Below are 687,041 nucleotides of genomic sequence, written 5' to 3'. Positions count from 1 at the left end.
GGCTGATGGCGAGCTCGGTGTCGAGCTGGCTCGCCGAGCGGAAATCCTCCGGATGGGCCGGCGCCAGCTCGAACTCGACGATGATCCGGTCGCCGTTGCGGTGGGCCGCGAGCTCGACCGGCAGTCCGTCGACGCCGGGCAGCACGACGCGCTGGCGCACGAGGCGGCCGGGATCGACGCCGTCGCCCTGAAGGCTCTCGCGGATCCGGTTGGCGAGCCCGGCGCCGAGCAGGGCCGGGAGGTCGAGGCCGAGGGGATCCCGGTCCAGCACGTCGCAAACGTTGCCGCTGCAGGCGACCACGGTCAGGGTATCGGAATCCGCCGCGATCAGGACGGCGTGGGGCTGGATCGCCCCGGGAACGTGGATCGGCTCCTGCTCGCACAGGCGCGGATCGACCGGCTCGGCCCGCACCCGCTGGTTGACCGCCGCCAGAACCGCTTCCCGGCTGTGCCCGTGCTCCAGCGGCTCCACCGGCTCGGTGATGATCCAGTAGCGATCGGGCGCCGCGGCCTGGCGCAGGGTGATCCGGACCTGCATCGGCCGCGGGTCGAAACCGTAGACGAACGAGAAGGTGTGATCGAGCCGGCCCCGGCGCACCCCCTCGCGGAAGCGGCCGTAGAAATGCGGCAGGTGGGTGCAGGGGGCGACGTCGGTGAAGAAGTTGCGACCGATCATCCGCTCGGGCACGCGGCCGGAGAACTCGCTCTCGGACCGGTTGTAGAGATGGATGACGCCGCGTCCGTCGATCTGGATCACGCCCTGACGCAGGCGGTCGAGGTCGGCCGCCGCGAAGGCGTCGAGGTCGATCGTCGGGGCCGTCGTCAGGTCGGGCAAGGTCACGGCATATCCAGCGAATCGATGGTCCGGGAGGGCGGCGCCTCCGGCGACAGGTCCCGCACCTTAACGACTACCAACCCTGAACGGAACCGCAACGGGTGATTGCCTCGAGGACTCGTTGACGTTTCGTCACCGTGTGCCGCCGGTCCGTTCGGCGACCGCCTTCACGGCGCTCTGCAACCCCTCTTCCAGGGTCGGATGGTAGAACGGCCGGTCGAGGAAGGTCGCGGCGGTCCAGCCGTCCTGGACGGCGATCACCATCAGGTGAGCGAGGTGCTCGATTCCGGGGCCGACCATCGCGGCACCGGTGAGCCGGCCGTCGGGCTCGGCATAGACCCGGATCAGGCCGGCGGCCCGGTCCATCGCTCGGGCGCGGCCCTGGTCGGCGAAGGAGGTCTCGCCGATGATCCAGTCGCGCGCCGCCTCCGCGTCGAAGGCCCGGCCGACCGTTGCGATCTGCGGGTCGGTGAAGACCAGCGCGAAGGCCGGCCACGGCGGCGGCGCCTCGACCTGGGGAAAGCGCGCGGCGTTGCCGCCGGCGATCCAGCCCTGGCGCTGGGCCTCGTGAAGCACCGGATGCTCCTGGTTGGCGTCGCCGGCGATGAAGATCGGGGCGGTACCGCACTGGAGGGTGCGCGGGTTGAAATCCGGCAGGCCGTCTTCGTCGAGGACGATCCCGGCGGCGCCGAGGTCGAGGGCGTCGAGGTTGGGCGGGCGCCCGGCGGCGGCGAGCACGCGCGCGAAGGTCCCGCTCTCCTGCTCTCCCGATTCCCGGCGCCAGATCAGCCGCACCCCGTCCCCGGCGGCTTCCGCATTCTCGACCGTAGCCCCGAGACGGAGATCGAATTCGGCGCCGATCGATTCGGCGGCGCAGGCCGCGATCTTCGGGTCGCGGGCGCCGCCGACCGCGCCGGCGGGATCGAGCAGGGTCACCCGCACGCCGAGGCGGGCCATGGCTTGCGCCAGTTCGAGCCCGACCGGCCCGGCGCCGAGGATCGCGAGGGTCTCCGGCAGTGTCTCGATCTCGAACAGGGTGTCGGTGGTGAGGACGCGGTCGGCGACCGGTCGCAGGGGCGGCGGCAGGCTCGGGGTCGAGCCGGTGGCGATCACCACCGCGCCGGCGGTAATGCGGGTGTGGTCGTCGACGAGGAGGGTGGTCGGGTCGCGGAAACGTGCCGTGCCGGCGACGCGCAGGTCCTGCGGGATGCGGTCGAGCCCCGCGAAGACGGAGGCGACGAAGTCGTCGCGCAAGGCGCGCATCCGCCGCATCACCGCCGCGCCGTCGACCCGGACCTCGCCGGTCGTGACACCGAACGACGAGGCACCGCGCGCGTCGTGCGCGGCGCGGCCGGCCTCGATCAGGAGCTTCGAGGGCATGCAGCCGACCCTGGCACAGGTGGTGCCGCCGGGCCCGCGCTCGATCAGCACCGCACGGGCGCCCGCCTTGGCGGCCGCGGCCTGCGCCGCGATTCCCGCCGTGCCGGCCCCGATGACCGCCACGTCGCAGGCCAGCTCACGCATCGCTCACTTCCTCGGGCTGCCCGGCGCGGCACGAGCGCGACGTCGCGGGTGGGACCACCCGGCAACTTCGATCGCGAGCGATTCGTTCCCGCGCGTCAGGCTTTCGGCCCTTCCCCCTCGGCCAGCAGGCCGGCGACGAAGCCGGCGAGACCGACCTGGCGCTCGCGGCGCAGGTGCTCGGCGGCGAGGATGGCCTCCAGGGTCTTGAACGAGCGGTCGAGGTCGTCGTTGACCAGCACGTAGTCGTATTCGGACCAGCGCTCGATCTCGGTGCGGGCGTTGAGCAGGCGGCGCTCGATCGTCTCGGCGGAATCCTCGGCGCGGCGCTCCAGGCGGCGGCGCAGCTCGGCGAGGCTGGGCGGCAGGATGAAGATGGTGACGACATCGTCGCGCAGTTTGCCGCGCACCTGCCGGGTGCCCTGGTAGTCGATGTCGAAGATCATGTCGCGGCCCGCCGCGAGCGCCTTCTCCACCGGGCCCCGGGGGGTGCCGTAGTAGTTGCCGTGCACCTCGGCCCATTCGAGCAGGTCGTCGCGCTCGCGCAACCGCTCGAAGGCGTCGCGGTCGATGAAACGGTAGTGCTGGCCGTCGATCTCTGACGGCCGGCGCGCCCGGGTGGTGACCGAGACGGAGAGCTCGAGGCCCCATTCGGGCCTCTGGGCCAGCGCCCGGGTGAGCGTGGTCTTGCCCGCTCCCGAGGGCGAGGAGAGGATCAGCACCAGGCCCCGGCGCGCCACCGGTGTGGTCAGGAGTTCGGAGCCCATGGTCGACACCATCGCGTTGCTTCATCCTTTCGCCGGGGCGGAACCGGCTCTGTCGGTCCCGAGATCCCCGCTCGAGGCCCTTGCCCGAGTTCTCCTCCAATGCCGCCCGTCCGGCGGGGGCGCAACCGGGAAGCGGCGACGGGACGGGGACAAATCTCCGCTACTCGACGTTCTGGACCTGCTCGCGGAACTGCTCCACCACCGCCTTGAGGTCGAGGCCGATGCGCGAGAGCGACACGTCGTTGGCCTTGGCGCAGAGCGTGTTGGCCTCCCGGCCGAGCTCCTGGGCCAGGAAGTCGAGCCGGCGCCCGACGGCGCCGCCGGCGGCGAGAAGCTCGCGGGCCGCGGCGAGATGGGCGCGCAGGCGGTCGATCTCCTCGCGCACGTCGGCCCGCGCGGCGAGTAGCACCGCCTCCTGGTGCAGGCGCGCCGGATCGAAGCTGCCGGCCTCCATCAGGATCGCGACCTGCGCCGCGAGGCGCGCCTTGACGGCTTCCGGCCGGCGGGCCGGGCAGGCTTCCGCGGCCTCGACGAGATCGGCCATGGCGGCGAGCTGGCCGCCGATGATGTCGGCGAGCGCCCGCCCCTCCGCGCGGCGGCCCTCCGCCAGGGCCTCGACCAGCCGGAGGGCGGCGGCCGCGAGGTCGCGCCGCAACGCCTCGTCGTCGGCCGCCTCCTCCTCGACCTCGACCACGCCGCGCACCCCCATGAGCCCGTCGACGGAGGGGAGCGTGATGCCGAGCGGCATCGGCACCCGGGTCACGGCTTCGGCGAGCGAGGCGAGCAGCGCCTCGTTGATGCGCACCCGCGGCGCGGCCTCCGCGCGCGACAGGGTGAGGGTGAGGTGGCAGGTGCCGCGGCCGAGGCGCTTCTGCACCAGGGCCCGGGCCTCCTCGCCGATCGCGTCGAAGCCGGCCGGAACCCGCACCCGGATTTCCAGCCCGCGGCCGTTGACGCTCTTGAGCTCCCAGGCCCAGTGCGCGGGTCCGGTGGTTCCCGCTTCGCGGGCGAAGCCGGTCATGCTGGCGATGGGCATCGGGGCGCTCTGGACAAAATTGACGGGAGGGGCCGCTGGGTCAGCGAAGACCCGCGGCGGAACAGGGGTTGGGGCGGGCTTGCGGGTTACCGCGCCCCTGGCCCGGTCCTGGGCTGGGACAGGACCGGAACGGTCTTCGGCGAGTTCAGGTCGTAGGTCCGGTTGCGCAGGGGATCGCGGGCAGTCCCCTCCGAGGCGTCGAAGGCCCGCGAGCGGGAGCCCGGGGTCGCCTCACCGCCGTCATAGGCCATCGGCGCGCCGGGCAGCGCGGTGCGCGGGGGCAACGCGGAGGGATCGGCCTGCGGCGGCGGCTCGACCTTGTCGACGCCGACCTGCGAGGCCGGATCGGCCGCGGCCTTCGCCTTCTCGACCTGACGCCAGCGGGCGACGTTGCGGTTATGGGCGTCCAGGGTCTCGGCGAAGACGTGGCCGCCGGTGCCGTCGGCGACGAAGAACAGGTCCTTCGTCCGCGAGGGGTTCGCCACCGCCTCGAGCGCCGCGCGGCCCGGATTGGCGATCGGCCCCGGCGGCAGGCCCTCGATCGCGTAGGTGTTGTAGGGCGTCACCCGGTCGATCTCGGAGCGCAGGATGCCGCGCCCGAGGGTGCCGCGCCCGCCGACGAGGCCGTACACGATGGTCGGATCGGATTGCAGCCGCATCCGCTTCTGCAGCCGGTTGACGAACACGCCGGCGACCCGCGGGCGCTCGTCGGCCCGGCCGGTCTCCTTCTCGACGATCGAGGCGAGCGTGACCATCTCCTGGGGCGTGCGCACCGGCACGTCGGGCGAGCGGCGGGCCCAGATCTGGTTCAGCACCTCGCGCTGCTTGGTGCGCATCAGGTTGAGGATCTTCTGGCGGGAATCGCCGCGCTCGAACTTGTAGGTCTCGGGGAGGAGCGAGCCCTCCGGCGGAGTCTCGTTGATGTCGCCGGTCAGGATGTCGTTGTCGTTGAGGCGGGCGACGATCTGCTCGCTCGTCAGGCCCTCGGGGATGGTGATGGCGTGCTGCACCGGGCGGCCCTGGACCAGCACGTCGAGGACGTCGTCGACGCTGGCATGGGCCTTGAAGTTGTACTCGCCGGCCTTGAGCGCCGCCTTTCGGCCGAAGCGGGCGGTGAGCTCGAACAGCATCGGATGGGCGATCACGCCCTCGCGCTGGAGCAGGTCGGCCATCTCGCCGACGCTGGAGCGGGGCACCACCACGACCTTGTCGGCCTGGAGCGGCCCGGCCTCGTTGGTCTGGCGCTCCAGCACCACGAGGCCCAGGATGGCACCGAGGCCGAGGATGACGAACAGGGTCAGGAAGCCGCTCACCGCCGAGAGCAGGCCGCCGCGCTCGCGCACGGGCTTCTCGGGCGGCGGCGGGGCCGCGGTGGGCTTGATGGCCTCGCTCGGGCTGCGCGGGGCGAGCCGGTTCGGCTGGCTGACCGGCTCCGGCGCGCTCGGCGCCGGGTCCTGCGTCTTCGATCTGCGAAACATGGCGGTCCTGTCGTGGCGCGTCCGCGGAGCCGGCCGGTGGACGCGCGTGCCGGCCCGATGGGCGGAAGAGCGACCGAGACCCTAGCAAGTTTTATGGCGAAATGGAGCCGGTGCGCGCCGTGAGGCCACATACGAGAAAGCCCCTCCGCGCGGGCAGGAGGGGCTTTCTCGATCGATCGGCTTATCCGGCGAGGGGGCCGGTCAGGCGCCCCGGGCCGTTCACACCCGCCGCAGGATCAGCGACGCGTTGGTGCCGCCGAAGCCGAAGGAGTTCGACAGGGCGACGTCGACGTTCCGCTTCTGCGCCTTGTGCGGCACGAGGTCGATCGCGGTCTCGACCGACGGGTTGTCGAGGTTGAGGGTCGGCGGCACGACGCCGTCGCGGATGGCGAGGACGGAGAAGATCGCCTCGATCGCGCCGGCGGCGCCGAGCAGGTGCCCGGTGGCGGACTTGGTCGAGGACATCGCCACGTCGGTGGCGTTGCCGAGCAGGCGCTCGACCGCCTTCAGCTCCAGCTCGTCGCCGAGGGGCGTCGAGGTGCCGTGCGCGTTGATGTAGTCGATCTCGGACGGGGCGATGCCGGCGCGCTTCACCGCCGCGCTCATGCAGCGATAGGCGCCGTCGCCGTCCGGCGAGGGGGAGGTGATGTGGTAGGCGTCGCCCGAGAGGCCGTAGCCGATCACCTCGGCGTAGATCTTGGCACCGCGGGCCTTGGCGTGCTCGTACTCCTCGAGCACCACCACGCCGGCGCCCTCGCCCATCACGAACCCGTCGCGGTCGCGGTCGTAGGGGCGGGAGGCGCGCTGCGGCTCGTCGTTGAAGCCGGTGGAGAGCGCCCGGCAGGCGGCGAAGCCCGCGAGCGAGAGCCGGTTGATCGGCGATTCGGCGCCGCCGGCCAGCATCACGTCGGCGTCGCCGAGCGCGACGAGGCGCGCCGCGTCGCCGATCGCGTGGGCGCCGGTGGAGCAGGCCGTCACCACGGCGTGGTTCGGACCCTTGAGACCGTGAGCGATCGAGACCTGGCCGGAGGCCAGGTTGATGATCCGGCCCGGGATGAAGAACGGCGAGATCCGCCGGGGCCCCTTCTCGAACAGCGTCACCGAGGCATCGTAGATGCCGCCGATGCCGCCGATGCCGGAGCCGATGAGGACGCCGGTGGCGCACTGATCCTCGTGCGAGGTCGGGTGCCAGTCGGCGTCGTCGAGCGCCTGGCCGGCCGCCGCCATCGCGTAGACGATGAAGGGGTCGACCTTGCGCTGCTCCTTGGCTTCCATCCACGTGTCGGGATTGAAGGTGCCGTCGCTGCCGTCGCCGAGGGAGATCGAGCAGGCGATCTTGCACGCCAGATCCGACACGTCGAAGGCCTCGACGCGGGCGGCACCGCTTTGCCCCTCGATGAGGCGGCTCCACGTGACGTCGACGCTGCTGCCCAGCGGCGACACCATTCCGAGGCCCGTGACGACGACTCGACGCATCGCGTTATCCCGACCCGATCCCATGACGGAAGCGTTTATCCTGTTAGCAGAGGACGGCGGCGATCAGCCGGCGTTCTTCTCGAGGAACTTGATCGCGTCGCCGACCGTCTGGATCGTCTCGGCGGCGTCGTCCGGGATCTCGACGTTGAACTCCTCCTCGAACGCCATCACCAGCTCGACGGTGTCGAGGCTGTCGGCGCCCAGATCGTCGATGAAGTTCGCGTTCGGGGTCACCTTCTCGGGCTCGACGCCCAGGTGATCGACGACGATCTTCTTCACCCGGTCCGCGATATCGCTCATCGTGTAGGTCCTTAAGTTACTGCTCGTGGAACTGTTCGGAGCCGCCGCGTGCGGGCGGAGCCCCGGGGAGAGTTCGTGATGCGGCCGGGCGTGCCGGTCGCGCATGTCGTGGAAAAGCCGCGGACGGCCGGTCCGTCAATCCCCTTGCACGGCCGGCGGGTGCTTAACACAGGGATTTAGCCCTGGCGAGGGCCGCTTCACCTCCGGTTAAGAAACCGTGCCCCCCGCCTGGGGAATGCGGCGCGCCGCCCTAGAACATCGCCATGCCGCCGTTGACGTGCAAGGTATGCCCCGTCACGTAGGCCGCCTCGTCGGAGGCGAGGTACACGGCCGCCGCGGCGATCTCGGCGCCCTCGCCGAGGCGGCCCATCGGCACCGTGGCGAGGATGCCCTCGCGCTGCTTGTCGTTCAGCACGTCGGTCATCGGCGAGGTGATGAAGCCGGGCGCGATGCAGTTCACGGTGATCTTGCGGCTCGCCACCTCGGCGGCGAGCGCCTTGGTGAGGCCGACGAGACCGGCCTTGGCCGCCGCGTAGTTGCCCTGGCCGGCATTGCCGGTCGCGCCGACCACCGAGCCGACATTGACGATGCGGCCGTAGCGGCGCTTCATCATGCCCTTCACCGCCGCCCGCGACAGCCGGAAGGCCGCGGTCAGGTTCACGGCGATCACGCTGTCCCACTCCTCGTCCTTCATGCGCAGGAAGAGGTTGTCGCGGGTGATCCCGGCATTGTTGACGAGCACGTCGAGCCCGCCGAGCGCGGCTTCCGCCGCCGGCACCAGCGCCTCGACGGCGGCCGTGTCGGAGAGGTTGGCCTCCAGGACGTGGACGCGCTCGCCGAGCTCGGCCGCGAGCGCCTCCAGGGCCTCGCGCCGCGTGCCGGAGACCGCCACGTGGGCGCCCTGGGCGTGCAGGGCCCGGGCGATGGCGCCACCGAGGCCGCCGGTGGCGCCGGTGACGAGGGCCTTGCGGCCGCTGAGGTCGAACATGCTGGTCACTTTCTCAGAGCGTGAAGGCCGCGACCTCGGCCGGGGTGCCGACCGGCGTGGCGGAGGTCCCCGCCGCGATGCGCTTGACGAGGCCCGACAGCACCTTGCCGGTGCCGATCTCGTAGAACGCGTCGACGCCGGACGCCGCCATCGCGGCGACGCATTCGCGCCAGCGCACGGTGCCGGTGACCTGCGCGACCAGCGCGTCGCGGATCGCCGCCGGCTCGCTCATGGGGGCGGCGAGCACGTTCGCCATCACCGGGACCTTGGCGGGGCGAAGGTCGACGCGGGACAGGGCCTCGCGCATCGCCTCGGCGGCCGGCGCCATCAGGCTGCAATGGAACGGCGCGGAAACGTTCAACATCACCGCGCGCTTGGCGCCGCGCCCTTGCGCCAGGGCGACGGCCCGCTCGACCGCGGCGCGGGTCCCCGAGACCACCACCTGGCCGGCGCCGTTGTCGTTGGCGACGTCGCACACCTCGCCCTGGCGCGCCTCCGCGGCGACCTCGGAGGCCGCCTCGACGTCGAGGCCGAGCAAAGCCGCCATGGCGCCCGAGCCCACCGGTACCGCCTTCTGCATCGCCTCGCCGCGCAGGCGCAGCAGGCGCGCGGCGTCGGAGAGCGACAGGGAGCCGGCGGCGGCGAGCGCGCTGTACTCGCCGAGCGAGTGGCCGGCGACGAAGGCGACGTCGCGGGAGAGATCGAGGCCGTTTTCGGCCTCCAGCACCCGCAGCACCGCGATGCTGGACGCCATCAGGGCCGGCTGGGCGTTCGCCGTGAGGGTCAGCTCCTCGGCCGGGCCCTCGAACATCAGGCGCGAGAGGGCCTGCCCCAAGGCCTCGTCGACCTCGGCGAAGACCGCGCGGGCGGCGGCGTGATCCTGGGCCAGGGCGGAGCCCATGCCGACGGCCTGGCTGCCCTGGCCCGGAAAGATGAAGGCGCGCGACACGTGCGGGGTGCTTCCTGCCCTTGAGAGCTGCGACTGGCGGCTCGCGAACCGCGGCATGCGGCTGCGGGACGCAGCGATTGGGCGGCGCCAGTCGCAGAGGCGCCGGCCATAGTCAAGCGTGGCCGGTGCGCAAAATTCGCGAGATCTCGCCCGGCCTGCGCCGCCGGGTCAGGCCGGGTCGATGTCAGGCCTCGTCGAAGAAATCGACCTCGCCGGTATCGAGGCTGTAGGCGGCCCCGACGATCCGGAGCTTCTTCTCGGCGAGCGGCGTCAGCAGTTCCGGCTCGGAGGCGGTGCGCAGGCGCCGCACCACCCGGCTGACATTCGCCCGCACGGCGTTCTCGACGAGGTCGCCGGGCTTGCTCCGCACGCCCAGCACCGCCGGGACGATCGGCTCGATCATCTGGCCGATGGCACCGGGATAGACCGTGTTGTTCGTCACCACGTCCACCGCCGCCTCGACGGCGCCGCAGCGGCTGTGGCCCATCACCAGGACCAGCGGCACGCCGAGCTTGGCCACCGCGTACTCGATCGAGCCGAGCGCCGTCGTGTCGACGGTGTTGCCGGCGTTGCGCACGATGAACAACTCGCCGAGGCCGCGGCCGAACAGGATCTCGGGCGAGACGCGGGAATCCGAGCAGCTGACGAGGACGCAGAACGGCGTCTGGCCCAGCGCGATCTCGATGCGCCGCTCGCGGCCCTGCACCGAACGCACCGGGCTGTCGGTCTTGAACAGCCGGTTGCCCTCCTTCATCGCCTCGAGGGCCTGGTCGGGACTCATGGTGGTGCGCTTCGTCGACGGCGCCGCGGCGCGGGCGAGGCCCGGCGGGAGCGCCGCAGTGGCGGCGATGGCGCCGCCGAGCGTGCAGCCGCAGCCGAGCAGGTGGCGCCGGCTCAGACGGTTCGTCATCGGGTCGTCTCCTTCATCCGCGGCTCCGCGCGACCTGCCGGCCCGGGGCACCGGGCCGCCCTGCGGGACATGAGGGCCCGCCCGCCGCCGCGCAATCAACCAGAAACATCAAGCCTCGCCGACGCGGGGCACGCGTGCCACCACCGCGTGCTTGTTGCAAAACGGCATCTCGTGTAGGGAGGCGGCTACTCCGAGATTTTCGTTTGACCAAGGAAGGGGTCGCGCATGGCTCGCGTCACCGTTGAGGACTGCATCGACAAGGTCGAGAACCGCTTCGAGCTGGTGCTGCTGGCCGGCCATCGCGCCCGCCTGCTCTCCTCCGGCGCCCCGCTCACCATCGACCGCGACCGCGACAAGAACCCGGTCGTGGCCCTGCGCGAGATCGCCGACGAGACCATCACGCCGGACGACCTCAAGGAGCAGCTGATCCACTCGCTGCAAAAGTACGTCGAGGTCGACGAGCCGGAGGCCGAGACGGTGCCGCTGCTCTCCAGCTCGCCCGCCGCCGCCGCGGTGGCGCCGCAAGGCTCGGGCGACGGCGACGACATCACGTTCGACCGGATGAGCGAGGAGGACCTGCTGCGCGGCCTCGAGAACCTCGCGCCTCCGACCGAGACCGAAGAGGAAGGCGACTGAGCCGTCCCGGGAGGGCGGCCGCGCCCTCCCCCAGGATCCAATCTCAGGATCCAATCCGATCCGAATCCGGTCGCGAGACCGGCGAGACCCGGCCGCGAGGCCGGGTTTTTTCGTCGCCTTTTTCGCGATGCGGCATGGAAGCGGCGCTGCCGCGGCGTTTAGGGGCTGGCGCGGCCGCCCGTTCGGCTCGATATTGGCGATCGGACCTCCACAAGCGTCGTCGGCGTTCAGCGCAACCGGATCCTTTCGGCACGCCGCGACGCCCCCGCGCCGGCCGCGAGCCGGCAATTTCGTGCGCAAGGAGACCAACGGCGGATGATGCGCCAGTACGAGCTCGTCGAGCGGGTCAAGGCCTACAATCCCGGCGCCGACGAGGGGCTGCTGAACCGGGCCTACGTCTACGCGATGCGGGCGCACGGCACGCAGAAGCGCGCCTCGGGGGATCCCTTCTTCGCCCATCCGCTCGAGGTGGCAGCCATCCTCACGGATCTTCGGCTCGACGACGCCACCATCGTGGCGGCGGTGCTGCACGACACCGTCGAGGACACCGCCGCGACGCTCGACGAGATCAACCGGGTCTTCACCCCCGAGATCGGCAAGCTCGTCGACGGGCTGACCAAGATCAAGCGCCTGGACCTCGTCTCGAAGCGCGCGGCGCAGGGCGAGAATTTCCGCAAGCTCCTGCTCGCGATCGCCGCCGACGTGCGGGTGCTGCTCGTCAAGCTCGCCGACCGGCTGCACAACATGCGCACCCTGCAGCACATGCCGGCGGAGAAGCGCGCCCGCATCGCCCAGGAGACCCTCGACATCTACGCGCCGCTCGCGAGCCGCATGGGCATGCAGGAGCTGCGCGAGGAGCTGGAGGACCTCTCCTTCGTCAACCTCAAGCCCGACGTCTACGCCACGATCGCCAAGCGCCTCTCCGACCTCTCGGCCAAGTCCGAGCGGCTGGTCGAGAGCATCGAGCGCGACCTCGTCGCCAAGCTGGCGCATGCCGGCATCGCCGCCACCGTCAAGGGGCGGCAGAAGCGGCCCTACTCGATCTGGAGCAAGATGGAGCGCAAGTCGGTCGCGTTCGAGCAGCTCTCCGACATCTTCGGCTTCCGGGTGATCGTCGACGAGGTCGACACCTGCTACCGCGCCCTCGGCGTCGTCCACACCACCTGGCCGATGGTGCCGGGGCGCTACAAGGACTACATCTCGACCCCGAAGCAGAACGATTACCGGTCGATCCACACCACCGTGATCGGGCCGAAGAGCCAGCGCGTCGAGCTCCAGATCCGCACCACCGAGATGGACGAGATCGGCGAGTACGGCATCGCCGCCCACGCGCTCTACAAGGACGGCGCGCCGCACCTCGCCACCGAGAGCGGCGCCTACCAGTGGCTGCGCCGGACCATCGAGCTCCTGGCCGAGGGCGACAGCCCGGAGGAATTCCTGGAGCACACCAAGCTCGAGCTGTTCCAGGACCAGGTCTTCTGCTTCACCCCGAAGGGCCGGCTGATCGCCCTGCCCCGCGGCGCGACGCCGATCGACTTCGCCTACGCGGTCCATACCGACGTCGGCAACACCGCGGTCGGGGCCAAGATCAACGGCCGCATCGCCCCGCTGCTGACCGAGCTGCAGAACGGCGACGAGGTCGAGATCGCCCGGGCCGACGGCCAGATCCCGCCGGCGGCCTGGGAATCCCTCGTCGTTACCGGCAAGGCCCGCGCCGCGATCCGGCGGGCCACCCGCTCGGCGGTGCGCCGGCAATATGCGGGACTCGGCCGCCAGATCCTCGACCGCGCCTTCGAACGCGCCGGCAAGAACTTCTCCGACGAGAAGCTGCGCGGCGCCCTCCCGCGGCTGGCTCGACAATCCACCGAGGACGTGTTCGCGGCGGTGGGACGGGGCGAGATGTTCTCCGGCGACGTCGTGAAGGCGGTCTATCCCGACTACAAGGACGAGCGCCGGGGTGCCGCCGCGAGCCAGGCCGGCCCGGGCCAGCCCCGGCCGCACGTCAACGGCGCCGGGCGCCTGTCCCTCGACAAGGACCAGACGGTGCGCCTGACCTGGCCGGGCAAGGCTCCCGCCAAGGAGGGCGCCGCCAACGGGGCGGAGGAGGGCGCGATCCCGATCCGCGGCCTCGACCGCGACCTCCTGGTGCGCTTCGCGCCCGACGGCGGCGCGGTGCCGGGCGACCGGATCGTCGGCATCCTGACGCCGGGCGAGGGCGTGACCATCTACCCGATCCAGTCGCCGGCGCTCGCCGCCTTCGACAACGAGCCCGACCGCTGGCTCGACGTGCGCTGGGACGTGGACGGCGCCTCGAACCAGCGCTTCCCCGCGCGGCTGGCCCTGCAATCGATCAACGAGCCCGGCAGCTTCGCCCAGATCGCCCAGGTGATCGCCGATCACGACGGCAACATCGACAACATCTCGATGAAGCGCCGGACACAGGACTTCACCGACGTCACCATCGACCTGGCGGTCTGGGACCTGAAGCACCTCAACGCCATCGTGTCGGAGCTGCGGGCCAAGCGCGTGGTGAGCCGGGTCGACCGGGTGAACGGATAGCCGGGTGACCGGACAGGATTGCACCGGGGCAGGCAGGCTGCCACAAGCCCCGGCTCAGTGACGCTCTAGAGCACCTCCCAACCGCGTTGCGATCGGGAAGTGCTCTAGGTCTTTGATTGTGCCGCATTTTCCGCGACGAACCGGTATCCACTTCGTCGGAAAATGCTCCAGACGACCACCGAAGGGTGCCATGACCTCCGACGACGTCCTCGCCGAATTCCGCTCCGCCGGCGCCCTGCTGGAGGGCCATTTCGTGCTCTCCTCCGGGCTGCACAGCGCGGTGTTCCTGCAGAAGATGGCGATCTTCACCGATCCGGTGCGCACCGCGCGGGTCTGCGCCGCTCTGGCCGAGCGGATTACCGACCGCTACGGCCGGGTCGACTACGTCGTCTCGCCGGCGGTCGGCGGCATCGTGCCGGGCTACGAGACCGCCCGGGCGCTGGGCGCCAAGGCGATCTTCGTCGAGCGCGACCCCGGCAAGCCCTTCACCCTGCGCCGCGGCTTCCAGATCCCGAAGGGCGCCCGCGCGGTGATGGTCGAGGACATCGTCACCACCGGCCTGTCCTCGCGCGAGTGCCTGGCGGCCCTGACGGAGGAGCCCGGCGAGGTGGTGGGCGCGGCTTGCCTGATCGACCGCTCCGGCGGCAAGGCCGATCTCGGTCTGCCGCTCGTCGCCCTCGTCACCCTCGACATTCCGAACTACCCGGCCGACCAGCTGCCGCCGGAACTCGCCGCGATCCCCGCGGTGAAGCCCGGCAGCCGTGCCCTGCCGGGCGCCTGACGCCCCCGATCCATCCCCATCGCGCTGCCGCGCCGCCGCTTGACAGGCGTGGCGGCGCATACTTAGCTGCGACCATTGCGTTCGCCATGCGGTGTGCGGCACCCGCGCTGATTGCCCCCACCTGGATACTCTGGGGGCAGTTGCTTTGCTCATGGCGACTTTTTTCGCAAGTGATTCTTCCCGTGCGGCCGTACTGCACGTCCAAGGATAAATGATGCCCAATCCTTCCCGCAGCGCCCTGTTCATCGACGGCGCCAACATCTACGCCACCACCAAGGCCCTCGGCTTCGACATAGATTATCGCAAGCTTCTCGCCGATTTCCGTGCCCGCGAGAACCTCGTCCGCGCCTTCTATTACACGGCCCTTGTCGAGGATCAGGAATATTCCTCGATCCGTCCGCTGATCGACTGGCTCGATTACAACGGCTACCGCGTCGTGACCAAGCCGGTGAAGGAATTCACCGACTCGACCGGCCGCCGCAAGATCAAGGGCAACATGGACATCGAGCTGACGATCGATGCCATGGAGCTCAGCCCCTATATCGACCACATGGTGCTGTTCTCCGGCGACGGCGATTTCCGGCCGCTGGTGGCGGCGATGCAGCGCCGCGGCGTGCGGGTGACCGTGGTCTCGACGGTGCAGACCCAGCCGCCGATGGTCGCCGACGAGCTGCGGCGCCAAGCCGACGACTTCGTCGACATCGTGCAGCTGATCCCGCGCATCGGCCGCGACCAGGGCGACCGCCCCGCCCGCCCGCCCCGCTCCTTCGGGCCGGAAGGGTCGCGCGACGCGGCGCCGCGCGATCCGGCGCCGCGCGCCACCGTCAACCTCGAGAATCGCTACGGCATCCGCCAGCCCGACGAGGACGACGCCGAGGATTGATCCCGCCGCGGGCGATCGATCCTCTCTCACGGCGGCCGATCGGCCGCCGTGATCCGGTCGCGGCATGGGTCCTGATCGGAGGGGCGAGCCGTGGCGGATGAGCGGGCGACCGAGGACCGGCACGAGAACGACCCGGTGGACAAGGACCGGTTTCCCTGGTGGGACCTGCCGGACCTCGTCGAGATGATCGCGGGGGTCGCGCGCGGGATCTGGAGTCTCGGCGCGCTGATCGTCGGCCTGTTCCGAAATTAGATCATTTTCTAGCGAAGGGGATACTGCGCCCCTCCCCCTTTCCCGGACGACTGGAGCGTCAGCGGAAGGAGATCCGGGATCCAGCATGAGAAGTGCCGCGAAGCGGCACCGAATGCTGCAACGTTGTAGATACAAATACGCTTCGCGACTTTCTGCGCTGGATCCCGGATCTCCTTCCACTTCGTTTCAGTCGTCCGGGAATGGGGAGGAAGCGCAGAATCCATTTCGCTCGGAAATGCTCGAGATCATCAGCCGCCGGCCCGGGCCAGGGCCTCGAGGCCGCTGCGGGTCTCGACCGGCGCGGTCCATCCCAGCGCCTCCAGCCCCGCCGCACGGGCGACGAGTGACCCGCTCAGGCGCTCGCGCAACTCGCCCCGCCCGGTCAGCGCCAGGACCGCAGCGAGGAGGCCCTGCGGCACCGGCACCAGGCCCGACCGGCGGCCGAGACCGGCGCGTAGGGCCGCGATCATCTCCGGCACCCGCAGGGGCTCGGCCTCGGCCACGATCAGCGGCCGGCGCAAGGGGCCGGGCGCCCGCAGGACCGCGTCGACCGCATCGCTCAGGGATTCGACCGAGACCAGGGAGCGCCGTCCGGCGAGACTCCCGAGCGGGAGCGGGTACGGAGCGGCGGCGAGCCGCATCAGCGCCGCCATGTTGCCCTTCTGGCCCGGCCCGTAGACCAGCACCGGCCGCAGCGAGACGTGATCGATGTCGATCTCCGCCAGCGCCTCCTCGGCGGCGAGCTTCGAGCGGCCGTAGGCGTCGGTCGGGGCCGGGGCGTCGGCCTCGGTGAGGGTGCCGGCGGCGGAGGGGCCGGATTGGGCCCGGATCGAGGACAGGAACACGAAGCGGCGTACCCGGGCCCTCGCTGCCGCCTGGGCGAGGCCGCGCGTCGCCTCGGTGTTGAAGGTCCGGTAATCGTCCTCCGGCGCGCCCGACATCGCGTGGGCGAGGCCGGCCGAGTGCACCACGGCGTCGGCGCCCGCGAGGGCCGCCGCCATGTTCTGCGGCCGGGCGATGTCGCCCACCACCGCGCCGCTGATGCCCGGCGGCAAGTCCACCGGCCGGCGCAGCAGCACCCGCACCCGATAGCCCCGGGCGGCCAGGGCCGCCAGGAGGTGGCGGCCGATGAAGCCGGTCGAGCCGGTGAGGGCGACGAGGGGAGCGGTCATGCGGCGGCGTTCCGGATGGCGGGCAGGGCGAAGAGCCGGAGCAGGCCGGCGACGAGCCCAGCGCCCAGCGCCAGGGCGAGGAGGGCCATCGTCCAGCCCGGCAGCATCAGGGTCACGGCGGCGAGGAGCGCCAGGGCGAGGTTGAGGACGAGGACCGCCCCGACCACGAAGGGCACGGAGCGGCCGTTGGTCGTGGCGCGCTGGTAGAAATGGCTGCGATGCGCCTGCCAGACCGGCTCGCCGGCGAGCGCCCGGCGGCCGAGGGTCAGGGTCGCGTCGGCGAGGTAGTAGAGCGGCAGCAGGATCGCGGCGGCGAGCCCGCCCTCGCCGGCGAGCCGGTAGAGCAGCCAGGCGACGACCAGCCCGACCGGCAGCGAGCCGACATCGCCGAGGAAGAGCTTCGCCACCGGCCGGTTGAATGGGGCGAAGCCGAGAAGTCCGCCGAGGAGCGCCGCTGCCACAAGGGTCGCGTCCTCGGCCAAGCGGCCGGCGAGGCCGAAGGCCAGGAGCGCGCCGAGCACCGGCACCATCTCGGCCACCGTCATCCAGTCGAGCCCATCCATGAAATTCGTGAGGTTGACGAACCACAGCCCGGCCAGGACCGCGAGACCGCGCTCGAGCCAGAGCGGGAGGCCGGGCACCAACTGCCCGCCCGCGGCGGTGAGAACCAGCACCACGCAGGCCGCCTGGAGGGGCAGACGCACTCTCACGGACAAGGGCCGGAGGTCGTCGACGGCGCCGACAACGCCCAGGACGACCGTCCCCCCCGCGAGCGCCGCGACCTCGGCTCCGGGCACGCCTCCCAGCAGAACCATCACGGCCAGCGCCGCCGCCACCACCGCGATGCCGCCGCCCTGCGGGGTCGGAATCCGGTGGCTGGAGCGGGCATTCGGCCGCGCAAGGGCGTAGCGCTGGAGCAGCGGCCGCAACGCCAGGATCAGTCCGGACGACAGGAGAGCGGCGAGGGGAACGGCGACGAGAGGGCTGAGCGGCATGCGGTGATGGGGATGGGAGTGGCGCCCACCCCTACCCTACCGGCTCCGATGCGGCCAGACGGCGCGATGGTGCGCGGCGCTGAACTCGAGCGGCCTCCGGTGGAGCCGCGCAAACAAGGGTTGAGCGCTACTTCCCTCTCCCGTGTGAGGGGGGATCCCGCGCTTGATCGAGATCAGGAAGATCGACCACTATGTTATAACCGCTTCTCAAAGAAAAAGTCCGGGTACGGATCGTCGTTGAAGCGGTCGATCTCGACCCAGCCGGTGCGGCGGTAGAGCTGGAGCGCCTCGGTCAGCGCGCTGTTCGAATCGAGGCGCAGGGTCGTGATGCCGAGCTCCCGCGCCGCCGCCTCGGCGGCCTCCATCAGGCGGCGGGCGAGGCCGAGGCCGCGGGCGGAGGGGCAGACCCAGAGGCGCTTGATCTCGGCGGTCTCCCCGCCCTTGCCCTTCAGGCCGACGCAACCGATCGGCAGTCCGTCCGACAGGGCGACCAGGAAGACGCCGCGCGGGCGCATCATGTCGCCCGCCTCCGGGTCGCGGGAGAGGGAGACGTCGAAGCCGGTGGCGAGCCGGCGCCCCAGCTCGGCGTAATATTCGGTCAGGCAATGGAGAGCCGCCTCGGAGCGCGGGTCGGTCTCCTCGACCGCGATCCGCTCGCGACCGAGCGCCGTGGCGACGAGGTCCATGGCGCGCAACAGCTCGTCGCCCTTCGGGAAGCGGGCGAGCAGCGCCTCCGCCCGGTCGTTCGACAGAGCCTCGTAGGCCGCGAATTCCCGCCGACCGGCCTCGGTCAGAGCGGCGACCCGGCGGCGGGCATCGTCCGGATGCGGCAGCGTGACGACCAGCCCCTCCTCCTCCAGGCCGCGCAGGAGCCGGCTCATCAGGCCGGAATCGAGACCGAGATAGTCGCGGATGGCGCCCACCTCGCCGCGTCCATGGCCGATGGCGTTGAGCACCCGGGCGGTGCCGAGCGGCCGCCCGCGGCCGAGGAACGAGGTGTCGAGGGCGCCGACCTCGGCGGTCACGGCCCGGTTGAAGCGGCGGATGCGGCTGATGGCGTCGGTCGGCATCTCTCTGACTTAAGTCAGAGAGATCGCATCGTCAACGGGAGCGTTCAACGCAAGAAGCCCCGGCCGCAGGGCCGGGGCTTCCCGATCGTCGGTCCGGGGCGGCGGTACGCCGACCCGAAGGTCTTAGTTGTTCCGGTTGCCCATCAGCGAGAGCAGGAACTGGAACATGTTGATGAAGTCGAGGTAGAGCGTCAGGGCGCCGACCACCGACACCTTGGCGGCGGTCTCGCCGTCGAAGTTGCCGTAGAGGTACATCTCCTTGAGCTTCTGCGTGTCGTACGCGGTCAGGCCGGCGAAGATCAGCACGCCGATGACCGAGATCGCGAATTGCAGGGCGCTCGAGGCCAGGAAGATGTTCACCAGGCTGGCGATGACGAGGCCGATCAGGCCCATCACCAGGAACGAGCCGATGCCCGACAGGCTCCGGGTCGTGGTGTAGCCGTAGAGGCTGAGGCCGCCGAAGGCCGCCGCCGTGATGAAGAACACCTGGACCACGCTCGCGCCGGTGTAGCGGAGCAGCAGCGTCGAGAGCGACGCACCCATCACCGCCGCGAAGGCGAAGAAGGTGGTGCGGGCCGACGCGGCCGACATCCGGTCCATCCGGAACGAGAAGAGAAAGATGAAGGCGAGCGGCGCGAGCGCGATCACCCACATCAAGGGCGTGGCGTAGAGCGTGCGGCCGAAGCTGGTCAGCGGGATCGAGCCGATCCGCGCTACGGCATCCGCCTGCGACGACGCCACCGCGAGCTTGTTGATGCCGATGGCCACCAGCCCGGAGATGCCGAGGCCGATGATCATGTTGTTGTAGACGCCGAGCATGAACGCGCGCAGGCCCTGGTCGACCTGGACCTGGCTCTGGGCGTAGCCGGTGGGGCCGCCGAAGCCGTTCGCGTTACCCTGCCGGAACGGGCTGTTCTCGAATGCCATGGGAGTTTCCTTCGGAAGCTCTCTAGCGTGGATGTTCCTGGTGCGAGGCTCTCACGCGACCCTCGGACGCTTGACGCGTCGGATCGGCGTCCGGCCCCTCGCGGGTCCGCTCGCCTTGACCGGAATATGTGAGCCTCGACCGGCCTGCACAAGGGCGGTGCCGGGGCGTTAACCGGCCCGGACCCGCCAAATACGAGGGTCCCTACGCCGCAGGGATATTTTCGGATTAAGACCCCGCGAGATTTCGTAGGTACTGCGCCGGCTTCTGCCCGAGGATCCGCCACGTGCCGGCGAGCCCGAGCCCGACCGCCACGACGACCGCCAGCAGCGCGGCGAGCAGCCCCCCCGACAGGTCGAGGGCGAAGTCGAGATGCATGACCTTGGTGAGGATCACCCAGCCCGCCAGCGTCCCGGCGACGAGGCCGAAGAGTGCAGTGGCGAGTCCGAGCGCACCGTACTCCATCGTGTAGGCCGCGAGCAGGCGCGCGCGCGTGGCGCCGAGCGTCTTGAGCACCACCGCGTCGTAGAGCCGGGCGCGATGGCCGGCGGCCAGCGCCCCGGCCAGCACGAACAGGCTGGTCGCCACCGCCACCGCGCTGGCGCCGCGGATGGCGAAGACGAGCTTGCCGACGAGGTCGTTGACCGCGTCGAGGGCGTCCTTCACCCGCACGCTGCTGACGGCCGGGAATTCCTTCGCGGCATCGCGCAGGATCCGGGCCTCGAGGGCGGCATCCGGTCCCTCGGGCAGGGTCAGCGTCGCGAGGTCGCTGTGCGGCGCCCCCCGGAAGGTACCGGGCGAGAAGACCATCACGAAGTTGATGCCGAGGTTGCGCCATTCGACGTGGCGCAGGTTGGCGATGGTGACGGTCAGGCTGCGCCCGAGCACGTTGACGGTGACTTGGTCGCCGACCTTGAGGTTGAGGCTGCGGGCGAGCTGGTCGTCGAAGGAGACGAGCGGCTTCTTCGCGTCATCGCCCTTCCACCACTGCCCGGCGGTGATCCGCGAGCCGTCGGGCAGGTCCTCGGCGTAGGTGATGCCGCGGTCGCCGTCGAGCACCCAGGCGGCGTCCTCGCCGGCCTTGATCTGCGCCGCCGGCACGCCGTTGAGCGCCGTGATCCGCCCGCGCATCATCGGCACCCGCTCGATCTTGCCCCGCGGCGCCGCGCGCCCGAGGAACTGGTCGAAGGCCGCCGAGTCGCGGCTCGGGATATCGAGGAAGAACAGGCTGGGCGCCTTCGCCGGCAGCGAGCGGGTCAGGGTCCGGGTGATGTTGGCGTCGATCAGGCTCAGGGTGACGAGGAGCGTGATGCCGAGGCCGAGCGACAGCACGATCGAGGGCGTCAGTGCGCCGGGCCGGTGGAGGTTCGCCAGCGCCAGCCGCGGCGCGGCGCTGGCCGGACGCGGCAGGCGGCGTGCCAGCGCCATCAGCCCGAAGGCGACGAGGCGCAGGAGCCCGAAGGCGAGGCCGGCCGCGACGATGAAGATCAACGCCACCCCGCGGTCGTAGGCGGTCGTCAGCGCGAGGGCGAGGAGGCCGGCCAGGGCGAGGCCGAGGACGCCGAGGTAGCGCAGCCGCGGCCAGCGCCGGTCGGGATCGACGGTGTCGCGAAACAGCCCCGAGACCGCGACGTCGTGGGCGCGCCCGAGCGGGCCGATCGCAAAGGCGAGCGCCGTCAGCACGCCGTAGAGGGCGGCGATCACGAGCTCGCCCGGGGCCAGGGTGGGGTTGAGCGGCAGCGGCAGCAGCGCCCCGAACGCCGCATCGAGGGCGAAGGGCAGCACGGCGCCGACGACGAGGCCGCCGAGAATGCCGATCCCGGCGATCAGCATCACCTGCGTCAGGTAGATGCCGACCACCTGGCCGCCCGGGGCGCCGAGGCTCTTGAGGGTCGCGATCGAGGCGCGCTTGCGCTCGACGAAGGCCCGCACCGCGTTGGCGACCCCGACGCCGCCGACGAGGAGCGCGGTGAGACCGACGAGGGTCAGGAACTGGGTGAAGCGCTCGATGCTGCGGGCGAAGCGCGGATCGGCGTTGAGCCGCGAGCGGATCTCCCATCCGGCCTCCGGCAGGGCGCTCCGGGCCTCGGTCATCGCCCGCTCCACCGCCGCGTCGTCGCCGGTCGGCAGCGTCACCCGGTAGACGAAGCGGTTGAGGCTGCCGGGCTGGACGAGGCCGGTGGCCCTGAGCGCGTCGAGCGACACCATCAGGCGCGGCCCGAAGCCGATGCCGCCGGCGATCTTGTCCGGCTCGGCGACCAGCACCGTGCGCAGCACGATCTCGGCCCCGCCGACGGTGAGGCGGTCGCCGATCTTGAGGTCGAGCCGGGCGAGGAGAGCCGAATCGGCGGCCGCACCGTAGACGCCGTCGCGGGCTGAAAAGATCTCGGCGGGCGGCATCGGCGGCTCGGTCGTCAGGGCGCCGACCGCAGGATAATCGGGCCCGACCGCCTTCAGCTCGACCAGAGCCGCGCCTTTCTCGCCGGCCGAGGCCATGGCGCGGGTGAAACCCACCGCCGAGACGCGGCCGCGCGCCTCCAGGAAGGCTTTTTCCTGCGGGCTCGCCTCGCGATGGACCAGCCCGAAGGTGACGTCGCCGCCGAGGATTCTTCGCCCCTCGCGGGCGAGCCCGTCGGAGAGCGAGCGCGACAGCGAGGCGACGCCCGCGATGGTGGCGACCCCGATGGCGATGCAGGCCAGCAGCACCGTGAAGCCGCGCAGCCCCCCGCGCAGCTCGCGCAGCGCGAGGCGCAGGGTGAGCGGCAGGCGCGAGGGTCGGCCGGGAGTCCCGCCGGGGAGTTTGGCGCCGGGGATCTTGGGAAGGCTGCCGTGCATGGGAGGTTACGCGCTCACCGTCGTGTCGATCAGCCCCGAGCGCAGCCGCACCGTGCGGTCGCACAGGCGGGCGAGGCCGGGATCGTGGGTGACCAGGACCAGCGTGGCGCCGCGGTCGCGCTTGAGGGAGAACAGCAGGTCGACGATCTGCGCGCCGGTCGCCTCGTCGAGGTTGCCGGTCGGCTCGTCGGCCACCAGGATCGCCGGCTCCGGCGCCACCGCCCGGGCGATGGCGACGCGCTGCTGCTCGCCGCCCGACAGCTGCGCCGGATAATGGTTCAGGCGGTGCCCGAGGCCGACCGCCTCCAGTTCCCGCGCCGCCCGGCCATGGGCATCGGGCGCGTCCGCCAGTTCGAGCGGCAGTGCCACGTTCTCGAGCGCCGTCATGGTCGGGACGAGGTGGAAGGACTGGAACACGATGCCGATGCGCCGGCCGCGGAACCGCGCCAGCGCATCCTCGTCGAGCCCGGCGAGATCGGTGCCCTCGACCACGACCCGCCCGGAATCCGGCCGCTCCAGCCCCGCCATGGTCATCAGCAGGGTCGACTTGCCCGAGCCCGAGGGACCGACGAGGCCGACCGCCTCGCCCGGGGCGACGGCGAGAGAGATGCCCTTGAGGATATGGACCCGGGCTGCGCCGCGGCCGAGGCTGAGATCGACGCCCTCGAGCGCGATCGCCGGTCCGGTGGCCTTGTCGGTCATGGGGGAAGAACCGATCTTGAAGCGCGGCGACCGCTCGGGCCGCCGCCGGAGGTTGAGTGTTGGGACGGACCTACGCAGGACAGGCGGCCCGCCGGCCCGATATGGGCCGCGCATCGATGCTTCGCCATGATGGCCGCCGCGCGGCGCTCGCATTTCTCATCGTTTCGCTGGTAATGACGCTCGTGACGCCGCTCCGCGCCGAACCGCGCCCCTTGAACCTCGTCGCCCTCGGCGACAGCCTCACGGCGGGCTACGGCCTGCCGGCGGATGCCGCCTTCCCGGTCCAGCTCGAAGCCGCCCTGAAGGCGAAGGGCCAGGCCGTGACGGTCGCCAATGCGGGCGTCTCCGGCGATACCGCGACGGGCGGGCTCGACCGGGTCGAGTGGTCGGTGCCGGACGGGACCGATGGGGTGATCCTGGAACTCGGCGCCAACGACATGCTGCGCGGCACCGACCCGGCGGTGACCGAGAAGGCCCTCGACGCGATCGTCGCGAAGCTCAAGGCCCGCGGCATCCCGGTCCTGCTCGCCGGCATGCGGGCGGCGCCGAATCTCGGGCCGGACTACGTCAAGCGCTTCGACGCGATCTTCCCGCGGCTCGCCGAGCGCTACGGCCTGATCCTCTACCCGTTCTTCCTCGACGGCATCGCCGGCGACCGCGCCCTCAACCTCGCCGACGGCCTGCACCCGACCCGGGCCGGCGTGGCGCGGGTCGTCGCCGGCATCCTGCCGAGCGTCGAGGAGTTCCTGACGCGCCTGCGCAAGGGAGCCTGATCCGCATGCCGCGCCTGTTCACCGGGATCGAGGTCCCACCCGAGACCGGGCTGGCGCTCAGTACCTTCCGGGGCGGCCTGCCGGGCGCCCGCTGGGTCGAGCCCGCCGATTACCACGTGACCTTGCGCTTCATCGGCGACGTCGATGGCGGGCTCGCCGAGGAGATCACCGAGGCGCTGGCCGAGATCAGGCCTCGCCCGCCCCTGACTCTCGTCCTCGACGAACTGGCGGTGTTCGGTGGCGAGAAGCCGCACGCGCTCTTCGCCCGCGTCGTGCCGGACGACGACCTTGCCGATTTGCAGGCCGATCACGAGCGCATCCTGCGTCAGCTCGGTATCGCCCCCGACACGCGACGCTTCACGCCGCACGTCACCCTGGCCCGGCTCAAGCGCAATGCCGGCCCGGACGGGGTGGCACGGTACCTGGCCATGCAGCCTGTCTTCCCGCAGGTTTCGTTCACGGCGCACCGGGTCGCCCTGTACTCGGCGCGCGACTCGGTCGGCGGCGGGCCTTACGTGGTCGAGGCAGCCTATCCGCTAGCCGGGGACGAGGCGTGAGGGCGGCCGTGCCCTTCGAACGAGGGTGGATCTGCGAAAGGCAAGACGGCCAAAGGGGTGATGGCGGTATAGTCGAACTGGTATAGGATCGGCGGACTGCCCCTCGACGGGCACGCGCCCACGCCGGTCACCTCCACCTTCGAACTTGGCGTGGGCGCGTTCTTGTCGTGCCGGGAGTGGCCGCCTGTCGCACCTTGCCGGCGTACGGACAATTGCCCGCCTCGATCGGCCGGAACGCCTGGTCGCCGGGACTCGTCGCGAGCGGCTTGAGCAGGTCCCGCCCGCCCTTCGCTTCGGTCGGCGCCTTCACCTCCACCACGGATCGCGTTGCACCTCGTCCTGGCACCTCAGCGGTCATGGATCCCGGGTTCCGCTATGCGGCCCCGGGGTGACGCAGAGAATATCGATGCCGTCGGGATGATCTGTCCAGACGGTCGGACAGGTGCTCACAATCGCCGCAACGCCACGCTCTCGATGCGGTGGCTCGCACCCTTGGCGAGGATCAGGCTGGCGCGCTGGCGTGTCGGCACGATGTTGTCGCGCAGGTTCAGGAGATTGATGCGGTTCCACAGGCCGTCGGCGATGTTCAGCGCCTCGTCCTCGGAGATCTCCGCGTATTTACGGAAATACGAGAGCGGATCGCGGAAGGCGGTGTTGCGCAGGCGCAGGAAGCGGTTGACGTACCAGCGGTGCAGGTCGTCCTCGTGTGCGTCGAGATAGACCGAGAAGTCGAAGAAATCCGAGACGAAGGGAATCGCCGTGCCGTCCCGCGGCAGGCGGGCGGGCTGGAGCACGTTCAGCCCCTCGACGATCAGGATGTCGGGCCGGTCGACCACCGTATTCTCCCCCGGTACCACGTCGTAGACGAGGTGGGAGTAGAGCGGCGCCGCGACGTGGCGCTTGCCGGCCTTGATGTCGGCGAGGAAGCGCAGCAGCGTCGGGCTGTCGTAGCTTTCCGGAAAGCCCTTGCGCTCCATCAGGCCGAGGCGGTTCAGCTCGGCATTGGGGAGCAGGAACCCGTCGGTGGTGACGAGGTCGACCTTCGGGGTGTTGGGCCAACGGGCGAGCAGCGCCTTGAGCACCCGGGCGGTGGTCGACTTGCCGACCGCCACCGAGCCGGCGACCCCGATGATGTAGGGCACCTTCACCTCCCGCTCGGCGAGGAGGAAGCGCTGGGTCGCCTTGAACAGCCCCTGCGTCGCCGCGACGTAGAGCGAGAGCAGCCGCGACAGCGGCAGGTAGATCGCGATGACCTCCTCGAGCGAGATCGGGTCGTTCAGCGATTGCAGCCGCATCACGTCCTCGGCCGTGAGGGTGAGCGGCGTGTCGGCGCGCAGGTGGGCCCATTCCTCGCGGGAGAAGACCCGGTAGGGCGAGAGGTGGTCGGTCGCCTCGTCGAGGCTCGCCGCCAGCTGCGCCGCGCCGAGGGTCGGCGCCGGGCTCGCGCCGTTCGGGCCTGCCTCGGTCATGCTGGCGTCGGTCATGCGGGCCTCCTCGACGCCTTCTCGGCGATGCCGCTCTGGGCCGTGCGCCGCTCCAGCTCCGCCATCACCGCCTCCAACGGCACGTCGGCCGCCCGCAGCACCACCAGCAGGTGATAGAGCACGTCGGCGGCCTCCGCCGTCAGCCCGTCGCGGTCGCCCTGCACCGCGGCGATCACGGCCTCGACCGCCTCCTCTCCGAGCTTCTTCGCCGGACGCGCCGGCCCGCCTGCGACGAGCTTGGCGGTGTAGGATTCTTCCGGCGAGGCCGCAGCGCGCTCGCGGACGATGCGGTCGAGGTCGGCGAGGGTGAAGGTGGTCATGCGGCTGCCAAAAGGTATTTCCGGATGAACCCTGGGGCCGGCCGTGCCGGGCGGTCAAGCGCTGTTCGGCCGCATTTCCCGTAGTGATTGCCGATAGGTCAGGGCGTGGGGTCGAGCCGCATGGCGAGGCCCGCCGCCGCCATGTGGGCCTTGGCCTCCCCCACGGTGTGCTGGCCGAAATGGAAGATCGAGGCGGCCAGCACCGCGCTCGCGCCACCGTCGCGCACGCCGGCCACGAGGTCGTCGAGGCCGCCGACGCCGCCGGACGCGATCACCGGCACGTTGACCGCGTCGCTGATCGCCCGGGTGAGCCCGATATCGTAGCCCGAGCGCATGCCGTCGCGGTCCATCGAGGTGACGAGCAGCTCGCCGGCTCCCTTCGCCGCCACGAGGCGGGCGAAGTCGATCGCGTCGATCCCGGTCGGCTTCCGGCCGCCATGGGTGAAGATCTCCCAGCGGGGGGGCTCGCCATCCCCCGAGACCCGCTTGGCGTCGATCGCCACCACGATGCATTGCGCGCCGAACTTCTCCGCCGCCCGCGCCACCAGGTCCGGATCGTTCACCGCCGCGGTGTTGATCGAGACCTTGTCGGCCCCGGCCAGCAGCAGGGTGCGGATGTCCTCGACCTTGCGCACTCCGCCGCCGACGGTGAGCGGCATGAAGCAGGCCTCCGCCGTGCGGCTCACCGCGTCGAGCAGGATGCCCCGGTCCTCGTGGCTCGCCGTGATGTCGAGGAAGCAGAGCTCGTCGGCCCCGGCGCGGTCGTAGGCCTTGGCGGCCTCGACCGGGTCGCCGGCGTCGCGCAGCTCGAGGAACTGCACGCCCTTGACGACGCGGCCGTCCTTGACGTCGAGGCAGGGGATGATGCGGGTCTTGAGCACGGGGAGCTAGCTCACTCGTAGACGAACGGGCGCGTCATCGCCTCGTCGCGCGTGAAGGGGCAGTCAAGCGGAAAGGTCGCGGGAGCGAGCCCCGTCTCGTTGATGGCATTGAGCCGGGCTTGGAGGTAGGCGCGCTCGAAGGCTTCGTCGAGGCGCGATTTCAGGCTCGGGTTGTCCGCAATCGTCAGGTTCACATGCTTGCGATGCGTCGAGATCGAGACGGCCCAACTCGCGCTGCGATGGCTCGGCTGATACTGCCACTTCAGCATATGCAGCTGAACCAAAGCGTAGAAGCTGACGAGGCGGTTGAATTCCGAGCGGCCCAAGCTCTCGATCTCCTCGGCCAGGTTTTCACGGTCGAGGACTGACAGATTACCGGCGCGCAGAGCGGCAGCTTGCTCTATCGCCCAGCCGTAAATGTCGTCGGCATACGCCGTCATGGCTGGCGGGGGAGCCGGCCGTGCAGGAGCCGGCTTGGATTTACGGGTCGCGGCGGTCACGCTGTCTCACGCCTCTTCGGAAAGCCGTCTCGATCCTATCACGAGACGGCCTCATCCGCCTCAGCCGGCCTGCTGGCCCCTGCCCTGCGCGGCCTTCGCCCGCGCGATGGCGGCCAGCGCCTCCTTCGGGTCGATCCGGCCGTCGTAGAGGGCACGTCCCGTGATGGCGCCGGCGAGGCCCGCGCAATCCGGCTCCAGGATGCGGTGCACGTCCTCGATCGAGGCGAGGCCGCCCGACGCGATCACCGGGATCTTCACCGCCTGGGCGAGGCCCAGCGTCATCGGGATGTTGAGCCCCTTGAGGATGCCGTCGCGGGCGATGTCGGTGTAGATGATCGCCGCGACGCCGGCATCCTCGAAGCGGCGGCCGAGCTCCTCGGCCGTCACCGTCGAGGTCTTGGCCCAGCCCTCGACCGCGACGCGCCCGTCCTTCGCGTCGATGCCGACGGCGATCTTGCCGGGGAAGCGGCGGGCGGCCTCGCGCACGAAGGTCGGGTCCTTCACGGCGGCGGTGCCGATGATGACCCGGCTGACGCCCTTGGCGAGCCAGCCCTCGACGGTGCGCATCTCACGGATGCCGCCGCCGAGCTGCACCGGGATCGTCACGGCGGCGAGGATCGCGTCGACCGCCGCGGCGTTCATCGGCGCGCCCGCGAAGGCGCCGTCGAGATCGACCACGTGGAGCCAGGAGAACCCCTGCTCCTGGAACGTCCCGGCTTGCGCCGCCGGGTCGTCGCTGAACACGATGGCCTGCGCCATGTCGCCCTGCACGAGGCGGACGCAGCGCCCTTCCTTGAGATCGATGGCCGGAAACAGGATCACGCGTCGTCACCGCAAGGCTGGAGTTCGTGGAGGCGGTGGCGGGCCGTCAGGGCCGCCAGCGCAGGAAGTTGCCGATCAGCCGAAGCCCGAGGGTCTGGCTCTTCTCGGGGTGGAACTGGGTGCCCGCGATGGTGCCGCGGGCGACCATGGCGGTGACCGCCCCGCCGTAATCGGCGGTCGCCACCACGTCGCCGGGCTCGGCCGCCGCGAGGGCGTAGCTGTGCACGAAATAGGCGTGCAGCCCGTCCGGCCCGGTCGGGATGCCGTCGAGCAGGGGGTGGGCTGAGCGCTCCTGGAGCGTGTTCCAGCCCATATGCGGCACCTTCAGGCTCGGATCCGCCGGCGTGATCGGGGCGACGTCGCCCGGGATCCAGCCGAGGCCGGGGGTGATCTCGTATTCGAGGCCGCGGCTCGCCAGCAGCTGCATGCCGACGCAGATGCCGAGGAACGGGCGGCCGCGGCCATGGGCCACCTCGGTCATCGCCTCGACCATGCCGGAGACGGCATCCAGGCCGCGCCGGCAATCGGCATAGGCGCCGACGCCCGGCAGCACGACCCGGTCGGCCCCGGCGACGGTCTCCGGATCGGAGGTGACGACGATGCGGGCGCCGGTTCCGGTCTCGCGGGCGGCGCGCTCGAAGGCCTTGGCGGCCGAGTGCAGGTTGCCGGAGCCGTAATCGATGATGGCGACTGTGTCCGCGCTCAACGGAGATCCTCCCGGGTCGCGGGTCTTCGGGTCGACGGGGCGGCCGTCTGGGTGGTTGCGGCGCTCACCGGGACCCTTGCGCCTCCGGGAAGAAGCCGAGGGCCGGGCTCTCGGCGCGGGTATTCGCCGGGGTCGCCGGCCGGGGGGCGGTGGTGCCGAGGCGAGCGCCCTCCTCCCGCAGCCAGCGGGCGACGACCTTCACCTCGGCCTCCTTGGTGTCCGAGGCCGTCACCGCGTCGCGGATCGGGCGGCCGGTGCGGGCATAGGTCCAGCGCCGCAGCGACGAGGCCTCGAGCCCGATGAGCCACGACAGGAGCAGCGCGATCGCGAAGCCCGCCACCGGATGCAACCCCAGGACGAGGCCGGCGACCCAGACCACGACCTCGGCCGCCAGCACGACGAGGCCGGCGAGCCAGAGCCGGTGCCAGAAGAACCAGAGGGCGGAGAACCAGAAGGCCGGCCAGACGAAGGCGTCCGGCACCAGCTTGGCGCGGTCCAAGGCCTCCGGCTCGCCGGGATCGACCTCGTCGGGGACGTGCAGGGTGTAGGTGGTCATCCGGTTCCCCCCGGGATCCGTCGTTGCGGCATGAGGGCTTTAGAGCGAGCCTTTGGTCGATGGCACCCGGCCGCCCTCTCGGGGATCGACCTCGACGGCGTGCCGCAAGGCACGTGCCAGCCCCTTGTAGCAGCTCTCGGCGATATGGTGCTGGTTGTCGCCGTACAGCGTCTCGACGTGCAGCGTGATCCCGGCATTCATCGCGAAGGCCTGGAACCACTCGCGCACCAGCTCGGTGTCGAAGACGCCGATCTTCTCCCGGGCGAAGTCGGTGCGGAACACCAGGAACGGCCGACCGGAGATATCGACGGCGACCCGGGTCAGTGCCTCGTCCATGGGCAGATGCAGGTCGGCGTAGCGGCGGATGCCGCGCTTGTCGCCCAGCGCCTGGGCGAAGGCCTGGCCGAGCGCGATGCCGCAATCCTCGGTGGTATGGTGCTGGTCGACGTGAAGGTCGCCCGTCACCTTGATCTCGAGGTCGAACAGGGCGTGGCGGGCGAGCAGCTCCAGCATGTGGTCGAGGAAGCCAACTCCCGTCGCGATGCTGGCTTTGCCGGTGCCGTCGAGGGTGAGCGCGACGCTGACGTCGGTCTCGGCGGTGCGCCGGTCGACGCGGCCGGTGCGGAGGGAGGAATCGGTCATCGCCAGAACTGGTTGCCAACGGAAACGGGCTGCCTTGTTAAAAGGCAGTCCGCGGAAACGCCAGGGGAGATGCGGGCTTTGACCCCTGCACCATTGGGAGGGAGAATGGAGCGAGTTCCAACGGAGACGCGCCGGGCGCCTGAATGAGGACGGACAGGCCATGCGGCCACGGGGTCGCGGCCCTACGATCGCCCGCTGGCTTTCGCCTCTTCGCGTGGCCATAATCCTACCGATGTGACGATGGGCGAGAATGAAACAACGGAATGGGCCGACGCCAAGAACGCGCGCAACCTCGAGGAGCGTGGGATCGATTTCGCCGACTTGGAAGAAGCCTTCGACGGCCGTTTCGCACTCGTGACCGAGGATATCAGGCATGCCTACGGCGAACGGCGATTCAACATGCTCGCCGAACTTCGTGGGGTACTCCTGAACATCACGTTCACGCCGCGACCGCCGAAGAACAGGATTATCTCGGCCCGTGTTGCAAGTCGAAAGGAACGGAGGGCGTACTATGCCAAGCAGCAAAGCAGCTAAGGCAGCGACTGGCCGCACGGACTGGGCCACTCTCCGCGCGATGTCCGAGGACGAAATCGAGCGCATTGCCGCCGAAGATGAAGAAAATCCCGCCACGGATGAGGATTACTGGGCGAATGCAAATATTTATGCACCAGCCAACAAGATTGTGATTCATGCGACTTTCGACAAGGAAGTGGTCGAATTCTTCCAGCGCGGCGGCGCTGATTATTCCGCTCGGATGAACGCGGTATTACGGAGCTACGTAGAAGCGCAGCAGTCCGAAAAGCCCAAGCGCTGAGGAAACGCGAGGAGCGCCCTTTGATCGGGATACTCCTCACATCACATTCACGGCCGTCGATTCTCACACGTCCGCCATCACCCGCGCGCAGACCGCATCGAGCTTGGCCATCAGCGCCGGGTCGCGGTGGGTCGGCGCGGTCATGATCGCGCCGTCGAGGGCCCGGTCGGAACCCGCCGGGCAGGGCTCGCGCTCGGCCGGGAAATCGCGGGCGAGACGGCTCACCAGGCGCGCGGCCTTCGAGGCGTTGGCGCGGGCCACCGCCACCACGGAGGCGACGTCGACGGCGCCGTGCTCCGGGTGCCAGCAATCGAAGTCCGTCACCATCGCGATCGTCGCATAGGTGATCTCGGCCTCGCGGGCGAGCTTGGCCTCCGGCATGTTGGTCATGCCGATCACGTCGTAGCCCTGCGCCTTGTAATTGAGCGACTCGGCGTAGGACGAGAATTGCGGGCCTTCCATGCAGACATAGGTGCCGCCCTTCCGGACCGCGATCTCCTCGGCCTCGGCGGCGGCCAGGATGCGGGCCTGGAGCCCCGGGCCGACCGGATGGGCCATCGAGACGTGGGCGACGCAGCCATTGCCGAAGAACGACGAGGTGCGGCCGACCGTGCGGTCGACGAACTGGTCGACGAGGACGAACAGGCCCGGATAGAGCTCCTGCCGGAACGAGCCGCAGGCCGAGAGCGCCACGATGTCGGTGACGCCGGCGCGCTTGAGCACGTCGATGTTGGCCCGGTAGTCGATGCCGGACGGCGAGAGCCGGTGGCCGCGACCGTGACGCGCCAGGAACACCACCTCGGTCTCGCCGATCCGGCCGATGCGGAGCGAGTCCGACGGCTCGCCCCAGGGCGAGGTGATCCGCTCCTCGCGCACGTCCTCCAGCCCGGGCAGGTCGTAGACGCCCGACCCGCCGATCACTCCGAGCACGGCCTTGACCATGGAGTTCTCCTCTAACGAAAGAGGCCCCTTGCGGGGCCTCGGGTAGGTTCGAATTCGAAGGTCAGCTGGTCTTGTGCAGCTCGGGCTGCAGCCCGTGCGTCTCGCCGCCGACGTCCGACCAGATCTTCTTCTTCACGTAGTAGAGCAGGCCGGCCAGGACGAGCAGGAACAGCATCGCCCGCAGGCCCAGCGACTTGCGCGCCAGGAGGTGCGGCTCGGCCGTCCACATCAGGAAGGCTGTGATGTCGCGCGAGTACTGGTCGACCGTCTCCGGTACGACCGGCTTGCCGTCGGCGCCCTTGGCGTAGGTCACCTGACCGTCGCTGAGGGGCTTGGGCATCGCGATGACGTTACCCGGATAGAACTCGTTGTAGTGCCCGCCCTCCGGCACGGTCACGCCCTTCGGCGGCTCTTCCTTGTAGCCGTTGAGGAGGGCGTGGATGTAGTCCGGACCCTGCTCGGTGTAGCCGATGAAGGGCAGCCAATCGATGATGAACCACAGGCCGCCGCGGGCGAAGGTGCGGGCCTTGGCCATCAGCGACAGGTCCGGCGGCGCCTTGCCGCCATTGGCGGCGGCCGCGGCCTGATCGTTCGGGAACGGCGACGGGAACTTGTCCGCCGGGCGGCCGGGCCGCTCGAACATGTCGCCGGAATCGTTCGGGCCGTCCTTGACCTTGTACTCGGCCGCCAGCGCCTTGACCTGGGCGGCGGAGAAGTCGGGCCCGCCCTCCTCTTCCAGGTTGCGGAAGCGGACGTAGTGCAGGCTGTGGCAGTTCGAGCAGACCTCGCGGTAGACCTGGAAGCCGCGCTGCAGCTGCGCCTGGTCGAAGGTGCCGAACATTCCCGAGAAGGTCCACTTCTCGCGGTGGGGCAGCGGCCCGTGGTCCTCGGCCGAGGCGGCGCCGGCCGACAGGAAGGCGGCGACAGCGGCGGCCAAGAGAGCGCGTGTCCCGAGAGCGCGTGTTCTGATCATTCCCCTCGATGCCCCTTGCGGCGTCGTTAGTGCTTTGTCGTGATCGTGGGAGAGCGGATGCCTTGCGACATCCGCTCTCCGAGGGAGTTCTCAGCCCTTGGTCGGGGGCGCGGCGGCGGCGCCGGCCGGCATGCCGGAGGAGCCGACCTGCTTGCCCGGGCCGGTGACGCTCTCGAGGATCGAGCCCGGCAGGGGCTTCGGCGTCTCGAACAGGCCGACCAGCGGCATCACGATCAGGAAGTGGGCGAAGTAGTAGAAGGTGGCGATGCGCGAGGCGAGCACGTAGCCGCCCTCCGGGGGCTTCGAGCCGAGCCAGCCGAGCAGGAAGCAGCAGAAGATGAAGACCCAGAAGAACTGGCGGTAGATCGGCCGGTAGTTGGCCGAGCGGACCCGCGAGGTGTCGAGCCATGGCGCGAGCGCCAGGATGATCACCGCGCCGAACATCAGGATCACGCCGCCGAGCTTGTCCGGCACCGCGCGCAGGATGGCGTAGAAGGGCAGGAAGTACCACTCGGGCACGATGTGCGCCGGCGTCACGGCGGGGTTCGCCGGGATGTAGTTGTCGGCGTGGCCGAGGTAGTTCGGCTGCAGGAAGATCCAGTAGGCGAAGAAGACGAAGAACACCACCACCGCGAACACGTCCTTGATGGTCGCGTAGGGGGTGAAGGGCACGGCGTCCTTGCCCGACTTGATCGGGATGCCGGTGGGGTTGTTCTGGCCGGTGACGTGCAGCGCCCAGACGTGCAGGACGACGACGCCGGCGATCATGAACGGCAGCAGGTAGTGCAGCGAGAAGAAGCGGTTGATGGTCGGGTTGCCGACCGAATAGCCGCCCCAGAGCAGGCTCTGGATCGTGTCGCCGACGATCGGGATCGCCGCCAGGATGTTGGTGATGACGGTGGCGCCCCAGAACGACATCTGGCCCCACGGCAGGGTGTAGCCGAGGAACGCGGTCGCCATCATCAGGAGGTAGATGATCACGCCGAGGATGTAGAGCACCTCGCGCGGGGCCTTGTACGACCCGTAATAGAGGTTGCGGAACATGTGCACGTAGACCGCGATGAAGAACATCGAGGCGCCGTTGGCGTGCATGTAGCGCAGGAGCCAGCCGTAGTTCACGTCGCGCATGATGTGCTCGACGGAGTTGAACGCCTCGGTCGCCGAGGGCTGGTAGTGCATCGCCAGCCAGACGCCGGTGATGATCTGCGAGCCCAGCATCGCCATCAGGATGGCGCCGAACGTCCAGAAGTAGTTCAGGTTGCGCGGCACCGGGAAGGCGATGAACGAGGAATGGACCAGGCCTGCGATCGGCAGCCGGGCCTCGAACCACTTCGCGAAGCGGCTCTTGGGAACGTAGGTTGTGGCGTGTGCGCTCATGGGGCAGCCCGCGTCTGGCGTTGCTTCACGATTGGCGGAGAATCAGGCGGTGGCGCCTTCGCCGATGCGGACCTTGGTGTCGCCCTGGAAGGCGTAGGGCGGAATCGGCAGGTTGATCGGGGCCGGGCCGCGGGTCACGCGGCCGACCGCGTCGAATTGCGAGCCGTGGCAGGGGCAGCCCCAGCCCTCGTGGCCGTTGGCGTTGGCGATCGGCACGCAGCCGAGATGGGTGCAGTTGCCGTAGGCCACGAGCCAGCGCTCGTGACCGTCCTTGACGCGGCCGAGGAACGGCGCCGGGTCGATCATGCTCGCCGGGGCGACCGCCTTCATGTCGGCGACCTCCTTCTCGGTGAGGTGGCGCACGAAGATCAGCTTGCCGCGCCAGAACACGTTGACGATCTGACCGTCGGCGATCGGCGTGAGGTCGACGTCGATGGGGGCGCCGGCGGCGATCGTCTCGGCATCGGGAGCCATCGAGGCGACGAAGGGCCAGGCCAGGGCCGCGGCCCCGACCACGGCGCCCGCGCCGGTGGCGAGGAACAGGAAGTCCCGGCGGGTCGTCCCGTGGGGATGCGCGGCGTCGGATGGGGCGACGGTGGTGGCCAAGTTCCGGCTCTCCCGAAAATCGTTGACGGCGGGCCGCCGCTCGCGCGGCACCCAGATCTTCTTCTTCACAGGGCGTCGAGGCCCGCGGGAAGGGTCGGCGGGGTTTGTCGTCCCCGATCCTGGCGGACCGAAGCACCTCCCCACGCGTGGCGGCAATGCGACCGGGCGTCGCCGCGCGGCTAGCTCTGTTGCACGGTCAAGCCTCGGAATAAAGGGCGAAAAGGCGCCCCGATCCAGAGGAATTCCAGATTTCCAGGGAGTGTGTTGCGATGCACCGGGACCGGCCGCCGGGCCGTCCCGGTGCGTGGCCGAGAGCCTACTCGGCGGGGGCACCGACGCGGCCGGTGCCCGCGGCTGCGCTGCTATGGCTCAGGCGCAGCACGGTGATCATGCCGACGATGCCAGCGCAGGCGATCAGCAGGAGGCCGCCGGTGAAGCTGCCGGTCCAGTCCTTGATCGCGCCGACGGCGTAGGGAGCGACGAAGCCCGACAGGTTGCCGATCGAGTTCACCACCGCGATCGCGCCGGCGGCGGCCGCGCCCGAGAGGGTCTCGGTCGGCAGCGTCCAGGTGATCGGGAGCGCCCCGAAGATGCCGAGGGCCGCGCCGGAGAACAGGATCACCTTGACGATCGGATCGCCGACGAGGGCCGCCCCGATGGTGCAGACCGACGCGCAGGCGAGCGCCGCGGCGAGGTGGTAGCGCCGCTCGCCTCTGGCGTCCGAGCGCCGGCCCCACCACAGCATGCCCACCGTCCCGACGGCGTACGGGATGACCATCACGAAGCCGGTCTGGGCATTGGTGAGCCCGAAGGCCTTGAAGATCTGCGGCAGGAAGAAGCCGAAGGCGTAGAGCAGCGCGACCGCGCCGAAATACACCACCGCGATGGCGAGCACCCGCGGGTTGAGGATCTCCTGGGTGAGCGGCACGTGCCCCTGGCGCGGGTTGCGGGCGGCCTCCGCGGCGAGCGTCCGCTCGAGCCAGGCGCGCTCGTCGGGGGCGAGCCACTTCGCGTCGGCCGGACGGTCGGTGAGGTAGAAGTAGGTCATCACCGAGAGCACGATCGCCGGCAGCGCCTCGATCACGTAGAGCCACTGCCAGCCCTTGAAGCCGAGCGCGCCGTCGAGCTCGAGCAGCAGGCCCGAGATCGGCGAGCCGATGACGCTCGAGAGCGGGATCGCCACCATGAACAGCGAGACGATGCGGGCGCGGTAGGCCGCCGGGAACCACAAGGTCAGGTAGAAGATGATGCCCGGGAAGAAGCCGGCCTCGGCCGCGCCGAGGAGCAGGCGCATGATGTAGAAGCTGGTCTCGCCGCCGATGAAGGCCATGCCGCCGGAGATCACGCCCCAGCTCAGCATGATGCGGGCGATCCAGCGCCGCGCGCCGAACTTTTCCAGGGCCAGGTTCGACGGCACCTCGAAGATGAAGTAGGTGATGAAGAACAAACCGGCACCGAGGCCGTAGGCGGTGGCCGAGATGCCGAGATCCCGGTTCATCGTCAGCGAGGCGAACCCGACATTGACGCGGTCGAGATAGGCGATGAAGTAGCAGACGATCAGGAACGGGATCAGGCGCCAGCTGACGCGCTTGATCGTGCGGGCTTCGATATCGGTCGTCACGGATTTGTCCTCCCGGCCGGTCGTTGTTCAAGGATCCGGTGCGGCCGGGTTGCGATGGCCCGGCTCTGGCGCCCGGGATGACCGGATTGTTCCCGGTTGGCAAGGAGTGACGATCCGCGGAGGCCCGCGGACTTGTGGGACCGGCCTCTTCTGGTCTAGTGCTCCCCTCCCCCACCGGTGATGCACCGCAGCGAGGCCGCGTCGCGGCCGCGCGGGAGCCGGTGCCCGTTCGAGATGCAGAAGTTCGCCATGGTCACGCCACGCCGCGACAGCGGAGCCGACCGCCCCCAGCTCACCGGAGCCCGGGTGCTCGTCGTCGAGGCCCGCTACTACGAGGACATCGCCGACGAGCTCCTCGCCGGCGCGACGGCCGCGATCGCGGCGTCCGGCGCCGAGGCGGTGGTCGTCACCGTGCCGGGCGCGCTGGAGATCCCGCAGACCGTGGCGATCCTGCTCGAGGCCGCCGCCCGCGCCCACAAGCCCTACGACGCCGTGGTGGCGCTCGGCTGCGTGATCCGCGGCGAGACCGGCCACTACGACATCGTCGCCGGCGAGAGCGCCCGGGCCCTGATGGACCTCTCCGTCATGCTCCGCCTGCCGCTCGGCAACGGCATCCTGACGGTCGAGACCGAGGCCCAGGCCCAGGCCCGCGCCCGGGTCGCGGAGATGAACAAGGGCGGCGGCGCGGCGGAAGCGGCGCTCGCGGTGCTGGCCCTGCGCCGGGCGCAAGACGCGGGCCGCCAGGACCGCACCATCGGCTTCACCCCCCGCCGCACGGAGACCGAGTGAGATGAAGCCCGCCGAGCGCAGCGGCGCCCGCCTCGCGGTGGTCCAGGCCCTCTACGAGATGGAGATCTCCGGCAAGGGCGTGATCGACGCCCTCGCCGAGTTCGAGGCGTTCTGGATCGGCCAGGTGATCGACGAGGTCGAGCACCCGCCGGCCGAGACCGCGTTCTTCCGCGACCTCCTGCGCGGCACCGTCGAGGAGCAGCGGGCGATCGACCAGCGCCTCGACGCGGCGCTCGCCGCCGGTTGGCCCCTGCGCCGGCTCGAAGCGGTGGTCCGCGCGATCCTGCGGGCCGGCGCCTACGAGGTGATGTTCCGCCGCGACGTGCCGGTGAAGGTCGCGATCTCCGAATACGTCGACGTCGCCCACAGCTTCTACGAGGGCGAGGAGCCGGGCCTCGTCAACGCGGTGCTCGACAAGGTCGGCCGCGCGGTGCGCCCGGACGATTTCAACAAGGGCTCGCGGGCCGGGTGAGGCGGGACCATCCCGGATCTTCGGCCTGATCCTTCGGATTAGGCAGGATGGTGCGAGCGCACGGAAAATCCTCGTCTGTCGTCATTCGATCATTGCGACGCCCCGGCCACGGGTCTAGCTGTCGGCTGAGGTTCGGGCCGGGAACGGCGTCGCCCGCCACCCCGTCCCTCGCCGCGAGACCGCCCCCGCGATGGCACGCCCCGATCTGCCCCGCCCCACGGAAGACGAGCTGATCGCCCGCTACTTCGCGCCGCTCGCCGGCGCCGGCGGGCTGGGCTTGCGCGACGACGCCGCCCTGCTGACGCCGAGCCCGGGCCACGACCTCGTGCTCACCACCGACGCGGTGGTGGCCGGCGTGCACTACTTCCCCGACGACCCGCCGGCCTCGATCGCCTGCAAGGCGCTCGGCGTGAACCTGTCCGATCTCGCCGCCAAGGGGGCGGAGCCGCGGGGCTTCCTGCTGACGCTCGCCCTGTCGGACGAGTGGGACGAATCCTGGCTCGCCGAGTTCTGCACCGGCCTGAGCGAGGCCGCGGCCCTGGCGAGCTGCCCGCTTCTGGGCGGCGACACCGTGCGGGCGGCCGGCCCCACGCTGCTGGGCATCACCGCCCTCGGCGAGGTTCCCTCCGGCACCATGGTGCGGCGAAGCGCGGCGAGGGTCGGCGACCGGCTCCTCGTCTCGGGCAGCATCGGCGACGCGGCGCTCGGCCTCCGGCTCCGGCAGAAGCCCGCCGCGTCCTGGGGCGAGTCCCTGTCCTTCCCGGCCCGCACCGCCCTCGTCGACCGCTACCTGCATCCGCAGGCCCGCCTCGCCCTCGCGCCGGCCTTGCGGGCCCATGCCCGCGCGGCGATGGACGTGTCGGACGGGCTCGTCGGCGACATCGCCAAGATGATGCGGTCGGCCGACCTGAGCGCCGAGATCGCGATCGACGCGGTGCCGCTCTCCGACGCGGCCCGGGCGGCGCTGGCGGTGAAGCCCGACCTCCTCGACATCGCGCTCACCGGGGGCGACGATTACGAGATCCTCTGCGCCGCCGATCCGGCGCAGGTCCCGGCCCTGCAGGAGGCGGCTGCGCGGGCCGGCGTGCCGCTCACCGCGATCGGCACGGTGACGGAGGGCAGCGCCCCGCCGGTCTTCCGCGGAGCCGAGGGCGCGGCGCGCGGCTTCCGCGCCGGCTCGTTCAGCCATTTCTAGCGAGGGGACCGGGACCGCCGACGCCGCTCGCCTCAGAGGAAGCTCTGCGGATCGACGTCGATTCCGACCCTGAGATTGCCCCGCACTTTCGGCCCCCGGGCGAGCCAGTCGCGCAGGTAACCCTGGAGGTCGATCTCGCGCTCGGTCTTGACCAGGAGGCGGAAGCGGTAGCGGCCGCGCACCAGGGCCAGCGGCGCCTCGGCGGGGCCGAGCACCATCACGCCGGGCGGCGGCTCGGCGACGCGGGCGAGCGCCCGGCCATGGGCTTCGGCGGCCTCGCGATCGGTGCAGGAGATGACGAGCGCCGCGAGGCGCCCGAAGGGCGGCAGGCCGGCGACCTCGCGCGCCGCCGTCTCCTCGGCGTAGAAGCGCTCGGCATCGCCCGAGATGAGGGCCGAGATCACCGGGTGCTCGGGCTGGTAGGTCTGGACCAGGGCCCGACCCGGCTTCTCGCCGCGGCCGGCCCGGCCCGTGACCTGCTGGAGTAGCTGGAAGGTGCGCTCGGCGGCGCGGGGATCGCCGGAGGTCAGACCGATATCGGCGTCGAGCACGCCGACCAGCGTCAGGTGCGGGAAGTTGTGCCCCTTGGCGACGAGCTGGGTGCCGACGACGATGTCGCAGCCGCCCTCGGCCACGGTCTGGAGCTCGGCCCGCAGCCGCTCGGCCCCGCCGGGAAAGTCGCTCGACAGCACGATCACGCGCTTGTCCGGGAAGGTGGCGGAGACCTCCTCGGCGATGCGCTCGACACCCGGCCCGCAGGCAGTGAGGTTGTCGAAGGTGCCGCACTCGGTGCAGGCCTCGGGCCGCCGCTCGGCATGGCCGCAATGGTGGCAGACCAGCGCCCGGCGGAAGCGGTGCTCGACGAGCCAGGTCGAGCAGTTCGGGCATTGGTAGCGGTGGCCGCAGGCCCGGCACAGGGTGAGGGGCGCGTAGCCGCGGCGGTTGAGGAACAGGAGCGCCTGCTCGTCCCGGGCATTGGTCTCGGCGATGGCCGAGACCAGGCTCGGCGACAGGTATCGCCCGCGCGGCACCTTCTCGCCCCGCATGTCGATGGCGCGGATCTCCGGCAGGCGCCGTCCGCCGAAGCGCTCGGGCATCACCACCCGGCGGTAGCGGCCGCGCTCGGCATTGACCCGGGTCTCGATCGCGGGCGTGGCCGAGGCCAGCACCACGGCGGCGTTCTCGAGCTTACCGCGCACCACCGCCATGTCGCGGGCGTGGTAGCAGACGCCGTCATCCTGCTTGTAGGCGCCCTCGTGCTCCTCGTCGACGACGATCAGGCCGAGCTTTCGGAACGGCAGGAACAGGGCCGAGCGGGCGCCCACCACCACCTGCACCTCGCCCGACGCCACCCCGGCCCGGATCCGCTCGCGCCGCCGCCCGCCGATCCCGGAATGCCAGGCGGCGGGCCGGACACCAAAGCGCTTGGCGAAGCGGTCGAGGAATTGGGCGGTGAGCGCGATCTCCGGCATCAGCACCAGGGATTGCACGCCCCGGCGCAGGGCCTCGGCCACGACCTCGAAATAGACCTCCGTCTTGCCCGATCCGGTCACGCCTTCGAGGAGCGTCACGCCGCCCTCCCCCGCGTCGCCTCCGCCGGGCGGCGGCGCGGTCAGCGTGGCGATCAGCGCGCGGGCCGCCTCGGCCTGGGGCCCGGAGAGGGCGTCGTGCGGGTGGTCGGGATCGGGCGGCTCGGCGACGCGCTCGGGTGCCAGCGCCACGGTCTCCAGCACGCCGTCGTCGATGAGCCCGTCGACCACGCCTGCGCTGACCCCGGCCTCGAGGCTGAGCGCCCGCTTGCCCCGCACCACGCCGTCGGCCGCCACCGCCACCACCTTGGCCCGGGCCGGGGTCATCCGGCTCGGCGGCATCCCGGTCGCCCGCACGCCGACCTTCGCGGTCTCGGTGCGGCTCTCCTCCGGCAAGCGCAAGGCCATGGCGAGGGCCGAGCCCTTCGGCGCCAGGGTGTAGCGGGCGATCCACTCGACGAGGCGGCGGAGCGCCGGGCTCAAAGCCTCGACGCCGATCCGGCCGGTGACGCGCCGCAGGTTCGAGCCGGCGCCGTCGCGCAGGGACCACACCACCCCCACGGTCTCCCGCGGCCCGAGCGGCACCTGCACCACGTCGCCCTCCGCGAGGGTGAGCTCGGGCGGCACGGCGTAGCTGTAGGCCTGGTCGAGGGCGAGCGGGATCAGGACGTCGGCGATCGGGGCGGTCATCGGGCTTTGCAGTCGGGGGGCATGTGACCGTTCATATAGGAACGGTCACGCCGGCTCGCCCTCGGAGGTCTCCTCATCCCCGCCGATGCGCCGCCGCACCCCCCACTCGGCGAGCACCGCGTTGAGGTCGTCGAGGATGAAGTGGCGGGCGCTGTCCTGGTCGTAGCCCTCCTCCAGGAGGGAATCGTACTCGGTGAAGACGTGGCGGGCGTAAGCGACCATGCCGAGCCAGGCCGCGGTCTCCGGGGCGGCGCCGCGCAGGCCCGGGCTCGCCAGCGCCCGGTCGACGATCGCCTCCGCCTCGAATTCCGGCACACGCGGCGCCAGACGGGAGAGCGCCGCCTCCACCGCCTCGCGGCGGGTTGGGAGCGCGCGGCGGGGCACGGGATCGGGGCGGCGGCTCATCGGCGTCCTTCGCGGGCGGGAGGGTGACCCTGCCGGAGCGGGGCGGTCGTGTCACCCCTGGGCTGGCTTGCGGATTGCTCCGACGAGGACGCGCATCGCCGCTCCCCGCGAGCGGGAGGGCTGTCCGGGGCAATGAGTGGCCCGGGTTTCTCCTCCCCGCTTCGCGCAGGGCTGTCCGGGGAAACGAAATAGCGCGAGTTTACCCCTCCCCCCTCTGCGGGGGAGGGTGGCCCCCGGAGGGGGTCGGGAGAGGGGACGCCGCTTCCGGAGATGTCGCGACCATGATGACAGGCGCCCCTGACATCCGCCGCTTGCTCGGCAATCTGTGGAGGCATGCTCTCGCGCAAAAGGAGCCGGCGACAGGCCGGCTCCACGTCATCTCCCCTGACAGTCCCGTGCAGCGGCGAAGGTTATCGCGGCTGGCACTGCGCGTTCTCCCGAGAAGAGATCACTCCTCGGCGGCGAAGCGGCCGTGGCAGTGCTTGTACTTCTTGCCCGAGCCGCAGGGGCAGGGCTCGTTGCGGCCGACGCGGCCCCAGGTTCCGGCATCGTCGGGGTTGCGCTCCAGCACCGGCGCGTCAGCGTTGAGCGCCTGGCCGGCGAACGCGTAGGCCCCGCCGCCACCCCCGGCCGCGCCCTCGGCGTAGGCGAACTCGTTCTCGCCGGTCACCGGGTCGAGGTGCTGGGCGAACATCGGCGGCAGGCCCTGCGGCTCCGGCTCCTGGTACATGATCTCGACCCGCATCAGCTGGCCGGTCACCTGCTCGCGCAGGGAGCCGACGAGGCTGTTGAACAGGTCGAACGCCTCCGACTTGTACTCGTTCAGCGGGTCGCGCTGGGCGATGCCGCGCCAGCCGATCACCTGGCGCAGGTGGTCGAGGGTGACGAGGTGCTCGCGCCAGAGGTGGTCGAGGCTCTGGAGCAGCACCTGCTTCTCCACGTAGGCCATCACCTCGGGGGTGTTGCGGGCGGTGCGCTCGGCGTAAGCCTCGTCGGCGGCCTTGCGCAGGCGCTCGCGGATCTCCTCGTCGGCGATGCCCTCTTCCTTGGCCCAGTCCTCGACCGGCACGTCGAGGTTGAGGTCGCGGGTCACGCTCTCGCGAAGCCCCGCGATGTCCCACTGCTCCGGATAGGCGTCCTCCGGCACGTGGCGCGCCACCACGTCCTCGATCACGCCCTGGCGCATCTCGTCGACGGTGTCGCGGACGCTCTCCTGCGCCATGAACTCGCGCCGCTGCTCGAACACGACCTTGCGCTGGTCGTTCATGACGTTGTCGTACTTGAGCACGTTCTTGCGCATGTCGAAGTTGCGCGCTTCGACCTTCTGCTGCGCCTTGGCGATCGCCTTGTTGATCCACGGATGGATGATCGCCTCGCCCTCCTCGAGCCCGAGGCGCTGGAGCATGCCGTCCATGCGGTCGGAGCCGAAGATCCGCATCAGGTCGTCCTGAAGCGAGAGGTAGAACTTCGAGCGGCCGGGATCGCCCTGGCGGCCGGAGCGGCCGCGCAACTGGTTGTCGATGCGCCGGCTCTCGTTGCGCTCGGTGCCGACGATGTAGAGGCCGCCGGGCAGAGCGACCTTCCGGCCGGCGGCCGGGTCGGCAGGCTCGCCCGAAGCGAGCACCTTGGCGCGGTTCTGCTCGATCTCGGCCTTGAGCGCAGCGATGCGGGCGTCGCGCTCCGGCCCCTCGGGGACGTTCGCGAGCTCCTGCTCGATGCGCATGTCGAGGTTGCCGCCGAGCTTGATGTCGGTGCCGCGGCCGGCCATGTTGGTGGCGATGGTGATCGCGCCGGGCACGCCGGCCTCGGCGACGATGTAGGCTTCCTGCTCGTGGAAGCGGGCGTTCAGCACGGCGAAGCGCTTGGTCACCCGGCCCTCGCGGGCCGCCGCGTAGACGTCCTCCAGCGCCGACGGGTCGCTGTAGTCCAGCGGCTTGTAGCCGTGCTTGACGAGCAGGCTGGCGAGGTGCTCCGAGCGCTCGATCGACCCGGTGCCGACCAGGACCGGCTGCAGGCGCGCATGCGCCTTGTCGACCTCCTTGATGATCGCGGCGTATTTCTCGTCGACGGTGCGGTAGACCTCGTCGTCCTCGTCGACGCGCTCGACCTCCTTGTTGGTCGGGATCTCGACCACTTCGAGGTTGTAGATCTCCTGGAACTCGTCGGCCTCGGTCGAGGCGGTGCCGGTCATGCCGGCGAGCTTCTTGTAGAGGCGGAAGTAGTTCTGGAAGGTGATCGAGGCGAGCGTCTGGTTCTCGGGCTGGATCGTCACCCGCTCCTTGGCCTCGAGCGCCTGGTGCAGCCCCTCCGAGTAGCGCCGGCCGGGCATCATGCGGCCGGTGAACTCGTCGATGATCACCACCTCGTCGTTGCGGACGATGTAGTCCTTGTCGCGGGTGAACAGGGTGTGGGCCCGGAGCGCCTGGTTGACGTGGTGGACCAGCGTCACGTTGTGGGCGTCGTAGAGGTCGCCCTCCTTGAGGATGCCCTCCTCGCGCAGCAGTTCCTCGATGTGCTCGTTGCCGTTCTCGGTGAGCGAGACCGTGCGCTGCTTCTCGTCGAGGTCGTAATCCTCGCGCACGAGCCGCGGCATGATCGCGTCGATCGCGGTGTAGAGGTCGGAGCGGTCGTCGATCGGCCCCGAGATGATCAGCGGCGTGCGCGCCTCGTCGATCAGGATCGAGTCGACCTCGTCGACGATCGCGTAGTTGTGGCCGCGCTGGACCATCTGGCCCAGCTCGTACTTCATGTTGTCGCGAAGATAATCGAAGCCGTACTCGTTGTTGGTGCCGTAGGTGATGTCGCAGGCATAGGCCGCCTTGCGCTCGACGTCGTCGAGGCCGTGCACGATGATGCCGGTCGTGAGACCGAGGAAGCGGTAGACCCGCCCCATCCACTCCGCGTCGCGGCGGGCGAGGTAGTCGTTGACGGTGACGACGTGGACGCCCTTGCCCGACAGGGCGTTGAGGTAGGTGGCGAGCGTCGCCACCAGGGTCTTGCCCTCGCCGGTCTTCATCTCGGCGATGCCGCTCTCGTGCAGCACCATGCCGCCGATCATCTGCACGTCGAAGTGGCGCTGGCCGAGCACGCGCTTGGCCGCCTCGCGCACGGTCGCGAAGGCCGGAACCAGGATGTCGTCGAGGGTCTTGCCGGCGGCGAGTTCGGCCTTCAGGGCGTCGGTGCGGGCGCGCAGGGCCTCGTCGGACAGGGCCGCCAGCTCGGGCTCGAGGGCATTGATGGCCTGGACGCGGGGTCGGTATCCCTTCACCCGGCGGTCGTTGGACGACCCGAAGATCTTCTTGGCAAGGGAACCCAGCATCGTGAACCTGCGATCGATCGTAACGGTAGTGGCGCGCGCCGCGGGCGCCTTATAGGCCCATATAGGGAGCCGTGCACCCAAAAGGCAGCGGGCGCGGGAGCACAACCGTGGCCGTGCTGCGAAAGACGGGGGGCGGAGGGCGGATCCGCCGCTTGATTCCCGTCCCGGCACCGCTCTAGCTGCCGTTCCGACGACAACAGAACGGCCGCACGGGCAACGAGGCGGCCGGGGAGGACGACATGACACGTTTGAGCCGGGCGCTCGCCCGCACCACCGCCCTCGTCGCGGGTCTCGCTCTCGCAGGCGCCGCGCAGGCGCAGACCGCGCAGAAGGGCGCCTCCGACGGCGTGGTGAAGATCGGCATCCTCAACGACCAGTCCGGCGTCTACGCCGATTTCGGCGGCCGCGGCTCGGTCGAGGCGGCGAAGATGGCGGTCGAGGATTTCGGGGGCAAGGTCCTCGACGTGCCGGTGCAGATCGTCGACGCCGACCACCAGAACAAGCCGGACATCGCCTCGAACATCGCCCGGCAGTGGTACGACACCGACAAGGTCGATGCCATCATGGAGCTGACCACCTCCTCGGTGGCGCTCGCTGTGCAGGGCCTGTCGAAGGAGAAGCGCAAGATCACCATCGTCGATGGGGCCGCGACGTCGGACCTGACCGGCAAGCAGTGCACGCCGTACGGCTTCCACTGGGCCTACGACACCCACGCACTCGCGGTCGGCACCGGCGGCTCGCTGGTCGAGACCGGCGGCGACACCTGGTTCTTCCTCACCGCCGACTACGCCTTCGGCTCGGCGCTCCAGGCCGACGTCACCCAATACGTGACCCAGAAGGGCGGCAAGGTGGTGGGCGCGGTGCGCCATCCGCTCAGCGCCCAGGATTTCTCGTCGTTCCTGCTCCAGGCGCAGGGCTCGGGCGCCAAGATCGTCGGCCTCGCCAATGCCGGCCTCGACACCTCGAACGCGATCAAGCAGGCGGCGGAGTTCGGCATCGTCCAGGGCGGCCAGCGCCTCGCAGCCCTGCTGTTCACGCTGTCGGAGGTGCACGGCCTCGGCCTCAAGGCGGCGCAGGGCATCGTGCTGACGGAAGGCTATTACTGGGACCTCGACGACCAGGCCCGGGGCTTCGCCAAGCGCTTCATGGCCAAGACCGGCAAGATGCCGAACATGATCCAGGCCGGCACCTATTCCTCGGTGCTGCACTACCTGAAGGCGGTGAAAGCCGCCGGCACCGACGACACCGACGCCGTGGCGGCCAAGATGCGCGAATTGAAGGTCGACGACTTCTTCGGCCGCGGCGGCACGGTGCAGGCCAACGGCCGCATGGTCCACGACATGTACCTGTTCCAGGTCAAGTCGCCGGCCGAGTCGAAGGCGCCGTGGGACTATTACAAGCTGCTGGCGACGATTCCGGGCGACAAGGCGTTCCTGTCGGCCAAGGCGAGCGGGTGCCCGCTGACGCCGTGAGGCTTCGGACCGGAGGGGCTAGAGCGCTTCACGATCGCTCCGCAATCGCGAAGCTTCTCTAGGTCTTTGGTTTTGCCGCATTTTCTGCGACCAACCGGTATCCACTTCGTCGGAAAATGCTCTAGCTGGCTCCCTCCACGGCGCCGACACCCTCGATGTCATCCCGGTGCCGCGCGGCGGAACCCGGGATGACGCGGAGCATCGGAAGCGGGGCGCCCCCTCTTTACATCACGCGAAGTACTGGCCGCCGTTGATGGTCAGGGTCGAGCCGGTGATGAAGCCCGCCTGCTCGCCGGCCAGGAACTCGACCGCGCGGGCGATCTCCTCGGCCTCGCCGAGACGGCCGACCGGGATGTGCGGGAGGATCTTGGCCTTCAGCACCTCCTCAGGGATCGCCTTCACCATCTCGGTGCCGATGTAGCCGGGCGCGATCACGTTGACGGTGATGCCCTTGTTGGCGTTCTCCTGCGCCAGCGCCTTGGCGAAGCCGATCACGCCGGCCTTGGCGGCGGAGTAGTTGGTCTGGCCCATCTGGCCCTTCTGGCCGTTGATGGACGAGATCAGGATGATGCGGCCGAACCCGCGCGAGCGCATGCCGTCGATCAGCGGACGGGTGCAGGTGAACATCGAGTCGAGGTTGGTGCGGATGACCGCCTGCCACTGCTCGAAGGTCATCTTGTGGAACATGCCGTCCCGGGTGATGCCGGCATTGTTGACCAGGATGTCGATCGGGCCGAGCTCTCCTTCCGCAGCGCGGATCCCGGCCTCGCAGGCCGCGGCGTCGCCGACGTCGAACTTGAAGACCGGGATCCCGGTCTCGCTCTTGAAGGCCTGCGCGGCCTCGTCGTTGCCGCCGTAATTGGCCGCGACCTTGTACCCGGCCTCCTTCAGACCTTTCGAGATCGCAGCGCCGATGCCGCGCGTGCCCCCGGTGACCAGTGCGACGCGTTCTGCCATGTGCCCTCTCCTTGTGAGCGTTCGAGCGATCCGTCCCTCGGCGCGCCCCCGTGGTACTTTACGGAAGGCCGCCGTTCCACAACGAAGGCGGGTGCTGTCCCGCTTCTTTAAGTACTAACTGTAGTGGAGCGGCCGGGCTCCCGGCCGCTCCTGATCTCAGTGTAATATTTCAGAGAGCTCTTACCGCTCCAGGCACATCGCGACGCCCATGCCGCCGCCGATGCAGAGCGTGGCGAGGCCCTTCTTGGCGTCGCGGCGCTGCATCTCGTGCAGCAGGGTGACGAGGACGCGGGCGCCGGACGCGCCGATCGGGTGGCCGATGGCGATGGCGCCGCCGTTCACGTTCACCTTCGCGTCGTCGAAGCCGAGGTCCTTGTTGACCGCGAGCGCCTGGGCCGCGAAGGCCTCGTTGGCCTCGATCAGGTCGAGGTCGGAGGCCTTCCAGCCGGCCTTTTCGAGGGCCTTGCGCGAGGCCGGGATCGGGCCGGTGCCCATGATCTTCGGATCGACGCCGGCGGTGGCCCAGGAGGCGATGCGGGCGAGCGGCTTGAGGCCGCGCTTCTCGGCTTCTGCCGCCGACATCAGCACCAGGGCGGCGGCGCCGTCGTTGATGCCCGAGGCGTTGCCGGCGGTGACCGTGCCGTCCTTCGAGAAGGCGGGCTTCAGCTTGGCCATGCCCTCGGGGGTCGCGCCCTCGCGGATGTACTCGTCGGCATCGACCACCACGTCGCCCTTGCGGCCGGGCACGGTGACGGGGGCGATCTCGTCCTTGAAGCGGCCTTCCTTCTTGGCGGCCTCGGCCTTGTTCTGCGACCGGGCGGCGAAGGCGTCCTGCTCCTCGCGGGTCAGCTGCCACTGCTGGGCGATGTTCTCGGCGGTGTTGCCCATGTGGTAGCCGTTGAAGGCGTCCATCAGGCCGTCCTTCAGCATCGTGTCGACGAGCTTCAGGTCGCCCATCTTCTGGCCGCCGCGCAGGTACTGGGCGTGGGGGGCCATCGACATCGATTCCTGGCCGCCGGCCACGATGATGTCGGCGTCGCCGTTGGCGATCTGCTGCATGCCGACCGCGACGGTGCGCAAGCCCGAGCCGCAGAGCTGGTTGAGGCCCCAGGCGGTCTTCTCCTGCGGGATGCCGGCGGCCATGGCGGCCTGGCGGGCCGGGTTCTGGCCCTCGCCGGCGGCGAGCACCTGGCCGAAGATCACCTCGTCGACCTCCTCAGGGGAGACCTTGGCCCGCTCCAGCGCCGCCTTGATGGCGACCGCGCCGAGCTTGTGGGCTGGCACGGTGGCAAAGGCCCCGTTGAACGAGCCGACCGGCGTGCGAGCGGCACCCACGATGACGATATCTGACTTCTCGGCCATGCGCCTCTCCTTGACCCTCTCCCAGCGTCACGGGATGCCGGCGGCCCGCTTCCGGCGGCTCTTGTCCCGCGTGCTTTGGGGTGGATGAAAGCGTTGCCCTGCGCGAAGTCAAGGCGTGCACGGCCGGTTCTCGCCCTGGCAGCGCGGCCAGTTTGCGTGGACGGCGCGCAGATTGCTATTTTCGCCAGCGCACGAAGGCCTTAAGGTCCAATCATGAGAACCGGTGAAAATTCGGCTCGCCCGGCCCCGTCCAGTTCCCGCCGGGTTCGCCAAGGGGTCGGCCAAGAGCCTGGCAAAGAGGGAGGCCACGCACCGATGGCGGAGAGCGGCAAGTCGACACCTACCGTCATCAAGAAGTACGCCAACCGGCGTCTCTATCATACGGGCACCTCGACCTACGTCACGCTGGAGGACCTCGCCGCGATGGTGCAGGCCGGCGAGGATTTCGTGGTCTACGACGCGAAGTCGGGTGAGGACATCACCCGCTCGGTGCTGACCCAGATCATCTTCGAGCAGGAGAACAAGGCCGGCGCCGAGAACCTGCTGCCGGTGGCCTTCCTGCGCCAGCTGATCCGCTTCTACGGCGACAGCATGCGGGCGATGGTGCCGAGCTTCCTCGAATACTCGATGGACCATCTCGCCCGCGAGCAGGACGGCCTGCGCGAGAAGATGTCCCAGACCTTCGGCCCCACCGCCTTCCAGCACGCCATGGAGGAGCAGGTGCGCGCCAACATGAGCTTCTTCAGCGAGGCCATGCGGATGTTCACGCCGTTCGGCGCCGGCGGGCAGCCCGGCGCCGGCGCCGGGGACAAGCCGGCCGAGCCGCCGGTCCCCGCCCCGGCCGCGCCCAAGGGCGAGCTCGACGACCTCAAGCGCCAGATGGCCGAGATGCAGACCCGGCTCGAAGCCCTGGCGAAGAAGTAGCGGGACGACGAAGGCGCGGGAGGGAACACGGCAGGCGGCTTGCGGCGTTGTCCGTCGTCACCTCGTCAGGGCCGCCACCATGTCCCAGCCCGATACGCCCGTCCCGGATCCGGACGCCCCCGGCCGCGCCCTCGTCCCGATCGGGGGATCCGAGACACCCCGGGCCGTACCGGCCCGGCCGCTCGCGACCTTCCTGGTCCAGCTGATCGATGGGCCGGGCGGATGCTTGCGGCCGTCGCGGCGCGACCGCTCCCGGGTGGCCTCGGCGCGGTACGCCGCCGTCGGGAGCCTCGACTGACGCCATCCGGATGAGGGGACCGCTCCGGTCGCTCCTACGCCACCGCCGCCTCCCGCTCCCCCACCCGCGGCACCAGCGCCATCAGCGAGCGCAGGGCCGGGCTCGCCTCGCCCGCCCAGACCAGGTGCGTGCGGTTGACCCGCAACGAGGCCGGCAGCGCGTGGCGCGCCACCGCGTGGCCCAGCACCGCGTGGTCCAGCACCTCCGCCGGCACGATCGCCGCCCCGGTGCCGGCGGCCACGCAGGCGACGATGGCGTGGTAGGAGCTCATCTCCAGGATCCGCTCCGGCGACCGGCCCGCCGCGGCGAGCCACTCGAACAGGCGCTGGCGGTAGGAGCAGCCGTGCGGGAAGGCCACCACGGTCCGGGCCACCATGTCCTCTCCCGCGCTCTTCGCCGTGATCAGCACCAGCTCCTCGTCGAAGGCCGGCATCGTGGACAGGGTGCCGCGCTCGAACGGCTCGGAGACGAAGGCCGCCTCGACCTCGTGGCGCTCCAGCTGGCGCAGCATCGCCCGGGTCGTGCCGGTCTGCAGCTCGATCGTCACGTCGGGATGGCGGGCGTGGAACGCCGAGAGGATCGGCGGCAGCCGGGCGCCGGCGGCGCTCTCGAGCGAGCCGAGCCGCAAGACCCCGCGCACGCCGCCGCCGCGCAACTCCCGCTCGGCCAGGTCCGCCAGCTGCAGGAGCTTCTCGGCGTGGCCGAGCAGGGTGCGTCCGGCCTCGGTGAGGATCAGCGTGCGGCCCTCGCGCCGGAACAGCGCGACGCCGAGCCGTTCCTCGAACTGCTTGATCCGGGTGGTGACGTTGGACGGCACCCGGTTCAGCAGGCTCGCCGCCCGCGTCACCCCGCCCTCCCGCACCACGGCGCGGAAGATGTGCAGGTCGTCGAGGTCCATCATTCTCATGAGGAGAATGATGCGTCACGATAATTCATTTTTCAAGACGATGCGGCGGGTGTCTGATCGCCCGCATGAGCACCACGGACGTTCCCCTCGCCCGCCTCCAGAAGGCCGGCCCACTCGCGCCCTCGACCGACGGCCCGGTCGTCGCCGGCGGCATCCTCGCCCTCGCGGTCGCCATGGGCATCGGCCGCTTCGCCTTCACGCCGCTCCTGCCGCTGATGCTGCGCGACGGCGCCGTGACCAGCACGGTCGGTGCCGAATGGGCGGCGGCCAACTATGCCGGCTACCTCGTCGGAGCGCTGACGGCGGCGTGGTTCGCGGGCGATCCGGGCCGGGGCCTGCGCCTGAGCCTCGCCGGAGTGGCGCTGACGACGTTCGCCATGGCGGGGGCCGGCAGCCCCGCGCCGGTCGTCCTCGGCGCCGCCTTGCGGGCGGCGGCCGGAGTGTTCAGCGCCTGGGCGCTGGTCTGCGCCAGCGGCTGGTGCCTCGCCGAACTCGCCCGCCGCCAGGCGCCGCGTCTCGGGGCCTGGATCTATACCGGCGTCGGCCTCGGCATCGCGCTCGCCGGTCTCCTCGCCTGGCTCGGCGGGCGCCAGCCGGCCGTCCATCTGTGGCTCGAACTCGGGGCGGTGGCGACGGCAGGCGCCCTCGCCGTCGGGCTCCTGTCGCGCAGGCAGGGCGCCGAGCCGTCCGGCGCGGCGGAGCGCGAGGCCGCGGCCACCGTCCGGGGCGCCGGCCAGGGCGGCCTCATCCTGTGCTACGGCACCTTCGGTTTCGGCTATATCGTGCCGGCGACGTTCCTGCCCGCGATGGCGCGGGAGCTGACCCCCGACCCGCTGGTCTTCGGCCTGGCCTGGCCGCTCTTCGGCCTCGCCGCGGTGACCTCGGTCGCGGTCGCGGCCCGGGCCCTCGCGGGGGTGCCGCGCCGGCGGCTCTGGGCGGGGGCGCAGGGGATCATGGCCCTCGGCACCGTGCTGCCGCTCGCCGTCCACGCCCTCTGGGCGGTCGCGGCCTCGGCGCTGCTGGTCGGCGGCACCTTCATGATCGCCACCATGGCGGGGCTGCAACTCGCCCGCGAGGCGCGGCCCGACGCGCCGACGCCGCTGCTCGCCCGGATGACCGCCGCCTTCGCGGCCGGGCAGATCCTCGGCCCGCTCCTGGTCCGCGCCCTCGGGCCCGGGCACTGGGCCGGCCTCGACGCCCTGGACCTCACCGGCGCGCTCGCGACGCTGCTCCTGGTGCTCACCGCCCTCTGGCTGTGGCGGGCCGGCCGCGCCCCGGCCTGAGGGAGCCCACAAACGAGAACGGCGCCCGCGAGGGGCGCCGTCATCCCGTGCCGGTCATCGGCGGCGCGTTCAGCGCCGCCACGCCGGATCACGCGTCGGACTTGACCTTCAGCACCTGGCGACCACGGTACATGCCGGTCTTCAGGTCGATGTGGTGCGGGCGGCGCAGCTCGCCGGAATCCTTGTCCTCGACGTAGGTCGGGGCCTTGAGGGCGTCGGCGGAACGGCGCATGCCGCGCCGCGACGGAGAGGTCTTTCGCTTCGGAACGGCCATTGAAACTACTTCCCGTGCAACAAAACAGGCGCGAGGCCGCCCCGGGCGGAGCCGCCGCGCGCGTCGCGAACCTGTTCGGAGCGGGGTCTATAGAGGAGACGCGCCGCCCTGGCTAGGGGACTCGCTCCAAAAAGCCGTCGCTCGCGGCACGGATCCATTAAGGCGCCGTTCAACGGCGAAGGCGGCATGATGCCCTTGCCGCTCGGGACGCCGAAGCCCGGCCCCGAGCGCGGCACGATCGGAGCGTCCCGATGATTCGTCTCCCCCGCCTGACCCGTGCGCTGGCCGTCGCCGCCCTGCTCGGCGCCGGCCCCGCCCTGGCCCAGACGCCTGCGCCCTCGACCACCCCCACGACCCGCCCGGCCCCGACCGCCCCGGCTCCCACGGCGCCGGCGGCCCCCAAAGCCCCCGAGGCCCCGAAGGTCGCGCCCGCCGGCAAGCCGGCCCTCATCGACCTCAACAGCGCCTCCAAGGACGAGCTGGAGACCCTGTCGGGCATCGGCGCGGCCCGCTCCGAGGCGACCATCAAGGGACGGCCGTATCGCGGCAAGGACGAGCTCCTGTCGAAGAAGATCGTCCCGTCGAACGTCTACGAGGGCATCAAGGACAAGGTCATCGCCCGCCAGAAGAGCTGATCGGGCATCCTTGCCGGCCCACGGGAGGGGTGATAGGCGCCGGGGAGCCATTTTCGACGCTTCCCGGACGCTTCATCCATGCCCCACCGCCTGCACCGCGGCGACCTGCCCGACGATTACGTGCCGGGCCCGTCCATCGCGGTCGACACCGAGACCCTCGGCCTCCAGCCCCACCGCGACCGGCTCTGCGTGGTGCAGATCTCCCGCGGCGACGGCGAGGCCGACCTGGTGCAGATCCCGCGGGTCGGTCCCGAGCCGGTGGTGCTCAAGCGGGTGATGGCCGATCCGGCGGTGACCAAGATCTTCCACTACGCCCGCTTCGACCTCGCGGTGCTCTCCCATCGTCTCGGCGTGATGCCGGGACCGGTCTACTGCACCAAGATCGCCTCGCGCCTCGCCCGCACCTACACCGACCGGCATGGCCTGAAGGACCTGGTGCGCGAGCTGATCGGCGTCGACCTGTCGAAGCAGCAGCAATCCTCGGATTGGGGCGCCGACACCCTGACCCAGGCGCAGATCGACTACGCCGCCTCCGACGTGCTCCACCTCCATGCCCTGCGCGAGCGGCTCGACCTGATGCTCGCCCGCGAGGAGCGCACCGCGATCGCCCAGGCCTGCTTCGACTTCCTGCCGACCCGCGCCCGCCTCGACCTGCTCGAATGGGACGAGACCGACATCTTCGCGCATAGCTGAGGCGTCGTATCACAAGCCCGCGCAGCGCTTGAGCGAAGCCGATTTCCGCATCGCGAAGCGATCGATCGGAAATCGTATGAGAACGGCGGGACGAAGCGTCGCCGTTCTGTTAACCTGCCGGCCATAACTTCGACACCGGGCCGGAGCACGAGGGGGCGCTGACGTCCCGCCGCACCCCGGCACGATGCAGGTGGCCACGACCTTGCTGCAAGCTTCCCCGCTCGACGCGCTCCCCTCCGCGGGCCTCGATCCCCGGCGCCTGCGCGCCCATGCCCGGGCGCGCCGCCACAGCGCCCAGGTGCGCTGGCTGCGGCGCGCGATCCCCCTCGGGGCGGCTGCTGCGGGGCTCGCCATCGTGGTCGGGACCTGGCTCAATCCCTTCGCCGATCTCGGCGTCTCGGTCAGCCTCGGCTCGATCGGCGTCTCGGGCTCGAAGGTGACGATGGAGAGCCCGCGCCTCTCGGGCTACCGCTCGAAGGACAACCGCCCCTACGTGGTCACCGCCAAGGCCGCGCTCCAGGACGTGCGCAAGCCCTTCGTGATCGAGTTGCAGAACATGCTCGGCCGCCTCACCACCGACGAATCGGGGGGGCTGGCCCATATCGAGGCCACCGCCGGCATCTTCGACACCCAGAAGGAGGCGCTGGAATTGAGCCAGCACATCCGCCTCTGGACCGACAAGGGCCAGGAGGCCCGGCTGACCTCGGCCCATGTCGACTTCAAGGCCGGTGCGATGTCGTCGCGCGAGGCCGTCACCGTCACGATGCCGACCGGCTCGATCAAGGCCGACGGGCTGGAGGTGACCGAGAGCGGCAAGACCATCTCGTTCGTCGGCAACGTCAAGGCGGTCTTTACCAGCCACGCCCCCCAGGATTCCTCGGACGAGACTCCGCCGCTGCGGACCACCGAGGCCCAGATCAAGGACGATTGAGCCCGTGCGTCCCCGTCTCCCGGCCCTCGCGGCGCTCGGCTGCCTCACCCTCGGCGCCCTCGCCCTGCCCTCCGCCCCGCGGGCCGAGACCCCGGCCGCGCCTGCCGCCAAGAAGAAGGAGGCCGGCTCCGGCTTCGGCGCCTTCGGCAGCGGCGGCGGCAAGGAGCCGATCAAGATCGACGCCGACCGGCTCGACGTGTTCGACCGCGAGAACAAGGCGGTCTTCGCCGGCAACGTCGTGGCGGTGCAGGGCGAGAGCACGATCCGCTGCTCCAGCATGACCGTGCACTACCAGCGCAAGGAGAAGGACCCGAAGGCGAAGGGGGCCGAGGCCAAGGGTGCAGAGCCCAAGGGCGCAGAGCCCAAGGCGCCCGAGGTGAAGCCCGACGCGAAGGCGTCCATCGCCCAGCCGGCGGAGGCCAAGCCCGTCGAGAAAGCGGCGAAGGTCGAGGTGAAGCCCGAGCCCAAGGCGGAGGCCAAGGCCGAGAAGGCGTCCGATCCCACCGACGGCAGCGCGATCCGCCAGGTGGTCTGCGCCGGCCCGGTCACGGTGGTGTCGAAGGACCAGGTGGCGAGCGGCGACAACGCGGTGTTCGACCGGGTGGCGAACCGGGTCGTGCTGACCGGCAACGTGGTCCTGAGCCAGTGCCAGAACGTCACACGCGGCTCGCGCCTCGTCTACGACATGAATACCGGCCGAGCGAACATGGATCCGGTCGCCGGTGGGCGGGTTTCGGCGATGTTCGTGCCCGGCGGCAAGGACGACAGCGCCAAGGGTAAGCAGGCGGGCTGTGCGCAGCCGGCCGGTCAGGCAGGGAAGGCGGCGCCGAAGCCGCGGGGGTAGGCGGGGAGTTGAGGGCGATCGATCTGCAGCGGAATCGTAAGCCCTCAAGCCGTTCGGCTCGACAGTGCGGCCGGCTGCCGAGAATGGGGGCGGCCCGCAGGCTTGAGCATCACACACCTCGGTTTCATCCCGTCGCTCAACAAGGGCTACCTCGTCGGGTACTCCTGCTTACCTCGCGGGCATTTGCAGCCGATCTGCTCAAGCTTGCCGATTAGCGTCATGCGGGCAATCTTGAATGAACGGCAGACTGAGGCGTTGCTGGCACCCGGCCGGCATGTGCGGAAAATCCTTGTAGCCACGTTTCCGCGCACTCTGCCAATCCGACAGGGCTTGCCGCGCAAACGTTACGGCCGCAGCCTGAAGGACGGGCACGTCAGCTTATACCAACGGCCTAAGATGCTGACGCATCAACGTCGATCTCGGGCAGGCCCGAGATCGACGAGACCGTTGATCCATCTCGAATGTTCGATGCCAAGCCAGAGGCGCGACGAAAACTCGAGAACGGAACCAAAGGTCGTTTTCAACGACCGTTGGTCTTACATAGATCATTACCCTGTCGGCAGACACATGTTTTCCATACACCCGGCTCTGAGATGCTGAACGACCGCGTGAGGTGGACGACCGTCCTCTATGCTACAAACCACGGGGGTACCTCGCCGATCCGGATCGGCGCTGCCTTAGCCAGCCGGAACCAGTAAAAGGCTGCCAAGCTGGTGGGCAGCCAGTGTCCTCGCCCCAAACCCTCTCCCCTCACTCCGAGATGGATTTGCAGACGAAGTTCTCGGCTTTGTCCGCATCGCCGCCGGTGTGACGGGCGACCTGCGGATAGGGGCAAAGCGGCCTGCTGCGCTCGGAACCATCGGGCCGACGTTGGACAGCCGTGAGCGTCGTCGGCGCGCGGCCAGTCTCCACCCAATCGATCACAGCCGTCACTGGATCAAGGACGTTCGGGGCGTCGCCTCCGCCACAGTGCTGCATGCCCGGCACCATGAACAAGCGATAGACATCCTCGATCCCAGGTGTCGCGCGAGCTGCATCCTCGTAATAACCGATACCCATGAGGGGATTCAGCGCCGGATCCGCCCAGCCAAAATACGTGATCATCTTCCCGCCACGTGATTTGAAGGCAGTCAGGTCCGGGTTCGTCGCGTTGACGAGCTGGCTGATGAGGCCTCCCGACCGATAGCCCTCGGCAAGGTTGAACGTGCGCCAATCCGCGTCGGGCCGGCTCGCCGGCTGATCGGCGAAGTAGCGCAGAAAGGTTTGCGCATAGGCACTTTGGCGGGTCTCGCCGGGCGGGAGCGCCTGACCAGCCGAGGCGAGGCGGGCGCCGGGAGGAGAAGGCGGCGGAGGAGTCAGAACGAACCATTCTGCCCAACCGCTGACGCCTGACGCATCTGGTGCCGCCGAGCCCCAGGGCCAACCTGGGAAGACGGTGCGGCCGTTGTGCTGCATGCCGCCATGGATCACCTCCAGCGCAGCCACTTGGTCCTCGCTGAAACAGGTCCCCTCTGCGGGGCAGCGTGGAAGGTCGGCTCTCGGATCGAACTTGCACTGGCGCGGATCCGCGATCAGTCCGTCCTTCAGGCCATCGGCTGCGTCACACTTTGCAATGACCGCGCGTCCCAGTGTCGTGAGGAGGGTGGGTGTGAAGGCGGCTTTGGCCAGACTTGGGGAGTAGGATACATAGTGATACATCGTCCCCGTAAAGTTGAGGACCGGCGCGCCGGCGGCGATGCCGTCGAAATCACCTGGGTAACGCTGAGCGGACATCAGCCCTTGGCGTCCACCCGTCGAGCATCCGTCGAAGTATGAGAAGGCGGGCGCGCGACCATAGAATGCGGACGCCAGATCCTTGGCAGCCTGTGCCGTCAGGTGAACGGCGCGATGGCTGTAGTCGATCAGCTTAGCCAGATCGTTCTGTGCGAAGGAGCCGAGTGGCTGGGCCACGGCATCATGGCCCGTATTGGTCTGCGCGGCCACGAAGCCCCGCTTCAGCGCCTCGTCACGGAAGGCCACCCGGTTGGGTGCATCGAGCTTCTCGCCTGCATACCCGCCGTTGCCGCGCATGTAGAGCCGGCGGTTCCAGCCGAGAGGCAGAGCCACCTCGATTTGGATTTCCGGGTCGAGAACCGCCACGATGCGGCAGAAGCCTGGGACGCTTTCGGAGGCTGCGATGGTTTCGGCAACGAGGATGGTGAGCCGCGTTCCCTCGACCGCGGAAACCGAATGCCCAAGCTTGGCGCACTCCTTCTGCGGCATGGCAGCAATCTTCGTGTAATCGAAGGCGCCTCGTCCGGCATCCCTGAAGGATCCGACGTTCTGCGCCAGGGCCGCCCCATTACCCGTCGCAGCGAGACCAATCGTCAAACTTGCCAGCACAAGCAGTCGCGAGCCTCTCATCATGCTTCTTCTCCCTTGTCAGCGATATAAATCGTTGTTATAGATTGTTGGAAGTAGATAATAATACTCAGCAATACGCATCTATGGAAAAATCTCGCGTAAAATTGTAGTGTTCGAACGTTCGTTCAGGCGCTCCCGTCTGTGTGAGCTCTCAATTTATCGGCGACTCGGCACCCGATCGCTCTCAGCGCGGAAACAGGTGCCAGCACGGTGGGCTGCTTCCTGTCCGGCTCTCGTTCGCCTCGACTTAAGTAGCGGGATCCACTTCCTCATGGAAGGATCGCTTTGGGTCGGCAGCATGGATTGCGCGAGCGCAGCTGAGATATCCAAGCTGGGTTGCAAGCAGAGCCATGGAGCGCCCGTCATGCGCCAGCCAACATGCCCAGCTGGCCATCTCGGTCGTCGGGAAACACCTGCTTTTCTCACGTCCGGGCGTGATAGCCGGATCGACCGCAACGGATCGAGAGCGGATTCGCCCATGGCCGAGCTAATGAGGTCCAGCCTCGGCTTGGAAGCTGGGGGCTTTCTTACCCGCGTGGGAGACAGGCGCCTCGCCCGACTTTGAAATGTCCCTGTAGAGCGAGACGGCCCGGCGCTCATCTCACCGGGCCGTCTCATCCCGCTTACGCCGACACCAACGGCGTCCCCGCCTCCGCGGTGCTATCGGCCTCGACCGTCAGCACCTCCTGCCCCTGCGCCTCGACCACGGCAGCCGCCGTGATGTTGACGATGCCGCGCGCCGTCACCGACGGCGTGAGGATGTGGGCGGGGCGCGCCGGCCCGAGCAGCAGCGGCCCCACCGGCAGCGCGTCGGCCAGCATCTTCGAGAACTGGAACGCGATGTTGGCCGCATCCAGGTTCGGCATGATCAGCACGTTGGCCTCGCCCTTGAGGCGCGAGCCGGGCAGCACCTTGTCGCGGATCGCCTGCGACAGGGCGGTGTCGGCCGCCATCTCGCCGTCGACCTCGAGGTCGGGGGCGCGCTCGCGCAGGAGGGCGAGGGCCTGGCGCATCTTGCGGGAGGAGGCGGTGTCGAACGAGCCGAAATCGGCGTGGCTGACCAGCGCGATCTTCGGCGACAGGCCGAAGCGGCGGGCGGTGTCGCCGCAGGCGATGGCGACGTCGGCGATCTCCTCGGCGCTCGGATCCGGCCGCACGTGGGTGTCGGCCAGGAAGTAGGCGCCCTTCGAGGTGACGATCAGGCTGAGCGCCGCGAAGTCGCGAGCGCCGGGAGCCAGCCCGATGATGTCGCGGATCACCCGCAGCTTGCTCTCGAACCGGCCTTCCAGGCCGCAGATCAGCGCGTCGGCCTCGCCGCGGCGGACAGCCAGCGCGCCGATCACCGCGTTGTTGGTGCGCACCAGCGTCCGGGCGGCGTCGGGCGTGATGCCGCGCCGGCCGGCGAGGTCCATGTAGGTCTGGACGTAGGTGCGGTAGCGCGGATCGTCGTCCGGGTTGATCAGCTCGAAATCGCGGCCCGGCTGGATCGCGAGGCCGAAGCGCTTCAGGCGGGTCTCGATGACGCTCGGGCGGCCGATCAGGATCGGCTTCGCCAGCCCCTCCTCCACGATCGCCTGGACGGCGCGCAGCACCCGCTCGTCCTCGCCCTCGGCGTAGACGACCCGGCGCGGATCCTCCTTGGCCGCGGTGAAGACCGGCTTCATGATGAAGCCGGAGCGGTGCACGAACCGGTCGAGGGAGTCGGTATAGGCCTGCACGTCCGGCAGCGGCCGCTTGGCGACGCCGGATTCCATGGCGGCCAGCGCGACCGCGGGGGCGATGCGCAGGATCAGCCGCGGGTCGAACGGGCTCGGGATCAGGGAGTGGGGGCCGAAGGGCCGCGCCTCGCCGCCATAGGCGCGGGCGACGACGTCGGACGGGGTCTCGCGGGCGAGCCCGGCGATCGCCTTGACGGCCGCCGCCTTCATCTCCTCGTTGATCGTGGTCGCCCCGACGTCGAGCGCGCCCCGGAAGATGTAGGGGAAGCACAGGACGTTGTTGACCTGGTTCGGGAAGTCCGACCGGCCGGTGCAGATCATCGCGTCCGGGCGCTTCTCCTCGGCCAGCGGCGGCATGATCTCCGGATAGGGGTTGGCGAGCGCCAGGATCAGCGGCTTCTCGGCCATCCGCTCGAGCATCTCGGGTTTCAGCACGCCGCCGGCCGAGAGGCCGAGGAACACGTCCGCCCCCGGGATCACCTCGGCCAGCGTCCTGGCCTCGGTCTCCTGGGCGTAGACCGACTTCCACCGGTCCATGAGCGTCTCACGGCCCTTGTAGACCACGCCCTCGAGATCGGTGACGAAGATGTTGTCGCGACGGGCCCCGAGGGAGACGAGCTGGTTGAGGCAGGCCAGAGCCGCGGCGCCGGCGCCCGAGGTCACGATCTTGACGTCGGCGATCTGCTTGCCGGCGAATTCGAGGCCGTTGAGGACGGCGGCCGCCACGATGATCGCGGTGCCGTGCTGGTCGTCGTGGAAGACCGGGATGTTCATCCGGGCCCGGCAGCGCTCCTCGACCTCGAAGCATTCCGGCGCCTTGATGTCCTCCAGGTTGATGCCGCCGAAGGTCGGCTCCAGGGCCGCCACCACGTCGACGAGCTTGTCGACGTTCTTCTCGTTCAGCTCGATGTCGAAGACGTCGATGCCGGCGAACTTCTTGAACAGGACCGCCTTGCCCTCCATCACGGGCTTGGAGGCGAGCGGGCCGATATCGCCCAGGCCGAGCACCGCGGTGCCGTTCGAGACCACCGCGACGAGGTTCTGGCGCGCCGTCAGGGTCGCGGCCTCCTCGGGATCGGCGGCGATCGCCTCGCAGGCGGCGGCGACGCCCGGCGAGTAGGCGAGCGCGAGGTCGCGCTGGTTGCCGAGCGGCTTGGTCGGCTGGATCTCCAGCTTCCCGGGTCTCGGATGACGGTGATAGAACAGCGCGCCGCTCTTCAGATCGTCCGAAATGTTGCTGCTCACCGCGTTCTCTCCCCGGATCGCCCGAACGCTCGGGCCCGCCGCCCCGCCCGCGACTCACCAAGGTGCCCGCGGGTGAAGGATTTCCTGCACCGCCTGCGGCAGGGGCGCAACCCTCACAACGAGACCCGCCTGCACCTGGCCAGGCTCGCTGCCCGCTACGGCTTCCGGATCGGCCCCTACTCCTACGGCAGGCCGAAGATCCGCTTCCCGGAATCGGGCGCGCGACTGTCGATCGGCCCGTATTGCTCGATCGCCGACAAGGTCGAGATCCTGCTCGGGGGCAATCACCGTACCGACTGGGTCTCGACCTATCCGTTCGCGGCGATGCGCGGCCTGTGGCCGGATCTCGACGCGCCGGAAGGCTACCACGCCTCAAGGGGCGACGTGGTGATCGGCGCCGACGTCTGGCTCGGATCCGGGTGCCTCGTCCTGTCGGGCGTCACGGTCGGCCCCGGCGCCGTGGTGGCGGCCCGCGCGGTCGTCACCCGCGACGTGCCGGCTTACGCGATCGTCGCCGGCAACCCGGCCCGGGTGATCCGCCACCGCTTCCCGCCGGAGATTGTGGCGGCTTTGGTCGAGACCGCCTGGTGGGAGCTGCCGCCGGAGCGGGTGCGGGCCCTGGTGCCGCTGCTCCAGAGCGGCAAGGCCGACGCCCTGGTGCGGGCCCTGAAGGGAGAGCCGGTCAGCCGATGATCCAGGTGGCGGCGAGGCCGGCGGTGGCCGCGAAGGTCACCGCCACCGTCGCCCAGCCGAGGACCGTGACGAGCCGGCCGTTGACCCGCTCGCCCATCATCCTTCGGTCGCCGGTCATCAGCATGATCAGGCAGAGGAGCGGCGGCACCGAGATGCCCTGCACGATGCCCGACCAGACCAGCGCCCGCATCGGGTTGAAGCCGAGGAAGTTCAGGCCGACCGCGACCGCCGTCACCGCCGCGATGGTGCCGTAGAACAGCTTCGCCTCGGAGGGTCTGGCATGCAGGCTGCCCTCGCGGCCGAGGCCCTGGACGAGGTCGTAGGCCGCGCCCGTCGTCATCACCGGCACCGCCAGGAAGCCGACGCCGACGACGCCGAGCGCGAACAGGATCTTGGCGCCGGAGCCGGCCAGGGGTTCGAGGGCGGACGCGGCCTGGGCGGCGCTGTCGATCGCGGTCTGCCCGGCCGGGTGCAGGGTCGCGCCGGTCGACAGGATGATGAAGTAGAGGATCAGGTTCGAGAACAGCATCCCGGTGATCACCTCGCGCCGGGTGCGCCGCAATTCGGCGTCGGTCGCCCCCTTGCGCTGGCGCAGGGTGCGGCGGCCCTGGCCGATCTCCTCCTCGACCTCCTGGTTCGACTGCCAGGTGTAGATGTAGGCCGAGAGGGAGGTGCCGATGCAGGCGACGATCATCGCCAGCGCCTCGCTGTCGAGGGTGAGGCGCGGCACGAAGGTGCGAGACAGGATTTCTGCCGGATCGGGCCGGGCCATGATCGCTGCGGCGACGTAGGCGAACAGCGCCAGCGCCAGCCAGCGGAAGAGGCGGCGCAGGAGCGCGTAGGAGCCGAGGATCTGGAAGGCCAGGATCACGGCTGCCGCGATCACGACGATGAGCGGCACCGGCAGCGGCACCAGCAGGTTGAGGGCGGCCCCGATGCCGCCGAGATTGGCCGCCGCCTCGATGACGTTGCCGGTGAAGGCGAAGAGGACCGCCGGGTAGAGGATCCAGCGCGGGTAGCGGTCGCGCACGGCCGCGAACAGGCCCTTGCCGTAGACCTGGCCGAGCTTCGCCGAGACATAGACCACCACCACCATCATCGGCAGCAGGACGGGGGCGATCCACAGGAATCCGAGGCCGAACTTCGCCCCGGCGCTGGCATAGGTGCCGATCGCGGAGGGATCGTCGTCCGCCGCCCCGGTGATCACCCCGCCGCCGACGAGGCGCAGGAGGCCGCGCTTCTTTCGGGGCTCGGGGGCCGGGTGGTCGAGCGCGGACGGATTCGCCGCATCGGCCCGCGCGCGGGAGAGGGGTTCGGGTGCCGACATGCTCCCTCGGAGTATATGAGATCCGAGGGTCTAACTGTTCGAAGCGATCCGGGTTCGCGGCGGCACCGGGAGAGGGCTTGGGAGAGGGCTTGGAAGAGAGCTTGGGGATCGAAGATCCCACCACCGTTCAGGTGATGCGGCGAGCGGAGGCGAAGCGCCGGAGGCATCCAATCCGGAGATACCCTCTCACCCTCGCCCTGCGGGCTCGCCGCGCTTCCCGACCGGAGCCCGGCCCTCCCCTCCTCTACCCGTAACGTCCGCGGACACCCCCGCAGCACGCAGGGCTGCCCGGGGGAAGGGCGATGCGCGGGTATTCCCCTCTTTCCCCGGACAGCCCCGCCGCGGAGGGGGGAGGGTTTAGGTCATCACCGCTTCAGCGCCAGCAATCCCCGCAGATACGTGTCCGGCAGCCCGTTCTCGCGCCCCGCCGCGATCACGCCCTCCAGGTAGCCCGGCCGGGGCACTCCGCCGCTGCCGCGCCCGAGATAGACCAGCGCCCGCCGCACTCCGCCCTCGGTCGAGACCGGCTGCTGCGCCTTGACGTACAGCCCGCTCGCCACGCCCTCGTAGCGGTCGAGGGCCGGCACGTCGGCGAGGCTCAGCTCCCAGAGCACCCCCCAGACCGTGCCGGCGGGGCTGCGCTCCACCGAGGCGTAGCCCTCCCGCATGATCACGAGGCGGTGGCGGTTGAGCCGGCCGAGGCCGAGCACCCGCGAGGCGGGGCAGCGCCGGGCCATGGCGGCCCGGTCCATGTTGGAGCCGTAGGCGAAGTACAGCGGCACGAAAGGCCGGCCGTCAGGCGAATTCGAGGATCACCGCGTCGACCGCGAGGCTGTCGCCCTCCTTGGCCTGGACGGTCTGGACCGTGCCGTCGCGCTCGGCGCGCAGCACGTTCTCCATCTTCATCGCCTCGACGATCGCCAGCGGCTCGCCCGCCTTCACCTCCTGGCCGGGGGTGACCATAATGCTCTTCACGAGGCCCGGCATCGGGCAGAGCAGCTGCTTCCCCGACCCGCCGACCTCCTTGACCGGCATGAGCGCCGCGAGCTCGGCCTCGCGCTTCGTGTAGACCCGGGCCTCGGCGGCGGCGCCCGCGTGCTGCAAGAAGACGCCGTTGAGGAGGGAGCGGACCTGGATCGCCGCCAGTTCACCGCCGATCGTGCCGGTCCAGACCGGCTCGCCCGGGAGCCAGTCGCTCTCGACCATCCACTCGGTCCCGTCATCGAAGGCGACCACGACCCCGTCATTGGTGGTGTCGACGGTCGCCTCGAAACGCCGGTCGCCGAGCAGCACCACCCGCTCCTGCTCGAAGCGCAGCAGGTACGGCTCGCGCATCTGGCCCGAGATGCCGCGCTTGCGCTCGTTGAGCTGGTGGTCGATCGCGGCCGCCGCGGCGGCCATCCGGCGCGCCACCTCGCCCTCGGGCTTCGGGGCCTCGAACCCGTTCGGGAACTCTTCCGCGATGAAGCCGGTGGAGAGCCGGCCCTCCTGCCAGCGCGGATGGTGCATCAGCGCCGAGAGGAACGGGATGTTGTGGCGGATGCCGTCGATCGCGAAGGCGTCGAGGGCCTGGGCCTGGGAGGAAATCGCCTCCGCGCGGGTCGGGGCCCAGGTGACGAGCTTGGCGATCATCGGGTCGTAGTGGATCGCGATCTCGCTCCCCTCCTCGACGCCGGTGTCGTTGCGCACGATCGCCTCGCCGAACTCGCCCTCCTCCGGCGGCCGGTAGGTGGTGAGCCGGCCGATCGAGGGCAGGAAGTTGCGGGTCGGGTCCTCGGCGTAGACGCGGCTCTCCACCGCCCAGCCGTTCAGCTTCACGTCGCTCTGCGCGATCGGCAGCGTCTCGCCGGCCGCGACCCGGATCATCAGCTCGACGAGGTCGAGGCCAGTGATCATCTCGCTCACCGGGTGCTCGACCTGGAGCCGGGTGTTCATCTCGAGGAAGTAGAACGACTTGTCCTGGCCGGCGACGAACTCGACGGTACCGGCGGAGTCGTAGTTCACCGCCTTTGCCAGCGCCACCGCCTGCTCGCCCATCTTGCGCCGGGTCGCCTCGTCGAGGAGCGGGGACGGCGCCTCCTCGATGACCTTCTGGTTGCGGCGCTGGATCGAGCACTCGCGCTCGCCCAGATAGACGACGTTGCCGTGCTTGTCGCCGATGACCTGGATCTCGATGTGGCGCGGGTCGGTGATGAACTTTTCCACGAAGACGCGGTCGTCGCCGAAGGACGAGGCGGCCTCCGAGCGGGCGCGGGCGAAGCCCTCCGCCACCTCGTCGGCGGAATGAGCGATGCGCATGCCCTTGCCGCCGCCGCCGGCCGAGGCCTTGATCATCACCGGATAGCCGATCTCGTCGGCGATGGTGACGGCGTGCTCCGGGCTCTCGATCACCCCGAGGAAGCCCGGCACGGTCGAGACCTGGGCGGCGGACGCCGCCTTCTTCGACTCGATCTTGTCGCCCATCGCGGCGATCGCGCCGGGATTGGGGCCGATGAACACGATGCCGGCGGCCTCCAACGCCTTCGGGAAGGCCTCGCGCTCGGAGAGGAAGCCGTAGCCCGGATGGACCGCCTGCGCGCCGGTCTGCCGGCAGGCCTCCACGATCTTGTCGATGACGAGATAGGACTGGGCCGCGGCGGCGGGGCCGATATGCACCGCCTCGTCGGCCATGGCGACGTGGAGCGCGTCGCGGTCGGCGTCGGAATAGACCGCCACCGTCTTGATCCCCATGCGGCGCGCCGTCTTGATGATGCGGCAGGCGATCTCGCCGCGGTTGGCGATCAGGATCTTGTCGAACATCGGAGCGCGCACTCGAGCCTTAGGGGGAAGCCGGGCCGGGGTGGGTCACACCCAAGCTCACCCCCGTTAAAGCATGGCGCGTGCGCCGCAAAGCCGGGTCTTCTCGGCCAGATGGGCGAAGCTCCCGCTCACGCGGCCACCGCGTAGAACAGGATCTCCTCGACCGCGTCCTCGGCGCCGGCCCGGGCGCGGTTGGCGTGAAGCGCGAAGCGGATCAGCGCCGGGTCGTTGGTCTCGGCCTCGCGCACCACCTCGACGGCGATGCGGGCGCCCGTGGCGGTCGGGCCGCGGCCGCAGCCCAGCGAGGCGGCGAGCCAGTGGGCGGTGTCGGCGTCGATGTGGCCGGTCGGCCGCTCGCCCCACACCGCGAAATCGACGACCGCCGCCACCAGCCAGTCGCCGAAGGCCTCGTCGGCCTGCGGGATCGCCCGGTCGAGACCGAACAGCATGTCGGCCTCGTCGCGGCAGGTCAGCCCGTCGGGCAGCACCGTCCGGTTCAGCTCGCGCACGTCCTCCAGGCTGACGGCGCCGGCGGCGATGATACGGTTGCAGAAGTGTTGCAGCGAAGCGTTGATCATCTGTCTGTCCTCCCCGGCCTTTGTTGTGCCGGTGCTTGTCCCTGTGTGAGGAGGACTATGCGGGACGGGAGGCCTTCGACAGGTTAACGGCGGGATCTGAATCCCTGTTCAGGTTAAAGCCTGGCAACGGGACGGCGTTGCTAAAGGGTTGCGAGGGCCACGAGATATCGACGGACGACAATGACGTGACGGTGAGGGAAAGCCCTGGAGACGGCGCCAAGATAGGTATATGCTTGGCATATCCCATCCGAGGTATCAGCATGGCAAACTCGCTCCCGAGTCCGCAGCCGCGAGAGGTGAAGTTGTTTCGCAACAACCGCAGCCAGGCAGTACGCATCCCGGCCGAGTTCGCCCTCCCCGGCGATCGGGTGCGCATCAGCCGCGACGGCGACCGCCTCATTCTGGAGCCAGTCGGCAAGAGGGATCTGCTGGCGATCCTGGCAACGCTGGAGCCGATCGAGGAGGATTTCCCCGACTTCGATGAGATGCTGCCGCCTCTAGAGGAAGATCCGTCGTGAGCGCGCTGCGCTTCCTCCTCGACACCAACGTCGTGTCCGATCTCGTCCGCAACCCATCAGGCAGCGTGGCCCGGCGGATCAGCGAAATCGGCAGCCACGGCATCGCGACGAGCATTATTTCGGTCGCCGAACTTCGATATGGGTGCGCGAAGCGTGGATCCACGCGGCTGCTCCAGCAGGTCGAAGCCGTGCTGCAAGGAATTGAGATCGTGCCGTTCGAATCTCCGGCCGATGCCGAGTATGGTCGCCTGCGAGCCGAGCTGGAGGCTGCCGGCCGATTGATCGGCCCCAACGATCTCCTGATCGCCGCGCAGGGGCTCGCGCTTGGCGTCCCGGTCGTCACGGCCAACGAAGCGGAATTTCGTCGTGTTCGTGGGCTGATCGTCGAGAATTGGCTCTAACGCGCACGGATGACGTACAAAGTGACGGTTGTTATGCGGCTGTTCCCGGCCGCAGGTAGGCGAACATGTGCGGGACGTAGTCGGCCTTGCCGAGCGGCACGCCGTGATGGCGCAGGATCGCGTAGGCGGTCACGAGGTGGAAGTAGAATTGCGGCAGCGCCCAGTCCCGCGCGTAGTCGTCGCCCTGTCGAAGACCAGACCGGCGCCGGGCTCGAGCGTGACCGGCCGGGCGCTCCCGGCATCGAGCGCGCCCGGCGCGACGGCGTCAAGCCGGGCCAGGGCCTCGGCGATGCGGGCTTGCGCATCCGCGAGGGAGCCCGGCCGCTCGCCGGCCTCCCGACCCTCGCGGGCGAGGTCGTCGAGCACCGGCGGCACGGGCTCGCCACCGAGCCGGTAGGTTGGCCTCCTGTGCCTGCAGGCAGGCGAAGCGGACCTGCGAGGCCAGCGGGAACATGTCCGGGGCCAGGCAGCCGGCCATCACCCCCTCCGCGCCGTCATGGTCGCGGGCCTTGTCGAGCCAGCCCGACAGGGCGCGCAGCATCTGCGCGTAGGCAGGGACGAGACACTGCGTCAGGTACATCGGGACTCCTCGAAAAAAGCGAGGAATGTCTAGAGCACTTCACGATCACGTAGCAATCGCGAAGCTCTCTAGGTCTTTGATCTTGCCGCATTTTCTTCGACGAACCTGTATCCACTTCGTCGGAAAACGCTCTACCGCACGATCACGTTCGCGTCCGCGCCGACCCGGTTGTACAGGTCGACCACGTCGATGTTGCGCATCCGGATGCAGCCGGACGAGGCCGCCTGACCGATCCGCTCGGGCTCGTTGGTGCCGTGGATGCGGTAGAGCGTGTCCTTGCCGGTGCCGTCCGCCAGGTAGAGGGCGCGGGCACCGAGGGGGTTGGCGGGCCCGCCCTGCATCGCGTGGACGTGGGGCCAGCGCTTGATCATCTCGGCCGGCGGATGCCAATCCGGCCAGGCGGCCTTGCGGAACATCCGCGCCGTGCCGGTCCAGCCATAGGCCTCGTCGCCGACGGTGACGCCGTAGCGGATCGCCTTGCGGTCGGGCAGGACGTAGTAGAGCTGGCGTTCCTTTGTCTCGACCACGATGGTGCCCGGCGCTTCGCCGGTCGGGTCCTCGATCATGTAGCGGGCGAAGCGCCGATCGATCTCGGGCTCCGGCACCATCGCCATCCACTCCTTGTCCCGGGCCGACAATTCGGGATCGGGGGTGGCGCGGTACATGCAGCCCGGCAGCGCCAGGACGGCCCCCATTGAGACGGCCCCCGTCAGAACGAGGGCGAGGACGGGGTGGGGGCGGCGCATCGGGGCGGAACCTTGCAAGGCGGCGGGCCCAAGCCCGCGAATCAGTCGTCTCGTGAAGCGTAAAGCGTGGCTGTTGGTGCGCGAAGCGGGGGATGACGCTCCCGCGCGAGTTGCCGCGCCTGTGTTGCGTCCGGGCCATGGCCCTGCCACGGTGCGGGCGGGGACGGCCGGTCATGACACCGGCCGACGGGAACGCTTGAAGCGGGCACGATGACGACGCTGTACCTCTGCCATCCGGCCTCCCTCGACCACGACACGCCGCCGGGCCATCCCGAGCGGGCCGACCGCATCCGGGTGATCGAGCGGGTGCTGGAGGACGAGCGCTTCGCCGCCCTGGTGCGCGAGCAGGCGCCCCTGGCCGACCTCGCGGTGGCGGGCCTGGCGCATCCGGAGAACTACGTCGCGGCGATCGCGGCCGCCGCGCCGGACGAGGGGCTCATCGGCCTCGATTCCGATACGGTGATGTCGCCGGGCTCGCTCGAGGCCGCCCGCCGGGCGCTGGGTGCGGCGGTCCGGGCCGTCGACGAGGTGATGGGCGGCCACGTCGCCAACGCCTTCGCGGCGATGCGCCCGCCCGGCCACCACGCCGAGCGCGAGCGGGCCATGGGCTTCTGCCTGTTCAACACCGCCGCGGTGGCGGCGCGCCACGCGCGGCAGCACCACGGCGCCGCCCGGGTGGCGCTGGTCGATTGGGACGTCCATCACGGCAACGGCTCGCAGGACATCTTCTGGGACGATGCCAGCGTGATGTACCTCTCGACCCACCAGATGCCGCTGTTTCCCGGCACCGGCGCGGCCTCAGAGCGCGGCGAGCACGACACCATCGTCAACGTGCCGCTGCATGCCGGCGACGACGGCGACACCTTCCGCGAGGCCTTCGCCCACGGCGTGCTCCCGCGCCTCGACGCTTTCCGGCCCGACTTGATCGTGATCTCGGCCGGGTTCGATGCGCATTGGCGCGATCCGCTGGCCAACCTGAAGCTCACCGAGGCCGATTTCGCCTGGGCGACCCGGGAGGTGATGAGCATCGCCGACCGCCGCTGCGGCGGCCGGGTGGTGTCGCTGCTCGAGGGCGGCTACGACCTGATCGGGCTGTCGAAGTCGGTCGCCGCGCATGTCGAGACGCTGATGGGGCGGTGAGGGCGCGTTCGACCGGCGTGGATTCGGGCCGGCTTGCCACTATACCTCCGCGTCATCCCGGGGCCCGGCGCAGCCGGAAACCCGGGATTCATGACCGCCGACGATGCGGAACCACGCGGTACGCGTCCCGCTTCATCCTGAAACCTCAGCGGTTATGCATCCCGGGTTCCGCTTTCGCGGCCCCCGGATGACCCGAAGAGTTTCACCACCGTTGGGGATGGTGAGCAGGCACCGACGAGGCGCCCTACCCCTCCGGCGGCTCGTCGGCGACGATCTCGATGCCGAAGCCCGACAGGCCGACATAGGAGCGCGCCGCGCTCGAGATGTTGCGGATCGAGACGACGCCGAGGTCGCGCAGGATCTGGGCCCCTAAGCCCACCTCGCGCCACTGGCGCACGCGGGCCGCCTCGGCCCCGTCCTCGCCGGCCCCGTCGGGCAGCTGCGACAGCGGCACGCCGGCGGTGCCGTCGCGCAGGTAGACCAGCACGCCGCGGCCCTCCTGCGCGAAGCGGCGCATCACCGCCTCGATGGTGCGGCCGCCCTCGATCACGTCCGCCACCACGTTCGAGCGGTGCAGCCGCACCAGCACGTCGCGGCCCTCGCCGATGCGGCCGTGCACGAAGGCGAATTGCTGCATCGGCTCGAACGGCGTGGTGTAGGCGTAGCCGGTCAGGTCGCCCCACTCGGTCTTGACCGGGAAGGTGCCGACCCGCTCGACCAACTTCTCGCGGGCCTGGCGGTAGGAGATCAGCTCGGCGACCGAGATCTGCTTGAGATTGTGCTTCTCGGCGAAGGCGGTGATCTGCGGCCCCTTCATCACCGTGCCGTCGTCGTTGGCGAGCTCGCAGATCACGCCGACGGGCGGGAGCTTCGCCAGCCGGCAGAGGTCGACGGCCGCCTCCGTATGGCCGGAGCGCATCAGCACGCCGCCGTCCTTGGCGATCAGCGGGAAGACGTGGCCGGGCCGCACGAAGTCGGTGGCGCCCATGTTGCCGTTGGCGAGCGCCCGCACGGTGTTGCAGCGCTGCTCGGCCGAGATGCCGGTGGTGAGCCCGTGCTTGACGTCGACCGTGACCGTGAAGGCGGTGCCGAGGGGCGCGTCGTTCGAGGCGACCATCGGCTCGAGGCGCAGGCGCTTGGCCTCCGCCGCGGTGATCGGCGCGCAGACGATGCCGCAGGTGTTGCGGATGATGAACGCCATCTTCTCGGGCGTGCAGAGCGAGGCGGCGATGATGAGATCGCCCTCGTTCTCGCGGTCGTCGTCGTCGGTGACGATCACGATCTCGCCGCGAGCATAGGCGTCGATGGCCTCGATGATGGACGCGTGGGTCACGGGCATCTCCTGTCCCGGGGGCGCGAGCCCCAGAAGCTCTTTCCCCAAGAAGTCGTTGGGGGTGACGGCGCCGCCGGTCTCCCGCGCGACGGCGGCCGCCGTCTCCCGCGAGAGCCAGGGCTCGGGATTGTTGCACAACCCCGTCACCGCCGCCGGCGAGAGCCCGCAGCGCCGCGCGAAGTCGAGGCGGGTCACGCCTTGCTGTCGGAGCCAGTCGCCGAGTTTCACGCCCCCGTCATAGCCTGACGGCCGTTTCAGTCAAACTGAAAGGATGGCGAGGTTCACCCGGGCTGAAAACCATCCCCCTCCCCGACCTGTCCGCGGTGGCGCAGCCAGTGGTCGGCCAGCACGCAGGCCATCATCGCCTCGCCCACCGGCACCGCCCGGATGCCGACGCAGGGGTCGTGGCGGCCCTTGGTCAGCACGTCGACCGGGCGGTTGTCGCGGCTGACGCTCGCCCGCGGGGTCAGGATCGAGGAGGTCGGCTTGACGGCGAAGCGGCAGACCAGCGGCTGGCCGGTGGAGATGCCGCCGAGCACGCCCCCGGCATGGTTGGCGAGGAAGATCGGGCGGCCGTCGTTGCCGGGCCGCATCTCGTCGGCATTCTCCTCGCCGCGCAAGGCGGCCGCGGCGAAGCCGTCGCCGATCTCGACGCCCTTGACGGCGTTGATCGACATCATGGCGGCGGCGAGGTCCGCGTCGAGCTTGCCGTAGACAGGAGCGCCGAGGCCGACCGGCACGCCCTCGGCCACCACTTCGATCACCGCGCCGACCGAGGAGCCGGCCTTGCGGATGCCGTCGAGATACTCCGCCCACTGCGCCGCGGCGGTCGCGTCGGGGCAGAAGAACGGGTTGTTGTTCACCTCGTCCCAGTCGAAGCGGGCGCGGTCGATCGCGTGCGGGCCGATCTGGACCAGGGCGCCGCGGATCGTCACCCCGGGCAGCACCTTGCGGGCGACGGCCCCCGCCGCCACCCGGGCGGCGGTCTCGCGGGCCGAGGAGCGGCCGCCGCCGCGATAGTCGCGGATGCCGTACTTGGCATCGTAGGCGTAGTCGGCGTGGCCGGGCCGGTAGCTGTCGCGGATCTCCGAATAATCCTTGGAGCGCTGATCGACGTTCTCGATCATCAGCGCAATCGGCGTGCCGGTGGTGAGCTGACGCCCGTCCGTGCGCTCGTCCGCGAACACGCCCGAGAGGATGCGGACCTGGTCGGGCTCCTGGCGCTGGGTGGTGAAACGCGACTGGCCCGGCCGGCGGCGGTCGAGCTCCGCCTGGATCTCCGCCGCCTCGAGCGGGATCAGCGGGGGGCAGCCGTCGACGACGCAGCCGAGGGCCGGGCCGTGGCTCTCGCCGAAGGTGGTGACGCGGAAGAGGTGGCCGAAGCTGTTGTGCGACATGGTGGCTACGTGAGATGGCGGCGTCGCTCTAGAGCATTTTGTGCCGGACGGGAAATGATCTCGCGCGCCGACCGGGAGCCGCCGGGGCAACCCGGGCCGGATACGCCCGGTTCGACCGTCGGCGGCGGTTCCGGCCGGCCGGGACCGCGCACCGGGGGCAGCTTGACATCGTCGTCGCCCGGCTCATACATCCTCTCGATTTTTGCAATGCGAGAGAAATATTACGTCCCGCGAAGCAAGCGCGATCCGAGATCAGTACTGCGGCAATTTCAGATCACGATCTCATGACGAAGTACCATACACAAGTATTTGGCAAGACGAATGGCAACGGCGAGGGGCGAGATGAGTTTCTTCAAGCTGGCGCGACGCATCGCACGCAAGAAGGATGCGGCGCTCGACGTCGATTTTTATCGCGCCTACTACGCGGACCTCGCCGATGCGACGGATGATGCGGTCGTCAAGCACTGGGAAGAATTCGGGCGGAGCGAAGGGCGCTTCCCGAACGAAGCGAGCGCGCACGCGGCGGCGACGGCCCGCGACAAGCTGCCGAGCGATTTCGACGTCGCGACGTATCTCCGGCTGAACCCGGACGTCGCGGCCGCGATCACATGGGATTTTCAAGGCGCCCTCCACTACATCGAGCATGGCCGGGCGGAGAGGCGGCCCTATGGCGGCGCGTCGCACCCGGCGGCCGGCCACGCCGGAACCGGCCTCCCGCCAAGCTTCAACCTCGCGAGCTACGTCGTCTGCAATCCCGACATCGCGCGCGTGATCGCGTCGAATGCCGGGCGCCTGAAGCACTATGCCGAGCACGGACGCGCCGAGAAGCGCAGCTACCTCCCCCTCTTCTACGATCCGGACTTCATCGCGCAATTGTACGGCGTGACCGTCCCACGGGGCATGAGCGTCGAGGAGGTGGTCGTCGCCGTCAAGCAGCGGCTGCAGCCGCCGGACGACCAGCCGATCTATTTCAACGAAGACGAGATCGCAAAATTCCACGACATCAATATTCCATATTTTTCTGAGTATTTCGATCACGATCTCTACCGCTACCAGCAGCTCAGGCACAGCGAAAAATTCTTCAACCGCGCCGAATGCATCCGGCATTTCTGCGAGGTCGGTCAGCGCGAGCAGTTCGACATCTCGCGCCGGGGCGCGTTCGACGACGACTTCTTTCGTGCCGAGTACGAGAGCGACGGCCCGACATCCTCGTCGCGGCAGGAGCGCTACGCACGCTGGCTGAGGAGCGGGGCGGACGACCCGCTCTACCCGAACCTGCGGGTCCTCGTGCACCAGACCCACGGGGCGAAGCTGCCGCGCGCGGTCGATGCGGCGGTCGCATCGCAGATCGGACGAGGGACGAAGCCGAGCCAGGCCGTCGACGACCTGCTCGCCTGGACGCTCGACGTGAGCGAGCCGGCGGTCGCCGCCTTCTTCGTCGACGTCGCGGATGCCCGCGCCAGGCAGGGCAGGAGCGTCGAGGCCGCCGAGCTCTATGCCCGCGCCCTGGCCCGCGTCCCCGACCATCCGCGCGGCCTCAATCACCGGGCGGACCTGATCCATCGCGGCGGCAACCTGGCCCTGGCCACCAGCCTGCGCCGGCAGATCGTCGCCCTCGACCGCAGCAACGAGTGGACCTTCATCCACCTGTCCCAAGGCCTCCTGGATCTCGGCGAGCCGGAGGCCGCCGAGCGCGCCATGGCGGCGGGCGTGGCCAAGTACCCGGGCGATGTCGGCCTGCGCCGCCGCTTGCGCGAGACCCGGGAAAAGTACTTCTACGACGTCTGGGAGAAGAGCGCGGACGTCGCCCTCGAGGTCGGCTACGATGAGGCGCGCGCGCGGGTGACCGAGGCGGCGCAGCGCCTGGCCCGGGACGGGGAACGGCCGGTGGTCAATGCGGACCGGGTCCGCCGCGTCGCCGTCTACGCCAATTGCGATCTGGCGCAGTGCCGCTTCTACCGGGTCGACCAGCGTGCCGAGCAGCTCGCGGCGGCCGGCTACGACGTCAAGGTCTACAACTATACCAAAGACCATGACGCCTACATGGCCGACCTCGCGGAGATCGACTATACGATCTTCTACCGGGTACCGGCGTTCCCGAACGTGATCGACGCCATCGACAAGACTGCCGATCTCGGCATCGTGACAATCTACGACATCGACGACCTGGTATTCGAGCCGACATATTTTCCGCCGGCGCTCGAAAGCTATGCCGGGCTGATCGATGCCCGTCAGCACGCGTCGATGGCCTGCGGCGTCAGCCTGTTCGCCGAGGCCGCGTCCTTGTGCGATTACGGCATGGTCTCGACGCCGAGCCTCGCCCGGCACCTCGAAGGCCAGGTCAGGACCGGGACGGTCTTCCACCAGCCGAACGCGCTCCACAGCGCGCACCTCGTCAGCATGCAGGGAGAGGCGACGAAGACCGGCGACGTCGTCACGATCTTCTACGGCTCCGGAACCAAGGCTCACAAGCTCGACTTCGAGCAGTTGATCGAGCCGGCCCTGGCGCGGCTGTTCGAGACTCATCGCGACCGGATCCGCGTCGTGGTGATCGGCGACATCACGCTCTCGGCGCTGCTGCGCCCCTGGGCGGAGTACATCATCGCCTCGCGGCCGATCGCCAACGTCGCGTCGTACTGGGACCTGCTGCGCGAGGCCGACATCAACATCTCGGTGCTGGTGCCGGACGTGTTCAACGACTGCAAGAGCGAGATCAAGTGGATGGAGGCCGCGATGTTCGGCATCCCGTCCGTGGTCAGCGGCACGCAGACGCATCGCGAGGTGATCGTCGAGGGCGAGACCGGCTTCCTGTGCGAGTCGAGCGCGGCGTTCCACGCCGCCCTCGACCGCCTGGTTCGTTCGTCCGACGAGCGTCGGCGGATCGGCGAGGCGGCGCGGCAGGTCGTGCTCGAGCGCTACGGGCTGGAGCGGCAGGCCGGTGAGCTCCGCCGGATCATCGACCGGTCGACCTCCCGACAGCTCGCCCCGCGCAAGAAGCTCGTCATCGTCAACGTGTTCTACCCGCCGCAAGCCATCGGCGGCGCGACCCGGGTCGTTCATGACAACGTCCGCTCGCTGCGTGCGATCCTGGGACCCGAGTGGCAGATCGACGTGATCTGCACCCTGGAAGGCGGGCCGGTCCCCTACGCCCTCGACTGGTACGTGCGCGACGGCGTGCGGGTGTTCTGCATCACCGCCGCCAACCACCCCGACATCGACACCCTGGTCGAGGATCCGGAGATGGGGCGCGTTTTCGATGGCGTCCTCGACAGGATCGATCCGGACCTGATCCACTTCCACTGCATCCAGCGGCTGACCACGACTTGCGTCACCGCCGCGATCCGGCGCCGCATCCCCTACCTGATCACGATGCATGACGGCTGGTGGATCTCGCCGCACCAGTTCCTGACCAACGGCAACCGGGTGGTGGAGACCTACGACTTCAGCGGCAAGGCCTCCCTCGACACCTACGTGAGCGACGGCTACGCCCGGGCGCGGACGCTGCTGCGCTGCATCAAGGGCGCCGCGCGCGTGCTGACCGTGTCGCAGCCCTTCGGCGCGCTGTGCCGCGGCGTCGGCCTCGACCGGGTCGAGGTGGTCGAGAACGGCGTGTCGCGCCTGCCGGAGGTCCACCGGATCGCGAGCCCGACCGGCCGGGTCCGTCTCGGCTTCATCGGCGGCCTGGCCGACCACAAGGGCTACGGCCTGATCCGCAACGTGATCATCAACGAGACGTTCGAGAATCTCAGCCTGCTGCTGATCGACCACGCCATGCACCCGAGCGAGCGGGTGGAGGAATTGTGGGGCAACGTGCCGGTCGAGATCCGGGGCAAGTTCTCGCAGTCGAATGTCGGCGGCCTCTACGCCCATATCGACGTGCTGCTGGCGCCGTCGGTCTGGCCGGAGAGCTACGGCCTCGTCACCCGGGAGGCGATCGCCTCCGGCTGCTGGGTCGTCGCCTCCAACCGCGGCGCGGTGGCCGATTGCGTCGTCGAGGGCCGCAACGGCTACGTCGTCGACGTCGCGGACGAGTCCGGCCTGCTCGCCGCGCTCCGGTTCATCGACGCGAATCCAGGCGTCCACCTGCGCTCGCCCGACTACACCGCCCCGATCCGGACCGCGGACCAGCAGGCGCAGGAACTGGCGGTGATCTACGGCGAGGTCGTCGACGCGAGCGAGGCGAAGCGGGCCTGATCCCGCGATCCGCGCCGGGTCCCGGCGCGGATCACCCCCGGGAGCGGCCGGCGCCGCGGAGGATCAGCCCTCGACGGCAAAACGCCCCGGCAGCGATGCCGGGGCGCGGGACGTGACGCGGGATGTGGTACGGGCGCGCCCGCTTCGCTCAGCGCCGCGGCTGGAACAGCGGCTGGGCCAGGGCCTCGGCCCGGGCCATCCACAGATCGCGCTCGGCGCGCAGTTCCTCGGCCTTGTCCACCTCGTGCTGGACATGGGCGCGCAGGGAGCGCAGCTCGTCGGCGAGCAGCGCCTGGAGCTCGTCGTAGCGCCCGTGCTCCTGCCGCAGCCGGGCCTTGAGCATCATGTTCTCGGCCATCAGCGCCGCGAGGTCGTCCTGCTCCGCGGCCGCCGGCGGGGCCGGCGGCGCCGCGGGCTCGACCGTCGGGGCCGGTTCGGCCGGGGCGACGATGCGGGGCTCCCAGGTCGGCTGGGGCTCGGCCGGCCGGCGCGGCGCGGCGCGGGCCTGGTCGGCGGCGTCGATCCGCGACAGGGTCGCGAGCCAGTCCTGCAGCGGGCCCGAGGGCTGCCGCGCCCCGGCGGTGGTCTGCGTCTTCAAGGCCGGTTCGGACACGCCGCATCTCCTCGCGAATCTTGACCGCCAGTTAACCTCCCGCATGGTTAAGAAGCGGTAAATGCGGCCCCGATGCCGATCGGCCGGATCTCGGACATTGACATCGCCGGCGCAGGGGGGTAGGCCCCGGCCTCCAAAGGACGAGGTCTCGTCTCGACGCCGACCGGCCCCGTGAGGCCGGAGGTCAACGCCCGACAGCGCGACGCGCCCTCGGGCGCGACTGGCGTTGCGCGCGACCTCGCCACCCGCTGCCCGAAGCCGGGCGGCCTCGCAGGAGACCGGATGACCACGACCGACCCCACGCCGTTGCGCATCGAGGACGCGGTGAACGCGCTCTGCCCCTGGTCGGGCAAGCCGATCGCGGCGGATTCGCTGACGCTCTACAACGGCGCGGTCGTGGGCTTCTGCAATCCCGATTGCCGCGACAAGTTCGAGCGGGCGCTCACCCATTTCGAGGGCGCCCTGCAGGCCCGGCGCGCCGCCTCCGCGGGCGTGAACGAGTAGATCCCCGGAGACGACGCGCATGTTCGAAGGCCTCTCCGACCGCCTCTCCGGCATCCTGTCCGGGCTGACCCGCCGCGGCGCCCTGACCGAGGCCGACGTGACCGCCGCCCTGCGCGAGGTGCGCCGCGCCCTGCTGGAGGCGGACGTCGCCCTCGAGGTCGTGCGGTCCTTCACCGAGAAGGTGCGCGAGCAGGCCGTCGGCGCGGTGGTGCTGAAGTCGGTGACGCCCGGCCAGATGGTCGTGAAGATCGTCAACGACCAGCTCGTGGCGATGCTCGGCGGCGAGGCGGGGGTCATCGACCTCAACGCGCCGGCCCCGGTCGGCATCCTGATGGTCGGCCTCCAGGGCTCGGGCAAGACCACCACCACCGCCAAGATCGCCCGCCGCCTGACCCAGCGCGACAAGCGCCGGGTGCTGCTCGCCTCCCTCGACACCCGCCGCCCGGCCGCCATGGAGCAGCTGGCGGTGCTGGCGAGCCAGGTCGGCGTCGAGTCGCTGCCGATCGTCGCCGGCCAGTCGGCGGTGCAGATCGCCAAGCGCGCCATGGAGGCCGCCCGCCTCGGCGGCTTCGACGTGGTGATGCTCGACACCGCCGGCCGCGTCACCCTCGACGAGGCGCTGATGCAGGAGGCCGCCGACGTCAAGGCGGCCACCGGCCCGCACGAGGTGCTGCTCGTCGCCGACGCGCTCACCGGCCAGGACGCGGTCAACACGGCGCGGGCCTTCGACGGGCGGCTCGGCGTCACCGGCATCGTGCTCACCCGCATGGACGGCGATTCCCGCGGCGGCGCGGCGCTGTCGATGCGGGCGGTCACCGGCAAGCCGATCAAGCTCGTCGGCACCGGCGAGAAGGTCGATGCGCTGGAGGAGTTCCACCCCGCCCGCGTCGCCAACCGCATCCTCGGCATGGGCGACATCGTCTCGCTCGTCGAGAAGGCGGCCGAGACCATCGACCAGGAACAGGCCCTTCGCGTCGCCGAGAAGATGCGCAAGGGCAAGTTCGACCTCGACGACCTGTCGATGCAGCTCGCCCAGATGGAGAAGATGGGCGGCATCGGCGGCCTGATGGGCATGCTGCCCGGCATGGGCCAGATCAAGAAGCAGGTCGAGGGCGCCAACCTCGACGAGAAGATGTTCAAGCGCCAACGTGCCATCATCTCGTCGATGACCCCCGAGGAGCGCCGCAATCCCGACGTGCTCAAGGCCTCGCGCAAGAAGCGCGTGGCGAAGGGCGCCGGCGTCGACGTCTCGGAGATCAACAAGCTCCTCAAGATGCACCGCACCATGGCCGACATGATGAAGGCCATGGGCTCGGGCAAGCGCGGCATCGGCCAGGCGCTGGGCAGCATGTTCGGGCTGGGTGGCGGCGGCATGGGTGCGATGGGCAAGATGATGGGCGGCATGCCCCAGCCCACACCCGAGATGCTCGCCGAGCTGCAGAAATCCCTGCCCCCCGGCACTACCCTTCCGCCGATGCCTCCCGGCCTCGGCGGTCCAAAGGCGCCCGGCCCGACCGGCAAAGCGCCTCCCGCCGCTCCCGGCCTGCCGGGCTTAGGCGGCAAGCTCCCGGGCCTTCCCGGCCTTGGCGGCCTCCCCTTCGGCAAGAAGAAGTAGGTGGCGCGGGGTCTTTAGACCCCACCCGCCCGCGACGTCGAACGACCCTCGAACCCTAACAAGACAGGAAGAGACCCATGTCCCTCAAGATTCGCCTGACCCGCGGCGGCGCCAAGAAGCGCCCGTACTACCGCATCGTCGTCGCCGACGCCCGCGCCCCCCGCGACGGCCGCTTCATCGAGAAGGTCGGCGCCTACGACCCGATGAAGCCGAAGGACGATCCGGCCCGCGTCATCCTGGAGACCGAGAAGGTCCAGGCCTGGCTCGCGAAGGGCGCCCAGCCGACCGACCGCGTCCTGCGCTTCCTCGACGCCGCCGGCCTCGCCAAGCGTCCGACCCGCAACAACCCGCAGAAGGCCGAGCCGGGCACCAAGGCCAAGGAGCGCGCCGCCGCCCGCGCCGAGAAGGCCGGCGCCGCCGCCGACTCGGCCGAGTAAGCTCGAGACCGTGGCGCGCCGCCCCGACGCCCGTCCCCCGCGCGGCCAGGCCCCCAAGGGGTCTGGCCCGGGGGGCTCCGATCCGCGCCGGGGCGCAGGCGCGCCCGCACCGCGGCGTGCCAATCCTGCGTCGGCACGCCCCGAGGCCGGGATCGCCACCGATCCCGGCTTCGTGCTGCTCGGCGAGTTCGGTCGCGCCCACGGCCTCAATGGCGAGGTGCGGCTGAAATCCTACACCGCCGACCCGATGGCGATCGGGTCCTACGGCCCCCTCACCGGGGCCGACGGCCGCGCGATCGAGATCGCGTCCCTGCGCCCGGCCGCCGGCGCTCCCGACATGCTGATCGCCCGCATCGCCGGCGTCTCCGGCCGCAACGGAGCCGAGAGCCTGAACCGTCTCGCCCTCTACGTCGCCCGCGACCGCCTCGGGGCTCCGGAGGACGAGGACGAGTTCTTCGCCGCCGACCTCGTCGGGCTGGCGGTGGTGGATCGCGACGGTCATTCCGTGGGCACGGTGCGGGCAGTGCCGAATTACGGCGGCGGCGATCTCCTGGAGATCGCACCGGCCACCGGCGGCAGCCCGGCCCTCCTCCCCTTCACCAAGGCCTTCGTGCCCGAGATCGACGTCGCGGGCCGCCGGGTCGTGGTCGATCCGCCCGAGGATCTGTTCGCCCCGGCGGCGCCGCGGGATCCCGACGCGGCCTGAGCGCCTGCTCGGGCGGGCGGACCGCCTCCCGCAACAGTCCTGCCGTCCCTCCTGGTCATCCCGGGGCCGCGAAAGCGGAGCCCGGGATCCATGAACGCTGACGGTCCAGGACAAGACGGACCGAGATCCGCTTCTTTCTCAGACGTCGGCGGTTATGGATTCCGGGTTCTCGCTTGCAGCGAGCCCCGGAATGACATGGCGGGTGTCCGCACGCGGCCCCTCCCCGCTCCCACGGGAAGAAGCCTGCACGCCGATCTGACGCCCCTTACCGCCCGCGGTTCTTGCGCTGCTGGCCGAGGCCGGAGCTCTTCGCGAGCTCGGAGCGCTGGGCGGCGTAGGTCGCGGCGACCATCGGGTAGTCGTGCGGCAGGCCCCACTTCTGGCGGTACTGCTCGGGGGAGAGGCCGCGGGTGGTGAGGTGCCGCTTGAGCGACTTGTAGGGCTTACCGTCCTCCAGACTGATGATGTAGTCCGGCGTCACGGTCTTGCGGATCGGCACCGGCGGCGTGGGCTTCTCGGGCTCGGGCGCCGGAGGGGCGGCGACGCGCTCGAGGGAGGAGTGCACGGCGGCGATCAGGCTGCCGAGCTCCCCGACCGGGACCGAGTTCTTCGACACGTAGGCCGAGACGATATCGGCCGTGAGCATGACGAGTTCGCCCGGCTCCTGATCCTGAGTATCCACGTCTGACATTCTAGGGTTTCCGCTTCGAGGGTGTGGTGGACGGAGGCGTTGCAGCGGGGCCGGCCCGGCGCCGTGCCGCCACCCGGTCTTCTTGAGGACCGTTCGCTACCCAAATCCGCAGGCGCGATCACCCGGTCCCTCAGACTTGGTGGCAACTCTCATGCCCGTCCGCAAGCTGGTAGCAGCAACGCAGGGGTCAAATCAGGTAGTTCCTGTGGATTTCAGTGCGATACAACCAAGCTGAATATACTCAAGGTTGTAATTTTTGAGTTCACGTTGCCGATAATTGCATAAAAATCTATCGCGGGGCGGTATTTGGCGTGAGGAGCCACGATGAGAGCTCTGGCGTAGATCCGACCGCCAGCGGCGGCCGGATGAGGGGCTAGGCGATCCGGCGAGGCGGGGCCGGTTTGGGGCTTCAGGCCACCTTGTCCGGCTGCCGCGCGACGGCATCGTGCCGGGCCTGGATCTCGATGAAGACGCGTCGCACCTTGGGGCTCAACGTCTTCATCCGCGTCTCCAGGTGACCGACCAACCGCTCGATCTCGCCGGCGGAGAGGCGGTCGTCCATGTCGAGGCTGACGTTGACCAGGATGTCGGCCGGACCGAGATGCTGCGTCAGCACCTCGTTGACGTGCTGAACCCCCGGCTCGGACCGGACGATCTCGTGCAGGCCGGCGACCAGCTCGGGCTCCGCCGCTTCGCCGACGAGCAGACCGTGGGTCTCGATCATCAGGAAGATCGCCATGCCGATCAGGATCAACCCGATGACGATCGAGGCGATGCCGTCGAAGGCGGGCTGCTTCAGGGTCTCCGCCAGGATCACGCCGGCGAGCGCCGCGACGAGGCCGGTGAGCGCCGCCACATCCTCGACCAGCACGGTGAACAGGGCCGGATCCTTGCTGCGGCGGATCGCGGTGATCGGTGGCCGCTCGCCCTTCTCGCCCCAGAACGCCTTGAGGGCGACGAAGCAGGAATAGCCCTCGGCCGCGACCGCGAAGCCGAGGATCGCGAGGTTGACGTAGAAGCCCGGGATGCTGCGCCCGAAGATCACCGCATCGGCGGCGGGCTCCGGGTGCTGGAGCTTGTGGATGCCCTCGTAGACCGCGAAGGCGCCGCCGCCGAGGAAGATCAGGAGCGCCACCAGGAAGGCGTAGAAATAGACCTCGCGGCCGTAGCCGAACGGGAAGCGGGCATCCGCCGGCCTCTGCGCCCGCTTCAATCCGACGAGCAGCAGGATCTGATTGGCGGTGTCGACCATCGAGTGGACGCCCTCGGCCAGCATCGCGCTGCTGCCGGTGAAGAAGGCGCCGACGAGCTTCGCCGCGGCGATCGCCAGATTCGCGCCGGCGGCGGTGTAGATCGCGCCGCCGCTCTCGTGAGCCATGTGCTCTGAGCCTCCCCCTCGCCCGGCGAGCGTGGCCGTGACTGACGACAATAACGCCGCGGGACGGCGGATGGGTCCTGCCGGCCGCGGTGATTCCTGCCGCCCGCGAGCATCGTCCCGCAGGATTGGCGCCGTGCCCACTATGCGCACCGTGGTTGCAGCTCGCGCCGGCAAGAATATCGCCGTTTTGCCGTCGCGTGTGCCGCCAACGTGGGAAAGCCTTGAGCGAAGGCCGCCCGTGCATCCGTGTCGTGAGCAGCATGGAGACCTGGCTGACCTTGCGGGAGCACCCATTCCGATTCAGACCAACGATCGGGACGGCGGCGCCGTCCCGGACGCAGAGGGCATGACGGGAGAGCCTGGTGCAGGTGGGGCGTGACCTCCTCGGCGGGAACATCTGGTCGTATCCCGAGCGCCGGCGAGATCGATCGCCCCCGGAGCAGGCGGTGCCCGGCATTGGTGATGGAGATCTGGCGATGCGCCTGCACGGCGAGACGGTGGTGATTATTGGAGGGGGGTCGGGGATAGGCCTTGCCGTCGCCACCATGGCACACGGCGAAGGGGCTCGGCTGGTGGTGGGCGGGCGAACCCGGGGCAGGCTCGACGCCGCAGTCGCCGGGCTCGGCACCGAGGCTCGCGCGATCGAGGTCGATACGGCCGATCGCGCGTCGATCGAGACCTTCTTCGCGCAGGTCGGCCGCTTCGATCACCTGCTGGTCACCGCAGCGACCTACAGCGTCGTGGCCATCGATGACCTGGATGACGAGGCCGCCGAGAGCCCGTTCCGCTCGAAGTTCTGGGGCCAGTACCGCGCCATCCGGGCCGCGCTGCCCTCCATCTCGTCGTCGGGCTCCATCACCCTGATGGCAGGAGCGGCCGGTGCGAGACCGTTGAAAGGCGGGTCGGCCTATGCCGCGTGCAACAGCGCGATCGAGGGGTTGGGGCGCGCATTGGCCATCGAACTGGCACCGATCCGCGTGAACACGGTGTCCCCGGGTACGATCGACGGCTCATTGTGGCGGAGCCGTCCTGACGCGGTGCGCGAGGCCGCCTTCGAGGGCTGGCGGGACATGGCACTCTTGCGACGGACGGGGACCGAGGAGGAAGTCGCGCAGGCCATTCTTTTTCTGATGACCAATCGCTTCATGACCGGATCGACGCTCTATCCCGATGGTGGATACGCGCTGAAGCCATAGAGGCCGACGCAAAGGCGGATCAGCCATCATCCGGATCGGGACCGAGACGACCTCGGCCAGCGTGGCGCATCAGGGCCGCGCGGCGGCGTAACGGCTCGCCATGCGGAGCCATCTCACGTCGAGGTCGCCGGCGCGGCCCCCGTTCACCTGCACCCGTTCCAACGCCGCCGGATTCAGGCGGCGTCGCGCAAGGGAGGCGCGGGGGTTTTCAGCCCGAAATGGCCGTAGAGCGCCGCGATGCTGTCCGTGAGCAGGCCGTCGAGCGGCGCCAGCGTCGGCTCGTCGGGCACTTGGCCCCCGACGCGGGCCGCGTGCTCGATCTCCCGCAGGTGCCCGGCGAGCGAAGCGGCGCCGACATTGAGGCTCATCGACTTGAGCCCGTGGGCCGCCCGGGCCGCGGCCTCCGCGTCGTCCGCCGCCCGCAGGGCCGCGAGGCCGTCGGGCCCGTGGGCCGCGAACAGCCCGAGCACCCGCTCGACGAAGGCCGAGCCGGAGCCCTCGGCCATCTCGGCGAGCCCGGCCAGGGTGTCGGGATCGAGGAGCGAGGTCGGGGCCGGGGCCTCCGCCTCCGGGACCTCGTCCGGCTCCACCGCCGCGCCCGTCTCCCCGCTCGCGCCGAGGGCCGCCGCCAGCGTGCGGACGAGGTCGGTCAGGGTGAAGGGCTTTGCCAGAACGCCGTCCATCCCGGCCTCGCGCCAGGCCCCGGCCGCCGTACCGACGACGTGGGCGGTCGCCGCCACGATGTGGACGGGGCGCGAGCCGGTCGCAGCCTCCCATTGCCGGATCGCCCGGGCGGCGTCGAAGCCGTCGAGGCCCGGCATCGAGCCGTCCATCAGGATCAGGTCGAACCCGCCCTCGCGGGCCGCCTCGAGCGCCCCGAACCCGTCCTCCACGGTCACCACCCGGGTCACGCCGAGGCGGCCCAGCGCCTCGGCCGCGACCTCGCGGTTGACCGGGTTGTCGTCGGCCACCAGCACCCGTGCGGCGGGGAAGCGCGGCAGGGCGGCGACCGGGCCGGCCTCGGCGCCGATGCCCGCGAAGCTGCCCCCCGTGGCGAGCGCCGCGAGGGCCGGGCGCCACTCGCCTTGCGCGAGCGGCCAGCGCAGCAGGGCGTCGGCGATCCCTGAGGACAGCACCGCGGCCCCGCTCGGATCGCCCATCGCGGCGACGGCGATGACCCGGCCGGCTCCCGCCGGGCGGCACCCGGCCCGGGCGAGGTCGTCGGCCTCGACGAGGTGATGCGCGCCCTGCCCCCCCTCGCCCGGCGCGAAGCCGGCCTCGCGGAGGCCTTCCGTGAGGACGAGCCGCGTCGCCGGTCCTGCCACCGCGACGATGACCGCCGGGACGATCCCGCCCGCCCGCAGCACCGGCTCCGCCGGAACCGCGCCGTCGAGGGGAATCTCGGCCCAGAAGGTCGAGCCCTGGCCGACGGTGCTCTCGACCCCGATCCGCCCGCCCATCGCGGAAACGAGGCGCTCGGCGATCGACAGGCCGAGGCCGGTGCCGCCGAAGCGCCGGGTCGTCGAGCCGTCCGCCTGCGAGAAGGCGGAGAAGATGGTCGGCAGGGTCTCGGCCGGGATGCCGATGCCGGTATCGGTCACGCTCAGGCGCAAGGTCGCGCCCCGGTCCACCGTCTCGATCCGCATCAGGACGTGGCCGGATTCGGTGAACTTGAGGGCGTTGTTGACGAAGTTGCCCAGCACCTGGCCGAGCCGGACGGGGTCGCCCTGGATCGTCCGCGGCACGTCCGGCGCAATGATCGCCGCGAGGTCGAGCCCCTTGCCCCGGGCACGCTCGCCGAACAGGGTCGCGACGGTGTCCGCCACCTCCGCCGGATCGAGGGCGATGCGCTCCAAGGTGAGCTTGCCGGCCTCGACCTTGGCGAAGTCCAGGATGTCGTTGATGATCGCGAGTAGGCTCTGCCCCGAGCGCGCGATCACCTCGGCGTAGCGGCGCTGGCGCGCCGGCAGCTCGGCGGCGGCGAGGAGTTCAGCCATCACCAGCATGCCGTTCATCGGCGTGCGGATCTCGTGGCTCATCGTCGCCAGGAACGAGGACTTGGCGCTGTTGGCCGCCTCCGCCGCCTCCTTGGCCTCGCTGAGGTCGTGGGTGCGGTCGCTCACCTCCTGCTCCAGCCGGCCCTGGTGCTCGACGAGGCGGTGGTCGCGCTCGCGCACCGCGTCGATGAGGCCGTTGAAGCTCGTCGCCAGCCGGCCGACCTCGTCGCCGGATTCGGCGCCGGACGGCAGCACGGCGTGGCGGCCGTAATCGTGGTTCTCGCGCACCGCGTCCATGGTGCGGGCGAGCGCCGTGAGCGGCCGGGTCAGGGCGCGGCCGAGGCGCCAGGCCACCGCGAAGCCGACCGCCATGGCGAGGGCCGCACCCATCAGGGCGTTGCGCACCACGTCGAACAGGCGCCCGACGAGGTCGGCGGTGTCGGCGATCAGGGTCACGCGCCCGACGATCCGGGCGTTCTCCACCACCGGCACGCTGACCTTGACCGTGCGGGCCAGCACGAGGGCGAGCGGCGTCAGGCCCGCCTCGTCGAGGTCGAGGTCGTCGGCGAGGCGCAGGCCCGTCCCCTGCTCGGCGAGCGCGGTGCCGTCCGGGCGGGTCAGCCCGGCATAGACGATGCCGTCCTGGCGGCCGATCGCCCGGAGCGCCGCGTGGGCGCCGGCGGCGTCGTCCGCCGCGGCGGCGCCCGCGGCGGCGGCGGCGAAGACTGAGGCGAGGCCGGTGAGCGCCCGGCGGGTATCGGCGGCGTAGCGGTCGACCTCCGACCAGGCGCCGAGCGCCGTTCCGGCCGCCAGCGCGACCATCACCGCGCCGAGCACCGCCCGGCCGAGGCGGGCCGCGAGGCTGCGGGCCGGACGGGACCGCGCGGGCGACGAGGCAGAAGACGGGGCCGGTGCAGGAGCTTCGGCCGGAACGGGCACGGCCTCGATCCGCACGGCGCCGGCCCGGACGCCTTCGGCAAGAAGCTCGGCAGGACTGTCGTCAGGAACTTCGGCAGGGGTAATGTCGGCACCGGACGCCCGGGCGCGCTCCGCCCGGAACGCGGCACGCAGCCGCGGAGGCCGCCCGCGAGGGCCGGGCGGGGTCTGCGCCGGTCCGCCGGTTCCCGCGCCAGGATCCGCGGCGCGGATCACCCGGGCGCGCAGGCTCCGGTTCTGTCCCGGCCCGCCCGCGGGAGAAGAGTCTTCCGGCGCATCCGTCATCCCGGTCGTCACGGCTTCGAATTCCTTCACGCGGCGCGGCTCGCGGCCTGGCCGACCAAGTCCGCGACGGCGTCCCAGCGGGACAGGAAGGCGTCGACCACCGCCGGGTCGAAATGCGCCCCGGCCTCCCGCAGCAGGAAGGCGTGGGTGGCCTCCAGGGTCCAGGCACGCTTGTAGGGCCGGTCGCTGGTCAGGGCGTCGAACACGTCGGCCACCGCGACGATGCGGCCCGGGAGCGGGATGGCGGTGCCGGAGAGCCCGTTGGGATAGCCGGCACCGTCCCAGCGCTCGTGGTGGCTCACCGCGATCTCGGCGGCGAGGCGCACCACGTCGGAGGAGCTGTTGGCGAGGATGCGGGCGCCGCGCTCGGCGTGGCGCTCCATCTCCCGGCGCTCCTCGGAAGTCAGGGGGCCGGGCTTGAGCAGGATCGCGTCCGGGATCGCGATCTTGCCGACGTCGTGCATCGTCGAGGCGAGGCTGATCAGCCGGCATTGCTCGGGCGGCAGGCCGAGGGCCTCGGCGATCAGCCGGGTGTAGGTCGCCACCCGGGCGACGTGGTCGCCGGTATCGGTGTCGCGGTGCTCGGCCGCGCGCATCAGCACCGTGACGATCTCGCGCTCGCGCGCCTCGACCTCGGCCACCGCGGCGGCGACCTCCCGGGCGAGTCGGGCGGCCTGGGCGTGCTCGGCCTGGTAGGCCCGGCGCAGGGCGAGCAGGTTGGTGACGCGGGCCCGGATCTCGACCGGGTCGCAGGGCTTGTTGACGAAGTCGGTCGCGCCGGCCTCCAGGGCGGCGCGGCGCAGGGCGCGCTGGTCGAAGCTCGTCACCATCACGATCGGCACATGCGCGAAGCCCGGCAGCGCCCGCAGGGCCCGGATCACCGCGAGCCCGTCCATCCCGGGCATCTCGTAATCGGTCAGGACGATGCCGATCTCGTCGGTATGGGAGGCCGCGAAGGCGAGCGCGTCCGCCGGCCGCGTGAAGCTCTGCGGCCGGCAATCGGCGATCGGCCGCAACGCCTCGAGCATCAGGAGGTTGTTGAGTTCGGCATCGTCGAGGACGATCGCACGCATGAGGTCTCCTCCGGCAGGGGATCGCCACCACCCGGCGAACCTGCCGGGGAAACCTTGACAATCCCCTGACCCAAGGTCGCGGTTTTACCCCGATCGACCGAGGTTGCGCCCCTCACTTCGGTGACCGCGGCGTCTTTGGCTTTGAAACCGGACGCCGTCGGCGCTAGAGCACGTGCGACGGCCCTCGCGCGTGACGCGGGAGCCGGACAGACCATGACGGATCCCGGCGCGATTCCCACGGACGGGCGCGCCTTCGCACGCAGGACGACGAGACGAACACGATGGCCGGCTTCAAGGACCAGAACTTCAACGATCGGCGGAGCACGTCCGCGGACGCGAAGAAGGCCCTGCTGGAGAAGTTCCGGGCCAAGCCCGCCGCCGACGATCCGGAGGTCCAGGCCCGCCTGGCGGAGCGCCAGAAGATCGCCGAGGCCCGCGCCGCCCGCACCGCGGAGCGCGAGGCCGCCAAGCAGGCCGAGGCCGAGCGCCGGGCGGCCGAGGAGGCGGAAGCCAAGGCCCGCGCCGAGCGCGAGGCGGCCGAGGCGGCGGAGCGCGAGGCGGCCCTGGAGATCGAGCGCAAGGCTGCCCGCGACGCCCGCTACGCCGCCCGCAAGGCGCGCCGCAAGTAGGCGAGACATCACGCAGGCGAGACATCGGGTCGGCCTGCCGAGTTCAGGCTGCCAGGTTCAGCTGCCGAAGTTCAGCCCCCGCCGGATCCGGCGGGGGTTTTTCTTTGTCCGACGGCCTCGCGGCGCGCGCCACCTCGGGCGGAAGCGGGGCGGTCCGGAGCTCGACCTTCACCGGGGGCACCGGGACGCGAGCCCCCGGCACCGCTCGCGCCAGGATCTCTCGCGCCGGCGTCACTCGCCCTTGCGCGGCCGGCCCCGGCGGGCCGGCGCCGTCTCGTCCTCGCCGTCCTGCCCGGCCGCGAGCCGGGCCGCGGCCGCGCGGTCGCGCCGGATCTGGCCGAGGCCGAGACTCTTGGCGAGTTCGGAGCGCTGGGCGGCGTAGTTGGCGGCGACCATCGGGTAGTCCGGCGGCAGGCCCCATTTCTGGCGGTACTGCTCGGGGGTGAGCCCGCGGGTCGTCAGGTGGCGCTTGAGCGACTTGTAGGGCTTGCCGTCCTCCAGGCTGATGATGTGGTCCGGCGTCACCGTCTTGCGGACCGGCACCGGCGGCGTGGGCTTCTCGGGCTCGGGCGCCGGGGGCGCGGCGACGCGCTCGAGGGACGCATGCACGGCAGCGATCAGGTTCGCCAGTTCCCCCACCGGAACCGAGTTCTTCGACACGTAGGCCGACACGATATCGGCCGACAGATTGATCAACTGCGAGGTCGGTGCCGGCTCGTTCGCGTTCATGGACGCCCCTTGTTTTGAAATACTTCTTTGCACATGGCGCCAAAACCCCTGGCAGTCAATGGAGAATTTGATTCGCGAGTAGATCGGAGGAGCCGACAGCCCCGTGCAGGGGCTCACCCCACAGCCGCTGCTTTACCGGCAAGTTCTGATTCACGTATAGCTGGTTGCAAAAGGAATTTTTGCTCGCATCTTGATCTCACGGTTATCCCGAGCGGGAGGCCCGAACGTAACGGGGCCGCCGGCAACGCAGAGGTAGCGCGGCACGTCGCGATCTGACGTGATCATTACTTGAGGTTGCGAGACGTGCCGGTGACGTCCGCAGCGATGGCGGACTCGACACCGGCGCAACCGCAAAGAATACAATCTTTGATTGTATTTTCGAGGCCGGTGCGCGAACGAGAAAGGGCACCTGCCGCGACCGGCAGGTGCCCCGATGAAAACTCGCCAGAAGGACCGCCCACGCTGCGGCGCGGGTCGGTCGCCCGGGAGGCGTCTCAAATCTGTCCGACTGGCCGCTCCAGGCGATCCTGTCGGATCGCTTTCGCGATGCGGCAACAAGCTTCGCTCACGCGCCGCGCAGGGATGCCGAGGCGGTTTCCGGACAGATCGTTCGGACGCCGTCTCACTGTTTCGGCGCGGCAGCCGGCGCGGCAGCGGGCTTGGCCGGCGCCGCGGGGGCGGCGGCCTTGGGCGCCGCGGCCCATTCGGCGTCCGGCCGCGGGCCGTTCGGGGCGCCGGTGGCGGCGGTGAGCTGGCCGGGGGCCACGTCGTTCACGCGGGTCCAGGTCTGGGAGCCGCACAGGAAGCCCATCAGGCAGCCGCGCACGTTGAGCTCGCCCGGCTCCTCGGTCCAGATCGAGACGTCGTAGAGCTTGCCGTCGTCGGCGTTGTAGATCTGTCCCTCGTAACGGTTATCCGCGTTCGGCTTCAGCCCCATGATCAGCTGGTGGCCGAGCGAGGGACGGCTGCGCTTCTTGGCGTCGGTGTTCTTGAAGTCGACCCGGGGCTGGCCCTTGTCGTCGTTGGGAGTCTTGAGCCACACGGCGTAGCCGCAGACCCGGTCGGCGCGGCCCGGGCACTTCTCGATCCGGATGCGGGCCCGGCCGTCCTCGGTCAACCAAGTCCCGCTCGGGTCTTTCGGTGCCGCGAGCGCTGCGCCCGACGACAGGCCGAGGGCCACGAGCGCCCCGGTCAGGACCTTCTTCATACTGCATACCCTCGTCTGGTGCGGCCCGCGCACGTCATTGTCCGTCGCTGATGCCGCATCGCGCGGCCGGACGCCAGAGGCCGGCCCATTGCGTCGGAATCGTGGGCGGTCGATGCGGACATGCTGCCTCACGGCGGGATGTCACATGGCCGGCCGCTCCTGCGGCGAGCTAGAGCAGCACCGCCGGGCGGCAATCGTCCATCCGGCAAGCAACGACGATATTTTCGACTGCCGCACAGCGGCGTCCCCTCACCGCCAGGGCTGCCGCATGTTCACGACCGAGCTCCTCGTGATGACCTCCGCCACCCTGGGGGCGATCGTCATCGTGCTCGCCGCCCGGCCGGGAGCCAGCCTGCCGCGGCTCCCCCGCGCGGCCGGTGCCGCCCGGCGGCCGTTCGGGCGCTAAAGCCTGCACGCTCCGGCGGCTCCTCGCCGGATGCGGGGATTTCGGGGAGCGTCGGTGCGTTTTGGTGCGGTGCGGCACCGCCGGAACCCGGAAAGTCTGCTAGTCTTCGGAGAATGGGCTGCCGCTGCGGCGCCGGAATCCGAAAAGGAGCTGACCCGACCGTGCCGCACGCCTCCGAGCTGATCGCCATCATCGCCCTCGGGCTCGTCTTCGCGTTCATCGGCGGCATGCTCGCGCAGCGGCTGAAGCTCCCGCCGCTGGTCGGCTATCTCCTGGCGGGCGTCGCGGTCGGCCCGCACACGCCGGGCTTCGTCGGCAACGCGGAACTGGCGGGGCAGCTCGCCGAGATCGGCGTGATCCTGCTGATGTTCGGGGTCGGCCTGCACTTCTCGATCGGCGACCTGATGTCGGTGCGCGCCATCGCGCTGCCCGGCGCCGTGGTGCAGATCGCGGTCGCGACCCTGATGGGGCTGGGCTTGAGCCTCGCCTGGGGCTGGGGCCTGGGGGCCGGCCTGGTCTTCGGCCTCGCCCTCTCGGTCGCCTCGACGGTGGTCCTCCTGCGGGCGCTGGAGGAGCGCAGCCTCCTCGATTCCGACAAAGGCCGCATCGCCGTCGGCTGGCTCATCGTCGAGGACCTGGCGATGGTGCTGGCCCTCGTCCTGCTGCCGGCGCTCGCCGGGCCGCTCGGCGGCGAGAGCGCGGGTGCGGCGCACGGTATCGCGGGCGACGGCAACATCTGGCTCACCCTCGGTCTCACGCTGGCCAAGGTGGCGGCCTTCGCCGGGCTGATGCTGGCCGGCGGCCGCCGGGTGGTGCCCTGGCTCCTCGATCAGGCCGCCCGCACCGGCTCGCGCGAGCTGTTCACCCTGGCGGTGCTGGCGCTGGCGCTCGGTATCGCCTACGGCTCGGCCGAATTGTTCGGCGTCTCCTTCGCCCTCGGCGCATTCTTCGCCGGCATGGTGCTGGCCGAATCAGACCTCAGCCACCAGGCCGCGGCGGATTCCCTGCCGCTGCAGGACGCCTTCGCAGTCCTGTTCTTCGTTTCGGTCGGCATGCTGTTCGACCCGACGATCCTCCTGCGCGAGCCGCTCGCCGTGCTCGCCACCCTGGCGGTGATCCTGGTCGGCAAGTCGCTCGCGGCGGTCGCGATCGTGCTGGCCTTCCGCCACCCGCTCTCGACGGCGCTCACCATCGCGGCGAGTCTGGCGCAGATCGGCGAGTTCTCGTTCATCCTGGCGAGCCTCGGCATCGGCCTGAAGCTGCTGCCGCCGGAGGGGCGCGACCTGATCCTGGCCGGCTCGCTCCTCTCGATCACCCTCAACCCGCTGATCTTCGCCGGCCTGAGCCGCCTGAGCGGCTTCGTCGAGGCGCGGCCGCGGCTCGCCGCCCGGTTCGAGCGCGGGGCCGACGAGATCGCGGTCTCCGCCCACGCCAAGGGCCGCGAGGGCCACGCGGTGGTGGTCGGCTACGGCCGGGTCGGTGGCGCCATCGGCAAGGCGCTGGCGGCCTGGGAGCTGCCCTTCGTGGTGGTGGAGCGCGACCGGCGCCGGGTCGAGGAGCTGCGAACGGCGGGCATCGCGGCGGTGTTCGGCGATGCCGGCGCGCCGGGCATCCTCGAGGCGGCGGATATCGGGCGGGCGCGCCTGCTCGTGGTGGCGAGCCCGGACGCGCACCAGGCCCGCCGCCTGATCGAGATCGCCCGCGAGGCCAATCCGGGGATCGACACCGTGGTGCGCACCCACAGCGACACCGAGCGGCGCAACCTCGAGGAGGACAAGGTCGGGCTGGTGCTGATGGCCGAGCGCGAGGTCGGCTTCGGCATGGCGCTCTATTCCCTGCGCAGCTTGGGGCTGAGCGAGGGCGAGGCGCGCCTGTTCATCGATACCAGCCGCGCCGAGAGCCGGGCCGAGCCGGCGGCGGAGGCCGAGCCCGAGCTCGGGGCCCCGGAATTGCGGCCGCACCGCGAGGCGCCGGCGGAGTCGTGACCCGGCTTCGTTACCGAATCGCAATCCTCGGTTAAGCGCCGCTCCATCCCGGATCCGCCATCCTCCCCTCGGCTCGCCGCGAATTCGAGCCTTGCCAAGGCTTGGCGGCCCGAGAGGAGTCCGACGATGTCGCAGCCGCAGATGGAGCGCCCGGCCGAGCTGATGGTCTGGCACGGCGCCCGCGCCGCGCCGGGGCCGCGGGAGACGCGCCGCTATCCCACCCTGCGCGCAGCCCTGGCGGCGGCCGTCGCGGCGAAGGATCCCGAGGCGCTGCCGTGGATCGTGACCGAGGACGGCGCCGTGCTCAGCCCTCGCTGGATCGACGAACACGCTCCCCGGACCATGGCGCGCCCGATCCGGCTCTCGTCCTGACGGCTTGCGTCGTTCGGCCGGCTCACGCTCCGCTCGCGCGCGTGCTATCGTCATCCGACGAGCACGAATCGCCATGACGAGCCTGCGCAAGACCGCCCCTGCCCGCCCGGCCACGATCGCGGCGTCCACCCACGGCTACGCCGCCGCCGCCGTGAGGCTGCGCCGGGCCGCCAACGACAACCGGCCCCGATCCGGACGCCGCGTGCTGACGCTGGTCGCCGGCGCCTGGGTCGCCATGCTGGTCGCGGCGGCTTTGGCGTTGTGGCGGACCGGGGGGTTCTGACCCGCCGGTCTCGATGATAGGGTCCGTTGCGAGGAACAGGACCGGGTTTCCAAACCCTCCGCGTCGTCCCGCTCGTCCTACCCCCCTGCATGGCCCGCACGATCTCGACGCGGTCGCCCTCGGCGAGCGCCGTCGCCGCCCAGTCGCGCTGGCGCACCACCGCGCCGTTGAGCGCGATGGCGAAGCCCTGCGGGCCGGGCAGGTCCAGGTCGGCGGTCTCCTGGCGCCACAGGGCGTCGAGGGTGGCGGCCTCGCTGTCGCGGGATTCGCCGTTGACGAAGAGCTTCATGCGGTCTCGCTTCGAAGGGAGGGAGGCGGGGCGAACCGGGACAGGCCGAAGGGGGCGGCCACCGGCAGCGTCTCGCCGCGCAGGATCAGGGTGGCGACGGCCTCGGCGGTGACCGGGGCCAGGAGGTAGCCGTTGCGGTGGTGGCCGGCGGCCAGCACCAGGCCGGGCCGGGCCTCGCCGAGAATCGGGGCGTCGTCGTCGGAGGTCGGGCGGAAGCCGCTCCAGATGCCCGCCACCCGCATCTCCTCGACTCCCGGCAGCGCCCGGCGGGCGCCCTCCAGCAGGGCGTAGAGACCGCCGCCGGTGAGGTGCGGGTCGAAGCCGGTCTCCTCCACGGTGGCGCCGACGATGAGCGAGCCATCCCCCTTCGGCGCCATGTGGACCTGCTCGGTCCAGACCACGTGGGAGAGGAGCCCGCTGCGCGGCGTCATCTGCAGCGCCATCGACTGGCCCTTGAGCGGGCGCACCGGGAGGGCGAGGTCGGGCACCAGGCTCCCCTCCCCGGCCCAGGCACCGGAGGCGAGCACGACGGTGCCGGCCCTCAACGAACCGGCGGAGGTCTCGACCCCGGTGACCCGGCCGCCCTCGCGGGCGAATGCGGTGACCGTGGTCTCCTCGACGAGGCGCCCGCCCACGGCTCGGAAGGCTCGGCGCAGGGCGGCCATCACGCGGGCGGGATCGACCTGGTGGTCGTCGGGGCACAAGATGCCGGCAGTGACGGTGGGGCGCAGTCCCGGTTCGCGGGCGCGAATGGCGGAGCCGGACAGCCACTCGACGGACAGACCGTCGCGGCGCTGCAACTCGTGACGGAAGCGCAGCCGTTCGACCTCGTCGCGACCGAGCGCGATCACGAGGGTGCCCTCGCGGCGGTAATCGATGGAGAGGCCCGATTCGGCCTCCAGCTCGTCGCGGAACGGGTGCCAGAGGCGCTGGCTTTCGAGGCAGAGCGGCGACAGGACCTCGCCCCCGGGCTCGTGCTCGGCGGCCGCGGCCAGCATGCCGGTGGCGGCGAGGCTGGCGCCGTCCCCGGCCCGGCCGCGCTCGATCACCGCGACGGAGAGACCCGCGCGCGCCAGGCGCCACGCGACCGACAGGCCGATCAGCCCGGCGCCGATCACCGCGACCTCGGCTCGTTCAGGCAACCGGTCGCTCTCCGGGCTCGGGGCCGGTCCGCCCCGCCGTCCGATCGTCTGCGCGTGCACCCTCGTCTCCACGGTGGCCCGAAGGGAGTGGACTGCGCCCGATTGCCGGTGATGCGCGCGGGTCCCGCGGAACCCTGTCCAATCCCTACGCCGGTATGAGCCGGATCAGGTTCGAAGGATTTCCGCGCTGACCGGGCCTGAAAGGGCGGTCCAGCGGTGTCTCAGCCCCTTGTCGGGGATCTCCCTGGAACATCCGCTATCTGGCGAGGGACGGGCCCGCCGTCAACCGGTCTTCCGCCAGGCCTCCAACCGCGCCTCAGCCGCCCTTGCCCGGACGGTAGATCGCCATCTCCTCGGCGAAGCCGTCGAGGGGGTGGGTGCCGAGCAATTCGGGATCGCCCCACAGGAAGTCGACGAAGGGCTTCGACATCAAGAGCGGCTCGGACAGGACCTTGTTGAGCTTGGCCAGCCGACTGGCCAGGTTCACGTCGCGGCCGATCACCGTGAAATCGAGGCGTGCCCCGGAGCCGACATTGCCGTAGGCCGCCTCGCCGTGATGGAGCGCGATGCCGACCTCGATGCGGGTGGGGAAGCGCCCGGCGCGGTTGGCCTCCTCGACGCGGCGGAGCGCGGCCTGCGCCGCCGAGAGGGCGCCTTGCGCCGCGCCGCCGAGATCGTCGCCGCTCTCGCGGAAGATCGCCAGCAGGCCGTCGCCCATGTACTTCAGCACCTCGCCGCCCTCGCTCTCGATCGGCGGCACCAGGCAGTCGAAATAGGTGTTCAGCAGTTCGACCGAAGCCTCGGGCGGCAGCGCGTCGGTGAGGCGGGTGTAGCCGCGCATGTCGGCGAACAGGATCGCCGAGCGGATCCGCTCGACCTGGCCGCGGCGGATGAAGCCGGCGAGGATCGCCTGATGCGGCCCGTCGCCGACATAGACCCGCAAGACGTGGTCGAGCCGGGCGTTGAGGCCGCGCATCTCCATCACCGCCGACAGGGTCGGTACGATGAAGCGCAGGATCGCCAGGTCGTCGTCGCCGAAGCCCCGCGGGTCGCGGGTCGCGAAGGTGACGCCGTTCTTGGTGCCGTTGGTGAAGAACAGCGGCACGGTGATGTAATGGGTGAAGCCCGCCGCCTTCAGCTCCGGGACGATGCTGAACCGGTCGTCCGGCGTCTCGCGCAGGTCGAGGATCAGCCACTCGCCGGTGGCGTAGACATGGGCGAAGGGGCTGCGGGCGAGCGCCTGCTCGGTGGCCTCGCCGTGCGGAAAGAGGCGGAAGCTGACGCCGTCCTCCCGGGTCCAGAACCGGCCGACGCCGGAATAGTCCGAGTGCAGCGCGTCGATCGCGGTGGTGGCGCGGTCGACCGGCACGCCGAGGTCGTTCAGCCGCTCGGCCATGCCGGCGAGGAGGTCGCCGGATTCCGGCAGTCGCGCCCCCTCGCTGAGCAACCAGTCGCGGAGCGCCACGCAATCGCGAAACAGGCCGATCGGGATGTCGCTCGCCTCCGATCCGTCCGCCGCGGCCGTGGGCGTCGGAACGGAGGTGGGGCGAGGCTGGTCGTACATCGCCCTGACATGGGCTTTGCGCCGCGGGACGGCAAGGCTTGACTCTGGAAAGGCTTGGCTACGAAGACGTGGCGATGAAGGCTTGGCTGCGGAGAACCGGTCAGCCAGGTTGGCATCGGTCCTCGGTCCTGCTAAAGCCGAGTTCGTCGCCGGGCCATGCTCCGGCCGGCCGTAAGCGTCTCACGTCAAGCAACGCGCTCCCTCAGGTGATCTGCACCGGGCGGGTGCGTGCCGCATCGTCCGGGCCGAGAGCCCGTTTCGAAAGACGTGCCATGTCGTCTCCTTCCTCTCCGCGACGCCTGCCGGCCTCCTCCGCGCCACTGGTGACCGCGTTCCTGCTCTCCATCCTGATGACCTGCGTCGTCTCCGGCATCTCGACCCTGCTCGCGCATGGGGTCACGCCGGACCTCCTGTGGCACTGGCCGCGCGCCTGGGGCTTCTCCTGGCTCGTCGCCTTCCCGACGCTGCTGCTCGTGCTGCCGCTGGTTCGGCGCGCGGTGGCGCGGATCGTGGCGCCGCCGCGGTAACGAAAAAGGGCCCGGGAGGCGGATCGCCTGCCGGGCCCTTTCTGGCCGGACTCACAGCCTCAGTTGTCGAGGAAGCTCCGCAGCTTCCTGGACCGGCTCGGATGCTTGAGCTTGCGCAGGGCCTTGGCCTCGATCTGGCGGATGCGCTCGCGGGTCACCGAGAATTGCTGGCCGACCTCCTCGAGGGTGTGGTCGGTGTTCATGCCGATGCCGAAGCGCATGCGCAGCACGCGTTCCTCGCGGGGGTGAGCGAGGCCAGCACCCGGGTGGTGGTCTCGCGCAGGTTCGACTGGATCGCCGCGTCGATCGGCAGGACGACGTTCTTGTCCTCGATGAAGTCGCCGAGGTGGGAATCCTCCTCGTCGCCGATCGGGGTCTCGAGCGAGATCGGCTCCTTGGCGATCTTGAGGACCTTGCGCACCTTCTCGAGCGGCATCGCCAGCTTCTCGGCCAGCTCCTCCGGGGTCGGCTCGCGGCCGATCTCGTGCAGCATCTGGCGCGAGGTCCGGACGATCTTGTTGATCGTCTCGATCATGTGCACCGGGATGCGGATCGTGCGGGCCTGGTCGGCGATCGAGCGGGTGATCGCCTGCCGGATCCACCACGTGGCGTAGGTCGAGAACTTGTAGCCGCGGCGGTACTCGAACTTGTCGACCGCCTTCATCAGGCCGATGTTGCCCTCCTGGATCAGGTCCAGGAACTGCAGGCCGCGGTTGGTGTACTTCTTGGCGATCGAGATCACCAGCCGGAGGTTGGCCTCGATCATCTCCTTCTTGGCCTGGCGGGCTTCGCGCTCGCCCTTCTGGACCATGTGGACGATCTTCCGGTATTCCTGGATCTCCAGGCCGGTCTCGGAGGCGAGCGAGATGATCTGCTCGCGCAGGGTCAGGATGTTCACCGCGCCGCGCTCGGTGAAGTTCTTCCAGCCCTTGCCGCCGAGCTTGGCCACCCGCTCGACCCAGTGCGGGTCGAGCTCGTAGCCCTGGTAGTGGCGCAGGAACTCGTCGCGGGCGACGCCGTGATTCTCGGCGAGCCGCATCAGGCGGCCCTCGTGCGAGATCAGCCGCTTGTTGATGTCGTAGAGCTGCTCGACCAGCGCCTCGATGCGGTTGGCGTTCAGCGACAGCGACTTCACGTCGGCGACGACGGTGTTCTTCAGCTCGGAGTAGCGCTGGCCCTGGGACTCGGAGGCCGCGGCGCCCTTGAGCCGGGTCTCGGCCTGCTCGGCCTGGACCTTGCGCAGCTTGCGGTAGTTCTCCGCGATCGCGTCGAAGGTCTCGAGCACGCGCGGCTTCAGCTCGGCTTCCATCGCCGAGAGCGACACGTTGTTCTCGAGGTCGTCCTCGTCGCCCTCGCCTTCCGGCGGGGTCTCGCCCTCGGCCTCCTCGTCGCCCTCCCCCTCGACCTCGCCCTCGGCGGGGCCGGCGCGGCCGTCGGGGCCGGCATAGGTGGCCTCCAAGTCGATGATGTCGCGCAGGAGCACCCGGCCGTCGACGAGCTCGTCGCGCCAGATGATGATGGCCTGGAAGGTCAGCGGGCTCTCGCACAGGCCGGCGATCATCGCCTCGCGCCCGGCCTCGATCCGCTTGGCGATCGCGATCTCGCCCTCGCGGGAGAGAAGCTCGACCGAGCCCATCTCGCGCAGGTACATCCGGACCGGATCGTCGGTGCGGTCCGTCGGCTCCTTCGTGGTCTCGGCCCGGAGCGCGACGGGACGCGCGGCGGCGACCTCGGCCACCTCGCCGCCCTCGCTCGCCTCTTCCTCCTCGGCGGCTTCCTGGGGCGCGTTCTCGCCCTGCTGCTCGTCGGCCTCCTCGGCCTCGACCACGTTGACGCCGAGCTCGGACAGCTGCCCCAGCACGTCCTCGATCTGCTCGGAGGTGAATTCCTCCTGCGGCAGCACCTCGTTCAACTCGTCGTAGGTGACGTAGCCGCGCTTCTTGGCGAGCTTGATCATCCGCTTGACGGAGGCATCCGTCAGGTCGAGGAGCGGGCCGTCGGTCTGCTGCTCGGGGGCCGCCTCGGTCTCGTCTCGTTCCGTTGCCTTCGTCGCCATGCTCAGCCTATGCTTCCCGGTGTCGGCAGTGCCCGGGCGGGGGAGGCTCCCGCCGTGCCGGCACCGTGATGTCTCGTCGGACGGCGCACGAGCCGCCCCAGGAACTCACGCAAATGTGCAAGCCATTCGATCGACTTGCCGTTAACTAGTCCGGACGAAAGCCGCAAGCCGCACCTCGCCCAAGTTGGGTTCGGCGTCAGGGCGATTCCGTCTCTTCGGTCGCCTCGGCCTCGGCTTCGGCGCCCGCCACTACGGAGAGGCGGGTCTTCACGTCGCGCAGCCAGGCGAAGTTGGCCTCCGTCTCCTCGTCCGCCAGGGCGCGTTCGGCGGCCCGGAGTTCGCTATGTAGCGTTCCGGCCTTGCGGTGCAAGATCACGGCCTGTCGGAGCGCGTCCTCCAGCCGCACGGGATCGGCGTGCGGATCGAGCACCCAGCGGTCACCGGGGCGCACCAAGCCGGCGATCCGACCCGCCGCCGCCGCGAGCCCGGCCCGCTCCAGCCGCGCGTCGAGGAACGCGGCGTCGCCCGCCCCGCCCTCCGCCGCGAGATCGAGCAGCGCGCCGCGCAGCGCGCGGGCATCCGCTCCCTCGAACTCGACCTCGGCCAGCTCCTCGGCCTCGCGGGCCAGCAGCTCCGGATGGACCAGGAGGGCCGCGACGATCAGGGCCTCGCGCGAGGACGAGCCGCCGGAGAACAGCGACGAGCGGGCGAGCAACGGACTCGCCCGGGCGGTGAGCCGTGGCGAGACCGGCGCCTGGGGCTGCCCGCGCCCGCGCGGCACGAAGGGCGCACGCTCCCGGTACGCCCGATCCGCGCCGCCCTCTCGGCGGGCGCCGCCGTTGGGGCTCAAGGACCGTAAGCGCGCCTCGATCTCGTCGCGGTAGTAGCGCTTCAGGGTCTCGTCGCGGATGCCGTTGACGATCTCGCGCAGGCGCTGGGCGAGGCCGGCCCGGCGCTCCGGCGTGTCGACCGGGCTCATCTCGGTCTCGCGCGACCACAGGACGTCGACCAGCGGCCGGGCGCCGTCGAGCACCCGGTCGATGGCGCCCGGGCCGCCGGTGCGCAGCAGGTCGTCCGGGTCCTGGCCCTCCGGCATCAGGGCGAAGCGCAGGGACTTTCCGGGCTGGAGCGCCGGCAGCGCCACGTCGAGGGCGCGGTAGGCGGCGCGCCGGCCGGCGCCGTCGCCGTCGAAGCACAGGATCGGCTCGTCGGCCATGCGCCAGAGCAGGGCGAGCTGGTCTTCCGTCAGCGCCGTGCCGAGGGAGGCCACCACCTCCGGGTGCCCGGCGAGCGTCATCGCGATGGCGTCGACATAGCCCTCGACCGCGATCACCCGGCCGGTGTCGTGGGCGCTCTTCCGGGCGGCGTGGTGATTGTAGAGCATCCGCCCCTTGTGGAAGAGCGGCGTCTCGGAGGAGTTGAGGTATTTGGGCTTGGCATCCGGGCTCATGCCGCGGCCGCCGAAGGCCACCACACGGCCGCGCACGTCGCGGATCGGGAAGATCACGCGGTCGCGGAACCGGTCGAACGGCACCTTGATGTCGTCGCCGGTGGTCAGCAGGTTCAGTTCCACCATCAGCTCGGCCGGCACGTCGCGGGCCGCGAGGTAGTCGCGGAGCGCGTAGCGCTCGGGCGGGGCGTAGCCGAGGCGGAAGGTGCGGCCCACCTCGCCGTCGAGGCCGCGGCCGGCGAGGTAGTCGCGGGCGCGGGCCCCGGCGCGGCCGGCCAGCTGCTCCTCGAAGAAGACGCAGGCCAGTTCCATCACCTCGAGCGCGCCGCGGCGGCGCGTCTCGCTCTCGCGCGAGGCCTCGCTCGGCGCCGGCAGCGCCACACCGGCCTCGTTGGCCAGGCGCTCCACGGCCTCCGGGAACGAGACCCCTTCGGTCTCCATCACGAAGGTGAAGATGTCGCCGTGCTTGCCCGACGAGAAGCAGTGATAGAACTGCTTCTGGTCGTTGACGTAGAACGACGGCGATTTTTCCGCGTTGAACGGCGACAGGCCGCGCCATTCCCGGCCCGCCTTCTTGAGGCGCACGCGCCGGCCGACGACCTCGGAGGCCGGCAGGCGGGAGCGGATCTCTTCGAGCAGGTGGGGCGGATAGCGCAAGGTGACGGTCCGATCGAGGGATCTGCCTTGTAGCGCGTCTTGGTCAGCAGAGTCCTAACGGATCGGGGATCGGCGGATGGGCCGTCACGCCGCCCGCACGGTGGCGAGGAAGCGCGCCACCTCGGCCGAGAGCTGCTCGGAGTGCCGCGACAGCTCGGACGAGGCCGCGAGCACCTGCGTCGCCGCGGCTCCCGTCTCCTCGGCCGCCCCTGCCACGGCGGTGATCGTGTGCGTCACCGCATGGGTGCCCGAGGCCGCCTCGGCGACGTTGCGGACGATCTCCTGGGTCGCCGCGCCCTGCTCCTCCACCGCCGCGGCGATGCCCACCGAGACGCGGCTGATCTCGGCGATGCGCCCGGTGATCGCCTCGATCGCCGCGACCGCATCGCCGGTCTTGCCCTGGATGCGGCCGATCTGGCCGGTGATCTCCTCGGTCGCCTTGGCGGTCTGGCCGGCGAGTTCCTTCACCTCCGCGGCCACCACCGCGAAGCCGCGGCCGGCGGCACCGGCGCGCGCCGCCTCGATCGTGGCATTGAGGGCGAGCAGGTTGGTCTGGCTGGCGATCGACGAGATCAGCCCGACGACGTCGCCGATGCGGGCCACCGCCTCGCTCAGTTCGCGCATGTGGCCGGCGGTGCCCGCGGCCTCGTCGACGGCGGTCCGCGCCAGCGCGGCCGAGCCCGAGACCTGGCGGCCGATCTCCTGGACCGAGGCGCCGAGCTCCTCGGCCGCGGCCGCGACGGTGCCGACATTCTCGGCGGTCTGTCCGGCGGCGGTGGCGACCGCGCCGGAGCGGCCGGCGGTCCGCGTCGCGCCATCGGTCATGACCGCGGCGGTGGCCTGGAGCTCGGTGGCGGAGGCCGCGACCTGGCCGACGATGCCGCCGACGGCGTGCTCGAAGGCGTCCGCCATCTGGCGCATGCCGGCCCGGCGCTGCTCCTCGGCCGAGGCGCGGGCGAGGGCCGTCTCCTCTTCAAGCGCCCGGGTGCGGATCAGGTTGTCGCGAAACACCTGCACGGTGGCCGCCATCGCGCCGATCTCGTCGCGGCGGCCGATCGCCGGCACCGTCACGGCGGCGTCGCCCTCGGCCAGGGCCTGCATCGCGGCGGTCATGCGCCGGATCGGCAGGGCGATGCGGAAATGCGCCACCGCGCAGCTCAAGGCCACGAGCACGAGCGCCGCCCCGAACAGGGCCGCGTTGGCGATCAGCCGCCCCTGCGCCGCCTCGGCCGCGGCGTCCGCCGCCTGCACGCCGGCGGCGAGCGCTTCGTTGGCCACCGCCACGATGGTGTTGAGCTTGGGGGTGACGAATTTCTGCCACTCGGGCAGGGTCATCGCCGGCTCGGCGCCGGGCGCGAAGGCGCGCAGGTTGCGCTGGATCGTCGCCGTCACCTCGGGCGTGAAGTAGGCGCCTTGCGCCGCCGTCACCGCCTCGGCGATGCGGGGCGGCAGGTCGGCGGTCGCGGCCTCGACGAGCTTCCACGTCGCCTCGTAGCGGCCGCGCAGCAGCTGCACCGCCTCGCCCTGCTCGGGCGTCAGCGGCGTCCGGCTCGACAGGACGGTGTTGACCACCACGGCGAGCGAGCCGGCGGTCGCCCGGGTCGCCCAGGCGTTGTTCTTGGCGCCAGTCAGCACCCGGCTCCCGGGATCGAGGCGGCCCATCTGCCGCTCCAGCGCGGCCGAGACCCGCTCGAGCCGCGCCAGCACCGCGTCGCCGGTCTGCAGCACCCGCGGCGCCAGGGCCTTGTCGCGGGCGCCGGCCTCGAGGCCGTAGGCCGCGTCCGCCGCTTGCCGCAGGGCGAGCTGGTCGCGGTAGCCGGAATCCAGGTCCTTCAGCGTCTCGGCGAGGCCCGGCACGTCGAGGTCGGCCGGCGCGGCGAGGAGCACCCGGATCGCCGCGTCGACCCGGCCGCGATGGCCGTCGATGACCTTGCGCATCGCTCCGACCTGCTCGCCCGACAGGCCCAAGGTCGCGGCGGTGTCGCCGCGCTCGGAGCGGAAGGCTTGCATCGCCTCGAGGATGCGCTGGTCGAGCTTCGCCGCGGCGGCGACGGTCCCGGCGTTGCGGTGGCCGTCCCAGGCCTTGACCACTCCGTCGAGCGTCATGGCGCCGACGATCGCGCCCAGCGCGAGCGCGATCCCGAGCACCAGGGCCCGGATGGACAACAACGAACGCACCGTGATCCTCCGAATGCTGAAAGCCGCACAGGCTTCACTTCCATTCGGCCACAGATGACGACAAGTTCCCTAATGAAGGCCTAACTGTCGCAGCGGCCGGCTGCTGAAGTAGGTATCCGGCTTCCGAATACGGTGCAGGCGGCGGGAGCGACTGGTCCTTCGGTGAAGTCTCGCGCCGAATATCACGAAACGACCGAGCGGAAGCGCCCACACCTTCCCTGCCGGCCGCGAGGCCGAACCCGCCTCGTGGGGCCGAGGAGGAGCCGTTTCGCGGCCCCCGTTCCGGCGGGAGGCGGACCGGGCCCCGCCGCGCGGGACCCGGAGCAATTCATACCAATGGTCGTTGAAGACGGCCTTTGGTTCCGTTCTCGAATTTTCGCCGAGCCTTTGGCCTGGTGTCGAAAATGCGAGATGGGTCAACGGCCTCGTCGATCTCGGGCAGGCCCGAGATCGACGTTGATGCGTCAGCATCTTGGTGTCTCTCACAGAACTCCCGATCGCCGTTGTCGCTGGCTGTGGCGGCGTCAGCGCGGCGGGAGTTTTGTGAGGTGCACTTAGGCCGTTGGTATCAGGCCAGCATCCCCTTCACCAGGCCGCTCGCCTTGGCGAAGTCCATCCGGCCGGCATACTTCCCCTTCAGGGCGGCGATGACCTTGCCCATGTCCTTCGGCGAGGCGGCGCCGGTCTCGGCGATGGCGGCCTGGATCGCCGCGCGGGTCTCGTCCTCGTCCATCTGCTGGGGCAGGAACTGGGTGATGATCGCGGCCTCGGCGCGCTCTCCTTCCGCGAGCTCGGGCCGGCCGCCCTGGTCGTAGACCGTGGCGGATTCGTTGCGCTGCTTGATCATCTTCTGGAGCAGCGAGAAGATCTCCTCCTCGGCCAGCGGCTCCTTGCCGAGGCCGCGGGCCTCGATGTCCTTGTCCTTGAGCGCGGCCTGGATCAGCCGGACGGTGGCGAGCTTCGCCTTGTCGCCGGCCTTCATGGCCTCCTTCATCTCGGCGGTGAGGCGCTGGCGCAGCATGCCGGTCTCCTGGTGTTGTCGTGTGTTACAAGACACTTGAAAGGCGGGGCACTTGAGGGGATACCGGGGCATCCCCAGATTGACCGGGCCGCCGCCGGCCTCGTAAACAGCCGGCCGCGCCCGTCGGCCGTGCCCGGCCGCGACATAAGCGAGTTCACGATCATGCTGCAAGACGACGCGGCCGCCCCCGCGCAACCCGAAGGCTGGGCCGAGCCCGTCGCGACCGCCCTCCTGGTGCTCGCCGACGGCACGGTTCTGGAGGGTTTCGGCATCGGAGCCACCGGCGAGGCCGCCGGCGAGGTCTGCTTCAATACCGCGATGACCGGCTACCAGGAGATCCTGACCGATCCGTCCTATGCCGGGCAGATCGTCACCTTCACCTTCCCCCACATCGGCAATGTCGGCACCAACGACGAGGACCTCGAGAGCCTCGACGACGCCCCCGCCTCCGGCGTGCGGGGCGCGGTGATCGCCTCGGCCGTCACCAACCCGTCCAACTGGCGCTCCTCGCGCCACCTCGACGGCTGGCTGAAGGCCCGCGGCATCGTCGGTATCACCGGCGTCGACACCCGGGCGCTGACCGCCCTCATCCGCGACCGCGGCATGCCGAACGCGATCCTGGCGAACGACCCGGACGGCCGCTTCGACCGCGAGGCGCTGAAGGCCAAGGCCGCCGCGCTCCCGCCGATGGAGGGCCTCGACCTCGTGCCGCCGGTGACGAGCAAGGCCTCCACCACCTGGGGCCAGACCGTGTGGCAGCACCCCGCCGGCTACGGCAGCCGGCCTGCGGGCGAGGGCCTCAAGGTCGTGGCGATCGATTACGGCGTGAAGCGCAACATCCTGCGCCTGCTCGCCAAGGCGGGCTGCGACGTCACCGTCGTGCCGGCCACCGCGACGGCGGACGAGGTGCTGGCGCTCAAGCCCGACGGCGTCTTCCTGTCGAACGGCCCGGGCGACCCGGCGGCGACCGGCGAATACGCGGTGCCGGTGATCCGCGCCCTCCTCGACCAGAAGGTCCCGACCTTCGGCATCTGCCTCGGCCACCAGCTGATGGGCCTCGCGCTCGGCGGCCGCACGGTGAAGATGAGCCAGGGCCATCACGGCGCCAACCACCCGGTGAAGGACCACACCACCGGCAAGGTCGAGATCGTCTCGATGAACCACGGCTTCGCGGTGGATCCCAAGAGCCTGCCCGGGAACGCGGTCGAGACCCACGTCTCGCTGTTCGACGGCTCGAATTGCGGCCTGTCGCTCACCGACCGTCCGGCCTTCTCGGTGCAGCACCATCCGGAGGCCTCGCCGGGCCCCCAGGACAGCCACTACCTGTTCGACCGCTTCGTCAGCCTCATGCGCGAGACGAAAGGCGGCAACGCGTAACTCCGAAAAAGGTTGCGGCCGGTTTCGGCCGCAGCCACAAAAAACCCGAACTCGCGGCCGATTCTCTCGGCCGTCCACCGCCCTGGAGCGACGACGATGAACGATCGTCGCGGGGCCGCGATTTCGGGGCTTGCCCAGTGACCGACCACGCCGCGACCGACAGCTTCTCGCGCCTGCACCGCACCTTCACCACCCATCTCGGCATCGCCGTGGGGCTGGCCTGGGTGACCACCCTCGCCGCCGCGACCCAGGCGCCGTGGGTGCGCAACATCCGCGCGCTGATGGACCCGATGGCGAGCCGGGTCGAGAGCACCTGGTCGTTCCTGTTCGCGATGCCGGTGGTGCTGACGCTGGCCTGGCTCGGCGCCCTCTACGGCCGCGAGACCCTGCGCGAGCTGCGCGCCCTGCCGAACGACGCCGCCGAGTTCGCGCTGGCCTCCCTCGTCGCCTTCGCGGTGTTCTATCTCTCGATCGACCGGGCGGTCTCGGTCCTGCTGATCGGCGGCTGACGCCGCCACGCGCGCAAGGCGGGAGGGTCGGGTGGTCACCTCCTGGCGCGAATTCTGGGACCGCGACACCCCGATCTACGTCAATGCGCGCCACAAGGCCCGGCACTATGCCGGGCTAGCTGACGACATCGCCGCCCTGGTGCCGCATCCGGACGCGGCGATCCTCGACCACGGTTGCGGCGAGGCTCTCTCCGCCGACCACGTCGCCGCGCATTGCGGCCGGCTCCTCCTCTGCGACGCCTCCCCGCGCCAGCGCGAGGCCCTGGCCCGGCGCTTCTCCGGCAACACGGCGATCGCCGTCCTGTCGCCCGACGAGGTCGCGGCGCTGCCGCCGGCGAGCCTCGACCTCGTGGTGGCGAATTCCCTGGCGCAGTACCTCACGGCTGCCGAACTCGACGCGTGCCTGCGCGACTGGCGCCGCCTGTTGCGGCCCGGCGGCCGCCTGATCCTCGCCGACGTGATCCCGCCGCATCTCGGCGCCGTCGCGGATGCGACCGCCCTCCTCGCCTTCGCCCGGCGCGACGGCTTTCTGCTGGCGGCGCTCCTCGGCCTCGCCCGCACCCTCGTCTCGGATTACCGGACCTTGCGTCGGAGCCTCGGGCTCGCGCGCTACGGCGAGGCCGAGATGCTGGCCCGGCTCAAGGCCGCCGGCTTCGCCGCGGAGCGGATGCCGCGCAACCTCGGGCACAACCAGGGACGGATGGCGTTCGCGGGGCGGGTGTGAGGGCGAGACTGCTTGCGCAGAATTGCCGGCTTGTGACCAACCCTCCGTAGTCGTCCACAATATCAGCTGCCGGGCATGACGCGCGCCGCTATCGGCTATACACTCTTGTGCTCGTCGGGCAGGAGGCTGCGCAGGTAGAACGGCGCCCAGCGGCAGTTCTCGCCATCAGGACAAGACGATCGGATAGAATACTATCCGCATCTCCACGTCGTCCGGCTGCTCCTTGAACGAAAAATTATCCACCGCGACGCTTCCGAGCGCTTCCACAGATCAGATACGATAGGCCTTGTCTTAAAAGAACCGCGCCAAGTCTCTCCTTCTCGTGGACGACCTGACAGGTCTCCGAGGAGAGCGCATGGAATACACAGAAATTCAGCACGGTGTCATGCACTGGAGGGCGCGATGAGAAAATGGCTTCTTGCATTCGCCACGGCAATAGCCGGAACAGGCGCGCTGGCCGCGATCCCTGCGCACGCCGCGCCCGGCTCCGACTATGAGGTGACCTATTTCGCCGATCGCCAGATGTCAGAATAAGTCGGCCAGTTCTACAAGCCCTGCGGGAATGGCGCAGCAAAGATGCGCGGCAAGCGCACTCGTTATTTCGTAAAATCGCAATCGAAGTGCCCCGGCGCCGGCGGTATCCCGAGCGGGTCGTTCAGCCGTAATTTCACCAAGGCCGGCTGCACTGACTCGCTGGTGACGCGATTCTTGCCGTTGATCGGTCCGCCGCGGAATTGATGGTGATGAGGCGTCGAAGTGGACTTCATCCGCACTCCACCCGTTCGGCCATACCGATAGGTCGCCGACACCTCTGTCGCAGGAGCGGGGACAGCCGAGCGGAATGGCTCGCCACGCCCACAACGCTCAAGTCATGAGCGCGGTCGGGGTGCCTCCCGTCCGCTGTCTACCCGTCGTGGTCGATCCGGTACCCGGCCGACGATCTTCGGCACCGACGCCCGCGCGGCGGGGCTGAAGCGGCCGACCGGGCGATATTTCGCCGCGTGAGCCTTGCCGGGACCCGGCCCCCGCCGAAGTGAGACCGCACAGGCAACTCACACGGAGACCCGAGATGACGCTGTCGCGTCGCTCCCTCCTCGCCGGCGCCGCCGCGCTCGCCGCCTCCACCCGCGCCCGTGCCGCGACGGATGCCGACGTCGCGGTGATCGGCGCTGGCGCCGCCGGCCTCGCCGCGGCGGCGACGATCCGGCGGAGCGGCCACAGCGTCGTAGTGCTGGAGGCGCGCAGCCGCATCGGCGGGCGGGCCTTCACCGAGACGGCGCTCGGGCCGGGGCGCAGCTTCGATGCCGGCGGGCAGTACGTGCACTGGGCCGAGCGCAACCCGTGGCGCGAGATCGCGCTGGCAGCCAAGGTGCGCACCTCCGACGATGCCACCAGCCCCTGGCCGGTGCTGGTGAAGGACGGCGTCCGGGCGAGCGAGGCCGAGCGGCGCCAGCGCCGGTCGGGCTTCGGCCGGGTGAGCGCGCTGCTCGACCATCCGGCCGGCCCGGACCGCTCGGTGGCGCAGGCCGTGGCGGGCGAGGACGAGGCGGCGCGGGCCGCCGCAACCGGGCTCACCCGCCTCACCCTCGGCGAGGAGCCGGACCGGGTCTCGACCGCCGATTACGACCAGCTCTGGTCCGGCGACGACATCTGGGTCGACGGCTACGGCGCCCTGGTGGCGGGCCACTACGCCGACCTGCCGGTGCGGCTGGACACGCCCGCGACGGGACTCGACTGGCGCGGCCCGGGCGTCACTGTCGAGACGCCCCGCGGCACCCTGCGGGCGGCGTGTGCCATCGTGACGGTGCCGGTCGGCGTGCTGGCGTCAGGGTCGCTTCGCTTCACCCCCGACCTGCCGGCGGCGACCGCGCAGGCCGTGGCGGGGCTGACGATGGGTGCCTACACCAAGATCGGCCTATCCCTCGATCTCACGCGGCTGCGGGCGCAGGACCTGCGCGATGCGGTGATCCTGCGGAGCGGCACGCCCGGCCTCACCGCCTACCTGGAGATGCAACCGTTCGGAAAACCCCTGGCGGTGCTCCATTGCGGCGGCGACGGCGCCCGCGCCCTGTGCGAGGCCGGCGAGGCAGCGGCTTTGGGCGTGGCGACCGACCATCTGGTGAGCGTCTTCGGCGCCGACATCCGTGCTGCGATCACCGGAGGCCGCCTCGCCGCCTGGTGGACGGACCCGTATTCCCACGGCAGCTACTCGATCGCGCGACCCGGTCACCTCGCCGCCCGCGAGGCCCTGCGGGTGCCGGTGGGGGAACGGATCTTCCTCTCCGGCGAGGCGGCGGCGGGGGGCGGCGCGATGACGGTGGGCGGGGCGACCCTCGACGGCGAGCGGGCGGCGCGGGACGTGCTCAAGCGGCTCGGGTCGTGAGGATCCGGGTCGGACGATCTCCGATCGATCGCTCGGCGATTGCTGCGCAATCGCTTTCGCGATGCGGAGATCGGCTTCGCTCAGGTGTGTGGCGCCGTAGGCTCCACCGCGCGGGCTTGTGAGACGAGATCCGGAAGAAATCCTCCGGTCTCGCATCCCATCAATGCAGCGTCAGCCGCGGCCCGTCCGCCGGCCGGCGCTCCCAGGCCTGGACCAGGCTGCCAGCGACCCCGCCGTCGCACAGGCGGCTGCTGAGATCGCAGAAAACCTGCTCGCTCACCGCGAAGTCGGTGGCCGTCTGGGCGTCGTCCGGCTCGTCCTCGGTCGAGGCGGTGAAGCGGTCGAAGGCGGCGGACATCTCGGCGAAGGCGAAGGCGACCGGCATGGTGCGGAAGACCGTGGCGCCGTCCTCCTCGATGTCGCCCGTGTCGAGGTCGCGCATCCGCACGACGTAGCCGTCGGCATGCTCGACGATCTCGTACTGCCAGTGCCGGCCCTCGCAGGCTGCCAGGATCATCGCGCCCTCCCTCTCGCCTCGGGGAGCGAATGCGGGGAAGGTCGGGAGGGTTCCGGCGGGGCAGTCCTCGGACGGGCGATTCGGTCCGAATCGGATCAGGGGGGAAACGGGGCTCAGCGTCCCGTGTAGCCGACCTCGTAGGCGGCCCGGCCGCTGACCCGCAGCGAGGTGCCGTTGCCGAGATCGATGAAGCCCGGGGCCGCGGCGCGGACGGGGGCCGGGGGCGCCTCGCGGCATTCGGGCCGGTCGGGCAGGCGGACGCCGGGCGGGGCGTCCTGCGGGCACAGGCGGGGCCGGGCGGCGGCGCGCTCGCCGGCCGCGGCCGGCAGGGCGGCCGCGGCGAGGACGAGGGCGGCGAGGAGGCGTGCGGTCACGGGGGCGGGCTCCGGGCGGTCGGAGCCAGGATAGCGCCTCCGGCCCCGCGGCGCGACCGAGAGGATTTCCCGATCGCGTCGCGATCGGGAAATCCTCTCGGTTTCTGGAAATCCTCTCGGTTTCTGCTTGTGCCGCATCGTCCGCGACGAACCGGCATCCGCTTCGTCGGACAATGCTCCGGCATTCAGCGCCGGCGCTGCCCCATATCCGCCGGGGTGACCGAGAGGGTGATCGCCCGCCCGTCGCGCTCGACCTGGAGCGTCACCCGGCTGCCGACGCCGGCGGATTCGAGCGCCGCGGTGAGGTCGGCGAGGCGCCGCACCGGGCGGCCGTTCACCCCCATGATGATGTCGCCGAGCTCGCCCGTCGCCGGATCGACGCCCTGGAGGCCGGCCTGCGCGGCCGGCGAGCCCGGCAGCACCCGCACCACCACGAGGCCGTCGATGCCGAGCCTTGCTGCCGCCTCCTCGCTCGCCGCCACGATGCCGATGCCCGGGTTGGGGGTACGGCCGGTGCGGATCAGGTTCGGCACCACCCGGTTGACCACGTCGACGGGGATGGCGAAGCCGATGCCCGCGCTCGCGCCCGAGGGCGAGAAGATCGCCGTGTTGACGCCGATCAGCCGCCCGGCGGAATCGAGCAGCGGCCCGCCGGAATTGCCCGGGTTGATCGCCGCGTCGGTCTGGATCACGCCCGACAGCTCCCGGCCCTCCGCGGTCGGCAGCCGGCGCTGGAGCGCGCTCACCACCCCGGTCGTCAGGGTGTGGTCGAGGCCGAAGGGATTGCCGATGGCGTAGGTGAACTGCCCGACCTTGAGGTCGCCGGAGGTGCCGATGGCGATCGGCGGCGGCGCGGCGGAGACGCGGCCAAGCTTCAGCACCGCCAGGTCGTAGTTCGGATCGGTGCCGGCCACGGTCGCGGGCACCACCTCGCCGGTGGAGAGCCGGACCTGGATGTCGCCGCCGCCCTGGATGACGTGGTTGTTGGTGACGATGTGGCCGGCGGCGTCCCAGACGAAGCCTGAGCCGGTCTGCTCGCCCCCGCCCTGCCGGCGCTCGCCGGTCTCGGGATCGAACGACACCGCGCCCTGCTGCGCCCGGGCGAAGACGTAGACCACCGACGGCGCCGCGCGCTCGAACAGCGCCACGGTCGAGGCCTCGGCCTGCGAGAGGTCGCCCCGCGCCGTCACCGCCCGGGGCGCATCGGCGGAGAACAGCAGGCTCGTGACGTAGGGCTGCGCGACGAACAGGGCGAGCAGCACCAGGGCGGCGGTCAGGGCGACCCGCAGGAAGCGATCGGGCACCGTCGTCGTTACTCCGGAAGGGAACCAGCTGTCGCTGGCGGGGAAGTGGGCCGGGCGGGCCCTGCGTCAATGGCCGCGCTCGGGGTGGCGCCGGCGGGTGCGAACGGCTTGCTGAACACTTTGGGCCGGCTCACCAGGGCGACCAGCGTGTAGGAAATGATCATCAGGAGGAACCACGAGCCGAATTTCTGCGGCGACACCGCCGCCCAGCCGGCGGCCTGGTGGGGGTAGATCCATCCGCGCGTCGCCGTGCCGATGTTCTCGGCGATCCAGATGAACAGGGTGACGAGGACCAGGCCCAGCAGCAACGGCATGCGCCGATGCACCCGCCAGACCCGGAAATGGACAATCGCCGGGCCGAACAAAGCCGCCGCCGCCGCGAACAGCACGAGGCGCAGATCGGTCACGACGTGCTGGGTGAAGAAGTTGAGGTAGATCGCCAGCGACAGGATGACGAGGGCCGGCAGCGGCGGGTGCCGGGTGAAGCGGAAATCGAACAGGCGCCACACCCGGGCGAGGTAGGAGCCGACACTGGCATAGAGGAAGCCGCTGAAGAGCGGCACGCCGCCGAGGCGAAGCCAGCTCGGCTCGGGATAGAGCCAGGAGCCCATCTGGGTCTTGTACAGCTCCATCGCGGTGCCGACGAGGTGGAAGACCAGGATGACCCTGGCCTCCTCCCAGGTCTCGAGGCGCAAGGCCAGCATCGCGACCTGGATCGCCACCGCCGCGAGGGTCAGACAATCGTAGCGGGCGAGGGTTACGCCGGCCGGGTAGGCCAGGTAGGTGACGATCATCAGCCCGCACAGCGCCCCGCCGAACAGGCAGGCCCAGCCCTGCTTCACGCCGAAGCGCAGGAGCTCGTAGAGGCCGGCCGCGACCGGACCGCGGGCCCGCGCCCCGTCGCCGAGGCGCGCCTCCAGGGCGGAGAACCGCGCGAGCGGCGCCCAGAGCCGCGCGGCGCTGTCCGGCCGGGGACCCGGTAAGGTTGCAGGCATGGGCGCGAGTCTCTAGGCTTGGTGCCCTCCCCATACGAAAGGTCCGGAATGCTCCGCAAGCCGCTGCTGTCCCCTCGCGCCCTGCTCCTCGGCTCCCTCGCGCTCGCTGCGCTTACGGGCAGCGCCGCGGCCTCGCCCCGCGACACCCGGGCGGAGGCCTGCACCCGCGCCCGGAGCGACGGCGAGCGCCAGGCGCTCGGCTGCTGGCGGCTGCGTGACGAGGCTGGCCGCGGCCAGCGCATCCATGGCGGCGCCGCGGTCGCGGATTTCTACGCCACCGTGCCGGCGGAGCGGGAGGCGGCCGAATCGAAGTCGGATCAGCGGCGGCGCGACTGGGTCCGGGCGCGGGCCCGCGGCCGGGTCGCGGGGGGCGAGGAAGCGCGCTGAGATCACGGTCGCATCGTTCGCCGCTCGCACCTCTCTTCCCAGGACTCGTGTCCTGGTCGAGGATTCATGTGGACCTGTCCGGTCGAGTGAGGGGTGCGGGGGGCGCTGATGACCCGCGAGCGCTTCACGATCGCGTTGCAATCGCGAAGCTACTCGAGGTCTTCGATCTTGCCGCATTTTCCACGACGAAACGGCATCCACTTCGTCGGGAAATGCTCTAGACGGCAGCTCGTGAAATCGCTTGCCGGATGACTTTACGTCATTCGAACTGAGGTTCGAGCCGGTGCGCCTCCGGCAGCCTGGCGAACCGATGGCACTGACCCACAACGAATAAATCAAGCTGACGGCGACTTGGCTCAACAGCATCGCCGTTGCAGCTGTCGCCATTGGCGCCATCGCGCCCGGTGTTGCCACGATCACGACGAATGTCAGTCTGCCTTCGGCGACAGGCCTTGCCCAGTTCTGGATTTGGTAGGCGCCTGCCTACATTTGGCGGCAAGGGCGATCCTTGAGCGCTTGAAGGAGCCGTCATGACCGCGTCCGAGACAACTTGGCTCCTGTTCCTCACGCCCGTGGCCGTCCTGGCAACGGCGTTCGCGGTGATCTGGGTGACGGGGCGTGAGGACCGCGCCCACGATCGGCGCTGATCGTCGGGCGCCGATCGTCGCGTCCCGGGACCCTCGACCCATTGGCCGCAGCGGCACCCGCGCCTATAAGTCATCGACAAGGAACGCCAGCAACGAGAGCCGCAGGCCGATGACCCGCATCCCGGATTTCTCGGAAATCGCCTTCGCGCCGGCCGCGGCCGCCAGCCCCGCCGCGTCGGCGACCGCCGCCGAGCCGTGGATGACCCCCGAGGGGATCCCGGTGAAGGCGTCTTACGGCCCGCAGGACCGGGAGGGGCTCGACCTCGCCGGCTCCTATCCGGGCATCGCGCCGTTCCTGCGCGGCCCCTATCCCACCATGTACGCGACCCAGCCCTGGACGATCCGGCAATATGCCGGCTTCTCCACGGCGGAGGATTCGAACGCCTTCTACCGCCGCAACCTCGCGGCCGGGCAGAAGGGGCTCTCGGTCGCCTTCGACCTCGCGACGCACCGCGGCTACGATTCCGATCACCCGCGGGTCTCGGGCGATGTCGGCATGGCGGGCGTCGCGATCGATTCGATCTACGACATGCGGACGCTGTTCTCGGGGATTCCCCTCGACCAGATGACCGTGTCGATGACGATGAACGGCGCGGTACTGCCGATCCTCGCCCTCTACATCGTCGCGGCGGAGGAGCAGGGCGTCGCCCCCGAAAAGCTCGCCGGCACGATCCAGAACGACATCCTCAAGGAGTTCATGGTCCGCAACACCTACATCTACCCGCCGGCCGGGTCGATGCGGATCATCTCGGACATCTTCGGCTACACCTCGGCCCACATGCCGAAGTTCAACTCGATCTCGATCTCCGGCTACCACATGCAGGAGGCCGGGGCGACGCAGGACCTCGAACTGGCCTACACGCTGGCCGACGGCGTCGAGTACATCCGCGCCGGGATGGCGGCAGGTCTCGACATCGACAAGTTCGCACCCCGCCTGTCGTTCTTCTGGGCGATCGGGATGAACTTCTTCATGGAGGTCGCCAAGATGCGGGCGGCGCGCCTGCTCTGGGCCTCCCTGGTCAAGGATTTTTCCCCGAAATCCGACAAGTCCCTGGCCTTGCGCACCCACTCGCAGACGAGCGGCTGGTCGCTCACCGCCCAGGACGTGTTCAACAACGTCACCCGCACCTGCCTCGAGGCGATGGCGGCGACGCAAGGGGGCACACAGTCGCTGCACACCAACGCGCTGGACGAGGCGCTGGCGCTGCCCACCGACTTCTCGGCCCGCATCGCCCGCAACACCCAGCTCTTCCTGCAGCAGGAGAGCGGCACGACGCGGATCATCGATCCGTGGGGTGGCTCCTACTACGTCGAGCGGCTGACGCAGGACCTCGTCGCCCGGGCCTCGGCCCATATCCGCGAGGTCGAGGGCTTAGGCGGCATGGCGAAGGCGATCGAGGCCGGCATCCCGAAGCTGCGCATCGAGGAGGCGGCGGCCCGCACCCAGGCGCGGATCGATTCCGGCCAGCAGGTCATCGTCGGCGTCAACCGCTACAAGCCGGACGGCGACCGGGCGATCGACCTGCTGCGGGTCGACAACGGCAACGTCCGCACGCTCCAGATCGACAAGCTCAAGCGCCTGCGCGCCGAGCGCGACGGGCAGGCGGTCGAGGCGCGCCTCGCCGCACTCACCCAAGCCGCCCAAGGCAGCGGCAACCTCTTGGCGCTCGCCGTCGAGGCGGCGCGGGCCAAGGCCACGGTGGGCGAGATCTCGGAGGCGCTGGAGCGGGCCTGGGGCCGGCACCGGGCCGAGATCCGGGCGATCTCGGGCGTCTACAAGCGGGAGATGGGCGGCATGTCGGCGGCGGTCGAGCGGGTGCGCGGTCTGGTCGAGACCTTCGAGGAGGCGGATGGGCGCCGCCCCCGCATCCTCGTCGCCAAGATGGGGCAGGACGGGCACGACCGCGGCCAGAAGGTGATCGCCTCGGCCTTCGCCGATCTCGGCTTCGACGTCGATATCGGTCCGCTCTTCGCCACCCCCGAGGAGGCGGCGCGCCAGGCGGTGGAGAACGACGTCCACATCGTCGGCGTCTCGTCGCTCGCCGCCGGCCACCTCACCCTGGTGCCGGAGCTCAAGCGCGCCCTCGACGAGGCCGGCCGGCCCGACGTGATGATCGTCGTCGGCGGCGTGATCCCGCCGGGCGACTTCGCGGCGCTCCGCCAGGCCGGCGCCTCGGCGATCTTCCCGCCCGGCACCGTCATCGCCGAGGCCGCGGCCGAGCTGATCGCCGAGCTGAACGGGCGCCTCGGCTACGCGCCGCGAGCGGCGGCGGAGTAGCGGCGAGCCCCCGCGTCTCAAAACGGTCACGGTTTCGGCGCCAAGGCGGGTGCTCACCACCCGCCTTACGTCCAGGGCCGATTCGTTGTCCGCTTTCGTCGACGCGCCTTCCCTCTCCGGCTCCAGCGCCGCGTCGCGGCCGCCGCGGCAGGCCCTCAACCTGCGCTGGCTCGCCGGCAGCCTGCTCACCGGCATCACCGGCGCCGGGCTGATCGGCGTCGCGCTCTACCTCGCCGCCGCCGATGGCGTGGTGGCGACGCCGCCGGAGCGGGCGCTGCCGTCCCACGGCGAGGGCGCGGCCGGCGACGTCGCCCGCAAGGGCGACCGGCTGGTGCGCGACGAGATGATCGTGGCGGCCAAGACCGCCTTCAAGGCGCCGATGACCGAGCGCGCCGGCGAGCGCGAGGTGATCCGCGTCCACGCCTACGTGCAGATCGCCACCGAACTGCCCCTGCGCGCACCCGACGTGCCGGTGCCGCCCTTCGATCCCCTGCGCAGCGCCCGCATCGAGGCGCCGGCCGCCCCCGAGGGCGATTCGGACCCGGCCGAGACCGCCGTGACCCTGGTGCGCAGCCCGCTCGGCCAGGCGACGGTCGAGGACGACGCGCCGGCCCTCAGCGATGCCGAGGTCGATTCCCTGGTGGCCGAGACCCAGACGCTCGCCGGCGGGACGCTGCCGCCGGCCTTCCCGGCCGAGCGCCTGCTCTCCCGGGCCCTGCGGCCGGCGGCGCTCCCCGACGATCCCGGGCTGGAGGCACGCTTCCGCAACATCGAGGTCCGGATCCTCCCCGAGAACCTGACCGAGATCGCCGAGACCGGCACCGGCGGGGACGGCGCGCGGCTGGTCGAGGAGCGCGACCTCGTGCTCGCCAAGGACCAGAGCCTCGCGGACCTCCTCAAGCGCAACGGCGCCGAGCCGGCGCGGCTCGCCGCCCTGTTGGGAGCCCTGAGCCCTCACGCGCGCGACGACCTGGCGGAAGGCCAGCACGTGCGGCTCCTGATCGCGCCGGAGGGCGACGGCCGCACCCCCGAGCGCCGCGGGATCGCTCGGGTCACCCTCTACGGCGAGGACGGCATCCAGGAGATCGTGGCGGCCAACGACCGCGGCGGCTTCGTCTCGGTGGCCCCGCCCCGGCCGGGCGGCACGAAGGACGACGACGAGGAAGCCGGCGTCACCCTCTACGAGAGCCTCTACGGCACCGCGCTCAAGAACGGCGTGCCGCGCCCGATCATCGAGGAGATGGTCATGGCGCTTGCGACCTCCACCGACCTGCAGCAGCGCACCACCCCGGGCGACCGGGCCGAGTTGTTCTTCACCGAGGACGAGGATGCAAAGCCGGAATTGCTCTACGTGGCCTTGCGCATCCACGACGAGACCTACGGCCTCTACCGCTACCGGGTGCCGGGCTCGTCCGAGGTCGACTACCTCGATCCGAACGGCCGCTCGAGCCAGAAATTCCTGATGCGCCGGCCGGTGGCCGAGGGGCGGATCTCGTCGCCCTTCGGTCTCCGCCTGCACCCGATCCTCGGCTATTCCCGGCCGCATAACGGCGTCGACTGGGCGGCGACCCGCGGCACCCCGATCATGGCGACCGGCGACGGCACCATCGTGTCGGCGGGCGCTCGCTCCGGCTACGGCAACCGGGTCGAGATCCAGCACGCCAACGGCTACACCACCGCCTACAACCACATGGCGCGGATCGCCCGCGGCATCGCGCCCGGCGCCCGGGTCCGCCTCGGCCAGGTGATCGGCGCGGTCGGCACCACCGGCCTCTCGACCGGCCCGCACGTCCACTACGAGGTCGCGATCAACGGCCGCTTCGTCGACCCGATGAAGATCCGCCTGCCGAGCGCCCGCGAGCTGACCGGCCCGACCCTCGCCGCCTTCCGCCAGGCGGAGGAGCAGATCGACGCGCTGCGGCAGAAGCACGGGGGGAAGACGGTGGCGGAGCGGACGTGAGGGGCTTTCCGCAAGCGCCGTCGATGAGCCCATGCCGGGGTTGGCACGCCTCCCTTTCCCGTGAGCGAAAGGCTATCCAGGGAAAGAAATAGCGCTGGGATTCTCCTCTCCCCGCGGGCGCAGGGCTGTTCGGGGAAAAGAAAAGGCGCGGCCTTCCCCTCCCCCTCCGCGGGGGAGGGTGCCCGGCGGAGCCGGGCGGGAGAGGGGCAGCGCGACGCTGTTCCAGAGGGCGCCCTTCATGAAACGCGCGCCTTCTCCGGAGGCGGCGTCCCCTCTCCCGCCCCACTCCGTGGGCCACCCTCCCCCGCAAAGGGGGAGGGAAAAAGCCTGCGTCTCTTCTTTTCCCCGGACAGCCCTGCGCGGGCGGGGAGAGGGGAGATTTCGCGCTTCTTGAAAGGTCTTCAGCCGAGTTCAGCGAGTGGCACCGTGATTGTTGCCAACTCTTCCGCCTCAGGCCGCAGAACCGAGTCCCGGGACATCTCCACCATATCGCGATAGACGCCCTCCGCCGGCCCCCGGTGCACCCAGGCCCCACGCTCCTGTGCGTCGATCACCCAGTATTCCCGCACCCCGTGCGGCGCGTAGAGCGCCGCCTTGCGACCCCGGTCGTAGCCGAGGCTCGACGCCGCGACCTCAATGACCAGCAGGATCTCCGGTCCCGGAATGGTGCAGAACCCCTCCGCGGACGCATTGCGGGCGCTCATCGGAGCGAGGAGGAGGTCGGGTTCGAGAAGCAGGCCCGGCCCGAGCTGGAGCGTGCTCTCGATGCCGAGATAGATCGAATCCGGGAGGATCGGGGCGAGGCGCCGGTTCAGGGCATTCTTCACGACGTCATGCGCGAAACCCTTCGCCGCCATCTCGACCAGCTCGCCGTCCAGGAGTTCGACCCGCTCGTCCTCGCGCAGGATCCCGGCATCCAGCATCAGTCGCAGATCGCCGGCCGTGAAGCGGCGGGGGAGCGGGTGGTCGGGCGTGACGTGGAAGGTCATCGCGGCTCGCAGCGTCGAACGGTGACGAGCCTATCAGGCGACGTGCGCGAAGGCACGCCATCCGTGGTTGCCCACACCCCGCTCGCGCATCCGTCAATTGACAGACACAGCCGGCCGCCTCGACATTGTTATCGCTACAAGGTGCGAACCAACGGCCCGACGCCGCCGCCCCACGCGGCCGCCCCCATATCTGCCCAACGATTTCTGCCCAACGAACGGAAGCGCCCATGATACGCCTGAACGTGAACGGCTCCGTGCGCGAGGTCGAGGCGGAGCCCGACACGCCGCTGCTCTGGGTGATCCGCGAGCAGGTCGGCCTCACCGGCACCAAGTACGGCTGCGGCATCGCCCAGTGCGGCGCCTGCACGGTCCATATCGACGGGCAGGCGGTGCGCTCCTGCTCGCTTCCCGTCTCGGCGGTCGAGCCGGGCCAGCAGATCGTCACCATCGAGGGCCTGAGCCCCGACCGCTCGCACCCGGTGCAGAAGGCCTGGGCGGCGCTCGACGTGCCGCAATGCGGCTTCTGCCAGTCCGGCATGATCATGGCCGCCGCCGCCCTGCTGGCGCAGAAGCCGAAGCCCAGCGAGGCCGAGATCCGCCAGGAGATCACCAACATCTGCCGCTGCGGCACCTACAACCGGGTGCTCGCCGGCATCAACCTCGCCGCCCAGGGCGGCGAGACCGGCCGCGGCTGACGGAGGCTCCGATGACCCATACCGCCTCCCCCGCCCTGTCGCGCCGCTTCTTCCTCGCCGGCTCCGCCGCCGCGGCCGGCGGCCTCGCCCTCGGCTTCGACCTGCCCTCCGCCGAGGCCGCCTCCCCGGCGGCCACGCCAGAGATCAACGCCTGGGTGGTGGTGCGCCCGGACGAGACCGTGGTGATCCGCATCGCCCGCTCGGAGATGGGCCAGGGCACGCTGACCGGCCTCGCCCAGCTCGTGGCGGAGGAGCTCGGCTGCGACTGGAACAGGGTCACGACCGAGTACCCGACCCCGGGCCAGAACCTCGCCCGCGGCCGCGTCTGGGGCGACTTCTCGACCGGCGGCAGCCGCGGCATCCGCGAATCCTACGTCGCGGTGCGCCAGGGCGGGGCCGCCGCCCGCACCATGCTAGTCGCAGCGGCCGCGCAGGAATGGAACGTGCCGCCCGGCGAGTGCCGGGTCGAGCGCGGCACGATCAGCCATCCGGGCTCCGGCCGCTCCACCACCTTCGGCAAGGTCGCAGCCGCCGCCGGCAAGATGGAGCCGCCGAAGGAGGTGCCGCTCAAGGATCCGAAGGACTGGATCATCGCCGGCAAGCCGGTGAAGCGCCTCGACACGGTCGAGAAGACCGACGGCTCGCAGGTCTACGGCATCGATCTGAAACTGCCGGGGATGCTCAACGCCGCGATCCGCGACTGCCCGGTGGTCGGCGGCACGGTGAAGAGCGTCGATGCGGCGGCCGTGGAAAAGATGCCCGGCGTGCGCAAGGTGGTGCGGGTCGGCGACAGTGCCGTGGCCGTCGTCGCCGACACGTTCTGGCGCGCCAAGACTGCGGTCGAGGCACTTCCCATCGTCTGGGACGAGGGCCCGAACGCCAAGGTCTCGAGCGACACCATCGCGGCGATGCTGAAGGAGGGGCTGGACGCTCCTGAAGCCTTCGTCGGCAACAAGGCCGGGGACGCCGCAGGCGCGCTGAAAGGCGCCGCGAAGGTCGTCGAGGCGACCTACGCCTACCCGTTCCAGAACCACGCCACGATGGAGCCGATGAACGCCACGGCGCGCTGGACGTCGGACAAGTGCGAGGTCTGGACTCCGACCCAGAACGGCGAGGCGGCGCTCGCCGCGGCGGCCGAGGCCGCCGGCCTCTCGGCGCGGCAATGCGACGTCACCAAGATCCATCTCGGCGGCGGCTTCGGCCGGCGCGGCGCCACCCATGACTGGGTGCGCCAGGCGGTGCTGATCGCGAAGGAACTCCCCGGGACCCCGGTCAAGCTGATCTGGACCCGCGAGGAGGACATGACCCACGGCCGCTACCATCCGGTCACGCAGTGCCGGATGCGGGCGGCGCTGGACGAGAGCGGCAACCTGACCGGCCTGCACATGCGGATCTCCGGCCAGTCGATCCTGGCCGGCATCATCCCCGGACGGCTGGCGCCCGACGGCAAGGACCCGGTGACGTTCCAGGGCCTCAATCCCGGCGGGGCGGAGGCGGCGATCGGCTACACGATCCCGAACCTCCTCATCGATCACGCGATGCGCAACCCGCCGATCATCCCGGGCTTCTGGCGCGGGGTGAACACCAACCCGAACGCGATCTACCTCGAATGCTTCCTCGACGAGGTGGCGCATGCGGCGGGCCAGGACCCGCTCGCCTTCCGGCGCAAGCTGATGGAGAAGCACCCCAAGCACCTCGCCGTGCTGAACGCGGTGGCCGAGCGGATCGGCTGGGACACCAAGCCGCCGGAAGGCGTGCACCGGGGCCTCGCCCAGATCATGGGCTTCGGCAGCTACGTGGCGGCGGCCGCGGAAGTGTCGGTCGATGACGACGGCAAGATCAAGGTCCACCGCATCGTCGCCGCCACCGATCCGGGCATCGCGGTCAACCCGCAGCAGATCGAGGCGCAGGTCGCCGGCTCCTTCGTCTACGGGCTGTCGGCAGCGCTCTACGGCGAGTGTACGGTGAAGGACGGGCGCATCGAGCAGACCAACTTCGATTCCTACCCGGTCCTGCGCCTCGACGAGATGCCGGCGGTGGAGGCGATCCTGATGCCGTCGGGCGGCTTCATCGGCGGCGTCGGCGAGCCGACGATCGCGGTGGCGGCGCCCGCCGTGCTCAACGCGGTCTTCGCCGCCACCGGCAAGCGGGTGCGCCAGATCCCGGCGAGCCGCACGGACCTGAAGCGCGCGTGAGGGCAGGGCTCCTCCTCCTGATGCTCGCGAGCCCGGTGGCGGCGGCCGCGCCGCCGGGCGCCTCGTCCTGCTCGGGGTGCCACGGGGCCCCGGGCGGGGCGGTGCCGAGCCTCATCGGCCACTCGGCCGAGGATATCGCGGCCTCACTGTCCGCCTTCCGGTCGGGCGCCCGGCCGGCGACGGTGATGAACCGCATCGCCAAGGGCTTTTCGGAGTCCGAGAGCCGGGCGATCGCCGATTATCTCGCGGGGGGCGGCCAGTGAGCGGGATTGGCCGTCGCGCGGTGCTGGCGGGGCTCGCCGCCACCGCCCTCCCCCGCCCGGCCCTCGCGCAGGGCGCACGCGGGCGCGTCGCCGTCATCGGCGGCGGGTTCGGCGGCGCCACGGCGGCGCGGGTGCTGCACCGGGCGGGCCTCGACGTGACCCTGGTCGAGCCGGCGGAGACCTATTGGGCCTGCCCGTTCAGCAACGAGGTGATCGCCGGTCTGCGGCCGATGTCGGCGCAAGCCTTCGGCTACGAGGGTCTGCGGGCGAGCGGCGTCACGATCGCGCGCACCAGCGCCGAGGCGGTCGACGGCGCGGCCCGGCAGGTCCGCCTCGCCGACGGTCGGACGCTCGATTACGACCGGCTGATCCTCTCGCCCGGCATCGCTTTGCGCTTCGACGCCCTGCCGGGCTACGACGCGGCCGCCGCCGAGACGATGCCGCATGCCTGGAAGGCCGGGGCGCAGACCGAGCTGCTGGCCCAGAAACTCGCCGCCTTGCCGGAGGGCGGCACGGTGGTGCTGTCGGTGCCGGGCAATCCCTATCGCTGCCCGCCCGGACCCTACGAGCGGGCGAGCCTGATCGCGTACTACCTCAAGGCGCACAAGCCCCGCGCCAAGCTGATCGTGCTCGACGCCAAGGACACGTTCTCGAAGCAGAAGCTGTTCGAGCAGGCCTGGAAGGCCCTCTATCCCGGCCTCCTCGAATACGTGCCGCTCGCGGCCGGCGGCCAGGTCACCGCGGTCGATCCGGCGGCGATGACCGTCGCCACCGATTTCGAGACCTACAAGGCCGATCTCGCCTGCATCATCCCGCCCCAGCGGGCGGCCCCGATCGCGACGCAGGCCGGCGTCGCCGACCGCTCGGGCTGGTGCCCGATCGATCCCGTCACCTTCGAATCGCGCCTGGTGCCGCGGATCCACGTGATCGGCGACGCCGCCATCGCCGGGGCGATGCCGAAATCCGCCTTCGCGGCCAATGCGCAGGGAAAGGTCTGCGCCGAGGCCGTGACCGACCTCCTGGCCGGACGGACGCCCGCGGCGCCGAAGCTGATCAACACCTGCTACAGCCTCGTCGCGCCGGGCTACGGCATCTCGGTCGCCGGGGTGTACCACCCAGACAAGGGGGTGCTCGCCGACGTCGAGGGCGCCGGCGGCACCAGCCCGGTCGACGCGCCCGACACGGTGCGGCAGCAGGAAGCGACCTACGCCGAGGATTGGTACCGGACGATCACCTCGGCGGTGTTCGGGTGAGGCGCCGGCTCGCCGTGCTCCTCGCCCTCACACAGACCGCGCTCGCGCCCGCGACCATCCTCGGCGACGCGATCCCGCTGCCGCTCGACGGCCGGACCGGGGACGCGGGCCGCGGCCGGGCGATCGCCACCGACACCCGCAAGGGCCTGTGCCCGCTCTGCCATACCGGCCTCGGCGGCAGCGCCCCGGCGGGCGATCTCGGGCCGGACCTGTCCGATATCGGGGCACGGCTCTCGGAGGGACAATTGCGCCTGCGGCTCGTCGACGGGCGGGTCTTGAACCCCGCGACCCTGATGCCCTCCTACTACCGGACCGACGGCACGCGGGTGGCGAGCGCCTGGCGCGGCCGGCCGGTGCTGGAGGCGGGGGAGATCGAGGACGTGATCGCCTATCTCCTCACCCTGAAGGGAGGGCAAGCGACGCCATGACGGACGCCATGACGGCTCTCCACCGTCGCACGCTCCTCGCCGGAGGCGCCGGCCTGCTCACGGTCGCGCTGGTGCGCCCCGGTCGCGCGGCGCTCATCCGGCCGAGCCGCGAGGCCACCGTCGAGGCGATCCGCCGCTTCACCGGCGGCGCGCCCGTCCAGGCGGGCCGGATCCACCTCGACATGCCGCCGCTGGTCGAGAACGGCAACACCGTGCCGCTCGCCATCACCGTCGAGAGCCCGATGAGCGAGGCCGACCACGTCCGCCGCATCGCGGTGTTCAACGACAAGAACCCGCAGCCGCACGTGGTGACGCTGCATCTCGGGCCGCGCGCCGGCCGCGCCGCGGTCAACACCCGGATCCGCCTGGCCGATTCCCAGACCATCACCGCCCTCGCCGAAATGCGCGACGGCACCTTCTGGTCCGCTACCGCCGACGCGATCGTGACGCTGGCGGCCTGCGTCGAAGGATCGTGACGATGGCCCGCGCCCTCATCAACCTGCCGAAGACCGCGAAGGCCGGCGCGGTGATCGAGATCAAGACCCTGATCTCGCACCCGATGGAGACCGGCTACCGCCCCGGCCCGGACGGCCGCCTGATCCCGCGCAACATCATCACCGAGTTCGTCTGCCGGTACGATGACGAGGAGGTGTTTCGCGCCGAATTGTCGCCGGCGAGCGCGGCGAACCCGTACCTGACCTTCACCACCGTCGCGACAAAGACCGGGACCCTGACCTTCACCTGGACCGGGGATAACGGGTTCTCGCAGACGGAGGAGGTGGGGATCACGGTGACGTAGGAAGCCCGACGAGCGGCCCAGAATGAAGCGCGCTGCTCCCTCCGAACCCTCCCCCCTCTGCGGGGGAGGGTGCCCCACGGAGTGGGGCGGGAGAGGGGAACCACGCTTCCGGAGAAGCCTGAACCGTCGTGAAAGGCGCTCGCTGGATGAGCGTCGCGCTGCCCCTCTCCCGACCCCCGCTGACGCGGGGGCCACCCTCCCCCGCAGAGGGGGGAGGGTTCAAGCCGCGCGGCTCACCCTACACTCTCCCCCTCCCGCAAAGCCCGTCGCAGCACCTTGCCGACATTGGTCTTCGGCAGGCTGTCGCGAAAAACGTAGCGGCGGGGCACCTTGTACGCCGTCAACCCCTCCCGGGCATGAGCTCGCAGGGCCTCCGCGGTGAGGTCGGGATCGCGCCGGACCACGTGGGCGACGACGCTCTCGCCGGTCTCCGCCGAGGGCTCGCCCACCACCGCCACCTCCAGCACGCCCGGATGGGCGGCGAGCACGTCCTCGACCTCGTTCGGATAGACGTTGAAGCCGGAGACCAGGATCATGTCCTTCATCCGGTCGACGATGCGGACCTGCCCGTCGGGCTCGATCAGCGCGATGTCGCCGGTGCGGAAGAAGCCGTCCGGGGTCATCGCCCGGGCGGTCTCGTCGGCCCGGCCCCAGTAGCCGGCCATGACCTGCGGCCCGCGCACGCAGAGCTCGCCGGGCTGGCCCGCCGGCAGGGTGGTGCCCTCGGCGTCGCGGATGCACACCTCCGTCGAGGGCGCCGGGTAGCCGATGGTGCCCGACCAGTCGTGCAGGTCCGGCGGGTTGATGGAGACCACCGGCGAGGTCTCGGACAGGCCGTAGCCCTCGATCACCGGCTTGCCGGTCACGGCTTTCCAGCGCCGGGCCACGGGCGCCTGCATCGCCATGCCGCCGGCGATGGCGTATTCGAGCCGCGACCAGTCGACCTTGGCGATGTCCGGGTGGTTGAGGAGCGCGTTGAACAGGGTGTTGACGCCCGACAGGTTGGTGAAGCGGCTCTTGCGCAGGAGGCTCACGAAACCGCCGATGTCGCGCGGGTTCGGCACCAGCAGGCAGCAGGCGCCGAGCCGCATCATGAAGAAGAAGCAGCAGGTCAGCGCGAAGATGTGGTAGAGCGGCAGCGCCGTCACCATCACCCGGCCCGGGCCCTCGTCGTCGCGCATGCGGAACCAGACCCGGCTCTGCTCGACATTGGCGGCGACGTTGCGATGGGTGAGCATCGCCCCCTTCGAGACGCCGGTGGTGCCGCCGGTATATTGCAGGAAGGCGAGATCGTCCGGACCGACCGCGACCGGCCGGAAGGTGGCGCGGCGCCCGGCGGCGAGCGCCGCCTTGAAGCTGGTCCGGCGCTCCGTCGGCAGCGTGAATGGAGGCACCGCCTTCTTGAGGTGGCGCGCCGCGAGCGTGATGAGCGAGCCCTTCAGCCCGAGCCCGTCGCCGGCGCCGGCCACCACAACCCGCTCGAGGCCGGGCAGCTCGGGCAGCGACTCGGCGACCGTGTGGCAAAAGTTCTCCAGCACCACCAGCACCCGGGCGCCGGCATCGCGCAGCTGGTGGGTCAGCTCGCGCGGGGTGTAGAGCGGGTTGACGTTCACGACCGTGGCACCGGCGAGCAGCGCGCCGACGAGGGCGATGGGGAAGGCCGGCACGTTCGGCATCATCAGGGCGACCCGGTCGCCCTTGGTCACCCCTTGCGCTTGCAGGAAGGCCGCCATCGCCTCGCCCTCGCGCCGCAGCGCCGCGAAGGTCAGGGAGGCGCCGAAACAGGTGATCGCCGGGCGGTCGGCGAAGCGTCGCGTGGCGGTCTCGATCAGCTCGACCAGGGTGCCGAGGCGCTCGGTCTCGATCTCCGCCGGAACGCCGGCCGGATAGGCGGCGAGCCAGGGCCGCGGCGGGGTGTTGGGTTCCATCGCGCTCGACCCCTTGCCCATGAACTCCGTCCTCCCCGGTGCCGGGTGCCGCACGGGCCCCAGCTTACCTACGGGTTAGCGTCTCCCCGAGGTGGATTCAACCGATGCGCGGGGTCGGACGAGGTCGAGGGTCACGTGCGGCAGGAACGCCGCGAGCACGAGGCCGAGCGCGAGCGCGGCCTGATCGCCGGAGAGGACCAGCCGCGGGAAGCCCGACAGGCCGACGTCGCGCGCCACCGCCAGCAGGCCGAGCGCCCAGGCCAGGGCTGCGAAGCGCAGGAGCGCCCGGACGAGGGCGCGGCCCCGGGCGCCCCGGCGCGGCAGGCCCCGCGCGACGAGGGCGGCGAAGCCCAAGGCGAAGCCGAGCACGAAGGCCGCCGCCACGGCGCCGAGCCCCTGCGCCACCGCCATCGGCTGGCCGGACAGGAAGGCGACGCCGCCGACGGAGAAGCCGGCCCGCAGCACCAGCCCGCCATAGGTCGGGTGCAGCGACAGGCCGGTCACGAGGGTGAGGCCGAGACACGCGCCGAGCCAGCCGCGCCAGTTCGGTGCGGCGAGCGGCAGCAGCGCCGCCCGCACGATGCCGTAGGCGATGGCCGGGAAGAACAGCGGGTAGCGGTCGGCGAAGAAGCCGTAGGCCCACTGGCCGAAGCCCGCCGCGTCGAGGCTGCGTTGCGTCGTGCCGGTGGCGGCGACGAGCGCCACGGCGGAGAGCGCCGCCGCGAGCGGGATCAGGGCGGCGAGGCGCCCCGGCCGGGACGCGGCCACGGGGGCGGCGCCCGGCAGGGCGCCCGCGAGCGCGCTCACGCCTCGTAGTGGTCGCGCACGAGCCGGTCGAGGAGGCGCACGCCCCAGCCCGAGCCCCAGGAGCGGTTGGTCTCGGTCGCCGGCGAGCCCATGCCGACGCCGGCGATGTCGAGGTGGATCCACGGCACGTCGTTGACGTAGCGCTTGAGGAACTGCGCCGCGGTGGCCGAGCCGCCGTGGCGGCCGCCGGTGTTCTTCATGTCGGCGAATTTCGACTCGATCAGCTTGTCGAAGCCCGGCGTCAGCGGCATGCGCCACACCTTCTCGCCGGTGGCCTCGCCGGCGGCCGAGAGGCGCTGCGCCAGCTCGTCGTTGTTCGAGAACATGCCGGCGAATTCCTGGCCGAGCGCCACCAGGATCGCGCCGGTCAGGGTCGCGAGGTCGATCATGAAGCGGGGCCTGTAGGTCTGCTGCACGTGCCAGAGCACGTCGGCGAGCACCAGGCGCCCTTCCGCGTCGGTGTTGATGATCTCGATCGTCTGGCCCGACAGCGAGGTGACGATGTCGCCGGGGCGCTGGGCCTTGCCGTCGGGCATGTTCTCGACGAGGCCGATGGCGCCAAGCGCGTTCACCTTGGCCTTGCGGCTGGCGAGGGCATGCATCAGGCCGACGACGCAGGCGGCGCCCGCCATGTCGCCCTTCATGTCCTCCATGCCGCCGCTCCCCTTGATGGAGATGCCGCCGGAATCGAAGGTCACGCCCTTGCCGATGAAGGCCACCGGCGCGTCGGAGGCGTCCTCAGCCCCGTTCCAGCGCATGATGACGACCCGGGCCTCCTTGGCCGAGCCCTGCGCGACGGCGAGCAGCGCCCGCATGCCGAGCTTCTTCATGTCCTTCTCGTCGAGGATCTCGATCTCGACGCCGAGCTTCTCCAGCGCCTCGGCGCGGCGGGCGAACTCCTCCGGGTCGAGGACGTTCGGTGGCTCGTTGACGAGCTCGCGGGCGAGGATCACGCCCTCGGCGAGCCCCTCCGCGCCGCGCATCGCCTTCTTCAGGCCGGCATTCTCCGGCACCAGCAGGGTCAGGCGCCCGCCCCCGCCGCTCTCCTCGCCCTCCGGCGACTTCTTGCTCTTGTAGCGGTCGAACTTGTACGCACGCAGGCGGGCTCCGAGCGAGAAGGCCGCGACCTCGTCGGAGCCCGGCGCCGTGCCGGGCCATTCGAGCACGACCGTCGCCGCGCGGCTGCCGAGCTTGCCGGCGGTGTAGCCGCCGAGGGCCGCCCAGTCGCGGGCGGACGCCTCGTCCGCTCCGGTGCCGACCACCACCAGCCGCTCGACCGCGAGGCCGGCGGGAGCGGTGAGAACGAGGGCGCTCGAGGCCTTGCCCTTGAACCGCTCGACGCCCGCGGCGCGGGCCACCAGCTCGGCCGCGCCGGGCCCGGCGATCTCGGCCGCCCGCGGCGACAGGGCGAGGTCCTCGCCGACGAACAGCACGAGGTCGCCGCCGGGCTTGGCCGACGCTCCGGACGCGGCGAGGGATTCGATCTCGATGCTGATGCCGTCCGCCATGGCGTTGCTTTCGTCCCGTTCCTTGGATCGCGCGTCTCACGAGGGGCGCCGCGTCGGTCCTGTGTAGCGGCCGGACACGGGCGAGCGCAACGCGGGCCGAGTGTGGCGGCCCAGGCGCGCCCGCCCGCAAAAGGCCGCACTTGCCGTGCTTGAGGGCATCCGATGCTTGTGCGGCCGGCGGGGGACGCCTAACCAGCATCGACGCGGGAGGGGGCCCGACCGCAGCCGGCCGATGAGACAGATCGAGCGCTACATCTTCCGCATCGCCCTCGGGGCCTTCCTGTCGTGCCTGATCGGCCTCACCGGCGTGATCTGGGTGACGCAGGCCCTGCGCGAGCTCGACCTGATCACCGCCAAGGGCCAGACCCTGCTGATCTTCTTCCTGATCACCGGGCTGTCGCTGCCGACCCTGATCACCGTGATCGCGCCGGTCGCCCTATTCATCGCGGTGGTCTACGCGCTGAACAAGCTCAACGGCGATTCCGAGCTGATCGTGATGAGCGCGGCGGGCATGTCGCCGCGCCACCTGATGCGGCCGTTCCTGACGCTGGCCCTCCTCGTCAGCGCGGCGATCGGCTTCCTGACCATCCAGGTGATGCCGTCGAGCTTCCAGGAGCTGCGCGACGTGCTCACCCGCGTGCGCGGCGACTTCATCGCCAACGTGGTCAAGGAAGGGCAGTTCACCACGCTCGACAGCGGCATCACCTTCCACTTCCGCGAGCGGGCGCCGAACGGGGCGCTTTTGGGCATCTTCATGCAGGACCGGCGCGAGGCCGGGAAGACGGTGGTCTACCTCGCCGAGCGCGGCCAGGCGGTCGACCTCGACGGGCAGACCTACCTCGTGCTCGAGAAGGGCAGCATCCACCGCCAGCAGCCGAACAGCCGCGACTCCTCGATCATCACCTTCCAGCGCTACGCCGTCGACCTCGCGGCGTTCACGCCGCCCGATGCCGACACGATCTACAAGCCGCGCGAGCGCTCGACCGTGCAGCTCATGTTCCCGAACCCGGACGAGACCTACTACAAGCTGACGAAGGGCCGCTTCCGGGCCGAGCTGCACGACCGGCTGTCCTCCTGGCTCTATCCCCTGGCGCTCGGGCTGATCGCCTTCGCGGCGCTCGGCGACCCCCGCACCACCCGGCAAGGGCGGGGGCTGGCGGTGGCGGGCGCCATCGCCGCCGTGGTGGGGTTGCGCATCGCGGGCTTCGCCGCTTCGAGCGCGGCGGTGCGCAGCCAGGGCGCCGTGATCGCGGTCTACGCCGCGCCGCTCATCGCCATCGCCCTCTCCCTCGTCGTCGCCACCCAGGGCAACCGGGTGCGGGCCTTCAACGCGGGCGTGGCCGCGCGGCTGCGCCGGTTCTCGGCGGCGGTCCCGGTCCTGCGCGCACGGGCGGGCTGAGCGGATGCTGATCGGCTTGACCCTCGGCCGCTACCTGGCGGTCCGCTTCCTGCGCATGATCCTGGGGGTCTTCCTCACGGTCTTCGCCCTCGTCTACACCCTCGACTTCGTCGAGCTGATGCGGCGCGCCGGCGATGCCGAGGGAGCGTCGGCCGCCGTGATGGCGCGGCTCGCGCTCTACCGCACCCCGGCGGTGGCCGAGCAGGTGCTGCCCTTCGCGATCCTGTTCGGCGCCATGGCGGCCCTGCTCCAGCTCAGCCGCAAGCTCGAACTGGTGGTGGCGCGGGCCGCCGGCATCTCGGCCTGGCAGTTCCTGCAGCCCGGGGTCCTCGTGGCGCTCGGCATCGGCGCCTTCACGGTCGGGGTCTACAACCCGGTCTCGGCCGAGCTGAAGCAGCGCTCGACGCAGATCGAGGCGAAGATCTTCGCCCGCTCGGGCAAAGCCGCCTCCGGCAAGGACCTGTGGATCCGCCAGCGCAGCATCGACGGGCAGGCGATCATCCGGGCCGAGACCGCGATCGAGGGCACCACCACGCTCGCCGGCGTCGCGGTCTTCACCTTCGACGAGGCCGGCGCCTTCACCCAGCAGATGCAGGCGGCCCGGGCCACCCTGCACGACGGCTACTGGGAGCTCCAGGACGTGCGGGTGCAGGGAATGGACCAGGAGCCGCAGAGCTACGACACCTACCTGATCGCCTCGACGCTCGATCAATCGCAGGTGCGTCAGCGCTTCACCCCGCCGGAATCCGTGCCTTTCTGGCAACTCCGCCAGACGATCGCCCGGACCGAGCGGGCGGGACTCGACGCCACGCGTTACCGCCTGCAGTACGACGTGCTGATGGCCCGGCCGGTGCTGTTCCTGGCGATGGTGCTGGTGGCGGCATCGGTTTCATTAAGGTTTTTCCGTTTCGGTGGCATCGGCAAGATGGTGCTCGGCGGCGTCGCGGCGGGCTTCGTGCTCTACGTGGCACGCCAGGTGATGGAGGGCCTAGGAGCCTCTGGATTGGTCGCGGCGCCGGTGGCGGCGTGGTTCCCGGCCGTGGTAGGGAGTCTTCTCGGAACGCTCGCGCTTCTGCATCTGGAGGACGGCTGATGCCCATCCTCCGGAGACGCGGCGCGGGCATAGCGGGTGCAGGGATGGGTCGAGTCGTGCGTAAGGCCGCGGGTGCCGCGGTCACGGGATCCCTGACGGTTCTGCTGGCGGCCGCCGTGACGGTGGGCGCGAGCGACCTTGCGCGCGCGCAGGGCACGCTCAACGACCGCCTGGCGGCGCGGTCTGCCAAGAACCAGGGCAAGCCCGGGAACGGCGACGAGCGCCTGCTCGTCGAGGCCAAGGAGCTCGTCTACGACAACGACAAGAACACGGTCTCGGCGGTCGGCAATGCCGAGCTGCATTACGGCCCGCGCACCCTGCTGGCCGACCGCGTGCGCTACGACCGCAACACCGGCCGGGTCTTCGCGGAGGGCAATGTCCGCCTCACCGACGAGACGGGTGCGGTGGTGACCGGCGACCGGATGGAGCTGACGGACGACTTCAAATCCGGCTTCATCGACTCGCTGCGCATCCAGCAGACCATCGAGCAGCGCGGCCGCCCGGCCCGGGTGCGGTTCTCCGCCCCGCGGGCGGAACGCATCGCGGGCGAGACCACGACCTTCGAGTACGGCACCTACACGGCTTGCGAGCCGTGCAAGGACCATCCCGAGAGGCCGCCGCTGTGGCAGGTCAAGGCGGCGCGGATCATCCACAACAACGAGGAGCGCCGGATCTACTACGAGGATTCGTACCTCGAAGTGGCCGGCATCCCGATCGCCTACCTGCCCTATTTCTACTCGCCCGACCCGACGGTGCGGCGCGACACCGGCTTCCTGGCGCCGCACTTCGTCTCGTCGAACGTGCTCGGCTACGGCATCGGTACGCCGTTCTTCTGGAACATCGCGCCCGATTACGACCTCACCGTCGAGCCGACCTTCCTGTCGAAGCAGGGCGTGCTCGGCCAGGCCGAGTGGCGCCAGCGGCTCGCCAACGGCTTCTACAACGTCCGGGTCAGCGGCATCTTCCAGTCGACGCCGAGCGCGTTCCTGCCCGGGCCCCTCGGCTCCGGCGACCGCGACTTCCGTGGCTCGATCGAATCGGCCGGCCAGTTCTATCTCGGCCAGAACTGGCGCGCCGGCTGGGACATCGTCGGCGTCACCGACAAGTGGTTCCTCGACAATTACCGCATCCGCAACCAGACGATCAGCACGGACTACTTCCGCGAGGCGGTCTCGACCGCCTTCCTGATCGGCCAGGGCGACCGCTCGTGGTTCGAGGCGCGGGGCTACTACTTCAAGGGCCTGTCGACCTACGACTGGCAGAAGCAGCAGCCGATCGTCGCCCCGGTAATCGACTACGACAAGCGCCGCGACGGGCCCGACCCGATCGGCGGCGAGGTGCGGTTCCAGGGCAACTTCACCCACCTGACCCGCGAGGCGACGCAGTACACCCAGATCCCGCGCACCGGGACCTACCTGCTCAGCCCGAGCGTCAACGGGATCTCGTTCCCGCTCTACAGCACCTGCTCGGTGTTCGAGCGCGGGCAGTGCCTGGTGAGCGGGCTCGCCGGCGACACCACGCGGGCGACCGCCCAGGTGTCGTGGCGGCGCACCTTCACCGACGAGTTCGGCCAGCGCTGGCAGCCCTTCGCCTACCTGCGCGGCGACGCGTTCTTCGTGAACCCGAACACGACCGGCTACCAGAACCCCGAGGTCTCGAACCTGTTCTCGCCGGAATCGAACTTTTCCGGCCGGGTGATGCCGGCGGTCGGCCTCGAATACCGCTACCCCTTCGTCGCCGATATGGGCCCGCTCGGGGTCCACACCGTGTCGCCGATCGTCCAGGTGATCGCGCGGCCGAGCGAGACCCATATCGGCCGTCTGCCGAACGAGGACGCCCAGAGCCTCGTCTTCGACGACACCTCGCTGTTCGAGTGGGACAAGTTCTCCGGCTACGACCGGGTCGAAGGCGGCGTGCGCGCCAATATCGGCGCCGAGTACGCGATCACCGGCCGCAACGGCTTCTACATGAACGCGATGTTCGGCGAGTCCCTCGCGCTCGCCGGCGTCAACTCGTTCCGCCGCGGCGACATCGCCAATGTCGGCCGCGATTCCGGCCTCGAGACCGCCCAGTCGGACTTCGTCTCGCGCCTCCAGGTCTCGCCGAACCAGAACATCAGCTTCATCACCCGGGCCCGGTTCGACAACTCGACCTTCGCGCTCAAGCGCTTCGAGGCTGGCGTGACGGCGAAGTTCGCGCCGTTCCTGCCGCTCGAGACCTCGCTGCTCTACGCCCGCTACGAGGCGCAGCCCGAGCTCGGCTACGACCGCCGCCGCGAGGGCCTGCAGGCCTCGGCGCTCTACAACATCACGCCGAACTGGTTCGTGACCGGCTCGGTGCTGTTCGACCTCTCGCACTACCTCCAGGTGCGCGAGTTCTACGCCACGGCGGCCCAGGCCTACTTCCTCAACCCGGTCGGCACGGCGCCGACCTACGAGCGGGCGGACAAGTTCTACGTCTCCTCGTCGGGCCTCGGCTTCGGCTACCGCGACGAGTGCACCACCATCTCGCTCAACTACCTGTCCTCGCCGATCGAGACGGCGTCGGGCCTGCGCGAGCGCAACCGCACCTTCCTGCTGCGGATCGAGCTGCGCACCCTCGGCGAGGCGAATTTCCGCCAGAACCTCAGCACCACCACGACGGCGGACGGCATCGCCACGGCCCGGTGACGGGACGGGCGACCCGGCCCTGAGGCGGCTTGCCCGGCGGAAGCCGGGATGTCATGGCGCGGGGATGCGCCACCACGGACGAGGATCCCCGCGATGACCACAGCCCTCGCGCTGACACAGGGCGATCCGGCCGGGATCGGCCCGGAGATCACCCTGCGGGCCTGGCTCGCCCGGGAGGAGCACGGCCTGGCGCCGTTCTTCGTTATCGGCGATCCGGATTTCCTCGAAAGGATCGCCACCCGGCTCGGCCTCGAAATCCCCCTCGCCGACGCAGACCCCGAGACGGCCGCCGACGCCTTCGCCCGTGCCCTCCCGGTGATGCGCTTGCCGGACGGGATCACCGTCGCGGCCGAGCCCGGCCGGCCCGATCCCGCGAGCGCCGCCGGGACGCTGGCGTCGATCGAGGAGGCGGTGCGGCTGGTGCGGGTCGGCCGGGCGCCGGCCCTCGTCACCAACCCGATCGCCAAGCACGTGCTCTACGAGGCGGGTTTTCGCCATCCCGGCCACACCGAGTACCTGGCGGCGCTCGCCGCCGCGCCGGGCGAGGTCCCGCCGACGCCCGTGATGCTGCTGTGGTCGGAGGCGCTGGCGGTCGTGCCGGTGACGATCCACGTGGCCCTGCGCCGGGTGCCCGAGTTGCTGACGGCCGACCTCGTGGTCGAGACCGCCCGCATCGTCGCGCACGACATGCGGACCCGCTTCGGCCTCGCCTCGCCGCGCCTCGTTCTCGCCGGGCTCAACCCGCATGCGGGCGAGGCCGGCACGATGGGCACGGAGGACCGCGACGTGCTGGCGCCGGCGATCGAACGCCTGCGGGCGGAGGGCATCGCCATCACCGGACCGCACCCCGCCGACACCCTGTTCCACGCCCGGGCGCGTGCCACCTACGACGTCGCGCTCGCCCCGACCCACGACCAGGCACTGATTCCGATCAAGACGCTCGCCTTCGACGAGGGGGTGAACGTGACTCTCGGGCTGCCCTTCCTGCGCACGTCGCCCGATCACGGCACCGCCTTCGACATCGCCGGCAAGGGGCTGGCGAAGCCCGACAGCCTGATCGCGGCCCTGAAGCTCGCCGGGCGGCTGACCCGACCCCGGGACGGAGGTACGGCGTGAGTTCCCCGGACGGTCTGCCGCCGCTGCGGGAGGTGGTGCAGGCGCACGACCTGCTGCCCCGCCGCTCCCTCGGCCAGAACTTCCTGTTCGACCTCAACCTCACCGGCCGGATCGCCCGGTCCTCGGGTCCGCTCGAGGGCGTGACGGTGGTCGAGGTCGGCCCCGGCCCCGGCGGCCTGACCCGAGCGCTCCTGATGCACGGCGCGGCCCGCGTCATCGCGATCGAGCGCGATCCCCGCGCCCTGCCGGCGCTCGCCGAGATCGCCGCGCACTATCCCGGCCGCCTGGAGGTGGTGGAGGCCGACGCGCTCGCATTCGATCCCAGACCGCTGATCGGCGACGGCCCGGCCCGCATCGTCGCCAACCTCCCCTACAATGTCGGCACGCCGCTCCTCACCGGCTGGCTCACCTCGGAGGCCTGGCCGCCCTGGTGGGAGTCCCTGACCCTGATGTTCCAGCGCGAGGTGGCCGAGCGCATCGTCGCCGACGAGGGCGACCGGGCGAATTACGGCCGGCTCGGCGTGCTGTGCGGCTGGCGCAGCCAGGCCACCATCCTGTTCGACGTGCCACCCTCGGCCTTCGTGCCGCCGCCGAAGGTGACGTCGAGCGTGGTGCGGCTGGTGCCGCGAGCGGAGCCCCTGCCCTGCCGGGTCCGGGCGCTCGAAGCCGTGACCGGCGCCGCCTTCGGCCAGCGCCGCAAGATGCTGCGCCAGAGCCTCAAGGCCGCGACCCCGGACCCCGCCCGCCTGCTCGCGGCCGCCGGCATCCCGGAGACGGCGCGGGCCGAGGAGGTGCCGGTCGAGGGGTTCGTGGCGATGGCGCGGGTACTGTAAGAGCCCGGTCGGCGGTTTTTGTTAAGCTCCTCGCGCTCGCGACCTCATCCCGAGGTGCGGAGCGATCGACGATCGCGGAGCCTCGAAGGAGGGCTTCAAGGATCGCGGAGACTTCTACAGCCCTCCTTCGAGGCTCCCTACGGTCACACCTCAGGATGAGGTCGCAAGTGAGAGAGGAGTTTTGCGCCTTCCCGCTATCTCGACGGGTCCCGCCGGCGAAACCTTCCTGACAACGCCTGACCGAGAAAAACAAAAGCCCCCGATCCGCCAGGGAGCGAGGGCTTCGCCGAGGGTCGCGGGGAGCGTCGCTCCCCGCGACCCTCCGTTACCGGGTCTGCTGGATGGCCGAGACCACCCACTGGCCGCCGCGCTCGCGCATGAAGGTCCAGACCTCCGTCGCCTCGGGCGGGTTGGTCTCGACGACCCGGCCGCTGGCGCGGTCGATCAGCGCGTCGCGCAGGGTGTAGCGCATCGCCACGGTGGCGTAGTCGACCGGGCCCTCGCGCCAAGCCTCGGCGAGGTCGCCCTGCTGCAGCTTCACGTCGGCGATCTTGTTGACCACGCCGCGGGCGGCGTTGGCCCGGATCTCCTCGCCGAAGTAGCCGAACATCTCCGGCGTCGTCAGGCGGCGCAGGGTGGCGGCGTCCTCGGCGCCGTAGGCGAGCTGGACCTGGCCGAGCGTGCGCTCGAAGGCCTCGAAATCCTGCGGGCCGATGCCGACCTCGTCGCGCTGGGCCGGGCGAGCCTGCGCAGCGGCGGCACCGCCGCCGAGACCGGAACCCAAGCCGCCCAGGCCCTTGCCGCCGAGCGGACCGCCGGGACCGGGGCCAGCCGCCGGGCCGCTGCGGTTGTAGGCGCCCGCCATGGCCGGCTCGGCCTGGCGGCGGCGGAAGAAGCGCAGGACCAGCATCACCACGCCGATCAGGAGGCCGACCTGGAGCAGCAGGCCGAGGAACGAGGCGATGCCGCCGAGGCCGCCGAAGAACCCGCCGCCGATCAGCGCGCCGAGCAGGCCCGCGCCGAGCAGGCCGGCGAAGAACCCGCCGCCGAAGCGCCGCTGGGGAGCGGCCGGGGCGCCCATCTGCGAGCCGGGCTGCGTCATCGAGCGCTGCATCGGCGCCGGGGCGCCGGGGGCGGTCGCGGTGGAGGGCGGGGCCGAGTAGGTCTTGGAGCCGCGCGAGCCCATCGAGGAGCCGCTGCCGGGACGCGCCTCGCCGGCCGTCGCCGCCACGGCCATCAGGGCCGCCAGGCCGAAGGCCACCGCCGTCCGGCGGCCGCGGGAGAAGGTGCTCATCATCGGTTCGTATCGCCTCGTGCCATCACCAGTGAGGGGCGTCCCGCCCCCTGCCATGCATATGGGGGCGCGGGTGGCGCAGTAGAAGGGAGGCATCGTGCGGAATGCCGCCCTGTTCGCAACTACACCCGATGAAGAGTCGCCGATCCGTGTCAGATCTGCCAAGCGATAAATTTTTGCGATGACAGGGATTAGCGACCGGTGGCACTTCGTTGCGACCGCGGCCGCGGGATCTCGGCGGCCGGGAAGGTGAGGCGCACCACCGTCCCCTCGCCCGGGCTGCTGCGCAGGGCGACGGCGCCGTTCTGGCGCTTGACCAGAGCGTTGAGGATGGCGAGGCCGGTGCCGCGGCCGGGCTCGCGGGTGGTGAAGAACGGCTCCAGCGCCCGGGCCAGTACCTCCGGCGGCATGCCGGCGCCGGTATCCGCCACGGTCAGCGCGACGTGGCGCCCGGCGGCGCCGTCGGCGGCCACGCCCTCGCCACCGTGGTTGCGGGTCTGAACCGTGACGCGCCCGCCTGCCGGCATCGCCTCGGCGGCGTTGCCCAGCAGGATCTGCAGGATCAGCTCGGTCTGGACGGGATCGATGCAGGCGATCCATAGGTCCGCGGCGAGGTCGAGCTCGAGGCCGACCCCCTCCCCCAGCAGGCTCGCGGCCCGCTCCCGGTGCTCGCGCAGCAACCCGTTGAGGTCGACCGGCCGGGGCTCCGGCCGGTGCCGGCGCGAGAAGGCCAGGAGGTGGCGGGTGAGCGTAGAGGCGCGCTCGGCGGCGTCGGTCGAGCGGCTGAGCGCCCGCTGCACGAAGGCGTCCGGATGCTCGCCGAGGCGCCGGCGCAGGCCGTCGACGTAGCCGACCAGGATCTGCAGGAGGTTGTTGAACTCGTGCGCGACGCCGTTGGTGAGCTGGCCGAGCGCCTCGCGCCTCTGCGCGAGACCGAGCGCCGCTTCGAGGTCGCGGCGGCGCGAGGTCTCGACGATCTGGACCAGTTGCAGCGGGTCCGGCCCCGGCAGCGGCGAGAGGTGGACGAGCCCCCAGAGCGTCGCCCCGTCGCGCCGGCGCAGCAGCACCTCGGCGCTGCCCGGGCCGCCGGAGGCGAGGAACGCCCGTAAACGCGCCTCGGCCTCGGGCTCGGCACCGAGAGCCGCGACGGTCAGGGACGCGACGTCGGCGGGCGTTGCCGCGAGCAGCGCGTGGGCGGCCGGGTTGGCGAAACGCACCTCGCCCGCGGGGCCGGACGCGACCAGCAGGGACGGCAGGGGAGCGGCCGCGAGAACCTCCAGGAGCGCGGCACGCGGCATCCCGGCCTCCCCCGGCGCCTCGGCGGCCGGCACTGGCGCGGGGACATCCGGCACGGGCGGACCTCCGTGATGCGCGGGCCGGGGCCGCCCGCCGAGGGCATCGTCCGGCGAACCGGTCACGGGTTCGCCGGACGATGCAGCAGAATCAAGGACCTGGAGCCGCGCCCGGCTGCGGCGCGACCGGACGCCGGTCGAGGCGGCCGGGTCGTCGCCGCGGTCATCGTCGCCACTCTAGAGCAAGTCCGGCCGGGGTGGAAACCGCGGAACCCGCTTCTGTCCGGCTTAAGCCCGCTCATCGTCATCGACCAGCACCGTGGGCCCGAAGATCGCCTCGAAGCGCGCCCGCAGCACCGCGTCGACCTCCAGCATCGTCACCGGCCGGCCGAGATCGACCAGGCTGGTGACGCCGTGCTCGCGCACGCCGCAGGGCACGATGCCGGAGAAGTGCGACAGGTCCGGCTCGACGTTGAGGCTGATGCCGTGGAAGGTCGCCCAGCGCCGCACCCGGATGCCGATCGCCGCGATCTTGTCCTCGACGCCCGGCCCCTTCTCCGGCCGGCGCACCCAGACGCCGACCCGGTCCTCCCGGCGCTCGCCGCGGACCGTGAACGCCTCGAGGGTCGCGATCAGCCAGGCCTCCAGGGCGGCCACGTAGGCGCGCAGGTCCGGTCGGCGCCGGTTGAGGTCGAGCATCACGTAGGCCACCCGCTGGCCGGGGCCGTGATAGGTGTATTGCCCGCCCCGGCCCGTGCGGTGGACCGGGAAGCGCTCCGGCGCCACCAGGTCGGCCGCCTTGGCGGAGGTGCCGGCGGTGTAGAGCGGCGGGTGCTCGACGAGCCAGACGCGCTCCAGGGCGCGGCCCTCGACGATGGCGGCGGCCCGCGCCTCCATCGCGGCTTCCGCCTCGCGGTAGTCGAGAAGCGCGTCGCGGACCACCCACTCGACGGGGGGGCTGCCGGGGGCGGGCAGGAGGCTGTCCGGGGCGGTGGCGAGCCGGTCGTTTACCAAGGCTTCACCATAAGATCGGATTGTTGTCGCATCGTCTCGTCGTCAGGGTGGGTGCGTCCGTTGCCGGTACTCGACATTCTCAAGGTGGACCTCGCGGTCGTGCTCGGGCGGACCCGGATGCCGATCCACATGCTGCTGCGCATGGGCCGCGGCGCGGTGATCGAGCTCGACTCCACCGACTCCGATATGGTCGAGATCCTCGCCAACAACCACCCGATCGCCCGCGGGCAGATCGTGGTCACCGGCAACCGCATCTCCGTGGAGGTCACCGAGCTGATCCGCAAGGCCGAGGTGGTGCGCGAGCCGGGCGTCCGCATCGGCGACGGCAGCGCCGGCCTGCTCAACGCCCTGTCGGAGGCGCTCTAGGCGAGAATGTTCGCCGGATCCGCATCGGGGCGCTTGCGTCCCCCGGAGGGGACTGGTATTCGCAGCCTCGCTTCGGACGGGTCTCACCCCCGCCCCGCCGGTTCCGGCGACAATCAAGCACTCCGCGGCCGTGGCGGAATTGGTAGACGCGCTAGCTTGAGGTGCTAGTTGGGCAACCAGTGGAGGTTCGAGTCCTCTCGGCCGCACCATCCATCCCGCCGGGTCTTCGACCGCAGCGGGACCGGGTGGGAACCGGGTTCGGCGTGAGCGTCTCGATCCTCGTCGAGACCGTGAGCCGGGCAAGGTTGCCGATGCGTCGAGCCGCTTCGTGGTTCTGACGATCGTTATTGTAAGGCTTTTTACTTCGGCTGGACCGTTTTTTGATGTCCAGCACGCTCCGCGGCCGTGGCGGAATTGGTAGACGCGCTAGCTTGAGGTGCTAGTTGGGCAACCAGTGGAGGTTCGAGTCCTCTCGGCCGCACCATCCCGCCTTCGTGCGGGATGCCGGGATCCTGGCGGCAGGATCATCGCTCTCCCGGACGCGATTGCGCGCGGAGAGCAAAGTTTTCTGAACTCGTCCCGATCGACCCGCGGTTCTTTGCATTCGCGATGGATGCCGCGATCTTGCGACCGAGCGGCGCGCCTGCGCCTCCACCATGGCAACCCGCCACCCGCCTCGCGACAGAACTCGTCGATCCCGACGATCGATCGTCGCGTCCGGAGACTTGCCCGAGCTTTCTGCCTAGAGCGTCGCCCGATCAGTCTGAAACGTAGTGGTCATTCTGGTATCCGGCTGCATTGATGTAGTTGCGGCACTCCTGCGGGGTGAAGGCGGCGAAGGCTTGCTCGATCGCGTCCTGCAGCGCTTTTACCGTGCGCGCGGCCGCGGTGCGCAGCAACGTCTTGAGCTTGGCGAAGGCCTGCTCGATCGGATTGAACTCCGGGCTGTAGGGCGGCAGGTACACCACCCGCGCGCCGGCCGCCGCGATGGCCTCGCGCACGCCCGCCACCTTGTGGGCCTGGAGGTTGTCGAGGATCACCGTGTCGCCTGGCCGGAGCGCCGGGACCAGAGTGTCGGTGACGTAGTCCAGGAAGCGCCGGCCGTTGGTGGCCCCCTCGAAGATCGCCGTCGCCGTCAGGCCGCTCGTGCGCAGAGCCGCCGTGATAGTGGTGGTCTTGTAGTGCCCGCACGGCATCGGCAGGCGACAGCGCTGGCCGCGCGGGGCCCAACCATAGCGGCGCGCCATCCGGGTTGAGGCCGCCGTCTCGTCGATGAACACCAGACGGTCCGGATCGAGATCGAGTTGGCCCTCGAACCACGCCTGGCGGGCCTGCGCTACGTCCGGACGGTCCTGCTCGGCGGCGTGGAGCGCCCCTTTTTACGGGTGATGCAATGGCGGGCCAGGAAGCGCGACAGGCTGCTGGTGCTGGAGGTGACGCCCTGCTCGGCCAAGGCGTCGCGCAGTTCCGACAGCACGATGTTGCCGCGCTTCTCGCACAGCTTCAGGATCCGCGAGGCGTGAGCCTCGATGACGTGCGAGCGCTGGTCGCCGCCCATCGGCTTGGGTCGGACGTGGCCGTCCCGGAGATGGCGGGCGTGCCAGCGACTGACGCTGGCGGCGCTGACACCGAACCGCTCGCCAGCCTGGCGGCAGGACGCACCCGCTATGACAGCGGACACCACACGCTCACGCAGATCGACGGACAAGGGTGAGGTCATCGCTGGCTCCTTCACCCAGCCAACGCCCTAACCAACTTGGCCGTTGCAGGCCGATCGCACAGCGCTCTAGCGCACTCGCCCCCCGGCGAGCGGCCGCCCGCGCCCTCTGCATCATCAATGATACGATGTCCGGAAGGACCCTTCCGGACATCGTATCACAAGCCCGCGCGGTGAAGCGGCGGGCTTCACAGGCTTGAGCGAAGCCGATGCCCGCGTTGCGTAAGCGATCCGACAGGATCGCCTGAAGCAATTGGTCGGAAATCGTATGAACGGCATACAGGTCGATCCGGATCGGAGCGGCGGGACGGCTGAGCGCGTCCGACGGCGCACGTGCCGTCGGCCCGTCCTCAGGCGCCGAGGCACGACCTTGCGCGGCCCGCCCTCAGTTGAGGAAGCGCGGAACCACGAAGCGGATGCCCAGGAGACCGATCAGCGCCATCGCGCCGCTGACGATGAGCACGAACGAGATATCGGCATCCGCCCCGTAACCCGGATAGAAAGCCGACCGGCACACCTTGACGATGTGCATGAGCGGGTTCCACTGCACGTACTCATAAATGATTGCCGGCATCGACTCGACCACGATGACCGTTCCGCTCGTGAAGTAGATGATGAGAACGGGAACGACAAAAATAATCAGCCATGGCGGAAGCATTTGCGAGATGAAGACGTTAAAAAATCCCACTCCCATTGCAAAACAGAGCGAGAGGAGCATGCTTTCACAGAAAGCATAAGGATCCCTGGGCACGACATGCGCGCCGCAGCATGCCGCGATGAAGAAAACCAGGAATATGCTGAGGCTGCTGGTACAAAGTTCCACGATGGCCCGCGACATCACGACGTCGAAGAATTTGACTTGTGGAAAATATATCAACTGCTTGTTCATCATCGGCCCCTCCATCATCTTCCGCGACATGTAGTTGAGGATGATGTAGGGAGACAGGCCGGATACGGCGAACAGCACGATGCTGTCGCCGATCGGCGTCGGCTTCTTCATGACGGCGTAGATGGCGGTGATGACGAGGATGTGGGCGCAGGGCCAGGCGACCGCGATGCCGTAGCCCCACATCGTGCCGCCGAAGCGGGTGCGCATGTCGCGCACCATGAGGGCGCCGAGCACGTCCAGCTGGACCTCGAGCGCCGACTTCGCCTGGTACGCCATCCACCGCTCCCGCTCGGCCGATGCGCCGCAGGCGTGCTCGACCCATTCCATGCTCGACGAGGGCGCTTACGCCGACAATGCGGCAACCGGGTGACCGGTCAGGCTTCGTCCGGGTCGGGCAGGCTCCGCGCCTCGCCGTGGTAGGAGCGGTTCGGGCGCATGTCGACGGCCGAGGCCATGCGGTTCGACATGTTGAAGAAGCTCGCCACCGCCGAGATGTCCCACAGGTCGCGCTCGGAGAAGCCGGCATCGCGCAGCGCCTCGCGGTCCTCCTCCTCGATGGTCCAGGGCGCCTCGGTCAGCGCCACCGCGAAGTCGAGCATGGCGCGGTGGCGGTCCGAGAGGTCGGCGGCGCGGTAGTTCATCGCCATCATCTCGCCCAGCACCGGATCGCCCGAGAGGCTGCGGACCGCGGCGCCGTGCGCAGTGAGACAGTAGTAGCAGCGATTCACGCTCGACACCGCCACCGCGATCATCTCGCGCTCCAGCTTCGACAGGCCGGAGGGCGCCAGCATCAGGTCGTTGTAGAGCGCGGCGAAGGCCTCGAGCTTGGCGCTGTCGTGGGCGTAGGCGAGCAGCACGTTCGGCACGAAGCCGATCTTCTCGCGACACTTGTCGAAATAGGCCCGCATCTCCGGCGACAGATCGGGCGAGGGGGGCAGATCGAGGGCCATCACGGTGCCCTCGGTCTCCTGCGGCGCCGGCCGCTCGCCGACCTCGGGCTTCGCGCCCGCCTTCTTCCTGCCGCCGCTCATGCCCGTGCCCTCCCCGTCATCGTGCCTCCTCTATAGGCAGTTTGCTGCGCGCAGGCGAGGCCGGGGTTGCGGGGGTCGCGACGCTGTGCCACCGCTCCGACCATCAACCTCGGCAGAGGACGAGCTGACGTGGAACCCTCGACCGCGACCGCGACCCCCGAAGCGAAGGCCAGCCGCACCGACCTGATCGCCGCCGCGGCGGCTTTCGCCGAGGACAGGGGAGGACCCGGAGGCTTCGTCCGCGACCTCTTCGGCCGCGTCGCGCCGGAGGACCTGACCCCCTACCCACCCGAGGCCCTGGCCGACCTGGCGCTCGCCGCGAGGGCGCACCTCGCCGCGGCGCGGCCCGGCCGGACGATCAGCGCGGTGCGCCTCTCCGACATCGAGGTGGAGCTGGGCGGGCGTCGGCGCGACCTCACGGTGCTGGAGGCGGTCAACGCCAACCGGCCGTTCCTGCTCGATTCGACGCTCGCCGAACTCGTCGCCCGCGGCTACCAGCCCCGCCTCGTCGCCCACCCGATCCTCGGCGTCGAGCGCGATGCGGAGGGCGCCCTGGTGCGGGTCGTCGGCGAGACCACGGCGCAGGAAGCCGGCGACGGGGCCAGCGGCGAGGCGGGGGCTCTCGCCCGCGAGAGCTTCATCCACGTCCATCTCGACCGCATCGACGACGAGGCCGCCCGCGCCACGCTCGCTGCCAGCCTGGCCCGGGTCTACGCCGACGTCGCCGTGACGGCGGCCGACCACACCGCCATGGTCGAGCGGCTGGCCGAGGCGGCGGCGGCCTATACCGACGCGCCCTCCCCCCTGGCGCCGGAGGAGCGGGCGGAGGCCCGCGCCTTCCTCGACTGGTTGCGCGACGGGCATTTCGTGCTGCTCGGCCTGCGCGAATACCGCGACGCGGGCGGGGCCGACCATGCTGGCGTCAAGGGCAGCGGCCTCGGCCTCCTGCGCGATCCCGCCGTCGAGGTCCTGCGCCGCGGCGACGCCATGGTGGCGGTGACGCCGGAGATCCGCGCCTTCCTGGAGGGACCGGAGGCGCTGATGGTGACCAAGGCGAGCCTGCGCTCGCGGGTGCGCCGGCAGGCCCATCTCGACCTCGTGGCGATCAAGCTGTTCGCGAGCGACGGGCAGCTCTCGGGTGAATTGCGCCTCGTCGGCCTGTTCACCGGAAGCGCCTATGCGAGCCGGGCCGAGGAGGTGCCGTACCTGCGCCGCAAGGTGGCGGCGGTGCTCGTCAAGGCCGGGCTCGACCCGACGAGCCATGCCGGGCGCTCCCTCGTCCACGTGCTCGAGACCTATCCGCGCGACGACCTCTTTCAGATCGAGCCCGGCCTGCTCCTGCGCTTTGCGCTCGCCATCGTCTCCCTCGCCGACCGGCCGCGGGTGCGGGTGCTGGCGCGGCCCGACAAGTTCGGCCGCTTCGTCTCGCTGATCGCCTACCTGCCGAAGGACCGCACCGACGCGCGGCTCCAGGCCCGGATCGGCGCCTTCCTCGCCGAGCAACTGGGAGGACGGCTCTCGACCATCGCGCCGGACTATCCGGAGGGGCCGCTCGCCCGCCTCCACGTCATCGTGGCGACCCCGGGCGCGCCGCCGGAGGAGATCGACGCCGCGACACTCGAGGCCGGCATCAGCGCGCTGTCCCGCACCTGGGCCGATTCCCTGCGCGAGGCTCTGGCCGAGACCCGCGGCGGCGACGCGCGGGGCCTCGCCGCGGTCTATGCCGATGCCTTCCCGGCGGGCTACCGCGAGATGTATGCCGGCGCCCAGGCGCTGCCGGACATCGCGATCCTGGAGCGGATCTCGGAGGGCCAGCCCCGGGCGGTCGACCTGTTTCGCCGGCCCGGCGATCCCGACACGCGGATCGGCCTGAAGGTGTTTTCCCGCGGGACCGCCCTGCCCCTCTCCGAGCGGGTGCCGGTGCTGGAGAATCTCGGCTTCCGGGTCATCGACGAGCGCTCCTACCGCCTCAAGCCCGAAGGGACCGGCGCGCGGGTCTGGCTGCACGACATGGTGCTGGAGCGTGCCGGCGGCGGCGCGATCGACGTCGCGGCGGTGGAAGGCCCGGTCGAGGCGGCCCTGCTCGCGCTCGCCCGCGACCTCGCCGAGTCGGATGCCTATAACCGCCTGGTGCTGGAGGCCGGGCTCGGCTGGCGCGACGTCGCGCTGGTCCGGGCGCTCGGGCGTTACCTGCGCCAGCTCCGCATCCGCTACGGCCAGGACTACCTCGCGGCGACGCTGGCGCGCCACCCGGGCCTTGCCCGGCGCCTGGTCGCCTTGTTCTACGCCCGCTTCGACCCGCGCCGCGACGGCGACCGCGCGGCCGCACAGGAGACCGTGCGGGCCGAGATCGAAACGGATCTCGCCGGGGTCACCAGCCTCGACGAGGACCGGATCCTGCGCCGCTTCGTGAATCTCGTGGAGGCGGCGCAGCGCACGAACTTCTTCCAGATCGGCCGCAACGGCCTGCCGCCCGAGACGATCGCGTTCAAGTTCCGCTGCGCGCGCGTCGACGGGATGCCGCTGCCGCGGCCGCTATTCGAGATCTTCGTCTACAGCCCCAGAGTCGAGGGCGTGCACCTGCGCTTCGGCTACATCGCCCGCGGTGGCCTGCGCTGGTCCGACCGGCCGGAGGATTTCCGCACCGAGGTGCTCGGCCTCGTCAAGGCGCAGCAGGTCAAGAACGCCGTGATCGTGCCGGTCGGCGCGAAGGGCGGCTTCTTCCCCAAGCGCCTGCCGCCGGCCAGCGACCGCCAGGCCTGGATGCAGGAGGGCACCGAGAGCTACCGGATCTTCATCCGGACGCTCCTCTCGCTCACCGACAACATCGTCGGCGGCAAGATCGTGCCGCCGCCCGCCACCGTGCGGCACGACGACGACGACGCCTATCTGGTGGTCGCCGCCGACAAGGGCACCGCCACCTTCTCGGACGTCGCCAACGCCCTCTCGCTGGAGGCGCATCACTGGCTCGGCGACGCCTTCGCATCCGGCGGCAGCCAGGGCTACGACCACAAGCAGATGGGCATCACCGCCCGCGGCGCCTGGGAGGCGGTCAAGCGCCATTTCCGTGAAGTCGACATCGACATCCAGGCGGAGCCGGTCACGGTGGCGGGCGTCGGCGACATGTCGGGCGACGTGTTCGGCAACGGCATGCTGCTGTCGCGCTGCCTGAAGCTCGTGGCCGCCTTCGACCACCGCGACATCTTCCTCGACCCCGATCCCGACGCCGCGACCGCCTTCGCCGAGCGCAAGCGCCTGTTCGACCTGCCCCGCTCGTCCTGGGCCGATTACGACCGGTCGAAGATTTCTCCGGGCGGCGGGGTGTTCTCGCGCCAGGCCAAGACCGTGCCGCTCTCTCCCCAGATCCGGGCCCGCCTCGGCCTCGACCGGGCGGAGGCGACGCCCGCCGAGGTGATGCAGGCGATCCTGCGGGCACCCGTCGACCTCCTGTGGTTCGGCGGCATCGGCACCTACGTGCGCGCCACCTCCGAGAGCGACGACGAGGCCGGCGACCGGGCGAACGACGCGATCCGCATCACCGGCTCCGAGCTGCGCGCCCGGGTCGTCGGCGAGGGCGCGAATCTCGGCCTCACCCAGCGCGGCCGGATCGAGGCCGCCCGCCGGGGCGTGCGCCTCAACACCGATGCGATCGACAACTCGGCCGGCGTCAACACCTCGGACGTCGAGGTCAACATCAAGATCGCGCTGGCGACGCCCGAGCGCGACGGCCGCCTGAGCCCGGAGAGCCGCAACGCGCTCCTCTCCGGCATGACCGAGGCGGTGGCCGACCTGGTGCTGCGCAACAACCAGCTCCAGACCCTCGCCCTGTCCCTCGCCCAGCGCTCCGCCGCGACCGAGACGGGCTTCGCCGCCCGGCTGATGCAGAGCCTGGAGGCCGATCACCGCCTCGACCGCGGCGTCGAGTTCCTGCCCTCGGACGCAAGCCTCGCCGAGCGGGCGCAGGGCGGCGAAGGCCTGACCCGGCCGGAACTGGCGGTGCTGCTCGCCTACGCCAAGCTCGCGCTCAAGGACGCGCTGCTCGACAGCGCGGTGCCGGACGATCCCTACCTCGCCCGCGAGCTGGAGCGCTCGTTCCCACCTGTCCTGGTCGCGCGCTACCCCGACGCGGTGCAGGGCCACCGCCTGCGCCGGGAGATCATCGCCACCAGCCTCGCCAACGCCATCGTCAACCGCGGCGGGCCGACCATCGTCAGCCGGCTGGCCGACGAGACCGGTGCCGAGGCCCCGTCCATCGCCGCGGCCTACGCGGTGACCCGCGACGCCTTCGGGCTGATCGACCTCAACAAGGCGGTGGACGCGCTCGACGGCGCGATTTCCGGCGACCAGCAGCTCGCCCTCTACGCCGAGTTGCAGGACCTCCTGCGCCAGCGCATGGTCTGGTTCATCCGCAACGACGAGGCCGCGCCCGGCGGCATCGAGGCGGCAGTGCAGCGCTACCGCGACGGCATCGCGGCGGTCTCGGAGGCCCTACCGGGCGCCCTGCCGCCGGCCGCCGCCGAGGCGCTGGCCCGGCGCATCCGGACTCTCGTCGACCACGGCGTGCCGGAGGCCCTGGCCTCCCGCCTCGCGGCCTTGAGCGAGCTCGGCGCCGCGCCCGACATCGTCCAGGTCGCCGAGGCGACCGGGCGCCCGCCGGCGGCGATCGCCGCGACCCACTTCGCGGTCGCAGACCTCTTCCGCCTCAACGCCCTCTCGGCCGCCGCCCGGGCGGTGCCGGTGGCCGACACCTTCGACCGCATCGCCCTGGAGCGCGCGGTCGCCGGCATCGCCTCGGCCCACCGGGCACTCACAGCCGAGGCCGCGGCGTACGAGGCGGAGGGGGCCGCCGCGGTCGAGGAGTGGGGCCAGGCCCGCGGCGCCTCGCTCGCCCGCATCCGCACCGCGGTCGCGGCCATCGCCGCCTCGGGCCTGACGGTATCGAAGGTCTCGGTGGCGGCGAGCCTGCTCGGGGATCTGGCCCGGCGATGACCGCGACGCCGGACTTCGGGGCTGAATTTCGCACCCGCTTCGCGGAGCTGGTCGCCTGGCGCCGCGACGTCCGGCGCTTTCGCCCCGATCCGGTGCCGGAGGACGATGTCCGGGAATGCCTGGCGCTCGCCGGCCTCAGCCCCTCGGTCGGCAACAGCCAGCCCTGGCGCTTCGTGCGGGTCTCGGATCCCGCCCGGCGCGCAGCGGTGACGGCGAGTTTTTCCCGCTGCAACGAGGCCGCGGCGGCGACCTACGCCGACGAGCGGGCCGCGGCCTACCGCCGCCTCAAGCTCGCGGGCCTGCGCGAGGCGCCCCTGCATCTCGCGGTGTTCTGCGACGAGGCGACGGGGACCGGCCACGGGCTCGGACGCGCCACCATGCCGGAGATGCTGCGCTACTCCGCGGTGACGGCGGTCCACACCTTCTGGCTCGCGGCGCGGATCCGCGGCCTCGGGGTCGGCTGGGTGTCGATCCTGTGCCCCGAGGAGGTGACCGCATCCCTCGACGTGCCCGCTGCCTGGCGGCTGATCGCCTATCTCTGCGTCGGCTACCCGGCGGAGGAGCATGCCGATCCGGAACTGGTTCGCCATGGCTGGCAGGCGCGCCAGGACGCGCCGCTCCTGGAGCGGTGAACGGGACGCAGACCAGCGCTGCACTCGCCGCAATTTATACATACTAGTAGGTACAGTACAAAAACCGAGGCTGCTCCCTCAGCCGCGGAGGTTTCCGATGCCCTTGGTCCACATCTCCCTGAAGCGCGAACGCCCCGCATCCGAGCGGCGTGCCATCGCGGACGCCGTCCATGCCGCCCTGATCGGCAGCATCGGCGTGCCGGCCGACGACCGCTTCCAGATCGTCTCCGGCCGGTTCGACGAGGTGATCTACGATTCCCACTATCTCGGGATCGCCCGCAGCGACGATCTGGTGATCGTGCAGATCCATCTCTCGACCGGGCGCAGCGTCGCGCAGAAGAAGGCGCTGTTCGCCGCCATCACCGAGAATCTCGGCGCGGCCGGAGTGCGGCCGGAGGACGTGTTCGTGAACCTCGTCGAGACGGCGCGGGAGAACTGGTCCTTCGGCAACGGCATCGCCCAATACGCCGATGCGCCCCCGCCCCACCTCGCGGGCGCAGCCTGACGCTCCGGCCTGGAGGTCCCGGCCGCGGCATAGCGCGCTCGCGAGCATGTTCCGACGAAGTGGGTACCGGTTCGTCGAAGACAATGCGGCAAATCAAAGACTTAGGGAGCGTCGCGATTGCAATGCGATCGTGAGGCGCTCTGAGCGTCATGCGCCGAAGCGGTCACCGGTTCGGCGGCGAAAACGATGCAGGATCGAGAATCTAAGTAGGGGTGCCCCGCGCAACTCCGCTTAGCGGCAGGAGAGGCGGCATGGCGCGGCAGGGATCATCGAAGCGCGACGCGATCGTCGCGGCGACGAAGGTGCTGCTCTGGGAGCGCGGCTACGAGGCGACGAGCCCGCGGGACGTGCTGGCGCTGAGCGGCGCCGGCCAGGGCAGCCTCTATCACCACTTCCCCGGCAAGCGGGAGGTCGCGGCCGCGGCGCTCGCCGAGATGGCCGAGGAGGAGATCGCGGGGATCGACGCGCTGTTCGCGTCCCCCGCACCCCCTCTCGACCGTGTCCGAGCGTACCTGACCCGCGAGCGGCATGCGCTGCGCGGCTGTCGCCTCGCCCGCCTCGCCAATGAAGCCGCCATGGAGGAGCCGGCCTTGCGCGAGCCGGTCGCGGCCTATCTCGGGCGCATCCAGGCCTCGCTTCGCGCGAGCCTGGAGGAGGCGAAGGCGGCCGGCAGCCTCATCCCCGGGATCGAGCCCGCCCCGTTCGCCGCGGTGCTGATCGCGATCGTCGAGGGCGGCTTTGTGCTGGCCCGGGTGCACTGGGACGAGGCCGCGATGCGCGAGGCCATCGACGGCGCCGTGCAACTGCTGGCCGCGGTGAGCCGCCCTCAGGCGTGAGCCTGGGCCGCCGCCAGGATGCCGACGCCGACCGCGATCACCCCGATGCCGAGGATCATCAGCGGGGTGACCGGCTCGCCGAACAGGATGGCGCCCCCGAGGGCGGCACCGACCATGCCGACCCCGGCCCAGATCGCGTAGACGACCCCGATCGGCAGCATGTCCATGCTGGACGACATCAGCCAGAGCGCGGTGCCGTAGCCGAGCGCGACGAGAACCGTCGGGCCCGGGCGGGTGAGCCCGTCGGCGGCCTTGAGGGCGAGCGTCGCGGTGATCTCGGCGCCGATCGCCACCGCGAGGGTCAGGAACGGGTTCATGCGGTCGCAATCCGCGGCAGCGCGGTCGCGGGGCCCGGACCCGGCTCCGGCGCCACGAACATCTCGAGGTCGTCGGCGAATTGCTCGGCGATCTCGGGGGCGTTCTCCAGGCAGACCTTGAGGTAGTCGGTGAAGGCCGGCGGCGGCGCGAGACCTTCCGCCAGGAGCCGCGCGTTGGAGAAGGTCAGGTCGAGGGAGCAGAAGGCGTAGTAGGCCCGCACCGCCCGCAGCATCGCCTGCTTCAGGGCGCCGTCGAGGCCGAAGGTCTCGGAGAAGCGCCGGCGCAGCAGCGCCCGGTCGGCGACGAGGTCGAAGCGGGAGAAGTCGTCGCGCGGGCCGCCCTCGGGGTCGGCGGCGGCGAAGGCGCGCATCAGGTCGTCCCAGCGCGCCCGGGCGCCCTCGCCGGCCGAGATGTGGTAGAGGGTGTGCGCCAGTTTCGGCTTGCGCAGCAGGCCGAGCAGGCTGTCGGCGACCCAGTCGACCGGGACGATGTCGACGGCGCTGGCGGGGTCGCACGGCACCAGGCGCAGCCGGTCGGCGGCGCGGATCACCCACAGGATGCTGGAACTCGGCGCCGCCCCGAGGGTCGAGTGCCCGACCACGATCGAGGGGCGGGCGACCACGATCGGCAGGTCGGCGAAGCTGCCGGCGAGCGAGGTCTCGGCCGCCGCCTTCGAGACCGTGTAGGCGACGAGGTGGCGCGCCTGGGGCGAGGGATAGGCCGCCTCCTCGACGAGGGACGGCGCCTCGGCGCCGCAGATCATCGCGGTGCTGACGTGCAGGAAGCGGACGAGCCGCGGCATGGTCCGGGCGCGGCGGGCCAGCGCCAGCGTGCCGTCGTGGTTGGTGCGGCTGACCCGCTCCTCGCCCCACCACGAGGTGTCGGCGGCGAGATGCAGCACGTGGGTGACCGAATCGAGCCGCGGGTCGGCGTCGAGATCGGCGCGGGTGAAGTCGCCCGGCACCACCTCGACCGCGCGGGCGAGGCGCTGGGCGGTGAACGGGTCGGTGAAGCGCGACAGCCGCGCGGCGATCCGCTGGCGGCCCTGCTCGGCGCTGGTGCAGCGCACGAGGCAGACCCACTCGGTGCCGTCGCGCTGGCTCAGGGCCTGGTGAAGGACGGCGCCGCCCAGAAAGCCGGTTGCGCCCGTCAGTAATATCCGTGCCACGCTGGACCTCCCCGCATTCTGGAGAGATGCCACAAACGAGCAGGCAATAAATCCGTTCTGGCGGCATCAATCTCTTATTCGTGCAGTATGTTGCGCGTGCGCAACCGTCTATTTCTCATTTTGATTAGTCCATTCGAGCGAATATCAAGTCAGAAACACGCTGGAAACACTCGGTATAATCCGTTCGGCTTAGGGCAATGCGAGGACAATGGTCCGCCACGCGCTCATGACGGCGGAATCGTGCTGCAGACATACTCAGAAATACTTTGGAAACAGTCACGGCCGAGCCGGCTACGCTCAGCCGCGGCTCAGCAGATGGGCGAGGAGCGCGCGCAGCTGCGCCGGCTTCACCGGCTTGTGCACCAGTTCGCAGCGCGCCGCCCGCACCCGTGCTTCGACCTCGGACGAGTGGTCGGCGGTGGTGATCACCGCCGGGATGTCGTGGCCGTGGACGGAGCGCAGCCATTCCACGGTGTCGAGGCCGCAGGCACCGCCGTCGAGGTGGAAGTCGGCGACGACGACGTCCGGGCTCCAGGTCGTGCCCAGCAGCCGCACCAGGCTCAAGTGGTCGCGGGCCGCGAAGGCGTTGGCGTCCCAGCCGTGGAACAGCCGCGCCAGGGCCTCGAGCGCCGCCTTGTCGTTCTCGATCAACGCGATGCGGGCGCCGGTCAGGCTCGTCGGCGGCACCAGTGAGGGGGCGGGCCGGGGCGGCTCGGGGGCGCAGGGGGTGAGGTGCAGGCTGAAGCGCGAGCCGTGGCCGACCCGGGATTCGAGGCTCAACGGGTGCCCGAGCGCCTGGGCCGAGCGGCGCACGATCGACAGGCCGAGGCCGAGCGCGATCTCGCCGTCGACGCTCTCGCGACCGCCGCGGTGGAACTCCTCGAAGATCAGGTCCTGCTCGTCGGCCGGGATGCCGGCACCGGAATCGACCACGTCGATCCGGATCTCCGGGCCCCGCTTCCTCGCCGCCACCAGCACGCCGCCGGCGGCGGTGTAGCGGATCGCGTTCGAGACCAGGTTCTGCAGGATGCGCTGGAGCAGCACGAGGTCGGTCGCCACCCAGGCCTGGCCGCCGCGCACCGACAGGCGCAGGCCCTTGCGCGCCGCCAGCGGCCCGAAGCTCGCCTCGACGCTCTCCAGCACGTCGGCGACGAGCACCGGCCGCACCACCGGCTGGATCAGCCCGGCATCGAGCTTCGAGATGTCGAGCAGCGTCTTGATCAGGTCCTCGATCGTCTGCAGGCCGCGCTCGACCTGGCCGACGATGGTCCGCGCCTCGGGTCCCACCCGCATGTCGGCGAGCGCCGAGATCGACAGCCGCGCCGCGTTGAGGGGCTGGAGCAGGTCGTGGCTCGCCGCGGCGAGGAAGCGGGTCTTCGAGCGGTTGGCCCGCTCGGCCTCCTCCTTGGCCGCGGTCAGATCCAGGTTCGAGCGCTCCAGGCTGCGCATCAGCGCCGTCAGCTCCTCGGTGCGGGAGCGGACCTGGCCTTCCAGGGTGATGGCGGTCTGGAACAGCGAGTAGGCACTGCCGCGCTGGTCCATCGTGCGCTCGACCTGGGACATCAGGGCGGCGTTGATGCGCTCCAGCTTGGCGATGCGGCGGTGGAGCGCCGCGACGTCCTCGCCCGCCTCCCCGCTCCTCGCCTCGTCCGTCCCGCTCACGGGCCGGCGGGCCGGCCGATGGCGATGCCCGTGAAGGTCTGGTTCAGGTGCATCGAGCGGTACTGCTCGCCGTAGGTCTCGAAGCCGACGACGTTGTAGTGCCGGTAGAGGTCGGCGATGCTGTGGCGGACCTGGTGGATCTCGGCGTCGAGGCGGCGCAGCACGCATTCGAACCCGATCACCAGGTCGACGCCGCCGAGCCGCGCGTCGAGCCGGGCCAGCTCCTCCCGGGTCGCCTCGACGAGATCCTTCTGGCGCGCCAGCGTCAGCACCACGCCGCTCTCGATGGCGCAGTGGAAGCTCAAGGACTGGTCCGGGTTGAGGTGGCGGATCGAGCGGCAGAAATAATCGCCGCCGACCCGCACCACGAGCGGGTGCGCGGCAAAGCTCGTGGGGGTGAGCGCCTCGGGATCGAGGCCGAGCGCGTTGGCGTACTCGACCGCCGCCGGCTCGGCGTTGAGCTCGCGCACGGTGCGCTGCTCGTGGTCGGTGTCGGTGACGACGAACTTGACGCCGGTCGGCTCGAAATTGTCGTTCTTGAAGATCTCGACCGGGAAGTCGGACTCGATCAGGAGCAGGATCGCGGCCCGGCGGTGCACCTGCCCGTCATGGATCAATGCCGTCTCGGAGAAGGTGAGCTCGTCCCCGGCCGAGCCGCCGACCAGCGGCACCCCGTCGAGCCCGTACCCGATCGCGGCGATCACCGTCTCCTCGGCATTGGCGAGACCGTCGATGAGCGAGATCGCGAAACGCTGCCCGCCGCGGGAGATCCGCTCGTGGGCGCAGCGCAACGCGCGGATCGAGGCGGCGGCCCGCTCGGCGTCGAGGTGGTCGACCGCCTCCAGCACCGTCGAGGCGATGCGGAACCCCTCGTGCGGGAAGGCGATCGCCACGAGGCCGCGGTCGAGCCCGGCCATCGGGCTGATCTCGCCCGAGGAGGTGCAGCCGGCGACCCGCACGCCCGGGAAGGCGCGGGTCAGCGCGGCGTTCAGGGCCTCGACCCCGTAGACCGGCGAGAAGAAGATGACGAGATGGGCGATGCGGGCGATGTCGAGGGAGGCGGCGAGCGCCGCCACGGCGGCCTCGGCCCCGGCCGCCTCGGTCCAGGCGGTCTGGATTCCGCAGCGATGCGAACGCGTGCGCGTGTCCTCGCCCTGACTCTTGCCCGGCATGGTTCGCGCCGAATCGACCCGCGCCAAGGTGTCCAGCACCAAGCGGTCCCTCCCGTGTTGCCGGCTCCGTTGCGGCATTGCCGCCATTATGCGGCGCGGGGATGCGGCTGGCAACAAAGGCGTGAGGGTGCGCAGGCGCGGCCGGTGCGGCGGCCACGCCTGCGCTGGGGAACGGACGGGCAGATCGCCCCCGCGATCGGCGGCCGCGCCGCCCCACGCGACGCAGCCGCCAGATGCCACGCTCCGCTCCCACCCGCTCCGCGGTGAGGAGGTCCTTCGGCCGCCGAGGTCGCATGACGATAGGACCGGGTCGGCGCCGGCCACCATTGGACCAATGTGCAGGGCGCGGACATCCCGTCGAGGATCCATACCAAAGCATGGTGGCTGCTGAAGGGGCCGCATGATAACTCTTCCCTCGACTTATGGGTGCGGCGACGTTGCTGCGCTCGATCTGCGTGTGCGCGGGCCCGGTGGCTCTGCGCCGGCGAGAGGATGATCCGCTGCGATGGTGGGATTGACCGGTCCGGCCCCTGGGGTGTCTCTTCCACGGCCGGACGGAGCGCCGACGCCCGTCGCGGAGGGGTCGGACATGCACCTGATCATCGTCGACGATCACCCGTTGTTCCGCGATGCCCTGAGCAGCGCGGTCCGTCTCGCCTTCCCGGCCGCCGAGGTCGAGGAGGCGGACGGCATCGAGAGCGCCTGCGCGGCCCTCTCCCGCGGCCGCTCGATCGACCTGACGCTCCTCGACCTCACGATGCAGGGCGTCAACGGCTTCGACGGGCTCATCGCCATCCGCACCCGCTTCCCGCGCATTCCGGTGCTCGTCGTGTCGGGCCTCGACGACCCGCGCATCGTGCGCGAGGCGCTCGCCCACGGCGCCGCCGGCTTCGTGCCCAAGGCCGCCGGCAAGCCGGTTCTGATCCGCGCCATCACCAACGTTCTCAACGGCGCCGTCTTCGTGCCCGAGGGAGTGGCCGGTCCGGCGGAAACCCCGGGCCGCAAGCCCGGCAAGGCGCCGATCGCCGAGCGCATCGCCGAATTGACCCCGCAGCAGGTCCGGGTGCTGCTGATGATCCGCCAGGGCAAGCTCAACAAGCAGATCGCCCACGAACTCGGCGTCGGCGACTCGACCGTGAAGGCTCACGTCTCGGAGATCCTGCGCAAGCTCGGGGTGATCAGCCGGACCCAGATCGTCATCGAGACGGCGAATTTGGATTACGATCATATTCTGGCGGGGTTGCCGTCGAGTTGAGCAGGACGGCAGACGACACGGTCGAACGCCAAGTCCATCCTACCCGCGACCTCATCCTGCGGGGCCGCGTAGCGGCCCTCGAAGGCGGCCTCCAGCTCACTTGAAAACTTCTGGAGGGCTCCTTCGAAGCTCACTTTGTTCGCACCTCAGGATGAGGTCGCGGGCGGGATGGACAAACCTCCGGGCACGGGGCGAGGAATCGGCAGTCGATTCCTGTTAGACGGTCCCCGAACGCAGCGAGGAATTGTCAGATCATGGCAACACGAGCATGAACCGCCGCTCATCCATCCCTACGACGAAAGTCTAATCCTCCCCCAGCGTCCCCAACCCGCGGCCGCATTGGCAGCCTTTGACGTTTCCTTTACCCGAAAGTCGAAGGAAGCCGCCGAAGCCCGTTTTCAGCCCGGCGGCGGAGCCGGGAGGAAACCTGATGACAGCCGTCCGGAAACACGGACCCTGGGCCCTCGTGGGCGCGCTTGGGGCCGCCGCCCTCGCCGTCGTGGCGACGCAGCGCGGCGAGAGCATCAACGCCCTCTGGATCGTCGTCGCGGCGGTCTCGGTCTACCTGATCGCCTACCGCTACTACTCGCTCTACATCGCCGACCGCATCATGCGGCTCGACCCGACCCGCCAGACCCCGGCGGTGCGCCACAACGACGGGCTCGATTACGTCCCGACCGACAAGTACGTCCTGTTCGGCCACCATTTCGCGGCGATCGCAGGCGCCGGCCCGCTGGTCGGCCCGGTGCTCGCCGCCCAGATGGGCTACCTGCCGGGCCTGCTCTGGATCCTCTCCGGCGTGGTGCTGGCCGGCGCCGTGCAGGACTTCATGGTGCTGTTCGTCTCGATGCGCCGCGACGGCCGCTCGCTCGGCGAGCTGATCCGGACCGAGCTCGGCACGATTCCCGGCGTCGTCGCCCTGTTCGGTGCCTTCCTGATCATGGTCATCATCCTGGCGGTGCTGGCGCTGATCGTCGTCAAGGCGCTGGCCGAGAGCCCCTGGGGCACCTTCACGGTGATGGCGACGATCCCGATCGCGCTCCTGATGGGCGTCTACTCGCGCTGGATCCGCCCGGGCCGCATCGGCGAGGTCTCGATCCTCGGCTTCGTGCTGCTGATGGCCGCGATCGTCTTCGGCCAGAACGTCGCCAACGACCCGACGCTGGCCGCGCTGTTCACCTTCACCGGCACGCAGCTGTGCTGGATGCTCATCGGCTACGGCTTCGTCGCCTCGATCCTGCCGGTCTGGCTGCTCTTGGCGCCGCGCGACTACCTCTCGACCTTCCTCAAGATCGGCACCATCGTCGGCCTCGCGCTCGGCATCCTGGTGCTGGCGCCGCATCTCCAGATGCCGGCGGTGACGAAGTTCGTCGACGGCACCGGGCCGGTCTGGTCGGGCTCGCTGTTCCCGTTCCTGTTCATCACCATCGCCTGCGGCGCGGTCTCAGGGTTCCACAGCCTGATCTCGTCGGGCACGACGCCGAAGCTGATCGACAACGAGGTCAATGCCCGCTTCATCGGCTACGGCGGCATGCTGATGGAATCCTTCGTCGCCGTGATGGCGCTCGTCGCCGCCAGCGTCATCGATCCGGGCGTGTACTTCACCATGAACTCGCCGGCGGCGGTCGTCGGCACCACGGCGGAGAGCGCGTCCGCGGCGGTCACCGCCATGGGCTTCCCGATCACCGCCGACACGATCAAGCAGACCGCGGCCGACGTCGGCGAGCACACCGTGATCTCGCGGGCCGGCGGCGCGCCGACGCTGGCGGTCGGCATGGCCCACATCATCTCGAACGTCATCGGCGGCAAGGCGATGATGGCGTTCTGGTATCACTTCGCCATCCTGTTCGAGGCCCTGTTCATCCTCACCGCCGTGGATGCCGGGACGCGGGCCGGGCGCTTCATGCTCCAGGACCTGATCGGCGTCGCGGTGCCGGCCTTCAAGGACACGTCGTCCTGGGGCCCGAGCATCGTGGCGACGGGTCTCTGCGTCGCGGCCTGGGGCTTCTTCCTCTACCAGGGCGTCACCGATCCCCTCGGCGGCGTGAACACCCTGTGGCCGCTCTTCGGCATCTCGAACCAGATGCTGGCGGCGATCGCGCTGACGCTCTGCACCGTGGTCATCTTCAAGATGAAGCGGGAGCGCTACGCCCTCGTCACCATCGTGCCGACGCTGTGGCTCGTCGCCTGCACCCTGACCGCCGGCCTGCAGAAGGTCTTTTCCGCCGACCCGCGGGTGGGCTTCCTCGCCCACGCCGACCGCTACGCCACGGCGCTCGCCGAGAACAAGGTGCTGGCGCCGGCGAAGAGCGCCGACCAGATGCGCCAGATCATCTTCAACGACCGCATCGACGCGGTGCTGGCGCTGGTCTTCGTCGGCGTCGTGGTGGCGATCATCGCCTTCGGCGTCCAGGCCTGCCTCAAGGCCTACCGGGCCGACCGCTGGACCGCCGTCGAGGCGGATCCGCGGGCGGTGCCGGCGGCGGCGGAGTGAGCCGATGGGCGCCGAGACCTTGCGCGAGCGCTGGGCGACCCTGACGCGCTGCGTCTGCGACGGGGCGCGGCTAATGGTCGGCCAGGGCAACTACGACACCTACGTCGCCCATATCCGCAAGACCCATCCCGACCAGCAGCCGATGACCCCGACGGAGTTCTTCCGCGAGCGCCAGAACGCCCGGTTCGGCGTCGGCGGGCGCGGCGGCTTCCGCTGCTGCTGATTACGCGGCCGACATTCGCGCCCGCGCGGGGTCCTCAACCCTGCGCGGGCGAAACAACACGCAATGCCGGATCCGGTTCCGGCAAAGACGAAGTTCGTTCACGAGTCTTTCAGGATACACCCGTAACGCTTGCGGCAGGATGATGGCGGCGATGTCACAAGTCGCCGCCGCCCCAACACGATCCGGTAAAGCGCGCCTTAACTAGGGCTGATCGGACAGCATGGCGGTGGCGCGCAATCGGCACGGCTGAGCTGACCGGGGCGGTGCTACAGATGAGGTCCTTCATCCGCACACGCCGTTAGCCCCGTGGCCACCCTGACACTCCCCGTCGCCGTCCCCTCCGCCCGCCCGGCCCTGCCGGCCCTGCTCGGCGATCAGCCGCTGCGCGGCATCGTGCTGGTGGTGGTCTCCACCGTCTTCCTGTCGAGCTCCGACGCGACCGCCAAGCACCTCACCGGGCAGCTCTCCGGGATCGAGGTGGCGTGGCTGCGCTATGTCGGCTTCCTCGCCGTGATGCTGGCGGCGGCGGCGGTGCGGGCGCAGCTCAAGCGCGGCGCCTCGCCGTTCCGCAGCGCCCGGCCGGGCCTGCAGGTGGTGCGCGGCATCGCCCTCGTCGGCTCCTCGCTGCTGTTCCTCGCCGGCCTGCGCACCCTGCCGGTGGCCGAGATCACCGCGATCGCCTTCGTGTCGCCGATCTTCGTCACCGCCCTGTCGATCCCGGTGCTCGGCGAGAAGGTCGGCGCCCGGCGCTGGGCCGCCGCCCTCGTCGGCCTCGTCGGCGTGCTGATCATCGTGCGGCCCGGCACCAGCGCGTTCCAGGCCGCGGCGCTCCTGCCGATCGTCTCCGCCCTGTTCTGGGCCGCGGCCCTCGTCGTCACCCGCAAGATCAACGGCTACGACGCGCCGCAGACCACCATGACCTGGTCGGCCGTCGTCGGCTTCGTGATCCTGTCGGGCATCGTGCCCTTCGTCTGGGAGACCCCGAACCTCAACCAGGTCGCGATCGGCGCCGCGATCGGCTTCATCTCGACCGCCGGGCACTGGATCGTCACCATCGCCTACCGCCATGCCCCGGCCTCGACCCTGGTGCCGTTCTCCTACAGCCAGATCATCTGGGCCGGCCTCCTCGGCTTCCTGTTCTTCGGCACGGTGCCGGACGCCTATATGGGCCTCGGCGTGCTGGTGATCTGCGGCAGCGGCCTCTACACCGCCCACCGCGAGCGGATGCGCCGGGTGCCTGCCCCGACCGGGGTGCTGCCGGCGGGCGGCGTGCGCTGACAATTGGCTGACACTTGCAAGGGCGGTCGCATCGCGGCCGCCCTTTCCATGTCTCGATTTGGTGGTCGCGCCGCGACCGCCCCTGATACGTCTCCTCTTCCCCGAAGGACCGCCGGCCTCTAAACACGCGCCTCCCCCACCCGGAGAGGCCCCATGCCGACGATCGAGCAGCGCATCGCCACCGAACTCGGCGCGCAGGAATGGCAGGTCAAGGCGGCGGTGGACCTGCTGGACGGCGGCTCGACGGTGCCGTTCATCGCCCGCTACCGCAAGGAAGTCACCGGCACCCTCGACGACGCGCAGTTGCGCACCCTGGAGGAGCGCCTGCGCTACCTGCGCGAACTGGAGGCCCGCCGCGCCGCGATCCTCGAGAGCGTGAGCGCGCAAGGCAAGCTCGACGACGCGCTCAAGGGTCAGATCCTCGCCGCCGACACCAAGGCGCGGCTCGAGGATCTCTACCTGCCGTTCAAGCCCAAGCGCCGCACCAAGGCACAGATCGCCCGCGAAGCCGGCCTCGGGCCGCTGGCCGAGGCGTTGCTCACCCGCCCCGACCAGGTCCCGCTCAAAGCCGCCGCCCCGTTCGTCGACGAGGGCAAGGGCGTGGCCACACCCGAAGCGGCCCTGGAGGGCGCCCGCTCCATCCTGGTCGAGCGCTTCGCCGAGAACGCCGAATTGGTCGGGCAGTTGCGCGAGGCGTTCTGGACCCGCGGCAGGCTCGTCTCGCGGGTGCGCGACGGCCAGGCGCAGGCGGGGGCCAAGTTCTCCGATTATTTCGACTTCTCCGAGCCCCTGACCCGCCTGCCCTCGCACCGGGTGCTCGCCCTGTTCCGGGGCGAGAAGGAGGAGGTGCTGGACCTGCGCCTCGACGAGGCGCCGGATGGCGTCGACGCGCAGGCGCTCTATGACGGCCGCATCGCCCTCTCCGCAGGGATCCAGGATCGCGGCCGGCCCGGCGACCGCTGGCTGATGGAGGCGGTGCGCTTCGCCTGGCGCACCAAGCTCCGGCTCTCGATCGAGCTCGACCTGCGGGCGCGCCTCTGGGACGCCGCCGAGACGGAGGGCGTACGGGTCTTCGCCGGCAACCTGCGCGACCTGCTCCTCGCCGCGCCTGCCGGCGCCCGGCCGACGCTCGGCCTCGATCCCGGCTTCCGCACCGGCGTGAAGGTCGCGGTGGTCGACGCCACCGGCAAGGTGGTGGCGACGGACACGATCTACCCGCACGAACCGCGACGCGACTGGACCGGGTCGCTGATGACGCTCGCGAAGCTCTGCCGGGCGCACGGCGTGGAGCTGGTGGCGATCGGCAACGGCACCGCCTCGCGCGAGACCGACCGGCTCGCCGCCGAGCTGATCGCGAAGCAGCCGGAGTTGAAACTCACCAAGGTGATGGTGTCGGAGGCCGGCGCCTCGGTCTACTCGGCCTCGGCCTATGCCAGCGCGGAACTGCCGGGCCTCGACGTGTCGTTGCGCGGCGCGGTCTCGATCGCCCGGCGCCTGCAGGACCCGCTGGCGGAGCTGGTGAAGATCGAGCCGAAGGCGATCGGCGTCGGGCAGTACCAGCACGACCTCGCGGAGGGGAAGCTGTCGCGCTCCCTCGACGCGGTGGTGGAGGATTGCGTGAACGGCGTCGGGGTCGACGTCAACACGGCGTCGGGCCCGCTCCTCGCCCGGGTGTCGGGCCTCAGCGAGCGGGTGGCGCAGAACATCGTCAGCCACCGCGACACGAACGGGCCGTTCCGCAGCCGCTCGGGGCTGAAGAAGGTCGCGGGGCTCGGGCCGAAGGCGTTCGAATTGTCGGCGGGCTTCCTGCGGATCCAGAACGGCGACGACCCGCTCGACGCCTCGGGCGTCCACCCGGAGGCCTATCCGGTGGTGCGCCGCATCCTCCAGGCGACGAAGAGCGACATCAAGGCGGTGATCGGCAACGGCAGCGTGCTGAAGGGGCTGAATCCCAAGTCCTTCACCGACGAGACCTTCGGCCTGCCGACGGTCACCGACATCATCGCCGAGCTGGAGAAGCCGGGCCGCGACCCGCGCCCGACCTTCAAGACCGCGACCTTCCAGGAGGGCGTCGAGACGATCGGCGACCTGAAGCCCGGCATGGTGCTGGAAGGCGTGGTGACCAACGTCGCGGCCTTCGGGGCCTTCGTCGATGTCGGCGTGCACCAGGACGGGCTCGTCCACATCTCGGCCCTGTCCAAGACCTTCGTGAAGGATCCGCGGGCCGTGGTGAAGCCCGGCGACGTGGTGCGGGTGAAGGTTCTGGAGGTCGACGGGCCGCGCAAGCGCATCTCGCTGACGATGCGCCTCGACGACGAGGTCGGCGCGCGGCCGCCGCGGGAGCAAGGAGGCCAGCACCGCGACGCGCCCCGGCGGGATGCGCCACGCCCTCAACCCCGGCGCGAGGAGCCGGCGGGCGGCGGGGCGCTGGCGGATGCCCTGCGCAAGGCGGGGCTGGACCGGGGGTCGCGGCGGTAGGGAGCGGATCGTCGGGGGATCGCGTCTCCTCGGTGCACCGTGAGTTCTTTCTCGCTACTGTGACCACATGTGGTCACAGTAGCGAGATCCCGCTCATGCGAACGGTCCAGGTGAGGGACGCCAAAGCCGGGCTCTCGGCTCTGGTTGAGGCGGCTGAACGGGGCGAGCCGACGACGATCACGCTACATGGGAGACCGGCTGCGGTGATCGTCCCGGTAGAGATGGCGCGTCGCCTCTATCCCGATGAGACGCCGAACTTTGCCGACTTCCTGATGACCTTCCCTGGCGGTCTCGACGACGTCGAGCGCGACCGGACACCAACGCGTTCCATCGATCTATGAGCCGCAGCGGCTACCTTCTCGACACGTCAGCCCTTTCGCTCCTCGCGCCGGGCCGGGCCGGGCCGGCATGCCCGAATCAGTCGCGGCCCGGCTGCGAGAGGAGGCCGGACGACTCTATCTCTCAGCCGTGACGATCGCCGAAATCCGCGAAGGCGTCTGCAAGCTGCGCCGGAAGAGCGCCACGGCTCGCGCGGACACGTTCGATGCGTGGCTCAGCTCTCTCCTCGACGTGTTCGGTGACCGCGTCCTGCCGTTTGGAATCGGGGAGGCAGAGGCCACTGGTACGTTGGGCGACAGCGCGGTCGGAATCGGCCGGCATCCAGGTTTCGCAGACATCGCGATCGCCGCCACCGCAAAGGTGCATGGTCTCGTGCTCGTCACCGAGAACCTTCGCCACTTTGAGCCCTTGCAAGCGTTCGGGGTGGCGATGCACAACCTTTCCGGTATCGCGCAACCCAACCACTGCCTGCAGACAGATCGCTCTCGCAATCGTCTCGGGGGCGCGTGGCAGAATCCGGGAGTCATATTGGCGTACGGTCGAGGCTGAAAGTGACACGACATGCTTATCCTGGAAGTCCAGCGGCACGGATCGCAGGCTTTCGCCAAGATTTGCTCTGATAACAAATCCGAAATATCAACCCTGAATTCGTTATCACAAGCCTGCGCGGCACCTGATCGAAGCCGAAATCCGCATTGCGAAGCAATCATTTGGATTTCTCAGGATTCGATATCCAGATCGATCGATGCCTGTACCGCCAAGACTTGCCGATGGAACTAAACACATCTCGATAAACAACCTACCTGCCCGCGCCCGCCTCGCTCGTCGTCGTGAACGTCCCCTCGAAGCGGCCGCGCTGGGTGTCGGCCGCGCAGGCGACGGTGGAGCGGCCTGGCCCTGCCGGCGGGAAGCGGCAGGAGCCGACGGTCATCAGGGTGTCGCGGGTGATGCCGCCGTCAGTGCCCTTCACCGTGAGGATCACGGCGCTGACCGGCTGGAGCGCATCGACCCCGACCTCCTCCTGGCGGTCCTGCGGCATGCCGGTGCCGCTGAAGCTGATTGTGGTGCCGTCGCTCGAGGTGAAGTCGAACGAGGTGCGCCGGCCCTGGACCGCGTTGACGATGCTCGCGCCGCAGGTCGGGCTGACGTCCTTGCCGGCGACGACGAGCTTCTCGCAGGTGCCCGTGAGCACGTTGCGGGTGAGCGGCTGGGCGTGGGATTCGACGGCGCAGGACAGGCCGAGGAGCAGCAGGAGGGTGAGGACGCGGGTCAGCATGGCGGGAATGTAGGGATTGCGGGCGCGAAGCCCAATGTGGCTTTGGTGCAGGTCACGACACTCCGGCTGCACTGACGCCGTCAGCGCGAGCATCGTGGCGACCGGGGGCTTCCGTGCGCGACGCTCAGTGGAGGGCGGCCGCGATGGCGTCGGCCGCCCGCTCGCCCTCCGCGAAGGCGCCGCCCGCGGTGCCCCACTGCTCCCGCGACAGGGCCTCGCCGGCAAACCAGATCCGCTCGGCGACCGCCTCCTTGAGGAGGTCGCGGGCCCCCGTATGGCCCGGCGGCACCACCGCCCAGGAGCCGCGCGACCACGGATCGTGGCGCCACTCGGTCACCGCCGGCACCGCGAGGTCGCGCAAGGGCCCGCGGCCGACCTGCTCGGCGAGGGTCTCGCGCACCAGGCGCCGGGCGCCGTCCGCCCCGGCACGGGCCGCGTCGAGGCGCGCGGCCAGGGGCACGTCGAGCTCGAAATAGTGGAACGGCGTGCCGTCGACCCGGGTCAGCAGGCCCGGCGGCTGGAGCCGGCCGCCGATCAGGCTCGCCAGACGGTCGCGGCCGCGGAACGGCGAGGACGGCCAGTGCAGCACCACGTGCTCGTAGATGCCGGTGCGGAACCCGTCGATCGCCGCGCGGACCGGGCCCGGCAGGTCGGGGGCGAAGCGGAGCGCGGGTGCGGGCTCCTGCATCACCATCATCGGGGCGGTGACGAGGGCGGCGCGGGCCTTGAGCCCCCCGCGCGCCCCGAGATCGAGCCGTACCCCCTCCCCGGCCCAGTCGAGGGCGGTGACGGGGGTGGACAACGCCACCGGGAGCCCGGCGGCGAGGCGGGCGAGATAGGCGCCGTAGCCGCCGGCGATGAAGAAGTTGTCGCCGTATTCCATGCTCGGGAAGTCGTGCAGGCTGATCTCGGAGAGCGGCCGGCCCGAGACGAGGCCGTGCACCAGGGCGACGCGCTGCCCCCAGGGGCCGAGGCCCGGCGGCAGGGCGCTCGCCGCGGGCCGGTCCTCGCCGTGGAGGCGCGCGCCGTCGGTCATCGCCCGGTCGGCGACGGCCCAGGCGCGGCCGAAGGCCAGCTCCTCCGCCGGCCGGCCCGGACGGCGCCCGACCCAGAGGTGGCTCTCCTGCGCGGCCCGGCGCAGGGGCTCTCCGCGCTCGAAGCCTAAGGCGACCAGGGGGTTGATCGGCCCGGCATGGAGCCAGTGGGCGCCGAGATCGACCGGGTGGCCGCGCAAGGCGGTGGTGATCGTGCGGCCGCCGAGCCGCGGGCGGGCCTCCAGCACGGCCACCGACAGGCCGCGGGCGAGGAGCCGGCGCGCCGCGCCGATCCCGGCGGCGCCGGCACCGATCACCACCACGTCGGGGTGGGCGGGCAGGGCCGCCAGGGGCGGAATGCCGGTGGGGACAAGGTGCTCGTGGGCGGCGCGCGGCATCCGGATCATCACCCCTTGTTCGCCTCGGTTCCGGCCACCGCCGCGATCCCGTCGAGCCAGCGGATCAGGCGCCCGTGGCTCGTCGCCGGGACGGGGCAGCCGGCCTGGCTGCGAATGTAGAGCGCGAGGCTCGATCGGCCCTCCCCGCGGCCGACGATCTCGACCGTGACGGTGTCGGGACAGCGCAGCCAGGCGGTGCGGGCGACGTAGCGGTCCTGCTCGCCCCATCGGTCGGTGAAGACCAGGGCGGTGCGCGGCTCGCGCTCGGCCACCGATCGGACGATCTCGCGCAAGGTGGCGCCCGCCACCGCGTAGACCGGCGGCACCGCGTCGGCCTGCGCCTTCGGGCAGATATCGGCCGCGCAGGCGAGGGCGTCGCCCCGGGAGCGCAGGCGCGTCAGGCTCGCGAAATCGACCGGGCCGAGATCGGGGGGGCCGAGCAGGGCGAGCCACGCCTCCTCGATGCCGCCGGGCTCCTCGCCGCGGGCGACCATCACCGCCCCGGCGGCGAGGACCGCGTGCAGGAGGGCCAGGAGGAGGACGGCGAGGGAGAGCGCGGCGGCACGCCCGGTCACGGATCAGCCTCTCGCGGCGCCGGCCGCGGGGCGCCAGACTCGCAAGGGAGTGTCCGGCACCGGGACCGGCTCCAGCCCGGGCGGGATGATCTCGCCGCGCCCGATCCGGTCCGCGACGCTCGACACCGCCGGGTCGGCCGGGGTGTCGCAGGCCACGATGTAGTCCGCCCGCACCCGTGCGGCCACCGCCGCGAGGGCGTCCGCATCGTGAAAAGCCTCGAGCGCGGCGACGAGTCCCGGCAGCGCCCGGTGGTAGGGCGCCGCCACGACGGCGTGGTGGCCGTGCAGGAGCAGCGCCGGCCCGAGATCGATCCGGGCGAGAATCAGCCCCGGCGGCAGGACGTCGAGGGCGGCGATCGCTTTGGCGTCGCCGCAGGTCTGCCAGGCGATGCGCTCCGCCTCCATCGCCTTGTCCGGCCCGGCGAGGACCGGCAGGAGCGACGCGAGGAGGAGCCAGGCCTTGCCGCACGGGGCGAGGCTGGCCGCCAGGGCGGCGACCTGCCGGGATGCGGTCGCCCCGGGCGTCCGCAGGAGCGCCACCGCCCGGTCGAGGAGCGGGCCGGCCACCAGGGGCACGAAGGCGGCGGCGACGTAGAGGCCACGGACCTGCGGCACGCCGAGGGCGAGGCCGAGCCAGAGCGCGCCGGCGGTGGCGGCCATCAGCGCCCGCTGCCCGGCCTCGCGCCCGCGCCACGCCCACAGGCTCGCCGCGACGGCGCCGATCAGCACCGGGAGGTAGCCGGCGAGCGCGAGATCGGGGGCGTGCCCGGCGAGATGCCGGGCCGGGAGCATCTCCTGCACCCGCACCAGCCATTCCCGGCGCACGAGGTCGGGCATGCCGGTGAACGGCCCGGCGACGCAGGTCGGGAACAGGAGGAGGAACCCGCCGGCCGCCGCGAGGCCGCAGGCGACGAGCAGGCCGAGCCGCCGCCCGGCTCCCCACCCGCCCGGCAGGAGGGACGCCGCCGCGGCCGTGAGCCCGGCGGAGGCCGCGAGCCAGAGCCAGGGCGGCGAGAGGGCGTCGCAGGCGGTAGCGCTCCACAAGGCCGGCGCGGTCTGGACGAGGAAGAGCGCCGGGGCAACGAGCCCGAGGGCGAGGCCGAAGCCGAGGAAGGGCGGCAGCGCGGCGCGCCCGGCCCGCAGCCACAGGCCCGCAAGGACGAGGCCGGCAAGCGCGATGAACGGCAGCGCCTCCAGCCCGACCGCCAGGGAGAGGGCCGCGAGCGCGCCGGCGCGCACGCCGTCCCGCAGCGTCGCGCCCGAGCGGGCGAGGCTCAGGGCCAGGGCGACGATCGCGCAGGTCTGGACGTTGTGGTGGTCGATCCGGCCGGGGGCGAACAGGCCGCTGACGACGACGGATTGCGTGGCGGCAAACAGCGCGAAGGCCGCGGCGCGCCATCCGAAGAGGCGGTGCACCCCGCGATAGAGGATCGCCGCGTAGAGGCCGAGGAGCACGAGCGGCCAGGCCACCGCGGCGATCCCCTCCGCGAGAGACGCCCCCGCGAAGGGCCGCGCCAGCAGGATCAGCCCGGCGACCGGTGCGTCGACGAGGCGCGACCAGTGCATCGGCGGCGCGCCGGCGTGGCGGGCTTGCGCGAGGTCGAACCAGGACTGGCCGGCGAGGAGATCGCGCACCTGGACGAGCCGCATCACGTCGTCGGTATCCGGCAGGCGCAGGTCGCGCAGGATCGCCCCGATCCCGGCCCAGCCCGTGAAGCCGACGACGCCGGCGAGAACCAGGAGCCAGACGAGCGCCGGGCGCTCGAAGGGGGAGGCCTGCGCCGCCCGCGGTCCGGACCGGGCCTGGGGGAGCAAGGCGGCGGGCATGGCGCGGGATCCTTGAGCCGGGAGGAGATCCGGATGGGTCCGGGGTCGCACGGCCGCCGTTACCCCCCGGTTAGTGTCTCTCACAAAACTCCCGATCACCGTCGCGGCTGGCTGTGGCAGCGACAGCGCGGCGGGAGTTTTGTCAGGTGCACTGAGCGGGACCGGTTGAGCGGATCTTTACCATCCCGGCGGTAAAGCTCGGGGAGAGAGACCGGCCCCGGGGACCCACCCCAAGCGGCCGTGACGGCCCCGGAGTTGCCCCAGCGATGAGCCTTCACACCGAGACGCTGGTGATCGGCGGAGGACCGGCGGGCCTGACCACCGGCTACGTGCTGGCCAAGGCCGGCCGCGACGTCGTGGTGCTGGAGCGCGACGCGACCCAGGTCGGCGGCATCAGCCGCACCGTCGAGTACAAGGGCTTCCTGTTCGACATCGGCGGCCATCGCTTCTTCTCGAAATCGCAGGAAGTGGTCGATCTCTGGAACGAGATCCTGCCCGACGACTTCATCGAGCGGCCGCGGCTGTCGCGAATCTACTACAAGGGCAAGACCTACGCCTACCCGCTCAAGGCCTTCGAGGCCCTGCGCAACCTCGGGATCGTCGAGAGCGGGCTCTGCGTCGCCTCCTATCTCTGGGCCCGGGCGCGGCCCATCCCCGAGCCGAGGAGCTTTCACGACTGGGTCCGCAACCAGTTCGGCGAGCGGCTGTTCTCGATCTTCTTCAAGACCTACACCGAGAAGGTGTGGGGCATGTCCTGCGACGACATCTCGGCCGATTGGGCGGCCCAGCGCATCAAGGGCCTCGACCTCGGCGCGGCGATCCGCGACGGGCTGAAGCGCTCCCTCGGGCTCCATCGGCCGGCCGCCGGCGACGGCCCGGTGATCAAGACCCTGATCGAGTCGTTCCGCTATCCCCGCCGCGGCCCCGGCATGATGTGGGACGCCGCCGCCAGCGCGATCAGACAGCGTGGCGGCAAGGTCCTGCTCGACCGACGGGTCGACGGGCTGTCCTACGATTCCGCCACCAAGCTGTGGACGGTGAGCGCCCGGCGCGAGGGCGGCGGGCGCGAGACCTTCACGGCCCGCCACGTCGTCTCCTCGGCGCCGATCCGCGAGCTCGTCGGCGCCATCCGCCCGGCGCCCCTGAGCACCTTCCAGGCCCGCTCCCTGCGCTACCGCGACTTCGTCACCGTGGCGCTGATCGCCCGGGCCAAGGACAGCTTCCCGGACAACTGGATCTACGTCCACGATCCGGCGGTGAAGGTCGGCCGGGTGCAGAACTTCCGCTCCTGGTCGCCCGAGATGGTGCCGGACGAGTCCTACACCTGCCTCGGCCTCGAATATTTCTGCTTCGAGGGCGATGGCCTGTGGAACGCGCCGGATTCGGAGCTGATCGCGCTCGCCCGCCGCGAGATCGGCCTGATCGGCCTCGTCGATCCGGCGAGCGTGGTCGATGCCTGCGTGGTGCGCCAGCCCAAGGCCTATCCGGTCTACGACGACGCCTACCGCGCCCACGTGGCGACGATCCGCCGGGACCTCGAGGGCAGCTACCCGACTCTCCACCTCGTTGGCCGCAACGGGATGCACAAGTACAACAACCAGGACCACGCGATGATGACCGCGATGCTGACGGCGCGGAACATTCTTCTCGGCGAGCGCCGCTACGACGTGTGGAACGTCAACGAGGATGCGGAATACGCCGAGGCCGGGCTGTCGGGGGCGCGGGAGGCCCTGGTGAGCGAGCGGATGGTGCCGCGCAAGGTGGCGTGAGCCGTCACGATGGGGCCTGAGCCGGCGCGCAGCGCAGGCTCAGCAGCTCGTCCAGCGTCGGGTCGAACCCGGCGACCCACCGCCCCCAGACCGGCGCCGTCGCGGCCGTGAGCGCCAGCGCGAGGAGGATCCACGGCAGCGCCGCGCGCCGCATCACCGCCCCCGCACCAGGAGGCCGCCCGCCAGCGCCATGGCGGCGCCCCAGGCGAGGAAGCCGGCATCCCACCAGGCCCAGGCCGCCCGCGGCACCGTCTCGTTGACGTGGTGGACACCGAGGATCTGGTGGTCGATCACGCCCTCGACGAGGTTGAACGCCGCCCAGCCGAGCAGCACCGCGCCGGCGAGCACCCGGCCGTCGTACGGACCGCCCCGGCGCCACAGCCCGAACACGCCGAGCACCACGAACACATAGGTGGCGCTGTGGAAGTACCCGTCCCAGCGGGTGTTCAGCTCCAGCGCGTCGAGCGAGGTGACCGGGTACCAGCTGCTCAGCATGTGGTGCCATTGCAGCAGCTGATGCAGCACGATCCCGTCGAAGAAGCCGCCGAGGCCGAGGCCGATCAGGAGGCCGGGCCACAGGTCGTGCCGGGGTCGGGGAAGCGCGGTCATGCGGGGCGAACGGCACGCAACTGCCTCCGTTCCGGGTGCGCGCCGGCTCGTCACCGCGCTGCGATCGATCCGTTGGCCGCCATCGGCCCCTTGACCGGGCGGGACGGCAGGAGCCGGTCGATCTGTGCCGGGGTGAGCCGGCCGGTGGCCTCCGCGCCGAGCCCGCGCTGGTACCGCGCGACCGCCGCCCGGGTCCCCTCCCCCGCCCGGCCGTCGGCCTTGCCGGCGAAATGCCCGGACCGGGCCAGAGCCTGCTGGATCTGCCGCCATTCCTCCGGCTGCAAAGCCGCCTCGTTCCGCTGCGGCAGGGGGGGCGCGGCGGTGGCCGGCGCCGGCCCGGCGACCGGGGCCGCGCCATCCGCCCCTGCGAGCGAGACCTTGAGGGCGATGATGCGGGCCCTGATCTCGGACAGGGTCTGGTCGGCGTCGCTGCCGTCGCTGGTGAGGGCGGCGAGGTGCACGCGCTCGCGCGACAGCTGGCTGCTGGCCTCCTCGATGCCGCGCGCCGTCTCCTGCATGACGTCGGCGATGCCGGCGATCCGGTCGATGGCCGCGTGGTTGTCCCGCGCGGCGTGGCCGAGCGCGGCGATGCGCTCGCGGATCTGCCGGATCGCCGCCTCGCCCTCGGCCCGGGCCTCGTCCATCCGTCCGGCCTGCTCGACGATCTCGGCGCGCAGGGCGACGAGGGCGGCCCGGCCGGCCTCGGCCTCCGTGCGGGCCGCGGCCAATCCCTCGCGCTGCTCCGCCGCCTGCGCCCGGAGGACGCTCGTCGCCCGACTCAGACCGTCGAGCTCGTCCCGGTGGCGGGCGACGTCCTGGGCGAGCGCTCCCATCTCGGCGGCGATCCGGTGCGACCGCGCGCCCGGATCGGCCGGGAGGCCGGCGGCCGCGCCGAGGCCGAGGGCGTCCCCGAGGTTCCGGTGGGCCCGGGCGAGCAGGGTCGCGCCGGATCCCGCCGCATCGCCCAGGGCCAGATTGCCGGGGGCCACATGCCCGATCCACCCGGCGAGCAGGGCGAGGGCGCCCGCCGCCGCGAGGCGCAGGCCGCGCCTCGGGAGCGGACGCGTCGTCGGGGCACCGGGCGGAGGGTGGCGGTCGGGCCCGGGCGCGGAGCCGGGAAGGCCGCCGGCATCGCGGAGGTCGATCAGGATCTGCACGCAGCCCTGCATCTCCCGCAGGGTGACGAGGAGGCATTCCTTGTCCTCCGGGCGCAGCATGCTCAGCGGCAGGGCATGCCCGGCCTCCGCGACGGTGCCGAGCTTCGGATCCACGTAGCGTGAATAGGCCGGATGCTCCCGCAGCCGCGTTACGATGACAAAATATTTGCTTCTGATGGAGTAAAAATTATCGTCCTGAAAACCGTTATTGATGAACCGTGCGACATCCACGAGATTCGCCAATTCCTTGGCCAATATTTCAAGTTCGTCGCCCGATCGATCGGGAATGACGGAACGCTTCTTTGCCGATCGGCGCATAAACCAATACGCGACCGCGAGCAGAACCAGCCCGGCGCCGATGACGGCAACCAGCATGTCGACGTCCGAATTCATTCCCAAGCCCCATCTTGGATTTTTTTGTCATCAATTTGCTACATGGCCCTAGGTCAAACTCAAAGGATGTTTTTACGAATTCGCTGGCGGCATGCTTTCCGGCCACACCGAGGCCGCCCGGGCGGCAAGGCGCGCCTCTGGCCGGGCCTCGGTCCAGCGGCACGCGGTCACGCCTGCGATCCCACTCTCGATCGGGCTCTCGGTCAGGCCACTGGCGGATGGCCCCCCGCAAGCCGGTCGGGCTCGGGCCCCGAGCCGGCCGGCTCGAGCCCAAAGAGCTTCACAGCGCCCGCCCCCTCGACTAAGGAGCCGACAGGACCCCGGCACGACCCGGGGAGAGACTCCCCGGACAAGACCCGCGGAAGGACCCCACGACCATGACCGGCTTCGACAATGTCGGCCTGACCCGACCCGCCTCGCAGCTCGTGACCGTGTTCGGGGGATCGGGCTTCCTCGGCCGCCATGTGGTGCGGGCGCTCGCCAAGCGCGGCTACCGGATCCGGGTGGCGGTGCGCCGGCCCGACCTCGCCCAGTTCCTCCAGCCCCTCGGCCGCGTCGGCCAGATCGTCGGCGTGCAGGCGAACCTGCGCAACCCGGCCTCGATCGTGCGCGCCGCCGAGCACGCCGACATCGTGGTCAACCTCGTCGGCATCCTGCAGGAGAGCGGCAGCCAGAGCTTCCAGCGCCTGCAGGCCGACGGTGCGGCCGAGGTCGCCCGCGCCGCCGCCGCGGTGAGCGCCCCGATGGTGCACGTCTCGGCGCTCGGCGCCGACGAGAATTCTCCCTCCGCCTATGCCCGCTCGAAGGCGATCGGCGAGGCCCGGGTGTTCGAGGCCCGGCCCGATGCGGTGGTCTTCCGCCCCTCGATCGTGTTCGGGCCCGGCGACAGCTTCTTCAACCGCTTCGCCGGCCTCGCCCGGATGCTGCCGGTCCTGCCGCTCGCCGGGGCCGAGGCGCGGATGCAGCCGGTCTTCGCCGGCGACGTCGCCGAAGCGATCGCCCGGGCGGTCGAGGGCCAGGTCCAGGGCGGCCGGGTCTACGAGCTCGGCGGGCCGGAGATCCTGACCCTTCAGCAGCTCGTCGAGTACACCCTGAAGGTGACGATGCGCAGCCGCGTGGTCCTGCCGCTGCCCGCCCCCGCCGCCCGGCTCCAGGCCCGGGTGATGGAGCTCGTCGACACCGCGACGCTCGGCCTCCTGCCCGACACCCTGAAGCTCACCCGCGACCAGGTGGCCCTGCTCCAGAGCGACAACGTCGTGTCCGAGGCGGCGAAGGCCGAGGGACGCACGATCGAGGGCATCGGCATCGCGCCGACCGCGATCGAGGCGGTGGTGCCGGGCTACCTCTGGCGCTTCCGCAAGACCGGCCAGTTCGCCACCGGCCGCGGCACTCCCGACATGGCCGCGACCCCGGACCTGATGGCGCAGGATCCGATGGGCCCGGGCTCGCAGCACCACCCGGGCAATGCGAGCGGCCCGGCGGTCGGGCAGCTCGCCGCGGGCGCCGGCCCTGCGCCGGGCGTGCGCTGGGGCAAGCGGCAGTAAGGGCTGACGCAGTTTTGGACATGAAGAAGGGCGGTCCCGTGGGGCCGCCCGTTTTTTTATGGCCAATCCCCTTTCCCGGACGACTGGAGCGTCAGCGGAAGGAGATCCGGGATCCAGCACAGGAATTGCCGCGAAGCGGCTCTGAATGTTGCAACGTTGCAGACAAGCAGGCGCTTCGCGACTTTTTCCGCTGGATCCCGGATCTCCTTCCGCTTCGCTTCAGTCGTCCGGGAAAGGGAGGAGGCAGGACCGATATCGGTCCTGTCGCGGAAGCTTCCTCAGATCGACCGCACGGCCCCGCCATCCACCCGGATCATGCTCCCGGTGACGTAGGAGGCGCGCTCCGAGGCCAGGAAGCACGCCACGTCGGCGAATTCCTGCACCTTGCCGTAGCGCTTGGCGGGAATCGCCGAGCGGGCGGCCTCGGCGATCTCGTCGCGCGACTTGCCCTGCGCCTTGGCGTTGGCGGCATCGAGTTCCCCGGTGCGGTCGGTCTCGATCCGGCCGGGCAGGATCATGTTGACGGTGACGCCCTCGGCGGCGACCTCGGAGGCCAGAGTCTTGGCCCAGCCGGCGATCGAGGCGCGCAGCGCGTTCGACATCACCAGGTTCGGGATCGGCTGCTCGACGCCGCTCGAGGCCACCACCAGGATGCGGCCGAAGCCGGCCTGGCGCATGCCCGGCAGGACCAGCCCGGCGAGGCGGAAGACCGGGGTCACCATCGCCTCGAACTGGGGTGTCCAGGCTTCGGGCTGCACGGTCAGCGCCGTGGCGGCCGGCGGGCCGCCCGTGTTGGCGACCAGGATGTCGACCCCGCCGAGATGCTCCTGCGCCGCGGCGTAGATTGCCTCGACGTTGTCCTTCAGGCTGCCGGCGAAGGCGTGGGCGCGACCCTGGCCGCGGGCGTTGATCGCCGCCACAGCCTCGTCCAGGCGCTCGGCGGTGCGGGCGGTGAGCAGCACGTCCGCGCCCTCGGCCGCCAGGGCCTCGGCGATGCCGCGGCCCAGGCCGCGGCTGGACGACAGGACGAGGGCGCGCTTGCCCTTGAGACCGAGATCCATGGTGGGTCCTCCCGTGATGGTAGAGCTTGTTCGAGGCAAGCAGGAACTAACACACGCCCGTCTACCCTCCCACCCGGAACCTCATCCTGAGGTGTGAGGCGATCGAAGATCGCTGAGCCTCGAAGGAGGCCTCCAGCGTGCGCAGAGGGTCCTGGAGCCCTCCTTCGAGGTCTATCCGTCGTCGATCGACAGGCCCCTCAGGATGAGGTTCTGGATGGGACGAGCGAGATGACGTCGCTCAGGCCGTCTCGGCGGCGAGACGCTTCAGCCAGCCTTCCGCCTGCGCGCGGACGTTGTCCGGCGCGGTGCCGCCGTAGCTGGTGCGGCTCGCCACCGAGTTCTCGACGCCGAGCACCGCGAAGACCGCGTCGGTGATGCGCGGCTCCTCCGCCTGCATCACCGCGAGCGGCAGCGCTTCCAGGCCGATGCCGCGGGACGAGGCCTCGCCGACGAGGCGGCCGGTTACGTGGTGGGCATCGCGGAAGGGAAGGCCGAGCTCGCGCACCAGCCAGTCGGCGAGGTCGGTGGCGGTGGCGTAGCCGGAACCGGCGGCCACCTTGAGGACTTCCGGCACCGGCTCCAGGTCGCGGACCATGCCCGCCATGGCGGCCAGACACAGCGAGAGGGTCTGGAGCGCGTCGAAGGTGCCCTCCTTGTCCTCCTGCATGTCCTTCGAGTAGGCGAGCGGCAGGCCCTTCATGACGATGAGCAGGCCCGACAGGGCGCCGATCACCCGGCCCGACTTCGCCCGCACCAGCTCGGCGGCGTCGGGATTGCGCTTCTGCGGCATGATCGAGGAGCCGGTGGTGAACCGGTCCGACAGCTTGACGAAGCCGAACTGGGCCGAGGTCCAAACCACGATTTCTTCCGCGAACCGCGACAGGTGCACCGCCGCGATGGCCGCCGCCGAGAGCGCCTCCAGGGCGAAGTCGCGGTCGGCGACCGAATCGAGGGAGTTCGCGGTCGGCCGGTCGAAGCCGAGGCTTTTCGCGGTGGCGTGGCGGTCGATCGGGAACGAGGTTCCGGCGAGCGCCGCGGCGCCGAGCGGGCATTCGTTGAGACGGGCGCGGGCGTCGCGGAACCGGCCGCGGTCGCGGTTCAGCATCTCGACATAGGCGAGCAGGTGGTGGCCGAAGGTCACCGGCTGGGCCGATTGCAGGTGGGTGAAGCCGGGCATCACCGTGCCGGCATGCGTGAGCGCCAGCTCGGCCATGGCCTGCTGCAGGTCGGCGGCCTGGGCGTCGAGGGCGTCGAGGGTGTCGCGCACCCACAGCCGCATGTCGGTGGCGACCTGGTCGTTGCGCGAGCGCGCGGTGTGCAGGCGGCCGGCCGTCGGGCCGACGATCTCGCGCAAGCGGCTCTCGACGCTCATGTGGATGTCCTCGAGCTCGCGGCGGAACTCGAAGGTCCCGGCCTCGATCTCGGACTGGACGGACTTGAGACCGGCCTCGATCTTCGCCACATCCTCGGCCGGCAGGATCCCCGCCTTGCCCAGCATCGCGACGTGGGCGAGCGAGCCCCGGATGTCCTGGGGAGCGAGGCGCTTGTCGAAGCCGATGGAGGCGTTGATCTCCTCCATGATCTCGGCGGGGCCGCTCGCGAAGCGCCCGCCCCACATCCGGTTGCTCATGTCCTCACCTCGTCTCGCATCACCGCGAAAAACCCGCCTCGCCCTGGTCGCGGGGGGGCTCGCCGCACTCCTCGGCCTCGGGGCTGCCCTATACGGGGTTGCGGGCGGGGGCAACGGCGGCGCCTGCCCGCTCGGCGCCGCCACCGCCGCCCGCGTCGCGCCGCTCGCCCGCGGCGAGGTGGCGGCGCTCCAGGTCGACCCCCGGCCGAAGCCCGCGCCGGCCATCACCTTCACCGGGCCGGACGGCCAGCCGAGGACGCTCGCCGACCTCAAGGGCCGCACGCTGCTCCTGAACCTGTGGGCGACCTGGTGCGCGCCGTGCAAGGCGGAGATGCCGGCCCTCGACCGGCTGCAGGCGGCGCTGGGGGGCCAGGATTTCGAGGTGGTGGCGCTCAACCTCGACACCCGCAACCCCGACCGGCCGCCGCGCTGGATGCAGGAGAACGGGATCGCGCGGCTGGCCTACTATTCCGACCCGGCCGGTCGGGCGCTGCCGGCGTTGCAGCAGGGCGGCGACGTGGTCGGGCTGCCCACCACCTTCCTGATCGACCCCGCCGGCTGCGGGATCGGCGTGATGAAGGGCCCGGCGGAATGGGCGAGCGAGGATGCCTTGAGGCTGGTGCGGGCGGCGCTCGGGCGGGGGTGAGCGAAGCCGATTTCCGCATTGCGAAGCAATCGGCCGGACCTCGCATGAGCACAGGCGTGCGACCCGTGTCCGGCCGCGACGACGCGGCCGGATGCTCCCGGTCGTCGCCGGTTCGGATCAGGGGGCCTGGAAGTCCTTGTGGCCCCAGCTCACGCCGTCCCCCGGGCGAACCTTCTTCGGCGCACGCTTCCGCTCGCTCCAGGCACGGATCGACAGCTTCTCGATCAAGGAGAGACGCGCGGTCTCCGCCGGATCGAGTTGCGCCGGCGTCTTGATGCCGGGCAGCGCGCGCAGCGCGTCGATGGCCGGCGCGTCGCCCTCCACGACGAAGACGTGATCGGAGAATTCCTGCGTCCGGCGCGCCTGCCGCAACGCCCGATACGTGCTGTCATCCGCCTCGGCAGGGTCGAGGATCATGACCTGTTCCATCTCAGGCCTCCACTGCGGCGCCAGCCGCCGCGACGCCGGGTCCCGCGGGGGGCATCGTGTAGCCGAGATGGTAGGGCGTCTCGGCGCACATGGCCCACGTGTTGCGCTTCATGATGCATGCCACGCCACCAGCCTCGGCGCAATTCTCACAGTTGAGGTTGGGCCGGCCGTACACGCCGTGCGAACCGCCGCAATCGCAGCCGCTCTCGGCGTATTCGTCCGGCGCACCGAACACGTGCCCCGTCTCGTGCGCAAACACGCTGTCGAGATTGTCGGTTCCCCAGCCGTCGTTGGCATAGTGCATGACGAGGTATTCGCCCCGGCAATACGCAAAATGGTTGAGCTGGTAGTGGGTGAAGAAGGCACAATAGGCGACCTGGGCTCTCTTGGCCGTCTTGATGGCCCTGATGTAGCTCCGGATCCCGGCGAGCCCGGCCGGGTGCCCGATGGAGGTCAGGGCGTCGTCGCGCCAGGGTGCCTCGAAGTGCTCGTACGGGTCGCGGCCGACGGGACGCTGCCCGGCCGTATCGGGGGTGGTGATTTGGACGACCTGGGTATCATAGGCGAAGGTCACGTCCTTGGCGGGGGCCTGGCCGCCGAGGAAGCTGAGGCCGTTCTGCACCTCCGCGATGATCTTCTCCTGCTGGGCGTCCGTCATCGCCAGCGCTCCCGGACCCGAGACGATGAAGAGGCCGACGGCGATGCGTCCGGCCAGCCGTCGGGCCGGTGGAGCCGCCTGCACGGCGTTCGGATCGGCCACCACCGGCACCGCGGGCGGAATCACGGCGTGCTGGTCGCGATGCAGCTGCGGCCGGCCGCCGCCGCCACCCCAGGACGACGACTTGTGCGGGCGGTTCTCCTTCGCTTCCTTGTAGGATGCGTTCAGCCGCAACCGGAAGGCTTGGAGTCCCAGGCGCTCCTGCTCGGACAGGCCGGCCTCGTTGATGGGAGCCTGCGACACCGCCGCCGCCGACAACCCGATGCGCACGGACGGGCCGTACTCGTGCAGCACCGGCAGCGGCGCGGCCATCGCCATTCCGCCTTGGGGGATCGGTACCAGAAGCGCCTCGGGGAGGTTGACGTCGCCAGCCATTGCGGAGAAGACCTCGTTCTCGAACAACACTCCCTACAAATGATCAAAAAATCATTTCGTTGTGAAGCCTGGCATATTTTTTACTGCGCTCTACGACTTGATCTAACTTGCAGCAAAACTGTTTTCCACGAGCGGAATACCGCCAGTCAGGGCACGCGGCGGGACGGGTGGGCGCCGAACGATCCCGCTCCGCGTTGATCCAGCTCACGATTCCTGGCACCCGGGGGTATGCATCCCAGCCCCTCCCCCCGGCGCCTGCCGCGCCCGCTCTCCGCCCTGCGCGCCCTGCTCGTCAGCAGCGCCGGCGGCGGCCTCGTGCTGATGGCGAGCGCGGTGCTCGCCCTGGTCGTCGCCAACGGCCCCTACGGCGACGTCTACGCCCGCGCGCTCCACGCGACGATCGGGTCCTTGAGCCTGCTGCACTGGATCAACGACGGCCTGATGGCCCTGTTCTTCCTGCTCGTCGGGCTGGAGATCAAGCGCGAGATCCTGGACGGGGGCCTGCGGACCTGGCCCGACCGGGCGCTGCCGGGCATCGCGGCGCTCGGCGGCATGGCGGTGCCGGCGCTCGTCTACGTTGCGGTCAACGCGTCCTCCCCCGCGACCTTGCGCGGCTGGGCGATCCCGGCGGCCACCGACATCGCCTTCGCCCTCGGCGTCCTGGCGCTGCTCGGGTCGCGGGCGCCGGTCTCGCTCAAGATCTTCCTCACCGCGCTCGCCATCCTCGACGATCTCGGGGCGGTGGTGATCATCGCGCTGTTCTACACCGCCGATCTCGCCTGGCCGATGCTGGCGCTGGCCGGCGCCGTCACGGCGATGCTGGTGACGCTCAACCGCCTGGGCTTGCGCCGGCTCGGGCCCTACCTGATCCTCGGCGCCGTGCTCTGGCTCCTGGTGCTGCGCTCGGGGCTCCACGCGACCGTGGCGGGCGTGGTCCTGGCGCTGGCGATCCCGCTGCGGGCGAGCCCCGGCCGGCCCGACGACGGAAACTCGCCCCTGCACCGGCTGGAGCACGCGCTCCAGCCCTGGGTCGCCTTCCTGATCCTGCCGGTCTTCGGCTTCGCCAATGCGGGCGTGTCGCTCGCCGGAGTGACGCCGTCAGTTCTGCTCGCGCCCGTCACCCTCGGGGTCGCGGCGGGGCTGTTTCTCGGCAAGCAGGTCGGGGTGTTCGGCGGCGTCTGGCTCGCGGTGCGGACCGGGTTGGCCTCGAGGCCCGCGGGCGCCACCTGGCGCCACATCTACGGGGTGGCCCTGCTCTGCGGCATCGGCTTCACCATGAGCCTGTTCATCGGCGGCCTCGCCTTCGCCGACGCGCCCGGGTTCGATACCGAGACGAAGCTCGGGGTGATCCTGGGCTCGGTGCTCTCGACGCTGGCCGGCGCCCTGGTGCTGTCGCTCGGGACGCGGCGGGCGGAGAGGGCGGCGGTGGCGGAGTAGAGTGCCGCACGCGGACGGAACGGTCCCGTCGAGAGCACGGCCATCCTGTAGGCCTCCTCCCCGCGACCTCATCCTGAGGTGCGGACGAAGTGAGCCTCGAAGGAGGCCTTCAGGAATCTCTGTGATCTCTGGAGGCCTCCTTCGAGGCCTCCGCTTCGCTCCGGCGCCTCAGGATGAGGTCGCAGATGGAAGAACGGTGTGTTCAGTTTCCCGGCTGCGAGGCGGCGACGCGATTGCGGTTCGGCGCTTCGGTGCGCTTGCCGGTCTCCGCAGGCTTGGGGTCCCCGGGCTTGCCATCCCCAGCCTTGGCGGCCGGCTTGGACTCCGCGGCCTTGGACTCCGCCGGCTTGCCCTCGGCCTTCTTCGCGGCCCCCGGGTTGAGACCATCGACCTTGGCGGTCGTGGCCGCGTGGGCGGCCGGGGCCGGGTGCAGCCGGGCGGTGGCGGTGACCTTCTTCGGCAGCGGCGCGGCCGGCGAGATCGCTGCGACCGGGGTGGTGTCGACTGACGGCATGGCGGCGGGGGCGACCGGGGGCGCGGCCGGGGCGCCGCCGAACAGGTTGCCCAGAAGCTTGCGGTAGGAGGCGGGATCGCCGTCGGCGCTCGCCACGGTGATCGGCGCCGCGGGCACGGCGGCCGCGGCCTCGCGGGTCGGGATCGGGGCCGGGTTGGTCGCCGGGGCCGCGAAGGCGAGCGCGGTCGGCTTCGCGCCGGCCTTCCCCTTCGCGTGCTTCGGGTCGATCTTGGCGAGCAGGACCGGCTTCACCTTCGGCTCGATCGTGATCTCTTCGGGCGCCGCCGCCAGGGCCTCGGGCCGGCTGACGATGCCCATGTTCGGCCGCGGCTGCGCCTGCTCGGCGAAGAGCTGGGTGCTCGGCGCGCTCTCGCGGAAATACGGGTGCTGGCCGCCATCCTGGTAGACGAGGCGGGTCGCCGCGGTGCCTTTGGCGATCAGCTCGGCCACCTCGACCTCGTCCTTCTCGCGCTTGGCGACGACGACGGGATCGACCTTCGGGTTGCAGGCGCCCGCCGCGGCGTCCTGGCCGCCGAAGACGTAGCGGTTGCCGCAGACGCCGACCCGCGGCTCCTCGTGCAAGGCCTCGAAGTAGTCCGAGCCCTCCTTGAGGTTCCTCCAGAAGCCGATGTTCGGGTCGTTGCGGAACTTGGCGAGGTTCTGCGCCGTCATGCGGAACGGATAGGACTGGAACTGGAACGCCCGCTGCCCGCCGGCGAAGGCCTCGCGGGCGATGGCGTAGATCTCGGCGATCGCCTCGTCGGTCATCGCGAAGCAGCCGGCCGAGGAGCAGGTGCCGTGCACCATCAGGTAGCTGCCGGTGCGGCCGTTGGCGCGGTCGAAGGCGTTGGGATAGCCGGTGTCGAAGGAAAGGTAGTAGGACGAGTTCGGGTTCATCTGGCCCATGCTGATGGGATAGAACCCCTCCGGCGCCTGCCGGTCGCCCTCGCGCACCTTCGGCCCGAGCTGGCCCGACCAGCGGCAGATCGGGAAGGTCTTGAGCAGCGCGTACTGGCCGTCGGTCCCGCGCTTCCACACCTCCATCTCCGATTCCTTCTTGAAGGCGCGGATCAGGATGGGGTCGCGGGGCGACATGTTCTTCGTCGCCATCAGGGCGACCGTCTTCTGCGGGATCGGCTCGCGGGCCCGGGCCGAGCCGGCGGCCGAGAAGCCGGCATCCTGGCACGCCCCGAGGGACAAGGCGACGGCGAGCCCGCTCGCCGCCAGCACCGGACGCATCGCCGCCAGACGCACCATGGGATCCCCGCCTTCTCGCCATCGGACCGCCGGCACACTGACGCCGCGGACCGGTCTCCCCAACCCCATAGCTTCGTTAAACTTACCCGCCTCTTACCGCAAGAACGGTTAAGATTGCGGGGATTCGCTCAACAGGCGCGCCGGCCAAGAAGCCGGCGCACCCCATCACGGGGTTCACCCGCGAACACATCCGCCCCGTCTTCGGCAAAACGAAGGCCGGGTTGTGTCTGGCGTATGGGGGTTGTGCGGGGCTGTGGATCGTGGTGATGGGACCGGCAGGCCGGAGGTTTCTACGTCTGCCTCGGTTCGCTCACCGGCACTGCACCCTCCGGGTCATTCCGGGCTCCGCGGCACGGCCCCGGGATGACGCGGAGGATGTCAGATCAGTCGAGGGACAGGAGGGGTCAGGCCGCCCTCACAGGCTCCGCCCGATCTCCAGGAACTTCTGCGCCCGCCGGTCGCGCAGGGTGTCGGCGTCGAGGCCCGCCAGCGGCTCGAGCGCGCTCGCGATCGCCTCGCCGGTCGCCCGGATGGCGGCCTGCCCGTCGCGGTGGGCGCCGCCGGTGGGCTCGGGCACGATGCCGTCGATGACGCCCAGCCGCAGGAGGTCCTGGGCGGTGATCTTCATCGCGGTGGCGGCGTCCTGGGCCCGGCCGGCGTCGCGCCACAGGATCGAGGCGGCGCCCTCCGGCGAGATCACGCTGTAGATCGAATGCTCCAGCATCAGCACCGTGTTGGCGGTGGCGAGCGCGATGGCGCCGCCGGATCCCCCCTCCCCGATCACCACCGTGACGTTCGGGGTCGGCAGGCCGAGGCAGGCCTCGGTCGAGCGGGCGATGGCCTCGGCCTGGCCGCGCTCCTCCGCCTCGATGCCCGGATAGGCCCCCGCCGTGTCGACGAAGGTGAGGACGGGCAGGCCGAAGCGGCCGGCGAGCCCCATCAGGCGCACCGCCTTGCGGTAGCCCTCGGGCTTGGCCATGCCGAAATTGTGCCGGATGCGGGCCTCGGTGTTGGCGCCCTTCTCCTGGCCGATGACGCAGACCGGCCGGCCGCGGAAGCGCCCGAAGCCGCCGACCACCGCCTCGTCCTCGCCGAAGGCGCGGTCGCCGGCCAGCGGCTGGAACTCCTCGATCAGCCCGGCGCAGTAATCGACGAAATGCGGCCGCTGCGGATGGCGGGCGACCTGCGTCTTCTGCCAGGGGGTGAGGCCGGCATAGAGCTCGGCCAACGCCGCCGCGGCCTTCGCCTCCAGCCGCGCCACGTCCTCGCTGATCGCCACCGCGCCGTCGCGGTCGCCGAGAGCCTTCAGCTCCTCGAGCTTCGCCTCGAGCTCGGCGACGGGCTTTTCGAAGTCGAGGTAGGAGCGCATCGGAACCTGTGCTGTGTCGGGCCGGCGTCGCGGGGGCGTCGAAGGGGCCGCGGTCGGGAACCGGGGCCTTCGGGAAACCTGCGGCGCGGGCGGCCCACACGGGGCCGGGCGGCGCGGAGGCTTGGCGGAGGGGCCGGCCCGTGTCAACCCGAAGGCGGGGCGACCCGCGGCGCGGGACCGGCGCCAAGGCTTGTCTCGCGGCAGTGCAGCATCATCTAACCGCCGAGATTCGCGCGGCGGCCAGCGGAGGCCACATGGACGAGCGGGATCAGGCGGGACAGACGATCGGCGACGAGTGCCGGGTGCTGGTGCTGCAGGGCGGCGGCGCGCTCGGCTCCTACCAGGCCGGCGTCGCCGAGGCGATGCAGGAGGCCGCGCTCTCGCCCGACTGGGTCGCCGGCATCTCGATCGGAGCGATCAACGCCGCGCTCATCGCCGGCAACCCGCCCGAGCGCCGAATCGAGCGGCTGCGCGCGTTCTGGGAAAGAGTCTCCTCCGCCATCACCGTCTCGCCGTGGTGGCCCGGCGAGCAGGCGCGGGAGGCGTTCAACGCCTGGAGCGCCGCCTTCGGGGCCACGGTCGGGGTGCCGGGCTTCTTCGCGCCGCGCTGGCCGCCGGCCAACCTCTACCCGGCCGGCGCGCCGCAGGCGCTCAGCTACTACGACACCGCGCCCCTGCGGCAGACCCTCCTGGAGCTGATCGACTTCGACAGGATCAACCGCCGCGAAACGCGGCTCAGCGTCGGCGCGGTCAATATCCGCACCGGCAACTTCGTCTATTTCGACAACCGCCGCGACCGGATCGGCCCGGAGCACATCATGGCCTCCGGGGCGCTGCCGCCGGGCTTCCCGCCGGTCGAGATCGACGGCGAACAGTACTGGGACGGCGGCATCGTCTCGAACACGCCGCTGCAATACGTGCTCGACGAGGAGCGTCTGCGCGACCTCGCGGTGTTCCAGGTCGACCTGTTCAGCGCCCGCGGCCCCGTGCCCCGCACCCTGTCGGAGGCGGCCGAGCGCGAGAAGGACATCCGGTTCTCCAGCCGCACCCGGCTCAACACCAACGACCAGATCGAGATCCACAAGGCCAAGACCGCGTTCCGGCGCCTGTTCGACAAGCTGCCGCCCGGCTTACGCCAGGATCCGGACGTCGCCTTCCTGTCGGAGGTGAGCCACCAGAACGCGGTGACGATCCTCCAGCTGATCTACCGCGCCAAGAACTACGAGAGCGACGCCAAGGACTACGAGTTCTCGCGCACCACGATGCTGGAGCACTGGAAGGCCGGGCGCAACGACGTGCGCCGCTCCTTCCGCCACCGCCACTGGATCGAGCGCTGCCGGCCCGAGCTGGGCGTGACCGTGTTCGACCTCACCCGCGACGCGCGGGACTGATCGTCTTTCGGAAGAGGAAGGAACGCCGCATGACCCGCGACGAGATCCTGAAGGCGCCCTCGATGCCGGCCTTCAGCCCGAGCTACCCGCACGGGCCCTACCGGTTCCTGCGGCGCGAATACCTGATCATCACCTACGAGACCGACCCCGACGCCTTGCGCGCCGCCCTGCCCGAGCCGCTGGAGCCCGCGCCCGGCAATCTCGCCTTCTACGAGTGGATGAAGATGCCGGATTCCTCCGGCTTCGGCGATTACGAGGAGAGCGGATCGGCCATCGTCGCCAGCTACAAGGGCGAGCCCTGCAACTACTCGGTCCAGATGTATCTCGACGACGAGCCGCCGATCACCGCCGGCCGCGAGATCTGGGGCTTTCCGAAGAAGTACGGCGTGCCCCGGCTCAAGGTGATGAAGGACACGCTGACCGGCACCCTGCACTACGACGAGGAGCGGGTGGCGATGGGCACGATGACCTACAAGCATCGCAGCCTCGAGGACCAGCTCGACAAGGTGAAAGAAGGCATCGGTCAGCTCAACGTCAACCTGAAGCTGATCCCCGACGTCGATGGCGGCGTGAAGGTGGCGCAGCTCGTCGGCTACCGCCTCCAGGACATCACGGTCCACGGCGCCTGGGAGGGCGACGCCCGGCTGCACCTGATCCCGCACGTCAATTGCCGCGTCGCCGACCTGCCGGTGCGCCGGATCGTGCGCGCCCGCCACCAGATCGTCGACTTCACCCTGCCGTACGGCCAGGTGCTGCACGACTACCTGGCCTGACCAGCTCGACGTGAATCTCACCCGGGAGACCGCACCATGACGCTGCAATCCAAAGATTTCTCTGCCAAGACAGCCCTCGTCACCGGCTCGACGAGCGGCATCGGCCTCGCCATCGCCCGGGCCCTGGCTCAAGCCGGCGCCAACGTGGTCATCAACGGCTTCGGCCAACCCGACGCGATCGAGAAGGAGCGGGCCGGCATCGAATCCGAGTTTCACGTCCGCGCGATCTATTCCGGCGCCGACATGACCAAGCCCGACGAGATCGCCAAGATGGTGGCCGATGCCGAAAGGGAGTTCGGCGCGGTCGACATCCTGGTCAACAATGCGGGTATCCAGTACGTCTCGGCGATCGAGGAATTCCCGGTCGAGAAGTGGGACCAGATCATCGCGATCAACCTGTCCTCGGCCTTCCACGCCATGCGGGCGGCGATCCCCGGCATGAAGAAGAAGGGCTGGGGCCGGATCATCAACACCGCCTCGGCGCATTCCCTCGTCGCCTCGCCCTACAAGTCGGCCTACGTGGCGGCCAAGCACGGCATCGCCGGCCTGACCAAGACCGCGGCCCTGGAGCTCGCCACCCACAAGGTGACGGTCAACTGCATCTCGCCGGGCTACGTCTGGACCCCCCTCGTCGAGGCGCAGATCCCCGACACCATGAAGGCCCGCGGCCTGACCAAGGAGCAGGTGATCGAGGAGGTGCTGCTGAAGGCCCAGCCGACCAAGGAATTCGTCACCGTCGATCAGGTCGCGGCGATCGCGGTGTTCCTGTGCTCGGAAGCGGCGGCCCAGATCACCGGCGTCAACCTGCCGGTCGATGGGGGGTGGACGGCGCAGTAACGCGCCGAGCCCCCGGCCCGGGGGCGAAGGCTCAAAGGTGACGCGGGACGCAGCCCCCGACCGCCCGGCGGTCGGGGGCTGTCTCGTTCGGGCGCGCCGTCGAGGCATGCCCGAACGAAACCGTGTCGTTCGATTGAAGACATTACCGGCTTTTAATGGAATAGACAGGCAACGCCAGCCCCTGCGATGTATTATCGAAATGCAGAGACAACATCGACCGGGGCAGAATATTCCGCCGAAGTCGATTTAGTGCAGGAGGCATCGTCATGGCCTATCGGAAATCCGTCGCCGCCGCCCTCGTCGCCGCCACGCTCCTCGGCAGCGCGGCCTATGCCGCAGAGCAAGCGGCCAAGCCGGCCGCGATGCAGGAGACGCCGGCGCAGAAGGCGATCGACCAGGATGTCGGCAAGCTCTCGAAGGACGGCGCCCAGGCGTTCCGCGACATGCACATGGCCCGCATCGCGATCTTCGACGCCGATCCGGCCCAGGCGAAGAGCCTGATCGGCAAGGCGCAGGCGGCGCTCGCCAAGGCGAAGACCGACGACGCGGTGTTCACCAAGGCGGAAGCCGACCTCAAGACGCCGGCCGACATGGCGGCTCCCAAGGACACGAATGCGGCGGACAAGAATGCGGAGCAGCCGGCGCCCACGAACACCGCATCCAAGGACATGACGGCGGCGGGCAAGGTCGCCTGGGTGCCGGTCGACGCCCAGATGACGCTCGGCGAGGATTTCGTCGCGACACCCGAGAAGGCCTCGGCGGTCAACGAGGCGAACAAGAGCCTCGCGAAGGGCGACCAGAAGGGCGCGATCGAGACGCTGAAGCTCGCCCATGTCGACGTGAACTTCGTGATGGCGGTGCTGCCCCTCGACATGACCACCGCCGACGTGAACCAGGCCGCCGCGCTGATCGGCCAGGGCAAGTACTACGAGGCGAATGCGGCGCTGAAGACCGCCGAGGACGGGATGCGCTTCGACGTGATCGACGCCGTCGGCCTGCCGCAGAAGGCTGCGGCCCACACCGCGGCCAAGCCCGCCCCGCAGGGCCATGCGGGCGCGACCGACGGCAAGGCGGTGACGAAGTAAGCGCGACGCCGCCGCTGCCGCAGTGATGGTCCGATGTCTCAGAGACTGCCTTTGATGGGCGAGAGCAGCATCGCGAATGCCCCCATCCCACCCACAACCTCATCCTGAGGTGTCAGCCGATCGCAAATCGACTGACCTCGAAGGGGGCCCCAGCGGTCGCAGAGGTTTCTGGAGCCCTCCTTCGAGGCTGCTGCAAGCAGCAGCACCTCAGGATGAGGTCGTGGGTGGGATCAAAGAGCATCGATCGGTCGAGACAGACCTTCAGCGCCGCCCGTGCACCAGAAGCGCCAGCCCGTAGCCCACGGCCCCGGCGACCAGGAGCGCGAGGAGCGGGGTCTCCTCGACATACTGCGTAACGGTGCTGGCGCCGTGGCGCGCCGCGCGGCGGCCCTGCTCGTAGGCGTCCCCGGCGTAGTCGATGGCGGTGTCGGCGGCGTCGCGCAGGGTGTCGCGCGCCTCGCCGGCGAATTGCTCGGCATGGCCTTGCGCCTCGCGGAACCGGCCCTCGACCTGCGCCCGGCGGTCGCCGGCGAGGTCGCCGAGGGTCGATTGCGCCTTGCCGCCGAGTTCGCGGGCCGCGCCGGTGATGCGATCGGTGTCGACCATCTGTCTCTCCCATGCCGGGGGCGTGCGCGAAGGGCGCGCCATGGTACGAGAGGTGGGACGGATGGGCGGCGCGGCAATAGTCCCGCGCGCTTCGGCAGGCGGCCGCCCCCGGGAGGGGCGGCCGCGGGTGTCGGGCTCAGTCGCGGTCGAGAACTTCCTTCGTGGCGACCGTGGTGTCGTCCTTCAGCCGGTAGACCAGCGGCACGCCGGTGGCGAGCTCGAGGCCGGGAATCGTCTCGGTGGTGAGACCGTCGAGCACCATCACGAGGGCGCGCAGCGAGTTGCCGTGGGCGGCGACCAGCACCCGCTCGCCGCGCATCACGCGGGGCAGGATCTCCCGCATCGTGTAGGGCAGCACGCGGGCGACGGTGTCCTTCAGGCTCTCGCCGCCGGGCGGGGGCACGTCGTAGGAGCGGCGCCACACATGGACCTGCTCCTCGCCCCACTTGGCGCGGGCATCGTCCTTGTTGAGGCCCGAGAGGTCGCCGTAATCGCGCTCGTTGAGGGCGGCGTCGGCGAAGGTCTGAAGGCCGGTCTGGCCGAGCTCCTCCAGGATCAGCGCGCAGGTGCGCTGGGCCCGTCCGAGGTCCGAGGTGAAGGCGACGTCGAACTGCACGCCCTTCGCCTTGAGCCGCCGCCCGGCGGCCCGCGCCTCCTCGACGCCGAGCTCGGTGAGCCCGGGGTCCTTCCAGCCGGTGAACAGGTTCTTCAGGTTCCACTCGCTCTGGCCGTGGCGCGCGAGGACGAGAAGCCGCTCCATGATGCGTGTCGCTCCGTTGTCAGGGGAAAGGGGGTTGGAGAAGAGGATCAGAGGCCCAGCACGTCGTCCATGCCGTAGAAGCCGGGCTCGCGGGATTGCGCCCAGAGGGCGGCCTTGACGGCGCCGGCGGCGAAGAGGCCGCGGTCGCTGGCGAGATGGGTGAGTTCGATGCGCTCGCCGGCACCGGCGAAGATCACGCTGTGCTCGCCGACCACGCTGCCGCCACGGAGCGTGGCGAAGCCGATCGTGCCGGGCTCGCGCGGGCCGGCATGGCCGTCGCGCACCGCGACCTTGCGCTGGCTGAGCGCGACGTTGCGGCCTTGGGCCGCGGCCTCGCCGAGCAGGAGCGCGGTACCGGAGGGCGCGTCCACCTTGTGGCGGTGGTGCATCTCCAGGATCTCGATGTCGAACTCGTCGCCGAGCGTGGCGGCGACCTTGCGCACCAGCCCCGCCAGCAGGTTGACGCCGAGCGACATGTTGCCCGACTGCACGATGCGGGCGTGGAAGGCGGCCGCCCTCAGCTTCTCGACATCGTCCGGCGACAGGCCGGTGGTGCCGACGACGTGGACGATGCGGGCCTGGGCGGCGAGCTCGGCGTAGAACACCGTGGCGGCCGGCGCCGTGAAGTCGAGGACGCCGTCGGCCTCGGCGAAGACCGGCAGCGGATCGTCGGTGACCGGGACGCCGAGGGGCTGGAGCCCGGCGAGCACGCCGGCATCCTGGCCGAGCGCGGGCGAGCCCTCGCGCTCGATCGCGCCGGAGAGCGTGCAGCCCTCGGTGCCGGCCACCGCCTGGATCAGCATCCGCCCCATGCGCCCGGAGGCGCCGACGACGACGAGACGCATGGGTCACGCTCCTCTCACAGCTGCCTTCGCCCGGCGGCGAAGGCATCCCGGCGCATCGGCGCCGCCCGGCCGGGCTTCCAGCCCCGCGCTCCCGATCCGGGCGCGCGGGGAACGGCGGTCCCGACCGCCCCGTCCGGGCCTCGTACAGGGGCCCGGCGATGCTGCCAAGGCTGAGGGGGCCAGGCCGGGGACGGACAGGCGGGGGAGAGGGGGCTGGGTGGGGGATATGCGCGGGCGCGGGAAGGCCCCATCTTATGCCGCAGTGCAGCATCGCGCCGGAGATCCCATGGCCTTTCGGTTCGTTCCAGGACGCGCCACGCGCCGCGCCGCCAGCGGCGCCGTCCGGATCCTGCGCGCCACCGCCAAGGCGAACGCCGCCGCGGCGCGCCGGACCGGGTCCCTGATGCAGCGCGGCGCCGAGGCGCTGAAGAAGGAGGAGCCCGCGCACGCGCCGCCCGGCCGATTCGTCGAGGTCGACGGGGTGCGGGTGCACGTCATCGTCCGCGGCAAGGGCCGCCCGGTGGTGCTGATCCACGGCAACGGCACGATGGCGGAGGACTTCGTCATCTGCGGCCTCGTCGACCAGCTCGCCAAGACCTACCGGGTGATCGCGATCGACCGGCCCGGCTTCGGGTACACCGAGCGGCCGCGGCACTGGGTCTGGACCGCCGCCGCGCAGGCGCGGCTGATCGGGCACGTGCTCGCCGCGCTGAACGTCGAGCGCCCGGTGGTCGTCGGCCATTCCTGGGGCACCATCGTGTCGCTGGCGCTGGCGGTCCACGAGGGAATCGACCTGCGCGGGCTGGTGCTGCTCTCCGGCTACTACTATCCGGGCCGCCGGGCCGACGTGGCGCTGATCGCGCCGCTCGCCGTGCCCGGCGTCGGCGACGCGGCCCGCGCCCTGATGCCGGAGGCGGTCGGGCAGATGCTGGCGCCGAAGGTGTTTCGCCACGTGTTCAAGCCGCAAGCCGTGCCGGCGCGGTTCACCGCGCGCTTCCCCGTCGCGCTCTCGCTCTCGGCCACGCAGTGCCGCGCGAGCGCCGAGGATACCGCCAGCATGAACACCGCCGTCGCCCTCATGCAGCCGCGCTACACCGCTTTAAGGCTGCCGGTGGCGATCCTGTCGGGCGATGCCGACGCCATCGTGGACCCGGCCGAGCAATCCTGCCGCCTGCACGCGGAGCTCGCGGGCAGTACCCTCACCCTGCTGCCGGGCCAGGGCCACATGATGCACTACTTCGCCAAGGCCCGGATCCTGCGGGCGGTCGAGGCCCAGATGGCGCTCACCGGCCGAACCCTGGCCTGGCGTTCGCGATGAGCGGCCCGAGCACATCGGTGACGCCGGTGAGCGTGATCTGGGTGCCGACGCAGAGGAGCAGGAAGGCGGCGAGCCGGCCGAGCACCCGGGCCCGGGCGTGGCCGAGCCGCTCCACCAGCCGGTCGGCGGAGGCGTAAGCGAGCAGCACCATCAGGGCGATGACGAGGGCCGCCGCCGAGGCGCCGGCGAGGTACGCGATCCGGTCGGTCCCGCCCTCCGGCCGGCCGGCGCCGAGCGCGATCGCCACCGCGATCGTGCCGGGCCCGGTGGTGAAGGGCAGCGTCAGGGGAAAGAACGCCACCTCGGCGAGCGCCGCGGGCTCGGAATCGTCCTCGCTCGCCTGGGCCGGCTCGGCCTGGGCGGTCTTGCGGGCCTCGCGCTGCTCGGGCGCGGCGAGCAGGCTCCAGGCCTGCGCGGCCACCACGAGGCCGCCGGCGATGCGGAGCGCCGCGAGCGAGATGCCGAAGAAGCTGAGCACCGACGCCCCGGCCCAGAGCGAGACCAGCATCACGGCGGCGGCGTAGACGCCGATGCGGCGGGCGAGCCAGGTGCGCTCGGCGTGCTGCCGCCCGGCGGTGACCTGCGCGAAGATCAGCGCCGCGCCCGGCGGGTTGACGATCGAGAACAGGGCCGAGAAGGCGAGAAGGAAGCTCTGCAGCGCGGCGTCCGCGCCCGGGAAGGGCATCACGCGCCGCCCGGCACGGGGGCGGGCACCGGTACGGGCACCGGCGCCAGCACCCGGGACCTGAGGCGTGCCGTCCGGCGGGTCTGGACCGCCACCGGGCGGTGGAGCTGCTTTCCCGCCTCGACCACGTGCAGGCCGGCGAAGGGCAGCGACAGGCCGGTGCCGACCCGCTCCCAGGCGCTGGCGGTGCGTAAGGTGAGCCAGCCCTCGACGGGGGGCACGTAGAGGGTCTCGGCCCAGTCCTCGGGCGAGAACAGCGCGTCGCGCATCAGCCGGCCGAGCTGGGAGCGGCTGTAGGGCTGGCCGTGGCCGAAGGGCGTGGCGTCCCGCCGCGCCCACAGGCCGCGGCGGTTCGGCACCGCGACGATCAGCCGTCCGCCGGGCGTCAGCACGCGCCAGACCTCCTGCATCAGCTCGGCCGGGCTCTCCACCGCCTCGATGGCGTGGATCAGGAGCACCCGGTCGAGGGCGGCGTCCGGCAGCGGCATCATCGTCGGATCGACGAGGCAGGAGGCCGAGCGGCCGGAGCCGGGCCAGTGCGTCACGCCCTGCGTCGCCGGCATGAAGGCCAGTGTCCGCTCGGCGGCGTGCCGCACGGGCCCGAGATACGGCACCGCGTAGCCGAGCCCCATCACCCGCAGGCCCGACACCGAGCCGAGCATGCGGTGGACCGTGCGGCCGACGAGCCGCTGCGCCACCGCCCCGAGGGGGCTGGCGTAGAAGGCGCGCAGGTCGGTGACGTCGAGGCTCATCGGTTCCCGGGGCGTGCGGGGCGGCGCAAGGACGCCGTCGCCATCAATGGGGAGTGGCGCGAAGCGCGGCAAGGCGTCAACCCGGCCAGGCCCCGCGCGCTCCCCGCTATTCGCCGGCCGCGCAACTCGCGCAGGCCCCAGGGGCGCCCTATCTTCCGGCGGCGAGAGAGTGTTTCGAGGAAGCGCCGCGATGCCCGAGATCCGCCCCGAGATCCGCACCTTCCCGTGCCGGAGCGACAATATCGGCGTGCTGATGCGCGATCCCGCGACCGGCGCCTGCGCGGCCATCGACGTCCCGGAGGCAGCCGCCGTCCTGCGCGCCCTCGACGAGACCGGCTGGCGCCTCACCGACATCCTGGTCACCCACCGCCACGGCGACCACGTCGAGGGCATCCCGGAGGTGAAGGCGCGCACCGGGGCCCGGGTGACGGCGCCCGAGAAGGCCGGTGCGGCCGTGCCGCAGGTCGACGCCACGGTGCGCGAGGGCGACGTGGTGACGGTGGGCTCGCTCGCGGCGGCCGTCTGGGAGACGCCCGGTCATTGCAACGACCACGTCACCTACTGGTTCGAGGAAGCGGGGATCGCGTTCGCCGGCGACACCCTGTTCACCCTCGGCTGCGGCCGGGTGCTCGAGGGCCCGCCCCAGGTGCTGTGGCGCTCGCTGTCGCGCTTCCTGCCCCTGCCCGACGAGACCGTGATCTATTCCGGCCACGATTACGTCCTGTCGAATGCCCGCTTCGCGCTGGCCGCCGAGCCGGAGAACCGGAACCTGAAGGATCGCGCGGCGCTCGCCGAGACGGCCAAGGCGGAAGGCCGCTTCCTGGTGCCGACGACCTTGGGCGAGGAGAAGGCCACCAACCCGTTCCTGCGGGCCACCGAGCCGGCGCTCGCCCGCGCCGTCGGCATGGAGCCCGGCGCCGATCCGGCGGCGGTGTTCACGGCGCTCCGCGAGTGGAAGAACCGGTTCTGACGCCCATGCAACACCTCACCGCATCGGAGGTCGTGCGCCTGCTCGACCTCAAGCCCCATCCGGAGGGCGGGCACTATCGCGAGACCTTCCGGGATCCGAACGAGATCGACGGGCGCCCGGCTTCGACGGCGATCTACTACCTGCTCGACATCGGCGAGACGTCGGAGTGGCACCGGGTCGACGCGACCGAGGTCTGGCTGTGGCATGCCGGGGCGCCGATGGTGATCACCACCAGCCCCAACGGCCACGACGCCGAGGCGCGCCACCTCGGTCCCGACCTCGCCCGGGGCACCGGCCGCAGATCGTGGTGCCGGCCCATCACTGGCAGACGGCGACCAGCCTCGGGGCCTGGACGCTGGTGAGCTGCACCGTGGCGCCGGGCTTCCGGTTCGAGGGGTTCGAGATGGCGCCGCCGGATTGGCGGCCGATGCCGCGGGGGTGACGATTATTTCTTGGTGAGCCTTGTCCTGCGAACGTCCGCTATGGGTGAAGGCTGTGTGAAAACTCGGGCGCGCTCCGAGATTGTAGAACATTCTTCCGCGCTGTCGCCATTCGAGCATCCTGGATGGCGGCCGGGATGGCGTCAGGATCCCCTGAACGGGGCGGCCAAGACGGCGCGAGGGAAGATCCTTCTATGGGCTCTGAGTTTTCACACGGCCTCGGTGGGGAGCGGACCCTCGTGCCAGGGTCTCGGCACCTGCGGGAGGTCAGACGTTGTCAAATATGCGTGTTGCTCGTCGTTCCGGCTGGCAGCATGGACCTCTCGGGGACTTCCTTCAGCTCGCCCGGGATCACCTTGCGGCGGGCTCTTTGCTGTCCGGCGCCGTCGGCCAAAGGCTTGATCTCCATCGGCATCTCCTCCAGCCATCACAGCTGAGGCAGGAGCGGCAGGTGGACTCATCCGGCCCTTCGGGTCACTAGAGCGCTTCACGATCGCTCCGCAATCGCGAAGCTTCTCCAGGTCTTTGGTTTTGCCGCATTTTCTGCGACGAACCGGTATCCACTTCGTCGGAAAATGCTCTAGTGGAGTGACGAGAAGATGGGCTCGCGCAGGGCGGCTTGGTCTGCTCAGTGTCGGACCGGATCATGAACCTTGCCGCCTGGAACCGCCTCCCGCCCGGCCCCCGCCCGCGTCGCCACCAGCGCCCCGGCCACGATGAGCCCGCAGGCCAGTGCCAGCGACCACGTCGCCGGGGCGTAGCCCGCGGCGACGAGGATCAGGGTGGAGAGCACCGGCGCGGCGTAGGAGCCGACGCCGAGGAGGCGGATGTCGCCGCGCTTGACGCCGATGTCCCAGAGGTAGAACGCCGCCCCGACCGGCCCGAGGCCGAGCGCCGCGACCGCCGCCCATTGCGCCGCTCCTTGCGGCCACACCGTGCGCTCGAAGGCGAGGTGGCAGACGAGGCTCAAGCCCGCCGTCGCGAGGCAGAAGCCCGCCACCGCGTCGGTCGGCACCGCGCCGACCCGGCGCGACAGCACCGAGTAGCCCGACCACAGGAAGGCGCAGGCCAGAGCCGCGGCGTAGCCCGGAAGCGCGGCGGCCTCGAAGCTGAGCGAGCCGCGGCCGAGGAAGAGCGTGACGACGCCGGCGAGACCCAGCAGCGCCCCGGCGAGGTGCGCCGCGCGCAAGCCCCCTCCCCCGGCAGGAGTGCGGAGAACAGTACGATCAGGAGCGGCCAGAGATAGCTGATGAGCCCGGCCTCCGCCGGCGGCGCGAGGCGCAGGGCCGCGAAGTAGAGCGCGTGGTAGCCGAACAGCCCGACGATCCCGAGCGCCCACACCGAGAGGGGCTGGCGCAGGGCCGACAACCCCGAGGGCCGCACGATCCAGCTGGCGCAGCCGAGGAGCCCGCCGACCAGAAAGGTCATGGCGGCGAGCTGGAACGGCGGCACCGCGCCGGAAGCGGCGGTGAACAGGGCGAGCAGCGACCAGAGCAGGATGGCGCCGGAGCCGATCAGGGTGGCCGAGCGAATCGTCATGTCCCGGGCCTAGCATGCCCGGGCCTGCCGGTTCACGCGGGAATCGGCTAGGACACGGCGCCATCCGCCGGAGGAGCGCGCCGTGATCGAGAGTCCCGAGAACGACCGTGCCAGGATCGACCGTGCCAAGATCGAACTCGCCCCCGGCCTGCTCCATTACCCGGGCTACCTCGACGCCGCGGCGCAAGGCGCCCTCGCGGACGACCTCGCGGCCGTACTGGAGGAGGCCCCGCCCTTCACGCCGGCGATGCCGCGCACCGGCAAGCCGTTCTCGGTGCGGATGACGAATTGCGGCCCCCTCGGCTGGGTCTCCGACCGGGCGGGCTACCGCTACCAGGCGACGCACCCGGACACCGGCCGGCCCTGGCCGGCAATGCCGGCAGCCGTGCTCAAGGCCTGGGCCGAGCTCGCCGGCGGCCCGGCGGAGCCGGAGGCCTGCCTCGTCAACCTCTACGCCCCCGGCACCCGGATGGGCCTGCACCAGGACCGGGACGAGGCGGAGCTCTCGGCCCCCGTCCTCTCCCTGTCGCTCGGGGCGACCGCGCTCTTCCGCTACGGCGGCCTCCAGCGCTCCGATCCGACCCGCTCGGTGCGGCTGTCCTCCGGTGACGCCCTGGTGATCGGCGGGCCCTCGCGCCTGATCTTCCACGGCGTCGACCGCATCATGCCCGCCGATCTCCTGACCGCCGAATCCGCGCCGGTCCTGCCCGGGGCGGTGGCGGCGGGCGGGCGCCTCAACCTGACCTTGCGGCGCGTCTCGGCGATCCGCCCCGCTTGACAGAGCGGCGCGCACGGCCGACGCATCCGGCGAAGTCCGAGACGATGCCCGATCCCGGGCGGCCTCTCGCCAACCCAGAGACGAGTCCGATGCCGACGAGTCCCCTGTCGCCGCGTGTCATGTCGCTGCGCGTCCGTTCAACGTCGCGGCGCACGAGTTCCTTATCGCTGCGCGTGCTCGCGCTCCTCTCCGTCCTGGCCGCCCTGCCGACAGGGGCGCTGGCCGCCGATCCGGTCTACCCGCCGGGCTCGCGCTTCGGCTTCGAGCCGGCCGAGGACATGGTGGTGTCGCGCCGCTTCACCGGCTTCGAGCGGCAGGCCGGCGGCGCCACGGTCTCGGTGGTCGAGCTGCCGCCCCAGGCCTACAAGGACCTCACCGCCAACTTCACCGACGAGAACCTGAAGAGCCAGGGCCTCGTGGTGAAGACCCGCGAGCCCCTGAAGCTCGCCGACGGGCGCGAGGGCCTGCTGTTCACCGGCGAGCAGCCGATCGAGCAGCCCGCCGGCGCGCCGGCCCTGCACAAGTGGGTCTTCCTCGTCTCGGACCCGACCGTGACCGGCATCATCATCGGCCAGACCCTGCCGGCGGCGGAGTCCGACGAGGCGATGCGCGCGATGCTGACCAGCGTGCGGGTGCGCCCGGCCCTCACCCTCGACCAGCAGGTCGCGGCGCTGCCCTTCCGGGTCACCGAGACCGCGGGCTTCCGCCCGGTGCGGGTGCTCGGCGGCAACTCGGTGCTCTACACCGACGGGCCGAAGGACCAGATGATGAACCTGGAGCAGCCGATCCTGGTGCTGGCCGAGGCGGTGCAGCCGGCGCCGTCGGCCGAGCAGCGCGACGCCTTCGCCAAGGCCGCGCTGTACTCGAACCAGACCATGAAGGACTTCGCGATCGAGCGCTCGCAGGGCTTCCGCCAGAACGGCGCCGACTGGCACGAGATCGTGGCGCGCGCCACCGACGTGCCGTCGGGCACGCCGGTGGTGGTGTCGCAGACCATCCGCTTCCAGCCCGACGGCTATTTCCGCGCCGTCGGCGTGGTGCGCGCTCAGGACCGCGAGACGATGCTGCCGCGCTTCCGCAAGGTGGTGGACGCGATCACGTTCTGAACGAGGTCTGTTTCCGGGAGACCGCCGGTGTCGCTCGACGGGCTTTCCACCCTCGATGGCATCCGGGGCCGCGACAGCGGTACCCGCGATCCATAACCGCTGAGGTTTCGGGAAGAGGCGGAAACCTTCCCGCTCGGTCTTGCATCGTCAGCGGTTATGGATGCCGGGTTCTCGCCTTTCGGCGAGCCCGGGGGATGACGCAGAGAGTTGTCGACCTGCGTGCCCGACCAATAGACTATCGCCCCGTAGCGTGAGACGGCGGAGGCGGGAAGCGCATGCGCCCCCGCCCACCCGGACGACCGCGATGGAACTCAAGTGGATCGAGGATTTCTTGAGCCTCGCCGAGACCCGCAGCTTCTCGCGCTCGGCGGAGGCCCGCGCCGTCACACAGTCGGCCTTCAGCCGGCGCATCCGCTCGCTGGAAGTCTGGCTCGGCACCGCCCTCCTCGACCGCAGCACCTACCCGATCACGCTCACCGCCGACGGGCGCCAGTTCCTCGAGACCGCCGAGGAGGTGGTGCGGCTGCTCACCCTGAGCCGGGCCGATTTCCGCGCCCGCAGCGACGGCGCCGGGCTGCCGGTGGTGACGATCACGGCGCTCCACTCGCTCTGCCTGTCGTTCCTGCCGCGCTGGCTCGGGCGCATCCGTGACGCCCTCGGGCCGGTGGCGAGCCGGGTGCTGCCGGACAACTTCAACATCTGCGTCCAGGCCCTCGTCGAGGGCGGCTACGACCTGCTCCTGACCTATCACCACCCGGGCATCCCGATCCCGCTCGACCCCGCGCGCTATCCCTGCCGGGTCGTCGGCCGCGACAGCCTGGCGGCGGTGGCCTCCCCGGGCGGGCTGGTGCCGGATGCGCGCGGCCGGCTGCCGCTGCTGCAATATTCCCGCGGCTCGTTCCTCGGGCGGCTGGCCGGCATCGCGCAATCCGCCGAGGACGCGCCGGCGACCTACCCGGTCCACACCAACGAGAACTCGATGGCCGAGGCCCTGCGCTCGATGGCGCTCGGCGGCCACGGCATCGCCTGGCTGCCGCGCAGCCTGGTCGAGCCCGAGATCCGGGCCGGCGCCCTGACGGTGCTCGGCCGCGAGATGCCGATGGACATCCGGCTCTACCGCAGCGCCGAGCGCCACCGATCCTTCCTCGACGAGGTCTGGGCCGTCGCCGCGGAGGACGCGCCAAACTATTCGGATGCGGAATAGTTCATCGCGAACATAGCATTGGCGGCGCCGACGATGCGGGATTATTCCGCCGCCATCCGGTGACGGCGCCGCGGTTCCCTTGGCGGAACCCACCCGGTCCCGGCCCCATACCGCCCCTTCGACGCGGCCTCGCCGCCTGCGCGCCACCCGGCGCGCCGGCTCGCGGCCGCGCGCCCGAAATCCGCCAGGAGCCCGCCTTGACCGCCACAGCGACCCGCATCGAGCACGACCTTCTGGGCGACCGGGAGGTGCCGGAGAGCGCCTATTACGGCATCCACACCCTGCGCGCCGTCGAGAACTTTCCGATCACCGGCACGACGCTCGCCACCTGCCCCGACCTGATCCGGGCGCTCGCGGCGATCAAGCAGGCGGCGGCCCTCGCCAACCGCGAGCTGGGGCTGCTCGATTCCGAGCGCTGCGACGCCATCGTGGCGGCCTGCCTCGAGATCCGGGGCGGCGCCCTGCACGACCAGTTCGTGGTCGACCAGATCCAGGGCGGGGCCGGCACCTCGACCAACATGAACGCCAACGAGGTGATCGCCAACCGGGCGCTCGAGAAGCTGGGCGCCACCCGCGGCGATTACGGGCGGCTGCACCCGAACGAGCACGTCAACATGGGCCAGAGCACCAACGACGTGTACCCGACGGCGCTCAAGATCGCCGGGATCGGGGCGATCCGCCGCCTCGTCGACGCGATGGCGGCCCTGCGGACGAGCTTCGAGGCGAAGTCGTATGAATTCCGCGACGTCCTCAAGATGGGCCGCACCCAGCTCCAGGACGCGGTGCCGATGACGCTCGGCCAGGAATTCGGCACCTACGCGCGGATGCTGGCCGAGGACGAGGCCCGCCTCGGCGAGGCGGAACTCCTGATCCGCGAGATCAATCTCGGCGCCACCGCGATCGGCACCGGCATCACCGCGCACCCGCTCTATGCCGGCCTCGTGCGCGAGCGGCTCTCGGCCATCACGGAGATCCCGCTGATCACCGCGGAGGACCTCGTCGAGGCGACGCAGGATTGCGGCGCCTTCGTGCAGGTCTCGGGGGTGCTCAAGCGCGTCGCCGTCAAGCTGTCGAAGACCTGCAACGACCTGCGCCTGCTCTCGAGCGGGCCGCGGGCGGGCTTCAACGAGATCAACCTGCCGGCGCGCCAGGCCGGCTCCTCGATCATGCCCGGCAAGGTCAACCCGGTGATCCCGGAGGTCGTCAACCAGGTCGCGTTCGAGGTGATCGGCAACGACGTCACCATCACCTTCGCGGCGGAAGCGGGCCAGCTCCAGCTCAACGCCTTCGAGCCGGTGATCGCCTACAGCCTGTTCCGCAGCCTCGCCCATCTGGAGGCGGCCTGCCGCACCCTCGACGTCCATTGCGTGCGCGGCATCACGGCGAACCGCGAGCGCCTGCGCGCCAGCGTCGAGAACTCGATCGGCATTGTGACGGCGCTCAACCCCTATATCGGCTATCGCAACGCCACCGCCGTCGCTATGGAGGCGCACGCCACGGGCCGGGGCGTCTACGATCTCGTGCTCGAGAAGCGGCTGATGGCCAGAGACCAGCTCGACCGGGTACTCCAACCCGACCAGCTGACGCGCCCGCAGGCCCTGACGGCACTCTGAGAGAGCTGCCATTTCACGGACGGAAACGCCAGACATCTGCGGGAAACCTCGGGCGCGCTCATCTCGCGCCCGGGGCCCTTGCCGCACATCCGTTCACCCTTGGGAGGACCACGACACATGGCACAGGTTGAATCGACCGGACGCTCGGGCCGGCTGACGCTCTATACCGGACTCGGGCTGGCGCTCGGCGTCGCCGTCGGCGCAGGTCTGCACGGCATGGCGGGAAGCCCCGCGGAAGCGAAGGAGATCGCCGGCTACTTCACCATCGGCACCGACATCTTCCTGCGGCTGATCAAGATGATCATCGCGCCTCTGGTCTTCGCCACCATCGTGTCGGGCATCGCGAGCTTCGGCGACACCAAGGCGGTCGGCCGCGTCGCGGGCCTCGCCATGGGCTGGTTCCTCACCGCCTCGATCGTCTCGCTGTCGCTCGGCTTCCTCGTCGCCAATCTCTTCCAGCCCGGCGCCAGCCTCGGCCTGCCGCTGCCGGATGCGGGGGCGCAGACGGGCCTCAAGGCCGCCTCGATCAACCTGCGCGAGTTCATCACCCACGTCTTCCCGACCAGCATCGTGTCGGCGATGGCGACGAACGAGGTGCTGCAGATCCTGGTCTTCTCGGTGTTCTTCGGCTTCGGCCTCAGCGCCATCGACCGCCGTTACGCCGACCCGATGATCCACATGCTGAACGGGCTGGCGCAGGTGATGTTCAAGGTCACCGACGCGGTGATGCAGGTGGCTCCCCTCGCGGTCTTCGCCGCCATGGCCTCGGTCGTCACCATCCAGGGCCTCGGCGTGCTCATCGATTACGGCAAGTTCATCGCCGTGTTCTATCTCGGCCTCGCCGTGCTGTGGGCGCTCCTCATCGGCGTCGGCTGGCTCGTTCTCGGCAACAGCGTCGTGCGGCTCCTGCGCCTCCTGCGCACCCCGATGATCGTCGCCTTCTCGACCGCGAGCAGCGAGGCCGCGTTCCCGCGCACCGTCGAGGTGCTGGAGAAATTCGGCGTGCGCCCCCGCGTCACCGGCTTCGTGCTGCCGCTCGGCTACTCGTTCAACCTCGACGGCTCGATGATGTACCAGGCGCTGGCCTCGCTGTTCATCGCCCAGGCCTTCGGCATCCATCTCGGCATCACCGAGCAGCTCACCATGCTGCTCGTCATGATGGTGACCAGCAAGGGCATCGCCGGCGTGCCGCGCGCCTCGCTGGTGGTGGTGGCCGCGACCGTGCCGATGTTCGGCCTGCCCGCCGCCGGCATCCTGCTGATCATGGGCGTCGACCAGATCCTCGACATGGGCCGCACCGTCACCAACGTGCTCGGCAACGGGCTCGCCACCGCCGCGGTCGCCCGCTGGCAGGGCGAGATGGACGAGGGGGCGGACGAGACGGTCGACGCGCCCACCGCGGTCGCGATGCCGGCCGGCAAGGCGGCGTGAGGTCGAGGGCCGGCGGTCGTCGATGGCGGCCGCCATCTCATTCCATCCGCAACCTCATCCCGAGGTGCCGCGTCGCGGCCTCGAAGGGGGCTCCAGAAGTCTCAGCGATCTCTGGAGCCTCCTTCGAGGTCAGTCGATCGATGATCGACTGACACCTCGGGATGAGATCGTGGGTAGGATAGGAAGAACACTCTCCGCGTCATTTCGGATCAGCGCCGCGCAGCTCCGAATGACGCGGAGGTTTCGATGTCCGTCGGCGGGAAATACCGCCCCGCCCTACCCTACCCCCGCCAGCACCTCGACCACCTTCTCGGGGTTCGGCACCTCGACGTCGTGCGGCACCGCCAGTTCCCGGTACTGCCACCCGGCCTTCGCCTTCGCCCGCTGCCGGCTCGGCTCGATCGAGGCCAGGGCCGGGTTGGTGTAGGCGACGTAGGTGACCGGCAGGCCGGCGCCGGCGGGTTTGCTCAAGCGCACCGGGCTCTCGTAGGTGCCGATCGGGTGCGGCCGCAGGCGCTGCATGAACCAGTCCTTGGCCGGGCCCGCGGGGATCGGAAAAGCCTCAGGGCCGGGCACCGGCAGCGCCACGCCCGCGCCCTGCTCCAGGGCGGTCTTGCGCCGGGCCTCCGCCATGCCGGCGGGCAGGATGGTGAAGGCGGTGTCGCCGGTCTCGGGGATCAGCGCGTCGAGATAGACGATGTGGCGGATCCGGTCGGTCATCCGGTCCGCGACCCCGGTCACCGCCATGCCGCCATAGGAATGCCCGACCAGAATGACGTCGCGCAGGTCCTCCATGGCGATGAGGCTCGCCACGTCCTCGATATGGGTGTCGACCGTGATCTGGCGCGACAGGAGGTGGCTGCGCTCGCCGAGCCCGGTCTGGGTCGGCGTGTAGACCCGGTGTCCCTGTTGGCGCAGGCCGGCGGCGACGTCGCGCCAGATCCAGCCGCCGCCATAGGCGCCGTGCACCAGCACGTAGGTTTTCGGGGTCGCGCCCTGCGCCTGCGCGGCGCCGGACGCGAGGGCGGCGGCACCGAGGGCGGAGACGCCCGCCAGGGCCGTTCTGCGGTTGACCGTCACGCGGTGGTTCCTCCCAATGTTCGTTCTTGAGAGCGTTGTAGCGGCGATCCGGCCCAAATCCATCGGCCAAGGTCCATGGCGACGCATGCGCGGAGCGCGGCTCGCACCCTGCGCCCGCGGTGCTATGGAGGGTCACCGACGCGCTTCCCCCCCGACACGAGGGCACGACCCACCGATGACCCACGCGGAGACCACCCCACCGGACCTCTCGGCCACGCTGTCGCCGCGGATGCGCGGCATCGGCACGAGCCAGATCGGCCTCGTCGCCGACCGCGGCCGGGACGATCCCGAGGTGGTCAAGCTGTGGATCGGCGAGGGCGACCTGCCGACGCCGCCCTTCATCGTCGAGGCAGCCCACAAGGCGATGCTGGCCGGGCACACCCGCTACGCCACCTCGCTCGGCCTGCCGCGCCTGCGCGAGGCGCTGAGCGCCTACCACGCCCGGCACTGGGACGTGGACGTCCCGCCCGAGCGCTTCGCCGTCACCGCGGGCGGCATGAACGCCATCATGCAGGCGGCGCAGGCGCTGCTGGAGCCCGGCGACGAGATCATCATCCCCTCCCCGGCCTGGCCGAACCTGGCGGAAGCCGTGCGCATCACCGGCGGGGTGCCGGTGACGGTGCCCTACCGGGTGCAAGGGGACGGGCGCTTCGCCCTGCCGCTCGCCGACATCGCGGCGGCGATCACCCCGCGCACCCGCGTGATCGTGGTCAACTCGCCCTCGAACCCGACCGGCTGGATCATGCCGCTCGACGAGATGAAGGCCCTTCGCGATCTCGCCCGGGCGCGGGGCCTGTGGATCATCGCCGACGAGGTCTACGCCCACTTCACCTACGGCAACGCCATCGCCCCGTCCTTCCTGCAGATCTGCACCGAGGACGACCGGCTGGTCGTCACCAACACCTTCTCGAAGAACTGGGCGATGACGGGCTGGCGCGCCGGCTGGCTGATTGCCCCGCGCGGGCTCGGGCCCACCTTCGCCAAGCTCGGCCAGTACAACACCACCTCGATCCCGACCTTCATCCAGCACGCCGCCATCACGGCACTGGAGGAGGGCGACGGCTTCATCCGCCAGATGGTCGCGCGCTGCGCCGAGAGCCGCGAGATCCTGGTCGCCGGCCTCTCGCGGCTCCCCGGCGTCACCGTGTCGGTGCCGGAGGGCGCCTTCTACCTGATGGCCCGTGTCGCCGGCCCCGGCACCCCGCGCCCCGGGGAGACCAGCCTCGACATCGCCTTCCGGCTCCTCGAGGAGGCGAAGGTCGGCGTCGCGCCCGGCACCGCCTTCGGGCCGGAGGGCGAGGGCTTCATCCGCCTGTGCTTCGCCATCAGCCCGGGCCTCGCCCGGGAGGCGGTGGCGCGCCTCACCCCCGTTCTCGGCCGCTGACGCGAGGCTGTCGATGTCCGAACCGATCGCCTTCCTCGGCAATCTCGACGCGGAGGAGGAAGCCGACTTCCTGGCGGCGCTCGCCGCCGCCATGCCGGCGGAGACCGTCCGGCCGTTCCGAACCCTGAGCGCCGAGGAGCGCGCCGGGATCCGGATCGCCATCGTGGCCAATCCCGATCCCGCCGAGGTGGCGCTGCTGCCGAACCTCGCCTGGATCCAGAGCCTGTGGGCCGGGGTCGAGCGGCTGGTGCGCGATCTCAAGGGGAACGGCGTGCCGATCGTCCGCCTGATCGACCCCGAGCTCGCCCGCACCATGGCCGAGGCGGTTCTCGCCTGGACCTACTACCTCCAGCGCGACATGCCGGCCTACCGGCGCCAGCAGGAGGCCGGAACCTGGCGCCAGCGCGCCTACCGGCCGCCGGCCGAGGTCACGGTGGGTTTTCTCGGCCTCGGGGCGCTCGGGAGCGCCGCGGCCGGGCGCCTGACGGGGGCGGGCTTCCGGGTCGCGGCCTGGAGCCGCTCGCCCAAGGACCTGCCGCCGGGGGTGACGGGCTTCTCGGGGCCGGAGGGTCTCACCGGCCTGCTCGCGGCGAGCGACGTCGCCGTCTGCCTGCTGCCGCTGACCGAGGCGACGCGCGGCCTCCTCGATGGCGAGCGCCTCGCCGCGATGAAGCCGGGGGCGGCGCTGATCAATTTCGGCCGCGGGCCGATCGTCGCGACCGACGCGCTCCTCGCCGCCCTCGATGCGGGCCAGCTCTCGCACGCGGTGCTGGACGTGTTCGAGGTCGAGCCACTGCCGCCCGGATCGCCCCTGTGGCGCCATCCCGGCGTGACCGTGCTGCCGCACATCTCCGGGCCGACCACCCCGGCCAGCGCGGCCTCGGTCGTCTCCGGGAACGTACGCGCCTATCGGGACACGGGGCGGATCCCGGCCGCCGTGGACGTGGCGCGGGGGTACTGAGGGCCTGATATCGATTGCTCGATCGATCTCATAACCCTGCATGTCATTCCGGGCTCCGCTTCGCGGCCCCGGAATGACATGCAGGGTGTCAGCTCTGTAGGCATCATCAAACGAACGCAGAAGGTTTCAAGCGTCGCTCATGCGGCGCGCCGGAGCCGAAGGCCGTGGGGCGGCGCCACGGCCGGTCCGGCGCCGGGCCCCGCCTGCTGCAGGCGCTGCAGCCAGTCCAGGGCGCTGCGGGCGGCCTCCTCGGCCTGGCGCGCGCGGGCCTCGGCCGCCTCGATCATCACGACGGCCCGCGCCTCGGCGGCGCGGGCGGCATCCTCCGCCGCGAGCGTCCTCGCCTCCGCCGCATGCGCTCTCGCTTCCGCCGCGCGCACCCGCGACTCGACCTGACCTTCCAGCGCCGTGGCCTCGTCGAGGCGCTTGCGGGCGCTGCGCAGCAGGGTCTGGGCCCGGATCTCGCGCTCCCGGAGTTGCAGGTCGGCCTCGCCCGGGCCGCGCGCGGCCTTGCGGACATGCGCGATCAGCGCGTCCCAGTCCCGCGGCGGGGAGGCGCCATCGACCGGCGTCAGGCCCTCGCGCGCGTTGATCGCGCCGATCGACCGGAGCACGCCGCCGAGATTCGCGACGAAGCTCTGCTCCAGCCGGTCGCACTCGGTGCCCGGCCGCGTCGCGCGAATGCTCTGGAAGACGTCGAGTCCCATGACGTGTGTCCCGTCGGCCTGGTCGGGCCATGGATGAGCGTTGACGCCGACAATCGCTCGTTACGGTTAATTCGCGCTTAAGCCAGAGGCAGGAAAGCGGGGGAGCGAACCTTTGACCCAGGGTCAGAATCCCGACATGACGACCGGCTCGTCGCAGCAGTTCCACGCCTCGGATTCGAGCACCATGCTGCGCCGAATACTGGATTGGACTACCAGCTGGCCGCGTGAGAGGCCCGCCGCGGCCCGGGCCGAGGGAAGTGCCTCCTCGAAGGCCCGACGTCCCAACCCGTTCGAGCGACGCGTCAGTGGGTGATGCGCGACAGCGCCACGATCGCGCCGACGAGGACGACGGCCTGGGAACCGGTCGAACCGGTCATCCATTTGACGATGTCGGATTTCGTGGCCGCGATCTTGGCCTCCAGACGCAGCTCGGCCTCACGCAGATCCGATCTCGTCGTGATCTTCAGGGTCTCGATATCGGATTTGAGGTCCTTGATGTCGGGCTTCGTGGCGAAATCGGCCTGGATCGCCTCGGCCAGACCTTCGGCCTGCTCCGGCGACATTCTGGCCTTGTCGCGCAAGGTCCGGACGAAGCGCAGGGTATCGAAGGCGACGGCGGTCATTCAACTGTCTCACGCGGCGAGGAACCGGCCGGCACACTGCGCACGCGCTGGAAGTGTCGCGCTCGGGTCAGTGTACAAGGGCCGGACGGCCGCGACCGCACCCATCCGGAGCCTGGAGCGCCGCAACGCGGCATCACCCGCCGAAAATCCGCTGAACGCCCATCCTTCGTCATTGACGCTCTGCGGCCCGCCGGCCTACCCCCTCCGGCATGCGCGTGAACCCACCGACACGGTCGATCGGTCGCGCGACCATCGCGGTGGTCGCGCTCTACGCGCTGTGCCTGCAGGTGCTGCTCGGCGCCCTCGCCCCCGTGCCGGCCCAGGCGGCTCCGGGCGCGGTGATCTGCCATGGCGAGGGGACGGACGGCGTCCCGCAGGGCGGCACCCACTGCGCCCTCGCCTGCTGCGTCGCGGCCCACCCCGTCGTCCTCGCGGGCCCGCTCCTCCTCGCCTTCCACCTCGCCTGGGACCGCCCGGGCCTCGCCGAGCGCGTCCCGCCCGCCGCCGACGAGCGCCCGGCGCGCGCACCGCCCGACGCGAGCGCCAGCCCACGAGGACCGCCGCAGGCCTGATCGACCGCGAACCCGCATCGATCACTGAGCCTTTCGGATCCTCGACCCATGCCCGTCTCCTCCGCCCCGGCCCCGGGGCGCGCCCGCCTGCGCGATGCCCTGCATCGCGCGGTGTGGCGCTGGCACTTCTATGCCGGCCTCCTCTGCCTGCCGTTCCTGGTCCTCCTGTCGGCGACCGGCTCGGTCTACCTGTTCAAGGACGAGATCAACCGCACGCTGTTTGCCCACCGCACCCTCGTGCCGGTGCGCGCGACGGCGCCTTTGTCGCCGGAGCGGCTGGTCTTCATCGCCGCCGAGGCGGTGCCGGACGCCCAGCCGACGACCTATGCCGGCCCGGAGGCCCCCGACCGCACGGCCATCGTCACCATGGCGGGGCGTAAGGGCAAAACCCTCGTCTACCTCGACCCTTACGACGGCGCGGTCCTCGACCGGGTCGGGCGCAGCGAGGAGGCGATGATGGTGGTGCGCCGGCTGCACAGCCTCGCCTTCTTCGGGCCGGTGGCGAACGGCCTGATCGAGGCCGTGGCCGGCTTCACGCTGATCCTCGTGCTCAGCGGGATCTACCTGTGGTGGCCGCGTGGCCAGTCCGGCGGTGTCGTCTCGGTGAGGGGTACGCCGGCGCGGCGGGTCTGGTGGCGCGACCTGCACGCGGTCACCGGCTTCGTCGCCGGGGCCGGCCTGTTCTTCCTCGCCGCCACCGGCCTGCCGTGGTCGATCCTGTGGGGCGAGCAGGTCCGGGCGGTGTCGAACCGCGCCGGGCTCGGCCAGCCGAACGCGCTCTGGGCCGGAGTGCCGGTCTCGACGCTGCCGATGGGCGCGGTGCTCGACCAGACCGGCTGGGCCCTCGAGGCCGCGCCGCTGCCGCGCTCCGACAGCCGCGACGGCGTGCCGATCGGCATCGACCGGGCGGCCGAGATCCTGACCGATCTCGGCATGCCGGCGGGCTACGAGCTGGCGCTGCCGGAGGGGCCGACCGGCGTCTACGCGGCCGCCGCCTATCCGCGCGACGTTACCCGCCAGCGGATGATCTCCCTCGACCAGTATAGCGGCCGGCCGCTGGTGAACGTGCGGTTTGCCGATATCGGGCTCGTCGGGCGCGGGATCCAGTACGGGATCGGGCTGCACAAGGGCGAGGTCGCCGGGCGGCTCAACCAGTTGCTGATGCTGGCCTTCTGCCTCGCCACGATCCTGCTCGCCGTCACCGCCGCGGTGATGTGGTGGAAGCGCCGCCCCGCGGGCCGCCTCGGCGTGCCGGCCTGGCCCGACGACCGCCGTGCAATCGGCGCCGTCACCGGCCTCGTCGTGGCGATGGGGATCCTCTTCCCCCTGACCGGACTGGCGATCCTGGCGATGATCGCCCTCGACGCCGCGTGGCTCGGCCTGCGGCGCGGCCTCCGGCGGCCGGCGACGGCCTGACGCGCCCCCCTGACGCGACCCCTGGCCGGCGCTCGCGCGCCGCCTCTCCCGCTTCTTCACGAGACGTCCGATGCCGCCCCTCCCCGGTTCCGGCCTGCGCCCGCGCGCGCTCGCCCTCCTTCTCACGATCGCCCCGGGCGCCGCACTGGCGCAGGAAACCATCGCCCTCGACGAGATCTCGGTCGCCGGGGCGAGCCCGCCCGGTCCCGCCTTCGGCGTCGCCGCCCCGCCGGGGTCGGCCCCGAGCGTGATCGAGCGCCCGGTCGGCGAGATCGTCACGGCGATCGGCCGGCAGGACGTGATCGCCAACCGCCCGGCGACCAGCGTCGGCCAGGTGCTCGTCAACAGCCCCGGCGTCAGCGTGCGCCAGGGCAACGGGCCGCGCGACGTGGTGGTGTCGATCCGCGGCAACAACGCCCGCTCGACCGGCGTCATCAAGAACATGGTGGCGCTGGAGGACGGCTTCGTCGTCACGCAAGCCGACGGCGCCTCGCGCTTCGACCTCACCGATCCGCGGGCCTATTCGCGCATCGACGTCTTCCGCGGGCCGCAATCCCCCCTGTTCGGCAACTACGCCACCGGCGGGGCGATCGCCTTCCGCACCCGCACCGGCCGCGAGATCGACGGCTACGAGATCGGCGCTGACGCCGGCAGCTTCGGCTACCTGAACCACTACGTCACGGTCGGCGGGGTCAGCGGTCCCTACGAGGTCAGCCTGTTCGCCAGCGATTTCCGCCTCAACGGCTTCCAGGACCATGCCAGCGCCAACACCCAGACCGTCAACCTGCTGGCGAGCTACACCCCGACTCCGGACAACCGCTTCACCCTGAAGGTCATCAACAACCTCGTCGATGTCGACCTGCCCGCCCGCTCGTCGCTGGCGCAGTACCGGATCAACCCCTACCAGCGCGGCTGCGCCAGCGCCGCGACGGCGGCTGTCGGCTGCAGCACCTTCAACCTCTTTCGCAACGGCGCCTTCGGCGCCACCGTGCCGGTGACGGCGGACGAGGGCGCCTTCGGCCGCAACGACCGGCGCACGCTCATCGCCGGGCGCTGGGAGCACGACATCGACGCCAACACGACTTGGCGCAGCCAGGTCGGCTTCGACGAGCGCAACTTCGACCAGCCGTTCTACACCTCGTCGTCGCGCGGCAGCTATCCGTCCTACACTGTCCTCTCGGACATCACGCACCGCACTCAACTCTTCGGCCTGCCGGTCGTCGGCTACGCGGCGTTGTCCTACAGCGCCATCGACAACCACATCGCGCTCTACAACCGCGCGCCCTATGGCGGTCCGCGGCTCGGCACGCTCGTGAGCAACCAGGAGGCGTTGCAGTCGAATCTCGGCGGCCGGGCCCGGGCCGAGATCGCGCTCTCCGAGCAATGGACCGGTGTCGTCGGCGTCTCGGCGGAGAACACCTGGCTGACAGGACGCACCCTCACCTACGGCTACTCGGCCGGCGGCACGACCCAGGCCCTGGCCCAAATTGATCGCAGCTTCCTCAACGTGGCGCCGGAATTGGCGCTGGTCTACCGGCCCGACGACTCTCTCGCGGTCCGCGGCCGGGTCGCCACCGGCTACGCGACGCCTGCGGCGAGCGTGCTGTTCGTGACGCCGGCCGGCGTGCCGGGCAACAACACCGACCTGCGCACCCAGACCAATCTCGGCTTCGACCTCGGGGCCGAGTGGTCGCCCCTGCCCGATCTCCGCCTGAGCCTGACCGGCTTCTACGAGTTCTTCCGCAACGAGTTCGTCACCCAGTCGCCGGGGGCGGGCCTGCTCAGCTACACCTTCAACGCACCGGCCTCGGAGCATCGCGGCATCGAGGCGGGCGCCGAGTGGGCGTTCTCCCCCGGCTGGCGCGCCTTCGCGGCCTACGGCCTCAACGACCAGTTCTACACCCGCTACGTCGAGCAATTGAGCGCCGGTTCCTTGACCGCGCGGTTCGACCGGGCGGGCCGCCTGATCCCGGGCGTGCCGGCCCACCAGCTCCTCGCCCGCATCGGCTACGACCAGCCGACAGGACCGTTCAAGGGTCTCGGCGCCTTCGTCGAGGCGGTCTACCAGGACGGCTTCTTCCTCGACAACGCCAACCTGCTGCGGGCGCCGGGCTACACGATCCTCAACGCCAACATCCACTACGACACGGACCTCGCCGGATCGTACGCCAAGCGCCTCAGCCTCTACGTCGAGGTGCGCAACCTGCTCGATACGACGTACATCGCCTCGGCCCAGCCGCTGGCGAACTCGATCAGCGCGGTGACCGGGCTGCAGAACGGCGCCGGCGTGCTCGCCAGCACCACCGGTACGATCTTCGCGGGCGCGCCGCGGAGTTTTGTCGGGGGGATGAAGCTGGCGTTCTGAGCACCCTTGCGATCGGCGCGATGGATCCTCACCGACCTCCATCGCAAGCCACCCCCCTTTCCCGGACGACTGAAGCGTCAGCGGAAGGAGATCCGGGATCCAGCATGAGAAGTCGCGAAGCGTCCTTGTGTCTGCAACGGTGCAGCATAAAGAGCCGCTTCGCGGCACTTCTCTCCTGGATCCCGGATCTCCTTCCGCTATCGCTTCAGTCGTCCGGGAAAGGGGTGGTGGGAGCTGGAATTGCCGTTGCGATAGACGCTGCCACGCGCGAACGGCGCGAGGACGGCAGCCCAAGCACCGACTCAGCCAAGCGAAGGCACCCACCCCCGCAATACGCGCATATCGCGCAAATCAACGATTGACCTCCAGCGGTTTATGCGTTCTTCAAGCGCTAACAGTCGGACATACGCGCAATTCACTGCGCGATCCGCGCAAGGGAGGACCGCATGGCGGGGCTACGGATGGGAGAGATCGGGATCAAGCGCGCGATCGAGCGCGTGCCGGGCGGGATGATGGTGGTGCCGCTGCTCGTCGGCGCGGTGATCGCGACCCTGTTCCCGGCGACCCCGAAGGTGTTCGGCTCGTTCACCGGCGCCCTGTTCACCGGCGCGCTGCCGATCCTGGCGGTGTTCTACGTCTGTATGGGCGCGAGCATCGACTTCCGGGCGACGCCCTACATCGTCAAGAAGGGCGGCACGCTGCTCGTCGTGAAGGTCGGGATCGCGATGATCCTCGGGGTGATCTTCGGCCGCCTGCTCGGCGAGGCGCCGATCGCCGGCGGATTGTTCGCCGGCCTCTCGACCCTGGCGATCGTCGCGGCCATGAACGACACCAATGGCGGCCTCTACATGGCGCTGATGGGCCAGTACGGTCGGCCGCGGGACGTCGGTGCCTACACGATCATGTGCCTCGAATCCGGGCCCTTCCTCACCATGGTGACGCTCGGCGTCGCCGGCCTGTCGGCGTTTCCGTGGCAGACGATGGTCGGCAGCATCCTGCCGCTCCTCGTCGGCATGATCCTCGGCAACCTCGACCGCGAGATGCGCGACTTCCTGGGCCGCGCCGTGCCGGTGATGATCCCGTTCTTCGCGTTCGCGCTGGGCACCGGGCTCGACCTGACCAAGATCTGGCAGGCGGGGCTGCTCGGCCTCGGGCTCGGCGTCGCGGTGGTGGTCGTGACCGGCATTCCGCTCTTCTTCGCCGACCGGCTCACCGGCGGCACCGGAGTGGCGGGCGTCGCCGCCTCCTCGACCGCCGGCAACGCCGCCGCGGTCCCGGCGATCATCGCCGCCGCCAACCCGGCCTATGCCGATGCCGCCGCCCCCGCGACGGTGCTGGTCGCCGCGACCGTGGTGGTCACCGCCATCCTCACCCCGCTCGCCACCGCCTGGACCGCCCGGCATTTCGGCGAGCGCCCGGAGGAGGAGGCCGCGCCGGTCCCATCCCCGCGTGTGGCGGAGCGGGTGTGACCGTGGCGCGCCGCTGGCTCATCCTCGCCGACGACCTCACGGGGGCCGCCGATTGCGCCATCGCCTTCGCCCGGCGCGGCCGCTCGGCCCGCGTGCAATGGGGCGCGGCGGAATCCGGAGCGCAGGAATCCGGGGCTGACGAGGACGTCGTCTCGCACGATGCCGACAGCCGCCAGCTCGGCCCGGAGGCGGCCGCGGCGCGCCACGCCGCCCTCCTCGACCGGCTGCATCGTTCGGACGAGAGACGTCCCGGCCGGTCGGTGTTCAAGAAGATCGACTCGACCCTGCGCGGGCAGCCCGCGGCGGAGCTGGCCGCCACCCTCGAGGCCCTGCGCCGGCGCGGCGGCGCGGCCTTCGGGATCCTGGCGCCGGCCTTCCCGGCGACCGGTCGCACCACGGTGGCGGGCCAGATCCGGGTCGGGGGCCGGCCGCTGGAGGAGACCGAGCTCTGGCGCCGGGACCACACCTACGCGACCGGTGCGCTCTCCGCGATGCTGGAGGAAGCCGGGTTGCCGGGCGCGACGATCGCCCTCGCGACCGTGCGGGCCGGCGGCGAACCTCTGCGCGCGGCCTTGTCCGACGCGGCGCGGGCGGGCGCGGTCGCGGTCGCCGATGCCGAGACCGACGACGACCTCGCGCGGATCGCCGAGGCCGGCCTCGCGCTCGATGCGCAGCAGAATCTGGTCTGGATCGGCAGCGCCGGCCTCGCCCACGCGCTGGCCGAGCGGGAAGCGGGGCCCTCCGCCCCGGCGCAGGCGATCGCGGCCGGCCCCGGCGGCACCCTCGTGGTGGTCGGAAGCCTCGCCGCCGCCTCCCGCGCCGCCGCGCGCCGGCTCGTCGGCGAGACCCGCCACGTCCCCGTCGCGCCGGACCTGCTGCTCGGGACGGACGAGGCCGCGCGGGCGCGCTGCCGCGCCGCCGTGGCGGCGGGATTGCGCGCCGGGGAGGACGTGCTGGTCGAGGTCGCGATGGGCGAAAGCCCCGACCTCGCCCTCGGGCCCCGCCTCGCCGACGCCCTCGGCGCGTGGCTCGCCCCCGTGGCACCCCATCTCGGAGCGCTCGTGGCGACGGGCGGCGAGACCGCGGCGGCGTTGCTCGCCCATCTGGGGATCGACGGATTGCGGCTGATCGACGAGATCGAGCCGGGCGTGTCCCTCGGCCTGACGCGCGGCGCGCTCGCCGTGCCGATCGTCACCAAGGCCGGCGCGTTCGGCAACGACGACACGCTCCTGCGCGCCGTGCATCACCTCCGGGCCATCAGTCACCAGGGACCCTCGACATGAGCCGACCGACCGTCGCGATCACCATGGGCGATGCCTCCGGCATCGGGCCTGAGATCATCATGAAGGCGCTGGCCCTCCCCGAGGTCGCCGCGCTATGCCGGCCGCTCGTCGTCGGCGACGCCGGGCGCCTGCGCGAGGCGGGCCGCATCGTCGGCTCGGCCCTCGACGTCCAGGCGATCGCCTCGCCCGAGGAGGCGACGGACGCCCCCGGCACCGTCGCGTGCATCGATCTCGGGCTGATCCCGCCGGGCCATCCCTTCGGCAAGGTCTCGCCGGTCTCCGGCGAGGCGGCGTTCCGCTCTATCGAGCGGGCGGTCCGGATCGTCCAAGCCGGGCAGGCCGCCGCGATCTGCACCGCGCCCCTGAGCAAGGAGGCGCTGCACGCCGCCGGCCACAAGTATCCGGGCCACACCGAGCTCCTCGCCGAGCTCACCGGTACGCCGGAAGTCTCGATGATGCTGGTCTCGCCCAAGCTCCGGGTGATCCACGTCACGACGCATATTGGGCTGATCGACGCTATCGCGCGGATCGAGCCGGGCCTCGTCGAGCGGGTGATCGCGCGGGGCCACGACACCCTGGTCAAGGCGGGAATCGCGAATCCGCGGATCGGCGTCTGCGCGATCAACCCGCATGCCGGCGAGAACGGTCTGTTCGGCCGCGGCGAGGAGGCCGAGAAGATCACGCCGGCCGTCGAGGCCTGCCGGGCCAAGGGCTGGCGGGTCGAGGGGCCGCTGCCCGCCGACACGCTGTTCTTCCTCGCGGGACGGGGCGACTACGACATCGTGGTGGCGATGTACCACGACCAGGGCCACGGCCCGATCAAGGTCCTGGGACTGGAGGCGGGGGTGAACATCACCGTCGGGCTGCCGGTGATCCGCACCTCGGTCGATCACGGCACCGCCTTCGACATCGCCGGCACGGGCGTCGCCGATGCGGGCTCGCTGGTCGAAGCGCTGCGCCAGGCGGTCGACCTCGCGCCGCGCCGGGCGGTCTGAGACCCGTGACCCGCGGCCGGCACCGGCACCCGCTGCTGCTCGAGGCCCTCCAGGCCGGCGAGGTCGTGGTCGAGGAGCTGGCGGAACGCTTCGGCGTCTCCGCCTCGACGATCCGGCGCGACCTGCAAAGGCTGGCGACGGAGAACGCCATCCGGCGCACCTATGGCGGCGCCGTGATCGCCCATCCGCTGCCCGAGACCAGCCTGCCCGAGCGCGAGGCGCAGGCCCGGCCCGAGAAGGCCGCCATCGCCCGGGCCGCCCTGGCGCTCCTTGCCGACGACGACATCCTGGTCCTCGACGGCGGCTCGACGGTGGCCGCCTTCGGGGCCGGCCTGACCGGGCGCCGCCACGCGGTCGTCACCAACAACCTGCCGCTGGTGAGCGTGCTCGCCGGCGCGCCGGGCCTCACCCTGACGGTGCTCGGCGGCGCGGTGCGGCCGGGCAGCATGAGCACCATGGGTCCCCTCGCCGAGGCCTCGCTGCGCCGGCTCACCGCCGACAAGGCGGTGGTGAGCGGCGACGGCTTCGTCGCCGGCCGCGGCCTGTGCGAGGCGGCGATCGAGCAGGTCGCCCTCAAGTCGCTGATGATGGAGCAGGCGGCCGAGATCGTGGTGCTGATGGATTCCTCCAAGCTCGGCCGCGCGACGCAAGGGGCCTGGGCGCCCCTGCCGCGCCGCTGGACCCTGGTGACCGATGCCGGGGCGACGCAGGCGCAATGTGCGGAGGCGGAAGCCGCGGGGGCGCGGGTGGTGCGGGCGGCGGGGTGAACCCCGATCAGGCCGCCCGCACCGTCGCCAGGAACCGCGCCACCTCCGCCGAGAGGTGCTCGGACTGGCGCGACATCTCGGAGGCCGCGCCGAGCACCTGGGCGGCGGCCGCCCCGGTCTCGCCGGCGGATTCGGCCAGCGTCGCGATGGTGCCGGTGACCGCGCCGGTGCCGGCCGCCGCCTCGGCGACGTTGCGGACGATCTCCTGGGTCGCCGCGCCCTGCTCCTCGACCGCCGCCGCGATCGAGCTCGCGACGCCGTCGATCTCGCGGATGCGCCGGCCGATGCCGTCGATCGCCGCCGCGGCCTGGCCGGTCGAGGCCTGGATGCGGCCGATCTGGCCGGTGATCTCCTCGGTCGCCCGGGCCGTCTGGCCGGCGAGCTGCTTGACCTCCGCCGCCACCACGGCGAAGCCGCGGCCCGCCTCGCCGGCGCGCGCCGCCTCGATCGTGGCGTTGAGCGCGAGCAGGTTGGTCTGGCTCGCGATCGACGAGATCAGGGCCACCACGTCGCCGACCTTGGCGGCGGCCTGCGACAGGTCCTGCACCAGCGCCACCGTCTCGCCGGCCTCGGAGACGGCGACCCGCGCCAGCTCGGCCGAGCCCGAGACCTGCCGGCCGATCTCCTGGACCGACGAGCCCAGCTCCTCGGCGGCCGCGGCCACCACGGTGACGTTGGCGGCCGCCTCGCTCGCCGCGCCCGCGACGGCGCCCGACTGGCCAGCGGCCTCCGCGGCGCTGCCGCTGAGCGAGCGGGCGGTGGCTTCGAGCTCGGTCGCCGCCGCCGACACGCCGCCGACGATGCTGCCGACCGCCGCCTCGAAGGCATCGGCCATCTGGCGCATGCCGGCCTTGCGCTGCGCCTCGGCCGAGGCACGGGCGAGCGCGGTCTCCTCCTCCAGGGCGCGGCTGCGGATCAGGTTGTCGCGAAACACCACCAGAGAGCCGGCGAGCGCGCCGATCTCGTCCCGGCGCGCCTGCCCCGGGATCGCCACCCCAGTGTCGCCGCCGGCGAGCCGCTGGGTCGCGGCGGTGATCGCCCGCAGCGGCCCGGCGACGCCGCGGCGCACCAGCACCATCGCGCCGCCGGCAACGAGGAGCGCCAGCGCGGTGAGCGCCAGCATGTTGCGGTTGGCCGCGGCGTAGGTCTCCTCGATCAGGTCGCCGCTCGCCTTCGAGCCGGCGCCGTTCAGCGCCACCAGCTTCTCCCAGGCGCCCATGATGGCGATGATGCCGTTCGACATCGTGGTGTTGTAGATCCGCTGCCCGCCCGGGATGTCGCCGGCGGTCGCCTTGGCGACGGCCTGGCGCTGCTGCTCGGCGTAGTCGGCGACGTGGCGGCGGAATTCCTTGTAGAGCTCGCGCTCGGCCGGCGAGAGCGGCAGCGCCTCGAAGCGGGCGTACTGCGCCTCCATGATCGCGTCGCGCTTGGCGATCTGCCCGGCGACCTCGGCGCGCAGCTCCGGCGTGTCGGCGGTGATCAGCCGCGATCCGTTGACCCGCTGGCGCATGATGTTGATGCCGATCCAGCCGAGCGTGTCGGTCGCCGGCACCCGGACGTCGCGCAGGTCCGACGCGGCCGTGTTGACCCGGCTCAGCTCGGTCAGCGAGAGGCCGCTCGTCGCGCCGATCAGAAGGACCAGGGCAGCGAGGCACAGCCCCAGCTTCGCCGCGATCGACACCCCGTTACGCATGATGCTGCCTTCCCGACATCCGAAGATCGAACGGCGCCATTCTCCCCGACGAACGGTTAAGCGTTCTTGAGCGCCGCCCACCTGAATTCGCAGCATTCCGTGACGTCATCGTAGCGTCATCGTGGCGACGACGTCGCCTCGATCCGGTCTGTCGTCCCATGGCCTGCGATCGAAATCGGCTCTATACGACCGAATGCGCCCGCCTATGGTGAGCAGGAAGCGGTCATAGCTCGTGCGCACTCACACTGAATCAGCAGCTCGGCGCGAGATGACGCGCCGGCCTGCCCTCCCATGGGCCGCGGAACGGATCGACGAGAAGCTGCGTGCCTGTTCGCCTCTCCGGCGGGAGCGGGGCTCCCGCATGATCCCGCGGCCGTGAGAGCCTGTTTGAGTTGCGAGGACAGCACCAAGAGACACTTTTCTCTCCCACCCACGACCTCATCCTGAGGTGCGAGGCGATCGAAGATCGCCGAGCCTCGAAGGAGGACTCCGGAGACCTCGGAGAGTTCTGGAAGCCTCCTTCGAGGTCAGTCGATTTTCAATCGACTAACACCTCAGGATGAGGTCGTGAGTGGGATAAAATCTACCTATCAATCAAACAGGCTCTGGGACCTCACGCCGCCAGTTCGTCCTTCACGAACCGCCCGTCGATCATGATCGCCCGCATGTGCCGGCCCTGGCCGGTAAGGAGCGAGAGGTCGGTCAGCGGGTCACCATCGACCACGATCAGGTCGGCGAAGGCGCCCGGGGCCACCACGCCGGCCTTGCCCTCCAGGCGCACGACCTTGGCGGCGTTGACCGTGGCCGAGCGGATCACCTCCATCGCCGGCAGGCAGCGGCCGCGGATCACGAACTCCTCCGACTGATGGCGGTGCATCTCGCCGAGGAGGTCGGTGCCGTAGGCCATCATCACGCCCGCATCCCGCAGGGTCTCGAGGGCGGAAAGCCCCGCCTCGCGCACGTCCTCGATCTTGGCGACCGACGCCGGCGGCAGCCCCAGGGACGCGCCCTCACGCGCGAGCGCGTCGAAGGTGACGTTGGTCGGCACCACGTAGGCACCCTTCTCGCGGATCAGCCGCGCGGTCTCGGGCGTCACGAGGTTGCCGTGCTCGACCGAGATCACCCCGTTCTCCACCGCCCGGCGGATCGCCGCGTCGGTGTAGAGATGGGCGGCGACATACGTCTGGGCGTTGTTCGCCTCCTCGACGATCGCCCGGAGCTCGTCGACCGAGTAGCCGAAGAACGCGATCGGATCGGTCGGCGAGGATACGCCGCCATTGGCCATGATCTTGATGAAGTCGGCCCCGGCCTTGATCTCCTCGCGCGCCACGCGGCGCACCGCGTCGAGCCCGTCGCAGACCCGGCCGAGCGCCCCGAGCTTGGTGCCGTAGTGGCTCACGTCCCTCGCGTGGTAGCGGCCGCGGTAATCGGTGTGGCCGCCGGTCTGCGACAGGGCCTTGCCGCAGATGACGAGGCGCGGGCCGTCGATCAGGCCTTCACGCACCGCCATGACCAGCCCGTGATCGGCGCCGCCGAGGTCGCGCACGGTGGTGAAGCCGCGCATCAGCATCCCGCGCATGATCTTCGCGGTGCGCAACGCCACCAGGGAATCCGGCAGCTCGGCATTGGCGCCGAGATCGGGGATCGTCGCGATGACGTGGACGTGGCAGTCGATCAGGCCCGGCATCAGCGTGCGGCCGTTCAGATCGATCACCCGGGCCGACGACGCGGTGAGCGGCCGGTCCGAGACCTCCCGGATGGTGCCGCCCTCGACCAGCACGTCGTGGCCGTCGAGCGCGGTGTCGTGGGTGCCGTCGAGGATGCGGGCTTTGCGGAACAGGACGAGGTCGGCACTCATGCGGGCGGTCCCTGCTGGGTCGGGGTTGCGCCCGGATCGCCGGGCGGGCGGGGCGTTCGGCGGCACACTGGACAGCGATAAAAAAACAGGCAAGCTTGTTTTTTTATCAGGCGATGCATCCTGGAGGATCAGTGACGCGGACCGGACGCCAGCGTCAGGCGCGAAAGCCTCGCGACCCGCGAGCGGCTGGTGCCTGGGACGACCGACGAGATCCCCGCCGCGACGACGCATCGAATCGCCGGGTGGTCGCCGGTCTCCCATGGGGGTGCTGCCCCCGCGGCTCATGGGGGAACCTGCAAGCGACGCCGCTTTCGCGAGGCCCTTGCGTGACCGCCCGCGAGCTTGGCACCCGTCTTGCCAACCCCTCGCTCGCCGCCCGGGCAGACCTTGCCAAAAGGGCGGAGACCTGTCCTACAAATAGGTCAGCTGCCGTCACCTCGAAACCGTGAGCCGCATGCGCGCCGCCCCCCTCTCCCCCGCCGGGCTCGCCCCTGCCGGGCTCTCCCCTGCCGATGCTGGCCTCTCGGCCCGGCTCGGCCGCCTCGCCGTCCTGGCGGCCGTCGTCCTGGCCTACGCGGTCGTGTTCGCGCCGATCGTGACGGTGGTCGTCACCTCGTTCTTCGACCAGGAGATCGTCACCTTCCCGCCCGACGGCCTCACCTGGCGCTGGTACCTCAACGCCTGGGCGCAGCGCGACTTCGCCCGCGGCTTCCTCACCTCGCTCCAGATCGCCCTCATGGCCACCGCGATCGGCGTGCCGCTCGGCACCGCCGCGGCGCTGGCGCTGGTGCGGGCGAACATCCCGGGGCGCGGGCTCATCAACACCTTCCTGCTGGCGCCGCTGGCGGTGCCGGCGATCGTCGCGGGCTCGGCCCTCTACATGTTCTATCTCCGGGCCGAGGACTGGCTCGACACGGACATCAAGGCGACGCTCGGCGGCCTCGTCGCCGCCAACGTGCTGATCACCATCCCCTGGACGGTGCGCCTCGTCACCGCGAGCCTGTCCGGGCTCGACCGCTCGGCGGAAGAGGCGGCGGCCAATCTCGGCGCGACGCCGCTCACGGTCTTCCGCCGCATCACCCTGCCGATGCTGCGGCCCGGCATCGTGGCCGCCGCCCTGTTCTCCTTCGTGGCGAGCTTCGAGAACCTCGAACTCAACCTCCTCCTCGTCGGCCCGGGGCGCACCACGCTGCCGGTCGCCATGCTGAGCTACCTGGAATTCCGAATGGACCCGACCCTGGCCGCCGTCGCGACGGCGCAGATCCTGATGGTGACGATCCTGATGCTGGTCACCGACCGCTTCGTGAAGCTGTCGCGGGTCGTCTGATGGGCACCCTCCAGCTCGACGGCGTCACCAAGCGCTACGGCGAGGCGACCGCGGTCGCCGGCGTCGACCTCGACATCCGCCAGGGCGAGCTCGTGGCGCTCCTCGGCCCCTCCGGCTGCGGCAAGACCACGACGCTGCGGATGGTCGCGGGCTTCATCGAGCCGACCGCCGGCCGCGTCGTCATCGGCGGGCGCGACGTGACGCGGCTTCCGCCGCACGCCCGCGACACCGGCATGGTGTTCCAGTCCTACGCGCTGTTTCCCCACATGAGCGTCGCCGACAATGTCGGCTTCGGGCTCGAGATGCGGAAGGTGGGACGGGCCGAACGCGACCGGCGCATCGCCGAAGCGCTGCGGCTGGTGCGCCTCGACGCGCTCGCCGACCGGCTGCCGCGCCAGCTCTCCGGCGGGCAGCAGCAGCGCGTGGCGCTCGCCCGCGCGCTCGTGGTGAGCCCGGCGGTGTTCCTCCTCGACGAGCCGCTGTCGAACCTCGACGCCAAGCTGCGCTCCGAGGTCGGCCTCGAGATCCGCGAGTTGCAGACGCGCCTCGGCCTCACCACCCTGATGGTCACCCACGATCAGGACGAGGCGCTCGCCATGGCCGACCGGCTGGTGGTGATGGAGCACGGCCGCGTGCTCCAGGTCGGCAGCGCGGAAGACCTCTACGAGCGCCCTGCCAATACGTTCGTCGCCGGATTCGTCGGCCGCTGCAACCTGCTCGACGGCGCGCGCGAGGGCGCCGACGTGTTCCGCCTCGCGAGCGGCGCCGCCGTGCCCTGCGCCTCGGACGCCACGGCGGCCGGCGGCCTGCTGGCGATCCGCCCCGAGCGGATCGAGGTCGCGCCGGACCCCGCCGGCACCGGCCGCCTGCGGGCCGTGACCTATCTCGGCGCCCGCACCGAGTACCACCTCGATCTCGCCGGCGAGGCGATCGTCGCGGTAACCCCGACGCCGCTTCCCGACGATCCCCGCCGCCGCCTCGCGGCCGGCGACCCCGTCCGCATCACCTGGACCCCCGACGCCGCCCGCGTCATCCCCCGTACGGAGAGCCCCGCCCGATGATCACCCGTCGCTCCCTGATCGCCAGCAGCGCCGCCCTCGGCCTCGCCGGCACGCTTCCCGCCCGGGCCGAGGCCGGCCCGATCGTCGTCGGCACCTGGGGCGGCGATTACGGCGCGCTCCTGCAGCAGAACATCGACGTCCCGCTGATGAAGCCGCAGGGCATCGAGGTGTCGCAGGACATCGCCAACCAGGATCCGCGCCGCACCAAGCTGATCGCCGAGCGCACCAGCCGGCGCGCCAGCATGGATGTCGCCTGCATCAACGACATCGACAGCTACATGCTGAGCCAGCTCGGCGTGCTGGAGACCGTGCCGGCCGCCGAGGTGCCGCGGCTGTCGCAGGTGATCGACGTCTTCAAGAAGCCCCACTCGATCCCGCACATCTACTCGGCGCTCGTCGTGCTCTACAACCCGAGCAAGGTGACGACCCCGCCGACCCGCTACGCCGACATCTTCGACCCGAAGTACAAGGGCCGGGTCGGCTTCTCGGACATCCTCTGGAACTTCAACATGGCGGGCGCCAATATCGGCGCCGGTGGGACGCCGACCGACTTCACCAAGGGCCAGGCGGCCCTGCGGGACCTGAAGAAGCTCTCCCCGAAGGTCTATCCCTCGAACGAGACGCTGGCCGCGGCGCTCAAGTCGGAGGAGGTGTGGATCTCGCTGATGTGGCTCGCCCGCGGCTTCATGTGGAAGCAGGCCGGCATCCCGGTCGCGATGGCGGTGCCGGAGGAGGGCGCGCTGCCGATCCTGTTCGAGGCCGGCGTGCCGAAGAACTCGCGCGCCAAGGACGGCGCCTTCAAGTACCTGAACGCCATGCTCGACCCGGGGGCGCAGGTCGCCTTCGCGCAGAAGATGGGCTACGTGCCGACCGTCAAGGACGCGAAGCTCCCGGACGATCTGGCCAAGCAGATCAGCCTGACGGAGGCCCAGCAGGCCAAGCTCCGCCCGCTCGACTACGCCACGATGCAGGCGCAGCAGGGGGCGTTCACCGACTTCTGGAACAAGGAATTCAAGGGGTAGGGCTGCCGGATCGGTCTGCTCGACAGGTATTCCATCCTCCGCGTCATTCCGGGGCCGCGCAGCGGAGCCCGGAATCCAGAACCGCAGGCGCTGGCGAAGAGGGCGGGACGCTGTTCGCTGCATCCTGAACCACCCGAGGTTCCGGATCCCGGGCTCCGCTGCGCGGCCCCGGGATGACCCTGCGAGGTGGAAATGTGGGTGCCGAACCCGGCTTCCCGACATTTCGATAAGCTCTAATCCAAAGGTCCGCCCGTGTTCGCCCTCATCCTGCCGGCCGTTCTCGTCGTCGCCGCGCTCCTGGTCGGCCCGATGGTGCTGCTCGCGCGCATCTCGCTCAATCAGTACAGCGCGACGCAGCTGATGATCGAGGCGACGGCGGCACAGAACTACCTCAATGCCGTGGCCGACCCGTATTACCGCGGCGTGATGGGCACGACGCTGGTGATGGCCTTCACCTGCACGGCGCTGACCCTGGCGCTCGGTTTCCCGGCGGCCTACCGGCTCGCCCGGATGGAGAGCCGGTGGAAGAGCCTCGTCACCGTCCTGACCCTGATCCCGCTCCTCGTCGGCAACGTCGTGCGGGCGGCGGGCTGGCTCGGGCTCCTCGGCAATGACGGGCTCATCAACGCCGCCCTGCGCGGCCTGCACATCACCGCGAGCCCGCTGCAGCTGATCTACACGCCCGGCGCGGTCGCCATCGGGACGATCGCGGTGGTGCTGCCCTACATGATCCTGACCCTGTCCTCGGTGATCGAGAGCATCCCGCGGGCGGTGGAGGAGGCGGCGGCGAATCTCGGCGCGAGCGGCTTCACGGTGTTCCGCCGGGTGGTGTGGCCGCTGGCGCTCCCCGGCACGGTGGCGGGCTGCGTCCTCGTCTTCATCCTGTGCATGAACACCTACGCGACCGCGGTGCTGCTCGGCGGCTCGCAGTTCAAGATGATGGCGCCCGCCGTCTACGACCAGTTCTCGCGGGGCATGAACTGGCCCTTCGGCGCGGCGCTGGCCTTCATCCTGCTCGCCGCGACCCTGGTGCTGACGGCGCTCGGCACCGCGCTCCTCGGACGCCGCTACGCCCGCCAGATCAACTAGGAAAACGGGAGGACACCATGAGCGACGCCCCCATCCTCGCCGGCAACGAGCTCGCCGCGGAGCGGGCCAAGGCCGGCCAGCCGCCCCTCGTGCCCTCGACCTCCCGCGACCGCGGGATCGGGCCGCACAAGCGCCTGGTGCTGCGGGGCGCCACCGTCATCGACGGCACCGGCGCGCCGCCGATCGGCCCGACCGACATCGTGGTCGAGAACGGCCGCATCGTGCAGCTGAAGAAGGTCACCGGCAACCTCGCCAACACCGCCAACCGCCCGGCAGCCGGCGACCACGAGATCGATTGCCGCGGCAAATGGGTGACGCCCGGCTTCGTCGATTGCCACGCGCATGCCGGCGTCGCGTATCACGCCGCCAACGGCTGGGTGCCGCCGGTCGAGTACGTCTACAAGCTCTGGCTCGCCCACGGCGTGACGACGGTGCGCGAGATGGGCTCGTTCAACGGCCTCGACTGGATGCTCGACCAGAAGAAGCGCTCGGACGCGAACGAGATCGCGGCGCCGCGGCTTCTCGCCTACAGCTACTTCCCGGCCGTCAACGACATGCTGAAGCTGATCCACACCCCGGACGAAGGGCGGGCGTGGCTGCGGAAGCTCAAGGAGCGCGGCGCCGACGGGGTGAAGTTCTTCGGGGCGCCGCCCGCCATCATGGAGGCCGCCCTCGACGAGTGCCGCAAACTCGGCCTCAAATCCGGCTGCCACCACGCCCAGATGGCGGTGACGCGGATGAACGCGCTCACCACCGCCGGCTGGGGCCTCACCAGCGCCGAGCATTATTACGGCCTGCCCGAGGCGCTGTTCGAGGACCGGGTGGTGCAGAACTTCCCGCTCGATTACGACTACAACGACGAATATTTCCGCTTCTCCGTCTCCGGCCAGATGTTCCGCCAGGGCGCGGAGCCGGGCTCCAAGAAATGGAACGAGACCCTGGAGCGGTTCCTGGAGCTCGGCTTCACCTTCGTGCCGACCTTCACGATCTACGACGCCAACCGCGACCTGATGCGGGCGCGCCAGGCCGACTGGCACAAGGAATACACCTGGAAGTCGATGTGGGACTACTTCACCCCGCAGCGCGGCGGCCACGGCTCGTACTGGTATCGCTGGTCGACCCAGAACGAGATCGAGTGGAAGGAGAACTACCGGCTCTGGATGGCGTTCATCAACGAGTACAAGAACCGCGGCGGCCGGGTCTGCGCCGGCTCGGATTCGGGCTTCATCTACCAGATCTTCGGCTTCGGCTACATCCGCGAGCTTGAGCTCTTGCAGGAGGCGGGCTTCCACCCGCTGGAGGTGGTGCGCGCCGCGACCTCCCAGGGCGCCGCCCTGTGCGGGCTCGAGGACGAGATCGGCACGGTCGAGGTCGGCAAGCGCGCCGATCTGCTCGTCCACGACCACAACCCGCTGACCGACTTCAAGCTGCTCTACGGCACCGGGGCGCTCCGCCTCGACGAGGCGACGAACGGCGCCACCTGGCACCGGGGCCTGACATACACGATCAAGGACGGGGTGATCTACGACACCGCCGAGCTGCTCGCCGATGTGCGCGCGCTGGTCAAGGCGACCTGGGACGAGGCGGTGCCGGCGAAGTACGCCAAGGTCGATCAGGCCGCGCCGTGAGCGACGTCATCGATTTCGTCGTCCTCACCGGCTTCCTCGGCTCGGGGAAAACGACGCTCCTGCGCGATTACCTCGCCCTCCCCGAGGCGGCCGACACCGCGATCATCGTCAACGAGGCCGGCGAGATCGGCCTCGACGGGCTGATCCTGCGCGAGAGCGGGGGTGACGTGCCGATGACGATGCTGGCGAATGGCTGCGTCTGCTGCCAGATGACGAGCGACCTCGCCCGCACCGTCGAGGCGCTGCTCGCCGCCGAGCGGCCGGAGGCCTCGGGTCCGCTGCGACGCATCGTGCTGGAGACGAGCGGCCTGTCGAAGCCCGGCCCGGTCCTGCGCCAGCTCGCGAGCCTCGCCGGGTTCCCGATGCGGGTCTCGGTCCTCGCCACCTACGATGCGCTCCGCGGCCCCGAGACGGCCGCCTTCGAGGAGGCCGCGGCGCAATGGGCCGCCGCCCACCGCATCGTGCTCACCAAGCTCGACGCCGCGCCCGACGGTCGCCTCCCGCAGGCGAGGGCCGAGGTCGCGGGCCTGAACCCGCTCGCCGAGATCGTGGCCGATCCCGACCGTGCCGCCGCGGTGGCGGCCGCCTTCGCGCCGCTGCCCGGCGCCGGCCTCGATCCGGCCTTGCTCCAGGCGGAGCCCGCCGGCGCCCATCCCCGCGTCGCGGTCTGGCTCGCCCGGCCGCTCGCCCCCCTCCCCTACGACGATCTGGCGGCCTGGCTCGACAACCTCGCCGGCCATCTCGGCGAGCGGCTGCTGCGGCTCAAGGGATTGGTGCGGGTGGTCGAGGCGGACCGGCCCGTGCTGGTCGAGAGCGTCGGCACACTGTTCTCGCGCCCGCGCCCCTTCGGCCGGCCGGGCGAGGCGGCCGCGCCGTTCGTGGTGGTGATCGCCCGCGATCTGGCGGCGGGGGAACTGGAGGGCGTGGCGCCCGCCAGGCTGTTCCGCTTCGCGCCGCGGGTGCCGGGCAGCCCGTTCGTAAAGGCGGGGGCCGGGGTGCCGCGGGCGGAGGGGGTGCGGGGTTGAGGTGCTATCGACAAGACTCGATCGCACAAACCGACATCCTCTCACGCCTTACTCTGGATCGTCCATAATATCAGTCGAGCGCGGGATCCCCTCTCCCGTGTGGGAGAGGGGTAGGGGTGAGGGTGGCGCGCTTCAGGATAGATCTGAACCGTCACGCTGCCAGCACCACGCTCAGCGCTTCACACTGAAGCACGCCACCCTCACCCCCGGCCCCTCTCCCACACGGGAGAGGGGAGACGTGCTTTATCTTCATAAAATGAGATTGAGCAGAAACAGTATCACGCCCCCGCCGGATAATCCGCCCCGCGGCTCACCGCCTCCGACGCCTCGATCTCCGCGAGCCGCGCCCGCATCCGCTCGGTCACCGCCTCGAAGCCGAAGGCGCCGAGCACGAGGTGGCGCGGCGGCGACGCGCTCTCGGTCAGCCGGATCATCGCCTCGGCGGCGCGGACCGGGTCGCCGGCCTGGGTGCCGCTGTTTCCGGCGGTGGCCTTCATGCGGGCGCCGGCGGTCTCGGCGTAGTCGGCGATCCGGCTCGGGGTCTGCACCAGCGAGCGGCCGGCCCAGTCGGTACGGAACGGACCGGGCTCGACGCAGGTGACCCGGATCCCCAGCGGTCCGACTTCCGCCGCCAGCGCGTCCGACCAGCCCTCGACCGCGTGCTTCGTCGCCGCGTAGTAGCCCGAGCCCGGAAACCCGATCAGCCCGGCGACCGACGTGATGTTGATGACGTGCCCGCTCCGTTGCGCCCGCATCACCGGCAGCACCGCGCGGGTGAGGGCGAAGAGCCCGAAGACGTTGGCGTCGAACTGGGCGCGGATCTTCTCGTCCTCGCCCTCCTCGACCGAGGCCTGGTAGCCGTAGCCGGCATTGTTGACGAGAACGTCGACGCGGCCGAACCGCGCCTCGGCGCCCTTCACGGCCGCCGCGACCTGATCGGCCCTCGTCACGTCGAGGGGCAGGGCCAGCACCCGGTCCTCCGCCCCGGCGGCGAGGTCGGCGACCCGGGCGGCGTCGCGCGCCGTCACCACGGCGCGCCAGCCGCGGGCGAGGACGAGCTTCGCGAGTTCGCGGCCGAAGCCGGTGGAGCAGCCGGTGATGAGCCAGACGGGCGTCGATGTCTGCGTCATGGAGAGGAGTTCCGAAGATGGCGGCCGTGCTATGACCGGTCGTCCGGACCATCGCGGGACGTGCGACACAGGTTCCGCCGGAACGGCTGTCACACCCGCCCGGTTGAGGCGTGGTTGCCCGACCTTCCGCCCCGATCGGGGCCCGCAGATTCGAGCGAGCATGACCGCGCCGGCCGTGACATCCCCCGACAAGGAACCGTTCTGGTCGGCGCTGTTCACCGACCGCCGGATCGCGCCGGCGCTGGGGCTCGGCTTCACCTCCGGCATCCCGTTCCTGCTCGTCTACGGGACGCAGGCCGCGTGGCTGTCCGACGCCGGCCTCTCGATCGCCCTGATCGGTCTCCTGAGCGAGATGACGCTGGCCTACAAGTTCAAGTTCCTGTGGGCCCCCTTCCTCGACCGCTACGACCCGCCGCTCCTCGGGGCGCGCCTCGGCCGGCGCCGCGGCTGGATCGTGGTGGCGCAAGCGGCCGTCATGGCGATGCTCGCCGGCATCGCCTTCGGGGATCCGGCGCACTGGCTCGCCTGGACGATCGCCTTCTCGGTGGCGCTCGGATTCGCCGGGGCGACCCTCGACCTCGTCGTCGACGGCTGGCGCATCACCAGCGTGCGGCCGCCCGAGAAGCAGGCCGTGCTGTCGTCCTGGACCGAGATCGGCTGGCGCATCGGCAACCTCGCGGCAGGGGCCGGCGCGCTGTTCCTCGCCGACCGGATCGGCTGGCGCGGCGCCTACCTCGTCATGGGCGCGCTGATGCTGGTCGGCATGATCGCGGCCGTGCTCGCCCCGGAGCCGCCCTCGGACAAGGTGCCTCATCCCGCCCGCGCCGGCCTCGTCGACACGGTCTGGGCGCCGATCCGCGATCTTCTCTCCCGCCTCGGCCCGATGGCGCCGGCGATCCTGCTGCTGGTCGCGGGCTTTCGCATGCCGGGCTACGTCGCGACCGCGATGGCGGTGCCGCTGTTCAAGCACCAGGGTTTTTCGAACACCGACATCGCCACCGTCACCAAGCTGTTCGGCTTCTGGATCGGGCTCGGCGGCACCTTCCTCGCCGGCGCCCTCATCCCGCGGATCGGCATGCTGCCGAGCCTCCTCGTCGGCACCGTCGCGGCCTCGGCCTCGCACCTGAGCCTCGCCTACCTGGCGGCGCATGGCGGCGACGGCGGCCAGGCCTTCTGGACCTTCGCGGTCACCGTCGGCATCGACAACTTCGCCTACGCCTTCGCGTCGGTGGTGCTCATCACCTACATGTCGACGCTGGCCTCGACCGAGCACGCGGCGAGCCAGTTCGGGCTCCTGACCTCGCTCTGCGCCTTCCCGGGCAGTGTGCTCGCCGGGTTCTCCGGCTTCCTCGTCGAGCGGACGGGATTTCCGCTGTTCTTCGTCCTGACCTCGCTCATCGGCGTGCCGGTGGCGCTGCTGGCCTTCACCGTCTGGGCCAAGGTCGGCATCTCCGACGAGGCGCCGGCGAAACCCTGATCCCGGATCAGGCGGTGCCGGGAATCCGTGCGATCACCTTGATCTCGAAGTCGAATCCCGCGAGCCAGGTCACGCCGACCGCCGTCCAGTTCGGGTAGGGCGCCGCCCCGATCGCACGATCGCGCACCCGCATCACCGCGTCGAACTGCGCCGCGGGGTCGGTGTGGAACGTCGTGACGTCGACGACGTCGTCGAAGGTGCAGCCCGCCGCCGCCAGCACCGCCGAGAGCCGCGCGAAGGCGAGCGCAACTTGCGCCTCGAAATCGGGCTCCGGCGAGCCGTCCTCACGGCTGCCGACCTGACCGGAGACGAACAGGAGGTCGCCGGAACGGATCGCCGCCGAGTAGCGGTGCTCCTCGTACAGGGCCTGCCGGCCGGGCGGGAAGACGGCGTCGCGCTTGGTGGGTGCCAGGGCCATGGATCGCTTCCTCGATTTGAGATACGTGACGTATGTGAGAGAGCATGGATACGCGCCGTATGTCAACTCACATACGTGACGTATGTCGAAACGGGTGGGGTCGCGATGGCTGGACGACGCGCGCAGATGATGGAGGAGACGAAGGAGAAGCTCATCCGGACGGCGAGGGCGGCCTTTGCCGAGAAGGGCTTCGCTGCCGCCTCGATGGACGAGCTGACCGCCGCCGCCGGGCTGACGCGGGGTGCGCTCTATCACAATTTCGGCGACAAGAAGGGTCTGCTCCAGGCGGTGATCGAGCAGATCGACGTCGAGATGGCGGCGCGTCTGCGCGCAATCGGCGAGCGGGCCTCCGACCCGTGGCGCGGCCTCCTCGACGAGTACCGGGCCTATATCGAGATGGCCCTGGAGCCGGAGATCCAGCGCATCCTCCTCCTCGACGGCCCGGCTTTCCTCGGCGATCCGTCGCTGTGGCCGAGCCAGAACGCCTGCCTCGCCGAGACGACGCGGCGCATCCAGGCCCTCGTCGCGGACGGGGCGATCCCCCCGGTGGACGCGGAGGCCGCCGCGCGGCTCCTCAACGGCGCCTCGCTCCACGCGGCTTTGTGGGTCGCGGCGTCACGGGAGCCGGAGGCGACCTTGGCGAAGGCGCTCGAGGCGTTCGGGCGGCTGGCGGAGGGGTTGGCGCGTCCTTGAGCCCAACTTGACACCCGTCCCCGCACCCCCCACTCTCCCCGGCTCCCAGGGGGGCCTCGCGAGGAGGCTGAGATTCCGCCGGTCCGGATCCGTCCGGGCGCCGCGGTGACCCTATGAACCTGATCCGGGTCATGCCGGCGTAGGGATGCGGGACCGGCGAGGGCTCAGGGCCGTCACAGCCGTCTTTTCGCGCATGATCTCCGCCGGACTGGCCGTCGCCCGGGATGGGCGCGAGGTGGCCGTGATGTCGCAAGCGGAGATCGTCGAGGCCCTCCTCGACTTCATCGGACGCCCCGGCGCGAGCGAGGCCGAGTTCGAGGCCCTGGCCCTGCGGGTCTTCGCCTACCAGTTCACCCATAACGCGCCTTACCGGCGCTTCGCGCAACAGCGCGGGCGCACGCCGCTGACGGTGCGGCGCTGGCGCGACATCCCGGCGGTGCCGATCAAGGCGTTCAAGGACCTCACCTTGAGCTGCTGCCCGCCCGACGAGGCCGAGCGGGTGTTCATGACGAGCGGCACGACCGGCAGCGGGCGCGGCCGCAGCTACCACCCGACGCTCAAAGTCTACGACGCCTCGATGCTCACGGGCTTCGCCGCCCGGATCATGCGCGGGCGGGAGACGATCCGGATGGGCATCCTGTTCCCGGACGAGGCGGCGCTGCCGAACTCCTCCCTCGCCCATTACCTGGCGCTGGCGAAGGACACCTTCGGCACACAGGACAGCGCGGTCTTCGTCGGTCCCGGCGGGCTCGACCTCGACGCGCTGCTGGCAGTGCTGGCGCACGCCGAATCCACGGGCGAGCCGGTCGCGCTGCTTGGCGCCACCTACGCCTTCGTGCCGGTGATGGATGCGCTGACGGCCCAGGGCCGCCGCTTCGCCCTGCCGGCGGGCAGCTTTCTCTTCGACACCGGCGGCTTCAAGGGCCAGTCGCGCGAGATCCAGCCGGACGCGTTCTACGATGGGCTCTCGCAGGCCTTCGGGATCCCGCGGAGCGAATGCTTCAACATGTACGGCATGACCGAGCTGAGCACCCAGTTCTACGACGACGGCAACGCGGTCTGTCCGCCGGTGAAGTCCGGCCCGCACTGGATCCGCAGCCGCGTCGTCGATCCGCTGACCGGCCAGGATCTGCCCGAGGGCGAGACCGGCGTGCTGGTCCACCACGACCTCGCCCATTTCAACTCGGTCTCGGCGATCCTGACCGAGGATGCCGGGGTGATCGCGCCGGGCGGCTTCCGGCTCCTCGGCCGGGTCGAGGGCTCGGCCTCGCGCGGCTGCTCGGTCGCGGTGGCCGAGTTCCTGGCCGCCGCGCAGGGATGAGCACTTTGGAGCAGGCAGGCCACCTGCCGGGCATCCCCTCCGAGAAGATCGGCCGGCGCATCGTCGAGCACAGCGCCTGGGGCGAGACCGTCGCGGTGGCCCTGCCCGACCTCGACGAGGATCAGGCGAAGGCCCTGTGCGGGCATGTCCGCGCCCGCGCCCGCGCGGCCCTGCGGCGGATGGAGACCGCGCGGATCGTTGCGGCGATCGACCGGGCGAGCGCCTGCCTGCTCGACCGCGCCCACCCGCTGCGCCGCAAGGCGGAGGCGCTCCTGCCTGTCGTCACCGGCTACGACAGCGAGACGGTGCGGCTCGGCCTGTCGAGCTACCTGAAGACCTTTAGACGGCCGCAGCTCCTGCGATTCCTCGCCGAGGATTTTTGCAATCCGGGCGTGCTCGACGGGTTCCAGCCGGCGGTGAAGGGCGGGTTCGTGCGGGCGCGGGGGCCCGACCTGCTGCTCCATGTCTGGGCCGGCAACGTCCCGGCCCTGCCGCTGTGGAGCCTCGTCTCGGGGCTCCTGGTCAAGGCCGGCAGCATCGGCAAGCTCGCCTCCGCCGAGCCGCTCACCGCCGGCTGGTTCGCGCACCTGATCGCGGAAAGCGATCCCGAGCTCGGCGAGTGCCTGGCCGTCACCTGGTGGAAGGGCGGGACCGGCGGGGCGGAAGGTGCCTTTCTGGCCCAGGCCGATTGCGTCATGGCCTATGGCGGCGACGAGACCCTGACGGCGTTGCGTGCCAAGGTGCCGGTCACCACCCGGTTCCTGCCGCACGGCCACCGCATCGGCTTCGCGATGATCGCCCGCGAGGCGCTGGACAGCCGCCGCGCCGGGCCGCTGGCGCGCCTCGCGGCCCACGACATCGGGCGCTACGAGCAGCAGGGCTGCTACGCGCCGCAGATGCTGTTCGTCGAGCGCGGCGGTCCCGTCACGCCGGACGAGTTCGCCCGCCACCTCGCCCACGAACTCGCGGCCCTGGCGAGCCGCCACCCGCGCCGGCGGCTCGATCCGGGCGAGGCCGCCGCCATCGCGGCCTGGCGCAGCACCCACGAGATGCGGGCCCTCGACGGGAGCGCGACGCTGCTGGGCGATCCGGCCGATCCGTGGAGCGTCGTCCTGCTCGCTTCCGCCACGGGCTTGAGCCCGTCCGGCCTCAACCGCAGCGTGGCCGTGGTGGCGGTGGAGGATCTCGCGGAGGTGCCGGCCCTGGTGGCGCCGCACCGCGCCTATCTCCAGACCGCCGGCATCGCCGCCGCCCCGGCGCGGCTCTTCGCCCTCGCGGAGGATCTGGCCGCGATCGGCGTCACCCGGATCACCGCGATCGGCCGCATGACCGCGCCGGAGGCCGGCTGGCACCATGACGGCCGCTTCAGCCTGCTCGACCTCGTCACGATGACGGAGATCGAGGCGAGTGCCGAGGCGGCGGCGGAAGGCTTCGCGCCCTATGCCGACTGAGCCGTCTCTCGCCCTCGCCCTCGACGGCGTACGCTACCGCTTCCCCGGCGATCCCATCGAGACCGTCGCGGGCGTCGACTGGGCGATCCCCCGCGGGGCGATCCACTGCCTGCTCGGCCGCAGCGGCTGCGGCAAGACCACCCTGCTGAAGGTCGCCGCCGGGCTGCTCGCGCCGGATGCCGGCACGGTGCGGATCGACGGGCGGGCGGTGAACGGCCCGGCGCCGAGCGTCGGCTTCGTGTTCCAGGCCCCGACCCTGCTCGCCTGGCTCTCCGCCCTCGACAACGTGCTCCTGCCGGTCTCGCTCGCGCGCCGGCCGCGCGCGTCCGACCGCGAGGCCGCCCGCGACCTCCTCGCGGCCATGGGCCTCGGCGACCTGACGGAGCGCCGCCCCGCCGCCCTGTCGGGCGGGCAGCAGAGCCGGGTGGCGATGGCCCGGGCGCTGGTGACGCAGCCGGACCTGCTCCTCCTCGACGAGCCCTTCGCCGCCCTCGACGCGCTGACCCGCGAGGAGTTGCAGGACGATCTCCTGCGCCTCTGCGCCTCCCGCGGCACCGCGGCGCTCTTCGTCACCCACGACATCGCCGAGGCGGCGTATCTCGGCGACCGGGTCGGCGTGATGGCGGCCGGGCGCCTGGTGCACGAGGGCGCGGTGCCGCTGCCGCGCCCCCGGCCGCCGGGAATCCGCTACGAGCCCGCCTTCGGGGCTGTCTGCCGCGCGCTCCGCGCGATCATGGATGGTTCCTCGGACGGCCCGCCTCCCGCGATCGGACGGGCGGCGTGAGGACACGGCTTGCCTCCGCCCTGCTGCTGGCGGCGTTGCTCTGTGCCTGGGAGGCGTGGTGCCGCTCAGGCCGCGTTTCGCCCCTCGTCCTGCCCGCCCCCTCCGCCGTCACGGACACGCTGTGGGGCGAGGTGGCGTCGGGCCGGCTCTGGCCGCACCTGCGCGTCACCGTGACGGAGATGGCGCTCGGCCTCCTCGCCGGCACTTTCCTCGGCCTCGGCGCCGGAATCCTGCTGGCGGAATGGCCGGCGCTCCACCGGGTGCTGCGCCCCTACGTGCTGGCGAGCCAGCTGGTGCCGAAGCTGGCGCTCGGCCCGCTGCTCATCCTGTGGTTCGGCTTCGGCCTGACGCCGACCGTGGTGATCACCGCGCTGATCTGCTTCTTTCCGCTCTTCGAGAATACCCTCACGGGCTTGGCCCAGGTCGAGCCCGGCCAGCGCGAGCTGTTCCGCATGCTCGGGGCGAGCCGCGCCCAGACCCTTTTGCGCCTGAAGCTGCCCACCGCCCTGCCGGTGATCCTCGCGGGGTTCCGCGTCGCCATCGTGCTCGCGCTCGTCGGCGCGGTGGTGGGCGAGTTCGTCGGCGGGCGCCAGGGCCTCGGCGCCTCGATCATCGCCGCCCAGAGCACGATGGATTCGAGTCTGATCGTCGCCCTCTTCGTGGTGATCACCGCCCTCGGGATGGCCGTCTACGAGGCCGCCCGGGGGCTCGAAACCCTGATCCTGCGCCGCTACGCCAGAGGTTGACCCCACCATGCGCGCGTTCCGCTTCCTCGTTCTCCTCGCCCTCGCCTGTCTCGGCTCCCCGGCCCTGGCGCAGAACTTGGACAAATTCACCGTCGGCGGCTGGAGCCAGCCGATCAGCGAGATCACCAACCTGCTCGCCGAGCCCGATCACGGGCTGTTCAAGGCCCGCGGCATCGCCCTCGACTACGTGCCGGGCAACGGCGGCGGCTCGGCGATCCAGGCGCTGCTCTCGGGGCAGGCCGACATCGCCTTCACCGACCCGGCCTCGTTCTACCTCGCCCTCGACAAGGGGGCGGACCTCGTGGCGGTCTACAACATCTACCCGCAGAACGTGTTCAACGTCGTCGCACCGAAGTCCCGCGGCATCCGCTCGGTGGCGGACCTCAAGGGCAAGCGCATCGGCGTCTACAGCCTGGCGAGCGGCACGCGCCAGCACCTGCTGCTGCTGCTCGCCGGCGCCGGGCTGAAGGAGGGCGACGTCACGGTCGAGGTCACGGGCCTCCTCAACTTCGCCCCCCTGATCCAGGGCCAGGTCGACGCGACGGCGGCCACCGATACGGGGCTGCTGGTCGGCCGCGCCAAGGGCCTCGGCGAGGTCGACGTGATCGAGGTGCGCGACCACCTGAACCTGCCGAGCGACATCTTCGTGGTGACGCGCAAGGACTACGAGGCGAAGAAGCCGCTCCTGACGCGCTTCCTCGCCGCCTACCGCGATTCCGCCGCCTGGATGATCGCCAAGCCCGACGAGGCGGCGCGGCTCGCCGTCACCCGGGCGATCAACGGGCGCGACGAGGCCATCAACCGCGAGGTGATCCGCCTGCGCAACGCGTCGAGCGTGTCGCCCACCACGGAGCGCGAGGGCCTCGGCCATTTCGACCTCCCGGTGCTGCAACAGGGCGCCGACCAGTTCCGCAGCCTCGGCCTCGTCAGTCGCCCCCTCGACATGGGCCAGGTGGTGAAGAGCGACCTGATCCCGGCGAAGGAAGCTACGCCGTGAGGTTCCGCGACCGCGCGATCCTGGTCACCGGCGCCAGCCGCGGCATCGGCGCGGCGATCGCCACGGCCTTCGCCTCCGAGGGCGGCCTCGTCGTCGTCAATTACCGCGAGAACCACGCCGCCGCCGAGGCGGTGGCGGAGCAATGCCGGGCGCTCGGCGGCCAGGCGCTCGCGGTCGCGGCCGACGTGACCGATCCGGCGGCGGTGGCGGGGCTCGCGGCGCGGATCGCCGAGGAGGTCGGCCGCCTCGACGCGATCGTCAACAACGCCTTCGCGCCCTACCGCTTCGACCCCGACCGCCGGGTGCGGTTTCGCGATGTGCCGTGGGACTCCTACCAGCGCCAGTTCGACGGGGCGGTGCGGGCGGCCTATACGGTGATCCAGACCCTACTCCCGCTGATGACCCGGCGCAGCGGGTCCGCCATCGTCAACCTGACGAGCGACCTCGTCGCGCGACCCAGCATCCCCTACCACGACTACACCACCGCCAAGGCGGCCCTCGTCGGCTTCAGCCGCAACCTCGCGGCCGAGCTGGGGCCGATCGGGGTGCGGGTCAATTGCGTCGCGCCGGGGCTGGTCGTCCCTACGGAGGCGAGCCGGGACACGCCGGAGGCGGTCCGCGAGGCGCTGATCGCCCAGACGCCGCTGCGCCGCCTCGCGACGCCGGAGGACGTGGCCGGGCCGGTGCTGTTCCTGGCGGGCGAGGAGAGCCGGTTCGTGACCGGGCAGGTGCTGTACGTGGATGGTGGTTTGGTGATGGGGTGAGGGGCTGCGCTGGCAGGCCATGCACTCACGGTCCCGCTGCACAGGGTCATCCCGGGGCTCGCCACAGGCGAGGACCCGGGATCCATAAACCGCCGACGAAACGTCGATCTCGGGCAAGCCCGAGATCGACGAGGCCGTTGACCCATCTCGAATTTTCGACCCCAAGCCAAAGGCTTGGCGAAAAGTCGAGAACGGGACCAAAGGTCGTTTTCAACGACCGTTGGTATGACACCTTCTATCCCGCCCACGACCTGTTCCTGAGGTGTCAGCCGATTGAAGATCGACTGAACTCGAAGGAGACCTATAGAAATACTTGAGAGAATTGGATGCCTCCTTCGAGGCTCCCGTTGGTCGTACCTCAGAATGAGATTGTATATAGGAAAAATTTAGTTTCTCGCCAGCAATATTCGCAAGTCAATGAGGCTCTCAGCGATTGAGAATTTCGAAATCTCGGCTTCGTCAAGGTCCAGGATGAGGTCGGGAGATGGCTTTCCGTCAGCGGAATTCATCGATAAGACAGATCAAAACAGCCCTCATTGCTTTACAATGAGGGCTGTTTTGATCTGTCGGAAGGCGGGCCGCATAGCCCGGATTAATGGGGGCAACGTCCGGGTTGGAGGGCCGACCCGGGATCCGTCCGGGCCCGGCGCTCAGCTCTTCTTGCGGAACGCGTCCAGGCTCACCACCGAGGCACCCTCCTGGGGAGCGTCGGTGCGCTCGGCAGCCTCATCGGCCTTCGGCTCGTCAGCGGCGTCATCCTTGGGCGAGGCGTCCTTGGCCGCCGGCTTGGCCTCGGCCTTCGCGGCGGGCACGATCTTCGGCAGGTTGCTGCCGATCGCCGGGACCTTCGGCGGCGCCTCGCTCGGCTCGGAGCCGGCGCCGCGGATCGCCCGCAGGGAGGTGGTGCCGGCGGGGGCCGCATCCTCGCTCGTCGCCGTGCCGTCGTTGAGCTCGAACTTGAGGCCGAACTGCACCGAGGGGTCGAAGAAGCCGGTCACCGCCTCGAACGGCACGAGAAGCCGCTCCGGCACGCCGGAGAACGACAGCCCGACCTCGAAGGTGTGCTCGGTGACGCCGAGGTCCCAGAACTGATGCTGGAGGACGATCGTCATGTCCTGCGGGTACTTCTCCCGCAGGCGCTGCGAGATCCGCACACCGGGATAATCGGTCCGGAACGAAACGTAGAAGTGATGCTCGCCGGCCAGGCCGTCGCGTGCCGCATCGCCCAGCACCTTGCGCACGACGTTGCGCAGGGCATCCTGCACCAGGAGATCGTAGCGAATCAGATCGTCTGCCATCAACCGTTGCCTGGCGCCGCATCGCTCGCGGGGAGGGAATTCGAGTGGAGGCTTCTGTTGCCAGGTGCCTCCGAACCCCGCCTATGCAGTGCTACCCGCTAGGACTTCGTTTGGTATTGGGGACCGCTTACGCGGCCACCGCCACCGGAGCAAAGTTGTCGTTGGCAACTATTGCATTGGCCCGATAACGGCGGAACCATGCCGAGCGAAAGCTCAACCTTTACGCCCTCGTCGATCCTATTTCGCCCCCGCCGAAGCCCGAACCGAACGGGCCGTTCCGGGCTTGGGTGGAGGCGCCGGGTACCGCCCCCGGGTCCGATAGGTTTATTTCGAAGAACGTTTATCGCCATAGCCGGCCTCGCGACCGGCAAGGCGAATATAGAGGGTCCCGTGCCGCTTTTGAAGCCCGCCGCGCGTCATTCTGTGACCGTTTCGCGATGTGATGCGCCGGCGCCAGCCCCCGGGGCCCCGAAAATGCATCCCCGGGGACGTCCCTGGCTCGGCGTCGCCGTCGCCATCCTGTGGGCGCTGGTCCTCCAGGTGGCCGCGTTCGGGCTCGTCTACGGGGCGGTCGCGGCGGTCGGTCGCCTGCCGGCCCTGCCGCCCGGGCTGGTACCGTTCCCTTCCTTGAGCGGCAGCGAGCGGGCGGTGCTCGCTCTCACGGTGCTGCCGCATGCCGCGCTCGCGCTCCTCGTCATCGCCGGTCGGATCCGGTCGGGCCCGCGCCTCGGCTTCACCCGTCCGGCCCTGTCGCGGCGCGCCGTGCTGCTGATCCTGCTCTGGCCGCCGCTCCAGGTCGCGGGCACCGCCCTGCTGCTTCTGCTCTCAGGCCAGTCGCCGGTCCGGGCCTGGCGGCTGTCGCCGTTCCTCACCGGCGAGGTGCTCTGGACCTGGATCCTGTGGCTGGTGGTGCTGGCGCCGCTGGCGGAGGAGATGCTGTTTCGCGGCGACCTGTTCGGGCGCCTCTCCCGACACTTGTCACCCGCCGCCACGGTCGCGGTCAGCGCCGGGGTCTTCGCGCTCTGCCACGCCGAACGCGGCCTGCTCCAGCCGGTCTCGGTCCTGCCCCTCGGGGTGGCCTTGGGGATCATGCGGCTGTGGACCGGCAACCTGTGGCCCTGCCTCGCGCTCCACGCGGCGAGCAACGGCGCCGTGATCCTGGCGCGGGTGTGGAGTACCGTCTGATTCCGCGTCCGGGGCGCTGCGATTCCGGCCGCGCCCGCGTTATCCTGCCGGGCTATGCGGCCGGGGCGGGACACCGCCTCCCCGTTCAGAGCCCTTGGAAGCCCGCCGGGCGCCGCACGGCGCCCCGGGCCGTTTATCACGCGGAGGATGTCCGCCATGCGCCCCTACCACGCCCTCCTCCAGCGCATCCTCGACGACGGCGTCGAGAAGCACGACCGCACCGGGACCGGCACCCTGTCGGTGTTCGGCCACCAGATGCGCTTCGACCTCGCCGAGGGCTTCCCGCTCGTGACGACGAAGCGGCTGCACCTGAAGTCGATCATCCACGAGCTGTTGTGGTTCCTCGCCGGCGACACCAACGTCGCGTACCTGCAATCGAACGGCGTGACGATCTGGGACGAGTGGGCCGACGAGCACGGCGACCTCGGCCCGGTCTACGGCCGGCAATGGCGATCTTGGGCCAAGCCCGACGGCGGCAGCGTCGACCAGATCGCCTGGGTGCTCGACGAGATCCGCCGCAACCCGGATTCGCGCCGCCTCGTCGTCTCGGCCTGGAACCCGGCCGACCTCGACCGCATGGCGCTGGCCCCCTGCCACTGCCTGTTCCAGTTCTACGTCGCCGACGGCCGGCTCTCGCTCCAGCTCTACCAGCGCTCGGCCGACGCCTTCCTCGGCGTTCCGTTCAACATCGCCTCCTACGCGCTCCTCACCCACATGATGGCGCAGGTGCTCGATCTGACCCCCGGCGACTTCGTCCACACGCTGGGCGACGCGCACCTCTATTCCAACCACATCACCCAGGCGCGCGAGCAGCTCTCCCGCGAGATCCGCCCGCTGCCCCGCCTGCATCTCGACCCGTCGGTGCGCTCGCTGTTCGATTTCCGCTACGCCGACATCGGCATCGAGGGCTACGACCCGCACCCGGCGATCCGGGCGCCGGTGGCGGTCTGAGGATGCCGTCGCCCCGCGTCACCCTGATCGTCGCCGTCGCCAAGAACGGCGTCATCGGCCGCGACAACGCGCTGATCTGGCGCCTGCGCAGCGACCTGCGGCGCTTCCGAGCCCTCACCATGGGCAAGCCGGTGGTGATGGGGCGCAAGACCTGGGACTCGATCGGCCGGCCGCTGCCGGGACGCCGGGTGATCGTGCTGACCCGCGACCCCGCCTGGGAGGCGCCCGGCACCGAAGCAGCGGCCGGCTGGGACGAGGCCCTGCGGCTCGCCGGCGACGCGGAGGAGGTGATGGTGGCCGGCGGGGCCGAGATCTACGCGCTGGCCCTGCCGCACGCCCACCGGATCCACCTCACCGAGGTCGACGCCGCGCCCGAGGGGGACGCGCGCTTTCCCCCGCTTCCCGCTTCGTTCCGCGAGGTCGCCGCGGAGGCGCACCCGGCGGGTCCCGAGGACGAGCACGGGTTCCGGTTCGTGACGCTGGTGCGTCAGCCGGGGCACGATACGTGCGAGAGGGGGAAACCATCTCACAATTCCGGGTGCGGCGATGGAACTCCCGGGCCATCGCAGAAACCTTGAGAATTCGGCCGGCGCCGGTGGTTGCTTTCGCGTGAGCCTCGGCCGATATCGCAGGGGAGCAAGACCAGAGCAGTGCGAGTGCCGCGCGGGACGCGAGAGACAGCGCGGGGCGTGCCGGCCGGGAAAGGACGTGGGCGAGCATGCCTTGGAGCAATCAGAGCGGCGGCAGCGGCGGCGGCAACGGGGGTGGTCCCTGGGGCAACCGCGGCGGCAATGGCGGCGGTCCCTGGGGCGGCGGTTCGGGCGGCGGGGGCGGTGGCCCCTGGGGCGGCGGCTCGGGTGGCGGCAACCAGCCGCCGGACCTCGAGGACCTGCTGCGCCGCAGCCAGGACCGGCTGAAGACCCTGATGCCCGGCGGCGGCTCGGTCGGCACCAAGGGCGCGATCCTGGCGGTGCTGGTCGTGCTGGTGCTGTGGCTGATGACCGGCTGGTACACGGTGCTGCCGAGCCAGGTCGGCATCAACACGGTGTTCGGCCGCTACACCGGCCAGTCCGGCGAGGGCCTGCGCTACAACTTTCCCTATCCGGTCGGCGCGGTGGTGAAGCCGAATGTCGGCGAGTCGCGCAGCATCCAGGTCGGCTACCGCTCGGGCGCCGGCACCCAGCGCTCGCGGGACGTGCCCGAGGAGAGCCTGATGCTCACCGGCGACGACAACATCGTCGACATCGACTTCGACGTGCAGTGGCGGGTGAACCCGGCCAAGGCCGAGGATTTCGTGTTCAACCTCCAGAACCCCGAGGGAACGATCAAGTCGGTGGCCGAGAGCGCGATGCGCGAGGTGGTCGGCCGGCGCCAGATCCAGGCGATCCTGACGACCGAGCAGTCGAGCGTGGCGCAGGAGGTCCAGCAGATCATCCAGAAGGCGCTCGATTCGTACGGCGCCGGCGTGCTGATCAACGTGGTCCAACTCCAGGGCGTGAGCCCGCCCGCCGAGGTGCGTCAGGCCTTCGTCGACGTGAACGCGGCCCAGCAGGACGCGGCCCGCGCCCGCAACGAGGCCGAGACCTATGCCAGCCGCGTCGTGCCCGAGGCACGGGGCCGGTCCTCGCAGGTGCTGCAGCAGGCCGAGGCCTTCAAGTCCCAGGCCACCGCCGAGGCGACCGGCCAGGCCGCGCGCTTCCGCGAGGTCTACGAATCCTACAAGCTCGCGCCCGCGGTCTCCCGCGAGCGGATGTTCCTCGACACGATGGAGAAGGTTCTGGGCGGCGTGAACAAGGTGATCATCGACCAGGGCGGTGCGGCGGGCGCCGGTGCGGCCGCGGCCGGCGTGCTGCCGGTCCTGCCGCTGCAGGACTTCGCCAATGCCGCCCGTCCGGCCCAGGGGAGCGCGCGATGAACGGCAACGTCCTTCGCACCGGCCTCGTGGTCCTCGGCGTCCTCGTCCTGGTGCTGATCTACGCCTCGGCCTTCACCGTGAGCCAGACACAGCAGGCGCTGGTGCTGCAATTCGGCCGGGTGCGCACCGTGCTGAACCAGGCCGGCACCGACAAGCCGGGCCTGTACTTCAAGCTGCCGTTCTTCGAGAGCATCACGCTGTTCGAGAAGCGGCTGCTCGACCTCGACCTGCCGGTGCAGACCGTGCTCTCGGCCGACCGGCAGAACCTCGAGGTCGACGCCTTCGCCCGCTACAAGATCAGCGATCCGCTGCGCTTCTACCAGTCGGTGAACAACATCCAGGTCGCCAACCAGCGCCTGTCGAGCTTCACCAACGCGGCGATGCGCAACGTGCTCGCCAGCGCCTCGCGGGACGCCATCGTGCGCACCCAGCGCGAGGCCCTGATGAACCGCATCCAGGAGGAGGTGAACCGGCAGGCGAAGAATCTCGGCATCGAGATCATCGACCTGCGCCTGACCCGCGTCGACCTGCCGGCGGCGAACTCGCAGGCCGTCTACCAGCGGATGCGCACCGAGCGCGAGCGCGAGGCGGCGGACCTGCGCGCCAACGGCGCCCAGGTGGCGGCCACCATCAAGGCCCGGGCCGACCGCGACGTGACGGTGCTCATCGCCGAGGCGAACCAGAAGGCCGACCAGCTCCGCGGCCAGGGCGAGGCGGACCGCAACCGCATCCTCGCCGACGCCTTCGGGCAGGACCCGGACTTCTTCGCCTTCTACCGCTCGATGCAGGCCTACGAGAAGGGCCTGAGCGGGAGCGACACCCGGCTGGTGATCAGCCCCGGCTCGGAGTTCTTCCGCTACTTCAACGATCCGCAGGGCCGGGCACGCCCCGCCGCGGCTCCGGCGGCCGGCCAGTAGGCCGGCGGCCTCCGCCGCGGCGGACCGACACCTGACGACACCCGAGCGCCCCGCCCCGGCGGGGCGCACTTTTGTGACGGCGGGCCTCGCGGCCGGCCGGGCGGCGGAGAACGAGACAATGCGACCGCAGGGGGGAACAGGGCCGCGGGGAACGGGGACCGAGTCGGGAATCGCCCCGGGGCGGCCGCGCGGTTTTCGGCCGTGAAGGAGATCCGGCCGTGAAGGATCTCGTCGCCGCCCTCGGCCTCGCGCTCGCCATCGAGGGCCTGCTCTGCGCCGCCTTCCCGGCGGCGATGCGCCGGGCGATGCAGGAGGCCTCGCAGACCCCGATGGAGCGGATGCGCCTCGTCGGCCTGCTCTCGGCCGCCGCCGGCGTCGTCGTGGTCGGCGTGGTGCGCCTGCTCCTCGGCTGAAGGCGGGCCTCGGCCCCACCCCCGGCCTTGACCGCCCGGATCGTGCCTTCGATGGACGCGATCGACCGGGACTTGAACCGACCGGCCGGGAGACGATCTTAAGGGACGCTCCCGGCCCGGTCGCCGGGGGCTGCCCGGGCGGGGCGGATGGCGGCGACACGATGCCTCGCCGCTCTCGCGCCGGGCCGAACCGTTATGACGACGATCCTGCCCAACGAGGTTCCCTGATGGCCGCTTCCTCGCGCCGTAACCCCGCCTTCGCGAGACGGCGCCTGCCCGCCCTCGCGGGGGCCCTCCTGGCCCTGTCGGTCGGCACCGCATCGCTGCCGGGCGTCGCCCTGGCCAAGGGGCCCGAATCCCTGGCCGACCTCGCCGACCAGGTGACCGACGCGGTGGTGAACATCTCGGCCTCGACCACCGTCGAGACGCGCAGCCGCACCCTGCCGCAGCTGCCGCAGGGCACCCCCTTCGAGGACCTGTTCGAGGAATTCTTCAACCGCCGCGGCCAGGGCGGCCAGGGCGGGGGCGAGAGCCAGCCGCGGGCGCCGCGCCGCTCGAACTCGCTCGGCTCCGGCTTCATCATCGATTCCTCGGGCATCGTGGTCACCAACAACCACGTCATCGGCGACGCCAACGACATCCAGGTCATCCTGCATGACGGCCGCAAGCTGAAGGCCGAGATCATCGGCAAGGATTCGAAGATCGACCTCGCGGTGCTGCGGGTGAAGCCCGATCCCGACCGGCCGCTGAAGTCGGTGCCGCTCGGCGACTCGGAGAAGATGCGGCCGGGCGACTGGGTGATCGCGATCGGCAACCCGTTCGGCCTCGGCGGCTCGGTCTCGGCCGGCATCGTCTCGGCCCGGGGCCGCAACATCGAGTCGGGCCCCTACGACAACTACATCCAGACCGACGCGGCCATCAACAAGGGCAATTCGGGCGGTCCGCTGTTCAACATGAACGGCGAGGTGATCGGCATCAACACCGCGATCCTGTCGCCGACCGGCGGCTCGGTCGGCATCGGCTTCGCGGTGCCCACCGCCACGGCCGGCCCGGTGATCGACCAGCTGCGCCAGTTCGGCGAGGTCCGCCGCGGCTGGCTCGGGGTGCGGATCCAGAACGTCGACGACACCACCGCGGAGGCGCTCGGCCTCAAGGGCGGCGGCCGCGGCGCGCTGATCGCCGGCGTCGACGAGAAGGGCCCGGCCAAGACCGCCGGCCTCGAGGTCGGCGACGTGATCACCAAGTTCAACGGCGCCGACGTCAAGAGCTCGAGCGACCTGCCCCGCATCGTCGCCTCGACCCCGGTCGGCAAGGTCGTCGACGTGACCACGGTCCGCAAGGGCCAGGAGCAGACCAAGCAGGTCACCCTCGGCCGCCTGGAGGACAGCGACAAGCCGCAGCAGCAGGCCAATCTCAGCCGGCCGCAGCCGGAGGCCGACGTCACCCGCCAGGCGCTCGGCCTCAACCTGACCGGCCTCTCCGACGAGTCGCGCAAGCGCTTCGGGGTGAAGGACAGCGTCAAGGGCGTGCTGGTCACCCGGGTCGACCCCAACTCCAACGCCGCCGACAAGCGCATCCAGCCGGGCGACGTCATCGTCGAGGTCGGCCAGGAGGCGGTGAATTCCCCCGCCGACGTCACCCGCCGCATCGACCAGATCAAGAAGGACGGCCGCAAGTCGGCTTTGCTCCTCGTCTCCAACAAGGAAGGTGAGGTGCGGTTCGTGGCGTTGAGCCTGGAGTAAGTGAGAGGGGCGCGGCGGGTTTCGACCCGCCGCGCCCCCGCTCTCGATCCCGATATTGATCCGCGCTCGATAATCTTGACACCGGCCGCGTCGTTCGGGGGCCGCCCAGCGGAGATTGGAATGACGAGGAGGGCTTGGATCCTCGAGGATTCAGGCGAGCGGGCTTTTATATGTCTGTCGATACAGAACCTAACCTGACCCACCCAGGACCTCATCCTGAGGTTCGTGGATGGGACAGTCCTCTGGACGGTCTTCGTCGGGACTTTGTGAAGGAGCCGGCCCGTCTCCGGGCCGGCCCTCCCCTCACTTCTGCGCGTCGATCAGCGGCGACCAGGTCGGGTCGGACGCGTAGGACGGGGTCGGGACCGGCTGCTCGACCTTGCCGGTGATGTCGACCATGTAGAGCTTGCCGCCGGCCTGGCCGCCGGGGTCGCGGAAGAACATCACGTACTGGCCGTTCGGCGCCCAGGTCGGGCCCTCGTTGTGGAAGCCTTCGGTGAGCACCCGCTCGCCGCTGCCATCGGGCTTCATGATGCAGATCGAGAACGAGCCCTTCCGCTGGCGGGTGAAGGCGATGTAGTCGCCCCGCGGCGACCAGGCCGGCTGCGAGGCCGAGCCGTCGCCGAAGGACAGGCGGCGCGGGTTCGAGCCGTCGGCGCCCATGACGTAGATCTGCTGCTGGCCGCCGCGGTCGGATTCGAACACGATCTCGCGCCCGTCCGGCGAGAAGGACGGCGAGGTGTCGATGGCGTTGGCGTTGGTGATCCGGGTCTGCGCCTTGGAGGCGAGGTCCATCACGTAGATGCTGGCATTGCCGCCGTCCTGGTCGCTCATCACCAGGCGGCGCCCGTCCGGCGAGAAGCGCGGGCTGGTGCTCATCTCGGCGTTGGTCGGGATCACCTGGCGGGAGCCGGTCGAGAGGTTGATCACCTGGACGCGCGGCTGCTGGCCGGTGACCTGGGACATGTAGGTGATGTCCTGGGTCGAGGGCGAGTAGCGCGGTGCCACCACCGAGGCCTCGCCGCTCGTGAGATACCGCACGTTGGCGCCGTCCTGGTCCATGATGGCGAGACGCTTGCGGCGGTGCTCCTTCGAGCCGGATTCGTCGACGAAGGCGACGCGGGTGTCGAAGAAGCCGCCGATCCCGGTGATCTTGGTGTAGACCGCGTCCGAGATCAGGTGGCCCATGCGGCGCGCATTGGCGCCGTCACCCGCGTATTGCTGGCCGATCATCTGCTGGCCCGACAGGACGTCCCACAGGCGGAACTCGGCCTTGAGCCGGCCCGACCCGTCGCGGGTGACCCGGCCGGTGACGAGGCCCTGCACGCCGGTGTCCTTCCAGGCGGCGAAGTTGGGCGCGGCGTCGAAGTTCGGATTCTCGGGGAAGCGCGCCTTCTCGACCGGCGTGAAATAGCCCGAGCGCTTCAGGTTGTTGGTCACGATGCCCGACAGGGTGGGGCCGAGGCTGGAATCGCCGGAGAAGTCGGCGATGGCGATCGGCATCGGCTGGAAGGCGCCGCCGGGGCCGATGCGCAGGTTGAGCTGCGCCTGCGCGGGGGCGGAGAAGCCCGAAACGAGGCCGGCGGCGAGGCACAGCCACAGGAGCGCGGCGAGCGCGTGACGCAATCGCGAGGGGGAGTGCATGAAGGGGACGTCCGTCTTGGGTGAAACAGGCGGCCGGAGCGGGCCGTGTCAGGCCCGCGGCAGCTCGAACTCCGCGTTGATGACCCGCCAGTCGTTGTAGAACGGGGCGTACTGGGACGGGATGCGGAAGGGCGCGCAGCGTCGCACCGCCCGCACCGCGGCCTCGGCGATCGAGCGGTCGACCGCGCTGCCGCCGGCGCGCAGGATGCGCGGATCGGTGGTGAGGGAGCCGTCGGGGTTCAGGCGGATGTCGAGCTGCGGCAGCACGATCCCTTGCGCGGCGCCGGGGGGCGCCGAGTAGCAGCGCTCGATCTGCTGCTGCAGCAGGCCGACCAGGGCGTCGCGCTGGCTCGGGTTGAGGCGCTGCGACGTGCCGGTGGCCGCGCCGAGGGCCGCCGTGCGCTGCACCTCGCGGCCTGTGGCGCCGGTGGCGTGCGACGGCCCGTGCGCCGCCAGCACGTCGCGGATCGCGCCCGAATTGAACTTGGCGGCGAGTTCGGCCTGGTGCCGCGCCTTGGCTTCCGCGGCGGCCTTGGCCCTCGCGTCCGCCACGGCCTTGGCCTTGGCGGCGGCCTCGGCCTTCGCCTTCGCTTCCGCAGCGGCATGGGCCTTGGCTTCGGCGTCAGCCTTGGCCTGCGCTTTCGCCTCGGCTTCGGCCTCGGCCTTGGCTTCCGCCTCGGCCTTCGCCTCGGCACGGGCCTTCGCTTCGGCCCGGGCCTTGGCCTCGGCCTGCGCCTTCGCCTCGGCTTGAGCCTTGGCCTCGGCTTTCGCTTCCGCCCGCGCCTTCGCCTCAGCCTGAGCCTTGGCTTCCGCCCGGGCCTTCGCTTCGGCTTGGGCCTTCGCTTCAGCCTCCGCTTCCGCCTTGGCCTCGGCCTTCGCCTTGGCGTCGGCCTTCGCCTTCGCGGCGGCCTTCTCGGCAGCCGCCTTCTCGGCGGCGGCCTTGGCCTCGGCCAGTTCCTCGCGCCGGATCGCCTCGGCCTCGGCCTTCTCGGCGGCGGCCTTCTCAGCAGCAGCCTTGGCGGCTTCCTTGGCGGCTTCCTTGGCCGCGGCGGCCTTGGCGGCAGCCTTCGCAGCCTCCTTGGCCGCCTCGCGCGCGGCTTCCTTCGCGGCCTCCTTGGCCGCCTCCTTGGCCTCGCGCTCCGCCTCGGCCTTGGCTTCGGCGCGCGCCTCGGCGTCCGCCTTGGCCTTCGCGGCCGCAGCGGCGGCCGCGGCGGCAGCCCTCTCGGCGTCGGCCTTGGCGGTGTCGGGGCGCGCGGGCGGGAGCGGGGCGGGCTCGGGCTGCTCGAGGGCCGGGCGCAGCGGCGGCACCGGCATCTCCTCGGCGTTGGCGACCTTCATCTCGGGCGGACGCGTCGGCGGCGTCGGCACGTCGGACTTGGCCTCGCCGGGATCGTTCTCCTGCTGCTTGTCGGCGACCCGGTCGGCGCGCGGGCTCTTGGCCGGGGCCTCGCCGTCGCGCTGGCCCTTGGTCAGCTCCGAAAACTGGTTCTCGGTGATGACCTCGACCGGCACGCCCTCCTCGGCCTGCGGCAGCACGTGCGAGGCGGCGGCGAAGAGCGCCAACCCGATCAACACCACGTGCGCGCCGGCCGAGACCCAGACGCCGGGTTCGGACCTGTCGAAGGGAAACACCACGGCGAACCCCGCCCTCTACCGCTGGTCGGGCTCGGTCACGAGGGCGACCTTCTTGAAGCCGCCGCTCGTCACGATCGCCATCACCTGGGCGACGCGGCCGTAATCGACCCGCTTGTCGCCGCGCACGAACACCCGCTCCTCGAAACCGTCCTTGGCGGTGGCCGAGATCCTGGCGACGATCGCGTCGTCGGTGAGCTCGTCCTCGCCGAGGAAGACCTGGCCGGTCTGGCGGATCGAGAGGGTGATCGGCTTCGAATCCTGGTTGAGCGGGGCGGCCTTGGTCTGCGGCAGGTCGAGCGGCACGCCGACGGTCATCATCGGCGCGGCGACCATGAAGATGATCAGCAGCACCAGCACGACGTCGATGAACGGCGTCATGTTGATCTCGTTGATCGCGCCGCCGCCCCGCCGGCCGCGCCGACGGCGCCCGCCGCCCTGTGCCGCTCCGGAGGCCATGCCCATCGCTCAATCCTTTTCAAAGAGGCTTAAGGTCAGGCCGCGAGCGCCATGCGCTCGTCGATCTGGCGCGACAGGATCGCCGAGAACTCGTCGGCGAAGCCTTCGAGGCGCCCCTGGGACTTGGCCACCGAGGCCTGGAGCTTGTTGTAGGCGAGCACCGCGGGGATCGCCGCGAACAACCCGATGGCGGTGGCGAACAGGGCCTCGGCGATGCCGGGCGCCACGACCGCGAGCGAGGTGTTCTTCGAGGCGGCGATCGACGTGAAGGCGGTCATGATGCCGAAGACCGTGCCGAACAGGCCGATATACGGTCCGGCCGAGCCGATCGAGGCGAGGAACAGGAGGCGCGATTCGAGGCGCTCGACCTCGCGCTGGATCGTCACGTCGAGCACCTTGTCGATGCGCTGGCCGAGGCTGCGGATCGAGCGGCCGGAGCCCTCGTAGGAGCGGCGCCACTCCCGCATCGCGGCGACGAACAGGGCGGCGAGCCCGGTCGCCGGCTTGTCGTTGTAGGCGCGGAAGAGCTCCTCCAGCGGCCGGCCGGACCAGAACTCCTCCTCGAACGCGTCCATCTCCGCCTTGGTGCGGCGGAAGAGCAGGGTCTTGTCGATGATGATCGACCAGCACCAGATCGAGGAACCGAGCAGGCCGAGCATCACCACCTTGACGACGAAGTGGGCCTGCCAGAACAGGCCGAACATCGTGATCTCGGCCACGGGCATCGCCTGGGCGGCATCGGCGGGATTCATGCGGCTTATCCTCGCGTCCCGGGCCGCTGAACGGCCCGCGGGCACTCCAACCGGGATCGGGGCTTTTCGTATGGTGGTTCGATCGCGCCCGAATCTGTCGAAAGTATGGGCCGCCGCTCCGGGACGGAGCATTCGCCCGGCCCGAGTTAAGCTCCCGCCAGGGTTAAGGAATGGTGAGCGGGATCGCTCAACGCCGCGTGAGCGTCCGGCGCAGGGCCTCCGGCAGGCGCACGGCGCGGCCCTCGCGCACGCAGGCCACGACGACGTCCGCCCGCACCAGGGTCTCGTCGCCGCGGCGCACCTCCTGGTCGAGATGCATCGAGGCGCCGCGCAATTCGCGCGTCGCGGTGAGCACCGTCAGGGCGTCGTCCATGCGGGCGGGCTTGAGGTAGTCGAGAGTCATGCGCCGCACCACGAAGACGAGCCCGTCCGCTTCCCGGTGCAGGTCGGACTGGTCGCCGGCGAGCCCGCGCAGGAGCTCGGTCCGGCCCCGCTCCATGAAGCGCAGGTAGCTCGCGTGGTAGACGAAGCCGGAGAAATCCGTGTCCTCGTAGTAGACGCGCACCGGAAGGGCGTGGGCGTCCGGGGGCATGGTCTCGGTCACGCAGGGTCAGTCCTCGATCTCGTCTGCTCGCGCCTCGAATAGTCTTCGCCGAGATGAGGCTTCGACCAGTCACGCGCTTCCCTCTCCAGGCGATGCCGGGCAAGGATCTCTGGCAAGCCCGGCATCGCCTGGAGAGGGGATCCCGCGCCTTTTACTTCAAACGGGATCGGCTGAAACGTGCGTTACGCCACCGCCCCCGTCCCCAGCTCCACCACCACGATCTCCGGCGGCACGCCGAGGCGGATCGGCGCGACGCTCAGGCCCAGGCCGCCGGAGATCACGAGGTCGCTCGCCTCCCGGACATGGCCGTAGACGTAGCGGCCGGGATAGCGCGAATTTACCACCGGCGACCAGCCGAAGAGCCGCACCTGCCCGCCATGGGTGTGGCCCGACAGGGTCAGGGCGACCCGCGCCGGCACCTCGGCGAAGATGTCGGGCTCGTGCGCGAGCAGGATCATCGGCGCGCCGTCGGGCACCGCCGCCAGGGTGGCGGGCAGGTCGTGCAGGCCGACCCGTCCGCGACCGGTGCGGCGCCGGGCCGGCAGCAGGGCGAGCTGGTCCTCGAGCCCGGCGAGCCAGACCGGCCCGGCCCGGGTCGCGAGCGGCACCGCCTCGTTCGACAGGACCCGGATGCCGACCTGCGTCAGCGCCGTGCCGGCGGCGGTCGGGCCGGCGCCGCGGCGCAGGGCCTCCGGATCCTCCCACCAATCGTGATTGCCGAGCACCGCGTAGACCCCGAGGGGCGCCGTCAGGCCGGCGAGGACCGGTGCCCATTCGACCGCCGGAATGACGCGGGTGACGTAGCGCTGGCCCACCATGAAGTCGCCGACCAGCACCACGAGGTCGGCCTGGAGCGCGTTGGTGGCGGCGACGATGCCGGCGATGCGCTCCAGGCTCATCCAGGGATCGCAGGCATGGATGTCGGTGAGCGCGGCGATGCGAAGGCGCAATCCCGCCGGCCAGGGCGCGGCGGGGTTCGGCTGGATCGCGTAGCGCGTCGCGACCTGCCGGAACGGCTCGATCCCGGTGGCGTAGGCGCCGGTGCTGACGCCGGACAGCGCGACGGCGCCCGCCCCCTGGAGCACCCGGCGGCGGGTGAACAGGCGGTACCCCCTCCCCTCCTCACGCATCCTCGTCACCGGGAAACAGCCCGAACTGCACCGTGGGATCGCGGTTCGGCTCCGGCAGGCCGAGATGGCGGAAGGCGTGGGCGGTGAGCACCCGGCCGCGCGGGGTGCGCTGCACGAAGCCCTTCTGGATCAGGTAGGGCTCGATGATCTCCTCGATCGCGTCGCGCGGCTCGGAGAGCGCCGCCGCGATCGTCTCGACACCCACCGGTCCGCCGTTGAACGAGTGGGCGATGATGTTGAGGTACTTGCGGTCCATCGTGTCGAGGCCGGCGGGATCGACGTCGAGGAGCCGCAGGGCCCGGTCGGCGATGGCGCGGGTGATGGTGGGGGCGTCCTCCACGATGGCGAAGTCGCGCACCCGCCGCAGCAGCCGCCCGGCGATGCGCGGCGTGCCGCGCGCGCGCTTGGCGATCTCGTTGGCCCCGTCCGGCGCCATGCCGATGCCGAGCACCCGTGCGCCGCGGCTGACGATGAGCTCGAGCTCGTCGATGTCGTAGAATTCGAGCCGGATCGGGATGCCGAAGCGGTCGCGCAACGGCGTCGTCAGCAGGCCCGCCCGGGTGGTGGCGGCCACCAGCGTGAATTTCGGCAATTCGATCTTCACCGAGCGGGCGGCCGGCCCCTCGCCGATGATCAGGTCGAGCTGGTAATCCTCCATCGCCGGATAGAGGATCTCCTCCACCGCCGGGTTGAGGCGGTGGATCTCGTCGATGAACAGGACGTCGCGCTCTTCGAGGTTGGTGAGCTGCGCCGCCAGGTCCCCGGCCTTGGCGATCACCGGGCCGGAGGTCGAGCGGAAGTTCACCCCGAGCTCGCGGGCGACGATCTGCGCCAGCGTGGTCTTGCCGAGGCCGGGGGGGCCGACGAACAGCACGTGGTCGAGGGCCTGTCCGGTCTTCTTCGCCGCGTCGATGAACACCTGGAGATTGGCGCGGGCGGCGCGCTGCCCGGTGAAGTCGGCGAGGCTGAGCGGCCGGATCGAGGCGTCGGCATCGTCCTCGCGGCGCTCGGGGGTGAGGAGGGATTTGGGCTTGCTCAAGCGGGACCTGACGGGCTCTCGACGGACGGCGCGAGGCCGGCGGCACCCGCTCCCCGGATGTAATCGCTGCGTTCTGTCGCACAACGCGACCGATCGCGCTACGCTGCGGCGCACCCCGACCGGAGAGCCTGCCCTCGTGACGACCCTTGAGCCCGCGACGCTTGACCGGGCGCCGCCCCGGCCCGTCACCCTGGCAGAAAGCCTGCCGGTCTGGCTGCGGGTCGCCGCCCTGTCCTTCGGCGGGCCGGCCGGGCAGATCGCGGTGATGCACCGGGTGCTGGTCGAGGAGAGGCGCTGGATCTCCGAGAACCGCTTCCTGCACGCGCTCAACTTCTGCACCCTGCTGCCCGGGCCGGAGGCGCAGCAGCTCGCGACCTATGTCGGCTGGCTGATGCACGGGCCCCGCGGCGGCCTCCTCGCCGGCGGGCTGTTCGTGCTGCCGGGGCTCCTCGCCATCATGGCCCTGAGCTGGATCTACGTCCTCTACGGCGAGGCCGGCCCGGTCGCCGGCCTGTTCTTCGGCCTCAAGGCCGCGGTGCTGGCGATCGTGCTCCAGGCCGTGATCCGCATCGGCAAGCGGGCGCTGAAAGGGCCCGTGATGGTCGGGCTCGCGGCCATGGCGTTCGTGGCGATCTTCCTCCTCGACGTGCCCTTCCCGCTGATCGTGCTGGCCGCCGGCATCGTCGGCTGTCTCGGCGGGCGGGCCGGCCTGCCGCAGTTCAGGGCCGGCGGGCACGGGGCCGGGGGCAAGACCGTCGAGGGCCCGTTCCTGCTCGACGACCACGAGCTTCCCCGGGAGCGGGCTGCCGCCGGTCACACCCTGCGGATGCTGCTCGTCTGGGGTGCGATCTGGCTGGTGCCGGTCGCCGCCATCCTGCTCGCCCTCGGCTCGGATAACGTCTTTTCCCAGGTCGCGGTGTTCTTCTCGAAGATGGCGATGGTGACCTTCGGCGGCGCCTACGCGGTGCTCTCCTACGTCGCCCAGCAGGCGGTCGAGCATTACGCCTGGCTCAAGCCCGGCGAGATGCTGGACGGCCTCGGCATGGCCGAGACCACGCCGGGGCCCCTCATCATGGTCACGCAGTTCGTCGGCTTCCTCGCCGCCTACCGGGCGCCGGGCGCGCTGCCGCCGCTCCTCGCCGGCACGCTCGGCGGGTTGCTCACGACCTGGGTCACCTTCGCACCCTGCTTCCTCTGGATCTTCGTCGGCGCGCCTTACGTCGAGCGCCTGCGCGGCCACCGTGCGCTCGCCGGCGCACTCTCGGCGATCACCGCGGCGGTCGTGGGGGTGATCCTCAACCTGGCGGTCTGGTTCGCCCTCCACACGCTGTTTCGCGAGTTGCACCCGGCGGCGGTCGGGCCGGTGCGGCTCGACGTGCCGGTGCTCTCCAGCGTCGATCCCTACGCGCTGGCCCTGGCGCTGGCGGCGACCGTGGCGGTGTTCCGGTTCAGGGTCGGGATGATCCCGGTGCTGGGGGCTTGCGCGGCGGCTGGAGTGGGCTTGCGGCTGGCGGGGCTGATCTGAACCCCGAGTTCCATCCGACTCGCGTTCACGCCGCCGCCAGCAGATCGGCCCGATACAATCCCGCGGCGTCCGGCCCCGCGCCCGCCTCGACATGCCCCGCCTCGACCTGCCCCGCCGCCGCCATCTCGGCGAACAGCCAGCCGAGGGCGGCCGGATCGGGGATCAGCTCCGCCTCGCCGAGGGCGATGTAATTCCCGACGGCGACCACCGGGCCGCCCGGCGCGAGCCGCAGCGATCCGGACAGCCCGCGCAGGATCAGCGCCGGATCGAGCCCGAGATGGCGCGGATGCCCGAGGAGCGCGGCCAGCGCCTCGCGGTTTCCCGGCTCGCCGCACCAGCGCGCCGCCCGCCTCACCGCGCGCAGGAGCGGCGCCGCCCGATCCTCCATCTCGGCCGGCAGCGCCAGCACCTTCTCCGGGCAGCCCGGGGCGATGGCGACCCCGAGGGCCGCGATGCGCCCGACCCCGGCCTCGACCGCGACGCTGCTCCACGGCGCGCCGACGCAGAAGCCGTCGATCAGGCCGCGCTCCAGCGCCTCGACGGTGCGGGGCGGCGGCACCACGACGAGGCGCACCGCCGAGAGCGAGCTGCCGCCCAGGGCCAGCAGGCGCCGCCACTGGTAGGTGTGGCTGGAGAACGGGTGGACGGTGGCGAGCGTCAGCGGCCGCCCCTCGCCCGCGCGCGCCTCGGCCACCCGGGCCAGCGCCCGGGCGACGTCGGGCACGGCGTCGGAAGCGGCATCGAGTGCCCGCCAGAGCGGCAGCGACAGGGTCACGGCGTTGCCGTCGCGGGCGAGCGCCGCGGGCGCGATCAGGCGGGCCTGCGGCCCGGAGAGGCCGAGATGGCAGGCGAGCGCGAGCGGGGCCAGGATGTGGGCGCCGTCGAGGAGGCCGAGGGCCAGGCGGTCGCGCAAGGTGGCCCAGGACGGCTCGGCGACGAGGTCGACCTCCAGCCCCTCCTCCGCCGTGAAGCCGCGCTCCACCGCGGCGACCAGCACCGCGGCGTCGGTGAGCGGGACGTAGCCGAGCTGCAGCCTCATCCGAGCAGGTCCGCGGCGGTGACGATGGCGCGGGCGATGTCGACGATCTTGCGCTTCTCGTTCATGGCCTTGCGGCGCAGCTGCTTGTAGGCCTCGTCCTCGGTCAGGCCCTTGGCGCTCATCAGGATGCCCTTGGCGCGCTCGATCAGCTTGCGGTCGGCGAGCTCGCTCTTGGCCTCCGAGAGCTCGCGCTGGAGCCGCGCGAAGGCGTTGAAGCGCAGGATCGCGATCTCGATGATCGGTTTGATCCGCTCGGCGCGCAAGCCGTCGACGATGTAGGCGGAGATGCCGGCATCCACCGCCGCCTGCATCATCGGCGCGTCCGAGCGGTCGACGAACATCGCCACCGGGCGTTCGACGAGGCGCGAGACCCCGAACATCTGCTCCAGGAGGTCGCGGCTCGGGCTCTCGAGGTGGATCACCACCACGTCGGGCGAAAGGGCGGAGAGCCGGTCGAGGAGGTCGGCGGTGTCGGGGATCACCACCACCCGCGCGCCCTCGACGGCGCGCAGGCCCTCCTCCAGGATCGCGGCCCGGGCGCGGCTCGGGTCGACGACGGCGATGACGAGGCTGTTGTCCCCGGAGGACGGGGCCGAGGGGGTTGCGCGGTCGGGCATGTCGGCGTCGGATCACGCAAATGTCGGGCCTGAGACGGTGCTCGGCCCCGGGACGGACAAGAAGCGGCAGGACCGAACCTTACCCCGGGGGAGGTTCGGGCGACACCCCCGAAAGGCACGGATCGGCCCGTCGACACGAAAGCGCAAAGAAACGGCCCCGCTTCGGCCCGAAACGCAGGCTTCACTCCCGCCATGATCGAGCGGGAGGTTCGGATGCGGCAGAACGGGCGGACGCGCAAGCCGGCGGAGACGAGCGCGATCGGCAACCTGCCCGGCGCCTCGCGGGGCTACCTGCCGCTCCTGCCCACCGCCTGCGTGGCGGCCTGCCTCGCCGCGGGCTCGCTGTACTGGCGCGAGGCCCCGCCGCGGGCGCCGGAGAGCCACGTCGCGGCGTTGCAGCCGCTGCCGGGCGGCGACCTCTTCCGCATCGTGCCCGAGGCCGACGGACGGGTGCGCGCGTCCTACCCGCTCGAATTCGAGCAGCAATTCCCGCTGATCGCCGGCCTGCCGGCCGAGGCCCCGATGCCGGTGCTGCCGCTGCTGCCGAACCAGGAGGCGAAGGAGACCAGGCAGGAGAAGGTCCTGCGCCGCACGGCCACCCATCGCCCCCGGGCGGTGCCGGCCCTGGCGGATCTGCGCCCGCCGGTCCGGCCCGACGACCTCAAGGTCCGAACGGCGACCGCCGAGAAGCCGACGCCGGCGACCCGCACGGCGAGCGGCGGGGCGGAGCCGGAGCGCGCGCCCTGGCTGCCCTTCGCGCCGACCGGCGGGCTGGTGACGCAGACCATGGTGGCGCTCGGCGACGGCGTGACCAATGCGGGCGCGGCGATGATCGACCTGATCGACCGCCGGCGCTGAGCCCGGCTCGCATCCCGGAGGGCGGAGCCCGGGTTGGACCAGAAGAAAGGCCGCTCTAGCTAACCGCGTCACGGCACTGTTCGGGACGCACCATGGCGCTGCTCATCGAGGATTACGCACTCGTCGGCGACGGGCGCAGCGCCGCGCTGATCGGGCGCGACGGCAGCGTGGACTGGCTGTGCTGGCCGCGCTTCGATGCCTCGGCGTGCTTCGCGGCCCTGCTCGGCACCCGCGAGGATCACGGCCACTGGCGCATCGCGCCCGCCGAGCAGGCGACGACCACCCGGTGCTACCGCGAGAACACCCTGGTGCTCGAGACCACCCACGAGACCGCCGAGGGCGCGGTGCGGGTGATCGACTACATGCCGGTCGAGGACGGCACCCACCTGGTGCGCCTCGTCGAGGGCGTGCGCGGCCGGGTGGCGATGCGCATGGACCTGGTGGTGCGCTTCGATTACGGCTCCGCGATTCCCTGGGTCTCGCGCAGCGAGAACGACGATCTGCGGGCCATCGCCGGCCCCAACAAGCTCGTCCTGCGCACCCGTGCGCCTCTGAAAGGCGTCGGCCAGTCGACGGTGTCGGATTTCACCGTCGAGGCGGGCAAGAGCGTGTCCTTCGTGCTGAGCTACGGCCTCTCGCACGAGGAGGACCCGGCCCCGATCGAGCCGCGCAAGATGCTGGCCTCCACCACCGCCTGGTGGCGTTCCTGGTGCCAGCGCTGCCACGGCGGCACGCCCTGGGACGCGGTGCTGACCCGCTCGCTCCTGACCCTGAAGGCGCTGATCTACCGGCCGACCGGCGGCATCGTGGCGGCGCCCACCACCTCGCTGCCGGAGGAGATCGGCGGCGTGCGCAACTGGGACTACCGGTTCTGCTGGCTGCGCGACTCGACCTTCACGCTGCTCGCTCTGATGGATGCGGGCTACATCGACGAGGCCCGGGCCTGGCGCGACTGGCTGACCCGCGCGGTGGCCGGCAGCCCGGAGCAGGCCCACATCCTCTACGGCATCGCCGGCGAGCGGCTTCTCCCCGAGATCGAGCTCGACTGGCTGCCCGGCTACGAGGGCTCGCGCCCGGTGCGGATCGGCAACGCAGCGTCGCAGCAATTCCAGCTCGACGTCTACGGCGAATTGTTCGACGCCCTGTTCCAGGCCCACCAGCGCGGGATGCTCGCCGACGAATCGGGCGTCAGGGTCGGGCGCGCCCTGCTCGACCACCTGGAGCGGGTCTGGAGCGAGCCCGACGAGGGCATCTGGGAGGTGCGCGGCGGACGCAAGCACTTCGTCCACTCGAAGGTGATGGCCTGGGTCGCCTTCGACCGGGCGATCCGCTTCTACGACGCGCAAATTTCCCAGGTTCATCCGGCCGACGAGCCGACCGCCGGCGACGCCAAGGCGGTCGAGCGCTGGCGCGGGGTGCGCGACCGGATCCACCGCGAGGTCTGCGAGAAGGGCTTCGACAAGGAGCTCAACAGCTTCGTGCAGTACTACGGCTCGAAGGACCTCGATGCGAGCCTGCTGCTGATCGCCCATATGGGCTTCCTGCCCCAGGACGACCCGCGGGTCGTCGGCACCGTCGAGGCGATCGGCCGCGACCTGATGCACGAAGGCTTCATCCTGCGCTACGACACGAGCGGCAAGAGTACCGACGGCAGCTCGACCGACGGCCTGCCCGCCGGCGAGGGCGCCTTCCTGCCGTGCAGCTTCTGGTACGCCGACAACCTGATCGGCCTCGGCCGGCGCGACGAGGCGCGGGCCCTGATCGAGCGGCTGCTCGCCCTGTGCAACGATGTCGGGCTGCTGGCCGAGGAGTACGACCCGGTGCGCAAGCGCCAGGTCGGCAATTTTCCGCAGGCGTTCAGCCATGTCGCGCTCGTCAACACGCTTCTGAACTTCAGTCGGACGATCGGACCCGCTAAGGAGCGCGGCGGAGACCCCGACCCGTCGGGCCATCCGGGCGAGGCGCCCGCGATGCACCCGCAGGCGGCCCAGAGCGCGGCGTCGTGAGGCGCCCCGGCACCCCTACTGTCACGAGGCCCTGAGATGAGCGCAGCCGACACCAAGCCGAAGGCCGGCACCAGCGAGATCGACCAGCGCAGCATCGACACGATCCGCACGCTGACGATCGACGCGGTGCAGAAGGCGAATTCGGGCCATGCCGGCGCGCCCCTCGGGCTCGCCCCGGTCGCCTTCACCCTGTGGAACCACTACCTGCGCTACGACCCGGCGCATCCGCACTGGCCGAACCGCGACCGCTTCGTGCTCTCGGTCGGCCACGCCTCGATGCTGCTCTACAGCCTGCTCCACCTCGCCGAGGTGGCGGAGAAGGACGGGGGCAACGCCCCGGCGGTGAGCCTCGAAGACATCAAGAAGTTCCGCCAGCTCGACAGCCGCACCCCGGGCCACCCGGAATACCACTTCACCACCGGCGTCGAGGTGACGACCGGACCGCTCGGCCAGGGCGTGGCCAACTCCGTCGGCATGGCGATGGGCGGCCGCTTCCTCGGCGAGCGCCTGGCCTACGGCGACCAGCCGCTCTTCGACTACAACGTCTACGCCCTGTGCAGCGACGGCGACCTGATGGAGGGCGTGGCGTCGGAGGCCGCCTCGATCGCCGGGCACCTGCGCCTGTCGAACCTGTGCTGGATCTACGACAACAACACCATCACCATCGAGGGCCACACCGACCTCGCCTTCAGCGAGGAGGTCGCCGCCCGCTTCCTGGCCTATGGCTGGCAGGTGCTGCGCGTCGCCGACGCCAACGACACGGTGGCGGTGTCCCACGCCCTCGAGACCTTCCTGCAATCGGGCGACCGCCCGACGCTGATCATCGTCAACTCGGTGATCGGCTACGGCGCGCCGACGAAGCAGGGCACCCCGAAGGCCCACTCGGACGCGCTCGGCCCCGACGAGGTCAAGGGCGCCAAGCGCGCCTATGGCTGGCCGGAGGACGCCCAGTTCCTGGTGCCGGACGGCGTCTACGACAATTTCCGCAAGGGTATCGGTGCCCGCGGCAAGGCTTTGCGCGAGGAGTGGCTGGCTTTGGTCGAGGAGGTGAAGGCCGGGGACGCGGCCCTCGCCAAGGACCTCGCGGCCTATCTCGACGGTGAGCTACCGGAGGGATGGGACGCCGACATCCCGGTCTTCCCGGCCGACGCCAAGGGCCTCGCGACCCGCGAATCGTCGGGCAAGGTGCTGAACGCGCTCGCCAACCGGGTGCCGTGGCTGCTCGGCGGCTCGGCCGACCTCGCGCCCTCGAACAAGACCAAGCTCGAGAGCCCGGAGGCCGGCACCCTCGGGCCGTTCACGCCCGGCGGCCGCAACATCCATTTCGGCGTGCGCGAGCACGCGATGGGCTCGATCGTCAACGGCCTCGGCCTCGTCGGCCTGCGCGCCTACGGGGCGACCTTCCTGGTCTTCTCCGACTACATGCGCCCGCCGATCCGGCTCGCCGCCCTGATGGAGCTGCCGGTCTTCCACGTCTTCACCCACGATTCGATCGGCGTGGGCGAGGACGGGCCGACGCACCAGCCGGTGGAGCACCTGCTGGCGCTCCGCGCGATCCCCGGCCTCGTCACCTTCCGGCCGGCCGACGCCAACGAGGTGGCGGAGGCGTACCGGGTCATCATGACCCTCAAGCACCAGCCGGCGGTGCTGGCGCTGAGCCGCCAGCCGCTCCCGACCGTCGACCGGGACAAGTACGCCCCGGCGTCGGGCACCGCCAAGGGCGCCTACGTGCTCGCCGGCGCCGAGGAGGCCAAGCCCGACGTGATCCTGATCGGCACCGGCTCGGAGGTGCAGCTCTGCCTCGGCGCCTACGAGACGCTGAAGGCCGAGGGCGTGAAGGCCCGGGTGGTGTCGATGCCGTCCTGGGACCTGTTCGAGCAGCAGGACGAGGCCTACCGCAACAGCGTGCTGCCGCCCGAGGTGACCGCCCGCGTCGCGGTCGAGCAGGGCTCGGTGATCGGCTGGGACCGCTACGCCGGCAGCACCGGCACGATCCTCGGCATGCACACCTTCGGCTCCTCGGCACCGATCAAGGATCTGCAGAGCAAGTTCGGCTTCACGCCGGAGAAGGTGCTGGAGGCCGCGCGCGCCCAGTTGGCGAAGAAGAGCTGAGACAGGTGTGCAGGAGCCCGTCGGCATCGCCGGCGGGCTCTACACCCCCATGGTCGTCCCGGGGCCGCGCAGCGGAACCCGGGACGACATCGAGGGCTTCAGAATCCGTCGGGAGAACGGGACGGGCGCCCCCTACCGCACCGCCAGCACCGCCACCGGCGGTCCCTGCTCGTCGGTGAACACCCCGGCCGTCAGCGGCCCGCCGAACACCGCGCCCGTGTCGAGGTTGGTGCGGTGGGGAAGCAGCTCCGGCCGGCCGTCCCGGGTCGGGGTGTGGCCGTGCACGACGTGGCGGCCGAAATCGTGGCCCGCGGACAGGAACGGCTCGCGCATCCACAGCCGGGTCTCGCGGTCGCTCGCCTCGGCATCGCGCGCCGGGTCGAGGCCGCCATGGACGTACCAGCGCAACGAGTCGCCGTGCAGGGTCGGCAGGGCGGCGATCCAGGCCACGACCTCCGCCGGCAGCTCGCCCGGATGCGCCGCGCCGTAGGAGGCGAGCGCCGCACCGCCGCCGTTGATCCGCCACAGGTCGCGGTTCGTGCCGGCGGCCGCGTCGAGCAGCATCGCCTCGTGGTTGCCCATTAGGCAGGTCACGGCGTCCGGCTCGCGGGCCTGGAGGTCGCGCAAGGTGGCCACCGCCCCGGCACTGTCGGGCCCGCGGTCGATCGCGTCGCCGAGGAAGACCAGGCGGCGCGGGCGCCCGGCGCGGTGCTCCTCGATCCGGGCGAGCAGGCGGGCGAGGAGGTCGGCGCGGCCGTGGACGTCGCCGATCGCGTAGGTGAGCATGGACCCTGTCTCCCCTCCCGGGGCGCGGGGTGCCCCCGGTCAGGCGACCGCCTGGACCGGCCGGATGGCCCGCACCGCCTCGGAATCGAGGTAGCGCAGGGTGTCGGGGAAGGCCATCGGCCGGCCGAAATGGTAGCCCTGCATCAGCACGAAGCCGAGCTCCTTGAGCAGGCGGGCCTGCTCGTCGGTCTCGATCCCCTCCACCACGCAGTCGAGCGTCAGGTTGCGGGCGAGCGCGGCGATCGACGTGATGATGTCGCGGCTGGCCGGATCGGTGGTGACCTCGCTGACGAAGCTGCGGTCGATCTTGAGCTTGTCGAGGGGCAGGCGGTGGACGTAGCTCAGGGACGAGTAGCCGGTGCCGAAATCGTCGAGCGCGATGGCGATGCCGCTGGCCTTCAGGGTCTCGAGCACGGTCTGGGCCTGCGCCACGTCCTGGATCAGCGCGGTCTCCGTCACTTCCAGGATCACCCGCTCGGGCGGAAGGCCGCTCGCCCGGATGGCCGCGACGAGGGCGGCGGCCGCTTGCGGCGAGGCGATGTCGGCCATCGACAGGTTGAAGGACAGGGCGACCCGCTCGGGCCAGGCCCGGGCGGCGGCGAGCGCCTGGCCGAACAGCACCGCGGTGATGCGGGTGATGAGGCCCGCGCGCTCGGCGATCGGGATGAACACCGCCGGCGAGATCGGCCCGAGTTCCGGATGGGTCCAGCGCGCCAGCGCCTCGAACGCCACCGTGCGGCCGCGCCGCGCATCGACGATCGGCTGGAAGACCAGGTTCAGCTCCCGCGCCAGGTCGGCGTGGCGCAGGGCCTGCTCGATCACGCTCTGGGTGCGCAGCAGCCGCTCGTGCTCTTCGGTGAAGAGGATCGCGGCGCCGCGGCTGTGCGTCTTGGCGTGATAGAGCGCGAAATCCGCCCGCTCGACCAGTTGGGCGGCCTTGTGGCCCGCCTCCGGATAGGCGGCGAAGCCGATCGAGGCGCCGATCTGGGCGGTGCCGCCATGCGGCAGCCGGAACGGCATCGCCAGGGCGCCGCAGATCGCCTCGCCCGTGGCCGCCAGCGCGGTCGCGCCGCGCAGGACGAGGCCGAACTCGTCGCCGCCGAGGCGCGCCACCACGCCGGCCCCGCCCACCACGGCGTGCAGGCGCCGGGCGGCCTCCTGCAGCACGGCGTCGCCCGCGCCGTGGCCCTGGGCGTCGTTCACCGGCTTGAACCCGTCGAGGTCGACCAGGCCGACGACGAACGGCTGCCCCCCGGCCCCCGCCTCGGCCGCGGCCTGGTCCAGGGAGGCGAAGAAGCTGCGGCGGTTCGGCAGCTCGGTCAGCGTGTCGAGATTGGCGAGCCGCAGGTTCTCCCGGCTCAGGCGCTCGAGCTCGACCTGCTGCCCGATCAGGCGGGTGAAATCGCGGTAATAGGCGACGATCACGAAGGCCAGGGCGGCGCTGACGATCACCAGGTTGAGGCCGATCGCCCGCATGATCTGGTTGTCGAGGCGGCTGACATGCAGGCAGAACAGGATCGTGACGATCGCCGTCACCAGGAGCGCCGCGGCGCGCAGGTGCACGAGGCAGAGCACGCAGGCGATCGTTGTGGTGCCGACGTAGAACAGCATGTGGGCCTGCGCGTAGGCGTCGCCGTAGCCGAAGAGCGCGCAGCTCCAGGCCATGAAGCCGACCGCCAGCGCGCCGGCGAGCCCGACCGTGAGCCGCAGCTTCGCGGCGAGCCGGGTCTCGTCCAGCGGCTGCCGGCGTCCGCGCAGCCATACCCCGAAGCGCAAGGAACACAGCGCCAGCAGGCCGCCGAGCGGGTAGACCGTGAGCCAGTTCGGCGCGACGCCGAGATAGGTGACGGCGATCGCCGTCGAGTTGATCGCCAGGATGACGTAGAGCAAGGGCACCTGGTTGCGCAGGGCCCGCATCTGCGCCCGCATCAGGTCCGTGTTGGCGGTCTCGATCCGGAACAGATCGACGATGGCCTGCATCCTGCGCACAGCGCGTTCACCCCATCCGGTCCGGCCGATCATGGCACCGCACTCTCGAGCCAGAAATCACGTGCGCTTGAATCAAAGGTTACCTTGCTAACCCAAGCCAGCAGATGACGGTTAGTCCCGACCGGAATCCCCGCGCCCGTGGCAAAGCCGGTCGGGTTCGGCCTGTGTCGGGGCCGCCGCCGCGGCACCGGGCGAGGCCCGGCCCGGCCCGATATCCACGCGAATCCTATGCGCCGTGCCGCCGCTTTGCTATGGCGGTTTCATCACTGCTAGGAATTTGCCCCCAGGACACGCCATCCGCCGCCCCGGCACCCCGGTGATCCGGCGGCACGATGCGGTCGTCCGGGCCCCTTCCCCCGCTTTGCCCCGCGGGTCCGGCCGCTATGTAGGCCTTCCGGAGCGCGGGCCAGCCGCGGCCCGCTCACCACGCCGGTCTCCGGCAGCGACGGGAGACGCGATCCCTTGACCGACACAGCCTACGCCCTCTTCCTCGACTTCGACGGCACCCTCGTCGAGATCGCGCCGCGCCCCGACGGCGTCGTGGTTCCCCCCGCCCTGCCGCCGGGGCTGGCGCGGCTGCGCACCCGCCTCGGCGGGGCGCTGGCCCTGGTGACCGGGCGGCCGATCGCCACCATCGACGGGTTCCTCGACCCGGAACGGTTCGACACCGCGGGCCTGCACGGCGTCGAGCAGCGCCGCGACGGCCGGATCCTCGGCGGCGATCCGGCGGCGCATCCCGCCCTGCGTGCGGGCGTCGCCACGCTGCAGCAGGCGACGGCGGACCTCGACGGCGTGCTGATCGAGGACAAGGGCTGCTCGGTCGCGGTGCATTGGCGCCTCGCCAACGCCGCCGACGCCGCCCGGGCGCAATCCGCGGCCGCGTCGGTCGCCGGCATCCTCGGCGAGGCCTACCGGCTGCAGCAGGGCAAGGCGGTGGCCGAGATCCTGCCCGCCAGCGCCACCAAGGGCCACGCCATCCGGGCCTTCCTGCGCGAGGCGCCCTATGCCGGCCGCCGGGCGATCTTCATCGGCGACGACCTCACCGACGAGAAGGCCTTCGTGCCGGTGAACGAGGATGGCGGGATTTCGATCCGGGTCGGGCCCGGCGAGACGGTCGCCCGCCACCGCCTCGCCGACCCGGCGGCGGTGCGGGCGCTGCTCATGGGCTGGGCCGAGGGCGGCACGATCGAGCCCGAGGCGCTGCCGCCGGCCTGATGGCCTGTCCGCCGGCCGGGCAATGCCCTAACTGGGGTCCCGACGTCACGCACAGGAACGATCCCGTCGATGCGCCGTTCGCCCTTCTACCTTGTCGGAGCCCTCACGATCGCCATGACCGCCTCAGCCTCCGCCGATTCGTTCGTCACCGCCCCGTCCGGTCTTCAGTACAAGGACACGGTCGCCGGCACCGGTCCGCAGCCGAAGACCGGCCAGACCGTCAACGTCCACTATACCGGCTGGCTCTACCAGGACGGCCAGAAGGGCAAGAAGTTCGACAGCTCGCTCGACCGCGGCCAGCCGCTGAGCTTCGCCGTCGGCACCGGCCAGGTCATCAAGGGCTGGGACGAGGGCCTCTCGACCATGAAGGTCGGCGGCAAGCGCACCCTGGTGATCCCGCCCGAGCTCGGCTACGGCGCCCGCGGCGCCGGCGGCGTGATCCCGCCGAACGCGACTCTGATGTTCGACGTGGAGTTGCTCGGCGTGCGCTGACACCTTCCATTGTCATCTCGGGGCCGCGACAGCGGAGACCGTAATGACGAGCAGGATGTCGGTTCGCGGACCGGATGAATCTCCGACTTCCGCTTGATCTGCGCGAATAGAAGTAGAGCGCGTCTCCCCTCTCCCGTGTGGGAGAGGGGCCGTGGGGATCGAAGATCCCGCGTGAGGGTGACACGTTTCAGTGTGAAGCGCTGAAGGTCGTGCTGGCAGCGGGACGGTTCAGCCTTTCCCTGAAGCGCGCCACCCTCGCGCGATCTTCGATCGCCCCTACCCCGCTCCCACACGGGAGAGGGGATCCCGCGCTTTATTTTGTCTGAACAGGTTGATCGGAAGTCGTATTACACCTCCAGCCACTCCCGCCGCACCGCCTCGTTGGCGGAGAGCGCCGCCGGCGTGCCCTCGAACACCACGTGGCCGTGGCCCATCACGTAGAGGCGCTGCGACAGCTTGAGGGCGATGGTCAGCTTCTGCTCGACCAGCAGCACCGACACGCCGCGGGCGGCGATCTCCCCGATCATCTCGGCGACGCGGGCGACCATCTGGGGCGAGAGCCCCTCCGTCGGCTCGTCGATCATGATGAGATCCGGGTCGCCCATCAGGGTGCGGCAGATCGTGAGCATCTGCTGCTCGCCGCCCGAGAGCACGCCGCCGGGCGTGTCGATCCGCTCCTCCAGGCGCGGAAACAGCCGGAAGATGTCGGCGTAGGACCAGCGCCCGCCGCGCTTCCCGCTCTTCTCGCCCAGCGCCAGGTTCTGGCGCACCGTGAGCTTGGGGAAGATCGCCCGCTCCTCCGGCACGTATCCGAGGCCCCGGCGGGCCACCGCGTAGGGTTTCAGGCCGGCGATCGGCTGGCCCTTGAAGCGGATCTGGCCGCGGGGCGGCACGTCGCCCATGATCGCCTTGAGGGTGGTGGAACGGCCCACCCCGTTGCGGCCGAGGATCGACACGATCTCCCCGGCCCCGACCCGGAAGCTCACCCCCTGGAGGATGTGGCTCTTGCCGTAATAGGCGTGGAGGTCCTCGACCTCGAGGAGGGGGGACGCGGCCGAGGCCGCCGGCATCGCGAGGGCGGCGCTCACGCGGCCTCCTCCCCGGTGGCGACGCCGAGATAGGCTTCCTGCACGGCGCGGTTCTCCCGGATGCGGGCGGGCGTGTCGGTGGCGATGATGCGGCCGTAGACCAGGACCGAGATGCGGTCGGCGAGCCCGAACACCACCGCCATGTCGTGCTCGACCATCAGCAGGGTGCGGCCCGTCGTGACCTCGCGGATCAGCTGGGTCGCGTGCTCGCTCTCGCTGTGGCTCATCCCGGCCATCGGCTCGTCGAGGAGGATGACCCGCGCGTCGCTCGCGATGGCGATGCCGATCTCGAGCGCCCGCTGCTCGGCATAGGCCAGCAGCCCCGCCGCCACGGAGGCGCGGTGGCCGAGGCGGATGCGGGAGAGGATCTCCTCCGTGCGCTCGGCGACGCCCGGCAGGCTCTCGACCCCGCGCCAGAAGGACGGGCCGTGGCCCATCGCCCGCAGCACCGCGCAGCGCACGTTCTCCCACACGCTGAGCTTGGGGAAGATGTTGGTGACCTGGAAGCTGCGGGCGAGGCCGGCCCGGTTGATCGCCGCCGGGCGCCAGCCGGTGATGTCCTGGCCCTCCAGCCGGATCGTGCCGCTCGTCGGCGCGAAGCGGCCGCTGATCAGGTGGAACAGGGTCGACTTGCCGGCGCCGTTCGGCCCGATGATGGCGTGGCGCTCGCCCACCGGCACGGAGAGGTCGACGCCGTTGATGATCTTGGCCGGGCCGAAGCTCTTGTTGACGCCGGACAACTCGATCGCGGGGCTGGGACCGACGGGATTCATGCTGACGGGATTCATGCTGACGGAATTCATGCCAGCTTCTCCTTGGCGGCGTCGGAGGCCTCGTGCCAGGCGGCCGCGACCCGGGGCAGCACGGTGCGCAAGGCCAGCCCGCCGCCGACCGCCATCGCGCCGGCGACGACCCAGGGCAGGACATGGGCGGCGTCGAAGGGAATGCCGACGAGGCTCATCTCGGTGCCGTCGCTCGCCTTGACCAGCACCCGGAACGCCATCTCGATCACCGCGATGAGGCCGGCCAGCATGACCAGGAAGGGACCCAGAGCCAGGAGGTAGGCCGGCAGCAGCCGGTGGGCGGTGCCGGCGCGCAGGAGCGGCCCGTGCATCAGGGCGAGGCCGGCGATGCCGCCGGGGGCGAACATCACGATGGCGATGAACAGAAGCCCGAAATAGAGCTGCCAGACCTCCGTCAGGTCGCTGAGCGAGACCTGGAGCAGCGTCACCACCACCGCGCCGACGACCGGGCCGACGAAAGTGCCGATGCCGCCGATGAAGGTCGCGAGCAGCACCACGCCCGACTGGTGCACGCCGAGATAGGCCGAGTTGGCGATCTCGAAGTTGATGCCCGCGAGAGCACCGGCCACGCCGGCGAACAGTGCCGAGAGGCAGAAGGCGGTGATGCGGATCGATTGCGGCTCGTAGCCGAGGAACTCGACCCGCTCCGGGTTCTCCCGCACGGCATTGCACAGGCGCCCGAGCGGCGTGCGGGTGATCGCGTACATCGCGATCGCGCAGATCAGGCACCAGGCGGCGATGAGGTAATAGACCTGGATCTGCGGCCCGAAATTGAGGTCGAACAGGCGCAGCATCTTGGTCCGGTTCGCCGTGATGCCCTCCTCGCCGCCGAAGAAGCTGTGCAGGATGTGCGAGCCGGACGAGACCAGCTCGGCGATGCCGAGGGAGATCATGGCGAAGACGGTGCCGGCGCGCCGCGTCGAGATGACCCCGAACAGGATCCCGAAGGCGAGGCCCGCGAGCCCCCCGACCACCGGCATCAGCGGCAGCGGGATGGGCAGGCGCAAGGACGCCACGAGGTTCATCGCGTGGACGGTGAAGAAGGCGCCGAGCCCGTAATAGACCGCGTGGCCGAAGGACAGGAGACCGGTCTGCCCGAGCAGCATGTTGTAGGACAGGGAGAACACCACCATGATGCCCATCAGGCTCATCATGGTCAGCGCCGTGCCGCTGGTGAAGACGAGGGGCGCCGCGACCAGGATCGCGGCGGCGGCGAGCCAGGGCAGGACCTGGGCGGCGAGGCTCGCACCCCGCGGGCGGATCGACGGGCGGGCGGCGGCCTGCGCGAAGGACCCGGACGGCGCGATGTCGGCAAGGTCGCTCATGCTTCGCGGTTCCCGAGCAGGCCGGTCGGCCGCGCGATCAGCACGAGGACCAGCAGGAGGTAGGGGATGATCGGCCCGACCTGGGCGATCGTCACGTTCCAGAGGTCGCCCAGCACGCCGCCCGACGGCGCGGCGTCGATGCCGATCGCCTGGAACACGCTGGCGACCGAGACGTCGAGCGAGATCGCGAAGGTCTGGACCAGCCCGATCAGCAGCGAGGCCGCGAAGGCGCCGGTGAGCGAGCCGAGGCCGCCCACCACCACGACCACGAACAGGATCGGCCCGAGCAGGCCCGCCATGTTGGCCTGCGTCACCAAAGCCGGCCCGGCGATGACGCCGGCCACCGCCGCGAGCCCGGTACCGACGCCGAAGACCAGCATGAACACCTTCGGCACGTCGTGGCCGAGCATCGCCACCATGTTGGGATGGGTCAGCGCCGCCTGGATGATCAGCCCGACCCGGGTGCGCGTCAGGGCGACGAGCAGGGCGATGAAGATCGCCACCGAGATCACCAGCATGAACAGCTTGTAGGCCGGGTAGTTGGTGCCGAACACCGTGAAGGCCGGGAAGTCGAGGATCGCCGGCACCCGGTAATCGACCGGCAGCTTGCCCCAGACCATCTGCACCACCTCCTCGATCACGTAGGCGAGGCCGAAGGTGAAGAGGAGTTCCGGCACGTGGCCGTGGCGGTGGACGTTGCGCAGGCCGTAGCGCTCGACGAGCGCCCCGATCCCGCCGACCACCAGCGGCGCGGCGACGAGGCCGATCCAGAATCCGGTGAACTTGCTGATCTGGTAGCCGAAGAATGCGCCCAGCATGTAGAAGCTGGCATGGGCGAAGTTGAGCACGCCCATCATGCTGAAGATGAGGGTGAGGCCGCTCGCCATCAGGAAGAGCAGCATCCCGTAGAGCACGCCGTTCAGCGTCGAGACGATGAGGAGTTCGAGCACGCGGGGGCTCCTGCCGGTGCGGGGCGCCGAAGGGGCGGGGCCCGGCAAGGGGCACTCGCCGCGGCCTCAAGACTTGATCAACCCCGCCCTTTCCCGGACGACTGAAGCGTCAGCGGAAAGAGATCCGGGATCCAGCGTTAAAAGTCGCGAAGCGTCCGTTTGTCTGCAACGGTGCAAAGAGAGAGCCGCTTCGCGGCACTTCTCTCCTGGATCCCGGATCTCCTTCCGCTTCGCTCCAGTCGTCCGGGAAAGGGCCGTTCAGCTCATGTCGTTCGCGACGCGTGATGCGGCACCCCATATCTCGTGGGACGCCGCCCACTTCGCCTCAGCTCGGCCGATCCATCTTGCAGGTGGTCGGCAGCAGGGTGTCCTTCGCCTCGACCACGCCGTCGCCGGTCCAGCCCCAGCCGGTATTCTCGCTGTCGAGAACCTTCGACGTGTCGACCGGCCCGAAGCGCGAGATGTAGATCGGCTGGAAGATCTGGTGGTCGTCCGGGCGGATGAAGCTGTCCTTGCCGTAGAGCGTGTCCTGGTGGATCGAATCCATCGCCTTGGCGATCGCCTTCGGGTCGGTCGACTTGGCGGCCAGCGTCGCCTTGGCCAGGATGTTCATCAGGTTGACCACCCGCGGGTAGGTCAGCTCCTGGCCGGTCTTGGCGCGGAAGGCGGTCTCAAAGTCGTGGCCGGGCTTGTAGTCGATGTTGGCGTAGCCCTCGGAGATCTGGAAGACCCGGTCGGGGAGGTTCGCCTGCTTGATCGCCGTCGGACCGCCGCTGCCGCCGCCGTAATAGGTGTAGAAGTGGGCCGGCAGCCCGGCATCGCCAGCGGCCTTGAGCAGCAGGGCCATGTCCTGTGCCCAGTTGCCGGTGATCACCGTGTCGGCGCCCGAGGCCTTGATCTTGGCGATGTAGGGCGAGAAGTCGTTGACCTTCTGCAGCGGCGCCACCTCGTCGCCGACGATCTGGATGTCGGGCCGCTTCTCCTTCAGCATCGCCCGGGCGGCGGCGCGCACCGCCTGGCCGTGCGAGTAGTCCTGGTTGATCAGGTAGACCTTCTTGATCTCCGGCTTGCCCTTGATGTAGTTGGTCAGAGCCTGCATCTTGATGTCGGAATTGGCGTCGAACCGGAAGTGCCAGTAATTGCACTTGGCGTTCGTCAGCGCCGGATCGACCGCGGCGTAGTTGAGATAGATGATCTCTTTGCCGGGATTGCGATCGTTGTACTTGCCGACGAAGTCGATCAGCGCGGCGCCGACCGAGGAGCCGTTACCCTGCACCACCACCCTGGCGCCGGAATCGATCGCCTTCTGGAGCTGGACCAGGCTCTCCTGCGGGTTGAGCTTGTTGTCGTAGCCCATCACCTCGAGCTTCAGGTCCGGGTTCTTGGCGTTGATCTGCTCGGCCATGAACTGGAAGGTCTTGAGCCCGGCCTCGCCGGTGCTGGCCCCGCCGCCGGAGAGCGGATCGACGAAGGCGATCTTCAGGCTCATCGGCGCGGCGAGCGCGGTCGAGGCCGCCAGGGCCACGAGGCCGGCGGCCGTGATGCGCGCGAGGGTCTTGACCAAGGCGTCCTCCTGGAATGGCGTTCCATCGTTCTTGGGGCGCGCCGCGTTCGGCGTCGCCGACGGGTCCTCGCCCGCCTTGGGCAGACACTGCCTCCGCGTCCGGGACGGGTCAAGACGCGAAATGACGATCCGCATCGCGAAACATGTTGCCGATCCGGCGCCGGATCGGCACCCTAGGGCGGCCCGGGACGAGCACCAGACGAACAGGGCGCGGGAGGGAGGCGGCAGCATGGCACAGGCGGTGGCGGCACGCGCCGGCGCGATCACGCAGGACATCGTGGAGCCGGAGGACGGCGACCGGCAATTCGTCACCGCGCTCGCCCGCGGCCTGCAGGTCCTGCGCGCCTTCCGGGACGCGGCCGAGATGCTGGGCAACCGCGAGATCGCGGCCCGCACCGGCCTGCCGAAGCCGACCGTCTCGCGCCTGACCCACACGCTGCTCTCCCTCGGCTACCTGGTGCACGACCCGGAGGGGGAGCGCTACGGCCTGGGGCCGGCGGTGCTGGCGCTGAGCGCCGCCTTCCTGCGCCAGAATTCGTTCCCGCAGATGGTGAAGCCGTTCCTGCAGGATCTCGCCACCGCGGTGCAGGCCCACGTGGCCCTCGGCCTCCTCGACGGGCTGTCGAGCGTCTACGTCCAGCTCTGGCGCGGCCAGGGCCAGCGCATCGTCCTGTCGAGCGAGGTCGGCTACCGCCTGCCGCTCGCCCGCAGCGCCATGGGCATGGCGACGCTGACGAGCCTCGGCGAGGCGGAGCGCACCGCGCTCATGACCCGCCTGCGCCGCGACGGGACGGATGCGGCCCGCCTCGACCAGACCTATCGCCGCTGCGCCGACGAGATCGCCCGGCACGGCTTCTGCGTCGGGGTCGGCATCTGGCACCAGGACATCAACGCCGTCGCGGCGCCGATCCACGCCCCCGGCGGGCGCGGCCGCTTCGCGCTCAACATCAGCGGCCCGGCCTTCCTGCTCACCGAGGAGGTCCTGCGCAAGGACACCGGCCCGAAGCTGATGGAGACGATCGGGCGCATGCGCGCGCTCGGGATCGTCGATTGACGGATCACTCGCTCGCGAGCCCGGCGAACCACTCCGCATAGGGCGTGTTGCGGGCGAGGTGCCGGTTGAAGTCCGGCGCCCCGTCCGTCCACCAGGGCGGGCCGCGCTCGCCGAGGCCGTGCTTGGCCGCATCGACGGCGGCCCTCGCCGCGGAGAGCGCCGCCCCGCCCTCCCCCTTCGCGGCGCGCACCGCGCGGCGGGCCCGCATCAGGTCCTGCACCAGGGCTTCGCGCACGCCATCCGGCAGGCCCGGATTCGCGCGGCGCCAGAGCCGCCCGCGCACCACGATGTAGCGCCCGTCCGGCGTGGTCGGCACGGTCTTCTCCGGCATCACCGTAAGCCCCGCGATTGCGCGCCGCGCCTTGAGGCGACGTTAAACCTTCGCGCGCAACCTCGTCGCGGGAAGCGGGAGTTGGTCCTCCTGCCGGGGGGCGCCATGCACATCGTCGTCGTCGATCCGAGCCGGGTGGTGCTCAAGGTCATCAGCGGGCTCCTGACCCCCCGCGGGCACACCGTGGACACGTTCACGGATTCGCGCGAGGCCCTCGATTTCATCACCGACAACGCGTCGGTCACCGCGATGATCACCAGCCTCGAGGTCCGCCCCTTGAGCGGCCTCGAACTGTGCTGGTCGGCCCGCCTCCTCGCGGACGCGCACCGGCCGCTCTACATCATCACCATGTCGTCGGCCCGCAACGCCCGCAACCTGGCGGAGGCGCTCGACAGCGGCTCGGACGACTTCATCGACAAGCCGCCGGGCCCGGAGGAGCTCTATGCCCGCCTGCGAGCGGCCGAGCGGATGACCGGGATGCAGCGCGAGCTGATCCGGCTGGCCGAGGCCGACGCGCTGACCGGGCTCCTCAACCGTCGCGCCTTCCTGCAGCGGGTCGGCGACGTCGCCGACCGGGCCGGCGCCCATGGCCGGCTGTCGATGATCCTCGTCGACGTCGACCACTTCAAGGCCCTCAACGACCAGCACGGCCACGAGCTCGGCGACACGGCGATCCGCGGCGTCGCCGGCGAGCTGCTGACCGAGGCCGGCGGCATCGCCGGGCGCATCGGCGGCGAGGAATTCGCCCTGGCGCTCCCCGGGCGCACCCTGGAGGAGGCCGAGGCCGCCGCCGGGCGCCTGCGGCTGCGCTGCACGCAGCTGCGCTTCAAGGGCCAGCGCGGCCCGGTGCAGCTCACCGCGAGCTTCGGCGTCAGCACCTGGTCGGAGGGCGAGACCGTCGGCGGCCTGCTCAAGCGCGCCGACATCGCCCTCTACGAGGCCAAGAGCACGGGGCGCAACCGGGTCGTCTCGGCGGCCACCGACCTGATCCTGGCGCGGGCGGGATAGCCTCAGGGTTCCGCGGGCGCGTAGATCGCGAGCTTGAGCGCGGGATCGCCGGTCGCCTGGAAGGTCGCGTAGTCGAAGACGAGCCGGCCGCGCCCCGGATGGTGCAGCACCTTGCGCCCGCCGCCCCCGCCGCGCACCTCGTGCGCGCGCCACCACCCGGGGAAGAGCGGGCAGCCCTCGGTGAGGCGGCCGAGGAGATCGAGGAACGCCGGATCGGCCGCCGAGAGGTCGTGGACGGCGCGGAACTGCGCCACCATACGCTGCGCCTCCTGCGCCCAGGCCGGCCCGAACAGGGCCCGCGCCCGAGCGTCGGTCAGGACGAAGTGGAGGATGTTGCGCTCCCCCTCGGCGAGGTCGTCGAAGCCGAACAGGTCGGCGGCGGCCTGGTTCCAGGCCAGCAGATCCCAGCGCCGGCCGGTGACGTAGGCCGGCTGCGGCAGGCCGCGGACGAGGCGGGCGATCGTCGGCGGCACCACCTCGCGCATGAAGGCCGACGGCCGGCCGCGGCGGGCCAGGGCGCGCAGATGCGCGTGCTCGGCCTCGCTCAGGCACAGCGCCCGAGCGAGGGCATCGATCGTGGCGGCCGATGGGCCGACGTCGCGCCCCTGCTCCAGGCGCACGTACCAGTCGATGCCGATGCCGGCCCGCTCGGCGACCTCCTCGCGGCGCAGGCCCGGGGTCCGGCGCCGCCGCAGGGACGGGATCGCCAGGCGGGCCGGATCGAGCTGCTCGCGGCGCGAGCGCAGGAAGTCGCCGAACGCCTTCTGCCGGGGATCGCTCATCCGTACCTCCCGCGCGACGGTGGGTCTCCTCAATCCCAGGATAATACCAGGCCTTCCGGCCCCCGTCTCAGGCGCCATCCTCCGCGCATCCCGCAGAGGAGGCGAAGAGATGAAGGCTGCCGTGCTCAAGGCGTTCGGGTCGCCGCTGGTCGTCGCGGAGGTCCCGGACCCGGTGATCGGGACGGGCGAGGTGGTCGTCGACGTCGCGGCCGCTCCGGTGCTGCCCTATACCGGCGAGGTCCTGTCCGGGGCGCGCCGCTACCTGCTGCCGGCGCCGGTCATTCCCGGCTGCGGGGCGGTCGGCCGGGTGCGCGCGATCGGCCCCGACGCGACGAAGCTCGCGGTCGGCGACTGGGTGTTCTGCGACCCGACCGTGCGTTCGCGCGACGACGCCGCCATGCCGGACATCGTGCTCCAGGGCTGGAGCGCCCGGGGCGAGGGCGGGCAGAGGCTCCAGGCCTACCACCGGGACGGCGCCTTCGCCGAGCGGGTGCGGGTGCCGACCGAGAACGCGATCCGCATCGGCCCGATCGCCGAGGCGCAGGCCGGGCACTGGTGCGCGCTCAACACCCTGCTGGTTCCCTATGGCGGCCTCTTGGCGGCGAACCTCCGGGCCGGCGAGACGCTGCTGGTGAGCGGCGCGACCGGCCATTTCGGCAGCGCCGCCGTCGCGGCCGGCCTCGCCATGGGGGCGGCCTGCGTGGTCGCCCCGGGCCGCAACGAGCGGATCCTCGCCGATCTCGTCCGGCGCTTCGGCGCCCGGATCCGTCCGGTGACGCTGACCGGCGACGAGGCGGCGGACCGGGCCCGCATGATGGCCGCCGCACCCGGCCCGATCGATTGCGTGCTCGACATCCTGCCGCCCTCTGCCGCCGCGACGGTGGTGCGGGCGGCGGTGATGAGCGTGCGCCCCTACGGGCGGGTGGTGCTGATGGGCGGCGTCGGCATGCTCGGCGGGGACGACCTGGCGCTGCCGTACCCGTGGATCATGCGCAACGACATCACGGTGCGGGGCCAATGGATGTACCCGCCGGACGCGGTCGGGCGGATGGCCGGGCTCGTCCGCGCCGGGCTGCTGCGCCTGGAGGAATACGCCGTGACGGCGTTCCCGCTCGAGGAGGCGAACGCGGCCGTCGCCCACGCGGCGGCGCAGGGCGGGCCGTTCCGCCAGACCGTGCTCAGGGTCGGGGAGCCCGGCTGATCGCCCGGCCGGACCATCGGACCGTTCCGGCCGCGGCCGAACCCGGCTACCCTCAGCGGACGAAGCGTTGTCAGGCCAGCGCTTCGTCCGCTGAGGTTCTTGTTTTGTCGCAGATTTTTTTTCGCAAAACCGGCAACCGCTGTTGCGCAATCCCCTGGGCGTCATGACGACGGCCGTGACCATCCGGGTCGAGACACCCCTGCAGGACGACGTGCCGGCGCTGCTGTCGCTGGCGGATGCCGTGGCGGCGCGGCTCTATCCGGACGCGCCGCGCCGCCCGATCACACCCGAGAGCCTGGCGGTACCGGGAACTCACCTCCTCGTGGCGCGCGTCGCCACCGAAGCGGTCGGCCTCTGCGCGGTGATCGAGCGCGGCGACGGTATGGTCGAGCTGAAGCGCCTGATCGTCGCCGCGCAGGCGCGCGGGCGCGGCGTCGGATCCGCCCTGGCGCGGGGCGCCGAGGCGCAGGCCCGGGGGCTCGGCGCCCGGGTGATCGTGCTCGAAGTCGGCATCCGCAACGAGGAGGCACAGGCGCTCTACCGCCGCGCGGGCTTCACGCCCCGCGGACCGTTCCCGCCCTGCCGCGCGCTTCCGGTCAGCCCGTTCCTGGAGCGCGCCGTCCCGGCTTGACCCAATGCGGGAAAGTACCGAGGCCCGCGTTCCAAACTGGACCGGACGCCCGGGCCCCGCCGCTCCCCCGCGCGGCTCCCCGAGCTCCGAGATTCGCGACATCCTGCCGCGGAGTCGGTCTACCTAGGCACTTCTCCCCTCGGGCGCACCCTTGCAAAGGCCCGCAGCCGGACGGGACACGCCCGCGGCCGCCGACGTGGAACGGAGATTGATCAGTCTCCTCCATGGACACCGCGCCTGTATCGCGCTGGGACGGAGGGCAAGCGGCATGAGTGACGCCGTGAAGGTTCTGATCATCAACGAGCCGTCGGATCTCGGCACCGCCTTCCGGGCGACGCTGGAACACACCCCGACCTTGCGGACGGTGGGCGAGGAGGAGCTGCGGGACTCCGGCTCGACTTGCGTCGTCCTCGCCTTCGCGCCCGAATACGATCCGGCGGCGGTGGCGTCCTTGCGCGAGCGGGCGCCGGACGTCCGGATCCTGGTCGCGTTCCAGGCCGCCGACGCGGCCGAGATCGGCCGGTACGCGGCCGCGGGGGCCGACGCCTTCGTGGCCCGCTGCGCGGCGCCGCGCGACATCTGCACGACGATCCTGGCGCTGGCCCACGACCTGCCGCTGCACGAGGGCGAGGCCGAGACCCAGGACCCAGAAGCGGTGGCCGAGAGCCTGGGGCTCACCCCGCGGGAGGCCGAGGTGCTGCGCTTCCTCTCGGCCGGCTTCAGCAACAAGGAGGTGGCACGCCGCCTCACGGTGAGCGTGCGCACGGTCGAGACCCACCGGCTCAACCTGCGCCGCAAGACCAAGACCGGACGGCTCAAGGACCTGGTGCAGCTCGCCCGGCAGATCGGCCTGGCGCCGGTGCTCGAGGGCGAGGCCCGGCCGCTGCGGCGCATCAACCACGAGGCGCATCGCGTCGTCCCCCATTGAGGGACGGCGCGGGATCGGGCGGTCCTCCTCTGGGACCGTCTCTCGGGACCGTCCCTTGGGACCGCCCTGTATCGGCCGGATCAGGCAGCCTTGCGCGACGCCACCTTGCTGGAGCGCGCCGAGGCGGCCGAGGAGGTCTTTCCCTCCTTGGCCGAGCGCGTCTTGCCCGGCTCCGTCCCCGTCTTGCGTCCCTTGAGGGGCCCGGCCGCGGTCTTCGCCGCCTGCTCGACCTTGGCGAGACGCCCCCGGAGCAGGCCGAGCACCGCCGTCTCCTCCGGCCGCAGGGACGCGATGTCCTCGCGCAGAGCCGCCTCGACCTCGTCCTTGACCTGGAGCAGCAGCTCGCCCTCGAGGTAGCAGCCCAGGATCTCCGGGTGGATGTAGCACTTGCGGCAGATCGTCGGCGTGTTGCCGAGCCGCTCGGCCACCCGCTCGATCGCCTCCCGGACGTTGCGCTTCGCCTTGGCCTCGCTGTCGAAGGCCTCGAACTCGCGCAGAGCCATCGCGGCCAGCACCGTACCGGACCAGGTCCGAAAGTCCTTGGCGGTGATGTCGCGGCCGGTGATCTCGCGCAGGTAAGCGTTCACGTCGGCCGAGGTCACGTCGCGCTGCTCGCCGTCCTCGTCGAGGTACTGGAACAGCTCCTGGCCCGGCAGGTCCTGGCAGGCCTTGACGATCTTCGCCACCCGGCGGTCGTGGACCGCGAGCTCCCAGACCTTGTTGCTCTTGCCCTTGAAGCGGAACTTCAGCTCCCTGCCCTCGATCGTTACGTGCGGGTCGCGCAGGGTGGTGAGGCCGTAGCTCTTGTTCTGCTTGGCGTAGTCGTCGTTGCCGACCCGGATCAGGGTGGTCTCGAGCAGGTGCACCACCGTCGCCAGCACCTTCTCGCGCGGCAGCCCGCGCCGGCCCATATGCTCCTCGACCGTCGCGCGGAGACCCGGCAGCACCTCGGCGAAGGTCATCATGTGGGCGAACTTGGTGCTCTCCCGGGCCTGGCGGAACTCCGGGTGGTAACGGTACTGCTTGCGGCCGCGGGCGTCGCGCCCCGTCGCCTGGATGTGGCCGTTGGCGTGGCGGCAGATCCACACGTCGGTATAGGCCGGCGGGATCGCGAGCGATCGGATCCGCGCCAGAACTGCTTCGTCCCGCACCTTCGCGCCCTTGCCGTCGACATAGGCGAAGCCGCGGCCGTTGCGCTTGCGGCGATAGCCCGGCTCCTCGTCGCTGACGTAGCGAAGGCCCGCCTCGCGGGCGGCGTCGCGGGTGTCGACGCGATCCTCGGCGGCCGATTCCGCCATCTCGGGATCCGACAGCATGGGCTTCACGACCTCACGGGTTCCGGTCGGACTCAACCGGCGCGAGCCCGTCCCGGTTCCTACGGGCGCGGAGTATGGCCCGGCGGTATCCCGGCGCCGCGCCAGGCTGTAGGGAGGGCGTGACCTCGAGCGGGAGAGACGACGGTGCAGCCACAGGACGCGGGCGGAGAGGGACGACGGCCGCACGTCGCCTTCGTGGTCACCGAGGACTGGTTCTTCGCCTCGCACTTCCTGCCGATGGCCCGCGCCGCGGTGGCGGCCGGGCACACCGTCTCGGTCGTCACCCGGGTGCGGGCGCATCGCGAAACCATCGCCGCCACCGGCGCCCGGGTGGTGGCGCTCGAGGCCGAGCGGTCGAGCCTCAACCCGATGGCGGCGGGCTACGCCGCAGGCCAGCTCGCCGGGATCCTGAAAGAGCTCAAGGCCGACATCGTCCACTGCATCGCGCTGCGCGGCATCCTGATCGGCGGGACGGCGGCCCTGCTCGCCGGCATCCCGTCGCGGGTCTATGCGCTCACCGGCCTCGGGCTGATCGGCGCCCGCCAGGACCGGACGGGGCGCCTCGCCCGCACCGCGCTGCGGCTCCTGATCCGCGGCCCGCTCGAGACCGCCCGCACCCGCTACCTGTTCGAGAACCCGGACGACGCGCGGCTCCTCGGCCTCGACCCGGACAGCCCGAAGGTCGCGGTGGTCGGCGGCGCCGGCATCGACCCCGAGGTCTGGGTGCCGAGCGCCCTGCCGCCGCAGCCGCCGCTGCGGATCGCGCTCACCGCCCGGATGCTGTGGTCGAAGGGGATCGACACGGCCGTGGAGGCCGCCCGTCTCGCCCGGGCCGAGGGCGCGACTCTCGAACTCGCCCTCCACGGCGCGCCCGACCCGTCGAACCGCCGCGCCATCCCGGAAGCCACGTTGCGCGAATGGTCGCGCGACGGAATCGTCTGGCACGGCCCCACCGACGACGTCGCCGGCGCCCTCGCCCGCGCCCACGTCGCCTGCCTGCCCTCGCGCGGGGGCGAAGGCCTGCCGCGGGCGCTCCTGGAGGCCGCCGCGAGCGGCCGGGCGATCCTCACCACCGACGTGCCGGGCTGCCGGACCCTGGTGCGGGACGGGATCGAGGGGCTGGTCGTGCCGCGGGACGACCCGAAGGCCCTCGCCGCCGCGATGGTGCGGCTCGCCGCCGATCCCGCCCTCGTCGCCCGGATGGGAGCGGCGGCCCGCGCCCGGGTCATCACCGGCGGCTTCACCGAGGCCGCCGTGACGGCCCAGGTCCTGCGCCTCTACGAGGAGCTCGCCTGATGGATCCGGTCGACTTCGTCCGCGCCCATACCGCTTTGCGCCCGGTGCCGCACGCGCCCGCGATCCGCCTGCACGTCGCCGACGAGGCGACGGAGCTGTGGGGCCGCACCGAGGAGGAACTCGGCGAGATCGGCCTGCCGCCGCCGTTCTGGGCCTTCGCCTGGGCCGGGGGCCAAGCGCTCGCCGCCTACGTGCTGGAGAATCCCAGGACCGTGGCTGGCGCCCGGGTGCTCGATTTCGCCTCCGGCTCCGGCCTCGTCGCCATCGCGGCGGCGATGGCGGGTGCGGCCTCGGTCGAGGCGAGCGATCTCGATCCCTTCGCCCTCGCGGCGATCGGCCTCAACGCGGCCGAGAACGGCGTCGCGGAGCGCATCGCCGCGACGGGCGCCGACCTCATCGGCCGCGACGAGGGCTGGGACTGCGTACTCGCCGCCGACATCTTCTACGAGCGCGACCTCGCCGCCCGGGTCGGCGACTGGCTGGCGGGCCTGCACGCCCGCGGCGCCCGGGTGCTGCTCGGCGATCCCGGCCGGGCCTACCTGCCGAAGGACCGGCTGGAGTCCCTCGCGACCTACGCGGTGCCGGTGACCCGGGCGCTGGAGGATGCCGAGATCAAGCGGACGGGGGTGTGGCGGTTCCGGGGGTAGGACCGGCGGCTCGGGTCGGAGCCTGACCGGTTCGGCGACGGGAGGGGCTGCTTTTTCGACCCCATTCGCACCTTCAACGGCAGCGTCTCGAGTGTCCGCAAGGGACCGCGATCCAGGCTCGTGACCGTGCGAGGGAACACAGACGACCGAGCCCACCCGCGTCAAACCGTAGCCATACGGTTCCGGCCGGTGCGATCCGACAGCCGGGCTCCTGCGAGACATCCATGGCCATCGTCGACGCCACTCCATCCCAGCCGCTCACCTCCGCCGGGACCGCCACCCGCGGCCTCGACCGCCGCCGCTTCGGCGCCATGGTGCTGGCGGCCGGTGCCGGAAGCCTGCTCCCAGGACGGCCGGCCCTGGCGCTGCCGGCGTCCGACGAGGCTCAGGTGATCGACTTCGAATGGGTCGACACGGCCCGCGACCGTGTGGTGCCGGCCCGGCTCTACTGGCCGGCCGCCTCGACCCGGACGGGTCCGGTCCCGCTGATCGTCTTCTCCCACGGGCTCGGCGGCTCCCGGAAGGGCTACAGCTACCTCGGCGAGGGATGGTCGGCACGCGGTGTCGCCAGCCTGCACATCCAGCACGTCGGCAGCGACGAGACGCTGTGGCAGGGCAACCCCCTGTTGCTCCTCGACCGCCTCGGCGACGCGGCGGACGAGCGCGAGGCCATCGAACGGACGCGGGACGTGAGCTTCGGCCTCGACCGCCTGCTGCAGCGCGACAGCCCCTTCCATTCCGCCATCGACCGCAAGCGCATCGTCGCGGCCGGGCACTCCTTCGGGGCGAACACGACCCTGATCCTCACCGGCGCCCAGGTGATCCGCGACGGGAGACCCTTGGGTTTCCGGGACCCGCGGTTCACGGCGAGCATCGTGATCTCGGCGCCGCCCTTCTACGGCGAGACCGACCTCGCGGCGGTCCTCGCTTCGGTCGACGTCCCGACGCTCCATGTCACCACGACGGAGGACACGATCCGCATCCCGGGCCGCTATTCGCCCGTCCAGGACCGCATCGACGTCTACGCGGCGATCCCGACTCCCCGGAAGGCCCTGGTCGTGTTCCAGGGCGGTCCGCACAACGTCTTCACCGACCGCTCCCTGCGGAACGGCGGGCCGCTGAACCCCCTGGTGAAGCGGGCCACCGCCGAGGTCGGGCTCGCCTTCCTCGACTTGGTCCACAAGTCCGATCCCACCCCCCTCGAAGACTGGAGCGCGACCTGGAAGCCGATCCTGGCCGCGGCGCCGACGCCGTTCCAGGTCGGCACGCGGCGATCGGGCCGGAAGCGACGCGCCTGAGGGTCGGCGGCGTCGAGACGGGAATGCCCGCGGCCCCTGACCGACGGCTCTCAGCACGTTGCCGGCAACCGATACTCGGGACCGTCCGCCTTCCGCCCGGTCCGGACCCTCGCACGGACGAGTCGATCGGGTTCGTCCCCGAAGCCTCGCCTGGATCAGATGCTCGGGTCGCCCCCCTCAATGCGCCCCCTGCTGCTTCGCCCTTGCGACGATCTGCGTCGGATTGACGAAGCGCAGCGCGATCACCAGCCAGACCAGCGTGACGGCCATGTAGACCACCGCCATCGCGTCGATCGACTGCCCGGCCCGTACGCCGGCGGCGAAGACCGCGTAGTAGAGCGCCACGACGAGCGTCTGGCTCGTCGGCCCGGCGACCAGGAAGGTCAGCTCGAACATCGCGATGGTGCGCACCAGCACCAGCAGCAGGGCGGCCAGGATGCCGGGGATGAGGAGCGGCAGCAGCACCCGCAGGAAGAGCTGGCGGGTGCCGGCGCCGAAGACCCGGGCCGCCGCCTCGATGCGCGGGTCGATCTGTTCGATGAACGGGATCATCACCAGCACCACGAAGGGCACGCTCGGCACGAGGTTGGCCAGAACCACGCCCCACAGCGTGCCGGCGAGCCCCGCCTGGTAGAGCACGGTGGCGAGCGGGATGCCGTAGGTGATCGGCGGCACGAGCAGCGGCAGCAGGAAGACCAGCATCACCAGCCGCTTGCCCGGGAAGTCGCGGCGCGCCAGCGCGTAGGCCGCCGTGACCCCGAGGAGCCCGGAGAGGAAGACCACCAGGAACACCACCTGGAGCGTCACCACCAGCACGTCGCCGAGCTGGAACTCGTCCCAGGCCGCGGCATACCAGCGGGTGGTGAAGCCGAGGGGCAGCCAGGTGCCGAGCCAGCGCGTGGCGAAGGAGTTGAGCACCACCGCGGCGATCATCGCCAGGAGGTTGAGGCAGAACAGCAGCGTGACGGACCAGACCGCCATCCGCCACAGGCGCGAGCCGAGGCCGGTGTCGCGGATCATCCCTTGGTGCCTCCGACCGGGCCGGTATAGAGGAGCGTGCGGCCCCAGAGCAGCAGCCCCACGATGGCGAGCTGGACCGCCGCCATGATCATCGCGATCGCCGAGGCCAGCGAGTAGTCGTACTCCTCGAACGCCGCCTGGTAGGCCGCGATCGAGATCACCCGCGTCGCGCCCGCCGGCGCGCCGAGCAGCACCGCGGACGGAAATACGGAAAAAGCCTGGACGAAGGACAGGCAGAAGGTCACGGCGAGGCCGGGCAGGATCAGCGGCAGGATGACCTTCGTGAAGCGCTGCCAGGCATTGGCGCCGTGGGTCGCCGCCGCCTGCTCCAGCGCCGGATCGATGCCGGTGACCGAGGAGAGCGTCAGCAGGAACGCGAACGGGAAGCCGGTGATGAGGAGCGAGGCGAACACGCCCCAGTAGTTGTTGGTGAGCTTGAGCGGACCGCCGATCAGACCGAGCCAGACCAGCGAGCGGTTGAACCAGCCTTGAGGCCCGAGGAAGTTGAGCAGGCCCTCGGCCACCAGCACCGTGCCCAGCGTGATCGGCAGGACCAGGATGGTGGTGAGCAGGCGCTGGCGCCGCATCAGCCGCACGCGGAGCGCGATCGGCACCGCCAGCGCCAGGTTGAGCAGCGTGACGGGCAGCGCGAGGCGCAAGGTGGCGCCGATGGTGTCGTAGAGGAACGGGTCGGAGAAGAAGCGGGCGTAGTTCGCCCACCAGGCCCCGGCCTTCGGCTGCAGCGACAGGACGAGGCCGTAGGCGAAGGGGTAGACGAACAGGCCGAGGATCGCCAGCAGCGCCGGCAGCACCAGGAGCGTGGTGCCGTCGAGGCCCCGGGCGGCGAGCCGCACCGAGAGGGGCGGCGTCTCGGCCCGGGGCGCCGTCGGGGCGGCCGTGGGAAGCGAGGCCGAGGTCACGCGGCCTCCCCGGGAAACACCAGGACCCGGGGCGAGGCGGCGGCGAGGCGCAAGGTCTCGTCCTGCGCCACCGACCGGTCGGAACGGAAGAACAGCTCGGTCCCGTCCTGCGCCACCGCGGTGCCGAAGAAGGCCCGGCCGCGATACTCGATGCTGGCGACCCGGACCGGCACCCCCTCGGAGGCCGGCGTCAGGTCCTCCGGGCGGATCGCCGCGACGGCGGGCGCGCCGGGGCTGATGCTCTCGCGCAGGGTGCCGGCGAGGCGGGTGCCGCAGACCTCGACCTCGGCCCGCGCGCCGTCCACCGCGACCGCCCGGCCGCGCAGGCGATTGCGGTAGCCCATGAAGTCGGCGACGTCGGGATGAGCCGGGCGCTCGTAGAGATCCTCCGGCGTGCCGACCTGGCGGATGCGCCCGTCGCGCATCACCACGATCCGGTCGGCCATCGACAGGGCCTCGTCCTGGTCGTGGGTGACGTAGATCGTGGTCGAGCCGATGGCGTCGTGGATGCGGCGGATCTCGGCCCGCATCTCCAGGCGCAGCTTGGCGTCGAGGTTCGACAGCGGCTCGTCCATCAGCACCACCGGCGGCTCGATCACGATCGCCCGGGCGATGGCGACGCGCTGCTGCTGGCCGCCGGACATCTGGCCCGGGAGCTTGGCGGCTTGCGATTGCAGCCGCACCAGCGCCAGCGCGTCGTCGACCCGGCGCGCGGCCTCTTGGCCCTTCACACCCCGCATGGCGAGGCCGAAGCCGACATTCTTCGCCACGTTCATGTGCGGGAAGAGCGCGTAGCTCTGAAAGACCATGCCGAAGCCGCGCTCCTCGGGCTTCAGCCGGTCGATGCGGCGCTCGCCGAGATGGATCGACCCGCCGGTGAGCGGCAGGAGCCCGGCGATGCAGTTGAGCGCCGTCGACTTGCCGCAACCGGACGGCCCGAGGAGGGCGATGAACTCGCCGCCCCGGATCGTCAAATCGAGCCCGTCGAGGGCGGTCATCGCGCCGAACCGGCGGCTCAGGCCGCTCAGCCGCAGGTCCTGCGGCGCCTCGTGATGGCGTGCCATCCGCTTCCTCTCCTCCCGCGGGACCTCTTTCGGGCTCCGGCGCGGTGCTAGAGCGCTTCACGATCGCTCCGCAATCGCGAAGCTTCTCTAGGTCTTTGGTTTTGCCGCATTGTCTGCGACGAACCGGTATCCACTTCGTCGGAAAATGCTCTAGCGCTTCTTGCCGGAGCCGACCTGCTCGTCCCAGCGGCGGAAGGCCACCACCAGCTTGTCGGGATCGAGCGGCATCTCGATCGGGTGCTCGGCGATCATCCGGTCGTATTCCGGCCGGCCGAATTCCTTGATCGCCGCGCGGCTCTCCGGCGGGGCCATGTCGAGGGTGACGCCCTTCACGGCCGGGCCGGGATAGAAGTAGCCCTCGTCGTAGGTGTAGGCCTGCTGCGCCGGCTGGAGCAGGAAGGCCATCAGGTCGAGGATGACGGCGAGCTTCTCGTCCGGCACGCCCTTCGGCACCGCCATGTAATGAGCGTCCGCGACCCAGCGGAAGTTCTTCAGCGTGCCGACCTTGGCCTCGGCCGGCACCACGCCGAGGACCCGCGGGTTGATGTCCCAGCCGGTGGTCGAGACGATGATGTCGCGGCTGCCCTCGCCGAGCTCCTTCATCGTCTGCGAGGTCCCACCCGGGTAGTAATCGACGGTCTCCCCGATAGCCCGCAGGTAGTCCCAGGTCTTGTCCCAGCCCTTGTCCGGATCGGTCGGATCCTTGTCGCCGAGGATGTAGGGCAGGCCCATGATCCAGGTGCGGCCGGGGCCGGAATTGGCCGGGCGGGCATACATGAACTTGCCCTTGTTCTGGCGCGCCCAGGCCAGAAGCTCCTCGGCGCTCGTCGGCACCGTCTTCACCCGCTCGGGCATGTACTCGATCAGCGGCCCGGACGGGTACCAGGCGACGCACAGGCCCTGGCCCTGCGCCAGGCCGTTCAGCCGGAGCGCCGCGGGCTGGTAGATGTCGTCGGGCTTCGGCAGCTGGCCGGCGTGGGGCTTGAGATCGACCCAGAGCTTCTGCTCGATGCCGGTGGCGATGCCGTCGGTGCCGGTGAGCACGAGGTCGATGTCGACCCGGCCGGCGGCCTGCTGCGCCTTGAGCTTCGAGGGCAGCTCCGGAGCCGGCGCCTTGGTGAAGGCGAAGCGCGAGACGATGCCGGGCTTCGCGCGGCGATAGGCCTCGATCGCCTTCTGGGTCAGCGCCAGGTTGCCGGCGACGTCGACCACCGTGACGACGACCGGCGATTTCGGCAGGGCCAGCTCGGCCCGGGCCCGGCCCGTGAGAGCGAACCCCGCTCCGGCCGCGAGCCCCGCGACCGCGTTGCGGCGTGTGATCGTCATGTTTCCCCCGTTTTCCGTCTGGGCTCTGCCGGCCCTCGATCGGCCACGGATCGCTCCGCGCTTTCCATCCATTGGTGCACTAATATTTTAGCGCGTCAAGTCTAACGGGGGGAAGGGCTGGACGCGCCTGCGAGAACCCTCCCCCTCTGCGGGGAGGGTGGCCCCTGCGTCAGCAGGGGTCGGGAGAGGGGACGACGCTTCCGAAAATGACTGAACCGTTCTGACAGGCGCCGACCTGGATCGGCGTCGCGCTGCCCCTCTCCCGGCCTGCTCCGCAGGCCACCCTCCCCCGCGGAGGGGGAGGGCTCAGGAGGGGTCGCGCCTCAGGTATACATCGCCTTCAGGTCCAGCGTGCTCTCGCGCCCGACCGCGTCGTAGTTCTCCGCCAGCCACGCCTTCGCGGCGTCCCGCCCGGCATCGCGCAGGTGGAGGAAGAACGGCCACTGCGCCGTCAGCCGCGAGGAGGCCGAGGCGTCGTCGAGCGCCGAGCCGCTGCCGTCGATGCGGTGGAGCAGCACCTGCTTGTAGGCGTTCGAGCGCCCGAGCACGCCGTCGGTGATCAGGTCGTCGACGAAGTCGATCGCCCGCAATTCGCGCAGCAGGTTGGCGTTGAAGGTGATCTCGTTGAGCCGGTCGCGGATCTCGGCCGGGCTGCGCGGTGTCTCGCGGCGCTCGACCGGGTTGATCTGGACGAGCAGGATGTCGGGCGAGCGGGCGCCGTGATAGAGCGGGTAGAGCGGCGGGTTGCCGAGATAGCCGCCGTCCCAGTGCGGCACCCCGTCGATCTCCACCGCCTGGAACACCGTCGGCAGGCAGGCCGAGGCCATGACGTGGTCGGCCGTGAGGTCGGGCCGCTCGAACACCGCGAGCTTGCCGGTCCAGACGTTGGTGGCCGAGATGAACAGGTCGGCCGGCCCGTCCCGGCGCAAAGCCTCGAAATCCACCGTGTCGGAGAGCGCCCGCTTCAGCGGATTGATGTTGAGCGGATTGGTCGCGTACGGGCTGGCGACGGCGTTCCAGAACGCCCCGACCGGGGTCTTCTTCCAGAAGCTCATCACCCCGTCGACGAAGGTCTGCTGCGCCTGCGGCAGGTCGGCGTCGAGGCTGACCTCGCGCCAGAACGCCTCCAGGCGCTCTCGCGCGCCGTCGGGACCGCCGCGCAGCCAGCCGTCGACCATCACGACGGCGTTCATGGCGCCGGCGCTGGCCCCGGTGATCGCCTCGAAGGCGAGGCGGCCGTCCTCGATCAGGGCGTCGAGCACGCCCCAGGTGAAGGCGCCGTGGGCGCCGCCGCCCTGGAGCGCGAGCGCGATCGGCTTCTCGGCCCGGGGCCCGACGAGGCCGCGCCCGAGCGGTCCGGAGGCTGCCTGACGCGAGCCGGCGGAGTCCGGGAGAGTGCCGCAGGCGGCACGGCCGGCGATGTCGGGAGCCGCGTCGGGGACTGTCGCCCCGCGGGACTCCGCTTGCTGGGGTAGGGTCGTGTCCGTCATGTCCCGGGATGTGGTGTGCTGCATTGCAAAAGCAAATGGTGCGCCGCAACGTCGCGCCGGGTGGCCCTGCGTCACGCGCTTGACGCGTCGGATCGTCACCCTCAGCTAAGACGGTGCTCCAGGCCGGGATAATCCCGTCGGTGGCGCTCCCGGGAAGGGTTTGGCAAGGATGTCGCAGCATTCCGGGACCAGCCGGTCCGGGCCGTCGATCGCGGCCGCCGTCTTCAGCGGAACGAAGCGATTTCCACCCCGCCCGGAAATGCTCTAGACGGTTGTCACGCCGCGACTGAAGCGACCCTCAAGACTCTAGCGAACGACCCCCGAAGGTATCCGATGGAAGCCATGGAAGCCCTCGCCGCGACCGCCCCGGCGGACGCCGCTCCCGAGATCGCCGGCCCGAGCCCCCGGCACCGCACCGTCGGCGTCCGGATCGGCGAGGGCGAGGGCGCGGTGGTGATGGGCGGCGGCGCCCCGATCGTCGTGCAGTCGATGACCAACACCGACACGGCCGACATCGACGCCACGGTGGCACAGGTCGCGGCCCTCGCCCGGGCCGGCTCCGAGGTCGTGCGCATCACCGTCGACCGCGACGAGGCGGCGTCCGCCGTGCCGAAGATCCGCGAGCGGCTCGACCGCATCGGCGTCCACGTCCCGCTCGTCGGCGACTTCCACTATATCGGCCACAAGCTCCTCACCGACCATCCGGCCTGCGCCGAGGCGCTGGCGAAGTACCGGATCAACCCGGGCAATGTCGGCTTCAAGGAGAAGAAGGACCTGCAGTTCGGCACCATCGTCGAGCAGGCCGCCCGCTACGGCAAGGCCGTGCGCATCGGCGCCAACTGGGGCTCTCTCGACGAGGCGCTCCTCACCCACATGATGGACGAGAACGCCAACTCGGCCCGTCCGCGCGACGCCCGCGCGGTGATGCGCGAGGCGATGGTGCAATCCGCCCTCCTCTCCGCCGACCGGGCGGTGGAGATCGGCCTGCCGAAGGAACGCATCGTGCTCTCGGCCAAGGTCTCGGCCGTGCAGGACCTGATCGCAGTCTACCGCGAGGTGGCGCGGCGCTCGGACTACGCCATCCATCTCGGCCTGACCGAGGCCGGCATGGGCACCAAGGGCATCGTGGCGGCCTCCGCGGCGATCGGCGTGCTGCTCCAGGAGGGCATCGGCGACACGATCCGCTACTCCCTGACCCCGGAGCCGGGCGGCGACCGCACCGTCGAGGTGAAGGTGGCCCAGGAGCTGCTCCAGACGATGGGCTTCCGCACCTTCGTGCCGCTCGTCGCCGCCTGCCCGGGCTGCGGCCGCACCACCTCGACGGTGTTCCAGGAGCTGGCGCGCGACATCCAGAACTGGATCACCACCTCGATGCCCGAGTGGCGCAGGACCTATCCGGGCGTCGAAGGCCTGAACGTCGCCGTGATGGGCTGCATCGTCAACGGTCCGGGCGAGTCGAAGCACGCCGATATCGGCATCTCGCTCCCCGGCACCGGCGAGACCCCGACCGCCCCGGTCTTCATCGACGGCAAGAAGGCGATGACCCTGCGCGGTCCGACGCTCGCCAAGGACTTCGAGGGCATCGTGATCGACTACATCGAGCGCCGCTTCGGCCAAGGTCGCCGCAGCGCCGCCGAATGACGCATGAGCGCGGGGTGAAGGCCGGCTGACGGAGGGGCAGGCGCGCACCGCCTTGCGCCCCTCCGGGCCCGTGCTACAATCCTGCCACAATCGGGTCCGGCGGACGCGCCGGGCCGCTGACTCTGAATTGCCGCATTTTCTGCGACGAACCGATGCCCACTTCGTCGGAAGATGCTCAAGGATCAGGCCCGCCACCCGGCCCATCAGCGCGCTTGGCGGCCATCCCGGCCGCTCGCGGGCACATCCCCGAACAGACATGACACAGTCAGCCGCACCCACGGGCGGACCCGTCGCGCCGCCCGAATCCCTCACCCCGCCGAGCGGCGGCCCGCCGACCAAGGCGGGCAGCGTCGACGAGGCCGAGGGCCACGGCCACGCCCAGGCGAGCTTCTGGACCCTGTTCCTCGGCTCCGTCGGCGTCGTCTACGGCGATATCGGCACGAGCCCGCTCTACGCCTTCCGCGAGGCGCTCAGCCCCGGCCGGGCCGACGGCGTGCTGACCGGCGAGGAGGTGCTCGGCACCGTCTCTCTGCTGCTCTGGGCGCTCGTGCTGATCGTCACCATCAAGTACGTCCTGCTGCTGCTGCAGATGGACAACAAGGGCGAGGGCGGCATCCTCTCGCTGATGGCGCTCGCCCGCAAGGCGCTCGGCGGCTCGCACATCGTGTTCATGCTCGGCCTGTTCGGCGCCGCCCTGTTCTACGGCGACGCGATCATCACCCCGGCGATCTCGGTCCTGTCGGCGGTGGAGGGCCTGAAGCTCGTCACCCCCGCCCTCGACCACTACGTCCTGCCGATCACCATCGCGATCATCCTGCCGCTGTTCCTGGTCCAGAGCCGGGGCACCGCCAAGATGGCGACGTTCTTCGGCCCGATCATGCTGGTGTGGTTCTCGGTGCTGATGCTGGCAGCGCTGCCGCACATCGCCCGCACGCCGCAGGTGCTGTGGGCGCTCAACCCCTGGCACGCGGTGCATTACCTGCTCGGCCACGGCACCGGGGCGCTGGTGGCCCTCGGCGCGGTCTTCCTGGCGGTGACCGGGGCCGAGGCCCTGTTCGCCGATCTCGGCCATTTCGGCCGCCGGCCGATCCAGACCGCCTGGATCGCCCTCGTCGGCCCGGCGCTCGCGGTCAACTATCTCGGCCAGGCCGCCCTGGTGCTGGCCAATCCCGACGTCACCGATCCGTTCTACCAGCTCGTCCCCGAATGGGGCCTGCTGCCGATGGTGCTGCTCGCGACCGCCGCCACCGTCATCGCCAGCCAGGCGGTGATCACCGGCGCCTTCTCGCTCTCGCGCCAGGCGGTGCAGCTCGGCCTGCTGCCGCGCCTCGAGATCCGCCACACCTCGGAATCGCATTCGGGCCAGATCTACCTGCCGCAGATCAACACGCTCCTGATGCTCGGCGTGGTGATCCTGGTGGTGCTGTTCCGCTCCTCCTCGGCCCTCGCCTCGGCCTACGGCATCGCCGTCACCGGCACGATGCTGATCACCGCCGGCCTCGCCTTCCTGGTGCTGTGGCGGGTGTGGAAGTGGTCGCCCCTCGCCGCCGGCGCCGCGATGGTGCCGTTCATCGCCGTCGAGCTGCTATTCCTGGTCTCGAACCTGCTCAAGGTGTTCGAGGGCGGCTACATGCCGCTGATCCTCGCCGGCTGCCTCGTCGTGCTGATGTGGACCTGGGTGCGCGGCGTCACCATCCTGTTCAACAAGACCCGCAAGACCGACGTGCCGCTGACCGAGCTCGTTGCGATGCTGGAGAAGAGCCCGCCGCACCACGTCCGCGGCACCGCGGTGTTCCTCACCAGCGATCCCGAGACCGCGCCGGCGGCGCTCCTGCACAACCTGAAGCACAACAAGGTGCTGCACGAGAAGAACGTCGTGCTCACCGTCAAGACCATCGACCTGCCGCGCCTCAACGATTCCGACCGGGTCCGGATCGAGCCGATGGGGCCGCATTTCTGGAAGGTCGTGATGAAGTTCGGCTACATGGAATCGCCGAACATCCCGAAGGGCTTGGCGCTCCTGCGCAAGCAGGGCTTCAAGTTCGACATCATGGCGACGTCGTTCTTCCTGTCGCGGCGCTCGATCCGCCCGGCGGCGCAATCCGGCATGCCGCTGTGGCAGGACCGGGTGTTCATCACGCTCGCCCGCAACGCCAACGACGCGACGGACTTCTTCCAGATCCCGACCGGGCGCGTGGTCGAGGTCGGCACCCAGGTCACGGTGTAGACGGATGGGCGCCCTCGACGGCAGACGGATCCTTCTCGTCATCGGGGGCGGCATCGCGGCCTACAAGTCGCTCGACCTGATCCGGCGCCTGCGCGAGCGCGGCGCGTCCGTGCGCTGCGTGCTGACCAAGGGCGCGCAGGAATTCGTCACCCCGCTCGCCGCCGCCTCGCTCAGCGGCCAGCGCGCCCATACCGACCTGTTCGACCGCGCCGACGAGGCCGATATCGGCCACATCAAGCTCGCGCGCGACGCCGACGCCGTGGTGGTGGCGCCGGCCACCGCCAACACGCTCGCCCGCATGGCCGGCGGCCACGCGCCGGACCTCGCCTCGACGGTGCTGCTCGCCACCACCCTGCCGATCCTGATCGCCCCGGCGATGAACGTGCGGATGTGGCTGCACCCGGCGACGCGGCGCAACCTCGCGCTGCTGACGGGCGACGGCGTCGCGGTGGTGGGGCCGAATGTGGGCCGGATGGCCGAGGCCGAGACCGGTCCCGGCCGGATGGCCGAGCCGGACGAGATCGCCGACGCGGTGGAGGCCCTGCTGGGCGCCCCGTCGGTGGACAGGATTCAGGGATCGCGACCGCTCTCGGAACGCCACCTGCTGGTGACGTCCGGGCCGACCCACGAGCCGGTCGACCCGGTGCGCTACCTCGCCAACCGCTCCTCCGGCAAGCAGGGCCACGCCATCGCGGCCGCCGCGGCCGCCGCCGGCGCCCGGGTGACCCTGGTCTCGGGCCCCGTCACCCTGCCCGACCCCCCCGGCGTCACGGTGGTGCGGATCGAGACCGCCCGCGAGATGCTGGCGGCGGTCGAGGCGGCCCTGCCTGCCGATATCGCGGTCTTCGCCGCCGCCGTCGCCGACTGGCGCCCGGCCCGCCTCGGCGAGGAGAAGATCAAGAAGGGGCCGGAGGGCCCCCCTCCCCTCGCGCTCACCGAGAATCCCGACATCCTGGCGACGGTCGCCCGGCGAACGGAGGGACGTCCGCCCCTGGTGGTGGGCTTTGCTGCCGAGACCACCGACGTGATCGCCCATGCCCGGGCCAAGATCGCCCGCAAGGGCTGCGACCTCATCGTCGCCAACGACGTCTCGGCGGCGACCGGCGTGATGGGAGGCGACAGCAACGCGGTCCACCTGATCGGCCGCGACGGCAGCCTCGAGACCTGGCCGAGCCTGCCCAAGGACGAGGTCGCCCGCCGCCTCGTCGCGCGACTCGCCGAGTTGACGCCCTCCCCCTGAGGCAAGATAGCGCCGCTCCCGCAGTGGGCGCCTGCCGATCCGGCCTTATCTCTCCGCCTCCCGCTCCCGGGAGGTCCGCCTTGCCCACCATCCTCGTCGTCACGCTGATCTGCGCCTCCTCCCTGGCGGCACAGGATTGCACCCGCGACACCGCGCAGGACGTCATCACCCACCCCGCCCACTCGCCGCAGGAATGCCTGCTGCTGGGCCCCACCATCGCCGCCGGCTCGGGCCGCGGCACCGAACCGGGGACCTACGTCAAGACCCTGTGCGAGCGGCGGCGCTAGGCCGCAAGGCCCAGGCGCACGCCTTCTCGATACTTGAATGCCCCTTGTCGGCGATGCCCCGGCGAGGAAGAAAGTCCATGAAGCGCGAAGACCTCACGGACACGACCCTCAAGATCGGGGGCGAGAAGAGCTGAACCTGGAAGTACATCCAGTTCGAAGGGATCGATCTGAGTTCACCGCTCATGACGCGGGAGAGCGCCTATGCGGCTCGCCTGCACGGCCTGATCGTGCAGTTGAGCGAGGCACGGGCCACGCCCGAGCCGATCTTTCGCATGATCGAGCGGCTCGCGGAGACGGGCGGCGCCGAGGAAGCGGACCGGACGGTCGCACGCTTCCTCGACTGCAACACTGATACGAAATCCGGAAGATCACTTCCGGATTTCGTATCACCAGCCCGCGCGGCGCCTGAACGAAGCCGATTTCTGCATCACGAAAGCGATCCCGTAGGGATCGCCTGAAGCGATCAGCCGGAAATCGTGTGACACCCTGGCCAGGGTTCGTGCCGCGTATACCGCGCTCCACCACCGGCAGAGGCATGCCGGGTCGAGCAACCCGGCTCCGGCCAGAACCGAGGTGCTGCCTAAGCTCTTCAGGGCCTCGGAGGACCAGGCCCCTTCCGAACAGGCGCGGCTGAGACTCCCGGTCGACGTCGATCCCCCGACCGATCTCAACGAGATCAGGACGATGATGCGCGCGATGCCGATCACGCGCGTCCACCTGCAAGCCTATGGCGGCCGCGAACACAAGGCGGCCCACCACGCCGTGCTCGGAGCGCACGGCTATCAATACGCTTTCGTGAAGGCGAGCCGGCAGGTGAGCAATGTGGTCCAGGGGCCGCTGCGGTGGTGATCGAGGATGGCGCGAGAAGGGCCTCGCGCGCGGGACGATGTGGAGGTATAGCTGCGCCGAGCTAGACCACGGGGTCGATTTCAAATCCGAGGTACTGAATGAGAATCGGCGAATGGGGAAGAAAATGTCTGGCGGACGTCGCCAAACGGTTAAGATCCACTTCCTCGCAACAAAACCGTGATGTATCGGAGTTTCAGCAGCGTAAAAATTTTACAATGAATGCGTCAGTATACAAACACAAGTATAGCGTCCTTGGACTGGCGCGCTGGGAGACGCAAAATATAGCTGAATGGGTCGCTTACTACAAGTACCTTGGCTTCGACCATATTTATCTGTATTGCAATGACGACGATCCAGGCGATCTCTACACGCAAATATCGCCTTATGTAGATGGACCAGATCCCTACGTGACATTTGTTCACTACCCATATCAGGGCCACCAATGGTGGATGTGGATGCATTTCTTTAGAAATTATAAAGATGAAACAGAGTGGGTCGGAATATTCGATGTCGATGAATTTCTAAATCTTCCGGAAGATCGATCTATTGTTAAATTCATGCAAACCCGCTCTGAAAATGCGGACTGCATATATTTTTATTGGACTTTTTTCGGCACTAATGGGTACGAAGAGCAGCCGATTGGGAGCGTATTGCGCAACTACACTCGCCGACAGGATGGACTCGACCCGAATACGAAGACTCTCACGCGAACCGCTTGTATTGATCACGGTCGTCTCAGGCATGAAATGCGCCATGAGGCTGGATTCGTATACCCGAACCATGGCTGGCGACCGCTGACTTCATCGCCTATGCGAATGATCGATGTGCTAGGCAACGATATGTCGAGCTATTACGAGGATTTTCCCGCGCAATTCCAACAAATTACTTCGAGCAAAGAAAATATTGACCGTATTTTTAGAACGGGTGTGCTTCATCATTATGCGTTCAAGGCAAAGTCGCATTTTATGCGCAGGGTGCAGCGGGGCACTAGAGGGAGTCACTCCGCACAGACGATCTGGCAGCAACAGTTCGAGAGCGGTGACTACAAAGGATTCTTGGATAACATAAATGCATATGAAGATAATTCATTGAAAAATATCTGGTCAGAATATTTGCGGAAGGTTAACGATCAGCATTTGATGATCTCGATTCCAAAGGAAGAATTGATCTCGCTAGGTAAGCATGCTCTCCAGAGTTCAATTTGGCCGGTGGATGCAAACGCGAGTCTTGCAGATGCTGCTGCCAAGGCCGTCAACGGTGATCACACAGGAAGCTGCAACGTTCATACGGATTTTGAGCCGAACCCGTGGTGGAAGGTCGATCTCGGCGCCTCGTACACGATCAGCGAAATTCGAATTTATAATCGCGTCGACGTTTCATCTCTGATGGGACGAAATAGATTTTTTACTCTATCAGTTTCGAATGATGATAAGACTTGGAGTACCGTTTACAGGCGAGAGAGCGAAATTCCATTTGGGGGCATAGATGGAAACTACTTTACTTGGCGACCCGACGGGCAGGTCGTGGCGAAGTGGGTGAGGGTTTCGCTCGATTACAATGAGGCTTTGAATCTCGATCAAGTGGAAATCTACGGCAAGCCAGAGACTTAGAGCGCCTAACAGAACCGTTCGATCTAGCTGAGTGTGATGAGGCCGGCAGCGAGGCTTGTGAAGACCTCGTAGATGTCGGCGCGTCGCCCGTAGCGGACCGGCAAGCGCCGGAAGCGATTAAACCAAGCGTGCGATCCGCCACCCATCGGTGGCAGCCCAGTCTCTCGCTGCTCTCGATGCCACGGCATGCGATGCGCGGTACAATCTAACGTGCCCGGCACTCGTGTCGGCGCGGTCGAGCGTCGTAGGCTTTGTCGGCGTGCAGTTTGTCTGGGCGGTGTCGCGGCCGGCCGCGCCGACCGTTGATGGTCACGGCTGCCGCGGCCGGCCGGATCGGCAGATGCCGCGCCCGATCGCACCGCCTTGCCATCCCACCCCCGATCGGATAAAGGCCCGCCCATCCCACACGCGGAGCCGGCCTCATGCCTGAATGAGGCGTTTCCGGTGGCCGGTCGCCTGAAGGCGCCGGTCGCTCCTCCGCGGCGGATGAACCGGAGAGAACACAGACCATGGCCCTTCCCGACTTCACCATGCGCCAGCTGCTCGAGGCCGGCTCGCATTTCGGCCACCAGGCGCACCGCTGGAACCCGAAGATGCAGTCGTACATCTTCGGCACCCGCAACAACATCCACATCATCGACCTCGCCCAGACCGTCCCGGCGCTCGCCCAGGCGCTTCAGGCGGTGAGCGACACCGTCGCCAAGGGCGGCCGGGTGCTGTTCGTCGGCACCAAGCGCCAGGCGGCCGACACCATCGCGGACGCGGCCAAGCGCTCGGCCCAGTACTACGTGAACTCGCGCTGGCTCGGCGGCACGCTGACCAACTGGAAGACCATCTCGGGCTCGATCCAGCGCCTGCGCAAGGTCGACGAGACCCTCGCCGGCGGCGGCCAGGGCCTCACCAAGAAGGAGCGCCTGATGCTGTCCCGCGAGAAGGACAAGCTTGAGAAGGCGCTCGGCGGCATCAAGGACATGGGCGGCGTGCCCGACCTGCTGTTCGTGATCGACACCAATAAGGAGCAGCTGGCGATCAAGGAGGCGAACCGCCTCAAGATCCCGGTGGCGGCCATCGTCGACACCAACTGCAACCCGGACGGCATCACCTACGTGGTCCCGGCCAACGACGATGCCGGCCGCGCCATCGCGCTCTACTGCGACCTCGTCGCCCGCGCGGCGATCGACGGCATCTCGCGCGGCCAGGGCGCGCTCGGCATCGACCTCGGCGAGTCCGAGGAGCCGATGGCCGAGGAGCTCCCGGCGCTCGCCAACGAGCCCGAGGTGGTGCCGGTCGACGTCACCGAGCCGTATGTCGGCGAGCCCTTCGAGCTGCTGGCCGCCCCCCGCGGCGCGCCGGACGACCTGACCAAGCTCACGGGCGTCGGCCCGCAGCTGGTGCAGAAGCTCAACGACGCCGGCATCTACCACTACTGGCAGATCGCCGCGATGTCCCCGGAGGACGTCGCCAAGGTCGACGGCGACCTGAAGCTGAACGGCCGCTTCGAGCGCGACGGCTGGGTGAACCAGGCCCGCGGCTTCGTCGAGGCCGCCGCGGCCGCGTGATCCCGGCACGGATCGCAGGCGGGGCGCGTTAGCGTCCCGCGAACCTGACGCCTTTCAAAAGCCCGGCGCCGCCACGGCGCCGGGCTCCCTTTATCAGCCGACCGGCGCCGCCCCCGCTGCGGCACCGCCCCTCCAGGGGCGCCGGGGCGCCAATCGAGAGGATCCCACGATGGCCAACATCACGGCAGCGATGGTCAAGGAGCTGCGCGAGAAGACCGGCGCGGGCATGATGGACTGCAAGTCGGCCCTCAACGAGACCGCCGGCGACCTCGAGGCGGCCGTGGACTGGCTGCGCAAGAAGGGCCTCGCCAAGGCCGCCAAGAAGGCCGGCCGCGTCGCCGCCGAGGGCCTGGTCGCGGTCGAGTCCGCCGGCCACCACGCCGCGGTGCTCGAGGTGAACTCCGAGACCGACTTCGTCGCCCGCAACGACGGCTTCCAGGCCTTCGTCCGCGAGGCCGCCAAGCTGGCGCTCACCGCCGGCGACAGCATCGAGGCCCTCGAGGCTGCCCGCTTCCCGGGCGCCGAGACGACCGTGAAGGACAAGCTGCAGGAGCTGATCGCCACCATCGGCGAGAACATGACCCTGCGCCGCGTCGCCAAGCTGCAGGTCGAGAAGGGCGTCATCGCGTCCTACGTCCACGGCCAGGTCTCCGAGGGTCTCGGCAAGATCGGCGTGCTCGTCGCCCTCGAATCGGCCGGCGACGTGACGGTCCTGAGCCAGCTCGGCCGCCAGATCGCCATGCACGTCGCAGCGACCAACCCGGTGGCGCTCGACGCCTCGGGCGTCGATGCCGCCACGGTCGAGCGCGAGAGCAACATCCTGCGCGAGAAGAACGCCGGCAAGCCCGACCACGTGATGGCCAAGATCGTCGAGAGCGGCCTGAAGAGCTACTACAAGGAAGTCACCCTCCTCGAGCAGCCCTTCGTGCACGACTCGTCGAAGACGGTCTCGCAGGTGCTCAAGGAGGCCGAGGGCAAGGCCGGCGGTCCGGTCAAGCTCACCGGCTTCGTCCGCTACGGGCTGGGCGACGGCATCGAGAAGGAAGAGGCCCCGGACTTCGCCGCCGAGGTCGCGGCCGCCGCCAAGGGCTGAGCGGCGATTGCCCCCGCATCGCGCGAGGCAAGCATCACAAGAGAGTTGAGGAAGGGGGTCCGCCTTGGCGGGCCCCTTTCTCGTGACCGGCGTCCCGTGCGTTGGACCGCGGATTCCGGTCCGGCGGCGCCTCGACGGGCCGGGATCGACAGGCTAGAACCCGGCCGACTCGTCACGACACTCGACGCCGACAGCCGTCGCCTCGCGGGCGGCCAGAGGAGCGCCCATGCCCGAACACGCCCTGCCGGAGCCAGGCCCGGCCCCCTTCCGCCGCGTGCTGGTGAAGCTTTCCGGCGAGGCGCTGGCGGCGCCCGACGGCTACTGGCTGCACCCGCCGACCCTGGCAGCGCTCGCCGACGACCTCGCCCGGGCGGTGGGCGCAGGCTTCCAGATCGCCCTCGTGGTCGGGGGCGGCAACGTGATCCGCGGCGCCCGCGTCTCGGCCGCCGGCTGGATCGACCGCGCCACGGGTGATTCGCTCGGCATGATGGCGACGGTGATGAACTCGCTGGCGCTCGAGACCGCGCTCAACGCCGCCGGCGTGACCGCCCGCACCATGTCCGCGGTGTCGATGCCGACGATCTGCGAGACCTATGCCCGCCAGCCGGCCCTGCACCACCTCGACAAGGGCCAGGTCGTGGTGCTGGCCGGCGGCACCGGCAACCCGTACTTCACCACCGACACCGCCGCGGTGCTGCGCGCCGCCGAGCTGAAATGCGACGCGGTGCTGAAGGCCACGCAGGTCGACGGCGTCTATTCCGCCGATCCGAAGACCAATCCCGACGCGGTGCGCTACGAGCGCCTGAGCCACGACGAGGCGATCGCCCGCGACCTCAAGGTGATGGACACCGCCGCCTTCGCGCTCGCCCGCGACGGCGGCCTGCCGCTGATCGTCGGCTCGGTCCACGCCCCGAGCTCGGTGACGGCGATCCTCACCGGCGCCGCGCCCTCGACGCTGGTGGCGCCTTAGAGCATTTTCCGACGAAGTGGATACCGGTTCGTCGGAGAAAATTCGACGAAACAGAGACTTAGAGAGCCTTGTGGTTGCAGCGCAATCGTGGAGCGCTCTAAGGCGGCGCCGCACCCGGGCCCCTGCCGCGCCTGACGATTTGCGGCAGGTCGGGTTTTGGTTCATTGAAGCCGGATCAGGGCGGGCCCGGCACGGGCGCGCCCTAATTCCCATTCTCCTCAAAAACGCCTCGGGACGCGCAGGAATGGCCACTCCTCCCCCTTTCGATCTCAACGACATCAAGCGGCGCATGCAGGGCGCGCTGAATTCCCTGAAGCACGACCTCGGTTCGCTGCGCACCGGCCGGGCCACCCCCTCGCTCCTCGACCCGATCCAGGTCGATGCCTACGGCGCCGCGATGTCGATGGCGCAGGTCGCCACCATCAGCGTGCCGGAGCCGCGCCTGCTCAGCGTCTCGGTGTGGGACCGCGGCATGGTCGCGGCGGTCGAGAAGGCGATCCGCGAATCCGACCTCGGCCTCAACCCAATGACGGAAGGCCAGACCATCCGCCTGCGCATCCCCGAGATGAACGAGCAGCGCCGCAAGGAGATGGTCAAGGTCGCGCACAAATACGCCGAGGAGGCCCGCGTCGCGGTCCGCCACGTCCGCCGCGACGGTCTCGACCACCTGAAGAAGCTCGAGAAGGACGGCGCCATCAGCCAGGACGACGAGAAGCGCCAGGCCGACCAGGTGCAGAAGGCGACCGATCAGCACATCGCCGAGGTCGACCAGACCCTGGCGGCCAAGGAGAAGGAGATCATGCAGGTCTGACACGGACCGGCATGACGGAAACGAGCGCGTGGGGAGCGCGGAGCCGGAAGACGGCTCCGCCGGGGTCGGGGCCAGCATGGCAGGCGACAGCGAGACGGTGACCCTGCTGGAGGCAGGCCGGGACCAGTCCCAGGATTACGGCCGCCCGGCGGCCTGCCCCGACCCGACGGGCGGGCCCTCCTCCGGCGGGACGATGCCGCAACACGTCGCCATCATCATGGATGGCAACGGCCGCTGGGCCGCCCGCCGCGGATTGCCGCGGGTCGAGGGCCATCGCCGCGGCGTCGAGGCGGTGCGCCGCGCCGTGCGCTCGGCGATCGACCTGCGCATCCCCTACCTCACCATCTACAGCTTCTCCTCCGAGAACTGGCGCCGGCCCGCCGCCGAGGTGGCGGACCTGATGGGCCTGCTCAAGCTGTTCGTGCGCCGCGACCTCGCCGACCTGCACGCCAACGGCGTCCGGGTGCGGATCATCGGCGAGCGCGACGGCCTGCCGGGCGACATCGCCGGCCTCCTGCGCGAGGCCGAGGAGCGCACCGCCCGCAACACGAAGCTGACCCTCGTGGTGGCGTTCAATTACGGCGGGCGCCAGGAGATCCTGCGCGCGGTCCGCACGCTCGCCGTGGCGGTCGCCGAGGGGCGCCTGGCGCCCGACGCGATCGACGCCGCGGCGCTCACGGGCGCCCTCGACACCGACGGCATCCCCGATCCCGACCTCGTCATCCGCACCTCCGGCGAGCAGCGGGTGTCGAACTTCCTGACCTGGCAGACCGCCTATTCCGAGTTCGTGTTCGTGCCGGATTTCTGGCCCGACTTCGACCACGCCACCTTCCTCGCGGCGATCGGCGAGTTCCAGAACCGCGACCGCCGCTTCGGCGGCCTCAGCGCCCGGGCGGGGTGATGGCGGGCGACGGCACGAAGCTACCCGGGACAGGCCGCCCGGCCTGGCCCGCGACGGAACTCGGCGCCCGCACGGTCTCCGGGATCGTGCTCGGCCTGCTCGTCCTCGGCGCGACGCTGAACGGCGGCTGGATCTTCGCGGTCATCTGGTTCCTCGCCGGCCTCGCGGTGGTGGGCGAGTGGATGGCCATCACCCGCACGGGCCCGCACCGGCCGCTGCTGGCGATCGCGGGCCTCGTCCTCCTCGGCGTCGTGGCGGGAGCGCGGCTCGCCGTGCCGCTGCCCTGGCTCATCGGCGGCGTGATCGCCGGTCTCGCATTGCTGGTGGCCCTCGCCCGGCCGGCCTCGGGGCGGATCTGGGCGCCGGCGAGCCTCGCCTGCGCCCTCGTCGTCGCCCTGGTGCCGGTGCTCCTGCGCGACGATCCGCGCATCGGGCTCGCCGGCCCGCTCTGGCTGTTCGGGGTGGTCTGGACCACCGACATCGCCGCCTACTTCACCGGCCGCACCCTCGGCGGGCCGAAGCTGTGGCCGGCGGTGAGCCCGAAGAAGACCTGGTCGGGCTTCTGCGGCGGCCTTCTCGCCGCGACGGTCGTCGGCGGCACGGTGGCGGCCGGCGCGCGCCATCTCGGCGCCACCGAGGCCCTGTCGATCCCCCTCGCGGCCGGTCTGTCGGCCCTTGGCTCGGTGATGAGCCAGGGCGGCGACCTCGCCGAATCGGCCCTCAAGCGCGCCTACGGCGCCAAGGATTCCGGCCGCCTGATCCCGGGCCATGGCGGCGTGATGGACCGCCTCGACGGCTTCTTCGCCGCGGCCCTCCTCGCCGGCCTCCTGCTCGTCGGCCTCACTCTCACGGGATCGTCATGACCCTCACAGTCTCCGTCCTGGGTGCGACCGGCTCGATCGGACGCTCCACCGCCGACCTGCTCGACCAGCACCGCGACCGCTTCCGGGTCGGCGCCGTGGCGGGCGGCCGCGACGCGCAAGCCCTCGCGCGCGTCGCCCGCGAGCTGAACGCCGACTTCGCGGCGATCGCCGACGCGGATGCCGGTCCGGCCCTGCGCGACGCGCTTGGCGGCTCCGGCATCGCCTGCGGCGCCGGCCCCTCGGCGGTGATCGAGGCGGCGACCCGGGAGGCCGATCTCGTGGTGGCGGCGGTGAGCGGGGCGGCGGGCCTGAGCCCCACCTGCGCGGCGATCCGCCAGGGCCGCACCGTGGCGCTCGCCAACAAGGAGAGTCTGGTCTGCGCCGGCGACGCCTTCATGCGCGACGCGAAGAAGTACGGCGCCCGCATCCTGCCGATGGATTCCGAGCACAACGCGCTCGAACAGTCGATCGGCACCGGCCGGGTCGACGACATCACCCGCATGACCATCACCGCCTCGGGCGGCCCGTTCCGGACCGCGAGCCGCGAGCGGATCGCGGCGGCGAGCGCGGCGGACGCCGCCGCGCACCCGACCTGGTCGATGGGCATGAAGATCAACATCGATTCGGCCACCCTGATGAACAAGGGGCTGGAGCTGATCGAGGCCCACCACCTGTTCGGCATCGAGGCCGAGCGCCTCGATGCCGTGGTGCATCCGCAATCGATCGTCCACGCCCTCGTCACCTGGCGCGACGGCGCGGTGACGGCGGGGCTCTACGTCCCCGACATGCGGGTGCCGATCGCCCATTGCCTCGGCCTCGGCGAGCGCCTGTCGATCGCCCGCGGCAAGCCTCTCGACCTCGCGGCGACCGGCAGCCTCACCTTCGAGCGCCCGGACGAGGAGCGCTTCCCCTGCCTGCGCATCGCCAAGGCCGCGCTCGCCGCCGGCGGCGCCCAGCCGACGGTGATGAACGCGGCGAACGAGATCGCGGTCGCGGCCTTCATCGCCGGAAAGATCGGCTTCTACGACATCGCCGCCCTGGTCGAGCGGGCCTGCGAGCACTTCGCGGCGCGTTTCCCCGCCGCTCCCGCCGACGTCGAGGAGGCGCTCGCCATCGACGACGAGGTGCGCGGCTGGAGCCGGGAGGCCCTGGCCGCCTGACCGGGAGCTTAGCCTTCCGTTAAGTTAACCCTCGGTCGTTTCGCGCTCTGTTCGCCGTCCCCGGGACTCTGTATGAAGGGGGGATCGGCAAGGCGGCCGCGCCGGGCCAGGGAGGGCCCGCCGCGCCGCATCGAGGTGACCATGGATCTGCTCAACGTCGTCGGCGGCGCGACGACGAACCTGCTCGGCTACATCGTGCCGTTCCTGTTCGTCCTCACCGTCGTGGTGTTCATCCACGAGATGGGCCATTTCCTGGTCGGGCGGTGGTGCGGCGTCGGGGTGACGAGCTTCTCGATCGGCTTCGGGCCCGAGATCGTCGGCTTCAACGACCGCCGCGGCACGCGATGGAAGCTGTCGGCGATCCCGCTCGGCGGCTACGTCAAGTTCGTCGGCGACATGAACGGGGCCAGCGTGCCGGATGCGGACGCGATGGCGCGCATGAACCCGGCCGACCACGCGATCAGCTTCCACGCCCAGAACGTCTGGAAGCGGGTCGCCATCGTGGCGGCGGGGCCGATCGCGAACTTCCTCCTCGCGATCGCGGTCTTCGCCGGCGCCGTCTACGCCACCGGCCGCTACGAGGTGGCGCCCCGGGTCTCGGCGGTGCAGGCCGGCAGCGCGGCCGACCGGGCCGGCTTCCAGGCCGGCGACGTGGTGCTGACGATCAACGGCAGCCCCATCGCCAACTTCGCCGACATGCAGCGCACCGTCTCGGGCGCCGCCGGCGACCGGCTCGACTTCACGGTCGAGCGCGGCGGGGTCACCACCCCGCTCACCGCGACGCCGGACGTCTACGAGGACAAGACCCCGTTCGGCACCCAGCGCATCGGGCGGCTCGGCATCCAGGGCCCGCGCGACGCCGCCGACGTGAAGCTGGTGCACTACGGCGCGCTCGATTCGCTGAAGATCGGCGTCTACGAGACCTACTTCGTCGTCGACCGCACCTTCAGCTACATCGGCAAGCTGGTCACGGGGCGCGAATCCGCCGACCAGCTCTCGGGGCCGATGGGCATCGCCCGGGTCTCGGGGCAGGCCGCCAAGGTCGGCGGCATCGGGGCGCTCGTCGGGCTGATCGCGGTCCTGTCGGTGTCGATCGGGCTCATCAACCTGTTCCCGGTGCCGATGCTCGATGGCGGCCACCTGATGTTCTACGCCGTCGAGATCGTGCGCGGCCGCCCCTTGAGCGAGCGGGCGCAGGAGATCGGCTTCCGCATCGGCCTCGCCCTGGTGCTGATGCTGATGCTGTTCGCGACCTGGAACGACATCCTGCACATCGGCGCCGCGTTCAACCGCGGCACCTGACACGATCTCCGCATCGCGAACGCGATCCGACAGGATCGCCTGAAGCGATCAATCGGAGATCGATGACATCCCCTACCCCTCCGGAAGCCCTCTTCCACAGGCCGGCGAGAGCCGCCCGCACCGCGCGGGCGGCTCTTTTCGTGGATGCCGTCAATTTTCTTAAAATGCGTGCCATTCCGGGCCGTTGGCCCAGCTGAGTCGTTCATCGCGCGCTGACTCTGACCGGCGAAAGGCTTGGATGGCGCCCGTGACCGGAAGGCAACGTGTGGGCAAAATCCCCTTCGGCCGGGAGCGTGGCGTTTGCTTCGCCGGGGATTCCCGATAGAAGCGAGGCTAGGACCAGGGGCCTTCGCACTCGCGAGAGGGTGATCGTCCGCGGGTGTGAATCCGCGCCGGTAAAAAATGAGACGGGCCATTTGATGATGTCGATGACGGGTAAGCGCCGGCGTGCGTCGGCGAGAGGCGCCATTGTCATGGCCGCCACCATCGCCGCCAGCGGCAGCGCCTTCGCGCAGCAGATCGTCGTTCAGGGCAACAGCCGGATCGACGCAGAGACGGTCCGTTCCTACGTGGTCGGCGTGTCGCCCGAGGAGGGCCGCCGCAACCTGATCGCCAGCGGGATGTTCTCCGACGTGCGCGTGGCGCACAATGGCGGGCGCATCGTCGTGTCGGTGCGCGAGAACAACACGATCAACCGCGTCTTCTTCGAGGGCAACAAGAAGGTCGAGAAGGGCACGCTCGAGAGCGTCGTCGAGTCGAAGGCGCGCGGGCCCTACAGCCAGGCGACGATCAACTCCGACCTCGAGCGTATCCGCGAGGTGTACCGCCGGGCCGGCCGCGGGTCGGCCAAGATCTCGGTGCGCACGGTCGACCTGCCGAACGGCCGCGTCGACGTCGTCTACACCATCGACGAGGGTGACAAGACCGGCGTCAAGGAGATCCGCTTCGTCGGCAACCAGGTCTACTCGGACGGCCGGCTGAAGGACCTGATGACGCTGTCGGAGATGAACCTCCTCAGCTTCGTCAAGACCTCGGACGTCTACGATCCCGACCGGCTCGCCAACGACCTCGACCTGATCCGGCGCTACTACCTGAAGAACGGCTACGCCGACTTCCGGGTCGCCTCGGCCGATTCGCGCTTCGACGACGCCGCCGGCGGCTGGATCATCACCATCACGGTCGAGGAAGGCCAGCAGTACCGCGTCGGCGCGGTCTCGGTCGATTCCCGCATCCCGGGCGTCGACGGCACGGTGCTGCGCGACGAGCTGCGTACCGGCGTCGGCGACGTCTACAACGCCGAGGACGTCGAGAAGACGCTCACCGGCGTCACCACCTCGGTCGCCCGCGCCGGCCACCCCTTCGCGCAGGTCCGCCCGACCGGCGAGCGTGACCGCGCCACCGGCACCGTCGCCCTCGGCTACATCGTCGAGGACGGCCCGAAGGTCTACATCGAGCGCATCAACGTGCGCGGCAACACCCGCACCCGCGACTACGTCGTGCGGCGCGAACTCGACCTCACCGAGGGCGACGCCTACAACCGCGTGCTGGTCGACCGGGCCGAGCGCCGCCTGAACGGCCTCGGCTTCTTCAAGAAGGTGCGGTTCTCCAACGAGCCCGGCTCCGCCCCCGACCGCGTCGTCGTCAACATTGACGTCGAGGATCAACCGACCGGCTCGTTCTCGGTCGCCGGCGGCTACTCGACGGCGGACGGGATCATCGGCGAGGTCTCGGTCTCGGAGTCGAACTTCCTCGGCCGTGGCCAGTATGTCCGCCTCGCCGGCACCGCCGGTCAGTACACCCGCGGCGTCGACTTCTCGTTCACCGAGCCGTACTTCCTCGGCTACCGCCTGGCGGCCGGCTTCGACGTCTTCAACAAGTACAGCGACCAGACCCGCTACTCGCGCTACGTGACCGACGTGGTCGGCGGCCAGCTCCGTCTCGGCCTGCCGATCACCGAGGAGTTCGGCATCACGCTGCGCTACTCGATCTACAACACCGACCTGAAGATCCCGAACACGTTGAAGCGGCCGTACAACGACTGCTCGTTCCCGATCGCCGGCTACACGGCAGTGAACGCGACCGGTCAGGCGCTCTATCCGAACTGTGCCTATGACGGCGAGGCCTCGATCGCCCTCAAGGAAGCGGTTGGCTCGACGCTGACCTCGCTCGCCGGCGTCACCCTGGCCTATTCGACCCTCGACAACCTGCAGCTGCCGCGCAACGGCTTCTACGGCGAGGTGAAGCCCGAATATGCCGGTCTCGGCGGCGACTCGAAGTTCTTCCGCGTCACCGGCGAAGGCCGGTACTACAAGGAGCTGTGGGAGGACGTCGTCGGCTTCGTGAAGTTCCAGGGCGGCCACATCCTGCCGACCGAGGGTAACTCGCTTCGCGTCACCGACCAGTTCTTCCTCGGCCCGTCGCTGGTGCGCGGCTTCGCGCCGAACGGCATCGGCCCGCGCGACGTCGGCTCGGGCGACGCCCGCTCGAACGCGATCGGCGGCACGACCTATGTCGGCGCCTCGGTCGAGGTGCAGTTCCCGATCTGGGGTCTGCCTCGCGACCTCGGCCTGAAGGGCGCGGTCTTCGCCGATGCCGGTACGCTGTTCGGCTACAAGGGCCGGCGCGCCTTCGACGTCAACGGCGACGGCTTCATCAACGGCTTCAGCCCGGTCGGCGGCTGCAACTTCTCCGCCATCGGAGCGAACGCGATCACGGTCGAGCCGGAATGCGTGAACGTCCGCGACAAGCAGACGATCCGCTCGTCGGTCGGCGCCTCGATCCTGTGGAACTCGCCGCTCGGCCCGATCCGCTTCGACTACGCCTACGCTCTCAGCAAGGACGAGGGCCAGAAGGTCTTCGGCGCCGACGGCACCTATTACGGCAGGGTCGGCAAGGACCAGACGCAGGCCTTCCGCTTCTCGGGCGGCTCGCGCTTCTAATCCACCCGGGGGCGCAGCCGGCGCCCCCGTTTCGACCGACGGCCGCGGCGCGTGCAGCTCCGCGGCCGTTTTCGTTTGTGCCCTCCGCCCCGACCGGTTAGTCCGGGCGCCCTCCCCTCGACGGGAGGATGGCGGTCCGGCTCGAGCCGGCCCGCCGGGGCTCAGGCGGATGCAGGCGATGTCGGAACCGGTCTTCTTTCCCCTCGCGGGTCCCGTCTCCTTGCGCGAGGTCGCGGCACTCTCCGGCGCGGCGCTGCCGGCGGGCATCGACGGCGAGGCGACGATCCGCGCTGCCGCCCCCCTCGAGAGCGCCGGTCCCGACGACCTCGCCTACATGGACAATGCCAAGTACGCCGACGCGCTCGGCGCCACCCGGGCGCGCGCCTGCCTCGTCACCCCGCGCTTCGCCGCCCGGGTGCCGGAGGGCACGGTCGCCCTCGTGACGCCGCAAGCCTACCGGGGCTTCGCGACGGTCCTGGCCCGGCTGTTTCCGAGCGCCGCCCGCCCGACCTCGCTCTTCGGCGCCACCGGCGTGTCGCCGGGCTCCTTCGTCCACCCGACCGCCCGGCTCGAACCCGGGGTGGTGGTCGATCCCGGCGTGGTGATCGGGCCCGAGGCCGAGATCGGCGCCGAGACGGTGCTGGCGGCGGGCTGCGTGATCGGCCCGCGGGTGCGGATCGGCCGGGGCTGCGCCATCGGGCCCAACGCCTCGGTGCTGCACGCCTTCTTAGGGAACCGGGTGATCGTCCATGGCGGCGCCCGCATCGGCCAGGACGGGTTCGGCTTCGCCATGGGGCTGGGCGGCCACCTCAAGGTGCCGCAGGTCGGCCGCGTCATCATCCAGGACGACGTCGAGATCGGCGCCAACACCACCATCGACCGGGGCGCCAGCCGCGACACGGTTGTGGGCGAGGGCACCAAGATCGACAACCTGGTGCAGATCGCCCACAACGTCGTCATCGGCCGCCACTGCGTGATCGTCGCCCAGGTCGGCATCTCGGGCTCGACGACGCTCGAGGATTACGTCGTGCTCGGCGGCCAAGTCGGGGTGGTGGGCCACCTGCGCATCGGCATGGGCGCCCAGATCGCCGGATCGAGTAACATCAACAAGGACGTGCCGGCGGGCGCCCGCTGGGGTGGCACGCCGGCCAAGCCCGTGCGCGAGTGGTTCCGCGAGATGACGACGCTCAAGAACCTCGCGGCGCGTGCCCGCGACGAGGGCGGCGAGGGCTGAGGCCGCGGAGCGAGGGCGGTCCGCCGCGCTCCCGCCGCAAATCGCTTGCATCCGCGCCGCTTCTCGCCAAAGACGGCGCACCGACGACCGGATCACGTCCGGGGCAGCCATGAGGGAGCCTGACACCATGACCGAGATGCCTGCCGAGCTGGGTACGGCCGACATCCTGCGGGTGATGGAGCTGCTGCCCCACCGCTACCCGTTCCTGATGATCGACAAGATCGTGCAGATCGACCGGGACGAGAGCTGCATCGGCATCAAGAACGTCACGATCAACGAGCCGCACTTCACCGGCCACTTCCCGGCCGCCCCGGTCTTTCCCGGCGTTCTGCTGATCGAGGGCATGGCCCAGACCGCCGGCGCGATCTGCTGCGCCCACAAGCTCAAGGGCGACGCCAAGCCGAGCAAGGTCTTCTTCATGACCATCGACAAGGCGAAGTTCCGCAAGCCGGTCGTGCCGGGCGACGTGGTCGAGTACCACATGCGCAAGACCAGCAACCGCCGCTTCATGTGGTGGTTCAAGGGCGAGGCCAAGGTGAACGGCGTGCTGGTGGCCGAGGCCGAGATCGGCGCGATGCTGGTGACGGAATGAGCGACGTGGCCGAAACCCGGATCCATCCGAGCGCGGTGGTCGAGGACGGCGCGGTGATCGGCGCCGGCGTCGAGATCGGCCCGTTCTGCCATGTCGGGCCGCAGGCCGTGCTCGGGGACGGGGTGCGGCTGGTCAGTCACGTCGCGGTGGCGGGCCGCACCACGGTCGGGCCGCGCACCCGGATCTACCCCTTCGCGTCGATCGGCCATCCGCCGCAGGACCTGAAGTTTCGCGGCGAGGACTCGACCCTGACGATCGGCGCCGATTGCCAGATCCGCGAGGGCGTGACGATGAATCCCGGCACCGCCGGCGGCGGCCTCGCCACGGTGGTGGGCGATGGGTGCGCCTTCCTCGCCAACAGCCATGTCGGCCACGATTGCCGAGTCGGCAACCACGTCGTGTTCTCCAACAACGTGATGCTGGCCGGTCACTGCCAGGTCGGCGACTACGCGATCCTCGGCGGCGGCGCGGCGGTGATCCAGTTCGCCCGGGTCGGCGCGCATGCCTTCGTCGGCGGCCTGTCGGGGCTGGAGAACGACCTGATCCCCTACGGCATGGCGGTGGGCAACCGCGCCCACCTGTCGGGGCTCAACATCATCGGGCTGCAGCGCCGCGGCTTCTCCCGCGAGGAGATCCATGCGCTCCGCAAGGCCTATCGCCTGCTCTTCGCCCTCGAAGGCACGCTGATGGAACGGGTCGAGGACGTGGCGACGGAGTTCGACCAGCACCCGATCGTGCAGGAGATCCTCGCCTTCATCCGCGAGGGCGGCAAGCGCTCGGTCTGCACGCCGCGCGAGGCACCGGGGCCCGCGTGACGAGTCCCGCCTGATGGCCGCCGCGGCGGCGCGGCCTTCGACCGCGACGGGCCCGGTCGCGATCGTGGCCGGGGCCGGCCGGCTGCCGCTCCTCATCGCCGCCTCCCTCGATCGGGCCGGGCGCTCCTGTCGCGTGCTGGCGATCCGGGGCTTCGCCGATCCGGCGACGCGACGGCGGGCCGACGCCACGGTCGACCTCCTCGACGTGCGTGGCGCCCTCGACACCTTGGCCGCCTGGGCGCCCGCCGGGGTGACGCTGGCCGGCGCCGTGGCGCGGCCGAGCCCGGCCGCCCTCCTCAACACCCTAGCCGCCTACCGCAACCGGGAGACCCTGCGCTCGCTGGCGTCGGGCGGCGACGACCACCTGCTGCGCGGCGTGCTGGCGCTCTTGGAGGAGCACGGGTTGCAGGTGCTCGGCGTGCGCGACCTCGCGCCGAACCTGATGGCGCCTCAGGGCCGTCTCGGGGCCCGCGAGCCGGACGAGGCGGCGGAGGCCTCGGTCGCGGCCGGGCGGGCGCTGCTCGCCAGCCTGTCGCCGCACGATGTCGGCCAGGCCGCCGTGGTGGCGAGCCGTCGCGTGCTCGCGGTCGAGGGGCCGGAGGGCACCGACCGGATGCTGGCCCGCGCCCGGACGCTCGCCCGCCGCCCCTTCGGCCTCGGGCGCCCGCCCGCCGGGATGGTGCTCGTCAAGCGCGCGAAGGACGGCCAGGACCTGCGCGTCGACCTTCCGGCGATCGGCCCCCGCACGGTCCAGCGCGCGGCGGAGGCGGGCTGCCTCGGCATCGCGGTCGGGGCCGGCGACACCCTGGTGCTCGACCGGGCGGAGACGGTGGCGCTCGCCGACCGGCTCGGCCTCTTCCTCCTCGGTCTGCCCCCTGATCCTTTGCCGCCCGATCCGGAGCCCGCCCGTTGAGCGCGCATCCCGACACCGAACGTCCGCTCACCGTGTGGCTGGTGGCCGGCGAGGAATCCGGCGACCAGCTCGGCGCCAAGCTGATCCGCTCCCTGCGCGCCCTCTCCGACCGGCCGCTCGTCCTCGCCGGCGTCGGCGGCGATGCGATGGCGGCCGAGGGGATGGCGTCGCTGTTTCCGCTCGAGGACGTGGCGGTGATCGGCTATCTCGCGGTCGCGGCGCGCATCCGCCTCCTGATGCGCCGCATCCGCCAGACCGTGCGGGCCTGCGTGGCGGCCCGTCCCGACGTGCTCGTCATCATCGACAGCCCGGGCTTCACCCACGCGGTGGCGAGCCGGGTGCGCCGGCAGGTGCCGGACCTCCCCGTGGTCGATTACGTCAGCCCGAGCGTCTGGGCCTGGCGTCCGTGGCGGGCGAAGACCATGCGCGGCTACATCGACCACGTGCTCGCCCTGCTGCCGTTCGAGCCCGACGCCCATCGCCGCCTCGGCGGCCCGGCCTGCACCTATGTCGGCCACCCGCTGATCGAGCGCTTGGGCGACCTGCGGCCCGGCCCCGGCGAGGTCGCTTCCCGCCAAGGCCCCTCCCCGGTGCTCGCGGTGCTGCCGGGCTCGCGCCGCTCCGAGATCGAGCGGCTGATGCCGATCTTCGGCGCGACGCTGGCGCGCGTTCAGGCGCAGGGCCACGCCTTCACGGTCGAGCTGCCGGCGGTGACGCGCCACCGCGCCCTGATCGAGCGCCTCTCCGCCTCCTGGCCCGTGCGCCCGCGCCTGATCGACGGTGAGGCCGCCAAGCTCGCGACCTTCCGGCGGGCCCGCGCGGCGCTCGCCGCCTCCGGCACGGTGACCCTCGAACTGGCGCTTTCCGGCGTGCCGATGGTGGTGGCCTACCAGGTGCCGAAGATCGAGGAGGTGATCGTGCGCCGCCTGATCCAGGTGCCGACGATCGTGCTGCCGAACCTGATCCTGGGCGAGAACGCGATCCCCGAGCTGATCCAGGCCGAGTGCACGCCTGAGCGGCTCGCGGCGGCGCTGAGCCCTCTCCTGCCCGAGGGCCCGGCCCGGGCAGCGCAGGAGGCGGCGCTCGCCCGCCTCGACGCCACGATGCGGCTGCCCGACGGCGACGACCCGAGCCGCAGCGCCGCCCGGATCGTGCTGGCGGCGGCGTCTACCGGCTCTTCAGAGAGTCGAGCATCATCCCGGCCTCCGAGACCATGAGGCCGATGCCGGGCGGATCATCGCGAAAGCCGGGCTCGACGAACATCTTCCGGATCGTGCCGTCCTCGACGTGCATCGCGTAGCGCCAGCTGCGCATCCCCATGCCCTGGCGGCCGCGCCTGACCAGCATGCCCATCTGGCGCGTGAAATCGGCATTGCCGTCGGGCAGCATGAACACCTTCTCGATGCCCTTGGATTTGGCCCCCTGGACCATCACGAAGGCGTCGTTGACCGACAGGCAGACCACCTGGTCGATGCCGAGAGCGGCAAAATCGTCGGCGTGCTGCTCGTAGCCCGGCAGGTGGTCGTCGGAGCAGGCCGGGGTGAAGGCGCCGGGGAGCGCGAACGGCACGATGTTGCGGCCGCCGAACACCTCGGCGGAGGTGAGCTCCTTCCACGCGAACGGGTTGGGGCCGCCGAGGGCCTCGTTCCTGACGCGGATGTGGAAGGTCACGTCCGGGACGGTGACGGGCCGCATCGAAACCTCGCAGGCAAGCGAAACGGGCGCCACGAACCTGGCCCCGCGGCCGGTTCACCGCCACGGCAAACATCGTCCGGGATGCGGGACGAATCCGGGGCGGGGGCGAGGCCGGACCACCCGCCCTCCGGCTCTGTTCGATCGCAGACGAGGCGGACATCCGGGACTGTGCCGACCACGTCGTCCGAGACGAGACCGGTCCTCTCGGGCCGTCACTTCTCGCATCCATTCGTTCCGGGGCACCGCCGCGGCAAAGTCGCGCTGCCGGAAATCGTGCACTATCCTTTGGGGTCAGTTGATCTTCGCGGTCGGTGCCTATCTGATCGCGGGTGACCGAGGCCGGACCGCGTGCCGCGTGGCTCAGAAGCGGCATGGAGGTATCGGATGGCGGACATATCGGAGAAGCCGGATCTCGGCGGCCTCGGGCCCGCCGTCACCTCGCGCGGCCCGCGCGCCGTGCACGACACCCATTCGGACATCTTCTTCGCCGCCGTCGAGACGACGCGGATGCCGATGATCGTGACCGATCCGCATCAGCCGGACAACCCGATCGTCTTCGCCAACCAGGCCTTCCTGCGCATGACCGGCTACCGTCCGGAGGAGCTGGTCGGTACCAATTGCCGCTTCCTGCAAGGTCCCGAGACGGACCGCGAGACGGTGTCGGAGGTCCGCCGCGCCATCGCCGAGCGAAAGGAGATCGCGACCGAGATCCTGAACTACCGCAAGGACGGCTCGACCTTCTGGAACGCGCTGTTCATCTCGCCGGTCTACGACAAGAAGGGCGAGCTGGTCTATTTCTTCGGCTCGCAGCTCGACGTGTCGCGCCGGCGCGACGCCGAGCAGGCCCTGCACCAGGCCCAGAAGATGGAGGCGCTCGGCCAGCTCACCGGCGGCATCGCGCACGACTTCAACAATCTGCTCCAGGTCATCAGCGGCTACACCGACGTGGTGCTGGCGCTCGCCGAGCATCCGAAGATCGACGCGAGCCGGCTGACGGGCGCGGGCGAGGCGATCCGCGCCGCGACCGACCGGGCGGCGCGCCTCACCCACCAGCTCCTCGCCTTCGCCCGCAAGCAGCGCCTCGACGGCCGGGCGCTCAACCTCAACACCCTCGTGCGCGGCATGAACGAGATCACCGGGCGCACGCTGGGCGACCACGTCGTGGTGAAGACCGAACTCGCGCCCGACCTGTGGAACTGCCGCATCGATCCGACGCAGACCGAGGTGGCCCTGCTCAACGTGCTGCTCAACGCCCGCGACGCGATGCCGGGCGGCGGCACGGTGACGATCAAGACCGAGAACATCACCATCGACGATGAGATGGCCCTGCTGCTGCTGGTGCGGCCGGGGCCCTACGCGGTGGTGCAGATGCAGGATACCGGCCTCGGCATGCCGCCGGAGATCCTGGCGCGGGTGATGGAGCCGTTCTTCACCACCAAGGAGGAGGGGCGCGGCACGGGCCTCGGCCTCGCCATGGTTTACGGCTTCGCCAAGCAATCCGGCGGCACGGTGCGGATCACCTCCGAGATCGGCCAGGGCACGACCGTGCGCCTGCTCTTCCCGGCGACCGATCAGGCCGTCGCGACCGAGCGCCGCCCGGCCCCGCGGGCCGCCGACCGCACCGGCAGCGAGACGATCCTGGTGGTCGACGACCGCCCGGACGTCGCCGCCACGGCAAAGGTGATCCTGGAGGATTTCGGCTACACGGTGCTCGTCGCCCACGGCGCCCTGGAGGCGCTCGACCTCCTCGACAACAGCGGCAAGATCGACCTTCTGTTCTCCGACCTGATCATGCCCGGCGGCATGAACGGCGTGCTGCTGGCCCGCGCCGCCCGCGAGCGCCAGCCGCGGATCAAGGTGCTGCTGACCACCGGCTACGCCGAGGCCTCGATCGAGCGTACAGATGCCGGCGGCAGCGAGTTCGAGATCATCAACAAGCCGTACCGGCGGATGGAGCTGGCGCGGCGGGTGCGGCTGACGCTCGATGGGCCGACGGGGGTGGGGTAGCGCCCGGCCGCCGGCGCGAAGGCAGGCCCGGTACGAGTCCCGGGCCCGTCCGGTTCAAAGCGTCTTCGCCAGATAAACGCCGACCCCGCCGCGGAACGGCTCCTCACGCTCGACGGTAAAGCCCGCCCGCCGGTAGAAATCGACGTTGCCGGCGAAGGCCTGGTTCGTGGCAAGCCTGACCGCCGGGTGCCCGAGCGCCCGCGCGACGTCCTCGGCGTGACGCAGCATCCGGCGACCGAGCCCCCGCCCGTGATGGGCGGGCGAGACCGCGAGGTTCTCGATCCAGAGGTGATCGGCGCGCGGGACCATCTCGACCAGGGCGACGAGCGCGCCGTCCCGCTCGAGCAGGTCGAAGCGGTGCGTGCGAACCGCGAGCGCGTAATCGGCGGTCATCGGCACGGGCTCGCGGCCGATGACCGGGACCCACTTCGCATAAGCCGCCTTCACCAGCGCCGCGATCCTGGGCACGTCCTCCTTCGTGGCCGCGCGCAGCCGGCCGGGCTCGCGTCCCGCCGGATCGGCCGCGACGGCCGTCACCTCGACCTCGACCAGCGCGTCCAGCCGCGCCAGGCCCGCGACGACGAGGACGGTGACGGCGGCGGGCGCGTCGGACGCCCAGCGCGCCCGGCGCACCTGGCCGAGCACCGGCAAATCGCCGCTGCGGGTCAGGAAGAAGGTCGCTTTCGCGACGTCCGGCAGCCCCAGGCCGGCCGCGTCGAGCAGCGCCTCGACGTTGTCCATCGCCTGGCCCAGCTGGTCCGCGAAATCCTCGTGCATCCGCCCGTCCGGCGCGACGCCGAACTGCCCGGAAACAAAGAGGGTGCGGCCGGCCGGCGCCGCGCGGGCATGGGTGTAGATCGTGCGGAACGGCTCGGGCACGGTCCAGATTGTCGACGGGTTGAGAGTCGTCACGGTCATTCGCTCGGCTTTCGAGCCCCGGCCCCGAGGAATCGGGCTCCACCGCACGGGGCAGGTGAGGCCCCGCCGCGCCCACGGCCGCGAGGCTCGGGAGGACGCGATGTCGGTGTGGGGTGCCGAGCGAGCGGCGCGCGGGGCCGCTCTAGCTGGCTCGGAGCGACACGCCCCTGTCCCGCCGACCGCGTCGAACGCGGCGTCGGCCTCGGACGATCATCGTCGGGACGGTCTGGCTCATGCCATCATGCTAGCGGCCGCCTCCCGCTGCGGCAACCGAAACCTGTCGCGACCTCCCCGATCCGTCGCGTGTCAAAAATTGTAGCCGACGCGCAGGCGCATCTGGTGCCGGTCGAAGCTCGACAGGTCGAGGGGCCCCGGCTCGTCCGCCGCCCGGCCGGCGACCTGGAAGCTCCAGGTGAACGAGACCCAGGCCTGCGGCGAGAGGGTCGTATAGAGCGTCGGCCCGAGATAGACCGCCTCCCCGGCGAGCCGGCCGAGCGCCAAGCCCTCGTAGGTCCGGGCGTAGCGCGCCTCGGCCCCGGCGAAGAGGCCGGGCCGGACCTGGTAGGACAGGGCGGCGGCTGCCTCGATGCCCGATCCGCGGACCTGTTCGTCCAAGGCGCCGAGCCGCGTCGCAGCAAAGGCGAAGCCGAGATTCACCGCGGCGACCAGCTTGCCGGGGATCAGCTCGCGGTCGGCCAGGAGGCCGATGTCCGTCCCGAAGCTGCGCGCGGACGCGCCCGAGCCGCCATCGACGGTGCCGTAGGCGGGCACGATGCTGAGCGTGAGACCGAACGGCGCGGTGCGGCGGTCGAGCAGGCGCAGGCGGGTCTCGAGGAAGCCGCCGTTGAAACCGCCCGTGGTGCGGGCGGGGGAGCCGGCGGCGCCGATGTCGTAGGCGTTGAAGGTGATGCCCGGCGCGAGGCGGAAGTCGTTCGTCAGCGGCACCTTCAGGGCGAGGCCGCTATCGACGGCGAGGAAGCGGCCGAGGCGCTTGCCGAGCCGTCCGCTCGTCTCCCATTCCAACTCCGCCTCACCCGGCACGCCGAGGTCGCTGCCCTCTGTAAAGCCGAACAGATGCTCGCTGTCGATGTCGCCGGGGGTCAGGTTCTCGGCGGCTGTGGGAAGGGACTGGGCATGGGCGCGATGAACGCTCTGCCCGGTCGCCAGACAGGCCAGGACGAGGGCGGCAGCGCCGGGCGGGACGGGGGAACGGACAAGGCGCATCGCAACGGCTCATCATTATAGCTAATGCTATAACTGATAGGGCAGACCATTTCGTGCGTCAACGGCGTCGATCCGGCCGAGACCGTGGGTGCGGGCGGACCGGCGGGTGACCGCGAGGGTACTTCGCCAAGCAGGTTCGCCCGCCGGCCATGGTTCATTAGCAAGTTCCGTCCAGTCCCCTGCGACACCGTACGCGTACCGGCGGAATGTCGCGCTCGGTCCCGTACAGTCGTACGATTCGCCCAGGAACCTCCCATCCGGTCATATGTTATTGAAACACTCAACGCGGCACGCCGCAGATCACGGGAGATACAAACATGGCGGACAAGAAGCAGCAGTCTCAGTCGCACAATACTGACGACAACACCCGCCACAATCACAAGAACCCGGATGCGCCGAACCAGGGCACCGTGCAGCATTCGGATGACGGCCGACTGAAGGAGAACCGCGACAAGGGCATCCATCGCGGCGACAAGGAGTAAGGGTTTCCCCGATGGGGATGGGGGCCGCCGCGAGGCGGCCCTTTCTCGTTTGGCGCAACGGACCAGCAATCCTCCATCGTCATCCCGGGGCCCCGTAGCGGTACCCGGGATGACGTCGAGGAGTGCTGGTTCGACTGGTCAGGCGATCCGAGCCGGGGCTCACGCCGCCGGCCGGCCGTCGCGCCAGGGGCGCAGCGGGCCGGGAATGCGGAAGTCCCGCGGTACCGCGAAGTCGCGGGCGGCGCCGTGGGCGGCGGCGAGGCCGCGGGGGAAGCCGCTGCGGTTGTGGTACTCGTAGGAGCCCCGCGGGGCCGGGCGCTTGTCGGCCGTAAGACCCTGGACGCAGACGATGTCGGCGAGCGTCACGCCTGCCACCGCCGCGGTGGCGAGAGCCAGGGTGCCGGCGCGGGGGTTGTCGCCCTCGAAGCCGGTCGCCAGGGTGGCGAGGTCGAGGGCGTCGCCCGCGACCCGGCCCCAGATCCACGGGGTGGGGTCGTGGCTCATCAGGATCGCGGCGCCGGTGGCGACCTCGCGGGCGCCGTAGGCCTGGATCAGGGCCTCCCGGCCCTCGAGGCCGAGCGCTCGGCACAGGGCTCGGGGCGCCAGGATCTCGGCGAGGCCGAGGCCGATCGAGAACCAGCCGAGGCCGCGGGCGAGGGCGTCGTGCGCGGACCGGGAGCGGGGATCGACCGTGCGCTTCATGGCTCGATTGCTCATGGCTCGATTGCTCATGGCTCGATTGCTCATGGCTGGAGTGCTCATGGCCGGATCATCACCTTGATGCAGCCGTCCTGCTTGTCCCGGAACGTCCGGTACATCTCCGGCCCCTGCTCCAGCCCCACCGTGTGGGTGATGACGAAGGACGGGTCGATCTGCCCGTCCTCGATCCGCCGCAGGAGGTCGTCGGTCCAGCGGTTGACGTGGGTCTGGCCCATCCGGAAGGTCAGGCCCTTGTTCATCGCCGCGCCGAACGGCACCTTGTCGATCAGGCCGCCGTAGACGCCGGGGATCGACAGCACGCCGGCCGGGCGGCAGACCATGATCATCTGGCGCAGGACGTGCGGCCGGTCGCTCTCCAGCATCACCGCCTGCTTGGCCCGGTCGTAGATCGCGTCGAGCGAGGAGGTGGCATGCGCCTCCATCCCGACCGAGTCGATGCACTTCTCCGGTCCCTTGCCGTCGGTCATGTCGTTGAGCTTGGCGACGACGTTGGACTCCTCGTCGAGATTGATCGTCTCGGCGCCGCCGGCCCGCGCCATGGTGAGGCGCTCCGGCACCCGGTCGATGGCGATGACCCGCCGGGCGCCGAGCAGGATCGCCGAGCGGATCGCCATCTGGCCGACCGGGCCGCAGCCCCAGATCGCCACGGTGTCCTCCGGCTGGATGTCGCACTGCACCGCCGCCTGCCAGCCGGTCGGGAAGATGTCGGAGAGGAAGAGGAGCTTCTCGTCCGGGATGCCCTTGGGCACCTTGATGTGGGTGGCGTCGGCGAAGGGGACCCGCAGGTACTCGGCCTGACCGCCGGCATAGCCGCCGGTGAGGTGGGTGTAGCCGAACAGGCCCGCGGTGGTGTGGCCGAAGGCGGTCTCGGCGAGCGTCTTGTTGCGGTTGGTGCGCTCGCAGACCGAGAAGTTGCCGCGCTTACATTGGTCGCACTGGCCGCAGATGATGGTGAACGGCACCACGATCCGGTCGCCGACCTTGAGCGCCTTGTTGTCCCGCCCGACCTCGACCACCTCGCCCATGGTCTCGTGGCCCATGATGTCGCCCGACTTCATGCCCGGCATGAAGTGGTCGTAGAGGTGCAGGTCGGAGCCGCAGATGGCGCAGGAGGTCACCTTGATGATCGCATCGCGCCCGTCCTCGATCGTCGGATCGGGGACCGTGTCGCAGCGGATATCCGCAGTGCCGTGCCAGACGAGGGCCTTCATCGCTGATCGTCTCCGGGGCTCGTCGTGCCGCGGAGGACCGGGATTGGCCGTTTCGCGCGCACGGACCGCCGGCCGGCCGGGATGCTCATACTCCCTACCGGTAGACGGCGATGCCCGGACAACCGATCAGCGCAAGGGCTGTTCCGTGAGGTTCGCGGGGCTCGGCGCGGACTTTCCCGAGACGGGCTCGCGCCTCAGCGCGGACTATCCTGGAACGGGCTCGCGCCTCAGCGCGGACTCTCCTGGAACGGGCTCGCGCCTCAGCGCGGCCTGGACGCGGCGCCGCCGCGGCGCAGCTCCAGGGTGGCCCAGCCCTCGATCACGCGGCGCCGGCGCAGGCGGAAGCCTTGCGCGGCATAGGCCGAGAGCACGCCGGGCACGTCGCGGGGGATCAGGCCGGAGAGCACCAGGGTGCCGTCGGTCGCCACCGCGCGGGCGAGGCTCGGCGCCAGCCGGGTCAGCGGCCGGGCCAGGATGTTGGCGAAGACGAGGTCGAAGGCGCGGGTGTGGCGAGCGAGCGGGTGGCGCAGGCCCGGCGCCTCGTAGAAGGCCATCAGGTTGGCCAGGCCGTTGAAGGCGGCGTTGGTCCGCGCGGTCGCCACCGCCTCCGGGTCGAGGTCGCCGGCGACGACCGGCGTGTGCAGCAGGCGCGCGGCGGCGAGCCCCAGGATGCCGGTGCCGGTGCCGACATCGAGGATGCGGTGGGGCCGGCGGCGCTTCACCTCGTCGACGAGGGCCAGCAGGCAGCCGAGCGTGGTGCCGTGATGCCCGGTGCCGAAGGCGAGGGCCGCCTCGATCTCGATCGGCAGGTCGTTCGGCTGCACCCGCCCGCGGTCGTGCGAGCCGTGGACCAGGATGCGCCCGGCCCGCACGGGCTTCAGCCCTTCCAGCGAGGCGCGGACCCAGTCCTGCTGGTCGATCGCCGCGAAGGTGGCCTCGTCGGCGGCGTCGCCGAGAATCGGGCGGATCAGCTCGCGCACCGCCTCCTCGTCGGGCTCCTCGGAGAAGTAGGCCTCCAGGTGCCAGGACTTGCCGTCCTCGGCCTCGAAGGCCGCGACCGCGGTCTCGGTCGGGTCGAACACCTCGCCGATCAGGTCGGTCATGGCGCGGGCCGCGCGCTCGTTCGTGTCGAGACGCAGCACGTGGGTCGGGCGATGGGGCGGCAGGCCTTCGAGCATGCCTGGCGCCATAGCATCCGCGCCGCCCGCCGTCACCGCCCCGTCACGCCCGCGCGGCATCTCTCTGGCCAGCCGAATCGCCCCGCCGGCCCCAACCGGTGTGGCAACGGCGACACAGTCGGCCTGTCGCTGGGGAACCCTCATCCACCGCCGTGGAACCGGCGCAGCGAGTCGGCGTTCTTAGCGGCGCCGGTCGCCAGAAGCCGGCCGTTGAAGGATCGTACGATGCGTACCCGAGTTCGCGAGCAGGTCCGGCCGGATGCGTCCGCCGCCCCGGCTCAGACTCCCGTGCGGGACCTTCCCGTCCTGCGGGACACCACCACTTCGCGCGCGGCCGCACCTTGGCGCCGCGCGGCGCCGCTCACTGCCGAGGATACGGCCCTGCCGGGTCGCATGCTCATGCTGCTCAGCCGGCTGCACCGGAACGAGATGCAGCGGATCGCCGACTTGGAAGCGGCGGCCCCATCGCAGCAGGGCACCTGAGCGCGCCCTGCGCCTCCCATGGCTTCGGGTGATCGCGTGGCGATCTCCCGGAGCCGTCGATCCGGATGGGACCGGGTGTCACGCCCCCAGGCGCGAGCCCAGACGGGCATCCGGCACGTAGCCGCGGTTCCAGGTCGGGCTGATCACCACCTCGTTCAGGCAGACGTGCTTCGGGCGCGTGGCCACGAACAGGATCAGCGCCGCCATGTCGTCGGGCTGGAGCATGCGGGCCCGGTCCTCGGGCGTCACCGGCACCGGGCGCTTGTCGAGGATCGGGGTCGCGACCTCGGCCGGGCACAGCACCGTCGAACGGATGCCGTTGACGCATTCCTCCATGTTGATGCTGTGGCTCATCGCCACGACCGCGTGCTTGGCCGCCGTGTAGGCCGGCCCGCTCACCGGGCTGACGAACCGCCCGGCCCAGGAGGCGGTGTGGATCAGGACACCGTCGCCCTGCCGGCGCATCAGCGGCAGCACGGCGAGCGAGGCGTAGAAGGCGCTCGACAGGTTGGCCTGGATCACGTCCTGCGCGCCCTGCGGCGACAGGGCGTCCCAGCGCCGCTCGCGCACGTTGCTGCCGGCATTGCTCACCAGCACATCCAGCCGGCCGAACCGCGACGCGATGCCCTCCACGATGGCCGCGATGCGGGCCGCATCGGTGACGTCGCCGGGCTCGACCACGGCCTCGCCTCCGGATTCCGCGATGCGCGCGGCCAGCGCCCGCAGCGGCTCCTCCCGCCGCCCGGTCAGCACCACCCGGGCGCCCGCCCCGGCGAGGGCCAGAGCCGCCGCCTCGCCGATGCCGCTGCCCGCGCCCGTCACCCAGGCGACCTTGCCGGCCAGATCCTGCGCCATGTTCTGGGCCATGTCCCGTCTCCTCCCGCTCGGCGGCACCCTTGCGCCCGTTCACCGGGCCGGGCCGTCCATCCGGCTTGTCTGCCAAGGTACGACGGCGTCGCGCAAGAGCGATGATCGGGATTGCGGGACACCGATCGTCCGGGAGGGCCGCCTTCGGGAGGGGGATGCGGCTCGGAGCCATTTGATGGGCCTCTACCGACTTATCACCCTCCGGGTCATTCCGGGGCCGCGTAGCGGAGCCCGGAATCCAGAACCGCAGGTCGTTCAGGAGGAAGCGGAACGACCACAGCCCTGTTCGGCATCACCTGAGTGTCTGGATTCCGGGCTCCGCTACGCGGCCCCGGAATGACCCGGAGGATGCCAATTCAGTCGAGACTGTCGAGACAGCCTCACCCGCCCGACTTGGCGCTCGCCGTCAGGTCGATATCCACCCCGACCTGCAGGGCGACCATCGAATCGTTGGCCCACGAACCCTGGCCGACGCCGTAATCGGTGCGCACGAGGTCGAGATGGCCGACCGCGTGGGCGGTGCCGCCCGAGACGGTGAGGCGGAACGGCAGGGTCACGTCCTTGCGCATCCCGCGGATCGTCAGCGTGCCGACGGCGTCGTAGGCGTCGCCGCCCTTCGCGACGAAGCGGGTCGCCTCGAAGCGGGCCTGCTTGTCCTTGGAGGCGTTGAACCAGTCGGCCTGCGGGAGGGCCTCGTCCCGCTGCTTGTCGCCGGTCTCGGCGCTGGTCAGGTCGATCAGCACCACGGCCTTGCCGGCCTCGGGCTTCTGCGGATCGAAGCTGATCTGCGCGTCGTAGCGGGTGAAGCGGCCCTTGAACGGCGCACCGACCTGGGTGCCGGAGAAGCCGATGCGGCTCTTGGCCGGATCGACGGTCCAGTCGGCGGCCTGCGCGGCGACCGGGACCGCGAGAAGGCCGAGAGCGAGGACGAGAGACTTCATCGCGAGGGAACCTTAAGGCTTCGGGCTGGGCCGCGGCACCAGGGGCAGCATCCGCCACAGGGTGTCGTCGCGCAGCGCGAGGTGGTGGCGCAGGGCTGCGCCGACATGCAGGACGAGGAGAGCCATCAGCAGCCAGGCGCCATAGCTGTGCACGAGCTTCAGCGCGCCCTCGACCGCCGCCTTGTTCGGCAATTCGGGCAGGACCGGCAGGTGCGGCCACGGGATCGTCCCGTAGAGCACCGTCGGGATGTTGTAGGGCGAGGCCGAGACCATCGCCCAGCCGACGAGCGGCATGGCGAGAAGCAGGCCGTAGAGCGCGAGATGCGCCAGATGCGCCGCCCGCCGCTCGGCCCGCGGCATCGCCTCGGGCAGCGGCGGCGGCCGGTGGAACAGCCGCCAGACGACGCGCACGACCATCAGCACCAGCACCGTGAGCCCGATGGACTTGTGCCACTGATAGAAGGCGAAGCGGTCCATCGGCGGGAGCGAGCCCCGCGTCATCGCGAGGCCCAGGGCCAGCAGGGCCAGGATGCCGAGGGCGATCAGCCAGTGCAGCACGATCGCGACGAGGGTGTAGCGACGGGGCGTCGCGACCGTGCGCATGGACATTGGGACCTTGGGAGCGGGACCTTCGGCTTCCGGGTGGTTAGTCCTTGCGCTCGAAGGCGCCGTTGAGGACGAGGTGGACCTCGTCGCTGACCGCCGGCACGAAGGCCTTCACGCCGAAGTCCGAGCGCTTGAGCGTGCCCTTGGCCTCGAAGCCGACGGTCTGCTTCTTGTTCATCGGGTTGGCGCCGGCGCCGACCAGGGTCACCTCGAGGGTCACGGGCTTGGTCACGCCGTGCAGGGTCAGGTCGCCGACGACCTTGGCCTTGTCCTTGCCCTCGGGCGTCACCTTGGTGGAGGTGAAGGTCATCTCCGGAAACTGGGCGACGTCGAGGAACTTGTCGCTCTTCAGCGAGTCCAGCATGTGCTGGCTCGGGGTGTAGAGCGACTTCACCGGGATGGTGACCTTCAGGCGGCTGTCGGCGGGCTTGGCCGGCTGCAGCTCCAGGGTACCGGAGACGTCCGAGAAGAGGCCCGTATACTGCGAGAAGCCGAAATGGTTGACGGTGAACACCGCCTGGGTGTGGCCGGGATCGACCACGTAGGTGCCTGCCGGGATCTGGGCGGGGTCGCGGGTCGCCGCCCCTTGAGCGCCGGCCGGGGCAGCGAGGGCGAGGCCGGCGACGAGGCCGAGAGCGAGGACGGACAGCTTCACGTGAACAACTCCGTGTCGGCGGGAGGGGCGCGGCCCGGGACCCGGGCTCGCGGCACCGCACTCCGCGGGCGGCGCTTCGATTAAGCCGGTTCCGTCGCGGGCGTAAGAGAGCTAAACCGGGACACATGGTTGCTGGATCGGAAACCTTCCGGGGCGCTCTCTCCGATGTGCGGGCGTTCTGCGCCGTCGTCGATCACGGAACTGTGACTCAGGCGGCGGAAGTTCTGGGGGAAACCAAGGGCAGCATCTCCCGCCGCATCTCGCGGCTGGAGCAGGAACTCGGTGTCACCCTGCTCGCGCGCACGCCACGGGCGGTCTCGCCGACGGTGGAGGGGCTGGCCTTCCACGCCAAGGCACAGGAGAGCCTCGGCCTCCTCGACGGCGCGCTGGAGACCGCACGCAACGCCCGCACCCTGCCGCGGGGCCACCTGCGGGTCACCACCTCGATCGATTTCGGCATCGAGGTGATGCCGGACCTCGTCGCGAGCTTCCGGGGCCTCTACCCGCAGGTCACGATCGACCTCCTCATCACCGACGCGCGGCTCGATCTCGCGGCGAACCGCATCGACCTCGCCTTGCGCCTCGGCAGCGGCGAGGGGCAGGATGGCGGCTACCGCGCGCCGGTCCTGGCGAACCTGATGATCGGCCTCTACGCGGCGCCCGCCTACCTCGCCGCCCGCGGGCGCCCTCAGACCCTCGACGATCTCGGCGCCCACGACCTGATCCTGTCGCGCGAGCGCCTGGGGGCGGCCCAGATGCGCCTCTCCGACGGGCAGGGCCGCGAGGCCCACGTCACCGCCCAGCCGGCGATCCGCGCCACCGACTACGCCACGGTGCTGCGCCTGACCCGGGCCGGCGCCGGTATCGGCCACATCCCGAGCCTGGTGGCGGCACGCGCCCTGAAGGAGGGCGCCCTGGTGCCGGTGCTGCCCGACTGGGCGAGCCGCGGCGGCGTGCTTCGCGCCGTCAGCCTCGCCGGCCGCGAATTGCCGGCCCGGGTGCGGCTGTTTCGCGACCATGTCCGCCTCGGCCTCGCGGCGATACGGGAGGAGGCGGGGTCGGGGTGAAGGCCCCTGCCCTCCCGGGCGGGCGTCGCTACGCTGCGATCCGGATCGTCGAGGCGATCTCGTCGACCTCGCTCGACAGGCCGCCATCCGCCGCCCGCAGGACGCGCCCCAGTTCGGCCAGGGCGACCCCGTCGGCGTGCACGCGCCGGACATCCCGGCCGAGGGCCCGGGCCAGAGGGCGGATGCCGCTTTCGGGCGAACGCCGGAGGTGGCGCAGGAGGTCGAGACGCTTCGGCGTCAGCACCGCACACAGGGCCTCCCAGCCCGGCTGTCCCTACGGCAGGATCGCACGTCGGGCGCCGCCCTGCACCAGCCCAACCGGGCCGGCACCGCCCGCGGGGGCCATCGACGCTACCGCGGCGGCACATTAATCAGGGGCCTTACGCCGGGCGCCATCGCCCGCCGCCACTCCGAGCGACGACCATGAGCGCTGACCGCGATCCCGTGCCCCTCCGCCGCGCCACGCTGGCCGCTCTCTCGCCGAGCGTGCGGGTGCCCGCCTACGACGTGGCGCGGGTGCGCGCGGGCATCGTCCATCTCGGCCTCGGAGGGTTTCACCGGGCGCACATGGCCCGCTACACCCACGACCTGATGGAGCGGGATCCGGACGCGCTCGCCTTCGGCATCCTCGGGGTCGGGCTGATGCCGGGCGACCGGCGGATGATCGACGCGCTGGCGCCGCAGGACGCGCTCTACACCCTCGTCGAGCGCGAGGGCACGGACGAGACCGTAACGGTGATCGGGTCGCTCGCCGGCGTCGCCTTCGCGGGCGAGACCAGTGCGGCTTTGCTCGACGCCATCGACGACCCGGCGATCCGCATCGTCAGCCTGACGGTGACCGAGAACGGCTACTGCCTCGACCCGGCGACGAAGCGGCTCAACCCCGACCACCCGCTGATCCGCGCCGACCTCTCCGCCCCCGAGCGGCCGAAGAGCGCCGTCGGCGTCATCGTCGAGGCCCTGCGGCGGCGTCGGACGGCACGGCACACGCCCTTCACGCCGCTCACCTGCGACAACATCCAGCACAACGGCGACGTCCTGCGCGACGCGGTGGTGACGCTGGCGCGCCTGCGCGATCCCTGCCTCGCCGACTGGATCGCCGCGGAGGTCGTCTTCCCCTCGACCATGGTCGACCGCATCACCCCGGTGACGGCGCCGGCCGACGTCGCGGGCCTCGCCGAGCGCCACGGTCTCTCCGATGCCTGGCCGGTCTTCAGCGAGACCTTCACTCAGTGGGTGATCGAGGACCGCTTCCCCGCCGGACGCCCGGCCTGGGAAACGGTCGGCGCGCAGTTCGTGGAGGACGTCGCGCCCTACGAGTTCATGAAGCTGCGGCTCCTCAACGGCAGCCATCTCGCGGTCTCGGGGCTGGGGCGGCTCGCCGGCTACGTCACGATCGACGAATCGATGGCCGATCCGCGCATCGCCGCCGTCATGACCGCGCTGATGGACCGGGAGACCGGCCCGACCGTGCCGCCGGTGCCGGGTATCGACCTAGCGGAATATAAGCGCACCCTGGTGGCGCGCTTCGCCAACCCGGCGATCCGCGACACGGTGGAGCGGGTCAACACCGACGCGCCGCTCAACGTGCTGGTCGATCCGATCCGCGGCCGGCTGGAGCAGGGCGGCAGCGTCGCGTTCCTGGCCTTGGCCCTGGCCGCCTGGCTGCGCCGGGTTCGCGGCGTGGACGAGCGCGGCGGCGTGATCGAGGTGCGCCACCCGATGGCGGCGCTCCTGCGCGAAAAGGCGATCGCGGGCGGCGCCGATCCGCGCCCGCTGCTCGGTATCCGCCCGCTCTTCGGCGAGCTCGGCGACGACCCGCGCCTCGTCGAGCCGGTGGCGGAGTGGCTCGGCATGCTCGACGGGAAGGGTATCCAGGCGACGCTCGACGAGGCGGCGCGGCGGGCGGCGTGACGCCGGCGGGGCGGTCCTTCAGGTTGCCCCGATGACTGGGGCGATGGTCAGCTTCAGCCCGAGCGCCTTGAGCATCGCCATCAGGGTCGTGAGCTGCGGGTTCCCCTTGTCGGACAGGGTGCGATAGAGAGTCTCCCGTGACAGCCCGGTCTCTCGGGCGACCTGAGCCATGCCTTGCGCCCGGGCGATGTCGCCGAGCGCGGCGGCGAGCAGTGCGGGATCGCCCTCCTCCAGGACGGCTTCCAGGTAGAGCGCCACGCGCTCCGGCGTGTCGAGGCTGTCGACAATGTCCCACGGGACGGTCTCGAGAGGCATGAGGTCACTCCTGCCCGGCGAGATGCTTCGCGGCGAGGATGCCTGTCCCTGACCAAACTCGCGGCAGCTCAAAACGAGGCGCGTCCCCCTCTCCCGTGTGGGAGAGGGGTTAGGGGTGAGGGTGGAGACGGTTCAGAACAGAACTCAACCGTTGAGCTGCCAGCACGACGCTCCCAGTTTTACATGGAAGCGTGTCACCCTCGCGCGATCTTCGATCGCCCCTACCTCTCTGCCACACCTTGCAGCGTTAGCGGGAAAGCCCGACACCGCCTGGAGAGGGGATCCCGCGCCAAATCTTCCAACCGACTGACAGAACCACACCGCGGATCTTCAACTTTCCGTAAAGCGGCATTCCCGACGCACGCGACAGCTCTTCGCAACCTTCGTGGACGACAACACCGCTGCGGCACCGCCCTCCCCGCTTGACGCCGTCCCGCCGGATGCTCACCAATCGTGCGCAACGGCGCCCCCACCCGGTGAGAGCGGCGCGACGGGAGGATACGACGTGAGACGGACGCACACCCTGCTGCTCGCCGGGGCCCTCCTCGCCGGCTCGCCGGCCCTGGCCGAGTCGACCCTGACCATTGCCACCGTCAACAACGGCGACATGGTGGTGATGCAGAAGCTGTCCTCGGCCTTCGAGACGGCGCATCCGGACATCAAGCTGCGCTGGGTGGTGCTGGAGGAGAACGTGCTGCGCCAGCGCGTCACCACCGACATCGCCACCAAGGCCGGCCAGTTCGACGTCCTGACCATCGGCAATTACGAGGTGCCGATCTGGGCGCGTCAGAACTGGCTCGAGCCGATGGATGGCCTGCCGGCCGATTACGACGCGGGTGACCTGCTCAAGACTGTCCGCGAGGGCGTGAGCCGTGACGGGAAGCTCTACGCGCTGCCGTTCTACGGCGAGAGCGCGATGACCTATTATCGCAAGGATCTGTTCGACAAGGCCGGCCTGACCATGCCGGAGGCGCCGACCTACGACGAGATCAAGGGCTTCGCGGCCAAGCTCACCGACAAGGCCAGCCAGACCTACGGCCTCTGCCTGCGCGGCAAGCCGGGCTGGGGCGAGAACATGGCCTACGTCACGACCCTCGTCGACACCTTCGGCGGCCAGTGGTTCGGCGAGGGCTGGAAGACCACGATCGACACGCCGGAATGGAAGCAGGCGCTGACCTACTACACCGACGTGCTCAAGAATTACGGCCCTCCCGGCGCGACCTCGAACGGCTTCAACGAGAACCTGGCGCTGTTCGCCAGCGGTCGCTGCGCGATGTGGATCGACTCGACCGTCGCGGCCGGCCTGCTCTACGATCCGAAGCAGTCGCAGGTCGCCGACAAGGTGGCCTTCGCGCCGATGCCGACCGGCACCTTCAAGGGCGGGCCGACCTGGCTGTGGAGCTGGAACCTCGGCATCCCGGCCTCCTCCAAGCAGAAGGACGCCGCCAAGACCTTCGTCGCCTGGGCGACCAGCAAGGCCTATGTCGCGATGGTGGCGCGTGAGAACGGCTGGGTCGCGGTGCCGCCGGGCACCCGCGAATCGACCTACACGTCGGCCGACTACCAGAAGGCCGCGCCCTTCGCGGGCTTCGTGCTGAAGGCGATCGACAGCGCCAATCCGAGCGGCCAGACCAGGAACCCGCGGCCCTATACGGGGGCACAGTTCGTGGCGATCCCCGAGTTCCAGGGCATCGGCACCCAGGTCGGCCAGACCGTGGCGGCGACGCTGACCGGCCAGCAGACGATCGACGCGGCGCTCAAGGCGGCCCAATCGGCGACTGAGCGGACGATGCGGCAGGCAGGGTATCCGAAGTAGAATTGAGCCGGGGTCCGCAAGACTGCATCGGGACGCGAATGGCGCGTCCCCCTCTCCCGTGTGGGAGAGGGGTTAGGGGTGAGGGTGGAGACGGTGCCGCAAATAGTCGGTACCGTTCCGCTGCCAGCACGACGTTCTCAGCTTTAGACTGAAGCGCGCCGCCCTCGCGCGATCTTCGATCGCCCCGACCCCTCTCCCACACCTTGGAGCGATACCGGGCGAGGATCTCTGGCAAGCCCGGCATCGCCTGGAGAGGGCATCCAGCGACTTTTCCTGCGGTGCAACGCCGTCCGTAAGACCTGCGACGACACCGGGGCCGCAAGCGACCCCGCCCCGACCCCCGCCGCGCGAGGCGACGCCGGATGTCCACCCCCACCACGGCCCCCACCAAGGGCCGCCGCTTCAACGGCCTGCCGCTCATCGGCCCCTCGGTCACCGTGCTGCTGATCTGGATGATCGTGCCGCTGGTGATGACCGTGTGGTTCTCGTTCCAGCGCTACAACCTGCTCGACCCGACGGTGACGGGCTTCGCCGGGTTCGACAATTACGAGTTCCTGGTCACCGATCCGGATTTCTGGGCCTCGCTCACCAACACGCTGCTCCTCGTCGGCTCGGTGCTGGTGATCACGGTGGTCGGCGGCACGCTGCTGGCGGTGCTGTTCGACCAGCCGTTCCCGGGCCGCGACGTCGCCCGGCTGTTCGCGATCGCGCCGTTCTTCGTCATGCCCACGGTCGCGGCGCTGATCTGGAAGAACCTGATGATGCATCCGATCTACGGCGTCTTCGGCGCCGTGGCTCGCGCCCTCGGCCTTCCCGCCATCGACTGGTTCGCCGATTACCCGCTGCTCTCGGTCATCCTGATCGTGTCGTGGGAATGGCTACCCTTCGCGCTCCTGATCCTGCTCACCGCCGTCCAGTCCCTCGACCGCGAGCAGCTGGAGGCCGCCCGCATGGACGGGGCCGGCGCACTGGCACAGTTCGTCTACATCGTGCTGCCGCATCTCTCGCGCGCGATCAGCGTGGTGGTGATGATCGAGACGATCTTCCTGCTCACCGTCTTCGCCGAGATCTACGTCACCACCGCGGGCGGGCCCGGGAACGCCACCACCAACCTCGCCTTCCTGATCTACGCCCGCGCGCTCCTGCAATACGATGTCGGCGGCGCCTCCGCCGGCGGCGTGGTGGCGATCATCCTCGCCAACATCGTGGCGTTCTTCCTCGTGCGCACCATCGCGCGCCGGCTGGAGGTGTGAGGTGGCGAAACGATCTCCCCTGAAGCGCGTCGGCATCGCGCTCCTCGGCTGGGGCGCGGCCTTCGTGCTGTTCTTCCCCCTCCTGTGGATGCTGCTCACCAGCCTCAAGAGCGAGCCGGAGGCGGTGACCCCCTCGCTCATCGTCGCGCCGACGCTCCAGAGCTACGGCGACGTGCTGGCCCGGGCCGATTACCTCGCCTTCGCGCTCAACTCGGTGCTGATCTCGGTCGGCGGCACGGTGCTGGCGCTGGCGCTCGCCATCCCGGCGGCCTACGTCATGGCCTTCCACCCGACGAAGCGCACCCGCTCGACGCTGTTGTGGATGCTCTCGACCAAGATGCTGCCCTCGGTCGGCGTGCTGGTGCCGATCTATCTCCTGTTCCGCACCCTCGGGCTCCTCGACAGTCGTATCGGCCTCATCATCGTCTACACGCTGATGAACCTGCCGATCGTGGTCTGGATGCTGTTCACCTTCTTCAAGGAGGTGCCGAACGACATCCTGGAGGCCGGGCGGATGGACGGGGCGCGCACCGGCGCCGAGGTCTGGCACCTGCTCCTGCCGCTGACCCTGCCGGGCGTCGCCTCGACGGGGCTGCTCTCGCTGATCCTGTGCTGGAACGAGGCGTTCTGGAGCCTCAACCTGACCTCGTCGGCGGCGGCCCCCCTGACCGCCTTCATCGCCTCGTTCTCGAGCCCACAAGGGCTGTTCTTCGCCAAGCTGTCCGCCGCCTCGACGGTGGCGGTGGCGCCGATCCTGGTCTTCGGCTGGCTGTCGCAGCGCCAGCTGGTGCGCGGCCTCACCTTCGGCGCCGTCAAGTAGGAGCCCTCACCATGGCTACCCTTCGCCTCCGCTCCTTGCGCAAGAGCTACGGCGACGCCGAGATCATCAAGGGCGTCGACCTCGACATCGCCGACCGCGAATTCGCGGTCTTCGTCGGCCCCTCGGGCTGCGGGAAGTCGACGCTGCTGCGAATGATCGCCGGCCTGGAAGAGATCACCGACGGCGACCTCTTCATCGACGGCAAGCGCATCAACGACGTCGGCCCGGCCGACCGCGGCCTCGCCATGGTGTTCCAGTCCTACGCGCTCTATCCGCACATGAGCGTGCGCGACAACATGGCCTTCGCCCTCAAGCTCGCCGGCGCCTCGAAGGCGGAGCGCGCCGCCAAGGTGGCGGAGGCCTCGCGCATCCTCCAGCTCGACGCCTATCTCGACCGCAAGCCGAAGGACCTGTCGGGCGGCCAGCGCCAGCGCGTCGCGATCGGGCGGGCGATCGTGCGCCATCCAAAAATCTTCCTGTTCGACGAGCCGCTCTCGAACCTCGACGCGGCACTCCGCGGCCAGATGCGGATCGAATTGGCGCGGCTCCACCGCGACCTCAACGCCACGATGATCTACGTCACCCACGACCAGGTCGAGGCGATGACGATGGCCGACAAGATCGTGGTGCTCCAGGCCGGGCGGATCGAGCAGGTCGGCTCGCCGCTCGAACTCTACCACCACCCGGCCAACCTGTTCGTCGCCGGCTTCATCGGCAGTCCGCGGATGAACCTGCTGCCGGTGCAGGTGAGTGCCGCCGATCCGGCCGGCGTGCGGGTCGCTCTGCCGGGCGGCGGCGAGGTGGTGGTGCCGGTGGAGGCCGGCCGCGCCGCGCCCGGCACGCGGGTGACCCTCGGCATCCGCCCGGAGGCGCTGAAGCCAAGCGCCGACGGGGCGCTCGCCGGCGAGGTGAGCCACGTCGAGCGGCTCGGTGGCCTGACGCTCGCCCATGTGGCGGTCGCCGACGGCGCCACGGTGGTGGCCCAGATCGAGGGCAGCGCAGCCGTGCGGACCGGCGAGGCGATCCGCCTGACGATCGATCCCTCGGCGACGCACCTGTTCGACGGCGAGGGCCGGGCCCTGCCGCACCGGGCGCGGCACCCGCTGGCGGCGTGACCTATAAGAGGCGTACGTCATCCATTAAGACGCTGGTTTCTCCTCTCCCCGCCCGCGGGGAGAGGGGGGCGCACAACCGGTTGCGCGAACTCACCTGCCGCCCGGAGAACCCTCCATGATCCTGGTCTGCGGCGAAGCCCTGATCGATCTCTTCGTCGAAACCGGACGCCCGGCTCCGGAGCGCGGCGGCCTGCCGGCTCTGGCGGTGGCGGGGGGCTCGCCGTTCAATCTCGCGATCGGCATCCGCCGGCTCGGGGCGGACAGCGCCTTCCTGGCCGGCCTGTCCTCGGATGCCTTCGGGCGGATGCTGGCTGACCGGCTGGCGGCGGAGGGCGTCGACCTCGCCTTCGCCAAGGAGAGCCGGCGGCCGACACCCCTCGCCATCGTCTCGACCGGCGCGGACGGGCACCCCGCCTACACCTTCCACGCCGAGGCTTGCGCGCATGCCGATCTCGGCCCCGCCGAGCTGCCGGCGGTCCTGCCGGATGCGGTGCGGGCGATCGCCATGGGGTCGTTCTCGCTGGTGGCGGAGCCGGTCGGCACCGCCTACGCGGCGCTGGCGAAGCGCGAGGCGCGGCGGCGGGTGATCAGCCTCGATCCCAACCTGCGCCTCGGCCTGATCCCGGATCTCGACCGCTGGCACGCGCGGTTCGGCGAACTCGTGGCGAACGCCGACATCGTCAAGCTCTCCGACGAGGACCTGCGGGCGGCCTACGGGACGCAAGCCGACGAAGCCTCCATCGCGCAGGACTGGCTCGACGCGGGGGTGGCGCTCGTCGTCGTCACCGCCGGGCCGGACGGGGCGCGGGCCTACCACGCCGCCGGGCCGGTCGCCGTCCCGGGCCGCCCGGTCACGGTGATCGACACGGTCGGCGCCGGCGACACCTTCCACGCCGCGTTGCTGGCCCGCCTCGACCGGGACGGGCGCCTCTCGCGCGACGCGCTTCTGAGCCTCGACGCCGAGGCCCTGCGGGACATCCTGTCCGAGGCGGTGGCGGCGGCCGGCATCACCTGCACCCGCCGCGGCGCCGACCTGCCGACCCGCGACGACCTCCTGTCGGTGCTGTCCTGAGCGTATCCGCCCGACGTATCTCGGTCTCGATCTCGGCACCTCCGGCCTCAAGGCCGTTCTGGTCGACGAGGCGCAAGCCGTCGTAGGGAGCGCCACCGCGCCGCTGACCGTCAGCCGGCCGCAGCCGGGCCGGAGCGAGCAGGACCCGGCGCAGTGGTGGAGCGCCCTGGAGCAGGTTCTCGACACCCTGAAGGGGCGCCACCCGGCGGAACTCGCCGCGGTGCGGGGCATCGGCCTGTCGGGCCAGCAGCACGGCGCGGTGCTCCTCGACGCCGGGGACCGGGTGCTGCGCCTCTGCATCCTGTGGAACGACACCCGGGCCAGCGCCGAGTGCGCCGCCCTGGAGGCGGCGTGGCCGGACCTGCGCCGGGTCGCCGGCAACATCGCCGTGCCGGGCTTCACCGCCCCGAAGCTGCTCTGGGTGCGCAGCCACGCGCCGGAGATCTTGTCGAGGACCGCCCGGGTCCTGCTGCCGAAGGCCTGGCTGCGCCTCGCGCTGACCGGCGAGGCGCCGGAGGCGGTCTGCACGCCGCCGGAGCGCGGCGCGACGGTACTGCCGGACCGGGGGCTGGCCGAGGCCTATGCCGCGCGCCTCGCGCGCTGTACCCGGCCTTGAAGGCGCTTGCCGGCTGAAGCCCGCGGGCGGGCGGACAGTGAGATCCGCCCGCCCGCGGCACCCGATCACTCCGCCGGCGCCGCCTTGCGGGCCGTCGCGTCCTCCAGGTCGCGGCTGACCTTGAGGGTCATCGCCACGAGGCCGCCCGCGAGGGTGACGGCGCCGAGCACGAGCAGGCCGGCAGTGAAGGTGCCGGTCAGGTCCTTGAGGTAGCCCATGACGTAGGGCCCGGCGAAGCCGGACAGGTTGCCGATCGAGTTGATCGCCGCGATGCCGGCGGCGGCCGAGCTGCCGGTGAGGAAGGCGCTCGGGATCGGCCACAGCAGCGGCGGGGTCGCCGAGACGCCGATCTGGCTGAGGCAGAGCAGCCCGAGGATCAGGACCGGGCTCGAGACCAGCCCCGCCCCGGCGACGCCGACCGCCGCGACGATCATGGCGAAGCAGACGTGCTCCCGGCGCTTCAGCGTGCGGTCCGAGCTGCGGCCCAGCAGCACCATGCCGACCGCCCCGAACACGAAGGGCAGCGCGGAGAGCAGGCCGGTCTGGAAGTTGCTGACCCCGAAACCCTTGACGATGGTCGGCAGGAAGAACGCCACGCCGTAGCTCGCCGCGTTGAGGCAGAAATACACGAACGAGCAAGCCAGCACCCGCGGGTCCGAGAGCGCCTTGCCGATGCTCATGTGCTCGACGGCGACCTTCTGCTTGCGCTCGGTCTCCAGGCGCGTCTCGAGCCAGGTCTTCTCGTCGGCTTGCAGCCAGGCCGCCTGGGCCGGGCGGTCGGTGAGGTAGAAGATGACGACGACCGACATCACGAGCGACGGCAGCGCCTCGAGGATGAACAGCCACTGCCAGCCCTCGAGTCCGCCCCCGGTGATGTTCAGGAGGGCGCCCGAGACCGGCGCGCCGACGATCGACGAGAACGGGATCGCCAGCATGAACATCGCCACGACGCGGGCGCGGTAGACCGACGGGAACCACAGCGTCAGGTAGAAGATGATGCCCGGGAAGAACCCGGCCTCGGCGATGCCGAGCAGGAAGCGCAGGATGTAGAACACATACTCGTTCGAGATCCCGGTCGCCCGCGAGATCGGCGAGATGAAGGCGAACAGGGCCGAGATGAGGCCCCAGCTGAACATGATGCGGGCGATCCAGAGCCGGGCGCCGAACTTGTCGAGGGCCAGGTTGGACGGCACTTCGAGCAGGAAGTAGGCGATGAAGAACAACCCGGCGCCGAAGCCGTAGGCGGCTTCCGACAGCCCGAGGGCCGCGTTCATCTGCAGCTTGGCGAAGCCGACATTGACCCGGTCGAGGTAGGCGACGAAGTAGCAAATGACCAGAAACGGCATCAGCCGCCACATGACCTTGCGGATGGTCCTGGTTTCGATCTCTTCCACGGTGAGTTTCCTGCCCTAAGGGTATTGTTGCCGAGCCGCGGCTCTGGAGGCTGTCTAGAGCATCACCCGATCGCGTTGCAATCGCTGATGCTCTAGCTGTTTGATTGTACCGTATTTTCCGCGACGAGGCGGCCCCCACCTGCTCGGACGAGGCCTGGGCCACCGGTGAGACAAGGGCGCCTGAGCCGAACCGCGGGCGCTTCCGCGTGTTGCCCCGGCATGACCGACACGCAAGCCCCCTCCGACCCGACCGTCCAGGCCCGCCGGCGCGAGATCGTCGCCGAGCACCTGCTGTTCACGACCCTCCGCTTCCTCGCCGGGCGGCACCCGGACCTGCTCGACGCCCTCGACGACAGCGTCGGCCATCTCGGCGGTCCGGGCGGCGGCGCGACGCAGGACGACGAGGCCGTGCGCGAGATCGCGCGCCGGTTCGTCGCCAGCCTCCGGGCCGAAGCGCGGCCGTGACCGCCGTCACCGGTTTCACCGAGACCCTGGACCGGTTCGGTGCCGGCACGCCGGTGGTTTTGTGCCACGACGATGCCGACGGGCTCTCGGCCGGGGCGCTCCTCTCCCGCGCCCTCGCGCGGACCCCCCGCAGCCCGGCGCGGGTGCGGGTGATCGGGCGCGGCGAGAGCGCCTGGTCCGACGCGGTCCGGGCCGAGCTCGCCGCCGGTCCGCCGGTCGCGGGCCTCGTCGTCACCGATCTCGGCGTGCAGGCGGAGCCGATCCTGCCCGGGGTGCCGACGCTCCTCGTCGATCACCACGTGCCGCGCAGCGAGCCCGGCCCGGAGGTCGCGACCGTCATCAGCGGCTACGGCGCGGAGCCGACGCCGACCTCGAGCCTCCTCGCCCACGCTTGCACCGCTGCCCTGCTCGGCGAGGCGGAGGCCGAGGCGCTGGTCTGGCTCGCCGCCCTCGGGGCGGTGGGCGATCTCGGGGAGCGCGCGAGCGCGGCGCAGTTCCCCGACGTGATGGCGGGTGCGCGGCGATTCGGCACCCTCAAGGCGCTGCGCGAGGCCGTGAGCCTGGTGAACGCCCCGCGCCGCTCCCGCCGCGGCGACGCCGCGCCCGCCCTGCGCCTGCTGCTGCGGGCGGACGGGCCGGAGGCCGTCGTCTCCGACACCTCGCCCGACGGCGAGGCGCTGCGGCAAGCCCGCGCCGAGGTCAAGGATGCCCTCGACGCCGCCCGCACGGTACCGCCGCTCTTCGCCGGCCCGGTGGCGCTGATCCGCTGCGACTCGCCCTGCCAGATCCACCCGCTCGTCGCCCAGTCCTGGACCCACCGCCTGCGCCGGCAGGTGGTGATCGGCGCCAATGCGGGGTTTCGCGAGGGCTTCGTCCACTTCGCCGCCCGCAGCGCCGCGGTGCCCGACCTGATCGCCTTCCTGCAGGAGCGCGCCCCGCCGCTCGGTCCCGACGATCAGTTCGCGCAAGGCCACCGGCGCGCCACGGGCGGGCAGGTGACGCGGGAGACCTGGAACCACTTCGTCGCCGGGCTCGGCTTCGGGCCCGGCGCCGCCGCGTGAGGCTGGCGGACCCTCCGCCCCTTTCCCTGTTGCGCTCCGGGCGGAGGCGGGCCACAGAGGCTTTGCGGTCAGCACCCGTAGCTCAGCCGGATAGAGCGCTGCCCTCCGAAGATTGAGGACGAGTAGAGCCGGTGCCCGATCGACATCATGACCCACGGGTGACTTAGCGCTTTATAAGCTCTGCTTGAGTTCTTGAAAGCGTGCCCGCGGCACAAATGGGCCGCATCGGGTCACGGAGAGCGATCCGGGCGCTCAGAGCTTGAGCGCGCAGCCGCCAGGGTCATCGAACGAGCCTGATCGAGCCGCTCCCCGGCTTGGGCGCAATCGGCAGTGCGGACTGCGAAGTCCTCGCGAATCCGACCCTCCTCGTGAGGAATGCCTTCTGTGCTCATGAAGCCCCTGGCCCGGGCCTTGGCGGTTGCGATCCTTGGCGTTCGATGAGCTTCGAAGCTCCGAGCGAGGAATGCGCGCGATGCGCCGGACCGCGGGCGCGGGAGCGTGTTGTCCCAGAATGAGAGAGCACGAGCTGTTCCGGGTCGACGCTCCTGGCCAGCGATCAGCCAACGACCTTCAGGATCGGGCGCGCTCGCACGCGGTCCAGAGCCTCGCGCAGCCCGTGGCTGTCGTAGGGCTTCCTCAGGATGACGAACCCTTCGGATGCGGCCGCCTGCGCCACGTCGCTGTAGCCGGTCGCGAGCAGGACCGCGATACGCCCCGCATACTCGCTCCGCACGTGACGCGCGAGATCGAGGCCGTTCTGAGGTCCCGGCATCACGATGTCGCTGAGGACGATCGCGATCTCGCTCGACGCTCGCAGAATCTCCAGGGCGGTCTCGACGGACTGGGCCTTCAGGACGCCGTAGCCGAAATCCTCCAGGTAGGATCGGGCGATCTCCGCCACCTCGGCATTGTCGTCAACCAGCAGGATCCGGCCCAGACCCTGGCGCGGCGCGACCGGCTCTGCGGACGGGCGCCCGCCCGGCAGCGCCTGGACCGGCTCCGCGGTCCGCGGCAGGTAGAGCGTCACGGTGGCCCCGCGGCCCGGCTGGCTCGCGACCGTCGCGGTGCCGCCGGATTGGATCGCGAAGCCGTAGACCTGCGACAGGCCGAGGCCGGTTCCCTTGCCCTGCGGCTTGGTCGTGAAGAACGGCTCGAAGACCCGCGCCAGCACGTCGGGCGGGATGCCGCTTCCCGTATCGGTGAGGCTCAGGGCCACGAACTCGCCCGTGAGCCCAACCATGCTGCCGTCCGCGAGCGCGACGTTCAGCGCCGCGATGGTGAGCCTTCCTCCGTCCGGCATCGCGTCCCGGGCATTCACCGCGAGGTTAAGAACTGCGAGCTCGAGTTCGTTGAGGTCGACCTTGACCGGCCATAGGTCGGGCGCGAGGGACAGGTCGATCGCGATGTCGCCCCTCAGGCTCGACCGCAGCACGTCCTGGAACGGCGGCAGGTGCTGGGCGAGGTCGATCGGCACGGGCGCGTGAGTCTGCCGGCGGGAGAAGGACAGCAATTGCCGCGTCAGGCTCGCGCCGCGCTTCGCCGCTACCTCGATCGCGTCGAGGGCGCGGCGCTGACGGTCGTCCGTGGCCGGATAGCGCTTCAAACGCTCGACATTGCCGGTCACGATCATCAGCAGATTGTTGAAGTCGTGGGCGACGCCGCCGGTGAGCTGGCCCACCGCCTCGAGGCGCTGCGCCTGCTTGAGGGCGGCCTCGACGGCTTCACGCCGAGTCACCTCGGCGTGGAAGCGCTGGGTCCGGCGCAGGGCGTGGAGCGACAGGGCGCAGAGCGCGAGCGTCGCCGGCAACCCGAACGAGAGGTAGCCGAGCAGCGTGTCGCGCAGCTCCCGACCCATCGCGGCGGTCTCGATCCCCGCCTGGACGTAGACCGGATAGCCCGGGATGTGCCGGTAGCCGACGCGACGCTCGATGCCGTCGACCTGCGACACCGTCGTGAAAACGCCGGTCTCCGGCTCCCGCGCGATGGCCTGCCGGAACTCGCTGCGCGCGTCGAGCCGCTCGGGCCGCTCCAGGACTGTGGGGAAGCGGGCCAGGAAGCTCCCGTCGCTGCGGATCAGCCCGAACGAATCGGCGACCCCACGCGCGAGGCGGGCATAGAACTCGCGCAGGCGCTCGGGCTGCACGCTGATCGCTACGACCCCGTTGAAGCCTCCATCCGACCGCTCCGGCCGCCGGGCGCTCACGACGAAGAAGCGGAAATTGCCGACCTTCGCCTGAACGACGTCGCTGATATAGGCGCCAGCATCATGCGGCACCTGCGCGCGAAAGTAATCACGGTCCGAGTTGTCGAGGCCGACCGGCACCGGCATGACCATGCTGGAGACAAGTGGATGCCCCGCTGCATCGAATGCCCAAATCGCCTGGATCTGGGGCAATGTCTCCTGCGTCCGGCTCAACCGCCGGGACAATCGTGCCTCATCCGCGCGTATGGCGGAGTCGTCGAGCCCGCGCAGCACTTCGTTTGCCTCGGCGAGCGTGCGCTCCACCGTCTGGAGCGCCTTGAGGCTGTGCTCCTGAAGGATATCGAGCGCGCGCTCGATCCGCTCGAGCGACCTCTCCTCGATCGCGCGGCTTGTCGACCACGCCGCATAGGCGAACGCGAGCGCCGGCCCGACGATGCTGAGGGCCACGATCAGGCGCAGCGGCCATAGGACGTTTGGCTGCACGAGACGCACCGACATGCCGATACCGCCATGGCCTCCCCGGTTCGACCCGCAAGCGCAGCCATAAACGCACTCGCCGATACTCAGTTCCGGTATTTTCGGCGAGTTCAGGTCACGGTGCCGTGGGCCGGCAACCGCCGGACCTTTCGACCGTTTGCGCCTGCATGGGCCGCCCCGCCGGGATGGCGCCGCCGGACCGGATCGATCGCCGCCCCACATGCCATCCTTCTTCGTCCAGAAGCACGCCGCCCGTCGGCTTCACTACGACTTCCGGCTTGAGGTCGGCGACGTGCTGAAGAGCTGGGCAGTGACACGGGGACCGAGCCTGGTCGCTGGCGAGAAGCGGCTCGCCATCGAGGTCGAGGACCACGCCTTGAGCTACGGCACCTTCGAGGGCGTGATCCCGTCGGGGTCCTACGGGGCTGGCGCCGTGCTCCTGTGGGACCGCGGCACCTGGGAGCCGGTCGGCGATCCGTTTGCTGGTCTCGCTGCTGGGTCGCTCCACTTCCGCCTCCACGGCGCGAAGCTGACCGGCGGGTGGCGCCTTACGCGCATGCCGTCTCGCGGACGGCAGATCCCCTGGCTCCTCATCAAGGCGGCCGACGCAGCGGCCCGTCCGCGCAGCGCACCCGACATCCTGCAGGAATGCCCGCTCTCCGTCGTCTCCGGTCGTTCGATCGAGGCTCTTGCGGCGCCCTCACCATGAGGTCCGAGTTTCACTCGCAAAAGCGAGTGCATGGTCAGTGCGTGCGCGTCGCCGGCTGCATACACATCCATGATCGGCAGGCTGCGTCACGAGACGAGATCGACTGCGCGAGGTCATCGATCCAACGGCACCCGCTAGAGCGTCGCCCGATCAGTCTGAAACGTAGTGGTCATTCTGGTATCCGGCTGCATTGATGTAGTTGCGGCACTCCTGCGGGGTGAAGGCGGCGAAGGCTTGCTCGATCGCGTCCTGCAGCGCTTTTACCGTGCGCGCGGCCGCGGTGCGCAGCAACGTCTTGAGCTTGGCGAAGGCCTGCTCGATCGGATTGAACTCCGGGCTGTAGGGCGGCAGGTACACCACCCGCGCGCCGGCCGCCGCGATGGCCTCGCGCACGCCCGCCACCTTGTGGGCCTGGAGGTTGTCGAGGATCACCGTGTCGCCTGGCCGGAGCGCCGGGACCAGAGTGTCGGTGACGTAGTCCAGGAAGCGCCGGCCGTTGGTGGCCCCCTCGAAGATCGCCGTCGCCGTCAGGCCGCTCGTGCGCAGAGCCGCCGTGATAGTGGTGGTCTTGTAGTGCCCGCACGGCATCGGCAGGCGACAGCGCTGGCCGCGCGGGGCCCAACCATAGCGGCGCGCCATCCGGGTTGAGGCCGCCGTCTCGTCGATGAACACCAGACGGTCCGGATCGAGATCGAGTTGGCCCTCGAACCACGCCTGGCGGGCCTGCGCTACGTCCGGACGGTCCTGCTCGGCGGCGTGGAGCGCCCCTTTTTACGGGTGATGCAATGGCGGGCCAGGAAGCGCGACAGGCTGCTGGTGCTGGAGGTGACGCCCTGCTCGGCCAAGGCGTCGCGCAGTTCCGACAGCACGATGTTGCCGCGCTTCTCGCACAGCTTCAGGATCCGCGAGGCGTGAGCCTCGATGACGTGCGAGCGCTGGTCGCCGCCCATCGGCTTGGGTCGGACGTGGCCGTCCCGGAGATGGCGGGCGTGCCAGCGACTGACGCTGGCGGCGCTGACACCGAACCGCTCGCCAGCCTGGCGGCAGGACGCACCCGCTATGACAGCGGACACCACACGCTCACGCAGATCGACGGACAAGGGTGAGGTCATCGCTGGCTCCTTCACCCAGCCAACGCCCTAACCAACTTGGCCGTTGCAGGCCGATCGCACAGCGCTCTAGCTCAGCTTGGGACATCGACAGGACAAGCACGAGGCTGACGTCCTCTCCGTGTCCGGCTGGCGGCAATGCGAACTACCTTCGCCTGCGTTCGATGTCCCCTCGATGTCCTATGAATGTCCCATCGATGTCCCGCCCTGACCCTCGAAAACGCTCATGCAAATCGATTTTGGCATGCTTGTCCCATGGCTCGAGGCGCGCCAAGTGCTAGCGTCGGAGGAAGACGTCATGAATAGCGCTTAGATAGCGCGCTGACCGCCCCGACCTCGTTCGTTTTCGCCGCCTTTCTCGCCTCGTCCTTGTCGATGCCGCGATCTGAAGAGCAGCGCCAATGCGTCGCGGGAGTGCTCCAGGGCGAGCTCTACGCGCGAAAAGAGACTCAGAGATCAACGACGTCACCACCCCGGAGATCTCCTGGCAGGCTCACCAGCGGCGTCCTTCAGTCCAGTGCTTACAGGAGGACGGCGGACACCATGGCGACGATCGGGAAGCTCCGAGGCCGCTGGCCGGCATCAGTCAGGCGTTGGGGCATGCAGCCGCGCTCGAAGAGCTTCGACGGCAAGGGTGAGGCAGAGCGCGGGGCGCGCACGCTCGAAGCCGAGCTGGACCGCTCCGGCGCCCTGCCCGATACGCGTCCAGCTGAAAGGACATCCTCGCTCAGATCGTCGAGCGCTACCGTGACGGGATCTCGCCCACGAAGCGCAGCCACGTCGCCGAGGTCGCGCGCATCAACGGGATCCTTCGGCGGCCGATCTGCCAAGGCCGACCAGGACCACCTCGACGCCGTGCTTTGCGCCCTCATCGGGCTGCATTGGCAGATCCAGCCGCGCGCCGCCTCGAACATGATCGGCGACCGCATCGCGGGCTACATGGTGGCGCCGGCGAGCCCGTCGGTGCGAGTGCGGCTCGAGGCCACTGCCACAGCCTGCAATGTCCCGGTCGACCCCGAGGGCCGCATCATGACCTCGGCCAGCGACGGGCCTTGAAGGTGGTCTCGTCGCCGTTCCAGAAGGCGAGCTCGCCGTGGATCGTGTCGGCGCCCATGCATGCGGCCCAGCCTCGGCGTCGAGACCGAGTGCCGGATCGGCAACGCGGTCTATCCCAACCACGACGACGTCGGCTGGCACGTCACCGGCACGACGGGCGTGTTGGGGGCCGCCGCGGGCCGGCTGATGAATCTCTCCAAGCAGCAGATGGTCTGGGCGCTGGGGCTCGCCGCCTCGCAGCCGGTGGGCCTGCGCGACTCGTTCGGCTCGATGAACAAGAGCTTCGATCCCGGCCGCGCCGCCGCCAACGGGCTGTTCGCAGCGACCCTCGCCTCGAAGAACTACACGAGTTCGGACGGGATGATCGAAGCCAAGCGCGGCTGGGCCAACACCATCTCGACGAAGCAGGATTACCGCGAGATCACCGAAGGGCTCGGCAGCCGCTACGAGGCGACGCTCAACACCTACAAGCACCAGCGGCACGCGGCGTCAGCAGCGCCGCAATCCGTCCGTCCCCGGGGCACAACGCCGGCCCCTCTCAGCGTCGCCTCCCCCCGCGCTCCCGACACGCCTCGACCGTGTGACCTTTGCCGTCGGAGCCTTCGCCCGGATCCCCTCGAGCGGACGCGCGATCCCTTTCCCTGTTGCGCTCCGCCCTGAGCCGGGCTACAGAGGCTTCGCGGTCAGCACCCGTAGCTCAGCTGGATAGAGCGTTGCCCTCCGAAGGCAAAGGTCACACGTTCGAATCGTGTCGGGTGCGCCATTTCCCTCAGAAATTCAGATGGCTCAGCGTCGCCGTTGAGGCGAGCCGGTGTCACTACGGTGTCACCAGACGCGAGCCGCCTCACGCTCCGATCTGCTGCAGCCTGCCGGATGGCCAGGAGCGAATCGTCGAGCATCTTTCCGCCGCAGCCATCGGCATGACAGGGCCATAGCGCTCCGCTACGTGCCCCTCCCCTCAAGAAGCACGGATCTGCCCAGCCATGCCGATCAAGGCGCTCAACGACCGCAAGAAGCTCTCGTCCGACTTCAACGAAGCCAACGACGCCTTCATCGATGCGGTGCTGGGCGCGCTCCAGGCCGGCGAGATCCCCGTCGACTTGGCCCGGGCCTACCTCGCCCATCCGGTCGCGATGATGCATGCCAGCGGCGCGCAGGCAGTGGCCGACTATTTCGAGCGGATCCTGTCGCAGAAGCCCACGATCGATTGGACGCCGGGCGGCTGAGGTTTGGTCCTGCCAGGGGGCCGAGCGACAGACGAGCGGGCGCATCGCTGATGCCGCACGCTCGACGCCGAACAGGGAACCGAGCGTGTACAAGGTAACAGGAATCGACCCGACTGGCCGCGTGCTGACGTTCGCCTGCGGTACGGACTTGCAGGCGCTCGACAAGGTTCGGGAGCTGATGGCGCGAGGCTTCCGCGATATCTCTGTTGCTGATCCCAAAGGGCAGCGGACCAACGGGACTGCGTTCGAGCGCTCGGTCGGCCTCGAATACGACTGAGAACCGCAAGGCCCGGCATCGGCGATGGAGCACGCCGCGACGCCTGCCCCTCAGAGGGCATGCCAGCGGCGCGCAGACGGCTACCGATTATGTCGAGCGGATCCTGTCGCGGGAGCCCGAGATCGACTGGACGCCGGGCAGCGGAGTCGACCAATCTACAGCCCTCCTCTGTGCGCAGGGTGCTTCCGGAGAGGCGCTGGCGCAGAACCTCGGGCAAAGGGCGGCCTGCCATGAACGTCGTGTCCTTCGCGACCTGTTTGCTGATCGCGAGTACGGGGACCGCCTTGGCACAGTCTGCCCCGGCCGAGCGCCCGACCCTCGACTGCGCCGACTTTTCGAAGAGGACGGACGAGGCCGAGCTCATCAAGCGCTTCGGCAAGGAGAACGTCGTCCGCGGCAAGCTCGACGGCGCCGAGGGCGAAACCGTGCCGGGCACGATCGTCTATCCGAAGGACCCGGCCCGTCGTCTCGAGATCAGCTGGTGGGAGACGGGCAAGCGACGGGGACTCGCCGGCATCACGGTCAAGGACCGCTCGGCGTGGCTGGTGCGCACGCCCGGCGCGGCGCGCTCGACGATCGGACTGGGAGCGGGCCTCGACGAGGTCGAGGCCGCCAACCAGAAGCCGTTCCAGCTCAACGGCTTCGGGTGGGATTACGGCGGCTACGGAATGGGCTGGAAGGGCGGCAGGCTCGATCATATGGCCGGCGGATGCAGCCTGTCCGCCCGCTTCAATCCGGATCCCAAGGTGAAGGGCAAGGCACTCGACAAGGTCTCCGGCGACAAGGAGCTCGCTTCGTCCGATCCCGCCTTGCGGGCCGTGAAGCCGTCCCTGTCGTCGATCACGATCGGGTGGCCGGAGAAGTAGAAGCAGGCCGGATCGGCCGCCTCTCACCGCCGCCGCCTGCGCTTCGTCTGCCCGGTGTCGCATTGCCGCGCGATGCACCGGTCGTAGGCCGGCTGGCGCAGGCCGGTGGCGTCGCCGCAGCGCCAGATGCAGCGCTGAGCCTCCATCGCGTCGGCCGGGGCGGCCTTCGCGTCCGTGGCCGCCAGGAGTGTCAGAAACACCGGAACCAGAAGCCCCGGGATCGCGTGCCGCATCGTCCGCTCCCGCCTCGTCGCCTCGTCAGGCGAGCGTAGCGTAAAGGCGAGGCCGGGCCGCCTTCTCCGATGGGTCGGTCTCCGGGGGCGGCGGGGTCTCCGAAGAGGGAGGCACGTCACCCGTACGGAGGCGAGGACCGTCCGCGCACCGCCCTCACCCGCCGCACCGCACCCCCACCACTGCCGCGGCGAAGCGCCCGGCGATCGCGCCGGCGGTGAGCGGCGGGGCGCCGCCGGCGGGGGCTGTCCGGGCGTCGGGGCCGAGGAGGGCCTTGAGCGCCGCCGGGCCGACGAGGGGATGGGTGAGCGGGGGCAGCACGCCGGCGATCAGGCGGGGCTGCGCCGGCAGGCGGGCGACGAGGCCGAGGAGGCGGCCGGCGCGGTCGAGGACCGGGGCGCCGGCGGCGCCGGGCTGGAGCGGAGCGAGGAGGCCGGCCGCCGCGACCTCGCCGGTGGTCACGGTCGGGCCGTCGGGACCGGTCGCGAGCACGAGCGCGGCCTCGCCCGGCGCGGCCGGGAACGATGCGAGGGCGGGGGAGGCCGTGCCCGCGGCGGGCGACGTGGCGCCGTCGAGGAGCGCGAGGCCGCTGGATTCGTCGCGCCGCAGCACCCGGGCCGGCTCGCCGGCGACGAGGGGCCCCGGGCAGGAGCCGGGCAGCACCGCGACGATCCGGCGGGGCGCGACGACGAGGCCGGTGGCGGTCGCCGGCGCGGGCCCGGTCGGCGGGGCGGCCGGCTCCGCCACCGTCGCGACCGGGCGCGGGGCCGCCGCTGGAATCTCGCCCGGGAAGGGTACGAAGCTGTTGGCGATGGCGATCACCAGCCGGTCCATCTCCCGGGCCGAGGCCTTGTCGTAGGAGAGGGTGAAGCCGCGCAGGCCCGCCGGGCCGGCGGCGTGGCGGATGTAGAACTTGCCGCCCGCGGTCTCGCCGGTGACGACCGTGAAGTCGGGGCGCTTGAGGGTGTAGGTCACCTTGCGCTCCGGCGTCGCCGCGGCGCCCTGCGCGAACAGGGCGTCGAGGTCGGTCTCGCCGGGGGCGTAGGCCCGGGTGTCGAGGGTGACGCGCCCGTCCGGGCTCTGCCAGCGGGTGCCGCCGGCCACCCGGCTGCGCTTCGACAGGAGCTTTTCCGGCACGCCGAGGACGAGGCCGGTGGCGGGATCGGCCGCCACGGTGAACCGGACCGCCCGGCGCGCGGCCTCGCCGGCGGCGAGCAGCGCGGCGCGGGCGGGCTCGTCCAGGATTCCGGTGGCGGGGGCGCCCGCCTTCGCCTGCCAGGCGCCGACCGCCTCGTAGGTGCGCCGGCCGAAGGCGCCGGTGACGACGCTGTTGTAGCTGCCGGCCCAGACCAGGGCGTCCTGCACCGCCCGGCGCTCCGCCTCGGGCCGGGCCTCGAAGGCGGCGCGGGCGGCCTCGAAGGCGGGATCGGGCGTGGGCGCGGAGCGCGGGGATGGGGCCTTCGCGGCGGGTGCCGGCGGAGCGGGCATCTGGGCGACGGCCGCCGGGGCGAGGCCGACGCAGGCGAGGAGCGGCATGAGGCCGGCGGCGAGCAGGCGGGCGGGGCGCGGCATCGGGCTCTCCGAAGACGAGGCGCCAGACCTTGGCAGAGGCGGGGCCGGACTTCCAGGCGTGTTCCGCCTCGTTCCCGCCCGCGTATCCGGTCGACTCGCACCGTTCCGAAGTGGAGTGGGGAGCGGCGCAAGACGGGTGCGAAATCGATCGCCTCGGAGTGACGGCGGATTGCACCGCGATCGGGTGCTGCTTAGGCTCTGCCCGGGCGGCAGGGCTGTCCGGGGAAAAGAAATGGCGCGGCTCCCCTCTCCCGTTTGGGAGAGGGGAGCCCGCGTTTGATTCTAAAAGGGATTTTCCTCGGACAGCCCTGCCCGCGCGGGGAATCGCTTGCGAGGCCGGACATGTCGCTCATCACCCGGGTCGGTCGCGTCGCCGTCGGTCTGGCCGGCCTTCTGGCGGGGCCCGCGAGCGCGCAAGGCCAGCAGCCCCCGAACCCGGCGCCCCGCCGCGCCGCCCTGGTGCAGCCGGCATCGAAACCAAAGAGCTTCGTGCGCCCGTCCCTCGCCAGCGAGGCGGTGCGGCTCGAGGCACGGGTGAAGGAGGAGGGCGGCGCGGGCGGCCGATCGGCCGCGCAGTGGCGCCGCGAGGCCGAGGCCCTGAAGGCCAAGGACGAGACCGACGGGGCGCTCGCCGCCTTCCGCCGCGCCGCCGCGGCCGAACCGGCCGACTGGCGCAACTGGTACGCCCTGGCGGAGGCCGCGGGCGACGCCGAGACCGACGATTACGACGCCAAACGGACGCTGAAGGCGGAGGCCCGGGCCGGCGCCTACCTCGCCTACCAGCGAGCCGGCGCACCCACCGACGAGGCGCGGGCGCTCGCGCTCCTCGGCGCGGTGCTCGCCAAGCAGGAGACCTGGCGCCCGGCGCTCGAGGCCTACGCGGCGAGCCTGGCGCTGGCCGGCGATCCCGAGACCGCCAAGACCTACGAGGCTCTTCGCGACGCGCACGGCTTCCGGGTGCTCGACTACAAGGTCGATTCCGACGCGGCCGCCCCGCGGGCCTGCTTCACCTTCTCGGAGGCGATCGACCCGAAGGCGGATGTGGCGCCCTTCGTGGCTCTGTCCGGCGCCGCCGACACCGCCGTGACCGCGCAGGGGCAGCAGGTCTGCGTCGACGGCCTGCGCCACGGCGAGCGCTACGGCGTGGTCCTGCGCCAGGGCCTGCCGTCGAGCGTGGGCGAATCCTTACGCAAGGCGGCCGATTACGAGATCTACGTCCGCGACCGCAGCCCGCAGGTGCGCTTCACCGGCCGCAACTACGTGCTGCCCCGCACCGGCCAGGCCGGCGTCCCGCTGGTCTCGGTCAATGCCGGCAAGGTCGAGATCGAGGTGGTGCGCATCGGCGACCGCGGGCTGCTGCCGGCCCTGCGCGGCGACGAGTTCCTGTCGCAGCTCTCCGGTTCCGGCATCCGCACCATCGCCCGCGAGCGCGGCGTGCCGGTCTGGAAGGGCACGCTCGACACCGCACCCGTCGAGATCAACCGCGAGGCGGTGACCGCCTTCCCGGTGCTCCAGGCGGTCGGCAAGGTCGAGCCCGGGCTCTACGTGATGACGGCGCGGCCGAGCGGCAGCACCTCGCTCGCCGACGAGGAGGGCGGCTACGAGAGCGAGGCGACGCAGTGGTTCGTGGTCTCGGATCTCGGGCTCACCGCCTTCAAGGGCCGGGACGGGATCCACGTTCTCGCCCGCTCCCTCGCTTCGGCCGCCGTGCTGAAGGGGGTGGAGATCCGCCTCGTCGCCCGCAACAACGAGGTGCTGGCGACCCGCGGCACCGACGGCCAGGGTCTCGCCGCCTTCGATCCGGGGCTCGCCCGCGGCGAGGGCGGGGCGGCGCCGAGCCTCGTCGTGGCGCGGCTCGGCGACGATTACGGCTTCCTCGACCTGAATTTGAGCGCCTTCGACCTCGCCGACCGCGGCGTGAAGGGCCGGCCGGCCCCCGGCGCGGCGGAGGCCTACCTGTTTCCGGAGCGGGGGGTCTATCGCTCGGGCGAGACGGTGCAGCTGACCGCGCTCCTGCGCGACGCCAAGGGCGCGGCGATCCCGAGCCTGCCGCTGACCCTGGTGGCGAAGCGCCCGGACGGGGTCGAGTATCGCCGGGCGCAGGTGGCGGATGCGGGCTTGGGCGGCCGCGCCTTCTCGCTGCCGCTGCTGCCGGGCGCGCAGGCGGGCACCTGGCGGGTCGCCGCCTATACCGACCCGAAGGCGCCGCCGGTCGGCGAGGCGACGTTCCTCGTCGAGGATTACGTCCCCGAGCGCCTCGACGTGACCCTGACGCCGGCGCAAGTCTCCTTGAATCCGGGCGAGCCCGCGACCGTCGCGGTCGCGGCGCGCTACCTCTACGGCGCGCCCGGCGCGGGCTTGAGCGTCGGCGGCACGGTGGCGGTGCAGCCGGCCGTCCGCAGCGGCATCAAGGGCTTCGAGGACTTTTCCACCGGCCTCGACGACGAGCGCGTCGAGCCGGCGACGGCGGAGCTGGAGACACCCGTCACCACCGACGCGCAGGGGCGCGCCACCGTGCGGGCGCCGGTGCCGGCGTCGAGCGGGCCGCGGCCCTTCGAGGCCAAGGTCTCGCTCCAGGTCGGCGAGCCCGGCGGCCGGGCGGTGCAGCGCAGCCTGACCCTGCCGATCCTGCCCGCCGGACCGGTGATCGGCATCAAAAAGACCTTCGGCGAGTTGCGCGAGGGCGCGACCGCGACGTTCGAGGTGGCGGCCGCGCGGCCCGACGGCACCCGGCTGCCGGCCGAGGCGACCTGGACCCTGCTGCGGGTCGACCGGCGCTACCAATGGTACCGCGCCGACGGGCGCTGGTCCTACGAGCCGGTCAAGACCACCGCCAAGGTCGCCAACGGCCGCGTCGCCCTGGCGGCGGCCGCCCCGGCGACGCTGGCGATGCCGGTCGGGCTCGGCCAGTACCGCCTGGAGGTGCGCGGCCCCGGCCTCGAGGCGGCGAGCCTGTCGTTCAGCGTCGGCTGGAGCGGGTCCGAGACCGCCGACGCGCCCGACCTCCTCGACCTCACCCTCGACCGCGACGCCTACGCCTCGGGCGAGACGCTGAAGGCCACCTTACGCCCGCGCTTTGCCGGCACCGCCACCGTCGCGGTGGTGAGCGACAAGGTCCACGAGATCCGCACCCTCGACCTGCCGGCGGGCGGCGCCACCGTCGAGATCCCGGTGAAGCCGGATTGGGGCGCCGGCGCCTACCTCGTCGCCACCGCCTACCGACCCCTCGACCAGGCGGCCAAGCGCCTGCCCGGGCGGGCGATGGGGCTCGCTTGGTTCGGGATCGACCGCGACGCCCGCAGCCTCGGCGTCACGGTGGAGGCCCCCGCCAAGGTCCGGCCGCGGGGCGAGTTGCGCCTGCCGATCCGCCTCGCGGGGCTGAAACCCGGCGAGGAGGCGCGGGTGACCGTGGCGGCGGTCGATGTCGGCATCCTCAATCTCACCCGCTACGCCAATCCGGATCCGTTCGGGTTCTTCTTCGGCCAGAAGGCGCTCTCGGCCGAGATCCGCGACCTCTACGGCTACCTGATCGACGGCATGCAGGGCACGCTGGGCGCCATCCGCTCCGGCGGCGACGCCGGGGGCGCGGAGCTGGAGGGCGCGCCGCCGGCGCAAGCGCCGCTGGCGCGCTACTCGGGCGTCGTCACGGTCGGGCCGGACGGCCGGGCCGAGGTGAACTTCTCCCTGCCCGCCTTCAACGGCACCGCCCGGGTGATGGTGACGGCCTGGAGCGCGGCGCGGGTCGGGGCGGCCTCGGCCGACGTGGTGATCCGCGATCCGGTCGTGGCGAGCGGCACCCTGCCGCGCTTCCTCGATGTCGGCGACCGCTCGCGCCTGCATGTCGCCCTCGACAACGTCGAAGGGCAGGCCGGCGACTACGCGGTCGATGTCGACCTCGCCGGGCCGGTGGTGGTGCCGGCCGGTGCGCTGAGCCGCTCGCTCCGCCTGGAGCCGGGCGGGCGCGGGTCGGTCGAGATCCCGCTCACCGCCGCGGGCCCGGGCCTCGCCCGCATCGACCTGCGCCTGACCGGCCCGGGTCTGCCCGAGCCCGCCGGCCAGAGCTTCGGCTTAAGCATCCAGCCCGGCACCGGGGCGCTGCTGCGCCGCGAGGTCCGCACCCTCGCGCCCGGCGCGAGCCTGACCGTGTCGGGCGACCTCCTCGCCGAGGTGATCCCGGGCACCGGCTCCGTCACGCTCGCGGCCTCGCCCTTCGGCGGGATCGACGTGCCGGCCCTGCTCCAGGCCCTCGACCGCTATCCCTACGGCTGCACCGAGCAGGTGGTGAGCCGGGCCCTGCCGCTGCTCTCAGTCAACCGGCTGGCGGCCTTGACCCAGCTCGGCCTCGACGGCAGCGCCGACGAGCGGGTGAAGGGGGCCATCGACCGGGTGCTGTCGCGCCAGGATGCGAGCGGCGCCTTCGGGCTGTGGTCGGCGGGCCAGGCCGAGGATCTGTGGCTCACCGCCTACGCCACCGACTTCCTGACCCGGGCGCGGGAGCGCGGCTTCGCCGTGCCGCCGACCGCCCTCACCCTCGCCCTCGACCGGCTGCGCAACAGCGTGGCCAACGCCAGCGAGGTGACGGAGGGCGGCCTCGACCTCGCCTACGCGGCCTACGTGCTCGCCCGCAACGGCCGGCCGGTGATGGGCGACCTGCGCTATCTCGCCGACACCAAGCTCGCCTCCTTCGCGACGCCGCTCGCCCGCGGCCAGATCGCGGCGGCGCTCGCTCTGCTCGGCGACCGGGCCCGGGCCCGCACCGCCTTCGAGGCCGCCGTGGCGGCGCTTCGGGCCGAGCGCGACGGCGGCGCCTACCGGGCCGATTACGGCTCGCGCCTGCGCGACGGCGCCGGGCTGATTGCCCTCGCCGCCGAGACCGGCGTGGCGCGGGACGCGCTCGGTTCGCTCGGCACCGTGGTGGGCGAGGAGCGCGAGTCCGGCCGCCCGACCAGCACCCAGGAACAGGCCTGGATGGTGCTGGCGGCGGCCGAGCTCGCGAAAGATGCGGGGAAGGACGCGCCCTCGCTCGCCCTCGACGGCGCGCCGGTGACGGGCGCGCTCTACCGCACGTTCCCCGGCGCCGCCCTGGAGGCCAAGCCGGTGACGGTGACGAATCGTGGCACCGCCCCGGTGCAGCTCGCGCTGGGCGTCTCGGGCAACCCGGCGGTGCCGGAGCCGGCGGAGGCGAAGGGCTACACGATCGAGCGCAGCTACCACCGCCTGGACGGCAGCCCGGCCGACCTCGCGGCGTTGCGCCAGAACGACCGGCTGGTCGTGGTGCTGAAGGTGACCGAGGCCAAGGCCAGCGCCGGCCGCCTGCTCCTCGTCGACCGCCTGCCGGCGGGCCTCGAGATCGACAACCCGAAGCTCCTCGACGCGGACGCGACCGCCGGCCTCGCCTGGGCGAAGTCCGACGTGAAGCCCACCCACACCGAGTTCCGCGACGACCGCTTCGTGGCGGCCTACGACCGCGACCCGAGCCAGTCCGCCTTCTTCAGCGTCGCCTACACGGTGCGGGCGGTGACGCCCGGCCGCTACGTCCACCCGGCGGCGACGATCGAGGACATGTACCGGCCCGAGCGCTACGGGCGCACGGCGTTCGGGACGCTGGAGGTGGGGGCGGCGCGGTAAGTGCCGGAGGGAAGCGATATCCCTTTCCACCCCCACCCTTTCCCGGACGACTGGAACGAAGTGGAAGGAGATCCGGGATCCAGGAGAGAAGTGCCGCGAAGCGGCTCTGTCCGTTGCAACGTTGCACACATGCAGACGCTTCGCGACTTCTTTTGCTGGATCCCGGATCTTCCTTCCGCTGACGCTGCACTTGGCCGGGATAGAGGCAGAGGGAATTGAGCGAGGGCCGGCCTCACGCCTGCCGGATCGGCAGCCATCGCCCGTACATGATCACGCGCCACAGCCACTCCAGCGGGCCGTAGCGGAACTGCGCCAGCCAGAGGCGGCTCGCGACGACCTGGGCGGCGTAGAGGGCGAGCACGATGCCGAATCCCGCCGTGAGGCCGAGCTTGCTGAACAGCGCGAGCCCGTAGCCGTAGAAGACGAATCCGAGCACCAACGACTGCACGATGTAGTTGGTGAAGGCCATGCGGCCGACCGGCTCCGCCCAGGCGAGCCGGCGCCGGCCCGTTTCCGTCGACCCGGCGGCGAGGATCGCGGCGGCGTAGCCCAGCGCCAGGAGGATCGTTCCGGTCGGCGCGGCAACGATCTCGAACCCCCTGAGGGATGGCCAGCCGGAATAGCTGCGCGCCGAGGTCGCCAGGGTCAGGACCAGACCGAGGCCGACCGCGATGGCGGCACACCACCCGAGCCCCGCGGTGAACCGCGCCGCGCTGCGGACGAGTCCGCTTCTCCAGGCGAGGGCGCCGAGGAGGAACAGGCCCAGCGTGCGCGGCAGGACGAAGACGTGCAGCGGCAGGAACCCGGCGACCTCCCGGATCCGGAAGTCCAGGATCTCGGCGAAGGTGCCGGCCGCGTAGACACGGTCGGCCACCGCCACCTGCCGGGCCAGCCAGGCCCGCTCGGGGAAGGGCACCAGGGGCGGCAGGAGCGGTTGCAGGGCGTAGATGACGAGGCAGGCCGCGCAAAGGACTGCCATCAGCCATCGAGGCCCGAACAGGAAGGGCAGGACGATCAGCCCCGCGATGGCGTATTCGGTGAGGATGTCGCCGTTCCAGATTAGGAACAGGTGGACGAGCCCGAACCCGAGCAGCACGAGGAGGCGGCGCACGAGCAGGCGCGGAGCGCCGGCCAGCCGCTCGCCCTGCATCGCCAACCCGACGCCGAAGAGAAGCGAGAACAGCGCGAACGCCTTCATGTCGACGAAGATCACGAGGAGGGCGTCGATCCAGCGGTCGAGGCCGGCCTCCGGCGGGCCGGGCAGGAACTGCCGGAAGATCGAGACCCGGAACTCGCCCTCGAGATTGATCGCCAGAACACCCAGCAGCGCAAGGCCGCGCATCGCGTCGAGCACGGGCAGGCGTTCCGCGGGGTTCGCCGGAATGTCTCCGGTAACGACGCTGCGTTCGACGGCCTTCGATCCCGCCACGAGCATGATTGACCCTCGGCGGGGCACGAGCCCGCGGTGGCTGCTCTATCACCGGTGTCCGGCCCGGCAAGGCCCGCCCGGCCCCGTCAGCCGTTCGCCGCCAGCCGGCCCGCCGCCTCGGTGAAAACCCCCTCCCCGGCCATCACAGTGGCAAGCTGCGCGACGGGCTGCGGCTTGCCGAACAGGTAGCCCTGCATCTCCGCGCAACCCTCGCCGAGCAGGACGCGCATCTGCGCCTCGGTCTCGACGCCCTCGGCCACCACCCGGATGCCGAGGCTGGTCCCTAGGCCGAGCACGGCGCGCACGATCACCGCCGAGGCCGGGCGCCGCTCGAGCTGGCTGACGAAGGAGCGGTCGATCTTGATCGTGTCGAACGGGAAGGCCTGCAGCGTCGCCAGCGACGAGTAGCCGGTGCCGAAATCGTCCATGGCGATCCGGATCCCCAGCGACTTCAGCCGGCGCAGGACCGACAGGGCGCGGGCCATGTCGTTGATGATGACCGTCTCGGTCACCTCGATCTCGAGCCGCTCCGGCGGCAGGCCGGTCTCGGTCAGGATCGCCAGGACGCGCTCGGGCAGGTCGACCTGCTGGAACTGGCGTGGCGACAGGTTGACCGCGATCGTGAGCGGGCGGGCCCAGCCCGCCGCCTCGCCGCAGGCCGCGCGCAGGACCCACTCGCCGAGGGGAACGACGAGGCCGGTCTCCTCGGCGAGCGGAATGAAGGCGCCCGGCGGCACCAGGCCGCGCGACGGATGCCGCCAGCGCACCAGCGCCTCGAAGCCGACGAGCGTTCCCCCGAAGGCCGGCCCGGGGGAACGCCGGCCCTGGCCGGGTCGCACCTGCGGCTGGTAGTGCAGCACCAGTTCGTCCCGCGCGATCGCCCGGCGCAGGTCGGTCTCCCGCTGCCGCCGCTCCGCGAGCGCCAGGTCCATCGCCGGGTCGAAGGCGCGGGCCGCGTTCCGCCCCTCCGCCTTCGCCTTGTAGAGGGCGAGGTCGGCGCGCCGGACGAGGGTCTCCTCGTCGGTCCCGTCGGCCGGCGAGGCGGCGATGCCGATGCTCGCGCCGATCTCGACCGACTGGTCGCCGAGCCGGATCGGCCGGCCGATCGCCCGCACGAGTCCTTGCGCCCGCGCCATCGCGTCGCCCGGGCCGTCGATGGCGGCGAGCAGCACCGCGAACTCGTCGCCGCCGAGCCGCGCCGCGATGTCCTGGCCCGAAAGGCCTGCCCGCAGGCGGAGCGCGACCTCGCGCAGCAGCGCGTCGCCGGCGAGATGGCCGAGGGCGTCGTTGACCTCCTTGAACCGGTCGAGATCGACGCACAGGACCGCGCAGGCGCCCTCGCCGCGCCCGATCCCGGACAGCCGCTGCCGCAGCCGCTCGCGGAACAGGGTGCGGTTGGGCAGGTCGGTGAGGGCATCGTGGGCCGCCATGTGGGCGATCCGGCTCTCCGCCTCCTTGCGCACGCCGATATCGACGTGAGTGCCCACGATCCGTGTCGCCCGCCCGTCGGCCCCGCGCGCGACGACCTTCGAGCGCGTGAGGAACCAGCCCCAGGTGCCGTCCTTGCGCCGCAGCCGGTGCTCGCACGCGAAGACCGGCGTCGCTCCCCCGAGATGCGCCGCGAGCTTGGCGCGGGCTTCGGCCCGGTCGTCGGGATGGAGGAGCGCGCGCCAGGTGCTGCTGCGGGAGGGCAGCTCGCCCGGGGCGTAGCCGAGCATGTGCCACCAGCGGTCCGAGGTCCAGGCCACGCCGGTGGCGAGGTCGCAATCCCACAGGCCGTCGCTGCTCGCGTCGAGCGCCAGCGCCAGGCGCTCCTCGCTCACCTGAAGCGCCTCGCGGGCGCGGACCATGTCGTCGATGTCGAGCGCCGTGCCGATCCACTCGACGACGCCGTTCTGCTGCAGGGCCGGGGCGATGACGATCTTGTGAAAGCGATACGCGCCCGAGGGATCGCGCCAGCGCAGCTCCGTCGCGAGGGCCCGCCGTTCCGTCCGCGCCCGCAGCCACGTGGCGGCGGCCTTGTCGCGGTCGTCGGGGTGCTGGAGCTCGATGCACAGCGCGTAAGCGGCGGCGCGCGCGCCGAAGAACGCCCGGAACGGCCGATTGGAGTAGAGGGTCGTGCCGTCGTCCCTGACGACCCAGACCATCTGCGGGAGAGCGTCGGTGAGTGCCCGCATGCGTTCCTCGCTGGCGAGCAGGGCCGCCTTCTGCCCGCTCAGCACGCCGTTCATCCGCCGCAGGCGATCGGCGACCAGCGCCAGGGCCGAGCAGGCGAGCACCGCGAGGGTGACGGCGGCGATGCCGGCGGCGAGCACGGCCCGCGGCAGGCTGTCGGCCCCGTCCCCCGCGCGGGGATCGGGCACGACCTCCGCGGCCGCCATGGCGAGGAGGTGCAGCAGCACGATCCCGCCGGCCAGCAGGGTCGCCGCGGGGATCAGGCTGCGGCGCTCGCCCCGGCGCCGGAACACCACGAGCGCGGCGCAGGACAGGGCGGCCCCCACCACCAGGGCCGCGACGGCGAGGTTCGGATGCCAGACGAAGGTGCCCGGCACGTGTACGCCCTGCATGCCGGTGGCGTGCATGGCGGCGACGCCGAGGCTCAGGAGGAGGCCCGCGGCGAGGCGGCCGGAGGTGCCACGGGCCCGGCGCAGAAGGCCCAGGGCCGCGAGCGCGCCGGCTACGCCGACGAGGAGCGAGGCGAGGGTCGCCGCCGGATCGTAGCCGACGCCCACCCCCGGATCGTAGCCCAGCATGGCGATGAAGTGCGTGCTCCAGGTTCCGGCCCCGGCCGAGAAGGCCGCGCCGAGGAGCCAGCCGAGCGAGCGTCCGCCGCGCGCGGCACGTGCCTGCCCGAAGAGCTGCAGGGCCGTAAGGCAGGAGAACCACGCGACCAGAGCCGCCAGCGGAACGGCCCAGACCGTATGCTCGGCAGTCAGACAGACGAACGCACGATACATGGCACCCCGTGACGGCTGCGGCGCGGATTCACAGTGTGCGGCGGAGTGATTGAACAATCATTACTGGTGCCGCTGCGTGACGATGCTGATTCTCAGCTCGAACACACAAGGGGGTTGTGGTTTTAATATGAGATCGAGATATTCATTAAATTTGTAAGAGCCTGATCCATTCGCCTCGGCGGCTACGGCTTATTGGCGGCCGCTTTTCCGGGCCGCGCAGCAGCTCGGCCATGGAGCGACGCACCCGGGCCGCGTAGAACGGATCCGTCCCTGCCGCAGGGTCCGCGATGCTTCCCTTCCTCCGCCGCACCCCACCCGCGCCGCCGACTCCGCCCGCCGCGCCGGAGGAGCGCCTCACGGCCCTCGACCGGCTGCGGGGCGCCCTCGTCGGCCTCGTCGTCCTGCACCACGCCGTCCTCGCCTACTGCAGCTTCGGGCATGTCGACCGCGCTCACTACGCCCTGTCGACGGCACCGATCGTCGATCCGCAACGCTGGGGCGGCTTCGACAGGCTCGTGCTGCTCGACGATGCCTTCTTCATGCCGCTGCTGTTCGGGCTGTCGGGCCTGTTCGTCCGGGACGGGCTCGAGCGGAAGGGGGCCGGCGCCTACCTGCGCGGCCGGGCGCGGCGCCTCGGCCTGCCCTTCGCCGTCGCCGTGACGACCCTGATGCCGCTCGCCTACTACCCCTCGTACCTGCAGGCCGGGGGCCGGCCCGGCTTCGCGGCATTCTGGGTCCGGACGGTGACGACCGGGCCCTGGCCGAGCGGGCCGCCCTGGTTCATCGGCGTCCTCCTGGCGTTCGACGCGGCCGCCGCCGTCCTGTTCGTCCTGAGAACCCGCGACCGGCCGGGGCGGGCCCGCGCGCCGGGCCGGGGCTTCCTCCTGCTCGTCGGTCTCTCCGGCCTCGCCTACCTGCCCCTCCTCCTCGCGGTCGGCCCGGCGCGCTGGGTCGGGATCGGGCCGCTGGCGATCCAGGCCAGCCGCATCGGGCTCTACGCGGCCTATTTCGCCACCGGCGTCGCGCTCGGACGGGGCGGGAGGCCGGCACTCCTGGATGTCGGCCGGGCGCTCGCCGCGCGCTGGCGCCCGTGGGGCCTCCTCGCCCTTGCCGCGGGAGCCGCCCTCGTCGCCGCGGCGGCGATCGGGAGCCGGCTGCCGGCGCGGGAGGCGCTCGCCCTGGCGGGCGCGGCGCGGACGGTGTTCTGCGCCGCCGCCGCCCTCGCGCTCCCGGCTCTGTTCCTCCGCTTCGGCGGAAGACGTTCCGCCGCCTGGGACAGCCTGTCGGCGAACGCCTTCGCCATCTACCTGCTGCATTACCCGGCCGTGACCTGGGCTCAAGCCGCGCTCCTGGGCCTGCCGCTCGGCGCTCCCCTCAAGGGCGCGGTCGTGTTCGTCGTCGCGTTCGCGGCGAGCTGGGCGGGCGCCTGGGCGCTCCGCCGTATTCCTCCCGTCCGAAAGGTGCTCTGAGCGACGACGCTCGCGCGGCCCGGCTCCGCCCGCCGCGGGCGAGGCGGCCTCCCCTCGACGGCGCGCTACCCGGCCGCGCTCTCGATGCCCGCCATCCCGCCCGGGGCGTAGCGTGCGCCGGCCGCCGCGCCCGGGGCGAACAGCGCGTCGAGGGCGGCGATGTCCGAGGCCGAGAGGGCGAGGTCGGCGGCGGCCGCGTTCTCGGCCAGGCGCTCGGGCCGGCGGGTGCCCGGGATCGGGATCACGTCGGGGCTGCGGGCCATCAGCCAGGCCAGGGCCACCTGGCCGGAGGTGGCGCCGCGCTCGCAGGCGAACGCGCCCAGTGCCTCCGCGAGCCGGCGGTTCTGCGCCAGCGCCTCGCCCTGGAAGCGCGGGTTGCCGCGGCGAAAGTCGTCCGGGGCGAGGGTATCGACGTCGAGCGCCCCGGTGAGGAAGCCGCGGCCGAGGGGCGAATAGGCGACGAGGGCGACCCCGAGCTCGCGGCAGGCCGCCAGAAGACCCTGCTCGGGCTCCCGGCTCCACAGGGAATACTCGGTCTGCACCGCGGCGATCGGGTGGACCGCGTGGGCGGCCCGCAGGGTCTCGGGCGAGACCTCCGACAGGCCGAGCGCCCGCACCTTGCCGGCCTCGACGAGGCGCGCCATGGCGCCGACCATCTCGGGGATCGGCACCGACGGGTCGCGGCGGTGGCAGTAATAGAGGTCGATCGTCTCGACGCCGAGGCGGCGCAGGGAGGCTTCGCAGGCGGCGGCGAGGTAGGCCGGGCTGTTGTCGATCCGACGCTCGCTCGACCCCTCCCGGCGCACGATGCCGAACTTCGTCGCCAGCACGACGCGATCGCGCCGGCCCTTCAGCACGCGGCCGAGCAATTCCTCGTTGCGGCCGTGGCCGTAAAGGTCGGCGGTGTCGAGGAAGTCGTAGCCCAGCGCCAGGGCGGCCTCGAGGGCGGCGGGCGCCGCCGCCGCGTCGGTCGGACCGTAGAATTCCGAGAATCCCATGCAGCCGAGGCCGGGGGCGGAGACGGTGAGGCCGGAGCGGCCGAGGGAACGTCGCTGCATCGGAAGCACTCCTTGTTCGCGTACGACCCGGATCTGGCGTTCCGGCCCTCGCCGGATAAGCTGCGCCGCTCCGCATGAACCGATGAACCAGGCTCACCAATGGTCCGCGACGACCTTCCCGACCTCGCGGCCTTCGCGGCGGTGGCCCGCCACCGCAGCTTCCGGCGCGCGGCGGCCGCGCTCGGCCTGTCGCCCTCGGCGCTCAGCCACGCCCTGCGCGGGCTGGAGGAGCGCATGGGCGTGCGGCTCCTCAACCGCACCACCCGCAGCGTCGCCCCGACCGAGGCCGGCGCCGCCCTGCTGGCACGGCTCGCCCCCGCCCTCGACGACATCGCCGGCGCGATGGCGGCGGCCTCCGCCGCCGCCGCGCGGCCCGCCGGCACCCTGCGGCTCAACGCGCCGCGCAGCGCCTGCCGGCTGGTGCTGATGCCGCTCATCGCCCGCTTCCTCACCCTCCATCCGGAGGTCCGCGTCGAGGTGGCGAGCGACGACGCGCTCACCGACATCGTCGGCGAGGGCTACGATGCCGGGGTGCGCTTCGGCGAGCGCCTCGCCCTCGACATGGTGGCTCTGCCGTTGAGCGGGCCGCAGCGCTTCGCCGTCGTCGCGGCGCCCGCCTACCTGGCGCGACGGGGCACGCCGGACGAACCGGGCGACCTGTCGGGCCATGCCTGCCTGCGCCAGCGCTTTCCCGGCGGGAGCCTGTTCCACTGGGAGCTGGAGCGCGACGGGATTCCGGCGCCCGTCGCGGTCGACGGTCCGCTGATCCTCGGCGACCAGGACCTGATCCGGCTCGCCGCCCTCGACGGGCTCGGGATCGCCCTCCTCTTCGAGGGCTACGTCGCCGACGACCTCGCCGACGGCCGGCTGGTGCGGCTGCTCGCGCCGTGGTGCCCGTCCTTCCCGGGCTTCCACCTCTACTATCCGGGCCGCCGGCAGGTGCCCGCAGCACTCCGGGCCTTCCTCGACGTGGTGCGGGAGGCCGGGCGGCGCGTGCCGCCCGCATGCCCGTGACCGGGCCGGATCCGCCGACGGCCCGTCGGGGTCACCCCTTCACGAAGGCGAGGAGGTCGGCGTTGAGCGTCTCGGCGTGGGTCGTCAGCATGCCGTGCGGCAGGCCCGGATAGGTCTTGAGCGTGCCGTTGCGCAGCAGCGTCACCGATTTGCGGCCGGCCGCGTCGATCGGGACGATCTGGTCGTCCTCGCCGTGGAGCACCAGGGTCGGGACCGAGATCGCCCGAAGGTCCCCGGTCTGGTCGGTCTCGGAGAAGGCCTTGATGCCGTGGTAATGCGCGAGGGCCGAGCCCATCATGCCCTGGCGCCACCAGTTGCGGATCGTGCCCTCGGACACGGGGGCGCCCGGCCGGTTGAAGCCGTAGAACGGCCCGCCCGCCACATCGAGGAAGAACTGCGCCCGGTTGGCGGCGAGCGCGGCGCGGAACCCGTCGAAGACCTCGATCGGCAGGCCGCCGGGATTGGCCTCGGTCTTGAGCATCAGGGGCGGCACGGCGCTGACGAGGACCGCCTTGGCGGCCCGCCCCTGCGGCTCGCCGTGCCGCGCGACGTAGCGGGCGACCTCGCCGCCGCCCGTCGAATGCCCGATATGGATCACGTTCATGAGGCCGAGCTGGTGCACGACCGCCGCCGCATCCGCCGCGTAATGGTCCATGTCGTGCCCGTCCGGAACCTGCGACGAGCGGCCGTGGCCGCGCCGGTCATGCGCCACGACCCGGTAGCCGCGGGCCGCGAAGAACAGCATCTGCGCGTCCCAGTCGTCGGCGGAGAGCGGCCAGCCATGATGGAACATGATGGCCTGGGCCTGCCGCGGGCCCCAATCCTTGTAGAAGATCTGAACGCCGTCGCCGGTGGTCACGAAGCTCATCGGAACGTCTCCTGCCGCGGGGCCGGCGCGCGTCGGGCCGGCCAGCAGGACCTAACATACGGGAGCCTCGGCGTGGGGCGCAAAGCGGCCCGGCGCGTTCAGTCCGTCTCCTCGGCAGGGGTCTCCTCGGCCGGGCCGTCATCCGGCGACGGCGCGGGCTGCGTGAAGGCGGGCTTCGGGGGCTTGTTCTTCCGGGCCGTCGCGGGCGAGGCCGTGTGGGTCGGCATCTCAGCCAGCCGCGCGACGCGCGCCTTGAACTCCTCGTTCGACGGGCTGCGGGCCGAGCCGGTGATGAACATCTTGGCCATGGCCGATCCTCTCGTGCGGGATGGCGGACCCGCCGGAGGCGCATCTGCCCGCGATCGGTGCCGCTGGACAGATTTCGCGATCACATCGGACGGACGTGCCCGAGCCGGAGCGATCGCGCTACGAGATCCGGGACGGCCGCCGACGATCGACCGTTCGACGATGAACGGTTTCGTCGTCGCCGACAAGGCGAATTCTCTCGCGCGACCGGTCGTCGTCGTGCCACCGGACGGACGGAGGGCGTGATTCGCCTCCGGCGAGCCCGGGCGGTCCTAGCGCCGGCGCGGATCGGCCGGGCGGAAGGCGCGCTCCACGGCGGCGGTGGCGCTGGCATAAGCCCGCTCCTCGCTGTCGTGCGGCCGGTCCGACCGCTCGAGCAGCTTGCCGTGCTTGCGGATCGCCCAGCCGAATTTTCCTTTCGGGCTGCTCAGCGGGGCTACCTCGATGGTGAAGGGGTAGAATTCGTTCTCGCTCATCCGCGGAACTATGGCACGGAACCCCCGCGAAGGACAAACATCCCACCGCCCCGATCCCCGATCCGATCTCAGGTCCGATCTCAGGTCTATGCCGGGCTCGATCCCGGCCTCGACGCGCCGCCCTCGCGCGTGCGATAGCCGGCGCCATTCCGGCCTTCCGTCGGCGCGCCGTCGCGGCCGCGGGCCGGCCTGCGGCGGCTGCGTCGCGAAAAACCGCCCCGCTCGCGTTGCGTCCCGATCATCCTGCCCGAGGCCGCTCCGCCGGCACGGCGCGGTCCGATGGAGTGCGATTCTTGATTCCCTGGGTTCACCTCGACACCAGCGCCATCCCCGGCGAGACCGCGTCCTTGCGCCTGATGCGCCGGGGCGACGAGTTCGCGATCGTGGTCGACTCGATCGAGCTGATGAACAGCCGCCGCAGCGGCTCGGAGCGGGCGCTCGCCAGCCTCGCCTGCGCGCGCCTGAGCCGGCTCCCGGCGCCGCGGGTGCTGATCGGCGGGCTCGGCATGGGATTCACCCTGCGGGCGGCCTTGAGCGAGCTCGGGCCGCGCGCCGAGGTCGTGGTCGCCGAGCTGGTCCCGGCCGTCGCCGCCTGGGCGCGGGGACCGCTCGCGCACATCTTCGCCGGCAGCCTCGACGATCCCCGGGTGAGCCTGCACGAGACCGACGTCCACCACCTCATCGCGGACAGCCCCGGCGCCTACGACGCCATCCTGCTCGACGTCGACAACGGGCCGGAGGGGCTGGTCCAGCGCAGCAACGACCGGCTCTACGACGTCGCGGGCCTCGGCCGCGCCCGGCGGGCGCTGCGGCCGGGCGGCGTGCTCGGCGTGTGGTCGGAGAGCCCCGACCGCAAGTTCAAGTCCCGCCTGCAGCGCGGCGGCTTCACGGTCGAGGAGCACAAGGTCCGCTCGGCCGGGAGCGGCGGGCGGCACGTGGTGTGGATCGGCGAGCGGGTGGACGGGGCGGGCCCGCGCTAGCGAGCGCCGGCCGCGGATTCCGGCGGGACGCGCGATGTCTTGCGACAAATCGATTTGCACAACCGTGACCGCCATGCGAGCCTGATGCAACCAGGGGCGGCGCGCCGCCTCGCTTCAAGCCTGACGTGCTTCCCGCCTGACATGACCCTTCGCGGCCCCAACCTCCGTCTGGAAGGAACGACCTTCGGGCCGCGGACGATCCCCGCCTGGCGCGAGGCCGTGGCGCCGTTCTGGGACGTCGAGGTCCGCAAGGAGGACACCCCGGATTTCCGCGGCCGGTCCGAGGTCTACCATCTCGGCAACGCGATCATCGGCCTGACCGCGGCCTCCGGCCTGCGCAACGAGCGCTCGCGCAGCCTCGTCGCCCGCATGGGCGTCGACCACGTGGCGGCGCAGCTGCGGATGGACGGACAGGCGACGATCCGGGCCTCCGGGGACGAGGCGCCGGTCGGTCCCGGCGACGTCGCCCTGCTCGACCTCGCGCAGCCCCTCTCCCTGGATTCGACCGACTACCGCGCCATCACCGTCATCATCCCGCGCGGCCTGTTTCCGGAGGGCGGGGCCCGGCTCGGCGAGGCGCACGGAACGGTCCTGCGCGCCGGCGACCCGTTCGGGGCGCTGGTCGGCGACCACCTGCGCTCGCTCGGACGGAACGTGCCGCACTTCACCCCCGCGGAGGCGCGGGTCGCCGCCCAGGCCACGGCGTGCCTGCTGTCCGCCGCGGCGTGCAAGGCCACCGAAGGCGGCCCAACCGGCCGCGCCTTCGAGCGCGCGCCGGTTCTCCTCGCCATCCGCGGCCACATCGACGCCGAGATCGGCTCCCCCGAGCTGAGCGTGGAGCAGATCTGCCGCCGCTTCGGCGTCTCGCGCAGCGCGCTCTACCGCCTGTTCGCGCCCCTGGGCGGCGTGGTCGAGTATATCCGCCGCCGCCGGCTCGCCCGCGCCTACCGCGACCTCGCCGAGGGGAGCGGGCAGGCCGCGCGGATCTCCGAGGTCGCCTATCGCTACGGCTACGGCAGCCCGGCGAGCTTCACCGCCGCCTTTCGCGCCGAGTTCGACGTGAGCCCCGCCGACGTGAGGGCCGCGGCGCGGGGCGCAGGCCCGGAGCGGCGCAGCCCGCCGGACGGGACGGCCGGGGGCTGGGACGGCTTCTACGACTGGGTCATGACGCTCGTCGCCTGAATCGGCCGATTGGGACGCCGGATGAAGGAATTGGGACGAATCGCCGTCGTCCCGGCACCGTCCGCGCCCGACATGGTGCCCCATTGTCTTGGGACAGGAGGCGGCGGGTGCGGCGAGGGAACGAGCGACGACGGAGACCCGTCGGCCTACCGCGCGACGGCGAGCCGCTCGTGCGGCGCTGGATCGGCGCCGGGCGTCGCCGCGCGGCCCGGAAGACCCGGAACGCGAGTGGCGCAGGCGCCGAGATCATCGCGCTGACCTGGGCCCAGACGTTCGGCCGCGGCGCGGCGGATCCGAGACCCGACGGGACGCGGGACCGGGATGCCGGCGAGGCGGGTGGGATCGGGCCCGCCCGGGGGCAGCAGGGGTGCCCGGGAGACAAGTGAGGCGCGGGCGCTCCCCTCTCCCCGCGGGCGGCGGGACTATCCGGTGAAAAGAAGTGGCGCGTCTCCCCTCTCCCGTGTGGGAGAGGGGCTGGGGGTGAGGGTGGCGCGCTTCAGTGTGAAGCTCTGACCGTCGTGCTGGCAGCGGAACGTTCGGAGCCTTTATCGGCACCGTCTCCACCCTCACCCCTCCCCCTCTCCCACTCGGGAGAGGGGATCCCGCGCTTGATTCTAGCAGGGATTTTTCCCCGGACAGCCCTGGCGCCCGCGGGGAGAGGAGGGGCCCGCACCTCTTCTTCCATCGCCCGATTATGCAAGGATCCGGCGGGAGCCGCTCCCGTGATCCGCCCTACCCCTTCCAGTTCTTCAGCGCCGCGAACGGGCTGTCGGCGGCGCCCTTCGGCGGGCTCAGCACCGGCTCGACCTGCGCCACGGCGTCGGCGAGCGAGAAGGCGGTGCCGCTCGGGAGCTTGCCGCCGGCGGCGTCCTGGTGGCCGCCGCCGCGGAACAGGCGGGCGCCGTCGAGGGCGGTGCCGTCGACCGAGCGGAACGACAGGGTGCCGGCGCGCTGCACGTTGACGAGGCGCTTGGCGCGCCCGCTCGCCATCACCAGGTCCGAGACCCGCTGGAAGGTGCCGGCGTCGAGGGCGAAGGACAGGAGCGTACCGTCCGGCAGCGCGTGGAACAGCGCGTCGGAGCGGGCGAGCGCCCGGGCCATCCGCTGGCGGGTGGTGAGGCTCGCATCGTCGCCGGGCTCGTCGCGCATCAGATCGTCGACGATCGCCCCGCGGATCTCCGGCACGGCGCGCTCCAGTTCGGCCGGGGTGGCGCCGGCGCGCAGGCGTGCGGTCGCCTCCAGCAGCAGGCGGGCGACGAAGGGATCGTGCGCCGGATGCCCGACCGGCACCAGGGTGCCGACATTGTCCCAAAAAATCTCGTCGAGGGCGAAGCCGCCGGGGAAGCGGGGATCGTCCTTGCGCCAGAGGTCGAGGGCGTCGACAGAGGCGACCAAGAGCGCGAGATCCTCGGCGCGGGCGGGGTCGGCCTCGCGCGTGGCGAACAGGGCGCGGTGGGTCGCGACCATCTTCGTCGCGCTCGAGCCCTCGTCGATCAGCACGGTGACCGACGGATCGCCGAGGTCGAACCGCGACAGGCGGGGATTCTCGGAATCGGCCTTCGGCTCCAGCCCCTGGCGGCGCATCTGGTCGATCGAGGAGGTGTGGTGGTCGAGCACCACCAGCCGGTGCGGCGCCTCCGGGTCGCGCTTGCGGTTCATGGCGGCGAAGCGGCGCAGGAAGGCGATCGTCGGCTCCTCGATGCCGAGATCGGTGATCAGCACCATCTCCGCCGCCTTGGTTTTCCCTAAGCGCTTCAATTCGTCGTCGACGACCGGGCCGACATCGCCGTAGCGCGGCACGTGCACGATCCGGGCCGGCTCGGCATAGGCCGCGACGAGGGTCGCGGCGCCGTAGCCGTCGAGGTCGTGGTGGGTGATCTGGGTCAGGCGCACGGGTAAAGGTCCAGGGTCGGTTCGGATCGAAGGTGAACCGCGCCAGCATAGCGCCTCGCGCGCCGCACCGGCAGGGCCTGGGCGTCAGGAAACGACCGGCGCCTCGCCGGGCTCGGGAACAGGCCCGCCTTCGCCGGCGAGACGCCGCAGCAGGTCGCGCAGCCAGCGATGGGCCGGGTCATCGTCGTAGGAGGCGTGCCAGAGCATGCCGATCGCCACGTCGTCGAGGGGGACCGGGGCGGGGCTCACCGTCAGCCCGAGGGTCTCGGCGAAGAGCGTGGCGAGGCGCGCATGCATGGTGGTGAGCACCGGCGCGCTGCGCACCAGGAACGGCACCGCGATGAAGCGCGGCGAGGTGACCGCGAGGGTGCGGCTGCGGCCGATCTTGGCCAACGCGTCGTCCACCACCCCGTGGGCGGTCTCGCGCAGGCTGGTCAGCACGTGGGGAAAGCGCAGGTAATCGTCGAGCGAGATCGGCGGCGTCAGCCCGACCAGGGCGGCGTTGAACAGGCAGACGTAGCTGTCGCGGTAGAGCAGGCGCTGCTTGTGGTGCATCTGCCCGCGGAACGACAGATCGATGGCGAGGTCGAGCCGGTCGGCGTCGATCTCCTGCAGGACGTGCGCCCGGTCGACGGAGCGCAGCAGCAGGCTGATCCCCGGCGCCTCCTGCCGCAGATACGCGAGGAGGCGCGTGCCGAGCAGCACCTCGGTGCTGTCCGGCAGGCTGATCGTGAAGGTGCGCTCGACCGTGCGCGGATCGAAGGCCTCGTCCCGGCGCACCAGGACCTGGACCTGGCGCAGCACGATCCGCAGCGGCTCGGACAGGGCGAGCGCCCGCGGCGTCGGCCGCATCCCCTCGGGGGCGCGGGTCAGAAGCTCGTCGTCGAACAGGACCCGCAGGCGGGCGAGCGCGCTGCTCATCGCCGACTGGCCGATGCCGATGCGGGACGCCGCCCGGGTCACGCTGCGCTCGGCGAGCAGGGCGTCGAGGGCGACCAGGAGGTTGAGGTCGATCCGGGCAAGATCGATATGATCAATAGTCATTATCGATACGATCTGTTTGATCCATGCTGCACCGCAGCGCATATCTCGACCATGGATGCGGGGCGCTCGCGGCTCCCCGCCACGGCCAGGACGACGACCATGACCCGGACGACCCTTCGTAAAGCCCTCGGCAACACCCTTCTCGCCGTCGCGACGCTCGCCGCCGGCGCGGCCTCCGCCGGCGAGCTGCGCCCGGCCGGGGCGGCCAGCCTCGACCTCGGCCCGCTCGCCGGGGTGGCCTACTACACGCCCGAGCCCGCGGGCTACCGCGTGGTGGTGACGCTGGCCCCGCGCGCCGCCGCCCCCGCCTCCCGGTTCGAGGCGGTGCTGGCCTCCGGGCAGAGCCTCACCGTCTCGACGCCGCGCCAGGCCGGCACCGCCGCCCGAACGGTCACCATCGCCCGCACGGGCGACGCCGTCACGGTGACGCCGGCCCGGGCGCGGGAGACCGTCGAGGCGACCGCCTCGATCGAGTAGCCAGACCCCGGGCGGTGTCACGCCGCCCGGGACAGGTCCCCGTCGAGCCCGGCGATCACCCGCTCCAGAGCCGCGAAGCAGGCCGGGTCGAAGGCGGTGCCGACCTCCGCGCGCATGATGCCGAGCGCCTTCGGGACCGGCATCGCGGCGCGGTAGGGGCGGTCGGCGGTCAGCGCATCGAACACGTCCGCCACCGAGACGATCCGCGTCTCCGGCGCGATGGCGTCGCCCGAGAGGCCGCGGGGATAGCCCTTGCCGTCGAGGCGCTCGTGATGGGCGCCGCCGATCCGCGCGATGGCGTGGAAGGCGGCGACGCGGGCGAGGATCGTCTCGGACAGGAGGGCGTGGTTGCGCATGTCGCGCCACTCCGCCTCGTCGAGCTTGGCCGCCTTGTCGAGGATGGCGTTCGAGACCCCGAGCTTGCCGACATCGTGCAGCAAGGCCGCCCGGCGCAGCCAGCGGCGGGCCCGGGTGTCGTAGCCGAGCTCGGCCGCGATCAGGTCGGCATAGACCGCGACCCGCTCGGAATGGCCCGAGGTGAACGGGCTCTTGGCGTCGATCACCTGGGCGAAGGCGCGGGCGATGTCGTCGAGGTAATCCTCGTCGACGACGAGGCCGGGCCGCGCCGGCTCCAGGGCCGCCACGGCATCCGCCACTCGCTCCGAGGCCAGGACCTCCCAGAAGCCCGGCGCCCGCGCTGCCCGCTCGAAGGCCGCCACGGCATCGGGGTCGAACCAGGTGCCGGCCCGGGCCCGCGCCTCGGCGAGCGCCGCCGCCGGCCCGGCGCTGGTGTGAAAGACGTCGGCGACCTGCGCCAGCAGGGCGATGCGGGCGTAGAGCGGGATCCCGGGCCCGGCGCGGCGGTCGGGCCGGCCCTTGCCGTTCCAGTGCTCGTCGAGGGCGTGGATCGCCTCGCACACGACGGGCGGGAAGCGCAGCCGCGCGGCGATCTCCGCCCCGCGCTGGCAGCGGGTCTGGATCAGGTCGTCGACGATCTCGCCGCCGTTCTGCAGGATGTTGAGCACCGCCCGGAAGCGCTCGGCCAGGCCCGCCCTGAGCCCGGTATGCGAGAAGACGAAGCCCAGTACCTGTGGCAGGCTGTCGCTCACCGTCTTGAAGTCGCGCTTGAAGCCGATGTCGTCGGAGAGGTACAATTCGCAGATCCGCGCCGCGTTGCTGGAGCAGCCGAGGTCCTTCAGCATCACCGTGTAGTAGAGCTCCCACAGCCGGTCGGGCGCGAGGCCCATCTCCCGGCCGACCTGCATGCCGATCCAGGTGGCGCGGACGCAGTGGCCGGGCGGCTGGCCCTCGGTGAGGTCGAGGGCGTGGCTGAGCGCCCCGAGCAGCTCGGACAGCGGGATGCCGCCGATCGGCAACTCTCCTGCCGGCGTCTCCCCGACGATGTGCAAGCTCGGCGTCGTCAAAGGCCCCTCCCCCCGTCGTCGGGACAGGTTGGCGCGATAGCACTAACATTTGCTGAGCGCGCGAAGCATTGGCGTGCCACCGATTCGTGCTCCCGGCAAACGCCGATTGCCGCCCGCTCCGCCGCGGGTCCTCGCCGGGCAGCCGGCTCAGCCGCCCCCGGCGGCGACCGCCTCGATCAGGCGTAAGTGCGCCGGCAGGCACACGCGCTTGAGGTCGTAGGCGAGCGCGGTCTCCCGCGCCGCCGCCCGCAAGGGGGCCACAGAACCGGGATCGGCCAGGGCCGCGACCACCGCCTCGGCGATCGCCTCCCGCGAGAAGAAATCGACCAGGATCCCGTTCTCGCGGTGGCGGATCACCTCCTCGACCGGCGGGGTCGCCGAGCCGACGATGCAGGCGCCGAGCGCCATCGCCTCCAGCATCGACCAGGACAGCACGAACGGATAGGTCAGGTAGACGTGGACGCCTGAGACCCGCAGCAGGTCGACGTAGTCGCGATAAGGAATCTTTCCGACGAAATGGACCCGCGACAGGTCGAGCTCCCCCCGGACCTCGTCGAGGAAGATCTGGCGCCAAGTCCTGCCGATGGAAGTACGACCGGCGGGGGGCTTGGCGCCGTAGCTGGTGTCGCTGCCGCCGACGATCACCGCCCGGGCCCTCGGGCGCCGGCGCAGGATCTCCGGCAGCGCCCGCATGAAGCTGTGGTAGCCGCGATAGGGTTCGAGGTTGCGGTTGACGAAGGTGACGACCTCGTCCGCGGCGCCGAGCGAGAGCCGGAAGCGGCCGAGCGTGATGCGCGCCCCCGGATCGGGCCGCAGCCGGTCGGTGTCGATGCCGTCGTGGATGACGCTGAGCCGGTCGCGGAAGACGGCCGGGATGCGGCTCGCCTGCCAGGCCGTGGGGCTGACGAGCCGGTCCGAGGCCTCGAAGGAGAGGAGCTGCACGGCATTGCGGGCCCGCGTGCGGAGGGCGTCGCCCTCCGCGGCCGGGAATTCCGGATCGAAGCCGGAATCGGCGCCGGTCGCGCTGTAGTAGAACTCCGCGAAGGTCAGGAGCCGGGCCCGCGGCCAGACGTCCTTGAGGAACAGGGTCTCGCCCCAGCCCGAATGGCCGCAGATCACGTCCGGATGGAAGCCCCCTTCCCTGAGCGCCCGCGCGGCCCGCGCCGCCGCCTCGCCGCGCAGGGTCGCGGCCTCGAAACTCGCCGCCAGCGGATGGATGCCGGGGGTGGAGCGGCCCGCGACCGCGTAGCGGACGTGGCGCACCCCCGGCAGGGCGGGGGCGGGGTTGATGCCGAGCGCCACGACCTCCGTGCCGGGCCGGGCGGCGAGGGCGGGCGCGACGTGGCGGTACTGGCCGGGGAAGTTCTGGTGGACGAAGAGGACGCGCATCGTGTGTCGGGATCGGTCTTCCGGGCGGATCCATGCGGCTCACCCTGTAGCACCGGGCCCGACTACCGCGGAACGCGCCCGGGCCGGGATTTGCCTTGACCCCGCCTTTCCGCCCATCTGGAGCGAGCTTGCGCCCCGCGAAGGACACCGGATGCTGACCCTGCGCCAGATCGAGGTCGCCCGCGCCGTGATGGTGACCGGGACCATCGCCGGCGCGGCCCGGCTCCTCAACGTCTCGGCGCCGGGCATCAGCCGGCTGATGAAGTACACCGAGACCTCGCTCGGCATCCGCCTGTTCGACCGGCGGGCCGGGCGCCTGGTGCCCTCCGAGCAGGCGCGCCACGTCTTCGAGCAGATCAACGCGGTGTTCGACAAGGTCGAGGACCTGCGCTTCGTCCTGGAGCGCACGCAGGGCGGCGGGGGCCAGGAACTGCTGATCGGCTCGGTGCCGTCGATCTCGCACGTGATGGTGCCCCGCGCGATCGAGCGGGTGCGCGCGGCCTATCCGCACCTCGTCATCGACATCAACATCCTCAAGCTCGAGGAGGCGATCGACTACCTGCTCCTGGGCAAGGGCGAGGTGGTGGCGATGAGCTACCGCTTCGACCACCCGGCGCTCACCTTCGAGCCGCTCGCCCGCGGCGGCCTGTTCTGCATCGTGCCGCTCGACCATCCGCTCGCCGCCCGGACCTCGATCTCGGCCGAGGAGATCGTCCGGCATCCGCTCATCGGCATCGACCCGAACGACCCCTACGGCCGGATCATGTCCGACATCTTTCGCGCGCGCGGCCTGTCCTACGGCATCACGATCCGGGCCCGGTTCGGCTCGACGGTGTGCTCGCTGGTGCGGGCGGGCCTCGGCATCGCGGTGATCGACCAGTTCACCATCGCGTACGACGCCTTCCCGGGCATCCGCGTGCTGCCGATCGAGGAGGCGCCGGTCTTCGAGACCTGGATCGCCATGAAGGCCGGCACCGTGCTCAGCATGTTCGCCGGCAGTTTCGTGCGCTTCCTGCGCCAGGAGATGGCGAAGCCCGGGCAGGTGGCCGTCGGGCCGTAACATGATGTTACGATGGGCGCGCAACTTGGTATTCTGGATGCGGGCGAGGTGGAGATATCGTGCAGCCCAGGGAGAGCTCGCCACGGGCGGGTGCAACAGATCAGGGCGCCACGCCATGGCTCACGGGCATGCCAGACCCATCCTGCTCGGGCTGATCGGATCGCCGATCGCCCATTCCGCCTCGCCGGCGATGCACGAGGCCGCCGCCGAGGCGGTCGGGCTGCGGGCCCATTACCAGCTCGTCGACGTCGCCGGCGCCGATGCGGCGCAGCTGCGGACCCTGCTGTCGTCGCTCGCCCCGATCGGCTTCTCGGGCGTCAACGTGACCTTCCCCTACAAGGAGAGGGTGCTGCCGCTCCTCGACGCGCTGTCGCCGGGCGCCCGCGCGGTCGGCGCCGTCAACACCATCGTGGTCCGCGACGGGCAGCTCACCGGCCACAACACCGACATGACGGGCTTCGCCCGCGCCCTGCGGCAGGCCTTCGGGCCGGCGCTCGAGGGCCCGGTGGCGCTGATCGGCGCCGGCGGCGTCGGCAAGGCGGTGGCAGTGGCGCTCGCGGGCTTTCCCGGCCTCGAGGTCCGCCTCGTCGATGCCGACCCGGCCAAGGCCGCGGCGGTCGCGGCCGCGCTCGACGGGACCATCTCGGTGCGGGTCTGCCGCAGCGTCGAGGAGGCGGTCGAGGGCGCGCGCGGCCTCGTCAACGGCACGCCGGTCGGCATGCTGCCGGATCGCGGCACGCCGGTCCCCTTGCGCCTGCTCCGCCCGGAGATGTGGGTGACGGATGCGGTCTATTCCCCGCTCTGGACGCCGCTCCTGACGGAAGCCGCCCGGATCGGCGCCCGCACCATGACCGGGCGCGAGCTCGCCATCCACCAGGCCCTCGACGCCTTCGCGCTGTTCACCGGGCGCGAAGCACCGGTCTCCGCGATGGAGCGAGCCTTCGACCGCGCGGTGGCGCCGCTCGCCGCCTGAGGCGCGGGGGCGAAGATCCCCGCGGAAGCTCGGCTGTGCCCTTGCTTTTCCCGGGTGGATATGGAATTGCGCGCAATGGGTTTTGATTGATCTTTACTTTACGCCATTCGCGTCCTTACCCTCGAAGAAAAACCAATCTGACTCAATGCCGCCCACATTTTCGAAGGCGGCGCAGATCCTGTCGAACAGTGGAGGAACACCCGATGAGTGCGATACCAGGCGATCACGTCCACGACCGTCAGCAATCCAAGAAGGCCGCCGCGAGCGCCTGGATCGGCTCGGCGCTGGAGTACTACGACTTCTTCATCTACGCGACGGCGGCCTCGCTGATCTTCCCGCAGCTGTTCTTCCCGTCGAACAACCCGACCGTGGCGATCGTGGCCTCGCTCGCCACCTACGGCGTCGGCTACGTCAGCCGGCCGATCGGCGCCTTCGTGCTCGGCCACTGGGGCGACACCCACGGGCGCAAGCAGGTGCTCGTCCTGTGCATGTTCCTGATGGGCTTCTCGACCATCGCGGTCGGGCTGCTGCCCACCTACAGCCAGGTCGGCATCCTCGCCCCGATCCTGCTCGTCATCCTGCGGCTGATCCAGGGCTTCGCCGTCGCCGGCGAGATCTCGGGCGCGAGCTCGATGACGATGGAGCACGCGCCGTTCGGCCGCCGCGGCTTCTTCGCCAGCTTCACCCTGCAGGGCGTCCAGGCCGGCCAGATCCTGGCCGCCGCGGTCTTCCTGCCGCTCGCCGCCTACATGCCGACCGAGGCGTTCAACACCTGGGGCTGGCGCATCCCGTTCCTGCTCAGCTTCGTCGTCATCATCGTCGGCTACATCATCCGCCGCGAGGTCGACGAGACCCCGGCCTTCGCCGAGGAGGAGAAGCAGGGCGAGGTCGCCCGCGCGCCGATCGTCGAGGCCTTCGCCACCTCATGGCCCGACATGCTGCGGGTGGTGTGCATGGCGCTGATGAACGTGATCCCGGTGGTCACCACCATTTTCGGCGCCGCCTACGCGGTCCAGGCCGCCTACGGCGTCGGCTTCCACAAGGACGTCTATCTCTGGATCCCGGTGCTGGGGAATATCCTGGCGGTGGTGGTGATCCCGATGGTCGGCAACCTGTCCGACAAGATCGGCCGGCGCCCGCCAATCATCGTCGGGGCGCTGGGCTCCGGCCTCCTGTCCTTCGGCTACCTCTACGCGATCAGCATCGCCAACGTGCCGCTGGCGATCGTCATGTCCCTGCTGATGTGGGGCGTGGTCTACCAGGGCTACAACGCGGTCTTCCCGAGCTTCTACCCCGAGCTGTTTCCGACCCGCACCCGCGTCTCCGCGATGGCGATCTCGCAGAACGTCGGCACCGCGATCACCGCGATGCTGCCGGCCCTGTTCGCCACCGTGGCGCCCCCCGGCTCGGCCAACATCCCGCTCACCATCGGCTCCATCGCGCTGGCGATCACCGCGGTGGCGGCGGCCGCGGCCTGGAGCGCCCGGGAGACCTACCGCATCCCGATGAAGGACCTGGGCCAGCCCCGCGCGGTGCCGCTGCCGAAGTCGGATTACGACCGGCTGCGCAACGAGGCGATGGCCTGACGGATGATCTGGCCCGGGGCGCGATCCCGGGCCGACCACGGCCATGGTTGCGGGCCGGGCGCGGATGGCGCCCGGCCCGTTTTCGTTGGAACGGCGAGCTCAGCTCACCCGCTCGACCGGCCCGCCGCTCGCCGACACCACGCGGTCGCGCCCGCCGGCCTTGGCCGCGTAGAGCGCCCCGTCGGCGCGGGCGAGGAGGGTCTCGAGGGTGTCGCCCTCGGCCCAGGCGGCGAGCCCGAGGCTGCAGGTGACCGGGATCGGGCCGTAGGCGCCCGGCACCCGGAGGTGGGCGCAAGCCAGGCGGATCCGCTCCGCCACCTCCCCGGCGCGGCCGGAGCCGTGGCCGGGCATCAGCACGGCGAATTCCTCGCCGCCGATCCGGCCGGAGAGCGTCCCGGTCTCCGTCAGCACGTCGGCGACGGCGCGGATCACCCGGTCGCCGCCGTCATGGCCGTGCCGGTCGTTGATCGCCTTGAAGCGGTCGATGTCGATCATCAGGGCGGTGAGGAGATCGCCCGGCTCGTGCGCCGCGAGGCAGGCCCGGGCCCGGCGCGTGAAGCCGCCGCGGCCGAGGAGCCGGGTCAGCCCGTCGGTGTCGGCCTCGTGGATCAGTCGGCGCTGCACCCCGAGGGCGCGCTCGACCACCCGCAGGCGGGCATGAAGCTCGGTCGCCTCCGGGGGCTTGACGATGAAGTCGTCGGCGCCGCTGTCGAGCACCTCGCCGAGGCGCCGTCCGGACCGGTTCACCGACATCGCGATCACCGCGAGCGGCCGCGCCGTGCCGGCGAGCGTGCGCAGGGACCAGCACAGCTCCAGGCCGCAGATCGGCGCGACCTCGAGGCTGGTGATGACGCAGGCCACGTCCTCGTGCGCCGCCACGTGGTCGAGCACCCGCTGCGAGTCGCCGAACGCATCGACCCGGTGCCCGCCCTCCTCGATGAGGCGGGCGATGGTCTTGCGGAGGATCGAGCCGGGCTCGACGAGAACGACGCGCATCGGGCCTGACCGAACTCCGGCCGTGCTCGCGCCCGGCAACGAGGAAAACTCTTGGCAACGACGTAGGGGGATAAAATATAAAATGTGATGAACAACCGAGGAAAAAGCCGATTTTCCTTTACGTCATTATCGACACATTGACGCATAACATCATGGCTCGTCTCGAAACACGTACGGGGAATACCGGGTTCGGCTCCGTACCGGCTCCGGCTCCGGCTGGGCCAGACGGCGCGGCCGCGCCACCGGCAGACCCGCGATGCTGGATTTCGCCGGCCAGATAGGGCATCGGGCAGTGCATTCCCTTCGAGACACGGGCGCCCATGACCGAGACCTCCCCGATCCCGCAGGCCGCGCGCCCGAAGCTCGTCCTCGCCTCGGCCTCGCCCCGGCGCCTCGCCCTGCTGCAGCAGGCGGGGCTGGAGCCGGACGCCCTGCTGCCGGCCGACCTCGACGAGGCGCCGCTGAAATCCGAGAAGCCGCGCGACCTGGTGCGGCGGCTCGCCCGGGCCAAGCTCGACGTGGCGGTGGCGGCGGCGCGCGGCACCGAGGACCTGCGCGACGGCTACGTGGTGGCGGCCGATACCGTGGTGGCGGTGGGCCGGCGCATCCTGCCGAAGGCCGAGGTGACCGACGAGGCGGCGGCCTGCCTGCGTCTGCTCTCCGGCCGGGCCCACCGGGTCTACACGGCGGTCTGCGTCGTCGGCCCGAAGGAGCGGCCGCGCGAGCGCCTGGTCGAGAGCCGGGTGCGGTTCAAGCGCCTCTCGGCGCGTGAGATCGACAGCTACCTCGCCAGCGGCGAGTGGCGCGGCAAGGCCGGGGGCTACGCGATCCAGGGGCTCGCCGGCTCCTTCGTGGTCAAGCTCGTCGGCTCCTACAGCGCCGTGGTCGGCCTGCCGCTCTACGAGACGGTCGGGCTGCTCGAGGGCGAGGGTTTCCCGGTCCGCAGCGCCTGGCGCGATGCGGCGTGACCAGAACAGGAGGCGCGCATGACGACGCCCGACGACGCGAAGGCGCCGGCCTGCCCGATCTGCGGCAAGCCGGCGGTGCCGGAGTTCAAGCCGTTCTGCTCGAAGCGCTGCGCCGACGTGGACCTGCAGCGCTGGCTCAGCGGGCGCTACGCCATCCCTGGCCGTGAGGACGATGCACTCGGTCAGGACGACGGCTCGCGGGAGGAATGACGGGATACCGAGGGAGAGCAGGGAACGGCCGGGGGCCTCCCCGGTTGACGGCGGCCCGACCTCCCGACCGCCGGAGACCCCTCCCTCATGTCGTCAGACTTCCCCAATCCCCTCACCAAGCATCCCCGTCCGCCCTTCGAGGGCCAGCCGCAGGGTTTTCCCGGCCTCACCGGCCGGATGAAGCCGGAGCCCGACCACGGCGAGGCGAGCTACAAGGGCTCGGGCAAGCTCACCGGCCGGGCGGCGCTGATCACCGGGGGCGATTCCGGCATCGGCCGGGCGGTCGCGATCGCCTATGCCCGCGAGGGCGCCGACGTGGCGATCTCCTACCTGCCCTCCGAGCAGGGCGACGCGGAGGCCGTCGCGCAGTGGGTCGAGAAGGCCGGACGCCGCGTCCTGCTTCTGCCCGGCGACCTCAAGGATCGGGCTTACGGCCGCGAGATCGTCGCCCGCACCGCCGGGACCTTCGGCCGCCTCGACGTGGTGGTGAACAACGGCGCCTTCCAGCAGCCGAACCAGGACCTCGCCTCGCTCGACGAGGACGTCTTCGAGGAGCATTTCCGCACCAACGTGTTCGGGTCGTTCACTGTCACCAAGGCGGCGATGGAGCACCTGAAGCCCGGGGCCTCGGTGATCTTCACCTCGTCGGTGAACTCCAAGCACCCGATGCCGTCGCTCCTGGCCTACAGCGCCACCAAGGGGGCGCTCAGCAACCTGGTGCTGAGCCTGGCGCAGCTGCTGGCCGAGAAGGGCGTGCGGGTGAACGGCGTGCTGCCGGGCCCGATCTGGACCCCGTTCATCCCGTCCGGGATGGAGGAGGACTCCGTAAAATCCTTCGGCAGCCAGGTCCCGTTCGGCCGCCCCGGCCAGCCGGCGGAGCTCGCCTCGGCCTACGTCATGCTGGCCTCGGACGAGAGCAGCTACACGTCGGGGGCGCTGGTGACGGTGGCCGGGGCGATGCCGGTGCTGTGAGCGACACATCCGCTATGGAGTGAGATCAGCGCCCGATCGCCGACACACAGGGTCATTCCGGGGCTCGCCGCAGGCGAGAACCCGGGATCCATAACCGCTGACGCGGGAGAATGAGGCGGATCGCGTTCCGCCTTTCCTGAGACGTCACCGTTTACGGATCCCGGGTTCCGCTGCGCGGCCCCGGGATGACGATGGAGGATTTCATGTCGGACGGGGATCGTCCGTTACCGCCCGCAGGCCGGCGCCGCGTAACCTGCGTAGACCACCCGCACCGACCGGCAGGCGGGGGCCGGCGCCTCGGTGGCGACCGACCGGGCGACCTCGGCGACAGCGGGCGCCGGCTCGGCCTTCGGGGCGTCCGAACCCGCCCGCACCACCAGCGGGGTCGCGACCAGGGACAGGAGCGCGGCGGCGGCAACCAAGGTCAGGCGGTGGGTCACGGACAGTCTCCCTGAAGTCTTGCGCCCCGGCGGGCGCCGCGTGCTCCGATCTGTACTGTCAACGAGCTTGACCGTTTTTCGGTTCCAGCCGAGCTCGGGCGTCGTGCGCGGACGCACCCGCGCTTGACTCGGGCGCCGCCGGTTCCCAAGGGTCGCGGCGAGATCCGCCCGAGCCGCAAGCGTTACGACCATGACCGACGCCGACCTTCAGCCGACCCGCTCGTTCCAGGGGCTGATCCTGACGCTCCAGCGGTTCTGGGCCGCGCAGGGCTGCGTGATCCTGCAGCCCTACGACATGGAGGTGGGCGCGGGCACGTTCCACCCGGCCACCACCCTGCGGGCGCTGGGGCCGAAGCCCTGGAAGGCGGCCTACGTCCAGCCCTCGCGCCGGCCGAAGGACGGGCGCTACGGCGAGAACCCGAACCGGCTCCAGCACTATTACCAGTTCCAGGTCATCCTGAAGCCGAACCCGCCGAACCTCCAGGAGCTGTACCTCGATTCGCTGAAGGCGATCGGGGTCGATCTCGGCCTGCACGACATCCGCTTCGTCGAGGACGACTGGGAGAGCCCGACGCTGGGCGCCTGGGGGCTGGGCTGGGAATGCTGGTGCGACGGGATGGAGGTGAGCCAGTTCACCTACTTCCAGCAGGTCGCCGGCTTCGAATGCGCACCGGTCGCGGGCGAGCTGACCTACGGCCTCGAGCGCCTGGCGATGTACGTCCAGGGCGTCGAGAACGTGTACGACCTCAACTTCAACGGCCGCGAGGGCGACGAGAAGGTCACCTACGGCGACGTGTTCCTGCAGGCCGAGCAGGAATACTCGCGCCACAACTTCGAGGCCACCGACACGGAGATGCTCTTCCGGCAGTTCCGCGACGCCGAGGCCGCCTGCCGCGCCTACCTCAAGGCCGGCGAGCCCGGGCCGGTCGGCGAAGCCGACCGACACGGCAACGATCCCCGTCATCGCATGGCGCAGCCGGCCTACGACCAGTGCATCAAGGCGAGCCACGTCTTCAACCTGCTCGACGCGCGCGGGGTGATCTCGGTGACCGAGCGCCAGAGCTACATCCTGCGGGTGCGCGAGCTGGCGAAAGCCTGCGGCGAGGCCTGGCGGCGCACCGAGGCCGGCGGCCTCGCCGGCGAACCGCTCGCGGGTGACGTGCCTGCCGCCTGACATCCGCCCTGCCCGGCACTACACACCCGCCATCACCTTTCCCCGATTCCGGGCCCTCCCGACGGAGAGCCTTGAGGCCGCCCGATGCCCGACCTGCTGCTCGAACTCTTCTCCGAGGAAATCCCCGCCCGCATGCAGCGGCGCGCGGCCGAGGACCTGCGCAAGCTCGTCACCGACGCGCTGGTCGAGCGCGGCTTCCTGTACGAGGGCGCCAAGGCCTTCGCGACGCCCCGCCGCCTCGCCCTCCACGTCGCCGGCCTGCCGCCCCGCGGCCAGGACGTGCGCGAGGAGCGCAAAGGGCCCCGCGTCGGCGCCCCCGAGGGCGCGGTGCAGGGCTTCCTGAAGAGCGCCGGCCTCACGAGCCTCGACCAAGCCAGGATCGTCTCCGATCCGAAGAAGGGCGAGTTCTACGTCGCGGTGATCGAGCGGCCCGGCCGCGAGACGATCGAGGTCCTGGCCGAGATCCTGCCGGCGGTCGTCAAGACCTTCCCCTGGCCGAAATCGATGCGCTGGGGCGCGGCCTCGCGCGAGCCGGGCTCGTTGCGCTGGGTGCGGCCGCTGCACTCGATCGTGGCGAGCTTCGGCCCCGAGACCGAGACGCCGGAGGTGGTGCCCTTCGCCATCGAGGGGGTCGAGGTGGGCTTCACCACGCGGGGCCACCGCTTCCTGGCGCCGCAAGCCATCGAGGTGCGCCGCTTCGCCGATTACCTGCCGGCCCTGGAGCGGGCCTTCGTGGTGCTCGACGCGGACCGGCGCAAGGACATCATCCTGCACGACGCCCGTGACCTCGCCTTCGCCCGCGGCCTCGACCTCGTCGAGGACGAGGGCCTGCTGGAGGAGGTGGCGGGCCTCGTCGAGTGGCCGGTGACCCTGATGGGCGCCTTCGACGAGCGCTTCCTGAACATTCCCCCGGAGGTGATCCGCGCCACGATCCGGGCGAACCAGAAGTGCTTCGTGCTCCGCGGGGCCCCCGGCCCGGACGGGCGCGAGCGCCTGGCCAACGCCTTCATCCTGGTCTCGAACCTGGTGGCCTCCGACGGCGGCGCGGCGATCGTCGCCGGCAACGAGCGGGTGGTGCGGGCGCGCCTCTCCGACGCGGCGTTCTTCTGGGAGACCGACCGCAAGGTGCGGCTGGAGGACCGGCTGCCGAAGCTCGAGAGCATCGTGTTCCACGAGAAGCTCGGCACCCAGGCCAAGCGGGTGGAGCGCATCGCGGCCCTCGCCCGGGCCTTGGCGCCGGTCGTCGGGGCCGATGCGGCGCTGGCGGAGCGCGCCGCCCGCCTCGCCAAGGCCGACCTCGTCACCGAGATGGTCGGCGAGTTCCCCGAGTTGCAAGGTCTGATGGGCCGCTACTACGCGGCCGAGCAGGGCGAGGACCCGGCGGTCGCCGCGGCGATCGAGGAGCATTACAAGCCGCTCGGCCCCAGCGACCGGGTGCCCACCGAGGCGGTCTCGGTGGCGGTGGCGCTCGCCGACAAGCTCGACACGCTGGTGGGCTTCTGGGCGATCGACGAGAAGCCGACGGGCAGCAAGGACCCCTACGCCCTGCGGCGGGCGGCGCTCGGCGTGATCCGGCTGATCCTCGCCAGCGAGGCGCGGCTGCCCCTGCGGGCTCAGATCGCCGCCGCGGCGGCCGGTCACGGCCGGGATTCGGGCGCCTTCGCGGACGATCTCCTCGCCTTCTTCGCCGACCGGCTGAAGGTCTACCTGCGCGACCAGGGCGCGCGCCACGACCTCATCGACGCCGTCTTCGCGCTTCCCGGCCAAGGTGGTCTCTTGCAGGACGACCTGCTGATGGTGGTGCGCCGGGTCGAGGCGCTGGGCCGCTTCCTCGACACCGAGGACGGCAAGAACCTGCTCGCCGGCTATCGCCGCGCGGCCAACATCCTGCGCATCGAGGAGAAGAAGGACGGCCGCGCCTTCGACGCGGCACCCGACCGGGCCCTCCTGAGGCTGCCCGAGGAAGCGGCCCTCGCCGACGCCCTGCAGGCGGCCGGGGCCGAGGCGGCCCGGGCGGTCGCGGCGGAGGATTTCGAGGGGGCGATGCGGGCGCTCTCGACCCTGCGCGCGCCGGTCGACGCCTTCTTCGACAAGGTGACGGTGAATGCCGAGGACGCGGGTCTGCGCGCCAACCGCCTCGCCCTGCTCAATGCCCTGCGGGCGGCGACCCGGGAGGTGGCGGACTTCTCCCGCATCGGCGGCGAGGGCCGCTGAGGCGCATTAACATAGGATGCGTTGCAGAAGAGCCTCAGCACTTCGCCAGGGAACGGTTTAACGACTTTTTCATTGTTTGTCGGCGCCGAGAACCGGTACAAACTGAGCCGGTTCGATTCTCATCAACAGGAAAGTCCGGCGCACGGCGTCGGCGGGGGAGACCATGTGTGCCGCCACGCACCACGAGGTGCTGCGGACGGTCGCTCACTCCCGCGCGGGCGCCCGGCCGCCGGACCGGGGACCAAGGCAGGAGACAGCCACGATGGCGCTCGGCGGTAAGGCTCGATCCAAGGAGCAGGCGGCTCCCCTGACGCCGGACACATCCGTGCCGCAGGCGGACGCCGGGAACGCGACGCGCGCGCCGGGCGATGCCGGAGACGAGGCCGGGACGGGCGCGGAGGTTCGCGCGCACGTGCGACAGGTCCTGAAGCAGGCGGGATCCGGCGCCTCAAACCAGGGGAATTGAGCGCACCAGCCGGCCGGCGCCGTCGCGGATCTCGAGCTGCCAGCCCTCTCCGAGGAGCGGAAGCTCGCCGCTCGCCCGCATCTCTGCGACGACCGCCCGCGCTTCGGCCTCAGCCTGGTCCGGCGTGGCGGCCTCGACGCCCGTCGGGTCCTCGATCGCACGCGCCGGGCCGACCAGGTTGAAGAAGTAGCGCTGCGTCATGAGGCTGACCACGGTCCGGGGGACGGGTCGGGCGCGGCTCGGCCGTCACCGGTCGGCCCGCACCCGGTCGGTTGCGAGGGCGATTTCTGAACGTTACCAGCCCGGTTCCGGGCTGGCATGTCAGGGAAAAGGCGAGTTGCGCAACCAAGCGTGAGCGATTCCGCGCCTGCCGCGTTCCTCCGAAGGGAGAGGGCGGCCGCCCCCCTGCTCCCGCCGCCCCGGGCGGCCGAGGTCCCACGGCGCGGCGAAGGCAGGCCGACGATGCAGCACGATTTCGCCCGCGCGCACCCCGGGAAGCCGGGCCATCCGGAGAAGCCTGCGGCCTCGGCCCGCAGCATCGGACTGACCCTTCTCGGCATCGTGATCGGTGGTGCCGGCTACTACGCCTCCTGGCGATTCCAGACCCCGCTCGGCACCCTCGGCGGCATCGCCGGCCTGGCGCTCTGCGTGATCGGCACCAGCCACGGGCACGGGAGCCCCGGGCATTAGGCCCGTCGCCCTCGGCTGGAGGCCGCTCCTGCGGCAATACGCGACCCGTCCGCGGTCGATCCCGCGGGGGCAGAGGGGCGTTGGCCCGGGAGACATCAGACGAGGAGACGCCCATGTCCGCCAATGCCCCCGAGCACCGCACCGGCCACGACATCGATTCCGTCGATCAGGTCAGCAGCGTCACGCTGCTCGGCTTCGCCGTCGTCGGCGCCGCCCTGACGGTGGCGCTCAACGCGATGCTGATCTGACGCGGTGAGGGCGGCGGGGTGATCCCGGCGATGCCCCGCTGCCCGTTGCTGTCGGTCAGAAACAGCCAAGGTTCGTCAGTTACGCCGCCTGTTTCCCACCTCTCCTTTTCCCGGACGACTGGAGCGAAGCGGAAGGAGATCCGGGATCCAGCGAAAGAAGTCGCGAAGCGTCCGTCCGTTTGCGACGTTGCAATGTGCAGAGCCGCTTCGCGGCACTTGTCTCCTGGATCCCGGATCTCCTTCCGCTGACGCTTCAGTCGTCCGGGAAAGGGGAGTTCTATGACGAACGCCTGCTGGCGTGAAAGCCGATGATGTCGTTGATCCCGGCGATACGGCCGATGAAAGCACTATCCTCGGTGTTGAACCCGACCCGGGGGACGAAGCCCGTGCAGGTCAGCATAGTGTTCATGACATTGTCCTGATCTTTGATTGCACCGTGACAAACCGGAATCTTCCCACCCATACCCTCATCCTGAGGGCGTGGGTGGGATAGATCCCGCCCCTCCGTCAAAAGGGGCCATCATGGGATCCCAACGTCACGATCCGGACGGGCAAGCCGACGCGATCCCATCTGGCGCGCCCGTCCCGGCGCCCGTAGCTCGGCAGGACCGTCACGCGCGCCGGAGACACCGATGATGACGCCTCGGAGGCCCCTCCTCCTGCTGACCGCCCTGGCCTGGAGCGGCACCGCCCTCGCCGCCGAGGTGACGCTGCCCGGCAAGGCGGTGATCGGCCCCGAGAGCCGGACGGTCGCGATGGCGTTCGGCTGCACCACGACGCGGTCGCGTAACCAGACCGGCGCCCTGTCGATCGGCTTCGACGTCCCCGACTTCGAGTCCCTGGAGAAGCGCTTCGACTTCGGCGCCTTCGAGGGCCCGACGGGCACCCGCAAGCCGCTGACCGAGATCACGGTCGCGCAGGCCGTCCGCCTGCCGGCCAGCGGCGCGGTCGCGGTCGACGGCACGACCTTCTCCCTCGGCGTCGCCGCGCCGCTGCGGGGCGAGGCGACCGGGCTCGGGCCGATCCGGGCGGTCGCGGGAGCCGCCGGCGCCGGGCCGGGAGAGTTGCGCTGGCGCCAGGACAGCCCGCGCCGGGGCGACGCCCCGATCCTCGTGACGGTGCCGATCTCGGCCACCGACGCCGGCCGGCTCAAGGCGGCGCTCGCTCCCTGCCTCGAGCCCAAATAACCCCGGCAAGGAGCCCCGAGCCGGCTTCAGCGCCGCCAGATCCCGATCCGGTTCGAGCGGGCCTGCTCCTCGGCGGCGAGCAGGTCCGGCGTGGCGTCAGCGCTGGCGCGGCCGCCGCCGTTGAACAGGATCAGCTCGGACAGATCCTGCCCGTCGAGGGAGCAGCGATAGACGCCCCCCTCCCCCGCCGGCGCACAGGCGACGTCGCGCCGGCGCAGGTAGCGGCCGAGCTCGCGGGCGTTGCGGCCCGACAATCCGTCGACCCCGGCCAGCCGCACCGTGCGTCCGTCGAAATCGAGGGTGCCGGTATCGACCACCGCCGGGCTGCCGCGCAGCACGGTGCGGCCGGTCAGATCGCGCGTGCGCGGATCGGCCTCCGGTTCGGCGATGCTCGCCGTCTGCGGCAGCGGGGAGGATCCGGGGGCCTGGCGGGCCGCCTCGGGCCTGGCCGCCTCGCCCTTGCCCGGGTCACCTTTGCCCGCCTCGCTTTTGGCGGCCTTGGCTCGCGCCGCCAGCGCCTGGGCGACGAAGTCGTGCCAGATCTGGGCCGGCATGTCGCCGCCGGTGACGCCGGCCATCGGCGTGTTGTCGTCGTTGCCGAGCCAGACCCCGACCACGAGGTCGCCGGCAAAGCCGATGAACCAGGCGTCGCGGCTGTCCTGGGTGGTGCCGGTCTTGCCCCCGGCGGGGACCGAGACCCGGGCGTTCTTGCCGGTGCCCTCCCGCACCACGGCGCCAAGCAGGTCGAGCATCGCGGTGCGCGCCTGCTGGTCGCGGGCGGGAGCCGGCGCGGTCTGCGGCCGGGTGTAGAGCGCCTGCTCGCGGGCGAGGATCTGGCGCACGCTGTAGGGCTCGATGGTCTCGGCGCCCGCCGCCACCGCCGCGTAGGCGCGGGTCATCTCGAGGAGCGTGGTCTCGGCCGAGCCGAGGGCGAGGCTCGGCAGGTTCGGCAGGTCGGAGGTGACGCCGAGGCCGCGGGCGGTCTCGATCACCGCCGGCATCCCCATGTTCTCGGCCAGCTGCACCGCCACGGTGTTGATCGAGTGCGCGAAGGCGGTACGCAGGGTGACCGCGCCGCGGTAGCGCCCGCCATAGTTCTCGGGCTCCCATTCGCCGACCTGGGTCGGGCGGTCCATCATCGGCGAGTCCGGCCGATAGCCCTGGCGCAACGCCGTGAGGTAGACGAACAGCTTGAACAGCGAGCCCGGCTGGCGCTTGGCCTGCGTCACGCGGTTGAACTGGCTGTCGGCGTAGTCGCGCCCGCCGACCATGGCGAGGATCGCCCCGTCCGGCGCCATGGCCACGAGCGCGCCCTGCGAGACCTTGCGCCGCTCGCCGTCCTGGTCGAGGCGGCGGGCGAGCACGCTCTCGGCGATGTTCTGGAGCGTCAGGTCGAGGGTGGTGCGCACGGTGGCGTCCGCCGGCCCGGCGCCGATCAGGGTGCGGACCGAATCGGCGACGTTGTCGACGAAGTAGTTGGTGCCGACCGGCGTCTCCGTCGGCACCCGGACGGTGGCGGGCGCGCGCTTGGCCGCGTCGGCCTCGGCCTTCGTGACCGCGCCGGTCTCCACCATGGCGTCGAGCACCTGGGCGGCGCGGCCCCGCGCGCCGTCGAGGTTGCGGTGGGGGGCGAGCTGCGAGGGCGCGCGGACGAGGCCCGCCAGCATGGCGGCCTCGCTCAAGCTCAGGTCCTTCGCCGGCTTGCCGAAATAGCGCTGCGCGGCCGCGTCGGCACCGTAGACGCCGGCGCCGAAATAGGCCGCGTTGAGGTAGCGGGTGAGGATCTCGTCCTTCGGCAGCTGCGCTTCGAGCCACAGGGAGAGCACCGCCTCCTGCACCTTCCGCTTCAGGGTGCGGTCCTGCGACAGGTAGCTCATCCGCACGAGCTGCTGCGTCAGGGTCGAGCCGCCCTCGCGGGTGCCGCCGGCGGCGGCGTTGCGGAACGCCGCGCGGAGCAGACCGCGCAGGTCGACGCCGTGATGCTCGTAGAAGCGGCGATCCTCGATCGCCACGATCGCCTTGGCGAGGACCGGCGGCACCTCCTTGGGTGCCAGCTTCGCGCCCTTGATGACGCCGCGGGTGGCGAAGGCCTGCCCGTCGGCGGCGCGCACCACCAGGGCGGAGGCGGTGGGCTCGACCGTGAGCCCGCCATTCACCGGCAGGGTCGCGAGCGCATAGACCGTGTAGGCGAGGACGAGGCCGGCCGCGAGGGCGGCGGTCGCCCCCGTCACGCGCAACCACGGCACCCGCCGGGCCCGCGCGGCGACCGGGCGCCAGGCCGCCGCCGTCGCGGTGGCGGCGCGCCGGGTCGCGGGATGGTCGGCGAGGCGGGCGGCGCCCGCCCGCACCCGCGAGACGCCGGAGCGCGCGGCCGGGCCGAGCCGCGCCCCGAACCCGGCGGCGGCACGGGAGAATCCCGCGAACCGGCCCTCCGGCGGCGCTCCCTTCGGCGGCGGTTCCACTGATCTGGGCTCCGCCGGGCCGGCCGGCCGTCCCGCCCCGCCGAGGTCGAGCCAGTCGCGGGGGCGCCCGTCGGGCTTAGGCTCGGTCGGCCGCTCGCTCAAGGCTCAGCGTCCCGCCTGGCGGGGCTCGATCCAGCGCACCGGCCGGGCGGCCGGGCGGCTGAACTGCAGCCGGCGGATGCCGTGGCGGTGCCGGCGATAATGGTGTCGCCCGTAATGGCGGCGATGGTGCCAGTGCCGCCGGTGGTGCCAGTGGCGACGGTAGTGGCGGCGGTGGTGCCAGTGGCGACGATGCCAGTGCCGCCGGTGCCAGTGGCGGTGGCGGCGCCAGCGCACGGTCTCGACCGTGGAGGGCTGGTCGAGGGCGGTGGTGACCGCGGCGCTCGGCATCAGCGGCGAGGCGCCGGCGAGACCGCCGAGGCCGGTGAGCAGGAAGAGGGCCAGCAGCAGGGAACGAATGCGCATCGGGGCTCCGGGCGGGGATGCAGGCGAGGTCGAAAATCTTGCGAGGTCGAAATCGGGTCGGGTTCGGCGCGGCCCGGCACCTGGGTGCCGTCGCCACGCGCGGGAACGGAACTCAACGCCAAGCTCTGCCGTTCCGTTCCCGGTTGGGAAACGCGCGCCCGGCCGAAGCCTGGCCGTTCCGCACCGGTGCGTTAGGTTGTAAGTGTCACAAGGTCCTTCGCGGTGAAGAGAGGCGAACAGCCATGCGGCCGGGCATGAAGCGGCTCTATCGGTGGTCGGCGGCGGCGGCTCTGCTCGCCGGCGGCATCAGCGCGGCGGAGGCCGGCTGCGTCCGGCGCGTCATCAACCGCTCGCCCTACTTCGCGGTGGCGAGCCGCAACGGCGGCCCCAGCGTCGGCATCCCGCCCCATTCGTCGCGCTCGATCCGCATGCTCGCCCCGGGCCGGGTCGACATCGCGGCCCATTGCGCGGCGCGGGGGCCCCGCGGGCGCCTCGTCCCGGCGGGACCGCCGGTGGCGCAGGACAGCTACACGTTCACGGCGGTCCTCGACCGCTGCTACTACGACCTCGGCGTGATGCGCTTCGGCCTCGGCGGCACCGAGCCCTTCGTGCTCAACAACCCCCGCGACGGCGACCTCGTGGTCGGCCCGTTCGGCGCGGCCTGCCCGCCGCGCTGACCCCCGTCACATCGGGGTTGCGCCGATCGAGTGAACTGGCTAATAAGCCCTCGTCGGCGCCGAACAGGGCCGGCAGCGTTCCCCGATAGCTCAGTTGGTAGAGCAGGCGACTGTTAATCGCCTTGTCGTAGGTTCGAGTCCTACTCGGGGAGCCACTTTCCTTCTCCTGACAATCGATCCGGACTCCGCGGGCGCGCACTGATCGCCCGCGATGCTGTCCGCGCGTCAGGCTTCCTCCCCGCGATGCGCACGACGGAACGCCGCCGGACTCAGAGCCGCGCGGGCCGCGAAGAAACGCGAGAAATACGCCGGATCGTTGAAGCCGAGATCGAAGGCGATCTTCGAGACCGGCAGCGTGGTGTAGATCAGGCTGCGCTTGGCCTCCAGCATCAGCCGGTCGTGCAGGATCCCCTGCGGCGAGCGCCGCACCGCCTCGGTGCAGGCGGCGTGCAGCCGGTCCGGGCTGACGCCGAGCGCCGCGGCGAAGCGTGCCACCGTCCAGCCCTCGCGCAAGTGCGCCTCGACCAGGCGGCGGAAGCGGCGGTGCAGGTCGGCCCGGGCGAGCGCCGCCGGCTCGGTGATCGCGCGGGCGGCGCGGGTGCGCAGCAGGCCGACGACCAGGAGCTTCACCAGAGCCGCCACCGCGCTCGCCGCTCCCGGCAGGGCGCCGGCGGCCTCGCGCCCGAGCGTCTCGACGAGGCCCGCGAGGTCGAGGTCGATCTCCTCCGGCGAGCCGGGGCGCCCGCTGAACGCCGCCTCGGCGGTGGCGCGGAGCGGCGCCGCCTCCGGATCGGCATCGAGGATTGCGGCGAGGAAGTCGTCGGCGAGCGACAGGACCACGCCGTCGGTGCCGGGCCGGAACGAGAAGGCGTGCACCACGCCGGACGGCACCCAGATGAGCCAGGGAGCGGAGAACTCCTCGCGCCGCGCATCCAGCGCCAGGGCGCCGTGGCCGCGCGTGACGACGAGCCCCTGCGTCAGCGCGCCGTGGCGGTGGGGCGCGATCTCCCAGTCGTGCAGGGCCGCGCTGGTGCCGATCCGCTCGGCATGGACGAAGCTCGGCACCGTGGTCTCGGCGGTCTCGCCGTAGAGACGAAACACCGGAATCGGCCGCTCCCGCCGCGTCTGCATCGCTAAGCTCCTCCCGATGCGAGGGTAGGGCCCGGCGCCGGATCCGTCCAAGAAATTCCGGGGAGCGTCCATGGTCTGGGCGGGTCGTGGCAGGTAGCGTCGGAGCATCGAACCGGACCAGTTCCAAACTGCTGATCCCGTTGGCGAAACTCTTGTGCGGCGCAACATGCCCGGACGGCGCCCGGATCTTCGGCGACGGCCGAAGCCGGCCACCGGATACGGCCAAGTTTTTCGCACTCACGACGGACCTCCGCGCGGCGACAAGACCCGCGAGGCCCCGACACCGGAGGAAACGATGAGCGACAAGGGCTTTCCCCTGAACGCCTGGTACGCGGCGGCCTGGGACCACGAGATCGGCCGGGCGCTGACGCCGCGGCGGATCTGCGACAAGGACGTGGTGCTCTACCGACGCACTGATGGGGCCGTGGCGGCGCTCGAAGATGCCTGCTGGCACCGGCTGATGCCGCTGTCCCTCGGCCATCTCCGGGGCGACCAGGTGATGTGCGGCTATCACGGCCTCGTCTTCGATGCGACCGGCCGCTGCACCTTCATGCCGGCGCAGGAGACCATCAACCCTTCCGCCTGCGTGCGCGCCTTCCCGGCGGTCGAGCGCTACCGCCTGATCTGGCTCTGGATGGGCGACCCGGCGCTCGCCGATCCCGACTTGGTACCGGATTTCCACTGGAACAGCGATGCGCCGTGGGTCGGCGAGGGCGGAACCTTCTACAGCCTCAAGTGCAATTACCGGCTGGTCATCGACAACCTGATGGACCTGACCCACGAGACCTACGTCCATGCCGGCAGCATCGGCGACGACGCCATCACCCGCAGCCCGTTCGAGGTGACCCATACCGACACGTGCGTGACGGTGGAGCGCTGGATGGAGAACATCGAGCCGCCGCCGTTCTGGGCCCGCAACCTCGGCAAGCCCGGCCACCACGTCGATCGCTGGCAGATCATCCGGTTCGAGGCGCCGACGGTGGTGGCGGGCGATGTCGGCGTGGCGATCACCGGCACCGGCGCGCGCCAGGGCGACCGGAGCCAGGGCGTCAACGGCTTCTTCCTCGCGGCGATCACGCCGGAGACCGCCACGAGCTGCCACTACTTCTGGAACTTCGTGCGCAGCTGGCGCACCGACGACGAGGAACTGACGAAGAGCCTCAATCGCGCCCACGTCAACGACGGCAAGGGCGTCTACGACCAGGACCACGACGTGCTGGAGGCCCAGCAGCGGGCGATCGACCGCCAGCCGCGCCAGCCGTTCTACAACCTCAACATCGATGCCGGCTCCCTGTGGGCCCACCGCCTGATCGACGGGATGATCGCCAGGGAGTCGCCGAGCGAGACCAGGACCTCCGAGACGAAGCCCGTCGGCGTAGCGGCGGAGTAGCGTGCCATGGCCCCGACCGACTGGCTCCCCGCGCGGCTGCGCGCCACCCGGGCGCTGACGCCCGACATCCGCCTCCTGGAGATCGAACCGTCGAGCCGCGCCGCGCCGGCCCCGCCCGGCAGCCATCTCGGGGTGGCGGTGATGATCGGCGAGCGGCCGGATACCCGCTCCTACTCGCTCATCGATTCCGGGGTGGACGGGGTCTACCGCATCGCCGTGAAGCGGCTGCCCGACAGCCGCGGCGGCTCGGCCTACATGCACGGGCTGGAGCCCGGGGCGCGCCTCAGCATCTCGGGTCCCCGCAATCATTTCGGCCTCACCCTGGGCAGGCCCGGCTACCTGCTCGTCGCCGGCGGCATCGGCATCACCCCGCTCCACGCCATGGCGCTGGCGCTCCACCAGGCCGGCGCGCCCTTCCGCCTGCTCTACGCCGCCCGGACCCGGCAGGACCTGGCGCTGGCGGACAGCCTGCAGGCGCGGATCGGCGACCGTCTGGAGGTCTTCCTCGACGAGGAGAAAAGGCGGATCGACCTGGCCGGCGCGATCGCCGATCTGGCACCCGGGGCCGAGGCCTATATCTGCGGGCCGTTCGGCATGATGGAGGCGGCCCGCCGGGCCTGGGCGGAGGCCGGCCGCCCGCCGCAAGGGCTGCGCTTCGAGACCTTCGGCACCGGCGGCCGCCACGCCGCCGAGCCGTTCACGGTCCGCATCCCGCGGCTGTCGAGGGAGATCGAGGTCCCCCGCAACCAGACCATGCTGGAGGCCCTGGAGGCGGCGGGCATCGGCATGATCCACGATTGCCGGCGCGGCGAGTGCGGGTTGTGCACGGTGAAGATCCTGGAGGCCGACGGCACGGTCGATCACCGCGACGTCTTCTTCAGCGAGGCGCAGAAGGCGACGAACGCCCAGCTCTGCACCTGCGTGTCGCGGGTGGTGGGCGGCGGGATCACCATCGATACGGCGGATCGGGCGGGGTGAGGCCCGCCTTTCGGCAAAAGAAGTCTCGCCGACGTTTTCCGCCGTCCTCCATCGTCATTCCGGGGCCGCGCAGCGGAGCCCGGAATGACGCGGTGGGTGTCATGATCTGAGCATCGTCAAAAAACGACAATCAAAACATCTCGGAGGAACGCCATGTCCCTTACCCCCGACCCGACCGACCCCCGCGCCGCGATCCGCCAGGGCGCCATGACCCCGTTCCACGTCGCCGCGGTCGCAGTGTGCGTGCTGATCTGTGCGCTCGACGGGTTCGACGTCCTGGTGGTCGCCTTCACCGCCGCCTCGATCGCCAAGGACTTCGCGCTGAAGCCCACCGATCTCGGCCTCCTGTTCAGCGCCGGCCTCGCCGGGATGGGGCTCGGCGCCCTGCTGATCGCGCCGTTGAGCGACCGGCTCGGCCGGCGCACCACCGTGCTCCTCTGCCTCGCCATCCTGTGTCTGGGGATGCTGGCCGCCGCCGCGACCCGCACCCTGACCGAGCTCGCCCTGGTGCGGCTGTTCACCGGGCTCGGCATCGGCGGGGGGCTCGCCACCGTCAACATCGTGGTGGCCGAATACGCCACCGACCGCTGGCGCAACCTGTCGATCTCGCTGATGTCGCTCGGCTATCCGCTCGGCGCGACGTTGGGCGGGGCGTTCTCGGTCTATCTCATCGCGGCTTACGGCTGGCGCTCGGTCTACGTCTTCGGCGGGATCATCGCGCTGGCACTGGTGCCGGCGGTGCTGGCCTTCCTGCCGGAATCCCTCGATTACCTCATCGCCCGCCGCCCGGCCGGCGCGCTGCCGAAGGTGAATCGGGTGCTGGCGCGCCTCGGGCACCCGGCGCTCGAAGCCCTGCCGGCACCGTCGCGGGCGGAGGCCGAGACCAGCGCCAGCCTCGCGGCCATCACCCGCCCGCCCTATCGCAGCCGGACGCTCGCGGCCTGCGCGGCGTATTTTTGCGTGATGACGACCTGCTACTTCTTCCTGAGCTGGACCCCGAAGGTGCTGACCGAGCTGGGCCTGAGCGTCAGCGGCGGCATCTCGGGGGCGATGCTGATGAATCTCGGCGGCGCCGCCGGCTGCCTGCTGTTCGGGTTCCTCGCCCGCCGCGCCGGGACGCGCAGGCTCGCCGCCGCCTTCATGGCCGGGCTGTTCCTCGCCGCCGCCGCTTTCGGCCACGTGCCGGCGACACCGGCGGCTTTGCTCGCCGCCACCCTCGCCATCGGCTTCTGCCTCTACGGCTCGATCAACGCGATGTACGCGGTGGTGCCGCCGATCTTCCCGGCCCCGGTGCGCACCACCGGCACCGGGCTCGCCATGAGCGTCGGCCGCCTCGGCGCCGTCACCGGGCCGGGCCTCGCCGGAATGCTGATGGCAGCGGGCTGGGAGCGGGCGGAGTACTGCGTGGCGCTCGCCGTACCGATGTTGCTCGCCGCCCTCTGCCTGCGCTGGGTCGCGGCGCGGGAGCCGGCGCCCGCGGCGGTCTCGCCGGGGGTGCCCGCCCGGGCGTGAGGCCCGCCGCACGGTAGCCGGCTGCCGCTGGGGCACTATGTCGTCGCCTGCAACACGGCCAAACCGGGGTTGCCCGCGACGAGGGGAGCCCCGTGAAGGTCATCCATGACGATCCGCCGATGCGCGAGGAGATCGCGGCCGGCTTCTATCCCGCCTTCGAGGATCGCTGGCGCCGGGCCGAGCTGGCCGGGCGCTGGCTGATGCTGGCCTTCGTCCTCGTCTGCGCCCTCGGGCTCCTCGGGCGCGGCCCGTTGAGCGAGCACACCCGTGCCAACGGCGACGGGTCGATCGTGATCCATTACGAGCCGGTGGCCCGCTTCGGCGCGCCGACGATCGTGCGCCTCGACACCCGGGTGCCGCCCGGCGGCGACAAGGTCGCGGTGACGATCGCCAAGGAGCTCGTCGACCTGTTCGGCCTCGAGAGCATCACCCCGCGGCCCGAGACCTGGCAGGTCGCCGGTAGCAACATCCGCCTCGTCTTCCCGGTGATCCCGGGCGAGACCCACGCGGTGATCCGCTTCACCGGCTCGCCGAGCTTCCTCGGCGGCGTGGCCCTCACCGCTCGCCTCGACGAAGGCGAGACCCTGTCCTGGTCGCAATTCGCGGTGCCCTAGAGATGAACACCGTCCTCAAGGCCGCGGCGGCCTACGTCATCGTGCTGTTCGTGATCCGGCTGATCGGGCGCCGCACCGCGAGCCAGCAGGCGCCGATCGACATGGTGGTGCTGTTCCTGTTCGGCGGCCTCTCGGTCAGCGCCGTGCTCGGCGACGACCGCTCCTTCGTCGGCGCGATGAGCGCCCTGTTCACCGTCGGCCTGATGCACGTCGCGGTGTCGTGGCTGAAGCTGCGCTTCGTCTGGTTCGAGCGCATCGTCGACGGCACGCCGATCGTGGTCTTTCGCGATGGCGGCTGGAACGAGACCGCGATGCGCCGCCTGCGCATGCAGCAGGCCGACATCCGCACCGCCGCCCGACAGGAGAAGCTGGACGACCTCGACAAGGTTGCAGTGGCAATTGTCGAGCGCGACGGCACGGTGTCGATCCTGGCGAAGGAGTAGAGGTTTCAGCGCAATCCCGCCGGCCGCTCCCCCACCGCCCAGTCCAAGGCCTGCTCCAGCCGGTCGTTGCCCCAGAACAGCTCGCCGTCCTCGGTGAGGAAGCTCGGGGCGCCGAACAGGCCGCGGGACTTCGCCTCCTCGCCGATCGAGCGCAGGCGGCTCTTCACCGGCTCCTGGGTCGAGGCGCGGATCAGCGCCGGGCCGTCGAGGCCGAGGCCGTTGAGGAGGGCGGAGATCGCCGCGGGCTCGGCGATCGACTGGCCCTGTGCAAATTCCGCCGTGTAGACCGCCCGCACATAGGCGCCGATCCACGGCTCCTCGGCGCCGTGGACCGCGACCCGGGTCGCCGAGAGGCTGTTCTGCGGGAAGCTCTCCGGCCGCACCAGCGGCGGCAGGCCGAGGCGGGCGGCCTCGCGGGCGAGGTCCCGCCACATGTGGCGGCCCTTGGCCGGGTAGAGGTTGAACGGCGAGGAGGTCCACCCCTGCGCGGCGAAGACCGGCCCGAGCAGGAACGGGCGCCAGCGCACGGCAACGCCGGCCGTCTCGGCCAGCGCCTCGATCCGCATCGCGGCGAGGTAGGAATAGGTGGATGCGAACTCGAACCAGAATTCGAGCGTGGGCCGGCGCGGCATCGCACCCCTCTTGGCGTTGGACTGGTCCGGCACCTTCGCGTCCGCGGGCCCGGCCCACAAGCGCCGCCCCGGGCGTCGCATCGCCACGGGCCGGGGACGGAACTTTGGCAGCGCGGTTGCACGGGGCCGGGCCGGGCTGTTAAGCCCGCGCGCATTCGTCAGCTCCCTTATCCTCGAGGCCCGCCCCGCATGTCCGACCAGCCCCAGAAGCGCGTGAAGAAGGTCGTGCTCGCCTACTCGGGCGGCCTCGACACCTCCATCATCCTCAAGTGGCTCCAGACCACCTACGGCTGCGAGGTGGTGACGTTCACCGCCGATCTCGGCCAGGGCGAGGAGCTGGAGCCGGCCCGGCGCAAGGCCGAGCTGCTCGGCATCAAGCCCGAGAACATCTACATCGAGGACCTGCGCGAGGAATTCGTCCGCGATTACGTCTTCCCGATGTTCCGGGCCAACGCCCAGTACGAGGGCGTCTATCTGCTGGGCACCTCGATCGCCCGTCCGCTGATCGCCAAGAAGCAGATCGAGATCGCCGAGAAGGTCGGGGCGGATGCCGTGTCCCACGGCGCCACCGGCAAGGGCAACGACCAGGTCCGGTTCGAGCTCGGCTACTACGCGCTGAAGCCCGACGTGACGGTGATCGCCCCCTGGCGCGAGTGGGACTTCCGCTCCCGCGAGTCGCTGCTGGCCTTCGCCGAGCAGCATCAGATCCCGATCGCCAAGGACAAGCGCGGCGAGGCGCCGTTCTCGGTCGACGCCAACCTCCTGCACGCCTCCTCCGAGGGCAAGGTGCTGGAGGATCCCGCGCAGGACGTGCCGGACTACGTCTATTCGCGCACCCTCTCCCCCGAGGAGGCGCCCGACACCCCGACCGTGATCACCATCGGCTTCGAGCGCGGCGACGCGGTCTCCATCGACGGCGAGGCGATGTCGCCGGCGACGCTGCTGGCCAAGCTCAACGAGCTGGGACGGGCCAACGGCATCGGTCGCCTCGACCTCGTCGAGAACCGCTTCGTCGGCATGAAGAGCCGCGGCATGTACGAGACCCCCGGCGGCACGATCCTGCTGCCGGCCCACCGGGCGATCGAGTCGATCACCCTCGACCGCGGCGCGGCCCACCTCAAGGACGAGCTGATGCCGCGCTACGCCGAGCTGATCTACAACGGCTTCTGGTTCTCGCCCGAGCGCGAGATGCTCCAGGCCCTGATCGACAAGAGCCAGGAAATGGTCACCGGCACGGTGCGGCTGAAGCTCTACAAGGGCGGCGTCCACGTCATCGGTCGCGAGAGCCCGAACTCCCTCTACGACCAGGACCTCGTCACCTTCGAGGAGGGCGCCGTGGCCTACGACCACCGCGACGCGGCGGGCTTCATCAAGCTCAACGCGCTGCGGCTGCGGACCCTGGGGCAGCGCAAGCGCAAGCTCGGCGCCTGACGACAAGAAGGCCCGCTCCGTCGCCGGAGCGGGCTCGCACGCGAGACGGTGCGGCCGGCGCGACGCCGGCCGCGAGGCTTTTTAAGCCTTACTCCTCGTCCTCGTCGTCGATATCGACCAGGAACAGGATGTCGACGTCGTCCTCCTCGTCCTCGTCGTCGGTCTCGCCCTGGCTGTCGTTGGCGGCCTTGGGCTCGTCCTCGTCCTCGAAATCCTCCTCGTCCATCGAGTCTTCGAAGGTCTCGACTTCGTCCTCGGTGGCGGGGCGCAGCTTCAGCGATTCGGCCTTGCCCGACCACAGCGGCCGGCCGTCGCTCTTCATGGTGCGCAGGTCGTCCTGAAAGCCCTCGACCTCGAGAAGCTCCCGGGCCCGTTCCTCGTTCGACCGGATGATGGCGACGGGCGTGCCGTCGATCTCGAGAGTGAACATCGTGCTTCCCTTGTAAGGGCCGCGCCGCAGGGGGCGGGCGGGGCCGGTGTTACGGGGGGAAAGGCCGCCGCGCCAGCCCCGTTCCGGGCGGCCTCGAGGGAAAGTCGCGCGGGCCGGTCTGGTTCGCCGGCTCACGGCCGCACGCACTGGCTCAACCCCCCGATGCCGCTCGTCCGCCCCTGGATCCGCCCGGCGAGCGCCCGCAAGGCCCGGGTCGGCCGGCGCGGGTTGCGCAGGATCGGGTTCGGCAGGGCGGCGACCAGCAGGGCCGCCTCGCCCCGGGTGAGGTCGCGGGCCGACTTGCCGAACCAGTGCCGGGCGGCGGCTTCCGCCCCGAAAATCCCCTCCCCCCACTCGGCGACGTTGAGGTAGATCTCCATCGTCCGGCGCTTGCCCCACACCCCATCGGCCATCAGGGCGAGCGGGATCTCCAGGGCTTTCCGCAGATAGGAGCGGCCCGGCCACAGGAAGACGTTCTTCACCGTCTGCATCGTCACCGTCGAGGCGCCGCGGCTCGGGCCGTCCTCGTCGTCGACCACGCTCCACAGGGCGTCCCAGTCGACCCCGTTATGCAGGCACAGGCGCTGATCCTCGGAGGCCACCACCCCCTGGACCAGGGCCGGCGCGATCGCCTCCAGCGGCACGACCTCGCGGGTCACCGGCTGGAGCGTGGCCCAGCGGCCGAGCATCAGGGTTGAGGGCGGGGTCAGCGCGCGATAGACGAGCGCCAGGACCAGGACGAGGACGACCGCCATGACGGGCACCAGAAGCACGGCGCGCAAGAGCCGCCGCCCGCGGGCCCGGACCGGCGGCGCGCTCGCCGGGACCAAGCCCCGCAGCGGCTGCGGCACGCCTCCCTGGCTGTCCGCCGTGACGCGCGGCTCCTGAATTCGCTCCTCCTCTCGGCGTGCCCGTCGGCGAGGCCACCATGACGTCAACGCGGGCCCCGCAGGATACGACGCCGGGCCGTCCCCAGGAAAATACGATGGCCGGCACCACAGGATACCCGCAGGCAGGCGATTTCACGGCGCGGCTCTCGGCCGTGGCCAAGACCGTCGAAGGCTTCCTCGCCGAGCGCCTCGGCGACGCGGTGCAGGCCGGCGAGATCGCCCGGCCACCCCGCCTGATGGAGGCGATGCGCCACGCCGTGCTCAACGGCGGCAAGCGCCTGCGCCCGTTCCTGGCCATCGAGACCGCCCGGATGCTCGGCGGCCCGTTCGAGGGCGCGATGGCCGCCGGCGCCGGGGTCGAGCTGGTGCATTGCTACTCGCTCGTCCACGACGACCTGCCGGCGATGGACGACGACGACCTGCGCCGCGGCCAGCCGACCGTGCACAAGAAGTACGACGAGGCGACCGCGATCCTGGTCGGCGACGCTCTCCAGACCCTCGCCTTCGAGATCGTCGCCGATCCGGCCTGGCAGGCCGACCCGCTGATCCGCTCCGAATTGGTGCTCGGCCTCGCGCGCGCCTCCGGCCTCGGCGGCATGGTCGGCGGCCAGCTCCTCGACCTCGGGGCGGAGGGGCGCTTCGGCCCGGCCAACCTCGACGTCGATGCCACGCTCCAGCTTCAGGCGATGAAGACCGGCGCGATCCTGGCCTTCTCGGTCGATGCCGGCGCGCTCGTCGGCGGCGCCTCGCCCGAAGAGCGCCGGGCGCTCCTCGCGTATGGCCGGGCGCTCGGCCAGGCCTTCCAGGTCGCCGACGACATCCTCGACCGCGAGGCCTCCTCGGAGGCGATGGGCAAGCGCACCGGCAAGGACAAGGATGCCGGCAAGGCGACCCTCGTCGATCGCCTCGGCCTCGACGGGGCGCGGGCCGAATGCGAGCGCCTGGTCGCCGAGTGCGAGACCGCCCTCAAGCCCTGGGGCGAGGCCGCCGCGACGCTCTGCGAGGCCGCCCGCTTCACCGTCGCCCGCAAGTCTTAAACCGCTCCCCGATCTCGGCGGAGGCGCGCCCTCCGCCCATCACTCTTCCGAAGAAGGTCACGCCATGGCCACGTACAAGATCCTGCTCCTGCCCGGCGACGGCATCGGCCCCGAGGTGGCGCGGGAAGTCTCCAAGGTGCTGGGCTGGTTCACCCGCGCCGGCATCGCCCAGTTCGAGACCGAGACCGACCTCGTCGGCGGCGCGGCGATCGACGCCCACGGCGTGCCGCTCTCGGAATCCGCGATGGACCGCGCCAAGGCCGCCGACGCGGTCCTGTTCGGCGCCGTCGGCGGACCGAAATGGGCCGGCGTTCCTTACGCCAAGCGTCCCGAGGCGGGCCTGCTCCGCCTGCGCAAGGATCTGGGCCTGTTCGCCAACCTCCGCCCGGCGATCTGCTACCCGGCGCTCGCCGAAGCCTCGGCGCTCAAGCGCGAGCTGGTCGAGGGTCTCGACATCGTCATCGTGCGCGAGCTCACCGGCGGCGTCTATTTCGGCGAGCCGAAGGAGATCGTGACCCTGGAGGACGGCCAGAAGCGCGCCATCGACACCCAGATCTACACCACCGGCGAGATCGAGCGCATCGCCGCCGTCGCCTTCGACCTCGCCCGCAAGCGCCGCAACAAGGTCGCCTCGGCCGAGAAGCACAACGTCATGAAGACCGGCGTGCTGTGGAAGGAGACGGTGACCAAGCTCCATGCCGAGCAGTATTCCGATGTCGGCCTGGAGCACGTGCTCGCCGACAACTGCGCCATGCAGCTGGTGCGCAACCCGAAGCAGTACGACGTGCTCGTCACCGACAACCTGTTCGGCGACATCCTGTCGGACGTGGCGGCGATGCTGACCGGCTCGCTCGGCATGCTGCCCTCGGCCTCCCTCGGCGCGGTCGAGAACGGCACCCGGCGCGCCCTCTACGAGCCGGTGCACGGCTCGGCCCCGGACATCGCCGGCCAGAACCTCGCCAACCCGATCGCCATGATCGGCTCGCTGGCGATGGCGCTGCGCTACTCGTTCGGCCTGCTGGAGGCCGCCGACCACCTCGAGAGCGCCATCACCCGGACCCTCGCCGGCGGCACACGCACCCGCGACATCGCCAGCCCGGGCACCAACGCGGTCGGCACCACCGAGATGGGCGATGCCATCGTGCGCGAGTTGCAGGCCCTGGCGGGCTGAGGGCCCACCGACGGCTTCAAACGGATTACCCACTCGCGACCTCATCCTGAGGCGCACGCGAAGCGTGCCTCGAAGGAGGGCTCCAGAGATCACCGAGGCTTCTGGAGGCCTCCTTCGAGGCTCGTTTCACTCGCACCTCAGGATGAGGTTGTGGACGGGATGACGATCGATCCCAACTCCGCTCTTTCCCAAGTCTTTCCCAAGTCGGCTCTTCGACTCGTCTCTTCGACAACGGCCAGGGAGAACCACCATGCGCCTGTGCGTGTTCTGCGGCTCCAGCGACGGGGCCCGCCCGCTCTACCGCGAGGCGGCGACCGCGCTCGGGCGCCACTTCGCGGAAAGCGGGATCGAGCTGGTCTATGGCGGCGGCAAGGTCGGGCTGATGGGGGCGGTCGCCGACGGCGCGCTGTCAGCCGGCGGCCGGGTGACGGGGATCATCCCGAAATCCCTCGTCGAGAAGGAGACCGCGCATCTCGGGCTGACCGAACAGCACGTCGTCGCCTCGATGCACGAGCGCAAGGCCATGATGGCCGACCGCGCCGACGGCTTCGTGGCGCTGCCCGGGGGGCTCGGCACCTTCGAGGAGATGTTCGAGGTCTGGACCTGGGGGCAGCTCGGCTATCACGGAAAGCCGCTCGCGGTGTTCAATGCAGGCGGCTTCTACGACGGGCTGCTCGGCTTCCTCGATTCCGTGGTGGCCGAGGGCTTCGTGCGCGCGCCGCACCGGGCGATGCTGATCGTCGGCACCGAGCCGGCGGACCTCGTGGCGCGGATCCGGGCGTATGAGCCGCCGCGGGTGATCAAGTGGGTGAAGGCGGAGGAGCGGTAGGCCTCTCTCCAGGCTCCCCTTTCCGGGCCCGAACGGGCCTGCACGACCGGAGCGTCAGCGGAAGGAGATCCGGGAACCAGCACGAGATTCGCGAAGCGACCGCATGGTTACAGCGGTGCAAAAATAGAGCCGCTTCGCGGCACTTTCTCCCCTGGATCCCGGATCTCCTTCCACTTTGTTTCAGTCGTCCGGGAAAGGGTAGCGCTCAGGACTGCAACGTGGTGCATCACACGTCACAAACGAAACGGGCCCCTCGCGGGGCCCGTCGCACGTCCAGAGGCCGTGATCCGCTCAGTACCCGTAGCGCGCCCGCGACAGCGGCGAGGTCGGGTCGAGGTAGTCGATCGCCGACAGGTCCACCGTGACGGCGCTGCGCCGGGCGCCGATGAACGGGCCGTTGGTGATCGGGTCGGGGAGGATGCCGGCGCCGCCGAAGCGCTCGCGGTTGGCGATGTAGGGCGGCGAGTTCAGGTAGGACGCAGTGATGAAGTGCGGGTTGGTGGCCGGGTTGCCGGTCGCGCCCGAATTCGCCTCGACCACGTTGCCGGCATCGAGCCAGCTGCGCGGGCGCACGCGGATCGCGAGGCCCTGGCCGTCCCGGGAGCTGCGGATGACGTAGCTGTCCTGCGCCTGCGAGGCGGCGGTGCCGGCGCCCAGGGCCGCGAGGGAGAGGAGCCCGGTCAGGGCGAGAGTCTGGAAGCGCATGACGCACCTTTGATGAACATCGCCAGGGTAGCGCCGCACTCGTTAAGAAACGACGCCGTTGTGGAAAGAGACGTGCGAGCGCGGCCGAGGTTCCCGCTCACGGCGAAGCTGGTCGCGAATGCCGCACTCTCGCCGCATTCGTTCGAACCGCCCTGCGGGGCGCCGGCACCGCCGCGGTGGTGGCCGGATCCTCCGGTGGGCAGGCCGCCATCCGGGCTTGCGCCAGCATCGCGGCGACCGGCGGGGCGACGTGCGCCCCCGGCAGGGCGCCGAGCCGGTCGACCGTGCAGGCGACCGCCTGCGGCTCGGGGAGCTGCCCGAGCGGCGCGCACAGCCAGCCCTCGAGCCGCAGGGCGGCGTTGAGACGGAACGCCGTGCAGGCGCGCCGGCTCTCCGCATCGACGAGGGCCGCGTCGACGGTGTCGAGGGCACCGAACCGCGTCGCGAGCTGACCGCGCTCGCCGGTGCGCGCCACCGAGAGGCCGCCGGCTTCCGCGGCCCGACGCGCCAGGGTGACGAACAGGCTCCCCTCCCCGTCCGGCTCCGCCGTCTCGACGGCGACGAGGCGCAGGTACGGCGCCTCCTGCACCGCGAAGGCGCCGGCGGTCAGCGTATCCTCCCGCAGGCCGGCCATCGTCCGGGCACGGCCGGTCGCCTCGCCGAGGCGGTAGCGGTCGGCCGCCACCTCGCTCCAGACCGGCGGAGCCACCGCGGGGGCGGCGTAGCGCGGCACGAAGGCCGCCTGATCAGGCAGCGGCGGGTCGGCGAGGCGCCGCTCGCTCGCGAGCACGCTCAGGAGCGCGATCACTGCCGCGGCGCCGACCGTCCGCCCGGCGACGCGCCGGCACCAGGATCGGCGCGGGGTCGCGCGCGCCAGGGGCCGCGGCACCAGCGGCTCGATCGGGCCAAGATCCTGTAAAAGATCCTTCCTGAGAGCGTGAGCCGCCCGCGCCAGGGCAGCGTCGTCGAAGTCCGGCCTGTGCCGCACGGGGTCGCTCCTCCGGTCGCGCGTGGACGTCGCTCCCGAAAGTCGCATCGCATTTTAGCGACTTCGTTGATCCGCACCGACTTGTCCCCGGGTCCGCCGGGTCAGGGTGAACGAGGCGCTAACGAGTGACGGGACGCGAAATCTGTCGCCGGCAGCCCGATCCGGCCCTTGACAGGGGGAGCACGTTCGGGCTGTTGCTTCCCGCGCTCGCGCACCCCATCTCGGGTGTCGCCTTTTCCGAGGACTGACCGCGCCATGCGGCCTGTGTCGACCACGACGAAACGCAAAGCCACGACGGCGATTACCGCCGCCGGCTGAAGCCTCGCGTCGTCCTCGGATCCCTCCCCGTCCGTGGCGGGCGGAGGCCGGGCTCCTTCAGAGCCCGCCTGAGATCGTCCGGGGAGGGTCAAGTCCGAACTGGAGCGATTGAGATGGGTTACAAGGTTGCCGTCGTCGGAGCCACCGGCAATGTGGGCCGCGAGATGCTCGACATCCTGGCCGAGCGCGCCTTCCCGGCCGACACCGTGGTGGCGCTCGCCTCCCGCCGCAGCCTCGGCCAGGAGGTGTCCTTCGGCGACAAGACCCTGAAGGTCCAGGCCCTCGACCAGTACGACTTCTCCGACACCGACATCTGCCTGATGTCGGCCGGCGGCGAGACCTCGAAGGAGTGGTCGCCCCGCATCGGCCAGCAGGGCTGCGTCGTCATCGATAACTCGTCGGCCTTCCGCTACGATTCCGACGTGCCGCTGATCGTGCCCGAGGTGAATGCCGACGCCGTCGCGGGCTTCACCAAGAAGAACATCATCGCCAACCCGAACTGCTCGACCGCGCAGCTCGTCGTGGCCCTGAAGCCCCTGCACGAGGCCGCCACGATCAAGCGCGTCGTCGTCGCGACCTACCAGTCGGTCTCCGGTGCCGGCAAGGACGCGATGGACGAGCTGTTCAACCAGACCCGCGCGGTGTTCACCGCCGGCGAGGTCAAGGTGCAGAAGTTCACCAAGCGCATCGCCTTCAACGTCATCCCGCACATCGACGTCTTCATGGAGGACGGCTCCACCAAGGAAGAGTGGAAGATGGTGGCCGAGACGAAGAAGATGCTCGACCCCAAGATCAAGCTGACGGCGACCTGCGTGCGCGTGCCGGTGTTCATCGGCCACTCGGAGGCGGTGAACGTCGAGTTCGAGCGCCCGCTCTCGGCGGAGGAAGCGACCCAGATCCTGCGCTCGGCGCCCGGCATCCTGGTCGACGACAAGCGCGAGCCCGGCGGCTACATCACCCCCCACGAGGCGGCGGGCGAGGACGCGACCTACATCTCGCGCATCCGCGAGGACATCACGGTCGAGAACGGCCTGTCGTTCTGGTGCGTGTCGGACAACCTGCGCAAGGGCGCGGCGCTCAACACGGTCCAGATCGCCGAGGTGCTGGTCAACCGCAAGCTGATCTCCCCGAAGCAGAAGGCGGCGTAAGCCAGGCTGTGAAGCGGGATCAAATCCCTTAAGAATTGCGAATCGTGCCCGGCCCGCCTCCCCCGAGGCGGGCCGTCTTTCGTCAGACGCGGAGAAATCGCCCATGGCCCCCACCATCCTGTCCGTCCGCGACGACACCCTGGCGGTGCTGGAGCGCCTCGGCGTCCCGGCCGCGGCCTTCGCGGAGGACGGGCTCCCGGCGCGCTCGCCGATCGACGGCGGCGTGGTGGCGACCTTGCGCCAGACCACGGCCGGGGAGGCCGAGGCGGCGCTGGCGGGCGCGATCCAAGCCTTCCTCGCCTGGCGCCGGGTTCCGGGCCCGCGCCGGGGCGAGCTGGTGCGGCTGCTCGGCGAGGAGCTGCGCGCCCACAAGGACGATCTCGGCCGTCTGGTGACGCTCGAGGCCGGCAAGATCCTGTCGGAGGGCCTCGGCGAGGTCCAGGAGATGATCGACATCTGCGACTTCGCCGTCGGCCTGTCGCGGCAATTGCACGGCCTCACCATCGCCACCGAGCGGCCGGACCACCGGATGATGGAGGTCTGGCACCCGCTCGGGGTGTGCGGCGTCATCACGGCGTTCAACTTCCCCGTGGCGGTGTGGTCCTGGAACGCCGCGCTCGCCCTCGTCTGCGGCGATCCCGTCATCTGGAAGCCGTCGGAAAAAACCTCGCTCACGGCGCTCGCCGTCCACGCGCTGGCCACGAAGGCGATGAAGCGCTTCGGCGCGGACGCCCCCGAGGGCCTGCTCGGGCTCCTGATCGGCGGCCGGGAGCTCGGCGAGCGCCTGGTCGAGGACGAGCGGGTGGCGCTCGTCTCCGCCACCGGCTCGACCGCGATGGGCCGGCAGGTGGCCCCGAAGCTCGCCGCCCGCTTCGCCCGGGCGATCCTGGAGCTCGGCGGCAACAACGCCGCCATCGTGGCGCCCTCCGCCGATCTCGACCTGAGCTTACGCGCCATCGCCTTCGCGGCGATGGGCACCGCCGGCCAGCGCTGCACCACCCTGCGGCGGCTCTTCGTGCACGACTCGGTCTACGACGCGCTCGTCCCGCGGCTGAAGGCGGCCTACGGCTCGGTGCGGATCGGCGACCCGCGCGACCCCGCCACCTTGATCGGCCCGCTGATCGATGGCACGGCCGCCGACGGCATGGCGCGTGCCCTCGACGAGGCCCGCGCCATCGGCGGCACCGTGCATGGCGGCGAGCGCCTGCGCGACATCCGCGGCGAGGCCGCCGCTTACGTCCGCCCGGCCCTCGTCGAGATGCCCGAGCAGGCCGGCCCGATGCGCCGCGAGACCTTCGCGCCGATCCTCTACGTGACGCGCTACGGCGACCTCGACGCGGCCATCGCCGCCCAGAACGCGGTCGCGGCCGGCCTGTCCTCCTCGATCTTCACCCGTGACCTGTCCGAGGCCGAGATCTTCCTGTCGGCGTCCGGCTCCGATTGCGGCATCGCCAACGTCAATATCGGCCCGTCCGGCGCCGAGATCGGCGGCGCCTTCGGCGGCGAGAAGGAGACCGGCGGCGGTCGCGAGGCGGGCTCCGATTCCTGGAAGGCCTACATGCGGCGGGCCACCAACACCATCAATTACGGCAAGACCCTGCCGCTGGCGCAGGGCGTGACGTTCGAGGTGTGATACGAAATCCGGAAGATCACTTCCGGATTTCGTATGAGGCGCCGGCCCGCTCTCACCAGGACGAGAGGGCGGCGCGCTTCCAGGTATTGGGGGCGACACAGGTATAGACGAAGTTGACGTCGTGCGCCCAATCCCCGGGCGCGCACGCGGCCCTGGACGAGGGCGGCGTGGCGAGCGGCGAATTGAGGAAGCCGCTCACGGTCATGCGGTGCAGCTCGGCCTGAAACACGCGCCGTCCCTTCTGTCCGTAGACGAGACCGGTTCCGTCGTCGCTCACGCACCCGTCGAAGCCGTTGAGACAGAGGCTCTGCCCCGGCCGCGCCAGCAGGACGTAGGGGGCGCTGTCGCCCGACGCGTTGAACGCGACGTGGTGATGGCCGCTGATGTTGATGCCGTGATAGGCGCTGGTCGCCGAGATGAAGTCGGAGTCCGAGACGTTGTTGTCACCCTGAAGATAGATGCCATTGTGGACCATGGCATTCTGCGCCGTGTAGCCCACGGGCGACGACGTATCGGGAATCGCCACGTCTCCGGCGAGCTGAGTCGGGCTGACGTAATGGGCGCGATAGAACTTGTCGCCGAGGCGGATGCCGTAGATCGCCGGCACGAATTTCGCGCCCGAAACCCAGTTGACCGAGTTTTTGGCGACCGTGACGCTGCCCTTGTAGGTGTTCGTCGTTCCCCCGCCGGAGTAGATCCAAGCCGTGTTCGGGGCGCCGCTAATCCCGTTGAAGAAGATGCCGGCCGACAGGCAGCCGCCGCCCGGCCCGCAATCCTTGTTGAAGTTGTTCATGTCGTACTCGACGCCCCAGCTTTGGACGTTGCCGGAGCCGGGAGCGATGTGCAGGTCGATGTTGTGCCCCCACGGTTGGAGGCCGCTCGCCGTTCGGGCCGGGACGCTGACGCAGCGAGATGAGCTGGCCGGTGGTGTTGGTCGTATTGAGTTCCGCCGCCGAGACCGCACCACCAACCACATCCGCATTGATGAACATCCCGTTCATCTCGCGCTTGATCGCGCCGTCGGCCTGGAACTGGACCAAGAGCGGAGTGTACCCATTGGATTGCGGGGCCCCGTCGGCGTCCTTCCCGGTGCCGCGCGTCGCGTAGACCTTGCTGCCGATCCCGCTGACGATGAATGTCCCGAAGCAGCTCGGCTGCCAGCTGAGGGTCCCATCGGTGGCGAAGGCGCCGTCGGTGGGTTGGCAGCCGCTGCCGACGGTAAGGCTGCCGCGGGCCGTGATCGGGCCGCCGACGTCGAGCCGTTCAAGATCGAGCCCGCCGCCGCGACCGGCCCCGGAGGCCTCCAGGGCGAGGGCGGGCGGCATCCCGAGCGCGGCGGACAGGGCGAGAATCGGCAGCAAGCGGGGCATCGGGTTCCTCGGGGCTCTCGCGGCGGCGGTCCGCCATGCCCGAGCCATATGAGGCCGCGCGAGCCGGAGGCGAGCGGGGATGCGTCGCGGCGGAGGAAGGCCCCGGTCGGGCGCACCGCCGGACGCGTCCGTCCGACGATGCGCTCCGTCCTCACGCAGCCGGCATCGCCCGCTCGATCACCCGGGCGAACAGCGACACGCCGTAGGGCGCGGCCTCGTCGTTGAAGTCGTAGGCCGGGTGGTGCAGGCCGGCGCCGGGGCCGGTGCCGAGGAAGATGTAGGCGCCGGGGCGCGCGTTCAGCATGTACGAAAAGTCCTCCGCGCCCATCATCGGCTGGACCGCGCGCTCGACCGCACCTTCGCCCGAGACCTCCGCGGCGACGTCGGCCATGAACATCGCCTTCGCCGGATCGTTCGCGGTCACCGGGTAGCCGCGGCCGTAATCGACGGTCGCGGTGGCGCCGAAGGCGGCGGCGACGTTCGAGGCGACTTGCGCGATGCGCGCCTCGCAGGTGTCGCGGACGCTCTCCGACAGGGTGCGCACCGTGCCGTTGAGGATCGCGAATTCCGGGATCACGTTGAAGGCGTCGCCGGCCTTGACCTGCGTGACCGAGATCACGGCCGAAGACACCGGGTCGATCGTGCGTGAGGCGATCGACTGCAGCGCGGTGACGATGTGGGAGGCGACCAGCACCGGGTCGATGCACTCGTGCGGGGCCGCCGCATGGCCGCCCTTGCCGTTGACCGTGATGGTGATCCGGTCGGCCGCCGCCATGATCGCGCCGGGGCGGATCGCGAAGCTGCCGAGCGGCAGACCCGGCTTGTTGTGCAGGCCGTAGACCTCCTGGATGCCGAAGCGCTCCATCAGGCCCTCCTTCAGCATGACGTCGGCGCCGCCGCCGCCCTCTTCCGCCGGCTGGAAGATCACGATCGCCGTGCCGTCGAAGTTGCGGGTCTCGGCGAGGTACTTGGCGGCGCCGAGCAGCATCGCGGTGTGGCCGTCATGGCCGCAGGCGTGCATCGTCCCCGGCACGGTCGAGCGGTGCGGCACGCCGCTCGTCTCCTCGATCGGCAGGGCGTCCATGTCGGCGCGCAGGCCGATGACCTTGCCCGAGCCGGTATTGCGGCCGCGGATCACGCCGACGACGCCTGTCTTGCCCAAGCCCGTCACCACCTCGTCGCAGCCGAAGGCCCGCAGCCGCTCGGCCACCAGGCCGGAGGTGCGGTCGAGGGCGAACAGCAGCTCGGGATGCTGGTGGAAGTCGCGGCGCCAGGCCGTGATCTCGTCGGCGAGGGCGGCGACGCGGTTGATGACGGGCATGTGACAATACGCTCATATCGAGGCGGGAACTTGCGCGCAGGATGCAACAGGCAGACAGCCGTCCGGTCAACTCCTTTCCACGGCTCGCGAATGTCGCGGACCCGCATGGGGCGCATGGCCCGTGGCCGGTTGGCCCGGGACTTGTTAGGGCTGCGCGATCGTCCCGCTCCCCGCCCGCCGTCTGGCGGGACGGGACGGGATGGTGCATCATTTTTCATCATTCCGGCGTCGCCTGTGGCGCCGGAAGGCTCTAGTAAGAGCTTGGTTCCCCCGCGGAGTGTGCCCGTCGATGTCGTTCCTGAAGTCCCGTCCGCTGCTGGCCTGCCTCGCCGCCGCCACCGCCCTCGTGGGCTTGGGCGCTCTGCCGGCCTCGGCCGCCAATACGTTCCGGTTCGCCTTCCAGGGCGACCTCAAGTCCCTCGACCCGTACACCCTGAAAGAGACGTTCACGATCGCGGCGCACGGCGCGGTCTACGAGTCGCTCGTCACCCGCGACAAGGACCTGAAGCTGGTCCCGGGCCTCGCCGAGTCGTGGGAAACCCCGGAGCCGACCCGCTACCGCTTCAAGCTTCGTAAGAACGTCAAGTTTCACGACGGCTCGCCCTTCACCGCCGACGACGTGATCTTCTCCGCCGAGCGCGTGCGGGCGCCGGGCTCGAACTTCCAGACCAACGTGCCGGCGGACGCCACCTTCGTGAAGGTGGACGACCATACCGTCGACATGGTGCTGAAGAACCCCAATCCCATCGCCCTGTACCAGTTCGGCGGCTGGTACATCATGTCGAAGGCCTGGGCCGAGAAGCACGACGCCCTGAAGCCCACCCCGGTCTCGGCCTCGACCCCGAGCTACGCGGCACTCCACGAGAACGGCACCGGCCCGTTCACCATCACCGAGCACCAGCCCGGCGTGCGCACGGTGTTCAAGAAGTTCGACGGCTACTGGGGCAAGGTCGAGTCGAACATCGACGAGGCGATCTTCACCACGATCGGCAACGATGCCACCCGCGTCGCCGCGCTCCTCTCGGGCGAGGTCGACTGGGTCGATCCGGTGCCGCTCCAGGACCAGAGCCGGGTGAGCTCCAGCGCCAACGCGGTCGTGGTCAACGCGCCCGAGCTGCGCACGATCTATCTCGGCATGGACCAGACCAGCGACGAGCTGCGCGGCTCCAACGTCAAGGGCAAGAACCCGTTCAAGGACGTGCGGGTGCGCGAGGCCTTCTTCCGCGCCATCGACGAGGATGCCATCGTCAAGCGCGTCATGCGCGGCCAGGCCACCCCGGCGGCCCTGCTGATCGCCCCGCCGCTCTTCCCGCTGGCGGGTGAGTTCAAGCGCCCGGCCTACGACCCGAACAAGGCCAAGGCGCTGCTCGCCGAGGCCGGCTACCCCAACGGCTTCGAGGTGCCCCTCGACTGCCCGAACGACCGCTACGTCAACGACGAGGCGATCTGCCAGGCCATCACCTCGATGCTCGCCCGGGTCGGCGTCAAGGTGAACCTGATCGCCCAGCCCAAGGCGAAGTACTTCGCCAAGATCCTCAAGCCCGCCTTCGACACCTCGTTCTACATGCTGGGGTGGACGCCGTCGTCGATGGACTCGCACAACATCCTGTACGAGATCGCCGGCTGCCGCACCGACAAGGCCTCGCCGCGCGGCACCACCAACCTCGGGAACTACTGCAACCCGAAGGTCGATGCGCTCGCCGACAAGATCGAGCGCGAGACCGACCAGGAGGCCCGCAACCTGATGATCAAGCAGGCCTACGACATCGTCATGGCGGATTTCGGCTACATCCCGCTTCACCAGCAGGCCCTGGCCTGGGGCGTGTCGAAGAAGGTCAAGCTGGTGCCCCGCGCCGACAACCAGATGATGCTGTACTGGGTGTCGAAGGAGCCGTGAGGCGCTCCTGAAGGTTCGGGCGACCGGGCTGTGCGCATTCACCTCTCCCCGCGGGCGGGGAGAGGGCTGTGTTCCCGTTCAGGGAATGCAGCGAGGCGGCAGCCGAGGGTGAGGGGGTGGTACCGGATGTGGCTCTTCCGGAAACACCCCCTCACCCTCGCCCTTCGGGCTTGCTGCTGACCCGGCAAGGGGTCAGCAGCCCTCTCCCCGCCCGCGGGGAGAGGAGGTCCCGGCGCCATTTTTGTTGATGGGGGAATGCGTTGACCGGCCCACCCACGCCGGATCTCGCGTCCTTCCAGCGAAAACTCCGAGATGTCTCGGACCACACCAGAACCCAAGAAAAACCCCTCATGCTCGCCTTCATTCTCCGCCGCCTGCTGCAATCCGTCGGGGTGCTGCTGGCGGTCGGGCTGATCGCCTTCGCGATGTTCCGCTTCGCCGGCGATCCGGTGAACCAGCTCGTGGCGCCGGACACGCCCTATGCCGAGCGGCTGCAGATCCGCCAGAGCCTCGGCCTCGACGATCCGGTGCTGGTGCAGTTCGCCCGCTACGCCGGGAACGCCGTGCGCGGCCAGTTCGGCAACTCGTACCAGTTCCGCCAGCCGGTCTCGACGCTGCTCGCCGAGCGCATGCCCGCGACGCTCGAACTCGCGCTCTGCGCCACCCTGTTCGCGCTCACCGCCGGCATCCTGATGGGGGTGTACTCGGCGCTGCACCGCCACAGCGCCTTCGCCAAGATCCTCCAGGCGATCTCGCTCGTCGGCGTCTCGCTGCCGACCTTCCTGATCGGCATCCTGCTGATCTTCCTGTTCTCGGTGACGCTCGGCTGGCTTCCGTCCTACGGCCGCGGCGACACGGTGCGGATCGGCTGGTGGACCACCGGCTTCCTGACGGTATCGGGCTGGAAGGCCCTGATCCTGCCCTCGATCACCCTCGGGCTTTTTCAGATGACGCTGATCATGCGCCTCGTCCGGGCCGAGATGCTGGAGGTTCTGCGCACCGACTACATCCGCTTCGCCCGGGCACGCGGCCTCACCACCCGCTCGATCCATTTCGGCCACGCGCTGAAGAACACCCTGGTCCCGGTCATCACGGTCGCGGGCCTCCAGCTCGGCTCGATCATCGCCTTCTCGATCATCACCGAGACGGTCTTTCAGTGGCCCGGCATGGGCCTGCTCTTCGTGCAGGCGGTGCAGAACGTCGACGTGCCGATCATGGCCGCCTACCTGCTGCTCGTCGCCCTCATCTTCGTGTCGATCAACCTCGTGGTCGATCTCCTCTACACCATCGTCGATCCGCGCCTGCGCCTCTCGGTGCGGCGGGCGGCCTGAGGATTGTTCAACGTCATGGCCTCCCCCGCTCCCGCGCCAGCCCTGACCGCCGCGGCGCCGCCCTCGCGCCTCGCGCGCTTCCTCGATTCCGATCTCTTCGCCAACTTCCGGCGCTCCAAGCTCGCGATGGCGGCCTTCTTCGCCACCGTGCTGTTCATCGCGCTGGCGCTGCTGGCCCCCCTCATCTCGCCGCAGAACCCCTACGATCCGGCGCAGCTCGAGCTGATGAACGCCAACCTGCCGCCGCTCTGGTACGCCGACGGGCAGGCGCCGTTCCTGATCGGCACCGACGACCAGGGCCGCGACGTGCTCTCGGCGGTGTTTTATGGCATGCGCCTGTCGCTCCTCGTCGGCGTGCTCGGCGTGCTGCTGTCGGGCTTCATCGGCATCGGCCTCGGGCTGATCGCGGGCTATGCCGGCGGCTGGGTCGACACGGTCATCATGCGCGTCGCCGACGTGCAGCTGACCTTCCCGGCAATCCTGATCGCCCTCATCGTCGACGGCGTCGCCAAGGCGGTGGCCGGCGGCCACATGGAGGCGAACGCGCAGATCGCCCTCATCGTGGTGGCGATCGGCCTGTCGTTCTGGGTCCAGTACGCCCGCACCGTGCGCGGCTCGGTGATGGTCGAGAAGAACAAGGACTACGTCCAGGCCGGGCGGCTCATCGGCCTGTCGGCGCCGGTGATCCTCACCCGCCACATCCTGCCGAACGTCACCGGCCCGGTCTTCGTCATCGCCACCATCAACCTCGCGCTCGCCATCATCACCGAGGCGACGCTCTCCTTCCTCGGCACCGGCCTGCCGGAGACGATGCCCTCCCTCGGCACGCTCATCCGCACCGGCAACCGCTTCCTGTTCTCGGGCGAGTGGTGGATCGTCGCCTTTCCGGGCCTGGCGCTGGCCGGCCTGGTGCTGGCGATCAACCTGCTCGGCGACTGGCTGCGCGACGCCCTGAACCCCAAGCTCCAGTGACACCCAAAGAAACCCCGATGACCCAACCCGTCCTCTCGGTGCGCGACCTGCGGGTCGAGTTCGCCACCCGCCGCGGCGTGCTGACCGCGCTCGACGGCGTCTCCTTCGAGATCAACCGCGGCGAGGTGCTCGGCGTCGTCGGCGAGTCCGGTGCCGGCAAGTCGGTGACCGGCTCGGCGGTGATCGGCCTGATCGACCCGCCCGGCCGCATCGCCGGCGGCGAGATTCTGCTCAACGGCGAGCGCATCGACAACCTCTCGCCGGAAGCGATGCGGAAGGTGCGCGGCAAGCGCATCGGCATGATCTTCCAGGACCCGCTGACCAGCCTCAACCCGCTCTACCGGGTCGGCCGGCAGATCGAGGAGACGATCCGCACCCACACCGACCTGTCGGCCAGGGCCGCCCGCCAGCGCGCGATCGACCTTCTGGCCGAGGTCGGCATCCCGGCGCCGGAGCGGCGCATCGACGGCTTCCCGCACGAATTCTCGGGCGGCATGAGGCAGCGCGTCGTCATCGCGCTGGCGCTCGCCGCCGAGCCGGAGCTGATCATCGCCGACGAGCCGACGACGGCCCTCGACGTCTCGGTCCAGGCCCAGATCATCACGCTGCTGAAGCGCCTCGGGCGCGACCACGGCACCGCCGTGATGCTGATCACCCACGACATGGGGGTGATCGCCGAGGCCGCCGACCGCGTCGCGGTGATGTATGCCGGCCGCGTCGCCGAGATCGGCCCGGTGGCGGCCGTGGTGGGCGATCCGCTCCACCCCTACGCCCAGGGCCTGATGGGGGCGATCCCGTCCCTGTCGCACGACTCCGATCGCCTCGCCCAGATCCCCGGCGCGATGCCGCGGCTCTCGGCGATCCCGCCCGGCTGCGCCTTCAACCCGCGCTGCCCGAAGGTCTTTGCCCGCTGCACAATCGACCGGCCCGAGCCCCTGACGGTCGGCTCGCACCGGGTCGCCTGCCACCTCTACGACGCGTCCGGACAGGCCGCCGCATGAAGCCCCTATCGCCAAGCCCCACATCGCGTTGAAGCCCGTGATCACTCCCCAGCCCGACTACGTCCAGGTCCGCGACCTGCGCCGCCTGTTCGACGTCTCGCGCCCCTGGCTCAACCGGGTGATCGAGCGCCAGCCGCGTCAGTACCTGCGCGCCGTCGACCACGTCTCGTTCTCGGTCGCCAAGGGCGAGACCCTGGCGATCGTCGGCGAATCCGGCTCCGGCAAGTCGACGGTCGCCCGCATGGTGGTCGGCCTGATGCCGCCCTCCGACGGCGAGGTGACGATCAGCGGCATCTCGATGACCGACCCGCGCCAGGCCGCCGAGCGGCGGCAGCTGCGCCGGCGCATCCAGATGATCTTCCAGGACCCCTACGCCTCGATGAACCCGCGCTGGCGGGTCGACCGGATTATTTCTGAGCCGATCCGCGCCTTCGGGCTCCTCACCGGCGAGCGCGAGATTCAGGCCCGAGTCGGCGAGCTCCTGACCCTGGTCGGCCTGCACCCCGACGACGGCAAGCGCTACCCCCACGCCTTCTCGGGCGGCCAGCGCCAGCGCATCGCCATCGCGCGGGCGCTGGCCTCCGAGGCCGAGTTCCTGGTCGCCGACGAGCCGACCTCGGCCCTCGACGTCTCGGTCCAGGCCCAGATCCTGAACCTGATGCGCGACCTACAGGACCGGCTCGGCCTGACCTACCTGTTCATCAGCCACAACCTCGCCGTGGTGCGCCACATGGCGAACCGCATCGGCGTGATGTATCTCGGCCGCATCGTCGAGATCGGCGGCGGCCGCGAGCTCTTCACCGCCCCGAAACACCCCTACACCCGCATGCTCCTCGACGCGGTTCCGGATCTCGCGCATGTCGGCCGGCAGCGCGTGCCGGTGCAGGGCGAGATCCCGAACCCGATCAACCCGCCGTCAGGATGCACGTTTCACCCGCGCTGCCCGTTCGCGAATGAGCGGTGCAAGGCGGAGGTGCCGGCGTTCCGGGATGGGGTGGCGTGTCATGCGGTGGAGGAAGGGCGGTTGATGCCGGGGGGTGTGGCGGCGGTGGCTTGAAACAAGCTACTATGAGGATTGTAGGGAATTGATTGATCGTCGATACCCTACAAATCTTCAAATTCCAATTTATATCACATTGTGGATATTTTCACTCTATCCTCGCGATCTCATATTGAACTGAGGAAAATAACTCATCCAAAACAATTTGTTGCAACAAAAACCATGGCTCTTGGAAATGGGAGACCGGACGATCGAAGAGATCCCTTAAAAGATATGACTTCAAACCGTCCTCAACTTGCGCATTCAGCCTGAGATGATCCGCATTATTCCTCAGAAGCCTTATACGTGCCAAAGCATCAAATAAATCGGGATATACCATCTTAAAAGATCCATAAAAATAGCCCTTACCATTGATTATATCAATTGTTTCGACCAAACATTTATTTATGTCATTTATAAATGCTGAAAAATCCTGCCAGCTGCTCACTAATTTGATATTTTGGAGAAGATCTGCCTCAGGTAGAAATTCGCTTTTGTAAGGATTAGAAATCTGCTTTGCCGAAATAGAACGCAACAGCAGCTTTAAGTCATGCAGTATGTTTGTGCGCCTCCTAGCCAGCCACTCTTGACGTTTTTCTTGCGCGATAACAGTGCGAGGTTCGCGTGTCCCTTCCCTCTTAGATCGTTCTGCGGCAACAAATTTCTGTATTACTGGAATTCGAAATGCGGGCTTCCCAGTCTCGGCAATAGAGATAATGCCATAAGATTTTAAATGTCTTACCCATCCAGGCTCAGCGGCCATTTCGTTAAAATCAACAACGTTACCACTCGCAAGCATTTCTAACATGTCGTACTCATCGTTATAAAATTCTTTGAGTTCAGAAACAACATGCCTACAATAAAAATGCAAATCTTCCTCTCGCTCATTTTGCTCCACTCGCAAACGCTTATCCGTAACTGGCACGGGGCGAGTCGCCCCCTGCTGATATATGCTCTGATTTGTGTAACTACACGCCATTCTTGTCAGCAATGGATGCCCACCGTATCGCATATGCAAATATGCCACCGCCTCTGGGGTAAATCCGAGCCCCATGCGACCACCAATGGCGGTGACCATCTGCTTGGTCTCGTCATCTGATAGGCCGGTAAGATAAGTGGGTCGTACAATTCCAAACATTGGATTTTGAGTTTTATCGATTAAATCTACTTCACAAAGGAAGGGATTTACTCCAGCAACGACGAATGAAATTTTTCTCATCTCGCTTTGGATTGACCACAAGGTCTGCCAGAAGGGCACAAAATCACTTCTCCAATGCACATCTAGATGGGCAAGAGGAGAGATATACTCAATCTCATCAAATATCAGGCAAACTTTCAGATTGTCAGGCAATGCTTCAAGCAATTTCATCAAATTTTTGACAGGGTCCTTTACACTTGCGTATTTTTTTCCTGTCTTTTTTGATATTTCTTGTACTATATAATTGATTAGGTTTTTCCAATCTAAGGTGCGAATATCTGGTCGCTTGCAGTCAATATATACTGATTTTGCGATGTTTAAATCATCACAAGTCCGAACCAACTTGAATAAAAACGAAGTCTTACCTGTCTTTCGGAGCCCGAACAAGCCTCTGTTTTGGCCCTTCCTAAGAGCATCAAGAAATTCGTCTACAATTTTCTTCCGGCCAAAGAAAAATAGGTCTCCATCCAGTGGAAGCTGATAATCAAAAAGATCTCGTGTATACAATCTACTAGATAGCTGATTTCTAATAAACCATCTGTCGTTCTTATTACTCGATAAAGAGTCCACAAAAAGAGGGATTGGGGTACGCGCTTGAGGATGCTCGGTTAGATATTTGTTCGTCCAATCCTCAACCCCGGCATCACCCGACACTAGAAAGTATGTTAGCGGGTCGACGCGTCCTTTGAAGGGAGACGTGTCTAGAACCTTCTCAATTGCCTGCATTATTCGTGGCTGTATTCGCTGAAATGAAGATAGCACCAAAAGCAACTCTTCCGTGAAAGCAAATCCATCCCTCATCAATCTATCAGGACTTAATATATATGCCGAAAACTGTGAATTGTTAACATCTACACGTCGCCCGTAATTAATATCAAAATTGAATAAAAAAGGCTTTAAAACTTCGTTTTCTTTAGGGAATAAGCGTAAATGCTGATTTAATACATCAGACTTGATCTTGCCCACTTAATGATCCTCCAAAAATATCTCAAAAAGCGTGGCCTGCCAGAAATATAAAACGCCGCCTACTTGCAATGCAAGCGGGCGGCGTGAAAAATTTTGATTTTTCAAAAGCGTGGCTGCTTTCGATCAGAAACTATTTCTTCTAAGTATTCAGCTCTTCACCGCCCCCGCCGTCAACCCACCCACCATATACCGCTTGAACACGTAATAGATCGCGGCAGGCGGCAAAGCGTAGATCAACCCGGTGGTCATCAGCAGCTCCCACGGCGAGTCATCCGCCGCCAGGAAGCTCCCCAGGGCCACCGGCAGGGTCACGTCGGTGTCGCGGGAGAGGAGCAGGAAGGCGAACAGGTACTCGTTCCAGGCGAGCAGCAGCGCGTAGACGCCGATCGCGACCAGCGACGGAACCATCAGCGGCAGGTAGACGAAGCGGAAGAGCTGGGGCGGCGAGGCGCCGTCCATGATCGCCGCCTCGTCGAGCTCCACCGGCAGCTTGTCGGAGGCCTGCTTCAGCACCCAGATCGCGTAGGGGCTGGCGATCGTCACCATCGCGAGGATCAGCGCCCACTTCGAGTTGAGCAGCCCGTAGGCCCCATCGTCTTGTACATCGGCACGGCCAGGAACGCGGCCGGGATGAAGTAGGTGAACAGGGCCATGTTCATCACGGTCCGGCCGCCCTTCACCTTCAGGCGGCTGATCGCGAAGGCGGCGGCGGTGGCCACCAGCAGCGTCAGCACCCCGGTCGCGAAGGCGATGACCGCCGAGTTCCAGAATTGCTGCCAGAAGTTCGACAGGAAGTAGTGCTGCTGCCCGAACACGATCCTGAAGTTCTGCAGCGTCGGGTGGGCCGGAAACAGCGCACCCGACATCGCGTCCTGCTTCGGCGAGATCGCGAACAGGACGAGGTGGTAGATCGGGATCACGGTCCAGAGCAGGACCGGGATGCCGACGAGGAGGAGCTTGGCCTCGGTGCCGGCGGCGCGCAGCCAGTTGGTCCGGGCGGCGGAGCGCTCCTCCGCCGAAGGAGCGGCGAGCGGCGCGCGGGCTGTGGTGGTCGTGCTCATTTCGAGAGCCTCTTCATCAGCACGTAGACCAGCGGCAGCACGAAGGGCATCGCGCAGACCACCGCCGCCATCGAATGGTCGACCTGGTCGAGGCGGAGATACCGGATGCCGAGCGTCGCCAGCACGTGGGTCAGGTCGGCGGGGCCGCCGCCGGTGAGCAGGTAGACCGAGTTGAAGTCGCCCAGCGTCCAGATCATCGACAGGATGGTGCAGGTGACGTAGAGCATCTGCATCGACGGCCAGGTGACGTGCCGGAACTTCTGCCACTTGCTGGCGCCGTCGACGGACGCCGCCTCGTAGAGGTCGGCCGAGATGGCGAGCCGGCCGGCGAGCAGGATCAGCGTCCAGAACGGCAGCGACTTCCAGATATGGACGCCGATGGCGAGCGTCAGCGCCAGCCACGGGTCGTTGAGCCAGTTCGGGCCGTCCTCGCCGGTGAAGCGGAAGATCAGCGAGTTCACCACGCCCCATTCGGGGTTGAGCATGAACCGGACCGACAGGATCGTCGGGATCGACGGCACCGCCCAGGGCAGGATGAACAGCACCGACAGCCAGCGGATCCACTTCCGCTCGTTGGTGAAGAAGCCCGACAGCAGCAGCGCGATCGCCATCTTCACGTTGATGCCGACGATCAGGAACACCAGCGTGTTGACGACCGCGCGGGCGAAGATCGGATCTTCCGCCAGATGCACGTAGCTCGCCGGGCTGCGGGCGAGCCACAACCCGTAGCCGATCGGGTAGATGACGAAGAACAGAAAGATCAGCAGGTAGGGCGCGATCAGGATCAGCCCCCAGGCCTGCCAGGAGGTCAGGCGGAAGGGCTGAGCCGCGGCGACCGGCGCTGCCTCAGCGACCGTTGCGGACATGGTCTGGCTCCCTGACGAGGCCGGGATGGGGGTTGCGTGAAAACCGAGAGCGGGCCCCGGTCACACCGTGACCGGACCCCGCTCGGGATGGGGTGGATCGAGGCATGGGTGCCTCTCCTCTTGTTCCGCTGGCGCCAGATCCGTTGGAAGGTCGCGCGCCCTCCCCTCCCCCTTGTGGGGAGGGGTCGGGGGTGGGGGTGGTGGCCGCGTAGAGCGCGAGGCTTCTCCGGCACCACCCCCACCCCTAGCCCCTCCCCACAAGGGGGAGGGGAAGCGCTCTACTTTCAAAGGGAGAGAACGCTCAGGCCGATATGTGCTCGTTACTGCCCGGCGATCTGCTTGACGCGGGCCAGCATCTCGTCGGCGGCCTTCTCGACCGGGACCTTCTCGCTCACCACCCGGTTCATCGCCTTGGCGAACACGTTCTCGTTGTTGACCAGCGTGAATTTGTAGTTCTTCACGTAGTCGAACGGCTCGGTGCCGGACTTGAACTGGTTGTAGACCGCCTTGCGGTGCTTGTCGGCCTGCCAGAACGGGCTCTCGATCGAGTCCTTGGTGACCGGGAACCAGCGGCCGATCGCGCCCTCGACGTAGGGACGGAGGTTGTCCTCCTCCATGATGAACTTCACGAACTCCTTGGCCGCCGCCTTGTTCTTGGCGCCCGAGAAGACGACGCCGTGCTTGACGTCGGCGCGGTAGGTCATCGGCTTGCCGTCGGGCCGGGCCGGGAACGGCGCGGTGATGATCGACTCCTCATAGGCCTTCTTCGAGGCCTCGCGCTGCTCAGGGGTGTTGTTCGGGTTGACGCTGTCCTCGTACCACTTCGCGGCGATCGAGATGGTGAAGTTGTGCGTCATCACCGTGGTGCGGTTGTGGAAGGCGACGTTGTTGTCGGGGTCCTTCCAGGTCGTCGCCGAGGGCGGCACGCAGCCCTTGATGTAGGGGTCGGTGTAGTCCTTCAGCGCCTTGACCACGCCCTCGCGGGTCTTCGGGTCGTCGACGGTCAGCTTGCCGTCGTTGTCGACGAGCTTGGCGTCGTAGGCATCCATGAAGGCGTAGAAGGACTGGAAGCTGTCGGTCGATTCCACGCCCATCGGCGCGCCGATGCCGTAGGTGCGGGTGCCCGAGGCCTTGCGGTAGCCGGGCTGGACCTTGTCGCACCAGAACGCCCAGTAATCCGACCATTTCTGCGGGATGTCGGCCTGCTTGAAGCCGGCCTTGTCCAGCATGTCGCCCCAGATCTCGGTGTGGAGCGTCTGGCGCTTGAGCGGGAAGCCGTAATAGGCCTTCTTGTTGGTCTGCCCGTTCATGAGCAGCACGTGCTCGACGGTCTGCGGCGCGAAGCGCGGCATCATCGGCTGGAGGATGTCGGTGAGGTCCTCGAGCTTGCCCTCGTAGGCCCACTTGCCGGCGGCCTGGTTGTTGTAGGTGTCGGAATAGCCGACATCGGGCGGCGAGCCGGAATCGAGCGCCGCCACGGTCTTCGGGATCATGTCCTGGATCGCGTATTGCGACAGCTCGACCTTGATCCCGGTCTTCTGCTCGAACTTCTTGATCGTCGCCCAGAGCGACTCGTCCTCGGAGCGGTAGAAGCCCTTGCTGAACCAGACGGTGAGCGTCTTGTTGTCCTGCGCCACGGCCGGCAGCGCTGCCATTATCAGGCCGCCCAGCGACAACGCTCCCGCGATCACCCGCTTCATCGATCGATTCCTCCCAGGCGCCCCGTTGGTCGGGCGGTCTGCCGGCATATCAGCACGGGACGGCGCCTGAAGCAATTCGGCGACAATCAACACATGGTATGAGTCAAGCGAGATCATATTGCGCGCCACGGGGTCAGCCTCTCACAGCCGCGGCGCAAATCGAAAAATTCATCTCATAATAATCAGGCGCTCGTCTTCAACATGACTCCGCGTTCCTGTCTTGACCATCCACCCGTCGGATACCATACAGGGCGCGCAACGAGACACGAACGTGTCGATAAGCGGCCGACGAGTCGCGAAGAATCGGAGGAGCGCCATGCCCCGCATCGTTTCGCTGGAGGCCGGCTACTACCGCGTGCCGCTGGCGGTGACCCTCAGCGACAGCATGCACGGCGACATGCCGGCCTTCGAGCTCAACACCGTGGTGTTGCGCGACGCGGACGGCGCGGAAGGGATCGGCTACACCTATACCTGCGGCCGCAACGGCGCGGCGATCGACGCGATCCTGCGGCGCGACGTGCCCGAGCAGATCGTCGGGCAGGAGGCCGACCGGATCGAGCAGCTGTGGCAGCGGATCTGGTGGGGCCAGCATTACGGCGGCCGCGGCGGCGCGGCGGTGCTGGCGCAGTCCGCGATCGACATGGCGTTGTGGGACCTGAAGGCGAAGCGCCTCGCCCAGCCGCTCTGGACCTTGCTCGGCGGCCACGATCCCAAGGTGCCGTGCTACGCCGGCGGCATCGACCTTCAGCTGCCCCTCGACCAGTTGCTCCGCCAGACCGACGACAACCTGAGGAAGGGCTTTCGCGCGATCAAGATGAAGGTCGGGCGGCCACGCCTCTCCGAGGATGTCGAGCGGGTGCGGGCGATGCGCGAGCATCTCGGCGACGGCTTTCCCCTGATGGTCGACGCCAACATGCGCTGGAGCGCCGACGAGGCGATCCGCGCCGCCCGCGCCCTCCAGCCCTTCGAGCCGTTCTGGCTGGAAGAACCGGTCATCCCCGACGACGTCGCCGGCCAGGCTCGCGTCGTGCGCGAGGGCGGATTGCCGATCGCCGCGGGCGAGAACCTGCGCTCCCTGTGGGACTTCAAGCAGCTGATCGCTTCGGGCGGCGTCACCTATCCGGAGCCGGACGTCACCAATTGCGGCGGCGTGACCCCGTTCATGAAGATCGCCCACCTGGCGGAGGCCTTCAACCTGCCGGTCACCTCGCACGGGGCGCACGACGTGACGGTGCACCTGCTCGCAGCGGCGCCCAACCGCTCCTACCTGGAGGCGCACGGCTTCGGGCTCGACGCCTACATCGCCGAGCCGCTGGCGATCGCGGAGGGCTTCGCGGTGGCGCCCGACCGGCCGGGCCACGGCATCGCCTTCGACTGGAAGGGGCTCGACGCCATCCGCGCCTGACGAATTCGCGCCGCGGGCTGGCAAGCCCGCGGCGTCGGATCACCCGCGGGTGAAGCGCAGGCTTTCGCGGCTGAGCTGGTCGATCGCGGTGCAGCCCATCAGCTTCATGTCGCGCTCGATCTCGGCCCGCATCAGCCCGAGCGCCCGCTCGACGCCGGGCCGGCCGGCGGCCGCGAGCGGGAAGAGGTAGTAGCGGCCGAGGCCCACCGCCTTGGCGCCGAGCGCCAGCGCCTTCAGCACGTGGGTGCCGCGCTGCACGCCGCCATCCATGATGACGTCGATCTGGTCGCCGACCGCATCGACGATCTCGGCGAGCTGGTCGAAGGCGGAGCGCGAGCCGTCGAGCTGGCGCCCGCCGTGGTTCGACAGCACGATGCCGGTGCAGCCGATCGCGACCGCGCGTTTCGCGTCCTCCACCGACATCACGCCCTTGAGGCAGAACTGGCCGCCCCAGTCGCGCACCATCGCGGCGACGTCGTCCCAGGTCATGGCCGGGTCGAGCATCTCGGTGAAGTAGCGGCTGATCGAGAGGGCGCCGCCATCCATGGCGATGTGGTTCTCGAGCTGCGGCAGGCGGAAGCGCTCGTGGGTGACGTAGTTGATGCCCCAGGCGGGTTTCAGGGCGAACTGCGCCATGCCGGCGAGGGTCAGCCGGAACGGAATCGCGAAGCCGGTGCGCTTGTCGCGCTCGCGGTTGCCGCCGGTGATGCTGTCGACGGTCAGCATCATCACCTCGATGCCGGCCTGCTTGGCGCGGGCCATCATCTCGCGGTTCAGGCCGCGATCCTTGTGGAAGTAGAACTGGTAGACCTGCGGGCCGCTGCTGATCCGGCGCGCCTCCTCCAGGCTGACCGTGCCGAGGGAGGAGACGCCGAACATCGTGCCGAACTGGCCGGCCGCCGCCGCCACCGCCCGCTCGCCCTCGTGGTGGAAGAGCCGCTGCAGGGCGGTGGGCGAGCAATAGACCGGGAGCGCGAGGCGCTGGCCCATCACCGTCACCGACAGGTCGACCTCGCTGACGCCGCGCAGGACATTGGGGACGAGGTCGCAGGCCTCGAAGGCCGCCGTGTTGCGCCGCAAGGTGGTCTCGTCGTCGGCGCCGCCGTCGATGTAGTCGAAGATCGGGCCGGGCAGGCGGCTTTTCGCCATGCGGCGGAAATCGTGGAAGCTGTGGCAATCGGTGAGGCGCATCGGGGCTCTCGCATCGGGGCTCGTGTCCCGCAGGCGCGGGAGGCCGGACGGTGGGCCGGGGGCGGACAGCCCCGGGCCGGCATGGCAATCCGTGCACCGGCGCGGTGACGGGCGGTGCAGGGTCGGGCGGGCCGCTCCCGCGCGGCCAGGCCCCAGGACTTCGATCTTCACTTTGGGAGGTAGAGGCGTGGTAAAATAACTTTACCGCGGCGGTCAATTGGAAAACGCGTTTGCCCGCACTACAGTCAGGCCTGCGGCGCGGATGGGGGGATGCGCGGAATGGAGCAGGATCCGATCAAGGGCGGCAGCGTGGCGGAGGGCACGGCCCGCCACCTCAAGGACCTGATCCTCGAAGGCTCGCTCAGCCCCGGCGACCTGCTGCTGCCGGAGCGCGACCTGGCGCAGCGCCTGAACGTGTCGCGCCCCACCCTGCGGCAGGGCATGAAGATCCTTGAGGAGGAGGGCCTGCTCGTCGCCTCGGGGAGCGGACGCGCCGTGGCGCCGCTCGGCCGCGAGATCACCGATCCGCTGATCGCCCTCATTGCCTCCCATGCCGAGGTGGTGGACGACTACCTGGAGTTCCGGGCGACGACGGAGCGGATGGCGGCGCGGCTCGCCGCCGCCCGGGCCAACGCGGTCGACCGCGACCGGCTCACCGCCTGCCTGGCGCGGATCGACCGCGCCCACGAGCAGGGCGTGCACCAGGAGGAGGCCGAGGCCGACATCGATCTCCACGTCGCGGTCTACGAGGCGAGCCACAACCTCGTGGTGCTGCACACGATGCGGGCCCTGTCGGGAATGCTGCGCCAGGGCGTGATCGAGAACCGCGAGAAGCTCTTTGCCCGCCCGGAGACCCGCGACCGCCTGCGCGCCCAGCACCGGGCGATCTACGAGAGCGTGATGGCCGGCGACGTCGAGGCGGCGGGCGAGGCGGCCGAGACGCATATCCACTACACCCACCAGGCGCTCACCGAGATCAAGGCGGCGGAGGCCCGGCTGCAGGTGTCGCTGCGCCGGTTGAACGGCGGCAGCGTCGCGGTGCGGCGGAAGGGGGCGGGGGCCGAGGGGGAGCGCTGAGGATCGGAGTCGGCTCGACGGAGTCGACATCCACCTCGTCAGTCCGGAGCCGCGATCACTCTACAGGATTCAAATCCTCCGTGTCATTCCGGGGCCGCACAGCGGAGCCCGGAATCGAGACACGCAAGTTGTGCAGAATGAAGCAGAAGGCCGTTCGCTCGTTTCTGAACCATCCGCGGCTCTGGATTCCGGGCTCCGCTTTCGCGGCCCCGGAATGACGCGGAGGGTGTGTCGTTCGGAGAGTCCAACCGGATAGGCCAATGACGCGGGCTCTCACGCCCGCCGCAGCCGCAGGGCGTTGCCGAGGACGAACACGCTCGACAGGGCCATCGCCCCCGCCGCCAGCACCGGAGACAGGGACGGCCCGCCGACCGCCCGCAAGCCCCCCGCCGCCACCGGGATCAGCGCCACGTTGTAGGCGAAGGCCCAGAACAGGTTCTGGCGGATGTTGCGCATCACCGCCCGCGACAGCCTCAAGCCCTCGGCGACGGTGGCGGGATCGCCCGCCATCAGCACCACGTCCGCGCTCTCCACCGCCACGTCGGTGCCGGTGCCGAGCGCCAGCCCGACATCGGCTTCGGCGAGCGCCGGGGCGTCGTTGATGCCGTCGCCCACGAAGGCGACCGGGCCGGCTTGCGCGCGCAGGGCCCGGACGGCGTCGCGCTTGTCCTGGGGCAGCACCTCGGCGAGCACCGTGCCGATGCCGAGGGTCCGGGCGACGCCCTCGGCGGTGCCCCTCGCGTCGCCCGTGACCAGCGCCACCGCGAGGCCCTGGCCTTTGAGCGCCCGCACGGCCTCGGCGGCCCCGGGCTTGATCGGGTCCGAGACCGCCATCACCGCAGCCGGCACGCCGTCGAGGGCGACGTAGAGCGGCGAGCGGCCTTGGGCCCCCAGGCGCTCGGCGTGGGGCGCCAGCCCCGAGAGGTCGAGGCCGGCGAGGTGGCGGGCATTGCCGACCGCGACCGCACGGTCTCCGGCCCGACCGGCGATGCCGTGGCCCGGCATCGCCACGACCTCGCCCACAGGCGGCAGATCCAAGCCCTTCGTCGCGGCGGCGGCCACGATCGCGCTGGCGATCGGGTGCTCGGAGCGGGATTCGAGGGCGGCGGCCGCGGCCAGCACGTCGTCGGCGTCGAAGCCGGGGGCGGGGCTCAGGTCGGTGAGGCTCGGGTGGCCCTCGGTCAGGGTGCCCGTCTTGTCGAAGGCGACGACCCGCACGCCCTCCAGCGCCTGAAGCGCCTGCCCGCTGCGGAACAGGATGCCGCGCTCCGCCGCCCGGCCGGTGCCGACCATGATCGAGGTCGGGGTGGCGAGGCCCATGGCGCAGGGGCAGGCGATGATCAGCACCGCGACGGCATGGACCAGGGCCTCGCCGAGGGCGGGGGCCGGCGCCAGGGCGAGCCAGGCCACGAAGGTGAGGAGGGAGAGGACGAGCACCGCGGGCACGAAGCGGGCGGTGACCCGGTCGGCGAGGGCCTGGATCGGGAGCTTCGCGCCTTGCGCCGCCTCGACCATGCGGACGATCTGGGCGAGCGCCGTGTCGGCCCCCACCCGCTCGACCGCGACGGTGAGCGCGCCGGTACCGTTGACGGTGCCGCCGGTGACGGGATCACCCGGGCCCTTGGCCACCGGCACCGGCTCGCCGGTGAGCATGCTCTCGTCGATGCGCGAGCGGCCCTCGACCACCCGCCCGTCCGCCGGCAGGCGCTCGCCGGGCCGGACGCGGACCTCGTCCCCGACCGCGAGCTCGGCGGCCGGCACCTCGGTCTCGACGCCGTCGCGCAGGCGGAGCGCGGTCTTCGGCGCGAGGCCGACGAGGCGGGCCACCGCCGCCCCGGTGCGGCCCCGCGCCCGCGCCTCCAGGCCGCGGCCGAGGAGGATCAGGGTGACGATGAGGACCGAGGCCTCGAAATAGACGTGCGCCGCCCCCGCCGGCAGCAGATCGGGGTCGAGGGTCGCGACGAGCGAGAACAGGTAGGCGGCGCCGGCGCCCAGCGCCACCAGCGCGTTCATGTCCGGATGGCCGCGCACCAGCCCGGGCAGGCCGCGGGAAAAGAAGCGCCGGCCGGGGCCGAAGAGAACGAGGGTGGCGAACAAAGCCTGGATGCCGGCGCTCCAGGCGCCCGGCAGCAGGCCGTGGCCGGCGAGGTGGCTGCCCATGTCGAGCACCACCACGGGGAGCGAGAGCAGGGCGGCGAGGATCAGGTCGCGGGTCAGCGCCTCGGCCTCGCGGGGCTTTTCGCGTGCCGCCATCTCCGCCGGCACCGGGCGCGGCTCGTAGCCGGCGTCCCGGATGGCGGCCTCGAGGGCGTCCGGCGGCACGAGGCCGGCGGGATGGCGCACGGTGACCCGGCCGGTGGCGAGGTTGGCGCTCGCCTCGCGCACGCCTGGCACGGCCTTCAGCACCCGCTCGACCCGGCCGGTGCAGGAGGCGCAGGTCATGCCCGCGACGGCGAGTTCGCTCACCGCCTCCGGCACGGCGTAGCCGGCGCCCTCGACCGCATCGGTCAGCGCCGTCGGGTCGTTGTCGGGGGCGAGGTCGAGGGTGGCGCGACCGGTGGCGAGGTTGACGGCGACGGCCTGCACGCCCGGCACCCGGCTCAGCACCCGCTCGACGCGGCCAGTGCAGGAGGCACAGGTCATGCCCTCGACGTGCAGGGTGAGGCGGCGGGCGGGTGCGGTCATGGTGCGGTCTCCCGGATCTGATGTGGGGTGCGGTGCGCCTCCGCGACACGGCCGCGATCGCCGCCGCGCCCTGCATCGCGAACATGGTTTCGCCGTGCTCGGGCCGCAGAGCGCGGCGGGCTGCCTCGGGAAACCTCCGGGACACGATCGAGCGGGAGCGGGCGATGATCGGGCGGGTTGTGGCGGCTTTGGCGGTGCTGTGCGGCGGGGCGGGGACGGCGCTGGCGCATCCGCATGTCTGGGTGCAGGCCCGGGCCGAGCTGGTGCTCGACCCGAAGCGCAACCTCGTGGCGGTCCGCGAATCCTGGACCTTCGATCCGGAATACTCCGCCTTCGCGGTGCTGAACCTCGATTCGAAGCGCGACGGCGTGCCCGATCAGCCCAAGCTCGACGCGATGGCGGCCGAGCGCCTGGAGGCGATGGCCGAGACCGCGTATTTCACGCAAGGGAAGCTCAACGGCCGCCCGCTGGCGCTGAAGGGCGGGCCCGCCCCGAAGGCGAGCTTCTCCGGCGGCCGACTCACCTTCGACTTCACCCTGGTGCCGCAGGGGCCCGCCGGCCCGGTGCGCAATCTGGTGATGAGCTTCGACGATCCGGACTTCTACGTCGCCTTCGGCTTCCCGCCTGGCGAGGCGGTCCGGCTGTCGGGCGGATCGGATTGCGTGCTCAAGTTCACCCGGCCGCCCCAGCAGGCGAAGGAGGGCGAGCAGCTGATCCCCGACGGGGAGGCCACCGGCACGCCGGGCGCCGCGGCGGCAGCGGCCGCCGACTATACCGGGCGCCTGCTCGTCGCCTGCCCCTGATCGGGGCCGGCCTCCTTCCGGGTCTCGCCGTGCGCCGGGATCACGGCGCGGAAGGTCGCCCCCTCCCCCGGGGTGCTCTCGATCACCAGCCGGCCGCGATGGCGGTTGAGAATGTGCTTGACGATGGCGAGGCCGAGGCCCGTACCGCCCTGCTGGCGGCTCGATGCGGCGTCGACCCGGTAGAACCGCTCGGTCAGGCGCGGCAGGTGCTCGGGGGCGATGCCCGGGCCCTCGTCGCGCACCGCGATCTCGACCTGCGGCGGCCGTCCGTCCTCCGCCGGCAGGGTCGCGAGCCGCACGTCGACCCGGCCGCCCTCGCCGCCGTACTTGACGGCGTTCTCGACCAGGTTCTCGATCACCCGCAGGATCTCGTCCCGGTCGCCGAGCACGCGGTGCGGCCCCGGCGCGGCATCGAGCGCGATGGCGACGCCGCGCTCGCGGGCGATGACTCCGAGCGCGTCGGCGATCTGGCGGGCGAGCGGACCGACATCGACCGCTTGCGTCGGCGGCACGTGGGCGCGCAGCTCGATGCGCGAGAGCGACAGGAGGTCGTCGATCAGCCGGGTCATGCGCAGGGCCTGGACCCGCATGATGCCGAGGAAGCGCTCGCGCGCCTTGGCGTCGTCCCGGGCCGGACCCTGCAGGGTCTCGATGAAGCCGAGCAGCGAGGCGAGCGGCGTGCGCAGCTCGTGGCTGGCATTGGCGACGAAGTCGACCCGCATCGTCTCCAGGCGCTGGGCCGAGGTGAGGTCGCGCAGGAAGAGCACCACGTTCGGCCCGGCCCGCCCGGCCTCGCCGCCCTGCATGGCGCCGATCTGCACCTCGAAGGTGCGGTCGGTCGGCACCCGCGGCGAGTAGACCGTCTTCAGGGGCTCGCCGGTGCGCAACACCGTCTCGATGCCGTCCAGCACGTCGGGGTCGCGGAGCGCGAAGGAGAGCGGGTGGCGGGGCCGCAGGGACGGCAGGAGCGCCCGGGCGGCGGCGTTCGACTCGATCACCAGGGAGCGGCGGTCGATCAGGATGACGGGGTCGGGAATGTTGGCGAGCAGGGCCTCGGCGAGGCCGTGGCGGCCCCGGCCCGGCGCGGCTTCGGAGCGCGCCACCGGCTCGCCCCGGCGCGGCGCGGCCGCGAGGCCGCCGGCCAGCAGCGCGACGAGGCCGGCGAGCCCGGTGCCGAGGTCGAACCCGTGGTGCCAGGCATGGATGGCGAAGAACACCAGCACGGCGACGAGCGCCCCTCGCCAGGCCGCCCGCCGGGCGGAGGTGAGGGCGCCGGAGGCGCCGGGCAGGAACGGCGGCATCGTCGGACCGTCGGGCGGCGCGTCGTCGAGCGAGCCGTCGGCGTCAGGGCGTCGGGTCGCTCTCGGCATCATCGTCGGGCGCCTCCCGCGGGGTGAGGCGCGCCCGCTTGGCGATCTCATAGGCGCCGAGGGCCGCGAGCGCCACCACGAACGGGATCAGGTAGTAGCAGACCCGGAACAGCAGCAGCGCGCCGAGCACCGATTCCCGCGGCAGGCCGGAGAGGGCGAGCAGCACCGTGGCCTCGAACACCCCGAGCCCGCCCGGCGCGTGGCTGGCGATGCCGAGCATCGCAGCGAGCACGTAGATCGCCACGAAGGCCTCGAAGCTGACGCCGTGGCCGGCCGGCAGCAGCACGTAGAGCACGCCGGCGGCCGCGCAGACGTCGCCGGCGCCGACGAGCATCTGGCTCAGGGAGAGCTTGAGGCCCGGCAGTTCCAGGCGCCAGCCCCGCACCTTGACGCTGCGACGCCTGACCGAGACCCAGGCGAGGTAGGCGACCACCGCGGCGAGCGTCGCGACACCGAGCCCCTGGTTGAACAGGACGCTGGTATAGGTGAGGTGCGAGAGCGGCTCGGCCTCGCGGATCAGGCTGATGCCGAGCACCGCCCCCATGCCGAGCCAGAAGGTGAAGCCGGCGACGATGGTGAGCGCCGCGATGCGCCCCGGGCTCAGGCCCTGCCCCGAATAGATCCAGTAGCGCACCGTGCCGGCGGTGAGCAGCGGGAAGCCGAGGTTGAAGCTCACCGCGTAGCTGGTGAAGGAGGCGAGCGCGGTGGTGCGGTAGGGCACCCTCAGCTTGAGCTGGCGCAGGGCCAGGGCGTCGTAGCAGGTGAGGAACAGGTAGCTCACCACGACGAGCGCGATGGCGATCCCGATCTGGTTCGGCGTCGCCGCCAGGAAGGCGGTGCGCAGCTCCGCCCAGGTGACGGTGGAGACGAGCTTGCCCAGCACCCCGAGGGAGATGACGAACAGCACCACGCTGGCGAGCGTGCCGATCCAGGCGTAGCGGCGCCGGTGGCGGGCCTGGCGCGCGGCCTGCGGGTCGTGCTGCGGGTCTTGAGGCGCGGGATCGCGGCCCGGATCCTGTCCGGCAGGATCCTCGTCGCGCGGCGTCCCGGCGCCGCCGTCGCGCAGGGGCTTGGCCTGCGCGAGGTTGTTGTCCTGCGTGGCGAAATTCATCGCGTCGGCGTCAGACCCCGCTGGTCGCCGGCGCGAGCCCGCGGCCGATCGCGGCCAGGCTCGCGCACATGAGTGCCCGGCGGCACTCCGACCGAGCCCCGCTCGCATGAGGGGCCATGTAGGCCCTCTGCCGGCGAATGACCAGCCGGACCATGCGGCAGTCCCACATCAGCCGGGGAGTCCGAGGTGGCGGGCCGCCTCGGCGAGGCCCGCAAAGATGCGCTGCGACACCGACGGGCTGGTGCAGACATAGGTCGGGCTCGGATGCGGGATCGCCACCACCGGCAGGCCGGGCCGCGCCTCGGCGAGGTCCGGCGCCAGAAGCTGGGAGACCCGGCCGGACAGGACGACGACCGCGAGGTCCGGCATCAGGGCGACGAGCGGCGGCAGGTAGGCCCGGGCCGCCCGGATCTCTCCGGTCCGCGGCGCCCGGTTCCGGGCACCGGGGGCGTGGATCACCCACGGCACGGCGTTCCAGATCAGGGTGTCGGCGCGCGGGATGCCGGCCTGGCCTAAGAAGCGGAACAGGTTGGCGGCGGTGCCGGTCGGGTTGTCGCGCGAGACGAAGGCGGTGCGGCCGGTCGCCGGGCCCGGGGTCTCGAGCAGCAGCAGCAGGCGGGCATTCACGCCGCCGTCGAGGGGATCGGCCTCGGGCACCGGCCGGTCCTGCTCGGCCCGGATCCGCTCGGCGAGGCGGCGCAAGGGGGCGAGGTGGGGGCTCGCCGCGACGAGGGCATGGCGCGCCGCGACGGCGCCGGGATCGGCCAGGCTTTTCGGAGTGGCCGGCCCGCCGCTCACGCGAGGATGAGCCCGTCCGGCACGGCGCCGGCGAGGCGGAAGTGCTCGCGCGCGCCCTCGGCGTCCAGGCGCTGGGCGAGGCCGTCGGGACCGCCGAACTGGAAGCCGATCTGGCTCGTGTAGGCCGCGCAGGCCGCGTGCTTGGCCGCCTCCTCGTCCGGGGACAGGCGCACGGTGATCGTGGGCAGCCCCGCGAAGGTGTCGCGGAACGGCTCCTTCGGGTCGGGATGGCGCACGGTGTAGGGGAAGTCGCGCCACCACAGGACCGGGCAGGCCGGGGCGAGGGCGGTGAGCGCGCGGACCAGCTGGACGTGATCGACGTGGCCGCCCACCCCCTGCGGTGCCAGCAGCAGGTCGGGCGCTCCCTCGTCCATCAGGCGGGCAAGGACCGGGGCGAGGTCGTCGGCGAGCGGGTCGTCGGGCCGGGTGCCGGCGAAGAGCTCGGGCGCCGAGGCGTAGCCGCGATGCGGCGCCTCCCGGAGCGCGACGTGGACGGGCGGGCCGATCCCGAGCGCGTCGGCGGCCGCCCGGTCCTCGTCCCGGCGCAGGGCCATGTAGTCGACCTCCGGCCCGAGCCCCTTGTCGAGCTGGCAGGCCAGCGCGAAGCCGGCCGGATCGGGGACGCTGGCGGTGAGCAGCGTCACCATCACCACCCGCCAGCCCCCGTGCGCGAGCTGCGCCAGGGTGCCGCCGCAGGAGAAGGCGGCGTCGTCGAGATGGGGCGAGAGGGCGAGGGCTGTGGGCATGGAGACTCGGGTTACAAACGGGCCTTCCCCTCCCCCTTGTGGGGAGGGGTCAGGGGTGGGGGTGATGCAGGAGGCACCGCTCAGCTTTACGCGGCACCACCCCCACCCCCGGCCCCTCCCCACAAGGGGGAGGGGAGAGAACCTCACAACAGGTGCGGCTCCGCCCGGAAGCGGCAGCTCGGGTCGTGCGGCAGGTCCGGATCGAAGGCCGGGTCCGGCCGCTCGTCCTTCACCGCGGCGTAGACCTCCATGATCTGCCGCCCCACCGCCTGCCAGGAATAGACCCGCCGGCACTCCTCCAGGGCCGCCGCCGCGAGGCGGGCGCGCAAGGGACGGTCGGTGATGATCCGGTGGAGGGCGTCCGCCAGGGCCGGCACGTCGCCGGGCTGGACCATCAGCCCGTTCTTGTTATCGCGCAGGCAGTCCGAGACGCCGACCGAGTGGGTCGAGACCACGGCCTGCCCCGCCGCCATCGCCTCCAGGATCGTGTTCGAGAACCCTTCCGCGTAGGTCGGCGAGACGAACACGTCGCCCATGGCGTAGAGGCCCGGCACCGCGTCGTACTCGGCGTAGCCGGTGAAGCGCACATCCGCCTCCGAGAAGCCGAGATCGGCGGCGAGCGTGCGCGCCGGCTCCACGTCGGGCCCGATGCCGGAGATGATGGCGGCAAACGGCGTCCCGCGCAGGCGCAGCAGGCTCAACGCGTCGAGGAAGTCGAGCACGCCTTTCCGGCGGTCGACCCGGCCGTGGTAGAACAGCCGCACCGGATCGGCGGCGTCGCCGGGCGTCCATCCCTCGGGCGGGCGGAAGCGCGCGGTGTCGACGGCGCCCGGCACGATGGTGAAGCGGTCGGGATCGCTGCCGAGCCGGTCGCAGACCTCGGCCACGAAGGAACGCCCGCCGATCAGCAGCGCGTTGGCGTGGGCGAGCACCCGCACCATGGCGAGGCGGTGGGTCTCGCAGCACGAGCCGACCCAGTGGCCGTCGCCGCCCTGGATCGAGACGACGTTCGGCACGCCCAGCCTCTTCGAGGCGATCAGCGTGGCGAAGCCGGTGGGGTAGCCGTACTGCGCGTGCAGGACGTCGAAGGGCTTCCGCGCGTGCTCGGCCGTGATGGTCTCGACCATCGTGGCGATGTCGCGCTCGAAATCGCCGCTCTCCTGCTCGCCGACCTGTTCGAGGCCGACCACCCGCACGCCGGGCACCGGCGGCGGCGGGCCGCCGCCATAGACCTTGGTGCCGAAGGCGTCGCCCCGGTACTGGCTCACCATCGTGACGTCGTGGCCGGCCCCGGCGAGCTCGCGCAGCAGGTTCTGGGCGTAGACGCTCATGCCGGAGATCGCCGGGAAGTAGCGGCGGCTCACGAAGCACACCCTCATCGGCGGCACTCCCGCAAGTAACGGAGCGAATCCGGGATCATCCGGTCGGCCCGGTGGCTCTCGCGGGACAGCTCGACGCAGACCAGCTTTTGGAAGCCGATGGCGTCGAGCGCGTCGAGCACGCCCGGCACATCCATGTCGCCCTCGCCGAAGGGCAGGTGGATGTGGGTGCCCCGCGCCATGTCCTCGATCGCCACGGTGCCGAGCCGGTCGGCGAATTCCTTCACCGCCGCGGCGGGCTCGCGCTCCTGCGTCACCAGGCAGTGGCCGGTATCCAGCGCCAGTTGGAGACCATGCACGTCGAGGGCGGCGTAGTCGTCCAGGGTCTCGACCAGCATGCCGGGCTCGGGTTCGAGCGCCGCGACGACCCGGCGCTCGGTCGCGTAGGCGACGACCTGTTCGAGACCGTCCCGCAGCCAGGTTCTGGCTTCCGCCGGATCGACGCCGGGCTTCGGCACCCCGGCCCAGAACGACACCGCCTCCGAGCCGAGAATCGCCGCGATGTCGATCGCGCGGTGCAGGAACGCGACCCGGCGGGCGCGGCCGGCGGGATCGGCCGTCACCAGGGTCGGCTCGTGCTTGGCGCGCGGGTCGAGGAGGAAGCGGGCGCCGGTCTCGATCACCGAGCCGAGGCCCAGGCCGTAGAGCCGGCCGCGCACCCGCTCGGCGGCCTGCGCCCAGTCCTCGGCGAAGGGATCGAGGTGGTGGATGTCGAGGGTGAGCGCGACGCCGTCGTAGCCGGCATCGGCGATCAGGCTCAGCGCGTCGTCGAGGCGGTGATTGGCCGCCCCGTTGGTGTTGTAGGCGAAGCGCAAGCTCATGCCGCCCTCCCCCGGCGCTCCAGGCGGAACGGCGCGTGGTGCGATTCCGGCTCGCGGTAGAGCGGATAGAGCGGGCCGACGATCGCGTCGGCCAGCGCCACGTCGAACAGCGGCTGGCCGCCGAAGCGCTCCAGCGCCTCGGGCGTCAGGCGCACCGGCCGCAAGCTCTCGCTCGCCTCCCCGAAGCGGATCAGCGGGTGGTCGCGCTCGATGAGCTTTCGCGTGTTGCGCTCGCCGATGCGGTAGTAGCTCATGGTCTCGACCTCGAGACCCGGCACGATCGCCTTGACGATGCCGACACCGCCGCCGGGCGGCGAGGCATCGACGTAGAGCACGTCGAACCCTTCCGCCTCCAGCCGCTCGCGGGCGATGCGGCCGCGGTCCTGGCCCGTGGGTGCGGCCTGCGTCGGCAGGTCGGCGAAGCGCTTGGTGGAGCGCTCGGAATAGACGGTCTGCGCGAGGAAGCCCCGCAGGGTCTCGGCCGGCTTGTCGATCCAGTCGAGCATCGCGGCGAGCGCCCTCCCCTCCTCCAGGTCGAGGCTCGGCAGCGCCGTCTCGATGAAGGCGTCGACGTAGCCCGGCGGGGTGATCGAGCGGGCGAGGTCGAGGGGGCCGTGGCCGAAGGTCTTGCGCACGCGCGCGGCCTGGAATTCCAGGATCGCCTTGCGCAGGGCCCGCTCGCGGTCGGGGTCGCAGGCCTCGCCGCAGGCCGAGAGCGCGATCGGCGCAGGCGCGCGGGAGGCGTCCAGGTCGTAGCCGACGCAGTAGACGTTGGTGAAGCCGAACTGGTCGGTGGCGAATTTCGGCATCGCGCGGATGCCCAGGGCCTCCAGCCGGTCGAGCATGCCGCGGGTCTCGGGACCGAGCCCCTCCGAGGTGTCGAGCATCACGCCCTGGTCGAGGGCGCGGAACAGGAGGCCGTTGCCGTCGCGCTGCAGGAGTTCGAGCAGCCCGTGCCCGAGGGCGAACTCCACGTCCGGCCCGGCGCCGAGCCCGTTGGTGATGAGATTCGTGAAGGGCTGGTAGCCCGGCGACAGCTCGAAATAGTCCGTCGCCGCGAGATCGAGCGGCATCAGCACCGTCTCGCCCGTGCGCGCCCGCACCGTGCCGGTCCATTCGAGCACGGTATCGCGGTTCACCGGGCTGCCCGCCGGCAGGCCGAGGGTGAGCGGATCGGCGACGGATTTCGCGCCGAACACCCGCACGAGGTCGTGGTAGCTGCCGCGCTCCTTCTTGCGCGGGATCAGCGCCAGGCTCGGCATCAGGTTCTCGGCGATCTCCGCCACCGAGCCGATGATCGCCTCGTCGTCGGTGGCGCCGTAGCCGATGCCGCTCGGCATCGCGCCGACGAAGTACGGATCCTCCAGGAACAGCGACACGAACCAGCACGGCACCCCGGTCCGGTCGAGGGGCGCCAGGGGAAAGCCGACGATCCGGCCCGGCGGCAGCACGTCGAGATAGGCACGGACGGCATCCGGCAGGCGCTCGGGCAGCCCTTCGATGACGCGTTTTTGGCCGTACGAGTAGGGGCGGGGTGCGGCGGGTCTGTCCACGAGCGGTGACACTCCTCGGGGCCGTCAGGCGGCCGGCGCGACGGGGGATTGTTCGGGCAAATGCGAGGGAGAGGCGGCGTAGGCGCGGGCGAGCAGCCGCATCGTGTGCAGGTCGCGCGCGGCCGACCAGGCGTCGCGCCCGGCCGGATCGCGCAAGGAGCGCCCGAAGGCCCGTACCTGCTCCAGGAACGGCGATGCCGCGGTGTCGAAGGCGAGCGGAGTCGTTTCGCCGGTGGCGCCGTCGATGAAGGCGACGCTCCCGCCCGCTTCCTGGCCCATCGTGTTGCGGGCGACCAACAGGCCCTTCGTGCCGGCGATCTCCAGGCGCCGGCGCGGCAGCGCGTCGGGGCAATTGTAGGCGACGTGCAGGCTCGCCAGCACGCCCGAGCCGGTCCGGCCGATCAGCAGCGCGCCGTCGTCGACGGCGTAGTCCTGCGCCCTCGCCTGGGTCAGCGCGGTGACGTCGAGGATCGGCTCGTCGAGGAGGAAGTCGGTCAGGTCGAGGCCGTGGGGGGCGAGGTCCATCAAGGCGCCGCCGCCGGCCTGGGCCTGGTCGATGCGCCAGTTCTGCTGTCCGGGAATCGCCGTCCAGCCCCGGTCGAGCCAGCAGGCATAGACGATGCGCACGCCTGTGACGGTGCCGACCCGGCCGGCGCGGATCTCGTCGCGGAGCAGGCGGTGGGCCGGGTGGTGGCGCTGGTCGAAGGCGGTGCCGTAGAGCGCGCCGGTGCGGGCGACCGCCGCCGCCATCGCCTCGGCATCTTCCAGCGCCGCCGCCATCGGCTTCTCGCACAGGATCGCCTTGCCGGCTTCGGCCAGCGCCTCGACGGCACCGCGATGCAGGTGGTTGGGCGTCGCGACGTAGACCGCCTCGACCTCCGGCTCGGCCAGCAGCCCGGCGAGGTCGGCATGGCCCCGCGCACCGAGCGCCGTGGCGGCCTCGCGCGCCTCGGCGCCGGGATCGCAGACCGCGACGAGGCGGTGCCCGGCGGCCCGGATCGCCGGCGCCATGAAGTCCCGGGCGACCCAGCCGAACCCGACGATGCCCCAGCCGATCGACGCCGACATCACCACCGCTCCGGCAAGTCGACGAACTCGCGGGTGCGGGCGCGTTGGATGGTCTCAGGTGTCGCCTCCAGGGTCTCGGGCCCCTCGGAGTGCATCGGGTAGGTGGCGCGGGCCGCGTATTCGTCGCGGTAGCGCTCGGACGGCCAGGCGATGGCGTAGCCCCCGGCCGGATCGGGCGCGTAGAGCGGGTTGAGCCGCAAGAGCGCCCCCTCCCGCGGCAGGGTCAGCCCGTCGACGAGGGGGCGGGGCGCCGGGCGCATGCCGGGGCCGCAGACGACCGAGAAGGCTTCGACATGGTCGAGGGCGGCCGGCTCGGCCGGAACCGGGGCGCGGGCCTCGACGAGGGCCCGGGTCAGCTCGTCGTCGTCGTAGACGAGCCCGTCGGGAAACAGCTCCGCGATCTCGGCCGAGGAGACCGCGTGCCCGGCCGAGAAGCCGGGCCGGGCGCTGTTGTGGACGTGGCTCAAGGCCAGCCACCCCTCCTCGCCGGCGGTCCGGCGCAAGGCTTCGAGGATGCGGGCCTTCTCGGGCAGGAAGTAGAACGCGTCATGGCACATCACGAGGTCGACGGGCGCCTGGTCGATCGGCCAGTGCGGGCCGGCGGCGTCGAAGCAGACGAGCTGCGGCCGCTGCCCGGCGACCCAGTGGCGGGCGACCCAGAGCTTGGCGAAGACGACGTCTCCCCCCGACACCCGGACTCCCCGCCCCTGCAACTCGCGCAGGTAGTGGCCGATGCCGCAGGCGAGCTCGAAGGCGCAAGAAGGCTTGTTCCAGTGCGCCTCCAGCAGGGCGAGGCCGGCGAGGTAGGTCGGGTCGGTCCAGCGATGGACGAAGTAGTCGCCGACCCGGCCCCAGCCGAGGCGGGCGCAGGCCTCGCGCAGGGAAACGTACTTCATCTCGCGCACGAGATCGCGCAGGACCGCCGGGTCGGCCTTCGGGCCGGTCCACCAATCGTCCTGGTCGGCGAGCAGGAGTTCGAGGGCGTGGCCGGGCGCGCCCTTGTCGAGATGGCCCAGCACGTCGCCGATCAGGCCGTCGCGCCCGACCCGCAGGTAGGGAATGCCGTCGACCACGGGCCAGCGCGGCCCGCGCTTGCCCTCGCGCAGGGAGTGGGGCGTATCGTGGTGCAGCGCCTCGCCGGTGACCGGCGAGAGGAGCCCGAACGGGATCACGGATGCGTTTCCTCGCGGCGCCCACCCGAGGGCGGGCTCTGACGTGAGATAGAGCGCAGGCGCGGACGCCCAAGGAGGTGCGGACACCCGAGGGCGTCCGGCCCGATCCTCACGGCAACCGCATGTCGGCGAGCACCCGATCGTGGAAACCCTTGACCGGGCCGTCATGGACCAGCGCCATCTCGCCCAGCACCGTGTCCATGGTGAGCGAGGCCGCCCGCAGGTGCTGGGCGATCTGCAGGACCCGGTCGATCACGTCGGCGGCGTGGAAGGCGCGGCCCTCCGCCGTGCGATCATCCGCCAGGATTTTTCGCGATGAGGCGACCACGTCCCGCAACGGCGCATCCAGCTCGGCGAGCGCCCGCTCGCTCAATCCGGCGATCACCGAATCGAGGTGGTCGCCGAGCAGGATCTCACCGGTGAAGCCGGCATCCGGCATCAGGGCGTTGTGCAGGTGATGGGCCAGCGCCGCCACGAACACCGTCGTCGGATCGGCGCCGTAGAACGGGCTCAAGGCCACGCCGTAGACCGCCACCACGAGGCAGTGCTCGGCGTGGTTCTCCGGCGGCTCGAGCAGGATGCGCGGCTTGCCCGGGCAGGTCACGCCGGCGCGCGGCTGGTCGGCCTGGAGCAGGGCGAAGTGCGGCAGGGGACCGGGGGTCCAGTCCCGCGGCGCGGCGAGGCAGGCGCGCAGACGCTCGGCGAGGGCCGGATCGAGCGGGCCCGCCACCTCGTCGAAGCCCCGCACCAGCACGGCGGAGGCTTGGGCCTGCGAGAGGCCGGCGAGGCTGAGAAAAGCAGCGTCGAGATCGCCGAGGCGGGAGGCGGCGAGCGCCTTGGCGGTGATGTCGAGGGCCAGCGCCTCCGGGTCGGCCCCGCCGGTCAGGGCGGACCAGGCCTGGAGGAAGAGCCGCTCGGCAATCGAGCCGTCGCGCCCGGCGGACCGGACGCGTTTGATGTCGTTGAGCTCGACCAGGAGCTCGCGCTGGGAGAGCGGGGCCTGAGCCCCGCCCGCCGCAACCTGGTGAGTGGGAACTTGGCTGCCGGCCATCCCTAGTGGACGCCGAGCCAGTCGAGCAGCATGCGCTCCTGCGCGCCGAAGGCGTGCTCGGGGCCGTGGCCGTTCTTGACCATCGGCGCCTTGAAGAACAGCGACAGCTGCTCCTGCACGCCGCCGTCGCCACGCTTCTTGGCGAGGTCGAGCACGCGGGCGATCTCGATCACCAGCGGCGCGGCCAGGATCGAGTCCTTGCACAGGAAGTTGATCTTGATCTGCATCCGCTGGCCGAGGAAGCCGGTGACGTCGATGTTGTCCCAGGCTTCCTTGTCGTCGCCGCGCGGGCGGTAATAGTGGATGTGGACGAGGTGATCCTCTACGGGATAGCCGAGGATCGAATCCAGCACCGTGCCCTTGGTGTTGAGCTTGGACTGCAGCGAGTCCTTGTCGTTCAGCGCCAGGCCGTCGCGGTTGCCGAGGATGTTGGTCGAGAACCAGCCGTCGACGTGGAGCGCCCGCGACTTGAGCGCCGGGGCCAGCACCGTCTTCATCATCGTCTGGCCGGTCTTGCCGTCCTTGCCGGCGACCGGGACGTTCATCTGCTTGGCGAGGTCGACGAGCGCCGGCACGTCGGCGGCGACCGAAGGGGTGAAGTTGGCGTAGGGAATGCCGTTCTTGATCGCCGCATAGGCGTAGAGCATCGCCGGGCTGATCGCCTCGTCGCTCGCATCCAAGCCGCGCTCGAAGGCGGCGGCGGAGTTCAGCGTCGGGTCGTCGAGGTCGGGCCAGCGCTCGGTCGAGGCGAGGTTGACCACCACCACGTCGTCGACGCCCGATTCCTCACGGAAGCGCTTGAGGTCGTCGGCGATGCAGTCGACCGCCTCGCGGTGATCCTTGGCGACGATGCGGTTGCCGCCGTCGATGTTCTTGCAGAACTTGGCGCTGCCGACCGCCGGCCACGGCTTCATGCCCTTGAGCACCTGGGCGCCGTTCTCGATGTCCTGCTTGGTCAGCACGCCGTGGCCCGCCGCCGCCGCGCCCAGATCGTCGCCGTTGAGGTCCCAGCCGCCGAAGACGAGATCCTTGTACCCGACCATTCCGGCCACCGCGTGGCCCGCAAGGGGCAGACCGTCGAGACGATTCGAACCGGACTTGATCATCTCGATGCCGGCGATGGCGGTGGTGGCGACAGCCCCACCCATGCCGACGAAAGCGACGCCAACGCGCCGACCGGGCTGCATGCTCATCGGTAGGGTTTGTCCTCTTCATGGCCCGCGGACCCCGGGCGGGGCGCCGGGGCAATCGTTACGCCCACTCCGCGTGGCGACTGGAAATGCCCCGGGGAGTATTTGGTTCCGGGTCACGCGCGATTTTTTCGCGCGCACGTGATCGCGCCGGGCGCCGCGGCGAGGGCGCGCCGAAGGTCTCGTTAACCATCCGGAGGGAAACGGTGCCGCAAAATGGCCTCAGGGCTCGCCGCGGCCTCGTCCCATTCTGGACACACCGGACGGCCAGAGGTGCCGGCGAGCGAAGCACGAAACACGGCGCGGCCTCTCAGGACCGGACCCGCGCCAAGGACAAAAGGTTGGAGATGGGGGTTTACCCGGAGCCGGCGCCCTGCGCCGACGACGCTGGCCGACTCGTGCCCGAGACGGGCACCGACACCATCCGCTGGCTCGATGCCCGCGAAGGCCACCATTCTGGATCGCGCGGCCGGGCCCTGTCCCTGGCCGCCTCGCTGAGCCGCAAGGCTGCCGCGGCGCTCGCCGTCGGCGTCGCCTTCGCGGCCTGCCTGCCGCAGGACGCCGTCGCCCCGGCGGCGGAGGCGCATGACCGGATCGACTTCTCCGTCCCCCGGCCACACGCGGCATCCCGCGGCCTGACGCCGGACTGGCCGGGCCCGGCGCTGGTCGAGGAGACCCCGAGCACGACGGCCCTGATCCGGGACGACCTCGAGCGCCTGCGCGAGGAGATGCGGGCGACGCTGGAGATGCGGAACGAAGCGCGTCCGAGCGACGATGAGTCCTTGGGCGACGACGCACGCGGCGCCCTGGCCGCACTGCCCCGGGAGGACGCGTCCGTGCGGGACGCCGCCCTCGCCCGAGAGGATTCCCCGTCCGTCGAGGTTGCCTTGCCGGAAGTCATGGCGCTGCCGGAGGTGACCCCGGACGGCCTGGTGGTCTTCGGCGACAAGAAGGTGCCGCAGGCGCTGGTCGCGACGATCGTGCGGGCCGCCCGCGAGACCGAGACCGATCCGGTCTACCTGATGGCGCTCGCCGACAAGGAATCGAGCTTCCAGCCGAGCGTCCGGGCCGCGACCTCGACGGCGGAGGGACTGTTTCAGTTCCTCACCGGCACGTGGCTCGAACTCCTGCGCAGCTTCGGCGCCAAGCACGGCTACTCGGCGGAAGCCGAACTGATCGAGAAGCGCGGCGGCACGCTGGTGGTCCTCAAGGAGGCCGACCGGCGCCGGGTGCTGGCCCTGCGGCGCGACCCCTACGCGGCGAGCCTGATGGCCGGCGAGATGATGAAGCGCGACCGCAGCCGGGTCGAGCAGCGCCTCGGGCGCGATCTCACGACGACGGAATGCTACTTCGCCCATTTCCTGGGCGCCGCGAGCGCCGGCAAGTTCATGGAATTGACGGCGGAAAAACCGCACCAGCCGGCCCAGGCCTCGTTCCGCGCGGCGGCGAAGGCCAATCGCAGCCTTTTCTTTCGTCGCGAGGGCCGGAAGACGCGCAGCCTGACGGTCGCCGAGGTCTATAGCCGACTCGACGGCATGATCGATCAGCGCCTCGACCGGTATCAACCGGTCGCGGCGTTCGCCGAGCAGATCGACATCCGGCGCCCGAGCGATGCCCCGCCCGCGGCCCTGAGCCAACTGCCTTGATTTTCTCCCCGGGCCTCATTGTGAGCGAAGCGGCCCGGGGGACGGCGCACGGGGAGGACAGCCCGTCGCCTCGGAACACTGCGATAACCCGGGATGCGTCCGCCGGTTCCGGACCGTTCGGAATTTTTTAACCGGTCTCCGGAAGCGTCTCGTGCTCCCGCACCGGCAGCTGGAAGTACAGATGGGCGACGCCCGGCAGGCCGTGTCGGATGGCGGCGCGCAGGTCGGCGGTGGCGCGGCGCAGGTCCTCGCCGGAGAGGCCGGGGGCGAGGTCGAGGGTGACGGCGAGCAGCACCGTGCCGGGTCCGAGCTGGAGGCTGCGCATCCGCTCGATCCGCACCACCCGGGGATCGGCCGCGAGGATCTCTCTCGCCTGCGCGATCACCCGCTGCGAGGCGCTCTCGCCGGTCAGCAGGCTGCGGGTCTCGCGAAACAGCACGCCCGCGGTGGCGATGAGCAGGCAGCCGATCGCCACCGAGGCGACGCCGTCGCCCTGCGGCCAGCCGAGGAAGCCGCTGGCGACCACGCCGACGAGGGCGAGGCCCAGGCCGATCAGCGCCGCCCCGTCCTCCAGGATGATCGCGAAGGTGCTCGGATCCTTGCTGCGGGTGACCGCGGTCCAGAGCGATTCGCGGGCGAAGCGGGCCCGCATCTCGCGCCGCGCCGTGCGGAACGACAGCCCCTCGAAGATGCCCGAGAGCACGATCACCCCGACATTGACCCACGGCGCCGTCATCGGCTCGGGATGGTGCAGCTTCTCGATGCCCTCGTAGACCGCGTAGGCGCCGCCGAGGGTGAAGATCAGTAGGGCGACGACGAAGGACCAGAAGTACAGCTCCAGCCCGTGCCCGAAGTTGTGGCTGTCGTCGGCCGGGCGGGCAGCGCGCCGCATCCCGTAGAGCAGCAACCCCTGGTTGCCGGTATCGACGAAGGAATGCACGGCTTCCGTGAACATCGCCCCCGACCCGGTATAGGAGGCGGCCGCGAGCTTGGTGACCGCGATGGCGAGGTTGCCGGCCAGGGCGGCGTAGACGACGAGCTTCGATCCCGATGGGGCCAAGGTGTTCGTATCCCAGATAGTCATGCGCCGGAGCGGCATTCACATCGACAGCATTCAGGGTCATCCCGGGGCCGCGCAGCGGAGCCCGGAATGACCCTGCGGGTGTCGGGGCAGTCAGAGAGAAACGCCTTCGCCCTCAATGCCCCCCCGCCGGCGCCGCCCCGCCCCGCTTGACGTTCTTGAGGATCATCGCGAGCGGCACCGCGCAGGCCGAGACCATGGCGAGGGCCCAGAACACGTCGATATAGGCGAGGAAGGCGGACTGGGTCTGGACCTGCTGGCCGATCCAGGCGACGGCCTGGTTCTGCGCGTCGACCGTGCTGGCGCCGCGGGTGGAGAAGAACTGCGTCGCGGCGCGCAAGGTCTCCTGGTAGGCCGGCTCCGTGGGGACGATGTGCTCGACGAGACGGCTGGTGTGGAATTGCTGGCGGTAGGCCAGGATGTTCTGGGCGAGCGACACGCCCATCGAGCCACCGACGTTGCGCGCGACGTTGATCAGCGCCGAGGCCTGGTCGGTCTGGTCCTTGGTGATCCCCTCGTAGGAGGCGGCGGTGATCGACAGGAAGATCATCGGCAGGCCGATGCCGATATAGATGCGCGACCAGACGAAGAAGCCGAAGTTGAGGTCGCCGTAGAGGTTGGTCAGATCAACCATCGCGAAGGCGATGATGGTGGCGCCGGTGGCGATGAGGTATTTCGGCTGGACGTAGCCCGAGACGCGGCCGATCACGAACATCATCAGGCAGGTGACGACGCCGCCGGGCGACAGGGCGAGGCCGGCCCAGGTGGCGGTGTAGCCGAAATAGTCCTGCAGCAGCTGCGGCAGGAACTGCGTGGTCGCGATCAGGATGGCGCCGGTCGCGAGCATCACCAGGAAGCAGGAGCCGAACTGGCGCTGGCCGAGCAGGCGCAGGTCGATGACCGGGTTCTTGTGCTTCAGCTCCCACGGGATCATCGCCACGAAGGACAGGACCGTCAGGCAGGCGAAGATGACGATCAGGTTCGAGCCGAACCAGTCCTTGCGCTGGCCCTCGTCGAGGACGACCTCGAGCGAGCCCAAGAAGGTCGCCACCAGGACGAAGCCGACGATGTCGAAGCGCACGCCCTCCCGGCGCAGGCGCTTCCGCTCCTCGATCGCCGATTTCGGGTCCTGAACCAGCCACCAGATCAGGAACAGGGCGATGGCGCCGACGGGTGCGTTGATCAGGAAGCACCAGTGCCAGGAATACTGGTCGGAGAGCCAGCCGCCCAGCGTCGGCCCGACCACGGGCGCCACCACGATGGCGACGCCGTAGAGGGCGAAGGCCTGTCCGCGCTTCTCCGGCGGGAAGGAATCCGCCAGGATCGATTGCGCCAGCGGCGCCATGCCGCCGCCGCCGAGGCCCTGGAGCACCCGGAAGAAGAGGAGCGACTCGAGGCTCCAGGCGAAGCCGCACAGGATCGACGACACCGTGAAGAGCGCGATCGCCGCCATGAAGAAGGCTTTGCGGCCGTAGCGCTTGGCGAGGAAGCTCGAGGCGGTGAGCACGATGGCGTTGGCGACGAGGTAGCTCGTCACCACCCAGGCCGCCTCGTCGGGACCGACCGCGAGGCCGCCCGAGATGTAGCGCAAAGCCACGTTGGCGATCGTGGTGTCGAGCACCTCCATGAATGTGGCGATCGCCACCACCATGGCGATGATCCACGGGTTGTGGTCGCCGGCGGCGCTGTCGGCGGGGTTCTGACCGCTCACGGTGCTTCCCCCGCGCCTAGCGCACCCGCACCGTCGGCACGATCGACATGCCGGGGCCGATCGAGACGTCGGTCGGCCAGTTGTCGACCGCGATCTTCACCGGCACGCGCTGCACCACCTTGACGTAGTTGCCGGTGGCGTTCTCGGCCGGCAGCAGGCTGAAGGCGGTGCCCGAGCCCGGCTGCACCGAATCGACCTTGCCGGTGATCTTGTGGTCCGGGTACGCGTCGATCTCGACATCGACCGGCTGGCCGGGGCGCATGTCGGTGATCTGGGTCTCCTTGAAGTTCGCCGTGACCCAGATGTCGTCGGGCACGAACATGCTGAGGGCCTGACCAGCTTGTGCGAACTGCCCGACCGCGCCGGTGAGGCGCACCACCCGGCCCGCCTGCGCCGTCGTCACGGTCGTGTAGGCGAGGTTCAGCCGGGCCTGCGCCTCCTGGGCGCGCGCCTGGGCGAGGCTCGCCTCGGCGCCGGCCTTCTGGGCCTGCAGCGAGCCGATCTGGCGCTGCGCCACCGTCACGGCGGCACTCGTGCGGTCGAAATTCGCCTGCTGCTGCTGCAGGTTCGAGGTCGATTGCTGCGATTGCTGCACCGAGCCGGCGCCGCGCTGGGCGAGATCCTGGTAGCGGGCGGCATCCTGCTTGGCGAATTGCAGCGCGGCCTTGGTCTGCTCGACCTGGGCCTTGGCCTCCTGGATGCTGCCGGCTTGCGCCTGGATCTGCGCCTCGAAGCCCTGGATCTGGGCCCGGGCCGACTCGACCTGCGCACGCGCCTGCTGGAGCGCCACCTCGTAGTCGCGGGTGTCGATCTGGAACAGCACCGCACCGGCCTCGACGTGCTGGTTGTCGGTCACCGGCACGGCGGTCACGTAGCCCGACACCTTCGGCGAGACCGCGAACTGGCGCGCATCGACGAAGGCGTCGTCGGTGCTCTCGTAGGGGTGGACGAAGGTGAGCCAGTACCAGTAGCCGCCGGCCGCCGCGAGGAGCAGCACCACCGCGCCGAGGACGAACCAGAGCGGATGACGCTTGATCAGGCTCGGCTTCTTCGCCTTGTTACCGTCGTCCTGCCCGGCGGACTCCTTGCCGTCGGCCTGCTGGTCCTTGCCCTCGGCCTCGTCCTGCGGCGTGCGCTCGCGCAGGGCGCGGGTGTTCTCCCGCAGGGCGCGCGTGTTCTCGTCGCGCACCGGGTCCTCTCTCGCGAAGTCTGATCTTCCGGCGTCCTGCCGCGCCACGACGGGCGCCGGCGCGTCCCGCCCGACTGGGGCCTCCGCCCGCGACTGATCGTCCAGCATGTCGTGAATTCCGCGCGACGGTCCGACCGGACCGGGCAAGGCGCCCGCCTCGGCCTGGAAGACGCCGGGGCGACAGCGCGAGTTCCGCGCTGCGGCAAAAAACTCTTCGGCAGACCGGGATGAAACCCGGATCCGCGTCGTCCGCGAGCATCCATGTCATCGGCGATCCGGGGAACGGCTACGCTCGGCGGACGTTGAGGCACGAAAAGCGGGGCCTTTCGCGACAGCCCACTGCGCGTCGTCCCGGAGGATGCTGCCATGAGTACTGGTACGCCGTTGCCCAATACCAATCCGGGCGGTTCGTCCCCCTACGGCTCCCCGCCCGATCCGCTCGCCCGTCTCACCGCGATGAGCGCGGTGCTCGCCCGCAACTGGTGGCTGATCGCGTTGCGCGGCGCCTTCGCGATCCTGTTCGGGATCGTGGCGCTGATCGCGCCCGGCGCCACGCTGCTGACGCTGGTGATCTTCTTCTCGGCCTACATGCTGGTCGACGGCATCGCCGAGATCGTGGCGGCGGTACGGGCGGCGGAACGGCACGAGCGCTGGGGCTACCTGCTCGCCGCCGGCCTCCTCAACATCCTGGTCGGCGTGCTCGCCTTCCTGATGCCCGGCAGCACGCTCGTCGCCTTCATCTACCTCATCGCCGCCTGGGCGCTGGTGACCGGCGGCCTGATGATCGCCGCGGCGTTCCGGCTCCACCTCGACCACGGCCGCTGGTGGCTGGCGATCGGCGGGGCGCTCTCGGTGCTGTTCGCGATCGCGCTGATCGCCAGCCCGGTCCTGTCGCTCCTGGTCCTCACCACCTGGATGGGCGGCTACGCCATCGCCTTCGGGGTGTTCATGCTGATCCTCGCCTTCCGGCTGCGCAGCCGGTTCGTCGGGACGGGCGGGACGATGCGGACGGTGTAAAAGGCGCTACCCTGAACCCTCCCCCCTCCGCGGGGGAGGGTGGCCTGCGGAGCAGGCCGGGAGAGGGGATCGCGACGCTGATCCAGGTGGCGCCCCTCACAACGGTTCATGCATTTCCGGAAGCGTGGTTCCCCTCTCCCGCCCCGCATCCGCGGGGCACCCTCCCCCGCAGCGGGGGGAGGGCTCAAGAGCGGCGCATCACGATAGGGAAGGCTTACGCCGCCTCCGCCCCCACCGCCGCCAGCGCGAAGGCGTAGATCAGCGCCACCTCCTCCAGCCGGTCGAACCGTCCTGCCGCCCCGCCATGGCCGGCTTCCATGTTGGTGCGCAGCAGGACCGGCCCGCCCCCGGTCATCGTGGCGCGCAGGCGCGCGACCCACTTGGCCGGCTCCCAGTAGGTCACCCGCGGGTCGGTGAGGCCGCCGAGCGCCAGGATCGCCGGATAGGCCTTCGCCGCGACGTTGTCGTAGGGCGAGTAGGACAGGATGGTCTCGAAGGCCTGGATGTCGGCGCCCGGGTTGCCCCATTCGGGCCATTCCGGCGGGGTGAGCGGCAAATCGCCGTCGAGCATGGTGTTGAGCACGTCGACGAAGGGCACGTCGGCGACGATGCCGGCGAAAAGCTCCGGCGCGAGGTTCGCCACCGCCCCCATCAGCATGCCGCCGGCGCTGCCGCCATGGGCGACGATGCGGCCGGCGCCGGTATAGCGCGCCTCGATCAGGGCGCGCGCGCAGGCGACGAAGTCCGTGAAGGTGTTGGGCTTCTTCTCGCGCTTGCCGTCGAGGTACCAGCGCCAGCCCTTCTCGGTGCCGCCGCGGACATGCGCGATGGCGTAGACGAAACCGCGATCGACGAGCGAGAGCGGGTTGGTGCGGAAGGCCGCCGACATCAGCGAGCCGTAGGAGCCGTAGCCGTAGAGGAGGAGCGGCGCGGTGCCGTCGAGCGGCGTATCGCGCCGGTGCAGCAGCGAGACCGGCACCTGCTCCCCGTCCGACGCGGTCGCGAACAGGCGCCGGGTGACGTAGGCCGCCGGGTCGTGGCCGCTCGGCACGTCCTGGCGCTTGCGCAAGGTCCGCTCGCGGGTCGTCGCGTGGTAGTCGTAGGTCTCCGCCGGCGTCGTCATCGACGAGTAGGTGAAGCGGATGAGGTCGGTGTCGAAGGCGTGGCCCGGCGAGAGGCCGAGGGAATAGGCCTCCTCCGCGAAGGCGACCGTATGCTCGGCGCCGCTCTCGGCGTCGCGCACGATCAGGCGCGGCCGGGCATTCTCCAGTTCCAGCCGCACGAGGTGGCGGGCGAGCACGTGCTGGAACCGGATCATCACGCCGGCCCGGTGCGGGATCAGGTCGCGCCAGTGGGCCCGGCCCGGACGGTCGAGGGGCGCCACCGCGATCTTGAAGTCCTCGGCGCCGTCGGCGTTGGTGAGCACGAACAATTCGTCGCCCCGGTGCTCGACCGAGTAGATCAGCTTGTGCTCCCGCGGCGCCACGACCCGCAGGGGCGCGAAGGGCGTGGCGCGCTCGGCGAGATGGACCTCGGAGGTCTCGTGGTCGTTCGCCGTCACCACCAGGTAGGCGCCGGACTGGGTCTCGCCGATGCCGACGAAGAAGCCCGCGTCGCCCTCCTCGTAGATCGTCTCGTCGTCGCTCTGCGGCGTGCCGAGGCGGTGCAGCATCACGGTTGCGGGGCGATGGTTCTCGTCGACCGCGACGTACCAGAACGCCTTGCCGTCGGCGCTCCACACCACGTCGCCGGTGGTGGCGAGAACCTGGTCCTCGCGGTCCCTCCCCGTCGCGAGGTCGCGGACCCGGATGGTGTAGAGTTCCGAGCCCTTCGTGTCGGCGCCCCAGGCCACCAGCGCATGGTCGTCGGAATGCGTGGCGCCCTCCAGGCTGAAGAAGGCGTGCCCCTCCCCTTCCCGGTCGCCGTCGATCAGGATCTCCTCACCCGAGTCTTCCTGGCCCTCGCCCGCGAGATCCCCGACGAGGCCGGGGGCGACGCGATCGGCCGGGCGGCGGCAGACCAGCGGGTGCTGCCCGCCCTCGCGGTAGCGGGTGTAGTAGGCGAAGGGGCCGTCGAGATCCGGCACGCTGCCGTCATCCTCGCGGATGCGCCCGCGCATCTCGGCGACCAGGGTCTCGCGCAAGGCCGTCGTGCCGGCGAGCGCGGCGTCCGAATAGGCATTCTCGGCCGTCAGGAGGTCGCGGATCTCCGCCGGCAGGGCGGCGGGGTCCTTCAGCACGTCCTTCCAGTTCTCCGCCTTGAGCCAGGCATAGGGGTCGGTCACCGCGCGGCCGTGGACGGTGACGGTGACGGGCCGGACGGGTGCCGTCGGCGCGGCGGCGGGCGGGCTCAGGCGAAGGGTCATGCGGCTCCCCGGGAGGTGGCGGTCGAGGCACCGATGTGCCGTCCCGGGGCCGCCGCCGCAAGGGTGGCCTAGGCCGCGGCCGCGACACCCTCGGCATCGGCGCGGATGCGATCCATCATCGCCCGGGCGCCGTTCGAGCGCTGCGCCGTCAGGTGCTCGGAGAGGCCGAGCTTCTGGAACAGCCCGAGGGCGTCGGCCCGGGCGGCATCGGTGGCGGTGCGGCCGTCGAAGAAGGCGATCAGCACCGCGACCACGCCCTTGGTGATGTGGGCGTCGCTGTCGCCGAGGAAGTGCAGCCGCGGCTCCGGGCCGGAGCGGTCGACATGCGTCTCGAGCCAGACCTGGCTGACGCAGCCGCGCACCCGATTGGCCTCGTTGTGAGCCTCCTCGGGCAGGGGCGGCAGCTTGCGGCCGAGTTCCATCAGGTATTGATGGCGGTCGTCCCACTCGTCCAGGAACTCGAAGTTGGAGACGATCTCGTCGATGGGCGGCAGCATGGGACCCGGGGGAAACGTTGGGGAGTCGAGACCCGGCATATAGGCGGGCGGGGGCCCGCCCGCCACCGTGTCAGGCCGGCAGCGTCAGCTCGAGCGGCGATTCCGGGGTGCCGGCGCCCGAGACCGCGATCTCGGCCTGGCCCGCATAGGCCGCGATCAGGCGGGGGCCGATCCGCGGCACGCCGGCCGGCGGCTCGCCGGCGACGCCGCCCGAGGTGATCCGCACCCGGACCGGATCGGCGCCCGCGCCCGCCGGCACCTCGACCCGGGTGACGCAAGCGGCGGCCTCGTCGGTGCCGTCGAGGCATTCGGCGACGATCTCGGCCAGGATCATGCCGAGCGCGTTGACCCGGCGCGGCTCCAGGAGCGCCGTGCGACCCGCCTCGACCGTCACGGCGATGCGCCCGGCCCGGCGCAGCTGGCCCAAGCCCTCCGCGAGGCGCGTCAGGTACTCGGCGAGGTCGACGCTGGCGATCTGCGGCGCCTCGTGCAGGTGCTGCTGCACCAGGGCGATCGCCCGCACCCGCTGGCCGAGCGCGTCGAAGGCCGGGCGGCAGGGTGCCGCCGCGGCGCGGCCGTAGAGCCCGATCAGGCTCACCGTGACCTGCAGGTTGTTGCGCACCCGGTGGTAGATCTCGGCCAGCAGCGCCTCCTGCTCGGCCATCGCCCGGGCGGCGTGCTCCTCGGCCTCCTTGCGCTCGGTGATGTCGAAGCAGGAGCCGGCGAAGCCCGTGAAGTCGCCGCCCTCGTGCAGCGGGTAGGCGTGGCCGTGGATCCACCGGAACGCGCCGTCGTGGCGGCGTAAGCGGTACTCGGCGCTGTGCGGCCGGCGCCGGGCATAGGCCGCCGCGAGAGCGGCCTCGTGCGCGTCCCGGTCTTGCGGATGCAGGCCGTCCTTCCAGCCGTGACCGAGCTCGTCCTCGGCCGCGCGGCCGCGAAACTCCGTCCAGGCCGGGTTGACGTAGATGAGGCGCGCCTGAGGGTCGGCGCGCCAGATCATCAGCCCCGCGCCCTCGGCGAAGCTGCGGAACGCCGCGTCCGGCAATGTCGTGTCCGCGGCCATGCCCCTCAACCACTCCTCAACGTCGCCGATCGCGTGCCTTCAGGGGCGGTCAACGTACCGGGCGCGGCGCCGTTCCGGCGCGACGGCCGGACAAAAAAGTCCCGCGCTCAGCGCCGGTTGAGGGCGAAGCGGCCGGGACCGGCGGCGGCGATCATCAGGAGGCCGCCGATGATCGACAGGTTCTTCATCGCCTGGATCTGGTTCATGCGGAACGCATCACCCGACATCGTCCAGAAGTTGTGGAAAAACACGATCGTCGCCAGGGTGAAGACGGCGAGCAGCACCGAGGCGGCGCGCGCGTAGAAGCCGAGGGCGATCAGGAGCCCGAGACCCAGCTCGGCCGCGATGGTGAGCCAGGCCAGCACCTCCGGGTAGGGCAGGCCCTTGCCCGAGACCGCGGCCACGACGCCGGCCGGGTTCATCAGCTTCTGGGCGCCGGAGACGCAGAACAGCACGACGACGAGGATGCGGGCGAGGCTGAAGACGGCTTGGCTCATCGGGGTGCTCCGGATTGATCGGAGCCCGTTGGAGAGCGTGGCCGTGGAACAGTCAAGCTGCTGTTAGAGCATTTTCCGACGACGTGGATGCCGGTTCGCCGCAGAAAATGCGGCACACTCAAAAACCTGGAGCAGCGATCGGTCGCCGCTCTAACGCCCCCCGGTCCAGTCCGCCCGGTTCGGTCGAGCGCCCACCGGCATCGCCTCGCCGGGCTCGAAGCGGGCGAGCTCGGCGGCGCGGGCGTTGATCCAGCTCGCGTGCTGGCCAACCGGCGTCACGGCGGTGAAGCCGCCGCAGGCGGTGCGGACCCGGCCCTGCTGGGCGGCGCCGCTCGACCAGCTCACCACGCCGACGAGCTGGTAGCCGCCCGGGCCACCGCGCAGGATCGGCCCGCCGGAATCGCCGAGGCAGGCGCCGGCGCCGGCGGTCTCGGCCAGCGTGGATCGGTCGGCCACCACCGTCACGGTGTTGGCGACCTGGAGCTCGCCGAGCGAGACGAGGCGGGCCTGGCGCAGCACCCGGGCGCTGCCGCGCCGGTTCTCCGCCACCACGCCGTAGCCGGCGATGGCCACGGTGTCGCCCTGCGGGATCTCGCCGCCATAGCGGGTGTCGAGGGGACGGAAATCGGGGCCGAGGCGCTCGCTGAGCTTCAGGATGGCGAGGTCGGTGCCGGGCTGGGTCTCGGGCGTGGTGCCGGGCACGAAATCCGGGTGCATCGCCGCCGCGATCGCCCGCAGGCGGCGCTGGCGGAAGTTGCGGTCGACGACCACGATCCAGTAGCCGGCCTTGCGCATCACGCAATGGGCCGCGGTGAGGACGAGGTCGGGACCGATGAGCGATCCGGAGCACATCTCGCCGGTGGTGCTCTCGATCCGCACCACCGAGCCGCGCAGGCCGTCGGGATCGCGGGTCACCTCGCCCCGGACCACGGCGCCGGCGCCGCCGCTCCACAGGCCGAGGGGCGCGGCCACCGCGAGGGCGGCCGAGAGGGGACGCAGGGCGGAACGGAGGCGGGACGGAGAGACGCGCATGGGACCACCCTAGAAGCGTGCGGCCACGCTCGACAAGTGAAGTCTCGCGCGAAGGGTGTGGTTCCGCACCGGCACGGGCCCGCCGCGGGAACGAAGCCGTGAGCGGGGCGGGAGGGCCGTCACTCCCAGCGCGCCTCGGCACCCCACGCGGCGGTCGCGCGCGAGATCCACGCCCGCTGCGGCCCGACCAGCACGCCCTGCGAGACGCCGCCGCAGGCCGATTTGCCCGAACCGCTCGCCCAGGTGGTCACCGCGAGCACGCCTCCGTCAGCGGTCACGATCGGCCCGCCCGAATCGCCCTCGCAGGCGCCCGACGCTGCCGGACCTTTCAGCCAGGCCAGGATGCGGCTCGGGCCGTGGGGCTCGACCAGTGGCATCGTCGCGGTGCGGAAGGTGCCGGTGCTGCGGTGGTCGCCCGGGCGGGCGACGCCGTAGCCGCCGAGGGTCAGCGGCGTGCCGGCGGCGACCGGCGCCTCGGTCAGGCTCGCCGGGACGAAGCGGGCCGGCAGGGCCGTCTCGGTGCGCAGGAGCGCGAGATCGATCGAGCGCCGTCGCCCGGCGATGGCCCCCGCATCGTAGCCCGGATGCAGCACCCGGGCGGCGATCCCGAGCATGACCGGCGCCCCGGATTCATCGCGAAAATGCACCCGGTGCTCGACCCCGGGGGCGGCGCAATGGGCCGCGGTGAGCACCACGTCGCGGGCGAGCACGATGCCGGTGCAGACCCCGCCGCGGGAGGACAGCACCATCACGCTGGAGTGGGCGAGGGGCGTGTCGGAGGCGTCGGTGCCGCCGACGACGGCGTGGGCGGGGGTGGCGAGGAGGAGGGCGGCGAGGAACGGGAGATGCAGGCGGATCACGGCGCTCTCGGGGCGGTGGGGCCGGAAAGCCCCTGCCCTGCCCGATCCGGCGCGGGAGGTCCAGGGCGACAACGAGAACGGCGCGCAATATTTTTTACAAGCAATAATCTCGTACAACATGCCTTCACATGTATGGATAGCGCCTCCAATGAGTGGAAAGATTATTCGATTCGCCCCATGGATTTGACAATCACAGTCTCATTCCGGGGCCTCGCAGCGGAGCCCGGAGTGCCGAAGGCACGCCCAGACACTCAGGTGATGCAGAACCACGCGGAACACTGTCCGCTTTATCCTGTACGATCAGCGGTTCTGGATTCCGGGCTCCACTGCGCGGCCTCGGAATGACACGGAGGGTGTCGAGACTGTCGAGCAAAGCCCAGGACGAGTAGAAGCATCAATGCAGCATCCGCGATCCGGGGATAGACTTGTACCGACGGCCGCCCGCGCTTCCTCGCGGTCGGCTTTCTCGACGGGCAGCTCGTATCCCTGGTCTTCGCCCTCGTCGGCAGCGAGGCCGTCTCGGCCATCAGTCTGCGGCGAGCGAGCCGCAGCGAGAGGAGTCGCTATGACGAGACGTAGGGCGAGCCTGCCGCCCCTCACCGATGCCGAGGAGGCGGAGATCCAAGCCGGGATCGCGCAGGATCCCGACAATCCGGAGATCACGGCCGAGCAGTTCGCCCGGATGCGGCCTGCCGGCGAGGTGCTGCCGCCCGCACTCTACGCCGCCCTGACGCGGCGTGGCCGGCCCAAAGCCGAGGTGACGAAGGTGCCGGTCACGATCCGTCTCGACCGGGACGTGGTGGAGGCGTTCAAGGCGACGGGCGACGGCTGGCAGACCCGGATGAACGCCACGCTCAAGCGGGCGGCAAGGCGGCTCGGGACGCGGTGATGCAAGAGGTGGCGGGCTCGGGCTGACTCTGTCGCGCGACGGGACTCATCCTGACACCAGCGAAGGAGCCTATGGATCGGTCATCGCGACCGAGGCCGGAACCGGCCGCGGCGCGGCCACCACGACCGGCGGCGCCAGCGCCACCGACGGCGGCACCGGCCCCAGGCACCCGGTGCACACCGAGGCGATCGCCCGGTTGGCCCGGGCGGTGATCCGCGCCTCGAACGCCTCGCGGGCCGCGACGGCGCGGGCGAGAGCCACTTGGCGCGCGATCTCCGCCGCGCGGGCAGCCGCAGCGGCATCAACGCCGGAGCCCTCCTCCGGCGCTTCGTCCCGAGGGCGGATGCGCAGCAGCAGGGGCGCGCCACCCATCGCCAAGCCGTCCACCGCAAAGCCGCCCATCTCCGTGGCGGCGGAAACGGGCTCGGGGACCGCCTCCTGCGCGTAGGCCGCGCCGGCGAGGCACCATGCGACGGCGAGGAACGGGAACGCGGCGGGGCGCATGGCAACTCCCTGGCTGGCGGCCGGCAGGGTCGGCCGGCGGGGTTAGCACGGCCTTAACCATAACAGCCACGTCGCCGGATCGGTTCACCCGCGTCGCCCGCGCCACACCCGGATCGGCGACGAAGCCGGCGCCGGAACCTCGGCCGCACACGAGAACGTGACCGGGCGCGCCCCTCGAAACCCGGCACCTTCGCATTCAGGGTGCATTCAGTGCCCGGCGACGATGGTCCCCGGCATGCGCAACCTCGCTCTCCTCCTGCTCCCCGCCCTCGTCGGCCTCGCCGGCGCCTCGGGCTGGCTCGCGGCCGCGGAGGAGCGGGACGAGACCGCCACGGGCGCCGTGCCGGCGCAACCGCTGAAGGCGGTGGAGACGCACCAGACCTGCCTCTCCTCCGGCGACCTGCGCGAGGCGGTGGCGGAGAAGCGCGTGGTCGAGCCGGTGGCGGCGATCCGCGCGGCGCGGGCCGCCGTGCCGCGGGCCGACATCGTGCGGGCCAATCTCTGCCGGCGGGACGAGACGCTGGTCTACATGCTGACGGCCTTGCGCAAGGACGGCCAGTTCGTGCACGTGATGGTGGATGCCCGGTCGGGACAAGTGTCCGGCCAGTGGTGAAACGCGGGTTTGTTCTGAACTGAGGGGTTCGGGTCGTGCGTCTGCTCGTGGTCGAGGATGACCGGGATCTCAACCGCCAGGTCGTGAGCGCCCTGGAAGAGGCGGGCTACGCCGTCGACAAGGCGTTCGACGGCGAGGAGGGCGCCTTCCTCGGCGAGACCGAGCCCTACGACTGCATCATCCTCGACATGGGCCTGCCCAAGGCCGACGGCGTCTCGGTCCTGTCGGGCTGGCGCCGGGCGCAGGTGAAGACGCCGGTCATCATCCTCACCGCCCGCGACCGCTGGAGCGACAAGGTCAACGGCTTCGATGCCGGCGCCGACGACTACGTGACGAAGCCCTTCCACATGGAGGAGCTGCTGGCCCGGGTGCGCGCGCTGCTCCGCCGCACCGCCGGCCACGCCACGAGCCAGATCAGCGCCGGCCCGGTCGTCCTCGACACCCGCTCGGGCCGCGTCTTCGTCGACGGCAGCCCGGTCAAGCTCACCTCGCACGAGTACCGGCTGCTCTCCTACCTGATGCACCATACCGGCCGGGTCGTGTCCCGGGCCGAATTGACCGAGCACCTCTACGACCAGGATTTCGACCGCGACTCGAACACCATCGAGGTCTTCGTCGGGCGCCTGCGCAAGAAGCTCGCGGTCGACCTGATCCAGACCGTGCGCGGCCTCGGCTACCTGATCGACGCGGGCGCCGGCGGAAAGCAGCCGTGACCGGTCCCGGCCGGGCCGCGGCCGAGGCGCCACCGGCGGCGGAGACGGGCCTTGCCGGCGGCGTCGCCCCCGCCGCGCCCCGCGCATCCGGGCGATTCTGGTGGCTCGGCTGGCGGCCGTGGCGCAAGCGCTCGATCGCGGTCCGCCTCGCCGTCTCGTCGCTGCTCGCGAGCGCGCTGATCCTGCTGATCGCCGGGCTGATCCTCTCGACCCTCTACCGCGAGACCACCGAGCGGGCCTTCGACAGCCGGCTCCTCGTCTACGCCAACGATCTCGCCACCAACCTCGTCTCGCCCTCCGATTCCGAGGCGCGCAGCTTCGGGGCGCTCGGCGACCCGCGCTTCGACCTGCCGCTGTCGGGCTGGTACTGGCAGGTCGGCCGGCCGAACGCCCGGCCCAGGGACCTGCGCACCTCGCGCTCGCTCGTCGGCGTGCCGCTCCAGCCGCCCGACAACGCGGTCGGCGAGGCCGGCGCCGGGCAATTGCGCAAGGGCTACGGCAAGGCGCAGGACGACCGGCCGCTGCGCATCATCGAGCGCACCGTCGATCTCGGCGAGGAGGGCCGCTACCTCGTGCGGGTGGCCGGCCCCTCGGACGAGATCGCCGCCGACATGCGGCGCTTCACCTTCGCGCTCACCACCACCTTCGCACTGCTCGGCCTCTCGCTCGGCCTCACCACCCTGTTGCAGATCCGCTTCGGCCTCGCCCCGCTGATCAAGCTGCGGGCGGCGCTCGGCGCCATCCGCCGCGGCGAGGCGGACCGCATCTCGGGCGAGTACCCGCAGGACATCGCGCCGCTCGCCGGCGAGGTGAACCTGCTCCTCGAGACCAACCGCGAGATCCTGGAGCGGGCCCGCACCCAGGTCGGCAACCTCGCCCACGCGCTGAAGACGCCGTTGAGCATCATCGTCAACGAGGCCTCGGCGGGGGACGCCCACAGCGAGCTCGCGGTCAAGGTGCGGGAGCAGGCCGCGGTGATGCGCGACCAGGTGAACTACCACCTCGACCGCGCCCGCGCCGCGGCTCTGGCCGGCGCGCTCGGCACCTTCACCGACGTCGAGCCGGTGGTGGCGGCGCTGGTGCGCACCTTTGGCAAGATCTTCTACGACAAGGACCTGACCTTCGATACCAGCGTCACCCCGGGCCTGCGCTTCCGCGGCGAGCGCCAGGATTTCGAGGAGATGATCGGCAACCTCGTCGACAACGCCGCCAAGTGGGCGCAGTCGCGCGTCTCGATCCGCGCCGAGGTGATCGGCCAGGGCGAGTACCCGCACCTCATCGTCACGGTGGAGGATGACGGGCCCGGCCTGCCGCCGGAGGCGAGGGCCGCCGTGCTGGAGCGCGGCCGGCGCCTCGACGAGACCAAGCCCGGCTCGGGGCTGGGTCTCTCCATCGTCTCCGACCTCGCCGCCCTCTATCGCGGGCGCCTGCGCCTCGACGCGGCCGCACTCGGCGGCTTAAGGGCAGTGATCGAGGTGCCGGGCGATGCGAGCCCGGCGGCGGCGCAGGCCTGACGGCCCGCGCGCGACGAGGTTCTCAGTTCGGCATGATCCTGCAGCGGAGCGAAGCGTTCTACGGCCGAGCCCAGGTGCGGCAGGGCCGGCCGGCCCTGCGCCTGGTCGAGGACGCCCACTACCTCATGCGGATCCCAAAGCTCGACAAGATCCCGGTGATCTTCGACGCCGCGGGCCGGATGGTGCCCGAATCCCTCGACCACCACAGCGGCGAGCGCACCCCGACCTGGCAGACCACGGAATGGCCGGAGGGGCAGGGCCCGGTGACCGACGCGGCACCGGAGGGCACCTATCTGTATGTCGGGGCGATCCACCCGCATTACGGCCACTTCGTCATCAACACGCTGGCGCGATTCTGGCCGCTCCTCGATGCCGCCGGGGGGGCCTTGCGCCCGACCCTGCTCTGCCACGGGCCCGGGCCCGACGCGGACTGGAGCGGCACCCCGTTCATCCCGGAGATCCTCGGCCGGCTGGGCCTCAGCGTGCTGGATCTCACGACCTTCGGCCGGCCGGTGCGGATCCCGACCCTGCTCGTGCCCCAGGCCGCCCTGCAGCAGGACGACTACGCCTTCCCGGTCCTGGCCGATCTGTGCCGGGAGATCGGGCGCGGCTACTACGCGCCCGAGGAGGTCGATGCCGATCCCCAGCCGGTCTACCTGTCGAAGACCCGCCTGACCGGCGGCGTGCGCCGCTTCTCCAACGAGGAGGCGGTGACGGCCGTGCTGGAGCGCGAGGGGGTGCGGATCGTCCACCCGGAGCTCCTGAGCTTCCCCGAGCAGGTGCGCCTGTTCGCCCGCCACCGGGTGATCCTCGGCGCCAACGGCTCGGCCTTCCACACCCTGCTCTTCGCGCCCCCTCGTCGGCGGGTGATCGCCATCGCCGACCGGCTCAAGCTGAGCGCGACCTACCGGCTGATCGACCTCATCACGGGCACGCAGGCGCATTACTACTATCCCGTAGGGACCAGCAGCCACGCCGGCGACGGCTTCACCGTCAACTTCGTGCTGCGGGAGCCGGAGACCGTGGCGGCGGAGCTCCTCGACAAGATCGCCCGCATCGACACCCTGCGGGAGAGCGACCTGCGGAGCGATCCCGGCGCCTGGCACCTCTCGCCGGCGATTCCGCCCCTGCCGCCCCGGCCCGGCGGGCTGCTGGGGCGCCTGCGCGGGGTGGTGCCGGGGCTCGGCTGAGGCGAGGACGTGTCCTCGGGCATTTCCTTGGAGCCGTTCCCCTCGGGCAGGGAGTGCGCTAAGTCCGGGCCCTGCTCCGGAGCGACCTGACCGATGCCCGACCTCGACGCGATCGCCGCCCGCCACGGCGTCGGCCCCGACGCCGTCCGCCACCTCCTCGACGCGCTCGCCCGCGGCCACGGCCGGATGGCGCAGTTCAATCATCCCGATCTCGGCGGCATGGGCCAGTGGTCCGCCGGCGGGATGACGATGATCGGCGACATGTTCAATGCCGGGCTCAAGGCCCGGGTCGTCGCGCTCTGCGACGAGCTGGCGCCGCTCGCCACGGCGATGCCGGCGGAGGGCGGGAGCTTCCAGTCCCAGGGCTTCTCGGCTCAAGGTTTCTCGGGGCAGGGCTTCGGTGGGTCCTGGTGGCCCGAGGGTCTGGGCCAGCCGGCCACTTCCGGCGCGCAGAACGACGCCCGCTACGCCTTCTTCCCCGAGGCCCGGCGCCTCGCCATCGAGAGCGGCGGCCGGGTGACGCTCTACGACACCGGCGACCACCGGATCGGGGGCGTCTCGCAGCAGCAGGGCTCGTCCCACTCCCTGAGCTTCACCAGCCAGTTCGGCCCGGTGCGGCTGGAGGAGCTGCCGGTGGTGGGAGAGCCCGGGCAGGATGCGCGCCCCGCCCCGCAGGCCGCGCCGGCGCCTGCACCGGAGGCCTCCGCGCCGATGCCTTCTCAACCTGTCGATGCGCCCAGCGGGGACGTGTTCGGGATGATCGAGCGTCTGTCGGAGCTGCACCGCCGGGGCGTGCTCACCGAGGCCGAGTTCGCCGCGAAGAAGACGGAACTATTGGCGCGGTTGTGAGGAGGCGATGCGGGGTCGACCACGTCGCACGACCACATCAGACGACGCGAAAGCTGGTTTTTGAGGGCTGCGGTGCTTTCGAAGCCTCTTCTATCCCGCCCGCAACCTCATCCTGAGGTGCCGAAGCGAAGGCCTCGAAGGAGGCCTCCAGGGATCTCGGAGACTTCTGGAAGCCTCCTTCGAGGCCGCTACGCTCGCACCTCAGGATGAGGTCGTGGGTGGGATGGTTTGAGAAATGGTATGCAGCCAAGTCTCGACCGCAGGGTTACGCCCCCGCTGAGCCCTTGCGTCGGCGCAGGTGGGTGACTGGTTTATCACCCCACCGCACTCCACCCGTACTCCCCAGCCGCCGCGACCTTCCGGTGGAAGGCGAGCCTGCGGTCGTATTCCAGCGGGTCCTTCGGCTTCACCAGGGCGCCGGGGGGCACATTGAGCCAGTCGACGAGGCGGGTCAGCATGAAGCGGAGCGCCGCGCCGCGGGCGAGGAGCGGCAGGGCCTCCACCTCGCGGGGTTCGAGCGGGCGCACGGCCTGGTAGGCGGCGATCATCGCCTGGCCCTTGGTGCGGTTGAAGGAATAATCCGCCTCGAAGCACCAGGCGTTGAGGCAGATCGCCAGGTCGTACGCGAAGGCGTCGGTGCAGGCGAAGTAGAAGTCGATCAGGCCCGAGACCTCGTCGCCGAGGAAGAACACGTTGTCGGTGAAGAGATCCGCGTGGATGACGCCGCCGGGCAGGTCCTGCGGCCAGGAGGCCTCGAGGAGCGCGAGGTCCGCGCGGGTGCGATCGGCGAGGCCCGGAGCGACCCGGTCGGCCTGGGCTTCCGCCGCCCCGAAGAGCGGGCGCCATCCCGCGACCGAGAGGGCGTTCGGCCGCTGCATCGGGAAGCCGGCCCCGGCGGCGTGCAGGCCGGCGAGCGCGGCGCCCAGCGCCCGGCAGTGCTTGACGCCGGGCCGGCGCACCGAGACGCCCTCCAGGAACGACACGATCACGGCGGGCCGGCCGCAGAGCCGCCCGAGGGTGGCGCCGTCGCGGGTAGGGATCGGCTGCGGGCAGGCGAGGCCGTTGGCGGCCAGGTGCTGCATCAGCCCGAGGAAGAACGGCAGGTCGCCCTCCCTCACCCGCTTCTCGTAGAGGGTGAGGATGTAGGAGCCGGTGGTGGTGTGCAGGATGAAGTTGGTGTTCTCCACCCCCTCGGCGATGCCCTTGTAGGACAGGAGATCGCCGATCTCGTAGGCGGCGAGAAAGGCGGCCAGCGCCTCGTCCGGAACCTCGGTGTAGACCGCCACGGCCGTTCTGCTTCGCTCTGGAAAATGGATGGAAAAACGGGGGGCGGTGCTTCGAACAAAGGCGCGGTCCCCCCTCTCCCGCGTGGGTGAGGGGGAACCGCGCCTTTGCTCTGCGAATGCCCGGACTCGGCAGGAAGGGCTCAGGCCCTACTCCGCCGCCTCGCTGCGCAGCTCGCGCGGCAGCGGGAACACCATGTCCTCGGTCGTGGTCGAGACGGTGTCGACCGTGACCTCGTAACGGGTCGCGAAGGCGTCGATGATCTCTTCCACCAGCACCTCGGGGGCCGAGGCGCCGGCGGTGAGGCCGAGGCGGCGGATGTCGGAGAAGGCCTCCCAGTCCAGGTCCTCGGCGCGGTTGACGAGCCGGGTGATCGGGCAGCCGACGCGCTCGGCGACCTCGCGCAGGCGCTGCGAGTTCGAGGAGTTCGAGGAGCCGACGACGATCAGCGCGTCGACGAGGGGGGCGACCTGCTTCACCGCCTCCTGGCGGTTGGTGGTGGCGTAGCAGATGTCGTCCTTGTGCGGACCGACGATCTTCGGGAACTTGCGCTTCAGCGCCTCGACGATGTGGTGGGTGTCGTCGACGGACAGCGTCGTCTGGGTCACCCAGGCGAGGTTGTCGCGGGTCTCGGGCTCCAGCGCCTCGATCTGCTCGACATCCTCCACCAGGGTGATCGAGCCCTTGGGCAGCTGGCCCATGGTGCCGACGACCTCAGGGTGGCCGGAATGGCCGACCAGCAGCACGTGGCGGCCGCGCTTGTGGTGGATCTCGGCCTCGCGGTGGACCTTGGTCACCAGCGGGCAGGTCGCGTCGATCGTGGTGAGGCCACGGGCGACCGCGTTCTGCGGCACGGTCTTCGCCACGCCGTGGGCGGAGAAGATCACCGGGGCCTTGCCGTCCGGCACCTCGTCGAGCTCGGCGACGAAGACCGCGCCTTTGCGCTTCAGGCTCTCGACCACGTACTTGTTGTGCACGATCTCGTGGCGCACGTAGACGGGCGGGCCGTAGAGGGCGAGGGCCCGCTCGACCACGTCGATGGCCCGCACCACGCCGGCGCAGAATCCGCGCGGCGCGCAGAGAAGGATCTCGAGGGGCGGCTTCGCGGGCGCGGCGGCACCGGCGTCGGTCTGGTTCACGGAGGCGCTCATGATCCGGGATGTGGCGAGGCGGGGCGGCCCCTGTCAACCTCTTGTGCCACGCAATCGTGGCGAACAACAGGTCGCGCGCGCGACACCTCCCCTGCGGCAGCCGCGTGACGACCGGCGCGGAACCCGCGGGCGGGGCGAAACCCGGGTTCGCTCACCGGCCCCGTTCGGGTTAAGGGAGGGTCTGAGCCGACCTCGAACCCGGGAGAATCCCGCGCGATGGCGACCGCCGCCGACCACGCCAGCTTCCTGCCGCCGGTCCTGACCTTCCTGTCCGCCGCGGTGATCGGCGTGCCGATCTTCCGCCTGCTCGGGCAGAGCGCGGTGCTCGGCTACCTCGTGGCCGGCGTCGTCATCGGCCCGTCGGGCCTCTCGCTCATCACCGAGCCGGAGACCGCCCGCAGCGTCTCGGAGCTCGGGGTGGTGCTCCTCCTGTTCATCGTCGGGCTCGAACTCGAGATCTCGCGCCTGATCTCGCTCCGGCGCGACATCCTCGGCCTCGGCACGCTCCAGCTCGGGCTCTGCGCCCTGACGCTCGGCGGCCTCGGATACCTCTCCGGCCTCTCGGGCGGCGCCGCGACGGTGATCGGCATCGCGCTCGCCCTCTCGGCGACGGCGGTCGCGCTGCAGCTCCTCGAAGAGAGACGCGACCTCGCCTCGCCTTACGGCCAGCGCGCCTTCGCGGTGCTGCTGTTCCAGGACCTGTCGATCGTCGGCATCCTGGCGCTCCTGCCGCTGATCGCCCAGACCGGCACCGGCGGGGGCGGCGAGGCCTGGCTCGGCACCGCCCTGCAATCGGCCGGGACCGCGGTCGCGGCGGTGATCGGGGTGGTACTCGTCGGCCGCTACGGCCTCAACCCGTTCTTCCGCCTGCTGGCCGCCAGCGGCGCGCGCGAGGTGATGACCGCGGCCGCCCTCCTCGTGGTGCTCGGCACCGCCCTCGTCATGGAGGAGGTCGGGCTGTCGATGGCGATGGGGGCGTTCCTCGCCGGGCTGCTTCTCGCCGAATCGAATTTCCGCCACCAGCTCGAGGCCGATATCGAGCCGTTCCGCGGCATGCTGCTCGGCCTGTTCTTCATGAGCGTCGGCATGTCGATCGACCTCGGCCTCGTCGGCCAGAACTGGCTCGGCCTGTCCGCCGCCACGGTGGGGGCGATCCTGATCAAGGTCGCGCTGGTGGCGGGGCTCTTCCGGCTGTTCGGCTCGTCGTGGCTCGACGGCTTGCGCGGCGCCGCCGTGCTGGCGCCGGCGGGCGAATTCGCCTTCGTGCTGCTGCCGGTCGGCCAGGAGCTCGGCCTCGTCGACGGCCCGTCCGGGCGGCTCGCCATCGCGCTCGCGGCGATCACCATGCTGATCGGCCCGATCGGCGCCAAGGTCCTCGACGGGGTGCTGTCGCGGCGCGCCACCGCCCCGCTCGAACCCGAGCACGAGGCGATCGAGGGCGCCGAGGCGCGGGTGCTGGTGATCGGCTTCGGCCGCTTCGGCCACATCCTCAACCAGGTGCTGCTGGCTCAAGGGTTGAGCGTCACGGTGATCGACAAGGACGTCGAGCAGATCCGCAGCGCCGCCCGCTTCGGCTTCCGGGTCTATTACGGCGACGGCACCCGCCTCGACGTGCTGCGCTCGTCGGGTGCCGGCAAGGCGGAAGTCGTCTGCATCTGCATCGACGACCCGGAGGCGACGCTCAAGATCGTCGACCTCGTCCATGCCGAGTTCCCGGCCGCGCGCACCTACGTGCGGGTGTTCGACCGGGTGCAGGCGATCGAGGCGATGGGCCGCGACGTCGACTACCAGATCCGCGAGACCTTCGAATCGGCCCTCGCCTTCGGCCGCGCCACCCTGGAGGCGCTGGGCCTCTCGCCCGAGGAGGCGGCCCGTACGGTCGACGACGTGCGCAGGCGCGACCTCGCCCGGCTGGTGCTGCAGCAGGCCGGCGAGCCCCTCGACCGGGGCGATCCGTTGCGCAGCCTGGTGCGGATCAAGCCCGAGCCCCTGACCGCGCCGCTCCACGCCTCGCACGGCCTCAACCCGGAGACCGAGGACATCATCGCCCGCGAGCGGGCCGGCGCCGATGGGTGAGGCCCGCCCCCCGACCCCGCCGCCCCGACCGCCCGCTTCGTCACCGGCTCGACGCTGCGCCACGTCGTGGTGATGGCGGCGACCGGCTCGGTCGGCCTGATGGCGATCTTCGTCGTCGACCTCCTGTCGCTGCTCTACATCGCGCGGCTCGGCGATCCGGTGCTGACGGCGGCGGTGGGCTTCGCCACCATCGTCCAGATCTTCGCGGTCTCGATCAATATCGGGATGATGATCGCGGTCGGCGCGCTCGTCTCGCGGGCGCTCGGGCGCGGCGATGTCGGGGAGGCGCGCCGGCTCGCCGCCTCGTCCCTGGTGCTGGCGGTGGTCGCGTCGGGCCTGGTGACGACGCTCATGCTGCCGCTGCTCACCCCGTTCCTGACGCTGATCGGCGCTTCACCTGAAACCGTGCCGGCGGCCCGGACCTTCCTGTGGATCGCCCTGCCCTCGAGCCTCCTGATGGCCCTCGGCATGGGGTTCTCCGGCGTGCTGCGGGCGGTCGGGGATGCCCGCCGCGGCATGAACGTGACGCTCGCCGGCGCCGCGGTCACGGTCGTGCTCGATCCGCTGCTGATCTTCGGCTTGAATCTCGGGATCGAGGGGGCGGCGGTCACGATCGTGATCGCCCGCGTCGCCTTCGCGTGGGTGGGTTATTCGGGCGCGGTGCGCGTCCACCGGATGGTGGCGAAGCCGACCCTCCCGGCCGTCCTCGGGGATGCCGGCCCGATCCTGCGGGTCGCGCTGCCGACCGTGCTCACCAACCTCGCGCCCCCGGTGGCGAGCGCCTTCCTCGCCCACGTCATGGCGGGGTTCGGCACCGCGACGGTCGCCGGCAACGCGGTGGTCGACCGGGTGGTGCCGGTGGCCTTCGGCGGGCTGTTCGCCCTCTCCGGCGCGGTCGGGCCGATCCTCGGCCAGAACTGGGGCGCCGGCCGCTTCGACCGGATGCGCGCCGCTTTGCGCGACGCCGCCCTGGTGACCGGATTCTACGTCGGCACGGTCTGGCTCGCGCTCGTCATCGCCCGCGCGCCGCTCACCGCCCTGTTCGGGCTTTCGGGCGCCGGCGCCGACCTCCTCGGCTTCTTCTGCCATGCCGGCGGGGCGATCTGGTTCTTCAACGGGCTCCTCTTCCTCGGCAACGCCTCGTTCAACAACCTCGGCTTCCCGCTGGCAGCCAGTGCCCTCAACTGGGGCCGGGCGACGCTCGGGACGATGCCGACGGCGCTGCTGGGCGCGCATCTCGCCGGGCCGGAGGGGGCGATGGCCGGGATGGGGATCGGGTCGGCTTTGTTCGGGGTGGTGGGGCTGGCGCTGGCGTTCCGGACGGTGGGGGTTTTGGAGCGGAGGGAGGCGGTGAGTCTGGGGGCGGCCGCACGGCCGGTCGCGGAACGGGTATCTTAGGGTCGAGCCCGACCGACCCAGCGATACGACGTGCGGCCTTCAGCCTTCCGCGCGGATTCTGGGTCGGCAACGGCTGAGATAGCTGCTTCCGGGCAATTCCAAGACCTTTCACCCGATCCCGCCCGACGAACCCTTCAACCCCGGCACCGGTGAAGCGTGTAAGAGCGCGAGCGCGCGTCCGTCAGACTCTGGACCGTCATCCTGTCGCCATCGACAAAGTAGCGCGTGCGATCCTTCGACGTCATGCCTTCGCCCTCACAAACCGTGGCGACGTCGAACGGATTGCTTCCAGTGATGCGGGTGATCCTGCAGGAATTCTCGTATCCCTCGATTGACGTCCTGGTGAAGATCTGCGGCAGGGCATCGGTCTCCCCGGGCCGGTTCTTGCACCAAGCGGGTTTTCCGGCCCAGCGCCCCGTCGGGAACGGCGCCTCGGCCCCGTAAGCGGGCGTCAGGATCAATCCGCACAGGATGATGATGAAGTGTCGTCGCATGATCGTTCTCCTTTCGGCTTCACACGTCGCTGCGCCGGTCAGGCCGCATGGGACCGCTCGGAAGGCCGTGCGACAGCGATCGACCGTCATTGATCGACTTTGAAGCGCTTGGCCGCCGTTGGGCACAGCACCTTGAATTGTTCGATGATCGGCGGAAGACCGGAGGCACAGGACGTATCGGCATCCGCTCGAAGCGGGAAACGGGCGCGTCCGGCGTTACGATCGCCGTAGCGATAGGAAATTACACCGGTCCGGCAATTGGCCTGCGCGCTGAGCGCGGCGCGTGCCTCCTGCCGCAGGTATTTTTCGACGCATTGCTTGACAGTGAGCCTGCCGCCGCTCTGCCTCGTCTCGCCGCCCGGATCACGCTCGCAGTATTCCTGGAGGTCTGCTTTCGTCACGATGCCCCTCATGCGGGCCGATGCCGTATCGATCCCCTCCCGTTCGACGATGGTACCGTTCCATCCCTTGCAGGAGGCGAGCGCGAAATCGCCGGCGGCGCGCGCCGGGACCATCGGAATCGCCGAAGCCACGAGGAGTACGGCGCCAAGCAATGCGGGGTTCGCGGAAACTGCACCGCGTAGAAGGCTATTTTTCATCGCCAAAACACCACCTATGTTGAGGGATCCTGCGAATCTCCCCTCGCAAATTTCTCTTGTATCTTTTTGATACGCCTTCACGGCGTCATATTCCCGCCTCGGACATCATTCGCATTGTCGGGGGAAAATTAAACTGCCATCGCGGAACAGCTCGATCCATCATCTCTGAATTTGGCGATTGGGCTTAATATTTGGTCTTCGACCCTGCTGGCGAGCGACGCGATCCGGGTGGCGATCGAGCATGCTCCAGCGCTGGCTGCGGAGGGGCGGCAAGTACGGGAAAGGCGAAGATAGACCTTGCGAGGCATCAGCTCATTCTTGATGCCACCTCATGGATTTTACCTGAGCCGTGGAATCATCTCGACAGCGGCCAGCTTGTTCGCGGCGCGATGACGTCCAACATCATCGGGTGCTCCGCCCATCCGGGCCAGTGCAGCGCACATATCGGATTGGATCGTCTCCGCCGACGTATCGGACGCTCACATTGCCATTGCGTAGAAGCGCAAGCTCATTGAACATGGTCGGGTCGGCTGCATCTTGGACCTTAAAGATCTTGCCGCGCTGCCCGATCAGCATCGCAACCTCCTGCGACCCGACAGAGCCACCCGCCTCCACGAGGAGGTAACGGTGGTTTCGATCGTTCAGGAGACCGACCCAGTCCCTCTTGAAAGCCGCGCACTCGGCCCGCGTTGGGGCGAACCAACCTTGATCGATATATGGGATCGAGGCTGCACTCGCGGCGGACGACGCGGCAAATAGCGCAAATAGAATAAGAACGATACGCACAAAGAACTCGCCTCTACCGTGGTGGAGCGTCTTCCCGACAGCTCCGCCGGGATCCTTTAAATGCAATCAAATCTATCGAATTATTACGACCGGAGCGACCCGACCTCCCCATGCCGAGCTTCCGCTTGCAGGCCGCGCTTCAAGGCCGGCGTCTCCCCCCGCAGCAGCCCCACTGTCGAGGATGGCTCGATTCACTCGACAGTCCTGCCATCCTCGGTGTCATCCCGGGTTCCGCTTGAGCGGCCCCGGGATGACATCGAGGGTGTCAATCCTCGTAGCGCCCATCGAAACGGCCACGGGACACCATCTCTCCGCGGAGGAAGAGGAATCCCGCGCCACATCTCTCGAAGACATCCGGTCGGAGGAGGCGACTCAAGCCTCCCGCGCCCGCCCCTCCACCGTGCGCCCGTCCCGGGCGGCGAGCCGCACGGTCACGACCGGCGGCGGGGGCTGGCGCCGCGCGCGGCGTCGATGCACCAGGGGCACGGTCGGGTCCTGCGCGAACGGCAGGTCGAGCACGCCCAGCACGTCGTTGCGGGTGAGGCCGATGTCTTTCAGCCCCCGGTCGTCGAGTTCGGCGAGGCGGTAGACGGCCCGGCGGTGGATCCACAGGGTGACGATCCGGGCCACGATCTGCGCGGCCTTGCGACCGGCGCCGAGCGCCAGCGAGAGGACACCGAAGAGGGGGGCGAAACTGATCGTCATCGTGGTCTCCGGCGGGAGCGTCTCGGCATACCTCGTCATGGGCCTGATCCTGGGCCTGATCCTGGGCCTCGTCCCGGGCCGGCCGTGCTCATCCGCCCCACCGTCATAGCCCAGCTCGGTCGATGCGTTGAGCGAATGATTGAGATGTGTCACATCACGCGGATTGATGCAGGCATCGATGACGGAGCGATCCGGTGCATCCCCTCGACATCGACCAGCTCCGGACCCTGGTGGCGATCGCCGAGAGTGGGTCGTTCACCCGCGCGGCGGAGGCGGTGAACAAGACCCAGTCCGCCGTCTCGATGCAGATGAAGCGGCTCGAGGAGCGGGTCGGGCGCGAGATCTTCGCCAAGGCCGGCCGTGGCGTGCGGCTGACCGACGACGGCGAGCGCCTGCTGGACTACGCCCGGCGCATCGTGCGCCTGCAGACCGAGTGCCTGGCGACCTTCGACGAGGGCGACCTCGCCGGCCGGGTGCGCCTCGGCCTGCCGGACGACTATGCCGACCGCTACCTGCCGGAGATCCTCGCGCGCTTCGCCCGGACCCATCCGCGGGCCGAGGTGACGGTGGTGTGCGAGCCCACCGACATGCTGGCTGCGCGGATCGCCGACGGCGACATCGACCTCGCCATCGTCACCGAGGCCAAAGGTTCCACGAAGGATAGGGGCCGGCGCAACATCGAGACGGTCCGCACCGAGGCGCTGCTCTGGGTGACGTCGAGCCGCCACGCCGTCCATGGCGAGGAGCCGGTGCCCCTCGCCCTCGGGCGGCCGGATTGCAACTGGCGCCGGGCCGCCATCGAGGCGCTGGAGCGCGGGGGCCGGCAGAGCCGCATCCTGTTCGTCAGCTGGAACTCGACCGCGGTCGGCGCCGCGGTGCTGGCAGGGCTCGCTGTCTCGGTGCTGCCCGAGAGCGCGCTGCGTCCTGGCATGCGGGTGCTCGGGCCGCAGGACGGGTTCGCCGCCCTGCCGGCCTGCCGCATCGGCCTGATGCGCCACCGCTCCGGCGAGCCCAACCCGCTCACCGACATCCTGGCCGGGCAGATCCGGCAATGCCTGGACAATCTCGGGCTGGCGGCGGAGTGACGGGCGGAAGCTACGGACTTCAGCGCAGCGCGGTACCGACCTTGTTGCTCAGGTTGCTGTAGAGGCCGCCGGCCGTGCTGCCGTAGACGGCGAGCGCGCTCGTCAGCGCGAGGAAGATCAAGGTCGCGATGAGCGCGTACTCGATCGCTGTCGCGCCGGATTGCTCACGCCGGAAGCGGCGAAGCGCCTCCGTCACCCGCGATCTGCCACGCACGTCGAGTTCTCCCGGTCCGCCGCGCTGGACAATAGGCGAGACCCCCTCACCGAGCGTTAATCCGAGCGGCTAATCCGACCCCGCGATCTCCATTTTCTAACGCAGGGTAAAGCAGGACTTCGGGGTCGCGCCGGTCGTTCCGCGCCGCGCGGGGCTGCCCGACGCACGAGAAGTGGCGCCGCTCCCTTCGCGGAGAGGGAGCGGCGCCTCGCTTGCATCCTCGGACGACACCGTGTCCCGCGCCGCGGGACGCGGGCCGCCTCAGGCCTTGCCGGTCTCCTTGCGCAGGGCGTCGATCCGCTGCGAGGCCTCGGCCTTGTCGAGGTCGGGATCGTAGGCGTCCTCGTCCTTGGCCTGCTCGGCCAGGGTCTTGAGGTAGGAGGCCTGCGCCCCGGTCATCGGCTCGGATCCGGTGGTCCAGTCCTTCGGATCCTTGATGCGGTTCGAGGTGTCCTTCGGATCCTGCTTCGGGTTCTCGGTCTCGCGGTGCTCGGTCTCGGCCTGCTTGGTGTGGGTCTTGGCGGTCATGAGGTCTGCCCGTGTTCTCTGAATGTTCCAGCCAGACAACGGGGAAGCCCCGGCCCGCGTTCCCGGTCCGAGCGCCGCAGGCGCGGCTTGTCCCCGCAAAACCCGCGACCGGGACCGACGAACCGGGACCGGGAGACGCGAAGGCCCCGGGCGGTCTCCCGCCCGGGGCCTTCTTCTCGTTGACGCGATGGAGGCTCGGGCGCCCGTTCAGGCGGCCTCCGTTCAGGCCGCCTTGGCCCGCGGCTGCACCTCGGCGCTGTAGTCGTCCATCAGGGTCTTGGTCATCGCGGCCGGGGTGAAGCGGTACTGGGCGATCTCCGAGACCGGGGTGACCTCGGCGGCCGAGCCGGTGATGAAGCACTCGGTGAAGCCCGCCATCTCCTCGGGACGGATGCGCCGCTCGACCACCTCGTAGCCGCGGCGCTTCGCCAAGTCGATCACGGTCTGGCGGGTGATGCCGTTGAGGAAGCGGTCGGCGGTCGGGGTGTGGATCACCCCATCCTGGATGAAGAACACGTTGGCGCCGGTGCACTCGGCGACGTTGTCCTCCCAGTCGAGCATCAGGGCGTCGGCGTAGCCCTTGTTCTCGGCCCGGTGCTTGGAGATCGTGCAGATCATGTACAGGCCCGCCGCCTTCGAGGCCGACGGCGCGGTGCGCGGATCGGGCCGGCGGTAATCGGCGAGGTCGAGCCGAATGCCCTTCATCTTGGTCGCCGGGTCGAAGTAGCTCGGCCACTCCCACGCCGCGATGGCGAGGTGGATGGTGTTGTGTTGCGCCGACACGCCCATCATCTCCGAGCCGCGCCAGGCGACCGGGCGGAGATAGGCGTCCTGGAGACCGCTCTCCTTCAGCACCAGCCGCTTGGCGGCGTCGATCTCGGCGACCGTGTACGGGACCTCGAAGTCGAGGAGCTCGGCCGAGCGGCGCAGGCGCTGCGAATGCTCGGTGCACTTGAAGATCTCGCCGCCATAGGCGCGCTCGCCCTCGAACACGCTGGAGCCGTAGTGCAGGCCGTGGCTGAGTACGTGAATCTTCGCGTCCGCCCACGGCACCATGCGGCCGTCGACCCAGATGTGGCCTTCACGCTGGTCGAAGGGAATGACGGACATGACGATGATCCTCGTATGCGTTCGTTTCCGCCTGGCTGGTTCTCGCGCAACGTTCGTGCTTGAGCGGGGCGCGGGGCGTACGTTCGTTTCGCCGGCGGGGTTGACGGGTATCAATGGGGCTGAGATATGTCAACAAGACTGACATAAATGACGAGGGCCCGCGAAGCCCCGCTTCCGCGAAGAGGTGCGACCCGTGACCCAGGCCGCCCGGACCTGTCCGGCCCCCATCCCGGACGCCGCCAACGAGGACCTGCCGGAGGTAGGCTACTCCCCGGACGCGCCCGCGCAAGACCTCTCGGGGCAAGACCTCTCGGGGCAAGACCTCTCGGGGCAGGACCTCTCCGGAGACGATCTCTCCGGCACCGGCGAGGCCCCGGCCTACGACCTGATCGAGCTCCTGTTCTTCGCCTATCGCGACTTCGTCGCCGATCCGGACCGGATCCTCGCCGAGTACGGCTTCGGCCGCGCCCACCACCGGGTGCTGCACTTCGTCGACCGCCATCCCGGCCTCACCATCGCCGAACTCCTGGATATCCTGCGGATCACCAAGCAGAGCCTGAACCGGGTGCTGAAGGAATTGATCGAGCAGGGCTACATCGCGCAGCGGACGGGCACGAGCGACCGCCGCCACCGCCTCCTCACCTGCACGCCGCAGGGCCGGCAGCTCGCCCATCGCCTCGCCGGCGTCCAGGGCCGACGGGTCCGCCGAGCGCTGGAGGAGGCCGGCCCGGGCTTGCGCGAGCCGGCGAGCCGGTTCCTGCTCGCGATGATCGAGCCGGAGGAGCGCGCGGCGGTGCGCCGGCTCATCGTCGGCGGCGACTCCGCGGCCGAGATTGCCGCGGCCGAGGGCGAGGCCCGTTCGTGAGCGCCGGCCCCGCCCTCAGCGTCCGGGCCGAGCTGCCCGACCACGCCCCCCACATCCTGGTGGTCGACGACGACCGCCGCCTGCGCGACCTGCTCGCCCGCTTCCTCGGCGAGAACGGCTACCGGGTGACCGCGGCCGCCAGCGCCGCCGAGGCGCGGGCGCGGGGCCGCAGCCTCGTCTTCGACGCGGTGGTGCTCGACGTGATGATGCCGGGCGAGACCGGCTTCGACTATGCCCGCCAGATCCGCCTGACCTCGCAGGTGCCGATCCTGATGCTCACCGCCCGCTCGAACCCGAACGACCGGGTGACGGGGCTCGAGATCGGCGCCGACGATTATCTCCCAAAACCCTTCGAGCCGCGGGAACTGATCCTGCGCCTCAACAACATCCTGCGCCGCAGCGCCCGGGGGCCGGCCGACGGCACGGCCGCCCCCCTCGACGCGGTGCGCTTCGGGCCGTTCCAGTTCCGCATCGAGCGCGGCGAGCTGACCCGCGACGAGGAGGCGATCCGCCTCTCCGAGCGCGAGCGCGAGATCCTGACCATCCTGGCGCTGGCCCGCGGCGCCAACGTCGAGCGCGAGGCGCTGACCGGCACCAACGGCGCCGCCAACGAGCGCACCGTCGACGTGCAGATGAACCGCCTGCGCCGGCGCATCGAGGACGACCCGGCGAACCCCCGCTACGTGCAGACCGTGCGCGGCGTCGGCTACCGCCTGGTCCTGGACTAGGCGCGATGGCCGGCCCGACCCTCGCCGGGACGCTGCCGACGCCCCGGCGGGCCTGGCGCCGGCTCGGCCGCCTGATCGGCGACCGGCTGCCGAAGGGGCTGTACGCCCGCTCGCTCATCATCATCATCGCCCCGATGGTGCTGCTGCAATCGGTGATCGCCTACACCTTCATGGAGCGGCACTGGCAGCTGGTGACGCGGCGCCTCTCGGCCGCCGTCACCGCCGACGTGGCGGCCCTGATCGACATCTACGAGAGCTATCCCCAGGCCAAGGGCTCCGAGACCCTGGAGCGGATCGCCAGCGAGCGGCTGAACCTCGACGTCGACGTCCTGGAGGGCGCCGCCCTGCCGGCGCCGGGCCCGCGGCCGTTCTTCTCGCTCCTCGACGAGGCCTTGACGGATGAGCTGCGCCGCCAGATCGCCCGGCCGTTCTGGATCGACACGGTCGGCCGCTCCAGCCTGATCGAGATCCGGGTCGAGATCCCCGGCGGGGTGATGCGGGTGATCGCCCGGCGCAGCCAGGCCTACGCCTCGAACTCGCACATCTTCCTGCTCTGGATGGGCGGCTCGTCGATGGTGCTGCTCGGCGTCGCGATCCTTTTCTTACGCAACCAGATCCGGCCGATCCTGCGCCTCGCCGACGTCGCCGAGAGCTTCGGCAAGGGCCGCGAGCTCGATTTCCGCCCCCGCGGCGCCCGCGAGGTGCGCAAGGCCGGCCACGCCTTCATCGAGATGAAGCGGCGCATCGAGCGGGCGATGGAGCAGCGCACCACGATGCTCAACGGGGTGAGCCACGACCTGCGCACCATCATCACCCGGTTCCGGCTCTCGCTCGTGCTGCTGCCGCAGACGCCCGAGATCGACGACCTGCAGCGCGACGTCGACGAGATGAGCCGGATGCTGGAGGCCTACCTCGCCTTCGCGAAGGGCGATTCCGGCGAGCCGGCCGCGGCCATCGACCTCAGGGCGCTGCTCGAGGATGTGCGCACCGACGTCGAGCGTCTCGGCGGCCACGTCTCGGAGGTGACGCTGGAGGGCCAGTCGACCGTGACGGTCCGGCCCGACGCGTTCCGGCGCTGCCTGTTCAACCTCGCCTCCAACGCCGCCCGCTACGGCGACACCATCGCGATCACCGCCCGCCAGGAGGCGCGCTGGCTCGCCGTCTCGATCGACGACGACGGGCCCGGCATCCCGCCCGAATTGCGCGAGGAGGTGTTCAAGCCCTTCGTGCGCCTCGACGACGCCCGCCAGGATGCCGGCGGCTCGGGCCTCGGCCTCGCCATCGCCCTCGACATCGCGCGCGCGCATGGCGGCGATGTGGCGCTGCACGATTCGCCGCTCGGGGGCCTCAGGGCGACGGTGCGGGTGCCGGCCTGACGGGGGTGGCGAAACCCGCCGTTAAGCGGCGATTTCTACCTTTTCGTCCGGGAGCAGGGACGCGGGCGCGCTGCCCCGGCCGGGCAGCGAAGCATCGAGTCGCCCGGATACAGTGCGCATCACGTGAGGGGGCATGCCTGCCCGAGCGGTGGCATGGGCCGGCTCCGACGGAAAGATCAACGCGATGCCCCTGGAACACGCCCGGCGAAACCTGATCCTACCGAGCACGATGCTGATGTTCCTCGGCGTCCTGAGCGCGCTGCCCATCCTCGTGCGCTACTACCGCCCGGCCGGCGGCGGTCTCGACGTGACCGGCCACCCGATCGGGCGGGACTTCATCAACGCCTGGGCCGGGGGCCGGCTCGCCCTCTCGGGGCAGAGCGACATCCTGTTCGACTTCGGGGCCTATCACGCGGCGATCGGCGCGCTCTTCGGCACACCGCTGCCCTTCCACAACTGGAGCTACCCACCCTCCACGCTGCTGCTGCTCGTCCCGTTGGCATGGATGCCCTACTTCGCGGCGCTCGCGGTTTGGACGGTCGGGCTGTTCGCCGCCTTCGCGAGGATGACCTTAAGCCAGGTCCCACCTGGGCGACGCCTGCGCGCGCTCCTCCTCCTCGCTCTGGCGCCGGCCTGCCTCGTCAACGCCGCCGGCGGCCAGAACGGCTTCCTCACGGCCACCCTGCTGCTGAGCGGCGTGCTGGCCCTGGAGCGCCGACCGGTCCTCGCCGGCATCCTGTTCGGCCTGCTCACCTGCAAGCCGCAGCTCGGCCTCGTGCTGCCGCCGGTCCTGATCGCCCTCGGGGCGTGGCGGACCATCGCGGCGGCCGTGGGCACCACGCTCGCCCTCGTGGGCGCCTCGCTCCTGGCCTTCGGGGCTGATGCCTGGCGGCACACGCTCGGCCAGACGAGCGCCTACTCCTACGGCGTACTCGCGTCCTTCGACGGGTTCTTCGCGTACATGATGACATCGGTCTTCGCAGGCGCGCGCACCTTCGGGCTGTCGATGGGGACGGCCTGGGGCCTGCAGATCCTCGTGGCCGTCCCGGTCCTGGCGGCGACGGTCTGGGCCGTGCGCCGCTCCCGCGACCCGCTGCAGCGCGCCGGCGTGATCGCGGTCGCCGTCCCGCTCCTGACCCCTTACGCCTTCAACTACGACCTGACCCTGGTCGCCGCCGTGCTGGTGTGGCGGATCTCGGCGGCAGAGCCGGACGCGCAGCCGGACCTCGTCATGATCCTCGCCTGGCTCAGCCCCACCCTGACGATGCAGGCCCAGATCTTGGGCTTCGGCGGCATGACGGTGGTACTGGTCGTGTTGTTCGGGCTCCTGTTGCGCGAGGTCGCCGCGCAGGCCCCGGCGCGGGGCGGGCTCGCCGCGGCCTGATGAGGCGGGAGCGGTCCGATGCGAGCCCGGTTCCAAGGGGGACTTGCGCCGCGATGATATAACAAAGGCCTGGCCGTGCCGATCGGCCGTGGTAAGCCCCGGCAGGACCGGGAGGGGGCAATGAGCGAGGCGGAACCGAGTGCGGCAGCCCCCCTGATCGGCCTCGCGGCCGTCATCCTGGCGGCGACGCTCGACGACCCGCGCGTCCTCACCGTGCCAGTCTCCGGCCAGCCCGAGGGCCGGGGCGAGGGCCTGCCGGCAGGTCCCCTGGAGCCGGCGCATCCCACCCTGGAGCGGGGCCTGCGCGCCTGGGTCGAGCGCCAGACCGGCCAGAGCCTCGGCTATGTCGAGCAGCTCTACACCTTCGGCGACCGCAACCGGCGGCCCGCGAGCGAGGGGGGCGAAGACGAGGACGGCCGGCATGCCCTCTCGGTCGCCTACCTCGCCCTGGTGCGGGAGGCGCGGCCCGCCGCGGATTCCGCCTGGCAGAGCTGGTACCGCTACTTCCCCTACGAGGATTGGCGGGCGGGCCGACCTGCCGCCCTCGACGCGCTGACCCTCCGGCTCGACGCCTGGGCCGAGGCCGCCCCCGATCCCGAGGAGCGCCGCCGCCGGAGCGACCGGATCGGCCTGACCTTCGGGGCGGCGGGGAGCGGCTGGAACGAGGAGCGGGTGCTGGAGCGCTACGAGCTCCTGTTCGAGGCCGGCCTGGTGCCGGAGGCGGGCGCCGCGGAGGAGGACATCCGCCTGCTGGCCGGCCAGCCCATGGCCTTCGATCACCGCCGCATGCTCGCCACCGCCCTCTCGCGCCTGCGGGGCAAGATCAAGTACCGGCCCGTCGTGTTCGAGCTGATGCCGCCGGCCTTCACCCTGGGCCAGCTCCAGCGCGTGGTCGAGGCCCTGTCGGGCGCCCTCCTGCACAAGCAGAACTTCCGTCGCCTCGTCGCGCAGCAGGGCCTCGTCGAGGAGACCGAGGCCGTCACCGCCGAGACCGGCGGGCGGCCCGCCCGGCTGATGCGCTTCCGCCGCGAGGTGCTGCTCGAGCGACCCGCCCCAGGCCTGCGGCTGCCGTCGAGCCGTACGGGCTGACCGCCGCGGCGGGGTCGGACCGCGTCGTCCTGCCGCACTTATGCTCAGATACAACATATCTGGACAGGCCGGAATCCGGGAACTAGCCTAGCCGGGTAAATGCTCATTTTGAGTATAAATCGGGAGGCGAGAATGGATGCGGCATTCCTCGACCGGGCTGGGATCCCGTCCCAGGCGGAACTCTACGCGCGAGTGCGCCACCACGTCCCGGCGATCGAGTGGCCGGCCCTCGCCGCGGACGTGGCGGCGATCCAGGCACTCAAGCGGGAGCGCAATGCCGTGGTGCTGGCGCACAATTACCAGGCGCCGGAGATCTTCCACACCGTGGCGGACATCGTCGGCGACAGCCTGGCGCTCGCCCGCGAGGCGGCCCGCACCGATGCCGACGTGATCGTGCTCGCGGGCGTGCACTTCATGGCCGAGACCGCCAAGATCCTAAATCCGGGCAAGACCGTGCTGATCCCCGATCCCGCGGCCGGCTGCTCGCTCGCCGATTCGATCATCGCCGCCGACGTGCGGCGCCTGCGGCAGCGCTATCCCGGCGTGCCGGTGGTCACCTACGTCAACACCTCCGCCGCCGTGAAGGCCGAGTCCGATCTCTGCTGCACCTCGGGCAACGCCAGGGCTGTGGTCGAATCCCTCGGCGTCCCGCGGGTGCTGATGATCCCGGACGAGTACCTGGCCCAGAACGTCCAGGCCGAGCTGCCGGGGATCGAGATCCTGACCTGGGCCGGCCATTGCGAGGTGCACGAGCGCTTCACGGCAGCCGACATCCGCGAGGCCCGCGAAGCCTACCCGGGCGTGACGGTGCTGGCCCACCCCGAATGCCCGCCCGCCGTTGTGGCCGAGGCCGATTTCGCCGGCTCGACCGCGGCGATGCAGGCCTATGTCGAGACGCGCCGGCCGGCGCAGGTGGTGATGATCACCGAATGCGCGATGGCCGACAACCTGGCCCTGCGCAATCCGGACGTCGCGTTCGTCAAGCCGTGCAACCTCTGCCCGCATATGAAGCGGATCAGCCTGGAGAAGATCCGGCGCAGCCTGGAGACCCTGACCCACGAGGTCACGGTGCCGGACGACCTGATCGTCCCGGCCCGCCGCGCGGTCGAGCGCATGCTGGCGGTGCGGGCATGAGCCGGAATCCTACCATCCACGATCGCGTCGTCGTGGTCGGGGCCGGCGTCGCCGGCCTCGCCACGGCCCTGCGGCTCGCACCGCTTCCCGTCACGCTGCTCAGCGCCGCGCCGCTGGGCGAGGAGACCGCGACCGACACTGCAACGGCTTGGGCCCAGGGCGGCATCGCGGCGGCGATCGGGGCGGACGACGATCCGGCGCTCCACGCCGCCGACACCCTCAGTGCCGGCGCGGGCCTGAGCGATCCGGAGGTGGCGCGGCGCGTCGCCGAGGCCGGCCCCGGCCTCGTGGAGTGGCTCTGCGGGCTCGGCCTCGCCTTCGACCGCGGGCCCGACGGCACGCTCGCCCTCGGCCTGGAGGCGGCCCATGGCCGGCGCCGGATCGTGAAGGCCGGGGGCGACGCCACCGGCGCGGCGGTCCTGCGAACCCTCGCCCGGGCGGTCTCGGCCTGCCCGTCGGTGACGGTGACGGTCGGGCGGGCGAGCGCGCTCATGCAGGACGGCGCGGGCCGGGTGACCGGCCTCGTGGCCCGGACCGAGCGGGGACCCGTCGCCCTGCCGGCGCGGGCTTCGGTGCTGGCGACCGGCGGCCTCGGGGGGCTCTATCGCTCGACCACCAATCCGGCGGGCGCGACCGGCTCCGGCCTCGTCCTGGCGGCGCGGGCGGGCGCGGTGCTCCGCGACGTCGAGTTCGTGCAGTTCCACCCGACGGCGATCGCGCTCGCGACCGACGGGTCCCTGCCGCTCGCCACCGAGGCCCTGCGCGGCGAGGGCGCGGTGCTGGTCGATGCGGCTGGCGGCCGGGTGATGGCCGGCATCAGCGGGGCGGAGCTCGCCCCCCGCGACGTGGTCGCCCGGGCCATCGCGCTGCGGACCGGGCGCGGCGAGGCGGTCTTTCTCGACGCGCGCCGCCTCGACGTCGCGCGTCGCTTCCCGACCGTCGCCGCGTTCTGCCGCGCCGCCGGACTCGATCCGGCGGTCACGCCGATCCCGGTGCGGCCGGCCGCCCACTACCACATGGGCGGGATCCGGGTGGACGGGCGCGGGCGCAGCTCGCTCCCCGGCCTGTGGGCCTGCGGCGAGGTCGCGGCGACCGGCCTGCACGGGGCCAACCGCCTCGCCAGCAACTCGCTCCTCGAGGCGATGGCCTTCGCGGCGCAGATCGCGGCTGACATCCGGGACACGGAGAGCCGCGCCGCCGGCCCGGGCCACCTCCGGGAGGAAACCTCCGGCCCGGAGGCGCTGCCGGAGGTCCGCGCCGTGATGGAGGCGCAGGTCGGGCTGGTGCGCGAGGCTGCCGGCCTCGGGCCAGCGGTCGTGCGCCTCGCCGCCCTGGCGCGGGCCGGCTCGGCGGCGGCGACCGCGGGCCTGCTCGTGGCCGCCGCGGCGCTCGGCCGGGAGGAGAGCCGCGGCGCCCATTGGCGGGCCGACCATCCGGGGCAGCGCGCGCCCCGCTCGACCGAGATCACCCTGAGCCGGGCCTTCGCCGTCGCGAAAACCCTCGGCGATGCCCTGCCGTCCTCCTTCGAGGCCATCCGATGACCGACACCACCCTCCCCTCCCTGCCGCACCTGCTGGTCGAGCCGGTCGTGCGGGCCGCCCTCCTCGAGGATCTCGGCCGGGCCGGCGACCTCACCACCGACAGCATCGTGCCGGCGAGCGCGCGCTTCTCCGGCGCCATCGTCTCGCGCCAGGCCGGCACGGTGGCGGGCACGGACGCCGCACTCCTCGCCTTCGGGCTCCTCGATCCGGCGGTGAACGTCCGGGTCCTGCGGCCGGACGGCAGCCCGATCGCCCCGGGCGACACGGTGATCGCCCTCGACGGCCCGGCCCGGGCGATCCTCTCGGCCGAGCGCGTCGCCCTCAACCTGCTCTGCCGCCTGTCGGGCGTCGCCACCGCGACCGCCTCGCTGGTCGAGGCCGCCCGGCCGCACGGCAGAGCCCGCATCGTCTGCACCCGCAAGACCACGCCGGGCCTGCGGGCGCTCGAGAAGCACGCGGTGCGGGCCGGGGGCGGGGCCAACCACCGCTTCGGCCTCGACGACGCGGTGCTGATCAAGGACAACCACGTGGCGGTGGCCGGCGGCGTCGGCCCGGCGGTGCGGCGCGCCCGAGCGGGCGTCGGTCACCTGGTGAAGATCGAGGTCGAGGTCGACACCCTGGCGCAGCTGGAGGAGGCCCTGGCGGTCGGCGCCGACGCGGTGCTCCTCGACAACATGGATCCCGACACCCTGCGGCAGGCGGTGGCGATGATCGACGGCCGGGCGGTGAGCGAGGCCTCCGGCCGCATCACCCGCGAGACCGTCGGCGCGGTCGCCGCGACGGGGGTGGACCTGATCTCGGCCGGCTGGATCACCCACAGCGCGCCGATCGTCGATCTGGGGCTCGATGTGGCGTGACGGCGGTTGCGTGACGTGACTTGCAAAGATGGCCCGCGAGAAGCCGGATTCCTCCCATCCACACCCTCATCCTGAGGTGCGACCAACGGGAGCCTCGAAGGAGGCCTCCCGTTGCCCCGGTGGTCTCCGGAGACCTCCGTCGAGGTCAGTCGATCTTCAATCGACCGACACCTCCGGATGAGCCTGTGGGTGGGATCGATCCTGACAATCAGTCAAACAGGCTCTCGACGGCGCTCCAGACCTTGATTGTGCCGCATGCCTTCGCCGAAACGGTTCTCCGCGTCGCCGGGCGATGCTCCAGCGCAGTGCCTCGATGCGCCTTCCGTCGCCGCCCCGGCCTCGACGGCGAGCGGCCCCGTGGGACTCTCGTCCCTACGATCATCGGTGAACCTCACAAATATCCCGATCGCCGGCGTCGCTCGTCGCTCGTCGCTCGTCGCTCGTCGCTCGTCGCTCGTCGGGGTGGCCTAGGCGCAGCGGAAATTTGGCAAGAGGCACTTAACCGCTACGAACCGAGCGTCCGCAGCCACCCCGCGGCCGCTCTCGGCCCATTTTATTAATGTCGGTCGATTATATTTTACTATTATGACTTATCGTCAATCGCCTAAGACGATCTTCCCATCATTTCGGGGTCAGCTGGATCCTCTTCCGAATTCCCTGCCGCCTCCACCTCGACGGAGACACGAAGCGTGTCGCTCAAATCCAAGTTGATCACCATCATCGTGGTGTTCTCGTGTCTCACGCTCGGCATGTTCGGGCGCGATCTGCTGCGCTCGCGTCAGGCCTGGACGACGTCGGAGCAGGTCGCCCGCCTGGCGAAGATCGACGAGCTCCTGCTCAACGCCATGGGTTCGCTGCGCTACGAGCTGAGCTACGAGGTCGGGGTGCTGAAGCTCGACGGGGAGGCCGCGGCCGCGGCGGCCGCCCGGCTCGCGACGCGACGCGGTGAGGTCGATCGCGGGATCGCCCAGGCGCTCGACCGCCTCGGCCGGTTCGGCCCCGAGCGGGCCGGCCTCGGCGAGGCGACGGCGTCGGCCTATGCCGGGCTCCGCGCGCTGCGCGGCGAGGTGGATCGCCAGGTGACGCAGCCCAAGGGAGAGCGCGATCCCAAGCTGCTCGCGGGCCTCGCCGCCCATGTCCCGGCGATGCTGGCGACGATGGACACCCTCGCGGACGCCATCGAGCAGCCGATCCGCACCGGCGATCACCGGCTGGCCGACCTGATCGAGATCCGGCGCAAGGGCTGGGTCGCCCGCGGGATGGCCGGCGACGCCGCCAGCGCGCTCACCCGGGCCCTGGCCTACCAGCGCCCGCTGACGGAACAGGAGGCGACCACCGTCCTCGTCCGGCGCGGCCAGGTGGAGGCGGTGTTCCAGCAGGTGGAGCAGGCGGTGCGCCAGCTTACGGACGGCGCGGATCTCGCCGCCGCCGTGGCGAAGGCCAAGGCGACGTATTTCGGCGGCCGCTACGGCGAGATGGTCGGGCCCCTGCTGGCTGCGGTGAACGGCCGCTACGAGACGAAGCTGACCAACGAGGACTTCACCCTGGCGGTCGTGCCGGCCCTCGACGCGCTGCTGGCCATCCCGACGCGGGCGGTGACGCAGCTCGCCGGGGAGGCCGAGGCGGCGGAGGAGGAGGCGAAGCAGGCCCTGGCCTTCAACGCCGTCCTGATGGCGGGGATCGTCCTGCTGACCGGGCTCGGCGCGGGCGTGATCGTGCGGGGCATCACCCGGCCCCTGGACCGGATGACCGCCGTGATCAACCGCCTGGCCGGCGGCGACGCCGCGGTGACGGTTCCGGATCTCGGCCGCCGCGACGAGATCGGCGCCGTCGCCCGGGGCGTCGAGGTGTTTCGCCAGAACCTCATCCGCAGCCGGGCCCTCGAGGCGGAGACCGCGGAGGCCCGCGCCGACGCGGAGACGCAGCGGCGGGCCGCGATGCACCGGGTGGCCGACGATTTCGAGACCGCCGTCGGCGGCATCGTCGGGCTGGTCGCGCATGCGGCGACGGATCTGCAGGCGACGGCCCGGACCATGTCCGGCGCCGCCAGCGCGACGGCGAGCCAGTCCTTCACCGTCGCGACGGCGGCCGATCAGGCGGCGGCCAATGTCGGCACCGTGGCGGCGGCGGCCGAGGAGCTCGGCGCCTCGGTGATCGAGATCGGCCGGCAGGTCCAGGGCGCGGCCGGCCTGGCGCGGGTCGCGGTGGGCGAGGCGGAGCGGACCACCGCCCTGGTCCACGACCTGAGCGCCACCACCGCGCGCATCGGCGACGTGGTGGCGATGATCGCCGGCATCGCCGGCCAGACCAACCTGCTCGCCCTCAACGCCACGATCGAGGCGGCCCGCGCCGGCGAGGCCGGCCGCGGCTTCTCGGTGGTCGCCGCCGAGGTCAAGGAACTGGCCAACCAGACGGCGCGGGCCACTGAGGAGATCACCCAGCAGATCGGCCGGATCCGGGGATCCACCGATCAGGCGGTGTCGGCCATCGCGGCGATCACCGGGCGGATCGAGGAGATCGACGCGGTGACGGTCGCCCTGGCCGGCGCCGTGGAGCAGCAGGGGGCGGCGACCCAGGAAATCGTCCGCAACGTGAACCAGGCCGCGAGCGGCACCGGCGAGGTGACGACGAACATCGCCGGCGTGGCCGGGGCCGCGGAGCAGACCGGGGCGGCGGCGGACCGCGTCCTCGCCTCGGCCTCGGCGTTGCAGCAGGAAGCGGCGCATCTCGGCACCGAAGTCCGGCGCTTCCTCGACACCGTGCGGGCGGCCTGAGAGACCGGCGCCGCGGCGCGTACGCCGCCGCGCCAGCCCCTCAATGCGCCTCCTGCCAGTTCGCCGCCGCCTTGGCCTCGACGGCGAGCGGCACCCGGAGCTGAACCGCCGGGTGGGGCGCCTCCTCCATCACCCGGGCGATGATCGGCAGCGCCCGCTCGACCTCGTCGTCGGGCGCCTCGAACACCAGTTCGTCGTGGACCTGGAGCAGCATCCGGGTCGAGAGGCCCGCGTCCGACAGCGCGCCCTCCATTCGGGCCATCGCCCGGCGGATGATGTCGGCCGCGGTGCCCTGGATCGGCGCGTTGATCGCCTGGCGCTCGACCGAGGCGCGCTCCTGCGGGTTGTTGGAGCGGATCTGCGGGTAGTGGCAGACCCGGCCGAACAGGGTCGTGACGTAGCCCTTGTCGCGGCAGATCTTCTTGGTGTCGTCGATATAGGCGCGGATGCCTGGGAAGCGCTCGAAATACTGCTTGATGAAGGCCGAGGCCTCGCCCTGCGGGATGCCGAGCCGGTCGGCGAGGCCGAAGGCCGAGATGCCGTAGATGATGCCGAAATTGATGGTCTTGGCCCGGCGCCGCAGGTCGGAGTTCATCTGGTCGAGCGGCACGCCGAACATCGCCGAGGCGGTGGCGGCATGGATGTCGATGCCGTCCTCGAAGGCCTGGCGCAGCTGCGGGATGTCGGCGATGTGGGCGAGGAGCCGCAGCTCGATCTGGCTGTAATCGGCCGAGATCAGCTTGTGGCCTGCATCCGCCACGAAGGCCTGGCGGATGCGCCGCCCTTCTTCCGTGCGGACCGGGATGTTCTGCAGGTTCGGGTCCGACGAGGACAGCCGCCCGGTCGTGGTGGCGGCGAGCGCGAAGGAGGTGTGGACCCGGTCGGTGCCGCGGTCGGCATGCTCCTGCAGGCTGTCGGTGTAGGTCGATTTCAGCTTCGAGAGCTGGCGCCATTCGAGGATCCGGCGCGGCAGGTCGTGGCCCTGGCCGGCCAGCTCCTCCAAGAGGGTCGCGGGGGTCGCCCACTGGCCGGACGGCGTCTTCTTGGCGCCGGGCAGGCCCATCTTGCCGAAGAGAATGTCGCCGATCTGCTTCGGCGACGAGACGGAGAACTTTTCGCCCGCCATCTCCTGGATCTCGTCCTCGAGCCGCGCCAGGGACTGGGCGAAATCGCCCGAGAGCCGGCTCAGCATCTGGCGATCGACCTTGATGCCCTCGCGCTCCATCCGCGCCAGCACCGGCACCAGCGGCCGCTCCAGGGTCTCGTAGACGGTGGCGCGGCGCTCGGCGGCGAGGCGCGGCTTCATCAGCCGCCACAGGCGCAGGGTCACGTCGGCGTCCTCGGCCGCGTAGGCGGTCGCCTTGTCGAGGGCGACGCGGTCGAAGGTGACCTTCTGGCGCCCGGTCCCGGCGACGTCCGCGAAGGTGATCGGCTGGTGGCCGAGATGGCGGCGGGCGAGTTCGTCCATGCCGTGCGAGCCCTTGCCGGCATCGAGCACGTAGGAGATCAGCATCGTGTCGTCGAAGGGCCGGACCTCGATGCCGTGGCGGGCGAGCACCAGCCAGTCGTACTTGATGTTCTGGCCGACCTTGAGCACCGCCGGGTTCTCGAGCAGCGGCTTCAGGCGCGCCTGCACGACCTCCCAGGAGAGCTGCCCCGGCAGTAGGCCGCCGCCGAACAGGTCCTCGCCGCCGCGGTGGCTGAGCGGGATGTAGGCGGCGCGCCCCGGCGCGGTGGCGAGCGAGACGCCGACGAGGTCGGCCGTGTTGGCGTCGAGCGCCGTGGTCTCGGTATCGACCGCCACCACCCCGGCCTCGACCGCCTCGGCGATCCAGGTGTCGAGGCTCTCGACCGTGGTGATGGTCTCGTACGACGCGGTGTCGAAGGGCTTCACCGCTTCCGCGGCGCGCGCCGCCACCAGCGTCGTCGGCGTCGCCTCGGCGGGCGCCTTCGGCTTCGGGGGGGCGTCCGGCAGGTCGAGATCGGCGAAGGGATCGACCTCGGCCTTCGTCTCGGGCGCGGCGTCCGGCGCATCGCCGAAGAACGGCGTCACGTCGCTGCCGCCCTTCTCGTTCGAGAACCCGGTATCGGCGCCCTCCGGCAAGAGGGAGGGGTCCGGGCGCACCGCTTCCGGGTCGACGTGCAGCATCTGGGCGATGCGGCGCGTCAGGGTGTTGAACTCCATCGCCTTCAGGAAGCCGACCAGGCGCTCGGGGTCGGGCTTCGGCAGGCCGAGATCGTCGAGGGGCACCGGCACCGGCACCTGCTCGTCGAGGGCGACGAGGCGGCGCGACAACCGCGCCTGGTCGATATTGGCGAGCAAGGTCTCGCGGCGCTTGGGCTGCTTGATCGTCGCGGCCTTGTCCAGCAGCGCCTCCAGGCTGCCGAACTCCTTGATCAGCGCCGCCGCGGTCTTCAGCCCGATGCCCGGCACGCCCGGCACGTTGTCGGAGGTGTCGCCGATCAGCGCCAGCGCGTCGCCGATCTGCTCCGGCCCCAGGCCCTCCCAGCGCTCCAGGATGGCGGCGCGGTCGAGGTTGCGCTCGGGCCGGTAGCCCGGCTTGCCCTTCTGGCCCGATTCGAAGTCGTAGAACCGCACGAGGTCGCCGACGAGCTGCATCAGGTCCTTGTCGGAGGACACGATGATGACGCCCGCCCCCCGCGCCTCGGCCTGGCGGGCGTAGGTCGCGATCAGGTCGTCGGCCTCGTAGCGCTGCAACTCGATCGGGTGCAGGCCGAAGGCCCGCACCGCGTCGCGCATCAGCGGCATCTGGCGCTTGAGGTCGTCGGGGGCGTCGGGCCGGTGGCCCTTGTAGTCCGGAAAGATTTCTTTCCGGAACGAGCCTTCGGACTTGTCGAACACGATGCCGAGATGGGTCGGCACGACGCCGGCGGCGCCCTCCTGCACGAACTGCGCGAGCTTGGCGCAGAACAGCCGCACCGCCCCGGTCGGCAGCCCGTCGGAGGGGCGGAAATTGTAGCGCTCGGGCTGGTTGATCGACTGGAAATAGGCCCGGAAGATGAACGACGAGCCGTCGACCAGGAGCACCTGATCGCCGGGGCCGACGGGCTTCGTCTCGGGGGCGGTCTCGGTGCTCATGCGGGCTGACATCTTTTCGGCGGCCTGTGTGAGTCCCGTCTTAGTGCGTCGCCGGGGCGAGGCAAACCGCGGCCGACGCGCGCTCCCCGGGGAATGGGTGCGCGCCGGCCCCCGGCCGGGTGTGCCCTGAGCACACCAGGCGCCCGCGAAAGCACCGCCGGGCCAGCCCAGAAGCTTGACTTGGCGCGGGCGGAGGCTTGGTGTCAGGCTTGAGAGAGCAACCGTCATTCCCCCGGAAGGCTTGAGCCTCGCGGGCCCGCCCGCGGGCCGGCGCCTGCCCCGGGCCCAAGGACCGGCCCATGCGCAAGACACCCCTCCTCGCCGCCCTGCTCGCCGGGCTCGCCACCGCCGCCGGCCTGTCCGCCGCGCAGGCCCGCTCGGCCCGCCAGGAGATCGCCCCGGCCGAGGAGCGCGAGTTCCCGTTCGACGCCCAGATCCCGGGCTGCCAGGATGCCGGCGTGCTGGAGAAGATCACCTACCAGTTCGCCGAGAAGGAGGCGAAGTTCTGGAACTCGACGCTGACGATCGCGGCCTACGACAGCATCGAGCGCACCGCCTGGCGGCCCTGGGGCCTCGACTTCTATCCCCGCCGCTTCTGCACCGCGGTCGCCACCACCTCGGACGGGGTGCGCCGGCGCGTCGACTACTCGGTGCGCGAGAGCCTCGGCATCATCGGGGCGACCTACGGCGTCGAGTTCTGCGTCCACGGCCTCGACCGCAACCTCGCCTACGCCTACGCCTCGGCCTCGTCCTGCCGCGAAGCCCGGCCGTGATGCGCGCGCTGGTCGGTGCCGCCCTCGCGGCGGCCGTCGCCGCCGGCCCGGCCGCCGCGCAGGGGCGCGGCGGCGGCGAGCCGGGGGTGTTCGACTTCTACGTCCTGGCCCTGTCCTGGTCGCCGACCTACTGCGCGCTGACCGGCGAGCGCCGCAACGACCGGCAATGCGACACGGGCCGCAATCCGGGCTTCGTGGTCCACGGCCTGTGGCCGCAATACGACCGCGGCTTCCCGAGCGAGTGCGGCGCCTTCTCCCGCAGCCCGAGCCGTCCCGCGATGGACGCGGCCGAGGGCGTCTTCCCGAGCGAGGGCCTGGCCCGGCACGAGTGGCGCCAGCACGGCACCTGCTCGGGCCTCGATCCGGCAGCCTATTTCCGCGCGACCGCCAAGGCCCGCGACGCGGTGACGATCCCGGCCGCCCTGGCGAAGCCGGCGGACGACCTGCGCGCGGCTCCCATCGACATCGCCCGCCAGTTCGTCGCCGCCAATCCGGGCCTGCGCCCGGACATGATGTCGGTCACCTGCAAGGCGGGCCGGCTCGAGGAGGTGCGGATCTGCTTCACCAAGGACCTGCGCGGCTTCACCGCCTGCCCGGAGGTGGCCCGCCAGAACTGCCGCGCCGGGGAGGTGACGGTCGGGGCGGGGCGGTAGGATCTCACTCGTCTGGCACCCGGTCGAGAAGCGCCGCCGCGGCGGTATCGAGGGGCGCCAGATGTTCGGTGACGACAGACCAGGGCACGACCGGGTCGATCCTGCGATAGTCATGGCGGAGCATGTTGCCGAGGCCGTGGATCTGCCGCCATGGCACCGATGGCTCCAGCGCCTTCAGATCGGGCGGAATGTGCTTGGCGGCTTCGGCGATGATCAGCAGTGCGTGCTGCACGGCCCGCATCATGGCCCAGCTTCCGGCGAGCATCTCGAAGGTCGCCTCCTTGGTCAGGTCACGAATGCCGGCGATCTCGCCCCGGATATCGAGCAGCCAGATGCGAGGCGAATGGCCGGCCATCAGAACACCCTGACCGCATCCCGTTCGATCGTCGGACGCAAGACCGGATGCAGGCCGCTGCGCGTGCCGTAATCCACCCGGGCTCCCACCGCGGCCTCGATTGCTTCGTAAGCCGCCATGAACGGCAGGAAGCCGAATGTCACGCCGGGCGCCGGATCGACGAACACGTCGATGTCCGAATCGTCCCGTGCCTCGTCCCGGGCGTGAGAGCCGAACAGGTACAGCGAGGCGACGCCGTTCGCCCGCAGGGCGGGCTCGGCGGATTTCAGGCGGGCCAGGATCTCCCGACAATCGCCTCGTCGCGGCGCATGCGATGATGATAGGGCCTCTTGCGCCGGTTCCCACGCGGGACGGCGAGACGAGGGCTCAGGATCCGTGAATTACCGCCACGCCTTCCACGCCGGCAACCACGCCGACGTGCTCAAGCACTGGGTGCTGACCCGGGTGCTGGCGCATCTCCAGCGCAAGGCGACGCCGTTCAGGGCGATCGACACCCATGCGGGCCTCGGCTTCTACGATCTCACCGCCGACGAGGCCGGGCGCACCGGCGAGTGGCACGACGGCATCGGCCGCCTCGACGCGCCCTTCGCTGAGGACGTGGAGGCGCTGCTCAGCCCCTACCGCGCGACGGTGGAGGCGGTGCGGGCGCGCCACGGCGCGACGATCTATCCCGGCTCACCGGCGCTGATCCGCGAGTTCCTGCGCCCCGGCGACCAGGGCGTGTTCGTCGAGCTGCACCCGGCCGACGGGGCGGTGCTGCATGCCCGCTACAACCAGGATTCGCGCACCAAGGTGCTGGCCCTCGACGGCTGGACGGCGCTCCCCGCCCTGATCCCCCCGAAGGAGCGCCGCGGCCTCGTGCTGATCGACCCGCCCTACGAGGTACCGGGCGAGATCGAGCGCCTCGGCCGCGAACTCCTGAAGGCGGTCACGAAATGGGCGACGGGCACCTACCTCGCCTGGTACCCGATCAAGGACGCCGCCGCGATCGACCGCCTCGCCGCCACCCTCGACGCCGCCCTGCCCCGGCCCGCCTTGCGCCTCGACCTGCTGATCCACCGGCCCGACCCGACGCGCCTGAGCGGCAGCGGCCTCATCGTCGTCAACCCGCCCTGGACCCTGCGCGAGGAGGCCGACATCGTCCTGCCGGCTCTGGCCGAGCGCCTGGCGCAGGGCGGCTACGGCGCCTTCCGCTGCGCCCCGCTCGGGCCGCCGGCCTGAGGGGCATCGCCCGGGCGTCTCAGCGCACGGTCGAAGAAGGCGACGATCGCGGCGTTGAAGCGGGCGTGGAAGGCAGCCCGGTCGAAGCCGGGCGCGCTGGCGCAGATCTCCGGCGCAGCCGCCACCAGATCGGGGGAGCAGGGCGCCAGGATGTCGTAGTGGCGCGCGCCCTCGGCGACGTGATGGTCGGGCGGGTGCGGCAGCGCGGCGGCGACCGGCTCGACGTAATGCGGCGCGGGCAGAATCTCGTCGTCCCCCGCCTGCCAGAGCTGCACCGGCGCGGCGATGGCGGCGAGGCCCGATCGGGTGAAGGTGAAGCCGAGGGCGGGAGCCGCGACGACCAGGGCGGCGAGGCGGGGAGCGGGGGTGAAAGCGGCCGGCCGCAGGTGTCGTCCGCGTGCCGCCTCCGCCGCGATCAGGCGGCAATCGTAGACGTCCGGACTCGCTTCGCAATGTGGTCCGACCCGGTCGAGATCGGGCCGTCCGCCCGCCGCGGCCAGGACGGTGAAGCCGCCGGCCGAGAAGCCGAAGGCGCCGACCCGCGCGGGATCGATGGTCGCGCCGCCCTCACCGGCAACCACGGCGGCGACAATCGCTCCGAATTGACGGACCCGGCCAGCCACGTCCAGCACGCGGCTACGGTCGCGCCAATCGTCGCCGGCGTGATCCAGGGCCGCCACGACATAGCCGGCCTGCGCGAGCGCGAGGGCGGTGTCGGCATGGCTCGTCCGGCTCCCGCCGGTGCCGTGCGACAGGACGATCAGGGGCAGGCCGCGCCCGGCGATGGCCGCACCCGGTGCGACGCTCTGGACGAAGGGTCCGACCTGTGTCGGACGCGGCGCGGCCTCGGTCGGATACCAGAGCGCGACATCCAACGGCGGCCCGTCTCCCTCCGAAATGGCGAGGGTTCGGAATCCGGCGTGTCCCGCCCAGGCCGCTCCGGGCAGGCTCCCGGCCAGCAGGCAGAGCCCCATCAGCATCCCCGAGCGTCTCATCATGGTCGTTCCCCTTGTAAGCGCCTCCGTCATGGGCTCGGGGAGCCCCACCCGCAGCTGGTACTTCGCCAACGGGCGAGCGGGTTCGCGGCCGGGCGGGCGGCCAGGCTTCCCACCGCATTCGTGCGCAGCTAACCTGGCGGCATGATCGCACGATGCTGGCCCGGTCCCGGGCATCCCCGGACGCGCGCCGGCGCGGCGCTCACCACCGCCGGCGTGGGTCTCGGGCTGATCGGCCCGTTCGGGAGCTACCTGAACGGGTCGTCCGCCCTCCTGGTCGCCTACTGGGTCGGATGCCTGTGGCTCGGGGCCATCCTGCTCGCGGCGGCCGCGACGTGGCTGGTGCCGTGGATCACGCGTCGGGGCGTAACCGCCCCGGTCGCCCTGGCCCTGGCCGCCGCGGTCGTGGCCCTGCCAGCAGGATTTCTGTCCCGGATCATCGCGAGCGGCCTCTGGCCGGGAGTCGTCGCCCGCGTGCCGCTCCCCGAATGGTACGGCCAGACGCTCCTCGTCCTGCTCATGCTCGCGGCCGGCCGGGCACTTCTGATGACGCGCGAGCCTCCTGCCCCGTCATACGACTTCCGATTGATCGCTTCAGACGATCCTGTCGGATCGCTTTCGAGATGCGGAAGTCGGCTTCGCTCCGGCGCCGTGCGGGCTGATGATACGATTTCCAGGAGGCATCTTCCGGAAACCGTATCACCCGCACCGCCGACCGTGTGCGGCCTGCTGGACCGGCTGCCGCCACAGATCGGGCGCGACATCCTCGCATTGCAGATGGAGGACCACTACGTCCGGGTGCACACCCGCAAGGGGAGCGCCCTGGTCCTGATGCCGCTGCGCCAGGCGGTGCAGGAGGTGGGACACCGACCGGGTCTCACCGTGCACCGCTCTTGGTGGGTGGCACGAGATGCCGTGACCGGCTGGAGGCGGGACGGCCGCAACATCCGCCTCGTGCTGGTCGGCGGGCTCGACGTTCCGGTGGCCCGCGCCCGTCTCGTCGCCGCGCGCGAGGCCGGCCTCGTCGGCTGATCTACCGCAACGCCACAGCAGCGTGACGCCATTGGTGACGCTCTTGCCGACCCGCCTGACGCTCACGCCGCGATCCGCCCGTCCAGCGGAAAGACCTTGGCCGGGTTCATCAGCCAGGCCGGGTCGAACACCGCCCGCACCCGCATCTGCTGGTGCAGGTCCTGCTGCGCGTACTGATAGGTCATCAGGTCGCGCTTCTCGATGCCGACGCCGTGCTCGCCGGTGAGGCAGCCGCCGACCTCGACGCAGAGCTTCAGCATCTCCTCGCCGGCGGCCTCGGCCTTCTCCATCTCGCCGGGCGTGTTGATGTCGAACAGGATCAGGGGATGCAGGTTGCCGTCGCCGGCGTGGAAGACGTTGGCGCAGCGCAGACCGTAGGATTGGGTGATCTCGCCGATGCGCTCCAGCACGCGGGGCAGCTGCCCGGTCGGGATGGTGCCGTCCATGCAGATGTAGTCGGAGATGCGACCCGTCGCGCCGAAGGCCGACTTGCGGCCCTTCCAGATCGCAGCGCTCTCGGCCTCCGACTGCGAGACCTTCAGGCTCGTCGGGTTGAAGGGCCTGGCGATCTCGACGATGCGGGCGAGCATCGCGTCGCACTCCTCCTTGCAGCCCTCGACCTCGATGATCAGCATCGCCTCGGCGTCGAGCGGGTAGCCGGCATGCGCGAAGGCCTCGCAGATCGTGATCGCCTCGCGGTCCATGTACTCGATCGCCACCGGGATGATGCCGGCGCCGATGATCGCCGCCGTGCAGGCGCCCGCATCCTCGACCGTGCCGAAGCCCATCAGCGCCGGCCGCGCTCCTTCAGCGGCGCGCAGGATCCGCACGGTCGCCTCGGTGACGATGCCGAGCTGGCCTTCCGAGCCGCAGACGAGGCCCAGAAGATCGTAGCCGGCGGCATCGAGGTGGTCGCCGCCGATCTCGACGACCGTGCCGTCGATCATCACCAGGGTCACACCCATCAGGTTGTTGGTGGTGACGCCGTATTTGAGGCAGTGGGCGCCGCCGGAGTTCATCGCGATGTTGCCGGCGATGGTGCAGGCGAGCTGGCTCGACGGATCGGGGGCGTAGAAGAAGCCCTCGTGGGCCACCGCGGCGCTGATGGCGAGGTTGGTGATGCCGGCCTGGACACGGGCGGTGCGGTTGGAAAAGTCGACGTCGAGCACCCGGGTCATCTTGGCGACGCCGAGGATCACCGCGTCCTCCTGCGCGATGGCGCCGCCGGCGAGCGAGGTGCCGGCGCCGCGCGGCACCACCTTGACGCCCTGCGCGTGGCAGTAGCGCAGAACCGCCGAGACCTCCTGGGTGGTGGAGGGCAGCACCACGGCGAGCGGCATCTTGCGGTAGGCGGTGAGCCCGTCGGTCTCGAAGGCGCGGCGCTCGTCCTCGCTGGTCACCAGGGCCTCGGGCGCGACGAGGCCGCGCAAGCCCTCCACGATCGCGTCGCGGCGGGCGAGGATCGCGGGGTCCGGGGGCGGGAAGGCGATCGTCATGGCGTGTCCTCTCGGATTCTTCTCGGATCTTGCGTCGCGGGCCTAACTCGGGCCGGTCCTTGGTGCGCCATCATACCGGAGGCGAGGGAGCGCGCCCATCCCGCGCCCGTGTGGGCGGCTGCCCCGCACCTTGGTCCGATTGCGCGCGACCGCGGCAGAGCTTCTTTTCGCCGCACGGGACCCGGCGCGAACCGTCGGCGTTTTTAACTGTACCAATCTGCAGGCTGGGCCATATCCCCTGGGCCGGTCGCGAACGACGTCCGTTGGAGGGAACCTCATGCGTCAGCTCATCCTCGGTGCCGCCCTGGCGGCTCTCCTGCCCTTCGCCGCCCAGGCCCAGAGCGCGGGCGACGCGGCCGCCGGCGAGAAGGTCTTCGCGCCCTGCAAGGCCTGCCACGCCTTCGGCAAGAACGGCGTCGGCCCGGACCTCACGGGCGTCATCGGCCGCAAGGCCGGCACCCACGAGGGCTACAACTACTCGGCCGCGATGAAGAATTCCGGCCTCACCTGGGACGAGGCGACGTTCCGGGACTACATCCACAACCCGAAGGCCAAGGTGCCGGGCACCAAGATGATCTTCGCCGGCATCACCGACGACAAGAAGGTCGCGGACCTGATCGCCTATCTCGAGACCAAGAAGTAGGTCCCGACGCGGCCCCGGCGGCGTCCGCCGGGGCCTTCCGTTCGGCGTCTCTCGGCGCCGCGGACGCTTCCGTCGAGGTGCTCTCAATCGGCGACGCCGTCCCGGCCCTGGACGGCCATCAGGGTAGCGGTGAGGAGCGCGACGAGCTTCTCGCCGCCCTCGCTCTCCGAAAAGACCTCGGCCTGCGCGAGGGTCAGGGTGCGGCCGGCCTTGACCACCCGGCCCCGCGCCAGGATGCGGCGGCCGGCCGCCGGCGCGAGCAGGTTGATCTTGAACTCCGCCGTCAGCACCCCGGCGCCGGGCGGCATCAGGGTCAGGGCGGCGTAGCCCGCCGCGCTGTCGGCGATGGCGCTCACCGCCCCCGCATGGACGAAGCCGTGCTGCTGCGACACGGCGGGACCGGGCACGAGCGCGATCTCGACCGCGCCGGGCGCCACCGCCTCGAGCGTGGCCCCGAGGGTGCGCATCAAACCCTGCCTGTCGAAACTGGCGCGCACGCGCGCTTCCGGTGTCTGGTCCGTCACAGGGCCCCTCCCGCGGGATTTTTCTTGTAGAGGTCTTGAGGCACGGCCGCGGCCGCGCTGTCCAGCATTCTCACCCTCCGAGGCCTCATGACCTCCCCCGATTCCGACCCGGCCGGGTGGCGGCCCTTCGACGATCCGGGCTTCCTCTCCCTGGTCGGCCCGGTCCTGCTGCGCGAGGACGGCGAGGCGGTGAGCTTCGCGTTCCGGGCCGGGCCCAAGCACGCCAACCTGATCGGCGTGGTGCAGGGCGGCATGATGATGACCTTCGCCGACCGGGCGCTGGGATTCGCCGCCATGCGGGCCGCCGGGGGAGCGAATTGCGTCACGGTGCAGTTCGAGATGCAGTTCGTCTCGGCCGGGCGCATCGGCGAGACGATCACGATGACGCCGCAGGTGGTGCAGCGCACGGCGAGCCTGGTCTTCCTGCGCGGCGACGCGGTCTGCGATGGGCGCATCGTCGGTGCCGCCACCGGCGTGTGGAAGATCCTGCGCCGCCGGCCGGAATCGGGGCCGGCCTGACGCGGCCGGTCTGCGTCAGGCGCGGTCCGGGCCGGCAGCGGCACGTCGGGGGTGCCTCAATTGGTGAGCGTCGGGTAGGCGCTCGTCGGCCCGATCCCGTGCGGCACCGGCACTTTGCTCGCGCCGTAATTCGCGTTGACGACGAGACGCGGCGCCTCCGACAGCGCGAGCCTCCGCGCGACGATGGCGGTGTATTCCGACTGGTCGGCGACGACCTGGTTGGCGGAGACCAGGAAGGTGCCGCGCGGCAGGTAGATCGTGCCGACGAGACGGCGGGCGTTGTCGCTCATGATCTCGAACACGCGGTTCGCCGGGGCCGCGCGGTCCTCGAAGAACAGCAGGCCTGCCATCGTACGCGCCATCGGCTCGTCCAGCGGCGCGCTGAGCGAGACGTTCGAGCGCGGCATGAACTGGATCGGCCGGGCGACATCGTCGTCGTCCGGATCGACTGGCCCGGTGAAGTAGAAAGCTACCCCCTCCCCGGTCAGCGAGGCCGGCGGGAGCGTTGTCGACGCAGTCGGGCAGCGCAGGCGAGATTTTATCCTTTGCGACACTCGCTTGCGATAACAAAGACAGGGAACGCGCCTGAAACGACCGGATCCATCTTTCACAGATTCCGAACCGACCACGAGCGGGCCGTCCTTTATAATGTAGATTCCAGGAGTGAGCTTGACACTGGCTCCCGCCTTCAGGATGAGGCCGCCGCAATAAACTCCGGGTGTCAGAACTGTGTTCTGGTTTTCCACCTCGACGGGACCCAGGCGGGGGTTGTTGAGGCAAGGCCCCATGGGTGGGGCGACGCGGCCGGCGAGCGGATCCTTGATCGCCGGGCAGCCCGTGATCGGCGCGGGCTGGTAGTGCTGGGACGAGCCGGCATAGCCGCCGACCGCGCAGGATTTCATCGCGCTCAGCTTCGACGAGTCGCGGGCATCGATCGCCGCCGCGGACGCCGACATCGCGTAGACGGAGCAACCGGTCGCGGACACCTGGGCGTCGTCGTTCAGGCCGATGGCCTGCCCCGCCTTGTCCTCCAGCGCCACGACGCACACCCTGGACGTGCCGACGATCTCGGCGGTCGCCTTGACGACGATGTCGGTCAGGTACGGCGTGACGAGCTTGGTCATGATCGCGTGCTTGCGCTGCGACAGGGTGAGCGTGACGCCGGTCGGTGTCTGGTCGCGCTCGTTGGCCGGCACGATCGCGAAGGGATCGTCCCCCTGTCTCTGGCGATAGACGGGCTCGATCCCGAGGTTGATCCATTCGTCGCGGATCTTGCTCTCCGCCATGCTGTCCGTCTGGCCCTTCGCCACGGCCCAGGCCCGGCCCTTGTCGAAGCCGCCGACCTGCATGTCGGACGCGACGGCGAGCGCGGTGATGTCGACGAGATTCTGGAGTTTCTGCTTGCGGAGCAGCCAGGTCGCGTAGTCGACGCCGATGCCGACGCAACCCAGGACGACGGGAGCAAGGAACGCGAAAGCGAGGGCGACGCCTCCGCGTCGGCTGCGGACGAAGCAGCCGACGCGAGCTGTAACGACGCGGAACATAAGCATCTTATCCTATTTTTCAGATATTTTAAGCGCAAATTTGCGAATAAATAATTAATAATATACATTATATTATAGATTACACTGAATTTATCAATGAATAAAAACCAAATTTGGTCATAACGAGGATCTGTCTTAGGATATTTGTCTTTGATGTCACAGGATATATCTACGTCAAGTGATATTGATGCAACGTCGTATCGATCACAAGTTGCTTCGTCGCCACGAATGCCATCGTGGTCGGGACACTCGGCCCGCCTGACCCGCATCGGCGCACCCGCTCTGCATCGAAGCGGCCGGGGAGCGATGAACAGCCATGTTCAGGCCGGTCGACGGCGCCATGCCCCGGTCTCGCACCGGCGCGCCTGCACAACCCGTTCCGATCCGCTATGTAGAGCGGGATGACGCACGATCCGAACGGCACCCCGCCCGGCGGGGTCCTCGAACGACTGACCGCTTCCCTGGGCGCGGAGGGCGCGCGGCGCGGGCCGCCGCCGGTCGAGCGCTGGAACCCGGACTATTGCGGCGAGATCCCGATGCGCATCGCCGCCGACGGGACCTGGCACTACAACGGCAGCCCGATCACCCGGCCGGCCCTGGTCCGGCTGTTCTCCACCATCCTGCGCCGCGACCCCGACGGGCGCACCGTGCTGGTGACGCCGGTGGAGCGGGTCGGGATCGAGGTCGAGGACGCGGCCTTCCTGGCGGTCGAGATGGCAGTGGAGGGCGAGGGCGAGGCCCGCGCCGTCGCCTTCCGCACTAACCTCGACGACGTCGTACCCCTCGACGACGCCCACCCTCTGCGGTTCGAGCGCGACCCGGAGGGCGGGTTCAAGCCCTATATCGCCGTGCGCCACGGCCTCTGGGCCCGCCTCACCCGGGCGCTCGCCTACGACCTCGTGGCTTTGTGCGAGGAGCGCGAGGAGGCGGGGGAGACCTGGTTCGGGCTGCCCGCCGGCGGGCGCTTCCACCGCATCGCCAAATCCGCGGAACTCGGGGCGGCCGAAGTGTCGTGACCGATCTCGTCGCGTCCACCGCCCTCGACGCCTTCCTGGAGCGCGCCCGCGCGCGCCTGCGGCCCGAGCCGCCGGGCCCGCACGACGCGACCTCGAACCCGCCATCCCTTCCCCCTCGTGGCGACCACGACCTCGAGCCCGACGTGCTGGAGGCGGCGCTCGCCCGCCCGCCGCGTCTCGCCGCGGTGCTGGTGCCGGTGGTGCCGCGCGACGACGGGGTGTCGGTGCTGTTCACCCAGCGGTCGGCGCATCTGCGCGACCATTCGGGCCAGATCGCCTTCCCGGGCGGCAAGATCGATCCGGCCGACTCCTCGCCGCTCGCCGCGGCCCTGCGGGAGGCCGAGGAGGAGATCGGGCTCGACCGTGCGGCGGTGACGCCGCTCGGCTACCTCGACCCGTACCTCTCGGGCACCGGCTTCCTGGTGACGCCGGTGGTCGGGCTGGTGGCGCCGGACGCGACGCTCACGCTCAACCCGCACGAGGTGGCCGACGCCTTCGAGGTGCCGCTCGCCTTCCTGATGAATGTGGCCAACCACGCCCTGCACAGCCGGGAATGGCGCGGGCGCCAGCGCCGCTACTACGCGATCCCCTTCGGCGAGCGCTACATCTGGGGGGTGACCGCCGGCATCGTGCGCAACCTCTACGACCGGCTCCACGATGCGGACGAGCCTGCACCCCGATAGGACCGCCACTCCGATAGGACCTCATGGCCCGCGCGCTGATCGACGACGTCCTGCTGTTCCTGCTTCCCTTCGCGGTCTTCGCGGTGTGGCTGACCTTACGCCAGCGCAGCCCCCTGCGCTGGGTCCACTGGAGCGACCACGCCGCGCGGCTCGCCATCGCGGGCGCCGCCCTGGTCATCCTGTCGTTCGTGGTGGTGGCGTTCACCGCCGAGCGGCACCGGGACGGCTTCGTGCCGACCCATATCGAGAACGGCCGGGTGGTGCCCGGGCAGTTCCGGTGAGCACGGCCCTCGACGAGGCCGCCCTGCGGCGCGTTCTGGCGCGGCCGCGCCTCGCCCGCGTGCTCGCCGCCCTCGACGCCCCGGGCGAGGAGACCCGCCTCGTCGGCGGCGCGGTGCGCGACGCGCTGCTCGGCCGCCCGGTCGCCGATATCGACCTCGCCACCACGCTCCTGCCCGAGGCGGTGGTCGCGCGCGCGGGTGCGGCGGGCCTGAAGCCCGTGCCGACCGGCATCGCCCACGGCACCGTCACGGTGGTGGCGGAGGGCGAGCCGTTCGAGGTGACGACCCTGCGCGAGGACATCGAGACCGACGGGCGCCACGCCGTGGTGCGCTTCGGCCGCGACTTCTCCCGCGACGCGGCCCGGCGCGACTTCACCGTCAACGCCCTCTCGGTCACGCCGGACGGGCGCGTCCACGACACGGTCGGGGGCCTCGACGACCTGGCGGCGGCCCGGGTGCGCTTCATCGGCGAGGCGCGCCAGCGCATCCGCGAGGATTACCTGCGGGTCCTGCGCTTCTTCCGCTTCCACGCCCGCTACGGCGCCGGCGACCCCGACCCGGAGGGGCTCGCCGCCGCGATCGAGGCCCGGGACGGGCTGGCGCAGCTCTCCCGCGAGCGGGTGCGGGGAGAACTCCTGAAGCTCCTCGTCGCCCCCGGGGCGCCCGCCGTCACGGCGATCCTGTCGTGGACCGGCCTGCTGCAGCGGCTGATCGGCGGGGTCGGCGATCTCGGCCGCCTCGCCCGCCTCGCCGCCGCAGAGGTCGAGGTCGGGGTCGAGGCCGACCCGGTGCGCCGCCTCGCCGCCCTGGCTTTGCGCTCATCCGTCGATGCCGACCGGCTGCGGGAGCATTTGCGCCTGTCGAAGGCCGAGCACGCGCGGCTCATCGCGTTCGCGGGGGCGGAGGCCGCCCTGCACGGGGCGCTCGCCCCCCTGGCGCCGGCGGATGTGCGGCGCCTCGTGGCCGTGCACGGGGCGGGGGCTTTGTCCGACGCCGCCCTGGTGCTGACCGGCGAGAAGCGGCCGGAGCTGACGCCGGAGGCGGGTGAGGCGCTCGCGCGGTTTGCCGCCGGCGCCGAGCCGGTGCCGGTCCTGCCGGTCACCGGGGCGGCGCTCGTCGCGGCGGGCGCTCCCCCCGGCCGCGCCCTCGGCCGGGGCCTCGCGGCGGCGCGCCGGGCCTGGCTCGCGGAAGGGTGCCCGACCGACGCGGCCGCCAAGGCGCGCCTGCGCGCGCTCGCCCTCGCGGCGGCCGGCGGAACCCCCGAAGATGCCGTCCGTTCGCCCCATCCCAAGAGCTAACTTTCCCAAGAGCTAAGGTTTCCGGGCTCGCCCCGGAGGAAGGACCGGGATGGCGCGGATCGCGATGGCATTCGGGATGGTGGGCGCGGCGGTTGCCGGGGCGGTGGCCCTGTCCTACCTGGCGAACGGACTACGCCAGGCCGGCCAGGGGCAGCAGGCCAAGCCGGGCTGAGCCACGCCAGCGCGCGGGAGTTCCGGCCTCCGGGCTCCCCGCCGTGGATCGGTTTGCCGCCGGATGGGTTATGATGCCTTGCCGCCGCGGGCCCGCTTCGTGCCTCGCCCCTCACGCGAGGCGCCGTCCGGCGCCGCCCGATGGAGACCGACGACCGATGCAGCCCCTGCTCCGCACCGCCCTGGCCGCCGCCCTCGTCCTCGGGACCTCGCGGCCCGGCGGCGCGCACGAGCTGTGGCTGACCCTCAGCACCGTCGACCAGGTCCCGCAGGTCCGGGTCAATTACGGCCACGCCTCGAAGCGCGAGGCGCCCCGCGCGCCCCAGCTCATCGACCTCGTCGCCCTGACCCAGGACGGGCGCACGGACTTGCGCGCCGGCCTCAAGCCCGCCCCGCCGGACGTGCCCCCCGCCCTGCTGGCGCCGCTCGGCACGAAGCCCGGCCGCACCCTGGTCGCGGCGACCTACGATGCCGGCTACTGGACGACGCTTCGCGACGGCACCCGCCTCAACGCCAGCCGGCGCCTGGTGACGGAGGCCCGCGAGGGCCGCTGGTCGGTGAAATACGCCAAGGCCGCCTTCGGCCCCGGCGCGCCGTGGCTGCGGGTCGTCGGTCACACCCTGGAGATCGTACCGGTCGAGGTCCCGGGCCCGACCGCGGGGGCGATCCGGGTGCGGGTGCTGTTTCGCGGCGCGCCGCTGCCCGGAGCCGACCTCTATTACGGCGACAGCGGCATGGAGCCGGAGCGGGCCGGCGTGCCGGCCTACACCACCGACCCGGAGGGCATCGCCACGGTGCCGATCCGCAAGGCCGGCAGCCAGGTGCTCACGGTGACCCAGACGGTGAGCCCGTCCGCCACCCCGACGCTCGCCGACGAGGACGTCTACACCGCGACCTTCGCGTTCCGGCTCGACGAGCCGCCGGTGAATTGAGGGCAGGCCTCAGACCTCAGGCACGACCGGATCGATCGGCGCGACCACGCAATCCTCCGCGCTGCCGTCCTCGTGCACCAGCATCGCGAAGGTGCCGGGCGCCGACAGCGTGGTCATGTGGGCGTGCCACGCCCCGCTGCGATAGACGATGCCCGTATCGCCCGGCACCCGGAAGGCCAGCAAGCCGGCCTCGTCCGGTCGCCCGCCGGCATCGGGCGCCACCACCACCAGGTACGCGCCGACGGCGAGCGGCAGGAAGCTCTGCGCCGAGTGCGGGTGGCGCTCGAGCCGCCGCAGGGGCATCGAACCGGTGAAGGGCTCGCTGCGGATCAGCGCGAGGTTGAGGGGAACATCCGGACGCCCGTTCTCGATCGCGGCCGCGCGATCCTGGCGCGGGCCCGATGCCGGGCCGACCAGCAGCGTGCCGTACGGCGCGAAGGCCTCGGCGGTGATCGGCTCGATCGGAAGGGTGCGCATCTCGGATCCTCTCAGCGGTTGTCCTCCCGTATCAGGTCCGCGCCCTTCTCGGCGATCATCATCACGGCGGCCTGGGTGTTGGCCGAGACCTCGGTCGGCATCACGCTGGCGTCGATCACCCGCAGGCCCTCCAGGCCGCGCACCCGCAGGCGCTCGTCCACCACCGCCTCGGGGCCCTGCCCCATGCTGCAGGTCCCGACCGGATGGTAGATCGTCTGGCCGTTGCGGCGGGCGAAATCGAGCCACTCGCCGTCCGATTGCACGGCCGCGCCGGGGTTGAGCTCGTGGGCCCGGTAGGGGTCCATCGCGGGCTGGTCGATCACCCGGCGGGCGATGCGCATGCCCTCGATCAAGGCCTCCTGGTCGCTGCGCACGGCCAGGAAGTTCGGGCGGATCGCCGGGGGGCGGAGGGGATCGTCCGAGACCGCGTGGATGGTGCCGCGGGACTCGGGCCGCAATTGCGTCACGCCGATCGTCATGCCGGGCTCGCGGTCGAGGGTGCGGTCGGCGGCGTTGGCGTAGCTCGCATGCATGAAGAAGTACTGCACGTCGGGCCCGGCGAGGTCGGGCCGGGTGCGCACGAAGCCGTGGGCGAGGCCGGTGCCGAGGGTGAGGATGCCGCGGCGGGTGAGAAAATACTGCGCGACCGCGAGGCCGAGGCGCCAGCCGCGGGTCGCTTCGTTGAGGGTCACCGGCCGCTTCACGCGCCAGTTCATCCGGGTGGCGTAGTGATCGCGATAATTCTCGCCGACCCCCGGCAGGGCGTGCCGGACCGGGATGCCCGCCGCCGCCAGCACCTCCGGCCGGCCGATGCCGGAGAGTTCGAGCAGGTGCGGCGACTGCACGGCGCCCGCCGCCAGGATCACCTCGGCCCGCGCGCTCACCCGCTCCTCGCGGCCGCCGCGTCGGTAGGTGACGCCGGCGACGCGGCGGCCGTCGAGGTCGAGGCGCAGGACCTGGGCGTTCGTGCGCACCGTCAGGTTCGGGCGCCGGCGGGCCGGCTGCAGGTAGGCGTCCCGGGCGCTCCAGCGCCGGCCGTTGCGCTGGTTGGCCTGGTAGTAGCCGAAACCCTCCTGCGAGGCGCCGTTGTAGTCGGGGTTGTCCGGGTAGCCGGCCTCGGTCCCGGCCTTGATGAAGGCGTCGGCGAGGGGGTTCCTCACCCCGACCCGGGTGACGTGGAGCGGACCGTCGCTGCCGCGAAGCTCCGGGTCGCCGCCCTCGAAACGCTCCAGCTTGCGGAAATAGGGCAGGACGTCCTGCCAGCTCCAGCCGCGGTTGCCGCTCTGGGCCCAGGTGTCGAAATCCTGCGGCTGGCCGCGCACGAAGATCATGCCGTTGATCAGCGTCGAGCCGCCGAGCCCCTTGCCGCGGGGCACCACGATGGCCCGCTCAAAGGTGTTCGGCTCCGGCTCGGTGGCGAAGCGCCAGTTGAAGGCGGCGCCGGTGAGGAGTTTTGGGAAACCCGCCGGGATGCCGACCCAGAACCCGGTCCCCTCCCCGCCCGCCTCGAGCAGCAGCACGCGCGTGCGGGGATCCTCGCTCAGGCGGCTGGCCAGCACGCAGCCCGCGGTGCCCCCGCCGACGATGACGACGTCGAACGCGTCCATGGTCCTCCCCGGTGTTCGTTATTGTCGTTGGTTATGGACCGGCCTCGCCGCGCGGTCGAACCCTCCCCCCCCTCTGCACAGGGCCATCCTTTTCCCCGGACAGCTCCGCCCTCTGCGGGGGAGGGTTCGGGCGCACGCCTTCCCTACCCCCGCGCCAGCACCTTGCCGGGATTCAACAACCCCTCCGGATCCAGCGCCGCCTTGATCCGCCGCGCCAGCGCCATCTCGTCCGGATGCCGGTGCCGGGCGAGTTCGGCGACGCGGTACTGGCCGATGCCGTGCTCGGCCGAGATGCTGCCGCCGTAGCGGTCCACCACGCCGTGCACGAGGCCGTTGATCGCCTCCGAGGCATGGTCCGGCCCGATCAGGACGTTGTAGTGGATGTTGCCGTCGCCCATGTGGCCGAAGGCGTTGACGCGGGTGCCCGGCGCGCCCGCCGCCAGCACCCGGCCGGCCTCGTCGAGAAAGGCGGGGATCGCGGTGATCGGCACCGAAACGTCGTGCTTGACGCTCTTGCCCTCGCGGGCCTCGCACTCGGTCACGTGCTCGCGCAACGCCCAGAGCTCGGCGGCCTGGCGGCCGGATTCGGCGAGCACGCCGTCGAGGGCGTCCTCGCGCTCGAGCGCCGTACCGAGCACGCCCTCCATCGCGTCGCGCAAGCCGGAGAGCGACGAGGCCGCCTCGATCAGCACGCTCCAGCCCGCCTGGCCCACCGGGCTCTTCAGGCCGGCGTGCTTCTCCACCAGACCGAGCGAGGTGCCGGAGATCAGCTCGAAGGCCTGGATGCTGTCGCCGATTTCTTCTTGAGCCAGGGTGAACAGGCGGAGCGCCGCCGCCGGATCGGGCACGGAGAGCAGCGCCGTCGCGCTGTGGCGGGGCTTCGCCACGAGGCGCAGGACCGCCGCCGTGACGATGCCGAGCGTGCCCTCGGTGCCGATAAAGAGCTGCTTCCAGTCGTAGCCGGCGTTGTCCTTGCGCAGGGCCCGCAAGCCGTCGACGGTGCTGCCGTCGGCGAGCACCACCTCCAAGCCCAGCACCAGGCCGCGGGTCATGCCGTAGCGCACCACGTTGATCCCGCCCGCATTGGTGGCGATCACGCCGCCGACCAGCGCCGAGCCCTCCGCCGCGAAGCTCACCGGCAGGAGCCGCCCGGCGGCCTCGGCGGCGTCCTGCGCGATCTTGAGGACGCAGCCGGCCTCGGCCGTCAGCGTCAGGCCGACGGGATCGACCGCGCGGATCGCGTTCATGCGGGCGAGCGACAGCACCACCTGCCCCCCGAGGCGTCCGGCACCGCGCCGCCGGCGAGCCCGGTGTTGCCGCCCTGCGGCACCAGGGCGGCGCCGGCCCCGGCGCAGAGCCGCACCACGTCGGCGACCTCGGCGGTGCTGGCCGGGCGCACCACGCAGGCCGGCCGGCCCGGAAACAGGCGCCGCCAGTCGATCGCGAAGGGGGCCATGTCGGCCTCCGCGGTGAGGAGGCCGGCAGGGCCGAGACGCTCCCCGAGGCGCCGGATCAGGTCGTCGTGCGGGAATGAGTGGGCCGGAAGGGTCATCGGCGTCCTCCGGTGGGTCGCGCGGGTGGGGTTTTCGGGTGGCGCCGGCCTCGCCCGGATGGCGGCCGGGGTCAAGCCCGCACGGCGCAGACCCGGACGCGGCCGATTCGCCGTCGCCCGTCCATCGGGAAGACCATTTTCAGCGTACCGGCCGGACACGGATCGTCATCCGAAGTCCCGGCGAGGGAACGCATCTCGCGCAGCGGAAACTACTTGCTGAAAAGAATAATCTATATAAAAAGTCGCATAAATCCCGACCGGAGACGACGATGCCCGAGCGGCGCGTGATTCTCGTCCTGCCGACGCAGGAAGCGCTGCACGACTCCGCCATGATGAGGCTGAGCGGCGGCAGCGGGATCAGCCGCCGGCTGACCGGATTGCCGGCCCGGGCGGAGATCGACACGGCTTTTTCTGCCGTCCCGCTCGGGGATAGTCAGTCCGGCTCGCCTTTCTCGGTGTCGTCACCCGACGGCGCATCGCACTACGCCGTCCGGGCGACGATCGACGCCGGGGCGGAACTGCCGGCGCTGACGACCGAGGGCGCGGCGATCTTCTCCGACCCGCCGATCGCGCATTTCGCAGCGCCGGCCGGCGCTCCGGGCGGCACCCGGGCGGAGGTGGAGCGGCGCCTCGGCGTGTCCGGGCTCGCCGCGCGCCGGCTCGACGGCGCGGGCGTGGCGATCGCAGTGGTGGATGGGGGCATCAACCTCGCGCACCTGGCCGCGCGCGACGTCGCGGCCTCGCTCGACGCGACGCTGAGCTGGCCGCCCCGTCCGGTCGAGGCCGGCCACCACCCGGTCGGCCCCGGCACGATGTGCGCCTACGGCGCCCTGATCGCCGCCCCGCGGGCGACGCTCCTCGACCTGCCCGTCCTGCCCGAGGCGGGGCCCGGCGTCCTCAGCGACGCGCTCCAGGCCTACGCGCACCTGCTCGCGGTCGTGCGGACGGACAAGCCGCGCTTCAAGGCCCTCGTCGTCACCAATTCCTGGGGCCTCGGCCACGAGAGCTGGGATTTCCCGCCCGGCCATCCCGGGCGCTACGTCGACAATCCGCGCCATCCCTTCAACCGGATCGTCGGGGCGCTCTCCCGCTGCGGCGTCGACATCCTGTTCGCGGCCGGCAACGACGGTCCGGAGCCCCAGAACTCTCCCGGCGGGCGGGCCGGCCCGCGCAGCCGGGCCACCATCATGGGGGCGAACGCCCATCCGGACGTCATCACGGTGACCGGCGCGACCCTGCGGGGCCGGCGCTCCGGCGACGCGCTGCAGGGCCCGGGCATTCCCGGGATGGTCTAAGCCAAGCCCGACCTCGCGAGCTACACCGACTTCCTCGGCTCGGAGGCGGGCGGGCCGGGGAAGGCCGATGCCGGGACCTCCGCCGCCTGCCCGGTCGCCGCCGGCTGCGTCGCCGCTCTGCGGACCCGGCTGCCGCACGCCGCCCTCAGCCCCCGCGACCTCACCGTCGCGCTCCAGGCCGAGGCCAGCCGCCGCGGCCCGTCGAGCTGGCACCCCAGCCTCGGCTACGGGGTGATGGCGCCCCTGCGCACCGCCATGCGGCTGGGGCTGTGAGGCGCAGTTCCGATGATCTCCCAACAGATTTGACACCCTGCATGTCATTCCGGGGCCGCGCACATGTCATTCCGGAGCCGCGCAGCGGAGCCCGGAATGACATGCAGGGTGTCAAATCTGTGGGCCTTGATCGAACGGGCTCTGAGTTCTTCCGGAGCGAGTCGAACAAGCTCCGAACCGGATCACGCCCGCATCCGCAAAAAATCCGCCATCAGGGCGAGCTGGCCCTCGAGCATCGGCCAGCCCGGATGGGTGCGGCAGCCCCGCGCCGCCGCGGTCGCGAGCAGCGGCGTCTCGGCCGGCTGCATGATGATCTCGGCCACGAGCTGGTCGGGGTTCAGCCCGGCGGGGTCGAGGGGCAGGGCGTCGTCGGGGCGCAGACCCAGCGAGGTCGCGTTGACCACGAGGTCGTGGCCCGACGGATCGGGCGTGCCGAGGCTCAAAGTCAGGTCCGGGACGAGGCGGCGCAGGCGCGCGAACAGGTCCTCCACCCGCGCCGCGGTGCGGTTGTGCACGGTGAGGCGGCTCACCCCGGCCTCGGCCAGCGCGAAGGCGATGGCGTTGGCCGCCCCGCCCGCCCCGGCGAGATAGGCGCTGCGGCCGCGCGGATCGTGGCCCGCGCTCCTCAGGCCCGCGACGAAGCCGGCCCCGTCCAGGATCTCGCCGACGAGGCGGCCATCGGCCTCGCGCCGCACGGCGTTGACCGCCCCGACCAACCGCGCCGCCTCGCTGACGTGATCGAGGAGCGGCACGATCGCGGTCTTGTGCGGCACGGTGACGATCGCGCCGCCGAAGCTCTGCACGCCCCGCAGGCCCGCCAGCACCGTCGCGAGGTCGGCGGCGGCGACGTGGAGCGGCACCATCACCCCGTCGACCCCGCGCTCGGCCATGATGCGGTTCAGCCCCTGCGGCGCCTTCACCTGGGCGATCGGGTCGGCGAGGATCGCGAAGACGCGGGTGCGGCCGGTGATCTCTCGAACTCCGATCTCGTGTCGTGTCGCTTCTTGCATCGCGCGGTCTATCCTCCGAAGCGCTCGGTGCGGATCGTGCGGGCCGGCACGCCGGCCTCGACCAGGAGGTCGGCGGCGGCCGAGACGAACGGGTTCGATCCGCACACGAAAGTATGGGCCGGGGTTCCGAGGGCGGCGAGCGCCGCGCCGACGGTGTCGGCGTCGATCCGCCGGCCGCCCGGGGCCCGGGTGAGGACGAGCCTCAGCCGGAAATCCGGCTCCTCGGCGTCGCGGCGCATCAGCTCCTCGCGGGCGATCACCTCGTCCGGCGTGCGGGCGGAGTAGAGCAGCAGGGCCGGCACGTCCGGCGCGGCCTCCGCCCGGTGGCGCAGCATGGCGAGCAGCGGCACCACCCCGGACCCGCCGCCGACGAGGAGCAGCGGCCCGCCCGAACCCGGATCCCACACGAAGGCCCCGCCGATCGGCCCGCGCAGCTCGATCGCGTCGCCGGGCTCGGCCACGTCGGAGAAGAAGCCCGAGACCTCGCCGTCGTCGAGGCGCTCGATCAGGAGGTCGATCGTTCCAGGGGCCGTCGGCGAGGAGGCGATCGAGTAGCTGCGCTGGGCCTGGTAGCCGTCCGGCGCGGTCAGGCGCACGTCGACGTGCTGGCCGGCCCGGAACGGCTCGCGCCAGCCGACCGCCAGGGTGAGCCGCCGCACGCGGGACGTCTCGGGTGCGGCGGCGGTGATCCGCGCGTCCTGCCAGACGAGCGGCACCGCTCAATCCCCCGTGAAGCGCTGCTCGCGCCAAGGGTCGCCAACCATGTGGTAGCCGCGCAGCTCCCAGAACCCGGCCTCGTCCTTCTGGGTGAACCTGAGGCCCTTCACCCACTTGGCGCTCTTCCAGAAGTAGAGGTGCGGCACCAGGAGTCGCGCAGGCCCGCCGTGGTCGGGCGGGATCGGCGCGCCGGCGTAGCGGGTCGCCACCATGGCCCTGGCGCCGGTCAGGTCGGCCACCGGCACGTTGGTGGTGTAGTCGTCGTAGCCCTCGGCCAGCAGGTAGGGGGTCGGCGCCGCGATCCCGGCCGCCGCGAGCAGGTCGTCGATCGTCACGCCCTCCCAGGCAGTGTCGAACTTCGACCACTTGGTCACGCAGTGGATGTCGCCCTTCCAGCGGGTGCGCGGCAGGGCCTCGAACTCGGCCCAGCTCCAGCTCTTCAGCGGCCTCGCTCCCTCCCGCAGGGTGAAGCGCCAGCGCGCGAGGTCGATCGTCGGCGTCGGCCCGAGCTGCAGCACCGGGAAATCCTCGGTGAGGTACTGGCCCGGCGGCAGGCGCTCCGCATCCGGCCGGGCCGGGCGGCGCCCCGTGAACCCTCGCGTCACCATCGGTGGAACTCCCTATTCGGTTTCACCATCGATGATCCGCGCGATGGCGTCGAGGAGGGAGGTATCCTCGCCGGCCATCCTGTCCATCCCGGCCATGCGGGCGATCACGGTGGCGGCCACCCGCTCCTCGACGGTACCCTCGGCGTAGGCGAACAGGATCGCGGCGCGCTCGCCGTCGCGGTGGCAGCGGCCCTCGATCTGGCTGAGCTGGATCGCGCTGTGGCGCATGTCGTGGACGATCAGGCTGCGCGGGCGCTCGCCGCCGGAGAGTTCGTTGCGGTGAAGCGAGATCGATTCGGTGACGGTGAACACCACCGCGTCGAGCTCGCCCCGCTGGAAGGCGACCCGCACCGCCTCGTTGGTTTCAGGGCTTTGCGTCCCGTCGATGGCGCCGGCACGCCAGCCGCGGCCGGTGAAGGCCTGGACGAGCGCCGCGCCGGTCTCCAGGAACGCCACCGAGACCGCCACCTGCTCATCCGACGCCAGCAGGTCCTCGGCGAGGTCGAGCGTGCCGGCGACGCGGATCAGGCTCGCCTTCTGGCGGAAGCGCAGATCCGCCGCCCAGCCGGCGGCGCGCCGGTTCGAGCCCCCGGCGAGGCCCCATTCGCGGCGGAACTCGCGCCAGGTCGCGTCGTAGAGGCGCTTCGAGGGTGCATCGAGGGCGGTGGGGGCCAGCTCCCGCTGCACCTCGGGCCAGCCGGCGATGTCGGCCGGCCGCCGCCGCAGCCCGATCGCGCGTGCGCCGCGATAGAGCAGGTCGGCCATCACGGTCTGGTCGCGGGCGTTCGGCTCCCACGACCAGTTCTGCCAGCGCCCCTTGGCGCGGCCGATCTTCAGGTGCTGCATCAGGGCGCGGAAATCGGCCATGGTCTCGACCGGGCGGCCGACGGCGTGGCCGAGCAGCGCGCCGAGATAGGACAATTCATGCGGCGCCTGGCCGGCGGTGGCGCTGGCATAGACCGTGAAGGCGGCGGCCTCCGCCATCCGCCGGCAGGCCTGGCCCTGCTGCGAGGTCGGGTTGCGCAGGCGGTGGGCCTCGTCGAACACCACGATCGGCCAGACGCGCTTCGGCTGCCCGAGCTTGGCGAGCTCGTTGTTCTTCGCCCGCACCGAGCGGCGGGCGCTCGCGGCGGGCAGGGCCAGCAGGGACTTGGTGCGCTCGTAGTTCATGAGCGTCACGTCCTTCTGGGCGAGCCCCGAATCGCGGATCGTGCGCCGCCATTGCGGCATCGCCCCCTTCGGGCAGACGATCAGCACGGCGGATTCGGGCATCGCCGCCACGGCGCCCCAGACCGACAGCGTCTTGCCGAGCCCGGTCATGTCGCCGAGGAGGAAGCCCGGCCGCCCCTCCGCCCGCGCCGCCAGGATGGCGCGGATCGCCTCGACCTGATGCGGGCGGGGGATCAGGCGGGGTGGCGCGGAGAGGGAGGACATGGCCTCCATATGCAGAGGGGTGGGTGAGGGCTCAAGCCTGCACCCCGATCGGTACGCCGCGGAGGTGCCTTTCCGCAGGGCAGGATTTTCGACCGGCCCGAAGCTTAGCCCAGGCCGGTCGTCGGCGCCTGCCACGCCACGCCGGGATGCTCGCGCACGTCCCCGGTTTTCGAGCCGGTGTCGGAGGTGCTGACCCAGTCGCCGGGCTCGGCGACCTCGACCACCTCGTCGTCCGGGTAGGCCGCTTCGAGAAACAGCCTCGCCTCGCCCTCGGCCGCGGCGCGCACCGTCACGAGCGGCCGATCGCCGGACGTCCCGCGCACCCGCGCGATGAAGAGTTTCGTCATCGTCGTCCTCGTGAGAAACCGGGCCGGCCGCGAAGCGGCCGGCCGTCTCGACTCGGGGCGGCCCGGATGCGCCCGGTGTCCTAACCCGCCCCCGGATCGACCTCGTCACCCTGCCGGTCCCCGGCATTCGCCCCGGACTTGTTCGTCTCGCCGTCGCCGTCCTGCGGCACCGCCGCCACGCCCTTCAGGTCGTCGGCGGTGATCCTGTCGTCGCGGGGAGACTTGGGCCCCCGGTCGTCCTTGCGCTCAGCCATCCCGTTCTCCTCACCAATCGACCTTGCCGCCCGTCTTCTCGGTCCGGTACTCGCCGTCCGCGGCCTTCTTCCCCTCGCGGGGCCCCTGGGCGGCGATCTGATCGGAATGGCCGCCGGAGCTGCCTCCGACCGAGACCGGCGGCCGGCCGGGGGTGCCGGCCGAGGACCATTCGCGTTTCAGCTCGGCTTCGTCGCGGCCGCCTCCCTCCTGCCGGGTGATCGCCTCCTGCTGGGGCGTCTGGTGGCCGCCGCCGGCGGCGGGACCGCCCCGGCTGCCCACCACGTCGTCGGGCTTGCGCGTCATCGTCTCACTCCCCCTCGTCAATCCGTCTCATCTTGGCCGACCGCCGCGGTCGCCCGGTCGATCGCCTCCTTGGCGGCGGGATTCTGCGTGGCGGAGCTGCCGGTCGAGGGGTCGCTGATCCGGCGCAGGTTCTCCGGCGGCGTCTCGTCCTCGGTGGCCTGGCTGCCGTCGGTCGCGCCGGTCGCGTCGAGGCGGTTGAAATCGGACGCGACCCGGGCGTCGCGGGCCTGGCCCATCGGGTCGTGGGCCATGTCTCCTTGCGTGCGCTGCGGCACCCCGACGTCGAGGGGCGAATCCTGCCCCATGTCCTGCCCGTTGCGGTCGGCATAGGGGTCGAAGTCGCGCAAGCTGGGCCGCGCCTGATCCGTCTTCGCCATCGATCCGTCTCCTGTTGCGGCCGGTTCGCTCGTGTCGAGGACAACACCGGGGTCGGTATGAGGTTTCCGCGGGTCAGCCGCGCCAAGGTCCGGTGCTCCTGCCCCGTGACAACCGCCGCGCTTGCTGGCAGGACGACGCGACATCCACGGAGATCCTGACGCCCGTGACATCCGCCAATTCCCGCAAAGCCGACCATCCGATCGACTCGCTCTTCCTCGAGCGCTGGTCGCCCCGCGCCTTCACCGGCGAGGCGGTGCCGCAGGCCGACCTGATGACGATGATCGAGGCGGCGCGCTGGGCCCCCTCGGGCTACAACTCGCAGCCCTGGCGCTTCGTCTACGCGCTTCGCGACACCCCGGCCTGGGAGACGCTGTTTCGCCTCCTCGTGCCGTTCAACCAGGGCTGGGTGAAATCGGCCGGGGCGCTGGTCTTCATTGCCTCGAACGGGATGATGAACACCAAGGACGGGCTGAAGCCCTCCTACAGCGCGTCCTTCGATGCCGGCACGGCCTCGGCCCTGTTCCAGCTTCAGGCGGTCAAGATGGGCTGGTACGCCCACGGCATGACCGGCTTCGACCACGAAGCCGCGCCGGCCGCCCTGAACCTGCCGCCCCACCACCGGGTCGAGGCCGCCTTCGCGGTCGGCCGCAAGGCCGACCCGGCGACGCTGCCGGAGGAGACCCGCGCCCGCGAGACCCCGAACGACCGCCACCCCCTGTCCGACTTCGTGTTCGAGGGCGGGTTCCCGCCGCGCGAGGCGTGACCACCCCCACCTCCTACGAGGATTTCGTCTCCGGGTTCCGCTGGCGGATCCCGGAGCGCTACAACATCGCGGTCGACGTCTGCGACCGCTGGGCCGCCGCCGACCCGGACCGCACCGCGATCCTCGACGTGGCGCCGAACGGCCGGATCGAGGCCTGGAGCTTCGCCTCCTTGAGCGAGGCCTCGAACCGCCTCGCCAACGCCCTTCGCGCCCACGGCGTCCAGGCCGGCGACCGGGTGGCGGTGCTGCTGCCGCAGTCCCCCGCCGTGGTGGTGGCGCATCTGGCGATCTACAAGCTCGGCGCCGTGGCGCTGCCGCTCGCGGTGGTGTTCGGGCCGGAAGCCCTGCTCCACCGCTTGCGGGATGCCGGCGCGCGGGCGGTCGTGACCCATGCGGGCGGCGTCGCCAAGCTCGGGCCCTTGCGCGACGCGCTGCCGGACCTCGAGCTCGTCGTCTCGACCGACGGCGCCGGCGACCGGGCGCTCGGCTATGCCGACCTCCTGGCGGCGGCCTCGCCGAATCTCGTCCCGGTCGATACGCGGGCCGACGACCCGGCCCTGATGATCTACACCTCCGGCACCACCGGCCCGCCGAAGGGGGCTTTGCACGGCCACCGGGTGCTGCTCGGCCACCTGCCGGGCTTCTCCATGATGCACGAGTTCATGCCCAGGCGCGGCGACCGGATGTGGACCCCGGCCGACTGGGCCTGGGCCGGGGGGCTCCTCAACGCGCTGCTGCCGAGCCTGCATCACGGCGTCGCCGTGGTGGCGCGCAAGGCGGAAAAATTCGAGCCCGAGGAGGCGTTCCGGCTGATGGCCGACCTCTCGGTCGCCAACGCCTTCGTGCCGCCGACGGCGTTGCGGATGCTGCGCACCGTCGAGGATCCGCGCGGCCGCTTCGACCTGAGCCACCTGCGCACCCTCGCCTCGGCCGGCGAGATGCTGGGCCCCGAGACCTTCAACTGGGCGCGCGACGCGCTCGGGCTCACCATCAACGAGGCCTATGGCCAGACCGAGTGCAACCTGGTCCTGGCCTCCTGCGCCGCCCTCGGGCTGGCCCGGCCGGGATCGACCGGAAAGCCGGTGCCGGGCCACCGCGTCGCGGTGATCCGTCCGGACGGCAGCCCGGCGGACCCGGACGAAACCGGCCAGATCGCCGTCGCCCGGCCCGACCCGGTGATGTTCCTGCGCTACTGGAACGACCCGGAGGCGACGGAGCGCAAATTCTTGCGCGACTGGATGACCACCGGCGACCAGGGCCGGATGGACGAAGACGGCTACGTCCACTTCGTCGGCCGCGACGACGACGTCATCACCTCGTCGGGCTACCGGATCGGCCCGGGCGAGATCGAGGATTGCCTGCTGCGCCACCCGGCGGTGGCGCTCGCCGCGGCGGTGGGCAAGCCGGATCCCGTCCGCACCGAGATCGTCAAGGCCTTCGTGGTCCTGCGTACCGGGTACGCCCCGTCCGACACCCTCGCCGCCGGGATCCAGGCCTTCGTGCGCACGCATCTGTCGGCCCACGAATACCCGCGCGAGATCGCGTTCCGGCCGACCCTGCCGCTCACCACAACCGGCAAGATCATCCGGCGGGTTTTGCGCGACGAGGCGTGAGGGGCGATCTCCCGCGCCGGATAGTGTCCCGCGCCATGAGATTATCGTCCTTGCCTGTCGCAAGGTTGCGGCGCCGGAAGACCGGCGCCGCCGTCGCGAAACCATCGTTCCCCATTGTCTTGCGATCGATGCAACCGCCGTTAAATCGCAGCCGATCCCTTCAGATTACCCCGACGGCAAGTCTCTAGACCTGGAATTCCGACGAGACCGGAGGCGGCATTAACGAGAACCGGCTATGAAGTCGGCATGCCTCTACGTCATGGATCCGCAGCCTCCGCCGCGGCCTTGCGGTCGCTCCGGCACGCCACGGCCCTCGTCCGGTCGAGCGTGCCGCTCCTCGTCGGCGGCCTCGTGCTGCCGAACGCCCTGGCGCTCGTCGCCGGCACCGTCGCGGGCGTACCGGCGCGCACCAGCGCCATCGCGCTCTACGCGGCGCTCGCGCTCCTCGGCGGGACACTTCCGGGCTGGGCGCTGGCGCTGCTCGCCCTGCCGGTGATGGTGCTCGACCTCGCCTTCGCCGTCGGCCGGATGTTCTTCCTCGATCCCGGCGCGCTCCTGCACCTGATCGATGCCGGCACGCTGGCGACGCTCCTGGCGACCCCCACCTACGCGGCCGGCGCCGCTGCCGTCGGTCTCGCACTCGCCTACCTGACCTTCCTGATGCGGACCGGCCCGGCGATGCGCCGGGGCAGCCGCCCGGTCTTCGCGGCGGCGGTCGCCGGGCTGCTCGTCGGCGACGGCCTCGTCAACGGCTCCACGGCCTACGATTTCGGGTCGCCGGCAAGCGTCGGCCAGCCGTTCGACTCGGGCAGCCTCGGCTCCGGATTCGACGCCCTGACCGGCCAGGACCGGCCTCCGCGCCGGATCCTGATGGTCATGGTCGAGAGCCTGGGCGTCCTGCGCGACGCCGGCCAGCGCGCGGTCCTGACGGCGCCGTTCGACGATCCGGCCCTGCGCCGGCTCTACACGGTCACGACCGGCACCAGCGCCTTCTTCGGGGCCACCGCCTCGGGCGAGATGCGCGAGCTGTGCCGCACCTACCGCTCGCACCGCCAAGTCTTCACCAGGCAGATGTTCACCGCGGACGACCCGACCTGCCTGCCCAGGCGGTTCGCCGCCCGCGGCTACCGGACGGTCTCGGTGCACGGCTACCATGCCGGCTTCTACGGCCGCGCGCAGTGGTACCCGCTCGCCGGCTTCCAGAAGAGCCTGTTCGGCGAGGGCATGGCGCCGCTTTTCGCCCGGGCCTGCGGCGGCCCGTTCCCGGGCCCCTGCGACACCGACGTGGCGGCGGTGGTCGAGGCCGAGCTGGCGGCGCCCGGGCCCGCCTTCGTCTACTGGCTCACTCTGAACTCGCACGTGCCGGTGCCGCGGGGCGAGGCGACGCCGCGCCACGATTGCGGGCGCCCGGGCGGCCCCTTCGCCGACCGCGAGGTCTGCGCCATGGTGGAGATCTGGCAGGACGTGTTCGCGGCGGTGTCGCGCATCGCCCTGGCCCATCCGGGAACCGAGATCCTGCTCGTCGGCGATCACGCCCCGCCCTTGTGGCGACGGACCGCCCGCGACGCGTTCGAGCCCGGCCGGGTGCCGTGGATCCGGCTCGCGCCGATCCCGGTCGCCACCGCGGCCTTGCCTTGAAACCCTTGCCTTGAAACCCTTGCGGTGAACGCGAAGAGGGCGGCGGAAGCCTCGTGGCTCCCACCGCCCTCTCGAAACGTCGAACCGTCTGATCCGGGATCAGAAGCTCAGCGCCACCTTGGCCTCGCGCAGCTGCGCGATCTGGCCCTCGATCTCGATCCTGCGATCGTAATCGTCGGTAGCGTCGTACTGGAGCTCGGCCGCCGCGATGTCGGCATCGATGATCGCCGGCGTCAGCTCCTCGATCGGGGTGGCGCGCTCGGCGATCACGGTCAGCGAGGTGGCGTTGATCTCGGCGAAGCCCCCGCGCACCAGCACCCGCTTGCCCTTCTGCGGGCTCTCGGTGATCACCAGCATGCCGGTCTTGAGGGTGGTGAGCACGGGCGCGTGCCCGGGCAGCACCGTCATCTCGCCCTCGGAACCCGGAAGCTGCACGGCGTCGACAGGGCCGGAATACAGGATCCGCTCGGGGCCGACGAGGTCGAACTGGAAGGTGGCCATGGGGTCAGGTCGTTTCCGGTTTCGTCAGGCGCGACAGGATTTGCGCGAAAAGGCCCGGCCTCGCGGCCGGGCCCACAATGTCGCTGCCGATCAGGCCGCGGCGGCGAGGCGCTGGGCCTTCTCCTTGGCCTCCTCGATCGAGCCGACCATGTAGAAGGCCGCCTCGGGGAGGTTGTCGTACTCGCCGTCCACCAGGCCCTTGAAGCCCTTGATGGTGTCCTCGAGCGCCACGAGCTTGCCCGGCGAACCGGTGAAGATCTCGGCGACGTGGAACGGCTGGCTCAGGAAGCGCTCGATCTTGCGGGCGCGGGCCACGGTCAGCTTGTCCTCCTCGGACAGCTCGTCCATGCCCAGGATCGCGATGATGTCCTGGAGCGCCTTGTAGCGCTGCAGCACCTGCTGGACGCGGCGGGCGACGGTGTAGTGCTCCTCGCCGAGGATCGCCGGCGACAGCATGCGCGAGGTCGAGTCGAGCGGGTCCACCGCCGGGTAGATGCCCTTCTCGGCGATCGAGCGCGACAGCACGGTCGTGGCGTCGAGGTGGGCGAACGAGGTGGCGGGCGCCGGGTCGGTCAGGTCGTCGGCCGGCACGTAGATCGCCTGCACCGAGGTGATCGAGCCCTTGGTGGTGGTGGTGATGCGCTCCTGCAGGGCGCCCATGTCGGTGGCGAGCGTCGGCTGATAGCCCACCGCCGAGGGGATGCGGCCGAGCAGCGCCGACACTTCCGAGCCCGCCTGCGTGAAGCGGAAGATGTTGTCGACGAAGAACAGCACGTCCTGGCCCTCATCGCGAAAATGCTCGGCGACGGTGAGGCCGGTCAGCGCGACGCGGGCGCGGGCGCCCGGGGGCTCGTTCATCTGGCCGTAGACCAGGGCGCACTTGGAGCCTTCCGCGGAGCCGTGCTCCTTGGGGTCCATGTTCACCTTGGACTCGATCATCTCGTGGTAGAGGTCGTTGCCCTCGCGGGTCCGCTCACCGACGCCCGCGAACACCGAGTAGCCCGAATGGGCCTTCGCGATGTTGTTGATGAGCTCCATGATCAGCACGGTCTTGCCGACGCCGGCGCCGCCGAACAGGCCGATCTTGCCGCCCTTGGCGTAGGGAGCCAGGAGGTCCACCACCTTGATGCCGGTGACGAGGATCTGCGCCTCGGTCGACTGCTCGGCGTAGGACGGGGCCGGCTGGTGGATCGCGCGGAGCGACTCGGTCTTGATCTCGCCGGCCTCGTCGATCGGCTCGCCGATGACGTTCATGATGCGGCCGAGCGTGTTGGCGCCGACGGGCACGCGGATCGGCGAGCCGGTGTCGGTGACCTCCTGGCCGCGGACCAGGCCCTCGGAGGTGTCCATGGCGATGCAGCGGACGGTGTTCTCGCCGAGCTGCATGGCGACCTCGAGGACGAGGCGGTTGCCGTTGTTCTTGGTCTCGAGGGCGTTCAGGATCTCGGGCAGGTGGCCCTCGAACTGCACGTCGACGACCGCGCCGATGACCTGGGTGATGTGGCCGACCTTGTTCGAGCCGGCGCCGGGGGTGGCAGTGTTCGCCATGATGCTAATCCCTGATTGCGTGCGGTCAGAGCGCCTCGGCGCCCGAGATGATCTCGATCAGCTCCTTGGTGATCATCGCCTGGCGCGTCCGGTTGTAGATCAAGGTCTGCTTCTTGATCATCTCGCCGGCGTTGCGCGTGGCGCTGTCCATGGCACCCATGCGCGCGCCCTGCTCGGAGGCGGCGTTTTCCAGGAGCGCCCGGAGGATCTGGACGGTGAGGTTCTTCGGCAGCAGGGCCGCCAGGATCTCGCCCTCGCCCGGCTCGTACTCGTAGACCGCGTCGGCCGAGGCGCCCGTGGGGGCGGTCTCGGTCGGGGCGATCTCGGCCGGGATGATCTGCTGCGCCGTCGGGATCTGGGCGATCACCGAGCGGAAGCGCGAGTAGAACAGGGTCGCGACGTCGAACTCGCCCGCGTCGTAGCGGCCGAGCAGGTTGCGGGCGATCGACTCGGCGTTCTCGAAGCCGAGCTGGCGCACGCCGCGCAGCTCGATCAGCTCGACGATCTGGTCGCGGAACTCGCGACGCAGGACGTCGTAGCCCTTCTTGCCGACGCAGATGATCTTGACCGTCTTGCCCTGCGCCATCAGGCGCCGGGCATGGTCACGGGCCAGCCGCGCGATCGAGGAGTTGAACGCGCCGCACAGGCCGCGCTCCGCCGTGCAGACGAGGAGCAGGTGGGTGCGGTCCTGGCCGGTGCCGGAGAGCAGCCGGGGCGTCTCCGCCCCGGGGGTCAGGTTGGCGGCGAGGTTGCCGAGCACCTGCGCCATGCGCTCGGCGTAGGGCCGGGCGCTCTCCGCCGCCATCTGCGCCCGGCGCAGCTTGGCGGCGGCGACCATCTGCATCGCCTTGGTGATCTTCTGGGTCGCCTTCACCGAGGTGATGCGATTGCGCAGGTCCTTCAGACTCGCCATCGGAGGGTCCTTTGGTGTCGAGCCGGAGGCTTACTGGAAGGACTTGGCGAAAGACTCGACCACGCCCTTCAGCTTGGCGCCGCTATCGGCCGACAGCTCCTTGGAGGAGCGGATCGCGTCGAGCAGGTCCGTGTGCTTGGTGCGCAGGGTCGAGAGCAGGCCGTCCTCGAAGGCGCGGACCCGGTTGACCGGGATCGCGTCGAGGTAGCCGTTCACGCCGGCATAGATCACCGCGACCTGCTCTTCCATCTTCAGCGGCGAGAATTGCGGCTGCTTCAGGAGCTCGGTCAGGCGGGCGCCGCGGTTGAGCAGCTTCTGGGTCGAGGCGTCGAGGTCCGAGCCGAACTGCGCGAAGGCCGCCATCTCGCGGTACTGCGCCAGCTCGCCCTTGATCTTGCCGGCGACCGACTTCATCGCCTTGGTCTGGGCGGCGGAGCCGACGCGCGACACCGAGAGGCCGACGTTCACCGCCGGGCGCACGCCCTGGTAGAACAGGTCGGTCTCGAGGAAGATCTGGCCGTCGGTGATCGAGATCACGTTGGTCGGGATGTAGGCCGAGACGTCGTTGGCCTGGGTCTCGATGACCGGGAGCGCGGTCAGCGAGCCGTTGCCCGCGGCGTCGCCCATCTTGGCGGCGCGCTCGAGCAGGCGGGAGTGCAGGTAGAACACGTCGCCCGGGTAGGCCTCGCGGCCCGGCGGGCGGCGCAGCAGCAGCGACATCTGGCGGTAGGCGACGGCCTGCTTCGACAGGTCGTCGTACACGATCACGGCGTGCATGCCGTTGTCGCGGAAGTACTCGCCCATGGCGCAGCCGGCGAAGGGCGCCAGGAACTGCATCGGGGCGGCGTCCGAGGCGGTGGCCGCGATGACGATCGAGTACTCGAGGGCGCCGTTGTCCTCGAGCACCTTCACGAACTGGGCGACGGTGGAGCGCTTCTGGCCGACCGCGACGTAGACGCAGTACAGCTTGGCCTTCTCGTCGGTGCCGGCATGGGCCGGCTTCTGGTTCAGGATGGTGTCGAGGGCGACGGCGGTCTTGCCGGTCTGGCGGTCGCCGATGATCAGCTCGCGCTGGCCGCGGCCGATCGGGATCAGGGCGTCGATCGCCTTGAGGCCGGTCGCCATCGGCTCGTGCACCGACTTGCGCGGGATGATGCCCGGGGCCTTCACGTCGACCCGGCTGCGCTTCTCGGCGACGATCGGGCCCTTGCCGTCGATCGGGTTGCCGAGCGCGTCGACGACGCGGCCGAGCAGGCCCTTGCCGACCGGCACGTCCACGATGGCGCCGGTGCGCTTGACGGTCTGGCCTTCCTTGATCTCGCGGTCTGAGCCGAAGATCACGACGCCGACATTGTCCTGCTCGAGGTTCAGGGCCATGCCGCGCACGCCCGACTCGAACTCGACCATCTCACCGGCCTGGACGTTGTCGAGGCCGTAGACGCGGGCGATGCCGTCGCCGACCGACAGGACCTGACCGACCTCGGTGACCTCGGCCTCCTGGCCGAAGTTCTTGATCTGCTCCTTCAGGATGGCGGAGATCTCGGCGGCACGGATGTCCATCTGGACCTTCCCTCGTTTTTTCGCGTGTCGGGCGGTGTTCTGGAAGTGGCGGGTGCGGGGCCCTTAGCGGGCGCCCTGCATCGCCAGGCGAATGCTGTTGAGCTTGGTGCGCAACGAGGCGTCGACCATGCGGCTGCCGAGCTTGACGACGATGCCGCCGATCAGGCTCGGATCGATGCGGAGATCGAGGTCGACCTCGGCCTTCGCGACGTCCTTCAGCGACGCCTTGATGTCCTGGAGGACCGCGTCGGAGGGCTTTTCGGCGAGCCGCACCTCGGCGCGCACGATGCCCTTCGACTCGCGCACCAGCTCGCGATAGGCGCGGATCATGTCCGGCAGCGCGAAGAGGCGGCGGTTGGCGGCCGAGAGGCGGATGAAGTTGGCGGCCAGCCCCTGGATGCCGGCCTTGGCCAGCACGGCCTCGATCGCCTTGACCTGGTCCTCGGCCGAGAAGGCCGGGCTGCGCACGAGGCGCCGCAGGTCGGCGCTCTCGGTCAGCAGGGCGTCGAACCGGTCGAGCCCCTCGGCCACCGCGTCGACGGCCCGCTCCTCGCGAGCGAGCTCGAACAACGCCGAGGCGTACCGCCCGGCGACGCCCGCCAGGGGAGAACCCGATTCCGATGCGTTCTGAGCCACCAGCGCTCTCTCTTCATGTCCTGGCCCGACGGGTCCGGCCGGATCGCACCGGTCTGGAGTGGAGCGGCGGCGGCGCGCGGCCCGTCGATGATGGGAAAGGCTCCGGCGCGAGAAGAATGCCCCCTCCCCCGGCGCGGCGCCGGCCTAGCATGGGTTTTTAAGGGGCGCAAGGCGAGCAGAGGCGCGCCAATCGCGAGGCGGGCCGTGGGCTTAAACCCATCCGGTGCCTCGCGGTTGCGTCAACGGGGCGGCGCTTCGACGATGGTCGGATTGCGCTTTTCGGACGTGCCGGGGCGCGGGCCCGCCTCCGTGGCGGCCGAGCCGCGGAGGTTTCGGCAGGGTTTCCGAATAATTTCGCGGGTCGGACGGATCTCAGCTCGCGCAGGCGATCTCGTCGCACTCGGCGACGTTCGAGAGCACCCGGGCGAGGCTCTTCGGGCCCGGATAGCCGAGCAGCGCCGAGGTCCCGACGACGTAGGACGGGGTGGCGTGCAGGCCGAGATTGGCCGCGAGGCTCATCTGCTGTTTGAGCGCCTCGCGCACCTCGTCGGAATCGGCCGCCTGCTCGATGGCCGCCCGGTCGTGGCCGAGCCGCGAAGCCGCCTCCAGCGCCCGGGGGCCGTCGTTGCGCCCGGTGGTGCCGGGGCCCAGCAGCGCGGCGTAGAGCTTGGCGGTTGCCGCCGAGCCGCCGGCGCGCTGCACGGCCAGCGCCACCTTGGCGGCCTGAGCCGACTGCACCGACAGGATCGGGTTGTTGACGAGCCCGATGCGCAGGTCCGGGTTGGCCTTGACGAGGTCGTCGAGGTCGCGCGCCGCCGCCCGGCACCACGGGCAATTATAGTCGAAGAACTCGTAGAGCGTGACCGAGGCCTCCCGCGGCCCGAGCCAGGTCACGCCGCGCAGGCGGCCGATCTCCGAGGCGAGTTCGCCCGGCAGGCGGGTGTTGGGGATCGGCTGGCCGTTGTCGCCGGTCACCGCGCGCCACTGGCCCTCGGCCTGCGCCAGGACCTTGCCGGAGGCCAGGGCGGGAAGCGTCGCCAGGGAGGCGGCGAGGAGGGTGCGGCGGGAGAGCGACATGGGTGGACTTCCAACGCGCGACGGGCTGTCGTCACGCGTGAGGACTAGCTCGGCCATTTTGGCCGGATGATGGCCTCACACCGCTTCCGCCAGCGCCTTCACCACCGCCGCTTCCAGCGCCTCCGGCTTCACCCGCGGGGCGAAGCGCGCGATCACCCGCCCGTCGCGGCCGACCAGGAACTTGGTGAAGTTCCACTTGATCGCCCGGGTGCCGAGCAGCCCCGGCCGGGCTTCCTTGAGGTGCTCGAAGAGCGGCTCGGCCCTCGCCCCGTTCACCTCGACCTTGGCCAGGAGCGGGAAGCTGACGTCGTAGTTGAGCGTGCAGAACCGGGCGATCTCCTCGGCATCGCCCGGCTCCTGGGCGCCGAACTGGTTGCAGGGAAACCCCAAGACCACGAGGCCGGCCTCGCGGTGGCGGCGCCACAGAGCTTCCAGCCCGGCATAGTGCGGGGTGAAGCCGCAGGCCGAGGCGGTGTTGACGACGAGCAGCACCTTGCCGCGGTACTGCGCCAGCGGGTGGGGCGTGCCGTCGGGAGCGGCGGGGGCGAAATCGTGGACCGTGCTCATCGGCCCGTTATGCCTTACTCGACGGCCAGGGTCTTCCCGCCCGCCAGCACCCGCTCGGCCGCCGCCCCCAGCACCTGTACGCCGAGCGCCAGGTCCTCCTCCTTGGTGTCCTCGGACCAATGGTGGCTGATGCCGCCGATCGAGGGGACGAACAGCATCGCGGCGGGCATCACCTTGGCGACGTTCTGGGCATCGTGGCCGGCGCCCGAGGGCATCGTCTGCCAGCCGCCGGGGCACAGGGCCCCGGCCGCCTCCGACAAGGCCCCCATCAGGCCGGGATCGCACAGGGCCGGGCTGTTGCGGGAGATCTCCTCGAGGGTCGCGGTGCAGCGCTCGCGCCGGTTGCTCTCGCGGATCAGCGCCCGCAGGGTCGCCTCCATCCGCTCCAGTACCGGCATCGACACGTCGCGGAACTGGAACAGGATCTCGGCCCGTCCCGGGATGATGCTCGGCGCGCCGGGATCGAGGGTGATGCGGCCGGTGGTCCAGGTGCTGCGCTCGCCGCAGACCCGCGGGAAGGCCTCGTCGATGGCGGCGAGCAGGCGCACGGCGGTCAGGCCGGCGTCGCGGCGCTCCGCCATGGTGGTACCGCCGGCATGGTCCTGCGCGCCCTCGATCACGATCCGCCACTGCCAGATCGCCACGATGCCGGTGACGACGCCGAGGCGCAAACCCGTCGATTCGAGCTGCGTGCCCTGCTCGATATGCATCTCCAGGAAGCCGCGGTAGCGCCCCGCCTCCAGTTGCATCCGCGGCAGGCCGGCGAGGCCGGCGGCCTGGAGCGCCTCGCGCAACGGGGTGCCGTCGGTGCGGTTGCGGCTGCCGTCGATCTCGGCCTCGGTGACCTCGCCGATGGCGGAGCGGCTGCCGAGGAAGCCGACGTCGAAATGCCCCTCCTCGTCGGCGAAGGCGACGACGTCGACCGGCAGCCCGGCCCGGGCAAGCGCGAGGCCCGCCACCACGCCGAGCGCCCCGTCGAGCCAGCCCGCCTCGTTCTGACTCTCGATGTGGCTGCCGACGAGGAGGTGCGGGCCCTCGCCCCGATGGCGCCCGAGGACCGTGCCGACGCCGTCGATGGAGGGATCGAGCCCACACTCCTCCAGGCGCCGCATCAGCCAGCGCCGGGATTCCATGTCCTGGGGGGAGTAGGTCGGGCGGTGCACGCCGGTGCGGAAGCGGCCGATGGCGCGCAGGTCGTGGAGATCCTTGAGAAAAGCCTGCGTGTCGATCGCCCGCATGGTGCTCGCTTCCACCCTTGGCTGCCCCGGACCGGGGCGGTCGGGCGCAGGCCGGTGCGAGGCACGATCCGTACCAGGGCCAGTCTGGTCAAGCGATAACAAGCGGGAGCGCGGGAGGCGGCCGGAATCCACGTCGGCCCGTCGCGGAATGCCGCCGCGTCGATCCCGGCAAAAAGAAGGCCCGCCGGAGCGGACCTTGGTATCAGTTCCCGCCCGGGAACCACGCGGCAGCGGACCGGGTTTGTCCTGTGCAGGGCGGTGGCGATGCCGCTGCGCTGCTCGCGCCCTCCTCGGGCGTTTCCTCCCTAGACTCGGGCCGCCTTCTCAAGGGGCGGCCCTTTTTTCGTCCAGGATTGTTAACCTAACTCAAGTCCCGCGCTTCCGGTTGCATCCTCCCTCGGTCTACCGCCGAAAGGTGCTGCCCGGGCGTGGTCAGGCCGTCGCCCACTCGTCCTTCGCTTCGGCGGTGGTGCGGTTGAGGCGCACCTCTCCACCCGCGACGGCGGCGATGGAATCGACGTGGATGAAGTGATGGTGGCCGCCGGCCGCCGGGTCGGTCTTGGTCAGCTTGATCCGCTGGCCGTCGAGGTGATCGATCGTGCCGACATGCCCGCCGTCGGAGCCGACGACCGGCATGTGCTCCTTGATGCTGCTGAGATCGATCATCGCGCGCTCCTCACGTGGTGCGGCGATCAACGAGGATACCCGGGGCAGGTTCCTGCCGGATGCGGGAGGCCGTAGGGCCTCCCGCGGACGTCTACAGCTCTCAGGCGCCGGGACGATCAGGCTTCGGGCGCCGCGAGCTTGCCGTCCTGCCGCCGCCACAGCTTGAGCGGGTTGCCGTCCTTCAGGGCGGCCGGCAGCAGGGCCTCGGGCAGATCCTGGTAGCTCACCGGGCGCAGGAAGCGGTGGATCGCCAGGCTGCCGACCGAGGTGGTGCGGCCGTCCGAAGTCGCCGGATAGGGGCCGCCATGCACCATGGCGTGGCCGACCTCGACGCCGGTGCCGAAGCCGTTGACCAGGATGCGGCCGACCCGGCGCTCCAGCACCGGCAGCAGCGCCCGGGCGGCCTCAAAATCGGCCTCGTCGAGATGGACGGCCGCCGTCAGCTGGCCCTCCAGCCGCTCCAGCACCGCGCGGATCGTCGCGAGGTCGGGGCAGCGCACCACCAGCGAGGCGGCGCCGAACACCTCCTCGGCGAGGGTGTGATCGGAGAGGAACGCCTGCGCCGTGGTCGAGAAGAGCGCCGCCTGGCCCTGATGCGTGCCGCCGGCGAGGCCGCGCGCCAGGGTGGTCACGGCCGGGTTGGCTTCGAGCGCCGCGACGCCGGCGCAGTAGGCCTTGTGGATGCCGGGCGTCAGCATCGTGGCGGCCTGGGTCTCCGTAAGGGCGGCGGAGGCCGCCTCCAGGAAGCCGTCGAGGCCCGCGCCCTTCACCGCCAGGATCAGGCCCGGATTGGTGCAGAACTGGCCCGAGCCGAGGGTGAGCGAGCCGACGAAGGCGCGGCCGATGTCGCGGCCCCGCGCCTCAAGCGCCGCCGGCAGCAGGACGACCGGGTTGATGCTGCTCATCTCGGCGTAGACCGGGATCGGGACGGGGCGCGAGGCCGCCGCCTGCATCAGCGCGACGCCGCCGCGGCGCGAGCCGGTGAAGCCGACGGCCGCGATGCGCGGATCGGCGACCAGCGCCTGGCCGACGGCGATGCCGGAATCCATCAGGAGCGAGAACACGCCCTCCGGCAGGCCGCATTGCTTCACCGCCGCCTGCACCGCGCGGCCGACCAGCTCCGAGGTGCCGGGATGGGCCGGGTGGGCCTTCGCCACCACCGGGCAGCCGGCGGCGAGCGCCGCGGCGGTGTCGCCGCCCGCGACCGAGAAGGCAAGCGGGAAGTTCGACGCGCCGAACACCGCGACCGGGCCGACGGCGATCTGGCGCAGGCGCAGGTCGGGGCGCGGCAGGGGCTTGCGCTCGGGTTGCGCCGGATCGACCCGGGCCTCCAGAAAGCCGCCGTCGCGGACCACGCCGGCGAACATCTTGAGCTGGCCGATCGTGCGGCCGCGCTCGCCCTCGAGGCGGGCCCGCGGCAGGCCGCTCTCGGCCATGCAGCGCACGATCAGCTCGTCGCCGATCGCCACGATCGCATCGGCCACCGCCTCGAGGAAGCGGGCGCGGTCCTCGAGCGAGGTCTCGCGGTAGGCGTCGAAGGCCTCGGCGGCGAGCGCGCAGGCCCGCTCGACGTCGGCCGGGGTCGCCGAGGCGAAGGCCGGCTCCAGGGGGTTGCCGGTGGCGGCCTCGACGGCCCGGAAGCTCTCGCCCTCGCCCCTGCGGGCGGCGGCGCCGATCAGGTTCTCTCCGGTGATGGGCATGGGTCGCGTCCTCTCCTTGAAGGGATGTTTTGGAAGGGATGTTTGGCCGGGCTTATGCCCCGGCGGGCGGGGGCGATCCACCGGGGCGGGGAGAAAAAATCCGTCCCGTCCCCGCTGCGACGGTCTGTCCCGAGGGGCCGCCGCTTGCCGCGGGCTCCTGCGGGCCGATGTGCCCCCGACCGGTATGAGATCCAAGACCGGGGCGAAGGACCCGATGCAGATTCATCTCGACGCCGTCGGCGGCGTCGCCGGCGACATGGTCGTGGCGGCGCTCCTCGACGCCTTTCCGGAGCACGAGGCGGGCGTGCGCGAGAGCGTGGCGCGGGCGAGCCGCGGCCGCACGACCTGCGCCCTCCTCGCCCACGGCGACGGCGTGCTGCAGGGCCGGCGCTTCGCCGTCACCGGCCCCGAGGGCGAGGCGCCGGACCGGCCGGCGGACGCGCACGCCCCTCATCACCATCACCATAGCGATCACCACCACCCTCACGATCACGGCCATCACCATCACGGCGGCGGGCACGCGCACCGGCACTGGTCCGGCATCCGCCGCGACCTCGAATCCTGCGGGCTGGCCCCGGCCGTGCTCGCCCACGCGCTCGCGATCTTCGGGCACCTGGCCCAGGCCGAGGCGCGGGTGCACGGCATCCCGGTCGAGGAGGTGGCGTTCCACGAGGTCGGCGCCTGGGATTCGATCGCCGACATCGTGGCGGCGGCGCACCTGATCGACGCGATCCATGCCACGGCCTGGAGCGTCTCGGCCCTGCCGCTCGGCTCCGGCCGGGTGCGCACCCAGCACGGGCCGCTGCCGGTCCCGGCGCCGGCGACCGCGCTCCTGCTCGAAGGCTTCCTCACCCTCGACGACGGCGTGCCGGGCGAGCGGGTGACCCCGACCGGCGCGGCGATCCTGCGCCATCTCTGCGGCGAACAGGCCCGGAAGAGCGGGCCGCGCCGGCTCCTGCGCAGCGGCCTCGGCTTCGGCACCAAGGTGCTGCCGGGCCTGAGCAACGTGCTGCGGGTGCTCGTCTTCGAGGAGCAGGGCGAGACCGGATCGCCCGGCCACCGCGAGCTCGGCATCATCGAGTTCGAAGTCGACGACCAGTCGGCGGAAGACCTCGCCATGGGACTCGACCGCTTGAGGTCGCACCCGAAGATCTTCGACGTCGTGCAGATGCCGGTCTTCGGCAAGAAGGGCCGGATGATGACCCATGTCCGGGCGCTGGCCCGGGCCGACGCGATCGAGGAGGCGATCGAGGCCTGCTTCCGCGAGACCACCACGATCGGCCTGCGCCACCACACCGTCTCGGGCGCGGCGCTCGCGCGGCGGCTCAACACGGTCGAGGTGGCGGGCCGGCCGGTCCGGGTGAAGAGCGTCGACCGGCCGGGCGGGCGCACCGCCAAGGCCGAGGCCGACGACGCGCTGGCGACAGAAGGCCATGCCGCCCGCCAGGCCCTGCGTCGCGAGGCCGAGCGGCTGGCGCTTAGATCACAGGAGGACGAGCGATGAGCGCGGCCCTCGAATCCGTCATCTCGCGCCTCGGACCGATCGCCGTCGCGGTGAGCGGCGGGGTCGACAGCCTGACGCTGGCGACGATCGCACATCGCACGAGTGCCGAACCGCCCCTGATGGTCCACGCCGTCTCGCCGGCGGTGCCCGGCGAGGCGACGGAGCGGGTGCGGGCGGAAGCCGCCCGCGAGGGCTGGCGGCTCCGGGTGATCGAGGCCGGCGAGTTCGCCGACCCGGCCTACCGGGAGAATCCGGTCAACCGCTGCTTCTTCTGTAAGACCAACCTCTACGGGGCGATCCGGCGGGTGACCGACCGCCGGATCGTGTCGGGCGCCAACCTCGACGACCTCGGCGAGTACCGCCCCGGCCTCGACGCCGCCCGCGAGCACGGGGTGCGCCATCCTTTCGTCGAGGCGTCGTTCAGCAAGGCGATGGTGCGGGCGCTCGCCCGCGACCTCGGCCTCGGCGCCGTGGCGGAGCTGCCCGCCGCGCCCTGCCTGTCGAGCCGGGTCGAGACCGGCATCCGCATCGAGCCCGAGACCCTGGCCTTCATCCACGCCGTCGAGCGGCTGGTCGGCGAGGATCTGACGGTGACGGGTGCCAAGCGCGCCGTGCGCTGCCGGGTGCGCGCCGCCGGCATCGTGGTCGAGCTCGATCCCCAGAGCCTCGCCAGCCTGCCCGAGGGGGCGCAGGCCGATCTCGGCCGGCGCATCGCCGCGTGCGCGCCGGCCCGGCTCTCGGACGCGCCGGTCTCCTTCGCGCCCTATCGCACCGGCAGCGCCTTCCTGACGGGAGGTCTGCGACCCGGAGGGCCGCCACGGTGAGCATCCAGGACGAGTTCACCCTCGATTTCGCCCGCACGGAGCGGATCGGCCTCGAAGAGGCGGTGTTCGCCGCCGGCAAGTCGCCGGCGCAGATCGACGCCATCCTGGCGGCGGCGGACGAGCGGGGCGCGCGCTTCCTCGTCACCCGCCTCGACCCGGAGCGCTTTGCGGCTCTTCGGTACAAGGACCGGCTCGATTACTGCCCGGTCTCGCGCACCGCCTTCTTCGGCGAGGCGCGGCGGGTCGCGGGGCCTGCCCGCATCGCCATCGTGGCGGCCGGCACCTCGGACGTGCCGGTGGCCCGCGAGGCCGAGCGCACGCTCGCCTATCAGGGCCACGCCACGACGCTCATCGCCGATGTCGGCGTCGCGGGCCTGTGGCGGCTGACCCGGCGGATCGAGGAGATCCGGGCCCATCCGGTGGTGATCTGCGCCGCCGGCATGGACGCCGCCTTGCCGAGCGTGCTCGGCGGCCTCGTCGCCGGCGCGGTGATCGCGGTGCCGACCTCGGTCGGCTACGGTGTCGCCGAAGGAGGCCGCGCCGCCCTCGACGCGGTGCTGGCGAGCTGCGCCCCCGGCATCGCGGTCGTCAACATCGACAACGGCTACGGCGCCGCCTGCGCGGCCTTGCGCCTGCTCCACGCGGCAACCCGGCTCGCGGAGGCTTCCTCATGAATCACGGAGAAACGCCATGGAACGTCGCAGCTTCCTGCAGGGCGCGGCCCTCGGCGCCGGTCTCGCCGTCACCAGCAGCGCGGGGGCGGCCGTGAACGCTCCGCCTCCTCCCAGCTCCGGTCCCTTGCCGGGCACCCGGCCGAACGACCCCGCCGACCTGCCCTTCGTCACCGATCCCGGCGAGCGCCGGGGCGAGATGCTCTACCGGCCCTTCGGCCGGACGGGGGAGAAGATCTCGGCGATCGGCATGGGCGGCTTCCATCTCGGCAAGAGCGCCGTGACCGACGCCGAGGCGACCCGGCTGATCCACGAAGGCGTCGACCGCGGCATCACCTTCATGGACAATTGCTGGGACTACAACGAGGGCCGCTCCGAGGAGCGGATGGGCATCGCCCTCGAGCAGGACGGGTATCGCAACAAGGTCTTCCTGATGTCCAAGATGGACGGGCGGACCAAGCAGGAAGCCATGAAGCAGATCGACCAGTCGCTGCGCCGCCTGCGCACCGACCGGATCGACCTCGTGCAGCATCACGAGATCCTGCGCTACGACGATCCCGATCGGGTCTTCGCCGAGGGCGGCGCCATGGAGGCGTTCGTCGAAGCCAGGAAGGCGGGCAAGCTGCGCTACATCGGCTTCACCGGCCACAAGGACCCGCGCATCCACCTCCAGATGCTCGAAGTGGCGGCCGAGCGCGGCTTCCACTTCGATTCGGTGCAGATGCCGATCAACGTGATGGACGCGCATTTCCGCAGCTTCGGCCACATGGTCCTGCCCTACCTCGTCCAGAACGGCATCGCGGCGCTCGCGATGAAGACCTTCGGCGACGGGGTGATCCTGAAGAGCGACGCAGCCATCAAGCCGATCGAGTACCTGCACTTCTCGCTCAACCTGCCGACCTCGGTGGTCATCACCGGCATCCAGAACCAGCGCGACCTCGACCAGGCCTTCGAGGCGGTGAAGACCTTCACGCCGATGGACAAGGCGGCGGTGGCGGAACTCCTGAACCGCAGCCGGCCCTACGCGCTCGAGGGCAAGTACGAGCTGTTCAAGACCAGCGCGACCTTCGACGGCACCGCCAAGAACGCCGCCTGGCTCGGCGAGGACGTGCCGGGGGTGAAGAAGCTCGCCCCGACCATGGAGTGAGGCGGGTGATTTAAGACACAACCATGAATGCGGCCGGCGCGTTGATCTCGGGTCTTCACGCCGGCACGAGGCCGCCTTCATGAGCGACACGCCCACCCCGCCCCGCAACCCGTCCGCCGAGTTGCACACGATGAACGAGCGCCTCGCCGCCTGGGCCGCCTGCACGGCCGAGGACAGCCCGGCGCTGATCGAGCGCTTCGAGGCAATGGGCTACGAGGTCCGGGGCAAGTCGCGCGAGGCGGTGGAGGCCGTGCTGCGCTGCCCCCCGACGCGGACGGGGCGGGGGTAAGTGTCTCTCACAAAACTCCCGATCGCCGTTGTCGCTGGCTGTGGCGGCGTCGGCGCGGCGGGAAGTTTGTGAGGTGCACTAAGCAAGCCACCCCGCTCTCGCCAAGCCTGTCACCACGCCCATGCCGGCTGATGACGCGGTGACCTCGACGCCAGAACGACTGGATCGTTGGAGTCAGTCCTGGAATTCGTTCTGCCGAATGTCGCGATAACCGCTCGAGATGCGAACGATTTCGATCCCGCGAGCGGTTGGTTGATAAAATATCAGGTAGCTCCCAACCGGAAAGCTGCGTAGCGCGGCTGTCAGTTACGGCCTTGCCCGACCAGCGAGCGGATTTTCCGCCCGCATGATCAGAGCAGCTTCGATCCGTTCGAGAACGTCATCGGCTGCCGCCTCATTGTGGCCGGCGGTAAAATCCCAGATCTTGAGAAGGTCGCGCCGGGCGCGAGGACGCCGGACAAGGTCAGCCACGCGCCGCGTCTTCGTTGCGACGGCGGCGTGGCGCGCGGGCCTCGGCCTTGATCGCCGCCATGTCGTGCGGTTCGACCGGTCCGCTGTCGAGGCCTTCCCGGATGTCCTGCCGCAAGGCTTCCAGCTTGGCGGCACGCACCTGCTCGCGCTCCTCCATGAGTCGAAGGCCGTCACGCATCACTTCGCTGGCGGATGCGTAGCGGCCGCTCTCCACCAATTCCCTCACGAACCGCTCGGAAGAGTCTCCCACCGTGTAGCTCGATGCCATGGCGAGTCCTCGCTCACCGGGCAAAGTATGAGTTTATGATATCGTCGGCCAGGAGATGCCGATGCACCGGCATCGTCCGTGCCTCGGACGACAGGCGTGCTCGCTGGCCGCTCGGCCGCCGCCGCGGCGCAAGGGTGAAGGTTCACGAGCGGCGCCGCGCCGAGCAGGGCGGCGGTGACGAACCGGGCGAGGATGGGGGTCATCGGGGCGCCTCGGCCGACGCGTCGAAGCTCACGCCGGCGAGGCGCTCTGACACCTCCCACAGCCGCGCGGCCGCCGCTGCGTCCAGCGCCGGGGTCGGGACCCGGGCGGGTCCGGGCGCGCCGCGGGTCTCGGAGAGGCGCACCGGGCCGTAATAGGCGCCTCCGGCCGCCTCGGGTGCGGTCGCGGCGAAGAGGGTCGGCAGGGCGGCCCGGTCGGCGGGCTGGAACAGGAACCACAGATACGTGCGCGCCAGGCCGGCGAAGCTGCGCGGACCGGCGCCGTTCGGCAGGAGGTCGGTGCGGGCGACGCCCGGATGGGCGGCGAGGCTCGCGAGCCCCCAGCCGCCGGCCTCGCTGCGGCGCTGCAGTTCGAGGGCGAAGATCAGGCAGGCGAGCTTCGACTGGCTGTAGGCCGCCATCGGCCGGTAGGCGCGCTCGCCCTGGAGGTCGTCGAAGACGATGCGCCCGCCCCGGGCCGCGACGCTCGACAGCGACACCACCCGCGGGGCGTCGGCCCGGCGCAGCAGCGGCAGCAGGCGCGCGGTGAGGGCGACGTGACCGAGGTAGTTCGTGGCGAATTGCAGCTCGTGCCCGTCGGCGGAGACTTGGCGCGTCGGCGGGGCCATCACCGCGGCGTTGTTGATCAGGATGTCGATCCGGTCGCGGCTCCCCGCCATCCGCTCGGCGAAGGCGGCGACGGAGGCGAGGCTGGCGAGGTCCAGGGGCTCGAACGTCACGGTCGCCTCCGGCACCGCCTGCCGGATCCGCGCGAGGGCCGCCGCGCCCTTGTCCGGGTTGCGCCCGGCGACGATCACCTCGGCCCCCGCGCGGGCCAGCGCCAGGGCGTCCTCGAAGCCGAGGCCGCCGGTGCCGGTCACGATCGCGCTGCGCCCCGCCTGGGACGGCATGTCCGACAGAGTCCATCCCGACATCGCCGAGACTCCCTTTCACCCAGTGCATGATCGCACTCGGTGCAAAATTATTACTGCACCAGGTGCAGCTTCTCAAGGGGGGACCGGCATGCGAGAAGGCCGGCATGGAGAGCGACGTCCCGAAGCCCGAGGGCCTGCGCGCGCGCAAGCGGCGGGAAACGCTGCGGCGCATCGCCGAGACCGGCCTGCGGCTGTTCAGCGAGCGCGGCTACGAGGCGACGACGCTCGACGCGATCGCGGAGGCCGCCGGCATCTCGCGCCGGACGTTCTTCTCCTACTTCAAGTCGAAGGAAGAGATCCTGCTGGAATGGCAGATGCGCGGGTTCAACGCGCAGCTGCGCGAGGCGGTGCTGGCGCAGCCGGCGGGCGGGGCGCCGGTCGCGGTGGTGCGCGACGCGATGCTGCAGCTCGTCGCCGGCTTCCGCACCCAGGAATTCATCGGCATCGACCGGGTGATGCGCACGAGCGAGATCCTGCAGGCGCGCAAGCAGGCGAGCTACGGCCTGCACGAGCAGGCGCTGCACGCGGCTCTCGTCGAGCGCTGGCCGGACCCGGCGCGCAGCCACGCCCTGCGCCTCGTCGCCATGGTGTCCCTCGGCGCGATGCGCCTGGCGATCGAGGCCTGGATCCAGGCCGGCGGCGACCAGGGGGCCGCGCCGTTCCTGGAGGACGCCTTCGCGCAGATCGCCGCCGAGGTCTGCGGGGCCGATGGACCGACGGCGGTAGCGTAATCCGACTTTCGGCCCCTACCCCGCCCGCAACCCCGCCGCGATCTCCCGCACCGCGTCCCACGCGATCATCACGTCCTCCCGCGTCGTCGTGGTCTGGCCGACCTGGAAGCGGATGACGAAGCGGTTGTCGTGCCGGGTCTGGGTCAGGTAGGTGCGGCCGTCGTCGTTGATGCGCTCGACGAGGCGGGCGTTCAGCGCGTCGAGATCGCCGGCGCCCTCGGGGGCGTAGCGGAAGGTGAACAGCGACAGGATCGGCGCGGTCGTCAGCTCGAAACCGGGCTCCGCCGCGATGAGTCCGGCGAGCTCCCGCGCCCAGGCGACGTGGGCGCGGATCATGTCCCGCAGGCCCTCGACGCCGTAGTGGCGGATCACGAACCACAGCTTCAGCGCCCGGAAGCGGCGCCCGAGGGGGATCGACCACTCGTTGTAATCGACGAAGCCGTCCTGGCCCAGCGTGCGCAGGAAGGGCGGGCGGATGCCCAGGGTGTCGGTGAGCGCCTTCGGGTCGCGCACGAAATGGGCCGAGCAGTCGAAATGAGTGAACAGCCACTTGTGCGGGTTGAACACCAGGCTGTCGGCGTGCTCCGCCCCCCGCATCAGGTCGCGGAACTCGGGGCAGATCATCGCGCTGCCGGCCCAGGCGGCGTCGACGTGGAGGAAGACGTCGTGCCGGCGCGCCACCGCGGCCACCGCCTCGATCGGATCGCAGGCGCCGATGCTGGTGCCGCCGAGGCACGCGACGATCGCGGCGGGCTTGAACCCCGCCTCCCGGTCGGCCCGGATCGCCGCGTCGAGGGCGTCCGGATCCATGCCGTGGAGGGACCCTGAGACCGGGATCCGCACCAGGTTGGCGTCGCCGAAGCCGGCGATGCGCACCGCCTTGTCGACCGAGGAATGCACCTGCGCCGAGGCGTAGACCCGCAACACCGGCCCGCCGGCGAGCCCGTTGGCGTTGCCGGTGAAGCCGAGCGCCCGCTCCCGGGCGGTGAGGAGGGCGGCGAGGGTCGCGCCCGAGGCCGAATCCTGGATCACGCCGGAGAAGTTTTCGGGCAGGCCGATCATCCGGCGCAGCCAGTCCATCACCCGGGTCTCGAGCTCGGTCGCGGCCGGCGAGGTCTGCCAGAGCATGCACTGGGCCGCGAGCGCCGCGGTGACGAACTCCGCCACCAGGGAGGGCGGGCTGGCATTGGCCGGGAAGTAGGCGAAGAAGCGCGGGTGCTGCCAGTGGGTCATGCCCGGCATCACCACCCGGTCGAGGTCGGAGAAGATCCGCTCCATCGGCTCGCCCGCGGCCGGGGGCTCGGCCGGGAGCTGGCGAAAGATCTCGCCCGGCGTCACCTGCGCCCGCACCGGCCGCTCGCCGACGCCCGCCAGGTAATCCACCGACCAGTCGGCGGCCCGGTGCGCCCAGGCCCGAAACGTCTCGTCGTCCATGCCCGTCCTCCCGCCGGCCCGGCATTCCGGTGCCCGGGCGGGTGTTTAGCAGGTTTCGCGGAATGCGCCTCCCCGCCTACACGCGGGTCACGCAATCGAGGCGCGAGGTGCTGCCGGGACGACACCGGATCCAGCAGTCGCTCTCCGGAACTGGCCCGCTTGAGCACACGGCGACGACGTGCCACGATCAATCAAGCGGGCGCTATTTACGATTGTTTAACCGAATTTTGGTTGTAATTGCCAGTCGCGACAGCCTGAGAACGTAAGGTTGCGAGGAATAGCGCGAAAACACCCGCCGGTACCGCGAATCGTCGGAATTCACCTCGCTGCTGTTTAACCCGCCCTGTTAGCTCATGAGAGGACGACGAGAGGAGCGCGATGTTCGGGCGAGGCACAAAGACGAGGCCAGCCGGCACGCTGACCCAGCACCATGTTCGCGTGCAGAGCCGTGAGGGCGCCGACCAGGACGGCTGCCTGATCTATCTCGGCGACCAGCCGGTCTCGCTGCTGGTCCGCCTGCAGCCCGGCACCGCCGCGCCGGAGCACCGCCACAAGTGGCGCGTGGCGGAGACCTACGGTCCCGGCCGGGCACTCGCCCGCGCCCCGCTCTTCGACACGCCCGACGCGGTGGTCGACTGGATCGCCCGCCACCTGCCGTGCCCGGCCCCGCTTCCGTGGCTGGACGCGCACCTGCTGCCGTGAGGCGGCGGCGCAGAGCCGATCCGACCTGCGCCGCGATCCGTCGGTTGAGCAGGAGAGAAGGACCGACGCCGCAGGGGCGCTGTCCTGTCGCGTACCCTGGACGGGCTTGCGATGCAGGCGCTGAAGCGTCGCATTACAATAGCCCTTCGACCGGCCCTGCCGCCCGGCCCATCGATCCGGTGCGCCGGCGCACGCGAGGCCGGACGGGCCGGACCCATATCTCTCCCATGCCGCCCTCGTCCCGCCGCGCCCGCGTGAGACGCCGGGATCGAAGGGCGGCCGGAGATCCGACGTCATGACCCGCTTCGTCACCGCGGCGGCCGCCGCCCTCGTCGCCCTGCCCGCCGTCGCCCTGTCCGTCCCGGCCCTCGCCAATGGCGGCGACCGCGAGCCCGCCGGCGGCGCCTTCATGAGCAGCTACGTCACCAACCCCTACGCCACCTCCCGCTCGCTGGCCGAGACCCGCCCGCAGGAACAACCGGCGCCGTGGTTCTCACCCGAGACCACCGGGTCCGTGCGGGCGCTGCCGGCCCGGCGGCGAACGCATCGCTGAGCGTTGTCATCCGCCCGCCATTGTCCCCAGGGTAAGCGTCCGGTTTGATCCGAGACGGAGCGCCGAGGGGACCCGATGACACAGCCGTCGCTGAACCGATCGCAGCAGGCCGAGGCGGCCGAGGATACCGGCTCGAACCCGAGCCCGAACCCGACCCTCGGCGAGGTCGTGGCCCGGCGCTTCGACCGGCGCGAGATCCTGCGCGGGGGATTGGCGGGAAGCTTGGCGGTTTCGGCGATCTCGGCGACGCTGGCCCCCCGGGCCGTCGCCGCCGCGGCGCCCGAGACCTTCCCGTTCCGCGAATTGCCGGCCGGCGCCGACGAGCGCCACCACGTGGCCGAGGGCCACGACGCCGAGGTGCTGATCCGCTGGGGCGATCCCGTCCTGCCCGGCGCACCGCCCTTCGACCCGCACAGGCAGTCGGCCGCCGCGCAAGCGCAGCAATTCGGCTACAACAACGACTTCCTCGGCTTCTTCCCCCTGCCCGGCACGGATGACCCTGCCGGCCACGGCCTCCTCGCCGTCAACCACGAGTACACGAACGAGGAGCTGATGTTCCCCGGCCTCGGCCGGCAGGACGGCAAGGTGGCCTTCGCCGGCATGAGCCGCGACCTCGTCGACATCGAGATGGCGGCCCATGGCGGCTCGGTGATCGAGGTGAAGCGCGAGGGCGGGCGCTGGCGCGTGGTGCCGAATTCCGCTTACGCCCGCCGCATCACCGCGACGACGCCGATGCGGATCGCCGGCCCCGCCGCCGGCTCGGACCGCCTGCGCACCGGCGCCGACCCGCAAGGAACCCAGGTGCTGGGCATGCTCAACAACTGCGCCGGCGGCGTCACGCCCTGGGGCACGTGGCTGACCTGCGAGGAGAACGTCAACTACTACTTCCAGGGCCGGCTGCCCGAGGGCTCGGCGGAAGCACGCAACCACAAGCGCCTCGGCATGCCGGGCAACCTCTACGGCTGGAGCCGCTTCCACGAGCGGTTCGACCTGGGGAAAGAACCCAACGAGCCGAACCGCTTCGGCTGGGTGGTCGAGATCGATCCGTTCGACCCGGGAAGCGTGCCGGTGAAGCGCACCGCCATGGGCCGCTTCAAGCACGAGGGCGCGGCCGGCGCGATGGCGAAGGACGGCCGCTACGTCGTGTTCCAGGGCGACGACGAGCGCTTCGACTACGTCTACCGCTTCGTCACGCGGGATCCGGTGAACACCGCCGACAAGGCGTCCAACCGCGACATCCTCGACCACGGCACCCTGTCGGTCGCCCGCTTCGACGCGGACGGGCGCGGCACTTGGCTGCCGGTGGTGTTCGGGCAGGGCCCGCTGACGCCGGAGAACGGGTTTCGCGATCAGGCCGACGTGCTGATCGAGACCCGCCGGGCCGCCGACCTTCTCGGCGCCACCAAGATGGACCGGCCGGAGGACGTCGAGGCCAACCCGAAGACCGGCAAGGTCTACGTGATGCTGACCAACAACGTCCGCCGCAAGGCCGACCAGGTCGACGCGGCGAACCCGCGGCCGGACAACCGCTTCGGCCACATCGTCGAGCTCTCGCCCGAGGGCGGCGACTTCGCGGCCGATGCCTTCGCCTGGGAGGTGCTGGTGCGCTGCGGCGATCCCGCGATCGCGGCGGTGGGCGCCACCTTCTCGTCGGCGACGACGAAGGACGGCTGGTTCGGCATGCCGGACAATTGCGCCGTCGACGGCCAGGGCCGGCTCTGGGTCGCCACGGACGGCAACTCGCCGGCCAAGACCGGACGCGCCGACGGCATCTGGGCGATGGAGACGCAGGGGCCCGGCCGCGGCACCGCCAAGCACTTCTTCCAGGTGCCGCTGGGGGCCGAGATGTGCGGCCCCTACTTCACCCCCGACGACACGACCTTCTTCGTCGCCGTGCAGCATCCCGGCGAGGCCGACGAGGAGGATCCGAACGCCCAGCCCGCGACCTTCGAGAATCCGGCGACCCGCTGGCCCGACTTCGACCCCGCCCTGCCGCCGCGCCCGGCGGTGGTGGCGATCACCAAGCGGGGCGGGGGGAAGGTGGGGACGTAAGCCCACTCCGTCGAAGCACGCGCCGCCCTGGACCCTCCCCCTCTGCGGGGGAGGGTTGCCCCTGCGTCAGCAGGGACCGGGAGAGGGGACCGCGACGCTGATCCAGCGGGCGCCCTTCATGACGCGTGCGGCTCCTCCGGAAGCGGCGTCCCCTCTCCCGGCTCACTCCGTTCGCCACCCTCCCCCGCACAGGGGGAGGGTTCGGCGCGCGCTCTCACAGCAGCTTGTCCAGCGTCACCGGCAGCGTCCGCACCCGCTTGCCCGTGGCGTGCCAGATCGCATTCACGATCGCCCCGGCACTGCCCGTCACCCCGATCTCGCCCACGCCCTTGATCCCGAGCGGATTGACGTGCGGATCCTCCTCCTCGACCAGGATCGCCTCCAGCGAGGGCACGTCGGCGTTCACCGGCACGTGGTACTCGGCGAGGTTGGCGTTCATCGGCCGGCCGGTGCGCGGGTCCATCACCGCCTGCTCGTGCAGGGCGAAGGAGACGCCCCAGATCATCCCGCCGAAATACTGGCTGCGCACCAGCCGCGGGTTGATGATCCGCCCGGCCGCGAAGGCGCCGACGAGGCGGGTCGCGCGGATCTGGCCGAGATCGGGATCGACCGTCACCTCGGCGAAGACCGCGCCGTGGGCGTGCATGGCGTAGTGCTCCCGCGCCGCGTCGGGTCCGGCCGCGCCCTTGCCCTCGACAGAATCCTGGCCGGCCCTGCCCAGGATCTCCGTGAAGGCCTCGGACCGGCTCTCGTCGTCGCGCCGCACCAGGCGGCCGCCGCGGGCGATCACCCCGGCATTGCCGGCGCCGTAGAGCGGCGAGCGGGGATCCTGCGTCGCGAGGGAAGCGAGCTGCGCGATGACGTCGGCCGCCGCGCCCTTGATCGCCGTGCCGGCGGTGGCGGTGTGGGCCGAGCCGCCGGCGATGCCGCCGTTCGGCAGGTCCGAGGAGCCGATGCGGAAGTCGATCGCATCGATGTCGAGGCCGAGCTCTTCCGCCGCGATCTGGGCGAGCGCCGTCCAGGCCCCCTGCCCCATGTCGATCGCCCCGATCGCGACCGCCGCCTCGCCGCTGGCCTTGAGCGTCGCCCGCGCCTCGGCCTGGAACATCAGGGCCGGGAAGGTCGCGGTGCCGAGGCCCCAGCCGACGAGGAGCCCGTTCGCATCGCGCATCTGCCCGGGCGGCAGCGGGCGCTTGCTCCATCCGAAGGCCTCCGCCCCGCGCGCGTAGCACTCCCGAAGTGCCTTCGAGGAGAACGGCTTGCCGGAGGCCGGCTCGGTCTCGGCGTAGTTGCGCAGGCGGAACGCCAGCGGATCCATGCCGCAGGCCTCGGCCATCTCGTCGATGGCGGCCTCCAAAGCCGCGCTGCCCGAGGCCTCGCCGGGGGCGCGCATGAACAGCGGCGTGCCGGTATCGAGCCGCACCGCCCGGTGCCGGGTGGCCAAGGCCGGCGCGGCGTAGAGCGTGTGCGAGACGCCGCCGCTCGGCTCGATGAAGTCGTCGAAGGTGCTGGTCGCCGTGAGCGTGTGGTGGTCGAGGGCGGTGAGGCCGCCATCCTCGCCCGCGCCGAGGCGCAGGGTCTGGCGGGTCGGGGCGCGGTGGCCGACCGGGCCGAACATCTGCGGCCGGCTCATGACGAGCTTCACCGGCCGGCCGACGAGGCGGGCCGCCATGATGCCGAGCACCTGCGGCCCGGCGATCATCCCCTTCGAGCCGAAGCCGCCGCCGAGGAACGGGCTGCGGATGTGGATATCCGCGGGCGAGATGCCGAACAGGCCGGCGATGCGCCCTTGCGCCATCGCCAAGCCTTGCGAGGGCATGTCGAGGTCGAGCCGGTCGCCGTCCCAGGTCGCCACGACGGCGTGGGGCTCCATCGCGTTGTGGTACTGGGCCGGCGTCTCGTAGGTCGCCGCGATGGTGCGCGCCGCCGCGGCGAGGCCCGCTTCGACGTCGCCTGTTTCCATGTCGGCCGGGTCGCCGACGCCGATCGCCGGCGGGGTGAACTGTTCCGCCGCATCGAGCCCGACCGCCGGCGTCTCGGCCTCGTAGGTGGGGCGGAGGAGCACGGCACCCTCGGTCGCGGCCTCCAGGGTCTCGGCGATCACCACCGCGACCGGCTGGTTGGCGTAGCGGACGCGGTCGTCCTGCAGCAGGTCGAGCCGGAAGGTGAAGCCGTCGTGCTTCTCGTCCGGGTGCTGCGCCAGCGTCGGCTTGTTCTGCGGCGTCATCACCGCGACAACGCCGGGATGGCTCTGCGCCGCCGCGACGTCGAGATGGGTGACGCGGCCGCGGGCGATGCGGCTCACCGCCATCACGGCGTAGAGCATCCCGGGCGGGTGGTGGTCGGCGGCGTAGGCGGCCGCACCCGTCACCTTCAGGAACCCATCGCGGCGGGTGAGCGGCTGGCCGAGATTCGAGCCGTGGCGAGTCCGGGGAGCGGTCTCGGACATGCGGGTCTCAGACATGAGCGGCCTCCGAGGCGGGGGCGAAAGCGGAACCCGGCAGCGCCGGCAGGCGCTCCGGCGTGCCGGACGCGGCGCGGGACAAGGCCCGCACCACGAGGCGGCGGGCGAGCTCGATCTTGAAGGCGTTGTCGCCGGAGGGGCTGGCCCCCGCGAGGGCGGCGTCGGCGGCCGCCCGGAAGGCGGCTTCGTCGGGCGCGCGGCCGGCGAGCAGGCTCTCCGCCTCCCGCGCCCGCCAGGGCTTGAGGGCGACGCCGCCGAGCGCCAGCCGCGCCTCGGCGATGCGGCCGCCATCGAGGCGCAGGCCCACCGCCGCCGAGACCACCGCGAAGGCGTAGGACGTGCGGTCGCGGACCTTGAGGTAGCGGCTGTGGCCGGCGAAGGCCGAGGCTTCCGGCGGCAGGACGAGGGCGGTGATCAGCTCGCCGGGTTCGAGCACCGTCTCGCGCTCCGGCGCGTCGCCGGGAAGGCGGTGGAAGGATTCGAGCGGCACGGTGCGCGTCCCGGCCGGACCCGCGATCTCGACGACAGCCTCCAGCGCCACCAGCGGCACGCAGAAATCCGACGGGTGGGTGGCGATGCAGGCCTCGCTCCAGCCGAGGATCGCGTGGAGCCGCGTCTCGCCGCCCCTGGCATCGCAGCCGCTGCCGGGTGCGCGCTTGTTGCAGGCGCTGGCGGTGTCGGTGAAGTACGGGCAGCGGGTGCGCTGCATCACGTTTCCGGCCGCCGTCGCGGCGTTGCGCAATTGCGCCGAGGCGCCCGACAGCAGCGCCTCCGCCACCGCCGGATAGGCTTGGGCGAAGGCGGGATCGTGGGCGAGGTCGCTGTTGCGGGCGAGTGCCCCGATCCGCACCGCGCCGTCGTCCCGCCGCTCGAGAGCCGCGAGGCCGGGCAGCCGGGTGATGTCGACGAGGCGGGTCGGCCGGCTGACGTCGCCCTTCATCAGGTCGAGGAGGTTGGTGCCGGCGGCGAGGTAGGCGGCGCCGGGGGCCGACCCCGCGGCGAGCGCGCCGGCGACGTCGGTGGCGCGGACGTACTCGAACGGGATCATGCCGCCTCTCCCTGCCGGGTGGTCGCCGGATGCTGGGTCGTCTGATTCATGGCACCTTGCGCCTCCAGCACCGCCTCGGTGATGCCCGCATAGGCGCCGCAGCGGCACAGGTTGCCGCTCATCGCCTCGCGCACCCGCTCGGGATCGTCGCCGGCCTGGGCCTCGCGGATCAGTCCGACGGCGCTCATGATCTGGCCCGGGGTGCAGAAGCCGCACTGGAACCCGTCATGGGCGATGAAGGCCTCCTGCACCGGGTGCAGGCGATCGCCCTCGGCCAATCCCTCGATCGTCAGGATCTCGGCGCCGTCGAGGCTGATCGCGAGCGCGAGGCAGGCATTGATCCGCCGCCCGTCGACCAGCACCGTGCAGGCGCCGCATTGGCCGCGGTCGCAGCCCTTCTTGGCACCGGTGAGGTGCAGGCCCTCGCGCAGGAGATCGAGCAGGGTGATGCGCGGGTCCGGAATCGGGATCGTGCGCCTCGTGCCGTTCACCGTCAGGACGATGTCGACGCTCATGCGGCTTCCTCCAGGCTAGACGCGCTCCAAGGTAATCCTGTGCCCCGCACCGCCCAGGTGCGGCCGCGTGCGGCAGCGCACACGTCGCAGTGAACCTTTCGCCGGCCGGATGGTTGACGCTGCGAAACCGCAACGCGGTCCCCCTCAACTGACAGGTACTATGATGAAGACCCGCCTCGCCCTTGCCGCGGCCCTGCTGAGCGTTGCCGCCGCCCCCGCCTTCGCCCAGGGCGGCACGCCCTACAACCGCGCCGGCTCGCAGGCCGGCGGCCCGCTGGCCGGCCAGGAGCGCGCCTACGGCGCCCCGGGTGGCGCCCCGGCCGTCGACAGCACCGGCAGCGTCGTCGTCTATCCGCGCGACGAGCGCGGCGTGCTGGTCCGCGAGGTGCCCCCGGGCTACGCCCCGACCGCCCCGTACGTCTACGGCCGCTGATCGAGCCTGGGGTCCCGTCCCGCCCCGTTCGGGACCCTCGCTCTCGCGAGCCGGTGAAGCCCGTCCCTGCGCAAGCGGGGGTGGGCTTTCATGTTCTGAAGCGACGCGCCGGCTTGCCTCGGCCTCGCGCCCGGTGTGAACTCCCGCAGCCCCGCTGCCACGAGCCCCGAGCCGCCCGCCGATGACCGCACCCGCCCTTTCCGGCCCCATCGTCCTCGCCCATGCCGCCTACCGCCTCGGCGACGCGTACCGGGCGAATGGCGCGCCCCAGCCCTTCGTCGAAGTGCGCGACCTCGCGGCGCTGGAGGATGCGGTGGCGGAGGCCGAGGTGCTGGTGGTCTCGGGGCTCTGGCGCCATTCCCTGCTGGAGCGGGCGCCCCGCCTGCGCTTCATCCAGTCGGTCAGCGCCGGCACCGACCAGTTCCCGAAGGACGCCTTGCGCGAGCGCGGCATCCGCCTCGCCAGCGCGCAGGGCGGCAACGAGCGCGCCGTGGCCGAGCACGCCCTCGCGCTGATGCTCGGCCTCACTCGCCACCTGCCGGAGGCCCTGCGCAACCAGGCCGCCGCGACCTGGCGGCCGATGATCGCCGATCCGGGCCAACGCGAGCAGGAACTCGGCGGCCGGACGCTGCTGGTGATCGGTCTCGGGCGCATCGGCACCCGCATCGCCCGACTGGCCCAGGCCTTCGACATGCGGGTGATCGGCCTGCGCCGGCGCCCGCTGGAGGCCGGCGACCCGGTCGAGGCGGTTTTCTCCCCCGACCGGCTGCACGAGGCGCTCGGTCAGGCCGACGTGGTGGCGCTCGCCTGCCCGCTCACCCCGGAGACCGAAGGGCTGATCGACGCGGCGGCGCTTGCGGCGATGAAGCCCAACGCGCTCCTGATCAACGTCGCCCGCGGCCGCGTGGTTGACCAGGATGCCCTGGCGCGGGCCCTCGCCGAGGGGGGAATCGCCGGCGCCGGCCTCGATTGCTTTCGCGACGAGCCGCTGCCGCCCGAGGCGCCGTTCTGGCGCATGGCGAACGTGATCGTCACTCCCCACAGCGCCGGCGAGACCAGCCTCTACGAGGGCCGGGTGATCGACTTGCTGATCGAGAATCTGGGGCGACTGCGGCGGGGGGAGGAGCTGGTGAACCCGGTGGTGTGAAAAATCACCGCGAGGCGTGGCTCACCCGCTTTCCGGACATCCAACCCCTTTCCCGGGCACATGCAGCGTCCGCGGAATGTGACCCGGGATCCAGGGGAGAAGTGCCGCGAAGCGGCTCTATCCGTTGCAACGTTGTAGACAAGCGGACGCTTCGCGACTTCTCGTGCTGGTTCCCGGATCTCCTTCCGCTGACGCTCCGGTCGTCCGGGAAAGGGCAGGATTTTAGTCAGAACTCCGAAACGACGAAGCTCCTCAACGATCCAGCACCGCCCGGTCGTTCTTCGCCACCAGGGCCCGGAAATACGGGTTCAGGTCGTTCTCCGACAGGCCGAAGGCCTGGGCGAACTGCATGATCAGCTGCTGCTCGCCTGCCTCGGCCTCGCCGTCGGCCATGGCGCTGTCGATCATGTTGAGGATGATGCAGAGCCGCTGCTCGGGGCGCAGGCGCGGCGCGGCGTCGGCCAGGAACTGGGCCGGCTGGGTGGCGCGGGCGTAGCGGACGGCGGAATCGAGGCTCTGGCGCGTCGCGTTGCGGCCGAGCACCGACATCAGGTGGCCGATCTCCTCCGGGTCGATCTCGCCGTCGGCGCTCATGCAGTAGATCAGCGAGACCGCGAGGCAGGTCCGCGGCGTGAGGTCGAGCGAGGTCTGCGACTTGAACATGTTGAACATCGTCGGGGGCCCCTGGCAAGGTGATCTGGATCTGTGCTGAGCGGTGGTCAGCGCAGACGGTCGATTACCGCAACGATGCGGCGGTGTCGATCATCGGGATGGCGGTCGAGGGCGAGTATTTTTGCAGTCGGGTCTATTCCATTTGCCGGATGACATCCCCATATAGCGGCTGACTTTGCTTGATTACGTTTGAGATGATGGTTTAATCCCGGATATATGCTTGAAGAGGTGTTGCCGCATTCGATGCGGGCGGGAGAGGGCTGCACCGCGCCATCGGAGACCGCGCCCGGTCGATCGCCGTACCCGGATCGCAGCTGTATCGGCATATCCGGCAGAACATTCGCGATCTTTCTCGTCTCGCCCCGGGAAGCGAGCCGCTTTTTCTCTCTTTGGCTAATTCTATAGCAGGATAAACTCCCGCTATACGCGCATTTAAAATCTCATTTCATTGACGGATCTCGGCCTCGGCCGCATCGTAGGGGCATCGAGCACCGGGGTCGTGACGGCACGTCCGTGCCTCGCGCCCCTCACCACCGGACAACGACCTCCATGACGCGACCGCGCCTCGTCGGCTTCTCCGCGAACATCCAGCGGCCCTCGAAGACCCGCACCCTGGTCGAGGCGATCGCCGCCGAGGCGGCCGTGCGGCTGCCGGTCGAGGTGCGGATCTTCGACCTCGTCGATGCCGGCCCCGGCCTCGGGGCCGCGCTCACCCGCGACCAGCTCTCCCTGCCGGCCCGCCGCATCGTCGAGGCGGTGGAGGAGGCCGACGCCCTCGTGGTCGGCACCCCCGTCTACAAGGGCGCCTATACGGGCCTGTTCAAGCACCTGTTCGACCTCGTGGCGCCCGAAGCCCTGGCCGGCAAGCCGGTGGCGCTCGCCGCCACCGGCGGCGGGCCGCGCCACGCGCTGGTGGTCGAGCACGCCTTGCGCCCGCTCTTCGGCTTCTTCACCGCGCTCACGGTGCCGACCGCCGTCTATGCCTCGAACGCCGATTTTCGCGAGGGCGGTCTCGACTCCGCGGCGATCCGCCAGCGCGTCACCGAGGCCGGCAGCCAGCTGGCGGCCCTTGCCGGCACCCGCGCCACTGCTGCGGCGGCGCTTCCCCGCGTCGCCGGGGGCGTCCGGTGATCGACCGCCGCACCCTGCTGGCCGCGGCGCTGGCCGGCGCCGCCCTGCCGGCGCGCGCCGCGGCCAGTGACACCCTGCGCATCGGCTACCAGAAGAGCGGCATCCTGGTCGTCGCCAAGCAGCAGGGTGCGATCGAGGCGAAGCTCAAGCCCCTCGGGGTCACCGTGACCTGGGTCGAGTTCTCGTTCGGCCCGCCGCTCCTCGAGGCGATCAGCTTAGGGGCCATCGATCTCGGCCCGACCGGGGACGCGCCGCCGATCTTCGCCCAAGCCGCGGGGAGCCCTCTGGTCTACGTGGCGGCGATGGAAGCGGCGGGCTCGGGCGCCGCGATCCTGGTGCAGAAGGATTCACCCATCCGCACCCTGGCGGACCTCAAGGGCAAGCGGGTCGCCTTCGCCAAGGCGTCGAGCGCGCACAACCTCACCATCGCGGCCCTGGAGACGGCGGGGCTGACCTACCGCGACATCGAGCCGGTAACCCTGGCACCGGCCGATGCGGCCGCCGCCTTCGCTCGCGGCAGCGTCGATGCCTGGACGATCTGGGACCCCTACTTCGCCATCGCGGAGATGCAGCCGACGACGCGGGTGCTGACGCTCGCCAACGACATCGCCAAGCCCAACAGCTTCTTCCTCGTCCACCGGACCTTCGCCGCCGAGCGCGGGCCGGTGCTCGACGCGGCCCTCGACGCGCTCGCCGACGTCGCGCGCTGGTGCGCGGCCAACCGCGGCGAGGTGGCGGCGCTCCTCGCCAAGGGCACCGGCGTGCCGCTGCCCGCGACCCGGCGCGCCGTGGATCGCACCGACTACGTGATCGGACCGATGACCTCCGGGGCGGTGACCGAGCAGCAGCGCGTCGCCGACCGCTTCCATGCCCTCGGGTTGATCCCGCGCCCGATCCGCATCGCCGACGCGCTCCGCGCGCCCGTCTCGCAGAACGGCTGACAATCATGCCCACCCTCCCCTCCCCCGCCGCGGCGGCCCGGCGCTTCGCCCCCTGGCTCCTGCCGGCCGTGATCCTCCTCGGCTGGCAGGCCGCCGGCTCGGCTGGCCTCGTCTCGACCCGGCTGATGCCCGCCCCCCTCGACGTGGCCGCCGCCGGCTGGCGCCTGGCCGAGACCGGCGAGCTCTGGACCAATCTCGGCGTCAGCTTCCTGCGGGCGGCGAGCGGCTTCCTGATCGGCGGCGGCATCGGCTTCGTCCTCGGCCTCGCCAACGGCCTGTCGCGCCTGTCGGACCGGCTCACCGACACCACCGTGCAGATGATCCGCAACATCCCGCACCTGTCGCTGATCCCGCTGGTGATCCTGTGGTTCGGCATCGGCGAGGAGGCGAAGCTCTTCCTGGTGGCGCTCGGGGTCTTTTTCCCGATCTACGCCAACACCCTGCACGGCATCCGCTCGGTCGATCCGCAGCTGGTAGAGATGGGCCGGATCTACGGCATGTCGGGGCCTGAGCTGTTCCGGCGCGTGGTGCTGCCCGGCGCCCTGCCCTCGGTCTTCGTCGGCCTGCGCTATGCCCTCGGCATCATGTGGCTGACGCTGATCGTCGCCGAGACGATCTCGGCCTCGTCGGGCCTCGGCTACATGGCGATGCAGGCCCGCGAGTTCATGCTGGTCGACGTCGTGGTGCTGGCGATCCTGATCTACGCGCTGCTGGGCAAGGTCGCCGACCTGCTGACCCGCCAATTGGAGCGCGCCTGCCTCGCCTGGAACCCGGCCTACCGCTCGGCCTGACCTCCGCTCCTGCTTCCAGGATTTTCTTCCCATGTTCGCCAGCACCCTGCGCCGGTTCGAGGGTTTTGTGCCCGCCTCTCCCGCCCGCCTGCACCGCGAGGTCATCGACCGCGAGATCGCCCGCGACCGGACGAGTGCCGGCCTCGGCCTCGCCCTGCGCGGCCTGTCCAAGAGCTTCGACGGCGGCAAGCCCGTCATCGACGGGCTCGACCTGCACATCCCGGCCGGCCAGTTCGTCGCCGTAGTCGGGCGCTCGGGCTGCGGCAAGTCCACCCTGCTGCGGCTGATCCTCGACCTCGAGACGCCGAGCGCGGGCCGCGTCACCGTCGAGGGCGGGGAGGCCCCGCGCCGGATCATGTTCCAGGAGCCGCGGCTCCTGCCCTGGGCACGGGTCCTCGACAACGTCGCGGTGGGCCTGCGCGACGGCTCGGCGGCGGAGCGGCGGGAGCGCGCCGCAGCGGCGCTGCAGGAGGTCGGCCTCTCCGACAAGGCCGGGCAATGGCCCTCGACCCTCTCGGGCGGCCAGCGCCAGCGGGTGGCGCTCGCCCGCGCCCTCGTCAGCCGCCCGGGGCTCCTCGCCCTCGACGAGCCCCTCGGCGCCCTCGATGCGCTGACCCGCATCGACATGCAGGCGATGATCGAGCGGATCTGGCGCGCGCAGGGCTTCACCGCCCTCCTCGTCACCCACGACGTCGCCGAGGCGGTGGCCCTCGCCGACCGCATCCTCGTGGTCGAGTCCGGCCGCATCGCCCTCGACGTCGCGGTACCGGTGCCCCGCCCGCGCCGCCGCGGCGATCCGGAGCTGGCGGCGCTGGAGGGGCGCATCCTCGATCATCTTCTCGATGGGCGACGTTGATTCGCCCGACGACACTGTCACCCTCCGCGTCATCCCGGGGCCGCGAAAGTGGAACCCGGGATCCATAAACGCCGACGTTGGAGAACGAAGCGGATCGCGTTTCGCCTCATCCTGAAGCGTCAGCGTTTATGGATCCCGGGTTCTCGCCTCCGGCGAGCCCCGGGATGACGCGGAGAGTTCTCGATGTCGGTGTCCTCTCGTCTGCTCCGGCAGGCAGATCGGCGCTTAAAACCTCTTCACGGAGTCCCCCATGACCGGCCAGACCGACGTCCTCTGGTTCCTGCCCACCCACGGCGACGGCCGCTACCTCGGCGCGCAGGAAGGGGCCCGGGCCGTCACCCTGCCCTACCTGCGCCAGATCGCCCAGGCCGCCGACGAGCTCGGCTATTTCGGCGTGCTCTTGCCGACCGGGCGCTCCTGCGAGGATTCCTGGGTCGTCGCCTCGGCGCTCGTCCCCCTGACCAAGCGCCTGCGCTTCCTGGTGGCGGTGCGGCCGGGCCTGCAATTGCCCGCCACCGCCGCCCGCATGGCCGCGACCCTCGACCGGATCTCGGACGGGCGGCTCCTGATCAACGTGGTCACGGGCGGCGATCCGGTGGAGCTGCGCGGCGACGGCGTCTTTCTCGCCCATGACGAGCGCTACGCGGTGACCGACGAGTTCCTGCGGGTCTGGCGCGGCCTCCTCTCCGGCGAGACCGTGACCTATGAGGGCGAGCACCTGCGGCTCGAGGACGGGCGGCTGATCTTCCCGCCGGTGCAAAAACCCTACCCGCCGCTCTATTTCGGCGGCTCGTCGCCGGCCGGGATCGAGGTCGCGGCCGAGCATTGCGACGTCTACCTCACCTGGGGCGAGCCCCCGGCCGACGTGGCGGACAAGATCGCGCGGGCCCGCGAGGCGGCGGACAAGCGCGGCAAGACGTTCTCCTACGGCATCCGCCTGCACGTCATCGTGCGCGAGACGGAAAGCGCCGCCTGGGAGGCGGCCGAGTCGCTGATCTCGCGCCTCGACGACGCCACCATCGCCAAGGCGCAGGCGACCCTGGCGCGCCAGGATTCCGTCGGCCAGAGCCGGATGATGCAGCTCCACGGCGGCCGGCGCGACAAGCTCGTGGTCTCGCCGAACCTCTGGGCCGGCGTCGGCCTGGTGCGGGGCGGGGCCGGCACCGCCCTCGTCGGCTCCCCCGACCAAGTCGCCGACCGGATGAAGGAGTATATCGACCTCGGCATCGACCGCTTCATCCTCTCGGGCTACCCGCACCTGGAGGAGGCCTACCGCTTCGCCGAGCTGGTCTTCCCCAAGCTCCCCTTGCGCAGCACCACCGGGACGGAAGCGACGGGGGCCCGCAACGACGGCCCGTTCGGCGAGGTGATCGCCAACGACATCGTGCCGGCGCGGGGGGTGGCGGCGCATTGAGGGGATAGATGGCCCCTCTCCTTTCCCGGCCCGGAACGGGCCCGCACGACTGAAGCGAGAGCGGAAGGAGACCGGAAAAGGGCGTGAGGACTTATTTCATCGAGCAAGCTCGCGAAGCGCGTTGCGGCGGCGCTTCATGATCTCGTACGCCCTGTCCCTCTGCTGCTCGATCACTACCGGCGGGTGCGGCTCAAGCTCGACCCCGCCGAGCGGCGCGAAGCGGCGGCGGATCGCTTCGGCCAAATTGATCGTCTCGCCCGGGGGTGGTGCGACCATCTCGGAGAGGATCGCGCGCGCCTCTGCTTCCACGGAGCGGCCGTTGCACTTGGCGCGCACGCGGAGCGATTCTTCGACGTCGCTATCGAGATTGCGGATCGTGAGCGTGGCCATGGGCAATTCGCTTAAGGGCAGGTCTGCAGTATAACGCGAATATCCATGATCGGGCAGAGCCCCCGACCTCACCGGAAATCTCGGCTCCCCACCCGCAACGGCCGCGCCACACCCCGCGGATCCGCACTCCCGCGCCGCGCCTCGTCCCCTCGCCCGCCATCGACCGCGAGCGTCCCGGCCGCGTCCTCCGCCACCCGGCCGAGCAGGTCCGAGCGGTCGATCAGGTGCTCGGCGACGAGGTGGATCACCTCGCCCTCGCGCTGCACCCGGCCGCGGGCGGCCATCAGGCCGGCCTGGAGGATCAGGCTGCGCTGGCGGGCGAACAGAGCCGGCCAGACCACCAGGTTCGCGACCTCGGTCTCGTCTTCCAGGGTGATGAACATCACGCCCTTGGCCGAGCCCGGCTTCTGGCGCACCAGCACCAGCCCGGCCACCGTCACCCGGGCGCCGTCGCGCAGGCGGCGCAAGGTGGCGCAGGTCGAGACGCCGTCGCGGGACAACGTCGCCCGCAGGAAGGCGAGCGGGTGGCGGCCGAGGCTCAAGCCCGAGGCCCGGTAATCCGCCACCACGGCGGCCCCCTCCCCGAGCGGTGCGAGCTGCACCGGCGGCTCGGCGAGTTCGGGGGACGGCGTCGCCTCGCGCCGGTCGGCCGCCGCGAAGAGCGGCAGGGGCGCGGGCGCGAGGCCGCGGATCGCCCACAGAGCCTCGCGCCGCTCCGCCCCGAGGCAGGCGAAGGCATCGGCGGCCGCCAGGCTGCGCAGACCTTTGAGCGAGAGCCCGGCCCGGCGCCACAGATCCTCGACCGAGCGAAACAGATCGGCCTCCCGCACCGTGGCGATCCGGGCGCCGTCCTGATTGCCCAAGCCGCGCACCAGCCGCAGGCCGAGGCGCAAAGCGAGGCGCCCGTCGCCGATCGGCTCCAGGGTGCAGTCCCAGCGCGAGGCGTTGATGCTGATCGGCCGCACCTCGACCCCGTGGGCACGCGCGTCGCGCACGATCTGGGCCGGGGCGTAGAAACCCATCGGCTGGGCGTTGAGGAGGGCGCAAGCGAAGACGTCGGGGTGCCGGCATTTCAGCCAGGACGAGGCGTAGGCGATGAGGGCGAAGGAGGCGGCGTGGCTCTCCGGGAAGCCGTAGGAGCCGAAGCCTTCGAGCTGGCGGTAGGTGCGGGCGGCGAAATCCGGGTCGTAGCCGTTGGCGATCATGCCCTGGACGAGCTTGTCCTCGTAGAGGTTGATCGTGCCGTCGCCCTTGAAGGTGCCCATGGCACGGCGCAGGCCGTCGGCCTCCTCGGCGGTGAAGCCGGCGGCGACGATCGCGACCTGCATCGCCTGCTCCTGGAACAGCGGCACACCGAGGGTGCGCCCGAGCACGGTCTCCAGTTCCCTGGTCGGGTAGGTGACCGGATCGAGCCCGCGACGCCGGCGGAGATACGGGTGGACCATGTCGCCCTGGATCGGGCCCGGCCGCACGATCGCGACCTCGATGGTGAGGTCGTAGAGGTTCTCGGGTTGCATCCGCGGCAGCATCGCCATCTGCGCCCGGCTCTCGATCTGGAAGACCCCGATCGTGTCGGCGCGCCGGATCATCGCGTAGGTCTCTTCGTCCCCATGCGGGATGTCGGCGATCTCCCGCGGCGGGTTCGTCTCGGGCCGGTGCTCGGCCAAGAGCGCGAAGGCCCGGCTCAGGCAGCCGAGCATGCCGAGGCCGAGCACGTCGACCTTCATGAAGCGCAGAACCTCGATGTCGTCCTTGTCCCACTCGATGATCTGGCGGTTCTCCATCCGGGCCGGCACCACCGGGCAGAGCAGGTCGAGCCGGTCGAGGGTCAGGACGAAGCCACCGGGATGCTGGCCGAAATGGCGCGGCGTGCCGATCAGCGCCCGGGCGATCTCCAGCGTCAGCCGCAAGGGGCGCGCGGAGAGGTCGAGGCCCAGCGCCCTCGCCTCGCGCTCGCCGACGCCCTCGCGCGACCAGCCCCAGACCAGGCGGGCGAGCGCCCCGGTGACGTCCTCCGGCACGCCCAGCACCTTGCCGACCTCCCGCACCGCGCCGCGGGCGCCGTAGCGGATCACCGTGGCGGTGAGCGCCGCGCGCTCGCGGCCGTAGGTGGCGTAGATCCACTGGATCACCTCCTCCCGGCGCTCGTGCTCGAAATCGACGTCGATGTCGGGCGGCTCGTCGCGCTTCTCGTTGATGAAGCGGGCGAAGAGCAGCCCCTGCTCCACCGGATCGATGGCGGTGATGCCGAGGCACCAGCAGATCGCCGAGTTCGCCGCCGAGCCGCGGCCCTGGCACAGGATGCCCTGGCTGCGGGCGTAGCGGACGATCGCCTCGACGGTGAGGAAGTACGGCGCGTAATTCTTCTTGGCGACGAGGTCGAGTTCGTCGCCGAGCTGTCGGCGCACCGCCGCCGGCACGCCGCCCGGGTAGCGCTTCGCCGCCCCCTCCCAGGTCATCGCCGCGAGACGCACTTGCGCCGGGCGGCCGTCCTCGCCGGCCTCGTCCGGGTAGGTGTAGGTGAGCTCGTCGAGCGAGAAGCGGCAGGATTCGGCGATCGAAGCGGCGCGGACCAGCGCCTCCGGATGGCGGGCGAACAGGCGCGCGGTCTCGTCGGGCTCGTGCAGGTGGCGCCCGGCATGGCGCTCGCGGGCGAACCCCGCCGCCGCGATGGTGGTCTTCAGGCGGATGCAGGTGACCACGTCCTGCATCATCCGCCTCTCAGGGATGTGGTAGAGCACGTCGCCAAGGGCGACCGACGGCACCCGCGCGGCGCGGGCGAGGCTCGCGATGCCGTCCAGGCGCAGGTGGTCGTTGACGCCGAAGCGGCGCGACAGGCCGCAGGAGAGGTTTTTTCCGAAGATCGCCTTCAGGATGCGCAGGCGCTCGGTCAGCACGTCGTCCGGCCGGTCGGCGGGCAGCACCGCCACGAGGCCCCGGCTCCACTCCGCGACGTCCGCGGTTGTCAGATGGCAACCGCCGCTTGGTGCCCGCTCGCGCGAGCGGCCGATGGTGAGGAGCCGGCACAGCCGGCCATAGGCCGCCCGGTCGGTGGGGTAGACGAGCAGGCTCCAGCCCTCGGCGAGGTCGAGCCGGCAGCCGACGATCAGGCGGCAGCCGGTGGTGCGCGCGGCGGCATGGGCCCGCACCATCCCGGCGAGCGAATTGCGGTCGGTGACGGCGAGCGCCCGGATGCCGAGGAGGGCGGCGGCCGCAAAAAGCTCCTCCGGCGAGGAGGCGCCGCGCAGGAACGAGTAGTGGGTGGTGACCTGGAGCTCAATGCCCATCAAGAGCCTGCTTGACTGCTGACGACAGCTTGGCCGGCCTCTCTTCCGTCCCACTCACGACCTCATCCTGAGGTGCTGCCGCTCGCGGCAGCCTCGAAGGAGGCCTCCAGACGTCCCGGAGATCCCTGGAGGCCTCCTTCGAGGCTGCGCGATCTACGATCGCCCAGCACCTCAGGATGAGGTCGCGGGGATGAAATTCGTCCGCCAGAGCCGGCAAGCCCGGAGCCGGCGAGGTACGGGGGATATGGCGCATCACGCCTCCCCCAATCCGTGCAGCCACCAGCGCGCCCCTTCTCTTGTGAGGGCATCGCGAAACAGCCAGTAGCGGGCGCCGGTCTCGTCCTCGACCCGGTAGTAATCACGGGTCGCCGCGACCTCGTCGTCGGCGAGCCACCACTCGCCGAAGATGCGCTCCGGCCCGTCGGCCCGGGCCACCCGGCGGCGGGTGCCGCGCCAGGTGAACATTGTGGGCGGCGCATCGGGGAGTGCCGCCAGCACCGCCACCGGCTCCGGCACGGAGAGCAGGCGGCCGGGCCGCGGCAGGTCGGCGGGCCAGGTCGCGCCGGCGGCGGGGCTCAACGGGGCGACCCGGCGCACCGCGCGCTCGGGCCACTCGCTCTCGACCGGGGCCTTGCGAAACACCCGGCCCGGCCCGAGGCGCAGCACCAGCCGGTCGACGAGTTCGGCCATGGTGTCGGGATCCGGCTCGTCGCCGGCAGCGGCGAGCTGGCGCGCCTCCAGGCGCTCGACCCGTGGGGCGGTGAGCCGCGCCTCGTCGAGGCCGTGGCCGGGATCGATCTGGGGCAGGCGCTCGGCGAGGAGGCGGGCGAGGTGGCGCGGATCGCGGCTCGGCCGGGCGGTGCCGACGCTGACCGCCTGGTCGAGCCCGTCGACGCGGCGAAAAACCAGATCGAGCCGGCGCGCGCCGAGCCCGTGCCGGGCGAGGGCGTCGGCCAGCATGGCCGTCAGCCGCCGGGTCGCCCGGGCGAGCGTCTCGGGCGCCCCGATCGGCTCCGCGAAGGCGAGCCGCACCGTGTGCTCCACCGGCGGCGCCAGGGTGGCGAGGGGTTCGGAGCACACGCCCAGCGCCTGATCGAGGCGGCGGGCGGGCGCCTCGCCGAAGCGCAGGCGCAACGGGCCGCGGGGCTGGTGCACGAGGTGCTCGACCCGGGTGAGGCCGAGCTGGGCGAGGCCCGCGACGGTGCCGGGATCGAGGCGCAGGGCCCAGAGCGGCAGGGCGGGAAGCGCCTCCCGCTGCGCGCCGGGCGGCAGCACGGTCTCAGGGTTCAGGCAGCGGGCGGCGGCCCAGGCGGCGCCCGGCGTGTCGGCGACCGCCACCCGCACCCGGTAGCCGGCCCGGCCGAGGCGGCGGCGCAGATGGCCAAGCAGGGCCGCCTCGCCGCCATGCAGGTGGGCCGCTCCCGCGACGTCAATCCAGATCCCGTCCGGCGGGTCGGGGGCGACGAGGGGGGCATAGGTCAGGCACCAGGCCGCGAGGCGGGCGAGCGCCGCGGCATCGCCCTCCGGATCGGCCTCGATCACCGTGAGCCCCGGGACCATGGCCTGCGCCTGCGCCAGGGCGAGGCCGGGGCGCAGGCGCAGCGCCCGGGCGGCGCGGTCGACGGCCGTGAGCACCCGGCGCGACCCCTCTTGGGCCGCCGCGACCAGGGGCTCATCCGGCGGCGGCCCGCCGTTCCGGCGTCGCCAGCGGTCGGTCGGCCAGGTCGGCAGGAACACGCAGACGACCCTTCGCATCGGGAGCCTCGAGGAGCCAGGTGCGGGGCTCGGCGCCCCGGGCGCGGACGAGCGCCACGGTCCAGCGGGCCCGCGACAGGCCCGGCACGGGAAGAGCGGGGGATGGTGCCGCGACGACGCTCCAGCGGGTCGCGGCGGCGTTCGGCTCCGGAACGGCGGCGCCCCAGCGGCGGATCACCAGGGCGAGGCTGCCGCTGCCCTCGGCGGCGAGCTGGAGCCGGCGCGACGGGGTGAGCCCGAGACGGGCGACCTCGCCGACCACCGCCGCGAGGCCGCGATGGCGCAGGCCCTCCTCCATGGTGGGCAGGACCTCGGCCTCGCGCCGGGTCTCGGCGTAGAGCACCCGGTCGGGGTGGAGGCCGACCGCGGCGAGGCCGGGGGCGAACAGGTCGCGGCTCGCCAGGCACCACAGGACCGGGCCAGGGAGGCGCGCGAGGATCGCGGCGGCGAACAAAGCCGCCAAGGCCCCCTCCCCGTCCACGGGTCCGGCCGCCAGCACCTCGTGCACCGCGCCGAGGCGCAGGCCCCCGCCCGGCAGGTGCCCGTCCAGGGCCGCGACGCCGAACGGCAGGACCGGCCGGCCCGCCCCCTCGGGCGCCAGACCACCGATCCGCTCGCGCAATGCCGCGAGCTGCTGCTCCCGCTCGGCCTGTCGCATCTCATGCCCATCACCGACCGAAACACCAACTCGTTCTTGTTTTGTTCGGTTTCACGAGAGTGTCAATCGGGGCTGTGGATGGAGGCGCCGCCGGAGCCTCCGGGAACAGGCCCCCTGTTGACGGCAGCGGGGACAGCTGGGTCGGCGCCGCCCGGAAAGCGCGATGGGACAAGGGGATCGGGCGGGCGTGCGATTCTGGTTGCGGGCAGGCACAGCCGTTGGACAACCCCCGCAAAGCCGCCAGGAGCGCCGCTGAGCTGGATTCGAGGCCGGCAGGTGCCGTAGAACTGTCCTGGGGCGCAACGGGCCTCCACGGGCCTCCTGGCGGGGATTCCGGCGGTCGCGGTGCGTCGGGGGTCGGCACGCTGCTCCGAGGCCGCGAATCCGGCGTCGCCCGGGGTGTCGCGCGGCCTCGTGCGGCACGCTGAATCGCCTACAGCGGGCCATCCGCGATTCACACAGCTTTCCAAGCTGTTAATCGGGGCCCTGCGCTGAGTAACCTACGGGGCCACGCCGAGTCGCCTTCGCCGGCCCCCCGCTTCCGCGCAGACCTGCCTACGCACCTGCGCCGAGTCGCCTACGCGACCGCGCAGACCTGCCTACGCGAACAGGGTCCAACTCCTTGCAGGACTTCGAAAAATCGCCACCCCATATAATACCCATATAGCTCTACGGATTCAGACTCAGAATCTGGATTCAGAATCTTCCATAAAAAGGCTTTTGGGACTCGGAAGTTAGGGGCTTTTCGGGGTCCGATCGGCGAGATCCGGCCCGTCCGGCATCGGCCGGAGGGGAGGCTCCATGATCCGGGGCCGGGCCGTACGAGGCGGTCCCCTTCCCCTCCCCTCCCGAGTCTAGGGACCACGCCGCCGAGTCGGAGACTCGCGGGCCTGCGAGTCCTCGTCCGACAAAGCCCAGCACAGCCGGGATCGCTTCCCCGGGGACGAGTCGAGCCGAGGCTTGAGCGGTCGGATCCGACTCGCCTGTACGCTGGCTGATGAGTCGCCGTCCCGATCCGGGACTCTCGCGCGACTCTCGCAACGCTGCCGGGTGCCGGCAATACTTGGGCGCGACTCGTGGCGCCCCATGGGCAAAGGGTTACCGACCGGCTGCCCGGTCACGGCGAAGCGTAGGCAATTCGGCGTGGGATCGGTCACGTCCCGTAGGCAGGTCTGCGCGGTGGGCGGATCGAAAAAGCCACGGAATCTCAAGGGCAAGACGCGGGATTCGGGGCGCCGTGCGGGGCTGTGGGGGCGTAGGCGAGTCAGCGTGCTCGGGGGCGGTCCGCGTCGTGGTAGAGCGTAGGCAACTCGGCGCAGGATGGCGGCTCCGGCGGAGCGCTGTGGTGCAGCAGACCATGATATTAGTGTCGATTATCGACGTATAATTCGATACTTCTTTGCCTCAATAGATTAAAAATATAGAGTTTTCCTATATTTTTTGAATCTATATCAGAATTTTACCTCAATCGATTGGACCTGACATCTCGAAATCAATCCTCGTATGGCTGCCTCGACCGATGACAGACCCTCCATCGTCATCCCGGGGCTTGCCGCAGGCGAGAACCCGGGATCCATAACCGCCGACGGTACCGATCCAGGCTGAATGCCATCCGCTCCGTCCGGCATCGTCGGCAGTTATGGATTCCAGTTTCCACTGCCCGGCCCCGGGATGACGCGGAGGGTGATCCTTGCGGCCGGCGACGATCGGCAGGCTTTCAGCTATGCCGAGCCGAGGTCCGCTCTGCAATCAAAGATAAGAAAAAATCCTATACAAAGTCGTGCCAAAGGCGACGGGCTCGTGACGCCCGCACGCAGAGCCTCACGCGCGGGCCAGCCCACGCCTCCCCTCGTAGGGAAGTCGGCGGAATCAAGCCTTTGCGCGGGCTCGCCTATTTGCCAGGGTCGCCTTGGGCGGCACCAGCAGGTCCTTCGGATCGGAGGGCAGGAGCTGCATCCCGCCGTCGTCGAGGGTCAGGCGCAGGCGGGGAAACACCTCGGTCAGATGGGCGACGTCCTTGCGGAATTCCTGGCGGAACGAGCGGATCGAGCCGTTCTCGCTGCCGAACTGCTTGTAGAGGTTGTCCCAGGTCAGGCGGAGCGGCCGCTCCAGGCGCGAGAGCCGGTAGCCGACCCAGAACAAGAGGTCGAGCTTGCGTGCCGAGCCCGCGAAGGCGCGGGCGGCGCGGATGTCGACCGGCAGGGCGTGCTGGATCAGGTTGTCGTAGAACTCGCGGTGGAAGGTGATGGTGGAGGACCAGAGCAGGCCCTGGTCCGGGTGGTTGTGCAGCGGCAGCCACACGTCCATCTGGCGGAAGGGCGGTACGTTGAGGGTCGAGGCGCGGGTGCCGTCCCACAGGCCGATCTGCATCGAGCAGGCGGCGAGCCGGTTGAGCTGCTCCTTGAACTGCTTGAGCGTGCCGCGCTCGCCGCCGGTGACCGGAAAGCCCATGTCGCGGATGAAGCCCGACATGCTCTGCGCCACCTCGACCTTGGGGCTGCGCTGGCGCACCGCCTCGGTGCAGAGATGCAGCAGGAGGAGGCGCGCCTTGGGGCCGTAGGGCAGCCCCTGCATCTCCATCTCGCCGGTGGACGGGTTGATGAGCCGGCCGGCATTGATAGCGAGCGTGTTGCGGCCGTATTCGCGCGAGACGTTGGTGACGCCCTTCGGCTCGCGATACGGCAGGCCGCAGAGCGCCAGCACCGAGTGGATGTGCTGGATGTTCTCGGGCGCCGCCGGCTCGTTCTCGATCACCTCGCGCACCATGTCGCGGCGGCGGGCGTTGCGGGGCAGCCGGGCGCGCTCGGCCGCGGCCTCCGCCTTCAGCACCACCAGCTTGTCGCGCGCCTCGGCTTCCGCGTCGCGCTTGGCCTGGCTGGCGCGCACGAAGGCGAGCGTCGCCTTGTAGGCGACGCTGCCGCGCGCCTTCTCGACGATCTCGATCAGGTCGGCGTCGCGCACGCCCTCGACCGGTTCGAGGGCGGATTGCGGCGGGGTCGTCGTCTCCACCAAGAGGGCTCCGCACGGGGACGCGCGCCGTCCGGGCACGCGTCGTGACTGTTGTCTGTCGATGAGTCCTAACGCGCGAAACCCGAATCGGCCGAGTCGAGTCCGGCCGATTCTCGAAGCAGAGCGACAGATTCCTGTGAATCTCTGTGCCTAACCGGCGAGTCTTCGTCCCGCCGGTCCCATCGTGGATCGAACCTTAATCGGTCTCGTCGCGCGTCTTCGACTCGGTGAAGCTGGCGTAGAGCTGTGGAAGACTCTGGATAAGATAGGCGGCGAAGTCCGGCTCGAGGGTGTCGTCGACGGTGAGCTGGGTGCCCTGGCGCCCGCGCTCGACCCGCACCACCGGCCGGCCGCCGAGATTGGTCCAGACCGCGGGCGCCGGGGCCGGCCGCGGCGGCGGCGCGGTGAGGCCGGCGAGCAGCCGGGCGAAGCGGTCGTCGGAGGAGAGCTCCGAGAAATCCGGGGCGGCGAGGAGGCGGGTCACCGCCTCCCCTGCCCCGTCCCGCGCCAGCGCCTCGACGAGCGCGGTCCAGCGCGGCCGCCCGGCCTTCGGCGCCGGGCCGACCGCCGCCACGACCTCCGCCGGCACAGCCCGGCCGATGCCGATCAGGCGCGAGAGCTGGGTTTTTTCCACCGCGAGCGCCGCCATGATGGTGGCGCGGTCGAAGCCGCGATCCTCGAGCGCGATCGCGAACAGGGCCCGCTCGATGTAGCTGAGATCGGCCCGGGCCGAGTTCTCCTGGCCCTGCGCGACGACGAGATCCTCGTCCGTGAGCGCCTTGACCACCGCCCGCACCGGCCGGCCGAGTTCGATCGCCGCCCGCAACCGGCGATGGCCGTAGGCCACCTGGTAGCGGCCCTCTGCGGCGGGATGCGGCCGCACCAGGATCGGTACCTGCTGGCCGTGCTCGCGGATCAGTTCGACGAAGGCGGCGTGCTCGGCCGGGTCGCCGGTGAGGCGGTCCTGCACGAAGGACCCGTCGATGAGGGAGGGATCGAGCTCGACCACCCGGTCGCCGGAGGCGACCATGGCGCGGGCCTCCGCCGCCGCGCTGGCGATGCGTCCGAGGCTGCGGCCCATGGCGCCGACGGCGCCGGAGCGCACCAGGGGGCGCGGCGCCTCAGGGGGCGTTTCCACCGGTCCGGCCGGGTTGCCAGCTGGCAACTCCGGCGTCTCGCGATCGGCGGAGCGGGCGCCCAGAGCCGCGCGGAGGGCATCCTTGCGCTTCATGCCGGCACGCGTCCCCAGGCGCGGTGCATCAGGCCTTCGATCTCGCCGTTGACCCCGTCGAGGGCCTCGAGCGCCCGGTCGTAGGTCGCACGGGTGAAGCTCTCGCGGCCGATCTCGTAGAGGGTCTGCTTCGACAGGCCGGCATCCGAGATCGCGGTCGATTTCAGCATCAGGTGGGTCAGCACCCGCTCGCGGAACAGCGAGCGCATGAAGCCGACCATCTGGGTCTGCGGCGCGTCGGAGGGCTCGTAGCGGGTCACGACGTAGCGCAGGAAGTCGTAATCGAGGTCGGCCCCGGCCTCCTGCACCACCCCGAGCAGATCGGAGGCCATCAACAGGAACTGGCACATCGACATCACGTCGAGCATCTGCGGGTGCACCGTCACCAGCATCGCGGTGGCGGCGCACAGCGCGCCGAGCGTCAGGAAGCCGAGCTGCGGCGGGCAATCGAGGATCATCACGTCGTAATCGTCGGCGACGCTGCCGAGCGCGGTGGCGATGCGGCCGAAGAACGGCTCGGCGTTGCGGTCGGCCAGCACCCGTGGGGTGTCGTGCTCGAACTCCATCAGTTCGAGGTTGCCCGGCACGAGGTCGAGGCCCGGGAAGTAGGTCTTGCGCACCACCTCACTCAGGGGGCGCTGCTCGTCGTCGTGGCGGATCGCGGCGTAGAGGGTCTGGTTGGGGCCGACGTCGAACTCCGGCTGGTAGCCGTGGAGCGCGGTCAGCGAGGCCTGCGGGTCGAGGTCGACGGCGAGCACCCGGTAGCCTCGCAGGGCGAGGTACTGGGCGAGATGAGCCGCCGTGGTGGTCTTGCCCGATCCACCCTTGAAGTTCACCACCGCCAGCACCTGGCAGTGTTCGTCGCCGGAGCGATGCGGCACGTAGCCCTTCGCCTTCGGGCCGTCATCGAGGAGCTGGCGCAGCTCGTTGATCTGTCCGAGCGTGTAGGAGCGCCGGCCGCCCGGGCCGATCTCCGGCTGCGGGCCTTTGCTCGCGAGGGAGAGCTGGCGCAGGTAGCCGTCCGCGACCCCGATCAGCTTCGCCGCCTCGCCGGAGGAGAACGAGCGCAGGAGCTTGTGCGAGGCCGGCGGGAAGAGCGTGCGCCGCAGCGCGTTCAGCTCGCTCGACAGGGCGCCGCCGTCGTCGGCGATGATCCGGGTGATCGAGGGACGGTCGGAGCCTGCGGCTCGCGCCTGCTCCTGCGGCTGATCGGGCATTTACGGTTCCTGGACGCATCACGGAGAAATTCCGTAAGACGATGCCAGCGTGGCCGTGACGACGCAAACGGTTTTTGGTTAAGCTTCGTTAACCATGCGGGGGCGGTTGCCACCTGGCAACACGGAGCTGGACCGCTTCTCGCCTCGGATCGTTGCCAGGTGGCAACCGGGAAAGCCTGGATCGCCGGCTCCGTGAGCGCCGCTCACGCTTGGGTGCAATCTTCTCGATGTTCACGCACCACCCGCTCTCCTAAGAACCCGACACCCGGCGGCGAAAGGGAGGAGACGATGGCGATCCTGGAGACGGAAGCGGATCTGGAGCGGGTCTACGGCGCATTCGGCGCCGTCGGCGAGGCCTCGACCGTGAAGGTGACCGATCACATCACTCCGCATTACCGCCGCTTCATCGACGCCGCCCCGTTCGCCGCCCTGGCAACCTGCGGTCCGGAGGGGCTCGATTGCTCTCCCCGCGGCGACCGTCCGGGTTTCGTGCGGATCGCCGACCCGCGGACGCTGCTCCTGCCCGACCGCCGCGGCAACAACCGCATCGACAGCCTGCGCAACGTCATCCGCGACCCGCGGGTCGGGCTGATGTTCCTGATCCCCGGCATCGGCAACGCGCTCCGGGTCAACGGCCGGGCGGTGATCGAGGACGATGCTGACCTGTGCGCGTCCTTCGCCGTCGAGGGCAAGGCGCCCCGCACGGTGATGGTGATCCGGGTCGGCGAGGTCTATTTCCAGTGCGCCCGGGCGCTGATCCGCTCCGGTCTGTGGCGGGCCGAGGCCCAGGTCGATCCCAGGACCTTGCCGACCCCCGGCCAGATCCTGGCCGCGTTGAGCGACGGCCGCGTCGGCGGCGAGAGCTACGACGGGGCATGGGCCGAGCGGGCGAAGCAGACGATGTGGTGAGGGATCAGGCGGCGAGGCAGGCCGCGCCCGCGGCGATCGCCAGGCAGGAGGCGATCCGCTGCGCCGTCAGCCGCTCCTTCAGAAAGATCCGGCCGATCAGCGCGGCGTAGACCACGCTGGTCTCGCGCAAGGCCGAAACCACGCCCATCGCGCCGAACTGCATCGCCCCGATGACGATGCCGTAGGCGAGGATCGACACCACGCCGCCGGCGAGCGCCATCGCGGTCTCGCGTCGCGAATAGGCCGGGATCTGCCGGCCGCGCAGGGCGAGGTAGAGCGGCGGCATCGTCAGGCTCCACAGCAGGAACATCGCGTTGGCGTAAGCCACGCCGTCGCCCGCGAGCCGCACCCCGACCCCGTCGACGACCGTGTAGGCGCCGATCAGCACGCCGGTGGTCAGCGCCGCCGGCAGCACCTCGGCTCGGACCGTTCGGCCCTGCAAGGCCAGCGAGACGATCCCCCCGGAGACGAGCGCGATGCCGAGGCCTGAAGCGAGGGTGACGGCCTCATGGGCGAAGATCATCGCGCCGAGCGCGACCAGCACCGGCGAGGACCCGCGGGAGATCGGGTAGGTCTGGCCGAGATCGCCGATGCGGTAGGTCCGCACCAGGGACAGGTTGTAGCCGGCATGGATCAGCGCGGAGGCGATCACGTAGGGCCGGCTCGCGGCGTTCGGCCAGGGCAGGACCAGAGCGGCGACACCTGTGACGACGCTGACCGCGACCATCATCAGGGTCATCGACCACAGCCGGTCGCTGCCGCCGCGCAGGAGGGCGTTCCAGCCCGCATGCAGGATCGCGGCGCCGGTGACCGAAGCGAGAACGAGCGGCGTCACGCGGCGGCCTCGGCGCGGCGGGTCAGGGTGTCGGGCATCGGAGTCACGCGGTTGATGGGGGCACGCGTGAGGGTGGCTCTTGCACGCCATCCCGACAAACCATTTGTTCAGCCGGAACGAGACAGGAAAACTCACCCGAATGCGGCGTGCGCTGCCTCCCCTGAATGCCCTTCGCGCCTTCGAGGCTGCCGCCCGCCTCGGCAGCTTCAAGGCCGCCGCGGACGAGCTCGGGGTGACGCACGGCGCCGTCAGCCAGCAGGTGCGCGGGCTCGAAGAGTGGCTGCGGGCGAGCCTGTTCGAGCGGCACAACCGGCGCGTCGTGCTCACCCCGGCGGCCCGCGCCTATCTGGCGGAAATCGGCCCGGCCCTCGACCGGATCGCCGCCGCGACGGCGCAATACGGCCACGAGGCGGGCGCGGTGCTGCGGATCAACGCGCCGTCGACCTTCGCCCTGCGCTGGCTGGTGCCGCGGCTCGCGCGGTTCCGGGCGCGGCATCCCGGCATCCGGGTCCGGCTGGAGACCTCGAACCAGCCGCTCGAGGCCCTGGCCGATCCGGGCGACGTCGCCATCCGCGGCGGGCCCGACTCGTTCTATGGACTGACGGCCCGGGTCTTCCTGTCCGAGGAGCGGCTGCCGGTCTGCCGCCCGGGCTTGCGCGACCGGGTGCCGCTTCGCGAACCCGCGGATCTCCGGCATCACACGCTGCTGCACAGCGCGAGCCTGCCGCGGCTGTGGGACGACTGGCTGGCCGCCGCCGGAATCCCGGGGCTGGAGCCGGAAGCGGCGCTGACCCTCGACCATTTCTACCTCACGCTTCAGGCCGCGCTGGACGGCATCGGCGTCGCCATGGGCCCGACGGCCCTGATCGCCGACGACCTCGCGCGGGGCCGCCTCGTCGCGCCGTTCGCAGGACCGCGTCTCCCGGCCCGGAGCTACTGCACCTACGCGCGGGAGGGGAGGGCTTCGGCCGGGCCGGTCGCCGCCTTCCTGGCCTGGATCGAAGCGGAGGGGGCCAGTCCGATTGCCGCGCGGCCTGGAGCCTGACGGTCCGGGCGCATACATGCCGTCATCATGGAAAAAACCTTCACCGCCCATCGCGAGGACCGGCCCGGGCCTGCGTGGCTCGCGCGCTTCCGGGACGGACGGGACGAGGCGGCGCGGTGGTATCTCGGCGACGGCGCGCCCGACCGGCCGAACGCCGCCGAGTGCCGGGCTGCGCTTACGCGCCACATGCCCGAACTCGTCCCGCATTACGACGACCTGTGCGGGATGGTCGGCGACGACGACCTCGCCCATCGCATCCTCAGCCATTACCGCCCGGCGCCCCACCGCCAGGGATGCAGCCAGGCGGTGTGGCTCGGCGACGACGGGCCGGCCCTCATCCGCAACTACGATTATCCCTTGACCTCGATCACCGGCCGCATCGAGCTGACCGCGTGGGCGGGGCGGCGGGTGATCGGGATGGTGCAGCGGCCCTGGGGCGGCTGCCTCGACGGGATGAACGAGGACGGGCTGGTGGCCAGCTGCACGCTTGGCGGCCTCGCCCGGCGCGGCGAGGGTTTTGCCATCATCCAGATGCTGCGCTACGTGCTGGAGACCTGCGGCTCGGTGCCGGAGGGCGTCGCCGCGCTCCGCCGCCTCCCGGCGGTGCAGCTCCACAACGTCACGTTGCTCGACCGGACCGGCGACCACGCCACGGTCTTCCTCGGGCCCCGGCGCGAGGCCGCGGTGACGCGGCAAAAAACCTGCACCAACCACCAGGAGCGGATCCTGCCCGCCTCGCGCTCGGCCCTGCGCCAGCGGGTGCTGGAGGAGGCCCTCGACGATCCGTCGATGACCCTCGAGACCCTGGCGGCGCGCTTCTTCGCGCCGCCGCTCTACTCGCGCAAGCTCAGCTTCACCACCGCCTACACGGCCGTGTATCGGCCGGAGGCGGGCCGGGTCGATTACCTCTGGCCCGGCCAATGCTGGAGCCAGGGCTTCGACCGGTTCGAGGAGGGGGCCTACACCCACGATTACGGCGAGCTGGAAGCCTGATCCCTGGAACATCGCCCGATCGCGGCGTGCCGCACTCCGCGACCGGCGGGTGCGCACGTTGGATCTTGGATGCTTCGTTGTAATCCACCGCCCTTTCCCGGACGACTGAAGCGTCAGCGGAAGGAGATCCGGGATCCAGCACAAGAAGCCGCGAAGCGTCTGTTTGTCAGCAACGGTGCATCATGCAGAGCCGCTTCGCGGCACTTCTCTCCTGGATCCCGGATCTCCTTCCGCTTCGCTGCAGTCGTCCGGGAAAGGGGAGGTGGCTTACGGTGGATTGTCCGCCCTGTCGAAGGACCGCTTCCGCGCGCCCGCACGGGATCACCCCTGATCACCCGTGCGGGCCAGCTGCGGCAGCACCTGCTCCGGCGGGCCCGAGGCGACGATCCGTCCGGCCTCCAGCACGTGCACCGTATCGGCCCCGGCGAGGCTGGTGAGGCGGTGGGCGATCATGATCAGGGTGCGGGTGCCGGCAAGACCCTGCACCGCCCGCATCACCACGCCCTCGGTCTCGTCGTCGAGGGCGGAGGTCGCCTCGTCGAACACGATCACGTCGGGGTCGTGGTAGAGCGCCCGGGCGATGCCGATGCGCTGGCGCTGGCCGCCGGAAAGCCGGGCGCCGCGCTCGCCGACGCGGGTCGCGTAGCCCTCCGGCAGGGTGGCGACGAAGTCGTGCGCGCCGGCGAGCCGCGCCGCCCGCTCGACCGCGGCCGCGTCGATCGCGTCGAGCCCGAAGGCGATGTTCTCGGCGATGGTGCCGTCGATCAGAAAGATATCCTGCGGCACGTAGCCGATGCGGTTCTGCCAGGCCGGCAGGGTGGCGGGATCGAGGGTCGTGCCGTCGACCGTGATGCGGCCCGAGGTGGGGGTGAGGAAGCCGAGGATCAGGCCGACCAGGGTCGACTTGCCCGAGCCGGTGCGGCCGACGAGGCCGATCGTGGCGTGGGCCGGGATCGTGAGATCGATGTCCGACAGGGCCGGGCGGCCGGGCTCGTAGTCGAACCGGACGTCCTGGAGATGGATCGCGTCCCGGAACGGCAGGCGCTCGGGCGTCCGGGGGGTGGAGGCGCGCTCGCCGTCGAGCCCCTCGACCACGAGCCGCACCGCCGGCAGGGTGAAGCGCAGGAGCGCGAGCGCGTTGAACACGTTCTGGAACGCCGGCAGCATCCGGTAGCCCGCGAAGGCGAACAGGCCGAGCAGCGGCAGGATGCCGGCGGTGTCGAGCCCCTGCGAGAGCGCGAACAGCACCACCACGATGACGCCCCCGAAGGCCAGCGCCTCGATGACGAAGCGCGGCAATTGCCCGGTGAGCAGGCTCTCGGCGCTGGCTTGCGCGTAGGCGCGGGCCGGCGCCTCGAACCGGCGCGCGAAGGTTTCTGCCCTGCCGTAGAGCTTCAATTCGGTGAGGCCGCCGAGGGTCTCGTGCACCACCCGGAACCGGCCCTCGTTGCCAGCCACCGCCCGGGCGCCGATGCGCGCGAGCCGCGCCCGCACCACCAGGAAGATGCCGACATAGAGCCCGCCGAAGCCCGCACCCAGGATCAGCGCGAGGCGCGGCGAGACGACGAGCAGGAAGACGATCACGGCACTCGCCGAGGTCGCCCGCGAGGCGATGACGGTGGCGGGGGTCAGGACGCCGACGACGAGGCGGTCGGTCTCGCTCAGGATCGTCTTGGCGAGCGCTGCGCTGTTGGCGGTGGTGAAGAACAGCCGCTCGCGGTCGATGGTGCGGAACAGGAGCCGGCGGGCGAAGCCGTAGCCGACGCTGTGGCTGAAGCGCAGCTGGGCGTAGGTGAGGCCGGCATTGACGCAGGAGGTGGTGAGGATGGCGAGCAACGCGCTCAGTCCGATCACGATCAGGAAGCTGCGGTCGTCGGTCAACCTAAGCCCGTCGCGGATCGCCCCCAGCGCCGGCATCCGTGCCGCGGCGCCCGGATCGCCGACCAGTGTCAGGAACGGCACCACCGAGGCGACGCCGACCACTTCGAGCAGGGCCGCGAGCGCCAGTCCGGCCCCGATCAGCCCGGCGCGGCGGCGCTCGCGCGGGGTCATGGCGCGGAGAAGGTCGATCAGGGCACGCATCGTGGACTCATCGGGGATCTGGGAGAGGGGAGGGGGCTAGAGCCATTCACGCGTGCGTTGCCATCGCGAAGTTCTCTAGGTCTTTGATTTTGCCGCATTTTCTTCGACGAACCGGTTTCCGCTTCGTCGGAAAATGCTCTAGCGGGTGCCGATCGCCCGCATCAGGCCGGGCAGCGCCCGGGCGAGGAGGCCCGCGCCCCGCAGGACCTCGCCGGCCTCAGGTATCGAGCGCCGCGCCAGCGCCTGGACGAGGCGCAAAGGCACCTGCGCGCCGAAGGCCGTCGCCACCAGACTGAGCGCGGTCGCCCGGCCGTGATGCTTGGCGGCGTAGCGGATCTGGCTCTCGAGGAAGCAGGCGAGGCGATGCGCCTTGGCCGCCCGGGTGGTGCCCTGGCCCTCGTGCCGGGCGGTGATGCCGGCGAGGTGCCGCACCGCGAAGCCGGCATCCCGGGCCCGGGCGCAGAGATCGACATCCTCGTAATAGACGAAGAAGCGCTCGTCGAAGCCGCCGAGATCCTCGAAGAGCGGGCGGCGGATCATCAGGAAGGCGCCCATCACCTGGTCGACCGCCCGGTCCTCGGCGTGGTCCCACTCGGTCATGAAGTGCGAGGGCACCAGCCGCACCCGGTCGAGGAGCAGCGCCTGGCCGATCAGCGAGCGGGCGGTCGGCCGCCGGGCGCAGGAGCGCTGCACCGTCCCCGCCTCGTCGATGAGCTGTGCGCCGACGATGCCGGTGCCGGAATCCGCCGCCAGGGCGGCGTAGGCGCCGGACAGGCTCGCGGCCGTGACCCGCGCATCGGGGTTGAGGAACAGGATCGCGGGCGCGCGGCCCCGCGCGGCCCCGGCGTTGCAGGCCCGGCCGAAGCCCTGGTTGTCGGGATTGGCGATCACCGCCGGGCCGTGGCGCAGGGGCGGCAGGCCGTCCAGCGAGCCGTCGCGCGAGGCGTTGTCGACCACCACGACGCGCAAGGGCAGGGCGTCGCCGAGGTGGTCTTCCGCCGCCGCCAGGCTGGCGAGGCAGGCCCGCAGCAGGGCGCCGCCGTTCCAGTTGACGATGACGACGTCGAGGGCGGGGTTCGGAGCGGCGGATGTCGGATCGGCTGTCATGGCAATCCTCGCGGCGGCCCGAGCCGGCCCAGCAGGCCGTCCAGCACCGCGCCGGCGAGCTGCGCCAGCACGCCCGGGCGGAAGCCGGCATCGGCCCAGTACAGCAGGGCCTGGAGCGGCAGGTAGGCGGCCTGGCGCAGCCGCCAGCGCCGGGGCACGTGCGGCAGCCGCCAGGCATAGACGCTGTTGCGCAGGTAGGCCGCCATCCGGAAGGGTGGCTGGCGCGGCATCTCGATGCCGAGGAGTTTCGAGCGGATCACCCCGGCGCCGACCCGGTGGGGGAGGGCGGTGCCGGTCTCCATCCAGCAGCCGTAGCCCCGAGCCCAGGCGCGGAAGCACCATTCGAGGTCGACGCCGTCGATGAAGAAATCGCTCCGGAACGGGCCGATCCGCGCATAGGCCGCGAGGTCGACGAGCGAGCCGGAGGTCGCCAGGAACTCCACCGGGACCAGCGCGCCGTCCTCCGGGATTCCCGGCCGGCGCGGATAGGCCGGGGCCTTGCGGCCGGGCGCCGCCTCCGGCCGCGGCCCGACGATGGCGGGCGGCGGGCTCGCGGTGTGCAGCCGCGCCAGCGCCCCCTCCAGGGCCGAGACCTGCTCGGGCGAGAACGCCGCATCCTGGTCGAGGAGCAGCACCTGGGCCGCGCCCGCGGCGATGGCCGCCTGCGCGATCGCGTCGAGGGCGCCGCCGACCCCGATGTTCCGCCCCGCCGACAGCACCTGGGCGCCGCGCGCGGTCAGAGCGGCGGCGGCGTCCGCGGGGAGGCCGCCATTGTCGAACACGATGGTCTGGCGCGCCTCCGCCGCGACCCGGGCGCGCAGGGCCGCGACCTGCGCCGCGTCCGGGCGGAAGACCGTGATGCCGATGGCGACGGACCGGGAATCGGGGGTGGGAGAGGGTGGCAGGATCGTCTCGGCGAGGGGCTGGCGCGGCATCAAGGGATCCCGCCGCCGTAGGGCCGTCGGGGCGGGCGGGTCAATATGCCGGGGCGGCAGCGAAATTGCGGCGGGGCGGCAGGGCCGGACCTGCGGGGGCGGGCGTCTCGCCTACCGTGGGTGGCGAAACGGGCGCGATCGCGCTTTCGCTGTGACCCAAGCGAAGCGTGGCTTTCCTTGAAGATGGATCTCCGTATCGTGACGCCGCAATGGTTTACGATTTCGAGGCGATCCGCCTGCCCGCCGCCTGGCGGGGCCTGACCTTTCCCCTGGAGGCGGCGTCCGACGCGCTGGTGCGCCTCGACGAGCGCCTGGCCCGGGCCGATCCGGTGCTGGCCGACGGCGCTCGCGCCCGCGCCCACCTGTTCGACGCGCAGGCCGCCCTGCACCTCGACGGCGAACTCGTCGCCCTGGAGGACCTGGTGCTGCACGAGGCGGCGATGGACGTGCGCCGCCCGACTCAGGCGCTGGCCCGCGCCGTCGCGGTGCTGGCCGAGCGCCGCCGCCTTGCCGCCGCGGCCCCCGGCTGGGCCTTCTCCGGTGCCGGCTGGGCGCTGCTCGTCGGGTCCGGGCCCGATGCGCCTGAAATGGAGAGCGGGGACGAGGCCGGTGCCGAGGAGACGGAGGAGCCGGACTTCGCCGCCATCGACCGGCTGCTCGCCCGCACCCGCCGCACCCTCGCCGATCACGCGGCGGACGGGCCGACGCAGCACTCTGCGACGGACGATCCCCTCGCCCGCTGGCGGCGGATCCTCGACGAGACCCGCGACCTGCCGGCCCTGCTGGCGGCGGCGGTCGTCCTCGATGCGTGGCTGGTGCTCGATCCGGCCCCGCGCCGCGGCCATCGCGGCCCGCTCCTGGCGGCCGGCCTGCTGCGGGCCCGGGGCAAGGCCGGCGCCCACCTGCCGGCCCTGTCGCTGGGCCTGCGCGAGGCCCGGGCCCGCTGGTCGCGGGCGCAGCCGCTCGCCGACCGGCTGGCCGGCCTCCTCGGCGCGGTCGAGGTCTCGGCCCGCGCCGTCGGGCGCGACCTCGACCGCCTGGCGCTCGCCCGCGAGGTGATGCTGCGCGCCTGCGCCGGGCGTCGCCGGACCTCCCGCCTGCCGCAGCTCGTCGACCTGTTCGTCGGCACCCCCCTCGTCACCGTGGCGAGCGCCGCCCGGGCGCTCGCGGTCAGCCCGCAGGCGGTGGAGGGGATGCTGGCGGAGCTGGGGGCGGCCCGGCCGCGGGAATTGACGGAGCGGCGGCGGTATCGGGCGTGGGGGATCGTGTGAGGGGGTGTCCATCTCGGTGGAGAGTCGCTCGCTGTTCGGACAGGACCAACCTTCGTCGGAAACCTCCCCCTTTCCCGGACGACTGGAACGAAGTGAAAGGAGATCCGGGATCCAGCATAAAAAGTCGCGAAGCGTCTGCTTGTCTACAACGTTGCAGTATGCAGAGCCGCTTCGCGGCGATTCCTTGCGCTGGATCCCGGATCTCCTGCCGCTTACGCTTCAGTCGTCCGGGAATGGGCGGATGCAAAATCATGGTGCTGCTCGTTTGGCAGGCGCCGAGGTCGTGAGTTCCCTTGATCCTTGGATGACCCATCACGCCCCAATTGCGCCCGCCCCCGCTTGCTCCGACAATGCCCACCCCCGCATCCGAGCGGGCAAGAACAAGGCATGCGCGTCGTGATCGACCAGGTTTCCCAGCGCCAGCAGGACATCCTCGCCCTCGCCCGCCTGCACGGGCGGGTCAGCGTCGAGGATCTGGCGGCGCGGTTCGAAGTGACGCCGCAGACGATCCGAAAGGATTTGAACGAGCTCTGCGACAGCCGGCTCCTGTCGCGCATCCATGGCGGCGCCGTGGTCGCCTCGGGCGTCGAGAACGTCTCGTACGAGGCGCGCCGCCTCGTCGCCCACGGCGAGAAGCGGGCGATCGGTGCGGCCGCGGCGCGGCTGATCCCCAACAGCGCGTCGCTGTTCATCAATATCGGCACCACCACCGAGGAGGTGGCGCGCGCTCTCGGCGACCACGAGGATCTTCTGGTCATCACCAACAACCTCAACGTGGCGACCCTGCTCTACCGCCACCCGAAGATGAGCCTGATCGTCGCCGGCGGGCCGGTGCGGCGGGCCGACGGGGCGGTGATCGGCTCCGCGGCGGTCGATTTCATCAATCAGTTCAAGGTCGATTATGCGGTGATCGGCGTCTCGGCGATCGATGAGGACGGCACGCTGCTCGATTTCGATTACCGCGAGGTGCGGGTCGCCCGCGCCATCATCGAGAATGCCCGAAGGGTGATCCTGGTCGCCGACAAGCTGAAGCTGGAGCGCTCGGCGCCGATCCGGGTCGGCCACCTGCGCGAGCTCGACTACTTCGTCACCGACGCGCTGCCCTCCGGCTCCTTACGCGAGATGTGCGCGGCCCACCGCGTCGCCCTGGTCGAGGCGGGACCCGAGGCGCAGGACACCCCCGACGCCGCGGAGTGACGCCAAACCGAAAGTCTTAGGCTTTCGTTCGCGCCTGACAGCTTTCGGTTTCGCTTGCGCCGGACCGCAGCCGCGTCTAGATTCGCGCCAGGATGCAAACGAAAGAGCCGAAAGGCTCCGACAGGGAGGTGGCCTTGGCCCCCAGGCGCCAGCAGCCCGGCGACGAGCGCGGGGTGTTCGACCTCGCGGTGATCGGCGGCGGCATCAACGGCTGCGGCATCGCCCGCGACGCGGTGGGCCGCGGCGCCTCCGTGGTGCTGTTCGAGCAGAACGACCTGGCCAGCGGCACCTCCTCGACCTCGACCAAGCTGATCCACGGCGGCCTGCGCTACCTCGAGCACTACGAGTTCCGCCTCGTCCGCGAGGCCTTGATGGAGCGCGAGGTGCTGTGGGGCATGGCGCCCCACATCGTCTGGCCCCTGCGCTTCGTGCTGCCGCATCACTCGGGCCTGCGGCCCAGCTGGCTCCTGCGCTTAGGCTTGCTGCTCTACGACAACCTCGGCGGCCGCAAGCGCCTGCCCGGCACCCGCACCCTCGACCTCACCCGCGATCCGGCCGGCGAGCCGCTGAAGCCCGGCTTTCGCCGCGCTTTCGAATATTCGGATTGCTGGGTCGAGGATTCGCGCCTCGTGGTGCTGAATGCCCGCGACGCCGCCGAGCGCGGCGCGGTGATCCGCCCGCGCACCCGGGTCGTCACCGCGACCCGCAGCGAGGGCCTGTGGGAGGTCACCGTCGAGGACCGCCAGACCGGCGCCCGCGAGACCGTGCGGGCCCGCACCCTCGTCAACGCCGCCGGCCCCTGGGTGGCGAACGTGCTCACCGGCGTGGCGCGGGCCAATTCCACGGAAGGCGTGCGCCTGGTCCAGGGCAGCCACATCGTGGTGCGGCGCCTGTTCCAGCACGACCGGGCCTACATCTTCCAGAACGCCGACCAGCGCATCATCTTCGCGATCCCCTACGAGCGCGACTTCACGCTGATCGGCACCACCGACCGCGACTACAAGGGCGACCCGGCCGACGTGAAGGCGAGCGAGGAGGAGATCGCCTATCTCTGCGCCGCCGCGAGCGAGTATTTTCGCGATCCGGTCACCCGCGACGAGGTGGTGTGGACCTATTCGGGCGTGCGCCCGCTCTACGACGACGGCGCCTCGAAGGCGCAGGAAGCCACCCGCGACTACGTGCTGACCCTCGACGCGCCGGAGGGGCAGCCGGCGATGCTCTCGGTCTTCGGCGGCAAGATCACCACCTATCGGCGCCTCGCCGAATCGGCTCTGGAGCGCCTGAAGGACCACCTGCCGGCGGCCCGCAAGGCGCCCTGGACCTCGGGTGCCACCCTGCCGGGCGGCAACTTTCCGAAGGAGAGCTACGACGACGTCGTGGCCGGGCTGGCGCGCCAGTGCCCGGGCGTGCCGGAGGTGCTGGTCGCCCGGCTGGTGCGGGCCTACGGCACCGAGGCGCGGGAGATCCTGAGCGGCGCACGCGCCATGGCCGATCTCGGCCGGCTCTTCGGCGCCGACCTCACCGAGCGCGAGGTGCGCCACCTGATGCGCCGCGAATGGGCCATGAGCGCCGACGACGTGCTCTGGCGCCGCTCGAAGCTCGGCCTTAGGTTGACGCCCGCCGAGGCCGCCGCCCTCGACGACTTCATGCGCCGCGCCGCCGCCGCCCCCAACGCGGCCTGAACAAGAAGAGACGGGAGGGCGCCATGACCCTGATCCTGGAGAGTGTCACCAAGCGGGTCGGGCCTGAGACCCATATCCGCGACGTCAGCCTCGCCCTGCCGAAGGGCTCGCTCAACGTGCTGCTCGGCCAGACGCTCGCCGGCAAGACCACCTTGATGCGCCTGATGGCCGGGCTCGAGGCGCCGAGCGAGGGGCGGATCATCGCCGACGGCAAGGACGTCACCGGCCTGCCGGTGCAACGCCGCAACGTCGCGATGGTCTACCAGCAATTCATCAACTACCCCTCGCTCTCGGTCTACGAGAACATCGCCTCGCCGATGCGGGTCGCCGGCGTCGCGAAGGCCGAGATCGAAGCGCGGGTCCAGGAAGCGGCGGGTCTGCTGCGGCTCACCCCCTACCTCAAGCGCAAGCCCCTCGAACTCTCCGGCGGCCAGCAGCAGCGCACCGCCATCGCCCGGGCTTTGTGCAAGCGCGCCGACCTCGTGCTGATGGACGAGCCGCTGGCGAACCTCGACTACAAGCTGCGCGAGGAACTGCGCGAGGAGCTGCCCCGCATCTTCGCGGCGACGGGGGCCATCTTCGTCTACGCCACCACCGAGCCGGCCGAGGCCCTGATGCTCGGCGGGCGCACCGCCACCCTGCACCAGGGCCGCGTCACGCAAGTGGGGCCGACGCCGGACGTCTACCGCCGGCCCGACGATCTCACCACCGCGAAGGTTTTTTCCGACCCGCCGCTGAATACCCTGCGCGTGGTCAAGGCCGGCGGCCGGGTCGCCCTGCCGACCGGCGGCCAGGTCCGGGCGACCGGCACGCTGGCGAACGTCCCGGACGGCGCCTACACGATCGGCTTTCGCGCCCACCACCTCGCCCTCGATCCGCTGCCGGCCGAGGCGATCGCGCTTCCCGCCACCGTCTCGGTCGCCGAGATCACCGGCTCGGAGAGCTTCGTTCACGTCGATGCCGGCGACAGCCGCCTGATCGCGCTCCTGCCCGGCGTGCGCCGGCTCGAGCCCGGCACGGCGGTCACCGCCTATCTCGACCCCCGCCACGCCCTGGTGTTCGACGAAGGCGGCCGTACCGCCGCCCTCGACCTGCCGGCGGCGGCCTGAAGGGGAGGGGATCCATGGCCCGCATCACCCTCGACCACCTCGCCCACGCCTACGGCCCGAACCCGCAGGGGCCGCAGGATTACGCGCTGAAGGAGATCGACCACGTCTGGCGCCAGGGCGGCGCCTACGCGCTGCTCGGCCCCTCCGGCTGCGGCAAGTCCACCTTGCTCAACATCATCTCGGGGCTGGTGGTCCCGACCCGCGGCCGGATCCTGTTCGACGACCGCGACGTCACCACGGTGCCGACCGAGGGGCGCAACATCGCCCAGGTGTTCCAGTTCCCCGTCGTCTACGACACCATGACGGTGCGGGAGAACCTGGCCTTCCCGCTCAAGAACCGGCGCGTCGCGCCCGCCACCATCCGCTCGCGGGTGGAGGAGATCGCCGGGCTCCTCGATCTGACGCGCGTCCTCGACCGCCGCGCCAACAACCTGACGGCGGACATGAAGCAGAAGATCTCGCTCGGCCGGGGCCTCGTGCGCCCGGACGTGGCGGCGATCCTGTTCGACGAGCCGCTCACCGTCATCGATCCGCACCTGAAGTGGCAGCTGCGCTCGACCCTGAAGGAGCTGCACCGCAAGCTCGACCTGACGATGATCTACGTCACCCACGACCAGACCGAGGCGCTGACCTTCGCCGACACGGTAGTGGTGATGCATGACGGCGCGGTGGTGCAGACCGGCACCCCCGACGAACTCTTCGAGCGCCCGGCCCACACCTTCGTCGGCCACTTCATCGGCTCGCCGGGCATGAACCTGCTGCCGGCGGTTGTCGAGGGCGCGACCGCGACGATCGAGGGCCACGCCATCCCGCTCGCCCGGCACTACCCGAACCTCCCGCAGGCTAAGCGGATCGAGCTCGGCGTCAGGCCCGAATACGTGCATCTGGCGCCCAAGGGTCTGGGCCTGCCGGTGCAGGTCAAGCGCATCGACGATATCGGCCGCCAGCGCCTCGCCCGGGTCGAGCTCGGCGGCCGGCCCCTCGTCGCCACGGTGGCGGAGGACCAGAGCCTCGACGGCACCGAGGCGGCGCTGACCCTCGATCCGCGCCAGATCCACATCTACGCCGACGGCGCCCTGGTGCCCGGAGAGGCCGCATGACCAAGACCGTCAACCAGAAGGCCTGGCTCCTCGTCCTGCCGGTCTTCGCCGTCGTCGCCTTCTCGGCGGTGCTGCCGCTGATGACGGTGGTCAACTACTCGGTCCAGGACACGTTCGGGAACAACCAGTTCTTCTGGAACGGCCTCGGCTGGTTCCAGGAACTCCTCGACCCGTCGAGCCAGTTCGGCGAGCGCTTCTTCGACTCGCTGTGGCGCAACCTGCTGTTCTCAGGCGTCATCCTGGCGATCGAGGTGCCGCTCGGCATCGCGGTGGCGCTGTCGATGCCGCGGGAGGGCCGCGGGGTCGCCTTCTGCCTCGTGCTGATGGCGCTGCCGCTCCTGATTCCGTGGAACGTCGTCGGGACGATCTGGCAGGTCTTCGCCCGCAGCGATATCGGCCTCCTCGGCTCGTTCCTCAACAACATCGGCATCGACTACAATTACGCCGGCAGCGCGCTCGCCGCCTGGGTCACGATCGTGACCATGGACGTCTGGCACTGGACCAGCCTCGTGGCGCTCCTGTGCTATGCCGGCCTGAAGTCGATCCCCGATGCCTATTACCAGGCCGCCCGCATCGACGGGGCGAGCCAGTGGGCGATCTTCCGCACCATCCAGCTGCCGAAGATGCGCCGCGTCCTGCTGATCGCCGTGCTGCTGCGCTTCATGGACTCGTTCATGATCTACACCGAGCCCTTCGTGCTCACCGGCGGCGGGCCCGGCAACGCCACGACCTTCCTGTCGATCGACCTCGTCAAGCTGGCGCTGGGACAGTTCGATCTCGGCCGGGCAGCGGCGATGTCGCTGGTCTACAACCTGATCATCCTCAGCGTCTGCTGGGTGTTCTACACCGTGATGACCAACGTCGACGCCGGCAACCGCACGGTGCTGGCCGACAGCGACCCGGCGGATGCGAGCGCCGCCGGCAGCCTGCCCCCCGCCACCACCATCCCGCTCGACCGGAGGGCCGCCTGATGCGCCCGCGCCACGTCGTGATGACGCTCTACCTCCTGTTTCTGATGGTGCCGATCTACTGGCTCGTGAACATGAGCCTGAAGACCAACCAGGAAATCAACACCAGCATGACGCTCTGGCCGCATGCGATCACGTTCGACAACTACATCCGGATCTTCACCGATCCGAGCTGGTACGGCGGCTACCTGAACTCGCTGTCCTACGTGGCGATCAACACCGTCCTGTCGATCGGGCTGGCGCTGCCGGCGGCCTACGCCTTCTCGCGCTACAGCTTCATCGGCGACAAGCACCTGTTCTTCTGGCTCTTGTCGAACCGGATGGCGCCGCCGGCGGTGTTCGCGCTGCCCTTCTTCAACCTCTACTCGGCGGTCGGCCTGTTCGACACGCCCTGGGCGGTGGCGCTCGCCCACTGCCTGTTCAACGTGCCGCTGGCGGTGTGGATTCTTGAAGGCTTCATGTCCGGCGTGCCGCGCGAGATCGACGAGACTGCCGCGATCGACGGCTACTCGTTCCCGCGCTTCTTCGTGAAGATCTTCATGCCCCTGATCGCGTCGGGCATCGGCGTCGCCGCCTTCTTCTGCTTCATGTTCAGCTGGGTCGAGCTTCTCTTGGCCCGCACGCTCACCTCGGTGGACGCCAAGCCGATCGCCGCCACCATGACCCGCACGGTCTCGGCCGCCGGCATGGATTGGGGATTGCTCGCGGCCGCCGGCGTGCTCACCATCGTGCCGGGCGCCCTCGTGATCTGGTTCGTGCGCAACTACATCGCCAAGGGCTTCGCCCTCGGCCGGGTGTGATCGGGGAGTACTCGCGATGCTCGATTTCGCCTGGATGGCCTGGACCTGGCAGACCGCGCTCTTCTTCGTGGTGATCGCCAGCCTGCTCGCCCTGATGACCGCGCTCGCCGTGTGGCGCCCGGAGACCGAGCAGGTCGGGATCCTGCGAATCCCCACCACGCGGGGCGACCGGCTCTTTCTGACGCTGGTCGGCGCCGCCTTCATCAATCTCGCCTGGCTCGGCCTCGTCGGCCCGAGCCTCGAATGGGCGCTCGCGCTCTCGCTCGTTTACGGGGCGGTGATGTTCCGCTTCGCTTAAGCGGTCCGCCGTTACGTCCGGCAGCCAGCCGGCACCAGGCGGACCGATCACCACCAGAGGGAGGACAACCAGGATGACACGCCACGGATTGCTGACGGCCGCGAGCGCGCTGGCCCTGTGCCTCGCCGCCGGCCATGCCTTCGCCGGCATGGAGGAGGCCAAGCGCTGGGTCGATACCGAGTTCCAGCCCTCGACCCTGTCGAAGGACGAGCAGCTCAAGGAGATGCAGTGGTTCGTCGATGCGGCGAAGCCCTTCGCCGGCATGGAGATCAACTTCGTCTCCGAGACCATCACCACGCACGAATACGAGGCCCGCACCCTGGCGAAGGCCTTCACCGAGATCACCGGGATCAAGGTGCGCCACGACCTCCTGCAGGAGGGCGACGTGGTCGAGAAGATCCAGACCCAGATGCAGTCGGGCAAGAACATCTACGACGGCTGGATCAACGATTCCGATCTCGTCGGCACCCATTTCCGCTACGGCCAGACCGTGGCGCTCTCCGACTTCATGAAGAACGAGGCCAAGGACGTCACCTCGCCGACCCTCGACCTCGACGATTTCATCGGCAAGTCCTTCGGCACCGGCCCGGACGGTAAGCTCTACCAGCTGCCCGACCAGCAATTCGCCAACCTGTACTGGTTCCGCTACGACTGGTTCACCCGCGCCGACCTCAAGGAGAAGTTCAAGGCCAAGTACGGCTACGAGCTCGGCGTGCCGGTCAACTGGTCGGCCTACGAGGACATCGCCGACTTCTTCACCAACGACGTGAAGGAGATCGACGGCGTCAAGGTCTATGGCCACATGGACTACGGCAAGAAGGATCCGTCGCTCGGCTGGCGCTTCACCGACGCGTGGCTCTCGATGGCCGGCAACGGCGACAAGGGCATTCCGAACGGCAAGCCGGTCGACGAGTGGGGCATCCGCATGGAGGGCTGCCGCCCGGTCGGCTCCTCGATCGAGCGCGGCGGCGACACCAACGGCCCGGCGGCGGTCTACTCGGTGACCAAGTACGTCGAGTGGCTGAAGAAGTACGCCCCGCCGCAGGCGGCCGGCATGACCTTCTCGGAATCCGGTCCGGTCCCGTCCCAGGGCAACGTCGCCCAGCAGATGTTCTGGTACACCGCCTTCACCGCCGACATGGTCAAGCCCGGGCTCCCGGTCATGAACCAGGACGGCACGCCGAAATGGCGCATGGCGCCCTCGCCGAAGGGCCCGTACTGGAAGGACGGCATGAAGCTCGGCTACCAGGATGCCGGCTCGCTCACCCTCCTGAAGTCGACCCCCCTCGACCGGCGCAAGGCGGCCTGGCTCTATCAGCAGTTCATCGTCTCGAAGACGGTCAGCCTGAAGAAGAGCCATGTCGGCCTCACCTTCATCCGTGAGAGCGACATCTGGGACAAGTCCTTCACCGATCGGGCGCCGAAGCTCGGCGGCCTGGTCGAGTTCTACCGCTCGCCGGCCCGCACGCAGTGGACCCCGACCGGCGTGAACGTGCCGGACTATCCCAAGCTCGCCCAGCTGTGGTGGCAGAACATCGGCGACGCCTCCTCGGGCGCCAAGACCCCGCAGGCGGCGATGGACGCGCTCGCCAACGCCCAGGACGACGTGATGGCGCGCCTGGAGCGCTCGAAGGTCCAGGGCGATTGCGGCCCGAAGCTGAACCCCAAGACCTCGGCCGAGCACTGGTACGAGCAGGCCAAGAAGGACGGCACGCTGGCCCCCCAGCGCAAGCTCGCCGACGAGAAGCCGAAGGGTGAGACGATCGACTACGACACCCTGATCAAGAGCTGGCCGGCCTCGCCGCCGAAGCGCGGCTGACCTTGCGGGAGCCGGGGCCTCCAGCCCCGGCTCTCCTTTCCGCGGACGGCCGGATTCCGCTATCCTGGCGGGGACGCTGCCACGGAGGTTGTCATGGCCTATTACTCGCTGGAAGATGCCATCGCCCGCCTGCCCGAATTGCTCGCCAAGGCGACGGAGGGCGAGGAGGTGATCATCACCCGCCTCGACGAAGATCTCGTCAAGCTCGTCCCGACCGAACCAAGGCCGATGACGAAGGAGGAAGTCGATTGGTTGCGCGACACCATCGTGACGCCGCGTGAGCCGATCGACGCGGTCGCCCTCGTTCGCGAGATGCGGGATGAAGGGGCGTGAACCGCATCTATTGCGACGCCAACATCGTGATCGCGATCTTCGTGCGGGAAGCCTCGTCGTCACGCATTCAGGCGTGGGTCGCCAATCCGGGCGTGAGTGTCGTGATGTCGGATCTCACGGTTCTCGAGTTTACCTCGGCGATTTCGCGGTTGGTCCGCGAACGCAAGCTGGATACCGCTGAGGCTCGGTCGATCTTCTTGCGCTTCGAGAGTTGGCGCAAGACTCTCGGTCGCCCGCTGACCATCACCCGTCAGATGTTCGCGATCGCCCGCGCCATCGTCGAGGACGCCGCCCTCGGCGTGCGCGGTCCCGACGCCCTGCACCTCGCGCTCCTGCAGGTCACCGGCCTGCCCTTCGCGACCTTCGACGCGCGACTCGGCCGGGCGGCCGCCACTCTCGGCCTCGCCACGCTGGAGCCGCCACCCCTCTAGATTCGCCGCAACCGCGCGAAAGAGCCGTCCCGATGTCCTCCCTCATCCTCGCCATCGACCAGGGCACCACCTCCTCGCGCGCCCTGCTGTTTCGCCCCGACACCTCGATCGCAGGCCTCGCCCAGGCCGAGTTCCCGCAGCACTTCCCGGCCTCGGGCTGGGTCGAGCACGAGCCGGAGGACCTCTGGCGCACCACCCTCGACACCTGCCGGGCGGCGATGAAGCAGGCCGGGGTGACGGCGCGGGACGTCGCGGCGATCGGCATCACCAACCAGCGCGAGACGACGCTCGTCTGGGACAAGAGGACCGGCGAGGCCGTGCACCGCGCCATCGTCTGGCAGGACCGGCGCTCGGCCGGGATCTGCGCCCGCCTCAAGGAGGAGGGCCACGAGCCCGCGGTGACGGAAAAGACCGGCCTGATCCTCGATCCCTACTTCTCCGGCACCAAGATCGCCTGGATCCTCGACAACGTGCCGGGCGCCCGCGCCCGGGCGGAAGCGGGCGAGCTCGCCTTCGGCACCGTCGATTCCTATCTCCTCTGGCGCCTCACGGGCGGGCGGCTCCACGTCACCGACGCCACCAACGCCTCGCGCACGCTGCTCTTCGACATCCATCGCGGCGCCTGGGACGACGGGCTGATGGCGCTGCTCGGCGTGCCGGCCTCGATGCTGCCGGAGGTGCGCGATTCCTCGGGCGATTTCGGCGAGACCGACCCGGAGCTGTTCGGCGCCGCGATCCCGATCCGGGGCGTCGCCGGGGACCAGCAGGCGGCGACGGTGGGCCAGGCCTGCTTCCGGCCCGGCATGGTCAAGTCGACCTACGGCACCGGGTGCTTCGCCCTCCTCAACACCGGCACCCAGCCGGTGGTCTCGAAGAACAAGCTCCTCACCACCATCGCCTACCAGCTGAACGGCCAACGCACCTATGCGCTCGAAGGCTCGATCTTCGTCGCCGGCGCGGCGGTGCAGTGGCTGCGCGACGGGCTCGGCGTGATCGACTCGGCCGCCGAGACCGGGGCGCTCGCCGAGCGGGCCGATCCGGCGCAGGACGTCTACCTGGTGCCGGCCTTCGTCGGCCTCGGCGCACCCTACTGGGAGCCGGACGCCCGCGGCGCCCTGTTCGGGCTGACCCGCGGCACCGGACCGGCGGAGCTCGCCCGGGCGGCGCTCGAGAGTGTCTGCTTCCAGACCGCCGATCTCCTGGCCGCCATGCGGGCCGACTGGCCGGACGGGGAAGGGCGCGCCACGGTGCTGCGGGTCGATGGCGGCATGGTCGCCTCGGACTGGACGATGCAGCGCCTCGCCGACCTTCTGGCCGCCCCCGTCGACCGGCCCGAGGTGAAGGAGACGACGGCGCTCGGCGCGGCCTACCTCGCGGGCCTCTCCTGCGGCCTCTACCCGGAGCCCGAGCACTTCGCCGACCATTGGCGCCTGGAGCGCCGTTTCACCCCGGCGATGGAGCCGACCGTGCGCGAGCGCCGGCTCGCCGGCTGGCGCAAGGCGGTGAGTTGCCTGGTGGGGAAGTAGGGGCGAACGTACTAGCGCTGACGAAAAACCATATTGCGCGGGATCCCCTCTCCCGTATGGGAGAGGGGTAGGGGTGAGGGTGGCTCGCCTTCAGGATGAAGCTTCGACCATCGAGCTGCGCAGCTCGATGGTTCAGGATTATTCGGAAGCCGAGCCACCCTCACCCCGGCCCCTCTCCCACACGGGAGAGGGGAGAGAGCTACGTCTTGTCATCGAAAGTGCGGTAGCGGCCGCGCTCTTACTTCTCCAGTCGCGCAATCAGGCTCGACGTGTCCCAGCGCCCGCCGCCCATGCTCTGCACCTCGGCGTAGAACTGGTCGACCAAAGCCGTCACCGGCAGCTTCGCCTTGTTGCTGCGGGCTTCCGCCAGCACGATCGAGAGGTCCTTGCGCATCCAGTCGACGGCGAAGCCGAAATCGAACTTGCCCTCGTTCATGGTCTTGCCGCGGTTCTCCATCTGCCAGGAGCCGGCGGCGCCCTTGGAGATCACGTCGAGCACCGCCTCGATGTCGAGCCCGGCCTGCTTGCCGAAATGCACCGCCTCCGACAGGCCCTGGACCAGGCCGGCGATGCAGATCTGGTTCATCATCTTGGCGAGCTGGCCGGCGCCGACGGGGCCGAGCAGCCGGCAGGCGCGGGCGTAAGAGGCGATCACCGGCTCGACCCGGGCGAAGGTCTCGGACTCACCGCCGCACATCACCGTGAGCACGCCGTTCTCCGCGCCGGCCTGGCCGCCGGAGACCGGTGCGTCGATGAAGCCGAAGCCGGCCTTCTCCGCGGCCGCCGACAGCTCGCGGGCGACTTCCGCCGAGGCGGTGGTGTGGTCGACGAAGACCGTGCCCTTGCCCATCGCCGAAAAGGCCCCGTCCGGCCCGGTCGTGACCGAGCGCAGGTCGTCGTCGTTGCCAACGCAGGCGAAGACGATCTCCTGGCCTTCCGCCGCCTCGCGGGGCGTCGCCGCGGCCTTGCCGCCGTGAGCCTGGACCCAGGCATCCGCCTTGGCCTTGGTGCGGTTGTAGACCGTGACGTCGTGGCCCTTGGCGGCGAGGTGCCGGGCCATCGGGCCACCCATCACGCCGAGACCCAGAAACGCGACCTTTGCCATGCGTTCATCCTCCCACGCCGTTGTCCCGGCGATCGGCCCCCGGTGTAGTGAGCCGGCCCGCCGCCCGTCAAACCGGTTCGCCCCCTCCACGACCGGGATCGTTCGCGGAGAGGAGCGTCATACGATCTCCGATTGATCGCTCGGCGATTGCTACGCAATCGCTTTCGCGATGCGGAAATCGGCTTCGCTCAGGCGCCGCGCCGGCTTGTGAGACGAGATCCGGAAGATTCCTTCCGGATCTCGTCTCACTTCGTGTCGAACGGGATGAACTTCGCCCGGATGCGGTCGTAGCGCCCGTCGGCGACGAGCGCCGCGAGCGCCCGCTCGAACGCCGCGCGCAACGCGCCGTCGCCCTTGCGCAGGCCGATCCCGAATCCCTCGCCGAGGAGCGGTTCGCCCGCCGGCACGTCGCCGACGAATCGGCAGCAGGCCTCGCCCTCGGGCCTGCTGAGGAAGGTCGCGAGGTCGAGCTTGTCGCCGAGCACGACGTCGACCCGGCCGGCACGGAGGTCGAGGGTCGCGTCGGCGAGACTGTCGAAGGTGCGGATCTCGGCGCCCGGCACCCGCTGCTCCAGGAAGGCGACCTGCGGCCCGTGCGCCGCGACGCCGATCGTGCGGCCCCGCAGGAGCGCCGGGCTGAGGGTTGGCAGCGAGGTGTCCCGCCGCGCCACGTAGGCGAAGGGGATCCGGAGATAGGGACGGGTGAAGGCGATGCGGGCGGCGCGCTTCGGGGTGATCGCCATCGCCGCCATGATGGCGTCGTACTCGCCGGCCTCCAGGCCCTTGATGATGCCGTCCCACTGGTGGAGCACGAGGGTGCAGGTGAGCTTGGCTTCCGCGCACAGGGCCTGGGCCAGCTCGACCTCGAACCCCGCCGGCTTGCCGTCCTCGACGTAGTTGAACGGCGGGTGGCCGCCCTCGGTGGCGATGCGCACGGGGGAGGGGAGAGGGGCGGGGGCCTGCTGAGCGGCCGGGGTGTCCTCGGCGAGGGCCGGCCCGGCGGCCAGCAGCGACAGGAGCAGGAGGCGGGAGAGCAGGCGGCTCATCCGGCGGCGGTCTCTCGTGGCAAGGTGACGGATCGAACGGGGCCGGACCCTGCCACGGCCACGCCCGCCGGCGCAACTCGCGCGTCGGGCCCGCACCGGCGGCGGTGACGCTTCGTCAGGGTTAACCGGCCTTTAAGCGCGGCGCGCTCTGATCCGGCCATGCGCCTGAGCTTCCGCCCGCCCCACCCGTCCCGCGACCGTGCCGACGCGGTCGAGATCCTGCCGCCGCTCCCCGTCGGGCCGGCGATCGAGGGGCCGGTCGAGGGATCCGGGCGCGATGCCGGCCGGGCCGGGCGCGACGCCGTCGACCGGGTCGAGGCGGAGCTGGTCCGGGCCGCCCGCGCCGTCGGCGTCGCCGCCCGGGACGGCTGCGCCGAGACCGAAGCGGCGGCCGCGGACGCCGCCGCCCTCACCCGCGGCCTCGACGGCCTGGGAGCCCGGGCCGACGCCGCGGGAGCGCGCGGCCGCGCGCTTAGCGCCGACGCCGGGACCCTCGCGGCGGAGGCCGACGGGCTCGCCGGCGTGCTGGTCCAGGCCGGCCGCCACCTGGACCGCACCGACCAGCAGAGCCGGGTGCTCGAGGCCGAGATGGCGGGCGCCGCTCAGGAGGCCGCCCGCGTCGTCGAGGCGGTGGCGACCCTGGCGCGGCAGGCCAACCGCCTCGCCCTCAACGCCACCGTCGAGGCGGCGCGCGCCGGGGTGGGGGGCGGGCCGCTCTGGCAGGCGGCGGAGGAATTCAAGCTGCTGTCGGCCGATGCCGCCCGGGCGGTGGAGGAGGTGCGCGCCTTGAGCCGCCGCCTCTCCGGCCCCGGAGCGGTGGCGATGGGCAGCGTCGCGACCTCGCTCGCCTGTCTGCGCCCGGCCTTCGCCACCACCGGTTCGGCGGCCGAGGCGCAAGCCGCCTCCGCCCGGCGCCTGGCCGACGGAGCCCGGGACCTCGCCGAGGTCACCGACGCTCTCGGCCGGGAGGCCGCCCTGGCGACGGCTGCCGCCGGCGAGGCGGCCCGGCGCATGGAGGCGGCACGATCCGTCGGCGCGGGCGTCGCCGGTCTCGCCGGGGGGCTCGCCGGGCGCACCGTCGCGTCCCTGCGCCAGGCGGAGATCGGCGACCGGCGGGTGCACGACCGCTATCCGGTCGACCTCGCGGCGCGAGTCGGCAATTGGGGCCTCGGGCGCGTGCTCGACCTGAGCCGGGGCGGCCTGCTCCTGACCCCGCCCGAGGGCTGCGGCGCGGCCATCGGCGCCCGGCTCTCCCTCGACCTGCGCGGCATCGGCCGGATGCAGGTGCGGGTGGTCGGCGCGAGCCCGCGCGGCCTGCATTGCGCGCTCGGTGATGCCGTGTCGGAATCGCGGATGCGCGACGCCCTGATGGCGATCGAGGAGGAGAACCGGCCGCTGATCGCGGCGGCTCTGGGCGGGGCCGCGTCGGTCGGCGCGGCCCTGGAGCAGGCGCTGGCCGCGGGCCGGCTCGCCCATCACGCCCTGTTCGACACCACCTACCGCCCGGTCGCCGGCATCGAGCCGCCGCACTACCTCACCGCCGCGGTGCCGGCGCTCGAGGACATCCTGCCGCCGATCCTCGAACCGCTGCTGCTCGCCGATGCGCGCACGGCATTCTGCATCGCGGTCGACCGCAACGGCTACGCCCCGGTGCACAACCGCGCCCAGGCCCAGGCGCCGCGGGCCGGCGACCCGGCCTGGAACGCCCTCCACGCCCGCCATCGCCGGCTCTACGACGACCGCATCGGTCTGTCCGCCGCCCGCTCGACCCGGGCCTTCCTGGTCCAGGCCTGCCCGCAGGACGAGGCCGGCCGCCAGCCCCTGCGCGAGGTGTCGAGCCCGATCCGGGTGCATGGCCGGCACTGGGGGGCGTTGCGGATGGGGTTTCGGATCTGAGTGAGGGGGCCTCAGCCCCCCGTCGTGCTCATGTGCCGCGGCACCGCCGGCTTCGCCGCGCGCGCGATGACGAAGTCGTGGCCCTTCGGCTTGCGGGTGATCGCTTCCCTGATCGCCTCGGCCACCACCGCGTCGTCGGGGGAGGCGCGGAGCGCCGCCCGCAGGTCGGCGGCGTCTTCCTGGCCGAGACACATGTAGAGCTGGCCGGTGCAGGTCAGGCGCACCCGGTTGCAGCTCTCGCAGAAATTGTGCGTGAGCGGCGTGATGAAGCCGAGGCGCCCGCCGGTCTCCTCCACGCGCACGTAGCGGGCGGGACCGCCGGTGCGGTCGGGGAGCGGGGTGAGGGTGAGGCGCTCCGACAGGCGCTCGCGCACCACCGAGAGCGGCAGGAACTGGTCGACGCGGTCCGGCTCGATGTCGCCGAGCGGCATCACCTCGATCAGCGTCATCTCCATGCCGAGCCCGTGGGCCCAGGCGAGCATCGACGGGATCTCGTCCTCGTTGACGCCTTTGAGCGCCACGGCGTTGATCTTGACCTTGAGCCCCGCCTCGCGCGCCGCCGCGATGCCGTCGAGCACCGTGTCGAGGTCGCCGCGCCGGGTGATCGCCCGGAATTTTTGCGGGTCGAGCGTGTCGAGCGAGACGTTGATCCGGCGCATGCCGAGATCCGCCAGCTCGGCGGCGTGCTGGCGCAGGCGCGTGCCGTTGGTGGTGAGCGTCATCTCCTCCAGCGCCCCGGAGGCGAGGTGGCGCGAGAGGTTGCGAAAGAGCCGCATGATGTCCCGGCGCACCAGCGGTTCGCCGCCGGTGATCCGCAGCTTGCGCACGCCGCGCTCGACGAAGACCGAGCAGACCCGGTCCAGCTCCTCCAGCGTGAGCAGGTCGCGCTTGGGCAGGAACGTCATGTCCTCGGACATGCAGTAGACGCAGCGCAGGTCGCAGCGATCGGTCACCGAGACGCGCAGGTAGGTGATCGCGCGCTGGAACGGATCGATCAGCGGCGCCGGCCGTGCCGGCACGGGCACGGCCGGCATCGGATCGTCGGTACGGGGACCCCACATGCGAACATTATCCTCGGGACGCGGCTCTGGCGGCCGGGTGTCGGCCTGCATATGAGCGCTCGGAAGACCCCGGGCAAGTTGTGCCAGAGGCGAGGGAGACGCAACCCATGACCGATGAAGCGGCGGACCAGGCCGATTGGCCGACCGAGATCCGGCTGTCGCGCGACAAGCGCACGCTCCACGTCGCCTTCGCCAGCGGCGCGGCCTATGCCCTGCCGGCGGAGTACCTGCGGGTCGAGTCTCCCTCGGCCGAGGTCCAGGGCCACGCGCCCTCCGAGCGCAAGTGGCTGCCGGCCAAGCGCGAAGTCGAGATCCTGGCGGTGGCCCCGGTCGGCAACTACGCCGTCAAGCTCACCTTCGACGACATGCACGATACCGGGATCTACGCCTTCGACTTCCTGCGCCGCCTCGGCGAGGAGCAGGCGACGCGGTTCGCCCGCTACGAGGAGGAGCTGGCGGCGCGAGGTTTGAGCCGGGAGCCGGCGAAGCGGCGTTGATCAGCCCGCCGCACGCACCGGCCGCGACGCCGCCGACAGGCTGAGCGCCGCGACCGCGACGGCCAGCGGCGCGAACGACACCCACAGCACCACGTCCCAGCCGTAGCGGGCGAGCAGCCCGCCGGAGGAGAACGACCCGACCGCCATCGTGCCGAACACCACGAAGTCGTTGAGCGACTGCACCCGGGTCCGCTCCTCCGGCCGGTGGCACTCGAGCACCATCGCGGAGGCGCCGACGAAGCCGAAGTTCCAGCCGAGCCCGAGCAGGACCAGGAAGGCCCAGAAATGGGCGAGGTCCAGCCCCGACAGCCCGACGAAGGCCGCCACCGCCGTGAGCGACAGCCCCGCCGCCACGACGCGCGAGGCGCCGAACCGCGCGATCAGCCGCCCGGTGAAGAAGCTCGGCGCGTACATGGCGATGACGTGCCATTGCAGGCCGAGATTGGCGTCGTCCTGCGTGAAGCCGCACAGGTGCATCGCCAGCGGCGCGGCGGTCATCAGGAAGTTCATCAGGAGGTAGGACACCACCCCGCACAGGACCGCGGTGACGAAGCGGGGCTGGCGGGCGATCTCGGAGAGCGGGCGCCCGCCGGAGAGGTCGGCTGGCGTCGGCCCCGGCAGCCGTACGCCCATGAGCACGGCGGCCGACAGGAGCGCCACCGCTCCTTGCGCCAGGAAGGTGGCGGCGAAGGCATGGGCCGGCCACAGCGACATGGTGTGGCTGACGAGCTGCGGCCCGATGATTCCGGCGAAGACCCCGCCGGCCATGACGGCGGAGAGCGCCCGCGGCCGCCGCGCCGGCGCGACGCAATCGGCGGCGGCGAAGCGGAACGACAGCACCACGGCGGCGTAGGCGCCGCCGAAGAAGGTCGCGACGCAGAACAGCCAGAACGACGACAGGACGACCGCGAGCGCCGCGATGAGCCCGACGAGCACGCCGCTCCCCGTACCGGCCAGGAACGCCGTGCGGCGGCCATAGGCCCGGGCGATGCGCCCGGCCGGCAGGGTGCAGGCGGCCATGCCGACGACGAAGATCGAGATCGGCAGGGTGGCGAGGGCGGGGCTCGGCGCCAGCTGGCTGCCGATCACCGCGCCGGTGGCGTAGACCACGACCGAGTTGGCGCCGGCGAGCGCCTGGGCCAGCGCGAGGCGCAGGACGTTGCCGGTGCCGGTCTCGGCGCGGACGGAGTTGCTGGGGAGGGCGGCGGCGGGGTTGGACATCTCTCGTCTCGTCAGGGTGTCGTCGTCAGGCGGTGAGCGCGGCCTGCCAGCGCGCGTCGCGCGGCGAGGGGCGGCGGTGGAGGCGCCGGTCGAGGAGGGTGCGGGCCTTCGCGGTCTCGCCGGCGCGCATCAGGGCGACGAGGAGCGTGTCCTCGATCACCTCGCGCTGGGCGCCGCTGCCGCCGATGCGCACGACCTCGGCGGCGACCGGTTCGAGGATCCGCGCGCAAGCACCGTAATCCTCCTCCGCGAAGGCGAGGGCGGCGCGGCAGATCGCCGGCACCACCGGTCCCGCCGCCAGCGTCCCCGCCTCGACGAGGCCGGTGAGCGCGTCGATGCGGGCTTGCGCCGCCGCGCGGTCGCCGGTCGCAGCGGCGAGCAGGCCCATATGCGCGTCGGCGAAGCCGAAGCCCGCACGCGCAAAGTACGGGGCGGCATAGGCCCGGACCTCGTCCCACAGGCCGGCCGGGACCACGTGCCCATAGGCGTCGAGCCGCCAGAGCAGCGAGACCGTGTCGGTGATCACGTTGAGCGACAGGCCTGCCGTCGCCCCGGGTCGGACGTGGTCCGCGTAGATCGCCAGCGCCCCGTCCGGATCGCCGCGCTCCAAGGCCGCGAGCGCCGCGTGCCAGGCGATGTGGCCGTGCAGGATGCCCGAGCGGTCGTAACCCGGCAGCCACCCGGCGATCAGCGCCTCGGCCTCGGGGCCGGCCCCGTCCTCGAACAGGGCGTGCGAGAGGGCGTGGGCGCCGTTGGCGTTCTCGCGCCGCAGGGCGAAACCCTGCTCGGCGAGCGCCCGCCCGCGGGCGACGGCGCCGTTCTCGGTGTGGGCCCAGCCGCGATAGGTCGTGAACCACCAATCGTCCGCCTCGTAGGCGTGGGCGTGGCGCTCGCAGAGATCGACCCGGGCTTGGTCGTGGTCGGCCCGGCCGGAGAAGGCCAGGAGCCCGAAGGCGCCCAGCGGCAGCGACAGGATCAGGGCGTCCCCCGGCCAGGATTCGGCATGGGCCAGCGCCCGTGCCAGCGCTGCCTCCGACTGGCCGTCGATCGCGAGCGACAGGACCGCGACGTGGCTGCGCTCCCGCTCGGTCCCGCCCCGCGCCACGCATTCCGCGGCCATCGTGATGCAGGCCCGCGCCGCGCGCGATTCGGTGCGCATCGCGTGCAGGCGGGCCCGGGCGGCGTGCGCCAGGGCGAAGCCGGGATCCTCCGCGATCGCCGCGTCGAGGGCGTCCGCGGCGCCCGGCCAGGCGGCGAGCAGGAGGTCGACACCGGCACGGTAGCGCTCGGCGGCGAGGTCGGAGCGGGTCGAGAGGGGCAGGCCGCGGCGGTCGTGGTGGCCCATGATGGCGTTCTTCTCTGATGAAGGCCTGCGGCAGCAGAATTCTTCTCCTGCATACCGGAGCACCGGCTGTCCGTATTTCGACGGGGCGCCACTCCGTGTAGACTGGCCGCCAATCTGGAGCCCCGCATGCGGTGGGAGACGATCGAGACGCCGCCCGGCTCGCGGCCGCCGCTTTCGCTGACGGTGCGGGCGCAAGCCATCCCGGCGCGCCACTCCTTCCCCGAGCACGCCCATCCCTGGCACCAGGTCGTCTACGCCATCTCGGGGGTGCTGACGGTGTCGGTGGCCGGGCGCTCCTTCGTGATCTCGCCCGAGCAGGCGGTGTGGCTGCCGACCGGGCACCGGCACCGGGTCGGCTCGCTGCTCGGCGCCGAGTTCCGCAGCCTGTGGATCGCCGACGCGGCCGGGCGCGGGCTACCCGAGGATCCGACGGTGTTCGGCGTCTCGGCCCTGCTCCAGGCGCTCATCGTCGAGGCCGCCGCCATCGACGGGCAGGACGATTCCGACGGCTATGCGGGCCGGGTCGCCGGCCTGATCCTCGACCAGCTCCGCCGCGCCGCGCCGCTCCCGGGAGCGCTGCCCTGGCCGCGCGGCGGCCCGCTGACCGAGCTGTGCGAGGCGCTCTACGCCGAGCCGGCCGATGCCCGGGGCCCGGAGGAATGGGGCCGGGCGCTCGGCCTGTCGGGCCGCACGCTGGCCCGCCGCTTCGAGGCCGAGCTCGGCATGAGCCTGCGCTCCTGGCGCCGGCGCCTGCGGCTGTTCAAGGCGATCGAGCTGATGGGCGGCGGGCTCGACGTGACCCGGACCGCGCTGGCGCTGGGCTACGGATCGACCTCGGCCTTCGTCTACGCGTTCCGGAGCGACATGGGCTGCGCGCCGCAGGCCTACATGCGCGGGCGGTCGGCGGGGATGTGCTAAGTTGCTGAGATGTTTAGCGCTTTTCCCCTCTCCCGTGCGGGAGAGGGGTCAGGGGTGAGGGTGGCGCGCTTCAATGTGAAGCTCTGAGCGTGGTGCTGGCAGCGGAACGGTCGAAGTTTCGTCCGGCACCGTCTCCACCCTCGCGCGATCTTCGATCGCCCCTACCCCTCTCCCAAACGGGAGAGGGGATCCCGCGCCAAGTTTTTCGAGCATTGAGCACTATAAAATGGAAAAGGCCGGCACAAGGCCGGCCTCTTCACCCATCAAGACGATGCCACGGCGCTTCAGCGCTGCACGATCACCTTCGTGCCGACCTTGGCGCGGGTGTACAGGTCCATCACGTCGTCGTTGGTCATCCGGATGCAGCCGGAGGAGACGGCGGTGCCGATGGTCTCGGGCTCGTTCGAGCCGTGGATGCGGTAGAGCGAGCCGCCGAGATACATCGCGCGGGCGCCGAGCGGGTTCTCCGGGCCGCCCTTCATGTAGCGCGGCAGGTCGGGCCGGCGGCGGATCATCTGGGCCGGCGGGCGCCAATCGGGCCACTCGCGCTTCATCGAGATGGTCTGCACGCCGCCCCAGGTGAAGCCCGGGCGGCCGACGCCGACGCCGTAGCGCAGGGCCTGGCCGTTGCCGAGCACGTAGTACAGGCGGCGCTCGCCGGTCGAGACCACGATGGTGCCGGCGCCGTAGGGACCGGAATAGGCCACCGTCTCGCGCGGGATCGGGCTCAGCTTCGGCACCGAGGCGTCGAGGGGATCGACGGAGGCCGCGGCCGCGGCGGGGGACCGCACCGTCACGGTGAGCGGCTGGTCGAGGGGCTGGCGGGTGAGCGGGTCGATCTCGTAGGCGGCGGCGGGCGCCGCCCAGGCGGTGACGGCGCAGACCAGCCCGGCCAGGGCGGGGACGAAGCGGCGCATGGAAGCCTCTTGGCTAAAGAAAACTCGGCGGGGAAAGCGCGGGGAAGGTCGGTGCGAACGCGACCGGCACCGTACGGCGGAACCAATGGCCAAGCCGTAAACGCCCACGTCCCAAAGCCAAGCTTAAATCCGGCGCAGCTTCGCGGTTGCGAAAGCGGCGTTGTGCCCGCGCCACACCGTGGCGGCGCGGACACGTTTCTGGCGTGTTACTGCAAGGCCGCGAGGGTGCGGCGGGCCCGCTCGGTGATGGCGGAAAACTGGCCGGCGCGGATCTCGGCCTCCGGCGCCAGCCACGAGCCGCCCACCGCCGCGACATTCGGCAGGGCGAGCCAGGCCTTGGCGTCGGCCTCGCCGATGCCGCCGGTCGGGCAGAACCGGGCCTGCGGGAACGGCCCGCCCAGCGCCTTCAGCGCCGCCATGCCGCCCGCCGGCACGGCGGGGAAGAACTTCGCCACCGTGAAGCCGGCGGCCAGCACCTGCATCAGGTCGGAGGGCGTGGCGATGCCGGGCATGAACACCATGTCGCTGGCCGCGGCCGCCCGCAGCAGCTCCGGCGTCGCCCCCGGGCTGAGCGCGAAGCGGGCGCCGATGGCGTGGGCGGTCTCGAGGTCGGCCGGATTCAGCACCGTGCCGAGGCCCACCACCGCCTCGGGCACCTCGTCCATGATCGCCTTGGCGGCGTCGCGGGCCACCGGCGTGCGCAGGGTGATCTCCAGGGTGGTGATGCCGCCAGCCACCAGGGCACGGGCGAGCGGCACCGCGTGGGCGAGCTCCGGCACGGTGATGACGGGAATCACCGGGGAGGCGGCGAGGAGCGCGTCGAGGCGCTGGGCGCGGGTCTCGGTCGAGCGGGTCTCGGTCATCACGGGCGTCCCTGTTCGGTTGCAAGAGAATCCGTGGCGAGCGGCAGGTCGGGCATCGCCGCCCGGGGGATCACGGCGCCGCGATGGGCGATCACGGTGCCGGCGAGGCGGTGGCCGTGAGAGGCGGCCTCGGCGGGCGGCCTGCCGGCGAGGCGGGCCGCCATGTAGGCCGCCGCGAAGCTGTCGCCCGCCGCGGTGGTGTCGACGACCGACGCCACGGGCGGGGCCGGCACCGTGACGTCCTCGGTGCCGGCGAGCACCCGCACGCTCGGCGGCGAGCCGCCGCCCTTCAGCACGATCTCGCAGCGGCCGTGGTGGCGCAGCACCTCCGCCTCGCCGTCGCGCCCGTACAGCCATTCGAGGTCTTCGCTGGAGGCGAAGATCAGGTCGGCCGCCGCCATCGCGTCGCGGAAGGCGCCTTGCGCCTTCGCCTTGTCGGGCCAGCCGCGGGGCCGGTAGTTGGTGTCGAAGGCGACCCGCCCGCCCCGGGCCTGGACCGCCCGGCAGGTCTCGGCGAGCGCCGCCCGCCCGGCCTCGCCGTAGAGCGACAGGCTGATGCCCGACGCGTAGACGAGGTCGTAGCCCGCCAGGGCGTCCCGCGTCTCCGCGGCGCCGGGGCCGGAGAAGAGGTCGCGGGCGGCGGCGCTGTCGCGCCAGTAATGGAAGCTGCGCTCGCCGGAGGCGTCGGTGCGGATGATGTAGAGCCCCGGCATCCGCCCGGGCAGGCGCCGCACCTGCCCGGTGCCGACCCCTTCGGCGGCCCAGGCCGCCAGCATCTCCTCGCTCCACGGATCGTCGCCGAGCGCCGTCACGTAATCGACCGCGACGCCGAGCCGGGCGAGGTAGAGCGCGGTGTTCAGCGTATCGCCGCCGTAGCCGCGCGAGAGGCTGCCGTCGGGCCGCTCCGACAGCTCCATCATGCACTCGCCGATGCAGGCGACCCTCGTCGTCATCGTGTTCGTTCCTCTCCCCCTGTGCCGGCGGATCGACGCTTCGTCCCGGGGCCAGGGTCTCATGGCCAGGGTCTCATGGCCAAGGTCTCATGCATGGCCAAGGTCCCTCTGACCAGGACGTTGCGGAGGCGGGCTTTCTTCCCTCCCCACAAGGGGGAGGAGAGGGGCCGTGTCAACGGCTGCGCGCCTCGGCCGCCCCGGCGCGATTTTCCCTGAGTTAACTCTTGAACCTTCCGGAGATGACGCTACAAGCGTTGACCCAACGTCGCCTGTGGGCGATCACAGCGACGTGCCCGCGGCGGTCTGAGCCCGCCGCGGACGATCGTCCGACGCTCCCCGTACCGGCCTGGCCGGAACCTGGGGCGTGGGGAACGGTTCGACACCACAAGGCAGCCGCCGATCACGCCAGACATCCGGGATCGCCAGACCCCCCTCGTCTCTCGGAGTTCGCTCGTATGCCCGTCTATCGCCTGCTCTCCGCCTCCCGCGACCGACGCGAGGCCCTCCCGCTCCACCACCTGTCGATCGAGGCGCCGACGGTGCGCCACGCCGCCGCCCGGGTGCTCGGACGGGCCGACGAGGTCTTCGGCGACGGGACCGGCGAGGCCTGGCTCGTCACCGAGGACGGCGCCCGGGTCTGGAGCGTGAGCCTCGACGCCGAGGAGATCGAGGCCCCCGCACCGGGCCTGGTTCCGGCCTGACACGTCCCGCGCTTTGCCGCGCCTTGCTGGCGCCGCAAGCGCCGCGCATCGGGACGGCCCCGAGGCCCGTTCCGAGAGTCCCGCTTCGATGAGAGCCCTGCTTCCGGGCGCCGTGATCGGCGTCGTTCTGGTGGCCAATCCGGCCGCCGCCGACTGGCGCTACTGCCTCGCCCGCGCCCCGTCCGGCACCGTCTACCTGTCGACCCCGTTCTCGACCGTCTCGGCGATGCCGGCCCTCGACGCCGCCTTCGGGCGCATGCTCGACCGGACCAAGCGCCCCCACGATCCCGTCCAGTGCCCCCGGGCCGACGACGCCGCGGCCTTGCGGGCGATGCGGCACACCGCCTTGCGCTACAACCGCGAGGACGGAAAATCCGTGGTCGAGCTCGATTGGGCCCCCGACCGCGACGCCGCCGCCAAGTAGCCGCTGCCGAGTAGCCACCGCCAAATAGCAGGGACCCGGGCAGTCGATCCTGAAAGTCTTGCATCTCTCCCTCACGCGCATGGCCGGCCCGCGCCCTCCGCGCTTCAGCTCGGATCGTTAGCATCCTATCTATGAGGCCGATCAAGGATCGGTCCGCAAGACGCGGCCCGACTGGCGGCGATGCGACGCGACCTCCTGCAATCCCTCACCCTGACCCTGCTCCAGGCCGGGCGCGTCTGGCGCCGGGCCGCCGACGAGGTCGTGACCGCCTACGGGCTGACCGAGGCGACGGCGCTGCCGCTGCTGCTGATCGGGCGGCTCGGCGGCGACCTGCGCCAGACGACGCTGGCCGACGCGCTCGGCGTCGAGGGGCCGAGCCTGGTGCGCCTCCTCGACCAGCTCTGCGAGGCCGGCCTCGTCACCCGCCGGGAGGACCCGACCGACCGCCGCGCCAAGGTGCTGCACCTGACGGCGGAGGGCCGGGCCCGCGCGACGGCGATCGAGGCACGGTTCGACACCTTGCGCGAGGCGGTCTTCGCCCCTGTCGGCGACGACGACCTGCGGGCGGCCCTCACCGTTCTGCGCGCGCTCCGGGCCGAGGGCCCGCGCGGCGCGAGCCTGACCTGCGGGCCCGAGGACGCGCTTGTGGCCCGCCCGGCCGCCGGAGGACGCGCCTGATGCTGCCCGGCTGGCGCCAATGGCTGTTCGCCCTCAAGGTCAGCGGGGCGGCGCTGCTCGCCCTCGGCATCGCGCTCTGGGTCGACCTGCCGCGGCCCTACTGGGCGATGGCGACCGTCTACATCACCATGCAGCCGCTCTCCGGCGCCACCCGCTCGAAGGCCCTGTACCGGGTGGTCGGCACGCTGATCGGCGTCGCGATGGCGGTCGTCCTGGTGCCGCCGCTCGTCAACGCCCCGGAGGTGCTGACGCTCGCCCTGGCGCTGTGGACCGCCGGCTGCCTCTACCTCTCGCTCCTCGACCGCTCGCCGCGGGCCTACCTGTTCATGCTCGCCGGCTACACCGCGGCGCTGATCGGCTTTCCGGCGGTGACGAGCCCGGAGACCATCTTCGACACCGCGGTGTCGCGGGCGGAGGAGATCACCCTCGGGATCCTCTGCGCCTCGCTGGTCGCGAGCCTCGTTCTGCCTGAGCCCGTCGGCCCGGTCCTCGCCGCCCGGGTCGGCGCCTGGCTCAAGGAGGCGGGGCGCTGGACCGGCGACGTGCTCTCGCGGGCCGGCGAGGAACCGGCCACCCGGGTGCGGCGTCTGCGCCTCGCGGCGGAAGCGGCGGAGATCGACGCGCTCTCGACGCATCTCGCTTACGACACCTCGGCCCAGAGCCGGGCGGTGCCGCTGGTGCAGCTCCTGCGCGGCCGGATGCTGATGCTGCTGCCGGTCCTCTCCTCCCTCGCCGACCGGATCGCGGCGCTTGACGGCCTGTCCGGCCTCACGCCGGATCTGCGCCGCCTGCTCGCCGACGTCGAGGCGTGGTCGGCGGCCGGCGCTCCCGCCGTCGAGGCCGACGCGCTCCTCGCCCGCATCGAGGCCGCCGACCGTCCGCTCCCCTCGCCCGCGTCCTCTCACGGATCCTGGTCCGCCCTGGTGCGGGCGAGCCTGATCGACCGCCTGCGCGAATTGGTGGCGATCGGTCGGGACTGCCGGGCGCTGCAGGACGGGATCGCGCGCGGCGACGGCCGCCTGCGCGAGCCGCTGGCCTATGCGGGCGAGTTCGGCGGCCGCGCGCCGCGCCACCGCGACCACGGCATGGCGCTGCGCTCCGCCCTCGGCGTGTTCCTCGGCATCGTCGCCTGCGTGGCTTTGTGGATCGCCACCGCCTGGCCCGACGGCGCCACCGCGGCGATGATGGGCGCGGTGCTGTGCTGCCTGTTCGCGACCCAGGACGATCCGGCCCCGGCGATCCTGAGCTTCGCCACCTGGACCGGCATCGCCGCCGCCGCGATCGGCGTGCTCCTGTTCGGCGTGATGCCGCTGGTGCACGATTTCGTCAGCCTGGCGCTCGTGCTGGCCCCGCTGCTGATCCTGTGCGGCCTGCTGATGACGATCCCGAAGACGATGCCGGTGGGCCTGGCGCTCGGCGTCAACGGCAACGCCCTCCTGGCGATCCAGGACCGTTACACCTCGGAATTCGGCGGATACGTCAATTCGAGCATCGCCCTCGTCGGCGGCATCTGGCTCGCCGCGATCGTGACGCGGCTGGTGCGCTCGGTCGGCGCCGAGCACGGCGCCCGCCGGCTGGTGGCGGCGAGCCGCGCCGACCTCGCCCGGGCGGCGCGCCGGCGCGGGCACGGCGACCGGGCCGCCTTCGCCCACCTGATGCTCGACCGCCTCGGCCTCCTGGTGCCGCGGCTGGCAGCCGCCGGGCCCGACAGCGATCTGCCCCGGATCGACACCCTGGCGGCGCTCCGGGTCGGCATGAACCTCGTCTCCCTGCGGCGTGCCCGCCACGGTCTGCCGCCCGGAGCGGTCGCCCCCCTCGATGACGCTCTCGACGGGGTGGCGGGCCATTACGAGGGGCCGCGCGGCCCGGCCTCGGACGACCTGCTCCGCCGCATCGACGCGGCGCTCGCGAGCGTCGGGGATGCCGAGGGCCCCGGCCGGCGCGACGCGCTGCTGGGCCTCGTCGGCCTGCGCCGCGCCCTGTTTCCCGAGGCGCCGCCGCCCGGCGCCGTCCTGCCGGCGCGGGAGGCCGCCTGATGACCGACATCGATCTCTACGGCGTCTTCGTGCCGGCCCTGCTGGTCTGGGCCCTCGTCGCTGTCCTGGTCAGCCTCGTTCTGCGCCGGCTGATCGGCGCGCTCGGGCTCTACCGGCTGGTCTGGCACCGGCCGCTCTTCGACCTCTGCCTCACCCTCGTGTGCCTCGGCGTCGTCGTGTCGCTCGCCGGCCGCCTGACCTGAAGACTTGAAAACAATGACCCGCGCGCTCGCCTTCCTCGGCCGCTTCGCCGTCACCGCCGCCATGCTGGCGCTCGCCATCCTCGTCGGAACGGCGCTCTGGGACTACTACCTCGAGGCCCCCTGGACCCGCGACGGGCGGGTGCGGGCGGAGGTCGTGGGCGTCGCCCCCGACGTCTCGGGGCTGGTCCGCGACGTCGAGGTGCGGGACAACCAGCGGGTCAAGCGCGGCGACGTGCTGTTCCGCATCGACCCCGACCGCTTCGCCCTGGCCTTGCGGCAGGCCGAGGCCGTGGTGGCCGGCCGCAAGGCGAACCTGGTCCAGGCCGAGGCGGATCTGGCCCGTTACCGCCAGCTCAGCGACAACGTCGTGTCGCAGCAGAAGCTGGAGGCGACGCTCGCCGCCGAGCAGAGCGCCCGGGCCGCCTACGACCAGGCCGTGGCCGACCGCGACCTCGCCCGGCTCAACCTCGACCGCTCCGAGGTCCGCGCCTCGGTCAACGGACGGATCAGCAACCTCGAGCTGCGCCCCGGCGCCTATGTGGGGGTCGGCAAGGCGGTGATGGCCCTCGTCGACGGCGATACCCTGCACGTCCAGGGCTATTTCGAGGAGACGAAGCTCGACCGCATCCATCCCGGCGACCCGGTCACCGTGCGGCTGATGGGCGAGGATCGCGACGTCACCGGCACGGTCGAGAGCGTTGCCGCCGGCATCGAGGACCGGGAGCGCAGCGCCGGCTCGTCGCTGCTCGCCAACGTCAACCCGACCTTCGCCTGGGTGCGCCTCGCCCAGCGCGTGCCGGTGCGGATCGCCCTCGATTCCACCGTCGACCGCGACCGCCTCACCGTCGGGCGCACCGCCACCGTGGTGGTGCATCCACGCGGCGAGCGGCCGGAGGTCCGGCCGTTCGAAGGCCTGCGCCATCTCGGCCTGCGCGACGGCTGGGAGGCGCTGAAGGCCACGCTGCCGGCGCGCCGGAGCTGACGCCGCGCGGCCTGCTACCCGCCCGCACGCTCGCCCCGGCCGGGACAGGGATCTCGCGCCGGTCGTCCGGCGCTGGCGGAGACGATTATCCCTTTCGCGGCCGGTCCCGGCCGCAAAAGGGATAACGGTTGTCTTTTCAATGGCCTGAGACGATTTTCGAACGATCGATTCGGAAATCGTCTCACACCGCCAGCGCGAGACCGGCCAGCCCCACCGCCAGTCCCCACAGCAGCCCGCAGGCCCGCCGGTACAGCGTGAGCGCCCGCCGGATGTCGGCGGCATCGACCTCGGGCCGTCCCGATCCCATCCAGGCATCCTCGACCCGCGTGGTGCCGTAGACCCGGGGACCCGCGAGGCGAAGACCGAGCGCTCCCGCCATCGCGGCCTCCGGCCAGCCGGCATTGGGCGAGCGGTGGCGGCCGGCATCGCGCCGGACCGCCGCGAGCGCCTCCCGGGCGCTGGCCCCCGGGGTGAGGGCGGCAGCGCCGATGACGAGCCCGGCGGTGAGGCGCGAGGCCGGCAGGTTGACGAAGTCGTCGAGGCGGGCGGCGGCCCAGCCGAAGGCCTCGTGGCGGGGCGTGCGGTGGCCGATCATGCTGTCGGCGGTGTTGATCGCCTTGTAGAGCGCGCCCCCGGGCAGGCCGCCGACGCCGAGCCAGACGGCCGGCGCCACGATGCCGTCGGAAAAGTTCTCGGCCAGGCTCTCGATCGCGGCGCGGCAGAGCGCGGCCTCGTCGAGGGTCTCGGGGTTGCGTCCGACGATCATCGCCACCGCTTCGCGCCCGCCGGAGAGGCCGTCGCGGTCGAGGTCCTGCGCCACCCGGGCGACGTGGTCGTGCAGGCTGCGCTGGGCCGGCAGGCTCGCGGCGAGCAAGGCGCAGAGGATGACGCCGGGCAGCAGCCCGAGCGCCCCGCAGGCGAGCGCGAGACCAGACGCCGCGACGCCGGTCGCCGCGAGGACGAGGAGCAGCGCCAGCACCCCGGCGGCGCGCCGGCGCCCACCGGGATCGCCCTCGCGGTTGAGGCGGCGGTCGAGGGCGGCGATCAGGGCGCCGATCCAGGTGACAGGGTGGCCGGCCAGCCTGTAGAGGCGGTCCGGATAGCCGAGCACGGCCTCCACCGCGAGGGCGAGGACGAGCACCGGGAGGCTGTCGGGCGGGTGCAGCAGGGCGGTCATGGCGAGCGAAGGCGAGGAAGGGGCGATCCGGCACGGGGGCGACCTCGGCGAGGCCCGCCGGCTCTTCCCGCAGGCCCCCGAGCCCTGGATCGACCTGTCGACGGGGATCAACCCGATCCCCTATCCGTGGCCGGCCCTGGAGGCCAGCGCCTTCACGCGGCTGCCGGCGCGGGCCGACCTCGCCTCCCTCGAGGACGCCGCGGCGCAGGCCTACGGCGCGGATCCGGCCCACGTCGTCGCCGCCCCCGGCACGCAGGCCTTGATCGACCTGATCCCGCGGCTGCGGCCGCCCGGCCGCGTCGCGGTCCTCGGCCCGACCTACGCCGAGCACGCCGCGGCCTGGGCCCGGGCCGGGCACGCGGTCGCGACGGTACCGGACCTCGATTTGGCGGCCGACGTGGTCGTGGCGGTCAACCCGAACAACCCGGACGGGCGGGTGATCCCGGCCCGCGAGCTCGCGGCGGCCTCCGCCCGGCTCGCGGAACGCGGCGGCTGGCTCGTGGTCGACGAGGCCTTCGCGGATCTCGAACCAGTGGAGAGCCTGTGCGGGCCGCCGCCGCCCGGCTGCCTGGTGCTGCGCTCCTTCGGCAAGACCTACGGCCTCGCCGGCCTGCGCCTCGGCTTCGCCGTGGCGGCAGAGCCCCTGATCGGAAGGTTGCGCCGCGGGATCGGCCCCTGGGCGGTGTCGGGGCCGGCGATCGCGGTCGGCCGCCATGCGCTCACGGACGCCGCCTGGCGGCGGGAGGCGACCGCCGCGCGGGGCCGCGACGCGGCCCGGCTCGACGCGCTGCTCGCGCAAGCCGGCGGCCGGATCGTCGGCGGCACGTGCCTGTTCCGCACCGCCGACTTTCCCGATTCCATGCCCGACTCCATGCCCGATTCCGCGAGCCTGTTCGCGCAGCTCGGCCGCGCCGGGATCTTCGTGCGCCGGTTCGAGGCGTCGCCGGCGCGGCTGCGCTTCGGCCTGCCGCCCGACGAAGCGGCCTGGGCCCGCCTCGCCGCCGCCCTGCGCGCGGTGAGGCGCCATTAAAAAGGCCGAAAACCGCAGCATCCGATGAGCCTGGCCGTCGGGGTCACGCAGGCGGCCGGGTGCCGCACGAGGAATCAGGCAGTATGGACGCGGACGAGGTCAAACGGCGCGACAGGCTCGGCAGCATGATCGCGTTCGCGCGGCGCACCGTGCCCGACCTGCGCCGCAACGCCGAGACGGTCGAGCCGATCTCCCCCGAGGGACCCCGGGGCCGGCTGCCGGCGCTCCTCAACCCGCTGCGCTGGACCCGCGTCCCGCTCCTGCCCGCCGCCGGCACCCAGAACCGGGTCGTGGCCCGGCTGATCCGCAGCATCGGCCTCTTCGTGCTGCTGCCGACGGCGGTGGTCGGGGTCTACCTGTTCGTCTTCGCCGCCGACCAGTACGTGGTCGAGACCCGCTTCGCCGTCCGCGGCGAGGTCGAGCCGATGGGCAACGTCGCGCTCGGCGAGTTCTCCTCGCTAATCCAGAAGAACAACAGCCAGGACAGCTACATCGTCCGAGACTACATCCAGAGTCAGCCGATGCTGGAGAGCGCCCAGAAAGAGCTTGACATCGTCCGGATGTTCACCCGCGACGAGGCCGACTTCTGGACGCGCTATTCCGGCGACAAGCCGATCGAGACTCTGCTGAAGTACTGGCGCAAGCACGTCGATGTCCATATCGACCTCGTCTCCGGCATATTGACCCTGACGGTGCAGGCCTTCACGCCCGAGGACGCCCTGGCGATCAGCCGCCACATCATGGCCCGCGCCGAGGCGCTGATCAACGCGATCTCGTCCCGTGCGCAGCAGGACATGCTCCGGCACAGCAAGGACGACCTGGCGGCGAGCGAGGAGCGGATGCGCAAGGCCCACCTCTCCCTGCGCGAGTTCCGCAACCGCTGGGGCATCATCGATCCGGCCAAGTCGGCCGAGGCGACGATGACCACCCTGCTCTCCTTGCGCAAGGACAAGATCAAGTCGGAGAACGACCTGCAGGTGCTGCGCGGCTCCGGCCTCGACGAGAAGTCGCGCTCGATCCAGACCATCGTGGCGAGCCTCAACGCCACCAACCAGCAGATCAAGCAGCTCGAAGACTCGCTGACCAACTACGGGATGGCGGTCGGCGGCCGGTCCGTCTCGGAGGCGATCCTGGAATACGAGGGGCTGATGGTCGAGCGCACCATCGCCGAGAAGCTGAACGACTCCGCCACCCAGATGCTCGATCGGGCCCGGGTGGCGGCGAATCGCCAGCACGTCTACCTCGCGATCTTCATGCCGCCGAGCCGGCCCGAGCTCTCCACCGTGCCGATGCGCGGGCACAGCCTGTTCGTCGCCTTCTTCGCCTTCCTGGTGATCTGGGGCTGCAGCAGCCTGCTCATCGCCGGCGTCAAGGACCACAACATGTAAGGCCGGTTCCGAAGGCGGACCCCGCCCGGGCCTTCGGTTCCGGCGCAGGCCGTGCGATGAGGCGGGCTGGAGCGCCGTCACGGAGCGCCCGCGACGCGTCAGGACGAGCAGTACCCCGATGTCCGATTTCACCGACCTGGTCGCCCGGGCCGTCTCCCCGGCGATGAGCCGCGAAGAGCGCGAAGCGGTCTACCAGGTGGTCAAGCAGGCCATGCGCCGGCTGCAGGAGCGCGAGAACCTGCAGCCCGAGGATCCCCGCGCCCGGCTCCAGGAACACCTCGTCGAGGAGACCATCCGCGACGTCGAGGCGCTGGTCACCCGCTACCTCGCCCGCCAGACCATCCTGGAGGCCGAGCGCGCCAACGCGGCGGCCAACGCCGCCGCCGCCGCGGCCGATCCGTAGCAGGACGGCGCTCACGCCTCCTCGGTCAGGCGCTTGAGCGAGGTCTGGAGTGCGTCGCCGCCGAGCAGCAGCGCCCGCGACAGGTCCGCCAGGGTGATCCAGCCGGTCACGCGCCCGCCCGCATCCCGCACCGGCAGGCGCCGGACGTGGTGGGCGGCCATCAGGTCGAGGGCGGTGCGCAGGGGATCGGTCTCGGTACAGGACACGACCGGGCGCGACAGCACCTCGCTGATCCGCAGGCTGCCCGGATCGAGCCCCTTCGCGACCACCCGGTAGAGGATGTCCCGGTCGGTGATCACGCCGTCGAGGGCGTCCGCCGTGCCGACCGGCAGGGCGCCGACATCGAGCTCGCCCATCAGCACCGCGGCCTCCTGCACCGGCGCCTCGCCGGGGATGAACTCCACGTCCCTGCTCATCACGTCCGCGACCGTCGCGCTCATCGTGTCTCCTCGTCACCCCGGCATCCCGGCAACCCGCGGCGGCGCCCGCGGCTCCGGATCGCGGCGCGATTCCCGCCGGTAAAATTGCACCGGTGAAATTTTGACGAAGGGACGGGAGCTTGGGCGAGGGCCGGCGCGTTCAGCCCACAGTCAGGCTTCTCGCCTCCGGGATCGTCGAACGCCCCTATGAACATGGAAATCACGTCCAAGCCCGCCCCGGAGACCCCGGCGGCCTCGCCCCTCGCCCGGCGCACCTCGCCCGTCTCGCGCATCAGCGAGGGCCAGCCCTTTCCCCTGGGCGCCAGCTGGGACGGCCTCGGCGTCAACTTCGCGCTGTTCTCCGCGCACGCCACCAAGGTCGAGCTGTGCCTGTTCGACGATTCCGGCGAGACCGAGATCGAGCGGATCGAGCTGCCCGAATACACCGATGAGGTCTGGCACGGCTACCTGCCGGACGCCCGCCCCGGCACGATCTACGGTTACCGGGTCCACGGCCCCTACGAGCCGGAGGCCGGCCACCGCTTCAACCCGAACAAGCTGCTCCTCGACCCCTACGCCAAGGCGCTGGTCGGTTCCGTCACCTGGAACCCGGCTTTGTTCGGCTACGTGATGGAGAGCGGCGACGACACCACCTTCGACACCCGCGACAGCGCCCCCTTCACCCGCAAGTGCCGGGTGATCGATCCCGCTTTCACCTGGGGCCGCGACCAGAAGCCGAACGTGCCGTGGGACAAGACGGTCTTCTACGAGACCCACGTCAAGGGTTTCACAAAGCTGCACCCGGCGGTGCCCGAGCGCCTGCGCGGCACCTATGCGGGCCTCGGCACGCCTGAGGTGCTGGAATACATCCGCAGCCTCGGCGTCACCTCGGTCGAGCTCTTGCCGATCCACTCCTTCGTCAACGACAGCTACCTGCTCGAGAAGGACCTGGTGAACTACTGGGGGTACAACACCCTCTCATTCTTCGCCCCCGCCCGCCGCTACGCCGCGGTGCCGGACTTCGCCTTCTCCGAGTTCAAGGAGATGGTGGCGCGCATGCACGGCGCCGGCCTCGAGGTGATCCTCGACGTGGTCTACAACCACACCGCCGAGGGCAACGAGAAGGGGCCGACCCTGTCGTTCAAGGGCATCGACAACGCCTCGTACTACCGGCTGCTGCCGGACCAGAAGCGCTACTACATCAACGACACCGGCACGGGGAACACCGTCAACCTCTCGCATCCGCGGGTGCTGCAGATGGTGACCGATTCCTTGCGCTACTGGGCGACCGAGATGCGGGTCGACGGCTTCCGCTTCGACCTCGCGACGATCCTCGGCCGCGAGCCCTACGGCTTCGACGAGGGCGGCGGCTTCCTCGATTCCTGCCGCCAGGACCCGGTGCTCTCCTCGGTCAAGCTGATCGCCGAGCCGTGGGATTGCGGCCCGGGCGGCTACCAGGTCGGCGGCTTCCCGCCCGGCTGGGCCGAGTGGAACGACCGTTTCCGGGACGAGGTGCGCGGCTACTGGAAGGGCGACGAGGGCCTCTTGCCGGCGCTCGCCTCCCGCCTCACCGGCTCGGCCGACAAGTTCAACAAGCGCGGCCGGCGCCCCTGGGCCTCGGTGAACTTCATCACCGCCCATGACGGCTTCACCCTCGCCGACACGGTCTCGTACAACGAGAAGCACAATACGGCGAACGGCGAGGACAACCGGGACGGCCACTCCCACAATCTCTCGTACAATTACGGCGCCGAGGGACCGACCGACGATCCCGAGATCAAGGCCGTGCGCCTGCGCCAGATGCGCAACCTGCTGGCGACCCTGCTCCTGTCGCGCGGAACCCCGATGCTGCTCGCCGGCGACGAGTTCGCCCGCACGCAGAAGGGCAACAACAACGCCTATTGCCAGGACAACGAGATCTCCTGGATCGACTGGGAGGGGATCGGCGAGGACGAGCGGGACCTGGCGGAGTTCACCCAGCGCCTGCTGATCCTGCGCCGGTCATTGCCGATGCTGAGCCGCGGGCGCTTCCTCACCGGGGCCTACGACGCCGAGCTCGGCGTCAAGGACGTGAACTGGCTCACCCCGGCCGGGACCGAGATGACCCCGGAGAACTGGAACGACGGCGGCGCCCGCTCGCTCGCCGTGGTTCTCGACGGCCGGGCGCAGACGAGCGGCATTCACCGGCGCGGGGGCGAGGCGACCCTGATGCTGCTCTTCAACGCCTATCACGACGTGGTGGAGTTCACCCTGCCGGAGGTGGTGGGGGGCGATGCCTGGATGCGGGTGCTCGACACCAACCTGCCCGACACCCAGGATCTCGCCCGGTTCGCCGTCGGCGACACCTACGCGGTCACCGGCCGCTCGATGCTGATGTTCGTGCTGCGCCCCACCGACCTGGACCATGCCAGCGAGACCTGGCGCTCCTACCAGCACGTGATCCAGGCCTTCGAGCGGGCGGAATCCGAGTGCGTCGCGTTCGGGTTGCCGCACGAGGGGTGACATCCGGGCGGGCCTGCCCACTTTGAGTTGGGCCCGAGAGACCGCGTCCGTCCCCTGCCTCAGCGGGGACGGGCGTGTATGAGGGCCTGTCGAACAGGCGCGATGGCGAGCGGGCGGCCGGACCGGCCGCCGGCGCCGTCTCGCGCGAGCGTGGAGTGGGGGCGGTGGCGAAGATCCTTCTCGTCGAGGACCATGAGGAAATCTGGGATTTCCTCTCCCGGCGGCTCAAGCGGCGGGGCTACGAGGTGGTGCTCGCCCATGACGGCGAGGAGGGCGTGATGAAGGCCCGCACCAGCCGGCCCGACATCATCCTGCTCGACATGAACCTGCCGGTGCTCGACGGATGGTCGGCGGCGCGCGCGCTCAAGTCCGACGCCGAGACCGCCCGGATCCCGATCATCGCGCTCACCGCCCACGCCATGTCGGGCGACCGCGAGAAGGTGATCCAGGCCGGCTGCGACGACTACCACCCGAAGCCCGTCGACTTCTCGAAGCTCCTGACCCAGATCGGCGCCGCCCTCGGCACGCCGTCCGCTCCCTGAGCGCCGGCGGCGCCGACTGGAGCACGACCCCGTCACGTTGCGATCGGATCGTGCTCTAGATCTTTGATTTTGCCGCATTTTCCGCGACGAACCGGCGTCCGCTCCGTCGGAGAGTGCTTCCAGAAGTCCGAACGAAGACCGGCGCCGACGCGCCGGACGCCCTCGCGTCGACGCGACGGCATGAAGGGTTAGAGAGGCCGATGATCGACGATCCCGTGACGGCGCGCCGCCTGCGCGACGCGATGCCGGTCTTCACGGCGCTGGCGGCCTGCCTCCTGGTGCTGGCGAGCGGCGCGATCCTGTCCCTCGGGCGCGACGTGCTGATGCCGATCACGCTCGCGGTGCTCCTCAGCTTCGTGCTGGCGCCGGCGGTGAGGGGCCTGCAGCGCCGGCGCCTGCCGCGCTCGCTCGCCGTGCTGGTCGTGGTGCTGGCGACCTTCGCGGGAATCGGGGGGCTCGGGCTCCTGATCGCCAACGAGGCGTCGCAGCTCGCCGCGGACCTGCCGCGCTACACCGTGACGATGCGCGAGAAGATCGGCTCCTTACGCGCCCAGGCCGGCGGCGGCGCCACCCTGGAGCGCTTGTTCCAGGCGGTGCAGGACCTGAGCCAGGACCTCCAGCCGCCGGAGCCCGCCAAGCCGCGCGGTCCGGCCGACACCGAGAAACCGATGCTGGTCGAGGTGCGCGAGCCGAAGGCCGGGCTGCTCACGACCCTCGGCAGCGTCGTGGCACCGGTGCTGCACCCGCTCGCCACGGTCGGGCTGATCCTGCTCTTCACCCTGTTCTTCCTCGCCCAGCGCGAGGACCTGCGCAACCGCGCGATCCGGCTCGCCGGCTCCGGCGACCTGCGCGCCACCACGGCGGCGATGGACGACGCGGTGGCGCGCCTGTCGCGCTTCTTCCTCGCCCAGGCCGGGCTCAACCTCGCCTTCGGCATCGTGATCGCGATCGGCCTGTGGCTGATCGGGGTGCCGAGCCCGATCCTGTGGGGCGTGCTCGCGGCGATCCTGCGCTTCGTGCCCTATATCGGCGCGGTGATCGGCATGGCCTTCCCGCTGCTGCTGGCCGCAGCGGTCGATCCGGGCTGGTCGATGCTGATCGCCACGATCGTCCTCTTCGCGGTCGTCGAGCCGATCGCCGGCCACGTGATCGAGCCCCTGCTCTACGGCCACTCGACCGGCCTATCGCCGGTGGCAGTGATCCTGGCCGCGACGCTCTGGACCTTCCTGTGGGGGCCGGTCGGGCTGGTGCTCGCCACCCCGATCACCGTCTGCCTGGTGGTGCTCGGCCGCCACGTCGAGCGCCTGGCCTTCCTCGACGTGATGCTGGGCGACCGGCCGGCCTTGGCCCCCTCCGAGATCTTCTACCAGCGCATGCTGGCGGGCGACCCCCTCGAGGCGATCGACAAGGCGCGCCAGGTGCTCAAGGAGCGCGCGCTCGCCACCTACTACGACGAGATCGCGCTCGGCGGCCTGCGGCTCGCCCAGAACGACCGGGCGAGCGGGGCCCTCGCCGCCGACCGCCAGCAGGCGGTGGGGCAGGCGATCGAGAGCGTGGTGACGACGCTCGGCACCCTGCCGGTGCGAAAAGGCGCCTCGGCGGTGCGCAGCGCCGAGACCGAGGCGGCGGTGGCGGCGCTCGGGCCGGACCGGGCCTCGACCGCCATCGTGCGCCGTCCGGAGGAGTTAGGGCCGGCCTGGCGCGGGCCCGCCCCGGTGCTGGTGGTGGCGGCCCGCGGGCCGTTCGACGCCGCCGCCGCCGGCATGCTGGCCCAGGTGCTCGGTCATCACGGCCTCAACGCCCGCACCACCAGCCAGGACGCCCTGAACAAGGGCGAGCGGCCGGACACCGCGGGCGTCGCCCTGGTCTGCCTGTCCTATATCGAGCCGATCAGCACCTCGCACATCCGCCTCGCTGCCCGCCTCGCCCGGCGGGCGATCCCCGGCGTGCGGGTGATGGTGGCGATCTGGCGCGAGCGCGACCCGGGAGGCCGCGACCGCCTGCGCCGGGCGACCTCCGCCGACATCCTGGTCACCACGATCAGCGACGCCCTCGACGCCGCCCTGGCGCTCTCCGGCGCCGGCGAGGCCCGCGAGACGCGGCGCGAGGCGGCGTGAGAGGGGCGGGGCTTAGCCGCAACATCCGGCCCGATCGACGGGGTCCTCGGGGCCTCGTCCCCGATCACGGCCCCGGGCGGTAAGCATAACTTTGAATCTTCCACCCCTGTGAGGGCATAGTCCGGCATCATTATGCCCTCGCGACGGTGTTGCAGCGGAGGGAGCCAAGTGCATCCGCGCCCGGGACGTGGAAAAATCCGGTCGTGGCAATCGTTTCCCGGATCGGGACCGCCGCTCGCCCGCCGGTGACCGCCGCGACGGCGATTGCAACCTTGCGTCGCCTGGCCTATCCCGGTCCCGAAGCGACGCCCGGTCGCGGTCGCACGGGTGGCCTCGACCGTTGTGCAGGGGCGCCGGGTGTAGGATCCCATCGTCCAGGCGGGATCTTGAGCGGACGAGATTCGGTCAGCGGGCCACCGGAGCGACGATGAGTGTGAAGCGAACGCCGACCGAACTCGGGACCCGGCCGACCGTGGCGGACGTACCCACCGACGTCTCGGACCATCACAGCGACATCTTCTTCGCCGCCGTCGAGATGACGCGGATGCCGATGATCGTGACCGATCCGCGCCAGCCGGACAACCCGATCATCTTCGCCAACCAGGCCTTCCGGGCGATGACCGGCTACGCGCCCGAGGAGCTGGTCGGCCGCAACTGCCGCTTCCTGCAGGGACCCGAGACGGACCGCGAGACGGTGTCGGAGGTCCGCCGCGCCATCGCGGAACGGAAAGAGATCGCGACCGAGATCCTGAACTACCGCAAGAACGGCTCGACCTTCTGGAACGCGCTGTTCATCTCGCCGGTCTACGACCAGAAGGGCGAGCTGGTCTACTTCTTCGGCTCGCAGCTCGACGTGTCGCGTCGGCGCGACGCCGAGGAGGCCCTGCGCCAGGCCCAGAAGATGGAGGCGCTCGGCCAGCTCACCGGCGGCATCGCGCACGATTTCAACAACCTGCTCCAGGTGGTGGTGGGCTACGTCGACATCCTGCAGTCGGGCCTCGAAGACCCGGCGGCGGATCCGCGCCGGATGACCCGGGCGGTCGACAACATCCGCAGCGCCGCCGAGCGCGCCACCACCCTGACCCAGCAGCTGCTCGCCTTCGCCCGCAAGCAGCGCCTCGACGGGCGGGCGGTCAACCTCAACAACCTCGTCGAGGGCATGCGCGACCTCGCCGGGCGCACCCTCGGCGACGGCATCGCCATCGAGGCGGAGCTGCCCGAGGGCCTGTGGAACGCCCGCCTCGACCCGACCCAGACCGAGGTGGCGCTGCTCAACATCCTGATCAACGCCCGCGACGCGATGCCGGACGGCGGGACGGTGACGCTCCGGACCGAGAACCACGTCTTCTCGGCCGAGGATCTGCCCTCCGGCCTTCCGCAGCCCGGGCGCTACGTCTCGGTCGCGGTGACGGATACCGGCAACGGCATGCCGCCGGAGGTCCTGGCGCGGGTGATGGAGCCGTTCTTCACCACCAAGGAGGAGGGGCGCGGCACGGGACTCGGCCTCGCCATGGTCTACGGCTTCGCCAAGCAATCGGGCGGCACCGTCGTCATGGAGTCGCGCTCCGGCCACGGCACCACCGTGCGGCTCTACTTCCCGATGAGCGACAGCGAGGAGCGTCCGGCCCCGGGCCCCGGCCAGCGCGCCGACCAGCGCTCCGGCACCGAGACGATCCTGGTCGTCGACGACCGCCGCGACGTCGCCGAACTCGCCCGGGCGATCCTGCGCGATTTCGGCTACACCACGCTGCTGGCCACCGACGGCCGCCAGGCCCTCGAACTGCTCGACGGCGGCGACAAGGTCGACCTCCTGTTCTCCGACCTGATCATGCCCGGCGGCATGAATGGCGTGATGCTCGCCCGCGAGGCCCGCCGCCGCCAGCCCCGCCTCAAGGTGCTGCTCACCACCGGCTACGCCGAGGCCTCGCTGGAGCGCACCGACGCCGGCGGCAGCGAGTTCGAGATCATCAACAAGCCCTACCGCCGGATGGAGCTGGCGCGACGGGTGCGGGCGGTGCTGGACGGGCCGACCGGGGTGACCTGACGCGCGGCGGCCGCACGCCGCCAGGACAGGGGAGGAGCCGATGCCGAATCGCCCGACGCGCCGCGTGATGCTCGGCACCCTTGCCGCCGGCCTCCTGGCGCCCCGGCCGGCGCGGGCGACCTGCCTCCTGACCCCGCAGGCGGTGGAGGGACCGTTCTACCTCGATCCCCGCCTGCTGCGCTCGGACATCCGGGAAGACCGGGCCGGCACGCCGCTCCGGGTGAGCCTGCAGGTCGTGACGTTGCGCGACTGCGTCGCCCTGCCGGCGGCCCGGGTCGATCTCTGGCACGCCGACGCGCAGGGGCAGTATTCGGGTACCCGCGATCAGGGTGACCGGGGCGCGTCGACCGTCGGCCGAACGTTCCTGCGTGGCACGCAGGTCGCCGACGAAGCCGGCCGCGTGGGCTTCCGGACGATCTATCCCGGCTGGTATCCGGGCCGCACGCCCCACCTCCACGTGAAGGTGATCCTGGGCGGCCGGACGGCGCTCACGGGCCAGATCTACTTCCCTGACGCTGTGAGCGACGCGGTGTACGGGGCGCCCGCCTATGCGGGCCGCTCCCGGCGCGGCCGGATCGGCAATGCCCGCGACGTCCTCCTGCGCCAGGACGACCCCGAGGGCCGCGGCATCGCGGAGATCCGCCCGGAGGGCGAGGGCTACGCGGCGGCGCTGACGCTGGTGGTGCGCGGCGCCTGACGGGTCCCCCGCGGCATCGACGCTGCGGGGAACGATACCTTGACGGGCGGCCGGGAGGCCCGGCCGCCCTCGGCGTTTTACGCCGTCATCGCGGTCTTCAGGTTCTCGTCGATCTTGTCGAGGAAGCCGGTGGTGGAGAGCCACTTCTGGTCCGGGCCGACGAGCAGCGCGAGGTCCTTGGTCATGAAGCCGGCCTCGACGGTGTCGACGCAGACCTTCTCCAGCGTCTCGGCGAACTTGGCGAGATCGGCGTTCGAGTCGAGCTTGGCGCGGTGCGACAGGCCGCGGGTCCAGGCGAAGATCGACGCGATCGAGTTGGTAGAGGTCTCCTTGCCCTTCTGGTGCTCGCGGTAGTGGCGGGTCACCGTGCCGTGGGCGGCCTCGGCCTCGACGGTCTGGCCGTCGGGGGTGAGCAGCACCGAGGTCATCAGGCCGAGCGAGCCGAAGCCCTGCGCCACGGTGTCCGACTGCACGTCGCCGTCGTAGTTCTTGCACGCCCAGACGTAGCCGCCGGACCACTTCAGGGCCGAGGCGACCATGTCGTCGATCAGGCGGTGCTCGTAGGTGATGCCGGCCGACTGGAACCGCGACTTGAACTCGGCCTCGTACACCTCCTCGAAGATGTCCTTGAACCGGCCGTCATAGGCCTTCAGGATGGTGTTCTTGGTCGAGAGGTAGACCGGGAACTTGCGGGCCAGGCCATAGTTCATCGACGCGCGGGCGAAGTCGCGGATCGACTCGTCGAGGTTGTACATCGACAGGGCGACGCCGGCGCCCGGGAACTTGAACACCTCACGCTCGATGACGGTGCCGTCCTCGCCCTCGAACTTGACGGTGAGGCGGCCCTTGCCCGGCACCTTGAAGTCGGTGGCGCGGTACTGGTCGCCATAGGCGTGGCGGCCGACGACGATCGGCTGGGTCCAGCCCGGCACCAGGCGCGGCACGTTGCGGCAGATGATCGGCTCGCGGAAGATCACGCCGCCGAGGATGTTGCGGATCGTGCCGTTCGGCGACTTCCACATCTCCTTGAGGTTGAACTCCTTCACCCGGGCCTCGTCCGGGGTGATGGTGGCGCACTTGACGCCGACGCCGTGCTTCTTGATCGCCTCGGCGGCCTCGATCGTCACCTTGTCGTTGGTGGCGTCGCGGTGCTCGACCCCGAGGTCGTAGTACTCGAGCGGGACATCGAGGTAGGGGTGGATCAGCTTGTCCTTGATGGACTGCCAGATGATCCGGGTCATCTCGTCGCCGTCGAGCTCGACGACGGGGTTCGCCACCTTGATCTTCGCCATGTCTGATCCAGCCTTCCGTGATCCGGGGGCCGCCCACAGGCCCGCGTGAGGCGCGCGGCCGGCCGTGGCGCGGTCATAGCGCGCTGCACAAACAGGGGGAAGCGCCGGGACGGAATGGTTTTTCTCGGACGTCACGAAAAAAGCCCCGGCGCGGGGGCACCGGGGCTGCAAGGAGGTCCGTGGAATGAACGTCGATCAGGGCCGGCGGGTTCCCGAAGCCGCGCGAGGCCCCTTCGCGATCCGGGCACGAGGCCCTATGTGCCGGCGATCCGTTTCCGACCGACGCCGCCCCATGACCGAACCTTTGCCGAACCGCCCCTGCATCATCCTGGTCGAGCCCCAGCTCGCCGAGAATATCGGCATGACCGCCCGCGCGATGGGGAATTTCGGGCTCGACGCGTTGCGGATCGTCAACCCCAAGGGCGGCTGGCCGATGAAGGGCGTGCGCGAGACCGCGTCGAGCGCCACCCACATCCTCGACGGCGCGCGGATCTTCCCGACCGTCGCCGCGGCCCTCGGCGATCTTCAATACGTGCTCGCCACCACCGCGCGGGAGCGCGGGCAGATGAAGCGGGTCTTCGGGCCCGACGAGGGGATGGCCGAGGCGGCAGGCCGCCTCGCCGCGGGCGAGACGGTCGGCATCCTGTTCGGGCGCGAGCGGGTCGGGCTGTCGAACGACGAGGTGTCGCTCGCAGACGCCATCGTCACCTTCCCGGTCGATCCGGAGCATTCCTCGCTCAACCTCGCCCAGAGCGTGCTCCTCGTCGCCTACGAGTGGCGCCGGGCGGCCGGGCAGGCGGTGCTGCCGTTCGCAGGCGGGATGCGCTCGGGGCCGGCGCCGCGGGAGGCCGTGATCGCGCTGTTCGAGAGCCTGGAGGCCGAGCTCGACGCCGCCGGCTACTACCCGCCGGCGAAGCGCGACGGGATGATCCGCAACATGCGCGACATGTTCCACCGCATGGCGATGACCGAGCAGGACGTGCGCAGCTTCCGGGGGGCGCTGCGGGCGCTGGCGCGGCGCCCCCCGGAGGGGTGACGCCTACAGCTTCACCACCAGCTTCCCGAAATTGCGGCCCTTGAGCAGGCCGATGAAGGCCTCCGGCGCGCTCTCCAGCCCCTCGACCACGTCCTCGCGGTAGCGCACGCGGCCCTCGCGCAGCCACTGGCCGACATCGGAGAGGAAGGCCTGCTCCTGGTCGGCGAAGTCCCAGACGATGAAGCCGCGGAAGGTCAGGCGCTTGCTCAAGACCGCGCGCATGACCGCCGGCACCCGGTCGGGCCCGGGGGGCAGCTCGGTCATGTTGTAGTTGGCGACCAGGCCGCAGACCGGGATGCGGGCGAAATCGTTGAGGAGCGGCAGCACCGCGTCGAACACCGCGCCGCCGACATTCTCGAAGTAGACGTCGATGCCGTCCGGGCAGGCCGCCGCCAGGGCGGCGGGCAGGTCGGCGGAGCGGTGGTCCACCGCCGCGTCGAAGCCGAGCTCCTCCGTGAGGTGGCGGCACTTGTCGGCCCCGCCGGCGATGCCGACCGTACGGGCGCCTTTCAGCTTGGCGATCTGGCCGACCAGCGAGCCGACCGGGCCGGTGGCGGCGGCCACCACGACGGTCTCGCCGGCTTTGGGCGCCCCGATGGTGAGGAGGCCCGTATAGGCGGTCATGCCCGGCATGCCGAGCACCCCGAGCGCCGTGGTGACGGGGGCGGCCGCCGGATCGAGCTTGCGCAGGCCCTGGCCGTTCGACACGGAAAAGTCCTGCCAGCCGCCATAGGCCAGGACCGTGTCGCCGACGGAGAAGCCCGGGTTGTGCGAGGCCACGACCTCCGCCACCGTGGCGCCGACCATCACCTCGTTGATCTCGACCGGCTTGGCGTAGGACTTCGCCGCGCTCATCCGGCCGCGCATGTAGGGATCGAGGGAGAGGTAGCGGTTGCGCAGCAGCACCTCGCCCTCCTTCGCCGCCGGCACCGTCCCGCGTTCGACGCGGAAATGGGCGGGCGTCGGCTCGCCGTGGGGCCGGGACGCCAGGACGATGCGGCGGTTCACGTCGGACATGTGGGACCTCCCTCGAGGGCTTTCCTTGGGGGCTTTCGCGCGGGCTCGGCCCACCGGCCACGCTCGCACGCGGTCCGTCGCACTTGGGACGCAAGCCCCCGCGCGTCAACGCCGCGCTGGCCGGAGTTTGTCAGAGCCTTACCTGCGAGGGGTGCGCCGGCCGGTCCGGCACCATCGCGAAAAGGTTCGCGCGAAAGGGTTCGGCATGCCTGCGTCGTCGCTCCTCGCCTCGCTCCTCGCCGGCCCGCTCCTGCTCGCGGCGGTCCTGCCGGCCGCCTCCGCCGGGTCCGACCTCGACCGCTACCGCTGGAAGTCCCGGGTCCTGGTGATCGCGGCCGCCGCCGACGATCCCCGCGTCGCCGCGCAGGGGCGCATCGCCGAGGCGGCCGGCGCCGGGATGCGCGAGCGCGACCTCGTGGTGGTGCGGGCGATCGGGGAGGGGAGGGAGGCCGCTTCCCTGCGCCGCCGGCTCGGCCTGCCGGCGACGGGGTTCCGGGCGGTGCTGGTCGGCAAGGACGGCGGGGCGAAGCTCGTCGCGGAGGAGCCGATCCCGGCCGAGCGGCTGTTCTCCACCATCGACGCCATGCCGATGCGGCGGGACGAGGCCGCGGGGCGCCGCAACTGATCCGAGATCGAGCTCAAGGCCACGGCCACGAAAAAGGGCCGCCCTCGCGCAGGCGGCCCCTTCCTGTCCGTGCCGTCCGGCTCAGTAGCAGCGGGTCACGAGCACGCGGCGATAGCCGTAGGGCGTCCAGCGCACCCGGGGCACCTCGTAGCAGCCGCCGCCATAGCCGTAATCGTAGCCGCCGCCGTAATAGCCGACGGGGGCGTAGCCGCCATAGCCGTAGCCGCCGTAATACGGGTAGGCCGTGGCCGCCGCGAGGCCGAGCCCGAGCCCGAGTCCCAGGCCCGCGGCGCCGTAGCCGAAGCCGCCATAGCCGCGGCGGTAGCCGTAGCCGCCGCGCCACCCGCCGAAGCCACCGCGATAGCCGCCGAAGCCGACCCCACGGTAGCCGCCGAAGCCGCCGCGGAACCCGCCGCCGCCGAAGCCGCCGCCCCGGAAGCCACCGCCGTGGAATCCGCCACCATGGAATCCGCCGCCGAAGCCGCGCGCCTCCGCGGTGGCCGGTACGACCAGCAGCGCGCCCGCGAGCGCCGCCGACGCCGCCAACATGCCCTTCATGATCCGATCTCCCTCGAGAGAGTGTCCGACCCCCAGGCTCTCAAAACTCGCAAGCTCGACGTTCGGTTCGTGCTGCAAAACGTCACGATCGCTCTATACCGGTAGCACGAAAACCGGATGCGCGGACGAAGTGCGGAGACGATGATGGCGGCAAGGGCGGGACGGATCGGGGTGTGGCTGCTCGGAGCGGGCCTGGGCTGGCTCGCCGCCGGCCCTGCCCCTGCGGCGCCCGCCGCCTCCCCTTCGGTCGCGTCCGCGCCGGCGCCCGCTGCCTCGCCGGCCTCCTGCCGGCCGCAGACCCACGAGGGCCAGGCCTACGCCGTCTGCACCGTCGATCTGCGGCGCGCCCGGGTGAAGCTGTTCTGGCGCGGGCCCGACGGCCTGCCCTACGGCTCGCTGTCGCGCCTCGCCGGCCAGCAGGGGACGAACCTCGCCTTCGCGATGAATGCCGGCATGTACGATACGGGGCTTAGCCCCGTCGGCCTCTACGTCGAGAACGGGCGCGAGCTGAAGGCCGCCAACACCGCCAACGGCCCGGGCAACTTCCACCTCAAGCCGAACGGCGTGTTCTACGTCGCCGGCGACCGGGCCGGCGTGCTCGAGACCGGCCGCTACCTGAAGGCCCATCCCCGGGCCGAGTTCGCGACCCAGTCCGGGCCGATGCTGGTGATCAACAACCGCATCCACCCGAAGATCTCCGAGGACGGCCCCTCGCAAAAAATCCGCAACGGGGTCGGCGTGCGGCCGGACGGGCACACGGCGGTGTTCGCGATCTCCGAAGCACCGGTGAGCTTCGGGGCCTTCGCGCGGCTGTTTCGCGATGCGCTGGGCTGCCCCAACGCACTGTTCCTCGACGGCAGCGTGTCGAGCCTCTACGCCCCCTCGCTCGGCCGCCAGGACCTGAGCCGCCCGCTCGGGCCGCTCGTCGGCGCCGTGACCAAGTGAGGCGGGTCAAGTGAAGGGGATGGGACGGGCGGTTCCGTTGATCCCGAAAATGCTCTAGGGGGGACCACGATGAACCGCACCGCGCTCTATGCCGGCTCCTTCGATCCGGTGACCAACGGCCATCTCGACGTGGTGCGCCAGGCCTGCCGTCTGGTCGGCCGCCTCGTGGTGGCGATCGGCGTGCATCCGGGCAAGACCCCGCTCTTCACCGCCGAGGAGCGGGCCGATCTGATCCGGGCCACCTGCGGGCCGCTGGCCGCCGAGACCGGGACGGCGCTCGAGGTGGTCACCTTCGCCGACCTCGCGGTGGCGGCGGCGCGCCGGCACGGGGCCAGCCTGTTCATCCGCGGTTTGCGCGACGGCACCGATCTCGACTACGAGATGCAGCTCGCCGGCATGAACGGCGCCATGGCGCCGGAGGTGCAGACCGTGTTCCTGCCGGCCTCGACCGGCGTGCGGCCGATCACCGCCACCCTGGTCCGCCAGATCGCCGCCATGGGCGGCGACGTGCGGCCCTTCGTGCCCGCGGCGGTGGCCGACCGCCTCAGCGCCCGCTTCGCCCCGTCCGCCTGACGCGGGCGTACTCACCCTTTCAGGAGACATCCCGATGATCCGCTGGCTCGCAGCCCTGGTGCTGTCCGTCGCCGCCTTCAGCGCCGCCGCCCCGGCGAGCGCCGCGCCCGACCAGAACACCGTCTACCTCGACACCAAGGACGGCCGCGTCACCATCCAGCTGCGCCCCGACCTCGCCCCCAAGCACGTCCAGCAGATCAAGACGCTGACGAAGCGCGGCTTCTACAACGGCATCGTGTTCCACCGCGTCATCGACGGCTTCATGGCCCAGACCGGCGATCCGACCGGCACCGGCATGGGCAAGTCCGACCTGCCGAACATCCCGGCGGAGTTCTCCAAGGCGCCGTTCAAGCGCGGCACCGTCGGCATGGCCCGCTCGCAGGACCCGAACTCGGCGAATTCCCAGTTCTTCATCTGCTTCGGCGACGCCTCGTTCCTCAACAACCAGTACACGGTGGTGGGCGAGGTGACCTCGGGCATGGACGTGGTCGACAAGATCAAGAAGGGCTCCTCGGCCCAGAACGGCACCGTGCAGGGCCCGGACAAGATCGTCCGGATGAGCCTGGCGCAGGACGGCCAGTAAGGCCTTGCGCGGCGGGTCGATCCGCGTCGGCGTCGCGCTGGCCCTCTCGGCCTCGCCCGCCGCCGCGCAGTTCGACGTCTACGACAACCCCTCGGTGCTCTCGCTGCCGACGACTCTGCGGGCGACCGTGCGGGTCCCGGCGGCGGGCCCGCCGCCGGGGGCTGCCGACACCCTGGTGGCGCTTTATTCCGTGCTTGCCGCCTGCTGGCGCCCGCCGGCAGACCTCGGAGCCGCCGCGATCACCGCGCGTTTCGCCCTGCGGCGGGACGGGAGCCTCCAGGGCACCCCGCGGATCACCTTCGCCCGCGTGCGCCCCGAGCGCCGCGAGGCTCTCGCCGCCGAAACCCTCTCGTCGCTGGCCCGCTGCACCCCGGCGCGGCTGACGGCGGGACTCGGCGGGGCCGTCGCGGGGCGTCCCATCGCCCTGCGTTTCGTCTACCCTGGTCCGAATCAAGGAGACCGACCATGACCGACAGCAACCGACTCGTGATGGAGACCAGCAAGGGCCGCGTGGTCATCGAGCTGCGCCCCGACCTCGCCCCCAACCATGTCGAGCGGATCAAGACCCTCTCGCAGCAGGGCTTCTACGACGGCGTGCCGTTCCACCGCGTCATCGACGGCTTCATGGCCCAGACCGGCGACCCGACCGGCACCGGCACCGGCGGCTCCGAGCTGCCGGACCTGAAGGCCGAGTTCAACGCCGAGCCGCACGTGCGCGGCACCTGCTCGATGGCCCGCACCAACTTCCCGCACTCGGCCAACTCGCAGTTCTTCATCTGCTTCGGCGACGCCAAGTTCCTCGACCGCCAGTACACGGTGTGGGGCAAGGTGGTCGAGGGCATGGAGGTCGTCGACCAGATCAAGCGCGGCGAGCCGGTGCGCGATCCCGACACCATCACGTCGATGCGCGTCGAGGCGTAAGCAGAAGGCTTCGGCGGGCCCTCGGGCTGCCGAGCCAGGCGCGCGAACCCTCCCCCCTCTGCCCCGGGCTGTCCGGGAAAAAGACGGGGCGCGGGTTCCTCCTCTCCCCGCGGGCGGGGAGAGGGCCGAGCCCTCGTCCAGAGGGCGCGGCAAGCGGAGGCGCAGCCGGAGCGAGGGTGAGGGGGTTTCGACGAGTGAGGCTCCTCCGGAAAAACCCCCTCACCCTCGCCCTTCGGGCTTCCTGAGCCCCTCGGAGCTCAGGCCTCTCTCCGCGAGAAGTCGGGCTTGCCCGACTTCGTCCGTTGCTTGCAGAGCCCGGGCAGGCCCGGGATCTGTCGGGGAGAGGAGAAACTTCGCGCCTAATGGATCGACGTCTGGCCTTCGCCCGCCACCAGCCGCTCCGCCGCGAAAAAATCCTCCGGCGTGTTGAGGTTCAGGAACGGGTCCACCGGCTCCGACTCCCACGCCGCTTCCGCCGCGTTGTGCCGGGCGATCCACATGCCCACCCGCCGCAGGCCCCGCTCCACCAGGGCCGCCCGCAGGTCGTGGCGCAGGGCCACCGCCCACACCCCGTTGACGAAGTGCAGCTGCCCGCCCGAGGCCGCCACCGCCATCTCGACGCCGTCGCGGGCCCGCGCCGCGTGCAGGCGGTCGACGAAATCGTGCGGCAGGAACGGCGTGTCGCCGGCGACGCTCGCGACGTAACCGACATCCGGGTGATGCGCGGCGCAGAAATCGAGGGCGGCGAGCACGCCCGCCAGCGGCCCCGGCGCGTCGGGGAGCGAATCCGGCACCACGAAGCCCGTGAAGGCGCGAAACCGCGCCGGGTCGCCGTTGGCGTTGAGGATCAGGCCGGCGGAGCATTGCGGGCGCAAGCGTTCGGCCACGCGCTCGAGCAGGGTCCGGTCGCCGAGCCGGAGCAGCGGCTTGTCGCCGCCGCCCATCCGGCGGGACAGCCCGCCGGCGAGGATCACCCCGAGGGTCGGGGGCGTGCTCACTCGATCACGATCCGGGGCGCCGGGCGCGGGCCGGCGCCGCCGCTGATGTTGGCCCAGAGGCCGGCGGCGATCGCCCGGTAGGCGGCGGCCTGCGGCCCGTCGGGATCGACCGCCACCACGGGACGGCCGGAATCGGAGGATTCGCGGATCGTCATGTTGAGCGGTACCTCGCCGAGGAACGGCACGCCGAGGGTCTCGGCCTCCTGGCGGGCGCCGCCATGGCCGAAGATGTGCGAGGTGCCGCCGCAATGCGGGCAGACGAAGGTCGCCATGTTCTCGACCACGCCGAGGATCGGCACCTCGACCCGGCGGAACATCGTCACGGCGCGCCGCGCGTCGATCAGCGCGAGGTCCTGCGGCGTCGAGACGATCACCGCGCCGGCGAGCGGCGTTCCCTGCGCCAGCGTCAGCTGCGCGTCGCCGGTGCCGGGGGGCATGTCGACGACGAGCACGTCGAGCTCGCCCCAGGCGACCTCGCGCAGGAGCTGGGTCAGGGCCGATTGCACCATCGGGCCGCGCCAGATCATCGCCGTGTCGGCGGAGATCAGGAAGCCGATCGACATCACCGCGAGGCCGTAGCCGTTGAGCGGCACGATGCGCTGGCCCTGCGGCGTGTTGATCGTCTCCGGCTTGCGGTCGAGGCCGAAGAGTTTCGGGACCGAGGGGCCGTAGATGTCGGCGTCGAGCAGGCCGACCTTGAGGCCTTGCGCCCGGAGCGCCAGGGCGAGGTTGCAGGCGGTGGTCGACTTGCCGACGCCGCCCTTGCCCGAGGCCACCGCCACGATGTGGCGCACCCCCGGCAGGGCCGGGCCGGGCCGGGGACCGCCCTGAGCGCCGCCTTGGGGCCCGGGCGCGGCGGGACGCGGCGCGGACCCCGCGCCGGGTCCGCGCTCGCCGGTGAGGCTCGCCAGCGCCGCCTTGACGCCGGGCACCTTCAGCACCGCGATCTCGGCCGCCTGCCGCACCGCCTCGAAGGCCTTCGCCTCCGGCGGCGCGATGCCGATCGAGAACACCACCCGGCCGGAAGGATCGATGACGATCTCGGACAGGCGGCCGGAGGCCGGCAGGCTGGTCCCCGCCGCATCGACCGTCACGCCCGCGAGCGCCTTCAGCACGTCGTCCCGGGTGATCGCCACGTCGTCTCGCTCCTGTCCGCCACTCGTTCGCTTCCGGTCATGTAACCCCTGCGCCGGGAAACGCCAGCGCGGCGGGGACGGCCATCGGTCGGGGGGCAGCGCGGGATGCAGACCTCCTCGCCCGCATGCTCTCAGCCGCCCGGCAGGAAGGCCCGCGCGCCGCTCAGCCCATCCCGCACCTCCTCGACAGGCGCATCGTAGAGCCGGCCGAGGGCGTCGGCGTCCAGTACCTGCGCCACCGGCCCCTCGGCCAGGACCACGCCGCCGCGCAGGAGGAGCGCCCGGTCGGCGGAGCGGGCCGCCTGGTTGGGGTCGTGGGTGGTGAAGAGGAGCCCGAGCCCGTCGGCGCGCAGGCGCAGGATCTCGGCCATCACCCGGCCCTGGTTGCCGAAATCGAGGCTCGCGGTCGGCTCGTCGAGAACCACGATGCGCGGCTCCTGGGCGAGGGCCCGGGCGACCAGCACCAATTGGCGCTCCCCGCCCGAGAGCCGCGTCACCGGCCGCTCGGCGAGGTGGGCGATGCCCATCCGGGCGAGTGCGCTCTCCGCCGCCGCGTGGTCGGCGCGCGAGGGGGCGGAGAGCAGGCCGGTGCGGCTGGTGCGCCCCATCAGCACCACGGCGCGGGCCGTGAACGCGAAGGCGCTGGCGCCGGCCTGCGGCACGTAGGCCATCGCCCGTGCGCGCTCCCGGGCCGTCAGGTCGCCGAGCGGCCGGCCCTCGACCCGGATCGTGCCGCGTAAGGGCGGCAGCAGCCCGAGCAGGGTCTTCAGGAGCGTGGTCTTGCCGCCGCCGTTCGGTCCGAGCAGCGCCAGGGCCTCGCCGGGGGCGACCCGCAGCGAGAGGCCGCGCCCGATCTCCCGGCCGGGATAGCCGAAGGCGAGGGCGTCGGCTTGAAGCAGGGTCACGACCAGTCGCGCTCCGCCCGGGCGAGCAGCCACAGGAAGATCGGCGTGCCGACGAAGGCGGTGAGGATGCCGAGCGGCACCTCGACCGGGGCGAGCGTCCGCGCCAGCGTGTCGATGGTGAGCAGCGTGCCGGCGCCCAGCAGCGCCGCCGTCGGGATCAGCCGACCGAAGCCGGGGCCGACGAGGAAGCGGGCGAGGTGGGGCACCACCAGCCCGATCCAGCCGACGATGCCGGCCGTGGCGACGCTCGCCGCGGTGACGAGAGTCGCGGCCGCCACCACCGCGACGCGCAGCGCCCCAGTGGCGAGGCCGAGCGAGCGCGCCTCCTCGTCCGGCAGGGACAGGACGTCGAGGCGCCAGCGCAAGGCGAGCAGGAGCCCGGTGCCGAGGACCACCGGTCCGGCGAGCGGCAGGAGGTCGGAGGGGTGCGCGCCCGACAGGCTGCCCAGCAGCCAGAAGGTCATCGCGGGCAACTGGTTGTAGGGGTCGGCGAGATACTTGATCAGCCCGACGCCGGCCCCGAGCAGCGAGCCGATGACGATGCCGGCGAGCACCAGCACCAGGATCGGATCGCGCCCCGACAGGGCGGCGCCGAGCGCGTAGACGCAGGCCACCGCCGCGAGCCCGCCCGCGAAGGCGAGGCCCTCGATCGCCAGCACCCCGAGGGAGAGCCAGATGCCGAGGACGGCACCAAGAGCCGCCCCGGACGAGGCGCCGAGGATGTCGGGCGAGACCAGGGGATTGCGAAACAGGCCCTGGAAGGCGGTGCCGGCGACCGACAGGGCGGCGCCGATCAGGATCGCGGCGGCGATGCGGGGGCCGCGGATCTGCAGGACCACCGCCTCGACCGCCGGCGCCACGTCCGGCGCGTGGCCGGCGAGGCGGCCGACGAGGACCCGGGCGACGTCGAGGAGCGAGACCGGGTAGCGACCGACCCCGAAGGCGAGGGCGGCGGCGAGCACCAGGGCGAGGAGCGCGAGCCAGGGCCCGCCGAGTCGCGCGGCCCGAGCGCCCAACAGGGCGACAACCTGCGCGGTGCCGCTCATGGAGTTCCCGCCAGCAGGCGGTCGAGAGCCGGGTCGTCCGGCACCACGTGGTAGAGCTGCCCCGAGAGATCGCGGGCGACCGCCCGGATGTCCTCCGGGAATTGCGCCGGGTAGAGGATTTTCCCCAGCCACCACAGGCCCAGCAGCCGGTTGACCGAGGGCGGGAAATCGACCCAGCCGAAGGGAAGCGACGGGCTGACATGCAGGCGATTCGTTCGCAGAGCCGGCGTCGCCTGCCAGAGGGGATCCTGCCGCGCCGCCGCCGCGAAGGCGGGATCGAGGGCGACGATCACCTCGGGCGCCCAGGCCACCACGTCCTCGGGCGAGACCTGGGCCAGGCTGCCGCCGGGGCCCGCGACGTTGACGGCGCCCATGAGCGCCAGCGCCTCGACGTTGATCGAGCCCGCCCGGGCGGTCTCGAGGCCGCGGGGCCCGCGGGCGAGGTAGACCCGGGGGCGCTCGCCCTCCGGCACCGCGGCGACGCGCGCGCGCATCGTCGCGAGCGTCCGCTCGGCCAGGATCGCCAGAGGTTCGGCGTCGCGCCCGATCAGGCGGCCGAGGCTGCGATAGGTGGCGGGCGCCGATTCGAGCCGCCCGTCGAGGAGCGCGTAGGGGATGCCGGTCTGGCTCTGCACCCGGTCGGCGAGCGACCGGTAGGTCTCGGCGGTCGAGCCGACGTCGAGGATCAGGCCGGGCTTTACGGCCAGCACCGCTTCGAGGTTGGCGGTGTTGCCGCGCCCGGTGAGCCGGCCGACCTCGGGCAGGTCGGCGGCCTGCGGCAGGAGATAGGGCTTCTCCGCCGGGCGGATCGCCCGCGGCCAGCCGAGCAGCAGGTCCGGCGCCAGGGTGTAGAGCAGGATCGCCGCCGGGGGACCGGCGGGAAACACCCGGGCGACGGGGGTGCGGAGCGCGTCGAGGGCCCGGCCGGCATCGTCCCGCAGGGGATCGGCCGCGCGCGCAGGGCCCGCCAGCGCGAGGGCTGTCGATCCGATCAGGAGAGAACGCCGGTCAAGCATCGCAGAAGCGCTCGAGGCCCGTTCGCCTGAAACCGTGGATGTCATTCCACCCGCAACCTTACCCTGAAAGCTGGTTCGAGTGGGCGGACTGGTTTGCAACCCTCCACGTCATCCCGGGGCCGCGGAAGCGGAACCCGGGATGACGTGGAGAGATGTCGATTTCCGGGCCGGATCCATCGACACGACCGATCGAACGGATTCTCAATCCGTCGCGATCATCACGTCGCTGGACTTGATCACCGCCTTCACGGTCTTGCCGGGGGCCAGCCCCAGCTCGTCGGCGGATTCGTTGGTGATCGCCGCGGTGACGACCTGCCCGCCGGCGAGCTCGACCCGGACATGGGCGGTGGTGGCGCCCTTCTTCACCTCGACGACCTTGCCGTCGAGCTGGTTGCGCGCGCTGATCTTCATCGGGGGTCTCTCCGTCCCGCCATCGCGGCCCGTCCGCGCCGTCTTGGCCGTTCAGACCGGCGCGTCCGCGCCGTCCTGGCCGCACAGATAGGCGCGTCGCCCCGTCCCGGCGAGCCGGCTGCGGGCGATTTCACGGCCGAGTTTCGCGCGCCGGGACCCGAAACCAAAGCCGGCATCGTCCGTTGACGTGCAGCTTCGAGCGGGCCTGCCCGCTCGTCACGCCGTTACGGGAGATCGAGATGCACCAGGGCAGCCACCGCGACCACGAGGGCGCTAAGAAGCTCTTCGCGATGATCAAGGACGTGAAGATCGCGATGATGACCACGGCCGATTCCGACGGCCAGCTTCGCAGCCGTCCGATGTGGAACCAGGACGCGGACGAGGCCGGCGACCTGTGGTTCTTCGTCAAGCACGACGCGCCGGTGGCGGGCGAGATCAGCCGCGACAACCAGGTCAACCTGTCGTATTCCGATCCGTCGAGCCAGAACTACGTCTCGGTCTCGGGCAAGGCCGAGATCGTCCGCGACAAGGCGCAGATCGACGCCAAGTGGAGCGAGAGCCTGAAGACCTGGTTCCCGGGCGGCAAGGACGACCCGTCGATCGCGCTGATCCGCGTCCATCCCGAGAAGGGAGAGTACTGGGACAGCCCGAACTCGACGATGCTGCACCTCTACGGCTACGTGAAGGCGGCGGTGACCGGCGAGTCGCCGAAGACCGAGAAGAAGGCGGTCGACCTCGGCGCGCGCTGACGGTTGCGCCCAGGACAGGGCCGGCGGTCGAGCTTGATGCTTGACTCGGCGGCCTGAACCGTGCCGGCTGCGCACCCTCCGTTGCCCCGCCCGAGGGGCGACGGTTCGGCCGCCCGCAGGAGGCGGTCCTGACGCAGGCAGGCACGGGCGATGCTCGATCTCGCGACCAGGGTCTACAACCACACCTGGAAGATCGACCCGATCATCCGCTCCGTGCTCGACACGGATTTCTACAAGCTCCTGATGGCCCAGACGATCTTCCGGCGTCACCGGAACGTCTCGGTCACCTTCGGCATCCAGAACCGCACCAGCCGGGTGCGGCTCGCCGACCTGATCGACCCCGGCGAGCTGCGCGAGCAGCTCGACCATTGCCGGTCGCTGCGCCTCACCCGGGGCGAATCGACCTGGCTGCGCGGCAACACCTTCTACGGCCGCCGGCAGATGTTCTCGCCGGATTTCATGGACTGGCTCGAGAACTTCCGCTTCCCCGACTACCTGCTGGAGAAGCAGGACGGGCAGTACGTGCTCACCTTCCACGGCCCGTGGATCGAGACCACGATGTGGGAGGTGCCGGCGCTGGCCATCCTCAACGAGCTGCGCTCGCGCGGCGTGCTGAAGGGCATGGGCAAGTTCGAGCTCCAGGTGCTCTACGCCCGCGCGATGACGCGGATCTGGGAGAAGATCGAGCGGCTCAAGACCATGCCCGGCCTCTCGATCGCCGATTTCGGCACGCGGCGCCGCCACGGCTTCCTGTGGCAGGACTGGTGCGTCGAGGCGATGATCGAGGGATTGGGCAACAGCTTCCTCGGCACCTCGAACTGCCTGATCGCGTTGCGCCACGACATCGAGGCGGTGGGCACCAACGCGCACGAATTGCCGATGGTCTACGCGGCGCTGGCCGAGACCGAGGAGGATCTCGCCCGTGCGCCCTACCTGGTGCTCGCCGACTGGCAGCGGGACTATGCCGGCAATCTCCTGGTGATCCTGCCCGACACCTACGGCACCACCGGCTTCCTCGAGCGCGGCCCCGCCTGGATGGCCGACTGGACCGGCATCCGCATCGATTCGAAGGACCCGATCGAGGGCGGCGAGGAGGCGATCCGCTGGTGGACCCGGCACGGGCGCAACCCGCGGGAGAAGCTGGCGATCTTCTCCGACGGGCTCGACGTCGACGTGATCGAGCGGATCCACCGCCACTTCCACGGCCGCCTGCGCATCGGCTACGGCTGGGGCACGCTGCTCACCAACGATTTCCGCGGGCTGGCGCCGGACGGCCGCCTCGATCCGATCTCGATCGTCTGCAAGGTGATCTCGGCCAACGGCCACGCCACCGTGAAGCTCTCCGACAACCCCACCAAGGCGCTGGGGCCGGAGGAGGAGGTCGAGCGCTACAAGCGGGTGTTCGGGGTGGGCACCCAGCAGGCGGTGCCGGTCCTGGTTTAGCGCGTTGTCCGCCGAAGCGGAGACCGGCTCGCCGCAGGAAACGCGGCAACATCAAAGATCCGGCGTCGCGTCCGGTGGCGGTACGAGGGGGCTAGTACCCCAGAGTATCACCTCGTCGCGCGAGTTATTCCATCCACCTGACGTAGGGATGGAATGGGAGAAATGGGCGCGACACGCCGGATTATTGTCGATTCTTCATGGATCCCGTGCTTCCGTCACGAGCGGAAACGGGATCGGACACGTGGCGGAGCTCGGCGCACGCCTGCGTGGGCGCGTGGGGCCTCCGCCCTGGCGGCCCGGACGGGCTGGGACGATTTCGTGGTGCTCCAGTCCGGCGTGCGCCACCCGGAGGAGGCGGAGGTCCCCGCCCGCCGCATCCTCCACGCCCTCAGCGCGCCCTATCGCCTCGGGCCCGAGACGGTCAGCGTCGGCCTGAGCCTGGGGTTCGCGTGCGCGCCGTCGCGCACGGCCGGTCTCGAGGACTTGGTCCGGCGGGCCGATGCGGCCTCCTACGCGATCAAGCGGCAGGGCGGCGGGGTCGCCGCGAGCGGCCCGCTACTGCAGCTTCGCCCGGTAGGTTTCGCCCGCCTTCGCCTTCAGCTCCGCCCCCGCCTCGCGCCCGATCGTCAGGGCGTCCGCGGCGAGGCCGCTGCGGTGGGTGGCCCAGTGGGCGCTGCCGTCGGGCAGGAACAGCAGCCCGTCGAGGGTGAGCCGGTCGCCGTCGATCTGGGCGAGCGCCGCGATCGGGGTGCGGCAGGAGCCGTCGAGTTCTTCCAGGAGCGCCCGCTCGGCCCCGACCGCGATGGTGGTGCGGGGGCAGGCGACGGCCTGGAGGCGCGCGATCACATCGGTGTCGCCGGCCCGGCACTCGATGCCGAGGGCGCCCTGCGCCACCGCCGGCAGCATCTCGCTCACCGGCAGGATCTCCTGCGCCCGGTCAGCGAGGCCGAGGCGCTCGAGCCCCGCGATGGCGAGCAGGGTGGCGTCGCAGGCGCCCTCCTGCAGCCGCTTCATCCGGGTGTTGGCGTTGCCGCGCAACGGCACGATCGTGAGGTCGGGCCGGCGCATGAGCACCTGGGCGCCACGGCGCAGGGACGAGGTGCCGACCCGGCTGCCCGGCGCGAGATCGGCCAGCCGCTGCGCGTGCGGCGACAGGAAGGCGTCGCGGGGATCGTCCCGCTCCAGGATGCAGGCGATGACGAGGCCGTCCGGCAGCCAGGTCTCGACGTCCTTCATCGAGTGGACGGCGATGTCGACCTCGTCGGCGAGGAGCGCCTGTTCCAGCTCCTTGGTGAACAGGCCCTTGCCGCCGATCTCGGAGAGCGGCCGGTCGAGCACCTTGTCGGCCACCGTGGTGACGACGACGAGCTCCATCGCGCCGGGCTCGGCGAGGTCGGGATGCGCGGCCGCGATGCGATCGCGCACCATCCCGGTCTGGGCGAGCGCCATCGGGCTGCCGCGGGTGCCGATGCGCAGGGGACGTCGGGCCATGGTCGGGTGCCGTGAGATCGAGGAACCTTGACGTCGCGAGTAGCGGGTCGGGCGCCCCGTGTCACGCGGCAGTGACACTCTCGTGGATCGTCACTCCCGCGGCACCTGCTCGTCGGCGGGCCGGCCGCCCTGGGGCGTGCCGGCGGCGGGCTTCGTCTCGCCCGCGGGGCCGGCGCCGGCGGGACGGCGGCTCGCCCCGAGGCTGTCGTTGGCAAGCCCTTCGCCGGGCTTCGGATCCGGCGTGCGGTCGTCGGTCATGGCTGTCTCCGGTCTCGGTCCAGAGGGCAACGACCGGCGATTGCCCGGGTTTCAGAAGCCCTGGACCGCCAGCACGGTGTGCTCGACCTGCGGCGGGGCGGCGAAATGCTCCGAGACCAGGGCGCGCCAGGCCGGGAAGTCGGCCGATTCGCGAAAATCGACGGTGTGGTTCTCCAGGGTCTCCCACTGCACCATCAGCCGGTAGCGGGTCGGGATCTCGACCGAGCGCTGCAGCTCCATGCCGCGGCAGCCTCTGGCGCGGCGAAACAGCTCCGCGGCCTGACCGACGCCGGCCTCGAAGGCGCTCTCGTGCCCGGCCTTCACCTCGATCTGCGCGATCTCCAGAACCATGCGACTCTCCTCGTGCGATGCAGCAACCCATGCGGGAAGCCGCCGGGCTTGTCCACGCGGCAGCAGGGCGGCGGGAACAGCGGTGGATGGCCTCCGGTGCCCCGTTGCCAAGCCGGAACAGGACGCGCACAAACCGTGGATGACCTGTGCACAGGGGCAACCAGTCCCGACCGGCGCCGTTTCCCTGCCGGAACGTGACAGCGGAGTTCGGTCCTCATGGCGACGCTGAAGGAATTCGAGGAAGCCCTGCGCGAGAACGGCATGCAGATGGCGCTGGCGATTCTCGAGCGCCTGCGCGAGCGCGACCGCGCCAACAGGGTGGTCAAGCCCGGACGGCGCATCGTCGGCAAGAAGATGACGCCGGAACTCGCCCGCGAGATCCTCGAGCTGCACGGCTCGACGGAGATGACCCAGCAGGAGATCGCCTTCAAGCTCGGCGTCAACCAGGGCCGGGTGAACGAGGTGATCAAGCGCGGCAAGTGGCTCTCGGGCGACCAGACCGCCCCGGAGGCCGTGGCCCGCGACAAGGGCAAGGCGCGCATCCAGGGCGTCGAGCCGAAGCGGCCGCGCAAGGCGGCCGCCAAGACCGGTGCCCGGAGCACGGCGAAGGCCGGTGTGAAGACCGGTGCGGCCAAGGCCGGCAAGCCGCAGAAGAGCCCGGCGGCGGCCCAGCTCGCCTTCGGCGATCTCTGACGCCGGCCGGGCAGGCCCAAAGCCGCATTGGGCTTAACGCCCGCGATCCTCTAACAGTCGAGGCGCCGAGCCGCCCCGACCGACGGGCGGCCGGTCACGACACCGGCCAACCCGGGAGGATTACGCCATGTCCAACGCGATGTACGATTCTGCCAACCTGCAGAAGCTCTCCGCCCTGAAGGGCCTCACTCCCGAGGCGATGAGCGCCTTCGAAGCCCTCGACAAGGCGGCGCTCGCGGACGGCGCGATCCCGCGCAAGTACAAGGAATTGATGGCGCTCGCCGTCGCCCTCACCACGCAATGCCCGTACTGCCTCGAGGTGCACCGCGAGGCGGCGAAGAAGGCCGGCGCGACCGAGCAGGAACTCGCCGAGACCGTCTTCGTGGCGGTGGCCCTGCGGGCCGGCGCGGCGCTCACCCACGGCACGCACATCCTGCCCTGACATGACAGAAGCGCCCCGGCCTCGCGGCCGGGGCGCTCCCCTGAACAGGTTGGAAGATCGCTACGCTTACGCGGCCTTCTGGACGCTGCCCTCGATCGATTGCGGGCGGGAGCCCGAGGCGATCTGGATCTGGCGCGGCTTCTTGGCCTCCGGGATCTCGCGGACGAGATCGACGTGGAGCAGGCCGTTCTCCAGCACCGCACCGGTCACCTGGACGTGGTCGGCGAGCTGGAAGCGCCGCTCGAAGCCGCGGGCCGCGATGCCCTGGTGCAGGAACTCGGCCTGCTTGGCCTCGGCCTTGCGCTCGCCCTTCACGGTGAGGGCGTTCTCGCGGGTCTCGATCGACAGGTCCTGATCGGTGAAGCCGGCCACCGCGAGGGTGATCCGGTAGGCGTTCTCGGCCGTGCGCTCGATGTTGTAGGGCGGGTAGGTCGGCGCCGCGTCCGAGGTCACGAACTGGTCGAGAGCGGAAAACAGGCGGTCGAAGCCGACGGTCGAGCGGTACAGGGGGGCGAGATCGAACTGACGCATGACATATTCTCCGTCTGAAGCAATATGTAGTCTTGTGGGACCGCCGCTGGGGCCGGCCCCGGTCTTGCGCGCCGCCGTATCGGCCGGCGCCCCTCGCATATTGGAGTGGTCTCTGGACTGGTCAAGACCGCCGCCGGAGGGGGATCGCGAATTTTTTTGAAGGGCCCGGACGGACGCGGATCCCGCCCCACTTAATTAGGGTGTGCCGTGCCAGGATGCGGCGGATGCCAGCCTCGGAGGCCCTCTCGTGACCGTGCCGCTGCTCGCCACGCCCGACAATCCGATCCCGCTGGGGGCCACGCTCCTGACGGTGAAGACCGCCGACGGGCTCTCCCTGCGCGTCGCCACCTGGGCGCCGACCGCGCGGGCCGTGCATGGCACGGTCTGCGTGGTGCAGGGCCGGGCCGAGTTCATCGAGAAGTACTTCGAGACCGTGACCGAACTGCGCGGCCGCGGCTTCCACGTCGTCGCCTTCGACTGGCGCGGGCAGGGCGGCTCGGACCGCACGGTCGAGGACCCGCACAAGGGCCACGTCGACGATTTCTCGGAGTACAAGCTCGACCTCGCGGCGGTGGAGACGCAGGTGATGGAGGCGCGGATGCCGCGGCCCTTCTTCGGCCTCGCCCACTCGATGGGCGGCGCCATCTGCCTCACCGCGGCGCGGGAGGGCTGGCTGCCGTTCAGCCGCCTCGTCGTGCTCGCCCCGATGGTGGCGATCTGCATGATCCGCCGGCCCAAGGCCGCGATGCGGCTCGCCGCTGTCCTGCGGGCGCTCGGCTTCGGCCGCCGCTACGTGCCGGGGGGCTCGGCGGTCTCGATCGCCACCAAGCCGTTCCCGAACAACCGGCTCACCGCCGATCCGGTCCGCTACGCCCGCAACGCGGCGGCGGCGCTCGCGGTGAAGGCCGGCGCCATCGGCGATCCCACCATCGGCTGGCTCGCCGCCGCCTTCCGGGCGATGCGCCGCTTCGAGGATCCGCGCTATCCCCTCGGCATCCGCGTGCCGGTGCTGGTGGTGGCCGCCGGCGCCGATCCGGTCTGCAGCACTCCGGCGGTGGAGCGCTTCGCGGCTCGGCTGGCGGCCGGCCACACCATCACGCTGCGGGGCGCCCGCCACGAGATCCTGATGGAGCGGGACGCGATCCGCGAGCAGTTCTGGGCGGCGTTCGACGCCTTCGTGCCGGGAACGACGGCGCCGGTGGCCGAAGGGGCAAAGGACGGGGCAAGGGAAGTGGCGTGAGGCTCACCCGCGCCAGCGCAGGGCGTCGATCAGGGCGCGCAGGGCCGGGGTGACTTGGCGAGCCGGGTGGTAGAGGTGGTAGCCGGGAAACGGCAGGCACCAGGCGTCGAGCACCTGGACGAGGCGGCCCGCCGCGACGTCCTCGGCGACGTCCTGCTCCAGCATGTAGCCGAGCCCGACGCCGGCCCGCAGGGCCGCCCCCGCCAGGACGCCGTCATTGACGACGAGCCGGCCGCTCGTGCGCACCCGCATCTCGCGGCCGCCCCGAGCGAATTCCCAAGGCAACAGGCCGCCGCCGGCTAGGCGGTAGTTGATGCAGTCGTGGCCCTCGAGGTCGGCCGGGCTCTCGGGAGGAGGCCGCCGGGCGAAGTAGCCGGGCGTGCCCACCACCACCGTGCGCAGGTCCGGCCCGACGCGCACCGCCAGCATGTCGCGCTCGACCGCCTCGCCGAAGCGGATGCCGGCATCGAAGCCCGCCGCGACGATGTCGGTCAGCCGGTCGTCGGTCACCACCTCGACCGAGACCGCCGGATGGTCGAGGAGGAAGCGCGGCAGCGCCGGATCGAGCACGCTGCGGGCCGCCGCCAGGAAGGTCGTCAGCCGCACGGTCCCCGAAGGGGCGCCGCGCCACTCGGCGAGGCCGGCGATCCCGCGGGCGACCTCAGCGAGCGCCGGATCGAGGGAGCGCAGCAGTCGCTCGCCCGCCGGCGTCGGGGCGACGCTGCGGGTGGTGCGGGCCAGCAGCCGCACGCCGAGCCGCGCCTCCAGCCCCCGCATCGCGTGGCTGAGCGCCGAGGGCGACAGGCCGAGCTCGGCCGCCGCGCGGGTGAAGCTGCGCGCCCGGGCCACCGCCGCGAAGGCCGCGAGATCGTCGAGCGTGCCGCGCCGCATTCCTGAGCCCCGTTCACAAGCGCTTGCGGCCGATCCGGGCTAATCGCCCGTGATCCCTCACGCTATCCCGTGTCCCATCATCGAGGACATGCAGCAATGGACCTGTCGGATTATCGCACGCTCGGCCGCTCGGGCCTGGGCGTCAGCCCGCTCGCGCTCGGCACCATGACCTTCGGCACCGCCCGCTGGGGCCTCGACGAGGCGGGCGCCCGGGCGGTGTTCGACGCCTATGTCGACGAGGGCGGCAACTTCGTCGACACCGCCGACCTCTATGCCGGCGGCGAGAGCGAGGCGATGCTCGGCCGCTTCATCGCCGAGCGCTCCCTGCGCGACCGGATCGTGCTCGCGACCAAGGCCGGCTTCGCAGCCGGCGCCGGGCCGCATGCCGGCGGCAGCGGCGCCAAGCACCTCCACGCCGCCCTCGACGGCTCCCTGCGCCGCCTGCGGACCGACGTGATCGACCTCTACTGGCTGCATGTCTGGGACGGCGTCACCCCGGCCGAGGAGATCCTGGAGACGATGGCCGGCCTCGTGCGGGCCGGCAAGGTCCGCTACTGGGGCCTCTCGAATGCGCCGGCCTGGCTCGCCGCCAAGATCGCGACGCTCGCGCAAGTGCGCGGCCTGCCGGGGCCGATCGCGCTGCAATACTTCTACTCGCTGGTGAGCCGCGAGGTGGAGGACGAGCACATCCCGCTTGCCCGCGAGTTCGGGATGGCGATGGTCCCGTGGTCGCCGCTGGCCTACGGGCTCCTGACGGGCAAGTACGACCGCGACGCCGTCGAGGCGGCGGCCCCGCGCGGGGGCGGCCTGCCGGACGCCCCCGCCGCCGTCGGCGCGGCGCGCCCGGAGGGCGACCGGCGGCTCGACGGTGCCAACCCGTTCGGCGACAGCCTGTTCACGCCGCGCAACTGGGACATCGTCGCGGCTTTGCGCCGGGTGGCCGAGGCGCTCGGGGCTCCGCCGGCCCGTGTCGCCCTCGCCTGGGTGATGGGGCGGTCGGGCGTCGCCTCGACCCTGATGGGGGTGAGCCGCCCGGACCAGGTCACCGACAATGTCGCCGCCCTCAATCTCGTGCTCCCGCCCGAGCACCGCGCCGCCCTCGACGCGGCGAGCGCCCCGGCCGAGCCGCGGATGCTCTACGCCCTCTCCCGCCCGCCCTTGCGGAGCCGGGTGGTGTTCGGGGGCGCCGCGATGCGCAGCATGGTGGACGCGGAGTAATACCAACGGTCGTTGAAAACGACCTCTGGTTCCGTTCTCGAATTTTCGCCAAGCCTTTGGCCTGGTGTCGAAAATGCGAGATGGATCAACGGCCTCGTCGATCCCGGGCCTGCCCGAGATCGACGTTGATGCGTCAGCATCTTAGGCCGGTGGTATAGGGTCCTGCCCGTTCAAAAGCGCCAAAGCCGCCGCGTGCAGCCGCTTGTCCCCCGCCGCCACGATTCGCCCGCCCTTGGCGGCGGAATTCCCCTCCCAGGTCGTGACGACGCCGCCGGCGCCCTCGATCACCGGGATCATCGCCACGATGTCGTAGGGCTTGAGCGAGGCCTCGACCACGAGGTCGATGTGACCGGCGGCGAGCATCGCGTAGGCGTAGCAATCGGCGCCGTAGCGGGCGAGGCGGGTGGCTTTCTCCACCCGCTCGTAGGCCTGCCGGTCGGAGGTGCCGTCGCCGAACAGGCGCGGATCGGTGGTGTGCAGGATCGCCTCGGACAGGTCCGCTTTCCGGCGGGTGCGCAGGCGGCGGCTGCCGTGCGGGCCCTGGTAATGGGCGGCCTCGCCGTCGCCGAAGAAGCGCTCGCCGGTGAAGGGCTGGTTCATCAGGCCGTAGCAGGGCACGCCGCCGCGGGTCAGCCCGATCAGGGTGCCCCAGATCGGCAGGCCGGCGATGAAGCCGCGGGTGCCGTCGATCGGATCGAGCACCCAGACGTATTCGGCATCCGGATTCTCGGTGCCGAATTCCTCGCCCAGGATGCCGTGGTCGGGGAAGCTGCGCTTGATGAGCTGGCGCATCACCGCCTCGCCGGCCCGGTCGGCCTCGGTGACGGGGTCGAAGGCGGCGTGGCCCTTGGCCTTGTCCTCGGTGGCGAAGGCGGCGCGGAAGAAGGGCAGGATGGCCTGGCCCGATTGGGTGGCGAGCTCGTCCACGAACCGCGCGAAATCCACCACGCTCATGCTGTCCCCGATTCCCGCTCGCCCGGGCCTGCGGCCCGCTTCCTCGGATCGAAAGGGCGGCGCAGGCCCGGCGTCAAGCCCCGGGGCATCGCCCCGGGCCATCGCGTCAGGCTTCTTCGTGCACGGGCTCAGGCTTGGGCTTGGGCTCCAGGGCGGGGGAGGCGGCAGGGGAGGGGGCCGGGACGGCGCGCAACGCCTCCAGGCAGGCCTCGACGCCCTCGCGCAAGGAGACCGCGTAGTGGTCGGCGCCGAGCGATTCCCGGGCGCCGGGATCGCTCAGCACCGCGTCGTCCGCCGGCCACAGGCCCACCAGCACCTGCGCCTCCGGCGCCCGGCGCCGCACCCGCTGGATCAGGTAGCGCAGATGGGCCGGCTTGCCGCTGATCTCGAGGTAGGAGATGCACACCATCCGCGCGGCAGCCGCATCGAGCGAGGCGATCTCGGCCCGCGACACCGCCTCGAACGGCACCACCCGGGTGCCGAAGCCGTGCTTGTCGAGGAGCTGGGCCAGCATCATCGAGGCGGCCTCGTCGAGCGGCCCGCGGCCGGCGACGCAGAGCACCGCGCCCTCGCGCCGCCATTCCTCCGGCAGCTGGTCCGGGGCGGGGGCGTCCGTCACCGCGGGGGAGGCCTCGCAGGGCATCTCCTCGTCCTGGCGGCCCGACAGGAGGCGACCGGCGAGCGTCGGCTTCGTCTCCGGCGCCGCGTCGTCCCGGTCGGAGAGATCCTCGATCAGCTGCGCGATGCCGACGCGGATGCGCTCGAGCTGGTTCTCGGTCAGCACGCCGCGGCGGGCGTCGGTGGCGGCGAGCTGGAGGCCTTTCAGCGCCACCTCGTCGTAGTACGAGGACAGCGAGCACTGGGCGAGGATGACCTCGGCCAGCTCCTGCGCCTCGTCCGGGTCGTCGGCCAGCATGCGCTGGTAAAAATTCTCGACCGGGGTCAGGGCCGGGCGGTCGCCGAACAGCACGTCGAGGAATTCGAGCTTGTCGACGTGGCGGCCGAGCACGACGAGGCAGACGGTGAGCGGCGTCGAGAGCAGGAGCCCGACCGGCCCCCACAGCCAGGTCCAGAACAGGGCCGAGACCAGGACCGCGAAGGGCGACAGCCCGGTCGAGTGGCCGTAGACCAGGGGCTCGATGAACTGGCCGACGAGCGGCTCGAGCACCAGGAACAGGGCGGCGGTCGCCAGCACCATGTTCCAGCCCGGATCGACGGCCGCCGCCAGCACCAGCGGCAGCAGGGCCGACAGGAAGGCGCCGATATACGGCACGAAGCGCATCAGCGCGGTGAAGATGCCCCACAGGATCGGGTTCGGCACGCCGATCAGCCACAGCCCGGTGCCGATGGCGAGGCCGAATCCTGCATTGAGCGCGAGCTGGACCAGGAAGAACCGGCTCAGGCGCCGCGCCGCGTCGTCCATCGCCACGGTGGTGCGGTGCAGGTCGCTGGAGCCGACGAGGCGGATCATCCGGTCGCGCAGATCCTCGCGCTGGACCAGGATGAAGATCAGCACCACGAAGACGATGCCGAGGGTGGCGAGCGGCGAGACGACCGGGGCCAGAAGCTTCTCGGCGAGCTCGACCGGGCTCGGCTCGCGGTCGCGCACCTCGACCAGGACCGGCTTGTCGGGGTTCTGCACCGCGGGCGGCGGGGCGCGCTTGCCCTCGGGCTTCTCCTTCTGTTCTTTCGTCTGGTCCTGCGGCTTCTGCTCCGGGGCCCCGGCCTGCTGGATCTGGTGGTTGATGCTGCGGAGATACCCGGCCATGCTCCCGAGGGGGCCCGCCTTCAGGTTCTCGGCCTTCTGGGCGATGGTGCGCTGGTAGCGCGGCAGGCCGGTCGAGAGGTCGGCGACCTGCATGCCGATGAGGCCGCCCAAGCCCGCCACCACGGCGAGCAGCAGCAGCACCGCGACGCCGACGGAGAGGATCCGCCCGAGCCGGAGCTTGCGCAGCAGCGCCACCAGCGGCCCGATCACGAAGCTGAGCAGCACCGCGATGGCGATCGGGATCAGGATCTCGCGCCCGAAATACAGGGCCGCCACGATCACCGCCGCGATGACCAGCGGCGCCGCGAGGCCGTCGCCGGGGGTCTCGGCGGCCTGGACCCGGGCGGGCTTCATCGGAAAGCTCCGCCGGGAATCGTCTCGCCCATCGGCCATGCGACGCTTCACTCCCACACGCGCGGCGCTCGCCGTCTCGCCACGCTTCCACGGGGAGGAACGGGGCGGGCGGCGAAACGATCCGCCGCTACCCTTGCGCCATCCTCGCGAAAATGTGTGCGGGCCTAGGGCAACGTTCGATCGCAACGCGATCGGATGATGCTCTAGGTCATTGATTTTGACGCATTTTCTGGGCCGAACCGGTGGCCGCTTCGTCGGAAACCGCTCTACTCGATCCGCACCATCACGCTGTCGCTCGCGCCCGTGGCGTCGAGCACCGAGATGCGCACGAAGCCGGCGCCGTCGGGCTGCCACTCGGCCTGGCGCCGGTCCGATTCGGTCACCGGCAGCCCGCCGACGAGCCAGGTCAGCGGCAGGGTGCCGCCGTGCGCCTTGAGGGCGAGGCCGGCGGGCGCGCCCTCCAGCGCGCCGAGATCGATCCGCGCCCCGTCCGGCGGGTAGGCGATGCGCAGGCGGTCGGTCGGTCCCGTCTCCCGGCGTAAAGAGCGTAAGGGAGGCGGCAGGGTGGAGGTCGACGCCACCAGGGCGTCGCGGGGGCGCGGCACCGGCTCGGGTTCGCCGCCGAGGCGCGCGACCGCGTCGAACAGGAGCGGCGCGGCGGCGACCCGCCCGACGAGGCCCGGCACCCCGGCCCCGTCCGGCCGCCCGAGCCACACCGCGACCGTGTATCGCCGGTCGAACCCGGCCGCCCAGGCGTCGCGGTAGCCGTAGGACGTGCCGGTCTTGTAGGCGAGGCGGTTCGGGAGCGCGCTCTCGGGCGGTGGCGTACCCCGCAGGACATCGGCGACGTACCAGGCCGCCACCGGCTCGGCGATGCGCGGCGGCACCGCCTCCGTGGCCGGGGCGTCGAGGCGGCGCCTCAGCACAGGCACCTCGCCGCCGCGGGCGAGCCCGGCATAGAGCCGCGCGAGGTCAGACAGCGTGATGCCGAGCCCCCCGAGCGCGACCGGCAGGCCGGGCGCGGCGTCCCGCGGCAGGGCGATACCGGCGCCGGCGGAGCGCAGGCGGGCGATGAAGCGGGCCGGTCCCACCGCCTCCATCAGTTCCACTGCCGGCACGTTCAGCGAGAGCTGGAGCGCACGCCGCGCCGTCACCGTGCCCTGGAAGGTGAGATCGAAATTCTCCGGCGCGTAGGAGGCGCCGAACCGGGACGGGCGGTCCTCGATCAGGGTCTCGGGATGCGCGAGCCCCGCTTCGAACGCCATGGCGTAGACGAAGGGCTTGAGCGCCGAGCCCGGCGAGCGCACCGCCCCCGTCATGTCGATGGCGCCTGCGCGCGCGGCATCGAGGTAGCCGGCGCTGCCGACCTGCGCCCGCACCTCGCCGGTGGCGTTGTCGATGACGAGAACCGCTGCCGACAGGCCCGGGCCGAACGCCGCCGCGCGCTCGGCCACGAGCGGTTCGAGCCGTCCCTGCAGCCGCGCGTCGATCGTGAGCCGATGCACGGCCCGGCCCGGCTCCTGGGCCAGGGCCGCCTCGGCGGCGTGCGGCGCCAGCATCGGGAAGGGTTTTCGGGAATGCGGCACCGGCTCGGCCTTGGCAGCGGCCGCGTCCGCCGCCGGCACCACGCCGCGGGCGGCCGCGATGTCGAGCACCCGGTCGCGGGCCCGGCGGGCGGCGTCCGGGAAGCGGTCGGGCCGCCGCCCCTCCGGCGCCTGGGGCAGGGCGACCAGCAGGGCGGCCTCGGCCAGCGTCAGCCGCGCCGGCTCGCGCCCGAAATAGGCGAGGCTCGCCGCCCGCAAGCCCTCGACCGGCCCGCCATAGGGCGCGAGGGCGAGGTAGAGCCGCAGGACTCCGTCCTTGCCGAGGCGCCGTTCCAGCGCGATCGCCCGGGCGATCTGGCGCAGCTTGGCCTTCAGCGAGCGCTCGCCCCGCGGCTCGACGAGGCGGGCCACCTGCATCGACAGGGTCGAGGCCCCCGACACGATCCGCCCGGCCGCGAGCCACTGCCCGGCGGCGCGCAGGAGCGCCGCCGGGTCGACGCCCGGATGGGCGCGGAAGCGCCGGTCCTCGTAGGCGGTCAGCATGGCGAAGAAGCGCGGATCGACGGCATCCGGTTCGAGCGGCAGCCGCCAGCGCCCGTCGGCGGTCGCGAAGGGGCGCAGCAGCGTGCCGGTGCGGTCGAGGACGATGGGGGAGCGGGCCTGCGCCGCGGCGAGGTCGAGGGGCGGGAGACGGGCGAGGGTTGACCCGAGCCAGGCGGAGACGGCGAGACCGGTGAGCCCCAGGGCGGCCCCGAGGCGCCGGATCTTCCGTGTCGTGCGCGCTTCCATTCCCCATCGTCCCGTGCCGTCGATGCCGGGGCGATCCTGACGCATTTCGTGCGCGGCGGCGACGGGGCGCGATCGATCACGCCGCCGAGGTTTGGTGGACCTGCCGAGGCTTGGCGGAACTTCCCCGCCCTTCGTCCCGTTGCGCTCACGGTGAAGTTCAGCCGTGGCGGACGGTCGAACCGGCCTGAACGGGGTGAGCAGCATGTGGTTGTCGAGATGGATCGCCCCGGTCGCCGCGCTCGTCACGCTCGGTACGGGCGCCTTCGCGCAGGGCGCCCCGGTGCCGAACGTCAATGATTGCACGTTCATCCGCGATCCGATCGCCCTGCGCGACTGCATCGACCTGTATCAGGGACAGCGCCTCGCCCCGGGTCCCCGCTCCGCCGCCCTCCAGGCCGCGCCGAAGCTCGACGAGTCCCTGATCGCGGCGGCCGGCCCAATCGAGGCGTCCCCCCGCTCGATCCGTCGCGGCCGGTCGGTGCGCAGGCCGGCCCCGCCGGAACCGGCGAATCCCGTCGCGATCCCGCAAGTGGCGCCGTCGCTACCTCAGTAGACGGCCTGCACGATGCACGCGCTGCCGGCGGCGTTGAGGGTGGCGCAGAGGCCCTTCTCCGAGCGCGGCTCGGGCGCGGAACGGGCGGTGCGAGCCGGATGGCCCACGCCCGGCGGCGTCGTGGCCGCGCGGACCCGGAGGGCCTGGCGGTCGCGCGGCGCGGTCGAGGCCCAGCGCGCGGGCCGGGCCGGGTTGGCCGTCGCGTGCCAGGCCGGGCCCCACAGCGCGCGCCCCGTCGTGCCCCAAGCCGCCGTCGGGTCCAGGGCCGCCGCCGGGCTCAGGGCCGCGGTCGCACCGAGGGCCGCGGCCCAGGCCGTGCCGCCCATCGGCCGGCTCGCGGTCGACAGGAGGGCGGCGCCGGGCGGGGCCCAGTCCTCGACGGCCCGGCCGGTGATCTGCCGGACGTAGTTCTGCGTCTCCATCGGCAGGGCCGAGCGCCCGTCGAGCCAGTTCCGTACCCTTTGCGGGCCGGCATTGTAGGCCGCCGCGGCGAGGCCGAGATTGCCGAACCGGGTCTGGTGCTCGCGGAGCAGGGCCGCCGATTTCGGGATCGCCTCGCTCGGGTCGAAGGGGTCGCGCAGCCCGCGCTCGGCCGCCGTGTAGGGCATGAACTGGGCGATGCCCTGGGCGCCGGCCCGGCTCACCGCCCGGGGATCGAGGCCGCTCTCCTGGCGCAGGAGGCGCAGGAAGAAATCGGGCGGCAGGTCGTTGGCGTGGGCAGCCACGACGATCAGGGCCCGGATGTCGTCCCTGCCCGGGAACAGCGGCGCCCAGGCGGGCTCGGGGAACGGGTTCGCGGGGCGGGCGACGATGACGAGGCCGTCGGCCGCCTCGATCCCGGTGAACGGGCCGCCGCGGGCGGCGGCCGGGTCCCGGTCGCCGGCCGCCCGCGCGGGCCCGCCGGGGCCGAGCGCCGGGAGAAACGCGCCGGTGAGCACCGTGCCCGCGAGCATCGCGGCGAGCGGGCGCTTCACGAGACGGGCGATGCTGGCGAGCCCGGTCATGGGGGCGCTCCCGGCTGGTCTTTCAGGACTTCGCCACGACCGGCCGGTCCGCGGCCGGCACGGATTCGGGCTGGGCGAGCGGGGTCGGCTTGTCGCGCATCAGGTAATCCTCGATCAGCCGGGACGAGGCGGTCGGGTCGCGGAAGCGCCAGAGCTTCTTGCGGGCGCCCTCGATGATCGTCGCGTAGACCGCGAGGTCGATCGCCTCGCGCACCGCCATCTGGGTCGGCTCGTTGCGCGTCACCCCGGCCTCGACCTGGAGGAGCTTCGCGACCGCGACGTAGCGGTAGGCGTTGGCGTTGAGGCCGACCGAGTAGATCGTCTTCGTCACCGTGACGCTGTTGAGCACCTCGCCGGTCTGGACCGAGACGATGCGCATCGCCACCGTGACCTCGTCGCGACGGTAGCGCGTGTCGCCGCCGATGCCGAGCAGGTTGGCGCCGGCCCCGCCGGTGACCGTATTGGCGTCGTAGCCGATGATGCCGCCCTCGACGATCAGCCCCGCGAAGCGGATCGGCGGCAGGGGCTTGGCGTCGGTTCCCTCGAATTCCTGGCGCGTCGCCCGGATGAGCTGGCGCTCCTGGAGCAGGTTGGCGAGGCCCGTCCGCTCGACCACCGAGAACCACCGCCCGCCGCCGGCCCGGCGCAGGGCGTCGACCACGAAGGCGCCCCCGCCCTGGGTCACGGCGCGGGAATACTCCGCGATGTTGTCGTTGGGCTTGTTCTGCCCGGTCAGGTCGGGAAAGCTGTAGATCGCGACGTCGATCTTGCGCGCCGGCGGCGGCAGCGTCTCGAGGTTGAGGTCCGTCGGCGACGGCGTCGTCACCACGGGCGCCTCGGCGAGCGGCTCGCGGATCCAGGTCGTGCCGCAGCCCGCCAGGGCCGGGGCGAGGAGGGCCGCGCAGGCGGCGCCGAGCCGCCACTGCCGGATGGCGCGGAGCCGGCGCCGCGACGCGAGAGATGCGATCATGATCGGGCCGTGGCGTCGTCAGGGCGCGCCGGAGAGCGGGGCGGCGCCCGATCCGCCACCGAGGGTCGCCGTCGCCGGCACCACCACCGTCGTCGTCGTCGTCCCGTCGAAGATCTGGAGCTGGATGTTGGTGCCGACCCGCTGGAACGTCACGGTCGAGCCGCCGAAGCTGTAGCTGCCGCTCTGCTGCGCGTTCTCGCCGAAGATCGCCTGCGTGATCTGGTTGGCGAGCGAGCTGTAGATCTGGGCCTGGAGCTGCTGCGAGAAGAGCTGGCCGGGCGTCGTCCCGGTCGCGCTGCTCTGCTGGGCCGAGAAGAGCTGCTGCAGGCGCTGCGTGCGCCGCGCGGCGTCGTTCTGCGCCGTGGCCTCGGCCTGCAGCCATGCGCCGTTCAGCGGGCTGCCGCCGAAGGACGGATTGACCGGCTGGTAGACGAGGCTGCCGGCCTGCGCCGCGCCGGCGAGCGTCGCGAGGGCGAAAGCCGCGAAGGTCTGGGCCAAAGGCCCGGTGAGCATGATCCGGAGCATGGTTCTACTTGCGTGAGACCGAGACGCTGCCGCCGTTGCCGACTTGCGTGATGCTGATGGGCAGCGGATTGTTGCCCTGCTGCTGCGCCGTGACGGTGTTGCTGTCGCCGCGCACCGTCACGGTCGCGGCCGCGCCGTTGCCGTCCTGGCGCGTGCCGACGGTGTTGGTGTTGCCGAACACCGTGACGCTCGACTGGTTGAAGCTGCCGGACTGCTCCTGGGTCACGGTGTTCCGGGCGCCCACGATGCTCTGGAACGCCGCGTTGGCATTGCCCGACATGTCCACCGTCGAGGTGTTGCCGACGCCGGACTGGAGGACGCGGGCCTGGCTTCCGGCCGGTACGGCGGGGAGCGCGGGGCCCGGGGACATCAGCGTGATGCCGGACTGGCTGCTCAGGATGTAGTCGGCCTCCTGGATCGCCGGACGGGAAACGCCGGCATCCGGCCGGATCGTCCGGACCTGGACCTGATCGATGGTCACCCGATCCTGCGCCGCTGCCGGGATTACAGTCGCGCCGACACAAACGGCCAGCAGGAGCCCGGCTCGGCTGCCGCGAGTTCCATGACCGATCATGCCCCCTCCCGATCTTCGCTGTCTCTGATCAAATCATCGCTTCCGGACGATGTATAGATGTCGCGATCTGTTCCTGTGTGGGAATCTGATCCTGTTGCCGTCTTGACACATTCCCGGCTTGATTGGAGACTTGCTATACGCTTAGTTCAGGGATACCCTGGGTCATTGCGCGTGCACGGATAGAAGAAGAGATCGCCGCGAAAGAAGAGCCGATCCGGAGCGCCGGGTCGGGCGGCGGTGGCGACGGTATGATGCTCGCGGGTTACAGCGAATCGGTGCGCTGGTGGCCGCAGCGGACGGTCGTGCCGTTGAACGCGATCCGCGCGTCGAGGACGAGTTCGCCCGCCGGGGCGACGCTCACCAGGACCTGGCCGAAGCCGCGGGTCTCGCCGGCGCCGGTCGCGAAGCCGCCGGCCTGCTCCATCACGGCCGATCCGGCCGCGTCCGACTTGCGGACCTGGAGGCTGTAGCGCCCCGAGAGCGCCTCGGACGCCGTGATCCGCACGGCGATCCGGGCTCCGTCGAGGGAGCGGCTCTCGACGACGATGCAGGTCGCCGGGCCCGCCGCGGGCAGGTCGATGGTGGGCATCGCTCGGCCTCCTCGTGCGCCGGCCGCGCCGGCGTGAAAGGCCAGCCCCGTGGGGCTGGCCAGATCGTCGTGTCTCGTAAGGCTTCGTTCCTCGTCCCCGCGGGTCCCGGGGCGGCGACAGGGGCCACCCCGGGGTCGATCGCGGGGATCCGATCCTCACTTCTGGCGGATCGTCACGCTGTTGCCGTTGCCGTTTTGGGCGAACAGGGCATTGGAGGCCAGACCGCCGTTCTGCGTGACCGAGGCGGAGTTGCCGACGCCGTTCTGGTAGCCGCCGGCGCCGACGCCGGCCGTTCCGCCCTGGACGATGCCAGCGCTGTTGTAGTCTCCGACCTGCAGCAGCGCCGCGTAATTGGTCGTGCCGTACTGATCGATGGATCCTTTGTTGTTGCTTCCGCGCTGCACCACCACCGCGTAGGCGTTATTAGCCTGGTCGTGTTGGTGGATGCGGGCCTCGTTGCTGCTGCCGAACTGGAACAGGCCGGCATAGGTATTCTTGGCGCCTTGGTCGGTGATGATGGAGCCGTAGTTGCCGTTGCCGTTCTGCTGGAACTGGGCGATGCCGTTATCGCCGCCCTGGCTCACCGCGACCCGGTTGTAGTCGCCGCGCTGGAACGACCCGCCGGCCGCGGGATTAAAGTCGAAGGTCTCATTGTTGTAGTTGCCGGAGGAGCTCGAAACCGTGTTGTTGTTTCCGGCCTGGTAAATGTTCAGGTCGTTCGAATTGCCGTACTGCACTACGGAATTCGCCATGGTAAACGCCATGTTGCCGTTCGCAGCCGTGATGTTGTCGGCCGTGAGATCGATCGTGTTGTTCAGTTTGCCGACCTTGCCGTTCGTGGCGCCGGTCTGATCGACGGTCGACGTGTTGCCGCCGCCGCGCTGGATGACGATCGCCTCGTTGGCGGTCGGGCTGTTGTTCAGGATCGGGGCGGACGACGACTGCGCCGAAGCAGTACCGGCGAAAGCGACCGCGAACAGCGCAACGGAGCCGAGAAGAACGGACTTGGACATGACGACACTCCCTTGATCAGTCTTTGCTGAGTTGAATCCAGGTTTCGGCCTGTGCGCATCGATCGCTTCATTGCGACTTAACGCTTCGTTTACCTACACACGCCGAACCCGTCTGATCAAGCGGGCGTCATGGTCGTGGAAACTCAATCTACGTGCGTACTTCGTCAATCAAAGGTTGGTATTTCGGGTCGGCGGCCGACCGTTCGAGCACGAACAATCGATAGAAAATTCAATGGTTTAGCTATTTCTGCCGATTCGTCTCCGGCTCGGCGACCGCGATGACCTGATCTGATCTCTTCCTTCAAATGATCTCCCGGCTACAACTTTGTGCTATTTTTGCAACCTGCCCGCTACTTCGAAAGTGGTGGGGCTTGAACCCACCGGTGAAGGTGGCAGTGTGCGTGATGGCTTGTATTGACGGTCGGTCCGGCCGCGGCTCGATTGTCGTCGGGCGGTAGAGGCGATGACGAACCATGAAGGCGCCCGGCAAAGGGCGTGGTGATCGGGGGAGAAGGGGATGCAGCGACTTCGTCCAGCGCGCGGGAGCGCCCGGCTCCTCGTCGCGGTCGCCGGATTGGCCGGACCGGCCTTCGGGCAGACGGCGCCGCCCCAGCCGGCGCCGGCCGGCCCCGCCTCCCATCAGCAGGTCCAGGCCGGCCTCGCTGCCGGCCAGCCAGCCGCCGGCCCCGCCCCGGCTCAGGCCACCGCGCCGCCGCAGCCGGCGCCCGGCTGCGATTCCGCCTGCGTGCGGGCGAATTCCGAGGTGGCCGCCCAACTCTGCGCGCCCCGCGTCGAGGCGGAGGCGCCGACGGATTTCGAGTGGGTCAGCCGGCCGTTCGCCAAGATCTTCCAGCAGGCCGAAGCCCCGGAGGGCGCCTCGACCCTGGTGCGCTACCGGGGCGACTCGATCCGCTTCCTGAGCCCGCAGAAGGACTGGGTCCGCGTCACCTACGAGTGCGGCTTCGACGCCGGCAAGCGCGCCGTGGAGTACGTCCGGGTCCGCCTCGGCCGCCTCGACAAGGCGGCGCCGGCCGCCCCGGCGCAGGCGCAGCAGGCGAGCCCGCCGGCGCAGGGCCGGGCGGCGCAGCCGGGCCTGGCCCGCGCGGCGCAAGCTGCTCCCGCGATGCCGGCGAGCCAGCAGGTCGCCACCGCGGCGCCGGTACCGAAGCGGATCCGTCCCTCGGAACCGAGCGAGATCGAGATCCGGCAGGTGGATACCCGCGCGAGGACGGCGCGCCCGTGAGCGGAACCGGACCGGGATTGCGGGCCGCCCTCCTGCTGCTGCCGCTGCTCGCGACCGGCTCCCTCGCGCAGACGAGCCCCACCAGCGTGAACGACTGCACGCTCCTGCCCGATCCCGGCGCGCTGCGGCGCTGCCTGGACCAGGCCGAGGGGCGGGTCGCCAATCCAGCGGGGCTGCCCGGCGCGACGGCCGCGACGGCCCTCGACGCGATGGCTCCGGCCCGGGCGCAGCCCCGCGGCGCGGCGGATCAGGCGCCGCCGGCGCGCCGTCAGGACGACTTTCTCAAGGACAAGGCCGCTCCCTGGGACGGCCCCGCGCCGGGCCGCGCCGTCATAGACCTGCGCTGAACCCCGCAAAGGTGTTCGCTGGCCGCCGTGCTGCGCGGCCGGGCGACGACCGCCGGCTACAGGAACGGCGCCGGGTCCTTCGGGTCGCGCGCCGGCTTCACGTCGCGCCGGTTCCACCATCCGCCGCCGAGCGCCTGGAACAGGGCCGCCGTATCGGCGTACTGGTTCGCCTGCGCCTGGGCCTGGGTCACCACGGCCTGGAGATAGGCCGACTGGGTGATGAGCAGCGAGGCGCTGCTGACCGCGCCGAGGCCGAACTGCTTGCGCACCAGTTCCACGCTCTGCTGGCTCGCCTTGGCGGCGGCGTTGGCGGCCGCCACCGCGCGGCCGTCGGCCTGGAGGGCACGCAGGGCATCCGCCACGTTCTGGTAGGCGGTGATGACGGTGGCGCGGTACTGGGCTTGCGCCGCAACCAGGTTCTCCTCCGCCGCCTGCTGGCGCCGAAAGAGGGTGCCGCCGTCGAAGAGCGGCTGGGCCACCGCGCCGGCGATGGTCCAGAGGCTGGCGGCCGGGTTGAGCAGGCCGGCGAAGTTGGTCGCGCTGGCGCCGACCGCGCCCGAGATGGTGAATTGCGGCAGGCGGTTGGCCACCGCGACGCCGACCTGCGCGCTCGCCGCGTGGACCGCGGCCTCGGCGGCCTTCACGTCCGGGCGCTGCTCGATCAGCCGCGAGGGCAGGCTCACCGGCAGGGTGCGGGGCAGGTGCAGCGAGGCCAGCGTGAAGGTCTGGCTCACCTCCTCGCTCGGGAACCGGCCGGCGAGCGCCGTCAGCAGGTTGCGCTGCTGGGCGAGCGCGCGCTGCAAGGGCGGCAGCAATTGCTGCGACTGGGCCAGCAGCGCGGTCTGCTGCACCACGTCGGCGCCCGCGACCTGCCCGGCATTCTGCTGCTTGGTGATCAGGTTCAGGAGGTCGGTCTGGGCCTGGATCACCTTCTCGGTCGCGGCGATCTGGGCCCGCAGGGAGGCTTCCTGGATCGCCGCCGCGACGACGTTGGAACTCAGCGTGAGATAGGCCGCCTCCAACTGCCAGAGCTGCCCCTCGGCCTGGGCCGCCTGCGATTCCAGGGCGCGACGGGTGCCGCCGAACACGTCGGGGGCAAAGCTCACCGTCACCTGCGGGGTGACGAGGCTGTAGAGCAGCGAATTGTCGTTGAGCGGCGATTGCAGGTCGCCGCCCGGGGCCTTGTTATAGGAGGCCTGGGAGTTGAAGCCGACCTGCGGGAAGAGCGCGCCGCGCTGCGCCTCCGTGGTGGCCCGCGCCGCCCGCAAGCTCGCCTGGGCCGCCTCGAGGTTCGGGTTGCGGGCGAGCGCCTCGGTCACCAGGCCGTTGAGGGCCTTCGAGCGAAACAGCGTCCACCACTCGCCCGGCACGTCGCGCCCGATGGCGAAGGTCTGACCGGGCGCGCCGTTGCGGCGGTCCTCGGCGCTGGTGTCCGGGTTGCGCAGAGACTCCCTGGTGTAGCGGGAGACCGGCGGCGGCGTCGCGCCCTGGAAATCGGGCCCGACCATGCAGGCCGAGGCCGAGGCGGCGGCGAGCGCCGCCGCCAGGATGCGGGCCGCGGTGCGCGCGGCGGGACGGGGTCCCGCCTCGTCGCCCAAGCCGGCGTCGCCCAAGCCGGCGTCGCCCAAGCCGGCGTCGCCCAAGCCGGCGTCGCCCAAGCCGGCGTCGCCCGGATCCGTCTCGTCCGGGTTCGGGCCGCCCGTCAGCGCGCACTCCGCCGAGGATCCGGCAGAGGCGGCGCGCGGGGCCGTGATCGCGGTCGAGAGGCGCAGGAGGGCGCGCATGGAAGGGGGCATACTGGCGGAGGCGGGGGAGAGCGTGTCGGGTCGGGACAGCATCTAGCTCACTCCGCCGGCTCGGGCTGTCGCACCGGGGCGACAGGCACCCGCGGACGGTGGCGCGAGAAGGCCGCGATCAGCACCGGCAGCACCACCAGGATCAGGATCGGCGCCAGCAGGATGCCGCCCACCACCACCAGGGCGAGAGGCTTCTGCACCTGCGAGCCGATGCCGGTCGAGACCGCCGCCGGCAGGAGGCCGACGCAGGCCGCGACGCAGGTCATCATCACCGGGCGCATCCGCACGTCGGCGGCGTGGTGGATGGCCTCGGCCCGCGCCCAGCCCTCGTCCATCAGCTGGTTGCAGTAGGAGAGCAGGATCACGCCCTCCATGGTCGAGATGCCGAACAGCGCGATGAAGCCGATCGCCGCCGAGACCGAGAACGCCGTGCCGGTGAGCACCAGCGCGAAGATGCCGCCGATCAGCGCCATCGGGATCACGCTCAAGGTCAGCAGCGTGTCGGTGAGCGAGGCGAAGTTCACGTAGAGCAGGAGCGCGATCAGCCCGATCGTCAGCGGCACCACGAGCTTCAGGCGCGCGATCGCGCCCTGGAGGTTGGTGAACTCGCCGACCCATTCGAGGTGGTAGCCGGCCGGCAGCTCGACCTGCTCGGCGACGCGCCGCTGCGCCTCGATCACCGCGCCGCCGAGGTCGCGCCCGCGGACGCTGAACTTCACCGGGATGTAGCGCTCCTGGTTCTCGCGGTAGATGAAGGCGGCGCCCGAGACGAGCTGGACGTGGGCGATCTCCGAGAGCGGCACCTGCATCACCCCGCCGCTCGGATTCGTCACTCCGACCGTGATGTTGCGGATGGTCTCGAGCGAGCGGCGGTATTCCGGCGCCAGCCGCACCCGCATCGGGAAGTGGCGGTCGCTGCCGTACTCGTAGAGGTCGCCGGCGGCCTGGCCGCCGATCGCCGCCGAGATGGTGGTGGCGATGTCGCCGGGAGCGAGGCCGTAGCGGGCGGCCCGCGCCCGGTCGATGTCGATGCGCACCGTCGGCTGGCCGAGGGAGGTGAACACCGCCAGGTCCGTCACCCCGGGGATCGTGGCGAGCGCCGCCTTCACCTCGTTGGCGGTGCGGGTGATCTGTTCGAGGTCGGTGCCGTAGATCTTGACCGAGTTCTCGCCCTTCACGCCCGAGGCCGCCTCCTGGACGTTGTCCTGGATGTATTGCGAGAAGTTGAACTCGATGCCGGGCAGCTCCTCGCGCAAGCGGCCCGAGATCTCGTCGATCAGCTTCTCCTTGGTGAGGCCGGGCCGCCACTGGTCGGCTGGCTTCAGCGGGGCGAAGATCTCGACGTTGAAGAAGCCGGTGGCGTCGGTGCCGTCGTCGGGCCGGCCCTGGTGCGAGACGACCGTGGTCACCTCCGGGTAGGAGCCGATCAGCTTGCGCATCCGCTCGACATAGGGGTTGCCGGCCTCCAGCGAGATCGAGGCCGGCATCGTGCCGCGGATGTAGAGGTTGCCCTCTTCCAGCGTCGGCAGGAACTCGAGGCCCAGCGTCCGCATCGCGACCCCCGTGCAGCCGAGCATCGCCAGCGTCATCAGGATGGTCAGGACCCGGTTGTTCAGGGTGAAGCCCTGGAGCGGCCGGAACAGCGCCCGGAGGATCTTCACCACGATGGTGTCGCGCTCCTCGACGTGGTTCGGCAGGATGAGCGCCGAGAGCGCCGGCGACACCGTGTAGGTGGCGAGCAGGCCCCCGACCAGCGCGTAGGCGTAGGTCTTCGCCATCGGCCCGAAGATGTGGCCCTCGACGCCGGTCAGGGTGAAGAGCGGCAGGAAGCCCACGATGATGATCGAGGCGGAGAAGAAGATCGCCCGGTTCACCTCGCGCGCGGCGGACGCGATCAGCCCGAGCTTGACGCCGCTGCCGGCTCTCGTTGGTCCCTTGTGCTCGGCGAGATGGCGAAAAATGTTCTCCACCATGATCACCGTCGCGTCGACGATGAGGCCGAAATCGATCGCCCCGAGCGACAGGAGATTCGCGGACTCTCCCCGCGCCACCATGATGGTGATGGCGAAGCCCAAGGCGAAGGGGATGGTGGCGGCGACGATGATCGCGCTCTTCAGGCTGCCGAGGAAGAGCCACTGCACCAGGAACACCAGCACCACGCCGAAGACGAGGTTGTGCATCACCGTGTGGGTGGTGGTGTGGATGAGCGCGCTGCGGTCGTAGAGCGGCACCACCTGCACGCCGGGCGGCAGGATGCCCGACGCGTTGATCTTCTGGATCTCGGCCTCGACCCGCTGGATCGTCGGCAGGCTCTTGCCGCCGCGGCTGAGCAGCACGATGCCCTCGACGATGTCGCCGTCATTCTCGTGGCCGACCATGCCGAGGCGCGGCGCGTTGCTGACCGACACCTCGGCGACGTCGCGCACCAGCACCGGCACGCCGTTGACCTGCGTGATCATGGTGTTGCGGATGTCGTCCATGTCGCGGATGAGGCCGATGCCGCGCACCACCGCCGATTGCTCGCCGACATTGAGGGTCTGGCCGCCGACATTGGTGCTCGAGTTGTTCAGCGCCGTGACGAGCTGGACCAGGGTCAGCCCCTGCGCCTGGAGCTTGCGCAGGTCGACCGCGACCTCGAACTCCTTCGTCTTGCCACCGAAGGCCGAGACGTCGACGACGCCGGGGATCGCCTTGAAGCGGCGCTGCAGCACCCAGTCCTGCAGGGTCTTCAGGTCGGTCGAGGAGAAGCCCGGCGGGCCCGCCACCTGGTAGCGCATGATCTCGCCGATCGGGCTCGTCGGCGAGATCTGCGGCTGGGCGTTGTTGGGCAGCGGCGAGAGCTGCGACAGGCGGTTGAGGACGCGCTGGAGCGCCTCCTGGTAGGTGAAGTCGTAGGTGAACTGGATCTTCACGTCCGAGAGGCCGAAGACCGAGATCGTCCGCGTCACCGTGGCGTTGGGGATGCCGGCGAGCTGCACCTCCAGCGGGATGGTGATGTAGCGCTCGATCTCCTCGGCCGACTGGCCCGGATTCTGGGTGATGACGTCGACGAGCGGCGGCACCGGATCCGGATAGGCCTCGATGTTGAGCTGCTGGAAGCTCGCGTAGCCGATCCCGAGCATCGCGATGAAGAGGAGCAGCACCAGCACCCGCTGGCGCAGGGCGAAGTCGATCAGGCGGTTCATGGTGCCCCTCTCGCGGGGTTTGGAATCACGGGCACAAGAAAGCCGAACTCGGGAGGCCGGGAGTCAGGACGCTTTGTCGCCGGAGGCGGCGCGGTCGATGAACAGGCTGCCGCGGGTCACCACCCGCTCGCCCACCTTCAGCCCGTCGACGACCTGGACGAGGCCGCCGCCGGAGAGGCCGAGGGAGACGTTCCGCGACGCGATGGTGCCGTCCGGCCGCTCGACCCAGACCCGGGCCCGGGCGCCCTCGTAGACGATCGCGGAAGCCGGGATCGCCGGGGCGCTCTCGTCGCGGCCGGTCAGGATCGTGAAGGTCGCGAACATCTCGGGGCGCAGCAGGCCCTCGGCATTGTCGATCTCGGCCCGCACCGGCAGGCGGCGCGTCGCGGGATCGAGGGAGGCCGCCATGTAGCCGATCTTCGCCTTGAACACCCGGTCGGGGAAGCCGATCACGCTGGCCTCGAGCTCCTGGCCGAGCTTGATCCGCGGCACCTCGCTCTCGCGCACGTTGGCGACGAGCCACACCGTCGAGAGGTCGCCGATGACGAAGGCCGGGTCGCTCCCCGAGGCGAGGTACTGGCCGAGGCCCACCTTGCGCTGCACGATGGTGCCGGCGATCGGGGCGCGGATCTCGGTCTCGGGGCTCATCGCGCCGCTCCGCGCGAAGGCGTCGATCTCCGCGTCCGACTTGCCGAGGATGCGCAGGCGGTTGCGCACCGCCTGGAGCGCGGCTTCCGCCGAGCGCTGGTCGCTCTGGGCGGCGATCACGTCGTTCTGGGCCTGCTGCCAGTCCTTCAGCGCCACCGCCTTGGCCTGGAACAGCTCCTGGAGCCGGGCCGCCACGGTCTGGTTGAGCTTGACCAGGGCTGAGGTCTTGGCGAGCGCGTTCGTCGCCGCCTGGAAGTCGTTGAGGGCCGAGACCATGTCGGCGGCCTCGAGGGTGAACAGGACCTGGTTGGCCTTCACCCGGTCGCCGGCCCGGACCATCACCTTGGTCACCCGGCCGGCATAGGGCGTGTAGACCGGGACGTTGTCGTCCTCGTTGACGGTGATCCGCCCCTCGGCGAACCCTTCCGGCCGGAAGTCGCGGGCCTGCACGGTCTCGATGCCGAAGCTCGCGCGCTGCTGCTTGCTCGGCCGGAAGACGGGGGGGGCGGTGGTCTCGCCGGCCTCGGGCGCCTGGCCCTCGACCCCCTGGCGCTGCACCAGCAGGTCCTCCAGGCGCTCGCGGACGGGCGCGAGGGCGGGCACATACCCGATCGCCGCGCCCGCGCCCGCGAGGATGAGGATGATGACGACCCAGCCGAGGCCGCCGCGCCGCCGCGCCGCCACCCGGGAGGTCACAGGCTCCTTGGTCAGAGGGTTGTTGGTGTCCATCGCGCGCCGACCAATCGCCGGGGTGTGCGGCCGGGTCCTCGGGACCCCCGGCTTCCCGCCCTGCGACGGGGCGGCAGCCGAGCGGTTCCGGGCCGACCGGCCCCTGTCTGTGCCTTGAGACCGGATCTCCCGGGTGTCCTGCCCTGTCCCTACGTCAGATCCATGACAGCGGTGGGCGACGGAGCAGAAGCCGGGCCGGGGCGCCGCGCCTCGCGGACGACGCCCCGTCGCCGTCTCTTGGCGAGCAAAACAAGGCCAAGTCAAGGTTGACCGGAGGCCCCTCCACCTGCCGCGAAGGCATGGGTCGGCGTCCCGCCCAGGCCGTCATTGAACCGGAAAAACATCAGTGGTGCGAGGAGCTTGAAACCCTCGGAAAAATATTTTCAGAGGCGGGGATTAATCCGTTCGGGCGAGATGACGGGCACCTGTTAGACCGTGTGGCATCGGTCCGGCGCCTTGACCCAGGGGAGGGTGCGACCAAGTCTTCCTGGTCCGGCGCGGGGGTCCCGCGCGCATGAAGGCCGATGATCCCTCCGATGCCCCGCTCCTCCGTCCGCGACCCGATTCTCCACAGCACGCCGATCGCCGAGCTGCGCCCGACGCAGATGACGGTCGGCTACCGGGAGGTCGAGGCCAAGCGCCGGCGCTGGCGCGAGATCGACGACAAGGACCGCGAGGCGTTCCTCGACTCGCACATGATCCCGGTCCTGCTCGGGCCGAAGAAGCGCCGCTACGTCATCGACCACCACCACCTCGCCCGCGCGCTGCAGGAGGAGGGGGTCGCGAGCGTGTTCACCTTCGTGGTGGCCGACCTGCACCACCTCGAGAAGGACGCGTTCTGGGTCGTCGCCGACCACCGCGCCTGGGTCCACCCCTACGATGCGGACGGCGTGCGCCGGGACGTCGGCGACCTTCCGAAGAGCATCGAGGACCTCGCCGACGACCCCTTCCGCAGCCTCGCCGGCGAGCTGCGCCGCGCCGGGGGCTTCGCCAAGGACACGACGCCGTTCAGCGAGTTCCTGTGGGCCGATTTCCTGCGCCGGCACATCAAGCGCAAGGACGTGAAGCAGGATTTCTCCGACGCCCTGGAGGAGGCCCTGTCCCTCGCCCGCTCCAAGGCGGCGGTGTACCTGCCGGGGTGGTGCGGGCCGCACGAGGATTGACCTGTGGCGATCTCGCTGACCTACCGTTTCCGTGAGACGGTCGTTGGGCCAGGCCCGCGCGACCTCGGCATCGTTGTGCTCCTGGCCGACGTGGTTGGGGACGACGGTGCCGTCATCCCGGCTGGGACCGAGGGCACGATCGTCGCGATGCATGACGAGAGCGAGACCTGCATCGTGGAGTTCTCGGAGCCGGAGGGGACGCTCGCGACCGTGGCGTTCCGCGAGATGGAGGTTGTCTGGCGGGGCTGAGCACCTGTTCGACTGTTTCGACAGTATTGATGCCCTCCGCGTCATTCCGGGCCGCGCAGCGGAGCCCGGAATGACGCGGAGAATGTCGCTTGCGAGGGGCCCAATCACACAGGTCCCAGGAAAGGGTTCCGTCGCTCGTCGCCGGTTGCGAGATCGCGTTGCTGCGTTTCGAGCCGTCCCATTGCCCCTCCCGGCAAGTTTATTTGCCGCAGGCCGCCGCCCGGCCTAACCTCCCAATCGGCGCGCGGGGCGTCGCGCCGGTACGGGGGACCTCCGTCATGTTCGACTCGCTGCTGAAGAGCATGGGTGCCGATCCGGTCGACAACGAGACCCACTTCTACAAGTTCACCCCGAAGCCCGACATCACGGCCTACGAGCTGGCCCTGATCCTGCGGCGCTTCGGGGCGCTCACGGCCGGCGCGGCGCCGCTGCACGGCGTGATGCTGATGCCGTGGGAGACCCTGGAGGACGAGTACGCCCGCCACTTCGAGCTGGCGCCGCACGGCATGTTCCAGGGTTGATCCGTCCGGGCTGAGCCATCGGGGCTGCGAACCCCCGGCCGCGCCACGCCGTTCCGCTTCGCTGCGGCGGCGCGGCAACGCTCGGTTTACCATTCCGTCCGATGGTCGGGGCTGGTGAACGAGGGGCCCTGCAAGCCATGATGTCCCGTGCGGAACGCTCGCATCTCGGCGATTGGTGGTGGACCGTCGACCGGGCGCTGCTCGCCGGCCTCGGCGTGCTGATGACGGCCGGCCTGGTCTTCCTGATGGCCGGCGGCCCGCCGGTGGCCGAGCGCCTCGGCCTGCCGACCTTCCACTTCCTCAACCGGCAGGTGATGTACCTGCTGCCGACGATCGCCCTGATCCTGGCGGTGTCGTTCCTGTCGCTGCGCCACATCCGGCGCATGGCCCTCGTCACGTACAGCCTCGGCATCGTGCTGTGCATCGCGGCCACCAAGTACGGGCCGGAGATCAAGGGCGCCCACCGCTGGATCCAGTTCGGCCCGATCGGCGTCCAGCCCTCCGAGTTCGTCAAGCCCGCCTTCGTGATCCTGGCCGCCTGGGCCTTCGCGGAGGGCGCGCGCCGGCGCGACATGCCGGGCGGCACGCTCGCGGTGCTGCTCCTGCCGATGACCATCGTGCCCCTGATCCTGCAGCCGGATTTCGGCCAGACCATGCTGGTCACCATGGTGTGGTGCGCGATGGTGTTCGTGGCCGGGCTGCACTGGTTCTGGGTCGGCGGCCTCGGCGGGGCCGGCCTCATCGGGGTGGCGGCCGCCTACGAGTTCCTGCCCCACGTGCGGGCCCGCATCCAGCGCTTCATGGACAAGGATTCGGGCGACAACTTCCAGACCTTCTGGTCGCAGGAATCGTTCAATTCCGGCGGCTGGCTCGGCACCGGCCCGGGCGAGGGCGTCGCCAAGCGCCACCTGCCCGACGCGCATACCGACTTCATCTTCTCGGTGGCGGGCGAGGAGTTCGGCGTCATCGTCTGCATCGGCATCGTGCTGCTGTTCGCCTTCATCGTGATGCGCGGCCTGATGCTGGCGCGGCGCAGCGACGACATCTTCTGCCGGCTGGCCATCACCGGGCTCACTGCGCTCTTCGGCCTCCAGGCCTGCATCAACATGGCGGTGAACACCCGGATGATGCCGGCCAAGGGCATGACCCTGCCGTTCATCTCCTACGGCGGCTCGTCGCTGATCTCGCTCGCCCTCGGGATGGGGTTCCTCGTCGCCCTGACCCGGCGCCGGCCGCGCACCACGCTCCTCAACCGCGACGAGGGCGCGGCGCGCTGAAAGCATCCGAGGGGTGACCGCGGGGCCTTGCCGTGACACACGGGGGCCCCTCGACGCCGATCCTTGACCGGAGACCGCATGCTCAGCCCCCGCACACCGGCCGCCCGATGACCGTCGCCCAGCCCCTCGTCCTGCTCGCCGCCGGCGGCACCGGCGGCCACCTGTTTCCGGCCGAGGCCCTGGCGTTGCGCCTGCGCGAGCGCGGCATCCGGGTGGTGCTCGCCACCGACAGCCGGGTCGCGGCTTTGTCGGGCGAGTTCCCGGCCGCCGAGATCGTGGCGGTGCCCTCCGCCACCCCGTCGAGCGGGCGCTCCCCCTTGCGCCGCGTGACCGCCTTCGCGACCCTCGGGCGCGGCTTCGCGGCGGCGCTCCGCGAGGTGCGCCGGCTCAACCCGGCGGTGGTGGTGGGCTTCGGCGGCTATCCCACCGTGCCGCCGCTGCTCGCCGCCCAGATGCTGCGGGTGCCGACCCTGCTGCACGAGCAGAACGCCGTGATGGGCCGCGCCAACGGCTTCCTCGCCCGCGGTGCCCGCGTGATCGCCACCGGGTTCCCCGAGGTGCGCGGCGTTCCGCCCAAGGCGACGGCGCGGCGCGTCCATACCGGCAACCCGGTGCGCCCGGCGGTGCTGGCGGCGGCCGGGATGCCCTACCCGGCCGTAGGCCCCGAGGCCCCGCTCCAGCTCCTCGCCTTCGGCGGCAGCCAGGGCGCCCGGGTGATGAGCGACGTGGTGCCCGACGCCGTCGTGCGGCTGCCGGCGTCCTTGCGCGCCCGCCTGACCGTGATCCAGCAGGCGAGGTCCGAGGATCTCGCCCGGGTGCAGGCGCTCTACGAGGGCGCCGGGCTCGCCGCCTTCACGGTGGCGCCGTTCTTCAAGGACCTGCCGGCCAAGATGGCCTCGTCCCACCTCGTCGTGGCCCGCTCCGGTGCCTCGACGGTCGCGGAGCTGGCGGTGATCGGGCGGCCCGCGATCCTGGTGCCGCTGCCCGGCTCCCTCGACCAGGACCAGGCGGCGAACGCCGCGGTGCTGGGAGGGATCGGCGCCGCCTTTCCCAGACCACAAACGGACTTCACCCCTGAGCGGCTGGCCGCCGATCTCGGCGCGCTGCTCGGCGATCCCGACCGGCTCGCTCGGGCGGCGGCCGCCGCCAAGGAGGCCGGCCTGCCCGACGCCGCCGAGCGCCTCGCCGCCCTGGTGGTCGAGACCGCTGTTTCGGCCCGTTAGCGGCCGCCCACGGAACATGTCGGCCCGCCAGCGGCCGCTGATCGAACAAGAAGACTTAAAGGACCCCGACTCCATGAAGCTGCCGAACAAGCTCGGACCCATCCACTTCATCGGCATCGGCGGCATCGGCATGTCCGGCATCGCCGAGGTGATGCACAATCTCGGCTACACGGTGCAGGGCTCGGACGCGTCCGACAACGCCAATGTCCGCCGCCTGAACGAGAAGGGCATCCGCACCTTCGTGGGCCACCGGGCCGAGAACCTGGCCGACGCCGCCCTGGTGGTGGTCTCGACCGCGATCCGCCGCGACAACCCGGAGCTGGTCTCCGCCCGCGAGCGCCGCCTGCCGGTGGTGCGCCGGGCCGAGATGCTGGCCGAGCTGATGCGCTTCAAGTCCTGCGTCGCGGTGGCCGGCACCCACGGCAAGACCACCACGACCTCGCTCGTCGCCACCCTGTTGGACGCCGGCGACCTCGATCCCACGGTGATCAACGGCGGCATCATCAACGCCTACGGCACCAACGCCCGCATGGGCGAGGGCGACTGGATGGTGGTCGAGGCCGACGAATCCGACGGCACCTTCCTGAAGCTGCCGGCCGACATCGCCATCGTCACCAACATCGACCCCGAGCACCTCGACCATTTCGGCTCGTTCGACGCGATCAAGGACGCCTTCCGCGCCTTCATCGACAACATCCCGTTCTACGGCTTCGCGGTGATGTGCATCGACCACCCGACGGTGCAGGATCTCGTCGGCCGCATCGAGGACCGGCGCATCGTCACCTACGGCGAGAACCCGCAGGCCGACGTCCGCCTGATCGATGTCGACCTGAAGGGCGGCCAGAGCCGGTTCCGGGTGATGATCCGCGACCGCCGCCCCGGCTTCCGGATGGAGATGGAAGACCTGGTCCTGCCGATGCCGGGCAAGCACAACGCGCTGAACGCCACCGCGGCCCTCGCGGTTGCCCACGAGCTCGGCGTCTCGCCCGACGCCATCCGCAAGGCGCTGGCGAATTTCGGCGGCGTCAAGCGGCGCTTCACCCGCACCGGCGAGTGGAACGGCGTGCAGATCTTCGACGATTACGGCCACCACCCGGTCGAGATCCGGGCGGTGCTGAAGGCCGCCCGCGCCTCGACCGACGGCTGCGTGATCGCCGTGGTGCAACCCCACCGCTACTCGCGCCTCGCCTCGCTGTTCGACGATTTCTGCACCTGCTTCAACGACGCCGACACGGTGATCGTCGCCCCCGTCTACGCCGCCGGCGAGGCGCCGATCGAGGGCATCGACCGCGACGCGCTGGTGGCGGGCCTGACCTCCCGCGGCCACCGCAATGCCATCGCGCTCGAGCGCACCGAGGACCTGGCCGGCATCGTCGGCGGGCTCGCGGGGCCGGGCGACTACGTGGTGTGCCTAGGGGCCGGCAACATCACCCAGTGGGCCTACGCGCTCCCGGGCGAGCTCGCCTCGGGCGGCGAGAAGGCGGCGTGAGGCGCTGACGCCCCGATGCGCGGCCCCGACGATCCCGGTACGGCGCGGGCCCGGACGCTGCGGCGGACCCAGACCGATGCCGAGCGGGCGCTCTGGTCGCGCCTGCGCGACCGGCGCCTGGCGGAAGCCAAGTTCGTGCGTCAGTTGCCAATCGGCCGCTATTTCGCGGACTTCGCCTGCCGCGAGGCGAAGCTCGTCGTCGAACTCGACGGGAGCCAGCACGCGGAATGCGGCTACGACCGCGAGCGTGATGCCTGGCTCGCCTCGCAGGGCTGGCGCGTATTACGTTTCTGGAACGGCGAAGTCGCGCGCAACCTGACCGGAATCCTCGAGACCATCCTGGCTTCAATCATGGAGCGCCGCCCCTCCCCCTCTCCCCGCGGGCGGGGAGAGGCCTTCGCACCCCTTGTCGGGTGCGAAGGTAGCCCGCAGGGCGAGGGTGAGGGGGTGTCTCCGGAAGAGTCTCACGCGTCGAGACCCCCTCACCCTCGCTCCGGCTTCGCCTCCGCTCGCTTCACCCCCGACGAGGGGGGTGAAGCCCTCTCCCCGCCCGCGGGGAGAGGAGAGGGGCGTCCCGCATCATCCCGAACGGATCCATGACGACCTCCGCCGCCATCCTCGCCGCCCTGGAGCCCGCGCGCTTGCGCGGCCGCCTCCTGCCCGATCACCCGCTCGCCGACCTGACCTGGTTCCGGGTCGGGGGGCCGGCCGACGTGCTGTTCACGCCCGCCGACGAGGAGGACCTCGCCGCGGCGCTGGCCGCCCTGCCTCCGGACGTGCCCGTGACGGTGATCGGCCTCGGCTCGAACCTGATCGTGCGCGACGGCGGCGTGCCGGGGCTCGTCATCCGCCTCGGCGGCAAGGCCTTCGGGTCGATCGCGATCGAGGGCGAGACGATCCGGGCCGGCACGGCCGTGCCCGACATGAAGCTCGCCCGCGCGGCGGCCGAGGCAGGGCTCGACGGCCTCGCCTTCTATCGCGGCATCCCGGGCTCGGTCGGGGGCGCGCTCCGGATGAATGCCGGGGCGCATGGCGGCGAGACCACCGACGTGCTGGTCGAGGCCCGCGCCGTCGACCGCGCCGGCACCCTGCACGTGCTGACCCATGCCGACATGGGATTCGCCTACCGCCACTGCTCGGCGCCCGCCGACCTGATCTTCACCCAGGCGACCTATCGCGGCCGGCCCGGCGACCGGGCGTCGATCGAGGCCGAGATGGACCGGGTCACCGCGGCCCGGGAGGCGGCGCAGCCGATCCGCGAGCGCACCGGCGGCTCGACCTTCAAGAACCCCGAAGGCGGCAAGGCCTGGCAGCTCGTCGACGCCGCCGGCTGCCGCGGGCTCACCCGCGGCGGCGCGCAGGTGTCGGAGATGCACTGCAACTTCCTGATCAACCGCGGCGGCGCCACCGCGGCCGACATCGAGGGCCTGGGCGAGGAGGTGCGGACGCGGGTGCGCGCGACCTCCGGCATCGACCTGCACTGGGAGATCAAGCGCATCGGCGTCGCCGCGCGCTGATTCGCGAATCACTCCCGGCGGGGCCCGCCCGGGTCTCGCCGGTAACCATGTGCGCCGTCCCGGCCCCACGTCGCCGCGGGGCCTCCCACCGCCCGCCGGAACCGGTCCCGACCCGGGGAACGGGCTTGCAGGCGGGCCCGTAAGTTCTTGAGGAAGCGGCTTTTCCCGGCCCCGATCCGGTCCGCCGCCGCGGCGTGGCCCCTCGGGCGTCGGGGACCGCCCGGGCTGCGCGATCCTTGTGTGGGGAGCGAAAATTTTACCGGATATTTACCAGCGAGTTCGAGAGTTGGCGTTAACGGCGCATCAAGCACTTGGATGCCGGGCGTGAGCCGTGCCGACCTCTCGCGACGACGTACCGGCCCCGCCGGTATGCCCGTGGCGGGGCGGCACAGCGAAGCCCGGGTGACCCGAGACCGCTCTCGCGCCGGAGATCGCAGCCCGTGCCGGGTATCGTTTTCGGTGAACTCGCCCCATGGATGGTGGTGGACGCTTCCCTGAGCCGCTGACCGACGCCGGCTATGCCGGCGAGGAGGCCGGCATGCACGCTCCCCAGCCGGGGACGGCGCCGGCCCGGGGCGGTCCCGTGCGCGACGCGCGGCTCGGCGACCTGCGCTTGAGCGAGTCGCGTCTCGCCCGCGTCCTGCCGCGCTTCCTGCGCCCGCGCCGCGCCTCGGTGGCGGTACCGATCGAGCGGCGGATGCCGCGCCATCTCGGGATGGGCCTGGCCTTCGGGTTCTTCGGCCTCGTCGCGGGGGCGGGCTTCGTGTCCGGCGGCGGCTACGCCGAGGTCTCGGCCCGCTACGGCACCCCCTTCGACATGGCCGCGCGGGCCCTCGGCTTCGGCCTCGACAAGGTCACGATCACCGGGCTGGTGCAGCTGCGCTCGGCCGAGATCCTGAAGGCCGCCGGCATAGACCAGCGCAACTCGCTGCCCTTCCTCAGCGTGGTCGACGTGCGCGACCGCCTGTCCAGCGTGCCGCTGATCGGCGCGGTCTCGGTGCGCAAGATCTACCCGCGCGAGCTCCTGGTCACGCTCACCGAGCGCGAGCCGAGCGCCCTGTGGCAGCGCAACGGCGAGATCGCCGTGATCGCCGCCGACGGCACGGTGATCGACCAGATGCGCGACGGCCGCTTCGCCGACCTGCCGCTGGTGGTGGGCGACGAGGCGAACCTGCGCACCAAGGAGTACCTCGCCCTGCTCGAGGCCGCCGGACCCCTCCGGGAGCGGATCCGGGCCGGCACCCTCGTCTCGGGCCGGCGCTGGACCCTCAAGCTCGACGGCATCGACGTGCGCCTGCCCGAGGCCGGCGCCCGCGACGCGGTGACCCGCCTCGTCAAGCTCGAGGCCGAGTCGAGCCTGCTCGAGAAGGACATCATCGCGGTCGACCTGCGGCTGCCCGACCGGGTGGTGGTGCGGCTGACCGAGGAGGGCGCGGCGGCGCGCCTGGAGGCCCAGAAGAAGCAGAAGAAGCCGAAGGGAACCGAGACATGACCCGCGCGCGAGACGTGACGCCCGCAGGTCTTCCCGGACCCACTCCCGCCGGTTCCACCCGCCCCGCCATCACCGTTTCCTCGTCCGTGAGCGTCGCGTCATGAGTCTCCTCCAGCACGGTCTCACGCCGCGCTTAAAGCCGCTCTCGGCGCGCCGCAGCGCGACCCTGTCGGTGCTCGACATCGGCACCAGCAAGATCGTCTGCCTCGTCGCCGAGCTGCAGCCGGTCGAGACGCTGGCGACCCTGCGCGGCCGCACCCACCTCGCCCGCATCATCGGCATCGGCCACCAGCGCTCGCTCGGCCTCAAGGGCGGCGCCGTGGTCGATCTCGAGGCGGCCGAGACCGCGATCCGCCAGGCGGTCCACGCCGCCGAGCGCATGGCCCGGGTCGAGGTGCAGTCGGTCATCGTCAGCCTCTCGGGCGGGCGGCTCGGCTCGCAGCATTTCGACGCCAAGGTCCCGGTGCGCACCGGCGCCGTCACCGGCGCGGACGTGCAGCGGGTGCTGGAGGCGGCGAGCACCCACAGCATCAGCCCGGGGCGCGCGGTGCTGCACGCCCTGCCGACCGGCTACTCCCTCGACCAGCAGAGCGCGGTCGTCGATCCGTCGGGCATGCTCGGCGAGCGCCTCGGCGTCGACCTGCACGTCGTCACGGCGGAGATCGCCGCCGCCCGCAACCTGATGCTGGCGGTCGAGAACACCCACCTGCGGGTCGAGGCGGTGATCGCCACCCCCTACGCCTCCGGTCTCTCGGCGCTGGTCGACGACGAGGCCGAGATGGGCGTCGCGGTCGTCGACATGGGCGGCGGCACGACGAGCGTCGGAGTGTTCTCCGGCGGCCACCTCGTCCACTGCGACGCGCTCGCGGTCGGGGGCCACCACGTCACCATGGACATCGCCCGCGGCCTCTCGACCCGGGTGGCGGCGGCCGAGCGGCTCAAGACCCTCTACGGCGCCGCCATGGCGACGGCGTCCGACGAGCGCGACATGATCGCGGTCCACGGCGTCGACGAGGACGAGCGCGACCTGCCGCACCACATCCCGAAATCGCACCTCGTGCGGATCATCCGCCCGCGGGTCGAGGAGGTGCTGGAACTGGTGCGCGACCGCCTGCGCAACGCGGGCTTCGCCGCCCAGGCCGGGCGCCGGGTGGTGCTGACGGGGGGTGCCAGCCAGCTCGTCGGGCTGCCGGAGGTCGCCCGCCGCATCCTGCAGGGCCAGGTCCGGATCGGCCGGCCGCTCGGCATCAAGGGGCTGCCCGAGGCCGCCAAGGGCCCGGCCTTCTCGGCCGCCGTCGGCCTCCTGGTCTACCCCCAGGTCTCGCATGTCGAGCATTTCGAGCCGCGCGGCCAGTCCGGCCACGCGGGCCTCGGTTCCGACACCTACCTCTCCAAGGTCGGACGCTGGATCCGGGAGAGCTTCTAACGGAATCGCCCCCCGGCGCGGGCCCCGGAAACGGGCCGTGCCGGGCGGGTGGGACGGCAAACGGCGCTTAGCGGCGCCACCAGAAACGTAACGATCATCAGAGGCTCGCGCATCATGGCCATCTCCCTGCAAGCTCCGGACATCCGCGAACTGAAGCCCCGCATCACCGTGTTCGGCGTCGGCGGCGCCGGCGGCAACGCCGTCAACAACATGATCGAGTCGGGGCTCCTCGGCTGCGAGTTCGTGGTCGCCAACACCGACGCCCAGGCGCTGACCTCCTCGAAGGCCGAGCGCGTGATCCAGATGGGCATCGGGGTGACGCAGGGCCTCGGCGCCGGCTCGCAGCCCGACGTCGGCCGCGCCGCCGCCGAGGAGGTGATCGACGAGATCCGCGATCAGCTCTCGGGCGCCCACATGTGCTTCATCACCGCCGGCATGGGCGGCGGCACCGGCACCGGCGCGGCCCCGGTCATCGCCCGCACCGCCCGCGACATGGGCATCCTGACGGTCGGCGTCGTCACCAAGCCGTTCCAGTTCGAGGGCGTGCGCCGCATGCGCACCGCCGAATCGGGCATCAACGAGCTGCAGCAGGCCGTCGACACCCTGATCGTGATCCCGAACCAGAACCTGTTCCGGGTCGCCAACGAGAAGACCACCTTCGCCGACGCCTTCGCGATGGCCGACCAGGTGCTCTATTCGGGCGTCGCCTGCATCACCGACCTGATGGTGAAGGAGGGCCTCATCAACCTCGACTTCGCCGACGTGCGGGCGATCATGCGCGGCATGGGCAAGGCGATGATGGGCACCGGCGAGGCGTCCGGCGAGAAGCGCGCCAACCGCGCCGCGGAAGCCGCGATCGCCAACCCGCTCCTCGACGACGTCTCGATGAAGGGCGCCCGCGGCCTGCTGATCTCGATCACCGGCGGCAACGACCTGACCCTCTACGAGCTCGACGAGGCCGCCACCCGCATCCGCGAGGAGGTCGATTCCGACGCCAACATCATCCTGGGCGCCACCTTCGACGAGAGCCTCGACGGCATCATCCGGGTCTCGGTCGTCGCCACCGGCATCGAGCCGGCGCTGATCAACGCCAACGCGATCGGCTCGCCGGAGATCGCCCAGACCGAGCAGCGCATCGCCGAGGTCGCCGAGCGCCTGCGCGCCGAGGCCCGGGCCCGGGCCGCCACCCCGTCGGCGCCCCCCTCCACCGCCTCCTTTCGTCCCGCCGAGGCCCCGGTAGCGCGGGCCCCGGCGCCGGAGCCGGTGGCGCACGCCCCGATGCATGCCCAGATGCATGCCCAGATGCATACCCCCGCGCACGCCGCGATGCCCGCGCCGGAGCCGGTCCGCATGGAGATGCCCGGCACCCACCAGGCCGCCGGCCTGATGCGCGACGAGGTGCAGATCACCCCGGCCCAGCCGCGTCCCGCCCCGGTCTACGAGCCGGCCCCGGCGCCGCAGCCCGAGCCGCAGATGCCGATGGCCTCCGGCCCGTTCATCCCGCCGTCCCCGGCGGTGGTGCGTGCGCCCCGCATGCCCCGGGTCCAGGACCTGCCGATGCCGGCCCAGAACCAGATCCGGGCCAGCCGCGGCGAGGAGCCGGTGCAGCAGGTGACCCCGGACGCCAAGCGCACCTCGCTCCTGCGCCGCCTCGCCACCGTCGGCTTCGGCGGCCGGCGCGAGGACGAGGCCGGCCACCCGGCGCAAGCTCCGGCGCAGGCCCCGGCGGCGCAGGCCCCGATGGCGCACGCCCCGCAGCCGGCGCCGCGCCAGGCTCCGGTGCATCAGGCGCCGGTGCAGCACGCCGCCCCGGCCCCGCGCCAGCCCGCCCCGCAGCAGGCCTACGCGCCGCAGGGCGGCTACCCGGCGCAGCCCCAGGGCTACCGCCCGGCGCAAGGGAACCTCGACCCGCAGGGCCGTGCGGTGCCGGCCGGCAACCGCATGATGGACGACGATCAGCTCGAGATCCCGGCCTTCCTGCGCCGCCAGGCCAACTGACGCGCCTCTCGGCCGGGGCCTGCACCGAAAGGTGAGGCCCCGGTCCCTGCGCCGGGCGCCACGATCCTGCCCGCGGCGCCCGCACCGGGCGCCACGATCCTGCCACGGAGGGCGCCGGTGCCGCCCAAAAGACACACCCCGAGGCCGCCCGGCCCCGGGGTTTACGCGTTGTTCAAACATTTGACGGACAACGATTTTTCGCGTCCGTAGCGGATGCCCGGATCTGTTACAGAGCGTAAGAATCCGTGATTTGGCCGTGCTTTCGAGCGCGACTATAGGTGTCCTACGCACAAGGGCGAAGGCCGAGCGGAACCGCCGGCACCGACACCCACAGGGGCTTCAAGCAACGGACGGATCGCCTCGAAACGTGGGCCCGGCAACGGGACACGATGGTGAGTCGCGGCCGAGGGCTGAGGTAATGAGAACAAGTCAGCAGACGACCCTACGCTCCGCCGCGAGCCTCTCCGGCATCGGCGTCCACTCCGGTAACCCCGTCGCGATCACTCTCCATCCCGCGGAGGCGCATCACGGCATCGCCTTCCTGCGCACCGGCCTCGCGAATGGCCGCGACCGCCTGATCCAGGCCCAGTACGCCCAGGTCAGCGCCACCGAGCTCTGCACCGTCATCGGCAGCCGCGAGACCGGCGCCGTCGCCACCATCGAGCACCTGATGTCCGCCCTCTACGGGCTCGGCATCGACAACTGCCTCGTCGAGATCGACGGGCCCGAGATGCCGATCCTCGACGGCAGCGCCGGTCCCTACGTAGCGGCGATCGAGGCGGTCGGCACCCTCTCCTGCGGCACCCCCCGCCGCTTCATCAAGGTGCTCAAGACCGTCCGGACCGAGAAGGGCCGCGCCTATTCCGAGCTGCGCCCGTTCGAGCGCGGCTTCCACCTCGACGTCGAGATCGACTTCGAGAGCCCGGTGATCGGCCGCAGCCGCAAGGCCCTGACCCTCACTCCCGCCGCCTATCGCCGCGAGATCGCCCGCGCCCGCACCTTCGGGATGATGCGCGACGTCGAGCGGTACTGGAAGGCCGGCTTCGCGCTGGGTGCCTCGCTGGAGAACACCGTCGCGGTCGGCGACGGCGGCGTGGTCAACCCCGAGGGCCTGCGCTACCCGGACGAGTTCGTCCGTCACAAGATCCTCGATGCCGTCGGCGACCTGGCGCTGGCCGGGCTGCCGATCCTCGGCGCCTACCAGTCCTTCTGCGGCGGCCACGGCCTCAACTGCGCCGTCCTCGGCGAGCTCTTCGCCGACCGGGCCAACTACGCCATCGTCGAGGGGGCGGGCGCCCGGCGCGAGCCGGTCTTCGCCGAGTTCGGCGTCGGCCTCGGCGCCGCGGTCTACGCGCCCGAGCTCTGAGACGATCGTCCGGCCCGCGTTGCCGCCGGGCCACATCGGGACGATTTCGTCGCCACGCGACGGCGACGAGAGGGAACCTACACCGCCTCGCGCCGTCTTGGCGCCCCATTCGCCCCGCAGGGTTAAGAGGTTCCTGACCGATGGCCGCCGGTTCCGTGCCGTGGCCGTCACGGGCTTGGCGCAACCCGCCGGCCTAGGATAAGGGGCTCGTGGATCAGCGGCCGTGCAAAGGCCGCCTGCTTGGGGAAGAACCCGAATGCCGTTCGCCCACCCGCTTCGCGACGCGAAGGTGACCGTTCTGCGGACCGTGCTGCTCGCGGCGTGCGGCCTGGGGCTCGCCGGCTGCGACGCGATCGACTCCATCAACCCGTTCGCGTCCGAGAAGTACAAGACCGAGGTCGTGGCCGACATTCCGGCCGACAAGCTCTACAGCCAGGGGCTCGGCCGGCTCGAGGATCGCGACTACGAGGGCGCGACGAAGAAGTTCGAGGACCTCGACAAGCAGTACGCCTATTCCGACTGGTCGCGGAAGGCCGTGCTGATGACCGCCTACTCGAACTACGAGGGCGGCCGCTACGAGGACGCGATCACCGCCTCGAAGCGCTACCTGCAGCGCCATCCGGGCTCGAAGGACGCGGCCTACGCCCAGTACCTGCTGGCGATGTCGCACTACAAGCAGATCCCGGACGTGACCCGCGACCAGGACCGCTCCGAGAAGGCCCTCGTGGCGCTCACCGAGCTGGTGCAGAAGTACCCGACCTCGGAATACTCCGCCGACGCCAAGGCCAAGATCCAGATCACCCGCGACCAGCTCGCCGGCAAGGAGATGGAGATCGGCCGGTACTACCTCGAGCGGCGCAATTTCCCGGCGGCGATCAACCGCTTCCGCGACGTCGTGAGCAAGTACCAGACGACCCGCCACGTCGAGGAGGCGCTGGAGCGCCTGGCCGAAGCCTACATGGCGCTCGGCATCACCGGCGAGGCGCAGACCGCCGCGGCGGTGCTCGGCCACAACTTCCCCGACTCGCCCTGGTACAAGGACGCCTACAACCTGCTCCAGAACGGCGGCCTGCAGCCGCGCGAGGAGAAGGCGTCGTGGATCAGCAAGGCGTTCCGCGGCGTGATCGGGATGGACACGCGCACCGCCGAGGCGCAGTAAGGGCCTCACGGCTCGAACCCGAGGCATGCGGCCGTGGCGCGCACTCGCGCCGCGGCCCGTTCGGCTGTAGATACCCGCCCGATTTCCTCTTCCACGTCCCGGCAAGGGTGGCATGCTGGTTCAGCTCGCGATCCGCGACATCGTCCTGATCGATAAGCTCGAGCTGAACTTTCGCGAAGGCCTGAGCGTCCTGACCGGGGAGACCGGCGCCGGCAAGTCGATCCTCCTCGATGCCTTCACGCTGGCGCTCGGCGGGCGCGGCGACGGGCGCCTGGTGCGCCAGGGCGAGGCGCAAGGCCAGGTCACCGCGGTGTTCGACGTTCCCGCCGACCATCCGGCCCGAGCGCTCGCCGCCGCCTCCGAGATCGACACCGAGGGCGACCTGATCCTGCGCCGGGTCCAGGTCGCGGACGGGCGCACCCGCGCCTTCGTCAACGACCAGCCGGTGGGCGTGCAGGTGCTCCGCGCCATCGGGGCGGCCCTCGTCGAGATCCACGGCCAGCACGACGACCGGGCCCTGTCGGATTCCACCACCCACCGGGCGATCCTCGACGCGTTCGGCGGCCTGAATGCCCGCCAGGCCGCGGTGGCCGAGAGCGCGCGCCGGGTACGCCAGGCCCGCCTCGCGCTCAATGAGCATCGCGCCCGGGTCGAGGCCGCCCGCAAGGAGGTCGATTTCCTGCGCCACGCCGTCGAGGAACTGGCCGCCCTCGATCCCAAGCCCGGCGAGGAGACCGAACTCGCCGAGCGCCGCACCGCGATGCAGCAGGGCGAGAAGGTCGCCCGCGAGCTCAACGAGGCCCTCGACGCCGTCGCCGGCCAGGGCTCGCCGACCGCCCATCTCTCGGCGGCTCTGCGCAAGCTCGAACGGCGCGCGGCACTGGCTCCAGGGCTGGTGGAGCCGAGCATCGCCGCCCTCGACAACGCGCTGGTCGCCCTCGACGAGGTCCGCACCAGCCTGGAGGACGCCCTCCAGGCGGCGGAGTTCGATCCGCGCGAACTGGAGCGGGTCGAGGAGCGCCTGTTCGGCCTGCGGGCGGCGGCCCGGAAGTACAACGTCGCGGTCGACGACCTCGCGGCCTTGCGCGAGCGCTACGAGGGCGACGTCGCGGTGATCGATGCCGGCGAGGAGGCACTGGGGCGGCTGGAGGCCGACCTCGCGAGCGCCGACGCGGCCTACCTCGAGAAGGCGCAGGCCTTGAGCAAGGGCCGGCGCAAGGCGGCGGCCGCCCTCGACAAGGCGGTGCAGGCCGAATTGCCGCCGCTGAAGCTGGAGCGCGCCCGCTTCATCACCGAGATCGCCACCGATCTGGAGGCCCGCGACCCCGCCGGCCTCGACCGGGTCGAGTTCTGGGCCCAGACCAATCCGGGCACCCGTCCCGGCCCGATGATGAAGGTGGCCTCCGGCGGCGAGCTGTCGCGGTTCATGCTCGCCCTCAAGGTGGTGCTGGCCGACAAGGGCTCGGCCCCGACGCTGATCTTCGACGAGATCGATACCGGGGTCGGCGGCGCGGTGGCGGACGCGATCGGCGCCCGCCTCGCCCGGCTCTCGGCCCGGGTCCAGACCGTGGCGGTCACCCACGCGCCGCAGGTCGCCGCCCGCGCCTCGACGCATTTCCTGATCGCCAAGGAGGCCGTGAAGGGCTCGGACCGGGTCGCCACGCGGGTGAAGCCCCTCGCGGCGGTGCCGCGGCAGGAGGAGATCGCCCGCATGCTCGCCGGCGCCACGGTGACCGAGGAGGCCCGCGCCGCCGCGGCCCGGCTGCTCGAGGCGGCGTCGGCGTGATGCGCGGCCGACGCCCCGCTCTCAAGCGTGGCGGTATCGGGAGGCGTAACGCCCCTCGACAAACGTTGCTGACCAATTAAGCTCTGGCACTGATGCGCCGGGTGGCCGTTGGCTCCTGCGACGCGATGGACGACATGGTGAACAAAGAGGAAAATTAACTTTTTCTTTACCATGTCCACCGAGACTGCTTCATCTCGGCGCGGTCCAGCCTTCCCTCGGGCCCGCGCAATGGTACGGGGCCGGTGGTCCGATGAAGCAGGAAGTGAGTGCGTCCCGGGAGACCGTTCAGGATCCAACCCTGCCGGCGATCTGCGTCGAGGCGCAGCACCGGCTCGGACGGACGTTGCGCTCGCTCTACGAGCGCACGGTGGACGGCCAGCCCATCCCCCTCGATCAGGTCGACCTGCTGCTGCGGCTGCGGCACCGCGAGCGCGAATTGCAGCGCCAGCGCTGAGAGGCGATCACGCCGACATCGATCGTGAACATGGACCGCTCCGCCGAATGGGCGGAGCGAAAGACCTTTGGGCGGACCGTCCCGCTCCCGCCCGCAGCGGCCCGGTCCCCGCGCGGACCGGGAAGAGGGCGGCGGTTCCTAGCGCCGCCGGCGGTCGCGCACCCGCACCGGAACGAGGGCCGGTGCCGCCTGCGCCCGCGCCCCGGCGAGGGCCAGGGCACCCGCGAGGCCGAGCGCCGCGACGATGCCTGTCACCACCATCGGCGAGGCCGTGACGAGACCCGCCAGCAGGGCGAGCAGCACGAGGCCGGCACGCAGGGCATTGGAACGGATCATCATCAAGCCTCCATCCAGACGCCGGTGAGAACGTGTGGCGCGAAACCGGAGTTCCGCCCCGACCGCTCCCCGGCCGTCACCATGATGTGGGGTGCCCGACCCGTTCGTGCCACCTGCGACAAAGCGGAACTCAAGGTCATGCTTGACGTTGTCTGCTCATGATCGGCCGAGGGCCGATAGAATCAGAGAACGAGGGTCTCGCCATGCTGGGTTGGGCTGTCACTTTCCTCGTCGTGGCCCTGGTGGCCGCGCTGTTCGGGTTCGGCGGCATCGCCGGCACGGCGGTCGAGGCCGCCAAGCTCATTTTCTTCGTCGCCGTCGTGCTCTTCGCCATCTCGGCCGTGGTCGGCCTGATGCGGGGCCGCTCGCCGACGCTCTGACGTCGCCGACCGACGGTCGTCGAACGATGGTGTCTCGATAGCGTGATGCGCCGTCCCTCCCAAGGGGGACGGCGTCGCCGCGAGACAGGGGCAGATCAGGATTCCGCCTCCGGCGTCTCCCGGGTCGCGCTGCGCTCCAGCTCGGCGATGAGATCGACGAAGCGGTCGGGAATAGGTTGCTGCATCAACTCGTCATACATCGCACGCAGGTGCGAGCCGATGCGCCCCTGCACGTTGCGGTCGAGGGCGGGCTGCTCGGGCCCGGCGGCGGGACCATCCTCATCCAGGGGCGCCCGCGGGCCCTTGCCTTCGCTCATACCATTCCCCTTCGCCCGTCCTGGACACGCGGACAGAGCGATGCCATGGCGCCCGGTATGCCGGGTCGCGCGCTTGCGGCGACAACGCGCGCCGACGCAGTCAGTTCCGCACCGGTCCGGAACGAACACGTCTGCACGGCGTTGAAGCGTGAGGGCCGACGCGCGAACGACAACACCAAGGGGACCTGAATGTCGACAGCACAACTCGTGGTGCAGCACCTGCCCTACCTGCGCCGCTACGCGCGCGCCCTCACGGGCAGCCAGGTGGCGGGCGATGCCTACGTGGCCGCGACGCTCGAAACGCTCGTGAACGAGCCCGAGACTCTCGGGCGCAGCACCAACGTCAAGGCCGACCTGTTCCGCGTCTTCACCCGGATCTGGAACTCGCTCTCCGTCAACGGCCAGACCGAGCAGGCCCAGCACGACCTGCCGGCCGAGGTGCGCCTGGGCCAGATCACCCCGCTGCCGCGCCAGGCCTTCCTGCTCTCCTGCCTCGAGGGCTTCTCCGAGGAGGACGCCGCCACCATCCTGGGCGTCGACGTCTCGGAGGTCCGCGACCTCGTCGACGAGGCCGGCCGCGAGCTCGCCGCCGACATGGCGACCGAGATCCTGATCATCGAGGACGAGCCGCTGATCGCCATGGACCTCGAGGCCCTGGTCGAGGGCCTCGGCCACAACGTCACCGGCGTCGCCCGCACCCGCACCGAGGCGGTCAAGCTCGCCTCGACCAAGCGCCCGGGCCTCATCCTCGCCGACATCCAGCTCGCCGACGGTTCGTCGGGCCTCGACGCGGTCAACGACCTCCTGAAGTCGTTCGAGGTGCCGGTGATCTTCATCACCGCCTATCCGGAGCGCTTCCTCACCGGCGAGCGGCCCGAGCCGGCCTTCCTCATCGCGAAGCCGTTCCAGCCCGCCAACGTCTCGGCGGTGATCAGCCAGGCTCTGTTCTTCCAGCAGAGCGCCCGCCGCCGCGAGGCCCGCGCGAGCGCCTGACGCCGTCCGACACCGCGCGTCGTGAGACCTGAGGCCCCGGGCCCGCCGCGAGGCGGGTGCCGGGGCCTCGTCGTGTCCAGCGCCCGCCGATACGCAGGAAGGCGGTTCAATCCTGCTTCGTGAGCCGACGCCCGCTCGTAATCCACTCCCTTTCCCGGATCTCCTTCCGCTTTCGCTGCAGTCGTCCGGGAAGGGGAGTGGCTCGCGACGAAGCAATCGTGCTTTTCTATTCGGTAGTCGCCTACACCCGATACTTGCCGTTGCGCTTCACCAGCACGGTCGCGCCCACCGGCACGCGGTTGTAGAGGTCGACCACGTCCTCGTTGAGCATGCGCACGCAGCCCGAGGACATCTGCTCGCCGATGCTCCAGGGCTCGTTGGTGCCGTGGATGCGGAACAGGGTGTCGCGGCTGCCCTGGTAGAGGTAGAGCGCGCGGGCGCCGAGCGGGTTGTCGACGCCGCCCTTGCGCGAGCGCGGCAGGTCGGGGTTGAGGCTGACCATCTTGGCGGTCGGGCCCCAATCGGGCCAGACGCCCTTGCGGCCGACCGTGGCGGTACCCTTCCACGAGAAGCCGAGCTTGCCGACGCCGACGCCGTAGCGCATCGCCTGGCCCCCGTCCTGCACGAGGTAGAGGAACCGCTCGTCGATATCGACCACGACGGTGCCAGGCTTCTCCAGGCCCGTATAGGCGACGGTCTGGCGCCGGTATTTCGGGTCCATCCGACTGCGGTCGACCAGCGGCACGTCGTAGGGCTGGTCGGGCATGCTGCCGATGTACCAGGCCGCGTCCGGATCCACGGCCGCGACTTGCGCGGGCCCGCGGGCGTTGCAGGCCGCGAGCGGCAGCCCGGCGAGGAGGGCGAGGACGAGACGGTGCGGCAGCATGCGGGCGTGACCTGTCGGCAAGGGCAAGGGCTCAGGATGGCGTCCCATGCCTAGCCGCTCCCGGGCGCACAGGTTGTGTCCTCCCGGACTCAACTTGCGGGAAAGGAGGTGGCGGGAATCAGGCCGCCGCCATCCAGGGCATCGCCGCGGCCGCGACCAGCCGGCGGATCTCGACGGCCGGCACCGGCCGGCTGAACAGGAAGCCCTGCACCTCGCCGCAGCCGCTGCGGCGCAGGGCGGCGAGCTGCGCCTCGGTCTCGACGCCCTCCGCCAGGGTGGTGATGCCGAGGCTGGCGCCCAGCCCGATCACCGCTTGCACGATCGCGGCAGCCGCGGCCTCGCGGCCGAGCGCCGCGGTGAACGAGCGGTCGATCTTGATCTCGTCGAACGGGAAGGCCCGCAGGTAGCTCAGCGAGGCGTAGCCGGTGCCGAAATCGTCGATGGCGATGCGCAGCCCGAGACCGCGCAGCCGGTGCAGCACGGCCAAATTGGCCTCGGTCTCCTCCAGCAGCACCTGCTCGGTGATCTCGAGTTCGAGCCGGGCCGGGTCGAGGCGCGATTCGGAGAGCGCCCGCGCCACGGTGCCGACGAGGTCGGGGGTGCGGAACTGCGCCGGCGAGAGGTTGACGGCGACCCGCACGCCTTCCGGCCAGCCGGCGGCCTCGCGGCAGGCCTGATGCAGCACCCATTCGCCGAGAGGTGCGATCAGCCCGGTCTCCTCGGCGACCGGGATGAACTCGCCCGGCGGGACGAAGCCCCGTTCCGGATGGCGCCAGCGCAGGAGCGCCTCGCAGCCCGTCACCGCGAGGCTGCCGGCGGCGACGAGGGGCTGGTAATGCACCTCCAGCGCCCCGGCGGCGACGGCCGCGCGCAGGTCGCGCTCCAGGGCGCGGCGGCCCTGCAGGGCCGCGTCCATGGCGGGCTCGAACAGGCGCCGGGTGCGCCGCCCGTCGGCCTTGGCGGCGTAGAGCGCGGTGTCGGCCTTGCGCAGGAGCCCGTCGGGATCGTCGCCGTGCTCGGGGGCGAGCGCGATGCCGATGCTGACCCCGATCGCGACGTCCTGGCCTTCAAGGGCGAAGGACCGGCCCAAAGCCGCGATGATCCGGTCGGCGAGGGCGAGAAGCGCCTCCCGCCCCGCATCCTTGAGGATCGCGAACTCGTCGCCGCCGAGACGCGCCACCAGCCCGTCGGGCCCGAGGCAGGCGCGCAGTCGCTCGGCGACCTCGCGCAGCAGCGCGTCGCCGGCCGGGTGGCCGAGCGTGTCGTTGACGAGCTTGAAGTGGTCGAGGTCGAGCATCAGCAGGCCGAGGCTGGTGCCGGAGGCTGCCGCCTCGGCCAGCCGCTGGTGGAACAGGACCCGGTTCGGCAGCCCGGTCAGGGCGTCGTGAAGGGCCATGTGGGCGATGCGCCGCTCGGCCCGGCGCTGCTCGGTCACGTCGACGCAGGCGGTCAGGGTGGCGCTGCGGCCCTCGAAGGGGATCTCGCCGGAGAACACTTCGACGTCGATCAGGCTGCCGTCCCGGCGGCGGTGGCGTTGGGACGAGCCGGACGCCTCCGGCGCCAGGAGGTCGCCGGCCGAGAGACTTAAGAAATCCTCGCGCGGGAAGCCGTAATGGCCGGTGGCGGCGTCGTTCACCGCCAGCACCGCTCCATCCTCGCCCGAGAGCCACATCGGCACCGGGTTGTGCTCGAACAGCAGGCGGGCCGAGGCCTCCCGCGCCTTCAGGTCGCCGATATCGGTGAGGGTGACGCCGAGCAACTCGCCGATCGCCGCGATCTCGATGCGCAGGTGCAGCAGGCTGCCGTCGGGCCGCGGATAGGACCCTCGAAGCTGCTCGTCGTGCCCGCAAGGGCCGCCACCAGGCGCTCCAGGGTCGCCGAGCCCCGGAGATGCGGCAGCAGCGTCGTCAGGCGCTGCCACTGCGCCGTCTCGACGGTGGCGCGCAGCATCGTGGCGGCGGCAGCGTTGAGGGCGAGAACCCGGAAATCCTGCACCGCGCCGCCCGCGTCGCGCAGGGCCGTCGCCGCCACCATGCCCTGCCGGGTCGAGCGGAACAGGGTCTTGAGGAGGTTCGTCCGTGCCGTCTCACCGGACAGGCACAGCAGCACCAGGCGCTCGTTCCTCCCCGTCGCGAGGGGCAGGCCGAGCATCCCGGTGGTGTAGGCGACGCCGCCCGACACCCGGGCGCAGGGCGCCCGGACCGGCTCGGCCCCGGCGAGCACGTCGCCGACGATCTCGCGCAGGGACTGCGCGAGCCCGCCCGGCAGGTCGTCGAGGGCGAGGCCCGCCCCCGCGCGGCCGAGCCAGGCCTCGAACGCCTCGCCGATCCAGAGCAGGTGCGGGCGCTCGGGCGGCCCGCCGACCAGGGCGGCGCGGCTCGCCATGCGGCCGAGATTGCCCAGGACCAGGTCCTCGTAGGCCGGCAGCCCGCCGGCGGCGGCCCGGGCGGCACGCCAGCGGTGCAGCAGCTTCTCGGTGCCGTCGCGCGTCGCGCTCCCGCTCATCCCGTCCGATCCGCATTCGTCGCGTCACAGTACTAGCGCTCGCCGGACTTACCGGAGGTTAAACTCAGCCGGCTCCACGATGGATCGGCAGGTTCCGGGCGAAGTCACGGCGCGGACGCTAGGGAAGCGGCCGGCCGTGGTGCCGCCGGGCGCGGCCATGGACCATCGATCGCGCCCGGTAATCCGGCGGATCCGCCTCCGGGCCGCCGGCCGACGACCTATCCCAGTGCCACCTCGACCAGGAACGGCCCCCGCCGGCCGAGCGCGCCCTTCAGCGTGTCGACGAAGTCCGCGAGGGTCTCGACCCGGCGCGCCTCGACGCCGTAGCCCTTCGACAGGCTCACCCAGTCGATCGGCGGATCATCGAGGGTCAGCATGTCGATCGCCTTGCGGCCCGGATTGGCGCCGACATTGGTCAATTCGTGACGCAGGATCGCGTAGGAGCGGTTGGCCCAGATCAGCGTCACCACGTCGAGGCGCTCGCGCGCCTGGGTCCACAGCGCCTGGGCGGTGTAGAGGGCGCTGCCGTCGGCCTGGAGCGAGATCACCTTGCGGTCCGGACAGGCCACCGCGGCGCCGGTCGCCATCGGGATGCCGAGCCCGATCGAGCCGCCGGTGAGCTGGAGCCAGGTATGGGGCGCGGCCGCGTGGGTGGCGGGAAAGAAGGCGCGCCCCGTCGTCACCGATTCGTCGCAGACGATCGCGCCCTCGGGGATCAGCGCGCCGAGCACCCGGGCGATCGAATCCTGGTCGAGGGCGCCGGCGGTCGGCAGGTCGGGCCGGGAGAGGGGCGGCAGGGGCGCCTCGGCCGGTGCGCCGACCGCCTCGGCGAGGCGCGCGAGTGCGTCGATCTGGTCCTGCTCCGGCGTCGCGAGGGCGAAGACGTCGCAGGTCGGGGCGGCGAGCGCGCTCGGCTTGCCCGGATAGGCGAAGAACGCCACCGGCAGCGTCGCGCCGACGAGGATCACGTGCTTGTAGGGCGCCAGCACCTCGCGGGCCGGATCGACCGGATAGGGCAGGCGCTCGATCGGTACCGTGCCGGCGCCGCGGTCGATGCGGGCGTTCGACGTCATCGCGAGCAGCTTCGCGCCGGTCTTCTCGGCGATGCGGGCGGCGATGCGCCGTCCCTCGCCGCGCACGGCCTGGTCGCCGAGATGCAGCAGCACCGGCTCGCCGCTGCGGAGCGCCGCGACCGCGTGGGCGATCGCCTCGTCGCTCGCCCGCGGGCGCTCGGGGAGCGGGGGGAGGGGAGCGATGCCGGAGCCCTCCTCCCAGGCGGTGTCGGCGGGCAGGATCAGCGTCGCGACGCCGCCGGGCGCCGTGCGGGCGGCGACGATCGCGTCGGCCCCGTCCGCCGCCACCGCCTTGGCGCTCATGCCGGTGCGAACCCAGGCGGAGACTGGGCCGGCCAGCCCCTCGATGTCGGAGGTCAGCGGCGCGTCGAAGGCGCGGTGATAGGTGGCGTGCTCGCCCACGATGTTGACGAGCGGAGAGCGGGCGCGGCGCGCGTTGTGCAGGTTGGCGATGCCGTTGCCGAGGCCGGGCCCGAGATGCAGCAGCGTCGAGGCCGGCTTGTCGGCCATGCGGGCGTAGCCGTCGGCCGCGCCGGTGGCGCCGCCCTCGAACAGGCACAAGACCGCCCGCATCCCCTCGACCCGGTCGAGGGCGGCGACGAAGTGCATCTCCGAGGTGCCCGGATTGGTGAAGCACACCTCCACGCCCCCCGCCACCAGGGTGCGCACCAGGCTCTCGGCCCCGTTCATCGCCATCGGCGTCTCCTCATCCGGCGGGCCTCTGGTCGGCCCGGTTCGCGGTTGCGGTACGGTGATAGGGGATTTCCGGCTCGGCCGTGAGGGCCTGGGAGGCATGGGTGATGGGCGCCGCGGCGGTCCTGCCGATCGGGGCGGGACGGCGGCCCCACCGCCGGGCTTCAGCTCCCGCCGAGATCCAGCGCCTCGGGAAAGAACAGGTCGCCCAGGCTCGCCGGCCGGCGCTTCAGCACGCCGGTCTCGGCCATGAAGCTCGCGACCTTCATCAGCCCGCGCGGCTGCAGCGTGAACGCGTTGCCCGGACTGCGCATCGCGGCGAGCACGTTCTGCGCGCTGTCCTTGTCGCCCGAGTTCTTGAGATAGATCTCGACCGCCTGGGCCGGCTCCTTGTTGATGAAGTCCGTCGCCTCCTGGAAGGCGGCGAGGCAGGCCTTCCAGGCGATCGGGTTCGCCTCGCGGAAGGCGGCGTTGCCGTAGATCGTGTTGGGGGTGACCGAGGGCAGACCCATGACCCGGAAGCTGCTCGTCACCTCGCGCACCGCGGGGTCGGCCAGCGCCCGTTCCTGGAACGGGCTCGTCGACCAGTGGCAGTCGATCTCGGTCCGCGCGAGCATTGCCGCCATGCTGTCGGGATGCGCGCGCCCCACGGTGAGGGAATCGAAGCGGTTCCACTCGGCCGGGCCGAACGCCGCGGCCGCCGCCATCTGCAGCCAGATCGCCTGCGGCGCGGTCTTGACCGCCGGAAGCGCGATCCGGTCGGTGGGTTTCAGGTCCTCGATGCGGCGCAGGTCCGGCCGAACGGTCAGGAGCTTCTGGTCCGTCGCGTTCATGGCGAAACACGACTTGATCGCCCCGCGCGAGCGGTCCCAGAGCAGCATCGCGCCGGGCGCGCCGCCGCTGCCGAAATGGAGCTTGCCGGCGAGCAGCGCGTCGGTGACCGGGCCGGTGCCGCCGAGGCGCACGAACCGTGCCTTGAGGCTGGGCAGGCCGAGCCGGGCGGCGTGCTTCTCGATCAGGTCCAGGCGCTCCATCACGTCCTGCTGCAGGTAGAGCAGGCCGAACTGCTGCGCGATCAGCACCTCGGAGGTCTCGGCCTGCGCCCGGCGGACCGCGGGGGCGGCGAGCGCGAGCGCGCCCGACAGAAGCGCGCGACGGGTCGGGGTCATGACGGCTCCCTTGTCTTCCTCCATACTCTCGGCGATCGCGCGGCCCGAGATCAACGGCATCGGGCGGCAACGATCCGCCGGAGGCTCGCGATTCTCGAGATCGCGCGGCGATCGGCTCCCGGCCGGGCCGCGAATCGGTCATGGGAAACGCCGGTCGCAACCCCCGCCGTCCTAGCACGTTCGTTGCACCGTGCGGCGGGCGCTTGAGCGCCCGGTGGAGATCCCGATGAAGCTGTTCCAGTGCCAGTCCTGCGGCAACATCCTGTATTTCGAGAACCGGAGCTGCCAGCGCTGCGGCCATCGCCTGGCCTATCTGCCGGAGACCCGCGCGCTGTCGGCGATCGAGCCCGCCGGAGGCGAGGACTGGACGCCGCTGGCCGCCCGCGACCGGCCGAGCCGGTTCTGCGCCAACGCGGTGCACGATGCCTGCAACTGGCTGGTGCCGCCCGGCTCGGGCGACGCGTTCTGCCTCGCCTGCCGCCACAACGGCACGATCCCGGACGTCTCGAACCCGGAATACCTCGCCAAGTGGCGCGAGATGGAATTCGCCAAGCACCGGCTGTTCTACAGCCTGCTGCGCTGGAACCTGCCGCTCAAGACACGGGGCGAGGATCCCGAGCACGGGCTGATCTTCCACTTCCTGGCCGACCCGCCGGAGAACCAGGGCCCGAAGGTGATGACCGGCCACGACAACGGCGTCATCACCATCGCCCTCGTCGAGGCCGACGACGCCGAGCGCGAGAAGCGCCGGCGCCAGATGGGTGAGCCGTACCGGACGCTGCTCGGGCACTTCCGCCACGAGGTCGGGCACCATTACTGGGACCTCCTGGTGCGCGATGCCGGCCGGCTGGAGGCCTGCCGGGCGGTGTTCGGCGACGATTCGCAGGATTACAACGCGGCGCTCCAGCGGCACTACGAGCAGGGCACGCCGGCGAACTGGCAGGAGAACTTCGTCTCGGCCTACGCCACCACCCATCCGTGGGAGGATTTCGCCGAGACCTGGGCGCATTACCTGCACATCGTCGACACGCTGGAGATGGCGAGCGCCTTCGGCATGCAGGTCCACCCGCTGCTCGATGCCGGCGGCGAGCTCGCCGCGCGGATCGACTTCGACCCCTACGAGGCGCAGAGCATCGAGCAGATCGTGGCGGCCTGGCTGCCCTTCGTCTTCGCCCTCAACAGCGTCAACCGGGCGATGGGCCAGGGCGACCTCTACCCCTTCGTGCTGGCCCCGCCGGTGATCGCCAAGCTCGGCTTCATCCACGGTCTCGTCCATGGAACGATCTGATGGGAACGATCTGACGTAAGGGCGCGCCGATCCTCGCCCCGGCCGTAGCGTCCACGGCCGGGGCGGTCCATGATGGGGCAACGTGCCCGACGAATCGGGCCGATCCGCCCGCGCCAGCGGGCGACAGGAGGGACGCCGAATGAAGCTCGCCAGCCTCAAGCACGGCCGCGACGGCCGCCTCGTCGTGGTCTCGCGCGACCTGACCCGCGCCACCGACGCCTTCATCGTGGTGCCGACCCTGCAGCAGGCCCTCGACGACTGGGAGCGGTTCGCCCCCGCGCTCGGTGCCCTCGCCGAGCAGCTCGAACACGGCTCGGTGCCCTCGTTCCGCTTCCACGAGCACGATTGCGCCGCCCCCCTGCCGCGGGCCTATGCCCGCCGGCACGCCGCCGCCTGGCCGGGCTACCAAGCGCTGCTGCGCCAGGCCGCGGGCGCCGAGGCGCCGGCCGGCGAGGCGGGGGCCTTGGCGCCTGCCGCCTCCGACGGGTTCCTCGGGCCCCGCGACCCGCTGAGCCTCGACGATCCGGCCGCCTCCCTCGACCTCTCGGCGGGCCTCGCGGTGATCACCGGCGACCTTCCCCGCGGCGCCGACGCGGCGGCAGCCGCGGAGGCGGTCCGGCTGGTGACGCTGGTGGCGGAGGTGATCCGCCACGACCGGCTGCGGCCGGACGGGCTCGACCTCGACGGGGCGGAGGCGCCGGCGCTCGCCGCCAGCCTCGCGCCGGTGGTGGTGACTCCCGACGAGCTCGGGGACGCCTGGCGGGACGGCAGCCTGCACCGGCCGCTGCTGGTCAGCCGCAACGGCAAGGCCCTCGGCTGCCCCGAGGCCGGGGCCGATCTCGGGCGCAGCCTCGTCGCCCTGGTGGCGGAGGCGGCGCGGCGCCGGCCGCTCGGCGCCGGCACCCTCGTCAGCGCCGGCCCGGTCTCGAACCGCGGCATCGACGGCGGCCCCGGCCGCGCCGCCGCCGAGGGCGGGGCCGGCTATGCCTGCCTGGCCGAGGCCCGCGCCGCCGAGGCCCTGACCGGCGGCTGGGTCCGCACGCCCTACCTCGCGGCCGGCGACCGCCTGCGGGTCGAGATGAAGGATGCCGGCGGGCACTCGATCTTCGGGGCGATCGAGCACGACGTCGCCTGACGTAAGGCACGACCGGCGCGGCGCCGGATTGCCGCGCCGGTTGCAGCAGGGGCGATGCAACCGGCAAGTGAAAGGCGTCGCGTTCGCGTGCAACCGCACGAAGACATTAGGACTTTTTTCGGAATCGTCGCGCAGAACCGGGCGGTGTTGGCTGCTTGTGTCACGGAAAACAACTTTCAATAGAAGTTGATCCAAACACAACCTGGATGATGCTCCGCCTCGACGATGCGTCCGCGCCCGGATCTCGGCTTGCGACTCGCCCGCTTCCGGTGCTGCCGGAGCGGCGCGGTCGGCGTGCTGTTCGGCGTGCTGCTGCCGATCCTGGCGATGGGGGCGGTCGGCGTCGCCGAGCTCGCCGAGGTGATGCAGGCGAAGGCGAAGCTCCAGCGCAACGTCGACGCGGCGGCGATCCAGGGCGCGGGCGAGTTCGGCGTCGACCAGTCGGCCGCCACGACGGAGCGCACGCGCCTCTACGCCGACGCGATGGCCGAGTCCCTGCGCCTGCGCTGGGCGGTCGCCACGACCGCCACGGTCGAGGCCGCGTCGCGCACCGTGACGGTGCGCCAGAGCGCCAACCGCGCCTCGTTCTTCGGCAACCTGCTGCCGCCGGGCGGCTGGACCATCGCCGCCACCGCGACGGCGATCCGCACCGCCCGAAAACCCCTCTGCGTGCTCGGCACGCGTGGGGGCGGCCCGCTCGATGACGGGCAGGACAGCATCGCGCTCCAGGCCAGCTCCGCGATCACCGCGAGCGACTGCCTCGTCCAGAGCAACGCCAACCTGACCGCCGGCCCGGGCACCGTTCTGTCGGCCGGCGAGGCGCGCGCCGTCGGCAGCGCCGCCGGCCCGATCCGGCCGGCGCCGGTGACCGACGCGCCGCCGATGGCCGATCCGTTCGCGGCGATGCGGCTCGACGCGCCGTCGCTCCTGTGCGACTCGCTCTCGCTCAGCCTCGGCTCCGGCACGTTCCGCCTCGAGCCCGGCGTGCATTGCGGCGCCATCGCGCTGCTGGGCGACGCCACCATCGTGCTGGCGCCGGGCGACCACTACTTCGTCGGCCCGGGCCTCAGCGTCGGCGGCAACGCCACGATCACCGGCAGCGACGTCGTGGTCATCCTCAAGGGGCTGGTGACCGCGCAGGTCACCGGCAGCGCCGTGCTGCAGCTCGAAGGCCGCAAGAGCGGACCCTATGCGGGCTTCGTGCTGATCACGGACCGCAGCTATCTCGGCGACGTCGAGATCTCGACCAGCAACGCCCGCAAGCTCGTCGGCACGATCTACCTGCCGAATGCGAGCCTCACGGTGAGCGGCGCCAACAACCGGATCGCCGACCAGTCGCCCTGGACGGTGGTGGTGGCGCGCACGATCCGCACCCTGGGGAGCGCCAACCTGGTGATCAACGCGGGCTACGCCGCCTCCAGCGTGCCGGTGCCGGCCGGGGTCGGCCCGCAGAAGGACCGGCCGGTCCGCCTGTCGCAGTGACGGCCCGACGCCGCGTCGGTCGCTGCCGGAGCGGAACCTCCGGCGCGCGACCCGAATTTGTCTCCGGGCGGACGGCCCGTCGGCAGGCCGGCGCCGCGTCCGCCCAGGTTCCGTTTCGTCGCAGAGGCTCGTCGCGAAACCGACGACCGCCCCTGCGACATCCGCTCAGCCCGCGACCGCACACGGACCACCGACGATGCCGGAGACCGAGATCCTCCCCGAACTCGTGCCGGAGGTGCCCGAGACGGTCGTCCGTCCGGCGATTCACCTCGACCATTGCGTGATTCACGTCTCAAACTGGGAGCGCTCCACCGCCTTCTACCGGGATGTCCTCGGTGCCGAGGTCATCCCGGTCGGGCGCGGCTACGCCTACCGCTTCGGCGGCGTGCAGCTGAACTGCCACGGGCCGGGCCAGATCGGCGAGCCGCGGGCCCAGGTCCCGGTGATGCCCGGCAACAGCGATCTCTGCTTCCGCTGGCACGGTCCGATCGAGGAGGCAATCGTCCATCTCGAGAGCCACAGCGTGCCGGTCGAGCTCGGCCCGGTGCCGCGCCACGGCGCGGTCGGCGAGGGGATCAGCGTCTATTTCCGGGATCCGGACGGGTCGCTCATGGAGTTCATCACCTATCCGGCCGCCTGACACCCTGGATCATCGCCCAATCACAATGTGATCGTGCGATGATCTCTTCTTCGGTTTTGCCGCATTTCCTGCGACGAACCGGTATCCACTTCGTCGGAAAATGCTTTTACAGCCCCGAGACGAGGTGTCCGCCATCGACCGGCAGCGTCGCCCCGGTCATCCAGCCGGAGGCGTCGCCGGCGAGCAGCAGGAAGGCGCCGTCGAGATCCTCCGGCCGGCCGAGGCGGCGCATCGGGATGCGCTTCAGCATCGCCTGACCGGACGGCGTGTCGAAGAAGTCGCGGTTGATGTCGGTGCCGATATAGCCCGGCGCCAGGGCGTTGACCCGGATGCCGTAGCGGGCCCATTCGAGGCCGAGCGCCTGGGTCATCTGCACCACGCCGGCCTTCGACACCGTGTAGGGACCGACGCCCCCGGAGACCCGGAGCCCGAGGATCGACGCGACGTTGACGATGTTGCCGCCGCGCCCGGCATCGCGCCAGGCCCGGGCCGCCGTGGTCGACACCGCCCAGACCCCGCGCAGGTTGGTGTCGATCACCCGGTCGAAGGTCGCGATGTCGACGTCGATCGCCGCGCCGCCCTCGGCGATGCCGGCATTGTTGACCACCACGTCGGGCAGGGCGTGCAGGGCCGCGAAGGCGGCCGTCACCGAATCCGGGTCGGCGACGTCGAGGGCGACCGCCCGGGCCTCCGGCGCGCCGGCAGCTTCCAGGCTCCCCACCAGGGCGTCGAGCTTCTCCTTGCGCCGCGCCGCCACGGTGACGCTGGCGCCGCACCCGGCGCAGAGCCGGGCGAAATGGTCGCCGAGGCCGCTCGAGGCGCCGGTGACGAGGACGTGGCGGCCCTTCAGGCCGGCGGCGAGATCCATGGCGCTTCCCCGAATCGATTGGGCCGGGCATGCCTCGTTCATGGGCACGCCGCGTCGGTCTCGTGTCTCAGCCGGTCCGCGTCTGGGCGAGCTGCTGGTTGGTCATCTCGAGGCGGTGGGCGAGTTCGCGCATCACCGCGATGGCGATCTGCGGGAACTGGCTCAGGAGCTCGAGGAAGACCCGCCGATCGATGCGGAGCGCCGTCGTCGGCACCACCGCGGTCACGGTGGCGGAGCGCGGCTGGTCGGCCAGGATGCCCATCTCGCCGACGAGGGCGTTGGCGCCGAGCAGCGCCAGGCGGATCGGCCCCTGCGGCCCGTCGAGCGTGACGGCCGCCTCGCCCTCCAGGATCAGGTAGGCCGCATCCGCCGCGTCGCCCCGGTCGAAGAAGCGCTGCCCGTCGGCGAAGTGCACCCGCTCGCTGGTGAAGGCGAGCAGCTTCAGGCGGGCCGGATCCACCTCGCGGAACATCGGCACTTGGCGCAGCGACTGCACCTCGGTCTCAAGCGTCATGCCTTCACATCCTGCTCGACGCGCGCCGGTTCCGGCCCCGTCTCGTCCTCGGCGCGTGCGGAGACTGCCGCAGCCGGCGCCGCAACGCCAGCCCCCGCCGGCGCCTCTTCGGGGGACGCCGCACCAGGGCCGGGCCTCTCCGGCCCTTGGATCTGCGTGCCGGCGGCCCGCAGCACCAGGGCGAACCGGTCGGCGACGCGGTCGTTCGGCAGCACCACCACGAGGCTGTTCTCGCGCCCGTACCGCTCCAGCAGCAGGCCCAGCACCGTGCGGGCGCGGTTCTCGCCCATCGGCGACAGGGCGCCGTCGAGGACGAGCAGGTCCGGCCGGCGGATCAGCGCCCGCACCAGGCTCACCACCGCCCGCTGCACGCTCGACAGGAAGCGCCCCTCGGGGCCGACCTGGTGGTCGAGCCCGACCCGGGTGATGGCGGGGGCGAGCTGCATCTCCTGCACCAGGGCGGTGCCGGTCGCCGTCACGGTCTCGACGGCGTCGGCGACTGACTGGTTGATGCGGCCGAACAGCAGGTTGTCGCGCAACGGCGCGGCGGCGCAGACCTGGTCGGGGTCGTAGAAGTCGACGCCCCCCATCCCGGCCTCGTCGAGGGCGGCGCGCAGCTCGGCCCGCGCCGCGACCAGCCGGTCGCGAAACGCGTCGTCGATCAGGCCGAGGCGGTGGCGGGGCTCGATATAGGCGAGCGGCAGGGCGATGAGCCGGGTCGCGTCGGCCGAGCCGTAGCGGCCGAGCCCGATCCAGCGCCGCCGGATCCGATTGAGCGTGCCGCCGCCGTGCCGCTCGGCGGAGGCCTCGGTGGCGGTGCGGCGCGCGAGGATCGCCTCGAATTCCGGCAGCTCGTCGGCGGAGAGGAACGAGAACTGCTCGAACAGCGGGTGCCCGCTCGGCAGGCCGCGGAAGATCTCCAGCATCGTGGCGGCGATCCGCTCGCCCATGGTGACGAGGTCGTCCGCGAGCCCGGTGCGGTCGAGGACGAGGCGCACCACCGCGTGCTCGGCGAGCGCCCGCCCGGTCAGCGCCGTGGTGGTCGGCACGCCGAACAGCAGGTTCTCGGCCACCGTCGCCTGCCGGTTGTAGCGGGCGGGGTCGAACGGCTCGACGAGGTTCGCGTGCCCCTCCGCCGCCAGGCGCTCGCGGAAGGCGATCCGCGCCTCGATCAGCCGGGCGGCGAGGTCCGGATGGCGCTCGGGATCGACTTGGCCGAGGAGGCCGAAGCGGTAGACCTCCTCGCCCATGCCGATGCGGGTGAGCCAGTCGAGGATCAGGGCGTCGAGGGCGGCGGCGTCCGCGACGCCGGCCTGGGCGTAGTCGATCCAGTCGGCCGGGAACGGCTCGACCGGGTTGCCGGTGCGGCGGGCCTCGGCGAGCACCTTCGCGTCGGCGGCGGCGCCCTCGGGCGGCCGGCGGTTGAGGCCGTAGACGATGTTGTCGCGCAAGGATCCCGGAAAAAGGATCGGGTCGACCCCCGCATAGGCGATGCGCCGGGTGAGCGCCGCGCCGGACCATTCCGCGAGGTCGTGGTCCTCGAGGGTGATCCGCCCGGAGGTCGGCACCGTGCGCCGCGCCAGCACCCGCGCGAAGGTCGAGGCGGCCGGACCGCCGTCGCTGACGATGCCGACGAGCGCCGGAAGCGGCAGCGAGAGGGAGACGTTGGCGAGCACCGGTCCGTGCGGCTCCTGGACGCCGACGCCCTCGGCGGCGAGCCGGCCGCAGAGCGAGTCGTCGCGCCCCGGCGCGTCGAGCCCGAGCAGCCGCTCGGGCAGGAATTGCTGCAGCACCTGCTCGTACTTCACCTGCACGTCGAGGCGCTGCTGGTCCCAGTCGATCAGCTCCTTCAGGGGCGGCGGCAGGTCGCGGTAGGCGGCGATCACCGCCACGAGCTGGCCGATGCTGAGCTGGCCTTTGAGCGCGAAGTAGCCGCCGATGCAGTAGAACAGGAACGGCGTCATCTGCGCGAGCAGGTTGTTCAGGAACTTGACCATGAACTTGCGCCGGTAGATGCGCAGGCGCAGGTCGAACAGGCCGCCGAGGCGGTGGCCGATCTCGGCCCGCTCCCAGGCCTCGGCCCCGTTGGAATGCACCGCCGCGATGCCGTCCACCACCTCGCCGACCCGGCCGGCGAGGCGGCGCGAGGCGAGCTGGCGCTGGCGCCCGAGGCGCAGCAATTCGCGCCGCAGGCGGGGGATCACCACGAACTGCACCCCGACGACGCCGGCGGCGAGCAGCCCGAGCCAGACGTTCTGGAGCAGGATGAACGCCATCGCGGTGGCGGCCTGGGTGCCGAGGAAGGCCGGCAGGATGTAGGCGTCGCCGATGAATCCGCCGATCGGCTCGACCTCGTCGCGGATGATCGTCGCGACCTCGGAGGCCTTGGTGTGGCGCAGCGCGTCGGGCGAGAAGCGCATGATCAGCGAGAACAGCTGGAACCGCAGGCGCCGCAGCATGCGCTCGCCGAGCGCCCCCTTCGCCACGTTGATCCAGTACTTGAAGGCGCCGTTGATCAGCACCAGCAGCAGGAACATCGACGAGAGCCCGAACAGCAGCTCGAACCGGTCGACGTCGAAGCCGGAGAACAGCGCGATGTCGTGGCCGAACCAGTCCGGCATCTGCAGGCGCAGCACCAGGAACTTGGCGGTCTCGTTGCCCTTCTCGAAGGCGTGGCCCTGGATCGCCTCGTTGACGATGCGCCGCGGCAGGTCGAGGGAGGCGAAGTAGAGCGGCAGCGAGGCCAGCACGACGGCGCAGATCAGGATCTGGTCGCGCTTCGAGTGGCGCCAGATGTAGCGGAACAGGCTGCGGTCGAGGCCGCCGGAGGCGTCGCCGGCTTCCGGGTCGTTGCCGGACCGGGCGGCGGCGATCTGATCCTGCGCCCGATCCTGCGCCTGGTCCCGCCCGGCGGCGCGGTCCCCGCGCGCCGGGGCTCCGCCCGCCGCCGGAGCGATGCCGCCGCCCGTCCGCTCCGCCGCTTCCGCCCCGCCGCTCATGCCGGTCCGCCGTCCCGGATCCCGCCCGGATCCCGCCTGCCTGTGTAGAGGGCCGGAGCGGGACTGGAAACTGCGGCTGCGTCAGTGCGGGTCAACCTAATCCGGATCAGTCCCGCCGGGTGTATTCCTTGCGGGTGGTCAGGCCGCCGATCGGCTCGTCGCCGAACTGGCGGTTGGGCTGGGGCGAGTCGCCCGGCTCCTCGGTCGTGGTCGGGTGCGGGCTGCCCTCCTCGGCCGGCATCGGCGGCGGGGCGGCGCGGTTGGGCGCGGGCGCGGTCTCGGGATGGGCGGCGGCCTCGGGGCTCACCATGGTCTTGTTGGTCATCGGCTGCTCCGGGAGCGTTGCGATGCGGCGGGCGGCCGCAGGCCGCTCCACCGCGGAGTCCGGGGCGAACGCCGGCCCACCCGCCCGGTTCCGCCCCACGGCGACGCCTGCCGGCAGGTTTCGCCCGGGGCGGGCGGTGTTAGCGCAAGTCACCGGCGGCATCCGGGGGCGGGCGGTGCCCCGGAGGGCTTGCCTGTACTGCCCCGAATCGGGACCATCTCTCCGCCGGCCCGCATGCGTGGCAGGAACCATCATTTGCGCTGAAGGTTGTCCGAACTGAGAACACGGCCAAGGAGGCAAATCATGGCTACCGGAAATTCGACCTCGAAGCGCGGCTTCGCGTCCATGGATCTGGAGCGCCAGCGCGAGATCGCCAGCAAGGGCGGCCGCTCCGTGCCGGCCGAGAAGCGGTCCTTCTCGCAGGATCGCGAATTGGCCTCGTCCGCCGGTCGCAAGGGCGGCCAGGCCTCGGGCAGCGGCCGCGCCACCGACGAGTGAGGCGGTGCCGGCGCCGAGCCGGCGGAGGAACGCCCGGCCGTACCGGGCCGCGGGCCCTGAGGTTCCGCGGACACGTTGAGACCCACGCTCATGCGCCGGAGGGAGACCATCTCGCCTCCGGCGCATCAGCATGGGCCGTCACCGTCGCAACCGGACACGACGAAGCACCCCGGGCGCCATCGCGCCCGGGGTGCTTCGTCGTTCGCGGGGTCAGGCGGCCAGCGGTCGCGCCGTGACCACGAGGTTGCGCCGCGCCAGCTGGAGACAGACCACGTCGTCGACCGGCCGCACGGCCGTGACGCCGGCGAGCAGGCTGGCGAGCCGGTCGGCATCGGGCTCGACGTGGGTGCCGTCGCGATGGACCCGCTCCGGGGTCGGCGGCTGAGGCGAGGGGACCTCGAATTCGCGCAGATCGATCATGGTGCAGGTCCGTCGGCGTCGGAGAGGGTCGTCAGAGCGTCGCGTGGGAGAGGCCGGCCGGCACGACGTCGCCGGCATCCGCCAGGCAGCGGCTCGGCAGCAGCCGGCGGGCCTCGTGGCCGGCGAGCCCGCTGATCGCGCCCTCGCAGCCCTCCGGCATTCGCCGCACGGCCTGGCCCGCGGGGGCCGGATCGCGCTGCGCCACCGGGGAGCCGGCGCGCTCGCGGACCGTCACGTGGGGGATCGCGGTGTCGCGGGCGACCAGCGTCGTGTTGCGGGTGGAATCGGCCTGGTAGACGACGTCCCCGGCGGCATTGCGCAGGGTGACCTTGGCGGCGCCCAGCCCGGTGATCTCGACCGCCACCGGGACCTGCGCCTTCGCGGCCGGCCGGACCGGCGCGAGACGGTCGCCCTTGATCGCCGCCTGCTCGACGGCCGGGCGGGCGAGCGCTCCGACGGAGTGCTCGATCAGCGGCTGCCCGACCAGGGCGAGGAACGCGGCCGGGACCGTAATGCCGAGGAAGAAGTGCGGGCGGAGCATACGCGAGGCCCTCGCGGCGAAGCTTGAGAATGCTTCCTTAACGCGGGTCCTCGGCAAGTAGTTCCCGCGACGGTGCCGGCACGGGACAGTTCATGGCGCGAATGCGAGGGGTCCCGTCAACCCCCTGTTAACCGACCGGCGCGCGGCAGGCTTGGCGATAAAGCGCGGCAATTCCGCCACAGGCAACGAAAAAGGATCGCAGCGTCCGGCTCCATGGAACCAATCGGCGAGGATTCCGGTTGATGTTGCAACCCGGCCACCTGGTCCTCCCCGCATTCCCCTTGTGCATTGGCCGGAAACTCTTCCAACGGGCCGGATCCTGATCCGGCCCGTTCTTTCGTATTGGGGCCGTGAGTTCGATAACCGCCAAGTCTAGCGGAAGTTCGCGCGCCGCATCCGGTCGCTGACGCAACCGCGCCCGGCCCGTGCCCGCGTCACAGCGGCGGGTGCATCCAGAACTGGGCGATCAGGGCCGCGCCGAGGAAGGTGCCGGCATTGGCCATGAACGACACCACCACGATGCGCCAGCCGAGGCGCCGGAAGGCCGGGAAATCCTTGGCCAGCGACAGGCCCGCGAAGGCGAGGATCGGGGTGGCGAGCGCCAGGAAGTTGATCCGGCCCGTCGCCGCCGCGATCTCGGCGGCGAACGGCGTGCCCGGATAGGTGAGCGCCATGCCGATGAGCGAGACCCACACCACCGCCGGCAGCTTCCGCCCGGCGAGGCGATAGAGCGCCTCGCCCACGACCACCGCGCCGACGATGATCGCGGCCCCGATCAGCACCTGCCCGTCCGGCCGGGTGCCGTAGGTCAGCCAGTTGCCGACAAGCCCGAACGCCGCGGTGGCGAGCCAGATCAGGACCAGGGCCGGCAGGCCGAAGGCCGGGGCGGCATGCGCCGCGACCGCCGCGGCCGGCTCGGGCACGGTCTCCGTCCGGCCGCGGCCCCGGCCGAGGACCGGCTCCAGCACGCCGTAGGCCCAGACCGTGAAGGGCAGCGACAGGAACAGGGTGAAGTAGGTGCCGATGGTGGTGGTGATCAGGTTGCTCGCCGCCGCGAAGGTGGCGACCTCCTTCGCCATCTCGGGCGTCTGCTGCGCCGCGATGGCGCCGGCGGCGGCCGCCATCATGCTGCCGGACCCGACGCCGGCGCCCATGGCGAGGGCCAGGGGATTGAAGATGCCGAGGCTCGCGATCAGCCCGGCCAGCACCGCGATGAACACCGCCCCGAACACCGTGCCGGTCAGGTACTCGGCGAGCACGCCGCGGCCTTCCGGCGAATCCATGCCGTAGCGCTCGCCGATGATGGCGAGGCTCGGCTCGCGCCCGACCGAGAAGGTGGCGCCGATCGCCTCGCGCTTGAGCCCGAGCAGGAGCGCCACGGGCAGGCCGAACACCATCGTGCCGAAGAAGTGGCCGAATTCCTGGAAGGCGAGGGCCCAGCCGGCACCCAGGATCTTCGGCAGCGAGCCGCCGACGAGGAGGCCGAGCTTGGCGACGAAGAGCAGCAGGGCGGGCTGCAGGATCGCACCCGCCGCGTGCTGGAGCGACACCGGCAGCCGCAGGGCCTGTGGCAGGCGCGGCGCGGCGAGGCCGAGGCCCCCGCCCATCAGGAGCGCCCAGAGCAGGGGCAGGAGGATGATCTTGCCGTGCCCCAGCGGGATGGCGACGTTGCCGATCGCCTCGGCCAGGGTCACCACCGCGAGGGCGAGGCCGAACAGGATCAGGAAGCCGGTGCGGCCGGCTTGCGGCACGGGGTGGGATACGGGCGCGACGGCGGGATTGCCGGTCGCCAGGGTGGCGCTCGTCATCGAAAACTATTCTCCGGTGCGGGGGCGGTCCGGGAGGGGCCGCCTCCCGGACCGGAGGAGGTGTCAGGCGCCGACGCCGGGGGCGTAGCCGAACGAGGCGGCGGGGGCGGCCGCCGTCTCGACCCAGACGCTCTTGACCTGGGTGTATTCGTGCAGGGCCTCGACGCCGCTGGAACGCCCGTAGCCGCTGCGCCCCGAGCCGCCAAAGGGCGAGGCGACGTGGATGGTCTTGTAGGCGTTGATCCAGAAGGTGCCGGCCCGCACCAAGGCCGCGACCCGGTGGGCGCGGCCGACGTCGCGGGTCCAGACCGCGCCGGCGAGACCGAACTCGGAATCGTTGGCGATCGCGACCGCCTCGCCTTCCGTGTCGAACGGGATCACCGTCACCACCGGCCCGAAGATCTCGGTGCGGGCGCAGTCCATCGTGTTGTCGGCCTGCGCCAGGATCGTCGGACGCACGTAGTAGCCGCCCTCCTGCGCCGTGCCGTCGCTGCCGGCGGCGAGGGCGGCGCCCTGCTCGAGGCCGCCGCGGATCATCGCCAGCACGTGGCGGTACTGGGTGGCGTTGTTGATCGGCCCGACCTCGGTCTGCGGGTCGAGGGGATCGCCGACGCGGATGCGGTTCGCGCCCTCCGTCAGCATCGCGACGAAGCGGTCGTAGACCGGGCGCTCGACGAGGAGCCGCGAGCCGGCGACGCAGGACTGGCCGGCGCCGGCGAAGATCGCGGCTTGCGCGCCCAGGCAGGCCCGCTCCAGGTCGGCATCGGCGAAGACGATGTTGGCCGACTTGCCGCCGAGTTCGAGCACGCAGGGCTTGAGGTGACGGGCGGCCGCCTCCGCGATCTTCGCGCCGGTGGCCGGCGAGCCGACGAACACCACCTTCGCCACCGCACGCTCCGCGAGCGCCGCCTGACCGGTGGTGTGGCCGTAGCCGGCGAGCACGTTGACGACGCCCGGAGGCAGCCCGGCCCGCTCCGCGACCGCCGCCACGGCGAGCGAGGTCAGGGGGGTGAGCTCCGAGGGCTTGAGCAGCACCGCGTTGCCGGCGGCGAGGGCCGGGGCGAGCTGCCAGCCACAGGTGAAGACCGGGGCGTTCCAGGGCGTGATCTGCAGGACGACGCCGATCGGCTCGCGCCGCGTGTAGTTGAGGTGGCTGGTCGGAACCGGGATCACCTCGCCGTGCAGCTTGTCGGCCCAGCCGGCATAGTACTCGAACATCTCGGCGACCTTGGTCGCCTCGACGCGGCAATCGCGGATCGGCTTGCCGGCATTCAGCGCCTCGAGGCGGGCGAGCGGCTCGATCTCGGCGCGGATCGCTCGCGCGATCTCCTGCATCACCCGGCCGCGGGCGGCACCGGTGAGCGCGGCCCAGCGGGCCTGGCCGGCCTTCGCAGCCGTCGCGGCCTCGGCCACCACGGAGGCGCCCGCATCCGGATACTCGGCGAGGGTGAGGCCGGTGGCGGGATCGACGAGGCGCACCGGCTCGCCGGTGCCGGGGACGAGGCGGCCGTCCACCCAGGATCCCATGGTGGCGGCCTCGGGAAAGAACGGGCGCAGGAGGGCGGCGAGCGCCTGCGGGCGGGTCTCGGTCATGACGCGTCTCCCGATCAGTTCAGCTGGAGCTTGACGATGGCGTTGAAGTCGGCGTCGTCCGGGATCCCGGTGCTGTCGCGCCACAGGCGGACGGCCTCGCCCGAGAGCGGCAGGTCGAGGCCGAGCCCGGCGATCACCCCCGCGGCGAGGCGCAGGTCCTTGCGCATCAGCTTCATGGTGAAGCCGGAATCGAAGGCGCCGGTGAGCACCCAGGTCGGGAAGTTCACCTGGGTCACGCCGCTGCGGCCGGAGCCCGCATTGATCCCGGCGAGCAGGCGCTCGGGATCGACCCCGGCTTCTTTCGCCATCCGCACGGCTTCCGCCGCGGTGATGAGGTGGGCGGCGCAGAGCAGGTTGTTGGCGAGCTTGGTGACGTGGCCCGCGCCGACATCGCCGACATGGACCCGCGTCGCGCTCATGGCGGCGAGCACCGGCTCGGCCCGGGCCACCGCCCGCTCGCTGCCGCCGATCACCATGGTCAGCGTCGCGGCGTGCGCGCCCTTCGGCCCGCCGCTCACCGGCGCGTCGATGAGGTCGATGCCGGCGGGCGTGAGCGCCGCCGCGATGCGCCGGGTGACCGCCGGGTCCGAGGTCGAGGTGTCGACGATCAGGAGGCCGGGCTGGGCGCCGTGGAGCGGCCCGTCGGGCCCGAGCAGCACGGCCTCCACCACCTCGGGCGTCGGCAGCGACAGCACCACCGCGCCGCAGGCCCGCCAGAGCGCGGCGTTTCCGTCCGCGATCTCGATGCCGTCCGCGGCGCAGGCTGCGCGGGCGGCGGGCGCCGGGTCGTAGCCCACCACGTCGAAGCCCCGCCGCCGCAGCGAGAGGGCCATGCCCCGGCCCATATTGCCCAAGCCGATGACGCCGATCGTCCGCATGTCCGACTGTCTCCCGGAAGCGACGCCCGGATCCGAGCCGCGGCGCCTTCTGGGAACGGGAGACTGGGGCAGGCCGGCGTTGAGCGGAACGACGCTGGCCGGTATTTTGCGTTGCCTTGCCGGCAACGCACCCGGCGGGTGGAGGACAAGCGATGCACAGCCTCGACGAGCGCTGCCTGCGCTACCTGGCGGAGGCGGTCGGTTGCGGCTCGGTCCGCGCGGCGGCCGACAAGCTCGACGTCAACGCCTCGGCGGTGAGCCGCCAGATCGCCCAGATGGAGGGGCAGCTCGCCACGCCGCTGATCGAGCGCCACCGCCGCGGCGTGCGGGCGACCCCGGCCGGCGCCCTCCTCCTCGACTATTACCGGCGCCAGACCTCCGACCGGGAGGACATCCTCGCCAAGCTCACCGAGCTGAAGGGCCTGCGCCGCGGCCATATCGACGTCGTGCTGGGGGAGGGCTTCATCGGCGACCTGATGTCGGGCCTGCTCCAGGGCTTCTGGGCCCGCCACCCCGACCTGACGATGACCCTCGACCTCGCGGCGACCAACGACGTGGTGCGCCGCGTCGTCGAGGACGAGGCGCATCTCGGCCTCGTCTACAATCCGCCGCCCGAGCCGCGCCTGCGCACCCACCTGGCGATGCCCCACCCGATCCGCGTGCTGGTGCGGCACGACCACCCGCTCGCCGGCCATCCGGGCCCGGTCCGCCTCGCGGATCTCGCCGGCCACCGCCTCGGCACGATGCACCCGGCCTACGGGATCCGGCAGATCATCGCCGCCGCCGAGCGGGCGGAGGGCGCGCGGCTAGAGCCGGCGCTCACCACCGGCTCGATCGGCGTGCTCAAGCAGTTCGTCGCCTCCGGCGCCGGGGTGACGCTGCTGCCGGCCTTCTGCGCCGCGCAGGA

At 71.0% G+C, this 687,041-nt stretch carries 624 protein-coding genes, 4 tRNA genes, 1 other RNA gene, 11 pseudogenes and 2 riboswitches (2 of these 642 running past the window's edge); of the genes and pseudogenes, 331 read left to right on the top strand and 309 right to left on the bottom strand.

Annotation, left to right across the window (positions count from 1 at the left end; translation table 11 throughout):
* The 10 genes from DK412_RS03780 to DK412_RS03735 all read right to left on the bottom strand — a co-directional run.
* Positions 1-841, bottom strand: the start of a protein-coding gene (locus DK412_RS03780) for a histidine kinase dimerization/phosphoacceptor domain -containing protein (RefSeq protein ID WP_245447413.1). The gene continues 1,754 nt to the left of window position 1, outside the view; only the first 841 of its 2,595 coding nucleotides appear in the window; it begins with the start codon at positions 839-841; the stop codon falls past the left edge of the window.
* A 126-nt stretch (positions 842-967) separates the two neighbouring features.
* Positions 968-2,359 (bottom strand): dihydrolipoyl dehydrogenase, encoded by a 1,392-nt coding sequence (locus tag DK412_RS03775; RefSeq protein WP_109970861.1) that lies wholly within the window; start codon positions 2,357-2,359, stop codon positions 968-970.
* 95 nt (positions 2,360-2,454) lie between these two features.
* The gene (gene gmk / locus DK412_RS03770; protein WP_204165489.1) at positions 2,455-3,135 is read right to left on the bottom strand and encodes a guanylate kinase; all 681 of its coding nucleotides are present in this window, start codon (positions 3,133-3,135) and stop codon (positions 2,455-2,457) included.
* A gap of 148 nt (positions 3,136-3,283) precedes the next feature.
* Positions 3,284-4,159: a YicC/YloC family endoribonuclease gene (locus DK412_RS03765; RefSeq protein WP_109970860.1), complete on the bottom strand. Its 876-nt coding sequence runs from the start codon at positions 4,157-4,159 to the stop codon at positions 3,284-3,286.
* Between the two features lie 86 nt (positions 4,160-4,245).
* Positions 4,246-5,637 carry an endolytic transglycosylase MltG gene (gene mltG / locus DK412_RS03760; RefSeq protein WP_109970859.1) on the bottom strand — a complete coding sequence of 464 codons (1,392 nt, stop codon included), beginning with the start codon at positions 5,635-5,637 and terminating at the stop codon, positions 4,246-4,248.
* Between the two features lie 219 nt (positions 5,638-5,856).
* Positions 5,857-7,113, bottom strand: coding sequence for a beta-ketoacyl-ACP synthase II (gene fabF, locus DK412_RS03755; RefSeq protein ID WP_109970858.1), 1,257 nt, complete (start codon positions 7,111-7,113; stop codon positions 5,857-5,859).
* Between the two features lie 63 nt (positions 7,114-7,176).
* Positions 7,177-7,413: an acyl carrier protein gene (locus tag DK412_RS03750; protein ID WP_048430877.1), complete on the bottom strand. Its 237-nt coding sequence runs from the start codon at positions 7,411-7,413 to the stop codon at positions 7,177-7,179.
* A gap of 250 nt (positions 7,414-7,663) precedes the next feature.
* The gene (gene fabG / locus DK412_RS03745) at positions 7,664-8,401 is read right to left on the bottom strand and encodes a 3-oxoacyl-[acyl-carrier-protein] reductase (protein ID WP_109970857.1); all 738 of its coding nucleotides are present in this window, start codon (positions 8,399-8,401) and stop codon (positions 7,664-7,666) included.
* Positions 8,402-8,414: 13 nt separating this feature from the next.
* The gene (gene fabD, locus DK412_RS03740; protein WP_109970856.1) at positions 8,415-9,350 is read right to left on the bottom strand and encodes an ACP S-malonyltransferase; all 936 of its coding nucleotides are present in this window, start codon (positions 9,348-9,350) and stop codon (positions 8,415-8,417) included.
* Positions 9,351-9,534: 184 nt separating this feature from the next.
* Positions 9,535-10,260, bottom strand: a complete 726-nt coding sequence (locus DK412_RS03735) for a carbonic anhydrase (RefSeq protein ID WP_109970855.1) — start codon at positions 10,258-10,260, stop codon at positions 9,535-9,537.
* A 225-nt stretch (positions 10,261-10,485) separates the two neighbouring features.
* Here DK412_RS03735 and rpoZ point away from each other — a divergent pair, with 225 nt between their 5' ends.
* From rpoZ to DK412_RS29950, 5 genes are all read left to right on the top strand, one after another.
* Entirely contained in the window at positions 10,486-10,896 is a 411-nt protein-coding gene (gene rpoZ, locus DK412_RS03730) for a DNA-directed RNA polymerase subunit omega (protein ID WP_093568334.1), read from the top strand.
* Positions 10,897-11,211: 315 nt separating this feature from the next.
* Complete coding sequence (locus DK412_RS03725) at positions 11,212-13,455, top strand: bifunctional (p)ppGpp synthetase/guanosine-3',5'-bis(diphosphate) 3'-pyrophosphohydrolase (protein ID WP_109970854.1); 2,244 nt, start codon at positions 11,212-11,214, stop codon at positions 13,453-13,455.
* 190 nt (positions 13,456-13,645) lie between these two features.
* A complete protein-coding gene (gene pyrE / locus DK412_RS03720; RefSeq protein ID WP_109970853.1) occupies positions 13,646-14,236 on the top strand; it encodes an orotate phosphoribosyltransferase in 591 nt (196 codons plus the stop codon).
* A gap of 214 nt (positions 14,237-14,450) precedes the next feature.
* Positions 14,451-15,119 carry an NYN domain-containing protein gene (locus DK412_RS03715; protein WP_109970852.1) on the top strand — a complete coding sequence of 223 codons (669 nt, stop codon included), beginning with the start codon at positions 14,451-14,453 and terminating at the stop codon, positions 15,117-15,119.
* Positions 15,120-15,209: 90 nt separating this feature from the next.
* Positions 15,210-15,371, top strand: a complete 162-nt coding sequence (locus DK412_RS29950) for a hypothetical protein (RefSeq protein ID WP_162596084.1) — start codon at positions 15,210-15,212, stop codon at positions 15,369-15,371.
* 248 nt (positions 15,372-15,619) lie between these two features.
* Here the strand turns inward: DK412_RS29950 and DK412_RS03710 are convergent, their stop codons facing one another.
* The 6 genes from DK412_RS03710 to DK412_RS03685 form a co-directional block, all read right to left on the bottom strand.
* Complete coding sequence (locus DK412_RS03710; protein WP_109970851.1) at positions 15,620-16,543, bottom strand: NAD-dependent epimerase/dehydratase family protein; 924 nt, start codon at positions 16,541-16,543, stop codon at positions 15,620-15,622.
* The gene (locus tag DK412_RS03705) at positions 16,540-17,538 is read right to left on the bottom strand and encodes a glycosyl transferase (protein ID WP_109970850.1); all 999 of its coding nucleotides are present in this window, start codon (positions 17,536-17,538) and stop codon (positions 16,540-16,542) included. The genes DK412_RS03710 and DK412_RS03705 overlap by 4 nt, the downstream gene beginning before the upstream one ends.
* Positions 17,539-17,732: 194 nt before the next feature.
* Positions 17,733-18,608, bottom strand: coding sequence for a bifunctional helix-turn-helix transcriptional regulator/GNAT family N-acetyltransferase (locus tag DK412_RS03700; RefSeq protein WP_109970849.1), 876 nt, complete (start codon positions 18,606-18,608; stop codon positions 17,733-17,735).
* 123 nt (positions 18,609-18,731) lie between these two features.
* Positions 18,732-19,535, bottom strand: coding sequence for a Bax inhibitor-1/YccA family protein (locus DK412_RS03695; protein ID WP_109970848.1), 804 nt, complete (start codon positions 19,533-19,535; stop codon positions 18,732-18,734).
* Between the two features lie 226 nt (positions 19,536-19,761).
* Positions 19,762-22,368 carry an FtsX-like permease family protein gene (locus DK412_RS03690; RefSeq protein WP_109970847.1) on the bottom strand — a complete coding sequence of 869 codons (2,607 nt, stop codon included), beginning with the start codon at positions 22,366-22,368 and terminating at the stop codon, positions 19,762-19,764.
* Between the two features lie 6 nt (positions 22,369-22,374).
* Positions 22,375-23,070, bottom strand: a complete 696-nt coding sequence (locus DK412_RS03685) for an ABC transporter ATP-binding protein (RefSeq protein WP_109970846.1) — start codon at positions 23,068-23,070, stop codon at positions 22,375-22,377.
* A 173-nt stretch (positions 23,071-23,243) separates the two neighbouring features.
* On the opposite strand from DK412_RS03685, the gene DK412_RS03680 reads away from it, so the two are divergent.
* Both DK412_RS03680 and thpR read left to right on the top strand, forming a co-directional pair.
* Positions 23,244-23,843: an arylesterase gene (locus DK412_RS03680; RefSeq protein WP_245447412.1), complete on the top strand. Its 600-nt coding sequence runs from the start codon at positions 23,244-23,246 to the stop codon at positions 23,841-23,843.
* A gap of 5 nt (positions 23,844-23,848) precedes the next feature.
* Positions 23,849-24,400: an RNA 2',3'-cyclic phosphodiesterase gene (gene thpR, locus DK412_RS03675; protein WP_109970844.1), complete on the top strand. Its 552-nt coding sequence runs from the start codon at positions 23,849-23,851 to the stop codon at positions 24,398-24,400.
* A 446-nt stretch (positions 24,401-24,846) separates the two neighbouring features.
* Here the strand turns inward: thpR and coaA are convergent, their stop codons facing one another.
* From coaA to hisB, 8 genes are all read right to left on the bottom strand, one after another.
* Entirely contained in the window at positions 24,847-25,869 is a 1,023-nt protein-coding gene (gene coaA / locus DK412_RS03670) for a type I pantothenate kinase (RefSeq protein WP_109975041.1), read from the bottom strand.
* Positions 25,870-25,880: 11 nt separating this feature from the next.
* Positions 25,881-26,204, bottom strand: a complete 324-nt coding sequence (locus tag DK412_RS03665; protein ID WP_109970843.1) for a phosphoribosyl-ATP diphosphatase — start codon at positions 26,202-26,204, stop codon at positions 25,881-25,883.
* A 98-nt stretch (positions 26,205-26,302) separates the two neighbouring features.
* A complete protein-coding gene (gene hisF / locus DK412_RS03660) occupies positions 26,303-27,085 on the bottom strand; it encodes an imidazole glycerol phosphate synthase subunit HisF (RefSeq protein WP_109970842.1) in 783 nt (260 codons plus the stop codon).
* An 11-nt stretch (positions 27,086-27,096) separates the two neighbouring features.
* Positions 27,097-27,585 carry a DUF29 domain-containing protein gene (locus DK412_RS03655; protein ID WP_245447411.1) on the bottom strand — a complete coding sequence of 163 codons (489 nt, stop codon included), beginning with the start codon at positions 27,583-27,585 and terminating at the stop codon, positions 27,097-27,099.
* Positions 27,586-27,645: 60 nt separating this feature from the next.
* The gene (gene hisA / locus DK412_RS03650; RefSeq protein ID WP_109970840.1) at positions 27,646-28,407 is read right to left on the bottom strand and encodes a 1-(5-phosphoribosyl)-5-[(5-phosphoribosylamino)methylideneamino]imidazole-4-carboxamide isomerase; all 762 of its coding nucleotides are present in this window, start codon (positions 28,405-28,407) and stop codon (positions 27,646-27,648) included.
* A 46-nt stretch (positions 28,408-28,453) separates the two neighbouring features.
* Positions 28,454-29,113, bottom strand: coding sequence for an imidazole glycerol phosphate synthase subunit HisH (gene hisH / locus DK412_RS03645; protein ID WP_109970839.1), 660 nt, complete (start codon positions 29,111-29,113; stop codon positions 28,454-28,456).
* 64 nt (positions 29,114-29,177) lie between these two features.
* Positions 29,178-29,669 carry a DUF2628 domain-containing protein gene (locus DK412_RS03640; protein ID WP_109970838.1) on the bottom strand — a complete coding sequence of 164 codons (492 nt, stop codon included), beginning with the start codon at positions 29,667-29,669 and terminating at the stop codon, positions 29,178-29,180.
* A gap of 39 nt (positions 29,670-29,708) precedes the next feature.
* The gene (gene hisB / locus DK412_RS03635) at positions 29,709-30,311 is read right to left on the bottom strand and encodes an imidazoleglycerol-phosphate dehydratase HisB (protein WP_109970837.1); all 603 of its coding nucleotides are present in this window, start codon (positions 30,309-30,311) and stop codon (positions 29,709-29,711) included.
* Between the two features lie 240 nt (positions 30,312-30,551).
* Between hisB and DK412_RS03630 the strand changes: the two genes are divergently transcribed.
* Both DK412_RS03630 and DK412_RS03625 read left to right on the top strand, forming a co-directional pair.
* Positions 30,552-30,845 carry a BrnT family toxin gene (locus DK412_RS03630; RefSeq protein WP_109970836.1) on the top strand — a complete coding sequence of 98 codons (294 nt, stop codon included), beginning with the start codon at positions 30,552-30,554 and terminating at the stop codon, positions 30,843-30,845.
* Positions 30,823-31,125 (top strand): BrnA antitoxin family protein, encoded by a 303-nt coding sequence (locus tag DK412_RS03625; protein ID WP_109970835.1) that lies wholly within the window; start codon positions 30,823-30,825, stop codon positions 31,123-31,125. The genes DK412_RS03630 and DK412_RS03625 overlap by 23 nt, the downstream gene beginning before the upstream one ends.
* 63 nt (positions 31,126-31,188) lie before the next feature.
* On the opposite strand, the gene DK412_RS03620 is transcribed toward DK412_RS03625, so the two are convergent.
* The 5 genes from DK412_RS03620 to DK412_RS03600 all read right to left on the bottom strand — a co-directional run bounded on the left by DK412_RS03620 (position 31,189) and on the right by DK412_RS03600 (position 36,644).
* On the bottom strand, positions 31,189-32,067 hold the full coding sequence (locus tag DK412_RS03620) for an S-methyl-5'-thioadenosine phosphorylase (RefSeq protein ID WP_109970834.1): 879 nt from the start codon (positions 32,065-32,067) through the stop codon (positions 31,189-31,191).
* A 61-nt stretch (positions 32,068-32,128) separates the two neighbouring features.
* Positions 32,129-33,040 (bottom strand): cytochrome c1, encoded by a 912-nt coding sequence (locus DK412_RS03615; RefSeq protein ID WP_109970833.1) that lies wholly within the window; start codon positions 33,038-33,040, stop codon positions 32,129-32,131.
* 90 nt (positions 33,041-33,130) lie between these two features.
* Positions 33,131-34,417, bottom strand: a complete 1,287-nt coding sequence (locus tag DK412_RS03610) for a cytochrome b N-terminal domain-containing protein (RefSeq protein ID WP_109970832.1) — start codon at positions 34,415-34,417, stop codon at positions 33,131-33,133.
* Between the two features lie 42 nt (positions 34,418-34,459).
* On the bottom strand, positions 34,460-35,023 hold the full coding sequence (gene petA, locus DK412_RS03605) for a ubiquinol-cytochrome c reductase iron-sulfur subunit (protein ID WP_109975040.1): 564 nt from the start codon (positions 35,021-35,023) through the stop codon (positions 34,460-34,462).
* 316 nt (positions 35,024-35,339) lie between these two features.
* A complete protein-coding gene (locus DK412_RS03600) occupies positions 35,340-36,644 on the bottom strand; it encodes an MFS transporter (RefSeq protein ID WP_109970831.1) in 1,305 nt (434 codons plus the stop codon).
* Positions 36,645-36,893: 249 nt separating this feature from the next.
* Between DK412_RS03600 and ribH the strand changes: the two genes are divergently transcribed.
* The 3 genes from ribH (at position 36,894) to thiL (ending at position 39,100) form a co-directional block, all read left to right on the top strand.
* Positions 36,894-37,433, top strand: coding sequence for a 6,7-dimethyl-8-ribityllumazine synthase (gene ribH, locus DK412_RS03595; RefSeq protein ID WP_109975039.1), 540 nt, complete (start codon positions 36,894-36,896; stop codon positions 37,431-37,433).
* A gap of 1 nt (position 37,434) precedes the next feature.
* The gene (nusB, locus tag DK412_RS03590) at positions 37,435-37,905 is read left to right on the top strand and encodes a transcription antitermination factor NusB (protein ID WP_093564234.1); all 471 of its coding nucleotides are present in this window, start codon (positions 37,435-37,437) and stop codon (positions 37,903-37,905) included.
* A gap of 190 nt (positions 37,906-38,095) precedes the next feature.
* Entirely contained in the window at positions 38,096-39,100 is a 1,005-nt protein-coding gene (gene thiL, locus DK412_RS03585; protein WP_109970830.1) for a thiamine-phosphate kinase, read from the top strand.
* Between the two features lie 32 nt (positions 39,101-39,132).
* Here thiL and DK412_RS03580 read toward each other — a convergent pair whose 3' ends face one another.
* The 3 genes from DK412_RS03580 to secA form a co-directional block, all read right to left on the bottom strand.
* Complete coding sequence (locus DK412_RS03580) at positions 39,133-41,319, bottom strand: primosomal protein N' (RefSeq protein WP_109970829.1); 2,187 nt, start codon at positions 41,317-41,319, stop codon at positions 39,133-39,135.
* A gap of 45 nt (positions 41,320-41,364) precedes the next feature.
* The gene (locus DK412_RS03575) at positions 41,365-41,724 is read right to left on the bottom strand and encodes a DUF2293 domain-containing protein (RefSeq protein WP_109970828.1); all 360 of its coding nucleotides are present in this window, start codon (positions 41,722-41,724) and stop codon (positions 41,365-41,367) included.
* A gap of 448 nt (positions 41,725-42,172) precedes the next feature.
* Entirely contained in the window at positions 42,173-45,043 is a 2,871-nt protein-coding gene (secA, locus tag DK412_RS03570) for a preprotein translocase subunit SecA (RefSeq protein ID WP_109970827.1), read from the bottom strand.
* A 239-nt stretch (positions 45,044-45,282) separates the two neighbouring features.
* On the opposite strand from secA, the gene DK412_RS03565 reads away from it, so the two are divergent.
* Entirely contained in the window at positions 45,283-46,515 is a 1,233-nt protein-coding gene (locus DK412_RS03565; protein ID WP_109970826.1) for an ABC transporter substrate-binding protein, read from the top strand.
* 228 nt (positions 46,516-46,743) lie between these two features.
* Here the strand turns inward: DK412_RS03565 and phbB are convergent, their stop codons facing one another.
* Together phbB and DK412_RS03555 are read right to left on the bottom strand one after the other, a co-directional pair.
* A complete protein-coding gene (gene phbB, locus DK412_RS03560; protein ID WP_109970825.1) occupies positions 46,744-47,472 on the bottom strand; it encodes an acetoacetyl-CoA reductase in 729 nt (242 codons plus the stop codon).
* A gap of 180 nt (positions 47,473-47,652) precedes the next feature.
* A complete protein-coding gene (locus DK412_RS03555) occupies positions 47,653-48,834 on the bottom strand; it encodes an acetyl-CoA C-acetyltransferase (protein WP_109970824.1) in 1,182 nt (393 codons plus the stop codon).
* Between the two features lie 315 nt (positions 48,835-49,149).
* On the opposite strand from DK412_RS03555, the gene phaR reads away from it, so the two are divergent.
* Entirely contained in the window at positions 49,150-49,758 is a 609-nt protein-coding gene (gene phaR / locus DK412_RS03550) for a polyhydroxyalkanoate synthesis repressor PhaR (RefSeq protein WP_109970823.1), read from the top strand.
* A gap of 79 nt (positions 49,759-49,837) precedes the next feature.
* Complete coding sequence (locus tag DK412_RS03545; RefSeq protein ID WP_109970822.1) at positions 49,838-50,056, top strand: hypothetical protein; 219 nt, start codon at positions 49,838-49,840, stop codon at positions 50,054-50,056.
* A gap of 34 nt (positions 50,057-50,090) precedes the next feature.
* Here DK412_RS03545 and DK412_RS03540 read toward each other — a convergent pair whose 3' ends face one another.
* Positions 50,091-50,954 (bottom strand): LysR family transcriptional regulator, encoded by an 864-nt coding sequence (locus DK412_RS03540; protein WP_204165488.1) that lies wholly within the window; start codon positions 50,952-50,954, stop codon positions 50,091-50,093.
* A gap of 74 nt (positions 50,955-51,028) precedes the next feature.
* Here DK412_RS03540 and DK412_RS03535 point away from each other — a divergent pair, with 74 nt between their 5' ends.
* Entirely contained in the window at positions 51,029-52,246 is a 1,218-nt protein-coding gene (locus DK412_RS03535; protein ID WP_109970820.1) for a YbfB/YjiJ family MFS transporter, read from the top strand.
* 88 nt (positions 52,247-52,334) lie between these two features.
* Here the strand turns inward: DK412_RS03535 and rpmF are convergent, their stop codons facing one another.
* A complete protein-coding gene (gene rpmF / locus DK412_RS03530; RefSeq protein WP_048425702.1) occupies positions 52,335-52,520 on the bottom strand; it encodes a 50S ribosomal protein L32 in 186 nt (61 codons plus the stop codon).
* 251 nt (positions 52,521-52,771) lie between these two features.
* Here rpmF and DK412_RS03525 point away from each other — a divergent pair, with 251 nt between their 5' ends.
* The 4 genes from DK412_RS03525 (at position 52,772) to DK412_RS03510 (ending at position 55,623) form a co-directional block, all read left to right on the top strand.
* Complete coding sequence (locus DK412_RS03525; protein ID WP_109970819.1) at positions 52,772-53,155, top strand: helix-hairpin-helix domain-containing protein; 384 nt, start codon at positions 52,772-52,774, stop codon at positions 53,153-53,155.
* A gap of 78 nt (positions 53,156-53,233) precedes the next feature.
* Positions 53,234-53,848 carry a ribonuclease H-like domain-containing protein gene (locus DK412_RS03520; RefSeq protein ID WP_109970818.1) on the top strand — a complete coding sequence of 205 codons (615 nt, stop codon included), beginning with the start codon at positions 53,234-53,236 and terminating at the stop codon, positions 53,846-53,848.
* A gap of 202 nt (positions 53,849-54,050) precedes the next feature.
* Positions 54,051-54,779, top strand: coding sequence for an LPS export ABC transporter periplasmic protein LptC (gene lptC, locus DK412_RS03515; protein WP_245447410.1), 729 nt, complete (start codon positions 54,051-54,053; stop codon positions 54,777-54,779).
* Between the two features lie 169 nt (positions 54,780-54,948).
* Positions 54,949-55,623, top strand: a complete 675-nt coding sequence (locus DK412_RS03510; RefSeq protein ID WP_245447695.1) for an LptA/OstA family protein — start codon at positions 54,949-54,951, stop codon at positions 55,621-55,623.
* A 750-nt stretch (positions 55,624-56,373) separates the two neighbouring features.
* Here DK412_RS03510 and DK412_RS03500 read toward each other — a convergent pair.
* Together DK412_RS03500 and DK412_RS03495 are read right to left on the bottom strand one after the other, a co-directional pair.
* Complete coding sequence (locus tag DK412_RS03500; protein ID WP_109970815.1) at positions 56,374-58,029, bottom strand: DUF6351 family protein; 1,656 nt, start codon at positions 58,027-58,029, stop codon at positions 56,374-56,376.
* Positions 58,030-58,649: 620 nt separating this feature from the next.
* A complete protein-coding gene (locus DK412_RS03495; protein ID WP_109970814.1) occupies positions 58,650-60,989 on the bottom strand; it encodes an NADP-dependent malic enzyme in 2,340 nt (779 codons plus the stop codon).
* Positions 60,990-61,073: 84 nt separating this feature from the next.
* Between DK412_RS03495 and DK412_RS03490 the strand changes: the two genes are divergently transcribed.
* Complete coding sequence (locus DK412_RS03490) at positions 61,074-61,682, top strand: CatB-related O-acetyltransferase (RefSeq protein WP_109975037.1); 609 nt, start codon at positions 61,074-61,076, stop codon at positions 61,680-61,682.
* Here DK412_RS03490 and DK412_RS03485 read toward each other — a convergent pair.
* From DK412_RS03485 to DK412_RS03470, 4 genes are all read right to left on the bottom strand, one after another.
* The gene (locus DK412_RS03485) at positions 61,672-63,009 is read right to left on the bottom strand and encodes a divalent metal cation transporter (RefSeq protein ID WP_109970813.1); all 1,338 of its coding nucleotides are present in this window, start codon (positions 63,007-63,009) and stop codon (positions 61,672-61,674) included. The genes DK412_RS03490 and DK412_RS03485 overlap by 11 nt on opposite strands.
* A 365-nt stretch (positions 63,010-63,374) precedes the next feature.
* Entirely contained in the window at positions 63,375-63,791 is a 417-nt protein-coding gene (locus DK412_RS03480) for a gamma-glutamylcyclotransferase family protein (RefSeq protein ID WP_109970812.1), read from the bottom strand.
* Between the two features lie 13 nt (positions 63,792-63,804).
* Positions 63,805-65,808, bottom strand: coding sequence for an acetyl/propionyl/methylcrotonyl-CoA carboxylase subunit alpha (locus DK412_RS03475; RefSeq protein WP_109970811.1), 2,004 nt, complete (start codon positions 65,806-65,808; stop codon positions 63,805-63,807).
* Between the two features lie 128 nt (positions 65,809-65,936).
* A complete protein-coding gene (locus tag DK412_RS03470) occupies positions 65,937-66,386 on the bottom strand; it encodes a hypothetical protein (RefSeq protein WP_109970810.1) in 450 nt (149 codons plus the stop codon).
* A 260-nt stretch (positions 66,387-66,646) separates the two neighbouring features.
* Between DK412_RS03470 and DK412_RS03465 the strand changes: the two genes are divergently transcribed.
* Both DK412_RS03465 and DK412_RS03460 read left to right on the top strand, forming a co-directional pair.
* Positions 66,647-66,904, top strand: coding sequence for an antitoxin (locus DK412_RS03465; RefSeq protein WP_109970809.1), 258 nt, complete (start codon positions 66,647-66,649; stop codon positions 66,902-66,904).
* Complete coding sequence (locus DK412_RS03460) at positions 66,901-67,305, top strand: type II toxin-antitoxin system VapC family toxin (protein WP_109970808.1); 405 nt, start codon at positions 66,901-66,903, stop codon at positions 67,303-67,305. Before DK412_RS03465 ends, DK412_RS03460 begins: the two co-directional genes overlap by 4 nt.
* 31 nt (positions 67,306-67,336) lie before the next feature.
* Here DK412_RS03460 and DK412_RS30525 read toward each other — a convergent pair whose 3' ends face one another.
* The 3 genes from DK412_RS30525 to DK412_RS03450 form a co-directional block, all read right to left on the bottom strand.
* Complete coding sequence (locus tag DK412_RS30525; protein WP_245447409.1) at positions 67,337-67,438, bottom strand: DUF1993 family protein; 102 nt, start codon at positions 67,436-67,438, stop codon at positions 67,337-67,339.
* Positions 67,435-67,671 carry a hypothetical protein gene (locus DK412_RS30520; protein ID WP_204165650.1) on the bottom strand — a complete coding sequence of 79 codons (237 nt, stop codon included), beginning with the start codon at positions 67,669-67,671 and terminating at the stop codon, positions 67,435-67,437. Before DK412_RS30520 ends, DK412_RS30525 begins: the two co-directional genes overlap by 4 nt.
* Before the next feature lie 345 nt (positions 67,672-68,016).
* Positions 68,017-68,631 (bottom strand): L,D-transpeptidase, encoded by a 615-nt coding sequence (locus DK412_RS03450; RefSeq protein ID WP_109970807.1) that lies wholly within the window; start codon positions 68,629-68,631, stop codon positions 68,017-68,019.
* A 210-nt stretch (positions 68,632-68,841) separates the two neighbouring features.
* Between DK412_RS03450 and DK412_RS03445 the strand changes: the two genes are divergently transcribed.
* Positions 68,842-69,771, top strand: coding sequence for a histone deacetylase family protein (locus DK412_RS03445; RefSeq protein WP_109970806.1), 930 nt, complete (start codon positions 68,842-68,844; stop codon positions 69,769-69,771).
* Between the two features lie 244 nt (positions 69,772-70,015).
* Here DK412_RS03445 and ribB read toward each other — a convergent pair whose 3' ends face one another.
* Both ribB and aroC read right to left on the bottom strand, forming a co-directional pair.
* Positions 70,016-71,110 carry a 3,4-dihydroxy-2-butanone-4-phosphate synthase gene (gene ribB / locus DK412_RS03440; RefSeq protein WP_109975036.1) on the bottom strand — a complete coding sequence of 365 codons (1,095 nt, stop codon included), beginning with the start codon at positions 71,108-71,110 and terminating at the stop codon, positions 70,016-70,018.
* A gap of 275 nt (positions 71,111-71,385) precedes the next feature.
* Positions 71,386-72,501, bottom strand: coding sequence for a chorismate synthase (gene aroC / locus DK412_RS03435; protein WP_109970805.1), 1,116 nt, complete (start codon positions 72,499-72,501; stop codon positions 71,386-71,388).
* Positions 72,502-72,843: 342 nt separating this feature from the next.
* Between aroC and DK412_RS03430 the strand changes: the two genes are divergently transcribed.
* Positions 72,844-76,695, top strand: a complete 3,852-nt coding sequence (locus tag DK412_RS03430; protein ID WP_109970804.1) for a glycosyltransferase — start codon at positions 72,844-72,846, stop codon at positions 76,693-76,695.
* A gap of 148 nt (positions 76,696-76,843) precedes the next feature.
* Here the strand turns inward: DK412_RS03430 and DK412_RS03425 are convergent, their stop codons facing one another.
* Positions 76,844-77,308, bottom strand: coding sequence for a hypothetical protein (locus DK412_RS03425; RefSeq protein ID WP_109970803.1), 465 nt, complete (start codon positions 77,306-77,308; stop codon positions 76,844-76,846).
* Positions 77,309-77,590: 282 nt separating this feature from the next.
* Between DK412_RS03425 and DK412_RS03420 the strand changes: the two genes are divergently transcribed.
* The 4 genes from DK412_RS03420 (at position 77,591) to rimM (ending at position 80,570) form a co-directional block, all read left to right on the top strand.
* Entirely contained in the window at positions 77,591-77,812 is a 222-nt protein-coding gene (locus DK412_RS03420; protein ID WP_109970802.1) for a glutathione S-transferase, read from the top strand.
* Between the two features lie 19 nt (positions 77,813-77,831).
* Positions 77,832-79,427 carry a signal recognition particle protein gene (gene ffh / locus DK412_RS03415; RefSeq protein ID WP_109970801.1) on the top strand — a complete coding sequence of 532 codons (1,596 nt, stop codon included), beginning with the start codon at positions 77,832-77,834 and terminating at the stop codon, positions 79,425-79,427.
* A 77-nt stretch (positions 79,428-79,504) separates the two neighbouring features.
* Entirely contained in the window at positions 79,505-79,864 is a 360-nt protein-coding gene (rpsP, locus tag DK412_RS03410) for a 30S ribosomal protein S16 (protein WP_048449108.1), read from the top strand.
* A gap of 151 nt (positions 79,865-80,015) precedes the next feature.
* Complete coding sequence (gene rimM, locus DK412_RS03405; protein ID WP_245447693.1) at positions 80,016-80,570, top strand: ribosome maturation factor RimM; 555 nt, start codon at positions 80,016-80,018, stop codon at positions 80,568-80,570.
* 265 nt (positions 80,571-80,835) lie between these two features.
* Here the strand turns inward: rimM and DK412_RS03400 are convergent, their stop codons facing one another.
* Together DK412_RS03400 and DK412_RS03395 are read right to left on the bottom strand one after the other, a co-directional pair.
* Positions 80,836-81,261 (bottom strand): MucR family transcriptional regulator, encoded by a 426-nt coding sequence (locus DK412_RS03400; protein WP_093564174.1) that lies wholly within the window; start codon positions 81,259-81,261, stop codon positions 80,836-80,838.
* A gap of 409 nt (positions 81,262-81,670) precedes the next feature.
* Positions 81,671-82,639, bottom strand: a complete 969-nt coding sequence (locus tag DK412_RS03395; protein ID WP_109970799.1) for a cation diffusion facilitator family transporter — start codon at positions 82,637-82,639, stop codon at positions 81,671-81,673.
* Between the two features lie 362 nt (positions 82,640-83,001).
* Here DK412_RS03395 and DK412_RS03390 point away from each other — a divergent pair, with 362 nt between their 5' ends.
* Positions 83,002-83,835: an SDR family oxidoreductase gene (locus tag DK412_RS03390; protein WP_245447408.1), complete on the top strand. Its 834-nt coding sequence runs from the start codon at positions 83,002-83,004 to the stop codon at positions 83,833-83,835.
* Between the two features lie 173 nt (positions 83,836-84,008).
* Here DK412_RS03390 and DK412_RS03385 read toward each other — a convergent pair whose 3' ends face one another.
* The gene (locus DK412_RS03385) at positions 84,009-86,771 is read right to left on the bottom strand and encodes a hybrid sensor histidine kinase/response regulator (protein WP_245447407.1); all 2,763 of its coding nucleotides are present in this window, start codon (positions 86,769-86,771) and stop codon (positions 84,009-84,011) included.
* A gap of 308 nt (positions 86,772-87,079) precedes the next feature.
* The gene (locus DK412_RS03380) at positions 87,080-88,126 is read right to left on the bottom strand and encodes an HD domain-containing phosphohydrolase (protein WP_109970797.1); all 1,047 of its coding nucleotides are present in this window, start codon (positions 88,124-88,126) and stop codon (positions 87,080-87,082) included.
* Positions 88,127-88,407: 281 nt separating this feature from the next.
* Here DK412_RS03380 and DK412_RS03375 point away from each other — a divergent pair, with 281 nt between their 5' ends.
* Complete coding sequence (locus tag DK412_RS03375; RefSeq protein ID WP_109970796.1) at positions 88,408-88,755, top strand: DUF6481 family protein; 348 nt, start codon at positions 88,408-88,410, stop codon at positions 88,753-88,755.
* Positions 88,756-88,986: 231 nt separating this feature from the next.
* Here DK412_RS03375 and DK412_RS03370 read toward each other — a convergent pair whose 3' ends face one another.
* Complete coding sequence (locus tag DK412_RS03370; protein WP_109970795.1) at positions 88,987-89,484, bottom strand: MucR family transcriptional regulator; 498 nt, start codon at positions 89,482-89,484, stop codon at positions 88,987-88,989.
* A 622-nt stretch (positions 89,485-90,106) separates the two neighbouring features.
* Positions 90,107-90,691, bottom strand: a complete 585-nt coding sequence (locus tag DK412_RS03365; protein ID WP_109970794.1) for a DUF2147 domain-containing protein — start codon at positions 90,689-90,691, stop codon at positions 90,107-90,109.
* A 268-nt stretch (positions 90,692-90,959) separates the two neighbouring features.
* Between DK412_RS03365 and DK412_RS29945 the strand changes: the two genes are divergently transcribed.
* The 4 genes from DK412_RS29945 (at position 90,960) to DK412_RS29940 (ending at position 93,737) form a co-directional block, all read left to right on the top strand.
* Positions 90,960-91,097 (top strand): hypothetical protein, encoded by a 138-nt coding sequence (locus DK412_RS29945; RefSeq protein WP_162596083.1) that lies wholly within the window; start codon positions 90,960-90,962, stop codon positions 91,095-91,097.
* Positions 91,098-91,258: 161 nt separating this feature from the next.
* Positions 91,259-93,082 (top strand): YbaL family putative K(+) efflux transporter, encoded by a 1,824-nt coding sequence (gene ybaL / locus DK412_RS03355; protein WP_109970792.1) that lies wholly within the window; start codon positions 91,259-91,261, stop codon positions 93,080-93,082.
* A 126-nt stretch (positions 93,083-93,208) separates the two neighbouring features.
* Positions 93,209-93,454, top strand: a complete 246-nt coding sequence (locus DK412_RS03350) for a hypothetical protein (protein ID WP_109970791.1) — start codon at positions 93,209-93,211, stop codon at positions 93,452-93,454.
* Positions 93,455-93,527: 73 nt separating this feature from the next.
* Positions 93,528-93,737, top strand: coding sequence for a hypothetical protein (locus tag DK412_RS29940; RefSeq protein WP_162596050.1), 210 nt, complete (start codon positions 93,528-93,530; stop codon positions 93,735-93,737).
* Between the two features lie 79 nt (positions 93,738-93,816).
* Here the strand turns inward: DK412_RS29940 and thiS are convergent.
* The 3 genes and pseudogenes from thiS to DK412_RS03335 all read right to left on the bottom strand — a co-directional run.
* A pseudogene (thiS, locus tag DK412_RS03345) lies at positions 93,817-94,026 on the bottom strand (sulfur carrier protein ThiS); the annotation flags it as partial.
* On the bottom strand, positions 94,023-95,228 hold the full coding sequence (gene thiO, locus DK412_RS03340; protein WP_204165483.1) for a glycine oxidase ThiO: 1,206 nt from the start codon (positions 95,226-95,228) through the stop codon (positions 94,023-94,025). The gene thiO and the pseudogene thiS, both read right to left, overlap by 4 nt.
* 64 nt (positions 95,229-95,292) lie before the next feature.
* A riboswitch (TPP riboswitch) is annotated at positions 95,293-95,423 on the bottom strand.
* Between the two features lie 61 nt (positions 95,424-95,484).
* The gene (locus tag DK412_RS03335; protein WP_109970789.1) at positions 95,485-96,732 is read right to left on the bottom strand and encodes an adenylate/guanylate cyclase domain-containing protein; all 1,248 of its coding nucleotides are present in this window, start codon (positions 96,730-96,732) and stop codon (positions 95,485-95,487) included.
* Positions 96,733-97,004: 272 nt separating this feature from the next.
* Between DK412_RS03335 and DK412_RS03330 the strand changes: the two genes are divergently transcribed.
* Positions 97,005-97,259 (top strand): DUF2798 domain-containing protein, encoded by a 255-nt coding sequence (locus DK412_RS03330; protein WP_109970788.1) that lies wholly within the window; start codon positions 97,005-97,007, stop codon positions 97,257-97,259.
* Positions 97,260-97,318: 59 nt separating this feature from the next.
* Here DK412_RS03330 and rpoD read toward each other — a convergent pair.
* From rpoD to DK412_RS03305, 4 genes and pseudogenes are all read right to left on the bottom strand, one after another.
* A pseudogene (rpoD, locus tag DK412_RS03325) lies at positions 97,319-99,315 on the bottom strand (RNA polymerase sigma factor RpoD).
* 196 nt (positions 99,316-99,511) lie between these two features.
* Entirely contained in the window at positions 99,512-101,422 is a 1,911-nt protein-coding gene (dnaG, locus tag DK412_RS03320; protein ID WP_109970787.1) for a DNA primase, read from the bottom strand.
* 84 nt (positions 101,423-101,506) lie between these two features.
* On the bottom strand, positions 101,507-103,600 hold the full coding sequence (locus tag DK412_RS31325) for a methyl-accepting chemotaxis protein (protein WP_280953972.1): 2,094 nt from the start codon (positions 103,598-103,600) through the stop codon (positions 101,507-101,509).
* Between the two features lie 568 nt (positions 103,601-104,168).
* Entirely contained in the window at positions 104,169-104,621 is a 453-nt protein-coding gene (locus DK412_RS03305) for a GatB/YqeY domain-containing protein (RefSeq protein WP_109970785.1), read from the bottom strand.
* A 162-nt stretch (positions 104,622-104,783) separates the two neighbouring features.
* Here DK412_RS03305 and carA point away from each other — a divergent pair, with 162 nt between their 5' ends.
* The 4 genes from carA to DK412_RS03285 all read left to right on the top strand — a co-directional run bounded on the left by carA (position 104,784) and on the right by DK412_RS03285 (position 109,614).
* Entirely contained in the window at positions 104,784-105,998 is a 1,215-nt protein-coding gene (carA, locus tag DK412_RS03300; protein ID WP_109970784.1) for a glutamine-hydrolyzing carbamoyl-phosphate synthase small subunit, read from the top strand.
* 137 nt (positions 105,999-106,135) lie between these two features.
* Entirely contained in the window at positions 106,136-106,507 is a 372-nt protein-coding gene (locus tag DK412_RS03295; protein WP_093564134.1) for a hypothetical protein, read from the top strand.
* Between the two features lie 31 nt (positions 106,508-106,538).
* Positions 106,539-107,231, top strand: coding sequence for a class I SAM-dependent methyltransferase (locus DK412_RS03290; RefSeq protein ID WP_109970783.1), 693 nt, complete (start codon positions 106,539-106,541; stop codon positions 107,229-107,231).
* 1,069 nt (positions 107,232-108,300) lie between these two features.
* A complete protein-coding gene (locus tag DK412_RS03285; RefSeq protein WP_109970782.1) occupies positions 108,301-109,614 on the top strand; it encodes an FAD-dependent oxidoreductase in 1,314 nt (437 codons plus the stop codon).
* A 160-nt stretch (positions 109,615-109,774) separates the two neighbouring features.
* Here the strand turns inward: DK412_RS03285 and DK412_RS03280 are convergent, their stop codons facing one another.
* The 4 genes from DK412_RS03280 to DK412_RS03265 form a co-directional block, all read right to left on the bottom strand.
* Entirely contained in the window at positions 109,775-110,131 is a 357-nt protein-coding gene (locus DK412_RS03280) for a hypothetical protein (protein WP_109970781.1), read from the bottom strand.
* Positions 110,132-110,244: 113 nt separating this feature from the next.
* Complete coding sequence (locus tag DK412_RS03275; RefSeq protein WP_109970780.1) at positions 110,245-110,505, bottom strand: hypothetical protein; 261 nt, start codon at positions 110,503-110,505, stop codon at positions 110,245-110,247.
* Between the two features lie 185 nt (positions 110,506-110,690).
* The gene (locus DK412_RS03270) at positions 110,691-111,809 is read right to left on the bottom strand and encodes a trypsin-like peptidase domain-containing protein (protein ID WP_109970779.1); all 1,119 of its coding nucleotides are present in this window, start codon (positions 111,807-111,809) and stop codon (positions 110,691-110,693) included.
* 8 nt (positions 111,810-111,817) lie between these two features.
* Entirely contained in the window at positions 111,818-112,804 is a 987-nt protein-coding gene (locus DK412_RS03265) for a DUF817 domain-containing protein (protein ID WP_109970778.1), read from the bottom strand.
* Between the two features lie 48 nt (positions 112,805-112,852).
* Between DK412_RS03265 and DK412_RS03260 the strand changes: the two genes are divergently transcribed.
* The 3 genes from DK412_RS03260 (at position 112,853) to DK412_RS03250 (ending at position 118,076) form a co-directional block, all read left to right on the top strand.
* Entirely contained in the window at positions 112,853-113,191 is a 339-nt protein-coding gene (locus DK412_RS03260) for a hypothetical protein (protein ID WP_109970777.1), read from the top strand.
* Between the two features lie 756 nt (positions 113,192-113,947).
* Positions 113,948-116,116, top strand: coding sequence for a methylmalonyl-CoA mutase (gene scpA / locus DK412_RS03255; RefSeq protein ID WP_109970776.1), 2,169 nt, complete (start codon positions 113,948-113,950; stop codon positions 116,114-116,116).
* Positions 116,117-116,201: 85 nt separating this feature from the next.
* The gene (locus tag DK412_RS03250; protein ID WP_109970775.1) at positions 116,202-118,076 is read left to right on the top strand and encodes a M23 family metallopeptidase; all 1,875 of its coding nucleotides are present in this window, start codon (positions 116,202-116,204) and stop codon (positions 118,074-118,076) included.
* A 401-nt stretch (positions 118,077-118,477) separates the two neighbouring features.
* On the opposite strand, the gene DK412_RS03245 is transcribed toward DK412_RS03250, so the two are convergent.
* A complete protein-coding gene (locus DK412_RS03245) occupies positions 118,478-119,065 on the bottom strand; it encodes a Uma2 family endonuclease (RefSeq protein WP_109970774.1) in 588 nt (195 codons plus the stop codon).
* A 227-nt stretch (positions 119,066-119,292) separates the two neighbouring features.
* On the opposite strand from DK412_RS03245, the gene DK412_RS03240 reads away from it, so the two are divergent.
* Genes DK412_RS03240 through soxZ form a run of 7 tightly spaced genes read left to right on the top strand, consistent with a single transcriptional unit; the run spans position 119,293 to position 124,698 of the window.
* The gene (locus DK412_RS03240; RefSeq protein ID WP_109970773.1) at positions 119,293-119,760 is read left to right on the top strand and encodes a (2Fe-2S)-binding protein; all 468 of its coding nucleotides are present in this window, start codon (positions 119,293-119,295) and stop codon (positions 119,758-119,760) included.
* A gap of 11 nt (positions 119,761-119,771) precedes the next feature.
* The gene (locus tag DK412_RS03235; protein ID WP_109970772.1) at positions 119,772-121,955 is read left to right on the top strand and encodes a molybdopterin cofactor-binding domain-containing protein; all 2,184 of its coding nucleotides are present in this window, start codon (positions 119,772-119,774) and stop codon (positions 121,953-121,955) included.
* A gap of 20 nt (positions 121,956-121,975) precedes the next feature.
* Positions 121,976-122,218 carry a c-type cytochrome gene (locus tag DK412_RS03230; protein ID WP_109970771.1) on the top strand — a complete coding sequence of 81 codons (243 nt, stop codon included), beginning with the start codon at positions 121,976-121,978 and terminating at the stop codon, positions 122,216-122,218.
* Complete coding sequence (locus DK412_RS03225; protein WP_109970770.1) at positions 122,215-123,471, top strand: NAD(P)/FAD-dependent oxidoreductase; 1,257 nt, start codon at positions 122,215-122,217, stop codon at positions 123,469-123,471. Before DK412_RS03230 ends, DK412_RS03225 begins: the two co-directional genes overlap by 4 nt.
* Positions 123,468-123,899 carry a sulfur oxidation c-type cytochrome SoxX gene (soxX, locus tag DK412_RS03220; RefSeq protein ID WP_109970769.1) on the top strand — a complete coding sequence of 144 codons (432 nt, stop codon included), beginning with the start codon at positions 123,468-123,470 and terminating at the stop codon, positions 123,897-123,899. Before DK412_RS03225 ends, soxX begins: the two co-directional genes overlap by 4 nt.
* Before the next feature lie 8 nt (positions 123,900-123,907).
* Positions 123,908-124,375, top strand: a complete 468-nt coding sequence (locus DK412_RS03215; RefSeq protein ID WP_109975033.1) for a SoxY-related AACIE arm protein — start codon at positions 123,908-123,910, stop codon at positions 124,373-124,375.
* Between the two features lie 2 nt (positions 124,376-124,377).
* On the top strand, positions 124,378-124,698 hold the full coding sequence (gene soxZ / locus DK412_RS03210; protein WP_109970768.1) for a thiosulfate oxidation carrier complex protein SoxZ: 321 nt from the start codon (positions 124,378-124,380) through the stop codon (positions 124,696-124,698).
* 233 nt (positions 124,699-124,931) lie between these two features.
* Here the strand turns inward: soxZ and DK412_RS03205 are convergent, their stop codons facing one another.
* The 3 genes from DK412_RS03205 to DK412_RS03195 form a co-directional block, all read right to left on the bottom strand.
* Positions 124,932-126,626, bottom strand: coding sequence for an AMP-binding protein (locus DK412_RS03205; RefSeq protein ID WP_109975032.1), 1,695 nt, complete (start codon positions 126,624-126,626; stop codon positions 124,932-124,934).
* Positions 126,627-126,701: 75 nt separating this feature from the next.
* Positions 126,702-127,433: a hypothetical protein gene (locus tag DK412_RS03200; protein ID WP_245447406.1), complete on the bottom strand. Its 732-nt coding sequence runs from the start codon at positions 127,431-127,433 to the stop codon at positions 126,702-126,704.
* Positions 127,430-128,941 carry a leucyl aminopeptidase gene (locus tag DK412_RS03195; RefSeq protein ID WP_109970767.1) on the bottom strand — a complete coding sequence of 504 codons (1,512 nt, stop codon included), beginning with the start codon at positions 128,939-128,941 and terminating at the stop codon, positions 127,430-127,432. Before DK412_RS03195 ends, DK412_RS03200 begins: the two co-directional genes overlap by 4 nt.
* 232 nt (positions 128,942-129,173) lie before the next feature.
* Between DK412_RS03195 and lptF the strand changes: the two genes are divergently transcribed.
* From lptF to rsmA, 5 genes are all read left to right on the top strand, one after another.
* Complete coding sequence (gene lptF, locus DK412_RS03190) at positions 129,174-130,340, top strand: LPS export ABC transporter permease LptF (RefSeq protein WP_109970766.1); 1,167 nt, start codon at positions 129,174-129,176, stop codon at positions 130,338-130,340.
* A 4-nt stretch (positions 130,341-130,344) separates the two neighbouring features.
* Positions 130,345-131,433, top strand: a complete 1,089-nt coding sequence (gene lptG / locus DK412_RS03185; protein ID WP_109970765.1) for an LPS export ABC transporter permease LptG — start codon at positions 130,345-130,347, stop codon at positions 131,431-131,433.
* Positions 131,433-134,102 carry an LPS-assembly protein LptD gene (locus DK412_RS03180; RefSeq protein WP_245447405.1) on the top strand — a complete coding sequence of 890 codons (2,670 nt, stop codon included), beginning with the start codon at positions 131,433-131,435 and terminating at the stop codon, positions 134,100-134,102. Before lptG ends, DK412_RS03180 begins: the two co-directional genes overlap by 1 nt.
* Positions 134,103-134,195: 93 nt before the next feature.
* Positions 134,196-135,218: a 4-hydroxythreonine-4-phosphate dehydrogenase PdxA gene (gene pdxA / locus DK412_RS03175; RefSeq protein ID WP_109970763.1), complete on the top strand. Its 1,023-nt coding sequence runs from the start codon at positions 134,196-134,198 to the stop codon at positions 135,216-135,218.
* Complete coding sequence (gene rsmA, locus DK412_RS03170; protein WP_109970762.1) at positions 135,215-136,051, top strand: 16S rRNA (adenine(1518)-N(6)/adenine(1519)-N(6))-dimethyltransferase RsmA; 837 nt, start codon at positions 135,215-135,217, stop codon at positions 136,049-136,051. Before pdxA (DK412_RS03175) ends, rsmA begins: the two co-directional genes overlap by 4 nt.
* Before the next feature lie 325 nt (positions 136,052-136,376).
* On the opposite strand, the gene DK412_RS03165 is transcribed toward rsmA, so the two are convergent.
* The 3 genes from DK412_RS03165 to lipB all read right to left on the bottom strand — a co-directional run bounded on the left by DK412_RS03165 (position 136,377) and on the right by lipB (position 139,651).
* Complete coding sequence (locus tag DK412_RS03165) at positions 136,377-137,348, bottom strand: TIM44-like domain-containing protein (RefSeq protein ID WP_109970761.1); 972 nt, start codon at positions 137,346-137,348, stop codon at positions 136,377-136,379.
* Positions 137,349-137,536: 188 nt separating this feature from the next.
* Positions 137,537-138,697: an ATP-binding protein gene (locus DK412_RS03160; RefSeq protein WP_245447404.1), complete on the bottom strand. Its 1,161-nt coding sequence runs from the start codon at positions 138,695-138,697 to the stop codon at positions 137,537-137,539.
* Between the two features lie 228 nt (positions 138,698-138,925).
* Positions 138,926-139,651 carry a lipoyl(octanoyl) transferase LipB gene (gene lipB / locus DK412_RS03155; RefSeq protein ID WP_109970760.1) on the bottom strand — a complete coding sequence of 242 codons (726 nt, stop codon included), beginning with the start codon at positions 139,649-139,651 and terminating at the stop codon, positions 138,926-138,928.
* Positions 139,652-139,711: 60 nt separating this feature from the next.
* On the opposite strand from lipB, the gene DK412_RS03150 reads away from it, so the two are divergent.
* From DK412_RS03150 to DK412_RS03140, 3 genes are all read left to right on the top strand, one after another.
* The gene (locus DK412_RS03150) at positions 139,712-140,017 is read left to right on the top strand and encodes a FliM/FliN family flagellar motor switch protein (RefSeq protein WP_109975029.1); all 306 of its coding nucleotides are present in this window, start codon (positions 139,712-139,714) and stop codon (positions 140,015-140,017) included.
* Positions 140,018-140,141: 124 nt separating this feature from the next.
* Positions 140,142-140,226, top strand: a tRNA-Leu gene (locus DK412_RS03145).
* A 190-nt stretch (positions 140,227-140,416) separates the two neighbouring features.
* Positions 140,417-140,501, top strand: a tRNA-Leu gene (locus DK412_RS03140).
* Between the two features lie 274 nt (positions 140,502-140,775).
* On the opposite strand, the gene DK412_RS03135 is transcribed toward DK412_RS03140, so the two are convergent.
* From DK412_RS03135 to DK412_RS03125, 3 genes are all read right to left on the bottom strand, one after another.
* Positions 140,776-141,737, bottom strand: a protein-coding gene (locus DK412_RS03135; RefSeq protein ID WP_109970617.1) for an IS630 family transposase whose coding sequence is annotated in 2 segments (ribosomal slippage) — positions 140,776-141,392 and positions 141,392-141,737 — 963 coding nt in all. Because the reading frame shifts where the segments join, the coding sequence is not laid out codon by codon here.
* Positions 141,738-142,119: 382 nt separating this feature from the next.
* Entirely contained in the window at positions 142,120-142,950 is an 831-nt protein-coding gene (locus tag DK412_RS03130; RefSeq protein ID WP_109970759.1) for an ABC transporter permease, read from the bottom strand.
* Between the two features lie 47 nt (positions 142,951-142,997).
* Complete coding sequence (locus tag DK412_RS03125) at positions 142,998-143,654, bottom strand: peroxidase-related enzyme (protein WP_109970758.1); 657 nt, start codon at positions 143,652-143,654, stop codon at positions 142,998-143,000.
* Positions 143,655-143,783: 129 nt separating this feature from the next.
* On the opposite strand from DK412_RS03125, the gene DK412_RS03120 reads away from it, so the two are divergent.
* From DK412_RS03120 to DK412_RS03105, 4 genes are all read left to right on the top strand, one after another.
* Positions 143,784-148,643, top strand: a complete 4,860-nt coding sequence (locus DK412_RS03120) for an NAD-glutamate dehydrogenase (RefSeq protein WP_109970757.1) — start codon at positions 143,784-143,786, stop codon at positions 148,641-148,643.
* Complete coding sequence (gene bluB, locus DK412_RS03115; RefSeq protein ID WP_109970756.1) at positions 148,640-149,275, top strand: 5,6-dimethylbenzimidazole synthase; 636 nt, start codon at positions 148,640-148,642, stop codon at positions 149,273-149,275. Before DK412_RS03120 ends, bluB begins: the two co-directional genes overlap by 4 nt.
* Positions 149,276-149,372: 97 nt before the next feature.
* Positions 149,373-149,780, top strand: coding sequence for a tautomerase family protein (locus tag DK412_RS03110; RefSeq protein WP_109970755.1), 408 nt, complete (start codon positions 149,373-149,375; stop codon positions 149,778-149,780).
* Positions 149,781-150,031: 251 nt separating this feature from the next.
* Positions 150,032-150,616: a TetR/AcrR family transcriptional regulator gene (locus DK412_RS03105; protein ID WP_109970754.1), complete on the top strand. Its 585-nt coding sequence runs from the start codon at positions 150,032-150,034 to the stop codon at positions 150,614-150,616.
* On the opposite strand, the gene DK412_RS03100 is transcribed toward DK412_RS03105, so the two are convergent.
* From DK412_RS03100 to DK412_RS03085, 4 genes are all read right to left on the bottom strand, one after another.
* Positions 150,607-150,933: a multidrug efflux SMR transporter gene (locus tag DK412_RS03100; protein ID WP_109970753.1), complete on the bottom strand. Its 327-nt coding sequence runs from the start codon at positions 150,931-150,933 to the stop codon at positions 150,607-150,609. The two genes, DK412_RS03105 and DK412_RS03100, sit on opposite strands and share 10 nt — an antisense overlap.
* Positions 150,930-152,102: an SDR family oxidoreductase gene (locus tag DK412_RS03095; protein WP_245447403.1), complete on the bottom strand. Its 1,173-nt coding sequence runs from the start codon at positions 152,100-152,102 to the stop codon at positions 150,930-150,932. Before DK412_RS03095 ends, DK412_RS03100 begins: the two co-directional genes overlap by 4 nt.
* 297 nt (positions 152,103-152,399) lie before the next feature.
* On the bottom strand, positions 152,400-153,665 hold the full coding sequence (locus DK412_RS03090; RefSeq protein WP_109975027.1) for a hybrid sensor histidine kinase/response regulator: 1,266 nt from the start codon (positions 153,663-153,665) through the stop codon (positions 152,400-152,402).
* 95 nt (positions 153,666-153,760) lie between these two features.
* The gene (locus tag DK412_RS03085; protein ID WP_109975026.1) at positions 153,761-154,936 is read right to left on the bottom strand and encodes an FIST N-terminal domain-containing protein; all 1,176 of its coding nucleotides are present in this window, start codon (positions 154,934-154,936) and stop codon (positions 153,761-153,763) included.
* Between the two features lie 589 nt (positions 154,937-155,525).
* Between DK412_RS03085 and DK412_RS03080 the strand changes: the two genes are divergently transcribed.
* The 7 genes from DK412_RS03080 to DK412_RS03050 all read left to right on the top strand — a co-directional run bounded on the left by DK412_RS03080 (position 155,526) and on the right by DK412_RS03050 (position 163,552).
* Entirely contained in the window at positions 155,526-156,191 is a 666-nt protein-coding gene (locus DK412_RS03080; RefSeq protein ID WP_109970752.1) for a response regulator transcription factor, read from the top strand.
* Between the two features lie 430 nt (positions 156,192-156,621).
* Positions 156,622-158,685, top strand: a complete 2,064-nt coding sequence (locus DK412_RS03075) for a carbon starvation CstA family protein (RefSeq protein WP_109970751.1) — start codon at positions 156,622-156,624, stop codon at positions 158,683-158,685.
* 4 nt (positions 158,686-158,689) lie between these two features.
* Positions 158,690-158,908, top strand: a complete 219-nt coding sequence (locus DK412_RS03070; RefSeq protein ID WP_109970750.1) for a YbdD/YjiX family protein — start codon at positions 158,690-158,692, stop codon at positions 158,906-158,908.
* 306 nt (positions 158,909-159,214) lie between these two features.
* The gene (locus DK412_RS03065; protein WP_109970749.1) at positions 159,215-160,186 is read left to right on the top strand and encodes a DMT family transporter; all 972 of its coding nucleotides are present in this window, start codon (positions 159,215-159,217) and stop codon (positions 160,184-160,186) included.
* Between the two features lie 153 nt (positions 160,187-160,339).
* On the top strand, positions 160,340-162,664 hold the full coding sequence (locus tag DK412_RS03060; protein ID WP_109970748.1) for a Tex family protein: 2,325 nt from the start codon (positions 160,340-160,342) through the stop codon (positions 162,662-162,664).
* A 95-nt stretch (positions 162,665-162,759) separates the two neighbouring features.
* Positions 162,760-163,005, top strand: a complete 246-nt coding sequence (locus DK412_RS03055) for a type II toxin-antitoxin system Phd/YefM family antitoxin (protein ID WP_109970747.1) — start codon at positions 162,760-162,762, stop codon at positions 163,003-163,005.
* A gap of 67 nt (positions 163,006-163,072) precedes the next feature.
* The gene (locus tag DK412_RS03050) at positions 163,073-163,552 is read left to right on the top strand and encodes a PIN domain-containing protein (protein WP_245447402.1); all 480 of its coding nucleotides are present in this window, start codon (positions 163,073-163,075) and stop codon (positions 163,550-163,552) included.
* A 250-nt stretch (positions 163,553-163,802) separates the two neighbouring features.
* Here DK412_RS03050 and DK412_RS03045 read toward each other — a convergent pair whose 3' ends face one another.
* The 4 genes from DK412_RS03045 to DK412_RS03030 form a co-directional block, all read right to left on the bottom strand.
* Positions 163,803-164,279, bottom strand: coding sequence for a hypothetical protein (locus DK412_RS03045; protein ID WP_109970746.1), 477 nt, complete (start codon positions 164,277-164,279; stop codon positions 163,803-163,805).
* Between the two features lie 124 nt (positions 164,280-164,403).
* Positions 164,404-165,720 carry an NAD(P)/FAD-dependent oxidoreductase gene (locus DK412_RS03040; protein ID WP_109970745.1) on the bottom strand — a complete coding sequence of 439 codons (1,317 nt, stop codon included), beginning with the start codon at positions 165,718-165,720 and terminating at the stop codon, positions 164,404-164,406.
* Complete coding sequence (locus DK412_RS03035; protein WP_109970744.1) at positions 165,720-166,286, bottom strand: hypothetical protein; 567 nt, start codon at positions 166,284-166,286, stop codon at positions 165,720-165,722. Before DK412_RS03035 ends, DK412_RS03040 begins: the two co-directional genes overlap by 1 nt.
* 3 nt (positions 166,287-166,289) lie before the next feature.
* On the bottom strand, positions 166,290-168,113 hold the full coding sequence (locus DK412_RS03030; RefSeq protein WP_109970743.1) for a hypothetical protein: 1,824 nt from the start codon (positions 168,111-168,113) through the stop codon (positions 166,290-166,292).
* A 266-nt stretch (positions 168,114-168,379) separates the two neighbouring features.
* Between DK412_RS03030 and DK412_RS03025 the strand changes: the two genes are divergently transcribed.
* The gene (locus DK412_RS03025) at positions 168,380-169,882 is read left to right on the top strand and encodes an NAD(P)/FAD-dependent oxidoreductase (RefSeq protein ID WP_109970742.1); all 1,503 of its coding nucleotides are present in this window, start codon (positions 168,380-168,382) and stop codon (positions 169,880-169,882) included.
* A 4-nt stretch (positions 169,883-169,886) separates the two neighbouring features.
* On the opposite strand, the gene DK412_RS29935 is transcribed toward DK412_RS03025, so the two are convergent.
* The 3 genes from DK412_RS29935 to DK412_RS03015 are packed head-to-tail and all read right to left on the bottom strand — an operon-like array spanning position 169,887 to position 172,041.
* Positions 169,887-170,036 (bottom strand): hypothetical protein, encoded by a 150-nt coding sequence (locus DK412_RS29935; protein WP_162596082.1) that lies wholly within the window; start codon positions 170,034-170,036, stop codon positions 169,887-169,889.
* Positions 170,036-170,491 carry a DUF2243 domain-containing protein gene (locus DK412_RS03020; RefSeq protein WP_109970741.1) on the bottom strand — a complete coding sequence of 152 codons (456 nt, stop codon included), beginning with the start codon at positions 170,489-170,491 and terminating at the stop codon, positions 170,036-170,038. The genes DK412_RS29935 and DK412_RS03020 overlap by 1 nt, the downstream gene beginning before the upstream one ends.
* Before the next feature lie 50 nt (positions 170,492-170,541).
* On the bottom strand, positions 170,542-172,041 hold the full coding sequence (locus tag DK412_RS03015) for a peptidoglycan-binding domain-containing protein (RefSeq protein ID WP_162596081.1): 1,500 nt from the start codon (positions 172,039-172,041) through the stop codon (positions 170,542-170,544).
* A 377-nt stretch (positions 172,042-172,418) separates the two neighbouring features.
* On the opposite strand from DK412_RS03015, the gene DK412_RS03010 reads away from it, so the two are divergent.
* Entirely contained in the window at positions 172,419-173,585 is a 1,167-nt protein-coding gene (locus tag DK412_RS03010; RefSeq protein WP_109970739.1) for a complex I NDUFA9 subunit family protein, read from the top strand.
* Positions 173,586-173,863: 278 nt separating this feature from the next.
* Here DK412_RS03010 and DK412_RS03005 read toward each other — a convergent pair whose 3' ends face one another.
* Both DK412_RS03005 and argH read right to left on the bottom strand, forming a co-directional pair.
* Positions 173,864-174,646, bottom strand: a complete 783-nt coding sequence (locus DK412_RS03005) for an SDR family oxidoreductase (RefSeq protein WP_093569508.1) — start codon at positions 174,644-174,646, stop codon at positions 173,864-173,866.
* Between the two features lie 238 nt (positions 174,647-174,884).
* Complete coding sequence (gene argH, locus DK412_RS03000) at positions 174,885-176,276, bottom strand: argininosuccinate lyase (RefSeq protein WP_109970738.1); 1,392 nt, start codon at positions 176,274-176,276, stop codon at positions 174,885-174,887.
* Between argH and DK412_RS02995 the strand changes: the two genes are divergently transcribed.
* The gene (locus DK412_RS02995) at positions 176,275-176,922 is read left to right on the top strand and encodes a TlpA disulfide reductase family protein (protein WP_109970737.1); all 648 of its coding nucleotides are present in this window, start codon (positions 176,275-176,277) and stop codon (positions 176,920-176,922) included. The genes argH and DK412_RS02995 overlap by 2 nt on opposite strands.
* 117 nt (positions 176,923-177,039) lie before the next feature.
* Here DK412_RS02995 and DK412_RS02990 read toward each other — a convergent pair whose 3' ends face one another.
* Both DK412_RS02990 and DK412_RS02985 read right to left on the bottom strand, forming a co-directional pair.
* A complete protein-coding gene (locus DK412_RS02990) occupies positions 177,040-177,351 on the bottom strand; it encodes a hypothetical protein (RefSeq protein ID WP_109970736.1) in 312 nt (103 codons plus the stop codon).
* Between the two features lies 1 nt (position 177,352).
* Positions 177,353-178,471 (bottom strand): hypothetical protein, encoded by a 1,119-nt coding sequence (locus DK412_RS02985; protein WP_245447401.1) that lies wholly within the window; start codon positions 178,469-178,471, stop codon positions 177,353-177,355.
* 201 nt (positions 178,472-178,672) lie between these two features.
* Here DK412_RS02985 and nhaA point away from each other — a divergent pair, with 201 nt between their 5' ends.
* Complete coding sequence (gene nhaA / locus DK412_RS02980) at positions 178,673-179,881, top strand: Na+/H+ antiporter NhaA (protein WP_109970735.1); 1,209 nt, start codon at positions 178,673-178,675, stop codon at positions 179,879-179,881.
* Positions 179,882-180,083: 202 nt separating this feature from the next.
* Here nhaA and DK412_RS02975 read toward each other — a convergent pair whose 3' ends face one another.
* Positions 180,084-181,652 (bottom strand): murein L,D-transpeptidase family protein, encoded by a 1,569-nt coding sequence (locus DK412_RS02975; protein WP_245447400.1) that lies wholly within the window; start codon positions 181,650-181,652, stop codon positions 180,084-180,086.
* Positions 181,653-182,067: 415 nt separating this feature from the next.
* The gene (locus tag DK412_RS02970) at positions 182,068-183,021 is read right to left on the bottom strand and encodes an acetyl-CoA carboxylase carboxyltransferase subunit alpha (protein WP_109970734.1); all 954 of its coding nucleotides are present in this window, start codon (positions 183,019-183,021) and stop codon (positions 182,068-182,070) included.
* A gap of 254 nt (positions 183,022-183,275) precedes the next feature.
* Between DK412_RS02970 and DK412_RS02965 the strand changes: the two genes are divergently transcribed.
* The 4 genes from DK412_RS02965 (at position 183,276) to DK412_RS02950 (ending at position 187,107) form a co-directional block, all read left to right on the top strand.
* Complete coding sequence (locus DK412_RS02965; protein WP_109970733.1) at positions 183,276-184,412, top strand: patatin-like phospholipase family protein; 1,137 nt, start codon at positions 183,276-183,278, stop codon at positions 184,410-184,412.
* Between the two features lie 29 nt (positions 184,413-184,441).
* Complete coding sequence (locus DK412_RS02960) at positions 184,442-185,185, top strand: acetoacetate decarboxylase (protein ID WP_109970732.1); 744 nt, start codon at positions 184,442-184,444, stop codon at positions 185,183-185,185.
* A gap of 36 nt (positions 185,186-185,221) precedes the next feature.
* Positions 185,222-186,022 carry a 3-hydroxybutyrate dehydrogenase gene (locus DK412_RS02955; RefSeq protein WP_109970731.1) on the top strand — a complete coding sequence of 267 codons (801 nt, stop codon included), beginning with the start codon at positions 185,222-185,224 and terminating at the stop codon, positions 186,020-186,022.
* A gap of 266 nt (positions 186,023-186,288) precedes the next feature.
* On the top strand, positions 186,289-187,107 hold the full coding sequence (locus DK412_RS02950; RefSeq protein ID WP_109970730.1) for a YfdX family protein: 819 nt from the start codon (positions 186,289-186,291) through the stop codon (positions 187,105-187,107).
* 261 nt (positions 187,108-187,368) lie between these two features.
* On the opposite strand, the gene DK412_RS02945 is transcribed toward DK412_RS02950, so the two are convergent.
* The 3 genes from DK412_RS02945 to dapB all read right to left on the bottom strand — a co-directional run bounded on the left by DK412_RS02945 (position 187,369) and on the right by dapB (position 189,318).
* Positions 187,369-187,713, bottom strand: a complete 345-nt coding sequence (locus DK412_RS02945; RefSeq protein WP_109970729.1) for a CsbD family protein — start codon at positions 187,711-187,713, stop codon at positions 187,369-187,371.
* A gap of 136 nt (positions 187,714-187,849) precedes the next feature.
* Positions 187,850-188,473: a 2,3-bisphosphoglycerate-dependent phosphoglycerate mutase gene (locus DK412_RS02940; protein ID WP_109970728.1), complete on the bottom strand. Its 624-nt coding sequence runs from the start codon at positions 188,471-188,473 to the stop codon at positions 187,850-187,852.
* A gap of 47 nt (positions 188,474-188,520) precedes the next feature.
* Positions 188,521-189,318 carry a 4-hydroxy-tetrahydrodipicolinate reductase gene (gene dapB / locus DK412_RS02935; RefSeq protein ID WP_109970727.1) on the bottom strand — a complete coding sequence of 266 codons (798 nt, stop codon included), beginning with the start codon at positions 189,316-189,318 and terminating at the stop codon, positions 188,521-188,523.
* A gap of 286 nt (positions 189,319-189,604) precedes the next feature.
* Here dapB and DK412_RS02930 point away from each other — a divergent pair, with 286 nt between their 5' ends.
* Positions 189,605-190,636, top strand: coding sequence for an alpha/beta hydrolase (locus tag DK412_RS02930; protein ID WP_109970726.1), 1,032 nt, complete (start codon positions 189,605-189,607; stop codon positions 190,634-190,636).
* On the opposite strand, the gene DK412_RS02925 is transcribed toward DK412_RS02930, so the two are convergent.
* Both DK412_RS02925 and DK412_RS02920 read right to left on the bottom strand, forming a co-directional pair.
* Complete coding sequence (locus DK412_RS02925) at positions 190,602-191,321, bottom strand: MarC family protein (RefSeq protein ID WP_204165482.1); 720 nt, start codon at positions 191,319-191,321, stop codon at positions 190,602-190,604. The two genes, DK412_RS02930 and DK412_RS02925, sit on opposite strands and share 35 nt — an antisense overlap.
* On the bottom strand, positions 191,321-192,073 hold the full coding sequence (locus DK412_RS02920) for a class I SAM-dependent methyltransferase (RefSeq protein ID WP_109970724.1): 753 nt from the start codon (positions 192,071-192,073) through the stop codon (positions 191,321-191,323). Before DK412_RS02920 ends, DK412_RS02925 begins: the two co-directional genes overlap by 1 nt.
* Positions 192,074-192,263: 190 nt before the next feature.
* Here DK412_RS02920 and gloB point away from each other — a divergent pair, with 190 nt between their 5' ends.
* Positions 192,264-193,043 carry a hydroxyacylglutathione hydrolase gene (gene gloB / locus DK412_RS02915; protein WP_109970723.1) on the top strand — a complete coding sequence of 260 codons (780 nt, stop codon included), beginning with the start codon at positions 192,264-192,266 and terminating at the stop codon, positions 193,041-193,043.
* A 5-nt stretch (positions 193,044-193,048) separates the two neighbouring features.
* Positions 193,049-193,485 (top strand): annotated as a pseudogene (locus DK412_RS02910) (cupin domain-containing protein).
* Between the two features lie 275 nt (positions 193,486-193,760).
* Here DK412_RS02910 and DK412_RS31320 read toward each other — a convergent pair.
* Positions 193,761-193,892 carry a hypothetical protein gene (locus tag DK412_RS31320; RefSeq protein WP_280953971.1) on the bottom strand — a complete coding sequence of 44 codons (132 nt, stop codon included), beginning with the start codon at positions 193,890-193,892 and terminating at the stop codon, positions 193,761-193,763.
* 219 nt (positions 193,893-194,111) lie between these two features.
* Positions 194,112-195,022, bottom strand: a pseudogene (locus DK412_RS02905) (DMT family transporter).
* 82 nt (positions 195,023-195,104) lie between these two features.
* Here DK412_RS02905 and DK412_RS02900 point away from each other — a divergent pair.
* From DK412_RS02900 to DK412_RS02880, 5 genes are all read left to right on the top strand, one after another.
* Positions 195,105-195,800 (top strand): alpha-ketoglutarate-dependent dioxygenase AlkB, encoded by a 696-nt coding sequence (locus DK412_RS02900; RefSeq protein WP_245447399.1) that lies wholly within the window; start codon positions 195,105-195,107, stop codon positions 195,798-195,800.
* A gap of 119 nt (positions 195,801-195,919) precedes the next feature.
* Entirely contained in the window at positions 195,920-196,906 is a 987-nt protein-coding gene (locus tag DK412_RS02895; RefSeq protein ID WP_109970722.1) for a hypothetical protein, read from the top strand.
* Positions 196,907-197,210: 304 nt separating this feature from the next.
* Entirely contained in the window at positions 197,211-198,110 is a 900-nt protein-coding gene (locus tag DK412_RS02890) for a LysR substrate-binding domain-containing protein (RefSeq protein ID WP_109970721.1), read from the top strand.
* A gap of 197 nt (positions 198,111-198,307) precedes the next feature.
* Entirely contained in the window at positions 198,308-199,723 is a 1,416-nt protein-coding gene (aspA, locus tag DK412_RS02885; RefSeq protein WP_109970720.1) for an aspartate ammonia-lyase, read from the top strand.
* A 117-nt stretch (positions 199,724-199,840) separates the two neighbouring features.
* Positions 199,841-201,154 (top strand): dicarboxylate/amino acid:cation symporter, encoded by a 1,314-nt coding sequence (locus DK412_RS02880; protein WP_109970719.1) that lies wholly within the window; start codon positions 199,841-199,843, stop codon positions 201,152-201,154.
* A gap of 276 nt (positions 201,155-201,430) precedes the next feature.
* On the opposite strand, the gene DK412_RS02875 is transcribed toward DK412_RS02880, so the two are convergent.
* Positions 201,431-202,234, bottom strand: coding sequence for an alpha/beta hydrolase family protein (locus tag DK412_RS02875; protein WP_245447398.1), 804 nt, complete (start codon positions 202,232-202,234; stop codon positions 201,431-201,433).
* A gap of 175 nt (positions 202,235-202,409) precedes the next feature.
* Between DK412_RS02875 and DK412_RS02870 the strand changes: the two genes are divergently transcribed.
* Together DK412_RS02870 and DK412_RS02865 are read left to right on the top strand one after the other, a co-directional pair.
* The gene (locus DK412_RS02870) at positions 202,410-203,618 is read left to right on the top strand and encodes a pyridoxal phosphate-dependent aminotransferase (RefSeq protein WP_109970717.1); all 1,209 of its coding nucleotides are present in this window, start codon (positions 202,410-202,412) and stop codon (positions 203,616-203,618) included.
* A gap of 13 nt (positions 203,619-203,631) precedes the next feature.
* Positions 203,632-204,579: a glyoxylate/hydroxypyruvate reductase A gene (locus DK412_RS02865; protein ID WP_109970716.1), complete on the top strand. Its 948-nt coding sequence runs from the start codon at positions 203,632-203,634 to the stop codon at positions 204,577-204,579.
* A 137-nt stretch (positions 204,580-204,716) separates the two neighbouring features.
* On the opposite strand, the gene DK412_RS02860 is transcribed toward DK412_RS02865, so the two are convergent.
* Together DK412_RS02860 and DK412_RS02855 are read right to left on the bottom strand one after the other, a co-directional pair.
* On the bottom strand, positions 204,717-205,286 hold the full coding sequence (locus DK412_RS02860) for a hypothetical protein (protein WP_109970715.1): 570 nt from the start codon (positions 205,284-205,286) through the stop codon (positions 204,717-204,719).
* Between the two features lie 302 nt (positions 205,287-205,588).
* Positions 205,589-205,909: a DUF1640 domain-containing protein gene (locus DK412_RS02855; protein ID WP_109970714.1), complete on the bottom strand. Its 321-nt coding sequence runs from the start codon at positions 205,907-205,909 to the stop codon at positions 205,589-205,591.
* Positions 205,910-206,124: 215 nt separating this feature from the next.
* Here DK412_RS02855 and DK412_RS02850 point away from each other — a divergent pair, with 215 nt between their 5' ends.
* The 7 genes from DK412_RS02850 to DK412_RS02820 all read left to right on the top strand — a co-directional run bounded on the left by DK412_RS02850 (position 206,125) and on the right by DK412_RS02820 (position 214,776).
* The gene (locus DK412_RS02850) at positions 206,125-206,481 is read left to right on the top strand and encodes a hypothetical protein (RefSeq protein WP_162596080.1); all 357 of its coding nucleotides are present in this window, start codon (positions 206,125-206,127) and stop codon (positions 206,479-206,481) included.
* A gap of 48 nt (positions 206,482-206,529) precedes the next feature.
* Positions 206,530-207,897, top strand: coding sequence for a PepSY domain-containing protein (locus DK412_RS02845; RefSeq protein ID WP_109970712.1), 1,368 nt, complete (start codon positions 206,530-206,532; stop codon positions 207,895-207,897).
* Positions 207,898-207,967: 70 nt separating this feature from the next.
* Positions 207,968-210,262, top strand: coding sequence for a TonB-dependent receptor (locus DK412_RS02840; protein WP_109970711.1), 2,295 nt, complete (start codon positions 207,968-207,970; stop codon positions 210,260-210,262).
* A gap of 446 nt (positions 210,263-210,708) precedes the next feature.
* Complete coding sequence (locus tag DK412_RS02835; protein WP_280953970.1) at positions 210,709-211,731, top strand: 2-keto-3-deoxygluconate permease; 1,023 nt, start codon at positions 210,709-210,711, stop codon at positions 211,729-211,731.
* Positions 211,728-213,014: a four-carbon acid sugar kinase family protein gene (locus DK412_RS02830; RefSeq protein ID WP_245447397.1), complete on the top strand. Its 1,287-nt coding sequence runs from the start codon at positions 211,728-211,730 to the stop codon at positions 213,012-213,014. The genes DK412_RS02835 and DK412_RS02830 overlap by 4 nt, the downstream gene beginning before the upstream one ends.
* Entirely contained in the window at positions 213,011-214,009 is a 999-nt protein-coding gene (pdxA, locus tag DK412_RS02825) for a 4-hydroxythreonine-4-phosphate dehydrogenase PdxA (RefSeq protein ID WP_109970709.1), read from the top strand. The genes DK412_RS02830 and pdxA (DK412_RS02825) overlap by 4 nt, the downstream gene beginning before the upstream one ends.
* Before the next feature lie 5 nt (positions 214,010-214,014).
* On the top strand, positions 214,015-214,776 hold the full coding sequence (locus DK412_RS02820; protein WP_109970708.1) for a DeoR/GlpR family DNA-binding transcription regulator: 762 nt from the start codon (positions 214,015-214,017) through the stop codon (positions 214,774-214,776).
* 7 nt (positions 214,777-214,783) lie between these two features.
* Here DK412_RS02820 and DK412_RS02815 read toward each other — a convergent pair whose 3' ends face one another.
* Together DK412_RS02815 and DK412_RS02810 are read right to left on the bottom strand one after the other, a co-directional pair.
* Positions 214,784-216,469 (bottom strand): methyl-accepting chemotaxis protein, encoded by a 1,686-nt coding sequence (locus DK412_RS02815; protein ID WP_109970707.1) that lies wholly within the window; start codon positions 216,467-216,469, stop codon positions 214,784-214,786.
* A 613-nt stretch (positions 216,470-217,082) separates the two neighbouring features.
* Positions 217,083-218,327 (bottom strand): amidohydrolase family protein, encoded by a 1,245-nt coding sequence (locus tag DK412_RS02810; protein WP_109970706.1) that lies wholly within the window; start codon positions 218,325-218,327, stop codon positions 217,083-217,085.
* A gap of 454 nt (positions 218,328-218,781) precedes the next feature.
* Between DK412_RS02810 and DK412_RS02805 the strand changes: the two genes are divergently transcribed.
* From DK412_RS02805 to DK412_RS02780, 6 genes are all read left to right on the top strand, one after another.
* Complete coding sequence (locus DK412_RS02805; protein ID WP_109970705.1) at positions 218,782-219,654, top strand: ABC transporter permease; 873 nt, start codon at positions 218,782-218,784, stop codon at positions 219,652-219,654.
* The gene (locus tag DK412_RS02800) at positions 219,654-220,715 is read left to right on the top strand and encodes an ABC transporter ATP-binding protein (protein ID WP_109970704.1); all 1,062 of its coding nucleotides are present in this window, start codon (positions 219,654-219,656) and stop codon (positions 220,713-220,715) included. The genes DK412_RS02805 and DK412_RS02800 overlap by 1 nt, the downstream gene beginning before the upstream one ends.
* Complete coding sequence (locus DK412_RS02795) at positions 220,712-221,737, top strand: extracellular solute-binding protein (RefSeq protein WP_109970703.1); 1,026 nt, start codon at positions 220,712-220,714, stop codon at positions 221,735-221,737. Before DK412_RS02800 ends, DK412_RS02795 begins: the two co-directional genes overlap by 4 nt.
* Before the next feature lie 252 nt (positions 221,738-221,989).
* Positions 221,990-222,826, top strand: a complete 837-nt coding sequence (locus tag DK412_RS02790; protein ID WP_109970702.1) for an ABC transporter permease — start codon at positions 221,990-221,992, stop codon at positions 222,824-222,826.
* A 17-nt stretch (positions 222,827-222,843) separates the two neighbouring features.
* A complete protein-coding gene (locus DK412_RS02785; protein WP_109970701.1) occupies positions 222,844-224,454 on the top strand; it encodes an amidohydrolase family protein in 1,611 nt (536 codons plus the stop codon).
* A complete protein-coding gene (locus DK412_RS02780) occupies positions 224,451-225,479 on the top strand; it encodes a GTP-binding protein (protein WP_109970700.1) in 1,029 nt (342 codons plus the stop codon). Before DK412_RS02785 ends, DK412_RS02780 begins: the two co-directional genes overlap by 4 nt.
* Before the next feature lie 278 nt (positions 225,480-225,757).
* Here the strand turns inward: DK412_RS02780 and DK412_RS02775 are convergent, their stop codons facing one another.
* Positions 225,758-226,609 carry an oxidoreductase gene (locus tag DK412_RS02775; protein ID WP_109970699.1) on the bottom strand — a complete coding sequence of 284 codons (852 nt, stop codon included), beginning with the start codon at positions 226,607-226,609 and terminating at the stop codon, positions 225,758-225,760.
* 160 nt (positions 226,610-226,769) lie between these two features.
* On the opposite strand from DK412_RS02775, the gene DK412_RS02770 reads away from it, so the two are divergent.
* Entirely contained in the window at positions 226,770-228,086 is a 1,317-nt protein-coding gene (locus DK412_RS02770) for an MFS transporter (RefSeq protein ID WP_109970698.1), read from the top strand.
* A gap of 7 nt (positions 228,087-228,093) precedes the next feature.
* On the opposite strand, the gene DK412_RS02765 is transcribed toward DK412_RS02770, so the two are convergent.
* Positions 228,094-228,504: a RidA family protein gene (locus DK412_RS02765; protein WP_109970697.1), complete on the bottom strand. Its 411-nt coding sequence runs from the start codon at positions 228,502-228,504 to the stop codon at positions 228,094-228,096.
* A 105-nt stretch (positions 228,505-228,609) separates the two neighbouring features.
* Here DK412_RS02765 and DK412_RS02760 point away from each other — a divergent pair, with 105 nt between their 5' ends.
* The 7 genes from DK412_RS02760 to DK412_RS02730 all read left to right on the top strand — a co-directional run bounded on the left by DK412_RS02760 (position 228,610) and on the right by DK412_RS02730 (position 235,260).
* Positions 228,610-229,197: a TetR/AcrR family transcriptional regulator gene (locus tag DK412_RS02760; RefSeq protein WP_109970696.1), complete on the top strand. Its 588-nt coding sequence runs from the start codon at positions 228,610-228,612 to the stop codon at positions 229,195-229,197.
* 45 nt (positions 229,198-229,242) lie between these two features.
* Positions 229,243-229,345, top strand: a riboswitch (TPP riboswitch).
* A 45-nt stretch (positions 229,346-229,390) separates the two neighbouring features.
* Positions 229,391-230,518 (top strand): hypothetical protein, encoded by a 1,128-nt coding sequence (locus tag DK412_RS02755; protein WP_204165481.1) that lies wholly within the window; start codon positions 229,391-229,393, stop codon positions 230,516-230,518.
* On the top strand, positions 230,515-231,969 hold the full coding sequence (locus DK412_RS02750; RefSeq protein WP_109970695.1) for an acyl-CoA reductase: 1,455 nt from the start codon (positions 230,515-230,517) through the stop codon (positions 231,967-231,969). The genes DK412_RS02755 and DK412_RS02750 overlap by 4 nt, the downstream gene beginning before the upstream one ends.
* Positions 231,959-232,753 carry an ABC transporter ATP-binding protein gene (locus DK412_RS02745; protein ID WP_109970694.1) on the top strand — a complete coding sequence of 265 codons (795 nt, stop codon included), beginning with the start codon at positions 231,959-231,961 and terminating at the stop codon, positions 232,751-232,753. Before DK412_RS02750 ends, DK412_RS02745 begins: the two co-directional genes overlap by 11 nt.
* On the top strand, positions 232,750-233,499 hold the full coding sequence (locus DK412_RS02740) for an ABC transporter permease (RefSeq protein WP_109970693.1): 750 nt from the start codon (positions 232,750-232,752) through the stop codon (positions 233,497-233,499). Before DK412_RS02745 ends, DK412_RS02740 begins: the two co-directional genes overlap by 4 nt.
* A 7-nt stretch (positions 233,500-233,506) precedes the next feature.
* Positions 233,507-234,496, top strand: a complete 990-nt coding sequence (locus tag DK412_RS02735) for an ABC transporter substrate-binding protein (RefSeq protein ID WP_109970692.1) — start codon at positions 233,507-233,509, stop codon at positions 234,494-234,496.
* A complete protein-coding gene (locus DK412_RS02730) occupies positions 234,493-235,260 on the top strand; it encodes an SDR family oxidoreductase (protein ID WP_109970691.1) in 768 nt (255 codons plus the stop codon). Before DK412_RS02735 ends, DK412_RS02730 begins: the two co-directional genes overlap by 4 nt.
* 650 nt (positions 235,261-235,910) lie before the next feature.
* On the opposite strand, the gene DK412_RS02725 is transcribed toward DK412_RS02730, so the two are convergent.
* Positions 235,911-236,558, bottom strand: a complete 648-nt coding sequence (locus DK412_RS02725) for a ClpXP protease specificity-enhancing factor SspB (protein WP_109970690.1) — start codon at positions 236,556-236,558, stop codon at positions 235,911-235,913.
* 43 nt (positions 236,559-236,601) lie between these two features.
* Positions 236,602-236,966, bottom strand: a transfer-messenger RNA (tmRNA) gene (gene ssrA, locus DK412_RS02720).
* A 66-nt stretch (positions 236,967-237,032) separates the two neighbouring features.
* On the opposite strand from ssrA, the gene DK412_RS02715 reads away from it, so the two are divergent.
* The 7 genes and pseudogenes from DK412_RS02715 (at position 237,033) to DK412_RS02685 (ending at position 243,681) form a co-directional block, all read left to right on the top strand.
* Positions 237,033-237,743, top strand: a complete 711-nt coding sequence (locus tag DK412_RS02715) for a type II CAAX endopeptidase family protein (protein ID WP_109970689.1) — start codon at positions 237,033-237,035, stop codon at positions 237,741-237,743.
* A 156-nt stretch (positions 237,744-237,899) separates the two neighbouring features.
* The gene (locus DK412_RS02710) at positions 237,900-238,694 is read left to right on the top strand and encodes a thymidylate synthase (RefSeq protein ID WP_109970688.1); all 795 of its coding nucleotides are present in this window, start codon (positions 237,900-237,902) and stop codon (positions 238,692-238,694) included.
* Positions 238,695-238,696: 2 nt separating this feature from the next.
* Positions 238,697-239,182, top strand: a pseudogene (locus DK412_RS02705) (dihydrofolate reductase); the annotation flags it as partial.
* A 230-nt stretch (positions 239,183-239,412) separates the two neighbouring features.
* Positions 239,413-240,609 carry an FtsH protease activity modulator HflK gene (gene hflK / locus DK412_RS02700; protein ID WP_109970686.1) on the top strand — a complete coding sequence of 399 codons (1,197 nt, stop codon included), beginning with the start codon at positions 239,413-239,415 and terminating at the stop codon, positions 240,607-240,609.
* Positions 240,606-241,526 (top strand): protease modulator HflC, encoded by a 921-nt coding sequence (locus tag DK412_RS02695; RefSeq protein WP_109970685.1) that lies wholly within the window; start codon positions 240,606-240,608, stop codon positions 241,524-241,526. Before hflK ends, DK412_RS02695 begins: the two co-directional genes overlap by 4 nt.
* 218 nt (positions 241,527-241,744) lie before the next feature.
* Complete coding sequence (locus tag DK412_RS02690) at positions 241,745-241,939, top strand: DUF2065 domain-containing protein (RefSeq protein WP_093571202.1); 195 nt, start codon at positions 241,745-241,747, stop codon at positions 241,937-241,939.
* A gap of 227 nt (positions 241,940-242,166) precedes the next feature.
* The gene (locus DK412_RS02685; RefSeq protein WP_109970684.1) at positions 242,167-243,681 is read left to right on the top strand and encodes a DegQ family serine endoprotease; all 1,515 of its coding nucleotides are present in this window, start codon (positions 242,167-242,169) and stop codon (positions 243,679-243,681) included.
* A gap of 303 nt (positions 243,682-243,984) precedes the next feature.
* On the opposite strand, the gene tolB is transcribed toward DK412_RS02685, so the two are convergent.
* The 7 genes from tolB to ruvB all read right to left on the bottom strand — a co-directional run bounded on the left by tolB (position 243,985) and on the right by ruvB (position 250,941).
* Complete coding sequence (gene tolB / locus DK412_RS02680; protein WP_109970683.1) at positions 243,985-245,325, bottom strand: Tol-Pal system beta propeller repeat protein TolB; 1,341 nt, start codon at positions 245,323-245,325, stop codon at positions 243,985-243,987.
* Between the two features lie 48 nt (positions 245,326-245,373).
* On the bottom strand, positions 245,374-246,960 hold the full coding sequence (gene tolA, locus DK412_RS02675) for a cell envelope integrity protein TolA (protein WP_204165480.1): 1,587 nt from the start codon (positions 246,958-246,960) through the stop codon (positions 245,374-245,376).
* 15 nt (positions 246,961-246,975) lie between these two features.
* The gene (tolR, locus tag DK412_RS02670) at positions 246,976-247,422 is read right to left on the bottom strand and encodes a protein TolR (RefSeq protein WP_109970682.1); all 447 of its coding nucleotides are present in this window, start codon (positions 247,420-247,422) and stop codon (positions 246,976-246,978) included.
* Between the two features lie 29 nt (positions 247,423-247,451).
* Positions 247,452-248,168 (bottom strand): protein TolQ, encoded by a 717-nt coding sequence (tolQ, locus tag DK412_RS02665; RefSeq protein ID WP_099954332.1) that lies wholly within the window; start codon positions 248,166-248,168, stop codon positions 247,452-247,454.
* 187 nt (positions 248,169-248,355) lie between these two features.
* Positions 248,356-248,760 carry a tol-pal system-associated acyl-CoA thioesterase gene (gene ybgC, locus DK412_RS02660; RefSeq protein WP_109975020.1) on the bottom strand — a complete coding sequence of 135 codons (405 nt, stop codon included), beginning with the start codon at positions 248,758-248,760 and terminating at the stop codon, positions 248,356-248,358.
* A gap of 194 nt (positions 248,761-248,954) precedes the next feature.
* Positions 248,955-249,902, bottom strand: coding sequence for a metallophosphoesterase (locus tag DK412_RS02655; RefSeq protein ID WP_109970681.1), 948 nt, complete (start codon positions 249,900-249,902; stop codon positions 248,955-248,957).
* Entirely contained in the window at positions 249,895-250,941 is a 1,047-nt protein-coding gene (gene ruvB, locus DK412_RS02650) for a Holliday junction branch migration DNA helicase RuvB (protein WP_109970680.1), read from the bottom strand. Before ruvB ends, DK412_RS02655 begins: the two co-directional genes overlap by 8 nt.
* 136 nt (positions 250,942-251,077) lie before the next feature.
* Between ruvB and chrA the strand changes: the two genes are divergently transcribed.
* Complete coding sequence (gene chrA, locus DK412_RS02645; protein ID WP_109970679.1) at positions 251,078-252,466, top strand: chromate efflux transporter; 1,389 nt, start codon at positions 251,078-251,080, stop codon at positions 252,464-252,466.
* A 25-nt stretch (positions 252,467-252,491) separates the two neighbouring features.
* On the opposite strand, the gene DK412_RS02640 is transcribed toward chrA, so the two are convergent.
* Positions 252,492-253,505: a CmpA/NrtA family ABC transporter substrate-binding protein gene (locus tag DK412_RS02640; RefSeq protein ID WP_109970678.1), complete on the bottom strand. Its 1,014-nt coding sequence runs from the start codon at positions 253,503-253,505 to the stop codon at positions 252,492-252,494.
* Positions 253,502-254,122 carry an ANTAR domain-containing protein gene (locus DK412_RS02635; RefSeq protein WP_109970677.1) on the bottom strand — a complete coding sequence of 207 codons (621 nt, stop codon included), beginning with the start codon at positions 254,120-254,122 and terminating at the stop codon, positions 253,502-253,504. The genes DK412_RS02640 and DK412_RS02635 overlap by 4 nt, the downstream gene beginning before the upstream one ends.
* A 213-nt stretch (positions 254,123-254,335) precedes the next feature.
* Between DK412_RS02635 and DK412_RS02630 the strand changes: the two genes are divergently transcribed.
* From DK412_RS02630 to tkt, 3 genes are all read left to right on the top strand, one after another.
* Positions 254,336-254,980 (top strand): hypothetical protein, encoded by a 645-nt coding sequence (locus DK412_RS02630; RefSeq protein ID WP_162596079.1) that lies wholly within the window; start codon positions 254,336-254,338, stop codon positions 254,978-254,980.
* Between the two features lie 92 nt (positions 254,981-255,072).
* Positions 255,073-256,986: a glycoside hydrolase family 15 protein gene (locus DK412_RS02625; protein WP_109970675.1), complete on the top strand. Its 1,914-nt coding sequence runs from the start codon at positions 255,073-255,075 to the stop codon at positions 256,984-256,986.
* Positions 256,987-257,022: 36 nt separating this feature from the next.
* Positions 257,023-259,098 (top strand): transketolase, encoded by a 2,076-nt coding sequence (tkt, locus tag DK412_RS02620; protein ID WP_109970674.1) that lies wholly within the window; start codon positions 257,023-257,025, stop codon positions 259,096-259,098.
* Positions 259,099-259,230: 132 nt separating this feature from the next.
* On the opposite strand, the gene DK412_RS02615 is transcribed toward tkt, so the two are convergent.
* Positions 259,231-259,884: a metallophosphoesterase family protein gene (locus DK412_RS02615; RefSeq protein ID WP_109970673.1), complete on the bottom strand. Its 654-nt coding sequence runs from the start codon at positions 259,882-259,884 to the stop codon at positions 259,231-259,233.
* 39 nt (positions 259,885-259,923) lie between these two features.
* The gene (locus DK412_RS02610) at positions 259,924-261,864 is read right to left on the bottom strand and encodes an EAL domain-containing protein (RefSeq protein WP_245447691.1); all 1,941 of its coding nucleotides are present in this window, start codon (positions 261,862-261,864) and stop codon (positions 259,924-259,926) included.
* Between the two features lie 471 nt (positions 261,865-262,335).
* Between DK412_RS02610 and otsB the strand changes: the two genes are divergently transcribed.
* Together otsB and DK412_RS02600 are read left to right on the top strand one after the other, a co-directional pair.
* Positions 262,336-263,088 (top strand): trehalose-phosphatase, encoded by a 753-nt coding sequence (gene otsB, locus DK412_RS02605; protein ID WP_109970671.1) that lies wholly within the window; start codon positions 262,336-262,338, stop codon positions 263,086-263,088.
* A 69-nt stretch (positions 263,089-263,157) separates the two neighbouring features.
* Positions 263,158-263,580: an FKBP-type peptidyl-prolyl cis-trans isomerase gene (locus DK412_RS02600; protein WP_109970670.1), complete on the top strand. Its 423-nt coding sequence runs from the start codon at positions 263,158-263,160 to the stop codon at positions 263,578-263,580.
* A gap of 347 nt (positions 263,581-263,927) precedes the next feature.
* On the opposite strand, the gene DK412_RS02595 is transcribed toward DK412_RS02600, so the two are convergent.
* From DK412_RS02595 to DK412_RS02575, 5 genes are all read right to left on the bottom strand, one after another.
* Complete coding sequence (locus DK412_RS02595; protein ID WP_109975018.1) at positions 263,928-264,650, bottom strand: ABC transporter ATP-binding protein; 723 nt, start codon at positions 264,648-264,650, stop codon at positions 263,928-263,930.
* Positions 264,651-264,664: 14 nt separating this feature from the next.
* A complete protein-coding gene (locus DK412_RS02590; RefSeq protein WP_245447395.1) occupies positions 264,665-265,471 on the bottom strand; it encodes an ABC transporter ATP-binding protein in 807 nt (268 codons plus the stop codon).
* Positions 265,468-266,796 carry a branched-chain amino acid ABC transporter permease gene (locus tag DK412_RS02585; RefSeq protein ID WP_109970669.1) on the bottom strand — a complete coding sequence of 443 codons (1,329 nt, stop codon included), beginning with the start codon at positions 266,794-266,796 and terminating at the stop codon, positions 265,468-265,470. Before DK412_RS02585 ends, DK412_RS02590 begins: the two co-directional genes overlap by 4 nt.
* On the bottom strand, positions 266,793-267,746 hold the full coding sequence (locus DK412_RS02580) for a branched-chain amino acid ABC transporter permease (RefSeq protein WP_109970668.1): 954 nt from the start codon (positions 267,744-267,746) through the stop codon (positions 266,793-266,795). Before DK412_RS02580 ends, DK412_RS02585 begins: the two co-directional genes overlap by 4 nt.
* A gap of 325 nt (positions 267,747-268,071) precedes the next feature.
* Positions 268,072-269,310: a branched-chain amino acid ABC transporter substrate-binding protein gene (locus DK412_RS02575; RefSeq protein ID WP_245447394.1), complete on the bottom strand. Its 1,239-nt coding sequence runs from the start codon at positions 269,308-269,310 to the stop codon at positions 268,072-268,074.
* A 229-nt stretch (positions 269,311-269,539) separates the two neighbouring features.
* Here DK412_RS02575 and DK412_RS02570 point away from each other — a divergent pair, with 229 nt between their 5' ends.
* Complete coding sequence (locus DK412_RS02570; protein WP_109970666.1) at positions 269,540-270,364, top strand: IclR family transcriptional regulator; 825 nt, start codon at positions 269,540-269,542, stop codon at positions 270,362-270,364.
* Positions 270,365-270,368: 4 nt separating this feature from the next.
* Here the strand turns inward: DK412_RS02570 and DK412_RS02565 are convergent, their stop codons facing one another.
* On the bottom strand, positions 270,369-270,695 hold the full coding sequence (locus DK412_RS02565; RefSeq protein WP_109970665.1) for a hypothetical protein: 327 nt from the start codon (positions 270,693-270,695) through the stop codon (positions 270,369-270,371).
* Between the two features lie 105 nt (positions 270,696-270,800).
* On the opposite strand from DK412_RS02565, the gene DK412_RS02560 reads away from it, so the two are divergent.
* Entirely contained in the window at positions 270,801-271,703 is a 903-nt protein-coding gene (locus tag DK412_RS02560; protein ID WP_109975017.1) for a diguanylate cyclase, read from the top strand.
* Between the two features lie 2 nt (positions 271,704-271,705).
* On the opposite strand, the gene DK412_RS02555 is transcribed toward DK412_RS02560, so the two are convergent.
* Complete coding sequence (locus tag DK412_RS02555; protein WP_109970664.1) at positions 271,706-272,485, bottom strand: helix-turn-helix transcriptional regulator; 780 nt, start codon at positions 272,483-272,485, stop codon at positions 271,706-271,708.
* 109 nt (positions 272,486-272,594) lie between these two features.
* Here DK412_RS02555 and DK412_RS02550 point away from each other — a divergent pair, with 109 nt between their 5' ends.
* From DK412_RS02550 to DK412_RS02540, 3 genes are all read left to right on the top strand, one after another.
* Complete coding sequence (locus tag DK412_RS02550) at positions 272,595-273,686, top strand: zinc-binding alcohol dehydrogenase family protein (protein WP_109970663.1); 1,092 nt, start codon at positions 272,595-272,597, stop codon at positions 273,684-273,686.
* 163 nt (positions 273,687-273,849) lie between these two features.
* Positions 273,850-274,317, top strand: coding sequence for a GNAT family N-acetyltransferase (locus DK412_RS02545; RefSeq protein WP_109970662.1), 468 nt, complete (start codon positions 273,850-273,852; stop codon positions 274,315-274,317).
* Between the two features lie 268 nt (positions 274,318-274,585).
* Complete coding sequence (locus tag DK412_RS02540; protein ID WP_109970661.1) at positions 274,586-275,245, top strand: LuxR C-terminal-related transcriptional regulator; 660 nt, start codon at positions 274,586-274,588, stop codon at positions 275,243-275,245.
* Positions 275,246-275,325: 80 nt separating this feature from the next.
* Here DK412_RS02540 and DK412_RS02535 read toward each other — a convergent pair whose 3' ends face one another.
* Positions 275,326-276,561: a DNA topoisomerase IB gene (locus tag DK412_RS02535; RefSeq protein WP_109970660.1), complete on the bottom strand. Its 1,236-nt coding sequence runs from the start codon at positions 276,559-276,561 to the stop codon at positions 275,326-275,328.
* A 144-nt stretch (positions 276,562-276,705) separates the two neighbouring features.
* On the opposite strand from DK412_RS02535, the gene DK412_RS02530 reads away from it, so the two are divergent.
* The 3 genes from DK412_RS02530 to DK412_RS02520 all read left to right on the top strand — a co-directional run bounded on the left by DK412_RS02530 (position 276,706) and on the right by DK412_RS02520 (position 279,802).
* A complete protein-coding gene (locus tag DK412_RS02530; RefSeq protein ID WP_109970659.1) occupies positions 276,706-277,857 on the top strand; it encodes a glycosyltransferase family 4 protein in 1,152 nt (383 codons plus the stop codon).
* Positions 277,857-278,504, top strand: a complete 648-nt coding sequence (locus DK412_RS02525) for a methyltransferase (protein WP_109970658.1) — start codon at positions 277,857-277,859, stop codon at positions 278,502-278,504. The genes DK412_RS02530 and DK412_RS02525 overlap by 1 nt, the downstream gene beginning before the upstream one ends.
* Before the next feature lie 224 nt (positions 278,505-278,728).
* Positions 278,729-279,802 carry an acetylhydrolase gene (locus tag DK412_RS02520; protein ID WP_245447393.1) on the top strand — a complete coding sequence of 358 codons (1,074 nt, stop codon included), beginning with the start codon at positions 278,729-278,731 and terminating at the stop codon, positions 279,800-279,802.
* 177 nt (positions 279,803-279,979) lie between these two features.
* On the opposite strand, the gene DK412_RS02515 is transcribed toward DK412_RS02520, so the two are convergent.
* The 5 genes from DK412_RS02515 to DK412_RS02495 form a co-directional block, all read right to left on the bottom strand.
* On the bottom strand, positions 279,980-280,822 hold the full coding sequence (locus DK412_RS02515; protein ID WP_109970657.1) for an ABC transporter permease subunit: 843 nt from the start codon (positions 280,820-280,822) through the stop codon (positions 279,980-279,982).
* Complete coding sequence (locus tag DK412_RS02510; RefSeq protein WP_109975015.1) at positions 280,819-281,676, bottom strand: sugar ABC transporter permease; 858 nt, start codon at positions 281,674-281,676, stop codon at positions 280,819-280,821. Before DK412_RS02510 ends, DK412_RS02515 begins: the two co-directional genes overlap by 4 nt.
* 62 nt (positions 281,677-281,738) lie before the next feature.
* On the bottom strand, positions 281,739-282,806 hold the full coding sequence (locus DK412_RS02505) for an ABC transporter ATP-binding protein (RefSeq protein WP_109970656.1): 1,068 nt from the start codon (positions 282,804-282,806) through the stop codon (positions 281,739-281,741).
* A 150-nt stretch (positions 282,807-282,956) separates the two neighbouring features.
* The gene (locus DK412_RS02500) at positions 282,957-284,132 is read right to left on the bottom strand and encodes an extracellular solute-binding protein (protein ID WP_109970655.1); all 1,176 of its coding nucleotides are present in this window, start codon (positions 284,130-284,132) and stop codon (positions 282,957-282,959) included.
* A gap of 323 nt (positions 284,133-284,455) precedes the next feature.
* Positions 284,456-285,622, bottom strand: a complete 1,167-nt coding sequence (locus DK412_RS02495; protein WP_109970654.1) for a patatin-like phospholipase family protein — start codon at positions 285,620-285,622, stop codon at positions 284,456-284,458.
* 333 nt (positions 285,623-285,955) lie between these two features.
* Between DK412_RS02495 and ispG the strand changes: the two genes are divergently transcribed.
* The 7 genes from ispG to DK412_RS02465 all read left to right on the top strand — a co-directional run bounded on the left by ispG (position 285,956) and on the right by DK412_RS02465 (position 293,476).
* Entirely contained in the window at positions 285,956-287,263 is a 1,308-nt protein-coding gene (gene ispG, locus DK412_RS02490) for a flavodoxin-dependent (E)-4-hydroxy-3-methylbut-2-enyl-diphosphate synthase (protein WP_109970653.1), read from the top strand.
* A gap of 256 nt (positions 287,264-287,519) precedes the next feature.
* On the top strand, positions 287,520-289,490 hold the full coding sequence (locus DK412_RS02485; protein WP_109970652.1) for a potassium transporter Kup: 1,971 nt from the start codon (positions 287,520-287,522) through the stop codon (positions 289,488-289,490).
* Between the two features lie 4 nt (positions 289,491-289,494).
* Complete coding sequence (gene coaBC, locus DK412_RS02480; RefSeq protein ID WP_109970651.1) at positions 289,495-290,730, top strand: bifunctional phosphopantothenoylcysteine decarboxylase/phosphopantothenate--cysteine ligase CoaBC; 1,236 nt, start codon at positions 289,495-289,497, stop codon at positions 290,728-290,730.
* Positions 290,731-290,810: 80 nt separating this feature from the next.
* Positions 290,811-291,017: a hypothetical protein gene (locus DK412_RS02475; RefSeq protein ID WP_109970650.1), complete on the top strand. Its 207-nt coding sequence runs from the start codon at positions 290,811-290,813 to the stop codon at positions 291,015-291,017.
* Between the two features lie 182 nt (positions 291,018-291,199).
* Complete coding sequence (locus tag DK412_RS29930; RefSeq protein WP_162596077.1) at positions 291,200-291,475, top strand: hypothetical protein; 276 nt, start codon at positions 291,200-291,202, stop codon at positions 291,473-291,475.
* A 115-nt stretch (positions 291,476-291,590) separates the two neighbouring features.
* Entirely contained in the window at positions 291,591-291,866 is a 276-nt protein-coding gene (locus DK412_RS02470) for a hypothetical protein (RefSeq protein WP_109970649.1), read from the top strand.
* Between the two features lie 98 nt (positions 291,867-291,964).
* Positions 291,965-293,476 carry a discoidin domain-containing protein gene (locus tag DK412_RS02465; RefSeq protein ID WP_109970648.1) on the top strand — a complete coding sequence of 504 codons (1,512 nt, stop codon included), beginning with the start codon at positions 291,965-291,967 and terminating at the stop codon, positions 293,474-293,476.
* Positions 293,477-293,499: 23 nt separating this feature from the next.
* Here the strand turns inward: DK412_RS02465 and DK412_RS02460 are convergent.
* Positions 293,500-293,777: pseudogene (locus DK412_RS02460) on the bottom strand (IS5/IS1182 family transposase); the annotation flags it as partial.
* A gap of 208 nt (positions 293,778-293,985) precedes the next feature.
* On the opposite strand from DK412_RS02460, the gene DK412_RS02455 reads away from it, so the two are divergent.
* The 14 genes from DK412_RS02455 to lpxB all read left to right on the top strand — a co-directional run bounded on the left by DK412_RS02455 (position 293,986) and on the right by lpxB (position 309,845).
* Complete coding sequence (locus DK412_RS02455) at positions 293,986-295,035, top strand: 30S ribosomal protein S2 (RefSeq protein ID WP_093567809.1); 1,050 nt, start codon at positions 293,986-293,988, stop codon at positions 295,033-295,035.
* 169 nt (positions 295,036-295,204) lie between these two features.
* On the top strand, positions 295,205-296,128 hold the full coding sequence (gene tsf, locus DK412_RS02450) for a translation elongation factor Ts (RefSeq protein WP_109970647.1): 924 nt from the start codon (positions 295,205-295,207) through the stop codon (positions 296,126-296,128).
* Positions 296,129-296,354: 226 nt separating this feature from the next.
* Complete coding sequence (gene pyrH / locus DK412_RS02445; RefSeq protein ID WP_109970646.1) at positions 296,355-297,098, top strand: UMP kinase; 744 nt, start codon at positions 296,355-296,357, stop codon at positions 297,096-297,098.
* 244 nt (positions 297,099-297,342) lie between these two features.
* Positions 297,343-297,909, top strand: coding sequence for a ribosome recycling factor (gene frr, locus DK412_RS02440; protein WP_109970645.1), 567 nt, complete (start codon positions 297,343-297,345; stop codon positions 297,907-297,909).
* A 193-nt stretch (positions 297,910-298,102) separates the two neighbouring features.
* Positions 298,103-298,810 (top strand): isoprenyl transferase, encoded by a 708-nt coding sequence (locus tag DK412_RS02435; RefSeq protein ID WP_245447689.1) that lies wholly within the window; start codon positions 298,103-298,105, stop codon positions 298,808-298,810.
* Positions 298,810-299,673, top strand: coding sequence for a phosphatidate cytidylyltransferase (locus DK412_RS02430; RefSeq protein WP_109970644.1), 864 nt, complete (start codon positions 298,810-298,812; stop codon positions 299,671-299,673). Before DK412_RS02435 ends, DK412_RS02430 begins: the two co-directional genes overlap by 1 nt.
* Complete coding sequence (gene dxr / locus DK412_RS02425) at positions 299,670-300,833, top strand: 1-deoxy-D-xylulose-5-phosphate reductoisomerase (protein WP_109970643.1); 1,164 nt, start codon at positions 299,670-299,672, stop codon at positions 300,831-300,833. The genes DK412_RS02430 and dxr overlap by 4 nt, the downstream gene beginning before the upstream one ends.
* 141 nt (positions 300,834-300,974) lie before the next feature.
* Positions 300,975-302,135, top strand: coding sequence for an RIP metalloprotease RseP (gene rseP, locus DK412_RS02420; RefSeq protein ID WP_109970642.1), 1,161 nt, complete (start codon positions 300,975-300,977; stop codon positions 302,133-302,135).
* A 419-nt stretch (positions 302,136-302,554) separates the two neighbouring features.
* A complete protein-coding gene (gene bamA, locus DK412_RS02415) occupies positions 302,555-305,074 on the top strand; it encodes an outer membrane protein assembly factor BamA (RefSeq protein WP_109970641.1) in 2,520 nt (839 codons plus the stop codon).
* Positions 305,075-305,252: 178 nt separating this feature from the next.
* Positions 305,253-306,308, top strand: coding sequence for a UDP-3-O-(3-hydroxymyristoyl)glucosamine N-acyltransferase (lpxD, locus tag DK412_RS02410; protein ID WP_109975013.1), 1,056 nt, complete (start codon positions 305,253-305,255; stop codon positions 306,306-306,308).
* 127 nt (positions 306,309-306,435) lie between these two features.
* A complete protein-coding gene (gene fabZ / locus DK412_RS02405) occupies positions 306,436-306,900 on the top strand; it encodes a 3-hydroxyacyl-ACP dehydratase FabZ (protein WP_048434935.1) in 465 nt (154 codons plus the stop codon).
* On the top strand, positions 306,897-307,715 hold the full coding sequence (lpxA, locus tag DK412_RS02400; RefSeq protein WP_109970640.1) for an acyl-ACP--UDP-N-acetylglucosamine O-acyltransferase: 819 nt from the start codon (positions 306,897-306,899) through the stop codon (positions 307,713-307,715). The genes fabZ and lpxA overlap by 4 nt, the downstream gene beginning before the upstream one ends.
* A 13-nt stretch (positions 307,716-307,728) precedes the next feature.
* Entirely contained in the window at positions 307,729-308,628 is a 900-nt protein-coding gene (gene lpxI, locus DK412_RS02395) for a UDP-2,3-diacylglucosamine diphosphatase LpxI (RefSeq protein ID WP_109970639.1), read from the top strand.
* Positions 308,625-309,845 (top strand): lipid-A-disaccharide synthase, encoded by a 1,221-nt coding sequence (lpxB, locus tag DK412_RS02390; protein ID WP_245447392.1) that lies wholly within the window; start codon positions 308,625-308,627, stop codon positions 309,843-309,845. Before lpxI ends, lpxB begins: the two co-directional genes overlap by 4 nt.
* Here lpxB and DK412_RS02385 read toward each other — a convergent pair.
* Positions 309,796-310,323, bottom strand: coding sequence for a redoxin family protein (locus tag DK412_RS02385; protein ID WP_109970638.1), 528 nt, complete (start codon positions 310,321-310,323; stop codon positions 309,796-309,798). The genes lpxB and DK412_RS02385 overlap by 50 nt on opposite strands.
* Before the next feature lie 384 nt (positions 310,324-310,707).
* Between DK412_RS02385 and DK412_RS02380 the strand changes: the two genes are divergently transcribed.
* Complete coding sequence (locus DK412_RS02380) at positions 310,708-312,330, top strand: hybrid sensor histidine kinase/response regulator (protein WP_109970637.1); 1,623 nt, start codon at positions 310,708-310,710, stop codon at positions 312,328-312,330.
* A gap of 54 nt (positions 312,331-312,384) precedes the next feature.
* Here DK412_RS02380 and DK412_RS02375 read toward each other — a convergent pair whose 3' ends face one another.
* Positions 312,385-313,242 (bottom strand): GNAT family N-acetyltransferase, encoded by an 858-nt coding sequence (locus DK412_RS02375; RefSeq protein WP_162596076.1) that lies wholly within the window; start codon positions 313,240-313,242, stop codon positions 312,385-312,387.
* 312 nt (positions 313,243-313,554) lie between these two features.
* Positions 313,555-314,472 carry a hypothetical protein gene (locus tag DK412_RS02370; RefSeq protein WP_109970635.1) on the bottom strand — a complete coding sequence of 306 codons (918 nt, stop codon included), beginning with the start codon at positions 314,470-314,472 and terminating at the stop codon, positions 313,555-313,557.
* A gap of 317 nt (positions 314,473-314,789) precedes the next feature.
* Here DK412_RS02370 and DK412_RS29925 point away from each other — a divergent pair, with 317 nt between their 5' ends.
* A complete protein-coding gene (locus DK412_RS29925) occupies positions 314,790-314,954 on the top strand; it encodes a hypothetical protein (protein ID WP_162596075.1) in 165 nt (54 codons plus the stop codon).
* A gap of 159 nt (positions 314,955-315,113) precedes the next feature.
* Here the strand turns inward: DK412_RS29925 and DK412_RS02365 are convergent, their stop codons facing one another.
* The 3 genes from DK412_RS02365 to DK412_RS02355 all read right to left on the bottom strand — a co-directional run bounded on the left by DK412_RS02365 (position 315,114) and on the right by DK412_RS02355 (position 318,063).
* Complete coding sequence (locus tag DK412_RS02365) at positions 315,114-315,671, bottom strand: cyclase dehydrase (protein WP_245447391.1); 558 nt, start codon at positions 315,669-315,671, stop codon at positions 315,114-315,116.
* Between the two features lie 41 nt (positions 315,672-315,712).
* Entirely contained in the window at positions 315,713-316,885 is a 1,173-nt protein-coding gene (locus DK412_RS02360) for a zinc-dependent alcohol dehydrogenase (protein WP_109970633.1), read from the bottom strand.
* A gap of 260 nt (positions 316,886-317,145) precedes the next feature.
* Positions 317,146-318,063 (bottom strand): 50S ribosomal protein L11 methyltransferase, encoded by a 918-nt coding sequence (locus DK412_RS02355; protein ID WP_109970632.1) that lies wholly within the window; start codon positions 318,061-318,063, stop codon positions 317,146-317,148.
* A gap of 225 nt (positions 318,064-318,288) precedes the next feature.
* Between DK412_RS02355 and DK412_RS02350 the strand changes: the two genes are divergently transcribed.
* A complete protein-coding gene (locus DK412_RS02350; RefSeq protein ID WP_109970631.1) occupies positions 318,289-318,546 on the top strand; it encodes a hypothetical protein in 258 nt (85 codons plus the stop codon).
* A gap of 78 nt (positions 318,547-318,624) precedes the next feature.
* Here the strand turns inward: DK412_RS02350 and DK412_RS02345 are convergent, their stop codons facing one another.
* The 4 genes from DK412_RS02345 to DK412_RS02330 form a co-directional block, all read right to left on the bottom strand.
* Positions 318,625-319,401, bottom strand: a complete 777-nt coding sequence (locus DK412_RS02345; protein WP_109975011.1) for an SDR family oxidoreductase — start codon at positions 319,399-319,401, stop codon at positions 318,625-318,627.
* A gap of 392 nt (positions 319,402-319,793) precedes the next feature.
* Entirely contained in the window at positions 319,794-320,354 is a 561-nt protein-coding gene (locus DK412_RS02340; protein ID WP_109970630.1) for a YceI family protein, read from the bottom strand.
* Between the two features lie 12 nt (positions 320,355-320,366).
* The gene (locus DK412_RS02335; RefSeq protein ID WP_109975010.1) at positions 320,367-320,957 is read right to left on the bottom strand and encodes a cytochrome b; all 591 of its coding nucleotides are present in this window, start codon (positions 320,955-320,957) and stop codon (positions 320,367-320,369) included.
* 43 nt (positions 320,958-321,000) lie between these two features.
* Positions 321,001-321,615: a YceI family protein gene (locus tag DK412_RS02330; RefSeq protein WP_245447390.1), complete on the bottom strand. Its 615-nt coding sequence runs from the start codon at positions 321,613-321,615 to the stop codon at positions 321,001-321,003.
* Between the two features lie 125 nt (positions 321,616-321,740).
* Between DK412_RS02330 and DK412_RS02325 the strand changes: the two genes are divergently transcribed.
* Positions 321,741-322,682: a LysR family transcriptional regulator gene (locus tag DK412_RS02325; protein ID WP_109970629.1), complete on the top strand. Its 942-nt coding sequence runs from the start codon at positions 321,741-321,743 to the stop codon at positions 322,680-322,682.
* A gap of 28 nt (positions 322,683-322,710) precedes the next feature.
* On the opposite strand, the gene DK412_RS02320 is transcribed toward DK412_RS02325, so the two are convergent.
* Positions 322,711-322,926: a hypothetical protein gene (locus DK412_RS02320; protein ID WP_245447388.1), complete on the bottom strand. Its 216-nt coding sequence runs from the start codon at positions 322,924-322,926 to the stop codon at positions 322,711-322,713.
* A gap of 179 nt (positions 322,927-323,105) precedes the next feature.
* Here DK412_RS02320 and DK412_RS02315 point away from each other — a divergent pair, with 179 nt between their 5' ends.
* Positions 323,106-324,596 carry a mannitol dehydrogenase family protein gene (locus DK412_RS02315; protein ID WP_109970628.1) on the top strand — a complete coding sequence of 497 codons (1,491 nt, stop codon included), beginning with the start codon at positions 323,106-323,108 and terminating at the stop codon, positions 324,594-324,596.
* A gap of 18 nt (positions 324,597-324,614) precedes the next feature.
* On the opposite strand, the gene DK412_RS02310 is transcribed toward DK412_RS02315, so the two are convergent.
* The gene (locus DK412_RS02310) at positions 324,615-324,911 is read right to left on the bottom strand and encodes an addiction module antidote protein (RefSeq protein WP_109970627.1); all 297 of its coding nucleotides are present in this window, start codon (positions 324,909-324,911) and stop codon (positions 324,615-324,617) included.
* 505 nt (positions 324,912-325,416) lie between these two features.
* Here DK412_RS02310 and DK412_RS02305 point away from each other — a divergent pair.
* The 6 genes from DK412_RS02305 (at position 325,417) to DK412_RS02280 (ending at position 331,603) form a co-directional block, all read left to right on the top strand.
* The gene (locus tag DK412_RS02305) at positions 325,417-326,727 is read left to right on the top strand and encodes a sugar ABC transporter substrate-binding protein (RefSeq protein ID WP_348629366.1); all 1,311 of its coding nucleotides are present in this window, start codon (positions 325,417-325,419) and stop codon (positions 326,725-326,727) included.
* 362 nt (positions 326,728-327,089) lie between these two features.
* A complete protein-coding gene (locus tag DK412_RS02300) occupies positions 327,090-327,980 on the top strand; it encodes a sugar ABC transporter permease (protein WP_109970626.1) in 891 nt (296 codons plus the stop codon).
* A 1-nt stretch (position 327,981) separates the two neighbouring features.
* A complete protein-coding gene (locus DK412_RS02295; protein ID WP_245447387.1) occupies positions 327,982-328,800 on the top strand; it encodes a carbohydrate ABC transporter permease in 819 nt (272 codons plus the stop codon).
* Between the two features lie 11 nt (positions 328,801-328,811).
* Positions 328,812-329,915: a sn-glycerol-3-phosphate ABC transporter ATP-binding protein UgpC gene (gene ugpC, locus DK412_RS02290; protein WP_109970624.1), complete on the top strand. Its 1,104-nt coding sequence runs from the start codon at positions 328,812-328,814 to the stop codon at positions 329,913-329,915.
* 115 nt (positions 329,916-330,030) lie between these two features.
* Positions 330,031-330,987 (top strand): carbohydrate kinase, encoded by a 957-nt coding sequence (locus tag DK412_RS02285; RefSeq protein ID WP_109970623.1) that lies wholly within the window; start codon positions 330,031-330,033, stop codon positions 330,985-330,987.
* A 4-nt stretch (positions 330,988-330,991) separates the two neighbouring features.
* On the top strand, positions 330,992-331,603 hold the full coding sequence (locus DK412_RS02280) for an FGGY family carbohydrate kinase (RefSeq protein WP_109970622.1): 612 nt from the start codon (positions 330,992-330,994) through the stop codon (positions 331,601-331,603).
* A gap of 65 nt (positions 331,604-331,668) precedes the next feature.
* Here DK412_RS02280 and DK412_RS02275 read toward each other — a convergent pair whose 3' ends face one another.
* Entirely contained in the window at positions 331,669-332,997 is a 1,329-nt protein-coding gene (locus DK412_RS02275) for an MFS transporter (protein WP_109970621.1), read from the bottom strand.
* A gap of 219 nt (positions 332,998-333,216) precedes the next feature.
* Between DK412_RS02275 and DK412_RS02270 the strand changes: the two genes are divergently transcribed.
* Entirely contained in the window at positions 333,217-333,462 is a 246-nt protein-coding gene (locus tag DK412_RS02270) for a hypothetical protein (RefSeq protein ID WP_204165479.1), read from the top strand.
* On the top strand, positions 333,459-334,523 hold the full coding sequence (locus tag DK412_RS02265; protein WP_109970620.1) for a DHH family phosphoesterase: 1,065 nt from the start codon (positions 333,459-333,461) through the stop codon (positions 334,521-334,523). The genes DK412_RS02270 and DK412_RS02265 overlap by 4 nt, the downstream gene beginning before the upstream one ends.
* 556 nt (positions 334,524-335,079) lie before the next feature.
* Here DK412_RS02265 and DK412_RS02260 read toward each other — a convergent pair.
* On the bottom strand, positions 335,080-337,425 hold the full coding sequence (locus DK412_RS02260) for an ATP-binding protein (protein ID WP_109970619.1): 2,346 nt from the start codon (positions 337,423-337,425) through the stop codon (positions 335,080-335,082).
* On the opposite strand from DK412_RS02260, the gene DK412_RS02255 reads away from it, so the two are divergent.
* The gene (locus DK412_RS02255) at positions 337,424-337,912 is read left to right on the top strand and encodes a DNA polymerase ligase N-terminal domain-containing protein (protein WP_109970618.1); all 489 of its coding nucleotides are present in this window, start codon (positions 337,424-337,426) and stop codon (positions 337,910-337,912) included. The genes DK412_RS02260 and DK412_RS02255 overlap by 2 nt on opposite strands.
* A 150-nt stretch (positions 337,913-338,062) precedes the next feature.
* Here DK412_RS02255 and DK412_RS02250 read toward each other — a convergent pair.
* Positions 338,063-339,024, bottom strand: a protein-coding gene (locus DK412_RS02250) for an IS630 family transposase (protein WP_109970617.1) whose coding sequence is annotated in 2 segments (ribosomal slippage) — positions 338,063-338,679 and positions 338,679-339,024 — 963 coding nt in all. Because the reading frame shifts where the segments join, the coding sequence is not laid out codon by codon here.
* Between the two features lie 825 nt (positions 339,025-339,849).
* On the opposite strand from DK412_RS02250, the pseudogene DK412_RS02240 reads away from it, so the two are divergent.
* From DK412_RS02240 to DK412_RS02215, 6 genes and pseudogenes are all read left to right on the top strand, one after another.
* Positions 339,850-340,077: pseudogene (locus DK412_RS02240) on the top strand (hypothetical protein); the annotation flags it as partial.
* A 72-nt stretch (positions 340,078-340,149) separates the two neighbouring features.
* Positions 340,150-340,548: pseudogene (locus tag DK412_RS02235) on the top strand (MmgE/PrpD family protein); the annotation flags it as partial.
* 215 nt (positions 340,549-340,763) lie between these two features.
* Positions 340,764-340,840, top strand: a tRNA-Arg gene (locus DK412_RS02230).
* A 220-nt stretch (positions 340,841-341,060) separates the two neighbouring features.
* Positions 341,061-341,303 (top strand): hypothetical protein, encoded by a 243-nt coding sequence (locus tag DK412_RS02225; protein ID WP_109970616.1) that lies wholly within the window; start codon positions 341,061-341,063, stop codon positions 341,301-341,303.
* A gap of 85 nt (positions 341,304-341,388) precedes the next feature.
* Positions 341,389-341,580 carry a hypothetical protein gene (locus tag DK412_RS02220; protein WP_109970615.1) on the top strand — a complete coding sequence of 64 codons (192 nt, stop codon included), beginning with the start codon at positions 341,389-341,391 and terminating at the stop codon, positions 341,578-341,580.
* A 284-nt stretch (positions 341,581-341,864) separates the two neighbouring features.
* Complete coding sequence (locus DK412_RS02215) at positions 341,865-342,446, top strand: hypothetical protein (protein ID WP_162596074.1); 582 nt, start codon at positions 341,865-341,867, stop codon at positions 342,444-342,446.
* A 23-nt stretch (positions 342,447-342,469) separates the two neighbouring features.
* On the opposite strand, the gene DK412_RS02210 is transcribed toward DK412_RS02215, so the two are convergent.
* Both DK412_RS02210 and DK412_RS02205 read right to left on the bottom strand, forming a co-directional pair.
* Positions 342,470-342,679: a hypothetical protein gene (locus DK412_RS02210; RefSeq protein WP_109970613.1), complete on the bottom strand. Its 210-nt coding sequence runs from the start codon at positions 342,677-342,679 to the stop codon at positions 342,470-342,472.
* Between the two features lie 154 nt (positions 342,680-342,833).
* Positions 342,834-344,249, bottom strand: a complete 1,416-nt coding sequence (locus tag DK412_RS02205; RefSeq protein WP_109970612.1) for a serine protease — start codon at positions 344,247-344,249, stop codon at positions 342,834-342,836.
* Positions 344,250-344,591: 342 nt separating this feature from the next.
* Here DK412_RS02205 and DK412_RS02200 point away from each other — a divergent pair, with 342 nt between their 5' ends.
* Positions 344,592-349,877, top strand: coding sequence for an alpha-2-macroglobulin (locus DK412_RS02200; RefSeq protein ID WP_109970611.1), 5,286 nt, complete (start codon positions 344,592-344,594; stop codon positions 349,875-349,877).
* Positions 349,878-350,109: 232 nt separating this feature from the next.
* Here the strand turns inward: DK412_RS02200 and DK412_RS02195 are convergent, their stop codons facing one another.
* Both DK412_RS02195 and DK412_RS02190 read right to left on the bottom strand, forming a co-directional pair.
* Entirely contained in the window at positions 350,110-351,231 is a 1,122-nt protein-coding gene (locus DK412_RS02195) for a DUF418 domain-containing protein (RefSeq protein ID WP_245447386.1), read from the bottom strand.
* Between the two features lie 161 nt (positions 351,232-351,392).
* Complete coding sequence (locus DK412_RS02190) at positions 351,393-354,263, bottom strand: EAL domain-containing protein (RefSeq protein ID WP_109970609.1); 2,871 nt, start codon at positions 354,261-354,263, stop codon at positions 351,393-351,395.
* 287 nt (positions 354,264-354,550) lie between these two features.
* On the opposite strand from DK412_RS02190, the gene DK412_RS02185 reads away from it, so the two are divergent.
* Positions 354,551-355,732, top strand: a complete 1,182-nt coding sequence (locus DK412_RS02185; RefSeq protein ID WP_109970608.1) for an acyltransferase — start codon at positions 354,551-354,553, stop codon at positions 355,730-355,732.
* A gap of 65 nt (positions 355,733-355,797) precedes the next feature.
* Here the strand turns inward: DK412_RS02185 and DK412_RS02180 are convergent, their stop codons facing one another.
* Entirely contained in the window at positions 355,798-356,790 is a 993-nt protein-coding gene (locus DK412_RS02180; protein ID WP_109970607.1) for an aldo/keto reductase, read from the bottom strand.
* A 99-nt stretch (positions 356,791-356,889) separates the two neighbouring features.
* On the opposite strand from DK412_RS02180, the gene DK412_RS02175 reads away from it, so the two are divergent.
* Complete coding sequence (locus DK412_RS02175; RefSeq protein WP_109970606.1) at positions 356,890-357,804, top strand: LysR family transcriptional regulator; 915 nt, start codon at positions 356,890-356,892, stop codon at positions 357,802-357,804.
* 31 nt (positions 357,805-357,835) lie between these two features.
* Here the strand turns inward: DK412_RS02175 and DK412_RS02170 are convergent, their stop codons facing one another.
* From DK412_RS02170 to DK412_RS02160, 3 genes are all read right to left on the bottom strand, one after another.
* Positions 357,836-358,672, bottom strand: coding sequence for an alpha/beta hydrolase (locus DK412_RS02170; RefSeq protein WP_109970605.1), 837 nt, complete (start codon positions 358,670-358,672; stop codon positions 357,836-357,838).
* Between the two features lie 98 nt (positions 358,673-358,770).
* A complete protein-coding gene (locus tag DK412_RS02165) occupies positions 358,771-358,980 on the bottom strand; it encodes a hypothetical protein (RefSeq protein WP_109970604.1) in 210 nt (69 codons plus the stop codon).
* Between the two features lie 270 nt (positions 358,981-359,250).
* Positions 359,251-359,454, bottom strand: coding sequence for a hypothetical protein (locus DK412_RS02160; RefSeq protein ID WP_093567762.1), 204 nt, complete (start codon positions 359,452-359,454; stop codon positions 359,251-359,253).
* Between the two features lie 293 nt (positions 359,455-359,747).
* Between DK412_RS02160 and DK412_RS02155 the strand changes: the two genes are divergently transcribed.
* Together DK412_RS02155 and DK412_RS02150 are read left to right on the top strand one after the other, a co-directional pair.
* Positions 359,748-360,434 (top strand): hypothetical protein, encoded by a 687-nt coding sequence (locus DK412_RS02155; RefSeq protein WP_109970603.1) that lies wholly within the window; start codon positions 359,748-359,750, stop codon positions 360,432-360,434.
* A 141-nt stretch (positions 360,435-360,575) separates the two neighbouring features.
* A complete protein-coding gene (locus tag DK412_RS02150; RefSeq protein ID WP_162596073.1) occupies positions 360,576-361,616 on the top strand; it encodes a helix-turn-helix domain-containing protein in 1,041 nt (346 codons plus the stop codon).
* Positions 361,617-362,348: 732 nt separating this feature from the next.
* Here the strand turns inward: DK412_RS02150 and DK412_RS02140 are convergent.
* Both DK412_RS02140 and DK412_RS02135 read right to left on the bottom strand, forming a co-directional pair.
* Positions 362,349-363,509 (bottom strand): dimethylmenaquinone methyltransferase, encoded by a 1,161-nt coding sequence (locus DK412_RS02140; protein WP_109970600.1) that lies wholly within the window; start codon positions 363,507-363,509, stop codon positions 362,349-362,351.
* Between the two features lie 84 nt (positions 363,510-363,593).
* Positions 363,594-364,553 carry a LysR family transcriptional regulator gene (locus DK412_RS02135; RefSeq protein ID WP_109970599.1) on the bottom strand — a complete coding sequence of 320 codons (960 nt, stop codon included), beginning with the start codon at positions 364,551-364,553 and terminating at the stop codon, positions 363,594-363,596.
* A 99-nt stretch (positions 364,554-364,652) separates the two neighbouring features.
* On the opposite strand from DK412_RS02135, the gene DK412_RS02130 reads away from it, so the two are divergent.
* Complete coding sequence (locus DK412_RS02130; protein WP_109970598.1) at positions 364,653-365,030, top strand: hypothetical protein; 378 nt, start codon at positions 364,653-364,655, stop codon at positions 365,028-365,030.
* Between the two features lie 17 nt (positions 365,031-365,047).
* On the opposite strand, the gene DK412_RS02125 is transcribed toward DK412_RS02130, so the two are convergent.
* Together DK412_RS02125 and DK412_RS02120 are read right to left on the bottom strand one after the other, a co-directional pair.
* Positions 365,048-366,400 (bottom strand): HD-GYP domain-containing protein, encoded by a 1,353-nt coding sequence (locus DK412_RS02125; protein ID WP_204165575.1) that lies wholly within the window; start codon positions 366,398-366,400, stop codon positions 365,048-365,050.
* 201 nt (positions 366,401-366,601) lie between these two features.
* Complete coding sequence (locus DK412_RS02120; protein WP_109970596.1) at positions 366,602-367,843, bottom strand: glycosyltransferase; 1,242 nt, start codon at positions 367,841-367,843, stop codon at positions 366,602-366,604.
* 151 nt (positions 367,844-367,994) lie between these two features.
* Here DK412_RS02120 and DK412_RS02115 point away from each other — a divergent pair, with 151 nt between their 5' ends.
* The 3 genes from DK412_RS02115 (at position 367,995) to DK412_RS02105 (ending at position 371,462) form a co-directional block, all read left to right on the top strand.
* Entirely contained in the window at positions 367,995-368,903 is a 909-nt protein-coding gene (locus tag DK412_RS02115; protein ID WP_109970595.1) for a LysR family transcriptional regulator, read from the top strand.
* 115 nt (positions 368,904-369,018) lie between these two features.
* A complete protein-coding gene (locus DK412_RS02110; RefSeq protein ID WP_109970594.1) occupies positions 369,019-369,876 on the top strand; it encodes a shikimate dehydrogenase in 858 nt (285 codons plus the stop codon).
* A gap of 203 nt (positions 369,877-370,079) precedes the next feature.
* Complete coding sequence (locus DK412_RS02105; RefSeq protein ID WP_109970593.1) at positions 370,080-371,462, top strand: MFS transporter; 1,383 nt, start codon at positions 370,080-370,082, stop codon at positions 371,460-371,462.
* Between the two features lie 99 nt (positions 371,463-371,561).
* On the opposite strand, the gene DK412_RS02100 is transcribed toward DK412_RS02105, so the two are convergent.
* Complete coding sequence (locus DK412_RS02100) at positions 371,562-372,458, bottom strand: diguanylate cyclase (protein WP_109970592.1); 897 nt, start codon at positions 372,456-372,458, stop codon at positions 371,562-371,564.
* Positions 372,459-372,778: 320 nt separating this feature from the next.
* Here DK412_RS02100 and DK412_RS02095 point away from each other — a divergent pair, with 320 nt between their 5' ends.
* From DK412_RS02095 to DK412_RS02085, 3 genes are all read left to right on the top strand, one after another.
* Complete coding sequence (locus tag DK412_RS02095) at positions 372,779-373,426, top strand: Maf-like protein (RefSeq protein ID WP_109970591.1); 648 nt, start codon at positions 372,779-372,781, stop codon at positions 373,424-373,426.
* Between the two features lie 18 nt (positions 373,427-373,444).
* On the top strand, positions 373,445-373,636 hold the full coding sequence (gene yacG / locus DK412_RS02090) for a DNA gyrase inhibitor YacG (RefSeq protein ID WP_109970590.1): 192 nt from the start codon (positions 373,445-373,447) through the stop codon (positions 373,634-373,636).
* Positions 373,637-373,723: 87 nt separating this feature from the next.
* Positions 373,724-374,608, top strand: coding sequence for an SDR family oxidoreductase (locus DK412_RS02085; RefSeq protein WP_109970589.1), 885 nt, complete (start codon positions 373,724-373,726; stop codon positions 374,606-374,608).
* A gap of 224 nt (positions 374,609-374,832) precedes the next feature.
* Here the strand turns inward: DK412_RS02085 and DK412_RS02080 are convergent, their stop codons facing one another.
* On the bottom strand, positions 374,833-375,048 hold the full coding sequence (locus DK412_RS02080) for a hypothetical protein (protein ID WP_109970588.1): 216 nt from the start codon (positions 375,046-375,048) through the stop codon (positions 374,833-374,835).
* 190 nt (positions 375,049-375,238) lie between these two features.
* On the opposite strand from DK412_RS02080, the gene DK412_RS02075 reads away from it, so the two are divergent.
* Positions 375,239-376,222: a glycine--tRNA ligase subunit alpha gene (locus DK412_RS02075; RefSeq protein WP_109970587.1), complete on the top strand. Its 984-nt coding sequence runs from the start codon at positions 375,239-375,241 to the stop codon at positions 376,220-376,222.
* A gap of 84 nt (positions 376,223-376,306) precedes the next feature.
* A complete protein-coding gene (gene glyS, locus DK412_RS02070; RefSeq protein WP_109970586.1) occupies positions 376,307-378,436 on the top strand; it encodes a glycine--tRNA ligase subunit beta in 2,130 nt (709 codons plus the stop codon).
* Between the two features lie 448 nt (positions 378,437-378,884).
* On the opposite strand, the gene DK412_RS02065 is transcribed toward glyS, so the two are convergent.
* Complete coding sequence (locus DK412_RS02065; RefSeq protein ID WP_109970585.1) at positions 378,885-379,103, bottom strand: hypothetical protein; 219 nt, start codon at positions 379,101-379,103, stop codon at positions 378,885-378,887.
* A gap of 261 nt (positions 379,104-379,364) precedes the next feature.
* Here DK412_RS02065 and DK412_RS02060 point away from each other — a divergent pair, with 261 nt between their 5' ends.
* Positions 379,365-379,592 (top strand): hypothetical protein, encoded by a 228-nt coding sequence (locus tag DK412_RS02060; protein ID WP_109970584.1) that lies wholly within the window; start codon positions 379,365-379,367, stop codon positions 379,590-379,592.
* Positions 379,593-379,705: 113 nt separating this feature from the next.
* On the top strand, positions 379,706-379,840 hold the full coding sequence (locus DK412_RS31315) for a hypothetical protein (protein ID WP_280142275.1): 135 nt from the start codon (positions 379,706-379,708) through the stop codon (positions 379,838-379,840).
* 277 nt (positions 379,841-380,117) lie between these two features.
* On the opposite strand, the gene DK412_RS29920 is transcribed toward DK412_RS31315, so the two are convergent.
* Complete coding sequence (locus DK412_RS29920) at positions 380,118-380,303, bottom strand: hypothetical protein (protein WP_162596072.1); 186 nt, start codon at positions 380,301-380,303, stop codon at positions 380,118-380,120.
* Positions 380,304-380,472: 169 nt separating this feature from the next.
* On the opposite strand from DK412_RS29920, the gene DK412_RS02055 reads away from it, so the two are divergent.
* Positions 380,473-381,027: a hypothetical protein gene (locus DK412_RS02055; RefSeq protein WP_109970583.1), complete on the top strand. Its 555-nt coding sequence runs from the start codon at positions 380,473-380,475 to the stop codon at positions 381,025-381,027.
* Between the two features lie 26 nt (positions 381,028-381,053).
* Here the strand turns inward: DK412_RS02055 and DK412_RS02050 are convergent, their stop codons facing one another.
* Together DK412_RS02050 and DK412_RS02045 are read right to left on the bottom strand one after the other, a co-directional pair.
* Positions 381,054-383,591, bottom strand: a complete 2,538-nt coding sequence (locus DK412_RS02050) for a PBP1A family penicillin-binding protein (RefSeq protein WP_245447385.1) — start codon at positions 383,589-383,591, stop codon at positions 381,054-381,056.
* A 3-nt stretch (positions 383,592-383,594) separates the two neighbouring features.
* Entirely contained in the window at positions 383,595-383,954 is a 360-nt protein-coding gene (locus DK412_RS02045; protein WP_109970581.1) for a hypothetical protein, read from the bottom strand.
* A gap of 242 nt (positions 383,955-384,196) precedes the next feature.
* Here DK412_RS02045 and DK412_RS02040 point away from each other — a divergent pair, with 242 nt between their 5' ends.
* Both DK412_RS02040 and DK412_RS02035 read left to right on the top strand, forming a co-directional pair.
* Positions 384,197-384,631, top strand: coding sequence for a hypothetical protein (locus DK412_RS02040; RefSeq protein ID WP_109970580.1), 435 nt, complete (start codon positions 384,197-384,199; stop codon positions 384,629-384,631).
* A gap of 79 nt (positions 384,632-384,710) precedes the next feature.
* Positions 384,711-384,786: transfer RNA gene (locus tag DK412_RS02035), tRNA-Asn, on the top strand.
* A 70-nt stretch (positions 384,787-384,856) separates the two neighbouring features.
* On the opposite strand, the gene DK412_RS02030 is transcribed toward DK412_RS02035, so the two are convergent.
* Complete coding sequence (locus DK412_RS02030; RefSeq protein ID WP_109970579.1) at positions 384,857-385,762, bottom strand: helix-turn-helix domain-containing protein; 906 nt, start codon at positions 385,760-385,762, stop codon at positions 384,857-384,859.
* Between the two features lie 295 nt (positions 385,763-386,057).
* Here DK412_RS02030 and DK412_RS02025 point away from each other — a divergent pair, with 295 nt between their 5' ends.
* The 5 genes from DK412_RS02025 (at position 386,058) to DK412_RS02005 (ending at position 390,699) form a co-directional block, all read left to right on the top strand.
* Positions 386,058-387,152 carry an aromatic ring-hydroxylating dioxygenase subunit alpha gene (locus DK412_RS02025; RefSeq protein WP_109970578.1) on the top strand — a complete coding sequence of 365 codons (1,095 nt, stop codon included), beginning with the start codon at positions 386,058-386,060 and terminating at the stop codon, positions 387,150-387,152.
* Between the two features lie 6 nt (positions 387,153-387,158).
* Positions 387,159-388,130: a PDR/VanB family oxidoreductase gene (locus DK412_RS02020; RefSeq protein ID WP_109970577.1), complete on the top strand. Its 972-nt coding sequence runs from the start codon at positions 387,159-387,161 to the stop codon at positions 388,128-388,130.
* 153 nt (positions 388,131-388,283) lie between these two features.
* Positions 388,284-389,642 carry an MFS transporter gene (locus DK412_RS02015; RefSeq protein ID WP_109970576.1) on the top strand — a complete coding sequence of 453 codons (1,359 nt, stop codon included), beginning with the start codon at positions 388,284-388,286 and terminating at the stop codon, positions 389,640-389,642.
* A 92-nt stretch (positions 389,643-389,734) separates the two neighbouring features.
* Positions 389,735-390,256, top strand: a complete 522-nt coding sequence (locus tag DK412_RS02010; RefSeq protein ID WP_109970575.1) for a hypothetical protein — start codon at positions 389,735-389,737, stop codon at positions 390,254-390,256.
* Positions 390,257-390,258: 2 nt separating this feature from the next.
* Positions 390,259-390,699, top strand: coding sequence for a YetF domain-containing protein (locus DK412_RS02005; RefSeq protein ID WP_109970574.1), 441 nt, complete (start codon positions 390,259-390,261; stop codon positions 390,697-390,699).
* 5 nt (positions 390,700-390,704) lie between these two features.
* On the opposite strand, the gene DK412_RS02000 is transcribed toward DK412_RS02005, so the two are convergent.
* Positions 390,705-391,331 (bottom strand): 2-hydroxychromene-2-carboxylate isomerase, encoded by a 627-nt coding sequence (locus DK412_RS02000; RefSeq protein WP_109975006.1) that lies wholly within the window; start codon positions 391,329-391,331, stop codon positions 390,705-390,707.
* A gap of 189 nt (positions 391,332-391,520) precedes the next feature.
* On the opposite strand from DK412_RS02000, the gene DK412_RS01995 reads away from it, so the two are divergent.
* Positions 391,521-392,762 (top strand): argininosuccinate synthase, encoded by a 1,242-nt coding sequence (locus tag DK412_RS01995; protein ID WP_109970573.1) that lies wholly within the window; start codon positions 391,521-391,523, stop codon positions 392,760-392,762.
* 88 nt (positions 392,763-392,850) lie between these two features.
* Here DK412_RS01995 and DK412_RS01990 read toward each other — a convergent pair whose 3' ends face one another.
* Positions 392,851-393,192, bottom strand: coding sequence for a hypothetical protein (locus DK412_RS01990; protein WP_048450482.1), 342 nt, complete (start codon positions 393,190-393,192; stop codon positions 392,851-392,853).
* Positions 393,193-393,323: 131 nt separating this feature from the next.
* The gene (locus DK412_RS01985; protein ID WP_245447384.1) at positions 393,324-393,947 is read right to left on the bottom strand and encodes a transglycosylase domain-containing protein; all 624 of its coding nucleotides are present in this window, start codon (positions 393,945-393,947) and stop codon (positions 393,324-393,326) included.
* On the opposite strand from DK412_RS01985, the gene DK412_RS31310 reads away from it, so the two are divergent.
* The 4 genes from DK412_RS31310 (at position 393,946) to DK412_RS01970 (ending at position 397,119) form a co-directional block, all read left to right on the top strand.
* Positions 393,946-394,080, top strand: coding sequence for a hypothetical protein (locus DK412_RS31310; RefSeq protein ID WP_280953969.1), 135 nt, complete (start codon positions 393,946-393,948; stop codon positions 394,078-394,080). The genes DK412_RS01985 and DK412_RS31310 overlap by 2 nt on opposite strands.
* A 97-nt stretch (positions 394,081-394,177) precedes the next feature.
* Entirely contained in the window at positions 394,178-395,119 is a 942-nt protein-coding gene (locus DK412_RS01980) for a polyprenyl synthetase family protein (RefSeq protein ID WP_109970572.1), read from the top strand.
* A 64-nt stretch (positions 395,120-395,183) separates the two neighbouring features.
* The gene (gene leuB / locus DK412_RS01975) at positions 395,184-396,290 is read left to right on the top strand and encodes a 3-isopropylmalate dehydrogenase (RefSeq protein ID WP_109970571.1); all 1,107 of its coding nucleotides are present in this window, start codon (positions 395,184-395,186) and stop codon (positions 396,288-396,290) included.
* Positions 396,291-396,540: 250 nt separating this feature from the next.
* A complete protein-coding gene (locus tag DK412_RS01970) occupies positions 396,541-397,119 on the top strand; it encodes a TIGR00730 family Rossman fold protein (protein WP_109970570.1) in 579 nt (192 codons plus the stop codon).
* Positions 397,120-397,410: 291 nt separating this feature from the next.
* On the opposite strand, the gene DK412_RS01965 is transcribed toward DK412_RS01970, so the two are convergent.
* Positions 397,411-397,824 carry a hypothetical protein gene (locus DK412_RS01965; protein WP_093570546.1) on the bottom strand — a complete coding sequence of 138 codons (414 nt, stop codon included), beginning with the start codon at positions 397,822-397,824 and terminating at the stop codon, positions 397,411-397,413.
* Between the two features lie 97 nt (positions 397,825-397,921).
* Positions 397,922-398,812, bottom strand: a complete 891-nt coding sequence (locus tag DK412_RS01960; protein ID WP_109970569.1) for a hypothetical protein — start codon at positions 398,810-398,812, stop codon at positions 397,922-397,924.
* 431 nt (positions 398,813-399,243) lie between these two features.
* Between DK412_RS01960 and DK412_RS01955 the strand changes: the two genes are divergently transcribed.
* Together DK412_RS01955 and DK412_RS01950 are read left to right on the top strand one after the other, a co-directional pair.
* Complete coding sequence (locus DK412_RS01955; RefSeq protein ID WP_109970568.1) at positions 399,244-400,278, top strand: aspartate-semialdehyde dehydrogenase; 1,035 nt, start codon at positions 399,244-399,246, stop codon at positions 400,276-400,278.
* 103 nt (positions 400,279-400,381) lie between these two features.
* The gene (locus DK412_RS01950; RefSeq protein ID WP_109970567.1) at positions 400,382-401,911 is read left to right on the top strand and encodes an aldehyde dehydrogenase family protein; all 1,530 of its coding nucleotides are present in this window, start codon (positions 400,382-400,384) and stop codon (positions 401,909-401,911) included.
* Between the two features lie 52 nt (positions 401,912-401,963).
* Here DK412_RS01950 and DK412_RS01945 read toward each other — a convergent pair whose 3' ends face one another.
* The 3 genes from DK412_RS01945 to DK412_RS01940 form a co-directional block, all read right to left on the bottom strand.
* On the bottom strand, positions 401,964-402,704 hold the full coding sequence (locus tag DK412_RS01945) for a hypothetical protein (protein ID WP_109970566.1): 741 nt from the start codon (positions 402,702-402,704) through the stop codon (positions 401,964-401,966).
* The gene (locus tag DK412_RS29915) at positions 402,631-403,281 is read right to left on the bottom strand and encodes a hypothetical protein (RefSeq protein WP_162596071.1); all 651 of its coding nucleotides are present in this window, start codon (positions 403,279-403,281) and stop codon (positions 402,631-402,633) included. Before DK412_RS29915 ends, DK412_RS01945 begins: the two co-directional genes overlap by 74 nt.
* A gap of 151 nt (positions 403,282-403,432) precedes the next feature.
* The gene (locus DK412_RS01940; protein ID WP_109970565.1) at positions 403,433-404,602 is read right to left on the bottom strand and encodes a M20 aminoacylase family protein; all 1,170 of its coding nucleotides are present in this window, start codon (positions 404,600-404,602) and stop codon (positions 403,433-403,435) included.
* Positions 404,603-404,891: 289 nt separating this feature from the next.
* Here DK412_RS01940 and DK412_RS01935 point away from each other — a divergent pair, with 289 nt between their 5' ends.
* From DK412_RS01935 to DK412_RS01915, 5 genes are all read left to right on the top strand, one after another.
* Positions 404,892-406,499, top strand: a complete 1,608-nt coding sequence (locus tag DK412_RS01935; protein WP_109970564.1) for an ABC transporter substrate-binding protein — start codon at positions 404,892-404,894, stop codon at positions 406,497-406,499.
* Positions 406,500-406,849: 350 nt separating this feature from the next.
* Positions 406,850-407,830, top strand: coding sequence for an ABC transporter permease (locus DK412_RS01930; protein WP_109970563.1), 981 nt, complete (start codon positions 406,850-406,852; stop codon positions 407,828-407,830).
* Between the two features lie 15 nt (positions 407,831-407,845).
* Positions 407,846-408,802 (top strand): ABC transporter permease, encoded by a 957-nt coding sequence (locus DK412_RS01925; protein ID WP_109970562.1) that lies wholly within the window; start codon positions 407,846-407,848, stop codon positions 408,800-408,802.
* 17 nt (positions 408,803-408,819) lie between these two features.
* Positions 408,820-409,803, top strand: coding sequence for an ABC transporter ATP-binding protein (locus DK412_RS01920; protein ID WP_109970561.1), 984 nt, complete (start codon positions 408,820-408,822; stop codon positions 409,801-409,803).
* A gap of 40 nt (positions 409,804-409,843) precedes the next feature.
* Complete coding sequence (locus DK412_RS01915) at positions 409,844-410,860, top strand: oligopeptide/dipeptide ABC transporter ATP-binding protein (protein ID WP_109975004.1); 1,017 nt, start codon at positions 409,844-409,846, stop codon at positions 410,858-410,860.
* Positions 410,861-410,951: 91 nt separating this feature from the next.
* On the opposite strand, the gene DK412_RS29910 is transcribed toward DK412_RS01915, so the two are convergent.
* From DK412_RS29910 to DK412_RS01900, 4 genes and pseudogenes are all read right to left on the bottom strand, one after another.
* Positions 410,952-413,006, bottom strand: coding sequence for a hypothetical protein (locus tag DK412_RS29910; protein WP_162596070.1), 2,055 nt, complete (start codon positions 413,004-413,006; stop codon positions 410,952-410,954).
* Between the two features lie 147 nt (positions 413,007-413,153).
* Positions 413,154-413,989 (bottom strand): annotated as a pseudogene (locus DK412_RS01910) (carbohydrate ABC transporter permease).
* A 74-nt stretch (positions 413,990-414,063) separates the two neighbouring features.
* Positions 414,064-414,933, bottom strand: coding sequence for a sugar ABC transporter permease (locus DK412_RS01905; protein WP_109970560.1), 870 nt, complete (start codon positions 414,931-414,933; stop codon positions 414,064-414,066).
* Between the two features lie 320 nt (positions 414,934-415,253).
* Complete coding sequence (locus DK412_RS01900; RefSeq protein WP_109970559.1) at positions 415,254-416,633, bottom strand: ABC transporter substrate-binding protein; 1,380 nt, start codon at positions 416,631-416,633, stop codon at positions 415,254-415,256.
* Positions 416,634-416,949: 316 nt separating this feature from the next.
* On the opposite strand from DK412_RS01900, the gene DK412_RS01895 reads away from it, so the two are divergent.
* Positions 416,950-418,038 carry a mandelate racemase/muconate lactonizing enzyme family protein gene (locus tag DK412_RS01895; RefSeq protein ID WP_109970558.1) on the top strand — a complete coding sequence of 363 codons (1,089 nt, stop codon included), beginning with the start codon at positions 416,950-416,952 and terminating at the stop codon, positions 418,036-418,038.
* Between the two features lie 39 nt (positions 418,039-418,077).
* Here the strand turns inward: DK412_RS01895 and DK412_RS01890 are convergent, their stop codons facing one another.
* A complete protein-coding gene (locus DK412_RS01890) occupies positions 418,078-419,229 on the bottom strand; it encodes an alpha-hydroxy acid oxidase (RefSeq protein ID WP_109970557.1) in 1,152 nt (383 codons plus the stop codon).
* A gap of 279 nt (positions 419,230-419,508) precedes the next feature.
* Here DK412_RS01890 and DK412_RS01885 point away from each other — a divergent pair, with 279 nt between their 5' ends.
* Entirely contained in the window at positions 419,509-420,306 is a 798-nt protein-coding gene (locus tag DK412_RS01885; protein ID WP_109970556.1) for an FCD domain-containing protein, read from the top strand.
* Positions 420,307-420,579: 273 nt separating this feature from the next.
* Here DK412_RS01885 and DK412_RS01880 read toward each other — a convergent pair whose 3' ends face one another.
* Positions 420,580-422,991 (bottom strand): heavy metal translocating P-type ATPase, encoded by a 2,412-nt coding sequence (locus DK412_RS01880; RefSeq protein WP_109970555.1) that lies wholly within the window; start codon positions 422,989-422,991, stop codon positions 420,580-420,582.
* Between the two features lie 164 nt (positions 422,992-423,155).
* On the opposite strand from DK412_RS01880, the gene DK412_RS01875 reads away from it, so the two are divergent.
* Complete coding sequence (locus DK412_RS01875; RefSeq protein ID WP_109975003.1) at positions 423,156-423,794, top strand: DUF1007 family protein; 639 nt, start codon at positions 423,156-423,158, stop codon at positions 423,792-423,794.
* Here the strand turns inward: DK412_RS01875 and DK412_RS01870 are convergent.
* From DK412_RS01870 to DK412_RS01815, 11 genes and pseudogenes are all read right to left on the bottom strand, one after another.
* The gene (locus DK412_RS01870; RefSeq protein WP_109975002.1) at positions 423,761-425,095 is read right to left on the bottom strand and encodes an ATP-binding protein; all 1,335 of its coding nucleotides are present in this window, start codon (positions 425,093-425,095) and stop codon (positions 423,761-423,763) included. The two genes, DK412_RS01875 and DK412_RS01870, sit on opposite strands and share 34 nt — an antisense overlap.
* Positions 425,096-425,138: 43 nt before the next feature.
* Positions 425,139-426,275, bottom strand: coding sequence for a lysylphosphatidylglycerol synthase domain-containing protein (locus DK412_RS01865; protein ID WP_109970554.1), 1,137 nt, complete (start codon positions 426,273-426,275; stop codon positions 425,139-425,141).
* A 168-nt stretch (positions 426,276-426,443) separates the two neighbouring features.
* A complete protein-coding gene (locus tag DK412_RS01860) occupies positions 426,444-427,073 on the bottom strand; it encodes a uracil-DNA glycosylase (RefSeq protein WP_109970553.1) in 630 nt (209 codons plus the stop codon).
* Positions 427,070-427,819 carry a PIG-L family deacetylase gene (locus DK412_RS01855; protein ID WP_109970552.1) on the bottom strand — a complete coding sequence of 250 codons (750 nt, stop codon included), beginning with the start codon at positions 427,817-427,819 and terminating at the stop codon, positions 427,070-427,072. The genes DK412_RS01860 and DK412_RS01855 overlap by 4 nt, the downstream gene beginning before the upstream one ends.
* A 143-nt stretch (positions 427,820-427,962) precedes the next feature.
* Entirely contained in the window at positions 427,963-429,198 is a 1,236-nt protein-coding gene (locus DK412_RS01845; protein ID WP_109975001.1) for a glycosyltransferase family 4 protein, read from the bottom strand.
* Positions 429,198-430,019: pseudogene (locus DK412_RS01840) on the bottom strand (sugar phosphate isomerase/epimerase family protein); the annotation flags it as partial. The gene DK412_RS01845 and the pseudogene DK412_RS01840, both read right to left, overlap by 1 nt.
* Positions 430,016-431,572: a YcaO-like family protein gene (locus tag DK412_RS01835; RefSeq protein ID WP_245447383.1), complete on the bottom strand. Its 1,557-nt coding sequence runs from the start codon at positions 431,570-431,572 to the stop codon at positions 430,016-430,018. The gene DK412_RS01835 and the pseudogene DK412_RS01840, both read right to left, overlap by 4 nt.
* Positions 431,573-431,596: 24 nt before the next feature.
* Positions 431,597-432,640 carry a Gfo/Idh/MocA family oxidoreductase gene (locus tag DK412_RS01830; RefSeq protein ID WP_109970548.1) on the bottom strand — a complete coding sequence of 348 codons (1,044 nt, stop codon included), beginning with the start codon at positions 432,638-432,640 and terminating at the stop codon, positions 431,597-431,599.
* Positions 432,640-433,812, bottom strand: a complete 1,173-nt coding sequence (locus tag DK412_RS01825; RefSeq protein ID WP_109970547.1) for a methyltransferase domain-containing protein — start codon at positions 433,810-433,812, stop codon at positions 432,640-432,642. Before DK412_RS01825 ends, DK412_RS01830 begins: the two co-directional genes overlap by 1 nt.
* Positions 433,813-433,921: 109 nt before the next feature.
* Positions 433,922-434,863, bottom strand: a complete 942-nt coding sequence (locus DK412_RS01820; RefSeq protein WP_109970546.1) for a hypothetical protein — start codon at positions 434,861-434,863, stop codon at positions 433,922-433,924.
* A 2-nt stretch (positions 434,864-434,865) separates the two neighbouring features.
* Positions 434,866-436,056 carry an inositol-3-phosphate synthase gene (locus DK412_RS01815; RefSeq protein WP_109970545.1) on the bottom strand — a complete coding sequence of 397 codons (1,191 nt, stop codon included), beginning with the start codon at positions 436,054-436,056 and terminating at the stop codon, positions 434,866-434,868.
* 395 nt (positions 436,057-436,451) lie between these two features.
* Here DK412_RS01815 and DK412_RS30805 point away from each other — a divergent pair, with 395 nt between their 5' ends.
* Positions 436,452-437,699 (top strand): transglycosylase SLT domain-containing protein, encoded by a 1,248-nt coding sequence (locus tag DK412_RS30805; protein ID WP_245447382.1) that lies wholly within the window; start codon positions 436,452-436,454, stop codon positions 437,697-437,699.
* Between the two features lie 127 nt (positions 437,700-437,826).
* Here the strand turns inward: DK412_RS30805 and DK412_RS01805 are convergent, their stop codons facing one another.
* The 3 genes from DK412_RS01805 to DK412_RS01795 form a co-directional block, all read right to left on the bottom strand.
* Entirely contained in the window at positions 437,827-438,759 is a 933-nt protein-coding gene (locus tag DK412_RS01805; protein ID WP_109970544.1) for a cation diffusion facilitator family transporter, read from the bottom strand.
* A 136-nt stretch (positions 438,760-438,895) separates the two neighbouring features.
* Complete coding sequence (locus DK412_RS01800) at positions 438,896-440,431, bottom strand: DHA2 family efflux MFS transporter permease subunit (protein WP_204165573.1); 1,536 nt, start codon at positions 440,429-440,431, stop codon at positions 438,896-438,898.
* 76 nt (positions 440,432-440,507) lie between these two features.
* Positions 440,508-441,788 (bottom strand): HlyD family secretion protein, encoded by a 1,281-nt coding sequence (locus DK412_RS01795; RefSeq protein WP_109970542.1) that lies wholly within the window; start codon positions 441,786-441,788, stop codon positions 440,508-440,510.
* A 348-nt stretch (positions 441,789-442,136) separates the two neighbouring features.
* On the opposite strand from DK412_RS01795, the gene DK412_RS01790 reads away from it, so the two are divergent.
* Positions 442,137-442,697, top strand: coding sequence for an HdeD family acid-resistance protein (locus tag DK412_RS01790; protein WP_245447687.1), 561 nt, complete (start codon positions 442,137-442,139; stop codon positions 442,695-442,697).
* A 214-nt stretch (positions 442,698-442,911) separates the two neighbouring features.
* On the opposite strand, the gene DK412_RS01785 is transcribed toward DK412_RS01790, so the two are convergent.
* The 6 genes from DK412_RS01785 to DK412_RS01760 form a co-directional block, all read right to left on the bottom strand.
* Positions 442,912-445,062 carry a S9 family peptidase gene (locus DK412_RS01785; protein ID WP_109970540.1) on the bottom strand — a complete coding sequence of 717 codons (2,151 nt, stop codon included), beginning with the start codon at positions 445,060-445,062 and terminating at the stop codon, positions 442,912-442,914.
* Between the two features lie 68 nt (positions 445,063-445,130).
* A complete protein-coding gene (locus tag DK412_RS01780; RefSeq protein ID WP_109970539.1) occupies positions 445,131-445,559 on the bottom strand; it encodes a SufE family protein in 429 nt (142 codons plus the stop codon).
* Positions 445,560-445,629: 70 nt separating this feature from the next.
* On the bottom strand, positions 445,630-446,622 hold the full coding sequence (locus tag DK412_RS01775; protein WP_109970538.1) for a PAS domain S-box protein: 993 nt from the start codon (positions 446,620-446,622) through the stop codon (positions 445,630-445,632).
* Positions 446,623-446,729: 107 nt separating this feature from the next.
* The gene (locus DK412_RS01770) at positions 446,730-447,119 is read right to left on the bottom strand and encodes a DoxX family protein (RefSeq protein WP_109970537.1); all 390 of its coding nucleotides are present in this window, start codon (positions 447,117-447,119) and stop codon (positions 446,730-446,732) included.
* Between the two features lie 150 nt (positions 447,120-447,269).
* Positions 447,270-448,151, bottom strand: a complete 882-nt coding sequence (locus tag DK412_RS01765; protein ID WP_109970536.1) for a trypsin-like serine protease — start codon at positions 448,149-448,151, stop codon at positions 447,270-447,272.
* A 119-nt stretch (positions 448,152-448,270) separates the two neighbouring features.
* Positions 448,271-449,011, bottom strand: coding sequence for a S1 family peptidase (locus DK412_RS01760; RefSeq protein ID WP_245447381.1), 741 nt, complete (start codon positions 449,009-449,011; stop codon positions 448,271-448,273).
* A gap of 565 nt (positions 449,012-449,576) precedes the next feature.
* On the opposite strand from DK412_RS01760, the gene DK412_RS01755 reads away from it, so the two are divergent.
* Positions 449,577-449,900, top strand: coding sequence for a BrnA antitoxin family protein (locus DK412_RS01755; protein ID WP_109970534.1), 324 nt, complete (start codon positions 449,577-449,579; stop codon positions 449,898-449,900).
* Positions 449,901-449,969: 69 nt separating this feature from the next.
* On the opposite strand, the gene DK412_RS30800 is transcribed toward DK412_RS01755, so the two are convergent.
* Positions 449,970-450,404, bottom strand: a complete 435-nt coding sequence (locus tag DK412_RS30800) for a hypothetical protein (protein ID WP_245447380.1) — start codon at positions 450,402-450,404, stop codon at positions 449,970-449,972.
* A 235-nt stretch (positions 450,405-450,639) separates the two neighbouring features.
* On the opposite strand from DK412_RS30800, the gene DK412_RS01745 reads away from it, so the two are divergent.
* The 5 genes from DK412_RS01745 (at position 450,640) to DK412_RS01725 (ending at position 455,283) form a co-directional block, all read left to right on the top strand.
* Entirely contained in the window at positions 450,640-451,017 is a 378-nt protein-coding gene (locus DK412_RS01745; RefSeq protein ID WP_093571156.1) for a PepSY domain-containing protein, read from the top strand.
* A 35-nt stretch (positions 451,018-451,052) separates the two neighbouring features.
* Positions 451,053-451,730 (top strand): response regulator transcription factor, encoded by a 678-nt coding sequence (locus DK412_RS01740; RefSeq protein WP_109970532.1) that lies wholly within the window; start codon positions 451,053-451,055, stop codon positions 451,728-451,730.
* A gap of 134 nt (positions 451,731-451,864) precedes the next feature.
* Positions 451,865-453,244 (top strand): sensor histidine kinase, encoded by a 1,380-nt coding sequence (locus tag DK412_RS01735; RefSeq protein WP_109975000.1) that lies wholly within the window; start codon positions 451,865-451,867, stop codon positions 453,242-453,244.
* A 32-nt stretch (positions 453,245-453,276) separates the two neighbouring features.
* Entirely contained in the window at positions 453,277-454,434 is a 1,158-nt protein-coding gene (locus tag DK412_RS01730) for a glycosyltransferase family 61 protein (RefSeq protein ID WP_109970531.1), read from the top strand.
* A 93-nt stretch (positions 454,435-454,527) separates the two neighbouring features.
* Complete coding sequence (locus DK412_RS01725; protein WP_109970530.1) at positions 454,528-455,283, top strand: SHOCT domain-containing protein; 756 nt, start codon at positions 454,528-454,530, stop codon at positions 455,281-455,283.
* A gap of 314 nt (positions 455,284-455,597) precedes the next feature.
* On the opposite strand, the gene DK412_RS01720 is transcribed toward DK412_RS01725, so the two are convergent.
* Entirely contained in the window at positions 455,598-456,569 is a 972-nt protein-coding gene (locus tag DK412_RS01720) for a homoserine kinase (RefSeq protein ID WP_109970529.1), read from the bottom strand.
* A gap of 147 nt (positions 456,570-456,716) precedes the next feature.
* Positions 456,717-457,718 carry a 4-hydroxy-3-methylbut-2-enyl diphosphate reductase gene (gene ispH / locus DK412_RS01715; protein ID WP_109970528.1) on the bottom strand — a complete coding sequence of 334 codons (1,002 nt, stop codon included), beginning with the start codon at positions 457,716-457,718 and terminating at the stop codon, positions 456,717-456,719.
* A 216-nt stretch (positions 457,719-457,934) separates the two neighbouring features.
* Between ispH and DK412_RS01710 the strand changes: the two genes are divergently transcribed.
* Together DK412_RS01710 and DK412_RS01705 are read left to right on the top strand one after the other, a co-directional pair.
* Positions 457,935-459,794, top strand: coding sequence for a monovalent cation:proton antiporter-2 (CPA2) family protein (locus DK412_RS01710; RefSeq protein WP_109970527.1), 1,860 nt, complete (start codon positions 457,935-457,937; stop codon positions 459,792-459,794).
* A gap of 72 nt (positions 459,795-459,866) precedes the next feature.
* The gene (locus tag DK412_RS01705) at positions 459,867-461,192 is read left to right on the top strand and encodes an MATE family efflux transporter (protein WP_109970526.1); all 1,326 of its coding nucleotides are present in this window, start codon (positions 459,867-459,869) and stop codon (positions 461,190-461,192) included.
* Between the two features lie 134 nt (positions 461,193-461,326).
* Here the strand turns inward: DK412_RS01705 and DK412_RS01700 are convergent, their stop codons facing one another.
* From DK412_RS01700 to DK412_RS01690, 3 genes are all read right to left on the bottom strand, one after another.
* Positions 461,327-461,686, bottom strand: coding sequence for a hypothetical protein (locus DK412_RS01700; protein WP_109970525.1), 360 nt, complete (start codon positions 461,684-461,686; stop codon positions 461,327-461,329).
* Between the two features lie 86 nt (positions 461,687-461,772).
* Positions 461,773-462,366: a hypothetical protein gene (locus DK412_RS01695; RefSeq protein WP_245447379.1), complete on the bottom strand. Its 594-nt coding sequence runs from the start codon at positions 462,364-462,366 to the stop codon at positions 461,773-461,775.
* Between the two features lie 1,077 nt (positions 462,367-463,443).
* Positions 463,444-463,815, bottom strand: a complete 372-nt coding sequence (locus DK412_RS01690; RefSeq protein WP_245447378.1) for a DUF1127 domain-containing protein — start codon at positions 463,813-463,815, stop codon at positions 463,444-463,446.
* A 155-nt stretch (positions 463,816-463,970) separates the two neighbouring features.
* Between DK412_RS01690 and DK412_RS01685 the strand changes: the two genes are divergently transcribed.
* Complete coding sequence (locus tag DK412_RS01685) at positions 463,971-464,861, top strand: LysR substrate-binding domain-containing protein (RefSeq protein ID WP_109970524.1); 891 nt, start codon at positions 463,971-463,973, stop codon at positions 464,859-464,861.
* Between the two features lie 19 nt (positions 464,862-464,880).
* Here the strand turns inward: DK412_RS01685 and DK412_RS01680 are convergent, their stop codons facing one another.
* The 3 genes from DK412_RS01680 to DK412_RS01670 form a co-directional block, all read right to left on the bottom strand.
* Positions 464,881-465,075 carry a Flp family type IVb pilin gene (locus DK412_RS01680; RefSeq protein WP_204165477.1) on the bottom strand — a complete coding sequence of 65 codons (195 nt, stop codon included), beginning with the start codon at positions 465,073-465,075 and terminating at the stop codon, positions 464,881-464,883.
* A gap of 261 nt (positions 465,076-465,336) precedes the next feature.
* Positions 465,337-465,603, bottom strand: a complete 267-nt coding sequence (locus DK412_RS01675) for a DUF3072 domain-containing protein (RefSeq protein ID WP_109970522.1) — start codon at positions 465,601-465,603, stop codon at positions 465,337-465,339.
* 222 nt (positions 465,604-465,825) lie between these two features.
* On the bottom strand, positions 465,826-466,713 hold the full coding sequence (locus DK412_RS01670; protein ID WP_109970521.1) for a branched-chain amino acid aminotransferase: 888 nt from the start codon (positions 466,711-466,713) through the stop codon (positions 465,826-465,828).
* Positions 466,714-467,098: 385 nt separating this feature from the next.
* On the opposite strand from DK412_RS01670, the gene DK412_RS01665 reads away from it, so the two are divergent.
* The 9 genes from DK412_RS01665 to DK412_RS01625 all read left to right on the top strand — a co-directional run bounded on the left by DK412_RS01665 (position 467,099) and on the right by DK412_RS01625 (position 478,461).
* Entirely contained in the window at positions 467,099-467,578 is a 480-nt protein-coding gene (locus DK412_RS01665) for a MarR family transcriptional regulator (RefSeq protein ID WP_245447685.1), read from the top strand.
* Entirely contained in the window at positions 467,575-468,306 is a 732-nt protein-coding gene (locus tag DK412_RS01660; protein ID WP_109970520.1) for a response regulator transcription factor, read from the top strand. Before DK412_RS01665 ends, DK412_RS01660 begins: the two co-directional genes overlap by 4 nt.
* 5 nt (positions 468,307-468,311) lie before the next feature.
* Complete coding sequence (locus tag DK412_RS01655; protein WP_109970519.1) at positions 468,312-469,682, top strand: ATP-binding protein; 1,371 nt, start codon at positions 468,312-468,314, stop codon at positions 469,680-469,682.
* Positions 469,683-469,866: 184 nt separating this feature from the next.
* On the top strand, positions 469,867-471,066 hold the full coding sequence (locus DK412_RS01650; protein ID WP_162596069.1) for a glycosyltransferase family 87 protein: 1,200 nt from the start codon (positions 469,867-469,869) through the stop codon (positions 471,064-471,066).
* 120 nt (positions 471,067-471,186) lie between these two features.
* Entirely contained in the window at positions 471,187-472,155 is a 969-nt protein-coding gene (locus DK412_RS01645) for a hypothetical protein (RefSeq protein WP_109970517.1), read from the top strand.
* 132 nt (positions 472,156-472,287) lie between these two features.
* Complete coding sequence (nadA, locus tag DK412_RS01640; RefSeq protein ID WP_109970516.1) at positions 472,288-473,289, top strand: quinolinate synthase NadA; 1,002 nt, start codon at positions 472,288-472,290, stop codon at positions 473,287-473,289.
* A complete protein-coding gene (locus DK412_RS01635) occupies positions 473,286-474,830 on the top strand; it encodes an L-aspartate oxidase (protein WP_109970515.1) in 1,545 nt (514 codons plus the stop codon). The genes nadA and DK412_RS01635 overlap by 4 nt, the downstream gene beginning before the upstream one ends.
* Complete coding sequence (gene nadC, locus DK412_RS01630; protein ID WP_109970514.1) at positions 474,827-475,687, top strand: carboxylating nicotinate-nucleotide diphosphorylase; 861 nt, start codon at positions 474,827-474,829, stop codon at positions 475,685-475,687. Before DK412_RS01635 ends, nadC begins: the two co-directional genes overlap by 4 nt.
* 689 nt (positions 475,688-476,376) lie before the next feature.
* Entirely contained in the window at positions 476,377-478,461 is a 2,085-nt protein-coding gene (locus DK412_RS01625; protein ID WP_245447377.1) for a HAMP domain-containing methyl-accepting chemotaxis protein, read from the top strand.
* 40 nt (positions 478,462-478,501) lie between these two features.
* Here DK412_RS01625 and polA read toward each other — a convergent pair whose 3' ends face one another.
* A complete protein-coding gene (gene polA / locus DK412_RS01620) occupies positions 478,502-481,561 on the bottom strand; it encodes a DNA polymerase I (protein WP_109970513.1) in 3,060 nt (1,019 codons plus the stop codon).
* A gap of 299 nt (positions 481,562-481,860) precedes the next feature.
* Here polA and DK412_RS01615 point away from each other — a divergent pair, with 299 nt between their 5' ends.
* Together DK412_RS01615 and DK412_RS01610 are read left to right on the top strand one after the other, a co-directional pair.
* Positions 481,861-482,334 (top strand): hypothetical protein, encoded by a 474-nt coding sequence (locus DK412_RS01615; RefSeq protein WP_109970512.1) that lies wholly within the window; start codon positions 481,861-481,863, stop codon positions 482,332-482,334.
* Positions 482,334-482,987 (top strand): ribonuclease T2, encoded by a 654-nt coding sequence (locus DK412_RS01610; RefSeq protein ID WP_109970511.1) that lies wholly within the window; start codon positions 482,334-482,336, stop codon positions 482,985-482,987. Before DK412_RS01615 ends, DK412_RS01610 begins: the two co-directional genes overlap by 1 nt.
* 4 nt (positions 482,988-482,991) lie before the next feature.
* Here DK412_RS01610 and DK412_RS01605 read toward each other — a convergent pair whose 3' ends face one another.
* Together DK412_RS01605 and DK412_RS01600 are read right to left on the bottom strand one after the other, a co-directional pair.
* Positions 482,992-483,342: a HepT-like ribonuclease domain-containing protein gene (locus DK412_RS01605; protein WP_109970510.1), complete on the bottom strand. Its 351-nt coding sequence runs from the start codon at positions 483,340-483,342 to the stop codon at positions 482,992-482,994.
* Positions 483,342-483,611 (bottom strand): nucleotidyltransferase domain-containing protein, encoded by a 270-nt coding sequence (locus tag DK412_RS01600; protein WP_280953986.1) that lies wholly within the window; start codon positions 483,609-483,611, stop codon positions 483,342-483,344. The genes DK412_RS01605 and DK412_RS01600 overlap by 1 nt, the downstream gene beginning before the upstream one ends.
* 106 nt (positions 483,612-483,717) lie before the next feature.
* Between DK412_RS01600 and rlmJ the strand changes: the two genes are divergently transcribed.
* Positions 483,718-484,563, top strand: a complete 846-nt coding sequence (gene rlmJ / locus DK412_RS01595; protein WP_109970508.1) for a 23S rRNA (adenine(2030)-N(6))-methyltransferase RlmJ — start codon at positions 483,718-483,720, stop codon at positions 484,561-484,563.
* Here rlmJ and DK412_RS01590 read toward each other — a convergent pair.
* Complete coding sequence (locus DK412_RS01590) at positions 484,521-485,561, bottom strand: prolyl oligopeptidase family serine peptidase (RefSeq protein WP_109970507.1); 1,041 nt, start codon at positions 485,559-485,561, stop codon at positions 484,521-484,523. The two genes, rlmJ and DK412_RS01590, sit on opposite strands and share 43 nt — an antisense overlap.
* A gap of 141 nt (positions 485,562-485,702) precedes the next feature.
* Between DK412_RS01590 and DK412_RS30510 the strand changes: the two genes are divergently transcribed.
* Entirely contained in the window at positions 485,703-486,590 is an 888-nt protein-coding gene (locus tag DK412_RS30510) for a LytTR family DNA-binding domain-containing protein (protein WP_204165476.1), read from the top strand.
* 62 nt (positions 486,591-486,652) lie between these two features.
* Here DK412_RS30510 and DK412_RS01580 read toward each other — a convergent pair whose 3' ends face one another.
* Positions 486,653-488,086: an FAD-linked oxidase C-terminal domain-containing protein gene (locus DK412_RS01580; RefSeq protein WP_109970506.1), complete on the bottom strand. Its 1,434-nt coding sequence runs from the start codon at positions 488,084-488,086 to the stop codon at positions 486,653-486,655.
* A 277-nt stretch (positions 488,087-488,363) separates the two neighbouring features.
* On the opposite strand from DK412_RS01580, the gene DK412_RS01575 reads away from it, so the two are divergent.
* The gene (locus DK412_RS01575) at positions 488,364-488,729 is read left to right on the top strand and encodes a cytochrome c family protein (protein ID WP_093567675.1); all 366 of its coding nucleotides are present in this window, start codon (positions 488,364-488,366) and stop codon (positions 488,727-488,729) included.
* Positions 488,730-488,812: 83 nt separating this feature from the next.
* Here DK412_RS01575 and DK412_RS01570 read toward each other — a convergent pair whose 3' ends face one another.
* The gene (locus tag DK412_RS01570; RefSeq protein WP_109970505.1) at positions 488,813-489,196 is read right to left on the bottom strand and encodes a PaaI family thioesterase; all 384 of its coding nucleotides are present in this window, start codon (positions 489,194-489,196) and stop codon (positions 488,813-488,815) included.
* 144 nt (positions 489,197-489,340) lie between these two features.
* On the opposite strand from DK412_RS01570, the gene DK412_RS01565 reads away from it, so the two are divergent.
* Positions 489,341-489,772: a PaaI family thioesterase gene (locus DK412_RS01565; RefSeq protein ID WP_109970504.1), complete on the top strand. Its 432-nt coding sequence runs from the start codon at positions 489,341-489,343 to the stop codon at positions 489,770-489,772.
* Positions 489,773-489,828: 56 nt separating this feature from the next.
* On the opposite strand, the gene DK412_RS01560 is transcribed toward DK412_RS01565, so the two are convergent.
* Entirely contained in the window at positions 489,829-491,316 is a 1,488-nt protein-coding gene (locus tag DK412_RS01560; protein ID WP_162596068.1) for a TadE/TadG family type IV pilus assembly protein, read from the bottom strand.
* A gap of 401 nt (positions 491,317-491,717) precedes the next feature.
* Between DK412_RS01560 and DK412_RS01555 the strand changes: the two genes are divergently transcribed.
* The 5 genes from DK412_RS01555 to DK412_RS01535 all read left to right on the top strand — a co-directional run bounded on the left by DK412_RS01555 (position 491,718) and on the right by DK412_RS01535 (position 495,697).
* Positions 491,718-492,332 (top strand): DUF1285 domain-containing protein, encoded by a 615-nt coding sequence (locus DK412_RS01555; RefSeq protein WP_109970502.1) that lies wholly within the window; start codon positions 491,718-491,720, stop codon positions 492,330-492,332.
* Positions 492,329-493,015, top strand: coding sequence for a CoA pyrophosphatase (locus DK412_RS01550; protein WP_109970501.1), 687 nt, complete (start codon positions 492,329-492,331; stop codon positions 493,013-493,015). Before DK412_RS01555 ends, DK412_RS01550 begins: the two co-directional genes overlap by 4 nt.
* A gap of 23 nt (positions 493,016-493,038) precedes the next feature.
* Positions 493,039-493,296: a DUF6111 family protein gene (locus DK412_RS01545; RefSeq protein ID WP_109970500.1), complete on the top strand. Its 258-nt coding sequence runs from the start codon at positions 493,039-493,041 to the stop codon at positions 493,294-493,296.
* The gene (locus DK412_RS01540) at positions 493,293-494,594 is read left to right on the top strand and encodes a CCA tRNA nucleotidyltransferase (protein ID WP_109970499.1); all 1,302 of its coding nucleotides are present in this window, start codon (positions 493,293-493,295) and stop codon (positions 494,592-494,594) included. Before DK412_RS01545 ends, DK412_RS01540 begins: the two co-directional genes overlap by 4 nt.
* A 329-nt stretch (positions 494,595-494,923) precedes the next feature.
* A complete protein-coding gene (locus DK412_RS01535; RefSeq protein WP_109970498.1) occupies positions 494,924-495,697 on the top strand; it encodes a DUF4198 domain-containing protein in 774 nt (257 codons plus the stop codon).
* A gap of 9 nt (positions 495,698-495,706) precedes the next feature.
* Here DK412_RS01535 and DK412_RS01530 read toward each other — a convergent pair whose 3' ends face one another.
* From DK412_RS01530 to DK412_RS01520, 3 genes and pseudogenes are all read right to left on the bottom strand, one after another.
* Positions 495,707-496,174, bottom strand: coding sequence for an ureidoglycolate lyase (locus DK412_RS01530; protein WP_109970497.1), 468 nt, complete (start codon positions 496,172-496,174; stop codon positions 495,707-495,709).
* Between the two features lie 11 nt (positions 496,175-496,185).
* Positions 496,186-497,781: a choline dehydrogenase gene (locus DK412_RS01525; protein ID WP_109970496.1), complete on the bottom strand. Its 1,596-nt coding sequence runs from the start codon at positions 497,779-497,781 to the stop codon at positions 496,186-496,188.
* 143 nt (positions 497,782-497,924) lie between these two features.
* Positions 497,925-499,333: pseudogene (locus DK412_RS01520) on the bottom strand (FAD-binding oxidoreductase).
* A 269-nt stretch (positions 499,334-499,602) separates the two neighbouring features.
* On the opposite strand from DK412_RS01520, the gene DK412_RS01515 reads away from it, so the two are divergent.
* On the top strand, positions 499,603-500,628 hold the full coding sequence (locus DK412_RS01515; RefSeq protein WP_109970495.1) for a hypothetical protein: 1,026 nt from the start codon (positions 499,603-499,605) through the stop codon (positions 500,626-500,628).
* Positions 500,629-501,083: 455 nt separating this feature from the next.
* Here the strand turns inward: DK412_RS01515 and DK412_RS01500 are convergent, their stop codons facing one another.
* The 8 genes from DK412_RS01500 to DK412_RS01470 all read right to left on the bottom strand — a co-directional run bounded on the left by DK412_RS01500 (position 501,084) and on the right by DK412_RS01470 (position 505,952).
* Positions 501,084-501,911, bottom strand: coding sequence for a shikimate dehydrogenase (locus DK412_RS01500; protein ID WP_109970494.1), 828 nt, complete (start codon positions 501,909-501,911; stop codon positions 501,084-501,086).
* A gap of 8 nt (positions 501,912-501,919) precedes the next feature.
* Positions 501,920-502,627, bottom strand: coding sequence for an FAD-binding oxidoreductase (locus DK412_RS01495; protein ID WP_109970493.1), 708 nt, complete (start codon positions 502,625-502,627; stop codon positions 501,920-501,922).
* A 3-nt stretch (positions 502,628-502,630) separates the two neighbouring features.
* Complete coding sequence (locus tag DK412_RS01490; RefSeq protein WP_109970492.1) at positions 502,631-503,236, bottom strand: sulfite oxidase-like oxidoreductase; 606 nt, start codon at positions 503,234-503,236, stop codon at positions 502,631-502,633.
* A gap of 12 nt (positions 503,237-503,248) precedes the next feature.
* On the bottom strand, positions 503,249-504,670 hold the full coding sequence (locus DK412_RS01485) for an SNF2-related protein (protein ID WP_109974994.1): 1,422 nt from the start codon (positions 504,668-504,670) through the stop codon (positions 503,249-503,251).
* 104 nt (positions 504,671-504,774) lie between these two features.
* Positions 504,775-505,017, bottom strand: coding sequence for a hypothetical protein (locus DK412_RS01480; RefSeq protein WP_109970491.1), 243 nt, complete (start codon positions 505,015-505,017; stop codon positions 504,775-504,777).
* Positions 505,018-505,097: 80 nt separating this feature from the next.
* Complete coding sequence (locus DK412_RS30505; RefSeq protein WP_204165475.1) at positions 505,098-505,271, bottom strand: hypothetical protein; 174 nt, start codon at positions 505,269-505,271, stop codon at positions 505,098-505,100.
* 10 nt (positions 505,272-505,281) lie between these two features.
* Complete coding sequence (locus DK412_RS01475) at positions 505,282-505,575, bottom strand: hypothetical protein (RefSeq protein WP_109970490.1); 294 nt, start codon at positions 505,573-505,575, stop codon at positions 505,282-505,284.
* Positions 505,576-505,592: 17 nt separating this feature from the next.
* On the bottom strand, positions 505,593-505,952 hold the full coding sequence (locus DK412_RS01470) for a hypothetical protein (RefSeq protein WP_109970489.1): 360 nt from the start codon (positions 505,950-505,952) through the stop codon (positions 505,593-505,595).
* Between the two features lie 164 nt (positions 505,953-506,116).
* Between DK412_RS01470 and DK412_RS01465 the strand changes: the two genes are divergently transcribed.
* From DK412_RS01465 to DK412_RS01455, 3 genes are all read left to right on the top strand, one after another.
* Complete coding sequence (locus DK412_RS01465) at positions 506,117-506,716, top strand: nitroreductase family protein (protein ID WP_109974993.1); 600 nt, start codon at positions 506,117-506,119, stop codon at positions 506,714-506,716.
* Positions 506,713-508,329 (top strand): AMP-binding protein, encoded by a 1,617-nt coding sequence (locus DK412_RS01460; protein WP_109970488.1) that lies wholly within the window; start codon positions 506,713-506,715, stop codon positions 508,327-508,329. The genes DK412_RS01465 and DK412_RS01460 overlap by 4 nt, the downstream gene beginning before the upstream one ends.
* A gap of 246 nt (positions 508,330-508,575) precedes the next feature.
* On the top strand, positions 508,576-509,967 hold the full coding sequence (locus tag DK412_RS01455; RefSeq protein ID WP_109970487.1) for a sulfatase-like hydrolase/transferase: 1,392 nt from the start codon (positions 508,576-508,578) through the stop codon (positions 509,965-509,967).
* Between the two features lie 99 nt (positions 509,968-510,066).
* On the opposite strand, the gene atpC is transcribed toward DK412_RS01455, so the two are convergent.
* The 10 genes from atpC to DK412_RS01405 all read right to left on the bottom strand — a co-directional run bounded on the left by atpC (position 510,067) and on the right by DK412_RS01405 (position 520,373).
* Positions 510,067-510,468, bottom strand: a complete 402-nt coding sequence (gene atpC, locus DK412_RS01450) for an ATP synthase F1 subunit epsilon (protein WP_109970486.1) — start codon at positions 510,466-510,468, stop codon at positions 510,067-510,069.
* A 90-nt stretch (positions 510,469-510,558) separates the two neighbouring features.
* Positions 510,559-512,016 carry a F0F1 ATP synthase subunit beta gene (gene atpD / locus DK412_RS01445; RefSeq protein WP_109970485.1) on the bottom strand — a complete coding sequence of 486 codons (1,458 nt, stop codon included), beginning with the start codon at positions 512,014-512,016 and terminating at the stop codon, positions 510,559-510,561.
* Between the two features lie 25 nt (positions 512,017-512,041).
* Positions 512,042-512,929 (bottom strand): F0F1 ATP synthase subunit gamma, encoded by an 888-nt coding sequence (locus DK412_RS01440; RefSeq protein ID WP_109970484.1) that lies wholly within the window; start codon positions 512,927-512,929, stop codon positions 512,042-512,044.
* A 30-nt stretch (positions 512,930-512,959) separates the two neighbouring features.
* Positions 512,960-514,489: a F0F1 ATP synthase subunit alpha gene (gene atpA, locus DK412_RS01435; protein WP_093567699.1), complete on the bottom strand. Its 1,530-nt coding sequence runs from the start codon at positions 514,487-514,489 to the stop codon at positions 512,960-512,962.
* Positions 514,490-514,552: 63 nt separating this feature from the next.
* A complete protein-coding gene (locus tag DK412_RS01430; protein ID WP_109970483.1) occupies positions 514,553-515,125 on the bottom strand; it encodes a F0F1 ATP synthase subunit delta in 573 nt (190 codons plus the stop codon).
* Between the two features lie 372 nt (positions 515,126-515,497).
* Positions 515,498-516,202: a DsbA family protein gene (locus tag DK412_RS01425; RefSeq protein ID WP_109970482.1), complete on the bottom strand. Its 705-nt coding sequence runs from the start codon at positions 516,200-516,202 to the stop codon at positions 515,498-515,500.
* A 75-nt stretch (positions 516,203-516,277) separates the two neighbouring features.
* Positions 516,278-516,769, bottom strand: coding sequence for a glutathione peroxidase (locus tag DK412_RS01420; RefSeq protein ID WP_109970481.1), 492 nt, complete (start codon positions 516,767-516,769; stop codon positions 516,278-516,280).
* A 14-nt stretch (positions 516,770-516,783) separates the two neighbouring features.
* Positions 516,784-518,007: a Zn-dependent hydrolase gene (locus DK412_RS01415; protein WP_109970480.1), complete on the bottom strand. Its 1,224-nt coding sequence runs from the start codon at positions 518,005-518,007 to the stop codon at positions 516,784-516,786.
* 432 nt (positions 518,008-518,439) lie between these two features.
* Complete coding sequence (locus DK412_RS01410; RefSeq protein WP_093567704.1) at positions 518,440-518,673, bottom strand: DUF2171 domain-containing protein; 234 nt, start codon at positions 518,671-518,673, stop codon at positions 518,440-518,442.
* 116 nt (positions 518,674-518,789) lie between these two features.
* The gene (locus DK412_RS01405) at positions 518,790-520,373 is read right to left on the bottom strand and encodes an aldehyde dehydrogenase (NADP(+)) (protein WP_109970479.1); all 1,584 of its coding nucleotides are present in this window, start codon (positions 520,371-520,373) and stop codon (positions 518,790-518,792) included.
* A 214-nt stretch (positions 520,374-520,587) separates the two neighbouring features.
* On the opposite strand from DK412_RS01405, the gene DK412_RS01400 reads away from it, so the two are divergent.
* The 5 genes from DK412_RS01400 (at position 520,588) to DK412_RS01380 (ending at position 524,808) form a co-directional block, all read left to right on the top strand.
* Entirely contained in the window at positions 520,588-521,877 is a 1,290-nt protein-coding gene (locus DK412_RS01400; protein WP_109974992.1) for a LarC family nickel insertion protein, read from the top strand.
* Entirely contained in the window at positions 521,874-522,701 is an 828-nt protein-coding gene (locus DK412_RS01395) for an adenine nucleotide alpha hydrolase (protein ID WP_109970478.1), read from the top strand. The genes DK412_RS01400 and DK412_RS01395 overlap by 4 nt, the downstream gene beginning before the upstream one ends.
* Positions 522,698-523,375 carry a nickel pincer cofactor biosynthesis protein LarB gene (gene larB / locus DK412_RS01390; RefSeq protein WP_109970477.1) on the top strand — a complete coding sequence of 226 codons (678 nt, stop codon included), beginning with the start codon at positions 522,698-522,700 and terminating at the stop codon, positions 523,373-523,375. The genes DK412_RS01395 and larB overlap by 4 nt, the downstream gene beginning before the upstream one ends.
* A gap of 16 nt (positions 523,376-523,391) precedes the next feature.
* Positions 523,392-524,519, top strand: a complete 1,128-nt coding sequence (locus DK412_RS01385; protein ID WP_109970476.1) for an aldo/keto reductase — start codon at positions 523,392-523,394, stop codon at positions 524,517-524,519.
* Positions 524,520-524,598: 79 nt separating this feature from the next.
* Positions 524,599-524,808 (top strand): hypothetical protein, encoded by a 210-nt coding sequence (locus DK412_RS01380; protein ID WP_109970475.1) that lies wholly within the window; start codon positions 524,599-524,601, stop codon positions 524,806-524,808.
* A gap of 306 nt (positions 524,809-525,114) precedes the next feature.
* Here DK412_RS01380 and DK412_RS30795 read toward each other — a convergent pair whose 3' ends face one another.
* The 3 genes from DK412_RS30795 to DK412_RS01365 form a co-directional block, all read right to left on the bottom strand.
* Positions 525,115-525,279: a type II toxin-antitoxin system RelE/ParE family toxin gene (locus DK412_RS30795; RefSeq protein WP_245447376.1), complete on the bottom strand. Its 165-nt coding sequence runs from the start codon at positions 525,277-525,279 to the stop codon at positions 525,115-525,117.
* A complete protein-coding gene (locus DK412_RS01370) occupies positions 525,272-525,547 on the bottom strand; it encodes a type II toxin-antitoxin system ParD family antitoxin (protein ID WP_109970474.1) in 276 nt (91 codons plus the stop codon). The genes DK412_RS30795 and DK412_RS01370 overlap by 8 nt, the downstream gene beginning before the upstream one ends.
* Before the next feature lie 199 nt (positions 525,548-525,746).
* Positions 525,747-526,682 carry an SDR family oxidoreductase gene (locus DK412_RS01365; protein ID WP_109970473.1) on the bottom strand — a complete coding sequence of 312 codons (936 nt, stop codon included), beginning with the start codon at positions 526,680-526,682 and terminating at the stop codon, positions 525,747-525,749.
* Positions 526,683-526,786: 104 nt separating this feature from the next.
* Between DK412_RS01365 and DK412_RS01360 the strand changes: the two genes are divergently transcribed.
* Complete coding sequence (locus DK412_RS01360) at positions 526,787-527,413, top strand: TetR/AcrR family transcriptional regulator (RefSeq protein WP_109970472.1); 627 nt, start codon at positions 526,787-526,789, stop codon at positions 527,411-527,413.
* 15 nt (positions 527,414-527,428) lie between these two features.
* Here DK412_RS01360 and DK412_RS01355 read toward each other — a convergent pair whose 3' ends face one another.
* Positions 527,429-528,847 (bottom strand): pyridoxal-dependent decarboxylase, encoded by a 1,419-nt coding sequence (locus tag DK412_RS01355; protein WP_109970471.1) that lies wholly within the window; start codon positions 528,845-528,847, stop codon positions 527,429-527,431.
* A gap of 438 nt (positions 528,848-529,285) precedes the next feature.
* Here DK412_RS01355 and DK412_RS01350 point away from each other — a divergent pair, with 438 nt between their 5' ends.
* From DK412_RS01350 to DK412_RS01340, 3 genes are all read left to right on the top strand, one after another.
* Positions 529,286-529,549, top strand: coding sequence for a hypothetical protein (locus DK412_RS01350; RefSeq protein WP_109970470.1), 264 nt, complete (start codon positions 529,286-529,288; stop codon positions 529,547-529,549).
* Between the two features lie 295 nt (positions 529,550-529,844).
* A complete protein-coding gene (locus DK412_RS01345) occupies positions 529,845-530,102 on the top strand; it encodes a hypothetical protein (protein WP_109970469.1) in 258 nt (85 codons plus the stop codon).
* Between the two features lie 75 nt (positions 530,103-530,177).
* The gene (locus tag DK412_RS01340; protein ID WP_109970468.1) at positions 530,178-532,154 is read left to right on the top strand and encodes a PhoX family phosphatase; all 1,977 of its coding nucleotides are present in this window, start codon (positions 530,178-530,180) and stop codon (positions 532,152-532,154) included.
* 214 nt (positions 532,155-532,368) lie between these two features.
* Here DK412_RS01340 and DK412_RS01335 read toward each other — a convergent pair whose 3' ends face one another.
* From DK412_RS01335 to DK412_RS01325, 3 genes are read right to left on the bottom strand one after another with little or no spacing between them, the layout of a single operon-like run.
* The gene (locus DK412_RS01335) at positions 532,369-534,603 is read right to left on the bottom strand and encodes a xanthine dehydrogenase family protein molybdopterin-binding subunit (RefSeq protein ID WP_109970467.1); all 2,235 of its coding nucleotides are present in this window, start codon (positions 534,601-534,603) and stop codon (positions 532,369-532,371) included.
* A 7-nt stretch (positions 534,604-534,610) separates the two neighbouring features.
* Positions 534,611-535,666, bottom strand: coding sequence for a xanthine dehydrogenase family protein subunit M (locus tag DK412_RS01330; RefSeq protein WP_109970466.1), 1,056 nt, complete (start codon positions 535,664-535,666; stop codon positions 534,611-534,613).
* A complete protein-coding gene (locus DK412_RS01325; RefSeq protein WP_109970465.1) occupies positions 535,663-536,181 on the bottom strand; it encodes a (2Fe-2S)-binding protein in 519 nt (172 codons plus the stop codon). The genes DK412_RS01330 and DK412_RS01325 overlap by 4 nt, the downstream gene beginning before the upstream one ends.
* Before the next feature lie 163 nt (positions 536,182-536,344).
* Here DK412_RS01325 and DK412_RS01320 point away from each other — a divergent pair, with 163 nt between their 5' ends.
* Positions 536,345-536,614 (top strand): hypothetical protein, encoded by a 270-nt coding sequence (locus DK412_RS01320; RefSeq protein ID WP_109974991.1) that lies wholly within the window; start codon positions 536,345-536,347, stop codon positions 536,612-536,614.
* A 181-nt stretch (positions 536,615-536,795) separates the two neighbouring features.
* Positions 536,796-537,761 carry a D-2-hydroxyacid dehydrogenase gene (locus tag DK412_RS01315; protein ID WP_109970464.1) on the top strand — a complete coding sequence of 322 codons (966 nt, stop codon included), beginning with the start codon at positions 536,796-536,798 and terminating at the stop codon, positions 537,759-537,761.
* A 252-nt stretch (positions 537,762-538,013) separates the two neighbouring features.
* Here the strand turns inward: DK412_RS01315 and DK412_RS01310 are convergent, their stop codons facing one another.
* A complete protein-coding gene (locus DK412_RS01310) occupies positions 538,014-538,424 on the bottom strand; it encodes a TerB family tellurite resistance protein (RefSeq protein ID WP_245447375.1) in 411 nt (136 codons plus the stop codon).
* Positions 538,425-538,982: 558 nt separating this feature from the next.
* On the opposite strand from DK412_RS01310, the gene msuE reads away from it, so the two are divergent.
* From msuE to ssuD, 5 genes are all read left to right on the top strand, one after another.
* Positions 538,983-539,564, top strand: coding sequence for an FMN reductase (gene msuE / locus DK412_RS01305; protein WP_109970462.1), 582 nt, complete (start codon positions 538,983-538,985; stop codon positions 539,562-539,564).
* Positions 539,561-540,505, top strand: coding sequence for an aliphatic sulfonate ABC transporter substrate-binding protein (locus tag DK412_RS01300; protein WP_109970461.1), 945 nt, complete (start codon positions 539,561-539,563; stop codon positions 540,503-540,505). The genes msuE and DK412_RS01300 overlap by 4 nt, the downstream gene beginning before the upstream one ends.
* Positions 540,506-540,510: 5 nt before the next feature.
* The gene (ssuC, locus tag DK412_RS01295) at positions 540,511-541,296 is read left to right on the top strand and encodes an aliphatic sulfonate ABC transporter permease SsuC (RefSeq protein ID WP_109970460.1); all 786 of its coding nucleotides are present in this window, start codon (positions 540,511-540,513) and stop codon (positions 541,294-541,296) included.
* Between the two features lie 31 nt (positions 541,297-541,327).
* Positions 541,328-542,152 (top strand): ATP-binding cassette domain-containing protein, encoded by an 825-nt coding sequence (locus DK412_RS01290; protein WP_109970459.1) that lies wholly within the window; start codon positions 541,328-541,330, stop codon positions 542,150-542,152.
* 250 nt (positions 542,153-542,402) lie between these two features.
* The gene (gene ssuD / locus DK412_RS01285; protein WP_109970458.1) at positions 542,403-543,566 is read left to right on the top strand and encodes an FMNH2-dependent alkanesulfonate monooxygenase; all 1,164 of its coding nucleotides are present in this window, start codon (positions 542,403-542,405) and stop codon (positions 543,564-543,566) included.
* Positions 543,567-543,662: 96 nt separating this feature from the next.
* On the opposite strand, the gene DK412_RS01280 is transcribed toward ssuD, so the two are convergent.
* The 7 genes from DK412_RS01280 to repA form a co-directional block, all read right to left on the bottom strand.
* Positions 543,663-543,956: a plasmid stabilization protein gene (locus DK412_RS01280; RefSeq protein WP_245447374.1), complete on the bottom strand. Its 294-nt coding sequence runs from the start codon at positions 543,954-543,956 to the stop codon at positions 543,663-543,665.
* A 68-nt stretch (positions 543,957-544,024) separates the two neighbouring features.
* Positions 544,025-547,243, bottom strand: a complete 3,219-nt coding sequence (locus DK412_RS01275; RefSeq protein WP_109970457.1) for an error-prone DNA polymerase — start codon at positions 547,241-547,243, stop codon at positions 544,025-544,027.
* A gap of 252 nt (positions 547,244-547,495) precedes the next feature.
* A complete protein-coding gene (locus DK412_RS01270) occupies positions 547,496-548,998 on the bottom strand; it encodes a DUF6504 family protein (RefSeq protein ID WP_109970456.1) in 1,503 nt (500 codons plus the stop codon).
* A complete protein-coding gene (locus DK412_RS01265) occupies positions 548,916-549,656 on the bottom strand; it encodes a damage-inducible mutagenesis protein (protein ID WP_109970455.1) in 741 nt (246 codons plus the stop codon). The genes DK412_RS01270 and DK412_RS01265 overlap by 83 nt, the downstream gene beginning before the upstream one ends.
* A 1,869-nt stretch (positions 549,657-551,525) precedes the next feature.
* A complete protein-coding gene (locus DK412_RS01260) occupies positions 551,526-552,665 on the bottom strand; it encodes a replication protein RepA (protein ID WP_109974990.1) in 1,140 nt (379 codons plus the stop codon).
* 196 nt (positions 552,666-552,861) lie between these two features.
* A complete protein-coding gene (repB, locus tag DK412_RS01255; RefSeq protein WP_109970454.1) occupies positions 552,862-553,896 on the bottom strand; it encodes a plasmid partitioning protein RepB in 1,035 nt (344 codons plus the stop codon).
* On the bottom strand, positions 553,893-555,113 hold the full coding sequence (gene repA, locus DK412_RS01250) for a plasmid partitioning protein RepA (RefSeq protein ID WP_109970453.1): 1,221 nt from the start codon (positions 555,111-555,113) through the stop codon (positions 553,893-553,895). Before repA ends, repB begins: the two co-directional genes overlap by 4 nt.
* 288 nt (positions 555,114-555,401) lie before the next feature.
* Between repA and DK412_RS01245 the strand changes: the two genes are divergently transcribed.
* Positions 555,402-556,022: a pyridoxamine 5'-phosphate oxidase family protein gene (locus DK412_RS01245; RefSeq protein WP_109970452.1), complete on the top strand. Its 621-nt coding sequence runs from the start codon at positions 555,402-555,404 to the stop codon at positions 556,020-556,022.
* Positions 556,023-556,026: 4 nt separating this feature from the next.
* On the opposite strand, the gene DK412_RS01240 is transcribed toward DK412_RS01245, so the two are convergent.
* Positions 556,027-556,857 (bottom strand): EamA family transporter, encoded by an 831-nt coding sequence (locus DK412_RS01240; RefSeq protein ID WP_204165474.1) that lies wholly within the window; start codon positions 556,855-556,857, stop codon positions 556,027-556,029.
* A gap of 139 nt (positions 556,858-556,996) precedes the next feature.
* Between DK412_RS01240 and gcvA the strand changes: the two genes are divergently transcribed.
* Both gcvA and DK412_RS01230 read left to right on the top strand, forming a co-directional pair.
* The gene (gene gcvA / locus DK412_RS01235) at positions 556,997-557,902 is read left to right on the top strand and encodes a transcriptional regulator GcvA (protein WP_109970450.1); all 906 of its coding nucleotides are present in this window, start codon (positions 556,997-556,999) and stop codon (positions 557,900-557,902) included.
* A 27-nt stretch (positions 557,903-557,929) separates the two neighbouring features.
* Positions 557,930-558,895 carry a C45 family autoproteolytic acyltransferase/hydolase gene (locus DK412_RS01230; protein WP_109970449.1) on the top strand — a complete coding sequence of 322 codons (966 nt, stop codon included), beginning with the start codon at positions 557,930-557,932 and terminating at the stop codon, positions 558,893-558,895.
* A 321-nt stretch (positions 558,896-559,216) separates the two neighbouring features.
* Here the strand turns inward: DK412_RS01230 and DK412_RS01225 are convergent, their stop codons facing one another.
* The 3 genes from DK412_RS01225 to DK412_RS01215 form a co-directional block, all read right to left on the bottom strand.
* Positions 559,217-560,977 (bottom strand): ABC transporter ATP-binding protein, encoded by a 1,761-nt coding sequence (locus DK412_RS01225; RefSeq protein ID WP_109970448.1) that lies wholly within the window; start codon positions 560,975-560,977, stop codon positions 559,217-559,219.
* A gap of 138 nt (positions 560,978-561,115) precedes the next feature.
* Positions 561,116-562,084 (bottom strand): glycosyltransferase family 2 protein, encoded by a 969-nt coding sequence (locus DK412_RS01220; protein WP_109970447.1) that lies wholly within the window; start codon positions 562,082-562,084, stop codon positions 561,116-561,118.
* Positions 562,081-563,019: a glycosyltransferase family 2 protein gene (locus tag DK412_RS01215; RefSeq protein WP_109970446.1), complete on the bottom strand. Its 939-nt coding sequence runs from the start codon at positions 563,017-563,019 to the stop codon at positions 562,081-562,083. Before DK412_RS01215 ends, DK412_RS01220 begins: the two co-directional genes overlap by 4 nt.
* A gap of 209 nt (positions 563,020-563,228) precedes the next feature.
* Between DK412_RS01215 and DK412_RS01210 the strand changes: the two genes are divergently transcribed.
* The 12 genes from DK412_RS01210 to glpK all read left to right on the top strand — a co-directional run bounded on the left by DK412_RS01210 (position 563,229) and on the right by glpK (position 575,553).
* Positions 563,229-564,290, top strand: a complete 1,062-nt coding sequence (locus DK412_RS01210) for an RHE_PE00001 family protein (protein WP_109970445.1) — start codon at positions 563,229-563,231, stop codon at positions 564,288-564,290.
* A 399-nt stretch (positions 564,291-564,689) separates the two neighbouring features.
* Positions 564,690-565,487: a DeoR/GlpR family DNA-binding transcription regulator gene (locus tag DK412_RS01205; RefSeq protein ID WP_162596351.1), complete on the top strand. Its 798-nt coding sequence runs from the start codon at positions 564,690-564,692 to the stop codon at positions 565,485-565,487.
* Between the two features lie 134 nt (positions 565,488-565,621).
* A complete protein-coding gene (glpD, locus tag DK412_RS01200) occupies positions 565,622-567,169 on the top strand; it encodes a glycerol-3-phosphate dehydrogenase (RefSeq protein ID WP_109974988.1) in 1,548 nt (515 codons plus the stop codon).
* Between the two features lie 23 nt (positions 567,170-567,192).
* Positions 567,193-568,278, top strand: a complete 1,086-nt coding sequence (locus tag DK412_RS01195; protein ID WP_109970444.1) for an ABC transporter ATP-binding protein — start codon at positions 567,193-567,195, stop codon at positions 568,276-568,278.
* Between the two features lie 14 nt (positions 568,279-568,292).
* A complete protein-coding gene (locus DK412_RS01190) occupies positions 568,293-569,378 on the top strand; it encodes an ABC transporter ATP-binding protein (RefSeq protein ID WP_109970443.1) in 1,086 nt (361 codons plus the stop codon).
* The gene (locus tag DK412_RS01185; RefSeq protein WP_109970442.1) at positions 569,375-570,349 is read left to right on the top strand and encodes a sugar ABC transporter permease; all 975 of its coding nucleotides are present in this window, start codon (positions 569,375-569,377) and stop codon (positions 570,347-570,349) included. Before DK412_RS01190 ends, DK412_RS01185 begins: the two co-directional genes overlap by 4 nt.
* Positions 570,349-571,146, top strand: coding sequence for a carbohydrate ABC transporter permease (locus DK412_RS01180; protein ID WP_048433526.1), 798 nt, complete (start codon positions 570,349-570,351; stop codon positions 571,144-571,146). The genes DK412_RS01185 and DK412_RS01180 overlap by 1 nt, the downstream gene beginning before the upstream one ends.
* Positions 571,147-571,162: 16 nt before the next feature.
* Positions 571,163-571,444 carry a DUF2160 domain-containing protein gene (locus DK412_RS01175; protein WP_093568929.1) on the top strand — a complete coding sequence of 94 codons (282 nt, stop codon included), beginning with the start codon at positions 571,163-571,165 and terminating at the stop codon, positions 571,442-571,444.
* A 73-nt stretch (positions 571,445-571,517) separates the two neighbouring features.
* A complete protein-coding gene (locus DK412_RS01170; protein ID WP_109970441.1) occupies positions 571,518-573,263 on the top strand; it encodes an ABC transporter substrate-binding protein in 1,746 nt (581 codons plus the stop codon).
* Between the two features lie 93 nt (positions 573,264-573,356).
* Positions 573,357-573,596: a type II toxin-antitoxin system Phd/YefM family antitoxin gene (locus DK412_RS01165; protein WP_109970440.1), complete on the top strand. Its 240-nt coding sequence runs from the start codon at positions 573,357-573,359 to the stop codon at positions 573,594-573,596.
* Positions 573,593-574,027 (top strand): type II toxin-antitoxin system VapC family toxin, encoded by a 435-nt coding sequence (locus DK412_RS01160; protein WP_109970439.1) that lies wholly within the window; start codon positions 573,593-573,595, stop codon positions 574,025-574,027. Before DK412_RS01165 ends, DK412_RS01160 begins: the two co-directional genes overlap by 4 nt.
* 32 nt (positions 574,028-574,059) lie before the next feature.
* Positions 574,060-575,553 carry a glycerol kinase GlpK gene (gene glpK / locus DK412_RS01155; protein WP_109970438.1) on the top strand — a complete coding sequence of 498 codons (1,494 nt, stop codon included), beginning with the start codon at positions 574,060-574,062 and terminating at the stop codon, positions 575,551-575,553.
* Between the two features lie 238 nt (positions 575,554-575,791).
* Here the strand turns inward: glpK and DK412_RS01150 are convergent, their stop codons facing one another.
* Positions 575,792-576,658: an NAD(P)-dependent oxidoreductase gene (locus tag DK412_RS01150; RefSeq protein WP_109970437.1), complete on the bottom strand. Its 867-nt coding sequence runs from the start codon at positions 576,656-576,658 to the stop codon at positions 575,792-575,794.
* A gap of 245 nt (positions 576,659-576,903) precedes the next feature.
* Positions 576,904-577,704, bottom strand: coding sequence for a transporter substrate-binding domain-containing protein (locus DK412_RS01145; protein WP_109970436.1), 801 nt, complete (start codon positions 577,702-577,704; stop codon positions 576,904-576,906).
* A 159-nt stretch (positions 577,705-577,863) separates the two neighbouring features.
* Here DK412_RS01145 and DK412_RS01140 point away from each other — a divergent pair, with 159 nt between their 5' ends.
* Entirely contained in the window at positions 577,864-579,600 is a 1,737-nt protein-coding gene (locus DK412_RS01140; protein ID WP_109970435.1) for a methyl-accepting chemotaxis protein, read from the top strand.
* Between the two features lie 11 nt (positions 579,601-579,611).
* Here DK412_RS01140 and moaA read toward each other — a convergent pair whose 3' ends face one another.
* Complete coding sequence (moaA, locus tag DK412_RS01135) at positions 579,612-580,661, bottom strand: GTP 3',8-cyclase MoaA (protein WP_109970434.1); 1,050 nt, start codon at positions 580,659-580,661, stop codon at positions 579,612-579,614.
* A gap of 107 nt (positions 580,662-580,768) precedes the next feature.
* Here moaA and DK412_RS01130 point away from each other — a divergent pair, with 107 nt between their 5' ends.
* Complete coding sequence (locus DK412_RS01130) at positions 580,769-581,158, top strand: DUF971 domain-containing protein (protein WP_109970433.1); 390 nt, start codon at positions 580,769-580,771, stop codon at positions 581,156-581,158.
* On the opposite strand, the gene DK412_RS01125 is transcribed toward DK412_RS01130, so the two are convergent.
* Entirely contained in the window at positions 581,159-582,379 is a 1,221-nt protein-coding gene (locus tag DK412_RS01125; RefSeq protein WP_109970432.1) for an MFS transporter, read from the bottom strand. It abuts the gene before it with no gap.
* 25 nt (positions 582,380-582,404) lie between these two features.
* Positions 582,405-583,724 (bottom strand): tetratricopeptide repeat protein, encoded by a 1,320-nt coding sequence (locus DK412_RS01120; RefSeq protein ID WP_109970431.1) that lies wholly within the window; start codon positions 583,722-583,724, stop codon positions 582,405-582,407.
* Between the two features lie 126 nt (positions 583,725-583,850).
* Here DK412_RS01120 and DK412_RS01115 point away from each other — a divergent pair, with 126 nt between their 5' ends.
* The gene (locus DK412_RS01115; protein ID WP_109970430.1) at positions 583,851-584,642 is read left to right on the top strand and encodes a helix-turn-helix transcriptional regulator; all 792 of its coding nucleotides are present in this window, start codon (positions 583,851-583,853) and stop codon (positions 584,640-584,642) included.
* Between the two features lie 284 nt (positions 584,643-584,926).
* On the opposite strand, the gene DK412_RS01110 is transcribed toward DK412_RS01115, so the two are convergent.
* From DK412_RS01110 to DK412_RS01100, 3 genes are all read right to left on the bottom strand, one after another.
* Positions 584,927-585,559, bottom strand: coding sequence for a L,D-transpeptidase (locus tag DK412_RS01110; RefSeq protein ID WP_109970429.1), 633 nt, complete (start codon positions 585,557-585,559; stop codon positions 584,927-584,929).
* Between the two features lie 206 nt (positions 585,560-585,765).
* A complete protein-coding gene (gene eda / locus DK412_RS01105; RefSeq protein ID WP_109970428.1) occupies positions 585,766-586,422 on the bottom strand; it encodes a bifunctional 4-hydroxy-2-oxoglutarate aldolase/2-dehydro-3-deoxy-phosphogluconate aldolase in 657 nt (218 codons plus the stop codon).
* Positions 586,422-587,375, bottom strand: a complete 954-nt coding sequence (locus tag DK412_RS01100; RefSeq protein ID WP_109970427.1) for a sugar kinase — start codon at positions 587,373-587,375, stop codon at positions 586,422-586,424. The genes eda and DK412_RS01100 overlap by 1 nt, the downstream gene beginning before the upstream one ends.
* Positions 587,376-587,830: 455 nt before the next feature.
* Between DK412_RS01100 and DK412_RS01095 the strand changes: the two genes are divergently transcribed.
* The 6 genes from DK412_RS01095 (at position 587,831) to DK412_RS01070 (ending at position 592,399) form a co-directional block, all read left to right on the top strand.
* Positions 587,831-588,076, top strand: a complete 246-nt coding sequence (locus tag DK412_RS01095; protein WP_109970426.1) for a hypothetical protein — start codon at positions 587,831-587,833, stop codon at positions 588,074-588,076.
* Between the two features lie 88 nt (positions 588,077-588,164).
* Positions 588,165-588,500, top strand: coding sequence for a hypothetical protein (locus DK412_RS01090; protein WP_109970425.1), 336 nt, complete (start codon positions 588,165-588,167; stop codon positions 588,498-588,500).
* Positions 588,501-588,680: 180 nt separating this feature from the next.
* Positions 588,681-589,178, top strand: coding sequence for a MarR family transcriptional regulator (locus DK412_RS01085; RefSeq protein ID WP_109974987.1), 498 nt, complete (start codon positions 588,681-588,683; stop codon positions 589,176-589,178).
* On the top strand, positions 589,175-591,214 hold the full coding sequence (locus DK412_RS01080) for an FUSC family protein (protein WP_109974986.1): 2,040 nt from the start codon (positions 589,175-589,177) through the stop codon (positions 591,212-591,214). Before DK412_RS01085 ends, DK412_RS01080 begins: the two co-directional genes overlap by 4 nt.
* On the top strand, positions 591,214-591,417 hold the full coding sequence (locus DK412_RS01075; protein ID WP_109970424.1) for a DUF1656 domain-containing protein: 204 nt from the start codon (positions 591,214-591,216) through the stop codon (positions 591,415-591,417). Before DK412_RS01080 ends, DK412_RS01075 begins: the two co-directional genes overlap by 1 nt.
* Before the next feature lie 13 nt (positions 591,418-591,430).
* Positions 591,431-592,399: an HlyD family secretion protein gene (locus DK412_RS01070; protein WP_109970423.1), complete on the top strand. Its 969-nt coding sequence runs from the start codon at positions 591,431-591,433 to the stop codon at positions 592,397-592,399.
* Positions 592,400-592,580: 181 nt separating this feature from the next.
* Here DK412_RS01070 and cbiB read toward each other — a convergent pair whose 3' ends face one another.
* Positions 592,581-593,576, bottom strand: a complete 996-nt coding sequence (gene cbiB, locus DK412_RS01065; RefSeq protein WP_109970422.1) for an adenosylcobinamide-phosphate synthase CbiB — start codon at positions 593,574-593,576, stop codon at positions 592,581-592,583.
* Here cbiB and cobD point away from each other — a divergent pair.
* The 3 genes from cobD (at position 593,575) to DK412_RS01050 (ending at position 596,397) form a co-directional block, all read left to right on the top strand.
* Positions 593,575-594,606, top strand: a complete 1,032-nt coding sequence (gene cobD / locus DK412_RS01060; RefSeq protein ID WP_109970421.1) for a threonine-phosphate decarboxylase CobD — start codon at positions 593,575-593,577, stop codon at positions 594,604-594,606. The two genes, cbiB and cobD, sit on opposite strands and share 2 nt — an antisense overlap.
* Positions 594,607-594,689: 83 nt before the next feature.
* Entirely contained in the window at positions 594,690-595,994 is a 1,305-nt protein-coding gene (locus DK412_RS01055; protein WP_109970420.1) for a capsule biosynthesis protein, read from the top strand.
* 118 nt (positions 595,995-596,112) lie between these two features.
* Complete coding sequence (locus DK412_RS01050; protein ID WP_109970419.1) at positions 596,113-596,397, top strand: hypothetical protein; 285 nt, start codon at positions 596,113-596,115, stop codon at positions 596,395-596,397.
* Between the two features lie 11 nt (positions 596,398-596,408).
* Here DK412_RS01050 and DK412_RS01045 read toward each other — a convergent pair whose 3' ends face one another.
* The gene (locus DK412_RS01045) at positions 596,409-596,837 is read right to left on the bottom strand and encodes a CBS domain-containing protein (RefSeq protein ID WP_109970418.1); all 429 of its coding nucleotides are present in this window, start codon (positions 596,835-596,837) and stop codon (positions 596,409-596,411) included.
* A 192-nt stretch (positions 596,838-597,029) separates the two neighbouring features.
* Here DK412_RS01045 and glgX point away from each other — a divergent pair, with 192 nt between their 5' ends.
* The 5 genes from glgX to DK412_RS01020 all read left to right on the top strand — a co-directional run bounded on the left by glgX (position 597,030) and on the right by DK412_RS01020 (position 604,718).
* Positions 597,030-599,318, top strand: a complete 2,289-nt coding sequence (glgX, locus tag DK412_RS01040; protein ID WP_109974985.1) for a glycogen debranching protein GlgX — start codon at positions 597,030-597,032, stop codon at positions 599,316-599,318.
* A 164-nt stretch (positions 599,319-599,482) separates the two neighbouring features.
* Complete coding sequence (locus tag DK412_RS01035) at positions 599,483-599,860, top strand: response regulator (RefSeq protein WP_093569042.1); 378 nt, start codon at positions 599,483-599,485, stop codon at positions 599,858-599,860.
* Positions 599,861-600,060: 200 nt separating this feature from the next.
* Entirely contained in the window at positions 600,061-601,977 is a 1,917-nt protein-coding gene (locus tag DK412_RS01030) for an AI-2E family transporter (RefSeq protein ID WP_109970417.1), read from the top strand.
* 427 nt (positions 601,978-602,404) lie between these two features.
* Positions 602,405-604,021: a hybrid sensor histidine kinase/response regulator gene (locus DK412_RS01025; RefSeq protein ID WP_109970416.1), complete on the top strand. Its 1,617-nt coding sequence runs from the start codon at positions 602,405-602,407 to the stop codon at positions 604,019-604,021.
* A gap of 40 nt (positions 604,022-604,061) precedes the next feature.
* Entirely contained in the window at positions 604,062-604,718 is a 657-nt protein-coding gene (locus DK412_RS01020; protein WP_109970415.1) for an intradiol ring-cleavage dioxygenase, read from the top strand.
* Positions 604,719-604,795: 77 nt separating this feature from the next.
* Here DK412_RS01020 and DK412_RS01015 read toward each other — a convergent pair whose 3' ends face one another.
* Positions 604,796-606,010 (bottom strand): NADP-dependent isocitrate dehydrogenase, encoded by a 1,215-nt coding sequence (locus DK412_RS01015; protein WP_109970414.1) that lies wholly within the window; start codon positions 606,008-606,010, stop codon positions 604,796-604,798.
* A gap of 292 nt (positions 606,011-606,302) precedes the next feature.
* Between DK412_RS01015 and DK412_RS01010 the strand changes: the two genes are divergently transcribed.
* Entirely contained in the window at positions 606,303-607,046 is a 744-nt protein-coding gene (locus tag DK412_RS01010; RefSeq protein WP_109970413.1) for an RNA methyltransferase, read from the top strand.
* A 3-nt stretch (positions 607,047-607,049) separates the two neighbouring features.
* Here DK412_RS01010 and DK412_RS01005 read toward each other — a convergent pair whose 3' ends face one another.
* Positions 607,050-608,063 carry an NADP-dependent oxidoreductase gene (locus DK412_RS01005; RefSeq protein ID WP_109970412.1) on the bottom strand — a complete coding sequence of 338 codons (1,014 nt, stop codon included), beginning with the start codon at positions 608,061-608,063 and terminating at the stop codon, positions 607,050-607,052.
* A gap of 205 nt (positions 608,064-608,268) precedes the next feature.
* Here DK412_RS01005 and DK412_RS01000 point away from each other — a divergent pair, with 205 nt between their 5' ends.
* The gene (locus DK412_RS01000; RefSeq protein ID WP_109970411.1) at positions 608,269-608,688 is read left to right on the top strand and encodes a DUF4174 domain-containing protein; all 420 of its coding nucleotides are present in this window, start codon (positions 608,269-608,271) and stop codon (positions 608,686-608,688) included.
* Positions 608,689-608,769: 81 nt separating this feature from the next.
* Here the strand turns inward: DK412_RS01000 and DK412_RS00995 are convergent, their stop codons facing one another.
* The gene (locus DK412_RS00995; protein ID WP_109970410.1) at positions 608,770-609,246 is read right to left on the bottom strand and encodes a hypothetical protein; all 477 of its coding nucleotides are present in this window, start codon (positions 609,244-609,246) and stop codon (positions 608,770-608,772) included.
* 117 nt (positions 609,247-609,363) lie between these two features.
* Between DK412_RS00995 and DK412_RS00990 the strand changes: the two genes are divergently transcribed.
* The 5 genes from DK412_RS00990 (at position 609,364) to DK412_RS00970 (ending at position 612,268) form a co-directional block, all read left to right on the top strand.
* On the top strand, positions 609,364-610,191 hold the full coding sequence (locus tag DK412_RS00990; protein WP_245447373.1) for a phosphodiester glycosidase family protein: 828 nt from the start codon (positions 609,364-609,366) through the stop codon (positions 610,189-610,191).
* 69 nt (positions 610,192-610,260) lie between these two features.
* Positions 610,261-610,764: a pantetheine-phosphate adenylyltransferase gene (coaD, locus tag DK412_RS00985; RefSeq protein WP_109970408.1), complete on the top strand. Its 504-nt coding sequence runs from the start codon at positions 610,261-610,263 to the stop codon at positions 610,762-610,764.
* A 34-nt stretch (positions 610,765-610,798) separates the two neighbouring features.
* Positions 610,799-611,347 carry a peptidylprolyl isomerase gene (locus DK412_RS00980; RefSeq protein WP_093568964.1) on the top strand — a complete coding sequence of 183 codons (549 nt, stop codon included), beginning with the start codon at positions 610,799-610,801 and terminating at the stop codon, positions 611,345-611,347.
* A gap of 4 nt (positions 611,348-611,351) precedes the next feature.
* Positions 611,352-611,816, top strand: coding sequence for a hypothetical protein (locus DK412_RS00975; protein ID WP_109970407.1), 465 nt, complete (start codon positions 611,352-611,354; stop codon positions 611,814-611,816).
* Positions 611,813-612,268 (top strand): peptidylprolyl isomerase, encoded by a 456-nt coding sequence (locus tag DK412_RS00970; RefSeq protein ID WP_109970406.1) that lies wholly within the window; start codon positions 611,813-611,815, stop codon positions 612,266-612,268. Before DK412_RS00975 ends, DK412_RS00970 begins: the two co-directional genes overlap by 4 nt.
* A gap of 359 nt (positions 612,269-612,627) precedes the next feature.
* Here the strand turns inward: DK412_RS00970 and mobA are convergent, their stop codons facing one another.
* The 6 genes from mobA to DK412_RS00940 all read right to left on the bottom strand — a co-directional run bounded on the left by mobA (position 612,628) and on the right by DK412_RS00940 (position 617,780).
* Positions 612,628-613,266 carry a molybdenum cofactor guanylyltransferase MobA gene (gene mobA / locus DK412_RS00965; protein ID WP_109970405.1) on the bottom strand — a complete coding sequence of 213 codons (639 nt, stop codon included), beginning with the start codon at positions 613,264-613,266 and terminating at the stop codon, positions 612,628-612,630.
* Positions 613,263-614,402, bottom strand: a complete 1,140-nt coding sequence (locus DK412_RS00960; RefSeq protein WP_109970404.1) for an Mrp/NBP35 family ATP-binding protein — start codon at positions 614,400-614,402, stop codon at positions 613,263-613,265. Before DK412_RS00960 ends, mobA begins: the two co-directional genes overlap by 4 nt.
* 131 nt (positions 614,403-614,533) lie before the next feature.
* Entirely contained in the window at positions 614,534-615,307 is a 774-nt protein-coding gene (locus DK412_RS00955) for an ABC transporter ATP-binding protein (protein WP_109970403.1), read from the bottom strand.
* Positions 615,304-616,353, bottom strand: coding sequence for an iron ABC transporter permease (locus DK412_RS00950; RefSeq protein ID WP_109970402.1), 1,050 nt, complete (start codon positions 616,351-616,353; stop codon positions 615,304-615,306). Before DK412_RS00950 ends, DK412_RS00955 begins: the two co-directional genes overlap by 4 nt.
* Positions 616,350-617,369 carry an iron ABC transporter substrate-binding protein gene (locus DK412_RS00945; RefSeq protein WP_109970401.1) on the bottom strand — a complete coding sequence of 340 codons (1,020 nt, stop codon included), beginning with the start codon at positions 617,367-617,369 and terminating at the stop codon, positions 616,350-616,352. Before DK412_RS00945 ends, DK412_RS00950 begins: the two co-directional genes overlap by 4 nt.
* A gap of 201 nt (positions 617,370-617,570) precedes the next feature.
* Complete coding sequence (locus tag DK412_RS00940; RefSeq protein ID WP_048427261.1) at positions 617,571-617,780, bottom strand: TOBE domain-containing protein; 210 nt, start codon at positions 617,778-617,780, stop codon at positions 617,571-617,573.
* Between the two features lie 239 nt (positions 617,781-618,019).
* On the opposite strand from DK412_RS00940, the gene DK412_RS00935 reads away from it, so the two are divergent.
* Both DK412_RS00935 and pncB read left to right on the top strand, forming a co-directional pair.
* Positions 618,020-618,529 carry a pyridoxamine 5'-phosphate oxidase family protein gene (locus tag DK412_RS00935; protein ID WP_093568972.1) on the top strand — a complete coding sequence of 170 codons (510 nt, stop codon included), beginning with the start codon at positions 618,020-618,022 and terminating at the stop codon, positions 618,527-618,529.
* A 150-nt stretch (positions 618,530-618,679) separates the two neighbouring features.
* Complete coding sequence (gene pncB / locus DK412_RS00930) at positions 618,680-619,972, top strand: nicotinate phosphoribosyltransferase (protein WP_109970400.1); 1,293 nt, start codon at positions 618,680-618,682, stop codon at positions 619,970-619,972.
* A 555-nt stretch (positions 619,973-620,527) separates the two neighbouring features.
* Here the strand turns inward: pncB and hemC are convergent.
* The 3 genes from hemC to DK412_RS00915 form a co-directional block, all read right to left on the bottom strand.
* Positions 620,528-621,463 (bottom strand): hydroxymethylbilane synthase, encoded by a 936-nt coding sequence (gene hemC, locus DK412_RS00920; protein WP_109970399.1) that lies wholly within the window; start codon positions 621,461-621,463, stop codon positions 620,528-620,530.
* Between the two features lie 90 nt (positions 621,464-621,553).
* Positions 621,554-621,721 carry a hypothetical protein gene (locus tag DK412_RS30500; RefSeq protein WP_204165471.1) on the bottom strand — a complete coding sequence of 56 codons (168 nt, stop codon included), beginning with the start codon at positions 621,719-621,721 and terminating at the stop codon, positions 621,554-621,556.
* Positions 621,722-621,772: 51 nt separating this feature from the next.
* Positions 621,773-622,072 carry an antibiotic biosynthesis monooxygenase family protein gene (locus DK412_RS00915; protein WP_109970398.1) on the bottom strand — a complete coding sequence of 100 codons (300 nt, stop codon included), beginning with the start codon at positions 622,070-622,072 and terminating at the stop codon, positions 621,773-621,775.
* 216 nt (positions 622,073-622,288) lie between these two features.
* On the opposite strand from DK412_RS00915, the gene DK412_RS00910 reads away from it, so the two are divergent.
* Positions 622,289-622,765, top strand: a complete 477-nt coding sequence (locus DK412_RS00910) for an RNA polymerase subunit sigma-70 (protein ID WP_109970397.1) — start codon at positions 622,289-622,291, stop codon at positions 622,763-622,765.
* A gap of 139 nt (positions 622,766-622,904) precedes the next feature.
* Positions 622,905-623,207: a carboxymuconolactone decarboxylase family protein gene (locus DK412_RS00905; RefSeq protein ID WP_109974984.1), complete on the top strand. Its 303-nt coding sequence runs from the start codon at positions 622,905-622,907 to the stop codon at positions 623,205-623,207.
* Between the two features lie 66 nt (positions 623,208-623,273).
* Here DK412_RS00905 and DK412_RS00900 read toward each other — a convergent pair whose 3' ends face one another.
* Positions 623,274-623,738, bottom strand: a complete 465-nt coding sequence (locus DK412_RS00900; RefSeq protein ID WP_099899369.1) for an Hsp20 family protein — start codon at positions 623,736-623,738, stop codon at positions 623,274-623,276.
* Between the two features lie 247 nt (positions 623,739-623,985).
* On the opposite strand from DK412_RS00900, the gene DK412_RS00895 reads away from it, so the two are divergent.
* Positions 623,986-624,978: an alpha/beta hydrolase gene (locus DK412_RS00895; protein ID WP_109970396.1), complete on the top strand. Its 993-nt coding sequence runs from the start codon at positions 623,986-623,988 to the stop codon at positions 624,976-624,978.
* 3 nt (positions 624,979-624,981) lie between these two features.
* Here the strand turns inward: DK412_RS00895 and DK412_RS00890 are convergent, their stop codons facing one another.
* The gene (locus tag DK412_RS00890) at positions 624,982-625,869 is read right to left on the bottom strand and encodes a LysR family transcriptional regulator (RefSeq protein ID WP_109970395.1); all 888 of its coding nucleotides are present in this window, start codon (positions 625,867-625,869) and stop codon (positions 624,982-624,984) included.
* 96 nt (positions 625,870-625,965) lie between these two features.
* Between DK412_RS00890 and DK412_RS00885 the strand changes: the two genes are divergently transcribed.
* Positions 625,966-627,087 (top strand): aldo/keto reductase, encoded by a 1,122-nt coding sequence (locus tag DK412_RS00885; protein ID WP_109970394.1) that lies wholly within the window; start codon positions 625,966-625,968, stop codon positions 627,085-627,087.
* A gap of 141 nt (positions 627,088-627,228) precedes the next feature.
* Here DK412_RS00885 and hisN read toward each other — a convergent pair whose 3' ends face one another.
* The 3 genes from hisN to pbpC all read right to left on the bottom strand — a co-directional run bounded on the left by hisN (position 627,229) and on the right by pbpC (position 632,496).
* Positions 627,229-628,041, bottom strand: coding sequence for a histidinol-phosphatase (hisN, locus tag DK412_RS00880; RefSeq protein WP_109970393.1), 813 nt, complete (start codon positions 628,039-628,041; stop codon positions 627,229-627,231).
* Between the two features lie 106 nt (positions 628,042-628,147).
* A complete protein-coding gene (locus tag DK412_RS00875) occupies positions 628,148-630,163 on the bottom strand; it encodes an AI-2E family transporter (RefSeq protein ID WP_245447372.1) in 2,016 nt (671 codons plus the stop codon).
* Between the two features lie 266 nt (positions 630,164-630,429).
* Positions 630,430-632,496, bottom strand: coding sequence for a penicillin-binding protein 1C (gene pbpC / locus DK412_RS00870; protein WP_109970391.1), 2,067 nt, complete (start codon positions 632,494-632,496; stop codon positions 630,430-630,432).
* 202 nt (positions 632,497-632,698) lie between these two features.
* Here pbpC and DK412_RS00865 point away from each other — a divergent pair, with 202 nt between their 5' ends.
* The gene (locus DK412_RS00865; RefSeq protein WP_245447371.1) at positions 632,699-633,049 is read left to right on the top strand and encodes a hypothetical protein; all 351 of its coding nucleotides are present in this window, start codon (positions 632,699-632,701) and stop codon (positions 633,047-633,049) included.
* Here DK412_RS00865 and DK412_RS31305 read toward each other — a convergent pair.
* The 6 genes from DK412_RS31305 to DK412_RS00835 all read right to left on the bottom strand — a co-directional run bounded on the left by DK412_RS31305 (position 633,043) and on the right by DK412_RS00835 (position 637,725).
* Positions 633,043-634,053 (bottom strand): lytic transglycosylase domain-containing protein, encoded by a 1,011-nt coding sequence (locus DK412_RS31305; RefSeq protein WP_109970390.1) that lies wholly within the window; start codon positions 634,051-634,053, stop codon positions 633,043-633,045. The genes DK412_RS00865 and DK412_RS31305 overlap by 7 nt on opposite strands.
* A 22-nt stretch (positions 634,054-634,075) precedes the next feature.
* A complete protein-coding gene (locus DK412_RS00855; protein WP_245447370.1) occupies positions 634,076-635,023 on the bottom strand; it encodes a CsgG/HfaB family protein in 948 nt (315 codons plus the stop codon).
* A gap of 18 nt (positions 635,024-635,041) precedes the next feature.
* Positions 635,042-635,548 carry a curli assembly protein CsgF gene (locus tag DK412_RS00850; protein WP_245447369.1) on the bottom strand — a complete coding sequence of 169 codons (507 nt, stop codon included), beginning with the start codon at positions 635,546-635,548 and terminating at the stop codon, positions 635,042-635,044.
* Positions 635,549-635,552: 4 nt separating this feature from the next.
* Positions 635,553-636,029 (bottom strand): hypothetical protein, encoded by a 477-nt coding sequence (locus tag DK412_RS00845; RefSeq protein ID WP_245447368.1) that lies wholly within the window; start codon positions 636,027-636,029, stop codon positions 635,553-635,555.
* Positions 636,030-636,384: 355 nt separating this feature from the next.
* Entirely contained in the window at positions 636,385-636,711 is a 327-nt protein-coding gene (gene csgH / locus DK412_RS00840) for a curli-like amyloid fiber formation chaperone CsgH (protein WP_109970389.1), read from the bottom strand.
* A 156-nt stretch (positions 636,712-636,867) separates the two neighbouring features.
* Positions 636,868-637,725: a hypothetical protein gene (locus tag DK412_RS00835; protein ID WP_109970388.1), complete on the bottom strand. Its 858-nt coding sequence runs from the start codon at positions 637,723-637,725 to the stop codon at positions 636,868-636,870.
* A gap of 517 nt (positions 637,726-638,242) precedes the next feature.
* Here DK412_RS00835 and DK412_RS29905 point away from each other — a divergent pair.
* Positions 638,243-638,968, top strand: coding sequence for a hypothetical protein (locus DK412_RS29905; protein ID WP_162596067.1), 726 nt, complete (start codon positions 638,243-638,245; stop codon positions 638,966-638,968).
* On the top strand, positions 638,965-639,315 hold the full coding sequence (locus DK412_RS29900) for a hypothetical protein (protein ID WP_162596066.1): 351 nt from the start codon (positions 638,965-638,967) through the stop codon (positions 639,313-639,315). The genes DK412_RS29905 and DK412_RS29900 overlap by 4 nt, the downstream gene beginning before the upstream one ends.
* 56 nt (positions 639,316-639,371) lie before the next feature.
* Here DK412_RS29900 and DK412_RS00825 read toward each other — a convergent pair whose 3' ends face one another.
* From DK412_RS00825 to DK412_RS00815, 3 genes are all read right to left on the bottom strand, one after another.
* A complete protein-coding gene (locus tag DK412_RS00825; RefSeq protein WP_245447367.1) occupies positions 639,372-641,153 on the bottom strand; it encodes an efflux transporter outer membrane subunit in 1,782 nt (593 codons plus the stop codon).
* A 5-nt stretch (positions 641,154-641,158) separates the two neighbouring features.
* Positions 641,159-644,296, bottom strand: coding sequence for a CusA/CzcA family heavy metal efflux RND transporter (locus DK412_RS00820; protein WP_109970386.1), 3,138 nt, complete (start codon positions 644,294-644,296; stop codon positions 641,159-641,161).
* A 63-nt stretch (positions 644,297-644,359) separates the two neighbouring features.
* Positions 644,360-645,673 carry an efflux RND transporter periplasmic adaptor subunit gene (locus DK412_RS00815; protein WP_109970385.1) on the bottom strand — a complete coding sequence of 438 codons (1,314 nt, stop codon included), beginning with the start codon at positions 645,671-645,673 and terminating at the stop codon, positions 644,360-644,362.
* 536 nt (positions 645,674-646,209) lie between these two features.
* On the opposite strand from DK412_RS00815, the gene DK412_RS00810 reads away from it, so the two are divergent.
* The 15 genes from DK412_RS00810 to DK412_RS00740 all read left to right on the top strand — a co-directional run bounded on the left by DK412_RS00810 (position 646,210) and on the right by DK412_RS00740 (position 662,793).
* Entirely contained in the window at positions 646,210-646,836 is a 627-nt protein-coding gene (locus tag DK412_RS00810; protein WP_109974978.1) for a ParB-like protein, read from the top strand.
* Positions 646,837-646,839: 3 nt separating this feature from the next.
* Complete coding sequence (locus tag DK412_RS00805) at positions 646,840-647,085, top strand: DUF4926 domain-containing protein (protein ID WP_109970384.1); 246 nt, start codon at positions 646,840-646,842, stop codon at positions 647,083-647,085.
* Between the two features lie 278 nt (positions 647,086-647,363).
* Complete coding sequence (locus tag DK412_RS00800) at positions 647,364-647,606, top strand: hypothetical protein (RefSeq protein WP_093568993.1); 243 nt, start codon at positions 647,364-647,366, stop codon at positions 647,604-647,606.
* Between the two features lie 137 nt (positions 647,607-647,743).
* The gene (locus DK412_RS00795) at positions 647,744-648,883 is read left to right on the top strand and encodes a putative peptidoglycan glycosyltransferase FtsW (RefSeq protein WP_109970383.1); all 1,140 of its coding nucleotides are present in this window, start codon (positions 647,744-647,746) and stop codon (positions 648,881-648,883) included.
* Positions 648,884-648,990: 107 nt separating this feature from the next.
* Positions 648,991-650,106 (top strand): UDP-N-acetylglucosamine--N-acetylmuramyl-(pentapeptide) pyrophosphoryl-undecaprenol N-acetylglucosamine transferase, encoded by a 1,116-nt coding sequence (locus tag DK412_RS00790; protein WP_109970382.1) that lies wholly within the window; start codon positions 648,991-648,993, stop codon positions 650,104-650,106.
* A gap of 73 nt (positions 650,107-650,179) precedes the next feature.
* Positions 650,180-651,595, top strand: a complete 1,416-nt coding sequence (gene murC / locus DK412_RS00785; protein ID WP_109970381.1) for a UDP-N-acetylmuramate--L-alanine ligase — start codon at positions 650,180-650,182, stop codon at positions 651,593-651,595.
* 15 nt (positions 651,596-651,610) lie between these two features.
* Positions 651,611-652,195, top strand: a complete 585-nt coding sequence (locus DK412_RS31500) for an endonuclease domain-containing protein (RefSeq protein ID WP_109970380.1) — start codon at positions 651,611-651,613, stop codon at positions 652,193-652,195.
* Positions 652,192-653,112: a UDP-N-acetylmuramate dehydrogenase gene (gene murB / locus DK412_RS00775; RefSeq protein ID WP_109970379.1), complete on the top strand. Its 921-nt coding sequence runs from the start codon at positions 652,192-652,194 to the stop codon at positions 653,110-653,112. The genes DK412_RS31500 and murB overlap by 4 nt, the downstream gene beginning before the upstream one ends.
* Before the next feature lie 472 nt (positions 653,113-653,584).
* Positions 653,585-654,604, top strand: coding sequence for a cell division protein FtsQ/DivIB (locus DK412_RS00770; RefSeq protein WP_109970378.1), 1,020 nt, complete (start codon positions 653,585-653,587; stop codon positions 654,602-654,604).
* A 100-nt stretch (positions 654,605-654,704) separates the two neighbouring features.
* On the top strand, positions 654,705-656,030 hold the full coding sequence (gene ftsA, locus DK412_RS00765) for a cell division protein FtsA (RefSeq protein WP_093569001.1): 1,326 nt from the start codon (positions 654,705-654,707) through the stop codon (positions 656,028-656,030).
* A gap of 114 nt (positions 656,031-656,144) precedes the next feature.
* Entirely contained in the window at positions 656,145-658,028 is a 1,884-nt protein-coding gene (gene ftsZ / locus DK412_RS00760; protein WP_109970377.1) for a cell division protein FtsZ, read from the top strand.
* A gap of 418 nt (positions 658,029-658,446) precedes the next feature.
* The gene (gene lpxC / locus DK412_RS00755) at positions 658,447-659,394 is read left to right on the top strand and encodes a UDP-3-O-acyl-N-acetylglucosamine deacetylase (RefSeq protein WP_109970376.1); all 948 of its coding nucleotides are present in this window, start codon (positions 658,447-658,449) and stop codon (positions 659,392-659,394) included.
* A gap of 256 nt (positions 659,395-659,650) precedes the next feature.
* The gene (locus DK412_RS00750) at positions 659,651-660,553 is read left to right on the top strand and encodes an outer membrane protein assembly factor BamD (RefSeq protein WP_093569004.1); all 903 of its coding nucleotides are present in this window, start codon (positions 659,651-659,653) and stop codon (positions 660,551-660,553) included.
* 112 nt (positions 660,554-660,665) lie between these two features.
* Positions 660,666-662,339 carry a DNA repair protein RecN gene (recN, locus tag DK412_RS00745; protein ID WP_109970375.1) on the top strand — a complete coding sequence of 558 codons (1,674 nt, stop codon included), beginning with the start codon at positions 660,666-660,668 and terminating at the stop codon, positions 662,337-662,339.
* A gap of 250 nt (positions 662,340-662,589) precedes the next feature.
* Positions 662,590-662,793 carry a hypothetical protein gene (locus DK412_RS00740; protein WP_109970374.1) on the top strand — a complete coding sequence of 68 codons (204 nt, stop codon included), beginning with the start codon at positions 662,590-662,592 and terminating at the stop codon, positions 662,791-662,793.
* Between the two features lie 138 nt (positions 662,794-662,931).
* Here the strand turns inward: DK412_RS00740 and DK412_RS00735 are convergent, their stop codons facing one another.
* On the bottom strand, positions 662,932-663,132 hold the full coding sequence (locus DK412_RS00735; RefSeq protein WP_109970373.1) for a hypothetical protein: 201 nt from the start codon (positions 663,130-663,132) through the stop codon (positions 662,932-662,934).
* A gap of 200 nt (positions 663,133-663,332) precedes the next feature.
* Here DK412_RS00735 and DK412_RS00730 point away from each other — a divergent pair, with 200 nt between their 5' ends.
* The gene (locus DK412_RS00730) at positions 663,333-663,509 is read left to right on the top strand and encodes a DUF1328 domain-containing protein (protein ID WP_048429091.1); all 177 of its coding nucleotides are present in this window, start codon (positions 663,333-663,335) and stop codon (positions 663,507-663,509) included.
* Positions 663,510-663,604: 95 nt separating this feature from the next.
* Here DK412_RS00730 and DK412_RS00725 read toward each other — a convergent pair whose 3' ends face one another.
* The gene (locus tag DK412_RS00725) at positions 663,605-663,826 is read right to left on the bottom strand and encodes a NepR family anti-sigma factor (protein ID WP_109970372.1); all 222 of its coding nucleotides are present in this window, start codon (positions 663,824-663,826) and stop codon (positions 663,605-663,607) included.
* 189 nt (positions 663,827-664,015) lie between these two features.
* Here DK412_RS00725 and DK412_RS00720 point away from each other — a divergent pair, with 189 nt between their 5' ends.
* A complete protein-coding gene (locus tag DK412_RS00720) occupies positions 664,016-664,819 on the top strand; it encodes a response regulator (protein WP_048446558.1) in 804 nt (267 codons plus the stop codon).
* A 241-nt stretch (positions 664,820-665,060) separates the two neighbouring features.
* On the opposite strand, the gene DK412_RS00715 is transcribed toward DK412_RS00720, so the two are convergent.
* The 5 genes from DK412_RS00715 to DK412_RS00700 form a co-directional block, all read right to left on the bottom strand.
* Complete coding sequence (locus DK412_RS00715; protein ID WP_109970371.1) at positions 665,061-665,705, bottom strand: L,D-transpeptidase; 645 nt, start codon at positions 665,703-665,705, stop codon at positions 665,061-665,063.
* Between the two features lie 118 nt (positions 665,706-665,823).
* Positions 665,824-667,464 carry an EAL domain-containing protein gene (locus tag DK412_RS00710; RefSeq protein ID WP_348629360.1) on the bottom strand — a complete coding sequence of 547 codons (1,641 nt, stop codon included), beginning with the start codon at positions 667,462-667,464 and terminating at the stop codon, positions 665,824-665,826.
* Positions 667,428-668,210: a hypothetical protein gene (locus DK412_RS31495; RefSeq protein ID WP_348629359.1), complete on the bottom strand. Its 783-nt coding sequence runs from the start codon at positions 668,208-668,210 to the stop codon at positions 667,428-667,430. The genes DK412_RS00710 and DK412_RS31495 overlap by 37 nt, the downstream gene beginning before the upstream one ends.
* Before the next feature lie 218 nt (positions 668,211-668,428).
* Complete coding sequence (locus tag DK412_RS00705) at positions 668,429-669,979, bottom strand: acetolactate synthase large subunit (RefSeq protein WP_109970370.1); 1,551 nt, start codon at positions 669,977-669,979, stop codon at positions 668,429-668,431.
* Positions 669,980-670,140: 161 nt separating this feature from the next.
* On the bottom strand, positions 670,141-671,145 hold the full coding sequence (locus tag DK412_RS00700) for an ABC transporter substrate-binding protein (protein WP_162596065.1): 1,005 nt from the start codon (positions 671,143-671,145) through the stop codon (positions 670,141-670,143).
* 226 nt (positions 671,146-671,371) lie between these two features.
* On the opposite strand from DK412_RS00700, the gene DK412_RS00695 reads away from it, so the two are divergent.
* From DK412_RS00695 to DK412_RS00680, 4 genes are all read left to right on the top strand, one after another.
* Positions 671,372-672,433, top strand: coding sequence for a putative zinc-binding peptidase (locus DK412_RS00695; protein ID WP_109970368.1), 1,062 nt, complete (start codon positions 671,372-671,374; stop codon positions 672,431-672,433).
* A 139-nt stretch (positions 672,434-672,572) separates the two neighbouring features.
* A complete protein-coding gene (locus DK412_RS00690; protein WP_109970367.1) occupies positions 672,573-673,568 on the top strand; it encodes a fumarylacetoacetate hydrolase family protein in 996 nt (331 codons plus the stop codon).
* Positions 673,569-673,817: 249 nt separating this feature from the next.
* Complete coding sequence (locus DK412_RS00685) at positions 673,818-675,050, top strand: TadE/TadG family type IV pilus assembly protein (protein WP_162596064.1); 1,233 nt, start codon at positions 673,818-673,820, stop codon at positions 675,048-675,050.
* A 196-nt stretch (positions 675,051-675,246) separates the two neighbouring features.
* Complete coding sequence (locus DK412_RS00680) at positions 675,247-675,690, top strand: VOC family protein (RefSeq protein ID WP_109970365.1); 444 nt, start codon at positions 675,247-675,249, stop codon at positions 675,688-675,690.
* 106 nt (positions 675,691-675,796) lie between these two features.
* Here DK412_RS00680 and DK412_RS00675 read toward each other — a convergent pair whose 3' ends face one another.
* The 4 genes from DK412_RS00675 to DK412_RS00660 form a co-directional block, all read right to left on the bottom strand.
* Positions 675,797-676,558 carry an SDR family oxidoreductase gene (locus DK412_RS00675; RefSeq protein WP_109970364.1) on the bottom strand — a complete coding sequence of 254 codons (762 nt, stop codon included), beginning with the start codon at positions 676,556-676,558 and terminating at the stop codon, positions 675,797-675,799.
* 67 nt (positions 676,559-676,625) lie between these two features.
* Positions 676,626-677,072 (bottom strand): Crp/Fnr family transcriptional regulator, encoded by a 447-nt coding sequence (locus DK412_RS00670; RefSeq protein WP_093569017.1) that lies wholly within the window; start codon positions 677,070-677,072, stop codon positions 676,626-676,628.
* Positions 677,069-680,071, bottom strand: coding sequence for an ABC transporter ATP-binding protein/permease (locus tag DK412_RS00665; RefSeq protein ID WP_109970363.1), 3,003 nt, complete (start codon positions 680,069-680,071; stop codon positions 677,069-677,071). The genes DK412_RS00670 and DK412_RS00665 overlap by 4 nt, the downstream gene beginning before the upstream one ends.
* A gap of 106 nt (positions 680,072-680,177) precedes the next feature.
* The gene (locus tag DK412_RS00660) at positions 680,178-680,396 is read right to left on the bottom strand and encodes a hypothetical protein (RefSeq protein ID WP_109970362.1); all 219 of its coding nucleotides are present in this window, start codon (positions 680,394-680,396) and stop codon (positions 680,178-680,180) included.
* Positions 680,397-680,699: 303 nt separating this feature from the next.
* Between DK412_RS00660 and DK412_RS00655 the strand changes: the two genes are divergently transcribed.
* Positions 680,700-680,894: a KGG domain-containing protein gene (locus DK412_RS00655; protein ID WP_048429096.1), complete on the top strand. Its 195-nt coding sequence runs from the start codon at positions 680,700-680,702 to the stop codon at positions 680,892-680,894.
* Positions 680,895-681,104: 210 nt separating this feature from the next.
* Here DK412_RS00655 and DK412_RS00650 read toward each other — a convergent pair whose 3' ends face one another.
* The 5 genes from DK412_RS00650 to DK412_RS00625 form a co-directional block, all read right to left on the bottom strand.
* A complete protein-coding gene (locus tag DK412_RS00650; RefSeq protein ID WP_109970361.1) occupies positions 681,105-681,314 on the bottom strand; it encodes a hypothetical protein in 210 nt (69 codons plus the stop codon).
* Between the two features lie 31 nt (positions 681,315-681,345).
* Complete coding sequence (locus DK412_RS00645) at positions 681,346-681,855, bottom strand: hypothetical protein (RefSeq protein WP_245447366.1); 510 nt, start codon at positions 681,853-681,855, stop codon at positions 681,346-681,348.
* A 434-nt stretch (positions 681,856-682,289) separates the two neighbouring features.
* Complete coding sequence (locus DK412_RS00635; RefSeq protein WP_109970358.1) at positions 682,290-683,663, bottom strand: DUF3100 domain-containing protein; 1,374 nt, start codon at positions 683,661-683,663, stop codon at positions 682,290-682,292.
* Positions 683,664-683,726: 63 nt separating this feature from the next.
* The gene (locus DK412_RS00630; RefSeq protein WP_109970357.1) at positions 683,727-685,256 is read right to left on the bottom strand and encodes an aldehyde dehydrogenase family protein; all 1,530 of its coding nucleotides are present in this window, start codon (positions 685,254-685,256) and stop codon (positions 683,727-683,729) included.
* A 14-nt stretch (positions 685,257-685,270) separates the two neighbouring features.
* On the bottom strand, positions 685,271-686,260 hold the full coding sequence (locus DK412_RS00625; RefSeq protein WP_280953968.1) for an NAD(P)-dependent oxidoreductase: 990 nt from the start codon (positions 686,258-686,260) through the stop codon (positions 685,271-685,273).
* 26 nt (positions 686,261-686,286) lie between these two features.
* Here DK412_RS00625 and DK412_RS00620 point away from each other — a divergent pair, with 26 nt between their 5' ends.
* Positions 686,287-687,041, top strand: partial view of a LysR family transcriptional regulator gene (locus DK412_RS00620; protein WP_109970355.1) — the 5' portion only. 172 nt of this gene lie beyond the right edge of the window; the window shows 755 of its 927 coding nt (coding positions 1-755); it begins with the start codon at positions 686,287-686,289; its stop codon lies beyond the right edge, outside the window.

This window comes from Methylobacterium sp. 17Sr1-1 (genome assembly GCF_003173775.1).
Taxonomy (GTDB): Bacteria; Pseudomonadota; Alphaproteobacteria; order Rhizobiales; family Beijerinckiaceae; genus Methylobacterium.
The sequence above is the reverse complement of the archived record's forward strand: the minus strand, read 5'-3'. Positions and strand labels throughout refer to the sequence as shown.

Coding starts and splice junctions, on each gene's coding strand:
- DK412_RS01365 (WP_109970473.1), bottom strand. CDS start 526,682: ATGTCGGGATGGACTCTGTCGGACATGCCGTCCCAGGCGGGGCGCAGC.
- DK412_RS00655 (WP_048429096.1), top strand. CDS start 680,700: ATGGCTACCGGAAATTCGACCTCGAAGCGCGGCTTCGCGTCCATGGAT.
- DK412_RS01230 (WP_109970449.1), top strand. CDS start 557,930: ATGGAAAAAACCTTCACCGCCCATCGCGAGGACCGGCCCGGGCCTGCG.
- DK412_RS02880 (WP_109970719.1), top strand. CDS start 199,841: ATGGCACAGGTTGAATCGACCGGACGCTCGGGCCGGCTGACGCTCTAT.
- DK412_RS01875 (WP_109975003.1), top strand. CDS start 423,156: ATGATCGGGCGGGTTGTGGCGGCTTTGGCGGTGCTGTGCGGCGGGGCG.
- DK412_RS01870 (WP_109975002.1), bottom strand. CDS start 425,095: ATGCCGCCGTTCCTGCCCGGCGCCTCCGGCGCCCTCACCTCCGCCCGG.
- DK412_RS01125 (WP_109970432.1), bottom strand. CDS start 582,379: ATGTCCAACCCCGCCGCCGCCCTCCCCAGCAACTCCGTCCGCGCCGAG.
- DK412_RS01670 (WP_109970521.1), bottom strand. CDS start 466,713: ATGTCCGTCATTCCCTTCGACCAGCGTGAAGGCCACATCTGGGTCGAC.
- DK412_RS01900 (WP_109970559.1), bottom strand. CDS start 416,633: ATGAAGCGGGTGATCGCGGGAGCGTTGTCGCTGGGCGGCCTGATAATG.
- DK412_RS03215 (WP_109975033.1), top strand. CDS start 123,908: ATGACGGCTCTCCACCGTCGCACGCTCCTCGCCGGAGGCGCCGGCCTG.
- DK412_RS02115 (WP_109970595.1), top strand. CDS start 367,995: ATGCTGACCCTGCGCCAGATCGAGGTCGCCCGCGCCGTGATGGTGACC.
- DK412_RS03245 (WP_109970774.1), bottom strand. CDS start 119,065: ATGACCTTCCACGTCACGCCCGACCACCCGCTCCCCCGCCGCTTCACG.
- DK412_RS00730 (WP_048429091.1), top strand. CDS start 663,333: ATGCTGGGTTGGGCTGTCACTTTCCTCGTCGTGGCCCTGGTGGCCGCG.
- DK412_RS02760 (WP_109970696.1), top strand. CDS start 228,610: ATGGCTGGACGACGCGCGCAGATGATGGAGGAGACGAAGGAGAAGCTC.
- DK412_RS03540 (WP_204165488.1), bottom strand. CDS start 50,954: ATGGACCTCGACGACCTGCACATCTTCCGCGCCGTGGTGCGGGAGGGC.
- DK412_RS01575 (WP_093567675.1), top strand. CDS start 488,364: ATGCGTCAGCTCATCCTCGGTGCCGCCCTGGCGGCTCTCCTGCCCTTC.
- coaA (WP_109975041.1), bottom strand. CDS start 25,869: ATGACCGAGGCAGGCCCGAACGGCGCGAGCCCGGCGCCGACCCTCGGC.
- DK412_RS02160 (WP_093567762.1), bottom strand. CDS start 359,454: ATGAGCGAGAACGAATTCTACCCCTTCACCATCGAGGTAGCCCCGCTG.
- DK412_RS00690 (WP_109970367.1), top strand. CDS start 672,573: ATGAAGCTCGCCAGCCTCAAGCACGGCCGCGACGGCCGCCTCGTCGTG.
- DK412_RS01440 (WP_109970484.1), bottom strand. CDS start 512,929: ATGGCGAGTCTGAAGGACCTGCGCAATCGCATCACCTCGGTGAAGGCG.
- DK412_RS02075 (WP_109970587.1), top strand. CDS start 375,239: ATGACCGACGCCGACCTTCAGCCGACCCGCTCGTTCCAGGGGCTGATC.
- DK412_RS02770 (WP_109970698.1), top strand. CDS start 226,770: ATGACCGCGCCGGCCGTGACATCCCCCGACAAGGAACCGTTCTGGTCG.
- DK412_RS02000 (WP_109975006.1), bottom strand. CDS start 391,331: ATGCCGCGCCGGCCCACGCTCGAATTCTGGTTCGAGTTCGCATCCACC.
- DK412_RS02890 (WP_109970721.1), top strand. CDS start 197,211: ATGGAACTCAAGTGGATCGAGGATTTCTTGAGCCTCGCCGAGACCCGC.
- DK412_RS02590 (WP_245447395.1), bottom strand. CDS start 265,471: ATGAATTCCGTCAGCATGAATCCCGTCAGCATGAATCCCGTCGGTCCC.
- DK412_RS03060 (WP_109970748.1), top strand. CDS start 160,340: ATGCCGACGATCGAGCAGCGCATCGCCACCGAACTCGGCGCGCAGGAA.
- atpD (WP_109970485.1), bottom strand. CDS start 512,016: ATGGCGAACACTGCCACCCCCGGCGCCGGCTCGAACAAGGTCGGCCAC.
- cbiB (WP_109970422.1), bottom strand. CDS start 593,576: ATGACCGCCCTGCTGCACCCGCCCGACAGCCTCCCGGTGCTCGTCCTC.
- DK412_RS01320 (WP_109974991.1), top strand. CDS start 536,345: ATGAAGACCCGCCTCGCCCTTGCCGCGGCCCTGCTGAGCGTTGCCGCC.
- DK412_RS01530 (WP_109970497.1), bottom strand. CDS start 496,174: ATGCGCACCCTTCCGATCGAGCCGATCACCGCCGAGGCCTTCGCGCCG.
- lptF (WP_109970766.1), top strand. CDS start 129,174: ATGAGACAGATCGAGCGCTACATCTTCCGCATCGCCCTCGGGGCCTTC.
- DK412_RS02960 (WP_109970732.1), top strand. CDS start 184,442: ATGACCCGCGACGAGATCCTGAAGGCGCCCTCGATGCCGGCCTTCAGC.
- DK412_RS02845 (WP_109970712.1), top strand. CDS start 206,530: ATGCCCGTCTCCTCCGCCCCGGCCCCGGGGCGCGCCCGCCTGCGCGAT.
- DK412_RS00995 (WP_109970410.1), bottom strand. CDS start 609,246: ATGAAGGGCATGTTGGCGGCGTCGGCGGCGCTCGCGGGCGCGCTGCTG.
- DK412_RS02435 (WP_245447689.1), top strand. CDS start 298,103: ATGCCGCAACACGTCGCCATCATCATGGATGGCAACGGCCGCTGGGCC.
- DK412_RS01705 (WP_109970526.1), top strand. CDS start 459,867: ATGGCGGCGACCGGCTCGGTCGGCCTGATGGCGATCTTCGTCGTCGAC.
- DK412_RS01180 (WP_048433526.1), top strand. CDS start 570,349: ATGCGCCCGCGCCACGTCGTGATGACGCTCTACCTCCTGTTTCTGATG.
- DK412_RS03010 (WP_109970739.1), top strand. CDS start 172,419: ATGACCGGCTTCGACAATGTCGGCCTGACCCGACCCGCCTCGCAGCTC.
- DK412_RS02225 (WP_109970616.1), top strand. CDS start 341,061: ATGCCGATCAAGGCGCTCAACGACCGCAAGAAGCTCTCGTCCGACTTC.
- DK412_RS02800 (WP_109970704.1), top strand. CDS start 219,654: ATGGGCACCCTCCAGCTCGACGGCGTCACCAAGCGCTACGGCGAGGCG.
- DK412_RS29945 (WP_162596083.1), top strand. CDS start 90,960: ATGTTCACGACCGAGCTCCTCGTGATGACCTCCGCCACCCTGGGGGCG.
- DK412_RS01220 (WP_109970447.1), bottom strand. CDS start 562,084: ATGACAGCCGATCCGACATCCGCCGCTCCGAACCCCGCCCTCGACGTC.
- DK412_RS01475 (WP_109970490.1), bottom strand. CDS start 505,575: ATGACGCGCAAGCCCGACGACGTGGTGGGCAGCCGGGGCGGTCCCGCC.
- DK412_RS01175 (WP_093568929.1), top strand. CDS start 571,163: ATGCTCGATTTCGCCTGGATGGCCTGGACCTGGCAGACCGCGCTCTTC.
- DK412_RS03125 (WP_109970758.1), bottom strand. CDS start 143,654: ATGAGCGGCGGCAGGAAGAAGGCGGGCGCGAAGCCCGAGGTCGGCGAG.
- DK412_RS03335 (WP_109970789.1), bottom strand. CDS start 96,732: ATGTACGACCAGCCTCGCCCCACCTCCGTTCCGACGCCCACGGCCGCG.
- DK412_RS03350 (WP_109970791.1), top strand. CDS start 93,209: ATGTCGCAGCCGCAGATGGAGCGCCCGGCCGAGCTGATGGTCTGGCAC.
- DK412_RS03165 (WP_109970761.1), bottom strand. CDS start 137,348: ATGATGAGCACCTTCTCCCGCGGCCGCCGGACGGCGGTGGCCTTCGGC.
- DK412_RS03725 (WP_109970854.1), top strand. CDS start 11,212: ATGATGCGCCAGTACGAGCTCGTCGAGCGGGTCAAGGCCTACAATCCC.
- DK412_RS02815 (WP_109970707.1), bottom strand. CDS start 216,469: ATGCGTAACGGGGTGTCGATCGCGGCGAAGCTGGGGCTGTGCCTCGCT.
- thiL (WP_109970830.1), top strand. CDS start 38,096: ATGGCACGCCCCGATCTGCCCCGCCCCACGGAAGACGAGCTGATCGCC.
- DK412_RS02545 (WP_109970662.1), top strand. CDS start 273,850: ATGACGACGGCCGTGACCATCCGGGTCGAGACACCCCTGCAGGACGAC.
- DK412_RS02715 (WP_109970689.1), top strand. CDS start 237,033: ATGCATCCCCGGGGACGTCCCTGGCTCGGCGTCGCCGTCGCCATCCTG.
- DK412_RS02555 (WP_109970664.1), bottom strand. CDS start 272,485: ATGAGCGATCCCCGGCAGAAGGCGTTCGGCGACTTCCTGCGCTCGCGC.
- DK412_RS01845 (WP_109975001.1), bottom strand. CDS start 429,198: ATGAGGGTGTGCTTCGTGAGCCGCCGCTACTTCCCGGCGATCTCCGGC.
- DK412_RS31315 (WP_280142275.1), top strand. CDS start 379,706: ATGTCCGCCAATGCCCCCGAGCACCGCACCGGCCACGACATCGATTCC.
- DK412_RS03765 (WP_109970860.1), bottom strand. CDS start 4,159: ATGCCCATCGCCAGCATGACCGGCTTCGCCCGCGAAGCGGGAACCACC.
- DK412_RS03525 (WP_109970819.1), top strand. CDS start 52,772: ATGATTCGTCTCCCCCGCCTGACCCGTGCGCTGGCCGTCGCCGCCCTG.
- DK412_RS03365 (WP_109970794.1), bottom strand. CDS start 90,691: ATGAAGAAGGTCCTGACCGGGGCGCTCGTGGCCCTCGGCCTGTCGTCG.
- DK412_RS02335 (WP_109975010.1), bottom strand. CDS start 320,957: ATGCGCACGGTCGCGACGCCCCGTCGCTACACCCTCGTCGCGATCGTG.
- DK412_RS01190 (WP_109970443.1), top strand. CDS start 568,293: ATGGCCCGCATCACCCTCGACCACCTCGCCCACGCCTACGGCCCGAAC.
- cobD (WP_109970421.1), top strand. CDS start 593,575: ATGGCGAGCGAAGGCGAGGAAGGGGCGATCCGGCACGGGGGCGACCTC.
- DK412_RS01395 (WP_109970478.1), top strand. CDS start 521,874: ATGAGCGCGGCCCTCGAATCCGTCATCTCGCGCCTCGGACCGATCGCC.
- ffh (WP_109970801.1), top strand. CDS start 77,832: ATGTTCGAAGGCCTCTCCGACCGCCTCTCCGGCATCCTGTCCGGGCTG.
- coaBC (WP_109970651.1), top strand. CDS start 289,495: ATGGGCGCCCTCGACGGCAGACGGATCCTTCTCGTCATCGGGGGCGGC.
- DK412_RS03195 (WP_109970767.1), bottom strand. CDS start 128,941: ATGGCGGACGGCATCAGCATCGAGATCGAATCCCTCGCCGCGTCCGGA.
- DK412_RS01635 (WP_109970515.1), top strand. CDS start 473,286: ATGAGCCGGAATCCTACCATCCACGATCGCGTCGTCGTGGTCGGGGCC.
- tsf (WP_109970647.1), top strand. CDS start 295,205: ATGGCCAACATCACGGCAGCGATGGTCAAGGAGCTGCGCGAGAAGACC.
- hisB (WP_109970837.1), bottom strand. CDS start 30,311: ATGACCGATTCCTCCCTCCGCACCGGCCGCGTCGACCGGCGCACCGCC.
- DK412_RS02610 (WP_245447691.1), bottom strand. CDS start 261,864: ATGCAGGCCATCGTCGATCTGTTCCGGATCGAGACCGCCAACACGGAC.
- tolR (WP_109970682.1), bottom strand. CDS start 247,422: ATGGGCATGGCCTCCGGAGCGGCACAGGGCGGCGGGCGCCGTCGGCGC.
- DK412_RS00885 (WP_109970394.1), top strand. CDS start 625,966: ATGGACCTGTCGGATTATCGCACGCTCGGCCGCTCGGGCCTGGGCGTC.
- DK412_RS03375 (WP_109970796.1), top strand. CDS start 88,408: ATGGCCGGCTTCAAGGACCAGAACTTCAACGATCGGCGGAGCACGTCC.
- DK412_RS01270 (WP_109970456.1), bottom strand. CDS start 548,998: ATGCGAAGGGTCGTCTGCGTGTTCCTGCCGACCTGGCCGACCGACCGC.
- DK412_RS02120 (WP_109970596.1), bottom strand. CDS start 367,843: ATGCGCGTCCTCTTCGTCCACCAGAACTTCCCCGGCCAGTACCGCCAC.
- DK412_RS00900 (WP_099899369.1), bottom strand. CDS start 623,738: ATGCGTCAGTTCGATCTCGCCCCCCTGTACCGCTCGACCGTCGGCTTC.
- DK412_RS02765 (WP_109970697.1), bottom strand. CDS start 228,504: ATGGCCCTGGCACCCACCAAGCGCGACGCCGTCTTCCCGCCCGGCCGG.
- DK412_RS02380 (WP_109970637.1), top strand. CDS start 310,708: ATGGCGGACATATCGGAGAAGCCGGATCTCGGCGGCCTCGGGCCCGCC.
- DK412_RS02525 (WP_109970658.1), top strand. CDS start 277,857: ATGGATCCGGTCGACTTCGTCCGCGCCCATACCGCTTTGCGCCCGGTG.
- DK412_RS01095 (WP_109970426.1), top strand. CDS start 587,831: ATGCCCGTCTATCGCCTGCTCTCCGCCTCCCGCGACCGACGCGAGGCC.
- DK412_RS00910 (WP_109970397.1), top strand. CDS start 622,289: ATGGCGACGCTGAAGGAATTCGAGGAAGCCCTGCGCGAGAACGGCATG.
- DK412_RS03610 (WP_109970832.1), bottom strand. CDS start 34,417: ATGAGCGCACACGCCACAACCTACGTTCCCAAGAGCCGCTTCGCGAAG.
- DK412_RS02465 (WP_109970648.1), top strand. CDS start 291,965: ATGAGAATCGGCGAATGGGGAAGAAAATGTCTGGCGGACGTCGCCAAA.
- pncB (WP_109970400.1), top strand. CDS start 618,680: ATGCTCGATCTCGCGACCAGGGTCTACAACCACACCTGGAAGATCGAC.
- DK412_RS01730 (WP_109970531.1), top strand. CDS start 453,277: ATGATCCTGCAGCGGAGCGAAGCGTTCTACGGCCGAGCCCAGGTGCGG.
- DK412_RS02855 (WP_109970714.1), bottom strand. CDS start 205,909: ATGACCGCCGTCGCCTTCGATACCCTGCGCTTCGTCCGGACCTTGCGC.
- pyrH (WP_109970646.1), top strand. CDS start 296,355: ATGCCCGAACACGCCCTGCCGGAGCCAGGCCCGGCCCCCTTCCGCCGC.
- DK412_RS01920 (WP_109970561.1), top strand. CDS start 408,820: ATGACCCAACCCGTCCTCTCGGTGCGCGACCTGCGGGTCGAGTTCGCC.
- DK412_RS02485 (WP_109970652.1), top strand. CDS start 287,520: ATGACACAGTCAGCCGCACCCACGGGCGGACCCGTCGCGCCGCCCGAA.
- DK412_RS03580 (WP_109970829.1), bottom strand. CDS start 41,319: ATGACCGCCCCGATCGCCGACGTCCTGATCCCGCTCGCCCTCGACCAG.
- ssuD (WP_109970458.1), top strand. CDS start 542,403: ATGACCGGCCAGACCGACGTCCTCTGGTTCCTGCCCACCCACGGCGAC.
- DK412_RS01950 (WP_109970567.1), top strand. CDS start 400,382: ATGGCCCCCACCATCCTGTCCGTCCGCGACGACACCCTGGCGGTGCTG.
- DK412_RS01110 (WP_109970429.1), bottom strand. CDS start 585,559: ATGCGCCGCTTCGTCCCCGCCCTGGCCGGGCTGGTCTGCGCCGTCACC.
- DK412_RS01280 (WP_245447374.1), bottom strand. CDS start 543,956: ATGGCCACGCTCACGATCCGCAATCTCGATAGCGACGTCGAAGAATCG.
- DK412_RS02750 (WP_109970695.1), top strand. CDS start 230,515: ATGAGCACTTTGGAGCAGGCAGGCCACCTGCCGGGCATCCCCTCCGAG.
- DK412_RS01570 (WP_109970505.1), bottom strand. CDS start 489,196: ATGCGCACCCTCGGGGCCACGCTCGAGGCGGTGGCGCCCGGCGCGGTC.
- DK412_RS02735 (WP_109970692.1), top strand. CDS start 233,507: ATGCGCGCGTTCCGCTTCCTCGTTCTCCTCGCCCTCGCCTGTCTCGGC.
- DK412_RS00660 (WP_109970362.1), bottom strand. CDS start 680,396: ATGACCAACAAGACCATGGTGAGCCCCGAGGCCGCCGCCCATCCCGAG.
- soxZ (WP_109970768.1), top strand. CDS start 124,378: ATGGCCCGCGCCCTCATCAACCTGCCGAAGACCGCGAAGGCCGGCGCG.
- DK412_RS01500 (WP_109970494.1), bottom strand. CDS start 501,911: ATGCAAGAAGCGACACGACACGAGATCGGAGTTCGAGAGATCACCGGC.
- nadC (WP_109970514.1), top strand. CDS start 474,827: ATGACCGACACCACCCTCCCCTCCCTGCCGCACCTGCTGGTCGAGCCG.
- rpoZ (WP_093568334.1), top strand. CDS start 10,486: ATGGCTCGCGTCACCGTTGAGGACTGCATCGACAAGGTCGAGAACCGC.
- DK412_RS02550 (WP_109970663.1), top strand. CDS start 272,595: ATGAAGGCTGCCGTGCTCAAGGCGTTCGGGTCGCCGCTGGTCGTCGCG.
- DK412_RS01045 (WP_109970418.1), bottom strand. CDS start 596,837: ATGAGCGCGACGGTCGCGGACGTGATGAGCAGGGACGTGGAGTTCATC.
- DK412_RS02045 (WP_109970581.1), bottom strand. CDS start 383,954: ATGCGCATTCGTTCCCTGCTGCTGGCCCTCTTCCTGCTCACCGGCCTC.
- DK412_RS01400 (WP_109974992.1), top strand. CDS start 520,588: ATGCAGATTCATCTCGACGCCGTCGGCGGCGTCGCCGGCGACATGGTC.
- DK412_RS02175 (WP_109970606.1), top strand. CDS start 356,890: ATGGTCCGCGACGACCTTCCCGACCTCGCGGCCTTCGCGGCGGTGGCC.
- DK412_RS01010 (WP_109970413.1), top strand. CDS start 606,303: ATGACCGAACCTTTGCCGAACCGCCCCTGCATCATCCTGGTCGAGCCC.
- DK412_RS02365 (WP_245447391.1), bottom strand. CDS start 315,671: ATGAGCAATCGAGCCATGAAGCGCACGGTCGATCCCCGCTCCCGGTCC.
- DK412_RS02040 (WP_109970580.1), top strand. CDS start 384,197: ATGCGGCCGGGCATGAAGCGGCTCTATCGGTGGTCGGCGGCGGCGGCT.
- moaA (WP_109970434.1), bottom strand. CDS start 580,661: ATGTGGGGTCCCCGTACCGACGATCCGATGCCGGCCGTGCCCGTGCCG.
- DK412_RS03070 (WP_109970750.1), top strand. CDS start 158,690: ATGGGCGCCGAGACCTTGCGCGAGCGCTGGGCGACCCTGACGCGCTGC.
- DK412_RS03575 (WP_109970828.1), bottom strand. CDS start 41,724: ATGAGCCGCCGCCCCGATCCCGTGCCCCGCCGCGCGCTCCCAACCCGC.
- DK412_RS00725 (WP_109970372.1), bottom strand. CDS start 663,826: ATGAGCGAAGGCAAGGGCCCGCGGGCGCCCCTGGATGAGGATGGTCCC.
- repA (WP_109970453.1), bottom strand. CDS start 555,113: ATGCCCGATCAGCCGCAGGAGCAGGCGCGAGCCGCAGGCTCCGACCGT.
- argH (WP_109970738.1), bottom strand. CDS start 176,276: ATGAGCAACCGGATGTGGGGCGGGCGCTTCGCGAGCGGCCCCGCCGAG.
- DK412_RS02205 (WP_109970612.1), bottom strand. CDS start 344,249: ATGCCGCGCCCCGCCCGCCTGCTCGCCGCCGGCCTCATGCCGCTCCTC.
- DK412_RS01855 (WP_109970552.1), bottom strand. CDS start 427,819: ATGCCCACAGCCCTCGCCCTCTCGCCCCATCTCGACGACGCCGCCTTC.
- pdxA (WP_109970709.1), top strand. CDS start 213,011: ATGAGCCGACCGACCGTCGCGATCACCATGGGCGATGCCTCCGGCATC.
- DK412_RS02630 (WP_162596079.1), top strand. CDS start 254,336: ATGCGGCAGAACGGGCGGACGCGCAAGCCGGCGGAGACGAGCGCGATC.
- DK412_RS02150 (WP_162596073.1), top strand. CDS start 360,576: ATGACCCTTCGCGGCCCCAACCTCCGTCTGGAAGGAACGACCTTCGGG.
- fabG (WP_109970857.1), bottom strand. CDS start 8,401: ATGTTCGACCTCAGCGGCCGCAAGGCCCTCGTCACCGGCGCCACCGGC.
- DK412_RS01650 (WP_162596069.1), top strand. CDS start 469,867: ATGCCCCTGGAACACGCCCGGCGAAACCTGATCCTACCGAGCACGATG.
- DK412_RS01610 (WP_109970511.1), top strand. CDS start 482,334: ATGCGCGCGCTGGTCGGTGCCGCCCTCGCGGCGGCCGTCGCCGCCGGC.
- DK412_RS29920 (WP_162596072.1), bottom strand. CDS start 380,303: ATGGGTGGGAAGATTCCGGTTTGTCACGGTGCAATCAAAGATCAGGAC.
- thpR (WP_109970844.1), top strand. CDS start 23,849: ATGCCGCGCCTGTTCACCGGGATCGAGGTCCCACCCGAGACCGGGCTG.
- DK412_RS01085 (WP_109974987.1), top strand. CDS start 588,681: ATGCGACGCGACCTCCTGCAATCCCTCACCCTGACCCTGCTCCAGGCC.
- DK412_RS01170 (WP_109970441.1), top strand. CDS start 571,518: ATGACACGCCACGGATTGCTGACGGCCGCGAGCGCGCTGGCCCTGTGC.
- DK412_RS01880 (WP_109970555.1), bottom strand. CDS start 422,991: ATGACCGCACCCGCCCGCCGCCTCACCCTGCACGTCGAGGGCATGACC.
- DK412_RS03735 (WP_109970855.1), bottom strand. CDS start 10,260: ATGACGAACCGTCTGAGCCGGCGCCACCTGCTCGGCTGCGGCTGCACG.
- DK412_RS02940 (WP_109970728.1), bottom strand. CDS start 188,473: ATGGAGCGGCTTCTCGTCCTCGCGCGCCACGGCCAGAGCGAGTGGAAC.
- csgH (WP_109970389.1), bottom strand. CDS start 636,711: ATGCCCACCATCGACCTGCCCGCGGCGGGCCCGGCGACCTGCATCGTC.
- DK412_RS00705 (WP_109970370.1), bottom strand. CDS start 669,979: ATGGCGATGAACGGGGCCGAGAGCCTGGTGCGCACCCTGGTGGCGGGG.
- lptG (WP_109970765.1), top strand. CDS start 130,345: ATGCTGATCGGCTTGACCCTCGGCCGCTACCTGGCGGTCCGCTTCCTG.
- DK412_RS00770 (WP_109970378.1), top strand. CDS start 653,585: ATGGATGGTGGTGGACGCTTCCCTGAGCCGCTGACCGACGCCGGCTAT.
- DK412_RS03090 (WP_109975027.1), bottom strand. CDS start 153,665: ATGTCCCAGGTCGAGCGCACGATGGACCAGCGCGGCAGTGCCTACTCG.
- DK412_RS02345 (WP_109975011.1), bottom strand. CDS start 319,401: ATGGCGCAGGATCTGGCCGGCAAGGTCGCCTGGGTGACGGGCGCGGGC.
- DK412_RS02810 (WP_109970706.1), bottom strand. CDS start 218,327: ATGAGTGCCGACCTCGTCCTGTTCCGCAAAGCCCGCATCCTCGACGGC.
- DK412_RS03285 (WP_109970782.1), top strand. CDS start 108,301: ATGACGCTGTCGCGTCGCTCCCTCCTCGCCGGCGCCGCCGCGCTCGCC.
- DK412_RS02455 (WP_093567809.1), top strand. CDS start 293,986: ATGGCCCTTCCCGACTTCACCATGCGCCAGCTGCTCGAGGCCGGCTCG.
- mltG (WP_109970859.1), bottom strand. CDS start 5,637: ATGTTTCGCAGATCGAAGACGCAGGACCCGGCGCCGAGCGCGCCGGAG.
- DK412_RS02600 (WP_109970670.1), top strand. CDS start 263,158: ATGCGCCGTTCGCCCTTCTACCTTGTCGGAGCCCTCACGATCGCCATG.
- DK412_RS02995 (WP_109970737.1), top strand. CDS start 176,275: ATGTCCTCACCTCGTCTCGCATCACCGCGAAAAACCCGCCTCGCCCTG.
- DK412_RS03700 (WP_109970849.1), bottom strand. CDS start 18,608: ATGCCGACCGACGCCATCAGCCGCATCCGCCGCTTCAACCGGGCCGTG.
- DK412_RS01935 (WP_109970564.1), top strand. CDS start 404,892: ATGTCGTTCCTGAAGTCCCGTCCGCTGCTGGCCTGCCTCGCCGCCGCC.
- phaR (WP_109970823.1), top strand. CDS start 49,150: ATGGCGGAGAGCGGCAAGTCGACACCTACCGTCATCAAGAAGTACGCC.
- DK412_RS02360 (WP_109970633.1), bottom strand. CDS start 316,885: ATGAAGGCCCTCGTCTGGCACGGCACTGCGGATATCCGCTGCGACACG.
- DK412_RS02930 (WP_109970726.1), top strand. CDS start 189,605: ATGGCCTTTCGGTTCGTTCCAGGACGCGCCACGCGCCGCGCCGCCAGC.
- DK412_RS01965 (WP_093570546.1), bottom strand. CDS start 397,824: ATGCGCTTCCAGACTCTCGCCCTGACCGGGCTCCTCTCCCTCGCGGCC.
- DK412_RS01335 (WP_109970467.1), bottom strand. CDS start 534,603: ATGTCCGAGACCGCTCCCCGGACTCGCCACGGCTCGAATCTCGGCCAG.
- DK412_RS02895 (WP_109970722.1), top strand. CDS start 195,920: ATGTCGCTGCGCGTCCGTTCAACGTCGCGGCGCACGAGTTCCTTATCG.
- recN (WP_109970375.1), top strand. CDS start 660,666: ATGCTGGTTCAGCTCGCGATCCGCGACATCGTCCTGATCGATAAGCTC.
- DK412_RS00820 (WP_109970386.1), bottom strand. CDS start 644,296: ATGAACCGCCTGATCGACTTCGCCCTGCGCCAGCGGGTGCTGGTGCTG.
- DK412_RS02515 (WP_109970657.1), bottom strand. CDS start 280,822: ATGATCCGCGACACCGGCCTCGGCTCGCGCCTGTGGCGGATGGCGGTC.
- DK412_RS03430 (WP_109970804.1), top strand. CDS start 72,844: ATGAGTTTCTTCAAGCTGGCGCGACGCATCGCACGCAAGAAGGATGCG.
- DK412_RS02170 (WP_109970605.1), bottom strand. CDS start 358,672: ATGAGCTTCGTGACCACCGGCGACGGCGTTCAGATCTTCTACAAGGAT.
- hflK (WP_109970686.1), top strand. CDS start 239,413: ATGCCTTGGAGCAATCAGAGCGGCGGCAGCGGCGGCGGCAACGGGGGT.
- ybgC (WP_109975020.1), bottom strand. CDS start 248,760: ATGCCCCCGGACGCCCACGCCCTTCCGGTGCGCGTCTACTACGAGGAC.
- DK412_RS01470 (WP_109970489.1), bottom strand. CDS start 505,952: ATGGCGAAGACGGATCAGGCGCGGCCCAGCTTGCGCGACTTCGACCCC.
- DK412_RS02350 (WP_109970631.1), top strand. CDS start 318,289: ATGCGTACCCGAGTTCGCGAGCAGGTCCGGCCGGATGCGTCCGCCGCC.
- DK412_RS01925 (WP_109970562.1), top strand. CDS start 407,846: ATGGCCTCCCCCGCTCCCGCGCCAGCCCTGACCGCCGCGGCGCCGCCC.
- DK412_RS00790 (WP_109970382.1), top strand. CDS start 648,991: ATGACCGTCGCCCAGCCCCTCGTCCTGCTCGCCGCCGGCGGCACCGGC.
- DK412_RS01090 (WP_109970425.1), top strand. CDS start 588,165: ATGAGAGCCCTGCTTCCGGGCGCCGTGATCGGCGTCGTTCTGGTGGCC.
- DK412_RS02795 (WP_109970703.1), top strand. CDS start 220,712: ATGATCACCCGTCGCTCCCTGATCGCCAGCAGCGCCGCCCTCGGCCTC.
- atpA (WP_093567699.1), bottom strand. CDS start 514,489: ATGGACATCCGTGCCGCCGAGATCTCCGCCATCCTGAAGGAGCAGATC.
- DK412_RS02110 (WP_109970594.1), top strand. CDS start 369,019: ATGGCTCACGGGCATGCCAGACCCATCCTGCTCGGGCTGATCGGATCG.
- DK412_RS03680 (WP_245447412.1), top strand. CDS start 23,244: ATGACGCTCGTGACGCCGCTCCGCGCCGAACCGCGCCCCTTGAACCTC.
- DK412_RS02640 (WP_109970678.1), bottom strand. CDS start 253,505: ATGAGGCTGCAGCTCGGCTACGTCCCGCTCACCGACGCCGCGGTGCTG.
- DK412_RS00810 (WP_109974978.1), top strand. CDS start 646,210: ATGCCCCGCTCCTCCGTCCGCGACCCGATTCTCCACAGCACGCCGATC.
- DK412_RS01215 (WP_109970446.1), bottom strand. CDS start 563,019: ATGCCGCGCCAGCCCCTCGCCGAGACGATCCTGCCACCCTCTCCCACC.
- DK412_RS03475 (WP_109970811.1), bottom strand. CDS start 65,808: ATGTTCGACAAGATCCTGATCGCCAACCGCGGCGAGATCGCCTGCCGC.
- DK412_RS02710 (WP_109970688.1), top strand. CDS start 237,900: ATGCGCCCCTACCACGCCCTCCTCCAGCGCATCCTCGACGACGGCGTC.
- DK412_RS01930 (WP_109970563.1), top strand. CDS start 406,850: ATGCTCGCCTTCATTCTCCGCCGCCTGCTGCAATCCGTCGGGGTGCTG.
- DK412_RS01325 (WP_109970465.1), bottom strand. CDS start 536,181: ATGAGCGTCGACATCGTCCTGACGGTGAACGGCACGAGGCGCACGATC.
- DK412_RS03080 (WP_109970752.1), top strand. CDS start 155,526: ATGCACCTGATCATCGTCGACGATCACCCGTTGTTCCGCGATGCCCTG.
- DK412_RS02560 (WP_109975017.1), top strand. CDS start 270,801: ATGCACATCGTCGTCGTCGATCCGAGCCGGGTGGTGCTCAAGGTCATC.
- DK412_RS01020 (WP_109970415.1), top strand. CDS start 604,062: ATGCCGAATCGCCCGACGCGCCGCGTGATGCTCGGCACCCTTGCCGCC.
- rseP (WP_109970642.1), top strand. CDS start 300,975: ATGGATCTGCTCAACGTCGTCGGCGGCGCGACGACGAACCTGCTCGGC.
- DK412_RS00850 (WP_245447369.1), bottom strand. CDS start 635,548: ATGCTCCGGATCATGCTCACCGGGCCTTTGGCCCAGACCTTCGCGGCT.
- DK412_RS01995 (WP_109970573.1), top strand. CDS start 391,521: ATGTCCGACCAGCCCCAGAAGCGCGTGAAGAAGGTCGTGCTCGCCTAC.
- DK412_RS02105 (WP_109970593.1), top strand. CDS start 370,080: ATGAGTGCGATACCAGGCGATCACGTCCACGACCGTCAGCAATCCAAG.
- DK412_RS02950 (WP_109970730.1), top strand. CDS start 186,289: ATGGCCTATCGGAAATCCGTCGCCGCCGCCCTCGTCGCCGCCACGCTC.
- DK412_RS30500 (WP_204165471.1), bottom strand. CDS start 621,721: ATGACCGACGACCGCACGCCGGATCCGAAGCCCGGCGAAGGGCTTGCC.
- DK412_RS02565 (WP_109970665.1), bottom strand. CDS start 270,695: ATGCCGGAGAAGACCGTGCCGACCACGCCGGACGGGCGCTACATCGTG.
- DK412_RS00680 (WP_109970365.1), top strand. CDS start 675,247: ATGCCGGAGACCGAGATCCTCCCCGAACTCGTGCCGGAGGTGCCCGAG.
- DK412_RS01755 (WP_109970534.1), top strand. CDS start 449,577: ATGACGAGACGTAGGGCGAGCCTGCCGCCCCTCACCGATGCCGAGGAG.
- DK412_RS01245 (WP_109970452.1), top strand. CDS start 555,402: ATGGCGATCCTGGAGACGGAAGCGGATCTGGAGCGGGTCTACGGCGCA.
- DK412_RS01955 (WP_109970568.1), top strand. CDS start 399,244: ATGGGTTACAAGGTTGCCGTCGTCGGAGCCACCGGCAATGTGGGCCGC.
- frr (WP_109970645.1), top strand. CDS start 297,343: ATGGCCACTCCTCCCCCTTTCGATCTCAACGACATCAAGCGGCGCATG.
- scpA (WP_109970776.1), top strand. CDS start 113,948: ATGACCCGCATCCCGGATTTCTCGGAAATCGCCTTCGCGCCGGCCGCG.
- DK412_RS01815 (WP_109970545.1), bottom strand. CDS start 436,056: ATGAGCATGCAGCCCGGTCGGCGCGTTGGCGTCGCTTTCGTCGGCATG.
- DK412_RS01340 (WP_109970468.1), top strand. CDS start 530,178: ATGACACAGCCGTCGCTGAACCGATCGCAGCAGGCCGAGGCGGCCGAG.
- rpmF (WP_048425702.1), bottom strand. CDS start 52,520: ATGGCCGTTCCGAAGCGAAAGACCTCTCCGTCGCGGCGCGGCATGCGC.
- DK412_RS00950 (WP_109970402.1), bottom strand. CDS start 616,353: ATGAGCGGCACCGCGCAGGTTGTCGCCCTGTTGGGCGCTCGGGCCGCG.
- DK412_RS29925 (WP_162596075.1), top strand. CDS start 314,790: ATGGCGGACAAGAAGCAGCAGTCTCAGTCGCACAATACTGACGACAAC.
- DK412_RS01770 (WP_109970537.1), bottom strand. CDS start 447,119: ATGAGCCAAGCCGTCTTCAGCCTCGCCCGCATCCTCGTCGTCGTGCTG.
- DK412_RS29915 (WP_162596071.1), bottom strand. CDS start 403,281: ATGCCCCGCTTGCTGCCGATTCTCGCCCTGTCCGCCGCGCTCGGGATG.
- DK412_RS03380 (WP_109970797.1), bottom strand. CDS start 88,126: ATGCGTGCGATCGTCCTCGACGATGCCGAACTCAACAACCTCCTGATG.
- pdxA (WP_109970763.1), top strand. CDS start 134,196: ATGACCACAGCCCTCGCGCTGACACAGGGCGATCCGGCCGGGATCGGC.
- DK412_RS02745 (WP_109970694.1), top strand. CDS start 231,959: ATGCCGACTGAGCCGTCTCTCGCCCTCGCCCTCGACGGCGTACGCTAC.
- DK412_RS01410 (WP_093567704.1), bottom strand. CDS start 518,673: ATGATCGATCTCAGCAGCATCAAGGAGCACATGCCGGTCGTCGGCTCC.
- DK412_RS02755 (WP_204165481.1), top strand. CDS start 229,391: ATGATCTCCGCCGGACTGGCCGTCGCCCGGGATGGGCGCGAGGTGGCC.
- eda (WP_109970428.1), bottom strand. CDS start 586,422: ATGACCGAGACCCGCTCGACCGAGACCCGCGCCCAGCGCCTCGACGCG.
- tolQ (WP_099954332.1), bottom strand. CDS start 248,168: ATGAATCCCGCCGATGCCGCCCAGGCGATGCCCGTGGCCGAGATCACG.
- DK412_RS02945 (WP_109970729.1), bottom strand. CDS start 187,713: ATGGTCGACACCGATCGCATCACCGGCGCGGCCCGCGAACTCGGCGGC.
- msuE (WP_109970462.1), top strand. CDS start 538,983: ATGACGCGACCGCGCCTCGTCGGCTTCTCCGCGAACATCCAGCGGCCC.
- DK412_RS02025 (WP_109970578.1), top strand. CDS start 386,058: ATGAGCGACAAGGGCTTTCCCCTGAACGCCTGGTACGCGGCGGCCTGG.
- DK412_RS01605 (WP_109970510.1), bottom strand. CDS start 483,342: ATGGCCGGCCATTCGCCTCGCATCTGGCTGCTCGATATCCGGGGCGAG.
- DK412_RS01480 (WP_109970491.1), bottom strand. CDS start 505,017: ATGACGAAACTCTTCATCGCGCGGGTGCGCGGGACGTCCGGCGATCGG.
- DK412_RS03710 (WP_109970851.1), bottom strand. CDS start 16,543: ATGACCGCTCCCCTCGTCGCCCTCACCGGCTCGACCGGCTTCATCGGC.
- DK412_RS00865 (WP_245447371.1), top strand. CDS start 632,699: ATGTGGTTGTCGAGATGGATCGCCCCGGTCGCCGCGCTCGTCACGCTC.
- DK412_RS02370 (WP_109970635.1), bottom strand. CDS start 314,472: ATGCGCCTTGTCCGTTCCCCCGTCCCGCCCGGCGCTGCCGCCCTCGTC.
- DK412_RS00630 (WP_109970357.1), bottom strand. CDS start 685,256: ATGACCGAGACCCGCCCGCAGGCGCTCGCCGCCCTCCTGCGCCCGTTC.
- DK412_RS01055 (WP_109970420.1), top strand. CDS start 594,690: ATGGACGCGGACGAGGTCAAACGGCGCGACAGGCTCGGCAGCATGATC.
- DK412_RS02655 (WP_109970681.1), bottom strand. CDS start 249,902: ATGCGTGAGGAGGGGAGGGGGTACCGCCTGTTCACCCGCCGCCGGGTG.
- DK412_RS02340 (WP_109970630.1), bottom strand. CDS start 320,354: ATGAAGTCTCTCGTCCTCGCTCTCGGCCTTCTCGCGGTCCCGGTCGCC.
- DK412_RS01675 (WP_109970522.1), bottom strand. CDS start 465,603: ATGACCGCCAAGACCCACACCAAGCAGGCCGAGACCGAGCACCGCGAG.
- DK412_RS00825 (WP_245447367.1), bottom strand. CDS start 641,153: ATGCTGTCCCGACCCGACACGCTCTCCCCCGCCTCCGCCAGTATGCCC.
- DK412_RS00945 (WP_109970401.1), bottom strand. CDS start 617,369: ATGCTTGACCGGCGTTCTCTCCTGATCGGATCGACAGCCCTCGCGCTG.
- DK412_RS01565 (WP_109970504.1), top strand. CDS start 489,341: ATGACCTCCCCCGATTCCGACCCGGCCGGGTGGCGGCCCTTCGACGAT.
- DK412_RS03330 (WP_109970788.1), top strand. CDS start 97,005: ATGTCGTCTCCTTCCTCTCCGCGACGCCTGCCGGCCTCCTCCGCGCCA.
- yacG (WP_109970590.1), top strand. CDS start 373,445: ATGACGACGCCCGACGACGCGAAGGCGCCGGCCTGCCCGATCTGCGGC.
- DK412_RS00875 (WP_245447372.1), bottom strand. CDS start 630,163: ATGAAGCCCGCCCGGGTCCAGGCCGCCGAGACCCCCGGCGACGGCCTC.
- DK412_RS30800 (WP_245447380.1), bottom strand. CDS start 450,404: ATGCGCCCCGCCGCGTTCCCGTTCCTCGCCGTCGCATGGTGCCTCGCC.
- DK412_RS03280 (WP_109970781.1), bottom strand. CDS start 110,131: ATGATCCTGGCAGCCTGCGAGGGCCGGCACTGGCAGTACGAGATCGTC.
- DK412_RS02185 (WP_109970608.1), top strand. CDS start 354,551: ATGCTTCCCTTCCTCCGCCGCACCCCACCCGCGCCGCCGACTCCGCCC.
- DK412_RS01690 (WP_245447378.1), bottom strand. CDS start 463,815: ATGACGAGGTATGCCGAGACGCTCCCGCCGGAGACCACGATGACGATC.
- DK412_RS31310 (WP_280953969.1), top strand. CDS start 393,946: ATGACGGGCACCAGAAGCACGGCGCGCAAGAGCCGCCGCCCGCGGGCC.
- DK412_RS02190 (WP_109970609.1), bottom strand. CDS start 354,263: ATGTATCGTGCGTTCGTCTGTCTGACTGCCGAGCATACGGTCTGGGCC.
- DK412_RS01425 (WP_109970482.1), bottom strand. CDS start 516,202: ATGTCGCTCTCCCGCCGCACCCTCCTCGCCGCCTCCCTGGCGACGCTT.
- DK412_RS02310 (WP_109970627.1), bottom strand. CDS start 324,911: ATGCCTCTCGAGACCGTCCCGTGGGACATTGTCGACAGCCTCGACACG.
- DK412_RS01070 (WP_109970423.1), top strand. CDS start 591,431: ATGACCCGCGCGCTCGCCTTCCTCGGCCGCTTCGCCGTCACCGCCGCC.
- DK412_RS30505 (WP_204165475.1), bottom strand. CDS start 505,271: ATGGCTGAGCGCAAGGACGACCGGGGGCCCAAGTCTCCCCGCGACGAC.
- nusB (WP_093564234.1), top strand. CDS start 37,435: ATGAAGCCCGCCGAGCGCAGCGGCGCCCGCCTCGCGGTGGTCCAGGCC.
- DK412_RS00735 (WP_109970373.1), bottom strand. CDS start 663,132: ATGATGATCCGTTCCAATGCCCTGCGTGCCGGCCTCGTGCTGCTCGCC.
- DK412_RS00720 (WP_048446558.1), top strand. CDS start 664,016: ATGTCGACAGCACAACTCGTGGTGCAGCACCTGCCCTACCTGCGCCGC.
- DK412_RS02970 (WP_109970734.1), bottom strand. CDS start 183,021: ATGCGCTCCTACCTCGACTTCGAAAAGCCCGTCGCCGAGCTCGAGGCG.
- DK412_RS03395 (WP_109970799.1), bottom strand. CDS start 82,639: ATGGCTCACGAGAGCGGCGGCGCGATCTACACCGCCGCCGGCGCGAAT.
- DK412_RS03485 (WP_109970813.1), bottom strand. CDS start 63,009: ATGTCGGCACCCGAACCCCTCTCCCGCGCGCGGGCCGATGCGGCGAAT.
- DK412_RS02860 (WP_109970715.1), bottom strand. CDS start 205,286: ATGGGACTCGACGTCTTCCAGAGCATTCGCGCGACGCGGCCGGGCACC.
- DK412_RS02570 (WP_109970666.1), top strand. CDS start 269,540: ATGGCACAGGCGGTGGCGGCACGCGCCGGCGCGATCACGCAGGACATC.
- DK412_RS02015 (WP_109970576.1), top strand. CDS start 388,284: ATGTCCCTTACCCCCGACCCGACCGACCCCCGCGCCGCGATCCGCCAG.
- DK412_RS01415 (WP_109970480.1), bottom strand. CDS start 518,007: ATGCGGGCGATCGACACGCAGGCTTTTCTCAAGGATCTCCACGACCTG.
- DK412_RS02500 (WP_109970655.1), bottom strand. CDS start 284,132: ATGACGATCACACGCCGCAACGCGGTCGCGGGGCTCGCGGCCGGAGCG.
- DK412_RS01980 (WP_109970572.1), top strand. CDS start 394,178: ATGGCCGGCACCACAGGATACCCGCAGGCAGGCGATTTCACGGCGCGG.
- DK412_RS01225 (WP_109970448.1), bottom strand. CDS start 560,977: ATGCGTGCCCTGATCGACCTTCTCCGCGCCATGACCCCGCGCGAGCGC.
- DK412_RS01790 (WP_245447687.1), top strand. CDS start 442,137: ATGAGCGCGGTGCTCGCCCGCAACTGGTGGCTGATCGCGTTGCGCGGC.
- DK412_RS01820 (WP_109970546.1), bottom strand. CDS start 434,863: ATGGCCGGCAGCCAAGTTCCCACTCACCAGGTTGCGGCGGGCGGGGCT.
- DK412_RS02260 (WP_109970619.1), bottom strand. CDS start 337,425: ATGTGGGGCGGCGATCGATCCGGTCCGGCGGCGCCATCCCGGCGGGGC.
- DK412_RS01145 (WP_109970436.1), bottom strand. CDS start 577,704: ATGAGCCGCCTGCTCTCCCGCCTCCTGCTCCTGTCGCTGCTGGCCGCC.
- DK412_RS03265 (WP_109970778.1), bottom strand. CDS start 112,804: ATGCCTGCAACCTTACCGGGTCCCCGGCCGGACAGCGCCGCGCGGCTC.
- DK412_RS02165 (WP_109970604.1), bottom strand. CDS start 358,980: ATGGCCAAGATGTTCATCACCGGCTCGGCCCGCAGCCCGTCGAACGAG.
- murB (WP_109970379.1), top strand. CDS start 652,192: ATGACGACCTCCGCCGCCATCCTCGCCGCCCTGGAGCCCGCGCGCTTG.
- DK412_RS01590 (WP_109970507.1), bottom strand. CDS start 485,561: ATGATGAGACGCTCGGGGATGCTGATGGGGCTCTGCCTGCTGGCCGGG.
- DK412_RS02615 (WP_109970673.1), bottom strand. CDS start 259,884: ATGCTCACCTACGCGATCGGCGACGTCCACGGCCGCGCCGACCTCCTC.
- ribB (WP_109975036.1), bottom strand. CDS start 71,110: ATGCCCGTGACCCACGCGTCCATCATCGAGGCCATCGACGCCTATGCT.
- DK412_RS00670 (WP_093569017.1), bottom strand. CDS start 677,072: ATGACGCTTGAGACCGAGGTGCAGTCGCTGCGCCAAGTGCCGATGTTC.
- DK412_RS01370 (WP_109970474.1), bottom strand. CDS start 525,547: ATGGCATCGAGCTACACGGTGGGAGACTCTTCCGAGCGGTTCGTGAGG.
- DK412_RS02355 (WP_109970632.1), bottom strand. CDS start 318,063: ATGCTCGAAGGCCTGCCGCCCCATCGCCCGACCCACGTGCTGCGTCTC.
- DK412_RS01525 (WP_109970496.1), bottom strand. CDS start 497,781: ATGGACGCGTTCGACGTCGTCATCGTCGGCGGGGGCACCGCGGGCTGC.
- DK412_RS00800 (WP_093568993.1), top strand. CDS start 647,364: ATGTTCGACTCGCTGCTGAAGAGCATGGGTGCCGATCCGGTCGACAAC.
- DK412_RS03370 (WP_109970795.1), bottom strand. CDS start 89,484: ATGAACGCGAACGAGCCGGCACCGACCTCGCAGTTGATCAATCTGTCG.
- pbpC (WP_109970391.1), bottom strand. CDS start 632,496: ATGGAAGCGCGCACGACACGGAAGATCCGGCGCCTCGGGGCCGCCCTG.
- glgX (WP_109974985.1), top strand. CDS start 597,030: ATGGAAATCACGTCCAAGCCCGCCCCGGAGACCCCGGCGGCCTCGCCC.
- DK412_RS30510 (WP_204165476.1), top strand. CDS start 485,703: ATGATCGCACGATGCTGGCCCGGTCCCGGGCATCCCCGGACGCGCGCC.
- tolB (WP_109970683.1), bottom strand. CDS start 245,325: ATGCACTCCCCCTCGCGATTGCGTCACGCGCTCGCCGCGCTCCTGTGG.
- ribH (WP_109975039.1), top strand. CDS start 36,894: ATGGTCACGCCACGCCGCGACAGCGGAGCCGACCGCCCCCAGCTCACC.
- DK412_RS01140 (WP_109970435.1), top strand. CDS start 577,864: ATGCGCCTGAGCTTCCGCCCGCCCCACCCGTCCCGCGACCGTGCCGAC.
- DK412_RS00795 (WP_109970383.1), top strand. CDS start 647,744: ATGATGTCCCGTGCGGAACGCTCGCATCTCGGCGATTGGTGGTGGACC.
- DK412_RS00855 (WP_245447370.1), bottom strand. CDS start 635,023: ATGATCGCATCTCTCGCGTCGCGGCGCCGGCTCCGCGCCATCCGGCAG.
- DK412_RS00835 (WP_109970388.1), bottom strand. CDS start 637,725: ATGTCCAAGTCCGTTCTTCTCGGCTCCGTTGCGCTGTTCGCGGTCGCT.
- DK412_RS03235 (WP_109970772.1), top strand. CDS start 119,772: ATGACCCATACCGCCTCCCCCGCCCTGTCGCGCCGCTTCTTCCTCGCC.
- DK412_RS01655 (WP_109970519.1), top strand. CDS start 468,312: ATGGCCGGCCCGACCCTCGCCGGGACGCTGCCGACGCCCCGGCGGGCC.
- DK412_RS02625 (WP_109970675.1), top strand. CDS start 255,073: ATGGCGCTGCTCATCGAGGATTACGCACTCGTCGGCGACGGGCGCAGC.
- DK412_RS03445 (WP_109970806.1), top strand. CDS start 68,842: ATGACGACGCTGTACCTCTGCCATCCGGCCTCCCTCGACCACGACACG.
- DK412_RS00645 (WP_245447366.1), bottom strand. CDS start 681,855: ATGCTCCGCCCGCACTTCTTCCTCGGCATTACGGTCCCGGCCGCGTTC.
- DK412_RS03450 (WP_109970807.1), bottom strand. CDS start 68,631: ATGCGCCGCCCCCACCCCGTCCTCGCCCTCGTTCTGACGGGGGCCGTC.
- DK412_RS01990 (WP_048450482.1), bottom strand. CDS start 393,192: ATGTTCACTCTCGAGATCGACGGCACGCCCGTCGCCATCATCCGGTCG.
- DK412_RS01725 (WP_109970530.1), top strand. CDS start 454,528: ATGCCCGACCTCGACGCGATCGCCGCCCGCCACGGCGTCGGCCCCGAC.
- DK412_RS03205 (WP_109975032.1), bottom strand. CDS start 126,626: ATGGAACCCAACACCCCGCCGCGGCCCTGGCTCGCCGCCTATCCGGCC.
- coaD (WP_109970408.1), top strand. CDS start 610,261: ATGAACCGCACCGCGCTCTATGCCGGCTCCTTCGATCCGGTGACCAAC.
- DK412_RS02585 (WP_109970669.1), bottom strand. CDS start 266,796: ATGAGCGACCTTGCCGACATCGCGCCGTCCGGGTCCTTCGCGCAGGCC.
- DK412_RS03555 (WP_109970824.1), bottom strand. CDS start 48,834: ATGGCCGAGAAGTCAGATATCGTCATCGTGGGTGCCGCTCGCACGCCG.
- DK412_RS01100 (WP_109970427.1), bottom strand. CDS start 587,375: ATGACGACGAGGGTCGCCTGCATCGGCGAGTGCATGATGGAGCTGTCG.
- DK412_RS01895 (WP_109970558.1), top strand. CDS start 416,950: ATGCCCCGCATCGTTTCGCTGGAGGCCGGCTACTACCGCGTGCCGCTG.
- DK412_RS00700 (WP_162596065.1), bottom strand. CDS start 671,145: ATGACCCCGACCCGTCGCGCGCTTCTGTCGGGCGCGCTCGCGCTCGCC.
- DK412_RS03305 (WP_109970785.1), bottom strand. CDS start 104,621: ATGCTGCGCCAGCGCCTCACCGCCGAGATGAAGGAGGCCATGAAGGCC.
- DK412_RS01890 (WP_109970557.1), bottom strand. CDS start 419,229: ATGCGCCTCACCGATTGCCACAGCTTCCACGATTTCCGCCGCATGGCG.
- DK412_RS01490 (WP_109970492.1), bottom strand. CDS start 503,236: ATGGTGACGCGAGGGTTCACGGGGCGCCGCCCGGCCCGGCCGGATGCG.
- gmk (WP_204165489.1), bottom strand. CDS start 3,135: ATGGTGTCGACCATGGGCTCCGAACTCCTGACCACACCGGTGGCGCGC.
- DK412_RS02060 (WP_109970584.1), top strand. CDS start 379,365: ATGCAGCACGATTTCGCCCGCGCGCACCCCGGGAAGCCGGGCCATCCG.
- DK412_RS02505 (WP_109970656.1), bottom strand. CDS start 282,806: ATGGCACGCCATCACGAGGCGCCGCAGGACCTGCGGCTGAGCGGCCTG.
- DK412_RS02805 (WP_109970705.1), top strand. CDS start 218,782: ATGCGCGCCGCCCCCCTCTCCCCCGCCGGGCTCGCCCCTGCCGGGCTC.
- DK412_RS03640 (WP_109970838.1), bottom strand. CDS start 29,669: ATGACCACCTACACCCTGCACGTCCCCGACGAGGTCGATCCCGGCGAG.
- carA (WP_109970784.1), top strand. CDS start 104,784: ATGCTGCAAGACGACGCGGCCGCCCCCGCGCAACCCGAAGGCTGGGCC.
- DK412_RS03020 (WP_109970741.1), bottom strand. CDS start 170,491: ATGACCGCGCTTCCCCGACCCCGGCACGACCTGTGGCCCGGCCTCCTG.
- lpxC (WP_109970376.1), top strand. CDS start 658,447: ATGAGAACAAGTCAGCAGACGACCCTACGCTCCGCCGCGAGCCTCTCC.
- DK412_RS02100 (WP_109970592.1), bottom strand. CDS start 372,458: ATGCGCGTCGTTCTCGTCGAGCCCGGCTCGATCCTCCGCAAGACCATC.
- DK412_RS03055 (WP_109970747.1), top strand. CDS start 162,760: ATGCGAACGGTCCAGGTGAGGGACGCCAAAGCCGGGCTCTCGGCTCTG.
- DK412_RS31305 (WP_109970390.1), bottom strand. CDS start 634,053: ATGACCGGGCTCGCCAGCATCGCCCGTCTCGTGAAGCGCCCGCTCGCC.
- tkt (WP_109970674.1), top strand. CDS start 257,023: ATGAGCGCAGCCGACACCAAGCCGAAGGCCGGCACCAGCGAGATCGAC.
- DK412_RS02725 (WP_109970690.1), bottom strand. CDS start 236,558: ATGGCAGACGATCTGATTCGCTACGATCTCCTGGTGCAGGATGCCCTG.
- DK412_RS01015 (WP_109970414.1), bottom strand. CDS start 606,010: ATGGCGAAGATCAAGGTGGCGAACCCCGTCGTCGAGCTCGACGGCGAC.
- gcvA (WP_109970450.1), top strand. CDS start 556,997: ATGCGGCGTGCGCTGCCTCCCCTGAATGCCCTTCGCGCCTTCGAGGCT.
- DK412_RS00635 (WP_109970358.1), bottom strand. CDS start 683,663: ATGACGAGCGCCACCCTGGCGACCGGCAATCCCGCCGTCGCGCCCGTA.
- DK412_RS00940 (WP_048427261.1), bottom strand. CDS start 617,780: ATGAAGATCAGCGCGCGCAACCAGCTCGACGGCAAGGTCGTCGAGGTG.
- DK412_RS02385 (WP_109970638.1), bottom strand. CDS start 310,323: ATGCGGCCCGTCACCGTCCCGGACGTGACCTTCCACATCCGCGTCAGG.
- DK412_RS03230 (WP_109970771.1), top strand. CDS start 121,976: ATGCTCGCGAGCCCGGTGGCGGCGGCCGCGCCGCCGGGCGCCTCGTCC.
- DK412_RS02975 (WP_245447400.1), bottom strand. CDS start 181,652: ATGGTGCGTCTGGCGGCGATGCGTCCGGTGCTGGCGGCGAGCGGGCTC.
- DK412_RS00980 (WP_093568964.1), top strand. CDS start 610,799: ATGATCCGCTGGCTCGCAGCCCTGGTGCTGTCCGTCGCCGCCTTCAGC.
- DK412_RS01545 (WP_109970500.1), top strand. CDS start 493,039: ATGGCCCGCGCGCTGATCGACGACGTCCTGCTGTTCCTGCTTCCCTTC.
- DK412_RS03695 (WP_109970848.1), bottom strand. CDS start 19,535: ATGGCATTCGAGAACAGCCCGTTCCGGCAGGGTAACGCGAACGGCTTC.
- DK412_RS29930 (WP_162596077.1), top strand. CDS start 291,200: ATGACGCGGGAGAGCGCCTATGCGGCTCGCCTGCACGGCCTGATCGTG.
- DK412_RS00715 (WP_109970371.1), bottom strand. CDS start 665,705: ATGCTGCCGCACCGTCTCGTCCTCGCCCTCCTCGCCGGGCTGCCGCTC.
- DK412_RS31495 (WP_348629359.1), bottom strand. CDS start 668,210: ATGAGCGGGAGCGCGACGCGCGACGGCACCGAGAAGCTGCTGCACCGC.
- DK412_RS02840 (WP_109970711.1), top strand. CDS start 207,968: ATGCCGCCCCTCCCCGGTTCCGGCCTGCGCCCGCGCGCGCTCGCCCTC.
- DK412_RS03045 (WP_109970746.1), bottom strand. CDS start 164,279: ATGCTGACCCGCGTCCTCACCCTCCTGCTGCTCCTCGGCCTGTCCTGC.
- DK412_RS03630 (WP_109970836.1), top strand. CDS start 30,552: ATGGGCGAGAATGAAACAACGGAATGGGCCGACGCCAAGAACGCGCGC.
- DK412_RS01745 (WP_093571156.1), top strand. CDS start 450,640: ATGCGCAACCTCGCTCTCCTCCTGCTCCCCGCCCTCGTCGGCCTCGCC.
- DK412_RS00815 (WP_109970385.1), bottom strand. CDS start 645,673: ATGGACACCAACAACCCTCTGACCAAGGAGCCTGTGACCTCCCGGGTG.
- DK412_RS02065 (WP_109970585.1), bottom strand. CDS start 379,103: ATGACGCAGCGCTACTTCTTCAACCTGGTCGGCCCGGCGCGTGCGATC.
- DK412_RS31500 (WP_109970380.1), top strand. CDS start 651,611: ATGCGCGGCCCCGACGATCCCGGTACGGCGCGGGCCCGGACGCTGCGG.
- DK412_RS01115 (WP_109970430.1), top strand. CDS start 583,851: ATGCGGTGGGAGACGATCGAGACGCCGCCCGGCTCGCGGCCGCCGCTT.
- hisN (WP_109970393.1), bottom strand. CDS start 628,041: ATGAGCGTGGTGGATTTCGCGCGGTTCGTGGACGAGCTCGCCACCCAA.
- DK412_RS03100 (WP_109970753.1), bottom strand. CDS start 150,933: ATGAACCCGTTCCTGACCCTCGCGGTGGCGATCGGCGCCGAGATCACC.
- DK412_RS03750 (WP_048430877.1), bottom strand. CDS start 7,413: ATGAGCGATATCGCGGACCGGGTGAAGAAGATCGTCGTCGATCACCTG.
- DK412_RS01265 (WP_109970455.1), bottom strand. CDS start 549,656: ATGCGACAGGCCGAGCGGGAGCAGCAGCTCGCGGCATTGCGCGAGCGG.
- atpC (WP_109970486.1), bottom strand. CDS start 510,468: ATGGCCACCTTCCAGTTCGACCTCGTCGGCCCCGAGCGGATCCTGTAT.
- DK412_RS01885 (WP_109970556.1), top strand. CDS start 419,509: ATGGAGCAGGATCCGATCAAGGGCGGCAGCGTGGCGGAGGGCACGGCC.
- DK412_RS03075 (WP_109970751.1), top strand. CDS start 156,622: ATGACAGCCGTCCGGAAACACGGACCCTGGGCCCTCGTGGGCGCGCTT.
- DK412_RS03420 (WP_109970802.1), top strand. CDS start 77,591: ATGACCACGACCGACCCCACGCCGTTGCGCATCGAGGACGCGGTGAAC.
- ugpC (WP_109970624.1), top strand. CDS start 328,812: ATGGCTACCCTTCGCCTCCGCTCCTTGCGCAAGAGCTACGGCGACGCC.
- DK412_RS29905 (WP_162596067.1), top strand. CDS start 638,243: ATGCAGCGACTTCGTCCAGCGCGCGGGAGCGCCCGGCTCCTCGTCGCG.
- DK412_RS01580 (WP_109970506.1), bottom strand. CDS start 488,086: ATGACGATCGCCTTCCCGCCCCCGGACCCCGCGATCCTCGCCCGCCGC.
- DK412_RS01985 (WP_245447384.1), bottom strand. CDS start 393,947: ATGGCGGTCGTCCTCGTCCTGGTCCTGGCGCTCGTCTATCGCGCGCTG.
- DK412_RS01330 (WP_109970466.1), bottom strand. CDS start 535,666: ATGATCCCGTTCGAGTACGTCCGCGCCACCGACGTCGCCGGCGCGCTC.
- DK412_RS01290 (WP_109970459.1), top strand. CDS start 541,328: ATGTTCGCCAGCACCCTGCGCCGGTTCGAGGGTTTTGTGCCCGCCTCT.
- DK412_RS02430 (WP_109970644.1), top strand. CDS start 298,810: ATGGCGGGCGACGGCACGAAGCTACCCGGGACAGGCCGCCCGGCCTGG.
- DK412_RS01940 (WP_109970565.1), bottom strand. CDS start 404,602: ATGCCCGTCATCAACCGCGTCGCCGCCCTCGCCGACGAGATCACGGCC.
- DK412_RS01025 (WP_109970416.1), top strand. CDS start 602,405: ATGAGTGTGAAGCGAACGCCGACCGAACTCGGGACCCGGCCGACCGTG.
- DK412_RS02595 (WP_109975018.1), bottom strand. CDS start 264,650: ATGCCGGCGGCCTCGGCCGCGTCCCCCCTCCTCGAGGTCGAGGACCTC.
- DK412_RS03110 (WP_109970755.1), top strand. CDS start 149,373: ATGCCCTTGGTCCACATCTCCCTGAAGCGCGAACGCCCCGCATCCGAG.
- polA (WP_109970513.1), bottom strand. CDS start 481,561: ATGAGCACCGAGACCGCCCCCGAGACGAAGCCCGTCGGCCCCGGCGAT.
- hemC (WP_109970399.1), bottom strand. CDS start 621,463: ATGGCCCGACGTCCCCTGCGCATCGGCACCCGCGGCAGCCCGATGGCG.
- leuB (WP_109970571.1), top strand. CDS start 395,184: ATGGCCACGTACAAGATCCTGCTCCTGCCCGGCGACGGCATCGGCCCC.
- DK412_RS02255 (WP_109970618.1), top strand. CDS start 337,424: ATGCCATCCTTCTTCGTCCAGAAGCACGCCGCCCGTCGGCTTCACTAC.
- DK412_RS02685 (WP_109970684.1), top strand. CDS start 242,167: ATGGCCGCTTCCTCGCGCCGTAACCCCGCCTTCGCGAGACGGCGCCTG.
- ispG (WP_109970653.1), top strand. CDS start 285,956: ATGGAAGCCATGGAAGCCCTCGCCGCGACCGCCCCGGCGGACGCCGCT.
- DK412_RS01865 (WP_109970554.1), bottom strand. CDS start 426,275: ATGAATTTCGCCACGCAGGACAACAACCTCGCGCAGGCCAAGCCCCTG.
- DK412_RS02325 (WP_109970629.1), top strand. CDS start 321,741: ATGGTTGCTGGATCGGAAACCTTCCGGGGCGCTCTCTCCGATGTGCGG.
- DK412_RS02925 (WP_204165482.1), bottom strand. CDS start 191,321: ATGCCCTTCCCGGGCGCGGACGCCGCGCTGCAGAGCTTCCTTCTCGCC.
- nhaA (WP_109970735.1), top strand. CDS start 178,673: ATGCATCCCAGCCCCTCCCCCCGGCGCCTGCCGCGCCCGCTCTCCGCC.
- DK412_RS03715 (WP_109970852.1), top strand. CDS start 14,451: ATGCCCAATCCTTCCCGCAGCGCCCTGTTCATCGACGGCGCCAACATC.
- DK412_RS03030 (WP_109970743.1), bottom strand. CDS start 168,113: ATGCCCGCCGCCTTGCTCCCCCAGGCCCGGTCCGGACCGCGGGCGGCG.
- bamA (WP_109970641.1), top strand. CDS start 302,555: ATGATGTCGATGACGGGTAAGCGCCGGCGTGCGTCGGCGAGAGGCGCC.
- DK412_RS03015 (WP_162596081.1), bottom strand. CDS start 172,041: ATGAATTCGGACGTCGACATGCTGGTTGCCGTCATCGGCGCCGGGCTG.
- DK412_RS03240 (WP_109970773.1), top strand. CDS start 119,293: ATGATACGCCTGAACGTGAACGGCTCCGTGCGCGAGGTCGAGGCGGAG.
- dxr (WP_109970643.1), top strand. CDS start 299,670: ATGACCCTCACAGTCTCCGTCCTGGGTGCGACCGGCTCGATCGGACGC.
- DK412_RS00740 (WP_109970374.1), top strand. CDS start 662,590: ATGAAGCAGGAAGTGAGTGCGTCCCGGGAGACCGTTCAGGATCCAACC.
- DK412_RS03085 (WP_109975026.1), bottom strand. CDS start 154,936: ATGCCGGGCAAGAGTCAGGGCGAGGACACGCGCACGCGTTCGCATCGC.
- DK412_RS01150 (WP_109970437.1), bottom strand. CDS start 576,658: ATGGCAAAGGTCGCGTTTCTGGGTCTCGGCGTGATGGGTGGCCCGATG.
- DK412_RS01515 (WP_109970495.1), top strand. CDS start 499,603: ATGCCCGAGCGGCGCGTGATTCTCGTCCTGCCGACGCAGGAAGCGCTG.
- DK412_RS00665 (WP_109970363.1), bottom strand. CDS start 680,071: ATGAGCGGCGGGGCGGAAGCGGCGGAGCGGACGGGCGGCGGCATCGCT.
- DK412_RS00750 (WP_093569004.1), top strand. CDS start 659,651: ATGCCGTTCGCCCACCCGCTTCGCGACGCGAAGGTGACCGTTCTGCGG.
- DK412_RS01120 (WP_109970431.1), bottom strand. CDS start 583,724: ATGGGCCACCACGACCGCCGCGGCCTGCCCCTCTCGACCCGCTCCGAC.
- DK412_RS02520 (WP_245447393.1), top strand. CDS start 278,729: ATGGCCATCGTCGACGCCACTCCATCCCAGCCGCTCACCTCCGCCGGG.
- DK412_RS02180 (WP_109970607.1), bottom strand. CDS start 356,790: ATGCAGCGACGTTCCCTCGGCCGCTCCGGCCTCACCGTCTCCGCCCCC.
- DK412_RS03775 (WP_109970861.1), bottom strand. CDS start 2,359: ATGCGTGAGCTGGCCTGCGACGTGGCGGTCATCGGGGCCGGCACGGCG.
- DK412_RS03665 (WP_109970843.1), bottom strand. CDS start 26,204: ATGACCACCTTCACCCTCGCCGACCTCGACCGCATCGTCCGCGAGCGC.
- DK412_RS01185 (WP_109970442.1), top strand. CDS start 569,375: ATGACCAAGACCGTCAACCAGAAGGCCTGGCTCCTCGTCCTGCCGGTC.
- DK412_RS01780 (WP_109970539.1), bottom strand. CDS start 445,559: ATGCTGCCGCCCATCGACGAGATCGTCTCCAACTTCGAGTTCCTGGAC.
- murC (WP_109970381.1), top strand. CDS start 650,180: ATGAAGCTGCCGAACAAGCTCGGACCCATCCACTTCATCGGCATCGGC.
- DK412_RS01535 (WP_109970498.1), top strand. CDS start 494,924: ATGCAGCCCCTGCTCCGCACCGCCCTGGCCGCCGCCCTCGTCCTCGGG.
- DK412_RS02870 (WP_109970717.1), top strand. CDS start 202,410: ATGACCCACGCGGAGACCACCCCACCGGACCTCTCGGCCACGCTGTCG.
- DK412_RS03620 (WP_109970834.1), bottom strand. CDS start 32,067: ATGGTCAAGGCCGTGCTCGGAGTGATCGGCGGGTCGGGCGTCTACGAC.
- DK412_RS03400 (WP_093564174.1), bottom strand. CDS start 81,261: ATGTCAGACGTGGATACTCAGGATCAGGAGCCGGGCGAACTCGTCATG.
- DK412_RS01130 (WP_109970433.1), top strand. CDS start 580,769: ATGACCGATGAAGCGGCGGACCAGGCCGATTGGCCGACCGAGATCCGG.
- DK412_RS01970 (WP_109970570.1), top strand. CDS start 396,541: ATGCGCCTGTGCGTGTTCTGCGGCTCCAGCGACGGGGCCCGCCCGCTC.
- DK412_RS03025 (WP_109970742.1), top strand. CDS start 168,380: ATGAGCCTTCACACCGAGACGCTGGTGATCGGCGGAGGACCGGCGGGC.
- DK412_RS03130 (WP_109970759.1), bottom strand. CDS start 142,950: ATGGAATGGGTCGAGCACGCCTGCGGCGCATCGGCCGAGCGGGAGCGG.
- DK412_RS02085 (WP_109970589.1), top strand. CDS start 373,724: ATGTCGTCAGACTTCCCCAATCCCCTCACCAAGCATCCCCGTCCGCCC.
- DK412_RS01165 (WP_109970440.1), top strand. CDS start 573,357: ATGGCCTATTACTCGCTGGAAGATGCCATCGCCCGCCTGCCCGAATTG.
- DK412_RS01005 (WP_109970412.1), bottom strand. CDS start 608,063: ATGTCCGACGTGAACCGCCGCATCGTCCTGGCGTCCCGGCCCCACGGC.
- DK412_RS01345 (WP_109970469.1), top strand. CDS start 529,845: ATGACCCGCTTCGTCACCGCGGCGGCCGCCGCCCTCGTCGCCCTGCCC.
- ftsZ (WP_109970377.1), top strand. CDS start 656,145: ATGGCCATCTCCCTGCAAGCTCCGGACATCCGCGAACTGAAGCCCCGC.
- DK412_RS00990 (WP_245447373.1), top strand. CDS start 609,364: ATGCGCGGACGAAGTGCGGAGACGATGATGGCGGCAAGGGCGGGACGG.
- DK412_RS00675 (WP_109970364.1), bottom strand. CDS start 676,558: ATGGATCTCGCCGCCGGCCTGAAGGGCCGCCACGTCCTCGTCACCGGC.
- DK412_RS02300 (WP_109970626.1), top strand. CDS start 327,090: ATGTCCACCCCCACCACGGCCCCCACCAAGGGCCGCCGCTTCAACGGC.
- ispH (WP_109970528.1), bottom strand. CDS start 457,718: ATGAGCGCCTCCGTGAACCAGACCGACGCCGGTGCCGCCGCGCCCGCG.
- DK412_RS01485 (WP_109974994.1), bottom strand. CDS start 504,670: ATGTCCTCCCTCTCCGCGCCACCCCGCCTGATCCCCCGCCCGCATCAG.
- DK412_RS01785 (WP_109970540.1), bottom strand. CDS start 445,062: ATGACCCTTCGCCTGAGCCCGCCCGCCGCCGCGCCGACGGCACCCGTC.
- lpxI (WP_109970639.1), top strand. CDS start 307,729: ATGGCCGCCGCGGCGGCGCGGCCTTCGACCGCGACGGGCCCGGTCGCG.
- DK412_RS29935 (WP_162596082.1), bottom strand. CDS start 170,036: ATGCGGCGCGCGGCGCTGCCGTGGATCCTCCTCGCGCTGGCGCTCACG.
- DK412_RS02920 (WP_109970724.1), bottom strand. CDS start 192,073: ATGAGCCTCGACGTCACCGACCTGCGCGCCTTCTACGCCAGCCCCCTC.
- DK412_RS02020 (WP_109970577.1), top strand. CDS start 387,159: ATGGCCCCGACCGACTGGCTCCCCGCGCGGCTGCGCGCCACCCGGGCG.
- DK412_RS02285 (WP_109970623.1), top strand. CDS start 330,031: ATGATCCTGGTCTGCGGCGAAGCCCTGATCGATCTCTTCGTCGAAACC.
- DK412_RS03535 (WP_109970820.1), top strand. CDS start 51,029: ATGAGCACCACGGACGTTCCCCTCGCCCGCCTCCAGAAGGCCGGCCCA.
- glyS (WP_109970586.1), top strand. CDS start 376,307: ATGCCCGACCTGCTGCTCGAACTCTTCTCCGAGGAAATCCCCGCCCGC.
- DK412_RS01560 (WP_162596068.1), bottom strand. CDS start 491,316: ATGTTCCGCGTCGTTACAGCTCGCGTCGGCTGCTTCGTCCGCAGCCGA.
- DK412_RS01455 (WP_109970487.1), top strand. CDS start 508,576: ATGCCTCTACGTCATGGATCCGCAGCCTCCGCCGCGGCCTTGCGGTCG.
- DK412_RS02095 (WP_109970591.1), top strand. CDS start 372,779: ATGACCGAGACCTCCCCGATCCCGCAGGCCGCGCGCCCGAAGCTCGTC.
- DK412_RS02775 (WP_109970699.1), bottom strand. CDS start 226,609: ATGACGCAGACATCGACGCCCGTCTGGCTCATCACCGGCTGCTCCACC.
- DK412_RS01275 (WP_109970457.1), bottom strand. CDS start 547,243: ATGGGCATTGAGCTCCAGGTCACCACCCACTACTCGTTCCTGCGCGGC.
- DK412_RS02540 (WP_109970661.1), top strand. CDS start 274,586: ATGAGTGACGCCGTGAAGGTTCTGATCATCAACGAGCCGTCGGATCTC.
- DK412_RS29940 (WP_162596050.1), top strand. CDS start 93,528: ATGACGAGCCTGCGCAAGACCGCCCCTGCCCGCCCGGCCACGATCGCG.
- bluB (WP_109970756.1), top strand. CDS start 148,640: ATGACCGCGACGCCGGACTTCGGGGCTGAATTTCGCACCCGCTTCGCG.
- DK412_RS03545 (WP_109970822.1), top strand. CDS start 49,838: ATGTCCCAGCCCGATACGCCCGTCCCGGATCCGGACGCCCCCGGCCGC.
- DK412_RS02695 (WP_109970685.1), top strand. CDS start 240,606: ATGAACGGCAACGTCCTTCGCACCGGCCTCGTGGTCCTCGGCGTCCTC.
- DK412_RS01355 (WP_109970471.1), bottom strand. CDS start 528,847: ATGGACGACGAGACGTTTCGGGCCTGGGCGCACCGGGCCGCCGACTGG.
- DK412_RS00905 (WP_109974984.1), top strand. CDS start 622,905: ATGTACGATTCTGCCAACCTGCAGAAGCTCTCCGCCCTGAAGGGCCTC.
- nadA (WP_109970516.1), top strand. CDS start 472,288: ATGGATGCGGCATTCCTCGACCGGGCTGGGATCCCGTCCCAGGCGGAA.
- DK412_RS02210 (WP_109970613.1), bottom strand. CDS start 342,679: ATGCGGCACGCGATCCCGGGGCTTCTGGTTCCGGTGTTTCTGACACTC.
- DK412_RS31320 (WP_280953971.1), bottom strand. CDS start 193,892: ATGGAGATCAAGCCTTTGGCCGACGGCGCCGGACAGCAAAGAGCCCGC.
- DK412_RS03260 (WP_109970777.1), top strand. CDS start 112,853: ATGCTCCGCAAGCCGCTGCTGTCCCCTCGCGCCCTGCTCCTCGGCTCC.
- DK412_RS01775 (WP_109970538.1), bottom strand. CDS start 446,622: ATGGCCGCGGACACGACATTGCCGGACGCGGCGTTCCGCAGCTTCGCC.
- DK412_RS00935 (WP_093568972.1), top strand. CDS start 618,020: ATGCACCAGGGCAGCCACCGCGACCACGAGGGCGCTAAGAAGCTCTTC.
- DK412_RS01800 (WP_204165573.1), bottom strand. CDS start 440,431: ATGGTGGTGGCGATCGCCACATTCATGGAGGTGCTCGACACCACGATC.
- DK412_RS01310 (WP_245447375.1), bottom strand. CDS start 538,424: ATGTTCAAGTCGCAGACCTCGCTCGACCTCACGCCGCGGACCTGCCTC.
- DK412_RS03690 (WP_109970847.1), bottom strand. CDS start 22,368: ATGCACGGCAGCCTTCCCAAGATCCCCGGCGCCAAACTCCCCGGCGGG.
- DK412_RS01700 (WP_109970525.1), bottom strand. CDS start 461,686: ATGCGACGACACTTCATCATCATCCTGTGCGGATTGATCCTGACGCCC.
- DK412_RS01945 (WP_109970566.1), bottom strand. CDS start 402,704: ATGAACAACTTCAACAAGGATTGCGGGCCGGGCGGCGGCTGCCTGTCG.
- lpxD (WP_109975013.1), top strand. CDS start 305,253: ATGTCGGAACCGGTCTTCTTTCCCCTCGCGGGTCCCGTCTCCTTGCGC.
- DK412_RS01615 (WP_109970512.1), top strand. CDS start 481,861: ATGCGCAAGACACCCCTCCTCGCCGCCCTGCTCGCCGGGCTCGCCACC.
- DK412_RS02955 (WP_109970731.1), top strand. CDS start 185,222: ATGACGCTGCAATCCAAAGATTTCTCTGCCAAGACAGCCCTCGTCACC.
- DK412_RS02835 (WP_280953970.1), top strand. CDS start 210,709: ATGGCGGGGCTACGGATGGGAGAGATCGGGATCAAGCGCGCGATCGAG.
- DK412_RS00695 (WP_109970368.1), top strand. CDS start 671,372: ATGAAGCTGTTCCAGTGCCAGTCCTGCGGCAACATCCTGTATTTCGAG.
- DK412_RS02200 (WP_109970611.1), top strand. CDS start 344,592: ATGTCGCTCATCACCCGGGTCGGTCGCGTCGCCGTCGGTCTGGCCGGC.
- DK412_RS03105 (WP_109970754.1), top strand. CDS start 150,032: ATGGCGCGGCAGGGATCATCGAAGCGCGACGCGATCGTCGCGGCGACG.
- DK412_RS01030 (WP_109970417.1), top strand. CDS start 600,061: ATGATCGACGATCCCGTGACGGCGCGCCGCCTGCGCGACGCGATGCCG.
- DK412_RS03625 (WP_109970835.1), top strand. CDS start 30,823: ATGCCAAGCAGCAAAGCAGCTAAGGCAGCGACTGGCCGCACGGACTGG.
- DK412_RS01710 (WP_109970527.1), top strand. CDS start 457,935: ATGGCGACCGCCGCCGACCACGCCAGCTTCCTGCCGCCGGTCCTGACC.
- DK412_RS02785 (WP_109970701.1), top strand. CDS start 222,844: ATGAGCGACGCCCCCATCCTCGCCGGCAACGAGCTCGCCGCGGAGCGG.
- DK412_RS01765 (WP_109970536.1), bottom strand. CDS start 448,151: ATGCGCGTCTCTCCGTCCCGCCTCCGTTCCGCCCTGCGTCCCCTCTCG.
- DK412_RS01315 (WP_109970464.1), top strand. CDS start 536,796: ATGACCGCACCCGCCCTTTCCGGCCCCATCGTCCTCGCCCATGCCGCC.
- ssuC (WP_109970460.1), top strand. CDS start 540,511: ATGCCCACCCTCCCCTCCCCCGCCGCGGCGGCCCGGCGCTTCGCCCCC.
- DK412_RS01385 (WP_109970476.1), top strand. CDS start 523,392: ATGGAACGTCGCAGCTTCCTGCAGGGCGCGGCCCTCGGCGCCGGTCTC.
- DK412_RS02865 (WP_109970716.1), top strand. CDS start 203,632: ATGTCCGAACCGATCGCCTTCCTCGGCAATCTCGACGCGGAGGAGGAA.
- DK412_RS03180 (WP_245447405.1), top strand. CDS start 131,433: ATGCCCATCCTCCGGAGACGCGGCGCGGGCATAGCGGGTGCAGGGATG.
- DK412_RS02535 (WP_109970660.1), bottom strand. CDS start 276,561: ATGCTGTCGGATCCCGAGATGGCGGAATCGGCCGCCGAGGATCGCGTC.
- DK412_RS01195 (WP_109970444.1), top strand. CDS start 567,193: ATGACCCTGATCCTGGAGAGTGTCACCAAGCGGGTCGGGCCTGAGACC.
- DK412_RS02130 (WP_109970598.1), top strand. CDS start 364,653: ATGACCCGGACGACCCTTCGTAAAGCCCTCGGCAACACCCTTCTCGCC.
- DK412_RS01360 (WP_109970472.1), top strand. CDS start 526,787: ATGGAGAGCGACGTCCCGAAGCCCGAGGGCCTGCGCGCGCGCAAGCGG.
- aroC (WP_109970805.1), bottom strand. CDS start 72,501: ATGTCGCACAACAGCTTCGGCCACCTCTTCCGCGTCACCACCTTCGGC.
- DK412_RS00915 (WP_109970398.1), bottom strand. CDS start 622,072: ATGGTTCTGGAGATCGCGCAGATCGAGGTGAAGGCCGGGCACGAGAGC.
- rpsP (WP_048449108.1), top strand. CDS start 79,505: ATGTCCCTCAAGATTCGCCTGACCCGCGGCGGCGCCAAGAAGCGCCCG.
- pyrE (WP_109970853.1), top strand. CDS start 13,646: ATGACCTCCGACGACGTCCTCGCCGAATTCCGCTCCGCCGGCGCCCTG.
- phbB (WP_109970825.1), bottom strand. CDS start 47,472: ATGGCAGAACGCGTCGCACTGGTCACCGGGGGCACGCGCGGCATCGGC.
- DK412_RS03520 (WP_109970818.1), top strand. CDS start 53,234: ATGCCCCACCGCCTGCACCGCGGCGACCTGCCCGACGATTACGTGCCG.
- DK412_RS01405 (WP_109970479.1), bottom strand. CDS start 520,373: ATGCCCATCACCGGAGAGAACCTGATCGGCGCCGCCGCCCGCAGGGGC.
- DK412_RS03565 (WP_109970826.1), top strand. CDS start 45,283: ATGACACGTTTGAGCCGGGCGCTCGCCCGCACCACCGCCCTCGTCGCG.
- DK412_RS01000 (WP_109970411.1), top strand. CDS start 608,269: ATGCCTGCGTCGTCGCTCCTCGCCTCGCTCCTCGCCGGCCCGCTCCTG.
- fabF (WP_109970858.1), bottom strand. CDS start 7,113: ATGCGTCGAGTCGTCGTCACGGGCCTCGGAATGGTGTCGCCGCTGGGC.
- secA (WP_109970827.1), bottom strand. CDS start 45,043: ATGCTGGGTTCCCTTGCCAAGAAGATCTTCGGGTCGTCCAACGACCGC.
- DK412_RS03040 (WP_109970745.1), bottom strand. CDS start 165,720: ATGATCCGGATGCCGCGCGCCGCCCACGAGCACCTTGTCCCCACCGGC.
- DK412_RS02030 (WP_109970579.1), bottom strand. CDS start 385,762: ATGCAGACGCGGCGGGAGCGGCCGATTCCGGTGTTTCGTCTCTACGGC.
- DK412_RS01075 (WP_109970424.1), top strand. CDS start 591,214: ATGACCGACATCGATCTCTACGGCGTCTTCGTGCCGGCCCTGCTGGTC.
- DK412_RS03705 (WP_109970850.1), bottom strand. CDS start 17,538: ATGCCGCTCAGCCCTCTCGTCGCCGTTCCCCTCGCCGCTCTCCTGTCG.
- DK412_RS00970 (WP_109970406.1), top strand. CDS start 611,813: ATGACCGACAGCAACCGACTCGTGATGGAGACCAGCAAGGGCCGCGTG.
- DK412_RS01555 (WP_109970502.1), top strand. CDS start 491,718: ATGACGCACGATCCGAACGGCACCCCGCCCGGCGGGGTCCTCGAACGA.
- DK412_RS00650 (WP_109970361.1), bottom strand. CDS start 681,314: ATGATCGATCTGCGCGAATTCGAGGTCCCCTCGCCTCAGCCGCCGACC.
- DK412_RS03050 (WP_245447402.1), top strand. CDS start 163,073: ATGCCCGAATCAGTCGCGGCCCGGCTGCGAGAGGAGGCCGGACGACTC.
- DK412_RS02135 (WP_109970599.1), bottom strand. CDS start 364,553: ATGACTATTGATCATATCGATCTTGCCCGGATCGACCTCAACCTCCTG.
- DK412_RS01380 (WP_109970475.1), top strand. CDS start 524,599: ATGAGCGACACGCCCACCCCGCCCCGCAACCCGTCCGCCGAGTTGCAC.
- DK412_RS01905 (WP_109970560.1), bottom strand. CDS start 414,933: ATGTCCGCAACGGTCGCTGAGGCAGCGCCGGTCGCCGCGGCTCAGCCC.
- DK412_RS01830 (WP_109970548.1), bottom strand. CDS start 432,640: ATGTCGGCGTCGATCGGCTGGGGCATCGTCGGGTTCGGCTGGGTCGCC.
- DK412_RS03470 (WP_109970810.1), bottom strand. CDS start 66,386: ATGATCAACGCTTCGCTGCAACACTTCTGCAACCGTATCATCGCCGCC.
- ftsA (WP_093569001.1), top strand. CDS start 654,705: ATGAGTCTCCTCCAGCACGGTCTCACGCCGCGCTTAAAGCCGCTCTCG.
- gloB (WP_109970723.1), top strand. CDS start 192,264: ATGCCCGAGATCCGCCCCGAGATCCGCACCTTCCCGTGCCGGAGCGAC.
- glpK (WP_109970438.1), top strand. CDS start 574,060: ATGTCCTCCCTCATCCTCGCCATCGACCAGGGCACCACCTCCTCGCGC.
- DK412_RS03465 (WP_109970809.1), top strand. CDS start 66,647: ATGGCAAACTCGCTCCCGAGTCCGCAGCCGCGAGAGGTGAAGTTGTTT.
- dapB (WP_109970727.1), bottom strand. CDS start 189,318: ATGCGTCTCGTCGTCGTCGGCGCCTCCGGGCGCATGGGGCGGATGCTG.
- DK412_RS01210 (WP_109970445.1), top strand. CDS start 563,229: ATGGTTTACGATTTCGAGGCGATCCGCCTGCCCGCCGCCTGGCGGGGC.
- repB (WP_109970454.1), bottom strand. CDS start 553,896: ATGAAGCGCAAGGATGCCCTCCGCGCGGCTCTGGGCGCCCGCTCCGCC.
- DK412_RS01795 (WP_109970542.1), bottom strand. CDS start 441,788: ATGCTGGACGATCAGTCGCGGGCGGAGGCCCCAGTCGGGCGGGACGCG.
- DK412_RS02495 (WP_109970654.1), bottom strand. CDS start 285,622: ATGACGGACACGACCCTACCCCAGCAAGCGGAGTCCCGCGGGGCGACA.
- DK412_RS01420 (WP_109970481.1), bottom strand. CDS start 516,769: ATGAGCACGGTCCACGATTTCGCCCCCGCCGCTCCCGACGGCACGCCC.
- DK412_RS03005 (WP_093569508.1), bottom strand. CDS start 174,646: ATGGATCTCGGTCTCAAGGGCAAGCGCGCCCTCGTCCTGTCGTCCAGC.
- lpxA (WP_109970640.1), top strand. CDS start 306,897: ATGAGCGACGTGGCCGAAACCCGGATCCATCCGAGCGCGGTGGTCGAG.
- DK412_RS02315 (WP_109970628.1), top strand. CDS start 323,106: ATGAGCGCTGACCGCGATCCCGTGCCCCTCCGCCGCGCCACGCTGGCC.
- DK412_RS03615 (WP_109970833.1), bottom strand. CDS start 33,040: ATGATCAGAACACGCGCTCTCGGGACACGCGCTCTCTTGGCCGCCGCT.
- DK412_RS01050 (WP_109970419.1), top strand. CDS start 596,113: ATGTCCGATTTCACCGACCTGGTCGCCCGGGCCGTCTCCCCGGCGATG.
- DK412_RS02270 (WP_204165479.1), top strand. CDS start 333,217: ATGACCGACACGCAAGCCCCCTCCGACCCGACCGTCCAGGCCCGCCGG.
- DK412_RS00890 (WP_109970395.1), bottom strand. CDS start 625,869: ATGCGGCGCGGCACGCTCGACGATCTCGCGGCCTTCGCGGCGGTGGCC.
- DK412_RS03500 (WP_109970815.1), bottom strand. CDS start 58,029: ATGATGAGAGGCTCGCGACTGCTTGTGCTGGCAAGTTTGACGATTGGT.
- DK412_RS02635 (WP_109970677.1), bottom strand. CDS start 254,122: ATGCCCGACCGCGCAACCCCCTCGGCCCCGTCCTCCGGGGACAACAGC.
- DK412_RS01645 (WP_109970517.1), top strand. CDS start 471,187: ATGAGCGAGGCGGAACCGAGTGCGGCAGCCCCCCTGATCGGCCTCGCG.
- DK412_RS02965 (WP_109970733.1), top strand. CDS start 183,276: ATGGACGAGCGGGATCAGGCGGGACAGACGATCGGCGACGAGTGCCGG.
- fabZ (WP_048434935.1), top strand. CDS start 306,436: ATGACCGAGATGCCTGCCGAGCTGGGTACGGCCGACATCCTGCGGGTG.
- DK412_RS02990 (WP_109970736.1), bottom strand. CDS start 177,351: ATGGAACAGGTCATGATCCTCGACCCTGCCGAGGCGGATGACAGCACG.
- DK412_RS02005 (WP_109970574.1), top strand. CDS start 390,259: ATGAACACCGTCCTCAAGGCCGCGGCGGCCTACGTCATCGTGCTGTTC.
- DK412_RS03685 (WP_109970846.1), bottom strand. CDS start 23,070: ATGACCGACAAGGCCACCGGACCGGCGATCGCGCTCGAGGGCGTCGAT.
- DK412_RS02055 (WP_109970583.1), top strand. CDS start 380,473: ATGATGACGCCTCGGAGGCCCCTCCTCCTGCTGACCGCCCTGGCCTGG.